This window comes from Nostocoides sp. HKS02, assembly GCF_009707485.1.
Lineage (GTDB): Bacteria > Actinomycetota > Actinomycetes > Actinomycetales > Dermatophilaceae > Pedococcus.
The window spans coordinates 1879699-2788032 of sequence record NZ_CP046121.1 but is presented as its reverse complement, the minus strand read 5'-3'; the positions used below and the strand labels follow the sequence as shown (position 1 = coordinate 2788032).

862 protein-coding genes, 17 tRNA genes, 1 other RNA gene, 47 pseudogenes and 2 riboswitches (2 of these 929 cut by a window edge) are annotated in these 908334 nt (G+C 70.6%); of the genes and pseudogenes, 578 read left to right on the top strand and 349 right to left on the bottom strand.

Annotated features, from left to right (window positions below; translation table 11 throughout):
• Positions 1–1136: the 3' portion of a metallophosphoesterase gene (locus GKE56_RS13440; RefSeq protein WP_195908124.1), read on the top strand. 490 nt of this gene lie to the left of the window's left edge; the window shows 1136 of its 1626 coding nt (coding positions 491–1626); its start codon lies beyond the left edge, outside the window; its stop codon occupies positions 1134–1136.
• A 124-nt stretch (positions 1137–1260) separates the two neighbouring features.
• Positions 1261–2109 carry a hypothetical protein gene (locus GKE56_RS13435; protein WP_370518404.1) on the top strand — a complete coding sequence of 283 codons (849 nt, stop codon included), beginning with the start codon at positions 1261–1263 and terminating at the stop codon, positions 2107–2109.
• Here GKE56_RS13435 and GKE56_RS13430 read toward each other — a convergent pair.
• From GKE56_RS13430 to GKE56_RS13380, 11 genes are all read right to left on the bottom strand, one after another.
• On the bottom strand, positions 2057–3334 hold the full coding sequence (locus tag GKE56_RS13430) for a sugar ABC transporter permease (protein WP_154684960.1): 1278 nt from the start codon (positions 3332–3334) through the stop codon (positions 2057–2059). The two genes, GKE56_RS13435 and GKE56_RS13430, sit on opposite strands and share 53 nt — an antisense overlap.
• Positions 3331–4137, bottom strand: a complete 807-nt coding sequence (locus tag GKE56_RS13425; RefSeq protein WP_154684959.1) for an ATP-binding cassette domain-containing protein — start codon at positions 4135–4137, stop codon at positions 3331–3333. Before GKE56_RS13425 ends, GKE56_RS13430 begins: the two co-directional genes overlap by 4 nt.
• Positions 4138–4243: 106 nt before the next feature.
• Entirely contained in the window at positions 4244–5338 is a 1095-nt protein-coding gene (locus GKE56_RS13420; protein WP_154684958.1) for a sugar ABC transporter substrate-binding protein, read from the bottom strand.
• Positions 5339–5429: 91 nt separating this feature from the next.
• Positions 5430–6626, bottom strand: coding sequence for an ROK family transcriptional regulator (locus GKE56_RS13415; RefSeq protein WP_154684957.1), 1197 nt, complete (start codon positions 6624–6626; stop codon positions 5430–5432).
• A gap of 45 nt (positions 6627–6671) precedes the next feature.
• Entirely contained in the window at positions 6672–8552 is a 1881-nt protein-coding gene (locus tag GKE56_RS13410) for a glycoside hydrolase family 3 protein (protein ID WP_230208969.1), read from the bottom strand.
• Positions 8549–10174, bottom strand: a complete 1626-nt coding sequence (locus GKE56_RS13405) for a glucoamylase family protein (RefSeq protein WP_154684956.1) — start codon at positions 10172–10174, stop codon at positions 8549–8551. Before GKE56_RS13405 ends, GKE56_RS13410 begins: the two co-directional genes overlap by 4 nt.
• A gap of 25 nt (positions 10175–10199) precedes the next feature.
• Positions 10200–11027 carry a carbohydrate ABC transporter permease gene (locus GKE56_RS13400; protein WP_154684955.1) on the bottom strand — a complete coding sequence of 276 codons (828 nt, stop codon included), beginning with the start codon at positions 11025–11027 and terminating at the stop codon, positions 10200–10202.
• Positions 11028–11034: 7 nt separating this feature from the next.
• A complete protein-coding gene (locus GKE56_RS13395) occupies positions 11035–11892 on the bottom strand; it encodes a carbohydrate ABC transporter permease (protein WP_195908123.1) in 858 nt (285 codons plus the stop codon).
• Between the two features lie 99 nt (positions 11893–11991).
• Positions 11992–13269 carry a sugar ABC transporter substrate-binding protein gene (locus tag GKE56_RS13390; protein ID WP_370518403.1) on the bottom strand — a complete coding sequence of 426 codons (1278 nt, stop codon included), beginning with the start codon at positions 13267–13269 and terminating at the stop codon, positions 11992–11994.
• Positions 13266–14348, bottom strand: coding sequence for a LacI family DNA-binding transcriptional regulator (locus GKE56_RS13385; RefSeq protein ID WP_154684954.1), 1083 nt, complete (start codon positions 14346–14348; stop codon positions 13266–13268). The genes GKE56_RS13390 and GKE56_RS13385 overlap by 4 nt, the downstream gene beginning before the upstream one ends.
• 118 nt (positions 14349–14466) lie before the next feature.
• Positions 14467–15411: a sugar-binding transcriptional regulator gene (locus GKE56_RS13380; protein WP_154684953.1), complete on the bottom strand. Its 945-nt coding sequence runs from the start codon at positions 15409–15411 to the stop codon at positions 14467–14469.
• A gap of 120 nt (positions 15412–15531) precedes the next feature.
• Here GKE56_RS13380 and GKE56_RS13375 point away from each other — a divergent pair.
• The 6 genes and pseudogenes from GKE56_RS13375 (at position 15532) to GKE56_RS13350 (ending at position 22668) form a co-directional block, all read left to right on the top strand.
• Positions 15532–16888: pseudogene (locus tag GKE56_RS13375) on the top strand (sugar ABC transporter substrate-binding protein).
• A 9-nt stretch (positions 16889–16897) separates the two neighbouring features.
• Positions 16898–17872, top strand: coding sequence for a carbohydrate ABC transporter permease (locus GKE56_RS13370; protein WP_154684952.1), 975 nt, complete (start codon positions 16898–16900; stop codon positions 17870–17872).
• A 59-nt stretch (positions 17873–17931) separates the two neighbouring features.
• A complete protein-coding gene (locus GKE56_RS13365) occupies positions 17932–18726 on the top strand; it encodes a carbohydrate ABC transporter permease (RefSeq protein ID WP_230209336.1) in 795 nt (264 codons plus the stop codon).
• Positions 18723–20231: a mannitol dehydrogenase family protein gene (locus GKE56_RS13360; protein ID WP_154684950.1), complete on the top strand. Its 1509-nt coding sequence runs from the start codon at positions 18723–18725 to the stop codon at positions 20229–20231. The genes GKE56_RS13365 and GKE56_RS13360 overlap by 4 nt, the downstream gene beginning before the upstream one ends.
• Positions 20232–20235: 4 nt before the next feature.
• Complete coding sequence (locus GKE56_RS13355) at positions 20236–21258, top strand: NAD(P)-dependent alcohol dehydrogenase (RefSeq protein ID WP_154684949.1); 1023 nt, start codon at positions 20236–20238, stop codon at positions 21256–21258.
• 3 nt (positions 21259–21261) lie between these two features.
• Positions 21262–22668, top strand: coding sequence for a xylulokinase (locus GKE56_RS13350; protein ID WP_154684948.1), 1407 nt, complete (start codon positions 21262–21264; stop codon positions 22666–22668).
• Positions 22669–22688: 20 nt separating this feature from the next.
• Here the strand turns inward: GKE56_RS13350 and GKE56_RS13345 are convergent, their stop codons facing one another.
• Positions 22689–24224: a CdaR family transcriptional regulator gene (locus GKE56_RS13345; RefSeq protein WP_230208968.1), complete on the bottom strand. Its 1536-nt coding sequence runs from the start codon at positions 24222–24224 to the stop codon at positions 22689–22691.
• A gap of 141 nt (positions 24225–24365) precedes the next feature.
• Between GKE56_RS13345 and GKE56_RS13340 the strand changes: the two genes are divergently transcribed.
• From GKE56_RS13340 to GKE56_RS13325, 4 genes and pseudogenes are all read left to right on the top strand, one after another.
• Positions 24366–25634, top strand: coding sequence for an FAD-binding oxidoreductase (locus GKE56_RS13340; protein WP_154684947.1), 1269 nt, complete (start codon positions 24366–24368; stop codon positions 25632–25634).
• A gap of 66 nt (positions 25635–25700) precedes the next feature.
• Positions 25701–25994 (top strand): metal-sensitive transcriptional regulator, encoded by a 294-nt coding sequence (locus GKE56_RS13335; RefSeq protein WP_304650422.1) that lies wholly within the window; start codon positions 25701–25703, stop codon positions 25992–25994.
• Positions 25995–26015: 21 nt separating this feature from the next.
• Positions 26016–26234 carry a heavy-metal-associated domain-containing protein gene (locus tag GKE56_RS13330; protein WP_154684945.1) on the top strand — a complete coding sequence of 73 codons (219 nt, stop codon included), beginning with the start codon at positions 26016–26018 and terminating at the stop codon, positions 26232–26234.
• Positions 26231–28502 (top strand): annotated as a pseudogene (locus tag GKE56_RS13325) (heavy metal translocating P-type ATPase). Before GKE56_RS13330 ends, GKE56_RS13325 begins: the two are co-directional and overlap by 4 nt.
• Here the strand turns inward: GKE56_RS13325 and GKE56_RS13320 are convergent.
• Positions 28476–29510, bottom strand: a complete 1035-nt coding sequence (locus GKE56_RS13320) for a lysylphosphatidylglycerol synthase domain-containing protein (protein ID WP_195908122.1) — start codon at positions 29508–29510, stop codon at positions 28476–28478. The pseudogene GKE56_RS13325 and the gene GKE56_RS13320 overlap by 27 nt on opposite strands.
• Positions 29511–29583: 73 nt before the next feature.
• On the bottom strand, positions 29584–30471 hold the full coding sequence (locus GKE56_RS13315) for a hypothetical protein (RefSeq protein WP_154684942.1): 888 nt from the start codon (positions 30469–30471) through the stop codon (positions 29584–29586).
• Between the two features lie 101 nt (positions 30472–30572).
• On the opposite strand from GKE56_RS13315, the gene GKE56_RS13310 reads away from it, so the two are divergent.
• From GKE56_RS13310 to GKE56_RS13280, 8 genes are all read left to right on the top strand, one after another.
• Positions 30573–31043, top strand: a complete 471-nt coding sequence (locus GKE56_RS13310) for a VOC family protein (protein WP_154684941.1) — start codon at positions 30573–30575, stop codon at positions 31041–31043.
• Positions 31044–31177: 134 nt separating this feature from the next.
• Positions 31178–32731, top strand: a complete 1554-nt coding sequence (locus GKE56_RS13305) for a DHA2 family efflux MFS transporter permease subunit (RefSeq protein WP_154684940.1) — start codon at positions 31178–31180, stop codon at positions 32729–32731.
• 272 nt (positions 32732–33003) lie between these two features.
• Positions 33004–34308 (top strand): GEVED domain-containing protein, encoded by a 1305-nt coding sequence (locus GKE56_RS13300; RefSeq protein ID WP_154684939.1) that lies wholly within the window; start codon positions 33004–33006, stop codon positions 34306–34308.
• On the top strand, positions 34305–35444 hold the full coding sequence (gene wecB / locus GKE56_RS13295) for a non-hydrolyzing UDP-N-acetylglucosamine 2-epimerase (RefSeq protein WP_154684938.1): 1140 nt from the start codon (positions 34305–34307) through the stop codon (positions 35442–35444). The genes GKE56_RS13300 and wecB overlap by 4 nt, the downstream gene beginning before the upstream one ends.
• A gap of 5 nt (positions 35445–35449) precedes the next feature.
• Positions 35450–35629 carry a hypothetical protein gene (locus tag GKE56_RS13290; protein ID WP_154684937.1) on the top strand — a complete coding sequence of 60 codons (180 nt, stop codon included), beginning with the start codon at positions 35450–35452 and terminating at the stop codon, positions 35627–35629.
• Positions 35626–36030: a glycosyltransferase gene (locus GKE56_RS17870; RefSeq protein ID WP_255424969.1), complete on the top strand. Its 405-nt coding sequence runs from the start codon at positions 35626–35628 to the stop codon at positions 36028–36030. Before GKE56_RS13290 ends, GKE56_RS17870 begins: the two co-directional genes overlap by 4 nt.
• A 40-nt stretch (positions 36031–36070) precedes the next feature.
• Positions 36071–36979 carry a glycosyltransferase gene (locus tag GKE56_RS13285; RefSeq protein WP_255424968.1) on the top strand — a complete coding sequence of 303 codons (909 nt, stop codon included), beginning with the start codon at positions 36071–36073 and terminating at the stop codon, positions 36977–36979.
• On the top strand, positions 36972–37604 hold the full coding sequence (locus GKE56_RS13280; RefSeq protein ID WP_195908121.1) for a hypothetical protein: 633 nt from the start codon (positions 36972–36974) through the stop codon (positions 37602–37604). Before GKE56_RS13285 ends, GKE56_RS13280 begins: the two co-directional genes overlap by 8 nt.
• A 21-nt stretch (positions 37605–37625) precedes the next feature.
• On the opposite strand, the gene GKE56_RS13275 is transcribed toward GKE56_RS13280, so the two are convergent.
• The 6 genes and pseudogenes from GKE56_RS13275 to GKE56_RS13255 form a co-directional block, all read right to left on the bottom strand.
• Positions 37626–38045 carry a VOC family protein gene (locus GKE56_RS13275; protein WP_154684935.1) on the bottom strand — a complete coding sequence of 140 codons (420 nt, stop codon included), beginning with the start codon at positions 38043–38045 and terminating at the stop codon, positions 37626–37628.
• Positions 38046–38108: 63 nt separating this feature from the next.
• Positions 38109–38903, bottom strand: a complete 795-nt coding sequence (locus GKE56_RS13270; RefSeq protein ID WP_154684934.1) for an amino acid ABC transporter ATP-binding protein — start codon at positions 38901–38903, stop codon at positions 38109–38111.
• Positions 38900–39524 (bottom strand): annotated as a pseudogene (locus tag GKE56_RS17610) (amino acid ABC transporter permease). Before GKE56_RS17610 ends, GKE56_RS13270 begins: the two are co-directional and overlap by 4 nt.
• 114 nt (positions 39525–39638) lie before the next feature.
• Positions 39639–40220, bottom strand: a pseudogene (locus GKE56_RS17605) (transporter substrate-binding domain-containing protein); the annotation flags it as partial.
• Between the two features lie 147 nt (positions 40221–40367).
• Complete coding sequence (locus GKE56_RS13260) at positions 40368–41381, bottom strand: GTP pyrophosphokinase family protein (protein ID WP_304650400.1); 1014 nt, start codon at positions 41379–41381, stop codon at positions 40368–40370.
• A 164-nt stretch (positions 41382–41545) separates the two neighbouring features.
• Positions 41546–41740, bottom strand: a complete 195-nt coding sequence (locus GKE56_RS13255) for a hypothetical protein (protein WP_154684932.1) — start codon at positions 41738–41740, stop codon at positions 41546–41548.
• 55 nt (positions 41741–41795) lie between these two features.
• Between GKE56_RS13255 and GKE56_RS13250 the strand changes: the two genes are divergently transcribed.
• The gene (locus GKE56_RS13250; RefSeq protein WP_154684931.1) at positions 41796–42347 is read left to right on the top strand and encodes a hypothetical protein; all 552 of its coding nucleotides are present in this window, start codon (positions 41796–41798) and stop codon (positions 42345–42347) included.
• Between the two features lie 33 nt (positions 42348–42380).
• Here the strand turns inward: GKE56_RS13250 and GKE56_RS13245 are convergent, their stop codons facing one another.
• The gene (locus tag GKE56_RS13245; RefSeq protein ID WP_154684930.1) at positions 42381–43382 is read right to left on the bottom strand and encodes an SPFH domain-containing protein; all 1002 of its coding nucleotides are present in this window, start codon (positions 43380–43382) and stop codon (positions 42381–42383) included.
• Between the two features lie 194 nt (positions 43383–43576).
• Here GKE56_RS13245 and GKE56_RS13240 point away from each other — a divergent pair, with 194 nt between their 5' ends.
• Positions 43577–43894, top strand: a complete 318-nt coding sequence (locus tag GKE56_RS13240; protein ID WP_154684929.1) for a hypothetical protein — start codon at positions 43577–43579, stop codon at positions 43892–43894.
• A gap of 39 nt (positions 43895–43933) precedes the next feature.
• On the opposite strand, the gene GKE56_RS17600 is transcribed toward GKE56_RS13240, so the two are convergent.
• Complete coding sequence (locus tag GKE56_RS17600) at positions 43934–44953, bottom strand: DUF1990 family protein (RefSeq protein ID WP_230208967.1); 1020 nt, start codon at positions 44951–44953, stop codon at positions 43934–43936.
• A gap of 33 nt (positions 44954–44986) precedes the next feature.
• Positions 44987–46358: pseudogene (gene dnaB / locus GKE56_RS13230) on the bottom strand (replicative DNA helicase).
• A 430-nt stretch (positions 46359–46788) separates the two neighbouring features.
• Between dnaB and GKE56_RS13225 the strand changes: the two are divergent.
• Together GKE56_RS13225 and GKE56_RS13220 are read left to right on the top strand one after the other, a co-directional pair.
• Positions 46789–47061: a DUF2277 domain-containing protein gene (locus GKE56_RS13225; RefSeq protein WP_154684928.1), complete on the top strand. Its 273-nt coding sequence runs from the start codon at positions 46789–46791 to the stop codon at positions 47059–47061.
• A gap of 104 nt (positions 47062–47165) precedes the next feature.
• Positions 47166–47996 (top strand): hypothetical protein, encoded by an 831-nt coding sequence (locus GKE56_RS13220; RefSeq protein ID WP_154684927.1) that lies wholly within the window; start codon positions 47166–47168, stop codon positions 47994–47996.
• Between the two features lie 14 nt (positions 47997–48010).
• Here GKE56_RS13220 and GKE56_RS13215 read toward each other — a convergent pair whose 3' ends face one another.
• Positions 48011–48859, bottom strand: a complete 849-nt coding sequence (locus tag GKE56_RS13215) for a PIG-L deacetylase family protein (protein ID WP_154684926.1) — start codon at positions 48857–48859, stop codon at positions 48011–48013.
• 107 nt (positions 48860–48966) lie between these two features.
• Here GKE56_RS13215 and GKE56_RS13210 point away from each other — a divergent pair, with 107 nt between their 5' ends.
• From GKE56_RS13210 to GKE56_RS13200, 3 genes are read left to right on the top strand one after another with little or no spacing between them, the layout of a single operon-like run.
• Entirely contained in the window at positions 48967–51450 is a 2484-nt protein-coding gene (locus tag GKE56_RS13210) for a beta-glucosidase (protein WP_154684925.1), read from the top strand.
• A gap of 25 nt (positions 51451–51475) precedes the next feature.
• Entirely contained in the window at positions 51476–52147 is a 672-nt protein-coding gene (locus tag GKE56_RS13205; RefSeq protein WP_154684924.1) for a TetR/AcrR family transcriptional regulator, read from the top strand.
• 10 nt (positions 52148–52157) lie between these two features.
• Positions 52158–53507, top strand: a complete 1350-nt coding sequence (locus tag GKE56_RS13200) for an MATE family efflux transporter (protein ID WP_230208966.1) — start codon at positions 52158–52160, stop codon at positions 53505–53507.
• 7 nt (positions 53508–53514) lie between these two features.
• On the opposite strand, the gene GKE56_RS13195 is transcribed toward GKE56_RS13200, so the two are convergent.
• The 15 genes and pseudogenes from GKE56_RS13195 to GKE56_RS13125 all read right to left on the bottom strand — a co-directional run bounded on the left by GKE56_RS13195 (position 53515) and on the right by GKE56_RS13125 (position 71237).
• Complete coding sequence (locus GKE56_RS13195; RefSeq protein ID WP_154684923.1) at positions 53515–55047, bottom strand: gamma-glutamyltransferase; 1533 nt, start codon at positions 55045–55047, stop codon at positions 53515–53517.
• 57 nt (positions 55048–55104) lie between these two features.
• A complete protein-coding gene (gene iolD, locus GKE56_RS13190; protein ID WP_154684922.1) occupies positions 55105–57063 on the bottom strand; it encodes a 3D-(3,5/4)-trihydroxycyclohexane-1,2-dione acylhydrolase (decyclizing) in 1959 nt (652 codons plus the stop codon).
• Positions 57060–58007, bottom strand: a complete 948-nt coding sequence (gene iolB, locus GKE56_RS13185; RefSeq protein WP_154684921.1) for a 5-deoxy-glucuronate isomerase — start codon at positions 58005–58007, stop codon at positions 57060–57062. The genes iolD and iolB overlap by 4 nt, the downstream gene beginning before the upstream one ends.
• Positions 58004–58924, bottom strand: coding sequence for a deoxyribose-phosphate aldolase (locus GKE56_RS13180; RefSeq protein ID WP_154684920.1), 921 nt, complete (start codon positions 58922–58924; stop codon positions 58004–58006). Before GKE56_RS13180 ends, iolB begins: the two co-directional genes overlap by 4 nt.
• Positions 58921–59934, bottom strand: a complete 1014-nt coding sequence (iolC, locus tag GKE56_RS13175; RefSeq protein ID WP_154684919.1) for a 5-dehydro-2-deoxygluconokinase — start codon at positions 59932–59934, stop codon at positions 58921–58923. Before iolC ends, GKE56_RS13180 begins: the two co-directional genes overlap by 4 nt.
• 2 nt (positions 59935–59936) lie before the next feature.
• Positions 59937–60836, bottom strand: a complete 900-nt coding sequence (locus GKE56_RS13170; protein ID WP_230208964.1) for a TIM barrel protein — start codon at positions 60834–60836, stop codon at positions 59937–59939.
• Between the two features lie 3 nt (positions 60837–60839).
• On the bottom strand, positions 60840–61844 hold the full coding sequence (locus tag GKE56_RS13165) for a Gfo/Idh/MocA family oxidoreductase (RefSeq protein ID WP_154684918.1): 1005 nt from the start codon (positions 61842–61844) through the stop codon (positions 60840–60842).
• A gap of 70 nt (positions 61845–61914) precedes the next feature.
• On the bottom strand, positions 61915–63675 hold the full coding sequence (locus GKE56_RS13160; RefSeq protein WP_154684917.1) for a hypothetical protein: 1761 nt from the start codon (positions 63673–63675) through the stop codon (positions 61915–61917).
• Complete coding sequence (locus GKE56_RS13155; RefSeq protein WP_154684916.1) at positions 63620–65542, bottom strand: hypothetical protein; 1923 nt, start codon at positions 65540–65542, stop codon at positions 63620–63622. Before GKE56_RS13155 ends, GKE56_RS13160 begins: the two co-directional genes overlap by 56 nt.
• 197 nt (positions 65543–65739) lie before the next feature.
• Positions 65740–66186 (bottom strand): 50S ribosomal protein L9, encoded by a 447-nt coding sequence (gene rplI / locus GKE56_RS13150; protein WP_154684915.1) that lies wholly within the window; start codon positions 66184–66186, stop codon positions 65740–65742.
• Positions 66187–66216: 30 nt separating this feature from the next.
• Positions 66217–66454 (bottom strand): annotated as a pseudogene (gene rpsR, locus GKE56_RS13145) (30S ribosomal protein S18).
• Between the two features lie 98 nt (positions 66455–66552).
• Positions 66553–67101 carry a single-stranded DNA-binding protein gene (locus GKE56_RS13140; protein WP_154684914.1) on the bottom strand — a complete coding sequence of 183 codons (549 nt, stop codon included), beginning with the start codon at positions 67099–67101 and terminating at the stop codon, positions 66553–66555.
• Positions 67102–67167: 66 nt separating this feature from the next.
• On the bottom strand, positions 67168–67455 hold the full coding sequence (rpsF, locus tag GKE56_RS13135) for a 30S ribosomal protein S6 (protein WP_154684913.1): 288 nt from the start codon (positions 67453–67455) through the stop codon (positions 67168–67170).
• Between the two features lie 180 nt (positions 67456–67635).
• Positions 67636–68994 (bottom strand): glycosyltransferase 87 family protein, encoded by a 1359-nt coding sequence (locus tag GKE56_RS13130; RefSeq protein ID WP_154684912.1) that lies wholly within the window; start codon positions 68992–68994, stop codon positions 67636–67638.
• A 47-nt stretch (positions 68995–69041) separates the two neighbouring features.
• Positions 69042–71237 (bottom strand): transglycosylase domain-containing protein, encoded by a 2196-nt coding sequence (locus GKE56_RS13125; protein ID WP_154684911.1) that lies wholly within the window; start codon positions 71235–71237, stop codon positions 69042–69044.
• A gap of 210 nt (positions 71238–71447) precedes the next feature.
• On the opposite strand from GKE56_RS13125, the gene GKE56_RS13120 reads away from it, so the two are divergent.
• Together GKE56_RS13120 and GKE56_RS13115 are read left to right on the top strand one after the other, a co-directional pair.
• Entirely contained in the window at positions 71448–72086 is a 639-nt protein-coding gene (locus GKE56_RS13120; protein WP_154684910.1) for a PadR family transcriptional regulator, read from the top strand.
• Between the two features lie 3 nt (positions 72087–72089).
• A pseudogene (locus GKE56_RS13115) lies at positions 72090–73168 on the top strand (inositol-3-phosphate synthase).
• A 57-nt stretch (positions 73169–73225) separates the two neighbouring features.
• Here GKE56_RS13115 and GKE56_RS13110 read toward each other — a convergent pair.
• Positions 73226–74605 carry a CCA tRNA nucleotidyltransferase gene (locus tag GKE56_RS13110; protein ID WP_154684909.1) on the bottom strand — a complete coding sequence of 460 codons (1380 nt, stop codon included), beginning with the start codon at positions 74603–74605 and terminating at the stop codon, positions 73226–73228.
• Positions 74606–74740: 135 nt separating this feature from the next.
• Here GKE56_RS13110 and GKE56_RS13105 point away from each other — a divergent pair, with 135 nt between their 5' ends.
• The 10 genes from GKE56_RS13105 to GKE56_RS13060 all read left to right on the top strand — a co-directional run bounded on the left by GKE56_RS13105 (position 74741) and on the right by GKE56_RS13060 (position 85569).
• Positions 74741–75226: an NUDIX hydrolase gene (locus GKE56_RS13105; protein WP_154684908.1), complete on the top strand. Its 486-nt coding sequence runs from the start codon at positions 74741–74743 to the stop codon at positions 75224–75226.
• The gene (locus tag GKE56_RS13100; RefSeq protein ID WP_154684907.1) at positions 75226–75372 is read left to right on the top strand and encodes a hypothetical protein; all 147 of its coding nucleotides are present in this window, start codon (positions 75226–75228) and stop codon (positions 75370–75372) included. The genes GKE56_RS13105 and GKE56_RS13100 overlap by 1 nt, the downstream gene beginning before the upstream one ends.
• On the top strand, positions 75369–77318 hold the full coding sequence (locus GKE56_RS13095) for a DUF6049 family protein (protein ID WP_370518402.1): 1950 nt from the start codon (positions 75369–75371) through the stop codon (positions 77316–77318). The genes GKE56_RS13100 and GKE56_RS13095 overlap by 4 nt, the downstream gene beginning before the upstream one ends.
• A 137-nt stretch (positions 77319–77455) precedes the next feature.
• On the top strand, positions 77456–79048 hold the full coding sequence (gene murJ / locus GKE56_RS13090; RefSeq protein WP_195908120.1) for a murein biosynthesis integral membrane protein MurJ: 1593 nt from the start codon (positions 77456–77458) through the stop codon (positions 79046–79048).
• Between the two features lie 66 nt (positions 79049–79114).
• Complete coding sequence (locus GKE56_RS13085) at positions 79115–81115, top strand: hypothetical protein (RefSeq protein WP_154684904.1); 2001 nt, start codon at positions 79115–79117, stop codon at positions 81113–81115.
• A 24-nt stretch (positions 81116–81139) separates the two neighbouring features.
• Complete coding sequence (gene sigM, locus GKE56_RS13080; protein ID WP_230208963.1) at positions 81140–81733, top strand: RNA polymerase sigma factor SigM; 594 nt, start codon at positions 81140–81142, stop codon at positions 81731–81733.
• Between the two features lie 85 nt (positions 81734–81818).
• The gene (locus GKE56_RS13075; RefSeq protein ID WP_154684903.1) at positions 81819–82574 is read left to right on the top strand and encodes a hypothetical protein; all 756 of its coding nucleotides are present in this window, start codon (positions 81819–81821) and stop codon (positions 82572–82574) included.
• 137 nt (positions 82575–82711) lie between these two features.
• On the top strand, positions 82712–83716 hold the full coding sequence (gene trxB, locus GKE56_RS13070) for a thioredoxin-disulfide reductase (RefSeq protein ID WP_154684902.1): 1005 nt from the start codon (positions 82712–82714) through the stop codon (positions 83714–83716).
• Positions 83717–83803: 87 nt separating this feature from the next.
• Complete coding sequence (gene trxA / locus GKE56_RS13065; RefSeq protein ID WP_056916091.1) at positions 83804–84130, top strand: thioredoxin; 327 nt, start codon at positions 83804–83806, stop codon at positions 84128–84130.
• Positions 84131–84390: 260 nt separating this feature from the next.
• Positions 84391–85569 (top strand): N-acetylmuramoyl-L-alanine amidase, encoded by a 1179-nt coding sequence (locus GKE56_RS13060; RefSeq protein WP_154684901.1) that lies wholly within the window; start codon positions 84391–84393, stop codon positions 85567–85569.
• A gap of 90 nt (positions 85570–85659) precedes the next feature.
• On the opposite strand, the gene GKE56_RS13055 is transcribed toward GKE56_RS13060, so the two are convergent.
• From GKE56_RS13055 to rpmH, 9 genes are all read right to left on the bottom strand, one after another.
• Complete coding sequence (locus GKE56_RS13055; RefSeq protein ID WP_154684900.1) at positions 85660–86781, bottom strand: ParB/RepB/Spo0J family partition protein; 1122 nt, start codon at positions 86779–86781, stop codon at positions 85660–85662.
• Positions 86782–86794: 13 nt separating this feature from the next.
• On the bottom strand, positions 86795–87718 hold the full coding sequence (locus GKE56_RS13050) for a ParA family protein (protein ID WP_370518401.1): 924 nt from the start codon (positions 87716–87718) through the stop codon (positions 86795–86797).
• A gap of 374 nt (positions 87719–88092) precedes the next feature.
• Positions 88093–88908 (bottom strand): 16S rRNA (guanine(527)-N(7))-methyltransferase RsmG, encoded by an 816-nt coding sequence (rsmG, locus tag GKE56_RS13045; RefSeq protein ID WP_154684899.1) that lies wholly within the window; start codon positions 88906–88908, stop codon positions 88093–88095.
• Positions 88909–88937: 29 nt separating this feature from the next.
• The gene (locus GKE56_RS13040; RefSeq protein WP_370518400.1) at positions 88938–89615 is read right to left on the bottom strand and encodes a protein jag; all 678 of its coding nucleotides are present in this window, start codon (positions 89613–89615) and stop codon (positions 88938–88940) included.
• Between the two features lie 11 nt (positions 89616–89626).
• On the bottom strand, positions 89627–90001 hold the full coding sequence (locus GKE56_RS18335; protein WP_370518399.1) for a hypothetical protein: 375 nt from the start codon (positions 89999–90001) through the stop codon (positions 89627–89629).
• Complete coding sequence (yidC, locus tag GKE56_RS13035) at positions 89944–90678, bottom strand: membrane protein insertase YidC (protein WP_370518398.1); 735 nt, start codon at positions 90676–90678, stop codon at positions 89944–89946. Before yidC ends, GKE56_RS18335 begins: the two co-directional genes overlap by 58 nt.
• A 102-nt stretch (positions 90679–90780) precedes the next feature.
• Complete coding sequence (yidD, locus tag GKE56_RS13030) at positions 90781–91074, bottom strand: membrane protein insertion efficiency factor YidD (protein ID WP_154684898.1); 294 nt, start codon at positions 91072–91074, stop codon at positions 90781–90783.
• Positions 91071–91496, bottom strand: a complete 426-nt coding sequence (gene rnpA, locus GKE56_RS13025; protein WP_154684897.1) for a ribonuclease P protein component — start codon at positions 91494–91496, stop codon at positions 91071–91073. Before rnpA ends, yidD begins: the two co-directional genes overlap by 4 nt.
• A gap of 10 nt (positions 91497–91506) precedes the next feature.
• Positions 91507–91644 carry a 50S ribosomal protein L34 gene (rpmH, locus tag GKE56_RS13020; protein ID WP_098483823.1) on the bottom strand — a complete coding sequence of 46 codons (138 nt, stop codon included), beginning with the start codon at positions 91642–91644 and terminating at the stop codon, positions 91507–91509.
• Positions 91645–92099: 455 nt separating this feature from the next.
• Between rpmH and dnaA the strand changes: the two genes are divergently transcribed.
• The 12 genes and pseudogenes from dnaA to GKE56_RS12965 all read left to right on the top strand — a co-directional run bounded on the left by dnaA (position 92100) and on the right by GKE56_RS12965 (position 105009).
• On the top strand, positions 92100–93608 hold the full coding sequence (gene dnaA, locus GKE56_RS13015; protein ID WP_154684896.1) for a chromosomal replication initiator protein DnaA: 1509 nt from the start codon (positions 92100–92102) through the stop codon (positions 93606–93608).
• A 605-nt stretch (positions 93609–94213) separates the two neighbouring features.
• Positions 94214–95347 (top strand): DNA polymerase III subunit beta, encoded by a 1134-nt coding sequence (dnaN, locus tag GKE56_RS13010; RefSeq protein WP_154685794.1) that lies wholly within the window; start codon positions 94214–94216, stop codon positions 95345–95347.
• 103 nt (positions 95348–95450) lie between these two features.
• Positions 95451–96525 (top strand): annotated as a pseudogene (gene gnd / locus GKE56_RS13005) (phosphogluconate dehydrogenase (NAD(+)-dependent, decarboxylating)).
• 10 nt (positions 96526–96535) lie between these two features.
• Complete coding sequence (recF, locus tag GKE56_RS13000) at positions 96536–97732, top strand: DNA replication/repair protein RecF (RefSeq protein WP_154684895.1); 1197 nt, start codon at positions 96536–96538, stop codon at positions 97730–97732.
• The gene (locus GKE56_RS12995) at positions 97725–98303 is read left to right on the top strand and encodes a DUF721 domain-containing protein (RefSeq protein ID WP_370518397.1); all 579 of its coding nucleotides are present in this window, start codon (positions 97725–97727) and stop codon (positions 98301–98303) included. The genes recF and GKE56_RS12995 overlap by 8 nt, the downstream gene beginning before the upstream one ends.
• 360 nt (positions 98304–98663) lie before the next feature.
• Positions 98664–100685 carry a DNA topoisomerase (ATP-hydrolyzing) subunit B gene (gene gyrB / locus GKE56_RS12990; protein ID WP_230209333.1) on the top strand — a complete coding sequence of 674 codons (2022 nt, stop codon included), beginning with the start codon at positions 98664–98666 and terminating at the stop codon, positions 100683–100685.
• Positions 100686–100797: 112 nt separating this feature from the next.
• Positions 100798–103426 (top strand): annotated as a pseudogene (gyrA, locus tag GKE56_RS12985) (DNA gyrase subunit A).
• Positions 103427–103479: 53 nt separating this feature from the next.
• Entirely contained in the window at positions 103480–103935 is a 456-nt protein-coding gene (locus GKE56_RS12980) for a DUF3566 domain-containing protein (protein ID WP_154684893.1), read from the top strand.
• Positions 103936–104162: 227 nt separating this feature from the next.
• Positions 104163–104239 (top strand) — tRNA-Ile (locus GKE56_RS12975).
• Between the two features lie 39 nt (positions 104240–104278).
• Positions 104279–104398, top strand: coding sequence for a DLW-39 family protein (locus GKE56_RS17595; protein ID WP_230208962.1), 120 nt, complete (start codon positions 104279–104281; stop codon positions 104396–104398).
• A gap of 29 nt (positions 104399–104427) precedes the next feature.
• A tRNA-Ala gene (locus tag GKE56_RS12970) sits at positions 104428–104503 on the top strand.
• 266 nt (positions 104504–104769) lie between these two features.
• The gene (locus GKE56_RS12965) at positions 104770–105009 is read left to right on the top strand and encodes a hypothetical protein (RefSeq protein ID WP_154684892.1); all 240 of its coding nucleotides are present in this window, start codon (positions 104770–104772) and stop codon (positions 105007–105009) included.
• A 100-nt stretch (positions 105010–105109) separates the two neighbouring features.
• On the opposite strand, the gene mptB (GKE56_RS12960) is transcribed toward GKE56_RS12965, so the two are convergent.
• The 7 genes and pseudogenes from mptB (GKE56_RS12960) to selD form a co-directional block, all read right to left on the bottom strand.
• Entirely contained in the window at positions 105110–106147 is a 1038-nt protein-coding gene (gene mptB, locus GKE56_RS12960) for a polyprenol phosphomannose-dependent alpha 1,6 mannosyltransferase MptB (RefSeq protein ID WP_255424991.1), read from the bottom strand.
• A 67-nt stretch (positions 106148–106214) separates the two neighbouring features.
• Positions 106215–106409: pseudogene (gene mptB, locus GKE56_RS18330) on the bottom strand (polyprenol phosphomannose-dependent alpha 1,6 mannosyltransferase MptB); the annotation flags it as partial.
• Positions 106410–106656: 247 nt separating this feature from the next.
• Positions 106657–107073: a nitroreductase family deazaflavin-dependent oxidoreductase gene (locus GKE56_RS12955; RefSeq protein ID WP_230208961.1), complete on the bottom strand. Its 417-nt coding sequence runs from the start codon at positions 107071–107073 to the stop codon at positions 106657–106659.
• A complete protein-coding gene (locus tag GKE56_RS12950; protein WP_154684890.1) occupies positions 107070–107573 on the bottom strand; it encodes a hypothetical protein in 504 nt (167 codons plus the stop codon). The genes GKE56_RS12955 and GKE56_RS12950 overlap by 4 nt, the downstream gene beginning before the upstream one ends.
• Before the next feature lie 192 nt (positions 107574–107765).
• Positions 107766–107948 (bottom strand): YegP family protein, encoded by a 183-nt coding sequence (locus tag GKE56_RS12945; protein WP_154684889.1) that lies wholly within the window; start codon positions 107946–107948, stop codon positions 107766–107768.
• A 52-nt stretch (positions 107949–108000) separates the two neighbouring features.
• The gene (locus GKE56_RS17590; RefSeq protein WP_230209332.1) at positions 108001–108435 is read right to left on the bottom strand and encodes an SRPBCC family protein; all 435 of its coding nucleotides are present in this window, start codon (positions 108433–108435) and stop codon (positions 108001–108003) included.
• A 75-nt stretch (positions 108436–108510) separates the two neighbouring features.
• Positions 108511–109539 (bottom strand): annotated as a pseudogene (gene selD / locus GKE56_RS17585) (selenide, water dikinase SelD); the annotation flags it as partial.
• 24 nt (positions 109540–109563) lie between these two features.
• On the opposite strand from selD, the gene GKE56_RS12935 reads away from it, so the two are divergent.
• Positions 109564–109659, top strand: a tRNA-Sec gene (locus GKE56_RS12935).
• Positions 109660–109676: 17 nt separating this feature from the next.
• On the top strand, positions 109677–110981 hold the full coding sequence (selA, locus tag GKE56_RS12930; RefSeq protein ID WP_154684887.1) for an L-seryl-tRNA(Sec) selenium transferase: 1305 nt from the start codon (positions 109677–109679) through the stop codon (positions 110979–110981).
• Here the strand turns inward: selA and GKE56_RS12925 are convergent.
• The 6 genes from GKE56_RS12925 to GKE56_RS12900 form a co-directional block, all read right to left on the bottom strand.
• On the bottom strand, positions 110971–112533 hold the full coding sequence (locus GKE56_RS12925) for a hypothetical protein (RefSeq protein ID WP_154684886.1): 1563 nt from the start codon (positions 112531–112533) through the stop codon (positions 110971–110973). The genes selA and GKE56_RS12925 overlap by 11 nt on opposite strands.
• Positions 112530–113093 (bottom strand): hypothetical protein, encoded by a 564-nt coding sequence (locus tag GKE56_RS12920; RefSeq protein WP_154684885.1) that lies wholly within the window; start codon positions 113091–113093, stop codon positions 112530–112532. Before GKE56_RS12920 ends, GKE56_RS12925 begins: the two co-directional genes overlap by 4 nt.
• Positions 113094–113097: 4 nt before the next feature.
• Positions 113098–113694 (bottom strand): hypothetical protein, encoded by a 597-nt coding sequence (locus GKE56_RS12915; RefSeq protein WP_154684884.1) that lies wholly within the window; start codon positions 113692–113694, stop codon positions 113098–113100.
• A gap of 91 nt (positions 113695–113785) precedes the next feature.
• On the bottom strand, positions 113786–114667 hold the full coding sequence (locus GKE56_RS12910) for a hypothetical protein (protein WP_154684883.1): 882 nt from the start codon (positions 114665–114667) through the stop codon (positions 113786–113788).
• A gap of 2 nt (positions 114668–114669) precedes the next feature.
• Entirely contained in the window at positions 114670–115197 is a 528-nt protein-coding gene (locus tag GKE56_RS12905; RefSeq protein ID WP_154684882.1) for a MauE/DoxX family redox-associated membrane protein, read from the bottom strand.
• Positions 115198–115233: 36 nt separating this feature from the next.
• Positions 115234–116109, bottom strand: a complete 876-nt coding sequence (locus GKE56_RS12900; RefSeq protein WP_154684881.1) for a hypothetical protein — start codon at positions 116107–116109, stop codon at positions 115234–115236.
• Between the two features lie 179 nt (positions 116110–116288).
• On the opposite strand from GKE56_RS12900, the gene GKE56_RS12895 reads away from it, so the two are divergent.
• Together GKE56_RS12895 and GKE56_RS12890 are read left to right on the top strand one after the other, a co-directional pair.
• The gene (locus GKE56_RS12895; RefSeq protein ID WP_154684880.1) at positions 116289–116807 is read left to right on the top strand and encodes a peptidylprolyl isomerase; all 519 of its coding nucleotides are present in this window, start codon (positions 116289–116291) and stop codon (positions 116805–116807) included.
• A 52-nt stretch (positions 116808–116859) separates the two neighbouring features.
• Positions 116860–117744, top strand: a complete 885-nt coding sequence (locus tag GKE56_RS12890) for a rhomboid family intramembrane serine protease (RefSeq protein WP_154684879.1) — start codon at positions 116860–116862, stop codon at positions 117742–117744.
• A 131-nt stretch (positions 117745–117875) separates the two neighbouring features.
• On the opposite strand, the gene GKE56_RS12885 is transcribed toward GKE56_RS12890, so the two are convergent.
• A complete protein-coding gene (locus GKE56_RS12885; protein WP_154684878.1) occupies positions 117876–118124 on the bottom strand; it encodes a cell division protein CrgA in 249 nt (82 codons plus the stop codon).
• Positions 118125–118188: 64 nt separating this feature from the next.
• On the opposite strand from GKE56_RS12885, the gene GKE56_RS12880 reads away from it, so the two are divergent.
• From GKE56_RS12880 to GKE56_RS12865, 4 genes are read left to right on the top strand one after another with little or no spacing between them, the layout of a single operon-like run.
• Positions 118189–118941, top strand: a complete 753-nt coding sequence (locus GKE56_RS12880; protein ID WP_154684877.1) for a DUF881 domain-containing protein — start codon at positions 118189–118191, stop codon at positions 118939–118941.
• A gap of 18 nt (positions 118942–118959) precedes the next feature.
• The gene (locus GKE56_RS12875) at positions 118960–119640 is read left to right on the top strand and encodes a class E sortase (RefSeq protein WP_230208960.1); all 681 of its coding nucleotides are present in this window, start codon (positions 118960–118962) and stop codon (positions 119638–119640) included.
• Positions 119637–119858: a hypothetical protein gene (locus GKE56_RS12870; protein WP_154684876.1), complete on the top strand. Its 222-nt coding sequence runs from the start codon at positions 119637–119639 to the stop codon at positions 119856–119858. The genes GKE56_RS12875 and GKE56_RS12870 overlap by 4 nt, the downstream gene beginning before the upstream one ends.
• On the top strand, positions 119855–120511 hold the full coding sequence (locus GKE56_RS12865; RefSeq protein ID WP_154685790.1) for an aminodeoxychorismate/anthranilate synthase component II: 657 nt from the start codon (positions 119855–119857) through the stop codon (positions 120509–120511). The genes GKE56_RS12870 and GKE56_RS12865 overlap by 4 nt, the downstream gene beginning before the upstream one ends.
• Positions 120512–120576: 65 nt before the next feature.
• Here GKE56_RS12865 and pknB read toward each other — a convergent pair whose 3' ends face one another.
• The 7 genes and pseudogenes from pknB to GKE56_RS12825 form a co-directional block, all read right to left on the bottom strand.
• A complete protein-coding gene (gene pknB / locus GKE56_RS12860) occupies positions 120577–122154 on the bottom strand; it encodes a Stk1 family PASTA domain-containing Ser/Thr kinase (protein WP_154684875.1) in 1578 nt (525 codons plus the stop codon).
• 283 nt (positions 122155–122437) lie between these two features.
• Positions 122438–123649 (bottom strand): serine/threonine-protein kinase, encoded by a 1212-nt coding sequence (locus GKE56_RS12850; protein WP_195908116.1) that lies wholly within the window; start codon positions 123647–123649, stop codon positions 122438–122440.
• Between the two features lie 76 nt (positions 123650–123725).
• Entirely contained in the window at positions 123726–125183 is a 1458-nt protein-coding gene (locus tag GKE56_RS12845) for a penicillin-binding protein 2 (RefSeq protein WP_154684872.1), read from the bottom strand.
• Positions 125180–126555: pseudogene (locus tag GKE56_RS12840) on the bottom strand (FtsW/RodA/SpoVE family cell cycle protein). The gene GKE56_RS12845 and the pseudogene GKE56_RS12840 overlap by 4 nt, the downstream one beginning before the upstream one ends.
• A 3-nt stretch (positions 126556–126558) precedes the next feature.
• Entirely contained in the window at positions 126559–127908 is a 1350-nt protein-coding gene (locus tag GKE56_RS12835) for a PP2C family serine/threonine-protein phosphatase (RefSeq protein ID WP_154684871.1), read from the bottom strand.
• Between the two features lie 8 nt (positions 127909–127916).
• Entirely contained in the window at positions 127917–128420 is a 504-nt protein-coding gene (locus tag GKE56_RS12830) for an FHA domain-containing protein (RefSeq protein WP_154684870.1), read from the bottom strand.
• A 9-nt stretch (positions 128421–128429) separates the two neighbouring features.
• Positions 128430–129266, bottom strand: a complete 837-nt coding sequence (locus GKE56_RS12825) for a DUF3662 and FHA domain-containing protein (protein WP_154684869.1) — start codon at positions 129264–129266, stop codon at positions 128430–128432.
• A 181-nt stretch (positions 129267–129447) separates the two neighbouring features.
• Here GKE56_RS12825 and GKE56_RS12820 point away from each other — a divergent pair.
• Positions 129448–129530, top strand: a tRNA-Leu gene (locus GKE56_RS12820).
• 83 nt (positions 129531–129613) lie between these two features.
• On the opposite strand, the gene GKE56_RS12815 is transcribed toward GKE56_RS12820, so the two are convergent.
• Positions 129614–130807 carry an MYXO-CTERM sorting domain-containing protein gene (locus tag GKE56_RS12815; RefSeq protein ID WP_154684868.1) on the bottom strand — a complete coding sequence of 398 codons (1194 nt, stop codon included), beginning with the start codon at positions 130805–130807 and terminating at the stop codon, positions 129614–129616.
• Positions 130808–130976: 169 nt separating this feature from the next.
• Here GKE56_RS12815 and GKE56_RS12810 point away from each other — a divergent pair, with 169 nt between their 5' ends.
• Complete coding sequence (locus GKE56_RS12810; protein ID WP_154684867.1) at positions 130977–133082, top strand: NAD(+) synthase; 2106 nt, start codon at positions 130977–130979, stop codon at positions 133080–133082.
• Positions 133083–133136: 54 nt separating this feature from the next.
• Here GKE56_RS12810 and GKE56_RS12805 read toward each other — a convergent pair whose 3' ends face one another.
• A complete protein-coding gene (locus tag GKE56_RS12805) occupies positions 133137–133640 on the bottom strand; it encodes a hypothetical protein (protein WP_154684866.1) in 504 nt (167 codons plus the stop codon).
• A 344-nt stretch (positions 133641–133984) separates the two neighbouring features.
• Between GKE56_RS12805 and GKE56_RS12800 the strand changes: the two genes are divergently transcribed.
• The gene (locus GKE56_RS12800; RefSeq protein WP_154684865.1) at positions 133985–134665 is read left to right on the top strand and encodes a hypothetical protein; all 681 of its coding nucleotides are present in this window, start codon (positions 133985–133987) and stop codon (positions 134663–134665) included.
• 83 nt (positions 134666–134748) lie between these two features.
• A complete protein-coding gene (locus GKE56_RS12795; RefSeq protein ID WP_154684864.1) occupies positions 134749–136422 on the top strand; it encodes an AarF/ABC1/UbiB kinase family protein in 1674 nt (557 codons plus the stop codon).
• 5 nt (positions 136423–136427) lie between these two features.
• On the opposite strand, the gene soxR is transcribed toward GKE56_RS12795, so the two are convergent.
• On the bottom strand, positions 136428–136895 hold the full coding sequence (gene soxR / locus GKE56_RS12790; RefSeq protein WP_154684863.1) for a redox-sensitive transcriptional activator SoxR: 468 nt from the start codon (positions 136893–136895) through the stop codon (positions 136428–136430).
• Between the two features lie 78 nt (positions 136896–136973).
• On the opposite strand from soxR, the pseudogene GKE56_RS17580 reads away from it, so the two are divergent.
• The 3 genes and pseudogenes from GKE56_RS17580 to GKE56_RS12775 all read left to right on the top strand — a co-directional run.
• A pseudogene (locus tag GKE56_RS17580) lies at positions 136974–137516 on the top strand (SDR family oxidoreductase); the annotation flags it as partial.
• Between the two features lie 193 nt (positions 137517–137709).
• Positions 137710–138792, top strand: a complete 1083-nt coding sequence (locus tag GKE56_RS12780; RefSeq protein WP_230208959.1) for an S-adenosylmethionine:tRNA ribosyltransferase-isomerase — start codon at positions 137710–137712, stop codon at positions 138790–138792.
• A gap of 9 nt (positions 138793–138801) precedes the next feature.
• Positions 138802–139311 carry a DinB family protein gene (locus GKE56_RS12775; RefSeq protein ID WP_154684861.1) on the top strand — a complete coding sequence of 170 codons (510 nt, stop codon included), beginning with the start codon at positions 138802–138804 and terminating at the stop codon, positions 139309–139311.
• Here the strand turns inward: GKE56_RS12775 and GKE56_RS12770 are convergent.
• Positions 139302–140078: a fructosamine kinase family protein gene (locus tag GKE56_RS12770; RefSeq protein WP_195908115.1), complete on the bottom strand. Its 777-nt coding sequence runs from the start codon at positions 140076–140078 to the stop codon at positions 139302–139304. The genes GKE56_RS12775 and GKE56_RS12770 overlap by 10 nt on opposite strands.
• Positions 140079–140201: 123 nt before the next feature.
• Here GKE56_RS12770 and GKE56_RS12765 point away from each other — a divergent pair, with 123 nt between their 5' ends.
• The 3 genes from GKE56_RS12765 to GKE56_RS12755 all read left to right on the top strand — a co-directional run bounded on the left by GKE56_RS12765 (position 140202) and on the right by GKE56_RS12755 (position 142931).
• On the top strand, positions 140202–140993 hold the full coding sequence (locus tag GKE56_RS12765) for a GAF and ANTAR domain-containing protein (RefSeq protein ID WP_154684860.1): 792 nt from the start codon (positions 140202–140204) through the stop codon (positions 140991–140993).
• Between the two features lie 117 nt (positions 140994–141110).
• Complete coding sequence (locus GKE56_RS12760) at positions 141111–141836, top strand: hypothetical protein (RefSeq protein WP_154684859.1); 726 nt, start codon at positions 141111–141113, stop codon at positions 141834–141836.
• 9 nt (positions 141837–141845) lie between these two features.
• Positions 141846–142931 carry an App1 family protein gene (locus GKE56_RS12755; RefSeq protein WP_154684858.1) on the top strand — a complete coding sequence of 362 codons (1086 nt, stop codon included), beginning with the start codon at positions 141846–141848 and terminating at the stop codon, positions 142929–142931.
• Between the two features lie 37 nt (positions 142932–142968).
• On the opposite strand, the gene GKE56_RS12750 is transcribed toward GKE56_RS12755, so the two are convergent.
• A complete protein-coding gene (locus GKE56_RS12750; RefSeq protein WP_195908114.1) occupies positions 142969–144420 on the bottom strand; it encodes an MFS transporter in 1452 nt (483 codons plus the stop codon).
• Between the two features lie 37 nt (positions 144421–144457).
• Here GKE56_RS12750 and GKE56_RS12745 point away from each other — a divergent pair, with 37 nt between their 5' ends.
• The 4 genes from GKE56_RS12745 to GKE56_RS12730 all read left to right on the top strand — a co-directional run bounded on the left by GKE56_RS12745 (position 144458) and on the right by GKE56_RS12730 (position 147485).
• Positions 144458–145318 (top strand): Fpg/Nei family DNA glycosylase, encoded by an 861-nt coding sequence (locus tag GKE56_RS12745; protein WP_154684856.1) that lies wholly within the window; start codon positions 144458–144460, stop codon positions 145316–145318.
• Between the two features lie 21 nt (positions 145319–145339).
• Complete coding sequence (locus tag GKE56_RS12740; protein ID WP_230208958.1) at positions 145340–145666, top strand: rhodanese-like domain-containing protein; 327 nt, start codon at positions 145340–145342, stop codon at positions 145664–145666.
• A gap of 7 nt (positions 145667–145673) precedes the next feature.
• Positions 145674–146207: a DUF3806 domain-containing protein gene (locus tag GKE56_RS12735; protein WP_154684854.1), complete on the top strand. Its 534-nt coding sequence runs from the start codon at positions 145674–145676 to the stop codon at positions 146205–146207.
• A gap of 69 nt (positions 146208–146276) precedes the next feature.
• Positions 146277–147485, top strand: coding sequence for an ATP-binding protein (locus GKE56_RS12730; RefSeq protein WP_154684853.1), 1209 nt, complete (start codon positions 146277–146279; stop codon positions 147483–147485).
• A gap of 26 nt (positions 147486–147511) precedes the next feature.
• On the opposite strand, the gene GKE56_RS12725 is transcribed toward GKE56_RS12730, so the two are convergent.
• The 4 genes from GKE56_RS12725 to GKE56_RS12710 form a co-directional block, all read right to left on the bottom strand.
• On the bottom strand, positions 147512–147790 hold the full coding sequence (locus GKE56_RS12725) for a hypothetical protein (protein WP_154684852.1): 279 nt from the start codon (positions 147788–147790) through the stop codon (positions 147512–147514).
• Positions 147787–148197 carry a hypothetical protein gene (locus GKE56_RS12720; protein WP_154684851.1) on the bottom strand — a complete coding sequence of 137 codons (411 nt, stop codon included), beginning with the start codon at positions 148195–148197 and terminating at the stop codon, positions 147787–147789. Before GKE56_RS12720 ends, GKE56_RS12725 begins: the two co-directional genes overlap by 4 nt.
• 181 nt (positions 148198–148378) lie before the next feature.
• Complete coding sequence (locus GKE56_RS12715; protein ID WP_154684850.1) at positions 148379–148969, bottom strand: methylated-DNA--[protein]-cysteine S-methyltransferase; 591 nt, start codon at positions 148967–148969, stop codon at positions 148379–148381.
• Positions 148966–149451, bottom strand: coding sequence for an RNA polymerase sigma factor (locus tag GKE56_RS12710; RefSeq protein ID WP_154684849.1), 486 nt, complete (start codon positions 149449–149451; stop codon positions 148966–148968). Before GKE56_RS12710 ends, GKE56_RS12715 begins: the two co-directional genes overlap by 4 nt.
• A 145-nt stretch (positions 149452–149596) precedes the next feature.
• On the opposite strand from GKE56_RS12710, the gene GKE56_RS12705 reads away from it, so the two are divergent.
• The 4 genes from GKE56_RS12705 to GKE56_RS12690 are packed head-to-tail and all read left to right on the top strand — an operon-like array spanning position 149597 to position 152621.
• A complete protein-coding gene (locus GKE56_RS12705) occupies positions 149597–150436 on the top strand; it encodes a glycerophosphodiester phosphodiesterase family protein (RefSeq protein ID WP_230208957.1) in 840 nt (279 codons plus the stop codon).
• Between the two features lie 41 nt (positions 150437–150477).
• Positions 150478–151149, top strand: a complete 672-nt coding sequence (locus GKE56_RS12700; RefSeq protein WP_370518395.1) for an ATP-binding protein — start codon at positions 150478–150480, stop codon at positions 151147–151149.
• Positions 151065–151880, top strand: coding sequence for a DUF5926 family protein (locus tag GKE56_RS12695; protein WP_154685787.1), 816 nt, complete (start codon positions 151065–151067; stop codon positions 151878–151880). Before GKE56_RS12700 ends, GKE56_RS12695 begins: the two co-directional genes overlap by 85 nt.
• A gap of 12 nt (positions 151881–151892) precedes the next feature.
• On the top strand, positions 151893–152621 hold the full coding sequence (locus tag GKE56_RS12690) for a glycosyltransferase family 2 protein (RefSeq protein WP_230208956.1): 729 nt from the start codon (positions 151893–151895) through the stop codon (positions 152619–152621).
• A gap of 8 nt (positions 152622–152629) precedes the next feature.
• On the opposite strand, the gene GKE56_RS12685 is transcribed toward GKE56_RS12690, so the two are convergent.
• Entirely contained in the window at positions 152630–154816 is a 2187-nt protein-coding gene (locus GKE56_RS12685; protein WP_230208955.1) for a hypothetical protein, read from the bottom strand.
• Here GKE56_RS12685 and GKE56_RS18325 point away from each other — a divergent pair.
• Positions 154728–155792, top strand: a pseudogene (locus tag GKE56_RS18325) (glycosyltransferase 87 family protein); the annotation flags it as partial. The gene GKE56_RS12685 and the pseudogene GKE56_RS18325 sit on opposite strands and share 89 nt — an antisense overlap.
• A 312-nt stretch (positions 155793–156104) precedes the next feature.
• Here GKE56_RS18325 and GKE56_RS12675 read toward each other — a convergent pair.
• On the bottom strand, positions 156105–156725 hold the full coding sequence (locus GKE56_RS12675; RefSeq protein ID WP_154684846.1) for a TMEM165/GDT1 family protein: 621 nt from the start codon (positions 156723–156725) through the stop codon (positions 156105–156107).
• Between the two features lie 42 nt (positions 156726–156767).
• Here GKE56_RS12675 and GKE56_RS12670 point away from each other — a divergent pair, with 42 nt between their 5' ends.
• Entirely contained in the window at positions 156768–157184 is a 417-nt protein-coding gene (locus GKE56_RS12670; RefSeq protein ID WP_230208954.1) for a DUF4446 family protein, read from the top strand.
• The gene (gene pheA, locus GKE56_RS12665; RefSeq protein WP_154684845.1) at positions 157181–158107 is read left to right on the top strand and encodes a prephenate dehydratase; all 927 of its coding nucleotides are present in this window, start codon (positions 157181–157183) and stop codon (positions 158105–158107) included. Before GKE56_RS12670 ends, pheA begins: the two co-directional genes overlap by 4 nt.
• 14 nt (positions 158108–158121) lie before the next feature.
• Here the strand turns inward: pheA and zwf are convergent, their stop codons facing one another.
• The 4 genes from zwf to GKE56_RS12645 are packed head-to-tail and all read right to left on the bottom strand — an operon-like array spanning position 158122 to position 162105.
• Positions 158122–159627, bottom strand: coding sequence for a glucose-6-phosphate dehydrogenase (gene zwf, locus GKE56_RS12660; RefSeq protein ID WP_154684844.1), 1506 nt, complete (start codon positions 159625–159627; stop codon positions 158122–158124).
• Between the two features lie 26 nt (positions 159628–159653).
• On the bottom strand, positions 159654–160352 hold the full coding sequence (locus GKE56_RS12655) for a phosphatase PAP2 family protein (RefSeq protein ID WP_154684843.1): 699 nt from the start codon (positions 160350–160352) through the stop codon (positions 159654–159656).
• On the bottom strand, positions 160289–160993 hold the full coding sequence (locus GKE56_RS12650; RefSeq protein ID WP_154684842.1) for a phosphatase PAP2 family protein: 705 nt from the start codon (positions 160991–160993) through the stop codon (positions 160289–160291). The genes GKE56_RS12655 and GKE56_RS12650 overlap by 64 nt, the downstream gene beginning before the upstream one ends.
• Entirely contained in the window at positions 160993–162105 is a 1113-nt protein-coding gene (locus GKE56_RS12645; RefSeq protein ID WP_230208953.1) for a diacylglycerol kinase family protein, read from the bottom strand. The genes GKE56_RS12650 and GKE56_RS12645 overlap by 1 nt, the downstream gene beginning before the upstream one ends.
• Positions 162106–162198: 93 nt before the next feature.
• Between GKE56_RS12645 and GKE56_RS12640 the strand changes: the two genes are divergently transcribed.
• The gene (locus GKE56_RS12640; RefSeq protein ID WP_230208952.1) at positions 162199–162750 is read left to right on the top strand and encodes a DinB family protein; all 552 of its coding nucleotides are present in this window, start codon (positions 162199–162201) and stop codon (positions 162748–162750) included.
• 2 nt (positions 162751–162752) lie between these two features.
• On the opposite strand, the gene GKE56_RS12635 is transcribed toward GKE56_RS12640, so the two are convergent.
• Positions 162753–163400 carry a LysE family translocator gene (locus GKE56_RS12635; protein WP_154684841.1) on the bottom strand — a complete coding sequence of 216 codons (648 nt, stop codon included), beginning with the start codon at positions 163398–163400 and terminating at the stop codon, positions 162753–162755.
• A gap of 85 nt (positions 163401–163485) precedes the next feature.
• Between GKE56_RS12635 and serS the strand changes: the two genes are divergently transcribed.
• The 7 genes from serS to GKE56_RS12600 all read left to right on the top strand — a co-directional run bounded on the left by serS (position 163486) and on the right by GKE56_RS12600 (position 171553).
• Positions 163486–164748 (top strand): serine--tRNA ligase, encoded by a 1263-nt coding sequence (gene serS / locus GKE56_RS12630; RefSeq protein ID WP_154684840.1) that lies wholly within the window; start codon positions 163486–163488, stop codon positions 164746–164748.
• Between the two features lie 36 nt (positions 164749–164784).
• Positions 164785–165996, top strand: coding sequence for an alpha-hydroxy acid oxidase (locus GKE56_RS12625; protein ID WP_154684839.1), 1212 nt, complete (start codon positions 164785–164787; stop codon positions 165994–165996).
• 9 nt (positions 165997–166005) lie between these two features.
• Positions 166006–166800, top strand: coding sequence for an HAD family hydrolase (locus GKE56_RS12620; protein WP_154684838.1), 795 nt, complete (start codon positions 166006–166008; stop codon positions 166798–166800).
• A 49-nt stretch (positions 166801–166849) separates the two neighbouring features.
• Positions 166850–167671, top strand: coding sequence for an RNA methyltransferase (locus GKE56_RS12615; protein ID WP_154684837.1), 822 nt, complete (start codon positions 166850–166852; stop codon positions 167669–167671).
• A gap of 48 nt (positions 167672–167719) precedes the next feature.
• Entirely contained in the window at positions 167720–168355 is a 636-nt protein-coding gene (locus GKE56_RS12610) for a VOC family protein (protein WP_154684836.1), read from the top strand.
• A gap of 115 nt (positions 168356–168470) precedes the next feature.
• On the top strand, positions 168471–170183 hold the full coding sequence (locus tag GKE56_RS12605) for an FAD-dependent oxidoreductase (protein ID WP_154684835.1): 1713 nt from the start codon (positions 168471–168473) through the stop codon (positions 170181–170183).
• Positions 170180–171553: an adenylate/guanylate cyclase domain-containing protein gene (locus GKE56_RS12600; protein WP_154684834.1), complete on the top strand. Its 1374-nt coding sequence runs from the start codon at positions 170180–170182 to the stop codon at positions 171551–171553. The genes GKE56_RS12605 and GKE56_RS12600 overlap by 4 nt, the downstream gene beginning before the upstream one ends.
• 58 nt (positions 171554–171611) lie before the next feature.
• Here GKE56_RS12600 and GKE56_RS12595 read toward each other — a convergent pair whose 3' ends face one another.
• Together GKE56_RS12595 and purB are read right to left on the bottom strand one after the other, a co-directional pair.
• Positions 171612–171971: a DUF2568 domain-containing protein gene (locus GKE56_RS12595; protein WP_154684833.1), complete on the bottom strand. Its 360-nt coding sequence runs from the start codon at positions 171969–171971 to the stop codon at positions 171612–171614.
• A gap of 40 nt (positions 171972–172011) precedes the next feature.
• Positions 172012–173421: an adenylosuccinate lyase gene (purB, locus tag GKE56_RS12590; protein ID WP_154684832.1), complete on the bottom strand. Its 1410-nt coding sequence runs from the start codon at positions 173419–173421 to the stop codon at positions 172012–172014.
• Between the two features lie 85 nt (positions 173422–173506).
• Here purB and GKE56_RS12585 point away from each other — a divergent pair, with 85 nt between their 5' ends.
• Positions 173507–174538, top strand: a complete 1032-nt coding sequence (locus GKE56_RS12585; RefSeq protein ID WP_154685782.1) for an aldo/keto reductase — start codon at positions 173507–173509, stop codon at positions 174536–174538.
• A 282-nt stretch (positions 174539–174820) separates the two neighbouring features.
• Here the strand turns inward: GKE56_RS12585 and GKE56_RS18320 are convergent, their stop codons facing one another.
• From GKE56_RS18320 to GKE56_RS12550, 9 genes and pseudogenes are all read right to left on the bottom strand, one after another.
• Positions 174821–174991 (bottom strand): hypothetical protein, encoded by a 171-nt coding sequence (locus tag GKE56_RS18320; protein ID WP_370518503.1) that lies wholly within the window; start codon positions 174989–174991, stop codon positions 174821–174823.
• Between the two features lie 58 nt (positions 174992–175049).
• Positions 175050–175283: pseudogene (locus tag GKE56_RS18315) on the bottom strand (low molecular weight phosphotyrosine protein phosphatase); the annotation flags it as partial.
• Positions 175284–175347: 64 nt separating this feature from the next.
• The gene (gene galE / locus GKE56_RS12575; RefSeq protein WP_154684831.1) at positions 175348–176364 is read right to left on the bottom strand and encodes a UDP-glucose 4-epimerase GalE; all 1017 of its coding nucleotides are present in this window, start codon (positions 176362–176364) and stop codon (positions 175348–175350) included.
• A 4-nt stretch (positions 176365–176368) separates the two neighbouring features.
• Positions 176369–176770 carry a hydroxyphenylacetyl-CoA thioesterase PaaI gene (paaI, locus tag GKE56_RS12570; RefSeq protein WP_230208951.1) on the bottom strand — a complete coding sequence of 134 codons (402 nt, stop codon included), beginning with the start codon at positions 176768–176770 and terminating at the stop codon, positions 176369–176371.
• Positions 176767–177690, bottom strand: coding sequence for a 3-hydroxyacyl-CoA dehydrogenase family protein (locus GKE56_RS17865; protein WP_255424967.1), 924 nt, complete (start codon positions 177688–177690; stop codon positions 176767–176769). Before GKE56_RS17865 ends, paaI begins: the two co-directional genes overlap by 4 nt.
• Entirely contained in the window at positions 177656–177997 is a 342-nt protein-coding gene (locus GKE56_RS17860; protein WP_255424966.1) for a 3-hydroxyacyl-CoA dehydrogenase NAD-binding domain-containing protein, read from the bottom strand. The genes GKE56_RS17865 and GKE56_RS17860 overlap by 35 nt, the downstream gene beginning before the upstream one ends.
• A gap of 100 nt (positions 177998–178097) precedes the next feature.
• Positions 178098–179189 carry an ABC transporter substrate-binding protein gene (locus GKE56_RS12560; protein WP_154684830.1) on the bottom strand — a complete coding sequence of 364 codons (1092 nt, stop codon included), beginning with the start codon at positions 179187–179189 and terminating at the stop codon, positions 178098–178100.
• 112 nt (positions 179190–179301) lie between these two features.
• Entirely contained in the window at positions 179302–180225 is a 924-nt protein-coding gene (locus GKE56_RS12555) for an ABC transporter permease (RefSeq protein WP_154684829.1), read from the bottom strand.
• Complete coding sequence (locus GKE56_RS12550; RefSeq protein ID WP_154684828.1) at positions 180225–181028, bottom strand: ABC transporter ATP-binding protein; 804 nt, start codon at positions 181026–181028, stop codon at positions 180225–180227. The genes GKE56_RS12555 and GKE56_RS12550 overlap by 1 nt, the downstream gene beginning before the upstream one ends.
• A gap of 192 nt (positions 181029–181220) precedes the next feature.
• On the opposite strand from GKE56_RS12550, the gene GKE56_RS12545 reads away from it, so the two are divergent.
• The 9 genes from GKE56_RS12545 (at position 181221) to GKE56_RS12505 (ending at position 191891) form a co-directional block, all read left to right on the top strand.
• On the top strand, positions 181221–182828 hold the full coding sequence (locus GKE56_RS12545; protein WP_230208950.1) for a sensor histidine kinase: 1608 nt from the start codon (positions 181221–181223) through the stop codon (positions 182826–182828).
• On the top strand, positions 182825–183502 hold the full coding sequence (locus tag GKE56_RS12540) for a response regulator (RefSeq protein WP_154684827.1): 678 nt from the start codon (positions 182825–182827) through the stop codon (positions 183500–183502). Before GKE56_RS12545 ends, GKE56_RS12540 begins: the two co-directional genes overlap by 4 nt.
• Before the next feature lie 27 nt (positions 183503–183529).
• Entirely contained in the window at positions 183530–185254 is a 1725-nt protein-coding gene (gene paaN, locus GKE56_RS12535) for a phenylacetic acid degradation protein PaaN (protein ID WP_154684826.1), read from the top strand.
• A gap of 37 nt (positions 185255–185291) precedes the next feature.
• The gene (locus GKE56_RS12530; RefSeq protein ID WP_154684825.1) at positions 185292–185672 is read left to right on the top strand and encodes a phage holin family protein; all 381 of its coding nucleotides are present in this window, start codon (positions 185292–185294) and stop codon (positions 185670–185672) included.
• A gap of 27 nt (positions 185673–185699) precedes the next feature.
• Positions 185700–186815 (top strand): histidinol-phosphate transaminase, encoded by a 1116-nt coding sequence (gene hisC, locus GKE56_RS12525; RefSeq protein WP_230208949.1) that lies wholly within the window; start codon positions 185700–185702, stop codon positions 186813–186815.
• Between the two features lie 9 nt (positions 186816–186824).
• Entirely contained in the window at positions 186825–187871 is a 1047-nt protein-coding gene (mgrA, locus tag GKE56_RS12520) for an L-glyceraldehyde 3-phosphate reductase (RefSeq protein ID WP_230208948.1), read from the top strand.
• Positions 187872–188153: 282 nt separating this feature from the next.
• Complete coding sequence (pdhA, locus tag GKE56_RS12515; protein ID WP_370518394.1) at positions 188154–189362, top strand: pyruvate dehydrogenase (acetyl-transferring) E1 component subunit alpha; 1209 nt, start codon at positions 188154–188156, stop codon at positions 189360–189362.
• Positions 189362–190336, top strand: coding sequence for an alpha-ketoacid dehydrogenase subunit beta (locus GKE56_RS12510; protein WP_230208947.1), 975 nt, complete (start codon positions 189362–189364; stop codon positions 190334–190336). Before pdhA ends, GKE56_RS12510 begins: the two co-directional genes overlap by 1 nt.
• A gap of 22 nt (positions 190337–190358) precedes the next feature.
• Entirely contained in the window at positions 190359–191891 is a 1533-nt protein-coding gene (locus GKE56_RS12505; RefSeq protein WP_154684823.1) for a dihydrolipoamide acetyltransferase family protein, read from the top strand.
• Positions 191892–192025: 134 nt separating this feature from the next.
• On the opposite strand, the gene GKE56_RS12500 is transcribed toward GKE56_RS12505, so the two are convergent.
• The 3 genes from GKE56_RS12500 to GKE56_RS12490 form a co-directional block, all read right to left on the bottom strand.
• The gene (locus tag GKE56_RS12500; RefSeq protein ID WP_230208946.1) at positions 192026–193678 is read right to left on the bottom strand and encodes an MDR family MFS transporter; all 1653 of its coding nucleotides are present in this window, start codon (positions 193676–193678) and stop codon (positions 192026–192028) included.
• 18 nt (positions 193679–193696) lie between these two features.
• Complete coding sequence (locus tag GKE56_RS12495) at positions 193697–194206, bottom strand: MarR family winged helix-turn-helix transcriptional regulator (RefSeq protein WP_154684822.1); 510 nt, start codon at positions 194204–194206, stop codon at positions 193697–193699.
• Positions 194207–194294: 88 nt separating this feature from the next.
• Positions 194295–195152 carry a maleylpyruvate isomerase family mycothiol-dependent enzyme gene (locus GKE56_RS12490; protein ID WP_154684821.1) on the bottom strand — a complete coding sequence of 286 codons (858 nt, stop codon included), beginning with the start codon at positions 195150–195152 and terminating at the stop codon, positions 194295–194297.
• Between the two features lie 27 nt (positions 195153–195179).
• On the opposite strand from GKE56_RS12490, the gene GKE56_RS12485 reads away from it, so the two are divergent.
• The 3 genes from GKE56_RS12485 to GKE56_RS12475 are packed head-to-tail and all read left to right on the top strand — an operon-like array spanning position 195180 to position 199807.
• Positions 195180–197159: a cytochrome c oxidase assembly protein gene (locus GKE56_RS12485; RefSeq protein WP_154684820.1), complete on the top strand. Its 1980-nt coding sequence runs from the start codon at positions 195180–195182 to the stop codon at positions 197157–197159.
• A 3-nt stretch (positions 197160–197162) separates the two neighbouring features.
• The gene (locus GKE56_RS12480) at positions 197163–197963 is read left to right on the top strand and encodes a nitrilase-related carbon-nitrogen hydrolase (protein WP_154684819.1); all 801 of its coding nucleotides are present in this window, start codon (positions 197163–197165) and stop codon (positions 197961–197963) included.
• Positions 197960–199807, top strand: a complete 1848-nt coding sequence (locus GKE56_RS12475; protein WP_154684818.1) for an NHL domain-containing thioredoxin family protein — start codon at positions 197960–197962, stop codon at positions 199805–199807. The genes GKE56_RS12480 and GKE56_RS12475 overlap by 4 nt, the downstream gene beginning before the upstream one ends.
• A 26-nt stretch (positions 199808–199833) precedes the next feature.
• Here the strand turns inward: GKE56_RS12475 and GKE56_RS12470 are convergent, their stop codons facing one another.
• The gene (locus tag GKE56_RS12470) at positions 199834–201204 is read right to left on the bottom strand and encodes an HNH endonuclease signature motif containing protein (protein WP_195908112.1); all 1371 of its coding nucleotides are present in this window, start codon (positions 201202–201204) and stop codon (positions 199834–199836) included.
• Between the two features lie 202 nt (positions 201205–201406).
• Here GKE56_RS12470 and GKE56_RS12465 point away from each other — a divergent pair, with 202 nt between their 5' ends.
• Positions 201407–201664 carry a DUF6458 family protein gene (locus tag GKE56_RS12465; RefSeq protein WP_154684816.1) on the top strand — a complete coding sequence of 86 codons (258 nt, stop codon included), beginning with the start codon at positions 201407–201409 and terminating at the stop codon, positions 201662–201664.
• A gap of 92 nt (positions 201665–201756) precedes the next feature.
• On the opposite strand, the pseudogene GKE56_RS12460 reads toward GKE56_RS12465, so the two are convergent.
• Positions 201757–203647 (bottom strand): annotated as a pseudogene (locus GKE56_RS12460) (acyl-CoA dehydrogenase).
• A 245-nt stretch (positions 203648–203892) separates the two neighbouring features.
• On the opposite strand from GKE56_RS12460, the gene GKE56_RS12455 reads away from it, so the two are divergent.
• The 3 genes from GKE56_RS12455 to GKE56_RS12445 all read left to right on the top strand — a co-directional run bounded on the left by GKE56_RS12455 (position 203893) and on the right by GKE56_RS12445 (position 205569).
• Positions 203893–204717 carry a hypothetical protein gene (locus GKE56_RS12455; RefSeq protein ID WP_154684815.1) on the top strand — a complete coding sequence of 275 codons (825 nt, stop codon included), beginning with the start codon at positions 203893–203895 and terminating at the stop codon, positions 204715–204717.
• 73 nt (positions 204718–204790) lie between these two features.
• Positions 204791–205315 carry a DUF6584 family protein gene (locus tag GKE56_RS12450; protein WP_154684814.1) on the top strand — a complete coding sequence of 175 codons (525 nt, stop codon included), beginning with the start codon at positions 204791–204793 and terminating at the stop codon, positions 205313–205315.
• Positions 205316–205377: 62 nt separating this feature from the next.
• Positions 205378–205569 (top strand): hypothetical protein, encoded by a 192-nt coding sequence (locus GKE56_RS12445; RefSeq protein WP_154684813.1) that lies wholly within the window; start codon positions 205378–205380, stop codon positions 205567–205569.
• Positions 205570–205594: 25 nt separating this feature from the next.
• Here GKE56_RS12445 and GKE56_RS12440 read toward each other — a convergent pair whose 3' ends face one another.
• Both GKE56_RS12440 and GKE56_RS12435 read right to left on the bottom strand, forming a co-directional pair.
• The gene (locus GKE56_RS12440; RefSeq protein WP_195908111.1) at positions 205595–206311 is read right to left on the bottom strand and encodes a hypothetical protein; all 717 of its coding nucleotides are present in this window, start codon (positions 206309–206311) and stop codon (positions 205595–205597) included.
• 1 nt (position 206312) lies between these two features.
• Positions 206313–206888 (bottom strand): RNA polymerase sigma factor, encoded by a 576-nt coding sequence (locus GKE56_RS12435; protein WP_304650398.1) that lies wholly within the window; start codon positions 206886–206888, stop codon positions 206313–206315.
• Between the two features lie 123 nt (positions 206889–207011).
• Here GKE56_RS12435 and GKE56_RS12430 point away from each other — a divergent pair, with 123 nt between their 5' ends.
• The gene (locus GKE56_RS12430) at positions 207012–207404 is read left to right on the top strand and encodes a DUF2237 family protein (protein ID WP_154684811.1); all 393 of its coding nucleotides are present in this window, start codon (positions 207012–207014) and stop codon (positions 207402–207404) included.
• 21 nt (positions 207405–207425) lie between these two features.
• On the opposite strand, the gene GKE56_RS12425 is transcribed toward GKE56_RS12430, so the two are convergent.
• Positions 207426–208325, bottom strand: coding sequence for a DMT family transporter (locus tag GKE56_RS12425; RefSeq protein WP_154684810.1), 900 nt, complete (start codon positions 208323–208325; stop codon positions 207426–207428).
• A gap of 174 nt (positions 208326–208499) precedes the next feature.
• Between GKE56_RS12425 and GKE56_RS12420 the strand changes: the two genes are divergently transcribed.
• Both GKE56_RS12420 and GKE56_RS12415 read left to right on the top strand, forming a co-directional pair.
• Positions 208500–208943, top strand: coding sequence for a group II truncated hemoglobin (locus GKE56_RS12420; protein ID WP_154684809.1), 444 nt, complete (start codon positions 208500–208502; stop codon positions 208941–208943).
• A 179-nt stretch (positions 208944–209122) separates the two neighbouring features.
• Positions 209123–210334 (top strand): MFS transporter, encoded by a 1212-nt coding sequence (locus GKE56_RS12415; protein WP_230208945.1) that lies wholly within the window; start codon positions 209123–209125, stop codon positions 210332–210334.
• 5 nt (positions 210335–210339) lie between these two features.
• Here the strand turns inward: GKE56_RS12415 and GKE56_RS12410 are convergent, their stop codons facing one another.
• Positions 210340–211845 carry a S53 family peptidase gene (locus GKE56_RS12410; RefSeq protein ID WP_154684807.1) on the bottom strand — a complete coding sequence of 502 codons (1506 nt, stop codon included), beginning with the start codon at positions 211843–211845 and terminating at the stop codon, positions 210340–210342.
• Between the two features lie 258 nt (positions 211846–212103).
• Between GKE56_RS12410 and GKE56_RS12405 the strand changes: the two genes are divergently transcribed.
• From GKE56_RS12405 to GKE56_RS12390, 4 genes are all read left to right on the top strand, one after another.
• Entirely contained in the window at positions 212104–212574 is a 471-nt protein-coding gene (locus tag GKE56_RS12405) for a hypothetical protein (protein ID WP_154684806.1), read from the top strand.
• Between the two features lie 74 nt (positions 212575–212648).
• Positions 212649–213677, top strand: a complete 1029-nt coding sequence (locus GKE56_RS12400; RefSeq protein WP_230208944.1) for an acyl-CoA desaturase — start codon at positions 212649–212651, stop codon at positions 213675–213677.
• A gap of 92 nt (positions 213678–213769) precedes the next feature.
• Positions 213770–214372 carry a DUF1326 domain-containing protein gene (locus GKE56_RS12395; RefSeq protein WP_154684805.1) on the top strand — a complete coding sequence of 201 codons (603 nt, stop codon included), beginning with the start codon at positions 213770–213772 and terminating at the stop codon, positions 214370–214372.
• Positions 214373–214404: 32 nt separating this feature from the next.
• Positions 214405–215187 carry a DUF2182 domain-containing protein gene (locus GKE56_RS12390; protein WP_230208943.1) on the top strand — a complete coding sequence of 261 codons (783 nt, stop codon included), beginning with the start codon at positions 214405–214407 and terminating at the stop codon, positions 215185–215187.
• 21 nt (positions 215188–215208) lie between these two features.
• Here the strand turns inward: GKE56_RS12390 and GKE56_RS12385 are convergent, their stop codons facing one another.
• Positions 215209–215616 carry a hypothetical protein gene (locus tag GKE56_RS12385; RefSeq protein ID WP_154684803.1) on the bottom strand — a complete coding sequence of 136 codons (408 nt, stop codon included), beginning with the start codon at positions 215614–215616 and terminating at the stop codon, positions 215209–215211.
• Between the two features lie 205 nt (positions 215617–215821).
• On the opposite strand from GKE56_RS12385, the pseudogene GKE56_RS18310 reads away from it, so the two are divergent.
• From GKE56_RS18310 to GKE56_RS12375, 3 genes and pseudogenes are all read left to right on the top strand, one after another.
• Positions 215822–217600 (top strand): annotated as a pseudogene (locus GKE56_RS18310) (BTAD domain-containing putative transcriptional regulator); the annotation flags it as partial.
• 889 nt (positions 217601–218489) lie between these two features.
• Complete coding sequence (locus tag GKE56_RS17545) at positions 218490–220055, top strand: WD40 repeat domain-containing protein (protein WP_230208939.1); 1566 nt, start codon at positions 218490–218492, stop codon at positions 220053–220055.
• A gap of 96 nt (positions 220056–220151) precedes the next feature.
• The gene (locus GKE56_RS12375) at positions 220152–220727 is read left to right on the top strand and encodes a hypothetical protein (RefSeq protein ID WP_154684801.1); all 576 of its coding nucleotides are present in this window, start codon (positions 220152–220154) and stop codon (positions 220725–220727) included.
• A 138-nt stretch (positions 220728–220865) separates the two neighbouring features.
• Here GKE56_RS12375 and GKE56_RS12370 read toward each other — a convergent pair whose 3' ends face one another.
• From GKE56_RS12370 to GKE56_RS12360, 3 genes are all read right to left on the bottom strand, one after another.
• Positions 220866–221393, bottom strand: coding sequence for an ABC transporter substrate-binding protein (locus GKE56_RS12370; RefSeq protein WP_230208938.1), 528 nt, complete (start codon positions 221391–221393; stop codon positions 220866–220868).
• Between the two features lie 227 nt (positions 221394–221620).
• On the bottom strand, positions 221621–222235 hold the full coding sequence (locus GKE56_RS12365; RefSeq protein WP_230209328.1) for a DinB family protein: 615 nt from the start codon (positions 222233–222235) through the stop codon (positions 221621–221623).
• A 203-nt stretch (positions 222236–222438) separates the two neighbouring features.
• Positions 222439–222509: transfer RNA gene (locus tag GKE56_RS12360), tRNA-Gly, on the bottom strand.
• A 93-nt stretch (positions 222510–222602) separates the two neighbouring features.
• Between GKE56_RS12360 and dcd the strand changes: the two genes are divergently transcribed.
• Both dcd and GKE56_RS16935 read left to right on the top strand, forming a co-directional pair.
• Positions 222603–223178, top strand: a complete 576-nt coding sequence (dcd, locus tag GKE56_RS12355) for a dCTP deaminase (RefSeq protein ID WP_154684799.1) — start codon at positions 222603–222605, stop codon at positions 223176–223178.
• Positions 223179–223267: 89 nt separating this feature from the next.
• A complete protein-coding gene (locus GKE56_RS16935; protein WP_195908108.1) occupies positions 223268–223891 on the top strand; it encodes a S9 family peptidase in 624 nt (207 codons plus the stop codon).
• On the opposite strand, the gene GKE56_RS12345 is transcribed toward GKE56_RS16935, so the two are convergent.
• Positions 223888–225345 (bottom strand): aromatic amino acid ammonia-lyase, encoded by a 1458-nt coding sequence (locus GKE56_RS12345; protein WP_195908107.1) that lies wholly within the window; start codon positions 225343–225345, stop codon positions 223888–223890. The genes GKE56_RS16935 and GKE56_RS12345 overlap by 4 nt on opposite strands.
• 74 nt (positions 225346–225419) lie before the next feature.
• On the opposite strand from GKE56_RS12345, the gene GKE56_RS12340 reads away from it, so the two are divergent.
• The 7 genes and pseudogenes from GKE56_RS12340 (at position 225420) to GKE56_RS12310 (ending at position 232426) form a co-directional block, all read left to right on the top strand.
• Positions 225420–226538 (top strand): ABC transporter ATP-binding protein, encoded by a 1119-nt coding sequence (locus GKE56_RS12340; protein WP_154684797.1) that lies wholly within the window; start codon positions 225420–225422, stop codon positions 226536–226538.
• Positions 226535–227182, top strand: a complete 648-nt coding sequence (locus tag GKE56_RS12335) for an ABC transporter permease (RefSeq protein WP_154684796.1) — start codon at positions 226535–226537, stop codon at positions 227180–227182. Before GKE56_RS12340 ends, GKE56_RS12335 begins: the two co-directional genes overlap by 4 nt.
• Positions 227179–227955: an ABC transporter permease gene (locus GKE56_RS12330; protein ID WP_154684795.1), complete on the top strand. Its 777-nt coding sequence runs from the start codon at positions 227179–227181 to the stop codon at positions 227953–227955. The genes GKE56_RS12335 and GKE56_RS12330 overlap by 4 nt, the downstream gene beginning before the upstream one ends.
• 16 nt (positions 227956–227971) lie before the next feature.
• A complete protein-coding gene (locus tag GKE56_RS12325) occupies positions 227972–228892 on the top strand; it encodes an ABC transporter substrate-binding protein (RefSeq protein WP_154684794.1) in 921 nt (306 codons plus the stop codon).
• 230 nt (positions 228893–229122) lie between these two features.
• Positions 229123–229404 (top strand): annotated as a pseudogene (locus GKE56_RS18305) (ATP-binding protein); the annotation flags it as partial.
• 199 nt (positions 229405–229603) lie between these two features.
• Positions 229604–231556 carry a LuxR family transcriptional regulator gene (locus GKE56_RS12315; protein ID WP_195908105.1) on the top strand — a complete coding sequence of 651 codons (1953 nt, stop codon included), beginning with the start codon at positions 229604–229606 and terminating at the stop codon, positions 231554–231556.
• 57 nt (positions 231557–231613) lie between these two features.
• On the top strand, positions 231614–232426 hold the full coding sequence (locus GKE56_RS12310) for a 1-acyl-sn-glycerol-3-phosphate acyltransferase (RefSeq protein WP_195908104.1): 813 nt from the start codon (positions 231614–231616) through the stop codon (positions 232424–232426).
• Here the strand turns inward: GKE56_RS12310 and GKE56_RS12305 are convergent.
• Positions 232383–234704, bottom strand: coding sequence for a (Fe-S)-binding protein (locus GKE56_RS12305; protein WP_154684791.1), 2322 nt, complete (start codon positions 234702–234704; stop codon positions 232383–232385). The genes GKE56_RS12310 and GKE56_RS12305 overlap by 44 nt on opposite strands.
• Before the next feature lie 243 nt (positions 234705–234947).
• Between GKE56_RS12305 and cysK the strand changes: the two genes are divergently transcribed.
• Both cysK and cysE read left to right on the top strand, forming a co-directional pair.
• The gene (cysK, locus tag GKE56_RS12300) at positions 234948–235874 is read left to right on the top strand and encodes a cysteine synthase A (protein ID WP_154684790.1); all 927 of its coding nucleotides are present in this window, start codon (positions 234948–234950) and stop codon (positions 235872–235874) included.
• A 17-nt stretch (positions 235875–235891) separates the two neighbouring features.
• The gene (cysE, locus tag GKE56_RS12295; RefSeq protein ID WP_154684789.1) at positions 235892–236491 is read left to right on the top strand and encodes a serine O-acetyltransferase; all 600 of its coding nucleotides are present in this window, start codon (positions 235892–235894) and stop codon (positions 236489–236491) included.
• Positions 236492–236507: 16 nt separating this feature from the next.
• On the opposite strand, the gene GKE56_RS12290 is transcribed toward cysE, so the two are convergent.
• The 3 genes and pseudogenes from GKE56_RS12290 to GKE56_RS18300 all read right to left on the bottom strand — a co-directional run.
• Positions 236508–236840 carry a YtxH domain-containing protein gene (locus tag GKE56_RS12290; protein WP_154684788.1) on the bottom strand — a complete coding sequence of 111 codons (333 nt, stop codon included), beginning with the start codon at positions 236838–236840 and terminating at the stop codon, positions 236508–236510.
• A gap of 59 nt (positions 236841–236899) precedes the next feature.
• Entirely contained in the window at positions 236900–237280 is a 381-nt protein-coding gene (locus GKE56_RS12285) for a DUF6328 family protein (RefSeq protein WP_255424965.1), read from the bottom strand.
• Between the two features lie 49 nt (positions 237281–237329).
• A pseudogene (locus tag GKE56_RS18300) lies at positions 237330–237401 on the bottom strand (hypothetical protein); the annotation flags it as partial.
• Between the two features lie 72 nt (positions 237402–237473).
• Between GKE56_RS18300 and GKE56_RS12280 the strand changes: the two are divergent.
• Positions 237474–237560 (top strand) — tRNA-Ser (locus GKE56_RS12280).
• Between the two features lie 376 nt (positions 237561–237936).
• Here the strand turns inward: GKE56_RS12280 and GKE56_RS12275 are convergent.
• Positions 237937–239289 carry a PLP-dependent aminotransferase family protein gene (locus GKE56_RS12275; RefSeq protein WP_154684787.1) on the bottom strand — a complete coding sequence of 451 codons (1353 nt, stop codon included), beginning with the start codon at positions 239287–239289 and terminating at the stop codon, positions 237937–237939.
• Positions 239290–239349: 60 nt separating this feature from the next.
• Here GKE56_RS12275 and GKE56_RS12270 point away from each other — a divergent pair, with 60 nt between their 5' ends.
• Positions 239350–240840: a CoA-acylating methylmalonate-semialdehyde dehydrogenase gene (locus GKE56_RS12270; protein ID WP_154684786.1), complete on the top strand. Its 1491-nt coding sequence runs from the start codon at positions 239350–239352 to the stop codon at positions 240838–240840.
• 43 nt (positions 240841–240883) lie between these two features.
• The gene (locus tag GKE56_RS12265; protein ID WP_154684785.1) at positions 240884–242260 is read left to right on the top strand and encodes an aspartate aminotransferase family protein; all 1377 of its coding nucleotides are present in this window, start codon (positions 240884–240886) and stop codon (positions 242258–242260) included.
• A gap of 43 nt (positions 242261–242303) precedes the next feature.
• On the opposite strand, the gene GKE56_RS18295 is transcribed toward GKE56_RS12265, so the two are convergent.
• From GKE56_RS18295 to GKE56_RS12250, 3 genes are all read right to left on the bottom strand, one after another.
• The gene (locus tag GKE56_RS18295; protein ID WP_154684784.1) at positions 242304–242804 is read right to left on the bottom strand and encodes a DUF1918 domain-containing protein; all 501 of its coding nucleotides are present in this window, start codon (positions 242802–242804) and stop codon (positions 242304–242306) included.
• A gap of 68 nt (positions 242805–242872) precedes the next feature.
• Positions 242873–243901: a phosphotransferase family protein gene (locus GKE56_RS12255; protein ID WP_230208937.1), complete on the bottom strand. Its 1029-nt coding sequence runs from the start codon at positions 243899–243901 to the stop codon at positions 242873–242875.
• 2 nt (positions 243902–243903) lie between these two features.
• Entirely contained in the window at positions 243904–245109 is a 1206-nt protein-coding gene (locus GKE56_RS12250; protein WP_154684782.1) for an acyl-CoA dehydrogenase family protein, read from the bottom strand.
• A 35-nt stretch (positions 245110–245144) separates the two neighbouring features.
• Here GKE56_RS12250 and folP (GKE56_RS12245) point away from each other — a divergent pair, with 35 nt between their 5' ends.
• From folP (GKE56_RS12245) to GKE56_RS12235, 3 genes are all read left to right on the top strand, one after another.
• Complete coding sequence (gene folP, locus GKE56_RS12245) at positions 245145–246062, top strand: dihydropteroate synthase (RefSeq protein ID WP_230208936.1); 918 nt, start codon at positions 245145–245147, stop codon at positions 246060–246062.
• Between the two features lie 529 nt (positions 246063–246591).
• Positions 246592–253305, top strand: a complete 6714-nt coding sequence (locus GKE56_RS12240) for a PxKF domain-containing protein (protein ID WP_154684781.1) — start codon at positions 246592–246594, stop codon at positions 253303–253305.
• Positions 253306–253645: 340 nt separating this feature from the next.
• A complete protein-coding gene (locus GKE56_RS12235; RefSeq protein WP_056915917.1) occupies positions 253646–253849 on the top strand; it encodes a cold-shock protein in 204 nt (67 codons plus the stop codon).
• A 72-nt stretch (positions 253850–253921) separates the two neighbouring features.
• On the opposite strand, the gene GKE56_RS12230 is transcribed toward GKE56_RS12235, so the two are convergent.
• Positions 253922–255838, bottom strand: coding sequence for a penicillin-binding transpeptidase domain-containing protein (locus GKE56_RS12230; RefSeq protein ID WP_154684780.1), 1917 nt, complete (start codon positions 255836–255838; stop codon positions 253922–253924).
• 198 nt (positions 255839–256036) lie between these two features.
• Here GKE56_RS12230 and GKE56_RS12225 point away from each other — a divergent pair, with 198 nt between their 5' ends.
• Complete coding sequence (locus GKE56_RS12225) at positions 256037–257626, top strand: LCP family protein (RefSeq protein WP_230208935.1); 1590 nt, start codon at positions 256037–256039, stop codon at positions 257624–257626.
• A 102-nt stretch (positions 257627–257728) separates the two neighbouring features.
• On the opposite strand, the gene GKE56_RS12220 is transcribed toward GKE56_RS12225, so the two are convergent.
• A tRNA-Ser gene (locus GKE56_RS12220) sits at positions 257729–257821 on the bottom strand.
• 217 nt (positions 257822–258038) lie between these two features.
• Here GKE56_RS12220 and GKE56_RS12215 point away from each other — a divergent pair.
• The gene (locus tag GKE56_RS12215; protein ID WP_154684779.1) at positions 258039–258545 is read left to right on the top strand and encodes a hypothetical protein; all 507 of its coding nucleotides are present in this window, start codon (positions 258039–258041) and stop codon (positions 258543–258545) included.
• Here the strand turns inward: GKE56_RS12215 and GKE56_RS12210 are convergent.
• The 4 genes from GKE56_RS12210 to GKE56_RS12195 all read right to left on the bottom strand — a co-directional run bounded on the left by GKE56_RS12210 (position 258440) and on the right by GKE56_RS12195 (position 264092).
• The gene (locus tag GKE56_RS12210) at positions 258440–259696 is read right to left on the bottom strand and encodes a glycosyltransferase (protein ID WP_230208934.1); all 1257 of its coding nucleotides are present in this window, start codon (positions 259694–259696) and stop codon (positions 258440–258442) included. The genes GKE56_RS12215 and GKE56_RS12210 overlap by 106 nt on opposite strands.
• 10 nt (positions 259697–259706) lie before the next feature.
• A complete protein-coding gene (locus GKE56_RS12205; protein WP_154684777.1) occupies positions 259707–261800 on the bottom strand; it encodes a glycosyltransferase family 39 protein in 2094 nt (697 codons plus the stop codon).
• Positions 261801–261888: 88 nt separating this feature from the next.
• Entirely contained in the window at positions 261889–263361 is a 1473-nt protein-coding gene (locus GKE56_RS12200; RefSeq protein WP_154684776.1) for a HAMP domain-containing sensor histidine kinase, read from the bottom strand.
• Complete coding sequence (locus GKE56_RS12195) at positions 263358–264092, bottom strand: response regulator transcription factor (RefSeq protein ID WP_154684775.1); 735 nt, start codon at positions 264090–264092, stop codon at positions 263358–263360. The genes GKE56_RS12200 and GKE56_RS12195 overlap by 4 nt, the downstream gene beginning before the upstream one ends.
• 171 nt (positions 264093–264263) lie before the next feature.
• On the opposite strand from GKE56_RS12195, the gene GKE56_RS12190 reads away from it, so the two are divergent.
• On the top strand, positions 264264–264689 hold the full coding sequence (locus GKE56_RS12190) for a hypothetical protein (RefSeq protein WP_154684774.1): 426 nt from the start codon (positions 264264–264266) through the stop codon (positions 264687–264689).
• Positions 264686–264910, top strand: a complete 225-nt coding sequence (locus GKE56_RS12185; RefSeq protein ID WP_154684773.1) for a hypothetical protein — start codon at positions 264686–264688, stop codon at positions 264908–264910. The genes GKE56_RS12190 and GKE56_RS12185 overlap by 4 nt, the downstream gene beginning before the upstream one ends.
• Here GKE56_RS12185 and GKE56_RS12180 read toward each other — a convergent pair.
• The gene (locus GKE56_RS12180; RefSeq protein ID WP_230208933.1) at positions 264847–265881 is read right to left on the bottom strand and encodes a LacI family DNA-binding transcriptional regulator; all 1035 of its coding nucleotides are present in this window, start codon (positions 265879–265881) and stop codon (positions 264847–264849) included. The genes GKE56_RS12185 and GKE56_RS12180 overlap by 64 nt on opposite strands.
• Positions 265882–266001: 120 nt before the next feature.
• Here GKE56_RS12180 and GKE56_RS12175 point away from each other — a divergent pair, with 120 nt between their 5' ends.
• Genes GKE56_RS12175 through GKE56_RS12160 form a run of 4 tightly spaced genes read left to right on the top strand, consistent with a single transcriptional unit; the run spans position 266002 to position 269345 of the window.
• The gene (locus tag GKE56_RS12175) at positions 266002–267084 is read left to right on the top strand and encodes a substrate-binding domain-containing protein (protein WP_154684772.1); all 1083 of its coding nucleotides are present in this window, start codon (positions 266002–266004) and stop codon (positions 267082–267084) included.
• Between the two features lie 4 nt (positions 267085–267088).
• Entirely contained in the window at positions 267089–268111 is a 1023-nt protein-coding gene (locus GKE56_RS12170; RefSeq protein WP_154684771.1) for an ABC transporter permease, read from the top strand.
• The gene (locus GKE56_RS12165) at positions 268108–268941 is read left to right on the top strand and encodes an ATP-binding cassette domain-containing protein (protein ID WP_154684770.1); all 834 of its coding nucleotides are present in this window, start codon (positions 268108–268110) and stop codon (positions 268939–268941) included. Before GKE56_RS12170 ends, GKE56_RS12165 begins: the two co-directional genes overlap by 4 nt.
• Positions 268938–269345, top strand: a complete 408-nt coding sequence (locus GKE56_RS12160) for a universal stress protein (protein WP_154684769.1) — start codon at positions 268938–268940, stop codon at positions 269343–269345. The genes GKE56_RS12165 and GKE56_RS12160 overlap by 4 nt, the downstream gene beginning before the upstream one ends.
• A 21-nt stretch (positions 269346–269366) precedes the next feature.
• Here GKE56_RS12160 and GKE56_RS12155 read toward each other — a convergent pair whose 3' ends face one another.
• Together GKE56_RS12155 and GKE56_RS12150 are read right to left on the bottom strand one after the other, a co-directional pair.
• Positions 269367–270860, bottom strand: a complete 1494-nt coding sequence (locus tag GKE56_RS12155; RefSeq protein ID WP_154684768.1) for a hypothetical protein — start codon at positions 270858–270860, stop codon at positions 269367–269369.
• Positions 270861–270941: 81 nt separating this feature from the next.
• Positions 270942–272777, bottom strand: coding sequence for a phosphoenolpyruvate carboxykinase (GTP) (locus tag GKE56_RS12150; protein ID WP_154684767.1), 1836 nt, complete (start codon positions 272775–272777; stop codon positions 270942–270944).
• Positions 272778–273213: 436 nt separating this feature from the next.
• Here GKE56_RS12150 and GKE56_RS12145 point away from each other — a divergent pair.
• Positions 273214–273286 (top strand) — tRNA-Arg (locus GKE56_RS12145).
• Between the two features lie 417 nt (positions 273287–273703).
• Here GKE56_RS12145 and GKE56_RS12140 read toward each other — a convergent pair.
• The gene (locus GKE56_RS12140; protein ID WP_230208932.1) at positions 273704–274087 is read right to left on the bottom strand and encodes a GNAT family N-acetyltransferase; all 384 of its coding nucleotides are present in this window, start codon (positions 274085–274087) and stop codon (positions 273704–273706) included.
• 188 nt (positions 274088–274275) lie between these two features.
• On the opposite strand from GKE56_RS12140, the gene GKE56_RS12135 reads away from it, so the two are divergent.
• The gene (locus GKE56_RS12135; RefSeq protein WP_195908103.1) at positions 274276–274755 is read left to right on the top strand and encodes a PH domain-containing protein; all 480 of its coding nucleotides are present in this window, start codon (positions 274276–274278) and stop codon (positions 274753–274755) included.
• Positions 274756–274940: 185 nt separating this feature from the next.
• Entirely contained in the window at positions 274941–275399 is a 459-nt protein-coding gene (locus GKE56_RS12130) for a hypothetical protein (RefSeq protein ID WP_154684764.1), read from the top strand.
• Between the two features lie 28 nt (positions 275400–275427).
• On the opposite strand, the gene GKE56_RS12125 is transcribed toward GKE56_RS12130, so the two are convergent.
• Entirely contained in the window at positions 275428–276594 is a 1167-nt protein-coding gene (locus tag GKE56_RS12125; protein WP_154684763.1) for a glycoside hydrolase family 6 protein, read from the bottom strand.
• A 187-nt stretch (positions 276595–276781) separates the two neighbouring features.
• Positions 276782–277033, bottom strand: coding sequence for a hypothetical protein (locus GKE56_RS12120; protein ID WP_154684762.1), 252 nt, complete (start codon positions 277031–277033; stop codon positions 276782–276784).
• Between the two features lie 178 nt (positions 277034–277211).
• Between GKE56_RS12120 and GKE56_RS16925 the strand changes: the two genes are divergently transcribed.
• Genes GKE56_RS16925 through GKE56_RS12110 form a run of 3 tightly spaced genes read left to right on the top strand, consistent with a single transcriptional unit; the run spans position 277212 to position 279015 of the window.
• Positions 277212–277703 carry a hypothetical protein gene (locus GKE56_RS16925; protein ID WP_195908102.1) on the top strand — a complete coding sequence of 164 codons (492 nt, stop codon included), beginning with the start codon at positions 277212–277214 and terminating at the stop codon, positions 277701–277703.
• Positions 277601–278362, top strand: coding sequence for a sensor histidine kinase (locus GKE56_RS12115; protein WP_195908101.1), 762 nt, complete (start codon positions 277601–277603; stop codon positions 278360–278362). Before GKE56_RS16925 ends, GKE56_RS12115 begins: the two co-directional genes overlap by 103 nt.
• Positions 278359–279015: a response regulator transcription factor gene (locus GKE56_RS12110; protein ID WP_154684760.1), complete on the top strand. Its 657-nt coding sequence runs from the start codon at positions 278359–278361 to the stop codon at positions 279013–279015. The genes GKE56_RS12115 and GKE56_RS12110 overlap by 4 nt, the downstream gene beginning before the upstream one ends.
• Here the strand turns inward: GKE56_RS12110 and GKE56_RS12105 are convergent.
• The 4 genes from GKE56_RS12105 to GKE56_RS12090 form a co-directional block, all read right to left on the bottom strand.
• Positions 279000–279347, bottom strand: a complete 348-nt coding sequence (locus GKE56_RS12105) for a hypothetical protein (protein WP_154684759.1) — start codon at positions 279345–279347, stop codon at positions 279000–279002. The genes GKE56_RS12110 and GKE56_RS12105 overlap by 16 nt on opposite strands.
• Positions 279344–280393, bottom strand: a complete 1050-nt coding sequence (locus GKE56_RS12100; RefSeq protein WP_154684758.1) for an SDR family oxidoreductase — start codon at positions 280391–280393, stop codon at positions 279344–279346. The genes GKE56_RS12105 and GKE56_RS12100 overlap by 4 nt, the downstream gene beginning before the upstream one ends.
• Before the next feature lie 70 nt (positions 280394–280463).
• Positions 280464–281345, bottom strand: a complete 882-nt coding sequence (locus tag GKE56_RS12095) for an SDR family oxidoreductase (RefSeq protein WP_154684757.1) — start codon at positions 281343–281345, stop codon at positions 280464–280466.
• Positions 281342–281776, bottom strand: a complete 435-nt coding sequence (locus GKE56_RS12090; protein WP_154684756.1) for a nuclear transport factor 2 family protein — start codon at positions 281774–281776, stop codon at positions 281342–281344. The genes GKE56_RS12095 and GKE56_RS12090 overlap by 4 nt, the downstream gene beginning before the upstream one ends.
• 54 nt (positions 281777–281830) lie before the next feature.
• Here GKE56_RS12090 and GKE56_RS12085 point away from each other — a divergent pair, with 54 nt between their 5' ends.
• On the top strand, positions 281831–282472 hold the full coding sequence (locus tag GKE56_RS12085; RefSeq protein ID WP_154684755.1) for a TetR/AcrR family transcriptional regulator: 642 nt from the start codon (positions 281831–281833) through the stop codon (positions 282470–282472).
• On the opposite strand, the gene GKE56_RS12080 is transcribed toward GKE56_RS12085, so the two are convergent.
• From GKE56_RS12080 to GKE56_RS12065, 4 genes are all read right to left on the bottom strand, one after another.
• Positions 282447–282890 (bottom strand): hypothetical protein, encoded by a 444-nt coding sequence (locus tag GKE56_RS12080; RefSeq protein ID WP_230208931.1) that lies wholly within the window; start codon positions 282888–282890, stop codon positions 282447–282449. The two genes, GKE56_RS12085 and GKE56_RS12080, sit on opposite strands and share 26 nt — an antisense overlap.
• Before the next feature lie 85 nt (positions 282891–282975).
• Positions 282976–283338, bottom strand: a complete 363-nt coding sequence (locus tag GKE56_RS12075) for a CrcB family protein (RefSeq protein WP_154684754.1) — start codon at positions 283336–283338, stop codon at positions 282976–282978.
• Positions 283335–283736, bottom strand: coding sequence for a CrcB family protein (locus tag GKE56_RS12070; RefSeq protein WP_154684753.1), 402 nt, complete (start codon positions 283734–283736; stop codon positions 283335–283337). The genes GKE56_RS12075 and GKE56_RS12070 overlap by 4 nt, the downstream gene beginning before the upstream one ends.
• Complete coding sequence (locus GKE56_RS12065; protein WP_195908100.1) at positions 283736–284950, bottom strand: pyridoxal phosphate-dependent aminotransferase; 1215 nt, start codon at positions 284948–284950, stop codon at positions 283736–283738. Before GKE56_RS12065 ends, GKE56_RS12070 begins: the two co-directional genes overlap by 1 nt.
• Before the next feature lie 85 nt (positions 284951–285035).
• Between GKE56_RS12065 and GKE56_RS12060 the strand changes: the two genes are divergently transcribed.
• Positions 285036–285485, top strand: a complete 450-nt coding sequence (locus tag GKE56_RS12060) for a MarR family winged helix-turn-helix transcriptional regulator (protein WP_154684752.1) — start codon at positions 285036–285038, stop codon at positions 285483–285485.
• Between the two features lie 116 nt (positions 285486–285601).
• A complete protein-coding gene (locus GKE56_RS12055) occupies positions 285602–286429 on the top strand; it encodes an NAD(P)-dependent oxidoreductase (RefSeq protein ID WP_154684751.1) in 828 nt (275 codons plus the stop codon).
• Here GKE56_RS12055 and GKE56_RS12050 read toward each other — a convergent pair.
• Positions 286426–288063 (bottom strand): ABC-F family ATP-binding cassette domain-containing protein, encoded by a 1638-nt coding sequence (locus GKE56_RS12050; protein WP_154684750.1) that lies wholly within the window; start codon positions 288061–288063, stop codon positions 286426–286428. The genes GKE56_RS12055 and GKE56_RS12050 overlap by 4 nt on opposite strands.
• 104 nt (positions 288064–288167) lie before the next feature.
• Here GKE56_RS12050 and GKE56_RS12045 point away from each other — a divergent pair, with 104 nt between their 5' ends.
• From GKE56_RS12045 to pntB, 5 genes and pseudogenes are all read left to right on the top strand, one after another.
• On the top strand, positions 288168–289790 hold the full coding sequence (locus GKE56_RS12045; protein WP_370518392.1) for an AMP-binding protein: 1623 nt from the start codon (positions 288168–288170) through the stop codon (positions 289788–289790).
• A 94-nt stretch (positions 289791–289884) separates the two neighbouring features.
• Positions 289885–290859 (top strand): pirin family protein, encoded by a 975-nt coding sequence (locus GKE56_RS12040; protein ID WP_154684748.1) that lies wholly within the window; start codon positions 289885–289887, stop codon positions 290857–290859.
• A gap of 117 nt (positions 290860–290976) precedes the next feature.
• A complete protein-coding gene (locus GKE56_RS12035) occupies positions 290977–291153 on the top strand; it encodes a hypothetical protein (protein WP_154684747.1) in 177 nt (58 codons plus the stop codon).
• Positions 291154–291301: 148 nt separating this feature from the next.
• A pseudogene (locus tag GKE56_RS12030) lies at positions 291302–292832 on the top strand (Re/Si-specific NAD(P)(+) transhydrogenase subunit alpha).
• 6 nt (positions 292833–292838) lie between these two features.
• Positions 292839–294239, top strand: a complete 1401-nt coding sequence (gene pntB, locus GKE56_RS12025) for a Re/Si-specific NAD(P)(+) transhydrogenase subunit beta (RefSeq protein WP_154684746.1) — start codon at positions 292839–292841, stop codon at positions 294237–294239.
• Here the strand turns inward: pntB and GKE56_RS12020 are convergent.
• The 6 genes from GKE56_RS12020 to upp form a co-directional block, all read right to left on the bottom strand.
• On the bottom strand, positions 294226–294516 hold the full coding sequence (locus tag GKE56_RS12020) for a VOC family protein (RefSeq protein WP_154684745.1): 291 nt from the start codon (positions 294514–294516) through the stop codon (positions 294226–294228). The genes pntB and GKE56_RS12020 overlap by 14 nt on opposite strands.
• Before the next feature lie 3 nt (positions 294517–294519).
• Positions 294520–296028: an APC family permease gene (locus GKE56_RS12015; RefSeq protein ID WP_154684744.1), complete on the bottom strand. Its 1509-nt coding sequence runs from the start codon at positions 296026–296028 to the stop codon at positions 294520–294522.
• Positions 296029–296134: 106 nt separating this feature from the next.
• Positions 296135–296827, bottom strand: coding sequence for a cytochrome c biogenesis CcdA family protein (locus GKE56_RS12010; RefSeq protein WP_154684743.1), 693 nt, complete (start codon positions 296825–296827; stop codon positions 296135–296137).
• A gap of 66 nt (positions 296828–296893) precedes the next feature.
• Complete coding sequence (locus GKE56_RS12005; protein WP_154684742.1) at positions 296894–297610, bottom strand: PH domain-containing protein; 717 nt, start codon at positions 297608–297610, stop codon at positions 296894–296896.
• 16 nt (positions 297611–297626) lie between these two features.
• Positions 297627–297794: a hypothetical protein gene (locus tag GKE56_RS16920; RefSeq protein ID WP_195908098.1), complete on the bottom strand. Its 168-nt coding sequence runs from the start codon at positions 297792–297794 to the stop codon at positions 297627–297629.
• 133 nt (positions 297795–297927) lie between these two features.
• Complete coding sequence (gene upp / locus GKE56_RS12000; RefSeq protein WP_154684741.1) at positions 297928–298566, bottom strand: uracil phosphoribosyltransferase; 639 nt, start codon at positions 298564–298566, stop codon at positions 297928–297930.
• Between the two features lie 64 nt (positions 298567–298630).
• Between upp and tadA the strand changes: the two genes are divergently transcribed.
• Entirely contained in the window at positions 298631–299098 is a 468-nt protein-coding gene (gene tadA, locus GKE56_RS11995) for a tRNA adenosine(34) deaminase TadA (protein ID WP_154685767.1), read from the top strand.
• Positions 299086–299709, top strand: a complete 624-nt coding sequence (locus GKE56_RS11990) for a DedA family protein (protein ID WP_195908097.1) — start codon at positions 299086–299088, stop codon at positions 299707–299709. Before tadA ends, GKE56_RS11990 begins: the two co-directional genes overlap by 13 nt.
• A 48-nt stretch (positions 299710–299757) precedes the next feature.
• Here GKE56_RS11990 and GKE56_RS11985 read toward each other — a convergent pair whose 3' ends face one another.
• Positions 299758–301209, bottom strand: a complete 1452-nt coding sequence (locus GKE56_RS11985; protein WP_195908096.1) for an MFS transporter — start codon at positions 301207–301209, stop codon at positions 299758–299760.
• 105 nt (positions 301210–301314) lie between these two features.
• Here GKE56_RS11985 and GKE56_RS11980 point away from each other — a divergent pair.
• Positions 301315–301404 (top strand) — tRNA-Ser (locus GKE56_RS11980).
• A gap of 205 nt (positions 301405–301609) precedes the next feature.
• Positions 301610–301945: a thioesterase family protein gene (locus GKE56_RS11975; RefSeq protein WP_230208930.1), complete on the top strand. Its 336-nt coding sequence runs from the start codon at positions 301610–301612 to the stop codon at positions 301943–301945.
• A gap of 39 nt (positions 301946–301984) precedes the next feature.
• Here GKE56_RS11975 and GKE56_RS17935 read toward each other — a convergent pair whose 3' ends face one another.
• Both GKE56_RS17935 and GKE56_RS11965 read right to left on the bottom strand, forming a co-directional pair.
• Complete coding sequence (locus GKE56_RS17935; protein WP_304650418.1) at positions 301985–302140, bottom strand: LacI family DNA-binding transcriptional regulator; 156 nt, start codon at positions 302138–302140, stop codon at positions 301985–301987.
• A gap of 195 nt (positions 302141–302335) precedes the next feature.
• Complete coding sequence (locus tag GKE56_RS11965; RefSeq protein ID WP_154684737.1) at positions 302336–303226, bottom strand: aldo/keto reductase; 891 nt, start codon at positions 303224–303226, stop codon at positions 302336–302338.
• A gap of 290 nt (positions 303227–303516) precedes the next feature.
• Between GKE56_RS11965 and GKE56_RS11960 the strand changes: the two genes are divergently transcribed.
• The 3 genes from GKE56_RS11960 (at position 303517) to GKE56_RS11950 (ending at position 306109) form a co-directional block, all read left to right on the top strand.
• On the top strand, positions 303517–304974 hold the full coding sequence (locus GKE56_RS11960; protein ID WP_230208929.1) for a DEAD/DEAH box helicase: 1458 nt from the start codon (positions 303517–303519) through the stop codon (positions 304972–304974).
• A 104-nt stretch (positions 304975–305078) separates the two neighbouring features.
• Complete coding sequence (locus GKE56_RS11955) at positions 305079–305648, top strand: DUF6529 family protein (protein ID WP_154684735.1); 570 nt, start codon at positions 305079–305081, stop codon at positions 305646–305648.
• A gap of 14 nt (positions 305649–305662) precedes the next feature.
• On the top strand, positions 305663–306109 hold the full coding sequence (locus tag GKE56_RS11950) for a Rieske (2Fe-2S) protein (RefSeq protein ID WP_154684734.1): 447 nt from the start codon (positions 305663–305665) through the stop codon (positions 306107–306109).
• 103 nt (positions 306110–306212) lie between these two features.
• Here the strand turns inward: GKE56_RS11950 and GKE56_RS11945 are convergent, their stop codons facing one another.
• Positions 306213–308102 (bottom strand): glycoside hydrolase family 15 protein, encoded by a 1890-nt coding sequence (locus GKE56_RS11945; RefSeq protein WP_154684733.1) that lies wholly within the window; start codon positions 308100–308102, stop codon positions 306213–306215.
• A gap of 165 nt (positions 308103–308267) precedes the next feature.
• Between GKE56_RS11945 and GKE56_RS11940 the strand changes: the two genes are divergently transcribed.
• From GKE56_RS11940 to GKE56_RS11925, 4 genes are all read left to right on the top strand, one after another.
• Positions 308268–309464, top strand: coding sequence for a sensor histidine kinase (locus GKE56_RS11940; RefSeq protein WP_195908095.1), 1197 nt, complete (start codon positions 308268–308270; stop codon positions 309462–309464).
• Positions 309461–310135 carry a response regulator transcription factor gene (locus tag GKE56_RS11935; RefSeq protein WP_154684731.1) on the top strand — a complete coding sequence of 225 codons (675 nt, stop codon included), beginning with the start codon at positions 309461–309463 and terminating at the stop codon, positions 310133–310135. The genes GKE56_RS11940 and GKE56_RS11935 overlap by 4 nt, the downstream gene beginning before the upstream one ends.
• Positions 310136–310270: 135 nt before the next feature.
• Positions 310271–310543, top strand: coding sequence for an SHOCT domain-containing protein (locus GKE56_RS11930; RefSeq protein ID WP_154684730.1), 273 nt, complete (start codon positions 310271–310273; stop codon positions 310541–310543).
• Between the two features lie 126 nt (positions 310544–310669).
• Complete coding sequence (locus tag GKE56_RS11925; protein WP_154684729.1) at positions 310670–311026, top strand: SPW repeat protein; 357 nt, start codon at positions 310670–310672, stop codon at positions 311024–311026.
• Positions 311027–311047: 21 nt separating this feature from the next.
• On the opposite strand, the gene GKE56_RS11920 is transcribed toward GKE56_RS11925, so the two are convergent.
• From GKE56_RS11920 to GKE56_RS11910, 3 genes are read right to left on the bottom strand one after another with little or no spacing between them, the layout of a single operon-like run.
• On the bottom strand, positions 311048–311440 hold the full coding sequence (locus GKE56_RS11920; protein ID WP_154684728.1) for a hypothetical protein: 393 nt from the start codon (positions 311438–311440) through the stop codon (positions 311048–311050).
• A 22-nt stretch (positions 311441–311462) separates the two neighbouring features.
• On the bottom strand, positions 311463–312050 hold the full coding sequence (locus GKE56_RS11915; protein WP_154684727.1) for a LytR C-terminal domain-containing protein: 588 nt from the start codon (positions 312048–312050) through the stop codon (positions 311463–311465).
• Between the two features lie 57 nt (positions 312051–312107).
• On the bottom strand, positions 312108–312404 hold the full coding sequence (locus tag GKE56_RS11910) for a type II toxin-antitoxin system VapB family antitoxin (RefSeq protein WP_154684726.1): 297 nt from the start codon (positions 312402–312404) through the stop codon (positions 312108–312110).
• Between the two features lie 91 nt (positions 312405–312495).
• Here GKE56_RS11910 and GKE56_RS11905 point away from each other — a divergent pair, with 91 nt between their 5' ends.
• Entirely contained in the window at positions 312496–314094 is a 1599-nt protein-coding gene (locus GKE56_RS11905) for a helicase HerA-like domain-containing protein (RefSeq protein WP_230208928.1), read from the top strand.
• 155 nt (positions 314095–314249) lie between these two features.
• On the opposite strand, the gene GKE56_RS11900 is transcribed toward GKE56_RS11905, so the two are convergent.
• Together GKE56_RS11900 and GKE56_RS11895 are read right to left on the bottom strand one after the other, a co-directional pair.
• Entirely contained in the window at positions 314250–315173 is a 924-nt protein-coding gene (locus tag GKE56_RS11900; RefSeq protein WP_154684724.1) for an AEC family transporter, read from the bottom strand.
• A 33-nt stretch (positions 315174–315206) separates the two neighbouring features.
• Positions 315207–315294 (bottom strand) — tRNA-Ser (locus GKE56_RS11895).
• Positions 315295–315362: 68 nt separating this feature from the next.
• On the opposite strand from GKE56_RS11895, the gene ffs reads away from it, so the two are divergent.
• The 4 genes from ffs to GKE56_RS11875 all read left to right on the top strand — a co-directional run bounded on the left by ffs (position 315363) and on the right by GKE56_RS11875 (position 318768).
• Positions 315363–315461, top strand: an RNA gene (gene ffs / locus GKE56_RS11890) — signal recognition particle sRNA small type.
• A 39-nt stretch (positions 315462–315500) separates the two neighbouring features.
• Complete coding sequence (locus tag GKE56_RS11885; protein WP_154684723.1) at positions 315501–317576, top strand: DNA polymerase III subunit gamma and tau; 2076 nt, start codon at positions 315501–315503, stop codon at positions 317574–317576.
• 48 nt (positions 317577–317624) lie between these two features.
• Positions 317625–318224: a recombination mediator RecR gene (gene recR / locus GKE56_RS11880; RefSeq protein WP_154684722.1), complete on the top strand. Its 600-nt coding sequence runs from the start codon at positions 317625–317627 to the stop codon at positions 318222–318224.
• Complete coding sequence (locus tag GKE56_RS11875; RefSeq protein ID WP_154684721.1) at positions 318217–318768, top strand: DUF5063 domain-containing protein; 552 nt, start codon at positions 318217–318219, stop codon at positions 318766–318768. Before recR ends, GKE56_RS11875 begins: the two co-directional genes overlap by 8 nt.
• 51 nt (positions 318769–318819) lie before the next feature.
• Here the strand turns inward: GKE56_RS11875 and GKE56_RS11870 are convergent, their stop codons facing one another.
• Together GKE56_RS11870 and GKE56_RS11865 are read right to left on the bottom strand one after the other, a co-directional pair.
• The gene (locus tag GKE56_RS11870) at positions 318820–319953 is read right to left on the bottom strand and encodes an ABC transporter permease (protein WP_154684720.1); all 1134 of its coding nucleotides are present in this window, start codon (positions 319951–319953) and stop codon (positions 318820–318822) included.
• On the bottom strand, positions 319950–320864 hold the full coding sequence (locus tag GKE56_RS11865; RefSeq protein ID WP_154684719.1) for an ABC transporter ATP-binding protein: 915 nt from the start codon (positions 320862–320864) through the stop codon (positions 319950–319952). Before GKE56_RS11865 ends, GKE56_RS11870 begins: the two co-directional genes overlap by 4 nt.
• Before the next feature lie 194 nt (positions 320865–321058).
• Between GKE56_RS11865 and GKE56_RS11860 the strand changes: the two genes are divergently transcribed.
• From GKE56_RS11860 to GKE56_RS11805, 12 genes are all read left to right on the top strand, one after another.
• Entirely contained in the window at positions 321059–322327 is a 1269-nt protein-coding gene (locus GKE56_RS11860) for an aspartate kinase (protein WP_154684718.1), read from the top strand.
• 90 nt (positions 322328–322417) lie between these two features.
• Positions 322418–323413 (top strand): aspartate-semialdehyde dehydrogenase, encoded by a 996-nt coding sequence (locus GKE56_RS11855; RefSeq protein ID WP_154684717.1) that lies wholly within the window; start codon positions 322418–322420, stop codon positions 323411–323413.
• A 139-nt stretch (positions 323414–323552) separates the two neighbouring features.
• Entirely contained in the window at positions 323553–324407 is an 855-nt protein-coding gene (locus GKE56_RS11850; RefSeq protein WP_154684716.1) for a LytR C-terminal domain-containing protein, read from the top strand.
• 77 nt (positions 324408–324484) lie between these two features.
• The gene (locus GKE56_RS11845) at positions 324485–325417 is read left to right on the top strand and encodes a M15 family metallopeptidase (RefSeq protein WP_154684715.1); all 933 of its coding nucleotides are present in this window, start codon (positions 324485–324487) and stop codon (positions 325415–325417) included.
• Positions 325414–326256 carry a L,D-transpeptidase gene (locus GKE56_RS11840; protein ID WP_154684714.1) on the top strand — a complete coding sequence of 281 codons (843 nt, stop codon included), beginning with the start codon at positions 325414–325416 and terminating at the stop codon, positions 326254–326256. The genes GKE56_RS11845 and GKE56_RS11840 overlap by 4 nt, the downstream gene beginning before the upstream one ends.
• Positions 326257–326299: 43 nt before the next feature.
• Positions 326300–327499 (top strand): pyrophosphate--fructose-6-phosphate 1-phosphotransferase, encoded by a 1200-nt coding sequence (locus GKE56_RS11835; RefSeq protein ID WP_154684713.1) that lies wholly within the window; start codon positions 326300–326302, stop codon positions 327497–327499.
• 12 nt (positions 327500–327511) lie between these two features.
• The gene (locus GKE56_RS11830; protein WP_154684712.1) at positions 327512–329230 is read left to right on the top strand and encodes an AMP-binding protein; all 1719 of its coding nucleotides are present in this window, start codon (positions 327512–327514) and stop codon (positions 329228–329230) included.
• A 162-nt stretch (positions 329231–329392) separates the two neighbouring features.
• The gene (locus GKE56_RS11825) at positions 329393–330640 is read left to right on the top strand and encodes a hypothetical protein (RefSeq protein ID WP_230208927.1); all 1248 of its coding nucleotides are present in this window, start codon (positions 329393–329395) and stop codon (positions 330638–330640) included.
• The gene (locus GKE56_RS11820) at positions 330640–331104 is read left to right on the top strand and encodes a hypothetical protein (RefSeq protein ID WP_154684710.1); all 465 of its coding nucleotides are present in this window, start codon (positions 330640–330642) and stop codon (positions 331102–331104) included. The genes GKE56_RS11825 and GKE56_RS11820 overlap by 1 nt, the downstream gene beginning before the upstream one ends.
• Before the next feature lie 7 nt (positions 331105–331111).
• Complete coding sequence (locus tag GKE56_RS11815; protein WP_154684709.1) at positions 331112–331786, top strand: hypothetical protein; 675 nt, start codon at positions 331112–331114, stop codon at positions 331784–331786.
• A complete protein-coding gene (locus GKE56_RS16915; protein ID WP_195908094.1) occupies positions 331783–332553 on the top strand; it encodes a hypothetical protein in 771 nt (256 codons plus the stop codon). Before GKE56_RS11815 ends, GKE56_RS16915 begins: the two co-directional genes overlap by 4 nt.
• A gap of 13 nt (positions 332554–332566) precedes the next feature.
• Entirely contained in the window at positions 332567–333298 is a 732-nt protein-coding gene (locus GKE56_RS11805; RefSeq protein WP_154684708.1) for a hypothetical protein, read from the top strand.
• On the opposite strand, the gene GKE56_RS11800 is transcribed toward GKE56_RS11805, so the two are convergent.
• Complete coding sequence (locus GKE56_RS11800) at positions 333246–336347, bottom strand: NAD-dependent epimerase/dehydratase family protein (protein WP_154684707.1); 3102 nt, start codon at positions 336345–336347, stop codon at positions 333246–333248. The two genes, GKE56_RS11805 and GKE56_RS11800, sit on opposite strands and share 53 nt — an antisense overlap.
• Before the next feature lie 58 nt (positions 336348–336405).
• Here GKE56_RS11800 and GKE56_RS11795 point away from each other — a divergent pair, with 58 nt between their 5' ends.
• A complete protein-coding gene (locus GKE56_RS11795; RefSeq protein WP_154684706.1) occupies positions 336406–336654 on the top strand; it encodes a DUF2630 family protein in 249 nt (82 codons plus the stop codon).
• 90 nt (positions 336655–336744) lie between these two features.
• A complete protein-coding gene (locus GKE56_RS11790) occupies positions 336745–336897 on the top strand; it encodes a hypothetical protein (RefSeq protein ID WP_154684705.1) in 153 nt (50 codons plus the stop codon).
• A gap of 22 nt (positions 336898–336919) precedes the next feature.
• Here GKE56_RS11790 and GKE56_RS11785 read toward each other — a convergent pair whose 3' ends face one another.
• From GKE56_RS11785 to GKE56_RS11770, 4 genes are all read right to left on the bottom strand, one after another.
• The gene (locus tag GKE56_RS11785) at positions 336920–337573 is read right to left on the bottom strand and encodes an MBL fold metallo-hydrolase (protein ID WP_154684704.1); all 654 of its coding nucleotides are present in this window, start codon (positions 337571–337573) and stop codon (positions 336920–336922) included.
• 51 nt (positions 337574–337624) lie between these two features.
• Positions 337625–337822: a hypothetical protein gene (locus tag GKE56_RS11780; protein WP_154684703.1), complete on the bottom strand. Its 198-nt coding sequence runs from the start codon at positions 337820–337822 to the stop codon at positions 337625–337627.
• Between the two features lie 71 nt (positions 337823–337893).
• Positions 337894–338943, bottom strand: coding sequence for an aromatic acid exporter family protein (locus GKE56_RS11775; RefSeq protein WP_154684702.1), 1050 nt, complete (start codon positions 338941–338943; stop codon positions 337894–337896).
• Between the two features lie 32 nt (positions 338944–338975).
• Entirely contained in the window at positions 338976–339365 is a 390-nt protein-coding gene (locus GKE56_RS11770) for a low affinity iron permease family protein (RefSeq protein WP_154684701.1), read from the bottom strand.
• A gap of 179 nt (positions 339366–339544) precedes the next feature.
• Here GKE56_RS11770 and GKE56_RS11765 point away from each other — a divergent pair, with 179 nt between their 5' ends.
• Positions 339545–341107 (top strand): alpha-amylase family protein, encoded by a 1563-nt coding sequence (locus GKE56_RS11765; protein WP_154684700.1) that lies wholly within the window; start codon positions 339545–339547, stop codon positions 341105–341107.
• Between the two features lie 195 nt (positions 341108–341302).
• On the opposite strand, the gene GKE56_RS11760 is transcribed toward GKE56_RS11765, so the two are convergent.
• The 4 genes from GKE56_RS11760 to GKE56_RS11745 all read right to left on the bottom strand — a co-directional run bounded on the left by GKE56_RS11760 (position 341303) and on the right by GKE56_RS11745 (position 344363).
• Entirely contained in the window at positions 341303–341734 is a 432-nt protein-coding gene (locus GKE56_RS11760) for a hypothetical protein (RefSeq protein ID WP_154684699.1), read from the bottom strand.
• A 183-nt stretch (positions 341735–341917) separates the two neighbouring features.
• On the bottom strand, positions 341918–342277 hold the full coding sequence (locus GKE56_RS11755; protein ID WP_154684698.1) for a hypothetical protein: 360 nt from the start codon (positions 342275–342277) through the stop codon (positions 341918–341920).
• Between the two features lie 959 nt (positions 342278–343236).
• A tRNA-Pro gene (locus tag GKE56_RS11750) sits at positions 343237–343313 on the bottom strand.
• A gap of 114 nt (positions 343314–343427) precedes the next feature.
• Positions 343428–344363, bottom strand: a complete 936-nt coding sequence (locus GKE56_RS11745; protein ID WP_154684697.1) for a metallophosphoesterase — start codon at positions 344361–344363, stop codon at positions 343428–343430.
• 50 nt (positions 344364–344413) lie between these two features.
• Here GKE56_RS11745 and GKE56_RS11740 point away from each other — a divergent pair, with 50 nt between their 5' ends.
• Entirely contained in the window at positions 344414–344878 is a 465-nt protein-coding gene (locus GKE56_RS11740) for a GatB/YqeY domain-containing protein (protein WP_154684696.1), read from the top strand.
• A gap of 51 nt (positions 344879–344929) precedes the next feature.
• On the opposite strand, the gene GKE56_RS11735 is transcribed toward GKE56_RS11740, so the two are convergent.
• Complete coding sequence (locus GKE56_RS11735; RefSeq protein WP_154684695.1) at positions 344930–347305, bottom strand: transglycosylase domain-containing protein; 2376 nt, start codon at positions 347303–347305, stop codon at positions 344930–344932.
• A gap of 310 nt (positions 347306–347615) precedes the next feature.
• Between GKE56_RS11735 and GKE56_RS11730 the strand changes: the two genes are divergently transcribed.
• Entirely contained in the window at positions 347616–347894 is a 279-nt protein-coding gene (locus GKE56_RS11730) for a WhiB family transcriptional regulator (RefSeq protein ID WP_230208926.1), read from the top strand.
• Positions 347895–347909: 15 nt separating this feature from the next.
• On the opposite strand, the gene GKE56_RS11725 is transcribed toward GKE56_RS11730, so the two are convergent.
• Genes GKE56_RS11725 through GKE56_RS11715 form a run of 3 tightly spaced genes read right to left on the bottom strand, consistent with a single transcriptional unit; the run spans position 347910 to position 350885 of the window.
• Entirely contained in the window at positions 347910–349076 is a 1167-nt protein-coding gene (locus GKE56_RS11725; RefSeq protein ID WP_154684693.1) for an ArsA family ATPase, read from the bottom strand.
• Positions 349076–350089 (bottom strand): ArsA-related P-loop ATPase, encoded by a 1014-nt coding sequence (locus tag GKE56_RS11720; protein WP_154684692.1) that lies wholly within the window; start codon positions 350087–350089, stop codon positions 349076–349078. Before GKE56_RS11720 ends, GKE56_RS11725 begins: the two co-directional genes overlap by 1 nt.
• A gap of 10 nt (positions 350090–350099) precedes the next feature.
• A complete protein-coding gene (locus GKE56_RS11715; protein ID WP_154684691.1) occupies positions 350100–350885 on the bottom strand; it encodes a S9 family peptidase in 786 nt (261 codons plus the stop codon).
• A 35-nt stretch (positions 350886–350920) separates the two neighbouring features.
• Between GKE56_RS11715 and GKE56_RS11710 the strand changes: the two genes are divergently transcribed.
• Genes GKE56_RS11710 through GKE56_RS11695 form a run of 4 tightly spaced genes read left to right on the top strand, consistent with a single transcriptional unit; the run spans position 350921 to position 353228 of the window.
• Positions 350921–351076 (top strand): DUF4177 domain-containing protein, encoded by a 156-nt coding sequence (locus GKE56_RS11710; protein ID WP_154684690.1) that lies wholly within the window; start codon positions 350921–350923, stop codon positions 351074–351076.
• On the top strand, positions 351076–351552 hold the full coding sequence (locus GKE56_RS11705) for a RidA family protein (protein ID WP_154684689.1): 477 nt from the start codon (positions 351076–351078) through the stop codon (positions 351550–351552). Before GKE56_RS11710 ends, GKE56_RS11705 begins: the two co-directional genes overlap by 1 nt.
• Positions 351553–351564: 12 nt before the next feature.
• The gene (locus GKE56_RS11700) at positions 351565–352401 is read left to right on the top strand and encodes an NUDIX hydrolase (RefSeq protein ID WP_230208925.1); all 837 of its coding nucleotides are present in this window, start codon (positions 351565–351567) and stop codon (positions 352399–352401) included.
• Positions 352402–352412: 11 nt separating this feature from the next.
• Positions 352413–353228 carry an MBL fold metallo-hydrolase gene (locus GKE56_RS11695; RefSeq protein ID WP_154684688.1) on the top strand — a complete coding sequence of 272 codons (816 nt, stop codon included), beginning with the start codon at positions 352413–352415 and terminating at the stop codon, positions 353226–353228.
• Positions 353229–353252: 24 nt separating this feature from the next.
• Here the strand turns inward: GKE56_RS11695 and GKE56_RS11690 are convergent.
• Positions 353253–353932, bottom strand: a pseudogene (locus GKE56_RS11690) (Crp/Fnr family transcriptional regulator).
• 120 nt (positions 353933–354052) lie between these two features.
• Here GKE56_RS11690 and nth point away from each other — a divergent pair.
• Genes nth through GKE56_RS11675 form a run of 3 tightly spaced genes read left to right on the top strand, consistent with a single transcriptional unit; the run spans position 354053 to position 356687 of the window.
• A complete protein-coding gene (gene nth, locus GKE56_RS11685) occupies positions 354053–354757 on the top strand; it encodes an endonuclease III (RefSeq protein WP_154685764.1) in 705 nt (234 codons plus the stop codon).
• Positions 354758–354789: 32 nt separating this feature from the next.
• The gene (locus GKE56_RS11680; RefSeq protein WP_230208924.1) at positions 354790–355476 is read left to right on the top strand and encodes a CoA pyrophosphatase; all 687 of its coding nucleotides are present in this window, start codon (positions 354790–354792) and stop codon (positions 355474–355476) included.
• Positions 355476–356687 (top strand): MarP family serine protease, encoded by a 1212-nt coding sequence (locus tag GKE56_RS11675; protein WP_154684687.1) that lies wholly within the window; start codon positions 355476–355478, stop codon positions 356685–356687. Before GKE56_RS11680 ends, GKE56_RS11675 begins: the two co-directional genes overlap by 1 nt.
• 19 nt (positions 356688–356706) lie before the next feature.
• Here GKE56_RS11675 and GKE56_RS11670 read toward each other — a convergent pair whose 3' ends face one another.
• The 4 genes from GKE56_RS11670 to GKE56_RS11655 are packed head-to-tail and all read right to left on the bottom strand — an operon-like array spanning position 356707 to position 360023.
• Positions 356707–357621, bottom strand: a complete 915-nt coding sequence (locus tag GKE56_RS11670) for an alpha/beta fold hydrolase (protein WP_154684686.1) — start codon at positions 357619–357621, stop codon at positions 356707–356709.
• Positions 357622–357660: 39 nt separating this feature from the next.
• Positions 357661–358056 (bottom strand): phage holin family protein, encoded by a 396-nt coding sequence (locus tag GKE56_RS11665; RefSeq protein WP_154684685.1) that lies wholly within the window; start codon positions 358054–358056, stop codon positions 357661–357663.
• Positions 358057–358104: 48 nt separating this feature from the next.
• Positions 358105–359481, bottom strand: coding sequence for a Na+/H+ antiporter NhaA (gene nhaA, locus GKE56_RS11660; RefSeq protein ID WP_154684684.1), 1377 nt, complete (start codon positions 359479–359481; stop codon positions 358105–358107).
• Positions 359478–360023, bottom strand: a complete 546-nt coding sequence (locus GKE56_RS11655; RefSeq protein ID WP_154684683.1) for an NADPH-dependent FMN reductase — start codon at positions 360021–360023, stop codon at positions 359478–359480. Before GKE56_RS11655 ends, nhaA begins: the two co-directional genes overlap by 4 nt.
• A 125-nt stretch (positions 360024–360148) precedes the next feature.
• On the opposite strand from GKE56_RS11655, the gene GKE56_RS11650 reads away from it, so the two are divergent.
• A complete protein-coding gene (locus GKE56_RS11650) occupies positions 360149–360946 on the top strand; it encodes a glycerophosphodiester phosphodiesterase family protein (protein ID WP_154684682.1) in 798 nt (265 codons plus the stop codon).
• Here the strand turns inward: GKE56_RS11650 and acs are convergent.
• Complete coding sequence (gene acs / locus GKE56_RS11645) at positions 360912–362879, bottom strand: acetate--CoA ligase (protein ID WP_154684681.1); 1968 nt, start codon at positions 362877–362879, stop codon at positions 360912–360914. The two genes, GKE56_RS11650 and acs, sit on opposite strands and share 35 nt — an antisense overlap.
• On the opposite strand from acs, the gene GKE56_RS17855 reads away from it, so the two are divergent.
• From GKE56_RS17855 to GKE56_RS11600, 10 genes are all read left to right on the top strand, one after another.
• Positions 362860–362991: a hypothetical protein gene (locus GKE56_RS17855; RefSeq protein ID WP_255424994.1), complete on the top strand. Its 132-nt coding sequence runs from the start codon at positions 362860–362862 to the stop codon at positions 362989–362991. The two genes, acs and GKE56_RS17855, sit on opposite strands and share 20 nt — an antisense overlap.
• A 9-nt stretch (positions 362992–363000) precedes the next feature.
• Positions 363001–363852, top strand: a complete 852-nt coding sequence (locus GKE56_RS11640; RefSeq protein WP_154684680.1) for a hypothetical protein — start codon at positions 363001–363003, stop codon at positions 363850–363852.
• A 596-nt stretch (positions 363853–364448) separates the two neighbouring features.
• Positions 364449–365303, top strand: coding sequence for a Fic family protein (locus GKE56_RS11635; RefSeq protein WP_154684679.1), 855 nt, complete (start codon positions 364449–364451; stop codon positions 365301–365303).
• Positions 365304–365928: 625 nt separating this feature from the next.
• On the top strand, positions 365929–366705 hold the full coding sequence (locus GKE56_RS11630; RefSeq protein WP_154684678.1) for a hypothetical protein: 777 nt from the start codon (positions 365929–365931) through the stop codon (positions 366703–366705).
• A complete protein-coding gene (locus tag GKE56_RS11625) occupies positions 366702–367829 on the top strand; it encodes a TadA family conjugal transfer-associated ATPase (protein ID WP_370518390.1) in 1128 nt (375 codons plus the stop codon). Before GKE56_RS11630 ends, GKE56_RS11625 begins: the two co-directional genes overlap by 4 nt.
• Positions 367826–368542, top strand: coding sequence for a type II secretion system F family protein (locus GKE56_RS11620; protein WP_154684677.1), 717 nt, complete (start codon positions 367826–367828; stop codon positions 368540–368542). The genes GKE56_RS11625 and GKE56_RS11620 overlap by 4 nt, the downstream gene beginning before the upstream one ends.
• Positions 368542–369177 carry a type II secretion system F family protein gene (locus tag GKE56_RS11615; RefSeq protein WP_154684676.1) on the top strand — a complete coding sequence of 212 codons (636 nt, stop codon included), beginning with the start codon at positions 368542–368544 and terminating at the stop codon, positions 369175–369177. The genes GKE56_RS11620 and GKE56_RS11615 overlap by 1 nt, the downstream gene beginning before the upstream one ends.
• Before the next feature lie 167 nt (positions 369178–369344).
• Positions 369345–369533: a DUF4244 domain-containing protein gene (locus GKE56_RS17520; protein WP_370518389.1), complete on the top strand. Its 189-nt coding sequence runs from the start codon at positions 369345–369347 to the stop codon at positions 369531–369533.
• A gap of 41 nt (positions 369534–369574) precedes the next feature.
• Entirely contained in the window at positions 369575–369916 is a 342-nt protein-coding gene (locus tag GKE56_RS11605) for a TadE family type IV pilus minor pilin (RefSeq protein WP_154684675.1), read from the top strand.
• Entirely contained in the window at positions 369913–370311 is a 399-nt protein-coding gene (locus tag GKE56_RS11600; protein WP_154684674.1) for an Rv3654c family TadE-like protein, read from the top strand. Before GKE56_RS11605 ends, GKE56_RS11600 begins: the two co-directional genes overlap by 4 nt.
• A gap of 35 nt (positions 370312–370346) precedes the next feature.
• Here the strand turns inward: GKE56_RS11600 and GKE56_RS11595 are convergent, their stop codons facing one another.
• Together GKE56_RS11595 and GKE56_RS11590 are read right to left on the bottom strand one after the other, a co-directional pair.
• Positions 370347–371102, bottom strand: a complete 756-nt coding sequence (locus GKE56_RS11595) for a hypothetical protein (RefSeq protein ID WP_154684673.1) — start codon at positions 371100–371102, stop codon at positions 370347–370349.
• A 49-nt stretch (positions 371103–371151) separates the two neighbouring features.
• Entirely contained in the window at positions 371152–373527 is a 2376-nt protein-coding gene (locus GKE56_RS11590; protein ID WP_154684672.1) for a DEAD/DEAH box helicase, read from the bottom strand.
• 73 nt (positions 373528–373600) lie between these two features.
• Between GKE56_RS11590 and GKE56_RS11585 the strand changes: the two genes are divergently transcribed.
• The 6 genes and pseudogenes from GKE56_RS11585 to GKE56_RS11560 all read left to right on the top strand — a co-directional run bounded on the left by GKE56_RS11585 (position 373601) and on the right by GKE56_RS11560 (position 383417).
• Positions 373601–373954, top strand: a complete 354-nt coding sequence (locus GKE56_RS11585; protein ID WP_154684671.1) for an anti-sigma factor antagonist — start codon at positions 373601–373603, stop codon at positions 373952–373954.
• A gap of 160 nt (positions 373955–374114) precedes the next feature.
• The gene (locus tag GKE56_RS11580) at positions 374115–376529 is read left to right on the top strand and encodes a sodium-translocating pyrophosphatase (RefSeq protein ID WP_230208923.1); all 2415 of its coding nucleotides are present in this window, start codon (positions 374115–374117) and stop codon (positions 376527–376529) included.
• A 112-nt stretch (positions 376530–376641) separates the two neighbouring features.
• A pseudogene (locus GKE56_RS18290) lies at positions 376642–377356 on the top strand (AIM24 family protein).
• Positions 377353–378852, top strand: coding sequence for a class I SAM-dependent methyltransferase (locus tag GKE56_RS11570; RefSeq protein WP_154684669.1), 1500 nt, complete (start codon positions 377353–377355; stop codon positions 378850–378852). Before GKE56_RS18290 ends, GKE56_RS11570 begins: the two are co-directional and overlap by 4 nt.
• Positions 378853–378958: 106 nt before the next feature.
• Positions 378959–381307, top strand: a complete 2349-nt coding sequence (locus GKE56_RS11565; RefSeq protein WP_154684668.1) for an ABC transporter transmembrane domain-containing protein — start codon at positions 378959–378961, stop codon at positions 381305–381307.
• Positions 381308–381380: 73 nt separating this feature from the next.
• The gene (locus GKE56_RS11560; RefSeq protein ID WP_154684667.1) at positions 381381–383417 is read left to right on the top strand and encodes an ABC transporter ATP-binding protein; all 2037 of its coding nucleotides are present in this window, start codon (positions 381381–381383) and stop codon (positions 383415–383417) included.
• 108 nt (positions 383418–383525) lie between these two features.
• Here the strand turns inward: GKE56_RS11560 and GKE56_RS11555 are convergent, their stop codons facing one another.
• Positions 383526–384992, bottom strand: coding sequence for an alpha/beta hydrolase (locus tag GKE56_RS11555; RefSeq protein ID WP_195908092.1), 1467 nt, complete (start codon positions 384990–384992; stop codon positions 383526–383528).
• A gap of 192 nt (positions 384993–385184) precedes the next feature.
• Between GKE56_RS11555 and GKE56_RS11550 the strand changes: the two genes are divergently transcribed.
• Both GKE56_RS11550 and GKE56_RS11545 read left to right on the top strand, forming a co-directional pair.
• Positions 385185–386951: a sodium:solute symporter family protein gene (locus tag GKE56_RS11550; protein ID WP_230208922.1), complete on the top strand. Its 1767-nt coding sequence runs from the start codon at positions 385185–385187 to the stop codon at positions 386949–386951.
• 12 nt (positions 386952–386963) lie between these two features.
• Positions 386964–387290, top strand: coding sequence for a hypothetical protein (locus tag GKE56_RS11545; protein ID WP_154684665.1), 327 nt, complete (start codon positions 386964–386966; stop codon positions 387288–387290).
• 7 nt (positions 387291–387297) lie between these two features.
• Here the strand turns inward: GKE56_RS11545 and GKE56_RS11540 are convergent, their stop codons facing one another.
• Both GKE56_RS11540 and GKE56_RS11535 read right to left on the bottom strand, forming a co-directional pair.
• Complete coding sequence (locus GKE56_RS11540) at positions 387298–387699, bottom strand: VOC family protein (RefSeq protein ID WP_154684664.1); 402 nt, start codon at positions 387697–387699, stop codon at positions 387298–387300.
• Positions 387696–388421 (bottom strand): TetR/AcrR family transcriptional regulator, encoded by a 726-nt coding sequence (locus GKE56_RS11535; RefSeq protein ID WP_230208921.1) that lies wholly within the window; start codon positions 388419–388421, stop codon positions 387696–387698. The genes GKE56_RS11540 and GKE56_RS11535 overlap by 4 nt, the downstream gene beginning before the upstream one ends.
• Positions 388422–388595: 174 nt before the next feature.
• Here GKE56_RS11535 and GKE56_RS11530 point away from each other — a divergent pair, with 174 nt between their 5' ends.
• On the top strand, positions 388596–389651 hold the full coding sequence (locus tag GKE56_RS11530) for an NAD(P)-dependent alcohol dehydrogenase (protein ID WP_154684663.1): 1056 nt from the start codon (positions 388596–388598) through the stop codon (positions 389649–389651).
• Between the two features lie 3 nt (positions 389652–389654).
• Here GKE56_RS11530 and GKE56_RS11525 read toward each other — a convergent pair whose 3' ends face one another.
• Positions 389655–390467 (bottom strand): dioxygenase, encoded by an 813-nt coding sequence (locus GKE56_RS11525; RefSeq protein ID WP_154684662.1) that lies wholly within the window; start codon positions 390465–390467, stop codon positions 389655–389657.
• 162 nt (positions 390468–390629) lie between these two features.
• On the opposite strand from GKE56_RS11525, the gene topA reads away from it, so the two are divergent.
• The 13 genes from topA to GKE56_RS11465 all read left to right on the top strand — a co-directional run bounded on the left by topA (position 390630) and on the right by GKE56_RS11465 (position 402750).
• Positions 390630–393428, top strand: a complete 2799-nt coding sequence (gene topA / locus GKE56_RS11520) for a type I DNA topoisomerase (protein ID WP_154684661.1) — start codon at positions 390630–390632, stop codon at positions 393426–393428.
• Positions 393429–393434: 6 nt separating this feature from the next.
• Entirely contained in the window at positions 393435–394208 is a 774-nt protein-coding gene (locus tag GKE56_RS11515) for an ABC transporter ATP-binding protein (RefSeq protein ID WP_230208920.1), read from the top strand.
• A 182-nt stretch (positions 394209–394390) separates the two neighbouring features.
• Positions 394391–395236 (top strand): DUF6065 family protein, encoded by an 846-nt coding sequence (locus tag GKE56_RS11510; RefSeq protein ID WP_154684660.1) that lies wholly within the window; start codon positions 394391–394393, stop codon positions 395234–395236.
• Entirely contained in the window at positions 395229–396458 is a 1230-nt protein-coding gene (locus GKE56_RS11505) for an MFS transporter (protein ID WP_154684659.1), read from the top strand. The genes GKE56_RS11510 and GKE56_RS11505 overlap by 8 nt, the downstream gene beginning before the upstream one ends.
• A gap of 17 nt (positions 396459–396475) precedes the next feature.
• Positions 396476–397264 carry a MerR family transcriptional regulator gene (locus GKE56_RS11500; RefSeq protein ID WP_154684658.1) on the top strand — a complete coding sequence of 263 codons (789 nt, stop codon included), beginning with the start codon at positions 396476–396478 and terminating at the stop codon, positions 397262–397264.
• An 82-nt stretch (positions 397265–397346) separates the two neighbouring features.
• A complete protein-coding gene (locus GKE56_RS18285; protein ID WP_370518388.1) occupies positions 397347–397700 on the top strand; it encodes a dTMP kinase in 354 nt (117 codons plus the stop codon).
• Complete coding sequence (locus GKE56_RS18280; protein WP_370518387.1) at positions 397583–397963, top strand: dTMP kinase; 381 nt, start codon at positions 397583–397585, stop codon at positions 397961–397963. Before GKE56_RS18285 ends, GKE56_RS18280 begins: the two co-directional genes overlap by 118 nt.
• Positions 397960–399099 carry a DNA polymerase III subunit delta' gene (locus GKE56_RS11490; RefSeq protein ID WP_154684657.1) on the top strand — a complete coding sequence of 380 codons (1140 nt, stop codon included), beginning with the start codon at positions 397960–397962 and terminating at the stop codon, positions 399097–399099. The genes GKE56_RS18280 and GKE56_RS11490 overlap by 4 nt, the downstream gene beginning before the upstream one ends.
• A 46-nt stretch (positions 399100–399145) precedes the next feature.
• A complete protein-coding gene (locus tag GKE56_RS11485) occupies positions 399146–400687 on the top strand; it encodes an alpha/beta hydrolase (protein ID WP_154684656.1) in 1542 nt (513 codons plus the stop codon).
• Positions 400688–400775: 88 nt separating this feature from the next.
• A tRNA-Thr gene (locus GKE56_RS11480) sits at positions 400776–400852 on the top strand.
• 212 nt (positions 400853–401064) lie between these two features.
• Positions 401065–401682 (top strand): TasA family protein, encoded by a 618-nt coding sequence (locus tag GKE56_RS11475; RefSeq protein ID WP_154684655.1) that lies wholly within the window; start codon positions 401065–401067, stop codon positions 401680–401682.
• A gap of 98 nt (positions 401683–401780) precedes the next feature.
• Complete coding sequence (locus GKE56_RS11470; RefSeq protein WP_195908091.1) at positions 401781–402398, top strand: signal peptidase I; 618 nt, start codon at positions 401781–401783, stop codon at positions 402396–402398.
• Positions 402376–402750 carry an Hpt domain-containing protein gene (locus tag GKE56_RS11465; protein ID WP_154684653.1) on the top strand — a complete coding sequence of 125 codons (375 nt, stop codon included), beginning with the start codon at positions 402376–402378 and terminating at the stop codon, positions 402748–402750. Before GKE56_RS11470 ends, GKE56_RS11465 begins: the two co-directional genes overlap by 23 nt.
• Here the strand turns inward: GKE56_RS11465 and GKE56_RS11460 are convergent.
• The gene (locus tag GKE56_RS11460) at positions 402747–403508 is read right to left on the bottom strand and encodes a response regulator transcription factor (RefSeq protein ID WP_230208919.1); all 762 of its coding nucleotides are present in this window, start codon (positions 403506–403508) and stop codon (positions 402747–402749) included. The genes GKE56_RS11465 and GKE56_RS11460 overlap by 4 nt on opposite strands.
• Before the next feature lie 224 nt (positions 403509–403732).
• Here GKE56_RS11460 and GKE56_RS11455 point away from each other — a divergent pair, with 224 nt between their 5' ends.
• Entirely contained in the window at positions 403733–404350 is a 618-nt protein-coding gene (locus tag GKE56_RS11455; RefSeq protein WP_154684651.1) for a TasA family protein, read from the top strand.
• A 97-nt stretch (positions 404351–404447) separates the two neighbouring features.
• A complete protein-coding gene (locus GKE56_RS11450; RefSeq protein WP_154684650.1) occupies positions 404448–404906 on the top strand; it encodes a hypothetical protein in 459 nt (152 codons plus the stop codon).
• A gap of 44 nt (positions 404907–404950) precedes the next feature.
• On the opposite strand, the gene GKE56_RS11445 is transcribed toward GKE56_RS11450, so the two are convergent.
• Positions 404951–405343 carry a hypothetical protein gene (locus tag GKE56_RS11445; RefSeq protein ID WP_154684649.1) on the bottom strand — a complete coding sequence of 131 codons (393 nt, stop codon included), beginning with the start codon at positions 405341–405343 and terminating at the stop codon, positions 404951–404953.
• A 48-nt stretch (positions 405344–405391) separates the two neighbouring features.
• Between GKE56_RS11445 and GKE56_RS11440 the strand changes: the two genes are divergently transcribed.
• From GKE56_RS11440 to GKE56_RS11415, 6 genes are all read left to right on the top strand, one after another.
• Entirely contained in the window at positions 405392–405691 is a 300-nt protein-coding gene (locus GKE56_RS11440; RefSeq protein ID WP_154684648.1) for a hypothetical protein, read from the top strand.
• Positions 405692–405878: 187 nt separating this feature from the next.
• Complete coding sequence (locus GKE56_RS11435; RefSeq protein WP_154684647.1) at positions 405879–407033, top strand: hypothetical protein; 1155 nt, start codon at positions 405879–405881, stop codon at positions 407031–407033.
• Entirely contained in the window at positions 406930–409599 is a 2670-nt protein-coding gene (locus tag GKE56_RS11430; RefSeq protein WP_154684646.1) for a sensor histidine kinase KdpD, read from the top strand. The genes GKE56_RS11435 and GKE56_RS11430 overlap by 104 nt, the downstream gene beginning before the upstream one ends.
• A 4-nt stretch (positions 409600–409603) precedes the next feature.
• Positions 409604–410005 (top strand): roadblock/LC7 domain-containing protein, encoded by a 402-nt coding sequence (locus tag GKE56_RS11425; protein ID WP_154685757.1) that lies wholly within the window; start codon positions 409604–409606, stop codon positions 410003–410005.
• A 3-nt stretch (positions 410006–410008) separates the two neighbouring features.
• Complete coding sequence (locus GKE56_RS11420) at positions 410009–410380, top strand: DUF742 domain-containing protein (protein ID WP_154684645.1); 372 nt, start codon at positions 410009–410011, stop codon at positions 410378–410380.
• Entirely contained in the window at positions 410361–410942 is a 582-nt protein-coding gene (locus GKE56_RS11415) for an ATP/GTP-binding protein (RefSeq protein ID WP_154684644.1), read from the top strand. The genes GKE56_RS11420 and GKE56_RS11415 overlap by 20 nt, the downstream gene beginning before the upstream one ends.
• Before the next feature lie 72 nt (positions 410943–411014).
• Here the strand turns inward: GKE56_RS11415 and GKE56_RS11410 are convergent, their stop codons facing one another.
• Positions 411015–412439, bottom strand: coding sequence for an LLM class flavin-dependent oxidoreductase (locus GKE56_RS11410; RefSeq protein WP_230209322.1), 1425 nt, complete (start codon positions 412437–412439; stop codon positions 411015–411017).
• Between the two features lie 38 nt (positions 412440–412477).
• Complete coding sequence (locus GKE56_RS11405) at positions 412478–413359, bottom strand: alpha/beta fold hydrolase (RefSeq protein ID WP_230208918.1); 882 nt, start codon at positions 413357–413359, stop codon at positions 412478–412480.
• Between the two features lie 46 nt (positions 413360–413405).
• Between GKE56_RS11405 and GKE56_RS11400 the strand changes: the two genes are divergently transcribed.
• From GKE56_RS11400 to GKE56_RS11385, 4 genes are all read left to right on the top strand, one after another.
• Entirely contained in the window at positions 413406–413732 is a 327-nt protein-coding gene (locus tag GKE56_RS11400) for an SRPBCC family protein (RefSeq protein WP_195908090.1), read from the top strand.
• On the top strand, positions 413729–413863 hold the full coding sequence (locus GKE56_RS17850) for a hypothetical protein (RefSeq protein WP_255424963.1): 135 nt from the start codon (positions 413729–413731) through the stop codon (positions 413861–413863). Before GKE56_RS11400 ends, GKE56_RS17850 begins: the two co-directional genes overlap by 4 nt.
• A gap of 43 nt (positions 413864–413906) precedes the next feature.
• On the top strand, positions 413907–415226 hold the full coding sequence (locus tag GKE56_RS11390; RefSeq protein WP_230208917.1) for a nitrate/nitrite transporter: 1320 nt from the start codon (positions 413907–413909) through the stop codon (positions 415224–415226).
• 435 nt (positions 415227–415661) lie between these two features.
• On the top strand, positions 415662–416924 hold the full coding sequence (locus tag GKE56_RS11385) for an NlpC/P60 family protein (protein ID WP_154684639.1): 1263 nt from the start codon (positions 415662–415664) through the stop codon (positions 416922–416924).
• Positions 416925–416950: 26 nt separating this feature from the next.
• On the opposite strand, the gene GKE56_RS11380 is transcribed toward GKE56_RS11385, so the two are convergent.
• Entirely contained in the window at positions 416951–417508 is a 558-nt protein-coding gene (locus tag GKE56_RS11380) for an inorganic diphosphatase (protein ID WP_154684638.1), read from the bottom strand.
• Between the two features lie 92 nt (positions 417509–417600).
• On the opposite strand from GKE56_RS11380, the gene GKE56_RS11375 reads away from it, so the two are divergent.
• From GKE56_RS11375 to GKE56_RS11330, 10 genes and pseudogenes are all read left to right on the top strand, one after another.
• Positions 417601–419037: a D-alanyl-D-alanine carboxypeptidase/D-alanyl-D-alanine-endopeptidase gene (locus GKE56_RS11375; protein ID WP_230208916.1), complete on the top strand. Its 1437-nt coding sequence runs from the start codon at positions 417601–417603 to the stop codon at positions 419035–419037.
• Between the two features lie 14 nt (positions 419038–419051).
• Entirely contained in the window at positions 419052–420131 is a 1080-nt protein-coding gene (locus tag GKE56_RS11370) for a zinc-dependent metalloprotease (protein ID WP_154684636.1), read from the top strand.
• 10 nt (positions 420132–420141) lie between these two features.
• Positions 420142–421176, top strand: a complete 1035-nt coding sequence (gene tilS, locus GKE56_RS11365) for a tRNA lysidine(34) synthetase TilS (protein ID WP_154684635.1) — start codon at positions 420142–420144, stop codon at positions 421174–421176.
• A 19-nt stretch (positions 421177–421195) separates the two neighbouring features.
• Positions 421196–421733 (top strand): annotated as a pseudogene (gene hpt, locus GKE56_RS11360) (hypoxanthine phosphoribosyltransferase).
• 175 nt (positions 421734–421908) lie between these two features.
• Positions 421909–424002, top strand: coding sequence for an ATP-dependent zinc metalloprotease FtsH (gene ftsH / locus GKE56_RS11355; RefSeq protein WP_154684634.1), 2094 nt, complete (start codon positions 421909–421911; stop codon positions 424000–424002).
• Entirely contained in the window at positions 423992–424585 is a 594-nt protein-coding gene (gene folE, locus GKE56_RS11350; protein WP_195908089.1) for a GTP cyclohydrolase I FolE, read from the top strand. The genes ftsH and folE overlap by 11 nt, the downstream gene beginning before the upstream one ends.
• Positions 424582–426303 (top strand): phosphatidylglycerol lysyltransferase domain-containing protein, encoded by a 1722-nt coding sequence (locus tag GKE56_RS11345; protein ID WP_230208915.1) that lies wholly within the window; start codon positions 424582–424584, stop codon positions 426301–426303. The genes folE and GKE56_RS11345 overlap by 4 nt, the downstream gene beginning before the upstream one ends.
• Positions 426300–427142, top strand: a complete 843-nt coding sequence (gene folP, locus GKE56_RS11340) for a dihydropteroate synthase (protein ID WP_230208914.1) — start codon at positions 426300–426302, stop codon at positions 427140–427142. The genes GKE56_RS11345 and folP (GKE56_RS11340) overlap by 4 nt, the downstream gene beginning before the upstream one ends.
• Complete coding sequence (gene folK / locus GKE56_RS11335; protein ID WP_154684632.1) at positions 427139–428023, top strand: 2-amino-4-hydroxy-6-hydroxymethyldihydropteridine diphosphokinase; 885 nt, start codon at positions 427139–427141, stop codon at positions 428021–428023. Before folP (GKE56_RS11340) ends, folK begins: the two co-directional genes overlap by 4 nt.
• A complete protein-coding gene (locus tag GKE56_RS11330) occupies positions 428017–428484 on the top strand; it encodes a DUF3180 domain-containing protein (protein WP_154684631.1) in 468 nt (155 codons plus the stop codon). Before folK ends, GKE56_RS11330 begins: the two co-directional genes overlap by 7 nt.
• A 9-nt stretch (positions 428485–428493) precedes the next feature.
• On the opposite strand, the gene GKE56_RS11325 is transcribed toward GKE56_RS11330, so the two are convergent.
• On the bottom strand, positions 428494–429672 hold the full coding sequence (locus GKE56_RS11325; RefSeq protein WP_154684630.1) for an NADH-quinone oxidoreductase subunit D: 1179 nt from the start codon (positions 429670–429672) through the stop codon (positions 428494–428496).
• Between the two features lie 21 nt (positions 429673–429693).
• On the bottom strand, positions 429694–430272 hold the full coding sequence (locus GKE56_RS11320) for a hypothetical protein (protein ID WP_154684629.1): 579 nt from the start codon (positions 430270–430272) through the stop codon (positions 429694–429696).
• An 88-nt stretch (positions 430273–430360) separates the two neighbouring features.
• Here GKE56_RS11320 and GKE56_RS11315 point away from each other — a divergent pair, with 88 nt between their 5' ends.
• Positions 430361–431563 carry a cytochrome P450 gene (locus GKE56_RS11315; protein ID WP_230208913.1) on the top strand — a complete coding sequence of 401 codons (1203 nt, stop codon included), beginning with the start codon at positions 430361–430363 and terminating at the stop codon, positions 431561–431563.
• On the opposite strand, the gene GKE56_RS11310 is transcribed toward GKE56_RS11315, so the two are convergent.
• The gene (locus GKE56_RS11310; protein ID WP_154685753.1) at positions 431547–432479 is read right to left on the bottom strand and encodes an SAM-dependent methyltransferase; all 933 of its coding nucleotides are present in this window, start codon (positions 432477–432479) and stop codon (positions 431547–431549) included. The two genes, GKE56_RS11315 and GKE56_RS11310, sit on opposite strands and share 17 nt — an antisense overlap.
• Positions 432480–432529: 50 nt before the next feature.
• Here GKE56_RS11310 and GKE56_RS11305 point away from each other — a divergent pair, with 50 nt between their 5' ends.
• The 8 genes and pseudogenes from GKE56_RS11305 (at position 432530) to GKE56_RS11270 (ending at position 439625) form a co-directional block, all read left to right on the top strand.
• Positions 432530–433426: a Rossmann-like and DUF2520 domain-containing protein gene (locus GKE56_RS11305; protein ID WP_154684628.1), complete on the top strand. Its 897-nt coding sequence runs from the start codon at positions 432530–432532 to the stop codon at positions 433424–433426.
• 54 nt (positions 433427–433480) lie between these two features.
• The gene (gene panC / locus GKE56_RS11300) at positions 433481–434419 is read left to right on the top strand and encodes a pantoate--beta-alanine ligase (RefSeq protein ID WP_154685751.1); all 939 of its coding nucleotides are present in this window, start codon (positions 433481–433483) and stop codon (positions 434417–434419) included.
• A 14-nt stretch (positions 434420–434433) separates the two neighbouring features.
• On the top strand, positions 434434–434859 hold the full coding sequence (gene panD / locus GKE56_RS11295) for an aspartate 1-decarboxylase (protein ID WP_154684627.1): 426 nt from the start codon (positions 434434–434436) through the stop codon (positions 434857–434859).
• A gap of 6 nt (positions 434860–434865) precedes the next feature.
• Positions 434866–436557 carry an L-aspartate oxidase gene (locus tag GKE56_RS11290; RefSeq protein WP_154684626.1) on the top strand — a complete coding sequence of 564 codons (1692 nt, stop codon included), beginning with the start codon at positions 434866–434868 and terminating at the stop codon, positions 436555–436557.
• Positions 436554–437438, top strand: a complete 885-nt coding sequence (nadC, locus tag GKE56_RS11285) for a carboxylating nicotinate-nucleotide diphosphorylase (protein WP_154684625.1) — start codon at positions 436554–436556, stop codon at positions 437436–437438. Before GKE56_RS11290 ends, nadC begins: the two co-directional genes overlap by 4 nt.
• A 130-nt stretch (positions 437439–437568) precedes the next feature.
• A pseudogene (gene lysS / locus GKE56_RS11280) lies at positions 437569–439027 on the top strand (lysine--tRNA ligase).
• Entirely contained in the window at positions 439024–439212 is a 189-nt protein-coding gene (locus tag GKE56_RS11275) for a lysyl-tRNA synthetase (RefSeq protein ID WP_154684624.1), read from the top strand. The pseudogene lysS and the gene GKE56_RS11275 overlap by 4 nt, the downstream one beginning before the upstream one ends.
• Before the next feature lie 86 nt (positions 439213–439298).
• Positions 439299–439625 (top strand): Lsr2 family protein, encoded by a 327-nt coding sequence (locus GKE56_RS11270; RefSeq protein WP_154684623.1) that lies wholly within the window; start codon positions 439299–439301, stop codon positions 439623–439625.
• Positions 439626–439633: 8 nt separating this feature from the next.
• Here GKE56_RS11270 and ligD (GKE56_RS11265) read toward each other — a convergent pair whose 3' ends face one another.
• Positions 439634–440503 carry a non-homologous end-joining DNA ligase gene (ligD, locus tag GKE56_RS11265; protein WP_154684622.1) on the bottom strand — a complete coding sequence of 290 codons (870 nt, stop codon included), beginning with the start codon at positions 440501–440503 and terminating at the stop codon, positions 439634–439636.
• Positions 440500–441438, bottom strand: coding sequence for a non-homologous end-joining DNA ligase (gene ligD / locus GKE56_RS11260; protein WP_154684621.1), 939 nt, complete (start codon positions 441436–441438; stop codon positions 440500–440502). Before ligD (GKE56_RS11260) ends, ligD (GKE56_RS11265) begins: the two co-directional genes overlap by 4 nt.
• A 76-nt stretch (positions 441439–441514) precedes the next feature.
• Here ligD (GKE56_RS11260) and GKE56_RS11255 point away from each other — a divergent pair, with 76 nt between their 5' ends.
• On the top strand, positions 441515–442375 hold the full coding sequence (locus GKE56_RS11255) for a Ku protein (protein WP_154684620.1): 861 nt from the start codon (positions 441515–441517) through the stop codon (positions 442373–442375).
• Between the two features lie 33 nt (positions 442376–442408).
• Here the strand turns inward: GKE56_RS11255 and GKE56_RS11250 are convergent.
• Positions 442409–445826 (bottom strand): annotated as a pseudogene (locus tag GKE56_RS11250) (error-prone DNA polymerase).
• 26 nt (positions 445827–445852) lie between these two features.
• On the bottom strand, positions 445853–447439 hold the full coding sequence (locus GKE56_RS11245; RefSeq protein ID WP_154684619.1) for a DNA polymerase Y family protein: 1587 nt from the start codon (positions 447437–447439) through the stop codon (positions 445853–445855).
• Between the two features lie 822 nt (positions 447440–448261).
• Here GKE56_RS11245 and GKE56_RS11240 point away from each other — a divergent pair.
• From GKE56_RS11240 to GKE56_RS11210, 7 genes are all read left to right on the top strand, one after another.
• A complete protein-coding gene (locus GKE56_RS11240; protein ID WP_154684618.1) occupies positions 448262–449089 on the top strand; it encodes an Fpg/Nei family DNA glycosylase in 828 nt (275 codons plus the stop codon).
• Between the two features lie 133 nt (positions 449090–449222).
• Positions 449223–450197, top strand: coding sequence for a type IV toxin-antitoxin system AbiEi family antitoxin domain-containing protein (locus tag GKE56_RS11235; protein ID WP_154684617.1), 975 nt, complete (start codon positions 449223–449225; stop codon positions 450195–450197).
• Between the two features lie 72 nt (positions 450198–450269).
• Positions 450270–451538, top strand: coding sequence for a phenylacetate--CoA ligase PaaK (gene paaK, locus GKE56_RS11230; RefSeq protein ID WP_154684616.1), 1269 nt, complete (start codon positions 450270–450272; stop codon positions 451536–451538).
• Positions 451539–451605: 67 nt separating this feature from the next.
• Positions 451606–452118: a hypothetical protein gene (locus GKE56_RS11225; protein WP_154684615.1), complete on the top strand. Its 513-nt coding sequence runs from the start codon at positions 451606–451608 to the stop codon at positions 452116–452118.
• A gap of 216 nt (positions 452119–452334) precedes the next feature.
• On the top strand, positions 452335–454848 hold the full coding sequence (locus GKE56_RS11220; RefSeq protein ID WP_154684614.1) for an ATP-dependent Clp protease ATP-binding subunit: 2514 nt from the start codon (positions 452335–452337) through the stop codon (positions 454846–454848).
• A 466-nt stretch (positions 454849–455314) separates the two neighbouring features.
• Positions 455315–456082 carry an LCP family protein gene (locus tag GKE56_RS16910; protein ID WP_195908086.1) on the top strand — a complete coding sequence of 256 codons (768 nt, stop codon included), beginning with the start codon at positions 455315–455317 and terminating at the stop codon, positions 456080–456082.
• 47 nt (positions 456083–456129) lie between these two features.
• Positions 456130–456582, top strand: coding sequence for an amino-acid N-acetyltransferase (locus tag GKE56_RS11210; protein ID WP_230209320.1), 453 nt, complete (start codon positions 456130–456132; stop codon positions 456580–456582).
• 82 nt (positions 456583–456664) lie between these two features.
• Here the strand turns inward: GKE56_RS11210 and GKE56_RS11205 are convergent, their stop codons facing one another.
• The 7 genes from GKE56_RS11205 to GKE56_RS11175 form a co-directional block, all read right to left on the bottom strand.
• Complete coding sequence (locus GKE56_RS11205) at positions 456665–457612, bottom strand: hypothetical protein (protein WP_195908085.1); 948 nt, start codon at positions 457610–457612, stop codon at positions 456665–456667.
• A 495-nt stretch (positions 457613–458107) separates the two neighbouring features.
• Positions 458108–459022: an A/G-specific adenine glycosylase gene (locus GKE56_RS11200; RefSeq protein ID WP_304650417.1), complete on the bottom strand. Its 915-nt coding sequence runs from the start codon at positions 459020–459022 to the stop codon at positions 458108–458110.
• Complete coding sequence (gene disA / locus GKE56_RS11195) at positions 459022–460098, bottom strand: DNA integrity scanning diadenylate cyclase DisA (protein WP_230208912.1); 1077 nt, start codon at positions 460096–460098, stop codon at positions 459022–459024. Before disA ends, GKE56_RS11200 begins: the two co-directional genes overlap by 1 nt.
• Before the next feature lie 41 nt (positions 460099–460139).
• Positions 460140–461525, bottom strand: a complete 1386-nt coding sequence (gene radA / locus GKE56_RS11190) for a DNA repair protein RadA (protein WP_154684610.1) — start codon at positions 461523–461525, stop codon at positions 460140–460142.
• A 94-nt stretch (positions 461526–461619) separates the two neighbouring features.
• Positions 461620–462045, bottom strand: a complete 426-nt coding sequence (locus tag GKE56_RS11185) for an SRPBCC domain-containing protein (protein ID WP_154684609.1) — start codon at positions 462043–462045, stop codon at positions 461620–461622.
• A gap of 34 nt (positions 462046–462079) precedes the next feature.
• Positions 462080–462769, bottom strand: a complete 690-nt coding sequence (locus GKE56_RS11180; protein WP_230208911.1) for a class I SAM-dependent methyltransferase — start codon at positions 462767–462769, stop codon at positions 462080–462082.
• Positions 462766–463575, bottom strand: coding sequence for a hypothetical protein (locus GKE56_RS11175; protein ID WP_154684608.1), 810 nt, complete (start codon positions 463573–463575; stop codon positions 462766–462768). The genes GKE56_RS11180 and GKE56_RS11175 overlap by 4 nt, the downstream gene beginning before the upstream one ends.
• A 32-nt stretch (positions 463576–463607) precedes the next feature.
• On the opposite strand from GKE56_RS11175, the gene GKE56_RS11170 reads away from it, so the two are divergent.
• From GKE56_RS11170 to GKE56_RS11115, 12 genes are all read left to right on the top strand, one after another.
• Positions 463608–464534, top strand: coding sequence for a Ppx/GppA phosphatase family protein (locus GKE56_RS11170; RefSeq protein WP_154684607.1), 927 nt, complete (start codon positions 463608–463610; stop codon positions 464532–464534).
• Positions 464535–464558: 24 nt separating this feature from the next.
• Positions 464559–465386: a sugar phosphate isomerase/epimerase gene (locus GKE56_RS11165; protein ID WP_154684606.1), complete on the top strand. Its 828-nt coding sequence runs from the start codon at positions 464559–464561 to the stop codon at positions 465384–465386.
• On the top strand, positions 465383–465976 hold the full coding sequence (locus tag GKE56_RS11160) for a TetR family transcriptional regulator (RefSeq protein ID WP_154684605.1): 594 nt from the start codon (positions 465383–465385) through the stop codon (positions 465974–465976). The genes GKE56_RS11165 and GKE56_RS11160 overlap by 4 nt, the downstream gene beginning before the upstream one ends.
• Before the next feature lie 120 nt (positions 465977–466096).
• Positions 466097–466402 (top strand): helix-turn-helix transcriptional regulator, encoded by a 306-nt coding sequence (locus GKE56_RS11155; RefSeq protein WP_154684604.1) that lies wholly within the window; start codon positions 466097–466099, stop codon positions 466400–466402.
• Positions 466403–466506: 104 nt separating this feature from the next.
• Positions 466507–467490, top strand: coding sequence for a TIGR03086 family metal-binding protein (locus GKE56_RS11150; RefSeq protein WP_154684603.1), 984 nt, complete (start codon positions 466507–466509; stop codon positions 467488–467490).
• Between the two features lie 74 nt (positions 467491–467564).
• Positions 467565–468377 carry a VOC family protein gene (locus GKE56_RS11145; protein ID WP_154684602.1) on the top strand — a complete coding sequence of 271 codons (813 nt, stop codon included), beginning with the start codon at positions 467565–467567 and terminating at the stop codon, positions 468375–468377.
• 75 nt (positions 468378–468452) lie between these two features.
• The gene (locus GKE56_RS11140; protein WP_154684601.1) at positions 468453–469178 is read left to right on the top strand and encodes an ABC transporter ATP-binding protein; all 726 of its coding nucleotides are present in this window, start codon (positions 468453–468455) and stop codon (positions 469176–469178) included.
• Positions 469175–469909: an ABC transporter permease gene (locus GKE56_RS11135; protein ID WP_154684600.1), complete on the top strand. Its 735-nt coding sequence runs from the start codon at positions 469175–469177 to the stop codon at positions 469907–469909. The genes GKE56_RS11140 and GKE56_RS11135 overlap by 4 nt, the downstream gene beginning before the upstream one ends.
• A 58-nt stretch (positions 469910–469967) precedes the next feature.
• Positions 469968–470918 (top strand): proline dehydrogenase family protein, encoded by a 951-nt coding sequence (locus GKE56_RS11130; RefSeq protein ID WP_230208910.1) that lies wholly within the window; start codon positions 469968–469970, stop codon positions 470916–470918.
• A gap of 36 nt (positions 470919–470954) precedes the next feature.
• Positions 470955–471761 carry a pyrroline-5-carboxylate reductase gene (gene proC, locus GKE56_RS11125; protein ID WP_154684598.1) on the top strand — a complete coding sequence of 269 codons (807 nt, stop codon included), beginning with the start codon at positions 470955–470957 and terminating at the stop codon, positions 471759–471761.
• Positions 471754–472260 (top strand): N-acetyltransferase, encoded by a 507-nt coding sequence (locus GKE56_RS11120; RefSeq protein WP_154684597.1) that lies wholly within the window; start codon positions 471754–471756, stop codon positions 472258–472260. Before proC ends, GKE56_RS11120 begins: the two co-directional genes overlap by 8 nt.
• Before the next feature lie 116 nt (positions 472261–472376).
• Positions 472377–472895: a GNAT family N-acetyltransferase gene (locus GKE56_RS11115; RefSeq protein WP_154684596.1), complete on the top strand. Its 519-nt coding sequence runs from the start codon at positions 472377–472379 to the stop codon at positions 472893–472895.
• A gap of 38 nt (positions 472896–472933) precedes the next feature.
• On the opposite strand, the gene GKE56_RS11110 is transcribed toward GKE56_RS11115, so the two are convergent.
• A complete protein-coding gene (locus GKE56_RS11110; protein WP_230208909.1) occupies positions 472934–473599 on the bottom strand; it encodes a TrkA family potassium uptake protein in 666 nt (221 codons plus the stop codon).
• Between the two features lie 100 nt (positions 473600–473699).
• Here GKE56_RS11110 and GKE56_RS11105 point away from each other — a divergent pair.
• The 5 genes and pseudogenes from GKE56_RS11105 (at position 473700) to GKE56_RS11085 (ending at position 478326) form a co-directional block, all read left to right on the top strand.
• Positions 473700–474897 (top strand): annotated as a pseudogene (locus tag GKE56_RS11105) (acetoin utilization protein AcuC).
• A 172-nt stretch (positions 474898–475069) separates the two neighbouring features.
• Positions 475070–475270 (top strand): helix-turn-helix domain-containing protein, encoded by a 201-nt coding sequence (locus GKE56_RS11100; protein WP_154684594.1) that lies wholly within the window; start codon positions 475070–475072, stop codon positions 475268–475270.
• A gap of 208 nt (positions 475271–475478) precedes the next feature.
• A complete protein-coding gene (locus GKE56_RS11095) occupies positions 475479–475577 on the top strand; it encodes a 30S ribosomal protein bS22 (RefSeq protein WP_003792170.1) in 99 nt (32 codons plus the stop codon).
• A 236-nt stretch (positions 475578–475813) separates the two neighbouring features.
• Positions 475814–476863 (top strand): NAD-dependent epimerase/dehydratase family protein, encoded by a 1050-nt coding sequence (locus tag GKE56_RS11090; protein WP_154684593.1) that lies wholly within the window; start codon positions 475814–475816, stop codon positions 476861–476863.
• The gene (locus GKE56_RS11085; RefSeq protein WP_154684592.1) at positions 476863–478326 is read left to right on the top strand and encodes a lysophospholipid acyltransferase family protein; all 1464 of its coding nucleotides are present in this window, start codon (positions 476863–476865) and stop codon (positions 478324–478326) included. Before GKE56_RS11090 ends, GKE56_RS11085 begins: the two co-directional genes overlap by 1 nt.
• A 20-nt stretch (positions 478327–478346) precedes the next feature.
• On the opposite strand, the gene GKE56_RS11080 is transcribed toward GKE56_RS11085, so the two are convergent.
• On the bottom strand, positions 478347–479567 hold the full coding sequence (locus GKE56_RS11080) for a DUF5667 domain-containing protein (protein WP_154684591.1): 1221 nt from the start codon (positions 479565–479567) through the stop codon (positions 478347–478349).
• Positions 479568–479678: 111 nt separating this feature from the next.
• On the bottom strand, positions 479679–480296 hold the full coding sequence (locus tag GKE56_RS11075; protein ID WP_154684590.1) for a sigma-70 family RNA polymerase sigma factor: 618 nt from the start codon (positions 480294–480296) through the stop codon (positions 479679–479681).
• A 310-nt stretch (positions 480297–480606) separates the two neighbouring features.
• On the opposite strand from GKE56_RS11075, the gene GKE56_RS11070 reads away from it, so the two are divergent.
• From GKE56_RS11070 to hemB, 6 genes are all read left to right on the top strand, one after another.
• Positions 480607–480855, top strand: coding sequence for a glutaredoxin family protein (locus GKE56_RS11070; RefSeq protein ID WP_370518385.1), 249 nt, complete (start codon positions 480607–480609; stop codon positions 480853–480855).
• Between the two features lie 149 nt (positions 480856–481004).
• Positions 481005–481694, top strand: a complete 690-nt coding sequence (locus GKE56_RS11065) for a redox-sensing transcriptional repressor Rex (RefSeq protein ID WP_154684589.1) — start codon at positions 481005–481007, stop codon at positions 481692–481694.
• The gene (locus tag GKE56_RS11060; RefSeq protein ID WP_154684588.1) at positions 481691–482998 is read left to right on the top strand and encodes a glutamyl-tRNA reductase; all 1308 of its coding nucleotides are present in this window, start codon (positions 481691–481693) and stop codon (positions 482996–482998) included. Before GKE56_RS11065 ends, GKE56_RS11060 begins: the two co-directional genes overlap by 4 nt.
• Complete coding sequence (gene hemC, locus GKE56_RS11055) at positions 482995–484110, top strand: hydroxymethylbilane synthase (protein WP_154684587.1); 1116 nt, start codon at positions 482995–482997, stop codon at positions 484108–484110. Before GKE56_RS11060 ends, hemC begins: the two co-directional genes overlap by 4 nt.
• Positions 484107–485747, top strand: a complete 1641-nt coding sequence (locus GKE56_RS11050; RefSeq protein ID WP_370518384.1) for a uroporphyrinogen-III synthase — start codon at positions 484107–484109, stop codon at positions 485745–485747. The genes hemC and GKE56_RS11050 overlap by 4 nt, the downstream gene beginning before the upstream one ends.
• Entirely contained in the window at positions 485747–486739 is a 993-nt protein-coding gene (gene hemB, locus GKE56_RS11045) for a porphobilinogen synthase (protein WP_154684586.1), read from the top strand. Before GKE56_RS11050 ends, hemB begins: the two co-directional genes overlap by 1 nt.
• A 125-nt stretch (positions 486740–486864) precedes the next feature.
• Here the strand turns inward: hemB and GKE56_RS11040 are convergent, their stop codons facing one another.
• A complete protein-coding gene (locus tag GKE56_RS11040; protein ID WP_154684585.1) occupies positions 486865–487398 on the bottom strand; it encodes a YceI family protein in 534 nt (177 codons plus the stop codon).
• Between the two features lie 113 nt (positions 487399–487511).
• Between GKE56_RS11040 and GKE56_RS11035 the strand changes: the two genes are divergently transcribed.
• From GKE56_RS11035 to GKE56_RS11000, 8 genes are read left to right on the top strand one after another with little or no spacing between them, the layout of a single operon-like run.
• A complete protein-coding gene (locus tag GKE56_RS11035; RefSeq protein WP_154684584.1) occupies positions 487512–488039 on the top strand; it encodes a MarR family winged helix-turn-helix transcriptional regulator in 528 nt (175 codons plus the stop codon).
• 55 nt (positions 488040–488094) lie between these two features.
• Positions 488095–489441 carry a glutamate-1-semialdehyde 2,1-aminomutase gene (gene hemL / locus GKE56_RS11030; RefSeq protein ID WP_370518383.1) on the top strand — a complete coding sequence of 449 codons (1347 nt, stop codon included), beginning with the start codon at positions 488095–488097 and terminating at the stop codon, positions 489439–489441.
• Positions 489438–490085, top strand: a complete 648-nt coding sequence (locus GKE56_RS11025) for a histidine phosphatase family protein (RefSeq protein ID WP_154684582.1) — start codon at positions 489438–489440, stop codon at positions 490083–490085. Before hemL ends, GKE56_RS11025 begins: the two co-directional genes overlap by 4 nt.
• A complete protein-coding gene (locus GKE56_RS11020) occupies positions 490082–490693 on the top strand; it encodes a TlpA disulfide reductase family protein (RefSeq protein WP_230208908.1) in 612 nt (203 codons plus the stop codon). Before GKE56_RS11025 ends, GKE56_RS11020 begins: the two co-directional genes overlap by 4 nt.
• A 12-nt stretch (positions 490694–490705) precedes the next feature.
• Positions 490706–491458, top strand: coding sequence for a cytochrome c biogenesis CcdA family protein (locus GKE56_RS11015; RefSeq protein WP_154684581.1), 753 nt, complete (start codon positions 490706–490708; stop codon positions 491456–491458).
• Positions 491459–493054, top strand: coding sequence for a cytochrome c biogenesis protein ResB (locus GKE56_RS11010; protein WP_370518382.1), 1596 nt, complete (start codon positions 491459–491461; stop codon positions 493052–493054). It abuts the gene before it with no gap.
• On the top strand, positions 493051–494049 hold the full coding sequence (gene ccsB / locus GKE56_RS11005) for a c-type cytochrome biogenesis protein CcsB (RefSeq protein WP_154684580.1): 999 nt from the start codon (positions 493051–493053) through the stop codon (positions 494047–494049). Before GKE56_RS11010 ends, ccsB begins: the two co-directional genes overlap by 4 nt.
• A gap of 3 nt (positions 494050–494052) precedes the next feature.
• Positions 494053–494343, top strand: coding sequence for a DUF4229 domain-containing protein (locus GKE56_RS11000; protein ID WP_154684579.1), 291 nt, complete (start codon positions 494053–494055; stop codon positions 494341–494343).
• A gap of 6 nt (positions 494344–494349) precedes the next feature.
• On the opposite strand, the gene GKE56_RS10995 is transcribed toward GKE56_RS11000, so the two are convergent.
• The 5 genes from GKE56_RS10995 to GKE56_RS10975 form a co-directional block, all read right to left on the bottom strand.
• Positions 494350–495234, bottom strand: a complete 885-nt coding sequence (locus GKE56_RS10995) for a 1,4-dihydroxy-2-naphthoate polyprenyltransferase (protein ID WP_154684578.1) — start codon at positions 495232–495234, stop codon at positions 494350–494352.
• Positions 495235–495291: 57 nt separating this feature from the next.
• Positions 495292–495552, bottom strand: coding sequence for a PLDc N-terminal domain-containing protein (locus GKE56_RS10990; protein ID WP_230208907.1), 261 nt, complete (start codon positions 495550–495552; stop codon positions 495292–495294).
• Complete coding sequence (gene menE / locus GKE56_RS10985; RefSeq protein WP_154684577.1) at positions 495549–496661, bottom strand: o-succinylbenzoate--CoA ligase; 1113 nt, start codon at positions 496659–496661, stop codon at positions 495549–495551. Before menE ends, GKE56_RS10990 begins: the two co-directional genes overlap by 4 nt.
• 184 nt (positions 496662–496845) lie before the next feature.
• Positions 496846–497403, bottom strand: a complete 558-nt coding sequence (locus tag GKE56_RS10980) for a hypothetical protein (protein ID WP_154684576.1) — start codon at positions 497401–497403, stop codon at positions 496846–496848.
• A gap of 393 nt (positions 497404–497796) precedes the next feature.
• Complete coding sequence (locus tag GKE56_RS10975; protein ID WP_154684575.1) at positions 497797–498405, bottom strand: DUF6318 family protein; 609 nt, start codon at positions 498403–498405, stop codon at positions 497797–497799.
• 256 nt (positions 498406–498661) lie between these two features.
• Between GKE56_RS10975 and GKE56_RS10970 the strand changes: the two genes are divergently transcribed.
• On the top strand, positions 498662–499114 hold the full coding sequence (locus GKE56_RS10970; RefSeq protein ID WP_154684574.1) for a hypothetical protein: 453 nt from the start codon (positions 498662–498664) through the stop codon (positions 499112–499114).
• A 22-nt stretch (positions 499115–499136) separates the two neighbouring features.
• Here the strand turns inward: GKE56_RS10970 and GKE56_RS10965 are convergent, their stop codons facing one another.
• Entirely contained in the window at positions 499137–500093 is a 957-nt protein-coding gene (locus GKE56_RS10965) for a 1,4-dihydroxy-2-naphthoyl-CoA synthase (protein WP_154684573.1), read from the bottom strand.
• Positions 500094–500127: 34 nt separating this feature from the next.
• Between GKE56_RS10965 and GKE56_RS10960 the strand changes: the two genes are divergently transcribed.
• From GKE56_RS10960 to GKE56_RS10930, 7 genes are all read left to right on the top strand, one after another.
• Positions 500128–500532: a VOC family protein gene (locus GKE56_RS10960; RefSeq protein ID WP_154684572.1), complete on the top strand. Its 405-nt coding sequence runs from the start codon at positions 500128–500130 to the stop codon at positions 500530–500532.
• 83 nt (positions 500533–500615) lie between these two features.
• The gene (locus GKE56_RS10955; protein ID WP_230209318.1) at positions 500616–501563 is read left to right on the top strand and encodes an o-succinylbenzoate synthase; all 948 of its coding nucleotides are present in this window, start codon (positions 500616–500618) and stop codon (positions 501561–501563) included.
• Complete coding sequence (locus GKE56_RS10950; RefSeq protein ID WP_154684571.1) at positions 501560–502783, top strand: acetyl-CoA carboxylase biotin carboxylase subunit family protein; 1224 nt, start codon at positions 501560–501562, stop codon at positions 502781–502783. The genes GKE56_RS10955 and GKE56_RS10950 overlap by 4 nt, the downstream gene beginning before the upstream one ends.
• A 15-nt stretch (positions 502784–502798) precedes the next feature.
• A complete protein-coding gene (locus GKE56_RS10945) occupies positions 502799–503728 on the top strand; it encodes a Type 1 glutamine amidotransferase-like domain-containing protein (RefSeq protein WP_154684570.1) in 930 nt (309 codons plus the stop codon).
• Positions 503725–504873 (top strand): alpha/beta hydrolase-fold protein, encoded by a 1149-nt coding sequence (locus GKE56_RS10940; protein ID WP_154684569.1) that lies wholly within the window; start codon positions 503725–503727, stop codon positions 504871–504873. Before GKE56_RS10945 ends, GKE56_RS10940 begins: the two co-directional genes overlap by 4 nt.
• Before the next feature lie 26 nt (positions 504874–504899).
• On the top strand, positions 504900–505622 hold the full coding sequence (locus GKE56_RS10935; RefSeq protein ID WP_154684568.1) for an esterase family protein: 723 nt from the start codon (positions 504900–504902) through the stop codon (positions 505620–505622).
• Positions 505619–506995, top strand: coding sequence for a M20/M25/M40 family metallo-hydrolase (locus GKE56_RS10930; RefSeq protein WP_154684567.1), 1377 nt, complete (start codon positions 505619–505621; stop codon positions 506993–506995). Before GKE56_RS10935 ends, GKE56_RS10930 begins: the two co-directional genes overlap by 4 nt.
• Here the strand turns inward: GKE56_RS10930 and GKE56_RS10925 are convergent.
• Positions 506992–507591 (bottom strand): TMEM175 family protein, encoded by a 600-nt coding sequence (locus tag GKE56_RS10925; RefSeq protein ID WP_154684566.1) that lies wholly within the window; start codon positions 507589–507591, stop codon positions 506992–506994. The two genes, GKE56_RS10930 and GKE56_RS10925, sit on opposite strands and share 4 nt — an antisense overlap.
• 310 nt (positions 507592–507901) lie before the next feature.
• Here GKE56_RS10925 and GKE56_RS10920 point away from each other — a divergent pair, with 310 nt between their 5' ends.
• The 10 genes and pseudogenes from GKE56_RS10920 to mmsB all read left to right on the top strand — a co-directional run bounded on the left by GKE56_RS10920 (position 507902) and on the right by mmsB (position 520686).
• Positions 507902–508225, top strand: a complete 324-nt coding sequence (locus GKE56_RS10920; protein ID WP_154684565.1) for a hypothetical protein — start codon at positions 507902–507904, stop codon at positions 508223–508225.
• Positions 508222–509646: a hypothetical protein gene (locus GKE56_RS10915; protein ID WP_154684564.1), complete on the top strand. Its 1425-nt coding sequence runs from the start codon at positions 508222–508224 to the stop codon at positions 509644–509646. The genes GKE56_RS10920 and GKE56_RS10915 overlap by 4 nt, the downstream gene beginning before the upstream one ends.
• A 16-nt stretch (positions 509647–509662) precedes the next feature.
• A complete protein-coding gene (gene menD, locus GKE56_RS10910) occupies positions 509663–511444 on the top strand; it encodes a 2-succinyl-5-enolpyruvyl-6-hydroxy-3-cyclohexene-1-carboxylic-acid synthase (RefSeq protein ID WP_154684563.1) in 1782 nt (593 codons plus the stop codon).
• Complete coding sequence (locus GKE56_RS10905; RefSeq protein WP_154684562.1) at positions 511441–512466, top strand: LacI family DNA-binding transcriptional regulator; 1026 nt, start codon at positions 511441–511443, stop codon at positions 512464–512466. Before menD ends, GKE56_RS10905 begins: the two co-directional genes overlap by 4 nt.
• A 134-nt stretch (positions 512467–512600) precedes the next feature.
• Positions 512601–514287 (top strand): annotated as a pseudogene (gene araB, locus GKE56_RS10900) (ribulokinase).
• Positions 514284–514982, top strand: a complete 699-nt coding sequence (locus tag GKE56_RS10895; protein WP_154684561.1) for an L-ribulose-5-phosphate 4-epimerase — start codon at positions 514284–514286, stop codon at positions 514980–514982. The pseudogene araB and the gene GKE56_RS10895 overlap by 4 nt, the downstream one beginning before the upstream one ends.
• The gene (gene araA, locus GKE56_RS10890; RefSeq protein WP_154684560.1) at positions 514979–516478 is read left to right on the top strand and encodes an L-arabinose isomerase; all 1500 of its coding nucleotides are present in this window, start codon (positions 514979–514981) and stop codon (positions 516476–516478) included. The genes GKE56_RS10895 and araA overlap by 4 nt, the downstream gene beginning before the upstream one ends.
• A 223-nt stretch (positions 516479–516701) precedes the next feature.
• Positions 516702–517667, top strand: a complete 966-nt coding sequence (gene chvE, locus GKE56_RS10885) for a multiple monosaccharide ABC transporter substrate-binding protein (RefSeq protein ID WP_154684559.1) — start codon at positions 516702–516704, stop codon at positions 517665–517667.
• 87 nt (positions 517668–517754) lie between these two features.
• Positions 517755–519287 (top strand): multiple monosaccharide ABC transporter ATP-binding protein, encoded by a 1533-nt coding sequence (gene mmsA / locus GKE56_RS10880; protein ID WP_154684558.1) that lies wholly within the window; start codon positions 517755–517757, stop codon positions 519285–519287.
• Between the two features lies 1 nt (position 519288).
• Positions 519289–520686, top strand: a complete 1398-nt coding sequence (gene mmsB, locus GKE56_RS10875; RefSeq protein WP_154684557.1) for a multiple monosaccharide ABC transporter permease — start codon at positions 519289–519291, stop codon at positions 520684–520686.
• Here the strand turns inward: mmsB and GKE56_RS10870 are convergent.
• Positions 520673–522010 (bottom strand): isochorismate synthase MenF, encoded by a 1338-nt coding sequence (locus GKE56_RS10870; protein ID WP_154684556.1) that lies wholly within the window; start codon positions 522008–522010, stop codon positions 520673–520675. The two genes, mmsB and GKE56_RS10870, sit on opposite strands and share 14 nt — an antisense overlap.
• Before the next feature lie 75 nt (positions 522011–522085).
• Here GKE56_RS10870 and GKE56_RS10865 point away from each other — a divergent pair, with 75 nt between their 5' ends.
• From GKE56_RS10865 to GKE56_RS10845, 5 genes are all read left to right on the top strand, one after another.
• Positions 522086–522778: a demethylmenaquinone methyltransferase gene (locus tag GKE56_RS10865; RefSeq protein ID WP_154684555.1), complete on the top strand. Its 693-nt coding sequence runs from the start codon at positions 522086–522088 to the stop codon at positions 522776–522778.
• A 103-nt stretch (positions 522779–522881) separates the two neighbouring features.
• On the top strand, positions 522882–524204 hold the full coding sequence (locus tag GKE56_RS10860) for a geranylgeranyl reductase family protein (protein ID WP_230208906.1): 1323 nt from the start codon (positions 522882–522884) through the stop codon (positions 524202–524204).
• Positions 524205–524316: 112 nt separating this feature from the next.
• A complete protein-coding gene (locus tag GKE56_RS10855) occupies positions 524317–524679 on the top strand; it encodes an NADH-quinone oxidoreductase subunit A (RefSeq protein ID WP_154684554.1) in 363 nt (120 codons plus the stop codon).
• Between the two features lie 10 nt (positions 524680–524689).
• Positions 524690–525244 (top strand): NADH-quinone oxidoreductase subunit B family protein, encoded by a 555-nt coding sequence (locus tag GKE56_RS10850; RefSeq protein WP_154684553.1) that lies wholly within the window; start codon positions 524690–524692, stop codon positions 525242–525244.
• Complete coding sequence (locus tag GKE56_RS10845; protein ID WP_154684552.1) at positions 525244–526074, top strand: NADH-quinone oxidoreductase subunit C; 831 nt, start codon at positions 525244–525246, stop codon at positions 526072–526074. Before GKE56_RS10850 ends, GKE56_RS10845 begins: the two co-directional genes overlap by 1 nt.
• Here GKE56_RS10845 and GKE56_RS18275 read toward each other — a convergent pair.
• Positions 526065–526553 carry a hypothetical protein gene (locus GKE56_RS18275; protein WP_370518502.1) on the bottom strand — a complete coding sequence of 163 codons (489 nt, stop codon included), beginning with the start codon at positions 526551–526553 and terminating at the stop codon, positions 526065–526067. The genes GKE56_RS10845 and GKE56_RS18275 overlap by 10 nt on opposite strands.
• Here GKE56_RS18275 and GKE56_RS10840 point away from each other — a divergent pair.
• From GKE56_RS10840 to GKE56_RS10785, 12 genes and pseudogenes are all read left to right on the top strand, one after another.
• Positions 526527–527449: pseudogene (locus tag GKE56_RS10840) on the top strand (NADH-quinone oxidoreductase subunit D). The gene GKE56_RS18275 and the pseudogene GKE56_RS10840 sit on opposite strands and share 27 nt — an antisense overlap.
• Positions 527450–527531: 82 nt before the next feature.
• Complete coding sequence (gene nuoE, locus GKE56_RS10835) at positions 527532–528383, top strand: NADH-quinone oxidoreductase subunit NuoE (RefSeq protein WP_154684551.1); 852 nt, start codon at positions 527532–527534, stop codon at positions 528381–528383.
• A gap of 5 nt (positions 528384–528388) precedes the next feature.
• Positions 528389–529702: an NADH-quinone oxidoreductase subunit NuoF gene (nuoF, locus tag GKE56_RS10830; RefSeq protein WP_154684550.1), complete on the top strand. Its 1314-nt coding sequence runs from the start codon at positions 528389–528391 to the stop codon at positions 529700–529702.
• Positions 529699–532215, top strand: a complete 2517-nt coding sequence (locus GKE56_RS10825) for an NADH-quinone oxidoreductase subunit G (protein WP_154684549.1) — start codon at positions 529699–529701, stop codon at positions 532213–532215. The genes nuoF and GKE56_RS10825 overlap by 4 nt, the downstream gene beginning before the upstream one ends.
• The gene (gene nuoH, locus GKE56_RS10820) at positions 532212–533645 is read left to right on the top strand and encodes an NADH-quinone oxidoreductase subunit NuoH (RefSeq protein WP_370518381.1); all 1434 of its coding nucleotides are present in this window, start codon (positions 532212–532214) and stop codon (positions 533643–533645) included. Before GKE56_RS10825 ends, nuoH (GKE56_RS10820) begins: the two co-directional genes overlap by 4 nt.
• Positions 533638–534264: an NADH-quinone oxidoreductase subunit NuoI gene (gene nuoI / locus GKE56_RS10815; protein ID WP_154684548.1), complete on the top strand. Its 627-nt coding sequence runs from the start codon at positions 533638–533640 to the stop codon at positions 534262–534264. The genes nuoH (GKE56_RS10820) and nuoI overlap by 8 nt, the downstream gene beginning before the upstream one ends.
• Positions 534261–535031, top strand: coding sequence for an NADH-quinone oxidoreductase subunit J (locus tag GKE56_RS10810; RefSeq protein WP_154684547.1), 771 nt, complete (start codon positions 534261–534263; stop codon positions 535029–535031). The genes nuoI and GKE56_RS10810 overlap by 4 nt, the downstream gene beginning before the upstream one ends.
• Positions 535028–535327, top strand: coding sequence for an NADH-quinone oxidoreductase subunit NuoK (gene nuoK, locus GKE56_RS10805; protein WP_154684546.1), 300 nt, complete (start codon positions 535028–535030; stop codon positions 535325–535327). Before GKE56_RS10810 ends, nuoK (GKE56_RS10805) begins: the two co-directional genes overlap by 4 nt.
• Positions 535328–535340: 13 nt before the next feature.
• Positions 535341–537287: an NADH-quinone oxidoreductase subunit L gene (gene nuoL, locus GKE56_RS10800; protein ID WP_154684545.1), complete on the top strand. Its 1947-nt coding sequence runs from the start codon at positions 535341–535343 to the stop codon at positions 537285–537287.
• Positions 537287–538831 (top strand): NADH-quinone oxidoreductase subunit M, encoded by a 1545-nt coding sequence (locus GKE56_RS10795; RefSeq protein WP_154684544.1) that lies wholly within the window; start codon positions 537287–537289, stop codon positions 538829–538831. Before nuoL ends, GKE56_RS10795 begins: the two co-directional genes overlap by 1 nt.
• Positions 538832–538899: 68 nt before the next feature.
• Positions 538900–540468 (top strand): NADH-quinone oxidoreductase subunit NuoN, encoded by a 1569-nt coding sequence (gene nuoN, locus GKE56_RS10790; protein WP_370518496.1) that lies wholly within the window; start codon positions 538900–538902, stop codon positions 540466–540468.
• Positions 540465–541478 (top strand): polyprenyl synthetase family protein, encoded by a 1014-nt coding sequence (locus GKE56_RS10785; protein ID WP_154684542.1) that lies wholly within the window; start codon positions 540465–540467, stop codon positions 541476–541478. The genes nuoN and GKE56_RS10785 overlap by 4 nt, the downstream gene beginning before the upstream one ends.
• Here the strand turns inward: GKE56_RS10785 and rarD are convergent.
• The 4 genes from rarD to GKE56_RS10765 form a co-directional block, all read right to left on the bottom strand.
• Positions 541462–542361 (bottom strand): EamA family transporter RarD, encoded by a 900-nt coding sequence (gene rarD, locus GKE56_RS10780; RefSeq protein WP_154684541.1) that lies wholly within the window; start codon positions 542359–542361, stop codon positions 541462–541464. The genes GKE56_RS10785 and rarD overlap by 17 nt on opposite strands.
• Before the next feature lie 27 nt (positions 542362–542388).
• On the bottom strand, positions 542389–543486 hold the full coding sequence (locus GKE56_RS10775) for a 2-oxoacid:ferredoxin oxidoreductase subunit beta (protein WP_195908084.1): 1098 nt from the start codon (positions 543484–543486) through the stop codon (positions 542389–542391).
• Positions 543483–545381, bottom strand: coding sequence for a 2-oxoacid:acceptor oxidoreductase subunit alpha (locus GKE56_RS10770; RefSeq protein ID WP_154684540.1), 1899 nt, complete (start codon positions 545379–545381; stop codon positions 543483–543485). Before GKE56_RS10770 ends, GKE56_RS10775 begins: the two co-directional genes overlap by 4 nt.
• 158 nt (positions 545382–545539) lie before the next feature.
• Complete coding sequence (locus tag GKE56_RS10765) at positions 545540–545836, bottom strand: hypothetical protein (RefSeq protein ID WP_154684539.1); 297 nt, start codon at positions 545834–545836, stop codon at positions 545540–545542.
• Positions 545837–546018: 182 nt separating this feature from the next.
• Here GKE56_RS10765 and GKE56_RS10760 point away from each other — a divergent pair, with 182 nt between their 5' ends.
• The 13 genes from GKE56_RS10760 to htpX all read left to right on the top strand — a co-directional run bounded on the left by GKE56_RS10760 (position 546019) and on the right by htpX (position 557084).
• Positions 546019–546231, top strand: coding sequence for a DUF2087 domain-containing protein (locus GKE56_RS10760; protein ID WP_230208905.1), 213 nt, complete (start codon positions 546019–546021; stop codon positions 546229–546231).
• A gap of 45 nt (positions 546232–546276) precedes the next feature.
• Positions 546277–547251, top strand: coding sequence for a glycoside hydrolase family 68 protein (locus GKE56_RS10755; protein WP_154684537.1), 975 nt, complete (start codon positions 546277–546279; stop codon positions 547249–547251).
• A 71-nt stretch (positions 547252–547322) separates the two neighbouring features.
• On the top strand, positions 547323–547679 hold the full coding sequence (locus GKE56_RS10750; RefSeq protein WP_154685740.1) for an NADH-quinone oxidoreductase subunit A: 357 nt from the start codon (positions 547323–547325) through the stop codon (positions 547677–547679).
• Positions 547679–548269 (top strand): NADH-quinone oxidoreductase subunit B, encoded by a 591-nt coding sequence (locus GKE56_RS10745; protein WP_154684536.1) that lies wholly within the window; start codon positions 547679–547681, stop codon positions 548267–548269. Before GKE56_RS10750 ends, GKE56_RS10745 begins: the two co-directional genes overlap by 1 nt.
• Positions 548262–548792 (top strand): NADH-quinone oxidoreductase subunit C, encoded by a 531-nt coding sequence (locus tag GKE56_RS10740; RefSeq protein ID WP_154684535.1) that lies wholly within the window; start codon positions 548262–548264, stop codon positions 548790–548792. The genes GKE56_RS10745 and GKE56_RS10740 overlap by 8 nt, the downstream gene beginning before the upstream one ends.
• Positions 548789–549748: an NADH-quinone oxidoreductase subunit NuoH gene (gene nuoH, locus GKE56_RS10735; protein WP_154684534.1), complete on the top strand. Its 960-nt coding sequence runs from the start codon at positions 548789–548791 to the stop codon at positions 549746–549748. Before GKE56_RS10740 ends, nuoH (GKE56_RS10735) begins: the two co-directional genes overlap by 4 nt.
• Positions 549745–550395: an NADH-quinone oxidoreductase subunit I gene (locus GKE56_RS10730; RefSeq protein WP_154684533.1), complete on the top strand. Its 651-nt coding sequence runs from the start codon at positions 549745–549747 to the stop codon at positions 550393–550395. The genes nuoH (GKE56_RS10735) and GKE56_RS10730 overlap by 4 nt, the downstream gene beginning before the upstream one ends.
• A complete protein-coding gene (locus tag GKE56_RS10725; protein ID WP_154684532.1) occupies positions 550392–550946 on the top strand; it encodes an NADH-quinone oxidoreductase subunit J in 555 nt (184 codons plus the stop codon). The genes GKE56_RS10730 and GKE56_RS10725 overlap by 4 nt, the downstream gene beginning before the upstream one ends.
• A complete protein-coding gene (nuoK, locus tag GKE56_RS10720) occupies positions 550943–551302 on the top strand; it encodes an NADH-quinone oxidoreductase subunit NuoK (RefSeq protein ID WP_154684531.1) in 360 nt (119 codons plus the stop codon). The genes GKE56_RS10725 and nuoK (GKE56_RS10720) overlap by 4 nt, the downstream gene beginning before the upstream one ends.
• Positions 551299–553158: an NADH-quinone oxidoreductase subunit L gene (locus tag GKE56_RS10715; protein ID WP_154684530.1), complete on the top strand. Its 1860-nt coding sequence runs from the start codon at positions 551299–551301 to the stop codon at positions 553156–553158. Before nuoK (GKE56_RS10720) ends, GKE56_RS10715 begins: the two co-directional genes overlap by 4 nt.
• Positions 553152–554627, top strand: coding sequence for a NuoM family protein (locus GKE56_RS10710; RefSeq protein ID WP_154684529.1), 1476 nt, complete (start codon positions 553152–553154; stop codon positions 554625–554627). Before GKE56_RS10715 ends, GKE56_RS10710 begins: the two co-directional genes overlap by 7 nt.
• Positions 554624–556156 carry an NADH-quinone oxidoreductase subunit N gene (locus GKE56_RS10705; RefSeq protein WP_154684528.1) on the top strand — a complete coding sequence of 511 codons (1533 nt, stop codon included), beginning with the start codon at positions 554624–554626 and terminating at the stop codon, positions 556154–556156. The genes GKE56_RS10710 and GKE56_RS10705 overlap by 4 nt, the downstream gene beginning before the upstream one ends.
• Before the next feature lie 37 nt (positions 556157–556193).
• Positions 556194–557084, top strand: coding sequence for a zinc metalloprotease HtpX (gene htpX / locus GKE56_RS10700; RefSeq protein ID WP_154684527.1), 891 nt, complete (start codon positions 556194–556196; stop codon positions 557082–557084).
• A 58-nt stretch (positions 557085–557142) separates the two neighbouring features.
• On the opposite strand, the gene GKE56_RS10695 is transcribed toward htpX, so the two are convergent.
• Positions 557143–558030: an SGNH/GDSL hydrolase family protein gene (locus GKE56_RS10695; RefSeq protein ID WP_230208904.1), complete on the bottom strand. Its 888-nt coding sequence runs from the start codon at positions 558028–558030 to the stop codon at positions 557143–557145.
• A 102-nt stretch (positions 558031–558132) separates the two neighbouring features.
• On the opposite strand from GKE56_RS10695, the gene pepN reads away from it, so the two are divergent.
• Together pepN and GKE56_RS10685 are read left to right on the top strand one after the other, a co-directional pair.
• A complete protein-coding gene (pepN, locus tag GKE56_RS10690) occupies positions 558133–560613 on the top strand; it encodes an aminopeptidase N (RefSeq protein WP_154684526.1) in 2481 nt (826 codons plus the stop codon).
• A gap of 168 nt (positions 560614–560781) precedes the next feature.
• The gene (locus GKE56_RS10685; RefSeq protein ID WP_154684525.1) at positions 560782–561735 is read left to right on the top strand and encodes a serine/threonine-protein kinase; all 954 of its coding nucleotides are present in this window, start codon (positions 560782–560784) and stop codon (positions 561733–561735) included.
• A 34-nt stretch (positions 561736–561769) separates the two neighbouring features.
• Here GKE56_RS10685 and GKE56_RS10680 read toward each other — a convergent pair whose 3' ends face one another.
• Positions 561770–562270: a YajQ family cyclic di-GMP-binding protein gene (locus tag GKE56_RS10680; protein WP_195908083.1), complete on the bottom strand. Its 501-nt coding sequence runs from the start codon at positions 562268–562270 to the stop codon at positions 561770–561772.
• 91 nt (positions 562271–562361) lie between these two features.
• Between GKE56_RS10680 and GKE56_RS10675 the strand changes: the two genes are divergently transcribed.
• A tRNA-Tyr gene (locus GKE56_RS10675) sits at positions 562362–562442 on the top strand.
• A gap of 308 nt (positions 562443–562750) precedes the next feature.
• Here GKE56_RS10675 and GKE56_RS10670 read toward each other — a convergent pair.
• The 3 genes and pseudogenes from GKE56_RS10670 to GKE56_RS10660 form a co-directional block, all read right to left on the bottom strand.
• A pseudogene (locus tag GKE56_RS10670) lies at positions 562751–563380 on the bottom strand (aldehyde dehydrogenase family protein); the annotation flags it as partial.
• A gap of 254 nt (positions 563381–563634) precedes the next feature.
• Positions 563635–564282, bottom strand: coding sequence for a response regulator transcription factor (locus tag GKE56_RS10665; RefSeq protein ID WP_154684523.1), 648 nt, complete (start codon positions 564280–564282; stop codon positions 563635–563637).
• Positions 564270–566099, bottom strand: coding sequence for a histidine kinase (locus tag GKE56_RS10660; protein WP_195908082.1), 1830 nt, complete (start codon positions 566097–566099; stop codon positions 564270–564272). Before GKE56_RS10660 ends, GKE56_RS10665 begins: the two co-directional genes overlap by 13 nt.
• Before the next feature lie 139 nt (positions 566100–566238).
• Here GKE56_RS10660 and GKE56_RS10655 point away from each other — a divergent pair, with 139 nt between their 5' ends.
• Complete coding sequence (locus tag GKE56_RS10655; RefSeq protein WP_154684521.1) at positions 566239–566874, top strand: hypothetical protein; 636 nt, start codon at positions 566239–566241, stop codon at positions 566872–566874.
• Positions 566871–567434, top strand: a complete 564-nt coding sequence (locus GKE56_RS10650) for a hypothetical protein (RefSeq protein ID WP_154684520.1) — start codon at positions 566871–566873, stop codon at positions 567432–567434. The genes GKE56_RS10655 and GKE56_RS10650 overlap by 4 nt, the downstream gene beginning before the upstream one ends.
• A 65-nt stretch (positions 567435–567499) precedes the next feature.
• Here the strand turns inward: GKE56_RS10650 and GKE56_RS10645 are convergent, their stop codons facing one another.
• From GKE56_RS10645 to GKE56_RS18265, 3 genes and pseudogenes are all read right to left on the bottom strand, one after another.
• Positions 567500–568159, bottom strand: coding sequence for an MFS transporter (locus tag GKE56_RS10645; protein ID WP_195908081.1), 660 nt, complete (start codon positions 568157–568159; stop codon positions 567500–567502).
• 178 nt (positions 568160–568337) lie between these two features.
• Positions 568338–568727, bottom strand: a pseudogene (locus GKE56_RS18270) (MFS transporter); the annotation flags it as partial.
• 16 nt (positions 568728–568743) lie between these two features.
• Positions 568744–568827 (bottom strand): annotated as a pseudogene (locus GKE56_RS18265) (hypothetical protein); the annotation flags it as partial.
• A gap of 329 nt (positions 568828–569156) precedes the next feature.
• Between GKE56_RS18265 and GKE56_RS10635 the strand changes: the two are divergent.
• Together GKE56_RS10635 and GKE56_RS10630 are read left to right on the top strand one after the other, a co-directional pair.
• On the top strand, positions 569157–569696 hold the full coding sequence (locus GKE56_RS10635) for a TetR/AcrR family transcriptional regulator (RefSeq protein WP_195908080.1): 540 nt from the start codon (positions 569157–569159) through the stop codon (positions 569694–569696).
• A gap of 180 nt (positions 569697–569876) precedes the next feature.
• On the top strand, positions 569877–570164 hold the full coding sequence (locus GKE56_RS10630; protein WP_230209316.1) for a YciI family protein: 288 nt from the start codon (positions 569877–569879) through the stop codon (positions 570162–570164).
• 23 nt (positions 570165–570187) lie between these two features.
• On the opposite strand, the gene GKE56_RS10625 is transcribed toward GKE56_RS10630, so the two are convergent.
• Positions 570188–571321, bottom strand: coding sequence for a hypothetical protein (locus GKE56_RS10625; RefSeq protein ID WP_154684515.1), 1134 nt, complete (start codon positions 571319–571321; stop codon positions 570188–570190).
• A 446-nt stretch (positions 571322–571767) separates the two neighbouring features.
• On the opposite strand from GKE56_RS10625, the gene GKE56_RS10620 reads away from it, so the two are divergent.
• Positions 571768–572823 (top strand): NAD(P)H-binding protein, encoded by a 1056-nt coding sequence (locus GKE56_RS10620; protein ID WP_154684514.1) that lies wholly within the window; start codon positions 571768–571770, stop codon positions 572821–572823.
• Positions 572824–572842: 19 nt separating this feature from the next.
• Here the strand turns inward: GKE56_RS10620 and GKE56_RS10615 are convergent, their stop codons facing one another.
• The 4 genes from GKE56_RS10615 to GKE56_RS10600 are packed head-to-tail and all read right to left on the bottom strand — an operon-like array spanning position 572843 to position 576498.
• Positions 572843–573310: an SRPBCC family protein gene (locus GKE56_RS10615; RefSeq protein WP_195908079.1), complete on the bottom strand. Its 468-nt coding sequence runs from the start codon at positions 573308–573310 to the stop codon at positions 572843–572845.
• A 16-nt stretch (positions 573311–573326) separates the two neighbouring features.
• On the bottom strand, positions 573327–574382 hold the full coding sequence (locus tag GKE56_RS10610) for an NAD(P)H-binding protein (protein WP_154684512.1): 1056 nt from the start codon (positions 574380–574382) through the stop codon (positions 573327–573329).
• Positions 574383–574387: 5 nt separating this feature from the next.
• The gene (locus GKE56_RS10605; RefSeq protein WP_154684511.1) at positions 574388–575110 is read right to left on the bottom strand and encodes a CPBP family intramembrane glutamic endopeptidase; all 723 of its coding nucleotides are present in this window, start codon (positions 575108–575110) and stop codon (positions 574388–574390) included.
• A complete protein-coding gene (locus GKE56_RS10600) occupies positions 575107–576498 on the bottom strand; it encodes a deoxyribodipyrimidine photo-lyase (protein ID WP_154684510.1) in 1392 nt (463 codons plus the stop codon). The genes GKE56_RS10605 and GKE56_RS10600 overlap by 4 nt, the downstream gene beginning before the upstream one ends.
• A 168-nt stretch (positions 576499–576666) precedes the next feature.
• On the opposite strand from GKE56_RS10600, the pseudogene GKE56_RS17500 reads away from it, so the two are divergent.
• From GKE56_RS17500 to GKE56_RS10535, 14 genes and pseudogenes are all read left to right on the top strand, one after another.
• A pseudogene (locus GKE56_RS17500) lies at positions 576667–578577 on the top strand (biotin carboxylase N-terminal domain-containing protein); the annotation flags it as partial.
• A gap of 1165 nt (positions 578578–579742) precedes the next feature.
• Entirely contained in the window at positions 579743–582208 is a 2466-nt protein-coding gene (locus GKE56_RS17495; protein WP_230208903.1) for a carboxyl transferase domain-containing protein, read from the top strand.
• A 46-nt stretch (positions 582209–582254) separates the two neighbouring features.
• Entirely contained in the window at positions 582255–582605 is a 351-nt protein-coding gene (locus GKE56_RS10590; RefSeq protein WP_154684509.1) for a hypothetical protein, read from the top strand.
• Positions 582598–583215 (top strand): NTP transferase domain-containing protein, encoded by a 618-nt coding sequence (locus GKE56_RS10585; RefSeq protein ID WP_230208902.1) that lies wholly within the window; start codon positions 582598–582600, stop codon positions 583213–583215. The genes GKE56_RS10590 and GKE56_RS10585 overlap by 8 nt, the downstream gene beginning before the upstream one ends.
• Before the next feature lie 14 nt (positions 583216–583229).
• Positions 583230–584120 carry a MoxR family ATPase gene (locus GKE56_RS10580; RefSeq protein WP_154684507.1) on the top strand — a complete coding sequence of 297 codons (891 nt, stop codon included), beginning with the start codon at positions 583230–583232 and terminating at the stop codon, positions 584118–584120.
• Between the two features lie 8 nt (positions 584121–584128).
• A complete protein-coding gene (locus tag GKE56_RS10575; RefSeq protein WP_154685737.1) occupies positions 584129–585247 on the top strand; it encodes a VWA domain-containing protein in 1119 nt (372 codons plus the stop codon).
• Complete coding sequence (locus GKE56_RS10570; protein WP_154684506.1) at positions 585240–586403, top strand: XdhC/CoxI family protein; 1164 nt, start codon at positions 585240–585242, stop codon at positions 586401–586403. Before GKE56_RS10575 ends, GKE56_RS10570 begins: the two co-directional genes overlap by 8 nt.
• A 129-nt stretch (positions 586404–586532) precedes the next feature.
• The gene (gene aroQ / locus GKE56_RS10565; RefSeq protein ID WP_154684505.1) at positions 586533–586982 is read left to right on the top strand and encodes a type II 3-dehydroquinate dehydratase; all 450 of its coding nucleotides are present in this window, start codon (positions 586533–586535) and stop codon (positions 586980–586982) included.
• Positions 586983–587107: 125 nt separating this feature from the next.
• A tRNA-Thr gene (locus GKE56_RS10560) sits at positions 587108–587180 on the top strand.
• Positions 587181–587212: 32 nt separating this feature from the next.
• Positions 587213–587286: transfer RNA gene (locus GKE56_RS10555), tRNA-Met, on the top strand.
• A gap of 104 nt (positions 587287–587390) precedes the next feature.
• The gene (gene rpmG / locus GKE56_RS10550; RefSeq protein ID WP_179420867.1) at positions 587391–587561 is read left to right on the top strand and encodes a 50S ribosomal protein L33; all 171 of its coding nucleotides are present in this window, start codon (positions 587391–587393) and stop codon (positions 587559–587561) included.
• An 84-nt stretch (positions 587562–587645) separates the two neighbouring features.
• The gene (locus GKE56_RS10545) at positions 587646–588092 is read left to right on the top strand and encodes a MaoC family dehydratase N-terminal domain-containing protein (protein ID WP_154684503.1); all 447 of its coding nucleotides are present in this window, start codon (positions 587646–587648) and stop codon (positions 588090–588092) included.
• 2 nt (positions 588093–588094) lie between these two features.
• A complete protein-coding gene (locus GKE56_RS10540; RefSeq protein WP_154684502.1) occupies positions 588095–588517 on the top strand; it encodes a MaoC family dehydratase in 423 nt (140 codons plus the stop codon).
• 13 nt (positions 588518–588530) lie between these two features.
• On the top strand, positions 588531–589613 hold the full coding sequence (locus GKE56_RS10535; protein ID WP_154684501.1) for a UDP-N-acetylmuramate dehydrogenase: 1083 nt from the start codon (positions 588531–588533) through the stop codon (positions 589611–589613).
• A 7-nt stretch (positions 589614–589620) separates the two neighbouring features.
• Here the strand turns inward: GKE56_RS10535 and GKE56_RS10530 are convergent, their stop codons facing one another.
• The 4 genes from GKE56_RS10530 to GKE56_RS18260 are packed head-to-tail and all read right to left on the bottom strand — an operon-like array spanning position 589621 to position 592533.
• Positions 589621–590649 carry an adenosine deaminase gene (locus GKE56_RS10530; protein WP_154684500.1) on the bottom strand — a complete coding sequence of 343 codons (1029 nt, stop codon included), beginning with the start codon at positions 590647–590649 and terminating at the stop codon, positions 589621–589623.
• Positions 590650–590676: 27 nt separating this feature from the next.
• On the bottom strand, positions 590677–591051 hold the full coding sequence (locus GKE56_RS10525; protein WP_230208901.1) for an adenosine deaminase: 375 nt from the start codon (positions 591049–591051) through the stop codon (positions 590677–590679).
• 59 nt (positions 591052–591110) lie between these two features.
• Positions 591111–592148: an aminotransferase class I/II-fold pyridoxal phosphate-dependent enzyme gene (locus tag GKE56_RS10520; protein ID WP_370518379.1), complete on the bottom strand. Its 1038-nt coding sequence runs from the start codon at positions 592146–592148 to the stop codon at positions 591111–591113.
• Positions 592117–592533 (bottom strand): hypothetical protein, encoded by a 417-nt coding sequence (locus tag GKE56_RS18260; RefSeq protein WP_370518378.1) that lies wholly within the window; start codon positions 592531–592533, stop codon positions 592117–592119. Before GKE56_RS18260 ends, GKE56_RS10520 begins: the two co-directional genes overlap by 32 nt.
• A gap of 90 nt (positions 592534–592623) precedes the next feature.
• Here GKE56_RS18260 and GKE56_RS10515 point away from each other — a divergent pair.
• From GKE56_RS10515 to tuf, 24 genes and pseudogenes are all read left to right on the top strand, one after another.
• A tRNA-Trp gene (locus tag GKE56_RS10515) sits at positions 592624–592696 on the top strand.
• A gap of 71 nt (positions 592697–592767) precedes the next feature.
• On the top strand, positions 592768–593028 hold the full coding sequence (gene secE, locus GKE56_RS10510; RefSeq protein ID WP_370518376.1) for a preprotein translocase subunit SecE: 261 nt from the start codon (positions 592768–592770) through the stop codon (positions 593026–593028).
• 66 nt (positions 593029–593094) lie between these two features.
• Positions 593095–593920 (top strand): annotated as a pseudogene (nusG, locus tag GKE56_RS10505) (transcription termination/antitermination protein NusG).
• A gap of 92 nt (positions 593921–594012) precedes the next feature.
• Positions 594013–594447, top strand: coding sequence for a 50S ribosomal protein L11 (gene rplK / locus GKE56_RS10500; RefSeq protein WP_154684498.1), 435 nt, complete (start codon positions 594013–594015; stop codon positions 594445–594447).
• A 109-nt stretch (positions 594448–594556) separates the two neighbouring features.
• Positions 594557–595273: a 50S ribosomal protein L1 gene (gene rplA, locus GKE56_RS10495; protein WP_154684497.1), complete on the top strand. Its 717-nt coding sequence runs from the start codon at positions 594557–594559 to the stop codon at positions 595271–595273.
• Between the two features lie 136 nt (positions 595274–595409).
• The gene (locus GKE56_RS10490; protein ID WP_154684496.1) at positions 595410–596204 is read left to right on the top strand and encodes a hypothetical protein; all 795 of its coding nucleotides are present in this window, start codon (positions 595410–595412) and stop codon (positions 596202–596204) included.
• A gap of 243 nt (positions 596205–596447) precedes the next feature.
• A pseudogene (rplJ, locus tag GKE56_RS10485) lies at positions 596448–597081 on the top strand (50S ribosomal protein L10).
• Positions 597082–597169: 88 nt separating this feature from the next.
• The gene (gene rplL, locus GKE56_RS10480; RefSeq protein WP_154684495.1) at positions 597170–597556 is read left to right on the top strand and encodes a 50S ribosomal protein L7/L12; all 387 of its coding nucleotides are present in this window, start codon (positions 597170–597172) and stop codon (positions 597554–597556) included.
• Between the two features lie 206 nt (positions 597557–597762).
• Positions 597763–598755, top strand: a complete 993-nt coding sequence (locus GKE56_RS10475) for an ABC transporter ATP-binding protein (protein ID WP_154684494.1) — start codon at positions 597763–597765, stop codon at positions 598753–598755.
• Positions 598756–598802: 47 nt separating this feature from the next.
• Positions 598803–599522 carry an ABC transporter permease gene (locus tag GKE56_RS10470; RefSeq protein ID WP_154685736.1) on the top strand — a complete coding sequence of 240 codons (720 nt, stop codon included), beginning with the start codon at positions 598803–598805 and terminating at the stop codon, positions 599520–599522.
• A gap of 12 nt (positions 599523–599534) precedes the next feature.
• A complete protein-coding gene (locus GKE56_RS10465) occupies positions 599535–600362 on the top strand; it encodes an ABC transporter permease (protein ID WP_154684493.1) in 828 nt (275 codons plus the stop codon).
• A gap of 3 nt (positions 600363–600365) precedes the next feature.
• Complete coding sequence (locus tag GKE56_RS10460) at positions 600366–601691, top strand: MCE family protein (protein WP_154684492.1); 1326 nt, start codon at positions 600366–600368, stop codon at positions 601689–601691.
• The gene (locus GKE56_RS10455; protein WP_154684491.1) at positions 601688–602716 is read left to right on the top strand and encodes an MCE family protein; all 1029 of its coding nucleotides are present in this window, start codon (positions 601688–601690) and stop codon (positions 602714–602716) included. The genes GKE56_RS10460 and GKE56_RS10455 overlap by 4 nt, the downstream gene beginning before the upstream one ends.
• Positions 602713–604923, top strand: coding sequence for an MCE family protein (locus GKE56_RS17490; RefSeq protein WP_230208899.1), 2211 nt, complete (start codon positions 602713–602715; stop codon positions 604921–604923). Before GKE56_RS10455 ends, GKE56_RS17490 begins: the two co-directional genes overlap by 4 nt.
• Entirely contained in the window at positions 604920–606185 is a 1266-nt protein-coding gene (locus GKE56_RS10440; RefSeq protein ID WP_230208898.1) for an MCE family protein, read from the top strand. The genes GKE56_RS17490 and GKE56_RS10440 overlap by 4 nt, the downstream gene beginning before the upstream one ends.
• The gene (locus GKE56_RS10435) at positions 606182–607453 is read left to right on the top strand and encodes an MCE family protein (protein WP_154684489.1); all 1272 of its coding nucleotides are present in this window, start codon (positions 606182–606184) and stop codon (positions 607451–607453) included. Before GKE56_RS10440 ends, GKE56_RS10435 begins: the two co-directional genes overlap by 4 nt.
• On the top strand, positions 607450–608070 hold the full coding sequence (locus GKE56_RS10430; RefSeq protein ID WP_154684488.1) for a hypothetical protein: 621 nt from the start codon (positions 607450–607452) through the stop codon (positions 608068–608070). The genes GKE56_RS10435 and GKE56_RS10430 overlap by 4 nt, the downstream gene beginning before the upstream one ends.
• The gene (locus tag GKE56_RS10425) at positions 608067–608783 is read left to right on the top strand and encodes a hypothetical protein (protein ID WP_154684487.1); all 717 of its coding nucleotides are present in this window, start codon (positions 608067–608069) and stop codon (positions 608781–608783) included. Before GKE56_RS10430 ends, GKE56_RS10425 begins: the two co-directional genes overlap by 4 nt.
• A 379-nt stretch (positions 608784–609162) precedes the next feature.
• Positions 609163–612639, top strand: coding sequence for a DNA-directed RNA polymerase subunit beta (rpoB, locus tag GKE56_RS10420; protein ID WP_154684486.1), 3477 nt, complete (start codon positions 609163–609165; stop codon positions 612637–612639).
• Positions 612640–612744: 105 nt separating this feature from the next.
• Positions 612745–616623: a DNA-directed RNA polymerase subunit beta' gene (locus tag GKE56_RS10415; RefSeq protein WP_154684485.1), complete on the top strand. Its 3879-nt coding sequence runs from the start codon at positions 612745–612747 to the stop codon at positions 616621–616623.
• 512 nt (positions 616624–617135) lie between these two features.
• Positions 617136–617510, top strand: coding sequence for a 30S ribosomal protein S12 (rpsL, locus tag GKE56_RS10410; RefSeq protein WP_056883290.1), 375 nt, complete (start codon positions 617136–617138; stop codon positions 617508–617510).
• Entirely contained in the window at positions 617510–617980 is a 471-nt protein-coding gene (gene rpsG / locus GKE56_RS10405) for a 30S ribosomal protein S7 (protein WP_154684484.1), read from the top strand. Before rpsL ends, rpsG begins: the two co-directional genes overlap by 1 nt.
• 120 nt (positions 617981–618100) lie before the next feature.
• A pseudogene (gene fusA, locus GKE56_RS10400) lies at positions 618101–620219 on the top strand (elongation factor G).
• 126 nt (positions 620220–620345) lie between these two features.
• Positions 620346–621542, top strand: a complete 1197-nt coding sequence (gene tuf, locus GKE56_RS10395) for an elongation factor Tu (RefSeq protein WP_154684483.1) — start codon at positions 620346–620348, stop codon at positions 621540–621542.
• 139 nt (positions 621543–621681) lie between these two features.
• Here the strand turns inward: tuf and GKE56_RS10390 are convergent, their stop codons facing one another.
• Positions 621682–622968 carry a lactate 2-monooxygenase gene (locus GKE56_RS10390; RefSeq protein WP_154684482.1) on the bottom strand — a complete coding sequence of 429 codons (1287 nt, stop codon included), beginning with the start codon at positions 622966–622968 and terminating at the stop codon, positions 621682–621684.
• A gap of 435 nt (positions 622969–623403) precedes the next feature.
• On the opposite strand from GKE56_RS10390, the gene rpsJ reads away from it, so the two are divergent.
• The 32 genes and pseudogenes from rpsJ (at position 623404) to truA (ending at position 641268) form a co-directional block, all read left to right on the top strand.
• Positions 623404–623712, top strand: coding sequence for a 30S ribosomal protein S10 (gene rpsJ / locus GKE56_RS10385; protein WP_009775966.1), 309 nt, complete (start codon positions 623404–623406; stop codon positions 623710–623712).
• A 10-nt stretch (positions 623713–623722) separates the two neighbouring features.
• On the top strand, positions 623723–624373 hold the full coding sequence (rplC, locus tag GKE56_RS10380; RefSeq protein ID WP_195908078.1) for a 50S ribosomal protein L3: 651 nt from the start codon (positions 623723–623725) through the stop codon (positions 624371–624373).
• 5 nt (positions 624374–624378) lie between these two features.
• Positions 624379–624996 (top strand): annotated as a pseudogene (gene rplD, locus GKE56_RS10375) (50S ribosomal protein L4); the annotation flags it as partial.
• A gap of 137 nt (positions 624997–625133) precedes the next feature.
• On the top strand, positions 625134–625439 hold the full coding sequence (gene rplW, locus GKE56_RS10370; RefSeq protein ID WP_154684480.1) for a 50S ribosomal protein L23: 306 nt from the start codon (positions 625134–625136) through the stop codon (positions 625437–625439).
• Between the two features lie 34 nt (positions 625440–625473).
• Positions 625474–626311, top strand: a pseudogene (gene rplB / locus GKE56_RS10365) (50S ribosomal protein L2).
• 15 nt (positions 626312–626326) lie between these two features.
• Positions 626327–626608: a 30S ribosomal protein S19 gene (rpsS, locus tag GKE56_RS10360; RefSeq protein WP_091756369.1), complete on the top strand. Its 282-nt coding sequence runs from the start codon at positions 626327–626329 to the stop codon at positions 626606–626608.
• Between the two features lie 32 nt (positions 626609–626640).
• Positions 626641–627009 carry a 50S ribosomal protein L22 gene (gene rplV / locus GKE56_RS10355; protein ID WP_154685733.1) on the top strand — a complete coding sequence of 123 codons (369 nt, stop codon included), beginning with the start codon at positions 626641–626643 and terminating at the stop codon, positions 627007–627009.
• Positions 627009–627833 carry a 30S ribosomal protein S3 gene (rpsC, locus tag GKE56_RS10350; protein ID WP_154684479.1) on the top strand — a complete coding sequence of 275 codons (825 nt, stop codon included), beginning with the start codon at positions 627009–627011 and terminating at the stop codon, positions 627831–627833. The genes rplV and rpsC overlap by 1 nt, the downstream gene beginning before the upstream one ends.
• 2 nt (positions 627834–627835) lie before the next feature.
• The gene (gene rplP, locus GKE56_RS10345; protein ID WP_154684478.1) at positions 627836–628255 is read left to right on the top strand and encodes a 50S ribosomal protein L16; all 420 of its coding nucleotides are present in this window, start codon (positions 627836–627838) and stop codon (positions 628253–628255) included.
• Positions 628255–628503, top strand: coding sequence for a 50S ribosomal protein L29 (rpmC, locus tag GKE56_RS10340; protein ID WP_154684477.1), 249 nt, complete (start codon positions 628255–628257; stop codon positions 628501–628503). Before rplP ends, rpmC begins: the two co-directional genes overlap by 1 nt.
• Positions 628500–628790 (top strand): 30S ribosomal protein S17, encoded by a 291-nt coding sequence (gene rpsQ / locus GKE56_RS10335; RefSeq protein WP_154684476.1) that lies wholly within the window; start codon positions 628500–628502, stop codon positions 628788–628790. Before rpmC ends, rpsQ begins: the two co-directional genes overlap by 4 nt.
• Before the next feature lie 84 nt (positions 628791–628874).
• The gene (gene rplN / locus GKE56_RS10330) at positions 628875–629243 is read left to right on the top strand and encodes a 50S ribosomal protein L14 (RefSeq protein ID WP_154684475.1); all 369 of its coding nucleotides are present in this window, start codon (positions 628875–628877) and stop codon (positions 629241–629243) included.
• Between the two features lie 3 nt (positions 629244–629246).
• Positions 629247–629600 (top strand): 50S ribosomal protein L24, encoded by a 354-nt coding sequence (rplX, locus tag GKE56_RS10325; protein WP_230208897.1) that lies wholly within the window; start codon positions 629247–629249, stop codon positions 629598–629600.
• 5 nt (positions 629601–629605) lie between these two features.
• Positions 629606–630175, top strand: a complete 570-nt coding sequence (rplE, locus tag GKE56_RS10320) for a 50S ribosomal protein L5 (RefSeq protein WP_154684474.1) — start codon at positions 629606–629608, stop codon at positions 630173–630175.
• A gap of 1 nt (position 630176) precedes the next feature.
• Positions 630177–630362, top strand: coding sequence for a type Z 30S ribosomal protein S14 (locus GKE56_RS10315; protein WP_154684473.1), 186 nt, complete (start codon positions 630177–630179; stop codon positions 630360–630362).
• Between the two features lie 83 nt (positions 630363–630445).
• Positions 630446–630844, top strand: coding sequence for a 30S ribosomal protein S8 (rpsH, locus tag GKE56_RS10310; RefSeq protein ID WP_154684472.1), 399 nt, complete (start codon positions 630446–630448; stop codon positions 630842–630844).
• An 11-nt stretch (positions 630845–630855) separates the two neighbouring features.
• A complete protein-coding gene (rplF, locus tag GKE56_RS10305) occupies positions 630856–631392 on the top strand; it encodes a 50S ribosomal protein L6 (RefSeq protein WP_154684471.1) in 537 nt (178 codons plus the stop codon).
• A gap of 3 nt (positions 631393–631395) precedes the next feature.
• Positions 631396–631770, top strand: coding sequence for a 50S ribosomal protein L18 (rplR, locus tag GKE56_RS10300; protein WP_304650397.1), 375 nt, complete (start codon positions 631396–631398; stop codon positions 631768–631770).
• A 55-nt stretch (positions 631771–631825) separates the two neighbouring features.
• The gene (gene rpsE, locus GKE56_RS10295) at positions 631826–632497 is read left to right on the top strand and encodes a 30S ribosomal protein S5 (protein ID WP_154684470.1); all 672 of its coding nucleotides are present in this window, start codon (positions 631826–631828) and stop codon (positions 632495–632497) included.
• Entirely contained in the window at positions 632497–632679 is a 183-nt protein-coding gene (gene rpmD / locus GKE56_RS10290; protein ID WP_035902503.1) for a 50S ribosomal protein L30, read from the top strand. Before rpsE ends, rpmD begins: the two co-directional genes overlap by 1 nt.
• A 2-nt stretch (positions 632680–632681) precedes the next feature.
• Positions 632682–633173, top strand: coding sequence for a 50S ribosomal protein L15 (gene rplO, locus GKE56_RS10285; protein ID WP_154684469.1), 492 nt, complete (start codon positions 632682–632684; stop codon positions 633171–633173).
• A gap of 155 nt (positions 633174–633328) precedes the next feature.
• Entirely contained in the window at positions 633329–634642 is a 1314-nt protein-coding gene (gene secY / locus GKE56_RS10280) for a preprotein translocase subunit SecY (protein WP_154684468.1), read from the top strand.
• Positions 634642–635217: an adenylate kinase gene (locus GKE56_RS10275; protein ID WP_154684467.1), complete on the top strand. Its 576-nt coding sequence runs from the start codon at positions 634642–634644 to the stop codon at positions 635215–635217. The genes secY and GKE56_RS10275 overlap by 1 nt, the downstream gene beginning before the upstream one ends.
• Positions 635217–636059 carry a type I methionyl aminopeptidase gene (gene map / locus GKE56_RS10270; protein ID WP_154684466.1) on the top strand — a complete coding sequence of 281 codons (843 nt, stop codon included), beginning with the start codon at positions 635217–635219 and terminating at the stop codon, positions 636057–636059. Before GKE56_RS10275 ends, map begins: the two co-directional genes overlap by 1 nt.
• A gap of 158 nt (positions 636060–636217) precedes the next feature.
• Positions 636218–636439 carry a translation initiation factor IF-1 gene (gene infA / locus GKE56_RS10265; protein ID WP_006946284.1) on the top strand — a complete coding sequence of 74 codons (222 nt, stop codon included), beginning with the start codon at positions 636218–636220 and terminating at the stop codon, positions 636437–636439.
• A 71-nt stretch (positions 636440–636510) separates the two neighbouring features.
• On the top strand, positions 636511–636624 hold the full coding sequence (rpmJ, locus tag GKE56_RS10260) for a 50S ribosomal protein L36 (RefSeq protein WP_010148647.1): 114 nt from the start codon (positions 636511–636513) through the stop codon (positions 636622–636624).
• Between the two features lie 217 nt (positions 636625–636841).
• A complete protein-coding gene (gene rpsM, locus GKE56_RS10255; protein ID WP_154684465.1) occupies positions 636842–637219 on the top strand; it encodes a 30S ribosomal protein S13 in 378 nt (125 codons plus the stop codon).
• Positions 637219–637623: a 30S ribosomal protein S11 gene (rpsK, locus tag GKE56_RS10250; protein ID WP_140743564.1), complete on the top strand. Its 405-nt coding sequence runs from the start codon at positions 637219–637221 to the stop codon at positions 637621–637623. Before rpsM ends, rpsK begins: the two co-directional genes overlap by 1 nt.
• Before the next feature lie 26 nt (positions 637624–637649).
• Positions 637650–638258: a 30S ribosomal protein S4 gene (rpsD, locus tag GKE56_RS10245; protein WP_154684464.1), complete on the top strand. Its 609-nt coding sequence runs from the start codon at positions 637650–637652 to the stop codon at positions 638256–638258.
• A gap of 143 nt (positions 638259–638401) precedes the next feature.
• Positions 638402–639454, top strand: a complete 1053-nt coding sequence (locus tag GKE56_RS10240) for a DNA-directed RNA polymerase subunit alpha (RefSeq protein WP_154684463.1) — start codon at positions 638402–638404, stop codon at positions 639452–639454.
• A 59-nt stretch (positions 639455–639513) separates the two neighbouring features.
• Positions 639514–640251 (top strand): 50S ribosomal protein L17, encoded by a 738-nt coding sequence (gene rplQ, locus GKE56_RS10235; protein ID WP_154684462.1) that lies wholly within the window; start codon positions 639514–639516, stop codon positions 640249–640251.
• Between the two features lie 165 nt (positions 640252–640416).
• Positions 640417–641268, top strand: coding sequence for a tRNA pseudouridine(38-40) synthase TruA (gene truA / locus GKE56_RS10230; protein ID WP_154685730.1), 852 nt, complete (start codon positions 640417–640419; stop codon positions 641266–641268).
• Positions 641269–641299: 31 nt separating this feature from the next.
• On the opposite strand, the gene GKE56_RS10225 is transcribed toward truA, so the two are convergent.
• Complete coding sequence (locus tag GKE56_RS10225) at positions 641300–642142, bottom strand: hypothetical protein (protein ID WP_154684461.1); 843 nt, start codon at positions 642140–642142, stop codon at positions 641300–641302.
• A 271-nt stretch (positions 642143–642413) separates the two neighbouring features.
• Between GKE56_RS10225 and GKE56_RS10220 the strand changes: the two genes are divergently transcribed.
• Complete coding sequence (locus tag GKE56_RS10220; RefSeq protein ID WP_154684460.1) at positions 642414–644096, top strand: ABC-F family ATP-binding cassette domain-containing protein; 1683 nt, start codon at positions 642414–642416, stop codon at positions 644094–644096.
• Between the two features lie 31 nt (positions 644097–644127).
• Here the strand turns inward: GKE56_RS10220 and GKE56_RS16900 are convergent, their stop codons facing one another.
• The 3 genes from GKE56_RS16900 to GKE56_RS10205 form a co-directional block, all read right to left on the bottom strand.
• On the bottom strand, positions 644128–644607 hold the full coding sequence (locus GKE56_RS16900) for an LmeA family phospholipid-binding protein (RefSeq protein ID WP_230209315.1): 480 nt from the start codon (positions 644605–644607) through the stop codon (positions 644128–644130).
• A 208-nt stretch (positions 644608–644815) separates the two neighbouring features.
• Complete coding sequence (locus GKE56_RS10210; RefSeq protein ID WP_154684458.1) at positions 644816–646099, bottom strand: MFS transporter; 1284 nt, start codon at positions 646097–646099, stop codon at positions 644816–644818.
• A complete protein-coding gene (locus GKE56_RS10205) occupies positions 646096–646713 on the bottom strand; it encodes a helix-turn-helix transcriptional regulator (RefSeq protein WP_154684457.1) in 618 nt (205 codons plus the stop codon). The genes GKE56_RS10210 and GKE56_RS10205 overlap by 4 nt, the downstream gene beginning before the upstream one ends.
• A gap of 255 nt (positions 646714–646968) precedes the next feature.
• Between GKE56_RS10205 and rplM the strand changes: the two genes are divergently transcribed.
• From rplM to glmM, 3 genes are all read left to right on the top strand, one after another.
• Entirely contained in the window at positions 646969–647412 is a 444-nt protein-coding gene (gene rplM, locus GKE56_RS10200) for a 50S ribosomal protein L13 (protein WP_154684456.1), read from the top strand.
• An 8-nt stretch (positions 647413–647420) separates the two neighbouring features.
• Positions 647421–647924 carry a 30S ribosomal protein S9 gene (gene rpsI, locus GKE56_RS10195; protein WP_154684455.1) on the top strand — a complete coding sequence of 168 codons (504 nt, stop codon included), beginning with the start codon at positions 647421–647423 and terminating at the stop codon, positions 647922–647924.
• Positions 647925–648097: 173 nt separating this feature from the next.
• Positions 648098–649444, top strand: coding sequence for a phosphoglucosamine mutase (gene glmM, locus GKE56_RS10190; protein ID WP_154684454.1), 1347 nt, complete (start codon positions 648098–648100; stop codon positions 649442–649444).
• A gap of 24 nt (positions 649445–649468) precedes the next feature.
• Here the strand turns inward: glmM and lhgO are convergent, their stop codons facing one another.
• Positions 649469–650665 carry an L-2-hydroxyglutarate oxidase gene (lhgO, locus tag GKE56_RS10185; protein ID WP_154684453.1) on the bottom strand — a complete coding sequence of 399 codons (1197 nt, stop codon included), beginning with the start codon at positions 650663–650665 and terminating at the stop codon, positions 649469–649471.
• Between the two features lie 103 nt (positions 650666–650768).
• On the opposite strand from lhgO, the gene GKE56_RS10180 reads away from it, so the two are divergent.
• A complete protein-coding gene (locus GKE56_RS10180) occupies positions 650769–651191 on the top strand; it encodes an Ohr family peroxiredoxin (protein ID WP_154684452.1) in 423 nt (140 codons plus the stop codon).
• Positions 651192–651268: 77 nt separating this feature from the next.
• Here GKE56_RS10180 and GKE56_RS10175 read toward each other — a convergent pair whose 3' ends face one another.
• From GKE56_RS10175 to glpX, 4 genes and pseudogenes are all read right to left on the bottom strand, one after another.
• Entirely contained in the window at positions 651269–651784 is a 516-nt protein-coding gene (locus tag GKE56_RS10175; RefSeq protein ID WP_154684451.1) for a carbonic anhydrase, read from the bottom strand.
• Positions 651781–653506 (bottom strand): annotated as a pseudogene (locus tag GKE56_RS10170) (fumarate hydratase). Before GKE56_RS10170 ends, GKE56_RS10175 begins: the two are co-directional and overlap by 4 nt.
• Positions 653507–653566: 60 nt before the next feature.
• On the bottom strand, positions 653567–654484 hold the full coding sequence (locus GKE56_RS10165) for a PfkB family carbohydrate kinase (protein ID WP_154684450.1): 918 nt from the start codon (positions 654482–654484) through the stop codon (positions 653567–653569).
• On the bottom strand, positions 654481–655548 hold the full coding sequence (gene glpX / locus GKE56_RS10160) for a class II fructose-bisphosphatase (protein ID WP_154684449.1): 1068 nt from the start codon (positions 655546–655548) through the stop codon (positions 654481–654483). Before glpX ends, GKE56_RS10165 begins: the two co-directional genes overlap by 4 nt.
• A gap of 110 nt (positions 655549–655658) precedes the next feature.
• On the opposite strand from glpX, the gene GKE56_RS10155 reads away from it, so the two are divergent.
• Complete coding sequence (locus GKE56_RS10155; RefSeq protein ID WP_230208896.1) at positions 655659–656246, top strand: DUF4245 domain-containing protein; 588 nt, start codon at positions 655659–655661, stop codon at positions 656244–656246.
• Here GKE56_RS10155 and GKE56_RS10150 read toward each other — a convergent pair.
• Together GKE56_RS10150 and xseA are read right to left on the bottom strand one after the other, a co-directional pair.
• Positions 656221–656466: an exodeoxyribonuclease VII small subunit gene (locus GKE56_RS10150; RefSeq protein ID WP_154684448.1), complete on the bottom strand. Its 246-nt coding sequence runs from the start codon at positions 656464–656466 to the stop codon at positions 656221–656223. The two genes, GKE56_RS10155 and GKE56_RS10150, sit on opposite strands and share 26 nt — an antisense overlap.
• A 10-nt stretch (positions 656467–656476) precedes the next feature.
• Positions 656477–657641: pseudogene (gene xseA / locus GKE56_RS10145) on the bottom strand (exodeoxyribonuclease VII large subunit).
• 145 nt (positions 657642–657786) lie between these two features.
• Here xseA and GKE56_RS10140 point away from each other — a divergent pair.
• The gene (locus GKE56_RS10140) at positions 657787–658800 is read left to right on the top strand and encodes a 4-hydroxy-3-methylbut-2-enyl diphosphate reductase (protein WP_154684447.1); all 1014 of its coding nucleotides are present in this window, start codon (positions 657787–657789) and stop codon (positions 658798–658800) included.
• Between the two features lie 13 nt (positions 658801–658813).
• On the opposite strand, the gene GKE56_RS10135 is transcribed toward GKE56_RS10140, so the two are convergent.
• The gene (locus tag GKE56_RS10135; RefSeq protein ID WP_154684446.1) at positions 658814–659998 is read right to left on the bottom strand and encodes a DNA recombination protein RmuC; all 1185 of its coding nucleotides are present in this window, start codon (positions 659996–659998) and stop codon (positions 658814–658816) included.
• 53 nt (positions 659999–660051) lie between these two features.
• On the opposite strand from GKE56_RS10135, the gene GKE56_RS17485 reads away from it, so the two are divergent.
• From GKE56_RS17485 to ychF, 4 genes and pseudogenes are all read left to right on the top strand, one after another.
• Positions 660052–660951 carry an NUDIX hydrolase gene (locus GKE56_RS17485; protein WP_230208895.1) on the top strand — a complete coding sequence of 300 codons (900 nt, stop codon included), beginning with the start codon at positions 660052–660054 and terminating at the stop codon, positions 660949–660951.
• A 24-nt stretch (positions 660952–660975) separates the two neighbouring features.
• Positions 660976–661308, top strand: a pseudogene (locus GKE56_RS18255) (acyl-CoA thioesterase domain-containing protein); the annotation flags it as partial.
• 112 nt (positions 661309–661420) lie between these two features.
• Positions 661421–661861 (top strand): acyl-CoA thioesterase domain-containing protein, encoded by a 441-nt coding sequence (locus GKE56_RS17475; protein WP_230209314.1) that lies wholly within the window; start codon positions 661421–661423, stop codon positions 661859–661861.
• 12 nt (positions 661862–661873) lie between these two features.
• On the top strand, positions 661874–662959 hold the full coding sequence (ychF, locus tag GKE56_RS10120; RefSeq protein WP_154684445.1) for a redox-regulated ATPase YchF: 1086 nt from the start codon (positions 661874–661876) through the stop codon (positions 662957–662959).
• A gap of 22 nt (positions 662960–662981) precedes the next feature.
• Here ychF and GKE56_RS17470 read toward each other — a convergent pair whose 3' ends face one another.
• Positions 662982–663962 (bottom strand): DUF3761 domain-containing protein, encoded by a 981-nt coding sequence (locus GKE56_RS17470; protein WP_230208893.1) that lies wholly within the window; start codon positions 663960–663962, stop codon positions 662982–662984.
• Positions 663963–664357: 395 nt separating this feature from the next.
• Here GKE56_RS17470 and GKE56_RS10110 point away from each other — a divergent pair, with 395 nt between their 5' ends.
• Both GKE56_RS10110 and GKE56_RS10105 read left to right on the top strand, forming a co-directional pair.
• A complete protein-coding gene (locus GKE56_RS10110; RefSeq protein WP_154684444.1) occupies positions 664358–664984 on the top strand; it encodes a cation transporter in 627 nt (208 codons plus the stop codon).
• A 98-nt stretch (positions 664985–665082) separates the two neighbouring features.
• Complete coding sequence (locus tag GKE56_RS10105; RefSeq protein ID WP_154684443.1) at positions 665083–665292, top strand: hypothetical protein; 210 nt, start codon at positions 665083–665085, stop codon at positions 665290–665292.
• Between the two features lie 11 nt (positions 665293–665303).
• On the opposite strand, the gene GKE56_RS10100 is transcribed toward GKE56_RS10105, so the two are convergent.
• From GKE56_RS10100 to GKE56_RS10065, 8 genes are all read right to left on the bottom strand, one after another.
• Complete coding sequence (locus GKE56_RS10100; protein ID WP_154684442.1) at positions 665304–666161, bottom strand: trypsin-like serine protease; 858 nt, start codon at positions 666159–666161, stop codon at positions 665304–665306.
• 64 nt (positions 666162–666225) lie between these two features.
• Positions 666226–666954 carry a VIT family protein gene (locus tag GKE56_RS10095; protein ID WP_154684441.1) on the bottom strand — a complete coding sequence of 243 codons (729 nt, stop codon included), beginning with the start codon at positions 666952–666954 and terminating at the stop codon, positions 666226–666228.
• Positions 666947–667255, bottom strand: a complete 309-nt coding sequence (locus GKE56_RS10090) for a 4a-hydroxytetrahydrobiopterin dehydratase (RefSeq protein ID WP_154684440.1) — start codon at positions 667253–667255, stop codon at positions 666947–666949. Before GKE56_RS10090 ends, GKE56_RS10095 begins: the two co-directional genes overlap by 8 nt.
• A gap of 47 nt (positions 667256–667302) precedes the next feature.
• Complete coding sequence (locus tag GKE56_RS10085) at positions 667303–668304, bottom strand: ABC transporter ATP-binding protein (RefSeq protein WP_370518375.1); 1002 nt, start codon at positions 668302–668304, stop codon at positions 667303–667305.
• A 115-nt stretch (positions 668305–668419) separates the two neighbouring features.
• Entirely contained in the window at positions 668420–669442 is a 1023-nt protein-coding gene (locus GKE56_RS10080; RefSeq protein ID WP_230208892.1) for an ABC transporter ATP-binding protein, read from the bottom strand.
• Positions 669439–670452, bottom strand: coding sequence for an ABC transporter permease (locus tag GKE56_RS10075; RefSeq protein ID WP_154684438.1), 1014 nt, complete (start codon positions 670450–670452; stop codon positions 669439–669441). Before GKE56_RS10075 ends, GKE56_RS10080 begins: the two co-directional genes overlap by 4 nt.
• Before the next feature lie 86 nt (positions 670453–670538).
• Entirely contained in the window at positions 670539–672299 is a 1761-nt protein-coding gene (locus tag GKE56_RS10070) for an ABC transporter substrate-binding protein (protein WP_230208891.1), read from the bottom strand.
• Positions 672300–672362: 63 nt separating this feature from the next.
• The gene (locus GKE56_RS10065) at positions 672363–673358 is read right to left on the bottom strand and encodes an ABC transporter permease (protein ID WP_154684436.1); all 996 of its coding nucleotides are present in this window, start codon (positions 673356–673358) and stop codon (positions 672363–672365) included.
• A 196-nt stretch (positions 673359–673554) separates the two neighbouring features.
• Here GKE56_RS10065 and GKE56_RS10060 point away from each other — a divergent pair, with 196 nt between their 5' ends.
• The 7 genes from GKE56_RS10060 (at position 673555) to GKE56_RS10030 (ending at position 680798) form a co-directional block, all read left to right on the top strand.
• Positions 673555–674013 carry a (deoxy)nucleoside triphosphate pyrophosphohydrolase gene (locus tag GKE56_RS10060; RefSeq protein WP_230208890.1) on the top strand — a complete coding sequence of 153 codons (459 nt, stop codon included), beginning with the start codon at positions 673555–673557 and terminating at the stop codon, positions 674011–674013.
• A 64-nt stretch (positions 674014–674077) separates the two neighbouring features.
• Positions 674078–675961, top strand: a complete 1884-nt coding sequence (typA, locus tag GKE56_RS10055; RefSeq protein ID WP_154684434.1) for a translational GTPase TypA — start codon at positions 674078–674080, stop codon at positions 675959–675961.
• 37 nt (positions 675962–675998) lie between these two features.
• The gene (locus GKE56_RS10050) at positions 675999–677702 is read left to right on the top strand and encodes an ABC transporter substrate-binding protein (protein WP_195908075.1); all 1704 of its coding nucleotides are present in this window, start codon (positions 675999–676001) and stop codon (positions 677700–677702) included.
• Positions 677699–678613 (top strand): N-acetyl-1-D-myo-inositol-2-amino-2-deoxy-alpha-D-glucopyranoside deacetylase, encoded by a 915-nt coding sequence (mshB, locus tag GKE56_RS10045; protein ID WP_154684432.1) that lies wholly within the window; start codon positions 677699–677701, stop codon positions 678611–678613. The genes GKE56_RS10050 and mshB overlap by 4 nt, the downstream gene beginning before the upstream one ends.
• Positions 678610–679116, top strand: a complete 507-nt coding sequence (locus tag GKE56_RS10040; RefSeq protein ID WP_370518374.1) for a flavin reductase family protein — start codon at positions 678610–678612, stop codon at positions 679114–679116. Before mshB ends, GKE56_RS10040 begins: the two co-directional genes overlap by 4 nt.
• A 9-nt stretch (positions 679117–679125) precedes the next feature.
• Positions 679126–679266 carry a hypothetical protein gene (locus GKE56_RS10035; RefSeq protein ID WP_154684431.1) on the top strand — a complete coding sequence of 47 codons (141 nt, stop codon included), beginning with the start codon at positions 679126–679128 and terminating at the stop codon, positions 679264–679266.
• Positions 679263–680798 carry a VanW family protein gene (locus GKE56_RS10030; RefSeq protein ID WP_154684430.1) on the top strand — a complete coding sequence of 512 codons (1536 nt, stop codon included), beginning with the start codon at positions 679263–679265 and terminating at the stop codon, positions 680796–680798. The genes GKE56_RS10035 and GKE56_RS10030 overlap by 4 nt, the downstream gene beginning before the upstream one ends.
• Here GKE56_RS10030 and GKE56_RS10025 read toward each other — a convergent pair.
• Positions 680776–681876 carry a GNAT family N-acetyltransferase gene (locus GKE56_RS10025; protein WP_154684429.1) on the bottom strand — a complete coding sequence of 367 codons (1101 nt, stop codon included), beginning with the start codon at positions 681874–681876 and terminating at the stop codon, positions 680776–680778. The two genes, GKE56_RS10030 and GKE56_RS10025, sit on opposite strands and share 23 nt — an antisense overlap.
• A gap of 21 nt (positions 681877–681897) precedes the next feature.
• On the opposite strand from GKE56_RS10025, the gene fdxA reads away from it, so the two are divergent.
• From fdxA to GKE56_RS10010, 3 genes and pseudogenes are all read left to right on the top strand, one after another.
• Positions 681898–682224 carry a ferredoxin gene (fdxA, locus tag GKE56_RS10020; RefSeq protein ID WP_154684428.1) on the top strand — a complete coding sequence of 109 codons (327 nt, stop codon included), beginning with the start codon at positions 681898–681900 and terminating at the stop codon, positions 682222–682224.
• A gap of 10 nt (positions 682225–682234) precedes the next feature.
• Complete coding sequence (dapC, locus tag GKE56_RS10015) at positions 682235–683365, top strand: succinyldiaminopimelate transaminase (RefSeq protein WP_154684427.1); 1131 nt, start codon at positions 682235–682237, stop codon at positions 683363–683365.
• Between the two features lie 108 nt (positions 683366–683473).
• Positions 683474–684770: pseudogene (locus GKE56_RS10010) on the top strand (citrate synthase).
• Positions 684771–684885: 115 nt separating this feature from the next.
• On the opposite strand, the gene GKE56_RS10005 reads toward GKE56_RS10010, so the two are convergent.
• From GKE56_RS10005 to dapD, 3 genes are all read right to left on the bottom strand, one after another.
• Positions 684886–685887, bottom strand: coding sequence for a type IV toxin-antitoxin system AbiEi family antitoxin domain-containing protein (locus tag GKE56_RS10005; protein ID WP_154684426.1), 1002 nt, complete (start codon positions 685885–685887; stop codon positions 684886–684888).
• 155 nt (positions 685888–686042) lie between these two features.
• Positions 686043–686903: a hypothetical protein gene (locus GKE56_RS10000; RefSeq protein WP_230208889.1), complete on the bottom strand. Its 861-nt coding sequence runs from the start codon at positions 686901–686903 to the stop codon at positions 686043–686045.
• Between the two features lie 13 nt (positions 686904–686916).
• Entirely contained in the window at positions 686917–687849 is a 933-nt protein-coding gene (gene dapD, locus GKE56_RS09995; RefSeq protein ID WP_154684424.1) for a 2,3,4,5-tetrahydropyridine-2,6-dicarboxylate N-succinyltransferase, read from the bottom strand.
• A gap of 62 nt (positions 687850–687911) precedes the next feature.
• On the opposite strand from dapD, the gene dapE reads away from it, so the two are divergent.
• The 8 genes from dapE to GKE56_RS09955 all read left to right on the top strand — a co-directional run bounded on the left by dapE (position 687912) and on the right by GKE56_RS09955 (position 694143).
• Positions 687912–688988 carry a succinyl-diaminopimelate desuccinylase gene (gene dapE, locus GKE56_RS09990; RefSeq protein WP_154684423.1) on the top strand — a complete coding sequence of 359 codons (1077 nt, stop codon included), beginning with the start codon at positions 687912–687914 and terminating at the stop codon, positions 688986–688988.
• A gap of 10 nt (positions 688989–688998) precedes the next feature.
• Complete coding sequence (locus tag GKE56_RS09985) at positions 688999–689778, top strand: TIGR00730 family Rossman fold protein (protein WP_195908074.1); 780 nt, start codon at positions 688999–689001, stop codon at positions 689776–689778.
• A 40-nt stretch (positions 689779–689818) separates the two neighbouring features.
• Entirely contained in the window at positions 689819–690091 is a 273-nt protein-coding gene (locus GKE56_RS09980; RefSeq protein WP_154684422.1) for a hypothetical protein, read from the top strand.
• A gap of 132 nt (positions 690092–690223) precedes the next feature.
• Positions 690224–690523 (top strand): DivIVA domain-containing protein, encoded by a 300-nt coding sequence (locus GKE56_RS09975; RefSeq protein ID WP_230208888.1) that lies wholly within the window; start codon positions 690224–690226, stop codon positions 690521–690523.
• 2 nt (positions 690524–690525) lie between these two features.
• Positions 690526–691002 carry an SRPBCC family protein gene (locus GKE56_RS09970; RefSeq protein ID WP_154684420.1) on the top strand — a complete coding sequence of 159 codons (477 nt, stop codon included), beginning with the start codon at positions 690526–690528 and terminating at the stop codon, positions 691000–691002.
• Positions 690999–691580 (top strand): DNA-3-methyladenine glycosylase I, encoded by a 582-nt coding sequence (locus tag GKE56_RS09965; protein ID WP_154684419.1) that lies wholly within the window; start codon positions 690999–691001, stop codon positions 691578–691580. The genes GKE56_RS09970 and GKE56_RS09965 overlap by 4 nt, the downstream gene beginning before the upstream one ends.
• Positions 691580–692869 (top strand): hypothetical protein, encoded by a 1290-nt coding sequence (locus GKE56_RS09960; RefSeq protein WP_230208887.1) that lies wholly within the window; start codon positions 691580–691582, stop codon positions 692867–692869. Before GKE56_RS09965 ends, GKE56_RS09960 begins: the two co-directional genes overlap by 1 nt.
• Entirely contained in the window at positions 692866–694143 is a 1278-nt protein-coding gene (locus GKE56_RS09955) for a hypothetical protein (protein ID WP_154684418.1), read from the top strand. Before GKE56_RS09960 ends, GKE56_RS09955 begins: the two co-directional genes overlap by 4 nt.
• A 26-nt stretch (positions 694144–694169) precedes the next feature.
• Here GKE56_RS09955 and GKE56_RS09950 read toward each other — a convergent pair whose 3' ends face one another.
• From GKE56_RS09950 to GKE56_RS09945, 3 genes are read right to left on the bottom strand one after another with little or no spacing between them, the layout of a single operon-like run.
• Positions 694170–695036 carry an enoyl-CoA hydratase/isomerase family protein gene (locus GKE56_RS09950; RefSeq protein ID WP_154684417.1) on the bottom strand — a complete coding sequence of 289 codons (867 nt, stop codon included), beginning with the start codon at positions 695034–695036 and terminating at the stop codon, positions 694170–694172.
• Positions 695033–695173 carry a hypothetical protein gene (locus GKE56_RS18250; RefSeq protein ID WP_370518495.1) on the bottom strand — a complete coding sequence of 47 codons (141 nt, stop codon included), beginning with the start codon at positions 695171–695173 and terminating at the stop codon, positions 695033–695035. The genes GKE56_RS09950 and GKE56_RS18250 overlap by 4 nt, the downstream gene beginning before the upstream one ends.
• Positions 695115–695831 carry a PaaX family transcriptional regulator C-terminal domain-containing protein gene (locus tag GKE56_RS09945; RefSeq protein ID WP_230208886.1) on the bottom strand — a complete coding sequence of 239 codons (717 nt, stop codon included), beginning with the start codon at positions 695829–695831 and terminating at the stop codon, positions 695115–695117. Before GKE56_RS09945 ends, GKE56_RS18250 begins: the two co-directional genes overlap by 59 nt.
• Before the next feature lie 163 nt (positions 695832–695994).
• Here GKE56_RS09945 and GKE56_RS09940 point away from each other — a divergent pair, with 163 nt between their 5' ends.
• From GKE56_RS09940 to GKE56_RS09930, 3 genes are all read left to right on the top strand, one after another.
• Positions 695995–696168 carry a DUF3117 domain-containing protein gene (locus GKE56_RS09940; RefSeq protein ID WP_154684416.1) on the top strand — a complete coding sequence of 58 codons (174 nt, stop codon included), beginning with the start codon at positions 695995–695997 and terminating at the stop codon, positions 696166–696168.
• A gap of 107 nt (positions 696169–696275) precedes the next feature.
• The gene (locus tag GKE56_RS09935; protein WP_154684415.1) at positions 696276–697841 is read left to right on the top strand and encodes a M17 family metallopeptidase; all 1566 of its coding nucleotides are present in this window, start codon (positions 696276–696278) and stop codon (positions 697839–697841) included.
• The gene (locus tag GKE56_RS09930) at positions 697838–698194 is read left to right on the top strand and encodes a hypothetical protein (RefSeq protein ID WP_154684414.1); all 357 of its coding nucleotides are present in this window, start codon (positions 697838–697840) and stop codon (positions 698192–698194) included. The genes GKE56_RS09935 and GKE56_RS09930 overlap by 4 nt, the downstream gene beginning before the upstream one ends.
• Positions 698195–698213: 19 nt before the next feature.
• Here GKE56_RS09930 and GKE56_RS09925 read toward each other — a convergent pair whose 3' ends face one another.
• On the bottom strand, positions 698214–698846 hold the full coding sequence (locus tag GKE56_RS09925) for an O-methyltransferase (RefSeq protein ID WP_154684413.1): 633 nt from the start codon (positions 698844–698846) through the stop codon (positions 698214–698216).
• 149 nt (positions 698847–698995) lie between these two features.
• Between GKE56_RS09925 and sigE the strand changes: the two genes are divergently transcribed.
• Genes sigE through GKE56_RS09905 form a run of 4 tightly spaced genes read left to right on the top strand, consistent with a single transcriptional unit; the run spans position 698996 to position 702176 of the window.
• The gene (gene sigE / locus GKE56_RS09920) at positions 698996–699655 is read left to right on the top strand and encodes an RNA polymerase sigma factor SigE (protein WP_370518373.1); all 660 of its coding nucleotides are present in this window, start codon (positions 698996–698998) and stop codon (positions 699653–699655) included.
• Positions 699652–700293, top strand: a complete 642-nt coding sequence (locus tag GKE56_RS09915; RefSeq protein WP_154684411.1) for a hypothetical protein — start codon at positions 699652–699654, stop codon at positions 700291–700293. Before sigE ends, GKE56_RS09915 begins: the two co-directional genes overlap by 4 nt.
• The gene (locus tag GKE56_RS09910) at positions 700290–701798 is read left to right on the top strand and encodes a S1C family serine protease (protein WP_154684410.1); all 1509 of its coding nucleotides are present in this window, start codon (positions 700290–700292) and stop codon (positions 701796–701798) included. The genes GKE56_RS09915 and GKE56_RS09910 overlap by 4 nt, the downstream gene beginning before the upstream one ends.
• Positions 701799–701813: 15 nt before the next feature.
• Positions 701814–702176 (top strand): twin-arginine translocase TatA/TatE family subunit, encoded by a 363-nt coding sequence (locus GKE56_RS09905; RefSeq protein WP_154684409.1) that lies wholly within the window; start codon positions 701814–701816, stop codon positions 702174–702176.
• Positions 702177–702180: 4 nt separating this feature from the next.
• Here GKE56_RS09905 and GKE56_RS09900 read toward each other — a convergent pair whose 3' ends face one another.
• Genes GKE56_RS09900 through GKE56_RS09885 form a run of 4 tightly spaced genes read right to left on the bottom strand, consistent with a single transcriptional unit; the run spans position 702181 to position 705731 of the window.
• Positions 702181–703329 carry an Mrp/NBP35 family ATP-binding protein gene (locus tag GKE56_RS09900; protein ID WP_154684408.1) on the bottom strand — a complete coding sequence of 383 codons (1149 nt, stop codon included), beginning with the start codon at positions 703327–703329 and terminating at the stop codon, positions 702181–702183.
• Between the two features lie 9 nt (positions 703330–703338).
• Complete coding sequence (locus GKE56_RS09895) at positions 703339–703911, bottom strand: DUF1003 domain-containing protein (RefSeq protein WP_154684407.1); 573 nt, start codon at positions 703909–703911, stop codon at positions 703339–703341.
• On the bottom strand, positions 703904–705178 hold the full coding sequence (locus GKE56_RS09890) for a magnesium transporter MgtE N-terminal domain-containing protein (protein ID WP_154684406.1): 1275 nt from the start codon (positions 705176–705178) through the stop codon (positions 703904–703906). The genes GKE56_RS09895 and GKE56_RS09890 overlap by 8 nt, the downstream gene beginning before the upstream one ends.
• Before the next feature lie 31 nt (positions 705179–705209).
• Complete coding sequence (locus GKE56_RS09885; protein ID WP_154684405.1) at positions 705210–705731, bottom strand: hypothetical protein; 522 nt, start codon at positions 705729–705731, stop codon at positions 705210–705212.
• A 52-nt stretch (positions 705732–705783) separates the two neighbouring features.
• On the opposite strand from GKE56_RS09885, the gene GKE56_RS09880 reads away from it, so the two are divergent.
• From GKE56_RS09880 to GKE56_RS09870, 3 genes are read left to right on the top strand one after another with little or no spacing between them, the layout of a single operon-like run.
• Complete coding sequence (locus GKE56_RS09880; protein ID WP_154684404.1) at positions 705784–706866, top strand: CoA ester lyase; 1083 nt, start codon at positions 705784–705786, stop codon at positions 706864–706866.
• Complete coding sequence (locus tag GKE56_RS09875) at positions 706866–707753, top strand: CoA ester lyase (RefSeq protein ID WP_154684403.1); 888 nt, start codon at positions 706866–706868, stop codon at positions 707751–707753. The genes GKE56_RS09880 and GKE56_RS09875 overlap by 1 nt, the downstream gene beginning before the upstream one ends.
• Positions 707750–708535 (top strand): cobalt-precorrin-6A reductase, encoded by a 786-nt coding sequence (locus GKE56_RS09870; protein WP_154684402.1) that lies wholly within the window; start codon positions 707750–707752, stop codon positions 708533–708535. Before GKE56_RS09875 ends, GKE56_RS09870 begins: the two co-directional genes overlap by 4 nt.
• Here the strand turns inward: GKE56_RS09870 and cbiB are convergent.
• The 11 genes and pseudogenes from cbiB to GKE56_RS17455 all read right to left on the bottom strand — a co-directional run bounded on the left by cbiB (position 708492) and on the right by GKE56_RS17455 (position 718011).
• Positions 708492–709460 carry an adenosylcobinamide-phosphate synthase CbiB gene (gene cbiB, locus GKE56_RS09865; RefSeq protein WP_230208885.1) on the bottom strand — a complete coding sequence of 323 codons (969 nt, stop codon included), beginning with the start codon at positions 709458–709460 and terminating at the stop codon, positions 708492–708494. The two genes, GKE56_RS09870 and cbiB, sit on opposite strands and share 44 nt — an antisense overlap.
• Positions 709457–709987 (bottom strand): bifunctional adenosylcobinamide kinase/adenosylcobinamide-phosphate guanylyltransferase, encoded by a 531-nt coding sequence (cobU, locus tag GKE56_RS09860; protein ID WP_154684401.1) that lies wholly within the window; start codon positions 709985–709987, stop codon positions 709457–709459. Before cobU ends, cbiB begins: the two co-directional genes overlap by 4 nt.
• 76 nt (positions 709988–710063) lie before the next feature.
• Entirely contained in the window at positions 710064–710762 is a 699-nt protein-coding gene (locus GKE56_RS09855; RefSeq protein ID WP_230208884.1) for an adenosylcobinamide-GDP ribazoletransferase, read from the bottom strand.
• 7 nt (positions 710763–710769) lie between these two features.
• Positions 710770–711837, bottom strand: a complete 1068-nt coding sequence (gene cobT, locus GKE56_RS09850; RefSeq protein WP_154684400.1) for a nicotinate-nucleotide--dimethylbenzimidazole phosphoribosyltransferase — start codon at positions 711835–711837, stop codon at positions 710770–710772.
• The gene (gene cobA / locus GKE56_RS09845; protein WP_154684399.1) at positions 711834–712820 is read right to left on the bottom strand and encodes a uroporphyrinogen-III C-methyltransferase; all 987 of its coding nucleotides are present in this window, start codon (positions 712818–712820) and stop codon (positions 711834–711836) included. The genes cobT and cobA overlap by 4 nt, the downstream gene beginning before the upstream one ends.
• Positions 712817–714046 (bottom strand): Rv2231c family pyridoxal phosphate-dependent protein CobC, encoded by a 1230-nt coding sequence (cobC, locus tag GKE56_RS09840; protein WP_154684398.1) that lies wholly within the window; start codon positions 714044–714046, stop codon positions 712817–712819. Before cobC ends, cobA begins: the two co-directional genes overlap by 4 nt.
• Positions 714045–715322: pseudogene (locus GKE56_RS09835) on the bottom strand (cobyrinate a,c-diamide synthase); the annotation flags it as partial. The pseudogene GKE56_RS09835 and the gene cobC, both read right to left, overlap by 2 nt.
• Positions 715319–715933, bottom strand: coding sequence for a cob(I)yrinic acid a,c-diamide adenosyltransferase (gene cobO, locus GKE56_RS09830; protein WP_154684396.1), 615 nt, complete (start codon positions 715931–715933; stop codon positions 715319–715321). The pseudogene GKE56_RS09835 and the gene cobO, both read right to left, overlap by 4 nt.
• Complete coding sequence (locus tag GKE56_RS17465) at positions 715933–716109, bottom strand: hypothetical protein (protein WP_230208883.1); 177 nt, start codon at positions 716107–716109, stop codon at positions 715933–715935. Before GKE56_RS17465 ends, cobO begins: the two co-directional genes overlap by 1 nt.
• Positions 716110–716273: 164 nt before the next feature.
• A complete protein-coding gene (locus GKE56_RS17460) occupies positions 716274–716639 on the bottom strand; it encodes a VWA domain-containing protein (RefSeq protein WP_230208882.1) in 366 nt (121 codons plus the stop codon).
• Positions 716640–716817: 178 nt separating this feature from the next.
• Positions 716818–718011, bottom strand: a complete 1194-nt coding sequence (locus GKE56_RS17455) for an ATP-binding protein (protein WP_230208881.1) — start codon at positions 718009–718011, stop codon at positions 716818–716820.
• Positions 718012–718097: 86 nt separating this feature from the next.
• Positions 718098–718184, bottom strand: a riboswitch (cobalamin riboswitch).
• 116 nt (positions 718185–718300) lie between these two features.
• On the opposite strand from GKE56_RS17455, the gene cbiE reads away from it, so the two are divergent.
• From cbiE to GKE56_RS09810, 3 genes are all read left to right on the top strand, one after another.
• The gene (gene cbiE, locus GKE56_RS09820) at positions 718301–719515 is read left to right on the top strand and encodes a precorrin-6y C5,15-methyltransferase (decarboxylating) subunit CbiE (protein ID WP_230208880.1); all 1215 of its coding nucleotides are present in this window, start codon (positions 718301–718303) and stop codon (positions 719513–719515) included.
• Complete coding sequence (gene cobM, locus GKE56_RS09815) at positions 719512–720273, top strand: precorrin-4 C(11)-methyltransferase (RefSeq protein ID WP_154684394.1); 762 nt, start codon at positions 719512–719514, stop codon at positions 720271–720273. Before cbiE ends, cobM begins: the two co-directional genes overlap by 4 nt.
• 159 nt (positions 720274–720432) lie before the next feature.
• A complete protein-coding gene (locus GKE56_RS09810; protein ID WP_154684393.1) occupies positions 720433–721548 on the top strand; it encodes a HoxN/HupN/NixA family nickel/cobalt transporter in 1116 nt (371 codons plus the stop codon).
• 100 nt (positions 721549–721648) lie between these two features.
• Here the strand turns inward: GKE56_RS09810 and GKE56_RS09805 are convergent, their stop codons facing one another.
• Genes GKE56_RS09805 through GKE56_RS09795 form a run of 3 tightly spaced genes read right to left on the bottom strand, consistent with a single transcriptional unit; the run spans position 721649 to position 725000 of the window.
• On the bottom strand, positions 721649–723217 hold the full coding sequence (locus GKE56_RS09805; RefSeq protein ID WP_154684392.1) for a precorrin-2 C(20)-methyltransferase: 1569 nt from the start codon (positions 723215–723217) through the stop codon (positions 721649–721651).
• Positions 723214–723918 (bottom strand): precorrin-8X methylmutase, encoded by a 705-nt coding sequence (locus GKE56_RS09800; RefSeq protein WP_154684391.1) that lies wholly within the window; start codon positions 723916–723918, stop codon positions 723214–723216. The genes GKE56_RS09805 and GKE56_RS09800 overlap by 4 nt, the downstream gene beginning before the upstream one ends.
• Positions 723915–725000 (bottom strand): cobalamin biosynthesis protein CobG, encoded by a 1086-nt coding sequence (locus tag GKE56_RS09795; protein WP_230208879.1) that lies wholly within the window; start codon positions 724998–725000, stop codon positions 723915–723917. Before GKE56_RS09795 ends, GKE56_RS09800 begins: the two co-directional genes overlap by 4 nt.
• Before the next feature lie 47 nt (positions 725001–725047).
• Positions 725048–725119, top strand: a riboswitch (cobalamin riboswitch).
• 71 nt (positions 725120–725190) lie between these two features.
• Here GKE56_RS09795 and cobN point away from each other — a divergent pair.
• Positions 725191–728832, top strand: coding sequence for a cobaltochelatase subunit CobN (gene cobN / locus GKE56_RS09790; protein ID WP_154684389.1), 3642 nt, complete (start codon positions 725191–725193; stop codon positions 728830–728832).
• Here cobN and cobF read toward each other — a convergent pair.
• Positions 728829–729641: a precorrin-6A synthase (deacetylating) gene (cobF, locus tag GKE56_RS09785; protein ID WP_154684388.1), complete on the bottom strand. Its 813-nt coding sequence runs from the start codon at positions 729639–729641 to the stop codon at positions 728829–728831. The two genes, cobN and cobF, sit on opposite strands and share 4 nt — an antisense overlap.
• Entirely contained in the window at positions 729638–731080 is a 1443-nt protein-coding gene (locus GKE56_RS09780) for a cobyric acid synthase (RefSeq protein ID WP_154684387.1), read from the bottom strand. Before GKE56_RS09780 ends, cobF begins: the two co-directional genes overlap by 4 nt.
• A 201-nt stretch (positions 731081–731281) precedes the next feature.
• On the opposite strand from GKE56_RS09780, the gene GKE56_RS09775 reads away from it, so the two are divergent.
• Entirely contained in the window at positions 731282–732163 is an 882-nt protein-coding gene (locus tag GKE56_RS09775; RefSeq protein WP_154684386.1) for a L,D-transpeptidase family protein, read from the top strand.
• On the opposite strand, the gene GKE56_RS09770 is transcribed toward GKE56_RS09775, so the two are convergent.
• Together GKE56_RS09770 and GKE56_RS09765 are read right to left on the bottom strand one after the other, a co-directional pair.
• Positions 732157–732957, bottom strand: a complete 801-nt coding sequence (locus tag GKE56_RS09770) for an alpha/beta hydrolase-fold protein (protein WP_154684385.1) — start codon at positions 732955–732957, stop codon at positions 732157–732159. The genes GKE56_RS09775 and GKE56_RS09770 overlap by 7 nt on opposite strands.
• A gap of 36 nt (positions 732958–732993) precedes the next feature.
• Positions 732994–733830 carry a serine protein kinase RIO gene (locus GKE56_RS09765; RefSeq protein ID WP_154684384.1) on the bottom strand — a complete coding sequence of 279 codons (837 nt, stop codon included), beginning with the start codon at positions 733828–733830 and terminating at the stop codon, positions 732994–732996.
• Positions 733831–734029: 199 nt separating this feature from the next.
• Between GKE56_RS09765 and GKE56_RS09760 the strand changes: the two genes are divergently transcribed.
• Both GKE56_RS09760 and GKE56_RS09755 read left to right on the top strand, forming a co-directional pair.
• Positions 734030–735241: an acyl-CoA dehydrogenase family protein gene (locus GKE56_RS09760; RefSeq protein ID WP_154684383.1), complete on the top strand. Its 1212-nt coding sequence runs from the start codon at positions 734030–734032 to the stop codon at positions 735239–735241.
• Between the two features lie 4 nt (positions 735242–735245).
• Positions 735246–735824 (top strand): general stress protein, encoded by a 579-nt coding sequence (locus tag GKE56_RS09755; protein WP_154684382.1) that lies wholly within the window; start codon positions 735246–735248, stop codon positions 735822–735824.
• A gap of 27 nt (positions 735825–735851) precedes the next feature.
• Here GKE56_RS09755 and GKE56_RS09750 read toward each other — a convergent pair.
• The 5 genes and pseudogenes from GKE56_RS09750 to GKE56_RS09730 all read right to left on the bottom strand — a co-directional run bounded on the left by GKE56_RS09750 (position 735852) and on the right by GKE56_RS09730 (position 742317).
• A pseudogene (locus tag GKE56_RS09750) lies at positions 735852–737343 on the bottom strand (aminopeptidase P family protein).
• 76 nt (positions 737344–737419) lie between these two features.
• Positions 737420–738421 (bottom strand): DNA topoisomerase IB, encoded by a 1002-nt coding sequence (locus GKE56_RS09745; protein WP_154684381.1) that lies wholly within the window; start codon positions 738419–738421, stop codon positions 737420–737422.
• A gap of 35 nt (positions 738422–738456) precedes the next feature.
• A complete protein-coding gene (locus GKE56_RS09740; protein ID WP_154684380.1) occupies positions 738457–740175 on the bottom strand; it encodes a glycerol-3-phosphate dehydrogenase/oxidase in 1719 nt (572 codons plus the stop codon).
• 5 nt (positions 740176–740180) lie between these two features.
• Positions 740181–741704, bottom strand: coding sequence for a glycerol kinase GlpK (gene glpK / locus GKE56_RS09735; RefSeq protein ID WP_154684379.1), 1524 nt, complete (start codon positions 741702–741704; stop codon positions 740181–740183).
• Between the two features lie 85 nt (positions 741705–741789).
• A complete protein-coding gene (locus tag GKE56_RS09730; protein ID WP_370518372.1) occupies positions 741790–742317 on the bottom strand; it encodes a MaoC family dehydratase in 528 nt (175 codons plus the stop codon).
• 111 nt (positions 742318–742428) lie between these two features.
• On the opposite strand from GKE56_RS09730, the gene GKE56_RS09725 reads away from it, so the two are divergent.
• The 6 genes from GKE56_RS09725 to GKE56_RS09700 are packed head-to-tail and all read left to right on the top strand — an operon-like array spanning position 742429 to position 747289.
• Positions 742429–743277: a PHP domain-containing protein gene (locus GKE56_RS09725; protein WP_154684377.1), complete on the top strand. Its 849-nt coding sequence runs from the start codon at positions 742429–742431 to the stop codon at positions 743275–743277.
• Positions 743274–743891, top strand: a complete 618-nt coding sequence (locus GKE56_RS09720) for a MarC family protein (RefSeq protein WP_230208878.1) — start codon at positions 743274–743276, stop codon at positions 743889–743891. The genes GKE56_RS09725 and GKE56_RS09720 overlap by 4 nt, the downstream gene beginning before the upstream one ends.
• A 9-nt stretch (positions 743892–743900) precedes the next feature.
• A complete protein-coding gene (locus tag GKE56_RS09715) occupies positions 743901–744803 on the top strand; it encodes a PD-(D/E)XK nuclease family protein (protein WP_230208877.1) in 903 nt (300 codons plus the stop codon).
• 40 nt (positions 744804–744843) lie between these two features.
• The gene (locus tag GKE56_RS09710) at positions 744844–745623 is read left to right on the top strand and encodes a ParA family protein (RefSeq protein WP_154684376.1); all 780 of its coding nucleotides are present in this window, start codon (positions 744844–744846) and stop codon (positions 745621–745623) included.
• 52 nt (positions 745624–745675) lie between these two features.
• Complete coding sequence (locus GKE56_RS09705) at positions 745676–746722, top strand: NAD(P)-dependent alcohol dehydrogenase (RefSeq protein ID WP_154684375.1); 1047 nt, start codon at positions 745676–745678, stop codon at positions 746720–746722.
• A 9-nt stretch (positions 746723–746731) separates the two neighbouring features.
• Positions 746732–747289, top strand: coding sequence for a GNAT family N-acetyltransferase (locus GKE56_RS09700; RefSeq protein ID WP_195908072.1), 558 nt, complete (start codon positions 746732–746734; stop codon positions 747287–747289).
• Positions 747290–747300: 11 nt separating this feature from the next.
• Here the strand turns inward: GKE56_RS09700 and GKE56_RS09695 are convergent, their stop codons facing one another.
• Entirely contained in the window at positions 747301–748839 is a 1539-nt protein-coding gene (locus GKE56_RS09695; RefSeq protein ID WP_154684374.1) for a DEAD/DEAH box helicase, read from the bottom strand.
• Positions 748840–749038: 199 nt separating this feature from the next.
• Here GKE56_RS09695 and GKE56_RS09690 point away from each other — a divergent pair, with 199 nt between their 5' ends.
• On the top strand, positions 749039–749731 hold the full coding sequence (locus GKE56_RS09690) for a ferritin-like fold-containing protein (RefSeq protein WP_154684373.1): 693 nt from the start codon (positions 749039–749041) through the stop codon (positions 749729–749731).
• A gap of 45 nt (positions 749732–749776) precedes the next feature.
• On the opposite strand, the gene GKE56_RS09685 is transcribed toward GKE56_RS09690, so the two are convergent.
• The 3 genes from GKE56_RS09685 to GKE56_RS09675 all read right to left on the bottom strand — a co-directional run bounded on the left by GKE56_RS09685 (position 749777) and on the right by GKE56_RS09675 (position 751215).
• Positions 749777–750052 carry a GlsB/YeaQ/YmgE family stress response membrane protein gene (locus tag GKE56_RS09685; RefSeq protein ID WP_154684372.1) on the bottom strand — a complete coding sequence of 92 codons (276 nt, stop codon included), beginning with the start codon at positions 750050–750052 and terminating at the stop codon, positions 749777–749779.
• Between the two features lie 211 nt (positions 750053–750263).
• On the bottom strand, positions 750264–750488 hold the full coding sequence (locus GKE56_RS09680; protein ID WP_154684371.1) for a DUF3107 domain-containing protein: 225 nt from the start codon (positions 750486–750488) through the stop codon (positions 750264–750266).
• A 64-nt stretch (positions 750489–750552) separates the two neighbouring features.
• Positions 750553–751215 (bottom strand): TetR/AcrR family transcriptional regulator, encoded by a 663-nt coding sequence (locus GKE56_RS09675; RefSeq protein ID WP_154684370.1) that lies wholly within the window; start codon positions 751213–751215, stop codon positions 750553–750555.
• Positions 751216–751301: 86 nt separating this feature from the next.
• Between GKE56_RS09675 and moeB the strand changes: the two genes are divergently transcribed.
• The 4 genes from moeB to GKE56_RS09655 all read left to right on the top strand — a co-directional run bounded on the left by moeB (position 751302) and on the right by GKE56_RS09655 (position 759512).
• The gene (gene moeB, locus GKE56_RS09670) at positions 751302–752525 is read left to right on the top strand and encodes a molybdopterin-synthase adenylyltransferase MoeB (protein ID WP_154684369.1); all 1224 of its coding nucleotides are present in this window, start codon (positions 751302–751304) and stop codon (positions 752523–752525) included.
• Between the two features lie 6 nt (positions 752526–752531).
• Complete coding sequence (locus GKE56_RS09665) at positions 752532–752879, top strand: MGMT family protein (protein ID WP_154684368.1); 348 nt, start codon at positions 752532–752534, stop codon at positions 752877–752879.
• Between the two features lie 88 nt (positions 752880–752967).
• Complete coding sequence (locus GKE56_RS09660) at positions 752968–756117, top strand: ATP-dependent DNA helicase (protein ID WP_154684367.1); 3150 nt, start codon at positions 752968–752970, stop codon at positions 756115–756117.
• A complete protein-coding gene (locus GKE56_RS09655; protein ID WP_230208875.1) occupies positions 756057–759512 on the top strand; it encodes an ATP-dependent DNA helicase in 3456 nt (1151 codons plus the stop codon). The genes GKE56_RS09660 and GKE56_RS09655 overlap by 61 nt, the downstream gene beginning before the upstream one ends.
• Positions 759513–759520: 8 nt before the next feature.
• Here the strand turns inward: GKE56_RS09655 and GKE56_RS09650 are convergent, their stop codons facing one another.
• Positions 759521–760759, bottom strand: a complete 1239-nt coding sequence (locus GKE56_RS09650) for a macrolide 2'-phosphotransferase (protein WP_230208874.1) — start codon at positions 760757–760759, stop codon at positions 759521–759523.
• 41 nt (positions 760760–760800) lie between these two features.
• On the opposite strand from GKE56_RS09650, the gene nudC reads away from it, so the two are divergent.
• Positions 760801–761745, top strand: a complete 945-nt coding sequence (gene nudC / locus GKE56_RS09645; RefSeq protein WP_154684366.1) for an NAD(+) diphosphatase — start codon at positions 760801–760803, stop codon at positions 761743–761745.
• Between the two features lie 6 nt (positions 761746–761751).
• On the opposite strand, the gene GKE56_RS09640 is transcribed toward nudC, so the two are convergent.
• Positions 761752–762021, bottom strand: a complete 270-nt coding sequence (locus tag GKE56_RS09640; RefSeq protein WP_154684365.1) for a mycoredoxin — start codon at positions 762019–762021, stop codon at positions 761752–761754.
• A gap of 101 nt (positions 762022–762122) precedes the next feature.
• Between GKE56_RS09640 and GKE56_RS09635 the strand changes: the two genes are divergently transcribed.
• The 6 genes and pseudogenes from GKE56_RS09635 (at position 762123) to GKE56_RS09615 (ending at position 766651) form a co-directional block, all read left to right on the top strand.
• Entirely contained in the window at positions 762123–762563 is a 441-nt protein-coding gene (locus tag GKE56_RS09635) for a PPOX class F420-dependent oxidoreductase (protein ID WP_154684364.1), read from the top strand.
• 73 nt (positions 762564–762636) lie between these two features.
• Positions 762637–764815: pseudogene (locus GKE56_RS09630) on the top strand (ATP-dependent DNA helicase UvrD2).
• Between the two features lie 146 nt (positions 764816–764961).
• Positions 764962–765192, top strand: coding sequence for a hypothetical protein (locus GKE56_RS09625; RefSeq protein ID WP_154684363.1), 231 nt, complete (start codon positions 764962–764964; stop codon positions 765190–765192).
• A gap of 260 nt (positions 765193–765452) precedes the next feature.
• Positions 765453–765740, top strand: coding sequence for a WhiB family transcriptional regulator (locus GKE56_RS09620; protein ID WP_154684362.1), 288 nt, complete (start codon positions 765453–765455; stop codon positions 765738–765740).
• Between the two features lie 59 nt (positions 765741–765799).
• The gene (locus GKE56_RS17845; protein WP_255424962.1) at positions 765800–765931 is read left to right on the top strand and encodes a hypothetical protein; all 132 of its coding nucleotides are present in this window, start codon (positions 765800–765802) and stop codon (positions 765929–765931) included.
• A 108-nt stretch (positions 765932–766039) separates the two neighbouring features.
• Positions 766040–766651: an HhH-GPD-type base excision DNA repair protein gene (locus GKE56_RS09615; RefSeq protein ID WP_154684361.1), complete on the top strand. Its 612-nt coding sequence runs from the start codon at positions 766040–766042 to the stop codon at positions 766649–766651.
• 204 nt (positions 766652–766855) lie between these two features.
• On the opposite strand, the gene GKE56_RS09605 is transcribed toward GKE56_RS09615, so the two are convergent.
• The 3 genes from GKE56_RS09605 to GKE56_RS16890 form a co-directional block, all read right to left on the bottom strand.
• Positions 766856–768025 (bottom strand): ABC1 kinase family protein, encoded by a 1170-nt coding sequence (locus GKE56_RS09605; protein ID WP_370518494.1) that lies wholly within the window; start codon positions 768023–768025, stop codon positions 766856–766858.
• A 165-nt stretch (positions 768026–768190) separates the two neighbouring features.
• The gene (locus tag GKE56_RS09600) at positions 768191–769153 is read right to left on the bottom strand and encodes a hypothetical protein (protein WP_154684359.1); all 963 of its coding nucleotides are present in this window, start codon (positions 769151–769153) and stop codon (positions 768191–768193) included.
• Between the two features lie 146 nt (positions 769154–769299).
• Positions 769300–769458 carry a DUF5679 domain-containing protein gene (locus tag GKE56_RS16890; protein ID WP_195908071.1) on the bottom strand — a complete coding sequence of 53 codons (159 nt, stop codon included), beginning with the start codon at positions 769456–769458 and terminating at the stop codon, positions 769300–769302.
• 287 nt (positions 769459–769745) lie between these two features.
• Here GKE56_RS16890 and GKE56_RS09595 point away from each other — a divergent pair, with 287 nt between their 5' ends.
• Positions 769746–770312, top strand: coding sequence for a M48 family metallopeptidase (locus GKE56_RS09595; protein WP_230208873.1), 567 nt, complete (start codon positions 769746–769748; stop codon positions 770310–770312).
• Between the two features lie 4 nt (positions 770313–770316).
• On the opposite strand, the gene GKE56_RS09590 is transcribed toward GKE56_RS09595, so the two are convergent.
• Together GKE56_RS09590 and GKE56_RS09585 are read right to left on the bottom strand one after the other, a co-directional pair.
• Entirely contained in the window at positions 770317–770910 is a 594-nt protein-coding gene (locus GKE56_RS09590; protein ID WP_230208872.1) for an NUDIX hydrolase, read from the bottom strand.
• Positions 770907–772316, bottom strand: a complete 1410-nt coding sequence (locus GKE56_RS09585) for a zinc-dependent metalloprotease (RefSeq protein ID WP_370518371.1) — start codon at positions 772314–772316, stop codon at positions 770907–770909. Before GKE56_RS09585 ends, GKE56_RS09590 begins: the two co-directional genes overlap by 4 nt.
• A 61-nt stretch (positions 772317–772377) precedes the next feature.
• Here GKE56_RS09585 and GKE56_RS09580 point away from each other — a divergent pair, with 61 nt between their 5' ends.
• From GKE56_RS09580 to GKE56_RS09570, 3 genes are read left to right on the top strand one after another with little or no spacing between them, the layout of a single operon-like run.
• Complete coding sequence (locus GKE56_RS09580; protein WP_154684358.1) at positions 772378–773499, top strand: NAD-dependent epimerase/dehydratase family protein; 1122 nt, start codon at positions 772378–772380, stop codon at positions 773497–773499.
• Complete coding sequence (locus tag GKE56_RS09575; RefSeq protein ID WP_230208871.1) at positions 773496–773963, top strand: molybdenum cofactor biosynthesis protein MoaE; 468 nt, start codon at positions 773496–773498, stop codon at positions 773961–773963. The genes GKE56_RS09580 and GKE56_RS09575 overlap by 4 nt, the downstream gene beginning before the upstream one ends.
• Complete coding sequence (locus GKE56_RS09570) at positions 773960–775066, top strand: PDZ domain-containing protein (RefSeq protein WP_230208870.1); 1107 nt, start codon at positions 773960–773962, stop codon at positions 775064–775066. The genes GKE56_RS09575 and GKE56_RS09570 overlap by 4 nt, the downstream gene beginning before the upstream one ends.
• Positions 775067–775086: 20 nt before the next feature.
• Here GKE56_RS09570 and GKE56_RS09565 read toward each other — a convergent pair whose 3' ends face one another.
• Entirely contained in the window at positions 775087–775632 is a 546-nt protein-coding gene (locus GKE56_RS09565; protein WP_154685714.1) for a PPA1309 family protein, read from the bottom strand.
• 230 nt (positions 775633–775862) lie between these two features.
• Between GKE56_RS09565 and GKE56_RS09560 the strand changes: the two genes are divergently transcribed.
• From GKE56_RS09560 to GKE56_RS09505, 12 genes and pseudogenes are all read left to right on the top strand, one after another.
• A complete protein-coding gene (locus tag GKE56_RS09560; protein ID WP_370518370.1) occupies positions 775863–778820 on the top strand; it encodes a UPF0182 family protein in 2958 nt (985 codons plus the stop codon).
• Positions 778821–778888: 68 nt separating this feature from the next.
• A tRNA-Met gene (locus tag GKE56_RS09555) sits at positions 778889–778962 on the top strand.
• A 312-nt stretch (positions 778963–779274) separates the two neighbouring features.
• Positions 779275–779688 carry a hypothetical protein gene (locus tag GKE56_RS09550; RefSeq protein WP_154684356.1) on the top strand — a complete coding sequence of 138 codons (414 nt, stop codon included), beginning with the start codon at positions 779275–779277 and terminating at the stop codon, positions 779686–779688.
• Positions 779685–782084, top strand: a complete 2400-nt coding sequence (locus GKE56_RS09545) for a tyrosine-type recombinase/integrase (RefSeq protein ID WP_154684355.1) — start codon at positions 779685–779687, stop codon at positions 782082–782084. Before GKE56_RS09550 ends, GKE56_RS09545 begins: the two co-directional genes overlap by 4 nt.
• A 138-nt stretch (positions 782085–782222) precedes the next feature.
• Positions 782223–782369 (top strand): annotated as a pseudogene (locus GKE56_RS09540) (acyl-CoA dehydrogenase family protein); the annotation flags it as partial.
• A gap of 506 nt (positions 782370–782875) precedes the next feature.
• Positions 782876–783406: a helix-turn-helix domain-containing protein gene (locus tag GKE56_RS09535; protein ID WP_154684354.1), complete on the top strand. Its 531-nt coding sequence runs from the start codon at positions 782876–782878 to the stop codon at positions 783404–783406.
• Positions 783403–783957 carry a DUF6036 family nucleotidyltransferase gene (locus GKE56_RS09530; RefSeq protein ID WP_154684353.1) on the top strand — a complete coding sequence of 185 codons (555 nt, stop codon included), beginning with the start codon at positions 783403–783405 and terminating at the stop codon, positions 783955–783957. Before GKE56_RS09535 ends, GKE56_RS09530 begins: the two co-directional genes overlap by 4 nt.
• Positions 783958–784329: 372 nt before the next feature.
• Entirely contained in the window at positions 784330–784536 is a 207-nt protein-coding gene (locus GKE56_RS17450; RefSeq protein ID WP_230208867.1) for an excisionase family DNA-binding protein, read from the top strand.
• Entirely contained in the window at positions 784536–787796 is a 3261-nt protein-coding gene (locus GKE56_RS09520; protein WP_154684351.1) for a helicase-related protein, read from the top strand. Before GKE56_RS17450 ends, GKE56_RS09520 begins: the two co-directional genes overlap by 1 nt.
• On the top strand, positions 787789–788472 hold the full coding sequence (locus GKE56_RS09515) for a DUF4391 domain-containing protein (protein ID WP_154684350.1): 684 nt from the start codon (positions 787789–787791) through the stop codon (positions 788470–788472). Before GKE56_RS09520 ends, GKE56_RS09515 begins: the two co-directional genes overlap by 8 nt.
• Positions 788473–788474: 2 nt before the next feature.
• Positions 788475–790337, top strand: coding sequence for a site-specific DNA-methyltransferase (locus GKE56_RS09510; RefSeq protein WP_154684349.1), 1863 nt, complete (start codon positions 788475–788477; stop codon positions 790335–790337).
• Between the two features lie 4 nt (positions 790338–790341).
• Positions 790342–793425: a type III restriction-modification system endonuclease gene (locus tag GKE56_RS09505; protein WP_154684348.1), complete on the top strand. Its 3084-nt coding sequence runs from the start codon at positions 790342–790344 to the stop codon at positions 793423–793425.
• 186 nt (positions 793426–793611) lie between these two features.
• Here GKE56_RS09505 and GKE56_RS09500 read toward each other — a convergent pair whose 3' ends face one another.
• From GKE56_RS09500 to GKE56_RS09480, 5 genes are all read right to left on the bottom strand, one after another.
• Positions 793612–793950, bottom strand: a complete 339-nt coding sequence (locus tag GKE56_RS09500) for a hypothetical protein (RefSeq protein ID WP_154684347.1) — start codon at positions 793948–793950, stop codon at positions 793612–793614.
• Between the two features lie 413 nt (positions 793951–794363).
• Positions 794364–794627: a hypothetical protein gene (locus GKE56_RS09495; protein ID WP_154684346.1), complete on the bottom strand. Its 264-nt coding sequence runs from the start codon at positions 794625–794627 to the stop codon at positions 794364–794366.
• Between the two features lie 344 nt (positions 794628–794971).
• The gene (locus tag GKE56_RS09490) at positions 794972–795142 is read right to left on the bottom strand and encodes a hypothetical protein (RefSeq protein WP_154684345.1); all 171 of its coding nucleotides are present in this window, start codon (positions 795140–795142) and stop codon (positions 794972–794974) included.
• Between the two features lie 477 nt (positions 795143–795619).
• Positions 795620–796114: a hypothetical protein gene (locus GKE56_RS09485; protein ID WP_154684344.1), complete on the bottom strand. Its 495-nt coding sequence runs from the start codon at positions 796112–796114 to the stop codon at positions 795620–795622.
• On the bottom strand, positions 796104–796790 hold the full coding sequence (locus GKE56_RS09480) for a hypothetical protein (RefSeq protein WP_195908070.1): 687 nt from the start codon (positions 796788–796790) through the stop codon (positions 796104–796106). The genes GKE56_RS09485 and GKE56_RS09480 overlap by 11 nt, the downstream gene beginning before the upstream one ends.
• 189 nt (positions 796791–796979) lie before the next feature.
• Between GKE56_RS09480 and GKE56_RS09475 the strand changes: the two genes are divergently transcribed.
• Both GKE56_RS09475 and GKE56_RS18245 read left to right on the top strand, forming a co-directional pair.
• Complete coding sequence (locus GKE56_RS09475; RefSeq protein ID WP_154684342.1) at positions 796980–799745, top strand: hypothetical protein; 2766 nt, start codon at positions 796980–796982, stop codon at positions 799743–799745.
• Complete coding sequence (locus tag GKE56_RS18245; protein WP_370518369.1) at positions 799633–800271, top strand: histone-like nucleoid-structuring protein Lsr2; 639 nt, start codon at positions 799633–799635, stop codon at positions 800269–800271. The genes GKE56_RS09475 and GKE56_RS18245 overlap by 113 nt, the downstream gene beginning before the upstream one ends.
• Before the next feature lie 571 nt (positions 800272–800842).
• Here GKE56_RS18245 and GKE56_RS09465 read toward each other — a convergent pair.
• A complete protein-coding gene (locus GKE56_RS09465; protein ID WP_154684341.1) occupies positions 800843–801964 on the bottom strand; it encodes a DUF3987 domain-containing protein in 1122 nt (373 codons plus the stop codon).
• 234 nt (positions 801965–802198) lie between these two features.
• Positions 802199–802369 carry a ribbon-helix-helix protein, CopG family gene (locus tag GKE56_RS09460; protein ID WP_154684340.1) on the bottom strand — a complete coding sequence of 57 codons (171 nt, stop codon included), beginning with the start codon at positions 802367–802369 and terminating at the stop codon, positions 802199–802201.
• A 252-nt stretch (positions 802370–802621) separates the two neighbouring features.
• On the opposite strand from GKE56_RS09460, the gene GKE56_RS09455 reads away from it, so the two are divergent.
• Complete coding sequence (locus tag GKE56_RS09455) at positions 802622–803497, top strand: hypothetical protein (protein ID WP_154684339.1); 876 nt, start codon at positions 802622–802624, stop codon at positions 803495–803497.
• 737 nt (positions 803498–804234) lie between these two features.
• On the opposite strand, the gene GKE56_RS09450 is transcribed toward GKE56_RS09455, so the two are convergent.
• The 4 genes from GKE56_RS09450 to GKE56_RS09435 all read right to left on the bottom strand — a co-directional run bounded on the left by GKE56_RS09450 (position 804235) and on the right by GKE56_RS09435 (position 807387).
• Positions 804235–805470 (bottom strand): HipA domain-containing protein, encoded by a 1236-nt coding sequence (locus GKE56_RS09450; RefSeq protein WP_154684338.1) that lies wholly within the window; start codon positions 805468–805470, stop codon positions 804235–804237.
• Positions 805467–805718 (bottom strand): helix-turn-helix transcriptional regulator, encoded by a 252-nt coding sequence (locus GKE56_RS09445; RefSeq protein ID WP_230208866.1) that lies wholly within the window; start codon positions 805716–805718, stop codon positions 805467–805469. Before GKE56_RS09445 ends, GKE56_RS09450 begins: the two co-directional genes overlap by 4 nt.
• A gap of 161 nt (positions 805719–805879) precedes the next feature.
• Entirely contained in the window at positions 805880–806719 is an 840-nt protein-coding gene (locus tag GKE56_RS09440) for a cytochrome c biogenesis CcdA family protein (protein ID WP_154684337.1), read from the bottom strand.
• A gap of 29 nt (positions 806720–806748) precedes the next feature.
• Complete coding sequence (locus tag GKE56_RS09435; RefSeq protein ID WP_230209310.1) at positions 806749–807387, bottom strand: thioredoxin domain-containing protein; 639 nt, start codon at positions 807385–807387, stop codon at positions 806749–806751.
• A gap of 338 nt (positions 807388–807725) precedes the next feature.
• Between GKE56_RS09435 and GKE56_RS09430 the strand changes: the two genes are divergently transcribed.
• Both GKE56_RS09430 and GKE56_RS09425 read left to right on the top strand, forming a co-directional pair.
• Entirely contained in the window at positions 807726–808430 is a 705-nt protein-coding gene (locus GKE56_RS09430; RefSeq protein ID WP_154684335.1) for a haloacid dehalogenase type II, read from the top strand.
• 11 nt (positions 808431–808441) lie between these two features.
• On the top strand, positions 808442–808741 hold the full coding sequence (locus tag GKE56_RS09425) for a thioredoxin family protein (protein ID WP_154684334.1): 300 nt from the start codon (positions 808442–808444) through the stop codon (positions 808739–808741).
• A gap of 116 nt (positions 808742–808857) precedes the next feature.
• Here the strand turns inward: GKE56_RS09425 and GKE56_RS09420 are convergent, their stop codons facing one another.
• Both GKE56_RS09420 and GKE56_RS09415 read right to left on the bottom strand, forming a co-directional pair.
• The gene (locus GKE56_RS09420; RefSeq protein ID WP_154684333.1) at positions 808858–809079 is read right to left on the bottom strand and encodes a hypothetical protein; all 222 of its coding nucleotides are present in this window, start codon (positions 809077–809079) and stop codon (positions 808858–808860) included.
• A 413-nt stretch (positions 809080–809492) separates the two neighbouring features.
• Entirely contained in the window at positions 809493–810998 is a 1506-nt protein-coding gene (locus tag GKE56_RS09415; RefSeq protein WP_195908068.1) for an HD domain-containing phosphohydrolase, read from the bottom strand.
• 85 nt (positions 810999–811083) lie between these two features.
• Between GKE56_RS09415 and GKE56_RS09410 the strand changes: the two genes are divergently transcribed.
• Positions 811084–811869, top strand: coding sequence for an alpha/beta fold hydrolase (locus GKE56_RS09410; RefSeq protein ID WP_154684331.1), 786 nt, complete (start codon positions 811084–811086; stop codon positions 811867–811869).
• A gap of 159 nt (positions 811870–812028) precedes the next feature.
• Here GKE56_RS09410 and GKE56_RS09405 read toward each other — a convergent pair whose 3' ends face one another.
• Together GKE56_RS09405 and GKE56_RS17445 are read right to left on the bottom strand one after the other, a co-directional pair.
• Positions 812029–814362 carry a GAF domain-containing SpoIIE family protein phosphatase gene (locus tag GKE56_RS09405; protein ID WP_154684330.1) on the bottom strand — a complete coding sequence of 778 codons (2334 nt, stop codon included), beginning with the start codon at positions 814360–814362 and terminating at the stop codon, positions 812029–812031.
• Between the two features lie 1622 nt (positions 814363–815984).
• Complete coding sequence (locus GKE56_RS17445; RefSeq protein ID WP_230208865.1) at positions 815985–817244, bottom strand: DUF2442 domain-containing protein; 1260 nt, start codon at positions 817242–817244, stop codon at positions 815985–815987.
• A gap of 822 nt (positions 817245–818066) precedes the next feature.
• Between GKE56_RS17445 and GKE56_RS09395 the strand changes: the two genes are divergently transcribed.
• Positions 818067–820001 (top strand): hemagglutinin, encoded by a 1935-nt coding sequence (locus GKE56_RS09395; RefSeq protein WP_154684329.1) that lies wholly within the window; start codon positions 818067–818069, stop codon positions 819999–820001.
• A gap of 425 nt (positions 820002–820426) precedes the next feature.
• Here GKE56_RS09395 and GKE56_RS09390 read toward each other — a convergent pair whose 3' ends face one another.
• Complete coding sequence (locus GKE56_RS09390) at positions 820427–820645, bottom strand: hypothetical protein (protein WP_154684328.1); 219 nt, start codon at positions 820643–820645, stop codon at positions 820427–820429.
• 1041 nt (positions 820646–821686) lie between these two features.
• Between GKE56_RS09390 and GKE56_RS09385 the strand changes: the two genes are divergently transcribed.
• Together GKE56_RS09385 and GKE56_RS09380 are read left to right on the top strand one after the other, a co-directional pair.
• Positions 821687–822040, top strand: a complete 354-nt coding sequence (locus GKE56_RS09385; RefSeq protein ID WP_154684327.1) for a response regulator — start codon at positions 821687–821689, stop codon at positions 822038–822040.
• 169 nt (positions 822041–822209) lie between these two features.
• Positions 822210–822671, top strand: a complete 462-nt coding sequence (locus GKE56_RS09380) for a hypothetical protein (protein WP_154684326.1) — start codon at positions 822210–822212, stop codon at positions 822669–822671.
• Positions 822672–822743: 72 nt separating this feature from the next.
• Here GKE56_RS09380 and GKE56_RS09375 read toward each other — a convergent pair whose 3' ends face one another.
• The 3 genes from GKE56_RS09375 to GKE56_RS09365 are packed head-to-tail and all read right to left on the bottom strand — an operon-like array spanning position 822744 to position 825132.
• Entirely contained in the window at positions 822744–823418 is a 675-nt protein-coding gene (locus GKE56_RS09375) for a response regulator transcription factor (RefSeq protein WP_154684325.1), read from the bottom strand.
• Entirely contained in the window at positions 823409–824575 is a 1167-nt protein-coding gene (locus tag GKE56_RS09370; protein ID WP_154684324.1) for a sensor histidine kinase, read from the bottom strand. The genes GKE56_RS09375 and GKE56_RS09370 overlap by 10 nt, the downstream gene beginning before the upstream one ends.
• On the bottom strand, positions 824575–825132 hold the full coding sequence (locus tag GKE56_RS09365) for a hypothetical protein (RefSeq protein WP_154684323.1): 558 nt from the start codon (positions 825130–825132) through the stop codon (positions 824575–824577). The genes GKE56_RS09370 and GKE56_RS09365 overlap by 1 nt, the downstream gene beginning before the upstream one ends.
• 132 nt (positions 825133–825264) lie before the next feature.
• Here GKE56_RS09365 and GKE56_RS09360 point away from each other — a divergent pair, with 132 nt between their 5' ends.
• Positions 825265–827157 carry a hypothetical protein gene (locus GKE56_RS09360; protein ID WP_154684322.1) on the top strand — a complete coding sequence of 631 codons (1893 nt, stop codon included), beginning with the start codon at positions 825265–825267 and terminating at the stop codon, positions 827155–827157.
• Positions 827154–827756 carry a hypothetical protein gene (locus GKE56_RS09355; protein WP_154684321.1) on the top strand — a complete coding sequence of 201 codons (603 nt, stop codon included), beginning with the start codon at positions 827154–827156 and terminating at the stop codon, positions 827754–827756. Before GKE56_RS09360 ends, GKE56_RS09355 begins: the two co-directional genes overlap by 4 nt.
• Here GKE56_RS09355 and GKE56_RS09350 read toward each other — a convergent pair.
• Entirely contained in the window at positions 827743–829212 is a 1470-nt protein-coding gene (locus tag GKE56_RS09350) for an ATP-binding protein (RefSeq protein WP_154684320.1), read from the bottom strand. The genes GKE56_RS09355 and GKE56_RS09350 overlap by 14 nt on opposite strands.
• A gap of 272 nt (positions 829213–829484) precedes the next feature.
• On the opposite strand from GKE56_RS09350, the gene GKE56_RS09345 reads away from it, so the two are divergent.
• Both GKE56_RS09345 and GKE56_RS09340 read left to right on the top strand, forming a co-directional pair.
• Entirely contained in the window at positions 829485–829883 is a 399-nt protein-coding gene (locus tag GKE56_RS09345; protein ID WP_154684319.1) for a hypothetical protein, read from the top strand.
• Positions 829884–830789: 906 nt separating this feature from the next.
• The gene (locus tag GKE56_RS09340) at positions 830790–831605 is read left to right on the top strand and encodes a hypothetical protein (protein ID WP_154684318.1); all 816 of its coding nucleotides are present in this window, start codon (positions 830790–830792) and stop codon (positions 831603–831605) included.
• A gap of 137 nt (positions 831606–831742) precedes the next feature.
• Here GKE56_RS09340 and GKE56_RS09335 read toward each other — a convergent pair whose 3' ends face one another.
• Positions 831743–831997 carry a hypothetical protein gene (locus tag GKE56_RS09335; protein ID WP_154684317.1) on the bottom strand — a complete coding sequence of 85 codons (255 nt, stop codon included), beginning with the start codon at positions 831995–831997 and terminating at the stop codon, positions 831743–831745.
• Between the two features lie 657 nt (positions 831998–832654).
• Between GKE56_RS09335 and GKE56_RS09330 the strand changes: the two genes are divergently transcribed.
• A complete protein-coding gene (locus GKE56_RS09330) occupies positions 832655–833170 on the top strand; it encodes a hypothetical protein (protein ID WP_154684316.1) in 516 nt (171 codons plus the stop codon).
• Positions 833171–833317: 147 nt separating this feature from the next.
• Here GKE56_RS09330 and GKE56_RS09325 read toward each other — a convergent pair whose 3' ends face one another.
• The 4 genes from GKE56_RS09325 to GKE56_RS09310 form a co-directional block, all read right to left on the bottom strand.
• On the bottom strand, positions 833318–834094 hold the full coding sequence (locus tag GKE56_RS09325; protein ID WP_230208864.1) for a maleylpyruvate isomerase family mycothiol-dependent enzyme: 777 nt from the start codon (positions 834092–834094) through the stop codon (positions 833318–833320).
• The gene (locus GKE56_RS09320) at positions 834091–834708 is read right to left on the bottom strand and encodes a TetR/AcrR family transcriptional regulator (RefSeq protein WP_154684315.1); all 618 of its coding nucleotides are present in this window, start codon (positions 834706–834708) and stop codon (positions 834091–834093) included. The genes GKE56_RS09325 and GKE56_RS09320 overlap by 4 nt, the downstream gene beginning before the upstream one ends.
• A 100-nt stretch (positions 834709–834808) precedes the next feature.
• Positions 834809–835150, bottom strand: a complete 342-nt coding sequence (locus GKE56_RS09315) for a hypothetical protein (RefSeq protein WP_154684314.1) — start codon at positions 835148–835150, stop codon at positions 834809–834811.
• Positions 835151–836093: 943 nt separating this feature from the next.
• On the bottom strand, positions 836094–836495 hold the full coding sequence (locus GKE56_RS09310; protein WP_154684313.1) for a PPOX class F420-dependent oxidoreductase: 402 nt from the start codon (positions 836493–836495) through the stop codon (positions 836094–836096).
• A 120-nt stretch (positions 836496–836615) separates the two neighbouring features.
• Between GKE56_RS09310 and GKE56_RS09305 the strand changes: the two genes are divergently transcribed.
• Entirely contained in the window at positions 836616–837032 is a 417-nt protein-coding gene (locus GKE56_RS09305; protein WP_230208862.1) for an alkaline phosphatase family protein, read from the top strand.
• A gap of 581 nt (positions 837033–837613) precedes the next feature.
• Here GKE56_RS09305 and GKE56_RS09300 read toward each other — a convergent pair.
• The 3 genes from GKE56_RS09300 to GKE56_RS09290 are packed head-to-tail and all read right to left on the bottom strand — an operon-like array spanning position 837614 to position 840979.
• The gene (locus GKE56_RS09300; protein WP_154684312.1) at positions 837614–838279 is read right to left on the bottom strand and encodes a metalloregulator ArsR/SmtB family transcription factor; all 666 of its coding nucleotides are present in this window, start codon (positions 838277–838279) and stop codon (positions 837614–837616) included.
• Entirely contained in the window at positions 838272–839600 is a 1329-nt protein-coding gene (locus GKE56_RS09295) for an MFS transporter (RefSeq protein ID WP_154684311.1), read from the bottom strand. The genes GKE56_RS09300 and GKE56_RS09295 overlap by 8 nt, the downstream gene beginning before the upstream one ends.
• Positions 839597–840979, bottom strand: a complete 1383-nt coding sequence (locus tag GKE56_RS09290; protein ID WP_154684310.1) for a rhodanese-like domain-containing protein — start codon at positions 840977–840979, stop codon at positions 839597–839599. Before GKE56_RS09290 ends, GKE56_RS09295 begins: the two co-directional genes overlap by 4 nt.
• A gap of 119 nt (positions 840980–841098) precedes the next feature.
• Between GKE56_RS09290 and GKE56_RS09285 the strand changes: the two genes are divergently transcribed.
• Positions 841099–841713 (top strand): bifunctional 2-polyprenyl-6-hydroxyphenol methylase/3-demethylubiquinol 3-O-methyltransferase UbiG, encoded by a 615-nt coding sequence (locus GKE56_RS09285; RefSeq protein ID WP_230208861.1) that lies wholly within the window; start codon positions 841099–841101, stop codon positions 841711–841713.
• A 36-nt stretch (positions 841714–841749) separates the two neighbouring features.
• Here GKE56_RS09285 and GKE56_RS09280 read toward each other — a convergent pair whose 3' ends face one another.
• Positions 841750–842412, bottom strand: coding sequence for a metalloregulator ArsR/SmtB family transcription factor (locus tag GKE56_RS09280; protein WP_154684308.1), 663 nt, complete (start codon positions 842410–842412; stop codon positions 841750–841752).
• A gap of 102 nt (positions 842413–842514) precedes the next feature.
• Here GKE56_RS09280 and GKE56_RS09275 point away from each other — a divergent pair, with 102 nt between their 5' ends.
• From GKE56_RS09275 to GKE56_RS09265, 3 genes are all read left to right on the top strand, one after another.
• Positions 842515–843288 (top strand): methyltransferase domain-containing protein, encoded by a 774-nt coding sequence (locus GKE56_RS09275; RefSeq protein ID WP_154684307.1) that lies wholly within the window; start codon positions 842515–842517, stop codon positions 843286–843288.
• 21 nt (positions 843289–843309) lie between these two features.
• Positions 843310–843663, top strand: a complete 354-nt coding sequence (locus tag GKE56_RS09270; RefSeq protein WP_154684306.1) for a cupin domain-containing protein — start codon at positions 843310–843312, stop codon at positions 843661–843663.
• Positions 843664–844136: 473 nt separating this feature from the next.
• Entirely contained in the window at positions 844137–844619 is a 483-nt protein-coding gene (locus tag GKE56_RS09265; protein WP_154684305.1) for a hypothetical protein, read from the top strand.
• A gap of 78 nt (positions 844620–844697) precedes the next feature.
• On the opposite strand, the gene GKE56_RS09260 is transcribed toward GKE56_RS09265, so the two are convergent.
• The 7 genes and pseudogenes from GKE56_RS09260 to GKE56_RS09235 all read right to left on the bottom strand — a co-directional run bounded on the left by GKE56_RS09260 (position 844698) and on the right by GKE56_RS09235 (position 848463).
• Complete coding sequence (locus tag GKE56_RS09260; protein WP_154684304.1) at positions 844698–845093, bottom strand: hypothetical protein; 396 nt, start codon at positions 845091–845093, stop codon at positions 844698–844700.
• 232 nt (positions 845094–845325) lie between these two features.
• The gene (locus GKE56_RS09255; protein ID WP_154684303.1) at positions 845326–845748 is read right to left on the bottom strand and encodes a DUF4440 domain-containing protein; all 423 of its coding nucleotides are present in this window, start codon (positions 845746–845748) and stop codon (positions 845326–845328) included.
• A 150-nt stretch (positions 845749–845898) separates the two neighbouring features.
• Positions 845899–846189 (bottom strand): annotated as a pseudogene (locus GKE56_RS09250) (transposase); the annotation flags it as partial.
• A gap of 231 nt (positions 846190–846420) precedes the next feature.
• The gene (locus GKE56_RS09245) at positions 846421–846840 is read right to left on the bottom strand and encodes a hypothetical protein (protein ID WP_154684302.1); all 420 of its coding nucleotides are present in this window, start codon (positions 846838–846840) and stop codon (positions 846421–846423) included.
• 251 nt (positions 846841–847091) lie between these two features.
• A complete protein-coding gene (locus GKE56_RS18240; protein WP_370518493.1) occupies positions 847092–847388 on the bottom strand; it encodes a hypothetical protein in 297 nt (98 codons plus the stop codon).
• Between the two features lie 64 nt (positions 847389–847452).
• Positions 847453–848031, bottom strand: coding sequence for an SRPBCC family protein (locus tag GKE56_RS09240; RefSeq protein WP_154684301.1), 579 nt, complete (start codon positions 848029–848031; stop codon positions 847453–847455).
• 9 nt (positions 848032–848040) lie between these two features.
• On the bottom strand, positions 848041–848463 hold the full coding sequence (locus tag GKE56_RS09235; RefSeq protein WP_154684300.1) for an ester cyclase: 423 nt from the start codon (positions 848461–848463) through the stop codon (positions 848041–848043).
• A 135-nt stretch (positions 848464–848598) separates the two neighbouring features.
• Here GKE56_RS09235 and GKE56_RS09230 point away from each other — a divergent pair, with 135 nt between their 5' ends.
• The 5 genes from GKE56_RS09230 (at position 848599) to GKE56_RS09210 (ending at position 857697) form a co-directional block, all read left to right on the top strand.
• Positions 848599–850893 carry a tetratricopeptide repeat protein gene (locus GKE56_RS09230; protein WP_154684299.1) on the top strand — a complete coding sequence of 765 codons (2295 nt, stop codon included), beginning with the start codon at positions 848599–848601 and terminating at the stop codon, positions 850891–850893.
• 676 nt (positions 850894–851569) lie between these two features.
• Entirely contained in the window at positions 851570–854152 is a 2583-nt protein-coding gene (locus GKE56_RS09225) for a hypothetical protein (RefSeq protein WP_154684298.1), read from the top strand.
• 323 nt (positions 854153–854475) lie between these two features.
• The gene (locus tag GKE56_RS09220; RefSeq protein WP_154684297.1) at positions 854476–856224 is read left to right on the top strand and encodes a sensor histidine kinase; all 1749 of its coding nucleotides are present in this window, start codon (positions 854476–854478) and stop codon (positions 856222–856224) included.
• Positions 856221–856937 carry a response regulator transcription factor gene (locus GKE56_RS09215; RefSeq protein ID WP_154684296.1) on the top strand — a complete coding sequence of 239 codons (717 nt, stop codon included), beginning with the start codon at positions 856221–856223 and terminating at the stop codon, positions 856935–856937. The genes GKE56_RS09220 and GKE56_RS09215 overlap by 4 nt, the downstream gene beginning before the upstream one ends.
• A 262-nt stretch (positions 856938–857199) precedes the next feature.
• Complete coding sequence (locus GKE56_RS09210; protein WP_154684295.1) at positions 857200–857697, top strand: hypothetical protein; 498 nt, start codon at positions 857200–857202, stop codon at positions 857695–857697.
• Between the two features lie 230 nt (positions 857698–857927).
• On the opposite strand, the gene csrA is transcribed toward GKE56_RS09210, so the two are convergent.
• Genes csrA through flgN form a run of 3 tightly spaced genes read right to left on the bottom strand, consistent with a single transcriptional unit; the run spans position 857928 to position 859232 of the window.
• Positions 857928–858248: a carbon storage regulator CsrA gene (gene csrA, locus GKE56_RS17930; RefSeq protein ID WP_154684294.1), complete on the bottom strand. Its 321-nt coding sequence runs from the start codon at positions 858246–858248 to the stop codon at positions 857928–857930.
• A 52-nt stretch (positions 858249–858300) separates the two neighbouring features.
• Entirely contained in the window at positions 858301–858714 is a 414-nt protein-coding gene (gene fliW, locus GKE56_RS09200; RefSeq protein ID WP_230208860.1) for a flagellar assembly protein FliW, read from the bottom strand.
• An 8-nt stretch (positions 858715–858722) separates the two neighbouring features.
• Complete coding sequence (gene flgN / locus GKE56_RS09195; RefSeq protein ID WP_154684293.1) at positions 858723–859232, bottom strand: flagellar export chaperone FlgN; 510 nt, start codon at positions 859230–859232, stop codon at positions 858723–858725.
• 259 nt (positions 859233–859491) lie between these two features.
• Here flgN and GKE56_RS09190 point away from each other — a divergent pair, with 259 nt between their 5' ends.
• The 32 genes from GKE56_RS09190 (at position 859492) to GKE56_RS09035 (ending at position 887212) form a co-directional block, all read left to right on the top strand.
• On the top strand, positions 859492–860334 hold the full coding sequence (locus tag GKE56_RS09190; RefSeq protein ID WP_230208859.1) for a sigma-70 family RNA polymerase sigma factor: 843 nt from the start codon (positions 859492–859494) through the stop codon (positions 860332–860334).
• 137 nt (positions 860335–860471) lie between these two features.
• A complete protein-coding gene (locus tag GKE56_RS09185; protein WP_195908066.1) occupies positions 860472–861299 on the top strand; it encodes a flagellin in 828 nt (275 codons plus the stop codon).
• A 94-nt stretch (positions 861300–861393) separates the two neighbouring features.
• On the top strand, positions 861394–863277 hold the full coding sequence (fliD, locus tag GKE56_RS09180; protein ID WP_154684292.1) for a flagellar filament capping protein FliD: 1884 nt from the start codon (positions 861394–861396) through the stop codon (positions 863275–863277).
• Positions 863278–863307: 30 nt separating this feature from the next.
• Positions 863308–863709, top strand: coding sequence for a flagellar export chaperone FliS (fliS, locus tag GKE56_RS09175; RefSeq protein WP_230208858.1), 402 nt, complete (start codon positions 863308–863310; stop codon positions 863707–863709).
• Positions 863706–864071, top strand: a complete 366-nt coding sequence (locus tag GKE56_RS09170; RefSeq protein WP_154684291.1) for a hypothetical protein — start codon at positions 863706–863708, stop codon at positions 864069–864071. The genes fliS and GKE56_RS09170 overlap by 4 nt, the downstream gene beginning before the upstream one ends.
• Entirely contained in the window at positions 864071–865438 is a 1368-nt protein-coding gene (flgK, locus tag GKE56_RS09165; RefSeq protein ID WP_154684290.1) for a flagellar hook-associated protein FlgK, read from the top strand. The genes GKE56_RS09170 and flgK overlap by 1 nt, the downstream gene beginning before the upstream one ends.
• Before the next feature lie 55 nt (positions 865439–865493).
• The gene (flgL, locus tag GKE56_RS09160; RefSeq protein WP_154684289.1) at positions 865494–866402 is read left to right on the top strand and encodes a flagellar hook-associated protein FlgL; all 909 of its coding nucleotides are present in this window, start codon (positions 865494–865496) and stop codon (positions 866400–866402) included.
• A 209-nt stretch (positions 866403–866611) separates the two neighbouring features.
• Positions 866612–866971 carry a flagellar basal body protein gene (locus tag GKE56_RS09155; RefSeq protein ID WP_154684288.1) on the top strand — a complete coding sequence of 120 codons (360 nt, stop codon included), beginning with the start codon at positions 866612–866614 and terminating at the stop codon, positions 866969–866971.
• Positions 866971–867372 carry a flagellar basal body rod protein FlgC gene (locus GKE56_RS09150; RefSeq protein WP_154684287.1) on the top strand — a complete coding sequence of 134 codons (402 nt, stop codon included), beginning with the start codon at positions 866971–866973 and terminating at the stop codon, positions 867370–867372. The genes GKE56_RS09155 and GKE56_RS09150 overlap by 1 nt, the downstream gene beginning before the upstream one ends.
• 1 nt (position 867373) lies before the next feature.
• Positions 867374–867712: a flagellar hook-basal body complex protein FliE gene (locus tag GKE56_RS09145; protein WP_154684286.1), complete on the top strand. Its 339-nt coding sequence runs from the start codon at positions 867374–867376 to the stop codon at positions 867710–867712.
• The gene (gene fliF / locus GKE56_RS09140) at positions 867709–869304 is read left to right on the top strand and encodes a flagellar basal-body MS-ring/collar protein FliF (RefSeq protein WP_154684285.1); all 1596 of its coding nucleotides are present in this window, start codon (positions 867709–867711) and stop codon (positions 869302–869304) included. The genes GKE56_RS09145 and fliF overlap by 4 nt, the downstream gene beginning before the upstream one ends.
• Positions 869301–870980: a flagellar motor switch protein FliG gene (fliG, locus tag GKE56_RS09135; RefSeq protein WP_154684284.1), complete on the top strand. Its 1680-nt coding sequence runs from the start codon at positions 869301–869303 to the stop codon at positions 870978–870980. Before fliF ends, fliG begins: the two co-directional genes overlap by 4 nt.
• A complete protein-coding gene (locus tag GKE56_RS09130) occupies positions 870977–872275 on the top strand; it encodes a FliI/YscN family ATPase (protein WP_154684283.1) in 1299 nt (432 codons plus the stop codon). The genes fliG and GKE56_RS09130 overlap by 4 nt, the downstream gene beginning before the upstream one ends.
• A gap of 50 nt (positions 872276–872325) precedes the next feature.
• Positions 872326–872754 carry a hypothetical protein gene (locus tag GKE56_RS09125; RefSeq protein ID WP_154684282.1) on the top strand — a complete coding sequence of 143 codons (429 nt, stop codon included), beginning with the start codon at positions 872326–872328 and terminating at the stop codon, positions 872752–872754.
• Positions 872751–873791: a transglycosylase SLT domain-containing protein gene (locus tag GKE56_RS09120; protein WP_230208857.1), complete on the top strand. Its 1041-nt coding sequence runs from the start codon at positions 872751–872753 to the stop codon at positions 873789–873791. The genes GKE56_RS09125 and GKE56_RS09120 overlap by 4 nt, the downstream gene beginning before the upstream one ends.
• Positions 873788–875152: a flagellar hook-length control protein FliK gene (locus tag GKE56_RS17435; protein ID WP_154684281.1), complete on the top strand. Its 1365-nt coding sequence runs from the start codon at positions 873788–873790 to the stop codon at positions 875150–875152. Before GKE56_RS09120 ends, GKE56_RS17435 begins: the two co-directional genes overlap by 4 nt.
• A gap of 7 nt (positions 875153–875159) precedes the next feature.
• Positions 875160–875660 carry a flagellar hook assembly protein FlgD gene (locus GKE56_RS09110; RefSeq protein ID WP_230208856.1) on the top strand — a complete coding sequence of 167 codons (501 nt, stop codon included), beginning with the start codon at positions 875160–875162 and terminating at the stop codon, positions 875658–875660.
• 6 nt (positions 875661–875666) lie between these two features.
• The gene (locus tag GKE56_RS09105) at positions 875667–876911 is read left to right on the top strand and encodes a flagellar hook protein FlgE (protein WP_154684279.1); all 1245 of its coding nucleotides are present in this window, start codon (positions 875667–875669) and stop codon (positions 876909–876911) included.
• Between the two features lie 167 nt (positions 876912–877078).
• A complete protein-coding gene (locus GKE56_RS09100; RefSeq protein ID WP_154684278.1) occupies positions 877079–877330 on the top strand; it encodes a flagellar FlbD family protein in 252 nt (83 codons plus the stop codon).
• A gap of 1 nt (position 877331) precedes the next feature.
• Positions 877332–878108 (top strand): motility protein A, encoded by a 777-nt coding sequence (locus tag GKE56_RS09095; protein ID WP_154684277.1) that lies wholly within the window; start codon positions 877332–877334, stop codon positions 878106–878108.
• Positions 878105–879046 carry a flagellar motor protein MotB gene (locus GKE56_RS09090; protein ID WP_154684276.1) on the top strand — a complete coding sequence of 314 codons (942 nt, stop codon included), beginning with the start codon at positions 878105–878107 and terminating at the stop codon, positions 879044–879046. Before GKE56_RS09095 ends, GKE56_RS09090 begins: the two co-directional genes overlap by 4 nt.
• 1 nt (position 879047) lies before the next feature.
• Positions 879048–879515 (top strand): flagellar basal body-associated protein FliL, encoded by a 468-nt coding sequence (gene fliL / locus GKE56_RS09085; protein WP_195908065.1) that lies wholly within the window; start codon positions 879048–879050, stop codon positions 879513–879515.
• Between the two features lie 100 nt (positions 879516–879615).
• Positions 879616–880485 carry a flagellar motor switch protein FliM gene (locus tag GKE56_RS09080; protein ID WP_154684274.1) on the top strand — a complete coding sequence of 290 codons (870 nt, stop codon included), beginning with the start codon at positions 879616–879618 and terminating at the stop codon, positions 880483–880485.
• A gap of 65 nt (positions 880486–880550) precedes the next feature.
• On the top strand, positions 880551–881282 hold the full coding sequence (gene fliN / locus GKE56_RS09075; RefSeq protein ID WP_154684273.1) for a flagellar motor switch protein FliN: 732 nt from the start codon (positions 880551–880553) through the stop codon (positions 881280–881282).
• Entirely contained in the window at positions 881279–881713 is a 435-nt protein-coding gene (locus GKE56_RS09070) for a flagellar biosynthetic protein FliO (protein ID WP_154684272.1), read from the top strand. The genes fliN and GKE56_RS09070 overlap by 4 nt, the downstream gene beginning before the upstream one ends.
• Entirely contained in the window at positions 881706–882602 is an 897-nt protein-coding gene (gene fliP, locus GKE56_RS09065) for a flagellar type III secretion system pore protein FliP (protein ID WP_230208855.1), read from the top strand. Before GKE56_RS09070 ends, fliP begins: the two co-directional genes overlap by 8 nt.
• 7 nt (positions 882603–882609) lie before the next feature.
• Positions 882610–882879, top strand: a complete 270-nt coding sequence (locus GKE56_RS09060) for a flagellar biosynthetic protein FliQ (protein ID WP_154684271.1) — start codon at positions 882610–882612, stop codon at positions 882877–882879.
• A gap of 11 nt (positions 882880–882890) precedes the next feature.
• Positions 882891–883652, top strand: a complete 762-nt coding sequence (locus GKE56_RS09055) for a flagellar biosynthetic protein FliR (protein ID WP_230208854.1) — start codon at positions 882891–882893, stop codon at positions 883650–883652.
• A complete protein-coding gene (locus GKE56_RS18235; RefSeq protein WP_154684269.1) occupies positions 883649–883843 on the top strand; it encodes an EscU/YscU/HrcU family type III secretion system export apparatus switch protein in 195 nt (64 codons plus the stop codon). Before GKE56_RS09055 ends, GKE56_RS18235 begins: the two co-directional genes overlap by 4 nt.
• Positions 883798–884793, top strand: coding sequence for a flagellar biosynthesis protein FlhB (locus tag GKE56_RS09045; RefSeq protein WP_154684268.1), 996 nt, complete (start codon positions 883798–883800; stop codon positions 884791–884793). The genes GKE56_RS18235 and GKE56_RS09045 overlap by 46 nt, the downstream gene beginning before the upstream one ends.
• A 54-nt stretch (positions 884794–884847) precedes the next feature.
• Positions 884848–886899 (top strand): flagellar biosynthesis protein FlhA, encoded by a 2052-nt coding sequence (flhA, locus tag GKE56_RS09040; RefSeq protein WP_154684267.1) that lies wholly within the window; start codon positions 884848–884850, stop codon positions 886897–886899.
• Between the two features lies 1 nt (position 886900).
• Positions 886901–887212, top strand: coding sequence for a hypothetical protein (locus tag GKE56_RS09035; RefSeq protein WP_154684266.1), 312 nt, complete (start codon positions 886901–886903; stop codon positions 887210–887212).
• A gap of 12 nt (positions 887213–887224) precedes the next feature.
• On the opposite strand, the gene GKE56_RS09030 is transcribed toward GKE56_RS09035, so the two are convergent.
• The 3 genes from GKE56_RS09030 to GKE56_RS09020 form a co-directional block, all read right to left on the bottom strand.
• A complete protein-coding gene (locus GKE56_RS09030) occupies positions 887225–887578 on the bottom strand; it encodes a cupin domain-containing protein (protein ID WP_154684265.1) in 354 nt (117 codons plus the stop codon).
• A gap of 115 nt (positions 887579–887693) precedes the next feature.
• Entirely contained in the window at positions 887694–888440 is a 747-nt protein-coding gene (locus GKE56_RS09025) for a cache domain-containing protein (protein WP_154684264.1), read from the bottom strand.
• Entirely contained in the window at positions 888437–889225 is a 789-nt protein-coding gene (locus GKE56_RS09020) for a FadR/GntR family transcriptional regulator (protein ID WP_230208853.1), read from the bottom strand. Before GKE56_RS09020 ends, GKE56_RS09025 begins: the two co-directional genes overlap by 4 nt.
• A 99-nt stretch (positions 889226–889324) precedes the next feature.
• Here GKE56_RS09020 and GKE56_RS09015 point away from each other — a divergent pair, with 99 nt between their 5' ends.
• Genes GKE56_RS09015 through GKE56_RS09000 form a run of 4 tightly spaced genes read left to right on the top strand, consistent with a single transcriptional unit; the run spans position 889325 to position 893364 of the window.
• Entirely contained in the window at positions 889325–890455 is a 1131-nt protein-coding gene (locus GKE56_RS09015; protein WP_154684263.1) for an ABC transporter ATP-binding protein, read from the top strand.
• A gap of 11 nt (positions 890456–890466) precedes the next feature.
• A complete protein-coding gene (locus tag GKE56_RS09010; protein WP_230208852.1) occupies positions 890467–891681 on the top strand; it encodes an ABC transporter substrate-binding protein in 1215 nt (404 codons plus the stop codon).
• Positions 891682–891721: 40 nt separating this feature from the next.
• On the top strand, positions 891722–892534 hold the full coding sequence (locus GKE56_RS09005; protein ID WP_154684261.1) for an ABC transporter permease: 813 nt from the start codon (positions 891722–891724) through the stop codon (positions 892532–892534).
• Between the two features lie 23 nt (positions 892535–892557).
• Positions 892558–893364, top strand: a complete 807-nt coding sequence (locus tag GKE56_RS09000) for an ABC transporter permease (protein ID WP_370518365.1) — start codon at positions 892558–892560, stop codon at positions 893362–893364.
• Between the two features lie 65 nt (positions 893365–893429).
• Here the strand turns inward: GKE56_RS09000 and GKE56_RS08995 are convergent, their stop codons facing one another.
• Entirely contained in the window at positions 893430–895073 is a 1644-nt protein-coding gene (locus tag GKE56_RS08995) for an NAD(P)/FAD-dependent oxidoreductase (RefSeq protein WP_154684260.1), read from the bottom strand.
• A 191-nt stretch (positions 895074–895264) separates the two neighbouring features.
• Complete coding sequence (locus GKE56_RS08990) at positions 895265–896386, bottom strand: alpha/beta hydrolase family protein (RefSeq protein WP_154684259.1); 1122 nt, start codon at positions 896384–896386, stop codon at positions 895265–895267.
• A 259-nt stretch (positions 896387–896645) separates the two neighbouring features.
• Here GKE56_RS08990 and GKE56_RS08985 point away from each other — a divergent pair, with 259 nt between their 5' ends.
• The 3 genes from GKE56_RS08985 to GKE56_RS08975 all read left to right on the top strand — a co-directional run bounded on the left by GKE56_RS08985 (position 896646) and on the right by GKE56_RS08975 (position 898495).
• A complete protein-coding gene (locus GKE56_RS08985; protein ID WP_154684258.1) occupies positions 896646–897338 on the top strand; it encodes a hypothetical protein in 693 nt (230 codons plus the stop codon).
• A 156-nt stretch (positions 897339–897494) separates the two neighbouring features.
• On the top strand, positions 897495–898082 hold the full coding sequence (locus GKE56_RS08980) for a copper resistance CopC family protein (protein WP_195908064.1): 588 nt from the start codon (positions 897495–897497) through the stop codon (positions 898080–898082).
• The gene (locus GKE56_RS08975) at positions 898079–898495 is read left to right on the top strand and encodes a hypothetical protein (RefSeq protein WP_154684256.1); all 417 of its coding nucleotides are present in this window, start codon (positions 898079–898081) and stop codon (positions 898493–898495) included. Before GKE56_RS08980 ends, GKE56_RS08975 begins: the two co-directional genes overlap by 4 nt.
• Before the next feature lie 22 nt (positions 898496–898517).
• On the opposite strand, the gene GKE56_RS08970 is transcribed toward GKE56_RS08975, so the two are convergent.
• Positions 898518–899456, bottom strand: coding sequence for a cobalamin B12-binding domain-containing protein (locus tag GKE56_RS08970; protein WP_154684255.1), 939 nt, complete (start codon positions 899454–899456; stop codon positions 898518–898520).
• 277 nt (positions 899457–899733) lie between these two features.
• On the opposite strand from GKE56_RS08970, the gene GKE56_RS08965 reads away from it, so the two are divergent.
• The 10 genes and pseudogenes from GKE56_RS08965 to GKE56_RS08925 form a co-directional block, all read left to right on the top strand.
• Positions 899734–901032, top strand: coding sequence for an NAD(P)/FAD-dependent oxidoreductase (locus GKE56_RS08965; RefSeq protein WP_154684254.1), 1299 nt, complete (start codon positions 899734–899736; stop codon positions 901030–901032).
• Positions 901029–901760 (top strand): DUF1365 domain-containing protein, encoded by a 732-nt coding sequence (locus GKE56_RS08960; protein WP_154684253.1) that lies wholly within the window; start codon positions 901029–901031, stop codon positions 901758–901760. Before GKE56_RS08965 ends, GKE56_RS08960 begins: the two co-directional genes overlap by 4 nt.
• Positions 901757–903094: a class I SAM-dependent methyltransferase gene (locus tag GKE56_RS08955; RefSeq protein ID WP_154684252.1), complete on the top strand. Its 1338-nt coding sequence runs from the start codon at positions 901757–901759 to the stop codon at positions 903092–903094. The genes GKE56_RS08960 and GKE56_RS08955 overlap by 4 nt, the downstream gene beginning before the upstream one ends.
• Positions 903091–904374 carry a cyclopropane-fatty-acyl-phospholipid synthase family protein gene (locus tag GKE56_RS08950; protein ID WP_154684251.1) on the top strand — a complete coding sequence of 428 codons (1284 nt, stop codon included), beginning with the start codon at positions 903091–903093 and terminating at the stop codon, positions 904372–904374. Before GKE56_RS08955 ends, GKE56_RS08950 begins: the two co-directional genes overlap by 4 nt.
• A pseudogene (locus GKE56_RS17430) lies at positions 904371–904586 on the top strand (DUF1295 domain-containing protein); the annotation flags it as partial. The gene GKE56_RS08950 and the pseudogene GKE56_RS17430, both read left to right, overlap by 4 nt.
• A gap of 79 nt (positions 904587–904665) precedes the next feature.
• Entirely contained in the window at positions 904666–905172 is a 507-nt protein-coding gene (locus GKE56_RS17425) for a DUF1295 domain-containing protein (RefSeq protein WP_230208851.1), read from the top strand.
• A 417-nt stretch (positions 905173–905589) separates the two neighbouring features.
• On the top strand, positions 905590–906012 hold the full coding sequence (locus GKE56_RS08940) for an HIT family protein (protein ID WP_154684250.1): 423 nt from the start codon (positions 905590–905592) through the stop codon (positions 906010–906012).
• A gap of 47 nt (positions 906013–906059) precedes the next feature.
• The gene (locus GKE56_RS08935; protein ID WP_230208850.1) at positions 906060–906566 is read left to right on the top strand and encodes a methylated-DNA--[protein]-cysteine S-methyltransferase; all 507 of its coding nucleotides are present in this window, start codon (positions 906060–906062) and stop codon (positions 906564–906566) included.
• Positions 906567–906738: 172 nt separating this feature from the next.
• A complete protein-coding gene (locus GKE56_RS08930; RefSeq protein ID WP_154684249.1) occupies positions 906739–908157 on the top strand; it encodes an NAD(P)/FAD-dependent oxidoreductase in 1419 nt (472 codons plus the stop codon).
• A gap of 29 nt (positions 908158–908186) precedes the next feature.
• Positions 908187–908334 carry the 5' portion of a pitrilysin family protein gene (locus GKE56_RS08925; protein ID WP_154684248.1) on the top strand. Its footprint extends 1136 nt past the window's final position, so only the first 148 of its 1284 coding nucleotides appear in the window; it begins with the start codon at positions 908187–908189; the stop codon falls past the right edge of the window.

Below are 908334 nucleotides of genomic sequence, written 5' to 3'. Positions count from 1 at the left end.
GCCGGGTCGGCGTGGTGGCGGCGGTCTGGGTCACCTCCTGCGTCGCGACCTTCGCCGTGGTCGGCCTGACGTACCAGTCGGAACGGCTCGACCGGTTCACGACGACGGGGATCCTCGGCGCCGTCCAGCGCAACTCCGACCTGCTCGCCGGGGTCGAGACGCGCGCCGAGCAGACGACCCCCTACCTCAAGAACCTCCTGGCCCTCTCGTCCGCGCTGCAGGACAAGTACGCCCCGCAGTCGCTCAATGCCCCTGCCGCCGCCCGGATCCTGCTGGTCTCCGACATCCACGGCGCCAACCAGTACCCGCTGATGAAGACCATCGTCCAGCAGGAGCACATCGACGCCGTGATCGACACCGGCGACCTGGTCAACTTCGGCAGCAGCACCGAGGCAGACGCCGTGGGGCTGTTCAAGGGCATCGAGTCGCTCGGGGTGCCGTACCTGTTCGTCAAGGGCAACCACGACGCCCGGTCCGCCACCGACCACGAGCTGCTCGACCGGCTGGCCAAGGTGCCGGGCGTCGTGCTGCTCGAACCCAACTCCGACAGCTACCTCGTCCAGTCGATCCACGGAGTGCGAGTCGCGGGCTTCAACGACCCGCGGTGGTTCGGTGACGACAACCTGGACAACTCAGGCAAGCAGAAGCCCGCTGCCGACCGGTTCAACCAGGCCATGGCCGACCAGCCCGTCGCAGACGTCGTGGTCTCGCACGAGCCGGCGGCCGCCGCGGACGTCACGCATGCCGGCATCCGCATCCACGGCCACATGCACATCCCCCAGCTCGACGGATCCCTGGTCGGGGTGGGGACCTTCACGGGCGGTGGGCCATTCAGCCACTTCATCCTCGGCGACAACGGGCAGGAGCTCACCGGCCAGCCCTCGGCGTTCGACGTCGCGGTCTTCGGTGAGGACTGCAGACTGACCTCACTGACGCGGTACCAGTTCCGCAACGTGATCGAGGGTCGGCCGGCCTACGACGACGTCACCCTCATCAACGGCACGAGGATCGAGCCCGACGTGCCGCCTGCCGTGGCAGCGGCCGGCACCGCCACCACACCGAACGCTGCGCCGGCTCGCACCTGCTCAGCCACCCTCGAGCCGACCACCGAACACGTACCCGCGCCCACGCCCTGACAGGTCCGCCGAGCCCGTCCAACGGCCGCGGGTTTCGCCGTCCCGCTCGGCGGGTATGTCCTTGGTGGCCGGTCTACGATCCACCCCGCTTCGACCGGTCGAAGCGCCTGACCCAGGAGGCACCATGAGCAGCACCGCGAACGACTACGAGACCGATGGACCGCAGCGCGAGCGACCGGCATACGGCGACCACATCGCCGCCGAGCAGGAGCGGTACGGCGGCGTGAAGCTCGGCTCGGCCTTCTTCGGCTGGCTCAGTGCCATGGGGATGGCCGTGATCCTCACCGCCATCCTCGCCGCGGCCGGCACAGCCGTTGGCGTGAGCAAGGGCACCACCGCCGCGACGGCCACCGCCGAGGCCACGAAGAACCCCCAGACGGTCGGCATGGTCGGCGCCATCGTGCTGGCGGTCATCCTGTTCGTCAGCTACTACTGCGGCGGGTACGTCGCGGGTCGGATGGCGCGGTTCAACGGGGCCCGGCAGGGTGTCGCGGTCTGGCTGTGGGCCGTGGTCATCGCGGTCGTCGTCGCCATCGCGGTAGCCGTGGCCGGCACCAAGTACGACGTCTTGTCCCAGCTGAACAAGCTTCCCGCGGATCCCGGTCAGCCAGGGCACCTTGGGCACCGCTGGCATCGTCGCCCTGGTCCTCGCCGCCCTGACCAGCCTGGTCGGCGCCGTCGTGGGCGGCCTGGCCGGCATGCGGTACCACCGTCGGGTGGACCGGGCCGGCCTCGAGGCCCTCTGAGCGGGTTCAGCACCCACACGACCCCGATCGCCTTCGTGCACGAACCTCTGCTTGCAGAGGTTCGTGCACGGAGGACATGGTGCAACCTGCGCCGCCTGCAGCAACCTCTGCAAGCAGAGGTTGCTGCAGGCGCTCGGGGAGTAGCTGCTCGGGGCGCGGGTACTGCAGTCCGAATCAGGCGCGACCGTGCGCGACGCGGCTGCGACGGCTCAGCGAGTCGACGATGACCGCGAGCAGCAGGACGCCACCGGTGATCATGTACCGCTCGGGCGACCCGAGGTTGACCAGGCTCAGGCCGTTCGAGATCGACTGGATCACGAGGATGCCGAGCAGTGCGGAGTATGCCGTGCCGCGACCGCCGAAGAGCGACGTTCCTCCGATGACGGCGGCGGCGATGGCGTTGAGGTTGGTGTCGGTGCCGCCGCTGCCCTGGTTGGCCGAGGCGAGGCGTCCCGCGGCGAGCAGCCCACCGAGCGCGGCCAGCGTCGAGCAGAAGACGAACACGGCGACGTAGACGCGGCGCACGTTGATGCCGGCACGTCGGGCTGCTTCGACGTTGCCGCCGATCGCGAGCACCGCACGGCCCCAGCGCGTGCGGCGGATGACGAAGTCGAAGACGACGACGAGCGCGACGAACAGCAGGAACATGTAGGACACGCCGCGGTCCTGGTTGAGCACCAGCACCGGGACCACCAGCACGACCGCGAGCCCCACGGTGTGGAGCACCAGGCTGACGACAGGCGTGGTGGACAGGCCCGCCGCCGTGCGGCGCTGGTTCGCGCGGAGCCGCGTCGCGGCATACACGACCACGACGAGCAGGACGAGCACGTACGACTCGACGGCCGTCAGGAAGCTCGCCTGGGCGAACTTCACGAGCCCCGAGTCGAACGGGATGTTGATCGACCCCTCCTCGCCGAGCACCTTGAGCTGCAGACCGAGGAACGCGAGCAGTCCGGCCAGAGTGATGACGAAGCTGGGCACGCCGAACCGGGTGTAGAGCAGGCCATAGAGCGCGCCGACGATCGCGCCGGTCACCAGAGAGGCGAGGATCGCCAGGGGCAGCGACCAGCCGTGGCCGACGAACCCGACGGCGAGGATGGCCGCCGAGAGGCCGCTCATCGACCCGACCGACAGGTCGATCTCGCCGAGGAGCAGCACGAGCACGATGCCGAGCGCGATCGTCCCGGTGGCGGCACTCTGCTGGGTCAGGTTGACGAGGTTCCGGCTCGAGAGGAAGGCGTCGTTCTGGGACTGGAAGACGCCCCAGATGACGATGAGGCCGACGACCACGGGCAGCGAGCCGAGGTCACCGCTGCGCAGCCGGGAGAGGAAGACCCGCAGGTAGCCGCCGACACCCTGCGAGGCGATCAGCCGCTCGTCCTGGAGGTCGGAGGGGATGGCGGCCGTGGTGTCGGTGGACTGCGTCTCGTTGGTCGGGGTGGGCGCGCTCATGACTGCTCCTCCTGAGCCGCGCGGCGCGAGGCCCGCTGTGACACGGCATTGGTCGTCGCGCCGGTGATGGCGGCGATGATCTCCTGGCTGGTGGTCTGGCTGACGGTGAACGTGCCGTTGTTGCGCCCGAGGCGCAGGACGGTGACCCGGTCGGCAACGGCCATGACGTCGGACATGTTGTGGCTGATGAGGATGACACCGAGCCCGTTCTCGCGCAGCCGCTCCACGAGGTTGAGCACCTCGGCGGTCTGGGCCACACCGAGCGCCGCCGTCGGCTCGTCGAGCATCACGACCTTGGGTGCGCCGAGCAGCGACCGGGCGATGGCCACGGTCTGGCGCTGGCCGCCCGACAGGCTGGCGACGGGGATGCGCACGGACGGGATCTTGGCGCTGAGCTGGCGCAGCAGCCGCCAGGACTCCTGTTCCATCGTCACCTCGTCGAGGGCGCGGCCGAGGTAGAGCTCCCGGCCGAGGAACAGGTTGGCGACGACGTCGAGGTTGTCGCAGAGCGCGAGGTCCTGGAACACCGTGGCGATGCCGAGGTGCTGCGCCTCGGCCGGGCTGCTGACGCTGGACGGCTTTCCGTCGAAGGTCATGGTGCCCTCGTCCGGCGTGTAGACGCCGGCGATGGTCTTGACGAGGGTGGACTTGCCGGCGCCGTTGTCACCGACCAACGCGACGACCTCACCCGCATGCACGTCGAAGTCGATGTCCTTGAGCGCCTGGACGGCGCCGAAACGCTTGGAGACGCCGGACAGCGACAGTGCTGCTGTCGTCGGCGACGCGGAGATGGTGGCAGTCATCGTGGTCCTTCGGTCCTCGGGCGCGCCCGGTGAGGACGCGGTATGCCGGGTGTGCCCGCGGGCGGGAAGGCATCTGCCCTCCCGCCCGCGAGCGCGGTGCTGCGGGTCAGCTCAAGCCTGCCTTGGCGCACGCCGCAGCGAAAGAGCCAGCGCAGATGTCGGCAACCTTGTAGACGCCGTCCTTGACGATGGTGTCCTTGATCTTGTCCTTGGTGACGGCGATCGGGGTGAGGATCGTCGAGGGCACGCCCTGGGTGTCGGCCGTCGAGGCCGGCTTCTGCTTGTTGGCCAGCGCGATCGCGGCCTTCGCGGCAGCCTCAGCCTCCGGCGGGACGGGCTTGTAGATCGTCATCGCCTGGTCGCCCGCGAGGATCCGCTGGATCGCGGTGATCTCGGAGTCCTGACCGGTCACCGGGGGCAGCGGGTTGACGCCGCCGGCCTTGAGCGCGGCGATGGCCCCACCGGCCGTGCCGTCGTTGGCTGCGTAGACGCCGACGAGCTTGCCCTTGACGGCCGAGATCTGGCCCTCCATCCAGGACTGGGCCTTGTCGGGGCTCCAGTCAGGGGTGTCGTACTCGGCCGCGACCTTGAAGCCACTGGAGTCGATGACGCTGTGCGCACCCTGCTTGAAGCTCGCCGCGTTCGGGTCGGTGGGCGCACCGTTGATCATCACGAGGTCGCCCGAGGTCTTGCCGCCAGCCTTGAGGATGTCGACGAGAGTCTGGGCCTGGAGCTTGCCGACCGTCGCGTTGTCGAACGACACGTAGTAGTCGACGCCGGCGATGAACCGGTCGTAGGCGATGACCGGAACGCCCTGGCTCTTCGCGCTGGCCGCCACACCCGCGGCCGCCTTGCCGTCGACCGGGTCGAGGACGAGGACGTTGGCCCCCTGCGTCAGCGCGGCCTCGGCCTGCTGCTGCTGCTTGCTCGCGTCCTGGTCGGCGTTGCTGTAGATGACCGTGCACGAGGCGCAGTCCTTCTTGATGGCGGCCTCGAAGAGCGGCCGGTCGAAGGTCTCGTAGCGCGTGGTCTTGGACTCGGGCAGGAGGAGGGCGATCTTCTTGCCGCCGCCACCTCCACCACCGGAGCCACTGCTGCTGGAGCCCGACGAGTTGCCGCTGTTGCCGCACGCGGCCAGCGACGCGATGCCGAGGCCAGCCACGAGAGCGGCCCCGGTGAGACGAATGGAACGGGTGGGCATAGCTGAACTCCCTTGGTCAGACACCGGCATCCACGTTGGTGCGGCGTGCCCTGAGTTAATCGCCGTCGGCCTTTGGCGTCAAGAGTTGAATTCAAGAAATAGACCCGGTTGTTACCAACCCGGCTTCGCTGGTGGGCAACATCGCCACCGCGGCAGCGAGCGCGCCCACCACGTCGGCGTCGGTGTCGAGCTCGCCGGTGCGCACGACGACGGAGGCGGCAGCACTGGGGATGGCGCACCGCTCGAGGGAGGCCCGCATCGGCCTGGTGATGATCGAGCCGACCCTCGCGAGCTGACCGCCGAGCACGATGACCTCGGGGTTGACGAGGTTGACCAGACCGGCGACCGCGACGCCGAGGTGGCGTCCCGCATCCTCGAGGACCCGGCGGCATCCGGCATCGCCGTCGAGCGCCCGGTAGATGACGTCGCGCAGGCTGAGTGGACCGTGGGACGCGGCCAAGGCGTCGAGCAGGCCGCGCGCGCCGATATACGTCTCGAGGCACCCCCGGTTGCCGCATCGGCAGACCGGGCCGTTCTCGTCGATGGTCAGGTGGCCGATCTCGCCGGCCGTTCCGGCCGCCCCACGGAAGAGCTCTCCGTTGAGAATGAGACCAGCGCCAACGCCATGCGACAGCTTGAGGTAGACGCCATGCTGAACCCCTTGCAGCGCACCGCATCTCAGCTCGCCGAGGGCAGCGAAGTTCGCCGTGTTGTCGACCATGACCTGGGCCTGCAACCGGCCCTGCATCTCGTCGGCGACGGCAACGCCGCGCCAGCCCGGCAGGATGCCCTCGCTGCCCACCTGGCCCGAGACGCTGTCGACCGGAGCGGGGATGCCGACCCCCACCGCGCGCACGTCTGCCATCGTCTTGCCGACCTTCTCGACGAGGTCCAGGAGCAGGCGGGTGGCCCGGTCCATGCCCTCGTCGGCGGCGTGGTCGGCCGGCAGCGGCATACGCTGCCGGCCGATGATGTCCCGTGGTCCGGTGCCCAAGGCGACGCGCACGTCGCGGTCACCGAAGGCGATGCCGGCCACCAGGGTGTTGCCCACCGCGAGCGAGACGAGGGTCGCGCGGCGGCCGTTGCGGATGCTTGGCTCGAGCTCGACCGCACCGGCGCTGTCGAGCTCCTTGACCATGTTCGAGACGGTGGCCGGGGACAGTCCGGTGAACCCCGCGATCTCGATCTGGGTCATGGCGCCCTGGTCGCGCAGGGCCTCCAGGACGCGCTGCCGGTTGGCTTCGCGCAGCGAGGCCTGCGAGCCGGGGGCGGCCTGCGATGGATTCACGGCCTAAACATAAAGGGTTGACCCGGAAAAAGGTAGGGCACAGCGCTACTCAGCCGCGGACTCCACCCCAGGCTCCGCACCGGACCCCAGACCCAGCCCGTGGCCGAAGCGGAACAGCGGGTCGTCGAACCCGGGCACGTCCTCGCCGTGGGCGCGGACGTCCGCCATGGACCGTGGCAGGTCGAAGGGCAGTCGCCCGTCCGGCGCGAACCGGCCGGTCAGGGCATCCAGGAGCGCTGCGTCGCTGGTGCCGTAGCTGCCGACCAGCGCCGCCGCCAGGGGCAGCAGCGGCGTGAGAACGGCCGGACGGTCGAGCACGACGTCGAGCACCAGCGGGCACTGCGCGGCGATCCTGGCGAGGCGAGCCACCAGCCCGGGCGGGAACTCCAGCGAGCCCTGGTGGAACCACGACTCCAGGAACAGGTCCGAGCGCGGGTCGAACGGCGCCATGAGGCGCACGAGCGCGATGTCGGCGTCCTCCGGGCGCTCGACGAGGGTGCCGAACGCGGCGAGCGCCTCGGGCGAGACGTTCTCCGCGTAGACCGCCAGGCCCTGGCGCAGGGGGAGCAGCGGCGCCCCGTCGACGGGGTCGTTCTGGAGGACCGTCACCGAGCGGGCCTGCGCGGCATACCCGGCTTCCCGGAAGTCTGCGCGCCCCACCGTCTGGGCTGCGGCGTCCTCGTCGACGTAGGGGTTGTCGAACAGACCCAGCTGGAACTTCACCGCCAGCAGTCGGCGGGCCGACTCGTCGATTCGCTCCTCGGTAACGCGGCCCTGGGCGACGAGGTCGAGCAGGATCTCGACGCACTCCTCGCCCCCGAACTGGTCGGCCCCAGCCTCGATGATCTTCTCCATCCGACTGGGCGGGTCGAGGTCCTCGACCCCCCACGCGCGCGCCGGGAGGACCTGGTCGCCGACGTGGTTGTCGTTGACGAGCTCCCAGTCGGTGACGACGACGCCGTCGTAGCCCAGCCGTTCACGCAGGAGCCCGGTGACGACCTGGCGGTTGTAGCCGAAACCGACCTCCTCGATCGGCTCCCCGTCGATCTCGAGGGCGATGGGCATGCCGTAGTAGGGCATGATCGCCGCAGTCCCGGCCGCGATCGCCGGGGGGAACGGCTTGAGGTGGTCCGCGAACCGTCCACCGGGGTACACCTGCTCGCGGCCGTACGGGAAGTGCGCGTCCTCACCGTCCTTCTGCGGGCCGCCCCCGGGGAAGTGCTTGCTCGTGCAGGCGACGCTCCCGACACCGAGCGAGTCCTGCTGGAACCCCTTGAGGTAGGCGACGCCGAGCTCCGTGACGAGGTCCGGGTCCTGGCCGAAGGTGCCCGACTGGCGCGCCCACCTCGGCTCCGTGGCGAGGTCCAGGGTCGGGTGCAGCGCCGCGCGGATTCCCACTGCGCAGTACTCCTGCCGCGCGATGTCGCCGAACTCCCGGACGAGCCCCGGGTCGCGCAGCGCGGCCAGGCCGAGGGTCTCCGGCCACTGCGAGAAGGACTTGGCCGCGAACGAGGCGCCGGCGTTCTCGATGAACGCGTGCCGTGGGTCCGTCGAGATGGTGACCGGTATGCCGTGGGGCGACTGCTCGGCCATCGCCTGAAGGGCGTTGTGCCACCGTGCCGCCATGCGGGCGTCGTCGAGCGCGTGCACGTTGAAGTGGTTGAGGAACTTGCGCAGCACGACGTCGCTCGTGGGTGACTTGCTGATCGCGCCGGGCGCCTCCTTGACGGTCCCGTCCGCTCCAGCCTCGATGACCGTGTGGAACATCAGGCCGGCCTTTTCCTCCAACGAAAGGCGTGAGAGCAGGTCCTTCACGCGCTCCTCGACCGACAGCCGGGGATCCTCGAAGGGATCCATCCGGCCGTTGCCGTTGAGGTCGCGGTAACGGACCCCGTCCTCGCTCGTGCTGAATGCTGGCTGAGTCACGCGATTCCCGCCCCGAACTCCTCGACGCCGATGACCGGCCGCAAGGCGCGCTCGACCTCCCGGGTGCTGAAGGCGCGCCGGATCACGTTGTCTGCCAGGACATTTCCAATCGAGCCCATGACCATGGCCTGGTCCAGCGACAGGTAGCGGCGGGCGACCTGGTGGGAGTGCACGCTGGCAGCGTCGAAGAACCCGCCCGTGCCGTAGGCCTTGAGGCCCTCCTGGATGCCCACGAGGTTGGCATACGCCTGCTGGGGCTCGTGCATCATGGCCAGGAACGACGCGTGCGGGGTGACGACGCCGTCGCCGTAGTGCGGGTTCGGGTTCGTCGCCGCGCGGCAGGTGCCGAACCCGACGTCGTAGTTGGTCATCTCCTGGTCGGAGAAGTAGCCGTAGCCCGGATCGTTCACGTGGTCGCCGGGCGCAAGGCCGAGGGCATCGACGCCGTACTCTCGGTAACCGCCAGCCGGGTTGCTCGACGGAGAGAATCCCCAGTAGCCGTACCCGGCATCGATGAGGCCGTGCTCGCGCTGGGCGCGGACGTGCAGCGGGTGGTTGATCCCCCACGACCGCGGCGCCCAGCTCGACTCGGGCACGAACATGTCGGGCATGAGCTCCTCGAACATGCTGCCGCCCCAACCCGGAACGATGTGCATCCCCCGATAGGTGTAGGCGCCCTCGTAGACGTTGTTGCCGAAGTAGGTGCGGTACTCGCCCACGGGCTGCATCTCCTGCCAGCTCCAGTCACAGCTGGCGGGGAAAGTGCGCCACATCGCGTAGTACTGGGCGCCGGGGATCTGCCCCGTGATGATGCCGAGGTAGCTGGTGATCCGCGTCTCCGACACGGTCGTGTCGTAGTGGTGGTTGGTGTACCAGACATCCGGCCCGACCCCGATGTGGTTGCCGGTGAACCCGGAGAAGTTGGGCGGCGGTGGGGCGTCGTAGAAGCCGCCGTGGATCAGGCCCGGCTTCAGCGGGACATTGGTGTCGTAGAACATGTCCCAGCGCATGCGCTGGAAGATGCGGCCAGCCATCGGGGCCGCGCCCGCGTCAGCACCCATGACCACCCGCAGGGCCGCCCCGAGCCAGCCGTTGTCGACACTGGACAGGAAGGGGTAGACCCGGTCGCCGGATCCGGGCCACGTCGTGATGACGGCGCCATTCGACTCGTCGTACCAGTTGTAGTACATCCCGCTCGGGGTGTGGTGCTGCATGCGCAGCAGCGTCTTCAGGGTCTGGATCAGGCGCCTGGTGCACTCCCCCGGATTGATGATTCCGAGGTCTCGGGCCACGACGGTCGACCAGAGGTAACCGCCGATGTTGGTCGGGGACGTGTAGGCCGAACGGTCTGCGGCCGCGAGCGACGCGGGGATGTTGTCAGCGGGCAGACCGGTCTTGGGGTCCGTCATGGCGACGAGGCTGCGCCACGTGTCGGCGGCCCACCCGTGCACGCGGACCGGGTCCAGGGCGGACGCACCCGCGGACGGGACGTATGCCGGTGTGCCGAAGACGCTCGCGGACGCGCGGCTGGCGGTCAGGCCGACAGCGGCGGCGGCGCTCACACCCACGAGGAGCTGGCGTCGGGTCGGGCTGGAGACAGCAGGGGACGAGATGGTGGCCATGGGGTGGGCTCCAATCAGAGTGGGTTCACTTGATGCCGGTGGTCGCGATGCCTTCGATGACGCGGCGCTGGAAGACCAGGAAGATGGCGAGGATCGGGAGGACGACCACGGTGGCGCCCGCGAGGAGCAGGCCGTACTGGGTGGAGTTCTGGCCCTTCGCGTAGAGCGCCAAGGCGACGGGCAGCGTGTACTTGTCCTCCTGTTGGGCGACCACCAGGGGCCACAAGAAGTTGTTCCAGCTGCCGAGGAAGGTCAGGATTCCGAGGGTGGCCAGCGCCGGCCCGCACAGCGGCAGGAAGATCCGCGCGAAGATGCGCAGCTCGCCGGCGCCGTCGACCCGCCCCGCATCGAGCAGGTCGCGGGGCAGCCCGAGGATGAACTGGCGCATGAGGAACACGCCGAACGGGCTGACCAGGAACGGGAGGATGAGCCCCGGCAGCGTGTTCGTCAGGCCGAGGTTGGTGACGAGCACGAACAGTGGCACGAACGTCACCACTCCGGGCACCAGGAGCGTGCCCATGACGACGAGGAACAGCGCCCTGCGACCGGGGAACTCGAGCATCGCGAGGGCATAGCCGACCATGGAGCAGAAGAGCAGGTTGCCGGCCGTGACAGCGACGGCCACGATTGTCGAGTTGAGGAAGTACTGGCTGAAGTTCAGCCGCGAGAACAGCTGGCTGTAGTTGTCGAGCGTGGCGTGCTGCGGCCACCAGGTGGGGGGACTCTGGAGCAGCTCGCCCTGAGTCTTGAAGCTCCCCAGGACCATCCACACGAACGGCGCCATGACGGCGACGAGCGCGACGAGGAGGATCGCGTAAAGCCACCAGTTCGAGAGCCTGCGGGTACCGGTCATGGCGTCCTCACGTGTTGTCTCGCAGCAGCCGGAACTGCAGGGCCGTCACGACCGCGATGACGACGAAGATGAGGTAGCTCATCGAGGCCGCGTAGCCGTAGTTGCCGAAGCCGAACTGCTTGACCGTGTACATGGACAGCGAGATGGTGCTGCTCAGCGGTCCGCCGTTGGTCATCACGTACGGCTCCTCGAAGAACTGGAGGTAGCCGATGCCGGTGGTGACGCAGACAAACAGCATGGTGGGCCGCAGCAGCGGGAGCGTGATGTGGCGGAACCGCTGCCAGCCGTTGGCGCCGTCGATCGAGGCGGCCTCGTGCAGCGCCCAGGGGACGGCCTGCAGACCGGCGAGGAAGATGATCATACCGGTGCCGAAGTTGCGCCAGGTGGCCATGAGGATCAGTCCCGGCATGGCCCAGTGCGGGTCGCCGAGCCAGTTGGGCCCGGTGATGCCGACCCAGCCGAGGACCGTGTTGATGAGACCGAAGTCGGTCTGCAGCAGGAACCGCCAGACGACGGCGACGGCCACGATCGAGGTGATCACCGGCGTGTAGAAGCCCAGCCGGAACGCGGACCGGAAGCGAGAGATGCCCCGGTCCAGGGCGACGGCAGCGGCCAGCGCCACGAGGATCGTGAGCGGCATCCCGACGAGGACGAAGTAGCCGGTGTTGAGCGCCGCCTGGCGGAAGAGCGGGTCCGCGAACGCCTTGCTGTAGTTGGAGAATCCGACGATGTCCACCGCGAAGGGTGTTCGCAGGTCGCGGGCCCGGGTGTCGGTGATGCTCATGAAGAGCGACTGGACCACGGGCCACGCGGTGAACACGAGGAACAACAGGCAGAACGGGAGGGCTAGGGTCCACGCGGCCACCCCCTGTCGCCGTGATGCGGCCCGGGCGCCTCCCCGCCGGGGGGGACGGGCGCTGGCCCGCCTCCCCGGTGGGGGTCACCTCAACGGTGGCAGCCATCTCTACTTGCCGGTGCCGATCGAATCGGCCTGCTGCTGAACGGACTTCAGCGCGGCGGCCGGGTCGGCACCCTGCTTGGTGACCTTCTCCATCGCGGTGTCGAAGTTCGCGACGACCTGCTCCCAGGTGGCGAAGCTCGGCGGCGCCTGAGCGGTCTTGAGCTGCTCGCCGAACACGGCCAGCTTCTTGTCACCGCTGAGCGACGGGTCGCTCCAGGCCGCGGACACCGACGGGAGGTCGGTCGCCGACTGGTACCACTGGATCTGGACCTTCGGGTCGGCCAGCCACTTGACGAACTTCCAGGCGGTGTCGCGGTTCTTGGACTTCTTGAACACCGCGAGGTCGGATCCACCGACGAACGACGAGGACTTGGTCTTCGCCGGGATCTGCATGACGTTGTACTTGTCCTTGAAGCCGGCTCCACCGAGCTTCTCCACCGCGGACATCTCCCACGGGCCGGAGATGAACATCGGGACCTTGCCGCTGACGAAGTCGGGCTCGGTCGTCGGCGTCGCGGGAGCAGCCTTGTCGGAGATCCCGTCGGTGAAGTAGCTCTGGTAGTACTTCACTGCGTCGAGCACCTGCGGGCTGTCGAAGTTGTAGCCCTTGCCACCGTCCTTGGCGAGGTTGGCGTCGTCCGACCACGCGAAGGGCATGATCGACTGCCAGGATCCCGTGCCGCCAGCCTGGAATCCCATGCCCCACTTGGCGCCGGCCTTGGTCTGCATCGCCTTGGCCATCGACTTGAGGCCCTGCCAGTCGGTGGGAGCGGCGTCGAAGCCGGCCTTCTTGGCGAGGTCGGTGCGGTAGTAGACCAGGCGCGTCTCGACGTACCACGGGATGCCGTACGAGGTGCCGTTGACCTCGGTGGTCTTCTGCGCGCCAGGGAAGAACTGCGACTTGTCGATGGACGACGGCGTCGGGTCGAGCGCGTCGAGGCCGGCGAACTCACCCATCCAGGTGGTGCCGACCATCGCGGCGTCGGGGGTCGAGCCTGCCGTGATCGCGGTCGTGAACTTGTCGTGTGCGGAGTCCCACGGGATGGCGGTGACGTTGACCTTGACACCCGGGTTGGCGGCTTCGAACTGCTTGGCGAGCGCGGGCAGCTTCTCGCCCTCGGCGCCCATCGCCCACACGGTGATGGTGCCGGTGGCCTTGCCGCCGCTGATGTCCTTGGCCGTATCGGTGGTGGCGCCGCTGCTGCCACGCCCACAGGCCGTCAGGGTGAGCGCTGTGGCCGCCAAGGTGGCGACGGCCAGCACGGGGGTGCGTCTCATCATGGTGTTCTCTTTCCTTGGGTGCGGTTCTTCGTATGCCGCGGGCGCGGCGGGAGGGGTGTGTCGAGTGCAGCTGCGCACCCGCACGAGGACCTGATGACCAGGTGGGTGGGGATGACCTGGGTGCTCTGCTCGGCTGCGGCGCCGGTGATCCGGGCGTGCAGGCGGTCTGCCGCCAAGGCGCCGAGCTCGCGCACCGGCTGCCGCACGGTCGTGAGACCCGGCTCGATGTACCGCGCGGTCATCGCGTCGTCCCAGCCGACGATGGCGAGGTCGTCAGGCGTGCGCACGCCGCCCTCGCGGAGGCGTTTCATGATCGCGAGCGCCAGCTCGTCGTTGGCACAGACGAGTGCGTCGGCGACGTGCTCGCCCGTGAGGACGCCGTCGGCCATGACCGTGCCTGCGCTCTCGCGCAACGGGATCCGCACCGGCGGGGCCGCGCGACGGCGACGCTTCGCGTGGGCGGCGACGAAGCCGGCATACCGGTCGCGGATGTCCGGGCCTGCATCGGGATCGCCGACGAAGAGGAGCTTGCGGCGCCCGTGAGCGAGCAGGTGTTCGGTGAGGGCTTGGGCGCTCGAGGTGTTCTCGGCGCTGATCGCGTCGATGTCCGGCAGGGCCTCACCGGCGATGAGGACCACGGGCTTGCTGCCGTGCAGCGCGGTGACCGTGGCCTCGGGGATCGCTGCGGAACCGAGCATCGCGATGCCGTCGACGCGGGTGGCCAGCTTGCGGACCGCGCGGGTGAGGTCGTGCTTGCCTTCGGCGAGGATGAGCACCACGCTCTGGCCGAGCTCCGAAGCCCTGGACTCGAACCCCAGCACCAACTCGGAGTAGTACGGACCGGAGAGCTCGGGGAGCACCAGGCCGTGCGCCTCGTGGTGGCGGACCGCCAGGCTGCGCGCGGCTGAAAGGGGCACGTACCGCAGGTCGTCGACAGCCTGGAGGACGCGGTCACGGGTCCGGTCGGAGACCGCTGTCGAGCCCTGGAGCACCCGGGAGACCGACGCGATGGAGACGCCCGCACGCTCGGCGACGGAGTAGATCGTCGCCCCGGCGGGGTGCCCAGCTGTCGCGGCCATCAGGTGCCTTCCTCGTTGAAAGCGCTTACATCTGAGAGTCGACTATGCCCGGTTCGGGCCTTTTGCGCAAGAGGTGGTGGGTTGGTGCGGCCGTTCGCCCGGCCGCCCCGCGCCCCAGCTAGCTGCTGAGGAGTGCGTCGGCCAGGGGGGCGTCGGTGACCAGGCCGTGGATGAGACCGCCCTCCAAGGCCGCCCGCACAGCCGGTGCCTTCGACGCCCCGGAGACGACGGCGATCACGTTCGGGATGCGGGCCAACGAGTCCGGGTCGAGGGTGATGAGGCGCGCAGCGACCTTGGGGCGCAACGTCTTTCCACTTTCGTCGAAGAAGACGCCGGCCAGCTCACCGCACACGCCTCGGCTCGCGAGCTCCTGCTGCTCCGCAGGATCGAGCAGGTCGTGGATGGTCGACTCGCCGGGCGCCCAGCGCCCGATGCCCACGACGGCCTTGGTGACGGCCGCGGCCCTGGCCAGACCCTGGGCCACGGCGGGCTGGCGGCGCAGGGTGTCGGCGCTGGCCTTGCTGTCCATGACGAACGGGGCGTAGAACACCGTGGCGGTGCCGCCCGCCACCCGCGACGCCCTCCGCACGATGTCGACAGCGCTGCTGTCGAGGTCGGGCAGTGCGATGGCACCGGTGAGCTGGACCACCTCGACGGGGGGCAGGCTGGTCAGCGCCGCCACCGTCGCATGGACGTTGCGCGACCAGGGCAGGCCGAGGACGTCACCCTTCTCCACGATCTCGGTGAGCAGCTCGGCAGCGGCGGTGCCGAGCTGGTGCCGGATCGCGGCGACATCGGTGTCGCTGTGCTCGATCACCACGGCGTGCTCGAGGTGGAACCGCTCGGCGAGCCGGGCCGAGGCGTCCACGTCCAGCGAGCCCTGGCGGACGATCTCGATGCGGACCATTCCGCTCTCACGGGCCGCGTCGAGCATGCGCGCGACCTTGAACCTGCTGATCCCCAGCGCTTCGGCGATGTCGACCTTGGACTGCCCCTTCACGTAGTAGCGCCGCGCGACGGCAGCCCACAGCACGAGCTCCGCAGGTCCGCCGGTTTCAGCCACGGCCGCAATCTCACCTCTCCGGACTACCTGTTGACAAGTCCCGCATCCCGTTCTTTACTCGTTTGTGCATAGTAGCGCTCAGATGAGCGCGGACGTCAACGAGGAGGACCGATGTCTCGCATGAAGTTCACGGCGCTGGTGGGCGTCACGGCGGTGGTGGCCGCTGGTCTGACGGGCTGTTCCGGCGCCGGCGGCGGCGGCGGGGCCGGTGGCGGCGGGACGGGCGGTGGTGGCGCGGTCAACGTGCTGATGGTCAACAACCCGCAGATGGTCGACCTCCAGAAGCTGACAGCCGACAACTTCACGAAGAAGACCGGGATCAAGGTGAACTTCACCGTGCTCCCGGAGAACGACGTCCGCGACAAGATCAGCCAGGAGTTCTCCAGCCAGGCGGGCCAGTACGACGTCGCCACGTTGAGCAACTTCGAGATCCCGATCTATGCGAAGAACAAGTGGGTCGCCCCATTGGACGACTACATCTCGAAGGACACGGCGTTCGACCAGTCCGACATCCTCAAGCCGATGGCGACCTCGCTGAGCGTCGACGGCAAGGTCTACGGCGAGCCGTTCTACGGCGAGTCCTCGTTCCTGATGTACCGCAAGGACGTCCTGGCGGCCAAGGGCATCACCATGCCGGCCAAGCCCACCTGGGCACAGGTCGCCGACATGGCCGCGAAGGTCGACGGCGCGCAGCCCGGAATGAAGGGCATCTGCCTGCGCGGCCAGCCCGGCTGGGGCCAGGTGTTCGCACCGCTGACCACCGTCGTCAACACCTTCGGCGGTACCTGGTTCGACAAGGACTGGACCGCCAAGGTCAACGCCCCCCGAGTTCAAGGCGGCCGTGAACTTCTACGTGAACCTCGTGCGCGCCCATGGCGAGGCCGGGGCGCCGCAGGCCGGGTTCACCGAGTGCCTCAACAACCTCAACCAGGGCAAGACGGCCATGTGGTACGACGCGACGTCCGCAGCCGGGTCACTGGAGGCCACCGACTCACCCAACAAGGGCAAGTTCGGCTACGCACCGGCACCGGTCGACAAGACCGCCAGCTCGGGTTGGCTGTACACGTGGGCCTGGGCGGTCCAGCAGGCGAGCAAGAACAAGGACAACGCCTGGAAGTTCATCTCCTGGGCCTCGTCCAAGGAGTACGAGCAGCTCGTGGGCGCCCAGCTCGGGTGGTCGCGGGTGCCGGCCGGCAAGCGTGCGTCGACCTACTCCAACGCCGACTACCTCAAGGCCGCGGGCGCGTTCGCCGAGGCAACCAAGTCCGCCATCGAGTCGGCCGACCCCAACAACGCAGGCGTGCAGCCTCGGCCCGCACCCGGCATCCAGTTCATCGACATCCCCGAGTTCCCGGACCTCGGCACCAAGGTGAGCCAGGACGTCAGCGCGGCGATCGCGGGTCAGACCAGCGTCGACGACGCCCTCAACAAGGGGCAGTCGCTGGCCGAGGCGGTCGCCAAGAAGTACAAGAAGTGAGCTGACGTCATGTCCACCCGAGCGACGACCCCACCGACGACGCCGAGCACCCCCACCACCCCCACCGGGGGTGCTGGCCGCCGGAACAGCAGGACGGAGCGTCTTCGCCGAACCGGCGACTGGGCGCGCCGGGCTCCGCTCCTGCCAGCCCTGCTGCTGGTCATCCTGGTCACCCAGCTGCCGTTCGTCGTCACGATCATCACCTCGTTCATGAACTGGAACGCGTACTACCCCGACCAGCGCGGGTTCACCGGGGTGTCCAACTTCGTGACGGTGCTCAGCGACCCCGATGCGCGGCAGGCGATCATCGTGACCATCCTGCTGACTGCCGCGGTCGTGCTCATCTCGCTCGCCCTCGGCTTGGGGATCGCGCTCCTGCTCGACCGCACCTTCCGGGGACGCGCCGTCGTCCGCACCATGATGATCACGCCGTTCCTCGTGGTGCCGGTGGCCGCTGCCCTGGTCTGGAAGCACGCGCTCTACAACCCCGAGTACGGCTTGTTCAACGGGTTGCTGAAGAAGTTCTTCGGCGACGGGGCACCGCAACCGGACTGGATCAGCAGCTACCCCCTCTGGTCGGTCATCTTCGCCATCGTCTGGCAGTGGACGCCGTTCATGATGCTGATCCTCCTGGCTGGCCTGCAGAGCCGGCCGCTGGACGTCATCGAAGCGGCCCGCATCGACGGCGCGAGCTCGTGGCAGATCTTCACCAACATGACGCTGCCCCACCTGCGTCAGTACATCGAGCTGGCCGGACTGCTCGGGTCCATCTACGTAGTGCAGAACTTCGACCACGTCTTCACGATCACCTCAGGCGGTCTGGGCACGGCCAACCTGCCGTACTACATCTACCAGACCTTCTACACCGCCCATGACTACGGCCTCGCCTCGGCCGCCGGCGTCGTGGTCGTCATCGGCACCATCATCATCGCGACCTTCGCGCTGCGGACGGTGTTCAGCATCTTCCGGGAGGAGACGCGATGAGCGCCAAGCAGCTACTCAACGGCCAGGAGATCCAGCACCAGAAGCCGCCGCGCAGGGGCATGCTCCTGTCTGCGCTGGCCTGGGTCGTGGGCTTCCTGTTCTGCGCACCGGTCCTGTGGATGATCCTCACCTCCTTCCACAAGGAGTCCGACGCAGCCACCAACCCTCCGTCGTTCACCGCGCCGCTGACCCTCGACGGTTACCGCTCGTTCTGGGATGCCGGGCCGCTGCCCGCCCTGATCAACTCGGCGACCGCGAGCATCACCTCCACCCTGCTCGTGCTGCTGCTCGCGTTCCCGGCCGCATATGCCCTGTCGATCCGACCGGTCCGCAAGTGGACCGACGTGTTGTTCTTCCTGCTGTCGACGAAGTTCCTGCCGATCGTCGCGGGCCTGTTGCCCATCTACCTCTTCGCCCAGAAGGTGGGGCTGCTCGACAACATCTGGCTGCTCGTCCTGCTCTACACCGTGATGAACCTGCCGATCGCGATCTGGATGCTGCGGTCGTTCCTCGCTGAAGTGCCGGTCGAGATGCTCGAAGCCGCCCAGGTCGACGGTGCCGGGCTGATCCGCACCCTGCGCCAGATCGTCGCCCCCGTCGTCATGCCCGGGATCGCTTCGGCAGCCCTGATCTGCTTCATCTTCAGCTGGAACGAGCTGCTCCTCGCCCGCGTCCTGACCGGCACCGTGGCCGGCACCGCCCCGGTGTTCCTCACCGGGTTCGTGACCAGCCAGGGACTGTTCCTCGCCAAGGTCTGCGCCGCATCGTTCGTCGTCTCGCTGCCGGTGCTCGCCGCAGGCTTCGCCGCCCAGGACAAGCTGGTCCAGGGTCTGTCGATGGGTGCGGTGAAGTGAGTGCCTCGCCGCCGATCCCGCTCTCCGACAAGACCTTGGGTGACCTCGCCGACGGAGTGAGCAGGCCGGCATACGACCGGGCGCAGGTCACCACGGGCATCGTCCACTTCGGGGTCGGCGGGTTCCACCGGGCGCACGAGGCGATGTACCTCGACACCCTGATGAACCAGGGCGTAGCGCTCGAGTGGGGACTGTGCGGCGTCGGCGTGCTGCCCCACGACCGGCGGATCATCGAGACGCTGCGAGCCCAGGACGGCCTCTACACACTGGTCGTCAAGCACCCGGACGGTCGCCGCGAGCCCCGAGTCATCGGCTCGATCGTCGAGACCCTCTTCGCCCCTGACGAACCGGAGGCAGTGCTCTCCCGGCTGACCGACGACCGGACCCGGATCGCGTCGCTGACCATCACCGAGGGCGGGTACCTCGTCAACCAGGTCACCGGGCAGTTCGACGCGGACGACCCGTCGATCCAGGCCGACCTGCGCGCCGACTTCGCCGTCGGCGAGGTGCCCACGACGGTCTTCGGCTACCTCACCGCAGCTCTCGACCAGCGTCGTCGCGCGGGCGGCGCGCCCTTCACTGTGCTCAGCTGCGACAACCTGCCCGACAACGGCGACGTCGCCAAGCGCATGCTCTGTGCCTTCGCCCGGCTCAAGGACCCAGCCCTCGCCGACTGGATGGAGGCCGAAGTCGCGTTCCCCAACTGCATGGTCGACCGGATCACCCCGGTCACGGCGCGCGAGGACATCGACGCCCTGACGAGCGAGTTCGGGGTCGAGGACGGCTGGCCCGTGGTCTGCGAGCCGTTCACCCAGTGGGTCCTCGAGGACACCTTCGGCCAGGGGCGTCCGCCGTTCGAGGCGGCCGGCGTGCAGATGGTCCAGGACGTCGTGCCGTACGAGCTGATGAAGCTGCGACTGCTCAACGCGAGCCACCAGGCGCTCGCCTACCTCGGCTACCTCGCGGGCTACCGCTATGCCCACGAGGTCTGCCAGGACCCGCTGTTCGCGTCGTTCCTGTTGGCGTACATGGAGCGCGAAGGCACCCCGACACTGCCGGCGGTCCCCGGGGTCGATCTCGACGCCTACCGACGACAGCTGGTCGAGCGGTTCGCCAACCCCGAGGTCCGTGACACCCTCGCCCGGCTCTGCGCAGAGTCCTCCGACCGCATCCCCAAGTGGCTGGTGCCTGTCATCATGGAGAACCTGCGCACCGGTGGCGAGATCGAGCTGTCCGCGCTCGTCGTGGCTTCGTGGGCCCGGTATGCCGAGGGCGTCGACGAACACGGCGACCCCATCGAGGTCGTCGACCGGCTCAAGGACCGGGTGATGGCGGCCGCCGCCAAGCAGCAGGCTGATCCGCTGGCGTTCCTCCGCGACCGCGACCTGTTCGGTGACCTGGCCGACGACGAGCGTTTCGCTGCGGCATACACCTCCGCGCTCCACGCCTTGCACACCGTCGGCGCGCGGGCCACGCTGGCAGCCTGGACCCCTCAGAGAGGCTGACCTCATGCGCGTAGCGGTACTCGGCCGCCCCGGCGAGATCGAGGTGGTCGACCGGCCCGCGCCCACGCCCGCCGCCGACGAGGTCCTCGTGCGGGTGCACGTGGTCGGCGTGTGCGGCTCGGACACCCACTACTTCGACCACGGGCGGATCGGGCGGTTCGTCGTGGAGTCCCCGCTGGTGCTCGGCCACGAGGCGTCGGGCGTCATCGAGGCGGTCGGGGCGCAGGTCGACCCCGGACGGCTCGGTCAGCGGGTCTCGCTCGAGCCCGGCGTACCGTGCCGGTCGTGCGAGCAGTGCCTGAGTGGGCGGTACAACCTCTGCCCCGACATGCGGTTCCACGCGACCCCACCGGTCGACGGGTCGCTGGCCGAGCTCGTCACCATCCACCACGCCTTCGCCCACCCCGTCCCCGACGCGGTGAGCGACGAAGCTGCCGCGCTGCTCGAGCCGCTGTCGGTCGGCGTCTGGGCGTGCCGCAAGGGCGCCGTGGCCCCGGGCTCGCGGGTGCTCGTGACCGGCGCCGGACCGATCGGGCTCGTCTGCGTGCAGGTGGCCAGGGCAGCAGGCGCCAGCGAGATCGTGGTCGCCGACCTCAACGCCGAGCGACTCAGCGTGGCAACCGAGCTCGGCGCCACGGGGACCATCGCGTCGGGTTCGGTGAGCATCACCGAGTGGTATGCCGGGCGACGGCCCCCGGAAGTGCTCCTCGAGTGTTCGGGGCACCCCGGTGCGACCGGCGAGGGCATCCGCGCCCTGGCACCGGCCGGGCGGGCGGTGCTCGTGGGCATGGGCGGCGACGAGCTCCCCCTGCCGCTGGCGGTGGTGCAGGAGCGCGAGCTCGTCGTCACCGGCACGTTCCGGTATGCCGGTACCTGGCCCACCGCCATCGCCCTGGTCGCATCGGGCAAGGTCGACCTCGAGCGCCTGGTGACCGGCCGGTTCGGCCTGGCGCAGACCTCCACCGCTCTGACCGCGGCTCGCGACGTCCCGGGAGCCATCAAGTCCGTGATCCGGCCGCAGGAGTGAGTGATGGCTGACCACCGCACCCTCGTCGCCGGTGTCGACTCCTCGACCCAGTCCACCAAGGTCGTCGTGTGTGACGCGGCCACCGGCGAGGTGGTCCGCACCGGTCGCGCTCCCCACCCCGATGGCACCGAGGTCCACCCTGACCGGTGGTGGGAGGCGTTCGGCCGGGCCACCGCGAACGGGCTCCTCGATGACGTGGCTGCCATCGCCGTCGGTGGTCAACAGCACGGCATGTGTGCGCTGGACGAGACCGGCGAGGTGGTGCGAGATGCATTGCTGTGGAACGACACTCGCTCGGCGCAGGCGTCCCGGGACCTGCTCGACGAGCTGGGCGGACCGGCGGCCTGGGTCGAGCGCACCGGCTCGGTGCCGGTGCCGAGCTTCACGGTCACCAAGGTGCGGTGGCTCGCGGAGCACGAGCCTGCCAACGCCGCCAAGGTCGCGTCCGTTGTCCTCCCCCACGACTGGCTGACCGGCCAGATCCTCAAGCAGGGCAACGCTTTTGACGGCCACGTCACCGACCGGGGCGATGCGTCAGGCACGGGCTACTACTCAGCCGCCGACGGGGCTTACCTCTCCGACCTCCAGAAGCTCGCCTTCGGCCGTGAGTTCGACACTCCCCGCGTCCTGGGCCCGTCCGACGAGGCTGGCCGCACTGACGCGGGGCTGGTCGTCGGACCCGGCACGGGCGACAACGCCGCCGCGGCCCTCGGGCTCGGGTTGCGGCCCGGTGACGTCGTCGTCTCGCTGGGCACGAGCGGTGCCGTCTTCGCCGACCACAGCTCACCCGTGCGCGACGTGACCGGCGACGTCGCCGGGTTCGCCAGCGCAACGGGCGGCCACCTGCCCCTCATGTGCACCCTCAACGCCGCCCGGGTGCTGACTGCCGCAGCGCAGCTCCTGGGCACCGACCTGTCCGGGCTCGACCGGCTGGCCCTGGCTGCTCCCCCTGGGGCACAAGGGTTGTCGCTCCTGCCGTACCTCGACGGCGAGCGCACCCCGAACCTGCCGGAGGCCACCGGCACGCTCGGCGGCCTCACCCGCACCAACGCCACCCCGGAGAACCTCGCCCGCGCCGCCGTCGAAGGGATGCTGGCCAACCTCGTGGCCGGCGTCGAGGACCTGCGCCAGCTGGGGATCCCCGTCGACCGGGTGCTGCTCATCGGTGGCGCGTCGGCGTCGGCATCGGTGCGCGCGATCGCTCCTGCCCTGTTCGGGGTCCCCGTGGCCATCCCAGCACCGGCCGAGTACGTCGGTCTCGGCGCGGCCCGTCAGGCGGCCTGGGTCCTCGGCGGCGCGCGCCCCCCGGAGTGGCAGGTGCGCATCGAGGCGACCTTCGACCCGCCACCCGGCGGCGACCACGGGGTGCTCGAGCGCTACGACGCGCTGCGCACGCGGCTGTACGGCTGACCGCGCGGACGGCGCCGTCGTCAGCCCTCGGCGGCCGCCTCCGCGCGAGACTCGTGGCCGAGAAGGGCGGTGAGCTGCAGCTGCACCGCAAGGCGCACCGACGGGTTGTCCAGGTCCAGCCCGGCGAGGTCGGCGACCCGGCTCATCCGGTAGCGCAGGGTGTTCGGATGCACGTGGATCGAGCGGGCCGCGGCGGTGGGCGCACCCGGGTGGTCAAGCCACGCGGAGAGGGTGCGCAGGTACTCGCTGCCGTGGTGGGCGTCGTGCTCCTGGAGCGCGGCCACCGGACCGAGGGCATCTGCGGGCAGCGCCGCCGCGGCGCGCGCAATCGTCACCTCGGCCCACACGTCCTCGTGCGTTGCCACCGCTGCCCCCTCGGCTGCCCCGGGGACCGCCCCGCCGACTCCGCCGAGGACGCGGTCGGCCTCCTGGGACTCGGTCCGCGAGCGTTCCAGCTCGACCGGGGCGTATGCCGTCCGGCCGGCTCGCGCCGTCAGGTCGAGCCCCTCACCACGCACGTCCGCGACGACCGAGCGGAGCCACGCCCAGGTGCCCGGCGAGGTGTCCTCGCTGGCGCGCACCACGGCATACACGCGACCATCGAGGTCGGCGAGCAGCGGCTGGTTCCATGCGTGCCGACGTGAGACGGACTCCCACAGGTCGAGCAGGCGCGCCGGGTCGCCCTCACCACCCAGCGCCACCACCCGCCACGGCGACGGCGGCAGCCAGTCGTCCGCGCCCGCCGTGTTGCCCGAGAGCACTCCCCGCAACCGGTCGGCCGCGACCCGACGCGACAGGTCGGCCTGTGCGCGCAGGCGCAGCAGGTGCAGGGCGACCACCGCCGAGGTCTGGACCAGCTCGCCCACCACCGGCGCGGGCGGCCGCTCCTCGACCACCGCCCAGATCGAGCCGAGCCACTCGCCCCCGGCCCGGACCGGGATGACCAGACGCGGCTTGCGGCCACCTGAGGCGGGCACGAACACCGGTTCGGGGGACCGTGCCAACCGGCGGAAGACCCCTTGGGCCCGCAACGTCGCGAGGACCTCGTCGGGCACCCGCCGCCCGACGATGGTCGAGACCCGGGCCGGGTCGGTGTCGTCCTGCCGGGAGGAGTACGCCAGGACGCGGGACTGGGCGTCCTCGATCGTGACCGGCGCGTCGACCAGCGCGGCCGCAGCGTCCGCGAGCGCGAACAGGTCGTCCTGGACGGGGGCGTCTTCGCGCCGACCCATCCCGACCGCCGCCCGGTCGATGACCCCGCGCAGCAGCCACACGAGGTGCGCCCACGACGCGTGCTCCGCGAGCTCGACGAGGGCGACCCCCTCCCGGCGGGCCGCCTCCCGCACCCCGCGTCGTCGGCCGAGGCCGCGCCGGAACACGACACCGCCGGCGCCCTGCGCGGCGCTGGCCCGCACGAGCGCGATCGCGGCCTCCGGGGTCTCGATGCCGACCCCGAGCACGAGGTCGTCCCGCTGGCCGACGATGCCCTGGGCGGGTTCGGCAATGGTGAGGTCGTCGACCTGGGCGCCGCGCACCGGCACACCGAGGGTCAACAAGCCCGCCCAGCGTCTCGACGAGGGCAGCGACGGGAAGCATGATCACAGCATCGCGAGGTTGTGGGCTGAGCACAAGGATCAGTGGTGAATTCATGCCGAGCGGCCAAGGCGAAGTCGCGCAAGCGCTGCCACGCTCGACCCATGGCCCCCATCACCGCCGCCGGTCTCCCCGTCCCTCAGCGCGTCGCCGTCGTCGGCGCCGGCATGGTGGGCCTGTCCACCGCCTGGTTCCTGCAGGAGCACGGCGTCGAGGTGACCGTCCTCGACCGCGAGGGTGTCGCAGCCGGCTCGTCCTGGGGCAACGCCGGCTGGCTGACCCCCGGCATCGCGACGCCGCTGCCCGAGCCCGCCGTCCTCAAGTACGGCCTGCGCGCCGTCCTGTCGCCCTCCTCGCCCGTCTACGTCCCTCCGAGCGCCGACCCCAGGTTCCTCAAGTTCGTCACCGGCTTCACCCGCCACTCGACGATGAAGGCCTGGAAGAAGGCCATGGGCTCGCTCGTGCCCGTCAACGACCTCTCTCTCGAGAGCTTCGACCTGCTCCAGGCCGGCGGGGTCCAGGCCCAGACCGTCGAGGCGAAGAGCTTCCTCGCGTCCTACCGCACCGAGGCCGAGCGCACGACGCTGCTCGAGGAGATCGAGCACATCCACGCCGCCGGGCAGGCCATCGAGTTCGAGGCGCTGACCGGCGACCAAGCTCGCACCATCGAGCCGAGCCTGTCTGACGAGATCGGCGCCGCCATCCTGCTCAAGGGACAGCGGTTCGTGAACCCCGGCGCCTACGTCCACGCCCTCGCCGACTCGGTGCGGGCTCGTGGCGGCAAGATCCTCGACGCCGCCACGGTGTCCGACATCCGCGACACCGGTGCCGGTGTCGTGGTCACGACCGCCGAGGGCTCCGTCGAGGAGTTCGACGCCGCGGTGCTGGCCACCGGTGCGTGGCTGGGCGCCCTGGCGCGGCGGTTCGGCGTGAAGAACGTCGTCCAGGCGGGCCGCGGCTACTCGTTCTCCGTCGCCATCGACCACGTCCCGAACGGTCCCGTGTACTTCCCCGCCCAGCGCGTGGCCTGCACACCGATCGGTGACCGGCTCCGCGTCGCCGGGATGATGGAGTTCCGCAAGCCCGAGGCAGCGCTCGACCCGCGCCGCATCCAGGCCATCGCCGAGGCGGCCCGGCCGCTGCTGCGCGGGGCTGACCTCGACAACCGTCAGGACGAGTGGGTGGGCTCGCGGCCGTGCACCGTCGACGGCCTCCCGCTCATCGGCGCCACGAAGTCGCCGCGCGTGTATGCCGCGGGCGGTCACGGCATGTGGGGCATCACCCTCGGCCCGGTGACCGGCCGGCTGCTCGCCGGGTCCATGGTGACCGGCAAGCAGGTCGACGCCCTGAAGCCGTTCGACCCGCTGCGCTGACCCCACCCGCCGCATGCCCCCTGAGCCCGCGGAAATACCTCAGGGGGGTATGCTGTTGGCATGTCCATGGACGAGACGCACCACGGCTACCATGCCCAGAAGGACAGCCACCTCAAGCGGCTGCGCCGGATCGAGGGTCAGGTCCGCGGCCTGCAGCGGATGGTCGAGGAGGACAAGTACTGCATCGACATCCTGACCCAGGTGTCGGCCGCCACCAAGGCGCTGCAGTCGTTCTCGCTCGAGCTGCTCGAGGAGCACCTGGAGCACTGCGTCGTCGATGCCGCTCGCCGCGGCGGGCCCGAGGCGCAGGACAAGGTCCGCGAGGCCTCTGACGCCATTGCCCGCCTCGTCCGGTCCTGAACCCTGCCACGAGGAGACCTCATGACCACCCAGAACTTCGCCGTCACGGGCATGACCTGCGCCCACTGCGTCCACGCCGTCACCGAGGAGCTCGAGGCCCTCGACGGCGTGAGCACCGTCCACGTCGACCTCGACCCCGCGGGCACGTCCACGGTCCACGTCGAGGCCGTCCGCGCGCTCACCCCCGCCGAGGTGAGCGCTGCCCTCGACGAAGCCGGCGACTACCACCTCACGCCATGACCGAGGACACTCGACGCGACGTCGAGCTCGTCATCGGCGGCATGACCTGCGCCTCGTGCGCCACCCGAGTCGAGAAGAAGCTCAACAAGCTCGAGGGCGTCGTCGCCACCGTGAACTACTCGACCGAGAAGGCCAAGGTCCGCTTCCCGGACTCCGTGCGACCGCAGGACCTTGTCGAGGTCGTCGAGCGCACCGGCTACACCGCGACGCTGCCAGCGGCCGCACCCACCACCATCGAAGGCCCAGCAGCCGGCCCGGCGGCATACGCCGACCCCAAGCGCACCGCCCTCCGCAGCCTGCGCCAGCGCCTCGTGGTCTCCGCCCTGCTCAGCGCCCCCGTCGTGCTGCTCGCCATGACCCCGGCACTGCAGTTCCGGTCCTGGCAGTGGATCTCGTTGGCCCTCACCATCCCGGTGGTGGTGTGGGGTGGGCTGCCGTTCCACCGGGCGGCGTGGCTCAACCTGCGGCACGGCCAGTCGACCATGGACACCCTGGTCTCGGTCGGCACCCTCGCGGCGTTGGGCTGGTCGCTCTACGCGTTGTTCTTCGGCTCCGCCGGCGAGCTCGGCATGACGCATGACTTCAGCCTGGCGATCCAGCGCACCAACGGGGCCGACACCATCTACCTCGAGGCCGCGGCGGGGGTGACCACGTTCCTGCTTGCGGGCCGGTATGCCGAGGCTCGCGCCCAGCGCGCCTCGAGTGCCGCGTTGCGCGCCCTGCTCGAGCTGGGCGCCAAGGACGTCTCCGTGATCCGGGGCGACGGACCGCAGGCCGCCGAAGAGCGCATCGCCGTCGCCGACCTCCAGGTGGGCATGCGGTTCGTCGTGCGCCCGGGCGAGAAGATCGCGACCGATGGCGAGGTCGAGTCGGGCACCTCGGCGCTCGACGCCGCGCTCGTGACCGGCGAGTCGATGCCGGTCGAGGTCGGCCCGGGCGACCGCGTCATCGGAGCCACGGTGAACGTCGGCGGACGCCTCGTCGTCCGGGCAACCCGGGTGGGGGCCGACACCCAGCTCGCCCAGATGGCCCTGCTCGTCGAGGACGCCCAGAACGGCAAGGCCCAGGTGCAGCGGCTTGCCGACCGCATCTCGGCGGTCTTCGTCCCCGCGGTCATCACGCTGTCCCTCATCACGCTGCTGGCCTGGGTGGCTGCGGGCGCCGGGTGGACCGCAGCGTTCACCGCCGCAGTGGCGGTCCTCATTGTGGCCTGCCCGTGCGCCCTGGGCCTGGCGACACCGACCGCCCTCATGGTGGGCACCGGCCGCGGCGCCCAGCTGGGTCTGCTCATCCGGGGCCCGGAGGTGCTGGAGTCGACTCGCCAGGTCGACACGGTCCTGCTCGACAAGACCGGCACCGTGACCACCGGCCGGATGACCTTGACCGACGTGATGCCGGTCGCGGGGCAGAGCCGCGCCGAGGTGCTGCGGCTGGCCGCTGCGGTCGAAGCCGCCTCCGAACACCCGGTGGCCCGGGCCATCGTCGCAGCGGCGCGCCAGTCCGGACCGCTGCCGCCCGTCGAGACCTTCACGAGCACCGAGGGCCTGGGGGTCCGTGGCGCCGTCGAGGGCCACGCCGTCCTCGTCGGCCGTCCACGCTTCCTGGAGGAGGCGTCGGTGACCATCCCCGCAGACCTCGGGTATGCCGTGTCGGCGGCCCAGGCGCGCGGCGCCACGGCGGTGGTGGTCGCCTGGGACGGCTCCGCGCGCGGTGTGCTCGCCGTCTCGGACACCGTCAAGGAGACGTCCGCCGAGGCCATCCGGGAGCTGCGCCGTCTGGGCCTCACCCCCATGCTGCTCACCGGTGACAACCGGGCCGCTGCGGCCGAGGTCGCGAAGCAGGTGGGCATCGACGAGGTCATCGCCGACGTCCTGCCGCAGGGCAAGGTCGACGTGGTGAAAACCCTGCAGCAGCAAGGGAAGTCGGTGGCGATGGTCGGCGACGGCGTCAACGACGCCGCGGCTCTGGTCCAGGCCGATCTCGGCCTCGCGATGGGCACGGGCAGCGATGTCGCGATCGAGGCCAGCGACCTCACCCTCGTGCGCGGTGACCTGCGCTCGGCCCCGGACGCCATTCGGCTGGCCCGCCGCACGCTCGCGGTCATCAAGGGCAACCTCTTCTGGGCCTTCGCCTACAACGTGGCCGCGATCCCGCTGGCCGCTCTCGGGTACCTGAGCCCGATGATCGCCGGCGCCGCCATGGCACTGTCGTCGGTCTTCGTCGTGACGAACAAGCCTTCGGCTACGCCGCTTCCGCGCGGCGCAGTGACCAGGCGAGCAGCGACAGGCCGCCCACGGGGATCTCCATCCCGAAGGTGAAGGCCCGGTAGAGCAGCACCCCGGCTGCGGCTGGAGTCGCCGCGACGCCGAGGGCGACCAGTACGCCGGTCACTCCGACCTCGACCACCCCGGTGGCCCCTGGGGTGATGACGGCGATCGACAGGATGCGCTCCACCGCGTAGGCGGCGAGCACGACGCCGGGGTCGACGTCGGCTCCCAGCATCCGCAGCGAGAGCCACAGCAGCACGGCCTGCAGCGCGGCATACGCGGCCTTGCCGAAGACCATCTGGGGCCACCCGTCCGCGACGAGGGCAGCACTGTCGCGGCGGAAGGCAGAGGCGCGGGCGGCGTACCCCTCGCCGGTGGGGCGCAGGAGGCGAACGCGGGCGCAGATCCGGTCGGCGCGGCCGCCCAGCCAGTGCGCGGCCCGGTCGTCGCGGGCCACGAGCCACACGGCCAGCGCGACGACGGTGAGCAGCGCGAGCCCGACGTAGGCCGCGGCGTGCACCGTGGACGTCGCCTCCACGCCGGCGACCGCCAGCCAGCCGAACGCGATGCCCGGGAGCACCAGCTTGAGCCCCACGTCGAACAGGTTGGTGACGATGGCCCACCGGGCAAAGGCAGTCGACGCGAAGCCCCAGGACCGCGCCATCCGCCAGTTCGCCACCGTGCCGGCCGCTCCGCCGAGCGGCAGCAGGTTCGAGACGAAGGAGCCGGTGAGGTTGAGCAGGAACGCCCGGCGGTGGGACAGGCCCGGCAGCGCAGCGGTGAGGGCCGGCGTGTGCACCCACAGCCCCGCGAGCCAGACGACCGTGAGCAGGACCAGCTGCGCGACAGACAGCCCGGCGAGCGCGCCCCCGATCTGGGACCAGGGCACTCCGGCGACTCGGGGCAACGCGAGCGCCAGCAGGGCAGCGGCAGCCGCGCCGGACACCAGCAGCTTGATCGCGGCGGTGCGGGTGGAGATGCGCGGAGCGATGACGGTGGTCTGCGCCATGGGTCCACTGTGCCGCCGGTCAGGCGGCGTGCGCATCAGGCGTCCTACCCAGATTGACCCCGGGAGTGACTAGTCACCTCAGGGTCGACCCCGAGGCGAGAGCCTGCTCCGCGGCGCTCCGGGCAGCGGCCGCCTGCTTGCGCGCGCGGACCGCGTCGGTGACCTCCTCCAGGGCTCGTTCGTCGGCCTCGCGCGCCTTGGCGAGCTGTCGTTCGACGACCGCCAGCCGCTCACGCGTCTCCTCGGCACGCTCGCGAGCGCGCGCCACCGCCTGCTCGGCCTGGGCCAGCTGGCTGTCCGCGGCCTCGAGGGCCTGCTCGAGGTCGCCGAGTGACGGCTGGTCGGTGTCCCCAGCAGCGTCCCCGGCGGTGTCTCCGGCAGTCTCCCCCGCACGGTCCCCCTCATCCCTGGCTCCCGGCACCAGGGTGAGGATCGCACCCGAGGCTGTCCTGGCCACCGCCTCGGAGAGGTCCACCTCACCGAAACCGCTGTAGGAGAGGGCCCTCGTGAGCTGGCCCGAGCTGACCGCGGCGCCGGCACCCTCATCCGCGAGCGCCGCGACCGCGGTGGCCCGCACCTCCTCACGGGCGCCCGGCCCGAGCGACCGCCCCGCGCTCTCGGTCTCTCGGACCGCGGCCTCCACGAAGTCCCGCACCACCGCGTCCCGCTCGGGCCGTAGTGCCGTGAGCGCCGCCGTGTCGAGGCGACCCTGGGCGGCGCGCATGCGCGACCCCAGGCGTACCAGCGCGAGCACCACCTCAGGCGACTGGCGCGCGGTGAGGTTCACCGCCCACGCCGCCACGCTGGGCTTGCGCAGCTTGCCGATGTCCGCCGCCATGGCGCGCTCACCCTCGGCGCGGGTGCGGGCCACGAGCTCGCTGCGCACGGCCATGAACTCGTCGAGCCCGGCGGCATACAGCCGTTGCATGGCCTGGGCGAGCGGGAGGGGGACGTCCGGCACGGCACCGACGCTACGGCATCGCCGGCCGATGAGTTTTCGACACGGTGGCAGTCTGAGTGGAGGTATGCCGGGTGAGCGCCCGGCGCCGGAAGGAGACTGCGATGCCGCGCACCTACCCCTGCCTGTGGTTCGACACCGAGGCCCACGACGCCGCCGAGTTCTACACCTCGGTGTTCCCTCACTCCGCGATCACGACGGTCGCGCACTATCCCGACGGGTCGGGGCCCCGGGCCGGTCAGGTGCTCACCGTCGCCTTCGAGCTCGACGGGACACCGTACGTCGCCTTGAACGGCGGCCCGGAGTTCCACTTCGACGAGGCGATCTCGCTGACGATCGACTGCAAGGACCAGGCGGAGATCGACCACTACTGGAGCGCGCTGACGGCCGACGGTGGCGAGGAGGGTCCCTGCGGCTGGCTGAAGGACAAGTTCGGGCTGTCCTGGCAGGTCGTTCCGGAGAACTGGGACCAGATCGCCTCGGGAGATCCCGAGCGGGCGTCGAAGGTGTTCGCCGCGATGATGCAGATGAAGAAGCTCGACATCGCGGTGCTCGAAGCGGCCGGACGGTCCTGACCTGCACCCTGACCTGCACCCTGACCTGCACCGATGAGAAAGGTCGAGCGCGCTGTCAGGGGACAGGACTAGCCTCGATTGCGCAGGTTGACGTTGCGGGGGCGCGTCCCCTTCTGACCCATGCGGAGGTACCCGTGTCTGCTCCATCCGCCACCCCAGTGGCGTATCCCGACAAGATCGATGCCGCGGTCCTCAAGATCGCCGGTGTCGTCGTGCTCGGCGCCATCATGTCGATCCTCGACATCACCGTCGTCAACGTCGCGCTCCCGGTCTTCCAGGACGTCTTTGCCGACTCCCCCTCGAAGCCGCTGGCCTACTCGACCGTCGCGTGGACCGTCACCGCCTACACGTTGGCACTGGCGACGGTCATCCCGCTCACGGGCTGGGCCGCCGACCGGTTCGGCACCAAGCGGCTCTACATCCTGGCGATCATCCTCTTCACGATGGGATCGGCCCTGTGCGCCTCCGCCACCTCGATCACCATGCTGATCGGGTTCCGGGTCCTGCAGGGGCTCGGTGGCGGCATGCTCATGCCCCTGGGCATGACGATCATGACCCGCGCCGCCGGTCCGGCACGCATGGGGCGCCTCATGGCGATCCTGGGTGTTCCCATGCTGCTCGGCCCCATCGGCGGCCCCATCCTCGGCGGCTGGCTCATCGAGCACTACTCGTGGCACTGGATCTTCCTCATCAACGTGCCGCTCGGGGTCATCGCCGTGATCTACGCGTTCGTCGCCCTGCCCAAGGACCACACCGAGCCGTCTGAGTCCCTCGACCTGCTGGGCGTCGCGCTCATGTCCCCGGGCCTGGCCCTGTTCCTCTTCGGCATCTCCTCGATCCCGGCCAAGGGCACGATGAACGACCCCAAGGTCTACGTGAACATGCTCATCGGGCTCGCGCTGATGGTGACGTTCGTCTTCCACTCGTTCCGGCCACAGCACCCGTTGCTCGACCTGCGGCTGTTCCGCAACCGCAACCTCACGGTCTCGACGCTGACCATGTTCCTGTTCGCGGCGGCGTTCTTCGGTGGCCTGCTGCTCGTGCCGACCTACTTCCAGTCGGTGCGCGGTGAGTCGACGCTCAACGCGGGTCTGCTCGTCGCACCCCAGGGTCTCGGGGCGATGCTGACCATGCCGATCGCGGGCACGCTGGTCGACAAGATCCCCGTCGGTCGCATCGTGCCGTTCGGCCTGGTGGCCATCAGCGGCGGCATGTTCGGCCTGACCCAGATCACGTCCACGACGTCGTACACCACGATCATCGTGCTGCTGTTCATCATGGGGCTGGGCATGGGCGGCACGATGATGCCCATCTTCACGACCGCGCTGAAGACCCTGACCCACCACGAGGTGGCTCGCGGATCGACGCTGCTCAACATCACCCAGCAGATCGCCAGCTCGGTGGGCGTCGCGATCATGTCGGTGCTGCTGACGAACCACTTCAAGGAGTCCGCCCTCGCAGGGCCGGCCATGGCTGCCCGGCATGACCCCTCGATCGTCGAGAAGATCGGTGGTCCGGCGGCCGTGACGCAGGGCCTGGCTGACGCCGCCGAGGCGTTCGCCAAGACCTACTGGGTGGCGGCGATCCTCGTGGCGCTCACCTTGGTGCCGGCCTACTTCCTCCCCCGTCGCCGCGAAGAGGCGCACCTCCTCGACGAGCAAGGAGTTCCGCCCGTGATGGTCCACTGACCTGAGCGACCCAATGGTGCAGTGACGCGGGCGTCTGCGACGCCCGCGTCACTTTTCTCTGGCTCTGCCGTCCCCCCTGTGTCCGGATCCGCCCGGCCGTGCTGCCGGGACGATCCACACCAGAGCCGAGGGGAACAAGCATCGTGAGGTTGAGAACGTTCAGACGTCGACCATCGTCGACAACGCCGAATCGTCGTGCCGGGTGGGCTGTTGCGGGCGCCGCCACCGCTGTCGTCGGCATCGCACTCAGCCCGGCGGCGCAGGCCTACCAGGTGGCCGCCTCGGCACCGACGGTCAGCGGGGGTGTGGCCACGCTGACGATGCCCGGCTCAGGTCTGACGACGACCATCTCGACGACCGGTCTGACTGGCGTCGTGCAGCCGTCCACTCTCGGCAGCCGGGGATACGTCGCCGGCGACTTCACCCCCGGGCTCACGACCAGCACCCCGGCCGTCGAGCTGTCCACCGACGCCGTCAACAACTGCCCAGCAGTGGGCACCTGTTCTGGGTTGGGTTCGATCACCATCACCTTCAGCCAGCCGGTGCGCAACCCGATCCTCGACCTCGCCGGCATCGGCGGGGACGTCTTCTACTACGACTCCAACCATGCGGTGACCTCGCAGTCACAGCTCCACTCGATCTTCACCCTGGCCACCCCGGGAATCACGATGACCGCCCTATCCGGTGGCAACCTGGCCGTGTCCGGTCCGGCGATCACCGCGACCAACGCCAGTACGAGCTACCGCTGCGACACGGCGGCCCAGTCCACCCCCTCGCTGGGCGTCGACGAGTACGACGCGCAGGCCACGGCCGCCTGCGGGTCGGTCCAGCTCACTGGAGTCGTCACCGCGGTGACGTTCGACCTCAGCGCGGTGTTCACCCGGACCACCAGCGCAGTCCCGGCCTACACGAACAACGACCTCAGCGACCCCAGGCACAACCAGGACAACTACGTCATCACTGCGACAGCCAGCGAGGACTTCGGCGACGCCCCCTCGTCCTACGACCAGGGCAACGCTGCCCGCGCGGTGCTGTCCGACGTGCAGCTCGGCCCCAGCGTCACCGAGGACAACGCGACGGTGGCCAACGGGACGGTGTCCCCGAACGCCAGCGCGACCGCTGCCCTCGACGGCGCTGACAACGGAGTCACCCTGGGCCCGCTCAGCACCTCGATGACCAGCTACAGCACCACCGTGGCCATCAGCGGAGCAAGCAAGCCCGGCACCGTCTGCGGGTGGATCGACTTCAACAAGAACGGGGTGTTCGACACCGGCGAACGCGCCTGCGCCGCATTCGCGCCCGGCGCCGCCAGCGCGACCCTCACCTGGTCCGGGCTGAGCGGGCTGACCGCAGGCAACACCTACGCGCGGTTCCGGGTCGGGTACAACGCCGCCCAGACGCAGAGCCCGATCGGGGCATCGGATGCCGGTGAGGTCGAGGACTACCTCCTGCCGATCACGCCAGAGGTCGCGGTGCCGGTGATCGACCCGCGCATCGCGCTCGGCCTGCTTCCCCTTGGCGGCCTCGCCCTGCTCGGCGCACGCCGGTCCGCCCGCCGTCGCCAGCTCGCGTCGTGAGGGGCCTACCCCGGGCCAGTGTCGCAGTCGTCCTGGGCACGAGGCCTGAGATCGTCAAGCTCGCGCCCGTGATTCGCCGCCTGGGCGACGCCGCGTTCGTCGTGCATACGGGTCAGCACTACGACGCGAGCATGTCCGAGGTGTTCCTGCGCGAACACGGCCTCGCCGACCCACAGCTGCGGCTGGGCGCCGGCGGGTACGGTCGCGCGGAGCAGATCTCGCACATGCTGCTCGGGCTCGACCGCCTCTTCGCGGAGCGTGAGTTCGTCGCGACCGTCGTCCAGGGCGACACGAACTCCACCCTTGCCGGAGCCCTGGCCGCCAACGCGCGCGGCGTCGCACTCGTGCACGTCGAGGCCGGCCTGCGCAGCAACGACCGCGCGATGCCCGAGGAGCACAACCGGGTCATGACCGACCACCTCGCCGACGTGCTCTGCGCCGCCACCGCGGCCAACGTGGAGAACCTGCTCGCCGAGGGGATCCCGGCCACCCGGATCCGGCTCACCGGCAACACCGTCGTCGAGTCGGTTCTGGACCAGCTCCCCGAGCGGGCGGCACGGCTGCGGCTCCTGGTCGAGCTCGGTCTCAAGCCCGACGGCTACGTGCTCGCGACGATCCATCGCCCGGAGAACACCGACTCGGCCGTGACGCTCCGCGCGATCCTGACCGAGCTCGCCGCGCTGCCCCTGCCCGTGGTGCTGCCGCTGCACCCGCGGACCGCGGCGGCGGCCGCCAGCGGCGGGCTGGCGGGACTGCTCGACCACCTGCGGGTGGTCGAGCCGATGGGGTCCTCGACGTTCCTCGGCCTGGCCGCGCACGCCGCCGTCCTCGTCTCGGACTCCGGCGGGGTCCAGGAGGAGTGCACCGTGCTCAAGCGCCCCCTCGTGGTCGTCCGGCAGTCCACGGAGCGCCCCGAGGCCATGGCCGACTTCGCCGTGCTGGTCGAGCCCGGGCCGCAGCTCGGCCACAGCGTCGAGGCGATGCTCCATGGGCACGCCCACCGAGTCTCGAGGCTGCAACGGCTCCCGAGCCCCTTCGGGGACCGCACGGCCGCCGACCAGGTCGTCGACACGATCCACGACCTGGTCGGCGGTCCACGCCAAGCCGTCGCGCAGACCGCGAACCACGACAGGTAGCCGGCATGTACTCGAGTTCGATCGGACTTCCCGGCGCTGGCGTCGGAGTCGTCGCTGGTAGCAGCACCCTGGCCATGACGGGGGCCGGCGGCACGCCGGTGTTGGTCGCCCTCGGCCTGGCTCTGGTCGTCGTGGGGGCAGCGCTGGCGCGCGTGGCCTACCTGCGGCGCACGTCGCCGTCGTGATCACGGCACTGCTCCAGGGCCTGTCCCTGTTCGCGGTGGTCCTCTTCATCGGGTACGTCGGCACGATCGTCGTGCCGTACCTGCGGCAGCAACCCGACGTCCCCGGCGATCCGGCCGCGTTCGAGTGGCACATCCTGATCCCCGCTCGCGACGAGGAGGTCGTGATCGCCTCGACCATCACCCGGATGCTGCGCGACTTCCCCACGACGCACGTGTGGGTGATCGACGACGACAGCGAGGACCGCACTGCGCGGATCGTCCAGGCGCTCGCCACCGATCCGCGGGTCCACCTCGTGCAACGCCGCCGCCCGCACGCGCGCACCGGTAAGGGTGACGCGCTCAACGCGGCATACACCGCCCTGCGGCGATGGCTCCCCCTGACGAGGACCCGGCCCGCGTGATCGTGGCGTCGTCGACGCCGACGGCGCGCTGGCCCCCGACGTGTTGGACCTGGTCGCGGGCGACCGGGTCTTCGGCGATCCCAAGGTCGGCGGGGTCCAGATCTCGGTGCGGATGTCCAACCGCTTCGGTCGTGGCGACGGCCCGGCATCCTCGGTCCTGGGGGCCCGGTTTGCCCGTTTCCTGGTGCGCATGCAGGACCTCGAGTTCGTGGGAACCATCTCGGCGATGCAGATGCTCCGGGAGAAGACCGGGTCCGTTGGGCTCGGCGGTAACGGGCAGTTCAGCCGGCTGTCCATGCTCGACGAGCTCGCCGAGGCACACGACGCGCCCTGGCATGGAGCGCTGTTGGAGGACTACGAGCTGGGGTTGCACATCCTCCTCGCCGGGTACCAGAACCGCTTCGTGTTCCGCGCCGAGGTCGAGCAGGAGGCCGTCGAGAGCCTGCGTCGGCTGATCGCCCAGCGCACCCGGTGGGCCCAGGGCGGCATGCAGTGCTCGCGGAGGTACCTGACCCCGATCCTCCAGTCGCGCCACCTCAGCACCGCCGGAGCGCTCGAGGCCGCGTACTTCCTCATCGCGCCGTGGACGCAGCTGTTCGGGGTGCTCTACTGGCCCTTGCTGTATGCCGTGTTCGCCGTCAAGGCGTGGAACTTCCCGGGCGGTCCGGCCGCCTTCGCCCAGAGCTTCTGGTTCCTGGGGGTGGTCACGGTCGTGACGGGGGTCGGTCCGTTCGCGCTCTGGGGTCCGTTGTACCGCCGCGTCGTGGACCCCGGCATGAGCCGGCTCCGCTCGGTCCTGCTCGGTCTGGAGTATGCCGCCTACCTCACCTACACCTACCCCACCACCGTGCGGGCCTTCGGCCGGATGCTCTCCGGTCGCACCGGGTGGGCCAAGACTCGGCGCAATGCCGAACCGCTCGTCGCAGGCCCGGTCGCCCTCGATGTCTGAGGTCGCCGCCGCTCGATCATCACGAGCCCGGCTGGTGCCGGCGGGGCTGCTCGCGGCGCTGGCCGTGCTGTTGGTGGTCGAGAACGAAGCGGTCCGGGCGTTCGAGGCGCGCTGCGCAGGACCCCTGGTGGGCATGCTCACGCGCACTGGCGCATCGAGGGCGGTGGGCGACGTGGTCTTCTTCGGACTGGGCACCAAGGACGCCCTTGGGCTCAAGATCACGACCGGATGCACCACGGTGGTGCTCCTGGCGCCGTTCCTGCTCATCATGGCTGCCATTGCCGCGCGCAGCCCCGTTCCCGTGGCTCGGGTCGCTGCCGCGGCCACCGCCGGGTCCGCCATGCTCGTGGCCGTCAACGTCATCAGGCTCACCGGCATCGCCTGGGCCACGTCGGTGTGGGGGCTCGCCCACGGCTTCGAGATCAGCCACTTCCTCGTGGGCTCGATCTTTGCCATCCTCGGCTTCGCCGCTGCGCTGGTCGTCTCGGTCCGACTCCTCGTGGGTGGAGCAGACCCCCGAGGTCTCTACCAGCGGGTCGGACGCGCGGGGCGCGGCCGGCACCGCGGCCCCGGTCGTGGGCTGAACCGGCCACGACCGGGCCGCTCGGGCTCCGCAGGCCGGTGACCGGGCCACGGAGCCTGGAGCTCACTGCGCGGCGGCCGCCTGCTCGCCGCTGGACACGTTGACCATCCAGGCAATGCCGAACTGGTCGACGCACATGCCGAACTCGTCGCCCCAGACCTGCTTCTCGAGGGGCATCGTCACCGTGCCACCGGAGGAGAGCTTGGTGAAGTAGTCGCGCAGCTCGGCGTCGTCGCCGCTCAGGCTGATGCTGATGGCGCTGCCCTCGCGACGCTCCATGCCGGGCGGGGTGTCAGCGCCCATGAGCGAGAAGCCCTGGTCGGTCTCCAGGGCGCCGTGCATGATCAGGTCGCCCGCGTCGGCCTGACCGAGGTCGGCAAACGTGCTGAGCTCGAGCTTGCCGCCGAAGACGTCCTTGTAGAACTCGAGGGCCTGACGAGCGTTGTCGGAGAAGCTGATGTACGGGTTGAGTCGGGAGGCCATGGATGCTCCTTGGTGGATGGGCTGGGTCCTCGCAGCGTATGCCGCGGCACTGACAGTCGGCTATCAGATCGGCTCGAGCAGTCGGGTGAGGAACGCCTGCGTTCGGGGGTGCTGCGGTCGAGCGATGACCTCCTGCGGCGGGCCCTGCTCGACGATCACCCCGCCGTCGATGAACAGCACCTGGTCGGCCACCTGTTGGGCGAAACGCAGCTCGTGGGTGACCACGACCATCGTCCAGCCCTCCGCGGCCAGGCTCTTCATGACACCGAGGACGTCGCCCACCAGCTCGGGGTCGAGCGCCGAGGTCGGCTCGTCGAAGAGCACCAGGCTCGGCCGCAGGGCCAGCGCCCGCGCGATCCCCACCCGCTGCTGCTGACCACCGGAGAGCTGGTACGGGTACTTGTCGGCGTGCGCCGCGAGACCCACCTTGTCGAGGAGCGCGGCAGCCCGCTGTCTGGCGTCGGCCACGGACTCACCCTGCACGACGACCGGACCCTCGACGACGTTCTCGAGCGCCGTCATGTGGGGAAACAGGTGGTGCGCCTGGAACACCATGCCGCTCTGGGCGCGCAGCCGGGCGAGCAGGTCGCGCTGAGCGCGCGACAGCCTGCCGCGCGGCCCCGGCGTCACCGTGGCGAAATCCACGGTGACCTCACCGACACGCACGACACCCCGGTCCGGGATCTCCAGGCCGTTGAGCGAACGCAGGAGGGTGGTCTTGCCCGAGCCCGAGGGCCCGATGATGCAGGTGACGGTGCCGGCGTCGACGGTGAACGAGATGTCCGTGATGACCTCGTGGTCACCGAACGACTTGGCCAGGTGCTGGGCCTCGACGAGGTGGGCTGTGGAGTCGGTCATGCTGCGACGAACCTGTTCAGTCGGGTCTCAGTGCGGGACTGGACGGCGGACAACCCCAGGCAGATCACCCAGTAGTAGATGGCGGCGACGCCGTACATCGCGAAGAACTGGAACGTTGGCGCAGCAGCGATCTGCGCCTGACGCAGCAGCTCGACGACCAGGATGGTCGAGGCGAGCGAGGTGTCCTTCACCAGCGAGATCAGCGTGTTGGACAGCGGCGGCACGGCCGTGCGGGCCGCCTGCGGCAGGATCACCCGACGCAGCGTGGTCGCGTAGTCCATGCCCACGGTGCTCGCCGCCTCCCACTGGCCGCGCGGCAGGCTCTCGATCGAGGCGCGGATGATCTCCGCGGCATACCCACCGACGTTGAGGCTGAAGGCGATCACCGCCGCGGGGAACGGGTTGATGCGCACGCCCAGCTCGGGCAGCGCATAGAAGATGAGGAACAAGCTGGACCAGCAGTGGAGTCCCACGGATCAGCGAGATGTAGAGACGCCCGGCTCCGGACACCACCGGGTGGGTCGACATGCGCATCAGCCCGATGCCGAGGGCGATGACCAGCCCGATGGCGAAGCTGATGATCGTCAGGGGGATCGTCGTCGTGATCGTCGCCCGCAGCATCGGCCACGCGTTGTCCTCGACGAGCTGCCACTTGCTCGGGGGCGCCACCGATGCCGTGAAGTACGTGTCGTAGATCGAGCTCAGCGTGCCGTCGGCCTTGAGGGCCGCGATGGCCTTGTTGAGCTCCGGGAGGTACCCCGAGCCCCGGCGGGCGGCGAGCACGGACGTGCTCACGTCGCTGGTCTGCGCAACGACCTTCACCCCGGCGTCCGGGTTGGTGGCGAGGTAGTTCTGGATCGCGAGCTTGTCGTTGACCAGGACGTCGACCCGGCCCTGCTTGAGGTTCTCGATGGCCTCGGTCATGCCCTCGACGCCGACGATGCTGGCGCCGGCCCCCTTGGCGACGTCGGACCAGTTGCTCGTGAGGTTCTCGGCTGCCCGCTTGCCCCTGAGGTCGGCGAGGCCCTTGATGGAGGTGTTGTCGGACTTGACGACGACCACCCCGGTGGTGGTGACGTAGGGGTCGCTCAGGTCGTACAGCGCCTGGCGCTTCGCGTTGAACGTCACCTCGTTGGCGACGAGGTCGAACCGACCCGCCTGCAGCGCCGCGAACATCGAGTCCCACGGCGTCTCGACGTACTGGACCTGCACGCCGAGACGCTTGCCGATCGCGTTCATCACGTCGATGTCGAAGCCGGTGAGGTTGCCCTTGGCGTCGTGGTAGCTGAACGGGGCGTAGACCCCTTCGGTCCCCACGCGCAGCACCTTCGGTATGCCGGTCGCCCGCGGAGCGGATGCCGGGGCGGCGCCCGCGCTGGTCGCCGGCAAGGCGGCATACAGCAGCCCGACGAGGACCACGAACAGGGCTGCGATGGCGCGTTTCACGCAGCCACCGTAGCCGGGTCACTGCGCGCGCAGCTTCTCCAGCCGGGTGGTGAGCGCCTGCTCGCGGTGGAGGTTGCCGTGCAGGGCGAGGTACCGGGTGCCGAAGACCGCCAGCAGCGCGTCGTCGAGCCGGCGGACGGCTCCGGCGGGGTAGCGATACGCCATCCGCGCGTTGATGCCCGGGGCGTCGATCGAGGACAGCAGCCCCGCGAGCTCGTCGAGCGAGCTGATACCGAGCTCGAGCAGCAGCCCCGAGATCCAGGCGTAGTGGTCGGTGCGCGACCAGCCGGCGTCCTGGAAGCGGCCCGCGAGGAAGGTCGCGAGGTCGGATGCGCTGATCCGCGGGTCGCTCTCGTCGATGGTCAGGTGCTGGTCGCCCATGGTGGCCTGCAGCCGGTCGCGGATGGCGGAGAACTCACGGTCGGCCAGCTCGAGCAGCCCGGCCGCCAGCGTGAACCGCCGGTCGAGGTCCGGGACGTGCTCCTCGGGGATGGTCCCCTTGTACCGCACGTCGTGCTCGAACTCGGCCCAGGCGTGCTGCAGGATCGTGCGGATCTGCACCGAAGCGCTGCGCGCCCTCACGGTGTCGTATGCCGCCGGGACGCCCTTGACGGGGTCGACCGCCACGAGCAGGTGGCGGCTGGCGTAGCCGAACCGGCCCTGCCGCGCGGTCTCCTGACCCATGTCGCGGTCGTCGAGCACGCTGAGCTGGTCGGCCAACAGGTCGGCCACCGCCGTGACGTCGCCGTGCAGGTAAGTGACGACCCGTACCCCGACCTGGTCGGTGACGTCCCTGAGCGGGTCGGGGTAGGCCGGCGCGCCGTCGACGGTGCGGGCGGCCTTCCCGGCAAAGGAGGCGACGCTCTTGGCCCGCCCGGTCACGCTGACGTAGTTGATGCCGGCGTCGTCCAGCAACGCGGTCACGAGGGCGACGAACCCGTCGGCGACCTGACGCAGCTCCGGCTGCACCGCGGCATACCGCTGCACTGCCTCCTGCACGGCGTCCTGCCGGCGCTCCTCGTCCTCGCTCACGCCCCACAGGCTATTGCCCGACCGCCGTGACCGACCGTACTGACCGACAGTAATGACCGATCGAGTGCTCGGCCGCCAGGTTGGCGCGGGGGCGCTGGGACGCGAAGGCGATGGGAGGGCGACGGGAAGGCGACGGGAAGCCGCGCGGGAATGCGGCCCGACGGCTAATCTCCACGGGTGACTCCCAGCCGCCGTTCAGCATTCGTCGCCGTTGCCCTTGCCGCCGTCGTCACGACGGCCGCCTGTTCGGGGACTTCTGCCCCGAAAGCGAGCGCGACCAGCTCGACGAGCGCCACGCCTGCGCCGGCCACGCCCTCCACCATGCCCTCCACTATGCCCTCGACGACGACCAGCGCCATCGCCGCACCGCGGACCGCCGCACCGCGGACCGCCGCCGGGCTCAAGAAGGCGCTGATGGAACTGAGCGACCTGCCGACCGGGTTCGCCGTGGAACCGGAGTCGTCCAACAACAACAACCCCAAGGTCACCTCGAAGAACCCGAAGTGCGCGACGTTCGTGCACGTGGCCAACCTCACCGCCGCGCCGGGCTCCAAGGCCAGCGCTCACATCGCCTTCTCTGCCGGGCAGTCGGGCCCGTTCATCGACGAGAGCCTGGACGCCCTCGGGGGTGCCGCGGCGGTGAGCGCCCTGCAGTCCACCCTGAGGCGCGCCGCCTCCGCGTGCGACCAGGTCGCCGTCACCGTGCCCGGCGCCGGGACGTCCACGATGACGGTCCGGATCGTGAACCCGCCGAAGTACGGCGCCGACCCCTTGGCCATTCGCCTGACCGCCTCAGGTGGCCCGCTCGACGGCATGGAGCTGATGATGGTCTCCACCGGCGTCGCGGACACCGTCCTGGCGCTCAACTTCATCGCCGCGACGGCTGACGATGTCGACGGGGCCACCAGCGTGTCGGTCGACAAGGCGACCTCGGTGCTCGGCGCTGACTCGACGGCCACCTCCTGACGGCCGCCGCGCATCCGGGGCGGCCGCCCCGCACTATTTGCTCGTGACGGCGAACCCCGCACCCGGCGCGAACGTGGTCACGCTCGGCGGGATGGCCTTGAGCGTGTCGATGGTCGCGCAGGCCGGACACTGCTGGTAGCCCTTCTGGCGCTGCTCGTTGGCCAGGGCGTCTGCCTTGGCCTGGGCCACGCGGGCCTGCGACTTGGAGACGCCGGCGAACTCGGCCTGGGCCTCCTCGATCGCGGCCTGCACCTTGGTCGGCAACGTGATCTTGGCGAGGTTGAACCGCACGTTCGTGATGAACCGGCCACCGAGCGTCGTGTTGAGATCGTCCTCCAGCGAGGAGTTGATCGACGCCTGGATCTTCTGGATGTTCACGTTGTTCTGCTTGCCGGTCGAACCGTTGAAGACGGCGGCCGCGGTCGCGGAGGAGTTCGCGTTCGATGCGGCGATCGCCCCGGCCTGCACGAGCGCACAGGAGGCCTGCAGCTCGGCGCACTGGAAGTCACCGACCTGCTGGCGAAGGTCGTTGCTGATGACCGGCCGCACGATGGTGTCGAGGAAGGAGTTCCAGCCGTCCTCGCCATCCCAGGCGTAGCGGTACTGGCCGTCGAGCCCGAGGTACTTGCGCGTGCCGTACTTGTCGTCGAACTGGTGCAGGGCGGCTTGGTCGATGTTGAGGTTGAAGTAGATCGTGCCCTCGACGCCGATCTCGACCCCGTCGGCGGTCGGGTCCTGCTCCACGTCGACACCCGCGCGATCGCCCCGCTTGGAGTCGGACGTGATCGTGTAGAAGCGTTGCTGCGCCGGGTACTTGTGCGACTCGGAGAACATGCCCGAGTAGGTGAGCCCTGACCCCGGCAGGATCACCTGGCGGAACTGGCGATTGTCCAGGGGACCACCGTTGCGGACGACCGCAACCTCACCGCCGGCGGTGCGGTCGAACGGCGAAGCGATGAGCAGGGTCACGCCGACAACGACGAGGACCGCAAGCGCGGCATACGCGCCCGTGCGAAACGGGGAAAAGGTGGGCATGACGGGGTGGTCTCCTGATCAGAAAGCTGCCGGGCCGCCGGCATAGGTGTGCCGGCGAGGTCGAGAGGACATTCTCGACATGCGGGTGGGACGAGGGTGGGGATTCTGCGGTTCCACGCGGGTATGCCGGGAAAACTCACCGCTTCGGCCAGCGGTGGTGCGCTGAAGGTCCCGATCTCTGTCACGATGCGGAGGTGACTCGGACCGCGGCCAGCTATGTCGTCGCGATGGTGCTGCTCTTCGCGGTCGTGGAGCTCTCGCCGCAGGACACGCTCCTGCCCGTCGAGACGCTGGCGCGGGTGCTGCTGCTCGGCACCCTGCCCATCGGACTGCTGGTCCTGGCGCCGTACGTCATGGTCATGCTCATCACCGGGAACGCCATTGCCCCGAGCGAGAGCTCGGTCCTGATCACGTATGCCGCCACCGCCGTCGCCCTGGTCGGGAACGCCGCGCTGCTCAACCAGTTCGTGCTTCGGCTCGCAGCCGAGCGGGAACGCCGGCTCCCGCGGTGAACGGGGACGTAGGTCAGCGTGAGGATCGAGGTACCCGCGTCAGCCGCCGTCAGTGAGGATGCCCGTGAGCGCGCGCGCATAGCGGCGGCGATACCACCGTTGCGCCACCAGAACTGCCGGGAACGCGAGACGCCAAGGCCCGAGCCCTGGCTGGGTGAGGGAGCGCTGCGTGAACCACACGCGGCCGTCGACGTCGCGGTGGACGATGAAGGCTTCCTCTCCTGCGACGGGGTGCCCGGGTCGTGTGCCGTAGGCGAACCCACACCGATCGGGAAGGTCGAGCACCGCCAGCACGCGAACGGGCTCGCGGATGCCGAGGGGGCCGACCCTGGCCACCAAGGTGTAGTCCCGGTCCTCGGCGACTCGCAGGTCGGTGCCCGCGTCCGGTCGAACGATGAATCCGCTGCGGGTCTTCACGCCCCAGTGCAGGACTTCGGCGGTCGCGAGACGCCAGGCTTCCGCGCCGTGACCGACCGGCACTGTCTGCTCGTGGGAGCGGATGCCTGAGGGCGCGGACCAGTTCACCTCAGCGATCCTGGTCGAGCCGACGGCCCGTACGCGTGTGCCGCGGTCCAGGGCGCGTTCGTAACGGAGCAGCTCCGGATAGGGCGGGAACGAGCTGTGGGTGCGGTCACCGGTCGCACGCCAGCCCTGCCGTTCGTAGAAGCGCCGCCCTCGCTCGTTGTTGGCGAACACCGTCAGCCACGCCCGCTGGACGCCGCGCGTTTGCATTCGTTCGAGCACCGCGTCGTGAGCGGCTTGGGCCGTGCCTGTGCCCCAGTGCTCGACGGCGATCCCGAAGTGCAGGAGCTCATCGCCCCGAACCGCGGCGAACCCCACGATCACTCCATTGAGCAGGACCACGTCACAGTCGATCCCCGGCGTTGCGATCTCCTCGAGCCAGCGCTGGCCGACCGCGTCGCGCGGGAAGGGGTGGAGGTCCTGCGGAAACACGTCGGAAAGGCCCAGGACCGCGCCCGGCTCCTGGATGGCGAGCACGGCCGGCACATCTGCCGCAGTCATCTCCCGCAGCGAAGGGGATGCACCGATCTCGAACACCCTGCGCACTCTACGAGGGGTCGCGACGACGACTCAGAAGCCGTCGCGGGCCATGTTGGCGAACCGGCTGTAGTGACCCTGGAACGCCAACACCAGGTCCTTGGTCGGGCCGTTACGGTGCTTGGCCACGATCACGTCGGCTTCCCCCTCGCGCCCTGACTCGGGCGAGCGGTCGCGGTGCAGCAGGATGACCATGTCGGCGTCCTGCTCGATGGAGCCCGACTCACGCAGGTCCGACATCTGGGGCCGCTTGTCCGTGCGCTGCTCGGGTCCACGGTTCAGCTGCGAGATCGCGATGACCGGGACCTCGAGCTCCTTGGCGAGCAGCTTGAGCGCACGGGAGAACTCCGACACCTCCTGCTGGCGGGACTCGACCTTCTTACCCGACGACATGAGCTGCAGGTAGTCGATCACCACGAGCTTGAGGTTGTGCTGCTGTTTGAGCCGGCGGCACTTGGCGCGGATCTCCATGAGCGACATGTTCGGTGAGTCGTCGATGAACAAGCGGCGAGTCGGAGATCTGCCCCATGATCCGGGCCAGCTTCTTCCACCCCTGGTCACCGATGGTGCCCTTGCGCAGGTCCTGCAGCTGGATCTGGGCCTCGGCCGAGAGCACGCGCATGGTGATCTCGGACCGGCTCATTTCGAGGGAGAAGATGGCCGTGGCCATCTTGTGCTTGATGGCGGCCGCACGGGCGATGTCCAGACCCATGGTCGACTTGCCGACCGCCGGCCGCGCCGCAAGCACGATCATCTGGCCCGGGTGCAGCCCGTGCGTGAGCTCGTCGAGCTCGATGAAGCCGGTGGGCACCCCGAGCATCTCGCCCGGGTCGCGCCCGGCCGCGACCTCGATCTCGTTGAGCGTCTCCTCGAGGACGTCGCCGAGGGCGATGTAGTCCTCGCCACCGCGCTTGTCCGCCACGGCGTAGACCTCGGCCTGGGCGGCATTGACGATGTCCTCGACGTCGCCGTTGCCCTGCTGGTAGCCGAGCTGGACGATCCGGGTGCCAGCCTCGACCAACCGGCGCAGCACCGCGCGCTCGCTGACGATCTCGGCGTAGTAGCCGGCGTTCGCCGCGGTGGGCACGACCTGGATCAGCTGGTGGAGGTACGCCTGTCCACCGATGCGCTGCAGGTCGCCGCGCTTGGACAGCTCGTCGGACACGGTGATCGCGTCAGCCGGCTCGCCCCGGCCGTAGAGGTCGAGAATCGCGTCGTAGATCAGCTCGTGAGCGGGCCGGTAGAAGTCCTGGCCCCTCAGCCCCTCGACGCAGTCGGCGATCGCGTCCTTCGACAGCAACATGCCACCAAGGACCGACTGCTCCGCGTGGACGTCCTGCGGAGGAACGCGGTCCGCCCCGCCGGGCGGACCGTCGCCGCCAGAGCTGAACGCACTCGTGCTCAACTCTGCAAGAGACACTCGCCGCCAACTCTCTCTGTACCTGCTGGGATAACACCCGTGTGATTCGAGTACACCACCCCGCTCCGACACTGGCCCGAAAACTGGCCGGAACCTCGCTCGGAACTGGTGACCGGCACACGCTAGGGCCGCCCGGCCACCGCACTCAAACGTGCCCTGTGCACATCATGGGGACAACCTGTGGGCCACGCCCGGGCCGCTTGTGCACAGTCGGGGGATAACCCTGTGGATTTCGCGACCCACCGTCCGGCAACAGGGGCACTGACCTGCGCGAACACCGTCCACCGGGTGTGGACCGGAGAATTTCTCGGGCGTGTCCCGGCGGCATCCCGACCCGTGGTCGTCCACATGACGCAGTTCACACCGCGCGGCCGATCACTGCCCCGATGAGGCGCCCGCGACGTACCCTGCACCCATGTGCCGCAACATCCGCCAGCTCCACAACTTCGAACCCCCCGCGACCTCTGACGAAGTGCGCGCAGCCGCCCTCCAGTACGTCCGCAAGGTGAGCGGCAGCACCAAGCCCAGCGCCGCCAACCAGGCCGCGTTCGACGAGGCAGTCGCCGAGATCGCCCACGCCACCGAGCACCTGCTCAGCCACCTCACCACGAGCGCACCCCCGAAGGATCGCGAAACCGAGGCGGCCAAGGCACGAGCCCGCTCGCAAGCGCGCTACGGCGCGGCCTGAGGCGCACGGCCACGGCCCGCGCCGACCGCGCAGGGTCACAGCACCAGCCTGCCGCCTGTGGATAACGCCGCGGGAGGGTCGGTGCCGCCTGCCACAGTGGCGCGATGACCAGCTCATCACTCTCATCACTGTCCGAGCCAGCCTGGGACTCGCGCTGGGACTCGCGCTGGGAGGCGCCGTGGGAGCCGTCCGATGAGCCACCGCCGCTCCTGCGCCGGCGCCGCCTGGTCACCCACGTGGTGCTGGTCGACGGCCTGCCCGCCGACCACTGGGTCGAGGAGAGCGCCGATGGCACCTGGGAGTCCAGGGGTCGGCGCCGTGGGCCGCTGCGCGCGTTCGCCGACGCCGAGCCGACCCACGAGCGCGCCCTGCGCTGGCTCGAGGCCGCGGTGGGCGGGGCCGACGCCCTGCGCTCGCTCGACACCTCACCGTTGACCGCCACCCCGCTCCCCCTCGAGCAGATCCCGGTCGACCTCCACGCGCGCGCCCAGTCGATCAGCGCCCGGTGCGACGCCGTCGCGATCGATGTCTTTGACACCCCCGAGCTCGTGGCCGCCTTCCGCCACATCCTCACCGCCGTGCTCACCCTCGACCCCGGCACCCTCCACCGCAGCGACCGCGACGAGACCGCCGTCGGCGCGGTGGTCTGGATCGGCGGCCAGGCCAACGGCCTGATCGGCCCACGAGGCGCGGTGCTCGCGCGCGAGCTGTGGGACCTGCTCGACGTCTCGTCCAGTGCCGCCGCGCGGGGTGCGGGCATCCTCCACCGGCTCACCGGCCGCGCGGTCGACCCCGACCCTCCGGTCCACTGGGGGGCACCGCACCTGCGCGCCACCGGTATGCCGCGGGCGCTGGTGAGCAGCACGCGGGCGGTGCTCGTTGCCCGCCGAGATGCCGCCTGGGCCGACCTCGACGCCGCCGCCGGGCGGCCCTGAGCCGCGCGAGCGCGTCAGTCGCCGAACGGCCACCCCAGCTGCATCGGCGCCCTGGGTTCGACGGCCGCACCAGACGCGCCAGACCCGCTGGACCCGCCAGACCCGATCGGCTCGATGTAGTGCTCACGGCCGAAGAAGAGCCCGAAGAACTCCTCGGGCATCGACAGCATCCCCTCGATGTCGGTCGCCTGGCTGCGGTGGGCCTCCAGCGCGGCCCGCCGCTGTGGCAGGTAGTCGCTCACGTCGACCTGCCAGGTGATCTCGGACTCGGGGCTGCCGAGCGGGTTGCCGTCATCCATGGGGCTGTCGGGGTCGAATGCCCGGTCGGCGTTGCCCGACGCGACCGCTGCCTCGTAGAAGCCCCGGATGAGGTCCCGGTTCATCGTCGACTCCAGCAGCCTCGGCCTGCGCGCCGCCAGCTCGGCCGCGCGATGGACGACCGCATGCACCTTGACGTGGTCGGGGTGACCGTAACCGCCGTGCCAGTCGTACCCGACGAGGACGTCCGCGTCCTCCTCGTCGAGGATGCGCGCGAGCCGGGTGGCGGCCTCGTCGACGTCGGCGGAGTGGAACGCGCCGTCCTCGGAGTTCTGCGCCCAGCCGGTCATGCCCGAGTCGCGGTAGCCCAGCCAGGCAATCCGCTGTACGCCGAGCACGGCAGCCGACGCCTCGGCCTCGCGGCGACGCCAGTCCACCAGGGTCTCCCCCTCCGGCAGTCCCGCGGCCGGCAGCTCACCGTGGTCGCCGTTCGTCGCGAAGACCGTGACCACGCGGTGGCCCTCGGCGACCGCGCGCGCCATGGATCCGGCGGTCTGTGAGGCCTCGTCGTCCGGATGGGCGTGGAGAAAGACGATGGTGGACATCCGCCCATCATGCCAACGCCGCCCACGCCCACGAGAAAGGTCACGAAATGATAAATAGTTAGACTAAACTATTTCCAACCCCGGCTCCCACTGCTGCACTGGCAGGCATGACCGCCCCGGCAGACCACCCCGACCAGACCGACGTCACCGACCTCGTGGGTCGGCTCGACCTCGCGACCAAGGTGCGCCTGCTCACCGGAGCCACCTCGTTCACCTTGCACGGCGAGGACTCGATTGGTCTTGCTCCGATGGCGTTCTCCGACGGCCCGACCGGGGTCCGCGGGCTGAAGTTCACCGGCGGTGACCACGTCGCGCTCTTCCCCAACGCCACCCTGCTCGCGAGCGCGTGGAGCGAGGACACCGCCCACGAGGTCGGCGAGATGCTCGCGGAGGAGGCCGAGCGCCAGCAGATCCACGTCGTCCTCGGGCCGACCATCAACCTGCACCGCTCCCCACTGGGCGGTCGTCTGTTCGAGGCGTACTCCGAGGACCCGCTGCTCACGGGGCGTCTCGCGGCGGCATACGTCCGTGGGATGCAGGCCAAGGACATCGGCGCGTGCCTCAAGCACCTCGTCGCCAACGAGTCCGAGACGCTGCGCAACTACATGAACTCGGTGGTGAGCGAGGAGGCGCTGCGCGAGGTCTACCTCCTGCCGTTCGAGATCGCGGTCGAGGACTCGAACCCCTGGTCGATCATGGCGGCGTACAACGACGTCAACGGCGTCGCGGCCACCGAGCAGGACCACGTCAACAACGAGGTGGTCAAGGGCGAGTGGGGCTGGACCGGCCTGCTCATGTCCGACTGGTTCGCGACCAAGACGTCGGCCCCGGCCGCCCTGGGGGGTCTCGACCTGGTCATGCCAGGGCCGGACGGCCCGTGGGGCGAGGCGCTGGTCCGCGACGTCGAGTCCGGTGCCGTGCCCGAGTCGGTCATTGACGAGCACGTATGCCGCCTGCTCCGCCTCGCCGAGCGGGTGGGCGCCCTGGGCGCGCACCGGTCATGGCCGACGGACTCGACCGCCCCCGACGCCCCCGTGCGGCGGGGCCAACTGCGTCGGCTGGCCACGGACGGCATGGTCGTCCTGCGCAACGAGGGCGGGGTCCTGCCACTCACGGGCGAGGGCACGGTCGCCCTGGTCGGCCGCCACGCCCTGGAGACCGTGTGCATGGGCGGCGGCTCCGCCCAGGTCAACCCGCCGTACGAGGTGTCGATCGCCGAGGGCCTGCGAGCCGCACTCGGCAACCGGCTCACCGTGGTGGACGGCGTCGAGGTGCGCGAGCGGGCACTGCCGGCGCCGGCGACCGCGATCCGCGACCCGTTCACCGGCGAGCCCGGTCTGCACGTCGAGCACGTCGACGCCGCCGGCGTGGTCATGCTCGCCGAGCACAGCCCCGAGAGCCAGGTCACCACCGGCTGGGACGACAGCCTCCCGCGCCCGACGCAGCAGCTGCGGCTCAGCGCTCTCCTCGCCGCCGGCGGCCCGGTGCGCCTCGGGTGCAGCGGCACCGGGCGCTGGCAGATCTCGCTCGACGGCACCGAGGTCGCCTCGGTCGACCTCGCCCCCGAAGGCGCCGATCCGGGCGAGTCGATGCTCAAGCCGCCGGTCTGGACCACCGACGTCGAGGCGGCGCAGGGCAGCCTCGTCGAGGCCGTCCTCACCATCGTCCGGTCCGAGCCGAAGCCCGGCCCCGACGGCACGCTGAGCACGCTGTCGGACGCCATCGCCTCGGGCATGGGCATCAAGGCCCTCGTCGTCGCGCCCGTGCCGGCGCCCGCCGACCGGACCATCGCCGCCGCGGTCGAGGCAGTTCGGTCGGCCGACCTGGCCATCGTCGCGGTCGGCCTCACGCCCGAGCAGGAGACCGAGGCCACCGACAAGTCCACGCTGGCGCTGCCCGGCCAGCAGGACGAGCTGGTGCACGCCGTGGCTGCGGCGGCGGCCCGGACCGTCGTCGTGGTCAACTCCGCGACCCCGGTGCTCATGCCGTGGGCCGACGAGGTCGACGCGATCCTCGTCGTCGGGCTGCCTGGCCAGGAGGGGGGCCATGCAGTCGCAGACGCGCTGCTCGGCATACGGGAGCCGACTGGGCGACTGGTCACGTCGTGGCCGACCGCCGACGGGGCCGCACCGGCCTGGGACGTCGAGCCCCGCGACCTGCGGCTCGAGTACACCGACGGCACGTTCATCGGCTACCGCGGCTTCCATGCTGGGCACGCGCCGGCGCCGGCCCACTGGCTCGGCGCGGGTGAGGGCTACGGCTCGTGGGCCTACGAGTCGGCCGAGGTGGTCGGGAGCGGTCCGGCGCCGACCGTTCGGGTGCGGGTCCGGAACACCGCGGCCCGCGACTCCCGCGAGGTCGTGCAGGTCTACCTCCAGCCGGCCGACCAGGACCAGCCGGTGCGGCTCGTCGGCTGGACCGGCGTCCAGGTGGCTGCCGGCGAGTCGGCCGAGGTGGAGGTGCCCACCGACGCCCGCCTGTGGCGCCGCTGGGACACCGAGGCGGCCGGCTGGGGCACGCTGAACCCGGGCGGCAGCCTGCTCGTCGCCCGTGGGCTGGGCGACGTCCGGGCCACCCTTGCACTCGACTGAGCAGCCGCCGCATACAGTCAGCCCCATGACTGCGGACCCCGCCCCACGCACCCCGCGTCGGGGCCGGGGGCGGCCACCGGGATCCGCGGGCACGGGCGCGACGCGCGAACGGATCGTCGCCGCTGCCGCCGAGCTGTTCGCCGAGCGCGGCTACCACGCCACGCCGATGACGAGCATCGCCGAGGCCGCCGCGCTGAGCCAGACCGGGCTGCTGCACCACTTCCCGTCCAAGGAGGGGCTGCTCGCGGCGGTACTCGAGCAGCGCGACCTGCGGGACTTCGAGGCCATCGCCTCGCGACGTGCCGCCCCGGCCCGCGGCTGGCAGGTCTACGACGACATGGTCGAGCTCGTGCGCCTCAACGCCGGTCGTGAAGGCATCGTCCGCCTGTTCACCAGCCTGGCCGGCGAGGCGGTCGACCCCGACCACCCGGGGCACGAGTGGCTCGGGCACCACCACGACTCCGCTGTCGCGCTGCTCACGGCCGCCCTGCACGACGCGGTGGACGACGGAGCCGCCGACCCCGCGGTGCCCGCCCAGACCATCGCCCGCCAGCTCGTCGCGCTGATGGACGGCCTGCAGCTGCAGTGGCTCATGGCGCCCGATCGGGTGGACATGGCGCAGGACGTCGCCGAGTACGTCGTGACCCTCCGTGCGCGCTGGGGCCGCGAGCCAGGAGCGCCGGCCGGCCACCGGTAGCGTGCCGGTGGTGAGCACCACGCGAAGCGACCCCGCGCAGAGCCGCGAGATCCTCCGGCTCGCGGTCCCCGCCTTCCTCGCCCTCGTCGCCGAACCGCTGTTCCTGCTGGCCGACTCCGCTATCATCGGCCACCTCGGCACGGCCCAGCTGGCCGGCCTCGGTGTGGCGAGCGCGACGCTGATCACGGCCGCCAACATCTTCGTGTTCCTCGCCTACGGCACGACCTCGATCGTTGCGCGCCAGATCGGTGCCGGGTCGCAGCGCGGGGCACTCGAGGCCGGCATCGACGGCACCTGGCTGGCCGTCGGGCTCGGGGCGGCGACCGCGGTTGCGGTCGCGGTCGCGGCGGCGCCCTTGTGCCGTCTGTTCGGCGCGTCCGACGCCGCCATCGGGTATGCCGCGACGTACCTGCGCATCTCGGCGCTCGGCATCCCGGCGATGCTCGTCGCGCTCGCGGCCACGGGAGTGCTTCGGGGGCTGCAGGACACCCGGACCCCGCTGGCCGCCTCGGTGGCTGGCTTCTCCTCGAACATCCTGCTCAACCTGCTGTTCGTCTTCGGGTTCGGCTGGGGCATCGCCGGCTCGGCCTGGGGCACGGTGTTCGCCCAGACCGGCATGGCCACAGCTCTGGTCACCGTCCTCGTCAGGCATGCCCGCGCAGCGGGGGCCGGGCTCCACCCCCACCCAGGCCGGGTGCTCCGCGCTGCGCTGACCGGCATACCCCTGCTGGTGCGCACGCTCGCGCTGCGGGCGATCCTGCTGGTGACCACCTGGGTGGCCGCGGGTCTCGGGGACGTGCCACTCGCATCGCACCAGGTGGCCGCGACGGTCTGGAGCTTCCTGGCGTTCGCCCTCGACGCGCTCGCCATCGCGGCGCAGGCGCTCACGGGGCGCGCCCTGGGGGCTGGCGACGTCGGCGCGGCGCGCGCGGCGACCACCACGATGGTGCGCTGGGGGATGTGGGGCGGCACGGTGCTGGGCGTGCTCCTGCTGGCCGTGCACTCCGTGCTGCCGTCCGTGTTCACGACGGATCCGGCGGTGCGTGCCACGCTGGCGGCGGCGCTCGTGGTCGTCGCGCTCGGCCAGCCGCTGTCCGGGTTCGTCTTCGTGGTCGACGGGGTGCTCATCGGTGCCGGTGACGGCCGATGGCTCGCCAAGGCGATGGCCGCGACCTTGGTGCTCTACCTGCCTCTGGCGATCTGGGTCCACGTCAGCAGTGGCGACCTCATGGCCGGGGGCGCGCCGCACGCGGTCGCGATCCTGTGGGTGGTGTTCACGGCCTTCATGGCGATCCGCGCGTGCTTCTTCTGGTGGCGCATCAGGGGCGACGACTGGGCGGTGACCGGGGCCGCGCGCTAGGACCCCGTCATGCCAGACGGGTGGCCGCTTCGCGACGGGGGTCGCCGGCCGCCTCGAGCGACCCGTCCGCGAACACCGCCGCGGCACCGACTCCGCCGAAGAACATCGACGCGGCTCCGTGCGAGAACGCCGGCAGGTCCAGGCGCTGCGCGGCCGCATCGGCCTCCGCCACGGCCTCGTGGTCCACCCGCGGCGATCCGTCGTCGAGGAACCGCACGTGCACCCGGGGTGCCTCGATCGCGTCCTGGAGGGGCTCCTGCGCCAGGCAGTGTCGCCCCAGCACCTGCATCAGCGCGGTCGTGATGCGGTCGGCGCCGGGGCTCCCGATCGCGAGCGCCGCCCCGTCGGTGCGCCGCCCGACCGTCGGCGCCATGTTCGAGGCCAGCCGGGTGCCGGGGGCGAGGGCGTGCAGGCCGAGCCGGTTGAGCTCGGGCTCGCCGAGACAGTTGTTGAGCAGCATCCCGGTGCCCGGAACGGTGGCTCCGGAACCGTAGCCGCTCGAGGCCGTGATGGCGCAGACCGTCCCGTCGGAGTCGGCGGCGGAGACGTGCGCGGTCGACGACGAGGTCGGGAGCCCCGCCAGGCCGTACCGCTCCACCGACTCCAGGAGTGCGTAGCCATCCGTCTCGAGGTCCGCCGAGTGGTCGTGCACGCGGGCGCGGTAGGCCAGCACCGCATGCTGGACCTCGATGACCCGCGCCCAGTCCCACCGCCACGGGTCCCCGGCCGCAAGCTCTCGCAGCATCACGGCCAGCATCGGACCCCCGACCGACGGCGGCGGGTTGGTGGCCACGTCCCAGTCCCCGAGCCGCAGCCGCACCGGCGTGCGCACGACGGCGCGGTATGCCGCGAGGTCAGCTGCGGTGATGAGCCCACCCCGTTGGTCGGAGTCGGCCGCGATCCGCGCCGCGAGGTCCCCCTCGTAGAGCGTGCGCACCCCCTCCTGTGCGATCTGGTCGAGGGACTGCGCCAGGTCGGGGTTGCGGGCGAGGTCACCGGCCCGCACGAGGTGACCGTCCGGCATACGCACCAAGGGCTGGGTGTGTTCGTCCCAGCCGAAGACGGACTCCCCGGTGAGGTCGAGGTAGCTCGCGGCGGCCCCACCGATGCGATAGCCCTCGCCTGCCGCCACGACGCTCGGCGCGAGGACGTCGGCCCAGCGCGCGGTGCCGTGGCGCTCGTGGGCCAGGCCGAGGGCCGCGAAGGCCCCGGGAGTCGCCGCCGACCCGTGCCCGGCATGGAAGGTCAGTCCGCCGCCGTAGCTGGTGCGGATCTCGCGCAGCCCCGCGCCGAAGCGCTCGCGCGCCAGCCCACGGCCGGGCATCTCGACATTGCCGTCGATGACCTCGGGAGCACCCTGGGCGGGCCAGATGCTCACGAAGGCACCCCCGAGGACCGAGACGATCCCCGGTTCGGTGGTCATCGCGGCGACCATCGCGGCGACGGCAGCATCGACCGCGTTGCCGCCGGCCTGCGCAGCGGCGGCCCCGGCTTCGGCTGAGGCCGGGCCGGTGGCCGCGATGGCGATGCGCCTGTCCATGCCGCGATTCTGGCGCAGGTCGGGCCGACGCGCCGCAGGACACCGCGTCAGCTCGAGTCAGGCGGACGGCTCAGGATCGGATGGGGTGAGGAGGGGACGTTGCGCCGCCTGGTGTTCCACGTATGCCGCGTGCGCGGCCCGGGTGCTGTCGAGCTCGCTCACCTGGGCGACCGGGACGTCCCACCACGCGCCGCTGTCGGGAGCTGAGACGGTCGGGTCGGTCTCGACGTGGATGACGACCGGTCCGCCGTCGGCGGGGGCGGCCTTGGCCTCGCGGATCGCCACCTCCAGCTCCCCGATGCTGTGCACCTCGATGACGTGCGCCCCCAGGCTGCGGGCGTTGGCGGCGAGGTCGACCGGCAGGGCAGGCCCGTCGAGCCGACCGCTCTGCACGTCGCGGTAGCGGTACCTCGTGCCGAACCGCTGCGAGCCGAGCGAGTCCGAGAGCGCGCCGATCGAGTGGAACCCGTGGTTCTGCACGAGCACCACGATGACCTTGACGCGCTCCTGGACCGCGGTCACCAGCTCGGTCGGCATCATCAGGTACCCACCGTCACCGACCAGGGCGAACACGTCGCGGCTCTCGTCGGCCAGCCGCACGCCAAGCGATCCGGGCACCTCGTACCCCATGCAGGAGTAGCCGTACTCGACGTGGTACCCCTTCGGGTCGCGCACCCGCCAGAGCTTGTGCAGGTCACCGGGCATCGACCCGGCGGCGCAGAGCACGACGTCCCGCGGGTCGCTGAGCTCGTTGACGGCACCGAGCACCTGGGCTTGGGTGAGCAGGCCGGGGGCGAGCGCGCCGGTCACCTCGACCGGCGGGTGGTATGCCGCCTCGACCCTCGCGTCCCACGCCCGCCACAGCTCGCCCTGCCTCGCCCGGTAGGCGTCGTCGACGGCATACCCCTCGGTGGCTGCGGCGAGCGCGGCCAGTGCCTCTCTCGCGTCGGCGACCACGGCCAGCCCGGACTGCTTGCCCGCGTCGAACCCCGCAACGTTGAGGTTGACGAACCGGACGGCGGGGTCCTGGAAGGCCGTCCGTGACGCGGTGGTGAAGTCCGACCAGCGGGTCCCCACCCCGATGACGAGGTCGGCCTCCGCGGCCAGCGCGTTCGCCGCGGTGGTGCCCGTCGAACCCACCGCTCCCATGAGCTGCGGGTGGCCGTGTGGCAGCGACCCCTTGCCGGCCTGGGTCTCACCGACGGGTATGCCGGTCTGCTCGCACCAGTCCCGCAGCGCGGCTTCGGCGCCCGAGTAGTGCACCCCGCCCCCAGCGACCACGAAGGGGCGACGGGCGGCGCGCACGAGCTCGGCGGCAGCCGCGATGCGCGACGCCTCCGCCGGTGGCCGTCGCACGTGCCAGACACGCTCGGCGAACAGCTCGGCCGGCCAGTCGAATGCCTCTGCCTGCACGTCCTGCGGCAGGACGACGGTCGCGGCACCGGTCTCGGCCGGGTCGGTCAGCACCCGCATCGCGCCGAGCAGGGCGGCCGGGAGCTGCTCGGGGCGGCTGACCCGGTCGAAGAAGCGGGACAGCGGTCGGAAGGCGTCGTTGACGGTGACGTCCGCGGCATACGGCACCTCGAGCTCCTGCAGGACCGGTGCGGACACCCGGGTGGCGAACGTCCCGGAGGGCAGCAGCAGCACGGGGATCCGGTTGATGGTGGCCAGCGCCGCCCCGGTGAGCATGTTGGTCGAGCCCGGGCCGACCGACGCCGTGCACACCCAGGTCTGGAGCCGGTCCTTGTGCCGGGCGTACGCCACCGACGTGTGCACCATGGCCTGCTCGTTGCGGGCCAGGACGTACCGCAGGCGCTCGCCGGGCGGGGCGTGCAGCTCGTTCTCCAGCAGGGCCTGGCCGATGCCGGCGACGTTGCCGTGGCCGAAGATGCCGAAGCAGCCAGCGAACAGCTTCTGGCGCTCGCCGTCCCGCTCGGTCCACTGGTTCGCGAGGAACCGCACCGTCGCCTGCCCGACCGTGAGCCGCACCGTGCCAGTCACGGCACCGCCGCTCATCGGGGACCGCCGAACGGGAGGCGCGGATCGACCGCCTGCGACGACCAGGTCTCGCGCACCCAGGCGTGCGCCGGGTCGTCGCAGATCAGCCACGCGCGGTCGGCGCCCGGCCCGGCCATGACGTTGAGGTAGTACAGGTCGTAGCCGGGCGGCGCCATGGCCGGCCCGTGCCACCCGTGCGGCACGAGCACCACGTCACCACTTCGCACTTCGGCCAGCACGTCGATCGGGCGCTCGCCGGTGCCGTAGACCTGCAGGTACCCACACGGCTCGGCACCGACTGGAGCCTGTGGTGCGGCCTGCACCTCGACGTAGTAGATCTCCTCGAGCTGCGCCTCCACCCCGGGTCGCTCCTCGTCGTGCTTGTGCGGCGGGTAGGAGCTCCAGTTGCCGGCCGGCGTGAGGACCTCGCAGGCGATCAGCGAGTCGGCGCCGAGCACCCCGGGCACGCCGAAGTTGCGCACCTCCCGGCTCGCCTGACCGGCTCCCCGCAGCTCCACGGCCACCTCCTCGCGGCGCACGTGCCGCACCGCTGGAGTATGCCGCGTCGCCGCCGTGGCACCGCAGACGACCACCCGCGCCGGACCCGCGTCGGCGGTCACCGTGAAGCCGAGGTCCCGGGCGACGTAGGCCACGTCCGTGGGGCCGTCGAACACCGAGGGCCGACCCGTCAGCGCGATGACCTCGATGAGCTCGGGTTCGTTCGCCACGACCGCGGCAGGGTTCGGGTCCTCGACCCGCACGCTCACCGACCCCGACAGCGGCACCACGACGTGCTCGCGGGCGCCGCTCGCGATGGTGCGGTGCTCCCCCTCGGCCAGCGACACGGCATACAGGGCGGTGTGCGCCCAGCCATCGACCGCCTCGTCGATCGCGACGTCCCAGCCGTCCCGGGCCGCCGCCCCGAGCGGGCGCACCCAGCGGGCGTTGTCGACGCCGGTCACGCGCCGGCACCCATGCCGTGGGTCAGGCCGCTGGCAAGGTCGACGGCGGCTGCGACGTCGCCGTCGGGCGGGTAGAGGAGGGCGCGCCCCACGACCAGGCCGCGCACCGCCGGTAGCTCGAGCGCGCGGGCCCACGCGGCATACGTCTCGTGCGGGTCGCCCACGGGGTCGCCGCCGAGCAGCAGGGTCGGCAGCGTCGTGGCATCCATGACTCGTTCGAGGTCGGCCACCACGGGCAGCTTCAGCCAGGTGTGGGCGCTGGAGGCACCGAGCCCTGCCGCGACGTGGATCGACCGGATCGTCGAGTCGGGGTCGAGCAGGTTGACGACCCGGCCGGCGCGACGCTCGGAGAGGAACGGCTCGATCAGCGCCATCAACCCCGCTTCGGCGAGCTCGGTGACGGCGGCCGCGGACGCCTCGAGGGTGGCGGCGGTGCCGGGGTCGTCGAGCGCGATCCGGGTCAGCATCTTGCCGCCCTCGAGGCCGCAGGCGGCGATCTGCTTCACGCCGTATGCCGTGAACCGGTCGTCGAGCTCGAAGCAGGCCCCCTGGAGACCGCCGCGGTTCATCGACCCGATCGCCACCTTGCCCTCGAGGACCCCGAGGAGGAGCAGGTCGTCGAGGATGTCCGGCGTGCCGAGCACCCCGTCGACGCCGGGTCGGCGCAACGCCGTCACGAGTCGCTCGAGCAGGTCGCTGCGGCTGGCCATCGCGTGCGCGTCGTCGCGTACGCCGAGCGCACCGCGCGCCGGATGGTCGGCGGCGACGATGAGGAGCCGACCGTCCGGACCGACCAGGTCACGTCGCTGGCGCAACGCCCACGCCGCGGCGATGCGCCCAGGTTCACGGACCCGGAGCTCGGTGAGGTCGGCGACCGGGATCCCCGGGGTCGTCGGCACCGGCCCACCAGTCGTCATCGGGTCTCCTGTGCGGCGCCCTGGGGTCGCGCGGCACCGAGCAGCTGCTCCACCGCGGCGGTGGTCGGCATGGCGCTCGAGCACTCCAGCTGGGACGCGACGATGGCGCCCGCGACGTTGGCGAACTCGATCACTCGGCGCAGGTCCCACCCCGCCAGCAACCCATGACACAGCGCCCCGCCGAAGGCGTCGCCGGCACCGAGACCGTTGACGACCTCGACCGGGAAGGCGGGCACCTCGACGCGCTCGGACGCGGTCGCGGCCAGCACCCCTCGGGGCCCTTGCTTGACCACCGCGAGCTCGACCCCGCGCTCGAGCAGGGCGTCGGCCGCGCGCCCCGGGTCGGTCTCACCCACCGCGACCTCGCACTCCTCGCGGTTCCCCACGGCGACCGTGACATGGTCGAGCGCCTTGCCCACCTGGGCGCTGGCCTCGGTGGCGTCGGGCCAGAACATGGGCCGGTAGTCGAGGTCGAGGATCGTCGGTGACCGGCGTCCCCGGGCCTGCCACGCCGCGAAGTGCGCGGCCCGGCTCGGCTCCTGCGACAGCCCGGTGACGGTGGACCAGAAGATCCCGGCGGACTCGATGGCGGCCAGCGGCAGGTCTTCAGCGGCGATCATCAGGTCGGGCGCGATCGGGTAGCGGTAGAAGTACAGCGGGAAGTCGTCCGGGGGGAACACCTCGCAGAACGTCACGGGTGTCGGTGGGCCGTCGACCGCACTCACGAACCTGTCGTCCACCCCGAACCCGCGCAGCGCCTGGTGGATGTAGCGCCCGAACGCATCCCGACCGGTGCGGGTGACCAGCGCGGTGCGTCGGCCGTGGCGCGCCGCCGCGACGGCGACGTTCGTGGCGCTGCCCCCGAGGAACTTCTCGAACGTGCGGACGTCCTCCAGCCCGACGCCGTGCTGGAGCGGGTAGAGGTCGACCCCCGTGCGGCCCATCGCCACGACGTCGTATGCCGCCGCGGTCGGCGGCGCGGGTGCGGCAGGGCCGGCGTCGGTCGACATCCTCAGACCCCGACGCCGGAGTGGCGCGCCTCGTGCGCGAGCAGGAAGTCCAGGCTCGTCGCGACGTCTGCCGCGGGACCCTCACCCTGTGGTGGCCCGGCGAGGATGGTGTCCTGCTCGAGGACGTACCACCCGGCATACCCGTGGTCCTCCAGAGCGCTGACGATGGCGCCGAGGTCGACGTCGCCCTCGCCGAGGGGCACGTACATGCCACCGGCGACGGCCTCGGTGTAGGTGACCTCGCGGGAGCGCACCCGCTGCGCCCAGTCGAGCCGGACGTCCTTGAGGTGCACGTGGGCGATCCGGCCGGGGTGACGCTGCGCGACGGCGACGGGGTCACCGCCGCCGATGAGCAGGTGACCGGTGTCCAGGCACAGGCCGATGCTGCTGCCGGCCAGCACCCGGTCGGTGTCCTCGCCGGTCTCGACCATGGTGCCGACGTGCGGATGGAGCGTCGCGACCAGGCCGCGGGAGGTGGCCGCCGTGGCGAGCCGGTCGAGGTTTGCGAGCAGGGTCGTCCAGCCGGGCTCGTCGAGCACCGGGCGCGCGTCGTACCCCTCGGCCCCGGTGGCGGCGGCGAGCACGACGGTCGATGCGCCCGCCGCGACGAGCGCGTCCATCGCCAGGTCGACCTCCGGCACCGGGTCGTGGCCCGGGTCGTGGAGCACCACCGGCAGGAACTGCCCCACTGCTTCGAGCCCGTGGTCCGCGAGCACCCGGACCTTGTCCTCGGAGGCGGCCGGCAGGAAGCCGTCGGGGCCGAACTCCGTCGCTGCGAGCCCGAGCTCGGCCATCTGCGCCAGCACCACCGACGGCTCGAGCTGGTGTCCCCACCCGGGGACCTCGCAGACCCCCCAGGAGATGGGGGCGCCGGCGATGCGGTCGGACAGGGCCTTGGCCACGGGTCAGGCTCCCTTGATCTCGGTGAGGTCGACGGGGCGACGCTGCACCCTGGACAGCTCGCAGGCCTCAGCGGTGCGGAACGCCTGGAGCGCGTCGTCGACGGTGCAGGGGCTGGGGATCCGACCGGCCGCCACCTCGAGGAAGGCCGCCAGCTCGGCACGGTAGGCCGGGAGGAACCGCTCCATGAACGACGGCGCTGGCGGACCAGCCGGGAAGTCGACGCCGTCCTCCAGCGAGCGCAGCGCCAAGGAGTCGTCGAGACCGACGGCCACAGCGCCCTTCTCGCCCATGACCTCCATGCGCACATCATGGCCGCCACCGTTGTACCGCGAGGACGACACGAGCACGAGCGTGCCGGTGTCGAGGGTGAGGATGGCCGCGCCGGTGTCCACGTCACCGGCCTCGGTGAAGAACGCGGCGCCCTGGTTGGCCCCGGTGGCGTAGACCGAGACGACCTCGCGGCCCGTGACGAACCGAACGATGTCGAAGTCGTGGACGTTGCAGTCGCGGAAGATCCCACCGCTGGTGGGGATGTATGCCGCGTGCGGAGGTGCCTGGTCGAGAGTGTTCGCGCGCACCGTGTGGATGAAACCGAGCTCCCCGGACGCGACCGCTGCGCGGGCCCGGCGGTACCCCGTGTCGAAGCGCCGCTGGAACCCCACGTGGACCGGGACGTCCGATGCCGATGCGAGCCCGGCGAGCTCGATCGTCTCCTCCAGGCTCGCGGCCACCGGCTTCTCACAGAACGTGGGGATGCCGGCCGCCAGGCCCCGGCGTAGCAGGGGCGCGTGGCCCGGAGTCGCGGTGGCGACGACCAGGGCGTCGATCCCGCTGCCGAGCAGTGCCGTCGCATCCGCTGCGTGCTCGAGGCCGTGCTCGGCAGCGACCCGTTCAGCCAGCTCGGGCACGAGATCGGTGACCACCACCTCCTCGACGGCGTCGAGGCTCAGCAGGGTCTGGGCGTGGAAGGCGCCGATGCGCCCTACGCCAGCAAGTCCGATCCTCATGCCGCGCTCCGTCCACGTCGCACTCGTCAACGGACCTCAGCGTACGGCGACCAGTGCCACCGGGGTCCACTCAGGGAGCAGGCGCACCCACGGCGACGTCGTCCACGTGGACCCCGTCCCACCCAGTGGTCGAGGAGCAGATCGGTCCGCCGAGCCCCGAGCACAGCGAGTCGGACACGAAGTGGAACCGCACCTGCACCGATCCGCCGGGAGAGGTGAACGGCACGGCATACCGGCTCCACCCCGGTGCCCCGGTGTTCTTGCCGGAGAAGGTGCCGAGGGCGTTCCAGGTGGTCCCGTCACTGCTCCACTCCGCAGCCACGCTGTCGAAGCCCGCCTCCGTGTCAAGGCGCATCCACCACTGCAGGACCGTCGGACCAGCCGGAGCGGTGATCTTCGGCGACGCGAGGGTGGCGTCCATGGTGTCGAGGTAGCCGGTCGGACCACTGACGGCAAAGGCGTTGCCGGAGGGGTTCTCCGCAGCATCGGTGCCGTGGCCCGGGGTTCCGCGCAGCCACGTCGGGGTGCCGCCCGTCGTCCAGGACTGCGCGCCGGACTCGAAGTCGTACGACGCGTAGGCCGTGCCCACACTCGGGGTGGGGGTGGGCGGCGGGTCGACGGGGACCGGGAGCGTCTTCGCGAAGTGGTAGGTCCAGACCCCACGACCGAAGACGGCGACGACCGCGGTGTTCGGGTCACCGGGCTTCAGCGCGATGCTCGAGACGGCGGTGGCCGGGATGTCCTTGAGCGGTGCGAAGGTCGGGGTCGCGTACGCCCCACCGGTCTGCGAGGCGAAGGCACCCACGTCGGTGGCGACGAGGAGCTGGTCGCCGCGCAGCTCGACCCAGGAGGCCGGAGAGTCCGGCAGGTTGCCGGTGACGTCGGTGAAGGTCTGGCCGGCGTCGGTCGAGCGGAAGACGTGACCGGTGCCGATCGCGGCGTTCGCGTCGCCCACGGCGCCCGGCGGCAACCACCGGCGGGTGTAGCCACCGAGCGTCACGAAGACGTTCTTCGGGTTCCGGGGGTCGATGGCGACCGAGGTGATGTAGCGGTTCGGCAGCCCCTGGGCGGCGGCCACGTGCCACCCCTTGCTGGTGCCCTTCTCCGGTGCCGCGGCGCCGCCCACGTTGGTGGCCAGGCCGTTCTGGAACAGGTTCGGTGTCGGCCCGAGCTTGTTGAGGGTGTCGCACTGGCCGCAGAAGCCCACGTATGCCGCCGCGCCCTGCACGTCGACCGCGGACATCGAGTTGTCGGGGTCGGTGGCGCTCGAGGTCGCGCCCGGGTCGCCCGGGTGGGAGCGGGTCCCGAGGTTGTAGACGGTGCGCCAGGTCGTGGTCGCCGGGGTCGAGCTGTCCGCTGCCGTCTGCCCGCTCGTGGTGTCGGGACCCTTGAGGGTCTCGACCACCTCACGGCCGGCGGTGAGCAGGTGGGTGGCGTCGGTCGGGTCCATGGCAAACGGCGTGGAGAACTTCGCCGACGTGAGGGTCGGGTCGATGCTCTTCCACGACGTGCCACCGTCGGTCGTCACCGAGATGGCGCCGTTGGTGTACTCCTCGTAGGCGGTCGTGGACGTGTTCGGGTCCACCGCGGAGAAGAACCCGTCGCCGCCGTAGGTCTCGTACTGCTTCTGGTCGACCGGGTCGATGCGCAGGTTGCCGTTGTCCTGCAGCCCCGCCCAGACCGTGCCGTCCTTGGCCATGGCGGCGTAGTACGGCATCAGGGTGTGGAACCCGTCGTTTTCGCCGAGGCCCCAGTGCCCGTTGTCGAGCTCGCTGTCAGGGTCGGTGTCGAAGCCGTAGCGGTAGACGCCGCCGTCGTTGCCGACGAACAAGCTGGACCCCGCCCTTGACACTCGGGTCGGGCACCCACAGGCCGGCGTGCTGGTCGGGGTGCGTGGTGAGGTTGTCGTCGAGCGGTTCGCGGTCGGTCGGGCAGGCCGGAAGCCCGGTCGAGAGCAGCTGGCACGACTGGCCGGCGAAGTACTTGGCGACCACGCGGAACTTGGCCGGCACGGTGCCGTCCAGGGGGACCACCGCGGTGTTCGCGGCCTCGTTCGACCAGATCTCCTCGAGCCCGAAGGCCAGTCGAGTCGGGGCGCCCGTGGCGGTCTGACGGGTGGGGTCAGGCTGCACCCAGAGGTTGTACCAACCCTGGACACCGGGCTGGTACCCCGTGGCCGTGCCGACGCCGACCAGGGCCGAGCTCGTGGTGGGGTCGGTGGCCAGCTCGGTCCCGGTGGCGAGCTCGGTCCACGTGGTCCCGAAGTCGCGCGACACGTACAGGCCGTTGAGCACCGTGGTGCCGATCGGTGACTTCTGGCCGGCGGGCGCGTCGATGCCGGCCACCCCGCCGTTGTTGAGCAGCGTCGCGTCCTGGACGAGGGCGTAGAGGACGTCGTGGTCCTGCGCCGCACCGACCGCGTTGCCCAGCTTGACCCGCCCGATCCGGTCCTGGGGGGCGAAGCCCGACGTCACGACCTTGGTGAAGGTGTTCGCGCTGCCGGAGGTCGACCGGTACACGCCGTTGTTCGGTGACTGGATCGAGCCGTCCGGGTTGGCCTTCTGGCCCCCGCGCCACCCGACGGTGGCCACGACGGTGCCAGCCGGGGTGGTCGTCCCCACGCCGCCACCCTTGGCCACTACGACGTCGGTGACCACGTTGGCGAGGGCGCACTCCGGGCGCGCCTTGGTGTCGGTCACGCCGGAGCACTCACCGGTGGGCAGGTTCGCGTTGACGTAGCTCTTGCCCCCGTCGGTGGAGGCGAACAGGCCGAGCTGGGTCGCGGCATACACCTTGAGCGGGTTGCCCGGGTCGACCGCGAGCCCGAACCCGAGCCCGCCGTCGGGCACCCCGGCCGCCTTGGTCCAGGTGCTGCCGAGGTCGGTCGAGTAGTACGCGCCGAGGCCGGTGAACGCCGAGGCGCCGAACGTCGGCTCACCCGTCAGCGCGAGCAGCGTGCCCTTGCCCGCGGGCGACCACGCGACGGCCCCGGTGACCGAGGTGGGCAGGTTGCCGTTGGCGCTGGTCCAGGTCTTGGCCTTGTCGTCCGAGCGCCAGATTCCGCCGTTGCCCACAGCGGCGAACAACCGCCCGGCGGCCGGGTCCCAGGCGAACGAGTCGACCCGCCCCGAGTTGTACACCAGGCCCAGGCCGTTGACGTGGGGGTACCGCGGGTCGTTCACGATGAGCGGCCCCTTGCCGTATGCCGCGCCGGTGCCGTCGCTGCCGGTCACGGCCCCGGCGCGCATCGCCTGGCGCTGGCTCACCGCCGCGGCGGCGGCTCCGTCGGCCCAGCTGCCGTAAGGAGCCATCCTTGGGATGGCGCGGGCGCCGAAGAGGGCCAGCACCTCCTTGAGCGACTCGGGCCGCTTGGTGCGCACGCAGTACGACGACCACTCGTTCTGTGGGACGGAGGCCAGCGGTGGGACTTCGGCCGTCGCCTCGCGGGCCAGTTCCTTCTGCTCTGCCCCGGTGAGCTCGCGGAAGGCCTCGCGGACCCAGCCGCCGCCCTTCCCCGCATCCTCGGCGCGCATCTCCGCGCGCACCTCGCTGAGCACCGAGTCGACCGGGGAGAAGCCGGGTGCGCAGCTGGCCGCCACGGCCGGTTGCTCGTGAGCCTGCTGGGCCACCACCGCCCCGGCGACGGCCAGCACGGCCACGATCGGGAGGACGAGGTGACGGCGGGACGGAGTGCGCACGCTGACTCCTTGCGGAGAAGGCGGTCAGGGGCGACCGCGGTCGAGCCCGGGCGACATCGACCCGAGTGAAACGCACAACGACGCAGGGGGCTCACAGGTCACGTTCAGGATGACTGCAGGTTTTGAGCCGGTCCCGGGGGACGCGACGAGGCCGCCATCCCGAAGGAGTGGCGGCCTCGTCGGTGCAGCGTGGCAGGTCAGCCGGCGACGACGTCCAGCGTCACCGTGGCCTGCACCTCGGGGTGCAGTCGGACCAGCGCCTGGTGGCTGCCGACCGACTTGATCGGGTGGGTGATCTCGATCTTGCGGCGGTCGAGCTCGGGGCCACCGGCAGCCTTGACGGCTGACGCGACGTCGGTGGTCGACACCGCGCCGAACAGGCGGCCGCCCGCACCGGCGTGGGCCACGACCTTGACGGCCTTGTTCTCGAGGTTGCCCTTGATGGACTTGGCTTCCTCGAGCGTCTTGACGGCGCGGACCTCACGGCCCTTGCTGATCGCCTCGACCTGCTTCTGCCCGCCCTTGGTCCACGCGGTGGCCAGGCCACGGCGGAACAGGAAGTTGCGGGCGTAGCCGTCCTTGACCTCGACGACATCGCCGGGGTTGCCGAGACTAGACACCTCGTGGGTCAAAATTACGCGCATGACCTTCTCCTTTGGTCTGGGGTGCCCGGCTCAGCGGGACGAGCTCGAGTAGGGCAGCAGCGCCATCTCGCGGGCATTCTTGACCGCGGTGGCGATGAGCCGCTGCTCCTGGACGGACACGCCGGTCACCCGACGAGCGCGGATCTTGCCGCGGTCGGAGATGAACTTGCGCAACAAGCGCGGTGTCCTTGTAGTCGATGTTCTCGACCTTCGCCGCCTTGAGCGGGTTGGCCTTCTTCTTGGGCTTGCGCACAACGGGCTTGGCCATCGTGGTGCTCTCCTTCTGCTGAGTGTCTCAGCGGATGAGCCCTGGTCTCCCAGGGATGGTGTGTTCGAGGTGTTTCTGGAAAGGGTCTGACTGGCCGGTCAGAAGGGCGGCTCGTCGTAGGACGGCGCTCCGCCGCCCCACCCGCCACCCTGCTGGCCACCGGACTGGGGAGCCGCAGCAGGAGCGGACGACGGGCCGGTGGCCCAGGGGTCCTCCTGCTGGCCACCCTGACCGCCGCCCTGCTGGCCGCCACCGGAGAAGCCGCCACCACCCGCTCCGCCGCGCTGGGTCTTGTTGACCTTCGCGGTGGCGTAGCGCAGGGATGGGCCGACCTCGTCGACCTCCATCTCCATGACGGTGCGCTTCTCGCCCTCTTTGGTGTCGTACGAGCGCGACTTCAGACGGCCGGAGACGATGACCCGAGTGCCCCGCTGGAGCGACTCGGCGACGTTCTCGGCCGCGTCACGCCACACCGAGCAGCGCATGAACAGCGTCTCGCCGTCCTTCCACTCGTTGGACTGCCGGTCGAACTGGCGCGGCGTGGAGGCCACGGTGAAGTTCGCGACGGCAGCGCCCGAGGGAGTGAAGCGCAGCTCAGGGTCGCCGGTGATGTTGCCGATGACGGTGATGACGGTGTCGCCAGCCATGAAGCAGTCCCCTGTTCGTTTGGGTCAGGTGGTGGAGCCGGTGGTCCGGATCAGATCAGGTGCAGCTCAGGCGCCGGGGCGCAGGAGCTTGGTACGCATGACCGACTCGTTGAGGCCGAGCTGACGGTCCAGCTCCTTGGCCGTGGCCGGCTCCGCGGTGAAGTTGACGACGGCGTAGATGCCCTCGGACTTCTTCTTGATCTCGAAGGCAAGACGACGACGGCCCCAGATGTCGACGTTGTCGACGGTGCCGTTGTCCTTGGTCACGACGGTGAGGAACTTGTCGAGCGACGGCGCGACGGTCCGGTCGTCGAGCTCGGGGTCGAGGATGACCATGAGTTCGTACTGACGCATGCTGATAACCCGCCTCCTTTGGTCTATGGCGGTCACGGTCTCTCCGTGACAGGAGGGTTGCAGTGCGATCCCCCCGAGCAGACCAGGGCCAGAGTGACCGGTATGCCGGGGAGGAACGGCACAAGGGTACCGGGCGGTGGCGACAACGCCGAATCGCTGTCCACAGCGCTTCGGCGCTGGTCAGCCGACCCGCACGACGAAGCGGTCAGGGGTGTCCTGGGCGTCCCCGAGGTCGCCGGCCAGCTCGTCCAGCTCGTCGTCCCTCTCGTCGTCCCGCTCACCGTCCCTCTGGGTGGCGGTGCGCCACACGCGCCAGGCCAGGTAGCCGACGCCGATCAGCCGGAGCACCAGGAACACGGCATACCAGCCGGCGGGCAGGCCGCGCTCGGGTCTGGACAGGCCACCGACGTAGAGCCAGACGGTGACGAAGTGCAGGGCTTCGGCGCCGGCCCACAGGAGGTGGTCGCGCCAGCGCAGGCCGCACAGCGCGACGAGGGGTACGAGCCACAGGGACGACTGGACCGGGAAGCTCTTGCCGGTGACCAGGGCCAGGGCGACCAGGACGAGGCTCACCTCGGCGAGGGTCGGGCGGCGCGGGGTGGACCACGCGAAGAGGCACCCGGCAAGAACCGCCAGCACCAGGCCCAGGATCGCCAGGACCGTGACCGCGCCGGCCGGCAGGACCTTCCCGGTCATGAGCTGCGGCAGCATCCACAGCGACCCCAACCCGGCTGCGCTGTCGAGCCACACCTGCAGGAACCGCAGGATCGCGGAGGGGTGGCCGACGACGAACGGCAGCAGCACGACGATCACCGCGCCAGCGGCCGCGGCGAGGGCCCGGCCCACCGACGCGAGGCGGCCGGCGCGCGCGCCGAGCAGCACCAGCGCCAGCAGGACCAGCAGCGGGTAGACCCGCGCGCTCACGGCGAGTCCGAGCAGGGCGCCGGCCAGCACGGGCCGACGTCGACCCCAGGCCCAGATGCCGGCGCTGACGAGGGCGACGCCGAACAGGTCGGCCGAGATCAGCGCGGTCATGAGCAGGACGGGACTGAGTGCGACCTGGGCGGCGTCGGCCACGTGGCGCGGCCGGGAGGCAGCCACGAACCAGACGACGGCGAGCGCGAGCACCACCCCGACCACGGCCCAGAGCCCGAAGTACCAGCGGGTCTGGCCCAGCAGCGTGCCGTTCGGCACGAGGCCACCCAGCATCGCCATCACCGAGCCGGTCAGGACGGGGTGGTCGCTGGTGACCCCGCTGCCGGCGACGTACCCGGACAGGCCGCGGTGCAGGTGGCCGAGCTGGTAGAGCGCCGGCAGGTCGGAGAAGCACCCGTGCCAGAACTGGTCCGAGCCGGTCCACCCCTGCTGGATGCAGTGGGCGCGCTCCACGACCGACAGCGCCATCGTCAGTGCTGTCGCCACGAGCAGTGGCACCAGTGTCGCCAGCCAGGAGGCGGCCCGACCGGAGGCGTGGCGACCGAGCGGCCCGCCGGCGAACGCCAGCGAGCCGCGTGACAGCGGGTCGGTCGATCGGGTCATGGGGTGGCTGAGGTCACTGGGTCACTGAGGTCACTGGGTCACTGAGGTCACTGGGTGGTCGTGGAGTTCTGCGGTTTGCCGAGGATGGTGATCGTCCCAGTCGTCGGCGGGCCGGTGGGCGTCGGGACCGGGCCATGCGTCTTGGTCGTCGTAGTGGTCGTGGTCGGCGGCGCGGTGGTCGTCGTCGTGGTGGTCGTGGTGGTGGTGGAGGTCGTCGTCGTGCTCGTCGTCGTTATGGTCGGGATGACGACCTTGTCGTCACCCACCCCGGCGCGCGCCGGGAAGTCGATGACCTTCTGGCCCTGGAGGGCGAGCTTCATGTAGTCGGTCCAGATCCGGACCGGGATCGTGCCACCGGTGAGCTCGCCAACCCCGGGGACGTGGTTCATCGACAGCTCGGCTCCGCCCTTGCCGCTGCTGTAGATGCCGACCGCGGTCTCGAGCTGGGGGACGAAGCCGTTGAACCACGCCGCCTTGTTGTCGGTGGTCGTGCCCGTCTTGCCTGCGGCCGGGCGGCCGAGGTTCTGGGCGTAGGTCGCGGTGCCGATCTTCACCGGCTGCTGGAGCGCGTCGATGGTGTCGGCCATGACCTTCTTGTCGAAGATCGACTTCGGGGCGGGCTTGGCCGTGTAGTCCAGCCCGCCGGGGCCGCCCTTGACGCTCTTGATGAAGTAGGGCGACACGCGCTGGCCCTGGGCGGCGATGGTGGCGTAGGCGTTCGCCATGTCCATCACGTGCTCGTGCGAGGTGCCGAAGACGTTCGAGTAGGTGGCGTTCTGGGCCTTCTCCGGCAGGCCGGCGGCCACGGCAGCGGCCTTGGTCTTGTCGGGCCCGACCTTGATGTTGAGCTGGGCGTAGACCGTGTTGACGGAGTGCCCGGTCGCGGTCCGCAGGTCGATGTCGCCGAACTGCTCGTTGCTGAAGTTCGCCACCCGTCCACGGCGCTGCGCGTCGGTGGTGCCGTTGCTGTCGGCGTACTGGGGGAAGTACTGGGGGCTGAACCCCTTGAACCGGGTCTTGGTGCTGATGTCCTGCTGGAGGGCGGCGATCAGGGTGAAGGCCTTGAACGTCGACCCGGCCTGCATCTGCGCCTGGGTCGCGGTGTTGAACTGGTTCTTCAGGTAGTCCGCCCCGCCGTACATCGCGACCACCGCTCCGTCGCCGGGCTTGATGGAGGTCAGGCCGACGCGCAGGGTCTCGGTGCCAGGCCCCTTGGGCATGTCGGACTTGATGGTGTCGATCGCGGCCTGCTGCGCCCGCTTGTCGATCGTCGTGACGATGCGGTAGCCACCCCGGTCGATGTCGGCATCGGTGAGCTTCAGCTTGGACTTCAGCTCCCGCTTCACCGCGTCGGTGATGAAGCCGTTGGGCCCGCTGGTGGCCTTCTGCGTCGAGCGCGGGATGGTCGTCGGGAACTTGGCCTGCGCGGCCTGGGTCGAGGTGATCCACCCCTCCTTGACCATGCCGTCGATGACGTACTTCCACCGGGCCTCGGCGTTGGCCTTCTGCTGGGGGCCCAGGCGCGGGTCGTAGAACGACGGGCCACGGATCACCGAGGCGAGCAGCGCGCCCTGCGAGACGTTCAGCTGGGAGACGTCCTTGCCGAAGTACGCGCGCGACGCCGTCTCGACCCCGTACGCCCCGCGCCCGTAGTAGATGGTGTTGAGGTAGTTCTCGAGAATGGTGCTCTTGGACTCCTGCTTGGCGATCTTGATGGAGATGATGATCTCCTTGCCCTTGCGCGTGAGGGTCTGGTCCTGTGACAGGAAGTAGTTCTTCACATACTGCTGGGTGATCGTCGACCCACCCTGGGTCGAACCACCGCGCAGGGCCACCCACACCGCGCGGGCGATGCCGCTCGGGCTGATGCCGGAGTTCTGGTAGAAGTTGCGGTCCTCTGCGGCGAGGTGGGCCTCCTGCACGAACTTGGGCACCTTCGACAACGCGACCGACTCGCGGTTCACCTGGCTGATCCGGTCGATCTCGGTCTTGCCGTCGGAGTAGTAGATGATCGACGCCTGGGCGCTCGCGAGGTCGTTGGGCTGCGGCGTCTTGATCGTCGCGTAGGCCACGAAGAACGCGATGAGCAGCAGCAGCAGGCCACCCAGGACCGTCAGGCCGACGATCTTCGCCCACTTCGTCTTCCGGCTGCCCCCACCCGTGGTCTTGGCGCTCGTGGACCGGCGCCGGCTGGGTGCCGCGCCGGTGGCCTGGGCTCGGGTCTGGGGACGTGAGGAACTCATGTGACCTTCTCGATCGGCATACAGAAGTCACGCAGGGAACCCGCGTGAACTGTGCTCAGTATGACCGCTGGGCCTGAGAAGACCCATTCGTCCCGGCGTGGTGCGGCGCACACCCGTGCCCCAGAGGTCGCGATTGGATATATCGCGCCGATATATCTGGGGTGGTACGCTCAGGCCCGTTCCCCAGCCGTGTGAAGGAGGTGCCCCGCCATGAGCCGACGCTCAGAGCTGCTCGAGTTCGCTGTCCTCGGACTGCTGCACGAGAGCCCCATGCACGGCTACGAGCTGCGCAAGCGCCTCAACGCCGCGCTCGGTGTGTTCCGGGCACTCTCCTACGGGACGCTGTACCCCTGCCTGCGCGGGCTGCTCGACCGCGGCTGGATCACCGAGGCCACCGGACCGCGGGCCACCGCGGCCGCGACGGCGGGCTCCAAGCGGGCCCGCATCGTGTACGAGCTCACCGCCGAGGGCAAGGAGCAGTTCCAGGAGCTGGCCAAGCAGGCAGGGCCCACCGCCTGGGAGGACGACACGTTCGACGTCCACTTCGCGTTCTTCGCCCGGACCGAGGCCGAGGTCCGGCTGCGCATCCTCGAGGGGCGACGCAGCCGCCTCGAGGAGCGCCTGGCCAACATCCGCACCACCTCGGCGAAGAACCGCGAGCGCATCGACTCCTACACCGCTGCCCTCCAGCAGCACGGCGAAGACGCCGCGGAGCGCGAGGTGCGCTGGCTCAACGAGCTGATCACGGCCGAACGCAACATCCCCGAACGCACCATCCCCGCCGCACCGGCCACGCGGCACACCCCGAGCAGCACCACCACCGCAAGCCCCACCCGAAACAAGGAGTAACACATGGGATCCGTGCGCGTCGCCATCGTTGGCGTCGGCAACTGCGCCAGCTCGCTGGTTCAGGGAGTCGAGTACTACAAGGATGCTGACCCCGCCGGCGTTGTGCCCGGGCTCATGCACGTCATGTTCGGCGAGTACCACGTCAACGACGTGGAGTTCGTCGCGGCGTTCGACGTCGACGACAAGAAGGTCGGCAAGGACCTGTCCGAGGCGATCAACTCCTCGGAGAACAACACCATCAAGATCGCGGACGTGCCGACCACCGGCGTCGAGGTCCAGCGCGGTCACACCCTCGACGGTCTCGGCAAGTACTACCGCCTGACCATCGAGGAGTCCGGCGCCACCCCGGTCGACATCGTCCAGGTCCTCAAGGACACCCGGGCCGACGTGCTCGTGTCCTACCTGCCGGTGGGCTCGGAAGAGGCCGACAAGTTCTACGCACAGTGCGCCATCGACGCGGGCGTGGCCTTCGTCAACGCGCTGCCGGTGTTCATCGCCTCCGACCCCGAGTGGGCGGCGAAGTTCGAGGCTGCTGGCGTGCCGATCATCGGTGACGACATCAAGAGCCAGGTCGGTGCCACCATCACCCACCGCGTCATGGCGAAGCTGTTCGAGGACCGCGGCGTCGTGCTCGACCGGACGTACCAGCTCAACGTCGGCGGCAACATGGACTTCAAGAACATGCTCGAGCGCGACCGCCTCGAGTCGAAGAAGATCTCCAAGACCCAGGCCGTCACCTCCAACCTCGGTCACGACCTCGGTGCGAAGAACGTCCACATCGGCCCGTCCGACTACGTCCAGTGGCTCGACGACCGCAAGTGGGCCTACGTCCGCCTCGAGGGTCGCGCGTTCGGTGACGTCCCGCTGAACCTCGAGTACAAGCTCGAGGTCTGGGACTCCCCCAACTCGGCCGGCATCATCATCGACGCCATCCGTGCGGCGAAGATCGCCAAGGACCGCGGCATCGGCGGCGCGCTGATCAGCGCCTCGTCGTACCTCATGAAGTCCCCCCCGTGCAGCGCGAGGACACCGAGGGCCGCGCCAAGCTCGAGGCCTTCATCGCAGGCACCGAAGAGCGCTAGGACCACACGCAAAGGGGCACCCGTTCGCGGGTGCCCCTTTTCGTATGCCGCGAGCGGTCAGGACTGGGTGGACTCCGGCTGGGCGGCCCACCACTCGCGCAACGCGGCCTCAGCCGCCTCGCGACCGATGACGCCGCGGTCCAGCCGGACCTCCAGCAGGTAGGCGTAGGCCCGACCGAGCACCGGGCCCGGACGAATGCCGAGCACCTGGGCGATCTCGTTGCCGTTGAGCTCGGGGCGGACCTTGGCGAGCTCCTCCTGCTCGAGGAGGGCCCCGATCCGCCGCTCGAGCTCGTCGTAGGTGCGCGAGAGTCGAGCCGCCTTCTGGGCGTTGCGGGTCGTCGAGTCCGAGCGGGTCAGCCGGTGCAGGCGCGGCAGGAGCGGGCCGGCGTCGGTGATGTAGCGGCGGACGGCCGAGTCGGTCCACTGCCCCTCGCCGTAACCGTGGAAGCGCAGGTGCAGCTCGACCAGGCGCGACACCGCCTTGACGGTGTCCTTGTCGTAGCGCAGGGCCTTCAGGCGCCGGGCCGCGAGCTTGGCCCCGACCACCTCGTGGTGGTGGAACGACACCCCGCCGCCGGGCTCGAACCGGCGGGTGGCGGGCTTGCCGACGTCGTGCAGCAGCGCCGCCAGCCGCAGGACCAGGTCGGGGCCGGGCACCGACTCGGGCGGGCCGGTGGCAGGGCCCTCCAGGGCGATGGCCTGGTCGAGCACCGTGAGCGAGTGCTCGTAGACGTCCTTGTGACGGTGGTGTTCGTCGACCTCGAGCTTGAGGGCGGGGAGCTCGGGAAGGACCAGCTCAGCCAGGCCGGAGTCCACCAGCAGGCGCAGGCCGGCGCGCGGACGGGGCGCGAGCAGCAGCTTGGTCAGCTCGTCGCGGACCCGTTCGGCCGACACGATCTCGATCGAGGAGGCCATGGCCTGCATGGCCGTCCGAACCTCCGGGGCCACCTCGAACCCCAGCTGGGCCACGAACCGGGCCGCCCGCATCATCCGCAGCGGGTCGTCGCCGAACGACACCTGCGGCGGTGACGGGGTCCGCAGCACGCGCGCCGCGAGGTCGGCCAGCCCGGCATACGGGTCGACGAACTCCATGCTCGGCAGGCGCAGCGCCATCGCGTTGACCGTGAAGTCGCGGCGCACGAGGTCGTCCTCGAGGTTGTCGCCGAAGGCGACCACCGGCTTGCGCGTCTGGCCGTCGTAGGCGTCGGCGCGGTAGGTCGTCACCTCGACGGTGTGCGCGCCGTGCCGGGCGCCGATCGTGCCGAACTCGCGGCCGACGTCCCAGTGGGAGTCGGCCCAGGCCTTGAGGATCGTCGCCGTCTGCTCCGGCGACGCGTCGGTCGTGAAGTCGAGGTCGGGCGCGCGTCGGCCGAGGAACGCGTCGCGGACCGGGCCCCCCACGAGGGCGAGCTCGTGACCGCCCGCCGCGAACAAGCTCGCCGAGCTCGGTGAGCACGGGCAGCACCGGCGCCAGCTGGGCGACGGCGCGCTGCAGCAGGGCGCGCTGCGGCTCGCGGGGATCGGCGGTGGACATGAGGGTCAAGGGTAGGGCGTCGTTAGAGTGGCGGGGTGACCTCCCCTGCACGCGACCCGGAGCGGCTCGCCCGGCGCCTGCCCGCGGTGGAGGAGCGCTCCGCAGGGGGAATCGTCGTCGACGTGCACGACGGCGAGGCGCGGATCGCGGTCATCGCGCGCCGCAACCGGGCCGGCCGCATCGAGTGGTGCCTGCCCAAGGGACACATGGAGCTCGGCGAGACGCTCCAGCAGACCGCGGCCCGCGAGGTCGCCGAGGAGACCGGCATCGAGGGCCGGGTGCTGACCGAGCTCGGCACCATCGACTACTGGTTCGCGACCAGCGACCGGCGCATCCACAAGTACGTGCACCACTACCTCCTCGAGGCCACCGGCGGCCACCTGACCATCGACAACGACCCCGACCACGAGGCGGTCGACGTGGCGTGGCTGCCGCTGCGCGAGGCGCACGAGCACCTCACCTTCCCCAACGAACGACGCATCGCGCGGCAGGCGTGGGCGCGCCTCCACGGGGACGGCTGATGCGCCTTCCCGTTGTCTGCCGCGTGGTCACGTCGGCGCTGCTCAGCGTGCCGCTGCTCGCGACGACGGCGTTCGCCGTTCCGGCGCTGCCCGAGCACCTGCCCGCGGACCCCCCGGCGCCCTGCCCGCGACGACCCCCGCGGTGACGTCGGGCGTGACCTTGGAGCTCGCGTCGGTGAGCCCCGCCGTGGTGCTCCCCGGCACCAAGCTCGTGATCTCGGGGGTCATCCACAACGCCACGGCCACCGCCCTGCCCAAGCCGGTGATCCGCCTGGTCGCGCGCGAGGTGAACCTCAACCGCGACGAGGTGCGCGAGTGGGCCACGGCCACCGGGCCGGCCGAGGGCGCCGAGGTCGGTCGCACCGCCCTGTCGTCCGCCCTGACCCCCGGCGCCTCGGCGCCGTTCAAGATCACCGTGGCTGGTCTGGCTGGGCGGGGCCCCTCGACCTACGGAGCCCTGCCGCTCAGCATCGAGACGGGCGGCACGAGCCTGCGCACCTTCGTCGGGTACCAGCGGCTCAAGCAGTACCAACCGATGTCGATCGCCTGGGCCGCCCCGTTGACCCTCGACCCCGACCCGAACCTCTTCGCGCAGGACGGCCCCGACCGCGAGGTCGCCTGGGCCCAGGCCCTCGGGCCACAGTCACGTCTCAGCCGGGTGCTCGACGCGACGTCGGACGCGCCCGTGACCTGGGCGGTCGACCCGACGCTGACGCCCTCGCTGCTGCCCGCCTCGGTCGACACCGTGCCCACGACGACCCAGGAGTCCGTGCTGCGGGCCACGACGGAGGCGCGGATCACCACGGGTGCCGCACGGCATACACCCTGGGTGCTTCCCGACACCGATGCCGACGTGGGGACGCTGACCGGGTCCGGCGAAGGCCAGTCGCTCATGGCGACGCTGATCGGCCGGGCCGCGACCGTGGCCGACGCGCTCGGCGGCCGCGCGGACGTGGCCTGGCCCGCCGACGGCGGATCCACGACGAGCACCGAGGCCGGCCTGCGGGCGTTGTACCGCACCCCACCGCTCGCCGGACAGGTGACGCCCGCGTCGAGCCGCTCGGGGGGCGTCGGTGCCACGCCCGGTGCCGCCCAGCGCAGCACCAGCGGACTGCCGCTGCTCGCCTACGACGACGGGCTCAGCGCGCTGCTGACCCGCACCACGTCCCCGTCCGAGGGCGCCCTGAGTGCCCAGCAGTTCATCGCGGAGTCGGCGGCCATCCTCAACGAGCTCCCCGGCACCCAGGGCCGGACCCTGCTGGTGGCCGCGCCCCGGACGTTCAACCCCGACCCGGACACCGCGAAGGCCTTCTTCGCCGCCGCGGCGAGCGTCCCCTGGCTCGTCCCCACGACGACGAACGCCGAGCTCGCGTCCGCGCGCACGGCGGTGCCGAGCGCGGCGGCGCCCGTGACCAAGCCGGCGAACCCGCAGCTCGCGGCCAGCCCGGCCATCCTGACCCCGGCCCGGATGTCCGGCCTCGAACAGACGCTGCGCACGGTGCGAGGGGTCGCCCAGGTCCGCGAGGACGGAGCCCGCTTCGCCCGGGTCTGGGCCCGGTCCGCCGAACAGCTGGCCTCGACCCGCTGGCGCTCCTCGCCCGTCGCCTGGAACACCGTCAACGGGCGGATCCTCGCCGCCGCCCAGCAGACGACCACCGCGGTCAAGGTCTCCGCCAGCACCATCAACTTCCTCGCCGACACCGGCCGGCTCCAGATCACCGTGACCAACGGCCTCGACGTGCCGGTCCGCGACGTCAAGCTCACGGTCGAGGCGTCCAACCCGCGACTGCGCATCGACAGCCAGCCCCCCGTGGTGCGGATCGGGGCCAACAGCAAGGCCACGGTCAACGTCGGGGTCACGGCCCTCGCCGCCGGCGTGGTCCCGCTGCGCACCACCCTGACCACTCCTGACGGCACGGTCATCGGGCAGGGTGCCGACGTGCAGGTTCGGGTGACCCCGACGGGCGACTGGGTCTACTGGGTGCTCGGCGGCCTCGCCGGGATCATCCTGGTGCTCGGCATCGTCCGCTCGTTCACCCGACGCCCCCGCTCCCGACCGGCAGAGCCCCTGCCCCGGAAGGCTCGCCCATGACCGACTCCTCAGGCGCACCTGGCTCACCTGGCTCACCTGGCTCACCTAGCTCCCCGAGCTCCTCAGGCGCACCCGGCTCAGCAAGGTCTGCCGGCGCCCGCAGCTCCGAGGCGAGCCTCGCCCGGTCCAGCGCGGTCATGGCCGCCGGCACGGTGGTCTCCCGGGTGCTGGGCTTCGCCAGGGCGGCGCTGCTCGGCGGCACGCTTGGCATCGGGCTCTCCGCCGACGCGTTCCAGGTGGCCAACACCCTGCCGAACCAGTTCTACCTGCTGCTTGCCGGTGGCGTGCTCAACGCCGTCCTCGTCCCGCAGATCACCAAGGCGGCCAGCCACGACGACGGCGGCCACCGGTTCGTCAACCGCCTGCTCACCCTCTCGCTGACGATCCTCGTCGCGGCCACCGTGGTGGCGACCCTCGCGTCACCGCTGCTCGTGCGGATCTTCGCCACGCACGGCTGGGACTCCCACGCCCTGGGGCTCGCGACGGCGTTCGCCTTCATCTGCCTGCCCCAGGTCCTGTTCTACGGGCTCTACACGCTCTTCGGCCAGGTCCTCAACGCCCGCGGCCAGTTCGCGGCCTACATGTGGGCGCCGGCCCTGGCCAACATCGTGGCCATCGCCGGGCTGTTGTGGTTCCAGGCCAGCTTCTCCAGCAAGGTGCCCGTGAGCGGCTGGACGCCCCAGATGGTCTGGGTGCTGGCCGGGACCTCGACTCTCGGGGTGGCCGCCCAGGCCGTCGCCCTGTGGCTGCCCCTGCGGGCCAGCGGTTTCCGGTACCGACCGGTGTGGGGGTTCCGCGGCGTGGGTCTGCGCAGTGCGTCCCGGGTGGCCGGCTGGACCTTCGCGGCGGTGGCGCTCAGCCAGCTCGGCTACGTCGTCACGTCCCAGGTGATGACGCGGGCCGGCCACCTCCTCGACGTCCGCGGGCAGTCCGGGGCCGGCCTCGCGGCATACGGCTATGCCTTCCTGCTGTTCATGCTCCCGCACTCGCTCATCACGGTCTCGCTGGTCACGGCGCTGTTCACCCGGCTCTCGCACGCGGCGCACCAGGGCGACCGCGCGGGCGTGGTGGCCGACCTCAGCCGCGGGCTGCGCATGCCCGCCGTGCTGCTGGTGCCGGGGTCGGTGGCGATGGTGCTGCTGGGGACGCAGGCGGCTCGGGTGGCGTTCTTCGACAACTCGGCCGTCGAGAGCCGGGCCATCGGTCAGGTCATGATCGCGATGATGGTGGGGCTGGCGCCGTTCGGGTGGCTGTACCTCGTCCAGCGGGTGTTCTACGCGTTCGAGGACGCCAGGACGCCGTTCTACCTGCAGGTCGTCGTCACGGTGGTGGCCACCCTCGCCAACCTCGTCGGAGCCGTCGTCGACCCCGCCCACACCGGGGTGGTCGTCGGCATCGGCCAGACCCTGAGCAACCTCGTCGCGGCCCTCGTGGGGTTCGTGCTGCTCCGCCGAAGGCTCGGCTCGCTCGACCTGTCCAGCAGCGTGCGGACCTACCTGCGCCTGTTCGTGGCCTCACTGGTCGCGGCGGCGCTGACCTGGGTCGTGCTGATGCTGCTCGGGGCCGCCGGCTTCGCCGCGACGCGCTGGTCGGGGGCGCTGACCCAGCTGGTCGTCGGCGGGGGCGTCTTCGTGGTGGCGGCCCTCGTCCTCGCCCACGTCATGCGGGTCGAGGAGGTCGGCCAGCTGCTCGACCCAGTTGTGCGGCGCGTCCGCCGGCGCCCGTCGTGAGTGGCCACACCCTAGGATGAGGCCGGCACCAGCGGTGATTCCCGCGGCGATTTCCCAGGAGGCAGTGTGCACGGGGTAGGCCCTTCGACGGTGCTGGGCGGTCGGTATGCCGTGCAGCGTCGCCTGGAGCAGTTGCCGCGCGCCGAGCGCTGGTCCGCCCACGACCTGACCCTCGAGCGCGACGTCGTCGTTGTCTGCTTCGAGGAGCACGAGTCGCACGCCCCCGCCGTCCTCGACGCCGCCCGCCGGGTCGCCGGGCTCGACAACCACCGCCTCGTGCGGGTCCTCGACGTCGGGCGGTCCGAAGGCATCGCCTTCTTCGTCGAGGAAGCCCTCCACGACGCCCAGACCCTGGCCCACATCCTCGAGCAGGGTGGCCTGCCCGCCGAGGAGGTCCGCCGCATCGCCGGAGAGAGCGCCACCGGTCTCGAGGCCGCCCGCGCCCGGGGCCTGCACCACCTCGTGCTCACCCCGAGCGCCGTCCTGCGCGGCTCCGACGGCACCATCAAGGTGCGTGGGGTGGCCACCGCAGCAGCCCTCGAGGGCGTCGATGACGTCGACTCCGTGCAGGCCTCGCGCACCGACGCCGTGGGCGTCGTCGCGGTGGCGTATGCCGCCCTCACCAGCCGGTGGCCCCTCCCGGGCACCGTGGCGGGCCTCGAGGCAGCGCCGCGAGTCGTCGGTGGCGTGCCGGCGCCCTCCGAGATCGCCGCGGGCGTACCCGGCGACCTCGACGCGCTGTGCCGACTGACCCTGAACGAGGACGAGGGCCCGCTCACCCCGGGCGACTTCGCCACCCAGATCGCCCCGTGGTCCGCCAACCAGGTGTCCGGCATGGGTGGGGCGCGACCGGTCACCGACAGCGGCGTCGAGAAGACCATCGCCCTGCCGATGGAGGGCCTGCGGCCCGCCTCGCGACGTCCCGGTGGGGCGGACGCCGCCGGAGCCCCCGTGGGCACGGCTGGGGCCGCCGCGGGCGCCGCTGGGGCCGCGAAGGCAGCCGGCGCCAGCCGCCCCACCCCGGCCATCGAGCCCACCGCCACGCTGCCCGTGCCGTCCCCCGACTCACCGGAATCCACCGACTCCCCGGAGTCGCCTGAGGCGCCCGGGTCCGCCGACCGCCCTGCGGCGACGGCGGCGACCGCCGCCGCAGCCGCCGCGGCCGCCACCTCGGTGGGCTCCGCCCTCGGCACTGCGGGCCAGGCAGCCGGGCAAGCTGCCGGCGCAGCCGCCCAGAAGGTCGGCATCTTCGCCAAGGCGGCCGCGGACAAGGCGGCTGACCGGGCAGCCGAGCGCCGCGCGCAGCGCCAGGCTGCGCAGGAGCACGCAGAGCAGCGCCGGATCAGCCTCGACGACGCCCTGCTCGAGGGCGACGAGCCCATCGAGCCTCCGCTACCCCTCCTTCCGCCGGAGACCGCCGAGGCGCCGACCCGCGACCAGTCCAAGCTGGTCCTGGTGATCATCGCGGGCTTCCTGGCCGTCGTGGCCGTCCTCGGGGTGTGGGGCGCATCGTTGATCGGGTCCGGGACCCACCTCGACCTCGGCACGACACCCCGGCCCACGGTGACCGTGACCGGGTCCCCCACCACCGTCCGACCATCGGGCCAGACGAGCAGCGCCCCGGCCCCCGGAGCCGCGCCGATCCCGATCCTCAGCGCGACCGGGTTCGACCCGGAGGGTGACAACGCCGAGCGCAACGGCGAGGCGCCGCGCGTCTTCGACGGCAACCCCAGCACGTTCTGGAGCTCCGAGGGCTACTCCACCCCGAACCTCGGGGGGCTCAAGAAGGGCGTCGGCGTCCTGCTCGACCTCGGCCAGGTGCGCGCGGTGAGCTCCGTGCAGCTCATCCTGCCCACCGCCTCCGACCTGACCGTCTACGTCGGCCCGAACCGCAGCCTCGATGGCGCCAAGCCGGTGGGTGCCTCCTCGGGCAAGGCCGGCACGATCACGCTGGCTCACCCGGGTGGTCCGGTGTCGGGGCAGTACATCATCGTGTGGTTCACGAAGATCTCGCAGGCTCCGGGCGGCCGGTTCCGCGCCACGCTCGCCGAAGTCTCGGCGCGCTGAGTCGCGACGCGAGGACCGGCATCCGTGCGCAGTGCTGACCCCGCCGACCCCGCTGAGCCCGCAGGCTCCGCCCCACCCTCCCCGCTGAGCGACCTCGACGACCGGCAGCTGGTGCGGCGGCACCTCGAGGGCGATCCCGATGCCTTCGGCGAGCTCTTTCGCCGGCACCGCAACCGGATGTGGGCAGTGGCCCTGCGCACGACCGGCAACCGCGAGCTCGCGGCCGACTGCGTCCAGGACGCGTTCATCTCGGCCTTCCGGCGGGCCTCGTCCTACCGCGGTGATGCCGCGGTCACGACCTGGCTGCACCGCATCGTCGTCAACGCCTGCCTCGACCGTCTGCGCAAGGAGAAGCCGGTGGGCCAGCTGCCCGAGTTCGACCTTGCCGACCGGCACGACGCGCAGGCCAGCGCCGAGGTGCGCCTCGACGTCTGGCAGGCCCTCCACCAGCTCCCCGAGGGCCAGCGGATGGCCCTGATCCTGGTCGACATGCACGGGTTGTCGGTAGCCGAGGCTGCCGCGGTCCTCGAGGTCGCCGAGGGCACCGTGAAGTCGCGCTGCAGCAGGGGCCGCGAAGCCATGGCCGAGCTGCTGCGGGAACCATCGGGGCAGCCGTGACGTCCTACCCATGTCGCCTCTGCCGTGACATCGCCGGCACCAGCACGTGTCGAGCACCGTTTCCCGCCGTCTGGAGGTCGCTGTGGTGAGCAACCCACCCGTGCCCCCGCACGGACCCGACGACCGCGACGACCCCACGGGCATCCGGGCGCTGCTGGGTGCCATGCCCGACCCCGGCCCCATGCCGGCCGACCTCGTCGCGCGCATCAACGCCTCGATCGCCGCCGAGCAGTCCGCCCGGTCCGGCCGGTCCGCGAGCCAACCAGTCGGCCCGTTCACTGACCCCACCGTGGTTCCCCTGCGGCGTCGGCCGCGCTGGCAGCGGTTGGGGCTGGCTGCGGCTGTGGCCGCGGTGGCGGCCGTCGGCGTGCCCGCGCTGCTCTCCACCACGGGGTCGAGCTGGATGGCCTCGCTCACGACGCACAGCTCCTCGGCGGGGTCAGCTGGCTCCGTCGCCGACTCCGCCGCGGGTGGCCCCGCCTCGGCCAAGGCGCCGGCGCCGGCGGTGACCATCTACGCCAGCGGCACGGCATACGCCTCGGGCGCCTTCGCGACGCAGGTCCAGGGTTTCCTCGACCACCCGGGTGCCCCGCTGGCACCCCTGTCCGCCGAGTCACCCCACCTCGGCCCCGCGGCGACCCCGCTGGGGCTGGCGCCGTGCCTGGCCGCGCTGCGACTCGACCCCGCGGCCCGGATGCAGGCCGACCTGGCCACCTTCGACGGGGTGCCCGCTGTCGTGGTCGTCGCGCTCAGCGACACCGGCCAGACGGCGTATGCCGTCGGACGCGGCTGCACCGCCGGGGCCACCACGGTCCTGGCCGGCCCGATCCGCGTCGGCTGAGCGGTCCCTGGTTTGTCCCCGCGCCAACCGGCCTGCCGGGTCCCGTGGCGGAACAATCAGGCCCTACGATCGGTTGCAGCAATCGGCACCGTATGTAGCGGTGCACCACCGCTTCGACCACAAGGGGCTGTAGCCGCGTGAGCACCACCGCTTCCGAAGAGATCCGCAACCTGATCATCATCGGCTCCGGCCCCGCTGGGTACACCGCGGCGGTCTATGCGGCGCGCGCCAACCTTCAGCCGCTGCTGTTCGAGGGTGCGGTCACCGCTGGCGGCGCCCTCATGAACACCACCGAGGTCGAGAACTTCCCGGGCTTCCGCGACGGCATCATGGGCCCCGACCTCATGGAGAACATGCGCGCCCAGGCCGAGCGGTTCGGTGCACAGATCATCACCGACGACGTCGAGTCCGTCTCGCTCGAGGGCGACGTGAAGACGGTCGTCGACGCCGAGGGCACGACCTACCGCGCGTATGCCGTGATCCTCGCGATGGGCTCGGCCTACCGCGAGCTCGGGCTTCCCGACGAGAAGCGGCTCTCCGGCCACGGGGTGTCGTGGTGCGCCACCTGTGACGGCTTCTTCTTCCGCGACCAGGACATCGCGGTCGTGGGTGGCGGCGACTCCGCCGTCGAGGAGGCAACCTTCCTCACCAAGTTCGCCCGGTCCGTGACCATCGTCCACCGTCGCGACGAGCTGCGTGCGTCCAAGATCATGGCCGAGCGCGCCCTGGCCAACGAGAAGATCCGGTTCGCCTGGAACTCCGCCGTCGAGGCCATCCACGGCGACAGCAAGCTCACCGGCATCACGCTGCGCGACACGACCACCGGCGAGACCCGAGAGCTGCCGGTGACCGGCCTGTTCGTCGCCATCGGCCACGATCCCCGCAACGAGCTCGTCAAGGACGTCGTCGCGCTCGACGACGACGGGTACGTGCTCGTGGACGGGCGCACCACCCACACCAACCTGCCCGGCGTCTTCGCCGCGGGTGACCTCGTGGACCACACGTACCGCCAGGCCATCACGGCGGCCGGTTCCGGGTGCGCCGCGGCGCTCGACGCCGAACGCTTCCTTGCCGACCGGGAGCACGCTGGCCTCCCCGCTCCCGACGCCGCCCTCATCGACGAACCCGCCCTCACCCACTGAGGCCCGCCGCTGTCACCGCGTGCTGAGATCCTGCAAGCACGCGGCCTACGATCCCCCGCCAACCGCACCACCGAAAGGAGCCCCCGAGTGGGAGCCATCAAGGACACCACGGACGCCACCTTCGAGGCCGACGTCCTCCAGAACGACAAGCCGGTCCTGGTGGACTTCTGGGCGCCCTGGTGCGGCCCGTGTCGCGCCGTCGCCCCGGTCCTCGAGGAGCTGGCCATCGCGCACGCCGACAAGATCGACATCGTCAAGCTCAACACCGACGAGAACCTCGCGGTGAGCAGCCGATACGGCATCACCGGCATCCCGACGCTCAACGTCTACGTCGGCGGCGAGGTCGTCAAGACCCTCGTCGGGGCGATGCCCAAGCCGAAGCTCGTCCGCGAGCTGGCCGACTACCTCAACTGAGCCCGTCCGCCCTGCCGGCCGGCTCCGATGGGAGTCCGGCCGGCAGTGTCGTGTCGGCGGCCCCGGTGCTCCCACCGGCCTGGTTGTGGGCCGGCGGTGGCCCGGTGCCCCGCCCCGTGCCCGGCCCCGGTGGACCTCTCCGGTTGGTCCCCGGGGCAATCTGACCTAGGCTCGACGTCTCCGGGAAGTGCACCGAAACCCGACGGCACCCCGGTTGACCTGCGTAAACACCAGAACTCGGCGCACGCGAAGGAGGCCCGATGTCCGACAGCAAGTACGGTCTCCTGGGCCTGGGCAGCCGTGGCCCCGCAGTAGCCGACGTCCGTGCGCGGCTCGCATCGCTGCCCGCGGACCAGCTGCCCGAAGGCGCGGGTCTCACCGACCCCGCGGTGGCGGTCGAGGTGTTCGACGAGGTCCTCGAGCGGGCGGTTCGAGCGTTCCAGCAGCACAAGGGCCTCATCGTCGACGGGGTGGTCGGGGTCGAGACCTTCGCCGCCATCGACGGCGCGCGCTGGTCGCTCGGCGACCGCATCCTCATGCACACCCCCGGCCACCTGCAGCGCGGTGAGGACGTCGTCGCCCTCCAGGAGCGCCTCAACACCCTCGGCTTCGCGGCTGGTCGGGTCGATGGCCGGTTCGGACCCGAGACCGAGCGGGCAGTCCGGTCCTTCCAGCGCTCCTACGGCCTCCCCGGCGACGGGTCAGTGGGCCCGGAGACCCTGCGCGCCTTCGAGGACCTGCGGCGATCGGTGTCGGGTGGCTCGGCGACCATCCTGCGTGAGCGTGAGCTGATCCGTCGCTCCGGTCACAGCCTGAGCGGCCGGACCATCGTGCTCGACCCCGGGCACGGTGGCTCCAACACCGGGGCCAGCGCCCACGGCCTGGTCGAGTCCCAGGTCGTCATGGACCTCGCCCGCCGGATCGAGGGACGCCTCACCGCCATCGGCGTCTCGGTGATCTACACCCGGACCGACTCGACCTGCCCCACCGAGGACGAGCGCGCCGCACTGGCCAACGCCGCCGGTGCCGACCTGGTCATCTCCCTGCACTGCGACTCCCACGATGCCGGCGATGCGAGCGGGGTGGCGACGTTCTTCTTCGGCCGGGACCGTGCCACGACCTGGTCCGCGGTCGGTGAGCACTTCGCCGACCTGCTGTTGCGTGAGGTCGTCGCGCGCACGGGCCTGGCCAACTGCCGCTCGCACGGTCGTTCGTGGACGCTGCTGCAGCAGACGAGGATGCCGGCAGTACGCGTCGAAGCCGGCTACCTCTCCCACCCCGAGGATGCCGCCCGTCTCGCCGATCCGGCGTTCCGCGACACCGTCGCCGAGGCCGTCCTGGTCAGCCTGCAGCGCCTCTACCTCGGTGACGACGACACCGCCACCACCGGCGTCCTGCGCCTGGGTGACCTGCGCGCCTTCCTCGCGGCCCACGGCTGAGGACCTCACGCAGCCCACGGCATACTTCTCGAGATGACGAAACCCGTTGCAACGCAACGGGTTTCGTCATCTTTCAAACGGATGCAGTGGTCAGCCGCGAGGGTTGACCCCGAGCAGGTCGACGATGCGGTGGAGGTCCTCGACCGAGGCGAACTCCACAGTGAGCTTGCCCTTGCGCTGACCCAGCGCGATGTTCACGCGGGTGTCGAACCGGTCTGACAGTCGCGACGCGAGGTCGTCGAGCTGGGGGTGACGCCCGCCTGCGCGCGGGCGGCGTGGCTTGGTCTTCTCCTGGTCGCCGCCGAGCGTCACGATCTCCTCGACGTTGCGGACGCTGAGCCCCTCGGCGACGATCCGCTGGGCGAGGCGCTCCATCGCCGCCCCGTCATCGAGTGCCAGCAGGGCGCGGGCGTGGCCAGCCGAGAGCACTCCCGCGGCCACCCGACGGGCCACGAGCGGGGGCAGCTTGAGCAGCCGGATCGTGTTGGAGATCTGCGGTCGGGACCGGCCGATACGACTGGCCAGTTCGTCGTGCGTGCAACCGAAGTCCTCGAGCAGCTGCTGGTAGGCCGCGGCTTCCTCGAGGGCGTTGAGCTGGCTGCGGTGGAGGTTCTCCAGCAGCGCGTCCCGGAGCAGGTCGTCGTCGTCGGTCTCCTTGACGATCGCCGGGACGGTCTCTTTCCCGGCCGCCTGTGATGCACGCCAGCGCCGCTCGCCCATGATGAGCTCATAGACGACACCGTCCTCGGCACCGTCCTGACCTGGGGGAATGGGTCGAACGACGATCGGCTGGAGCACCCCGATCTCGCGGATCGAGTGCACGAGCTCGGCCATGTCGTCCTCGTCGAACACCCTGCGCGGCTGGCGGGGGTTCGGGCGGATCGAGCCGATGGGCAGGTCACCGTAGGACGCACCGGGCACCGGCGCGAGCTCGGCCGCGGAGTCTCCAGGCTGCTCCTGAGGCTCATCCTGGGCGCTGTCAAGGACCTCATCAGCGGCCCCGACCGCGTCGGGCGCCTCGCTCATCGGTGCCTCGGGTGCCCCGTTAGGGGTTGGCGGCTGGGGCGCCGGCTCGTGGCTGCCACTGCCGTTCTCGCCCGGCTGCTGGTCGCGGAAGAACACGTCCACCGGTCGGCTGGAGGTCGGCGAGGTGGGCGCGTTGGGGATCAGGGCTCCCAAGCCTCTCCCCAGGGCGCGACGCTTCTCACTCATGAAGTCTTCCTTCTCAGTTCTGCGCGGGAGCGCTGGTGGCGCCACGATCGGCGAGTTCGGCAGCGGCCCCGAGGTAGGAGAGGGCGCCACTGGAGTTCGGGTCGTAGGTCAGGACGGTCTGGCCGTGGCTGGGTGCCTCGGAGATGCGCACGGACCGGGGAACGGTGTTGCGCAGCACCTGGTCCGGGAAGTGCGTGCGCACCTCGTCGGCGACCTGGGCCGACAGCCGGGTTCGGCCGTCGTACATCGTCAACAGGATCGTCGACACGTGCAAAGTCGGGTTGAGGTGGCTGCGGATCAGCTCGATGTTCTTGAGGAGCTGTGAGAGGCCCTCCAGCGCGTAGTACTCGCACTGGATCGGGATGAAGACCTCCTGCGCGGCGACGAAGGCGTTCACGGTGAGCAACCCGAGACTGGGCGGGCAGTCGATGAGCACGTAGTCAGGGGTCGGCTTGCCGTGCTCGGCTGCCCCAGCGAAGTATGCCGTGATGGCCTTCTGGAGCCGCGTCTCGCGGGCGACGAGCGAGACGAGCTCGATCTCCGCTCCGGCGAGGTCGATGGTGGCCGGAGCACACCACAACCCCGGGATGTCCGGGCACTCCTGCACGACGTCCGCGATCGCCACGCCGTCGACGAGGACGTCGTAGATGCTGATGACCTCGGCGTGGTGCTCGATGCCCAGTGCGGTGCTGGCATTTCCCTGCGGGTCGATGTCGATCACGAGCACCGTCAGCCCCGCCTGGGCCAGGGCGGCAGCGACGTTGACCGTCGTCGTCGTCTTGCCCACCCCACCCTTCTGGTTGGCCACCGTCAGGATCCGCGGCTGGGCCGGCTTCGGAAAGACTCGACCGGTGAGCGCGATCCGCTTGCGAGCGTCCTCGGCGACCGCTTGAGCCAACGGCGTCTGGTGGTCACCGGTCGGCAGCGATGAAGCCAACTCTTCGCGCTCCTTCGTTTCACGTGAAACAACCTGCGCCAAGGCGTCCTCAGCGGCCTCCGATGTCACCACAGACGGCAGGTCCCCCGCCGGCGTTTCACGTGAAACGGCGGCAGCGGCCCCCTCACCCTCGGTTTCACGTGAAACCACGTCGGCCACGGCGGCATCCGTCGCGGCAGCAACTGTCGTTCCGTCGGGCAGCGGCCATCCGATGGGTGCGCTCGGACCACCCGGAAGGTGCGGCCAGCCCAGCCCACGCTCGAGCTGGAGAGCGGTCGTGGTCACGCGGTCACCTGGGGGGCCATGAGCATCATCCAACCCTACGGCGAGCTGGTCCTCCAACGCGGGAGGCGCCACCGAGGCGAGCGGGCGGTTCACGTGCTGCGGGACGGGCGGGGCCGACCCGTCCCGGCGCGCCGGCCGCTGCGGGCAGCACCCGTTCCCCGCGCGCCCACCGTGAGCTCGAGGGTCACCGTGGGCACCTCGAGCAGGTCCGCGCCATACGTGCCGATGCGGGCGGCGTGCATCCCCAAGGTCCGGAGCGCCTTCTCGGTGGCGGCCAGCTCCTCGGCTGCCTGGCTGCCCTTGAGCGCCACCAGGGTCCCGTTCTCCGCGAGCAGCGGGAACACCCACCGCGCCAGCTTGTCGATGCGCGCGACCGCCCGAGCCGTCGCGTATGCCGTCGACAGCTCACCGTGGAACTCCTCCGCCCGGCCGCGGTGCACGATGGCGTTGGTCAGGCCCAGCTCGCCGATCGTCGTGCTCAGCCACGTGGTGCGACGCAACATCGGCTCGACCAGGTGCAGCGTGAGGTCGGGGCGCGCGATCGCCAGGGCCAGGCCGGGCAGCCCAGCCCCGGAGCCGACATCGATGATCTCGGCCCCCTCGGGGAATGCCTCGTGCGCCACGGCGCAGTTGAGCAGGTGGCGCTCCCAGAGAATGGGCACCTCGCGAGGGCCGATCAGCCCGTGGGACACCCCGGTGTCAGCGAGGATCGCCGCAAAGTGCTCCGCGCGGCCAAGGTGGACGCCAAAGACCGCACCCGCCGCGGGCGTGGGGGGCGCCGGCGCCGAGGGCGCCGCCTCTGGCGGCCTGGGCGTGTCGCGGGCGGGTGAGGTCGACAAGGGAACGGGCGCGGTCCCGGCCTCGCCGGTTCCGCGCCCGTTCGCCGGGTTCTCTGGGGAGCTCATGCGCCCTGTTTCACGTGAAACAAGCGTCGTCATGCGGGCAGGACCACGACGAAGCGTTTGGGCTCGACGCCGTCCGACTCGGAGACCAGCCCGGCCGCGAGCACCTCGTCGTGCACGACCTTGCGCTCGAACGCCGTCATCGGCTCCAGCGAGGTGCGCTCACCGGTCGCCTTGACATCCTCGATGGCCCGGCGGGCGATCTGCACGAGCGCTGCGCGGCGCTCTGCACGGTGGCCGGCCACGTCGAGCATCAACCGGCTCCGCTCACCCGTGGCCGCCTGGACCGCGAGCCTGGTGAGCTCCTGGAGCGCCTCGAGGACCTTGCCGTCGGTGCCGATGAGACGCCGCGGAACGCGGCCCTCCTCGGAGTCGACGATGGACACGGCGGCGCGGTCACCGTCGACGTCCACGTCGATGTCTCCATCGAGGTCGGCGATGTCGAGCAGGGTCTCGAGGAAGTCGGCTGCCACCTCACCTTCCCGCTCGAGGTCGGCCACCTTGCGTCGCGGCGCCCTGGGTTCGGTGCCGGTGTCCGTGTCGGTGTGCTCCGTGTCGGCGTACTCGGTGTCGTTGGCGACGGTCTCGAGGTCAACGGCGTCGGTGTCCATGGCGTCGGTGTCCATGGCGTCGGGCGAGGTGGGTTCGGTCTGCTGGTGTGTGGGCGCCTCGGCGGCGTCATCCACCACGGTGTCGTGCTGTTCAGTCATGACGGTCGCTTTCAGTTGTCGGTCTGCGGCTTGTTTTCGCTGATGGGGCCGCCGGAGCCGGCGGCCTTGGGCGCGCCGCCCTTGCGCTTCTTGTTGCGGCTGGGCTGCTGGCGCTGGCCACCGGTCGGCTTCGGTGCGTCACCGTCCGTGCCGGAACCATCACCCGAGCCATTGCCCGAGCCGGAGTCGAGCCCCTTGACGGTGAACTCCTTGACCGTCTTGCCGCGCTTGGCGTGGCGCTCCTGCATGGCCTTCTCGGCGGGGGATCCCGGCGCCGGCATCCGGCGGATCACGTAGAACTGCTGGCACATCGACCACACGTTGGTCGTCAGCCAGTAGAGCAGGACGCCGATGGGGAAGTTGATCCCGGAGATGGCGAAGAACAAGCGGCATCAGGTAGAGCAGCATCTTCTGCTGCTTGGCGAACGGGTTGTCCAGCGCCGACGCCGGCATGTTCTTCATCATCAGCTGGCGCTGGGTGGTGAACGTGCTCGCGGACATGAGCAGGATCAGCACGACGGTGATGATCTGCACCGTGAGGGTGGGGGCGTGGACGAACTTCTCGGACAGCTGGGCGCCGAACAAGCGTCGAGGTCTCAGCCTGGGCGGCCAGGTTCTGGCTGATCGGCCCGATCGGCTTGGCCTTGCCGGCGCCGATGTCCTTGAGGCCGTTGAGCACGCGGAACAGGCCGAAGAAGAACGGTGACTGCAGCAGGATCGGCAGGCAGGAGCTGAACGGGTTGGTCCCGGTCCGCTTGTACAGGTCCATGGTCTCCTGCGTCATGGCCTGACGGGACTCAGGGTCGCTCTTGCCCTTGTACTTCGCCTGGATCTTCTGCATCTCGGGCTGGATGAGCTGCATCCGCCGCGAGGCGTGGATCTGGCGCACGAACAGCGGGATCATGGCCGCCCGCATCACCACGACGAGGCCGACGATGGACAGCACCCACGCCACCCCCGACGCGGACGGGATGCCGATGGCGGTGAAGAGGGTGTGCCACCCGTAGAGGATCCACGAGACGATCCATTCGAACGGGTAGATCAGCGATGTGTAGAACTGCATCTCGTCCTCAATCTGGTGGTGGGCCGTCGAGGTGACGTCCCACCGGTGGTTCCGGTTGCGCAGCGGGTATGCCGTGCGGCCGGCAGGTGTGGTGCCCCGCCGCTAGTGCGCGGCGTGCGGAGGTGGTGCGGTGGAACTGGTCGACCCGGGCACGGAACCCGGCGCGGCGGGCACGTGGTCGACACCCCCGGGTGTCCAGGGGTGGCACCTGACCAACCGTTTGACGGCCAACCAGGTTCCCTTGAAGGGGCCGAACCGACGGATCGCCGTCAGGGCGTACGCGGAGCAGGAGGGGTAGTACCGGCAGGTCGGCGGCGTGAGCGGCGAGATCACCCGCTGGTAGAACACGATCAGCCCGATGAGCGGTGCGGCCAGGACCCGGCGCACGACGGTCACGACCGGCGCCCGTCGGGTCGGGCGGCCGCTGGCTCAGCCAGCCGCGCCGCGAGTCGGGCCGTCGCCTTGCCGAGCAGACTGTCGAGGTCAACAGCCAACTCGGACGAACTCGCTTGTGCGGCAACGGGATTCGCGCGGACCACGACGTCGACGCCAAGCGGGATCCGGTCGATCCGGGCCGCCATGAGGGCCCGGAGCCGGCGCTTGGTGCGGTTGCGGACCACGGCGCCACCGACGGCCTTGGAGACAACAAAACCGACCCGCGGCGGATGACCCGCACGCGCGTCGGTCGTGTTGGCGTGGACCACGATCAACTTGGAGCCGAGGCGTACCCCGCTCGGTCCACCCGCGGCTCCTGCGCTGCCACGCACGGCTGCCGAGAAGTCTGCGCGGTGCCGCAGCCGGTGCCCAGCGGGCAGCACGGAAGGAGCCTCAGGCGGACAGCTCGGAGCGGCCCTTGCGGCGACGAGCCGAGAGGATCGCCCGGCCGGCGCGGGTGCGCATGCGCAGGCGGAAGCCGTGGACCTTGGCCCGACGACGGTTGTTCGGCTGGAAAGTACGCTTGCTCACGTTGTTCTCCGTAACTGGTCAGGCCCGCGGCCTGAGTGGTGCTTGGTGGGCGACTGCAGAGCGCCTGCAGGGCGTCTCGGCCGCAATCGGAAGCCCGCGGAGCAGGGACAGGAGTCCTCACCGGGATCACGGGCATGCGAAAACGGCCGACAGGCCGCCTCCACGGTACGCGAGCGCGAGGCGCAGGGTCAAACCAGCTGACCCGCCCCGCATACTGAGGTCCATTAGCACTCGCCACGCTATCCTCATCTCGGGACACGCCGGGGGTGTTGCCAGAATCCGGGAATCGGGGACCCAATTTTCGGCATTCGGGTTGCCGCTGACACGCCACAGTTGTTAGCGTCCGTCCTCGTCCCTCGATTCACCCACAGGTTGTGGATAAGTGTGTGGACAAGGCACCATGACCCGGAGACAGGGCAGCAACAACCACCACCGTCGAAAGGGATGTGGGACCCGTGAGTGATGCAGATCTGGACTTCGCTCAGATCTGGCAGAACACGATCTCCACTCTCGACGCCGATGGCCTGCCAGCACGGGAGCGCGCCTTCCTGACGCTCGCTCGGTTCTCGGGACTGCTCGACGGAACCGCCCTGATCAAGGTCCCCAACGACTACACCAAGGACGTCGTCGAGACCCGGGTGCGCGACGAGGTCACCCACGCCCTGTCCTCGCAGCTCGGCACCACCGTGCACCTGGCGGTGACGGTCGACCTCTCCCTCGAGGAGGGCCACCTCGACCAGGACACCGACGGTCTCGACGAGGGGTCCGGCGGGCCAAGCGGCACGGGCGCTCCGAGCGGTCATCAGGGCGGCCCCGGCCTGAGCGGCCTGAGCACCGCGCCGGCCCAGCCCGACAACGTGTACCCGATGGCCCGGCACGCCGAGACGCAGCGTCGGCCGCGTGACGAGGTCCCCAGCATCACCGATGAGTCGGCGACCCGGCTCAACCCGAAGTACACCTTCGACACGTTCGTCATCGGGGCCAGCAACCGGTTCGCGCACGCGGCCGCCGTCGCAGTGGCCGAGGCGCCGGCGAAGGCGTACAACCCGCTCTTTGTCTACGGCGAGTCCGGGCTCGGCAAGACGCACCTGCTGCACGCGATCGGGCACTACGCCCGCAACCTGTACCCCCACGTCAAGGTGCGGTACGTGAACTCCGAGGAGTTCACCAACGACTTCATCAACAGCATCCGTGACGACAAGGCGTCCAACTTCCAGCGTCGCTACCGCGACGTCGACGTCCTGCTCATCGACGACATCCAGTTCTTGCAGGGCAAGGTGCAGACCCAGGAGGAGTTTTTCCACACCTTCAACACCCTGCACAACGCCAACAAGCAGGTCGTCATCACCAGCGACCTGCCGCCCAAGCTGCTGTCCGGCTTCGAGGAGCGGATGCGCAGCCGGTTCGAATGGGGCCTGCTCACCGACGTCCAGCCCCCCGACCTCGAGACCCGCATCGCCATCCTTCGCAAGAAGGCCATCCAGGAGAAGATGAGCGCCCCCGACGAGGTGCTCGAGTTCATCGCCTCGCGGATCTCCACCAACATCCGCGAGCTCGAGGGCGCGCTGATCCGGGTCACCGCCTTCGCCAGCCTCAACCGCCAGTCGGTCGACATGGGCCTGGCCGAGATCGTCCTCAAGGACCTCATCCCCAACGAGCAGGGCTCGCAGATCACCAGCGCGACGATCATGGCCCAGACCGCCGCCTACTTCGGGCTGACCATCGAGGACCTCTGTGGGTCGTCCCGCTCTCGGGTGCTCGTCACGGCGCGCCAGATCGCGATGTACCTGTGCCGCGAGCTCACCGACCTGTCGCTGCCCAAGATCGGCCAGCAGTTCGGCGGCCGAGACCACACCACGGTCATGCACGCCGACAAGAAGATCCGCCAGCTGATGGCCGAGCGCCGCGCGATCTACAACCAGGTCACCGAGCTCACCAACCGGATCAAGCAGCAGTCGCGCTGAGGGTGCCTTCTCCACACCTTTGTCCACAGCTGTGCCTGCGTGTTCACCCTCTCGTCACCTGCGCCCACGAGCGCCGGACGACCCCTCGCCCGCTTGAGCGGCCCGTCCACAGCCTGTGGACAACTCTGTGGGTATGTCTACGAGCCTCACCGCCATCGGCCGATCGGCTGATTTCGCCCACAGCTGTGGACAACCCGTGGACAAGGCGTGCACGACGGGCCCGTCACCTGGGGACGAGTGGGTATGCCGTGGGGAGACCCTGTGGGCGACGGATCCCCGTCCACAGGCAGCCTCAGCTTGTCCGAGGACTCGTCCACGCGGCATACACAGGGCTGGAGGCCCACTGACCTGCGACGACACCGGTTGTCCACAGAATCCACAGCCCCTAAGACCATGACGAAATCCATCTACTCAAGGGTCCAGCCCCGAGTACCAAGACTGAACCCACCCACCAGCCCACCCACCAGCCCACCCCCGACCCGGACAGCTGTGCGGATTACCCGATCCGGGTTGGCCCGGTGTCGTGCGAGCACTAGGGTCAGTCCGCAATCACATTCTTGAAGTTTGACCGCGGCCACGCCGCACGCGAAGGGCAGGTAGTGACGGTGAAGTTTCGGGTCGAACGTGAGGTGCTCGCCGACGCCGTGACGTGGGTGGCTCGTGGCCTGCCAGCCCGCCCGCCGGTGCCCGTGCTCGCCGGACTGCTCATCGAGGCCAACGACGAGGGCACGCTGACCCTGTCGGCGTTCGACTACGAGGTCTCCGCCAAGATCACCGTCGCGGCCGACGTGTCCGAATCGGGCACCGTGCTGGTCCTCGGCCGGCTCCTGGCCGACATCTCGCGCAACCTGCCGTCCAAGCCGGTCGACATCTCGACCGACGGGTCCAAGGTCTCGGTGACCTGCGGCTCCTCACGGTTCAGCCTCATGCAGATGCCGGCCGACGACTACCCCACGCTGCCCACCTCGCCCGCGCCCAGCGGCACCGTGGCCGGCGACGTCTTCACCCAGGCCGTCGCCCAGGTCTCCATCGCCGCCGACCGCGGCGACACCCTGCCGATCCTCACCGGGGTCAGGGTCGAGATCGACGGCGAGAAGATGACCCTGCTCGCCACCGACCGCTACCGGCTGGCGATGCGCGAGCTCACCTGGAACCCCGAGGCCAGCGACGCGTCCCACGTCGCGCTCGTCCCGGCCCGCACCCTGTCCGAGACCGCCAAGGCGCTCGGCGCGTCCGGCACGGTCGACCTCGCCCTGGGCTCCTCGGCGGGCGGTGAGGGGCTGGTCGGGTTCGAGGCCGGCCAGCGCCGCACGACGACCCGGCTGCTCGACGGCGAGTACCCCAAGGTCACCTCGATCTTCCCCACGACCGTCGAGACCGAGTCGGTCATCAAGACCGCCGACCTGGTCGAGGCCGTCAAGCGCGTGGCCCTGGTCGCCGAGCGCAACACCCCCGTGCGGCTTCGCTTCAGCGAGGGCCAGGTCGCCATCGAGGCGGGCACCGGCGACGACGCCCAGGCGTCCGAGGCCGTCGAGGCCGTGCTCACCGGTCCTGAGATCGAGATCGCGTTCAACCCCCAGTTCCTGCTCGACGGCCTCGGCGCGGTCGGCACCGAGTACTCGCGCCTGTCGTTCACCCAGCCCTCGCGCCCGGCCGTCCTGTCCGGCCAGGACAAGGAGGACGGCGATGCCGACACCTCCTACCGCTATGTCCTGATGCCTGTTCGCTTCGCGAGCTGACCTCACCCGGGCGTAGCCTGAGCACGCGCCCCGCGGGCCGTATGCCGCGACGCAGGCTTCACGCTCCGTCACCTCCACTCGCTCGACAGGGAAGGCACCTCTCATGCAGCTCGGTCTGATCGGCCTCGGCAAGATGGGCGGCAACATGCGCGAGCGGATCCGCCGCGCTGGGCACGAGGTGGTGGGCTTCGACCGCAACGCCGCGGTCTCCGACGTCAAGACGATGGCGGCGCTGGTCAAGGCGCTCGACGCCCCGCGCACGGTGTGGGTCATGGTCCCGTCGGGCGACCCGACCCGGCAGACCATCGAGAAGCTCGCGGACCTGCTCGACAAGGGTGACATGGTCATCGACGGCGGCAACAAGCCGCTTCACCGACGACTTCGAGAACGAGGCGCTCCTCAAGGCCAAGGGCATCGGCTACCTCGACTGCGGCGTCTCGGGCGGCATCTGGGGCCTGGACAACGGCTACGGCCTCATGGTCGGCGGGTCCCCGGCGAACGTGAAGAAGGCGATGCCGATCTTCGACGCGCTGCGGCCCGAGGGTCCCCGCGACGAGGGCTTCGTCCACGCCGGCAAGGTCGGGGCCGGCCACTACGCCAAGATGGTGCACAACGGCATCGAGTACGGCCTCATGGCGGCGTATGCCGAGGGCTACGAGCTGCTCGAGGCGAAGGACATCGTCACCGACGTCCCGGGCGCCTTCAAGGCGTGGACCCGCGGCACCGTCGTGCGGTCCTGGCTGCTCGACCTCCTGGTCGACGCCCTCGAGAAGAACCCCCACCTCGACGACGTGTCCGGCTACACCGTGGACTCCGGCGAGGGACGCTGGACCGTCGAGGAGGCGATCGCCAACTCGGTGCCGATGCCGGTGATCTCGGCCTCGCTGTTCTCGCGGTTCGCCTCCCGTCAGCAGGAGTCCCCCACGATGCAGGCCGTCGCCGCGCTGCGCGGTGGCTTCGGTGGGCACCAGGTCATGTCGGTCGCCGAGGGCGAGAAGCTCCGCGCCGAGGGTGCGCCCAAGCACGAGAAGGCCGTGGCGGCGAAGGCTGCCTCGAAGGAGAAGCCCACCAAGAGCGCGGCGAAGGCTGCTGCCAAGGGTCGCAAGGCCGCGACTGCGGGACCGTCGTCGGGCACGGGGGCGACCACAGGGCGCAGGCGCACCGCCAAGAAGGCCTGATCGGGAGCGCGTGCACGTCCGTCACCTGTCCGTCGCCGACTTTCGCAGCTACACCGCCGCCGAGTTCCCCCTGCAGCCCGGCATCACGACGCTGGTCGGCCTCAACGGCCAGGGCAAGACCAACCTCGTCGAGGCGATCGGCTACCTCGCCACGCTCTCCAGCCACCGGGTCGCCACCGACCAGCCGCTCGTGCGGTTCGGCGCGGAGCAGGCGATCATCCGCGGCGTCGTGGTGCGCGACGGGCGCGAGACCCTGGTCGAGCTCGAGCTCAACCCGGGCCGGGCCAACCGCGCCCGGCTCGGGCGCTCACCGGTCACCCGGCCCCGGGAGGTGCTCGGCACCCTGCGCACCGTGCTGTTCGCCCCCGAGGACCTCGCGCTGGTCAAGGGCGACCCCTCCGAGCGCCGACGGTTCCTCGACGACCTGCTTGTCGCCCGTCAGCCCCGCTGGGCCGGCGTCCGGGCGGACTACGACAAGATCCTGCGCCAGCGCAACGCCCTGTTGAAGTCGGCCCAGCCCGTGCTGCGCCGGGGTGCTCGCCACCGGCCGCGGCCCGGCGACGAGCCTGCCGATGACGCCCGTGCTTCGGCGCTGCACACCCTCGACATCTGGAACGAGAACCTCGCCACGGTCGGATCGCAACTGCTCTACGCCCGGTTACGGCTGCTGCGCGACCTCGGCCCCTATCTCGCCAAGGCCTACGACGAGGTCAGCGCCGGCCAGTCCGACGCACGGGTCTCCTACCGCAGCTCACTGCGCGAGGAGAGCGCCGAGCGCATCGCGGCCGGCGACGTGCCCGAGATCGGTGAGCTGCACGCCGAGCTGCTGGCCACCCTGACGCAGGTGCGCGACCGTGAGATCGAGCGCGGGGTGTCACTGGCCGGGCCGCACCGCGACGACCTCGTGCTCGGACTCGGCGACCTGCCCGCCAAGGGCTATGCCAGCCACGGGGAGAGCTGGTCGTTCGCGCTGGGACTCAAGCTCGCGGCATACCAGCTGTTGCGCCACGACCTCGGCGACGATCCGGTGCTCATCCTCGACGACGTCTTCGCCGAGCTGGACACCGGCCGGCGCGAGCGCCTGGCGGCGATGATCGCCGACTGCGAGCAGGTGTTGATCACCGCCGCGGTCGATGCCGACGTGCCGGCCTCGCTCGTGGGGCAGACGTTCGCGGTGTCGCTCGGGACGGTGGTGCCCCGTGAGTGACGACGCCACGACGAACCTTGCGGACGACCCCAACGACCCCAACGACCCCAACGACCCGGACCGTCCGAGCAATCCTGCGGACGACGCCGACGACGCCGCGGCTGCCGCCCTGCTGCGCGCCCGGGCGGCGGCCCGGGAGAAGGGGCTGCGCCCCGGCCTGAAGCCGATGCGGGCCCGGCGACCGGGAGTGCCGACCACCAGGGCGCCCCGCGACGGCCGCGACCCGGAGCTGCTCGGCGACCAGATGGACCGACTGCTCGCCGACCGCGGCTGGAAGGTCGACGTCGCGGTGGGCTCGGTGATGGGGCGCTGGCCCGACATCGTCGGCGCCGAGGTCGCCCAGCACTGCACCCCGGTGACGTTCGAGTTCGGGGTGCTCACGGTGCGTGCCGACTCGACTGCCTGGATGGTGCAGCTCCAGCTGCTCGAGTCCGCGATCATGGGGCGGCTCGAGGGCGAGGTCGGCAAGGGGACGGTGACGGCGCTCAAGCTCGTGGGGCCGAGTGCCCCGTCGTGGTCCAAGGGCCTGCGTCGAGCCCAGGGGCCCGGCCCACGCGACACCTACGGCTGACGCGACCGAGGGCGGGCGGCAGGCGGCGGCGCCCGAGGTCAAGAAGGCCAGAATCGGGCCCTGAAAGGCCGGGTCGCGTACCGGGGACCGTCCCGGGGCAGGTTTTTGGCGCAAATGTGGGCTCACGGCCCTCCTGACGCGAGCTCTGACCCCCTCGACAGGTAGACTCTGAGGTGAATTCGCGACCAGCTGGTCTCCAGTCTGGTCGCGTGCCATGAGCAGGGTGCACGGCCGTGGGGATCGGTTCCCGGCGGGGTGCACCACCGGAGAAGGAGCACTGTGTCCGAGGCCGACCTGACGCCAGACGAGACCACGCCCCCTGAGGGCACCACCGAGCACCTGACCGCCGCGCAGGCCGAGGTGGCCCGCGAGCAGGCCGAGGCCGAGCTCGCGGGGGTGCCGGTCGGCTCGGACTACGACGCCAGCGCGATCACCGTGCTCGAAGGCCTCGAGGCCGTGCGCAAACGTCCGGGCATGTACATCGGCTCCACTGGTGAGCGCGGTCTGCACCACCTCGTCTGGGAGATCGTCGACAACTCCGTCGACGAGGCACTGGCCGGGTATGCCGACACCATCGACGTGGTGTTGCTGGCTGACGGCGGGGTCCGGGTGGCCGACAACGGGCGCGGCATCCCCACCGACATCCACCCGGCCGAGGGCCGGTCGGCCGTCGAGCTCGTGCTGACCCAGCTGCACGCCGGCGGCAAGTTCGGCGGCGGCGGTTACAAGGTCTCCGGCGGCCTGCACGGCGTCGGCTCCTCGGTGGTCAACGCGTTGTCCTCCCGGCTCGACGTCGAGGTCCACCAGAAGGGCCACGCCTTCCGGATGTCCTTCGACCACGGCGTGCCGGTCGAGGCGTTGGAGAAGCAGGAGGCGTCGGACCGCACCGGCACCACCATCACCTACTGGCCGAACCCCGAGATCTTCGAGACGACCAACCACGACTTCGAGACCATCCGGGCGCGGTTCCAGCAGATGGCCTTCCTCAACAAGGGCCTGACCATCAACCTCGTCGACGAGCGCGAGCCGGAGAGTGCCGAGGACGCCGCCGAGACGGTGGACGCCACGGAGAAGAAGCCGCGCCAGATCTCCTACCGCTACGAGAACGGCCTGGTCGACTACGTCACCCACCTGGTGTCGTCCAAGAAGTCCGAGCCCGTGCACGCCGAGATCATCTCGATCGAGTCCGAGGACACCGAGCGCCAGCTATCGCTCGAGCTGGCGATGCAGTGGACCACCGCGTACTCCGAGTCGGTCCACACCTACGCCAACACCATCAACACCCACGAGGGCGGCACCCACGAAGAGGGCTTCCGCGCGGCGATGACCAAGCTCATCAACGACTTCGCGCGCAAGCAGAACCTCCTCAAGGACAAGGACGACAACCTCACCGGCGACGACATCCGTGAGGGCCTGACCGCGGTCGTGTCGGTCAAGCTCGGCGAGCCGCAGTTCGAGGGCCAGACCAAGACCAAGCTCGGCAACTCCGAGGTGAAGGGCTTCGTCCAGCGCGCCATGACCGACGAGTTCGGCCACTGGCTCGAGGCGCACCCCACCGAGGGACGCGACATCGTCCGCAAGTCGGTCCAGGCCGCGGCCGCGCGCATGGCCGCTCGCAAGGCGCGCGAGGCGACCCGCCGCAAGGGCCTGCTCGAGTCCGGCGGCCTGCCCGGCAAGCTGCGCGACTGCCAGAGCAAGGACCCCTCGATCTCCGAGGTCTTCATCGTCGAGGGTGACTCGGCTGGCGGTTCGGCGGTGCGCGGTCGCAACCCGCACAACCAGGCGATCCTGCCGATCCGCGGCAAGATCCTCAACGTCGAGAAGGCCCGCATCGACAAGGTGCTCGCCAACAACGAGGTCCAGGCGCTGATCTCGGCGTTCGGCACCGGCATCGGCGAGGACTTCGACAAGACCAAGGCGCGCTACCACAAGATCGTGCTCATGGCCGATGCCGACGTCGACGGCCTGCACATCCGCACCCTGTTGCTGACGCTGCTCTTCCGGTTCATGCGCCCGCTGATCGAGGAGGGCTACGTCTACCTCGCCCAACCCCCGCTCTACCGGCTCAAGTGGAGCAACCACGCCCACGAGTTCGCGTACTCCGACCGCGAGCGCGACGCCATGGTCACGGCCGGGCTGGCCCAGGGGTGGCGCCTGCCCAAGGACGCCGGCATCCAACGCTACAAGGGTCTCGGCGAGATGGACTACCAGGAGCTGTGGGAGACCACGATGGACCCGGACCACCGGGTGCTGCTGCAGGTCACGCTCGACGACGCCGCGGCAGCCGACGAGATCTTCGCGATCCTCATGGGCGAGGACGTCGAGAGTCGCCGCGGCTTCATCCAGCGCAACGCCCGCGACGTCCGCTTCCTTGATATCTGACCAGACATCTGACGGACATCTGACACTCGTATGCCGGGTGGCGAGGTTCCACGTGAAACCAGCCCCGCGGCATACCGAATCGTTTGAGACGCACTGAGGGACAAGGGAATTCATGACTGAGATACCGCCCATCGAGTACGACCGCACGGAAGCGGTCGACCTCAACACCGAGATGCAGCGCAGCTACATCGACTACGCGATGACCGTCATCGTGAGTCGCGCGCTGCCCGACGTGCGGGACGGCCTCAAGCCGGTGCACCGCCGCGTGGTCTATGCCATGTTTGATGGCGGCTACCGGCCCGACCGCGGCTACAACAAGTGCTCGCGCGTCGTCGGCGAGGTCATGGGTCAGTACCACCCGCACGGAGACGCCTCGATCTACGACGCGTTGGTGCGTCTCGTCCAGGACTGGTCGATGCGCTACCCGCTCGTCGACGGGCAGGGCAACTTCGGCAGCCCGGGTGACGACCCGGCCGCTGCGCCGCGGTACACCGAGTGCCGGATGGCGTCGCTGGCCCTCGAGATGGTCCGCGACATCGACCAGGACACCGTCGACTTCCGCGACAACTACGACGGCAAGACCCAGGAGCCGGTCGTCCTGCCGAGCCGGTTCCCGAACCTGCTCGTCAACGGCTCCTCGGGTATCGCCGTCGGCATGGCCACCAACATCCCGCCGCACAACCTGCGCGAGGTGGCCGCCGCGGCCCAGTGGCTGCTGGCCAACCCCGAGGCGACCCGCGAGGAGACGCTGGACGCGGTGCTGGCCCGGATCAGCGGCCCCGACTTCCCCACCGGTGCGCTCATCCTCGGCCGCAAGGGCATCGAGGACGCGTACCGCACAGGTCGCGGCTCGGTCATCATGCGTGCGGTCGTCGAGGTGGAGGAGATCCAGGGCCGGCAGTGCCTGGTCGTCACCGAGCTGCCCTACCAGGTCAACCCCGACACCCTGGCTCAGAAGATCGCCGAGCTGACCAAGGAGGGGCGCCTGTCGGGAATCGCCGACATCCGCGACGAGACCTCGGGTCGCACCGGCCAGCGGCTGGTCATCGTGCTCAAGCGCGACGCCGTCGCCAAGGTCGTGCTCAACAACCTCTACAAGCACACCCAGCTGCAGAACAACTTCGGCGCGAACATGCTCGCCCTGGTCGACGGCGTGCCCCGCACCCTGCCGATCGACGCCTTCATCCGGCACTGGGTCGAGCACCAGATCGAGGTCATCCAGCGGCGCACGGCGTTCCGGCTCCGCAAGGCCGAGGCCGACATCCACATCCTGCGCGGCTACCTCAAGGCGCTCGACGCGCTGGACGAGGTCATCGCCCTCATCCGCCGCTCGCCCACCGTCGAGGCGGCGCGCGACGGCCTGATCCAGCTCCTCGAGATCGACGAGATCCAGGCGCGCGCCATCCTCGACATGCAGCTGCGCCGGCTCGCCGCCCTCGAGCGCCAGAAGATCATCGACGACCACGACCGTCTCGAGGCGATGATCCTCGACTTCCAGGACATCCTCGCCAAGCCCGAGCGGCAGCGCAGCATCGTGGCCGACGAGCTGGCCGAGATCGTCGACAAGTACGGCGACGACCGTCGCACCCGGATCGAGTTCTTCGACGGCGACATGTCGATGGAGGACCTCATCCCCGAGGAGGACGTGGTCGTCACGATCACCCGCGGTGGCTACGCCAAGCGCACCCGCGTCGACGCCTACCGCTCGCAGGGTCGTGGCGGCAAGGGCGTGCGTGGGGCTTCGCTGCGGGGCGACGACATGGTCGACCACTTCTTCACGACCACCTCCCACCACTGGCTGCTGTTCTTCACCAACCTCGGCCGGGTCTACCGCGCCAAGGCCTACGAGCTGCCGGACTCCGGCCGCGACGCCAAGGGTCAGCACGTCGCCAACCTGCTCGCGTTCCAGCCCGAGGAGAAGATCGCCCAGGTGCTCGACGTGCGCGACTACGGTGAGCAGCCGTACCTCGTGCTCGCCACCCGCAAGGGCCTGGTCAAGAAGACGCGGCTGGGCGACTACGACTCACCGCGCACGGGTGGCCTCATCGCGATCAACCTCAAGGACGGCGACGAGCTCGTGGCCGCCGACCTCGCCTCGGCGACCGACGACCTGTTGCTCGTCTCGCGCAAGGCCCAGTCGGTGCGCTTCCACGCCACCGACGAGCAGCTGCGCCCGATGGGTCGGGCGACCAGCGGCGTCACGGGCATGCGGTTCCGTGACGGCGACTCGCTGCTGTCGCTGAGCGTGATCCATGAGGGCGAGGACCCCGACGTGTTCGTGGTGTTCGAGAACGGCATGGCCAAGCGGTCCCCCCGCCTCCGACTGGAACGCCAAGGGCCGTGGTGGCCTGGGTGTCGCCGTCGCCAAGATCACCGAGCGCAACGGCGACCTCGTCGGGGCCCTGACGGTGTCCGAGGACGACGAGGTGCTGGTCATCATGGGCAAGGGCAACATCGTCCGTATGCCGGTGGGCCCGGTGACGCGGCGCGGCCGCAACACCCAGGGCATGAAGTTCGCCAGCCCCGGGCCCGGCGACTCGGTCGTCGCGGTGGCCCGCAACCCCGAGCGCGCCGTGGAGTCCGAGGTGGAGCTGTCCGGCGACTCGGATGGTCTCGCTGTCGTTGATGGCGACTCGCAGGCCCCCGATGCCGTACCGTCGTCAGAGAACGAGCAGGTCGCGCGCGGTGATGGGCAGGCACCGTCGGCGCCTGAGAGCGACGCCAGTGGAGGTAACGAGTGAGCACGGCAGGCCAGACGAGCACCTCGCCCCGCCCGCAGGGAGGGCAGTCGGGCGTGACCGGTGGTTCCGGCGCGACCGGTGCCGCCGGCGCCCCGCGTCCGGCCGGAGGCACCGCCCGCCCCGTCGGCACGGCCGGCGTCGGCCGGGCCCGCCGGGTCAAGCTCACGGTGTCGCGGGTCGACCCGTGGTCGGCCATGAAGATGGCCTTCCTCATCTCGGTGGCCCTCGGCATCGCCGGCGTCGTCATGGTGGCCGTGCTCTGGATGATCCTGTCCGGGATGGGCGTGTTCTCCGAGGTCAACCGCCTGGTCGGCACCGTGTTCAACGACCCGGCGAACCCGTTCAACATCATGGACTTCCTCGGCTTCGGCCGGGTGCTGTCCCTGTCGATCGTCATCGGCGTCATCGACGTCATCCTCATGACGGCGCTGTCGACGCTCGGGGCCTTCCTCTACAACATCTGCTCCGCCCTGGTCGGCGGACTGCAGCTGACCCTGACCGACGACTGACCGGCCGTCGGGCACCGGCGGCGGCCCCGCGGCATACGCCCGTGGGCAGCACCCTCTGCTAGCAGACGTTGCTGCCGGGAGACCTTGTTGCAACCTGTCCTGCCGGCAGCAAGGTGTGCTGAGAGGGCCTGCTCGGGCCGCTCGATACCGTTTTGGTGGTGGGTATGCCGGTGGGGTAACCTCGTGCCTCGCGCCACCCACCGTGGCGCAGCGGAGATTGGGCTCACGGGCCTATAGCTCAGACGGTTAGAGCGCTTCCCTGATAAGGAAGAGGCCACAGGTTCAAGTCCTGTTAGGCCCACCAATCCCGATCCCCGCGGCACCTCTGGGAGGGCGGACGGCCATGAAGAAGATCCTGATCCTCATCGCGACCGTGATCGGCGCAGCGGCGATCCAGAAGAAGCTCAAGGCTCAGCAGGCCGAGCGTGACCTCTGGTCGCAGGCGACCGACTCCCCCTCGTAGTCCGTCCGGGGGCTCAGCACCCCGGTTCGGGGGCCATGGCGCAATTGGTAGCGCACCTGCTTTGCAAGCAGGGGGTTAGGGGTTCGAGTCCCCTTGGCTCCACCACAGGTCGACTCGCTCGGCCCGATGTCCGCGTTTCTGGCCGCTCCACGATGGCCGTGGTGGCACGTGGTCATTGGTACCCCCCGATCGGACGTACATTCATAGGTATGAGTGATGACTGTCGGCACGGGATGAATCCGGAGTGGTGTTCCAGGTGTCGAGGTGATGACGACAGGGCCTTCAGCGGCGTCCGCGAGATCGGTGTTCAGGGCCGCGACCCCAAGCAGGACCAGCTGGACCGACTCTGCAAGCAGCTCGGAATCCCTTCGGTGCCAGTCGGCGTGGGGAGCAGCTTCCCGTCGCACGTCTTCGAGGCCGCGGCTCGCCAGTGCGGGGTCTCCGCACGGTCCATGCCCCAGATCGGGCAGGCCCTCGCGAAGAAGGCGGGCCTCGAATGGACGGCCGACTGTGACAGCGGGGACACCCTGGTCGGCGGTCGACACTCCGTCACCCAGGCAGGCCTTGACGTGATCAGCCAGGCTGTCGCTGGGCTGCTCCCGCGACGCTAGGTCCTGTCAGAGCTTGGGCTCAGTGGCCGGACAGCGACCAAGCCCAATGGTGGGCTAGCCAGCAGCCCATGATCGCGCTCACATCACTACCCCCTCGTGCTCAGACGGTGTGCCGTGCGCTCACCCGCGAGCGCTGCGCCTGGATCCAGCGCCAACCGTAGACGACCCCAGCGCCCAGAGCGACGAAGCACAGTGGCACACCCACCCAGGACGTCACCAGCCCGAGGCTGTAGCCGCCGGGCAGGATCGACACGGCCATCAGGGTCGCGAGGCCGGCGAGCACCGTCTGCCACCGCCGGTCCGTCACGCTCGCCGCGAACAGCGGCAGCGCCCACAGCAGGTACCACGCGTGGAACGCCGGCGAGAGCACGATGAACGCGACCAGCGCCTGACCCGCGCACACGACGACGAACCGCCGGTCCTGCGCCCGCCGCAGCGCCCGGACCCAGATCCAGACGAGCGCGATCCCGAGTGCCACCAGCGCCACCGTTCGCGCCACCGACACGGCCCCGTCCTCGACGTTGTGGCCGAACAGGGTCCCGACGAACCCGATCCCCATGCCGATCCCGGTCGGCAGTGACGTCCACTGGATGCTCTTGCCCGGCTCGGAGAGGCTGTTCACCCACGAGAATCCCAGCCCGGTCACGAGGCTGATCACCACGAATGCCACGCAGCTCGCCGCCCCCGCGACCACCGTCCGCAGCGCCAAGCGCCGCATCCCCAGGGGCATCCCAAGGGTCGGCATCCCCGGGTGAGTCATCGACCCCCGGTGGTCCACGGCAGCGAGGATCGCGACGAACGGCATCGCGACTGCCGCCGGCGCCTTGACCGCCATCGCGGCCGCGATCGCCAGGCACGCCCACCCATGTCGCCCCTGCAGGGCGAGCGCCACCGCCGCAACCATTGCCGCAATCATCAGGGCGTCGTTGTGGGCGCCGGCGACCAGGTGCATCCCGACCAGCGGAGTGAGGAACCCCAGCCAGACGGCTCGGACCGGGTCGGTGCCCAGCCGACGCGCGATCACCGGCACGGCCCAGGCGAGGACGAGCACGCTCGCCGTCGCGCCCAGGCGCAGCAGCCCCAACGCGACGAGCAACGACCCGCCAGAGACCGCCGCCGCGAACCTGGCCAGCACCATGAACAAGCGGCCCGTACGGCACCGTCGTGTCCAGCCACACCCGCGACACCGAGCTGACCCACGGCGACGCGAGCCCCCGCACGCCGTGGTGGTACGGGTCGAGGCCTCGGTGGAGCATGAGGCCCTGCACGGCATACGAGAAGAGGTCGCGGCTGAACAGCGGCGCGCTCACGAGCAGCGGCGCGAACCACAGCAGCCCGGTGCGCACGTGCCAGCCCACCGACAGGTCGAGGTCACGCACCGCCCACCAGGCATAGAGCATCACCCCGAGCGCGATGAACAGCAGCGAGCAGGCAAGCGGTGAGCCGCCGTTCGAGCGCCACGGGACGATGCCCGGCCACACGCTGGAGTACTCCTTCGGAGTCGCGCCGCACAGCCACGAGGTGACGGCCACGACCACGGCAGCCGCAGTGCCGGCGAGGCGCCACTGCCGCGGACCGAGGGTGCGCTGGGACGGCCGCCAACGGTCCACGACTGACTGGGTCATCACGGGACACTGTAGACCGGGCCTACTCCGACGGACCCGTGCGCCGCAGCTCGAGGAACGCCGGGAACCGCCCGCTGCCCACCACTCGCCTGACTGGGCCCCTGGCCTGCACCACGGCAACCTCCGGTCCGACGATGCGCGGCTCCGTCGCCGCGTAGTCGCGCCCCCTCCACCGCACCGTCGCACCTCCCGCGACGACCACGTTCCTGGCCCAGTTCGTCTTGGCGCCCCACGGCAGCCCGATGAGGAAGATGTCCTGGCGCCGGGTGGGGATCACCGCGATCGGGGTGGCGTATGCCGTGCCGCTCGTGCGGCCGCGGTGGTGGATCACCGCCCACAGGGGGAACCACCGCCGACCCGCGACGGCCTTGGCCACGGGAGCGGTCGCGTTCAGCAGCCAGGTCGGCGGGTGTGACGGGGGCCTTCGCGCGGCGTTCATGGCTCCATCATGACCAGCGGCACCCGGCAGTTGAGCCCAACGTTGTCGAGGCGGTCCGCCAGCGACTGGCCGTCGATGACCGGCAGCACCATCGGCACCGGCTTTCCCGCTGCCAGCGACCGCGCGTAGGCGTCGCGCGCGGTCACGAGGCGTTGCCAGTCCTCGAGCCACTGGTCGGTGGGCTGGTCGCGCTCCAAGGTCCTGGGGTCGACCATCCGGTGCATCGTCGTGATGAGCTCGACCACGGCGTTGTCCTGGGTGTTGATGGCGTCGACCCGCTGCGCCATCGGGGCCGACGTGCCCACCGCCGCGGCCGCTGCCTCGTCGCGCATGCTGGCGCACGCGGCATTCGCGACACGCACGATCAGCGGGTCCTCGATCACCTTCGGGTTGTCGGTGGTGGCATACCCCCACAGCCAGTTCAGGCTCACGACGACCACGGCGGCGCCGACGACCACTGCCACCCGCGCAGCCCAGATCCGCCACTTCTCCCCGGTCATCACGGCCATCATCGCGCTCGCGGTGGGTCACGCAACCCGACGAAAACACGAGACCCGTGGACCATCGGGTGACCGTCCGGCGACCGTCCTCGGACCGTCCGGTCGACCACGCGGCCTGGAGGTGCGACGCGCAAAGACCCCATCCGGCATACCGGACGGGGCCTCGCGGCCATGCAGCGAAACGCGTGGGGCCTAGCTGTCCACCTCGACGATGGGCGCACCCGGCGCGTTCTTCTGGACCGATTCGATGCCGTTCTGGGCCGCGTCCTTGGACTCGTACGCCTCGCCCGTGGCGATCACCTGGCCGTTGCCGGCCTTGAGCCGGAACCGGTACTTGCCCGCTTTGTCCTGGTAGAGCTCGAACTTGGCTGCCATCTGGTGCACCTCCGTGCGGTCGGGACCCGGACCTTTCGGAGCCTAGGCCCTGTCAGGGCTGTTCGGCCATGGCCTTGAGGGCGGTCATCGCATCCATGGTCTGCTTGGGCAGCTGTCGCTTGATGAGGGGAGAGAGCAGCACGCCGAAACCCTTGGTGGCGATATCGATCGTGTGGGTCAAGGTGGTGCCGACCCCGTCCGAGGCCGCGACGAAGTCGACGGTGACATCCATCATCCGGTCGGTGAACTTCATCGCGAAGTGCCGGTCCGGCTCGCGCGCGACGATCTGGCCGTCCATCGTGCCCGAGCGGCGGCCGTCGTCGTAGTGGTAGTTGAGCCGGGTGCCGACGTCGTTGGCACCCGGGTCGAGCTTGTCGATGCCGGTGCACCGCGACAACCACTGCGGGGTCTTCGAGAAGTCGTCGATGATCGCGAAGATGGCGGACGGCGCTGCACTCACCGAGAGCGTGTGGGCGAAGTGCGGCATGGGTTCTCCGAGCTGCGAGGGCATGGCCGGGGCGCGTGGCCGGGGCGGGTGCCAAGTGGGCGAGTGGCGCCACGCTACTGCCTCAACGCGGATTCGCGGATCCGCAGCGGTGCTCAGGCGATGCGGATACGCGGGGGGGCCGGCGACGGTGTGCCCGATCACCGGCGCGCCGGGGACCTCACCGACGACGAGGAGCCCGCCGCTGGTCTGCGCGTCCGCGAGCACCAGCAGCTCGTCCTCGCTGAGCGCGGTGTCGAGGTGCGGGCGCACCCACTCGAGGTTGCGCCGCGTACCACCACTGACGAAGCCGTCGCGCAACGCGTCGCGGGCCCCCTCGAGCACCGGCACGGCCGCGGCGTCCAGCACGGCGCCCACGCCGGACCCCCGCAGCATCGAGAACAGGTGACCGAGCAGCCCGAACCCGGTGACGTCGGTCGCCGCCACGACCCCGGCTGCCAGGGCCGCGGCGCTGGCCTGCGCGTTGAGGGTCGTCATCGAGGCGATGGCCTGCGGGAAGACCTCGCCGGTCGCCTTGTGGCGGTTGTTGAGCATCCCGACCCCGATGGGCTTGGTCAGGCTGAGCGGGAGCCCGGGCCGCGCTGCGTCGTTGCGCAGCAGCCGATCGGGGTCGGCTACCCCGGTGACCGCCATGCCGTACTTGGGCTCGGGATCGTCGATGCTGTGGCCGCCCGCGACAGGGCAGCCCGCCTGGCGCGCGACGTCGACACCGCCCCGCAGCACCTCGCGCAGCAGCTCCAGCGGCAGGACCCCCCGCGGCCAGCCCACGAGGTTGATGGCGAGCACCGGTCGGCCGCCCATCGCGTAGACGTCCGAGAGCGCGTTGGCCGCCACGATGCGTCCGAAGTCGTAGGCGTCGTCGACGACCGGCGTGAAGAAGTCGGCGGTACTGATCACCGCCAACCCGTCGGCCACCCGGACCACCGCGCCGTCGTCGCCGGTGTCGAGCCCGACCACCACGTCACCGGCGGGCTGCCCGACCAGGTCGCGCACGACCTGCTCCAGCTCGCCCGGCGGGAGCTTGCAGGCGCAGCCGCCGCCCGCGGCATACTGCGTGAGCCGTACGGGCGTCTCCAACGTCGTCATGGTGCCTACGCTAGCCTCGCCAGCGGAGGCGTACAGGTGCCTGGTGGCCCTCCCGGTCTTCAAAACCGGTGCAGCCGAGCAGCTCGGCTGGGCGGGTTCGATTCCCGTCCGCCTCCGCCAACGACAGGGAGGCCCGTATGCCGCAGCCGCACCACGCGGATGCCCGGCGCCTCGTGCCGCGGACCGACGCCGTACTCGCGGATCCCGCTGTGGCGCAAGCGGTCTCGCGGCTGGGCCGCGACGTGGTCCGCGGAGTCGTCCGGACCGTCCAGGGCCGGGTCCGGGACGGCGAGATCGGCCCCGACGACGTCGTCGCCGCAACCCTGGCCGCCTTGCCGGAGCGCGTCATGTCGCTGACCCCGGTCCTCAACGCCACCGGCGTCGTGATCCACACCAACCTCGGCCGCGCACCGCTGTCGCACGCCGCCATCGAGGCGATGCGCGCGGCGGCCGGCACGGTCGACGTGGAGCTCGACCTCGCCACCGGACGGCGCTCGCGGCGGGGGGCCGGCGCGATCGCTGCCCTGCTCGAGCTGCTTCCTGAGGCCGGGGCAGCCCTGGTCGTCAACAACGGGGCGGCGGCCCTCGTGCTCGCCACGACGGCGCTCGCCGCCGGCCGCGAGGTCGTGGTCAGCCGCGGCGAGATGGTCGAGATCGGGGACGGCTTTCGGCTGCCCGACCTCATCGCGAGCACGGGGGCCCGGCTGCGCGAGGTCGGCACGACCAACCGGACCACCCTGGCCGACTACGCCCAGGCGGTCGGCCCCGACACCGGGTGCATCCTCAAGGTGCACCCGAGCAACTTCCGGGTCGACGGCTTCACGGCGTCCGTCGACGTGGCGGCTCTCGTGGCGCTCGGCCCCCCGGTCGTCCACGACATCGGCAGTGGCCTGCTCCGGCCGCACCGGCTGCTGCCGGACGAGCCCGACGCCGCGCGGTCACTGCGCGACGGCGCCGCTGTCGTCACCTGCAGCGGTGACAAGGTGCTGGGCGGCCCGCAGGCGGGGCTCGTGCTCGGGCGCGCCGAGACGGTGGAGAGGCTCCGCCGTCATCCGCTCGCGCGCGCCGTCCGCGCCGACAAGACCACCCTGGCCGCGCTCGAGGCCACGGTTCGGGGGCCGCGGCCACCCGTGTGGGACGCGCTGGAGGCCGACCCGGCTCGGCTGCGTGAGCGGTGCGACGCCTTGGTCGCCGGGCTGCCAGTGCGAGTAGGTGCCGAGACGGTCCCCTCGGACGGGGTGGTCGGGGGCGGCGGCGCTCCAGGGGTCATGCTCCCCGGATGGGCCGTGGCCTTGCCCGAGGCGTATGCCGCGGCGCTGCGGGCGCAGGCTCGCCCGGTCCTGGCGCGCGTCGAGCGCGGGCGCGCGCTGGTGGACCTGCGCTGCATCCCCGAGGATTCCGACACCCTCGTCCTGCAGGCGATTGCGGCCGTCAGGCCGTGATGGTGCCGCCCTCGAACTGGCACGTGAGCCGGCCATCGCCGGTCGCCGTGGTGTCGGTGACCGGGTAGCCGTACGAGCCAGCCGCCCCGCCCGCGTTGGTCCAGCCAGTGAGCACCGACCCGTAGACCAGCCGTGCAGGTCCTGCCCCGAGCGCCCACAGCTGGCCACCCTGGAAGGTCTGGCCCGCGCCCCGCGTGTCCCGGGCTACCGAGGCGGTGGGGTACTTGAGCAGCCCGGCCTCACGACCGAACCGCTGCCACCCGGCATACATCACGCCGTAGACGGCGGTCGTTGTCGTGACGCCGGTGTCGGCGATGGCGCCCCCCTCGAACAGCTGGATCCACATGCCTGTGCCCGTCACCGTGCGTCCCGCGGTGGGGTACCCGAGCGGGCCGGCCTCACGACCCTCGCGAACCCAGATGGTCGCGGACGTCTCGTACACGGCGACGGTGGGAGTGGCGGGGCTGTCGGTGATGAAGCCGCCCTGGAACTGCTGGTGCCAGCCCCGGGCGTCGGGGTTGGTGACCCGCGCTGCCACTGGGTATCCCAGCGGTCCTGCCTCGCGGTTGTTCGCCTTCCAAACGGTCCAGCTGGGCTCGTAGACCGCGGCGATCGCCGCGTTGGAGGCGCCGGCCAGGGCCCCGTGCTCGAACGCCTGGATCCAGCCGCCGGCACGCCGGCCTGGGGCGGGGTCGGCGATGGGGTAGCGCAGCTGGCCGTAGACACCCCCGCTCGCGTCCCAGCCCCGCAGCGTGTGGCTGGTCAGGGCGATCGCCCCGGTGGTGGACGTCCAGTAGATGCCGCCGCCCTGGTACCGGACGTAGACACCCCGGCCGTCGCCGACCGACCGCGACGGGGTGATCGACGCCCGCAGGTAGGACCCCTGGGCCCCCATCGCGTCGTACTTGCGCTCGATGGCGTTCCAGACCGGCAGGCACGGTGCGCTGTGCTCGCTGGTGCGGTTGTCGACCAGGCTCGTGGTCGTGCAGTTGGTCCACCGGTACGGCGGCACACAGCTCACGACCCGGCAGTGCACGCCACCGCTGCACTTCACCTGCGTGTTGCACTGGCCGTAGCGGAACGCGTTGCAGCACACCCGGCGCTGGTCGCAGGTGGCGGTCGACCCGGAGCCGCACGAGCAGCTCCAGCACCGGGAGTCGCAGATGCCGTCGCTGCACCCGCTGGTGCACTTCGAGCAGGAGGCGTTGCAGTCGACGATGTAGCGGTAGCCCGCGCCACACCACGACGAGTCCGCGGCCTTCCACCAGCCCGCTGCGAAGCTGCCGGGCGGGCAGGCGTTGACGCCGTTGTTGATGGTGCAGCAGAACACGGTCCAGCCGCTCGACGCGGTGTTGCCGGGCCCGCAGATCGTGGCGTATGCCGGGACCGGCCGAAGGACGTACTCCTTGGGTTTGGTGGCGAGCGCGGTGGCTGCGACGGTCGCCCCGAGCAGGAGGCTGCGGCGCGTGACGGGCCGAAAGCGCCGCGAGAGCGATCCGACGAAGCCGGCCACGCCGCCGGGCCCGGTGGTGAGGTCCTCGAGGGTGCTCATGGGCGGCCTCCCCGCCGGGCCAGCGTGTGGCGGTCGGTGATCTGGACGGTCTGGACCAGGGCCGCGGCGCGAGGCACCGACGCCATCCGTCGGGCATGACTCCCCAGGACCGTGAAGAGGCAGAACGCCCGGCCGCCGACGCTGAAGAAGTGCTGGCAGGCGCTCATGCCCGGCAGCGGTCGTTGCAACCGGTTCGGCGCGAACTGCGATGGAGCGAGCCGCGGCATCCCCTGCTTCTCGAACAACCCCTGGTCCGCGACCTCGGTGCCGTAGTCGACGAGCGCGACGAAGATGTCGTTGGGGCCGAGCAGGTCGACGGCACCGCTGCCGAAGTCGCCGCGATCGGCGGGCAGCGGGCGGGTGCAGGCGTGCAGGACCGGGCGGGTCACATCGGCCTCGACCCCGTCAGCGACCTCGTCAGCGACCCCGTCAGCGACCCCGGACGCGACCGCGGTTGCGAGCCGCACACTGGCGGGCGGCGGGAGGGTTCCGGGGCGACGCGACACGGCCACCACCCAGCCTCGGGGCGGGTGGGCGTCGAGCCCGTAGAGGTCAGCCATCGCGTCAGCTCCCAACTGCTGCGGCGAACACCGTCACCGCAGCCACTCCGAGGGCCACCCTAGCGAGGATGGCCACCGGACGGGCCCAACCCTCGACCCGGCTGAACGCGCCGTGCAGCTGGTGCCGGTCGTGGACCCCGGCCATGAGCAGTGACGGCAGGGCCCGCACGACCCCGAACGTCCCGCCGATGGCCAACCCCGCAGCGAGGTGACTGGTGAGCAGCGCCAGCAGCGCCACGGCATACGTCGTCGCGCTCGTGATGATGGTGACCAGGCCGAAGCCCAGCTGCGTGCCGAACCCCAGGCCGTAGACCCAGCCGCGGTAGCGCGTGAGCCACTGCTCGTCGACCTGCCGCCGCCACGACGGGAGCGACCGCGAGCCGCGGAGCTCGAACGCGAGCCCCACGAGCAGCAGCACGGCGACCACGGCGAGCGCCCAGCGCGAGGTCCGCACCGTGGACGGCAGGGCGGAGCCGGCCAGCGAGGCGAGTGCCCCGAGCGTCAGTCCCCCGCCTAGCGAGCCGAGCAGGTATGCCGTGGTGGTGAGCCACCACCGGGAGTTGCGGGCCCGCTCACCGAGCGGGCTGATGCTCGAGAGCATCGACTCGCCTCAAGGAGACCAGGTGGCCCGCACCGCAGCGATGACGGCCATGGGCAGGCCCAGCGCGAGGGCCAGGGTGGTCACCGACATGTCACCGCCCTGGCGGGTGCTGGTGGTCGTGCTGGTGATCGTGGTCGTGCTGGTCGTGGTCGTGCTGGTCGTGGTCGTCGTGCTCGGGGTCGAGGTCGAGGTCCGGCGAGCGGTACAGGCTGGGGTCGCCTGGGCCGACGCCGGCGGCGAGCAGCTCGGCGTCCATGCGGGGCAGGCGGTCCTGCTCACCGCGGCCGAGCGCCTCGCCGACGAGCAGCCCCGGGCCACCGCGGCCAGCCGCCGCCCTCGCCTCGGCGCTGTCGGAGACTCCTTGCGCCATGAGGTCGCGCACCTGGGGCCAGGTGGTCGCCGAGCCCTCACCGGTGACCCGGCCGTCCTCGACGTAGATGAAGTACGGCGAGCCGGGGATGTCGTAGTCGGTCCAGGCCCGCGAGGACTGCACCACGTCGAGGCGACCCGCGAGGGACCGGAGGCTCGGGATCGACTCCTCCTCGGGTCCCTTGGCGACGATCCGCAGCACGCCGTCGCCGGGCACGTCGACGCCGCGGTCGAACTCGTCCCAGAACGTCTGGCAGACGCTGCACCCGCTCGTGAGGAAGGCCAGCAGGGTCCTGGTGCCAGGGGTGCGGACGGTGACGGTGCGCTCGCGGCGGTCGAGATCGGTGCCGACGATGTCGTGGGCGCGGGTGGAGTCGGCTCGAGTCGCCGGGACGACGCCCTGCTCCAGCTCGACGGGCACCGGCCCTGGCGTACCTCCGGTGGTGGCTGTCGTGACACCGGTGCCGGCGTCCTTCTCCAGCTCGAGGCCGGCCCCCAGCTCGTGCAGTGCCTTGAGGATGAGCGCGTGGCTGCGCAGCAACCCGAGGACGAGGACGCCGAGGAGCGCGATCGCGACTCCCTCGGCGATGACGGCAGCCAGCATGGTCAGCCCTTCGTGGTCGTGCGGACGGCGGCCGGTGTGGTGGTGGGCAGTACCGCCATCACCTGCCAGGCGAGGAACGCGATGAGGACGGCCAGCCCAGCCGTGGTCACGGCCGCGCCGTCCACGCCCGCCCAGGGCCCCGCGGGCGGGTCGACTGCCGTGGCGAGGGCGGCCAGCGCGGCTGCCGCGGTCAGGACCAGATGGGTGTAGGTCGCGGGGGTGTCGGGCTTGCCGAAGCAGCCGCAGGAACCCAGCACGCCGCCGCGCCGCAGCACGTGCGCCACGAAGCCGGTGAAGAGCAGGTATGCCGCCGCGACCGCGAGGGCACTGGCCCGCCCGGGAGCGACCAGCGCCCCGACACCGATGGCGATCTCGGCGACGGCAAACAGGCGCACGAGCGGGCGGCCTGCTGGCAGACCCGCAGCACGCAGGGCCCGCACGAGGGGCAACGGGTCAGCGACCTTGGGGAGTCCGGCCACCACGAGCAGCCCCGCCGCAGCGAGGAACGGTCCGGCGGCCACGTTCCACATGCCTGACCACGCTACCCGCGGGCGGGGCCTGCGAGGTCAGTCCAGCGCGTCCTTGGTCTGGTCGGCTGCCGAGTCAGCGGCGTCCTTGGTGGCGTCAGCAGCCTTGTCGGTCGCGTCCTTGGTCGCCTCAGCCGCCGTGTCGGTCGCGTCCTTGGTGGCGTCAGCCGCCTTGTCGGCAGCGTGCCGTCCCTGGGAGGAGGTCGCGTCCTTGGCGTCCTTGGCCGCATCCTTCACGGTCGTCGTCGCGCTGGCGGCCTTGTCCTTGACCGCGCCGGCGGCGGTGCTCGCCTTGTCCTTGGCCGCCTCGGCGATGCTCGCCACCGAGGAGTCACGACCCGTGGTCGGCGCGGTGTAGGGGTCCTCGAGCGGGGTGGCCCAGGGGTCCTCGCGGGGCGTGGACTTGCGGAACACCGCAATGGCGGCGGCAGCCGCCGCAGCCAGGCCGAGGAACAGGAAGAACTTGCCCTTGCGGCGCTTGGCGACCCGCTCTCCCTTGAGCACAGCGATAGCGTCGGGGGCACGATCGGCCGTGTCGGCCGCAGAGGCCTTCGCGGCGGCCGACGCCGCTGCGACGGCGGCGAGCGCCTCGGCGACCTTCGGCAACAGGGTGTCGACGATCGTGTCGCGCGCCGTGTCGACCTTGGGGGCCAGCCCTTCGACGGCCTCCTGCAGCTTGGGCGCAGCGACCTCGATGCCGTGTTCGACGTGCGGCTTGGCCCACTCGCGCGCGGCCTCCACGTGGGGCTTGCTCCAGTCCATCGCGGTGCTGGCAGCCGTGGTGGCGCGATCACGGGCCACCTCGGCGGCTGGGCCGACGCGGTCCTTGAGGGATGCGGCGTGATCGGCAGCGCTGCGCGCGCTGGTGCTCAGGGCGTCGGCGGCCTGCTCAGTCGTGCTCTTGGTGCGGAACACCATGCCTCCTGTGGCTCTTGGCGGACTCTGTCTCGTGACCCATCCTGCCTTGTTTCCGCTGGTGGGCAAGCCCGTGGGGTGTGTTCTGGGGCTCGTCGCTGCCTCGTCGCTGGCTCGTCGCTGCCTCGTTGCCATGGCGCGGGCGCGGCGAGTCCACGGCTCGTGGAAGGATGAGCGGCATGGACGTCACCCTCAAGACCAACCACGGCGACATCAACATCACGCTGTTCCCCGACCACGCCCCGAAGACCGTCAAGAACTTCGTCGGACTGGCCACGGGTGAGCAGGAGTACCGCGACGACGCCGGTCGCTCGAACCCCACGCCGTTCTTCGACGGCCTGACCTTCCACCGCATCATCCCCGGCTTCATGATCCAGGGCGGGTGCCCGCTGGGGCAGGGCATCGGCGGTCCCGGCTACACCTTCGACGACGAGATCAGCCCCGACAAGAACTTCACCAAGCCCTACATGCTCGCCATGGCCAACGCCGGCAAGCGCATGGGCAAGGGCACCAACGGGTCCCAGTTCTTCATCACGGTGGGCGACACGAGCTGGCTCCAGGGCAAGCACACGATCTTCGGTGAGGTGGCCGACGGCCCGAGCCGCGAGGTCGTCGACGCCATCGCCGCCGTCCGCACCGGGGCCAACGACAAGCCGGTCGAGGACGTCGTCATCGAGTCCGTCGTCGTCCACGACTGACCAGCCGACCGACGACCCCAGCGACCGCGCACCGACTGACGCCGACCGACGCATGAGCGAGCCCCCGGCATACGCCCCCCAGGAGGCGCCAGCGGCGCCACCGGTCTGCCCGCGGCACCCCGACCGGGTGTCGTACGTCCGCTGCCAGCGCTGCGGCCGGCCCGTCTGTCCTGAGTGTCAGCGGCCGGCCGCGGTGGGCGTGCAGTGCGTCGACTGCGTCCGGGAGCAGGCCCGCACCCTGCCGTCCGCGCGCACGGTGTTCGGGGGCACCGTGACCGACACCCCGGTGGTGTCCACCGCCATCGTCGCGATCTGCGTCGCGGTGTTCGTCCTCCAGCAGGTGCAGCCGAGCCTCACCGACGAGATCGCGTTCGTCCCCTTCCTCGGTGAGAGCCAGCCCTGGCGCTTCCTCACCGCGGCGTTCGCGCACGGTGGGGTGACGCACATCCTGTTCAACATGCTGGCGCTGTGGTTCGTGGGCGCGCAGTACGTCGAGCGGCTGCTCGGTGGTGCGCGGTATGCCGCGGTGTACCTCATCAGTGCGGTGGGCGGGTCGGTGGTCTACACGCTGATGGCGTCCCCGCCGCAGAACGAGTTCGATACCCACAGCCTGTGGATCACGCCCGCGGTCGGTGCTTCGGGTGCGGTATTCGGATTGTTCGGCGCGCTGCTCGTGCTCAACCGCCACCTCGGCCGCTCGTCGGCCGGGATGTACGCGACGATCGGGATCAACGCCGTCATCGGCTTCGTCGTGCCGAACGTCGCCTGGCAGGCCCACCTCGGTGGCCTGCTCACCGGTGCCGCCCTGGCGGCGGTGATCTCGTGGACGAGCACGCCCGCACGGCGCCGGTGGCAGTGGCCGGGTATGGCGCTCGTGGTCGTGCTGCTCGTGGCGCTCACCGTGGTCAAGTACGCCACGACCCCGGCGCTGGGCTGACCGGTGCTGGGCTGGCCGGTGCTGGGCTGGCCGGAGCCCCTCCGTCAGAGGGGTGAGAGCCCCTCACCCGTCTGACGTATTACACGGCTGTCATTCTGTCCCCAGCTGGGGACAAGTCTGTGGATAACTCGTCAGCGCCAGCGGGTGGTCATGGCGAAACCGGACAGCATGAGACCGAAGCCGATGCCGAGGTTCCAGCGACCGAGGGACTCCACCGGGAAGCGTTGGCTGGTGATGTAGAAGACGACCACCCAGAGCAGGCCCAGCACCATGAGCGTGAGCATCACCGGCACGAACCACGGAGGGTTGCCGACCTTGGGCTTCGCCGGCTTTGCGGGCGCGGTGTACGCGCGCTTGGCGCGACCCTTGGACTCTGGCACGGGAGACACTCCTTGCGGTCGGACGGCTTCAACCCGCCGGGGACGTGTGGCATAGCGTAGTGGCATGGCAGACCAGCGGCTGACGTGGCTGACGCGTCGACCCACGCTCTGGTCGGCCCTCGTCCCCGTCGTCGCCCTCAGCGCCGGGCTGCTGTTCGCGGTGAGTGCAGCCACCGCCCACGGCACCGACCTGCGGTCCTCGAGCACCGACCTGCCCGGGCTGATCCGGCAGCAGACCCACGCCAACGCGACGGCCGCCGAGCACGTCCGCCAGCTGCGCGCTGACGTCGACCGGTTGTCCGCGCAGCAGGCGCCCGGTGACCTGCGCGTCACCCAGCTGACCCAGCGCGCCAACGCCCTCGCCTTGGCCGCCGGCACCGAAGCAGTGCATGGTCCGACCATCCGGGTTACTCTGACCGACGCCAAGAACGTCCCGAGCGTGCTGCCGCGCGACTTCAGCGTCGACGACTACGTGGTTCACCAGCAGGACGTGCAGGCGGTCGTCAACGCACTGTGGAAGGGGGGCGCCGAGGCGATGATGCTCATGGACCAGCGGGTCATCTCGACCAGTGCGGTGCGGTGTGTCGGCAACACCCTCATCCTCCAGGGGCGCGTCTACTCCCCGCCCTACGTCATCACCGCGATGGGTGACCCGTCCGCGCTGCAGGCTGCTCTGGACGCGAGCCCGAACGTCGCGATCTACCGACAGTGGGTTGACGCCGTCGGGCTGGGCTATGAGGTGCAGACCCAGTCGCAGCAGGCGTTCCCCGAGTTCGCCGGCTCGCTCAACCTCGCCTTCGCCAAGGCGGCTCGGTGACGTCATGGTGAGGGCGCTGTGAGGGCGCTGCGGGGCGCGCTCGGCCTGCTCGGCGACCTGTTCGTGACAGCCGGGGTGCTGCTGCTGCTGTTCGTCGGCTGGCAGCTGTGGTGGACCGACGTCACCGCCAACCGCGTCCAGGCGGGCACTGTCCACGAGCTGACCCGCGAGTTCTCCACCCCGGGGGCGACGGGCATCACGCCCGAGCCGGTGGCGTTCGGCAAGGCGTTCGCCATCGTGCGCATTCCCCGGTTCGGCGCGCAGTACGCCCGTCCGGTGCTCGAGGGCACCGACCACGACATCCTCGAGGAGGGGGTCGGCCACTACGTCGGCACGGCGGCGCCGGGGGCCGTGGGCAACTTCGCCGTCGCCGGCCACCGCACGACCTATGGCCGGCCCTTCCACGACATCGACACCCTCGTCCCCGGCGACCTCATCATCGTCGAGACCCACGCCACCTACAGCGTGTATGCCGTGAAGCGGCACGTCATCGTCGCGCCCACCGCGGTCGACGTCATCGCGCCCGTCCCCGAGCAGCCGGGGGTCAAGCCCACCGCTGCCTGGCTCACCATGACCGCCTGCCACCCGAAGTACTCCGCGGCCCAGCGGTACGTCGTCTTCGCCCAGCTCGTCCATGTCTACCCGCATGCCGAGGGGCTTCCGCCCGGCACGCTCACGCCCCCGAAGGGAGCACCGTGATCTACGCCGCGCTCTGGCGTGCCCTGCCCGGACCGTGGCCGGTCAAGGTGCTGCTCGCGCTCGTCCTCGCGCTGGCCGTGGTCGCCTTCTGCTTCCTTTGGCTGTTCCCGCGGATCGCGCCGTTCATGCCGTTCAACGACAACACCGTCGACCCGAGCACGGGGAGCGCAACCAGCGCGACAGGCGCCCACGCGGCATACCCGGGGGGATGGCGATGACCCGGATCCTGGTCGTCGACAACTACGACAGCTTCGTCTTCACCATCGTCGGCTACCTCCAGCAGCTCGGCGCCGAGTGCGAGGTGGTGCGCAACGACGCGCTCGCGGCAGCCGACGGCGCCGGGTTCGACGGGGTCCTCGTGTCGCCCGGCCCCGGCACCCCGGAGGACGCCGGGGTCTCCATGGCGATGATCGAGGGCTGCGCCGAGCGGTCCCAGCCGATGCTGGGCGTCTGCCTGGGCCACCAGGCGCTGGGCGTGGTCTTCGGGGCCACGGTGGGGCGGGCCCCGGAGCTCCTGCACGGCAAGACCTCCCACGTCGAGCACGACGGCTCGGGCGTGCTCCGAGGCCTGCCGACGCCCTTCACGGCGACGCGGTACCACTCACTGACCATCGAGCCGCCGACCCTGCCCGACACGCTGCTGGCCAACGGGCACACCCGCAGCGGCGTCATCATGGCTGCTCGGCACCGCGAGCTGCCCCTGCACGGCGTGCAGTTCCACCCCGAGAGCGTGCTCACCCAAGGCGGTCACCGGATCTTGGCGAACTGGCTGGAGCTCTGCGGTCAGGCCGACGCCGTCGAGCGCTCGGCGGGGCTCAGCCCGCTCGTCCACGACGCCGAGGGTGTCGCTCGGGCCGTCGCCGCCGACTGAGCAGGCCCGCTCAGGCCAAGCCGCTCAGGCGAACCCGCTCAGGCCAACCCGCTTGACCGACCCGGTCAGTGGGTGGCGCCCGTGGTCAGCGTCGGCACGGGCGGCACGGTCACGGTCGTGGTCGGCGACGGGGCCGTGGTCGTCGTCGTCGTGGTCGTCGGGGTCGGCGGAGCAGGCTGGGCGACGGTCAACGTGATCGTGCTGCCGTAGCTGAGCTTCGCGCCGGCCTTGGCGCTCTGCTTGAGCACGCTGTCCTCGGTCTGGGTGCTGGTCACGTACGTCGTCTTGATCCGGAAGCCGAGATCGCTCAGCTGGGATGCCGCATCGCTGCGCAGCTTGCCGACCACGTCGGGGACGGTCACCTGACCCGACGAGACGTTGAGGTTCACCGTCGAGCCGACGGCGACGGCCTGACCGCTCGCGGGGTCGGTGGACACGATCTTGCCCTTGTCGACGCTGCTGTCGTCGACGGGGGTCGACGTGCCGAGCTTGAGCCCGAGGCTGGTGAGCAGCGTCTTGGCCTCGTCGGGGCTGTCGTCCCGCAGGTCCGGGACAGGCACCGTGTCGGGCCCGCTCGACACGCTCAACGAGACGGTCGAGCCGCGAGCGACCAGGTCACCTCCGCTCGGGCTCTGGTCGATCACCGTGCCGATGTCCTTGGCGCTGGCCACGTTGTGCGTCTCGGGGACCAGCCCGGCAGCCCGCACGGCCGCGCTCGCGGTCTCGACCGGGCTGTCCACAACCGACGGGACGGCGACCTTCTGGACGCTGGCGGCTGGCTGGTTGAGCAGCGACTTGCCCGCGAGGATCAGCAGCACGAGGGCACCGACGACCGCCAGGACCAGCAGGACGTACGCCAGCCCCCGCCGCTTGCGTGGCTCGTCGTCGGGGTCGTGGCCGATGGCTGGCAGGCTGGCGGTGTTGCCGTGGTCGGCGACGTCCGCGCCTGGTCCGCCGGCGGCATACGGGCCGGCGGGCAGGAGGGTCGTCGCGCCGGCAGCAGAGGCAACGCCTCCGATGGCCATGGTGGTCTCGCCGGCCACCAGGGCCGTGCCCCGGGCGGCGTCGCTGATGGGTCGGCCGAGCCTGGCCGCCTGCAGGTCTGCCCGGAAGGCGGTCGCGTCCTGGTAGCGGGCCTCGCGGTCCTTGGCGAGCGCGTGCAGGACGACGGCGTCGAGGGCCGAGTCGATGGCCGGGTTGAACGTCGAGGGGTGCGGCGCCGGCTCGCCCACGTGCTGGTAGGCGATGGCCACCGGCGAGTCACCCTGGAACGGCGGGCGGCCCGTGAGCAGCTCGAACAGCAGGCAGCCGGTGGAGTACAGGTCGGAGCGAGCATCGACGGCATGACCCTGCGCCTGCTCCGGCGAGAGGTACTGCGCCGTGCCGATGACGGCCTGGGTCTGGGTCATCGTGGCGTTCGCGTCGGCGACGGCCCGGGCGATACCGAAGTCCATGACCTTGATCTCGCCGTGGTTGCTGATCATGACGTTCGCGGGCTTGATGTCGCGGTGCACGATGCCCATGCGATGGCTGTAGGCGAGCGCGTCCAGCACGCCCTCGGTGATGCGGGCGGCCTCGTCAGGATCGAGGGGTGAGCGCTCGTTGAGCAGCTCGCGGAGCGTCTTGCCCTCGACGTACTCCATGACGATGTACGGGATCGGCTGCGGCGCCCCCCGACCTGGACGGTGTGGTCCTCGCCGGAGTCGTAGACCGCGACGATGGCGGCGTGGTTTAGGCCGGCGGCAGACTGCGCCTCGCGGCGGAACCGGTTGAGGAACGAGGTGTCACGCGCGAGGTCGGACCGGAGCATCTTGATGGCGACGGGGCGCGAGAGGCGGGTGTCGTAACCGAGGTGAACCTCGGCCATCCCGCCGCGGCCGAGCAGCTCTCCGACCTCGTAGCGGCCTCCGAGCAACTGCGATGACATCACTTCTTCTTTCCCCCCTTGCCCTTGCCGGCGTGCGCGGCGGGCTTCGGCGCAACGGGCGCACGGGGCGCGGTCGTGGTGGCCGTCGTCGTGGTCGGCCCGGTCGGCCTGGTCGTCGGCGGTGTCGAGTGCGCCGACACCGGGGTGGTGGCCGACCTGGTGGACGGCGTCGTCGGGCTGCCGCCGCTCAGCGACACTGCCGCGACCACGATCGCCACCACGGCCACGGCAGCGCCGAGGGGCACCAGCCACCACGGGCGGCGGCGCCGCTCGGGGTCCGCGCTCGAGCCGGTCGCTGGGGCGGTCTCGGCGGTTGTCGCAGGCGCGGTCTCGGCGGTTGTCGCGGACGCACCGAGGCCTGCCGCCAGCACGGCTGTCGGTGCGGGGGTCGCGACCAGAGCGGTGGTCTCCGCGACCCCGGAGTCAGCGCCGGGAACGGGGGTGAGGGGGCCCACCGGCATACCGAGCCTGGCGGCGAGCTCGCCCGCGCTCGCTGGGCGGTCGGCGGGGTCCTTGGCCAGGGCCGCCATGATGGCGGCGCGCAGCGGCTCGGGCACGGTCTGCGGCAGCTCCGGGGGCGGTTGGCTGACGTGGGCCAACGCGGTGGCGACTATCGACTCGCCGCTGAACGGGCGCACCCCGGTGAGCAGCTCGTGGCCGACGACGCCGAGGGCGTAGACGTCGCTGGCTGCCGTGGCGGGGTGGCCCTGGGCCTGCTCGGGGGCGAGGTAGTGCGGGGTGCCGAGCACCTCACCGGTGCGGGTGAGGCCCGAGCTGGCCGTGGCGCGGGCGATGCCGAAGTCGGTGAGCTTCACCATGCCGGCGGGCGTCACCATGATGTTGGCCGGCTTGACGTCGCGGTGGACGACGCCGGCGTTGTGCGCGACCTGCAGCGCGAGGGCAGCCTGGCCGAGGATCGAGCTGACCTCCTCGGCCGGCAGGGCACCGCGCTCGGCGACGACCTGGGCCAGCGACCGACCCTCGACGAGCTCCATGACGAGGTACGGGCGCGCGGCGTCGTCACCGAAGTCGAAGACCGTCGCGATGTTGGGGTGCGAGAGTGCGGCGCTGTTGCGGGCCTCGTGGCGGAACCGCTCGCGGAACTCCTCGGCGCCAGCAGTCCCGCCCGCGCGCGCAGTCCCGCCGGGGGGTCGGCGTGGAGCACCTTGATCGCCACGAGCCGGCCCAGCAGCTCGTCGGTCGCGCGCCACACCTGACCCATGCCACCAGCGGCGATCAGCTCGTCGAGGCGGTAGCGGTCGTTGAGGAGCTCTCCGGGGCTGGCCGTCATGAGCCGAGCACCGCCTCCATGACCGCCTTGGCGATCGGCGCGGCGACGCGACCACCGACGGCCTCGTTGCCGACGCTGCCGCCGTCCTCGACGACGACTGCCACGGCGACCCGGGGCTTGTCGGCGGGTGCGAAGCCGGTGAACCACGCGTGCGGGGCGGTGCCCACGCCGTGCTGGGCGGTGCCCGTCTTGCCGGCGACGACGACGCCGGGGATCTGCGCCACGGTGCCGGTGCCGCTGCGGACGACGGCCTCCATCATGCGGGTGAGCGCGGCGGCCGTGTCGGCCGAGATCGCCTGCGAGAGCTGCTCGGGCGCAGGCTGGTCGATCACCTCGAGGTCGGACGAGGTGACCTTGCGGACCAGGTGCGGGCGCATCACCACCCCGTGGTTGGCGATCGCCGCCGAGATCATCGCCACCTGCAGGGGGGTGACGCGCACGTCGTACTGGCCGATGGCGGACTGCGCGAGCTGGGGCGGGTTGAGCTGACCGGGGATCGTGCTCGGCGTGACGTTCATGGGCACCGTGAGCCGGTCGCCGAACCCGAACTTCGCGGCCTGGGCGCGCAGCGCGTCCGCGCCGACCTGCATACCGAGCCACCCGAAGGCGGTGTTGCACGAGACCTCGAGGGCGTGCGTGAGGGTCGTCGTGTTGTTGGGGCCGCACGCCTGGTGGTCGTCGTTCGGCAGGTTCGTCGTGGTCTGCGGCAGGTCCAGGGTGGCCGGGCCCGGAATGCGGCTCTCCTCGGTGAACTTCTTCGACTCCAGGGCGGTCGCCGCCGTGACGAGCTTGAAGGTGGACCCGGGCGGATAGAGGTTGCCCGCGAGGGCGCGGTCGACCATCGGCGCCATGGGGTCGGCGTTGAGGGACTTCCAGGCCTTGACCACCGCGCTGGTGTCGTGGCTGCTCAGCACCGAGGGGTTGTATGCCGGGTGGCTGACCAGGGCGAGGATCTCACCGGTGGTGGGGTCGATCGCGACGACGGCGCCGCGCTGGTTGCCGAGGGCCTTGTCGGCGGCCGCTTGGGCTGCCGGGTTGATGGTGAGCTCAAGGCTCGCGCCGGTTTGCTGCTTGCCGGTGAGCATGTCGGTGACCCGGCGGTAGAAGAGCTTGTCGGAGGACCCCGACAACAGCGCGTTCTCGGCGCCCTCGATGCCGGCACCGGCGCCGTAGGTGAAGGAGTAGAAACCCGTGAGGTGGGAGTACAGCGCGCCCTGGGGGTAGGTGCGCAGCCACTTCAGCTCGTCCTTGGTGGCGACCGACTTGGCCACCGGGGCCCCGCCGACGAGGATCTGGCCACGTTCGCGGGCATAGGTGGCCAGCAGGGTGCGACGGTTCTCGGGACGGTTCTGCAGGGACTGCGCCTGGACGAACTGGATGAACGTCGACGAGATCAGCAGGGCGCAGAAGAGCAGCGCGACGACGGCGGACAGTCGGCGGATGGGTGCGTTCATCGGATGGCCACGACCTCGGTCTTCGCCTCGGCGGTCGGTGAGGGACCCTCGGGGATCTCGATCACCGGGCGGCGGGCGTGGTCGCTGATGCGCAACAAGAGCGCCACGAGGGACCAGTTGGCCAGCAGCGAGGACCCGCCGTAGGACAGGAACGGCATGGTCAGACCGGTCAGCGGGATGACCCGGGTGACCCCCCGACGACGACGAAGCACTGCAGCCCGACCGAGAAGGACAAGCCGGTCGCGAGCAGCTTGCCGAAGCCGTCGCGGACGCCGAGCGCGGTGCGCATGCCCCGCTCCACGAGCAGGACGTAGAGGATGAGCAGGGCGAACAGCCCGATGAGGCCGAGCTCCTCACCGAAGCTGGGCACGATGAAGTCGGACTCGGCGAAGTAGGTGAGGTCGGGACGTCCACGACCCAGGCCCGTGCCGAGCAGGCCGCCGGCCGCCATGCCCATGAGCCCCTTGGCGAGCTGGTCGGACTGGCCCGGGGCGAACGGGTCCAGCCAGAGGTGGACGCGGGTCTGCACGTGGGAGAACAGCAGGTAGGCGAGGTAGGCGCCGCCGGAGAACAGCAGCATGCCGATGGCGATCCACGAGATGCGCTCGGTGGCGACGTAGAGGACGGCGACGAACAGCCCGAAGAGCAGCAGCGAGGAGCCGAGGTCCTTCTCGAAGACGAGCACGAGGAGGCTCGCCACCCACGCGACGACGATGGGGCCGAGGTCGCGGCCACGAGGCAGGGTGAGCCCCAGCACCTTGCGCCCGGCCAGCGACAGGGCGTCGCGGGTCTGCACGAGGTAGCCGGCGAAGAACACCGCCAGCACGATCTTGGCCACCTCGCCTGGCTGGAAGGTGAAGGCACCCGCCCCGATCCAGATGCGCGAACCGTTGACCGTGCGACCGATGCCGGGCGCGAGCGGGAGGATCAGCAGCCCGAACCCGACGACGGCCGCGGTGAAGGTGTACCGCCGCAGGGTGCGGTGGTCGCGCAGCACGACCAGCACGACCGCAGCGATGGCGACCGCCAGCGCGCTCCACGTGAGCTGGCGCAGCGCGAGGCCGCCGGTGAGGGTGCGGTGGTGGGCGATGTCGAGGCGGTGGATCATCACCAGGCCGAGGCCGTTGAGCAGCGTGACGATCGGCAGCAGGAGCGGATCGGCGTATGCCGCGCGCCAGCGCAGCAGCAGGTGGAAGCCGAGCGAGATGACGAGCAGGCCGGCACTGTCGGTGATCAGCCCGGGCGGAAAGGCACCCGAGGTGGAGAGGCCGACGTTGACGTAGGCCAGCACCACGATCGCGACGGCGAGCAGCAGCAGCACCAGCTCGACGTTGCGGCGGGTACGGGGACGAAAGCTCGAGACGATGGTCATGGCTCAGGGAGACGTCGTGGCCGTGGTGGGCACGGTGGTCGCGCTCGAGCTCGGGGCCGAGGTCGTGGTCGTCGGCGTGGTCGTCGGCGTGGTCGTCGCGGTGTCGGAGCACGTACCGCCGGAGGCCTTGCGGGCGACGCACTGTGCGGCCTCGGCGCGGAGCTGGTCCACCAGGGCCTGGGCGTCGCTGAGGGTGTCCTTGGAGATGGTGTCCTGCACCTTGGTGCGGTAGAAGTCGGGCAGGTCGTCGATGAGGACGTCGGAGGCGGTCCGCACGTGCGAGAGCGTGATCGGGCCGAGGTTCTGCGAGACGCCCTGGTAGATCGCGACGTCGCCGCGGTAGGCGCCCACGAAGAACTGGCGCTGGGACCAGTCGTAGGCGGCATACGCACCGCCACCCACCACGATGAGCACGAGCAGCGCGACCGCTGCCCGCCGTAACCAGCGGGCGGGACCGGAGCGCGGACCCTCGTCGGCGAGGGTGATGTCCTCGTCGGGGTCGCCGGCGGCCTCTCGCGACAGGGCCGCGGCCTTGGCGGCTGGGGTGAGTGGGATGGGGCGGGTGCCCTTGGTGCGGACCGCCGCCGCACCGACGATCTGCGGCTGGGAGGGGGTGTCGACGGTGCGGCTGGTGTCGACGACGTCGCCGACCACGATCGTGACGTTGTCGGGTGCGTCGGCCTTGAGGGCCAGCTCGACCAGCCGGTCGGCGGTCTTGGCCGGCGTCTCGCCCGAGGTGACGATCTCGGCGATCGTGTCGCCGGCGACGTAGTCGGTGAGCCCGTCGGACGCGATGAGGTAGCGGTCGCCGATGCGGGCCTCGCGCACCGTGACGTCGGGTTCGTCGTCCTCCTGGCCGGTCAGCACCCGCGTCACGAGCGAGCGCTGGGGGTGGCCCATCGCCTCGTCCTCGGTGATGCGGCCCTCGTCGACCAGGCTCTGCACGAACGAGTGGTCCTTGGTGATCTGGGTGAGCTTGCCCTCACGGGCGAGGAAGGCCCGCGAGTCGCCGATGTGGGCCAGGACCAGCTTGTTCTGTGAGCGCAGGATCGCGATGAGTGTGGTGCCCATGCCGTGCAGGCTCGGGTCGGCCTTGACCATCTCGGCGATCTCGTCGTTGGCCGCGGTGATGCGCTGCAGCAAAGCCTTGCTGGCCTCGGCGCTGCCCAGGGCCTCGCCGTCGAGATCGGCCAGGGCGCCGATCGCGACCGAGGAGGCGATGTCGCCGCCGGCGTGCCCGCCCATGCCGTCGGCCATCGCGAGCAGGCGCGGCCCGGCATACCCGGAGTCCTGGTTCTCGGACCGGACCATGCCGACGTCGGAGCGTGCGGCGTAACTGAACGACAGGGGCATCGTCAGACCTACCGCCGCAGCTCGATGACGGTCTTGCCGATGCGCAGCGTGCTGCCGGCCTCGACCCTGGTCGGGTTCGTCAGCCGCTCGGCACCGAGGTAGGTGCCGTTGGTGGACCCGAGGTCCTCGACGAACCAGGCGCCGTCGCGGTGGAAGATCCGCGCGTGGCGGCCGCTGGCGAAGTCGTCGTCGAGCACGAGCGCACACTCGGGATTGCGGCCGATGACCGTGCCGGCCTCGCGCAGTGGCAAGGCGGTGCCGGTCAGCGGGCCCTGAGTGACGACGAGCGACCGCGGAGCGCCCGGGTGGGTCTGGCGCTTCTGGGGCCGGGCCGCCGGGGCCTGACCATCGCCACCGCGCGCGCGGCTCGCGGGGGCGGGCTTGCGCGGCGTGCGGCTCACGACCCGGGTGCCGTAGATGTCGCCCCGGAGCACACCGACGACGCTGAAGACGAAGATCCAGAGGAGAGCGAGCAGCCCGAGCCGGATGATCGTGAGGGTGAGTTCACTCATGCGTGGGGCTCACCGCCGCCCGGCCCGGTAGACGACGGACGTGCGCCCCACCGTGATCCGGTCCCCGTCGGAGAGACGCTGGCTGCTGATGCGTTCGCTGTTGACGAACGTGCCGTTGGTCGAGCCGAGGTCGCGGATGCTGGCGACCAGGTGGGGTCCGTCGTTGGTCACGCGGATCTCGCTGTGGCGCCGGGAGATGCCCGGGTCGTCGAGGATGATGTCGGCCACGTCGTCGCGACCGAGCACGGTGATCGCGCCCATGAGGGGGTACCGCTCACCGTCGACATCGAGCCACGGCCGGTCAGCCGGGTTCACGCGGCGGGGCTGGGGTGCCGCCGGCACCTGGTGCCGCTGGGTCGCCTCGAGGTCGTCCTCGGTATGCCGCGGCGCCGACGCGGCAGGCCCGACCGCGCCGGCCGCGGGGCTCGGGGCAGGCGCGGCATACCCCTGCTCGCCCTGGGGCGCGCCACCCGGGCGCCGCGCTGTGGAGGTGCGCAGCCGGAAGACGCCGGTCTCGAGGTCGTTGGCGCTGGCGAAGGTGACCTGGAGCGGACCGCCGGGCTGGTAGCGCTGGGACTCGGCGTGCTCCTGGGCGGCCGCGATGAGCTCGTTCTCGAGCTCCTCGTCGTAGCCGGAGAGCCGCTCGAAGTCTGTGTCGGACAGCTCGACCGTGAACAGGTTGGGGACGATGGTGCGGCCCGGGCCGACGATCGCGGCGCGGTCGTCCATGGCGCGGCGGATCGCACTGGCGATCTCGACAGGCTGCACCTCGGACTTGAAGGCGCGCGCGAAGGCACCGTTGACGGCGCGCTCGAGCCTTTGCTCAACGCGGTCGAACAGACCCATGGCGCACCTCCTCACGTGTGGTCCGGCCCCGATGGTATCCGGATCGACTATGCGGCCCTGCATGCGCGCCGTCGGATGTCCTGAAGACGTCGTGCCGGACATCACGGACACCAGTCACATCGCGGTGTCCTGGGCCGGTTTGGCGAACCCGGGGGCGGTACGCCACAATTGGCCGTCCCACGCGCGAGTGGCGGAACGGCAGACGCGCTGCGTTCAGGTCGCAGTGTCCGAAAGGGCGTGGGGGTTCAAATCCCCCCTCGCGCACGCGTGATCACCAAGGGCCCCGACGAGCTTCGTCGGGGCCCTTCGTGTGATCGCCACCGAATGACGACCGAACCCGCTTCGGCTCAGGTCTGGGTGCGCAGACGCTGAGTGCGCAGCCCGCGGATGGCCTTGGCGACAACGGCGAGGCGGCGTCGACCCAGCAGCGCCACCGCGAGCAGGAGCCACGGCAGCGTCTGTGGAACGTTGTTCGGCACGATGCTGGCCATGGTCCGCGCGTTGAACGTGGACCACCCGGGGGCGCTGCCCGCCGCACAGTCGGCCCCCGAGGCGCCTTGGCCGGAGCCGCCCGACTTCCCGGTCTGGCCGAGCCCGCCCCCGGCCGCGGGTACCTGCGTGCTGCCCGGACCCGAGCCGCCGCTGCCCGTGCCGCCGGTGCTGCCGGTGTCAGGGGTACCGCCCGCGCCTCCCGGCTGGCCGCCGACGCCTGCTGGGCACGGCACGACGACCTGTTGGAGGGGAACGCCTGCCCGGGTCAGCGTGCCGATGAGCTCGCTGTCCAGAACGAGCACGCTGGCCGTCAGCGATGGCTGCTGGGTCACCCTGACGCAGGCGCCGACGAGCCCGGCCACGGAGGCGTCGAGCCCCTGCGTCGCGGGGGTTCCGCCGCCCGGGCACGGCGCAAGGACCCCGGGCAGGGCTTGCACCAGCGGTGCGGTGACGTTCCGCCCGGCGACGGTCACGGTGACGTTGGCGATGGCTGTGCCGGTTCCCTTCGCCTGGAGGCACGCGGTCGCGACGGGCGAGGCGTTGACTCCCAGGTTGAGCAGCGAGCCGGTGCCGCCGCCCGCCACGCTGGCACCTCCGGGCAGTCCCTGGGTGACGCCGCCCACGCCGGACTGCGCGCCCGAGGCGATCGAGGCCACCGGTCCTGGCAGGGACGGCAGGGACGGCACGGCAGGCGTCGGCAGCCTGGGCGCGGTGACCGGAACGGTGCTGCCGGGCGCGGGGAGGCTGGCGGGGACCGACGGCGTCGTGACCGGCAGCGGCAGGACCGGGGGCTTGGGCACCGGCGGCAGCGACACCGAGGGCACAGTCGGCACCGTCGGCGCGGTCGGCACCGGGAGCTTCGGTACGGCCGGGATGGTCGGCAGGGTCAGCTTGGGCGCTGAGGTCGTGATGGGGAGCGGCAGATCGGCCGGCGAGGCGTCCAGGGCGGAGGCCGGCGAGGCAGCCAGAACGGCCACCCCGGCACCCAGCAGGACCAGGCAGGCCGTGGCCGCCACGGAGGGGCGAGCCGGACGACGAGAGGGAGACATGGACCACCCGATTCGAGACGAAGGACCGGTGAACGCTCAGGGACCGCGGCAGGCCTGGGTCACCGTTCGGCAACCTAGCGACGTCGAACCGGACTCGGCAGGCAAATGACGCAAAGTCCTCGAACCGAGCAGGACGCGTCCCGAGTACCCGCTCTGACAGACTCAGGCCATGGACCACGGGGACTTCGCGTCTGCCTACCGCCACGGGTTCGCCCGCGTCGCTGCCTGCACCCTCCCGGTGTCCGCGGCCGACCCGGCCCGCAACGCCGAGGCGGTCATCGAGCAGGTCAGGAGCCTGCACGACCAGGGAGTCGCCGTCGCGCTGTTCCCCGAGCTCAGCCTGTCGGGGTACGCCATCGACGACCTCGTCCTCCAGGACGTCCTGCTCGAGGCAGTCGACCGGGCGGTGGTGACGGTGGCGCAGGCCAGCCGGTCGCTGCTGCCGGTCATCGTCGTCGGAGCCCCGTTGCGTCACGGCAACCGGCTCTTCAACTGCGCGGTCGTCATCCACCGGGGCGCCGTGCTGGGGGTCGCGCCCAAGTCCTTCCTGCCCAACTACCGTGAGTTCTACGAGAAGCGCCACTTCGCGCCCGGCGACGACACCCGCAGCGCCTGGTTCCACGCCCCGCACTGGCCCGGCGCCGACGAGGAGGGCGACGTCCCGTTCGGCCCCGACCTGATCTTCGAGGCCGACGACGTCCCGGGTCTGGCGGTCCATGCCGAGGTCTGCGAGGACATGTGGGTGCCGGTCCCCCCCAGCGCGAAGGCGGCGCTCGCGGGCGCCACCGTCCTGCTCAACCTCTCGGCGTCGCCGATCACCGTCGGCCGCGCCGAGGACCGGCACCTCATGGCCCGCTCCGCCAGCGCGCGGTGCACCGCGGCATACCTGTATGCCGCCGCGTCGGCGGGCGAGTCCACCACCGACCTCTCGTGGGACGGCATGACGATGGTCTACGAGCTGGGCACGCTGCTCGGCGAAGGCGAGCGTTTCCCGCACGGGCCGGCCGCGACGGTCGTCGACGTCGACCTCGACTGGATCCGCCAGGAGCGCATGCGGCAGGGCTCGTTCGACGACAACCGGCGCGCCGAGCTGGTCGACGCGGCCGAGGGAGCCGACTTCCGCACCGTGGGCTTCGCCCTGAAGCCGCCGACCGGCGACCTGGGCCTGCGGCGCAAGGTCGACCGGTTCCCGTTCGTGCCCGACGATGCGCAGCGGCTCGCCATCGACTGCTACGAGGCCTACAACATCCAGGTCTCGGGTCTCGAGCAGCGGCTGCGCGCCATGTCCACCGATGCCTGGCAGCCCAAGGTCGTCATCGGGGTCAGCGGTGGCCTCGACTCGACCCACGCGCTCATCGTCGCGGCCAAGGCCCTGGACCGGCTCGGCCGCCCGCGCACCGACATCATCGGCTTCACCATGCCGGGGTTCGCGACCACGGAGGGCACCAAGAGCAATGCGGTCCACCTCATGGAGTCGCTCGGCATCACCTGGGAGGAGCTCGACATCCGCCCGGCGGCCACCCAGCTGTTGAAGGACCTGGGCCACCCGTTCGGGCGCGGCGAGCAGGTCTACGACGTCACCTTCGAGAACGTCCAGGCCGGGCTGCGCACCGACTACCTCTTCCGGGCCGCCAACCAGCGCGGCGGCATCGTCCTCGGCACCGGCGACCTGTCCGAGCTGGCGCTCGGCTGGTGCACCTACGGCGTCGGCGACCAGATGTCGCACTACGGCGTCAACAGCGGGGTGCCCAAGACGCTCATGCAGCACCTCATCCGCTGGGTGGTCAGCAGCGGCCAGTTCGACGACGAGGCCAACGGCGAGGTCAACGGCACCCTCCTCGAGATCCTCGACCAGGAGATCAGCCCCGAGCTGGTGCCGGCGAAGGCGGGCGAGAAGCTCCAGTCCACCGAGGACTCCGTCGGCCCCTACGCGCTCCAGGATTTCACCCTCTACCACGTGCTGCGGCGCGGCTACCGGCCCAGCAAGATCGCGTTCCTCGCGATGCACGCGTGGGCCGACGTCGACTCCGGCGACTGGCCCGCGGGCTACCCCGACGGCGAGCGCACGGCATACGACCTCGCCACGATCCGGCACTGGCTGGAGGTCTTCGTACAGCGGTTCTTCGCCAACCAGTTCAAGCGGTCCGCGGTGCCCAACGGCCCCAAGGTCGTCGCCGGTGGCTCCCTGTCTCCCCGTGGGGACTGGCGTATGCCGTCGGACGCCTCAGCGCGGGCGTGGCTCGAGGAGCTGCGCGGCGGCGTCCCGCAGGGGTGAGCGGGGTGACCCGGGTTCCCGGTTCACGCCTTCCCGGTTCACGCCTTCCCGGGCTCACACCGCGCCGGTGACCACCCAGTCGCAGGCCCAGTGCAGCGACTCCCAGGGGTCCGTCCCGAGCGGCACCGACTGACGGTCGGACCAGCGCGCCATCGGGTCGGTGAGCACGGCCGTCCAGCTGCCTCCCGGCCGAGCGAGGCTGAGGGTCGCGCGGCGCAGCAGGGTGCACGAGGCCACCTCGACCGTGAGGCTGCCCGCGTCTGAGGTCCTGGTGATGGAGAACGCGTGGCCGTTGACGATGTCGGTGCACCGCGCGGCCTCGGAGGCACGGGCCTTGGCGCGGTCGTGTTCGGCCTGGGCCGCGTTGCCCAGCGAGAGGGCGACCGCGAACCTGCCCGGTGTCACCCCGGACACCGTCTTGGTGCGCTGGGCATGCTCGCGGGCAGCCTCACACTCCATCCAGGTGCGGGTGACGTCGGCGGCAAGCTCCTGCCTGGTTCCGGGCGCAGCGTGGGCGACGTACCAGGCGTTGTCGAAAAGTCGTTCGGTGACAGTCATCGCGGACCCCTGCAGTCAAAGATGCAACGTGTCGCGGGCCAGCTCACTCCCGCTCCCCCATCGTGCGTGGACCACCCCGACCTGAGATCGATCAGGTGAGGGCGGCTGGTCTCCACCACTTGACCGAGTGGGCTTCACTGGTGGGCTGACGGATCGTCAGGCTCGGCCATCACGCAGGCGCGACTTTACCATCCCTTTACTTTTTCTAGGCCAAACATTGACCATTCTGCAGGGAAAAAAGGTACGTCGGATGAGGGGTGGCGTCCGACGCGACGCGGGCGCATAGTGGACATCTGGCCGCACATCTCGGCTGCGGCCCGGACCGGATCCGCCGAGGAGCCGCCATGTCACGCGTCGCGCCCCTGCCCGACATCGTCCCGGTGCTGTCGGCTGGCCGTCACCGCAACCCGCGCAAGGGCGCCTGCTTCATGGAGATGGCGTCCTTCCTCGCGGGCGAGCGCTGGAGCGACCACCCGAAGTGCACCCACCCCCTGCTCGCCTCCTTGGCGCGGATGGTCAACGACTGTCTCTCGGATGCCGACCGGCCAAGGATCGCCGGACGCATCCCCGACGTCGTGGGCCTGACCGGCGATGCCTTCGAGGTCGACGTGGCCATCGCGACGCGCGCCGCCGCGGCTGCCCTGCCCATCGCCCCGGCCGCCCGCCAGAACGTCATGGCCGTGGGCCTGCTGACCGCCGAGCGCGCGCTCGCCGGGCTCGGCGACGGCCACGAGGACCTCTACGCGCTCTGCCGGGCCGCGTTCGCCGCGGCACCCGAGGCGCACGCCTGGGCCCAGCGGTACGCCCGCGACGCCCGGACGTCCGAGCGAACCTTCCGCCGCCAGACCGCGCCCCACATCGTGTCGTATGCCGTGGAGGGCATCGCCGCGGCGTGCGTCGACGACCCGGGCTCGCGCCTGGTGGCGCTGCTCGAGGAGTGCATCGACGACACGGCGGCGCGGCTCGCACGGCTCTCGTCGGCGCCGTTGCCGCAGCGCGAACGCGTGGTCACCGGCACCGCCTGAGCGTCACCCCTCGGGTGACGGCCGCGGCACCGGCTAGGCTCCGATGCCATGCCTGACCTGCGCCGTTGCTCCACCCGCTCCTGATGGCATCCACCGCGCACGCCGGGCGCTATGCCGACCTGGTCCGCCTGCTCCTGCGGCACGGTCGCTCGGACCTGGTGACCGGCGCCGGGCTCGACGAGTTCCTGGTCGACGAGGACGTGCCCTCGGGTGACGTCGACAAGGCCACCGAGCTGGCGGCCGACCTCGAGCGGATGGGTCCGACGTACATCAAGCTCGGGCAGCTCCTCTCGACGCGGTACGACCTGCTGCCCCCGGCATACACCGAGGCGCTGACCCGGCTGCAGGACAGCGTCGAGCCGTTCCCGTTCGAGCAGGTTCGCGAGATCGTCGAGGCCGAGCTGGGCGCGAGCCTGCGCCACCTGTTCGAGTCGTTCGACGAGACGCCCCTCGCGGCGGCGTCCCTGGGACAGGTACACCGGGCCCGCACCCAGAGCGGCCGTGACGTGGTCGTCAAGGTGCAGCGACCCGGCATACGCGAGGTGGTCCGCGACGACATGGAGGTGCTGGAGAAGCTCGCCTCGCTCGCCGACGGGCACACCGGCGCCGGTCGACGCTTCGGGTTCGCCAGGCTGCTGGCGCAGTTCCGCCGCTCGCTCGCCGGCGAGCTCGACTACACCCGCGAGGCCCGCAACCTCGAGCGCTTCCGCGAGCTCACCGCCGACTACGAGCACCTCGTGGTGCCCGAGCCGCTCGGCGACTACACGACCTCCAAGGTGCTGACCATGGAGCACATCGAGGGACGCAAGATCACCGAGGTGGGACCACTCGGCCTGCTCGACATCGACGCCCGTCCGCTCGTCGAGGAGCTGTTCGCGTGTTACCTGCGGATGATCCTCGACGACGGCGTCCTGCACGCCGACCCGCACCCCGGCAACCTCCTGCTCACCCCGGACGGCCGGATCGCCCTGCTCGACCTCGGCATGGTCGCGACCGTGCCGCCGCGGATCCAGACCCAGGTGGTCAAGCTCCTGCTCGCGATCAGCGACGGTGACGGCGAGGAGACCGCGGCCGTGCTCGCGTCGATGGGTCATCCGCTGGCCGGCTACGACGCCGCACGCTTCCGTGAGGACGTGAGCCACCTGGTCTCCAGCTCGATGGAGCTGGGCGGCGACCTCCAGGCCGGGTCGGTGCTGGTCGAGCTCAGCCGGCTGTCCGGGGTGCACGGACTGCGCCCGCCGGCCGAGATGTCGATGATCGGCAAGGCCCTGCTCAACCTCGACCAGGCCACGGTCCACCTCGACCCCACCTTCTCGCCCGCCGACGCCATCCGCGACAACGCCTCGAACATCCTGCGCGGCGGCCTGGCGGTGAGCCCCGGCGGCATCATGGCGGCCGCGATCGAGGCGAAGGAGTTCACCTCGCAGCTGCCGCGCCGGGCCAACCGCATCCTCGACGCCCTCTCGGAGGGTGAGCTCACGGTGCGGGTCAACGCCATCGACGAGAGCCGGCTCCTCACCGTCATGCAGCGCCTGGCCAACCGCCTCACGATGGGGCTGGTGCTGGCCTCGATCGTCATCGGAGCGGCGCTGATGATGCAGGTGCCGACGCACTCGACCGTCCTGGGTTACCCGGCGATCGCCATGATCTTCTTCGTGCTCGCCGCCCTGGGCGGGGCGTGCCTCGTGGGGTGGATCGTGGCCACCGACCGGCGGATCGCCCGCCAAGCGCGTCGAGACGAGCTCCAGCGCCGCTGAACCCGTCAGCGCGGCTGGCGCCGCAGCAGCGGGGGCAGGTATGCCGCGCCAGGCGCCGCCGACGACAAGGCCGCCAGGTCCGCGGGGTTGGAGATGCCGCACTGCTTGAGCGACAGGCACCCGCACCCGATGCACGAGTCGAGCTTGTCCCGCAGGGCCTCGAGCGCCACCATCTGCTCGTCGAGCCGCGTCCGCCAGTGCGTCGAGATGCGGTGCCAGTCGGACTTGGTCGGGGTGCGCCCGCGGGGCAGCTGGTCGAGCTCGCGGCGGATCTCGTCCAGGCTGAGCCCGACGTTGCTCGCAGCCCGGATGAAGGCCAGCCTGCGGAGCACGCTGCGGGCGTACCGGCGCTGACCCCCGCCCGTGCGTGACGCCTCGATGAGCCCCTCCCGCTCGTAGTAGCGCAGCGCGGACGCGGCGAACCCGCTGCGGTGGGCCACCTCGGAGACGGTCAGCACGTCATCGGCATCCATCGAGATCTCCTCTTGACTTCATGTTGACTTCAACTTTAACGATTGCTCCAGACGTTGCCCACGCACCAGGAGGAATCGATGTCCATCCCACCCCCCACCACGCCGCCCACCGGAGCGCGCACGGCCCTGGTGACCGGAGGCTCGGCCGGGCTCGGTCGTGCCCTCGCCACAGCCCTCGTCGCTGCCGGCTGGTTCGTCATCACCGACGGCCGGGACGCCGATCGGCTCACCCGGGCAGCGGCCGAGTGGGGATCCGCGGCGCGCGTGGTGCCCGGTGACGTGACCGATGCGGACCACCGCCGTGCACTGGTCGAGGCCGTCACCGAGGCAGGACGCCTCGACCTGCTCGTGCACAACGCGAGCACCCTCGGGCCGACCCCGCTCCCGCCGTTGGCGCGCCTCGACCTCGGAGCCCTCGACGACCTCTGGCACACCAACGTGGCGGCACCGCTGGCGCTCACGCAGTCGCTGCTGCTCCTGCTCGAGCGGTCCGGCGGCGCGCTGGTCAGCATCTCCTCGGATGCGGCCGTCGAGCACTATGAGGGTTGGGGCGGGTATGCCGCGTCGAAGGCCGCGCTCGACCACCTCACCCTCACCCTCGGGGCGGAGAACCCGTGGCTGGCGGCGTATGCGGTGGACCCCGGGGACATGCGGACCGCCATGCACCAGGCGGCCTTCCCGGGCGAGGACATCGGCGACCGGCCGCTGCCGGAGACGGTGGTCCCGCACCTGCTCGCGCTGGTGCGGCAGCGGCCGCCGAGCGGCCGATACCGCGCGGCCGAGGTCTCCCCGAGCCGGCAGCCGCGGTGCGGGCATGACCGCCCTGTCGCTCGCCCCCGCGACCCGGTTCGACGCCCCCCAACGGCTCATCGCCCAGACGCCGCCCGAGGAGCGCGGGCTGACCCGCGACGGCGTGCGGCTGCTGGTGGCGACCGACACGGGCGTGACGCACGCGCACTTCCGCGACCTGCCGGCATACCTGCGGGCGGGTGACCTGGTCGTCGTCAACAACTCGGCCACGATGGCCGCGCAGGTCGATGGCACGCTGGCGGGTCGTGGCCCGGTCGTCGTGCACGCGGCCAGCCGGCTCGACCCGATGACCTGGGTCGTGGAGGTACGGACCGCGCCCGACGCCGCCCGCGCCGTCCTCGACCTCCGGCCGGGGGAGGTGGTCGAGCTGGCCGACGGTGTCCGGCTGGACCTCGTGGCGCCGCACCCGCGGATCGACTCGTCACCAACGGGTCGGGGCAACCGCCTCTGGCGCGTGCGAGTCGTCGGCCCACATCTCCTGGAGCAGCACCTGCAGCGGCACGGGCGCCCGATCGCCTACGGCTACCTCGACCACCGGTACCCTCTCGCGGCCTACCAGACCGTCTTCGCGACCCGTCCCGGCAGCGCCGAGATGCCCAGTGCCGCGAGGCCGTTCACGCCTGAGCTCGTCGCGCGGCTGGTCGCCGCGGGGGTCGGGGTCACCGCCGTCACCCTGCACGCCGGGGTCTCCTCACAGGAGGCCGGCGAGGCTCCTGCGACCGAGTGGTTCGAGGTGCCCGCGGACACGGCGGACCTGGTCACCGCAACCCGGGCCCGTGGTGGACGGGTGGTGGCGGTCGGCACCACCGTGACAAGGGCGCTGGAGTCCGCCGTCCAGGCCGACGGCACGGTCCACGCGGTCAGCGGGTGGACCGACCGTGTGGTCAGTCGCGCTGCGCCGCCGCGGGTCGTCGACGGCCTGGTGACCGGATGGCACGACCCCGACGCCTCCCACCTGCTGCTGGTCGAAGCGGTCGCAGGGCCGGCCCTCGCCCAGCGCGCCTACGATGCCGCCGTCGCGGGCGGCTACCTGTGGCACGAGTTCGGTGATGCCGCGCTGCTGCTCCCGGCTCACCATCGGGCCTAACATCGGGGAATGACTCTCGGTGACCTGCTCGTCGACGCCTTCGACCGGGTGCGGTCGGGGGCCGCCGACGTGGTCGACGGTCTGACGCCGGACCAGCTGGCCCAGCGCCCCGCCGCCGGAGCCAACTCGATCGCGTGGCTGGTGTGGCACCTCACGAGGATCCAGGACGACCACATCGCCGACGTGGCAGGGACCGAGCAGGTCTGGACAGCACAGGGCTGGAGCGAGCGGTTCGGCCTGCCGTTCGACGACGGCGACACCGGGTACGGCCACAGCAGTGACGAGGTGGCGCAGGTGCGCGGCGTCGGGGCCGACGAGCTGGTGGGGTACCTCGACGCCGTCCACCAGCAGACGCTCGGCTTCGTCCGCGGGCTGCGTGCCGAGGACCTGGACCGGGTCGTCGACGAGCGCTGGGACCCACCCGTCACGCTCGGGGTCAGGCTGGTGAGCATCGTCAACGACGACAACCAGCACGTGGGTCAGGCAGCATTCGTCCGCGGGCTGCTGGCTCAGCGGTAGCGCTTGGCGAGCTCCACGGCGCGGTGCGGGTAGTCGCCCCCGAACAGCACCGCGTGCACCATCAACGGGTGGAGCTGGTGCAGGGCGACCCGGTGCGGCCACTGCGCGTCGAGCCGGTGGGCCGTCAGGTATCCGCCGATGACGAAGTCCCAGTGCGGGCACCCGAACAACGCGAGCATGGCCAGGTCGGTCTCGCGGTGGCCGCCGTGCGCAGCGGGGTCGATGAGCACGCCACCGGCTGCCGTCCAGAGCACGTTCCCCGACCAGAGGTCGCCGTGCAGCCGGGCGGGGGGGCTCCCGTCGTCGAACTCGCCCGCCGCCACCCGCCGGGCGATTGCCTCGAATAGCGCAATATCGGATCGATGGTAGACACCCCTATCGACCCCCATCGCCAGCGCCGGGAGCAGGCGCTGGCCCGCATAGAACTCACCCCACGAGGCCACCGGTCGCAGGTGCAGGGGCAACAGCTCGGACACCGGGCCGAGGAACCCGTCGCCGTGCCAGCCCTCGGGCGGAGCGCCGAATGCCGGGGCCCCCGCGTCGTGGGTGTGGGCCAGCCCCACACCGAAGGCCTCGGCCATGGCCGGGTCGGGGTTGACGAACGAGAGGCGTCGCAGGTCGAGGTGGTCCGGCCCGGCGCCGACGACCTCGGCGACCAGCGCTCCGCCGGGCGCATCGGCCAGCCACGCGAGTCCGGCCGCCTCCCACCGGAAGTACCCGGGCGGCGCGGTGCTGCTGCCCTTGCGGAACACGGCGACGTCGCTCACCGGACCATCCTCGCGCACGATGCCCGAGCATGCCGGAGCATGCGGGGGCCAAACGGGGTTGGGCGGCTGACCAGCAGGTATACGGTGTCCCACGCACGTCGATTCACCGATTGAGGAGTGACCATGGCCGATCTGGTCTCCGTTCCGACCGATCCCGATGGGCCGGGTCCGGCTGAGGTCCTCGCCCGACCGATCCAGGGCGACCACGTGGCCGCTGCCGAAGCGCTCCTCGACGAGCTCTCGGGCAACCTCGAGACCCTCGACGACCTCACGCCCTACCTTGAGCGCCTCGTGCAGGCGGTCAACGCCGCCATCGACGGCTGCGACGCCGTCGGGGTGACCGTGGTGATGGAGGACCGGCCCCGCACCGCGGCATACACGACCGCGGGAACCCTCGAGATCGACGCGGTGCAGTATGCCGTCGGTGACGGCCCGTGCCTCGACGCCTTCCGCAACGGCCGCGAGAACCTCGTCGACTTCGCCGGTGCCGAGGACCGCTGGCCCGCGTTCATCGACGGCTGCGACCCGGGCGACGTGCAGACGTTGCTCGCCCTCCCCCTGGAGTCCGACGGCCACCGCTTCGGCGCGCTCAACCTCTACGGCTATGCGCGAAACGCCTTCGACCGCACCGAGATCAGCGTCGTCCGGATGGCCGCACGACGCGCTGCTGACGCCGTCGGGGCGGCCGTGCGGCTCGCTGGCGCCCGGGCCGTGGCTGGGCAGATGGAGCAGGCCATGGCCAGCCGCGCGGTCATCGAGCAGGCCAAGGGAGTCCTCATGGCGCGGCACGGAATCGACGAGTCGGTGGCGTTCCAGCTCATGCGCCAGCAGTCCCAGGAGCAGAACCTCAAGCTCCGCACGCTGGCCGCCCAGCTGGTTTCCGAGGCGCGAACTCCCCGTTCGGGCGCGATGTGAGCTAGTCTCAGCGACACCTGAAGCAACCGGGTTTGGCCAACTGGCCACCCGGTTGCTTTTTTGTTGCCCAAGAGTTGTTGTCCACGACTTGTTCACGACTTGTCCAGGAGGTGCACGATGGAGCGAACCCACGGGGTCGAGACCTGGTGTGCGTTCGGCCGTGACCGTCGGGTGCGTCGCCCGATCTGCTCGGTGCCCCCGCAGTCGGCCGTGCGGGCGTCAGCCGCGCACGACCAGACCCTGCTCGTCTACGTCCTCGACGTCTACGACCCCTGGGCCTATGCCTACCTGCCCTCCGTCTGCGAGCTGTTCCAGGCGGCGGCCCCCACGGTCGGGGTCGAGGTCGTCAACAGTGGGCGCTACGACGGGCGCGACATCTCCGAGCTCGCGGCCAGCACGGCTGCCGTGGCCGCCTCGACCGGAGCCGCCTTCGGGAGCGAGTTCTACCGGCTGCTGGGGATGGGCGGCGTCCGCCTGGACGCAGAGCACGCGGCAGCCGGGATGATCGGGCTGCTCGCGGCCGGCGACCTGCCCGTGGCCACGGTGCTGGCCGAGGTCCATCGCGAGTTCTTCATCCACGGACGGCCCCTCGACGCCCCGGGCGTGCTGCGGTCGGTGGGTGACCGGCTCGGGCTCGACGGGCACGCCATCGAGGTCTTCGCCGATACTGAGCGGGCGCGAGAGCTCGCCGCCGAGGATTTCGCGATGGCTGTCGACTTCGACTCGATCGGCGGCCCGGTGCTGCTCGCGAGCCATGCCGGTCGGGTGTTCGAGTTCGACGGGCTCGGTGCCAGCGGCGCACGCCTGGTGGACCAGTTCAGGAGCGTGCTGGCCAGGCCGTAGGGTCTGTTCATGGCCAGACCGCACGCCGCCGCGATCGTCGAGGACGCCTGGCACCGTCGGGTCGACGCGGTGCTCCGTGCCCGTGGCTGGCGGACCCGGCTCGTCGGCCACACCGGATACGGCTCCGAGGACTTCGCCCGCGTCCTCGGTCGCGTGCTCCTCACCCGTCGACCCGACGTCGACGCGCGTGAGGATGCGTCGGCCTCCGCCGCCGAGCTGCGTTCGGCGCAGGACGAGCGCCGGGGCTGGCGGGCGTTCATCACGGCCCCGGCGATGGACGTGCCGGTCACGGTCACGCTCGGGGACGCCCGCGTCGACACCCACAGCGACCGCAGCGGCTACATCGACGTCCGCGTCAAGGGCCACGGCCTGGCCCCCGGCTGGCACGAGGCGACCATCGAGTCGCCTGATGCCGAGCAGACCCGGGTCGCCGTCGTCCTGGTGGGCACCGAGCAGACCTTCGGTCTCATCAGCGACATCGACGACACGGTGATCTCCACCTACCTTCCGCGGCCGATGATCGCCGCGTGGAACACCTTCGTGAAGAGCGAGAACGCCCGCCACGTGGTCCCGGGCATGGCGACGATGTACCGCACTCTGCTCGACGGGCACCCCGGAGCCCCGATGGTCTACGTCTCGACCGGCGCCTGGAACACCGCAGCGACCCTGACCCGGTTCCTCCGCCGCCACGGCTACCCCGCGGGCCCGCTGCTGCTCACCGACTGGGGTCCCACCAACACGGGCTGGTTCCGCTCGGGCCAGGACCACAAGCGCGCCTGCCTGCACCGGCTCGCGAACGAGTTCCCGAGCATCCGCTGGGTCCTGGTCGGCGACGACGGGCAGCACGACCCCAAGATCTACGGCGACTTCGCCGAGCAGCGCCCCGACCGCGTGGAGGCCATCGCGATCCGTGAGCTGACGCCCTCGGAGCAGGTGCTCTCGCACGGCATACCGGTCTCGTTGGAGGAGTTCGCGCCGATGCGCGACCGGCAGGGCAAGGGCGTGCCGGTATGCCGCGCCGGCGACGGTTACGGTCTCCTGCGCCAGCTGCACGCGGTCCTCGGTGAGCCGGCTCAGGACTCACGCGACGCGTGAGGGTGGTCAGCGCGGGTCACCGCTCCCGCGACAGCGGTCAGCGCCCGGTGAGGTCGAGGTGCGGCAGTTCTGCGCACGCCGGCTTCTCGTCCTTCAGCCCGACGGCGGTCAGCGCCGAGCCGACGAGCAGCAGCCCGACGCAGATGAGCATCGCGGTCCGGTAGGCCGGGGCGAGCACGTCGGCATTGGCGTAGTCCTCGCCGCGGAGCCCGACCAGCGGCGGCAACGCGGCGACGGCGAGCAGGCCGGCGGTGCGCGACACGGCGTTGTTGATGCCGCTGGCCGTCCCGGCGAGCTCGTCCGGCGCTGCCGCCAGGACCGTGCCCGTGAGGGGTGCGACGGTCAGCGAGAGCCCAAGTCCGACGAGGGTGATCCCCGGGAGGATGTCGGTCAGGAAGAGCGGGTCGGTGGAGGCGAACGCCAGCAGGGCGAAGCCCGCCGCCGCGACGAGGGTGCCGCCGACCATGAAGGGTTTGGGGCTCGACCGCGCGGCCATCCCGCCGAACCGTCCGGCGAGGGTCAGCATGACCAGACTGAGCGGGAGCGTGGCTGCACCGGCCTCGAGCGCCGACCAGCCTCCGACGGTCTGCAGGTAGAGCACGAGGAACAGCAGGGCCGCCGCGAGCCCCGCGTAGACCACGAGCGTGACCAGGTTGATGGTCGTGAACACCCGGTTGCGGAACAGGCTCGGTGGAACCATCGCGTGTGGTGAGCTCCGCTCCACGAGGACGAACCCGCCGAGGGCGAGGAGTCCGGCCGCGCCGAGGACCAGAGGCCAGGCGCCGGGGTGCGCGGCGACGATGGTCAGCGCGTAGGTGACGCCGCCGAGCCCCAGCACGGCCAACAGGACACCCCGGACGTCGAAGTGCTTGTCGGACCACGGGTTTCGTGACTCGGGGACGACAGTGGCGGCCAAGCCGACGACGAGCGCCGACAGCGGCACGTTGAGCCAGAACGCCCAGGTCCAGCTGCGTTCGACGAGCCAGCCGCCGACGACCGGCCCCGAGGCCGACGCCACGCCCAGCAGCCCCGTCCACGCGCCGATCGCGGCCATCCGGTCCTCGCGCCGGAACGACGCCTGCAGGATCGCGAGGCTGCCCGGGACCAGCAGGGCAGCACACACGCCCTGGATCGCGCGCGCCGCCACGAGGGCGCCGATCGTCGGGGAGAGCGCGCACAGGATCGAGGCGATGCCGAACCCGCCCACGCCCACGGCATACATCCGGCGGCGACCGAACCGGTCACCCAGCGAGCCGCCGAGCAGGATGAGGGCCGCCAGGCTGAGCGCGTAGGCGTTGACGACCCACTGGAGCCCGGCGAGGTCGGCGTGCAGGGTGCGCCCGATGGTGGGCAGTGCGACGTTGACGACGGTTCCGTCGAGCAGCGCGATGCCGCTGCCGAGCACCGTCGTCGCGAGCACCAGCCGCCCTCGGTGGGACTTCATCCGCAGGAGCTCTGCGTGCGGCGCCTCTGGCGCCTGCGTCGACATGCCGCCCATGCTGCCACTGCTGCGCCACAATGGCGTCGTGCCAGAGCTGCCCGAGGTCCAGGCGCTCGTCGACTTCCTCGGCGAGCGGGTCGTCGGCCTGGCCGTGACCGGGGTCGAGCTCGGGTCGTTCTCGGTCCTCAAGACCTTCGACCCGCCACCGCAGGCGCTGGCCGGCGCGCCCGTCGACTCGGTGTCGCGGCACGGCAAGTTCGTCGACCTCGACTGCGACGGTGTGCACCTGGTGTTCCACCTCGCCCGGGCCGGGTGGTTGCGCTGGTCCGATGCGCTCCCCAACACCGTGCTGCGGCCGGGGAAGTCGCCGATCGCCCTGCGCACGCGGTTCTCCGACGGGTCCGGCTTCGACCTCACCGAGGCGGGCACCAAGAAGCGGCTGGCGGCATACCTCGTTCGCGACCCGCAGGACGTGCCGGGCATCGCCACCCTCGGCCCCGACCCGCTGTCCGCCGACTTCACCCGCGAGGTCTTCGGGGCCCTGCTCGCGGGCAAGCGCGCGCAGCTCAAGGGGTTGCTGCGCGACCAGGGCTTCATCGCCGGGGTGGGCAACGCCTACTCCGACGAGATCCTCCACGTGGCCAAGATGTCGCCGTTCGCGATGGCGTCCAGCCTCGACGAGCAGGCGACCGACAGCCTGTATGCCGCGCTGCGCGAGACGCTCGCCGGCGCGGTCGCCGCCGCCTCGGGCAAGCCGGCCAAGGAGCTCAAGGACGCCAAGCGCGCCGGCATGCGCGTGCACGGCCGCACCGGCGAGACCTGCCCGGTCTGCGGCGACGTGGTGCGCGAGGTGTCGTTCGCGGACTCCTCGCTGCAGTACTGCGCCACCTGCCAGACCGGCGGCAAGCCGCTGGCCGACCGCCGCCTTTCGCGGCTGCTCAAGTAGGCGCGTGGTTTCATGGGGACCATGAACGTTCCGCAGGTCTCCGTCACCGAGGTTCCCGACGACGCCGTGGTCCTCGATGTCCGCGAACAGGACGAGTGGGATGCCGGGCACGCCCCAGGTGCGATCCACATCCCGCTGGGCGAGCTGCCGGCGCGACTCGACGAGCTCCCCGACACCGATGCCTCGACCCTGGCGGTCGCCTGCCGGGGTGGCGGACGGTCGTCGCGGGCGGTGGCCTGGCTGACCCAGCAGGGCTTCGACGTCGCGAACCTCGACGGTGGCATGAAGGCGTGGCAGGGCGCGGGCAAGCAGCTCGTCGCCGACTCCGGCTCACCGTCGGTGAAGTAGCCGGGTCATGGCCTGGTTCGGTCGGCGCCGCGAGGACTCGCCCGATGACGCTGGCGACGGGCCCGACGCGGCCGAGCTGACCGAGCGCACCATGCCGGATGCCGGCGACACCCTCGACTCCGGGGCCTCACTGCGGCCCCTCGTCGATCCCCTCGGCGATGCCGAGCAGGCACGGATCGCCCGGGCCCTCGAGGAGCTGGCCGCCGCGGGCGTGGACGTGGATGATCTCGACTCCCTCGGCGCCGCGCTGGACCGTGAGTATGCCGCGTGGTCGGCCGCCCCCGAGGACCACCGTCCTGACCACGCCGCCGTGGTCGAGCGCTACGCCATCGGGATCGGCGAGCACCTCGACCGCCACACCGACCTCGACTGGCAGGTCGTCACGGACGTCTTCGGCACCGACCTGTCGGTCACCGAGGGGTTCAAGGGCAGCTTCGTCGTCGTGCCCCACAACCTGGTCGCCGGGCGGTGGATGCGCGGTGAGACGGACTGGCTGCCCGCCGTGGTGGGCCACATCGTGCGGCGCCGCAACCGTCGCTGACCCCGCGACACGATCGGCGCCTCTCTCGACGTATCGGGGATTCGGTAGAGAGCCCCATACGCTGCGATCGTGGACCCGATTCGCAACCCCTACGCCCCCGGCGCCGGCCAGCGGCCGCCTGAGCTCGCGGGCCGTGACGAGCAACTGCACGCGTTCGACGTCGTGCTGGAGCGCATCTCCCGCGGCCGCCCCGAGCGGTCGATCGTGCTGACCGGACTGCGCGGAGTCGGCAAGACGGTCCTGCTCAACGCGCTGCGGTCCGCGGCCGTGCGCGCCTCGTGGGGCACGGGCAAGCTCGAGGCCCGGCCCGACCAGGGCCTGCGGCGGCCGCTGTCGGCAGCACTGCACGTCGCGGTGCGCGAGCTGGGTCACCCGGCGGGCGACGAGGTCGACCACGTGCTCGGCGTCATCAAGGCGTTCGCGCAGCGGGACTCGGCTCCCGGCGCCAAGCTCCGCGAGCGGTGGAACCCCGGTATCGACGCGCCGGCGGTCGCGGGTCGCGCCGACTCCGGCGACATCGAGATCGACCTCGTCGAGCTGCTCACCGACGTCGGCGGGTTGGCCGCCGACGTGGGCCGCGGCGTCGCGGTGTTCATCGACGAGATGCAGGACCTCCTGCCCGAGGACGTCTCGGCGATCTGTGCGGCGTGCCACGAGATCTCGCAGTCGGGGCTGCCGGTCATCGTCGTCGGCGCCGGCCTGCCGCACCTGCCCGCCGTGCTGTCGGCCTCCAAGTCGTACTCGGAGCGGTTGTTCCGGTACCAGCGCATCGACCGGCTCGACCGGGCCGCTGCCGACCTCGCACTCGTGGCTCCTGCGGCCGACGAGGAGGCCGCCTTCACCCCGGAGGCGCTCGAGGCGTTGTATGCCGCGACGGCTGGCTACCCGTACTTCGTCCAGGCGTACGGCAAGGTCGCCTGGGACGTCGCGCCGCGCTCGCCCATCTCTGCCGAGGACGTGCAGGTGGCCGCGCCGGAGGCCGAGGCCGAGCTGGCCGTGGGGTTCTTCGGGTCGCGGTTCGAGCGGGCGACGCCAGCCGAGCGCGAGTACCTGCGTGCCATGGCCGATGCGGCACTCGCCCTCGCCGAGGCCGGTGAGGAGATCGACGAGACCGAGTCGGTGCCGACGGCATCGGTGGCCGCGGTGCTCGACCGCAAGCCGCAGTCGCTGTCTCCAGCCCGCGACGCCCTACTCAAGAAGGGCCTGATCTACTCCGGTGAGCGAGGACGGATCGCCTTCACCGTCCCCCACTTCGGACGCTACCTGCGCACCACCTGACCCGCGGCCCCCTCGGTGGGGACCGGTCACTGCCCGGCTGTGCTGACCGAGCGGGTGGTCCCGCACTGGCCCTTAGGGTCCCCGTCCTGTCGTTCGACCTTGCCGAACGTGCCGGCGACGGCCACGGAGGAGTCCTTCTTCAGCTCGCCGACCGACTTGTACCCCTTGGCCCAGCTGGCGTCCATGGTGATCACCCGCAGGGCCTGCGCCTGTTGATGGTTGGCCATCCACGCTCTACCGGAGGCGGCTCCGCCGACGACCAGCAGAAGTCCGGCCGCGATCGCGGTTCCTTGCTTTGTGTTCATGTCTTCGATTCCCCTCGTGGTCGGTCGTACAGCCGGTTGATGCCGTTGACGTCATCGGTCGTTGGACCAGAGATGTGGCAGCCGTTGCGTGCCGAGGTGATCCCGTCCCAGGCCACCGTCGAGGCGTAGGAGTCGTTCACGGTCAACGCGCCCGACGCGTTGGTCAGGTACACGTTTGCGGCGCTGCCGTTCCACGCTGCCCGTGCGTTGTCCCACCCGGAGCGGTCGATTGTGTACATCGAGCTGGCGTATTGGACGTGGAGGTTTGCGCAACACCCGCTGGTGGGTGTGCCGCCCCAGCGCGCGCCCTCGAGGACGTATGCCGACGCGGCGGCCGCCGAACCCAGGAACAACGCCGCACACACCGAGAGCGCCATGGCAAGACGACGTGAGAAATGGACCCTCATGATTGAACCCTGCCTTGAGATCAACCCGCCCGCGGGCGGGCCCCCTGACCTCAACTGCAGCATCCTCGTCAATGGCCATCAAGGCAATCAACGAACCCGTCATGACGCTCAGACGAAGCAGACCGCCGTTCCGCTCCACGACCGCATCGGCGAGCTTCGTGAGCGCTGTGCGGAGGGAGGCTCAGTCCCGTGAAGAACCTCCGGACTCGAGGTCGAGGAGGTAGCGCTTGGCCGCCAGCCCACCGGCATACCCCGTCAGCGCCCCGCTCGAGGCGACCACACGGTGGCACGGGATGACGACGCACAGCGGGTTCGCGCCGAGCGCCGCGCCGACGGCACGGGCGGCACTCGGCCGCTCCACCAGCTTCGCGAGCTGCCCGTAGGTCGCGCGTTCGCCGTAGCCGATGCTCGCCGCGAGTCGTGGCAGCACCGCGCGCTGGAAGTCCGAGGCGAGCGCCAGGTCGGTGCGCACCGAGAAGGTGTGCGAGCGCCCGGCGAGGAACGCGTCGAGCTGCGCCCGTACCTCGTCGAGCTCGCGTGGCTGGCGCAACACGCGGGGGGACACCCGCGCGCTGAGGCGGGCGAGCACGTGGTCCTCGGCGGCGGCATCCGGCACGAACGACGAGGCGACCAGCGCCCCGGATGCGTTGCGCGCCAACAGCATCCGACCGATCGCGGTGTCCTCGACGACGTAGGACACGTCCGAGGGCTCGAGCACCGGCGGGTGCGCGGGCGGGGAGTAGGAGCGGAGCAGGGCAGCGGGGTCGGTCATGACACGTCCTTGCGCAGGGTCGCGAGCGCATCGCTCACGAGCCGCCGGCTCATGGCTGGTGTGGTGCCCAGCGCGACGGCGATGGTGGGGTGGTCGAGATCGGCCACGTACTTGAGGACGACGGCCTCGCGCTGCCGCACCGGGAGTGCCGCCACCGAGGCCCAGAGCGGGCCGTCGGGCAGCCGGTCGTCGGCTGGGGGCGCGGTCGGCACGGTGGCCAGCGAGGCCGGGTCGTCGTGGGGCACCGCTCGGCGGGCCCGTCCCCGGTGCGCGTCCATGGCGCACCGGTGCGTGATCGTGAGCAACCAGCCCCGCAGGTTCTTCGCCGAGCGCAGCGAGGGGTATGCCGCGAGCGCCTGCGTCCACGCCTGCTGGGCGACGTCGTCGCCGTCGACCGGCCCGGCCAGGGCGTGGGCGAGGCGCGCGACGTCGCGCCAGTGGGCGTCGACGAGGGTCTGGAAGGCGGGCAGCGTCACGCCCATGGAACGCCTCGCCTCTCTCTCGTGTGAGTGTGGGTCGTGTGCGGGTGCTGTGAGTCCGGAGTGGTGCAAGTCCGTCGCGCAGCCGGATGCCGCGCTCTGCGGCCATCGTGCCGCACGGGCACCCCGGGTGTGGAAGCATGGAACCGTGCTCGACGACGCCGTCTCCCGAGGCCTTGCCGTGACCAGCCGACACACCCCACTCGTCATCGCCCACCGCGGCTCCAGCCTGGCCGAACCCGAGCACACGCTCGCGGCCTACCTGCGCGCGATCGACGAGGGTGCGGACGCGCTGGAGTGCGACGTGAGGCTCACTGCCGACTCCCACCTGGTCTGCGTCCACGACCGGCGGGTCAACCGCACCTCCAACGGCCGCGGCACCGTGTCCACCCTCGAGCTGGCCGAGCTCGAGGGGCTGGACTGGGGGTCGTGGAAGGCCCTCCACCCCGACGACCAGGAGCTCCCCGACCGCGACCGCAACCGGTTGCTGACCCTGCGCAACCTGCTCACCACGATCACCGCGCACAGCGACCGGCCCCTGGGCCTGGCCATCGAGACCAAGCACCCGAACCGGTACGCCGGGCTCGTGGAGCGCGAGCTGGCCCGGATGCTGGCCGAGTTCGGCCTCGACGGCCGGCCCGGTCCGGGCAAGCCCTGGGTGCGCGTCATGTCGTTCAGCCAGCTCGCGGTGCAGCGGATGCGCCAGCTGTGCCCCGAGGTGCCTGCGGTGTTCCTCATGGAGGACTCGGTGCCGTTGCGCTTCCGTGACGGGTCCCTCCCGAAGGGCGTCCACACCGTCGGTCTGGACATCGAGATCCTGCGCCGGTGGCCCAAGACCGTCGAGCGCCAGAAGCGACACGGCCACGAAATCTTTGCCTGGACGGTCGATGAGCCGCAGGACGTCTCGCTGTGCCTCGACTTGGGTGTGGATGCGATCATCAGCAACCACCCACGTGCTGTTCTCGACGCTGTGCGGGCAACTCGATAGTCTCCTCGCGACCGTTGACCCATGATCGAGGACCTCAGGACATGACCGCTGCCTCACGCCGCGACCGGCCGGAACGCTCCGTGCCGTCGTCGTCTCCTCGGGGCGGTGACGTGTCGCGGACCATTCGGGTCCCGTGGAGCGCGGCTTCGGTGGCCGAGGTCCGCAAGACGGTCGTCGACGACCTGCAGACCCACGCCGTCACGCCCGCCGTCATCGACGAGGCGGAGATCGTGGTGTCCGAGCTGGTCTCCAACGCCATCCGCCACGCCCGCCCGCTGGCTGACGGCACCCTCCGGGTGCACTGGAAGGTCAAGGCCGGCGTGGTCGAGGTCGAGGTCACCGACGGTGGCAGCGAGAGCACCCCCGACCCGCGCCGCGCACGATCTGGGCGCCGTCGGGTCGTGGGCTGCGCATCGTCCGCAGCCTCGCCCACGAGTGGGGAGTCACCGAGGACCGCTCCGGGTCGACCGTCTGGGCGTCCCTCGGCGGACCCTCGCGGCGGCGCAGCCACTGAGCGGGTGCCCTCGGCGGGGCCACTAGGGTTTGCGCCATGGGTAAGGCATCGCGGCGTCGCAAGGGCGCAGACCACGGTTCGGCCGGCACGCCACGCGTCGAGCCGGCACCGTTCGTGCGACGCCCCTTCGAGGGGCTCCCGGGCGAGACCGACTGGGTCGCGATGCGCGAGATCCTGCCGGCCGCGACGGCGTCGGTGAGCTTTGCCCCGGGCAAGGCGCCCGACGGTGCCGCGACCGAAGCCACCGTCGCGACCGTCCTGCCGCTCGCGTGGCCGGGCCTGCACCGGGCCGACGGCACGGTCTTCGTCGGCACGCAGTCGGGGTCGATGTCGGGCGACGCCTCCCGCGACCTCGCGATCGCCCTCCTGGCCGCCGCCACCGCCGAGACCGGGACGCCGGTCGTCAGCACGCCGCCGGCCACCGCGGACTCACCGCGGCTGCAGGACCTGCTCGACCTGTCGGCGCCCCTCGAGGTGACGATCCACGACGGGTTCGACTTCTGGGTCGGCGAGACCGAGCTCGACGACGAGGGCAAGGCCTCGCTGGAGCGCGCGAACGAGTCGGTCATCCCGACCACCAAGCTGGCCGCGGCGGACTCGGCATACTGGTGCCGCATCGGCGAGCGCACCCACCTGCGCCTCGTGCTGCCCGACGACGAGGACCTCGCCACCGACGCCCTGGCCCGGCTCCACGCCGCTGGTGACAGCGGCCTCGGCGACGACACGCGCCTGCTCGGCGCGTTCCGCGCCTCGGGGCTCCTGGTGCCGGTGTGGGACCTCCACCCGGACCGCTCCGGCCCTGACTACGAGGACGCCCTGGCGGCGTTCATGAGCCGGTATGCCGCGGCGCTCGCCTCGACCGAGAGCCTCACTGCCGAGCAGCGCCGGGCCCGCTCGGGGCTACTGAGCCGCCAGGTCACCCTGCGCTGATGGCTGGCTGAGGTGTCGGCCACCGTCGCCGCGGTCATCGCGGCCAAGGACGAAGCCCAGCGGATCGCCGCGACGGTCCGCGCCGTCGCCGCGATCCCGGGCATTGACCTCGTGGTCGTGGTCGACGACGGCAGCAGGGACCGCACGGCGGAGCTGGCCCGCGAGGCCGGCGCCGAAGTCGTGCGTCACGCCCGAAACCGCGGCAAGGCGGCGGCGATGACGACCGGGGCCGACTACGTGGCGCGACACGAGTCGGTCGAAGCCGCCGGGGTCACGGCGCGCCCGCTGCTGTTCGTCGACGGCGACCTCGAGGCCTCGGCAGGCAACGTCCGCGTCCTCGTGCCGCCGGTGGTGCAGGGTCGGGCCGACATGACGATCGCGACCCTGCCGCCCCAGAAGTCCAGGGGAGGTGGCCGGGGGTTCGTCGTCCGCCTGGCCCGCCGCGGGATCGAGGACCTCACGGGGTTCCAGGCGGTGCAGCCGTTGTCGGGCATGCGGTGCCTGACCCGGGCAGCCTTCGACTCGGCCAGCCCCCTCGCGCGCGGGTGGGGGGTCGAGGTCGGGCTCACCGTCGACGTGCTGCTCGCCGGACTGCGGGTTGAAGAGGTCCCCTGCGAGCTCCACCACCGAGTTAGTGGTGCCGACTGGCGCGGACAGCTTCACCGGGCCCGCCAGTACCGCGACGTCGCCCTCGCGCTGGTACACCGCCGGACCCGGCGGCGGCTGCGCCGCGTCGCCTGAGGGCGTGGTCAGGCGCGTCGCTGGGAGCGGGTTGAAGCCGTGGTCCGCGCCTCGTCCTCGAGCACCCGCACGCTGATCGCGATGACGAGTGGGATGCCGATGATCGCGCCGTTGGCGGGGATCGCGACGCCGGAGTCGTTGATGGCGAACCCGATGGTGAGCATGACCAGGAGCGCGATCAGGCCCGGGCGCAGGGTGGGGCACGCCTCGAAGGAGCGCCGCAGTGATCGCGACCCGCGCGAGGTCGGCCGGGCCAGCAGGACGATGGCCACCGCGAGCCCGACGGGCGCGAGCAGCGCGAGGGGGGTGCTGAACAGGATCGAGACGTTCTGGTCGAGCTTGCGGGACACGATGTCAAAGGCGCCGCCGTCGATCATCGACTGGATGAACCGCCCCAGGTGGGAGCGCGAGTCCGGCGGCCGCAGCCAGTCGAGGAACCCGACCAGTAGGAACAGCCCCACTGTCGTGCACCCGACGAGCAGGCCCCGCTTCCACGTCATCCGGATGCCGAGGATGGCCAGCGCGAGGTAGGCCAGGGCCGGGAGCAGGGACGGGGGGCCGCCGCCGTCGGCACCCCAGCTCGGGGCGCCGTCCACCACCACCGCAGCGAGGCCGATGGCGAGGGCAGCCCCCGCTGCGACGCGCGGTCGGCCCTGGCGCACGTAGTGCCCCGAGACGGCGATGGCCAGCAGCAACGCAGCGGTCGCGAACAGGGCGAACGTCACGTTGCCCATGCCGTAGTAGCGCCCGCCCACCACCGGCTGCAGCCCCAGCAGTGAGGACACCTGCAGGTGGGACCCGAGGATGACATCGCCCCCGAGGACGAGCACCGTGACGAGGGCGACGATCGCGGTGGGCCCGGTCAGGTGGCGCGACCACGGCCCGAGCAGCGCGATCGCGGAGATCAGGGCCACGAAGACGCCGACGGACAGGACGATCGCGAGCATCGGTGAGCTGGAGCGCCACCACGGGAAGAGGTTGGCGAGGAAGGTCGAGGCCGGCACGGTCGCACCGACCACGGCAACCCGACCCACGACGCGCAGCATCCGGCGCCGTTGGTCGCTCGACCCGAGCCTCGTCCGCCACACCAGCGCAGCCAGCAGGTAGATGGCCAGCTGGCTGTAGACGACGGCGTCGAAGAACGGCGGGACGAGGTCATGCACCTTGTGGCTCGCCTGGTCGAAGTCCAGGAGCTGACGCAGCCGACCCTGTGCCGCGGCAGCGGAGTTGCCGTCGACCGATCCGCGCTCGAGCGGGGCGCCCCCCAGGTCGGTCGGGATCGGGACGGTGCCGGCTGTCAGCAGGGTCACGGTGAGGTCCGGCGCCTGGACCAGGCCGGTCTGCCGGGTGGACGGCGAGAAGAGCGTGCCCGAGGCGTAGTCGGGTCCCTTGGCGGCCACAAGTCGCAGTCGCTCGCTGCGCCCGGCGTCGGACAGGCTCGCGACGACCAGGTCCGAGCCACTGGGGGCGGCCGCGAGCACCTCGCCGATCCGGGCGTCGATGGCCTTGACCTGGTCCGACCGGCTGCCGCTCGGAGGCGGTTGTTCGCCGGCCGGGACGTCCTGGGGGTCACGCAGCGACCCCACGTCGACCAGCGTCACGCGGCAGCGCGACAGCAGCCCAGTGAGCTGGGCGGGGTCGAACGCGGCATACCGGGGCACTGCACCGGAGGTGTAGGCGGCGGCGACCCCCGCGCCCGGGCCGACGGCCTGCACGCACTGGCCGTGGCTGGCGAGCTGCTCGCCGAGCGAGCCGAGGTGCGAGCCGAACTTGGTCGCGGCCGCCGCACGGACGTAGGTGTCCCAGCCCGGGACGAACCCGCCGTCGACGACGGGGATGGCCGGGCAGGGGTAGGCCGGCGTGCGTTCGCCGCCCGCCGCCGGCGCGGGAGCAGCCGCACGGTCACCCGCGGACAGGCTCAGCCACCCGTCGACGGGGCAGGTGTTGGTGAACACCGAGCGCACCGTGAGGGCCGCGGTCGAGCCGTCACGCAGGAAGGACCAGAGGGCGGGGGTGTTTCGGGCGGACACGTCGCTCCAGGCCAGCCCGCCGGTCCCGACGAGGATGATGGGGCTCGTCGGACCGGTCTGGGTCTTGGTGGGAGCGATGGAGGTCGCGGAGGCCGCGCTGGGAACCAGCAGGCCGCACCCCGCCGTGAGCAGGCCGACGAGCAGGATCAGGGCGCGGCGGGTCACCGGTACAGGTTACGGGGCGGGGGCACGCCACAATGGTCACGTGAGCACCGCGACCTCGACCGTCCCCGTGTCCGCAGGTCGTGCCCGGCGGCTGCGGTCGCTGGCGCGGCGCATCGCGGCGTGGAGCCCCCGGGCTCGCTGGACGCTGGCAGTCGTCCTCATCCTCGCCGCGGCGGCCATCCCCGTGCTGCGCTACCTCGTGTTCTGGCCGCTCGACCAGTGGCAGGTCGACGTCGAGGTCTACCGCGAGGCCGGCGTGTCGATCCTCACCGGCCGCCCCGTCTACTCCGCGATGACCGAGGCGCCCCAGCTGCTCCCGTTCACCTACCCCCCGTTCGCTGCCGTGATCGCGATCCCCTTGGCCTTCCTCCCGTTCGGGGTCGTCGGCTGGCTGTGGACCGCGGCCCAGATCGCGGCCACCACCGCGATCGTCTGGTATGCCGGGTGGCGCCTCATCCACCGCACCGGACCGCTCGTGCCGCTCACCCTCGCGCTGCTCACCGCACCCATGCTGTGGCTCCAGCCGGTGTCCGATGGGATCAGGTTCGGTCAGGTCAACGCGTTCATGGTGCTGGCGTGCCTGATGGACCTGCGCCAGCCGCGACCCGGCCTGCTGCGGCGGGTGCCGGCGGGGGTGCTCGTCGGGCTGGCGATGTCGATCAAGCTGACGCCGGGCGTCTTCGTCGTCCACTACCTCATCAACCGGCGCTGGCGTGAGGCCATCACCGCGGTCGTGACCGCTATCGTCGTCACGGTCGGCGCCTGGGTGCTGCTGCCCGAGGCGTCGTTCGCGTTCTGGGGTGGCGCCCTGCAGGACCCCAGCCGGCTCGGGCCCAACAGCGGTACGTCCAACCAGAGCATCCGCGGCTTCCTGCTGCGCGTCGGCCCGAGCGGGCTGCCCGGCGACGTGCTCTGGATCGCCCTGATCGCCGTCGTCGGGGTCGTGGGGTTCTCCCTGGCGCGACGGGCCTACCGGCTGGGCGACTCGATCAGCGAGGTCGCCGCGGTGGGTCTCATGGCGGTGCTGTTGTCGCCGGTCGCGTGGATCCACCACCTGCACTGGATGGTCGTCGTCGTCTTCGCGATCCTCGGCGCCGACCCGCTGCGTGACCGCCGACGGCTGTATGCCGGGGCGCTGGTCACGGTGTTCTTCCTCTTCCGGATGCCGTGGTGGGGCATCTCGTGGCTCAGCCACCCCGAGCTGCCCGCGTGGCCGGGCCGGATCATGCAGAACTCCGACACGTTCTTCACCCTGGCGGCCCTGGCCCTGCTCTGGTGGGCGCTGCACTCAGGCGCCGAGCACGCCCGCGATCTGAAGCACGCTCAGCAGGGCCAGCAGCAGGCACACGCCACCGCCGAAGCGGCGGATCGTACTCAGCCGCACCCGGGTGAGCAGCGCGCGACCGATGATCGCGCCCAGCGCCGACACGGTGGCCAACGCGAGGAAGGCGCCGAGGAAGACCGACAGCGGCTGGTGGAAACGCAGCACCATCGAGGCCGTCAGCAGCTGTGACAGGTCGCCCCACTCGGCGAGGAACAACACCGAGAAGGACACCGCGATCGCCTTGAGCCCCACGGCGCTCGCGGGCCCCTTGTGGGCGAACTCCTCCTCGGTCTCCTGCTCCTCCTCGTCGGCCTTGCCCGCGCCGCGCAGGAGCAGGATGCCGCCGAGCAGGAACATCCCCGCGGCGAAGATCTCGACCGGGCGCTTGGGCAGCTGGGCCAGCAGGCCACCGACAGTGACCGCCACGACGGTCTGCACGAGGAACGCCAGCACGACCCCGATCCAGACGAACAGCGGCCGGAAACGGGTGGCGAGCACCAGCGTGGCGATGAAGGTCTTGTCGGGGAGCTCGACGAGGAAGATGGCGCCGAACACGATGGCGACGGTGATGAGGTCAAGTTCCATATCGCGTCGACTCTATCGACGCGCCCCCAATACGCTGAGCCGGTGCCCGATCCGCAGCTGACCTCCGTCGTCGCGATCAGTGTCGCCGTGGCGGCGCTGGCCGTGGCGGTCATCACCCTGGTCCGGCTGGCCAGGATGAGCGCCCGGCTGCGGCACCACGAGGGTCAGCGGCCGGTCGGGTCCGGTGACCTGGCCGCCCTCCGGGCCGACATCGCGCAGGCCCTACGCCACGTCGCGGTGGTGCGCTACGACGCCTTCGGCGACATGGGCGGCCGGCTGTCGTTCAGCGCCGCCCTGGTCGACGACCGCGGCGACGGGCTGGTCTTCTCCTCGATCCACGCCCGCGGCGAGTCCCGCACCTACGCCAAGGGGGTCGTCGGTGGCCGCTCCGACGCGACCCTGACCCCCGAGGAGCAACAAGCCCTCGCCTCGGCCCGCACCGGACAGGAGAACGCGTGACCACCTACGCCTACCTCGGGCCGGCCGGCACGTTCACCCAGATGGCGCTGGACGCCTGGGCGCCCGCTGCCGGGGCTGAGCACCGCCCGTGCGGCTCGGTCGACGCGGCGCTCGCGCTGCTGCGCTCGGGCGAGGTCGACGGTGCCATGGTCCCCATCGAGAACTCCGTCGAGGGCGGCGTCAGCGCGACCCTCGACGCCCTCTCCAGCGGAGACCCGCTCGTGGTCGTCGCCGAGGTGCTCGTGCCGATCACCTTCGTGCTGGCGGCCAGGCCCGGTATGCCGCTCGGCCAGGTCCGCGCGGTGGGCACCCACAGCCACGCCTGGGCGCAGGTCCGGGGCTGGATGGAGGCGACGGTGCCGGACGCCGCCTACGTCCCGACGCTGTCCACCGCCGCGGCGGCGGCTGCCCTGGCGGGCGAGGGCGAGCACGCGGCATACGACGCGGCGGTGTGCGCGCCGGTCGCCGCCCGCAACCACGGGCTCACCGTGCTGGCCGAGAACATCGGTGACAACGCCGCCGCGGTCACGCGGTTCGTGCTGGTGTCGCGCCCCGGGGCGCTTCCCGAACGGACCGGCGCGGACAAGACGACCTTGGTGCTGTTCCAGCGGGACGACCATGCCGGCGGCCTGCTCGAGCTGCTGGAGCAGTTCGCCGTTCGCGGGATCAACCTGTCGCGCCTGGAGTCGCGCCCGACCAAGGACTCGATGGGCAGCTACTGCTTCTCGATCGACATCGAGGGTCACGTGCTCGACGAGCGGGTGGGCGAGGCGCTGCTCGGCCTCAAGCGGGTGTGCGCCGAGGTTCGGTTCCTCGGCAGCTATCCGGCCGCCCACGGCACGGCGGTCCGGGTCACACCGCACACCAGCGACGAGGCGTTCGGCGAGGCGCGCGCCTGGCTGCGCTCCCTGCGTAGCTCCTAACCTGCGGCCCGCGGCTACTTCTTCTCGCGCCAGACCCGCTCGAACGGCAGCCGCCACGCGTGCGGCGCAACGAGCTGGTGGATGGCGTTCGGGCCCCACGTGCCGGCGGGGTAGGGCTTGGCCTCCGGGGGGTTGTCGAGCAACGGCTGGGAGCGTTCCCACAATGACTCGATGCCCTCGGCGGTCGTGAACAGCGTGTGGTCGCCACGCATGGCGTCGAGGATGAGCCGTTCGTACGCCTCGAGGACGTCGCCGGCGCGCTCGGTCTCCTGGGTGGAGAACTGCATCGAGATCTTCTCCAGACGCATGCCGGGCCCCGGGCGCTTGCCGTAGAACGACAGCGACACCTTGGACTCGTCGGCCAGGTCGAAGGTGAGGTGGTCCGGACCGGCCGAGCCGACCCCTGAGTTGGGCGGGAACATCGACCGCGGGGCCTCCTTGAACGCGATCGAGATGATGCGGGCGCCCTCGGCCATCTTCTTGCCGGTGCGCAGGTAGAACGGCACGCCGGCCCAGCGCCAGTTGTCGAGCCCGCACTTGAGCGCGATGAACGTCTCGGTGTCGGAGTCCGGCGCCACCCCGGGCAACGAGGTGTACCCGGCGAACTGTCCGCGGACGACGTGGGAGGGGTCGATCGGGAGCAGCGACCGGAAGACCTTGTTCTTCTCCTCGGAGATGGCCCGCGGCTCCAGCGCGGTCGGGGGCTCCATGGCGACGAAGGCCATGACCTGGAACAGGTGGGTGACGACCATGTCCTTGTAGGCGCCGGTGGACTCGTAGAAGTTGGCCCGCTGGTCCAGGCCGAGGGTCTCGGGGATGTCGATCTGGACGTGGTCGATGAAGTTGCGGTTCCAGATCGGCTCGAACAGGCCGTTGGCGAACCGGAACGCCAGGATGTTCTGCGCGGCCTCCTTGCCGAGGAAGTGGTCGATGCGGAAGATCTGGTCCTCGGCGAAGGTCTCGTGCACCGTGTCGTTGAGCACGATCGCGCTGGCCAGGTCGGTGCCGAAGGGCTTCTCCATGACCACCCGTGAGCGGCTCACCAGGTCGGCCTCGCGCAGCATCTGCAGGACGGCGAGGGCAGCCTTGGGCGGCACCGAGAGGTAGTGCAGCCGGCGTGCGTCGGGTCCGAGAGCCTCCTCGGCGCGGTCGACGGCGGCGCGCAGCGGTCCCGGACCGGCCGTCTGCGGGATGTAGTGGAGGGTGTCATCGAACCGGTCCCACTGCTCGGTGGTGAGGGGGTGGGTGGCGAACTCGTCGACCGCCTCCTTGGCGAAGGTCCGGAACTCCTCGTCGCTCATGTCCTCCAGGGAGGTGCCGATGACCCGGATGTCGGGAGCGAGCTCGGAGGCGGCGAGGTGCGCGAGACCGGGCAGCAGCTTGCGCCGGGCGAGGTCACCGGTCGCGCCGAACAGGACGATGACGTGCGGGTCGGCGCGCTCCACGGCGTTGCGGGCCGACCTCCTCTCCGACGCGGGGTAGGAGATCGTCTGGGGGCGGGGCCGGGTTGGTACGGACACCTCTCGATCCTGTCACCGTGCCGACCTCAGCGCACGGCATTGGCTTTCGCTGGTTCCGGGTTGGGCTCGACCGAGCGGGCACGCTGGCGGTACCAGCCGTACGCCAGGAGGGCGCAAAGCACACCGTTGAGCATGCCGACGACGACGTCGGTGACGTGGTGCATCCCCCGGTAGAGGCGGGCGTAGGACACGAAGAAGGGCACCACCATGCACACCACGGACGTCAGCCAGCGCAGCCACGCCCGCTCGATCCGCATCGCCAGCAGGGTGAACGAGAGGTAGAGCGCGAACGCGGCCCCCACGTGCCCGCTGGGGTAGCTCGAGGTGGGCGGGGCCGGGTCGAGCTTGGGCACGTCGGGGCGAGGCCGCCCGATGAAGTTGGTGGCGATGACGAAGATCGTGGCCTGCAGGGCGATGGCGATCGCGGGGACCACCGAGAACCGCCAGTCGCGGGTGCGCCACACGAGGATGGCCACCACGACGACGCAGACGCCGATGATGATCTCGGTGTTGCCCAAGTGGGACCACACAGCGGTGATGGAGTTCCACACCGGGGTGCGGTGCTGCGCCAGGTCCTTGCTGACGCTCTCTTCGTCGTGCGAGAGGGGGAGCAACGGCCCCTTGAGGAGCAGTCCGACGCCGACGATCGCCCCCCAGAGGACTATGCCGGGTGCGACGGCCCGGAAGAGGAAGTCGCGGGCGTCCTGCCGATGAAACCGAGCCATGAGGAGAACGTAATACCCAAACCGAGAATCCACCCGGCCAACACGTCCGAAGGGAAGTGCACGCCGAGGAAGATCCGGTCCAGGCCCACCGCCACCGACGCGAGGACCGCGAGGGTGATCGCGAGCCGGCGTCCAGCCGCCGACATCAGCGGCCACAGCAGGAACACCATCACGGTGGCGATGACCGTCGTGTTGAACGCGTGCCCCGAGGGGAACGAGTAGCCCGGGGCGTGGGAGATCGGGTCCTTGATGACGGGGCGCGCGCGCTGCACGAGGAGCTTGGCGTCGAGCCCGAGGTTCCAGGAGACCATCATCGTCACGATCGCCCACAGCGCGCGGTTGCGCAGGCCCCGGAACTTCCAGGCCCAGAGGGCGACCAGCACGGCCACGACGTAGACCCGGACCGGCTGGCTGATCTCCTGGAGGGCGATCAGCCCACCCTTGGCGCCAGCGCTCCGGGTGGCGTTGGTGGCCGCGATGATGAGGTCCTCGTCGGCGTGCACGAGGGGGTCGAACTTCTGCCGCACGGCGAACGCCAGCAGCAGCACGGGGACCAGGAACAGCACCATCGCGACGATGGCGCGCACCAGCCGCCCGACCCGGGAGAGGGCTGGCCCTGCCGACTGCGCCTCGCGTGCCATCAGCGCGGCGATCCGACGCGCACGACCAGGGCCGAGGGCACGACCTCTGCGGTGATGGCGCGCGCCTTGCCGAGGGTGTCGCCGTCGATCTGGACCTCCTGGGGCCGGTCGGCGCGCACCTTGATGGTGGTGCTCGTGTAGTGGTCGACGCGCTGGTGTCCCTTGCGCCGCTTCGAGGCCAGCCGGGCGGCGATGGCTGCCCAGCCGACGACCCCCTTGGGCGAGAGGATCACCATGTCGAGCTGGCCGTCGTCGAGCTCTGCCTCGGGCATGAGCACCAGGCCGCCGAGCAGCTTGCCGCAGTTGCCGACGACGACGGTGCGGGCGCGGCGGGTGAACTCCTCGTGGTCGTCCACCGTCACCCGGATCTTGAACTGCGGGCCACGCAGGTTGCGGGCACCCGACACGACGTATGCCGCCGGGCCCACCTTCGCCTTCAGCTTCTCCGGGGCGTCGGCCATGATCGCGGCGTCGAACCCGAGCCCGGCCATGACGAGGAAGATGTGCTGCTCGGGCCGGTGGTCCTCGCCGCTGGTGTCGAGGGTGAGCCGGCCGACGTCGACGCGCGTGTTCTGACCGGTGAGGGCCACCCGAAGGGCGTCGCCCAGGTCGTCGTAGGGCAGGTCGAGGTTGCGGGCCAGCAGGTTGCCGGTGCCCCCCGGGAGCAGCCCCATCGGGGTCTCCGTGCCGACCAGCGCCGCAGCCACCGCCCGGACCGTGCCGTCGCCGCCCAGTGCGCAGACGAGGTCGACACCCTGGGCGACCGCGTCGCGGGCCTGGCCGGTACCGGGGTCCTTCTCGGTGGTGAGGATGTAGAGGGGTTCGGACCAGCCGTGCGAGACCGACTGCTCGGTGATTCGGCGGCGCACCGCGTCGAGGTCGTCGAACTTGGTCGGGTTGATGATGATCGCGGCCCGGCGGGTGGGGCTGTCGGACACCGAGCCCTCCGGGCGGAACTCGTTGCGGTGCGGGCGGCGACCCCACCGTCGGGGGCGATGGGTGCCCCGACCGGCCTTTACCCGCATCCCGGCCCAGCCCGCGATGCCCAGTGCGAGCACGACGACGACAGCGACCGCCACGAGGGCGACCCAGCCGGAGTGATCACGAAGCACGGGGCGACGTTACCTCACGGTAAGTGCAGGTCAGGGGCGCTCGCCCGGGGCTGGACGCGCAAACCCCGCGAGCGATCCGACTAGCGTGGGCCCGTGACCGACCACGAGCAGGCTGCCCATGACCAGCTGACGATCGTCCCCGACGACAAGGACTGGACGTGGACGCTGCTGCGGACCTGCCCGGACTGTGGCTTCGAGGCGGCGCGGGTGCCCGCGAAGGACCTGGCGGCGCAGATCCTCGAGCTCACCGCTGCGTGGGAGACGGTGCTCGCGCGGGCCACGGTCCGAGACCGACCCGCGCCCGGGGTGTGGTCACCCCTGGAGTACGGGTGTCACGTCCGGGACGTGTGCCGGGTCTTCGAGGGGCGCGTCCACCTGATGCTCGCCGAGGACGGACCGGCGTTCCCCAACTGGGACCAGGACGAGACCGCGGTGGCGCAGCGGTATGCCGAGCAGGACCCGGCCGTGGTCAGCGCGGAGCTGACCGCCGCGGCGCGCGACGCCTCGGCGGCCTTTGCCTCGGTCGGCGAGGACGACTGGCAGCGCCGCGGCCTGCGCAGCAACGGGTCCGAGTTCAGCGTGCTCACCCTGGGTCAGTACTTCCTGCACGACCTGGCCCACCACCTCGTCGACGTCGGCGCCTGAGCTCAGGCCGGCCGTTCCGGGTGGCCGGTGAGGGCGGCGGCGCCACCCATGGCGAGGAAGATCCCGCCACTGACGAACCTCTGCCGGTCCACGGCCTTCGGGTGCCGCTGCAGCCACTGGCCGACGCTGCCCGCCGAGAGGGCGTAGGTGCTGTCGAAGACGAGGCCGATGACGACGAAGACCGCACCCAGGACGAGCACCTGCGACCAGACCGGGCCCGATCCGGCCGATCCCTGGTGCACGAACTGCGGGAAGAAGGCGAGGAAGAACACCGCCGTCTTCGGGTTGGAGATGCCGACCAGGTAGGCGTCGGCGAAGGCGCGTAGCGGCCCCGAGACGGGGGCTGCCGCCAGGGCGAAGTGACCGCGCGCGCGAAACTCCCGGACGGCGAGGTAGACGAGGTATGCCGCGCCGGCATACTTCACGATCGAGAAGGCCAGCACCGACGAGCTGATCAGTGCGGACAGCCCGAACGCGGTGAGCAGCACCATCGTCGCCGTGGCGGCCTCGATGCCCAGGGTCGAGGCGAGCGCCAGCCGCCGCCCCTGCCCGATGCCTCGCGAGACGAGGAAGAGCATGGCGGGACCGGGCAGCAGGATCAGCGCCGTCGCCGCGAGGGCGAACGACGCGAGGGTGGAGGCGGACGGCATACGCCAAGGATCGGGCCGGGACCCTGCGGTCGGCAACGGGGAATCGCGTGGCGGACGGCCCCCGACCGCTCGCTAGGCTGACCCGGTGATCGACATCAAGCTCCTGCGTGAGGACCCGGACCGTGTCCGGGCGAGCCAGCGCGCCCGCGGTGAGGACGACGGGATCGTCGACGCGATCCTCACGGCGGAGCAGGCCCGCCGCGCCTCCCTGACCGAGTTCGAGCAGCTGCGGGCCGAGCAGAAGTCGATGGGCAAGCAGGTAGCCCAGGCGCAGGGCGACGCCAAGCAGGCGCTGCTCGCGCAGTCCAAGGAGGTCGCGGCGCGGGTCAAGGCGCTGCAGGCCCAGGCCGAGACCGCCGAGGCGCAGCTCGACACCCTGCTGCGCCAGCTCGGCAACATCGTCGAGGACGGCGTGCCGGTCGGGGGCGAGGACGACTACGTCGTGCTCGAGACGGTCGGAGACATCCCTGAGTTCGACTTCGAGCCACGCGACCACCTCGCCCTCGGGGAGTCGCTCGCCGCCATCGACATGGAGCGCGGCGCCAAGGTGGCCGGGTCGCGGTTCTACTTCCTCACCGGTGTCGGTGCCCGACTCGAGCTCGCGCTGCTGAACATGGGCATCGCCCAGGCCGTCGAGCACGGCTTCACCCCGATGATCACGCCCACGCTGGTCAAGACCGACGTCATGGCGGGGGCCGGCTTCATCGACAAGCACGCCGACGAGGTCTACCGGCTCGAGGCCGATGACCTCTTCCTCACGGGCACCTCGGAGGTGGCTCTCGCCGGCTACCACGCCGACGAGATCCTCGACCTCTCGGCGGGACCCAAGCGGTATGCCGGGTGGTCGGCCTGTTACCGCCGCGAGGCCGGGTCGCACGGCAAGGACACCCGCGGCATCATCCGCGTGCACCAGTTCCACAAGGTCGAGATGTTCACCTACTGCCGGGTCGAGGACGCCGCCGCCGAGCACCAGCGGCTGCTGTCCTGGGAGAAGGAGATGCTCGCCAAGATCGAGGTGCCCTACCGCGTCATCGACACGGCGGCGGGCGACCTCGGTGGACCCGCGGCCCGCAAGTTCGACTGCGAGGCGTGGGTCCCCACGCAGGGCCGCTACCGCGAGCTCACCTCGACGTCGAACTGCACGACGTACCAGGCGCGCCGCCTGAACACCCGCGAGCGGGACCCACAGGGCTCTGGCACCCGCGCCGTCGCGACCCTCAACGGCACCTTGGCGACCACCCGGTGGCTGGTGGCCATCCTCGAGAACCACCAGCAGGCCGACGGGTCGGTGGTCGTCCCGAAGGCGCTGCAGCCGTTCCTCGGCCTCGAGGTCCTCAAGCCCGTCTGACCCCCGACGACTGACCTCCGGTCGTAGGTTGGGTGGGTGAGCGATCGCCAGCTGCCGAAGTGGTCTGAGCTGCGTCCGCTGCTGCGCCCCAAGCGGTTCGAGCTCGACCCGCGACGACGGCGGCTCGACTCCGCGCTGACGATCGCGGACCTGCGCGAGGTCGCGCGACGGCGGACGCCGCGATCGGTGTTCGACTACACCGACGGTGCCGCCGAGCAGGAGCTGAGTCTGCGTCGGGCCCGAGCGACCTTCGCGGGCCTGGAGTTCCGGCCCTCCGTGCTGCGCGATGTCGGCGACATCGACACCACGACCACCGTGCTCGGCGCGCCCTCGGCCCTGCCGTTCGGGTTCGGTCCCACCGGGTTCACCCGGATGATGCAGCACGAGGGTGAGGTGGCCGTGGCCCGCGTCGCCGAGCGCGTGGGTATCCCCTACGGCTTGTCCACCCTGGGCACGACGTCGATCGAGGCCGTCGCGGCCGCTGCCCCGAACGCGCGCCGCTGGTTCCAGCTGTACGTCTGGCGCGACCACGGTGCCGCCGAGGACCTCATGCGTCGCGCCGAGGCAGCCGGTTACGAGGCGCTGATCCTCACGGTCGACGTGCCCGTCGCCGGGGCGCGGCTGCGCGACACCCGCAACGGTTTCTCGATCCCGCCGGCGCTGTCGGCCCGCACGGTCCTCGACGGCGCACGGCATCCGAGCTGGTGGCTGAACTTCCTCACCACCGAACCCCTGCGCTTTGCCAGCCTCGACCGGTGGGACGGGACGGTCGCCGAGATGATGAACGCGCTCTTCGACCCCACGATGACCCTGCGCGACCTGGAGTGGGTGCGGGCCACCTGGCGCGGTCCGCTCATCGTCAAGGGAGTCCAGACGGTCGACGACGCCCGATTGGTGCTCGCCGCTGGCGCCGACGCCATCGTGCTGTCCAACCACGGGGGCCGTCAGCTCGACCGCGCACCCGTTCCGGTGCGGCTGCTGCCCGACGTCCGCGAGGCCGTGGGCGATGGCGCCGAGGTGCTCGTCGACACCGGCGTCATGGCCGGCTCGGATGTCGTGGCAGCCGTGGCCCTCGGCGCCACCGCAGTGCTCGTGGGCCGGGCCTACCTCTACGGGCTGATGGCAGGTGGTGAGCAGGGCGTCCAGCGCGCCGCCGACATCCTCACGGCGGAGGTGCGCCGGACGATGGCGCTGCTCGGCGCCCCGCGGATCGCGGACCTCGGTCTGCAGCACGTCCGCCTTCCGTAGGCTCGGCCCATGACTGTCCCGCACCTCGTCGCCCTCGATGTCGACGGCACGACCATCAACCATGCCGGCGAGCTGTCCCCTGCGGTGCGCGCGGCGGTGCAGGAGGTCGTCGCGGCAGGTCATCACCTCATCGTCTCGACCGGTCGCTCGATCGTCGCGACGACGATGATCCTCGACGAGCTGGGTGTCTTCAGCGGGTATGCCGTCTGCTCCAACGGCGCGGTCACCCTCGAGTTGGATCCGTTGGAACACAAGGGCTTTCGCATCATCGACTCGGTGACCTTCGACCCTGCCCCCGCGCTCAACCTGCTCCGTGCCGAGTGGCCCGACGCGGTCGTGGCGGTCGAGGAGCTTGGCGTGGGGTTCAAGCTGAGTGCGCCCTTCCCCGACGGTGAGCTCCAGGGCGAGCTGCGCGTGGTGCCGTGGGATGAGCTGGTGGCCGAGCCGGTGACCCGCGTGACGTTCAGGGCGCCCAACGGCACGGCCGAGGACTTCCTGGCGCTCACCGAGCGGATCGGGCTGCACGGGGTGAGCTACGCCGTCGGGTTCAGCGCGTGGCTCGACCTCAACCCCGAAGGCGTCTCGAAGGGGTCGGCGCTCGAGCTCCTGCGGCGCCGGCTCGGGATCGACCCCCGGTACACCCTCGCGGTGGGCGACCAGCGCAACGATGTCGAGATGCTGCAGTGGGCGGCCCGCGGGGTGGCGATGGGCAATGCGCCCGACTCGGTCAAGGCGGTGGCCGACGAGGTCACCCTCGACGTCGACGAGGACGGCCTCGTCCCCGTGTTGCGGTCGCTGCTCTAGCGCTGGCTCCGGCGCCAGGCCTGCTGGAGGTGCCACACTGGGCTCCGCCATGGCAGACCTGCTCATCTCCTCGCCCGCCAACCCTCGCCTCAAGACGCTCGTCGCGCTGCGCCGTCGCCGGACCCGCGAGGACACCGGCCACACCCTGGTCGAGGGCTTCGAGGAGCTCTCACTGGCGCTCGAGGCGGGGGTCGTTCCCGAGGCGCTGTACTACTGCCCCGAGCTCATGCTCGACCCGGCAGCCCAGAGTGCGGTCGTCGACCGGGTGCGCCGGGACGGCGTCGAGACGGTCCAGGTGACCCGGGCCGCCTTCGAGAAGGCCGCCTACCGCGAGGGGCCGGACGGCTTCCTCGCCGTGGTGGGCGCCGTGACCCGCCGCTGTGCCGACCTCGCTGTCGGCGACGCCGCCCTCCTGCTGTTCTGCGAGGGCGTCGAGAAGCCGGGCAACCTCGGCGCCATGCTGCGCACGGCTGACGCCGCGGGGGCGGACGCGGTCATCGCGGCCGACCCGGTCACCGACTGGGGCAACCCGAACCTCGTCCGGTCGAGCAAGGGCACGGTGTTCAGCGTGCCGGTGGCGAGCGATCCCACGGCCGATGCCCTCGCCTGGCTCGACGACCACGGGATCGCGCTGGTCGCCACCACCCCGGACACCGACGTGGACTACACCGACGTCGACTACACCGGCCCGGTCGCGATCGCCGTCGGCGCCGAGAAGTACGGACTCACGGACCGCGTCCTCGCCCACGCGGCATACCAGGTCCGCATCCCGATGGTCGGCAAGGCGAACTCGCTCAACGTCGCGACGTCCGCTGCGGTGGTCATCTACGAGGCGGTCCGGCAGCGGCGGCGCAGCACCGCGCCCCACTGACCACACCCGTGTCAGGAGCACTCCCGCGCGTGTGCCACGATGTCGGGTATGCGAGTTGATCACGTGTCGTATGCCGCGGAGCACGACGGTCTGCGGGCGACCGCCGAGCGCTTGGCCAAGCGCATCGGGGTGGATCCGGTCGACGGCGGCGTCCACCCGAGGTTCGGCACGCGCAACGTGATCCTTCCGCTCGCGCACGACCGCTACGTCGAGGTCGTCGAGGTGCTCGACCACCCCGCCTCCGACAAGGCGCCGTTCGGCCAGGCCGTGCGTGCCCGCTCCGCGAACGGCGGCGGCTGGCTGGGCTGGGTCGTCGCGGTCGACGACCTGTCGCCCTACGAGGCGCGGATCGGCCGCCAGGCCGTCGACGGCAACCGGTACCGCCCCGACGGCACCGAGATCAAGTGGCGCCAGCTCGGCGTCAAGGGCTTGATCTCCGACCCGCAGCTGCCCTTCTTCGTGCAGTGGGCCGACCCGAGCCTGCACCCGTCGGTGGGGGCGCACACCGAGGTCACTATCGACAGTCTCCAGATCGCGGGCGACCCCGAGCGGGTGCGCGACTGGCTGAACCTGCCGGCTGACGAGACGTCCTCGGTCATCGACTTCACCTTCGTCGCTCCGCACGGCACGCCCGGTCTGTTGGCCGTCACCTTCGACACCCCGGGCGGCAAGGTCACCGTCTGACCGACCGCCGACATCGGCGTCGTCCTTGGCTGTCTCTACGTCATCCGGGCGATTCGCGGTGCTTCGGCGCGACCTAGCGTGAGAGCCCAGCCAGGTCCCAACGGTGGGAGGAGCCGTGGCTCGTCCACTCCTGCTCGCAGTCGATGCCGATCCCGAGTCGCTGTCCCGCGTCGAGAACCACTTGCAGCGCCGGTTCGGTGCCGACTACCGCGTCCGCGGAGAGCTGACCAGCGGCGCCGCACTGGAGCTGCTGCGGGACTGCGCACACCGGGGCGAGCCCGTCGCGGTCGTGGTAGCCGACCAGTGGCTTGCGGGCATCCCCGGCGCGGAGCTGCTCGGCACGGTGCGCACGCTGCACCCCGACGCGCGCCGCGCTCTGCTCGTCCCCTGGGGCGCGTGGTCCCAGCGTCCGACGGCTGAGGCGATCCTGCGCGCGATGGCCGTGGGAGACATCAACTACTACGTCCTCAAGCCGTGGTCCGACACCGACGAGCTGTTCAGCCGGACCGTGGGGGAGTTCGTGCACGAGTGGTCCCGCACGGTCGTCTCCCCAGACCGGGAGGTCGTCGTCGTCGCCGAGCGGCGCGCGCCTCGCGGTCACGGCATACGAAGTGTGTTGACCCGCAACGGAATCCCGCACACCTACCTCGAACGCGGCACGCCAGCCGCGACGACAGCCCTCGGGCGGATGGGGATTCGCGACCCCGAGCAGCTCACCGGTCCGGTCGTGGTCTGGATGCCGGCGGTGGGGGGCGCCGTGCTGCTCGACCCGACCGACGCCGAGCTCTGCGAGGCGTGGGGTATCCGGACCACCCTGGACGACGAGCGCGACTTCGACGTCGTCGTCGTGGGCGCCGGGCCGGCCGGGCTCGCTGCGTCGGTCTATGCCAGCTCCGAGGGCTTGCGGGTGCTGGTCGTCGAGCGCGAGACGCTTGGCGGACAGGCAGGTTCGAGCTCACTGATCCGCAACTACCTCGGCTTCTCCCGCGGCCTCGGGGGATCGGACCTGGCCCAGCGCGGTTACCAGCAGGCGTGGGTCTTCGGCGCGCACTTCCTGCTCACCCGCGAAGTCGAGCGGGTCACCCCTGCGGATGGTGGGTTCGACGTCACGATCGGCACCGTCGGCACGGTGCGGGCGCGCGCGGTCGTGCTGGCCTCCGGGGTGTCCTACCGCCGGCTGGGCATCGACTCCCTGGAGGTCCTGAGCGGTGCGGGCGTGTACTACGGCGCCAGCGTCTCGGAGGCTCAGGGACTCACCGGCCTGCGGGTCGTGGTCCTCGGTGGCGGCAACTCGGCTGGTCAGGCGGTGCTCCACCTCGCCCGGTATGCCGCGCACGTCCGTCTGGTGGTTCGTGGTAGGGCCCTCGGTGAGGCCATGTCGCAGTACCTGGTCGACGAGATCGAGGCCAACGACGTCATCACGGTCCACACGGGGAGCGAGGTCGTCGGGGGCGGGGGTGACGGCTGGCTCAGTGAGGTGGTGATCCGGGACCGCGAGTCGGGTGCCGAGCAGACGGTCGAGGCCGACGGGCTGTTCGTGATGATCGGCGCCGAACCGCGCACTGGGTGGCTGCCCGAGCAGGTCGCACGAGATCGTCAGGGCTTCGTGCTCTGTGGCACCGATGCGATGGGCGCCGTCGGGTGGCCGTTGGACCGGGTGCCGCTCGCCTACGAGACGACCGTGCCCGGGTTCTTCGCGGTCGGGGACGTGCGGCACGGGTCGGTGAAGCGCGTCGCGTCGGCCGTTGGCGAGGGCTCGGTGGTGGTCTCGCAGCTCCATGAGTACCTCGCGGCGGTGAAGGCCCAGACCGCCGGAGGGCGTCGGTGACCCTCGCCGGCGACCGCCCGCTGAACCCGCGCACGGTGGTAGCCGGGGTCGTGGCGGCGCTGGTTCCGCTCGGGGGGCTGGCGCTGCTGCTGCGGCGCCCGAGCCTCGACCTGAGCTGGGAGCACCACCCCTCCCACTTCTGGATCGTCCTCGGCGCGGCCGCGCTGAGCGCGGTCGTGGCATACGGAACGGGGGTCGCCTCGCTGCGCCGCGGCGACGCCCGAGTGCTCCTGGTGTCGCTGACCTTCCTGTCCGCGGCTGGCTTTCTGGGGTTGCACGCGCTCGCGACGCCGGGGGTGCTCCTCGACCACCCCAATGCCGGGTTCACCGTGGCCACGCCGACCGGGGTCGCGCTCGGTGCCGGGTTCGCGGCATGGTCGGCGACCTCGCTCGAGGGTGAGCGAGCCGTGCGGATCATCGCCCGGGCGCGGGTCCTACGGGGCGCCCTGATCGCCGTCATGGCGCTGTGGGCGGTCGCGTCCCTGGCCTCGCTGCCGCCGCTCAACGGCCACGTGGCGCCCGAGCGGGCGTCCGGACCGATGGTGGCGCTCGCGCTGGTGTCCATCGGCCTCTACGTCTGGGCCGCCTTGCGCTACCTGCGCCTCTGGCGCCACCGCCGCGGCAGTATGCCGCTGGCCGTCGCCGCAGCGGTCGTCCTCCTGGCCGAGGCCATGGTGGCGCTGCTGTTCGCCCCGAACTGGCACCTGAGCTGGTGGGAGTGGCACGTGCTCATGCTGCTGGCCTTCGCGTTGGTGGCCTGGGGGGCGCAGGAGCAGTGGCACGAGGAGCGCTTCTCCGGGCTCTACCTCGACCAGACCGTCGCCGGCCGCCGCGAGATGAGCATCCTGTTCGCGGACCTGCAGGGGTTCACGACCTTCTCCGAGGCGCACGAGCCGCAGGAGGTGACCGCCATGCTCAACGCGTACTTCGAGGTCGCCATCCCGTCGGTCGTCGGCGCCCATGGGGGTGACGTCGACCGCCTCATCGGCGACGCGATCATGGCGACCTTCAACCGGCGCGGCGACCAGCCCGACCACGCCCGCCGGGCCGCGGCGGCTGCGCTCGCCCTCCAGGAGGCCACGGGCACGGTGGCGGCCGAGCATCCGGGCTGGCCGCGGTTCCGCGCGGCCGTCAACACCGGCGAGGTGTCGGTCAGCCTCCTGGGTGCCGGTGGCGGTCGCACCCACACCGTGATCGGGGATGCCGTGAACGTCGCGTCCAGGCTGGAGGCGAAGGCTCCCGTCGGCGGCGTGGCGATCAGTGCCGCCACGCGCGACCTACTCCCCGGCGCGCGCACCGAGCCGCTCGGCGCGTTGGAGCTCAAGGGCAAGACTGACGCCATCGAGGCGTACGTGCTGCTCGAGCTGTGAGGAGTCCGCGAGGAGCTGCAAGGAGCTGTGAGGAGCTGTGAGCGGCGCCCGGGTGTGCTCAGTGCGCGGTTGGCGTCGTCTCGTCGGCGGTGAGGGCGCGAACCGCGGGCAGCTGGGCGAGCGCATTGACCACGACGGAGAAGGCGGCGAGGCCCACCGCCCAGCCCTGGTGGTCGGCAACCCAGAGGCCGACCGACGCGAGGCCGAAGACGAGCACCTTGGTCACGGGCCGGACGACCGGGCCACCGAGCGGGGCCTTCGGTGAGGCGAAGCTCCACCACACGGCGATCACGAGCACGACCATCGCCGTGGCGAGCATGGCACCACCGGCCCAGTGCCCCCAGACGGCTGCCGCGGCTGCGGCGAGCAGCTCGTCGACGAAGACAGCAGCAAGGACGACCCATCCGGCAGCGAGCACGGGCCCAGTCTGCCGGTCGGCCGCTCAGTCCGTGGCGGACTCAGTCGAGGAAGTCGACGAGCTGCGGCGCGGCCCCGATGTAGGTCTGCGGGGTCAGCTCGGACAGCCGCTTGGCCACGTCGTCCGGCAGGCCCAGACCTGCCACGAACTCGCGCAGGTCGTCGCCGGTGATGCGCCGACCGCGGGTGAGCTCCTTGAGCCGCTCGTAGGGGTTCTCCATGCCGGCAACACCCTGGGCGCCGAGGGCGCGCATGGCCGACTGCACCGGTTCGCCCAGCACCTCCCAGTTGGCGTCGAGGTCGGCGGCCATCGCCGCGGGGACGGCATCCAGGCCTGCGAGCCCGCGGCTGGCGTTGTCGATGGCGAGCAACGAGTGCCCGAACGCCGTGCCGATGTTGCGCTGCATCGAGGAGTCGGTGAGGTCACGCTGAAGGCGGCTGTTGACCAAGGTCGAGCCGAGCACGTCGAGCAGCGCGTTGCTCACCTCGAGGTTGGCCTCGGCGTTCTCGAAGCGAATGGGGTTGACCTTGTGGGGCATCGTCGAGGACCCGACCGTGCCCTGACCACGCACCTGGGCGAAGTACCCGAGCGAGATGTAGGTCCAGACGTCGGTGCAGAGGTTGTGGAGGATGCGGTTGAAGCGGGCCACGTCGGCATACAGCTCGGCCTGCCAGTCGTGGGACTCGATCTGGGTGGTGAGCGGATTCCACTGCAGCCCAAGGGATTCCACGAACTCGCGACTGAGGGACGGCCAGTCGGCGTCGGGCACGGCGGCGAGGTGGGCGCCGTAGGTGCCGGTGGCGCCGTTGAGCTTGCCGAGGTACTCGGCGGACCCGATGCGGCGCAGCTGCCGACCGAGCCGGTGGGCCAGGACAGCGAGCTCCTTGCCCATGGTCGTGGGGGTGGCCGGCTGCCCGTGGGTGTGCGCGAGGAGCGGGACGTCGCGCAGGTCGGAGGCCATCGTGGCCACGCCCTCGACGAAGGCGGTCGCCCGCGGGAGCCACACCTGGGTGACCGCACCCTTGACCATGAGCGCGTAGGACAGGTTGTTGACGTCCTCGCTGGTGCAGCAGAAGTGGATGAGCTCAGCCAGGCCCTTGTCGGCGTCGGACGGCGCGATGCGGGTGAGGCGGCGCTTGAGGAAGTACTCGACGGCCTTCACGTCGTGCTGGGTCTCGCGCTCGATCTCGGCCAGCTCGGCGATCTCGTCGGCCCCGAAGTCCGCGACCACCTGGCGCAGCTTGGCCTGTTCGTCCGCGGTGAGCGCGCGGACTCCCGGCACGACCTGGTGCGTCGTCAGGAAGATCAGCCACTCGACCTCGACGTGGACGCGCTCGCGGTTGAGCGCGGGCTCGGACAGGTGGTCGACCAGCGGAGCCACCGCGGCTCGGTACCGCCCGTCGAGGGCGCCGAGGGCGATGGGCGGGGTCGCGTCAGCAAGCGAGGCCATGACCCACAGTCTCCCAGAGCGCAGCGGCTGCGCCGCACACCGGTATGCCGCGCGGGAAGCAGGCGCGCCGCATACGGTGGCGGGTATGCGCTTCACCACCTTGGGAACCAGCGGCACTGTCGTCTCCACGCTCTGTCTCGGCACGATGACCTTCGGCGCCGAGGCCGACGAACGCGAGTCGGGAGCAGTGCTCGAGGCCTACGTCGCGGCGGGAGGCAACTTCATCGACACCGCGGACGTCTACAGCAAAGGAGACTCCGAGCTGATCATCGGGCGGTGGCTCGCGACCCACCCCACTGAGGCACGCCAGCTCGTGATCGCCACCAAGGGCCGCTTCCCGATGGGCGATGGGCCCAACGACCTCGGGCTCTCGCGCCGCCACCTGCGCTCGGCCCTGGACGCCTCGCTCGGCCGCCTGGGCGTCGACCACATCGACCTGTACCAGATGCATGCCTGGGATGCCGTGACGCCGATCGAGGAGACGTTGCGGTTCCTCGACGATGCCGTGACAGCCGGCAAGATCTCGTACTACGGGTTCTCCAACTACCTGGGCTGGCAGGTCACCAAGGCAGCGCTCACGGCCCGGGCCAACGGGTGGACCGCGCCGGTAACGCTCCAGCCGCAGTACAACCTGCTCGTGCGCGACATCGAGCACGAGGTCGTGCCGGCCTGCCTGGATGCCGGCTTGGGGCTGCTGCCGTGGTCGCCGCTCGCGGGGGGCTGGCTGACCGGCAAGTACCAGCGCGACCAGCGCCCGCGGGGCGAGTCGCGACTAGGTGATGACCCGGAGCGGGGCATGGAGGCGTGGGGGCCGCGCAATGCGCAGGAGCGGACCTGGGAGGTCGTCGATGCCGTCGGCGAGGTGGCGGCGGAACTCGGCGCGTCCTCGGCCCAGGTCGCCCTGGCGTGGGTGGCCGCCCAGCCCGCGGTGTCGTCGGTGATCCTCGGCGCGCGGACGGTCGACCAGCTGACCGACAACCTCGGCGCCGCGGACGTCACGCTGCCGCCCGAGGCCCTGGCGCGGCTCGACGAGGTGAGCGCGCCCCGCCTGCCCGACTACCCGTACGGCGCGGCCGGCGTGCAGCAGCGGCACCGCGCGATCCCCGGCCAGTCCTGACCCCCGACTGAGCTGACCCCTGACTTATTGCCCTCAATCCACCGAATCTGGGCCTCAAAGGCCACCATGTGGTGGACTCGGGGCAATAAGTCGGGGGTGAGCCACGCGGCCACCCCCTTTGGGGGAGCGGGGGTGACCGCCGGCGGCACCAGGCCGACCCTGTGGGGAGGTCGACCGCCGTCGAGCCCACACCGGGGGGGCCAGTGGAACGGGCTCCCGATCACCCTGCCAGCCCTGGGGCGTCCATTCCAAGCAGCTATTCAGAACTCGAATACCTGCAGGTCAGCCATGGTGCGCAGCGGCGAGGGCGGCGCGCACGTACCCGACCACACCGTCGGCGGCGGCCAGCACCTCGGCATACGTCTGGTCGAACGCGTCGTCGTGGCCGTACCACGGGTCGGCCATCTCGAGGTCTCCATCGCGCTCGGCGACAGGGTCGAACGAGCGGAACAAGCCGAATCTTGGCGCGCTGCTCGTCGGTGCGGGCGAGCGAGCGCAGCTCACGGAGGTGGCCGGCGTCGGCAGCAAGCACCAGGTCGGCGTCGACCAGCCACGAACCCTCGAACTTGCGGGCGACATGCGCCGATCCGCCGAAGTCGGCGTGCCCGTTGCGTTCGAGCACGGCCAGGGTGCGCGGGTCGGCTGGGTTGCCGACCTCCCACGAGTGCGTGCCTGCCGACTCGACGACGACGCGGTCGCCCAACCCGGCCTCAGCGAAGCGCTCGCGCAGCACGAACTCGCCCATCGGGGAGCGGCAGATGTTGCCGGTGCAGACGACGATGACGCGGTACGGGCGGTGGGTGACCATGTCAGTCCGGGTAGCCGAGCGGGTTGGACTTCTGCCAGCGCCACTGGTCGGCGCACATGTCCTCGATGGTCCGCGTCGCCTTCCAGCCGAGCTCGGACTCGGCCCGCGTCGGGTCGGCATATGAGGCGGCGATGTCCCCGGCGCGGCGCCCGACGATCTCGTAGGGCAGCTCGTGGCCGCACGCCTTCTCGAACGCGTGCAGCACCTCCAGCACCGAGGTGCCGCGTCCCGTGCCGAGGTTCCAGGTGGAGACGCGGTCGTCGGTGGTGCCCAGCTTGGTGAGCGCCGCGAGGTGGCCGGCAGCGAGGTCCTCGACGTGGATGTAGTCGCGCAGCGCCGTGCCGTCGGGAGTGTCGTAGTCGTCGCCGAAGACCCGCAGCTGGTCGAGCTTGCCGACCGCGACCTGGGCAATGAACGGCATGAGGTTGTTGGGTATGCCGGAGGGGTCCTCGCCGATGGTGCCGGAGACGTGCGCGCCCACCGGGTTGAAGTACCGCAGCAGCGCGATCCGCCACCGCTCGTCGGTCTGCGCCACGTCGCGCAGGACCTGCTCGATCATCACCTTGGTCCAGCCGTAGGGGTTGGTCGCCGAGGTCGGGAACTCCTCGCGCATCGGCACCGGGGCCCGGTCGCCGTACACCGTCGCCGAGGAGGAGAACACCAGGCGGAAGCACCCGTGCCGTTGCATCGCCCGCACCAGCGCGAACGTCGAGTCGAGGTTGTTCTGGTAGTACTCCAGCGGCACATCGACGCTCTCGCCGACGGCCTTGAGTCCAGCGAAGTGGATCACGGCGTCGAACTGCCGTTCGGCGAAGAGCGACTCGGTCTTGTCGCGGTCGGTGAGGTCGAACGCGTGCACCTCGAGGGGTGAACCGGCCAGCGCTTCGAGGCGCCCGACGACAGTGCGCTTGGCGTTCGAGAAGTTGTCGACGACGACGACGTCGTGGCCGGCCGCCATGAGCTGGACGACGGTATGGGATCCGATGAAGCCGGCACCGCCGGTGACGAGGACACGCATGGGTTCACCGTATCTGTCGTGACCGGCCGCGGAACTCGGCCACCACGGCGCCGTCGGACTCGCGCGTCACGGTGACGTCCGTGAGGCCGCTGCGCCCGTATGCCGCGCGGGCCCAACCCTCGGCGACGAGGACGTCACCCCGGCGCGCAGACGTGATGAAGGTGATGTCTGCGCCGGCCGCGACCGTGACCTGACCCCGGGAGTTGCACACGAGGGCGAAGGTCGAGTCGGCGAGGGTGAACAGGTAGCCACCGTGGGCGATGTCGTGGCCGTTGACCATCTCGGCCGTGACGACCATGCGCACGACGGCGTGGTCGACCTCGATGACGGTCGCCTCCATGCCCAGCGCTCGCGACGCCTCGTCGTCCTCCCACATCTGCAGGACGTGGGTGAGGTCAGTGGTCATCGGTCGACCCCTTGCCGGGCAGAGCCGCCGTGCTCGCCGTGCTCGCCCGTACTCGCCATGCTCGCGAGGCTCGGGCTCGGCCGGTAGCGGCCGCCGGGGAAGGCGCGGTCGAGCGCGGCCAGCTGGTCGGCCACCACGGCATACCCGATCTCGGCTCCCCACTCGATCGGCCCGCGGGGGTAGTTGGTGCCGAGCTGCATCGCGGTGTCGACGTCGGCCGCGGTGGCCTCGCCGCGGCCCACGAGGTCGACCGCCTCGTTGACGAGCATGGCGAGCGTTCGGGCCACGGGATCGGTCTCGACCGGGCCGCCGACCAGCTCTTCGATGCGGCGTTCGTCGGGGTCGACGTCCTGGGGGGTGCCGTCCGCGGCATAGCGGTAGATGCCCTGCCCGCTCTTGCGCCCGAGCCTTCCCGAGGCCACGAGGTCGCGCTGCACCTGGGCCGGTTCGTACCGCGGGTCGTGGTCGGTCTGCTCCCAGACGCTCGTGCCGACGGCGAGGTTGACGTCCTGGCCGATGAAGTCGGTCAGCTCCAGGGGGCCCATGCGAAAGCCGGCCCGTCGCAACGCCTCGTCGAGGGTGGCGGCGTCCGCGACGCCCGCCATGAGCATCCGCTGCGACTCGCCGTAGAACGGCCGCGCGACCCGGTTGACGATGAAGCCCGGGGTCGACGTGCACTGGACCGGCGTCTTGCCCCACGCCGTCATGAGCTGCGTTGCCGCACTGAGGGTTTCGGGGCTGGTCTGGGAGCCGCGGATGACCTCGACCAGGCGCATCACCGGTGGGGGGTTGAAGAAGTGCAGTCCCACGATGCGTTCGGGGTGGGGCGTGCCGTCGCTGATCGCGGTGATGTCGAGGCTGGAGGTGTTGGTGGCGAGGATCGAGTCACCCGGCTGGTGCGCGCCGAGCTCGGCGAACAAGCGCCCGCTTGGTCGACAGGTCCTCGCGCACGGCCTCGATGACCAGGGCCGAGGGGGGCAGGTCGGCCACCCGGGTGGTGGTGCGCAGGAGCTCCGCGACCGCCTCGAGCCGGGCCGAGTCGATCCGTCCCTTGGCCTCGAGGCGTTGCAGGCTGCCGATGATCCGAGCGACGCCGTCCTCGGCCGCGCCGGTCACGGCGTCGACGAGGGTGACCGGGTGACCGGCCATCGCCGCGACCTGGGCGATGCCCGCGCCCATCGCCCCGGCGCCGACGACGGAGACTGGTGCGCCGTTGCTGCGGTCCATGGTCCGGAGTCTGGCAGAAACGGCCGTGCCCAACGCAGACGGGAGGTATGCCGCGGCGGGGTCCCGCGGCATACCTCCCGTGTTCTGAGGGTGGAGTCGATCAGCTGATCGGCGTCGCGGCCTGCACGAAGTCGTTCGTGAAGGTCTTGCTCAGGTCGATCGTCTTGCCCTTGACCTTGGCGTTGAACTCGCTCAGGACTGCCAGGCAGGTGGGCGGGCCGTCGGCCGGCATGATGCCGGTCGGGTTGAAGATGCCCCGCTCGCTGTCGAGCGCCTTGATGTAGGCGGGCTTGCCGACACCCTTGTAGTAGGCGGCCGGCATCTTGTCGGCGATCTCGGCGCCCGTGTGGGCCTGGATCCACTTGAGGGTGGAGACGTAGGCGTTGACGAGCTTCTGGACCGTGTCCTTGTGGCTGTTCACCCAGTCGACCGGCATGTACAGCGAGGTCGCCGGGTAGGTGCCACCGAGAGCCGCCTTCGAGCCCTCGGCCGTGCGCATGTCGAGCAGGATGAACGCGGTGCCGTCGGACAGGGCCTGCGAGACGGTGGGCTCGGTCGTCATGCCGCAGTCGATCGCCTTCTGCTTCATGGCGGCGATGAACGTCTGGCCGGCGCCGACGCCACGACGGGTCTCCTGGGTGGGGCTGACGCCGTTCTTCTTGCTCAGGTACTGGGTGAGGAAGTCGGTCGACGAGCCGGTGTCGGTGATGCCGAGCGAGCGGCCCTTGAAGTCGGCCGGGCTGTTGACCTTGCCCTTGAGGTCGCTGCGGCACAGCTCGACCTCGCCGGGGATCTGGAGCATGGAGACGACGGCCTCGGAGTACTTGCCCTGGGCCTGGAGGGCGATGTTGTGGTCGTAGAAGCCACCGACACCCTGGACCTGGCCGGCGAGCATGTTCTGCGTCGCGTCACCACCGGCGGGCTCGTCGACGAGGTTGACGTTGACGCCGGCCTTGTCGTAGTAGCCGAGCTGCTTGGCGAGCATGAACGGCAGGTAGATCTGCTTGCTCATGCCGCCGACCATGATGGTGACCTGGGGGGAGTTGGCGGCGGCCGCCGGGGCGCTGGAGGACGACGAGCCGCCGGCTGCGGCCGCGCCCGAGGACCCGGAGGCGTTGTTGGCGCAAGCGGCCAGGCTCGATGCGGCGAGCACTGCGGCGCCGAAGGCCGCGATGCGGTGGGTGGTGGTCATGAACTCTCCTTTGAGCTGCAGGTGGTGTTGAGCTGGGTGGTGTCGAGCTGGGTGGTGGTGCGGGTGGTGGAACGAGTCGTGCGGGTGGTGCCGCGGGAGGTGCGGCGGGCTCTCACTGGACTGCCGCACCTCCGTGGGTCTGGGGCGGACGCCAGCGCAGGAGGCGCCGCTCGAGCAGGCTGATGAGGCCTTCGGCCGTGAGCGCGATGACGGCCACGAGCACCATGCCGGCGAGGACGCCGTTCATGTCGAAGTTGTTCTGCGAGGACCGGATCAGCAGGCCGAGGCCCTCGTTGGCGCCGAGGATCTCGCCGACCAGGGCGCCGATGAGGGCGAACCCGAAGCTGATGTGCAGGCTCGCGAGGATCCAGGTGAACGCCGACGGCAGGACGACGTCGCGGGTCACCTGCCAGCGGGAGGCGCCGAGGAGCCGGGCGTTGGCGATGAGGTTGCGGTCCACCTCGCGTGAACCCTGGTAGGCGTTGAAGAAGACCCCGAAGAACACGAGGACCACGGCGAGGATCACCTTGGACTGGATGCCGAAGCCGAAGGCCACCGTGAAGATGGAGCCGAGGATGATGCGCGGGATCGAGTTGGCCGCCTTGAGGAACGGGCCGAAGATCTCCGAGAGCACCGCGACGCGTCCCAGCGCGATGCCGCAGACGACGCCGAGGATCGAGCCGATGACGAAGCCCATCACGGCTTCCTCGAGGGTGATGAGGATCTGCTGGCCGAGCGAGCCCTGGCTGGTCCCGACGGTGAACCAGTCGATCAGGGTCTGCCAGACACCCTTGGGCTCACCCCAGAAGAACGGGTCGACGATCTTGGCCTGCACGCAGAGCTGCCACACCGCGAGGGTCACGACGACGATGGCCACGCGCACCCCGGCGAGGGTCAGCCGTCGACGGGTGCCTCGGGGAGCGCGCCGCCCCGAGGGCGTGGGATCGGTTGCCGGCGCCGAGGACGGAAACTGGGTGGCCTGGGCGTCCAGGCTGCCGCTCGCGGGGGCGTCATGGCTCGAGGAGACGTCGATCATCACGCCACCGCCGATCGGGTGGTGCGGTCGTATGCCTCGGCGACCTCGGCGCGCAACGCCTCCCAGATCTGCTCGTAGAGCTCGATGAACCGCGGGTCGAACCGGATCTCCTGCACGACGCGGGGCCGGGGCAGGTCGATCTCGAACTCGGCCTTGACGGTGCCGGGCCCGGCGGTGATGACGACGACCTTGTCGGCGAGGGCGATGGCCTCCTCCAGGTCGTGGGTCACGAACACCACGGCCGGCTTGGTCTGGTCCCACAGGTGGAGCAGCTCGGTCGACATGATCGCGCGGGTCTGCACGTCGAGGGCGCTGAACGGCTCGTCCATGAGCAGGATCCGGGGCTCGTTGATGAGGGTCTGGGCGAGGGCCACGCGCTTGCGCATCCCGCCGGAGAGCTGGTGGGGGAACCGGTCCTCGAACCCGGAGAGCCCGACCCGACGCAGCCAGTCGCGGGCCAGGGTCGTCGCCTCGGTGCGACCCTTGCCGCGGTAGATCGGACCGGCCGCGACGTTGTCCAGCACGGAGCGCCACGGGAACACGGCATCCTGCTGGAACACGAACCCGGTGCCGGTGTCGATGCCCTTGACCTGCTGGCCGTGGACGAAGGCCTCGCCCTGCGACGGGCGCTCGAGGCCCGAGACGAGCGTGAGGGTGGTGGACTTGCCGCAGCCGGTGGGGCCGACGACCGCGCAGAACTGGCCCTCCTCGACGGTCAGCGCCAGGTCCTTCAGGGCGGTGTAGGTACCGCCATCCGCAGTCGCGAACTTCTTGGTGACGTTCCGCAGTTCGATGGCCGCCATTGGCCGAACCTCTTTCCTCGACGATGAGTTGCGTCACCGTAGGAGCGGGTGTGCCGAGCGCGGAACCCTTGTGTGCGTTGCCCCCGTATGCCGCAATAGCCGTGGTTTTGTGCGTTCTGCTCAGCCATGCTGGGGGCGCGACGCCGGACGGCGCCGCCGGTGGGCCGATGCCCACCCCGAACGAGGAGACGTATGCCGCGACTGGGCCGCACCCTGGCCTCCCGGATCCTCTTCGCCGTCCTCGGGATCATGGCCGTGACGATGGCCCTCGGTCTGGCGCTGTTCACGAGTGTCACCAGCCGGGCCACGGACGAGCAGGCGGTGGAGCAGGCCCGCAGCATCGCCGTCTCGCTGGGGCACGTACCGCAGGTGGCGAGTGCGGTGCAGGCGGGCGACCCCGACCACACGCTGCGGCGACTCGGCGAGGCGGTGCGCCGCGACTCCGGGGCGTCCTACGTGGTGATCATCGGCCAGGACGGCACGCGGTACTCCCACCCCAACCCGGCTCAGATCGGTCGCAGGATCGAGGAGCCTGTGATCGCCCTCGACGGGCAGGTGCACACCGGCGTCGACCAGGGCAGCCTGGGCCGCTCGGCGAACGCCAGGGCGCCGATCTTCGACGCCGCGGGGAAGCCGGTCGGCGAGGTCTCCGTGGGGCTGCTCGAGTCCGAGGTGGGCGTCCGGTTCACCCACGAGATGGCCGACGTCCTCCTCTACACCGGCGCCGCCCTGGCGCTGGGCGTGGTCGCCTCGTTGCTCCTCGCCCGCGGCATCAAGCGGGTGACGTTCGGCCTCGAGCCGTCGGAGATCGTGGCTCTGGTCCAGGAGCGCGAGGCGATGCTGCACGGCATCCGCGAGGGGGTCATCGGCGTCGACCCGGCGGGGCGGATCAACGTGCTCAACGACGAGGCCAGGCGCCTGCTCGACATCCCGACCGCGGTCCTGGGGCAGCGGGTGGTCGACGTCCTGCCGGACGGCCGACTGCGGCGGGTCGTGACCGGCGAAGTCGAGGGCCAGGACCTCGTCACCGTGACCGACGAGCACCTGCTCGTGCTGAACCGGATGCCGGTCGTCGTGGGCGAGCGCCACGCCGGGTGGGTGGTGACGATCCGCGACCGCACGGAGCTCGAGGCGCTGCTGCGGCAGCTCGCGTCGGTCGAGGGCCTCACCAACGCCCTGCGCGCCCAGGAGCACGAGTTCTCCAACCGCCTGCACGTGCTGTCCGTGCTGCTCGAGCTGGGCGAGGTCGAGGAGGCCACCCGGTACAGCCGGCACCTGCAGGCCGACACGGCGCTGGTCGGCGAGGACATCCGGTCGCGGATCGGCTCGCCGGTGGTCACGGCCCTGCTGCTCGCCAAGACCACGGTTGCCGCCGAGCGCGACGTCCAGGTGCGTCTGGATCCGGCCAGCCGCCTCGCCACGCCCGTCGCCGACGAGGTGCCGATCGTGACGGTGCTCGGCAACCTGATCGACAACGCCGTGGATGCCGTCGCCGACGACGCCCGGACCGTCGGTGACCACCCGCGCGGTGTGGTCACCGTGTCGCTGGGATGCGAAGGCGGCGTGATCCAGATGTCGGTCACCGACACCGGCCCCGGCATCGCCGCCGACCGGCTCGACGACGTCTTCGTCGACGGGTTCTCCACCAAGGAGCCGCGCCGCGGCATGCGTCGCGGCGTGGGGTTGGCACTGGTGCACCGACTCGTGACACGAGACGGTGGGACCATCACGGCCGCCAGCCCCGGCGGCGCAAGGTTCGACGTCACGCTGCCCATGCGGCGTAGAGAGGGCACCGAGTGATCCGCGTCCTTGTGGTCGACGACGACTACCACGTCGCCCAGGCCCACGCCCTCAGCGTGGCCCGCATCGAGGGGTTCACCGTCGTCGGCGAAGCGCACACCGCGTCCGAGGCGGCCGAGCTCGTGACGTCGCAGCAGCCCGACCTGTTGCTGCTCGACATGTACCTGCCCGACTTCAGCGGGCTCGAGCTCGTGCGGCGGTTGGCGGTCTCGGACGGCCACGTGCCCGACTTCCTCCTGGTGACCGCGGCTCGCGACATCGAGTCCGTGCGGACCGCGATGCAGCTCGGGGCGTTCTACTACCTGGTGAAGCCGTTCAGCTTCGCCGCGCTGCGCGAGCAGCTGGAGGCCTACCGGACGTGGACCGAACGGCTGGGGCGTGAGGGCGAGGCCGACCAGCAGGTCGTCGACACCCTCTTCAGCCTGCGGGGCACCTCGCCGCGACGGGCCGCGGCCACCCGGGCCCTCCAGCCGACCATGGCTCGGGTGCTCGAGATCGTCACGACGGCCAAGGGGCCGATCGGGGCCTCCGAGGTGGCCGAGGTCCTCGGCGCCAGCCGGCCGACCGCGCAGCGCTACCTCGCCTCGCTCGTGAGCAAGCAGCTGCTCGACCTCGACCTCAGCTACGGCAGCACCGGCCGTCCCGAGCACCGCTACCTCCCGCGGCGGCGCTGAGCCCGCGACGGTTCATAGACTGGTCGCATGACCACGGCAACGGCGCCCACGAACCACCCTCTCGTCGACACCCACGCCGAGGTGATCGCGCAGGCGACCCAGGCGCTCGCAGACCGCTCGTACTTCTCGCGCTACCCCGAGTCACCGTCGCCGCGGGTCTACGGCGAGGGGGCCGCGGAGGCGGGGCAGGCGGCATACGAGGGGCTGCGGGACAACGCCTTCGGTGGCCTCGGTGACGTGCGCACGGACGGTCAGTGGGTCGGCGAGGAGGTCTCGCCGTACGGCCCCGCCCTCGGCATCACCTACCCCCACCTCGACCTCGACGCCGCCCTGGCGGCTGCCGAGGCCGCCGTGCCGGCCTGGCGCGACGCCGGGGCCCGCACCCGCGCGGCCGTGTGCGTGGAGATCGTCGAGCAGATCAACCGGCGGTCCTTCGAGATGGCCCACGCGGTCATGCACACGACCGGGCAGCCGTTCGTCATGGCGTTCCAGGCGGCCGGCCCGCACGCCCAGGACCGCGCGCTCGAGTCGATCGTCGCCGGGCTCGTGGAGCAGGAGCGCGTGCCCGCCTCGGTCGTCTGGGAGAAGCCGGGTCGCGACAAGGAGGGCAACCCCGCCCCGATCCGGATGCAGAAGGACTACCGCGTCGTACCGCGCGGCGTCGCGCTGGTCATCGGCTGCAACACCTTCCCCACGTGGAATGGCTACCCCGGACTGTTCGCCTCGCTCGTCACCGGCAACCCCGTCGTGGTCAAGCCCCACCCGCGGGCCGTGCTCCCGCTCGCGATCTCCGTGGCGGTATGCCGCGAGGTGCTCGCCGAGGCCGGCTTCGCCGCCGACCTGGTCCAGCTCGCTCCCGAGGCCGAGGGTGAGGGTCTGGCCAAGGTGCTCGCGGAGCGCGACGAGGTCCGGATCATCGACTACACCGGCGGCCCGACCTTCGGGGTCTGGCTCGAGGAGCACGGGGCGGCCCGCGGCCAGCTGGTCTACACCGAGAAGGCCGGCGTCAACACCATCGTGGTCGACTCGACCGACAACCTTCGGGGAGTCCTCGGCAACCTCGCGTTCTCGCTGACCCTCTACTCCGGCCAGATGTGCACGACGCCCCAGAACATCTACGTCCCCCGCGAGGGGATCGCCACCGACGAGGGGCAGGTCTCGTTCGAGGACTTCGGGGCCCGGCTGGCCGCGGCGGTCGGCAAGCTGACCGGTGACGACGCCCGGGCCGTCGAGCTCCTCGGAGCCACCGTGAACGACGGAGTGCGCGCCAACGCGGCTGGTCTCGCCGCGCTCGCCGAGGAGGCGGGCGGCTCCGTGGTGCTGGACTCGCGCGCGGTGACCCACCCGGCATACCCCGACGCCGTGGTGCGGGCCCCCGGACTGGTGAGCCTGGACGCGAGCCGCGAGGACGTCTACACCCAGGAGTGCTTCGGGCCGGTGACCTTCCTCATCGCGACCTCGGGCACGGCGCAGTCGCTCGCCCAGTTCCGCGACACGGTGCGCGAGCACGGGGCGATGACCGCAGCGGTGTACTCGACGGCCGACGACGTCCTCGACGCCGCCCGTGACGCGGCAGCCGACGCCGGGGTCGCGCTCTCCGAGAACCTCACCGGGCCGGTGTTCGTCAACCAGACCGCGGCGTTCTCGGACCTGCACGGCACCGGGGCCAACCCGGCGGCCAACGCGGCCTACGTCGACGCGGCCTTCGTGGCGAGCCGGTTCCGGGTGGTCACCTCGCGCCGCCACGTTTAGGCACGTCTAGCCGTCGCCGATCTGGCACCATCACGGCATGGGCATCCTCATCAAGATTGCCGTCAATGCGGTGGCACTGTGGGTCGCGGCCTGGCTGCTGCCGGGCATCTCGTTCGGCGCGGGCAAGTTCGGGTCGAAGTTCGCGACGGTGATCCTCGTCGCGCTCGTCTTCGGGCTGGTCAACGCCGTCGTCAAGCCGATCGCGAAGTTCCTCAGCTTCCCGTTCATCATCCTGACGCTGGGCCTGTTCACGTTCGTCGTCAACGCGTTCATGCTGCAGCTGACCGAGTGGATCGCCGAGCCGCTGGGGCTGTCGTTCACGATCCGGCACTTCTTCTGGGACGCCGTCATCGGCGCCGTGGTCATCACCGTGGTGTCGATGATCCTGCACTGGGTCATCCCGGACAGCGACGAATGAGCGGCCGGCCACACCTAGAGTGAGCCCATGAGCGACCGCATGAGTGAGCCCATGAGCGACAGCGAGGTCAGACTGCGCACGGCCCTCGACCAGGTGCCTGCCTACGTCCCCGGCAAGCCCGCCGCCGCGCCCGAGGGCGTCACGGCATACAAGATCTCGTCCAACGAGAACCCGTACCCGCCGCTGCCCTCGGTGCTCAAGGTGGTGCAGGAGGCCGCCCGGGCGATCAACCGCTACCCGGACATGGCGGTCACCGAGCTCACCCAGGCGCTCGCCGACGCCCTCGGCGTGCCGACCGAGCACCTCGCGACCGGCACCGGGTCGGTTGGCGTCCTCGGCCAGGTCATCGCGGCCACCTGCGACGCCGGCGACGAGGTCGTCTACGCGTGGCGCTCGTTCGAGGCCTACCCGATCGTGGTGGCCCTGGCGGGAGCCCGCAGCGTGCAGGTCCCGCTCGACGACCACGCCCGACACCAGCTCGACGCGATGCTCGCCGCGATCACCGACCGCACCAAGGTCGTCATCGTGTGCACGCCCAACAACCCGACCGGCCCGATGGTCACCCACACCGAGCTCGAGCGGTTCCTCGACGAGGTGCCCAGCCGGGTGCTCGTGGTGGTCGACGAGGCGTACGTCGAGTTCGTCACGGGCGAGGATGCCCCGCGCAGCCTCGAGCTCTACCGCGACCGGCCGAACGTCATGGTGCTGCGCACCTTCTCCAAGGCCTACGGCCTGGCGGGACTGCGGATCGGGTATGCCGTGGCCCACCCCCAGGTCGCGGCGGCCCTGCGCAAGACGGCGGTCCCGTTCGGCGTCAACTCGCTGGCCCAGGCCGCCGGCGTCGCGTCGTTGGCGGCGTTCGACGAGCTGAAGGAGCGGGTCGACGCCCTCGTGGCGGAGCGCACGCGGGTCGTCGGGGCGCTGCGCGGGCAGGGCTGGTTCATCCCCGACACGCAGGCCAATTTCGTGTGGTTCGGGCTCGGCGAGCGCTCCAGCGACTTCGCCGCCGTGGCCCAGCGGGAGGGCCTGATGCTGCGCAAGTACGGCAACGACGGGGTGCGCGCGACGATCGGCGAGACCGAGGCCAACGACGTGCTCATCCGCGTTGCCGGCGACTTCCTCGCGGAGCACCCGGCCTCCTAGGGTGGGGGAATGGTCGACACCTGGATGCCCCCGTACCTCGCCCACCCGGACCGCTACGGCCCGATGCCTTACCGCAAGGTGGGCCAGAGCGGACTGCGACTGCCTGCGGTCTCCCTGGGGCTCTGGCACAACTTCGGCGACGACAAGCCGTTCGACGTGCAGCGGGCGATCCTGCGGCGGGCGTTCGACATCGGCATCACGCACTTCGACCTCGCCAACAACTACGGCCCGCCGTACGGCGCCGCCGAGGCCAACTTCGGCCGCCACTTCGCGTCGGACTTCCGGCCCTACCGCGACGAGCTGGTCATCAGCTCCAAGGCGGGCTGGGACATGTGGCCCGGCCCCTACGGCGACGGTGGCTCGCGCAAGTACCTGGTCGCCAGCCTCGACCAGACGCTCCGGCGCACCGGCCTCGACTACGTCGACATCTTCTACTCCCACCGGCCCGACCCCGACACCCCGCTCGAGGAGACGATGGGCGCGCTCGCCAGCATCGTCAAGCAGGGCAAGGCGCTGTATGCCGGCATCTCCAGCTACGGTCCCGAGCTGACCGCCCGTGCCGCCGACCTGCTCGACGAGATGGGGGTCCCGCTGCTCATCCACCAGCCGTCGTACTCGATGGTGAACCGCTGGGTCGAGGGCGGCCTGCTGGACACCCTCGGCGAGCGCGGCATCGGCTGCATCGCGTTCAGCCCGCTCGCCCAGGGGATGCTCACGAACAAGTACCTCGGCGGCATACCCGAGGGGTCGCGCGCCAGCCAGGGGAAGTCGCTCTCGCCCGACCTGCTCACCGACGAGGCGCTCACCCACGTCCGCAAGCTCAACGACCTCGCCCAGGAGCGCGGCCAGTCGCTGGCCCAGATGGCGCTGGCGTGGGCGCTGCGTGACGACCGGGTGACCTCGGTGCTGATCGGGGCGTCCTCCGTCGGCCAGCTCGAGGACTCCGCTGCGGCGGTGGCGAACCTGCGGTTCTCCGACGCCGAGCTCGCCGAGATCGACCGCGACGCCGTCGAGGCCGGCATCGACCTCTGGCGCACCCAGTCCCAGCTCTCCTGACCCCACCCTCCCCGACTTATTGCCCTCAATCCACCGAATCTGGGTCCTCAGGGGCGTCGTTTGGTGGGCTGGGGGCAATAAGTCGCGGGTGGTGCAGGAGTCCGGATTCTGAGATTTCCGGCGCGCCCGATATCTTGGCCACAGCAAGGCCCACATGTGAGCGCCGCCACACGCGGCGCGACCAGCCTGCCGCAGTAGCCATCAGCGGAGACCCCGCAGGGGTGACCGCGGCCCGAGCCGACGATGCCGTCAACCGCGGCACCGGAGGAAGAAGGAGTGCCTGTGAGCGACAACGCAGTCGCCAGTTCCGGCGCAGCCACCACCAGTCCCGCCGAGGACGAGGTGCTGGCCGAGCTGACCGCCCCGGTCCCCGAGGTGGGTGACGGCGGACCCGAGATGGTCCAGCTGCTCACGCCCGAGGGTCAGCGCGTCGAGAACACCGAGTACGACGAGTACGTCAAGGACCTGACCGACGAGGACCTGCGCGGGTTCTACCGCGACCTCGTCCTGATCCGACGCGTCGACGCGGAGGCCACCGCCCTGCAGCGCCAGGGCGAGCTCGGCATCTGGGCCTCCCTGCTCGGCCAGGAGGCCGCCCAGGTGGGCTCCGGCCGCGCGATGCGACCGCAGGACTACGCCTTCCCCACCTACCGCGAGCACGGCGTCGCCTGGTGCCGCGGGGTGAACCCCCTCAACCTCCTCGGGCTGTTCCGCGGCGTCAACCACGGCGGCTGGGACCCCAACGAGAAGAACTTCCACCTGTACACGATCGTCATCGGAGCCCAGACGCTGCACGCGACGGGCTACGCCATGGGCATCCAGCGCGACGGGGCCGTCGGCACCGGCGACCCCGACCGCGACTCGGCCGTCATCGCCTACTTCGGTGACGGAGCCAGCGCCCAGGGCGACGTCAACGAGGCGTTCGTCTACGCCGCCGTCAACAACGCCCCGGTCGTGTTCTTCTGCCAGAACAACCAGTGGGCCATCTCCGAGCCCAACGAGCGCCAGACCCGGATCCCGCTGTACCAGCGGGCGCGTGGCTTCGGCTTCCCCGGTGTGCGGGTCGACGGCAACGACGTGCTCGCGGTGTATGCCGTGGCCACCCAGGCGCTCAACGCCGCCCGTTCCGGTCAGGGCCCCACCTTCGTCGAGGCCTACACCTACCGCATGGGCGCCCACACGACCTCCGACGACCCGACGAAGTACCGCGTCTCGGCCGAGGTCGAGGTCTGGAAGCACCGCGACCCGATCGAGCGCCTCAAGGCCTACCTCGTGCACGAGAAGATGGCCGACCACGACTTCTTCGAGGCCCTCGACCGCGAGGCCGACGAGCTCGCCGTCGCCGTCCGGGAGGGCTGCCTGTCCATGCCCGACCCGACGCCCGACTCGATGTTCGACCACATCTACGTGGAGCCCCATCCGGTCGTCGAGGCCGAGCGCAGGGAGTTCGCCGCCTACCACGCCGGCTTCGAGGGTGAGGGGAGCCACTGATGGGCACCATGACGATCGCCAAGGGCATCAACAACGGACTGCGCGCCGCCATGGAGCGCGACCCGAAGGTCGTCCTCATGGGTGAGGACATCGGCAAGCTCGGTGGCGTCTTCCGCGTGACCGACGGTCTGCAGAAGGACTTCGGCGAGGAGCGCGTCATCGACACCCCGCTCGCCGAGGCCGGCATCGTCGGCACCGCGATCGGCATGGCGCTGCGCGGCTACCGCCCAGTCGTGGAGATCCAGTTCGACGGGTTCATCTACCCGGCGTTCGACCACATCGTCAGCCAGGTCGCCAAGATGCGGGCCCGCTCGCTCGGCAAGGTCAAGCTGCCGATGGTCATCCGCATCCCTGTGGGCGGTGGCATCGGGGCGGTCGAGCACCACTCCGAGTCCAACGAGGCCTACTTCGCGCACACCGCGGGCCTGAAGGTGGTCTGCTGCTCCAACGCCGAGGACGCCTACTGGATGATCCAGCAGGCCATCGAGTCCGACGACCCGGTGCTGTTCTACGAGCCCAAGCGGCGCTACTGGGACAAGGGCGAGGTCGACGAGGCGTCGGCTCCCCGCCCGCTCCTCGCGGCCCAGGTATGCCGCGCGGGCACCGACGCGACGCTGCTCGCCTACGGCCCCATGGTCAAGACCTGCTTGCAGGCGGCCGAGGCGGCTGCGGCCGAGGGCAAGGAGCTCGAGGTCATCGACCTGCGCACGCTGAGCCCGCTCGACCTCGACACGATCGCGGCATCCGTGGAGAAGACGGGCCGGGCTGTCGTCGTCCACGAGGCGTCGACGTTCCTCGGGATGGGCGCCGAGATCGCGGCCGAGCTGCAACAGCGCTGCTTCTACCACCTCGAGGCGCCTGTGCTGCGAGTCGGCGGCTACAACCTGCCCTATCCGCCGAGCAAGCTCGAGGAGGAGTTCCTCCCCGACCTCGACCGGGTGCTCGACGCCGTCGACCGCTCGCTCGCCTTCTGAAGACGCGGAAAGGAACCCCACTGTGTCTGTGCGTGAGTTCAAGCTTCCCGACCCGGGCGAGGGGCTGACCGAAGCCGAGATCGTCACCTGGAACGTCAAGGTCGGCGACACGGTCAAGGTCAACGACATCGTCGTCGAGATCGAGACGGCCAAGTCGCTCGTCGAGCTGCCGGTGCCCTTCGCCGGCACCGTGACGTCCCTGTTGGTCAACGAGGGTGACACCGTCGAGGTGGGCACCCCGATCATCGCCGTGGACACCAGCGGCGGCGCCCCGGCATCCGTGCAGGCCTCGGTGGAGGCCTCGGTGCAGGACGCGCCGCCGGCCGGCGCGGTCGAGCCGGGCATCGAGGGCTCGCCAGCCCCGAAGCTCGTCGCCGCCGCCCGCGCTGCGGCGGCCGAGGAGGAGATCGAGGAAGGCAAGATCGGAGGCACCACGTCGACCGGCCGAACCGCGGTGCTCGTCGGTTACGGCGTCAAGCAGACCGAGGCCAAGCGCCGGCCTCGAAAGGGTGGCGCGGCCGACCTCGTAGCGCCCGCAGCACCGGCGCCCGCAGCGCCCACGCCCGCAGCACCCGCAGCGCCGGCACCCGCAGCACCGGCGCCCGTCGCCCGCGAGGGCGGCGCGCGTGCGCTCGCCAAGCCGCCGGTCCGCAAGCTCGCCAAGGACCTCGGTATCGACCTCGCGCAGGTGGCCGGCTCGGGCGAGGGCGGCATCATCACCCGCGCCGACGTCGAAGCCCACACGACCGGCGCCGCCGGCGCCGAGTCGACCGAGGCCGCTGGGGCCGCTGGGGCCACGCAGCCGGCATACCGGGCTCCCGTGGTGCAGCGCAGCGGCGAGCGCGAGACCCGCATCCCCATCAAGGGCGTCCGCAAGATGACCGCCCAGGCGATGGTCGGCAGCGCGTTCACGGCGCCGCACGTCACCGAGTGGGTCACCATCGACGCGACCGCCACCATGGAGCTCGTCGAGCGGCTGAAGAAGGACCGCGAGTTCGCGGACGTCAAGGTCACGCCGCTGCTGGTGCTGGCCAAGGCGATGTGCGTCGCCGTGCGTCGTCACCCGGAGATCAACGCGACGTGGGACGAGGCCAACCAGGAGATCGTGGTCAAGCACTACGTCAACCTCGGGATCGCCGCCGCCACCCCGCGCGGGCTGATCGTGCCGAACATCAAGGATGCCGAGCAGCTGTCGATGCGCGAGCTGGCCGAGGCCATCGGCTCGCTCACTGCCACGGCTCGCGAGGGGCGTACGCAGCCCGCGGAGATGTCCGGTGGCACCATCACGATCACCAACGTCGGCGTCTTCGGCGTCGACACGGGTACGCCGATCATCAACCCGGGTGAGTCCGCCATCCTGGCGTTCGGGGCGATCCGGCGTATGCCGTGGGTCGTCACGGGCGCCGACGGCACCGAGTCGATCGAGCCCCGCTGGGTGACCCAGCTCGCGCTGAGCTTCGACCACCGCCTGGTCGACGGCGAGCTCGGCAGCAAGTTCATCGCCGATGTGGGTGCGATCCTCGCCGACCCGGCCCGGGGTCTGGTCTGGGGCTGAGGAACGACATCCCGACCGCATGACGAAGGCCCGCACCTTTCGGTGCGGGCCTTCGTCGTCGGTGGTGCTGGGCCGCTCAGTGCCCGATCGCCGGCGGGAGTGCCGCCGCGGCATCGGCGTCAGCCTTGTCGGCGTCAGCCTTGTCGGCTGCACCGCGCTCGGAGTAGGCCGACCCGCCGCGCAGCTCGACATGCGGCAGCAGCAGCATCACGAGGAAGCCGAGCACCATCACCCCGGCTCCGACGAGGTAGACCAGGTCCATCGAGTCCGAGAAGCCCTGCAGGAACGGCTTGGCCAGTCGCGGGTCCAGGTGGTTCAGGAACGACGAGTCCTGGAGCACTCCGCCGGACGCGCCGGATCCGCCACTGCTCTGCGCCGCCTGGAAGCTCTTCGCGAAGGCCGCGTTGGCCGGGTCGTGCAGAGCGGTCTGGAAGTCCTTGGTCGGGACGATCTTCTGCATCGCCGCGGTGATCTTGCCGGGCACCGTGGTGAACAGGATCGACAGGAAGATCGCGGTGCCGAGCGTGCCACCGATCTGACGGGTGAAGGTCGCCGACGAGGTGGCCACCCCGATCAGGCGCGGTGAGACGGCATTCTGGACGGCCAGCGTGAGCGGCTGGAAGTTGAACCCGAGGCCGACTCCGAAGAAGACCATCACGATCATCGTCTCCCACAGTGGGGTGTCGGCGTGCACGTAGTGGAACGCGAACAAGCGCGATCATGAGCAGCGCCGACCCGATGATCGGGAACCGGCGGTACCGACCCGTGCGGCTGATGATCTGACCCGAGATGATCGAGCCACCCATGATGCCCAGGGTCATCGGCAGCAGCAGCAGGCCCGCGGACGTGGGCGAGGCGCCCTTGACGATCTGCAGGTAGAGCGGCAGCGACGCGAGGCCGCCGAACATGGCCATACCGATGAGCACCGAGGCGCCGGAGGCGACGGCGACGGTGCGCTCCTGGAACAGGGTGAGCGGCAGCAGTGCCTCGTCCTTCATCGCCCGCTCGACCAGCAGGAAGGCGATCACGCCCAGGCCGCCGACGACGAAGCAGACCAGGGAGCGTCCCGAGGCCCAGCCCCAGTCGCGGCCCTGCTCGGCGACGAGCAGCAGCGGCACGAGGCCGATGCTCAGCGTGACGGCACCCCACCAGTCGATGCGGTGGTCCAGCCGGGTGTGCTGCAGGTGCAGGGTGCGCGAGACGACGAGCAGGGCAGCGATGCCGATGGGCACGTTCACGAGGAAGACCCAGCGCCACCCGGTGATCCCGAGGATGCTGCTCTGGCCGGCGAGGAAGCCGCCGATCACGGGGCCGAGGACGCTCGAGGTGCCGAAGACAGCCAGGAAGTACCCCTGGTACTTAGCCCGCTCACGCGGCGGCACGATGTCGCCGATGATCGCCAGCGCCAGCGAGAAGAGGCCACCGGCGCCCAGGCCCTGGAAGGCGCGGAAGAACGCCAGCTGGAGCATGGACGTGGCGAACGTGCACAGGATCGAGCCCACGACGAAGATCGTGATGGCGGTCGAGAAGAACTTCTTGCGACCGTAGATGTCGGACAGCTTGCCGTAGAGCGGGGTGACGATCGTCGAGGTGATCAGGTATGCCGTCGTGGCCCAGGCCTGCTGGTCGAGGCCTTTCAGGTCGTCGGCGATGGTGCGGATCGCGGTGGCGACGATCGTCTGGTCGAGGGCTGCGAGGAACATGCCCATCATGAGTCCGACCAGGATCGTCACGATCTGTCGGTGCGTGAGCGGTCCGTCGGGCCGTGCGGGCGCGGTGGCTGCCATGTCAGTTCTCCGGTGAGTTCAGTGGGTTGTCGGTGTGGGGGTGGGGGTTGGTTCAGCCGAGCGTCGTGCGAACGGCTGCTCCCGTGAGGTCTCCAAGGCCGTGCCGAAGCGCTCGAGGTGGTCGGCGAAGTCGCTGGCCTCCTGAGCGGTCCAGTCGCCCATGAGGGTGCGGAACCACTCGGTCCGTTGCTGGGCGATGGTGGCCAGCAGGGTCTGGCCCTCCGTGCTGAGCCGGACCACTTGGGCCCGACCGTCGTCGGGGTCGCTGACCTTCTCCAGCAGTCCGTGCCCGACGAGGGTGCTCACCTGGCGGCTGACCGTCGAGACGTCGGAGTGGATGCAGTCGGCGAGGACCGACACCCGCCGCGGCTCTGCGGCGAGGTTGAACAGGATCGGGTAGGCGGTGGCGTCCACCGCCGGGTGGATCCGAGGAGCGTGCTGGCGCATGGCCTGCATCAGCTTCATCAGCCGGATCAGGCCGAAGCTGACACGCTCGGCCGTCTCGCGGTCGAGGTGGTGAGGAGACATGGGAACCTCAGGGACGGAAGTTTGCTTGCTGCATACAAATATCACGAGATGCTTGTATCGCGCAACCAAGGACTCCGGGGGTGCCCCGTCAGGGCACGAAGACGAGGTTCTCCAGCACGCGGCGCGCGACCGCCTCGTCGCCGTGGACCGTGAAGTGGATGTCGTCGACGGCGCCGCGCCCCGCCGCTCGACGGGTCAGGGCATCGGTCGAGAGCGTGATGGTGGTGAACACGTCGCGCGGGTCGCCGTCGTGGGCCACGCCGGAGAAGAGCGGTATGCCGCGGGGCTTGCCATCGCCCTCGCCTTCTTCGACCCAGACCCCGGCGCGACCCATCACCGGGCCGGTCACGTCGAAGATGACCACGTTGCCGGGCTCGATCCCGGCGTTGCGGGCCACGAGCTTGGGCAGCTGGGCGAACAGCACGTCCATGAACACCGCGGCCCCACCCGAGTCGAGGTTGCCCGGGCGGCTCACGGCCTGGCGGATGTCCTGTTCGTGGGTCCAGATGTCGAGGATCCGGGTGCGCAGGCTCTCGCCGGCCGGGGCCGGCCCCCACGCTCCGCGGACGACGGTCTCGAGGGTCATATCCGGTGCGCTGAACTGCTCGACCCGCTTGCGGGCGATGACCTCGAGCTCGTCGACGACCTTGCTCCCGACCATGGTCCGACGCTGCTCCACGGCCCGCTCGACGAACCGCCCCGCCTCGGTGCGGATGTGCTCGTAGTTCGGCACGCTGACTCGGGGGATGTCACCGGTGTGCAGCCACGACTCCAGCCCGACGACGTGCGAGATCTGGTCCTTCACCGTCCAACCGGGGCACGCCGTCGGCAGGTCGAAGTCCTTGTCGGTGCACGAGCGTCCGAGGTCAACCACCGCCTGGACGGTCTGCTGGTAGGCAGAGACGAGTCCAACGAGGTCTTCCGGGGCTGCCGGATGCAGGGGCATGACCCCACCCTACTTACGCTTGTCCCCATGAGCCTCCCCTCCGCGTCGCCGGCCCGACCCCCCGTGGGGGTGCTGGTGGGTGCTGCGCTGGTTGCTCTTCCCTTGGCCGCCGTGCTGGGCCAGGCGGCGGCCGCACCCGCCATCGGCGACCCGGGCGCCGTCGTCCGGTGGGGTCTGCTGTACGCCAAGGTCATCCACGACCTGGCCGCTGCGGCGACGATCGGGCTTCTCGTGCACGCGGCGTTTCTCATGCCCGAGACCACGCGCACGAACCGGCGCGTGACGGCGACCCGTCTGGCGGCGCTCACCGCCGGGCTGTGGGCCCTTGCGGCCGCCGCGGGCGCCGTGCTCGAGATGGCCGACCTGATCGGCATACCGCTGTCCGACCCGGCGTTCGGGCGGCAGTTCACCACGTTCGCCTGGTCCCTTGAACCGACCCGCGTGGTCGTGATCACCGCCGGCGCAGCGGCCCTGGTGTCGATCGGCGCGGTGGTGGCCCGCGGACGGGTCGCGATGGCGTGGCTGTGCGGGCTGTCCGTCGTGGGGCTCCTGCCCCAGGCGCTGAGCGGCCACGCCGCGGGCACCGCCGCGCACGCGACCGCAGTCAACGCCCTCGCCGTGCACCTCGTCGCTGTGGCCGTCTGGGTCGGCGGCCTGCTGGCCCTGGTCATGATGCGACCACAGCTGGGCCGCGACCTCGGGCCTACCGCCCAGCGGTTCTCGGTGCTGGCGGGGTGGTGCTTCGGTGCTGTCGCTCTGTCGGGGCTGCTGAGCGCGACGGTCCGCATCGACGGGTGGGGCGACCTGGCCACCCGCTACGGCGCGCTCCTGCTCATCAAGACCGCCGCGCTCCTGGCCCTCGGGTATGCCGGGTGGCGCCACCGTCGGGCCCTCCTTCCTCGGCTCGGGCAGGACGGCGCGGCGCGACCGTTCGTGCGGCTCGTCGTGGCGGAGCTCGCGGTGATGGGTGTGGCGACCGGGACTGCCGTCGCGCTCGCTCGAAGCGCACCGCCGGTGCCCGACTCGCCGGTGCCGGACGCCTCTGTCGCCTTCTCGCTGACCGGCTACCCGGCGCCGCCGCCCTTGATCGCCTCGTCGTGGTTCACCACGTGGCGCACGGACTGGCTGTGGCTGGGCGTGGCCGTGGTGGCGGTCGGGCTCTACGTCGCGGGGATCGTCCGCCTTCGGCGCCGTGGTGACGCGTGGCCGGTGCACCGTCCGATCCTCTGGGTGCTCGGCTGGGCGGTGTTCGTCTACGCCACCTGCGGCGCCCCTGCCGTCTACGGCGCCGTGCTGTTCTCGGCCCACATGGTCATGCACATGGTCGTGGCGATGCTGGTGCCGCTGCTGCTCGTGCCGGCCGCCCCGATCCTCCTGGCACTGCGCACGCTGCCGGCGCGGCAGGACAAGACGTGGGGGCCTCGCGAGGTCCTGCTGCAGGTCGTCCATTCGCGGGCGCTGCGCGTCCTGTCGAACCCGGTCGTCGCCGCCGCGCTGTTCTTCTTCAGCCTGGCGATCTTCTACTTCTCGCCCTTGTTCGAGCTCGCCCTGCGCACCCACACCGGCCACGTGCTGATGCTGATCCACTTCCTCCTGACCGGGTACCTGTTCGCGTGGGTCCTCATCGGGATCGACCCCGGCCCGAAGAAGTGGCCGCCGTTGATGCTGCTCGTGGTGCTGTTCGCCACGATGTCGTTCCACGCGTTCTTCGGGGTCGTCATGACCGGCAGCACCACGGTGCTGGCCCCGGGCTTCTTCGACGTGCTCCACCTGTCGTGGATGACCGACGTGCTGAAGGACCAGCGCGAAGCGGGAGCGATCGCCTGGGGGATCGGTGAGGCCCCCACCCTCGCGCTGACCCTGCTGGTCGCGATCGGGTGGGTGCGGTCCGACCGGGCCGAGACCCGCCGCAGTGACCGTCAGGCCGACCGTGACGGGGATGCCGACCTCCTCGCCTACAACGCACACTTGGCACAGCTGAAGAAGCGTTCCGAGCGGAGGGGCTGAGTCATGCGGGTTGCAGTCGTCCAGGTCGCGTACGGCGACGACGAGTCCATGGAGGCTCGGATCTCCCGGGTCGCCGACCTGGTTCGCGCGCAGGCGGGCCACGACCTCGTCGTGCTCCCTGAGCTGTGGGCTCCCGGCGGCTTCTCCTACCGCGAGTGGGCCGATCGTGCCCAGCCGGTCGACGGCCCGATCGGCGCCGCTATGTCGGCCGCGGCACGCGACGCCCAGGTCATGCTCCACGCCGGCTCGATCGTCGAGCGGCCGTCGTCCGGCGAGGTGGGCTCCGACGGCCGCGGCCTCTGGAACACCTCGCTCGTGTATGCCGCCGACGGACGTCTCGTCGCGGCATACCGCAAGATCCACCGGTTCGGGTTCGGCGCGGGCGAGCCGGCCCTCATGGACGCCGGCGAGGACGTCGTGCTCGTCGACCTGCCGGACGCGGCTGGGCGGGCCGGGCTGTCCACCTGCTACGACCTGAGGTTCCCCGAGCTGTACCGGCGGCAGGTCGATGCGGGGGCCACGGCCTTCATCATCCCCGCAGCGTGGCCCGCCGCGCGCGTGCGGCACTGGACCCTGCTCGCGCACGCGCGCGCCATCGAGGACCAGTGCGTCGTCATCGCCTGCAACACCGCGGGCACCCATGCGGGCACCGAGATGGGCGGCCACTCCCAGGTGGTCTCGGCGACCGGCGAATCGCTGGCGATGGCCGGGACTGCCGAGCAGGTGCTCAGCGTTGAGGTCGACATGAGTGCTGTGGCGACCTGGCGTGAGCAGTTCCCCGTGCTGCAGGACCGCCGGCTGTGACCGCCTCGACCCGTGCGGTGACCCGGCTGCGGGCTCCCGAGCTGGTCGGCCGCGGCTGGCTGAACACCGGGGGTCGCGCGATCTCGCTAGCCGACCTGCGCGGGCGGATCGTGGTCCTCGACTTCTGGACGTTCTGCTGCGTGAACTGTCTGCACGTCCTCGACGAGTTGCGGCCGCTGCAGAAGAAGTACGCCGAGTCGCTGGTCCTGGTCGGCGTCCACTCGCCCAAGTTCGAGCACGAGGCCGATCCCGTCGCGCTGGCCGCCGCCGTCGAGCGGTATGCCGTCCACCACCCCGTCCTCGACGATCCCGAGCTCGTGACGTGGCAGGCGTACACCGCCCGGGCATGGCCGACACTTGTGGTCATCGACCCCGAGGGCTACATCGTCGCGTCGATGTCCGGCGAGGGTCATGCGCACGGCCTGTCCGTGCTGGTCGAGGAGCTCATCGAGGAGCACCGCGCCAAGGGCACCTTGCGGGTCGGCGACTCGCCGTATGCCGCCCCGGCACCTGCGCAGACGGCGCTGCGGTTCCCGGGCAAGGCGGCTGTCCTGCCGGACGGGTCGTTTCTCGTGTCGGACACCGCACACCACGAGATCGTCTGGCTCGAGCCCGACCTCGTGACCGAGCGCGAGCGGTTCGGTGGCCCGGAGGTGTTGGCCGAGCCCCAGGGGGTGCTGGTGCTGCCGGCGCAGACGGCGGCCCGAGTGGGGTACGACGTGGTCGTCGCCGACTCGGTCCACCACCAGGTCAAGGGGCTTCGGCTGGCGGACGGGTCGTGGACCGTGCTGGCGGGCACCGGTCGGCAGCTGCGCGAACGCTCCGGCGGCGGCCCTGCCCTGAAGCAGGACCTGTCGACCCCCTGGGATGTCGCGTGGTTCATCGACCGGGTGGTCATCGCCATGGCGGGGGTCCACCAGCTGTGGGCGTTGCACTTGGCCACGGACTCGCGGGACAACACGGTCGCGGTGCTCGGTGGCACCTCGGCCGAGGGGATCCGCGACGGCGCCGCTGACGAGGCGTGGTTCGCCCAGCCGTCGGGGCTGGCAGTCTCGCCGGACGGCTCGCGGCTGTGGATCGCCGACTCGGAGACCTCGGCGCTGCGCTCCCTGGACGTCACGGACGCGGGTTTCGTCGTGGAAACCCACGTGGGACAAGGTCTTTTCGACTTCGGCCACCGTGACGGGGCGGCCGACCAGGCGCTGCTGCAGCATCCGCTCGGCGTGACGGTGCTGCCGGACGCGTCCGTGGCGGTGAGCGACACGTACAACGGCGCGATCCGCCGGTTCGACCCGCTCGCCCGTGAGCTGAGCACCCTGGCAGCGGGGCTGCGCGAGCCCTCTGATGCCGTGGTCGAGCTCGACGAGACCGGGCGCGCTCGGCTCGTCGTGGTCGAGTCCGCGGCGCACCAGCTGGTGCGAATCGCCTTGCCCGACAAGGCCCAGCGCGTCGACGGGTTGACGCACCGAACCCAACGCCCCCGCACCGAGCTGTCGCCGGGCGCGGTCACCCTGAACGTATCGTTCACGCCGCCGACTGGTCAGAAGCTCGACTACCGCTGGGGTGATCCGACCCGGCTCATGGTCTCGGCCACCCCCGAGGCCCTGCTGCGCGACGGGGCCGGAAGTGCCCAGGGTCTGAGTCGCACGCTGACGCTGGACCCTGCTGCCGGCGACGGAGTGCTGCACGTGTCGGTGCAGGCGGCATCGTGCGACGGTGACCCCGAGACCGGCGAGGTGCCCGAGCACGCCGCCTGCCACCTGTACCAGCAGGACTGGGGCATCCCCGTGGTCCTCGTCGACGGCGCGCCCGACGAGCTCACGCTCGACCTGCGCGGGGTCTGACCCGCGCACCCCGACATCGCCGCCGATCATGGTCGCCGATGGAACGTGACGGACTTGACGCCTCGCGGGTCGGTGGCGATGCGATGGTCGAACCCAGCGTGGTGGATCAGTCGGTGGTGGTGCCCGCACAACGGCACGGCGAGGTGCAGGTCGGTCGCGCCGCCCGCGGACCATGGATTCTCGTGGTGGAGTTCGGTCCAGGCGTACGGCCGGTCGCACGTGTCGGCCGCGCAGGCGGTGTAGCGGGCGGCCAGCGCGGTGCGTTGGTGCTCGGTGAAGAAGCGACCGGCGCGACCGAGGTCCAGTGGGTGCGAGGCACCGCCCAGCACCAGCGGCACCAGTCCGGCGGAGCACGCGAGGCGGCGGGCCTGCCCCGCGCTGAGGACGGTGCCCACGTCAGTCTCGGAGACCTTGGCCCGACCCTGGTCTCGGAGCGTGTCGGCGTCCATGGTGACCAGGACGGTGGCGTTGACCTTGCCCGAGAGCCGATCGGTGGGCAGGTGCTCGAGCAGCTCGGCGAACGCCGATCCGTACCGGTGCGCCCAGTCGTCGGAGTCGGTGCGGAACGCCTCCCACACCCGATCGCGCGTGCCGGTGGTCGTGAGGGTCTCGCCGCGGGAGGCTGCGTCGTTGCGGGCAGCTTGTGCCGCGCGCTGGGCGAAGCGGCGCGGTGACGCCATCTGTTGGATCACCTTGACCAGCATGTGCCCGGCCAGGATCGGGACCGTGAAGTGGCCGCTCAGGGTGCCGTCGCGGTTGTCATGCCAGGAGAGCCGGGTGCGAGCCAGGGCGCGGTCCTCCTCGGACCGCACGACCTCGTCCTCGTCGGCGTCGACCTCGGCCTGACTCCGCTCCGCGGCCGCGAGCGCGCGCCGCGCCGCCTTGCGCAGAGTCCCGGGGTCGACCAGCTTGGCGCGCTCGACCAGCGCCACCTCGATGGTCGAGCGCTCGCGGTCGGTCAGCGACTGGGGCAACCGACCCGTCGCCGTCGCGATGACCTGGGCGTGCGCCGTGGAGACGGTGCCCTGCGCGAGCGCCTCTCGGGTAGCCGGGAGCGTGTCGCTGAGGGCCGTCGCGAGCTTGACGTCGCGTGCGGCGGAAGCGGTGTCGGCCCGGGTCGCAGACGCAAGCCAGGCGGCGGTCCCCGACGCGCCCGATGCGGCCGAGACGTGGGCACGGTCGGCCGCGCGCACGAGGTCGAGGCGCAGGGACTGGAGTCGCGTGATGGCGCGGTCCACCTCGCCGATGAGGCGCCTCGGATCCGTGCCGTCTGGCACTGCCACGACCTCGTCCGAGGCCCGATCCAAGGCCCGATCCAAGGCCCGGTGCACCGTGCGCAGCGCCTCGCCGGTCGCACCCCCAGCGACCGGTCGCCACTGCGCCAAAACTACCCCCACACCACGCATACTATCGAACATCTGTTCGAATGGCAACACCACACCACACCTCAGCACCAACTCGCCTCCTCGCACCCCAAGACAAGGCCCGGCGGCGGCTGTGCGAGCCGATCCGGTGCTCGCGTTCCCGCAGGTCAGGGCCTTCGAGCGTTACAGTCGAGTCAACGGGTCATTCCCCGACCCCGCGATCACAGGAGTGAGCATGTACATCGGACTGGGCATCTTCCTCATCGTCGTGGGGGCGATCCTGACCTTCGCCCTCCACGCGTCCTTGGGTTCTGTCGACCTCAACGCCATCGGCTGGATCTGCATGGCCGCCGGCGTGCTGGCCATCGTCCTCTCGCTGGTCGTCACCCGTCGCGCGGTCGGCGGGGGCTACTCCTCGCGTCGGGTCAGCCACACCGACCCGGCCACCGGCACGCGCGTGGACGAGGTCGACGTCGACCATCGGGACCTCTGACCCGCCTCGGGTCGCCAGTACAGCCACACAACGGAAGGTCGCTGCCCACGTCGGGCAGCGACCTTCCGTCTTGTCAGAGGATCAGCAGTGGCTCAGAAGGCGGACTCCGGGATGTCCATGAGCGAGTTGTCGGTCGCCTCGGCGATCTGGCGCTCGGCCGCGATCTTGGGCAGGACGTTGCGCGCGTAGAACGAGGCCGCGGCGACCTTGCCCTCGTAGAAGTCCACGTCCTTCTGGGTGATGGTCTTCGCGGAGACATCGCCGGCCGTGAGGGCCGCCTGCGCCACCTCGGCCTGGCGCAGCAGCAGCCAGCCGATGACCAGGTCGCCCGCCGCGAGCAGCAGTCGCGAGGTGTTCTGGCCGACCTTGTAGAGGTTGGTCAGGTCACCGCCCTCCTGACGCGGGTCGGACTTCATGAGCTCGCCCACCATGTAGCCGAGGATGCCCTGCACGTCCTCGAGCCCCTTGCCGAGCAGCTCGCGCTCGGTGCGCAGGAACGTCGTGCCGTCATCGGCCTTGGCGAACTCCTGGATCTGCATCGCGAGGTGTGACAGCGCCTGGGCCTTGTCGCGAATGATCTTGCGGAAGAAGAAGTCGAGGCCCTGCACCGCGGTCGTGCCCTCGTAGAGCGTGTCGATCTTGGCGTCGCGGATGTACTGCTCGATCGGGTAGTCCTGGAGGAAGCCCGAGCCACCCAGCGTCTGCAGCGACTCGGTGCCGAGCAGCACCCAGGCGCGCTCCGACCCGACGCCCTTGACGATGGGCAGCAGCAGGTCGTTGACCCGGTTGGCCATCTCGGCCGGGCTGTCCTTCTCGAGCTGCTCCGTACCGCTCTCGAGGAACGCCTGGTCGACGATGTCCTGCTGCGTGGCGGTGTAGATGACCAGCGCGCGCAGCCCCTCGGCATACGCCTTCTGGGTGATGAGGGAACGGCGCACGTCCGGGTGGTGCGTGATGGTGACGCGCGGCGCCTCCTTGTCGGTCATCTGGGTCAGGTCGGCACCCTGGACGCGTTCCTTGGCGTAGTCGCGGGCGTTGAGGTATGCCGTCGAGAGCGTCGAGATGGCCTTGGTGCCGACGAGCATGCGGGCGTGCTCGATGACGCGGAACATCTGCGCGATGCCGTCGTGGGTGTCGCCGAGCAGGGTGCCGACGGCGGGTTCCTTGTCGCCGAAGGTGATCTCGCAGGTGGTGGAGACCTTGAGGCCCATCTTGTGCTCGAGGTTGGTGACGTATGCGCCGTTGCGCTCGCCGAGCTCACCGGTCTCGAGGTCGACGTGGAACTTCGGGACGATGAACAAGCGACAGCCCCTTCGTGCCGGCGCCGGCGCCCTCAGGGCGCGCGAGCACGAAGTGCACGACGTTGTCGACCATGTCGGACTCGCCGGAGGTGATGAACCGCTTGACGCCGGTGATGTTCCAGGTGCCGTCGGCGTTCTCGGTCGCCTTGGTCCGGCCCGCGCCGACGTCCGACCCGGCGTCGGGCTCGGTCAGGACCATGGTGCAGTGCCAGCCCTTTTCGATGATCCAGCGGGCCAGCTTCTTCTGCTCGTCGTTGCCGAGGATGTAGAGGAGCTTGCCGAAGGAGTATCCGGCCGCGAACATGGCGACGGCAGGGTTGGCACCCAAGACCATCTCGTTCATCGCCCACTTCAGGCTGGGCGGGACCACGGTGCCATCGAGCTCTCCGGGCACGTCCACGCCCCAGAAGCCGGAGTCGACGTAGGACCGGTAGCTCTTCTTGAACGACTCGGGCATCGTCACCGAGTAGGTCTTGGGGTCATAGACCGGTGGGTTGCGGTCCGCGTCGGCGAAGGACTCGGCCAGCTCGTTCTCGGCGAGCCGCGAGACCTCCTTGAGCATCTCGCGCGCGGTGTCGGCGTCGACCTCGGCGTACGGGCCGTGGCCCAGCACGTCCTGGCGCCCGAACACCTCGAAGAGGTTGAACTCCAGGTCTCGCAGGTTGCTCTTGTAGTGGCCCATGGCTGGGAACCTCCGCGTCGTGACGGTCTGGTCGGTGGCCTCGTACTGGCCGGTAACATCCATGGTGCTACTGACCAGTAACGATTGCAAGCCTTCTGTGGCATGCGCCACGTGGAGGGGACTTTCGGCCGCCCGTCCCCGGTCCTGCGTACAGCCGCCGTTCAGGCGAGGTTCAGACCGACCCCCTAGGAATGAGGGACCGAGCCTGGCCGACGCGTCAGCACCGCCGACCGCAAGGAAGTTCCATGTCTGCCACGACCACGGCCAGTCGCCCCACCGCGACTGCTGCCTCCGCCCTCCTGCTCAACAAGGTCCCGGAAGTCACGATCTTCTTCTGGCTGATCAAGATCCTGTGCACCACCGTCGGCGAGAGCCTGGCCGACTACCTCAACACCACCCTGGGCTTCGGCCTGACGACCACCACGATCGTGTTCAGCGCGGCCCTCGCGGTGGCTCTCGTCGCACAGTTCCGGCTCCGTCGGTACGTCCCCGTCGTCTACTGGACCGTGGTCGTGCTCATCAGCGTCGTGGGCACCTTGCTGACCGACAACCTGACCGACGGTCTGGGTGTGCCCCTGTGGCTGAGCACGTCGGTGTTCACCGGACTGCTCGTCGCAGTCTTCGGCACCTGGTACGCCCGCGAGCACACCCTGTCCATCCACTCGATCGTCACCGTGCCCCGCGAGGCCTTCTACTGGCTCACGGTCCTCGTGACCTTCGCGCTGGGCACCGCCGCCGGCGACTGGACGCTCGACCTCACCGGATGGGGACCCGGCCCCTCCGTGCTGCTGCCCGCGGGTCTGATCGCGCTCACCGCGCTGGCCTGGCGCCTCGGTGCTGGCCCGGTGCTGTGCTTCTGGGTGGCCTACATCCTGACCCGCCCGCTGGGGGCCAACCTCGGGGACTACTTCGGCTCCGACCCCTCCGAAGGCGGCATCGGCCTGGGCACCATGTGGACCAGCCTGCTGTTCCTCGGCGCGATCCTCGCCACGGTGATCTACCTGAGCGTGACCCGCCGCGATCAGATCCCCGCTGAGACCGCCGACGAGGCGCGGCTCCCCGTCGCCTGAGTTGTCCACCGAGCCGGACCACGAGCGCGTGGCCGCGGGGGCGACCTCGCGGCCACGCGGCATACTCGCCGGTGTGAGCGAGGAGACCGAGCGGCCGACCAGCAGTCCCGCCGTCCAGCGTGCGCGCGCGGACATCGCGGCGGGGCGCGAGTGGAAGGCCCGTGACCGGCTCGTGGGACACCTCGCGGGCGACTACGACGCCGAGGCGCTCGAGCTGCTCGGTGAGGTGCTCTATGCCATGCGCGACCTGCCCTCGGCAGGTGCCGCGTGGTTCGGCACGACCCGGCGCGGCCACGACGTGGACGACGCCGTCGAGGCGTGGCGCGAACGCCACCACGACCACTTCGCCGAGATGTGGCGCAGCCTGCCACGGTCGGTGCGCGAGCACGAGGGCAACAAGCGGGTGGACGCCCTGCGGCGTCGTGCCGAGCAGCCGTCCAGCGCCGATGCGTCGGACGCGTCGGTCGCCGTGGACGCCGGCAAGCCGAGCGGCGGGTTCGATGCCGCCGTGGTCATCGCGGCGGGGCTGGCGGTGCTGTTCGTGATCTGTGCGGTCGTCGGGTTCGTCACGCTGCTCATGTGGATCGTCCCCGGCTGAGCAGTCGCGGGGCTTCGGCGTGGTTGCGCGAGGCTGTCGGTGGCCCGTGTCACTCTCGAGACATGGAGAACCTCACCGACGTACTGCTGCTCCACGCGGTTCAGGCGTGGTGCGACGAGTGTGATGCCGAGCAGATCCTGCTGCCCGTGCTCGACGAAGCCCAGGGCGGGTTCTGCTGCGCGGCCTGCGACACCGCGGTGTTCGTCGGGTTCGACGACCTGCCGGCTGTAGCCGCCCTCCGCCAGTCTGCGTAACGCGGCTGCCGAACCCCTCCGGGGGTTAGTGCGCGGGCGTGGGGGGCACCGTGCTGGGCTTGCCCGTGGGGTGCGATGACGGCTTGCCCTTGCCCTTGCCCTTGCCGTTGCGGTGCGACGTGGCGCCGGGATGGCTGGTGGCCTTCGCGGTGGGGTGCGAGGTCGTGCCGGGGTGCGTGATCGTGGCGCAGTATGCCGCGATGTTGCCCTCGCCTCCGGCGGCCGTCGCGAGGTTCTTGAAGGCCACGGAATCCTTGGATGCACCGGGCGAGGACTGGTGGTGGGTCCACGCGGTGCACAGGCCGAAGGCGGCTGGACCCGTGGCGTCCGGACCCACCGGGGTGGCGGAGCCGGATGCACTGGACGTCTTCGTGCCGTCCGCGGTCTCGGTGGCGGTCTCGGTGGCGTCCGTCTCGGTCTCGGTCGTGGGCGTGCCGACGGGCACGTGGACGCTCTGGTGCGCCGAGGGGGGAATCGCGGCGGTGTACGCAACCACGGCGGTCCCGCCGAGGGCGACGGCGACACCAGCGATCGTGGCACCGAGGGTGGTGCCGACCAGGGACGAGAGCATTGACCTTCTCCAACCAGTGGGGCGTGAGGGGCGTGACACGGGGAAGGCGCTGCGGTAGCTCGCCAGCGGCCGGTCGAACCCGCTGAGCTCGCTCGGGTGGGCGTCCGCGGTCATGGCCGCGACAAACCGTTCCAGAGCTTCGGACTCGCCGTTGTGCATCATCGATCCCATGTCACTCCCGAAGCGCACCGGCACCTGATCGCGTTACACCCTGTCGCTCGAGGATCAGGGCCAGCCGGTGCAGTCCGCGATGGGTGGCCACCCGAACCGCGCCAGGGCTTCGTCCCACCACCCTGGCGACGTGCTCGACCGGCAACCCGGCGACGACCCGCAGGATGACCACCTCCGCCTGGAGAGCCGGAAGCTGGGCCGTGAGGCGCAGCGCAGCGGCCGTGTCCAGGTGCTCGAGCGCCTCGTCGGCAGCGTCCCGGGCGAGCAGCTCGACGGGCCAGGCCAAGGCACCGAGCTCGACCCGCTCGGCGCGGGCCCGGCGGCGCCCGGCATCGACTGCGCGTCGGCGGGCTGTCGTGAACACCCAGGCGCGCCATGCGGCCTCGTCGCCCCTGAAGCGACGCAGGCCCTTGACCACGGTCGCCCACGTTTCGGCCGCGACGTCCTCAGCCGGCTCGCCCCCCAGGGTGAGGTATCGGACGAGCGGGGGGTTGAGGTCTCGCCACAGGCGCGCGAACGCGGCCTCGTCACCCTGCTGGGCGGCGGACAGCACCGAGGTGAAGGCGTCGCCGATCACCAGAGCAGTATCGACGCCATCGTGAGCATCTGGGGGTCAACCGTGGCAAGACTGACCAGATGGCTGAGTCCCGCGCGGCCCAGGGTGCTGGTCACGAGTGCGCCGCACCGCGATGCTGGGGCCATGGCAGAGCACAACGTCCTCGGCGGCGAGCTGGAACCCTGCGGCACCGACCCGATGACCGGCTTCTTCCGGGACGGGTGCTGCAGCAGCGGGCCGGAGGACCTCGGGAGCCACACCATCTGTGCGGTTGTCACCAGCGAGTTCCTCGAGCACCAGCGCGGGATCGGCAACGACCTCTCGACGCCCAGACCCGAGTACGGGTTTCCCGGGCTCGTCCCCGGCGACCGGTGGTGCGTCACGGCGCTGAACTGGGGTCGCGCCTACCGCGACGGCGTGGCCGCCCCGGTCGTCCTCGCGGCGACCAATCGGCTGGTGCTCGACATCGTGCCGATCGACGCCCTTCGGGCGCATGCGGTCGATGTCCCAGCGGACCCGAGCTCGTTGGAGCACTAACCTCGGTCGGGCGGTGGCGGCCTACAGCTCGGGCAGGGCGGAACCGTCCTGCGCCGCCGGGATCCTGCTGAGGGCGATCGCCGCCGCGGCGAGCGCGGCCAGGCTGAGGATCTCGCCCGCCACCGGGCCGGTGCCCCCGCGCAGGTGCTCGTCGTAGACGATGATGCCCAGAGCGACGCTGAGCAGGGGGTCGAGGCTGGCCATCGCGGGCAGGCTGGCGGTCAGTGGCCCGGAACGGAACGCCACCTGGGCCAGCAGGATTCCTCCCGCCCCCGCCACGATCAGGACCGGCAGCTGCCAGCTGAACAAGCGCGTCGACGAGTCCATGGTCGGTGGCGATGTTCGTGACCGCCTTGATGAGCACGGCCGTGCAGGCGTAGACGGTGCCGACGGCGACGCCGATGAGTGCCGCACGTTGTCCGTGCGGTAGACGGCGGGCGACGGCCAGGCAGATCGCCGCCACTGCCGCGGCACCGACGCCCGTCCAGAACGCCGGCCACCGGTCCGCCTCCGCGTGGGGGAGTGGTTGGTGGCAGCGCCGGAGATCACGAGGAACCCCACGAGGGCGGCCACGAGGACCCCACCCCAGCGCAGCTCGGCGGGCGTCATCCGGGTCCCGGAGACACGGTGGCTGAGGATCAGCGAGAAGAGCAGCGCGGTGACCAGCAGCGGCTGGACAACAGAGACCTCACCGATGTGCAGCGCGAACGCCTGGAGCCCGAGGCCGCCGGCGTCGGCGATCAGGCCCGCGATCCACCAGCGGTGACTGAGCGTGGCGACGAAGAAGTGGGCCAGGCGGGCGGCTCCCTCGGTGCCTCGCGAGGGTGCCAACGTCGTGGCACTGCGGTGCTTCAGGGCAGTCGAGAGGGCGAAGAAGAGCGTTGCGCCCAAGCTCGCCCCGACCACGGGCAGGTTCGTCACGAGCCGTCCCCGAGCGCGGCGCTCCACCCGCGAAGCTCGCGGGCGTGCGCAGTCTGGCGGTATGCCGCGAAGCGCCGGAGTTCGTGCATGGTTCCAGGGCCTCCTTGTGCGTGATTGTCCCCGAGATCGCCAACGCTATCCGTTCGACAAGGGGACTGCTGGCATCCTTGGGCCATGCAGTCCGTGTACGACGCTGCCGGGGGTGACGCGGGCCTGCTTCGGCTGGCCGCGGCCTGGCATGCCCGGGTCATGGCCGACGAGGTGGTTGCGCATGCCTTCAGCCACGGATTTCGCGCCGACCACACCGAACGCCTTGCCGCGTACTGGGCCGAGTCACTGGGCGGCCCACCGGCATACTCCGATGCCTTTGGTGACGAGGCCGAGGTCCTGCGGCTGCACAGCGGCAACGGGCAGCACGAGGAGATGGACCGGCGCGCGGTCGCGTGCTTCGACCAGGCCCTGGCCGATGTGGGGTTCACCGCGGACCCGCTCCGGACCGTCCTCCACGACTACTTCGCGTGGTCGACCACGCGCATGGCCGGCTACCCACGGTCCGCGGCGGACGTGCCCGACGAGGTGCCGTTTCCTCGCTGGTCCTGGGACGGTCGCATGGAATGACCGCGACCGTGACGTTGGGCTGAGACGTTGGGCTGAAACGTTGGGCTGAAACTCTGCGCTGCGCATCCCGATCGCCTACCGTGTGACGAAATTTCGTCGATCGGGGGATGGTCCGAATGCGACGCCACCCGGTGGCCGTCCCGGGGCCCCTGCGCGCGCGGTCCTTCAGGTGGCTCTTCGTGGGCCGCACCACGACCTCGCTGGGCAACGCTGTCGCGCCAATCGCGCTCGGGTTCGCGGTCCTCGACCTGACCGGCTCGGTTGCTGCCCTGGGACTGGTCGTCGCCGCGCGCTCGATCGCCAACGTGGCGGTGCTGCTGTTCGGCGGGGTCGTGGCGGACCGGTGGCCGCGGCACCTCATCCTCGCGGGATCGCAGGGCCTTGCCGCGATCACGCAGGGCCTCGTGGCCGTCCTGGTGCTGACCGGTACGGCGAGTGTGCCGCTTCTTGCCGCCCTGAGCGTGGTCAACGGGCTGGCCGCGGGGCTGGGCTTTCCCGCTACCGCGGCGCTGATACCGCAGACCGTGCCGCCCACGCTGTTGCGGCAGGCCAATGCCCTGGCACGGATGGGTGTCACGACGGCGCTCATCGGGGGCGCAGCCGCGGGTGGGTCACTCGTCGCTGTCGCCGGCCCCGGGTGGGGCCTGGCGGCCGATGCCGCATCGTTTGCCGTGGCCGCCGTGTGCTTCACACGCATCGGGGTCGCCGCACCGCGCACGCCCAGCTCGTCGTCCGTGCTCGAGGAGCTGCGGGCGGGGTGGGGCGAGTTCCGGTCCAGGCAGTGGGTGGTGGTCGTGGTCGCCCAGTACTGCGTGGTCAACGCCTGTTTCCAGGGCTCGATGGTGGTGCTCGGCCCGGTGGTTGCCGACGACACCTTCGGGCGCGCCCAGTGGGGGCTCGCGCTGGCCGCGCTCAACGGTGGCCTGCTGCTCGGCGGAGCCGTGGCGCTCCGGTGGCAACCGCACCGGGCGTTGCGCTGGGGGGTGCTGCTGTGCTTCGTGAACGTCCTGCCATTGCTGGCCCTCGCGTACGTCCCAGTCTTCGCCGTCGTCGCAGTGGCCATGGTGCTCCTGGGTTTTGCGATCGAGCAGTTCACGGTCGCCTGGGACGTGTCCCTGCAGGAGAACGTGCCCGCCGAGCGGCTGGCCCGGGTCTACTCCTATGACGCGCTGGGCTCGTTCCTCGCGATTCCGCTCGGCGAGGCCACCGTGGGGCCACTGGCCCAGCTGACCCATGGCGTGCGCCCCGTCCTCACCGGCTGCGCCGTACTCATCGGCCTGGCGACCCTGGGCGCGCTGGCATCACCCTCGGTCCGACAGCTGCGGAGCGGTCCGCCGCCCGTCACGCGGCAGACCGCTCGAGCGAGGGTCAGCTTCCGTGGACGGCGCTGACCAGGTCAGGGAGCAACACCGTGGCGTCCGGCGTGCCGAGTCCCGTCACCGGGTCCCAGCCGGGGCCGGCCGGGTAGCCGGAAACCGTCGAGCTCGTGGTGTTGTTGCCCGTGGTCACGTCGTGGAAGTCCGCGGCATACCGGGTGGGGCTCGCGCCGATCTTGTACAGGCCCGGGTTGATCAGGCCGAGACCGCCGCCGTTGAGCTGGTCGGCGATGGCCACGAGCCCAGCCCACTGCGGGCACGACAGCGACGTTCCGCCGATGTCGTACCAACCGGTGCTGCAGGGCGCAGAGCCACAGCTCAACCCGCCTCAGGCCGGCCGGTGGCAGGCTGAGGTAGATCAGGGCACCGGTGCCGGAGCTGGCCTGCAGCGCGACGTCGGGGACGCCTCGCATCGACCCGATGGGAGTGCTCCCGAGGGGCAGGGTGTTCTGGTAGCTCGGCTTGGCGAAGACGTGGCTGAAGCCGCCGCCTGAGAAGGTCCACCCGACCTCGGCGACACCGGGGAACGCCCGGCACTTGGCCGGGGGTGAGGTGCTGTCGACGACCCGGCCGGTGGTGGCCAGCGGGTCGGTGCACAGGTACGTTCCGCCCACGCCCGTGACGAGCGGGTCGGAGGCCGGCCACTCCACGGTCGGGAACGGGATCGTCGGTTGCGGGTTCGGGCCGCCGACGGGCGACTTCTTGACGTTCGCGCTGCCGAAGTCACCCGAGGATCCCAAAACGGTCACGCCATGCTGCGAGGCGGAGATGAAGGCGTGACGCAGCTGCTGCAACGACTGCGGGCTGCCGAAAGCGTCCTCGGCAGAGGCGAAGCTCTGGGAGATGACCTGGGCGAGTCCGTGGTCGACGACGTACTGCTCGGCGGCCATCATCTGCGGGAAGCCCTGCACCCCGAGGGTCTCGGCCGTCGGGGTCGTCACCAGCAGGATGTTCGCGCCGGGCGCCATGGAGTGCGCGGTCTCGACATCGAGCGCCACCTCGATGGCCCAGGCGGACTTGGCCTCCTGACCGGTGCCGTGGCTCGTGGGCGGCGGAGCCTTGGTCGCGGGCGACCCCTGGAGGTGGAGCTCGCTGAAGGTCGGCATCCCGGGGGCACAGGTGACCCCCGCCTCGCCGCACATGGGCGGAAGGCCGAACGCCTGGTTGTAGACGTGCAGGTCATTGGCCATGGTGTCGCTGCCGTAGGCGTCGACGATCGCGATCGTGATCCCGCGCCCGTCCTTGCCGCTGTCGAGCAGCGGTTGGACGTGGTATGCCGCGCGGGTCGACTGCGGTGTGAAGCACCGCCGGCCCACGGACGCGCACTGGGCCTCGGTCGGCGGGGTCGTCGAGGTGGTCAGCTGCTGGTACTCGGCAACGGTGGGGTGGATCGCTGATCCGGATGCTGTGCTGGAAGGTGCGACCGCGGTGGCGAGCCCGCCCGTCGTAGCGAGCGCGAGCCCGCCGGTCGTGGCGAGCGCGAGGCCGCCGACGAGCCCGAAGGCCCGATACATCGTGTGATTCATGCTCTCTCCGAACGATAGAGGTGGTCGTTCGCCAGACGGGCCGTCAGTGGTGGGGGCGGCCCGAGAGACACTGATAGGCAACGGTGTAGTCCTGGCTGGCGCCGAGCGCAACGGCCAGTTGGCGCATCCGTCGGGGGCGGCTGTCCGGCCGATGACGTAGACGCTCGTGGCCGTTCTTCCGATACCGACGCCGCAGGCGAGCGAGAACCATGGAAGTCAGCCACGCAGGGCGGCTGGTTGAGCGCAGGGAGTCGCATCATGACGCGCACCATTCGGAACAGGAATGCTCGGATCCTCGGCGCGTCGGCGGCGGGCCTGGCGGCGGTGCTGGCGCTGGGGACGCCGTCAGCAGGCGCCGCCGCCACGCCCAGCCAGAAGGTGCCGCTCACGCAGACCAACAGGAGTTGTGACGCCACGGTGATCCCGCCCGTATTCGCGCCGGCCCAGGGGTTCGCGGCGGTCACCCGGACCGCAACAGGCAAGCTGGCAGCGTCGGTCGCCGTCAAGGGCGCACGACCCAACACCGCGTACACCATCAGGCTGATCCAGCTGTTGCCCGACAACTCGGACTGCCAGGGGATCGACGGGACCCTGACGACCGATGCACTGGGGAACGGGAACGCGAACGTCCAGGAGCTCCTCCTGCCCGGTGCGACCAGCGCCTGGGTCGACCTGAACGGCCAGAACGACTTCACCAACTTCTACGACACCGCACCCATGTCCTTCTAGGCGGCCTGCCGCGTACAGTGAGACGGTCAGGCTGCCCAGGACCCGGCGGCGCATCACCGCCCCAGGAGTCCACGTTGACCGCCCACCCCGCCGTCGCAGTCTCACGTCCGCCCGCCGCCCTGTACGGCGTTGCCCTGGCCCGGGTGCGAGCCGCCGGGCTCTTGCGCCGGCGGCCCGGCCCGTACCTCGTCCTGTGGGCCGGCACCATGGGCGTCCTCGCTGTCACCGTGGCTGCCCTGGTGCGCTGGCAGGACTCCTGGTGGCTCCTCATGGCGGCGCCGGTGCTCGCGGTGGTCTCCGCGCAGATCGGGTTCCTCGGGCACGACATCGCCCACCGGCAGGTCTCCCATGACAGACGGGTGTGCCTGGTGCTGGGCCTCGTGCACGCGAACCTGCTCAGCGGGCTCAGCTACGGGTGGTGGATGGCCAAGCACAACGCGCACCACGCCCACCCCAACGACCTCGAGAGCGACCCGGACGTGCGCCCCGGCGTGCTGGCCTTCGACGTCAGCCACGCCGTGACTCGCCGCGGGACCCAGGCGTTCGTCACCCGCAACCAGGCGTGGCTGTTCTTCCCGATGCTGCTGCTCGAGTCGGCCAACCTGTATGTCGCAGGCATCAGGGCCCTCGCCCGGCCCGGCATACGCCATCGCGCGGTGGAGCTGTCCCTCATCGGCCTGCACACGGTGCTGTACCTGTCGCTCCTGGCGATGACGATGACGTGGGTCCAGGCGCTCGCGTTCGTCGCCATCCACCAGGGTCTGCGGGGCCTCTACCTCGGGTTGTCGTTCGCGCCGAACCACAAGGGCATGCCGGTGCTCAGCGGAGCCGAGCAGGCCGACCCCTTCCTGCGTCAGGTACTGACGTCGCGGAACGTCCGTGGGGGCGTGGTCACGGACCTGGCGCTCGGCGGCCTCAACTACCAGATCGAGCACCACCTCTTCCCCAGCATGCCTCGGGCCAACCTGGGTCGAGCGCAGGCCATCGTGAAGGACCTGTGTGCCGAGCACGAGGTGCCGTACCTCGAGACCTCACTGTTCGCCTCGTATGCCGAGGTGATCAGGCACCTCCACGCCGTCGGGGCGCCCTTGCGTACGGCGTAGTCACGATTGCGGTGATTCGGTGGGGTTTCGGCTCGTTGACGGCTCCAGGGTCGATGGCAACACTGGGTGAAGTCGAGGAAGGGGCCGGGGCCATGGCGTGGAATCTGACCGGTAGCTACGTGGAGACCTGCTCGTGCGAGCTGATGTGTCCGTGCAATCTCTCTCTGGACCACGGCGCGACGTACGACTTCTGCCGGGTCACGTTGGTGTTCAACATCCGTGAAGGTGACATCGAGGGCACTGACATCGCGGGACGCAAGGTCGTCCTCATCGCAGACACCCCCAAGGTGATGACGCAGGGCAACTGGCGGCTCGGTGTGTATGTCGACGACGGGGCCAGCGACGAACAGCTCGACCAGCTGGTCAAGCTGTTCGGAGGGCAGCTGGGCGGCCCGATGGGTGCGCTCGCTCCGCTGGTCGGCGAGGTCGTCGGTGTCGAGCGCGCCACGATCGAGGTGACCGATGACGGGCTGCTCCACAGCGTCCGCGTCGGGGACTCGATCGACTTCGAGATCGAGGACATCGTGCCGTTCGGCGTGGAGAGCGGTGAGCCGGTGCGGTTCCAGGGCATGTTCCACCCGGTGGGGTCGAACCTCACGATGGCCGAGGCACAGCGCACTCGCATCAACGCTTTCGGCATCTCCTACGAAGGCAAGACCGGGTTGTCGACGTCCGAGTTCTCCTGGGCTGCATGACCGGCCGCGTGACTGGCCGCATGACTGGCCGCGTGACTGAGCTGGCGCCGGCATACGCCGCCGTCCGCGCTCGACTCGGTCTCGTCGTCGCCCTTGTCGTGACCGCCGCGCTCGGCTGGGTCTGGGCGGCGCGTGAGATGCAGGGGATGGACGCAGGACCGTGGACCAGCCTGGGCAGTGTCGGGTGGTTCCTGGGTATCTGGGTCGTCATGATGGCGGCGATGATGTTCCCGTCGGTCGCGCCGACGATCGCGTTGTACACGCGGGTCACCAAGGAAGCCTCACCGCTTGCGCCGTGGCTGTTTGCCGGGGGCTACCTGCTCAGCTGGGCCGGTGCGGGCCTGGTCGCCTATCTGGTCGGGGTCGGCGCCGCCGCCGTGTTCGGGGACACCCTCAGCTGGGACCACGCCGGCGGGGCCGTGGCCGCCGCGACGCTCTTCGTCGCCGCCGCGTACGAGGTCACCCCGTTGAAGAACGTGTGCCTCAGCAAGTGTCGCAGCCCCCTCGGAGCACTCCTCGGCTCGTGGCGAGGCGGGCGTACCGGCGCGCTCAGGATGGGCGCCCGCAACGGGGCCTGGTGCGTCGGGTGCTGCTGGGCGCTGATGGCGTCACTGTTCGCGCTCGGGGTGATGAGCGTGACGTGGATGGCGTTGGTGGCCGTGATCATCGCCGTCGAGAAGACCCTGCCGTGGCGGCGCGGCCTCACCTACGCCACCGCGGCGCTTCTCCTGGGCCTCGGGGTGTTCCTGGCGATCGCACCGCACGCGCTGCCGGGGCTGACGATTCCGTCCGGTCAGCTCATGATGAAGGGCTGATCGTCCCGGTGTACGGCTGACTCACCTCAGCAGTTCGTGTTCGAGCTGGCGCACCCACGCCGGCTTCACCGGGGTGGCGGTCGGGGTGGCAGCGTTCGGCGTGGCACAGGTGGTGATGGCCGGCAGCGTGAGGGGTGCCTTGGCACCGGCGCCGCCCAGCTCGCCTTCATGGTCGTTGCAGCGGACGACCTGGCCGCCGATCCGGCCAACGGACACTGGCACGACCCTCGCCGGGATCGGGCGCTCGGCCGCACCCTTGTCGGGGCGGGCCGACGCAGAGATCGCCGGTGCCGCAGCGAGGGCCAGACCTGTCAGGAGGGCCGCCGCGGAGAGGGTCGTGCTGCGCCAGGTGCGGTCCAGTCGGGGTCGCCGAGCGGCGCCGTAGGCGCGGACGTCGGCACGAGTGTCGGTAGCGTCGATGTGGTCCATGAGGGGCTCCTTCGGTTCTGGCGGCGGCCGCCGCGGCCGCCGTGCCTCCAGTTCCGGGGCACCCGGTATCGGGGTGGCTGCACAGCGGTATCGCGCGGGTATCGCGCCTGCGCTCAGGTGATTCGCCTGTGCCGTCCTCCGGCGGACGCTGGACCCGTGGGTATGGTGCGGGCAGCGTGTGGATGCGCTGGCGCGCCTACGCTTCATGGCTGATCACGCCGACTCGGGGCCGCGCCACAGTGGCGACATGGAGGTCGCTGTTCTGGGCCCTGTGGAGGTCAACGGCGGGTCAGGCGGGCTGACGCACCGCGATCGCGTGGTCCTCGCCGCGCTGGTGGCGCAGTTCGGGCGCTCCGTGACGAGGGATGCCTTGGTCGACGCCCTGTGGGGCGACTCGGTGCCAGACTCGGCCACCAAGGTCGTCCAGGGGTGCGTCGTCAGGCTTCGCAAGGTCCTGGGCCAGGCTGCGATCGAGACCACGGCCACGGGTTACGCGCTGCGGGTCCACGCCGACTCCATAGACACTCAACGGTTCGGGCGCCTCGTGACGCAGGCGCGGGTCCGGCTCGCCGACGGCGAGCCGGACCGGACGGCATACCTGGTCGACCAGGCCCTCGCGCTCTGGCGGGGTCCACCACTGGCGGAGCTCGAGGACTGGCCCACCGGACGGGTGGAGAGCGCGCGGCTCGTGGAGCAGCGCCTCGACGCTGAGGACCTGCAGGTGGAGGCCGCCCTGCAGCTGGGGCGGCACCGGGAGATCTTGGGTCAGGCGATGACTCGGGCCGAGGAGGCGCCCTTGCGGGAACGCCGCTGGGCGCTCCTCGCGCTCGCTCAGTACCGGACCGGCCGCCAGAGCGACGCGCTGCTCACGGTACGGCGGGCCAAGGCGATGCTCGTCAACGAGCTCGGCCTCGACCCGAGTCCCGAGCTCGTCGCGCTCGAGGTTGCCATCCTGAACCAGGACCCGGCGCTGGACAACGTCGCGGCGTCACCGGAAGGCAGCCCGGTGTGTCCCTACCCCGGACTGTTGCCGTTCGGGGTCGAGGACGGCGCCACCTTCTTCGGCCGGGAGGCCGATGTCGCGGCCTGCCTCGACCGGCTCGACGCCAGGCAGGTGTTGGCGGTGGTGGGCCCATCCGGGTGTGGCAAATCGTCGGTGGTCCGCGCTGGTGTCGCCGCCGCACTGCACCGCGACGGTCGTCGGGTGCTCGTGATCACCCCTGGCGCGCGACCGCTGGAGTCCCTTGCCGGCGTGGAGGCTGCGTCCGGGCGGACCCTGGTGGTGGACCAGTGCGAGGAGGGGCTCGCCGAGGAGGTCGATCCCGACGAGCGGGCGCGCTGGGTGGACGCGCTCGTCGAGCAAGGGACGCACGGGAACCTCGTGATCGCCCTGCGGTCCGACCGGGTGGGGGCACTGGCCGCCTACCCGAGGTTGGCGCGTCTGGTCGAACATGGCCTGTACCTGTTGGGGGGAATGAGTGAGCCAGACCTGCGTGCCGCGATCGAAGGTCCCGCCGACCAGTCCGGCCTGCGCCTCGAACCCGGGCTTGCCGACCTGCTCGTGCGGGAGGTCCGCGGCGAGCCGGGGGCGCTGCCGCTGCTGTCCCACGTGCTGCGCCAGACCTGGCTGCGCCGTGAGGGAGCGACCCTGACCGTCGCTGGGTACCGCGCCTCCGGTGGCGTCCGCGAGGCCGTGGCGCAGTCGGCCGATGGGCTCTACGAGCACCTCGAGCCGGCGCAACGGCTGGCCCTGCGCGACCTGATGCTGCGTCTGGTCGCCGTCGCCCCGGACGGGGAACCCATGCGCTCACGTATGCGGCGCAGCCTGGTCGCCGACGATCCGACGAGGGCCGCCCTGGTGGAGCAGCTCGTGGCGGCCCGGCTCGTCTCGACCGACGACCAGTCGGTGGAGATCGCCCACGAGGCGCTGGCCCGGGAATGGCCACGGCTGCGCGCGTGGCTCGACGAGGACGTGGAGGGTCAACGGATCCTGCGCCACCTGGCGGTGTCCGCCGAAACCTGGGACGCCATGGGCCGCCCCGACAGCGAGCTGTACCGCGGAGTCCGCCTCGGGCGTGCGCTGGAGTGGCGCGCGGCAAACGAGCCGCTGCTGTCGTCGGGCGAGACAGCGTTCCTCGAGGCCTCGCAGCAGGCCGCGGCAGCCGAACGGGAGGCCGAGGCGGCACAGATGCGCCGGGAACAGCGGACGAACCGCCGGCTTCGGGTCCTGCTGGCCATCGCGGCGGGGTTCGGCGTTCTGGCGGCGGGACTGGGTGTGGCCGCGACGAGCTCTGCGCGCCGCGCCGAGGCCCAGGCGCTGGCTGCCGACGCGCGACGGGTGGGTGCCGAGGCGCTGACGGCGCCACGCCCGGATACCTCGCTGCTGCTGGCTGCGGCCGGCATGGTCCTGGAACACAACTCTGACTCGGCCAAGAGCAACCTCGCGGCGGCGCTCGACCGGTCGCCGTCGCTGGTTCACGTGGTCAGGACACCCCCGGTCGGGTCCGTTGCGGTCGACCCGACGACTGGTCGGGTCGCGTTGTCGCTCAGCGGGGGCGGGGTCAACCTGTACGACGGCCGCACGCTTCGGCTGGTCGCGCGCACGAAGGACGGGGGTGGGTTTGCTACGACGTACAGTCCCGACGGTCGCCTCCTCGTGGCGTCCGACGTCCCTCACGACTATCTGCTGGCCCCTGACCCGCAGCCGATTCACCTCTTCGACCAGACGGGATCGCCGTCGCCGGTGCAGCTGGGCGGCATACCCCCGCGGTTTCGCTCGTTCTGGTCGGTGGCGTTCAGCGCCGACGGCCAACGGCTCGCTGCTCCCCCTCTTCGGGACCACCGCCGGACAGATCTACCTGACCGTGTGGAGCGTGGCCCACCTGCAGTCGCCCGCCGCCGTCGTCAGGCCCGACAACGCGCACATGACGGCCGTCGCGCTCAGCTCCGACGGGCGAACGCTGTACACCAACGGCGACTACTACCTGCGCGTCTTCGACGTCGGCACCGGGAAGCTCCGCACCAGGCGCACCGGCCCCCAGCTCGGCCTGGAGCCGCTGCCCTACCACGACCAGGCGTGGACCCCGCAGGTTGTCCTCAGCCCGGACGGGAAGACCCTCGCGGTGTGCGCGGAGACCGAGATCGCGCTGCTCGACCCGGTCACCCTCAAGACCCGCGCCCGGCTCGAGGCGACCGCGAGGATCACGAGCATCGCATTCTCCGCCGACAGCAAGCGGCTCGCCATCGCCGATGGCGGGGTGGCTGTCTGGGACCTCGTCGGCAAGCGCCCGATCCATGTCTTCCCCTCTCCCGACAGCGACGCTCCCAGACCAACGCAGGTGTTTCGAGCCCAGGCTTGGGGCGGGCAGATGGCCGCCCTGAGCCCCGACGGGAACACCGTCTACGCAGCGAGCCAGGAGGGTGGCCTGCTCGCCTGGGACCTCACCGGCACTCGGGGGTTCGTCGCCGCCCGGCCCGGTCCTGCCCTCACCAACGACGCGCTCGCCGTCCGGGTCTCCGCCGATGGCCGCAAGGTCGCCTACCTGGCGAACATCTTGGTCCGCGTGGACGTCCGCGACGTCGGCACGGGACGGATCGTGGAGGGTCAGTACCCGGACGGCGTCGGCGTCCAGGGCGGGTACCTCACGTGGCGGCCCGACGGTCGGGCCGTGCTGGGCGTGAGCGGGTACTCCACCATCGAGGTCAGGGACCCACGCACTGGCGCCCTGGTCCAGCGCCGCGACTTCAATGACGGGGTGACCGCAGCGGAGTACACGCCCGACGGGCGGCTCGTGATCGGGACCGACCGGGGTCATGTGCAAGTCACGGACGCGAGCTCGCTGCTCATGCGCGTGGATCCTGTGGCGTCGGTCATCGACGGCCCCGTCCAGAGCCTGGCTCTCGACCCCGCCGAGCATGCTGTGGCCGTCGAGGGAACCACCCAGCGAGTGCTCGTCGACTACCTCACCGGGCGCCGCCTGAGGTCGCTGCCCCACCTGACCTTCTTCGCCCCGGACGGGAGCACGAGCGCCGTCGTCGACGACACCGGCGCGGTGGGGTTCCAGACAGACCAGGGCACGCGATGGATCGCCCCGCCGGACCCGTCCCACGCCTACGGCGATCGCCTCTCGGCGTACTCCCACGACAGCACCTGGTTCGCGAGCAGCCACAACCACCAGGTCGGGCTGTGGAACGCGCGTACGGGCACCTTCGTAGGGAGCCTGCCCGTCAGTGGTCAGGTCGCTGTCGGATTCACCAGCGACGACTCCACCTTGGTGGTCGCCGGCATCGACGGCAGCGTCGAGACGTGGAACCTCCGACCAGAGGCCTGGATCCGGGCCGCCTGCGAGATTGCGGGCCGCGACCTCACCGCCCAGGAGTGGTCGACGGTGCTTCCGCAACGCAGCCAGGAGCACGTATGCCGCGGCGCCGGGTCATGACCGAGCGGCGTCGATACCGAGGTGATACCGGCGACCGTCGTACTCGATAACCGGCCGGCCACCCCCGGCCGCCAACCCGGCCGCCAACCCGGCTCCATGCCTGAGAGGAACCACCATGACGAGCACGCCCAGCTCCACAGGCACCTCGCCCAGCACCATCCGACGCACGGCCCTCGTCGTGGTCTCCGCCGTGACCGCCATCGCGTTGCCAGCGACGGCCGCCAGCGCGCGCGGGAGCGGCTGGCAACCGGTTACCGGGCTCCCCGACGGCGCCACGGTCTCCTGCGGAGCGACCCCCTGACCCTGACGTTCCCCGAGAACAAGGAGTTCTTCCGCACCACGCCAGGCGACGGTCTCGTGGTGGACCACGTCGACCAGTTCACCGGCTCGCTGTCCGTGCGCTTCACCACCGCCTCGGGGCGATCGGTCACCTTGAGTGCCGGCGGTCCGGGCAGGGTGATCACCTACACGAGCGGCGACGTCGAGACCCACAGCGAGGGCTGGTACAACTACGCCTTCCCGGACCCCCGGCAGGCCGCGGAACTCGGTGTGCCGCAGATCTTTTCCACGACTGGGCTGATCGACTACATCACGCACCCAGACCAGTCGATCACGCCGGTGACGGTGCCCCACCACGTCATCGACATCTGCGCGGAGCTCGGCCTGGGGTGAGCTCGGCCTGGGGTGAACTCGGCCTGGGGTGAGCTCGGCCCCGAACCCCACGTTGGCCGCAACAGCGGTTTAACCCGGGGCCGGCGTCATGAGGGCGCCCGGATGTGCCGGACGCCCTCACGCTGTTCGGGTGGTGTTTTAGAGGCCTAACCGGGTCAGCAGCTGGTTCAGCAGGGCGCTGATTCCGGTCAGCGGACCACCGTTGTCGAGCAGGTGGGCGACCGCACACAGCAGGTTGCCGAGCAGCTGGCCCGGCCCGGGCTGGGCAGTGATGTTCAGGACGACCTGGTTCAGGTCGATGACCAGGCCGAGCACGTCAAGGTGCAACGGGCCGAGGTTCAGACTGAGCACATTGCACACCGCGGTTGGGGTAATGGGCACCGCGAAGTTCAGCGCGCCGCCGGGCAACGCGGCACTGGTGAGGGTGCCGGTCAGCTGGAGGGCACCGTTGACCACCGAGGTGCTCAGGTTGCTCAGCGTGCCTGAGAAGGGCAGCCCGTTCAGAGTTCCGGTCACCGGCACGGTCGTCGCGGCGGGTAGTGCGGCGGCGGCGGGGTGGGCAGCCGCGGGTGCCGCGTTGGCCATGCTGGCGGCCGGAACAAGGCCGACCGCGCCGGCGAGCAGTAACGTCATGGTGGAACTGATCAGTCGCTTCGAAAGATGCATTCCCGACTCCTTTGTTGGGTGGGGGCGAAGAAGCCCCACGTATGCCCCTACCCACGCCGCCGTACCTGAACCTACGTAATTTGCATGAGTGTCGACCGTGCGCGTGAGCCGTGCTGGGCTGGCGCCGATCTGGTGCGGGCGGGGACACGCGTTGAGCGCGACGATTGCCGCTGGCGGACCGCGCAACCCCGACAGGGTTGGGCCTCGACCGCGGTGCGCGCTCGTCGCTAGTGAGCGCGGTGCGCGTAGAGGTCGCGGAGCAGCGCGATCTCGGCTCCGTGGTGCAGGACCTCATGGTTCTGCCACCACACCATCGACGGGAACGTCTCCTCGGCGTCGCTGCCGTACGGGTAGCTGCTCAGCCCGGGCCGGTCATAGTCGGACTCGTCGACACTGAGAATTGCCCGGCGCCAGTCGGCTGCGGCGTCGCGGAACCTCTCGATGGCGCCGGGTGCATCTGGCCGTGGTTCGTACGTCGCTCGGTCGAACGTTCGGTCGCCCCCGAGGTGGCTGGCCCGGCCCAACAGCGTCTCGGAGAGGTGGTCGAGCCGCCAGGCGATCGTCGTGAGCGGCGGTGGCCACGGGCTTTCTGGGGCGCCGTCTCGGCCCCACTCGCCCGCGCCGATGAGCTTGATGGCGCCCGGACCGGGCCCATCGGCACGCCTTCGCACCGACCAGCACGCGTCGACCGGCTCCCAGAGATACTCGGCATCCGTCAACACCGGTACCTCGACGGCGCTGTCGTCACCCGAGTTGTAGGTAGGCCCGGCGAGGCGAGCGAGAAGTCGCTCCGTCGCCCAGTCGTACTGCTCGAGCAATGGCGCGAGGCGCTGGTTGATCATCACGACGCGGAGCCTAGGCGCAAGGGGATGCCGGTCGCGTCGCGCATTGCCGGTCCGCGTGCGGCCGCTGGCGCCTCGATGCTCCGCAGATGAGCGGGACGCCTGGCAAGGCAAGGCTAAGACGGGCCGTCCGGGCGGTCATCGTGGCCGACAGGGGCCCAGACCGGAGAGAAACAGCTCTGATCTGGGCCGTTGTGCTGCGGAGCCGGTGACGAGAATCGAACTCGCGTGTCCAGCTTGGGAAGCTGGCGCTCTACCATTGAGCTACACCGGCGAACACCGCCCAGCGGCGGTGCGGCAGGAGTCTAACCGAACCTGCGGGTGGGACTCACCGCCCCCGGCATACCGCTCGGGTTAGTCTCTCTGCGTGCTGCTCAGCGATCGCGACATCAAGGCCGAAATCGACGCCGGTCGAGTGATCCTCGACCCGTGGGACCCCGAGATGGTCCAGCCGTCGAGCATCGACGTGCGACTCGACCGCTACTTCAGGCTGTTCGACAACCACAAGTACCCCTACATCGACCCCGCCGAGGACCAGCCCGACCTCACCCGGCTGGTCGAGGTCGACCAGGGGGAGCCGTTCGTGCTGCACCCGGGCGAGTTCGTGCTCGGATCCATCTACGAGACCGTCACGCTCCCCGACGACGTGGCCGCCCGGGTCGAGGGCAAGTCGAGCCTGGGCCGGCTCGGCCTGCTCACCCATGCGACGGCCGGGTTCGTGGACCCCGGGTTCACCGGGCACGTCACCCTCGAGCTCAGCAACGTCGCCACCCTGCCGATCAAGCTCTGGCCGGGCATGAAGATCGGGCAGCTCTGCTTCTTCCGCCTGTCCTCGCCCGTCGAGAACCCTTACGGCAGCACGAAGTACGGCTCCCACTACCAAGGCCAGCGCGGGCCCACCGCCAGCCGCTCGTTCAAGAACTTCCACACCACCCAGCTCTGACGCGGGGCGGCGGGGACGGCCCCGGCCAATCCACCCGCCTCGCCGTCGCGAACACCACACGACCGCCCCGTCCCGACCTCAGGAGATCCGTGGGAGCCGCCCGTCTGCTCTGGCCCACTGAGGTCGAGGACCCGCGCGCCATTGTGCTGATCCTCCACGGCGGCAAGGCGCGCAGCCAGCAGGCCGTGCGTCCGTGGCAGGCGGCGGTGTGGCGGATGGCGCCGTTCGCCCGCTCCGTCACCCAGGCGGGCAGCGGCGCGGTGGGGGTGGCCTCGCTCCGGTATGCCGTGCGCGGCTGGAACGCCGCCGCCGCCAGTCCCGTCGGCGATGCCGAGCTCGCCATCGAGCAGATCGCGGCGCGGTACCCCGGCGTGCCGATCGGGCTGCTCGGGCACTCCATGGGGGGCCGCGTCGCGCTGCACCTGGGCGGCGACGAGCGGGTCCGGGCGATCGCGGCCCTCGCGCCGTGGGTCGAGGGACGGGACCCCGCCCGGTGGCACCCGGGGCTGCACGTGCTGGTCATGCACGGCACCCGCGACCGGATGACCTCACCGAAGCAGTCCCGCGCGATGGCCGAGCTCATGACCAGCCAGGGTGCCGACGTCACCTACGTCTCGGTCCAGGGTGAGGGCCACGCCATGCTGCGCCAGGCCGACCGCTGGCACGAGGAGTCTGCGGCCTTCCTCGTGCGGCACCTGCTCACGCCCGGCTAGCGACCCTCCGGGGTCGACACGGCATAGCGCTCGACGATCCGCTCGGCCACCTCGAGCTCGGGGGACAGGTCGCGGTCCTGGGTGTCCGACGGAAGCGCCCCGCACCGGGCCAACGCCTCGCCCAGCTCCCCCACCGGTGTCACCCCGCGCATGCGCAGCGCGCGCACGGTGCAGACCAGCTCGACGGCGAGCATCCGGCGGTAGGCCACGGTCGCCTCCCCGAGCCGCAGGGCGGCCTGGCCGGCGAAGCTCGCGTCATCCTCGATTCCCGCGGACACGCCGGCGGTCTGCACGCTGGACGGAGTCGACGCGACGCTGCGGATCGTCGAAAGTGCCGACGCCGCAACGTATTCCGCGATCAGTACCCCCGAGGACCCCGGCGTGGCGTCGGACAGGAAGCGCGGCAGGCCGCTGTCGGCGTCGGTCAGCGTGTGGCTGATCCGCGACTGCACGGCCTGCGCCGACCGCGTGAGCGCCAGCAGCGCCGTGTCCACCGCGAGCACGAGGTATGCCGCGTGGAATCCGCCATGATGCGTCGCCGTGGGGCCGTTGTCACCCGAGCCGAAAAGGGGATTCTCCGAAGCGGTGTTGGCGGTGGCCTCGACCACGGCCTTGAGGTCGGTCACGGTGTCGAGGACCGGGCCGTGCACCTGCGGCCACGTGCGCAGCCCGAAGAAGTCCTGGATGTGCGCCGGCTCGCCGGGCTGGTCGGCAAGCAGCTCACGCAGGACGCGGGCCACCTCCTGAGCCCCGCGGAAGGGGGTTGCCGCCGCGGCGGTCTCGCTCACAGCTTCTGGATTGCCTTGCAGCGCAACGAAACTGAGCCCGCACACCGTATCAGCGGCTCGTGCCAGCGCGTGCAGCGACGCGGCGTGCAGGCCCGTCTCCGCGATCGCGAACGCGTTGGACGACATCAGCGGGAGCGCGTCAGCCGAGGTGAGCAGCAGGTCTGACCTCGCCCCGCCGCCAGCGCGCGCACGCTCGCCGATCAGGGTCAGCCCGACCTCGGCGAGCGCGGTCAGGTCACCGGTGCCCAGCGAGCCGTACCGGTGGACGACGGGCAGGTCCTCCACAGGTCCGCTGGCGAGGTCGGCCAGGGCCTGCGCCACCTGCGGGCTCGCACCCGACCCGCCGGCCAGCAGCTGGTTGGCCCGCACGGCCAGCGCCGCGCGCACGACCCGCGACGGAATGGCGTCGCCCCAGCCAGCGGCATGGGAACGGAGCAGGCGGAGCCCGTGGTCGACGGTCGAGTCGGTGCTCTCGTCACGAGCGGCACCCACGCCGGTGGTCCGCCCGTAGACCGGCCGCAGGGCGCTGACCTCGGCCGCACTGCGGTGCGACTCGACCGCGCGGGCGAGCGCAGTCGGGTCGATGGTCAGCGGTGTGCCTTCGGCAGCCAGGGCGAGGCCGTCAAGGTCGAGGCTGGCTCCGTCGAGCGTCAGTGGGTCGCGCACCGGCCCAGTATCGGCCCTGAAACCCCGCCACCGGGCCGACCCACCCGTCAGCCCGCTGGGTTAGGTTGTGGCTCATGATCGCGTTCGACAGTGTGACCAAGCGATACCCCGATGGCACGGTCGCCGTCGACAAGCTCAGCTTCGAGGCTCCCAGCGGCAAGATCACGGTGCTCGTCGGGCCCTCGGGCTGTGGCAAGACGACCAGCCTGCGGATGATCAACCGGATGATCAAGGCGACCTCCGGCACCATCAGCCTGGACGGCCGTGACACAGCCCGGATGAAGGAGTCCGAGCTGCGTCGCGGCATCGGCTACGTCATCCAGCACGCCGGCCTCTTCCCCCACCGCACCGTGCTCGACAACGTCGGCACCGTGCCCCGCCTCATGGGCTGGGACAAGAAGAAGACCGAGGCCCGCTCGATGGAGCTGCTCGAGCGTGTGGGCCTCGACACGGCGTTCGCCAAGCGCTACCCGGCTCAGCTGTCGGGCGGCCAGCAGCAGCGGGTCGGGGTTGCCCGGGCGCTCGCGGCCGACCCGCCGGTCATGCTCATGGACGAGCCGTTCAGTGCCGTGGACCCGGTCGTGCGCGAGCAGCTGCAGGACGAGTTCCTCCGGCTGCAGGGCGACCTGGGCAAGACGATCATCTTCGTCACCCACGACATCGACGAGGCGATCAAGCTGGGCGACCGGGTCGCCGTGCTGCGGGTGGGCGGCCGGCTCGCCCAGCTGGCCGACCCGGCATACCTGCTCGCGCACCCGGTCGACGACTTCGTGGCCGACTTCGTCGGACGTGACCGTGGCTACCGCGCGCTGTCCTTCCAGCCCACCCCCCGGCTGCCGCTCGCAGCCGAACGCACCATCGGTCTGGGTGAGCGCACCGACGGCCTCGTCGGCGACTGGGTCCTGGTGGTCGACGACCACAACCACCCGCTCGGCTGGATCGAGCCCAGCCGGGTGTCCGGCGAGGTCCACCCCGAGGTCTTGCACCGCGGCGGCACCGTCGCCCGCGCGAGCGGACCCTTGCGAGGCGCGCTCGACGCCGCGCTGTCGAGCCCCAGTCGTCGCGGCGTGATCGTCGACGACTCCGGCGCGCTGGTCGGCACCGTCCGCGCCCACGAGGTGCTCACCGCGATCGAGCAAGCCGACCGGCCGGCGCTCGACGACCCCCACGCACCAGGGGCGCCGGCGTCATGAGCTGGTTCCTCGACCACCTCGACGACGTGACGACCCGCACCGGTCAGCACGTCTACCTCGCCGGGATCCCGCTGGTCCTCGGCCTGCTGATCGCCCTGCCACTTGGCTGGCTCGCGCGCCGCAACAAGGCCTTCTACGCACCGATCACGGCGGGCTTCGGCCTGCTCTACACGATCCCGAGCCTGGCGCTGTTCGTGCTGCTGCCCCCGATCATCCACCGCCAGATCCTCGACCCGGTCAACGTGCTCGTCGCGATGACCCTCTACACCGTGGCGCTGCTCGTGCGCACCGTGGCTGACGGCCTCGGGGCCGTGCCCGACCACGTCCAGCAGGCGGCGACCGCGATGGGGTACGGCCGCGTCAAGCGGTTCTTCGCCGTCGAGCTGCCGCTCGCCGTCCCGGTGATCTCCGCCGGCCTGCGCGTCGCCGCGGTGAGCAACGTGAGCATCGTCAGCGTCGCCGCGATCATCGGCATCCCCCAGCTCGGGCTGTTCTTCACCGACGGCTTCAACCGAGACTTCTACGACCCGATCGTGGTCGGCATCATCGCCTGCGTCGTGCTCGCGCTGGCCTTCGACGTCGTCATCATCGTGCTCACCCGGCTCTTCACACCGTGGCTGCGGGCGACCGGAGGCCGGGCATGATCGCCAACATCCTGTCCTGGCTGGCCGACCCCGCCCACTGGTCCGGCGACGACGGCATACCCCACCGGCTCTGGGAGCACCTCTGGTACTCCGCGCTCGCCCTGGGCATCGCCGCCGTCATCGCGATCCCGATCGGCCTGGCCATCGGCCACACCGGCCGCGGACGCTTCTTCGTCGTCAACCTCGCGGGTGCCGCCCGCGCCATCCCCAGCTTGGGCCTGCTCTACCTCATGGTGCTCTGGCTCTTCCCCCAGCTCTCGGGCGACTCCGCGTTCCTCGTGCCGAGCGAGATCGTGCTGGTCGTGCTCGCCATCCCGCCCATGATGAGCGGGGCGTATGCCGGCGTCGACGAGGTCGACCCCGCGGCTCGCGACGCCGCCAAGGGCATGGGCATGACCGGCCTGGAGGTCCTGCGCAAGGTCGAGGTGCCGTGCGCCCTGCCCCTGGTGTTCTCGGGGGTTCGCTCGGGCGCGCTGCAGGTGGTGGCCACGACGACCATCGCTGCCGTCGCGGGTCTGGGCGGTCTGGGCCGGTTCCTCATCGACGGTCAGAAGGTGCGCGACTTCCCCCAGATGGCCTCCGGCGCGGTGCTCGTGGCCCTGCTGGCGCTGGCCGTCGACCTGGTCCTCGCCCTGGCGCAGCGGTACGCCGTGTCGCCGGGTCTCAGTGGGCGAATGACACGCGGCGGGAATACCCCCAATGATGTAGAGATTGACACGAGGACACGTACCGTGGACACCGGTCGGCTGACCCAGAAGCCGGCAGAACAGTAGGGAGACGCTCGTGAAGATGCCCAAGATCGCTCTGACCGTGACCATGGCGGTCGCGATGGCGACCATGGCGGCCTGTGGCAACTCGGGCAGCAACCCGTTGTCCACCGGGGGCGCAAGCTCCAGCGGCGCCAGCGGCGGCGGGATCACCGTCGGGTCGGCCGACTTCCCCGAGAGCGCGCTGCTTGCCGAGATCTACGCCGGTGCCCTCGAGGCGAAGGGGGTCAAGGTCAGCAAGCGCCTCAACATCGGTGCTCGTGAGGCCTACATCCCGGCGCTCCAGGACGGGTCGATCGACCTCATCCCCGAGTACACCGGCGTCCTGACCCAGTACTTCAACAAGAGCGCCTCGGCCAAGGACGCCGACGGCGTCTACACCGAGCTCAAGGCGGCGTTGCCCGCGACCCTCACCGTGCTCGACAAGTCGGCGGCCGAGGACAAGGACGCCCTGGTGATGAAGAAGTCTCGCGCCGACCAGCTCGGCGTGAAGTCCATCGCCGACCTCGCGGGCAAGTCCCAGCAGCTCACCGTAGGTGGCCCGCCGGAGTGGAAGACGCGCCCGACCGGCATCCCCGGCTTCAAGTCGATCTACGGGCTCACGTTCAAGGAGTTCCGCCCGCTCGACGCTGGTGGCCCGCTGACCCTCAACGCCCTCAAGAGCGGCCAGATCGACGCCGGTGACCTCTTCACCACCGACCCGAACATCGCCGCGAACAACCTGGTCGCCCTCGATGACCCCAAGCACATGTATGCCGCGCAGAACGTCGTGCCGCTCCTCACCAAGAGCAAGAGCACCCCGACCATCGAGGGTGCCCTCAACGCCGTCTCGGCCAAGCTCGACACGGCCACCCTCGCGGCGCTGCTGACCGAGGTGGTCACCGACAAGAAGGACCCGTCGGCGGTCGCCAAGGAGTTCCTGACCAAGAACGGGCTCGCCTGACCTCGCAAGGCTGACCGGACACGACAAGGGCCGGGTGCGTCTCCCCGAGATTGCACCCGGCCCTTCGTGGCGGCGCGTGCCGCCGATCAGATCCACCGCTCTGGGAGATGCCCCTCCACGCCGCCCGCGCCCGAATCTCGATCCGTCCGCCTCCACGGTGACGCAGCCGCGCTGCCGCCGCATCGGTGAAACCACCGATATCTGCCCGGAGCCGTGGATAGCCTGTTCGGGTGCTGACTCCCTGCGTGGGTCGCGAGGAGTTCCTCGAACGGCTCCTCGACCTGACGAGCGGCAGCCGGTGGGTGACCCTGACGGGCGCGCCCGGCTGCGGCAAGACGCTGGTCGCCCGCCATGTCGCAGCACGCGCCAGCCGCACGGCCTGGGTGGTCGCCCACCGTCACCCGACCACCGACGCGCTGCTCGCCGCCTGCCTCACTGCCCTGCGGGCCGAGGTGGCGCCCGGCGACACACCGAACCTGGCCCTCAAGCGCGCCCTCGACGGGCAGGATGTCCTGCTCGTGCTCGACGGCGTCGACCACATCGAGGGCCTCGGCGTCGTGCTGCAGGATCTCGTCGAGGACGCCGCCGGCTTCCGGCTGTTGTGCACGGCCACGACGATGGCTGGCCGGCCGCATGAGACCGTCCTGCGCCTGCCGCCGCTGCCGGTTCCGCCCACCTCGCAGCCCCTCGAAGGCCCCCCTGGTCGAGCTGTTGCTGGCCCGTGTGGTTGCGGCCGGGGGTCCGAGCGTCGACCTCACCCAGCACGCCGCCACCCTGCGTCGGCTCCTCGCGTCCAGCGGGGGACTGCCGTCCGTCGTCGAGCAGCTGGCCGTCCAGATCGCCCTGATCGGGGTGCGCGACGTGACACCGGCTGCCAGCCTCGCGGACGCCCTGCGTCGCTCGTACGACCTGCTCGACGAGGTGCAGCGGCGCTCGTTTCGGCGCCTCGCGGTCGTTGGCCGCCCGCTGAGCCTGGACGTGCTGGCCGATCTCTGGAGCGTCTCGCGCGCGGAGGCGGTGCAGCTCGCGTCCGCGCTGGCCCGACGCAACCTCGTCGAGGTGCATTCCGACGGGCGGTTCGACCTGCTGCCGCCGTTGCGTGAGCTCGGTCGAAGCCTTGCGGCGCAGACGGGTGACGACCGCGCGGCGTATGCCGGTCTGCTGGAGTGGGCGGAGCGCGTCATCCCCCAGGAGGACAACAGCGGCGCCGCGGACGCGCCGTGGCTGGGCGAGATCGAGCTGCTCCACTCCGCCGTCGTCCACGCCTGCTCGACCGACGAGGGGCGACCCCAGGGATATGCCTTGGCCAACCGGGCGTTCTCCTCCCTGTACACCGCCATGCGGGCGCGCGAAGCGGTCGACCTGCTCGAAGCGGTCCTCACCAGCGGAGACGGGCCGCCGGGCATCGGCTCGCAGCTGGCCAGGCGAGCCGGGATCTGCGCGTCGGAGGTGCGGGGAACCTATGAGGGGCTTCGGCTGCTGGACCGCGCCGAGCAGCACGCTGCGGCGCTCGACGAGGAGACCCGCGCGCTCGAGCTGGCACGGACGGCCGCCATCCGTGCGGAGATGCACCTCGATGCCGGAAACCTCGCGGCGGCCCGGCTCGACGCCGAGCGCACCCTCAGCCTGGGCGCCGCAGACCCGTACGTCACGCGTCAGGTCCGGCGCACCCTGATGGACATCTGCGTGTCGAGAGGCGACCTGACCCGCGCCGAGAGGCTTGCCACCCAGATCCTCGATGCACCCCCGCCCGACGAGATGTGGATCGCGCTGTCCGCGCGCACCCTGCAGGCCAAGATCGCCTGGGAGCGGGGTCGACTGGTGGAGGCCGCCTCGCTTGCCGCGTTCGCCCGCGACCAGGCGCGTGCGATCCACGAGGACCGCATCGCGCTGCTGGCAGACCTCGTGCACCGTCAGGTGACGGGCGTGTCGGCGATGTCCGTGGAGTCCGACACGCTGCCGTGGGCGGTGCGGCTCGTGGTGCAGCTGCAGGAGGCGCGTGAGCTGCTCGCCGCAGGGGAGGCGGCTCGGGCTGCTGGACGCGCCGCCGACATCGTCGTGCTCGCCGACAGCAGCTCGCTCGGCCGGGACGCCGTCGACGCGCTGCTGCTCGGGGGCGACGCGCTCATGGCCGCGGGGGAGCCCGGCCAGGCGCAGGCGGCATACCTGTCGGCGCTGCGGCGCGCGAGCGAGATCCCCATGCCGCTTCGAGTGGCGGACGCACTCGACGGGCTCGCTGCCCTGCTCGCGGCCTCCGGGCACGCGGCACATCGCCACCTCGGCGGCGCGGCGGCCGCGTTGCGCGTCGGCCGTGGCGCCGTAGGTCACTGCCGCCCGGGACTCGAGGCGCCGGTCGGGGTCGTTCGGGACTGCCCGGCCGGGTGGCTCGACGCGGCGCAGCTCTCCGCGGTCGGCGTCGAGGCAGTGGTCCGGCTGTTCGACAGCCCCGAGCCGCGGGACGCCGTGACCAACCCACTGGGCTCACTGACCCGGGCCGAGCTGCGGGTGGCCGAGCTGGTCGCCGAGGGGCTGACGAACCGCCAGATCGGCGAGCAGCTCTTCGTGTCACCGCGGACGGTGGACTCCCACCTGTCGCACATCTTCCACAAGCTCGAGATCGCGTCGCGGGCCAAGCTCGCCGCGCTGATGGCCGAGATCGCCTGAGGCCGGCCCGCCACGGCCGGCTCCAAGCGCTTCGTGCCGCCGCTCCGAATCCCCGGGGTGAGCGATGTGACCTACCGCCTGGTCATCCGGGCCTGCCGTGGCGTGTTCCGGGTGCTCGGCCTGCGCATCGAGGTCCACGGCGACGAGCACCTTCCGACGACCGGCGCCGTGGTCGTCGTGGCCAACCACCACAGCTTCATCGACTTCATGCTCGTGGGGTTGGTCGGCACCCGGCGCCGCCGGTTCATCCGGTTCCTGGCCAAACAGGTGGTGTTCGACCTGCCCGTCGTGGGGTCGGCGATGCGCCGGATGGGTCACGTCCCGGTGGATCGCGCGCACGGCGAGGTCGCGGCTCGGCAGGCCCTGCGAGCCCTCCAGGCCGGAGAAGCCGTCGGCATCTACCCCGAGGCCACCATCGGCCGGGCTTTCACGGTGCGCGACCGGGCGTACTGGCGCCACGGAGCAGCCCACCTCGCGCTCGCCACCGGTGCTCCGCTGGTCCCGGTCGCCCACTGGGGCGCCCACCGGGTCGTCACCGTGGGTGGGCGAATCAGTCTGCGCCGCGGAACGGCAGTGCAGGTCCTTGTCGGTGCCCCCATCGTGCCGAGGCCGGGCGAGAACGCCGAGCAGCTGACCACGCGGGCGCACGCCCTGATCGAGGCGATGGTCGAGAGCCTTGTCGCGGCATACCCCCAACCGCCGCGCGATCCTGGCCGGGCGTGGTGGTGGCCGGCCATCCGGGGCGGCGCCGCCCCGTGTCCGCAGGAGTGCGGACACCTCGAGGAGGCGGTCGTGCGGGGTATGCCGAGTGTGCGAGGTGCCGGGGTCAGCCGACAGGTGCGGGCTCGGGGTCGGGAGTCGGTTCGCTGACCTCGGGCTCGACCGGCTGGCCACCATCCCCGCGCTTGACCGCGGCGAGCAGCATCTGGGCGACGTCGACGACCTCGACCTGCTCACCGATGCCCTCGGACTGCTTGGCCGTGAGGCCGTCGGAGATCATCACGCGGCAGAACGGGCAGCCGATGGCGATCCGCTCCGCGCCGGTGCCCAGGGCTTCCTCGGTGCGGTTGGTGTTGATCCGCGTGCCGAGCTTCTCCTCCATCCACATGCGGGCGCCGCCCGCGCCGCAGCAGAACGACTTCTCCTTGGTGCGCTCCATCTCCTTGAGCTCGACCCCGGGCAGCGCCCCGATGAGCTCGCGCGGCGGGGCGTAGACGTCGTTGTGACGGCCGAGGTAGCACGGGTCGTGGTACGTGACCGTCTCGGCGGTGGAGGCGACGTTCTTGGCCGTCGACTTGCCGGGGGCGTCGGAGGGGCGGGCCACCGGGACCAGCTTCTTCTCGCGGACGAGGCGGTTGAGCAGCTGGGTGTGGTGGACGACCTCGTACTTGCCGCCGAGCTGGGGGTACTCGTTCTTGATGGTGTTGAAGCAGTGCGCGCAGGTGACGACGATCTTGGTCGCGCCGGCCTCGTTGAGGGTCTCGACGTTCTGCTGGGCGAGCATCTGGAAGAGGAACTCGTTGCCCGCGCGACGGGCCGAGTCGCCGGTGCAGGTCTCACCGTCGCCGAGGATCGCGAAGGTCACCCCCGCCTGGTCGAGCAGCTCGGCCACCGCGCGGGTGGTCTTCTTCGCCCGGTCCTCGTACGCCCCGGCGCAGCCGACCCAGAACAGGTAGTCGACGTCATCGGCGGACTCGACGTCCTGCCCGAGGATCTTCACGGGGAACGGCAGGTCCTTGGCCCAGTCGAGCCGCGCCCGAGCCGCCATGCCCCACGGGTTGCCCTTGTTCTCGAGGTTCTTGAACAGGCCCCCGAGCTCGGCCGGGAAGGCGCTCTCGATGAGGGTCTGGTAGCGGCGCATGTCGACGATGGCGTCGACGTGCTCGATGTCGACGGGGCACTGCTCGACGCAGGCGCCACAGGTGGTGCACGACCACAGCACGTCCAGGTCGATCACGGCGTCCGGGCCGTGCGGGTTGTATGCCGCGAGCGGCGAGTCCGCGGCATACCCGGTCTCACCCACGAGACTGGCAGCTGCCAGCGCGTTCACGCTCTCACCCAGCCCTTCGCGGTCGGACTCAGCCGCGAGCAGCCAGGGCGCCTTGGCGTGGGCGTGGTCGCGCAGCGCCATGACGAGCAGCTTGGGGGACAGGGGCTTGTCGGTGTTCCACGCGGGGCACTGGGACTGGCAGCGGCCGCACTCGGTGCACGTGGTGAAGTCGAGCAGCCCCTTCCAGGTGAAGTCCTCGACCTTGCCGACGCCCAGTGGGGCGTCCTCGTCGAGCTCCTCGATGTTCTCGAAGTCCACCGGCTCACCCTTGACGAGCATCGGCTGCAGGGCTCCCAGCGAGGTGCGGCCGTCGGCGTGGCGCTTGAGGAAGATGTTGAAGAAGGCGAGGAAGCGGTGCCAGGCGACGCCCATCGTCGGCTGCAGCGAGATGGTGATCATCCAGGCGAACGAGATGAGGATCTTCACGGCCGCGACGACGACGATCGCGTTCTCGAGGCTGCCCGTGCTGGAACCGTCGAACAGGCCACCCAGCCAGCTCGTGAGCGGGAAGTGCAGGGCGGTCGCGTCACCCCCGCTGCTGGCCTTCTCGAGGGCGTACTCGAGGCCGCGGAGCGTGACGATGCAGAGGGTGACGCCGAGGATGGTGAGCTCGACGTAGTAGGCCTGCCAGAAGGTCGAGCCGTAGAACCGGCTGCGCCGGCCGCCCTCGCCGGCTGCCGAGCGCGGGTGGTTCTTCTGCCGGATCGCCATCAGCGCGACGATGCCGATCAGGCCGGTCCAGGCGAAGAACTCGGTGACCCATTCGTAGGGCGGGAAGTGGCCGATCAGCGGCAGCGTCCACGAGGGCGAGACCAGCTGGCCGAAGGCGTTGACCAGGGTGAAGAACAACACCCCGAAGCTGATCATCGTGAACCAGTGCGCCACCGCCACCACCGGCAGCCGCGACATCCGCGTGTGGCCGAGGAACTCACGCAGCAAGGTCACCGTGCGGGCGCCCTTGTCCTGCGTGCGGCTGGCGTCGGGCTGACCGAGCCGGAAGACACTGAGGAAGTGGGTGACCACCCGGGCGAACAGGGCCACGGCCACGACGGTGACCACCCCGCAGACGACGAGCGCGACGACCTGGAGCGCAGACATGGCCGTCACTCTAGTGGGCGCTAAGCGCTTGCTCACCTGTCTGTGACCCTCGCCGCACCGGAGGATTCCTGCGGGTTCGCGCCGATTTCGGGCCCGGGAGGGCGGTATGCCGATTCGCGGACGCGCGTTGCCAGACGGCATAACGATCTGTTGGAATACACATAACGTCAGGTTCGCTGACACTGGCGACCGTCCACGCCCGCGCGCTGTCCGCACGCGGCATACCGATCCGAGGAAGCGCGCATGCCCATCTATGACGACGTCACCAAGCTCATCGGCAACACGCCCCTGGTGCGGATCAACCGCCTCATCGACAGCGAGGCCACCGTCGCCGCCAAGCTCGAGTTCTACAACCCGGCATCGTCGGTCAAGGACCGCATCGGCGTCTCGATCATCGACGCGGCCGAGGCCTCCGGCCAGCTGAAGCCCGGCGGCACGATCGTCGAGGCCACCTCCGGCAACACCGGTATCGCGCTCGCCATGGTGGGGGCGGCCCGTGGCTACAACGTCGTCCTGACCATGCCCGAGACGATGTCCAAGGAGCGCCGCGCCCTGCTGCGTGCCTACGGCGCCGAGCTCGTGCTCACCGAGGGTGCGCTCGGCATGAAGGGCGCCGTCACCCGGTCCGAGGAGATCGCCGCCGAACGCGGTGGGATCCTCGCCCGGCAGTTCGCGAACGAGGCGAACCCCGAGATCCACCGCAAGACCACCGCCGAGGAGATCTGGAAGGACACCGACGGCCAGGTCGACATCGTCGTCGCCGGCATCGGCACGGGCGGCACCATCACCGGCGTGGGCCAGGTGCTCAAGGCGCGCAAGCCAGGGGTGCAGATGATTGCCGTCGAGCCCGCGGAGTCGCCGATCCTCAACGGTGGACAGCCGGGACCGCACAAGATCCAGGGCCTCGGCGCCAACTTTGTCCCCGAGATCCTCGACCGCGACATCTACGACGAGGTCATCGACATCAACGCCGAGACCTCGGTCGAGTGGGCCCGTCGCGCCGCCAAGGAGGAGGGCTTGCTCGTCGGCATCTCCTCTGGTGCCGCGCTCGCTGCAGCCAACCAGGTGGCCACCCGCCCCGAGAACGCCGGGAAGACGATCGTCGTCATCATCCCCAGCTTCGGCGAGCGCTACCTGTCGACCATCCTCTTCTCCGACCTACTCGACTGACGGGCGGCGCTTCCTTCGTGTCCCCAGCCCTCTACGCCCGCCACGCGCGAAGCCGCATCGTCGACGACCTCGACGCGGCCATCGAGCGTGACCCGGCGGCGACGTCGCGGGCCGACGTCCTGTTGAACTCCCCTGGCCTGCACGCGATCTGGGCCTACCGGCTGGCGCACCGCCTGTGGCTGCGCGGCGGGCTGGCCAAGCCCGTGGCGCGGGTCCTCATGACGGTCGTGCGCTCGATCACGGGTGTGGAGATCCACCCCGGCGCGGTCATCGGGGCGCGGTTCTTCATCGACCACGGCATGGGGGTTGTCATCGGCGAGACGGCCGAGGTCGGCGACGACGTGATGCTCTACCACGGCGTGACCCTGGGCGGTCGGTCGCTGCAGCGCGTCAAGCGTCACCCCACCGTCGGCAGCCGCGTGACCATCGGCGCCGGGGCGCGCATCCTCGGCCCGGTCTACGTCGGTGACGACGTCCAGATCGGGGCGAACTCGGTGGTCGTGAAGGACGTCCCGAGCGGCGCGATCGCCACCGGCATACCGGCCACCATCCGGTTCCCGCAGGGCCGCGAGGACCCGTACGAGGCGATGTTCAAGGACCCTGCCCTCTGGATCTGAGGGCAGGGTGCCTGCGTCAGGGCAGCTTGTCGCCGCCCGGGCCGTATCCGGTGGTGTCTGCATGCAGCCGGTGATCGGTGCCGCGGTGGAGGCTCGGGGGCAGGTCTTCGCCGGTCAGGCGCTCCTTGGCCGAGGCCCCTGCGCTCTTGGCGGCGTCGCCGAGCTTGGCGGCGACCGCGGGCGCCTGGTCCTTGACGGTCTGCTTCACCGTGTCGACCCGGGCCTGCACCGGGTCGCTGGACCACACCCGCTCGGCGTGGTTCCGGATCTGCGCGTAGCGCTTCTGGCCCGCCTTGGCGCCGAGCACGTAGCCCACGCCGAGGCCCGCGAGGAAGGACAGCTTGGACATGGTTTCGATCCTTTGGTCGGGTCCTTCGACCATAACCCGGCCCCCGGCATCACGCCTGCTCAGGGCCTGTCTGACGGTGTCCGGGGCTGGTCGCCGAGGCGTTCGCGCAGCGCGACCGGCCCGACCAGCCACACGCTGGTGAAGATGACCGCGGCGAGGGCGCCGATCCACAGGCCGGACGTGCGCCCGAACACGAGCACGAACACGAGGGTCACGACACCGACGATGGCGGCGGCGAGGAAGCCCAGACCGCTCACGGCGAGCCAGTGTCCGAGCGTCACGAGGGTCTGCTTGCGGCGGCGACGAAACAGCGCGCGATGCAGGGCGACGGGTGCGATGAGCAAGCACGTGGCGAGGATGCTGGCGCTGATGGCGACGACGTAGGCGCCGCGCTCGAGGGCGTCGAGCTGGTGGAACGCAGGCTGCAACGGCACCGTCATGAGGGAAGCCGGTGAGCAGCTGGACACCGGTCTGCGAGACGCGCAGCTCCTGCAGCAGCTCTTCCCAGTTGCGGTCGATGCGCTGGGCGGGCGACTCCTGAGTGCGGTCGTAGCCGTCCATGGGTGGACCCTACCCGGGGGAGGAGGTCATCGGGCGCTGACCTGTATCTTGACGCTGCAGCACATCAGCACGGGAGGGCTCGCATAGTGGCCTAGTGCGGCGGTCTTGAAAACCGCTATGGCGGCAACGTCATCGTGGGTTCGAATCCCACGCCCTCCGCTCACCTGGCCTCCGGAGAGTCCCCGGCCCACCACGGGTGACTAGCCCGTCGTGGCCATGGTGGGCCCGCGATCTGACGTAGGCCGAACTGCGTGATCCGGGTGATCTGCGGCGCTTCCGACCTCGGCTACGTTCCACGTGCAGGTGATACGAAACAGGCTCATCGAATGACGGGTTTGTGACAGATCTGGCTGAGGGGTTCTCGTGAGGGGACAATGGGGGAAACTGAGGCACTGCTACGTGAATTGAACGATCCTCCACGATGCGCGGGTCAGTTAGCGTTTCTTCGGGGATGAGAGCGTCTGCCTAAGGGCAGCGGGCCGAAGGCCGGGCAACCCTGCAGCCCGGCCTTCGTGCCGTCCGGGCCCAGCAGGCGTCAACGGGCGCGCGCACTCCGGCCGGTGGTGCGGGCGGCGACCGCGATTGCTTCGGCCAGGTCCTCGAAGCCGTCGCGCGCGAGGCCCACGGTCACCCGGACGTGGCCCGACGCCGACCCCGGTCCCACGCGAAACGGCGACCCGGGCGCGACGCCGATGCCCTGGCTCGCGAGCCTGACCACGGCGGCCGTCTCGTCGTGCACGGGCACCCAGACGTTGAGCCCCTCCACCCCGCCGACGACCACGCCGCGCGCCCCGAGCGCGTCCACGAGCGCCACCCGCCGGGCGGCATACGTGTCGCGAGCGGCATGCACGCTCGCCCCGGTGGCGGGGTCGGTGAGCAGGGTGAGCAGGACCTGCTGGAGCAGCCGACTCGTCCAGCCCTGACCGAGCTGGCGGCGGCTCATCGCCGCGCGCATGAGCTCGGCCGGGGCCGAGAGGGCGGCCAGCCGCAGGTCGGGGCCGTGCGACTTGGAGAACGACCGCACGTATGCCGTGTGGTCGGGCCGCCAGCGGCCCAGGCTCACGAGCGGCGAGGGGGACAGGCCGGCCGCTGAGTCGTCCTCGATGACGAGAGTGTCGGTCCCGTCAAGGGCTGCGGCGACCGCCTTCGCGCGCCTCGCGGTCATCGTGACGCCGGTGGGGTTCTGTGCCCTGGGCTGGAGCACGATGGCGGCGACGGGCTCGGTCAGCGCCGCCGTGAGGGCGTCGAGGGCCAGCCCCTCCTCGTCGAGCGCGACGCCCACGAGCTGCACACCGACCGACTCGAGCAGGTCGATGAGCGGGGGGAAGCACGGGTCCTCGACGACCACCCGGTCGCCGAACCGCAAGGCGCTGCGCACGAGCAGCTCGAGGGCATCCATGGCGCCGTCGACCACCGCGATCTCGTCGACGGCATACGGCCAGTCCGCACGCAGGGTGGCCGCCAGGTCGGGCAATACGGGGTCGTCGAGGTAGGAGCTGGTGGTCGCAGTGCCGGTGAGCGAGGCGAGCGCACCGCTGAGGCTGGGGAGCAGCTGCGGGTCGGGGACTCCGGTCGACAGGTCGAGCCGAAAGCCGTCCTGGTGCTCCAGCACCTGCTGGTACCGGCCGCCCGTGGGGAGATGGTGGTCGAGGACCGTCGTCCCCCGTCGGCCGTCGGTGCTCACGGCTCCAGCCCGGGCGAGCAGCGACCAGGCCGACGACACGGTGGTCGGGGAGACGGCCAGCTGGGTCGCCACGGTGCGGATCGGGGGCAACCGGTCGCCGGCCACGAGCAGGCCGTCCCGGATCGCGGCGGAGACGGCATGCGCCAGCCCCTTGGCAGTGGGATGCTCGAGCCGTTCCTCGATGCCACTCAACAACGCGGTCATTTTTGTACCATAGCAATACTTGTATTGTGTTACCAGTGGGTGACCCCTACCGTGGTGGACATGACGACGCGCATCACGCACTGGATCGACGGACGCCCGCACGCCGGCAGCTCTGGCCGCACCGCCCCCGTCTTCAACCCCGCGACGGGCCAGCAGTCCGGCGAGGTCGACCTCGCCTCCGTCGACGAGCTCGATGCCGCCGTGACGAGTGCGGCGGCAGCCGCCCGCGAGTGGCGCCACGCGTCACTGAGCACGCGGTCGGCCGTGCTCTTCGCCTTCCGCGAGCTGCTCCACCAGCGCACGCCCGAGCTCGCGGCGATCATCACCGCCGAGCACGGCAAGGTCCTGTCCGACGCCGCCGGCGAGATCGCGCGAGGCCTGGAGAACGTCGAGTTCGCCACAGGGGTCCCGGCGCTGCTCAAGGGTGGTTTCAGCGAGCAGGCCGCGACCGGGGTCGACGTCTACAGCATTCGCCAGCCGCTCGGCGTGGTCGCCGGCGTCACCCCCTTCAACTTCCCCGCGATGGTCCCGCTGTGGATGTGCGCCAACGCCATCGCGTGCGGCAACGCGTTCATCCTCAAGCCCAGTGAGAAGGATCCCTCCGCGGCCCTGTTCCTCGCCCAGCTGTGGCACGAGGCCGGTCTGCCCACCGGGGTGTTCAGCGTGGTGCAGGGTGACAAGGTCGCCGTCGACGCGATCCTCGACCACCCGGGCATCAGCGCCGTGAGCTTCGTCGGCTCGACGCCGATCGCCAAGTACATCTACGAGCGGGGCACCGCCGCGGGCAAGCGGGTGCAGGCACTTGGCGGTGCCAAGAACCACGCCCTCGTCCTGCCCGATGCCGACGTCGACATGGCTGCCGACTCGGTGGTCTCCGCGGCCTACGGCGCGGCCGGCGAGCGGTGCATGGCGCTGTCGGTCGCTGTCGCCGTGGGCGACGTGGCCCAGCCGCTCGTCGATGCGATCGCGGTGCGCCTGCCGAAGCTCACGGTGGGCAACGGCGCCGACCCGGGGACAGACATGGGGCCGCTCATCACGGCCGAGCACCGTGACAAGGTCGCCGGCTACGTCGACGCCGGTGAGGCGGCGGGTGCCGCAGTCGTCGTCGACGGTCGGACGGGCGACCTTCCGGCGGACGGGTTCTTCCTCGGCACCACGCTGCTCGACCACGTCACGCCGGAGATGACGGTCTACACCGATGAGATCTTCGGGCCGGTCCTGTCTGTCGTCCGCGTCGACACCTACGAGCAAGGCGTGGCGCTCATCAACGCCAACCAGTACGCCAACGGCACGGCGATCTTCACCCGCGACGGCGGCGCGGCGCGACAGTTCCAGTACGACGTGGAGGTGGGCATGGTCGGCATCAACGTGCCGATCCCGGTGCCCGTCGCCTACTACTCCTTCGGCGGCTGGAAGGACTCGTTGTTCGGCGACACCCACATGTACGGCCCCGAAGGCATCAACTTCTACACCCGTGGCAAGGTCGTCACCCAACGCTGGCCCGACCCTGCGACCTCGTCGGTCGACCTCGGCTTCCCGCGCACCCGCTGAGCATCCACGCGTCCCGAAACCCACGGCATACCAAGGAATCTCGATGACTGACACGCTGCCAGCCGCCACCTCTGCCACCGCCTCCGAGGAGCAGGTTCGCCGCGACGACCGCGCTCACGTGTTCCACTCGTGGTCGGCGCAGGGTCTGATCGACCCGCTGCCGATCGCTGACGCGCTCGGTTCGTACTTCACCGACTACTCGGGCAAGCGCTACCTCGACTTCTCCAGCCAGCTGGTCAACGTCAACATCGGCTACCAGCACCCCAAGCTGGTCGCCGCGATCCAGGAGCAGGCCGGACGCCTCACGACCATCAGTCCCGCCTTCGCCAACGACGCGCGCTCCGAGGCTGCTCGCCTGATCACCGAGCTTGCCCCGGGCGACCTCAACCGGGTGTTCTTCACCAACGGCGGGGCCGAGGCCACCGAGAACGCGCTGCGCATGGCACGCCTCCACACCGGGCGCCACAAGGTCATGGCCGCCTACCGCAGCTACCACGGGGCCACCGCGGGAGCCATCGCGATGACCGGCGACCCCCGCCGCTGGCCATCGGAACCCGGTATGCCGGGCATCGTGCGTTACTGGGGTCCGTACCCCTACCGCTCGGCCTTCCACGCGCAGGACGAGCAGGAGGAAGGGGTCCGCGCGCTGCAGCACCTGCGCGACCTCATCACCGTCGAGGGCCCGCAGACCATCGCGGCGATCATCCTCGAGACCGTGGTCGGCACCAACGGCATCCTCGTCCCACCGCCTGGCTACCTCCAGGGGGTGCGTGACCTGTGTGACGAGTTCGGGATCGTCATGATCGCCGACGAGGTGATGGCCGGGTTCGCCCGCTGCGGTGAGTGGTTCGCGGTCGACCACTGGGGCGTCGCCCCCGACCTGATCACCTTCGCCAAGGGGGTCAACAGCGGCTACGTGCCCCTGGGCGGCGTGATCATCTCCGAGCGGATCGCCCAGACCTTCGACCAGCGGCCGTTCCCGGGTGGGCTGACCTACTCGGGTCACCCGCTGGCCTGCGCCTCCGCCGTCGCCTCCATCACCATCTTCAAGGAGGAGGGCATCGTCGAGCACGCGCGCTCGCTCGGCGCCGACGTCATCGGTCCCGGCCTGCGGGACCTCGCCGAGCGCCACCCCAGCGTCGGCGAGGTGCGGGGGCTCGGTGCCTTCTGGGCGCTCGAGCTGGTGCGTGACCGGCATACCCGTGAGCCGTTGGTGCCGTTCAACGCCAGTGGCGCCGATGCCGCACCGATGAACGAGTTCGCGGCGGCGTGCAAGGCGCGCGGCCTGTGGCCGTTCACCCACTTCAACCGCACCCACGTCGTACCGCCCTGCACCACGACCGCCGACGAGGTCCGCGCGGGCCTGGCCATCCTCGACGAGGCGCTCACGGTCGCCGACGGCTACTACACCGGCAGCTAGCGCGTCGATCCACCGCGCCCTCGCGCGTCAGCGCGACCGAGAGTCATCGGGACCGGACGACGATGTCCACCTCGCCGGTCGCAGCCTCGATGTCGTGGGTGGCCCGGGCGAGGAGGTCGTCCGCCAGGTGCCGCAGGGCGCGGGCCACCGCCACCTCGTCGCCGATCCGCGGGTCGTCCGCGTCCCTGACGCTGCGATGGGTGGCGCCGCGACCGGTCAGTTCGCCGGGTGGGTCGGCGACCAGGGCCACGGTCGCCGTGGTGTCGTCGCCAGCCTCGAAGATCGAGACCCGGATCTGCCACTGGCGCACGACGCCTTCCGTGCCGGCGCCGACCGGCTGGGCGTGCACCTCGGCGCCGGTGTCGGCCACACGGAGCACGGAGCCGGGGCCCGGGTAGATGAGCCCGGTGTGGCCGTCGCGCCAGCGGACGAGGTAGGGCGGGGCGCCGTCCTCGCCGCGGACCTCGAGGACCTCGCCGTCGCGCGTGGGCCGGTCCACCTGCTCACCCGCGAGGATGATCCGATCACCTGTCTTCGCCTTCATGGTGCACCTCCGAAGACCAGCCCGAGACTCCCACTCTGCTCCTGCGCCGACCCGGAGGGAAGAGGTGACTAGGCCAGGCGGGACAGCGCGCGGTCCACGAGCAGGGGCACCGACGGCCCGACCCGGTCATACCCCTCGCCCACCGACTTCCCGGCGAGGTAGCGCGCGTGGACGCCCTCCAGGATGACCGCCAGCCGGAAGTCCGTGAAGGCGCGGTAGTAGTCGAGGCCGCTCACGTCGCGACCGGTCACGGCGGCATACCGCTGCGCGATCTCGTCGGTCGTGGGGAACCCGTCGTGGGCCGTCAGGCCCGCCGCCACCGGGACCGCGCTGCCGTCCTCGCCGGGTCCCGCGTAGTACGTCAGCCAGGTCGCCAGGTCGGCGAGCGGGTCGCCGAGCGTGCTCAGCTCCCAGTCGACCACGGCAGCCACGGTCGGTATGCCGCCGGGCCGGCTCACGAGCGTGTTGTCGAGGCGGTAGTCACCGTGGACGAGGGTGACGTCACCCCCCTCGGGGCGCTGGCGGTCGAGCTCGGCGACCAGGGTGTCCATGGCCGGGAGGTCGCGCGTCCGGCTGGCAGCCCACTGCTGGCCCCAGCGGCGCACCTGGCGCTCGAGGTATCCCTCGGACTTGCCGAAGTCGCGCAGGCCGCTGGCGTCGAGGTCGACCGCGTGGATCGCCGCGAGGACGTCGACGAGGGCCTCGGACAGCTGGCGCCGTTGCTCGACCTCCAGGCGCGCCGTCTGTGATGGCTCACGGAACACCTCGCCGAGGACCTCGGCCATGACGTAGAACGGGGCGCCGACGACGGCAGGGTCGTCGGTGAACGCGAGCACCCCCGGCACCGGCACCTCGGTGTCCTGCAAGGCGGACAGCACCCGGTGCTCGCGCCCCATGTCGTGCGCGCTCGGGAGCAGCTTGCCCAGCGGGGGCCGGCGCACGATGACGGTGGTCGACTCGCCGACCACCCGGTAGGTGATGTTGGACAGGCCGCCCGAGATGACCTCGGCTCGCCAGTCGTCGCCGAGACCGCCGAGGTGGTCTCGAGCCCACGGGGTGAAGGATTCGCGCGGCAGCCCCGGGACTTCGGGCGGCATGCTCATTCCTTGACCTCGCGGGCCGCGATGCGCTCAGCGGCGCGCTTGGCTGCCCGCCGGGCGATGGACATCTTGTGCACCTCGGTGGCGCCGTCGTAGATGCGGAAGGACCGGATGTCGCGGTAGATGCGACCCAGCACGAGCTCCTCCGAGGTGCCCATGCCACCCGCGAGCTGCACCGACCGGTCGACGACACGGCATACGGCCTCGCTGGCGAAAACCTTGGCGCGAGAGGACTCTTCGCTGCTCCGGCTGCCCTCCGCGATCGCCCAGGACGCGTGCCAGATCACGGACCGCGCGGCGTCAAGGTCGATCTCGTTCTCGGCGATCAGGGCCTGCGCCATGCCGAGGTCGGCGAGCTTCGACCCGAAGAGTTCGCGCTCGACCGCGCGTTCCAGCGCGATGTCATGGGCGCGGCGGGCGGCACCGAGCCAGCGCATGCAGTGGGTCAGGCGCGCGGGAGCGAGGCGGACCTGGGCGCTCTGGAAGCCGCGACCCGGCTCGCCGAGGACGTCGGCGTCGGGGACGAAGCAGTCGCGCAGGGTGACGCGGCAGTGCCCGCCGATGCCGGTCGCGTCGATGGTGTTGAGGTGCTCGCCGACGACGAAGCCCGGGTTCTGCGCGTCGACGAGGAACATGGTGGCCCCCGCCGGCGCGTCGTCCCCCTCGTTCAGCGCCATGACGATCGAGAAGGCCGCACCGTCGGCGCCCGTGATGAGCCACTTCTCGCCGTTGAGCACCCAGCCGCCGGCGGTGCGTCGAGCTCGGGTGCGCAGGGCCGAGGGGTCCGATCCGGCCCCCGGTGGCGGCTCGGTCATGGAGAAGCAGGAACGCACCTCACCGGCGACGAGTGGACGCAGCCACCGCTCCTGCTGGTCAGGGGTCCCGGTGAGGTGGATGAGGTGGATGTTGCCCTCGTCCGGCGCCGCGCAGTTGAGCGCGAGGGGACCGAGCAACGAGTAGCCGGCTTCCTCGAGGAACACGGCCGCCTCGTCGAAGCGGTAGCCGCCGCCGCCCCACTCGCGGGGGGCCTGCGGGGCGAAGACGCCCGCAGCCTTGGCCAGGCCCTGCAGCTCACGGCGCAGAGTGTCGGTCAGGCCGTCGCGAAACACGGTCTGCTCGCGCGGGATCACTTCTCGTGCAACGAAATCCGCGATCCGCTGGCGCTGATCCTCGACGGCTGGGCTCAGGCTGAAGTCAAAGGCCACGGATCGACCCTACTGGGCAGTGCGAAGATGGCGCCGTGCCCCTGCCAGAGCCAGCGCCCCTCGACCTGCCGCGCACGCCCGCACTGCGACTGCGGGGGCAGACCTTCGACGCGGGTAGTCCTGCCGTGATGGGCATCATCAACCGGACACCTGACTCCTTCTTCGCGGGAAACCGCCACGCCGACTTCGACTCCGCGAAGCGTGCTCTCGACGCCGCGGTCGAGGCCGGAGCCGACATCGTCGACGTGGGCGGCGTGCGCGCCGGTCAGGAGGGCGAGCGGGTGTCGGCGCAGGAGGAGATCGACCGGGTCGTGCCGTTCCTGGAGCACGCCCGCGCGACCCATCCGGGCCTCGTGCTGAGTCTGGACACCTGGCGTTCCGAGGTGGCCCTAGCGGCCGCCGAGTACGGGCTCGATCTCGTCAACGACACCTGGCAGGGCCACGACCCGGAGCTCGTGCACGTGGCCGCACGCATCGGGGCCGGCGTCGTCTGCTCGCACACGGGCGGCCTCCCGCCACGCACGGACCCGGTCAAGGTGAGCTACGGCGCTGACCCGCGCGACGTCGTGCGTGACGTGCTGCGCACCCTCGCCGATGGGGCGCGCGCGGCCGAGCAGGCCGGCATACCGGCGGACCACATCCTCATCGACCCGACCCTGGACTTCGGCAAGACGACGGCGCACTCGCTCGAGGTGTTGCGGCACACCGGCGACGTCGCCGCATTGGGCTTTCCGGTGCTCCAGGCGTTGTCCCGCAAGGACTTTGTCGGCGAGTCGCTCGGGCTCGAACCGGACGACAGGCTCGAGGGTACGCTCGCGGCCACCGCCGTCGCGGCCTGGCTCGGCGCCACGGTGTTCCGTGCGCACGACGTGCGCGCCACGAGACGCGTCATCGACATGGTGGCCGTGATCCGTGGCGACCGTATGCCGGTGCGTGCGGTGCGCGGGGTCTAACGCTCACCATTCGTCGCTTCCCGGGACATTTGCGCGCTTCACAGGGGAATCCGGGGGAATCCGGCGAGAGTGCAGGGAATCGGTCGCCAACGGACTTCTGCGACAGGTCCCACGCGGCCAGCGTTCCGTCCTGAGCGCCATCGCGAGCCAGGGGCCGACCTGAGGCCCTGTGCCCGGTTTGTTCATCAGCCGAACGGGTGGCTCGGCCTCGTGCCTTAGGCCCCGACCTGTGCGCGGCCATATCGCCGCTGACCTGCGACAACTTCACTGACAGCACGGGGTCTTTTGCTCTCACAGGGGTGTCTCATGGGTGGTCGTTTCTCTTTCCTGCTGTCCTTGGTCGGCGGTCGCGCCGGGGTGTCGGCGCGCCGTCGTCGCCTCACCTCGGCCGTCGCTGCGCTGGCCGTCGTGGTCGCGCCGGTGGCGATCGGCGTAGGCGCGGGACCGGCATCGGCGACCGCCATCGGAAGCATCACCGTCGGGGGCGGGCAGGGGGACCTACATCGACACGAGTGTGTCGCCCCACCGGGTGTACGCCAGGTCGGGACAGCAGGTTACCTTCGCGGTCACCACGGACACGACGACGTCGTGCGTCGTCGTCACCGACGCCGGGGGCGCGACGATCGCGACCGACAAGTCCGGCGCGACGGCTGTCAACTTCGCGATCACCGCCGGTGTCGGCGACGGAACCAAGACCCTCACGTTCACGGCATACAAGAACGTCAACAATGGCAATGGGACCTGCTCGGGCACCAACACGGCACGCACCGCGAGCTATGTCCTGGACAACACGGGACCGGTCGTGACGCCCGTGCTCACGCCCGCACCAGTCGGCACGTGGAGCACCCAGAACACGACGGTCACATGGACCGCAGCCGACCCGAACGTCGACGCCGCCACACCAGGTTCGGGTGTCCTCGCGCAGTCGACCGTGTCGACGCTCTACCAGCTGGACGGCAGCTACACGCTCACGGCTCCGGCTCCACCAAACGCTGTCACTGACCGCGTCGGCAACGCGGGTAGCGGTGGCGGCACGCTGAACCTGGACAAGTCCGCGCCCACGATCACGGCTGTACGGACTCCCGCCGCCAACGGCTTCGGCTGGAACAACTCGCCCGTCACGGTGACCTTCACCTGCGCGGACAACCCGGCGGGCGGCGGGTCAGGTATCCCGACGAACAGCTGCCCCGGCGCCAGCGTCGTGGGCAGCGCCACGGACTCCTCCAAGGACGTCACGAACGCCACGGTGACGGGAAGCGTCTCCGACGCTGCGGGCAACGGGCCGTCCACCGCGACGGTCTCGGGGATCAACGTCGACACGGTCAAGCCCCTCCTCAGCGGATCCGCAACGACCCCGCCCAACGCCAGCGGTTGGTACAACAGCAACGTCACCGTGCACTGGACCGCCTCCGACGCGCGGTCCGGCCCCGACCCCGCAACCGTGCCGGCCAACTCGACGATCGCGAGCGAGGGCTCCGCGCTGACGACCAGCGCCTCGGTGAGCGACAAGGCGGGGAACACCACCTCGGCCACGAGCGCGCCCGTCAACATCGACAAGACGCCACCGGTGACCGGGATCAGCGGGGTGTCGAACGCGTGGACCAACGGCGACGTCACCGTGACGCTGAGCCCGACTGACGCCCTGTCGCATGTCGCCTCGACGACGTACAGCATCGACGGCGGCTCGTCGCGGCCTGGGACCTCGTTCACACTCACGACCGACGGTGACCACACGATCACGTTCAGCAGCACGGACCTCGCGGGCAACGTCGAGGCCACCAGGACTGCTCACGTCAAGATCGACAAGAGTGCCCCCACGATCTCGCACTCGTTCGTCCCGACCTACAACGACAGCACCTGGACGAATGCCACCTCGGTGACCGTGAACTTCAGCTGCGCCGACGCAGTGTCGGGCGTCGCGAGCTGCTCGCCCCCCGTGGCTGTCACCGCCGAGGGCGCCGGTCAGCAGGTCGTGGGCGTCGCCCAGGACCTCGCCGGAAACACCGCGAACAACACCGCCACCGTGAGCATCGACCGGTCGCCGCCGGTGGTCGGGGCGACCGCGGACCGTGCTCCGAACGGCAACAGCTGGTACAACGCCAACGTCTCGGTGAGCTTCACCTGCGCTGACCAGCCCGCCCTCTCCGGTGTCAAGTCCTGCCCGGCCACCCAGACCTTCGGCCAGGGCGGCGCCCAGACCGCCACGGGTACGGCGACCGACAACGCCGGCAACACCGCCACGGCCACCGTGACCGGCATCAATGTCGACACGACCGCTCCGGTGGTCACCGGCGCCGCGCACACCGCGCCCAACGGGGCCGGGTGGTACAACCACTCGGTTGTCGTCGACTGGTCCTGCTCGGACCCGCTCTCGGGCCTGGACGGGTCCTGCCCGGCCGCGTCGACGGTGACCGGCGAGGGCACGAACCGCGGTGCCACGGCGACCGTCACGGACAAGGCTGGCAACCAGGGCAGCGGATCCGTGAACGGCCTCCAGATCGACACCACCCCCCCGGTGACCAACGCCTCCGTGCCCACCCCGCTCAGCACCGGCTGGTACGCCAGCTCGGCGCTGGTCACCCTGGCCGCTTCGGACAACCTCTCGGGGCCGGCCACCACGTGGTACTCGGTCGACGGTGCTGCCCCGGTGACGTATGCCGGTGCGTTCGACTTCTCCGCGCCCGGTGTGCACACCATCACGTTCTGGACCCGCGACGTCGCGGGCAACCTGGAGGACGTCACGGCGCCAGGCCACGCGATCACGCTGAAGATCGACAACATCAAGCCGACGATCACGGGCACCGCGTCGCCGCAGCCCGACCCGGCAACGGGGTGGAACACCAGTGACGTCAGCGTCGCCTTCGCCTGCGCCGATGCCGAGAGCGACGTCGCCAGCTGCACCGGCGCCACGACCCTGACCAAGGACGGCGACAACCAGTACGTCACGGGCAAGGCGACGGACGAGGGCGGCAACACCGAGACGACGACCGTCGGACCGATCCGGCTGGACGAGACGGCACCCGTGGTCAAGGGCGAACCGACGACCTCTCCGAACCTCCTGGGGTGGTACAACCACGACGTCCGGGTGCACTGGAGCGCCACCGATGCGACCTCGGGCGTCGACACGACGACCGTTCCCTCGGACACCATCGTCACGTCAGAGGGTCCGGCCCTGACGGCCGGCCCGGTCACGGTCAAGGACCTCGCTGGCAACGCCGGCACCGGCAGCGTCACGGGTCTGAAGATCGACCACACCCCGCCCACGATCACGGGCCAGACCGACACCGTTCCGACCACCATCGGTGGCTGGTACAACGGCAACGTCACCGTCGACTGGGCCTGCGCCGACACCGGTTCCGGCATCGCCGACGGCGCCTGCCCTGCTCCGAGCACCATCACCGGAGAGGGGCAGAACCTGTCGGTGGGGGCCAGCGTGAGCGACCTCGCGGACAACGTCGGCACGACCACCGTGGGCGGCGTCAACATCGACCGTACGCCGCCGATCACGCACATCGACGCACCGTCGTCCTGGGTCAACACCGCCGCGACGGTCACCCTCACGCCGACCGACAACCTGTCCGGGCCGGCGGCCACCCACTACCGGATCAATGGCGGTTCGGAGCAGACCGGCACCAGCGTGAAATTCTCGACGGAGGGCGTGTACGAGCTCACGGTCTGGAGCGTGGACCGCGCGGGGAACAGCGAGACGCCCCAGACAGCCACGGTCCGCATCGACATGACGGCACCGTCCATCACGCACACCTTGAACCCCGCTGCCAACACCGCCGGCTGGAACCACACCAGCGTCACGATCACGTTCACGTGCTCGGATGGCGGCGGATCCGGCCTGCTTTCGTGCCCCGATCCTGTGCTCGTGACGGGCGAGGGCAAGGCCCAGCCGTTCCCCGGCACCGCTTCCGACAACGCGGGGAACACCACGACCGACCCGGCGACGGTGAGTGTCGACGTGACACCCCCGACGATCAGGGGCACTCCCGACGGGCCGCCGAACGACAACGGCTGGTACAACGCCCCGGTCAGGGTCACCTTCAGCTGCGACGACCAGGCGCTGCTGTCCGGCGTGAAGGACTGCAACGGTCCTGTCACGGTGACCGAGGGCGCCAACGGTTCCGCCACGGGCCACGCCACCGACGCGGCCGGCAACTCTGCCGCGACGACGGTGAGTGGACTGAACATCGACGAGACGCCGCCGACGATCGAGGGCGAGGTCGCCACGGCGCCCGACTCGGGGCTCTGGCACCGCGGCCCCGTGACCGTGCACTGGACGTGCGCCGACCAGGTGGGGCTCTCGGGCCTCGACGGTCCGTGCCCCGCGGACAGCACCGTGACCCAGGAGGGCGCGAACGTCTCCGTCTCGGCACAGGTGTGGGACAAGGCGGGGAACCCTGGCACCGCCACGGTCGACGGCATCCACATCGACCGCACCGCCCCGGTGACCACCGCGGCCCTGCGGACGCCTGACAGCAGCACCGGCTGGTACGGAAGCGCTCCGACCGTGACCCTCACGGTCAACGAGAACGGCTCCGGGCTCGCGGGCACGCACTACCGCATCGACGGTGGCGCCGTGCAGGACTACACCGGACCCTTCGCCGAGGGCTTGGAGGGCGTCCACACCGTGGCCTTCTGGAGCACCGACGTCGCAGGCAATGTCGAGGATGCCGCGGGTGTGAACAACACCGTGACCATCCGGGTCGACACCACCAGCCCCGCCATCACCGGGTCGCGCAGCCCCGCGGCCACCTCGGGCATCTGGAACAACACGCCGGTCGTCGTCTCGTTCAGCTGCAACGACCAGGACGGCTCGGGGTTGGCCAGCTGCACCGATCCGGTCACCCTGGCCACGGAAGGCCAGGACCAGAGCGTGACGGGTACCGCGGTCGACAACGTGGGTCACAGCGGCTCGGCGACGGTGGGTGGCATCAGCATCGACACCACCGCTCCGTCCCTCACGGGCAAGGTGCTCACGGCGCACAGCGTCGGCGACTGGTACAACACGCCTGTCACCGTGGAATGGGCCTGCAGCGACGGGCTTTCCGGGATCCCTGCCGGCACCTGCCCGTCGCCGAGCACCGTCGGCCAGGGCGGCAACCAGTCGGCCTCGGCCACCGTGGCCGACGCGGCCGGCAACGTCACCCCGGCGACTGTCGGCGGCCTGCAGATCGACACCACGCCCCCGGTGACCAGCGTCAGCGCGCCCTCGGGCTGGGTGTCGGGCACCGTCTCGCTCGACGTGGGCGCCTCGGACAACCTCTCCGGGGTCCGGGCCACCTACTACACCGTGAACGGCGGTGACCCGCAGAGCGACGGCGTCATCAAGCTCATCGCGGACGGCACGTACCACCTGTCGTTCTGGAGCGTCGACAACGCGGGCAACGAGGGTGTGCACGGCACGGCTACGGTGCAGATCGACAAGACCGCGCCGACCATCAGCCACACCATCACGCCCGAGCCCAACACCGACCTGTGGAACCGCTCGGACGCCTCGGTCCAGTTCGTCTGCGACGACGCCACCTCCGGTGTCGCGACCTGCGTGGGTGACCGGGTGGTCACCACCGAGGGCGCCGGACAGGCGGTCGTCGGCACGGCGACTGACAACGCGGGCAACCACAGCTCCGACACCGCCACGGTGAACCTGGACAAGACCAAGCCCACCATCGTCGGATCGGTCGACCGCAAGCCCAACGGTGCCGGCTGGTACAACCTGCCGGTCGTCGTGAGCTTCGCCTGCGATGACAACCTGTCGGGTCCGGTGGGATGCCCGGGAGCGGCCACGGTCGGTCAGGGTGCGGGCCAGTCCGTCCCAGGGTCGGTCGCCGACAAGGCGGGCAACACCCAGGGCACCACGGTCAGCGGCCTCAACGTGGACCTCACGCAGCCGTCGCTGAACGGGACCATCTCCACGACCCCGGGTGCGCACGGCTACTACACGACCGATGTCACGGTGCACTGGACCTGCGCCGACCAGGTCGGGCTGTCCGGCATCGACGGCGCCTGCCCGGTCGACACCGTGCTCACCCAGGAGGGCAGCGGCCAGTCCGCGACGGCGACCGTGACGGATCGCGCTGGCAACAGGACGACCACCACCGTCACGGACATCGCCATCGACAAGACACCGCCCGCGACGACGGCCAGTGCACCGGACTCGACCTACGCCACCGGCTGGTATGCCGCGTCAGTGCCGGTCACGCTCGCGGCCACCGACTCCGGGTCGGGAGTTGACGTCACCTACTACTCCATCGACGGAGGCGGGGCCAATCCATACGCAGCGCCGTTCTTGGTGGGCAAGGGCGTGCACACGGTGACGTACTGGAGCCGTGACCGGGCCGGCAACGTCGAGGACAAGACCGCGTCGGGCCACTCGCTGACGGTCAAGGTGGACAACCTCCTGCCGACGATCACGGGCACCGCCACACCGGGTCCGAATGCGTCCGGGTGGAACAACCAACCGGTGACGGTCCACTTCAGCTGCGCCGACGCCGAGACGTCCGTGGCCGGTTGCACCGGCGACACGACGTTGTCGAGCGAGACCGCCGCGACCACGGTGACGGGCACCGCCACCGATGCGGCGGGCAACGTCGCGACCGCGAGCGTGGGCCCGGTGAAGGTCGACCTGACCAAGCCGACCTTCGCGCCGTACGTCGGGACGACGTCCTTCACCCTCGGCCAGCCGATGACGGCACCGACGTGTGGGGGCCGAGCCGCCGACGTTCTCTCGGGACTCGCGAGCTGCCAGCTCATGTCGACTGCGGGGAGCGGCGTCACCAATGCCAGTGGTGTGGGCGACTTCACCTACACCTTCACCGCGTGGGACAAGGCCGGGAACTCGGCCACCCAGGTCGTCACGTTCCACGTCGGCTACGCGTGGTCCGGATTCCTGCAACCCGTCACGAACACCGCGCACGACCTCACGACGGCGAGCACCTTCAAGGCTGGGAGCACCGTGCCCATGAAGTTCGTCCTGCGGGACAGCACCGGGGCGGTGCGGCAGTCGTCCGCGACCCCGGTCTGGCTGGCACCAGTCGACCTCGGCACGACGGCGACAGGCACCGGGGTCTCGGGGACCGACAGCGGAACCGTCGGTGGCTCGTACAAGCAGGACTCGTCGTCCGGGCAGTACATCTACACGTGGCAGACGCCGAAGGCCGGGACGGGCCACTACTACCGGGTGGGTGTCCAGCTCGACAGCGGTGACACCTACACGACGCTGATCAAGCTGAGCTGATCGGCGCACGAACTGCGGGCGGGGGTCCGCGGCGGAAAGGAGGGGCCTGGCCGGCGGGCCGGGCCCCTCTTCCCCTTGGTAGCAACCGATCTGCGAAATTCTGAGAAGTCCACCTCCACGACCCGGCTGCTGCGTGCTAGCGTCTGTGCCGGTTGCAACAAGCAGTTCCTCGCAGGTCGACGAAGTGCCCGCCCTAGCACCATCAGAGCGGGCATTTGCCTTCTGACGAAGGTAGGTCATCCGAGGCCGGGCATGGTCCCGTCCGTTGGGGTTGTGTGGGGCAGCCGGGGGTTTCGCAAAGTGCGGGACTCCCAATGGCTACAAAGGAAAGAGTTACCCCATGGCACAGGGAACCGTTAAGTGGTTCAACGCTGAAAAGGGCTTCGGCTTCATCGCCCAGGACGGCGGCGGCCCGGACGTGTTCGTCCACTACTCGGCGATCGACTCCTCGGGCTACCGCTCGCTGGACGAGGCGCAGCGGGTCGAGTTCGAGGTCACCCAGGGTCCCAAGGGCCCCCAGGCTGACGCCGTTCGCCCGATCTGATTCGAGGACTGCCCAACCACCAGTCTTCTGACAAGGCCCCCACCCGATCTGGTGGGGGCCTTCGTCATCGGCTCACCTCCCAGCGAGGCTGGTGAGAAAGGCTTTCGCGACGGGAGCGGCCACGGTGCCGCCGCTCTTGCCCTGTTCGACGAGGACGGCGAACGCGATGTTGCCCTGGTAGCCGACGAACCAGCAGTGCGTCTCGGGCGGGTTCTTGCTGCCGAACTCGGCGGTGCCCGTCTTGCCGCGGACCGTTCCGCCGGGCGTGCCCTTGAGCACCACACCAGTGCCCTGGTTGACCACCTCGCCCATGAGCCCGCGGAGCTGACCGACGATCGTCGGGTCCAGGGGCTTCGGGGTGCGGTCGGCCCCTGCGGGAGCCGGTGTCGTGACGAGCGCCGGTGGCACCACTGACCCCCGCGCGACGTTGGCCGCGAGAGCCGCCAGGGCGAGCGGCGAGGTGGTGATGCGGCCCTGACCGATCGCGGCGGCGGCCTTGTCGGTCTTGCCGTTGTTGGGCGGCACCGTCGCGGCGTAGGCATTGGCCACGCCGAGGGAGTCGGCCCACCCCGTGAGCCCGAGGTCGTTCGCCGCGGACGCGAGGTCGCCGTCAGCCAAGGTGGTCGAGAGCTGGACGAACGCCGTGTTGCAGGAGTGCGCGAAGTCCAGGGTGAAGTCGGGGGTGCCCAGCGACTCGCCCTCGTAGTTCTTGTAGGTGCGGCCGTCGACGACGAACGACTGGGGGCACGTCACGGGGGTCGTCGGGGTGACCTTGTGGCCCTTGAGCAGGGCATAGGTCGTGGCGATCTTGAAGGCCGAACCGGGCGGGTAGTGGCCGGTCAGGGCGCGGTCGAATCCCAGCTGGGGCGAGTTCGCCGAAGCGAGTACGTCGCCGGTCTTGACGTCGACCGCGACGAGGGCGGAGGGCACGGAGCCGGTCGCCTTGAGAGCCCCCTCGGCGGCATCCTGGACGCGCGGGTCGAGCGTCGTCTTGACGTCCGTCCCTGCCACCGGGGCCTTCTCGAACAATGCGGTGCCCGGCTTGCCGCTCGAGGTGACCTTGACCCCGGGCGTGCCGCCGAGGATGGCGTCGTACCTGCCCTGGAGCCCGCTCACGCCGGCGTAGTCGCCAACGGCATACCGGCCCTTGCCCTTCGCGATGAGCTCGGCGCTCACGGGTCCGAACGCGCCCAGCAGCGGTTGGGCAAAGGTCCGGGTCTTGGCCAGCGGCTGCTCGCGGACCGGGTAGATGACCCCCACGAGGGAGTCCAGCGCCGACCGTCGCGCGTCGAAGTCGGCCTGCCGGTAGGTGATCACGGCGATGGGCGCCTGGGTGCCGGCCTTCTGTGCCGCGGCGAGCTTCTGGACCAGCGACCCGGCCGGTTCGTTGGTGATCTTCTCCAGCGCCGCCGCGGACTGGGCGGTGGCGCGGCCGGGATCGAGCTGCACCGGGTAGACCTTGCCCAGCGGTGCCAGAGGCGTCCCGGAGCCGTCGAGGAGGTTGCCCCGCTGACCCCAGGTGCGGGTAGCGGTGAGGGAGTCCTTGGGCCCGATCGAGGAGTTCCAGAGCGAGTGCGCGGTCACGGTCTGGACGCTCCACCCGGAGCCGGCCTTGACGACCGTGACGGGCGTGGCGTAGGTCCACGCCACATTGTCAGCCAGCGTCCACGTGACCCGCAGGGTGCTGGTCGCCTGGTCGCCCGACCGCTCGATCGGGCCCGGGCGCACGGTGACGGCGCCCCCGCCCAGGCCACGCGTCGCCGTGGCGAACGCGGCGGTCACCGCCGGGGCCGTGCTGCCGGCGAAACGCAACGCGGGGTCGGTGAAGGATCGCTTCTGCCACGCGGTCGCGAAGGAGGCGACCTCGGCGCGCGCGGCGGCGTCGGCCTGGCGCTGAGCAGCGTCGTGCTGCCACCACAGCCCACCTCCGGCCGCAGCCGCCACCACGGCAACGGCCGCGACCGAGCCCACCCACATGCGTCGTTCCATGGGCCCATCCAACCTCACCCCACCGAAAAACCCATGCCCGAATTGTCTGCACCGGGGCAACCGCGCCCGCTGCGCCTGCGTCATCAGGGGTGTGTCCGTGTGCTGGGACCCCTCAGGTTGCGCCCGTACACTCACCCCGGCGGCCCCTGTCGCCATGACGTTTGTCCAGTGCCGCACGAGCGGGTCAGAGAGGTACACGTGAGCGAGCCCACCCACGGCTCTGCCGAAGGCGAGGACGCCACGACGCAGGCCTCGGCTGTCACGGGGGACGACGCCACAGGCGACCAGCCGCAACGCCGGTCGGACCGGCATACCGGAGCAGACCACCCGCACCCCTGGTTGCGCAGAGTGGTGTTCGGGATCGCGGCCTTCCTGGTAGTGCTCCTCGTGCTGGGCATCGGGGTGTACCTCAAGCTCACCGGCAACATCAACCGCATCGACATCTCGGGCGCCCTCGGCAGGCGCCCCAGTCCGGCAGCGACCACCGATGCCGTCACCAACCTCGCCCCGATGAACGTCTTCGTCATGGGTTCGGACACCCGGGCCGGCCAGGGCGGCAACTTCGGCGCCGACATCAGCAAGGCCGGGGTCGAGGGCGCGCGGTCCGACACGAACCTGATCGTGCACCTGTCCGCCGACCGCAAGTCGGCGATCGTCGTCTCGATTCCCCGCGACTCGATGACCATGGCGCCTCGGGACTGCAAGAACAAGTCCGACACGGTGCAGAACGGCGTCATGCGCCAGTGGAACGCCAACTTCACCCTCGGCGGGCCCGCGTGCACGATCCGCACCTTCGAGGGCCTGACGAACATCTACATCAACCACTACGTCGTGATCGACTTCCGCGGCTTCCAGTCCATGGTCGACGCGCTCGGTGGCGTCACGGTCTGCACCCCGCAGGCCGTGAACGACCCGGGCAGCGGTCTCAAGCTCCCCGCCGGCCGGACCAAGGTCAACGGCCAGCAGGCCCTGAGCTACGTGCGGGCCCGTGAGACGCTCGGCGACGGCTCGGACCTCAGCCGGATCGACCGTCAGCAGGCCTTCCTGTCGTCGATGATCCAGGGCGCGACCCAGTCCTCGCTGCTGCTGCGACCCGACAAGCTGTTCCGCTTCCTCGACGCCGCCACCCAGGCGACCACCACCGACATGGGAATCGGTGACATGAAGGACCTGGCCGAGAGTGTCCGCAGCATCGGCATCAGCCAGATCCGGTTCGTGCGGCTGCCCACCGAGCCCTACGTCGCCGACCCGAACCGCGTGCAGTGGACTGCTTCGGCGCAGACCCTGTGGCAGGCGATCCGCGAGGACAAGCCGCTGCCCGGCACCAAGGCGCCGGCCGGCAGCACGAAGCCGACCCCCTCACCGACCACGACCCAGCCACTCACCGTGAGCCCCGGTGTGATCTCGGTCCGGGTCACCAACGACTCCGGGGTGCCGGGGATGGCCAAGCAGGCGGCTGCGGCGCTCCGGGTCCAGGGCTTCACCGTCGTCTCCTACCTCACCGGCAGCGGACCGGTGTCACACGGCGTGGTGGTCCGGTACGGCCCCGGCCGGGCAGAGGCGGCCCGCACGGTCGCCGCGGTCTACCCGGGCGCCCAGACCCGCGAGGACCCCCTGCTCGGCTCGACCATCGAGCTGAGCATGGGCATCGGCTCGCCCGCAGCAGTCGCGGTGCCGAACCGGCTGGGCACGGAGCCGCTGCCCAAGGAGTCGGTCACGGCGACGCAGGCGCCGACTCCCACGCCGTCGATCAAGGCCCGCGCAGCCAACCAGGACATCTGCAGCTGACTGGCCGGCTCGCCACTGGTGACCCTGGTGTCACCGGCTGCTCCCCGAGCCAGCGACCCACGGCCATCCGTGACCTGGGAGTCACGGATGGCCCCGGGTCCGTGGCGGAGGCGGAGGGATTTGAACCCTCGATGGGCGATAAACCCAAACCGCATTAGCAGTGCGGCGCCATAGACCGGACTAGGCGACGCCTCCTCGCCCGGTCGAGATCCGAACCGAGCCCGCACAGGGTATCCGGAGCCCGTGTCGTGGAGCAAAGCGGCCTGCTCGTTCGCGGACGGCGCCCGCCGGAGGCTCCAGATCGCGACCCCCGAGGGTATGCCGACCGGCTCCGCATCGCGGCAATGCGCGCGTTTGCGGGGCAGCGCCGGCGTGGCTGCGGCATCCTGTGGCGACACGTGAAGGAGCGCCGATGTCTGACCAGCTCACCCCGCCCGGTACCCAGCCGTACCCGCGGCCGCAGGGCGCGGCATACCCCACCGCGCCGGTGCCTGCGGGCCAGTACTGGGCGCCGCCCCAGCCGCCATCTCCGCAGGGTGCCGCCGTGGCACCCCCACGGCGTGGCAACGGGTTGGCGATCACCGCGCTCGTCCTCAGCGCCGTGGCGCTGCTCGTCGCGCTCGGCATGGCTGCCTTCGCCGTGATCGGCGTCGCCGCTGGTGCCGGGCCCGGGCCGTCCGCGCTGACCGGACGCGTGACCCCGATCGACAAGGGTGTGGCCGGCGCCGAGCTCCAGTCCGAGCTGACCAGGATCATCAGGAACGATGGTGGTTCGGTCGACACGATCACCTGTCCGGATCGCTCGCAGGTCGGTCAGGGGCTGGTCACGGTGTGCAAGGGCTCGGTCGACGGCTCTGACTGGACCGGTGTCGTCGTGTTCGAGGACGACGGCGGCACGTTCGTCCTCGACGAGCTCTGAGGGCTGCGGAACATCCACGAGCGCATCGCCACGAACCGCACGATGGTGGACCCGGCAGTGGCGAGGGCCACGACAGTCGTGGCGGCCACCGTCGTCGGTGCCGCGTCGACTGTGTGGAGCAGCCCGAGCGCGCTCGCGGTCATCAGCCAGGTGATCGCGAAGACGGCCAGGCCCTGGACCTGGTGACGGACCGTGCCGCTGCCCTGCACCTCGAACGTCCAGCGCCGGTTCAGGGCCGTGTTCACCAGGGTGGCGACGAGCAGTGCGAGGAGGTTGGCGGTCTGCGACCCGAGGGCGCCGTGCAGGGTCGCGAACAGCCCGAGGTGGACTCCCGTGGTCAGGGACCCGACGACGGCAAAGCGCCGGACCTGCACCCAGGTCGAAGAGCCCGGCCGGCCGCGTCCGAGCCGGGACGCCAGCTCAGCCACCGGGAGGCGGCCAGCGGACAGCCCGCGCCGGAGTCGCCATACACCTCGCAGGTCGTCGAGGGCGGTGCCGACCACGTCGACCCGAGAGTCGGGGTCGTCGAACCAGTCGACCGGCACCTCGTGGATCCGCAGGCCCGAGCGCTCGGCGAGGACCAGCAGCTCGGTGTCGAAGAACCAGCTCGTGTCCTCCGCCAGGGGCAGCAGCTCCGCCGCCACGTCGGCCCGGATCGCCTTGAAGCCGCACTGCGCGTCGCTGAACCTCGCCCCGAGCACTCCCCGGAGCACGAGGTTGTAGCAGCGCGAGACGACCTCACGTCGGGCCCCGCGCACCACTCGCGCGCCACGTGCCAGGCGCGACCCGATGGCGAGGTCCGAGTGTCCGGACATCAGGGGTGCGATCAGGGGCCACACGGCGTCGAGGTCGGTCGACAGGTCCACGTCCATGTAGGCGAGGATCGGCGCGTCCGAGGCCAGCCAGACCTGCTTGAGCGCCCTGCCACGTCCCTTCTGAGCCATGACGACGACCTCCACGTCGGGCAGCGTGGCCGCCAGCTCCGACGCGACCACGGCGGTCGCGTCGGTGCTGGCGTTGTCGGCCACCGTGATCCGGAACGGGTACGGGAAGGTCTGGACCAGGTGGTCGTGCAGCCTGCGGACACTGGCTGCGACCGTGTGCTGCTCGTTGTGGACCGGGATGACGACCTCCAGAACCGGCGACTGCACGGCGTGGTCCTCAGGTGTTCTGGGTGGAGGCAGTCGAGGCCGCGGTCGAGCTGGCCGTCAACGGCTGGGTCAGGTCGTAGAAGGTCGAGCCGCCGATGCTCACCTGGGTGAAGTTGGCGCTGACCCAGGCGGAGATCTGCGATCCAGTCCCCGAGCTGCCCGTCCCGCCACCCATCCCGCCGCCGGGGCCGCCACCCATCCCGCCGGTGCCGTTCCCCGCCGCGAAGTAGTGGATCTCGCCCGAGGAGACGTACTGCTGGAACTGGGCGAGGGTCGGCGACGGGTCGCTGCCGTTGAACCCACCGATGGCCATCACGGGCAGACCGGTGCCCAACTGCAGACCCGCCGCGTTCTGCGAACCGATGGCCGCCGCGACCCAGCGGTACGAGGATGCGTTGGCGGACAAGGCCGAGGCCACCTCGGTGTTCGGGGTGGAGGCGTCCAGCAGTCCGCCCAACGCGCCGCCCGCACCGCCGGCGCCTCGGCCCGTGGCGCCCTGCGGGGGTGCACCGAGAGTGCCGCGCGCGCCGCCCGGCATACCGCCTGGCCCGCCACCGCCTGGGCCACCGCGGCCGGTGCTCGGACCGGCGGTGACGATCGAGCCCGTGTGGCCGGTGCTGACCGTCTGTGCGCTGTAGGCCGCAGGCCCGGCCAGGGCGGCGACCAGCGCACCGGCGACGACTGCCGGCACGAACCGGGAGTGCAACCGGCTGATCGCCAGCAGCAGCAGCGCACTCGCCATCCCCAGGGTGAGGATCGAGATGCGCACCAGGCTGGTCCAGTCGGTGCGGGTGAGCAGGACGAACGACCAGATCGCTGCCGCGGCGGTGGCGGCCGAGAGGGTGACCGCACCGATCGCCTTCGCCCGGTGAGCCCACGCCTCGGCGGCGCCCATGCCCACGAGGGCGGCGATCGCCGGCGCGAGGGCCACGGTGTAGTACTCGTGGAAGATGCCGGCCATGAGCGAGAAGGTCAATGCGGTGACGAGCAGCCACCCGCCCCAGACGACGTATGCCGCGCGGCGCAGATCGGTGCGCGGTGCGCGTCCGCGCAGGCCGAGCCCGACCAGGCCGAGGATGGCCGCCGAGGGGATCAGCCAGGAGATCTGGCCGCCGACCGAGCTGGAGAACATGCGCAGGAGCCCGGGCGTCCCCCAACCGTTGCCACCGCCGACCGAGCCGGTCTCGTTGCCGCTGATGCGACCAAGACCGTTGTAGCCGAACGTGACCGAGAGGAACGAGTTGTCCTGCGAACCACCGATGTACGGCCGCATGCTCGCCGGCACGAGCTCGACGACCGCGACCCACCAGCCCGCGCTGAGCACCATCGAAGCGGCGCCAACGAGGGCACCCAGGATCCGGCGACGCAGCGTGGTGGCGGCGAACAGCACGTAGGCGAGGCCGAAGGCGGGCACCACGAGGAACACCTGGAGGGCCTTGGTGAGGAAGCCGAGGCCGATGAAGAAGCCGACGATGGCGAACCACCTGGCGCTGCCCTGCTCGATCGACTTCATCGTCGCCCACGCGCCCATCGCCATGAGCAGGACCAGGAGCGCGTCGGGGTTGTTGAAGCGGAACATCAGGACGGCGACCGGGGTCAGGGCCATGACCAGACCGCCGATGAGCCCCGCCGCCGCACCGAAGTGTCGCTTGACCGTGGCGTACACGACACCGACGGTGGCGACCCCCATGAGCACCTCGGGCATGAGGATGCTGAACGAGCTCAGGCCGAAGGCGCGCACCGACAGGGCCATGATCCACAGCGAGGCCGGGGGCTTGTCGACGGTGATGGAGTTCCCCGCGTCGGAGGAACCGAAGAAGAACGCCTTCCAGCTGGCGCTGCCGGCCTGCACCGCAGCCGAGTAGAACGAGTTGGCGTAGCCACTCGAGGTGAGGTTGTAGACGTAGAGCAGGGCCGTGGCGAAGAGCAGCCCGAGCAGCGCCGGACGGGCCCAGGACGGGTCCTGGTCCGAGCCGCGCCACACACGCTGGATCCGGGTGGGAGTCCGTGATGCCGAGGTGTCCGCGGGCACCGCTTCGTGGTGGTTGCCGGTCGCGTCCGGTGCTTCGGGTGCCGTGTCGCGGGAGAGGGTCGTCGTGTCCATGGCCACCACGGTCCGGCCGGGTGCTGTGCGGTTACTGTGCCCCTGCTGAGGTGCGCTGATGAGGTGGCGGGAGAGCCCAGGGCAGCCGTCAGTGCACGGGGAGCAGCACCGTGAACGTGGTGTCGCCCGGCGTGCTGGTCAGCTCGACCGTGCCACCGTGTGAACGCGCCACGGCGTCCACGATGCTCAGCCCGAGGCCGGTGGACCCGGCGGCGCGGTTGCGCGAGTCGTCGCCGCGCGTGAACCGCTGGAAGACGTTGCGCTGCAAGGACTTCGGCACACCCGGACCGTTGTCGGCCACGATGACCCGCACCCAGCCGTTCTCGGTGCTGACCGAGGTGGTGACCCGTGTGCCGGCGGGCGTGTGCGTCCGCGCGTTCGCGAGCAGGTTCGCGACCACCTGGTGGAGCCGCGCGTGGTCGCCGGTGACCTCGATCGGCTCGTCCGGCAGGTCGAGCTCCCAGCGGTGGTCGGGCGCCGCCGCGTGGGCGTCGCTGACGGCGTCCATGGCCAGCAGGGTCAGGTCGACGGGCTCCCGGTCGAGCGGCCGCCCGGCGTCCAGTCGGGCGAGCAGCAGCAGGTCCTCCACGAGACCCTGCATGCGCAGCGCCTCGGACTCGACCCGGTTCAGCGCATGGGTGATCGATGGCGGCACCGGCTCGCGCTCGCGACGGGACAGCTCGGCATACCCGCGGATGGAGGCCAGTGGGGTGCGCAGCTCGTGCGAGGCGTCCGCGACGAACTGGCGCACGCGCTGCTCGGACTCGTGACGCGCCTGCAGGGCGCCCTCGACGTTGTCGAGCATGCTGTTGAGGGCGAGCCCGACCTGGCCGACCTCGGTGTTCGGGTCGGCGTCGGCCAACGGCACACGCTCGGCGAGCGCGACGTCGCCGCTGTCGAGCTTGAGTCGGGAGACCTGGGTCGCGGTGTGGGCCACCCGTTGGAGCGGAGCAAGGTTGCGACGCACGAGCCAGAGCCCACCCGCCGTGACCAGGACGAAGCCGACGATCGTGCCACCGCCGACGAGGCTGATGACCTTGTCGACGGTGTCGGTGACCGGGGTGATCGGGATCCCCGAGATGACGGTCTGGCCGAGCGGGTCGCGTACGGAGATCGCGCGGTAGTCGCCCAAGCCGTCGACGTGCACCGTCTTCGGGGTCTCGCCGATGCCTGCGGCGTTGAGCTGGGCGATCTGCGCGGTCGTCAACGCGCCCGAGGCGTCGCCGCGGGCGTAGGAGCTGCTCACGACGGTGCCGGCGAGCAGCGTCACCCGCAGGGAGTCGCCGCCGCCACCCGGAGGCCCTCCTCCGTCGGGATGCGGCACCTGACCCTGGTCAGCCAGGTCGTGCGGGCCCCCGACCGCGCGGTGCGAGATGGACGTGACGTCGCGGTCGAGCTGCTTGAGCAGGTAGTCCTGCATGAGCAGCACGGTCAGTGATGCCGTCGCCAGCGTCACGGCGAGGAACAGGCCGACCATCGTCGCGACGAGCTTGGTACTCAGGGACCACCGGCCGGGCCGCAGGTGGGGGCGGACGGCGGCGAGGACACCTGCTGGGTTCATGCTGCGGGCTTGAGGACGTATCCCACGCCTCGCATGGTGTGGATCATCGGCTCGCGGCCGGCGTCGACCTTCTTGCGCAGGTAGGAGATGTACAGCTCGACGACGTTGGCCTGACCGCCGAAGTCGTAGTTCCAGACACGGTCCAGGATCTGGGACTTGGACAGGACCCGCTTGGGGTTGCGCATGAGGTAGCGCAGCAGCTCGAACTCCGTTGCAGTGAGCTGGATCTGCTCGCCCGAGCGGGTCACCTCGTGGCTGTCCTCGTCCATGGTGAGGTCGCCGACCACGAGCATGGAGCTCGCGTCATCGGCCACCACCGCAGTGCGTCGCATCAGGGCGCGGAGGCGGGCGACGACCTCCTCGAGGCTGAACGGCTTGGTCACGTAGTCGTCGCCGCCAGCCGTCAAACCGGCCACGCGGTCCTCCACGGCGTCCTTCGCGGTGAGGAACAGCACGGGGACATTGGGGTTGTCGCCCCGCATCCGGCGCAGCACCTCGAGCCCGTCGAAGTCCGGCAGCATCATGTCGAGCGCCACCGCGTCGGGCTGGAAGTCACGAGCCGCACGCACGGCGGAGGCGCCGTTGGACGCGGTGCGGACCTCCCAGCCCTCGTAGCGCAGCGCCATGCTGAGCAGCTCGGTGAGGTTGTTCTCGTCGTCCACCACGAGGACCCTTACCGGGGAGCCGTCGATGCGCTGGAGCTTGGCCGAAGCGGACTGCTGCGTGTTCATACCCCTAGGAAACACCCGCGACCTTGTGCGGGGCCCTCGGAACTCCTGTGCGATTCCTGTGAGCGCTCTGTGGTCATCCTCAGCCACCCGATACCCGTGCCACAGCGCTCGCACAGGCGGGGAGCCGAGCGTCGGTGGAGACAGCTGACACCTCGCGACCCGGAGGACCCGATGACCGGCCAACCGCACCCCACCGACGACCCCGCGTCCCTCACCTGGGCGCGGACCGCGACCACGCCGTATGCCGCGACGCCGGATCGGGCACCTGCCGCCGAGCCCGATCGACCGTCCGCCGCCGCCTCGGCTCCGAGCACGGCGCCGGCGCTCACCCCACCGACCTGGTCGGGACGCAAGACCGCGATCGCCGCGGCCCTGGCCATCGGCATCTCGGCTGCGGGGGCAGCCACTGCTGCGGCGGCCTTGCCGGCGGGCTCGGCGCAGAGCGACCAGGGCCAGTTCCAGCGTGGCGGCTTCGGGCCAGGTGGACCAGCCGGCGCAGGTTCCGGCCCTGGGACCCAGGCGCCCCAAGGTCAGCAGCCCCAGCTGCTACCGGGGCAGGCGCCACAGCAGGTCCCGGCCGCTCCGGGTGCGACATGACCGCCGCGACCCTGACCCGGGCGCTGGGCGCGGTGCGCCGGGCAGGCGCGGGAACGGCATACGCCAGCGGTGGCCGGACGGCATCGGGTGGCAAGGACTTCAGCGCGATCCCTGTGTGTGGCGCGGTTCGCCCGCTGGCGCAGCAGCGTGCGAGGGCTCAGGCCGCGGGCGAGATCTCGCCAGATCCCCGGACCACGAGCTCGGGGGTCACCACGACGTGACGCGGCGGTGACTGGTCGCCGTCGATGCGGGCGAACAGGGCACGGGAGACCTCCCGCCCGATGTGGCCGACGTTCTGCCGAACCACCGTCAACCCCGGCTCGAGGACATCGGCCAGGGGGAAGTCATCGAAGCCGACCAGGGCGACCCGGTGGCTCAGACCGCGCTGTCGGAGGGCGCGCACCGCCCCGACCGCCAGCGAGTTGCGCGCGGCGAAGACCGCGGTCGGGGGGCGCGCGCCGTCGAGCACGTGCAGGAGCGCCTGTTGGGCCGCGTCGCTGGTGCGGAGCCCGCCCATGGCCAGGTCCATCTCCAGGACCAACGACCGATCACTGAGGCCGTCGACGAACCCGCGATAGCGATCGGCCGCCGTCTGGATCGTCGGAAGGTCACCCAGGAACGCGATGCGCGAATGTCCTTGCGCCACAAGGTGATGAACGGCAAGGCGTGACCCGAGGACGTTGTCGGCGGTGACCGAGTCCGCGTCGATGCCTTGTGGGCGGCGGTCCACGAAGACCACCGGCAGACCGCTCTGGAGATCCTCGGAGAGGTAGTCCTGGCGGTCGGTTGCGGGCATGAGAACCAGCCCGTCGACCCGGCGGCGGACGAGGTTGGCGACGAGGGACCGCTCCCGGTCCGGCTCCTCGTCGAGGCTGGAAGCGAGGATGGCCACTCCGCGCGCATGGGCGGTGTCCTCGAGGCTGCGCAGCAGGCTGGCGGAGAAGCTGTTGCTCACGTCCTGGAGCAGGGCGCCGACGGTGTTGGTGTGCGCGTTGGTGCGGCGCAGGTTGCTGGCGCCGAGGTTGTGGCGGTAGCCGAGCTGCAAGACAGCTCGCTCCACCCGCTGGCGGACGTCGGGGGACACCCCCGGCTCCGCGTTGACGACCCGCGAGACCGTCTTCAGGCTGACCCCCGCGAGGGCGGCCACCTCGCGCATCGTCGCGCGTGGGCGTCGTGCGGCAGGGTCTGACAACGATGTCACGTTCACGTCCAGATTTGTACAGGACTATTGACAGGAAGCCAAGTACTCCTCCAACATCGGCAATGACAACGTTGTCAGTGCGGTCACGACGCCGCCAGAAGGGGGAGCACCATGTCTCGAATCACGCCCAGCCTCCGTCGGGTCATCGCGGTCAGCGCCGTGGCCTCCACCGCCTTGGCGCTCGCCGCCTGTGGCGGTGGTTCCGGATCGGGCTCCGACGGCAACGTCGGAGTCACCCTGATCACCAAGGACTCATCCAACCCGTTCTTCGTCGCCATGCAGAAGGGCGCCAAGGCCGATGCGGCCAAGAACAAGGTCGACCTCACGGTGGCCTCAGGCAAGCAGGAAGGCGACGACGCCGGCCAGATCACCGCGATCGAGGACTCCATCGCCCGCGGCGACAAGGGCATCATCATCACGCCCATGAGCAACGGGGTGAACTCGGCGATCAAGAAGGCGCGAGATGCCGGCCTGTACGTCATCGCGCTGGACACTCCGCCCGACCCGGCCAACACGGTCGACATCACGTTCGCCACCGACAACCGCGCGGCGGGCAAGCTCGACGGGCAGTGGGCTGCTGCCCAGCTCGCGGGCAAGCCGGCCGTGATCGCCCTGCTCGACCTGTTCAACGACAAGATCGTCTCGGTCGACTACAACCGCGACCAGGGATTCCTCGAGGGCATGGGCATCGACGTCAAGGACCCCAAGAAGAACGGTGACGAGGCCCCCACGGGCAAGTACACCGGTGGCAAGGGTGGCGACTACACGATCGTCTGCAACGAGGCCGGCCAGGGTGCCGCCGACGGCGGGCGCAGCGCGATGGAGAAGTGCCTGGCCAAGAACCCGAACATCAACGTCGTCTACACGATCAACGAGCCGACCGCGGTCGGGGCGGACGCCGCCCTCAAGGCAGCGGGCAAGACGGCACTCATGGTGTCGGTCGACGGTGGCTGCGCCGGCGTCAAGTCGGTCAAGGATGGCGTGATCGGGGCGACCGCCCAGCAGTACCCGCTGAAGATGGCGACGTTGGGGATGGAGGCGATCGCGAAGATCGCCCGCGGTGGCGAGAAGCCGAAGACCTCTCCCGGTCTCGACTTCTACAACACCGGCGTGGCCCTCGTGACGGACAAGCCGGTGAGCGGGGTCGAGAGCATCGACTCCACCAAGGGCAGCTCGCTCTGCTGGGGCAACTGAACCAATGGCAACCACCACGCCCTCTGCTGCCGCTGAGTTCGCTCGGCGGCAGCAGAGCCCGCTCCAGCGAGTGCAGCACCTGCTGCACGGGTATCCGTACCTGAGCCCGCTGTTCCTGCTGATCCTGAGCTTCATCGCGTTCGCGATCATCAACCCCCGGTTCGCCCAGCCCAGTGCCCAGTCGGTGCTGCTCCAGCAGACCGCTGTCGTCGCCGCGCTCGCCGTCGGCCAGACGCTGGTCATCCTCACGGCCGGCATCGATCTCTCGGTTGGCGCGATCGCCATCTTGTCGGCGATGGTCATGGCGACCCTGGCCAAGGACGGCGGCATGAACGGCGTCCTTGCCCTCGGGATCGGCCTCCTGCTGGCGGTGGCTGCGGGATTCCTCAACGGGGCGCTGGTGACCCGCCTCAACCTGCCGCCGTTCATCGTCACCCTGGGCACCCTGAGCATCTTCACCGCCATCGCCCTGCTCTACTCCGGGGGTCAAGACATCCAGGGTGAGCACCTGCCGGACGTCCTCAACGTGCTGGGCAACGGCTTCGGCGTCGGCGGTTTCCGGTTGACCTGGGGAATCGTGGTCGTGGTGCTGCTGTACGTGGTCTTCACGTTCGTGCTGAGCCAGACCGCCTGGGGCCGCTACGTGTATGCCGTCGGTGACGACGCCGAGTCCGCGCGCCTTTCCGGCGTTCCCGCCAAGCGCGTCCTCCTGCAGGTCTACACGGTCGCGGGCCTCATCTACGGCATCGCCGCCTGGGTCAACATCGGCCGCGCCGGCGCGGCCTCACCCAACGCCATCACCGACGCCAACCTCAACAGCATCACCGCTGTGGTCATCGGCGGCACGAGCCTGTTCGGTGGTCGCGGGCGGTTGGTGGGCACACTCATCGGCGCGCTCATCGTCCAGGCGTTCGCCTTCGGGCTCTCGCTCGCGGGTGTCAACACCCAGTGGCGCGTCCTCGCCATCGGCATCCTGGTCATCCTGGCCGTGTCGATCGACCAGTGGATCAGGAAGGTGCGGTCATGACGGTCACCAAGCTCCCGCTGGCGCTCGACGCGATCCCGGCGGGCAAGCAGCACATCTACGACGCCGAGCCGATCCTGAGCGCCCGGGACCTCGTCATCACCTTCGGCCGCGTCGTCGGTCTCGACGGGGTGAACCTTGACCTCTACCGGGGTGAGGTGCTCGCGGTCATCGGCGACAACGGGGCGGGCAAGTCCACGCTCATCAAGTGCCTCACCGGTGCGTACGTGCCGAACTCCGGGACGATCTCGATGGAGGGCAAGGAGGTCAGCTTCCGGCGGCCGCAGGACTCCCGTGAGCACGGGATCGAGACGGTCTACCAGCAGCTGGCGGTGATCCCCGCCCTCGACATCGCGAGCAACCTCTACCTCGCTCGGGAGGAGCGGCGACCGGGCGTGCTCGGCTCGGTGTTCCGCATGCTCGACAAGGGCGGCATGAAGAAGCGGGCGGGCGAGTCGGTGCAGAACCTCGGCATCCAGACGATCCAGAACATGGGTCAGGCGGTCGAGACGCTGTCCGGAGGTCAGCGCCAGGCTGTGGCCGTGGCGCGCGCCGCCGCGTTCGGGAGCAAGGTGGTCGTCCTCGACGAGCCCACGGCCGCGCTCGGGGTGAAGGAGTCCGGGATGGTGCTCGACATGGTCAAGCAGCTGCGTGACAACGGCCTTGCCGTCATCCTCATCAGCCACAACATGCCGCACGTGTGGGAGGCGGCCGACCGCATCCACATCCAGCGGCTGGGTGGCTGTGCCGGCGTGATCACCCCGCAGTCGCACGACATGGGTGAGGGCGTGGCGATCATGACCGGAGCGACGCGACTAGAGCCCGCGTCATGAGCGTCACCATCGTGGTCGGGTACATCCCCAGCCCAGAGGGGGTGGCCGCGCTCGAACGGGCCAAGAGCGAGTCGTTGCTGCGGGGCGCACGCTTGGTCGTGGTGAACACCGGAGAGTCGGGCAACTACGCCAAGCCGAGCTTCGCCACCCCTCAGGACCTCGAGGCGATCGATGCCGAGCTCGCCGGGGCCGGGGTCGAGCACGAGGTCCTCCAGCCCACGGGTGGCTTGGCGGCAGCAGAGGAGATCCTGCGGATCGCGGTCGACCACGACGCCGAGCTGATCGTCATCGGGCTGCGTCGGCGCTCTCCGGTGGGGAAGCTGTTCATGGGCAGCACCGCCCAACAGATCTTGCTCGACGCGCCCTGCGCGGTCCCGGCCGTCAAGGCGGCGGGAGCGAGCTGAGGACAGGGCTGGGCTCCGTGCTCACGTACGCGCGGAGCCCAGCCCGATGACCACCGCGAGTCCCAGCGCGCTGCGCGGTGCGTATGCCGTGCGCCAGAGCCCGCCGTGGACCGCGCCTCGTGCTTCCTCGCGCCAGGGGGTGGTCGGCTCGGAACTGGTCCGTAGGTCGTGGACCAGCAGGGCGGCCATCAGCGTGTTGCTCGTAGCGGGTTCGAAGACCTCGATGCCGAACCGGTGCGCTCCGGCGTACGCACTGGCCAACGCCCGGTTCTTCACGACGGACCGGGTGCGGGTCGGCGGTGCGACGTTGAGGGAGACCGTGACACCCTCGCGCCGGGCGACGGTGGCGCGCCAGCGCTGTAGCCGTTTGGCCAGGGCGTAGTTCGGGCCCTGCTGCGCCACCAGGCTGTCGTTGATGCCGGGCTCGGAGCCGGGCGCGTAGTTGCGCCGTAGGAGTCGCCCACCGCTCACCGTCCGGACTGCCGGGCGGGCGAGCCGCATCGCCGCCGAGGGGTTGCGGTAGTTGCGTGTGGACTGCTCGACCGCCTCGGCTGGCACGGCGAACACGTCGGTCGGCGTCGCGAGGAACGCCAGCGCCACGTCGTCGCGACGGCCCAGGAGCTCCGCGCTCAGCGCGTCGACCGCGGTGGACACGCGAACATTGGTGGCGCCATCGGCATACACGTAGTTGCCCAGCACGAGCGGACCGCTGAGGCCGGTGAGCCAGTCGGCGACGGCTGGCAGGCCGTGCAGCAGGTCGGCGCCCGCGTGGGTGGCGAGGTCGCCGGCCGACCAGATCGAGCCCCGCTGGACGGGCAGGTGGAGCGTGCCGGCCGACGCGCCCGCGACCTCGAGCACGCGCTTCCAGATATCCGGACGGGGCAGGTCGATCCCGATGACGTCACCACCCCACGACAGGACGGCCCGCAGCGGACCCATCTCGGCGCCGGCGCCGAGCACCACGAGGCGATGGTCGGAGAGGTCGAGCCAGTCCGGGTTGGCCATGACGGTCCGCACGGCCTCGGCGGCGGAGGGCTCGAGGATGCCGCGCGCGGACCAGTCGTCGAGCTGTCGGTGCAGGGCGTCGCCGCGCAGCCGCGTCCCGTGGAACGGCAGGCTCAGCTCCGTCGCCCGGTCCCCGGTGCCACGCACGGTCGCCGTCTCGAGCGCGGCACCGTCACCAGCGGCGAACAGCTCGGCTACCGGCACCTCGCCGTCGGGCGTGGTCGCCAGCATGCGAGCGTGCAGCGACTCCAGCCCTGCCCGCGCGACATCCACGGCGGCGTCGCCGTCGCGGAGCAGACCGGCCTCGACCATCCGGCGGAAGTGGGCGAGGTACCCCTGGCGCCACGTCGTCTCACGTTCGGCTGCCTGGGCTCCGACCGGGTCGACCCCGCGGAGCGCGTCGGCCACGACGGCCCGGCCGAGCGCTGACGTGCTCCGCTTCCCGTCGACCGCGGGAAAGACCACGCCACTGTGTGTCGAGCCACTGTGTGTCGAGCCACTGGGTGCCATGAAGCCGAGTATGCCGAAAGGCCCGGAACCGCATCGGTTCCGGGCCTTTCGAGGTGTGCCGCTGGGTGGCACACGCGTGGGTCACTCGACGCCGAGGCGCGCCTTCAGGCCGTCGAGCTCGATCCGCAGCTGGGTGGGCAGCGTCTCGCCGAACTTGGCGAACCACTCCTCGATCTGGGGGATCTCGGCCTTCCACTCCTCGGGGTCGACCTTGAGGGCCGCGGCGATGTCGGCGTCGCTCATGTCGAGACCGTCGGTGTCGAGTGACTCGAGCGTCGGGACGTGACCGATGGGGGTCTCGATCGCGGCGGCCTTGCCCTCGATGCGTTCGATGGCCCACTTGAGCACCCGGCTGTTCTCGCCGAAGCCCGGCCAGAGGAAGCCACCATCGGCGTCGCGACGGAACCAGTTGACGTAGAAGATCTTGGGCAGCTTGGCCGCGTCGGCGTCCTTGCCCACGTTGATCCAGTGCTGGAAGTAGTCACCGGCGTTGTAGCCGATGAACGGCAGCATCGCCATCGGGTCGCGGCGCACGACGCCCACGGCCCCGGTCGCGGCGGCCGTGGTCTCGGACGAGAGGGTGGCGCCCATGAAGGTGCCGTGGACCCAGTCGCGAGACTCGGTCACCAGGGGGACCGTCGTCTTGCGGCGACCACCGAAGAAGATCGCCGAGATCGGCACGCCCTTGGGGTCGTTGTACTCGTCAGCCAGGATCGGGCACTGCTCGATGGGGGTGCAGTAGCGGCTGTTGGCGTGGCTGGAGAGCTCGGCGTCGTCGGGGGTCCAGTCGAGGCCCTTCCAGCTCGTGGCGTGGGCGGGCTCGTTCTCCAGACCCTCCCACCACACGTCGCCGTCGTCGGTCAGGGCGACATTGGTGAAGACCGAGTTGCCCTTCTCGATGGTGCGCATCGCGTTCGGGTTGGTCTTCTCGTTGGTGCCGGGGGCGACGCCGAAGAAGCCGAACTCGGGGTTCACGGCATACAGCCGGCCGTCCTCGCCGAAGCGCATCCAGGCGATGTCGTCGCCGAGGGTCTCGACCTTCCAGCCCGGGATGGTGGGGGCGAGCATGGCGAGGTTGGTCTTGCCGCAGGCGCTCGGGAACGCGGCCGCGACGTAGTAGACCTGATTCTCGGGCGAGATGAGCTTGAGGATGAGCATGTGCTCGGCCAGCCAGCCCTCGTCGCGAGCCATGACGCTGGCGATGCGCAGCGAGTAGCACTTCTTGCCGAGCAGGGCGTTGCCGCCGTAGCCGGACCCGAAGGACCAGATCATGCGCTCCTCGGGGAACTGCACGATGTACTTCTCGGGGTTGCACGGCCACTTCACGTCCTGCTGACCGGGCTCGAGCGGGGCTCCGACGGAGTGCAGCGCCGGGACGTACTTCGCGTCCTCGCCGAGCTCCTCGATGCGCCGCAGCACGTTGACCCCGGTGCGAGCCATGACGCGCATCGACACGACGACGTACTCGGAGTCGGTGATCTCAACGCCGAACATGGGGTTCTCGGCGTTCAGGTGGCCCATGACGAAGGGGATGACGTACATCGTGCGGCCCTTCATGCAGCCGGCGTAGAGCCCGCGCATGAGGTCCTTCATCTCGTTCGGGTCCATCCAGTTGTTGGTGGGCCCGCAGTCCTTCTCGTCCACCGAACAGATGTAGGTGCGGTCCTCGACCCGGGCGACGTCGGTCGGGTCGGAGGCGGCGTAGAAGCTGTTGGGCTTCTTCTCCTCGTTGAGGCGCACGAACGTGCCGGCCTCGACGAGCTTGTCGGTCAAGCGCGTCCACTCCTGGTCGGAGCCGGTCACCCACTCGATCTGGTCAGGAGTGGTCAGAGCGGCCACCTCGTCGACCCAAGCCTGAAGGCGGGCGTGCGTCGTGCCCCCTGCGCGCTGGTCGGTCTTCGTCGCCTCGGTCGTCATGTGATCGGCCGTCCCTTTCGTCCGGATATGGCTGGTCCCCGGAGCAGTGAGGTGAAACGTTCACGCGACGTGGATTCCATGGATGTCCACATGGTGAACGCTACTGATCTGGTCACGGTACGCCGGGGCCGGTGGTGGCCGGTACCGCGAGAGGCTGAGAACGCTCGTGAATCCGCTCACAACCTGTCGGTAAGGCCGCTGCGACTGACGGCTTCTTGCAAGCCTTGCAAGAAGCCGTCCGAATCGTGGTGTGTTTCTTGCGGATTCGGGTGGCGCCCGTCGGGGCCGCCGAGGAGGCGCTGGAGAGCCGGTCCGAGGGGCCGGCTAGGGCGCGCTGGCGCTCCTCCGACCCAATTTCGTGGGGGAGGGGGTATGCCGGTAGTCTTTCCCGTCGTTGCTCTGGGCGATCCCACAAGGAACCCTCAGGGCAGCATCCGCGCCCGTAGCTCAACGGATAGAGCATCTGACTACGGATCAGAAGGTTAGGGGTTCGAATCCCTTCGGGCGCACTCTGCGTTGAGACAGACGATGAGGCCCCTGACCTGCGGAAACGCGAGGTCGGGGGTCCTTTTCGTCGGTCCACACCACCTCCGCCTGGGAAGTCCGACCGGGGGGCGCGCCCCCTCAACCAGCGGGGTGTGGGAAGGGGCGCGCCGCGCGCAGCATGATGGCACGCCTGCGTGGATGCTCACGGGATGTCCGGGTCGTGGCGGGTTGTCCTGGGCCGATCGCCCGATGGTGCCTGCTTGCGGATCGGGGCGACACTGAGGCCGTGGGGGCGACGAGGTGCCCACGCCAAAGGGGGCAGGGCGACAGGGCGTGGGCACCTCCCTCCGTTCACGACAACGGGCGGACGCTGACCGCCCGCCCGACATCACCTCGCCATCGATGCGCCTGGATCCCGAAGCACATGCCCAGGGCGTCCGTCACTCGCTGGACTGGAGCCGCATCCGGCGTCTCAGACGTGAGTCCGCGACGTGCTCAAAGCCAAGGCGCTCGTAGAGGCGTTGAGCGTCCACATTCGCAAGGAGCACATCGAGCTCAACCGTTCGCGCCGCCTGGGTTCGCGCGTGTTCCACGAACTGCTGGATGACGCGTCCACCGATGCCGCGCCCCTGGTACTCGGGAAGGATCTCAACGCGTGCCAAGTAGGCCGTGCCATCGGCACGGACCTCGGCATCGAGGACGCCGATATCCTGGCCACCGGCCACGATGATGGACAGCCGTTGCGGGTCGAACCACTCGGCGTGGAAGGCGCGCTGTTGGGAGTCGGACCATGGTCCCCAAGTGATCTCGACGACGGCGCGCATCGACTTGCGATGCAACCGATATAGGAACTCCCCGTCGTCCTCAGTCGCAGGTCGTTTGCGCCAGCTTCACCCACCACATCATCGCATCGCAGGCATGCTCCCGCGCGACTCAGTTCGGAGCGTGGAGCGTACTCCAGCGACCCCTCTGCTCGCCGTGATCCACTCACCACCTGCACTACCTTGTGCACGTGTCTGGACTGGGTAGGTGGCTGCTGAGGCGCTCAGGCGGTGACCCGTTGGTGCCGTGTACGTACCGCCATCCGCGGGACATCTTTGGCGGAACGATCGTGAGCGGCGTCTACATCGTGGAAGCCGTCCGACACCTCGATGACCGGGCGTGGGCGGTATACCTCGTCGGGGGTTTGGCCTTGGTGTGGCTCGGCTGGACGACCCGGATGACCATCACCCCGGACGGGGTCGTTGTCCAGAACGGCTGGCGATCCCGCATCCTGCCATGGGCGGAGATCACGGCGGCGCACATGGTGACGGTGAGAGGGAAGCAAGTCCTCCAGCTGAAGTTGCGCGATGGCCGCCGGGTGCGGGTGCGGGCGGTCGGCGCTGGGCTGCTGGCGGGCGGTGAGAGCTACGCCCGGCATGTCGTGACGCAGCTGGCGGCGGCGCGCCAGGCAGCCGCCGAAGGCGGTCCCGGGACCGATCGGCGCAGGTGAACACCCGATCTAGCCCGGACGGTGGGCGGGCTCGGCCCGCGGCGAGGTCCAGGTGGGGTGGTCGTCCAGGCGCGCGCGGCCGAAGGGCACGGGTGGTGAACCATGCGACCAATCGGGCGCGCGACGAACGCCCGCCTGCCTAGCATGGGGCAGTGGCGTCCGTTGAGATCTCAAAGCCCATTCAGGTGGCCGCGCAGATGCCGCAGATCTGCGTCAAGACCGGCGTTCCGACGGCCGACACCCTGACGATTCGTGGAAGGGCGACACCGGTCTGGGCATGGGCCATGATCGTGTTCGGCTTCCTTCCATGGCTCGTCGCTCAGGCGGGGTCGTCGCACAGGTACGCGATCACCGTCCCCCTTCAAAGGGCCGTGTTCCAGCGTTACCGTCAATGGCGTCGCGCGAGCTGGGTTCTGGCGGCACTGGGCATCACCCTGATGCTGGGCGCCGCAGCGGTGGACGGTGAACGGGCTCTCCTCCTGCTCGCGGTCACCCTCGTCGGCCTCGCTTGGGGCCTCGTCAACGAGTGGGTGAACTCGGTCGGGATCCGACTCACCCGCGAGGGTGCGCTTCTCATGACTCGGGTGCACCCAGCCTTCAGGGAGGCTGTTCTTCGCCAGGACGCCGCGAAGGCGGACGCCTAACCCATCCCGCTCAGCCCGGCTGGTTGGGTCAGTAGGGCGACGTGCGGGCGAGCTGCAAGGCGCGGTTCAGGTCGAACGGCGAGGCCTGCCGATACAGCCAGGGGCGCCCGAACCACAGGTACCCGTCCACGTAGGTGCGCGCGAGCTGGTTGTCGGTTGCGGTCAGGTGCCACCGGGCGTTGGCGACGTCCGTCGTCGGCGGGATGCCCAGCTTCACGCAGGTCCGGGTGTCGGTGGCCGACCGGCATACCCAGGCATTGTCCGGGTCCGGACCGGTGTACTTGCCGAACACGAACGGGTGCCCGGATGACGAGGTGTTGATCACGACGTGCTTGCCGCGGATGCCGCGCGCGGCCAGCGCCCGGACGATCGCGGCGCCGCGGGCGACCTCGTTGTCCGTCGAGGAGTAGTGCGTCCCGTTGAGGGCCACGCCACGCGCGTACTGGATCCCGGCCGGGAGCAGAATCCTCAGCGCGGCGTCGACGCCACCCTGGGCGCCCGCTGCGGGCCAGTCGGCGGCGCCGGCCTCGATGTACACGCTGGTGTGCGGCAAGGCGCTGAACTTCTGGGCCGAGTAGGCGATCAGGTGGGAGGGGATCAGGGACCTGCCGGGGACGCACAGCGCGAACGGCCCGTCCGGCTGCAGGACGAGGGCGACGTGGGCAGAACCGATCGCGCCCGCCATGCGGTCAACCCACTGCTTGTATGACGCTTGCTCGGCGACCGTGGGCAGTCGCCGGCACGCGTCGCCCTCCCAGGGGACCATCCTGAACACGGTCATCTGGACGAGCGCGTTGGGGTTCCCCGCCTGTGCGTTCGCGATGTAGCGGGCTGTGGTGGCGGCGATGGCCGAGTTCGAGATCCAGGCTCCGAACCACATGGCCTTCGGTCGGAGAGCGATCTTCGCCAGCAGGGTCTTGTTCGTCCCCGTGGCATGCACGTACGGCGCCCACGCCATCTCGTAGCCACCCTTGTAGACACCCCATGGCCGACCCGCGAGTGGGTTACCTGTCGAGGAGGTCAGCACGACCGGCTCGGCGTGGAGAACGGTATGGCCGGTCCCGGCGCCCAGATCGGCACCCGTGAGGCTTGGTGTCCCGAGGGCGGTCGCCGCCGCCAGCGTCAGGCTCGCGCCCACCACCAGGGGGAGGAACCGACGCACGTGACGACGCACGGCCACACGACGGGTGCTCATGAGGTCTCTTTCCGGAAGGGGGCGGGGAGTCCGGCACCAGTGTCATCGACGTGCGCAGTCCCTGGGACGAGATCGTGGCATTTCGGACGAACGCGGCGTCAATCTCGACCGAACGGTCCACCCCCGCCAACGCCGTGCCGACTCGTGCTTCGCCGCCGCGCCGCCGCGCCGCCGCGCCGCCGCGCCGTCAGGCCCTCGCCAGCCGTCGGCGCCGACGGACGAGGTCGATGCCGACGACGAGCGCCAGCCCGATGACGAGGACGACTGCCCACGGGACCCAGAACCCCAATGAGGTCGTGTGGACGTCTGGGTTGTTGGCCGGTCCCCAGCCGACCAGTGCGACGCAGAGGGCCCAGGCCGCCGGCGTCACGAGCAGCGCGCGGCTCCGGGGGAGAAGCAGGGCGGCGATGACCACGACCGCCAGGAAGACGATGTCCATGTGACCTTCTCCTTTCAGGTGGCTCCCTGCCACCTGGACCTCGAGGATGCGCCGTGGGTGCGCGCCGTGTCGTCAGGTCGTGCGCCGATTGTCGCGCGCTGACGGTCAGCCCGTGGGCGGACGGGCGATCCACCGCGAAGCGGACGCCCGGCGGGCTGGGCCGCCCTACAGTCGGCGTGTGGACCCGGCAGTCGTCACGCGTCTGCGGCTCGCGGCGTCGAACCCGTGGGTCGTCGATGCTGCTCTGGCCGGGGCACTGTCGATCATGGCGCAGGTGCAGCTCCCAGTGCATTCGCCCTGGTGGGTGCGGGTCGCCATGCTCGCGACGACGGGAAGCCTGGCTTGGCGCCGGGCGGCGCCGTTCCCGGTGTCGACAGCAGTGGCAGCGTGCGTCGCCCTCATGGGCCTGACCCCGGATCCGCCGTCGGTCTTCGGCGAGTACCTGGCGGTGATGCTGGCCGCGTTCACCGTGGCGGAACGCTGCCGGCTCCGCGACGCGGCTGCAGGCCTCGGGGCGCTGCTCGCGGGCATCGTCGCCCACGACTGGCGCTCCACGCAGTTCGGGGAGTGTCGGGGTTCGTCAGCGACAGCGCGATCCCCGTCGTCATCTGGCTGGTCGGCCGCGCCGTCCACCTCCAGCGTTCCCGCGCCGACCGGTCCCAGGCACTGATCCGCCAGCTGGAGGCCGAGCGCCAGGAGCTGGCCCGCCTGGCCGTGGCCGCCGAGCGGGCCCACCTCGCGCGTGAGCTGCATGACGTGGTCACGCACAGCATCAGCGTCATGGTGATCCAGGCGCAGGGCGCGCGTCGGGTGCTCGGCGACAAGCCTGCAGAGGTCAGCAGCGCGTTGGAGGTCGTCGAGACGGCGGGGCGCGCGACCCTGACCGAGATGCGACGCCTGTTGGGCCTCCTGCGCGAGGAGGACGCTCTCCCCCGCGCGCGCCAGCCCGGTCTCGCTGACTTGCCGCACCTCCTCGAGCAGGTGCGCTCGGCCGGACTTCCGGTGACCGTGGCGGAATCGGGCACTCCCGGCACGCTGCCCCAGGGCATCGACCTCGCGGCATACCGGATTGTGCAGGAGGCCCTCACGAACAGTCTCAAGCACGCGCGGCCGGCGACCGCGAGGGTCCAGCTCGTCTGGCAGGCGAGCGGCATCGAGGTGAGCGTGACTGACACCGGCGAGGTGAGCCCCACCGTGGCGCGTGACGGGCGCGGTCTCCTGGGGATGCGCGAGCGCATCGCCGCCTACGGCGGAGAGATCCAGACCGGACCCGTTGCCTCAGGCGGGTTCCGGGTGTGGTGCCGCCTTCCGCGTGAGGTCGGCTCGTGAGCATCCGCGTGCTCATCGCAGACGACCAGGAGATGGTGCGGACCGGGTTCCGGATGATCCTGGCCAGTGAGCCCGACCTGGTGGTCGTGGGCGATGCCAAGGATGGCGCGGAGGCGGTGGCTGCCGCCGCGCGGCACCGACCCGACGTGGTGCTCATGGACATCCGTATGCCGATCCAGGACGGTCTGTGGGCGACCCGCGAGATCTGCGCGGCAGCCGACGGTCCTGCGGTCGTCATCCTGACGACCTTCGACGACGACGCGTACGTCTACGGCGCCCTGGCTGCCGGGGCCAGTGGCTTCCTGCTCAAGGATGCCCCAGCTGACGAGCTGGTCAGTGCGGTTCGGGTCGTCGCCAACGGGGCCGCGCTGCTGGCACCTGCGGTGACCCGTCGCGTGATCGATCGAGCGACGCGCCATCGCGCAGCCACGGACGACACCGCGGCGGTGTCCCGCCTGAGCAATCGTGAGCGCGAGGTGCTCCGTCTCATGGCCGATGGGCTGTCGAACGCCGAGATCGCGCGGACCTTGGTCGTCGGAGAAGCGACCGTGAAGACTCACGTCGCCCGAGTGCTCCAGAAGCTCCCAGCGCGCGATCGCGTCCAGGCGGTGATCACCGCGTTCCGGTCGGGCCTGGCCTACGAGCCACGCTGAGGGAAGCCCTGGTGGCCCAACGGAAGCGCCGCAAGCATGCTGGCAATCGTGGCGTCGGTCAGGGCGATCCGGCGCCGACGCGGTGACCACGCGGCGAGGGCGAGCATGCTCGCGGCGTGCATCAGGTCGACGACCCGACCTGCGCGCCGCGCAAGCGCCCGGTCGTCGACCGCCAGCACCACGGCCTGGGCGACGTGCCGGACGCCGAGGACGCGCGCAGCGACCTGCTCCCCGTGGTCCAGTCCCGTGCCAGTCAGGGCGCGCGCCACGCCTTGCGGATCCGCGAGCAACGCCAACCCGTAGCCGAGCCTGGCCGCATCGCCGACCCTCATCGTCGGGATCGGACTGCCGACACAGCGCCCGCCAGCAGGGCGACACCGGCCGCGGCGGCGCCCAGCACGCCATGGTGCTGGGAGGCCCACGCCTGCGGGCTGCGATACGTCGACTTCTCGTCGAACCTGCCGTGCGTCCCGAAGTCCCGGCTCCGGTCGGAGGGCTGCCAGAGGTTCTTGGGCGCGTCCGCGGGTTGCGGTTGGTCGGTCTGTTGCGAGGAGATCCCCGTCCGGGCCAGGTAGCGGTCGAGCAGTCCGGGCGCGACCGCGTTGGCGATGAGCGTGGCGGCGGTCGTGCCGCCCACCCAGTACTCGCGCCGCCCGGGGTGGTCCGCGGCATACACGACCGCGTCGGCGGCCACCTCGGGTTGGTAGATCGGCGGCACCGGCTGGGGCCGGTGCGGCAAGCGGGACAGGACCCATGAGAACTGCGGGGTGTTCACCGCCGGCATCTGCACCATGGTGACCTTCACCGGGCTCTTGTCGTGGAGCAGCTCGCACCGCAGCGACTCGTGGAACCCCTGGATGGCGTGCTTCGAACCGCAGTATGCCGTCTGGAGTGGGATGCCCCGGTAGGCCAGCGCCGAGCCGACGTGGACGATGGCGCCGTGCCCGCGCTCCTTCATCCGGGGCAGGACGGCCATGGTGGCGTAGACGTAGCCGAGGTAGCTGACCTGGGTCACCCTCGTGAACTCCTCCGGGGTGATGTCGTCGAACCGGCTGAACACCGACGTGAAGGCCACGTTGACCCACACGTCGATGGGCCCGAGCTCGTCCTCGATGCGGGTGACTGCCTCGCGTACCTGGTCGGCGTCGGCCATGTCGGCCGGGACGACGAGGGTCTCGCCTCCCGCGGCCCGGACCTCCTCCGCCGCCGCCTCGAGGCCCTCCTCGCCCCGGGCCAGCAGCGCGACGGCATCGCCACGTCGGCCGAAGGCGATCGCGCTGGCGCGGCCGATCCCGCCGGACGCGCCGGTCACCGCGACGACCCGTCGACGTCGCTGGGCGTGTGCGCTCGTGGATGGGGTCGGGTGTGGCTCGGTCATGGGGGTCAGCTCAGCTCTCGTCGTCGGGGCGGGTGCCGGGCACTGGCATCCAGGGGTGCACTACCCGCCCTCAGGCGATCGACACGGTTCTCGCGACGATGTCTGACACCGGTATGCGCGGAAGGTCCGGGAACTCCGCCCGAAGCGCGTCGTCCCGCGCGGTCGGCAGGCTGTCCATGGCCAGCGAAGCCCGGGCCTGCCGGGCCAGCTGGGGGCGGACCAGCGAGGTAACCGCCGCCATGAGGTGCAGCACCGGCCGGGGGATCCGCCGCGGGTGTCCGGGCCATCCGCGCTGCGCCATCACCATCGAGGCAAGCTCACGCAGGGTGGCCTGCTGCGGTCCGCAGATCTCCAGGGTCCGTCCGCGCAAGGAGTCGTCCGTGACGACCCGCACGGTCAGCGCCACGACGTCGTCCACTGACACCCACGCGATGGGGTTGTCCCCGCGACCGAACACCAGCGGTCGGTGGGCGGACCCGGCCGTCTGGTCCATCAGCCCCACCCACGTCTCGGCACTCGCGTCGGGGCGGATGATCGTCCACGGACAGGTCGCCGCGCGAAGTCGTTGCTCCGCCGCGTACTTCGCCCGGAAGAGCTCCATCGGGCTGTCGGCTGCCGCGCCGAGAACCGAGATCAGCACGAAGGAGGCGCCGCGCGCCTCAGCCTCGGCGATGAGGTTGAGGTTGCCGCCGAGGTCCACCGTCGCAGGCGTGCCGCCGCCCGGTCCAGCGAAACCCTGGACCGCCGAGACGACCTGGTCGACGCCCGCCATCGCCCGGCTGATGCTCGCCCGGTCACGGACATCGCCGTGCACCACCTCGACCTGGTCGGGAAGGGGACGGGAGAGCGGGGTCAACCCGCGGCTCAGCACCCTCACGGCGTGGCCCCGGGCGCACAGGTCGGTGGCCAGGCGGCTTCCCAGCAGCCCGGAGCCACCAGCCACCAGGATCATGGCCTTGGCCGGCCGACCAGCTCGCGCACCGCCTGGTCAGCATCCCGGCCGTCGTCGTCCACCGGCTCGAGGTAGAACCGGACCGCCGACGCTCGGTCACCCTCGACCGTGAACACCATGACGCCGCGCATGAGGTGGGCTCCACCGTCAGGCCTGGTGCCCCGCAGCTCCCACTCCGACCACAGCGTGTCTCCGGCGAGATCGCTCCGCAGCACCTCGGCCGTGATGTCCGGGACGCTGGCGAAGATCTGGGTCCAGTTGCGGCGCACCTGGTCTCGGCCCCGGAAGCTGCGGGCCGGATGGAGTGGTGTGTCGTTGAGGTAGTCCTCGGTGAAGCAGGCGACCACGGCGTCGAGGTCGTGCGCGCTGGTCGCCGCCGCAAGGCGGTGGGCGAAGGTGGCTTCTGGCTGAGGCTCGGGCTGCAGTGTCACGACGGTTCCCCCTTTTGATACAGTCGACTGTATCTAAATTGGAGTGTGATCCGGTTGGGTGGTCCTGTCAAGGCCCAGCGTGACTACGACTCGTCGCGCCGAAGGGATGCCGCGTCGGCGCGACGAGCGCGGGTCCTCGAGGCTGCACGCACGCTGTTCCTCGACGTCGGCTTCGCCCGCGCCACTGTGGCGGCGATCGCGGACCAGGCGGGCGTCTCCCAGGAGACGGTCTACAAGTCCTTCGGTGGCAAGACCGGGCTCGTCGAGGCGCTGTACCGCCAAGGGCTCGAGGGGGAGGGGCCGGTCCCGGCATACCAGCGCTCCGACGAGCTGCGCGGCACCGCCGACCCGTCCACCGTGCTGTACGGCTGGTCCCGGCTCTCCATGGAGGTGGCGCCCCGGGTCTCTCCGATCTGGCTGATGGTGCGTGACGCAGCCGTCGTGGACCCGGCCCTGGGCGTGCTGCTCCGCGAGATGGATGACGACCGCTACCGCCGCATGACCGAGAACGCCCGTTTCCTGGCCGATGCCGGTCACCTTGGCGCTGGCGTCGACGTCCAGGCGGCGGCCGACCTCATGTGGTCGGTCACGGCGCCGGAGATGTTCGAGCTGCTCGTCCTTCGGCGCGGCTGGTCCGTCGAGCGGTGGGCCGACTCGATCTACGCCACGATCAGCGGACTGCTACGGCCTCGCTGACCACCCGCGTTCCGTAGCGGAGCAGGAAGGCCGCCAGCGGCAGCTCGATGGTGACCGCGGCCGCGAGTGAGACGACGAGGGCCGAACCACTCGAGGTCATCACGTCGAACCACGCGTCGGCGACGAGGAAGGCCGCCGAGGCGAACGCGGCCGGCACATGGAGCGGGTGTGCCCGACGTGCGAGCGCCCCCGTGGTGCCGAGCAGGGCCATGAGCAGCACGTCGAAGCCGACCCACGCGCTGTTCCAGTTCGCGAGGACGTACGTCTGGGGGAGCGAGGTCGCGAGGTAGGCGACCCACGGGACGAGGACCACCGCGCACGCCAGGCAGACCAGGGCCGTGCGCCGCCCGACTCCGGGGCGACCCCGCGGGTCGGCTCGCCGGGTCAGGACGTCCACGGGGCCTGCGGGGGTGCTCATGGGTTGATCGTGCGCGCGAAGGCCGAAGGGCGGCTGTCCTCCGCCTGTACGTGCCCTGTGAGTCTGCGGCAGGCACCGGGGTCGGTCAGCCGAACCGGCAGCCGAGGGCGTACCCCAGCCACACGGCGGGCAGCCCGAGACCCAGGGACAGGGCGAGGTTTCCGACGAACGGGCGCCAGGCTCGCTCCTCGAAGAAGACCCAGGTCTCGAACGCCAGCGTGGAGAACGTTGTCAGAGCCCCGCAGAAGCCGACTCCCACCAAGGGCGACACCCAGGCCGGCAACCCTGGCGCCCCTGCAGCGAGGCCGAGGATGAACGACCCGGCGACGTTGACGATCAAGGTGCCGAGAATCGTTCCGGCAGAAGAGTGTTCGCGTGACCAACGATCGACGAGGAAGCGCAGCGGCGCTCCCACGACCGCCCCCGCGATGACGAGGAGGACGGTCACGGCCGCCGCCCGAAGACGCGTTCACCCAGGCTGATCCCCACACCGACCGCGGCAAGGCCGACCACGAGCGAGCCGACGACGTATGCCGCGCCGCTCAGCGCGTGACCGCCCGTCACCATCGCGTGCGTGTCCAGGGCGTAGCCGGAGAAGGTGGTCCACCCACCCAGCACGCCCACGCCGAGGAACGGTCGCAGCCACGGGTGCGGCTGATCCATCGAGAGCACCCAGACCACGAGGACACCCATGGCCAGCGACCCCCCGATGTTGACGAGGAAGGTCGCCCACGGGAACGCCCCGGCCGCGTGGGGCAGCGCCAGTCCCGCGGCATACCGGCCGAGGGAACCCACGGCACCCCCGGCAGCGATGGCGGCCAGCAGGCCCGGGTCTCCTCGGCGCATCAGCGGCGCTTGGTCTCCAGGAAGCCCGCGATCCGGCCGATCGCGAACTCGAGGTCCTCGACGCTCGGGAGGGTGACGATGCGCACGTGGTCGGGCGTGGGCCAGTTGAAGCCCGTGCCGTTGGTGATGAGGATGTGCGTCGAGCGCAGCAGCTCGATGACGAAGGCCTGGTCGTCCTCGATGGGGTAGACCTCGGGGTCGAGGCGGGGGAACAGGTAGAGCGCGCCCTGGGGCTTGACGCAGCTCACGCCGGGGATCTCGGTGATGAGGCGATGGGCCAGGTCCCGCTGGGCGAGCAGGCGTCCGCCGGGCAGGATCAGGTCGTTGATCGACTGGTAGCCACCGAGCGCGGTCTGGATCGCGTGCTGCGCCGGGACGTTCGCGCACATCCGCATGTTCGCCAGCAGGGTCAGGCCCTCGAGGAAGTTGGCGGCGCGCTCGCGCGCTCCCGTGATGACGACCCAGCCGGACCGGAAGCCGGCGACGCGGTACGCCTTCGAGAGGCCGCTGAACGTCAGGCAGAGGATGTCGTGGGCATACGTCGCGGCGTGCACGTGCCGGGCGCCGTCGTACAGGATCTTCTCGTAGATCTCGTCGGCGAGCAGGACGAGGTCGTGCTTCGTGGCGAGCTCGACGAAGCCCCGGACGATCTGCTCGGAGTACACCGCTCCGGTCGGGTTGTTGGGGTTGATGAGGACGATGGCCTTGGTGCGACTCGTGATCCGGCTCTCGATGTCGTCGAGGCTGGGGTTCCAGCCGTTGGCCTCGTCGCAGAGGTAGTGCACCGCCTTGCCCCCGGCGAGGGTGACCGCCGCGGTCCACAGCGGGTAGTCCGGAGCGGGGATGAGGACCTCGTCGCCGTTGTCGACCATCGCCTGCAGGACGAGGGAGATCATCTCGCTGACGCCGTTGCCGATGAAGACGTCCTCCACGGTGACGTCCTTGAGGCCCTCCTCCTGGTAGAAGTGGGCGACTGCGGTGCGGGCGGAGAAGATCCCTCGTGAGTCCGAGTAGCCCTGGGCCTCGGGCAGGTTGTGGATCATGTCGACGAGGATCGACTCGGGCGCCTCGAACCCGAACGGCGCAGGGTTGCCGATGTTGAGCTTCATGATCCGGTGGCCTTCGGCCTCGAGCCGGTGGGCCTCCTGGAGGATCGGACCGCGCACGTCGTAACGGACGTTCTGCAGCTTGGAGGACTGGGTCACGGGGCGCACGGCTCCAGTCTCTCAGCCCGGGTCGACGGGCCGCCCGTCGCCACACCGGCACCCGGGGACGGGCGGGCATCGTAGGCTCCTGCTCATGTCCCCACGCTCTCCCCTTGGCGAACTCGAGGTCGAGCTCACCAGGCTGTTGCGCCGGGCCCGAACCGGCCAGCGACGCACGGCGGCCGACGTGCACCCCGACCTCGACTCGGCCGGGTATGCCGTGCTCGTGGCCGTGCGCGAGCTCGCCGCTGCCGGCGGGGGAGCTCGCGGAGGTGAGGTGTCCGAGGTGCTCGGCCTCCACAAGTCCACCACCAGCCGAAACCTGTCCACGTTGGAGGACCTCGGCCTCATCGAGCGCGTTCTCGACCCCGACGACGCCAGGGCCCGACAGGTTCGGCTGACGACCAAGGGTGAGGCTGCCCTCGACGGGGCGTTCGAGGCGCGCCGCGAGCGGTTGCGCACGCAGCTGCGCTCCTGGGACAAGCCGGACATCGCCGAGCTGGCGCGCCTGCTGCGCCGCCTCAACGACACACCGCTCCCCTGAGCTCCACGACGGTGCCCACAGCCGAGCGAGGGCCCTGCCGGAGTGGGTGAGTGGGTGGTGAGGCTCACGCGCCCAGCAGGTTCCGCCCTTACCCGCCGGTAACTAGGCTCGCCGGCATGACGACGCTCTCCGGCAAGACCATCATCATGTCTGGCGGCAGCCGCGGGATCGGCCTGGCGATCGCCGTGCGCGCGGCCCGGGACGGCGCCAATATCGCGCTCATCGCCAAGACCAGCGCACCCGACCCCCGTCTCGCCGGCACCATCCACACCGCGGCGGCGGCCATCGAAGCAGCCGGCGGACACGCCCTGCCGATCGTGGGCGACGTGCGCGACGACGAGACGATCGCCTCGGCCGTCGACAAGGCGGCGGCGCAGTTCGGTGGCATCGACATCGTGGTCAACAACGCCAGCGTGCTCAACCTCAGCCCGACCGCGAGTCTCGACCCGAAGCGCTACGACCTCATGCAGGACGTCAACGTCCGCGGGACGTTCATGCTCACCCGTGCGGCGCTCCCGCACCTGCTCGCCTCACCCGACCCCAAGGTGCTCACGCTGAGCCCCCCGATCAACCTCGACCCGCGCTGGTTCGCCGGCCACCCGGCATACACGATGGCCAAGTACGGCATGACCATGGCGGCACTCGGGTTCGCCCACGAGCTGGGTCAGAAGGGCATTTCGTCGACCTGCCTGTGGCCCGCCACCCTCGTGGCGACCGACGCGATCGGCAACCTGCCCGGCGGCGACCAGATGGTCAAGGTCAGCCGGAGGCCGGACATCGTCGCCGACGCGGCCTACGAGGTGCTCACCACCGACGGCCAGACCCTCAACGGCCAGACCATCATCGACGAGGACCTCCTGCGCGCCCGCGGGGTCGCCGACTTCGCGCCGTACTCGATGACCGGCAAGGACGAGGGCCTGGCGCCTGACCTCTTCCTCAGCTAGAGCTCGCGGAGCCGGCCGTTCTCGACGTGCCAACGCCGGGTCGCCCGCACGTCGGCCAGCATGCGGCGGTCGTGCGTGACCAGCAGGACCGTGCCACCGAAGGAGTCGAGAGCCTGCTCGAGCTGCTCGATCGCCGGCAGGTCGAGGTGGTTGGTGGGCTCGTCGAGCACGAGCAGGTTGACCTCCCGGGCCTGCAACAGCGCGAGCGCGGCCCGGGTGCGTTCCCCCGGCGAGAGTGAGTCGGCGGCGCGGTGGACGTGCTCGGCTCCGAGGCCGAACTTGGCCAGGAGGGTGCGGACCTCCGCGTCGGGCCAGTCGGGCAGTGCGTCGCCGAACGCCCGGGCCAGGGTCTGCGGGCCGAGGAACAGCCCACGGGCCTGGTCGACCTCGCCGACCCGCACCGAGGAGCCCAGCCCGGCGGTCCCCTCGTCGACGGGCACGGTGCCCAGCAGCATCCCGAGCAGCGTCGTCTTGCCCGACCCGTTGGCGCCGGTGACGACGATCCGGTCGGCCCAGTCGACCTGGACGTCGACAGGCCCCAGGGTGAAGTCTCCGCGACGGACCATCGCCCCCGCTGCGGAGGCGACCACCGAACCGGAGCGCGGCGCCGCGGCGATGGTCATCCGCAGTTCCCACTCCTTGCGCGGCTCGTCGACCTCCTCCAGCCGCTCGATCATGCGCTCGGTCTGCCGCGCCTTGGCCGCCTGCTTCTCGGCCGACTCTGCGCGGAATGCGGGGACGAACTTGTCGTTGTCGGTCTTCTTGCGACGGGCGTTGCGGACGCCGACGGTCATCCAGTTCCGCTGGGTGACGGCGCGCTCTTCGAGCCGGGTGCGGGTGTCGGCGTAGTCCTCGTAGGCCTCTCGCGCGTGCCGCCGCGCCACCTCCCGCTCGGCGAGGTAGGCGTCGTACCCGCCCTCGTAGACCGCGACCTGCTGCTGGGCGAGGTCGAGCTCGACCACCCGGGTGACGGTGTGCGCCAGGAACTCCCGGTCGTGGCTGATGATCACTGCGGGGCTGCGCAGGCCCGCGACGAACTGCTCCAGCCGCTCGAGGCCGTCCAGGTCGAGGTCGTTGGTCGGCTCGTCGAGCAGCAGCAGGTCGTAGCGCGAGAGCAGGAGGGCTGCGAGACCGGCCCGGGCCGCCTGCCCACCCGAGAGCGCGGTCATCGGTGTCTCGGGATCGACCCCGAGGCCGAGCCCGGCGAGGGTCCCGGCGGCGCGCTCCTCGAGGTCCGCGCCGCCCAGCGCGAGCCACGACTCGAGCGCCACGGCATACCGGTCGTCGGCGCCCGGACCGGCCTCGCCGAGCGCCTCGGCGGCCGCGTTCAGCTCCGTCTCGGCGGCGCTCACCCCGGTGCGTCGGGCGAGGAACCCGGCCACGGTCTCGCCGGCCCGGCGCTCGGGCTCCTGCGGCAGGTGCCCGACCGAGGCGGCCCGCGGGCTCAGGGTCACGGTGCCCTGCTCCGGCTCGAGCTCGCCGGCCAGCAGGCGCAGCAGGGTGGACTTGCCCGCGCCGTTGGCTCCGACGAGGCCGACGACGTCGCCAGCGCCCACCACGAGATCGAGCCCCGAGAAGAGGGCTCGTGCGCCGTGGCCGGCAGCGAGGTCGGAGGCCTTGAGGGTCGCGCTCATGTCGGGGGCGACGCTACCTGCCGGTGACCCCTGGTCGACACGGGGTTTTGCGTTCGCCATCCAGCCGAATCGAGGGGTTGTGGGATGCAGGTGGGCACGGTGGGATGAAGGGCATGACCACGTTGTCGTATGCGGTCGGCGAGACCGATCCCCCCTTGCTCGAGCAGACCATCCCCGACAACCTCGACGCGACCGTGGCTCGGTTCGCCGATCGCGAGGCGCTCGTCGACGTGCCGCGCGGCCTGCGATGGACGTATGCCGCGTTCGCGGGCGAGGTCGACCGGCTCGCCCGGGCGCTGCTCGCCGCTGGCGTCGCGAAGGGCGAGCGCGTGGGGATCTGGGCGCCGAACTGCGCCGAGTGGGTCGTCGTCCAGTACGCCACGGCCAAGATCGGAGCCATTCTCGTCAACATCAACCCCAGCTACCGCACCCACGAGCTGGAGTACGTCCTGAAGCAGGCGGGCATCTCGCACCTGTTCCTGGCCGAGTCGTTCAAGACGAGTGACTACGTCGCGATGGTCGAGGAAGTGCGGGCCAGCTGCCCGGACCTGGCGGGGGTCTACGTGTTCGGCACCGACTCCTGGGAGTCCTTGCTGGCGGGGGCCGACGGGGTGACGACTGAGCAGGTGGCGCAGGTCCAGGGCGGCCTCGATCCCCACGACCCCATCAACATCCAGTACACCTCGGGCACCACAGGCTTCCCCAAGGGAGCCACGCTCTCGCACCGCAACATCCTCAACAACGGCTATTTCGTCGGTGAGGTCTGCGGCTACACCGAGCAGGACCGGATCTGCATCCCGGTGCCCTTCTACCACTGCTTCGGCATGGTCATGGGCAACCTCGCGGCCACCTCCCACGGGGCCTGCATGGTGATCCCGGCGCCGGGCTTCGACCCCGCTGCGACCCTGCGGGCGACCGCCGACGAGCGGTGCACCTCGCTCTACGGCGTGCCCACGATGTTCATCGCGGAGTGGTCCTTGCCGGACTTCGCGTCCTACGACCTCGCGTCAGTGCGCACCGGGATCATGGCGGGTTCGCCCTGCCCCGCGACGATGATGGAGAAGCTCATCGCGGCGGGCATCGAGGAGATGACCATCTGCTACGGGATGACCGAGACCTCGCCGGTCTCGGCGCAGACTCGTCGCGATGACTCGTTCGAGCGCAAGGTCGGCACGGTGGGTCGGGTCATGCCGCACCTCGAGATCAAGGTCGTCGACCCCGTCTCGGGTGAGACGCTTCCGGCCGGCCAGGCGGGGGAGTTCTGCACCAAGGGCTACTCGGTGATGCTCGGGTACTGGGGCCAGCAGGACAAGACCGACGAGGTGCTCGTCGACGGGTGGATGCACACCGGAGACATCGCGGTGATGGACGCGGACGGCTACGTCCAGATCACGGGGCGGATCAAGGACATGGTGATCCGCGGGGGCGAGAACATCTACCCGCGCGAGATCGAGGAGTTCCTCTACACCCACCCGGACATCCTCGACGCCCAGGTGATCGGGGTGCCCGACGCGAAGTACGGCGAGGAGCTGTGTGCCTGGATCCGGATGCGGGAGGGCGCCGAGCCGCTTGACGCCGAGGGGGTGCGCGCGTTCGCCACGGGAAAGCTGGCGCACTACAAGATCCCTCGGTACGTCACCGTGGTCGACGAGTTCCCGATGACGGTGACGGGCAAGGTCCGCAAGGTCGAGATGCGCGAGAAGTCGGTGGCCGAACTCGGCCTCTAGCCGTACCCGGCCAGCCCGATCCGAGTGCGCGGAATGGCTTGACGGGTCGCTGCGTTGCAGGGATAGTTGAATTTCGAACTATCTGGGAGCGAACATGCCTGCTGTCTCGGTTGCCGACCTCACCGTCCTGCCCCGCATCCCCTCGCCGGGCGTCGGCGCGGCGCAGCGTCCGGTCAGGTCGGTCACGACGGCCCCTGGTGGCGTCGAGGGAGAGGGCTTCCCGGTCAAGCGAGCCTTCGCCGGCGTCGACCTGAGGGACCTCGACCCCTTCATCCACCTCGACGAGATGGGTGAGGTGGAGTATGCGCCGGGCGAACCGAAGGGCACGCCGTGGCACCCGCACCGTGGGTTCGAGACGGTGACGTACATCATCGACGGGATCTTCGACCATCACGACTCGTTCGGTGGTGGCGGCACGATCACCGATGGCGACACCCAGTGGATGACGGCCGGTGCGGGGATCCTGCACATCGAGGCCCCGCCGGAGCACCTGGTCGTGAGCGGCGGCCTGTTCCACGGGTTCCAGCTCTGGGTCAACCTGCCGCGGGCTGACAAGCTCAAGGCCCCGGCATACCAGGACCTGCGCTCCAGCGAGGTCGGGCTGGCGACCTCCGCCGACGGCGGTTCCCTGCTGCGCGTCATCGCCGGCGACGTGGGTGGCGTCGCCGGGCCCGGTTCGACGCACACCCCGATGGCGATGGTGCACGCCACGGTGGCCCCGGGCGGCGAGCTGAGCCTGCCGTGGCGGCCGGACTTCAACGCCTTGGTCTATGTGATGAGCGGTGACGGGTTCGTCGGACCCGACCAGACGCCGATCGGCACCGGCCAGCTCGCCGTGCTCGGAGCGGGCGATGCCTTGCGCCTGTCCGCCGCCCAGAGCCAGCAGCAGCGGTTCGCCGCCGGGCTCGACGTCGTCATCCTCGGTGGGCGCCCCATCCGTGAGCCCGTCGCGTGGGCCGGCCCGTTCGTCATGAACACCCGCGCCGAGCTCGTGCAGGCGTTCGAGGACTACGAGGCCGGCCGGCTCGGCCAGCCGGTCCCGCACGGTGACGTGGGTGGCACGGCCTGAGCTCCTTCGGGGGCTCGGTACGGAGGTGGGCGTGGTGCATACCACACGGCCTCGGCTTGAACGGTGCGCGATAGATACGCTACGGTTCGTATCGTAACCGAAAGGAGGCGAGGCACCATGACCACCAACCTGACTCGCACCCACGGCGCGCACCGCGCCCCGCACTACCCCCACGACTACCTGCACCAGGACCGCCCGTACGCCGAGACCCAGTCCGACATCGGCGGCGGCCTGTTCCTCGGCGCCATCACGTTGATCGCCCTCATGACGCTGATCGTGATCGGCCTCGTCTGAGCTGACCCGCCCAGCGGGACTTGCTGTCGCGCCCGTCGTCCACCTTCTGGACGGCGGGCGCGACTGTCGTCACAGGTGGGTGCCAGGAGGGGTGATTTGCCCCTAGGTTGGCGTCCGTCCCTCGACCTTCCACCATGGGAGTGCTGCAGTGCGGATCGGTGTGCCACAGGAGTCACGACCGGGCGAGACCCGGGTCGCGGCGACCCCCAAGACGGTGGGTCAGCTCGTCGGCCTCGGTTACGAGGTCGTCATCGAGCGCGGGGCCGGTGCACGCGCGTCCTTCTCCGACGAGATGTATGCCGCGGCGGGGGCGTCGCTCGTCGACCGCCTCGAGGTCTGGGGCAGCGACATCGTCCTCAAGATCAACGCTCCCACACAGGACGAGATCGGGTTGCTCAAGCCCGACGCCGTGCTCGCCTCGCTCCTCTCCCCGGCTCTGAGCCCCGAGCTCGTCGAGCAACTCACCGCGGCCGGCGTCACCGCGCTCGCGATGGACGCCGTGCCGCGCATCTCCCGGGCCCAGTCCCTCGACGTGCTGTCCTCGATGGCCAACATCGGTGGCTACCGTGCCGTGATCGAGGCCGCCCACGAGTTCGGGTCGCTGTTCACCGGGCAGGTCACCGCGGCTGGCAAGGTGCCGCCGGCCAAGGTCCTCGTCGTCGGCGCCGGCGTCGCGGGCCTGGCCGCGATCGGCACCGCGAGCAGCCTGGGAGCCATCGTGCGGGCGTTCGACGCGCGCGCCGAGGTGGGCGAGCAGGTCGAGTCGATGGGCGCCGAGTTCCTGCGCATCGAGGTCGAGGACGAGGGCCCTTCCGCCACGGGCTACGCCAAGGAGATGGGCGAGGACTTCAACCGCAAGGCCGCCGAGCTCTACGCCGAGCAGGCCAAGGACGTCGACATCGTCATCACCACCGCGCTGATCCCCGGCAGGCCAGCTCCCCGGCTGCTCACCGAGGAGATGGTCGCCTCGATGAAGCCCGGTTCGGTCGTCGTCGACATGGCGGCGTCCAACGGCGGCAACGTCGCCGGCACCGTCGCCGACCAGCTGGTCACGACCGCCAACGGGGTTCGGCTGATCGGCTACACCGACCTCCCCGGGCGTCTGCCGACGCAAGCGAGCCAGCTCTTCGGCACCAACCTGGTCAACCTGCTCAAGCTGCTGACGCCGGCCAAGGACGGTCAGCTGGTGCTCGACCTCGAGGACGTGGTCCAGCGCGGCATGACGGTATGCCGCGGCGGAGAGTCCCCTGTGGCCGCCGCCGCCGGTCCAGGTGAGCGCAGCCCCGGTGGCCACGGCGCCCCCGCCGGCCCCGAAGCAGCCGCGTGCCCCGAAGGACCCCCGGCGCAAGTACGCCGGGATGCTCGTGGCGGCTGCGGTGTTCGCCCTGGTGGCGGCGTTCTCGCCGTCGGCCTTCCTCGGCCACTTCACCGTGTTCGCGCTCGCCGTGATCGTCGGGTTCTACGTCATCTCGAACGTCGCCCACGCCTTGCACACCCCGCTGATGTCCGAGACCAACGCGATCAGCGGCATCATCCTCGTCGGCGGTGTGCTCCAGCTCGGCAGTAGCGACCCGGTGATCCAGACGATCGCGTTCATCGCGACCGCGGTCGCCTCGATCAACATCTTCGGAGGGTTCGCCGTGACCGGTCGCATGCTCCAGATGTTCCGGAAGGACTGAACCCGTATGAGTGGCAACGTCACCGCCAACCTGGTGCAGGCGGCATACATCGTCGCAGCGGTGCTCTTCGTCCTCTCCCTCGCTGGTCTCTCGAAGCACGAGACAGCCAAGGAGGGCAACGCCTTCGGCGTCACGGGCATGGGGCTCGCCCTGGTCGCGACGGTGTGGCTGTCGGTCTCGCAGGCCTCGAACGGTCTGCTCACGCTCGTGCTCATTGCGGTGGCCATGGCGATCGGCGCGTCCATCGGGCTGTGGCGCGCGCGGGTCGTCGAGATGACCCAGATGCCCGAGCTGGTGGCGATGCTGCACAGCTTTGTCGGGCTGGCGGCGGTGCTCGTCGGCTACAGCTCCTACCTGGAGTCACCCAACGGTGGTGACGCGGTCGGCAACATCCACAGCGTCGAGGTGTTCCTCGGGGTCTTCATCGGTGCGGTGACGTTCACCGGGTCGATCGTGGCGTTCCTCAAGCTGAGCGCACGCATCAAGTCCTCGCCCCTCATGCTGCCGGCGCGGCACTGGCTCAACCTCGCCGCCCTCGTCGTCTCGGCGGTCCTGCTGGTGTGGTTCGTGACGTCGCACTCGATGGTGCCGCTGGCGCTGATGACCGTGATCGCGTTGGCGTTCGGCTGGCACCTCGTCGCCTCGATCGGGGGCGGCGACATGCCCGTGGTCGTGTCGATGCTCAACAGCTACTCGGGGTGGGCGGCGGCCGCGGCCGGCTTCATGCTCGGCAACGACCTGCTCATCGTGACCGGCGCCCTGGTCGGCTCCTCGGGTGCGATCCTCTCGTACATCATGTGCCAGGCCATGAACCGCTCGTTCGTGTCGGTCATTGCCGGCGGCTTCGGCCAGGAGGTCTCGGTCGGGGCGGACAAGGACTACGGCGAGCACCGCGAGACCATCGCCGCCGATGTCGCCGAGCTGCTCAAGGACGCCTCGTCGGTTGTCATCACGCCGGGCTACGGCATGGCGGTCGCGCAGGCGCAGTACCCGGTCGCGGAGCTCACCTCGCAGCTGCGCAAGAAGGGCGTCAACGTCCGGTTCGGCATCCACCCCGTCGCGGGCCGGCTGCCAGGCCACATGAACGTCCTGCTGGCCGAGGCCAAGGTGCCGTACGACATCGTCCTGGAGATGGACGAGATCAATGAGGACTTCCCTGACACCGACGTGGTCCTGGTCATCGGAGCCAACGACACGGTGAACCCTTCCGCGACCGACGAGCCCGGCTCGCCGATCGCCGGTATGCCGGTGCTCGAGGTCTGGAAGGCCCGCAACGTGGTGGTCTTCAAGCGGTCGATGGCCACCGGTTATGCCGGGGTGCAGAACCCGTTGTTCTACAAGGAGAACAGCCAGATGCTCTTCGGCGACGCCAAGGAGCGCGTCGAGGACATCATCAAGGCCCTGTAGTCGCCCCGTCGGGCGCCCGCGCGTCAGGCGGCGGGTGGCCCGGGTCGGGGACGCCGAGGTCGAGCGGCGGGTGGATGTCGACGTGCATCCGGTTCTTGGCCAGGCGTTCCTCACCCACCGCTTGCAGGATGTACACCGGGCCCGGCGGTTCGCCCGCGCTTGGCCGGAGCACCTCGAAGCCCGGCGCCGACCCGACGTGGTCGTACCCCAGAGCTGCCCGCCAGAAGTCGACCAGACCCGCAGGGTCGAGGCAGTCGAGCACCACGGACAGCCGCATGGCTCAGGTCCTCGTCAGGCTCGGGACCCGCTCCTCCTCGGCGCGACGGGCGAGCCGGCTCTTGCGGTAGCCGTAGGAGAAGTAGACGACGAAGCCCAGGGCCATCCAGACGAGGAACCGGATCCAGGTCTCGATCGACAGGTTGAGCATGAGGTAGAGCGAGGCGAGGGCGGCCAGCGTCGGCAGGACGGGCGACCACGGCACCCGGAAGGCCCGCGGCAGGTCAGGGCGCTTGTGGCGCAGGATCGGCACGGCGATCGAGACGAGGGTGAAGGCCGCGAGGGTGCCGATGTTGACCATCTCCTCGAGGTCGATGTGGTTGCCCACGTAGGCGCCGATGAAGGCGACCGCCAAGCCGACGAAGATCGTGATGCGCACGGGCGTGCCGGTCTTGGGGTTGGTCCGGCCCAGGCCTCTTGGCAGGAGCCAGTCGCGGCACATGGCGAAGAGCACCCTGGTGGCGCCGATGATCAGGGTCATGACGACCGTCGTCAGACCAGCCACCGCGCCGCAGGAGACGATCGTGGCGAAGCCGCTCTTTCCGACGTCCTTGAATGCGGTCGCCAAGGCTGCGTCGGGGTCGATCTTGTTGTACTTGACCATGCCCGTGATGACGAATGCCACGGCGACGTAGAGGATCGTGCAGATCACCAGCGAGGCGAGGATGCCGATCGGCAGGTCGCGTTGCGGGTTCTTGGCCTCCTCGGCCGTGGTGGCGACCACGTCGAACCCGATGTACGCGAAGAACACGATCGAGGCGCCGGCGAAGATGCCGCCGAGGCCATAGGTCGTGGGCGTGAAGCCGAGCATGGCCTGGATCAGGGGTTGGGTGATGCCCTGGCCCGGTGCGCCGGGCTTGGCCGGGGGGATGAAGGGGTGGTAGTTGGCCGTCTTCACGTAGGCGAGGCCCGCCACGATCACGAAGAGCACGATGAACAGCTTGATGCCGACCAGGACGAGGTTGACCCGCATCGACTCCTTGATGCCCCACGCCACCAGCGCGGTGAGGACCGCGATGAGCAGGAACGCCAGGAGGTTGAACTGGCCGCCCGGGTTGGTCTTGGACTGGGGGGCGAGCACGTCGGGGAGCGTGATGCCCATGGTGTTCAGGAGCAGGTTGGCGTAGTGCGACCAGCCCTGCGAGACCACGCCGGCTCCGAGGGCGAGCTCGAGGAGCAGGTCCCAGCCGATGATCCAGGCGACCAGCTCACCGAGGGAGGCGTACGAGAAGGTGTATGCCGAGCCCGAGACGGGGACAGTGGAGGCGAACTCCGCGTAGCAGAGGGCAGCCAGGGCGCAGACCACCGCGGCGATGACGAACGAGATCACGATCGCGGGCCCACCATAGGCCTGCGCGGCCTTGCCGGTGAACGTGAAGATGCCAGCCCCGATGATGACGCCGATGCCGAAGACGGTCAGGTCCAACCAGCTCAGGCTCTTCTTGAGCGCGTAGTCGGGGTCGTCGGTCTCCTTGATCGACTGCTCGATCGACTTGGTCCGCATCACGGACATGGCGTCGCCCTCCCGCTCCTCGGGGCCACCCCGTCAGTGGCCCGGATCCGGGCCACGCTAGCCGTTGTCGTCGTCTCAGTCCTGTCGACGTCCGGGCGCCTGTGCATCAGCCTGCCGCGCGCACGAGGAGGCCAGTGACGACGGACTGCCACGTTCCCGTTCCGACCAGAGCTGCCAGGACAACCAGACTCAGGCCAGACGCCACCTGAAGTCCGCGCCCCGCGCGCTGCAGCCACTGTCGCAACCCACTGATCCTGGTCACGCCGACCAGCGTGCCGGCCACCGGAACAACGACACCCGCGACGTACGCCCCGATGAGCGCCAGGGCGAAGCCCCATGACCCGCCATGCGACGCGGCCATCAGGCCCAGAGCCATCGAGGGGGTGTTGCAGGGTGTCCACCCGACGCCCAGGGCCAGGCCTGTCAGTCCGGGCGCCCCTCGACCGAACCGGGCGGGACGGGTGCCGAGCGCGCCGAGCGTCGTCGGTAGCAGCTCCAGGGTGAACAATCCCGCGAACAGCAACAGACCCGCAGGCAGCAAGGACCACGGCGGCTGCGCTATGGGGAGCCCTCGCGCCGCCCATGCGCTGACGCCGGTTGCCCCAGCGAGACCTCCGGCCACACCCAGCACGAACAGCATCAGGGCACCGGCCCTCGCGGTCGTCGTTCGTCGGCCCTGCTCTTGTCGGATGCCCAGCGTGGTCAAGATCCCGGGACGTATGGGCAAGGTGCACGGAGAAGCGATGACGAGAAACCCGGAAGCAAACGCTGTGAGGATCGCGATCACGAGGTGAACCATTCGCTCACGCGGCCTCCAGCGTCGAGTCTCGATGAGGAGACGCGTCAGCCGGTAGACCGTGACGGTCTAGTCGTCGCTCCGGTCGCGTCGTCGTCGCACGGGTATGGGGCCGGTGTCCGCGCTGCGGTCACGCGCCTGCAGGTCGGGGCTGCGGTAGAGCGACGGCGAGCCGGTGCCTTGGTGGCGCGGGTCGTCCCACCCGGCATACGGGTCGGGAAGGGGCGGCAGCCGCGGCAGGCCGTCGCGCCACAGCTCGTCGTCGACGTCGTGGTTGGAGCGGTCGGGGACGCCGAAGATCTCGGCGCAGATGGCGCGGTAGTGGTGGTCGGGCTGCGGCACCCAGTTGACCTTGTGCAGGGCCTGGTCCTGACCGGCAGACTCCATGACGAACCGGCCGTAGCCGAGCAGCCGCCCCGGCACGGAACGCTCGTAGGACATGTCCGTCACCTTGCTCAGCGGCATCATCGACACCCGGCGGGTGATGAAGCCGTAGAACAGCAGGAGCCGCTTGTCGGTGGCGACGAACCAGTCGTGGCGCCACTCGGCCAGCTTGTAGAGCATCCGGGCGAGCAGGGCGAACCACACCCACCACGCCGCGGTGCTCACGATGGCCAAGGGGTGGGTCACGGTCGCGTCGACCCACAGGGCCACGACGGCGCCGGCCACGGCTGTCGCGACCGGCTCGGCGACCTTGCCCCAGTGCTGGTGGACAGCCGTCACGAGCCGTTCGCCGTCGAGCAGGTAGCGGTCGAGCTCCTCGTGCCGTCGCGCTCGCGCTGCCATGGCGCGTCGTGCCCCGCTACCGCTTGAGGAGAGCGTCGAAGAAGCTGCCGATGTTCTTGGCGCCGTCGGCCAGGATCGTGCCGGACGTCTTGACGATGTCGGCAGCCTGGTGGGGCGAGGTGAAGATCGCGTAGGCGGCGAACGCGACGAGGAGCCACAGCAGGATCTTCTTCACGCGCTGCATCTCATCTCCTTGATCGGTCGTCGGTGGGCGCGTCGGACAGACATGCCTCAGCGTCCATCGTGGCGGATGCGAACACCGAACCGGTCCAGGCGCGCCGGGCGCGCGCTCGCCGTCTCAGGGGGCGAGGGTTCGGTCAGACCACGCCGTACAGCCGGTCGCCCGCGTCGCCGAGGCCGGGCACGATGTACCCCTTCTCGTTCAGTCGCTCGTCCATGGCCCCCGTCACGATGGTGATCGGGATGTCCAGGTCGGCGAGGACCTCCTCGAGGTGGGCGATGCCCTCGGGGGCCGCCAGGAGGGTGACCGCGGTGATGTCGTCGGCGCCGCGGTCGGCGAGGTAGCGGATCGTCATGGCCAGCGTGCCGCCGGTGGCGAGCATCGGGTCGACGATGTAGCACTGGCGACCCGCGAGGTCGTCCGGCAGCCGGTTGGCGTAGGTGATCGCCTCGAGGGTCTCCTCGTTGCGCTGCATGCCCAGGAAGCCGACCTCCGCGCTCGGCAGCAGGCGCACCATGCCCTCGAGCATGCCCAGGCCCGCCCGCAGGATCGGCACGACCAGTGGCTTGGGCGTGCTCAGCTTGATGCCCGTCGTCCGGGCCACCGGCGTCTCGATCTCGAACGGTTCCGTCCGCACGTCGCGCGTCGCCTCGTACGCGAGCAGCGTGACCAGCTCCTCGGCGAGCCGCCGGAACGTCGGGCTGTCCGTGCGCTTGTCGCGCAGGTAGGTCAGCTTGTGGGCGATGAGGGGGTGGTCGGCAACGTGGACGCGCATACGCGAAACTTAGCGCGTGACCTCCACCCTCCGCCCCGCCGCCGACCAGCGGTATGCCGCGTGGATGGGTCAGGCGCTCGATCTCGCCGCCGCGGCAGCCCGGGACGGAGACGTCCCCGTCGGCGCCGTGGTGGTCTCGGCGGAGGGTGAGGTCGTCGGCGCGGGGCGCAACCTGCGCGAGGTCGACGGCGACCCCACGGCGCACGCCGAGATCGTCGCCCTGCGGGACGCTGCGCGGCGTCTGGGCACCTGGCGGCTCGAGGACTGCACGCTGGTCGTCACCCTCGAACCGTGCCCGATGTGTGCCGGCGCCGTGATGCTGTCGCGGATCTCGCGCTTGGTCCTGGGCGCCTGGGATCCCAAGCTGGGCGCGACCGGTTCGGTCTGGGACATCGTGCGCGATCGGCGCGCCACGCACCGCGTCGAGGTCATCGCCGGGGTGCGTGCGACAGAGTGCTCTCAGGTGCTTCTGGAATTCTTCGCAGCACACAGATCTCCGACGACGCGAGAGGCGGGCCCATGGGCGGGCTGATCAACTCCCTGGTCAACCAGGTGCTCGGCGCTCCACCGTGGCTGGTCTACGTGATCGTGGGCGCGGTCGTCTTCGCCGAGGACGCGCTGTTCGTGGGCTTCGTCCTGCCCGGTGAGACGCTCGCCATCATCGGCGGCGTCACCGCGAGCCTGGGCCACACCCACCTCAGCGTGGTCCTCATCATCGTGATCCTCTGCGCCATCGTGGGCGACTCGGTCGGCTTCGAGATCGGACGGCTGTTCGGGCCGAGGATCATGGCCCACCACTTCTTCGACAAGCGCCGAGACAAGCTCGACTCCGCCCAGGACTTCCTGCGGCGTCGTGGCGGCTCGGCGGTGTTCCTCGGGCGCTGGACCGCGTTCTTCCGAGCCGTGATGCCGGCGCTTGCCGGGCTGTCCGGCATGAAGTACCGGGTGTTCCTGCCGTGGAACGCCCTCGGGGGCATCGCGTGGGGCGCGACGGCAGTCACCGCGGGATACCTTGCCGGGGAGTCGTATCACCGGGTGGAGAAGTGGCTCGGGCGCGGGGCGGCGATCATCGTGGCCGTCATCGTGCTCATCGCCGTAGGTGTCTGGGCGGTGCGCCGCCATCGTGCGGAGGCCCGTCACTGAGTTTCGCTTGCGCGCGGCCCACCGTGCACATGCCGATGGGTCGGCCAGCTAGCTGGCTGCGGCTGGCTCGTGAACCGCAGACTGCTCCGCCGAGTCGGCGGTCACCCGCGGCATGACCACGCCGGCGACCACGGTCAGCACGGCGGCGACGAGGACGGCGAGGAACACGGCCGCGCCCGAGGCGATCGCGGTGGCCCGGTTCGTCTCCGGATGGCCCGAGGCCGCGACGACCGCGTTGGCCACCGCGCCGAAGATCGCGGCTCCCACAGCGCTGCCGATCGAGCGCGCGAACATGTTGGTCCCGGTCGCCACGCCCCGCTCCTGCCAGGCCACGCTGGCCTGCGCGGCGATCAGCGACGGCGAGGCGACCAGGCCCAGGCCGAGCCCGGTGACGAAGCAGCTCAGGGCCACCCCGGCCACCGACGGTGAGTGGGACAGCAGGGCCAGCGCCCCGGCCCCGACCACCACGAGCGCGAGCCCGATGAGGATCGTCGGACGGAACCCGACGCGCAGGTAGATCCGACCGGAGAGGGTGGCGCTGAGCGGCCACCCGAGGGTCAGGGCAGCCAGCGCCAGGCCCGCGACGAGGGGCTGCACGCCGAGGGCGTTCTCGAGGAAGGTGGGGACGAACGAGGTCAGGCCGATGAGGATGACGCCGACGCCGAGGGCCAGCGCGGTCGTGGTGGCGAGCAGGCGCCGGCTGAACACCCACAGCGGGAGGACCGGCTCGGGCGCGCGCCGCTCGACGACGGCGAAGGCCGCGAGCAGCGCCGCACCGACCCCGAAGATCCCGATGCTCGTGGGCGAGCCCCAGGCCCAGGCCTGGCCGCCCTCGAGCACCCCGAGGATCACGAGGCTCATCGACGTCATGAGCAGGAAGGACCCGAGGTAGTCGACCTGGTGGCGGGTGCGCTCGACCCGCTCGTGGAAGTTCCTGACGATGAGGACGCCCGCGAGGACGCACAGCGGGGCGTTGACGAAGAAGATCCAGCGCCAGATGCCGAGCTGGGAGAAGATCCCGCCAAGGGTCGGCCCGACGACCGAGGACACGGCCCAGACGCTGGCGATGTAACCCTGGGCCTTGGCGCGCTCCGCGACGGTGTAGATGTCTCCGGCAATGGTGATCGCCATGGGCTGTACGGCGCCGGCGCCGAGGCCCTGTAGCGCCCGGAAGGCGATGAGGGCCGGCATACTCCAGGCGAAGCCGCAGAGGATGGACCCGAGCAGGAAGAGCCCGATGCCCAGCAGCATCAGCGGCTTGCGCCCGACCATGTCGGCGAGCTTCGCGTAGACCGGGACGGACACGGCCTGGGCCAGCAGGTACACCGAGAAGAGCCACGGGAACTGGGCGAAGCCGCCGAGGTCCCGCACGACCGAGGGAACGGCCGTCGCCAGGATGGTCGCGTCGATGGCGATCAGGCCGGTCGAGACCATGAGGGCCAGCAGGATCGGCCCGCGCTCGGAGCGCAGACCGACGCCAGAGGGGGAAGAAGGGCTCACGTCAGGGGACAAGTCCGCCGACGGCCGGGGCATTCCCTGAGGGGAGCTGGACCGCGGACGGACTCGATTTCGAGGGCATGGGGCGGCTCTAGTACCCTGCTCGGCGGTGGCGTGTCCGAGCGGCCTAAGGAGCACGCCTCGAAAGCGTGTGTGGGTGAAAGCCCACCGTGGGTTCAAATCCCACCGCCACCGCCAGACCCCAGCGAAAGCGCCGGTCAGCCCATGAACGGGGCTGACCGGCGTTTCCCTTAGTGGCGGGGTTGGCCGAGCCGGGGTGTGGGAACGCCGACCCGCCGCTATGGCGGGTCGCTGGGTTTGATGACCGGCCGCCCGAGGGCAGGGTCTCCGACCCGACAGGTATCGGCGTTACCGTGTGGTGATGCGACACGTCGTGAGTGAGATGGACACGGCACTCCACGTGGGCAGTGGGGATGTGAGCGTTCTCGCCACGCCGCGACTGGTCGCCTGGATGGAAGCCGAGACCGTGCTCGTCGCGGCACCGCTGGTGGGCGCCGGACAGACCACGGTGGGCACCGCAGTGCGGATCGACCACGTGAAGGCCACCCGTGTGGGTGGGGTGGTGGAGGTCAGCGCTCGGGTGTCCAGCCCCGCGCAGTCCCGACGCCTGACCTTCGAGGTGACGGCGACGGACGACAGTGGGGAGCGCGTTGCCGGAGGCGAGATCGACCGACTGCTCGTCGACCGCGCGCGATTCCTGAAGTCACTCGAGGGGTAGCTGCAGGGGTGGACGGGTGACAGGCCACTGCCGGGGCCATCACACGTTCTCGTCAGCAGCGATGTCAGGACGATGCCGTGCCCTGGACATTCGCCTGACCGATGCTGCCGCCTCGTTGCGTTCGTACCCCAGCGTGGCAATCGCGTGGAGTACGGCTGCCCGGGTCGCCTCCCGGACAGAGGGGTGCCCGTTCACGACCCGCGACACGGTTGCTGTGCTCACCCCAGCGATCCGCGCCACATCCTTGACCGTTGCTGGTGCGGGCCGTGCTCCTGGGGTGGATTCGGACGTCACGGTATGCCGCCGTATCGGGTCGTCAGGTCCTCGGTGGCAGCCCCGCGCGCCGACTGAACCCAGAGCCTGCGTGGGTGGGGTGGTGAGGTCGTGGGCTCAGGCCTCGGGTATCGGCCGACCGAAGCTCGCCAGGGTGATGGCCGTCGGCTCAGGGCCGCCGCGCTGCCCAGTGTCGAGGGCATCGATGGCAGCGAGGTCGTCGGCGGTCAGGTCGAAGTCGAAGACGTCGATGTTCTCGGCGATGCGGTGCGCCTTGGTCGACTTCGGGATGGCCGAGCGGCCCTGCTGCAGGTGCCAGCGCAGCATCACCTGGGCAGGTGACTTGCCGTGCGCTGCGGCGATGCCGCCGATGACCGGGTCCTGCAGCGTGCTGCCGTGGTTGCCGTCGCGGTAGAAGGTGATGCCGCCGATGGGTGACCAGGCCTGCGTCAGGATGCCGCGCTCGGCACCGAACGCCTGGACCTGGCGCTGCTGGAAGTAGGGGTGCACCTCGATCTGGTTCACAGCCGGCACGACCGTCGCCTTCTCGAGCAGCATGGTGAGGTGGTCGACCATGAAGTTGCTGACGCCGATGGCGCGGACCTTGCCGTCAGCCAGCAGCGTCTCCAGGGCCCGATACGCCTCCAGAGTCGTGTCGAAGTCCGACGGCAGCGCCTGGTGCAGGATCAGCAGGTCGATCTGTTCGACACCGAGCTTGGCGGCGCTCTTCTCGAACCCGTGGAGGGCCTGGTCGTAGCCGTAGTCGCTGATCCAGATCTTCGTCTCGACGAAGATCTCGTTGCGGGGGATCCCGGAACGGTGGACCGCCTCGCCCACCTCGCGCTCGTTGCCGTATGCCGCCGCAGTGTCGACGTGCCGGTAGCCGGCGTCCAGAGCCGCTTCCACAGCCGTGCGCGTCTCGTCTGGCGGGGTCTGGAACACCCCCAGCCCCAGGGCAGGCATCTCGACGCCGTTGTTCAGGGTCAAGGTCGTCAGGTTCGCCGTCATGTCTTCGAGGTTAGGCGGCCCGGGGCGGTCTCTGGCAGGCCCTGCCATTCCCCCCCTCGCGCGGCCCTACGAGGCCGGGTGGCAACTCGCTGCTCAGAATGCGACGCCCTCCAGATGTGAGCCCAGTTCGGGAATGCGGCGGCTATCCCCTAGGGTTGACGTATTCGGTGCGCCCCCTGCGCACCGCAGGTCGTCTGCTCCGCGCCCCAACTCCTGGTTGGCGCCGTCAGCTCACAGTTGTGAGTGGTCCAGCATCTTCGGCCACTCCTACTGCTGATGAGAGTTTCTCTGTGTCTGAACACACCCCTGCCGTGCCCTCCGCTGTGTCCTTCTCCAAGCTCGGGGTGCCTGCGCCCCTGGTGACCGCGCTGAGCCGGCGCGGCATCGACTCCCCCTTCCCGATCCAGGCCGCGACTCTGCCCGACTCGCTCGCCGGTCGCGACGTCCTCGGCCGCGGCCGCACCGGCAGCGGCAAGACCGTCGCCTTCGCACTACCGACCCTCGCCGCCCTCGCCAAGTCCGGTCGACGCCGCAACCCGGGCGCCCCGCGTGCGCTGGTGCTGGTGCCGACCCGTGAGCTCGCGACGCAGGTGGCCGAGACCATCACCCCGCTGGCGACCGCGCTCGACCTGCGCACCATGGTCATCTTCGGTGGCGTGGGCCAGGGCCCCCAGGTCAACACCCTGCGCCGTGGCGTCGACGTGGTCATCGCCACCCCGGGCCGCCTCGAGGACCTCATCGGCCAGCGTCACGTGCGGCTCGACGAGATTGAGGTCACCGTCCTCGACGAGGCCGATCACATGGCCGACCTCGGGTTCCTGCCCGCCGTGAAGCGCCTGCTCGACGCGACACCCCAGAACGGCCAGCGCCTGCTGTTCTCCGCGACGCTCGACAACGCGATCGACCAGCTGGTCCGCCGTTACCTGCACTCGCCGGTCACGCACTCGGTCGACAGCGCCGCGTCGCCGGTCCCGGCCATGACCCACCACGTCTTCCACGTCTCGCGTGAGAACAAGCCCGCCGTTGTGCGCGAGCTCGTCGCCGGCCAGGGCCGCACCCTGGCGTTCACCCGCACCAAGCACGCAGCCAAGAAGCTGGCCAAGCAGCTCACCGCCTCGGGCATCCCGGCGGTGGACCTGCACGGCAACCTCTCCCAGAGCGCCCGGCAGCGCAACCTCGCCGCCTTCGGTGAGGGCACGACGCGCGTCCTGGTCGCCACCGACATCGCGGCTCGCGGCATCCACGTCGACGACGTGACGCTGGTCGTGCACGTCGACCCGCCATCCGAGCACAAGGCCTACCTCCACCGCTCCGGCCGCACGGCCCGCGCCGGTGCCGAGGGCGTCGTCGTCACGGTGAGCACGCCTGACGAGCGCGGTGACACCCGAACCCTCATGCGCCAGGCCGGAATCCGGCCCACGTCTGTCGATGTGGCCCCGGGGCACCCCGCGATCGAGGCGCTGTCCGGCCCGGTCGCCGAGCTCGTGACCCCGAGCCCCGTCGTCGAGTCCGCCGAGCGTCCCCGCGGCGGGTCCGGCTCGCGTGGCCCCGGCCGTGGTGGCTCCGGTCGTCGTGGTGGTGGCTCCGGCCAGCCGCGCAACTCCGATGCCTCGCGACGTGAGGACTCCCGCCCCGCAGGCGGATCGGGTCGTCGCTCCGGTGGCAACGGCAGCGCCGTGGTCCACCAGTCGAGCACGCCCCGGTCGGGCGGTCTCGCGCAGTTCTCCTCCGGCCGCCGGGGTCGCTGACCCCGCGGCATACGAGTCTGGGTGGGCACGACGGACATGACGTCCGTCGTGCCCACCGCTGTTTGGCGGAGTGGGGCCGGGCCGCGTGGTGGCATCGTGGCCGTATGGCGTCCCACCTCGCCCTCTCGCCAGGATCGGCTGCCCGCTCGGGACTGGCCGCTGCTCTCCTGCTGGGTGCCGGGGTGAGCGTGGCGTTGGGGGTCTACGCCAAGGTGCACCACCCGAGCTCGCGACCGCTGTTCACGCTCGGCTTCTCCGGCATGCTCCAGATGAAGGCGTGGCTGGCGACCGCGGCGCTCGCCCTCCTCGTCGTGCAGCTCGTGACGGCCCTGTGGATGTGGGGCCGCCTCCCGCGTGCGGGCGCAGCCCCCGCCTGGGTTCCGCCGGTTCACCGGTGGAGCGGCAGCGTGGCCTTCGTCCTCACCGTGCCAGCCGCTTTCCACTGCCTGTGGGCGTTGGGGTTCGGCAGCCCGACTCCACGGGTCATCCTCCACAGCGTCGCCGGGTGCCTCTTCTACGGCGCGTATGCCGCGAAGATGCTCGGTCTGCGCCTCCAGCGGCTGCCCGGCTGGGCGCTCCCGGTGCTCGGAGGGACCGTCCTGGGCTCGCTGGTCCTGGTCTGGCTGAGCGCCGCGGCGTGGTTCTTCAGCCGCTCCGGTCTCCCGGTGTTCTGAGGGGAGTGGCCACCATGTCCATCCAGCCGCTGACCCGTCGGTCCGCCCTCAGGGGTGGGGTCGTCTCGGTCGTCGCAGGGGTCGCCGGCTTCGTCGTCGCCCGGTGGCGCGGGTCGGCCCCGTCCGGGAGCACCGGCGCGGCCAACGCCTACGGTCCGTCGACGGCGGACAAGGGCGTCGCGCTGGCCCGAGTCGACCAGGTGCCCAGCGGGGGTGGGTTGGTCGTCGGCTCGGCCAAGGTCGTGCTCGTCCGCGGCCCCGGCGACTCGGTGCACGGGTTGTCGGCCATCTGCACGCACCAGGGCTGCCTGGTCTCCTCGGTCGCGGGCGGCGTGATCGCGTGTCCGTGTCACGGCAGTCGGTTCGACGCGCAGACCGGCGCCGTGGTGGCCGGCCCCGCACCGAGTCCGCTGCCCACCGTCGCCGTGGTCGTGCGCGACGGCACCGTCTACACCAGCTGAGGAGGGGTCATGACGCGTCTGTGGTCGGCATTACCCACGCTGCTCTGGCTCGTCGCCGTGGGGTTCGCCCTCGGCGCGCTGGTCGCGCTCTCCTGACGACCGGTCAGGGGGACAGCGGTCCCTCGTCCTCCACCTCCTCGGCGGAGATCACCTTGAGCACGGCATTGATCAGGGCGAGGTGGGTGAACGCCTGCGGGAAGTTGCCCAGGTGGTTCCCGCTCGAGGCATCGATCTCCTCGGCATACAGACCAAGGGGAGTCGCGAGGTTGAGCAGACGTTCGCAGAGACGCCGCGCCCGCCGCTTCTCGCCGACGATGGCCAGGCACGAAACGAGCCAGAACGAGCAGATCGTGAAGGTGCCCTCCTCGCCGGACAGGCCGTCGTCGGTCTCCTCCACCCGGTAGCGCAGCACGAGGCCGTCGTCGGTGAGCTCGTCGGCGATGGCCATGACGGTGGCGTGCATCCTCGGGTCGTCGTGGGGGAGGAAGCCCACCAGGGGCAACAGCAGGTTCGACGCATCGAGCGCCTCAGTGCCGTAGTACTGGGTGAACACGCCCCGGCTGTCGACCCCGTTCGCGCAGATGTCGGCATGGATCTCGTCGGCCGCCTCCTGCCAGCGGTGGGCCAGCTCGAACGCCTCACGCACCCGGGCGAGCTTGGCGCCCCGGTCGGCGGCCACCCAGCACATGACCTTGGAGGAGGTGAAGTGCTGCGGATCCCCGCGGACCTCCCAGATGCCGCGGTCCGGCTCGCGCCAGTGCTCGATCGCGGCCTCGACGAAGCCGCTCAGGATCGGCCACAACCGCTCGTCGAGGGTGTCGCGCGACTTGGTGTGGATCCACACCGAGTCGAGGATCGCACCCCAGACGTCGTGCTGCTTCTGGTCGAACGCGCCGTTGCCGATGCGCACCGGGCGGGCGCCGTCGTAGCCGGTGAGGTGGTCGAGGGTGTGTTCGGAGAGGTCCTTCTCGCCGTCGATGCCGTACATGATCTGGAGCCCGTCGGAAGCCTCCGTGAGGTCGGCGATGAACCAGAAGAAGTCGCTCGCCTCCCAGTCGAACCCCAAGGTGTCGAGGGCCCACAGGGCGAGGGTCGAGTCGCGGATCCAGGTGTAGCGGTAGTCCCAGTTGCGCTCGCCCTTCGGCGTCTCCGGCAGAGAGGTGGTCGCGGCCGCGATCAGCGCGCCGCTCGGTGCGTACGACAGGCCCTTGAGCGTCAGTGCGCTGCGCTCGAGGTGCGTGCGCCACGGGTGGTCGGGGAAGTTGCCGCGCGCCAACCAGTGCTGCCAGTGGTGGGCGGTCCACACCTGGCGGCGGTAGGCGTCCTCGAACGACTGCGGCGCCGCGTGCTCCGTCCAGGAGAGGGCGCAGTAGTGGGTGTCGCCCTCCTTCATGAGTGTGCGCACCGTGACCTGTGGCCCCTCGATCCCGAGGCGCATGTCGGTCGTGAGGCTGACCTTGAGGTCGCCCTCGGCCGGTTCGGCGACCGCCGCGTGGTAACCGCCGTCCTCGTAGTGCCACATCACCTGCTGTCGGCCGTAGTCGAACACCGGCGTGCAGTTGAGGCCGAGCTGTACCTCGCCGTTGACGCACCGGATCGTGCGCAGCAGAACGTGCTCAGCGTCGTAGTCGGTGGGTGCGCGCCGGTAGCGGTAGGCGCGCTCCGTCTCGTGGTGCCAGGGCCCCATCAGCAAGGCGTCGCGGACGATGATCCAACCGCTCGGGGTGCCCCACGAGGTCTCGAGGATCATCGTGCCGGGCAGGTACCGGCGAGCCGTCGGTACTTTCATGTCGGCGGGACCGACGCGGAAGCCCCCGGCATCGCGGTCGAGCATCGACCCGAAGACGCTCGGGGAGTCCATGCGTGGCAGGCACATCCACTCGACGTTGCCGCTCGGCGCGATGAGGGCCGTGACCTGGCAGTCGGAGATGAACGCGTAGTCCCCGATCCGCGGGAACGGCGAGCGGACGAGGCGCTGCTCCGTGGACGTCATGCCACACCTCCTCGGGGGCTGCGGCGCCCCCTCTCCTGAGAGTGCCGCAGATTCGCCCTGCGCGCCATGGCCCGCACCGTCCCTCTGGGCTACTCCCGTCGGAGTATGCCGAGGTGGCCCTCGGGAGGGACGCCCCCGATCGCCCCGGTGCCTAGGCTGAGGTGCATGCAGGAGCCCGAGCAGCCACCGGTCTCATGGGGGCCGCCGTGGCGCCACGCGCGCAGCGGGTGGCCACGCCACGGGTTCCCTTGGCCCGCACGGGTCTTCGGTGCCGGGCTGCTGGTCGTGGTGCAGGTGGGGGGCACGTTCGGTGCGGCCCACGTGCAGCCGACGAGCCGCCCAGTCGACGCCGCGGCGGTCGGGCTCCTCCTGGCGGCTCCGGTCAGCATGCTCCTGATCCGCCGGTACGCCTGGCTGGCGGCCCTGCTCGCCGGTGGGGCGACCGCGGCGTTCTTCGCGCGGGGATACCCGTTCGGCCCCATCATCATCGGCTTCGCCGCGGTGGTCGTGATCACCGTCCTGCGCGGGTTGCGTCCCCTCGCGTGGGCCGTGGTGGCCGGGGTCCTGCTGACCGCGACGCTGACCCGGGTCGGCGGCGAGCACGGGCCCAACTGGCAGGTGCTCGGCGGGCTGGTTGCCTGGGCCGGGGTGATCCTGGCGGTGGGCGAGCTCGTCCGGGTGAGGCGTGACCGCGCGGTCTCCTCCTGGCAGGCGAGCCAGGAGCGGCGCCGTCGCCAGGCCGGGGAGGAGCGGCTGCGCATCGCCCAGGAGCTGCACGACGTGGTGGCCCACCACATGTCGCTGATCACCGTGCAGGCCGGCGTGGCCCTGCATCTGGCCGAGCGGCGGCCCGAGACCGTCGAGCCCGCGCTGCGGGCGATCAAGGATGCCAGCAAGGAGGCCCTCGGTGAGCTGCGTTCGCTGATCGACCTCCTGCGGGACGACGAGAACCCGGCGCCGCGTGCGCCCGCACCCACCCTCGCCGCCATCGACGACATCGTCGAGCGCAGCAGCCACGCAGGCTTGACGGTGACCAAAGACCTTGTGGGGCAACCACGGCCGCTGCCCGCCGCGGTGGAGCTGGCGGCATACCGCATCGTCCAGGAAGGGATCACCAACGTGGTGCGGCACGCGAATGCCACGCGGGTCGCGGTCGTCATCGGCTACGCCGACGGCGCCTTGACCGTGCGCATCGACGACAACGGGCTGGGGGGCCCGCGGGCCACCCGGCTCGAACCCGGCAACGGGCTGCGTGGCATGCACGAGCGCGCTGCCGCCCTCGGTGGCGACCTGCAGATCGGCGCGGCGCCCGACGGTGGGCTGCGAGTCGAGGCCCGCCTGCCGACGAGGGAGACGCGATGATCCGCGTCGTCCTCGTCGACGACCAGGCGCTGCTCCGCGCCGGGTTACGCGCACTGCTCGACGCCGAGGACGACCTGGAGGTGGTCGGCGAGGCAGCGGGCGGCGCAGATGCGGTGCGCGTCGTCCGCGCGACCGTCCCGGACGTGGTGCTCATGGACATTCGTATGCCGGGCGGCGACGGGCTCGAGGCGACTCGCCTCATCGTCGACGACCCCGCGCTGGCGGCGACCCGGGTGGTCATGCTCACCACCTTCGACCTGGACGAGTACGTGTTCGAGGCGGTCCGGATCGGCGCGAGCGGCTTCCTGGTCAAGGACACCGAGCCGGCCGAGCTGCTGCGCGGAGTCCGGGCCGTCGCCTCGGGAGACGCGTTGCTCAGCCCCGGGGTGACGCGCCGGCTCATCGGCGAGTTCGCGTCGCGGTCGCGTCCCACGGCCATGCCCGCCGCGAGCCGGCTCTCGGCGCTCACCGACCGGGAACGCGAGGTGGTCGCCCTCGTCGGTGAGGGCCTCAACAACGACGAGATCGCCCGCCGGCTGTTCCTCAGCCCGGCCACCGCCAAGACCCACGTCAGCCGGGCGATGGTCAAGCTGCAGGTCCGCGACCGCGCCCAGCTCGTGGTCCTGGCCTACGAGAGCGGGCTCGTGCGGCCGGGGTGGTCGCCGGGGTGACGGGCGCCGTGGACGATGCGCGGCCGGCGGCATACGTCGTCGGGAGCAGCGCAGGTGCCGCCCGTCGGGGGATTCGAATCGCCTTGTCGCGTCGAAGGATTGAGGTATCACCTCACCCCTTCTGAAGGAGTCCTCATGATCACCGCACTCGCCACCGCAGCCAGCCCGGACCACTGGGACGGACCTGGTGCCTGGTGGCCGATCTTCCCCATCCTCTGGCTGCTGTTCCTCGTCGCCCTCTTCACCACGTTCGGGTTCTTCGGCCGGCGGCGGTGGGGTCGGTTCCACGCGATGTCGGGCCAGCGGGCCGGTGAGGCCAGGCTGGCGGAGCGGTACGCCGCGGGTGAGATCGACGAGCAGGAGTACGAACGTCGCCTCGCCACCCTCCGGAGGATGGGCTCCGCCTGACGGTGTCGGACCGAGCCGGGTCATCTCGTTGGACGATTGTCAAACACGTTGGGCAGGCAGAGAATTGTCGTGTCTGGCCCGCCATCGGATCGACGGACCTCTTATCGAGAGGCGGAAATTCACACCATGAAGCGATGGACTCATCCACAGGATTTCATTGCTCTGATCGTCGGCGTCTATGCACTGCTCAGCCCGTTGTGGACCACCACGACGAGCAAGGCGACCACCACCATGGTCGTGCTGGGTGCACTGACCGCTGTCCTGTCCGTGATCGAGCTGGTCCGGCCGGACACGCTGTCGATCGAGGGCCTCACCGCCTTGATGGGCGTGCTCTTCTTCATCTCGCCCTGGGTCATGGGGTTCTCGGACATGCGGGCGATGTCCTGGACGGCCTGGGCGGCCGGGGTCATCACCTTCGTCATCGGAGCCGCGGACCTTCGCGTCACCCGGTCCCACCGGGGGACGGTGGCGACCACGTTGTGAGGCGTCCTCCCGGACCGCCGCTCAGGTGACGCTGAGCAGCGCCTGGGCGTAGGCGCATTCGGGATCAGGGTCACGGAACTCTCCGTGGCCCTGATCCGCGTCCACGACGACGACCCAGTCGGCGCCGTCCCGCCGCAGACCCGTGAACCGGTCGCCGATCAGCTCGCGGAGCTGGTCCTCACGTGGCAGCCACAGGGCGCTGTCGAGGGTCACCGAGTCCAGCGCCCACTCGGTCGTGCCGTTGAAGCCGAGCAGTGGCTGGCCGTGGAACGTGTGCACGTCGATGGTGAGGTGGCTGATCCAGAAGACCTCGCCGACGACGTTGGGCTGGTCGATGGTGAACCGGTCGCCAGGCGCTGGCTCCCACAGGACCCCTGCGCCGCCCAGCCGCCGGGCCAGCTCCACCGTGATCATGACGCGAGCCTACGACCGGCGGTCAGCAGGTGCCTGACGACGACGAGCCGGTCGGCCTGGGGGTCGGCTTTGGGGTCGGCTTGGGTGCCGGCTTGGGTGCCGGCTTCCCCGCCGGGGTCGTCTTGGGAGCAGGGGCGAGCGCGGAGAACGCGTCACCCAGAACGAGGTCCACCGATCCGTCGGTACGGGCATCGACGACCGCCTTCGCTCCTTTGACCAGGGCCAGCACCAGGGCGCCCCGACCGGCGCCCACCCTGCCGAAGCGCACCTCCGCCGGCCCCTTCACCGTCTTCTGCAGGGGGTCGTTGGCGACCGTGGACACCTTGAACCCGCGCTTGCGCACCTGGGCCGCGGTCGCCGCCGCGAGACCACGGCGCTGCGTGGCGTTGTAGACGTTGACGGTGGTCGTACCCGGGGTCGGCGCGACGGCCTGCGCGGTGCAGGTCGCGGCCGGCGGCGTCGCCTTGGGTGCGGAGGAGGCCTGGTAGTACGAGTAGGCGTACCAGAAGGCGAGGAAGAGCATGAGGGCCACGACGCCGAGCGTGATCAGGGCGCGGCGGCGACGAGCGCGGCGCGACGTCGACGCACCCGACTCGACGATGTAGCTCATCCACACCTCCGCCCCACGCGACGTGGTCGTCCACTGCTGGACGGTCCCTGCTGAGGGTCAGTCAAGCACGAGGACGCGCGCGTGGAGGGTAGGTCGCTGCTGAAGTGCCGCACGCAGCGCTCGGTGGAGGCCGTCCTCGAGATACAGGGTGCCTTCCCACTCCACGACGTGCGCGAACAGGTCGCCGTAGAAGGTGGAGTCCTCGGCGAGCAGCAGCCCGAGGTCGAGGTTGCGCTTGGTCGTGACGAGCTCGTCGAGCCGGACCATCCGCGGCGGGACGTCGGCCCAGTCGCGCGGAGCTTCCTTGCCGTGGTCCGGGTACGGGCGGCCCTCGCCCACCTTCTTGAAGATCACTCCGCCACTGTAGGGGTATGCCGCGGGGTGCGGCCGTTGCTGGGCCGTCGAGCCTGCCCGCCACGCGACGAGGCGCACTAGAGTGCCGAGCGTGAGCGAGAACCCGCCGGCGGGGCAGCCCGCGAAGTCCACCACCCAGCTCGACGAGATCAGGGCCGGGTACGCGTTCGAGGGGGGCGCCCTGCACTTCGGCGCCGCAGTCCTCGACGGCACCGCCCATCCCGATGCACCCGTGCGAGTTCCGCTGTCCACGCTCAACCGCCACGGACTCGTCGCCGGCGCCACCGGCACCGGCAAGACCAAGACCCTCCAGCTGATGGCCGAGCAGCTCTCCGGCCAAGGGGTCCCGGTGTTCCTCGCCGACATCAAGGGCGACCTGTCCGGCATGGCCACGGCCGGCACGGCGAACGACAAGATCACCGCGCGCGCAACGGACGTGGGCCAGCAGTGGGTGGGCACGGCATACCCGACGGAGTTCCTCTCCCTCGGCGGACTCGGTGCCGGCATCCCGATCCGGGCGACTGTCACGTCGTTCGGGCCCACGTTGCTCGCCAAGGTGCTGGGACTCAACGACACCCAGGAGTCCAGCCTCGGGCTCGTCTTCCACTACGCCGACAAGAACGGCTTGGCGCTGCTCGACATCAAGGACCTGCGCGCGGTCATCTCGTTCCTCACCTCCGACGAGGGCAAGGCCGATCTCAAGTCCCTGGGCGGTCTTTCGAGCGCGACGGCGGGGGTCATCCTGCGCGAGCTGATCGCGTTCTCCGACCAGGGCGCCGACGCGTTCTTCGGCGAGCCCGAGTTCGACACCCAGGACCTGCTCCGCACGGCCGCTGACGGCAAGGGTTTGGTCACCTGCCTCGAGCTGCCCGCGGTGCAGGACCGGCCCCGGTTGTTCTCGACGTTCCTCATGTGGATGCTGGCCGACCTGTTCCACGACCTGCCCGAGGTCGGCGACCTCGACAAGCCCAAGCTGGTCTTCTTCTTCGACGAGGCACACCTGCTGTTCGACGAGGCGAGCAAGGCGTTCCAGGACGCCATCGAGCAGACCGTGCGACTGATCCGCTCCAAGGGCGTAGGCGTCTTCTTCGTGACGCAGAGCCCCAAGGACGTGCCGAGCGACGTCCTGGCGCAGCTCGGCAACCGCGTCCAGCACGCGCTGCGCGCCTTCACGCCCGACGACGCCAAGGCGTTGAAGGCCGCCGTGTCGACCTACCCGCACAGCGGCTACGACCTCGAGCAGCTGCTGACGTCGCTCGGCACGGGCGAGGCGGTGGTCACCGTGCTGTCCGAGCGGGGTGCTCCGACACCGGTTGCGTGGACGCGCATGATCGCCCCCCAGTCGCTGATGGGTCCCTCCGACCCGGCGACCGTGCAGCAGGCCATCGCGGCGTCGTCGATCGCCGGGAAGTATGCCGCCGTGACCGACCGTGAGTCCGCCTACGAGAAGCTGCAGGCGCGGCTGCAACAGGCGCCGACCCCGCAGCAGGCCCCGACGCCGAGCCCGGCGAGCCCGGCGAGCCCGGCGCCCAGCCCGGGGTCAGCGCCACGCACTGCGAAGGAGGAGCCCGGCATGGTCGAGCAGGTGGTGCAGTCGGCCGCCTTCAAGTCGATGCTGCGCTCCGCCGGCACGGTCATCGGTCGCGAGATCACCCGCTCGATCTTCGGCACGGCCCGCCGGTCGCGCTGACCCGCACCGCGGCACCCTCGCCGCGCCGGCGGCATACCGCCCCGATGGGCGAGCCGACGACCAGCCGATGGCTTTCCGGCCACCCTCCAGCACGCACCCGAGTCGCGGCGTCGGCAGCGTGTCGTCACCTGGGTCACCAGAGGGACGGTGTGCGCTCAGCCGAGGAGGGCGGCAACCAGCACGATGACCGGAACCGCGCCGATCGTGGTGATGAGGATGGTGTCGCGGGCCAGCACGGTGGCGCGGTCGTACCGGGTCGCGTGCACGAAGATGTTCTGGGCTGTGGGCAGCGCCGAGGTGACCACGATCGCGAGCAGTGCGTGCCCGTGCACCCCGAGCAACACGCTCGCGACGAACCACGCCACCAACGGCTGCGCCACGAGCTTGAGCAGCGAGGTCGTCGCGAGCTCGGCCACCGACCCGGCGCGCCCGAGCCCCGGCCCGAGGCGCAACGCGACCCCGTACGCCACGAGCATGCACGGCACCGCCAGGTCGCCGAGCAGTGCCAGCGGAGCGGCGACGAACGTGGGCAGCGTCCAGTGGGTCAGCGCCAGCACGACGCCCAGCAGCGAGCCCACGGTGAGCGGGTTCTTGACCGGCCGGCTCAGCAGCTGCCACCACCGGGCCCGCCCGTCGCGCGCGTCCGCGTCGAGGAACCCGAGGGCCAGCGGTTGCAGGACCAGCAGCTGCAGCAGCAGCGTGGGCGCGACGAAAGCCGCACTGCCCAGCACGTAGCTCGCGACCGGGATCCCCAGGTTTCCCGCATTGACGTATGCCGCCGACAGCGCGCCGATCGTCGTGTCGCCGAGCGCGCGGCGCCAGACCAACCGGGCCAGCACGACGTACACGCCGGCCGCGACCACGACCCCGGCGACCGACGCCAGCAGGTTGGCCGAGAGCACCTGGTGCACGTCGGCCCGGGACAGGGTGATGACCATGAGCGCAGGGCTGGCCACGAAGAACGCGAGGCGCGAGAGGACCAGCTGGGCGCTGAGGTCGAGGATGCGCAGGTGCGCCAGGAGCATGCCGACGGCGATGACGACGCTGATGGTGGCGAACCCGGTGAACACTCCCTGCACGCGCTCAGGCTAGGGGTGCGGGTCGGGCTCAGTTGGCGGAGGATAGGGGATTCGAACCCCTGAGAGCTTTCACTCAACACGCTTTCCAAGCGTGCGCACTAGGCCACTATGCGAATCCTCCGCCGAGGAGGCTACCTGAGCCGTGGCCCGGCCCTGAAATCGCCTCGGCCGGCATCCAGTAGACTCACTCCCGGCACCCCGCGTGGTGGTACCTCTCCGAACTCCCCCAGGGCAGGAATGCAGCAAGGGTAGGAGGGCTCTTCCAGGTACGCGGGGTGTCCCTGCGTCCGGTGCCTGTTGTCATCCGCGGCGACTAGGGTTCCCACCGTGAGCACCGCCCTGTACCGCCGCTACCGGCCCGAGTCCTTCGCCGACGTGATCGGTCAGGAGCACGTCACCGAACCCCTCATGCAGGCCCTGCGCACCGGCCGGGTCAACCACGCGTACCTGTTCTCCGGCCCGCGCGGCTGTGGCAAGACGACCAGTGCACGCATCCTGGCCCGCTGCCTCAACTGCGAGCAGGGGCCGACCCCCACCCCGTGCGGCACCTGCGACTCCTGCGTGGCCCTGGCTCGCGGCGGCACCGGCAGCGTCGACGTCATCGAGATCGACGCGGCCAGCCACGGCGGCGTCGACGACGCCCGCGACCTGCGCGAGCGGGCGTCCTACGGCCCGGCGCAGAGCCGGTTCAAGATCTACATCATCGACGAGGCCCACATGGTCACCCCGCAGGGCTTCAACGCCCTGCTCAAGATCGTCGAGGAGCCGCCCGAGCACGTGAAGTTCGTGTTCGCCACGACCGAGCCCGACAAGGTCATCGGCACCATCCGGTCGCGCACCCACCACTACCCGTTCCGGCTGGTCCCGCCCGGTCAGCTCACCGACTACATGCAACGGCTCTGCGAGTCCGAGGGTGTGGCGGTGGCTCCCGGTGTGCTGTCCTTCGTCACCCGGGCGGGTGGCGGCTCCGTGCGCGACTCGCTGTCGGTCCTCGACCAGCTCATCGCGGGTTCGGACGACGAGGGCCTGACCTACGAGAGCGCGGCCGCCCTGCTGGGCTTCACCGACGGCGAGCTGCTCGACGCGATCATCGACGCCTTCGCCGCCGGTGACGCGGCGGGGGTCTTCCACCAGGTCGACCGGGTCATCGAGACCGGCCTTGACCCCCGGCGCTTCGTCGAGGACCTCCTCGAGCGGCTGCGCGACCTCATCGTCGTGGCTGCCGTGCCGGACGGCGCCTCGTCCGTGCTCCGAGGCGTCCCGGAGGACCAGCTCGAGCGGATGCGTCAGCAGTCGTCGGCCTTCGGCAGCGGCGGCCTGTCCCGTGCCGCCGACATCGTCAACGCCGGGCTCACCGAGATGACCGGGGCGACCGCCCCGCGCCTGCAGCTCGAGCTGATCTGCGCGCGGGTGCTCCTGCCCGGCGCCTCCGGCGAGAGTGGGTATGCCGCGCGCCTGGACCGCCTCGAGCGTCGCCTCGACGTCGAGGGAGTCCCGTCGGCTGCGAAGGCGCACCGCCCCGAGCCGGCCCGCCCCCAGCAGGCCGTCTCCCAGCCCGCGGTTCAGGCCCCCGAGCCGGTCACCCCCGAGCCGGTCGCGCCCGAGCCGGTCACCCCCGAGCCGGTCACCCCCGAACCCGCAGCCCCCGAACCCGCAGCCCCCGAACCCGCAGCCCCCGAGGCGGTCGCCCCCGAGCCCGCGGCCCCGGCTCCAACCCCCGCTCCGGCTGAGACCCCCGGTGTCGAGGCTCGCCCGTCCGGCGGTCTCGACACGGCCGCGATCCGGCGGGCCTGGCCCGACATCCTGGGCTGGATCTTCAAGCACAAGCGCACCACCTGGACCCTGCTGTCCGAGCACGCCACGGTCCACGACTATGACGGTTCCAAGGTCGTCCTGGGCATCTCCACCGTCGGCATCGCCAACACCTTCCGCCACGGCCCCCACGCCGACCTGGTCCGCCAGGCGCTGATCGATGTCCTCGGGGTCGAGGCCCGGGTCGAGGGGATTCCCGTCCCCGACGCGGCGCTCTCGGTGGGCACTGGTGAGCCGCACCCCTCGGTGTCGGTCGCGTCACCCGAGCCCGCCGCTGACCGCACCCCCACGCCGACACCCGAGACGGGCGACGCGGGCTGGGCGAGCGCTCCGACCGCACCCGGCACCGGGCCGTCGTGGGCGAGCGCGTCCGACCCCGAACCCGGGGTCGCCCCGTCTTCCGCCGTCTCGCCACTCGAGCGGGCCCGGGCTGAGGTGGCGGCTGAGGCGCCGCACGGGGCATCCCAGCTCCGCGTGGCCGACGACAGCGCCGCGAGCGCCGACGACGAGGACATCGAGGCTCTCGGCGAGGTGGGGCGCCCGGTGATCGAGCGGCTCCTGGGGGGCAAGGTCATCGACGAAGGTCCCTGACCCCGCCCGTCGCACGTCGGCCGGGCGCTGAGGGCATAGGCTCGCCATGTGTACGAAGGTGTGGTCCAGGACCTGATCGACGAGCTCGGGCGACTGCCCGGTGTCGGTCCCAAGAGTGCCCAGCGGATCGCCTTCCACCTGCTGCAAGCCGACGCGGTCGATGTGGCGCGACTCGTGGACGCGCTGACCGAGGTGAAGGCCAAGGTGCGTTTCTGCGAGACCTGCGGCAACATCGCCGAGGGAGTGCAGTGCCGGATCTGCGCCGACCCCCGTCGTGACCTGACCGCGATCTGCGTGGTCGAGGAGCCGAAGGACGTCGTGGCCATCGAGCGCACCCGCGAGTTCCGGGGTCGTTACCACGTGCTCGGTGGCGCCATCAGCCCGATCGACGGCGTGGGCCCCGACGACCTGCGGATCAAGGAGCTCATGACCCGCCTGGCCACCGGTGAGGTCACCGAGATCATCATCGCCACCGACCCCAACCTCGAGGGTGAGGCGACGGCGAGCTACCTCGCGCGGTTCCTGCGGCCCATGGGGCTGCGGGTCACCCGGCTCGCGTCGGGCCTGCCGGTGGGTGGCGACCTGGAGTATGCCGACGAGGTGACGCTCGGACGGGCGTTCGAGGGTAGGAGGTTGCTGGATGTCTGAGGAGCTGACGACCCTGGCCGAGGAGTCCGCGCACGACGCGCGCGCCTACCTCGCCACGGTGACCGAGGTGGCGTCGGGCTCGGCGCCGGACGCGGCGATCCCGATGACCCTGCTGGCCCTGTCCCAGGCGCTCGTCATGGGCGCGCGCCTCGGTGCGATCCAGGACATCCTTCCTGCCGAGCGGTTCGAGGCAGACACCGTCGAAGCCGAGCTCGACCCCCTGCGCACCGGGATCGCCAACCTGTTCGAGGGTCTCGACGAGTACGCCGACCTGGTCGACCCGGTGACCTCCACGGAGCTCGCCACGGGCTCGCTGTCCAACGACGTGACGGTGGTGGCGAGCGCCCTGGCCCACGGTCTGCGGCACTTCGACGCAGGGCGGGTCTCCGAGGCGCTGTGGTGGTGGCAGTTCAGCTACCTCTCGGACTGGGGCGAACGCGCGGCGTCGGCGTTGCGGGTGCTGCAGTCGCTGCTGAGCCACATCCGGCTCGACGCGGACCAGGAGACGGTCGCCGACGCGGAGTTCGACGCGCTGCACCCCTGACCCGGCCCCTGACCACACCCTGACCAGATGTCCGCCGCGGATGCCGCCCGGCTACGCGATCCGCGTGCCGTTCGGCAGGCGACGGACCGGGGTCCGCAGGCGTCGCCCAGCCACCACCACGGAGCCCACGCCGGCCAGCAGCAGGAAACCCAGCCCGTAGGGCCACACCGGGGGCGACTTCAGCGCCGTGGACAACGGGTCAGCGGGCGCGCTGACCGCACCGGTCGCCACCCGGAACTGGCACTCGTCGACGACCGAGTCCGGACCCTTGCGCGCGAGCCGCACCCCCGCGCTGATCCAGCGCATCGGCGTGAAGCCCGCGGCATACGGGTCGGCGGCTGAGCGCGGTTCGGACGGCGCGGCATCGGCCACCACGACGAAGGGGTTGAGCGGCAGCATCCACCAGATGCGCTCGGTGTGGGAGACCGGCTGCTGGCGGGTGAAGTGCGTGCAGTCGGCCGTGGTGGGCTCGGTCGCGAGCTTGAGCTGGTCCTGCTGCTGGGGGGTGAGCTCGGTGCCCGGTGTGGGTGTCGGGGGTTGGTGCAGCTCGTACCAGTTGTCGGGCAGGCCGTAGACCTGCTGGGACTCCTGCTGGGTCACGAGGAACACGCTGAGCCCGAACCCGATCGTCGTGCCGAAGACCAACGCACCGATGGTGAGGTAGGTGAGGACCGCGGAGGCGACGGGCCGCGCCGTCAGGGTGGAGAACATCAGCCCGAAGGCGCAGACGGCTCCGAGGACGAGCACGAGGACGACGAGCGAGAGCACGATGCGGCCCGCCGAGATGCCCCCCTGGAACCAGGCCCACGCGAGGAACGGCAGCGACGTCGCGAGGAAGGTCAGGGCGATCACCCACGCCGAGAGCAGCTTGCCGAGTGCGATGTCCCACGCTGTCAGGAGCGTCGTCTGCAGTGTCGCCAGCACCCCGTGCTCGCGATCGCCGTTGACCGAGGTGGCGGTGAGGGACGGCACGATGAGCATGGCGAGGCCGAGCACGAAGAAGATGACGATGTCGTACATCGCCTGCCCCGAGCGCAGCTGTGGGTCGTTCGTCGCGTAGTACGCCAGGAAGGTCACGAGGGCGATGACGACCAGCCACACCGCAAGCACGATCGGCCACCGCGAGGTGCGAACCCGTTGGCGGAGCTCGAGGGCCGCGATCGTCCTGATGCCGTGCCAGCTCATCGCCGGTCCTGCGTCGCGGCGAGGTAGGCGGACTCGAGGGCGCCCTGGCTCGGCCCGAAGGCGGTGATGCGGATGCCGTCACGCACCAGGTCGGCGAGCAGCCGGGCGGCGTTCTCCTCGCCCGCGACCTCGACCTCAGTGAGCCCGCCGCCGACCCTCGTCGCAGGCACGTGGTGCTCCGCGAGCCACGTCGCCAGCCGATCGCCGTCGAGGGAGTCGATTCGCCAGGAGGCCGACGCGGTGGACACGAAGTCGGCGTCAAGGTTCTGGGTCTCGATGGTGCGACCACGGGCGACGATGACCGCCCGGTCGGCGACCTCCTGGAGCTCAGTCAGGATGTGACTGCTCACCAGGATCGTCTTGCCTTGCGCTGCAAGGGATCTCAGCACATCGCGCAGCTCGATCCGGCTTCGTGGGTCGAGCCCGGACGCGGGCTCGTCGAGGAGCAGGACGTGGGGGTCGTTGATGAGGGCGCGGGCCAGCCCCAGCCGTTGCTTCTGCCCTCGCGACAACACGCGGGCCCGGCGGTCGGCGAGGTCTGCGAGGTGGACGGTGTGGAGCAGCTCGTCCGTGCGTGCGCGGGCCCGATCGGCCGGCATCCGGTATGCCGCGGCGACGGTGTGCAGGACCTCGCGTACTGTCAGCGCGTCCCAGGTGCCGAACCCGTCGGGCATCCAGCCGATCTGTGCGCGGACCTGGGCGTGCTGCGTCACGGGGTCGAGCCCTGCGACCCGGATCGTCCCCTGGTCGGGGACGAGCAGCGTCGCCAGCATGAGCAGGAGCGTGGTCTTGCCCGATCCGTTGGGGCCGATGAGCGCGGTCACCTCGCCCGGGCGGGCGGTGAGGCTGATGCTGTCGACCGCGAGGACGTCGCCGAACGCGCGACGCACCCCCTGAACCTCGATGGTCATGGCTGAGGCTACCTTTCCCCGGCCGACGGCGATGGTGCTTTGACGCGGTCCAGAGCCGCACCGTTCCGCGCGTGGTCGCCGTGGTGGCCGTCGTGGCTGTGGTGGTCGTCCGGCATACGGCACGGCGGTCCCACGATGAGGACGGCGGTTAGACTGGCCGCTCCGCACCCCCTGCACCGTCCGGGAGTATCACTGTGCCGATCGTCGTCCAGAAGTACGGCGGCTCATCGCTGGCCGATGCCGCGAGCATCAAGCGCGTGGCCCGCCGCATCGTGGAGGCCAAGAAGGCCGGCAACGACGTGTGCGTCGCCGTCTCGGCGATGGGCGACAGCACCGACGAGCTGCTCGACCTCGCCAACGACGTGAGCCCGCAGCCCCCGCCGCGCGAGATGGACATGCTGCTCACGGCGGGCGAGCGGATCTCGATGGCCCTCGTGGCCATGGCCATCGCCGACCTCGGCTACACCGTGCGCTCCTTCACCGGCAGCCAGGCCGGCGTGATCACCGACTCGACCCACGGCAGGGCGCGGATCATCGACGTGACGCCTGGCCGGGTCACCGATGCTCTCGACAAGGGCCACATCGTCATCGTGGCCGGCTTCCAGGGCGTCAGCCAGGACACCAAGGAGATCACCACCCTGGGTCGCGGGGGGACCGACACGACGGCCGTCGCCCTCGCCGCGGCGCTCAACGCCGAGGTCTGCGAGATCTACACCGACGTCGATGGTGTGTTCACCGCCGACCCGCGCATCGTCCCCGCCGCGAAGAAGCTGGCGCGCATCTCCAACGAGGAGATGCTCGAGCTCGCCGCCTCGGGTTCGAAGGTGCTCCACCTGCGCAGCGTCGAGTACGCCCGACGGTTCAACATCCCCATCCACGTCCGCAGCTCCTTCTCAGCGAAGGAGGGCACCATCGTCACGGACACCACCGAAGGAGACACCGTGGAAGCCCCGATCATCGCCGGTGTCGCCCATGACCGCAGCGAGGCCAAGATCACCGTCGTCGGCGTGCCGGACCACCCGGGCATGGCCGCCGCGATCTTCCAGACCTGCGCCGACGCCGAGATCAACATCGACATGATCGTCCAGAACGTCTCGGCGACCGCCACCGGTCTGACCGACATCTCGTTCACGTGCCCCAAGACCGACGGCCAGATCGGCGTCCACGCCCTGAAGAAGGTGCAGGAGTCGGTGGGGTTCGCGTCGATCCAGTACGACGACCAGATCGGCAAGCTGTCCCTCGTCGGCGCCGGGATGCGCTCGCACCCGGGGGTCTCGGCGACCTTCTTCAAGGCCCTCGCCGACACCGGCGTGAACATCGAGATGATCTCCACGTCCGAGATCCGCATCTCCGTGGTGACCCGCGCCGACGTGCTCGACGACGCCGTCCGCGCGGTGCACACCGCCTTCGGGCTCGACTCCTCGGAAGGCGAAGCCGTGGTCTACGGAGGCACCGGACGGTGACCTCCGTGGCGTCGCGTGCACCGCGGCCCACGTTGGCCCTCGTGGGCGCAACGGGGGCCGTGGGGCGGGTGACGCAGCAGGTCCCTCTCCATGCGCGCCGACATCTGGGGTGAGATCCGCGCCGCTGCCGCACACGAGGATGCCGGCACCCCGCTGACCGTCTGCGGTCGCAACCTCGTCGTCCAGGAGCTGACCGCCGAGTTCTTCGACGGCGTCGCCATCGCGCTGATCGACCTGCCCGCGAGCCTTGCCGCGCACTGGGCGCCCATCGCGGCCGGACGCGGCGCGGTGGTCATCGACAACAGCTCGGCGCTGCGCTGCGACCCCGACGTGCCCTTGGTGGTGCCCGAGGTCAACCCGGCCCAGATCCGCAACCGTCCCAAGGGCATCATCGCCAACCCCGGCGCCACGACCCTGACCATGATCGACGCCCTCGGAGTCCTGCACGCCGGCTGGGAGCTGACCGAGCTCGTCGTCGCGTCCTACCAGGCCGCGTCCGGGGCGGGCCGGGTCGGCATGGCGCGGCTGTACGACGAGCTCGAGGTCGTCGGCGGCCACCGTGAGCTCGGGCACCAGGCCGGCGACGTCCGGCGCCTCATCGAGCACGAGCTGGGCGCCGAGTCGCCCTTCCCCGCCCCGCTCGCCCTCAACGTCGTGCCCTGGATCGGCTCGCCGGCCGAAGGTGGGTGGACCTCCGAGGAGCTGAAGATCCGCAACGAGACCCGCAAGGTGCTCGGCCTGCCGAACCTGCGGGTGTCGGCCACGTGCGTGCGCGTCCCCGTGATCACCACGCATTCCGTCGCCGTGCACGCGACCTTCGCCCGCCGGGTGGACGTCGACCAGGCCCGTCAGGCGCTCATCGAGGCCCCGGCGGTCGTCGTGCTCGACGACCCGGAACACCTGGAGTTCCCGACGCCGTCGGACATCGTGGGCTCCGACCCGCGGTTCGCCGGGCGGCTCCGACAAGCACTCGACTTCCCCAACACCCTCGACTTCTTCATCTGTGGCGACAACCTGCGCAAGGGCGCGGCGCTCAACATGGTGCAGGTCGCCGAGCTCGTGGCCCGCGACCTCGTATCGACCTAGGTCACGCCGCACAGGCCAGACCACAGGCCGCATTACAGGTCGGTGACGAACGCGTGCGACCGCGTGTCGCTTGACGTGGTACGGATGTGACTGGTGTGACGATTGTGACTCAGGCACGCGGCATACCCAGGGGGTCACCATGGACGACGACAACCTCAGCTCGACCCAGGTCTGGCGCAAGCACCGGCTCCGTCAGATCGTCCTGTTCGTCACCATCCCCGGTGTCCTGCTCGGGACCGCCAGCCTGACCGCCGCCTACTCGGCTGGGTGGATGACGCCGCCCGCCCCGCCCGCTGCCTGCAAGCCCGTGGTCGTGCCGGCGCCCGCCCGGGGCTCGTTCACCGTGAACGTCATGAACGCCACCGGCCGGGACGGGGTCGCCGGTCAGGTTGCCGTCGGTCTGGTCAAGCGCAAGTTCGTCGTCGGGGGCATCAGCAACGCCCCCGAGTCCTGGTACGTGACGCAGACCGCGGTGGTCCACCACGGACCGGCCGGGCTGGACCAGGCGCTGCTCACGGCCTCTCAGATCCCCGGCGCCAAGCTGTTCGAGGACGGGCGCCCCGGCACGTCGGTCGATGTCGTCGTGGGCATCGGCTACCAGACCATGGTGCCGGTGCCCGATCGGCTCAAGCCGATCCCGAGCGAGGTCACGGTCAACGTCTACAACACGACGTACAAGACCGGCATGGCCAAGACCGTCGCCACCGCGCTCGGGGCCCGAGGCTTCCGGATCAAGGAGGTCGCCAACGACCCGCAGCGCACGCTGCAGCTGGGCACCGCCATCATCCGCTACGGCGAGGAGGGTGACCTCGCCGCAGCCCTGCTCCAGGGTCACGTGCCCGGGGCGCAGCTGGTCAAGGACGGCCGGGCCGGCACCGGTGTCGACCTCGTGATCGGCAACGCCTACACCGGCCTCGCCGACCTCGCGAACGTCCCACCGCTGCCCGCGCGGCCCAAGCCGATCGTGCCGACGGTCGCCCGCCCCTGCAGCTGACGTCGGCCCAGCGCGACGTCCACCATCAGGGCGCGAACTTGGAGATCGGGCCGGATTGTGGGCACAGTGGTGCCCCCATGAGTGTTCGTCGTGCGTATGCCGTGCCCCTTCTCGCCGTCCTCGTCGCCTCCGGCTGCGGCGGCGGTGCATCGCCGGTCGGCGGACCCGCCAAGGCCACCCTGACGCCGAGCGCCACCGCGTCCACCGCCACGTCCAGCAGCACGAGCAGCAGCACGGCACCCAGCGCCACCACCTCTGCGCGGCCCAGCACCACGCCTAGGACCCGCATGACGACCGCCCCCACGCGGCATACCGCCGCGACGCAGCCCCCGCCACCAGCCGCCGCGGCGCTCTCACCGGTGCCCCGAGCCGGCGCCGAACCCACGGTGCGCTTCCCGCGCAACGAGCCCGCGGTGGGTAGCGGCGCGAACGCGTCGGTCGCGCCGGTGCCCGACGCCCTCTGGAACCGCATGGTGGGCTACTCGTGGACCGCCGGGTGCCCGGTCGGCCGTTCGCAGCTGCGGTATGTCCGGGTGAACTTCTGGGGGTTCGACGGTGTGCGTTCACGGGGCGGCGTCGTGGTCAACGCCTCGATCGCCGGCGCCACCGCAGCCGCCTTCACCCGGCTCTACGCCCTGCAGTTCCGCATCCGCCAGATGAAGCCGATGGACTCCGGCTGGGGCAGGAACCCCAAGGGGCCTGGCGCCAACGACTACGCCGCCATGAACGCCGACAACACCTCGGCCTTCAACTGCCGCTACGTCGGCGGCCAGGAGGCGAGCAAGGTCTACAGCAAGCACGCCTACGGCACGGCGATCGACGTCAACGACTTCGAGAACCCCTATGTCGCCGACAACGGCACGGTCTACCCCGACACCTACTTCCTGCGCCGAGCACCCGCGCCGGGCGTCTTCACCGGTGGCGGCAGCGCGGTCGGCGCCTTCACCAGCCAGGGGCTGCGCTGGGGCGGCTCGTGGTCCCATCCCGACTACCAGCACTTCGAGCGATGAGCGCCACCCGCCGCTGGCCGTATGCCGCCGGACTGCTGACTGTGACGCTGCTGGCCGCCTGCGGGGGTGCCCCGGCAGCCGCTCCGACGTCGGCGCCCACGAGCTCGACGTCGGCCTCCACCACGACGACCGCCACGACGACCAGCCCCACGACCAGCACGACCTCGACGACGCGCCCGCCCACGCACACCCCCACGCCGACCTCGCGGCTGATCCCCCTGCCGCGCCCCAAGCCGCGTCCGAGTCCGGCCCCCGCACCGAAGCCGGCGGCGCCGGTCCAGCTCGCGTGCTCGGTGCCAGCAGGCGTTTCGGCGAGCCAGGTCGTGGTCGTCAGGGGGTCCGGCTCGCGTGCCACGGTGCGCGCGTGCCGGCGCACGTCGGCGGGCTACGTCCTGGCGCTCGGGCCCTACTACGGCCACGTCGGGATCAACGGGGTCAGCTGGTCCAAGCACGAGGGTGACCTCACCACGCCGGGCGGCACGTACCCCCTACGCGGCGGCTTCGGGGTCTACGCGAACCCTGGTCTGCCGCAAGGGTGGTTCACCGTGGACAGCAACGACGTCTGGGTGGACGACAGTGCCTCGAGCCTCTACAACACCCACCAGCGCAAGCCAGCGAACGGACGCTGGTCCTCGGCCGAGAACCTGCTCAAGACCCCGGCATACACCTACGCCCAGGTCATCGGCTACAACGAGGCGCGCACCCCCGGACGCGGTTCGGCGATCTTCTTCCACGTCGACACCGGCGGCGGCACCGCAGGCTGTGTCTCACTGCCGACCGGGGCGCTGCTGGCCGTCATGCGGTGGGAGCGCGCCGGTGCCGTGATGTCGATCAGCTGAGCTGCTCTGGCCGGAGCCGGGCAGAGTTGGCAGAGTGGGCGCCATGACTGTGCGCACCGTCGCGATGCTGACCGCCGGGGGCCTCGCCCCCTGCCTGTCCTCGGCCGTCGCTGGCCTGATCGAGCGATACACCGACACCGCCCCCGACGTGCGAATCCTCGCCTACCGCAACGGGTATGCCGGGCTCCTCACCGGCGACTCGGTCGAGGTCGACGACGCGGTGCGGGCCAAGGCACACCTGCTGCACCGGTTCGGCGGCAGCCCGATCGGCAACAGCAGGGTCAAGCTGACCAACGTCGAGGACTGCGTCAAGCGGGGCCTGGTGCGCGAGGGGCAGAACCCGCTCCACGTGGCGGCCGAGCAGCTCACCCGCGATGGTGTCGACGTGCTCCACACCATCGGGGGCGACGACACGAACGGCACGGCCGCCGACCTCGCGGCGTACCTGCGTGACCACGGCTACGAGCTCACCGTGGTCGGCCTGCCCAAGACCATCGACAACGACGTCGTGCCGATCCGGCAGTCACTGGGCGCCTGGACGGCGGCCGAGCAGGGTGCGGTGTTCGCCCGCAACATCCTCGCCGAGCACTCGTCCAACCCGCGGATGCTCGTCGTGCACGAGGTGATGGGGCGCAACTGCGGGTGGCTGACCGCAGCCACAGCCGTGGCCCACCACCAGTGGGTGCAGGCGCAGGAGTTCGCCGGCTGGCTCGAGAACTCACCCAAGCACTGGGACGTGCACGCCGTCTTCGTGCCGGAGCGGCCGTTCGACATCGCCGACGAGGCCAAGCGGCTGCGCGCGGTGATGGACGAGTTCGACGGCGTGAACATCTTCCTGTCCGAGGGCGCCGGGGTTGCCGAGATCGTGGCCGCCATGGAGCAGGCTGGTCACGAGGTGCCCCGAGACCCGTTCGGCCACGTGCAGATCGACAAGGTCAACCCTGGCGCGTGGTTCGCGAAGCAGTTTGCCGACGAGCTGGGCGCCGACAAGGTGCTCGTCCAGAAGAGCGGGTACTTCTCGCGGTCGGCCGCAGCCAACGACGCCGACCTCGCGCTCATCAGGGAGTGCTCGACGTATGCCGTCGACGCGGCTCTGCGGGGCGAGTCCGGGGTGGTGGGCCACGACGAGGAACGGGGCGACGAGCTGCGGGCGATCGAGTTCGAGCGGATCCGCGGCGGCAAGGCCTTCGACGTGTCTGCCGAGTGGTTCACGTCGCTGCTTGCCGACCTCGGTCAGGCGTAGCAGGGTCGGGTCATGACCACGACGTCCACCTCCGGCACCCAGGCGAGCACGACGGCATACCGCGAGGCGCGTGACACCCTCGTGGCGCTGGCCGGCCAGCACGACCGGGCGGTGGCGGAGTTCGGCTGGCCCGACGTGGGGGAGCGGTTCAACTGGGCGGTCGACTGGTTCGATGCGATCGCCCGCGGCAATGACCGGGTCGCACTGTGGATCGTCGAGGAGGACGGCTCGCAGCGGCAGGTGACCTTCGACGCGATGGCCACTCGCTCCGACAAGGTCGCCGTCTGGCTGTCCCAGCTCGGAGTGGCCAAGGGCGACCGGGTGCTGCTCATGCTGGGCAACCAGGTCGAGCTGTGGGAGACCATGCTCGCGGTCGCCAAGCTGGGCGCGGTCATCATGCCCACCACCGCCGCGCTCGGGGCGGCCGACCTGCGCGACCGGGTCGATCGCGGTGGCGCGCGGGTCGTCGTCGCCAACGAGGCTGATGCCGCGAAGTTCGTCGAGGTCCCCGGCGACTACCTCAAGGTGAGTGTGGGTGACGCGCCGGGCTGGGCGAGCTACGCGGAGGCCTACGAGGTCGAGCCCCGCGCGTTCGAGACGGTCACCGCAGCCGCCGACCCGCTGCTCGTCTACTTCACCTCGGGGACGACGAGCAAGCCCAAGCTCGTCGAGCACACCCAGGTGTCCTACCCGGTGGGCCACCTGTCGACGATGTACTGGATCGGGGTGCGCCCGGGCGACGTCCACCTCGCGATCAGCTCGCCAGGCTGGGCCAAGCACGCGTGGTCGTGCTTCTTCGCCCCGTGGATCGCCGAGGCGACGATCTTCGTCTACAACTACGCGCGCTTCGACGCGGCGGCGCTGCTCGACCAGATCCGGCGCGTCGGCGTCACGACCTTCTGCGCGCCGCCGACGGTCTGGCGCATGCTCATCCAGGCCGACCTCACCGGCGGCAGCGGCGAGCTGCGCGAGCTCCTGGCCGCCGGGGAGCCGCTCAACCCCGAGGTGATCACGCAGGTCGAGCGGGCGTGGGGCCTCACGATCCGCGACGGCTACGGCCAGACCGAGACGACCCTGCAGATCGGCAACATCGCCGGGGAGCCGCTCAAGCCGGGCTCGATGGGGCGCCCGATGCCGGGCGTGCCGGTCGCGCTCGTCGACCCGCTGACCGGCGAGCCCGGCGACGAGGGTGAGATCGTGCTCGACCTCTCGCAGCATCCGGTCAACCTCATGACGGGCTACCTCGGCGACCCCGAACGCCAGGCCGAGGCGATGGCTGGCGGTTTCTACCACACCGGCGACGTGGCCCAGCGCGACGCCGACGGCTACATCACCTACATCGGGCGCACCGACGACGTGTTCAAGGCCAGCGACTACAAGGTCTCGCCGTTCGAGCTCGAGAGCGTGCTCATCGAACACCCGGCGGTCGCCGAGGCAGCCGTCGTGCCCGCGCCCGACCCGACCCGGCTGGCCGTGCCCAAGGCGTACGTCGCGCTTGCCCCGGGGTGGGAGCCCGATGCCGAGACCGCGAAGTCGATCCTGGCGTATGCGCGTTCCCACCTGGCGCCGTACCTGCGGGTGCGCCGGCTGGAGTTCTTCGAGCTGCCCAAGACGATCTCGGGCAAGATCCGGCGGGTCGAGCTGCGTGACCGCGAGCAGCATGCCTTCGACGGGGGCAGGTCGCTGTCGGAGGAGTACCGGGACGACCAGTTCCCCGAGCTGAAGAACTGAGCGGGGAACCCGACAATCGCCTCGTAGCCGCCCAAAAGCCTTGTGGATGAACACGAATGGCTTCACTGGACCGCCCTTGGGCCCTATCGGGGCTGTTGGGCCTTGGGTACCGTGTGATGCGGGGGTCCGTCAGGGCCACCGGGGTGACCGAGCAGGCCGGGGGTGCCGGTGCGGAGCTATCCATACGCCTTTCACGTCGCTCTCGACGGCAACGGCCTCAACGGGCTCGAGGGCAGGGCGGGCGTGTGCCTCTTCCGCTACGACCCCGCCACCGGCGACCACGCCTACAAGGTCAGCTACTTCGCGGGCGCCTCGGGCGGGCACGCCCCGAACGTCGACCCGAGCCGGCGCACCGGATTCCTCGGCAACACGGGCCAGCACCTGCTCTTCTACGACCTGGCCACCCTCGAGGAGTCCGACCGCATCTCCACGCTGCGCTTCGAGGTGCCGGACACGGCCATCAAGGGCAGCACGCACCTGGTCTGGCTCGACGACACGCAGTTCGTCACCTCGATCGGTGAGCACCTGTGGAAGTTCGACCTCAACCGGCTCACCAAGGCCGAGCAGGTCGCGCCGCACGGGCTGAAGATCCCGCACGCCATGAAGCGCACGGCATCCGGCCGCTACATCGTCTACGGCGGGATGGACCACCCGACCCGGGGCGAGGCCCGCGAGGTCGGCATCCTCGACACCGTCACCGGGGACGTCCGCCGCGTCGAGCTGCCCACCACCTGCTGGCACGTCGTGTGCCACCCCGTGCTGGACGTCTTCTACGCGATCTCGTTCCGCGTCAGCCCCGCCGATCGCACCGACTGGGAGCACTGGGGCATGGCGTGGCTGCGGCAGTACGCCTTCGAGATCGACGCCGAGGAGGGGCGGGTGCTGCGCCACTGGACGGCCGACCGGGACCTGCCGGCCCACATCAACTCCGACGTGACGATCTCCGACTCGGAGCTCATCTTCTGCACCGGTGGCAGCCACACGGTGGTCTTCGTCGACCTGCTCACCCTCAGCCAGCACCGCCTCATCGACGAGCACCCCGGCGCGGTCGAGAGCTGGGCGCTGACCCGCCAGTCGGTCACCACCCTCACCGAGTCGTTCATGCGGGCCGGGTTCGTCGGCAACTCCCACGTCTTCGCCGAGTCCCTGCGGGTCAGCCGGGGCGCGTTGCTCGACGGCATCTACGCGTGCCAGCTCTCGGCCGACCAGACCCTCCTGTTCACCGCGAACCGGGGCCAGAACCACATCACCGTCTACGACTACCCCTCGCTCGAGATCCGCGACCGGGTGGTCATGCCTGAGCTGCAGGAGTTCGACAGCCGGCTCGCCGCCTGGGGCGACCCGCGTCTGGGCTTCCACCACTCGTACCTCGTCAGCCCCGACCCACCCGACACCGCAGGAGCGCCCTGATGGCCGACTACTCGATCGACACGACGATCAACGGTGGATCACCGCTGCACTCCGATGTCACGGCCGGGGTGACCTCGACCCTCACCGGGCTCGACGACATGAAGCTCACCCTGGCCGGGGGTGAGACCGCGACCCTTGCCGGGGGCCTGACGACGACCCTTGCCGGCGAGAACACCGTGCACAGTGACGCGACGATCACCCTGGAGCCGGTGACGACGACGTCCACCGTGAACTCGACCTCGAGCGTGGACACGACGTCCAGCGTCGACCTCAAACCCGTCGCGGTGGACACCTGTGTCCGGCTCGAGCTCGCGCCGCCACCCGCGACGGAGGTCTCGACGCCGTACGAGCAGCAATGGTGCTGGTCCGTGCTCGGGCTCGAGCTGTTCGCGATCACCGTGCGTGGCAGCACGAGCACGCACATCCGGCCCGAGCACCACGGTCCCGTCATGATCGACCGGTGAGCCGGCGATGCCCACCGCTCGCCGCAAGGCCGCCGCCCCCAAGGGTCGCGCCACCCCGGCTGACGAACGCCCGGTGCTGCTCGTGGCCGGTCCGCCGAGCCAGCTCCGCACCACTGTCACGGTCGAGAACACCGCGGGCCAGCAGGTGGCGGTCCGTGCGGCCGCCCTGCACCGCGAGGGCGAGTCGGTCGTCCCCGGCGGCGTCGCGGCGCTGATCCCCGCAGGCGCCACGGCGACCGTGCCCGTGTCGTTCGCGATCGCCCCCGGAACGCCGCCGGGTGAGTATGCCGCCGAGGTCGAGGTCGGCGGGACCCGTCGTGCCGCCGTGGTCAGGGTCGAGCCGCACCTGTCGATGCACGTGAGCCCGCGCCGGGTGCTCGCCGAAGCTGGGCGACAGGCCATCGACCTGGTCGTGTCCAACGACGGCAACCTGGACGTCACGGTGGCGGCGCTCGCCCGGGCCCGAACCGACGACGGCGGGCCCGAGCCGGGCCCCGACGTCTCCCTCGCTCTGGACGATGCCGTGGTCGTGGCGGCGGCAACCCAGGTGAGCACCACCGCGCACCTGGAGGTGCCGGCCGGCCTCGACCCGACCCGCCGGCATACGGCGAGCATCCCTGTCGGGCTGGCCGACCTCGACGTCATCATCCTTCCCCGCACCGGATCGGAGTCACCGTCATGAGCACGACAGCACCCACCAAGCCAGTCACCACAGCACCGGACTACCTCGCCACGATCCGGGACGGCTGGGCCCAGGCGATGCAGCAGTGGGTCGACCAGTCCACCACCGCGTGGGACCAGTGGTCGAAGGGGTGGGCCGGCGCGCTGCCACCGGTACCGGGGGTGCCCGGTATGCAGCAGTCACACCCGGGGAAGCACGGCCACCACGACCACCACGACCACGACCACCACCGCCATGACCACGACCACCACGACCACGCCTGCGGGTGCTGTGGGGACGGGTGTGACTGCTGTGTGCCCGAGGCCGACGTGGTGGTGCACGCGCGTGCCGGCGAGGTACGTATCGTGCCGTTCCGGCTGGCCAACCACTGGCGCAGGGAGCGCGAGGTCACGCTCGCCGTCGGCCCCTGGCACGTGTGCAGCGGGCAGGGACTGGAGATCCGCGGCGTGCTCGAGGAGGAGAAGCTCGTGCTGGCGCCCTGCGAGGACCGCGTCGTCCGGCTGCTCATCTCGGTGCGGGGGGCGAAGGAGGGAAACGACCCCACGACGCCTGCTGATCCGGGCACCGAGCAGAAGGCCGACCAGGGGAAGGCCGGCGACATGCGCGCCACCACGGGGCGCCGCACGGTCGATGTGGAGGACTGCGTGAGCGCGTATGCCGACGTGCGCTTCGAGGGGTGCAGCCGGCCCCAACGCGTCGCCGTGGTGGTGAGCCCGGCGCAGTGCGATCCCGTCGACGCGTGCTGTGACTGCGGCTGCTGCTGCTGAGGAGGAGGTCCCGATGAGTGAGCACACCCCAGCGTCCGACGAGACGCTGACCCGGATCACGGAGCTGGCGCGCCAGGCGCTGCAGGCCCAGGCCAGCTTCGCGCGGCAGTCGCTGGAGCTCGGTCGCGCCACCCTCGCCGGTGACGTGGACCGCACCACGACCGGGCGCGCGTACCTCGACGCCGTGAGCCGTGAGGGGGCGCGCTACTGGCGCGAGGTCGGGGCGCTCGGCCTGGACTACGCCGGGGAGCTGATGGCCCTCGGCAGCCGGACTGCCGCCCGGATCATCAGCGACACCTCGGCAGCGGGCGCCCGAGCCGGACGTCGCGACCAGGCCCGGCGGCGGGGACCCACCGCAGACGACGCGGAGGGCGGCTCATCGGGCGGCGCGACGGGGTCCGCCAGCGGCGAGCCCGGCGGTGCGCGACGGCTTGCCGTGACCCTGCGGGCCGCACCCGGCGAGACAGCCCGCGCGTCCGTCACCGTGGCCAACCGGCACCCGCGCACCCGACGGGTCGTCCTGCGCCCCAGCGAGCTTCGTGACCTCGGCGGCACGGCGATCGCCGTGGCACTGACGGTCGACCCGGACCAGGTGACGATCCCCGCGGGCGGCGAGGAGCAGGTCGAGCTGGCCGCCGAGCTGGCCGCCGACCTGGTGCAGCCCGGAGAGCGCTACCTCGGCACGGTCGAGGTCAGCGGGGGCGACGAAGCGACCCTGGACGTGACCGTGGAGGTCGCGTCCTGACCGGGGCGGGCGCCGAGGCCTCGTCGGCCAACGGCGCGGGCACCAGCGGCCTCGCTGCGCGCACCTCCGCGTGCAGCCGCAGCCCCTCGCGCGCCCAGCGGGGCAGGTCGGCGCTGATCGCCAGCCACGCCAGCGACGAGGCGACCGCCGCGCGGGCCGGCTGCGCGGCATACCCCAGCTGGTGGGCCTTCGCCGAGGTGTACCAGTAGTAGCGGCCCACGGTCTGGGCCTCGTCGCGTGTCGAGAGCGGCTCCGTGCCGGTGACGCGAGCCCAGAGCTCCGCGGCCGCGGAGGCAGCCCACGCGCTGCCCGCGGGCATCTCGGCGAACGGCCCGGGGAGTCCGGCGAGGTCGGCCACGATGCTGTGCAGCATGCGCCACGAGAGGTCTTCGCCGCCCAGCAGGTAGCGCTCGCCGGGGACGCCCCGCTCGAGCAGGGTCAGGTGTCCTGCGCCGACGTCGCGAGCATCCACGACGTTGCACCCGCCGGCGTACGTACTCCGCGTCGGGTCGAGCAGGTAGCGCAGCACGATGGCGTTGCTGGGGGCGAGCCGCGTGAACGGGCCGCCGAGGATCACGGTGGGCAATGCGACGACCACTGGTATGCCGCGGCGTTCGGCGGTCTCCAGGGCCACCTCCTCCTGGGCGACCTTGCTCGCGTAGTACGCCGGAACGGGCTCGGCGCCGAGGTGGTCGGTCTCGCTGCGTGCCCGCGGAGTGCTGCTCGACCCGCAGGTCACCGAGGAGGAGGTGACGACAGCGCGCTCAACCCCGGCGTCGGCTGCCGCCTCGAGGACGGTGCCGGTGCCGTCGGCGTTGACCCGGGCCATCTCGTCGGCCCGCGCGGCACCGAAGGCGTAGACGGCCGCGCAGTGCACCAGTGCGTCACATCCGGCCACGGCAGCCGCCAGGGCGGCGCGATCGGTGAGGGCCGCGGCGACGCGCTCGACCTGGTGGGCGCCGATCCGGAGCGTCTGGTCGCGCGACGCGTCGCGGGTGATCGCCCGGACGTCGTGCCCCGCCGCCAGGGCTGCCCGGACGACCTGACCCCCGACGAGGCCGGTCGCGCCGGTGACGGCGATCTTCACCGGGAGCCCCGGACGTGCCGGAAACCCTGCGGGTCGACGGTCTCGGCCGGGTGGTCGCCCGCGGACCGGTGGTCCCCGCGCGCGTCGCCGCTGAGCCAGTCCCTGGCCAGTCCGAGCAGCAGATCCGCCGCATGGGTCAGCAGCGGTTCGGTGGGGTCGGCAGGCGGTCGTCCGATCCGGAACTCGCGCCCCTCGAAGCACGCCTCGAGGTTGTCGAACGTCGTCGTGAAGAAGCGCCGGTAGGCCTCCTCGAGCAACGGGTTCCGGACCTCGGGCACCGCGGCCAGATCTACCCCCGCCCACGCGGGCGGCAGGCTGAACAAGCTGTCGGCCGCGCACCACCACCCGGGTGCGCGCGTCAGGCCCGGCGCCTGCTCTGGTGAAGGTCAGGCTCCCGTCGTCATACGTTGCAGAACCGTTGGGGCTGTTGATGGTTCGCCACGTCAACCGGTGCCAGTCCGGCTGTCGCTCGACGAGCTCAATCTTGCAGACATCGATCGGCTGCCCACCCCACCAGGCGAGGTAGTTCGGCTGGGGCAGGTACAGGTTGCGCTCGGCCTGCCGGGTCCGTCCGGTGGCAGGACCGCCCTCGCGATCGTCGCCCCCGGGCACCGCGACCCGGCGGCCACCGAGGTAGTCAGCCATGAGGCTGATCCCCGCGGCCACGTCGACGCGGGCCACGAACTCGTCGAAGTCGGCGGCGAGCTCGCGGCCCATCTCGAACACCGTGGCGGCGTCGACGAGGCGCCAGCGCATGCCCTCGGCGTTGGTCGGCAGCGCGTCGAGCAACGCGTCGAACGGTGCGAAGAACTCGGGGAGCGTGTCGTAGTCACCGCCCGGGTATGCCGCGGGGTCGAACCCCAGGGGCGCCTCGCGGTGCTCCACCGCACCCTTGTCGTACCCGGTGGACCAGGCCTGGGTGCCGAGCTGGAGCCCTGCGGCTGCTCCCAACACGGCCGTGAGCGCGGTCTGGCCGACCGCATCGTCCGCCGCGGCCACGAGTGGCGTGAGCAGCCCCCGGATCGTGCCCAGCACAGGATCGGCGGGCGCCGCCTGCGGATCCGGGCCACCGATTGCCGCGCTGAGCATCCGCTCCCATCGCGGGTCGGAGGCCACCTGACGAGCGGTCGCGCGGGCGAGCGGATGGGCACTGCGGGCGCCGACGACGGCAGACAGCTCGCCGTCGACCACTCCCGCGGGGGAGCCGAGTCGCTCGACGGCCCGCTGGGTGAGCCGGGACGCCGAGCGGTCCACCCCGAGGAGCGCCGCCAGCGCCGAGTCGGCCACGAGGGCGTCGGTGCCCACCACGAGGATCCCGCTGTCGACGGGGTCCGGGAGTCGAGCCCCGTCCGCGCCGACGCTCGGCCGGAGCGCGTCGACCACGACGAAGGTCGGGGGCAGGTGGGTCAGCAGGTCGACCGCCACGTCCGCACCTTCGGCGCCAGCCACCTCCTGCGCGGCGCCGAGCAGGGTGGCCAGGCACCCGGCATACCCGTCGACGAGGTCGGTCACGGCGCGGCCCACCACCACTCGGGTGGCCGTGTGCGTCCACACCGACGACACGGGCCGTCCGTGCAGGACTGCGGTCTGCGGCACGGGCGCCTCCACCAGTTCGGCGCCGAGGTCGACCAGGTCGTAGGCCCGGCCCCGCTCCGTGCGCCCGCGCAGCCCGGCCAGCTGGGCGAGGTCATAGACCGACTGGTGGCCCCGGTCGCGGTCGTAGGCCAGGAGGGCGGACCCGACCGACACCTCGACGCATCCCGCCTCGATGAGCAGGTCGACCACCTCGTGCACCACGGCAGCACTGGCCGGCGTGGGTTGGCACAGGCGCGCCAGCACGACCGCCGGGCCGGACAGGGGTGGTGCGAGGCGATGCACCGCGTCGGCCAGGCCCGCGACCCCACCGCCCCTGACCACGACGCAGGCCAGCGGCTCCCGGTTCCGGACGCCCGGTGGGGCCACCCGTCCATGAAACCAGCGACCCCTCGCGAGCGATAGGGCCCGGTGCCATAGTGGGCTCGTGGCCAACGACATCGACATCCAGCAACGGATCAGGGACCTCATCGACGAGGAGCACGGGCTCCGGTCACGTCTGGGGGCCGGCGAGATCAGCGTCGAGGAGGAGAACCAGCGGTTGCGCAACGTCGAGGTGGAGCTCGACCAGTGCTGGGACCTGCTGCGACAGAGGCGGGCCCGCCGCGAGTTCGGCGAGAACCCCGACGGCGCGCAGGTGCGCGACGCCCGCACCGTCGAGGGCTACACCGGCTGACCCGGCGCGCCGAGGCGGCTGCTTCACCCCACCTCCACCGCCGAAGTCGTACCCTCGAAGCAGGCCGGGTCCTGATGAAGGGGGTGCGCAGTGCGCACAGATCTGACTCACCTGAACGTCCATCTGCCCCACCATGCGTCGCGCTGGTGGATCGGCCACGTCGTGGTCGCGGTGGTCGTCGTCGCCGCCCTGCTCTATGCCGCGGCGGTCCTGCTGGTCCTCGCCGGGCGCATGCTGCTCTGAGCCGGCGCGTTCACCAGCGTGCTCACCAGCCGCGGTCGACCCACTCCTGCAGGTGTGGTGCCTCCTCGGCGATCACCGTGGTGTCACCGTGGCCGGGCAGGACCACCGTGTCGCCGGGCAGGGTGAACAACCGGGTGCGCACCGAGTCGATGATCGTGGTGAAGTCGCTGTAGTCGTGGCGCGTCGCCCCCGGCCCGCCCGGGAACAGCGTGTCGCCGGTGAAGACGGCCCCCAGCGCCGGCGCGTGGAACGAGCACGACCCGGGGGTGTGCCCCGGCGTGTGCAGGACCGTCAGCTCCACATCGCCGACCGTGAACGTGTCGCCGTCGGCCAGGTCGCCGTCCGGGGTCACGGGGTAGTACTCGTCCCACAAGAAGCGGTCCGCCGGATGGAGGTATGCCGGTGCGCGGGTGCCGTCGCACACCTCGCCCACCGCGTCGAGGTGGTCGAAGTGACCGTGCGTGACCAGCACCGCCTTCACGGCCCGACCGCGCGCGATGGCCTTGACGATGGCGCGTCCGTCGTGCCCGGCATCGACGATCACGCACTCGTCGTCGTCGCCGATGATCCAGGTGTTGTTCTCCAGCGTGAGGTCGCCATGGGCTCTGGTCAGGGACCCGGTGGTCACGACGCGCTCGACGCGCACCCCACCAGGGGAAGGGGAGATGTCCGGCATACACCCATCCTCGCGTATGCCGCGGGGTGGCGCCCCACGCGTGGGTGGACGTCACTCGTCGGGGGCAGGTCGGCGCCGCCGGCTGCGCCCCGGCTCCAGCCCGCGGGGGTAGGGCCGCTCGGGGTGGGGAAGTACGTCCTGGACGATCTGGGGGAGCTGGGCGAGCGGGCGACGTTGCTGCTCCTCCTGCCAGCGTCGGTGGATCCGGGCACGGTCCTCGAGGTTGAGCCGTGACAGGACCTGCTCCACGGCGGCGAGGATCGACCCGCGCAGCAGCCACGACGAGGTGTCCTCGCGGGCGTCGACCAGGATGAGCTCGGTCAGAATGGCCTGGGTCTCGCGGAGGATGTCGAGGCTCTCGGCGAGGGCCTGCTCGGTCTCTTGCTCACGTCCCTCCGCCTCGGCGATGACCAGGCTCCCGAACGCGCGCAGGCAGTCAGCGGTGTCGTGCAGGACGACGGCGAATGCCGTCCGCAGCTCACCGCCGTAGGGGTCGTCGGGTTCCTCCTCGGGGGCACCTCTGCGAGCAGGACGGAGAACAGCGCGCGGATGGCCAACAGGCAGTGCTCGAGGCTGTCGAGCGCCGAGGCGAGGACGGGCTCGACGTCGACGGTCCCCAGGGCGCGCGGGTTGAAGCGGCGGCTGTCCTTGAGCAGGGCGATCACCGAGGTGGCCTGGGCGACCTCGCGATTCGCCGAGCGCACCCGACCGATCCACTCGTCGACCTGCGCCCGCGTCACCGGACCGTCGATGAGCGCGTCGGCGGCGGCATCCAGCGGGGCTGCCGCGGCCTCGACCACCCGCAACAGGGCCTGCCGCGCCGGTCCCGTGGGCATCGCGGGCGGGTAGATGAGGTTGAACGCGACGCCGACGGCAGCGCCGATCAGGGTGGTGAGGATCCGTGTCTGGGCGGCGACGTCGTGGTTGCTGACGCCCAGGATGAGCATGGCGCTGATCGGGGTCTCGAGCGCCTGCTCGCCGAGGCGCAGCACCTTGGCCAACAGCAGGGATGCGGCGATCGCGGCGCCGAGGCTCCACCAGGTCAGCCCGATCCAGGTCGACAGCAGCGTCGCCACGAGGATGCCGGACAGCACCGCGCCCACCCGGACCGCGCCCATCTTGATCGTCGAGAACGCCGACGCCTGGACGACCAGGAGGGCGGTCAGTGGGCCGGTGAGGTCGAGCGCGCCGTGGGTCAGTACCTGGGAGATCAGGTAGGCGACGACCGCGGCCGCGCTGAGCCGGAACACCGTGACGAGGGTGGGTCGCAGCCGCCGGGGGACGTCACGCCACTGCGCGGGATGGCTCGGCCAGGCCCAGTCGGCCAGCTGCCGCCATCGAGACCCTTCGAAGCGCTCCGCAGGTGGCATCCGCCGCCCTTCCTTCACCGGTGATCCGGGGGTCAGCGCTCGTCGGCTTGTGCTTGTTCCTCGAAGCGATGCCGTTGCTCCTCCAGCTCCTTCTCGCCCTCGTCTTCGGCCCCGTAGAGCTTGGCGTTGTTCACCTGCAGCTCGCGCATGACGGCATCCAGCTTCACGTGGAGCGCGGCGCTGTCGCGGTTCTGGGTGTTCTGGATGATGAACACCATCAGGAACGTGACGATCGTCGTGCCGGTGTTGATGATCAGCTGCCAGGTGTTCGAGAAGCCCAGCAGGGGACCGGTGAGCGCCCAGACGATGAGCACCGCCACGGCTGCGGCGAACACCCAGGCGTGCCCGAGCACCTTGGAGGTCTTCGAGGCGAGCCGCGTGAAGATGTCCGCCCTTTCGGCATTGTCGCGTGTGGAGGTCATGTCGCCATCGTCCTCTACTGGCGTGAGCGGATTCGATGGCCTGACGCAATTGAGGGGAAATGCACCCGTTCGGCACCAGCCGGGGCTTGCGGCGCGGTGGCGACGGGATGTGATCTGCGTCACGATGAACGACGGGGCGCTGTCGCTCAGCGTTCCTTGTCGAGCACAAAGGAGTGCTGATGTACACAAGTCTTGCGCGCCGCCTTCACCGGGGTGCGGCGCGGCATACGGCGTTGGCGGCGGCAACGGTACTGGCTGCGGGCTTCGCCATCACGGGGTCGGCCTCGGGTGGCACCCCGCGGGAGCACAGCGCTCGCACTGACGTGCCGGGCGTCACGGTCAACCTGTTCGAGTGGAACTGGAACTCGGTGGGCGCGGAGTGCACGAACGTCCTCGGCCCGGCCGGCTTCAAGGGCGTGCAGGTCGCGCCGCCCCAGGATTCGCTGAAGCGGACCTCCCTCGGCGACGGGAGCGCCACGGTCCTGCATCCGTGGTGGGAGGTCTACCAGCCGGTCGACTATGCCTTGACGAGCCGGATGGGCTCGGAGGCGCAGTTCAAGGCCATGGTGAGCGCGTGTCGGGCGGCGGGGGTGCGCGTCTACGTCGACGCGGTGATCAACCACATGACGGGGCAGGGCAGCACCTCGTATGGCGGCCGGACCTACACGCACTTCAGCTACCCGGGCGTCTATGACGCGAGCAACTTCCACCACCAGGGGACCGGGCCGGACCAGTGCCCGACGGCCACGGGCGGGATCGACGACTTCAACAACAAGCACCAGGTGTTCAAGTGCGAGCTGCTGGGCCTGGCCGACCTCGACACCTCCAGCCCGCAGGTCCAGAACACCCTGGCCGACTACCTCAACACGCTGATCGGCTATGGCGTCTCCGGGTTCCGGGTGGATGCGGCCAAGCACGTCGGCCAGTCCGACCTGGACGCCATCTACGCGCTGCTGCACCGGACCAAGGACCACGTGAAGCCGTATTGGGCCCTCGAGGTCTTCGGCGGCGCCCCCGGCATACTCTCGCCGCAGGCGTTCACCACGAGCGGCAACGTCCTCGGACTCGACGACGTGAAGCAGATCCGCGACGCGTTCAAGAGCTACCAGAAGGACCACGTCGGCAGCCTCGCGACGCTCGAGGTCTTCGGTGCCGGCTCCGGCCTCACGCCGAGCGCCAAGACGCTCTCGTTCGTGACCAACCACGACACCGAGCGCAACGGCGACGCGCTGAACTACAAGGACGGCGCTCGCTACCTCCTCGCCAACGAGTGGCTGCTCGCCGACGGCTACGGTCACCCGCAGGTGTTCTCCGGGTTCAACTGGAACACCGCCGACGACTCGCCGCCGTCTGACGCGAACGGCATCATCGCCGACGCCGACTGCAGCAACGGGCAGTGGACGTGCACCCACCGCAACCCGGGGATCCTCGGGATGGTGGGCTGGCACAACGACGTCGGCACCGCGGCCCGGTCGAACTTCTGGACCGACGGCGACAACGTCATCGCCTTCAGCAAGGGCCACCGCGGGTGGGCGGCGTTCAACAACGGCGCGGCTGCGCAGACCGTCACCGTGCAGACCGGGCTCGCGCAGGGCAGCTACTGCGACGTCACGATCAGCAAGGCGGCCGGTGGCCAGTGCACCAACGGCGCGACACCGGTGCACGTGAACGCCGACGGGACTGCCACGGTCCTCGTGGGGGCCTTCAGTGCCGTCGCGTTGGACCGGCAGAACAAGCTCTGAGGAGCTGTCGACTGCCCGCGTCTCCCCGAATCGGGGCCAACTGGCCCCGATTCGGGGAGATCAACGCTGCCGGGTTCGTTGCAGGACAAGGCGATCCGGTGCGCGCATGGGCGGGTCAGGAGCCGCCTCCATGACGCTGCGCCACGCGATGCCGGCGAAGATGAAAGTCCAGCCGCCCTGCCTCAGGTACGACCCTCAGCTGCGGGCGGCCCACACGCGGCGGAGCGTCTGCAGGGCTCGCTTCACGGCAGGCACGTGATGCGGGTCTGGAGGATCACTTGGACGCATCACCCCCATGTTGCGCGGAAGCTCGACGTCGTCCAGCCACGGGCCAGCACCCACGCCATGGCGAAAGGCGCGCTTGACCAGGCGGCCGTTCGCGGCGAGTCGTGAATGGCCCGGGTCATGGACCACGCCGGTCACGTGCTCGCTGGGATCGACCGGTGTTCCGCTCGCCCGGCGCCGGTCGAGCTGGAGCTGCTCTTGCTCGATCCGAGCCATGAACTCCGGCTCGTTGTCGTAGGCGGCGACGACCACGTGCCGACGCTCCCGGCGTGCGGAGTCGTACCGGAAGTGGCGCACCACGAACCGTTGGATCGCGTCGTCCTCAGGATCCACCTCGGTCACGGGCACGAGCCTAGAACGCCGAGCGAAAGCAGGTGGCAGGAGCGTCGCGGTCAACCGTCGGATCTTCACCTGCCCGGGTCAGGTGGGGCCGACATGGAGCCTCCAGGAGGCGCCGAAGGGCTCGCACGGGTCTGCGGGCTCACGCGGGCTCGGGGTCGGAGGCAGAAGGGTGACTTCGGAGGGTCAGCTGAATGGGATCAGGTATGCCGGGTCTTGGCCCGCGCTGCTGATGTACTCCACCGCGACAGTGAACTCGTCATCGGTCAGCTCAAAGCGTCGCACTCCGTCGACCTTGTTGACGTAGTACGGCGTGTGGCCACTGGTGGCGATGGCCAGGGCGAAGGCGGTGTCCGACGCAGTGGTCAGGGCCGCGGCAAACTGGTCGTCGTCGGATGCCCACAGGTCGGCGGCGATGTCATCTGTGCCGTGCGGCCGCTGGCGAGTGAAGCTCCAGCGCTTTGGCCGTGCCCGTGGGCCAGTCACAGCCTTGCGGGTGCCCTCGTCGGGCCACGGATAGGCGCCGTCAAGTTCGATGCAGACCATGTCGAGCGTAGGGCGGAGTGCGACCAAGGCTCCCCGGCAGACGGCGGCAACGGCGCTGCTGGCGGCTGATGTGGCTACCGTGTACGGCCTGGCTCCAAGACGAGGGCTCATGCGGTCATGATCGCGTAGAGCCGAGATGAGTCGGGGCGTCTGCTATCGGTGGGCGCCTTTGGCGTGTCTCGGCGTGGGGTGGGGGTGGGGCGCGAGGCGCGCGCAGGGAGGAGGCCCCATCGCGGCCGTGCGGTTCGCCGCCGAGCCGCGCTTGAGCCAGTTAGGAAGTCCTCACGAGCCTTCGTGACGGGCTTGTCCGTCCCGCCAATGTCTCGGCGGTCCACTGCTGGCCATGCTGCACACGGAGTCTGCGACCTATCGGAACGCGGCTACATGAGCGGAGTCCAGAGGGGCATACCCACCCCCATGGCGAACGGGGGTGAGGTTCGCTTCAGAGGCGCGGACGCTACTAAGCGCCAAATGTTGACGGGGTTCGGGATCGCACTTGGCTGGGCATTCACTTGGACGTGCACACATTTCCTGGCGGCCGTCAACGACGTGGGCTGAGTGGTCGCGGTGTGGTACATCGCGCGAGCGCCCTCCACGGTCCTCTTCTACCCGCTACTTGTTGCCGCGTCGAACGGAATCGTCGTGGTAACGGCGATATCCACTCTGCAAGGGCTCTTCGTCGGCGCGGTCCTCAGCTACGTGTTCACCCGACTCCGCGCTCGGAATCTGAACCGATCGCAACGGCAATGAGGGGACGGCTGAGTCGGTCTGCCTGAGGTTCGTTCGTTCCTAGGGCTACCACGCCAGGGTCATGCACCCCCTGCAAGGCCATAGTCGCCCACACGTCCGCTCAGCGGCAGATGAGTGGAAGCTCGTAACGGGCTCGCGCGCCGCGATTCTCGCTCTCGGCGATGGAGCCGCCGTGGCAACCATCATTACTCTGACCTGCGGAAACGTGGTGGTCGGGGTGACAGGATTTGAACCTGCGGCCTCTTCGTCCCGAACGAAGCGCGCTACCAAGCTGCGCCACACCCCGTGGCAATCGCCACCCGCGTCAATCCGACTCGGGCAGCGACAGTGAAGGATAGCCCACCTCTCGTCGCCGCTCCCAATCGGTATGCCGCGGCGGCCAGCCCCGCGGTCACTAGGGTCAGCGACCGGCGCCCACCAGGGTCAGCAGGGTGGCCTCCGGGCGGCAGGCGAACCGCACCGGAGCGTAGGGCGAGGTGCCGAGCCCGGCCGAGACGTGGAGCCACGCTGCGTCCGGCGGCGCCGGGGCCGATGGGTTCGGACCGGCGCCCGGCCACCAGCGGGAGAGCCCCTTGGCCCGGTTGGTCGGCAGGTCGCAGTTGGTGACGAGGGCGCCGTAGATCGGCAGCGCCAGCTGGCCGCCGTGGGTGTGCCCAGCGATCAGCAGGCGCGCCCCGTCCGCCGCCATCGGGTCGAGGACCCGTTGGTACGGCGCGTGGGTCACCCCCACGGTCAGCGCGGCGGAGGGGGAGGCGGCAGCGGCCACCGCGGCATACCGGTCGCGGTTGATGTGGGCGTCGTCGGTGCCGACCAGCTCCACCGGCAGGCCGCCCACGTCCAGCACCGTGCGGGCGTTGTCGAGGTCGGTCCAGCCGCCCGCCCGCATGCCCGCGCGCAGGTCTTCGACCGGCAGCAGCACCCGGCCGGGAGGCGCATCGGCGTGGCGGCGGGTGAGGTAGCGGGCCGGGTTCTTCGGGGTGGGGCCGAACACGTCGTTGGACCCCATGACGAACACGCCGGGGAAGTCGAGCAGGGGCTCCATCGCGCGCAGGGCCCCGGGCACGGCGTCGACGTGCGAGAGGTTGTCGCCGGTGTTGACGACCAGGTCGGGCTCGAGCGCGGCGAGGCCGCGGACCCATTCGACCTTGCGGGACTGGCGCGGTACGAGGTGCAGGTCCGAGATCTGCAGCACCCGCAGCGGGCGCGACCCGGCCGGGAGAACGGGCACGGTGAAACGGCGCAGCGCGAAGGCGTTCCGCTCGACGAGGCCGGCGTACCCGACGCCGGCCACACCGAGCGCCGCGACGCCGGCCAGAGACCTCAGGGCAGTGTTCATCGCCGCCATCCTCGCAAATCGGGGTTGCGGGCGCCTGAGAGGATGCCTCCATGAGCGACCAGAGCCTGAAGGCCACCGTCCAGAGCGACCTCACCACAGCGATGCGCGCTCGGGACCAGCTGCGGGCCGGCACCCTGCGGATGGTGCTCACCGCCATCACCACCGAAGAGGTGGCAGGCAAGGAGTCCCGCGAGCTCACCGACGACGACGTGCTCAAGGTCCTCGCCAAGGAGGCCAAGAAGCGCAAGGAGGCCGCGACGGCATACACCGACGCGGGGCGCCCCGAGCTGGCCGCCACGGAGGAGGCCGAGCTCGCGATCCTCGAGGCCTACCTGCCCGCCCAGCTCTCGGACGACGAGCTCGCGACCATCGCCGCCGAGGCCGTGGCTTCGACCGGCGCCACCGGCATGGCCCAGATGGGCCAGGTCATGAAGGCGGCCCAGGGCGCGGTCGCTGGGCGCGCCGACGGTGGCCGTGTCGCGGCGGCCGTCAGGGCTGCGCTGCCCCAGGGCTGAGCACTGCCGAGCCCGGCTCAGTAGTGCTCAGCAGGCCATCGACCGCCTGGGTCAGTGCTTCTTCGATGGCTTGGGTGTCGGGGTCGGCGGGGTCGGCGCGGACGTGGTCGGTGTCGGCGCCGGTGGCGGTGGCGGGACGCTGCCGGTCGAGAGGACCAGCCCGATGGTCGTGCCCCGCACCGCGGTGCCGCTCGGCGTCGTGAAGACCACCACACCCCTTGGCAGGGTGCTGTTGGTCTGGCCGCTGACCTGCACCGAGAAGCCGGCGCCACGCAGCACCGCGCTGGCCTGGTCGATGGTCATGCCGCTGACATAGGGCACGGCCAGGAGGTCGCCGTTGAGCAGCCTGTCGCTCGGCTGGTCGAACTGGCGGATGGCCAAGCCCTGGGACGCACCGTTCATGATCGCCTGCCACACCGGCGCTGCGATCGTGGCGCCGAAGACCTCGGGGTAGTACTGCCCGGCGAGGTTGATCCGCTGCATCGGCCGCTCGCTGTAGGGCGTGCCGACCCACACCGCCGTCGCCAGCTGAGGGGTGTAGCCGACGAACCACGACTCGACGTGGTCGCTGGTGGTACCGGTCTTGCCGGCGGACGGGCGCCCGCCGGACAGGCCGTCACCCTTGGCGGTGCCCTCGGTGATCACGTGGGTCAGCAGCTGGGTCGTGCCCTTGGCGATGTCGGGGTCGATGACCTGCGCGCAGGGGTTGGCCCGCAGCGTCAGCGGCTTCTTGTCGTTGGTGGTGATCGACAGGATCGGGTCCGGGGGGCAGTACTTGCCGTTGGCGGCGATCGTCGCGTAGGAGCTCGCCAGGGTCAGCGGCGTCGTGTCCGTCGCGCCGAGGGTGACCGCAGCGGGCAGGCACGGCGGCGCCGAACCGCTGCCCTGGTGCAGGTGCAGCTTCTTCATGGTGTTGAGGACGTTCGGGGTGCCGAGCTTGAACACGAGGGAGGCGAAGGCCGTGTTGACCGACTTGGCCACGGCGGTGGCGAACGGAAGCGGCTTGCCCCCGATGACGTCGTCGTTGCGGACCGGCCAGTCCTGCATCGCCGGGCAGGCGCCCTGCTCCTTGAGCGAGTAGAACGCAGGCTTGGTGGGGGTGGCGAACTTCGAGGGAATCGTGCCGTTGACCGGTATGCCGCTCTGCAGGGCCGTGACGATGGCGTACATCTTCGCGGTGGACCCGATCTGGAAACCGTTCTCACCGCCGTAGTCCCGGTCGACGTTCCAGTTGACCTGCGTCACGCCCTTGGCCGCGGCGTTCTTCGCGGTGCCATAGGTCGTGTTCTGCACCATGGCCAGGACCTTGCCGGTGCCCGGCTCGACGATGCTGGCCGCACCGCCGATCTGCACCTTGTTGCCGACCGGCACGCGCTGCGACAGCTGGTGGGCGGCCATGGTCTGGATGTCGGGGTTGAGGGTGGTCTGGATCGTCAGCCCGCCCTGGGTGATGTTCTTGATGCGCTCGGGCACGGACTTGCCGAGCTCGGGCATCTTCTTGAGGTAAGCCAGCACGTAGCTGCAGAAGTAAGGCTGGCTGGACGCGGCGCAGTTGCTCAGCGGCTGCTTGACCTTGAGCATCTTCTTGACGGGGATGGCCTTGGCGGCCGTCCAGTCCTTGTCGTTGATGATGCCGAGGGTGTGCATGCGGTCAAGCACGACGTCGCGGCGGGCCTGGGCCTTCGCCGGGAAGTGCACCGGGTCGGTCGTGCCCGGGTTCTGGACGAGACCGGCGAGCAGGGCCGCCTGGGGGAGCGTGAGCTTCTTGGCGCTGGTGCTGAAGTAGTGCTGCGAGGCGGCCTCGATGCCGTACGCCAGGTCGCCGTAGTACGCGAGGTTGAGGTAGCCCTGCAGGATCTGGTTCTTGGTCATCTCCTTCTCCAGGGTGACCGCGTACTTGAGCTCCTGGAGCTTGCGGGTGTAGCTGCGGGCGACGGCGGCCTTGGCGGCCTCTTCGTTGTTCGCCCGCAGGGCGTTCTCCTGGAGGGTGAGCTTGACGTACTGCTGGGTCAGCGTGGACGCACCCTGGGTGCCCGACCCCTGGGCGTTGGAGACGAGGGCTCGGGCGATGCCGCGCGGGTCCACCCCGCCGTGCTCGTAGAACCGGCTGTCCTCGATCGCGATCTGCGCCTTCTGCATGATCGGCGCCACCTGGTCGAGGGAGACGATGATGCGGTTCTCCTCCTGCGGCGTGGCGATGACGTTGCCCTTGGCGTCGAGGATCTTGGACTGCTGCGACAGCGGCGAGGCCGTGAACTCCCCCGGGAGGTTGTCGAACATCTGGACACCGGAGGTCGCCGCGCTGCCGGTGGCGCCCACTGCTGGGATCAGCAGACCGGCCGCGAGCAGACCCATGACCATCGACGTGGCGACGAAGGCTCCGAGCAGGCTGACGACGTTGCCGAGGTTGGTGACACGTCCATGCATGACGACAGGGTAACTGCCGAAGTTGGGTCGGGACGTCTGCGCGGGGCGGGGCGGGTCGTGGGGCAGGTCGTGGGACAGCGAGCGGGGCGGGCTAGTCATTCCCACCGAATTACTGGCTCAGAGTGACTAGTCCATTTGGCCATCGCAGAACTACACGAATGGGCCATGTCGTTGATGTGCCTTCATTTTCTATCGTTTTCAACGTCGATACGGACATATGGCGCAGGGTGAAGCGCCAATATCAGCAGTATCTGGAGGCACAGAGATGACGATCGCGCCAGCCCGGCCGGCCCGACAGGGGGGCTCCTGGATGGATGACTGGGCCCCGCTCGGAGCCTGTGCGAAGTCCGATCCAGACGCGCTGTTCGTCCAGGGGGCGGCCCAGCAGACGGCCAAGGTGGTCTGCCAGCGGTGCCCGGTGATCGCTGAGTGCCTGGCCGACGCCCTCGACAACCGAACCGAGTTCGGCGTGTGGGGTGGCATGACCGAACGCGAGCGTCGCGCCCTGCTCAAGCGGCGCCCGAACATCAGCTCGTGGGCGGCCCTCTTTGCGCAGGCCCGCTCGCAGTCGCCCGCCGAGAGTGCCTGACCCGCATCCATCCTTCTAGACGCGAGAACCCTGCGTCAGTGCCGCGGCGATGCCGCGCAACCCGGTGAGGTCGTGGATGTCCTGGGCCGCGGCCGGCACCTCCACCAGCGGTATGCCGGGGTGCCCGGCGGTGAACCGGCTCACCAAGCCCTCCTGCCGGGCGGCGGTCTCGGCCAAGGTCGCGTGCAGCCGCAGCAGGCCCTCGGTGGTGGCGGCGGTTCCGGTGCCGTTCGACGCATCGGCGAGCTGTTCGGCTGCGGCCAGCGCTCGTGACGCACTGAGCGATGGTGCGGCGACCCGCTGGATGCGGTTGACGACCAGGCCCGCGAGCGGCATACCTTCCTCGTCGAGCCGGCCGGCGAAGAACGACGCCTCGCGCAGCGCGTCGCGCTCGGGGGCGGCCACCACGACGAAGGCCGTCTCGGAGTCCTTGAGCAGCGCGTAGGTCTGGTCGGCCCGCTCGCGGAACCCGCCGAACATCGTGTCGAGGGCGGCGACGAACGTGCGCACGTCGCGCAGCATCTCGCCCCCCAGCACCTTGGTGAGCGTGCCGCTGACCACGCTGACGCCGACGCTGAAGACCTTGAACCCGGCGCGCCCGCCAGCCTTGGCCGGTGCGGCCAGCAGCCGGATGAAGCGCCCGTCGAGGAACGACCCGAGCCGGCTGGGTGCGTCGAGGAAGTCGAGGGCGGAGCGCGAGGGCGGGGTGTCGACCACGACGAGGTCCCACCGCCCGTCGCGGTCGGCCTCGGCCCGGAGCTGGCCGAGCTTCTCCATGGCCATGTACTCCTGCGTGCCTGCGAACGAGCTCGACACCGCCTGGTAGAACGGGTTGGCGAGGATCTGGGCGGCCTTGTCGGGCGTGGCGTGCTGCTCGACCACCTCGTCGAAGGTCCGCTTCATGTCGAGCATCATCGCGTCGAGCGAGCCGCCAGCAGCGGGGTCGACCCCGACGACGGGGCGCGGGGTGTTGTCGAGCTCGGTGAGGCCGAGGGACTGGGCGAGCCGGCGTGCGGGGTCGATGGTGAGCACGACCACCCGCCGTCCCTGCTCGGCGGCCCAGAGGCCGAGGGCCGCCGCGGTGGTGGTCTTGCCGACCCCGCCCGCCCCGCAGCACACGACGATCCGGGTCCGCTGGTCGGTGAGCAGGGCGGCGAGGTCGAGGGCGGGCGGCGTGGCCATCAGACCATCCCCTGCTCGGCGACCTGGGCCGCGAGCACGGCGATGCCCCCGGTGTCGGTGCCCTCGGCGAGCAACGGCAGCCGCACCATGCGGCGCCCCAGGGCGACGAGGAGGGCGTCCTGCTCGCGCTCGAGGGCCACGCGGTCGGCGTGCTCCCGCCCGTCGGCGAGCAGCCCGGCGACGAGCGGGTCGGTGGCCTTGACCCCAGCCGCGACCAGGTCGGCGCGCACCCCGGCTCGCAGCTTGGTGGTGGACCGGGCGGCGACAGCCTTGAGGGCGCGGTCGGTCAGCAGGGGGACCCGCAGCTGGTTCACGACGATGGCCCCGACCGGCAGCGATGCGGCCCGCAGGTCGGCGAGGGCGTCGACCGTCTCCTGCACGGGCATCTCCTCGAGGAGTGTGACGACGTGGACGGCGGTGGTGTGGCTGCGCAGCATGCGCGTGATCGAGTCGGCCTGCGACCGGATCGGACCCATCCGGGCGACGTCGGCCACCTCGGCGTTGACGTTGAGGAACCGCACCACCCGACCGGTCGGCGGTGCGTCGAGGATGACCGTGTCGTAGGCGGGCCCGCCGCTGCGACCGGTGCGGCGACCGGCAGCCTCGTAGACCTTGCCGATGAGCAGGACGTCACGGACGCCCGGCGCGATGGTCGTCGCGAAGTCGATGGCCCCGAACCGCTCGAGGACCGACCCGGCCCGGCCGAGCTTGTAGAACTTCTGGAGGTACTCGAGCAAGGACTCCTTGGCGTCGACGGACAGGCCCCACAGCTCGCCGCCGGTGCGGTCGTGGAGGATCCGGGTCTCGGTATGGCCGAGTGGCGCGACGTCGAAGGTCTGGGAGATGCCCTGGCGGCCCTCCACCTCGGCGAGCAGCACCCGCTTGCCCTGCCTCGTGAGCGCCAGCGCCAGAGCCGCTGCGACGGTCGTCTTCCCGGTGCCGCCCTTGCCGGTGACGACGTGCAGCCGGACCTTGGCCAGCCGCTGGTGGTCGTCCGTGGTCGCCTCGGGCATGCGGCCCAGCCTAGGAGGCGAGCAGGTCCACCGCTGCCAGGACCTGCTCGAACGCCGCGTTCTCGGGGTCGATCCACCCGTAGTGGCCACCGGTGTCAGCCGGGGTGAAGCGCACGCCGGGGCCGTGGTGGGCCGCGGCATACCGCTCGCTCAGCTCGAACGGCACCTCCTCGTCGTCCCGCGCGTGCAGCACGACCACCGGTATGCCGGCGAGCAGGCGCACCGGGTCGGCCGCGGCATAGGAGTCGGGTACCTGGGCCGGTGACCCGCCGAGGAACGCCTCGATCGCCCCACCACCGACCCCGGTCGCCTGTCCGTGGGCGAGGTCGAGGACGCCCGCGAGGCTGACGACGCCGCGCAGGCCGTGCGCCCACGGCTGCGCCGCCGCCCAGGCCACCAGCTGGCCGCCTGCGGAGTGCCCGACGAGGACAAGCGGATGCGCGGTGGGCTGGGCGAAGGCCGGGTCCTGCCGGATCGCCGTGATCGCCGCGGCGACGTCCTGCGCGGTGCCGGGCCACCCGCCGCCGGGCATGGCGGCGCGGCGGTACTCGACGACCGCGGTGGGGAAGCCGGCATCCGCGAAGGCCTGCGCCTGGCGGCTGGCGTGGCCGCGGTCGTACTCCGGGCGCCAGAACCCGCCATGGACCACCACCACCGTCAGCCCGCGGGTCACCCGGCGGGGCATCCGGACGTCGTAGACCTGCGCCGCGTCCGGGCCGTAGGAGATGGTGCGCGTCGGGTCCGCTGCCCGCTCGTCGAGCACGGCGATGGGATCGCGGTCCGCGCCATAGGCCATGTGGTCATCCTGCCAGCCATGGCTAGGCTGCACGCATGCGCAAGTTCGAGTACGCCACCGTGCCTCTCATCGTCCACGCCACCAAGCAGATCCTCGACCAGTGGGGAGAGGACGGCTGGGAGCTCGTGCAAGTCCTGACCGGGCCCGATGGCTCCGGACTGGTCGCCTACCTGAAGCGAGAGAAGGCCTGATGTCCGCCGTTGAAGACCGCCTTGCAGAGCTCGGCCTGACCGTCCCCGACGTCGCCAAGCCGGTGGCCGCCTATGTCCCCGCGATCCAGGACGGGCGCCGCATCTACACCTCCGGCCAGCTCCCCATGGTCGCCGGTGCCCTCGTCCAGACCGGCAAGGTCGGCGACGGCCATGGCCTGGTCCCGGCCGAGGATGCCGCCAAGCTCGCGGAGGTCTGCGCGCTCAACGCCATCGCGGCCGTGAAGTCCATCATCGGTGACCTCGACAAGGTCGCCCAGGTCGTCAAGGTCGTGGGCTTCGTCGCCTCGGACCCGTCGTTCACCGGCCAGCCGGCCGTCATCAACGGGGCGAGCGAGCTGCTCGGCAAGGCCTTCGGCGACGCCGGCATCCACGCCCGTTCGGCCGTCGGGGTCGCGGTGCTGCCCATGGACGCCCCCGTCGAGGTCGAGATCGTCGTCGCGCTCGCCGACGAGTGAGCGCCTGACCGGGTGATCCGCGACTTCCCCCTGGGCGACGCGCCGGCGCTGCGCGAGCGCGCCGGCGCGTGGCTCGCTTCGCCAGACCCTGGGAGCGGGGTGGTCCCGAAGCCCGCTGCCACGGTGATGTTCGTGCGTGACGGCCCCGCGGGGGTCGAGGTCTTCATGCTGCGCCGGGTGGCGACCATGGCATTCGCGCCGCGGATGATGGTGTTCCCCGGCGGCGGTGTGGATGCCCGTGACGCCGACACCTCCCTGCCGTGGGCGGGGCCGTCCCCGGCCGACTGGGCCTCCCGGCTCGAGGTGGCCGAGTCGACCGCGCGTGAGCTCGTCGCGGCGGCGGTCCGCGAGGTCTTCGAGGAAAGCGGCGTGCTCCTCGCGGGGCCGACCGCCGACAAGGTCATCGCCGACGTCAGCGGAGACCACTGGCAGGAGCAGCGGCGCCGGCTGCTGGCGCGTGAGGCGTCCCTGTCCGAGGTGCTGACCGAGCACGAGCTGGTGCTGCGCTCCGACCTGCTCGGCTACCGCTCCCACTGGATCACCCCGACGTTCGAGGGGCGCCGCTACGACACCCGGTTCTTCGCCGCGGCGGTCCCGCACGGCCAGCGCGCCGACGACCTGACCACCGAGGCCGACCTGGCCGACTGGGTGCGGCCCGCCGACCTGCTGGCCTCGTGGCGGGCTGGTGAGGCGCTGATGCTGCCGCCCACCATCGTCAGCGTCGAGGAGGTGGCCTCGGCCGCGTCGGCTGCCACCTTCATCGCCGAGCAACCACCGATCGCGCCCGTCCAGCCCGAGCTCGTCCAGACGCCGCAGGGCGTGGTCCTGCGCGCCCGGCTGCCGCGCTGAGGCACGCCGCCATGACCGCCACCCGTCCGCCCGAGCCGTCAGCCGCTGTCGGTGACTGGCAGGGCGGCCAGGTCTCGCCGCGAGCGCTGTGCATCCTGTGCCCCAACCCGGGCCCGATGACGCTCGACGGCACGAACACCTGGGTGCTGCTCGAGCCCGGTGCCACCGAGGCGTTGGTCATCGACCCCGGGCCCCTCGACGAGGCCCACCTGCGGGCCGTCGTCGCGGCGGTCGAGGGCAGGGGAGCGCGCGTCGTGCAGACCCTGCTCACCCACGGGCACGCCGACCACGCCGAGGGGGCGGGTCGCTTCGGCGAGCTGAGTGGGGCGCCCACCCGCGCCGTCGGTCGTGGCCACGACGACCTCGCCGACGGCACCGAGCTGCGCGTGGGGGGTCTCGAGCTGCGGGTGGTCGCCACACCCGGGCACACCTCCGACTCGGTGTCGTTCGCCCTGCCCGCCGACCACGCCCTGCTCACCGGCGACACGGTGCTCGGCCGCGGCACCACGGTGGTCGCCCACCCCGATGGCGAGCTCGCGGCATACCTCGAGAGCCTCGAGCGGATCGCACACCTCACGGGCGACGGTGAGGTGACGGCGATCCTGCCCGGCCACGGGCCGGTGGTGCCGGACGCCGCAGCGATGGTCGCGTTCTACCGCACGCACCGGGCCGAGCGGCTCGAGCAGGTCCGGCAGGCGGTCGCCGACGGCGCCTCAGGGGTCCAGCAGGTGGTGGAGCGGGTGTATGCCGACGTGCCCCGTGAGGTCTGGCCGGCGGCAGCCTTGTCCGTGGCGGCGCAGTTGGACTACCTGCGCGGCCGTTCCTGAGCGGCCGTTTCTGAGCGGCCGGGGTCAGCGGGCGCGGCGCTTGAGCCGCTCGACGTCGAGCAGCAGCACGGCCCGGGCTTCGAGCCGCAGCCAGCCGCGGGTCGCGAAGTCGGCCAGGGCCTTGTTGACCGTCTCGCGGGAGGCGCCGACCAGCTGGGCCAGCTCCTCCTGGGTGAGGTCGTGCGCGACCATCACGCCGTCCTCGACCGGCCGGCCGAACCGCGCCGAGAGGTCGAGCAGCGCCTTGGCGACCCGGCCGGGCACGTCGGTGAAGACGAGGTCGGCGAGGTTCTCGTTGGTGCGGCGCAGGCGCTGGGCGAGCGCGGCCAGCAGCACCTTGGCCACGCCGGGGCGACCGTTGAGCAGGGTGTTGAGGTCCTCGTTGCCGACCCCGAGCAACTGGGTCTCGGCCACGGCCGTCGCGGTCATCGTGCGCGGGCCGGGATCGAACAGGCTCAGCTCGCCGAACATCTCGCCGGGGCCGAGGATGGCCACGAGGTTCTCGCGGCCGTCGCTGGAGCGGCGACCGAGCTTGATCTTGCCCTCACGGATGACGTAGAGCCGATCACCCTGGTCTCCCTCGTGGAACAAGCACGTCGCCGCGCTCGAGCCGGGTCTGCGTCATGGACCCCAGGAGTGTCGTCGCAGCCTCGTCATCGAGGGCAGCGAACAAGCGGGGCCTTCTTCACCACGTCGTGATCCACGGGCGACAGTGTGCCACGTCGGTTGTCCGCTTCGCCCCGTAGTCTGTGCGGGTGTCTGGAGTCGCCCCCGCTGACCTCGCCCGGGAGTCGCCCGTCGCCCTGACGAGGCGCGCGCGGCGCATGTATCGCGCCCTGCACGACCGCTATCCGTACGCCCACTGCGAGCTCGACTTCGAGAATCCGCTCCAGCTCCTCGTCGCGACGATCCTGTCGGCCCAGACCACCGACGTCATGGTCAACAAGGTCACCCCGGCGCTGTTTGCCCGCTACCCCGACGCTGCGGCCCTGGCTGGCGCCGACCGTGAGGCCCTCGAGACGCTGCTCAAGCCCACCGGCTTCTTCCGCGCCAAGACCAACTCGGTCATGCGGCTCGGTGCCGAGCTCGTCGAGCGGTTCGGGGGCGAGGTGCCGCCTCGGCTCAAGGACCTCGTCACGCTCCCCGGTGTCGGTCGCAAGACCGCGAACGTCGTCCTGGGCAACGCCTTCGACATCCCGGGCATCACCGTCGACACCCACTTCGGGCGACTGGTGCGCCGGTTCGGGTGGACCGACGAGGACGACCCGGTCAAGGTCGAGGAGGCCGTCGGGGGGCTCTTCCCCCGCAAGGACTGGACGATGCTGTCCCACGTCGTGATCTTCCACGGCCGGCGCACCTGCCACGCCCGCAAGCCCGCCTGCGGCGCCTGCCCGGTGGCGCGGCTCTGCCCGTCCTACGGCGTGGGCGAGACCGACCCCGACGCGGCGGCGAAGCTGCTCAAGTTCGAGCTCGCCCCCGCCGCCTCGAGCGCCCCCTTCCCGTATGCCGTGGGGCCTGGTCCGCTGTGACGGCCGAGCTCTCCGCCTCCATGGGTCCAGCGGTGCCCCGTCCCGCCTGGCTCGACCGCGCCCTGGCCGGGGTGGAGCAGGCCGACGAGGGCTTCTTCGCCCGGTTCGCGCCGCCGCCTGAGGGCGGACGACGCTCCAGCGTGCTCATCCTGTTCGGGCCGGCCCCGCGGGGCGGCGAGGACGTCGTCCTGACCGAGCGGGCCCACACGTTGCGCACCCAGCCCGGTGACATCTCGTTCCCCGGTGGCAAACGCGAGCCGTCCGACGCCTCCGATGCCGCCGCCGCGCTGCGCGAGACCCAGGAGGAGGTCGGCATCGACCCGGCCACGATCGACGTCGTGGGCGAGCTACCGGCCATCTACCTCGCCCCCCGCAAGTTCGTCGTGACGCCGGTGCTGGGCTGGTGGGCTCAGCCCGGGTCGGTCGACCGGGTCGACCCGGGCGAGGTGCACCGGGCCGTGCGCGCGCCGCTGGCCGACCTGCTCGACCCGGCCGCTCGGTTCACCGTGACGCACCCCAGTGGCTACCGCGGGCCCGGGTTCGACGTCGACGGCCTGTTCGTGTGGGGGTTCACGGCGGGACTGCTGTCGGCTGTGCTCGATTTCGGCGGTTTGACCGTTCCGTGGGACCGTAGCGTTGAACGGTCCCTGCCCGTGCGCTACCAGCCCGGGGGTCGACGGGACGCCTTGACCCAGACCGCGACGGAAGGCCGGGCCTGATGTTCCTCGGACTCACCGTCCTCGACTACATCCTCATCGTGCTGTTCATCAGCTACGCCATCACGGGGTTCCGGCAAGGCCTGCTCGTCAGTGTGCTCTCGCTCGCGGGATTCCTCTCCGGTGGTGCCCTGGCGATGTGGCTCGTGCCGCTGGCCATGAACCAGTGGGCCCAGCTCGAGTCCTCGCCCCTGTTGCGCACCGTGATCCTCATCGCCGGGGTGTTCATCCTCGCCTCGACCGGTCAGGCGATCGCCGTGGCGCTGGGCGGGCGCGTGCGCTCGACCTTGCGGGTCAAGCCTGCCCAGATCTTCGACTCGGTGCTCGGCGCGGTCGCCGTGGTGCTGTCCGCCGCGGTCCTCGTGTGGTTCATCGCCGGGGCGCTGCGCGGTGGGGCCCCGGCGCCGATCGCCAAGGCCATCGGTGAGTCCCGCGTTCTTCGCATCATCGACGGGGTCGTCCCGCCGCAGACCTCGCGGCTCTTCGCCGGCTTCCGCGAGGTGCTCGACCGCGAGGGCTTCCCGCGGGTGTTCGACGGGCTCGAGGCCGAGCGCATCGCCCCTGTTGCGCCCCCGGACCCGGCTGTCGCCCAGTCCCAGGGCGTGCGCGACGCCGCGGACTCCATCATCAAGATCACGGGGGTCGCCGAGGCCTGCAACCGTGGCCAGGAGGGCAGCGGCTGGGTGGTCGCGCCCGAGCGGGTCGTCACGAACGCTCACGTGGTGGCTGGCATGAAGTCCGCGACCCTGCGCATCCACGGCACCGGCCGCTCCTACACCGGGCGGGTCGTCCTGTTCGACCCCCGGCGAGACCTCGCGGTGCTCGCCGTGCCGGGCCTGCAGGCCGCACCGCTGCGCCAGGGAGCCGACCTCGTGCGCGGCGATGCCGGAGTCGTCGCCGGGTTCCCGCTCGACGGCCCGTACCAGCTCGACGCGGCCCGGGTCCGCGAGGTGGTCGACGCCCGCGGCTCCGACATCTACGGCCAGCCCGGCACCAACCGTGAGGTCTACTCGCTCTACGCCCAAGTGCGTCCGGGCAACTCCGGGGGACCGCTGCTGGCGCCTGACGGCCGGGTCGTCGGCGTCATCTTCGCCAAGTCCCTCGACGACGACCGCACCGGCTACGCCTTGACCATCGCCGAGGCCCAGCCCGACCTTGCCGCGGCTGCCTCGGCGTCGAACACGGTCAGCACCGGCAGCTGCGTCGCGGGCTGACCGACCAGCCAGCGGAGCCTCAGCGGGGCAGGCGGCCCAGCCAGTCGAGCAGCTGTGCGTTGACGGCCTCCGGGGCCTCCTCGGGCAGGAAGTGGCCCGCCCCCGACACGAGGTGTCGCTCGAACGGCCCGGCCACGGGAGCGCCGGGCTCCGCCGCCGTGCTCGGCAGCACCACGCGGTCGTGTTCGCCGTGCAGCTGCAGGACGGGCACCGTGATCGGCGTGCGCATGGTGGCCGCGAACCGCCACCCGTCGGGCCGGAACTGGCTGCGCACCACCCAGCGGTAGTACTCGGCGGCGGAGTGGGCCACGAACGGGAGCGCCATGGCCTCGGCATACGTCCGCGCCTCCTCCGGCGAGGGCCAGATGCCCTCGGGCGAGGCCCACTCGCGCAGCAGGCGCTGTACGTAGCCGCCGTGCACGGTCATCTGGCGCTCCGGCACGAACGGTCGTTGCAGCCCGCCGAGATAGGCGTTGGCGCGCAGCTGGGTCGGGTCGGTGAAGGAGGCCTTCCGGAAGACCAGGGGGTGGGGCATCGACAGCGACGCGATGGCCCGGGTGACCGTCGGCTGCAAGGTCGGCATGCTCCAGGCGATCCAGCCGCCCCAGCCATGACCGACGACCACCGCGCGGGAGCCGCCCAGCGAGCGGAGCACGGACGCCACATCGGTTGCCGAGGTGCGCGTGTCGTAGCCGCGAGGCGGCTTGTCGGAGGCGCCGTACCCGCGCAGGTCCATCGCGCAGGCGCGGTAGCCGGCGGCGGCAAGCGCGGCCAGCTGATGGCGCCAGGCCCACCAGAACTGCGGGAAGCCGTGCAGCAGCAGCACGACCGGTCCCTCACCTTGCTCGGCCACGTGGAAGCGTGCGCCGTTCGCGGCGACGAAACGGTGCTCCCACGGGCCGTCGATGAGGGCCATCGAAGCGTCAAGGCTCATGGCGTCCGTATGCCGTTCGGGTGGGTTGAGCGCGGTGGTTCAGGAACCGGACTTGAGGGTGGTGATGGTGTCCTGGGCGTTCTTGATGGTGCGCTCGGGCTTGCCCTTCATCGCCTTCATGCTGGCGCGGCCGACCAGCGCCAGCACTGCCGCGACGAGGAAGAGGAGCCCGGTGGTGATGAGGTAGCCGGCCCAGACGGGCAGCCAGATCGCAATGACGTTGGCGATCGTGTGGAACAGGAAGATCAGGCCGAGCAGCCCGACGAAGGCCGCGGCGCCGAACATCGCGGCGCCCTTGCCCGCGGCCTTGGCGTCACTGGCGATCTCGGCCTTGGCCATGGCGATCTCGTTGCGCATGATCGTCGAGACGTCGTGGGTCGCATCGGCGACCAGCTGGCCGATGGTGCGTTCCGTGCTCTCCTGGTTGGAGCTCATGGGCTTCGCCTCGCTTCCGTCTGTCCGGTGGGTGCCGGCGTGCCAACCCTAACGGCCTTCATCGGTGCGCACATCCGAGGCATCGAAGCAGTCGGGCACGCCGTCGCCGTCGTCGTCCCGCACCTCGAGCTGGGCGAGCCGGCGGTAGACGCGGTTCCGGGTGCGCAGCGCCACTGTGGCCAGCAGGGCAGAGATCACCGATCCGAGGAGCACCGCGACCTTGATGTGCTGGTCGCGCGGGCTGGCCGAGCCGAACGCGAGCTCGCCGACGAGCAAGGACACCGTGAACCCCATGCCGGCCAGCAGCGACAACCCCAGGACGTCCCACCAGGCCAGGCCGTCGTCGAGCTCGGCGCGGGTGAAGCGGGCCACCAGCCAGGTGCCGCCGAACACCCCGACGAGCTTGCCGAGGACGAGCCCGAGGACCACCGCCACCGCTGCGTGGTCCGCCACGCTGTCGCGAAACCCACCACCCACGACCCGGACCCCGGCCGCGAAGAACGCGAACACGGGCACGGCCAGCCCGGCGGACAGCGGGCGCAGCCGGTGCTCTAGACGCTCGGCCACGTCGAGCCGGGTCGCCGGGTCGCGCGCCGGACCCGCCCTCCTGCGGGGCTTCACGGGGACGACGAGGCCGAGCAGGACGCCCGCCACGGTCGCGTGCACGCCGGACGCGTGGACCAGGGCCCAAGTCGCCGCGGCCAACGGCACGAGCAGCCACCAACGGGTGACTCGGCGCTGGGTCAGCCACGCGAAGACCGCGAGCGGAACGAGAGCCGCGGCCAGCAGCGCTGGTTCGAGCGTCCGCGTGTAGACCACGGCGATGATCGTGATGGCGACGAGGTCGTCCACGACCGCCAGGGTGAGCAGGAAGCTGCGCAGTGCGGACGGCAGGTGCGTGCCGATGACCGCCAGCACAGCCAGTGCGAAGGCGATGTCGGTCGCCGTGGGGATGGCCCAGCCGCGCAGCGCGTCGGTGTCCGCGCCGAGTGCAGTGACGCTCGCGGCATACACCAGGGCGGGTAGCGCGACGCCGCACAGCGCGGCGGCCACGGGAAGGGCGGCCTTGGCCGGCTCGCGCAGGCCCCCGACGAGCAGCTCGCGCTTGAGCTCCAGCCCGGCGACGAAGAAGAACAGCGCGAGGAGACCGTCGGCAGACCACTGGCCGAGGGTCAGGTCGAGGTGGAGCGCGCCGGGGCCGACCTTCCAGTCGCGCAGGTCGGCGTATGCCGCGAAGGCGGGCGAGTTCGCCCACGCCAGTGCGGCCACCGCCGCCACGAGCAGCAGGGCGCCCCCCACGGTCTCGGTCCGCAAGGCGGCCGTGACGCGCTGGGCCTCCGGCCAGCTGCTGCGGGCGAAGAGCCGCGGCCGCCCCGGGCGGTTGGGGGTGGCCGGGCGCGGGGTCCGGCGCGGGGTCGGGCTCACGAATCGTTGCGCGACGCTCGCGCGCGCTCGCGGAGGTCGGCGAACGTCGTCGCGAGCTGCGCCTCGACGTCTTCGCCCGCGATGACCTCACCCTGCTGGGACACGGTCTTGTCGAAGGCGAGCCCGGGTGCGTCGACCACGGTCATCTTGACCCGCTCGAGGGTCTGGCGCAGGGCCGACTTGGCGAACTCGGCCCCGCGCCAGCCGTAGCCGACGCACGCGACGGGAAGCCCGTCCCACTCGGCGTAGAGGAAGTCGATGGCGTTCTTGAGGGCCGCGTTGTAGCCGCGGTTGTACTCGGGCATGACCAGCACGAGGGCGTCGGTCGCGGTCATCGCCGCCGACCAGCGACGGGTGTGTTCGTGGGCGTAGTTGCCGTCGGAGGGTTGGCCCGGCTCGTCGAGGAACGGCAGGTTGAGCTCGCGGAGGTCGTGCACGGTCGTCTCGAAGTCGGCGGGCACCCGCTCGAGCACCCAGGCCGCGACGTGGTGGCCGATGCGCTCGGGTCGGGTGCTGGCGATGACGACGGACAGTCGGGGCATGGGCGAAGTCTCTCAGGCCCCTGCCGGCCCGGGTCGCCCGAACGGTGCCCGACGATCGGGTGAACAGTGGGCTGGGAGCCCGTTTTCGCGCCATCCGACCCGTGCGCATGGGCACCCTTGGTGTCATGGCCTATGGCGCTGAGACCGGCCCGATCGCCCTCGCCCACCGCGGGGGTGCCGGACTCGCGCCCGAGAACACCATCGCGGCCTTCTCGCTCGCGACCGCGCTCGGCGTGCGCTACCTCGAGACCGACGTCCGGCTCACCTCGGACGGGCAGCTGGTCTGCTTCCACGACGAGCGCCTCGACCGGGTGACCGGCGTACGGGCGCCGGTGCGCCGGCATAGCCTCGAGTCGGTGCGCGCCCTGCGCGTCGGAGGTCTCGAGCCGATCCCGACGTTGGTGGAGGCCCTCGAGCGATTCCCCGACGCGCGGTTCACCGTCGACCTCAAGGACCGCGACGCCATTGCGCCATTGATCAAGCTGTTGCAGCACAAGGACTTTCGCGATCGGGTATGCGTCGCGGGGGCATGGGACGGATGGCTCGCAGCCGTTCGCCTGCAGGTCCCTGGCGTGCGGACGGCCCTCGGCTGGCGCTCGCTCACCGCGCTCGTCGGGTCGGTACGCGCCGGCGTGCAACCGGCTCGCCGGCTCGCGACCGCCGAGTTCGCCCACGTGCCGTTGCGCCTCGGTCGGGTGCCGGTCTTCGTCGAGCGGCTCGTCGACGGCGCGCACCGGATCGGTGTTCGGGTCGTCGTGTGGACCGTCGACGAGCCCGCCCAGATGACCAGGCTGCTCGACGCGGGGGTCGACGGCATCATCACCGACCGCCCGGACCTGCTGCGCGAGGTACTCCTCGCCAGGGACCAGTGGACGCCGATGTCGGCGATCAGTCCTCGGTGGACCCCGACATCCCCTGCTTGATCAGGTTCATCACCGACGAGTCGGCCAGCGTCGTGACGTCGCCGACCTCGCGGTTCTCGGCCACGTCGCGCAGCAGTCGTCGCATGATCTTGCCGGAGCGGGTCTTGGGCAGCTCGGCGACGATGAGGATCTGGCGGGGCTTGGCGATCGGGCCGATCTCCTTGGCCACGTGGTTGCGCAGCTCCTGCACCGTGTCGTCACCGTGGTTCTCGGCGCCGCCACGCAGGATGACGAAGGCACAGACGGCCTGACCCGTCGTCTCGTCGGTGGCACCCACGACCGCGGCCTCGGCCACGGACGGGTGCGACACGAGGGCCGACTCGATCTCGGCCGTGGACAGCCGGTGACCTGAGACGTTCATGACGTCGTCGACCCGGCCGAGCAGCCAGATGTTTCCCTTGGCGTCGTACTTGGCGCCGTCCCCGGCGAAGTAGTACTCCGGGCCGAACCGGGACCAGTACGTCTCGCGGTAGCGCTCGGGGTCGCCCCAGATGCCACGCAGCATGGCCGGCCAGGGCTTGGTCAGCACGAGGTAGCCGACCGCCTCGGGGTCGTGCAGCGGCTTGCCCTCGTCGTCGAGGATCTCGGCGCTGATGCCGGGGACGGGACGCTGGGCCGAGCCGGGCTCGAGGTCCGTGACTCCGGGCAGCGGGCTGATCATGATGGCGCCGGTCTCGGTCTGCCACCAGGTGTCGACGATCGGGCACCGGTCGCCGCCGATGTTCTTGCGGTACCAGAGCCACGCCTCGGGGTTGATGGGCTCGCCCACCGAGCCGAGCACCCGCAGCGACGACAGGTCGAACTTCGCCGGGATGTCGTCGCCCCACTTCATGAACGTGCGGATCGCCGTGGGGGCGGTGTAGAGGATCGTCACGCCGTACTTCTGGGCGATCTCCCACCAGCGACCCTGGTGCGGGGTGTCGGGCGTGCCCTCGTAGATCACCTGGGTCGCGCCGTTGGCCAGCGGCCCGTAGACGATGTAGGAGTGGCCGGTGACCCAACCGATGTCGGCGGTGCACCAGTAGACGTCGGACTCCGGGTGGAGGTCGTGCACCACGGCGTTCGTGTAGGCCGCCTGGGTGAGGTAGCCGCCGGTGGTGTGGAAGATGCCCTTCGGCTTCCCGGTCGTGCCGGAGGTGTAGAGGATGAACAGCGGGTGCTCGGCGTCGTGCGGGACGGCCTCGTGGACGTCGCTCGCGGTGTCGACGACGTCGTGCCACCAGACGTCACGGCCCTCGACCCACGCCACGTCGTCCTTGGTGCGCTGCACGACGAGGACCTTCTCGACGGTCGTCTCGCCCTCGACGGCGGCGTCGACGGCGGGCTTGAGCGGCGCCGACTTCCCGCGCCGGAACTGTCCGTCGGCGGTGATGACGACCTTGGCCTCGGCGTCGGCGATGCGGGTGCGCAGGGCGTCGGCCGAGAAGCCGCCGAACACGACCGAGTGGGGTGCGCCGATCCGGGCGCACGCGAGCATCGCGGCCACCGCCTCGGGGATCATCGGCAGATAGATCGCCACCCGGTCACCCTTGGCAACTCCCAAGTCCTGCAACGCATTGGCGGTCCTCGCGACGTCCCGCTGGAGGTCGGCATACGTGATGGTGCGGGTGTCGCCGCCCTCGCCCTCGAAGTGGATCGCGACGCGGTCGCCGTTGCCCGCCTCGACGTGGCGGTCCACGCAGTTGTATGCCGCGTTGAGCTCGCCCCCGACGAACCACTTCGCGAACGGCGCGCCGCTCCAGTCCAGCGTCTGGTCGAAGTCCTTGGCCCAGCTGAGGCGCTCGCGGGCCTGGCGGGCCCAGAAGCCCTCGTGGTCGGCCGCCGCCTCGTCGTAGAGCTCTGCCGTGCCGATCGCTCGAGCCGCGAAGTCCCGGCTCGGTTCGAATGACCTCGACTCAGCTGACTGGGACACGGTGACTCCTCCTGACGGCATCGACGAGGCGGCCACCTCGACGGCCGCGGAACACCCCCTCAGCCAACCCGGATCGGGCGCGTGCTTCAAGGGTGCGTCCGTGGCGGTCCGAACCTACCCGCTCAACGGCTAGTCTCGCGGGGTGGGCACCACACTCAATCGGGCCGAGGCACGGGCGGCCACCGAGCAGGGGCGGCTGCGCGGCGTGGCCCGGCGCTACTGGCCTGAGCTCGCGCTGCTGCTCGGCATCCTGCTGTGGTGGCCCGCCGGCTTCTGGGGCCTCCAGTCGTGGCTGCAGCTGCCGCTGCAGGCACGTGACGGCGCTGTGGTGCTCCTGGGGGCCACAGCCGCCGCAGCCTCGGTCTCGCTCCTCGTGCGCGCCCCCTGGCCCCGGTTCGCCGTCGTCGTGGTGCTCAGCGGTCTGGGCTGGCTGTTGTCCGCACCCGGCAGCGACCGGTACCCCGACGAGCGCGAGGTGCTCGCCATCCTGCTCGGCCTCGGGGCCTTCCTCGGCATCGCCCTCGGTGCACGGGGGCACAAGGGGCCGATCGGCGCGGCGACCGTACTGGCCCTCGTGGCCGGGCTGTCGCCGGCGACCTGGCCCCACGGCGCGCCGCTGGCCGTCGCACTGGCGCTGCCGTTCGCCGTCGCGTCCTGGCAACGAGTGGCGCCGACCCTCCTCGGGGTCGCCCGACTCCTGGTCGTCTGGCTGGCCTCCGCGCTCGTGGCCCAGTCGCTGCGCCACGGCTGGGACCACCTGCCCCCGGCCACGCAGGCGGGCTCGATGGGCCACCAGCTCAGCGTCGTGACCAGTGCGACGTGGGACTTCCTGCGAACCCAGTGGTGGGCCTCGAGCCAGACGACGCTCAGCCAGGTCGCGGGGTGGTTCTGGGTCGCGGCAGTCCTGGCCCTGCTGATCGCCGCGACCCGTGCCGTCACCAGTGGTGTGCGACGTCGATCACGAGACGACTCGTCGTCGCGTCCTGGATCGTGAAGGCGCGGAACGGCAACCTCGCCCGCACCCCGAGACCCAGCGAGGTCTGACCTTCGAAGGTCCCCGCCCACGCCACCTGCCGGAAGGTGGTGAAGCCGGCGACGTTGACGACCTCCGCCGGCCTGGCTGGCGTGAAGCTCGCCGTCCCGGCGGAGGTGTATGCCGGGGCCTTGGCGACGATGTGCAGCCTGGCGCCTCCACGCAGGGGACCGCAGCGCCCTGCCCCTCGGTGAAGACCGTCGTGACGTAGCTGACGGAGTACCCCGCTGCTCTTCCCTTGAGGTCGATGACGAGCCGGTCGAAGCAGGTGTGGCGGCCCGCGCGCACCCCGGTCACCGGCCCCGCGACCATGGGGGCGGCGTTCTTGGCGAGCGAGCCCCAGGTGATGCCGCAGTACGGCGCGGCGTCGGCTGAGGTGGTGGCAGCCGCGAGGGGGAGTACCCCGGCGGCCACGGCGATGGCAAGTGCCCGGATGGCACCTCTGGTGCGGAGATTCATGATGTGTCCTCCCTTCGGGACACCCCACTGACGCGCACAGCAGTGCCGACGTTGACGCGGTATGCGTGGCGCTCGAGGTGATCTCTAGGCTGCTGTTCGTGCCGAGTCCTTCACCGCAGGTTGTCGCCTCGCTGGGTGCGCTCGCCGTGCTGCCCGGCGTCCCCGAGAAGATCGCGGCCGCTCGCGCGGCGTGCGAGCGACTGCGCTGGCACGAGGCGCTGCGTCGCCGGATCCCCGAGGCCAGCGCCGAGTCGCGGGTCCGTGGCGCCCAGGCGAGCGCAGCCCTCGAGGGAGCCACCGTCCCGCTCGACCTCGTCCGCGACATCATGCGCGGAGCGGCTGCCTGGCCGCTGCGCCCCGATCCGGTCCAGCAGGTCGCTCGTGGTGCCGTGCAGGCCACCGCGGAGAGCGAACGGGTACGAACAACGGTCACCTCCGCCCCGCTGCAGGCCCTGGCCCGGCTCCACGTCGCCGCCGCGGCCGGACTCGTGGAGGACCGGCAGCTCGGTCGGCCGCGACTGCACGACGAGCAGCCCGCGGAGTTCACCGATCTCGGCGTCGCGCCTGATGCGGCGGCCCTCAGCGCGCGGCTCGAGGGGCTGGTGGCCGTGATGACGGTCGGCGCGGCGGTTCCGGCCCTGGTGGTCGCGGCCGTCGCCCATGCCGAGATCGCCACCGCCCGGCCGTTCGTGCGCGGTAACGGCGTCGTCGCGCGGGCCACCGAACGGGCCTTGGTGCAGGCCTGCGGTCTGGATCCCACCGGGGTCGCGGTCACCGAGGCGGGGCACGCCGAGCAGGGCGGGCCGGCCTACCTCGGTGCGCTCGCGGCATACGGGATGGGCACCCCCGAGGGCATGGGTCTGTGGATCGGGCACTGTGCCGACGCCTTGGTGGCGGGAGCGGCGCTGGGCGAGCAGATCTGTGACGCCGTGCGGGCCGGTCGGCTCAGCTAGGCGCCTCGTCGAGGACACGCGCGCCACCGCCGGTGCGCAAAAGTCAAGGGTTCCGTTTCGCCCCGAGCGGGGGTACACATGAACCAAGTCGACGGACGCGAGTCCGACGATCACCGTGATCCCACCGGGCACCCACGCGCGGGCAGTCCACTGGTGGACCGATCGTGGCGGGCTTGTCCCGCTGCGACACATTCAGAGTGCACGCCTGGTCACCCGCGGCGGGTCACGGTCGATGGCACCCCGCTTGCGGGGTGCCATCCCCGCGTCGGGCAGGTGAATTCGTGACGCTTCATGACCAATCGGGCCTATTCGCGGGGATGAGTGTGGCGTGGATCACGGCGATTCTGGCGAAGAGAGTTGCGGTTGAACGCGCGATGGTTCAGGATTGAGCAGTCCGCTCCCCTTCGGGGTCGAGTGGACCGGCGCACCGGCTCCTCCCCCGGAGCTTGGCGCGTCGACGGCCCCGGTTGTCCCCCGACCGGGGCCGTCCCCTTTTCCCTGGCAGGTGTCTTCTTCGGCATGTGCGCGGCGCGTCATCCACAGCGGTCCCGGCGCGCCCGGCTTCGTCCACAGGCTCGTCGGCGTGCGCTGCTGGAGGACGGGTTGGTGGGGGACGCTCGGCGGCATGGATCACGGGGGAGTGGAGCACGGGGGCATCGATCGCGGGGGCATCGACCATCGGGTGATCGGCGTCGTGGGGGCCTCCGGTGGCCTGGGTGCATCCAGTCTTTCGGTGGCCCTGGCCCTGCGCGGCGCGCGGCAGCTGGGCGCCACGGTGTGCGTCGACGGCGAGCGCGATCGAGGGGGCCTGGACGTGACGGCCTGCCTCGAGCACCTCCCCGGGCTGCGCTGGCCCGACCTCGTCTCGGCGCGCGGGCCACTCGACGGGGCGGCGCTGTTGCGCGCCCTTCCCGCTGACGGCCCGCTGCGGGTGCTGGCGGCGCGCGGCGTGGATCCCGGTGCTGAGGTCGCTGGCGCCGCGGTGGAGGCCTTGGCCACGGTGTGCGCCCTCTGCGTGGTCGACCTCGGTCGCTCGACCGAGCTCGTGCCCTGGTGCACCGAGGTGCTCGTGCTCGTTGGACTGGGGGCTCGTCAGCTGGCCGACGCCTCGGCCCTGGTGCCGTCGGTCATCGACCTCGCGCCGTTGACCCGGCTGGTCCTGAGAGTGGGGCGGCGCGATCCGCTCCTGCCCGAAGACGTCGCCGCCCACCTCGATCTCCCGCTCGCGACCGTGCTGCGCGACGACGCTCGCGCGGCGGCCGACGCCGACCGCGCACGGTTGCCGGGGTCGCGCGACTCCTCGGCCCTGGCCGATGCTGCCGACCGGGTGCTGGCCCAACCCGTGCCGTCCGGCCTCGCGGCCGGCGCTGCGCTTGGCCCCGGCCCGGCGGTCACCGCGTGAGCCAGTCCACCCGGATCGATGAGCGGATCAGACGGGGTCGGCTGCCTGACGCTCAGATGGTCGCCGAGGTCGCCGCGACCGAGGTTGCCCGGCTCGGCCTCGCCGGGGTGGCTGCTGCCCGCCGGTCCCTCGCGTCCGAGGTGCTGGGGCTGGGGCCACTCGAGGCGTGTCTCGAGGACCCGAGCGTGACCGACGTGCTGGTCAACGGCGACGGTGCGGTGTGGGTCGACCGCGGCGCTGGCCTCGAGCGGTCTGGGGTCGCGCTTCCCGACCCCGCCGCGGCGCGACGGCTCGCAGTGCGGCTGGCCGGGCTCGCGGGTCGTCGACTCGACGAGAGCCAGCCGTGGGTCGACGGCCTCCTGCCGGGTGGCGTGCGGCTGCATGCGGTGCTTCCACCTCTGGTGGACGGCGGGGCCCACCTCAGCCTGCGGGTGCCACGCCTGCGCACCGACGGCTTGGGGTCGTTGCGCGCGAGCGGCATGCTCGGTCCCGAGGGCGAGGAGGTCCTGCGTGCACTGGTGGCGCGCCGGTGCTCGTTCGTGGTGACCGGGGGCACTGGGTGTGGCAAGACGACCCTGCTTTCGGCGATGCTCGCAGAGGTTCCGGCTGCGGAGCGCATCGTGGTGGTGGAGGACGTTCGGGAGCTGTCCGTCTCGCACCCCCACGTGGTTCGACTCCAGGGCCGGGCGCCCAACGTCGAGGGGCAGGGATCGGTCACGCTGGTCGACCTCGTGCGCCAAGCACTCCGCATGCGCCCGGACCGGCTGGTGGTGGGCGAGGTGCGGGGCGCTGAGGTGCGCGAGATGTTGGCGGCGCTCAACACCGGCCACGAGGGTGGGTGCGGCACGGTTCATGCCAACGCGCCGAGCGACGTGCCGGCCCGCTTCGAGGCCTTGGGTGCGTTGGCGGACCTCGACCAGCAGGCCGTGCAGTCGCAGCTGGCGAGCGCAGTCCAGGCCGTGGTGCACGTGACCCGCATCCGGCACCAGCGTGTGGTCGCGTCGGTGTCCGTACTCGGGCGAGGACCCGGGGGTGTCGAGTGCGTGCCGGCGCTCGACGTGGTCACCGGTCAACGCCGTCAAGGCTGGGCGCAGCTGTCCACCCTGATCGGAGCAGGGCGGTGAACGCGGTGCTCGCTGCGGTGTTCCTGCTGCTCGTGGTGAGTGCGACCGTCCTGTGGCCGTCGCCCGCCCGCCGGCCCCCGGGGTCCCCCGCGCGACCGGCCTCGAGCGCACGCGTTCGGATGCCGCGCCGTGACCGCGTGCGCCTGCAGGCCGAGCTGGCCGACACCATCGCGCTCCTGATCGGGCCTCTGCACCGGGGGGTGCCGCCTGCGACGGCCCTGCGCGTGGCGATCGACGCGGTCGACGTCAGCCGCCCGCTGAGCCAGTCGTTCGAGCACCTGCTCGAGGCCGCCGCACGTGGTGAAGCCCTGGCCGAGGTGTGGCTCCGAGAGGCCGATGCACTCGACAGCGCCGACCTTCGGTTCGTCGGTCAAGCCTGGCGCCTGACCGAGCGCACCGGCGCGCCCCTCGCGCGCGCCCTCGAGTCGGCCGAGGAGGTCCTGCGCGAGCGTCAGGTGTCCCGAGAGCGCCTGGCCGCGATGACGGCCGGGCCCAGGGCGTCGATGGTGGTCCTCACCGTCCTTCCGTTGTGTGGCCCGTTGGTGGGGGCAGTGTTCGGCTTCGGCCCGGGCGACCTCTACCTGTCGTCCCCGGTCGCGCTGGCCAGCCTCGTGATCGGGCTCGTGATGGCCCTGTTCGGGTGGTTGGTCAGCCGCATCATCATCGAGCGGGCGCTGCGACCCGCGGTGTCATCGGGCGCCGGGGCGCCCTGATGCCGCTCGCCGCAGCGGCGGTGCTCGGTGCTGTCGCTGTCCTGTTCTGGCCGCCGACCCGCCCAAGGTTCACGGCTGCGTCCTCGCGATCGGCCGACACCGCCTGGGGGTGGCCGGGCCCCGTCTCCCGGCGGGTCGCCCAGGTCCTGGGCCCGGTGGGACGGGTCGCCCAGACGCTGACCGGTCGCGCCGAGGCCATGCCTGCGACCGCCGAGGTGGCCGACACCCTCGTGCTGATCGCCCTGGCGGTCCGGTCGGGGATGGGGCTGGCAGAGGCACTGGCACAGGTCCAGACAGGCTCCGCAGGCGCGGTCAAGCGCGACCTCGGTGCCGTGGTGGCAGCCCTACGTTGGGGGCGGTCGGCCGCCCAGGCGTGGGCGTTCGCCGGGCCGTGCTGGCGACCCGTGGCGTTGGCCTGGCAGGTGGCGGACCAGACCGGCGCGCCTCCGGCAGACCTCGTGGAGCGCGCGGCACACCGCCTTCGGGCGACCGAGGGGCGCGCGGCGGAGCGTCGGGCCGCCCGCGCCGGAGTTCTCCTGGTGGTGCCGCTCGGGCTGGGCTTCCTGCCGGCCTTTGCCTGCACCGCCGTGGTTCCCGTCGTGGTGGCCTTGGCCCACGGCGTCCTGGGTGGGTAGCCCGCGTCGAGTCATCGCACCGCCTGGCCCGCGGTGTCATCCACAGCGAGGCCCCGAGAGCCGGGACGTCCACAGCCTCGTGCCGGACGATGGGAGCCGACGCGCGCGCTGCGGTGCACTGGATGTTCCACGGCCGATCGGCCGCCACCCATCCGAAGGAGACGCGCGTGAAATGCATTCTCAGACAACGGTTGCGGCGCCTGAGCCGCGAGGTCGGCATGACGACCGCCGAGTACGCCGTGGGCACGTTGGCGGCTTGCGCCTTCGCCGCGGTGCTGCTGCTGGTCGTGAAGTCGGGGGCGGTCAGGGCGGCGTTGGCGTCGGTCATCACCGCGGCGCTGGGCACGGCGAGCTAGCCCGGGAGGCGGGCCTGGCCACCGCCGAGTTCGCCGTCGCCGTGCCCGCGGTGATTCTCATGGTCGTCATGGCGCTGTCGGCGATGTCGACCGCGCTGGACCAGGTTCGGTGCCTCGACGCAGCCCGAGCCACGGCGCGGCTCCTCGCCAGGGGCGACAGCCCCGAGCGCGCGATCACGCAGGGCCGCGCGCTGGCGCCCCCGGGGGCGGAGCTCAGCGTGCGGCAGTCTGGCCAGGACCTCGAGGTGCGCGTGGTCGGACACCCGGGGCCCGCGCTGGCCTGGCTCGGGGCTCGCGCCACGCCGCAGGGCAGCGCCGTCGCCGCTGAAGAAGATGACCCGAGTGTGACCGGGTCAACGCTTCGGCCCCCGGTTCGCCCGTGAGCAAGGCGGCGCGACGGCTGGAGCACCGGCGAGCCCGTCGCGCTGACGACGGCTCGATGACCGTGGTGGTCGTGGCGAGCCTGGGGGTGATCGGGCTGGCGCTGGTCGCGGCACTCGCCGTGACCAGCGCGGTGATCGCGGCGCACCGGGCGCGGGCATCGGCCGATCTCGGGGCGCTGGCCGGCGCGATCGAGGTGGCCCGTGGTGCCGATCCCGCCGTGGCGTGCGTGCGCTCCGCACAGGTCGTCCGGCGAAATGCGGCGACGATGTCGGGTTGCCGAGTGGAGCCTGACGGTTCGGTCGTGGTCGTCGTCAGCGCGTCGGTCAGCTGGACGTTGCCCGCCGCTGGCCCGCTGACGGCGAAGGCCCGCGCCAGAGCCGGGCCTTCGCCGTGAGCCGGAGCACCGCGAGGGCGCGGGCGGGGCGCTGGTCAGGCCTCGCCGGTCGGGCCGCGACCCATGAGCTTGTCGGCCACCGTGCGGTAGCGCTCCCCCTCACCGTGGTCCGGCTGCTCGCCGGCGTCGGTGCCCTCGCTGGCGTCCGTGCGGTCCGTGCGGTCCGTGCCGTCGGTGGCGTCGGTGCCCTCGGTGGGGTCTGTCTCGGGCGCCGTGGCCGCTGCCGCGTGGCTCCCGGTGTATGCCGCGGCACCCGTAGCCGCGGTCGTGCCCACGACGGGCGCTGTGGCGGCAGATGGTGTCACCGCGGCCTCGCGCCGACGGAACTCGTCCTCAACCTTGGCGCGTTCGTCGGCCCGGATCCGGGTCTCCGCCTCGGACATCCGGGTGCGCTCCTCGGTGTCCCGCACGCGCTCACGCTCGGCGAGCTGCGACTGGAACTCCTCGTCGCGAACGCGGTCCCGCTCGGCGAGCGCGCTCTGGTGGGTCTCCTCGGCGCGGCCTCGTTCGTCGGCCCGGATGTTCTCCTCGAGCTCGGCCTGGCGCTGGGCCTCCTTGGCCTCGCGGCCGGGTCGGCGGCGCCTCTTGACGCTGCCGCGGATCAGCAGCAGCCCGAGCCAGAACACGAGCAGGATCACGGCCCCGGTGATGAGCAGCGCGAGCGGCGTCATGCCGATGTGGGCGCCAGGGGTGGGCAACGTGATGGGCGTGGTCAGCGACTGGCTACCGAGGACGAGCCACACCGCCGCGCCAGCCGCCAGCAGAATGAGCAACAGTCCGAGCAGGACCACGTGGACACCTCCGAGTCTTGGGGCGCCGGGCAGCGCCTGTGTCTCGACCCTAGCCCGCGACCTGGGGTTGTGCCCGTTGCGAACGGTCGCCGGACGCAGGTGCAGGAGCGTGGGCGAGGACCGCCGCAAGGAGCCTCGCCGCCCCTGCCTTGTCGAGCGGCTCGTTGCCGTTGCCGCACTTCGGGGACTGCACACAGGCCGGGCACCCCTGCTCGCATCGGCACGACGTGATCGTCTCGAGGGTCGCCTCCAGCCACGCGCGGAACGACTCGAAGGCCCGCTCGGCGAAACCCGCCCCGCCCGGGTAGCCGTCGTAGACCAGGATCGTCGGGAGTCCGGTGTCGGGATGCAGCGCGGTGGAGACGCCGCCGATGTCCCAGCGGTCCGAGGTGGCCACGAGCGGCAGCATCCCGATGCCCGCGTGCTCGGCCGCGTGCGCCGCCCCCGGGATGTCCTGCTCCTGCACCCCCGCGTGCGCGAGGAACTCCACCGGCATGGTCCACCACACGGCCTTGGTGGCCAGCGTGCGCTGCGGCAGGTCGAGCGGGTGCGTCCCGATGACCTCGCCGCTGGGCAGGCGTCGCAGGAAGGACGTCACCTGCGTGTGCACCCGCACCGCGCCGAACGACACTTCCACCGGCCCCCATGCCTGCGAGCGCTGCGCCCCGACGATGTCGAACGCACTGACGGACTGGGCGAAGGTGCTCCACCCCGGGTCGCCGCGGACGACGGAAGCCGTCCCGCCCTCGAGGTCGAGCTCGGTGACCACGAACGTGTCTCCCTGGTGGACGTGCACGGCTCCGGTGTGGGCCTGGGAGTGCGCTGATGCTTCGTCGATGGTGCCGAGCACCCGGCCAGTGCGCTGTTCGACGATGCCCACGACCTCACCCGCACCCCGCAGGGACACGTGGTCGCTGGCTCGGTCGGTGCGGGCCCAGTACCACCCGTTCGGCCGCCTCCTCAGGATGCCGCGGGCCACCAGCACCTCGAGCAGGCCGGCCGCCGACGGGCCGAACATCGGCAGGTCGGCTTCGCGCAGGGGCAGCTCGGCGGCCGCCGCCGCGAGGTGGGGGGCCAGGACGTGGGGGTTGTCCGGGTCGAGCGCGGTCGCCTCGACCGGCTGCCCGAAGACCACGTCGGGGTGGTGCACGACGTAGGTGTCGAGCGGGTCGTCCGCCGCCACGAAGACCGCCAGCGAGCGGGTTCCGGCTCGGCCCGCGCGCCCGGCCTGCTGCCACAGCGAGGCCCGCGTGCCCGGCCAGCCGGCCAGCAGCACGGCGTCGAGGCCGCTGATGTCGATGCCCAGCTCCAACGCGTTCGTCGCGGCCAGCCCGACCAGCGATCCGTCGCGAAGGGATCGCTCCAGCGCCCGTCGCTCTTCGGGCAGGTACCCACCCCGGTATGCCGCGACGGCCCCTTCGAGGTGCGGTGCCCTCTCGGACAGGGTCCGGCGGGCGCTGGTCGCCAGCGCCTCGACCCCTGCCCGCGACCTCGCGAACGCCACCGTCTGGACGCGCTGGGCCACCAGCTCTGCCAGCAGGTCGGCGGCCTCGGAGGTGGCCGACCGGCGCCCCTCGCCGTCCGAGAGGGTGCCGGGTTCCCACAACGCGAAGGTCATGGCCTCGCGCGGGGAGCCGTCGCGCGTGACCGCTTCGACCGGCAGACCGACCAGGCGGCTGGCGTGGCCCCCCGGGTCACGCACCGTCGCGGACGCCAGCACGAACGTGGGGAACGAGCCGTAGCGGGCGCACACCCGCCGCAGGCGGCGCAGCAGCGCGGCCAGGTGTGACCCGAAGACGCCGCGGTAGACGTGGCACTCGTCGATGACGACGTAGCGCAGAGCGCGCAGGAAGGGCGCCCACCGCTCGTGCAGGGGCAGGAGCGAATGGTGGACCAGGTCCGGGTTGGTGAGCACCAGCTGGGCGTGGTCGCGGATCCAGCGGCGCTCCTCGGTCGGGGTGTCGCCGTCGTAGGTCGCGGCCCGGACCCCCGGCACGGCCATCGACGTGATGCGTGCGAGCTGGTCCGCGGCGAGCGCCTTCGTCGGCGACAGGTACAGCGCCGTCGCGCCGCGGCCCGTGGGCGCGTCCGAGCCCGCCACGAGCGCGCTCAGCACCGGCAGCAGGTAGCCCAGGCTCTTGCCCGATGCCGTGCCGGTCGCCATCACCACGTGCGAGCCAGCATGGGCGAGGTCAGCGGCAGCACGTTGGTGCTCCCACAGCGACGTCACGCCCGCGCCGGCGCACGCGGCATACACGCTGGGATCCACCCAGTCGGGCCATGGCGCAAGGGATGCGGCGCGGGCTGGCACCTCGTGCACGTGCAGCAGCCGCTCCTCGCCCGCGGCCCGCGTGAGCCCGGCCAGCACCGACACGGGATCGAACGGAGGCCGTCCGGGGGGTGGTGTGCGAGCATCACTGGACATTGCCGCTACCGTAATCCCGAGGGCAGACCGCACCGTCTCGGCCCATAGACGCAGTCGAAATGAAAGGGTGGCCGTGGATCTTTCGGTCTCCAGCACCGAGCAGGGCGCAGTCACCGTCGTCCACGTGGCCGGCGAGATCGACGTCTACACGGCGCCCCTGCTGCGCGAGGTACTCGACAAGCAGGTCGCGGCCGGGCGCACGAGTCTGGTCGTCGACCTCGAGAAGGTCACGTTCATGGACTCCACCGGCCTGGGGGTCCTCGTCGGTCGGCTCAAGCTCGTCCGGGGCCAGAACGGCGCGCTGCGCATCGTCAGCGCCCAGGAGCGCATCCTCAAGGTCTTCAAGATCACGGGGCTCGACAAGGTCTTCCACATCTATCCGACCGTCGACGAAGCCGTTGAGGCCTCGGACTCGAATTCTGTGTAACGCGCCTCATCCACGTCCACAAACGGTGTGAGGTGCATTACCCTCGCCCCATCGTCCCCCTCGGCGGTGCGCCACCCTCGGCGTGCGCGTGGGTGGTCCCAGTGTGTTCCCCATCGAGGAGGATGGAATGTCGCGCCTTGCGTCTGCCGCAGCAGCTGAAATGCCGCTGACCGGCACCAATCTCACCCTGGTCATCGTGGTAGCCGCGATCGCGGTCATCTCGCTGGCCATGGGTGTCTATTTCCGCCAACAGGTCCTCGCGGCCGATCCCGGCACCGAGAAGATGCAGGAGATCGGCGCTGCGGTCGAGGAAGGCGCGCAGGCGTACCTCGCTCGGCAGTTCAAGACCCTCAGCGTCTTCGTGGTGCTGGTCTTCGGGCTCCTGCTCCTGCTGCCGGCCGACACCATGGGCGTCCGGTGGGGTCGCTCGGGCTTCTTCATCGTCGGTGCGCTCTTCTCCGCAGCCATCGGCTACCTCGGCATGAGCCTCGCGGTGAAGGCCAACGTGCGTGTCGCCTCGGCCGCCCGTGACGGGAACCGCGACTTCGGCATGCGGATCGCGTTCCGCACCGGCGGCACCGTCGGTATGGCCACGGTCGGCCTGGGTCTGCTGGGCGCGTCGGTCGTCGTCCTTCTCTACAAGGGTGAGGCCCCCAAGGTTCTCGAGGGCTTCGGCTTCGGCGCCGCGCTGCTCGCGATGTTCATGCGCGTCGGCGGTGGCATCTTCACCAAGGCCGCCGACGTGGGCGCCGACCTCGTCGGCAAGGTCGAGGCCGGCATCCCCGAGGATGACCCGCGCAACGCGGCGACCATCGCCGACAACGTCGGCGACAATGTGGGCGACTGCGCCGGCATGGCCGCCGACCTCTTCGAGTCGTATGCCGTGACCTTGGTGGCCGCCCTCATCCTGGGTTCGGCCGCCTTCGGCACCTATGGGCTCGTCTTCCCGCTGATCGTCCCGGCGATCGGCGCGGTGACCGCGCTCGTCGGCGTCTTCATCACCCGGGTCAAGCCCGGTGAGAACGCGCTGAAGGCCATCAACCGCGGCTTCTACATCTCGGCAGCCATCGCCGCGGTGCTGTCGGGCGTGGCGGCATACGTCTACCTGCCCGACACCTTCAAGGGTCTGGGCTCGAGCGACCAGACGGTCACCGTGCTCGCGGGCGACCCGCGCCGCACCGCCGTGCTGGCCGTGATCATCGGCATCGTGCTCGCTGCGGTGATCCTCTGGCTGACCGGTTACTTCACGGGCACCGACAAGCGCCCGACCAAGGACGTGGCTCGCACCTCCCTGACCGGCGCGGCCACCGTCGTGCTGTCGGGCATCGGGGTCGGCCTCGAGTCGGCGGTCTACACCGCCGTCATCATCGGTGGCGCGGTCTACCTCGCCTTCCTGCTCGGTGGCGGGTCGGTCGTCCTGTCGCTGTTCCTCATCGCGCTGGCCGGCTGCGGGCTGCTCACCACGGTGGGCGTCATCGTGGCGATGGACACCTTCGGACCGGTGTCCGACAACGCCCAGGGCATCGCCGAGATGTCCGGCGACGTCGACGGCGAGGGCGCACAGATCCTCACCGACCTCGACGCCGTCGGCAACACCACCAAGGCCATCACCAAGGGAATCGCCATCGCCACCGCCGTGCTCGCGGCGACGGCGCTGTTCGGCTCCTACTCGGACGCGTGGAAGAACACCCTCGGCCCGATCATCACGGGCCTTCAGGCCAAGGCCCAGAGTGGCGCGCTCTCGCAGGCTGACGTGACCGCGATCCAGCGCCAGCTGTCGACCTCGTTCAGCCTCGAGATCGTCACGCCGAGCACCCTGGTCGGGCTGCTCCTCGGCGCCGCGGTGGTCTTCCTGTTCTCGGGCCTGGCCATCAACGCCGTGACCCGCGCCGCAGGGGCGATCGTGTTCGAGGTGCGCCGCCAGTTCCGCGAGCACCCGGGCATCATGGACTACACCGAGAAGCCCGAGTACGGCCGCGTCGTCGACATCTGCACCAAGGACTCGCTGCGCGAGCTCGCGACGCCTGGCCTGCTGGCGGCGCTGACCCCCGTGGCCATCGGTTTCGGCCTCGGCATCGGCCCGCTCGCCGGCTTCCTGGCCGGTGCCATCGGCACGGGCTGCCTCATGGCGGTGTTCCTGGCCAACTCCGGTGGCTCGTGGGACAACGCGAAGAAGATCGTCGAGGACGGCCACCACGGCGGTAAGGGGAGCGCCGCCCACGAGGCGACGGTCATCGGCGACACCGTGGGTGACCCCTTCAAGGACACCGCAGGCCCGGCGATCAACCCGCTGATCAAGGTGATGAACCTCGTCTCCGTGCTCATCGCGCCGGCCATCGTGACCTTGTCGATCGGGGACGGCAAGAACAACGTGGTCCGCTACGGCATCGCTGCTGCGGCGCTCATCATCGTCGTCGCCGCGGTCGCCGTGTCCAAGACGCGCGACCTGGCCATCGGTGGCAGCGACGACGGCACAGCGGACGTCGCCTCGACGCCTGACGCGGGGGCTGTCACCGCGCCGGGTGTGGCGGTCGACGAGTCGACCGACGTGCTCGAGGAGCCCGCGAACCGCTAGGCACCACACGGCATACCCACGCGGCGGCCGGCCCACCTCACGGTGGTGCCGGCCGCCGCTTTCCTGCCCGTATGCCGTGCCGCCGAGCGGAGGGGAACCCTAGGCTGGCTCCATGCAGAGCCCACTGTTCGACCAGCGCAACCTCGAAGTCCAGGCCGGGCAGCGTTTCGCCCTCCAGAACCCCCAGATGCTGCGCGTCCACCTGGGCGGCGACGTGCTGGCGGTCAAGGGCGCCATGGTGTCCTACCAGGGGCAGATCCGCTTCGACCACGAGAAGGCCGGCAGCGTCGGCAAGCTCTTCAAGAAGGTGGTGACGGGCGAGGACGTCTCGCTGATGCGGGTGTCTGGTGAGGGCGACGTCTTCTTCGCCTCCGAGGCCGGCTTCGTGTTCCTCATCGAGCTCACCGGCGATGCGCTGTCGGTCAACGCCCGCAACCTGCTCGCCTTCGACTCCTCGATCAGCTGGGACATCAAGCGGGTGCAGGGCGCCGGCATGCTCAGCGGCGGACTGTTCAACACGACGCTCCAGGGCAGCGGCACGGTCGCCATCCACACGGTCGGCCAGCCCGTGATCCTCGACTGCAGCCAACAAGCCCACGTACGTCGACGTGCAGGCCTGCGTGGGGTGGTCCGCCAACCTCGTGCCCCAGGTGGTGTCGAGCATGAACGTGCGGTCGATGCTGCGTGGCGGCTCGGGCGAGGCGTTCCAGTACGCGTTCTCGGGCCAGGGGTTCGTGGTCGTCCAGCCCAGCGAGTGGACCCCGCCAGTCGCGCAGGGCGGGGGAGGCGGCGGCGGGTTCAACCTGGGTGGGTTCCTCGACGGATGAGCACCCCGACCCCGGTCACCGATCCCGACCTCGTCGCCCGGCTGCGGACCGACCTCGAGCGCGCGCCGTACACCGTCGAGGCGGTGGACGCACTCCTCGGACCGCTCGCCCAGGCGGCGCTCGGCCGCGAGCAGGCGCTGCCCGCCCAACGGGTCACCGCAGACGTGGGCACCCCGCTGGCGACCCTGGTGCGGCTGTTCGGGCTGGGCGACGCCGTCGACGCAGAGGACCTCGAGCGCGCCCTGCCCACCCTGGGGATCAGTGGTGCGACCGCCCTGGGCCTCGTGCGTGAGCAGGGGCCCGGCGTCGTCGCGACCTGCGACCTGCGGCCCTACGGCGATGACGGCCATTCCTGGTGGGTGGCCTCCGACCTCTCCGAGCTGGCGACCCGGGCCCCACTCCACCCGGACCACGTCCTCGGCATCGGGGGAGCCTCGACCACGCTGGCGTCGTGGACGCCTCGGCCACCGGTCGACCGGGCCCTCGACCTCGGCACCGGCTGTGGCGTCCAGGCCCTGCACCTCGGCTCCCACGCTCGCCATATCACGGTCACCGACATCTCGACCCGAGCCCTGGCCTTCGCCCGCTTCAACGCTGCGCTCAACGGCTGCGACTGGGAGATCGTCGAGGGCTCGATGCTGGATCCCGTTGCGGGCCAACGGTTCGAGCTCATCGTCAGCAACCCTCCGTTCGTCATCACCCCGCGCTCGCCCGAGGTGCCGATGTTCGAGTACCGCGACGGCGGTCAGGCGGGTGACGCCGTGGTCGCTGATCTGGTGCGCTCGATCGGTGACCACCTCGAGCCCGGCGGCATCGCACAGTTCCTCGGCAACTGGGAGGTCGTCGGCGACGCCGACTGGCACGAGCGGGTGCGCGGATGGGTGGCCGACACCGGCCTCGACGCCTGGGTCATCCAGCGCGAGCTGCAGGACCCGGCGCAGTACGCCGAGACCTGGTCCCGCGATGGCGGTCACCACAGCGCCACCGCCGAGTTCGCCGCCATGTATGCCGCGTGGCTCGACGACTTCGCCTCGCGTGGCGTGACCGCCATCGGGTTCGGCGTGATCACGCTGCAGCGGCCGGCGGGCGAGCGGGCGCCGTTCGTGGACCTGACCGAAGTGGCGGGTCCGGTGGCGGCGCCGATGGGTCCACACGTGCTGGCTGGTGTGCGGGCGCGGACCTGGCTGGCCGAACACGACGACGACGAGCTCCTCGAGACCGCCTGGTCGTGTGCCCCCGATGTCACCGAGGAGCGCCATGGGCGGCCAGGGGAGGAGGATCAGGCGGTCATCCTGCTCCGACAGGGCGGTGGGCTGCGGCGAACCGTACGGCTCGACACGGCCGGCGCGGCCCTGGTCAGCGTCTGCGACGGCAGCCTGCCTGCTGGCGCTGCGATCACCGCAATCGCGGAACTCCTCGCGGTCGACGCCGCCGCGCTCCGGGCTCAGCTGGTGCCGCTGATGCGCGGGCTCGTGGCCGACGGCCTGCTCGTGTGAGGGCATCGCCAGTGAGTGGAGGACCCGTCGATCGCTGGGAGGCCTGGCATTTCCGCAGGTCGGGAAACCACTTGTGAGTGAGTGCTCACTCACTTAACCTGAGCAGGTGACACCTCGCGCCCCCGCCATGGCGCCCGACGACCGTCGGGCAGCGATCGTGGCTGCCACCATCCCGTTGCTGCGCGACAAGGGCAGGGCCCTGAGCACCCGCGAGATCGCCAAGGTGTCCGGTATCGCCGAGGGCACGATCTTCCGGGTGTTCGACAGCAAGGACGAGCTGATCAGCGCCTGCATCCGCGAGGCCTTCGACACCGCCGGGCTGCACCGTGAGCTGAGCCAGATCGACCGCAGTCAACCGCTGCGCGACCGGCTGGCTGCGGCGGTCGGGGTGATGCAGGCCCACCTGATCGGGATCTTCTCGCTGATGACGGTGCTGCAAGCCACGGGTCAGCGGCTGGAGCGCCCGAGTGGCCATGACCATGCGCACGAGCGCCAGCGGTCCACCGCGGTGATCGACGCGGACTTCGTGGCGCTGATCGGCGACGACGCCGACCAGCTGCGGATGCCCCCGGAGAAGGTCGTCGGCTACCTGCGCATGATCACCCTGTCCAGCGTCCATCCCATGCTCGACTCGTCGGGCAGCTCGGCGGACGAGCTCGTCGACGTGGTCCTCGAGGGGACCTTGAAGCCAGCCACCACCATGAGGGGGGAACCACTAGTGCTCGTCAGGATCATCCGCGACTACCTCAGGCCGTATCGAGGCATGATCGCCATCCTCGTCGGCCTCCAGCTGGTCGGCACCATCGCCTCGCTCTACCTGCCCAGCCTCAACGGCCGCATCATCGACAACGGGGTGGCCAAGGGCGACACCGGCTATATCCTGGGCACGGGCGGGTGGATGCTCGGGGTGTCCCTCGTCCAGATCGTGGCGACGGTCTGCGCCACCTACCTCGGCGCGCGGTCCGCCGCCGGGCTCGGTCGCGACCTGCGCGCCGGCATCTTCGCCAGGGTCGGCGACTTCTCGGCCCAGGAGGTGTCGCGGTTCGGTGCCCCGACCCTGATCTCTCGCAACACCAACGACGTCACCCAGGTGCAGCAGGTCGTCTTCATGGGTGCCGTGATGATGGTCTCGGCGCCGATCATGATGGTCGGCGGTATCATCATGGCCCTGCGTGAGGACGTCGGTCTCTCGTGGCTGGTGGCCGTGGCCGTGCCACTGCTCGCCTTCTCGGTCGCCATGGTGATCCGACGGATGATCCCGAACTTCCGACTCATGCAGGAGTCCGTCGACTCGGTCAACCGGGTCCTCCGCGAGCAGATCACCGGCATCCGCGTCGTGCGGGCGTTCGTCCGCGAGAACCACGAACGCCAGCGGTTCGCGGCAGCCAACACCCAGTACACCGGCACCGCGCTCGCCGTCGGCCGGCTGATGGCCATGGTCTTCCCCATCGTCATGCTCATCTTCAACGCCTCGACCGTGGCGGTGCTGTGGTTCGGTGCTAAGCGCGTCGATGCCGGCCAGATGCAGATCGGCGAGCTGACCGCGTTCATGAGCTACCTCATGCAGATCCTCATGTCGGTGATGATGGCGACGTTCATGTCGATGATGATTCCCCGCGCCACGGTCTCGGCTGGACGCATCGTCGAGATCCTCGACACCGACTCGACGGTGGTCGAACCGTCCGCGCCGGTGGCCATTCCGCGCACGGGCACCAGCGTGGAGCTCCAGGATGTCGTCTTCTCCTACCCCGGCGCTGCGGCGCCGGTGCTCCAGGGCGTGTCCCTCGTGGCCGAGCCGGGCAGGACCACGGCGATCATCGGGAGTACCGGTGCGGGCAAGTCGACGCTGCTCTCGCTGATTCCCCGGCTCTACGACGTCACCGGTGGCTCGGTCCGGCTGGGCGGAGTGGACATCCGCGAGGCAGCGCTCGAGGACGTGTGGTCGCGCATCGGGCTGGTCCCGCAGCGGCCCTACCTGTTCACGGGCACGGTCGCTTCCAACCTGCGGTACGGCGACTCGAACGCCACCGACGAGGAGCTCTGGGAGGCGTTGCGCATCGCCCAGGCCGAGGACTTCGTCCGGGCCATGCCCGCCGGTCTCGACTCGCTGATCGCCCAGGGAGGCACCAACGTCTCGGGAGGACAGCGCCAGCGGCTGGCCATCGCCCGGGCCCTGGTGGCCAAGCCCGAGGTGTTCCTCTTCGACGACAGCTTCTCGGCGCTCGACCTGTCCACGGACGCCAGGCTCCGCTCGGCGCTGCGGCCGGTGACCCGGCATACGGCGGTGATCGTGGTCGCGCAACGGGTGTCCACCATCATCGACGCCGACCACATCGTCGTCCTCGACGACGGGGTGGTGGTGGGTGCGGGCAGCCACGACGAGCTGCTCGCGACCTGCCCGACCTACCTCGAGATCGTCGAGTCCCAGCGTTCCGCAGAGGAGGCGGCGGCATGAGCGAGCCGACAGCCAAGCGAGCACACGAGCGAGGAACGAGCGAGGCGCGGAGCAAGCGCGGAGGCGAGCAGTCATGACCGAGGGTGTGAAGACCGCCGAGGAGAAGGCCGCCGAGGCGCGCCGGGGGCCAGGGGCGCGCGCCGGTCAGCGGCACGGGCCGATGATGGGCGCGGGCGTGCCCGCTGAGAAGTCGCAGAACTTCGGGCCGTCCGCCAAGCGGCTCCTGGGCTTGCTACGGCCCGAGCGGAGCTCTTTGTATGCCGTGCTGGCGCTCGCCGTCACGAGCGTGGCCCTCAACGCGGTCGGGCCGAAGATCCTCGGCCGCGCCACCGACCTCATCTTCGGGGGCGTGGTCGGCAAGCACCTGCCCGCCACCGCCACCCGTGACGAGATCGTCCAGGGGCTGCGGGCGCACGGCCAGAACACCTTCGCCGACATGGTCGCGAACATGCCGAACCTCGTGCCCGGCTCGGGGATCGACTTCGGCGCGGTGGGCCAGGTCCTGCTGGCGGTGCTCGGCATCTACGTGGCGGCCAGCCTGCTGTCGTGGGCGATGGGCTGGATCCTCACCGGCGCGGTCAACCGCACGATCTTCACGTTGCGGCGTGACGTCGAGGACAAGCTCAACCGGCTTCCGTTGCCGTACTTCGACGCCCAGCCGCGTGGTGAGCTGCTGAGCCGGGTGACGAACGACATCGACAACGTCGCGCAGAGCCTGCAACAGACGTTGAGCCAGCTGCTCACCTCATTGCTCACGGTGGTGGCGATGGTGGCCATGATGATCTACATCTCGCCGCTGCTGGCCGTGATCGCGCTGGTGACCATTCCGGTCTCGATGGTGGTGACCGCGGCCATCGGCAAGCGCTCGCAGCGTCACTTCGTGCAGCAGTGGAAGAGCACTGGCGAGCTCAACTCGATCGTCGAGGAGACCTTCACCGGTCACCAGCTCGTCAAGGTGTTCGGCCGTCAGGACGAGGTGCGCGCCGCGTTCCGGGCGAAGAACGACGACCTGTTCGACGCAGGCTTCGGTGCGCAGTTCGTCAGCGGCATCATCATGCCGACGATGATGTTCATCGGGAACCTCAACTACGTCATCATCGCCGTGGTCGGGGGCCTGCGCGTGGCGAGCGGGTCGATGAGCCTCGGCGACGTGCAGGCGTTCATCCAGTACTCGCGGCAGTTCACCCAGCCGCTCACGCAGGTCGCGTCGATGGCCAACCTGCTGCAGTCCGGGGTGGCCTCTGCAGAGAGGGTCTTCGAGGTGCTGGATGCCGCCGAGCAGCGCCCCGACGCGGCCGATGCGACGACCTTGGACGACCCGCACGGCCGGGTGGAGTTCGAGGACGTGTCCTTCTCGTACGACCCCGCCAAGCCGCTCATCGAGCACCTCGACCTCGTCGTGGAGCCAGGGCAGACCGTGGCGATCGTGGGCCCGACCGGAGCCGGCAAGACGACGCTGGTCAACCTCATCATGCGGTTCTACGAGCTCGACGGTGGCCGCATCACGCTCGACGGCGTCGACATCACCAACCTGCGCCGCGACAACCTGCGCGGCGAGATCGGCATGGTCCTGCAGGACACCTGGCTGTTCGGCGGCACGATCCGCGACAACATCGCCTACGGCCGCCCCGGTGCGTCCGACGAGGACGTGCTCGCTGCCGCCCGCGCCACCTATGTCGACCGGTTCGTGCACTCGTTGCCCGACGGCTACGACACGGTGCTCGATGCCGAAGGTGGCAACATCAGCGCCGGGGAGAAGCAGCTCCTCACCATCGCCCGCGCCTTCCTCGCCGACCCGGCGCTCCTGATCCTCGACGAGGCCACGAGCTCGGTCGACACCCGCACCGAGCTGCTGGTGCAGCAGGCGATGTCGGCGTTGCGCCACGACCGCACGAGCTTCGTCATCGCCCACCGGCTGTCCACGATCCGTGACGCCGACGTCATCCTCGTGATGCGTGACGGGCAGATCGTGGAGCAGGGCTCCCACGAGGAGCTCCTGCTGCGCGATGGCGCGTACGCCGAGCTGTATGCCGCGCAGTTCAGCGGGGCGGCGGTCGACGTGGACACCGGCGAGGCCCCTGCACCGGAGATGGCGGCGGCCCGCCCGTGAGCTTCCCGATGGCGGAGCGTGCAGGGTCTCCCGGGTCCTGACCCGGAAGACCCTGCACGGTGATGCGGTCGGCTGGCGCTGGCCGCGGTCCACCCCGCGCAGACCGGCTCAGTCAGGACTGCAGGTCCGCGATGCGGGCCTGCTGTCCCCACGCACCAGGAAGGTAGTGACGGCGGCGTCGACACAGCTCAGTCCTTCGAAGGTGGCGGTGTGGCCCCAGATGTCGACCTCGAGCAGGGCGGACCCGGGGATCCTTGCGCGCAGGGCAATCGCCTCCGAGCGCGGAGTGGCTGGGTCGGACGCGTTGCTGACGATCAGTGTCCTGGCGCCGACGTCAGCGCTCAGGGTCGTCCCGACCAGCGGCTGGGCTGGGACCGGCCATGAGCCGCACAGCTCGGCTGAGGTGGCCAGGAGCACGCCAAAAGTCTCGGACGCGTCATCGATCGCGGCCCTGGCCCCCGGCGTGATCTCGGTGCGCGGTTCGTCCAGGCACGAGGTCCCCCAGAAGACACCGTTCACCACGGAGTTCGCAACATGGCCGGGTGAGTTCTCGAGCTTGTCGGACAAGGCGACGAATGGAGCTGGGTCGCCCTTGCCCAGCGCGTGCATGACCGCAGGCAGCTCAAAGGCCAGGTCGGGGGAGTAGAGCGCGCTGAACACCACCGCGGTGAAGGCGCCGGCGTCCACCGCGGGTCGTAGCGGGTCATGACCGGGGATGGTGACGGGGGCCCGTTCCAGGGTTCGCTGCATGGCCCTGACTGCACCGATGACTGCGTCCGCCGTCGAGCCGAGACTGCACTTCTCATCCGCACACGCCGTGGCGAACTGGTACAGCGTGTCTTCGGAGGTGCTGGCCTTCGCGAGGGCTCGGACGGCGGGCGTGCGGCCCGGGACGACCGCCCCGTCCAGAACCATCCGGTGCAGTCGACCTGGAAACAGCCGCGCGTACTCGTAGGCCAGCACCGTGCCGTACGAGTAGGTCAGCAGGTCGAGACGCTCGACGCCCAGCGCAGACCTCAGGGTGTCGAGGTCCCGGGCGAAGTCAGCCGTCCCGAGGTGGGCGACGAGGGACGGCTGCCGCTGTGCGCACGAGGCGCCCAGCCGGGTGAGGCCGTCCTTGAGCGTGGCCAGCTCGGTCGGGTCCTCGGGCGTGGCGTCCAGTGGGGTGGTGCGACTACGGGCCTGAGGGTCCGTACAGCTGAGGTACCCCGACTCGCCGACCGCTCGTGGATCCATCGCGACGATGTCGAAGGCGTCCGTCACCTCGGAAGGCATCGCGCCAACCAGGGCTTTCAGCATGCTGGTCGCCGGTGCACCGGGACCACCGGGGTTGACGAACAGCACCCCTTGGCGCCTCCCACCAGCCTGCACCCGGGTCACAGCCAACGACTGGTGGCCGGCGGTGGGGTGGGCGTAGTCGGTCGGGACCGTGAGGTACGCGCACTCTGGCGCACCCTTGACGGCGGCGCCGGCCTGGAACGCCTCGCCATGACCGCCGCCTCGCCAGCCCAGCGCCTGCGCGGGTGGTGTGGTCGGTGTGGCCGAGTCGGAGCCGGGCGAAGTGCAGGCCGTCATGACAAGAGTGACCGCCAGAGCGAGGACGACACTCGATCTCAGCTTCATTCCCCGCTCCTGGTCGGCGACCCGCGATCTTCCCCCGATCGTGGCGAGGACAGGGTACGCGGGCTGCGCGCTCGGGGTGCCGGTTTGCGGCATACGCCCTAGGTTGGTGCGGAGGTTCGCCGACGCACCCCCCAGGAGCCCTCGATGTCCCACCTCGCCCCCATGGCCGTTCCTGCGGCGGCCGGCACGCTGATCAACGCCAACTGGCTCGACTACGTCCTCGTGGCGCTTTACTTCGTCTTCGTTCTCGGCATCGGTGTCATCGCGCGCCGGTCGGTCTCGGACTCGATCGACTTCTTCCTCTCGGGGCGCTCGCTGCCTGCGTGGGTGACCGGTCTGGCGTTCATCTCGGCCAACCTCGGTGCGGTCGAGATCATGGGGATGTCGGCCAACGGCGCCCAGATCGGGCTGCCGACGGTGCACTACTTCTGGGTCGGAGCCATCCCGGCGATGCTGTTCCTCGGCGTCGTGATGATGCCGTTCTACTACGGCTCGAAGGTGCGCTCGGTCCCGGAGTTCATGTTCCGCCGGTTCGGCACGGGGGCGCACCTGGTCAACGCGATCAGCTTCGCCACCGCCCAGCTGCTGATTGCCGGCGTCAACCTCTACCTCTTGGGGTCGATCGTGCACGCGCTCTTGGGCTGGCCCCTGTGGGTGGCCCTGCTGGTGGCCGCAGCGATCGTGTTGTCCTACATCACCCTCGGCGGGCTCTCGGCGGCGATCTACAACGAGGTGCTGCAGTTCTTCGTCATCGTCGCCTCGTTGCTGCCGCTGACCCTGATCGGCCTGCACCGCGTCGGTGGGTGGAGTGGTCTGCAGGACAAGATCACCGCCTTCGCGAGCTCGGCGCCGGCCAAGGCCGCGGTCGCCCCGGCCGGCCAGCAGCTCCACTCCTGGCCCGGTCAGGCCCTGTCCGGGTTCGGGTCCGGGTTCCTCTCGGTGGTCGGCATCGTCTTCGGGCTCGGGTTCGTGCTCTCGTTCGGCTACTGGACCACGAACTTCGTCGAGGTCCAGCGCGCGATGGCCTCGAAGTCGATCTCGGCTGCCCGCAAGACGCCGATCATCGGCGCGTTCCCCAAGATGTTCGTGCCGTTCATCGTCATCCTCCCCGGCATGATCTCGGCCGTGCTCGTCAAGGAGATGGTCCAGCTCAAGGGCGGCGGGGCTCCTGCGGGCGGCGCATCGGGCGAGGGCGTCAAGTACAACGACGCGCTGCTGCTGCTCATGCGCGACGTGTTGCCCAACGGTCTGCTCGGGCTGGCCATCGCGGGCCTGCTTGCGGCCTTCATGGCGGGCATGGCCGCCAACATCTCGGCGTTCAACACGGTGTTCAGCTACGACCTGTGGCAGCGCTACCTGCGCAAGGACCACAGCGACGACTACTACCTGCGCATCGGTCGGCTGGCGACCGTCGCCGCGACCATCGTCGCGATCTTCACGGCCACCATCGCCAGCAGCTTCTCCAACATCATGGACTACCTCCAGACGCTGTTCGGCTTCTTCAACGCGCCCCTGTTCGCCACCTTCATCCTCGGCATGTTCTGGAAGCGGATGACGCCCACGGCTGGCTGGGCTGGTCTGGCCAGCGGCACGTTGTCAGCCGTGGCGGTGGCCTTCCTCAGCCAGGACGCGTTCGGGTCGGCCAGCCTCGGCGTCATCCCGCTGTCCGGGCAGGGCGCGAGCTTCGTGGCCGCCTCCACCGCCTTCGTGGTCGACATCGCAGTCTCGTATGCCGTGTCCCTCGCGACCGAGCCCAAGCCGGCTTCGGAGCTGCGCGGGCTGGTGTACTCCGAGACGCCCCGGGAGGACTTGGTCGACCCCGAGGAAGCCAGTCACCCGTGGTTCCAGCGCACCATGCCCCTGGCCGGCATCGCCCTGGTCCTCGTCCTGATCCTCAACTTCGCCTTCTAGAGGAGTCCCGCGATGTCCGAGAAGACCACCCCGTTGCCCGAGAAGGCCACACCGTCCGGCACCCACACCGCCGGCGCCTTCGACATCCGCAACATCATCGGTGCCCTGCTGGGGATCTACGGCGTGATCCTGCTGCTCGCCGGGCTCTTCGGTGACACGGCCTCGGCCAAGACCGGCGGCATCAACGCCAACCTGTGGACCGGGCTCGCGCTAGCGGTCGCCTCGGCCGTGTTCCTCGTGTGGGCACGGCTCAAGCCGATCGTGGTGCCCGCGCACGTCGAACCGGTCGAGGACGACCCAACCCGTCCGGCCCCGCGTCGCCGACCGGCCGATCACTGAGCCTGGGTCACCACATCGCCTCGAGGTCGGGGTGGCCGAGCGCTGGCGGGTCGTACTTCGGCTGGAACAGCATCATCGTGCCCGCGCCGGGGATCTTGAGCTGAAGCGTCGACCCCCACCGTTGCTCGACGACGTCGCCTTCGAAGGTGGCGCCGCGGCCCTCCAGCTCCTTGCGGGTGGCCTCGAGGTCGTCGCACATGAGGGACAGGTCGAAGCGCTGGTCCGTGCCGCCGGTCTGTCCCTCGTGCTCCCAAGACGACGGGTGGACCCCGAGCTCGCTCGGACCGGTGGCGAAGATCAGCCAGCCGCCTCCGGTGTCGGCCGCGGGGAACTGCAGGACGTCGCGAAAGAAGGTGCGGGCGGCGTCGGGGTCTTCGGCGTACACGAGGGTGTGCAGTGCGGTGATCATGAGCCCACCGTAGAAGCCCGGCGGCGTTCCAGCCCATCGAGCAGCACATCGAGTCCGAACTCGAACTCGCTCTGGTCGTCGCACCAGCCCAGGGTCGAGCCCGGGTCGTCGTGCGCGACCTCCCCGAGCATCTCGACGAGGTGCGGGATCTGGGTGGCCATGGCCGCCAGCAGCTCCTCCGACGCACCGTCGGCAGCAGCGTCGCCTGGGTCGAACAGCTCCTGCGAGAAGCCGATCACCCGGCTGCCGAGGGCGTGCAGCGAGTGGTGCGCCAGGTCGTTGCTGAACCCACCGGCTCGCAGGATCCCCACGACGCCGTCGTAGTACCGGACGATGTCGAGGCTCATCGTCGTGCGGGTCTCCAGCACACTGGGCGCCCAGCGGTGTCGCAGCATGACCTGGCGGGCCGCGAGGGCCCGAGCCCGCAGCGCCCCCCGCCAGTCGACGGTCGGATCGGGGGCGTCGAGCGCGGCGACCGCGGCGTTGACCTCGGCGGCGAGCTGGTCGACCATCGCGTCGAGCAGCGCCTCCTTGCCGGCGACGTGGTTGTACAGCGACATGGCCTCGACGCCGAGCTCCTGGCCGATGCGGCGCATCGACACCGCGGCGATCCCCTCCCGGTCGGCCACCGCCACGGCTGCGCGCATGACTCGCTCACGGCTCAGCGGTTGACGGGCGGTGCCGCCAGCGGTGTCGAGGTCACTCTGGGCGGTGTCGGTCACGGGTTCCTCAAGGGGTCGGTCGCTGGTCGGTCGCTGGTCGGTCGCCTCGGTCGGCGGGCCGCCACGAGTACCACGAATGGTAGCTGGCGACCCTTGACAGACTTACGGCGTAGGCCTAACTTACGCTGTATATTTACACCGTAAGTTTACCTCATCGAACCCAGGAGCAGCGCGATGACCGACCTCGACCACACCACCGCCACCGACGCCACCGGCACCGCGCCGCAGGACGGCGCCTCGATCCCCACGACCATGCGGGCTGCGGTCTACGACCGCTACGGCCCTCCCGAGCAGGTCGTGTCGGTGCGCACCGTTCCCGTGCCCGAGCTCGGCGCCGACGACGTGCTGGTGCGGGTGGGGGCGGCCTCGGTCAACGCGCTCGACTGGCACCTCGTCACCGGGTTGCCGATGTTCGCCCGCCCCACCCTGGGGCTTCGCCACCCGAAGCGGCACGTCCCCGGGGCCGACATGGCCGGCGTCGTCGAGGCGGTGGGGGCCAACGTGACCCGACTCGGCATCGGCGACCGGGTTTTCGGCGAGGTGCCGGGAGGTGGGTTCGCCGAGTTCGTGGTGGCGCCGGCGGACTGGCTGGTGCCGGTCCCCGAGGGGGTCGGCATCGAGCAGGCAGCCACGCTCGGGGTGGCTGCGGAGACCGCGTTGCAGGGCCTGCGCGACTGGGGTGGCCTGCGCCCGGGGCAGCGGGTGCTGGTGAACGGTGCCTCCGGCGGGGTCGGCAGCTTCGCGGTCCAGCTCGCCAAGGCCCTCGGCGCGTCGCACGTGACCGCCGTGTGCAGCACCCGCAACGTCGAGGCGGCCAGGCGCGGCGGCGCCGACCGGGTCGTCGACTACACCAGGCAGGACGTGCGCTCGCTGGGTGACGCCTTCGACCTGTTCTTCGACAACGCCGGCAGCCTCACCTTGCGCGACAGCCGACGGCTCGTCGCCCCGAAGGGGACCTACGTGATGGTGACTTCACCGAAGTCCACGTGGCTGCGCCCGCTGCCGCGCATGCTGAGCGTTCCGTTCTTCTTCGCCTTCAGTTCCCAGCACGCGCCTGCCTTCAAGGTCGCCTCCCGTAGCCGCGCCGACCTCGAGCTCCTGGCCCGGCTGGCGGCGTCCGGCCAGCTGTCGCCGGTGCTGGACCGGCGATGGTCGCTGGCCGAGGCGGCCGAAGCGCTCCGCGTGCAGGGCGAGTTCCACGCCCGCGGCAAGTCCGTGGTCATCCCGTGACGGTCAGGTGAACTGCCAGGACCTCTTGCTCAGGCCGAACCAGAACCCGTCGATGACGCTCTCGTTGTCGAGGCTGCCCGACTCGTATGCCGCGCCGAGGCTCACGTACAACGGCGCCCAGTGCTCAGTGCGGGGGTGCGCCTCGCGGGCCGCGGGTGCCTTGTTCATGAAGTCGAGGATCGCATCGACGTCCTGGCGCTCGAGCGCCTCGGCGGCCCAGTTGTCGAACTCCGCGGACGGCTTCGGGGGCGCGGCGTCGGCGCCGGCCCCGGGGTTGAACCAGCGCAGGTTGTGGGTGGTGAAGCCCGAGCCGACGATCAGCGTGCCCTCGTCGCGCAGCGGCGCCAGCTTGCGACCCAGGTCGAACAGCGCCCGGGGGTCGAGCGTGGGCATCGACATCTGGAGCACCGGGATGTCGGCATCGGGGTACATCTCCACCAGCGGCACGTACGCGCCGTGGTCCAGGCCCCGCGACTCGTCACGCTGGACCGGCGTGGCGGAGGAGTGGACCAGCCCGGTGACCCGGTCCGCGAGCGCGGGCGCGCCCGGCGCGGCATACGTCACCTCGTAGTAGTGGCGGGGGAAGCCCCAGAAGTCGTAGACGAGGGGCACCTGGCCGCTCGTGGCACTGAGCGCCAGTGGCGCCTCCTCCCAGTGCGCGGACACCATGAGGATGTTCGTCGGCTTGCCGACGTCACGCGACCAGGTGGCCAGCTGCTCGGTCCACACCGGGTCGTCGGCCAGCGGTGGCGCACCGTGGCTCAGGTAGAGCACGGGTTGGCGGTCACTCTTCCGCTGGCGGGTCGGCTCGGTCATGGTTCAAGAGTACGCTACTTGAAGATTCAATCAAATAGTCGGATGCCGCCGGGCGAGACCGATCGCCCCGGATTTGACCTCCTCGGCTACCGTCGTGCGCGTTGTCATGTCGATGCTGCGACGAATCCGCAGCACATGTCAGCAGGAACTGAGGTTTGATCTGTGAGCACCGGGCGCAAGCTGGTCATCGTCGAGTCGCCGGCCAAGGCGAAGACAATCGGCGGCTATCTGGGCAAGGACTGGGACGTCGAGGCGTCCGTCGGCCACATCCGCGACATCCCGACGCCGTCGGAGATGCCCGCCGACATCAAGAAGGGCCCGTTCGGGCGCTTCGGCGTGGACGTCGACAACGGGTTCGAGGCGTACTACGTGGTGGACGCCGACAAGCGCAAGAAGGTGTCCGAGCTCAAGCGGCTCCTCAAGGGCGCCGACGAGCTCTACCTCGCCACTGATGAGGACCGCGAGGGCGAGGCAATCGCCTGGCACCTGCTCGAGGTGCTGCAGCCCAAGGTCCCGGTCAAGCGGATGGTGTTCCACGAGATCACCAAGGAAGCGATCCAGCGCGCGGCCAACAGCACCCGCGACCTCGACACAGCCCTCGTCGACGCCCAGGAGACCCGGCGCATCCTCGACCGCCTCTACGGCTACGAGGTGAGCCCGGTCCTGTGGCGCAAGGTCAAGGCCGGCCTGTCCGCGGGCCGGGTGCAGTCCGTCGCGACCCGCATGGTGGTCGAGCGCGAGCGCGAGCGCATGGCGTTCGTCCGGGCGGCGTACTGGGACGTCGAGGGCGACTTCACCCCCGACGGCGCCGGCAACCAGTTCCAGGCACGGCTCAGCGCGGTCGACGGGACCCGGGTCGCCACTGGGCGCGACTTCGCCGACGACGGCACGCTGAAGGGCAAGAGCGTCGTCCACCTCGACGAGGCCACCGCGAACTCCATTGCGACACAGGTCCTTTCGGCGCAGGTGTCGGTGACGGGCGTCCAGGAGAAGCCCTACACCCGACGCCCCTCCGCCCCGTTCACCACGAGCACGCTCCAGCAGGAGGCGTCGCGCAAGCTGCGGCTGTCGTCCAAGAACGCGATGCGGGTCGCCCAGCGGCTCTACGAGAACGGCTACATCACCTACATGCGTACCGACAGCACCACGCTGTCGGAGGCCGCGCTCACCGCGGCGCGCCAGCAGGCCCGCGACCTGTATGGCGCCGAGTACGTCCCCGACGCCCCGCGCCGCTACGAGAAGAAGGTCAAGAACGCCCAGGAGGCCCACGAGGCCATCCGCCCGGCCGGTGACCGCTTCCGCACCCCGGCGCAGGTGGCCGGTGAGCTGCGTGGAGACGAGTTCGCGCTCTACGAGCTGATCTGGAAGCGCACCGTCGCCTCGCAGATGGCTGACGCCCGCGGGTCCACCGCCACGGTGAAGCTCGGCGGCACGCTCGAGGACGGCCGGGTCGTGGAGTTCAGCGCCTCGGGCACGGTCATCACGTTCCGCGGGTTCCTCGCGGCATACGAGGAGGGCCGCGACGTCGAGGAGGCGGCCCGCGCCGGTCTCCAGGAGGAGGAGCGCCGCCTGCCCAAGCTCAGCGAGGGCGTCGGCATCACCGTCGTCCGCGCCGAGGCCGACGGTCACGAGACCACCCCGCCGCCGCGCTACACCGAGGCCACCCTCGTGAAGGCTATGGAGGAGAAGGGCATCGGCCGCCCCTCGACCTATGCCTCGACCGTGGGCACCATCCAGGACCGCGGCTACGTCGTGACGCGCGGCTCCGCCCTCATCCCGACCTGGCTCGCGTTCGCCGTGACCCGCCTGCTCGAGGAGCACTTCAGCGAGCTCGTCGACTACGACTTCACCGCCTCCATGGAAGAGGACCTCGACCGCATCGCCGGGGGAGACGAGCACCGCGCCGCGTGGCTGCACCGGTTCTACTTCGGCGAGCTGCTCGACGCCAAGGACCTCAAGGGCGAGCAGGCGTACAGCCACGGGCTCAAGCACCTCGTCGAGGACCTCGGCGAGATCGATGCCCGCGAGATCTCGACGATCCCCATCGGCGAGGGCATCGTCGTGCGCGTCGGCCGCTACGGCCCGTACGTCGAGGAGACCGTGCCCGAGGGAGTCAACCTCGAGACCGGCGAGCTCGCCGATGGTGCGACCGGCACGCCCCGCCGTGCGACCATCAACGACGACATCGCTCCCGACGAGATGACCCCCGCCAAGGCGCGCGAGCTGCTCGAGCAGTCCGCCGACGACGGCAAGGTCCTCGGCCAGGATCCCGAGACCGGGCGCGACATCGTGGCCAAGGCCGGCCGCTACGGGCCCTACGTCACCGAGGTGCTCGACGAGGACACGGCAGCCCTCAAGGGCAAGAGCAAGGTCAAGCCACGCACGGCCTCGCTGTTCAAGGACATGGACCTCGCGACCCTCGACCTCGACGCCGCGCTCAAGCTGCTCAGCCTGCCCCGCGTCGTCGGGATGGCCACCGAGGAGGACGGCACCAAGGTCGAGATCACGGCCCAGAACGGCCGCTACGGCCCGTACCTGAAGAAGGGCACCGACTCGCGCTCGCTCGCCACCGAGCAGCAGCTCTTCGACATCAGCCTCGAGGAAGCGCTGGCGATCTACGCCCAGCCCAAGCAGCGTGGTCGCGCCGCGGCCGCCCCGCTGAAGGAGCTCGGCAACGACCCGGTCTCGGGCAAGCCCATGGTGGTCAAGGACGGCCGCTTCGGCCCGTACGTCACCGACGGTGAGACCAACGCGACGCTCCGCAAGGACGACGACCCCGAGGCGATCTCCCCTGAACGGGGTGCCGAGCTGCTGGCCGAGAAGCGGGCCAAGGGCCCCACCACGCGCAAGCGGGCCGCCAAGAAGACGACGACCAAGACGACGACCAAGAAGGCGACCAGCAAGACCGCGAAAGCCGCGACCAAGAAGGCGACCGCCACGAGGGCCGCCAAGAAGGCGTAGCGGCTGGTGCCTGCCCCGAGCCTGGTGGAGACCAGACGGCTGAGCATGGTGTTCCCCGGTGTCGCAGCCTCATCGCTGCGCCCCGGGGACCGTGCGCGCGCGGCCCGGACGGTCCGTGCGCTGCACGAGGTCGACCTGCGCGTCGCCGAGGGGAGCGTCCACGCGGTGGTGGGGCCGCGCGGGGCGGGCAAGACGACGGTGCTCAACCTGCTGAGCGGCTACCTCGCGCCCACCGCGGGTCAGCTCCTGGTCCTGGGCCGCGACGTCACCGGACAGCAGCCCGAGCAGCTCGCCCGCCTCGGAGTCGGCCGGTCGTTCCGCCCCAGCAGCGTGCTCGACGCGCTGACGACCGCCGAGCAGGTGGAGCTCGCACTGGCCTCGTCCAGCGCCGATCACGGCAGGTGGCCGCCGCGCCGGGAGCTCGGCCAGTTCCGCGAGGGCGCCGAGGCGGTGCTGGCCGAGGCGGGTCTCGCTGGCCAGGCCGACGTGCTGGCCGGGTCCTTGGCGCCCTGCGAGCGGCGCGCCCTCGAGTTCGCGGTCGCCATCGCACCGGGCCCGCAGGTGCTGCTGCTCGACGAGCCGACCGCTGGGCTGGGCCCGGACGACGTCGACCGGACGATCGCCCTGCTCACGCGGGTGGCCGCCGGGCGCACCCTCGTGCTCGTCGACCACAACCTGTATGCCGTGCGCTCCGTCGCCGACACCGTCACCGTCCTGCGGGGCGGCGAGGTCGTGGCCGAGGGCGCCTACGACGAGGTCAGGCCCGAGCTGGGAGCGTGACCGGCGCCGCGCGGCATACCTGCTCTGTGCCGGTGCGACCAAGATCGGCAAGATGCCCCTGATGTCCGCTCCGTGCGGGTATCGTCACCCGGGCGGCACCGGGGGCCTTCAGGTTGCGAGCCGCTTCGGGGTGAGTCATTCTCGCGGGGATCCTGCGACGAGGAAGAGGTGATCAGGGCAGCATGGGCGACAGTCGCGCCGAGGTGCCTCGTCGTGCGGCCCTGCCCACCAGTGGCCCCGACGCCGCGTTCTACGGCTTGTTTCCCGGCGCACCCATTCCCGAGCCCGCGCGGGACGTCCTGCCCAACGTCCTCCCGCTCGTGGCGGTGCAGCGGTGCCCCCCGGTCACGACCGCGTCCTCGATCGGCTGGGTGCTTCGGCCGCGGACGTCCTTTGCGATGACCTGGGCCGGCGACCAGCTGTCGATGGCCATGATCGACCCGGAGACCAACGACCTCGGCCCGTGGCGGGACATCGCCGGCGACGGACCCGCGCCACCGGACATCGACGGCATGCTGCAGGGCGTTTCCGCGCAGCGCGGTGCGGAGGCGATGGAGATCGGCTTGGCGCGCATGCCCCTGCTCGACCCGAGCCCGTTCGGTGATCCCCGCGAGTTCCAGTACCTCAGCGGGATCGTCGGGGTCACGCGGCCGGGCTGGTCCCTGTTGGTGCGCGGGGTGCCGAACTGGCCCAGGGCCCGCGCCGACTTCGATGTCGTCGAGGGCGTCGTGGAGACTGCGTGGTCGGGCAACGTGCTCCCGGTGATGATCCGGCTGCGCACGGAGGGAGCGGTCGTCCGTTTCCACCGCGACACCCCGCTGGCGTTGCTCCACCCGGTCGCGGTGGCGAGCTATGCGCGAGAGAACGCGGCCTTGGCCGGATCGGGCTCGGGCATCGACGCGTGGCCGACCGAGGTCTGGGACAAGTTCGTGGCCAGCCGCAAGAACCGCACCTCCGGACGGGGGGCCTATCGGCGGGCGCAGGCCGCGTACTACCGCGAGGTCGACCCCGTGGAACACCGTGACTGAACCTGGGTTCGGTTCCCGGCTGCGTGACCACCCCGACGCGTTCCGGCTGGCCGTCGCCAACATCATCGACGGGCTGGGCACCTATGTCGGGCTGGCCGCCCTCCTCGTCGTCGGCTACCACTCGACGCGACTGCTCGGCACGGCCATGGTCCTCGCGGCCCACGTGCTGCCCGGCCTGCTCGTCACGCTGTTCGTCGCGCCCCGGCTCCAGCACCGCCAGCGCCGCACGGTGCTCCTCGTCCTCAACCTCGTCGGTGTGCTGGCCCTGCTGCCTGCGATCGCCGCCCCCGGGGCCGAGACCGCGATCCTGGCGGCGGCGCTGCTCGGAGCATCCGGGGTCGCGACGCGTGGCGTGCAGATGGCGGCGCTGGCCGAAGCAGTTCCCGCTGAGGTGCGCGGCCGCTTCTACGGCATGGTGGGCTCGTTCACCCAGGCCGTCCAGGTCATCGGGCTCGCCAGCGGTGGCGCCATCGCGGCGGCGCTCAGCGCCCGCACCGCCCTGGCCATCGACGCGTTGAGCTTTACCGTTGCCGGCTTGGTCATCGCGACCATCCACTTCGCGCGCGTCTCGCCGGTGCGCACCGCGCCTGCCCCGCGCTCCTTCTTCGGCAGCGCCCCGCACGTGGTCTGGTCGATTCCGTTGCTGCGGATGCTGGCGTTCGTGACCTGCATCGGCGCGCTGGTCGCCAGTGTCCCCGAGGCGGCCAGCCCGGCCGTGACGAGCACCAAGCTGCTTCCCCTGGTCATGGCGGCCTCACCGGCGGGCGGGGCCGTTGCGGCGCTGATCTGCACGAGGCTCGGTGTCTTCGGGCGGGTCCGTGACACCCTGCGACTGGCCCTGGTGTCGTCGGTGTCGCTGGTCGTGCTCGGCGCCGGGATGTACGTCGCCTTCCAACAGCCGGCCGACTCGGTGGTGCGGGCGCTCTACGGCATCGCGGCGAACGCGCTCATCGGGGGCCTGGGGGTGTGGTTCCTCGGCATGATCGCGGCGTTCACCGAGTACACGCCCGCGTCCGAGATGGTGGCCGTCGGGTCCTTCATGTCGTGGAGTGTCGGTGCGGCGAGCGGGCTCGGCGGCTTCGCGGTGGCCCTGTTGGGAGTGGCCGGGGGGTATGCCGCCCTGGGCCTGATGCTCCTGCCCGCCGCCGCCTGGGGTCTGCGGATGGTCCTGTCCCTCGACCTGTCTTCGTCACCCGGGACGGTTGACCCTCACGCCGCGTGAGGCCTCACAGTGGAGTCATGACGGCGAACCGGAGCCCGCAGACGCGGGCAGGAGTCCTCACCGTCGGGCAGGTGGCCGAGCGGTTCGACATCACCGTGCGCACGCTGCACCACTACGACGAGATCGGCCTGTTGCGACCCAGCGACCGGTCGACCGCCGGGTACCGGCTCTACACCGATGACGACCTCACCCGACTCCAGCACGTCGTCGTCTACCGCCGCCTCGGCTTCGCGCTCGAGGAGATCGGACTGTTGCTGGAGCACCCCGAGAGCGTCGAGCAGCACCTGCGCCGTCAGCGCGCCGCCGTGGCGGCGCGCCTGGACGAGATGGCCGAGCTCGTGAGCGCCATCGACCGAGCATTGGAGAGACAGATGACCAACGAACCAGCCACCACCGAGGACCTCAAGGAGCTGTTCGGCGAGGGGTTCGACGACGCCCAGGCTGAAGCGCAGGAGCGGTGGGGTGACACCGATGCCTGGAAGCAGTCACGCCAGCGCACCAAGAACTACACCAAGGAGGACTGGGCCCAGGTCAAGGCCGAGAGCGACGCCGTGCTGGCCGCCTTCACCGCGTCGATGGATGCCGGGGAGCCGCCGACGAGCACGGTGGCGATGGATGCCGCCGAGCAGCACCGCAGGTCGATCCATGACCGGTTCTACGACTGCTCCCACGAGTCCCACAAGGGGTTGGGCGACCTCTACCTCAGCGACCCGCGGTTCACCGCGACGTACGACGAGATCCGTCCCGGCCTGTCCCAGTACGTCCGTGACGCGATCTACGCGAACGCCGCGCGCCACGGCGCCTGACCACGGCGCCTGACCACGGGGTCTGAGCACGGCGGCATACCGCGTCGGTGAGGGTGTCCGGCTGCTGGCCTAGGCTCGGCACGTGACCGACGGACTCTTCATCGCCTTCGAGGGCGGCGACGGTGCGGGCAAGTCCACCCAGGTGGCGCTGTTGCGCGAGGCGTTCGAGGGGGCTGGTCGCACGGTCACCCTCACCCGCCAGCCCGGTGGCACCCTGCTGGGCCAGCAGATCCGCGATCTCGTGCTCCATGGTGACCACGTCTCCCCCGGGCCGAGGCGCTGCTCTACGCCGCCGACAAGGCCCACCACGCCGAGCTGGTGCTGCGTCCCGCCCTGGCAGCCGGCCACGTGGTTATCACGGACCGCTACACCGACTCGTCGGTCGCCTACCAAGGGGCGGGTCGAGACCTGGGCGCCTCCGAGATCCACGAGCTGACGATGTGGGCGGTCGACCACCTCGTGCCTGACCTCACGGTCATCGTCGACGTGTCGGCCCAGGAGGGCCGTCGTCGCCGGGGCGAGGTGCACGACCGGCTCGAGTCCGAGGACGACACCTTCCACGAGGCGGTGCGGGCCCACTTCCTGGCGATGGCCCAGGGCCACCCCGAGCGCTACCTCGTCGTCGATGGCACGCTCGACCCCGAGGAGATCCACCACCTCGTCCTCGAGCGGCTGCGCTCCGACGGGCTGCTGCGATGAGCGTCTGGCGCGACGTCATCGGTCAGGACGCCGCTGTCGCCACGCTCCAGCGGGCAGCGCAGGACCGCGCCGCCATGACCCATGCGTGGCTTCTCACGGGCCCCCCGGGCTCCGGTCGGTCGGTGGCCGCACGCGCGTTCGCCGGCGCTCTCGAGTGCCCCCAGCATGGCTGCGGCGACTGCCGGGAGTGCCGCACGGCAGTCGACGGCACCCACGCCGATGTCGACGTCATCGCCACCGAGGGGTTGTCGATCAAGGTCGAGCAGGCCCGCGAGCTCGCCGCGATGTCGGCGTTGCGGCCCTCGGTCGGCCCGTGGCGGGTCATCATCATCGAGGACGCCGACCGGCTGACCGAGCGCGCCGCCGATGCCCTGCTCAAGGCCATCGAGGAGCCGGTCGCGCGCACCGTCTGGATCCTCTGCGCGCCCTCGCTCGAGGACGTCGTCATCACCATCCGCTCGCGCTCGCGCCACGTCCGGCTGCGCACGCCCCCGGTCGAGGCCGTGGCCGAGCTGCTGCACCGCCGCGACGGGGTCGAGATGCCCATGGCCCGGTATGCCGCGCGGGCGGCGCAGTGCCATGTCGGGCTCGCCCGGCGCCTCGCTCGTGACGAGGATGCCCGGGTCAGGCGCACCGACGTCATCGGGCTCGCCGGCCGCATCCACGGAGTCGGCGACGCGATCGGGGCCGCTGCCGACCTGGCCGCGATCGCCGAGCAGGAGTCCACCGCCGCGGCAGCCGAACGCGACGCCGGCGAACGGCAGCGCCTCCTCGAGGTGCTCGGGGCCGATCCGTCGGCGCGGACCCAGCCACCCCATATCCGCAGCCAGCTCTCGGGGCTCGAGCGCGAGCAGAAGGCGAGGGCGACGCGGCACTCCCGCGACGTGCTCGACCGGTCGCTGGTGGACCTGCTGTCGGTCTACCGCGACGCGCTCGTCCTGCACAGCGGTGCGGCCATCGGCCTGGTCAACCAGGACAGCCTTCCCATGGTGCAGGCGCTCGCCCGCTCGATGGGCCCGGACCAGCTGCTGCAGGCGATGGACGCCATCGGCACGGCGCGTGAGCGCATCGGCCTCAACGTCGCCCCGCTGCTGGCCCTCGAGGCGATGGCGATCTCGCTCCGAGTGCCGCGGTGAGCGCCACATGTCATCCCGACAACCGGGTCGAGATACCGTCGGGGGCATGAGGGTGCCCGGAAAGGTCCTGGTGGCTGCCGCCGCCGCGCTGACGCTGGGTCTGTCTGGCTGCTCCCTGATGCCGGGGTCGGGCGGCCAGACGCCGACCACGCCCTTGCCGAGTGCCTCGCGCACTCCGCCCCCCGGGTCGCAGGCGTTGGCGCGGTACTACGGACAGGCGCTCGCCTGGCACGCCTGTGGCGCCGCCGAGTGCGCCGGGCTGTCAGTCCCGCTGGACTACACCAAGCCCATGGGCGCCTCGATCACGGTCCAGGTGCTGCGCATGAAGGCCACCCGGCCGGGTCAGCGGATCGGCTCCTTGGTGGTCAACCCGGGTGGACCGGGCGGGTCGGGCGTCGACTACGCCCGCGCGGCCGACTTCATCGTGGGTGCGCCGGTGCGCCAGCGCTTCGACATCGTCGGCTTCGACCCGCGAGGCGTGCAGCGCTCCCACCCGGTCGACTGCTTGCCCGATGCCCAGATGGACGCGTTCCTCGCCCAGGACCCGACCCCCGACGACCAGGCCGAGGAGCAGGCCTTCGCGGCGTCCGGCGCGGCGTTCGCCCGGGGCTGCGTCCAGCGCACGGGCCCGCTCATCGGCCACATCTCGACCGAGGATGCCGCCAAGGACATGGACATCCTGCGCTCGGCCCTCGGCGACGCCAAGCTCAACTACCTCGGCAAGTCGTACGGCACGCTGCTCGGAGCGGTGTATGCCGGCCTGTTCCCGAAGCTCGTCGGCCGGTTCGTGCTCGACGGGGTCGTGCCGCCGGACGCGTCGCCCGCCCAGATCGCGCTGGGGCAGGCCGAGGGGTTCGAGCGAGCCACCCGCGCGTGGGCCCAGAACTGCGTGAACGCGGGGTGCCCGTTGGGCAACTCCGTCGACGGCGTGATGACGGGCATGCGTGACCTGCTGAAACGGCTGGACGCCTCGCCGGTCCCCATGTCCGACGGGCATGAGTCGATGCTCACCGAGGGCTGGGCGGCGACCGGCATTGCCCAGGCCATGTATGACCAGGGCTCCTGGGACTCACTCACGGCGGCCTTGCGCCAGGTGGTCGACCAGAACAACGGCACCGAGCTGATGAAGCTCGCCGACCAGTACGCCGAGCGCGATCCCAACGGGCACTACACCGGCAACCTGCTCGAGGCGTTCTATGCCATCTCCTGCCTCGACAGCCCTGACAGCCCCGACCCCAAGGTCTACGAGCAGCGCGCCCGTGACGCGGCGGCCAAGGCCCCGACCTGGGGTCCGTTCCTCGCGTGGGGTGGGCTCGTCTGCGGCCAGTGGCCGGTCAAGGAGGGCACCGGGCCCCACGCGATCAGCGCCACGGGCAGTGGACCCATCGCCGTGATCGGCACGACCCGCGACCCGGCGACGCCCTACGAGTGGTCGGTGCAGCTGCGCCACGAGCTCGCCAATGCCCGGCTGCTGACGTTCAACGGCGACGGCCACACGGCATACGCCCGATCGAATGCCTGCGTCGACTCGGCCATCGACGACTACTACACCGCGGGCACACTGTTCGCCGACGGCCTCAAGTGCTGACGGGTATGCCGCGTTCGCGCTGACGTGGCCCGGTTCGGCGTTTGCGGGCCCCATCCGTATACTCATGCGTCGTGCCTTTGGGGTACGCGCCGCCTTAGCTCAGTCGGCCAGAGCGATTCACTCGTAATGAATAGGTCATCGGTTCGATTCCGATAGGCGGCTCCACGAAACGCCCTCGACTTCGGTCGGGGGCGTTTGCGTTTCCCGGCGGCACAGCCGCACCGGCGGGTTCGGGGGTTCTTGCGGGTTTCTTGTGCGAATCCTGCGGGCTGGTGGGCCGGTTCCTTGAGGTCGGGGTCGCACAGTCGTGGCAACGGCGAAAGCCGACACCCGACCATGAGCCGCCACGGCTGCGGCCCCCAGCAAAGGAAACCCCCATGCGCAACGCCACCACGAAGTCCTCCGGCAAGGTCCTGGCCTCGGTTGCCCTGCTGGCGGGCGCCGCCGGCGTCGCGGGCCTGGGCACCTTCGGCTCGTTCACCTCGACCACCTCGGCCAGCCAGTCGGTCGCCAGCGGCACCGTCGTCATCGGCCTGGGCGCGCCCGGCCCGGCCAACCGGCTCGCCGTGGCCGCTGCCGGCCTGGTCCCCGGCGACACCGTCCAGCGCGCGGTGACGCTGAGCAACACCGGCACCCAGGCCCTGAGCGCGGTCACGCTGACCACCACCGCGTCGCCGAGCAGCAAGCTGGACACCGACCCCGCCAACGGGCTGCACCTGGCCCTGGACTCCTGCTCGGTCCCGTGGACCGAGGCCGGCACCGCCCCGGCATACACCTACACCTGCACCGGTACGACCACCGCGGTGCTGGCCAGCCAGCCGGTCATCGGCGCCAACACCGCCCTGGCCGGGCTGTCCAGCCTGACCGCCGGGGCCAGCGACAACCTGCGGGCCACGCTGTCCCTGCCCGCGGCCGCGGACAACACCTTCCAGAACCTGGCCAGCACCATCACCTTCGCGTTCACCGGCACCCAGCGCACCGCCACCGCCCACTAGGCCGGTCGACCAGGACGTCGGCCGCCTCGCTGGGGGAGGCGGCCGGCGCACCTGGGCTCCCGAGCATGTCCAACAGCCATCACAGAAGGGACCGGGTCGTGGTCATTCCGATCGACGCCGCCACAGTCGTGGACCACCGCATGCGGGCTACGGACCGGCAACGCGGCGCGTTCCCGCTCCGCCGGTCGCTCCACGGCCTCGGCCGGATGTTGTCGACCAGCGTCCTGGTGCTTGCCGCTGCAGCGTTCGTCCTGCTGGGGGTGGGGCCGCATGTGCTCGGGTACCGGACCGTGACGATGCTGACCGGGAGCATGGCGCCTGGGATCAACCCCGGAGACGTGGTCGTGACCATGCCGAAGCCCGCCGCGCACGTGGCCGTCGGAGACATCGTCACCTACCAGATTCCGGTCGAGGACCACCGGGTCGAGACCCACCGGGTCATCAGGGTGACCCACGATTCCTCCGGGCGCCTGGCGATCGTCACCAAGGGCGACGCCAACAACGGGGCCGACCCGTGGGTGGCGACCATCAACGGCCCCACGGTGTGGCAGGCCAAGGTCGTCATCCCCCATCTGGGCTCGGCGATCCGCGTCCTTCGGTCGCCGGTCATCCAGTTCGGCGCGATGTGGACCGCCCTTGGGGGGCTCGTGCTGCTGGGTCTGTGGCGCATCTGGTCGAGCGATGAGGACTCTGGTGACGAGGCTTCTGGTGGGTGACCCGGTGATCGACCTACGGATCTTCGAGCAGCTGGCCGGCGAGCTGGCCAGTCCTGAGGCCGCACGACGCATCGTGGCGCTCTACCTCGAGCTGCTCGACGGGCGGATCGGCCGACTCGTCGGTGCCTGCGTCGCAGGCGACGAGTCCACTGCCATGGACGCGGTGCTCAGCCTGAAGGTCAGCTCGGCCATGGTGGGCGCCGTCGCCATGCGGGACCTGGCGGCCCAGGTGGAGGAATGCCTCCTCGTCGGGGGGTGCGTCGCGGCGCGGGGCGCTCTGCAGTGCGTGCGCCGACGGGGCTTCGACACCGCCAAGGCACTGGCGACCGTGGTCCCGCCCCGCCCCAGCTAGTCCGCCCAGACGGCCGAGGGCTCCTCCATGCGGTAACCCACACCGCGGACGGTGCGAATCAGGCTGGCCGACCCCGTGGCGCCGCCGAGCTTGCGGCGCAGGTTTCCCACGTGGACCTCGACCAGGTGCTCGTCGGTGCCCCAGTCCTCGCCCCAGACCCGGCGCAGGAGGACGTCCCGAGCCCAGACCCGGCGGGGGGCGCCCACCATGACGGCAAGCAGCTCGAACTCGGTGCGGGTGAGCTCGACGTCCGTCTCGTCCACGGTCACGCTGCGGCTCTCGAGGTCGACCGCCAGCTTGCCCAGGACGACCACGCCGTCGCCAGCTGCGCCGTCAGCCGTCTGGGCGTCGGGGTATGCCGCTCGCGTCGTCCACGCGGTGGGGCGGCGCGGCCGGCGGAACATCGCCGTGACCCGAGCCTGGAGCTCGCGTGGACTGAACGGCTTGGTGAGGTAGTCGTCGGCCCCGGTTTCCAGCCCCATGAGCCGGTCGACCTCGTCGGTGCGTCCGCTGATGAGCACGATGTAGGCGTCCGAGACGGCGCGCACCTGGCGGCACACCTCGATGCCGTCGAGGTCGGGTAGTCCGATGTCGAGGGTCACCAGGTCAGGGTTGGTCGCGCCGATCAGCTCCAGGCCCTCGCGCCCCGTGGCCGCGGTGTGAACGGTGAGGCCCTTCATGGTCAGCGTGGTCGCGATGAGCTCGCGGATGTCGTCGTCGTCCTCGACGACGACGCCAACCGTGGGAGTCCCGCTCATGGGCGCCATCATCGCAGAGCAGAGCGGTAGGTCCGGGGCGACGCGACGCACGGCGGCCCGATTCGCGGGTCGCCGGTCGGGGGGTTCTTGCGGGTTTCTTGTGCGAATCCTGCGGGCTGGTGGGCCGGTTCCTTGAGGTCGGGGTCGCACAGTCGTGGCAACGGCGAAAGCCGACACCCGACCATGAGCCGCCACGGCTGCGGCCCCCAGCAAAGGAAACCCCCATGCGCAACGCCACCACGAAGTCCTCCGGCAAGGTCCTGGCCTCGGTTGCCCTGCTGGCGGGCGCCGCCGGCGTCGCGGGCCTGGGCACCTTCGGCTCGTTCACCTCGACCACCTCGGCCAGCCAGTCGGTCGCCAGCGGCACCGTCGTCATCGGCCTGGGCGCGCCCGGCCCGGCGAACCGGCTCGCCGTGGCCGCTGCGGGCCTGGTCCCCGGCGACACCGTCCAGCGCGCGGTGACGCTGAGCAACACCGGCACCCAGGCCCTGAGCGCGGTCACGCTGACCACCACCGCCTCACCGAGCAGCAAGCTGGACAGCGACCCCACCAACGGGCTGCACCTGGCCCTGGACTCCTGCTCGGTCCCGTGGACCGAGGCCGGCACCGCCCCGGCATACACCTACACCTGCACCGGCACGACCACCGCGGTGCTGGCCAGCCAGCCCGTCATCGGCGCCAACACCGCCCTGGCCGGGCTGTCCAGCCTGACCGCCGGGGCCAGCGACAACCTGCGGGCCACGCTGACCCTGCCCGCGGCCGCGGACAACACCTTCCAGAACCTGGCCAGCACCATCACCTTCGCGTTCACCGGCACCCAGCGCACCGCCACCGCCCACTAGGCCGGTCGGACCACCCAGACCGCAGGTCCGGGCCCGTGACTCCCCGGGCCCGGACCTGTGCGGTAACGCTCAGACCTATCCACGACAGGAGCGGAACATGATTCCCACCGCCCTCGTCGTTGGTATGCCGGCCGCCCGTCGGCGCGGCCGCCCCCGTGCGTCGATTGCGGCCGTGCTTGCGGCCGTGGGCGCTGTCGGGCTGGCCTCCGCGCCAGCAGCGTGGGCGTCATTCGCGAGCGTGGCCACGGGCTCCCTCAGCGCGTCGACTCTGGGGCTGGCGGCCCCGGGCACGGTGAGCGCCGCGTTCACCTGTCCCACGGGCAGCGTCAAGTTCGGGTCGGCAAACGTCGCATCCTTCACGGCCGTGCCGCGGGCTACCAGCTATGCGCTGACGCTGACCACGCCGAATGGCTCAGCCACCCAGACCGTGCCGACGCCGCAGCAGGTGACGCTGTCGGTGGCCGGCTTCCCCAACAAGGGTCTGTACACCCTGACCATCGTCGCGCACGTGGCGACGTGGACCGGCCCGGCCTACACCCAGACCACCACCTGCTGACTCGCTCAGTCGGCGTGGCCGAGTTGGTCGCGGTGACGCACGAGTCACGGGCCGCCGCTGAGGCCGTAGGCGGTGTACGAGTCCGCGCCGGTCTGCAGGTAGAGGCCCATGGTGCAGGGCACGCCGAGCTGTCGTTGGCGCGACTCGGGCGTGAGGGCGGCCAGCATCGCCTGGCCCACCAGGGGAGGGGTCTTGCCGATCGACACCAGCGGGTACGGCTTGTCTCCGGCCAGCGACGTCGTGCGCTCGAACCGCTGCACGTCCGTGAGCGTCAAGTCGGAATGCCCAGCCAAGTAGGTGCGTCCGCAGAAGGAGATGCGCTCCGGCTCCTGCCACCACGTCCCGTAGGCGTGCCGGTATGCCAGGGTCGCGACGGCGGAGACAGCCGCGATGACCCCCACGAGGGCGAGTGCTCGTCTCGCACGTCGGCGCGTCATGAGCCCCGACCGTAGCGGGTACGCACCTCGAAGAGGGACGATTGGTCCATGACCGCCGCTGTCGCGCGCGACCAGGTGGACCGGCCGCGGTGCTGGTGCTGCGGTGACGAGGTCGACGAGGCGAAGCTGACCCGCCTGGGCAACCACCCGGAGGTCGGGGTGTGCGCCCGGTGTGCCCGCTGGCTGGCCCGGCGGGCCCGCGCGGCGGAGGACCGTGGCAGGGCAACCCCCGGAGCTCGGGCCAGGCGCGCCCTGGCCACGGTTCGCGTCGCCGTGATGCGGCGCGGCATACAGCGGTGGCCGGTGTTGAGGCCGCTGTTGCGGCGCCTCGACCGCCACCTTCCGTGAGGCGCGCTGCAGCCGGCATACGACTCTGGTGGCCGTTGTCTCGCCGACGCTCCGGGAGCAGCTAGTCCGTTCGGTCAGATTTGCGGAGGCCAAACGTGCCAACTGGCCTCTGATGGCTATCCCTCGTACGTATGGGGCCGCATATGTTGCCGTTCACCCGGGTTTTCGTGATGAGGAAGGTGGCTTCGTGTCCAGACTGCAGTCGGCGGCTGGCAGCGTCCCGCCACGCTGGTCCTTCGGGCAGTGGCCGTTGCGTCGGAAACTTGCGGCTGCCCTGGTCCTGCCGATGCTCCTCGCGTTCGTGTTCGGGGGGCTGCGCGTCTTGAGCGACTTCACCTCGGCCCAGCAGCTGTCCCGGGCCGCCGACACCGTCCAGGTCATCAGGCCCGTCGTCGAGTACAACCTCGCCGTCCAGCACCTCGCTGCCGCGGAGAGCGTGGGCGGCGGGGGTGTCATCGCCGCGATCACCAAGTACGAGTCCGCGGCCGCGGACCTGCGCATCGCCGTCAAGGCCGCCAACGTCCCCGCCAACGTCAAGGCCAGCGCCGAGTCGGCCCTCAGCCTCGGCCAGGCCGTGCGAGCCGCCAAGACCCAGACCGGCTTCTCGGACGTCGTCATCAACCAGTCCGGGAACACCGCGACCCTCATGTCAACGGCCGTCTCTGACCTGGGTCTCAGCGACGACTCGGCATCGGCCAAGCTCGTCGTGGCCCTGCAGGACACCATCGCCGCGGAGCGGGCGCTGACCGGCCAGCAGCTGAACCTCGCGAACACCGACGACGCCGCCGCGAACCTGCGGGCCATCGGCCAGGTGGGTGCCGAGACTGCTGCCCTCACGCGGCTGCAGTCGGAAGTGCCGGACATGGCCAGCCAGGTCCGCCAGCTGCTCAACGAGAACGGCCGGCGTGGCGGCATCCTCCAGCAGAACTCCCCGAGCAAGGAGGACATCGCTGGCCTGGACGGGGTCTACCGGTCGAGCAACGCCGTCTACTCCTCGCTGATGGATGCCCAGCTCACCTCGCTCGAGACCAACCTGCGAGCCCGCGCCACGAGCTTCCGCACCGCCGCGATCGTCAACGCGGCCCTCGTCGCGGCCGCCTTGATCGCCGCCCTCCTGCTCGTCGTCGCCCTGCTCCGCTCGCTTCTCACGCCCATCCGGGTCCTGCGCGAGGGCGCGCTCGACGTGGCGCAGAACCGGCTCCCCCAACGCCGTCGCGAAGATCCGCGACGGCGAGGAGGTGCCCCCGTTCGAGCCGATCCCGGTCACGACGCGCGAAGAGATGGGCCAGCTCGCCCGGGCTGTCGACGACCTCCACAGCCAAGCCCTCACCCTCGCCGGTGAGCAGGCCCGCCTGCGGGTGCAGGTCGGGCACATGTTCGAGACCCTGTCGCGCCGCAGCACCTCGCTGATCGACCAGCAGCTCAGCCTCATCGAGCGACTGGAGAGCGACGAGGAAGACCCCAAGCGGTTGCAGAGCCTCTTCCGCCTGGACCACCTCGCCGCCCGTATGCGTCGCAACAGCGACTCGTTGCTGGTGCTGGCAGGCACGTCCACCCGGCGCGGCGTCTCCGGCTCGATCTCGGTCGCCGACGCGATCCGCGCGGCTGTCTCCGAGGTCGAGAACTACGAGCGCATCGACATCGGTGACACCGCCAGCGACCACGTCCTGGGCGCCGTCGGGTCCGACCTCATCCACCTCGTCGCCGAGATCGTCGACAACGCGCTCGCCTACTCGCCGCCCACCACTCGCGTCGCCATCCGCGGCGCGCGGACCCCGGACGGCGGCCTCCTCGTGGAGGTGAGCGACCGGGGCCTGGGCATGTCGCCCAAGGACCTGGCGGCCATCAACGACCAGCTCGCGCACGGCGGCGACATCACGGCCGACACGGCCCGCCGCATGGGGCTGTTCGTCGTGGGCAGCCTCGCGAAGCGGCACGGGATCGCTGTGCGCCTGCGCCGCAATGGTGAGGAGATCCAGGGGATCACCGTCTCCGTGCACATCCCGACCGGCCTGCTCGCCGAGACCGCCACGGTCCGGCCAGACCGCGCGCGTGCCGCCCAGGTGGCCGGGTCACCCAGCCAGCCTCCTGTCGGCCCCACGATCCCCAGCCCCTCGGCCGTCGGCGGGTCCACCAAGAGCGGTCTGCCCACCCGGGTGCGTGGTGCGAGCGGCTCGACTCCGATACCGGATGCCGCCAAGAAGGTGCTCCCGACCCGCACCCCGGGTGCCCACGGGCCGGCTGCGGTCAACGGGTCGGCCGCGAGCGCCAAGCCCGTGATCGACGGTGCCGCACCCGCTGCCGAGTCCGACGAGCCGCACGTGAATGGCGTGGCCGCCCCGGGGGAGCACGTGAATGGCGTGGCCGCACCGGCAGAGTCCCACCTCAACGGGGTCGCCGCGCCGGCCGAGCCCCACCTCAACGGGGTTGCCGCGCCGGCCGAGCCCCACCTCAACGGGGTTGCTGCGCAGGCCGACTCCGAGGCGGTGGACGCATCGGACGCATCGGAGGACACCACCACAGACGGTGGAGCCGACGAGTCCCGGCCGCCGGTGGCCCGTGCCGCATCCGGTCTGCCGGTCCGCAAGCCGTCGGCGACGCGGATCACGGAGTACCGCGAGTTCGAAGATGCCCCCGAGGACGGCGCCGCCGAGGCGTCGCCGTCGGCAAGGAGCGAGGCCCCGGCCGCCAAGGGCAAGCGCCTGAGCTGGTTGCCGGGCCGTGGCAAGGCCGCTGCCGAGGCTGCCCGACTCGAGGCCGAGGCCAGCGAGCCGCGCCAGATGCCGTCCAACCTGTCGGCGTGGCTCGACCACCGTGCCAAGCTCATCGAGGCGGCCAAGGAGCGCGAGCTCGCAGCCGCCCCGGCGCCCGCCGTCGAGTCCCCGACACCGGATCGCGACACCGAGGTCGACGCGCAGGAGCTGCACGTTCCAGCCGAGTGGGTCGCGGAGATCGCCGACGAGCCCGTCGAAGCAGACATGCCCGCTGCGGTGGAGGAGCAGCCGCAGCCCGAGCCCGAGGTAGACGTCGACGCTGCCCTGCAGCCGGAGGCGAAGCCTGACGTGCCGCAGCAGCCTGCGCCCGCGGTCGCTCTGGCGGAGCCGGTGCCCGGTGTCGAGGGCTCGGCCGCGGTGGTGGGTCTGCCCACCCGGGTTCCCGGGCAGTCTGGAGTGCCCACCGAGGCCACCCAGGCTCAGGCCCCGCCGCGCCTGGCTGGTCGTGCCCACACCACGTCCTTCTTCGGGGCGCGCAAGGCCCGTGACAGCGCAGAGGTCGAGCCGCAGCAGGCCGAGGTGGTGCCCGATGTCGACAGCGAGCGCACCACCGAGCCCACCACCGAGCCCACCACCGAGCTCACGGCCGAGCCCGCATTCGAGCTGGCGCCGGAGCCGATCACCGAGCCCGAGGCGGCCACCGAGACCGAGCCCGAGGCGGCCACCGAGCCTGAGCCCGAGGCGGCCACCGAGCCTGATCTCGAGGCGGCCACCGAGCCTGAGACGGCACCTGAGCCCGAGCCAGAGGCCGAGCCGTCAGGAGTGCTCAACGACACCCCCATCTTCCGGGCCATGATGTCGCGCTGGCTCACCGACGACCCGGGTCCGGAGGTCGAGGCGACGCAGTGGTCGCCGACCGAGGCCGACCAGGCATGGTCTGCGGCCGCCCGCACCGAGGAGGCACAACCGCTGGAAGAGTCCCCCGCCGGCCTGCCCAAGCGGCGCCCCGGCAACCACCTCGTCCCCGGCGCGATCGAGCACCCTGAGGCCCAGGCCGCCGCCAGTACTGCGGCGAACCGCAGGGACCCCGAGGCGATTCGCCGCAGCCTGAACCGACACCAACAGGGTGTCAGTGCAGCCCGCACCGAAACTCAAGACGGATCACACCGAGAGGAAGCCGATGTACACCAGTGACGCCATGGCCCAGCCCAGGGGCGAGTACGACTGGCTCGTGGCCAGGTTCACGAACGAGACGCCGGGTGTCTCGCACGCCATCCTGGTTTCGGCCGATGGGCTGCCCATGGCGTCCAGCGAGCTGCTGCCGCCCGATCGCGCCGAGCAGATGGCTGCCGTCGCCTCGGGCATGGCGAGCCTGGCTTCGGGTGCCGCACGCCTCTTCCAGGGCGGGACGGTGCTCCAGTCCGTCATCGAGATGGAGCTCGGCTACCTGCTGCTCATGAGTGTCGGCGACGGCTCGCACCTTGCCGCGCTGACCAGCACCGACTCGGACATCGGCCAGGTCGGGTACGAGATGGCCGTGCTCGTCGACCGCGTGGGTCAGATGATCGACGCGGCTGCGCGAACCCCGATGTCGGGGTAGTCGATGGCGCCAGACGTACGCGAGGAGTCGGTCGGGCCACGCCTGGTCCGACCCTATGCGCTGACGTCCGGACGCACTGAGTCTGTGGTCGACCTGCCCATCGAGGCCACACTCGAGGTGCTGCCGTCCGGTCGTCACGCCACCTGGCCAGAGGGAGACCTGAAGGGTCGGATCGTCGAGCTCTGTGCCACCTCGCCCTCGGTGGCCGAGATCTCCGCAAAGCTTCACATCCCCCTCGGAGTCGCCAGGGTCCTCATCGGTGACCTCGTCTCGGCCGGCCATCTGAAGACCCGCGCCACCATCTCCGAAAACACGACGACTGACGAACGACGTGCACTCATTGAAAGGACACTCAGTGGACTACGCGCCCTCTAACCGCAGCGCCTCGACAAAGATCGTCGTCGCTGGCGGCTTCGGCGTCGGCAAGACCACCTTCGTTGGTGCCGTCTCCGAGATCGACCCGCTCCGGACCGAGGCCCTGGTCACCCAGGAGTCCGAAGGCCAGGACGACATCTCCAAGGTCCAGCAGAAGCAGACGACCACGGTGGCCATGGACTTCGGGCGCATCACGCTGGCCGAGAACCTCGTGCTCTACCTGTTCGGCACACCGGGCCAGCGGCGCTTCTGGTTCATGTGGGACGACCTGGTCACCGGGGCCATCGGTGCCGTGGTCCTGGTCGACACCCGGCGTCTGGACGACTCGTTCGCGGCCGTCGACTACTTCGAGGCCAAGGGCCTGCCCTTCATCGTCGCCCTCAACCAGTTCGACGACGCCCAGCAGTTCGGTGCCGAGGAGATCCGTGAGGCCCTCGCCATCCCCTCGCACATCCCCGTCATCACCGTCGACGCGCGCGACCGGGAGTCGGCCAAGCAGGCGCTTGTCCGGATCACCGAGTTCGCGCTGACCCAGCTCACTGGCGTGGCCACGCCAGTCTGAGCTAACCCCGGGACCGCCCGGAGCCCGGCGCCCTCGAGGCTGCCGGGCTCCGGCGCGCCCCACCTGCCCGCCCTACGCGAGGTCGAGCACCGGGGCCAGCCGGGCGATGTCCTCAGCCGTGTCGAGATCGCCGACTGCGAGGAACACCGTGCGCACGCCCCGGTCGGCCAGGGCGCGGTAGCGGTCGCGGTGGTGGGCCGCGTCGCCGGCGTGGTGGCGCTCGGCGAAACTCGCCGCCGCGGTCCGACCGCGCAACCGTTCGACCCGTCGCCACGTGTCGTCGCGATCCGTGCCGACGACCGGCAGGTCGAGCACGGTGATGGCGACCTCGTCGGGATCGCGGCCCACCTCCAGGCAGTGGCGTCGGAGCACGTCCATCTTGTGGTCGAGCACACCCAGCTCGCTCGGCAGGTTGCAGGCATCGGCCAGCTGCGCCGCAATCCGTAGGGTCCGCCGCTCGCCACTACCCCCGACGATGATCTCGGGCTGGCCCACTGGGCGCGGGTATGCCGTGGTCTCGGGGAGCGAGACGCGGCTGCCGGTGTGAGCCTTGGTCCCCTTCGCCCAGAGCGCGCGGACGGTCTCGATGCACAGCTCCAGCTGGTCGAGCCGCTCGGCGACGGGCGGGAACTCGATCCCGAACGCCAGGTGCTCACGCTCCCACCAGCCGGCCCCCAAGCCGAGGAAGGCCCTCCCACCGGACAGCACGTCAAGAGTGGCAACGGTTTTCGCGATGATCCCGGGCTGCCTGAAGGTGACCGGCGAGACCAGGGTGCCGAGGCGCAGGTCCGTGTCGAGCCCGGCGACCAGCCCGAGGGTGACCCACGGCTCGGGGATCGGTTCCCAGGCGCGGTCCACCTGCGGGATCTGGATCAGGTGGTCCATCAACGCCAGTCCCGAGAACCCGGCCTCGTCGGCAGCCAGGGCGATCGACCGCAACCACCCGGCCGGGTCCTCCCGCCAGGGGAAGCGGCCGATCTGGAGCACCACGTCCAGCGGGCGTGAGTCGTCGCGGGTCTGCGTCGCTGTCGTCGGAGTGGGCGTCCCCGCCGGGTCGCCGACCTCCGGCTCGATCACCGCGACCCAGTCCCAGGCCTCGCCCTCCAGCTGGTCCCGAGCCGCTGCGGCCTGAGCGAGCTGTCGACCGAGCGCGGCCGCAGGGACCGGGCGGTCGCGCTGGGCGTTGCGCTCACGGCACACGGCGGGTGGGGTGTCGAAAAGGACTGCAACACAAGGAAGTCCGGCGGCACGGCCCAGCGCGAGGTGTCGGCTTCGTTGCGCGGGGTCGAGCCCCAGAGTGTCGACGACGACGGTGAGTCCGCGGCGCAGGCGGGCGGTGATGATCTGCTCCAGGACGGCGAACGCGTCGGCGGAGGCGTCGAGATCGCCCTCCCCGCTGCCCACGACGGCCCGCAGGGCGTCCGAGGAGACGACTTCCTGCGCGCGGTAGTGCTCAGCCGCCCAGGTGGACTTGCCCGAGCCGCCAGCGCCGACCAGGACGACCAGGGCGGGGTCGGGGAGCCTGGCCGACGCGCTCAGCCGTTCCCCCTCGGGGCGCGTTCCCCGCGCGTCCGGTGCAGGATCGCCGACGCGACGTCATGGGGACGGGTCTCCGGCAGCCAGTGACCCGCCTCGAGCTCGACGAACCGGTAGTCTCCGGACACCCAGCGGGCGGTCTCCGTGGCGGCGTGGCGCCCCAGGGCGACGTCCTGGTTTCCCCACACGAAGGTTGTGGGTACGGTGATCAGGGAGTCGCCACCAGAATCCGTGGTGGCGTTGCGGCGCAACGACTTTCCGAGGTGCTTCACCTCCGAGAGACCCATCGCGCGATACCAGGCCAGACCCCCGCTCGCCCGGCCGGGACGGCGGAACCGGGCGGCATACCCGTCGGCGTCCTCTGCGTCGAGGCCGCTGCGCCGCAGCACGATGCCGAGCGTCGACCTCAGGACGAGCTCGGGCAGGACCGGCGCCTGGAAGGCCAGCATGTACCAGCTCTTGGCGAGCTGTTCCGGGTGCTGCCACGCCGCCGCCATCGCGCGGGGGTGGGGCGTCGACAACACGGTGAGCGACGCCAGCTTGTCCGGGAAGCGCTCGGCGACAGCCCAGGCCACCGCACCGCCCCAGTCGTGGCCCACGAGGTGCACCCGCTCCGCAGGCACGGCGTCGGCCAGGGCGATCACGTCCTCGACGAGCTCGGCCATGGCATAGGCCGCGAGCGGCTTGGGCTGGGCGCCCGGCGAGTAGCCACGCTGGTCGAAGGCGAGCGCGCGGTAGCCGGCTGCCGTGAGCAGGGGGATGAGCCGGTCGAAGGCATGGCGGTCCTGGGGCCAGCCATGGAGCAGGATGATCACCTCGCCATCCGTGGGGCCGGAGTCGGTGACGTCGAAGGTCAGGCCCGCACGGGTGAAGTACTCCACGAGCCGAATGTACTCGGCGCCCCACGGGCACCCCGACAATGGACGTGTGCGCACCTTCCGCTTCCACCACGAGTGGGCCATCGAGGCCCCGGCCCACCGCGTCTTCGACGCCCTCGCCGACGTCGAGCGGTATGCCGCGTGGTGGCCGCAGGTGCGCACCGCCGAGCGGATCGACGACGAGTCGGGACGCACGGCGATCCGCAGCTTCCTGCCGTACACGCTCGAGCTCGTGCTGCGGCGCGAGGTCCAGGACGCCGACGCGGGCGTGCTGCGGGTGGCAGTCCACGGCGACCTCGAGGGGTGGTGCCAGTGGGTGGTGCGCCCCGACCAGCACGGGGGTCCGTGGCGGAGTTCGCCCAGGAGGCGGCGGTGACCCCGCGGCTGCTCGCACGCACCGCCGCGGTGACCGGCCCACTCCTGCGCGCCAACCATGCCTGGATGATGCGTTCGGGCCGCGCCGGGCTCGCCGAGCACCTCGCGGTCCCCACGCCGACGGGTCCCTGAGCCGGCGCGCAGCGGCACCGGCGGCATACGCGACAATGTGCCGGTGACCCGCCGCGACCGCCAGTTCCCACTCGGTGGTCGCCAGGCGTGGATCGTCTACGTGAGCGCGCTCGCGATCTACATCCTCGCCGTGTTCAACCGGTCCTCCCTCGGCGTGGCCGGGCTGCTGGCGACCGAGCGGTTCCACATCGCCGCGACCCAGCTGTCGATCTTCACCATGGTGCAGCTGTTCGTCTACGCCGCGATGCAGATCCCTGTCGGGGCGTTGCTCGACCGGTTCGGCCCCAAGCGCCTCCTGCTCTGCGGGGTGCTCGCCATGACGGTGGCCCAGTTCGCCTTCGCCTTCGCGACGACCTTTGCCGAGGGGGTCGCCGCCCGCGTGTTCATCGGGATCGGCGACTCGATGGTGTTCATCCCCCTGCTGCGCATCGTGGCCCTGTGGTTCCCACCGCTGCGCATTCCCATGCTGTCCCAGCTGACCGGGCTGTCCGGCCAGCTCGGTGCGCTGATGGCCGCCTCGCCCCTGGTCTACGCGCTGCACCGCTGGGGTTGGACCCCGTCCTACGCCAGCTCGGCCGCCGCCGGCGTGTTGTTCGCCCTGCTGGTCCTCCTTCTCGTGCGGGACTCGCCCAACCCCGACCACGAGCTCGACCAGATCAAGGTCCGGGCGATCGCCCGGGGCGTGCGGGCCGCCTGGCGCACCCCCGGCACCCGGCTCGGCCTGTGGTCGCACTTCTCGGCGCAGTTCGGCGCCACCGTGTTCGCCTTGCTGTGGGGTTACCCGTTTCTCGTTGCGGGCCAAGGGCTTTCGCCCTCCACCGCCGGCACGCTGCTCATGCTCATGACGGTGACCACCGTCATCACCAGCCCAGTGATCGGGGGCTTCATCACCAAGTACCCCTTCTCCCGCTCGACCCTCATCCTGGGCATCGTGGTGGCGATCATGACGGTGTGGGGAGTCGTCCTGCTCTGGCCGGGCCGGGCTCCGTTGCCGCTGCTCGTGGTGCTCGTCCTGGTCACTGCCGTCGGTGGGCCCGGCTCGCTCGTCGGCTTCGACCTCGCCCGCACCTTCAACCCGCCGACGCGGCTGGGCAGCGCGACGGGAATCGTCAACGTCGGCGGCTTCCTGGCCTCGCTGTCGACGGTGACCCTGATCGGGTTCATCCTCGACCGCGTGGCCCCGGGCGGTCCCACGACCTACACCGTCGACAGCTTCCGGGTCGCCATGTCGGCCCAGTACCTCGTGTGGACCCTGGGCGTCGTGCAGATCCTGCGCTACCGCCACAAGGCGCGGCGGGGCCTGCAGGAGAGCGACCCCGAGGCGTATGCCGCGCTGCGGGCCGGGCAGTCGATCGTCCCCTGAGCGACGGCTCGCGGTTCGTGGCGATCGAAACGGCCGGAGAACTCGGGCATTTGGGGTTGGCTGGCAGGACCGGCTTTCCGCCGGTTCTGGGGCTCTGACCTGCGAAAACGCGGATTTCGTTATCGAGTTGTGACCGACGCTGGACACCTGATCGAATCCGCCTCGCTGCCTGCTGAAAAACATCCGTGTAACTCGCGAAACCACAGTGGTGTCATTTCGTGGAGACGCCCGTTTGCGGTGGGATTTTTGTGACGGGAGTGTTCGGAGTGAAAACTGCGCCTTAGTCTCATGCGGCTGCCAGTACCCGAGATCGAGAGGCATTTCCCGTGCCACGGACCCCTGCCGCCCGCGCCACCCGCGGGGTTGCCGCCGTCGCGCTCGTCGGCGTGCTCGCCTCCGTCTCCTCCCCTCGCCGCGTCGGCAGACCCCGGTCCGGTGTTCCCCTCGCAGCAGCAGGTCGACAGCGCCAAGGCCGCGGTGGCCGGCGCCGCTGGCCAGATCGCCAGCCTCGACGCCCAGTACGCCGCGGCAAGCGCCCGGTTGGCCGATGTCCAGGACCGCGCCGCGGCCGCCGGCGAGGAGTACAACGGCGCGCTCTACCGGCTCTCCCAGCGCAAGGCGGAGACCGCAGCCACGCAGAAGCGCGCCGCCCAGGCTCAGACCGTCGCCGATGCCGCCAGTCTCGTGGTCCGCCGTTATGCCGCGATCGTGTACCAGCAGGGTGGCAACCTCGGGGAGCTCGACGCCTTCCTGTCCAGCACCGGCCCGCAGGACATGATGGACCGCGCCACCGGCCTCCAGGCGGTCGGGGACGCCCGCGCTCGCACCCTCCAGAAGGCGTCCGCGACCTCGATCGTCGCGGACATGATGAAGCGCCAGGCCGCACAAGCCCAGGCCGAGCAGGCCAAGGCCGCCGTACAGGCCCAGCAGGCGCGCGATGCCGCGCAGGCCCTGGCCGACCAGGCCCAGGTCGCGGCGACGCAGATCCAGAAGCAGCAGCAGTCCCTGGTCGCCAAGCTCGCCACGCTGCGCAAGACCTCGGTGGCGCTGGAGCAGCAGCGTCAGAACGGGCTCGCCGCCGCCGCGGCGGCCCGGGCCGCCGCCGCTGAGGCCGCTCGCCAGGCGCGCCTGGCCGCAGCGCGCGCGCAGGCGGCTCGGGATGCCGCGGCGCGCGCCGCCGCGCGCCAGGAGGCGGCCCGTGCCGCCGCCCAGGCGGCCGCCGCGCAGCAGGCCGCTGCTCAGGCCGCGGCACGTGCCGCCGCCCAGCAGTCCTCGAACCCCGGTCCGTCGAACCCGGCGCCTGACCCCGCCCCCGTGGTCCAGGCGCCGCCGCCCCAGAGCGGCGGGTCCTCCGCGGTCCTGTCCTACGCCTACGCCCAGCTGGGCAAGCCCTACGGGTGGGGCGCGGCCGGACCGGACGCCTTCGACTGCTCGGGCCTGACGATGCGGGCCTGGCAGCAGGCCGGCGTGAGCCTGCCTCACTACACCGGGGCGCAGTGGGACCAGACCGCGCGGGTGGCGATCAGCGATCTTCGCCCTGGTGACCTCGTCTTCTACGGCACGGACGGGCCGTCCAGCCACCACGTGGGGCTCTACATCGGCAACGGCCAGATGATCGAGGCTCCGCACACTGGCGCGGATGTCCGCATCGCCAGCATCTACCGGTACGACCTGCTGCCGTACGGCGGCCGACCCTGATCAGCGCCGCGCACGCCTGAGGCGGCTCAGGCGGTGGGCGGCTCGGCGTCGGACATCGGCAGCGCCGCGACGTCCGGCATACGCCACCGGGCCGTGGTCATGCCGGCCTGCCGGGCCCGCTCGATGGACTCACGCACCACCCGCTCGGACTCCTCGCGGCCGGCCCAGTGAGCGCCCTCGACGGACTTGCCGGGCTCGAGGTCCTTGTAGGTCTCGAAGAAGTGCTGGATCTCGAGGCGGTCGAACTCGCTGACCTGCTCGAGCTCGGTGATGTGTGCCTGACGCGGGTCGCCGGCGGGCACGCACAGGATCTTGTCGTCGCCGCCGGCCTCGTCGCGCATGTGGAACATGCCGATCGGACGGGCGCGCACGAGGCAGCCGGGGAAGGTCGGCTCCTCGAGCAGGACCAGGGCGTCGAGCGGGTCGCCGTCCTCGCCGAGGCTGTCCTCGACGTAGCCGTAGTCGGCGGGGTAGCGCGTCGAGGTGAACAGGAGCCGGTCGAGGCGGATGCGTCCGGTCTCGTGGTCGACCTCGTACTTGTTGCGATGGCCCTGGGGAATCTCGATGGTGACGTCGAAGTCCACGACGCTGCCCCTTCCGTTTGTCCGCGCCCTGAATGACCTAGGCTCGCCGCCAAGTGTTCCGTATGACGCAAGTCCTGTGCCGAGGGGGTCGAGTGCGTCGCTTCCTCGCTGCGGTCGCGGCGGTCGTCGTGCTGCTCGCGGGCTACCTCACCCTCGACATCTTCGACATCGTGCCCGGGTTCCTCACGCGCAGTGCGCCCAGGCCGATCGTGACGACGACGCCATCGAGGGCCAAGGTGGGCCCGGCGGTGGCCGTCCCCACGGTCGATGCCGGAGCCCAGCCGCTCGCGCCCGCATCGGCCGGTGCGCCCATCCCGGTGGCTTCGGCCCTGCGGGCGAGGCTCGGCGGCGCCCTGACCGACCCGGCCCTCGGCCCGCACCCCGGGTTCGTCGTCCGCGACGCCTTCACCGGCCAGGAGCTGCTCAGCGTCGACGCCGACCGGCCCCGGGTGGCTGCCTCGACCGCGAAGCTGCTCACCGCCCTGGCCGTGGTGACGACGCTCGACCCCCACGCCACCCTGCCGACGACCGTGGTCCAGGGAGCGACGCCCAGGGAGATCGTGCTGGTTGCGGGCGGCGACACGATGCTGGCCCCGGGCGCGGGCAACCCGGCGGCAGTCGAGGGGCATGCCGGCCTCGCCGACCTGGCGAGCCAGGTCGCGACCGCCCTGCAGGCGGCGGGCACCAGCTCGGTCACGCTCCGCCTCGACACCACCTATGCCGCCGGACCCCGGTGGGCGCCCGGCTGGCCCCAGGCCGACGTGTATGCCGGCTACACCGGGGGCGTGTCCATGCTCGGGTTGGCGGGTCAGCGGGCCGTGCCCGGCAAGCCTGCTCCCCGGGATCCCGAGGCCGCCGTCGCGCATGCGTTCGTCGCGGCGCTGGGGCGGCTCGGCATCACGGCGACCCTGGCGCCCGAGGCCACCTGGTCCACGCCGACGGTCGCCGGGGCGCCGGTGCTCGGCACGGTGCAATCCGCGCCGATCGGCGACGTGCTCTCCCTGGCCCTCGACGACAGCGACAACGCCCTGACCGAGGGGCTCGCCCGCCAAGCCGCCGTCAAGGCCAAGCTCGGGGCGAGCTTTGCCGCCGCGGTGGCCCTGGTGAAGCAGAAGGCGACCGCCGAGGGAGTCGACCTCACCGGGGTGACCTTGCGGGACTCCAGTGGCCTAACGGCCGGGCAGGCGATTCCTCCGAGCGTCCTGGCCGACGTCCTCCAGCTGGGCACCGACGGCTCGGTCCCGGCCCTGCAGGACATCGTCGCCCGACTCCCGGTGGCGGGGTTGAGCGGCACGCTGCACGACCGCTTCCTGGCCAAGAGCACCCACGTCGTGGCCGGGATCGCTCGCGCCAAGACCGGCACCCTCACCGGTGCCAGCGCCATGGCGGGCACCGTGGTCGACGCCGACGGCCGGGTGCTGTCCTACGTCGCCGTCGCCGACGGCATACCTGCGGGGGTGGGAACGCTCAACGCCCGGGCGGCGTTGGACCGGTTCGTGGCGGCGCTCGCGACATGCGGGTGCCGCTGACCTACCGTGAGGTGATGACCGTGCCCGACGCGCCACTGACGCATGCGCCGCCTGCTCGCTACGTCGACTGGGAGTTCGCCAAGACCACCGGGGCGCGGCTCGTCCCTGCCGGCCCCAGGGTCACCGCCGCCGAGGCCGCCCAAGTGGTCGCCGAGGTGCGGGCCGCTGCGACGCGAGCGCAGCAACCCGTCGCCGAGACCGCGCGACTGCACGCTCCCGGTGACGCTCCTGCCCCGGTCGTGGTCGACCGTCCCACCTGGATCGCCCTCAATGCCGACTCGATGTCTGCGCTCATGGACCCCGTGTTCGGGAAGCTCGTCGACGGGCAGCGCAAGGCGCCCACCGAGGCGATGAAGCTGATCGGCGGCAAGGTCACCGGTGGCGAGGCCGGCACCCTCCTCGCCTTCATGGCCAGCAAGGTGCTCGGACAGTACGACCTCGCGCCCGGCGGGACCCCCCGGCTCATGCTCGTGGCCCCCAACCTCGTGCAGGTCGAGCGCGAGCTGGGCGTCAACCCCAGCGACTTCCGGCTCTGGGTCTGCATGCACGAGGAGACCCACCGCGTGCAGTTCACGGCGGTGCCGTGGTTGCGCGACCACATGGTCGAGCGCATCCGCACCCTCGCCGCCGACCTCGTACCCGACCCGGAGACCCTCCAGGAGACCCTGACCCGCCTCGGCACCCAGCTGCCGGACGCCCTGAAGAGCGGGGGCGCCGGTGTGGTCGACCTGATCGCCAGTCCGGAGCAGCGCGCCCAGCTCGCCCAGGTGACGGCGATCATGGCGTTGCTCGAGGGCCACGCTGACGTCGTCATGGACGAGGTGGGCCCGCAGGTGATCCCCTCCGTGGCCCAGATCCGCGCCAAGTTCACCGAGCGCCGCAAGGGCGTGGGTGCCTTTGACCGGGTCCTGCGTCGCCTGCTCGGGCTCGAGGCCAAGATGCGCCAGTACCGCGACGGTGCGGTGTTCGTGCGGGCGGTGACCGACGCCGTCGGCGTCGACGGGTTCAACCGCGTCTGGGAGTCACCCGAGACGCTGCCCCTTCCCACCGAGATCGAGCACCCCTCGACCTGGGTCAGCCGCGTCCACGGATGACGAGCGCGGGGTGAGCGGCCCGGATCCCGCGACGGCGGCCACCCGGGTCGCCGTGCGCGCCCTGCTCGCGGAGTGCGCCCCCGGCGACGTCGTGCTCGTTGCCTGCAGTGGGGGCGCCGACTCGCTCGCCCTGGCGGCGGCTGCCGCGTTCGAGAGCCCGCGCCTGGGGCTGCGAGCCGGGGCCACGGTCGTGGACCACCAGCTCCAGCCGGACTCGGCCGCCGTGGCCGCGCGCGCCGCGCAGGCCTGTCGCGAGCTCGGACTGGACCCGGTCGAGGTCGCTGCAGTCGACGTGCCCGCGTCGGCGGCCGGCGTCGAGGCCGCCGCGCGGACGGCACGCTACGCCGCCCTGTCCCAGGCGGCCGACCGCCACCGTGCCCGGCTGGTCCTGCTCGGTCACACCCTCGACGACCAGGCCGAACAGGTCCTCCTCGGGCTGACCCGTGGCGCCGGCGCGCGGTCCTTGGCCGGTATGCCGCGGGCGCGCGACCGGTTCCGGCGGCCCCTGCTCGGGGTATCCCGGGCCCAGACCCGGGCCTCGTGCGCGGCGCTCGGCCTGGCCTGGTGGGACGACCCCATGAACGAGGACCGCGCCTACACCCGGGTCCGCGCCCGCACGGCGCTCGCCGACCTCGAGGCCGACCTCGGGCCCGGCGTTGCCGCCGCCCTGGCCCGCACTGCCGACCAGCTGCGCGAGGACGCCGACCTGCTCGACGCCCTCGCGGCCCACGCCGTGGCCGCGCTGGGCGCCGGCCCGTGGCCGGTCGACGAGCTGACCGGACTGCCGCGGCCCGTGCGCACCCGGGTCTGGCGACGCCTGGCGGTCGCAGCCGGAGCGCCAGCTGGACAGGTGAGCGCGCGGCATACCGAGGCCTGCGACGCGCTGCTCACCCGCTGGCACGGGCAGGGGCCGGTCAGCCTCCCGGGCCCGCTGCTGGCCAGCCGCGCTGGCGGTCGGGTATCCATCGACGCGCCCGACCGGGTTGAATGGGGCCGCACCCCCCACACCGACGCACCACCCACCGATGCACCAAGCCAGGAGTAGAGCCGTGGACGCTGCCCACATGGGAGCCGATCTGGAGAAGGTCCTCATCACCGAGGAGGGAGATCCACGCCAGGCTGGAAGAGCTGGCCAAGGAGGTGTGGGCCGAGTACGACGGCAAGGACCTGCTCCTCGTCGGCGTGCTCAAGGGGGCTGTCATGGTCATGGCCGACCTGTCCCGGGCCCTGCCGGGGACCGCGCCGGTCGACTGGATGGCGGTGTCGTCCTACGGTTCGGGCACCAAGTCCTCCGGCGTCGTGCGCATCCTCAAGGACCTCGACACCGACATCACCGGCAAGCACGTGCTCATCGTCGAGGACATCGTCGACTCGGGCCTGACCCTCTCGTGGATCAAGTCCAACCTCGAGTCGCGCTCGCCCGCGTCGGTCGAGATCTGCACCCTGCTGCGCAAGCCGGATGCCGCGAAGGTCCAGATCGACGTCAAGTGGGTCGGGTTCGACATCCCCAACGAGTTCGTCGTCGGCTACGGGCTGGACTACGCCGAGAAGTTCCGCAACCTGCGCGTCGTCGGGACCCTGGCTCCTCACGTGTACGCCTGATCGCCGGGCGCGGGCCCTGCTGCGAGGTGGAACACCACGCCCGCTCAGGTCGTTGTCCAGCACGAACGGCGCCTTCCCCGCCGTAGTACCGTCGTGGCATCGCCGCGCCCAGGTCGGGCCGCGGTGCAGAAGCTGATCGAGCAGGAGGCACGGGGCGCCCAGCCCCGCTACACACATGGATTTCAAGCGCATCCTTCGGGCCCCCCTGTTCTGGGTGGTCGCCGTCATCGCGATCACGCTCATGGTGTTCTCGCTCAGTGACACCGGTGGCTACACCCGGATCGACACCTCCGCGGCCGAGCAACTCATCACCGAGCACAAGGTCCAGCGGGTCGTCGTCACGGACAACGAGATCGTCGACATCGACCTCAAGGCCGGCCAGACCTACTCCGACGGCAAGAACATCAAGGGCGCGACCAAGGTCCGCACCCAGTTCGTGGAGGCCGCCGGCCCGAGCTTCATCAAGCTGCTCGACGACAACCAGCCCCCGGGCCGCGTCGACCAGGTCGTCAAGGACACCAACCCGCTGCTGGCCCTGCTCGGCTCGCTGCTTCCGGTGGTCATCCTGCTGGGTCTGTTCTGGTTCCTCATGAACCAGATGCAGGGCGGTGGCTCCCGGGTCATGCAGTTCGGCAAGTCACGCGCCAAGCTGGCGACCAAGGACACCCCCAAGGTCACCTTCGCCGACGTCGCCGGTGTGGACGAGGCGGTCGAGGAGCTCTACGAGATCAAGGAGTTCCTGTCCGAACCCGCGAAGTTCCTCGCGGTCGGCGCCAAGATCCCCAAGGGCGTCCTCCTCTACGGGCCGCCCGGCACGGGCAAGACGCTGCTGGCGCGCGCTGTCGCCGGTGAGGCCGGGGTGCCGTTCTACTCCATCTCCGGTTCCGACTTCGTCGAGATGTTCGTCGGCGTGGGTGCCTCGCGAGTGCGTGACCTCTTCGAGCAGGCCAAGGCGAACGCCCCGGCGATCGTCTTCGTCGACGAGATCGACGCCGTGGGCCGCCACCGTGGTGCCGGCCTCGGCGGTGGACACGACGAGCGCGAGCAGACCCTCAACCAGCTGCTCGTCGAGATGGACGGTTTCGACGTCAAGACCAACGTCATCCTCATCGCGGCGACCAACCGGCCCGACATCCTCGACCCTGCCCTGCTGCGTCCCGGTCGGTTCGACCGCCAGATCGCCGTCGAGGCCCCCGACATGATCGGGCGCCACCGCATCCTCGAGGTGCACTCGCAGGGCAAGCCGATGGCGACCGGCGTCGACCTGCTGGCCGTCGCACGGCGTACCCCCGGCTTCACGGGCGCCGACCTCGCCAACGTCCTCAACGAGGCGGCCCTGCTCACCGCGCGCAGCGACAAGCTGCTCATCGACGACGCCGCCCTCGACGAGGCCATCGACCGCGTCATCGCCGGTCCCCAGAAGCGCACCCGGATCATGTCGGCCAAGGAACGCAAGATCACGGCATACCACGAGGGTGGGCACGCCCTGGTGGCCGCGGCGATGAACCACACCGACCCCGTCACCAAGGTGACGATCCTGCCGCGCGGACGCGCCCTCGGGTACACCATGGTCATGCCGACGGACGACAAGTACTCGACGACGCGCAACGAGATCCTCGACCAGCTGGCGTTCGCCATGGGTGGTCGTGTCGCCGAGGAGGTCGTCTTCCACGACCCCACAACCGGCGCTGCGAACGACATCGAGAAGGCCACGGCGATGGCCCGCAAGATGGTCACCGAGTACGGCATGAGCGAGCGGGTGGGCGCGATCAAGCTGGGGCAGTCGGCGGGCGAGGTCTTCCTCGGCCGTGACATGGGCCACCAGCGCGACTACTCCGAAGAGGTCGCGAGCGTCGTCGACAAGGAGGTGCGCGGTCTGATCGACCACGCCCACGACGAGGCGTGGCACGTCATCAACGACAACCGCGACATCCTCGACCGGTTGGTCCTCGACCTCCTCGAGCACGAGACGCTCAACGCCAAGGAGCTCGCGGCCATCTTCGAGCCGGTGCGCAAGCGCCCGCTCCGGCCGACCTGGCTGTCGAGTGACACCCGTCTGCTCTCCGACCAGCCGCCGGTGCTCACCCCGGCCGAGGTCGCCGCCCAGAACGGCTCGGTCCATGGGCTCGAGTCCGCGGGCAGCGACCCCAGGGCCGCCGAGGCCATCGACAAGGCCGCAAAGGAGGGCGCGGTGGTCTCCGAGGAGCACCCGCCCACCCAGGTGATCGAGGTGCCGGAGGGCGGCCAGGTCGATCCTCGTGAGCACTGAGGACGCGCGGCACGTGGTCGACCAGCCGCGTGCCGAGGCTGCCGTGCGCGAGCTGCTGCTCGCGGTCGGTGAGGACCCGGACCGCGAGGGTCTGGTCGAGACGCCGGCCCGGGTGGCGCGGGCGTACGGCGAGTTCTTCGCCGGGCTGGCCCTCGACGCTGCCGACGTGCTGTCCAAGACGTTCGAGATCGAACACGAGGAGATGATCCTGGTGCGCGACATCGAGGTGTACTCGATGTGCGAACACCACCTCGTGCCCTTCCACGGGGTGGCCCACGTCGGCTACATCCCGGGCAAGGACGGCCGGGTCACCGGGCTGTCCAAGCTCGCCCGGCTGGTCGAGATGTACGCCCGCCGCCCCCAGGTCCAGGAGCGGCTGACCACCCAGGTCGCCGACGCCATCGTCACCCACCTCGGCGCCCAGGGCGTCATCGTGGTCGTCGAGTGCGAGCACCTGTGCATGTCCATGCGCGGCATCCGCAAGCCCGGGTCGCGCACCATCACGTCAGCCGTCCGAGGCCAGCTGCGCGACCCGGCCACCCGTGCGGAGGCGATGTCGTTGCTGCTGGGCGGCAAACGGTGACCGAGGACCAGGCCACCAAGAGCACGACCAGCCGGCTGCCCGGCTTCTTCACCGCCAACCGGGTCCCGCGTCTGCTCGGGAACCTGACCTACCTGATCGGCCTGCTCGACCTGCTCACCGGGCTGCTGCACAGCTGGCGCGTCAGGCTGCACAACCTCACCGAGGTGCTTCCCGGCGCCCTGTCTGCGGCAGCCGCGGCGGCGACCGTCGTCTCCGGCATCCTGCTCATCGTCCTCGGGCACTCCCTCAAGCGGCGCAAGATCCGCGCCTGGCGCGCGGCCACGGCGCTGCTCGCGATCTCCGCGGGTCTGCACCTGGTCAAGTTCGAACCGGTCGCCGCGACGATGGCGTGCGCCGGTCTGACGCTGCTGCTGCTCTACCGCAACGAGTTCCGCGCGTTGGGCGACCCCTCGACGCGCTGGCGGGCAGTGCGGGCGGGTGCCGTCCTGTTCGCGGTCTCGGTGGTCGCCGGGGGGTCGGTGCTCTGGCTCAACCGCCACGACATCCGCGGCGGTTGGCCCGGGGTGACCCCCGTGGCCGAGGAGATCCTCTTCGGCCTCGTGGGCGCGAACGGCCCGCTGACCTTCACCCGCGACCGTGCCGGCGACATCGTGGGTTCGCTGCTCCTGGGCCTGGGGCTCATGACGATCCTCACCACCGTCTACCTCGCGCTGCGTCCACCGGAGCCGCGCCCCGAGCTCACCGATGCCGATGCGACCAGGCTGCGCCAGCTGATGGCGCGTCATGCCGACTCGCTGGCCTACTTCAACACCCGCCGTGACAAGTCGGTCATCTGGTCGCCCACCGGAAAGTCCGCCATCGCCTACCGCGTCGTGTCGGGCGTCATGCTGGCCAGTGGCGACCCCCTTGGCGACCCCGAGGCGTGGCCCGGGTCGATCAAGGCATTCCTCGAGGAGGCGGCCGCGCATGCGTGGACGCCGGCGGTCCTCGGGTGCTCCGAGCAGGCAGGCACGCGGTGGGTTCGCGAGACCGGCTTCGCCGCATTGGAGCTCGGCGACGAGGCCGTGGTGCAGACCGCGCACTTCTCCCTCGAGGGTCGCCCCATGCGCAACGTCCGCCAGATGGTCGGGCGCATCGCCCGGGCGGGGTATGCCGTGGAGGTGTGTCGCGTCCGCGACGTGCCCCAGAGCGTGCGTGACCGCGCGATGCGCGATGCGGCCGCCTGGCGCTCCACGGACACCGAGCGCGGGTTCTCGATGGCGCTGGGCCGCCTGCTCGACGAGAGCGACCCCGACTGCGTGTTCGTCGCGGCGCGCCACGACGGGATCGTGCGAGCCTTCCTCCAGTTCGTCCCCTGGGGAACCGACGGCATGTCGCTCGACGTGATGCGGCGGGACTCGACGGCCGATGCCGGGGTCAACGAGCTCATGATCGTCGAGGCCCTGAAGGCCGCACCCGACCTCGGGGTCGAGCGCGTCTCCCTCAACTTCGCGGCCTTCCGCTCGGCGCTCGAGCGTGGCGAGAAGCTCGGCGCCGGCCCGGTTCTGCGGGTGTGGCGACGGATCCTGCTGCTCGCCTCGCGCTGGCTGCAGATCGAGAGCCTGTACCGGTTTAACGCCAAGTTCCAGCCGACCTGGCAGCCACGCTTCCTCGTCTACCCCACGGCCTCGGACCTGCCGCGGGTCGGCCTGGCAGCGCTCGAGGCAGAGGCCTTCCTCGCGTGGCCCCGACTCGGCCGCCTGGGCGGCGCCCGATGACGGCCGCCTGGCCGATCAGCCGGGCCGACGGCCTGCCGGTGGTCATGGGGGTCGTCAACGTCACGCCCGACTCGTTCAGCGACGGCGGCGAGTGGTTCGAGCCCACGGCTGCCATCGCCCACGGGCTCGAGCTGCTCGCCCAGGGCGCCGACATCCTCGATGTCGGCGGTGAGTCCACCCGCCCCGGCGCCGGGCGCCCCTCGGTCGCCGAGGAGCTGCGGCGGGTCCTGCCGGTCGTGACCGCGCTCGGCGCCGCAGGGGCCGTCGTGTCCATCGACACCATGCGGGCCTCGGTCGCCGAGGCGGCTCTTGACGCGGGCGCGAGCCTGGTCAACGACGTCAGCGGTGGCCTCGCCGACGAGTCGATGGTCGAGGTGGTGGCGGGGGCACAGGTGCCGTACATCGCGATGCACTGGCGCGGCCACAGCTCGGACATGCAGTCGCGGGCGGTCTACGGCGACGTCGTGGCCGACGTGCGGTCCGAGCTCGCCGAGCGCGCCGACCAGCTCGTCTCGCAAGGAATCAGCGCCGAGCGGTTGGTGCTGGACCCCGGCTTCGGTTTCGCCAAGCTGGCCGTCCACAACTGGGCCCTGCTGCGGCATCTCGACCAGCTGCTCGATCTCGGCTTCCCCGTCCTGGTGGGCGCCTCCCGCAAGGCCTTCCTCGGCCGACTCGGCGTCGGGGACGGCGAGCCGCGACCGCCTCGCGACCGCGACGTCGCCACCGCAGCGACGTCGTCGCACGCCCTGACCGTGGGAGCGTGGGGTGTCCGGGTCCACCACGTCCCGTCCACGATCGACGCGATGCGCGTCGCGCACGCCATCAAGGAGGCGCCATGACCGACCAGATCGCCATCAAGGGCATCTCGGCGCGGGGGTTCCACGGCGTGCTGGACTTCGAGAAGCGCGACGGGCAGACCTTTGTCGTCGACGTGGTCATGGAGGTCGACCTCTCGGCCGCGGGCGCGAGCGACGACCTCGCTGACACGGTCAACTACGCCGAGGTCGCCAGTGACGTCGTCACGCTCGTCGAAGGCGAGTCCCTCGACCTGATCGAGGCGCTTGCCGCGCGCATCGCCGACCGTGTCCTCTCCAGGCCCCGGGTCGAGGCCGTCGAGGTGACGGTGCACAAACCCCAGGCGCCGGTCGGCCACCCGTTTGGCGACGTGTACGTGCGGGTCACACGCGAGCGCCAGAGCCCGGTGGTCATCGCCCTCGGGTCCAACCTCGGCGACTCCGTCGAGACGCTCCACGACGCGGCGGTCAGCCTCTACGGGCTGATCGACATCATCGAAGTGTCGCCCCTCGTCGAGACGGATGCGGTCGGCGGTCCCGAGCAGCCGGCATACCTGAACGCGGTGGTCACGGGGACCACCCACCTGGCACCCTCCTCGGTGCTCGCGGGCCTGCACGACATCGAGCGCGCCCATGGACGCACCCGCGAAGTCCGTTGGGGCCCAAGGACTCTCGATCTCGACCTGATCCAGTACGGCGACCCGGTGTTCGACACCGACGTGCGCATGGACAGCCCGACCCTCACGTTGCCGCACCCGCGGGCGCACGAGCGGGCCTTCGTGCTCGTGCCGTGGCTCCAGGCCGAGCCTGAGGCCGCGCTGCGGGTCGGCGGCCAGGTCCGCCGGGTCGCCGACCTCGTCGCCGAGCTCGACACGTCCGGGGTCCGACCCGGGCCCGAGGTCGACCTCCTGGAGGGGCCATGGTGAACGGCGGCGAGGGGCTGCGTTGGGGCCAGCTGCTCGGCATCACGCTGGTCGTCGGCCTGCTGTCGTGGATCGGGTGGCGCGTCTACCTCGACAACGGCCACCTGCTGAGCCAGGTGTCATGGATCTCGACGGTCCTGCTGGTGGCGATGGCCCTGCTCGTCGTGTCGGCGGGGCTGCCGGTGCGGCGGTTCCTGCGCGGCGAGGCTCGCAAGCCCCTCAACGCGCTGCGGGCGGCGCGCACGCTCGTGCTCGCCCAGGCCGCGGCCCTCACCGGCGCTGCCGTGCTCGGCTGGTATGCCGCCCAGGAGGCGCACGCCCTGGCTGACCTCGGACTGCCCGGTTACCGGACCCTCGCGTGGCAGCTCGCGGGCGTCTGCGGCGGCGCCGTGCTGCTCGCCGTGGCCGGGATGGTGACCCAGCGGATGTGCCGCGTCGAGCCGCCCTCGGACGACCGCGACTGACTCGCAGCCCTATTTGTCGATGTCGCCGACGACGAAGAACATCGACCCGAGGATGGCGACCATGTCGGCGATGAGGTTGCCGGGCAGCACCTCGCCGAGCACCGAGATGTTGTTGAAGGACGCCGACCGCAGCTTGAGGCGCCACGGCGTCTTCTCGCCCCGCGACACCAGGTAGTACCCGTTGAAGCCGAGGGGGTTCTCGGTGGCCGTGTAGAGGTCACCCTCGGGCACCTTGAGAACCTTGGGCAGCTTGACGTTCACCGGGCCCCGCGCCAGCGAGCGCAGTCGGTCGAGGCACACGTCGGCGAGGTCCAGGGCGACGTGGGTCTGCTCCAGCAGCACCTCGAGGCGGGCCAGGCAGTCGCCCGCGGTGCGGGTGACGACCCGACCGGGGCCGCCCTCGGCGAACAGCTCGGCGTAGGCGAGATACGGCTCGTCACGCCGGAGGTCCATGTCGACCCCGGACGCGCGGGCAATCGGACCCGAAACACCGTGCGCCGCAATGGTTTCCGGCGACAGCACGCCGACCCCGCGCGTGCGCGCCTCGAGGATCTCGTTGCCGACGATGAGCGCCTCGAGGTCGGGCAGTCGCCTCCGGACGGCGGCGACGGCATACGCGGCGCGGTCGAGCCAGCCAGCGGGGAGGTCCTCCTTGAGGCCGCCCACGCGGTTGAACATGTAGTGCATGCGGCCGCCGGAGGCTTCCTCCATGACCGCCTGCAGCTCCTCGCGCTCGCGGAACGCGTAGAAGATCGGGGTGATCGCGCCCAGCTCCAGCGGATACGAGCCGAGGAACATCAGGTGGTTGAGCACGCGGTTGAGCTCGGCCAGCAGGGTGCGGGCCCAGACGGCGCGCTCGGGCACCTCGATGCCGAGCATGCGCTCGACGCCCAGGACGACGCCGAGCTCGGAGGAGAAGGCCGAGAGCCAGTCGTGGCGGTTGGCCAGGACCACGATCTGGCGGTAGTCCCGCACCTCGAAGAGCTTCTCCGCGCCGCGGTGCATGTAGCCGACGATCGGCTCGGCCGAGACGATGCGCTCACCGTCGACAACGATGCGTAGCCGCAGGACGCCGTGGGTCGCCGGGTGTTGGGGCCCGATGTTGAGCACCATGTCGGCGGTGGCCAGCCCGCCGGCGCCCAGCCCGACCGTGAGCTCGCGCTGGCTCGGCGTGCTCGGGGTCGTCATGGACTGAAGGCTAGGCCATCCTCAGCCGGGGCAGCCGGGGATGTTCTCGGCGGCGGTCACGCGGCCCTGGGCGTCGAGGGCGACGACCACGGTCTTCTCCGGGTCGACCAGGGGCAGGAAGTCCTTCATGGCCACCGACTTGGTCTGCAGCGGCTGGTCCGCGGCGACGCAGTGGTGGTAGAGGATCCGCGCTCCGGCTGCGACGGGCAGGGTGTAGACGAGCCTGGTGTTGAGGTTCTCGTAGGGGAGCTTGCCCTTGAACGGAGCGACGGGCAGGCCCTGACGAGCGAGCTTGGCGTCGTCGAGACCCTTCCACGTGTAGCGGTCGAGCTTGATGACGGTCACGCCGGCCACCGTCGTGCTGCTCACCACCGCGCCGTAGTCGAAGGCCCGTCCGATGTCGTCGCTCTTGGGCACCGTCGGGGTGGCCGGGGCGGCTGGCCCACCGGTGGCCGTGACGGTGGGGGTGATGGTGACCGTCACTGCGGCGCCGCCCTGCGAGCCGGAGGCCCCGCAGGCGGTCAACGCGACCGCCCCGACCACGCAGGGTGCAGCGAGCAGGCTGAGGCGGTGCCGATGCTTCCGGGGGACGACAAGCACGAGGGGTCCTTTCGACGTGCAGCAGCCCTCAAGTCTGCCCCGCCCGGAGCACCTGACAAAACCGAGCGCCCTGCGGCAGGCTTCGACTGTGCCCGCTCCGAAGGCCGTCGACGCCGCTGACCTGCTCGACCTCAGCGACCCCGCCGTGGTAGCCGATCCCTATCCCCACCTCGCGGCCCTGCGCGCCGTGGCGCCCCTCGCGTGGCACTCGGGTCTGGGTATGTGGCTGGCCACGGGCCACGCCGAGGCCGGTGCGGTGTTGCGTGACCGGCGCCTCGGCCGGATCTTCCACGACCGCGCCCCGGAGCACGACTGGCAGACGTTCAACTGGCTGCACGCCGACTCGATCCTCGACTCCGAGCCGCCCAAGCACACCCGGCTGCGGCGCCTCGTCGCCGGGGCGTTCGGTCGCGGGCACGTGCAGCGACTCGCACCGCGCATCGAGGAGCTGGCTGTGGGTCTGCTGCGCGAGGTCCCGGGCGGCCCGTTCGACGTGCTGGCGGCGTATGCCGAGCCGCTCCCCGTGCTCGTGATCGCCGAGCTCCTCGGTGTCCCCGAGTCCGACCGCCACCACCTTCGGCCGTGGTCCCAGGCGATCGTGCGGATGTACGAGGTGGACCGAACACCCGCCGACGAGGCAGCGGCCCGCACAGCGGCCGCCGAGTTCGCGGCCTACGTGGAGGCGTTGGCGACGGACCGGGCACGGACACCGGGTCAGGACCTGCTGACCGACCTCGTCCAGGCCCGCGACGGCTCGGACCGGCTTGCCGCTCACGAGCTGGTGGCCGCGGCGGTGCTGCTGCTCAACGCCGGCCACGAGGCGAGCGTCAACGGGTTCGGCAACGGCCTGCACTCCTGGCTCACCGCTCCCGAACGGCCACAGGTCGACGTGGCCGACGCTGGTGCCGTGTCACGTCTGGTCGAGGAGTTCCTGCGCCACGACTCGCCGCTGCACCTGTTCGAGCGGACCGCCAGGGAGCCCGCCGAGGTCGTCGGCGTCGCCTTCGCGCCGGGCGACAAGGTGGCCGCGCTGCTGGGTGCCGCGAACCGCGACCCCACGGTGTTCGCCGACCCGGACCGGTTCGACCCGACGCGCGACCCGAACCCGCACCTGGCTTTCGGCGCGGGCATCCACTTCTGCCTCGGGGCACCGCTCGCGCGGCTGGAGCTCGAGATCTCGCTGCGGACCCTGCTTGGCCGGTTCCCCGAGCTCGAGGTGGTCGAGGCAGTGCGTCGCCCGACGTTCGTGCTGCGCGGCTTCGAGCGGTTGGTGGTCACCCCACGCGCTTGAGCGCCCACAGGAAGTCGCCGAACCCGCCATGGGCCGTCAGGGCGGTGGCCGCGCCGGCCCGCTCCAGGGCGCGCAGGTAGCCCGCAGGGTCACGGCGGGCAAGCTCGTGGTCGGGAGAGCGCCCGACGATCCCGAGGCCACGCAGGGCCGTGCGCTGGTCGAGCAGGTCGTCGTGGTCGAGGGTGTCCATCGCGACGTGGGCGGTCAGGTCGCAGGTGCCATCGGGTGCCGGGTCGACCATGCGCCCAGCGCGGTATGCCGCGAGCGTGCCGCCGTGGGGCCGGTCTCCGCTGCGATGGCCGTAGTCGACGGCGAGCACGATCCCGGCGTCAACCCGGGAGAGCAGCTCGGACCACGCGGTGGCGCGGGACAAGCCGATCTCGACGCGCTGGCCCGGCTCGGTAGCTGCCCAGTGCGCCCGGCACCACTCGAGCTCGTCACCCGTGACGGGTTCACCCCACGACTCGGCACCGGCAGGATCCACCAGCCGGTGCCGCAGGACGCCATCGAGGTCGACCTCCGCGACGGGGCAGGGCACCACGTCGAGCCACTCGTGGGCCACGACCAGCGCGGACTCGAGGTGGGCGAGCTCGGCTGGAACGGCCGCGCCGCCGGGCGAGCGGAGCCAGCGCACCGCACCGGGCAGGGTGGCGGGCCTGGCCACGACGTCCAGGCCGGTGAGCCGCAGCGCCGGCTCCGCGGCATACAGGTGGGTGAGCAGCTCGCCGCGTCCGGCGCCCACGTCGACGACCTGGGTGAGGTGGTTCTCGCGGGCGAGCTGCGCCAGCGCCTCGGCGAGCAGGCGCCCGGTCGCGCCATGGGTGGCGGTGGTGAAGTGCGCCGCGGGCCCGGCGGCCGAACGGTAGAACCCGCGCGCGCCGTAGAGAGCCTCCTGCCACGCCTGCTCCCAGGGCATCGCCTCCACCCGCCAGAGGCTAGTCGCCGCGGGCGGGTAGCGTTCACGATGTGACTCCCAGCGACGAGCGTCCGGCCCGCCTCGAGGTGGGCGTCGTGGGCGCGGGCCGGGTCGGCGCCGTCATCGGCGCCGCGCTCCAGCGGGCCGGCCACCGGCTGGTGGGGGTGTCGGGCGTCAGCGCAGAGTCGGTGACCCGAGCGGCAGAGCTGTTGCCTGGCGTCCCGGTGCTCACGCCCCAGGAGGTCGTGGCCCGCGCAGAGCTCGTGGTCCTCGCCGTCCCCGACGACGCGCTGGCCGACCTCATCTCGGGCCTGGCCGCCACCCACACCTGGCAGACCGGACAGCTGGCCTTCCACACCTCGGGCCGCCACGGCCTCGAGGTCTACGCCCCCGTCGCGAGTCACCATGTCCTCGGGCTGGCCCTGCACCCCGCGATGACGTTCACGGGCACCGTCATCGACCTCGACCGGCTGCTCGACTGCTGCTTCGGCGTCACCGCTCCCGAGCCCTTGCGTGCGGTCGCCGAGGCCTTGGTTCTCGAGATCGGCGCCGAGCCGGTGTGGATCGAGGAGTCGGCCCGGCCGATGTACCACGCGGCCCTCTCCCACGGGGCGAACCACCTCGTGACGCTCATCGCCCAGTCCCTCCAGGCGTTGGGGGCCGCAGGGGTCGAGACACCGGCGAGGGTGCTCGGGCCCCTCGTTGCGGCCGCTCTCGACAACACGTTGCGTGCGGGTGATGCGGCTCTCACGGGCCCGGTGTCGCGTGGGGATGCCGGTACCGTTGCCGAGCACCTGCGACAACTTCAGAGCCTGACCCCGGATGTGCGGCCCACCTATGTGGCACTGGCGCGCGCCACGGCCGAGCGGGCCCTGGCCAGTGGCCGGCTGCGGCCGCACACCGCCGAACCCCTGCTGGACATCCTCGCGAGCGACCAGGAGCGTTAAGTGAGCGAACAGATCGCCGTACCGACCGTCTCCCTCGACGCGCAGGTGGCCCAGATCGACGGGCAGGTCGACGGGCACGTCGACGGGCCGGTCGTCGCGCGGACCCGCGACGAGCTGCGCGCGGCCAGGGCGGCCCTCACCGACGGTGACGTCGCGGTGGTCATGACCATGGGCGCCCTGCACGACGGGCACGCGACCCTGATCCGCACCGCCCGTCAACGCGCTGCCCACGTCATCGTCACGATCTTCCTCAACCCGTTGCAGTTCGGGCCGCGCGAGGACCTGTCCCGCTACCCGCGGACCTTCGACGCCGACCTGGAGATCTGTCGCAGCGCCGGGGTCGACCTCGTGTTCGCCCCGACCCCTGACGTGATCTACGAGGACGGCGACCCCGGGGTCCGCATCTCCGCCGGGCCCCTGGGCAACGTCCTCGAGGGCCAGGCGCGACCCGGCCACTTCGACGGCATGCTCACGGTCGTCGCCAAGCTCCTGCACCTGACCAGTGCCGACTCCGCCTACTACGGGCAGAAGGACGCCCAGCAGCTGCTGCTCATCCGGCGCATGGTGCGCGACCTCGACTTCCCGGTCACGGTTGTCGCGGCACCGACCGTGCGCGAACCCGACGGGCTCGCCATGAGCAGCCGCAACACCTACCTCACCGACTCCGACCGCGAGGTGGCGCTCTGCCTGTCGCACGCCCTGCAGGCGGGTGCGGCCGCTGCCGGCGAGGGGCCGTCGGCGATCCGTCGGGCCGCCCGTGAGGTGCTCGTCAGGGAGCCGCTCGCCCTCATCGACTACCTCGTGCTCGTGCACCCTGCCACGCTCGAGGACGTGCCGGAGTGGTACCGCGGTGAGGCTCTGCTCGCCGTCGCCGGCCGAGTCGGCACCACCCGACTCATCGACAACCTGCCCATCGACGTCGGCCCGGGGGGTGGCGCACTCGAGGTGTTCTCCGATGTGCCGTCCGCCGCGCCGAAGCAGCCGAAGCAGTAGAACCGGAGGACGACATGCAGCGGTTCATGCTCTACGCGAAGATCCACCGGGCGACCGTGACCCAGGCCGACCTGCACTATGTCGGGTCGCTGACCATCGACCGCGACCTCATGGATGCCGCGGGCCTGCTGCCGGGCGAGCAGGTCGACGTCGTCGACGTCGACAACGGCAACCGCCTCACGACCTATGCCATCGAGGGTGAGCGCGGCTCCGGCATCCTGTGCATCAACGGCGCTGCGGCGCGCCTCATCTCGCCCGGCGACACCGTGATCGTCATCGCGTATGCCGCGATGGACGACGCCGAGGCGCGCACCTTCGAGCCTCAGGTCGTCTTCGTCGACAAGGACAACAAGATCGTCGAGATCGGGCACGATGTCGGCGACGTGCCCGACGGCTTCGGCCTGAGGACCTCGGCGGTCACCGCCCGCCACCATGACTGAGCGGCCATGAGCGAACCGCAACCCACGGGCCTGCGGATTCCCGGCCACCTCGTCGCCCCCGACCCCGGCTGGACCACCTCTGCCGACGTCATCGTCGTGGGGTCGGGCATCGCGGGGCTGACGACCGCGCTCCGGCTGCGCCAGCGCGTCGACCGCGTGCTCCTGGTGACCAAGACGGTCCTCAGCGAGGGATCGACCCAGTGGGCACAAGGCGGCATCGCCGCTGCACTCGACCCCGGGGACTCGCCCGAGGAACACCTCCACGACACCCTGGTCGCGGGGTGCGGCGTGTGTGACGTGCCCGCGGTCACCGCCCTGGTTCACGAGGGCCCGGCGCGGGTTCGCGAGCTGGTGGCCCTGGGTGCCGAGTTCGACCGCGACGACGAGGGCGAGCTCAAGCTCACGCGCGAGGGCGGGCACCACAAGGACCGCATCGCCCATGCCGGTGGCGACGCGACCGGCAAGGAGATCTCGCGCGCCCTCATCGCTGCGCTGCACCGCGTCCAGGACGACCCCGGCATCGAGGTGATCGAACACGCGCTCGTGGTCGACCTCCTCAAGGACGACGACTCACGGGTCTGCGGCGTCACGCTCCACGTGATCGGCGAGGGCCAGATGGACGGCGTCGGGGCCGCGCTGGCCCGCGCGGTCGTCCTGGCCACAGGTGGGCTGGGTCAGGTCTACTCGGCCACGACCAACCCGAGTGTGGCCACCGGTGACGGCATGGCCGCTGCCCTGCGGGCCGGCGCCACCCTCGCGGACGTCGAGTTCGTGCAGTTCCACCCGACGGTGCTCTGGCTGGGCGAGGGCGCCAGTGGCCAGCAACCGTTGATCTCCGAGGCTGTCCGCGGCGAGGGCGCCTACCTGGTCGACGGCGACGGAGTGCGCTTCATGGAGGGCGTGCACCCGCTCGCCGACCTGGCACCCCGCGACGTCGTCTCCCGCGCCATCGCCGCGCGCCTGCGCGAGAGCGGCGCGGACCACGTCTTCCTCGACGCCCGACACCTCGGCCGTGAGTTCCTCGAGAAGCGGTTCCCCTCGATCGTGGCTCGCTGTCGCGAGCTGGGGTTCGACCCGGCGACCGACCTGCTGCCGGTGGCCCCGGCCCAGCACTACGCGAGCGGGGGCGTGCGCACCGACCTGAACGGCCGTTCGAGCCTGGCCGGGTTGTACGCCTGTGGTGAGGTCTCCTGCACCGGGGTCCACGGAGCCAACCGGCTGGCGTCGAACTCCCTCCTCGAGGGCCTGGTCTTCGCGCACCGCATCGCCGACGACATCAGTGCGCGGCTGGCCAACGGCGAGCTCCCTCATGCGAAACCTGCTGGGGCGCAAGGGGTCCCAGCCCTGATCGGGGCCGACTCGCGCACGATCGTGCAGTCGGCGATGACCCGCGGCTCGGGCGCGGTCCGGTCCGCCGAGTCGCTCGCCGACACGTCAGCCGTCCTCGCCACGGTGGCTGCGACCGGGCCCGCCCAGGAGCCCGGCCCGCGGTCCTGGGAGACCACGAACCTGCTGCACGTCGGGCAGGTGCTCACCCTGGCGGCGAGGCTTCGCGAGGAGACCCGCGGTGGCCACCTGCGATCCGACTTCACCGCCCTCGACGATCCCCGGTGGCGCGGTCACACCCTCGTGACGCGTGGCGCCGACGGGCGAGTGACCACGACCTTCGAACCCGTCCCCGAACAGGACCTCACATGACCGACCTGCAGTTCCCCGACGTCGCCGCCCTCGCGGTCGTCCGCACTGCCCTCGACGAGGACCTCGGTGGGCCCGAGGGCGTCGATGTCACGACGATGGCGACCATCCCGCCCGAGCAGGTGAGCGCCGCCCAGGTCGTGGCACGGGCACCCGGCGTCATCGCCGGCATACCCGTCGTGGCGCTGGTCTTCGACGAGGTGGCCAGGCGGCTCGGCGCCCAGCCCCTGCAGATCTCCACCACGCGTCACGACGGGGACCAGGTCGCGGCGGGTGACGTCGTCGCCACGCTGCACGGATCCACCCAGGTGACCCTCGTGGGCGAGCGCACGATGCTCAACCTCCTCTGCCGGCTCTCCGGGGTCGCGACGCACACCCGCGAGTGGGCGACGCGCCTCGAGGGCACCGGCGCGACGGTCCTCGACACCCGCAAGACCACGCCGGGCCTGCGCGCCCTCGAGAAGTACGCGGTGAGAGCGGGCGGCGGCAGCAACAAGCGCTTGGGCCTCTACGACGTCGCGATGATCAAGGACAACCACAAGCTCGCTGCCGGCTCGCTCAGCGCCGCGTATGCCGCGGTGCATGGCACCTTCCCGGACGTTCCCGTGCAGGTCGAGGTCACCACGACCGCCGAGGCCCTCGAGGCGGTCGCGGTCGGCGCGCGGTTCCTGCTGTGCGACAACATGTCGGTCGAGCTCCTTCGTGCCACGGTCGAGGCCGTGCGCGCGACCGGCGAGGTCGTGGAGCTCGAGGCGACCGGTGGCCTGACGCTCGACGTGGCCCGGGCCTATGCCCTCACCGGCGTGGACTACCTCAGCGTCGGGGGGCTCACGCACTCCTCACCCATCGTCGACCTGGCTCTGGACCTCACTCCGGCTGAGTGAGCACTGGCGGGACGGAGCGCGTTCAGGGACACCCATCTGGGGTCGGTACCCTTTGCGGGTGAATCCCACCGCGAGCGACACCGCCAGCGAAACCCCGGCGATCGTGCCCGACGTCGATCCGCCCGAGCAGATGAAGGTCCGTCGCGAGAAGCGCGACCGGCTGCTGGCCGAGGGCGCGCAGGCCTATCCGGTGTCGGTGCCGCGCACGCACACCCTGCAGGAGGTGCGCGAGCGCTGGCAGCACCTCGAGACCGGCGAGGAGACCCAGGACGTCGTGGGCGTCGCGGGGCGCGTGATCTTCATCCGCAACACCGGCAAGCTCGCCTTCGCGACCCTCCAGGAAGGCATCGGCACCCGCCTCCAGGTGATGCTCAGCCAGGCCGAGGTCGGTGAGGAGTCGCTCGCCGCGTGGAAGGCGACCGTCGACCTGGGCGACCACGTGTTCGTCGAGGGCCGGGTCATCTCCTCCAGGCGCGGCGAGCTCTCGGTCATGGCCACCCGCTGGGAGATGGCGTCCAAGGCGCTGCGCCCGCTGCCGGTGATGCACAAGGACCTGTCCGAGGAGTCCAGGGTCCGACAGCGCTACGCCGACCTCATCGTGCGCCAGGAGTCGCGGGACATGGTGCGCACCAAGGCCACGGCGCTCGCGGCGATCCGGGGGGGTCCTCGACAGCCAGGGCTACCTCGAGGTCGAGACCCCGATCATCCAGCTCATCCACGGCGGGGCGGCGGCGCGGCCTTTCCGGACCCACATGAACGCGTTCGACCAGGAGATGACCCTGCGGATCGCGTTGGAGCTCAACCTCAAGAAGGCTGTCGTCGGCGGGGTCGACCGCGTCTACGAGATGGGGCGGATCTTCCGCAACGAGGGAGTCGACTCCACCCACAGCCCTGAGTTCACGATGCTGGAGGCCTACCAGGCCTACGGCGACCAGACCTCTATCGCCGCCCTCATGCGCGACGTCTACCTCGGTGTCGGCGATGCTCTGGGCTCGCGTCAGGTGCAGACCCCGGCAGGCACGATCGACCTCGACGGCCCGTGGCGCTGGCTGCCCGTCTACGAGGGTGTGTCCGAGGCGGTGGGTGAGACCGTCACCATCGACACCGACGTCGACACCCTGCGCACGTATGCCGCGAAGCACGACGTCGCCGTCGACCCCCTCTGGGACAAGGACAAGGTCTTCCTCGAGCTGCTCGGCGAGCTCGTCGAGCCGGGGCTGCTCCAGCCCACCTTCCTCTGCGACTACCCGGCGATCGCGCAGCCGCTGGCCCGTCCGCACCGCTCGAAGCCGGGTCACATCGAGGCGTGGGACCTCATCATCGGCGGCGTCGAGCGGGGGACGGGCTTCTCCGAGCTCATCGACCCGGTCGTCCAGCGGGAGGTCCTGACCGCCCAGTCGATCCGCGCGGCGGGCGGCGACCCCGAGGCGATGCAGCTCGACGAGGACTTCCTGCGGGCCCTGGAGTACGGCGCGCCCCCCATGGGTGGCCTCGGCTTCGGGGTCGACCGACTGGTCATGCTGTTCACCGGAGCGAGCATCCGCGAGACGATCCTGTTCCCCCACCTGAAGCCCGAGCTCGGACGATGAGCGGCCTGTGGCCCTACGTCGCGGCCCTCATCCCCTCGACCGGGGTGGGAGTGCTCTTCTGGCTGGTCATCAAGAACATGATTGAAGGCGACCGCAAGGAAAGGCTCGCGCATTCGCAGTGGGACCGTGACCAGCAGAAATCCGGGGATGACGGACATTCTGCACCGGACGATTCTGAGAAATGACCGGGGAATAGCCATAGCCCATTTCTTTTTTGCGGCGCCAGGCCCTATTTTGAGACCTGCATCTTCTTCGTAGGAAAGGAATTCGCATGGCTCAGCGCGTCAACATTGTTCTTGAGGACGACCTCGACGGATCGGAGGCCGACGAGACCGTCACCTTCGCCCTCGACGGCGTCACCTATGAGATCGACCTCAACGCCGCGAATGCCGCCGGGTTGCGTGATTCCTTGGCGCCGTACGTCGGTCATGCCCGACGTGCCGGCGGCCGCCGGGCCGCAGGACGCCCGTCCTCACGCGGTGGCGGCAAGCGTGACCTCGCGGACGTGCGGGACTGGGCGCGCAAGAATGGCCATAAGGTGAGCGACCGTGGCCGAATTTCCGCAGAGATCCAGGCGGCCTACGACAAGGCCCACTGAATCGACTGTTAGGCGAGCAGGTCGGCCACGAGGTCGCCGTGCTCGTCGAGACGATCCAGCACCTCGTCGAACATCAGCTGTTCGAAGGTCTCCCCCCGCGCACCGGCGTCGACCTCGTCCCACGTGCGGGGGGCCGCCACGGTCGGCGTCTCCTTCCCACGCAGCGAGTACGGGCAGATGGTCGTCTTCGCCGCGACGTTCTGGCTCCAGTCGAGGAAGACCTTCCCGGGGCGCAGCGACTTGGTCATCTTCCAGACGATGAGCTCGGGCTGCTTCTTGGTGAGCTCCTGCGCCAGCTGCTGGGCGAGGTCACGCACCTGGTCGGAGGTGAGGTCGCCCGGCAGCGCGGCATACAGCTGCATGCCCTTGCTCCCGCTGGTGACGGGGAACAGGTCGAGGCCGAGGGCGCCCAGTCGTTCGCGCACCATCAGGGCCACCGTCGCGCACTCCTTGAGCCCGGCCGGCGCGCCGGGGTCGAGGTCGATGACGAGGCGGTCCGGGCGCTGGCGCTCGCCGTCGGCGTCGACCCTCCACTGGGGGATGTGCAGCTCGATCGAGTTGAGGTTGACCAGGTAGGTGAGGTGGGCGAGGTCGTCGACCATCGGATAGGTGACGTCGTCGAGCTTCACCCGAGGCAGCCAGGACGGCGCCCCGGACGGCAGGTTCTTCTCGAAGAAGCTCTGGTCGCCGGTGCCGTGCGGCCAGCGCACCCGGGTGAGCGGGCGTCCGGCGAGGTGGGGCAGGAGCACCGGCGCCACCTGGGCGTAGTAGCTGAGCACCTCGCCCTTGGTCGTCTCGGTGGACGGGTAGAGCAGCTTGTCGAGGCTGGTCAGCTTGAGCTTGCGTCCCTCGACGAGGACGGCGGCGTTCTCGGTCACGGCTCGTCCTGCAGGTCGCGGGGCGTGAGGTCGGTGCGAATCCCGAGGTATGCCGGCTGGCGCAGCCGGCCGTCGCGCGTCACCTCGAGCGCGCGGGCCTCGACGACCAGGGTGGGCTCGACCCAGGTCACGCCGACGGCGTCGATGCGGGGCACCTCGGTGCTGAACGGGGAGTCCTGGCGGCGCAGCGGTGCGAGCGCCTCGGCCAGCTGGGTCGCGGCGCGCCCGGCGATCCCACTGCCCAGCCCGCCGGCATACCGCCAGCCGCCAGCGCCGTCGGGCAGGCCGACGAGCACCGCGCCGAGCCGCCCGGACTCGTTGGTCTTCTCCGCGCGCCAGCCGCCGACGACCACCGAGATCGTGGTGTGGTGCGGCGACTTCAGCCAGTCGGTGGAACGCCGTCCGGGCAGGTAGGTCGACGAGAGCCGCTTGCTCACCACTCCCTCGAGGCCTTGCTCGAGGGTCGCGGCGAACAGCTCGGGTCCGTCGTCGTAGACCGGTGGCACCTGCCAGTGGCGCCCGTCGAGGTCGAGTCGCTCGAGCATCTCGCGCCGGGCCGACAGTGGTTGGGTGGTGAGGTCCGCGCCGTAGAGCCGCAGCAGGTCGAACACCATGAGCGTCACCGGCCGGGTGGCGGCCAGCCGCTCGGCCTTGCGTCGGTCACGCACGTGCATCCGGTCCGCCAGCGCCCCGAAGGACGGGCGGCCGCCGTCGAGGGCGACCACCTCGCCGTCGAGCAGCATGTCGTCGTAGAGGCCGCTCAGGCCGGCCAGCTCGGGGTAGGACGCCGTGACGTCGTTGCCGGTGCGGGACGTCAGGGTGAGCACGCCGTCACGGACGTCCGCCAGCACCCGCATGCCGTCCCACTTCACCTCATGGATCCACTCCGCCCCTGCCGGGATGGCAGTGGCTCGGGTGGCCAGCATGGGGCGCATGGGGCCATCCTGACGCAATAGGCTGGGTCCAGGGGCGAGGCTGGACCAGCCCCGCGGCATACGGGAGGATCCGACCATGCGAGCGATCTGGAAGGGCGCGGTGTCCTTCGGCCTGGTCAACGTACCGATCCGGCTGTACTCCGCCACGGAGAACCACGACGTGCAGTTCCGGCAGGTGCACCGTGAGGACGGCGGCCGGATCAAGTACCAGCGGGTCTGCAGCATCGACGGCGAGATCGTGTCGTACGACGACATCGCCAAGGGGTACGAGACCGAGGACGGCGAGATGGTCGTCCTCACCGACGAGGACTTCAAGGACCTGCCTGCGACCAGCAGCAAGGAGATCTCGGTCGAGAAGTTCGTGCCGGCCGAGCAGATCGACCCCATGTACTACGACAAGTCGTACTACCTCGAGCCGGACAAGGCCTCGACCAAGCCCTACATCCTGCTCCGCGACGCCCTGGAGAAGGAGAACCGGGTCGCGGTCGTGACGGTCTCGATCCGCACGCGGATGACGATGGCGGTGCTGCGCGTGCACGAGGGCGTCATCGTCATGCAGACGATGTTGTGGCCCGACGAGATCCGCAAGCCCGACTTCGCGACCCTCGACGACGACGCCAAGGCCACCAAGCAGGAGCTGGCCATGGCCGATCTGCTCATCGAGCAGCTCGCGGGCGACTACCAGCCCGACGACTACGAGGACGACTATGCCGCCGCGCTGGAGTCGCTGGTCAAGGCCAAGGTCGAGGGCGGCGAGGTGCAGCTGGCGCCGACGTCGAAGGACGACTCGGGCGAGGTCGTGGACCTGCTCGCGGCGCTGAAGAAGTCGGTCGACAAGGCCAAGGCCTCCCGCGGCGAGGGCACCGCGGAGAAGCCGGCGACGAAGACCGCCGCGAAGAAGGCGACAGCGAAGAAGGCGACCAAGAAGGCCAGCTGAGCGGCCGTGCCGGCAGCACCGGACGTCCCGCGTTCAGCGGAAGTCGCGCGACGGCGTGCGGATGGCCAGCGGCAGGAGGTCGATCCGGTCGGCCAGGAGGTTGACCACTGACCCCCGACGCTCCAGCATTCCGCGCACCACGAGCGCGTTCGACTGGCGGACCAGCCGACGGTAGCGAGTCCAGACACCGGTCGAGCAGATGACATTGAGCATGCCGGTCTCGTCCTCGAGGTTGAGGAAGGTCACCCCACCCGCCGTCGCCGGTCGCTGCCGATGAGTGACCACCCCGCCGACCCGCACCCGGCCGGGCTCGGTGGTGGCGAGGGTCGAGACTGCCAGGACCCCGCGCGCGTCCAGCAGCGGGCGCACGTGCGTGATCGGGTGGTCCTGCGGCGAGATCCCGAGTGCCCACAGGTCGGCCATCGTGTCCTCGACGGGTTCCATGCCCGGCAGCGCCGGGATCGTCGAGTCCATGACCAGACCCTGCAGCTGCCCGGCGCTCTCCAGTGTTGCCCGGCCCGAGTCCCACAGGGCCTGACGACGACTCAGCCCGAAGCAGTCGAAGGCCCGTGCCGTGGCCAGTGCCTCGACCTGCGGCACGGTCAACCGGACCCGGCGGGTCAGGTCGGTCATGCTGGTGAACGGGCCGTTCGCCAGCCGCTCGTCGACGATCCGGGTGGCGAGCGGGACCCCGATCGAGGTGACGTCCGCCAGCCCCAGCCGCACGGCATACCTCCCGTCGCGCCGGTGGTCGGCGTGGTCGACGCGCGCGTCGGCATCGAAGTCACCCACCGGTGGCTGGGACTGCTGCAGGCAGGCGTCCATCCCGCCGGGGGTCCCTCCGGTGAGCGGCTCGAGGTCGGCCTGCACCCCGGAGGCGAGGATGTCGGGACGCAGCACCTCGACCCCGTGTCGGCGGGCGTCGGCCACGAGGCTCTGCGGCGAGTAGAACCCCATCGGCTGGGAGCGCAGGAGGCCGACGAGAAACGCGCCCGGGTAGTGCAGCTTGAGCCACGAGCTCGCGTAGACCAGCAGTCCGAAGCTCAGCGCGTGGCTCTCGGCGAAACCGAAGTTCGCGAAGGCCTCGATCTTGGCGTAGATCTCGTCGGCCAAGGACCCGGTGATGCCGTTGTGCTCCATGCCGGCATAGAGCTGGGCACGCAAGGTGGCGATCTTCTCGATGCCTCGCTTGGAACCCATGGCGCGGCGCAGCAGGTCGGCCTCGGCCGCGGTGCAGTCGCCCACCGCGACGGCCATCTGCATGAGCTGCTCCTGGAACAAGCGGCACGCCCTTGGTGCGGCTCAGCACGGGTTCGAGCTTGGGGTGCAGGTAGGTGACCGGCTCCTCACCGGTGCGGCGCCGGATGTACGGATGGACCGCGCCGCCCTGGATCGGCCCCGGCCGGATGAGCGCGATCTCGATGACGAGGTCGTAGAAGCAGCGTGGCTTGAGTCGCGGGAGGGTGCCGATCTGGGCGCGGCTCTCGACCTGGAACACCCCGACCGAGTCGGCTCGGCACAGCATGTCGTAGACGCCACGCTCCTCCTTGGGCAGCGTCGCGAGCTCCCACCGCTCACCGAGGTGGTCGGCCACCAGCGTCAGGGTGTGCTGGAGGGCGCCGAGCATCCCCAGCCCCAGCAGGTCGAACTTGACCAGCCCCATCCAGGCGCAGTCGTCCTTGTCCCACTGCAGGACGGTGCGGTTGTCCATGCGCGCAGGCTCGATCGGGCATACCTCGCCGACCGGTCGGTCGGTGAGCACCATCCCGCCGGAGTGGATGCCCAGGTGGCGTGGTGACCCCAGCAGCTCCTGGGCCAGGCCCACCACCCGAGGCGGGATGTCGTGGTCGGCGCCGGCGGCCACCACGCTCGACCACGAGTCCATCTGCTTGGACCAGGCGTCCTGCTGGCCGACCGAGTAGCCGAGGGCCTTGGCGACGTCACGGATCGCCGACTTGGGACGGTAGGTGATGACGTTGGCGACCTGGGCGGCGTTGCGACGGCCGTACTTCTCGTAGACCCACTGGATGACCTCCTCACGGCGATCGGAGTCGAAGTCGACGTCGATGTCGGGCTCCTCGTCGCGCACCGCAGAGAGGAACCGCTCGAACGGGAGGTCGTAGCGGATCGAGTCGACGGCGGTGATGCCCAGCGCGTAGCACACCGCCGAGTTGGCGGCGGATCCTCTTCCCTGGCAGAGGATCCCGCGACTGCGGGCGAACGCCACGATGTCGTGGACGATGAGGAAGTACCCCGGGAAGTCCTTCTCCTCGATGACGCGGAGCTCACGCTCCAGCCGCTCGGCGGTGCTGGCGGGGGCGTTCGGGTAGAGCCGTTCGGCACCACGGCGAACCAGCTCACGCAACCACGACATCGTCGTGTGGCCGTCGGGCACGGCCTGCTTGGGCAGCCTCGGCGAGGCGCTGCGCAGGGGGAAGGCGAGGTCGGCGGCGATGTCGACGGTGCGTTCCACCGCACCGGGGAACCGCGCGAAGCGTGCGGCCATCTCGGCGCCAGAGCGCAGGTATGCCGTGCCCGCGGCGGGCAGCCACCCGTCCATGGCGTCGAGGGCGCGGCGGGCCCGCACCGCGGCGACGGCCTGGGCGAGACGGGCGGCCTTCGGCGTGGCGAAGTGGACGTTGTTGGTCGCCACGACCGGGAGCCCGGCCTCGGCGGCGGCCACGGCCAAGGCGTCGTTGACCGTGCTGTCGAGGGGTTGTCCGTGGTCGAAGACCTCGACGAGCACGTGGTCGGGCCCGAAGAGGTCGATGAGGTGGTGCAGGGCTGGCGCCGCCGCCGCCGGGTCCAACCGCCTCGCACCACCAGGACCGCCGGTGAGCGCCCGGCGGACTGCGCCCTTGCGGCAGCCGGTGAGCACCATCACCTCGCCCCGGCAGCGGTCGGCGACCTCGTGGAGGTCGTAGACGGGCTTGCCCTTCTCGGCACCGGCGAGCTGGGCGGTGGTGATGATCTCGGCGAGCCGGTGGTAGCCCCGCTCTCCGCGGGCGAGCACCAGCAGGTGGTCGCCCTCGGGGTCTGCCACGCCGTTCTGGGGTGCGGTCAGGCCCAGCGAGAGCTCGGCACCGAAGACCGTGGGCAGCGCGTAGGCCTCGGCCGCCTCGGCCATCCGGACCACCCCGTAGAACCCGTCGTGGTCGGTCAGGGCGAGGGCGGCCAGGCCGTGGCCGACCGCCTCCTCGACCAGCGCCTCCGGGCTGCTCGCGCCGTCGAGAAAGCTGTAGTGGGAGTGGCAGTGCAGCTCGGCATAGGCGGTGACGTCCTCGGGTCGGCGCACCCTGGGCCGCGCGGCATACGCCGCACGCTTGCGTGACCACCCTGGTGCGTCCCCTCCGTCGGGGACCGGCACTCCGACGGGCACGCCCTCGCGGTGGTGGTCGGAGAGCCGCCGCTCCAGCTCGGACCAGGGCACCACCGGGTTATCCCAGCCCATGGCGCTCACCCTCCCGGTCAGTCGGATCAGTCATAGCGGGCCTCTGCCCACCACACGCCGCCGTCGAGCCCGAGCAGCCAGGCGTGGCCGGCCGGGTCGACCAGCTGGAACCAGGCCCCGCGGCGTGCGCTCTGGGGGTCCCACCACCGTGACTCGATGAGCCATGGTCCGGCCCAGGCGTCGACCGGACGCAGCTCGAGCGGCTCCGTGGCGCCGGGATCGCCCACGGCGAACCGATGCGGGGCCGCCGTCAACGCGCCACGGTCGGTGACGTCGACGGGGCGGTCGAAGGCATCGACGACGCACGCCGGCCTGGGCTGCTGGAACACCGTGGCCGGAGCCGGCGGTGGCAGGCTGCCCGGCCAGGGCTGGGTGGCGGATCGGGTCGGAGTCGGCAGGTCGCCCCAGGGGACCATGGTCTGGCGCTCGACGGGGGTGCGGCCGCCGCCGCAGACCGCGGTGACCACCGACTCGCGCCCGAGGGCTGCCTGCACCTTGGAGATGGCCCGCTCGATGCGCAGGTCGGAGCCGCCACCCCACAGCCCCTCGTCGAAATCGCCTTGCGGCGCAAGGGTTTCGGGGATGATCCTGACCTGGACGACGGGGGCGTCCACCCCGTCGGCGGCAAGTTGCCACCGCAACCGGTCGATGACGTCGGCAGCGGTGAACCAGTGCGGATGGGTCCACTGCTGTGCCGTGGTGTCCCCGCGGTCGGTGTGCACCTCGATCCAGATGCTCGTGCAGACCAGGTGGCGCGAGGTCAGCCGGGCGACGAACTCGTCGACCCCCTGTCGCATGCTGAAGGCGATCGGGTCGATCTGCTCCAGGGCGGGCTCGAAGCTGACCGCGCACTCGTGGTCCTGAGGTGGGCGGCGCGGGACGAAGGGGCGATCGTCGGTGCCGCCGGCCAGCTGGTGCGCTCGGGCGCCGTCGTCGCCGAACCGGTTCAGCACGTCGCGGTGCGGCAGGGCAGCGAACGCACCGAGCGTGCGCAGCCCGAGTCGGCGCAGCACGCTGACGAGCTCGGGGCGGTCGAGCACGCTGACCGGCAGGGGGCTGAGGAACTCGGCTGACCCGCCCGGCTCGACCACCACGCAGTCCTGGGGCAAGGCGCGCCGGGCCGCCTGCTCAGCGGTGAACGTGCTGTCAGCGATGCCGAACCTGCAGTCCGGGACGCCGAGCTCGACCAGCCGCTCGGCCACGACGGCCGCCACCGCCTCCTCGCTGCGGAAGTAGCGCGAGGACCCGTCGACCCGCAGCGCACAGGTGCCCGGGCGGATCAGCTGCACCCCCGGGCTGATCTCCTCGACGGCGGCCAGGACCGGCTCGAACGCCCGCAGGTCCAGCCCGGCGTCGTAGTCGAAGGTGACCAGGTCCGGGCACCGGGACTGGGCGTCGCGCAACCGCATCTCGCGGCGCACGCCCTCCTTGCGGGCCGCGGCCGAACACGCATACACCGCGCCAGCGGCAAGCAGTGCGAGCGGCGTGCGTTCGGGGAAGGCGGCGCCCACGCTGGTGTGCCGGATGGCTCGGACCGGCCAGTCCGGACACCACAGGATCATGCTGCGTGCGGTCTTGTGCGCCTTGGGTGACGGCGTCGCCCGGGTCTGCATCAGCTGGCCCGGGAGTCCGGTCGGGACGTGGCGAGCTGGAGGTCGGTGACGTGGACCTCGGGGGAGCCTGGCGGAGTGCACCATCGGCGAACCACAGCGACGAGGTCTGCGCCCTGCCGTCCCTGGCTCGGACGGTCACCGTGAGGCGGCGGTGGCGCAGGTGACCCACGCCCGCGTCCAGACCCTGCCAGCTGGTCGCCTCGACCTCGAGGCGCGCCGTGGCGCGGGGCCACTGCTCACCTCGGCGAAGCAGCACCACGAGTACCGCGCCGCGGTGGCGCAACCGCCCGGCCAGCCTGGACACCTGACCCGCCTGGACGCCCGACGAGGGCCGCAGCACGACCAGGGGCAGCACCTCGACCAGGGTCGCGACGACCATCGGCCACTCGTCGCCCGGCGTCGGGACCATGACCGTGCGGGACAGGTCGATCCCCAGCGCAGCGGCTGCCTCGGCGCCCAGGTCGGGGAGGCCGACGACTGCCGCCCACTGCCCGTCGCTCGACGCGCTGGCGAGCAGGGACAGCGCCAGACTCGTCGACTCCTGGACCGCGTAGGTGGAGCCGGCAACCAGGCCGCCGGGCAGGACGTTCTCCAGCGCGGGCGCCAGCCTGACGGGCTCGCGCACGACGGTGCGCTGCATCTCGTTCAGGCGTGTGGCGAGCGCCGTTACGTCCGGTGTCACTTGACCATGATCGAACATATGTTCGACCATGGTCAAGTGACACCGATCGACTGGCACCCATCGACTGGCACCCATCCACCCAGGCGCCCTTCCCTGCGGCGCAGCGCCCCGATCGCTGCCACGTGACCCATGATGGGCCCATGCCCGAAGGCCACACCCTTTTCGCGCTCGCCCGCGACCTCGACGCGGCATACCGGGGCACCGCGCCCACGGCGAGCAGCCCCCAAGGCAAGTTCGCCGCGGGCGCCGCCCTGCTCTCGGGCCGCACCTTCGTCCACGCGACCTCGTGGGGCAAGCACCTGTTCGCCGAGTTCGAGGGTGATGCGTGGCTGCACGTCCACCTCGGCCTGATCGGCACCTTCACCATCGACGACCGCCCGTATGCCGGCGAGATGCCCGTCGTGGGGCAGGTGCGGCTGCGCCTCGCCACCGCCGAGCACGTCGCGGACCTGCGCGGGCCGAACCTCTGCGCGGTGATCACCCCGGAACAGGTCGAGGCGGTCACCTCGCGGCTGGGCCCTGACCCGCTGCGCCCCGAGCCCGACCCGGAGCTCGCCTGGCGCAAGATCTCGCGCAGCGGCAAGCCCATCGCCGAGCTGCTCATGGACCAGGCGGTGCTGGCGGGGATCGGCAACGTCTATCGCAGCGAGGTGCTGTTCCGGCAGCGGGTGGATCCCTTTCGCCCCGGTCGCGAGCTGCGGCGTACGACCTGGGACGCCATCTGGCTCGACCTGGTGGAGCTGCTGCCGCTGGGCGTCGCGACGGGCAAGATCGTCACGGTCGAGGATCAGGTCGAGCAGGTGCGGGCGGCCGTGGCGGCGGGCACCCAGGAGCGTCTCGACGAGCGGATGTCCTACGTCTACAAGCGCAACGGCGAGCACTGCTTGGTGTGCGGGTCCAGGATCCGCACCCAGGTGGTGGCCGGGCGCAACCTCTTCTGGTGCGGGCGCTGCCAACGGCGTCGCTGACGGCGGCAGTGGCTGACTCTGAGCCATCGTGCAGGGTGTTCAGGGTCCAGACCCTGAACACCTGCACGATCCTTGGCGCGGGCCCCTGTGGATGACGTCGGCCTCGGGGGTCGGGGGCTAGGCACCATGGGGTATGCCGATCAACTGGGGGGAGCTGCGGCGTGCGGCCGAGAGCCAGGCCGACCTGCTCAGTCGCGCGCAGTGCCTTCGGGCCGGCGCCGGCGACGAGCTCATCGCGTGGCGGGTCAGCTCCGGTCGCTGGGTGCGGATCCACGATGGCGTCTACCTCACCAAGCCCGGCCGGGCCGACTGGCTGGTGCGGGGTGTGGCGGCCTTGTTGCGCGTCCTCTCGACCGCGCAGGCAGCGGATGCCGCGCTGCGTGGCTCCAGCGCGGCATACCTCTGGGGGCTGGAGTCGCGGCCGCCCACGACGGTCGAGCTCGTCGTCCCGGCGTCGCGGTACGTCACCGCACCCGAGGGAGTGACCGTCACGCGATCGCGCCACTTCGACCGGCTCGTGGATGATCGCGCCTATCCGTGGCGCACCACGGTCGCGGCAACGGTGCTCGACCTGGCTGACCAGAGCCAGGCCACCGATGCGCTCGCGGTCGTGGCTCGAAGCGTCCAACGCGAGGCTGTCACCGTCGGGGAGCTGCGTGGAGAGCTGGCCGCGCGGGCTCGCCACCGACATCGTCGTCTGCTGAACGCCGCTCTGGCGGACGTTGACGAAGGCGGCCAGAGCGGTGCAGAGCTCCTGTATATCCGCGATGTCGAGTCTGCGCACGGGCTGCCCCGAGGCGTGCGGCAGGGGCCGTCGGACGAAGGGCAACGGCGCTACCACGACACCAGCTACGAGGAGTTCGGGCTGATCGTCGAGGTCGACGGGCGTCTGGGGCACGAGCGATGGAGCGATCGCGTCCGCGACGGTCGTCGCGACCGCCAGCTCCTGACGACCGCGCAGGTCACCACCCGGGTGTTCTGGCCTGATGTCGCGCTCTCCCCGTGCACGACCGCGGTGGAGGTGGGCCAGATCCTGGGTGGCCGCGGCTGGCGAGGTCGGCTCAGGCCCTGCCGACGGCCCGGATGCCCGGTGAGCGCGTCAGCGTGAAGGGTTGTCAGGGTCAGGACCCTGACCGGGCTGCACGATCCTTCGCCTCACCCTCGGTCCTAGATTGGGGTCATGGCCAGCGTCGTCTCCACTGTCGAAGACCTGCGCGCCCTCCAGCTGGAGCGGTTGCGATGGAGCCTGGGGCACGCGTACGACAACGTGCCGCACTACCGGCGAGCGTTCGACGAGGCCGGGGTCCGGCCGGATGACCTGCGGGACCTGGGCGACCTCGCGCGCTTCCCGTTCACGGCCAAGGCCGACCTGCGGGCGAACTACCCCTTCGGGATGTTCGCGGTGCCCCGCGAGCAGGTGGCTCGGATCCACGCGTCCAGCGGCACGACGGGCAGGCCCACCGTCGTGGGCTACACCAGGGACGACATCGACACCTGGGCCGAGGTGATGGCGCGGTCCATCGAGGCAGCCGGGGGCAGGCCGGGCGACCTGCTCCACGTGGTCTACGGCTACGGCCTGTTCACCGGCGGGTTGGGGGCGCACTACGGAGCCGAGCGCCTCGGCTGCACCGTGGTCCCGATCAGCGGGGGCATGACCGAACGACAGGTGCAGCTCATCCTCGACTTCGGGCCGCGGATCATCATGGTGACCCCTTCGTACTTCCTGTCGATCCTCGACCAGATGGAGGCCCAGGGTGTCGACCCCAAGGAGACCTCGCTCGAGATCGGGATCTTCGGGGCCGAGCCGTGGACCGAACAGATGCGCGCGGAGGTCCAACGGCGCAGCAACCTCAGGGCGGTCGACATCTACGGGTTGTCCGAGGTGATGGGGCCCGGGGTGAGCCAGGAGTCCGGCGAGACCCAGGACGGGCTGCACGTCTGGGAGGACCACTTCTACCCCGAGGTGGTGGACCCGATCACCGGGGAGGTGCTGCCCGACGGGCAGGAGGGCGAGCTGGTGTTCACGTCCCTGACCAAGCAGGCCATGCCGGTGGTGCGGTATCGCACCCGGGACCTCACCACCTTGCTGCCGGGCACGGCATACCCGCAGTTCCGGCGGATGGCCAAGGTGACCGGGCGCACCGACGACATGATGATCGTCCGGGGCGTCAACGTGTTCCCCTCGCAGATCGAGGAGCAGCTGCTCGCCATCGAGGGGCTGAGCCCGCACTACCTCTGCGTCCTCACCCGGCCCGGCCGCCTCGACGAGCTCACCGTGCAGGTGGAGCGTGCCGAGGGGGCGGCGGCCACCGACGGCCCCGAGCTCGGTCGCAGGCTCGAACGCCGGGTCAAAGACCGGATCGGCGTCACCGTGCGGGTCGAGGTGCTCGAGCCGCACCGCCTCGAGCGCTCGCTCGGCAAGGCCAAGCGGATCAACGACCTGCGCTGAGACGGCCCCGTTTCGCCGTGAGCGGACGACTCTGGCGCGAGCCATGGCAGTAAGTAATCATGATTACATGACAGCACGAACAACAGCAGAGGCGTGGCTGGCCGGCCGCCTCCCTGAAGACTGGTTCACCGGCCCCGTCGAGGTCAGTCGTGACCGCGACGAGCTCATCATCACGGGCACCCTCGCAGCGCCCGACCTGGCCGAGGATGCCGACGACACCGAGCGGGCGCTCGCGGCGCGTGGCCGAGCCAAGACCTTCCGCGAGGAGACCCGCGACCGCCGCATCGAGATCGCCCGCGAGCTCGAGCACCTCAGCGGCCGGAAGGTGTCCTGGGCCGTGAAGGTGGGCGAGCATGAGCACCTCTTCACCCACCTCGCCGCCCCGGTCATGACCCGCCTGCGCCAGCCGGAGCGCCGGGTCCTCGACACCTTGGTCGACGCCGGGGTCGCCCGCTCCCGCGCGGATGCGCTCGCGTGGTGCGTCAAGCTCGTGGGCGAGAAGTCCGACACCTGGCTCGGCGAGCTGCGCGAGGCCATGGCGCGCGTCGACGAGGTCCGCAAGAAGGGTCCCGCGGCGTGACCGTATGCCGTCCGCCCACGGCGAACATGAGCCGACCGCGCTCAGGTCCGGGAACAGGGTGCGCGCCCCCCGCGTTGCGCACGGTGACTGGCCGACGGCGACTGCCGACGACCGCGTCCGTTCGTCCCGATCGAGTATCGGTCGGCGAAAGGCGTACGCCGCGGTCAGCCAGCACGGATAGCATCGAGGTGATCTCGATAGGCAGGAGCAGAAGAGATGTTTGAGCGGTTCACCGACCGAGCCCGTCGGGTGGTCGTGCTTGCGCAGGAGGAAGCGCGCATGCTCAACCACAACTACATCGGGACAGAGCACATCCTGCTCGGCCTCATCCACGAAGGTGAAGGCGTCGCCTCCAAGGCTCTCGAGAGCCTCGGCATCTCGTTGGAGTCAGTCCGCGAGCAGGTCCAGGAAATCATCGGCCAGGGCCAGCAGGCGCCCAGCGGCCACATCCCCTTCACGCCCCGCGCGAAGAAGGTCCTCGAGCTGAGCCTGCGCGAGGCGCTGCAGCTCGGCCACAACTACATCGGCACCGAGCACATCCTGCTCGGCCTGATCCGCGAGGGCGAGGGCGTCGCCGCCCAGGTCCTCGTGAAGCTGGGTGCCGACCTCAACCGAGTGCGCCAGCAGGTCATCCAGCTCATCTCTGGCTACCAGGGCAAGGAGGGCCAGACCGCGGGTGTCGGTGCCGGCGTCCAGCAGGAGGGCACTCCCGCCGGGTCGCTGGTCCTCGACCAGTTCGGTCGCAACCTCACCCAGGCCGCCCGTGAGGGCAAGCTCGACCCGGTCATCGGACGTGAGAAAGAGATCGAGCGGGTCATGCAGGTGCTGTCCCGCCGCACGAAGAACAACCCGGTCCTCATCGGCGAGCCCGGTGTCGGCAAGACGGCGGTCGTCGAGGGCCTGGCCCAGGACATCGTCAAGGGTGAGGTGCCCGAGACCCTCAAGGACAAGCAGCTCTACACGCTCGACCTCGGGGCGCTCGTGGCGGGCAGCCGGTACCGGGGCGACTTCGAGGAGCGCCTGAAGAAGGTCCTCAAGGAGATCCGCACCCGCGGCGACATCATCCTGTTCATCGACGAGATCCACACCCTGGTGGGTGCGGGTGCCGCCGAGGGCGCGATCGACGCCGCCAGCATCCTCAAGCCCATGCTGGCCCGTGGCGAGCTGCAGACCATTGGTGCGACGACCCTCGACGAGTACCGCAAGCACATCGAGAAGGACTCAGCCCTCGAGCGCCGGTTCCAGCCGATCCAGGTCGCCGAGCCGACCCTCAGCCACGCGATCGAGATCCTCAAGGGTCTGCGTGACCGGTACGAGGCGCACCACCGGGTGTCCATCACCGACGGTGCGCTGGTGAGCGCGGCCAACCTGGCCGACCGCTACATCAACGACCGGTTCCTGCCCGACAAGGCCATCGACCTCATCGACGAGGCGGGCGCGCGGTTGCGCATCCGGCGCATGACCGCTCCGCCGGACCTGCGTGAGTTCGACGAGAAGATCGCCGCGGTGCGCCTGGAGAAGGAGTCGGCCATCGACGGCCAGGACTTCGAGAAGGCCGCCCACCTGCGCGACAACGAGAAGAAGCTGCTCGCGCAGAAGGCCGAGCGCGAGTCGCAATGGAAGTCCGGCGACATGGACGTCGTGGCCGAGGTCGATGAGGAGCTCATCGCCGAGGTCCTCGCCGCCAGCACCGGCATCCCGGTCTTCAAGCTCACCGAGGAGGAGTCCAGCCGGCTGCTCCACATGGAGGACGAGCTGCACAAGCGCATCGTCGGCATGGACGACGCCATCAAGGCGCTCGCCCAGGCGATCCGCCGCACTCGTGCCGGGCTGAAGGACCCGCGCCGGCCCGGTGGCTCGTTCATCTTCGCCGGCCCGACCGGCGTCGGTAAGACCGAGCTGGCCAAGACGCTCGCGGAGTTCCTCTTCGGCGACCAGGACAGCCTGATCCAGCTCGACATGTCCGAGTACTCCGAGAAGCACACCGTCTCGCGGCTGTTCGGCTCGCCCCCCGGCTACGTCGGCTACGAAGAGGGCGGCCAGCTCACCGAGAAGGTCCGCCGCAAGCCGTTCTCCGTGGTGCTCTTCGACGAGGTGGAGAAGGCCCACCCCGACATCTTCAACACCCTGTTGCAGGTGCTCGAGGACGGCCGCCTCACCGACTCCCAGGGCCGGATGGTCGACTTCAAGAACACCGTCATCATCATGACGACCAACCTCGGCACGCGGGACATCTCCAAGGGCTCGCTCGGCTTCACCGCCGGGCCCGACACCCGCAGCGACTACGACCGCATGAAGAACAAGGTCGTCGACGAGCTCAAGCAGCACTTCCGTCCCGAGTTCCTCAACCGGGTCGACGACACGATCGTCTTCCCGCAGCTCACGCAGGACGAGATCGTCCAGATCGTCGACCTCGAGATCGCCAAGCTCGACAAGCGGCTCAAGGACAAGGACATGGGCATCGAGCTCACCGTCGAGGCCAAGAACGTCCTGGCCAAGAAGGGCTACGACCCCGTGCTGGGCGCCCGTCCGCTGCGTCGGACCATCCAGCGCGAGATCGAGGACGTGCTCTCGGAGAAGATCCTCTACGGCGAGCTCAAGGCTGGCGAGCTGGTGCTCGTCAACGCCGAGGGCGAGGGCAAGGCCGCGGTGTTCACCTTCGTGGGTACTCCCCACCCGGGCAGCATCGAGCTCCCCGTGATCGAGACCGTGGGCGACAGCAGCGACTGACGCCGCACCACACAGACAGGTATGCCGCGCGGGTGACCGCGCGGCATACCTGTCTGACCGGGGCACGTACTCTAGGGGCCGTGGATCTGCCGAAGCTGCCCCGACGACCCCTGCTGAGCGGACTCCTCGCTGCGCCCATCGTGGCGGCGGGGTGCTCGAGCAGCACCAAGACCAAGACCCCAGCACGCCCCACCACACCCGCCCCGTCGGCGACCGCGCCGAGCGTCACGGGCAAGGGGCTCCCACCGGACCTGCTCGCGGTCATCAAGGCGCTGTACCGCGGCGGCAGTGTTGCGGCCAGCCCCGGGGTGGTCAAGCCGCTGCTGGCTCGCAAGCCGCTGACCGGCCAGGTCGACACGGTCGGCAGCGTCGGCAGGTGGCAGAAGACCCCGGTCGCCGTGGTCACCATGGGCAAGGACGTCACCTTGCTGGTCAAGGCCCCGCACTGGCGGATTGTGGGCGGCTGGTGGCCGTCGATGCACGTCGCCCCCACCCCGACCGGGGTGCGGCGGGTGCTCGTCGTCGGCTCCGACGCCCGGCCCGGGAGGACCCGGGCCGCGCCCGCGGTGACAGCCTGCACATCGTCGCGTTCAACGGCCACGGGGCCGGTGGCGTCGTCGGTATCCCGCGCGACTCGTGGGTGCCGCTCGCGATCGGTGGCGTCGGCAAGATCAACTCGGCGCTCTCACTCGGTGGCCCCGCGAAGCTCCAGGAGACCGTGACCTCGCTGAGTGGCGTGCCGGTCGAGGGGTACGTGTTGACCGGGTTCAGCGGGTTCCAGTCCTCGGTGGACGCCATCGGTGGGCTGCGGTTCAACGCGCCCATCACGGTCAAGGGCACCCTGGGCGACAACCTCGTCACCAAGGGAGCCAACCTGCTCAACGGGTTCCGCGCGCTCAACTTCGCCCGGGCCCGGCACACCGTGGCAGGCGGTGACTTCGGGCGCTCGGCCAACCAGGGGCTCATCATCCGGGCCGCTGCCGCCATGGCGCGCGCCGCGGGACCACGTGCCATCCCGGTCTACCTCACCCGGTTCAGCCCGTACGTCCAGAGCAGCCTGAGTGCGGAGCAGGTCCTCACGCTGTCGTCGATGGCGTTCCGGACCTTCCCCAACCAGTTCCGCAGCACGGTCGTCCCGGGCACGCCGGCCGATCGCGCGGGTCAGTCCGTGGTGCTGCTCTCGCCCGGCGCCTCGCGGGTCTTCGCCGACATCAAGGACGGGCGGCTTGGCTGAGGGGGGAGCTGCTGGTCCGGTCGGCCCGGACCACGGACGTGCGCGCGATCCGGCAGCTGGTCCAGCCGCTGGCCGCGGCGCGCGTGCTCGTGTCCAAGGACGCGGTGACCTACTACGAGGCGGTGCAGCAGTTCCGCGTCGCCGAGCTCGACGGAGTCGTGGTCGGGTGCGGGGCCCTGCACGTCATGTGGGAGGACCTGGCCGAGATCCGCACCCTGGCCGTCGACGCTGCCGCCCACGGCCGCGGTGTCGGGTCCGCGCTGCTGACCGCGCTCATGGACGACGCCCGCACGCTCGGGGTCAGCCGGCTGTTCTGCCTGACGTTCGAGGTCGAGTTCTTCACCCGCCACGGGTTTGCGCCGATCGAGGGGCAGGCCGTCGAGCCCGAGGTGTATGCCGAGCTCGTGCGGTCCTACGACGAGGGCGTGGCCGAGTTCCTCGACCTCGAGCGCGTCAAGCCCAACACCTTGGGCAACACCCGGATGCTGCGCACGCTCTGACGACCAGCGCTCGGCGCGGCGCGGCTCGGCCAGCTCGGCCAGCGCGGCCGGCGGCTCGGCCGGCGCGGCTCGGTGGGTGGGGCTAGCGGGCGTGGGCGCGCGCACGGCGCCGCCCGGCCACCCGGATGCGCACGGAGGCCAGCAGCACCAACAGCAGCAACCCGCCGATCACCCCGAACCCCAGACGGGGCACCAGCGGCAGCGAGATGCCGATCGCGCCACCGACCACCCACGCCGTCTGGAGCAGGGTCTCGGACCAGGCGAACACCCGAGTGCGAACCGCCTCGACGATGTCACGCTGCACCACTGCCTGGGTGCCGAGCGTGACCAGCTGCGCGGACAACCCGGCGACGAGCCCGAGCACCAGCAGGGTGCCCAGGGAGTAGAGGGCCGCGGTGGCGCAGGCGGCCACGACGTCGCACAGCAGCGCGACCGAGATGATGACGTCGGGACGGCGGCGACGCAGGGCATTGCCCAACACCGTGCCCAAGGCGTTGCCAGCACCCGCGGCACCCACGACGAGGGCGAGCACCAGCGTGCCGCTGTAGCCGGGGATGGGGTGCTCGCGCATGAGGAACGCCATGAAGAGGGTGAGGAAGCCGGTGAGCAGCCGCGCGCCGACGGCGCAGCACTGCGACACGAGCACGGCGTTGGGCAGTGCGGCGATCCGGTCGCGCCAGCGCCGCACGGGGGACGCCGCGCCGCCGCCGCCCGGTGGCGCTAGTGGTGCGGTGTCGTCGAGGTGGCGTTCACCGGCGTTGGAGTCGACCCGGCCGGGGAGCCGGATGGCGAGGACCGTTCCGACGACGTAGATGGCGAACGCGAGCCGCAATGACCACTCGGGCCCGATCCTGGCCACGGCCCCCGCCAGGCCGCCGCCGATGGCCATGCCCGCCACGCCCGCGAGGGCGCTGCGCGAGTTCGCGTTGACGAGACTGAACCCCGGCGGCAGCAGGCGAGGCACCGCCGCCGTGCGGGTGACGCCATAGGCCTTGGACGCGACCAGGCATCCCAAGGCTGCTGGGAACAAGCCAGGCCGAGTGGTCGGCGACCGCGCCCGCGAGCACCCAGCAGAGGAAGGCGCGCAGCGCCACGGTGGTGCCGATCGCCCATCTCCGGCCGTGGCGGAAGCGGTCGAGCAACGGGCCGATCAACGGCGCCAGCAGGGCGAATGGCGCCATCGTCAAGAGCAGGAACTGCGCCACCTGCCCGCGTGCCTCGTCGGTCGGGATCGCGAAGATCGTGCCCGCCAGGCTCACCGTGAGCGCTGCGTCCCCGACGCTGTTGACGAAGTGCAGCTCGACCAGGCGGGCCAGCCCACTCTCGCCGGCGCCAGCGGAGTGCGTGTAGGCCCGAGCCCGGCGCGCGCCGGCCCGCCCGCCCCGGCCTGCGAGTCGTGCTCCGGTCACCGCACCGCGACCGACGACCCGCCCGGTTCGCGCCGCTCCCCGACGCACGGCCGAGGCCGTGCGGCGGCCGCGCCCCGGCTGGGGGCCCGGGCTGGGCGGGGGCTCGGGCGGGTGCATCAGGTCGCCTCCGGACCCCCCGGCAGGCGGTACCTGCCGTGCGACAACGGCTCCACGAGCCCGTCGGCCACCAGCGAGTCGAGGCAGCGCTCGCGTTGCCCCGCGGCAGCGGCCACGTCCTGCAGGGCCACCTCGTCGACGGGCTCGTCACTCGCCCGAAGGACAGCGAGCAGCGCGCCACGGACCATGCGGTCGGTGCCGTGCCAGGCCTGCCCGCGCCGGGGTGGCCCGGTGTATGCCGGGTGGCCGGCCGCGCGCCAGGCGCACAGCTGCGCGACGGGACAGTCCGCACACCGCGGACTGCGTGCCGTGCAGACCAGGGCGCCGAGCTCCATGACCGCGACGCTCCACCTCGAGGCCAGGGGTGGGTCGTCCGGCACCAGCTCCTGCGCCATGGCGAGCTCGGACCTGGTCGGTGAGACGGCGGGATACTGCGCACCGGTGACCACCCTCGCGAGCACGCGGCGCACATTGGTGTCGACGACGGTGGTGCGCACGCCGAAGGCAAACGTCGCCACTGCGGCGGCGGTGTAGGCGCCCACCCCCGGCAGGGTGAGCAGCGCGGCTTCGGTGTCGGGGACCCGCCCGTGGTGACGGCTGGTCATCGCCCCGGCTGCGGCGTGCAGCCGCAGGGCGCGGCGCGGGTAACCCAGCCGTCCCCAGGCGCGCACCGCCTCGCCCGGAGGTGCGGCGGCCAGGTCAGCCGGGGTGGGCCAGCGCGCCATCCACTCACGCCAGACGGGCTCGACGCGCGCGACCGGCGTCTGCTGGAGCATGACCTCGGAGACGAAGATTCCCCACGGCGAGGCGTCCGGTCTGCGCCACGGCAGGTCCCGGGCGTGACCGGCATACCACTCCAGCACCCGGTCGTGCAGCGCCGTCGGCGTCGGCGCCGCCGGGGTCGGCGCCGTGATCACACGTAGCGTTCGAGGATGCTCGACTCGGCGAGGCGCGACAGGCCCTCGCGGACGGCCCGGGCGCGACCCTCGCCGACGCCGTCGACGTCCATGAGCTCCTCGAGGTTGGCGGCGAGCAGCTTCTGGAGGCTGCCGAAGTGCTCGACGAGGCGGTCGACGATGGCGCCGGGGAGCCGGGGCACCTTGGTGAGCAGGCGGTAACCGCACGGGCTCACCGCGGAGTCGAGCGCGTCGCCGCCGATGGTGAACCCGACGGCCTTGGCCCCAGCGGAGAGGTCGAGCAGCTCGGTGGAGGTGAGCTCCTCGAGCGCGGCCATGGCCTGCTCGACGCTCAGGCTGACCTTGGCCAGCGGGAGGTAGTCGCGGATCACGAGCTCGCGGTCGTTGCCCAGGCCGCCGGTGAGCTCCTCGAGCTGGAGGGTCAGCAGGCGCCCGTCGACCCCGAGCTCGACGACGTAGCCGGAGATCTCGTCACTGATGCGGCGCACCATCTCGAGGCGCTGGAGGACGCTGGCGACGTCACGCACCGTCACGAGGTCCTCGATCTCGAGGGCTGAGAGGGTGCCGGTGACCTCGTCGAGACGCGACTTGTAGCGCTCGAGGGTCTGCAGGGCCTGGTTTGCCCGCGACAGGATCGCGCTGGAGTCCTCGAGGACGTAGCGCCGACCGTCGACGTAGATGGCCACGATGCGCATCGACTGGCTCACCGAGATGACGGGGTAACCGGTCTGTTTGGCCACCCGCTCTGCGGTGCGGTGGCGGGTGCCCGACTCACTGGTCTCGATGGACGGGTCTGGCACGAGCTGGGTGGCCGCCCGCAGGATCCGTGAGGCCTCGCGGTCGAGGACGATGCCGCCGTCCATCTTGGCGAGCTCGCGCAGCCGGGTCGCCGAGAACTCGACGTCGAGCGGGAAGCCGCCGGTGGACAGGCTCTCGACGGTGCGGTCGTGGCCGAGCACGATGAGCGCGCCAGTGCGCCCACGCAGGATCCGCTCGAGGCCGTCACGCAGCTCGGTACCCGGGGCCACGGCGGCGAGGGTGGCGCGCAGCGCGTCGTCCTCGCGAAGTTCCACTGGTTGAGCCCCTTGCTGCTGCCGGATCGGTTGGCGCGAGTCTAACCGGGCGAGGCTTGCAGTGCGGCGCCGACCGCGCGGCGGATATCGGGGCATTCGACGACCGTCATCCCCTCGGGTGTGGGGCCGGCATCCATCACCCCCGCGGGAACGTAGGCCGTGCGGAAGCCGAGGCGCGCGGCCTCGCTCAGACGCCGGGGTATGCCGGTGACCGGACGCAGCTCGCCCGCCAGACCGAGCTCACCGAAGGCGATCGACCGCTCGGTGAGCGGACGGTCGGTCAGGGCGCTGGCCATCGCGAGGGCGACCGCGAGGTCGGAGGCGGGTTCGGTCAGTCGCACCCCGCCGACCGTCGACAGATACACGTCCTGGGTGCCGATCGGGGCCCCGGCGCGACGACCGAGCACGGCGATGATCATGGCGACCCGGGCCGAGTCCAGGCCGCTGGTCGCGCGCCGTGGGGTGGGGATCTCGCTCTTGGCCACGAGGGCCTGCACCTCGGTCATGAGCGGCCGGCGGCCCTCGAGCGTCACCGTGACGCAGGTGCCTGGCACGCTGAGCGTGCCCCGCGACAGGAAGAGCCCGCTCGGGTCGGGCAGTCCCACGATGCCGACGTCGGACAGGTCGAAGCAGCCGACCTCGTCGGTCGGGCCGTAACGGTTCTTGACGGCCCGGACGAGCCGCAGCCGCGAGTGGCGGTCACCCTCGAACTGGACGACGACGTCGACGAGGTGCTCGAGCACCCGCGGCCCGGCGATCGAGCCGTCCTTGGTGACGTGGCCGACCAGCAGCGTGGCGATGCCACGAGACTTGGCCACCTGGATGAGTGAGGCCGCCACCTCGCGGACCTGGCTCACGTTGCCCGCCGCGCCCTCGACCTCGCCGCTGGCGATGGTCTGGACGGAGTCGATGATGACGAGATCGGGCTGCACGGCGTCGATGTGGCCGAGCACCGTGGCGAGGTCGGTCTCGCTGGCCAGGAACAGCGAGGCGGCCATCGCCTCGATGCGCTCGGCGCGCATCCGCACCTGGGCGGCTGACTCCTCGCCTGTGACGTAGAGGACGGTGGTGCCGTCGCCCTGGCGGGCCGCACGGGCTGCCACGTCGAGCAGGAGGGTCGACTTGCCGATGCCCGGCTCGCCGGCGACGAGCACGACGGCGCCCGGCACGAGGCCGCCGCCGAGCACGCGGTCGAACTCGCCGACGCCGGTGCTGCGGGCCTCGGCGCGGCGGGCGTCGACCTGGCCGATGGGAACGGCCGGGCGCTCGACCCGGGCCGCGGACGTGGTGCGGACGGTGACCGCGCCGAGCTCGCTGACGCTGCCCCAGGCCTGGCACTCGCCGCAGCGACCCACCCACTTGGCCGTGGTCCACCCGCACTCGGAGCAGCGGAACCCGCTCGACTTGGTCGTGGTCTTCACTGCCATGGGCGACAACCTACGGGGGCGTACCGACACCCGCGTCCTGTTGGTGCCGCAACGCCCGGGACAGCCGGGCGTTGCGGCATCGATACGCGGGAGGTCAGGCCGACTCGGCGACGTTCTTCAGGCCATCGAGCATGCCCTGCCAGCTCTGCGAGAACTGCTCGGCCTGCTCGGGGGTGTCGCAGCCGTCCTGGGTCAGCCGCACCGAGGTGGCCTCGCCCGCGGCGGTCAGCTCGTAGCGGACCCGGTGGTAGTTCTCAGGGACGTCGTCGCCGGTCATGGGGCTGTAGTGCGTCACCTCGAGGACGTGGCCGGGCTCGACCTCGAGCACCTCGCCCTTGTCCTGGTACGCCTTGCCCTCCCATTCGCCGGACCAGGTGATCGGGCTCCCGACCTGGTAGTCGCTGTCGACCAGGCTGCCCATCATGTACTGGGCCACCTGCTCGGGGTCGGTCATGGCCTCCCACACCCGCTCGGGTGGTGCGGCGATGTCGACGCTGGCGGTGGCGACGTGTCCACTCATGGGGCCTCCCTGGTCTGGTGAGAACGTGGTTCGGTCAGAACTGACGGTGCCACAGGCTGACGGCGTAGTCGACCGCTGAGCCCTCGTGCTCGGCGAGGATCCCCTCGGCCGCCGTCTCGGGGAACTCGATGCGCACGACCTCCTCGAAATCGGCCCGCGAGTCGAACGTCCAGGCGATCGTGAGCCGCTCGCGCGACCACCCTTGGCGCGCCCAGAAGCGCTCGACCGCGAGCGGGTCGTAGGACGGGTAGGCGCGGGCGAACCACCGCCCGAACGTCGACCGGGTGGCGTCGTTGTCGATGACGTATGCCGTGCCGCCGGGTCGCAGGACGCGTTCCAGCTCGGCGAGTCCCGGCTCGCAGCCCGCACCGAAGAAGTAGGCCCAACGGGCCTGTGCGAGGTCGACCGAGTCATCCGCGAGGGGGAGTGCCTGCGCGACACCCTCGACCACCCGAACGCCGGGCAGGCCGGCGACGCGCTCCTGCGCCAGCTCGACGAGCGGCGGGTGGGGTTCGACCCCCACGACCGACGCGCAGCCGAGCGCGAGGAACCGGGGCAGGTGGAACCCGCTGCCGCACCCGACGTCGACGAGGTCGGCCCCGTCGAACGGGTGCAGCGCCGCCATGGCCTCCTCGATCACCCCGGCCCGGTCCACGCCGAGGTTCTCGACCTCGTAGACGTCGGGCGTGTCCCAGATATTGGGGCTGCGCGTGGGCTCGTTCACGCGCGCTTGCGAGCGTCCTGGGCGGCCAGGGTCGCCGGGTGCACGAGGAGGGGAAGCATCTTGCGGGAGTAGGCGTTTCGCGCGGCCTTGACGCTGGCGAGGTGGGCTTCGCAGCGGAGCTCCAGCTCGGCATACGCGGGCTCGCCCATGAGCTCGACGAGCTCACCGCGGTTGCTGCGGTAGACCGGCTCGCGACCCACGTGGGCCTCGGGGTTGCCTGAGCAGTACCAGTCGAGGTCGTGGCCGCCAGGCCCCCAGCCACGGCGGTCGTACTCGGTGATCGTGACCTCCTGCCAGGTCGACCCGTCGGGCAGCTCGACCGTGCGATAGGTGCGGCGGATCGGCAGCTGCCAGCAGACATCCGGCTTGACGGTGTGGGGTGGCTTGCCGGTGAGCACCGCGTGCTGGTGGAGGGCGCAGCCGGCGCCGGCGGGGAAGCCCGGACGGTTGAGGAAGATGCAGGCGCCGTCGACGACCTTGGTCTTGAGCGCCCCGTCCTCGGTCTCGGTCCACGCGGACTGCTTGGTGCTGCCGGGGTGGAGCTGCCACTCGTCCTCGCCGAGCTCCTTGACCGCGGCCTTGACCCGTTTGACGTCGTCGTCGTCGGTGAAGTGTGCGCCCAGGGTGCAGCACCCGTCATCGGGCCGGTCGGCGTAGATGCCCTTGCACCCGCTGCCGAAGATGCAGGTCCAGCTCGAGGTCAGCCAGGTGAGGTCACAGCGGAACCGCTGCGGAACCTCGGTGGTGTCGGCGGGGTCGGCGAACTCGACCCAGATGCGGGCGGTGTCGAGCGGGGTCTCAGCCACAGGGCAACCCTACGTCCCGCTACGGTGGCGCCATGCGCCTCGGGGTGGTCGACGTCGGATCCAACACGGTCCACCTCCTCGTCGTCGACGCCCACCGCGGGGCCCAGCCGCTGCCCGCCACGTCCCACAAGATCGAGCTGCGGCTCTCGGAGCACGTCACCGACGACGGCAACATCGCCCGGTCCGGCGAGGACTCGCTCGTCCGGTTCATCCGCGAGTGCCTCACCGTCGCCGAGGACCAGGGCGTCGAGGAGGTCATGGCCTTCGCGACGAGTGCCATCCGCGAGGCGCCGAACGGCGAGGAGGTCCTCCTGCGCGTGCGCGAGCAGACCGGGGTGCGTCTCGAGGTGCTCTCGGGCGAGGACGAGGCGCGGCTGACCTTCCTCGCCGCCAGGCGCTGGTTCGGCTGGTCGAGCGGCACCCTGCTCGTCGTGGACATCGGTGGTGGCTCGCTCGAGCTCGCGGCGGGCATGGACGAGGAGCCCGACGCGGCGGTGTCGCTCCCGCTCGGCGCCGGCCGGCTGACGCGAGACCTCCTGCCCGGCAACCCACCCGGAGCCGAGGTGGTCCGCGCCGCGCGGCGCGAGATCCGCCAGCGACTCGCCGGAGCCGCGCGCCCGCTGACCAAGGCGGGCGTCCCGGACCGCGCGGTGGGCACCTCCAAGACGATGCGCTCGCTCGCCCGAGCCCTCGGTGCGGCGCCCAGCAGCGACGGCCCGTATGCCGTGCGCCAGCTGGCGCGCGCCGACCTCGCGGCTCTGGTCGGTCGGCTGGCGGGGATGACCGCGACGGAGCGGGCCCGGCTGCCCGGGATCTCCGCGGGGCGCTCGCAACAGCTGCTGGCCGGCGCGCTCGTCGCCGAGGCTGCGTTGGACCTGCTCGGCATCGACCGCCTCGAGATCTGTCCGTGGGCGCTGCGCGAGGGGGTCATCCTCAACCGGCTCGACGCCCTGCGTTGAGGCGGGCTCGCTAGGCTCGACGACATGTCCTCGGCGGTCTCGATCCCCGGTGCCACGGTGGCCCTGTCGACCGCCTCGGTCTATCCCGAGGGATGTGCGGGCGCCTTCGCCACCGCCGCCCGCCTCGGCTACGACGCCGTCGAGGTGATGGTCTGGACCGACCCGGTGTCCCAGGAGGCCGGGGCGCTCGCCGCGCTCGCGGAGCTGCACGGCATACGGGTCGTCTCCGTGCACGCGCCCACCTTGCTGCTCACCCAGCGGATCTGGGGGCCGGAGCCGTGGTCGAAGGTCGACAAGTCCATCGAGCTCGCCCACGAGGTCGGGGCCGACACGGTCGTGCTGCACCCGCCGTTCCGCTGGCAGAAGGAGTACGCCCGCGACTTCGTCGAGGGCATCGCCGTGCGTGAGCACGAGACGGGCATCCGGCTGGCGGTCGAGAACATGTTTCCGTGGCGGGCCCGTCAGCGTGAGTTCGAGGCCTACCTCCCGCACTGGGACCCGGTGCCCCAGGCCTACGACAACGTCACGCTGGACCTGTCCCACACGGCGACCGCCGGCTCCGACGCCATGGAGATGGCACACGTGCTGGGGAGCCGGCTCGCGCACGTCCACCTCGCCGACGGGCTCGGGTCGCTCAAGGACGAGCACCTCGTGCCGGGCCGCGGCGCCCAGCCATGTGCGGAGTTCCTCGAGTTCCTTGCCGCGACAGAGTTTTCGGGATCGGTCGTCGTGGAGGTCAGCACTCGCAAGGTGACGCCCGAGCAGCGCGACCTCGACCTGGCCGAGTCCCTGGCGTTCGCGAGGCTGCACCTCGCCTCGGCCATGACGCCGTCGACGGGGGACCAGCAGTGAGTCCGCGGGGCCGACGCCCCGGCGGGGTCGACACCCGGGCGGCGATCCTCGACGCGGCCCGCACGGAGTTCGCCGACGCGGGGTACGACGCCACGTCGCTGCGCGGCATCGCGCGCCGGGCCGAGGTGGACCCGGCCCTGGTGCACCACTACTTCGGGGGCAAGCCCCAGCTGTTCGCAGCGGTGATGGACATCCCGGCCGACCCAGCGCTGCTCATCAGTCGGATCGTCGACGGCCCGCGCGACCAGGTGGGCGAGGCGCTGGTGCGCACCTTCCTGGCGGTCTGGGACGCTCCCGAGGGCAGGGAGCGGTTCCAGGCCCTGATCCGCTCAGCGCTGACCCACGCGGACGCCACCCGCATGCTCCGCGAGTTCCTCACCCGCGAGATCTTCGGCCGGGTCCTGCGACATCTGAGCGCAGACGGCTCGGCGGTGCCGGACCTCGAGCTGCGGGCCGGCCTGGCCGCCTCGCAGATGGTGGGGCTGGCCGTGATGCGGTACATCGTGGAGTTCCCGGCTGTGGTCGACGCCTCGCACGATGACCTGGCCCGGCTGGTCGGGCCGGCCATCCAGCGCTACCTCGCGCCGTAGCGCCCCGCGCCGTAGCGCCCCGCGCCGTAGCGCCCCGCGTCGGCTCGCCGGCGCCCCACCCCACCCCTCCCGGTCGCCGCCGCTTGACCAAATGCGTTAGTCACGACTAACGTATTACTCGTGACCGACGCCCTCAGCGCAGCCGCCGAGCCCAACCGCCGGCGCATCCTGCAGCTGCTCGCGTCGGGCCCGCGATCGGTCACCGAGCTCGCCGACGAGTTCCCCGTCACCCGCTCGGCGATCTCCCAGCACCTGCTCGTACTGTCCGACGCCGGTCTCGTCGTCGCCCGCAAGGACGGGCGCCAGCGCTTCTACAGCGTCGTTCCCGGCGGGATCGCCCGGCTCCGTGCCGAGATCGACCGGTTCTGGACCGACGAGCTCGACCTCCTGGTCGCCGATGCCCACCGGCTCGTCGCCCAGCCCTGACCCACCCGCGACCACACCACGACCACCCACACCACGACCACGGCACGACCCAACCCGACGACCACCCACCACCTGCCCTCGATCACCGACCAACGGAGCCCGCCATGACCACCGCCACCGTCACCGCCGAGAAGACCGCGTTCCTCCCGGTTCCCCCCGAGGAGGCGTTCGCCCTCATCACCGAGCCCGAACGACTGCGCCGCTGGAAGACCATCGCCTCGCGCGTCGACCTCCGCGCCGGCGGGGAGTACCGCTTCACCGTCGTGCCCGGACACATCGCTCGGGGGACCTACCGCGAGGTCGTCCCCGGCGAGCGCATCGTGTTCGGCTGGGGCTGGGAGGGCGACGGCGACCTCGCCCCCGATGACTCCACCGTCACCGTGACCCTGGAGCCCGCCGACGGCGGCACGATGGTCCGGCTGGTGCACGAGGGTCTCACCGAGGAGCAGGCAGCGAGCCACCTCGAGGGCTGGAACCACTTCTTCGAGCGCCTCGAGCGGGCGGCCACGCAGGGCGACGCCGGTGCCGACGAGTGGGCCTGGGCACCCCAGCACCTCGACCCGCTGACCAGCGCCGACGCGACCCTGGCCGTCCTCCAGCGGGTGCTGCTGCCGGTGACCGCGGCCGACCGCGAGAAGCCGACGCCGTGCAAGGACTTCACCGTCCACCAGCTCGCCGAGCACCTGTTCGGCACGCTCGCCTTCGTCGGGGGCCTCGCGGGCCTCGAGGTCACGCGCACGCCGCAGCCCTCGCTGGAGGCGGCGGTCGCCGAGGTCGCCCAGCAGGTCAACGAGGCGTGGGCCGTCCGCGGCCTCGAGGGCACCGTCCGTGCCGGTGAGCGTGACCTGCCCGCCGCCATGGCGGTCGGCATCCTCAACCTCGAGTACCTCCTCCACGCGTGGGACTTCGCGCAGGCGACCGGCCAGGACCTCCACGTCTCGGAGGAGGTCGCGCAGTACGTCCACGACCTCGGCGAGCAGATCATCCCCGGCGCCCGCGAGGGGGGCTCCTTCGACCCCGCCGTCGAGATCGCCGAGCGCGCCGGTGCGCTCGACCGCCTCGTGGCCCTCTCCGGTCGCGCCGCCTGACGCGACCCCACGGCATACGCCACGCCCACGCACATCACACCCACGCACATCACATCCAGGAAAGGCATACGACGATGACCACCAAGACCTCCTACGCCCAGGGCACTCCCTGCTGGGTCGACCTCCAGACCTCTGACCAGGACGCCGCGCGCGCCTTCTATGCCGGCGTGCTCGGCTGGGAGTTCGTCGAGCAGCCGATGCCCGACGGCCCCGTCTACGCCATGGCCCAGCTCGGTGGCCGCAACGCCGCCGCGATCGCCCCGCAGAACCCCGACCAGGCCGCCGCCGGCGTGCCTGCGATGTGGAACACCTACCTCGCCGTCGACGACGTCGACGCCACCACGGCGCGCGTCGCGGATGCCGGTGGCACGGTGGCCATGGAGCCGTTCGACGTCATGGACGCCGGCCGGATGTCCTTCGTGGCCGACCCGTCGGGAGCGTTCGTCGGCCTGTGGCAGGCCCGCGAGCACATCGGTGCCCAGGTCGCCAACGAGCCCGGGGCCCTCACCTGGAACGAGCTCGTCACGACTGACCCCGAGTCGGCGCTGCCGTTCTACGAGAAGCTCCTGGGGGTCCAGGCCGTGACGGTGCCGATGGGGCCGGACTACGCGTACACGATGTTCCAGGTCGGCGACCAGCAGGTCGGCGGATCCACGGCGCCCCAGATGCCGGGGGTCCCCAACCACTGGGCGGTCTGGTTCTCGGTGGACTCAGCCGACGCGAGCGCCGCGCGCATCACCGAGCTCGGTGGTTCGCTGCTGGTCGAGCCCACCGACATGCCGGTGGGTCGGATGGTCGTGGCGCGTGACCCGCAGGGCGCGGTCTTCAACCTCCTCCAGCCGGCCGATCAGACCGCAGAAGCCGCGGCGGAGCAGCCGACGGCCTGACCGCACCGCTGGCCACCTTGGCCCTGTCCTTCGAGACTCTTGTCGTGGGGCAGGGCCAGGGGTATATTTCATCGCATGATGAAAAACGTGGTGGAGATCGACCACCTCCGGGTGGTCCGCAGCGGTCGCACCGTGCTGCCCGACCTCTCCGTCCGGGTTCCGGAGGGCCAGGTGGTGGGCCTGCTCGGGCCCAGTGGCAGCGGCAAGTCCACCCTCATCCGCGCCATCGTCGGCGTGCAGGTGGTGCAGGCCGGTGACGTTCGCGTGCTCGGCGAGCCGGCGGGGTCGCCGTCCCTGCGTCACCGGGTCGGCTACGTCACCCAGAGCCCGAGCGTCTACGACGACCTCACCGTCCGCGCCAACGTGCGCTACTTCGCGAGCATCCTGGGCGCGCCGGCCTCCTCGGCCGACGAGGCCATCGAGGCCGTCGACCTCACCAGCCACGCCGACGCCATGGTCGGCCGGCTCTCCGGCGGGCAGCGCTCCCGGGTCTCGCTGGCCTCGGCCCTGGTCGGCGAGCCCGAGCTCCTGGTCCTCGACGAGCCCACGGTGGGGCTCGACCCGGTGCTGCGACGCGACTTGTGGAACCTCTTCCACCGCATCGCGGCACAAGGGCGCTCGCTGATCGTGTCGAGCCACGTCATGGACGAGGCCAGTCGCTGCGACCGGCTGCTGTTGCTGCGTGAGGGCGAGATCCTGGCCGATGCCACGCTGCCCGAGCTGCTCGCCCAGACCGGGACGCACGACGCCGAGACCGCCTTCCTCGCCCTCATCGACCGAGCCCAGGAGGCTGCCCGATGAACGTCCACCGCACCCTCGTCACCGCTGGCCGCGTCCTGACCCAGCTGCGCTCGGACCATCGCACGATCGGACTGATGCTGGTCGTGCCGTGTGTCCTGCTCGGCCTGCTCGCCTGGATCTTCAAGGACACCCCGGTGTTCGACGGCATCGGGGCCGCGCTGCTCGGCGTCTTCCCGTTCGTCGTGATGTTCATCGTCACGAGCGTCGCGACCCTGCGAGAGCGCACCTCGGGAACCCTGGAGCGCCTGCTCACCACCCCGATGGGCAAGGGAGACTTCATGTTCGGCTACGCGTTGGCCTTCGGGGTGATGGCCATCCTCCAGGCCCTGATCGCCACGGCCTTCGCGGTCTACGTGTGCGGGCTGAACGTCGCCGGACCCCTGTGGCAGCTCGTGGTGGTCGCCGTGCTCGACGCAGTGCTCGGAACGGCCCTGGGCCTGCTCGCCAGCGGCTTCGCGCGCACCGAGTTCCAGGCCGTCCAGTTCATGCCCGCGTTCGTGCTGCCCCAGTTCCTCCTCTGTGGGCTGCTCGTGGCCCGCGACCGGTTGCCCGACCTCCTGCGGTGGCTCTCCGACGTGCTGCCCCTGTCGTATGCCGTCGATGCCATGAAGGCGGTCACGGCCAGCGCGACTCCGGGCACCGACGTGTCGCACGACGCTTCGGTCATCGCGCTGTGGGTGCTCGTCGCACTCCTGCTCGGCAGCCTCACCCTGCGCCGCCGCACCGCCTGAGAGGCCGTAACCTTGGCGCCGGTCGTGAGATCCGCGACCGATGCTCGGAAGGACTCCCGTGGACGCCAGTGACCTGCTGCGCAACAGCCTGCTTCAGCTCTCCAAGAGCGGCACGGTTCGACAGGCCATCGAGAAGGCGCCGGTCAGCCGCAGCGTGGTGCGCCGGTTCGTACCGGGGGAGCGCACCCAGGACGCCGTCACCGCCACGGCCGAGCTGCGCGCCACCAACCGCCTGGCCACCATCGACTACCTCGGCGAGGACACCGCCGACCTCACCCAGGCCATCCGCACCCGCGACCACTACCTCGAGCTGCTCAGGGCCCTCGCCGACGCCGACCTGAGCCAGCACGGCATGGGCGAGGTCAGCCTCAAGCTCTCCGCGCTCGGCCAGTACCTGCCCGGCGACGGCGACAAGATCGCGCTCGAGCACGCCCGCGAGATCTGCCAGGCCGCTGCCAACGCCGGCACCACTGTCACCCTCGACATGGAGGACCACACCACCACCGACGCGACCCTCGAGGCCCTGCGCGAGCTGCGCCAGGACTTCCCGTGGGTGGGCGCGGTGATCCAGTCCTACCTGCGGCGCAGCGAGGCCGACTGCCGCGACCTGGCCCACGAGGGCAGCCGGGTCCGGCTCTGCAAGGGTGCGTACAAGGAGCCCGAGAGCGTGGCGTTCCAGAGCTCGGCGCAGGTCGACCAGAGCTATGTCCGGTGCCTCAAGGTCCTCATGGCCGGCGCGGGCTACCCGATGGTCGCCAGCCACGACCCGCGGCTCGTCGAGATCGCCGGGGCGCTCGCCGCCCACCACTCGCGCGAGGCCGACAGCTACGAGTACCAGATGCTCTACGGCATCCGCCCCGAGGAGCAGAAGCGCATCGCCGACCGCGGCAACCAGATGCGCGTCTACATCCCGTACGGTGAGGAGTGGTACGGCTACCTCATGCGCCGCATGGCCGAGCGCCCCGCCAACACGATGTTCTTCCTGCGCGGTCTCGCCACCAGAAACTGATCCCGCCCAGCGGCGGGTGACTGCCAGACTGCCTCCATGGGAACTGTCGCGATCCTCGGTGCCGGCGTCATGGGCGAGACCCTGCTGTCCGGCCTCATCCGCTCGGGCCGCAGTGCCGACGACCTCGTCATCACGGCCCGGCGGCCGGAGCGGGTCGAGCAGCTGAGTGCCCGGTACGGCGTGCGTGGGATGTCCAACATCGCCGCCGCCGAGGCCGCCGACACCCTGGTGCTCGTGGTCAAGCCGCAGGACATGGGGGCCCTGGTCGAAGAAATCCGCGACCACGTCTCACCTGGCAACCTCGTCGTGAGCCTCGCGGCCGGCATCCCCACGGCATACCTCGAGAGCCGACTGCCTGAGGGCGTGGCCGTCGTGCGCGTCATGCCGAACACTCCCGCACTGGTCGACCAGGGCATGGCGGCGGTCAGCCCCGGGCGCAGCGCCGACGCGGCCCACCTGGAGGAGGCAGCCGGGCTCCTGCGCTCGTGTGGGCGGGTCGTGCAGGTCGCCGAGAAGCACCAGGACGCCGTCACCGCGATCAGCGGCAGCGGCCCGGCCTACATCTTCTACGTCGTCGAGGCGATGATCGAGGCGGGGGTCGCGCTCGGCCTGCCGCGACCCACCTCGACCGAGCTCGTGGTCCAGACGTTGTTCGGCGCCGCGACGATGATGCGCGAGACCGGCCAGCACCCGACGGTCCTGCGCGAGCAGGTCACCTCTCCGGGCGGCACGACGGCGGCGGCGCTGCGCCAGCTCGACGACCACAAGGTGCGCGCCGCCTTCATGTCCGCGATGGAGGCCGCGGCGGTGCGCTCGCACGAGCTGGCAAGTGGGCGTGACTGACCGCTCCGTCGGGGCGCCGCCCGTATGCCGGCTGGAGCCCCCTCTGTGGCGGGTCTACCGAGGCGTACGGCTGGCGATGCTCCTCGACGAGCCCCAGGCCTTCGGCAGCACCTTCGCCCGTGAGGTGCAGCTCAGTGACGACGAGTGGCGGGCACGTGCCGCCGGGGCTCCCACCTGGCTGGCCCATGACGCCGAGCTGCCCGTCGGGGCGGTCACCCTGTTCCGCTACCCCGAGCAGGCCGCGGACGAGGCCTGCCTCGTGGCGATGTGGGTGGCGGCGCACGCCCGGGGCCGCGGCGTCGCCGACGCCCTCGTCGGCGCCCTCCTCGAGCATGCGCGGTCGGTGGGGCTGCGCCGGGTGACCCTCGATGTCGCCCACGCCAACGGCCGCGCCATCGGGTTCTACGAGCGGATGGGCTTCACGCCGACCGGCCGGGAGGGCGCGCTCGCCCACGACCCGGCGGTGACTGAGCTGGAGCTGGAGCACGTGCTCGCGTGAGCCTGTTCGTGAGGCTTCCGTGAGCCGTTCCGTGAGCCTTCCGTGAGCAGGGTTCACAGTGAACTCTCGGCAAACTCCCCTGACCGAAACCGTCGTCCCCGTGCGACAGTGGGCGCATGAGCGACATCACCGTGCGGACCCTGGGCGAGGACGAGTGGGAGCAGTACCGCGCGGTGCGGTTGAGCGCGCTCGAGGAATCCCCTGACGCGTTCGCCGCGACCCTCGCTGAGGAGCAGGAGTTCGACGAGGCCCTGTGGCGCACCCGGATGCAGCGCTCGCAACGCCTGCTCGCCGAGCGCGAGGGCACAGCGGTCGGCGTCGCGAGCCTGGGCCAGCAGACCGAGAGCGACCGCGTCGCCGAGCTCTTCGGCCTCTGGGTGAGTCCGGCGGCCCGTGGGTCGGGCGTGGCCACCCAGCTCGTCCGGGCGGGGGCGGATGCCGCCCGCCAGCAGGGGCGGACCCACCTGGCCTACTGGGTGGGCACCGACAACGGGCGTGCGGTGGCCTTCGCCAGCGGGTTCGGGTTCCGCCCGACCGACTCGCGCCGGCCGATGCGGGTGCGGCAGGCCGACGTCGAGGAGGAGATCGCGATGGTCCTCCCGCTCGGCGAAGACCGCGGTATGCCGCGCCTCTGACCTGCGTCCGAGTCGGCCCTCACGACACCCTCAGGACGCTAGGGGCGCGAGGCGAGCCGGTCGAGCAGGTCCGTGGGCCCACTGACGATGAGCGTGTCGTGAGCCGTGACCTTCGTCTCCGGCACGGCATACGTGAAGTCCTCGCCGGGTGACTTCACGCCCACGACGGTCACGCCGTACTTGCTGCGGATCGCGCTCTGCTTGAGCGTGAAGCCGATCGCCTCCTGCGGGGGCTTCATCTTGACGATGGCGAAGCCGTCGTCGAACTCGATGTAGTCCATCAGCTTGCCGTTGAGCAGGTGGGCCACCCGCCGACCGCTCTCGGCTTCGGGCGAGACGACGTGGTGGACGCCGATGCGGTCGAGGATGCGGGCGTGTTCGGGGGAGATGGCCTTGGCCCAGATGGTCGGTATGCCGGCGTCCACGAGGTTCATCGCGCAGAGCACCGAGGCCTCGACGGAGGATCCGATGCCGACGACCGCGAGCTGGTAGCTGCGGGCCTTGAGGTTGGCGACGGCCTGCGGCGTGCTGGCGTCGGCCTGGACGATCCGGGTGACCTTGCCGAGGAACGACTCGGCCAGCACGGGGTCGCGCTCGACGGCGACGACGTGATGGCCCAGTCGTTGGAGCTCGACGGCGACGGCGCTGCCGAACCGGCCGAGGCCGATGACGAGGACGTCGTCCTCGTAGAGCTTCTTTGCCACAACCGTCCTCCGGGCCGACGTTGGTGAGACCAGCACGCTACCGCGTCCGCGCAGGGGGCTCGGCTGTCGTGGCCGGACTCCCACCGGTACCGTGCCGGACATGCCCTCACAGGTGCGGGTGGTCTGGGACCACGCCTTCACTGCCTACGACTTCGGGCCCGGCCACCCGATGAGCCCGGTCCGGCTCGACCTGACCGCGCGGCTGTGTGAGGCGCTCGGGGTCTTCGACGGCGGCGACGTCGAGGTCGTCGCGCCTGCGGTCCCGAGTGACGACATCCTGACCACGGTGCACGACCCCGCCTACGTCGATGCCGTGCGCGCGGCCTCGTCAGATCCTGCGGATGCCGACGCGAGCCGCGGGCTCGGCACCGAGGACGACCCGGCCTTCCGCGGCATGCACGAGGCCAGCGCCCGGGTCGCCGAGGGCACCCGGCAGATGTGCGCCGACGTCTGGGAGGGGCGCACCCGCCACGGGGTGAACTTCTGCGGTGGGCTGCACCACGCCATGCGCGGCAACGCGTCGGGGTTCTGCATCTACAACGACATCGCGGTGGGCATCCAGTGGCTGCTCGACCACGGGGCGCGTCGGGTCGCCTACGTCGACGTCGACGTCCACCACGGCGATGGCGTCGAGCGGATCTTCTGGGACGACCCCCGGGTCCTGACCGTCTCGCTGCACGAGTCGGGTCGTGAGCTGTTCCCCGGCACCGGCTTTCCCGGCGACCTCGGTGGGCCCGGCGCCGAGGGGGACCGCCGTGAACGTCGCGCTGCCACCCGGCACCGGCGACTCGGCCTGGCTGCGGGCCCTGCACTCCACGGCGCTGCCGGTGGTGCGCGCCTTCAAGCCCGACGTGCTCGTCACCCAGCACGGCTGCGACACCCACGCGCAGGACCCGCTCGCCCACCTGGCGCTCTCGGTCGACGCCCAGCGCGGCGCGGCCGACGCACTGCACCGGCTGTCCCACGAGGTGTGCGACGGTCGGTGGGTGGCCCTCGGCGGCGGCGGCTACGAGGTGGTCGACGTCGTGCCGCGGACGTGGACCCACCTGACCGCGATCGCGGCCCACCGACCCATCCCGCTGACCACCGCTGTGCCGCAGGACTGGCTGGACTTCGTGCGCCAGCGCTATGGCCGCGAAGGCCCTCGCCGGATGGGTGACCTCAACCCCGCCGACGGGCCGATCTGGCACCAGCCTTGGGACCTGGGGTACAACCCCCACAGCGCGGTCGACCGAGCCATCATGGCGACCCGCGAGGCGGTGTTTCCGTGGCACGGACTGGACGTGTGGTTCGACTGACGTCGCGGTGATTTCGCAGGTCGTCACGGCGTGTCGGCTGGACATCGGCCAAGAAGTTTCGCCATTGACTTCCCCACGAGTCACATGAGCCCCTACAGTTCCTTCTGCACGAGCGTAGAGGTCCGCCGGAGGGGAAGCCGGCGATGCGCGCGTGTAGAAGATCGAGGTAATCATGTCCAACGAGCGACAGCTCGCCGAGGTGCGGTTCCTGACCGTCGCCGAGGTGGCCTCGATCATGCGCGTGTCGAAGATGACGGTGTACCGGATGGTGCACGCAGGAGAGCTTCCCGCAATCCGCGTCGGGCGGTCCTTCCGGGTTCCGGAGGACGCCGTGCACAAGTACCTGCACACGTCGTACGTCGACACCGCATGATGGTGTGCTGACCGCACTGCGAAGGGCGGGCCCGGACGACAGTCCAGGCCCGCCCTTCGCGCGCCCGCCGGGGCGCCCGGCGCCGCCGCGTCATACCGGCGGGTTTGGGCTGTGGGCCGCTGGGCCGCTAGAGTGACGTCCACTGTTCGGCGTGGTGCGTTGGTTCGTTGCCCCGTCCGGCAACACGACCACCACACAAGAGGACACCATGGGCTCTGTCATCAAGAAGCGTCGCAAGCGCATGGCGAAGAAGAAGCACCGCAAGCTTCTTCGCAAGACCCGCCACCAGCGTCGCAACAAGAAGTGACCGAAGGCCCCCGCCATGCGGGGGCCTTCTGTCTTTCCCTGCACGCGGGGTCTTTCCAGGCGCACGGGGTCTTTCCAGGCGCACGGTGTGACGAGCGCCGCGTCCACGGGCTGGCCCGCACGGCGCACCGCAGGGGAGCCGCTGGGTAGGGTGGCATCGGTCGCGAGGACCGCGGCCACCATGATCCTGGTGCCCCCTGCTGACCCCGCCCATGCTGTTGACCCTCGGGAGAGACTGTGGCTGATGTCGTCCTCGTGACCGGCGTCTCCCGCTATCTGGGCGGCCAGTTCGCCCGGGCCCTCACGAACGACCCATCGGTCAGCCGCGTCATCGGGGTCGACGTGATCCCGCCCACCCACGACATCGGCCGCGCCGAGTTCGTGCGTGCGGACATCCGCAACCCGATGATCGGCAAGATCATCGCGCAGTCCGACGTGGACACCGTCGTGCACATGAACGTCATCGCCACCCCCACGAATGCCGGCGGACGCACCTCCCAGAAGGAGATCAACGTCATCGGCACGATGCAGCTGCTCGCTGCGTGCCAGAAGGCCCCCAGCATCCGGCGGCTGGTCGTGAAGTCGTCGGCGGCGGTGTACGGCTCGAGCCCGCGCGACCCGGCGATGTTCACCGAGGACATGGGCCCCAAGTCCCTGCCACGCACCGGGTTCGGCAAGGACTCCGTCGAGGTCGAGGGCTACGTGCGCGGCTTCTCCCGGCGCCGACCCGATGTCGAGCTCTCGGTGCTGCGGTTCGCCAACATCATCGGCCCGGGCATCCGCACCTCGCTCACGGACTACTTCGCCCTCCCCGTCATCCCGGTGCCGTTCGGCTACGACGCCCGCCTCCAGTTCGTCCACGAGACCGACGCCCTCGGCACATTGCTGGCGGCCACGACCGGTCCGTCGACCGGCATCACGAACATCGCGGGAGACGGCGTCATCACCGTGAGCCAGGCGGCAGCGATCGCGGGCCGCGCGGTGATCCCGTTGCCGATGCCCGCGGCGGGGCTGTTCGGTGCGGTGCTCAAGCGCGCCGGCCTGGCCGACTTCAGCAGCGACCAGGTCCAGTTCCTCGCCTACGGCCGGGGACTCGACACGACGCGGATGCGCGAGGTGCTCGGGTACGAGCCCGAGTTCACCACCCGGGCGGCCTTCGAGGACTACGTGCGGGGCATCGGGTCGGTCCTGCCCGGCAGTGCCGCGCTGGGCTCCGCCGTATCGGGTGTCGCAGGCACGGCGGCCAACGCAATCGGCCACGTGTGGGCCGCAGGGAGGAATGACTGATGGCCGCCAGCTCGGGCGCATCGCGCACCACCAAGGCCGCGACGACGGCCAAGACGGCCAAGACGGCCAAGACGGCCAAGACGGCGAAACCGCGCAAGACGGGGGCGCTGGCCGCGGGTGCGGCGCGGGCGTCGGGGGAGCGCGCGAAGCGGCGCAGCACGCCGCTGCTGGCCGGCGCAGGCCCCACCAGCACGACCCCCAGCCCGACCACCCGCACGACCCCCAGCACGACCCCCAGCACGACCCTCAGCACGACCCCGACCGGCACGACCCCGACGTCGGACCGGCCCACCCGCTCGGCCAAGCACCGCCCCCAGCCGGTGGCGAAGGCCGTGCCGACCACCAAGACCGTGGCTCGCTCGGGAGCACGCACGACCCGCCCGGCCCGAGCCGCGCGGACCGTCCGGCCCGTGCGTGATGCGAGGTCCGCGGCCACGCCGGCCACCCGGCATACAGACGTGCGCCCCGTCCGTGCCCTCCAGGCCGTCGGCGACGAGGTACCCGCCGCGCAGGAAACACCGCCGGCGTCGACGCGGCGCAGCATCGCCCCGGGGATCGAGGAGCTGCTCACCGCCGGGATCGCCGCCGTGCGGGTCGCCGCCGAGGCCGCTGGCATCTCCGCGGACGATGTGGAGCGCCACCTCGCCTCGACCTTGTCGTTCGTGCGCAGGCGACTGACCGGCGACTACATCGTCGACGAGTTCGGCTTCGACGAGGACTTCACGACCAGCTTCTACCTGCCCGTGCTGCGACCGCTCTACCGCTCGTGGTTCCGGGTCGAGGTGCGGGGCATCGAGAACATCCCGAGCGAGGGTGGTGGCCTCGTCGTGGCCAACCACTCGGGCACCATCGCCATGGACTCGCTGATGACCCAGGTGGCCGTGCACGACGAGCACCCGGCGCATCGGCACCTGCGCATGCTCGGGGCCGACCTGGTGTTCCAGACCCCGGTGATCGGCAATGTCGCCCGCAAGTCCGGTTCGACCCTGGCCGCCAACCCCGACGCCGAGCGACTCCTGTCGAGCGGGGAGCTCTGCGGCGTCTGGCCCGAGGGGTTCAAGGGTGTCGGAAAGCCCTTCACCGAGCGCTACAAGCTGCAGCGGTTCGGCCGTGGCGGGTTCGTGTCCGCGGCGCTGAAGACCGGCGTTCCCATCATCCCGTGCTCGATCGTGGGTGCCGAGGAGATCTACCCCATCATCGGCAACATGAAGGCCGTGGCGCGGCTGTTCGGCGCCCCGTACGCCCCGATCACACCGACCTGGCCGTTGCTCGGTCCGTTGGGGCTGATCCCGTTGCCGAGCAAGTGGATCATCGAGTTCGGGTCGCCCGTCGAGACCGCGCACCTCGGGCCGGGAGCTGCCGACGACCCGATGCTGGTCTTCGACCTCACCGACCAGGTGCGCGAGACGATCCAGCAGACGTTGTACTCACTGCTCATGCAGCGGCGGTCGGTCTTCTTCTGACCGACGTTCTGACCGACGCGTCAGGGCAGGGTGATCGTGGTGCCGGGCAGCGTCGTCGACAGCAGCGTGGAGCTCGGCAGCGTGACCCGGATGCCCCCGGTGCCGAGGGACACCGATGGCGCCGGCAGCTTGAGGGTGCTCGACACGAGTGGCACGGTCGCCGTCACCGAAGGCACCTGCACGCCGACCCCGCCGGTGCCCAGGCTCGCGCCACCGCCTCCGGCGGAGACCACGCCACCCGCCGGGGCGCTCACATGGGGCAACGGTGCGCCCCCACCGGCGCCGCCGGTGATGGCGGTGGAGGGGACGGTGATGGTCGTTCCGTCGGCACCCACCGCGCCAGGGCTCCCGAGGCTGCCGGATCCGGACTGGGCCGACGGGTTCGTGCCGGCTGGGTTCGTGCTCGCTGGCCCCGGCAGGGATGCCGGGTTGTAGGCGCTGGGAACGAGGGTGGCGCACGGTGCCCCGCAGGCCGCCAGCCGCCGCTGCGCGGCCTGTTGGCTGTCCTGCAGGAGCGCCTCGAGCCGGCCGACGAGCGGCAGCGACCCGGCCGGAGCCTCGGCACGCAGCACCTCGACCTGCGGCAGGGCGCGCGCGGTGAAGTCGCGCATGGCGAGCAGAGCCTGCGGGTTGCCCGTCGCGGCATACGACCGGTCCAGCGCGCGCTGGCCACCCTGGACACTGTCGATGGCCTGCTGCACCGCGACGTTGACGTCGTCGGCGCTCGGGCTGCCGCCGGGGCGCTCGACCACCGAGCGCGCGTCGGAGATGTGCTCCTGGGCCTGGGTCAGGTAGGTCTGGCCGCGGTCGAAGTCGCTGTCGGCCAGGCGCACGGCGACGTTGTCGAGCCAGCTCTTCACGGGGTAGAGGCTGTCGCCGGGGACCGAGCCGCGTGAGGCGACGCCGACCACGGCGCCGACGAGCAGCGCCGACGCCACCGCACCGGCCAGCGCGCGAGGCAGGCCATGACCGACGACCACGACGACGGGAGTGGGTCGGGCGGACGCGCGACGCTCGGCGCGGGACCTGGCCGCGGCGGGGCTCGGGGTCGGCAGGCTCGCGGCCTCGGTCATGAGGCGGGTGCGCAGCGCCGCGACGAACGCGGGGTCCGGGCTGGGACCGGGGCGGGCCGTGCGCAGCTGGTCTGCGGTCGTGAGCAGGCTGGACAGCTGGGTGTCGCTGGTGGGCTGGCCCTCGAGGGCGCGCTGGAAGGCGTCTGCCCTGCGGTTCAGCACGGGCATGGTGACACCTCCCTGCTCAGTTGTTGCGGCACCGCGTGAACGGCCTTATGCGGTGAGAACGAGCGGTCCGGACGGAAGTTACGCGCCGATCCGTAGCGAAATGCGAAGTGGTCAGAGCTCGACATCGGCCAGCTCCCGGTGCAGGGCGCGGACGGCGCGGAGCTGGAGCTGTTTGACCGCGCCCTCGGACTTGCCGAGCACCTTGGCGGTCTCGGAGAGGCTGAGCCCCTGCAGGAACCGCAGGACCACGCACTCGGCCTGCTCCGGCTTGAGGCCCTTCACGGCGGCGAACAGGCGTTCGTTGCGCAGCCGGTCGAGGACCTCGGTGTCGGGTGCGTCGATCCGCTGGTCGGCGTCGAGCATGTCGGCGGTCGTGACCTCCATGCGGAACCGCGCCGACTTGGCGTTGTCGGTGATGAGGTTGCGGGCGATCGTCACGAACCACGCCGCGATGTCGCGGCCCTGCCACGAGAAGGAGTCCATCCGGCGCAGCGCCCGCAGGAACGTCTCCGAGGTGAGGTCCTCGGCGAGCTGCTGGCTGCCGACCCGGACGTAGATGTAGCGGTAGACGACGTCGACGTAGCGCTCGTAGAGCATGCCGAACGCCTCGGAGTCGCCGCGCTGGGCCAGTTCGACCAGCGCCGAGATCCGCTCGAAGTCCTGGGGGGCCTCACCGGGGCCGAAGCCCGCTCGCGCGGCGGTGCTGCCGTCGCGGTCGCCCCCGGGCATGGTCTCCGCGTACTGCTCAGCCTCGCCGGCGAGGCTGGAGCAGTACGCGCAGCGTGGCCAGGAAGTCGGTGGTGGCCGCTGCGAGTCCGTAACCCCGCGAGGAGCCCGTCGTTGTGCCTGCTGAGGTCACCAGGGCAGGACGCAGGACCGCGAGAGGGCTCGCGGTGCTGACGGTTGCGGGTATCCGGATGGTGACCTCCTGACCGTGACAGTTTCCCCGAATTTCTCCCCTTTGTCAGGAGACCTGCGCCACACCGCACCTGCCGGCAGGGGTATGCCGCGCCCCGGGTGCCCGGCATACAGTGAGGTGGTGCCTGTTTCCCTGCCTCGGGTGACGCTGATCGCCAAGCCCGGCTGCCACCTCTGCGACGACGCGCGAGCGGTCATCGAGCGCGTCACCGCAGACCTCGGGGTGGGCTGGGTGGAGCACTCCATCGCGGACGAGCCCGCGCTCGCGGAGCAGTACTGGGAGCAGATCCCGGTGACCCTGGTCGACGGTCGCCAGCACGACTACTGGCGGGTCGACGAGGCCCGGCTGCGAGCCGCCCTGGGGGGCTGAGCCAGCCTGCACCGTGACGTGGGTCACGCCCGTGGCCCAGCGGTCGCTTGTGACTTTGTGCATCGGTTCACAAAAGCGTAATCTGACGGGGCTCCCGTCCGCTCCAGCCAGGTGCGGGCTGCCCTGGAACAGAAGGAGCCCAAGAGACCGTGTCTGCCGATCCGAGCACCCGTCGGGGCGTCCCCGACGCCACGGTCGCCCGGCTCCCCGAGTACCTCCGGGCCCTGACGGGTTTCGCCGAGCGGGGCATCGCGTCGGTCTCGTCGGAGGAGCTGGCCGCCGCTGCCGGTGTGCGCAGCGCCAAGCTCCGCAAGGATCTCTCCCACCTGGGTTCCTACGGCGTGCGGGGGGTGGGCTACGAGGTCGACCACCTCGCCTACCAGATCTCCCGCGAGCTCGGGCTGACCCAGGACTGGCCCGTGGCCATCATCGGCATGGGAAACCTCGGCCATGCGCTGGCGGCCTACAGCGGGTTCGCGACGCGAGGATTTCGGGTCGTCGCGCTGCTCGACCAGGACCCCGGCCTGCACAGCCAGCTGATCGCTGGGCTGCCGGTGCTGCCGATGGACGCCCTGGCCGGCCTGGTGGCCGAGCAGGGGCTGGCCATCGGGGTCATCGCGACTCCCGCCGCGTCCGCCCAGTCGGTGTGCGACCAGCTCGTGGCGGCGGGCGTCCGCTCGATCCTCAACTTCGCACCCTGTGTGCTCGTGGTGCCGGACGACGTCGACGTGCGCAAGGTCGACCTGTCCACCGAGCTGCAGATCCTCGCGTTCCACGAGCAGCGCAGGGCCTTGGCCGAGGGAGACCTCGCGTCGATCGCGACGGCGGTGGCCCGATGAGCCTGGTGATTCTGGGGCTGTCCCACCACACCGCCCCCCTGCCCCTGCTCGAGTCGATGTCGCTCGACCCGGCCGGCCGCGCCGCGCTCGCCGCGAGCCTGACCCGGCGCGAGAACCTCTCCGAGGCCATCGTGGTCTCCACCTGCAACCGCACCGAGGTGTATGCCGAGTCCCTCACCTTCCACGGCGCGGTCACCGACATCGCCGAGGCCCTGACCGAGGTGACTGGTGTCGCACCCGACGAGCTGCGTGAGCACCTCTACGTCCACTACGAGGACCGCGCCATCGCCCACGCCTTCACGGTCGCCTGCGGGCTCGACTCCATGGCGGTCGGTGAGGCCCAGATCCTCGGGCAGATGCGCACCGCGCTGCGCGAGGGCCAGCGCGCCGGTCAGGTCGGCCCGGCCCTCAACAGCCTGTTCCAGCAAGCCCTCCGGGTGGGCAAGCGCGCCCACACCGAGACCGGTATCGACGCCGTGAGCGTCTCGCTGGTCGAGGCGGGACTGGCCCGCGCCGAACGCGAGCTCGGGTCGTTGAGCAGGCTCGACGTGCTCGTCGTCGGTGCCGGTGCCATGAGCTCGCTCGCCGCCACGACGGTCACGCGGGTCGGCGCCCGCAGCATCACCGTGGTCAACCGCACGCTGGCCAAGGCCACCCGGCTCGCCGAGCGCGTCGGCGGGGCGGCCCGCCCCCTGGGCGAGCTGCCGGCGGCGCTCGCCGGCGCCGATGTCGTCATCTCCTGCACCGGTTCGACGGGGGTCGTGGTCGACCTGGCCGGGGCCGGCGACGCTCAGGTGGCGCGTGGCGGCCGCCCGCAGGTCTACATCGACCTCGCGCTGCCCCACGACGTGGCCCCCGAGGTCGACTCCCTGAGTGGCGTCAGCGTCGCAGGGCTCGCCGCACTCGGCGACCAGCTCTCCGGTGGCACCACGCCGCCGCAGGTGCAGGAGGTCGCCGACCTCGTCATCGGTGAGGTCGCGGCATACCTCACGGCCCGTGCGGCCGAGTCCGTCGCGCCGACAGTGGCCGCGCTGCGGTCCCACGCGGCAGACGTGGTCGCCGCTGAGCTCACCCGCCTCGACCAGCGCCTGCCGGACCTCGACGAGCAGACGCGCGCCGAGGTCCAGCTCGCGGTGCACCGCATCGTCGAGAAGCTGCTCCACACCCCCACCGTGCGGGTCAAGGAGCTGGCGGTCGGGGGGCAGGGCGACGACTACGCCCAGGCCCTGCGCCAGCTGTTCGACCTGCGCCCCGGCGAAGCCGTCACCGCCCTGGTGCCCCCCGAGCGAGGTGGTCTGGCGTGAGCGCCGTCCTGCGACTCGGCACCCGCCGCAGCACGCTGGCCACGACCCAGTCCGACTGGGTGGCCGACCTGTTGCGGGCCCGGGGTCACGAGGTGGAGCTCGTCGAGATCGTCACCGAGGGCGACACCTCCAGCGCGCCGCTCAGCTCGCTGGGCGGGACCGGCGTGTTCGCCACCGCACTCCGCCAGGCCCTGCTCGCCGGTGAGGTCGACCTCGCGGTGCACTCGCTCAAGGACCTGCCGACCGCGCCTGAGCCGGGTCTGGTCATCGCTGCCCTGCCGGTCCGCGAGGACCCCCGCGACGTGCTGGTCAGCACGTCTGGTGCGGGTCTTGGTGAGCTCGGTGACGGCGCCGTCGTCGGCACCGGATCACCGCGCCGGGTGGCCCAGCTCGCCGCGCTCGGCCTCGGGCTGGAGTTCAAGGACATCCGGGGCAACGTCGACACCCGGATCGGCTTGGCCCGCGAGGGCGCCGTCGATGCCGTGGTCCTCGCCCGCGCCGGGCTTGCCCGCCTCGGGCGCCTCGACGACGCCGCCGAGGTCCTCGACCCGCTGCAGATGTTGCCTGCCCCCGGGCAGGGAGCGCTGGCGGTCGAGTGCCGCTCCGACGACCAGGTCACCATTGAGCTCCTGCGGGCGCTCGACGACCCCGACACCCGCGCGGCGGTGACGGCCGAGCGCGCACTGCTGGCCGCCCTCGAGGCCGGGTGCTCGGCGCCCGTGGGGGCCCTCGCCGAGGTCGTCGAGGGCGACGACGGCCTCGAGCTGTCGCTCCGCGCCTTTGTCGGCGCAGTCGACGGGTCGTTCGACCTGCGTCGCTCCCTCGTCGGCCCCGTGGGTCAGGCCGAGGCCATCGGCCAGCGCCTGGCGGCCCTGCTGCTCGAGGACGGTGCCGACTCCCTGGTCGCCCCCTCGTCGTCGGTCTCATCGTCCGCCTCGTCCTCGTCCTCGTCCTCGTCGCGACCCTCGTCGTCGTCCTCGTCGCGACCCTCGTCGTCGCCCGAGGCCGACCACGCGCGCTGGCGCCCAGACCCAGCCGGGGCGACCGGAGACCATCCGCTCGCCGCCCCCGACCGCAGCCCAGCACCCAACAGCACGGAGCGTGCACTGTGAGCCCCTCGCGCTCGACCACCACCACTGCCACCACCACCCCCAAGCCCGGCCGCCAGCCCGGCCGCGTCGCCTTCGTCGGCGCCGGCCCCGGCGATGCCGGCCTGATGACCGTGCGGGCGGTCGAGTTCCTCGCCGCCGCGGACGTCGTCGTGATCGACCAGGTCGCCCGTGAGGGCGTCGTGGCCAGGTACTGCCGCCCCGACGTCGAGATCGTCGACGCCGGGCACGGCGACCACGGTCAGCCGCTGACCCACGCGATGCGGGCCAAGCTCGTCGTCAAGGCTGCCAAGGCTGCTCGCGGCGGACTCGTGGTGCGCCTCATGGACGGCGACCCGGGCACCTTCAACGGGCTCGCCGAGGAGGCGCTGGCCTGCCACAAGGCCGCGATCGGCTTCGACGTCGTCCCGGGGGTGAGCGCGGTCTCCGCAGTCCCGGCATACGCCGGCATCCCGCTGACGTCGAGCAGCTCGCCCGCGGTCCACGTGATCTCCGCGAACGACCGCGCAGTCGACTGGTCGGCCTCGGTCGCCGAGTCGGTGACCGTGGTGCTGCTCGGACCCCCTGAGGACCTCGCGGTCGCGCTCGGCAAGCTGCTCGCGGCTGGCCGCACCGCCGACACCCCGGTGGCGCTGACCGAGAAGGGCACGACCATCGGGCAGTCCACGCGGGTCTCCACGCTCGGCCAGGTCGCCAAGGTCATGAAGAGCGTCGAGTTCCCGGCCCTGGCCGTGGTGGGGTCGACCGTCGCGCTGCGCGAGAACCTCTCGTGGTTCGAGACCAAGCCGCTGTTCGGATGGAACGTCCTGGTGCCCCGCACCAAGGAGCAGTCGGGCACGACGATCGCCCGGCTGGAGTCCTATGGCGCGACTGCCGAGGTCGTCCCCACGATCTCCGTCGAGCCGCCGCGCACGCCCCAGCAGATGGAGCGCGCCGTCAAGGGTCTGGTGACCGGACGCTACGAGTGGATCGGTTTCACCTCGGTCAACGCCGTCAAGGCCGTCCGTGAGAAGTTCGAGGAGTTCGGGCTCGACGCACGGGCCTTCGCCGGGCTCAAGATCGCCGCTGTCGGCGGGGTCACGGCCGAGGCGCTGCGCGAGTGGGGCATCGTGCCCGACCTCGTGCCGTCGGGTGAGAACTCCGCGAACGGGCTGCTGGCCGACTGGCCGCCGTTCGACGAGGTGCTCGACCCCATCAACCGGGTCTTCCTGCCGCGCGCCGACATCGCCACCGACACCCTGGTCGCGGGCCTGCAGGAGATGGGCTGGGAGGTCGACGACGTCACGGCATACCGCACCGTGCGCGCGGCGCCGCCCGCCGCGCACATCCGCGAGGCCATCAAGGGCGGCCAGTTCGACGCGGCCGTGTTCACCTCGTCCTCGACGGTGCGCAACCTCGTCGGGATCGCCGGCAAGCCGCACCCGTCGACGGTGATCGCCTGCATCGGTCCGGCTACCGCCAAGACCGCCGAGGAGCACGGGCTGCGGGTCGACGTGCTCGCGCCCGAGGCCTCCTCCGACGCCCTGGTCGACGCGCTCGCCGACTTCGGGCTGGGCCTGGCGACTGCGGCCGCCGAAGCCGGTGATACCGTGGTGCGGCCGAGCGCCAAGAAGACGTCCTCGCGGCGCCGGGCCAAGTAGTGACCGACGCGCGTAGGCCGACGGGGCCGGTCATCCGGCCTCGTCGGCTCCGGCAGTCGCCAGCGATCCGCCGGCTCGTCGCCGAGACCCGGCTGCACCGCGCCGAACTGGTGCTGCCGGTGTTCGTCCGCGAGGGCATCACGTCGCCCGTGCCGATCACGGCCATGCCGGGCGTGGTCCAGCACACCGTCGAGACCCTGGTGACCGAGGCAGTCGCTGCGGCCGACGCGGGCATCGGCGGGATCATGCTGTTCGGGGTGCCATCGGCCAAGGACGCCGTGGGCTCCGGCGCCGACGACCCCGACGGTATCCTCAACGTTGCCCTGCGTGCGGTGGCCGATGCGGTCGGCGACCGGCTCGTCGTCATGGCCGACCTCTGCCTCGACGAGTTCACCGACCACGGCCACTGTGGGGTGCTCGACGACGCCGGGCGGGTCGACAACGCCGCCACCCTCGAGCGGTATGCCGCGATGGGCCTCGCCCAGGCTCGTGCCGGTGCCCAGGTCCTGGGGCTGTCAGGGATGATGGACGGCCAGGTGGCCTACGTGCGCGCCGCGCTCGACGCGCAGGGCTTCACCGACACCCTCATCCTCGCGTATGCCGCGAAGTACACCTCGGGGTTGTACGGCCCGTTCCGCGAGGCGGTCCAGTCCTCGCTGGAGGGCGACCGCGCGACGTACCAGCAGGACCCGGCCAACGCCACCGAAGCGCTGCGCGAGCTGGAGCTCGACATCGCCGAGGGTGCCGACATCGTCTTGGTCAAACCCGCTATGCCGCACCTCGACATCGTCGCCGCCGCGGCTGCCATGTCGCCCGTGCCGGTCGCGGCCTACCAGATCTCGGGCGAGTACTCGATGATCGAGGCGGCCTCGGCCAACGGGTGGATCGAGCGCGACCGGGCGATCCTCGAGTCGCTGCTCAACATCCGGCGCGCCGGCGCGCAGATCATCCTCACCTACTACGCCCTCGACGTCCTCGACTTATTGCCCTGAGTCGACCCCGAGGGGTGGTTTCGACCCCGAAAACGGTGGATTCGGGGCAATAAGTCGGGGTGGGGGCGCGCGAAAGGGGCCGGTTCTTGTCGGAACCGGCCCCCATGCTCACGTCCTGCTCAGACTCAGGCAGTCTTCAGGAGCTGGATGTCGAGGTTGATCTTGATCTTCTCGGAGACGAGCACGCCGCCACCCTCGAGGGCGACGTTCCACTCCAGACCCCAGTCCTTGCGGTTGATCTCGGTCGAGGCCTCGAAGCCGGCCTTCTGGTTGCCCCACGGGTCGGTCGCGACGCCGCCGAAGTCGAGCTCGAACTCGACCGGCTTGGTGACGCCCTTGATGGTGAGGTCGCCCTTGAGGGAGTCCTCGGTGACCTCGGTGGAGGTGAAGCTCATGGTCGGGTTGTTCTCGACGTCGAAGAAGTCCGCGGACTTCAGGTGCGCGTCGCGGTCGGCCGAGCCGGTGTCGACGGAGCCAAGCTGGGCAACGGCGCTGACCTGCGAGTCGGCGATGGACTCGCCCACCTTGACCGTGCCCTCGAACTCCTTGAACTGGCCGCGGACCTTGGTCACCATCAGGTGGCGTGCGACGAAGCCGAGCTCGCTGTGCGCGGGGTCGACGGTCCAGGTGCCAGCGGGGAGGTCGGTGATGCGTGCCATGGTGTCTCCTAGGGGTTGCTGCGCCGGGACTCTCCCGATCGCTTCGTCCCCTTCAACATAGCAGGCATCATTTATATTTCAACTAATCGTGAGGGGTGCCATACTTCACCCCCATGAGCACCTCCTCAGCCGAGCCGCAGTGGCTCAGCGACGACGAACAGCGGGCCTGGCGGGCCTACCTGCGGGGGAGCCGGCTCATCGAGGAGGCTCTCGACCGCGACCTGCAGTCCCACGGGGTGCAGCTGACGGAGTACGAGATCATCTCGATGCTCTCGGAGTCGCCGGGGCGCAGGCTGCGGATGTCGAGCCTGGCCGACCTCGTCGTGCAGTCGCGCAGCCGGTTGACCCACACGGCAAGCCGTCTCGAGCGGCGCGGCTGGGTGGTCCGCGAGGCCTGCCTGGAGGACAAGCGGGGGGTCGAGCTGGTCCTGACGAACGCTGGTTGGGGGGCCGTGCAGGACATGGCCCGGATCCACGTCGAGAGCGTCCGCCGGACGGTCATCGGCAACGTGACCCCCGAGCTGTTCGCCTGCCTGGGCGACGCGATGGACGCCATCCGCTCCGCCCTGGCCCCGGGCGGCGGTGACCACCCCGCCGTCGTCGAGGAAGCCGAGGCGCACGAGGCCGCGTCCTCATCCTGACCCGGCGACCGCCCCGTGCAGTGTGCGCACAGGCGCGGCTGGGAGGATGGCAGGCATGACCGCTGACCACTCGGCCTACCCCTATGCCGCCCCCGCCTCCGAGGCGCTGCTCGAGCGCGCCCTGGCGGTGACTCCGGGCGGGGTGAACTCGCCCGTCCGGGCCTTCCGGGCAGTCGGCGGCACTCCGCGGTTCATGGTCAGCGCCGACGGCCCGTACCTGCGCGACGCGGACGACCGCGAGTACGTCGATCTGGTGTGCTCGTGGGGCCCGATGATCCTCGGCCACGGCCACCCAGCCGTCCGCGCGGCGGTGGCGGGGGCCGCTGCCAAGGGCTTCTCGTTCGGCACGCCGAGCGAGAACGAGGTCGCGCTCGCCGAGGAGATCGTGCGGCGGGTCGACCCCGTGGAGCAGGTCCGGCTGGTCTCCAGCGGCACCGAGGCGACCATGAGCGCGATCCGGCTGGCGCGCGGCTACACCGGTCGCTCGCTCATCGTGAAGTTCGCCGGCTGCTACCACGGCCACGTCGACTCGCTCCTCGCGCAGGCGGGCTCGGGCGTGGCGACGTTCGCCCTGCCCGACTCGGCCGGCGTCCCCAAGGAGATGGCCGCCGAGACGATCGTGCTGCCCTACAACGACCTCGCAGCGGTCGAGGCGGCCTTTGCCGAGCGGGGTCATGACATCGCTGCCGTGATCACCGAGGCCTCGCCGGGCAACATGGGCGTCGTCCCACCGGCGCCCGGGTTCACCGAGGGCTTGCGCCGGATCACGGCCGCCCACGGGGCCCTGCTCATCTCCGACGAGGTGATGACCGGCTTCCGCTGCTCGGCCAGCGGGTGGTTCGGCCTCGAGGGGCCGTATGCCGCCGGCGAGCCTGACCTGTTCACCTTCGGCAAGGTGATGGGTGGCGGGTTCCCGGCCGCGGCCTTCGGCGGTCGCGCCGACGTGATGGCCCTGCTCGCGCCGCTCGGCCCGGTCTACCAGGCAGGCACCCTCTCGGGGAACCCGGTCGCCACTGCCGCCGGCCTCGCGACGCTGACCCAGTGCACCCCCGAGGTCTACGCCCGACTCGGCTCGGTGGCCGACACCCTCACCGCATCGCTGACCGAGCACCTCACCGCCGCGGGCGTCCCCCATGTCATCCAGCGCGCGGGGAGCATGTTCAGCGTCTTCTTCCGAGAGGACCCTGTGCACGACTACGACGACGCTCGCGCGCAGTACGTCCCCGCCTTCGCCGCGTTCTTCCACTCGATGCTGAGCCAGGGCGTCTACCTGCCGCCCAGCGCCTTCGAGTCCTGGTTCGTCAGCGCCGCCCACGACAGTGTTGCGGTCGAGCGCATCGTGGCCGCCCTCCCGGCGGCGGCGTCGGCGGCCGCCGCGGCGTTTGCGACAATCGACAGGTGAAGACGCCCACCCGCACCGTCGTGCACCTGTTGCGCCATGGTGAAGTGCACAACCCCGAAGGCGTGCTCTACGGCCAGCTCGTCGGGTTCCACCTGTCCGACCTCGGCCACGAGATGGCGCGGGTCGTCGCCAACCACCTGGCCGACCACGACGTGACCCAGGTCGTCGCGTCCTCGCTGCAGCGCGCCCAGGAGACGGCCACCCCGGTCGCCGAGGCCCACGGCATACCGATCACCACCGACGACCGGGTCATCGAGGCCGCGAACGTCTTCGAGGGGGTCCGCGTCGCCGGCATGACGCCCAGGGCGTTCGTCCATCCGCGGCACTGGTCCAAGCTCACCAACCCGCTGCGGCCGTCCTGGGGCGAGCCGTACGCCGAGATCGCCCAGCGGATGGCCGCGGCCATCGACGACGTGCGGGCGGCGGCGCGCGGCCACGAGGCCGTCATCGTCTCGCACCAGCTGCCGATCTGGACCGTCCGCAACGCGCTCATGGGCAAGCGGTTGTGGCACGACCCGCGCAAACGGGAGTGCCGACTCGCGTCCCTCACGACCCTCACCTACCTCGGCGACGACCTCACCTCGGTGACCTACTCCGAGCCCGCCGCCGGCCTCCTCGCGCAGTCCGTCGGAGGCACCAGGTGAGCGCGTCTCGTATGCCGCGTGCGCTCGCGCTGCTCGCTGCCCCGCTCCTCGTGTTCGCGGTGTCCGCCCTCGGGGCGTGCTCGCAGGACCCGAACAGCATCGCCGCGCAGGCCAAGGACGGCAGCCGCAAGGGGTACATCTCCGGCGACGGAGCGGTCGAGGCCATCGCTGCCGACAAGCGTGGCAAGCCGGTCGACCTCAAGGGAACGACGCTGACCAACCAGCCGTGGTCGGTGAAGGATGCCGCCGGCAAGGTCGTCGTCCTCAACGTCTGGGCCTCGTGGTGCGGGCCCTGCCAGGCCGAGGCGCCGGAGCTGGAGAAGACGTGGACGTCGTTCTCCACCTCGGGCAAGCCGGTGGTGTTCATGGGCATCAACACCCGCGACAACCCCGCGTCTGGCGTGGCCACGGCGGCCCGGCACGGCCTCACCTACCCCTCCCTCAACGACGAGTCCGGGCTGCTCATCCTCGACCTGCAGGGCAAGGTCTCCTCGCCTCCGACGACCCTGGTCCTCGACACCACCGGCCGCATCGCGGCGCGGGTCAACGGCCAGGTCACCGCATCGACCCTGACCGGGCTCGTCGACGACGTCCTGACGAAGGGCTAGGCCCGATCCCCGATGACTGCTGACGTCACCGACACGGTGAACTCTGGCGCGCTTCCCGTCGCGCTCGCCGTCGCCATGCTCGCCGGGATGGTGTCGTTCGCCTCGCCGTGCGTGCTGCCCCTCGTCCCCGGCTTCCTCGGCTACGTGACCGGGCTGTCCGACGAGTCGCTCGAGCAACGCAAGCGGCACCGGATGGTGGTCGGGGCGCTGCTGTTCGTCATCGGGTTCAGCGTGGTGTTCATCCTGACGACCGCGTTCCTCGCCGGTATCGGTGCAGCGCTGGTGGTCCACCGCGACGTGCTCATGCGGCTCGGCGGGGTGCTCGTGATCCTCATGGGTCTGGTCTTCGTCGGCGCCGGGTCCCAGCGGGAGCTCAAGCTGCACCGCCGCCCGGCGTCGGGTCTGGCGGGCGCGCCGCTCCTGGGAGCCTTGTTCGGCCTGGGTTGGGCCCCGTGCACGGGCCCGACCCTGGGCGCTGTCACCATCCTCGCGACGACCAGCTCGAGCCAGTCGGCCGTCACCCGCGGCATCATCCTGGCGGTCGCGTACTCCCTCGGGCTGGGCGTGCCGTTCCTGGTCATCGCCGCGGCATACGAGAAGTTCGGTGCGGTCTCGACGTTCCTGCGCAAGCGGCAACGCGGCATCCAGCTGTTCGGCGGGGCGCTGCTCCTGGCGATCGGGCTCATGCTCGTCACCGGAGTGTGGGAGAGCTGGACCCACTGGCTCCAGACCGCGCTGGTCGACGGATTCGTGACGGTGGTCTGAGTGACTGTCACGAAGACCGCGTCGGCGCCCGACCCGACGACGCAGCCACCGCTCGACACGATCGGCTGGCTGCGCTGGATGTGGCGTCAGCTCACGAGCATGCGCACGGCGCTGTTCCTGCTGCTGCTGCTGGCGATCGGCGCCCTGCCCGGGTCGATCTGGCCCCAGCGGAGCATCGACCCCGCGCGCACCGCCGACTACATCGCCCAGCACACCACGCTCGGGCCGTGGCTCGACAAGTTCGGGTTCTTCGAGGTCTACGCCTCGCCGTGGTTCGCCGCGATCTACCTCCTGCTGTTCATCTCGCTCGTCGGCTGTGTCCTGCCACGCAGCCGGGTGCACTGGCGGGCGCTCCGCTCGACGCCACCGCGCGCCCCGCAACGCCTCGAACGCCTCGGTGTGCACGCCCAGGCTGAGGTCGATGCCGAGCCCGACGCCGTGCTCGACGCTGCGCGAGAGGTGCTGCGGCGCAAGCGTTTCCGAGTGCACGCCCATGATGGTGGGTCGGTCAGCGCCGAGAGCGGGTACCTCAAGGAGACCGGCAACCTCCTCTTCCACCTGTCGCTCATCGGCGTCATCGTCGGCGTCGCCATCGGGCACCTGTTCGGCTGGAAGGGCGACGTCATCGTCCCGGTCGGAGAGACCTTCGCCAACACCCTGTCGCGCTACGACACCTTCGCGCCGGGGCCGTGGGTGAACTCTGAGAACCTCTCGCCGTTCACCATCACGGTGAACGCCCTCGACGCGACCTTCGAGGAGACCGTCACCGGGCGTGGCCAGTTCGGGCAGCCACGCGACTTCACTGCCCACGTCACCGCGACCGCGACCCCGGGTGCCACCCCGACCACGACCATCATCAAGGTCAACGACCCCCTCGAGATGGACGGCGCCGGCGTCTTCCTCCTCGGCAACGGCTACGCACCGGTCGTCACGGTCCGCGACGCCAAGGGCACCCCGGTCTTCAGCGGGCCGGTGCCGTTCCTCGCCCAGGACAACAACTACAAGTCCGTCGGCGCCATCAAGGTGCCGGGCGCACAACCCCAGCAGCTGGGCTTCTCGGGCCTGTTCCTGCCCACGGCGATCATCGACAAGAACCTCGGGCCGTCGTCCGCCTTCCCGGACGACAAGAACCCGGCCCTGGCGCTGACCCTCTTCGAGGGCGACCTCTTCCCCGGCGGGCGTCCGCAGTCGGTCTACACGCTCGACACCTCGAAGCTGACCCAGGTCAAGGCCACCAACGGGCAGCCCCTGCGGATCTGGCTCCAGCCGGGCAAGACCTTCGTGCTGCCGGGCGGACGCGGCTCGATCACGTTCGACCGGGTCGACCGCTTCGCCGGGCTCTCGGTGCGCCACGACCCCGGCAAGTTCATCACCCTCGGCGCGGCCCTGGCAGCCTTGGCCGGCCTCATCGGCACGCTGGTCATCAAGCGGCGCCGGGTGTTCGTCCGGGTTTCCCCTGCCGCCGACCGGGGCCGTACCGTGGTGTCCGTCGGCGGCCTCGCCAAGGGCGACGACGAAGGACTTCACGAGGTGGTCGAGGAGGTCCTCGCCGCCGTGCAGGCACGATCGGCCACCAGATTGGACCGCAGACCATGACCAACGAGACCCTCGCCGGGTACGCCAACCTCAGCCTCTACTCGGCGATGGCCGTCTTCACGCTCGCCATGCTGTGCCACGCGTTCTACCTCGCGGGCCTGCTGCCGGCTCGCGACCGCGTCGCTGCCCGCGCCGAGACGCCGGCGGTGGAGCGTGACCGCGAGCTCGTGGGTGCGGGGGCGCCCACCGACGGCGCAGGCGAGGCACCCGGTATGCCGGCGGCGCGGCATACCGAGCAGGAGGTCCCGTTGCGGGCCCGCAAGGCCGCCGGCATCGCCTCGACCACCACGTGGCTGGGTGGCCTGCTGCTGCTGCTGTCGATCGTGCTGCGTGGCCTGGCCGTCGACCGGTGGCCGCTGGGCAACATGTTCGAGTTCGCCGTGATGGGGTCGATGTTCACCTCCCTCGCGTACTGCATCTGGTCCACCCGCCGCGACCTGCGCTGGCTGGGGCTGTTCATCACCGGGCCGGTGCTGCTCGTGCTCGGCATGGCGGTTGCCGTCTGGTACACCCAGGCCGCCGAGCTCATGCCGTCGCTCAGGAGCTACTGGCTGGTCATCCACGTGACGGTGGCCGTGCTGTCCACCGCGGTGTTCACCCTCGGCGCCGCCGCCAGCGCGGTCTACCTGATCAAGGACGCGCTCCAGCGCTCTGGTCGGCCGAGCCTGCTCGACCGGTTCCCCGAGACGACGAGCATCGAGCGCACTGCCTACGGCCTGTACGTCGTCGCGTTCCCGCTGTGGACCTTCACCCTCATCGCCGGCGCCATCTGGGCCCGCCAGGCCTGGGCCTCGTACTGGAACTGGGATCCCAAGGAGGTGTGGACGTTCGTGATCTGGGTGGTCTACGCCGCCTACCTGCACTCGCGCGCCACGAGCGGCATCTCCCGCCAGACCGCCAACTACATCGCGCTGGCGGGTTACGCCTGCCTCATCGTCAACTTCGCCGTGGTCAACGTCTTCTTCGTGGGCCAGCACTCCTACTCGGGGCTGTAGGCCATGCTGCGTTACTCCGTCCTGCGCCTGCTGATCTTCTTCGGCGTGCTCTCCCTGCTGTGGCTGCTCGGTCTGCGCAGCCGCGAGCAGGAGATCCCGCTGCTCGCGCTGAGCGCGCTGATCTCGATGGTGTTGTCCTACTTCGTGCTGGCGCGGTTCCGCGAGGAGACGGCGCGGCAGCTGGCGGCGGCGGTCGAGCGCCGGGCCGAGGCCAAGCGCGTCAAGGCGGGCGAGTCCGACGAGGCCGCTGAGGACACCGAGGCCGACGGCGGCAGTCCGTCGCAGTACCGCTGAGGCTGCTTACTGCCCCGCGGGGCTGATGACGACGCCGACCGCCAGCAGCACGGCATACGCCACCTCGAACAGGCCCGTGGCGGCGAGCAGCGGCACCAGCGCCGCACCGGTGGCGCGAGCACGGAGCACCTGCACCGGCTTCCACAGCAGGGCCAGGGCCAGCAGGGCGATGAGCGCGAACGGGTAGTCGACGGCGACCACCAGCACCATGACCGCGGCCACCGCGACCAGCAGCAGGTAGAAGGCGCGGGTGCGGGTGTCGCCGAGCCGGACGGCCAGGGTCAGCTTGCCGCTCTCGCGGTCGGTCGGGATGTCGCGCAGGTTGTTGACCACGAGGATGGCTGAGGCGATCGCGCCGACGCCCACCGCACCGGCGACACCGGCACGGGTGACCTGGTGGGTCTGCGTGTAGAGCGTGCCGAGGGTGGCCATCAGCCCGAAGAAGACGAAGACGTAGACCTCGCCGAGGCCCCGGTAGCCGTAGGGGTTCGAGCCCCCGGTGTACTTCCACGCGGCCACGACGGCCAGCGCTCCGAGCGGGATCATGATCCAGGCCTGGCTCAGCGCGACCAGGGCGAGTCCCACCAGCCCGGCGAACCCGAAGAACGCGAACGCCATGAGCTTGACGTTGTCGGGGTTTGCGAGGTGCTGGCCGACGAGCCGGACCGGTCCGACCCGCTCGCCGTCGGTGCCGCGGATGCCGTCGGAGTAGTCGTTGGCGTAGTTGACGCCCACCTGGAGGCCCAGGGAGACCAGGAGCGCGAGCAGGCCGAGGCCGAGGTTGGCCTTGTCCAGGGGTGCTGCGGCGGCGGTGCCGATGATGACGGGGGCGACTGCGGCGGGGAGGGTGCGCGGGCGGGCGCCGGCGATCCACTGGGCGGGGGTGGCCATTCGGGGTGCTGTTCTCGTTCTGTCGACGGTGGCTGGAGCTGGCTGGGCGACTAGAGCCTACGGAGGAAGTCTGGGTCGTCGTCGGGGCCACGCGGGGCGCCGGGAGGGTGAGTTGGGCCACCCCGACCGGGTCGCGGTCGCTGCGGGCGACCGGCCATCAGCCACGCGATGGACCCCACGAGCGGGAACAAGCAGGATGAGCAGCACCCACACGACCCTCGGCAGTCCGCGGACGGCGCGGTCGTCGGTCTGGACGCAGTCAACAACCGCGTAGATGGTCAGCGCGATCGTCAGCAGCCACGGGAGCAGCCGGATCATGGCTCCATCGTGTCATGCGTCGCCAAGGCCTCGCGGAGCGCCCTTCGGTCCGGCTTGCCAGGGCCGCGCAACGGCAGGACCTCGAGGACCACGAGACGTCGAGGCAGCGCGTGATCAGGCAGTATGCCGCGCAGCACCGTCCGTGCGTCGCTCGCCGTGGGTGCCGCGGCACCGGCCCGCACCGTCACTGCGGCGGCGACCAGCTCACCCCACTCGGGGTCAGGGGTCCCCACCACGACCACCTCCTCGACGGCGTCAAGGTGCTCGAGCAGCGCCTCCTCGACGAGCCGGGGTGAGACCTTGAGTCCGCCCGTGGTGATCAGGTCGTCGAGACGGCCATCGACCCGCCAACGCCCGTCGGCGTCCTGGTGTCCGGCGTCGTCGGTGCGGAACCACCGCAGCCCGTCGGCGTCGGTGACGAACACCGCTGCGCTGAGGTCGGGCTGGCCGAGGTAGCCGCTGGCCAGGGTCGCGCCACCCAGGTGCAGCCGCCCGTCCGGGGCAGTGCTCACCCGGCTGGGTCGCAGCGGCACCCCGTCGTAGACGCAGCCACCTGCCGTTTCGCTCATGCCGTAGGTCGTGACCACCGTGATCCCGGCGTCGCGGGCGTGGGTGAGGAGAGTGGGGCTGCTGGCCGCGCCACCGACGAGGACCGCGTCGAGGGTCGCGGCCGCACGGGTCGCGTGGTCGTCGGCCAGCACCCGGACGAGCTGCGTGGGGACGAGCGCTGTGTAGCGGCGGTCGCCCGGCAGGGCCGTCACGGCCTCGGCGAAGGCCGCTGGCCGGAAGCCCGAGGTGAGATCGACGAAGGCGGGCTGGGTGTCGGCGGCGATGCAGCGCAGCATCACCTGGACTCCGGCGATGTGGTGCGGCGGCATCGCGAGCAGCCAGGTTCCGGGCCCACCCAGCCGCTCATGGGTGGCGTCGGCGCTCGCGCGCAGTGCGCTGGCCGGCAGCATCGCCAGCTTCGGTGTGCCGGTCGAGCCCGACGTGCCGACGACCAGGGCCGTGCCGTCGTCAGGGGAGATTCTGTCGGGGAGTGGCGGGGCCGCGCTGCCCGCGGCATACGGGAGAGCGGCGAACTCGCCGTCGAGGGCTCGTCGGAGCAGGGGGGATCGCGGATGCGGCGCGGGGACCGGGCTCGATCGCCAAGGGCCGCAGGGTGGTCACGCTGGTCAGGCTAGCCCGTGGCTCCGCAGACGACCGGGGTGGCTCGTGGGCAGCATTCTCCGTGTCATGACCCGGACGATGCTGCCCACGAGCGGTCGAGCGATCGTGTGGTCGCCGTCTGGGTCAGTGTGTGACGAGGCGGGCGTGGGCTGATGCGACGTGCAGGGTGGTGACCGGTTCGTTCTGGAGGTCGGCGACGGTGTCGAGGTCGACCCATGGGCCGCCGTTGGCGCGGAACTGGCCGGTGAGGGTGGTGTCGACCCTGACGTGGGCGGCGGCGATCGGGCGGGTGTAGGTATGCCGGATGGCGCCGTCGGGGTAGACCCCGCCGGCGTCGGTGACCGGGCCGGTGCTGGTGCCGTCGCCGAAGTGGTAGTCGTAGGTGTGGGCGGTGACCCGGAACTGGACGGACCAGGTCAGGAGCTGGACGGGTTGGCTGATCTCGCCCGGTTGCAGGCCTGCGTCGTTGGACCAGGTGGCGCGGTAGAAGGTCGGCAGGTTGACGAGGGTGAGGTTGCCGACCGGCTGGATCGAGACGGTCGGGGTGGAGAAGGGCAGCGCCCGGAATGCGCGTTGGATGTCGCCCAGACTCGGCACCGCTGGCGGAGGCGGGACGTCCGCGGGCAGCGCGTCGGCGCCGCAGTACTCACCGACGAGAACCCACGGCGCCGTGGCGGGCACGCGAGCCCGCTGCCACAGCAGGTAGAGCGGTGAGTCGGACGGTGGAGTGCGATACCGGCAGGTCGAAAGCGCATCGGCGCACGTCCCCGCGTCCTCGGATCCGGTGATCGAGCTGACCCGCCGGTACCCGCACGCCAGAACCAGTTGATACTGGTACGCCTCTGCGCTTGCCGCCCCGGCGCGTGCTCCCGTGGTGGGCGTGTCCGGCCCGCCATCTGGACGGGCGCTGTCATGAGCCTCGACTACGGCGCCCTGATTGGTGAAGTGTCCGGCCACACCCTTGCCGGAGCCGTCCGTCCCTGGCGAGGCCGATGCCGATCCGCCTCCAAACAAGCGCCGCGACCACGACTAGGCACGCAGCGAGTGGGTCGCTGATCCGATGCGTGGAGCCCATCAGCGCTTCACCAACAATGCTTCGGTCACCAACCAGCAGGATCCATGCCATGACACGGTGGTTCGCAAAGTCACCTTTTGACTCGGTTCTGACCCGACCACTCGCCCGAGGCTGTCAAGGACGCTGACCGCCTGCTCGTCTATGAGCAGATCGGCCACGTAGCGATCGGGGCTCGATTCCGGACGCACGATCTGTCTGTGGATCGATAGGGACGGACGTTCGTGATGCCGGCCCTCGCCATGAAGGCCGTCTGCCCAGCCCACAAAGACCTTGCACCCTTTGCATTGCGACTCTGTCAACGTGGTCAGGCGCGATGCGTCCGCAGTCACCAGGGCGAGATCCGCCTCTTTGATGAACCACGCCGCGAAGGCTTGGGCGCCTTCCGTGGTGTGCTTGGTCGCTTCGGGTGGGAGCGTGACAGGCGCCGCTGTTGTGGTGGCGCTGATGGGTGTGGCCGGCGGCGAGCTCGCGGTGGTCGCGGTGGTCGTCGTCGCCGTGGTGGTCGGCTGCGGGCCCTGGTTGGCGGGCGGTTGCTCGCTACACGCGCCGGACCCCATCACCGCGACAACCAGCGCGACCAGCGTGACTGTTCTTGACCTGACAGGCATGGTTCAACCCCCTTTGGGTGCCTCCCCCTGGTGGCACTCGGCCCGGAGTTTACCCATGTGCGGCCGTTTGCCGTGCTTTGCCGTTCACAGCCTCGAACGCGAACGGGGAGCGCCCCGGGTGCCGGACCGTCTCGTGGGCAGCATCCTCCGTGTCATCACCCGGACGATGCTGCCCACGAGCCGGTCCATGCGCCCCGCCCCTCACCGCTGGACGGGACCACACCTCGGGCGGGACGATATCTAGCGGGAGGTGGGCATGGACACCGAGTTCGCGGCATACCTGGACCGCGTCCGCGCCCACCGCGCTGAGCTGCGCGACTCGGTCGCGGCCGTCGACGAGGCGCTCGCCTCACCCATCGCCCGCGGGGGCGCCTGGCGCGAACGGGTCCGGGCCGCGCTGGCCGAGCTGGCCCACGACTTCCAGGACCACATCGACCTCACCGAGGGCCCGGGCGGCCTCTACGACAGCGTGCGTCGCGGCGACCCCCGACTCGTGGGCCAGGTCCGGCGGCTGATGCGCGAGCACGAGCGCTACCGCGAGGACATTGCCGCCTACCTCGCCGTGCTCGAGCACGGTGGCACGATGGCCGACCTGCCGATGTTCCGCGAAGAGGTCACCAGCCTCGTGGGTCAGCTCGTCCGGCACCGGCAGAAGGGCGCCGACCTCGTCTACGAGGCCTACGACGTCGACCTCGGCGGGTCCGGCTGAGCGCGACCCTCAGCAGCCAACCTCAGAAGTACCAGGGGTACGGCGACCAGTCCGGCTCCCGCTTCTCGAGGAACTGGTCGCGTCCCTCGAGCGCCTCGTCGGTCATGTAGGCCAGCCGGGTGGCCTCACCGGCGAACACCTGCTGCCCCATGAGTCCGTCATCGAGCAGGTTGAAGGCGAACTTGAGCATCCGCTGCGCCTGCGGGCTCTTGCCCATGATCTCGCGGGCGACGTCCAGCGCATCCGCCTCGAGCGCCGCGTGGTCGCTGACGAGGTTCACCGCCCCCATCCGGTGCATGTCCTCCGCCGAGTACGTCCGGCCGAGGAAGAAGATCTCGCGGGCGAACTTCTGCCCGACCATCTTGGCAAGGTATGCCGAGCCGTACCCCCCGTCGAACGACCCCACGTCCGCATCGGTCTGCTTGAAGCGCGCATGCTCCCGGCTGGCCATGGTGAGGTCGCAGACGACGTGCAGGGAGTGTCCACCGCCAGCAGCCCAGCCGTTGACGACGGCGATGACGACCTTGGGCATCATGCGGATGAGCCGCTGGACCTCGAGGATGTGCAGCCGTCCGCCCTCAGCCTTGACCCGGCGTTCGTCGACGGTGTCGGCGGTGTCGCCGGCGGCGTACTGGTAACCCGACCGGCCACGGATCCGCTGGTCGCCCCCGGAGCAGAACGCCCAGTTGCCAGCACTGCCGCTGCCGACCGGGCCCGGTCCGTTCCCGGTGAGCAGGACGACGCCGACGTCGGGCGTGCGGCGAGCGTGGTCGAGCGCGCGGTACAGCTCGTCCACCGTGTGCGGCCGAAACGCGTTGAGCACCTCGGGCCGGTCGAACGCGATGCGCACCGCACCCACCTCGCGGGCCCGGTGGTAGGTGATGTCGGTGAACTCGAATCCCTCGACCACCTCCCAGGCCTGCGGGTCGAAGGTCTCGCTGACAGCGGGGAGTGCGCTCACCTGCGCGAGCCTAGCCATGCGCCGCTCCGTGCCGCGCACTACCGTGCGTTGTATGGCGCTGCGCTGGTACACCGTGGTCGTTGACTCCCACGACGTCGCCTCCTTGGCGCGGTGGTGGGCGGAGACGCTGGACTTCCAGATCGTCTACGAGGCGCAGGGCGAGGTCACGATCATCCCCAAGCACATGTCGGTCGACCCCATCGAGGACGGCCAGACCTGGATGCAGCAGGCCCAGGGGCTGGTCTTCGTGCCGGTCCCCGAGGGCAAGACGGTCAAGAACCGGCTCCACATCGACCTGGCTCCCCATGCCAGCCAGGACCGCGACGCCGAGATCGCCGCACTGCTGGAGCGAGGGGCGACCCTGGCCGACGTGGGTCAGGGCGATGACGTCGGGTGGACCGTGTTGCGCGACCCCGAGGGCAACGAGTTCTGCGTGCTGTCCGCGCGCACCCGCTGACTGTGGCTGCCGAGCGGCCACCGCTGATCGAGCTGCCACCGCTCACCGAGCTGCTGGCGGGACTGCGCGTCGTCTCCATCCCGATGCGGGTGCGGTTCCGCGGCGTCGAGGTCCGCGAGGCCGCCCTGCTCCACGGACCAGTGGGCTGGGGCGAGTTCTCGCCGTTCCTCGAGTACCAGCCCCCCGAGGCCGCCCGCTGGCTCGCGGCGGCAGTCGAGTCAGCGTGGCTGGGGTGGCCGGATCCGGTGCGAGCCGAGGTTCCGGTCAACGCGACTGTCCCCGCCGTGACCCCTGACCAGGTCCCTGCGGTGCTCGCCCGCTTCGACGGCGCCAGGACGGCGAAGGTCAAGGTCGCCGAGCGCGGTCAGGGCCTCGAGGACGACGTATGCCGCGTGGCCGCGGTGCGCGACGCGATGGGACCGGGTGGCCGCATTCGGGTCGACGCCAACGGCGGGTGGTCGGTGGCCGAGGCGACGGAGGCGCTGCGCCGGCTCGCGGCATACGGCATCGAGTATGCCGAACAGCCCTGTGCCGAGGTGAGTGAGCTGCGCGAGCTGCGGCTGGCACTGGCCAGGCTGGGGATCGACGTGCCGGTGGCGGCCGACGAGTCGATCCGCAAGGCCGAGGACCCGCTGCGGGTGGCGCGCGAGGAAGCCGCCGACCTGGTCGTCGTCAAGGTCGCCCCGCTCGGTGGGGTCCGGCGGGCTCTCGAGATCGTCGGTGACTGTGGCCTACCAGCCGTGGTCTCCTCCGCCCTCGACACGTCCGTCGGCATGGCGGCCGGGGTGGCCCTGGCGGCTGCCCTGCCCGAGCTGCCGTACGCCTGCGGCCTCGGCACCGTCGCGCTGCTCGGCGGTGACGTGGGGGTACCGTCGCTGCTGCCGCACGCAGGGGTGCTGCCCGTGGGCCGAGTCGACGCGGACGAGGCGCTCCTTGACCAGTGGGCGGCCACGCCAGAGCGGCACGAGTGGTGGCGAGCCAGGGTCACGGCATGCCACGGGGTGCTCTCCGGCAATAGAGTCGACCCGTGAACATCGTCTTCGTCGAGCCGGGGTTCCCTGCCAACCAGCGCCGTTTCGTGCTCGCGCTCGCCTCGGTGGGTGCCCACGTGATCGGCGTGGGCGAGGCTGACGAGTACACCCTCGACGAGGAGCTCCGCGGCGCCCTGCGGGGTTACTACAAGGTCGGCTCGGTCACCGACCTGCGGGCCATGACCGAGGCCGTGCGATTCATCCAGTCCAAGGTCTGGGTCGACCGGCTCGAGGCGACCGTCGAGGCCCACACCATGGTCGCGGCCCAGGTACGCGAGGCGACGGGGGTGCCGGGCACCTCGGTGCAGACCACCTGGCTGTGCCGCGACAAGCCGTCGATGAAGCAGGCCCTGCGTGACGCGGGCGTGCCCACTGCCGCCTCCGCCGCCATCGACCACGCCCACGAGGCCTGGGCGTTCGCCGAGCAGGTCGGCTACCCGTTGATCCTCAAGCCGCGCGACGGCGCCGGCGCCAAGGACACGACCCGGGTGGACAACGACACCGAGCTCGCCCACGCCCTCACCGAGTTCGGCTCCCACGGGGCGTCGTCCATCGCCATCGAGGAGTTCGTCGAGGGTCACGAGGGCTTCTACGACACCATCACCCGGGACGGCCAGGTGGTCCACGACTGGACGACCCACTACTACCCGAACGTGCTCGAGGCGATGCGACACCGGTGGATCTCGCCGCAGTTCGTGACGACCAACCGGATGGCCGACTCGTCGTTCTACGCCGAGGTGGCCGCGATGGGCCAGCGGGTCATCGAGGCGCTCGGGATCCCGACGAGTGCCACGCACATGGAGTGGTTCCACGGTCCCAAGGGTCTGCGGTTCTCCGAGATCGGGTGCCGCCCGCCGGGGGTCGGCTGCTGGGACCTGTACTCCGCGAGCAACGACGTCGACGTCTACCGCGAGTGGGCCCACGTGATCGTGCACGGCATGCCCGAGCACCAGATGCGCCGCCCGTACTCCGCCGGAATCGTCGCGCTGCGTCCGGATGCCGATGGCCAGATCAAGGGTTACAGCGGCATCGACCAGATCCAGTCCCGCTACGGGCAGTGGATCATCGACGGCCACTTCCCACCCGAGGGCCACCACACCCAGGCGGTCGAGGCCGGCTACATGGCCAATGCCTACGTCCGGATGCGCCACCCCGACTACGACACGCTCCGCGCCATGCTCGACGACGTGGGCCAGACGATCCACGTCTACGCCGGCTGAGTGCTGTCCTCCTCCATGCGCACTGTCCTCCTCGGGCCACAACGCTTCATGACCACGGCCGGCACTGCGCTGCGCTCGCTGGGCGTCGAGGGTCCCGTCGCGACCATCAACGCCGGGTGGGAGGAGCGTGAGGATGTCGTCGACGAGCTCGACCAGGTGATCGGCGGCGAGGCGCGTCACCTCCGCCTCCACCACCGGATGTTCGACGTGATCGAGAAGGACCCTGCATTCGCTTCTGCCGCAATGACTTTCCGTGACCGTCACGACGCCTTGCTGTCGCTGTACCGGCTGCGACTCCAGCACGCCCTGGACGGGGTGTATGCCGTGCAGCGGCGCGTGCGCGAGGCGCAGGCCGCGGCATACGGGGCCCTGGACGACGCGATCGAGGTCGTCCGGCACGTCGACAACTGGTATGCCGGCCAGCTCAAGACGCTCTACGCCGAGCTGGACGCGGCGTCCCCCATCGATGCGAGCGGCGTCATCGGCTGGCACCGTGGCGAGATCGCCGCCTTGTTGGGGGAGTCTGCGGCGGTGGTCCTCACCGGGGGGCATGTCGGCACGCTGCTCCGGGCGCTGCGGCTGTTCGCGATCGAGATCCCCGACGAGCTGCCGGTGGTCGCGTGGTCGGCGGGTGCGATGGCCCTCACCGAGCGGGTCGTGCTGTTCCACGACTTCGGGCCCCAGGGCGCGAGTGAGGCCGAGGTGTTCGACCGGGGGCTGGGGCGAGTGAAGGGCCTGGTCGTGCTGCCGCACGCGCGCCGGCGGCTGCGGCTCGATGACCGTGACCGGTGTGCCGTCATGGCCCGCAGGTTCACCGACCAGCACTGCGTCCTGCTCGACGACGGCACCGCGCTCGAGCTCGACGACGCAGGCGGACTGCCTTCTGGCGCAAGGATCCTCGGCATCGACGGCGCCATCCACGACCTCAGCGAGACGCTGCGATGAACGACCGCAGGCTCGCCGTCAACCGACTGCGCGAGCGCCTCCCGGTCGACGGTGCTGCGCTGGACAGGTTCCTCGGCCGACATGGCGCGCCCATCATCGAGGGCGAGCGGGCGACGTTCCTCTTCCGCGGCGATGCGGACGAGGTACGCGTACGTCACCGCGTCGTGGGACTGCCCGACCCGCTGCCGATGAAGCGGCTTCCCGAGACCGACCTCTGGGTGGCGACGACCGCGCTCCCGGCCGGCTCGAGGGTCGAGTACCAGCTCGAGACCCGCCGTGGCGAGCACTACGAGCGGTTCAACGATCCGCTCAACCCGCGCGTCGCGCACTCGCCGATGGGGTCGAGCTCGGTCTGTGCGGCGACGGGCTACGAGGTGCCGGACTGGGTCAACCACGATCCCGAGGCCCGGCCCGGAGAGCTCGTCGAGGACACCTTGCACTCCAAGGCGCTGCGGCGCGAGCAGCCCGTGAAGCTGTACCTGCCCGCGCGGTACAACCCCGCCCTTCGCTACCCCCTCCTGGTCGTTCACGACGGGACGGACTACCTGGACTACGCCGCGATGAAGACCGTGCTCGACAACCTCATCCACCGCCTCGACGTGGCCCCCCTGGTGGCCGCGTTCGTGCCCCCGCGCGACCGACTTCGCGAGTACCCCAACCATGCGCCGCACGCGAGGTTCATCGCGCGTGAGCTCGTCCCCACCCTGGCGCAGCGGCTGCCCCTGGTCGACGCACCCGAGGCCCGGTGCCTCATGGGGTCGAGCTTCGGCGGCATCGCATCCCTGTCGACCGCGGTGCGCTACCCGGGACTCTTCGGCTCGCTGTTCCTCCAGTCCGCGTCGCTGGTGTTCACCGACATCGGGACGGACCACGGGGGAGGGCCGGCGTTCGACCCCGTGGTGAAGTTCGTCAACCGCTACCGCGCCAAGCCGACGCGGCCGGTCGAGCGGATCTTCATGAGCTGTGGCACCTACGAGCCGCTCATCACCCCCAACCGGTCGATGGTCCCGGTGTTCCGTGGAGCGGGCATCACCGTCAACTACGTCGAGGCGCGTGACGGGCACAACTGGGAGGACTGGCGCGACCGCCTCCGTGAGGGGCTGTCCTGGCTGTTCCCCGGGCCGCAGAAGTTCGTCTACGAGTAGGGCACCCGACCCATGAGGAGGCAGTTGTGAAGGTCACCGAACGCTGGTGGTCCGACCGGATGGGCCAGGACCTGACCCTGGTCCGGTGGGGCCACTACGGCGTGCCGGTCCTGCTCTTTCCCACTGCCGGCGGTGACGCCGAGGAGGTCGAGCGACACCACCTCGTGGGTCACCTCGCGCCGATGGTGGAGGCCGGGCGGATCAAGGTGTACTCCTGCGACAGCGCGGCCGGTCGCGCGATGGCGGGCAACGCGGGGTCCACGGACTACCGCCGCTGGCTGTTCAACGCCTACCACCAGGCTGTCGCCGAGGAGGTCATGCCGGCCATCCACGCCGACTCCTCGCCGCAGCCTGCCATCGTCGCGGGTGCGTCGATCGGCGCGTTCAACTCGGTCGCGATGCTGTGCCGCTACCCGCACCTCTTCGGTGCCGCCGTGGGCATGAGCGGCACGTACGACGTCGAGCAGTTCATCGGCGGCCCCACCACCGATGACTGGTACTTCTCCTCTCCACTGCACTTCCTCCCGGGCCTCGAGGGCCCGGCGCTCGAGCTCCTGCGCACGCGCTACGTCATCCTCGCCTCGGGCAGCGGCCGGTGGGAGGACGTCGGCGAGTCCTGGGCAATGGCTCGGGCGTTGGGGGACAAGGGGATTCCCAACCGGGTCGATGACTGGGGTGACCGTTACGACCACGACTGGCCGACCTGGTGGGAGATGCTGCCCCTCTACCTCGACGACCTCGTCCCGTGAGCGCATCCCTCACGGAGCGGCTCGCCGAGGCGGTCGATGCCGGTATGCCGCGTGCCCGCGACGACCTCGCGCGGCTCGTGGCGCTGCGCTCGGTGGCGAACGCAGCCATCGAGCCAGCGTCCGAGTGCCGGGCCGCCGCCACGCTGGTGGGTGAGCTGTTCTCCGAGGCCGGCGTCGACGGCATACACGCGCATCCGACCCCGGACGGGTCGTTGGCGGTGGTCGGTCGCTCCGGCGGGCCGAGCGGTGCGCCGCGGGTCCTGCTCTACTCGCACTACGACGTCGTGCCGGTGGGGGATCCTGGAACCTGGAGCAGCCCGCCGTGGGAGCTCACCGAGCGTGGGGGCCGTTGGTACGGCAGGGGATCCGCGGACTGCAAGGGAAACCTGGTCGCCAGCCTGCTCGCCTTGCGAGCAGTGCGTGAGGTCACGGGTGGCTGGCCGGTCGAGGTCGCCGTCGTCTGCGAGGGTTCCGAGGAACAGTCGAGCGGCGGTCTGGAGGCGCTCCTGCGGGCCGAGCCGGAACTCGCTCAGTGCGACGTCGTGGTCATCGCCGACACGGGCAACGTCGAGGCCGGCCTGCCGACCCTGACGACGTCGCTGCGGGGCACCGGCAGCGTGCTGATGACGGTGCGGACCATGGAGCGTCCCGCGCATTCGGGCATGTTCGGCGGCGCCGCGCCCGATGCGCTCCAGGCGCTGCTGACGGCCCTGGCCAGCCTGCGCGGCCCGGACGGCGAGACGACCGTGGACGGCCTGGAGCATGGTGGCTCGTGGATGGGCGAGCCCTGTGACCCCAACCGCTTTCGCGAGGATGCCGCCTTGCTGCCGGGGGTCGAACCGCTCACCGGCAACGGCGCCCTGGGCGACCTGTTGTGGGCCCGACCCGCGGCCACCGTCCTGGCCATCGACGCACCTCCGGTCGCCCAGGTGACCGCGGCGGTGCAGGGCGAGGCGCGGGCGGTGGTCAACCTCCGGGTGCCCGCTGGCACCGATGCGAAGGCCGCGCAGGACTTGCTCATCGCCCACCTGCGCGCGCACACGCCGTTCGGCGCCCAGGTCGAGATCCGCGCCGTGTCCCTGGGGCAGGGTTTCCAGGCCCGCACCGACGGCCCTGCCTATGCCGCCATGCGCAGAGCGATGCGGACAGCGTTCGGACGCGACGCGGTGACCACCGGCCAAGGCGGGTCCATCCCCCTGGCCACGACGTTCGCCGAGCTCGTCCCCGGGGCGGAGATCATGCTGCTCGGCGTGGAGGAGCCGGCCTCTCGGATCCACGCCCCCGACGAGAGTGTCGACCCGGAGGAGCTGCGCAGGACCGCCCTGGCGCAGGCGTTGTTCCTGGTCGAGCTCGGTGGCTCGACGCTGGCCTAGCTGCTCGGGGTGCTCGTGTCGGTCGCCGCGAGGTAGCGCTCCACGCGGCGGTCGGGTACCAGCCACATCAGGGCCACGACCGCGAACGGCACGAGCGCGAGCCACGGCCGGACGTAGGCGAGCGCGATGCCGGTCAGGTACAGCGCCGGCGACACCTTTCCCTTGAGGTCGCGGCCCAGCGCCTCGCGAACCCGCTGGCCGGTCTCGGGCAGGCGGATCACGCTCAGCTGGAGCACGTAGTACGCGATCGCCGCGCCGAGCAGGTTGACCCCGTACGCCACGGTGGGGACCAGGGCCACCCTCATGTCGTCGAGCCAGGCGGTCGTGAACGGGTACAGCGACAGCCAGAACAGCAGGTGGAGGTTCGACCACAGGACCGGGCCGTCGACCTGGCGCACGAGCTGGAAGAGGTGGTGGTGGTTGGTCCAGTAGATGCCGATGTAGATGAAGCTCAGCAGGTAGGTCAGGAAGCCGATGTAGGAGTTCGCCAAGGCTGCGAGCGTCGGCTGATCGGGCACCTTCAGCTCGAGGACCATGATGGTGATGATGATGGCGAGCACGCCATCGCTGAACGCTTCGAGTCGGCTGGTCGACATGCTGCTCGCTCCTCACGCGCTGGTTCCTCGCGGTGTGGCGCCGACCGTACCGTGACTCGTCTGGGTCGCGTCACGATCAGCGACCCGGGCCGTCTCATCGGTGACCGGTCGAGGGGTTTGACAGGTCAGCTGGGCGGCAGGCCGACAACCACACCCGGGCGCGCCTGCCGCCCAGCGCCCGACCGGATCGTGCCGGACCACCGCAGTGCCACCGGCGCGACCGTCCACAGGGCAGGGACCCTCTCGGCGTTGTCCACACCCTGCGTCGAGACCCGTTCCCGGCGTCGCCGCCACGGGGCACGATCGAGCAATGATCGGCGATCCCCACCACATCAGGGTGCTGGCGGCACGGCTGCGCGCCGACGGCGAGCGGGTGCGAGCTGTGGCCGTCCGGGTCGCCGGCACGAGTGAGGTCGCGTGGCAGTCGCCCGCCGCGCAGTCGTTTCGCGCTCGCGTCCATGACGTCGCGGTGGGTCTGCGCCGGGTGGCGACCGATCTCGACGACGCGGCGCTCGCCCTCGACTGGCACGCGACGGCGCTGGAGAGCGTCGCTGCCGCCCTGGCCCGGGCGGCGGCCGCCGGCGAGAGCGCCGTGCGTGCGGGCGCCCACGAGCTGTCCGCGGTGCTCCGGTGAGAGCCTCCGGGATCGACGTCGAGGGCGGTGTCGGCGGCACGGCGGTCGGGCTCGACAGCCTCGACGCCGCCGCGCGCCAGCTGACGCTCGTGACCTCGGAACTGGGCGACGTCCTGGCCAGGACCCTGGCGGTTGCGGCTGACGCCGAGCTGCAGGTGAGTGCAGCCCTGAGCCCGGTGACCGCAGCCCAGGCCGAGCTAGCGGTTGCCTGGGCATCCGGTCCCGCCGGGTTGGCGGGTCAGCTGGCCGCCACCACAGCGCTGGCCACAGCGACGACGAGCGCCACCGCGGCATACCGCGCCTCCGAGGCGGTGGTGTCCGAGGTGGTCGACGACGCGCGTGACCAGGTGATGTTCCTGGTCGGTGCGTCGGCCCCAGGGCTGGTCGTCGGCCTGCTGACGCTCGAGGCCACCGGGGTGGATCTGGGCGCTGCCCTCAACAGTGCGGTCTTCGAGGTGCCCGAGCTCGCCGACCTCGCGGGTGGGGTGAGCGGGCTGACCGCGGGGCTGGCCGTCAACCCGGTGACCGGCCCGATCGTGCGTGCGGACGAGCCCCGCCACGCGGCAACATACGACCCCTATGCCGACTCGCTCGCGGTGCTCGCCGACTCCGCAGCCGGGTTCGGGCTGCTGTCGGACGCGGGTCAGCCGCGGGTCCTCGCCGAGCCCTCGCCTCGTCGGGGCGCCCGCGCACCCGACTCCCTCGCCGCGCTGGTGCGTGACCAGGCCAACCTCAGCGACACCGATCACTATCCCGGCCACGTGCGGGTGGTCGAGGTGCCGCAGCGGCACGGCTCGGCCTGGATCGTCGAGATCAGTGGCACGCAGGCCTGGGACCCGCATGCCGGCGCCAACCCGCACGACGTCACCACGGACGTCCGGCTCATGGCGCGCGAGTCGACCGTGCTCGCCGATGCCGTCGAGCGGGCGCTCAGCCGGGCCCAGGCTGCCTCGGGTCGTGACACCACCAGCGACCCGGTCATGCTCGCGGGCCACAGCCTGGGCGGCATCGTCAGCGCCGGCCTCGCCTCCTCGCCCGAGTTCACCCGGCGGCACCGGGTCACCCACGTCGTCACGCTGGGTTCGCCGATCGCGCGGATGCCCGTCCCGCGCGACGTCGAGGTGCTCTCGCTGGAGCACACCCAGGACCCCGTGCCGCGCCTGGAGGGTCACCGCAACCCCGACCGGCGAAGCTGGGTGACGGTGACCCGCGACCTGCGCGACGACGCGGACGTGGTCCGCACGGGCGTTGGCGCCCACGACACTGCCGAGTACACCCAGACCGCCGAAGCCGTCGACGCCTCCACAGACCCCTCGGTCGAGCAGTGGCGGCAGGGCAGTCGTCACTTCTTCCAGTGCCGCCCGGGTGCGTCGCCGGTCGTGCGCGACTTCCGGCTCGAGCGAGTCGTGCCGCGACCGTAGTGGCACAATCCGTCGCGTGAACCCGTCGACCGCACTCGCCACGGTGCTCGTCGACGAGCTGGTGCGACACGGGGTGCGCCACGCCGTGCTCTGCCCTGGGTCGAGGTCGGCGCCGCTCGCCTATGCCCTGCAGCAGGCCGACCGGGCCGGTCACCTCACCCTCCACGTCCGCGTGGACGAGCGGTCCGCGGGCTTTCTGGCCCTCGGGCTGGCCAAGCTCACCCGCGTGCCGGCGGTGGTGGTCACCACGTCGGGCACGGCGGTGGCCAACCTCCACCCGGCCGTGCTCGAGGCCCACCACGGGATCGTGCCCCTCATCGTGCTCAGCGCCGACCGCCCGCCTGAGCTGCGGGGGACCGGAGCCAACCAGACGACCGTCCAGCCGGGGATGTTCGGCGGCGCGCTGCGGTGGTCCCACGAGCTCGGCACGCCCGAGCGTCGCGATGGTCAGCAGGCTGGCTGGCGCAGCGTCGTGTCGCGCGCCGTCGCCGCGGCCCGTGGGGTCTCCGGCGATGCCGGTCCCGTCCACGTGAACGTCCCGCTGCGTGAGCCCTTGGTGCCCACCGACGACGGGCCGTGGCCCGAGTCGCTGCAGGGCCGTCCGGGCGGACTGCCCTGGACCCAGGTGTATGCCGCGCGGACCGGCTCGCGCGGGGTTCGCGAGGCTCGCGCTGGCGACCCCGCCACGCCCGCACCCGACCTCGCCAGCGCCCGCCGGACCCTCGTCGTCATCGGCGACCTGCCCACGCCCGACCTCTTCGACCAGGCCGTCGCCTGGGCGGCCGCGCATCGCTGGCCCGTGATCGCCGAGCCGTTCGCCGGACATCCGCGACCTGAGGTCATCCCCCATGGGCCACTTCTGCTGTCGGTTCTGCCGTGGCTCGAGGCGAACGCGCCCGAGCGGGTCATCACCGTCGGACGCGTCACCCTGTCCCGTGACGTCGCATCCGTGGTGCGGCGCAAGGGAGTTCGTGTCGAGACGGTGTCGGCGACCACTACCTGGAGCGACCCGTCGTCCGTGGTGGCGGCCGCTCATCGCAGCGATGTTCTCTCGGACCTGCCCGAGAGGCCCCAGGAGCCCGATGACGGCTGGCTCAGCTCGTGGTGCGAGGCGGGCAAGGTGCTCGCCAAGGCGGTCGCCGGGGAGCCGTCACCGTGGCCGAGCGGGCCAGCCGTCGCCGCCGTCGTGCTGGGCGCGCTGCCGTCAGCGGCAGCCCTGTTCGTCGGCTCGTCGAACGCAGCCCGCGACCTCGACCTCGCCGCCACGAGCACGGCGCCCGACGTCACCGTCGTGGCCAGTCGTGGGCTGGCCGGCATCGACGGGTGCGTGTCGACCGCAGCCGGCCTGGCGCTCGCAGGCCCGCGGGCGGCCTACGCCCTGATGGGTGACCTGACCTTCCTCCACGACGCCAACGGGCTGCTCGTGGGGCCGCACGAGCCCGTTCCCGACCTCACGATCGTCGTGACCAACGACGACGGCGGGGGCATCTTCACCCTGCTGGAGCCCGGTGAACCGGAGCGGGCGGGGGACTTCGAGCGCATCTTCGGCACCCCGACCGGCACCGACCTGGGTGCGCTCTGCCAAGCCCACGGCGTCGCCCACCGGGTGGCCCGCACGCGGGACGAGCTGTACGCCGTGGTGGGAGCACGACCCCAGGGCCTCCTGGTCGTCGAGGTGCCCGTGGAGAGGGCCGTCCACCGCGCCGTCCATGCGCGGCTGCGCGAGGTCGCCCACTCGGCCCTGGCGCAGAGTTCCCCTGACGCGGGTCTCCCCACCCCGCGACGGGAGGAGCCGTGAGCGTCCCTGCCCGGTCCGCGCCCAGGCTCGAGGACGTCGCCCGGGTGGCCGGCGTCTCCCATCAGACCGTCTCACGTGTCGTCAACGGCTCCGCCCGGGTCGCCCCGGCGACGCGCGAGCGGGTGCTGGAGGCCGTCCGGGAGCTCGGCTACCGGCGCAACAGCGCGGCTCGTGCGCTCGCTACCCAGAAGAGCGGCGTGATCGGTGTCGTCGTGGCCGGCTTGGGGTTCTTCGGCCCGTCGAGCACCGTGGTCGGGCTCGAGCTCGCGGCGCGCGCCGAGGGCTACAGCATGGTGCTCGCCTCGTTGCCCGAGGTCACGGCCGACGCGACGCAGGCCGCGCTGGACCACCTCGTCGGTGAGTCGGTCGAGGCCATCGTCCTCATCGCCCCCGTCGACACCGGTCTCGACCTTGGCGCCGGATCGACCCTGCCGGTCCCCATCGTGGTGCTCGACGCCGACCCGACCCGATCGCGGCTCTCGGTCGGCGTCGACCACGAGGCGGGCGCACGGTTGGCGACCCAACACCTCGTCGACCTGGGCCACCGCCGGATTGACCATCTGCGCGGCCCGCTGGACTGGTACCAGGCCCACGCGCGAACCGTTGGCTGGCGCTCGACGCTCGAGGCCGCGGGCCTGCCGGTGCCCGAGCCGCTGGTGGGTGACTGGACGGCCTCGAGCGGCTTCGAGATGGGTCGCCTGCTGGCGGCTGATCCCGAGGTCACCGCGATCTTCGTCGCCAACGACCAGATGTCCATCGGCGTGCTGCGGGCCCTCTCCGAGGCTGGGCGGCGCGTGCCTGGCGACGTGAGCATCGTGGGGTTCGACGACATCCCCGAGTCGGAGTACTTCTCTCCGCCGCTGACGACCGTGCGCCAGAACTTCGAGGCGTTGGGACGCGGTGCCATGGGCCTGCTCACCGATGCCATTCGTGGCGACCGGCAGGCGGGAACCGTCACGGTTCCGCCGAAGCTGGTCGTCCGGGCATCGACGGCTCGGCCGCCGGCGGGCGCTGGCGGCTGAGCTGCCTTCGTCACTTCGTGACGATGAAGTGACGGGAATCCCTTGACACCGCCCAATGTTAGCGTTAACACTTTCCTCGACACCATGCGTTAGCGCTAACACCGATTCCGCACCAGCTCAACGAGGAGCGTTCGATGACGAACGAAGACCACGCCGACACCTACGTCGTCGGCGTCGACTTCGGGACACTCTCCGGACGAGCCCTGGTGGTGCGCGTGCGTGACGGAGCCGAGCTGGGAACGGCGGTGACCGAGTACCCGCACGCGGTGGTCGACGCCCAGCTGCCCGGCACCGGCGAGAAGCTGCCGCCGGACTGGGCGCTGCAGGTGCCCACCGACTATGTCCACGTCCTGCGCACGGCGGTGCCGGAGGCCGTGCGGGCGGCCGGCATCGACGCCACCCAGGTCGTCGGGATCGCCACCGACTTCACGGCCTGCACGATGGTCCCCACCCTCTCCGACGGCACACCGCTCAGCGAGACGGCCGAGTTCGCCTCCAACCCGCACGCCTACGTCAAGCTGTGGCGGCACCACTCGGCCCAGGGCCAGGCCGACCGGATCACCGAGCTCGCGGCCGCCCGCGGTGAGGCATGGCTGGGCAGGTACGGCGGCCTGATCTCCTCGGAGTGGGAGTTCGCCAAAGCCCTCCAGATCCTCGAGGAGGACCCCGAGGTGTATGCCGCGATGGACCACTTCGTCGAGGCAGCGGACTGGATCGTCTGGCAGCTGTGCGGCAGGTACGTCCGCAACGCCTGCACCGCTGGCTACAAGGGGGATCTACCAGGACGGCCAGTACCCCTCGCGGGACTTCCTGGCCGCGCTCAACCCAGACTTCGAGGGCTTCGTCGACGACAAGCTGGCCCATCCCCTCGGCCAGCTCGGTGACCCAGCCGGCCGCCTCACCGCGCAGGCGGCCGAGTGGACCGGCCTGCCCGAGGGCACCGTGGTGGCGGTCGGCAACGTCGACGCCCATGTGAGCGCGCCAGCAGCGCAGGCGGTCGAGCCGGGTCAGCTGGTCGCGATCATGGGCACCTCGACCTGCCACGTCATGAGCGGTGCAGTCCTGCGCGAGGTCCCCGGCATGTGCGGCGTCGTCGACGGCGGCATCATCCCCGGCCTGTGGGGCTACGAGGCAGGGCAGTCGGGCGTCGGCGACATCTTCGGCTGGTTCGTGCGCACCGGTGTGCCGCCGGAGTACCACGCGGCGGCCCACGAGCTCGGACGTTCGGTCCACGAGCACCTGACCGCGCTGGCGTCCGGGCAGGAGGTCGGTGAGCACGGGCTGGTCGCCCTCGACTGGCACAGCGGCAACCGCTCGGTGCTCGTCGACCACGAGCTCTCCGGCCTGGTCGTGGGCCAGACCCTGGCGACCCAGCCCGAGGACATCTACCGCGCGCTCCTCGAGGCGACGGCGTTCGGTGCCCGCGTCATCGTGGAGACCTTCGCCGAGGCCGGCGTCCCTGTGACCGAGTTCGTGGTCGCCGGAGGCCTGCTGCGCAACCGGCTCCTCATGCAGATCTATGCCGATGTCCTGAACCTGCCCTTGTCGACCGTCGTGTCGGAGCAGGGTCCCGCTCTGGGCTCGGCGATCCATGCGGCCGTGGCCGCAGGCGCCTACCCCGACATCCGCAAGGCTGCGGAGGCGATGGGGGGCCGCACGGTCGCGGCATACCAGCCGGTCCCGGAGAACGTGACGGCGTACGACGCGCTCTATGAGCAGTACCGCGCGCTGCACGACCACTTCGGGCGGGGCGGCAACGACCTGATGCGCAGGCTCAAGGCCATTCGGCGCGGGGCGCTCGCCCGGGGGGCAGCCCGATGAGCGTCCTGGCGAGCTCCGCGGTGCGCGAGGCAGTCGAGCTGCTGCGCAACGACCTTGCGAACCTGCACCGCGAGCTCAGCCGCAACGAGCTGGTCGTCTGGACGGCGGGCAACGTGTCCGCCCGGGTCGAGGGCGAGCCCCTCCTGGTGATCAAGCCTTCGGGAGTCTCCTACGACGACCTCAGCGCCGAGGCCATGGTCGTCGTCGACTTCGACGGACACCTCGTCGAGGGCGCGCACCGACCGTCCTCGGACACGGCAGCGCACGCGTATGTCTACCGGCACCTGCCCGAGGTCGGTGGGGTGGTGCACACGCACTCGACCTACGCCACCGCGTGGTGTGCCCGGCGCGAGCCGATTCCGTGTGTTCTCACCATGATTGCCGACGAGTTCGGTGGCGACATCCCGGTGGGCCCGTTCGCGCTGATCGGCGACGAGTCAATCGGGCGCGGCATCGTCGAGACCCTTGCGGGCAGTCGCAGCAAGGCCGTCCTCATGGGCGGCCACGGTCCGTTCACCGTGGGCCCCACGGCACGGGCTGCGGTCAAGGCCGCCGTCATGCTTGAGGACGTCGCCCGGACCGTGCACATCGCGCGCCAGCTCGGCGAGCCTCCGCGGCTCGACCAGGCCGACATCGACCGGCTCTACGACCGGTACCAGAACGTGTACGGACAGAAGGGAAGTCCCACCCCATGACCACCCGCCCACAGATCTGGTTCCTCACGGGCAGCCAGGGCCTCTACGGCGACGACGTGCTCGAGCAGGTCGCGTCCCAGTCGCGGGGGATCTCAGACGTCCTTGCGGCTGCCGACTCGATCCCCGCCGAGATCGTCGCCAAGCCCGTCCTCACCGACGCCGCCGCCATCCGTCGCGTGATGCTCGACGCCAACAGCGACGACCGGGTCGTCGGGGTCATCGCCTGGATGCACACCTTCTCGCCGGCCAAGATGTGGATCTCCGGTCTCGACACCCTGGCCAAGCCGCTCCTGCACCTGCACACGCAGGCGGGTCGCGACCTGCCGTGGGCGACGATCGACATGGACTTCATGAACCTCAACCAAGCCGCCCACGGCGACCGCGAGTTCGGGTACATCCAGACCCGCGTGGGCGTCGCGCGCAAGACCGTCTCGGGGCACGTGAGCGACCCCCACACGGTCCGGCGGGTCGCCACGTGGGCCAGGGCCGCCACGGCATACGGGGCCCTGCGTCAGCTCAAGCTGGTCCGCTTCGGCGACAACATGCGGGGCGTCGCGGTCACCGACGGCGACAAGGTCGAGGCCGAGCTGCGCTTCGGGGTCTCCGTCAACACCCATGGCGTCAACGACCTCGTGGCCGTCGTCGACCAGGTCTCCGATGCCGAGATCGACACCCTGGTCAAGGAGTACGACGACCTCTATGCCGTCGCGCCCCAGCTGCGCGCCGGCGGCGAGCGTCACGAGTCGCTGCGCTACGGCGCGCGGATCGAGCTCGGTCTGCGCGCCTTCCTCGCCGACGGCGGGTACGGCGCCTTCACCACGAACTTCGAGGACCTGGGTGGTCTGCGCCAGCTCCCCGGCCTGGCGGTGCAACGGCTCATGGCTGACGGCTACGGCTTCGGCGGTGAGGGCGACTGGAAGACCTCGGTCATGCTGCGGACCCTCAAGGTCATGGCGGACGGGCTGCCCGGTGGCACCTCGTTCATGGAGGACTACACCTACCACCTCGAGCCCGGCCATGAGCTGATCCTCGGTGCGCACATGCTGGAGGTCTGCCCCTCCATCGCCGGCTCCAGGCCGACCCTCGAGATCCATCCGCTGGGCATCGGGGGCCGCGAGGACCCCGTCCGTCTCGTCTTCACGGCGGCCCCGGGCGCCGGCGTCGTGCTCGGCATCTCGGACCTGGGCGACCGGTTCCGCCTGACCGCCAACGAGATCGACGTCGTCGAGCCGCTGGCCGACCTGCCCAACCTCCCGGTGGCCCGGGCGGTCTGGAGCCCGCGCCCCGACCTGAGGACGTCGACCGAGTCCTGGCTCACGGCCGGCGGGCCCCACCACACCGTGCTCTCGACCGCCCTGACGGCCGAGCACCTCGGCGACTTCGCGGAGATGGCGGGCGTCGAGCTCGCCGTCATCGACGCCGAGACCACGACGCGCAGCTTCGCTCGCGAACTGCGCTGGAACAACGCCTACTACCGGCTGGCTCAGGGCCTGTGAGGCGAGCGCCTCTGGCGCACAACTGAATACGCACCACAACACTCACCACTCAGCCGGCCGATGCAGGTTGACACCACGAAATGGAGCACACAGTGCGCAGAATTCTCGCGGCAGTTGCCGTCGGAGCCCTCGCAGTCAGCCTCAGCGGCTGCGGCCGCCAGACGCAGAGCACCTCCGCCGGCGGCGGGGGGGCGCCAAGGCGAAGGGCACGATCGGCGTCGCCATGCCGACCAAGACGTCCGAACGCTGGATCAAGGACGGCGACTACATCAAGCAGCAGCTCGAGGCCGCTGGCTACAAGGTCAACCTCCAGTACGCCAACGACGACATCCCGACCCAGGTCACCCAGGTCAACGACATGGTGACCAAGGGCGACCAGGCCCTCGTCATCGCCTCGATCGACGGCACGGCCCTGAAGGGGGTCCTCAAGGAGGCCAAGGATGCCAACATCCCGGTCATCGCCTACGACCGCCTGCTGCGCGACACCGATGCCGTGAACTACTACACGACGTTCGACAACCTCAAGGTCGGCAAGCTCCAGGCCGAGTCCCTGCTCGCGGGTCTGGCGGCCAGCGGCGCCCCGAAGCCGTGGAACGTCGAGCTGTTCGCGGGCTCGCCCGACGACAACAACGCCACGTTCTTCTTCAACGGTGCCATGCAGGTGCTCCAGCCCAAGATCGCCGCCGGCGAGATCAAGATCGCCTCGGGTGAGACGGACTTCAAGACCGTCGCCACCTTGCGCTGGGACGCGGCTGTCGCCAAGAAGCGGATGGAGAACGTCCTCACCAAGGCGTACTCGAACGCCGACGTCAACGGCGTGCTGTCGCCCTACGACGGCCTGTCACGTGGCATCATCGCGGCTCTCAAGGGCGGTGGCTATGGCGCAGGCGGCAAGAAGCTCCCGGTCGTGACCGGCCAGGACGCCGAGCTGGAGTCGGTCAAGTCGATCCTCGCAGGCGAGCAGTACTCCTCGGTCTTCAAGAACACCCGCGACCTCGCGCAGGCAACGGTGAAGATGATCCAGGAGGTGCTCGACAAGAAGACCGTCACGGTGAACGACACGACGTCCTACAACAACGGGGTCAAGGCCGTCCCGACCGAGCTGCTCCAGCCCGTGGCGATCGACAAGTCCAACGCCACGGACGTGCTCACGAAGGCGAACTACTACACGGCTGACCAGCTGAAGTAGCTCGATCCACCACCCTCCCGGCGGCAGTGGCCCAGGCCGCCGCTGCCGCCGGGAGCCCCCAGCCCGACCCGTTCCGAAGGCGAGAAGATGACCTCAGCGATCCTGACGATGCGCGACATCACCAAGGAGTTCCCCGGTGTGCGGGCGCTGTCCGACGTCAACCTCACGGTGCAGCGCGGTGAGATCCACAGCATCTGCGGCGAGAACGGCGCGGGCAAGTCGACCCTCATGAAGGTGCTGTCCGGCGTCTACCCCCATGGCACGTATGCCGGCGAGATCCACTTCGACGGCGTTCCGTGCGAGTTCAAGGGGATCCGCGAGAGCGAGGCGGCCGGCATCGTCATCATCCACCAGGAGCTCGCGCTCGTGCCCGAGCTGTCGATCCTGGAGAACCTCTTCCTCGGCAACGAGCAGGCGTCGGCGGGCGTCATCGACTGGTTGGTCGCCCGCCAGCGCGCCCTCGACCTCCTGGCCCGGGTGGGCCTGCACGAGAACCCGGACACGCAGATCAAGAACATCGGGATCGGCAAGCAGCAGCTGGTCGAGATCGCCAAGGCGCTGGCCAAGGACGTCAAGCTACTCATCCTCGACGAGCCGACGGCGGCGCTCAACGACACCGACAGCCGCCACCTCCTCGACCTCCTTCGTGGCCTCAAGGCCAAGGGCATCACGTCGATCATGATCAGCCACAAGCTCGCCGAGATCGAGGAGGTCTCCGACTCGATCACCATCATCCGCGACGGCCGGACCATCGAGACCCTCGACGTGACCCGCGGCGAGGTCAACGAGGACCGCATCATCCGGGGGATGGTCGGTCGCGACCTGGACCACCGGTTCCCACCGCACGTCCCCAACGTGGGCGACCTGCTCCTGGAGATCCGCAACTGGACCGTCGGCCATCCGCAGGACTCCACCCGACTGGTCGTCAAGAACGCCACCCTCAGCATCCGCCGCGGCGAGATCGTCGGGCTCGCCGGCCTCATGGGCGCCGGACGAACCGAGCTCGCGCGCAGTGTCTTCGGGGAGTCCTACGGCTACAAGGTGAGCGGGGAGCTGGTCAAGGAGGGCGTCGCCCTGCACGCCACGACGGTCCAGCGCGCCATCGACGCCGGGCTCGCCTACGTCACCGAGGATCGCAAGAGCCTGGGACTGAACCTGCTCGACACGATCAAGGTGTCCATCACGGCGGCCGGGCTGAAGAAGATCCGCCGTCGCGGTGTGGTCGACGAGCGCGAGGAGGTGCTCGCTGCCGAGCGGTACCGCACCAGCATGAACATCAAGACGCCCTCGATCGAGGAGGGGGTGGCCAAGCTCTCCGGCGGCAACCAGCAGAAGGTCGTCCTCGGGAAGTGGATGTTCACCGAGCCGGACGTCCTGATCCTCGACGAGCCCACCCGGGGCATCGACGTGGGGGCGAAGTACGAGATCTACGAGATCATCAACCGGCTCGCCGACAGCGGTCGTGGCGTGCTCGTGATCTCCTCCGAGCTGCCCGAGCTGCTCGGCCTCTGTGACCGCATCTACACCCTCAGCGCCGGCGTCATCACCGCGGACGTCCCTCGCGAGCAGGCAGACCAAGAAGTGCTCATGCGCTACATGACCCAGCGAAAGGCAGACTGACATGGCGACCGAGACCGCCCCGGCTCCCACGGGGCAGCAGCCCACGCCACCGACGGGTTCGATCGCCCGCGAGGTGCGCAAGGCCCTCAGCGGCAACATCCGGCAGTACGGCATGATGATCGCCCTGCTCCTGCTCGTGGCGTACTTCCAGGTGTCGACGGGCGGGCTCTTCCTCGAGCCGCGCAACGTCACGTCGCTGCTCGTCCAGAACGGTTACGTCCTGATCCTCGCGATCGGCATGGTGATGGTGATCATCGCCGGGCACATCGACCTGTCGGTCGGTTCCGCGTCGGCCTTCGTCGGGGCGACCGTCGCGCTCTCCATGCAGCAGTGGCACCTGCCGTGGCCAGCAGCGATCCTCCTCGGCGTCGCCGTCGGCATCCTGGTGGGGATCTGGCAGGGCTTCTGGGTGGCCTACGTCGGGATTCCGGCGTTCATCGTCACCCTCGCCGGCATGCTGCTCTTCCGCGGGCTGGACCTGATGATCCTCAACGCCGAATCCATCCCGGTTCCCGACAGCTTCCAGAAGATGGCCAACGGCTATCTCCCGGACCTGGGCCCGGTCACCGGCTACCACAACCCCACCCTGGTGCTCACCCTCGTGGCGGTCGCGGTCATCGTCTACTTCGAGCTGCGTCGGCGCGCCGATCTGCGCAAGTACGGCATGGAGGTGCCACGCCTCGCGCTCACCGTCATCAAGCTCGTCGTGATCTGTGGCCTGCTGCTGGGGTTCGGCCTGCTGCTCGCGTCCTACAAGGGCGTCCCGGTCGTCGGTCTGATCCTCGGCGCCCTCGTGGTCCTCTACACCTTCATCACCCAGCGCACGGTGCTCGGGCGCCACATCTACGCGGTCGGCGGCAACTCCAACGCGGCCCGTCTCTCGGGGGTCGACACCCGGCGGGTCGACTTGTTCGTCATGGTGAACATGGGCCTCCTGGCGGCCATCGCCGGCATGGTCTTCACGGCATACCTCAATGCCGCCAACCCCAAGGACGGCGTGGGCTTCGAGCTCGACGCGATCGCGGCCGTGTTCGTCGGTGGTGCCGCGGTGGCAGGTGGCATCGGTACCGTCACCGGGTCGATGATCGGTGGCCTGGTCATGGGTGTGCTCAACCTGGGCTTGGCCAACATGAGCGTCGACTCCAACTTCGTCCAGATCATCAAGGGGCTCGTCCTGCTGGGTGCCGTCGCGTTCGACGTCTACTCCAAGCGACAGGGGCGCCCGAGCTTCATCGGGATGATCCTCAAGGGCCTGCAGCGCGGCGCTGGTGGCAGTGGTCCCGGTGCCTCAGGGCCCCCCGGCCCGCTGGTGGCCACCGAACCGGATGCGGACGACGGCGGCTTCCGGAACGCGAGCCGGTCGCACGCGACGATGGAGCGCACCGTCACCCAGGAGTAGCGGCGGTCAGCGCGTCGCGCATCGGCACGAGCTTGGCGTCCGACTCGGCGACCTCGGACTCCGGGTCGGAGCCGGCGACGATGCCGCACCCGGCGAACAGGCGCATCGACGAAGCGTCGGCGTCGTCGAACGCGCCGCACCGCAACGCGATCCCCCACTCGCCGTCGCCGGAGGCGTCCATCCAGCCGACCGGTCCGGCATACCGCCCACGGTCCATGCTCTCGAGCTCGGTGATCAGGGCGTCGGCCACGGCGGAGGGCGTGCCGCACACGGCCGCGCTCGGGTGCAGCGAGGCGGCCAGCGCCAGTGAGGTGGACCCGTCGGCCAGGACCCCGGCCACGTCGGTGGCGAGGTGCATGACGTTGGACAGGTGCAGGACGAACGGCGACTCGGGCACGTTCATCGACGAGCAGTGGGGGCGCAGGGCGTCGGCGACCGAGCGCACGGCGTACTCGTGCTCCTCGAGGTCCTTGCTCGACCGGGCCAACGATGCCGCCAGCGCGAGGTCGTGTGCGTCGTCCCCGGTCCGACGGATGGTGCCGGCGAGCACCCGCGAGGTGACCAGGCCCCGTTCCAGCCGCACGAGCATCTCCGGCGTCGCGCCCACCAGCCCGTCGACGGCGAAGACCCAGGTGGTGTCGTAGCGCTCGGCCAGCCGGGTGAGCAGCCAGCGCGGGTCGATGGGGGCGTCGGCGCTGACCTGCAGGTCGCGAGCGAGCACCACCTTGTCGAGGTCGCCGGCCGTGATCCGCTCGACGGCCCGCCCGACGGCGCCGGCCCACTGGGCGGGCGAGAGCGCGCCGTCAGCGAACGCGACGCCCTCGGGTTCGCGCGGGTCGGACTGCTTGGGAACGACGGGTGCCGGCAGCTCGGAGTCGGTGCCGATCGTGGTGACCCAGAACCTGCCGTCGCGGGACCCCACGACGACCTCGGGCACGACCAGGGTCGCACCGGCCGACGACCCGGCGGAGTACGACACGGAGCCGAAGGCCACCGGTCCGGTGCCCGGGAGGCGCACCTCGTCGCGCACCACCGCGCCGGCCACCACGTCTCGCCACCACTGCTGCGCCTGGGCGAAGCGGTCGGGACCGGAGGCGGTGAACTCGAGCGCCCGGCCCCAGCCGACCATGCCCTCGCCACGACGGACCCAGCTGCAGACGTGGGTCGCGTCGACATGGTCGGGGAGCAGCGACAGCAGGGCGCCCGGCGCGTCGACCTCGACCGTCCGCGCGACGGCGCGGGCCCCAGCGGGTATGCCGCGGCGCCCCGTCGTCGGTTCCGTCGCGGGCTCCGTCGCGGGTTCGGGCGTGGGCAGGCTGGTCATCTCGGGGAAAGCCTACGGCGAGGCTGTGGGACGGCCACGGCAGGCGGTCCGCGCGCCGGGTGGAAGGATGGCGCCATGACCCGCGCAAGCCTGGCCAAGGACCCCCGCGACGTCGCCGCGATGTTCGACGACGTGGCTGGCAAGTACGACCTGACCAACGACGTGCTGTCGCTCGGGCAGGACCGCCTCTGGCGGCGCGCGGTGCTGAAGGCGGTCGCGGCGCAGCCCGGTGAGACGGTGCTCGACATCGCCGCCGGTACGGGCACGAGCAGCGAGCCGTTCGCCGACCGCGGGGTGCACGTCGTGCCAGCGGACTTCTCGCTGGGCATGCTCGCCGTGGGCCACCGGCGTCGGCCGGACCTCGGCTTCACCGCCGCCGACGCGATGCGGCTGCCGTTCGCCGACGACAGCTTCGACGCCGTGACCATGTCGTTCGGGCTGCGCAATGTCGCGAGCGTCGAGGTGGCGTTGGGCGAGTTCCTGCGGGTCACCAAGCCGGGCGGCCGACTCGTCGTCTGCGAGTTCAGCCAGCCCGTCAACGCCGCGTTCCGCAAGGTCTACTCCGAGTACCTCATGCGCTCGCTGCCCACCATCGCCCGCCGCGTCAGCAGCAACCCCGAGTCCTACGTCTACCTGGCCGAGTCGATCCAGGCCTGGCCAGCGCAGCGCGAGCTGGCCACGACGGTCCGCGCCGCGGGCTGGTCCGACGTGGCCTGGCGGAACCTGACGGGCGGGGTCGTGGCGCTGCATCGTGCGACCAAGGCGTGATCGACGGACGGGTTAGGTCTGCCTCACTAGGAGGTCTCGCCACCCCGGGAATAGACTCCGGTTTTGATGTTCGTGAAGTTGTTCACAAGCGTGTGAGGCAGGCGTGACAGAGACCATCAGCGAGGCCGGTTCGAGCGCCTCGACGACGGAGAAGGCCGACGTCATCGTCGTCGGCGCCGGTCCGGCCGGGTCGGCGACCGCGGCATACCTCGCGATGACCGGACTCGACGTCCTGCTCCTCGAGAAGACGACCTTCCCCCGCGAGAAGGTCTGTGGCGACGGCCTCACGCCGCGGGCGGTCAAGGAGCTCATCACGCTCGGGATCCCCACCCCCGAGGACGACGGCTGGATCAAGAACCACGGCCTGCGCATCATCGGCGGCGGGATGCGGCTCGCCCTCCCGTGGCCCGACCTCGCGAGCTTCCCGCCGTACGGCCTCGTGCGCACCCGTCAGGACTTCGACGACATCCTCGCCAAGCACGCGGTCAAGCACGGCGCCCGGCTCCGCGAGGGCACCAACGTGACCGGCCCCATCCTCGACTCCAAGGGTGCCATCGTGGGCGTCACCGCCAAGGCGGTGGACGAGCGGGGCCGTTCGACCGGCCCCGAGCTGCGGTATGCCGCGCCGCTGGTCGTGGCCGCCGACGGCAACTCCTCGAGGCTGTCCCTGTCGATGGGTCGCGAGAAGCGCGAGGACCGCCCGATGGGCGTCGCCGTGCGGACCTACTACACGAGCCCGCGTCACGACGACGACTACCTCGAGTCCTGGCTCGAGCTGTGGTCGACCGACGACCACGGCAAGAAGGTCCTTTTGCCCGGCTATGGCTGGATCTTCGGCGTGGGCGACGGCACCTCCAACGTCGGACTGGGGATCCTCAACACCTCCAGCGCCTTCGGCAAGACCGACTACAAGGACGTCATGCGGCGCTGGGTCGCCACCATGCCCGCCGAGTGGACCTACTCCGACGAGACCATGGTCGGACCGATCCGGGGCGCTGCCCTGCCCATGGGCTTCAACCGCCAGCCGCACTACGACAACGGCCTGCTGCTCGTCGGCGACGCGGGCGGCATGGTCAACCCGTTCAACGGTGAGGGCATCGCCTACGCGATGGAGTCGGGCCGGCTGGCCGCCGAGGTCATCGCGCAGGCGTTCGCCCGGGGAACCGATGCACAGCGCGAACGCGTGCTGCAGTCCTATCCCAAGGTCATGGGCGACGCGCTGGGCGGGTACTACACACTGGGCCGGTACTTCGCCAAGATGATCGGCAACCCCGAGGTGATGCGCCTGGCCACCAAGTACGGCCTGCCCCGCACCACCCTCATGAAGTTCCTGCTCAAGGTCATGGCCAATCTCGCCGAACCGCATGGGGGCGACGCGAGCGACCGGCTGATCATGGCCCTGTCGAAGATGGCGCCGGACGCATGACCCGGCGTGCATTCTCTCGGTGCGCCCCTAGGATTGGGCCGCACTGCACGCGAGCGCGAGACGCGGTCGGCATGTCAGTCGGTAACGACAACGGAAGGGGAGTGGCACGGCGATGACGAACCCCTACGTCCCGTTGCTTTTCCTGCTGGCCATCGGTGGCGGCTTCGCGGTGTTCTCCGTGTTCGCCGCCGCGATCTCGGGGCCGAAGCGTTACAACCGGGCCAAGCTCGACGCCTACGAGTGCGGCATCGAGCCGACGCCCCACGCCGCCGGCGGTGGCCGGGTGCCGATCAAGTACTACCTGACCGCGATGCTCTTCATCATCTTCGACATCGAGTCGGTGTTCCTCTACCCGTTCGCGGTGGCCTTCGCCCGGCTCGGGCTGTTCGCCCTCGTCGAGATGGTGCTGTTCATCCTGACCGTCTTCGTGGCCTACGCCTATGTGTGGCGCCGCGGTGGGCTCGACTGGGACTGACGAGGACAACATGGGAATCGAAGAGAAGCTCCCGGCAGGGTTCCTGCTGACGACGGTCGAGCAGCTCGCGGGCTACATGCGCAAGAGCTCGGTGTGGCCGGCCACGTTCGGCCTCGCCTGCTGTGCCATCGAGATGATGGCCGTGGGCACGCCCGACTACGACATCGCCCGGTTCGGCATGGAGCGGTTCTCCGCGACGCCGCGCCAGGCCGACCTGATGATCGTCGCCGGACGCGTCAGCCAGAAGATGGCTCCGGTCGTGCGCCAGGTCTACGACCAGATGCCCGAGCCCAAGTGGGTCATCTCGATGGGCGTGTGCGCCAGCTCCGGCGGCATGTTCAACAACTACGCGATCGTCCAGGGCGTCGACCACATCATCCCCGTCGACGTCTACCTCCCCGGCTGTCCGCCCCGGCCCGAGATGCTGCTCAACGCGATCCTGACGCTCCACGACCAGATCCAGAACAGCAAGCTCGGCGTCAACCGCGTCGCTGCCGCCCGGGCCGCCGAGGCCGCCGCGCTCACCGCGACGCCCACGCACCAGATGAAAGGCCTTCTCGCGTAATGGCTGAGAACGCGAAGTCCCCCAAGGACGCGAAGCCGTCCAAGGACGCCGGGCCCGACCAGCCGGCCGCCGAGATCGCTGGGTCCACCATCGGTGACCAGCCGGGTGCGGTCGTCGACCGTGAGACCGGCGAGCGGCTGCCTGCCGCGCCGGGCACCGTTCCCGACCCGGTCGTCATCGGCGAGCGCCGGGGCATGTTCGGCGCCCGTGATGCCGGAGACACCTCCGGCTACGGCGGCCTCGTGCGCCCCGTGTTGTTCCCCGCCGCCGCCGTGCGGCCCTATGGCGGCTACTTCGACGAGGTCGCCGACCAGCTCGAGCGGGGCCTCGTCGGGGGTGCCGCGTCCTACTCCGAGGCGGTCGAGCGAGTCGTGGTCGACCGCGGCGAGCTGACCCTGTTCGTCAGGCGCGAGCACCTCCCCGCCGTCGCCCGCACGCTCCGCGACGACCCCGCGCTGCGGTTCGAGATGTGCACGGGCGTCTCCGGGGTGCACTACCCCAGCCAGGAGGGGCGCGAGCTCCACGCCGTCTACCACTTCCTCTCGATCACCCATGGCGGGCGCCGGGTGCGCGTCGAGGTGACCGCTCCCGACGAGGACCCGCACATCCCGTCGATCGTCGAGATCTATCCGGCGAACGACTGGCACGAGCGCGAGACCTGGGACATGTTCGGCATCCAGTTCGACGGTCACCCCTCGCTCACCCGCATCCTCATGCCGGACGACTGGCCGGGCCACCCGCAGCGCAAGGACTACCCCCTTGGCGGCATCCCGGTCGAGTACAAGGGCGCCACCATCCCGCCGCCGGACCAGCGGAGGTCCTACATCTGATGAGCACCACCGACCCCATCACCCAGCCCGCCGGCGACACCGACATCTACGCCACCTCCGGCGCAGACGCCGCTGCTGCCGAGGGCGCCCACGTCTTCAACGCCACCGGTGGCGACTGGGACCAGCTCGTCGACGAGGCCGCTGCGCTCCACGAGGAGCGCATCGTCGTCAACATGGGTCCCCAGCACCCGTCGACCCACGGCGTGCTGCGACTCATCCTCGAGCTCGACGGTGAGACCGTGACCGAGACCCGTGCGGGCATCGGTTACCTCCACACCGGCATCGAGAAGAACATGGAGTTCCGCACCTGGACCCAGGGCGTGACGTTCTGCACGCGGATGGACTACCTCACCCCGTTCTTCAACGAGGCCGCGTTCTGCCTCGCCGTCGAGAAGCTGCTCGGCATCACCGACCAGATCCCCGAGCGGGCCAGTGTCATCCGGGTGCTGCTCATGGAGCTCAACCGCATCACGTCCCACCTCGTGGCCCTGGCCACGGGTGGCATGGAGATGGGCGCGACCACCGTGATGACGGTCGGCTTCCGCGAGCGGGAGCGCATCCTGGCCATCTTCGAGATGATCACCGGGCTGCGCATGAACAACGCGTTCATCCGGCCCGGCGGTGTGGCCCAGGACCTCCCCCCGGCGCCATCGACAAGGTGCGCGACACGATTCCGTTGGTGCGCAAGGGTCTGGGCGAGCTCGAGCTGCTGCTCAACGAGAACCCCATCCTCAAGGGGCGCACCACCGACGTCGGCTACCTCGACCTGTCGGGCTGCATGGCCCTGGGTATCACCGGGCCGATGCTGCGGTCGACGGGCCTGCCCCACGACCTGCGCAAGCTGGACCCCTACTGCGGCTACGAGACCTACGAGTTCGAGGTCATCACGCGCACCGAGGCTGATGCCTACGCCCGCCTGCGCATCCGCATCGACGAGATGTACGAGTCGCTCAAGATCGCCGAGCAGTGCATCGACCGGCTGCAGGCCAACCCCGGGCCGGTGATGGTCCAGGACAAGAAGATCGCCTGGCCTGCCCAGCTCGCCATCGGCAGCGACGGCATGGGCAACAGCCTCGACCACATCCGCGAGATCATGGGCACCTCGATGGAGTCCCTCATCCACCACTTCAAGCTGGTCACCGAGGGCTTCCGGGTGCCGCCCGGTCAGGCGTACGCCGCGATCGAGAGCCCCAAGGGCGAGCTTGGCTGCCACGCGGTGTCCGACGGCGGCACGCGCCCCTACCGCGCGCACTTCCGCGACCCGTCGTTCAACAACCTGCAGGCCACGGCCGTGATGTGCGAAGGCAGCCAGATCGCCGATGTCATCGTCGCGGTCGCCTCGATCGACCCCGTCATGGGAGGCGTGGACCGATGAGCGCGACAGGTCGTGAGGATCGCAGCGAGCTCCAGCGAGCGAGGACCGGAGCGTCCGTCGTTGCGCGAAAGGACAAGCACTGATGGAGCACTACGGAGTTCAGACCGCGGCAGGACACCTGACCGTCGCTGCGGAGTCCAAGGAGCCGTATGCCGCCGACGTGCTGGCCAGCCTCCACGAGGACGCCGCGCAGGTCGTCGCCCGCTACCCGCAGAAGCGTTCGGCGCTGCTGCCGCTGTTGCACCTCGTGCAGAGCGTCGACGGCTACGTCACGGGCCGCGGCATCGAGTTCTGCGCCGAGGTCCTCGACCTGAGCATGGCGGAGGTGTCCGGCGTCGCGACGTTCTACACCCAGTACAAGCGCCACCCCAACGGCGAGTACACCGTCGGCGTCTGCACCAACACGCTCTGCGCGATCATGGGCGGCGACCAGATCTGGGACGAGGTCTCCGAGCACCTCGGCATCGGCCACGACGAGACCACCCCCGACGGCAAGATCACCCTCGAGCGCGTCGAGTGCAACGCGGCGTGCGACTACGCGCCGGTCGTCATGGCCAACTGGGAGTTCTTCGACAACCAGACCCCGGAGTCGACCAAGCAGCTCGTCGACGACCTGCGGTCCGGTGCCGACGTCACGCCCAGCCGCGGCCCGTCCCGGGTCTGCACCTTCACGCAGGTCTCCCGGGTGCTCGCCGGCTTCAACGACGGCCTCGCGGACGAGGGCGTCGGCGCAGGCCCCGCGTCGCTCGAGGGACTTCGGGTCGCCCGTGAGCACGACTGGACGGCCCCCAACGGCACGCCTGCGCGGCATACGGCCGAGGTGCCGGCGGACAGCGCGCCCGGTGGCGTCGCCCGCGGTCGCCACAGCTCCACCGACACGCCGTCCAACGCCGCCGACACGTTGCCGGGCATGCCGCCGGCCGAGGGGAAGTGACGTCTGTGACCACCACGCTCACCCCGATCCTCACCAAGTTCTGGGATGACCCCCAGTCCTGGACGCTCGAGACCTACGAGCGCAACGAGGGCTACCAGGCGCTGAAGAAGGCGCTGGGCATGAAGCCGGCCGACCTGGTCCAGATGACCAAGGACTCCGGGCTGCGCGGCCGTGGCGGCGCGGGCTTCCCGACCGGCATGAAGTGGGGCTTCCTGCCCCCGCCCGACGGTGGCCCCCGCTACCTCGTGGTCAACGCCGACGAGTCCGAACCGGGCACCTGCAAGGACATCCCGCTGATGATGGCGGCGCCGCAGTTCCTCATCGAGGGCTGTGTCATCACGTCCTATGCCATCGGCTGCAACCACGCCTTCATCTACCTGCGCGGTGAGGTGGTCCACGTCTACCGCCGGCTGCTGCGCGCGGTCGAGGAGGCGTATGCCGCGGGCCACCTCGGCACGAACATCCACGGCTCGGGCTTCGACCTCGACATCACCGTGCACGCGGGTGCCGGCGCCTACATCTGTGGCGAGGAGACCGCGCTGCTCGACAGCCTCGAAGGCCGTCGCGGCCAGCCGCGCCTCAAGCCGCCGTTCCCCGCCGTGGCCGGGCTCTACGCCCGCCCGACCGTCGTCAACAACGTCGAGTCGATCGCCTCGGTCCCGCCGATCCTGCTGCACGGCGCCGACTGGTTCTCCGGCATGGGCACCGCGAAGTCCCAGGGTTTCGGCATCTTCAGCCTCTCGGGTCACGTCAAGCGTCCCGGCCAGTACGAAGCGCCGCTCGGCATCACCCTGCGCGAGCTGCTCGACATGGCCGGTGGCATGCGCGACCCCAACAAGAAGCTCAAGTTCTGGACGCCGGGTGGCTCGTCGACGCCGCTGTTCACCGACGAGCACCTCGACACCCCACTCGATTTCGAGTCGGTGGCCGCCGCCGGGTCGATGCTCGGCACCCGGGCGCTGCAGATCTTCGACGAGACGACCTGTGTCGTGCGGGCCGTCGACCGCTGGACCGACTTCTACAAGCACGAGTCCTGCGGCAAGTGCACCCCGTGCCGCGAGGGCACGTGGTGGCTCAAGCAGATCCTCGGTCGGCTCGAGCACGGCCACGGAGACGAAGAGGATCTCGAGAAGCTCCTCGACATCTGCGACAACATCCTGGGCCGCAGTTTCTGTGCGCTCGGTGACGGCGCGACCAGCCCCATCACGAGCAGCATCCAGTACTTCCGCGAGGAGTACCTCGCCCACCTGGAGCACCAGGGCTGCCCGTTCGACCCCCGAGAGTCCACCCTGTTCGCCAAGGATTCGGTATCCGCATGACTGTGACCACGAGCCCCAGCGCGGGCGGCAACGCCGTCAGCACGGGCGGCGACGCCTCGACCCCTCCGCCCGTCGACTTGGTGAACCTCACCATCGACGGCGTCGCGGTGTCGGTGCCGAAGAACACCCTGGTGATCCGCGCGGCCGAGCAGATCGGCGTCGAGATCCCGCGGTTCTGCGACCACCCGCTGCTCGAGCCCGTGGGCGCCTGCCGCCAGTGCCTCGTCGACGTGGCCACGCCCGGCCCCGACGGGACGCTGCGGCCGATGCCCAAGCCCCAGGCCTCCTGCACCATGGCGGTGTCCGAGGGCATGGAGGTCAAGACGCAGCTGACCTCCAAGGTCGCCGATAAGGCGCAGCAGGGCGTCATGGAGCTGCTGCTCATCAACCACCCGCTGGACTGCCCGGTCTGCGACAAGGGTGGCGAGTGCCCCCTGCAGAACCAGGCGATGAGCAACGGTCGTGCGGTCTCCCGGTTCGAGGACGTCAAGCGCACGTACCCCAAGCCGATCAACATCTCCTCGCAGGTCCTGCTCGACCGCGAACGGTGCGTGCTGTGCGCGCGCTGCACCCGCTTCTCCGACCAGATCGCCGGTGACCCGTTCATCGCGCTGGTCGAGCGGGGCGCCCTCCAGCAGGTCGGCATCTACGAGGAGAAGCCGTTCGAGTCGTACTTCTCCGGCAACACGGTGCAGATCTGCCCCGTGGGCGCGCTGACCGGCGCGGCATACCGGTTCCGCAGCCGCCCCTTCGACCTGGTCTCCACCCCGAGCGTGTGCGAGCACTGCGCCTCCGGCTGCGCCATCCGCACCGACCACCGCCGTGGCGTCGTCCTGCGCCGGATGGCGATCAACGACCCGGCGGTCAACGAGGAGTGGAACTGCGACAAGGGCCGGTGGGCCTTCCAGTCCGCCACCACGGGCGACCGGTTCGCGTTCCCGATGGTCCGCGACGAGCTCGGCGAGCTTCAGGTCGCCTCGTGGCCGGAGGCGCTCGCCGCCGCCGCCGCCGGTCTCAAGGCCGCGCGCAGCGTCGGAGTGCTCACCGGTGGCCGGGTGTCCGTCGAGGACGCCTACATCTACGGCAAGTTCGCCCGCGCGGTCCTCGCGACGAACGACATCGACTTCCGGGCCCGGCCGCACTCGGCCGAGGAGGCCGACTTCCTGGCCTCGACGGTCGTCGCCACGGGGCCCGACGGTGGCTCGGTGACGTACGCCGATCTCGAGCACGCCAAGGCCGTGGTCCTCGTGGGCTTCGAGCCCGAGGAGGAGAGCCCGATCGTCTTCCTGCGCCTGCGCAAGGCGACTCGCAGGAACAAGACCGCGGTGTATGCCGTGGCCCCCTTCGCCACGCGTGGCCTCGCCAAGCTGGGCGGCACGCTCATCCCGGCCGCCCCCGGCACCGAGGCAGAGGTGCTGCGTGCCCTCGGCGAAGGGGCCACCGGCGACGGTGTCGCCGCGTCCGCCACTGCCGCGGCCCAGGCCCTCCGGGCCGAGGGCGCGATCATCCTCGTCGGCGAGCGCCTGGCCACCGTGCCTGGGGCGCTGTCGGCAGCAGCTGCCCTCGCGACGGCTCACGGAGCCCGGCTGGCCTGGGTGCCCCGTCGAGCCGGCGAGCGCGGTGCGCTCGAAGCCGGTGCGCTCCCGGGCCTGCTGCCCGGTGGCCGTCCGGTCGCCGAGTCCGCGGCCCGTGAGCAGGTGGCCGAGACCTGGGACGTCGTCGGGCTGCCCGACGCGCCGGGTCGCGACACCGCCGGCATCATCGAGGCGGCCACGACCGGCCAGGTCGACGCCCTGGTCGTCGGTGGAGTGGACGCAGCCGACCTCGCCGACGCCCGCTCCGAAGAGGCCCTCGCGAAGACCTTCGTCGTGTCGCTCGACTACCGCCCGTCGTCGGTGACCGAGGTCGCCGACGTCGTCCTGCCCGTGGCGCCGCACGCCGAGAAGGGCGGCACGTTCGTCGACTGGGAGGGGCGCCCGCGCTCGTTCCACGCGGCGCTCGAGACCGCGGCCCAGTCCGACTACCGCGTGCTCGACATGCTCGCCTCCGAGATGGGGTCGTTCCTCGGCGCCCGCACCCTCGCCGAGGTCCGTGCCGAGATGGCCGCCCTCGGCCCGTGGGCCGGACAGCGACCGAGTGCCCCCGACGTTCCGGTGGGCGAGGTCCCGAGCGCCGGGGCCGGCGAAGCCGTGCTGGCCACCTGGCACCACCTGCTCGACGAGGGATCCCTCCAGGACGGCGAGCCGTTCCTCGCGGGCACCGCCGCGCGACCCGTCGCCCGGGTCTCCGCGGTCACTGCCGAGGCGTGCGGCCTGACCGACGGCTCCGACGTCGTGGTGTCCCTCGACGCGCATCGCATCACGCTGCGGCTGCTCGTGACCGAGGGCATGGTCGACCACGTGGTCTGGCTGCCCACGAACTCCGAGGGCAGCCGGGTCCGTACTCCGGGCGGCGCAGTCGTCGGGCTGAGCCCAGCGCCGTCCTCCACCCAGACAAGTGAGGTCAGCCCGTGAGCACCGCGACGTATGCCGCGCAGGCCGTCACCGGCATACCGCACCTCGTGGCGGGCGCCGCCGCGAACGCGCCGTTCATCGACAACCCCAAGACCGACTTCAGCGACACCCCGTGGTGGCTGCACCTGGTCAAGGCGCTGCTGGTCTTCGTCTTCCTGCTGCTCAACACGCTGCTCGTGATCTGGTTCGAGCGGCGCGTCATCGGCCGCATGCAGCAGCGTCCCGGGCCCAACCGCACGGGCCCGTTCGGCCTGCTCCAGACGCTGGCCGACGGCATCAAGCTGGCGCTCAAGGAGGACCTGACCCCCAAGAACGCCGACAAGGTCGTCTTCGCGCTGGCCCCGGCCATCGCGGGCGCCATGGCCTTCGTGTCCTTCGCGATCATCCCGATGGGGCCGAGCGTCTGGATGTTCGGCCACCACACCCCGCTGCAGCTCACCGACCTGCCGGTCGCCGTGCTGCTGGTGCTCGCCGTCGCCGGCGTCGGCGTCTACGGCATCGTCCTGGCTGGCTGGTCGTCCGGGTCGACGTACCCGCTGCTCGGCGGTCTGCGCTCCACCGCCCAGGTCATCTCCTACGAGATCGCCATGGGCCTGTCGCTCGTCGCGGTGTTCATCTACAGCGGGTCCATGTCGACCTCGCAGATCGTCTACGCACAGCGGAGTCTCTGGTACGTCATCCCGCTCATCCCGAGCTTCTTCGTCTACGTCGTGACGATGGTCGGCGAGACCAACCGCCTGCCGTTCGACCTCGCCGAGGGTGAGGGCGAGCTCACCGGTGGGTTCCACACCGAGTACTCCTCGCTGAAGTTCGCGATGTTCTTCCTCGGCGAGTACGTCAACATGTTCACCGTCTCGGCGCTGGCCACGACGATGTTCCTCGGAGGCTGGCAGGCGCCTCCCGGCATCTCCGCGATCAACGACGGCATGTTCAACCACGCCTGGTGGGGCCTGCTGTGGTTCGTCATCAAGCTCTGGCTCTTCATGTTCGTCTTCGTCTGGCTCCGGGGCTCGCTGCCACGCGTCCGGTACGACCAGTTCATGCGGTTCGGCTGGAAGTTCCTGATCCCGGTCACGTTGGCCTGGGTCGTGGTCGCCGCGTTCATCCGGGCGAGCCAGCTCGGCTTCATCGCGGGGCCGACGTTCACGCTCCGCGGACGCCAGTACCCGCTGTTGAGCTTCATCTTCGTCGTGGTCGTCGCCGGTGCGGTGCTGCTCGCCTACTACGTGTGGGAGGGCAAGGCGGCCGACGCCCGGGCTGCCCGCGAGGTCGCCCCACCGGAGGAGATCGACCCGTTCGCGGGTGGGTACCCCGTGCCGCCCCTGCCTGGCCAGCGGCTCAAGGAGCCGACCCTGAGCATCAGGGACCGAGCCCCCGACCAGCGAGCCCCCGACCAGCGCGCACCCGAGAAGGAGGCCACTCGTGGTTGATCGAGGAGCTGAAGACCAGAAGAAGGGCGGGTTCTTCGCCGACCTGTTCGCCCCCGTCGGCGGATTCGGCGTCACCTTCGCCACCATGTTCCGCAAGCTGGAGACCGAGGAGTACCCGGAGGAGAAGCGGCCGACCCAGCCGCGGTTCCACGGGCGCCACCAGCTGAACCGCCACCCTGACGGGCTGGAGAAGTGCGTGGGGTGCGAGCTGTGCGCGTGGGCCTGCCCGGCCGACGCCATTCTCGTCGAGGGCGCCTCCAACACCGAGGAAGCTCGGTTCTCGCCTGGTGAGCGCTATGGCCGCGTCTACCAGATCAACTACCTGCGCTGCATCTTCTGTGGTCTGTGCATCGAGGCGTGCCCGACGCGGGCGCTCACCATGACGAACTTCTATGAGCTGGCCGACAACAACCGCGCCGACCTCATCTTCACCAAGGAGCAGCTGCTCGCGCCGCTGCTCGAAGGGATGCTGCCCGCCCCGCACCCCATGGTCGACGGCCTCGAGGAGCGCGACTACTACCAGGGCAAGGTCAGCCGGGCCACGCCCGAGCAGGCGGCTTGGGTGGATGCCCACCCGGACACCCAGCCCGCCCCCGCGCAGGAAGGACAGGGCGCATGACGGGCCTCGGCGAAGAGGTGATGTTCTGGGTCCTGGGGCCGATCAGCGTCCTTGCGGCGACCGGCCTGCTCTTTGCCAAGAAGGCTGTCCACGCAGCCTTGGGCATGGCGCTGGTGATGATCAACCTCGGCATCTTCTACATCGCCGAGCAGGCCGACTTCCTCGGCATCATCCAGATCTTCGTCTACACCGGCGCAGTCATGATGCTGTTCCTGTTCGTGCTCATGCTCGTCGGTGTCGACTCCTCGGACTCGCTCGTCGAGACGCTCAAGGGCCAGAAGTGGGCGGCCCTGCTGCTCAGCCTCGGCCTGGCTGCGCTGATCTTCTCGGCCGTGGGCCGCGTGCAGTTCGGCCCGGCGAAGGGCCTGTCCGCGGTGAACACGACCAAGGGCAACGTCAGCGCCGTCGCCGAGCTGATCTTCGGCCAGTACGTCTGGGTCTTCGAGATCACCTCGGCGCTGCTCATCACGGCCGCCCTGGGTGCGATGGTGCTCGCCCACCGCGAGCGCCTCGGCATCAAGCCGAGCCAGCGGCAGTGGTCTGAGCGCCGTATCCTCCAGAACCGCAACGTCGCCGGCCTGCCGGCCCCCGGTGTCTACGCCCGCCACAACGCCGTCGACACGCCGGCCCTGCTGCCCGACGGCAGCCCGAGCGAGCTGTCCGTCTCCCGCGTGCTCAGCGCGCGTGAGCAGGTCACGGTCCCGACCCGACACGTCGATGCGGAGCACGCCATCGAGCGCGACCTCAAGGAGGGCGAGACCCGATGAACCTCGTCAACTACATCTACCTCTCCTCGCTGCTGTTCGCGATCGGCGGCGCCACCGTGCTCATGCGACGCAACGCCATCGTCGTGTTCATGGGGGTCGAGCTGATGCTCAACGCGACCAACCTGATGTTCGTGACGTTCGCGCGGATGCACGGCAACCTCGACGGCCAGGTGATCGCCCTGTTCGTCATGGTGGTCGCGGCTGCCGAGGTCGTCGTCGGACTGGCGATCATCATCGCCATCTTCCGTGCCCGCCGCTCGGCCTCGGTCGACGACGCCAACCTGCTGAAGCTGTAGAAGGGGCCGACAGGTGACTTCCCTCGCAACACTCGCCACAGCCGAGAGTGCCGTCCACGCGGCGACCGGCTTCACGGCATACACCTGGCTCCTGGTGGCCCTGCCGGTGCTCGGGGCTGCCGTCCTGCTGCTCGGCGGCCGCGCCACCGACGGCTGGGGGCCGCTGTTCGCGACCCTGATGTCCTGGGGCTCGTTCGTCGTGGGCTTCGTGCTCTGGATGCTCATGCTCGGCCGAGGGGCGGACGAGCGGGCGGCCTCGATCCACCTGTTCGACTGGGTGCCGGCCGGGTCGTTCCACGTCGAGGCAGGGATGCAGCTCGACCAGCTGTCGATGACGTTCGTCCTGCTGGTGACCTTCGTCGGTTCGCTGATCCACGTCTACTCCCTGGGCTACATGGAGCACGACCCCGACAAGCGGCGCTTCTTCGCCTACCTCAACCTCTTCGTCGCCTCGATGCTGCTGCTGGTGCTGGCGAACTCCTACCTGCTGCTCTATGTCGGTTGGGAGGGCGTCGGTCTGGCGTCCTACCTGCTGATCGGCTTCTGGAACCACAACCCGGCCTACGCGACCGCGGCCAACAAGGCCTTCGTCGTCAACCGCGTCGGCGACTTCGGGCTCTCCATCGCGATCATGATCATGTTCGTCACCTTCGGGCGGGTCGACTTCGCCGGCGTCTTCGCGGGGGCCTCGCACGCCTCCCCGGGAGTCCTCACGGCGATCGGCCTGATGCTGCTGCTCGGCGCCTGCGGCAAGTCCGCGCAGTTCCCCCTGCAGAGCTGGCTGGGTGACGCCATGGCCGGCCCCACGCCGGTGTCGGCCCTCATCCACGCGGCGACGATGGTGACGGCCGGGGTCTACCTCGTGGTCCGCAGCCACGCGATCTTCGACCTCGCGCCCAACGCGCGGCTCGCCGTCGTCATCGTGGGCACGATCACCTTGCTCTTCGGTGCCATCGTCGGCTGCGCCAAGGACGACATCAAGAAGGCCCTGGCAGCATCCACCATGAGCCAGATCGGCTACATGATGCTGGCCGCCGGCCTTGGTCCGGTCGGTTACGCCTTCGCGATCTTCCACCTGCTCACCCACGGCTTCTTCAAGGCCGGCATGTTCCTCGGCGCTGGGTCCGTCATGCACGGCATGGACGACCAGGTCGACATGCGCCGCTTCGGCGGGCTGTCCGGTGCCATGAAGATCACCTGGGTCACCTTCGGGTTCGGCTGGCTGGCCATCCTGGGCGTGCCGCCGTTCTCTGGCTTCTGGTCCAAGGACAAGATCATCGAGGCGGCCTTCATCGGTGAGGGCTGGCGGCCGTGGGTCTTCGGCGGCGCCGCGCTCATCGGCGCGGGGATCACCGCGTTCTACATGTCGCGGCTGTTCTTCATGACGTTCCACGGCAAGCGCCGCTGGGTCGACTCCGGGCCCGGTGCCCTGCACCCGCACGAGTCGCCACGCACGATGACGGTGCCGATGATGGTGCTGGCGGTGGGCTCGGCCTTTCTCGGTCTGATCCTGAGCGTCGGTGGCACCTTCGTGAGCTGGCTGGAGCCGGTCGTCGGCGCCCACGCCGAGAGCGAGCCGGTGCTGCCCGTCTGGGCCCTCATGACGCTGACGCTCGTGCTGGTCGCAGGCGGCATCGCGCTGGCCTGGATGCGGTACTGGCGTGACGAGGTCCCCGCGACCGCGCCGACCGGCTCGCTGCTGACCCAGGCCGCGCGTCGCGACCTCTACCAGGACGACGTCAACGAGGGCGTGTTCATGCGCCCGGGCGTCCACCTGACCCGCTCGCTGGTCTTCGCCGACAACCGTGGCGTCGACGGTGCGGTGGGTGGCCTGGCCGCCCTGGTCGGTGGCACGTCGAGCCGGCTGCGCCGCGTCCAGAACGGCTTCGCGCGTTCCTATGCCCTGACGATGCTCGCTGGTGTCGTCGCCATTCTCGGTGCTCTGTGGGTGATCCAGTAATGACGAACTTCCCCTGGCTGACCGTGATCGGGTTGATCCCGCTCATCGGTGCTGCCGTCGTGGCCGCGCTTCCGGCCGGGGTCGCCGACCGGGCCAAGCACATCGCGCTGGGCACCTCTGTGCTGACGCTCGTGCTCGGCATCGCGGCGGCCCTGCAGTTCACGTCCGGCTCCAAGCAGCAGTTCCAGCTGAGCGAGCAGCACCAGTGGATCCCGCAGTTCGGGGTCTCGTACTCCGTCGGCGTCGACGGCATCGCCCTGGTCATGATCCTCATGGCGGTCGTCCTCGCGCCGGTCTGCATCCTCGCCGCGTGGCAGGACGTCCCCGAGGGTGGCAAGCGGGAGAAGAACTACTTCGCCCTCATGCTCGTCCTCGAGACCTTCATGGTCGGGGTCTTCGCCGCGACCGACGTGTTCTTGTTCTACGTCTTCTTCGAGGCCATGCTCATCCCGGTCTACTTCCTGATCGGCTCCTACGGCGGCCCGCGCCGGCAGTATGCCGCGGTGAAGTTCCTGCTGTTCTCGCTCGCCGGCGGCCTGGTGATGCTCGTCGGGGTCATCGCGCTCTACCACTACGGACCTGGCGGCTCCGAGGGCTTCCTCGTCTCCAAGCTCACCGGCCTGTCGATCGGCGTGGTGCCCGAGCGGCTGATGTTCGTGGCCTTCTTCTTCGCGTTCGCGGTCAAGGCGCCGATGTGGCCGGTCCACACCTGGCTGCCCGACGCCGCCACCGAAGCCCGCCCGGCGACGGCGGTCCTGCTCGTCGGTGTGCTCGACAAGGTCGGCACCTTCGGGATGATCCGGTTCTGCTTGCAGCTCTTCCCCGAGGCGAGCAAGTGGGCGACGCCCGTCGTGCTGGTCCTCGCCGTGATCTCGGTGCTCTACGGCGCGCTGCTGGCGATCGGCCAGACGGACGTCATGCGCCTGATCGCCTACACCTCGGTGAGCCACTTCGGCTTCATCGTGCTCGGCATCTTCGCGCTCACCTCGACCGGTGGGTCCGGGGCGACGCTCTACATGCTCAACCACGGGTTCTCGACTGCGGCTCTGTTCCTCATCGCGGCGATGCTCATCGCCCGCCGCGGCAGCAAGCGGATCCCGGACTTCGGTGGGTGGCAGCGCATCACCCCCGGGCTCGCGGGAGTGTTCCTCGTGGCGGGCCTGTCGGGTCTGGCGCTGCCGGGACTGAGCTCGTTCGTGTCGGAGTTCCTCGTGCTCGTCGGCACCTTCCAGCGCTACAAGGTCGCCGCTGTGATCGCGACGGCCGGCATCGTGCTCGCCGCGCTCTACATCCTGCTCATGTACAAGCGGATGATGACCGGCCCTGAGCCCGACCTGTCCACCTCCCGCGAGCGCGTCCTCGACATCACGCTGCGCGAGAAGGTCGTGGTCGCCCCGCTGATCGCCGCCTTCCTCGTGCTGGGCTTCTACCCCAAGCCGGTGCTCGACGTCCTCAACCCGGCCGTCGCCAGGACCCTGCAATACGTCGGTGTGACCGACCCCGCGCCCACTGTCCCCACCACCGCTGACGGGAGCGCCAAGTGATGCCCGCCGTGACATCCACGCTCGCTGCTTCGAGCCTGACGACGCACTTCACCGGACTGTCGTCGACCATGCCGTTCGCCGACTTCCAGCGTGCCGACGTCAAGTACGGCGCGATTGCGCCGATGCTCGTGGTCGTCGGCGTGGCGATGCTGGGCGTCCTTGTCGAGGCGTTCGCGCCCCGCGCCCTGCGCCACACCATCCAGGTCGTCCTCGCCCTTGCGGGCCTCGTCGCGGCATTCCTCGTGCTCGTCTTCGTCTCGACCACGACGGCGAACCGCGGCGGCACCTTGCGACAGGCGGTGATCATCGACGGTCCGTCGCTGTTCCTCCAGGGCGCCATCCTGCTCATGTCGATCCTGGGCGTGCTCACCATGGCCGAGAAGTTCGGCGGTCGGGGTGCCGACGCGTTCACCCCGATGGGTGCTGCCATCCCGGGCTCGCCGCACGAGGCCGCTGCCCTGCGGGCTGGACTCGGGACCAGCGAGGTCTTCCCCCTGACGATGTTCGCTGTCGTGGGCATGATGCTGTTCCCCGCTGCGGGCGACCTGCTGACGATGTTCGTCGCCCTCGAGGTGCTCTCGCTGCCGCTGTACCTGCTCTGCGGGCTCGCGCGCCGACGTCGCCTGCTCTCCCAGGAGGCCTCGCTCAAGTACTTCCTGCTCGGCGCCTTCAGCTCGGCGTTCTTCCTCTTCGGCGCAGCGCTCCTCTACGGCTACGCGGGCTCGATCTACCTCGCTGACATCGCGACGGCCATCAGCACCGCGTCCGGCCCGATGGAAGGGCTGCTGCTGCCCGGTGTCGTCTTCGTGCTGGTCGGGCTGCTGTTCAAGGTGGGCGCGGTGCCGTTCCACTCGTGGACGCCTGACGTCTACCAGGGCGCGCCCACCCCGGTCACCGGCTTCATGGCCGCCTGCACCAAGGTCGCTGCGTTCGGCGCGATCCTCCGGCTGGTCTACGTCGGCCTGCAGGCCAGCCGCTGGGACTGGCGCCTGGGCATCATCGCCGTCGCCGCGCTGACGATGGTGGTCGGCTCCGTGCTCTCGGTGACCCAGACCGACGTCAAGCGGCTGCTCGCCTACTCCTCGATCGCCCACGCGGGCTTCATCCTCGTCGCTGTGCTCGCGTTCGACGTGACCGGCGTGTCCGGCACGATGTTCTACCTCGTCGCCTACGGGTTCATGACGATCGCCGCGTTCGCAGTCGTCTCGATGGTGCGCCAGGGCGGTTCCGAGGCGTCGCACCTGTCGCAGTGGGCTGGGCTGGGCCGCAACCACCCGGTGGTCGCCGGGGTCTTCGCCTTCCTGCTGCTGGCCTTCGCCGGCATACCGCTCACCTCCGGCTTCGCCGCGAAGTATGCCGCGTTCTCGCCGGCGATCAGCTTCGGCGGTCGCGCCGGGGTCGCCCTCGTCATCATCGGTGTGCTCTGCAGCGTGATCACCGCCTTCGTCTACGTCCGGCTCATCGTGCTGATGTACTTCACGGAGCCGCCGGCGGGCGAGACGGTCGTCGCCCAGGTCGCGTCCCCCCTGACCACGGTGGCCATCACGATCGGCACCCTCGTCACGCTCGTCCTCGGCATCCTGCCGTCGCAGGTCCTCGACCTCGCCTCGCGGTCGTCGATGTTCCTTGTCAGATGACGCCAGGCCCCCTCAAGCCGGCGGTCCTGGCGCTCCCGTTCACCTCTGAGGCCCTGGCCGGGCGGCTCCAGGAGGGATTGGCTGAGGTCGACGCGCTCCTGCGGCGCGAGGTCGACCACGACGACCCCTTCATCGCCGAGGCCAACAGCCACCTCATCGAGGCGGGCGGCAAGCGGTTCCGGCCGTTGCTCACGCTGCTCGCCGCCGAGGTCGGGTCTGGCATCAACCCCGATGTTGTGGCTGCGGCCGCCGGGGTCGAGCTCACCCACGTCGCGTCGCTGTGTCATGACGACGTCATGGACGAGGCGACCGTGCGCCGCGGCGCGCCCAGCGCCAACGCCAAGTACGGCAACTCCACCGCGATCCTCGTGGGTGACATGTTGTTCGGCACCGCGTCGTCGATCATCGCTGACCTCGGCGCCGAGGCGGTCAAGATCCAGGCGGAGACCTTCGTCCGGCTCTGCTCGGGCCAGATCCGCGACGACCGCCCGACGCCGGCGGGTGAGGACCCGGTCGACTACTACCTGCGCATCCTCGCCGACAAGACCGGGGTGCTCATCGCGACGGCGGCGCGCTACGGCGCCATGTTCGCCGGCTGCGACGCTCCGACCGTCGAGATCCTGCGCGAGTTCGGCGAACGCCTCGGCATGGCGTTCCAGCTCGCCGACGACCTCATCGACGTGGCCTCCGACGCCGAGGAGAGCGGCAAGACACCCGGCACGGACCTGCGTGAGGGCAAGGCGACCCTGCCCGTGCTCTACGCACTCGCCTCGACGGACCCTGCCGACGCGACCCTGCGGGAGCTCCTGCGATCGGATCTGCGCGAGGACGAGACCCGGTTGGGGCAGGCGCTCGAGCTGTTGCGCGCCAACCCGGCGATGGACCGTGCCCGTGAGCACACCTCGGCGGTGGCCAAGCAGGCTCAGGACGCACTGGCACCGCTGCCGGACACTGACGCGAAGGCCGCGTTGCTGGCGCTCGCCACGAGTGTGGTCACGCGCGTCGGCTGATCCCGTAGCTGCGCGTCGAGTCGAAGCTCAGCACCGCCAGCGCCACCCAGACGATCCCGAAGCCGACCCACCGTTGCCCTGACATGTGCTCGTGCAGGAGCAACACCCCGCACAGGAGCTGCAGGACGGGCGTGACGAACTGCAGCAGCCCGATCGTGACGAGCGGGACCCGGCGGGCGGCCGAGGCGAACAGCAGCAACGGGGTCGCGGTGAGGATGCCGGAGAGCACGAGCAGGGTCGTGTGCCAGGACCCGTCGGTGGTGAAGGTCGTGTCGCCGCGAACCGTGAGGACGGCGAGCAGCACCAGGGCGATCGGCGTCAGCACGAGGGTCTCAGCGGTGAGGGAGTGCAGGGCCTGCAGGCTCACGCCGACCTTCTTCTTGACCAGGCCGTAGCCCCCGAACGTGCAGGCGAGCGACACCGCGATCAGGGGGACCGAGCCGGCCGCGACACTGAGGTAGACCGCGGCGAAGGCCCCGATGCCCACCGCCACCCATTGCAGGGGCCGCAGCCGCTCACGCAGCACGAGCACGCCCAGTGCCACCGTGACGACCGGGTTGAGGAAGTAGCCGAGGGCAGCCTCCGTCGTGTGCCCTTGGAGCACGGCGGCGACGTAGATGACCCAGTTGCCCGCGATCAGCAGGGCAGCCACCGCCACCCCGAGCGCCAGCCGCGGCCGGTCGCGCAGCTGCCGCAGCCAGCGCAGGTCGCGTCGGACGACCAGCACGGCGACGCAGAGCAGGACGGTCCACAGGATCCGGTGGCTCAGGACCTCCCAGGCACCGGCCGGTCGCAGCGCCGCGAAGTACAGCGGGAACAGGCCCCAGATGCCATAGGCCAGCAGCCCGTATGCCGCGCCCCGCTGCTGCTCGTCGCGGCCCACCTCAGCGGGTGTCCGCGGCGAGCAGGCTCACGCCACGGTCCAGGTGTCGCGCCCGTGGATGAGATCGTCGAGGTCGGCGTCCGTCGGGCGGCCGCCAGCGGTGTCGATGGCAGCGGAGACCTGGGCTCGGACGAGATCGTCGTAGGTGGCGCGCTCGACGTTGCGGAAGATCCCCATCGGCACGTGGGTCATCTCGGGGGAGTCCAGCCGCGACAGGGCGAACGCCTGGGTCGGGTCGTGCGCACCGGTGTCGTGCACGACGACGTCGCAGCCCTCGGACTGCGCCTCGGGCACGAACTCCATCGAGCCACCGGTGCGCCGCACCAGCACCTGGCGGTCGCCCTCAGGCCCGACCTGGACCCGTGCTCCGTCGGCGAGGTGGACGATGCGTGCCTCCTGCTCGGACCGGTCCTTGATCAGGTCGAACGCCCCGTCGTTGAAGATCGGGCAGTTCTGGTAGATCTCGACGAGCGAGGTGCCGCGGTGCTCGGCCGCGGCCCGCAGGACCTCGGTGAGGTGCTTGCGGTCGGAGTCCATGGTGCGGGCCACGAACGTCGCCTCGGCGCCCAGCGCCAGCGACACCGGGTTGAACGGGTGGTCGACCGAGCCCATCGGGGTGGACTTGGTGATCTTGCCCAGCTCGGACGTGGGGGAGTACTGCCCCTTCGTGAGCCCGTAGATCTGGTTGTTGAACAGCAGGATGGTGAGGTTGACGTTGCGGCGCAGGGCGTGGATCAGGTGGTTGCCGCCGATCGACAGCGCGTCGCCGTCACCGGTGACGACCCACACGGACAGGTCCGGGCGGCTCGTGGCCAGACCCGTCGCGATGGCGGGCGCCCGGCCGTGGATCGAGTGCATGCCGTAGGTGTCGAGGTAGTACGGGAACCGCGAGGAGCAGCCGATCCCGGAGACGAACACGATGTTCTCGCGCTTGAGTCCGAGCTCGGGCAGGAACCCCTGCACTGCCGCCAGGATCGCGTAGTCACCGCACCCAGGACACCAGCGGACCTCCTGGTCGGAGGTGAACTCGCGCTTGGTCTGGGCGGGCGCGCCGTCAGGCAGCGCGGGCACCCCGGCGGTGCCGCTGGGAGCTCCCGTCGACGGCATACCGAGGTCGGTGGTCACGCGCGCACCTCCGAAGTGGCGGTCTCGTCGGCAGGCACGGCGAGCGCCACGATGGCGTCGGCCAGCTCGACGGTGGTGAAGGGCAACCCGCGCACCTGGGTGAACGAGTGGACGTCGACGAGGTACTTGGCGCGCAGGAGCATCGCGAGCTGGCCCATGTTCATCTCGGGGACGAGCACCCGGTCGTAACGACGCAGGACCTCGCCCGTGTTGGCGGGGAACGGGTTGAGGTGGCGCAGGTGCGCGCGGGCGACCTTGGCCCCGGTGTTGCGGACGCTGCGTGCCGCCGCGGCGATCGGTCCGTAGGTCGACCCCCACCCGAGCACGAGGACGGATGCCTCACCGCTGGGGTCGTCGACCTCGAGGTCGCCGATGGTGTCCGCGATGCGGTCGACCTTGGCGGCGCGCAGGCGCGTCATGAGGTCGTGGTTGTCGGGGTCGTAGGAGATGTTGCCGGTGATGTTGGCCTTCTCGATGCCGCCGATGCGGTGTTCGAGCCCGGGGGTGCCCGGGACAGCCCAGGGTCGCGCGAGCGTGGTGTCGTCGCGCTTGAACGGGTGGAAGACCGGCTCACCCTTGGCGTCGGTGTCGTTGGGCTCGGTGGCGAACGTGACGGTGAGGTCGGGTAGGTCGGACACGGACGGGATCGACCACGGCTCGGAGCCGTTGGCGAGGTAGCCGTCGGAGAGCAGGAAGACCGGCGTGCGGTAGGTCGTGGCGATGCGGACGGCCTCGATCGCGGCGACGAAGCAGTCGGCTGGGGACTGCGGCGCGATGATCGGCACCGGAGACTCGCCGTTGCGGCCGAACATCGCCTGGAGCAGGTCGGACTGCTCGGTCTTGGTCGGCAGTCCTGTCGACGGGCCGCCGCGCTGGACGTCGACGATGATCAGGGGCAGCTCGAGGGAGACGCCCAAGCCGATCGTCTCGGACTTCAGGGCCACCCCCGGCCCCGAGGTGGTCGTCACGCCGATCGCGCCACCGAACGACGCACCGAGAGCGGCGCCGATGCCGGCGATCTCGTCCTCGGCCTGCAGGGTCGTGACGCCGTAGCGCTTGAGGCCAGCGAGGGTGTGCAGGATGTCGGAGGCGGGGGTGATCGGGTAGGACCCGAGCACGAGGGGTATGCCGGCGCGGTGCGAGGCGCTGACCAGGCCGAACGCGAGGGCGGCGTTGCCGGTGATGTTGCGGTAGGTGCCGGCGGCCATGGGGGCCGGGGCGATCTCGTAGGAGACGGCGAAGTCCTCGGTCGTCTCGCCGTAGTTCAGCCCGGCCTTGAGCGCGGCCAGGTTGGCGGCGAGGATGTCGGGCCGGGAGCCGAACTTCTTGTTGAGGAAGGCCTCGGTGCCGGCCGTCGGACGGTGGTACATCCACGACAGCAGGCCGAGCGCGAACATGTTCTTCGCGCGCTCCTTGTCCTTGCGCGAGAGGCTGTCGAACCCGGCCAGTGCCTCGACGGTGATCGACGTCAGTGCCACCGGGTGCAGGTGCCAGGACTCGAGGCTGCCGTCCTCGAGGGGGTTGGTGGTGTAGCCGACCTTGGCGAGGTTGCGCTTGGTGAACTCGTCGGTGTTGGCGATGATCGTCGCGCCACGCGGGAGGTCTCGCAGGTTGGCCTTGAGCGCCGCCGGGTTCATCGCCACGAGCACGTCCGGCGCATCGCCCGGGGTGAGGACGTCGTGGTCGGCGAAGTGCAGCTGGAAGCTCGAGACGCCTGGGAGCGTGCCCTGGGGCGCACGGATCTCGGCCGGGAAGTTGGGGAGCGTCGACAGGTCGTTGCCGAGGGCGGCCGTCTCGGAGGTGAAGCGGTCGCCAGTCAGCTGCATCCCGTCGCCCGAGTCCCCAGCGAACCGGATCACCACACGGTCAAGCTGCTGGACGGACTTGCTGCTCATCTGCGTTTCCGCCACCTGTTCATCGACAACTTCTGCTGCGTCGCGCTCTTCCTGCGGCGCCTCTTCCATGGTATGCCGCCCGTTGCGCGCGCTTGCAGACAACCCGTATTTCGGACACCTGGGCGCGTTGGACCCGACGCAGCGCTGGACCCCACGCATCAGGCCGCGATGAAGCCGTGGCGGTCGAGCGGCCAGGTCGTGTGGGTGCGGCCTCGGGTGCGGTCCAGGTGCAGATGCCAAGCGGGTCCATCTCCACCCGCCAGCCCGCGTGGTGCTTGAACCCGTGGTGGGTGGCGCACAGCGTCTGGAGGTTGGTCACCGTGCGCCAGGGTCACGGCCTCGGCCTCGGCCTCGGCGAGCGTCAGGGCCGCGATGTCGTCGTCGGTCAGGCGGGAGAGGGCGCCCGCCAACGCCGCCGGGTCGAACCCAGCGACTGCAGCGCCAGCTTCGAACATGCGTACGAATCCAGCGGCCACCTCCGACAGTCACGCCCCACCTCGGGCGACGAAATGCGATGGGCGCCAACGAGACTGCCCGCTACGGTCGAGCCATGAACCGACCCGCTCTGCAGGATGCACTCCGGGATCGAGACGCCGTCTTGCGCGCCTTTGTGGCGCCGGACGGGAGCCTGCGCTCCATGCCCACCAAGGTCCGCAAACGGCTCGTGGTCCTCGACCTGATCGCGCAGGAGTTCGAGGTCGGGCGGACCTATGCCGAGACCGAGGCGAACGCCGTCTTGCGCGGCTTTCACCCGGACGTCGCCGCCTTGCGCCGCTACCTCGTGGAGGAGGAGTTCCTGGAGCGGCGCGACGGCCTCTACTGGCGCGCCGGTGGCACCGTCCAGCCCTGAGATTTCGCTGGGCCGGGCGGCAGGAATCCTGCCAGACTCAGCGGCATGCTGCGGCTGGACGACCTGTGGGTCTGGGATTCGTGGATCGCCGACGACGGCGACCTGTACCACCTCTTCTTCCTCCAGGCGCCGCGCGCGCTCGGTGACCCGGGCCAACGGCATACGGCGGCGCGGGTGGGCCACGCGACCTCGGCCGACCTCGTGACCTGGGACTACCTCGGCGAGTGCTTCGGGCCGGCCGAGACGGGCTTCGACGACCTGGCCATCTGGACCGGGTCGGTGGCCCACGACGGCGAGCAGTGGCGGATGTTCTACACGGCGGTCTCGACGGCAGGCCACCACATCTACGACCAACGGATCGGCTCGGCGGTCTCCGACGACCTGCACCACTGGCGACGTGTGTCCGACCAGCCGGCCGTGCGCGTCGATGGGCAGTGGTACAAGACCCTGGCCAACACCCCGGCACCGACCGAAGGCCCCGATCTCGACGGGTCGAGCGAGACCTGGCGTGACCCGCTGCTGATCGCCGACCCTGCTGGCGAGGGCTGGCACCTGTTGATCACGGCCCGCGCGCGCGAGGCCGGGCGCAACGACGACGGGGTCGTGGCTCACGCGACCAGCCCCGACCTCACGACCTGGACGCTGGGGCCGCCGTTGTGCCAGCCCGGTGCGGGCTTCGGCCAGCTCGAGGTCCTGCAGGACAAGCAGATCGACGGACGCTGGGTCCTGGTCTTCACCTGCCACCCCCAGGAGATGACCCCCGAGCGGATTGCCCGCACAGGCGAGTACTGCACCTGGTCCGTGCCCGGCCCCGGCCCGCTCGGGCCGTGGGACATCGACGCCGCCCGCCCGTTCACCGCCGAGCCGAACCTGTTCGCCGCGCCCCTGGTGCAGCAGCGCGACGGCTCGTGGGTGATCCTCGGCTTCCGCAACCTCGAACCCCAGGGGCTCGACGGGTTCGAGATCAGCGACCCGATCCCGGTGACCCTCGACGGGGACGGCTACCTCATCGCCCGATGAGCCGGTGGTGGTTCCCGCTGGCGGTGAACGCCTCCGACCGCTCGTATGCCGCGGCCACTAGGCTGCCAAGCGTGTCGCCCTACGTCGTCGTCGCCGCCGTGGTCGCGGTCGGCCTGCTGCTGTTCGTGGCAGCCATGGGCGCCCGCGCGCTCCTCGCTCCCAAGGCGCCGACCCGCGCCAAGCTGACGACCTACGAGTCCGGCGTCGACCCGGTCGGCCAGGGTTGGGCCCAGAGCCAGATCCGCTACTTCGTGTACGCGTTCCTCTACGTCATCTTCGCGGTCGACGCGGTCTACCTCTTCCCCTGGGCACTGGTCGCGCGCAGCCGCCTTGCCGGGGCCTCTCTCGTCGAGATCGCGGTGTTCGTCGGTGTCATCCTCATCGGCCTGGTCCATGCGGGTCGTCGCGGTCTGCTGAGGTGGTTCTGATGGCTCCGGTCAGCTTGCCCATGCCGCGGGTCGGCGCCGCGACCGACCTCGCACCGACCCCGATCAAGGTGGTCCTCAACTGGGGTCGGCGGTACTCCCTCTGGGTCTTCAACTTCGGCCTGGCCTGCTGCGCCATCGAGTTCATCGCGGCGTCCATGGCCAGGCACGACTTCATCCGGCTCGGCGTGATCCCCTTCGCCCCCGGCCCACGACAGGCTGACCTCATGGTCGTGAGTGGCACCGTGACCGACAAGATGGCGCCGGCCGTGCGACGCCTCTACGACCAGATGCCCGAACCCAAGTACGTGATCTCCTTCGGCGCCTGCTCGAACTCCGGCGGCCCCTACTGGGACTCGTACTGCGTCACCAAGGGTGTCGACACGGTGATCCCCGTGGACGTCTACGTCCCCGGCTGTCCGCCGCGGCCCGAGGCGCTGCTCCAGGGCATCCTCAAGCTCCAGGAGAAGATCGCCGCAGAGTCGTTGTCCACCAAGGGAATCCGCGCCAAGTATGCCGGTCACCGCACCGCCTCGGCCGGAGAGCTGAGTCGGGGCCTCGTGGCCCCGCCCGCCGGGACGCCCCATGAGTGACCCGACGACCCTGGAGCGTCAGGAGGTGGCGCCCGCCGAGTGGGTGGCCGCGATCACGCGCGCCCGCGACGCGGCATACACGTTCTTCGACTGGCTGTCCGCCGTCGACCAGACCGACGACGGACAGGCGCCGGGACTCGACGTGGTCTGCCACCTCATGGACGGCTCGACCCCACGCGCCCTGCGGCGCACGATGATTCGCACCCGCGTGCCCGAGGGCCAGGCGCTCGCGAGCATCACCGGTGTCTTCCGGGGCGCAGCCTGGCACGAGCGTGAGACCCACGAGATGTTCGGCCTCGAGTTCGAAGGGTTCGACGACGGCACGGGTCTGGGGCTGCGCCCGCTGCTGCTGCCTGACGGCTTCGAGGGCACCCCGCTGCGCAAGTCGTTCGTGCTCGCTGCGAGGGCCTCGAAAGCCTGGCCCGGCGCCAAGGAGCCCGGCGAGAGCGAGCACACCAAGCCCACCGGGCGCCGCCGGGTCAGTGCACCAGGCGTCCCCGACCCCGAGTGGGGGCCGCGGTGAGCGACCCGCTCGACGTGACGCTGCGCGCGGTGGCCGTGCTGGCCGCCTTCCTCGTCCTGCCGCTGCTGGTCGGCCAGACCGAGCACAAGGTCATGGCCCACATGCAGGGGCGCCTCGGGCCGATGTATGCCGGCGGGTTCCACGGGTGGGCCCAGCTGGTTGCGGACGGCATCAAGTTCGTCCAGAAGGAGGACATCACGCCGGCGGCAGCGGACCAGCGCGTGTTCCGGTTCGCTCCTGCGATCGCGCTCGTGCCGTACCTCGTTGCGCTGTCAGTGATTCCGCTCAACCGCCACGTCGTCGCAGCGGACGCTCCGGCCTCCGCCGTGTTCGTCCTCGCCATCACCGCCGTGGGCATCCTCGGCACGTTGATGGCGGGCTGGGCGAGTGCCAACAAGTACTCCCTGCTGGGCGCGATGCGCTCAGCCGCGCAGCTCCTCTCCTACGAGCTGCCCATGGTGCTGGCCGTCGCCAGCGTCTGCCTCGCGGCTGGCTCGCTGTCGCTGACGGGCATCGCGGCCGCGTGGTCTCCGTGGTGGCTGATCTGGCAGGCGCCAGGCGCCCTGGTGTTCCTCGTCGCTGCTGTCGCCGAGCTGCAACGGCCGCCGTTCGACATGCCAGTGGCGGACTCCGAGATCGTGTTCGGCGCCTACACCGAGTACACCGGACTGCGGTTCGCGTTCTTCCTGCTCAGCGAGTACGCCGGCATCGTCGTGATGTCGCTGCTGTTCGCCGTGCTCTACCTCGGCGGCTGGCACGGCCCGTTCGACGGCGCGCTCGGGCCGGTCTGGACCCTGCTCAAGGGATTCGTCGTCGCGGTGCTGGTCATCTGGCTGCGGGTGGCGTGGCCGCGGTTGCGTGAGGACCAGCTGCAACGGCTGGCCTGGTTGGTGCTGGTGCCGCTGGCGCTCGCCCAGCTGATGATCACCGGCGTCTGGGTGGTGGTGACGGCATGACCGACGAGCCGACCCAGCCCGAGCAGCCGCACCAGGCCAAACAGCCGAAGCAACCCGGCGGTGGCGCCGGCATACCGGGAATCCTCAAGGGACTGGCCACCACGGCCAAGACCCTGACCAAGCACACGCACACCGCCGAGTACCCCGACGCGCCGCCGCACCTGCCGCCGCGCACCCGCGGCGTCATCGCACTGCTCGAGGAGAACTGCACCTCGTGCATGCTCTGCGCGCGCGAGTGCCCCGACTGGTGCATCTACATCGACTCCCACAAGGAGACGATCCCCGCAACCACCCCCGGTGGGCGCGACCGCCAGCGCAACGTCCTCGACCGGTTCGCCATCGACTTCAGCCTCTGCATGTACTGCGGGATCTGCATCGAGGTGTGCCCGTTCGACGCGCTGCACTGGAGCCCGGAGTTCGAGTACGCCGAGACGGACATCAGGGACCTGCTCCACGAGAAGGACCGCCTCGGCCAGTGGATGCCGACGGTGCCGCCGCCCTCGGCCCTCGACGAGCACTCCGCCGAGCCTGCCGAGATCGCGGCCCTGAACAAGCCGGCCCGGACTCCCCGACCAGCCGCGGCCCCGCCGCCCGCGGCACCCGGTGCCGCGGCCCCACCGCCCGCGGCACCCGAGGTCGACCAGTGACGGCCCTCGACGTCGCGTTCGCCGCCGTCGGGGCGATCGCCGCGGCTAGTGGCCTGCTCGCCGTGACGACCCGCCACGTCGTCCACGCCGCGCTCTGGCTCGTGGTGTGCCTCGGTTCGGTGGCCGGCTGCTACCTGGTGCTGGGCGCCGAGTTCGTGGCCCTCGTGCAGATCCTCGTCTACGTCGGGGCCGTGGTGGTCCTCGTCCTCTTCGCGCTGATGCTGACCCGGGCCCCCATCGGCCCCAACCCCGACGTCAGCACCAGCCGGCTGCACCGCGTCCTCGCCGCGGTTCTCGGCGCCGCGGTGACCGCGCTCCTGGCCTCCGCCCTGCTGCCGCTCGCAGGCGAGGCCGTGCACCGCCACACGACGGAGAACGCCTTCCTCGCCAGCCAGCTCTTCGGCACGTGGGTGTGGCCCTTCGAGGTGCTCAGCCTGCTGCTCCTCGTGGCGCTCATCGGCGCACTCGCCATCTCGCGTCTGGCCATCTCTGGACCCGCCGTCTCTTCGGCCGACGAAGGTTCGGTGGCCGACGGGGGAGGGGGCCGGTGATCCACCTCGCCGGTCCCTACCTGCTCGCCGCGGTCCTCGCCGGCCTGGGCACCTTCGGCGTCCTCGCCCGGCGTAACGCCGTGCTGGTCCTGATCGGGGTCGAGCTGATCCTCAACGCTGTCACTGTCCTCCTGGTCACCGTGTCCGCGGCGCAGGGTGACCAATGGGCCGCGGGGACCGTGCTCACGCTCTTCGTCATCACCATCGCCGCCGCCGAGGTGTGCGTGGCCCTGGCCGTCGTGCTCGCCGTGTTCCGGGCGCGCGGCGACATCGACCTCGCGGCACCGGCCAGCGAGACCGCCGAGACCGCCGAGACCGCCGAGACCGCCGGGACCGCCGAGAGCGTGCCGCGATGAGCGCCCTCGCGGCCCGGCTGGTCATCCTCGTGCCGGCCGTTGCCGCGCTGCTCGGGCTCGCCCTGGCCCGCCGCAGTCTGCGCGGGGCTCGACTGACGGCCCTCGTGGGCTCGGGCCTGACCCTGGGCGCTGCGCTCGTCGAGCTCGTCGCGGTGCACACCGCCGGGCCAGCGGCAACGCTGCGCACCCTGCCAGGACTTCCGGTCGGAGAGCTGCACATCCCGTTGCAGCTGCAGGCGACGACGGCTCCGGCGCTGGTGGCGGTGGTCGTCGGCATCGTGGGCGGGGCGGTCCAGGCGTTCGCAGCCTGGTACCTGCGTGACGACGACCGCTACGGAGTGTTCGCGGCCACGGTCTCGCTCTTCTGCGCGGGGATGCTGCTGGTCGTCCAGTCCGCCGACCTCGTCCTCACCCTCGTCGGGTGGGAGGTCATGGGGTGGTGCTCCTACCTGCTCATCGGTCACTGGAGCCGCCGGGAGTCCGCGCGACGAGCGGCGCTCAAGGCCTTCCTCGTGACGCGACTCGCCGACGTGGGCTTCGTCCTGGGCGTGGTCCTGCTGGCCGCGCATGCCGGCTCCACGGCATACCCGGCCGTGATCTCGTCGTATGCCGGCCTGTCACCGAACGTCCCCATGGTCCTGCTCCTGCTCGGGATCCTCGGCAAGTCCGGGATGGTCCCGTTCCACGACTGGCTCCCCGACGCCATGGAGGGCCCGACCCCCGCCTCCGCCCTCATCCATGCCGCGACGATGGTGGCGGCCGGCACGTTCGTCCTCGCCCAGCTGTTCGACCTGCTCGTGACCGCGGACGCCGCGCGGTGGGTGCTCGCCCTGAGCACAGCGGTCACCATGGTGTGGGCTGCGCTCCTCGCGTTCGGGCAGAGCGACCTCAAGCGCCTGTTGGCGTACTCGACGCTCAGCCAGGTCGCCCTCATGCTCTCGGCGCTCGCGGTCGCCCCCGCCGCCGAGGGCCCAGGTGCGGCGACCCTGCACCTCTACTCCCACGCCTTCTTCAAGGCGTTGTTGTTCCTGGCGGTCGGGTGGCTGAGCGTCACCGTCGGCGGCACGGCAGCGACGGCGATGCGCGGTGGTGTGCGCGGTCATCTCCTCCTCCGCCCGGCCCTGTTCGTCGGTCTGCTCTCCCTCGCGGGCGTGCCACCGCTGGTGGGCTTCGTGTCCAAGGAGCACGTCCTCGCCGCAGCCGAGGCCGGTTCGGGGGCGGCCGCGGGCCAGGGTCGGGCGTGGCTCGTGCTGGTGGCCGGGCTGCTGACGGTGGCGCTCACGGCGGCGTACTGCACCCGGGCCTGGCTGGTCCTCGACGACCTCGGGTCGGCCGACGTCGCGCGCCACGACGCCGACTCCGCGAGCGTCGGTGTCCGGGTCGCCGTCGCGGGACTGGCTCTGCTGACCGTGCTCGGTGGGCTGGTGGTCTTCACCCCGTTGCTCCGCCTCGGTGGTCACCTCGGCTGGTGGATGGCGCTCGTGAGCGTCCTGCTCATCGCTGGGGCCGCCGTCGCCGTCCGCTCGTTCAGCCGCGCCGGTGCCGGCGACTCGGCGCAGTCGGTCGACCCCGCCGTGCGGCTGGTCGGCTCGCGGATGCCCTTGTTCGACAACGGGTTTGGCGTCGACCGCCTCTACCTCGTCACCGTCGCTCGACCGGTGCTCGCCCTGGCCAGGCTGGTCGTGTTCCTCGACCGCGAGGTCATCGACGCGTACGTCCGGGGTGCCGCCGTCGCCGCCACCGTGTCGGGCCGCGGCGGCCAACGCGCCCACAGCGCCGAGCGGGCGGCCTCGGGGTTGGCGTGGGTCGTCGCGGGCGTCGTCGCAGTCGCCCTTGCGGGGGTGGCGCTGTGGTGATCCTGCTCAGCCTCGTCGTCCCGGTCGCCGTCGCCACCTGGCTCGTGACGGCCGGTCGCGCCCTCACCCACCGGGCGGTCAACCGCATCGCGGGTGTGGCCAGCGTCGTCACCCTGGTCGCGGTCCTGCTCGCAGTGCTCACCCGGCCGACCGTCGACCGCGCCTGGGTGCCGGCCCTCGGCTTGCGCTGGGAGTTCGCCGTCGACGGGATCAGCGCGCCCCTGCTGCTGCTCACCGCGTTCCTCGGGGTCGCAGTCGTGCTCCACTCGCGGGACCGGGTGCCGGCCGGTGGCACCTCCGGGGCCTTCCACGCCTGCCTGCTGCTCGTGGAGTTCGGGGCGCTGGCGACGTTCTACGCCCGCGACGCCGTGCTGTTCTTCATCGCCTTCGAGCTGGTGCTCGTGCCCATGTGGGTGCTCATCACCCGGTTCGGCGACTCGCACCGGCCGGCGGCCCGGGCCGACGCAGGCGGCCGGTTCGTGCTCTACACCGCGTTCGGCTCGACCCTCATGCTCGTCGGCATCCTCGCCCTGGTCTCCCAGGCCGGAACCTCCGACCTCGACGTGCTCGCACGCGGTGCGGGCCACGGCATACCCGTGCACACCCAGGTGGTCATCGCGGCGCTGCTGGTCGCGGGCCTTGCCGTCAAGGTCCCGGTCTTCCCCGTCCACACGTGGCTGCCTCCGGCCCACACCATCGCCCCCACAGCAGGCTCGGTGCTGTTGGCCGCTGTGCTCCTCAAGATGGGCACCTACGGCCTGGTTCGGTTGCCCCTGGCGTCGCTGCCCGAGGGGTTTGCCAAGGTGGCGCCGGTGCTCGCGGTCCTCGGCGCCGTGGGCGTCGTGTGGGGAGGGCTCGCCTGCCTGGTCGAACGCGACCTCAAGCGCCTGGTCGCCTACTCCTCGGTGGCCCACATGGGCTTCGTGGCGATCGGGCTGGCCAGTGGCACCCGCACCGGGCTCCAGGCTGCGTTGTTCGCGAACATCGCCCACGGCGTGATCTCCGCTCTGCTGTTCGTCGTGGTCGGCGGGCTCAAGGAGCGTTGGGGCAGCGCCGACCTCGAGACTGCCCGCGCCGCGGTGCGCGAGGTGGCGCCTCGCCTCGGCTTCGCGTTGATCGTCGGCTTGGCAGCCTCGCTCGGACTGCCCGGGCTCGCGGGGTTCTGGGGCGAGTTCCTCAGCGTGTATGCCGCGTGGTCACCGGCCGCAGACCGGCCCCACGCGGTGTTCGCCACGGTGGCCGTGGTGGCTGCGACGGGGACCGTACTGGCCGCTGCCTACAGCCTGCGCGTGGCGCGCGTCGTGTGGGCCGGGGACCGCGCCCAGCCGTTCATCGAGGACAGCCGGGGGCACGAGTGGCAGGTCGCCTGGGCCCTGGTCGCGGCGACCCTCGCGCTGGGGGTCGCACCCGGTCCGCTGCTCGCCCTGACCCGTGACACGGTGTCGACGATCATCGGAGCCGGCCCGTGACCCCGACCTCGTCGGTCTCGATCGACTGGCTCGTCCTCGCCCCGGTGCTGGCGCCGGCTCTCGGGGCAGTGCTCGTCCTGCTCGCCGATGCCGTGCTGCCCGACCGGGCCGACGACGTCAACGGCGCCCGCCAGGCCGCTCAAGCGCGGCTGCACGGCATCGTCGGGGTCGTGGCGCTGGCCGCGGGGATCGCCCTGGCACTGCCCGGCGCCCTGCACGCTGCCACCGCCCCGCTGCGCACGCTGTGCCTGCCCGCCCCCGCTGGTGCCTGCCTCTACGAAGCGGGGCCGCTGGCGAGTGCCTTCCAGGCCGGCGCCATGGCGTCGGCGCTCGTGGTGCTGCTGCTGATGTGGCCCAGCGGTGCGGGTCGTCAGGACCTGCGTGGTGGCCCGGCCGTGCTCGTCTCGCTGGTCCTGGCCGCGACGGCGGGTGCCGCCGGGGTGGCCGCGGCCCACGACCTCGGCTCGTGGCTGGTGTGTCTCGAGCTGGCGACGCTGCCCGCCATCGCCCTGGTCACGCTGAGGGGCACCCGGGCGTCGGGGCGGGGCGCCCTGGCGCTGCTGACGACATCGGTGGTGTCGTTCGCGATGGTGGCGTTGGGCGCCGCCCTGTGGCTCACCGCCACCGGTCAGGCGGTGTTCGCGGCGGGGAGCGCCGACACCGCGCTTGCCGATCCCCACCGCCGCGCGGTCCTGCTGTTGGGCGTGCTCTTCCTCGTGGCGGGACTCGCCTTCAAGCTCTCCCTCGCCCCCTTCCACGCCTGGACACCCCAGGCGTATGCCGGTGCCTCCTACCCCGTGGCGGCCTTCCTCGCGGGCACCTCCAAGGTCGCTGCCCTGGCCGCCCTGCTCGTCGTCATGCGGCCGTTGGCCGACGCCCGCGGGCCGGTCCTGGTCGCCGTCGGGGTGCTGGCGGCGGTGTCGATGACCGTGGGGAACGTCATCGCCCTCGTGCAGGACGACCCAGTCCGGCTGCTCGCCTGGTCGACCGTCGCCCAGGCGGGGTGGGTGGTCCTTCCCCTCTCGGCGATGACCGCGGCGTCGGCCCCGGCCTCCGGCGGTTACCTGTTGGCCTACCTCGTCGCCACGCTCGTCGCGTTCACGGTGGTGCACGTCGTCGCCTCAGCACCGGTCACGGCCGAGGCGCCGGCGCAGCGTCGGACGCTCGCGGCATACACCGGGCTGTTGCGCACTCACCCCGTACTTGGGGGTGCGCTCGGTCTCGCCCTGCTCTCACTCGCCGGGCTGCCGCCGGGCGTGATCGGCCTGCTCGCCAAGGTGCTGGCGCTGCGCCCGGTGGTGGGCCAGGGACAGTGGCTGCTGGCCCTCGTCGCCGTGGCGAACGCGGTGCTCGGCATCGCGGTCTACCTGCGCTGGTTCAGTGTGCTGCTGCGCGACCCGCAGGAGGCGCCCGCCACGTCGTGGGTCGGCCCGCTCCCGCGCCCGGCGCTGGCCGCGCTCGTGCTCAGCGGGGCGGCGCTCGTGGCCACCAGCCTGATGCCGCAGCTGCTCCTGGGCCTGCTCGGCTGACGGGAACGACCGAACCTGAGGGAACGTTGAGACCGACATGCACAACCATCTGAACGGGCTCAAGACCGCTGCCCTCCTGGGTGCGATCTTCGCCCTGCTCCTGGTCATCGGCGGTGGTATCGCCGCGTACACCCGCAACGGCTCCTTCATCTGGATCTTCGCGCTCATCGGCCTCGGCACCACGGCGTACGGCTACTGGAACAGCGACAAGCTGGCCATCCGCGCGATGCACGCGTATCCCGTGAGCGAGGCCCAGGCCCCGGCGATGTACCGCATCGTCCGCGAGCTGTCGACCGCCGCGGGCAAGCCGATGCCCACGCTCTACGTCAGCCCGACCGCAGCCCCGAACGCGTTCGCCACGGGTCGCAACCCCGAGCACGCCGCGGTCTGCTGCACCGAAGGCATCCTCGGGCTGCTCGACGAGCGCGAGCTGCGTGGCGTGCTCGGCCACGAGCTCATGCACGTCTACAACCGCGACATCCTCACCGGGTCGGTCGCCGCGGCGGTCGCTGGCGTCATCACCTCCGTGGCGCAGATGATGATGTTCGCGAGCATGTTCGGCGGTGGGGGCGGCAATGACGAGGACCGACCCAACCCGTTCGCGATGCTGGCCATGGCCCTGCTGGCGCCGTTCGCGGCCATGTTCATCCAGATGGCGATCAGCCGCACGCGCGAGTTCGACGCGGACGAGGACGGCGCCAAGCTCACCGGCGACCCGCTGGCCCTCGCGTCGGCCCTGCGCAAGCTCGAGGTGGGGGTCGCCCAGGCCCCCCTGCAGCCCACCCCGGCCATCCAGAACTCCAGTCACATGATGATCGCTAACCCGTTCCGGCCGCAGGACGTGTCGCGGTTGTTCTCGACGCACCCGCCGATGACCGAGCGGATCGCCCGGCTCGAGGCGCAGGCCTACGGGTTCCGCCAGCGCTGACCGAGGCGTCGGGGCATCGGGTCCTCCGGTCGGGCCGTCGGCTCGTCCGCCCGTTGGCCTACCGCAGGCGGAGGACGCTGATCGTCTGGTCGGCCATCGCGGCCTCGCCGAGGGCGTTGGGATGCACCGGCACCGTGTTCGTCCCGAACAGCACCGGCTCGATCCACCGGGTGCCGATCGGCTGGCAGGCGTCGTGACCCTCGGAGACCCGCGAGAAGTCGATGTACGTCGTGCCGGTCGCCGCGGCGGCCTTGGCGATGACGGCGTTGAGGTGGCCCTGGATCTCGCGGAGGTAGGGCACGTCCCCCTGCGCGATGCTCATCTTCGTGAAGCAGCCCACCGTCGGCGGGAGGATCCAGGGGTAGCCGAGGATGGCCACCCGGGCCTTGGGAGCACGCGCGTGGACGTCCGCCAGGGCGCGTTCCACCGCGGGGGCCGTGCTGGTGTCGATCTGGTCGTCGAAGTAGCTGCCGTAGAGGTCCTTGCAGGGGCTGCCCTGACCCAAGGTGGCTGCGCCGGCGCTTCCGCAGGCGGCAATGGACCCGATGAACACGTTGTTGTCGTTGCCGCCGATGGTCAGCGTGACCAGGTCGGTGCTGGGGGTGAGCGCGTCAAGCTGGGGGGCCACCCCGGGGTACTGTGACGCGGAGAAGTCCTTGGTCTGGGCCGCTCCGCAGGTCACGTCCGTCAGGGATGCTCCAGTGTTGGTGGCGATGACGTGGGGGTAGTTGCTCGAGCTGCGGGCGCAGGCGGGGTTGGCCTGCGGGTCCGGAGGCCAGATGCCGGAGCCGGCCGAGTAGCTGTCGCCGAGCGCGACGTAGTCGTGTGCTGATGACGGGGACGACGGCGACGACGTCGCCCCGGCGGGGACGGCCCCCACGATCGTCGCCGTCATCGATGCCAGAACGGCCAGGGCTCCGACCGCCGTGCTGAGGTGGGTCCTCATGAACGCGCTCCTTTGCGGTTACCATGGGTAAGTTACCGTCCGGTAGAGATGATGGCAGGGACGGCGTTCGACGACAAGAGGGCGGCTGGTTGAATCGGCCCCATGCCTTCCCTGACTCGCGCCGAGGCGCAGCTGCGCTCGGACCTGCTGGCCGTGACCGGCATGGAGGTCGACCTCGACCTCGACCATGGCCCGGAGTACTTCCGCTCCCGCACCACGATCCGCTTCTCCTGCGCCGAGCCGGGCGCCTCGACCTTCCTCGATGTGAAGCCGGCTGAGCTGCGCTCGGTACTGCTCAACGGCGCCGCGGTGCCCGCGGACGGCCTGGTCGACGGGCGCATCGCCCTCGACGGACTCGCCCCGCAGAACGTCCTCGAGGTGGAGGCGCTGATGGCGTACTCCCGCGACGGGCAGGGGCTGCACCGCGCGGTCGACCCCGCTGACGGCGAGCACTACGTCTACGGTCACCTGTTCTTGGACGCCGCGCCCCGGGTCTTCGCGTGCTTCGACCAGCCCGACCTCAAGGCCCCGTATGCCGTGTCCGTCACCGCGCCGTCGGAGTGGGTGGTGCTGGGCAACGGCGCGGCGCGTCAGGTTGCTCCCGGGCGCTGGGAGCTGGCGCAGACCCAGCCACTGGCAACGTATTTCGTCACCATCTGTGCTGGGCCGTACGTGTCCGTGCGGGACGAGCACGACGGAATACCGCTCGGTCTGCACGCCCGAGCGTCGCTGGGCGAGGCGCTGGAACGCGAGGCGCCGCAGATGCTCGAGGTGACGAAGGCGAGCTTCGACTACTACCACCAGCTCTTCGGGATCCGGTACCCGTTCGGCGAGTACCACCAGGTGTTCGTGCCCGAGTTCAACGCCGGCGCCATGGAGAACCCCGGGTGCGTGACCTTCCGCGACACGTACGTGTTCCGCGGGGCGGCGGCGCGCGACGAGGTGCTCGCGCGTTCGAACACCATCACCCACGAGATGGCCCACATGTGGTTCGGGGACCTCGTGACGATGCGGTGGTGGGACGACCTGTGGCTCAACGAGTCCTTCGCCGAGTACATGGCGCACCGCACCTGCGTCGAGGTGACCGAGTTCACCGACGCGTGGGTCGACTCCACCGTGGCGCGCAAGGCGTGGGGGTATGCCGCGGAGCGCACCCCCTCGACGCATCCAGTGGCGGGGTCGGCGGCGCTCGACGCGCAGTCGGCGCTGCAGGACTTCGACGGGATCTCGTACGCCAAGGGTGCGGCGACCCTGCGACAGCTCATCGCGCACATCGGCGACGAGGCCTTCATCTCCGGCGTCGCGGCATACCTCCGCGAGCACGCGTTCGGGAACGGCACGCTGGCCGACTTCCTGGGCGCCATCGAGCGAGCCTCGGGACGCGACCTCACGGCATGGAGCCGGGCATGGCTGCTCACTGCGGGCGTCGACGTCATCTCGGTCGACCGCGAGACGGGGGTCGTGAGTCGTGCTGTGCCCCAAGCGTTTCCGGCTGACAGGCCGCACACCTTCGACGTGGCGGGCTATGGCGGCGGGGCCGAGGTGTTCCGTGTGCCGGTGACCGTCACGGCCGACCGGACCGCGGTCGGGGCGCTGCAGGAGGCGCTGCGCCACGGAGCCGCCGAGCTCGTCGTCCCCAATGCGTCTGACCTCACCTGGGCCACCGTGTTGCTCGATCCCCGGACCGTGACCGCGCTCCCGGGGTCGCTGGCGGCCGTTCCCGACGCGCAGGCGCGGGCCGTGGTCTGGGTCGCGCTCATCGACGGCGTCTGCCTCGGGAGCATCGACCCGCGTGTCGTGGTCGAGACGTTCGGCCGGGCCTGGCCCCACGAGGACAGCGACTCGGTGCTCAACCGCAGTGCCGCCAGCGTTCTGGGGCGGGTCATCCCGACGTTCCTGCCTCGAGTGCAGCAGGACGGGGCCTTGCAGGTCGTCGCGGAGGCGGCGGCCGAGCTCCTGTCGTCGAGCGTTCCGGCCAGCTCCCCGGCCCTGGTGGCAGCCCGCACGCTGGCCCGGAGCAGCGCGGACGAGGCGCTGCTGCGGGCCTGGGTCGACGGCAAGGAGCTGCCCGCCGGGCTCGAGGGGGACTCAGACTTCCGCTGGATCGTCGTGCACACCCTGGCCGCCCACGGGCTCGTGGAGCGCAGGGACATCGAGGCGGTGCAGGCGCAGGACGACACCCTGCAAGGCCGCCTGGGCGCGCTGACCGCCCTGGCCGCGCTGCCGTCCGCAGAGGCCAAGGCCTGGGCCTGGCGCGAGCTCACCGCGCGCCCAGACCGGTCGAACTACGAGCTCAACGCGCTCGCACGGGGCTTCTGGTTCGCGCGGGACCTCGACGTGGTGCGCCCGTACGTCTCCCGGTACTTCGAGGAGGTGCCGGCGATGACCGGCTGGGTCGGCGAGGATGCGATCGCCCGGGTGGCGATGCTGGCGTACCCGGGCCGCGTGGTCGAGGCGCCCACCCTGGCGGCCAGCGAGGCGGCACTGACGCGTGGCGACCTGACCCCGGCCGTGCGGCGGGCCATCGTCGACGGCGAGTCCGAGCTGCGTGAGGCGCTCGGCTCGCGCCGGCTCTACGGGTGACGGCGATTTGCGCGTTTTCGCAGGTCAGCCCCGGTGGAGCCGCGGAAGGTGGTGAGGCTCGATGCGCGCGATTCGGCCATCGCGGCCTTAGACTCATGGTGGCGAGGTCCATGAGATGTCAGTTGACGTACACCTTCGTCAGCCGGAGGTCTCAGTGGAGTGCCAGTCATGAACCGCTTGTGTGAGGGCTTCGTGCTCGGAGAGCGGTATGAGCTCGGCGTGCGTATCGCGTCCGGCGGCATGGCCGACGTCTGGGCCGGCACGGACAAGGTCCTGCAACGCACGGTCGCCATCAAGGTGATGCGGCCCGACACCGGGCACGAGGAGCTGTTCGCGCTCCGCTTCCGTGACGAAGCCGTGCACTCGGCCGGTTTGCTCCACATCAACATCGCGACCTTGTTCGACTACGGCGAGGACGACGGGCTGGCGTTCCTCGTCATGGAGCTCGTCAAGGGTGAGCCGCTGTCGGTGGTGCTCAAGGAGCGCGGCCCGCTCGACCCCGCCGAGGTGCGCTCGATCGTCGGCCAGGCCGCGTTGGCGCTGGGCGTGGCGCACGAGGCCCGGGTGGTGCACCGCGACGTCAAGCCCGCCAACATCCTCGTGCGACCCGACGGGCTCGTGAAGCTCACCGACTTCGGCATCGCCCGCGCGCTCGACGCCGCGGGCCACACCCGCGCCGGAGAGATGCTCGGCACTCCCGACTACATCAGCCCGGAGCAGGCGATGGGCGAGCCGGCGACCGGTGCCAGCGACCTCTACGCCCTCGGCGTGGTGGCCCACGAGATGCTCTCCGGGCGCAAGCCGTTCGACAAGGGCACGCCGGTCGCCACGGCGCTCAGCCACGTCAACGAGCCCCCGCCCCCGCTGCCCGAGGGTGTGCCCGAGGACCTGGCATCGCTGGTGAGCGACTGCCTGCAGAAGAACCCGGCGGACCGCCCGGTGAACGCCCGCGAGGTCGCCGCGCGGCTGGGCGTGGGCGAGAACGAGATGGCTGGCCTCGACCTCGGCCTGGCGAGTGCCGCCGACGAGTCGGCCGATGAGCCCGCCGGCGGTGCTGCCGCCGACGGCTCGGGCGTGCGTTACCCCGACCTGGGCGGCCCGACCCTCGGTATGCCGACCTGAGGCGGTATGCCGTCCTGAGGCAGGTCGCCTCGCGTCACCGGTAGTTGGTGAACTGGATCGCGAAGTCCAGGTCGTCCTTGCTCTTGAGCAGCGCCTGAACGGCCTGCAGGTCGTCACGTGACTTGCTCGTCACGCGCAGCTCGTCGCCCTGGATCTGGGACTTCACCGACTTGGGGCCCTCGTCACGGATGATCTTGCCGACCTTCTTGGCGTTCTCCTGCGAGATGCCTTCCTGCAGGCCGACCTCGAGGCGGTACTCCTTGCCGGACAGCTGCGGCCCACGCTCGGGGACGTCGAGGTGCTTGAGTGAGACCTTGCGCTTGACGAGCCAGGTCTGGAAGACGTCGAGGACGGCGTTCGCGCGCTCCTCGGTGTTGGCCTTGATGATCACCTTGTCCTCGCCACTGGCCTCGATCGAGGCGCCGACGTTCTTGAAGTCGTACCGCGTCGCAACCTCACGGGCAGCGCTGTTGAGGGCGTTGGCGACCTCCTGGTGGTCGATCTTGCTGACGATGTCGAACGAGCTGTCGGCCATGCGGTTCGGGTCCTCTCGGATGGAGCGGGTGGGGGCCGGACGCCGGTTTCGGCAATCCGCGCGGTCCTTGCTATCCTTCCACGCGCACCAAGGCAGGTTGCCCGAGCGGCCAATGGGAGTGGACTGTAAATCCATCGCGAAAGCTTCGAAGGTTCGAATCCTTCACCTGCCACCCAGTGCACAGAGGGCGCCCGACCTGCGGAAACGCGAGTCAGGCGCCCTCTGTCAGTACCCGGCAACCGCGAAGCCGGGCGAACCCCGGGCTGACCGGCGCCCAGATGATGTGCCGCGCTCGCTGACCCAGGATCTGCCCAATGCCGATAAGCGTCGTCAGTGGTTACCCGGGGGGTCGTTCCACCACCGCAGCCCAGCGTCGTGCACACCTGGACGGGTTTCGCCGGGCCGGGGCAGTCCTTGGCGACGTCCTGGACCTCACCCTCGGGACCGCGATGCCTAGCTGCCCGCACCTTGGCTGTCTCGTCAGAGCGCCAGGCCGACGTACTTGGTCTCCAGGTACTCCTCGATGCCCTCGAATCCGCCTTCGCGGCCAAAGCCCGAGTGCTTGACACCTCCGAAGGGCGCGGCGGGGTTCGAAACGACGCCCTGGTTCACGCCCACCATGCCGAAGTCGAGGGCTTCGCTCACGCGCAGGGCGCGGGACAGGTCGCGGGTGAAGACGTACCCGACCAGGCCGTACTCCGTGGAGTTGGCCGTGGCGATCGCCTCGTCCTCTGTGGCGAAGGTGACGACGGGTGCAACCGGTCCGAAGATCTCTTCGGTGAGGCATCGGGCCCCCTGCGGGACGTCCGACAGGACGGTGGGCCGGTAGAACCAGCCCCCACCCCGGACGGGCTTGCCCCCGGTGAGGATCTTCGCCCCTCGACTCACGGCGTCTTGGACGAGCGCGTCGACCCCGTCGCGTGCTTTGGCTGTCACCAGGGGACCGACGTCCACGCCCGGCTGGGTCCCCGTTCCGACGGTGAGGGCGCCCATCCGGGCCGCAAGCTTGCGGGAGAACTCCTCCGCCACCGACTCGTGCACGAGGAACCGGTTGGCGGCGGTGCACGCCTCACCCATGTTGCGCATCTTGGCGAGCATGGCGCCGTCCATCCAGGTCGTCCGCTAGCAGGCCGGCTCGGAATTCCTCGACAGCTGACCCTCGGCACCGCATGCGGTGCCGAGGGTCAGCTGTCGGCTGTTCGGAGTGCCGTCTGCCAAAGAGCACGGCCCCTAGGGGCCCGGGTAGCGAACGACGCCGTCTGGCGCCGAGTGTCTGTGGGGAAATCGCGCCGAAGCTCGCGCCTAGCCGCCAAGCGGAAGGCGAGCGGGCGGCATACGTCGCGGGGGTACTCGGCGCCGCACCGTCACGCTGACCTGGTGCCGCGCAGGTGAGCCAGCACGGCCAGCACCCGGCGGTGCTCGTTGGCGGATTCGGGGATGTCGAGCTTGGCGAAGAGTCGTCGCACGTGGGACTCGACCGTGCGGTCGCTGATGACCAGCCGTTGGGCGATCCCGGTGTTGGTCAGCCCCTCGGCCATGAGCCCGAGGACCTCGGCCTCGCGCTCGCTCAAGATGTCGACGCTCCCACGTCGCCGACCGCCGACCAGGTTCGCGACGACCTTCGGGTCGAGCGCCGAACCGCCAGCGGCCACTCGTTCGCACGTCGCCAGGAAGTCGCCGACCTCCAGCACGCGGTCCTTGAGCAGGTAGCCGAACGCGGGGTACTCGATGAGCCCGACGGAGTGCACCGTCTCGACGTGCTGCGAGAGGACCAGCACACCGAGGTGGGGCATCGCGGCCTTGAGCTCAGCGGCCGCCCTGATGCCTTCGTCAGTGTGCGTGGGCGGCATACGCACGTCGAGCACCACCAGATCCGGCGCTACCTCCGCGGCCAGCGGCAGCAGCCCCTCGGCATCGCCTCTGGTCGCGACGACCTGATGGCCGCCGTCCACGAACAGCCGCGCGAGTCCCTCGCGGAGCAGGACCTGGTCCTCGACGATCACGACCCGCATGACAGCTCCGCGATGAGCGTGGTGCCCTGTCCTGGCTTTGACTCGATCCTGAACTGCCCGCCCTGCGCGGCGACCCGGTCGCTGACGCCCACGAGTCCGCCACCACCGCGCATCGTCGCTCCACCCACGCCGTCGTCGCTCACCCGGACCACGAGCCGACGACCGAGCTGCCGAACCTCGAGGGCGAGCTGGGAGGCGCCAGCGTGTTTGAGCGCGTTGGTGACGCCTTCACACGCGATGAAGTACGCCGCCGTCTCGACGTCCTTCGAGTACCTCACCTCGGGTACCTCGATCGAGACCGGCAGCTGAGCGCGGTGCGCCAGGTCCCGAAGGGCCGGGGCCAGGCCGTCGTCGAGGACCCCAGGCCGTATGCCGTGGGCGATGTCGCGCAGCTCCTCGATCGTGTCGGTGACCTCGCGCACGGCCGCCTCCAAGGTGCGCGTCACCCCTGTCGCCGAGTCGCCCAGCTCATGCTGGACATGCCTCAGGGCCAGCCCGATGGAGACCATGCGCTGCTGGGCGCTGTCGTGGAGGTCGCGCTCGATCCTGCGTCGTTCGGCTTCAGCGGCTTCGACGATCCGCAACCGGGAGTCCCGCACCTCCTCCAGCTGGTGACGCAGCTCGGCACGGAGGCTCACCATTTCGATCGCCAGCGAGGCCTCCTTCTCGAGCGCCGGGACGATCGCGGCCTGGGCCTCGGGACTTCGCATCCGGCTCGCGGCGGCGGCGATCACCTCGTGCACCCGCTCCGGCTCGCTCCGACCTTCTCGCAGATCGGCCATGAAGCCAGCCACGTCGGCCATGGCGTTGTACCGACCACGGTCGAACCAGCGATCGAGGTATCGCTGCATCCAGCGGCGCAGCGGCCCGAACGCCAGCGCGACGAGCAGCGTGGCCAGGGCGGTGGCGATCGTCGAGCCGCCACCGAAGACGACGCCGAGCCCGACGACCAAGGCAGCGAACAGTCCTCCGAGGACCATGGTCACCGCCAGGTAGAGGACGGTCCGACTGACGATGAGCTCGATGTCGTAGAGCCGGTATCGCCAGATCGCGGCCAGCGCAGCGAGCGGCAGCGCAGTGAGCACCAGGGCATCGGCGATCCGGAACGCCACGGAGCTCGTGTAGAACGGCGCGGTCGGGAGCAGGACGACCACCACGACTCCGACCGCGAAGACCATCCACTTGAGCTGCTGGCGCTCGACGCCGTCGGCTCGACGCATCCTCAGCACCATCGCCAGGACTCCGAGCAGCATTGCGGTCGTCACGGCGACGAACCCGACCCAGTAGAGGAGGACGGTCGGGACGGTGGCAGAACGCAGTGGGTTGCGACCAGAGACGAGCAGGCTGTCGACCTGGTCGCCGGTAGCCCAGCCGGCCAACAGCACCAGCGATCCGATGCCCGCGACAGGGAGCACCCATGGCCAGACGCGACCGCTCCGGGGCAGCCGCCCGTCGGGAAAGAGCACGAAGGTCGCCGCCATGAGCCCGCCTCCGACGGCCCAGGTGGAGGCGGCCGCGAGGTCGGCAATGGCAGAGCCGGGCCATCCTCGCGAGGTGCCGACGAGGGCCCAGCCCTGGCCGAGGTCCGAGACGACAGCCTGCAGGACTCCCGTGGTGATGAGCAGCCACCCGATGAGGTGTCGTGGGTGGCGTGCCAGGATCAGCACGCCAGCGACGACGTTGGCGAGGGCGTATGCCGCGTAGACGACCGTGTCCCACGTGGGTTCGCGTCCCCACGACAGGCCGATCGCGGCCCCCTCGACCAGCACGGTCGCGAGCAGCAACGTCCAGTGCGCCGGTCGGAGTCGCGGTCCCACTCCCGAATCCTGACGCACAGGGCGGGCCCGTGTATCCAGTACAGGTACGCAACGCACAGTGTGGTGCCCGCCCGGACGCGCGGCCTCATGCGGCGGGTCTTTCATGGAGTCATCCTTCGCACCTCACCAGGAGACTCCGATGACCATGATCAGTAACGCCCCGGTCCCCACTCGTCACCGCGTCCGTGCATCGGTGTTCCTTCCAGCCGTGGGGCTGATCGCGGCCGCCGCGACGCAGATCGATGCCGCGATCATCACCAACGCGTACCGGTCGGAAAGTCCAGCACCCAAGGACAGCCTGAACTTCCCGTGGTTCGGAGGGCTGGCCGGCCAGATCTCGACGTGGTGGTCCTTCGCCGGCCTGTTCGTCGTCATCGGGCTGGGCGCGCTCGCTCGCAGCCAGGCGTTGCGAGCCAGCAGGGCCGGCCGCGCCGGCGCCTCGGTTGCGGTGCTCGGCGCTTCCACGCTGGTGGTCGCCAACTTCCTGTCCGCCGCGAACGCCAACGCCATGATGGCCGACGGCATCGGTGGCGTCATCGGCTCGATGTTCGGTGGCGGAACCCTCCTGCTCGGCATCGGCCTCACTCTCGCCGGCGTCGCCGTCCTGCGCTCCGGAGCTTGGCACGGAGTCGCCCGCTTCGTCCCGTTGGCCAACGGGCTCTGGTCCTTCGCGATGATCGCGCTGATCTTCGGTGACCTGCTGCAGGTCTCGATCGGCATCATGGCCGCGCTGCAGGTTGCTCTCGGTGCAACCTTGATCGCCGAGGAAGCGTGAGGGGCCGGTTGCCGCGCCGCGAGCTGGCCGTCGGCGCGGTCTTCGGACTGGCCTGGGCAGCGGCCATGCGGGGGATGATGGCCGAGCTCGCTGCGAGGGACCCGGGCGGTTCACACTTCAGCATCGCCACCTTCATCTTCATCCTGCCTCCGGGCGCCGTGACGGGCGCGCTGATGGCGTGGGCGATCACACCGCCTCGGCCTGGAGTCATGCCCGCGCCCCAGCGCCTCAGATGGGCCCCCATGGTCATGTGTCTGGACCCCGCAGCCGTGCCGATCATGCTCGCCGTCGTGGGCGCCGGGTGGGTCGCGGGCGGCCGCGGTACGCCGAGGAGCCGACTCTGGATCGGCATCCCCAGCGCCCTGATGCTGCTCGCGCTCCCCGTCGCGATCGCCATCGATTCCCCGCCCGCCTGGGCCTCGTTGCGCAGCACCTGGATCCTGACGCTGGCGACCTCCCTGCTCGCCTCCCTGGTCATCGTCGAGACCATGGTCGTGCGCCGGCTTGCGCTCACCGCAGCGCCACACATCGTGGGCGCGCATGAATCCCGGGTTGCATGACGGCCCGACGCATCGGTCCACCGAGGGCCTCCGGCCAGCTCGAGCGCTGACCAGAGGCCCGCCTCCTAGTGCGAGGCGCGCGCGGGCCGTGGTGTCCGGTGGAGCTGGGACACGACGAGGACGGTGAGCAGCAACAACCCGGCAGCGACCGTCAGGGCGGTCGACGCCCCGGCGACGAAGACGTGCTGGGACTGCTCGACGACCGAGCGGCCGTGGGTCGGCTCGGACGCGGCGTGCCGGCTGGCCGTGCCGAACACCGTCACGAGCAGGGCCAGCCCCAACGACCCACCGACCTGCTGCGTGACGTTGACCAGGCCGGACGCGGCTCCGGCGTGCTGTGGTTCGACCTCGTGGAGCGAGGCGCCGGTCAGCGGCACGAACGCGGTGCCGTTGCCGAGGCCGAGCAGGACGAGGGGCACGAGGATGTACCAGTAGCTGCTGGTCTCGGACATCCGGCTGAGCAGCGCCAGCGAGGTCGTCGACAGCAGCGTCCCGACCACCATCACGCGGCGCGGTCCGAACTGCTCGACGAACCGGCGAGCGCTCAGCTGTGAGGCGAGGAACAGCGCCGCGGTCAGGGGCAGGAACCCCAGGCCGGTCTGCAGCGGGCTGTAGTGGAGCACGTTCTGGAGGAACAGGGTGGTGAAGAAGAACGTGCCCATGATCCCGGCCACGAGAAGCAGCCGCCCGGCATACGACCCCGCACGGGTGGGGTTGGCGAACAAGCTCGAGGGGCACGATCGGGTGTGCCGCGCGTCGTTCGACGACGACGAACGCCGCGAGCAGCAGCACCGCGGCGACGAACGACGTGATCGTCTCGGCGTTGCTCCACCCGGCCTCGGCAGCGCGGACGAACCCGTAGACGAGGGCGGTCATGCCGAGGGTCGAGGTCAGGGCGCCGGCCACGTCGATCCGTCCGGTCGCTCGCGGGGTCTCCGGGACGACCAGGAGCGCGGCGGCGATCACCGCGAGGCCGATCGGGACGTTGACGAACATCACCCAGCGCCACGAGAACCACTGCGTGAGCAGGCCGCCGGCGATGAGGCCGATGGCGGCGCCCCCGATGGAGACTCCGGTGAACAGGCCCAGGGCGCGAGTGCGCTCGCGCACCTCGGTGAACGTCGACATGAGCAGTGCGAGCACCGCCGGTGCGGCGAGGGCCGCGCCGACACCCTGAGCCGCGCGGGACGCGACCAGCCAGGTCGAGGTGGTGGCCAGGCCGCCGACGAAGGACGCCGCCGCGAACAAGCGCCATCCCGGCGAGGAAGACCCGGCGTCGCCCGAACAGGTCACCGGCCCGTGCGCCGAACAGGAGCAGTCCGCCGAAGGCGAGGGTGTAGGCGTTGAGCACCCACGACAGGCCCGTGGGGGTGAAGTGGAGCGCCGTCTGCATGCGGGGCAGGGCGACGTTCACGATGGTCGCGTCGAGCACGACCATGAGCTGGGCGGTGAGGATGACGCCGAGGACGACGGCGGGAGAGACCCGCCGACGGGGTCCGTCGGGTCGCTGGATCGGGGACGGCGTGGGGCTGGGCGCTGGAGCCGCGAGAGTCTGTGCAGACACGAGGTCTTGCTCCTTCGGGTACGATGGTGAATAAGTGGAAGGTCCCTCCGGATGAGACAATACGGAGGGAGCCTCCGCTTTGCAAGTCCTTTCCTGTGATGGAGGTATGCCGGGTGGTCCCGACACCTGCCGCCGGTCAGCTCAGCGCGGAGCGGCCGATGCGCGCTGACGCGCAGCGGAACCACGAGCGCCTGGTCCTTGCTGCCCGCGAGGTGCTGCGCGAGTCCGGCACCGAGTCCTCGCTCGAGGAGATCGCGCGCCGGGCGGGCGTGGGCATCGGCACGCTCTACCGCCGCTTTCCCACCCGGCTGTCCCTGCTCGAAGCCGTCTACCGCGAGGATGTCGACGCGCTCGAGCAGCAGACCGTGCGGCTCGTCGAGTCGCAGGAGCCGTGGGCTGCCCTCGAGCAGTGGGTGTGGGTCCTGCTCGACTACGCGGCGACCAAGCGCGCGCTGTTCCAGGAGCTGGTCGACGCCGTCGGCCGCGACTCCGAGCTGCTCACCCACTCCCGCCAGGCGGTCAACGACGCGGCGGGCGCGGTACTCCGCAACGCCCAGGGTGCAGGCGTCGCGCGCACCGATGTCGAACCCTCCGACCTGCTCCGCCTCGTCGGGGGCTGCACGATGATGGGCGAGCTCGACCCGGACCAGCAGAAGCGGGTCGTGAGCATCGTGCTGGCCGGCATCCGCACCGCCTGACCTCTGCCACCTGCTTTTCTGTGAAGGTTGTCGGATCCGCGGCATACCGTTCGTGGGGTGGCTGGAGGTGGTCATCGGGACCGCCGGGAACTGAGGAGATGTGTGATGACGCACTACCTGCTGGCCGTGCACGGCCCGGCCGAGAGGGACGAGTTCGGCAGCTACGGCTCCAAGGAGGAGATGGAGGAGGCGTTCGCCGCCACCGGCGCCTTCAACGACAAGCTGCACGCGGATGGCTACTGGGTGTTCGCCGGGGGTCTCGAGCCGGCCTCGACGGCGACCGTCGTCGACGGACAGGGGGACACGCCCGTCCTGACCGACGGCCCGTACCTGGAGAGCAAGGAGGTCATCGGAGGCTTCTGGGTGATCGACGCGCCAGACCTCGACGTCGCGCTCCGGCTCGCTGCCGAGGGATCCAAGGCCTGCCGCGGCAAGGTCGAGGTTCGTCCGTTCGAGGGCCTCGCCTGAGCGGCGGCCCGTAGGGCGCGCCCCTAGCTGCGCGGCGGCTCGCGGCGCGGCGGGGCGCTGGCCTTGCGCAGAGCCGGACGGCGAGGCGGGATGGGCTCCGACGGCCAGCGTCGTGGACCGGTCCACATGGCCGGAGTGGCGTCGAGCTCGCGGGCGAGGAGTAGCGCGGTGACGTCGTAGTTGACCCGCCAGCCGCGGAAGTTCGGCCAGGCGACCTCGTCCGTCACCTCGATCGGGTAGTCCAGCTGTCGGAGCATCGCCGTGGCCGCGCAGAACTGGTCGTACGACACGGAGATCGGTGCGTCGGGGTCGGGTCCTGGTGGTACGGGCAGGCGCATCGCGCGGGCGATGCGGTCGAGCGCCTCGAAGCCCATGCGCAGCGCCAGGCGTGCCGTGATCTTCGGTTCGGCCGACGGCGTCAGTGAGAGGTGCAGCGCGGCCGCATCGAGCACGGCGACCAGCGAGGTGAGCCAGTCCGAGAAGGGCTGCGGCGAGCGCAGCCGCGCGAGCGTGAAGTAGGTCGTGTGCGACTCGGCGACCTCCGCCGCCCAGCCCTCCCACGAGCTGAAGAGCTCGTCCAGCACCGGCCGGGCGTCACCGTCGAAGATGCCCCACCTGGTCCGCGCCAGGATCTCCGGGCCCCAGGCCGGAGTGCCGGCCCGTGCGGTGAGCAGGGTCACCGCCGTCTCGCGCCGGTTGAACGCGGCATACAGGGTCGGGAGGTAGCCGACCTGCAGGCCGACCACGACGAGCCCGGTGAACGCGGCCAGGTACTCGAGCGCCGCGCTGGCGCGACCGGTCGGCGCGGCATACCCGAGGGTGAACAGCGACGACCCGGCGTCGGAGAACGCCCGGCCGGGTGATCCCGGCACCGCAGGCAGCAGGACCAGCCCGAACCCCAGGGCGAGGAGGGTCAGCCAGACCAGCAGCCGGACCAGCAGGGTGATGGGAGCCTGCCAGGCGAGCACCCGGTCGCGGACCTCGTACTTCGCGCCACGAGGGACCACCGCGCGGAACAGGCCGTCCATGAGGTGCTCGCACAGCCGGGAGATCCGGGAGTCGACGCGCCGCGGCACGACCAGTGTGCCGATCACGCTCGCGAGCGTGCCGGTCACCACGACGACACCCGCGATGCACCCGATCCACGCTGCCAGCACAGGCCCTATTCAACCGCGCGCGATGGATGAGGCGCAGGACCGCCCCCGCCGCAGCCTGCGCAGTGGTGTGCGACGGCCTAGGGGTGCGGAGCCTGGCTGCGCGATGGCACCCGGCGGGGGCGCGCCGAGCGCTCCGGTCGATGGCTGGGCACGCCCCAGGATCGAGGGTCGTTCGGGTGACTCTCGGGTGGCCTGCGGGTCTGGAGTGCCTGGACGTTCTCGCTCAGGTCCTGGACCGCTGAGGTCAACGTCCTGATCACCGCGACCAACGCCGGGTCTTGCGGTGAGTTCTGAGGGAAGTCTTGCGGCATCATGATCAACAACGACCCCAAATCGGCCCGTCCAGCATCTCGCACATCTCCAGCGTGCGGAAGGGTGTGACAGGATCTTCCGCCTCGGGCTCGGCGCGCTGGCGCGCTCGGTCATGAGTGCCGGAGGGAGGCGCCGTGCGGGTGGTCGTGATGGGCGGGGGCGGCTACATCGGGAGCCGCCTGGTCCCGGCTCTGCTCGCCGAGGGTCACGACGTGGTCGCTACGTTCACGGACGTCACGAGCGCCTCGCGCTTCTGGTGGGCCGACCGGGTCGAGGCCGTGACGATGCAGGTCCTCGACCGAGACTCTGCGCGTCGGGCCGCCGCGGGCGCGGACGCCGTCTACTACCTCATCCACGGGTTGGGCGGCGACGACTTCGCGACGCGCGACCGCGAGGGCGCCTACCACGCGGCACACGCGTCGGTGCGGGCCGGCGCGCAGCGCATCGTCTACCTCGGTGGCCTCGTCCCGGCTGTCCCCGAGGGCGACCTCTCGGCACACCTGCGCTCGCGACTCGAGGTCGAGCAGATCCTCACCGACTCCGGAGTGCCGACGCTGGCGCTGCGGGCGGCCATGGTCGTGGGCAGCGGGTCGACGTCGTTCGAGATCATGCGCCAGCTGAGCGAGCGGCTGCCGGTGCAGGCCCTGCCGACGTGGATGCGCAGCAGGATCGAGCCGGTCGCCGTGAACGACGTCGTCACCGCCCTGGTGGGGGCGCTGTCCGCTCCGGCGCACAGCCGCGCCTACGACCTGGGCAGCGGCGACCGCGTGACGTATGCCGCGCTGCTGCGCCTCTACGCGCGGCTCGCCGGTCTCCAACGTCTGCAGGTCAGCGTGCCGCTGGTCCCGACCGGGGTGGTCTCGCGGCTGGCGCCCGTCCTGACCAGCGCGCCGGCGTCGACCGTCCAGTCCCTGGTCGAGAGCCTGCACCACGACATGGTCTGCGGGGGCCAGGACTTCCTGCGCGACCTCATGCCCGAGCGCCACCCGATGCTGCCGGTCGCCGAGGCCATCGACCGCGCGCTGGCCCGACCGGGTGACTCCGTCCCGGACGAGGACCGGGACCCCCTCGGGCCGCTGCGGTCGGACGCGGGCTGGGCGGGCGGTCAGGTGTCCCGTCACGACGGACGTCCGGTCCACCATCGTCGGGGCGGCTGGCAGGACCTGCTGCTCGGCCCACCACCGCGCTGAAGCCTGGTGCCGGCTGGCGTCAGCCCTGCCGCGCCTTGAGCTGTCGGTCGAGGTTGTGCGCGAAGCCAGCGCCCATCGCGGCGATGACCCCGTGCATCGAGGCCTGCACCGCCGGCCGCGCCAGCCTGGGAAAGGGCAGGTCGACCTCCACCCCGAGGTCGATCGTCAGCCGGGTGCCCGCGCCTGCGTCGGCCAGCAGGTAGGTCCCCTCGACCCCGGCTCGCTCGTCGCCCGTCGGGGCGTGGGTGTAGACGATCCGTTCCTGCGGGGTGAACTCCATCCGCTCGGTGAAGCTCAGGCCCACGCTCCGGCCGAGCAGCTCGATCGGCGCGAGCTTCCACAGCCAGAGGTCCCCGCGGGGCGCGATGCTGCGGACCATCGGCGTCAGCCGCGCCACCTGGTGGGCGTCGGTCAGCAGGTCCCAGACCGCCGCCCTGGGGAACGGCACCACGGCGGAGGACCGCTTGGAGGCGGAGAAGGCGGTCACGGTGTTCCCTCGGTGGTCATCGGCGCAGGCCTGTCCGAGCTCGGGCTGACCGGCGCCTGCGGTGGGCCGCTGACGAGGTGACCAGCGCACCGGCCAGCGCAGCGGCTGCTGCCAGCCGGCCTCGCCGCGCCGCGGACCGGCCCCAGCCCTGTGGGTCGACCGAGCGGACCGCCGCCCGTACCGCGTCGTCGAATGCGGTGCGTCCACCGGGCGGGGGCCCGGTCGCCGTGAGGATGTCCTCCTCGCGGCATACGGCCTCGTGGATGAGGCTGTTCACCAGCGGGCGCGCGATGCCCGCGGACACGGGGGTGACCAGTCCCACCCACAGGCCCGCCAGGCCCGGAGTGAGCACCGGCACCGTGACGATCCAGCGCGGGCGCAGGCCGACGACCGAGGCGTACCGCTGCATCATCTGCGCGTACGTCATCACCTCGGGTCCGCCGATGTCGAAGCTGCGGTGGACGTCGGCCGGCAGGTCCGCAGCGGCGACGAGGTAGTGCACGACGTCGGCGATCGCGATGGGCTGGATGCGGTTGCGGAGCCACCGCGGGGCAACCATGGCGGGCAGTCGCTCGGTGAGGTGGCGCAGCATGTCGAACGACGCCGAGCCGTCACCGAGCACCACCCCGGCCTGCAGCACCGCGGTCGGAACGCTGCCAGCCAGGAAGATGTCGCCCACCTCGACCCGGGACGCGAGGTGCTCGGACAGGTCGCCGGGTGGGTGCAGCCCGCTGAGGTAGACGAGCCGGTGCACCCCCTCCTTCGCCGCGGCACCGGCGAAGGTCGTCGCGAGCTCACGGTCGCGGGCGACGAAGTCGCCTCGACCGTCCATGGAGTGGAGCAGGTAGTAGGCCACGTCGACGCCGGCCAGGGCATTGCGCACGTCCGCGGCCCGGCTCGCGTCGCCCTCGGCGACCTCGACGTCCTGCAGCCACGATTGGCCCTCGAGGCGCGAGCGGTCGCGGGTGAGCACGCGAACGGACCAGCCCGCCTCGAGCAGCCCGGGCACGAGCGCTCCGCCGATGTAGCCGGTGGCCCCGGTCACCAGCGCGGTTCGGTGGGCAGCGGGCACGGGGGTCACCTTCCGACGGACAGGACGGGGGGCAGGAGGAACAGCATGCCGAGCGACCAGGTGAGGTGGATGATGATCGGCCCCAGCACGCCTCCGGTCACGCGTCGTTGGAGGCCGGTCAGCACGCCGAGCAGCGCCCCGGCGAGCACGAGCAAGGGGATGCCGGCGCCCACCGTGGTCAGGGCGTAGACCACCGTGGTCACGAGGACGGGGTGGCTGCGCCCGACCGCGGCATACAGCGCCCCGCGGAAGTAGAGCTCCTCGGCGATGCCGTTGACCGCGGTGATCACCGCCACGAGCGCCAGCGAGCCGAGCCGGGCATGGTCGAGGAGGGTCGTCACGGGGTCGCGCAGGGCTGGGATGCGGGCGACGAGCAGGCCACCGGCGAGGAAGACGGCGAGCAGCACCACCCCGAGGGTGAGCGACTGCACCAGCGGCCTCGCCGCGCCGCCCGCGCGGGTGTGGGCACGCCCCAGGTGGAGCGGGCCGGACAGGAGGGCACCGATCGCCCAGACCGCCGCCAGCCCGAGGGTGGCGGCGTAGAACAGCGGGTCTCCGGGCGTGATCCGCAGGGCCAGGGCGAGGACGACCGCACCCACGACCAGCGTGACGACGGCGACGATGCGGCGGCGCCGGAAGGCGGCGTCGCTCTCCTGGTGGTCGCGCGCCACCGGGAGGACGAGCGCGGCGCGGGCGAAGGAGCGCAGCTCGGTGGCCGGGTTGATCACGCTGACTGCCTGACGGCCTGGTAGCGGCGCAGGGCCTCGCGACGCTCCTCGGCGTGGTCGACCACCCGCTCGGGATAGCCGTGCAGGTAGCCCTGCGGGTGCTTCCACGGCTCGTGGACGGCCTTGCCGGGCAGGTGGGCGAGCTCGGGCACGTAGCGCCGCACGTACTCGCCGTCGGGGTCGTGGGTGAGGCCCTGGGTGACCGGGTTGAAGACGCGGAAGTACGGCGACGCGTCGGTGCCGGTGCCCGCGACCCACTGCCACCCGTGGTTGTTGGACGCGACGTCGCCGTCGATGAGGTGCTCGAGGAAGTGCCGCGCGCCCGCGGGCCACCACACGTGGAGGTCCTTGGTGAGGAAGCTCGCCGTGACCATGCGCATCCGGTTGTGCATCCAGCCCTCGGCGCGCAGCTGTCGCATGGCCGCGTCGACGGCCGGGTAGCCGGTGCGCCCCTGCTGCCACGCCTCGAACAGCTCGGTCGGGGGCTCGTCGTAGGTCATCCCACGGAGGGCCGGTCGCAGGTCGTGCCACGCCGAGTCCGGGTGGTGCCAGAGGACGTCGGCGTAGTACTCGCGCCACGCGAGCTCGGTCGCGAAGCGCTCGGCGCCCTCGCCTCGGTGCTGGGCGAGGCCGGCCAGGAGGGTGCGCGGGTGGATGGTGCCGAGCTTGAGGTGCGGCGACAGTCGCGAGACGCCGTCGCGGTCTGCCCGGTCGCGGTCGTGCCCGTATGCCGTGAGCCCACCGTGGAGGAACTCGGCCCACCGCTGCAGCGCGGCGGATTCGCCCGCGTCGGGAAGGTGCGGCAGGTCCGGTTCAGCGAGCGCCGCGTCCACGACGTCCCACGCCCTGGGGTCGGACGCGACCTCGGCGATGCGCACGCCGTCCGGCTCGGTCGCAGGCGGGGGCCAACCGTGGTCGCGCCAGGCCCTGCTGAACGGTGTGAACACCTGGTAGGGCCCGCCCGTGCCGTTGACCACCGATCCTGGCCCCACGGCATACGGCGAGCCGGTCTCGACGAAGGCGACCCCGCGACCAGCCAGGCTGGGCGTGACAGCGGCGTCCCGGCGGCGCCCCACCGGGGTGGTCTCGCGCGACACGTGCACCGACGTCGCCCCGAGCTCGTCGACGAGCTCGGGCAGCACTGTCCGGGGATCGCCCATCCGCAGGCAGAGCCGTCCGTCGTACGACTCGTCGGTCGCGCGCAGGGTCGCTGCGAGCCAGGCGCGACGGGCTCGGCCAGCGCGCCGCCACAGGGCCGGGTCGAGGACGAAGGCGACGTACACCGGTGCCCCGGCGCTCGCCGCCGCGCCCAGCGCGGGCAGGTCGGCGCGGCGCAGGTCGCGGCGCAGCCACAGGACCGACGCTGCACGGGGCGCGGCAGCGGACATGTCGCCACACTATGCGGGCTCGGAAGCCCTTGCTCGTCAGGCGTCGGTCGCGGCACGACGGGCTCGGGCAACCGCATTACTCGCGAGTCACCCGACTTCGGTGGGAGGCTCAGGGCCGTGGCCTGCGGGTCACGATCAGATGTCCGCCGTCGCTGGGAGGCTCACCGGATGTTCTCGCGCATCGCCATCGTCAACCGAGGCGAGGCCGCCATGCGGCTCATCCACGCCGTGCGCGACCTCAACGCCCAGGCGGGCAGTGGCGGGCACCGGATCGAGACGGTCGCCTTGCACACCGAGGGCGAGAAGCGGGCGATGTTCGTCCGCGAAGCCGACCTCGCGTACAACCTCGGCCCGGCAGCGAACCGTCCCTACCTCGACTACGCCGTCCTCGAGCGGGCGCTCACCGAGAGCGGTGCCGACGCCGCCTGGGTCGGCTGGGGGTTCGTCGCCGAGGATCCCGGCTTCGCCGAGCTCTGCGCCCGCATCGGTGTGACGTTCATCGGTCCGAGCCCCGAGGCGATGCGCCAGCTCGGCGACAAGATCGGGTCCAAGCTGATCGCCGAGGAAGTCGGTGTGCCCGTCGCCCCCTGGAGCGGCGGCGGGGTCGACACGCTGGAGGACGCCAAGGCGGCCGCGGCCAGGATCGGCTACCCGCTCATGCTCAAGGCGACGGCGGGCGGTGGAGGCCGCGGCATCCGCATGGTGGCCTCCGACGCCGACCTCACCGATGCCTACGAACGCACCCGCGACGAGGCCCAGCGTGCCTTCGGGTCCGGTGTGGTGTTCCTCGAGCGGCTGGTGACCGGAGCCCGCCACGTCGAGGTGCAGGTCATCGCCGACGGCCAGGGCACCGCGTGGGCGATCGGGGTGCGCGACTGCTCCATCCAGCGCCGCAACCAGAAGGTCATCGAGGAGTCCGCCTCACCCGTCCTCGCGCCGGAGCAGGTGGCCGAGGTCAAGGCCAGTGCCGAGCGGCTCGCCGTCGCGGTCGGGTATGCCGGTGCCGGCACCGTCGAGTTCCTCTACCACCCGGGCGAGAAGTTCTTCGCCTTCCTTGAAGTGAACACCCGGCTGCAGGTCGAGCACCCGATCACCGAGGTCACGACCGACACCGACCTGGTCAAGCTCCAGCTCCACGTCGCGGGCGGCGGCCGCCTCGAGGGGGAGCGCCCCCGCGAGGAGGGCCACGCGGTCGAGGCACGGCTCAACGCCGAGGACCCCGACCGCGACTTCGCCCCGTCGCCGGGCCGGATCGCCTTGCTCAACCTGCCGTCGGGGCCCGGCATCCGCGTGGACACCGGTGTGGGAGAAGGGGACTCGATCCCCGCCGACTTCGACTCGATGATCGCCAAGATCATCGCCGTCGGCGCAGACCGCGACGAGGCGCTGGCCCGGCTCCGGCGAGCCATGTTCGAGACCACCGTGGTGATCGAGGGCGGCTCGACGAACAAGAGCTTCATCCTCGACCTGCTGGACCAGCCCGAGGTCATCGACGGCAGCGCCGACACCGGCTGGATCGACCGCGTCCGCGGTGAGGGGCGACTCGTCTCCCACCGGCACTCCGGCGTCGCCCTCGTGGCCGCCGGCATCGAGGCCTACGAGGACGAGGAGGGCGTCGAGCGCACCCGCCTGCTCGAGACCGCGCGGGGTGGACGGCCGCAGGTCCAGCACCGCACCGGTCGGGCGATCGACCTCAAGCTGCGGGGCACGGCATACAAGGTCACGGTGTGGCGGATCGGTCCGCACCGGTTCCGGGTGGCCATCGCAGCGGGCGCGACCGAGCAGACCGTCGACGCCGACCTCGACCGGCTCGACGACTACACCAGCCGCATCGTCATCGGTGGTCGCACGCACCGCCTGGTGACGGCGACCCACGGCCCCGTCCAGCTCGTCGAGGTCGACGGTGTCACCCACCGGGTCAGCCGTGACGAGGGCGGTGTCCTGCGCTCGCCGGCCCCCGCGTTGGTGGTCGCCACACCGGCTCCGGTCGGCACCGAGGTCGCGGCAGGTGCGCCCGTGCTCGTGCTGGAGTCGATGAAGATGGAGACCGTCCTGCCCGCACCGTTCGCCGGGCGCGTCAAGGAGCTGCTGGTCTCCACGGGCAGCCAGGTCGAGACCGGGGCACCGCTCGTGCGGCTCGAGCCGCTGGGCGACGGCGAGGCCGCCGAGGCCGAGCCAGACACCGGCGCGGTCGACCTCGACCTGCCCGTCGTCGACCCCTCCGAGGCGGGACCCGCCGAGCGGGCTGCCCGGGCGCGGGCCGACCTGTGCGCGATGCTGCTCGGCTACGACGTCGACCCGCGGGACGAGGGGGCACGGCTGACGACCTACCTCGCGGCGCGGGACCAGCTCGTGGCGCAAGGCAGCTCCCAGACGGTCGCCGAGATCGGGGTGCTCGAGGTGCTGGCCGACTTCGCCGAGCTGAGCCGCAACCGCCCCGCCGGCGAGGAGGCGCACGTCGAGCACCGCGTGCACAGCCCCCGCGAGCACTTCCACACCTACCTCCAGAGCCTCGACGTCGAGCGCGGCGCGCTGCCCGAGCAGTTCCGGGCGAAGCTGGGCCAGGTGCTTCGGCACTACGACCTCGACGGCCTTGACCGCACCCCAGAGCTCGAGGAGGCGGTGTTCCGGATCTTCCTCGCCCAGCAGCGCTCGGCCCCCGACGTCCTCCTGGCCGCCTCGCTGCTGCAGCGCTGGATCGTCGAGCCTTGTCCCGAGCCGCCACTCGACGCGGCAGTGCACGACCTGCTCGACCGCCTCATCGTGGCGACGCAGCTGCGGTTCCCGGTGATCGGCGACCTGGCCCGCAGTGTGCGGTTCCGGTGGTTCGACCAGCCCCTGGTCGACGCCGACCGCGCCAGTGTGCTCGGTGGCGTCGCGCGTGAGGTCGCCGAGCTGGCGACGATGCCCGACAGCCCCGAGCGGGCCACCCGGATCGACTCGCTGGCGGCGATCCCCGAGCAGATCGTGCAGTTCCTCGCCGAGCGGCTCGAGCACGGTGTCCCCGAGCGCGAGCCGATGCTCGCCGTGCTCATCAAGCGGCACTATCGCGAGCATGACCTGGTCAACCTCCGCGAGCTGCAGGTCGAGTCACGGCCGTTCGCGATCGCCGACTACACCCTCGACGACCGCTCCACTCACCTGGTCACCACGGTCGGTCGGGTCGACGAGCTCGTCGCCGACTCGTCGCTGAGCCGAGCGGTCTCCGACCAGGTCGGCCACACCGGGGCCGGGCAGGGAGTCCGTGGTCGACCTCTACCTCGCGTGGCCGGACGAGCCCGAGTCCCCGGAGGAGACCTCCGCGGTGCTCGCCGCACGTCTCGCCGGTATGCCGTGGGCCGAGCGCGCGCGCCGGGTCGCCGTCGCGGTGTCGCCCGGGGGTGGCCGTCCCGTCGGCTACTTCACGTTCCGTCCTGGCCAGGACCACTCCATGGTCGAGGACCGGCTCGTGCGCGGTGTCCACCCCATGGTGGGTCGCCGGCTCAACCTGTGGCGGTTGCGCGACTTCGACGTGACGAGGCTCGAGGCACCCGAGGACGTCCTGCTCTACCTCTGCACAGCGCCGGGCAACGACGCCGACCAGCGGCTGGTCGCCCTGGCCCAGGTGCGTCAGCTCGCCGTGATCCGCGACGACCAGGGTCGGGTCACGGCACTGCCGCACGCGGAGCGCGCCATCGCCAACTGCCTCGAGGCGATCCGTCGGGCCCGCACGGCCCGCGGGGCGGCCGGCGCGCGGCTCGACATGAACCACGTGTGGGTGCACATCTGGCCCCCGATCGACGCCGACCTCGACCAGCTCACCTCGCTCCAGGCGAAGATCACCCCGCTCACCGCGGGCGCGGGCATCGAAGAGGTCCTCGTGCAGGGCCGCGTCGCCACGCCAGATGGCGCGAGCGCTCCTTTGGCCGCCCGGTTCCACTACCAGCCTGGCTCGGGGGTCGTGACGTCGGTGGAGCAGCCGCCGACCGAGCGTCTCAAGCCGCTCGACGACTACGCCCAGAAGGTCGTGCGGGCCCGTCGTCGCGGAGTCGTCTACCCGTACGAGCTGCAGGCCATGATCGCCGGCCCGGGCGGCACGGCCACGGAGTACGACCTCGACGACACCGGAACGCTCGTGCCGGTCGACCGCCCGTACGGTCTCAACAAGGCCGGCATCATCGCAGGCGTCATCAGCTCGCCGACCGAGCGTTACCCCGAGGGCATCACCCGGGTGCTGCTCTGTGGCGACCCCCTCAAGGCCCTCGGTGCGGTCTCCGAGGCGGAGTGCTCACGGGTCATCGCCGCCCTCGACCTGGCCGAGCAGCTGCGGGTGCCCGTCGAGTGGTTCGCGCTCTCGGCCGGGGCGCGCATCTCCATGGACTCCGGCACGGAGAACATGGACTGGGTCGCCCGGGCCCTCAAGCGCATCGTCGAGTTCACCCAGGCCGGCGGCGAGATCAACGTCGTCGTGGCCGGCATCAACGTCGGCGCCCAGCCGTACTGGAACGCCGAGGCCACGATGCTCATGCACACCAAGGGCATCCTGGTGATGACCCCGGACAGCGCGATGGTCCTCACGGGCAAGCAGTCGCTGGACTTCTCCGGTGGGGTGTCGGCCGAGGACAACTTCGGCATCGGCGGGTATGACCGGGTGATGGGGCCGAACGGCCAGGCGCAGTACTGGGCCCCTGACCTGGCCGGCGCCAAGGACGTCCTCATGGCGCACTACGACCACACCTACGTCCACCCCGGCGAGCGGGGCCCGCGCCGCGCTGCCTCGAGCGACCCGGTCGACCGCGACGTCTCGGCATACCCGCACGCGATGCCGGACTCGGGCTTCACCACGGTCGGCGACATCTTCTCGACCGCCACGAACCCCGACCGCAAGAAGGCGTTCGACATCCGCACCCTGATGGCCGCGGTCGCCGACCAGGACCACCCCACCCTCGAGCGCTGGGCCGGCATGGCCGACGCGGAGACCTCAGTGGTGCAGGACGCCCACCTCGGCGGCATCCCGGTCTGCCTCATCGGCATCGAGTCCAAGACCGTGGCCCGGCGCGGCTTCCCGCCCACTGACGGCCCGGACACCTACACGGCGGGCACGTTGTTCCCGCGGTCGTCCAAGAAGACGGCCCGGGCCATCAACGCCGCCAGCGGCAACCGTCCGGTCGTCGTCCTCGCCAACCTGTCCGGGTTCGACGGGTCGCCCGAGTCCATGCGCAGCCTGCAGCTCGAGTATGGCGCCGAGATCGGCCGCGCCATCGTCAACTTCGAGGGACCGATCGTCTTCTGCGTGGTGAGCAGGTACCACGGCGGAGCGTTCGTGGTGTTCTCCAAGGCGCTGAACCCCAACATGACCGTGCTCGCCGTCGAGGGGTCGTTCGCCTCGGTCATCGGTGGTGCACCGGCGGCGGCGGTGGTGTTCGCGCGCGACGTCGACGCCCGGACCGCCGCCGACCCGCGGGTCGAACATCTCGAGGCGCGGCTCGGCGAGGCCAGCGGCGCGCAGCGGGCGGCCCTGGCGACCGAGCTCGCCGAGCTGCGCACCTCGGTTCGCTCCGAGAAGCTGGGCGAGGTGGCCGCCGAGTTCGACAGCGTCCACAGCATCCACCGCGCCGTCAGTGTGGGTAGCGTGGACGCGGTCATCTCCGCGGCCGAGCTCCGTCCGCGCATCATCGCCGCGGTCGAGGCGGGGCAGCGGCGCACGCATGACCTGACCGGTGCGGGGTAAGGGTCCCGATGCACCCGACACCGCGCCTGACACCCAGGAGGACCCGTTGAACGAGCAGGTGAACGAGCAGGTGAACGAGCAGGTGAACGAGCAGGGCAACGACCGTGTGCAGGACCTCGCCGTGACCGACGAGGACGGGTACCTCCGCCACCGGCGCACGCAGACCTTGATGCAGGAGGCCATCGCCGAGGTGGCCGAACGGGCCCGCGGGGCCGAGCTGGCCGACGTCATGGTCATGGTCGAGGCAGCCCTCGCCGCCCGGGGCGTGCCGCCTCAGCCAGCACGCTGGCTCGAGTCGGTGGCCATGGATGCCCAGCAGGGGCGGATCTACGTCGAAGAACCCCACCTGGGTGCAGAGCAGGTGCTCGAGAGGTACACCGACGACTCGCGTGACTGAGCGACCCGTCACCGCCGGGCTGGTGCTTGCCGCAGGCCGCGGGAGCCGGATGGGCGGCCCGAAGGCGATGGTGCCGCACCCGGGTGGTGGCGTGCTGCTCGACCACGCCATCGCGGTCCTGCGCGACGCCGGCTGTGCGCCGGTCGTCGTCGTCCTCGGTGCCGACGCGCCCCACGCGGCGGCCTCCGCCGCTGCTGCTGACGTCGTCGTGGTGGCCCAGAACTGGGCCGACGGCCAGGGCGCCTCGCTGCGCGCCGGACTCGAGGCCCTTGGCGCCAGCCCCGCCGCGTCGGTGGCCGTCCTGCTCGTCGACCTCCCCGACGTCGGAGCCGACGTGCTTCGTCGGGTGGTCCGAGCAGCGGGCCACCCACGGACGAGCCTGGTCCGGGCGGCATACGGAGGGGTTCCCGGTCACCCCGTGGTGCTCGGCCGGGACCACTGGGCACTGGCGGCAGAGTCGGCCACCGGTGACCACGGCGCCCGGGACTACCTGGCCACCCACGTCCACGGTGTGGTCGAGTGTGGCGACCTCGCCACGGGCCGGGACGTGGACACGCCAGAGGACCTGGTGCGAGCCCGAGCCCTGCGCTTCCGCCCGGACCCGACGTAGGCGATGCTGGGGCCATGGAGCCCCGCGAAGCCTTCGAGTCGGCGCAGGCGCTGACGCAGGGGGTGGGCCGCACCGGCTACCTCGCCGACGATGCGCTGGCCACGGTCGCCTGGCTCGCGCTGCGCCTCCAGCGCCCCCTGTTGCTCGAGGGTGAACCCGGCACCGGCAAGACAGCGCTGGCCGAGGCGCTGGCCGAGGCGCTCGACCTGCCGCTGATCCGCCTGCAGTGCTACGAGGGCATCGACGCGACGCAGGCGCTCTACGACTGGGACTTCCCCCGTCAGATCCTCCATCTGCGCGCGGTCGAGGCCGTGGGCCGCGACGAGCGAGACGTGGCCGAGGTCGAGGCGCAGCTGTTCGACCAGCGGTTCCTGCTGGCCCGCCCCGTGCTCCGCGCGCTGCAGGAGTCCCCGGCCGTGCTCCTGGTCGACGAGATCGACCGGGCCGACGACGAGTTCGAGGCGTTCCTCCTCGAGGTGCTGTCGACCTGGCAGGTCACCATCCCGGAGCTGGGCACGGTGACCGCCGCGACGCCTCCCGTCGTCGTCGTGACCTCCAACCGCACCCGTGAGCTCCACGACGCGCTGAAGCGGCGGTGCCTCTACCACTGGATCGACCACCCGAGCCTGGTCCGAGAGCTCGAGATCGTGCGCACCCGTGCGCCCGAGGTCTCGCGGGCCCTCGGGGCGCAGGTGGTGTCGGCCGTGCAGCGGCTGCGCCAGGACGGCGAGCTGATCAAGCCGCCCGGGGTCGCCGAGACCCTCGACTGGGCCCGCGCGCTCCACGAGCTGGGAGCCTCGGAGCTCGACTTCGAGTCGGCGTCAGCGAGCCTGGGCGTGGCCGTGAAGTACCGCGAGGATGCCGAGCGGGTCCGCGCTGCCCTCGACCGGATCCTGTCCCGGTGAGCACTCCGATGACCGCCCCGGTGACCGCTGCGCCCGTTCACCCGGCCGACGAGGTCCTGCTCGGGTTCGCCCGGGCACTGCGCGCGGCGGGCGTGGCCGTGACCGCCGACCGCGAGCGCACCTACCTCGAGGCGGTGGCCTGCGTGGGCCTGGACCACGAGTCCGGCGCGTACTGGGCAGGGCGTGCCACCCTGTGCGCCTCGCCTGCCGACCTCGAGCGATACGACCAGGTGTATGCCGCGTGGTTCGGTCTCGACCGGGCCACGACCGCGCGGCGGCGCGACGCGTCGCACACCGTCGCGCAGGCACCCCTGGCGAGCGGGACCGGGCAGGTCGATGCCGAGCCGGCCGACGACCTCCGCGCGGTCGCCAGTGCGGTCGAGGTGCTCCGTCACCGCGACGTCGCCTCCTTGAGCGCCTCCGAGCGGGCCCTGCTGGCCGGGCTGTTCGCCCAGCTTCGGCCACGGTCGCCGCGGCGCCGAGCCCACCGGCATACCCCCGCGTCGCGCGGCCGGGTCGACGCACGGCGCACGCTGCGCACCCAGCTGCGCCACCTCGGCGAGCCAGGCCCGATCTCGTGGCGCCGCAGGGGAACTCGCGCCCGTCGGGTGGTCCTGCTGGTCGACGTGTCCGGGTCGATGAGCGGTTACGCCGACGCGTTGCTGCGCCTGGCCCACACCTACGCCGCGACCGGCCTGCCCGTCGAGGTGTTCACCCTGGGCACCCGCCTCACCCATGTGACGCGACCGTTGCGCCAGCGCGATCCCGAACGCGCGCTGGTCGCCTGTGGCGCGGTTGTCGCCGACTGGTCCGGCGGCACCCGACTCGCCGAGGGCCTGCGCGCCTTCCTCGTCCGGTGGGGGCGTCGCGGCATGGCGCGGGGCGCGGTCGTCGTGGTGTTCAGCGACGGGTGGGAGCGTGAGGCGCCGGAGGCCCTCGGCGAGCAGATGCGCCAGCTGCGCAGGCTCGCGCACCGGGTCGTGTGGGTGAACCCCCACCGCGGCAAGCGGGGCTACCAGCCGGTGCAACAGGGGATCGTGGCCGCGCTGCCCCATGTCGACGACTTCATCGCCGGCCACTCGATGGCGGCGTTCGAGGAGCTCGTGGAGGTGGTCGGGCGTGCGTGAGGTGCTTCCCGAGCTGATGCGGTGGTGGCGCGCCGGCGCCACGGTCGGCGTCGGCACCGTGGTCGCGACCTGGCGCTCGGCGCCGCGCCCGGCCGGGGCGGCCATGCTCGTCGGCCCGGGGGGCGAGGCCGTGGGCTCGGTGAGCGGCGGATGCGTGGAGGGTGCGGTCTACGACCTCGCGCAGAGCGTCGTGGCCGGGGGAGCGCCCGTCCTGCGGCGCTACGGCGTGAGCGACGACGACGCGTATGCCGTGGGCCTGACCTGCGGGGGCATCCTCGACGTGTTCGTGGAGCGCATCAGCCGCGAGACCTTCCCCGAGCTCCAGCAGGTGGCGGACGACGTCGAGGCCGGCGTACCCGTGGCCGTGGCCACGGTCGTCGAGCACCCCGATCCCGCGTGGCTCGGGCGCCGGATCGTCGTCCGGCCCGAGAGCGACGAGTCGCGGCCGACCGGCTCGCTCGGCAGCAACCGCGCTGACGACGCCGTGACCGACGACGCCCGAGGACTGCTCGCCTCCGGACGCACGGACACCCTGACCTACGGCCCCGACGGCGAGCGCCGCGGTGAGGGGATGCGGGTGTTCGTGTCGTCGTTCGCGCCGCGGCCGCGGATGCTGATCTTCGGGGCGATCGACTTCGCCGCGGCCACTGCCCACGTCGGCACCTTCCTGGGGTATGCCGTGACCGTCTGTGACGCCCGTCCGGTCTTCGCCACGGCGAGCCGCTTCCCCGCGGCCGAGGAAGTCGTCGTGCAGTGGCCGCACCGCTACCTGGCGGCCGAGCGGGACGCCGGACGGCTCGACCCACGGACGGTCATCTGCGTCCTCACCCACGACCCCAAGTTCGACGTGCCCGTCCTCGAGGTCGCCCTGCGGTTGCCCGCGGTGGCCTACGTCGGCGCGATGGGGTCGCGACGCACCCACGAGGACCGCCTCGCCCGGCTGCGCGAGGCCGGGATCACCGATGCCGAGCTCGGCCGACTCTCGAGCCCCATCGGCCTTGACCTCGGCGCCCGCACGCCGGAGGAGACCGCCGTGAGCATCGCGGCCGAGATCGTCGCGCTCCAGTGGGGCGGTCGCGGCGACCGGCTCGCGGACCGGGACGGCCCCATCCACCACCACGGCACCGTGGTCGCAGAACGCAGCAGGCACCACTAGAGCAAGGTCGACGAGGGCTGAGACCGGCGAGCACCCAGCCGAACGGCTGATGTCTCATCCAATGGGACACCCGCCGGGTCCCAAGCCCTACGCTGAGGGCACTAGCCGAGCCACAGGAGCGCCACCGGGATGAGCCAGCGAACCGTCGTCGTCCTCAACGGACCGAACCTCAACCTGCTCGGGGACCGTGAGCCGGAGATCTACGGCTCGGACACCCTGGCGGACATCGAGGCCCTCTGCCGCAAGGCGGCCGGACTGGCGGGACTCGACGTCGACTTCCGGCAGAGCAACCACGAGGGCGTGCTCATCGACGCGATCCACGAGGCGCGCGGCTCGGCTGCGGGCATCGTCATCAACGCCGGCGCCTACACCCACACCTCGATCGCCCTGCGCGACGCGCTCGCTGCGGTGACGATCCCGGTCTTCGAGGTGCACCTGAGCAACGTCCACCGCCGCGAGGAGTTCCGGCACCACTCCTACCTCTCGGCCGTGTGCGACGGGGTCATCGTGGGGTGTGGCCCGAGCGGGTACGCCTACGCCATCGCGCGCATCTCGGAGCTGATCGACCCGCGCCACTGACGGCCGGTGAGCCGCCCTCGCAGGGCGGTGAACCGGCGGCATACCCTCGATTTTCGGTGAGGGGACCGGAGCGTGTAGTCTCACCGACGCACTTCCGCGCGGCTCTCGCGAGCCCCGGTGAGCGCGCCCCCTTAGCTCAGTCGGCAGAGCGTTTCCATGGTAAGGAAAAGGTCGTCGGTTCGATTCCGACAGGGGGCTCTGGGAGGCGTCGCAAGGCGCCGCAACCCCATGGCGGGGTAGCTCAGCTGGTTAGAGCGCACGACTCATAATCGTGAGGTCGCGGGATCGAGCCCCGCTCCCGCTACAACCGCGATTTCAGGATTCAGCCTGAACTCGCGTATTCTGATGCGTCGCCGCCCTGTGGCGTCACAGACTTCACACCCGTCAGTTCCGAGAGCAGGTTGCCCCGTGGCTAGCAAGAGCACCGATGTCCGCCCCAAGATCACCTTGGCGTGCGTGGATTGCAAGGAGCGCAACTACATCACCAAGAAGAACCGTCGGAACAACCCCGACCGTCTCGAGATGAAGAAGTTCTGCCCCCGCGACGGCAAGCACACCCTCCACCGCGAGACCCGCTGACCTGAGCTCCACCGACAGCCGCCCCGGATCGTCATCCGCGGGCGGCTTTGTCGTCCCCCCGAGTGGGCCCCCTAGAGTGTCGCCATGGCCGTCAACGCAGACTTCGCAGGGCGCAGCTACCCGCCCAGTGGCCCGTATGCCGTGGACGCGGCGATGCTGTCCGCCTTCGCCGCCGCGGTGGGCTCGAAGGACCCCGTGCACACCTCCGCCGAGGCCGCCCGTGCCGCCGGCTACCGCGACGTGATCGCGCCGCCGACCTTCGCGGTCACCATCGCGCAGCGGTGCGACGCCGTGTTCGTCCAGGACCCCGACGCCGGCATCGACTACAGCCGCGTCGTCCACGGTGAGCAGCGGTTCGTCCACCACCGACCCATCACGGCGGGCGACTCGGTGCTCGGCACCCTGACCGTCGACTCGGTCCGCGAGGCCGGCGGCCATGCCATGGTCACGACGCGCACCGAGCTCGTCACCGAGGCCGGTGAGGCCCTGTGCACCTCGACGTCCACCATCGTCATCCGAGGAGGGGAGTGAGCATGGCCGTGCGCACGCTCGCCGACACCAGCGTGGGCGACGCCATCGGGCCGGTGAGCGTCGCGATCACCCGAGAGACCCTGGTGGCCTACGCCGACGCGTCCGGCGACCAGAACCCCATCCACCAGGACGAGGCCTTCGCCAAGTCGGTCGGGCTACCTGACGTCATCGCCCACGGCATGTTCACCATGGGTGCGGCCGGCTCGGTGGTCGAGGAGTGGGCCGGTGACGGTGGCCGGGTCGTCGAGTTCGGGACCCGCTTCACCAAGCCGGTCGTCGTGCCGCAGTCCGGCGGCGAGCTCGAGGTCAGTGGCGTCGTCAAGGCACTCGACGAGGACGCCCGGCGGGCGACGGTCGAGCTGACGGCGACCAGCGAGGGCGCCAAGGTCCTCGGCCGCTGCGTTGCCGTGGTCCAGCTCGACTGACCGTGCTGCCCTGATGCGCGAAGAGCACGACGTCCCCCTGGCGTCCCTGACGACCATGCACGTGGGTGGCCCAGCCGGTCGCCTGGTCGTCGCCGAGAGCATCGACGAGATCGTCGACACGGTGCGCGAGGTCGATGACGCCGACGAGCCCCTCCTGGTGCTCGGCGGCGGTTCCAACCTCGTCGTGTCGGACGACGGCTTCGCCGGCACCGTCGTGCGCCTCGCCAACGACGGTGTCGCGGTGGAGTCGTCCGACCTGTGCGGCGGCGTGATGGTCCGCGTCGGGGCGGGCGTCGTCTGGGACGAGTTCGTGGTCCGGGCAGTGGCCGAGGGGTGGTCGGGCGTCGAGGCGCTGTCCGGCATCCCGGGTTCGACCGGCGCGACGCCGGTCCAGAACGTCGGCGCCTACGGCCAGGAGGTCGCCCAGACCATCGCGTCGGTGCGGGTCTGGGACCGCAGCGCCCAGGAGGTGCGCACGTTCGCCTCAGCCGACTGCGGCTTCACCTACCGCCACTCCATCTTCAAGGCGTCGTCGCGGTACGTCGTGCTCGACGTCCTCTTCCAGCTCACCCCGAGCACCCTGAGCCAGCCGATCCGGTATGCCGACCTGGCCCGTCAGCTCGGCGTGCAGCCGGGGGAGCGGGTCCCCCTCGAGGACGCTCGGGCCGGCGTGCTCGCCCAACGTGGTCAGCGGGGCATGGTCCTCGACGGCGACGACCACGACACCTGGTCCTGTGGGTCGTTCTTCACCAACCCGATCCTGTCCGCGCGCCGGTTCGAGGAGCTCGAGCGGCGGGCGGCCGCGCGGCTCGGGGCCGATGGCCTCGATGGCTCGGTGCCGCCACGGTTCGCCGACCCCGACGGCAACGTCAAGACCTCGGCCGCCTGGCTCATCGACCATGCCGGCTTTGGCAAGGGGTACGGGCTGCCGGGTCCCGCAGCCCTCTCCACCAAGCACACCCTGGCGATCACCAACCGGGGTGGAGCCAGGGCAGCGGACATCGCGGCGCTCGCCCGCGAGATCCAGGCCGGCGTCGTCGACGCGTTCGGGGTGACCCTGGTCAACGAACCAGTCTTCGTCGGCCTGGTCCTCTGACCCCAGTTCAGTCCGGGGCGTCGAGCCAGGTGTCGACGTCGGCCATCGCCTTGGCCCGCAGGTCCTCCGGAGCTCGCGACGCCCGCAGCGAGCCACGCGCGAGCTCGGCGAGCTCGGCGTCGCTGAACCCGAGGGCGTCGCGCGCCAGGGTGTACTGGTCGGCCAGGCGCGAGCCGAACAGCAACGGGTCGTCGGCGCCCAGGGCCACCGGTATGCCGTGCTCGAGGATGGTGCGTAGCGGCACCTCCTGCGCGCTGGTGAAGACCCCCAGCGAGACGTTGCTGCCGGGGCACACCTCGAGCGCGACACCGGCCTCGGCGACGAGCTCGAGGACTCGGGGATCCTCGACACTGCGCACCCCGTGGCCGATGCGGTCGGGCCTGATGGCCTCGAGGGTGGTCTCGACGGCGGTCGGCCCCAACAGCTCACCGGCATGGGGGACCAGGGCCAGACCCGCGCGCCGGGCGATCTCGAAGGCTGGCGCGAACTCCTCGGTCACACCACGCCGCTCGTCGTTGCTCAGCCCGAAGCCGACGACGTCGCCGGGCCCGTCTCCGGCATGCTGCGCCGCGAGTCGAGCCAGCGCCCGGGCGTCGAGCGGGTGGCGGATCCGGCTGGCCGCCACGACGACAGCCACCTGGGTCGGACCCAGCGCCGACACGCTGCGCGCCTCGTCGAGGATGATCTCGAGCGCCGGGGTGATGCCGCCGACGAACGGCGCGTACGACGTCGGGTCGACCTGGATCTCGAGCCATCGGGAGCCCTCAGCAGCGTCGTCGAGAGCCGCCTCGTGCACGATCCGGCGCAGGTCGTCGCCGTCCCGCACGCAGGCCCGGGCTGCGTCGTACAGCCGCTGGAACCGGAACCACCCCCGCTCGTCGCGGGCGCTGAGCTGGGGCGGCCACCCGCCGGTGAGGGCATCCGGCAGGTGGAGACCATGCTTGTCCGCGAGCTCGCGGACGGTCTCGACCCGCATGGAGCCGGTGAAGTGCAGGTGCAGGTGCGCCTTGGGGAGGGTGCTGACCGGGCGCGGCATGGCGAGCAGTCTTGCACCTGCGTTCGCTCAGTCCTCCACGATGTGCATCGCGGCGTCCTCCGGACCCTCGCCGGGCTCGAGACCCTCGCCGCTGACGCGGTCGCGCGGGCCGCCCGGACGGCGGTCGAGGCCGCTCTCGTTGTCGGGAGCCCCGTAGGCCGAGTCCGGGTCGGGCACCTCCTGGGCGATGCGCTGGTCGATCGTCTCGTCCTGGGCCTGCTCCGAGGCGGTCGTTCCCCACTCGGTGTTGCGCGGCTGCTGGTCGGGCGGCGACCAGGGCTCGTTGTCGCCCTCGCTCGCGTCGAGCAGCTCCTCCTGGGCGCTGCCGGCATCGGTGGCGTCGTCGATGCTGTAGCTGCCGAGGTCGTCGTCGAGGCTTTCGGTTCCGGGCTGATCGCTCATGGTCCCCACCCTGCGCGAGCCTGGTCGAGTCCGCAAGGTGGATGCGCGCGGCATAACCGTCAGGCGGTGCCGCGCACCTGCTCGGCTGCCGCGAGCAGCACGCAGGTCGCGACACCCTCCATGGCCTCGGTGACCTGGTCGAGCGGAGGGAAGGTCGGCGCGAGGCGGATGTTGCGGTCGCGGGGGTCCTCGCCGTGGGGGAAGGACGCACCGGCAGGGGTCAGGGCGATCCCGGCAGCCTTGGCGAGCGCGACGACCCGCGAGGCGATGCCGTCGAGCACGTCGAGGCTGACGAAGTAGCCCCCGGTGGGGGTGGTCCACGTGGCGACGCCGAGCCCACCAAGTCGCTCGGAGAGGACTCGCTCCACCTCGGCGAACTTCGGAGCGATGATCGCGCGGTGCTTGGCCATGTGGTCGCGGACGCCCTGGGGCGAGCCGAAGAACTGCGCGTGCCGCAGCTGGTTGACCTTGTCGGGGCCGATGGAGCCCTTGCCCAGGTGGCCGGTGTACCAGCCGACGTTCTCGACCGAGCCGGCGAGGAACGCCACGCCCGCCCCGGCCAGGGTGATCTTGGAGGTCGACGCGAACATGATCGGTCGGTGCGGGTGGCCCGCGGCGGCGGCCAGGCTGAGGATGTCGGCGCTCTTGGCTTCGTCCTCGGTGAGGTGGTGGAACGCGTAGGCGTTGTCCCAGAAGATCTTGAAGTCCGGTGCCGCGGTCTGCATGGACGCGAGCCGGGCCGCGACCTCCTGCGTGACGACCGCGCCCGTCGGGTTGGCATAGGTCGGGACGATCCAGATGCCCTTGATGCTGGGGTCGCTCGCGGCGAGCCTCGCGACGGCCTCGACGTCAGGGCCGTCGTCGTGCATCGGCACGGTGACCATGTCGATCCCGAACCAGCTGAGCAGGGTGAAGTGGCGGTCGTACCCCGGCACGGGGCAGATGAAGGTGACCTTGTCCTCCTGGCCCCACGGGCGCTCGCCATCCACGGCGCCGTGCAGCCACAGGTCGACGAGCACCTCCCGCATCATGACCAGGCTGGAGCTGCCCCCGGCCACGACCTGCTCAGGCTCCACCCACAGCAGCTCCGCGAACATCTCGCGCAGCTCGGCGATCCCCCTCGAGCCCGCCGTAGTTGCGGGTGTCGACGCCGTGGGCGTCCTTCGGGCCGCGCGGCAGGGCGAACAGGCCGTCGCTGAGGTCCAGCTGGGCCGCGGCCGGCTTGCCTCGGGTCAGGTCGAGCGAGAGCCCGCGCCGGGTGAGCGCGTCGTAGGCGGCCTGCTGCTCTCGGACGAACGCGTCGAGCTCGGCGGTGGAGCGCTCGGCGAGGGGGGTGGTGGCGGAGGTGGCGGTCTGCTCGGTCACGGGGTCCATGCTCCCATTGCCCGGGGTATGCCGTGCAGGCCACGTCCGCGCGCTGGTCACCCACGCCGTGGTCGTCAGGCTGGGCGCCGCGAGTTCGCGTTCGGCGCCGTGCCTCACGTATGCTTCTTGCTCGGTTGACTTTGGCCATGCTTCCGGCATGCCCGAAATCAGCCGCCCGGAACTCCTCGCCCCCGCGAGCAGTTCCGTAGGGCAGTGGCTCAATTGGTAGAGCACCGGTCTCCAAAACCGGCGGTTGGGGGTTCGAGTCCCTCCTGCCCTGCGTAGCAGGACCTGCGGCGCCGACCCGGCACCGCGGCATACACCACCGAAAGCAGAGGCATCGTGACGGACGTGAGCGCGGACACCCGCGGCTCTGGTCGCACCGGTCGCAAGCGCGACAGGGACGGCAACCCGATCTCGCGGTTCTTCCGCTCCGTGTCCCTGTTCATCAGCCAGATCCTCGACGAGCTGCGCAAGGTCGTGCGGCCCACGCGCTCGGAGCTGGTCAACTACACGATCGTGGTGATCGTGTTCGTGACGTTCGTGATGGCGCTGGTCTCGACCGTGGACTTCGGCTTCACCAAGCTCGTCCTGTGGGTCTTCGGCGGCTAGCCCACCGCTCTCCGCCGCATGACCGGGGCAACCCGGCCGCACACCAGAAGGAAGTAGGTCATCAGCGTGTCCGACCAGTGGACCACCGAGAACGCCGAGCCGCAGACGGATGCCGTCGCGGTCGATCACGACGCGGTCGATGTCGCCGAGCCCGCCCAGTCCGCCGAGGCCGAGTTCACCGCACCCGCTGAGGCCGCCGAGTTCAGCGAGGCCCCTGAGGCCCCTGAGGCCGCTGAGGGCACGGAGGAGCCCACGGAGCCCGTGGAGCCCATGGAGCCGGTCGACCCCGTGCAGGAGTTCAAGGACAAGCTCGCCTCCCAGTTCGGCGACTGGTTCGTCGTGCACTCCTACGCCGGCTACGAGAACCGCGTGAAGGCCAACCTCGAGAACCGCACGACCTCCCTCAACATGGAGGACTACATCTTCCAGGCCGAGGTGCCCATGGAAGAGGTCACCGAGATCAAGAACGGCCAGAAGAAGCTGGTTCGCAGAGTCCGGATGCCCGGATACGTCCTGGTCCGGATGGACCTCACCGACGAGTCCTGGGGCGCCGTGCGCCACACCCCCCGGCGTGACCGGCTTCGTCGGCAACGCCCACCAGCCGGTGCCGCTCAGCCTCGACGAGGTCTTCACCATGCTCGCCCCGGCCGACCTCGAGAGCCCGGCCACGGCCGGCGCCTCCGGTGGCGCCCAGGGTGGCAAGCCCAAGGAGATCACCGTCGTGGACTTCGAGGTGGGCGAGTCGGTCACCGTGATGGAGGGGCCGTTCGAGACCCTTCCCGCCACGATTTCCGAGATCAACCCCGACACCCAGAAGCTCAAGGTGCTGGTCTCGATCTTCGGCCGGGAGACCCCGGTCGAGCTGTCGTTCAACCAGGTCGCCAAGATCTGAGCGCGCGGCAGCACCTGTTCCCGGCACCCCGGGAGCATGCAACCGGGTCATCGCCCACGGCGTAGGCCCAACCCAACCAAAGGAACACAGCAATGCCTCCCAAGAGCAAGAAGATCTCCGGCTTCATCAAGCTGCAGATCCAGGCCGGCGCAGCCACCCCGGCACCTCCCGTCGGCCCCGCGCTCGGTCAGCACGGCGTCAACATCATGGAGTTCGTCAAGGCGTACAACGCGGCGACGGAGTCCCAGCGCGGCAACGTCATCCCCGTGGAGATCACGGTCTTCGAGGACCGGTCCTTCACCTTCATCACCAAGACGCCGCCGGCCGCCGAGCTGATCAAGAAGGCCGCTGGCGTGCCCAAGGGTTCTGGCGAGCCGCACAAGACCAAGGTCGCCAAGCTGTCCGCCGACCAGGTCCGCGCCATCGCCGAGCAGAAGATGGAAGACCTGAACGCCAACGACATCGACCAGGCGATGAAGATCATCGCCGGCACCGCCCGCTCGATGGGCATCGACACCACCCTCTAAAGGGAACAAGCCCGGTATGCCGCCCACGCGGCATACCGGGGCACGTGGCAGGACCGCGCTGGTCCGTACCGACCACAACTCCACCGAAACACCAAGCACAGGAGCAGCAATGAAGCGCAGCAAGGCTTACCGCGCCGCCAGCGAGAAGATCGACCCGGCGAAGGCGTACGCACCCCTCGAGGCGGTCCGCCTCGCCAAGGAGACCTCTCCCACGAAGTACGACGCCACCGTCGAGGTCGCCATGCGACTCGGTGTCGACCCCCGCAAGGCCGACCAGATGGTCCGCGGCACCGTGAACCTGCCGCACGGCACCGGCAAGACGGCCCGCGTGCTCGTCTTCGCCAACGGTGACAAGGCAGAGGCCGCCCGCGAGGCCGGCGCCGACTTCGTCGGCTCTGACGACCTCCTCGAGAAGGTCGCTGGCGGCTGGCTCGACTTCGACTCGGTCGTCGCGACCCCCGACATGATGGGCAAGGTCGGTCGCCTCGGCAAGGTCCTCGGCCCGCGTGGCCTCATGCCCAACCCGAAGACCGGCACGGTCACGATGGACACGGCCAAGGCCGTGACCGACATCAAGGGCGGCAAGATCGAGTTCCGGGTCGACAAGCACGGCAACCTCCACTTCATCGTCGGCAAGACGTCCTTCGACGAGAAGGCCCTCGTGGAGAACTACGGCGCCGCGCTCGACGAGATCCTGCGGCTGAAGCCGTCGGCGTCCAAGGGTCGCTACATCCAGAAGGCCACCATGACCACGACGATGGGCCCTGGCATCCCGCTGGACTACAACCGCACCCGCAACCTCCTGGTCGAGGACACCGAGGCCTGATCGGTCCCGCCACCACCACGGTGGGCCCGTCGGCACTTCGGTGCCGACGGGCCCACCGTCATTTCCTGTGGTCGGGCTAGTCTGGAGGTATGCGGCGGACCACCTCGCCGCCTGCGCCAGTTGGGGGAGAACCGTCGTGAAGACCAGCTCGTTGGCCGCCGTTGCCCTCTCTGTTGCCATCTCCGGGGCGCTCGCCCTGGGCGCCTGCGGCTCCTCGGGCACCGCCACGTCGAGCAGTACCACGTCGAGCATGGCGGCCGGCGCGTCGTCCTCCGCCGCGGGAGGCGCTCTCAAGGCCGGCGACACCGTCGACGGCGCCGCCTTGGCCACCCGGATGACCGCGGCGATGCTCAAGGCGGGGTCTGGCACCCTGACGGTCGACCTCGGCGCTACCGGCCAGGTCTCCGGCGCCTTCGCCATCAAGTCCGGTGTCATGGAGCAGCAGATGGCGATGACCGTCCAAGGTCAGCCCATGGAGATCGTCTCCAAGGGCGGCATCATCTACATGAAGGGCATCCCCGGCTCGACGAAGCCGTGGGTCAAGATCGACCCCAAGGCGACCGACCCGTTCAGCACGATGTTCGCCGGTCTCACCGGTCAGATGGGTGATCCGCGCCAGCTCGCGAAGGCGCTCGAGGGCACCACGGCCACGGTGGTGAGCTCGTCTGCGGACGCGACCGTGTACGACGTCACCATCGACCCGTCCAAGCTGACCGGCGCGAGCGGTCAGACGAGCGGCCAGACCGCGACGCCCTCGGTCGGCCCCGTCAAGGCTCGGTACACCCTCGACGCCCAGGACCGCCCGACCGCGATGAAGGTCGACGCCCAGGGCCAGACCGTCGTCGTCACCTTCGCCGACTGGGGCAAGCCGGTCAGCGTCCAGGCGCCCCCGGCTGACCAGGTCGGCGCGTTCCAGCTCCCCGCCAGCTGACCGATTTGGCCGATCGGCGAGCAGCGCCGTACTCTTGACCCTGACCACAGACCGCTTGGTTGTCGCGTGCCCACTCTGGTGAACACGAGACCGAAGGTCCACCTGAGGTGGGCGCCAGCGCAGGCCGCGACAACCGCACCCCGACCTGTTCGGGCTGCGTGCCCCGTGCCCTGCGCCGGGGCTTTTCTCATGTGGCGCCTTCACTGCCCGGTGGTCCATCACCACACACGGAAGGGAGGCCCCATGGCCAAGGCTGACAAGGCTGCCGCCATCGCCGAGCTGTCGGACAAGTTCCGCAACTCCGGTGCGGCCGTGCTGACCGAGTACCGCGGGCTTTCGGTGAAGCAGATCACCACGCTCCGCAACTCGCTGCGCGGGAACGCCACCTTCGCCGTCGTGAAGAACACGCTCACCGAGCTTGCCGCCAAGGAGGCCGGAGTCACGGCTTTCGAGGGCCAGCTCGTCGGCCCGTCCGCCATCGCCTTCGTCGATGGCGACCCGGTCGAGGCTGCCAAGGGCCTGCGTGACTTCGCCAAGGCGAACCCCCTCCTCGTGATCAAGGGCGGCGTCCTCGACGGCAAGGCCCTCACCCCCGAGGAAATCACCAAGCTCGCGGACCTCGAGTCCCGCGAGGTTCTCCTGGCCAAGCTGGCCGGTGCCCTCCAGGCGTCGCTCAGCCAGGCTGTCTACCTCTTCGCCGCACCGTTGTCGCAGACCGCTCGGGTCGTCGAGGCGCTGCGTGCCAAGGTCGAGGCCGAGGGTGGCGCTGCCGCTGCCCCCCGTCGCCGAGGCTGCCGAGGAGACCCCCGCTGCCGAGGCTGCCGACACGGCACCCGAGGTCGCTGCAGACGTCGCCGAGGGTGGCGACGCGAGCTGATCCCTCCTGGGCAACCCGGCGAGGTCAGCTCACCCACCAAACCGCCACTCACGGCATACACGAAGTACGAAACGAAAGGACGCCCATCATGGCGAAGCTCTCCACCGACGAGCTCCTTGAGGCCTTCAAGGAAATGACCCTCATCGAGCTCTCTGAGTTCGTGAAGCAGTTCGAGGACACCTTCAACGTCACCGCCGCCGCCCCCGTGGCCGTGGCCGCGGCCGGCGCCCCCGCCGGCGGCGAGACCGCTGCCGTCGAGGAGCAGGACGAGTTCGACGTCGTCCTCGAGGCCGCTGGCGACAAGAAGATCCAGGTCATCAAGGAGGTCCGCGCGCTGACCTCCCTCGGCCTGAAGGAAGCCAAGGACCTCGTGGACGGCGCCCCCAAGCCCGTCCTCGAGAAGGTCGACAAGGCTGCCGCGGAGAAGGCCAAGGAGGCCCTCGAGGGCGCCGGGGCCACCGTCACCCTCAAGTGATCTGAGCTTCCCTCGGGAAGCGACGCACTGCTCGAAGCGGGTCCGACCTCACGGTCGGGCCCGCTTTGGCGTATGCCGACGGCATATTCGTGCGCGCCAAGGGGTGCCCTAGGGCCTACCGGCCCGTAACCTCGGGTCCACTCGGTCGTTGACCCATACGAGCCGGGGCCCTCGCGGGCACGCAATTTTTCACGACGAGGTGAGCAGTGGGCGTTGAGATCAAGGTCGAAGGCCTGACCAAGCGGTTCGGGTCGCAGGTCATCTGGAACGACGTCTCGCTCACCCTCCCCGCCGGTGAGATCTCGGTGATGCTCGGCCCCTCGGGCACGGGCAAGTCCGTGTTCCTCAAGACCCTGGTCGGGCTCCTCAAGCCCGACGCCGGCGCCATCTGGATCCAGGACCGCGACCTGACCCAGCTGCGCGAGCACGACCTCTACGAGGTGCGCAAGCTGTTCGGGGTGCTCTTCCAGGACGGCGCCCTGTTCGGCTCGATGAACCTCTACGACAACGTCGCGTTCCCGCTGCGCGAGCACACCAAGAAGTCCGAGTCCGACATCCGCAAGATCGTGCTCGAGAAGATGGAGCTGGTCGGCCTCAGCGGCGCCGAGAGCAAGCTGCCCGGCGAGATCTCCGGCGGTATGCGCAAACGCGCCGGCCTGGCCCGGGCCCTCGTGCTCGACCCCGAGATCCTGCTCATCGACGAGCCCGACTCGGGTCTGGACCCGGTTCGCACGTCGTACATCAACCAGCTCTTCATCGACCTCAACGCCCAGATCGACGCGACGTTCCTCATCGTCACCCACGACATCAACTCGACCCGCACCGTGCCTGACAACATCGGCCTGCTCTACCACCGGCACCTGGCCATGTTCGGACCGCGCGAGATGCTGCTGAGCTCCGAGGAGCCGGTGGTGCGCCAGTTCCTCAACGCCCAGACCATCGGGCCGATCGGCATGTCCGAGGAGAAGGACGCCGACGAGCTCGCGTCCGAGATCGGCCAGGAGCTGCCGCCGCTGCCACCCATCCCGCTCCAGCTCGGCACCAGCGACGGCACTCCTCGCCGCGGTGAGCGTCCGGCGGGGGAGTGGTGCCGCGCGAACGGCATCACGCCGCCCCCCGGGTCGTTCCAGTCGCACAGCGCCGGCATGCCGAGCGTCGGCACGCCGAGCGATGGCCCGGTCAGCGAGGCCGTGTCGTGAAGAACCCTGCCGTCGGAGCCCTGCGCCAGAGTGGGTCGCTGTTCGCCATGGTGATCGACACCATGCGCGCGATGCCCCGTCGGCCGTTCCAGACCAAGGAGTTCATCCAGCAGTGCTGGTTCATCGCCTCGGTCACCATCGTGCCGACGGCCCTGGTGTCCATCCCGTTCGGCGCGGTCATCGCGCTCCAGCTCGGCACCCTCACCCGTCAGCTCGGCGCCCAGTCGTTCACCGGTGCTGCCTCGGTGCTGGCGGTGATCCGCGAAGCCTCACCGATCGTCACCGCGCTGCTCATCGCGGGCGCCGGTGGCTCGGCGATCTGTGCCGACCTGGGCTCGCGCAAGATCCGCGAGGAGATCGACGCCATGGAGGTGCTCGGCATCAGCCCGATCCAGCGCCTCGTGGTGCCGCGGGTGCTCGCCGCCATGGTGGTCGCCGTCCTGCTCAACGGGCTGGTGTCCGTCGTGGGCGTGGCCGGCGGCTACTTCTTCAACGTGATCATCCAGGGCGGCACGCCCGGCGCGTACATCGCCTCGTTCACGGCGCTGGCCCAGCTGGCCGACCTGTGGACCAGTGAGATCAAGGCCCTGATCTTCGGCTTCATCGCGGCGGTCGTCGCGGCATACAAGGGCCTGACCGCCGGAGGCGGCCCCAAGGGAGTCGGCGACGCCGTGAACCAGAGTGTGGTCATCACCTTCATGTTCCTGTTCGTCGTGAACTTCGTCGCCAGCGCCGTGTACTTCCAAGTCGTCCCGCAGAAGATCTGAAGAGGTGCGCCGATGAGCAAGGTTCTGGACCTCGCAGGTCGTCCCGTCGAGGCGTTGGACAGCCTCGGTGAGCAGATGCGCTTCTATGTGCGGTCGCTGGCGTGGAGCGGTCGGACCGTCCGTCGCTACAAGAAGGAGGTCATCCGCCTGCTCGCGGAGGTCTCCCTCGGCTCAGGCGCGCTCTCGGTCATCGGGGGCACGGTCGGCGTCATCGCCTTCCTCGCCTTCTTCACCGGCAGCCAGGTCGGCCTGCAGGGGTACTCCTCGCTCAACCAGCTCGGCACCGGCGCCTTCACGGGCTTCGTCTCGGCGTACCTCAACACCCGTGAGATCGCGCCCCTCGTGGCTGGTCTGGCGCTCGCCGCGACGGTGGGGTGTGGCTTCACCGCCCAGCTGGGCGCCATGCGGATCTCCGAGGAGGTCGACGCGCTCGAGGTCATGGGCGTCCCCTCCCTGCCCTTCCTCGTGACCACCCGGATGATCGCCGGGTTCGTCGCCGTCGTGCCGCTGTACGTCCTCGGCCTGCTGTCGTCCTACGGCGCGACGCGGTTCATCGTCGTGCACTACTTCGGTCAGTCAGCGGGCACCTATGACCACTACTTCCACCTCTTCCTGCCCCCGATCGACGTGCTCTACTCCTTCCTCAAGGTGATGGTCTTCGCGGTCGTGATCATCCTGATCCACTGCTACTACGGCTACAACGCCTCGGGTGGCCCCGCTGGCGTGGGCGTCGCGGTCGGCAAGGCCGTGCGCACCTCGATCGTGGCCATCAACATCGTCGACTTCTTCTTCTCGCTCGCTGTCTGGGGCGCGACCACCACCGTGCGGATCGCGGGATAGTCGATGGCACAGGGAAGTACCGGCTTCATGTCTCGGTTCGGCAACCACGCCTATGGCGTGGGGTTCATCGCTGTCGTCGCGCTGCTCCTGGGGCTGTCGGTCGCGATGTTCCAGAAGAGGTTCACCGATGTCGTGATGGTCAACCTGCTCACCGACCGCGTCGGGTCGCAGCTGCAGACCTCCTCCGACGTCAAGCTGCGGGGGTTGATCGTCGGTGAGGTGCGCTCGATCCAGACGACCGGCAACGGCGCCAGGCTCGAGCTCGCCCTGCAGCCGGAGATGGTGGGCCTGATCCCGGCGGATGTGACGGCGCGGTTGTTGCCGAAGACGTTGTTCGGTGAGCGGTTCGTGGATCTGGTGTCGCCGGAGGCGGGTCGTGCTGGGGTGGGGCACATCGTGGCGGGGGCGACGATCGGTCAGGATCGGACGTCGGTGGCGATCGAGCTGGAGAAGGTGTTTGCGGACCTGTTGCCGTTGTTGCGCACGGTGCGGCCGGAGAAACTGGCGGCGACGTTGAATGCGTTGGCGTCGGCGTTGGATGGTCGCGGGACCCGGCTGGGTCAGAACCTGGTGTTGGTTGACTCGTATTTCAAGGCGTTGAACCCGAAGATGCCGGTGATCCAGGCGGATATCTCGGGGTTGGCGGATCTGGCGTCGACGTATGCGGTGGCGGCGCCGGCGTTGGTGCGGGCGGCGACGAACTTGATCACGACGAATACGACGATCGTGCAGCGTAAGGATGCGCTGGCGGGGTTCTTGGCGGGGACGGCGGGTTTTGCGAACACGACGGCGGACTTCTTGGATGCCAATGGTGAGCGGATCATCCAGGTGGGTCGGGTGCAGCGCCCGACGGTGGCGGTGTTCGCGAAGTACTCCCCGGAGTACCCCTGCCTGGCTGCTGCCCTGACGAACTGGATCCCGAGGATCGACAACGCGTGGCGGGGCGACACGTTCCACCTGACCATCGAGACCTCGCCGCAGCGACCCGGCTACCACCCGGGCGAGGAGCCGCGCTGGGGCGACTCGCGAGGGCCGACCTGTTACGGCCTGCCCAACCACTACGGCAGCCAGCAGAACCCGCGGCCGGCCAACCACTTCAACGACGGCACCAACGCCGCGTCGTCCGGCGCGGGCAGCGCCCTGCCGTCGATGTTCGCCGGGCAGTCCGGGCTCGGCATACCCCAGGCGGATGCCGGCCTCGCCGGCACCGAGCAGGAGCAAGCACTCGTCGCCGCGCTGCTGTCCACCGACGGCACGTCGCGCCCGTCGGCGATCACGACCCTGCTCGCCGGGCCGATGCTGCGTGGAACGGTGGTGAGCCAGCAATGAGCACCCGGTCCAGCCTGGTGAGGTTCCTGGTCTTCGTGGCGGCCACGCTGCTCGCGACCGGCACCCTCGCGGCCACGATCGCCAACATCCAGTTCGGCGACAAGGCGACGTACAACGCCGTCTTCACCGATGTCACCGGACTCGCAACCGGCCAGGAGGTCCGCATCGCGGGCGTGCGGGTCGGTGAGGTGACGGGCATCAAGGTCGCCGCCGACCGGGTTCACGCCGACGTGCAGTTCGCGGTGCTCAAGACCAGCGTCCTGACCCAGGGCACCAAGGCGACAATCAAGTACCGCAACCTTGTCGGTGAGCGCTACATCGCCCTCACCCAGGAGGTCGGCAGTGCCACGCCGCTGCGGGACGGCGCCACCATCGGGCTCGACCACACGCAGTCGGCCCTCGACCTCACGGTGCTGTTCAACGGGTTCAAACCCCTGTTCGCCGCCTTGTCTCCCAAGGACGTCAACGAGCTCTCGGGCGAGATCATCAGCGTGCTGCAGGGCGAGGGCGGCAACATCAACTCGCTGCTGGCCACCACCGCCTCGCTCACGTCGACCCTTGCCGACCGCGACGCCGTCATCGGGCGCACGATCACCAACCTCAACACGGTGCTGGGCACCGTCGACGCCCACGACGCGGCGTTCAAGCAGCTCATCGACCAGCTGCAGCGCTTCGTCTCCGGCCTCGCCGCCGACCGCCAGACCATCGGGGCCTCGTTGACGAACATCAACTCGCTGACCGCCCAGACGGCCGACCTGCTCAAGCTCACCCGGCCGAGCATCCAGTCCGATATCGCGAACCTGAGGGCCTTGACCACCACCCTGAACAAGCCGTCCAACACCGCGACCTTCGAGAAGTTCCTGGCGACCTCTCCGGGCAAGATCGACCAGATCACCCGGACGGCGACCTACGGCTCGTGGTTCAACTTCTACATGTGTGACTTCAGCGGCACGATCCAGGTGCCCGCTGGTCCCGCCATCCAGCTGGGCAAGCCCGGCGGACCGACCGCAGCGAGGTGCAAGTGAGTACCCCGTTCCGCGAGCGCAACCCGGTGCCGATCGGTGCGGCCGGCCTGCTCGTCATCGCGCTGATCCTGGTGCTGTCGTTCAACATCTCCAACCTCCCGCTGATCGGTGGGGGCAGCCAGTACCGCGCCGCCTTCACCGAGGCCGGTGGCCTGCTCGCGGGTGACGACGTCAGGATCGCTGGTGTCAAGGTCGGCAAGGTCGAGAGCGTCGACCTCGACGGGAGCCACGTGCAGGTCGCCTTCAAGGTGACCGAGCCCGTCAAGTTCGGCACCGACACGGGCGCCTCGATCCGCATGAAGACCCTGCTCGGGGCGAAGTACCTCGCCCTGGAGCCCGGCGGCTCGGGCCAGCTCCCGGCGGACTCGGAGATCCCGCTCGACCGGACCGTGTCGTCCTACGACATCGTCAACGCCTTCAGCGACCTGACCACGACGACCGAGGACATCAACACCGACGAGCTGGCCAAGTCCCTGACCACGTTGGCCACCACGTTCAAGGACAGCCCGCCCTACGTCAAGGCCGCCCTCAACGGGCTGACCCGCCTGTCGGGGACCATCGCCTCGCGCGACGCCGAGCTCAAGCACCTCCTCGCCTCGGCCAACAAGCGTCTCGGGCACCATCGCGCAGCGCAACAAGGCCATCGAGTCGATCATCAAGGACGCCGACCTGCTCATGGTCGAGCTGAATGCCCGCCGGGACGCCATCCACACGCTCTTCACGAACACCTCGGCCATGGCCCTGCAGATCACGGGTCTGGTGCGCGACAACCGGGCCCAGCTCAAGCCCGCCCTCGACCAGCTCACCAAGGTGCTCGCGGTGTTGCAGAAGCACGAACAGGACCTCAACGACACGATCGTGGCCATGGGGCCGTTCACCAGGCTCTTCGCGAACGTGCTCGGCAACGGCCGCTGGTTCGACTCCTACATCCAGAACCTCACGACGCCCGCCCAGCTGGGAGGACGATGATGGCCCGCCTTCCCAACCTGCCCCGGATGCCGCGCCTCGGGCTGATCCCGAAGCTCGTCGCAGCCCTGGTCGTCGTCGCGCTGGTCGCGGGCGCCTATGCGTTCTGGCCGCGCCACGAGACGATCCAGGTCACCGGTGAGTTCACCCGCGCGGTCGGGCTCTATCCCGGCTCCGACGTCCGGATCCTCGGCGTCCATGTCGGCACCGTCAGCTCGGTCACCCCGATGGGCGACCGGGTCGAGGTGAAGTTCGAGTACGACTCGAAGTACCGCGTGCCGGCCGACGCCAAGGCGGCCGTGGTGGCTCCCTCGCTGGTGAGCGACCGCTACATCCAGCTGCTCCCGGCATACACCGCGGGACCGGTGATGAAGTCGGGTGCCCGGATCGGGCTCGACCACACGGCGGTCCCGGTCGAGCTGGACCGGATCTCGCAGAGCCTCGACCAGCTCCTCGTCGCGCTGGGTCCGACCGGAGCCAACAAGAACGGTGCCTTCCAGGACCTGCTCCACACGGGCGCGAAGAACCTCGCGGGCCAGGGCCAGAACCTCCACGACACCAACCACAACCTGTCGCTCGCCCTGCAGACCCTCTCGGGCGGCCGCAACGACTTGTTCGGCACGGTCAAGAACCTCCAGGTCTTCACGAGCATGCTCGCGACCAACGACACGCAGGTCCGTCGCCTCAACTCCGACCTGGCCAACGTCTCGGTCCAGCTCGACGGTGAGCGCGGGGACCTGGCCGCGGCGCTGAAGAACCTGGCGATCGCGCTCAGCGAGGTCTCGTCCTTCGTCCACGACAACCGCGCTGGGCTGACGACCAACCTGCACCAGCTCGCCAGCGTCACCGGCACCGTCGCCAAGCAGCGCGACGCGCTCGCCGAGGCGCTGACCAACGCCCCGGTCGCGCTGAGCAACCTGCAGAACGCGTACAACCCCAAGACGGGCACGCTCGACACCCGGTCGAACGTCAACGAGAACCTCCAGACCAAGACCATGCTGTGCAACCTCATCGTTGCCAGCGGGCAGCCGTCGTCCCTGTGCAAGACCGTCGACGGTGCGCTCAAGCCGGTCACCGACCTCCTGGGCCAGCTCCAGGGCGGCGGCGTGAAGCTGCCCGTCAACCTGCTCTCCGCGGTGCCCCAGGGCGACGCGTCCTCGACCCAGCCCGACGGCACCACGACCGTGCAGATGCGCGGCGCGGATCCGACCTTGGGCGGATTGCTGAAGGTGGCCCAGTGAGTGCCGTGACTGACCGGACTGGCCGGATGCCGCGGGCCGGCCGGCTCGTGGCTGGGCTGGCCGCGGTGGCGGCCCTGCTCGCCACGAGCGGGTGTCAGGGCGCGTTCGACCTCCCGTTGCCCGGCGGGGCGGCCCAGCGGGGGGACATCATCCGCGTCACGGCCGAGTTCGCCGACGTCCTCGACCTGGTGCCGCAGTCCGCGGTCAAGGTCGACCAGGTGACGGTCGGTTCGGTGGAGAGCATCGAGCTCAACGGCTGGACCGCCAGGGTCACCATGCGGTTGCCCCGGAGCGTGAAGCTGCCCGACAACGCGATCGCCGACATCAAGCAGACATCCCTGTTGGGTGAGAAGTACATCGAGCTCTCGCCACCGCCGGCCAGCGCTCCGCAGGGTCAGCTCGCCGACGGCGACAACATCCCGATCGAGCACACCGGACGCAACCCCGAGGTCGAGGAAGTCCTGTCGGCGATGTCGCTGCTCCTCAACGGGGGTGGGGTGGCCCAGCTCAAGATCATCGAGACCGAGCTCAACAACGCGATGCACGGCAACGAGCCGCAGATCCGCGACGTCATCAAGCAGCTCGACACGTTCGTGAGCGGGCTCGACAAGCAGAAGAGCGAGATCGTCCGGGCGATCGACAACATCGACAAGCTGTCCGCGAAGCTCGCGGCGCAGAAGGACGACCTGGCCAGGGCCATCGAGGCCATGCCCGGGGGCCTCAAGGTCCTCGCCGACCAGCGCCACCAGCTGGTCGCGATGCTCCAGGCCCTGAGCCGACTCGGGTCGGTCGGCACCCACGTGATCGTGCAGAGCAAGGCTGACACCGCCGCCAACCTCGCGGCGCTCAAGCCGATCCTCGGCGAGCTGACCGCCGCCGGCGACAACCTCCCCAAGTCCATGCAGCTGCTGCTGACCTACCCCTTCTCCGACGGCACGCTCGGCGCGATGAAGGGCGACTACACCAACATGACGGCGAACCTCCAGCTCGACCTACGCGACCCGAAGGCGCTGGTCGGCAGCCTCGGAGGGCCGACCAGCCCGCCGAGTGGTGGCGGCCTGCCGACCGGCGGCCTGCCGAGCCTGCCCGTCCCGGGGTTGCCGTCGGTTCCGGCGCCCCCGTCGCTGCCCGGCGTGCCGGTGCCGAGCTCGACCACCGGCAGCTGTGGCCTGCCGATCTGCCCGCTGGGAGCCCCGCAGCCCCAGTCCGGCTCGGGGTCCTCAGATGGCTCGTGGCGCTCGCTCTACGGAGGTGACGCATGATCCGCCGCTCCGTGAAGGTCCAGTTGGGCGTCTTCCTCCTGATCACGCTGCTCACCGTGTCGGTGCTGTCGGCCAAGTACGTCGGCCTCTACGACCGCTTCGCCGGTGGCCAGATCCACGTCAGCGCGGACTTCGCCCAGTCCGGCGGGGTCTTCGTCGGCTCCGAGGTGACCTACCGCGGGGTCACCGTCGGGCGCGTCGACGGGCTGCGCCTGTCCAAGGACGGCGTCATCGTCGACGCCAAGCTCGAGCGCGGCACCCAGATCCCCAAGGACACGAAGGTCGTCGTGGAGAACCGCTCGGCCGTCGGCGAGCAGTACCTCGACTTCCAGCCGCGCGGTGCCGGCGGGCCGGACCTCAAGGACGGCGACACGATCCCGCGCCAGGACACGGCCTACCCGCTGCGGGTCGACACCCTGCTGCTCCACCTCGACCAGACCGTGAACTCGGTCGACCACGGCGACCTGCAGACGGTGGTCGACGAGCTGGGACTCGCCTTCGGCGACGGTGGCGGCGACCTGCAGCGCCTGCTCGACAGCGGCGATGCCCTGACCAAGTCCGCCACCGAGGCGCTCCCGCAGACCATCAAGCTCATCGACGACGGCCGGATCGTGCTCGACACCCAGCGCGCCACGTCCGGGCAGGTCAAGACGTTCGCGACGAACTTCGCCGACCTCACCGCCACGCTCAAGACCTCCGACCCCGACCTGCGGCTGATCCTCGACCGCGGCGCTGTGGCCTCCCAGGAGCTGCAGGCCCTGATCCGCGACAACCAGGGCAACCTGGCGGCCCTGGTCGCGAACCTCATCACCATCGGTCAGGTCACGACCTCCCGGGTCGACGGGATCCAGCAGCTGTTGGTGACCTACCCCGACGTCGTGGCCGGCGGGTACACCGTCGTCCCGAACGACGGCTCGGCGCACTTCGGGCTCGCCATGGCCCAGAGCCCGCCGGTCTGCACCCAGGGCTATGGCGGCACGGTCAAGCGCAACCCCCAGGACACCAGCCCGGCCAGGACCAACACGGCCGCGCGGTGCACCCTGCCTCGCGGCTCGGCGAGTAGTGTGCGAGGCGCGCAGAACGCCCCGGGCCCCTCTGGCAGCCCCAACGCCACGATGCCCCTGGCTTTCGGTGACCAGCCCGTATCCCCGGGCATGGCAGCTTCGTTGGGCATGACAACGCCGCAGGTGTCGGTCCCCTTGCCTCCCTCGGGAGGTGCGGGTAGCGACTCCTCGTGGCTGTGGATCATGAAGGAGGCTGCTCGATGAGCACGACCACCACCCACGCCGGGCGGGCGGTGAAGGCACAGGAAGGCATGGCGCATACCCCCGTGGCTACCGATGCCGCAGAGTCCCCCCAGAACCCACCGGCCCCACCAGCCCCATCGGGGTCGGGGCGCCCCACGGTCGCCCTACGGATCACCCCGAGGCTGCTGTGGGTGCTGGTCGCGCTCGCCCTCGTGGCTTCCCTCGCCCTGGGTGCCACCCGCGGCCGGGAGTGGTATGCCGCGCGGCAGACCGAGCAGGCCAACTCGGCGGCCCTGGCCGCCGCCAAGCAGCTCGCGATCAACTTCGTCACGGTGGACTACACCAAGGTCGACGAGGACATCGCCCGCGTCAGGGCCGGAGCCACCGGCGACTTCCTGAAGAGCTACACGACCTCGGTCGCGGACCTCAAGAAGGTCCTGGTCACCAACCAGACCGTGTCGACCGTGGGTCGCACCGAGGCGGCGCTGGTCTCGGGCGACCGGGACTCCGCGGTCGTGCTGGTCGGCGTGGTCGCGCCGACGAAGAACACTGCCGTGCCCAACGGGGGAGACCAAGACCTACCGGATGCGGCTGCAGCTGCGCCTGGTCGGCGAGGCGTGGAAGGTGGAGAACCTTGAGTTCGTCGGCTAACCGTCCTCGGCGCCCCGTCGCGGGGGAGCGGGCCCGCACGCGTCCCACCGCTACCTCCACCGCGCCCCCCACGGCGCCGCCCACCGCGCCCCCCACCGCGCCCCCCACCGCAACGCGGGCCTCTCTGGCCGCGCGCGCGGCGGGGATCGCCAGGGGAGCCGCAGGCCTGTTCGCCCGGTCCGGTGACGGCGCGGCCGCTGCTTCCGCCTCGCCCGACGCCGTCGGCCGGCGCCGCTGGATCGCCCCGGTCGCGGCCCTGGTGGCCAGCCTCGCCGTGCTCGGGGTGCTGCTGGGGATCAGCCTGCGCGACCCCGGTGAGCAGGCGCGCGCCGACCGCGCTGCGGCCAGTGCTGCCCAGGCGTCCGTGGAGCAGATGCTCAGCTACAACTACAAGACGATCGACGCCCAGGCCGCCCAGATCGAGACCCTGCTGACCGGCCCGTTCAAGGCCGAGTTCACCTCGGCCATGGACAAGGACATCAAGCCCCTGGCGGTGAAGAACCAGACCGTGGTGCAGGCCAAGGTCTCCGACGTGGGTGTGATGAGCTCGACGCCGACGACCGTGCGGGTCCTCGCCTTCGTCAACCAGGCGCGGGTGGGTGCGGACCAGACGACCCCCGCAGTCGACCAGAACCGCGTGATCGCCACCATGTCCAAGGTGGGCGACCGCTGGTTGATCAGCAAGGTCGAGGCCTTCTAGCTCGTCGGCCGCCTCGCCTGCCGCCGGGCCGGACCCACCTCGGGATGGCGCCACGCGGGCGGGGCACCTTGACGCGGGGCTCGCAGGGCGTCATTCTCGTCTGCGTCGAACTCACCCGAGGCTTGCGGCCCCGGACCTGACCCCCGTAGACAGCCACGGCGCGAGCCCGTTGGACACGGTTGGACGACCCTGCCCTTCTGCGTGTATGCTCTTCCTTTGCGCTGCCCTCTGTCGTCGACCCCCTCTGAGACCTCCGCCCTTCGTCGTGCCCTCAGGCACGGATTTCGGCCGGTTCCAGGCGAGGCCGCTGGCCGTCGGTGGTCGCGACTTCGGTTTCGAACCATCAGTTTCACAGACAGGCCCGTGGAAGGACCCCTCCTTGGCTGCCTCGCGCAACGCGACTCAGACTGTGTCCACCGCACGGACGGCCTCCGGCCGTCTGTCGTTCGCGAAGATCCGCGAACCCCTCGAGGTCCCCGACCTCTTGGCGCTGCAAACGGAAAGCTTCGACTGGCTGCTCGGTAACGAGCGCTGGCAGGCCCGTGTTGCAGCCGCCAAGGCGGAGGGTCGGGGGGATGTGCCGGATCGCTCCGGCCTCGAGGAGATCTTCGAGGAAATTTCCCCCATCGAGGACTTCAGTGGCTCCATGTCGCTGTCGTTCCGCGACCACCGCTTCGAGGACGTCAAGTACTCCATCGAGGACTGCAAGGAGCGCGACCAGACCTACTCCGCGCCCCTGTTCGTCACCGCGGAGTTCATGAACACCACGACCGGTGAGATCAAGAGCCAGACCGTGTTCATGGGCGACTTCCCGCTCATGACCGAGCGTGGCACCTTCGTCATCAACGGCACCGAGCGCGTCGTCGTCTCCCAGCTGGTCCGCAGCCCGGGCGTCTACTTCGAGCGCACGCCCGACAAGACCTCCGACAAGGACGTCTACACCGCCAAGGTCATCCCGAGCCGCGGTGCGTGGCTCGAGTTCGAGATCGACAAGCGTGACATGGTCGGCGTCCGTGTCGACCGCAAGCGCAAGCAGTCGGTCACGGTGCTGCTCAAGGCCCTCGGCATGACCGAGGCAGAGATCCTCGAGGAGTTCGGCGACTACGAGTCGATGCGCCTGACCCTGGAGAAGGACCACACGGCCGGCCAGGACGACGCGCTGCTCGACATCTACCGCAAGCTGCGCCCGGGCGAACCGCCGACCCGCGAGGCTGCCCAGACCCTCCTGGACAACCTGTACTTCAACCCCAAGCGCTACGACCTCGCCAAGGTTGGCCGCTACAAGATCGACCGCAAGCTGGGCGTCGCCGCCGAGCTGGCCGACTCGGTCCTGTCGGTGGACGACATCGTCGCGACGATCAAGTACATCGTCGCGCTGCACGCTGGCGAGCTGACGCTCTCGGGCAAGAACGGCCAGGACGTGCCGGTCGAGGTCGATGACATCGACCACTTCGGCAACCGCCGCCTGCGCAACGTCGGCGAGCTCATCCAGAACCAGGTCCGCACCGGTCTGTCCCGCATGGAGCGCGTCGTCCGCGAGCGCATGACCACGCAGGACGTCGAGGCGATCACCCCGCAGACCCTGATCAACATCCGCCCGGTGGTGGCCTCGATCAAGGAGTTCTTCGGCACCTCGCAGCTGTCGCAGTTCATGGACCAGAACAACCCGCTGGCCGGGCTGACGCACAAGCGGCGTCTGTCTGCGCTGGGCCCGGGTGGTCTGTCCCGTGACCGCGCCGGCATGGAGGTCCGTGACGTCCACCCGTCGCACTACGGCCGCATGTGCCCGATCGAGACCCCCGAGGGTCCCAACATCGGTCTGATCGGTTCGCTCGCCTCCTACGGCCGGATCAACGCGTTCGGCTTCATCGAGACGCCGTACCGCAAGGTCGTCAAGGGCACCGTCACCGACGAGATCCACTACCTCTCGGCTGACGAGGAGGACCGCCACGTCATCGCGCAGGCCAACGCCGTCATCAACGCCGACGGCCTGTTCACCGAGGACCGCGTCCTCGTCCGCACCAAGGGTGGCGAGGTCGACTACATCCCCGGTGAGGACGTCGACTACATGGACGTCTCGCCGCGCCAGATGGTCTCGGCCGCGACCGCGCTGATCCCCTTCCTCGAGCACGATGACGCCAACCGTGCGCTCATGGGCTCCAACATGCAGCGCCAGGCGGTGCCGCTGGTGAAGTCCGAGGCTCCGCTCGTCGGCACCGGCATGGAGTACCGCGCCGCCCTCGACTCGGGCGACGTCGTCCGGGCCGAGACCGCTGGTGTGGTCACCGAGGTCTCTGCCGACCTCGTGACCGTGGCCGGCGACGACGGCTCGACACGCACCTACCGGATCGCCAAGTTCGCGCGCTCCAACCAGGGCACGTCCTACAACCAGGTCGTTGTCGTCAACGAGGGTGACCGGGTCGAGGCCGGCGGCGTCATCGCCGACGGACCCGCGACCGATGGTGGCGAGATGGCCCTGGGTCGCAACCTGCTCGTGGCGTTCATGCCGTGGGAGGGCCACAACTACGAGGACGCGATCATCCTCAGCCAGCGGTTGGTGCAGGACGACGTCCTCTCCTCGATCCACATCGAGGAGCACGAGGTCGACGCCCGCGACACCAAGCTCGGGCCCGAGGAGATCACCCGGGACATCCCGAACGTCTCCGAGGAGGTCCTGGCCGACCTCGACGAGCGCGGCATCATCCGCATCGGTGCCGAGGTCCGCGACGGCGACCTGCTGGTCGGCAAGGTCACGCCCAAGGGTGAGACCGAGCTGACCCCGGAGGAGCGCCTGCTGCGCGCCATCTTCGGTGAGAAGGCCCGTGAGGTCCGCGACACCTCGCTCAAGGTGCCCCACGGCGAGACCGGCACGGTCATCGGCGTCAAGGTGTTCGACAAGGACGAAGGCGACGACCTGCCCCCGGGCGTCAACCAGCTTGTCCGCGTCTACGTCGCCAACAAGCGCAAGATCACCGATGGTGACAAGCTCGCCGGCCGTCACGGCAACAAGGGCGTCATCTCCAAGATCCTGCCCGTCGAGGACATGCCGTTCCTCGAGGACGGCACCCCTGTGGACGTCGTGCTCAACCCGCTCGGTGTTCCCGGCCGTATGAACGTCGGCCAGATCCTCGAGCTCCACCTCGGGTGGGCGGCGAGCCGCGGTTGGGAGATCGCCGGCAACCCGGACTGGGCCAAGCTGATCCCCGAGGACGCGCGTTCGGCCCCGGCCGGCACGCGAGTCGCCTCGCCGGTGTTCGACGGTGTGCGCGAGGACGAGATCGTGGGTCTGCTGGACTCCACGACCAAGACCCGCGACGACGTGCGTCTCATCGACGGCTCCGGCAAGTCCCGGCTCTTCGACGGCCGCTCCGGTGAGCCGTTCCCCGAGCCGGTGTCGGTGGGCTACATGTACATCCTCAAGCTGCACCACCTCGTGGACGACAAGATCCACGCGCGCAGCACGGGTCCGTACTCGATGATCACCCAGCAGCCGCTTGGCGGTAAGGCCCAGTTCGGTGGCCAGCGCTTCGGTGAGATGGAGGTCTGGGCCCTCGAGGCGTACGGCGCGGCTTACGCGCTGCAGGAGCTGCTCACCATCAAGTCCGACGACGTGCAGGGCCGCGTGAAGGTCTACGAGGCCATCGTCAAGGGCGACAACATCCCCGAGCCGGGCATCCCCGAGTCCTTCAAGGTGCTCATCAAGGAGATGCAGTCGTTGTGCCTCAACGTCGAGGTCCTCTCCAGCGACGGCACATCGATCGAGCTGAAGGAGTCCGACGAGGACGTCTTCCGCGCCGCCGAAGAGCTCGGCATTGACCTGTCTCGGCGCGAGCCGAGCAGCGTCGAAGAGGTCTGATGCGGTGAGGTATGCCGCGTGGCCCGGCCACGCGGCATACCTCCCTCCACGGCCCATCCGATCAGACCACTTCAGTTTTTATAGAGACACGAGAGAAGGAACCACGTGCTCGACGTCAACTTCTTCGACGAGTTGCGCATCGGCCTGGCCACTGCGGAGGACATCCGCCAGTGGAGCCATGGTGAGGTCAAGAAGCCTGAAACCATCAACTACCGCACGCTCAAGCCCGAGAAGGAGGGCCTGTTCTGCGAACGCATCTTCGGCCCCACCCGGGACTGGGAGTGCAACTGCGGCAAGTACAAGCGCGTCCGCTTCAAGGGCATCATCTGTGAGCGCTGCGGTGTCGAGGTCACCCGCGCCAAGGTGCGTCGTGAGCGGATGGGCCACATCGAGCTCGCCGCCCCGGTCACCCACATCTGGTACTTCAAGGGCGTCCCGTCGCGCCTGGGCTACCTGCTCGACCTCGCCCCGAAGGACCTCGAGAAGGTCATCTACTTCGCGGCCTACATGATCACCTCGGTCGACGAGGAGCAGCGTCACAAGGACCTGCCTTCGCTCGAGGCCCAGATCGAGGTGGAGCGCAAGGAGCACCAGAACAAGCGCGACGCCGAGATCGAGGCCCGCGCCAAGCGCCTGGAGTCCGACATCGCCGAGCTCGAGGCCGAGGGTGCCAAGGCTGACGCGCGCCGCAAGGTGCGCGAGTCCGCGGACCGCGAGATGAACCAGATCCGCAAGCGCGCCGACCAGCAGATCGAGCGGCTCGAGCAGGTCTGGGACCGGTTCAAGAACCTCAAGGTCCAAGACCTCGAGGGCGACGAGATCCTCTACCGCGAGATGCGGGACCGGTTCGGGCTCTACTTCGAGGGCGGCATGGGCGCTGCGGCGATCCAGAAGCGCCTTGAGGACTTCGACCTGCAGGCCGAGTCCGAGCTGCTCCGCGAGATCATCGCCACCGGCAAGGGCCAGAAGAAGACCCGTGCGCTCAAGCGGCTCAAGGTCGTCACCGCCTTCCAGGCGACGACGAACAAGCCGTCCGGCATGGTGCTCGACGCCGTCCCGGTCATCCCGCCGGACCTGCGCCCGATGGTGCAGCTCGACGGTGGCCGCTTCGCCACGTCCGACCTCAACGACCTCTACCGCCGCGTGATCAACCGCAACAACCGCCTCAAGCGGCTGTTGGACCTCGGCGCGCCGGAGATCATCGTCAACAACGAGAAGCGCATGCTCCAGGAGGCTGTCGACAGCCTCTTCGACAACGGCCGCCGCGGCCGCCCGGTCACGGGTCCCGGCAACCGTCCGCTCAAGTCGCTGTCCGACATGCTCAAGGGCAAGCAGGGCCGGTTCCGCCAGAACCTGCTCGGCAAGCGCGTCGACTACTCCGGCCGTTCGGTCATCGTCGTCGGCCCGCAGCTCAAGCTGCACCAGTGCGGTCTGCCCAAGCAGATGGCGCTCGAGCTGTTCAAGCCGTTCGTGATGAAGCGCCTGGTCGACCTCGACCACGCGCAGAACATCAAGTCGGCCAAGCGCATGGTCGAGCGGGCTCGCCCGGTCGTGTGGGACGTTCTCGAAGAGGTCATCACCGAGCACCCCGTGCTGCTCAACCGCGCGCCCACGCTGCACCGCCTCGGCATCCAGGCGTTCGAGCCCCAGCTCGTCGAGGGCAAGGCCATCCAGATCCACCCGCTCGTCTGCTCGGCCTTCAACGCCGACTTCGACGGTGACCAGATGGCCGTGCACGTGCCGCTGAGCACCGAGGCGCAGGCCGAGGCCCGCATCCTCATGCTCTCGAGCAACAACATCCTCAAGCCGGCCGACGGCCGCCCCGTGACCATGCCCACCCAGGACATGATCATCGGCCTGTTCCACCTCACCTCCGAGGTGGAGAACGGCCGCGGCTCGGGTCGGGCGTTCTCGTCCGTCTCCGAGGCCCGGATGGCGTTCGACTCCGGCGAGCTCGAGCTCGGCAGCAAGGTCAAGATCCGCCTCGTGGACGTCGTGCCGATCCCCGGCACCGTGCTCCCCGAGGGTGTCGAGGCCAACGAGCTCGGCCAGGTGCCGTCGCTCACCGTCGAGACCAGCCTCGGTCGCGCGCTGTTCAACCAGACGCTGCCGGTGGACTACCCCTTCGTCGACGCCCCCGTCGACAAGAAGCGGCTGTCCACGATCGTCAACGACCTGGCCGAGCGGTACAGCAAGGTCCAGGTGGCGGCGAGCCTCGACGCGCTGAAGGAGTATGGCTTCCACTGGGCGACCCGCTCGGGCACCACGGTGGCCATCTCCGACGTCGTGACCCCGCCCCGCAAGGGCGAGATCCTCGAGGGCTACGAGACCAAGGCCACCAAGGTCCAGACCCAGTACGAGCGTGGTCTGATCACCGACGACGAGCGCCGTCAGGAGCTCATCGAGATCTGGACCCAGGCCACCAACGAGGTCGCCAAGGAGATGGAGGCCAACCTCCCGAAGACGAACACCATCTACAAGATGGTGTCCTCGGGTGCGCGTGGTAACTGGATGCAGCTGCGTCAGATCGCCGGTATGCGTGGTCTGGTGTCCAACCCGAAGGGCGACATCATTCCCCGCCCGATCCGCGCGAACTTCCGCGAGGGTCTGTCGGTGCTCGAGTTCTTCATCTCGACGCACGGTTCCCGTAAGGGTCTGGCCGACACCGCGCTGCGTACCGCTGACTCGGGTTACCTCACCCGTCGTCTGGTGGACGTCTCGCAGGACGTCATCATCCGCGAGGACGACTGCGGCACCGAGCGTGGCCTGGTCATGCCGATCGCCCAGAAGATGGCCGACGGCACGCTGGTGGAGCACGACGACGTCGAGACCTCGGTCTACGCCCGCACGCTCGCCGAGGACGTCGTCCTCGACGGTGCGACGCTGGCCGAGGCCGGTATCGACCTCGGTGATGTCGTCATCGACGCGCTCGTCGCTGCTGGAGTCGAGCAGGTCAAGGTCCGTTCGGTCCTCACCTGCGAGTCGCACGTCGGCACCTGTGCCGCGTGCTACGGCCGCTCGTTGGCCACCGGCAAGCTGGTCGACATCGGTGAGGCGGTCGGCATCATCGCCGCACAGTCCATCGGTGAGCCCGGCACCCAGCTGACGATGCGTACCTTCCACACCGGTGGTGTGGCTGGTGACGACATCACGCAGGGTCTGCCCCGTGTGGTCGAGCTGTTCGAGGCCCGCACCCCCAAGGGTGTGTCCCCGATCGCCGAGGCCAGCGGTCGCGTCACCATCGAGGACACCGACAAGACCCGTCGCCTCATGCTCACGCCGGACGACGGCTCCGAGGAGCACGCCTACCCGGTGAGCAAGCGGGCCCGCCTGCTCGTCGCCGACGGTGAGCACGTCGAGGTCGGTCACCAGCTGACGGTCGGTTCCATCGACCCCAAGCAGGTGCTGCGCATCCTCGGGCCGCGTGCGGTCCAGATGCACCTGGTGGACGAGGTCCAGCACGTCTACCGCCAGCAGGGTGTGTCGATCCACGACAAGCACATCGAGGTCATTGTCCGCCAGATGCTGCGGCGCATCACGATCATCGAGTCCGCCGACGCCGACCTGCTCCCGGGTGAGCTGGCCGAGCGCGGTCGCTTCGAGACCGAGAACCGCCGCGTGGTGGCCGAGGGTGGTCGCCCGGCATCGGGTCGCCCCGAGCTGATGGGCATCACCAAGGCGTCGCTGGCCACGGACTCCTGGCTGTCGGCCGCCTCCTTCCAGGAGACGACCCGCGTCCTCACCGAGGCCGCGATGAACGCCAAGTCGGACCCCCTGCTGGGTCTGAAGGAGAACGTCATCCTCGGCAAGCTCATCCCGGCCGGCACGGGTCTCCCGCGCTACCGGAACATCAAGGTGGAGCCGACCGAAGAGGCCAAGGCCGCGATGTACACCATGCCGAGCTACGAGTACGACTACCCCGTGTTCGGCCCCGGGTCCGGCGAGGCCATCCGCCTCGACGACGCGGAGCTGGGCCTGGAGTGACGCACTGACGTCCGACGCACAGCATGACCCGAGGGGGTCGGTCCGGTTCGCCGGTCCGGCCCCCTCAGCCGTCCCCCTGCATCGTGTCCTCGGCACGGGGACGGTCATCGAGCCCCCGTGGCCCGATCGACCGGAAGGCAGGTGGCGGCATACCCGACGGGGCAGCGTTGTTGTGAAGGATGACTACGTCTGCGAAGGCCGAACCGATTTGGTGGCCCACTGTGCAGGCGGTATCTTTGAACACTGTGCCTGAGGTCTGCTCGGGCACGCCGCTGGAGTCGGCACCGATCATCGTCCGCGATCGTCGGCCACCGCAGCCAGCACCACCTCTCGCCGGGCAACCCACCACCGATCCCTGGAGTCCTCAGGATCGCGCGTGGGTGGTGCAGGGGAGAGCGCCACTGACGACACACCCGAGTGCGGGGGTCGGCAGGGGCACCACACCAAGGAGTGCCCGAGCCGGCCGCACCGCGGCCCGAGGGCACCGACAACGACAACGTACGGAGAACAGGTTGCCTACGATCAACCAGCTTGTGCGCAAGGGGCGTCAGGACAAGGTCACCAAGACCAAGACTCCTGCCCTCAAGGGCTCGCCCCAGCGCCGCGGAGTGTGCACGCGCGTGTACACCACCACCCCCAAGAAGCCGAACTCTGCCCTGCGCAAGGTCGCCCGTGTGCGCCTGACCAGCGGCATCGAGGTCACGGCCTACATCCCGGGCGTCGGCCACAACCTGCAGGAGCACTCCATCGTGCTCGTGCGTGGTGGTCGTGTGAAGGACCTGCCCGGTGTGCGTTACAAGATCGTCCGCGGCTCGCTCGACACCCAGGGTGTGAAGAACCGCAAGCAGGCCCGTTCCCGTTACGGCGCGAAGATGGAGAAGAAGTAATGCCTCGCAAGGGACCCGCGCCGAAGCGCCCCCTCGTCGTCGACCCGGTTCACAACTCCCCGCTGGTCACCCAGCTGGTCAACAAGATCCTCCTCGATGGCAAGAAGTCCATCGCCGAGACGATCGTCTACGGCGCCCTCGACGGCGTCAAGGAGAAGACCGGCACCGACCCCGTGGCCACGCTCAAGCGTGCCCTGGACAACATCCGCCCCACCCTCGAGGTCAAGTCCCGCCGTGTCGGTGGCGCGACCTACCAGGTGCCGATCGAGGTCAAGCCCAACCGCGCGACCACGCTGGCCCTGCGCTGGATGGTCGGCTACTCGCGTCAGCGTCGTGAGAAGACCATGACCGAGCGCCTCATGAACGAGATCCTCGACGCCTCCAACGGCCTCGGTGCCGCGGTGAAGCGTCGCGAGGACACCCACAAGATGGCCGAGTCCAACAAGGCCTTCGCGCACTACCGCTGGTAACAGCGCCTCGGTATGCCGCGTGCGCCCCGCGCGCACGCGGCATACCGAGAGCCCGCGCCCGGGAATGCACGCCCGGTCGCGCACGAACAGAACTTCCGCAACGAGCGAGATGAGATACGAGTGGCACTCGACGTCCTGACGGACCTGACCAAGGTCCGCAACATCGGCATCATGGCGCACATCGACGCCGGCAAGACGACGACGACGGAGCGCATCCTCTTCTACACCGGTGTCAACCACAAGATCGGTGAGACCCACGACGGTGCCTCGACCACCGACTGGATGGAGCAGGAGAAGGAGCGCGGCATCACGATCACGTCTGCCGCCGTGACCTCCTTCTGGGAGGGCACCCAGATCAACATCATCGACACCCCCGGCCACGTCGACTTCACCGTCGAGGTCGAGCGCTCGTTGCGCGTGCTGGACGGCGCCGTCGCGGTGTTCGACGGCAAGGAGGGCGTCGAGCCCCAGTCCGAGACCGTCTGGCGCCAGGCCGACAAGTACGACGTGCCCCGCATCGCGTTCGTCAACAAGATGGACAAGCTCGGCGCGGACTTCTACTTCACCGTGCAGACCATCAAGGACCGCCTCGGCGCCGAGCCCCTCGTGCTCCAGCTGCCGATCGGCTCCGAGAGCGAGTTCGTCGGTGTCGTCGACCTCATCTACCGTCGCGCCCTCGTGTGGCCCGGTGACGCCAAGGGTGACGTGACCATGGGCGCCAAGTACGAGATCCAGGAGATCCCGGCCGACATGGTCGAGAAGGTGGAGGAGTACCGCCACCACCTCGTCGAGCGCGTTGCCGAGTCCGACGACACCCTCATGGAGAAGTACCTCGGTGGCGAGGAGCTGACGCCCGAGGAGATCAAGGGCGCGATCCGCAAGCTCACGGTCAACTCCGAGCTCTACCCGATCCTGTGTGGCTCCGCCTTCAAGAACCGCGGTGTGCAGCCGATGCTCGACGCGGTCGTCGACTACCTGCCGTCGCCGCTCGACGTCCCCCCGATGGTCGGCCACAAGCCGAACCACGAGGAGATCGAGATGACGCGCAAGCCCGACACCAGCGAGCCGTTCTCGGCGCTGGCCTTCAAGGTCGCCACGCACCCGTTCTTCGGCACGCTGACGTTCATCCGCGTGTACTCCGGCCAGATCTCCTCCGGCTCCGCGGTCGTCAACACGACCAAGGGCCGCAAGGAGCGCATCGGCAAGCTCTTCCAGATGCACGCCAACAAGGAGAACCCCGTGGACGAGGCCCTCGCCGGCCACATCTACGCGGCGATCGGCCTGAAGGACACCACCACCGGTGACACCCTCAGCGACCCGAACGAGCAGATCGTCCTCGAGTCGATGACCTTCCCGGACCCGGTCATCCAGGTGGCCATCGAGCCCAAGACCAAGGGCGACCAGGAGAAGCTGTCGACGGCCATCCAGAAGCTCTCCGCCGAGGACCCGACCTTCCAGGTCCACCACGACGAGGAGACCGGCCAGACGATCATCGCCGGCATGGGTGAGCTGCACCTCGACATCCTGGTCGACCGCATGAAGCGCGAGTTCAAGGTCGAGGCGAACGTCGGCAAGCCGCAGGTGGCCTACCGCGAGACGATCCGTCGCACCGTCGAGAAGTACGACTACACCCACAAGAAGCAGACGGGTGGCTCCGGCCAGTTCGCGAAGGTGCAGATCAGCATCGAGCCGCTGGACACCACCGAGTCCGGTGAGCTGTACGAGTTCGAGAACAAGGTCACCGGTGGCCGCATCCCGCGCGAGTACATCCCGTCGGTCGACGCCGGCATCCAGGACGCCATGCAGTACGGCGTGCTGGCCGGTTACCCGCTGGTGGGCATCAAGGCCTCCCCTGCTCGACGGCGCCTACCACGACGTCGACTCCTCCGAGATGGCGTTCAAGATCGCCGGCTCCATGGCGCTCAAGGAGGCCGTCCGCAAGGCCGACCCCGTGCTCCTCGAGCCGATGATGGCCGTCGAGGTGCGCACGCCCGAGGACTACATGGGCGACGTCATCGGAGACATCAACTCCCGTCGTGGCCAGATCCAGGCCATGGAGGACATCAGCGGTGCCAAGGTCGTGCGCGGTCTGGTGCCCCTGTCGGAGATGTTCGGGTACGTCGGCGACCTGCGGTCCAAGACCCAGGGTCGTGCGAACTACTCCATGGAGTTTGACTCCTACGCCGAGGTCCCCAAGGCTGTCGCCGAGGAGATCATCAAAAAGACCCGTGGTGAGTGACCGGTAGCATTACCGGTCGGCACCACGACAGCACGACGACTGCACCACGCACTACTCCCATAATCCGCGCCACGTCCGCCAGGTCGTAAGGCGTATCACCAAGAAGAGTCCTGAGGAGGACATCAAGTGGCGAAGGCAAAGTTCGAGCGGACTAAGCCGCACGTCAACATCGGCACCATTGGTCACATCGACCACGGTAAGACGACGCTGACGGCTGCGATTTCCAAGGTCCTGCACGACAAGTACCCCGACCTGAACCCGCAGTTCGCGTTCGAGGACATCGACAAGGCGCCCGAGGAGAAGCAGCGCGGTATCACCATCTCCATCGCGCACATCGAGTACCAGACCGAGAGCCGTCACTACGCGCACGTCGACTGCCCCGGTCACGCGGACTACGTGAAGAACATGATCACGGGTGCGGCCCAGATGGACGGCGCGATCCTCGTGGTCGCCGCCACCGACGGCCCCATGCCGCAGACGAAGGAGCACGTCCTCCTGGCCCGCCAGGTCGGCGTCCCCTACATCGTCGTGGCGCTCAACAAGGCCGACATGGTCGACGACGAGGAGATCCTCGAGCTCGTCGAGATGGAGGTCCGCGAGCTGCTGTCCTCCTACGAGTTCCCGGGCGACGACCTGCCGGTCGTCAAGGTCTCCGCGCTGAAGGCCCTCGAGGGCGACGCCGAGTGGGGCCAGTCCGTGCTCGAGCTGATGGACGCTGTCGACAACTCGATTCCGGTTCCGGAGCGCGAGATCGACAAGCCGTTCCTCATGCCCGTCGAGGACGTCTTCACCATCACCGGTCGTGGCACGGTCGTCACCGGCCGCATCGAGCGCGGCATCCTCAAGGTCAACGAGGAGGTCGAGATCGTGGGCATCCACACCGGCCCTCCGGCCAAGACCACCGTCACCGGTGTCGAGATGTTCCGCAAGCTCCTCGACGAGGGTCGTGCGGGCGAGAACGTCGGTCTGCTGCTTCGTGGCACCAAGCGCGAGGACGTCGAGCGCGGCCAGGTCATCGTCAAGCCCGGCTCGATCACCCCGCACACGGACTTCGAGGCGAACGTCTACATCCTGTCCAAGGATGAGGGTGGCCGTCACACGCCGTTCTACGACAACTACCGCCCGCAGTTCTACTTCCGCACCACTGACGTGACCGGCGTCGTGCACCTCCCCGAGGGCACCGAGATGGTCATGCCCGGTGACAACACGGAGATGAACGTCGAGCTCATCCAGCCGATCGCCATGGAGGAGGGCCTCAAGTTCGCTATCCGCGAAGGTGGCCGCACCGTGGGCGCCGGCCGCGTCACCAAGATCCTCAAGTGATCTGACGCTTCCCGCACCAGCGAGAGGGCCCCACAGCTTCGGCTGTGGGGCCCTTCCGTATGTCGCCCCTTCCGTATGCCGCCCTTCCGTATGCCGCCCTTCCGTATGCCGCCCTGACGAGTCGCACCGGCCGGACCGGTCAGGGAGCGGTCTGCAGCAGGTCCGGACCGAGCTCGGCCACCGAGGTCACGCCCGACAGTCCCAGGGTGAGGTCCAGCTCGGCGAGCACGTTGGCGACGACCTCACGCACCCCGTCCTGTCCGGCCAGCGCGAGCCCGTAGAGGTAGGGCCGCCCCAGGGCGACGGCGTCCGCGCCGAGGGCCAGGGCCTTGGCGACGTCCGAGCCGGTGCGGACCCCGCTGTCCAGGATCAGCGTCGTGCCTGGCCCCACGGCCGCGCGGATCGCGGGGAGGGCGTCGAGGCTCGCGACGGCGCCGTCCACCTGACGTCCGCCGTGGTTGCTCACGACGATGCCGCTGGCTCCGAGCTCGACGGCCCGCACCGCATCGTCGGGGTGCAGGATCCCCTTGAGCACGATGGGCAGGTCCGTCCGCTGGCGCAGCGTGCCCAGGTGTTCCCAGGTCAGCCCGGGGTTGGAGTAGATGTCCAGGAACGCCTCCACCGCGGCCCGGGGTTCGGGCGAACGGAGGTTGGCGCGCCACGGCCCCGGGTGGTTGCGGCTGATCGACAGCAGCGAGCGCAGGGCGCCGAGGGTGACCTCGACCTTCTCCGGACTCGGGGTGGCGCGCGCCACCCGCTCACGGACGATCTCCTGGAATCGCGGGTCCGAGGTGTACTGCGCGATCCCGATCCCTTGGGAGAAGGGCAGGCTGCCGAGGTTCAGGTCCGCCGGGCGCCACCCGAGCATCGTCGTGTCGAGGGTGACCACCAACGCCCCTGCGCCGATGGCGTCCGCCCGTGCGAGCAGGCTGTCGACGAGCGCCTCGTCGGTCGACCAGTAGAGCTGGAACCACCGGGGCGCGTCGCCCATGGCTGCTGCGATGTCCTCCATCGGCGTGCAACCCTGGTTGGAGATCACGTACGGCACGCCGGCCTGCGCCGCGGCGCGGGCGATGTGCAGGTCGCTGTCGTCGTGGACCAGGCCCGCGGCTCCGATCGGCGCCAGGAGCAGGGGAGTGGCCAGCTCGTTCCCCAGGACGGTCGTGCGCAGGTCACGCTGTGCCTGGCCCGGGAGCATCCGGGGCCGGATCTGCCAGCGGTCGAAAGCCGCCCGGTTCGCGCGCATCGTCGCGCCCTCGCCGGCCCCGCCAGCGACATAGGCCCACGCCCGCAGCGACATGGCGCCCTGCGCGCGGCGCTCCAGCTCGGCACAGTCGGCGGGCACCGCGGGACTGCGCCCCAGCACGCCAGCACGGTAGATCTCGCCCTGCCGGGCTCTCCCGGGGCCGATCGGCAACGTCGTCATGAACGCATCCTGCCGTGTGCGGGCGGCCGGTGGCGGGCATCGGTCGCCCTGACCCGGCATACGCGCGCGGGCGGCGCGGCTCCCGCGACGCGCCACCAACGCCGGTATGCCGGGTGCTCCCGGCCCGATTTGGTAGGTCGCCCGAGCCTCTGGCACACTAGAGCGGTTGCTTGACGCGCGGCGATGGCCTGTCTGGAAAACATGGTCGTTGCCGCCACCCCGGTGCCACACCTCGAACCGCCCGAATCACGGGGCGGGGCGACACTCCAGGGAAGCGCAAGCCCCGGCTCTGCCGGGCCAACCGATCCGAACGACGAGCGTGGAAGCGCATGTCGTCGGGCCGCGAAGCGGGTGCGACACACCCGACCTCGGGGGTCGGATGGCAGCAGAGACGGCTACAAGCTAAGTGTTCGGCGAGAGAGAGACGTAACGGAGATGGCGGGACAGAAGATCCGCATCCGACTGAAGTCGTATGACCACGAGGTCATCGACAACTCGGCGCGCAAGATTGTCGACACGGTCACCCGTGCCGGCGCGACGGTGGTTGGCCCCGTGCCGCTGCCCACGGAGAAGAACGTATTCGTGGTCATCCGTTCGCCCCACAAGTACAAGGACAGCCGCGAGCACTTCGAGATGCGCACCCACAAGCGCCTCATCGACATCATCGACCCGACGCCCAAGGCCGTCGACTCGCTGATGCGCCTCGACCTGCCGGCTGACGTCAACATCGAGATCAAGCTCTGAGGCTGACGAAATGACTGCTACCAAGACCGTGAAGGGTGTGCTGGGCACGAAGCTCGGCATGACCCAGGTGTGGGACGCCGACAACCGGCTCGTCCCCGTCACCGTCATCGAGGCCGGGCCCTGCGTCGTCACGCAGGTTCGCCAGGCCGAGAGCGACGGCTACGCCGCCGTGCAGATCGCGTTCGGCGCCATCGACCCGCGCAAGGTGACCAAGCCGCTCACCGGCCACTTCGAGAAGGCTGGCGTGACCCCCCGCCGCCACCTCGTCGAGCTCCGCACCGCTGATGCCACCGAGTACACGCTCGGCCAGGAGATCACGGTCGAGACCTTCGAGGCCGGCCAGGACATCGACGTCACCGGCACCACCAAGGGCAAGGGTTTCGCCGGTGTCATGAAGCGTCACGGCTTCCACGGCGTGAGCTCCTCGCACGGTTCGCACAAGAACCACCGCAAGCCGGGTTCGATCGGTGGCTGCGCCACCCCGGGCCGGGTCTTCAAGGGCATGCGCATGGCCGGCCGGATGGGCGGCGTGCGCCAGACCACCCAGAACCTCACCATCCACGCCGTGGACGCCGACAAGGGCCTGCTGCTCGTCAAGGGCGCCGTTCCCGGCCCCCGTGGCGGCACCGTCCTCGTCCGCACGGCCGCGAAGGGAGCCTGAGCCAGATGGCAACCACAACCGCCGCTGACCTCCCCGTCGAGATCTTCGACGTCCAGGTCAACGTCCCGCTGATCCACCAGGTCGTCGTCGCGCAGATGGCTGCTGCCCGCCAGGGCACGCACTCCACCAAGACGCGTGGCGAGGTCCGCGGTGGAGGCCGCAAGCCTTACCGCCAGAAGGGCACCGGCCGCGCCCGTCAGGGCTCGACCCGCGCCCCGCAGTTCGCCGGTGGTGGCGTCGTCCACGGCCCGCAGCCGCGTGACTACTCGCAGCGCACCCCCAAGAAGATGAAGGCCGCCGCCCTGCGCGGTGCCCTCTCGGACCGGGCGCGCCACGACCGCATCCACGTCGTCGACTCCCTGGTGACCGGCGATGCGCCGTCCACCAAGGACGCGCTGGCGCTGCTGGCCGGCCTGACCGAGCGCCCCAACGTGCTCGTCGTGCTCGACCGCAGCGACCTCGTGTCGATGAAGTCGGTGCGCAACCTCGAGGGCGTGCACGTGCTCGCCGCCGACCAGCTGAACACCTACGACGTGCTCTGCGCCGACGACGTGGTCTTCACCCGCGCTGCGCTGGACGCGTTCGTCAGTGGCGCCCAGCCCGTGGGCAGCGTCGAGGTCCAGGTTGCCGTCGAGGCCGCCGCTACGACCGACAAGGCTGAGAAGGCTGACAAGCCCGCGAAGGCTGACAAGCCCGCCAAGGCTGAGAAGGCCGACAAGCCCGCCAAGGCTGCCAAGGCCGAGGCCGAGGAGGAGACGAAGTGAGCACTCTCGCTGCTGGCAAGGACCCGCGCGACATTCTGATCGCGCCCGTCGTCTCGGAGAAGTCGTACTCGCTGCTCAACCAGGGCAAGTACACCTTCATCGTCGACCCGCGAGCCAACAAGACCGAGATCAAGATCGCCGTCGAGCGCGTCTTCAACGTCAAGGTCGACTCCGTCCACACCCTCAACCGCATCGGCAAGACCCGCCGCACGCGGTTCGGCATCGGCAAGCGCAAGGACACCAAGCGTGCGATCGTCACCCTCCGCGAGGGCTCGATCGACATCTTCGGTGCCGGCGCCTGACGAGGACGCCGAAGAGACGTAAGGGATTACGAACATGGGTATCCGTAAATACAAGCCGACGACGCCTGGTCGCCGCGGCTCCAGCGTCGCTGACTTCGTCGAGGTCACGCGCACCACGCCGGAGAAGTCGCTGGTCCGTCCACTGACCAAGTCCGGCGGCCGCAACAGCAACGGGCGCATCACGACCCGCCACATCGGTGGTGGCCACAAGCGCGCCTACCGCGTCATCGACTTCCGTCGTCATGACAAGGACGGCGTGCCGGCCAAGGTCGCTCACATCGAGTACGACCCCAACCGCACGGCGCGCATCGCGCTGCTGCACTACGCCGACGGTGAGAAGCGCTACATCCTGGCCCCCAAGGGCCTCGAGCAGGGCGCCAACATCGAGAACGGCGCTGGGGCCGACATCAAGCCCGGCAACAAGCCTGCCGCTGCGCAACATCCCCACCGGTACGGTCATCCACGCGGTCGAGCTCAAGCCTGGCGGCGGCGCGAAGATCGCCCGCTCGGCTGGGGTGCGTGTGCAGCTCGTCGCCAAGGACGGCCCCTACGCACAGTTGCGTATGCCGTCCGGCGAGATCCGCAACGTCGACCTGCGCTGCCGCGCCACGGTCGGCGAGGTGGGCAACGCCGAGCAGTCCAACATCAACTGGGGCAAGGCCGGCCGCATGCGCTGGAAGGGCAAGCGCCCGACCGTCCGTGGTGTCGCCATGAACCCGGTCGACCACCCGCACGGTGGTGGTGAGGGCAAGACCTCCGGTGGTCGCCACCCGGTCAGCCCGTGGGGTCAGGCCGAGGGCCGCACCCGCCGCCCCGGCAAGCCGAGCGACAAGCTGATCGTTCGCCGCCGTCGTACTGGCAAGAAGCGCTGATAGGAGCCTGGATACATGCCTCGCAGTCTGAAGAAGGGCCCCTTCATCGACGATCACCTTCAGAAGAAGGTGGACGCCCAGAACGAAGCGGGTTCCAAGAACGTCATCAAGACCTGGTCGCGTCGTTCGGTCATCAGCCCGGACATGCTCGGTCACACCCTTGCCGTGCACGACGGCCGCAAGCACGTCCCGGTGTTCGTCACCGAGTCGATGGTCGGCCACAAGCTCGGTGAGTTCGCGCCGACCCGCACGTTCAAGGGTCACGTGAAGGACGACAAGAAGGGGCGTCGTCGCTGATGGCCGCCCCCACTGAGAACAAGGACAACGTGATGGAAGCCAAGGCGAGTGCGCGGCACGTCCGCGTCACGCCCCAGAAGGCGCGACGCATGGTCGACCTCATCCGCGGCAAGAAGGCCGTCGATGCCGTGTCGGTGCTGCAGTTCGCCCCGCAGTCCGCGTCGGAGCCGATCCAGAAGGTGCTCGAGAGCGCCATCGCGAACGCTCGGGTCAAGGCCGACCGGGCTTCGGAGCCGTTCGACGAGCGCACGCTGTTCATCAGCGCTGCCTTCGTCGACGAGGGCCCGACGATGAAGCGGTTCCGCCCGCGCGCCCAGGGCCGTGCGGCCCGCATCAACAAGCGCACCAGCCACATCACCGTGGTCGTCACGCCGAAGACCACCAAGGGAGGCACCCGCTAATGGGCCAGAAGGTCAACCCGCACGGCTTCCGCCTCGGCATCACCACCGAGCACAAGAGCCGCTGGTTCGCTGACTCCACCAAGGAGGGTCAGCGGTACCGCGACTACGTCAAGGAAGACGTCGCCATCCGCAAGCTCATGTCCGAGGGCATGGAGCGGGCCGGCATCTCCCGCGTCGAGATCGAGCGCACCCGTGACCGCGTGCGTGTGGACATCCACACCGCGCGCCCGGGCATCGTCATCGGTCGCCGTGGCGCCGAGGCCGACCGCATCCGCGGTGAGCTCGAGAAGCTCACGGGCAAGCAGGTCCAGCTGAACATCCTCGAGGTCAAGAACCCCGAGGTCGACAGCCAGCTCGTCGCGCAGGGCATCGCCGAGCAGCTCTCTGCTCGCGTCTCGTTCCGTCGCGCGATGCGCAAGGGCATGCAGTCCGCCACCCGCGCCGGCGCCAAGGGCATCCGTGTCCAGGTCTCGGGCCGTCTCGGCGGCGCTGAGATGTCCCGCACCGAGTTCTACCGTGAGGGTCGCGTCCCGCTGCACACCCTGCGTGCGCAGATTGACTACGGCTTCTACGAGGCCCGCACCACGTTCGGTCGCATCGGCGTCAAGGTGTGGATCTACAAGGGCGACGTCACGGCCCGCGAGCTGGCCCAGCAGCAGGCTGCCGCGCCGCGCCCGAGCCGTGGTCCCCGTCGCGAGGGCGCCGACCGCCCCGCCCGTGCCCGTCGCGAGCGTCCGGAGACCGCGCCCGAGTCCACCGCTGTCGAGTCGGCGGCTCCGGCCGCTGCCGCCAGCGCCCCGTCCAGCTCAGAGGGAGAGTCCTGAGCATGTTGATTCCCCGTCGAGTCAAGCACCGCAAGCAGCACCACCCGGGTCGTTCCGGCGCTGCCAAGGGCGGCACCAAGATCGCGTTCGGCGACTTCGGCATCCAGGCTCTCGAGCCCGCCTACGTCACCAACCGCCAGATCGAGTCCGCGCGTATCGCGATGACCCGGTACATGAAGCGTGGCGGAAAGGTGTGGATCAACATCTACCCCGACCGTCCGCTGACCAAGAAGCCCGCCGAGACCCGCATGGGTTCCGGTAAGGGTTCCCCCGAGTGGTGGATCGCCAACGTCAAGCCGGGCCGGGTGATGTTCGAGATCTCGGGCGTCACCGAAGAGGTTGCCCGCGAGGCCATGCGTCTGGCAATGCACAAGCTCCCCATGAAGTGCCGCTTCGTTCGGCGTGAGGGTGGTGACATCTGATGGCAGTCGGTTCGAAGGACCTGACGTCGGAGAACCTGCGTGGTCTCGACGAGGAGCGCCTGGTCGATGAGCTCCGCAAGGCCAAGGAGGAGCTGTTCAACCTCCGGTTCCAGTCGGCCACCGGTCAGCTGGACAACCACGGTCGTCTGCGCGCGGTCCGCAAGGACATCGCTCGCATCTACACCGAGCTGCGCGAGCGCGAGCTGGGCATCGGTGGGACCACCACGAGCACGGAGAAGTCGGCATGAGCAAGCACGTGAAGGAAGAGGCCGTGACGGCTGCTGAGCGCAACGACCGCAAGACCCGTCAGGGTTACGTGGTCAGCGACAAGATGGACAAGACCGTTGTGGTCGAGGTCGAGGACCGCGTCAAGCACGCGCTCTACGGCAAGGTCATGCGTCGCTCCAGCAAGGTCAAGGCCCACGACGAGCAGAACGCCGCCGGCATCGGCGACCGCGTCCTGATCATGGAGACCCGGCCGCTGTCCGCCAGCAAGCGCTGGCGCGTGGTCGAGATCCTCGAGAAGGCCAAGTAAGCCTCTGCCTTTCAAGGCAATCCAGTCAGTTCGGCCAGGCTCGCCCACGGGGTGAGAACCAGCACGACGAGTAGGAGTTAGACAGTGATCCAGCAGGAGTCGCGACTGCGCGTCGCCGACAACACCGGTGCCAAGGAAATCCTTTGCATCCGTGTTCTCGGTGGCTCGGGTCGTCGTTACGCCGGCATCGGTGACGTGATCGTCGCCGCAGTCAAGGACGCCATCCCCGGCGGCAACGTCAAGAAGGGCGATGTCGTCAAGGCGGTCATCGTGCGCACGACCAAGGAGCGTCGTCGCCCCGACGGCAGCTACATCAAGTTCGACGAGAACGCCGCGGTCATCCTCAAGGGTGACGGTGACCCTCGTGGCACCCGTATCTTCGGCCCGGTTGGTCGTGAGCTGCGTGAGAAGAAGTTCATGAAGATCATTTCGCTCGCGCCGGAGGTGCTCTGAGTCATGGCTGCGAAGAAGATGAAGATCAAGAAGGGCGACCTCGTCCAGGTCCTCACGGGCAAGGACAAGGCCAAGCAGGGCAAGGTCATCGCGGTCTACACCGAGACCGAGCGCGTGCTCGTCGAGGGCGTCAACCGGGTGACCCGGCACACCAAGGCCGGCCAGACCGCTCGCGGTAGCCGCACCGGTGGCCTGGTCGTCCAGGAGGCCGCGATCCACGTGAGCAACGTGGCGATCGTCGACCCGTCCGACAAGAAGCCGACCCGCGTCAAGACCCGCGTCGAGACCGTCGAGCGCAATGGCCGCGAGAAGACCACCCGCACCCGCGTGGCGGTCCGCTCGGGCAAGGACCTGTGAGAGAGATGACCGAAACCGCAACCGTTACGTCGACGCCCCGTCTCAAGACGCGCTACGCCGACGAGATCAAGGGTCAGCTGCTGGAGCAGTTCGGCTACGAGAACGTCATGCAGGTGCCTGGCGTCGTCAAGGTCGTCGTGAACATGGGTGTCGGTGACGCCGCCAAGGACGCCAAGCTCATCGAGGGCGCGATCCGCGACCTGTCGGCCATCACCGGTCAGAAGCCGCTGGTCACCAAGGCCCGCAAGTCGATCGCCCAGTTCAAGCTGCGCGAGGGTATGCCGATTGGTGCGCACACCACGCTGCGCGGCGACCGGATGTGGGAGTTCCTGGACCGTCTGGTGTCCGTGGCGCTGCCGCGTATCCGTGACTTCCGTGGTCTGTCGCCCAAGCAGTTCGATGGCAAGGGCAACTACACCTTCGGTCTCACCGAGCAGTCGATGTTCCACGAGATCGACCAGGACCGGATCGACCGCGTGCGTGGCATGGACATCACTGTGGTGACCACTGCCACCAACGACGACGAGGGCCGCGCACTGCTGAAGGCGCTCGGCTTCCCCTTCAAGGAGAACTGACATGGCGAAGACCGCCCTGGTCAACAAGGCCAACAAGAAGCCGAAGTTCAAGGTGCGCGGCTACACCCGCTGCCAGCGCTGCGGACGTCCCCACTCGGTGTACCGCAAGTTCGGCCTGTGCCGTATCTGCGTGCGCGAGATGGCTCACCGCGGCGAGCTGCCCGGTGTCACCAAGAGCTCCTGGTAAGACCACAACCCACCATTTGATCTTCTACATCGCAGGTCGCTGCATCGGCAGTGAAACCACGGTGAGAGAGGGCGGAGAAGCCCATGACCATGACTGACCCGATTGCGGACATGCTGACCCGCGTCCGGAACGCCAACTCGGCGCACCACGACGCAGTCTCCATGCCGTTTTCCAAGCTGAAGTCCCACATCGCCGAGATCCTGCAGGCCGAGGGGTACATCGCCGGTTGGACCGTTGAGGACGCCGAGGTCGGCAAGACGCTGACCGTGGAGCTCAAGTACGGCCCCAACCGCGAGCGCTCCATCGCTGGCGTGCGCCGTGTCTCCAAGCCCGGTCTGCGTGTCTACGCCAAGTCGACGAACCTTCCCAAGGTGCTCGGCGGGCTCGGTGTGGCCATCCTTTCCACCTCGTCTGGTCTCCTCACGGACCGCCAGGCCAAAGCCAAGGGCGTGGGCGGGGAAGTCCTCGCCTACGTCTGGTAAGGGGATTCGACATGTCGCGTATCGGACGACTTCCCGTTGCCATCCCCAGCGGTGTCGACATCACCATCGACGGCCAGGCCGTCACGGTGAAGGGACCCAAGGGCGAGCTCAGCCACGTGGTGGCCGAGCCCATCACCGTCGCCCAGGGTGACGGCGCCCTCGAGGTCAAGCGCCCCAATGACGAGCGGCAGTCCCGTGCCCTGCACGGCCTGACCCGCTCGCTCATCAACAACATGGTCCTCGGGGTCACCGAGGGCTACGAGAAGAAGATGGAGATCCACGGCACGGGTTACCGCGTGGCCAACAAGGACGGGAACCTCGAGTTCGCGCTCGGCTACAGCCACTCGATCACCGTGCAGGCCCCCGAGGGCATCTCCTTCGCTGTCGAGAACCCCACCCGCTTCGCGGTCCAGGGCATCGACAAGCAGCTGGTCGGCGAGGTCGCCGCGAACATCCGCAAGCTGCGCAAGCCCGACCCGTACAAGGGCAAGGGCGTTCGCTATGCGGGCGAGCAGATCCGTCGCAAGGTCGGAAAGGCTGGTAAGTAAGCCATGGCAATGATCATCAAGCGCGCCAAGGGGAAGTCCGCAGCTCGCGGACGTCGCCACCTGCGCCTGCGCAAGAAGGTCGCCGGCACCACCGCGCGTCCACGCCTGGTCGTGTCGCGCTCGAGCCGCCACGTGTTCGTGCAGATCGTGGATGACACGATCGGCAAGACCGTCGCGTCGGCGTCCACCATGGAGGCTGACCTGCGTTCCTTCGAGGGCGACAAGACCGCGAAGGCCCGCAAGGTGGGCGAGCTGCTCGCCGAGCGTGCCAAGAGTGCTGGTGTCGAGGCGGTCGTGTTCGACCGCGGCGGCAACAAGTACCACGGCCGCATCGCCGCCATCGCCGAGGGCGCCCGCGAGGGTGGGCTGGCTCTGTGAGTGGCTACGACTTCCGCATGACCGTGACTGCACCATTCGAGATGAGGAACATCTGATGCCCGGACCCCAGCGTCGAGGCACTGGACCCGTCGGCGGCGGCGACGCCCGTTCCGGCGGCGACCGCAACGACCGCCGAGGCGGTCGCGACAACCGCCGTGAGGGCGGCCGCGACCAGGCCGAGAAGAGCGCCTACGTCGAGCGCGTCGTGACCATCAACCGCGTGGCCAAGGTCGTCAAGGGTGGCCGCCGCTTCAGCTTCACCGCGCTCGTCGTGGTGGGCGACGGCGACGGCACCGTGGGCGTCGGCTACGGCAAGGCCAAGGAAGTGCCTGCGGCGATCGCCAAGGGTGTCGAGGAGGCCAAGAAGGAGTTCTTCAAGGTCCCGCGCATCCAGGGCACCATCCCGCACCCCGTCCAGGGTGAGGCTGCGGCCGGTGTCGTCATGCTCCGTCCCGCCGCCCCTGGTACCGGTGTCATCGCCGGTGGTCCGGTGCGTGCGGTGCTCGAGTGCGCCGGCATCCACGACGTGCTGTCGAAGTCGCTCGGCTCCGACAACGCGATCAACATCGTCCACGCAACGGTCGCGGCCCTCAAGGGCCTCGAGCGTCCCGAGGCCGTTGCCGCCCGTCGTGGTCTGCCGGTCGACCGAGTCGCCCCGGCCGCCATGCTGCGCGCCCAGGCTGCCGGTCGTGAGGCTGCCCGCGAGGCCGCCAAGGCTGGTGCATGATGGCTCGTCTCAAGGTGACCCAGACCCGTTCCGAGATCGGCGGCAAGCAGAACCAGCGTGACACGCTGCGCAGCCTCGGTCTGAAGCGCATTGGCGACGTCGTCGTCAAGGAGGACCGTCCCGAGATCCGCGGGATGGTCAAGACGGTGACCCACCTGGTGGCCGTCGAGGAGGTTGACTGACCATGGCTGACAAGAAGGCCACCAAGGCCGCTGCGGCGTCCGCTGGCGAGGGCACTGCCCTCAAGCTGCACCACCTGCGTCCCGCCCCGGGCGCCAAGACCGCGAAGACCCGAGTGGGTCGCGGTGAGGGCTCCAAGGGCAAGACCGCTGGCCGTGGCACCAAGGGCACCAAGGCCCGCTACCAGGTTGCGGAGCGCTTCGAAGGTGGCGCCATGCCGCTGCACATGCGCCTCCCCAAGCTGCGTGGCTTCAAGAACCCGTTCAAGGTGGAGTACCAGGTCGTCAACCTGGACAAGCTGTCCTCGCTCTTCCCCGAGGGTGGCGACGTGACCGTCGCCGACCTCGTCGCCAAGGGCGCGGTCCGCGACAATGCTCCGGTGAAGGTCCTCGGCACCGGCGAGATCACCGTCAAGGTCACTGTGACCGCTGACAAGTTCTCCGCCTCCGCCAAGGAGAAGATCGAGGCCGCTGGCGGCTCGGTCACCTCGGCCTGACCCACCCCAGCTGCAGGTATGCCGCGGGCTCACCTCACGGTGAGCCCGCGGCATACCCGTTTGGTGTCCCGGGGCGCGCCCCGGGGTAACCTTCGTAGGATTGCCTGACCGTCGTCACCGCCTGGGCCCGCTGCCCAGCGTCACCAGGAGGACCTGTGCTCACCGCCTTCACCCGTGCGTTCAAGACGCCGGACCTGCGCAGGAAGCTGCTGTTCACCCTCGGCATCGTGCTCGTGTTCCGGCTGGGCAGCCACGTGCCGGTGCCGGGCGTCAGCTATAGCGCGGTGCAGAACTGCCTCAAGAACGCCGACAACACCACCGGCGTGCTGGGGCTGGCCAACCTGTTCAGCGGTGGCGCCCTCCTGCAGCTGTCGATCTTCGCGCTGGGGATCATGCCGTACATCACGGCGAGCATCATCATCCAGCTGCTCACCGTCGTCATCCCGCGGTTCGAGGCCCTCAAGAAGGAGGGCCAGCAGGGCCAGACGAAGATGACGCAGTACACGCGCTACCTCACCATCGGCCTGGCGATCCTGCAGTCCTCGACGCTGATCACCTTCGCCCAGAACCCCCAGGCGCTCTTCGGCGCCCGGTGCACGACGATCCTGCCCGACGGCTCGATCACCACCCTGGTCATCATGGTCCTCACCATGACGGCTGGCACTGGCGTGGTCATGTGGCTCGGCGAGCTCGTCACCGACAAGGGCATCGGCAACGGCATGTCCCTGCTGATCTTCACCTCGATCGCCAGCTCCTTCCCGAGCTCGCTGTGGGCGATCGAGCAGCAGCAGGGCCGCTGGGACGTCTTCATCGGCGTGATCCTGCTCGGGTTCCTGATCATCGCGCTGGTTGTGTTCGTCGAGCAGAGCCAGCGCCGCATCCCGGTGCAGTACGCCAAGCGTCAGGTCGGCCGCCAGATGTACGGCGGCACCTCGACCTACATCCCCCTCAAGGTCAACATGGCGGGCGTGATCCCCGTGATCTTCGCCTCGTCCCTGCTCGCGCTGCCCTCGCTCGTGGCACAGTTCAACCGGTCGGCCACGGGCAACCAGGCGGCCTGGGTGACCTGGGTCCAGGAGAACCTGGTGCGCGGCGACCACCCGATCTACATGATGCTCTACGTCGGGCTGATCCTGTTCTTCACGTTCTTCTACGTGTCGATCACGTTCAACCCCACCGAGGTCGCCGACAACATGAAGCGGTACGGCGGCTTCATCCCAGGTATTCGCGCCGGGCGACCCACGGCCGAGTACCTCGACTACGTGCTCACCCGCATCACCGTCCCAGGGGCCATCTACCTCGGCCTCATCTCGCTGATCCCGCTCATCGCACTGGTGCTCGTCGGGGCCAACCAGAACTTCCCGTTCGGTGGCACCTCCATCCTCATCATCGTCGGTGTGGGCCTGGAGACCGTGAAGCAGATCGAGTCCCAGCTGCAGCAGCGCCATTACGAAGGGTTCCTCCGCTGATGCGTCTGATCATTCTGGGGCCGCCCGGTGCCGGCAAGGGCACGCAGGCCGCCACGATCGCCGAGTCCTTCGGCATCCCCGCCATCTCCACCGGCGACATCTTCCGCGCCAACATCAAGAACGAGACCGAGCTGGGCAAGCAGGTCAAGGACATCCTCGCCTCGGGTGGCTACGTCACCGACGACATCACCAACGCGATCGTCCGCGACCGGTTGTTCGAGGAGGACGCCGAGCGGGGCTTCCTGCTCGACGGCTACCCGCGCACGGCGGCCCAGGTCGACGCCCTCGACGCGATCCTCGCCGAGCACGGCCACAAGCTCGAGATGGTGCTCGAGCTCACCGTCGACGAGGACGCCGTGGTCGAGCGCCTGCTCAAGCGGGCCGAGACCGAGGGGCGCGACGACGACACCGAGGACGTGATCCGCGAGCGCCAGGCGATCTACCGTCGCGAGACCGCTCCGCTGACCGAGCTCTACGCTGCCCGTGGCCTGCTCCGGCAGGTTGACGGCATGGGGTCGGTCGACGAGGTCTTCAGCCGGATCTCCGAGGCGCTCGAAGGGGTTGCTCGATCCTGATGTTCGGTCGGTCGCGTATCGAGACCAAGACTCCCGACCAGGTCCTGCACATGCGCAGGGCCGGTCTGGTGGTCGGGCAGACCCTGCAGCTGATGGCCCAGACGGTCCGTCCCGGCATGAGCACCAAGCAGCTCGACGAGCTCGCCGAGGAGCACATCCGCGGGTGCGGGGCCGTGCCGTCGTTCCTCGGCTACCACGGCTTCACGGGCAGCCTCTGCACGTCGGTCAACGAGGAGGTCGTCCATGGCATCCCGGGCTCGCGCGTGCTGGCCGAGGGTGACCTCATCTCGATCGACTGCGGTGCCATCGTCGACGGCTGGCACGGTGACGCGGCCATCTCGGTCGTCGTCGGCGGTCGTTCGGCGGCCCGCCCCGAGGATCTCGAGCTGATCGAGGCCACCGAGGACTCCATGTGGGCGGGCATCGCCGCGCTCGCCGCCGGGGACTCCCTGTATGCCGTGGGTGCGGCGGTCGAGGACAGCGTGGTCGCCGCGGGGGAGCGCGACGGTCGCGAGTACGGCATCGTCGAGGACTACGTCGGCCACGGCATCGGCACCGAGATGCACCAGGACCCGCAGGTCCCGAACTACCGGGTCCGGGACAGGGGTCCGACGGTCCGCACCGGGGTGACCGTGGCCATCGAGCCGATGGTCACCCTCGGCAGGCCGGACACCCGGGTGCTCCAGGATGACTGGACCGTGGTGACCACTGACGGGTCCCGGGCCGCGCACTGGGAGAACACCGTGGCGGTCACTGAAGGCGGCCTGTGGGTCCTCACCGCGCTCGACGGCGGCCAGGAGCGGCTGGAAGCCGCCGGCGCGGCATACGCCCCCCTCGCCTGACCTCCGGCACCGCTCGGCGGGGCAGGTGCCTGCCCCTGGGGCGATTTCGTGCTCAGCGGCGGGTGACGTAGACTTGTGCGTCGGTGCGCGTACCCGCGCGCCGGCATTCGTGTGTCCGTCCCAGCCTGGGGCGGGACGAGCAGCAGATTGTGGAGGCTATGGCCAAAAAGGACGGTGTCATCGAGATCGAGGGCACGATCGTCGAGGCTCTCCCGAACGCCATGTTCAGGGTTGAGCTCACCAACGGTCACAAGGTTCTCGCTCACATCTCGGGCAAGATGCGTCAGCACTACATCCGGATCCTCCCCGAGGACCGCGTGGTGGTGGAGCTCAGCCCGTACGACCTGACCCGTGGCCGGATCGTCTTCCGCTACCGCTGAGCAGCACCACCCCGCAAGACCTGTCGGCCCGCCCGGGCTCGGCAGTGCCAGATCGAGGCGAAGCAGAGGCTATGAAGGTTCAGCCGAGCGTCAAGAAGATCTGCGACAAGTGCAAGGTGATCCGCCGTCACGGCCGGGTCATGGTCATCTGCGAGAACCTGCGCCACAAGCAGCGCCAGGGTTGAGCAGCGGCGAGCATCCGCTCGCCTTGCCACGTCGCATCTCTTCGAGAAGCAGACAAATGAATTGAGCAGTACCCGGCCCCTGTGCGCGGCGTCATCGACGCAGCCCAGGACGTCACCCCCGGCCCGGAGGCCGGGGACCGGTGCCCGAGGAAAGCTTCGGGAGCATCGCCGGACCGGTACTGCACCAGACCTCCGGTGAAACAAAGGAACACACAAGATGGCACGTCTTGTCGGTGTTGACCTGCCGCGCGAAAAGCGCGTCGAGGTCGCTCTCACCTACATTTTCGGAGTGGGTCGCACCCGCTCCCAGCAGGCGCTGGCCGCCACGGGCGTGAGCCCGGACGTCCGCGTCCGCGACCTCACGGACGAGGACCTGGTCAAGCTCCGTGACTACCTCGAGACCAACGTCAAGCACGAGGGTGACCTCCGTCGCGAGATCGCCGCCGACATCCGCCGCAAGGTCGAGATCGGCTCCTACGAGGGCCTGCGTCACCGCCGTGGCCTTCCGGTGCGCGGTCAGCGCACCAAGACCAACGCGCGCACCCGCAAGGGCCCGAAGCGCACCGTCGCCGGCAAGAAGAAGGTTGGTAAGTAATGCCTCCCAAGGCTCGCACTGCCGGCGCCAAGAAGGTGCGCCGCAAGGAAAAGAAGAACATCGCCCACGGGCACGCTCACATCAAGAGCACCTTCAACAACACCATCATCTCGATCACGGACCCCGCTGGTGCCGTCATTGCCTGGGCCTCCGCCGGCCAGGTCGGCTTCAAGGGTTCGCGCAAGTCCACGCCGTTCGCCGCGCAGATGGCCGCCGAGGCTGCTGCCCGCCGCGCGATGGAGCACGGCATGCGCAAGGTCGATGTCTTCGTCAAGGGTCCGGGTTCTGGTCGCGAGACCGCGATCCGCTCCCTGACCGCCACCGGCCTCGAGGTCGGTGCGATCAGCGACGTCACCCCCTCGCCGCACAACGGTGTCCGCCCCCCCAAGCGCCGTCGCGTCTGAGTAACGGGAAGAGAGAGAACTAGATCATGGCCCGTTACACCGGACCCATCACCAAGAAGTCGCGTCGCCTCAAGGTCGACCTGGTCGGCGGCGACAAGAACTTCGAGCTCCGCCCGTTCCCGCCCGGCCAGCACGGCCGTCGCCGGATGCAGGAGAAGGAGTACCTCACCCAGCTGCAGGAGAAGCAGAAGGCCCGCTTCACCTACGGCGTCATGGAGAAGCAGTTCCGCGGGTACTACGAGGAGGCTTCGCGCCGCTCGGGCAAGACCGGTGAGACCCTGCTGCAGATCCTCGAGTCCCGCCTGGACAACGTGGTCTACCGCGCCGGCCTGGCCCGCACCCGTCGTGCGGCTCGCCAGCTGGTGACGCACGGCCACTTCGAGGTCAACGGCCGCCGCGTGGACGTCCCGTCCTACCGCGTCGAGCAGTACGACATCATCACCGTTCGCGCCAAGTCCGTGAACACCTTCCCGATCGAGCTGGCCCGTCAGACCTTCGGCGACCGCCCCACCCCGGCCTGGCTCCAGGTCGTCCCGGGCACGCTGCAGATCCTGATCCACCAGCTGCCCGTGCGTGAGCAGATCGACACGATCCTCACCGAGCAGCTGATCGTGGAGCTCTACTCGAAGAACTGATCGTGCGGGTATGCCGCGTGGGCGACCACGCGGCATACCGCTCGTTCGGTCCCACTCGCAGACAGAGGCGAGCGGGACCAGACCGGTTCGCCGGTCGACATCTCGGCGTCATATAGCGGTCGCCGACGAGAAAGGACACACCCGTGCTCATTGCACAGCGCCCCACCCTCAGCGAAGAGGTCGTTGCGGAGAACCGCAGCCGCTTCGCCATCGAGCCCCTCGAGCCCGGCTTCGGCTACACGCTCGGCAACTCCCTGCGCCGCACCCTGCTCTCCAGCATCCCCGGCGCCTCGGTCACCAGCATCCGCGTCGACGGCGTGCTGCACGAGTTCTCCACGATCCCCGGGGTCAAGGAGGACGTCACCGAGATCATCCTCAACATCAAGGGTCTCGTCGTCTCCTCCGAGCACGACGAGCCGGTCGTGATGTACCTGCGCAAGACCGGCGCCGGCGCTGTCACGGCTGCCGACATCGCCCCCCCGGCTGGCGTCGAGGTGCACAACCCTGACCTGCACATCGCCACGCTCAACGGCAAGGGCAAGGTCGAGATGGAGCTGACCGTCGAGCGCGGTCGCGGCTACGTCTCGGCCCAGCAGAACAAGTCCGGCGACCAGGAGATCGGCCGTATCCCGGTCGACTCCATCTACAGCCCGGTGCTGGCCGTGACCTACAAGGTCGAGGCGACCCGTGTCGAGCAGCGCACCGACTTCGACAAGCTCATCGTCGATGTCGAGACCAAGAACTCGATGGCTCCCCGCGACGCCATGGCCTCGGCCGGCAAGACCCTCGTCGAGCTGTTCGGACTGGCCCGTGAGCTCAACGTCGAGGCCGAGGGCATCGACATGGGCCCGTCCCCGACGGACGCCGCCCTGGCCGCCGACCTGGCGCTGCCGATCGAGGACCTCGACCTGACCGTGCGGTCCTACAACTGCCTCAAGCGCGAGGGCATCCACACCGTGGGTGAGCTCGTGGGCCGCAGCGAGGCCGACCTGCTCGACATCCGCAACTTCGGTGCGAAGTCGATCGACGAGGTCAAGGCCAAGCTCGTGGGCATGGGTCTGGCGCTCAAGGACAGCCCGCCCGGGTTCGACCCGAGCGCGATCGCCGACAACTACGGCGACTACGACGACGAGTTCGCTGACACCGCCGACTCTGCCGACGACGGCCGCTCGCTGGCCGAGGACGAGCAGCTCTGACCAACCGCCGCTGACCGGCGCGGGTGACCGCACCGGTTGCACACCAAGGAGATTCATCAATGCCCACCCCCACCAAGGGTCCCCGTCTCGGCGGCGGTCCGGCTCACGAGCGGCTGATCCTGGCCAACCTGGCCACCTCGCTGTTCGAGCACGACTCGATCACCACCACCGAGACCAAGGCCAAGCGCCTGCGTCCGCTGGCCGAGCGTCTCGTGACGTTCGCCAAGCGCGGTGACCTGCACGCCCGTCGCCGGGTGCTGTCGGTCATCCACGACAAGGGCGTCGTGCACCGTCTCTTCACCGAGATCGCGCCCGACATGGCCGAGCGTCCCGGCGGCTACACCCGGGTCACCAAGATCGGTGCCCGCAAGGGCGACAACGCCCCGATGGCGGTGATCGAGCTCGTCCGCGAGCCGATCGCCAAGAAGGCCACCGTCAAGGAGGCCGAGGCGGCGACGAAGCGCGCAGCCAAGCAGGCCGAGGCCAAGGACGCCGCCGCCGAGACCAAGGCCGCGGAGGACGAGGCCAAGGTCGACGAGGTCGCCGAGGTCGAGACCACCGAGACCGAGACCACCGAGACCGAGGCTGCGCAGAGCGCGGTCGAGCTCCCGGCCGGCGCGATCGCCGCCAACGAGGACGGCTCCTCGCCCGACGAGGCCTACACGGTCAAGGGCAACGCCGACTCGGGCAAGTACCACGAGGCCGACGGCCAGTGGTACGACCAGACGATCGCCGAGTTCTGGTTCAAGTCTGCCGCCGACGCCGAGGCCGCTGGCTTCACCAAGGCCGGCGGCTGACCCAGGCGGGCAGCCTCACGGCATACCTGCTCGACGGCACACGAAGGGCCGCTCACCCGTACGGGGTGGGCGGCCCTTCGCCGTGCCTGGTGGCGGGTCCGGGCGGGCGCGGTGGCTAGGCTGGCGCGCGTGGACCCGAAGGTGCGAGCAGAGGTGGACCCGCCGGTGCGGATTCGGCTCGACTTCGGCTACGACGGCACCGACTTCTCGGGGTGGGCCGCCCAGCCCGGGCTGCGCACGGTCGAGGCCGAGCTCTCGGCGGCCCTGGCCACGATGCTGCGTGCCCCGGAGCCGGTCCGGCTGACCGTGGCGGGGCGCACCGATGCCGGCGTGCACGCGCGCGGCCAGGTGGCCCATCTCGACCCCGACCCGGTGCGCTGGGCCGAGCTGCCCGGCGTGGCCGAGCGCAACCGGGCCGAACGCAGCCCCGAAGAGGCCGCCCTGCGGCGCCTGCGGGGCATCCTGCCGCCCGACATCGCGGTCCATGCCGTGTCCGTCGCCCCGCCTGGGTTCGACGCGCGGTTCTCCGCAGTGCGGCGCCGCTACCTCTACCGGCTCTGCGACCAACCAAGCGCCGTCGACCCCCTGCGGCGGCACGACACCGTGCTCGCCAGGCGCCCGCTCGACGTGGTCGCCATGCACACCGCCGCACAACAGCTGCTGGGGCTGCACGACTTCGGGGCCTTCTGCAAGCGGCGGGAGGGCGCCACGACGGTCCGGACCCTGCTGGACTACGCGTGGCGCCGGGCGGACGACGGGGTGCTCGAAGCCACCGTCGTGGCCGACGCCTTCTGCCACTCGATGGTGCGGTCGCTGGTGGGCGCGGTCGTGCCCGTCGGGGAGGGGCGGCGCGAGGTCGGCTGGCCCGCTGAGGTGCTGTCGGCGACCGTGCGCGACCCGGCGGTGGCGGTCATGGCGCCGCACGGGCTCTCGCTGGAAGAGGTCGTCTACCCCCCGGACCACGCCCTGGCCGCGCGCGCCCAGGAGGCGCGAGCGGTGCGCTCACTGAAGGGGTGAGGTCGGTGCCCGGACGCGGGTGAGCGGGCCGTCAGGGGGCCATCGCGGCATACCCGGCCGCGTCGTGGATCGCCAGCCCCGCGTATGCCGTCGAGCCTGCGTAGGCACCGGCGAGTGCAGAGAGCTGGGCCTCCATGGCGGTGCGGGTGGAGCCGTAGAAGGTCTGCTTGGCCGCGGCCGGATCGGTGCCGAGGTAGTCCGTCTCGGCGCCGATGCGCACTGGGCGGCCGAGCAGCTCGCCGGCGTGGACCGCGTGGGCGCTCAGCGCGATCGAACCATCCGCGCCGCCAGCGGTGTTGCGATAGGCCATGACGGTCACGCCGCTCGTGCGCCGGATGATCTCGGAGTCGAGCGTCGATCCGTTGACGGACACCTGGTCCAGCCAGAACGGGATGTCCGCCTGCATCGGCGTCGCGCCCGCGGCCGTGCGGAGGGTGTCGAGGGTCGCCAGCCATTTCTTGACGACCTTGGCCTGCGAGGTGGTCCAGGCGGAGGTCGTGTAGGGCTCGATGTCGACGTGGACGCCGGCGAACAGGCCGGTCGCGATCGCGGGCCGGAGCCAGCTGTCGACGGCCCACGACTGGTTGTCGATCCAGGTCGGGTCGCCACCGAGGGCGTCGACGCGGATCCCGGCCGCGGCCGCGCGCTGGGAGAGGTCACGCAGCTGGGCGAGCTGAGGTGAGCTGTCGACGTGCGGCGGCACGGCGGCATACAGCTCGGTGATGCCCTGCGAGCTGGCCAACGCCACGGTCGCCGCTGGGGTGGAGGTGTCCCACACCCACATGGCCCGTGCCGCAGGGGTCGACGCCACCGCGTCGGCGGCTCGGGCGGACCTCGACTCCGCGGCACCGAGCGCGGTGACGATGGTGACCATGAGCCCGACGATAACCAGCAGGTGACGCACGGGCAGGGTGAATCTGGGCAAAGGGGTCCTCTCGGGGCGGATCACCAGTGTCCCGGGCCCATGGGGGTACCCCCGGCAAACTTGGTGAAGCATTTACCATCGGGTCGGCCGTTCGGAGGATGCGACACGCCCTGGCCGACGCGCTGATTGACGCCCTGATCGACGCCCCGACCGACGCCCCGACCGGAACCTGGCGATAACGAGGTGACGAGTGCGCCCGGGTGCAGCAGGCTGGACCCTCGTGGGCCATCTCGACGTCAACTCCGTGAGCTTCGTCCTGCCCGACGGCAGGCCCCTGCTCAGCGACGTGTCCCTGCGGGTTGGGGAGGGAGCCAAGATCGCGCTGGTCGGCCCGAACGGCACGGGCAAGACGACCCTGGGACGGATCATCGCCGGTGACCTCGCCGCCCAGGACGGCGCGGTGACGCGGTCGGGCGGGCTCGGGGTGATGCGCCAGTTCGTCGGGCACGTCCGCGACACCTCGACAGTGCGCGAGCTGCTGCTGTCGGTCGCACCCGACCCGGTGCGCAGGGCAGCCGCCGAGATCGACCGCACCGAGCTGCTGATGATGGAGCGTGACTCCGAGGTCGACCAGCTGGCCTATGCGCAGGCGCTGGTGACCTGGGGTGACGTCGGCGGCTACGACCAGGAGACCGCGTGGGACGTCTGCACGGTCGCTGCGTTGGGGCAGCCCTTCGACCGGGCCCAGTGGCGACAGGTCTCCACGCTGTCGGGTGGTGAGCAGAAGCGGCTCGTGCTCGAGTCCCTGCTCCGCGGCTCCGAAGAGGTGCTGCTGCTCGACGAGCCGGACAACTATCTCGACGTGCCCGGCAAGCGGTGGCTGGAGGACCAGCTCATCGCGTCACCCAAGACCGTGCTGTTCGTCAGCCACGACCGCGAGCTCCTCGACCGGGTCGCCACCCGGATCGCGACGCTCGAGCCCGGCGCCGCGGGCTCCACCCTGTGGGTCCACCCGGGGCGCTTCTCCACCTATCACCAGGCCCGCGAGGACCGGAACTCCAAGCTCGAGGAGTCGCGGCGGCGTTGGGACGAGGAGCACGCGAAGCTCAAGGCGCTGGTCGTCATGTACCGGCAGAAGGCGGCCTACAACTCCGACATGGCGGCGCGGCTCCAGGCGGCCGAGACGCGGCTGCGGCGCTTCGAGGAGGCCGGACCGCCCGGGGTCGTCCCTCCGCGGCAGAACGTCCGGATGCGCCTCCAGGGTGGCCGGACGGCCAAGCGCGCCGTCATCGCCGAGGAGCTCGAGCTCACCGGCCTCATGCGCCCGTTCGACCTCGAGGTGTGGTTCGGGGAGCGGGTGGCGGTGCTCGGCAGCAACGGCTCGGGCAAGTCCCACTTCCTGCGCCTGGTGGCCGGCGGCGGTTCCGACCCCGACCAGGAGCACCAGCCCGTCGGTGACGTCGCGCCTGCACCGGTCGCGCACACCGGTCGGCTCCGGCTGGGCTCGCGCGTGCGACCAGGGTGGTTTGCGCAGACCCACGAACAGCCAGCGCTGGTGGGTCGCACGCTGCTGGAGATCCTGCACCGCGGCGACGAGCACCGCGCCGGCCGGCCCCGCGAGGAGGCCGCGAAGGTGCTCGATCGCTACGGTCTGGCCAGGGCCGGGGAGCAGACCTTCGACTCGCTGTCCGGCGGCCAGCAGGCCCGCTTCCAGATCCTGCTGCTCGAGTTGTCCGGTGCCACCTGCCTGCTGCTCGACGAACCGACCGACAACCTCGACCTCCACTCGGCCGAGGCGCTCGAGGAGGGCCTGGCGGCCTTCGAGGGGACGGTGCTCGCCGTCACCCACGACCGCTGGTTCGCCCGGGGCTTCGACCGCTACCTCGTCTTCGGGGCTGACGGCACGGTCTACGAGTCCGACGAGCCGGTCTGGGACGAAGGGCGGGTGCAGCGGGCTCGCTGAACGGCGTGCCTCGACGGCCGGGGCGGGGTCGTCAGGAGGTGAGCGCGACCCCGGTGCCGTCGAGGTGCACGCGAAAGCCGTCGGCGCCCACCGTCACGCGCGTCAGCCGCATGCCCTGGGGCAGGCCCTGGACCGTATGCCGGATGGTGACCAGGGCGCGCGCCGCCGCGGACAACGCCGTGTTCAGGGCCGCCGGTCCGCCGAGGTCGATCGTCTGCGGCTCGATGACCAGCTGTCCGCCCTGGGCCGTGACCGCGCCCGTCGCCTGGATGACGATCGTGCGGCCCAAGGCCGTCGACGCGCGCCGGATCCCCGCGAGGCCGGCGCCGGCGGCATACAGCTGGACGCCGTTCCCGACCTGGCGAGCGACGGTGCCGAAAGGCACCGTCGCGTCGAGGGCCAGGCTGCCCACCCGCAGTCCGCGCGAGGTCATGCGCACGTCGCGTGCCGTCGCGTGCACGTCCTGGAACCCGCCCTCGGTCGTCACGACCGCGCTGCCGTCGAGCGCCACCGTGCGCAACCAGGTCTCGCCCTTGCGCAGATCCTTCGGCGGGGTGAGCGATGCCGTGGCGGATCGCCCAGGTGAGGGGACTGGGCCGCCGCTGGGTCGGCTGATCGCGACGACCAGTGCTGTCGCGGCGACCGCCAGGGCGAGGAGTCCGGTGAGGAGGCCGAGGGAGAAAGGGGCGCATGGCCCCAGTCTGCCGTCGCCCGCATCGTCAGACGCTGAGAGGCTCCTGGGCGGCGAGGGCGGCGCGCCGTTCGTGACGGCGTGCGGGCAGGTAGCAGAGCACACCGAGCACGCTGACCAGTCCCGCCGTGACCATCGCGACCTGGTTGGACGTGTGGTCGGCCAGCAGGCCGAGCAACGGGGCGGCCACCGAGTAGGCCGAGAACATCATCATGGAGTTCATCGAGAGCACCGTGGCGCGGTTGCGGGCGTGGGCCTCGCGGTGCAGCAGGGCGCTGTGCGCCGGCCCGCCGGTGCCGTGCAGCCCATAGGTGAACAGGTATGCCGTGACGAGCGCCGCCGGACCGGCGACCAGTCCCATGACCACGGCCCCGAGGCTGTTGAGGACCCGGGCGAGGATGGCGGTGCGAGCCAGGCCGATGCGTCGCGAGCTCACGCCGGCCAGCGCCGCCCCGAGGGCGAAGACCGCCCATCCGGCCGAGGCGACCGGGCCCATGAGGGCGCCGGCTTCGGTCTGGCTGCCGACGAGCTGGGCGAGCCGGATCGGCTGGAACGTCTCGAAGACGACCATGGCGATGGACCAGAACACCTCGACCATGACGAGCCCGCGCAGGATCCTGTTGGCACGCAGCATGCCCAGCCCGTCGCGCACGACCGCCGGTGCCTCCTTGGCGGACTGCAGGGCCCGCCGTGCGCCGGTGACGTCGACGTGGGTCCGCGGCTCCTTGAGCAGGACCAGCACGGCGACGAGGTGGACCACGTTGAGGGCGACGAGGAGCAGGAAGGGCAGGAACAGTGCGGGCTGGCTCGCGATGGGGTGCCACCAGACCAGGGCACCGGAGATGAGCGCGCCGGTCGCGATGGCGACCCCGAGCATCGTGCCCTGGGCCGAGAGCGCGCGGCCGACGTCGGCGCCGGGCTCGCTCGCGTGGACGGTGTCGACGAACCACGCGTCGAGCGGGCCGGAGTCCAGCGCCCGGAAGACCCCCGTGAGGAAGGCGGCCAGGGCAAAGGTCCAGAACGAGTGGGCGACGAGGTAGACCAGTCCAGCCGCGACGTTGACCACCGCGGCGGCCACGAACACCGGTCGCCGCCCCAGGGCGTCGGCGAGCCCACTGGTCGGCAGCTCGAGCGCGAAGACCACCCAGCCGGAGACTGCGGAGGCGGTCAGCGCCTCGGCCACGGTGAGCCCGCGCGCGAGCGGAAGCAGGGTGACCAGCCCGACCACCAGGCCGACCGGGAACCATCGGGTGAAGGACAGGGTGAGGTAGACGCGTCGCGCCGCGCTGGGGGACAGGTGCTGGGAGGTCATGACCGGTCCGCCGTTTCGGAGCCGCCCCGAGGGGTTCGGTCGAGGTCGAGCGGATAGATGACCGAGTACACCGCCAGCCGGCGCGCGCCGGGGTTTCCCTGACCGACGCGGCGGTACCTCTCGACGACCTGGTCGATCTCGGCGTTCATGGCCTGGACCTGGTCGGGGGTGGCGATGACGAACGAGTCGTTCATGCCCGCCGCGTCCCGCCAGGCCACCGGCCAGCTGCCCTCGACGTCGAGCCAGCGCTCGAACTGCTCGCCGAGGTGGCGGATGTAGTCGCGGACCAGCCAGTTGAGGGCGGTCTCGGCGTCCTCGTCGCCGACGAAGTCGCTGGGCTCGTACTGGTGGCTGTCGGTTGCGGCCTTCCACAGGCGGCGCTTGCCCTCGCCCTCACCGGTGTCGGCCACCAGCCCCACGGCCTCGAGCCGGCGCAGGTGGTAGCTCGTGGCCCCGGTGTTGGTGTGCAGCGTCGTGGCCAGGCTGGTCGCGGTGGCCGGGCCGCCCTTGCGCAGGGTGCTGAGCAGCCGCGAGCGCAGGGGGTGGGCGAGGGTCTTCAGTGCCGTGGCGTCGAGCCGCAAGCCGGTGTAGTCGGCGGTGTCATCAGGGGCCATGTATGCACAATACCTGTGCACACTTCATTTGCACAAGTAGTGTGCACGGACCCCGGAAATCCGCATCGTCGCAGGTCAGAGTGGGTCTGGCCGGGTCGAGCCGGCGATTTGGGTGGCGGGCTCTCCGCCCGTAAACTTGAGGACTGTTGTGCCGTGCGCCCTCGTAAGGCGGCACCCACGCTCCCGGAGCATTCGCCTCGGGCGCCCGCGGCATACCAAGTCCAGCACCACCATCTGCAGTAAAGGGCCATTACCTTGCGCACTTTCACCCCCAAGCCGGCCGAGGTCACTCGCACCTGGCACGTCATCGACGCGACGGACGTCGTGCTGGGTCGCCTCGCGAGCCAGACCGCGGTCCTGCTGCGCGGCAAGCACAAGACCACCTTCGCGCCCCACGTCGACGGTGGTGACTTCGTCATCATCATCAACGCCGAGAAGGTCGCCCTGACCGGCGCCAAGCTCGAGCAGAAGAAGGCCTACCGCCACTCCGGCTTCCCGGGCGGCCTCAAGAGCACCTCCTACACCGAGCTGCTCGCCAAGAGCCCCGAGAAGGCCATCGAGAAGGCCGTCCGCGGCATGCTCCCCAGGACCACCCTGGGTCGCCAGCAGCTGACCAAGCTCAAGGTCTACGTCGGCGCCGAGCACCCGCACGCTGCCCAGAAGCCCGTCCCGTTCGAGATCACCCAGGTCTCCCAGTAAGGATCACCGTGACTGACATCAACACTGAGACCCCGCTCGAGGGCGACGAGGTCGAGCTGACCGAGTACACCTCCGAGTCCGAAGGCCCCGTCGCCGGCGAGCCCGCCCGCCGCCCGAGCGCCTCGGCGCCCGGCGCTGCCACCGGCCGCCGCAAGCAGGCCATCGCCCGCGTGCGCATCGTCCCGGGCACGGGTGAGTGGAAGATCAACGGGCGCACGCTCGAGGAGTACTTCCCCAACAAGGTGCACCAGCAGATCGTCAACGAGCCCCTCAAGGTGCTCGAGCTCGACGGCGCCTACGACGTGCTCGTGCGCGTCCACGGTGGTGGCCCCTCCGGCCAGGCCGGTGCGGTCCGCCTCGGCATCGCCCGCTCGCTCAACGGCATCGATGAGGAGCTGAACCGTCCGACGCTGAAGAAGGCTGGCTTCCTCACCCGCGACGCTCGCGTTCCGGAGCGCAAGAAGGCCGGTCTCAAGAAGGCCCGCAAGGCTCCGCAGTACTCCAAGCGCTGATCTGTCGCTTCACCGCCTGTGGCGGCACCCGGTCATCGGGTGCCGCCATCGGCATGTGTGGCGGTAGGTTCGCTGGGATGCTCGCGTTCCACGGTGCGCGCCTCGGCTCCGGTGCGAAGCAGGACCCCGGTATGCCGCGCGTGCGCGCCTGAACACCTCGAAAGGCTCACCACATGGCACGACTGTTCGGTACGGACGGAGTCCGCGGACTCGCCAACGTCGACATCACCGCGGAGCTGGCGCTGCGGCTCAGCGTCGCGGCGGCGCACATCCTGGGTGACGGCGCTCGGCAGGCCGGTCGCCGACCCAAGGCCGTGGTCGGTCGCGACCCGCGCGCCTCGGGTGAGTTCCTGTCCGCCGCAGTCATCGCCGGGCTCGCCTCCGCCGGAGTGGACGTCTACCAGGCCGGTGTGCTGCCGACGCCTGCCATCGCCTTCCTCACGGCCGACACCCATGCCGACTTCGGGGTCATGCTGTCGGCGTCGCACAACGCCATGCCCGACAACGGCATCAAGTTCTTCGCCGCCGGCGGCCACAAGCTCGACGACACGGTCGAGGACCAGATCGCCGCGCGGCTCGACGTCGACTGGGAACGCCCCACGGGCCCCGACGTGGGCCGCGTCGTCACGATGCCGGACGGCCACACGCGCTACATCTCGCACCTGCTCGCGGTCCTGCCGAACCGCCTCGCCGGCCTGACCGTCGTCATCGACGGCGCCCACGGGGCGGCCAGCTCGGTCAGCCCCGAGGTCTTCCGGCTGGCCGGGGCCACCGTCCACGAGATCGGCACCGAACCCGACGGCCTCAACATCAACGACGGCTACGGCTCCACCCACCTCGACCACCTCAAGGCCGCGGTGCGGGCCAAGGGCGCAGATCTGGGGATCGCCCACGACGGTGACGCCGACCGCTGCCTCGCAGTCGATGCGCGGGGGGAGGAGGTCGACGGCGACCAGATCATGGCGATCCTCGCCGTCGCGCTGAAGTCCCGGGGCGTGCTGGCCGACAACACCCTCGTCGCCACGGTGATGAGCAACCTCGGGCTGCTGCAGGCCATGGAGCGCGAGGGCATCACCGTGCGCCAGACCGCTGTGGGCGACCGCTACGTGCTCGAGGACATGCGCGCGTCCTCGTACTCCCTCGGCGGGGAGCAGAGCGGCCACGTCATCTTCCTCGACCACGGCACCACCGGCGACGGCGTGCTGACCGGGTTGATGCTCGCTGCGCGCGTCGTCGAGACGGGCCAGACGCTGGCCGAGCTGGCCACCGTGATGCGCCGGCTTCCGCAGGTGCTCATCAACGTCAAGGGCGTCGACAAGTCCCGGGTGGAGTCCGACGAGGACCTCCAGCAGGCCGTCAAGACCGAGCAGGAGGCTCTGGGCGGCACCGGTCGCGTCCTGCTGCGCAAGTCAGGCACCGAGCCGGTCGTGCGGGTCATGGTCGAGGCCGCCGAGCACGAGCAGGCCCTGGCCGTGGCCGAGCGTCTGGTCGAGGTCGTCAGGGCGCGCCTGACCCTCTAGTGCTCGCCGGCCACCCGGCATACCTCACGGGGTGGCGAGCAGGGACGCGACGTGGCGCGCGATCTCCAACGCGCTGGTGGCCGCGGGCGAGGGTGCGTTGAGGACGTGCACGACGTTCCCCGAGCGCTCGATGAGGAAGTCGTCGACGAGGCTGCCGTCTCGCCGCACCGCCTGTGCTCGGACCCCGGCCGGAGCCGGCGTGAGGTGTTCGTCGCGGACCGCGGGCACCAGTCTGCGCAGGCTGGCACCGAACAGGTGCCGCGACGCCGACCGGGCCACCTCCCGCGCCCCCTCGCGGTAGTGCCGCCCGGCGAGCCGCCAGAAACCGGGGTAGCCCAGGGTGCCGCGCAGGTCGTGACCGTCGACCGTGCGCCAGTCGTACCCCTCACGCGCGAAGGCGAGCACCGCGTTGGGCCCGGCATGGACGTGCCCGCCGATCCCCCGGGTCAGATGGACACCGAGGAACGGAAAGCTCGGGTCGGGCACGGGGTAGACGAGGTTGCGCACCAGGTGGGTGGCCTCCGGCACCAGCTCGAAGTACTCGCCGCGAAAGGGGATGATCCGCGCGGACGGCTCATGGCCGAGGCGGCGGGCGACCTCGTCGGCGTGCAGACCGGCGCACGCCACGACGCGCTCGGCGGTGAGGTCGCCGCGGGTCGTGTGGAGGACGCTGCCGGCCCCCGACGGGGTCGAACCGAGTACCTCGGCGCCGAGCAGCAACGTGGCGCCTGCTGCCTCGAGACGCCGCACGAACGCCCGGCAGACCTCGCCGTAGTCGATGATCCCCGTGCTGGGGACGTGCAGCGCCGCGAGTGCCGCGACGTGGGGCTCGTACTCGCGTGCCTGCGCGCCCGAGAGCTCGGTCACCGTCAGCCCGTTGGCTCGACCCCGGTCACCTAACTTGGCCAGACCCGGCAGCTCGGCCCGGTCGGTCGCCACGACGAGCTTGCCGCAGATCTCGTGGGGGATCCCCTCCTGCTCGGCGAAGGCCACCATCGAGGCGGCGCCGGCGCGGCACATGAGGGCCTTCTTCGAGCCGGGTGCGTAGTACAGCCCCGAGTGGATCACCCCGCTGTTGCGCCCGGTCTGGTGGGTCGCCCAGGCGGGCTCCTTCTCGACCACCGTCACGTGCGCAGCGGGCTGGTCACGGAGCAGCCGGTCGGCCACGGCCAACCCGATGATGCCGCCCCCGATGACGATCTGGCGCTCCGCCTGCCCCATGCCGCCAGCCTACGTGGGCCACGCCACGCGCCAGCCCGGAATCCTGAAGCCGGTCGCGCGGTTGAGACGGAAGTACCCCATGCGCCTCCCCCCAAGGAATCTGATGCCCCACGAGTCCCTGACCGAGTCCCTGTATGCCGTTGCCGCGACCGCCAAGGGCGGGCGCGGTGGGCACGTGACCACCGAGGACGGGGTCATCGACCTCGAGCTCGGCAAGCCGGGGAGCAAGACCAACCCCAAGGCCAACCCCGAGTCGCTGTTCGCCGCCGGGTACGCCGCGTGCTTCGGCAACGCGATCCTCAGCGTGGGCCAGGCCACCGGCCTGGACCTCTCGGAGTCGACCGTCACCGCCGAGGTGACGCTGGGTCGCACCGACACCGGGGTGGGCCTCGCCGTCGCCCTCACCGCGACGCTTCCCGGCGTCGAGGCAGGCGCTGCCCAGAAGGTCCTGGACGCGGCGCACGAGCGCTGCCCGTACTCCAAGGCCACCCGCGGCAACATCGACGTCACCGTCACGCTCGGCTGATCAGGCCTGACGAGGAGTGACCCGGGCTGACGAGGGCTGGCCCGGGCTGACCCAGGCTGACGCACCCAGCGGGCTGCTTAGACCACCCGGTCGAGCAGCCCGCTGTCGACGTCGTAGAGGAAGCCGCCGACGGCCACTCGCTCCGGGATCAGCGGATGGGAGCGCACCGCGGCGACGTCCTGGCGCAGGGCGACGTTCTGGTCGGCGATGACATGGAAGCCCTGCCACGAGGCATCCTGACCGGCGAGCTCGCCGATCTTCTCGCGGAGCTCGGGCTCGGTGTACTTCGTCATCGCGCACCGCGTGTGCGGCACGATGAGGATGCGCTGGACATTGAGCAGGTGCACGCCGAGGACCAGGGCCTCCAGCGCGGCCGAGGTGATACGGCCGCCGGGGTTGCGGAAGATCTTTGCGTCACCCGGCGACAGGCCGAGCATCCGCAACGGGTCGATGCGCGAGTCCATGCACGTCACCACGGCCACCCCACGATGCGCGATGCCGTCGAAGCCACCGGACGTGAACGTGGCGGCGAAGGTCTGGTTGGCCGCCAGCAGGTCGTCGAATCCTTGTGGGGGAGTAGCGTTCTCGCTCACAGTAGCCCTGCTCTCTTGGGGATGGTCATAGCCATCGGTTTCGTCGTGGAGGCGAAGAAGTCGTTGCCCTTGTCGTCGACGACGATGAACGCGGGGAAGTCCTCGACCTCGATCTTCCAGACCGCCTCCATGCCGAGCTCAGGGTACTCGAGCACCTCCACGGACCTGATGCAGTCCTGTGCCAGCCGTGCGGCGGGGCCGCCGATCGACCCGAGGTAGAAGCCCCCGTGGGTCTGGCAGGCCTGCGTGACCTGGGTGGAGCGGTTGCCCTTGGCCAGCATGACCATGGAGCCACCCGCCGCCTGGAACTGGTCGACGTAGGAGTCCATCCGGCCGGCCGTGGTCGGGCCGAACGAGCCGCTCGCGTAGCCCTCCGGCGTCTTCGCCGGGCCGGCGTAGTAGACCGCGTGGTCCTTGAGGTACTGCGGCATACCGTCGCCGGCGTCGAGCCGCTCCTTGATCTTGGCGTGCGCGATGTCGCGCGCCACTACTAACGGGCCACTGAGCGAAAGCCGCGTCTTGACAGGGTATTTCGTGAGCTCGGCCCGGATCTCGTCCATGGGGCGGTTGAGGTCGATCCGGACCACGTCGTCGGACTCGTCGTCCTCGAGGTGGGCCTCGGTCGGGTCGGGCAGGAAGCGCGCGGGGTCGCGCTCCAGGACCTCGATGAAGACACCGTCGGGGGTGATCTTGCCGAGCGCCTGCCGGTCGGCGGAGCAGGAGACCGCGATGGCGATGGGCAGCGAGGCGCCGTGGCGGGGGAGCCGGATCACGCGGACGTCGTGGCAGAAGTACTTGCCGCCGAACTGCGCGCCGATCCCGAAGCCGCGGGTCAGCTCGAGCACCTGCTCCTCGAGCTCGGTGTCACGGAACCCGTGGGCCGTCATCGACCCCGCGCGGGGGAGGTCGTCGAGGTACTTCGCCGAGGCGTACTTGGCCGTCTTCAGGGCGAACTCGGCGCTCGTGCCGCCAATGACGATGGCGAGGTGGTACGGCGGGCAGGCGCTCGTGCCGAGGGAGCGCAGCTTCTCGTCGAGGAACGCCAGCATGCGCTCGGGGTTCAGGACGGCCTTGGTCTCCTGGTAGAGGAACGACTTGTTGGCGCTGCCACCACCCTTGGCCATGAACAGGAACTTGTATGCCGTCTCGTGCCCCGGTGCGGTGTCGGCGTAGAGCTCGATCTGGGCGGGGAGGTTGGAGCCGGTGTTCTTCTCCTCCCACGTGGTTAGTGGCGCCATCTGGGAGTAGCGCAGGTTGAGGCGGGTGTAGGCGTCGAACACGCCCTGGGCGATGGACCGCTCGTCGGTCCCAGTGGTGAGGACGTGCTGGCCGCGCTTGCCCATGACGATCGCGGTGCCGGTGTCCTGGCACATCGGCAGGACACCCCCGGCTGCGATGTTGGCGTTCTTGAGCAGGTCCAGCGCCACGAACTTGTCGTTGTTGGAGGCGTCCGGGTCATCGATGATCCGCCGCAGCTGGGCGAGGTGAGCCGGGCGCAGGTAGTGGGCGATGTCGTGCATCGCCGTCTCGGTCAACAGGCGGAGGGCGTCAGCCTCGACCTGCAGGAACCTGCGTCCACCGGGTCCCTCGACGGTCGTGACGCCCTCGGTGGAGAGGGAGGCGGTACTCGGTCCCGTCCGGGCCGATGGGCAGCAGGTCCTCATAGGTGAAGCCGGACCCGGGGTCGACGTCGGTCAGGTTCTCGGTCGGGTGCTCGGTCATCGACTCGGTCATGGACTCGCAAGGCTCCTTCGTTCACGGTCGGGCAGTGGCCCGGGTCTTCTACAGCTCGTCGAGGCTGGGGGCGTAGGCGCCGGCCTTGCCGACGGTCACCCCGCTCGTGGACAGGCCGCGCGAGACCGCCGGCTCGACGTCCTCCAGTGTCGCTGCCCGCAACCGAGCCCGTGCATCGGGTCCCCCGAGCAGGCCCACGACCACGAGCCCCGACACCAGCCCCGCCATGAACGAGTCGCCGGCGCCGACGGTGTCGACGACCTGCTCGGCGCGGGTCGGAGCGTTCTTCACGGTCTCGTCGCCGCACACCCGGAACATCACGCCGTCTGCGCCCAGGGTGACCACGGTCAGCGCGGCGCCCAGGCCCACCCAGTGGGCCATCACGTCCTGCGGTGACTGGTCGGCATACAGCAGGGCGAGGTCGTCCTCGCTCGCCTTGACGACATCGCTGAGCGCCACGAGCTCTTCGACGCGAACGCGCACGGCGTCGAGGTCACCCATGATGCCGGGGCGGATGTTGGGGTCGTAGGAGACCGTGCCCTGGGCGCGGACGTCCTGCAGGGCGCTCGTGACGCTCTCGGCGCCAGGGGTCAGCACGGTGCCGATCGAGCCGGTGTGGATGTGGGCGGTGCCCTCGGGCAGGCGGATCGGGGGGAGGTCCCAGTGCAGGTCGAACTCGTAGGTCGCCGCACCCGAGTGGTCGAGCACCGCCAGCGCGGTGGAGGTGGGGGCCTCGCCGAAGCTCTCTGGCAGGACGTGCACGCCGTGGCGGGTGAGGTGGGCACTGATGCGCTCGCCACGCTCGTCGCGGCCAAGGCAGGAGGCGAAGTCGACGAGGTGGTCGAGGCGGGCCAGGCCGACGGCCACGTTGGCCGGGCTGCCGCCCACGTGTTCGGACCGCTCGCCCTGGGCGTCGGTGACGATGTCGACCAGCGCCTCGCCGATGACGAGTAGCCGCGGGCTCACGACGCGGTCCCCGCCGAGCCCGAGTGCCCCGCCGAGCCCGCGTGGTCGAAGTCGATGGACGAGTAGGCCCGCAGCTTGGACAGCTGGTGATGGCTCTCGATGAGCCGGATGGTGCCGGACTTGGAGCGCATGACGAGTGAATGGGTGGTGACACCGCCCGCGCGGTACCGCACCCCCCGCAGCAGCTCACCGTCGGTGATACCCGTGGCGACGAAGAAGCAGTTCTCGCCGCGCACGAGGTCGTCGGTCGAGAGCACGCGGTCGAGGTCGTGGCCGGCATCGACGGCGCGTTGGCGCTCGTCGTCGTCCTGGGGCCAGAGGCGTCCCTGGATCACGCCGCCGGTGCACTTGATGGCGCAGGCCGTGATGATGCCCTCGGGTGTGCCGCCGATGCCCAGCAGCAGGTCGATGCCGGTGTCGTCCCGGGCGGCCATGATGGCACCCGCGACGTCGCCGTCGGAGATGAAGCGGAGCCGGGCCCCCGCCGCACGGACCTCGCTCGCGAGCTGCTGGTGGCGTGGACGGTCGAGCATGACGACGGTGACGTCCTCGACGGTCTGGTGCTTGGCCTTGGCGATCCGCTTGATGTTCTCGGCCACCGGCAGCCGGATGTCGACCACGTCGGCGGCCTCGGGCCCGGTGACCAGCTTGTCCATGTAGAAGACCGCGGACGGGTCGTACATGCTGCCCCGGTCGGCGACCGCCAACACCGAGACGGCGTTGGACTGGCCCTTGGCCGTCAGCGTCGTGCCGTCGATGGGGTCGACTGCGACATCGCACTCCGGGCCGTTGCCGTCGCCCACCTCCTCGCCGTTGTAGAGCATCGGCGCGTCGTCCTTCTCACCCTCGCCGATGACGACGACGCCCTTCATCGACACGGTTGAGATGAGGGTGCGCATCGCCTCGACGGCCGCACCGTCGGCGCCGTTCTTGTCACCTCGCCCGACCCAGCGCCCACCGGCCATGGCGGCCGCCTCGGTGACTCGGACCAGCTCGAGGGCGAGGTTGCGGTCGGGGGCCTCGACTCCCACGCGCAGGGAAGAGGGGAGGTGCTGCTCGGACATGCATCGATCCTTCACGCGTCGGCGGGTGAGCGGGTCTGATGAGAGGCTCTGAGCCTATCGGTGGCAGGGGCAGTTGGCGCCGGGCGGTGTCCGTCAGGGACGATGGGCCTGTGAGCACGCCCGCGCCCCGCAGTTCCTACGCCAACGGATCAGTGGCCAACATGATCCGGTCCCTGCTGGTGATCGGCGTGATCGTGGTGGGGCTCATCGCGATCGTCCCGCGCGTCAACACGGTGTCCCAGCCCCCGGTCGACGTCGCCGGCGCCTCGGTCGAGATCGCCAAGGAGAGCGGCTGGCCGATCGAGCGCCCCGTGGGCCTGCCAGACGGCTGGAAGGCCACCAGCGTGCGCTACGTCCGCTCCACGGACGGCTTCATGACTTGGCACGCGGGGTACCTGTCGCCCACCGGGAACTACGTGGCGATCGAGCAGACCCAGGGCCCGTCCGCCCTGTGGATCGCGGCGGAGACCAACCGGGCGCGGATCACCGGTGAGCGTCAGGCCGGTGGCCGGACCTGGACGACCTACGTGCGCGACGGCAAGGTGCAGAACAAGCTTGGTCGCCAAGGCGGCGAGCGCCAAGGACCTGACCACGATCATCACCGGCACCGGGACGTTCGACGAGCTCGCGACCTTTGCCGCGGCACTGCGGCCCGCGCCCACCTCCTGAGGCTCAGTCCGCCTCGTCACCCTCGGTGAGCGCCGCCTCGGCGCCGTCGAGCCAGGTGCTGCAGTGCGCCGCCAGGACCTCACCACGACGCCAGAGGCGCATGCTCTCCTCGAGGCCAAGCTGGCCACCCTCGAGCTGGCTCACGATCGCGATGAGCTCGTCCCGGGCCTGCTCGTAGGACAGCTCGGCGACGTCGCCGAGGCCGTCGTCGGGGCTGGTCGAGTCCGCACCCTGCTGAGCCTTCGCCATGGGCGTCACCCTAAGCCAAGCCGGCGACACGGGCCGCGAAGTCCCCGCGTGCCACGCGCACCCGCAACAGCTCGTCCACCTCGACCTGCGCCTGGTCGGTGACGATGCGGCCGTCTCGCTGCTGCACCACTGCATACCCCCGTTCGAGGGTGGACTGCGGCGACAGGGAGCGCACCTGCGTGCGCAGGTGGCCGATCTGGTCGGCGGCGCGGTGCACCGCACCCAGGACCCGGCGTCGCGCGCGGTCGGTGAGGGCGTCGAGCTCGAGGCGCCGGGCATCGATCATCGCCGCCGGGTGGGCCATGACCGGGCGCGAACGCAGCGCCACGAGGTGTCGTCGCTCGGCGTCGAGGCGACCACGGACGGCCCGCCGTCCGCGTTGGCGGGCGCCCTGGATGCCGTGCCGCTCGGCGCGCGCGTCGGGCACCACGGCCTTGCCGGCGTCGGTCGGGGTCGACGCGCGCCAGTCGGCGACGTGGTCGAGCAGCGGCGTGTCGACGTCGTGCCCGATCGCGGACACGACGGGGGTGCGTGCGGCCGCGACGGCTCGCAGGAGGGCCTCGTTGCTGAACGGCAGGAGGTCCTCGACCGAGCCACCACCGCGCGCGATGACGATGACGTCGACCTCGGCGAGCTGGTCGAGCTCGGCGAGTGCTGCCATGACCTCTGCCACGGCGGCGCTGCCCTGGACCGCGACCTCGCGGATCGCGAAGCGCACCGTGGGCCAGCGGCGGCGGGCGTTCTCGACGACGTCCTTCTCGGCCGCGCCGGCGCGCCCGCAGATGAGGCCGACGGTGCGCGGCAGGAAGGGCAGCGGGCGCTTGCGGTCGGCGTCGAACAGTCCCTCGGAGGCCAGCGTGCGCTTGAGGTGCTCGACGCGGGCCAACAAGCTCGCCGACGCCGACCGGGCGGATCTGGCGGGCGTCGAGCATGAGCGACCCGCGCTGGGTCCAGAACACCGGCTTGGCCTGCAGGACCACCCGCGCGCCCTGGACCAGCTGGGTGGGCATGGCGTCGAGGGCGTTGGTCTGGATCGCGACCGACAGGGACATGTCGACGTCCGCGTCGCGCAGGGTGAGGTATGCCGTGCGCTGGCCCGGGCGCCGCGTCAGCTGGACCACCTGGCCCTCGACCCAGAGGACGGACATCTTCTCGACGTAGTCGGCGATCTTCATGCTGAGCAGGCGCACCGGCCACGGGTGCTCCGCCGTGGTGTCGCCGGCCCGCTCGGGCAACGAAGACGGCTGGTCAGGGACGCTCACGAGATCACTCTAGGAGGTGGCGGCGTCTGCCGGACTCGGCACAACTTACGATGGGGGCATGACTGAACCGACCAAACGAGTGCTCCTGGCTGCTCCGCGTGGATACTGCGCGGGGGTGGACCGGGCGGTCGTCACGGTCGAGAAGGCTCTCGAGCTCTACGGGCCGCCGGTCTACGTCCGCAAGGAGATCGTGCACAACAAGCACGTCGTGACCACGCTGGAGAAGCGGGGCGCGATCTTCGTCGAGGAGACCGACGAGGTCCCCGAGGGTGCGACGGTGATCTTCTCGGCACACGGAGTGGCTCCGGTGGTGCACGAGGAGGCCAAGGCGCTCAGCCTCAAGACCATCGACGCCACCTGCCCCCTGGTGACCAAGGTGCACCGTGAGGCGGTGCGGTTCGCCAACGACGAGTTCGACATCCTCCTCATCGGGCACGAGGGGCACGAGGAGGTCGTGGGGACCTCGGGTGAGGCCCCCGACCACATCACGCTCGTCGACGGCCCGGATGACGTTCCCAACGTCACGGTGCGCGACCCGCAGAAGGTCGTCTGGCTGTCGCAGACCACGTTGTCGGTGGACGAGACGATGGAGACGGTGCGCAGGCTGCGTGAGCGGTTCCCCGCCCTCCAGGACCCGCCGAGCGACGACATCTGCTACGCCACCCAGAACCGCCAGCTCGCGGTCAAGCAGATGGCGGCCGAGACCGAGCTGATGATCGTGGTCGGCTCGCGCAACTCGTCGAACTCGGTGCGCCTCGTCGAGGTCGCGCTCGAGCACGGTGCCAAGGCGGGCCACCTCGTGGACTACGCCGATGAGATCGAGGAGTCCTGGCTCGAGGGCGTCACCACGGTCGGGGTGACCTCGGGCGCGTCGGTGCCCGAGGTGCTCGTCCGCGATGTGCTGACCTATCTCGCCGAGCGCGGCTACGGGGATGTCGCTCCCGTGGTGGCGGCCGAGGAGAGTCTGCTGTTCTCCCTGCCGAACGAGATCCGCCGCGACCTCAAGGCGCGAGGACTCTCGGACAAGATGCGCCACGACGCGTCGTTCGAGGAAGCCGGCTCGCTGCACTGAGGCCAGGGTCGGCCTAGGCCGTCGACCGGTCCCGCTCGGTGGCTGGTGCCTCGAGGTCGAGCTCGGGCCTGGCCTCGTCGGCCGTAGCCGCCTCAATGAGCTCCATGGCCGTCAGCACCCGGGGGCCGACCTCGACCGGCGCGGGAACGGCCAGGGGGTGCTCGACCACCCCGGCCTCGTGCATGCGCCGGGCGGCGACGAGGACCCGGGACTCCAGGGCCCCGACCATCTGGTTGTAGGCCTCGACCGAGCGCTGCAGGGCCGTGCCCATGCGCGTGGTGTGCGAGCCGAGGGTGCCGAGCCGGTCGTAGAGGTCGCGGCCGAGGCGCATGACCTCTTGGGCGTGCGCGGTCAGGGCGTCCTGCTGCCAGGTGAACGCGACAGTGCGCAGCAAGGCCAGCAAGGCCCCGGGGCCGACCAGGACCACCCGGCGAGCCATCGCGTCCTCGTGCAGCGCGGGGTCGCTCGCCAGGGCCGCGGCCAACATGGCGTCGCTGGGCACGAAGCAGACGACCATCTCGGGAGAGTTCGCGAAGGCGGACCAGTAGTCCTTGGCCGCCAGCGACATGACGTGGGACTTCAGGGATGCCGCGTGGTCACGCAGGAGCTGGCTGCGCTGGGCACCCGGCAGGTCGTCGGCCTGGGCCGCGAGGAAGGCGCCCATCGGGGCTTTGGAGTCGACGACGAGGTACTTGTCGCCCGGCAGGCGGACCACGACGTCGGGCCGCACCTGGCGCTGGTGGCGGCTCACCCGGCTCACCTGCTCGTCGAAGTCGCACCGGGCGAGCAGGCCGGCGTGCTCCAGCACCCGCCGCAGCTGGACCTCACCCCAGGCGCCGCGGACAGTGGAGGAGTTGAGCGACCCCGCGAGCGACTGGGTCTGTCGGCCCAGGGTGGCTGTGGACTCCCGCACGGCCGCGATGGTGGTCTCGAGCGCCGCGAACTGGCTCGTGCGGTCACGCTCCAGCACCCCCACCTGCTGTTCGACCCGGATGAGGGTGTCGCGCAGCGGGGCCAGGGCGGCTGCGGTCTGGGCGTCGTCGGCGACCGCCGCCTCGAGGTCGACCACGCGCTCGCGAAGGAGGTCTGCCTCGGTGCGGGTCGCGGCGAGAGCAGCCGCACCCGATGCCCGCGCCACCCACAGGCCGACGACGGTGCCCAGGACCAGCCCCACCAGCAGAGTCACCACGAGTTCCATGACCAGGACCATGCCAGCACCCACCGACAACTCGTCCCCGATAGCGTCACGACATGCCCGAATCCGCTGCCGACGACCGCGAACTGCTGCTGAGTGACGGTGACGTGGCACTCGTCGCCGTCGACGGCGACCCCGGCGCGTTCGTGCTGCGCTGGCAGGGCGAACAGGTCGGGCGGGTCGAGCTGCTCGACGACGGTCTGGGTGACGCCGACCTGGTGTGGGCCGTGGTGCCCGAGTACCGCGCCGTCGGCATCGTCGAGCGAGCCCTTCGGCTCGCGATCACCTGGGGGTTCGACACCTTGGGCCTGGACCGCGTCGAGGCGCGCGTCGAGGGCGACGACCACGACGGCATACGGGCGGCGCTCCGTGCGGGGCTGCTCCGCGAAGGCATCGCTCGTGGCGCCCTGGCGCCCGGGGGGCGTCGCAAGGACACCGTCGTGTTCGCGCGATTGCGTGATGACGACCACCCCGACAGCCGAGAGGGCTTCATCGCCCTCCTGAACTCCTCGCTGCCGACCAAGCGCGCCATTGCCCAGGGCGTCCTGCGCGACACGAGTGGACGGGTGCTGCTCTGCGAACTCACCTACAAGGCGGAGTGGGACCTCCCGGGTGGGGTCGTCGACCCCCTGGAGTCACCGGCCCAGTGCGTCGCGCGCGAGGTGCGCGAGGAGCTCGGGATCGAGGTCGAGGTGCGGGGTCTGCTCGCGGTCAACTGGTTGCCGCCGTGGCGAGGCTGGGCGGACGCCACCGTGTTCGTCTTCGACCTCGGCATCGCCCCGGTCGACCTCCTGACCCGAGCGACATTGGAGCACAGGGAGATTCGCGCCATCCACTTCGCGTCCGAGGAGGACTGGGAGCGACGCGTGGCGCCGTACAACCAGCGGCTGCTCGCGTTCCTCTCCGCGCACGCCGGCCCGACGGCATACCTCGAGGACGGCCTCCCGGCCCTCTGAGGTGAAGCTGACCACGTATGCCGCGTGTCCGGCGCCGCCGTGAGCCAGACTGGCCGGGTGAGCAGCGAGTTCGACACCGGTTCAGTGGTTGTGGCGCGCGACGGTGAGCAGGGCGTCTTCGACGCACAGCTCGGCGAGGGCTGGCGCATCGGCGGCGGCATCAACGGCGGCCTGCTCCTGGCCATCGCCGGCCGCGCCCTGTCGCAGGAGTTCGGGGCGCCTGACGGGGACCAGCCCGGCCACGCCGATCCGCTCGCGATCAGTGCCTACTACCTCACGCCGGGCGCGCCCGGACCGGCGACGGTCATGACCTCCGTCGTTCGACGAGGGCGCGCGGTGTCGACCGGCCAGGCGTCGCTGTTCCAGGACGAGGGCGGGGTCCCGGTCGAGCGCTTCAGGGTGCTCGCGACCTACGGCGACCTCGCCGCCGTCGACGGGGGGCGCCACGACCACCGCTCAGCCTCCCCAGCTGCCCCCGCCAGAGGAGTGCATCTCGGCGGCGGAGGCGCCGCCCGGGTTCCTCAAGCACGCGTCCCTGCTGGAGCGGCTCGACCTGCGGCTCGACCCCGCGACGACCGGCTGGGCCGTGGGCAAGCCCTCGGGCAACGGCGTCATCCGCGGCTGGCTCCGGATGGCCGATGGCCGCGAGCCCGACCCGCTGTTGCTCCTGCTGGCGGTGGACGCCCTCCCACCGGTCGCCTTCGAGCTCGGCCTACCCGGCTGGACCCCCACGCTCGAGCTCACCGCGCACGTGCGGGCGCGTCCCGCGCCGGGCTGGCTGCGGGTCAGCCTCACCAACCGCACGCTGACCGGCGGCTTCCTCGAGGAGGACGCCGAGGTGTGGGACAGCGCGGGCCGACTGGTCGCCCTGTCACGGCAGCTGGCCAGGGCGTCCGCACCGCGACGGTAGACTCTCGGCCTTGTGGCTCTCACTATCGGAATCGTCGGACTGCCCAATGTCGGCAAGTCCACGATGTTCAACGCCCTGACCAAGAACAACGTGCTCGCCGCGAACTACCCGTTCGCGACCATCGAGCCGAACGTCGGGGTCGTTCCCCTGCCGGATGCGCGGCTGGGCGCCCTTGCCGAGATCTTCGGGTCCGAGAAGATCCTGCCGGCGACCGTCTCGTTCGTCGACATCGCGGGCATCGTCCGGGGTGCGTCGGTGGGCGAGGGGCTGGGCAACAAGTTCCTCGCCACCATCCGTGAGGCCGACGCGATCTGCCAGGTGGTGCGCGCGTTCGAGGACGGCGACGTCGTGCACGTCGACGGCAAGGTCTCGCCGGCGTCCGACATCGAGACCATCCACACCGAGCTCATCCTCGCCGACCTGCAGACCCTCGAGAAGGCCGTGCCCCGCCTGGAGAAGGAGGCGCGGATCAAGAAGGAGTCCAAGCCGATCCTCGACAACGCGGTGGCCGCGCAGAAGGTCCTCGACGAAGGACACACCCTGTATGCCGCGGGCGCGGCTGCCGGGGTCGACCTTGACCTCGCGCGGGGCCTGGGCCTGCTGACCACGAAGCCCTTCATCTACGTCTTCAACCTCGACGAGGACCAGCTCTCCGACGCCGATCTGCACGCCTCGCTGCGCCAGCTCGTCGAACCGGCCGATGCGGTGTTCCTCAACGCCAAGCTCGAGATGGACCTCATGGACATGGAGCCGGCCGAGGCGATGGAGCTCCTCGAGTCGTTCGGCGCCACCGAGTCGGGGCTCGACCAGCTGGCGCGCACGGGCTTCCACACCCTCGGCCTCCAGACCTACCTGACTGCCGGCCCCAAGGAGTCGCGGGCCTGGACCATCGGCCAGGGCTGGACCGCCCCCCAGGCTGCTGGGGTGATCCACACCGACTTCCAGCGTGGGTTCATCAAGGCCGAGATCGTGTCCTTCGACGACCTCGTCGCGGCCGGGTCCATGGCGGCAGCCAAGGCGGCGGGCAAGGTGCGGATCGAGGGCAAGGAGTACGTCATGGCCGACGGCGACGTCGTGGAGTTCCGTTTCAACGTGTGACCTGGGGCGGCTCGACCAGTGCCTACGTGTAGAACACTCGGACGCCGCCGTGGTGTGAGCAGGCGCCTCGGTGGTGGGCGGCATACGAGTAGGTGCCGTCGTTGCACAACGCGGTCGCCCCGTTCCCGGGCACGACTGGTGCAGGAGCCGGCGCCGGAGCTGGGACGCGGGGCGGCGCCGGTGTGGTCGGGGAGGTCGCCGCGGTGACGTAGGTCCGGTAGGCAATCCACCAGTTGGTGGCGATGGCGTGTTGGGCCGTCGCCAGGGTGATGGTGTGGTTGCAGACCAGGGTGTGGAGCGTGTTCTCCACGCGGTCCTTGACCCGGGCGCCCTCGGCGGTGGCGTACGGCTCTGGCCACAGGTTCGCGGTGGCTGCGGGGGAGCCGCCGAGCTCGAGAGAGATCAGGTGGTCTTCTTCGTAGTCGCCGGTGGTGGTGTCGCCCTTGTAGGCGTAGCCGCTGGCGAGCTGCTGGATCTTGAGTCGGGTCGTCACCGAGGAGGGCGGCCGCACAGTGGCGGTCCAGCCGGCCACGCAGATCGTGCTCCTGATGGTGGCCTGGGTGACTGCGGGGTTGACGGCTCCTGGGGTCCGTGCCGCGTTCGGCAGGACCGCGCCGGCAGCGTTGACGGTGTCACCGGCGGCCGCTGGGATAACCCGGGCCGCGGCCGGGACGTGGCTAGGCTGCGGCGGGTTGGTCGCGGACGGGCTCGCGGCTGTGCTCGTGCCCGCGCTCGCGGACGCTGCCGGTCGGCTCCGGGCAGGGGCCCGGGAAGCTGCTGCGGGGCTGGCCGTGGTGGCGGGGGTGGGCGGTGCCGGGGCGGCCACGGCGGCCAGGGTGAAGGCCGCCAGGGAACCCGCCAGGGTGGCGGCTGCCGCGGTTCGGCTGCGCAGGTGGGCCCACCGGACCCGACCTCGGAGCAGACCGATCACGCCGATGACGAAGCCGAACATGGCGATGGCGGTCACCGCGCCGCTCAGGCCCGTACCAGCTGCCCCAAGCATCACCGCCATCGTCAAGCCGCCCCATCCGCACAGCGCGGCAACGGGTATTCGGCGGGGACTCACCTGGGACTCACCGGGGATGCGGCGCCCTTTCCACCGGGGGCGTGGGCGGCTCGGGCCGCAGTCTGGTCGGCGTTCACGCGTGGCCTCCCCGCCCCGATGGTCAAGGAACGCTATCGGCGTGCCGGCATCGCGCGCAGGAGATTGGCCCCTTTTGCTCCGATTCGGGGCGCGGGCGCTTGGGGGAAGGTGCCGGCGGACGCTGGGCTGAGCGCGCCCCCTCCGTCGTGGGGGAAGGGAGAGGGCGCGCAGCCGCATCCTGCCCATCACCGGCTGAGGTCGACCTGAGCGCCCCTGCGTTTTCCCGGCGGCTACCCGAAGCTAGTCTCGCTGCGATGTCCGAGTCAGCCGTACCCACCGCGCGGTCCCCGCTCGAGCCAGCGGTCCGCGCCGGGCTGCTGCGCCGTGGGGTGCGGCTCGAGCGCGCCACCCTGGCGTGGAACGTCGTCGGGCTGGGGGTGCTCGCCGTGGCTGCGGTGCAGGCGCGTTCGGTGGCGCTCGCCGGGTTCGGGCTGGACAGTCTCATCGAGATCGGTGCGTCGAGCGTGGTGCTCTGGGAGCTGTCGGGCACTGGTGAACACCGCCAACGCCGCGCCCTGCGCCTTATCGGGGCCGCGTTCGTGGGACTCGCGGTCTACCTCGCGATCCAGTCCACCATCGTTCTCGTCAGCGGCTTCCATACGCGCCACAGCCCGCTGGGGATCATCTGGACCGCGGTGACGGCCCTGGTCATGTTCGCCCTGGCCGCGGGCAAGGCGCGCACCGGTGCCGCGCTCGACAACCCGGTGCTGACCACCGAGGGGCGCGTCACCCTGATCGACGGGCTGTTGGCCACCGCCGTGCTCGCGGGCCTGATGCTCAACGCGCTGGTCGGTGCGTGGTGGGCGGATCCGGTCGCTGGGTTGGTGATCGTCGTCTACGGGCTGAAGGAAGCTCGCGAGATCTTCAGCGGCGACCACTGACACCCTCGGCGTCGGTGCGCGCAGACGTGGCCCACGCCCACAGGGAGTGCACAGCCACGGCATACCTCGGTGGCAGGGCCGTCCACCACGGTGGAGCCATGACGACCACCGCGCAACGCCCCTCACTCGCCCTGCATGGCCGCACCCGCCGGTTCGCCGCGGCCGCCGCGCTCGCCGCCGGCCTGTCGATCCCGGTGACCGGCGCCGGCTCAGCCGTTGCCGCCGGACACGGCCCCAGCCTGGCCTCCACGATCGCCGTGACCGGTGCGCTCACGGCGCCCATCTCGATGGGCCGCAACGACGTCTGAGCGGCGGACCGTCAGCTCGCGGGGTACACCCCGAAGCCGGCCAGCCAGTCCTGCACAACGGGGATGTCGACCCGCTGCAGACCGTCGATCGAACGACAGGTCGAGCTGTAGGTGTAGCTCGCGACGCCGACCTGGTAGCCGCCGTTGAACGACGGACCGCCCGAGTCGCCGAAGCAGATGCCACCGGTGCCCTTGGAGTCGTTGCTGCTGCCGTTGACCTGCAGGATCTGCGAGGTGAGCTTCTGGCCCGGGGCATCGGCGACGCGACGCAGGATCGGGTAGGACTGCGGCGTCGGGTTCTGGGGGCCGGAGTCGGCCCTGGTCACGTCGACGCCGTAACCGACGGCCGTGAAGAGCGTCGAGTTCAGGACACTCGGGGTGAACTGGTCGAGGTAGCCCACCGGCGCGAGCGACACCGGGGTGATGTCGGTGACCGGCTGGTCGAGGACGACCACTCCCACGTCGTTCCAGCTGTCCTTGTCCGTGAAGTGCGAGTACGCCGGGTGGGCGTATGCCGTGCCGCTGCGCCAGCCGTCGGCCGCCAGCTCGGCGGCGGTGTAGCCCACGGTCGGGTCCGCCGCCGGCGGCAGCGACGACGACGGGTCCTGGGCGATGACCGAGTCGAACGACACCGCGGTCTTGCCGATCGTGCCGTCGGCGCAGTGCCCCGCGGTCAGCACGATGGTCGGCGACACGAGGGTCGCGCTGCAGCGCTGCCGGCCCGAGGCGTCGTAGTACCCGATCATGCCGACGTTGGGGTGGCCGCCACCGTCGGCCTGCCCTCCGGTGATCGCGTTGGCGGCGAGCGCGCCGCCCGAGACCATCGCGGTGGTCAGGCCGAGGATCGCCACGGTGCGGCGGAGGTTCATGAAAGCTCCCTGGGTTGGCACGAGGTGCCCAGCGTAGAGCCAGTTGGCCTGAGGTGAGGGCGGTTTAGAGCTGAGTGCCGACGGCGCGGCCGACGACGTAGGTGACGAGCATGGCCACCACCCCGCCCAGCACGTTGCGCACCACCGCAGGGCGGCGAGGCGCACCGCCCAGCCCGGCACTCGTCCATCCGGTGAGCGCGAGCGCCGCCACGACGGCGAGCGCGGTGACCGGTACGCGCGCGGTGACGGGCGTGAGCAACATCGCCAGCAGCGGGAGCAGCGCGCCGCAGGTGAAGCTGATCATCGACGCCCACGCGGCGTGCCAGGGGTTGGTGAGGTCGTTGGGGTCGATGCCGAGCTCTGCCTCCGCGTGGGCGCCGAGCGCGTCGTGGTGGGTCAGCTGCTGCGCGACCTCGTGGGCCAGCTGTGGGGAGAGCCCCTTGCCCTCGTAGATGGCCGCGAGCTCGGCGAGCTCCTCCTCGGGCATCTCGCGCAGCTCGCGGCGCTCCTTGGCCAGCAGGGCGCGCTCGGTGTCGCGTTGTGTGCTGACGGAGACGTACTCACCGGCTGCCATGCTCATCGCGCCAGCAGCCAGACCGGCCGCGCCCGCCGTGAGGATCGCCGCCCTGCTCGTGGTGGCCGCAGCGACGCCGATGACGATGCCCGCGGTCGAGACGATGCCGTCGTTGGCGCCAAGGACCCCCGCGCGCAGCCAGTTCAGCTTCGCACCGATGGCCAGAGCGTGGGGTTCGCCCTCGTGGGGTTCGACGTCGGGCGTCGTGGTCTCAGCCATGACGAACCGCCCCGAGCCGTGCAGCCGCCTGCGAGATGCGGTGGGCGAGCTCGATGTCGAGCTGGGTCAGCCCGCCCTCGGAGTGGGTCGACAGCACCCAGCGCGTGGTGCGCCAGCGGATGTCGATGTCGGGGTGGTGGTCCATCTCCTGGGCCTCCACTGCGACCTCGTCGACGAGCCGGATCGCGGCCGGGAAGTCTGGTGCGTCCAGGGTGGCGGACAACGTGTCGCCCTCCCGCGCCCAGTCGGGCAGATCGTCGAGCTGTCGCTCGATCTCCTCGTCGGTCAGCAGCCTGGGCATGCCCTCACTCTGGCAAACCGGGCGGCGTGTGTCACCGAAGGCGACCCTCACTGGGGGGCGGTGGCCGCCGGCGTGGTGGCGGCCGGCGTGGTGGCGTTCTCGGGGAAGTGGCAGGCCACCCGGTGCCCGGGGGCGAGCTCGACCAGCGGCGGCTCCTGGGTCTTGCAGACCTCCTGGGCCTTCCAGCAGCGCGTGTGGAAGCGGCAGGCCGGGGGCGGGTTGATCGGGCTGGGGACGTCACCGGTGAGCCGGATGCGCTCGCGGCTGGTCCGGCGACCGGTGTCGGGGATCGGCACGGCGGACATCAGCGCGGTCGTGTACGGGTGCATCGGACGGCTGTAGAGCTCGTCGCGGTCGGCGAGCTCGACCATCTTCCCGAGGTACATCACGGCCACCCGGTCCGACATGTGGCGCACGACCGACAGGTCGTGGGCGATGACGACATAGGTGAGGCCGAACTCGTTCTGGAGGTCCTCGAGCAGGTTGATCACCTGGGCCTGGATCGACACGTCGAGGGCCGACACCGGCTCGTCCGCCACGATGAGCTTGGGTCGCAGAGCGAGCGAGCGAGCGATGCCGATGCGTTGCCGCTGACCGCCGGAGAACTCGTGCGGGTAGCGGTTGTAGTGCTCGGGGTTGAGCCCGACCAGCTCGAGCAGGTCCTGGACCGCGCGCTTGGTGCCGTGCTCGGTCTTGACCTTCTGGATGCGGAACGGGGCGCCGACGATCGTGCCGACCGTATGCCGCGGGTTCAGGGAGCCGTACGGGTCCTGGAAGATCATCTGCACGTCTCGGCGCAGTGGTCGCATGTCTGCGGTCGACAGGTGCGTGATGTCCCGGTCCTCGAAGAGGATGCGTCCGCCGGTGGGCTCGATGAGCCGGGTCAGCATGCGGCCGGTGGTGGTCTTTCCACAGCCGGACTCGCCGACCAGCGACAGCGTCTCGCCCCGGGCGACGTCGAAGGTCAGCCCGTCCACCGCCTGCACGGCGCCGACCTGGCGCTGCAGCAGGCCACGCCGGATCGGGAAGTGCTTGGTCAGGCCGGTCACCGACAAGAGTGCGTCGGTCCGCGGTTGAGTGGACGAGTCGGTGGTCTCGGTCGTCAGGTTCACTGGGGGTCTCCCGGGTCGTGCAGGTGGGCGGGTCTGGCGATGAGGTCGTGGCTCACAGCTTCGGCCGGATCTCAGACTCCCAGATCTGGCGGCGTTCCTCGTCGGTCAGGTGGCACGCGACGAAGTGGCCGGGCAGCACCTCCTCGAACGGAGGACGCTCGGTGCGAGCCAGTCCGTTGGTCCGGCCCTCGAAGGCGCAGCGGGGGTGGAACGGGCAGCCGCTGGGCACGTTGATCAGGCTCGGGGGCGAGCCCTTGATGGGGATCAGGCGCTCGGTGCGCTCTCGGTCCATCCGGGGCATCGAGCCCAGCAGGCCCCAGGTGTAGGGGTGCTGGGGACGCTCGAAGACCTCGTGGCCGGAGGCGTACTCCATGGACCGGCCGGCATACATGACCAGGATGTCGTCGGCCAGCTCGGCGACGACGCCGAGGTCGTGCGTGATGATGATGACCGCGGAGTTGAACTCCTTCTGCAGGTCCCTGATCAGGTCGAGGATCTGCGCCTGGACCGTGACGTCGAGGGCGGTCGTCGGCTCGTCGGCGATCAGCAGGTCGGGGTCGCAGGACAGCGCCATCGCGATCATCGCTCGTTGCCGCATCCCGCCGGAGAACTGGTGCGGGTAGTCGTCGACCCGCGAGTTCGGCTGAGGGATGCCGACGCGGTCGAGCATGTCGATCGCGTGCTTTCGGGCCACCGACTTGGAGACGTCGTTGTGCACCCGGTAGGCCTCGACGATCTGATGGCCGACGGTGTAGAAGGGGTGCATCGCGGACAGCGGGTCCTGGAAGATCATCGCCATCTTCTTGCCGCGCAGCGACCGGACCTGCTCGGGAGTGGCACCGACGAGGTCGGTCCCATCGAGCAGGATCTCGCCCGTGATGCGGGCGTTGTCACCGTGGTGCAGACCCATGATGGACAGGCTCGTCACGCTCTTGCCCGAGCCGGACTCGCCGACGATGCCGAGGGTCTTGCCGCGCTGGAGCTGGAAGGACAGTCCGTCGACGGACTTGACCAGTCCGTCCATGGTCTGGAAGGCGACGCGCAGGTCCCGCACGTCGAGGAAGGGTTCGCTCACTGGACACGCACTCTCGGGTCGACGACGGCATACAACAGGTCAACGATCAGGTTCGCGAGGACCACGAACACCGAGGCGACGAGGACGACGCCCAGGATGCGCGGTAGGTCCTCATCACCGATCGCGAGGATCGCGTAGTGACCCAGGCCATCGAGGTTGAAGGCGGTCTCGGTGAGTACCGCACCGCCGAGCAGCAGGCCCAGGTCGAGCCCGAAGATGGTCAGGATGGGGGTCAGCGCCGCACGGAGCCCGTGCTTGAGGACCACGGTGCGCTCCGAGAGCCCCTTGGCGCGCGCCGTGCGCACGTAGTCCTCGTTCATGGTCTCGAGCATGCCCGCGCGGGTCAGGCGCGCGTACTGGGCAGAGAAGAGGAACGCCAGGGTGATCCACGGTGCCAAGAGGTCACTGGCCCACAGCAGGGGGTTCTGGGTGATCGGCGTGTAGCTGCCGCCCGGCGGGATGAGGCCCCATTGGTAGGCGAAGAAGGCCAGCACCATCAGGCCGGTCCAGTAGATGGGGAGCGAGACGCCGGCGAGGGAGATCGTCATGGCGAAACGGTCGAAGAAGGTCCCTCGGCGCAGGGCCGAGAGAACACCGGTAGCCACTCCGACGACCAACCAGATGACGGCGGCACCAATGGCCAGCGAGAACGTCACCGGGGTCACCCGCAGGATGTCGGGCAGCACCGGGCTCTTGGTCTGGAAGGAGTAGCCCAGGCACGGAGCCGGGCAGTGGTCGATGCCGGTGCCGATGTTGTAGTCGACGCCCGTGAAGATGCCGCGCAGCCAGTGCCAGTACTGGACCCAGATCGGGTCGTAGAAGCCAAGGTTCTGCGCCATGAGGTGCACCGTCTGGGCGGTGGCGGACCGTCCGACGTAGCGGGCCGCCAGGGTCTCCGCCGAGGCGCCGGCAAGCCGGGGCAGGAGGTAGAAGATCGCGAACGTGATGATCGTGACGACCATCAGCAGGCCGATCGCGGCCAGCAGTCGCCGGATGATGTAGGTGATCACAACGGTGCGGCAGGGGTGGCCGGCCCGGTCAGGGCCGGCCACCCGCTGTTGCCTTCACCCGCTCTCTGTGTGCAGGGATGGTCGAACTAGGACGACTTGCCGAGGGCCACGTAGTCGTAGTAGCCGAACTGCTGGTTGATGAACACGTTGGTCAGGTTCTTGCCGCGCAACAGGAGTGCGTTGGCGTAGACGCCCGGGTAGACCGTGGCGTCCTCCATGACCAGCTTGTCGATCTGGCCCCAGATGGCGTTGCGCTTGGTGACGTCCAGCTCGTTCTGAGCCTGGTCGAGCAGCTTGTCCACCGCAGGGTTGCGCACCGAGATGTTGGACGAGCCGCCCGTGTCCCGGATGACCCGAGAGTCGACGATCTGGGCGAGGAAGCCGTAACCGTCGTTCCAGTCGGCGCCCCAGCCGTTGACGCACAGACCGAGGTCGTTCTTCACGACGTACGGCGGGTTGCCGCAGTAGGTCGAGAAGTAGTCCTTCTTCGGGTAGCCCTTGAGGTTGACCGTGATGCCGACCTTGGCAAGCGCCTGCTGGAAGGCCTCGGCGACAGCCTTCTCCTTCGGCCGCTCGGCGCGGTAGCCCATGTTGGTCGTGAAGCCGTTCGGCTTGCCGCACTTGGCGAGCGCGGCCTTGGCCTTCGTCACGTCACCCTTGTTGTCCGGGGTCGGGTAGAGGTCGAACTTCTGGTAACCCGGGATGATCGGGGGCAGCAGCGTGGTCGCCAGCTGGCCACCGGTGAACTGGCCACCGTAGGCGGTCTGGTACGACGTGCGGTCCATCGCGTACTGGACGGCGATGCGGCAGTCCTTGTTGTCGAACGGCTTGACCGTGCTGGGGATCGAGACGTACCACAGGCGCGCGATGGTCGGGTTGTCCGCGCGGGCCTTGAGGTCAGGCGTCGTGAGGACCCGGCTCTGCGTGGCCGAGGTGACACCCGTTCCGGTCACGTGCACGTCGAGGTCGCCGGCGATGATCCGGTTGTCGATGTCCTCGGCGTTCTGGTTGAACTGCATGTCGATCTCGTCGACGAGCGCCGGGCGGTTCGGGTCGGTCGCCTTGCTCCAGTTCGGGTTGCGGACCAGCGTGTAGCCCTTGCCCTCGACGTAGGAGCCCTCCTTGAACATGTACGGACCGGAGGAGATCGGGTGCTCCTTGTACTTCGCACCCGTGTCCTTCGCCTGCTCCACAGGCATCACCTGAGGCGTCATGGCGACGTAGTCGAAGCCGGAGAACGCCGTCTTGAGGTGGAAGGTGATCGTCAGGTCGTCGGGCGTGGTGATCGCCGAGTCGGTGTTCACACCCTTGGACTGGTAGACGCCCTTGTAGCCGGCCGGCCAGTTGAGCATGTCGTTGAGGTAGGTCGGCCCATCGGGGAAGACCGTCTTGTCGTACTGGCGCTCGACGGCATACTTCACGTCCTTGGACGTGATCGGGGTGCCGTCCTCGAACTTCAGGCCCGAGCGCAGCTTGTAGGTCCAGGTCTTGCCGCTGTCGGGCGAGGTGCCCTTGCCCACGGCCAGGTCGCCGACCAGCTCAGAGCTCGCCTGGCCGGGCACCACCTTGAACATCGTGAGGGACCGGCCGTACAGCCGGATGAAGTCCCACATGTACCCGTAGTAGGTGTCACCAGGGTCGGTGCTGTCGGGCTGCGCGTCGTCCGCGAACTTCAGCGTGCCCCCCGTCTTCGTGGACGGGTTGTAGACAGCGTTGAGCGCGGCGTTGAACGAGGCCTTGGTGGTGCCGCCGCTCGAGGAGGAGCCACCTGTGCCCGGGTTGCTGGAGCTTCCCGCGCACGCGCTCAAGCCGAGGGCGGCCACAGCGATCATGCTGGTGACGCCCATCAGTTTCTTTGTTTTCATTGTGCACCCTTCTGGATACGGAAGTTGATGCGCGTTTCCTCGCATCTAGCGTGCTCGGGGATCGAGTGCATCGCGCAACCCGTCGCCGAACAGATTGAAGGCCATGACGGTCAGGAAGATCGCCAGCCCGGGCCACACCATGAAGTACGGCATGGTGTAGAAGTTCACGGCCTCGCTGAGCATGCCGCCCCACGACGCGGTGGGCGGCTGGACGCCGACACCGAGGAACGACAGGGCCGCCTCGAACAGGATGTTGGTCGGGATCAGCAGGGTCGAGTAGACGAGGATCGGCGCGATCAGGTTGGGCAGCAGCTCCGAGCGCAGGATGCTCGGGCTTCGCGCGCCCAGGCTGCGCGCGGCGTCGACGAACTCTCGCTCGCGCAGCGACAGCGTCTGTCCGCGGACGATTCGGCCGATGTAGGGCCAGTTGAAGAACCCGATGATGAACACCAGCAGGGTGATGCGCAGCGCGAGGCCACTCAGGCCGAACGCCTGGTCCGGGATCACGCCGACGAGGGCGATCGCGAACACCAGCAGCGGGAACGCCAGGAAGATGTCCATGGTGCGGCCGATGATGGCGTCGACCCAGCCGCCGAAGAAGCCAGCGATGATGCCCATCGTGGTGCCGATGACGACCGACAGCAGCGTGGCGAGGAAGGCGATGAGCAGGGAGATCCTGGATCCGTAGACGATGCGCGCGAAGATGTCGCGACCGTTGACGGGCTCGATGCCCAGGGGGTGGGCCCCGCTGATGCCTCCGTAGGCGCCCTTGGGCCCGAGCGTGCCACCGGCGGTGTCGATGAGGTCCTGATGGAACGCGTTCGGGTCACCCCCGAGAAAATGCGTGATCAGCGGCGCGAAGATGGCGACGAGGATCAGGAAGATGAGGAAGAAGAAGCCGGTGATCGCGACCTTGTCCCGCTTGAGCCGGGACCACGCGATCTGGCCGAGCGAACGCCCTTCGATCCGTCGCTCACCGACGAGAACCGCTTCGGGCTCAGCGATGCTGGCCCCCGGCTCGAACTCGAGCGGAGCGCTCACGAAATCGTCCTCCAGACGCCGGATACGGCGGTTTGTCGATGTGGTGGAGAGCTGCGGCGCGGGTCACGCGCCGCGCTCGGTGCGGGGCTCGGCGCCCATCATGGACGCCGGGAGGCCCGCCAGCAACCACCCGATGCGAAATCGTGACGCGCTGAAATGTTTTTGCCCACACCCCGGCCGGACCAAAGGAATTCTCGTGACAACCCCTGATCCCGACGCACACCAGCACGGTCCACGAGCCGCGCGGACGGCGGTGGTCGGCGCCGCGATCGTCGACGACCTCGTGCGCCCGACACGGCTGCTGGCCGCGCGCCGGACCGAGCCCCCCGCGCTGTCGGGCGGGTGGGAGTTCCCGGGCGGCAAGGTGGACCCGGGCGAGACGGAGCAGGAGGCGCTGCACCGTGAGCTGCGCGAGGAGCTGGGTGTGGAGGTGGTGCTCGGAGCGAGCCTTCCCGGCCCCCTGGCGGGTGACCGCTGGCCGCTGGGGGACCGGTACGCCATGACGGTCCGCTGGGCGGTGGTCACCGACGGCGAGCCCGCGCCGCTCGAGGACCACGACGAGCTGCGCTGGCTGTCGCTGAACGACCTGTATGCCGTGCCGTGGCTGCCGGCCGATCTGCCCATCGTCGACCTGGTGGCCACGCACCTCACCTGAGGCTTTCGGTGCTGGTCAGGCGCCGTGGTCGGACCGTGCTCGAATTCCTGAGACAATGGTGCTCATGCCTATGAAGACCCGCGGTGACATCCGCAATGTCGCCATCGTTGCCCACGTCGACCACGGAAAGACCACGCTGGTCGACAAGATGCTCTGGCAGGCCGGTGCGTTCGGCGAGCACCAGCACGTCGACGAGCGGGCGATGGACTCCGGTGACCTGGAGCGCGAGAAGGGGATCACGATCCTCGCGAAGAACACCGCGATCCACTACGCCGGGAAGGCGGCCGCCGAGGCGGGTCTGCCCGACGGGGCGACGATCAACATCATCGACACCCCCGGTCACGCCGACTTCGGTGGCGAGGTCGAGCGCGGCCTGAGCATGGTCGACGGTGTCGTCCTGCTGGTGGACGCGTCCGAGGGCCCGCTCCCGCAGACCCGGTTCGTGCTGCGCAAGGCGCTCGCGGCCAAGATGCCGGTCGTGCTGTGCATCAACAAGGTCGACCGTCCTGACAGCCGCATCGCCGAGGTCGTCGACGAGGTCTACGAGCTCTTCATGGACCTCGACGCCGACGAGCACCAGATCGAGTTCCCGATCGTGTACGCCTCGGCCAAGAACGGCCGCGCGTCGATGAACCGCCCCGAGAACGGCGGCCTGCCGGACGCCGAGGACCTCGAGGCGCTCTTCGAGACGATCCTGTCGACGATCCCCGCGCCGGTCTACGACGACGAGGCCCCGCTGCAGGCCCACGTCACCAACCTCGACGCCTCCAACTTCCTCGGCCGCCTGGCCCTCCTGCGCGTGCACAACGGCACGATCCGCAAGGGCCAGCACGTCGCCTGGTGCAAGGTCGACGGCACCGTCGAGCGCGTCAAGATCACCGAGCTGCTGATGACCGAGGCGCTCGAGCGCAAGCCCGCCGAGTCGGCCGGCCCCGGCGACATCATCGCCATCGCCGGCATCCCCGAGATCATGATCGGCGAGACCTTGGCCGACGCCGAGAACCCGATCCCGCTGCCCGTCATCACCGTCGACGAGCCGGCCATCTCCATGACCATCGGCACGAACACCAGCCCCATGGTGGGTCGCGTGCGTGGCTCGAAGGTCACCGCCCGCATGGTCAAGGACCGCCTCGACAAGGAGCTCGTCGGCAACGTCTCGCTCCGCGTGCTGACCACCGAGCGCCCGGACGCCTGGGAGGTCCAGGGCCGTGGTGAGCTGGCGCTCGCGATCCTCGTCGAGCAGATGAAGCGCGAGGGCTACGAGCTCACCGTCGGCAAGCCGCAGGTCGTCACGCGTGAGGTCGACGGCAAGACCCACGAGCCCGTCGAGCGGCTCACCATCGACACCCCCGAGGAGTTCCTCGGCCCGATCACCCAGATCCTCGCGGCTCGCAAGGGCCGGATGGAGCAGATGACCAACCACGGCACCGGGTGGATCCGGATGGAGTTCCTCGTGCCCTCGCGCGGTCTCATCGGCTTCCGCACCGAGTTCCTCACCGAGACCCGCGGCACCGGCATCGCCCACCACGTGTTCGAGGACTACGAGCCCTGGTACGGCACCATCACCACCCGGACCAGCGGCTCGCTCGTGTCCGACCGCACCGGGGTCGTCACGGCATACGCCATGGTCAACCTCCAGGAGCGCGGCACGCTGTTCGTCGAGCCCACCACCGAGGTCTACGAGGGCATGATCATCGGCGAGAACTCCCGCGCCGACGACATGGACGTCAACATCACCAAGGAGAAGAAGCTCACCAACGTGCGCGCCTCCTCCTCCGACAACTTCGAGAAGATCGTGCCTCCTCGCAAGCTCAGCCTCGAGCAGTCCCTCGAGTTCTGCCGCGAGGACGAGTGCGTCGAGGTGACCCCGGAGGCCGTGCGCATCCGCAAGGTCGAGCTCGACCAGACCCTGCGCGCCCGCGCGGCTTCTCGGGCGCGCAACGCCTGAGCGGCGGGGCGGGCGACTCGTGCGAAACTCCCGCCGCGTGCGCGCTGCCGTCGCGGTGGCCGGCGTCCTCACGACGCTGGTCGCCGCCGCGTGCAGCAGCTCTCCTGGCACTACCCAGTCCTCGGGGCCCCGAGGCGAGCTGACGGTGCTGTCCCTCGGGCCCGTCACGACCTGGGACCCGCAACGGCTGTCCACCCCGCAGGACATCGCGTTCGCGGGCCGGACCTTCCTGCGCACCCTCACGGCTTTTCCGCCAGGTCGTGACGCGACCGCCCAGCGGCACGTCGTCGGCGATCTCGCGACCGACGCCGGCAGTCCCGACTCGACCTTGAAGGTCTGGCGCTTCACGCTCCGCAAGGGGATCTCGTGGCAGGACGGCTCGCCCATCACCTGCGAGGACGTCCGCTACGGCATCGCGAGATCGTTCGCCCAACCCTTCGCCAGCGAAGGGCTCACCTACCCGTTGGCCTACCTTGACCTCCCGCGCAAGGCCGACGGCTCGACGACGTTCACCGGGCCGTCCGACGCTTCGGGCCAGGCGGCGTTCGACAAGGCCGTGTCGTGCAGCGGCTCCACCATCACCTTCCGGCTCGCCGCGCCGATGGCGGACTTCAGCGAGGCGCTCGCCATGCCCGTGTTCGCCCCAATGAAGAAGTCCGCGGACAAGGGCAAGGCCGGCACGTATGCCGTGTTCAGCAGCGGCCCCTACCTCCTCAAGGAGCCCTGGGACTCCAGCGCCGGTGGCACCTTCGTGCGAAACGCCAAGTGGGACAAGGCATCTGACCCGATTCGCAAGGCGTTGCCCGACTCCATCCACTATGTCCAGGGCACCGAGTCGCAGACCGCCGTGCAAGCGGTCATCAACAACCAGAGCGAGAACACCGCCGCGGTGACGCTCGACTCGGCGCCACCGGCGATGCAACAGCACGTCCTCTCCGACCCGGGCCTCAGGGCGCGGTCGGTCAATCCCTCCTCGCAGTTCGTCGACTACCTCGCGCCCAACGTCGAGCGTGGCGTCATGAAGAACCCCGACGTCCGGACCGCCCTCGCGCTCGCGACGAACCGCGACAGCTATGTCGCGGCCCTCGGCGGCGCCAGCGCCGCCTCGGCGGCATACTCCTTGATCGGTCCCACCCTGCCGGGCCACCGCTCCGACGACCCGCTGGGGGCCGGGTCCGCCGGAGACGCCGCCGCGGCCCGCACCGCGCTGCAGAAGTCCGGGCTCACGCTGCCGGTCACCGTGCGGGTGGCCTACCGGTCGACCCCCACCGCCGACAAGGCGATGGCCGCGCTGAGCAACGGCTGGCAGGATGCCGGCTTCTCCGTCAAGCTCCAGCCCATCGCCAAGAACTACTTCGAGACGATCTCCGCACCCGCCCAGCTCGCGAAGACGGACGTGTTCTGGGCGAACTGGGCACCTGCCTGGCCCTCGGCGTCCACCGTGATCCCCCCGTTGTTCGACAGCCGCCTCAACCTCACCGGCAGCGGCACCGGGCGGGACTTCGGCGGCTTCACCGATGCCAAGGTCAACGCGACAATCACCCATATCCAGTCCCTCCCCAGCCTCGACGACCAGGCGCCCGCGTGGGCGGACCTCGACGCGTCGCTCGCCCGGCGCGCCGTGTTCGTCGCGCTCGCCCAACACAAGTCGCTCTACGTCGCGGGCAGCGCCGTGACGCGCTTTGGCGCCAACGAGGCGTTGGGCGGGTTCGTCGACCTCGCGGCGATCGGGGTCGGGTGACCAGCGAGGGCGCGGCGGGCCCGGCGCAGCAGCCGTTGGTGTTCGTCCACGCCCATCCCGACGACGAGACGCTCACGACCGGGCTGACGATGGCCCACTACGCCCGCGCGGGGCACCCGGTCCACCTGCTCACCTGCACCCTCGGTGACGAGGGCGAGGTCATCCCGGCGGAGCTGGCCCACCTCGACTCGGCGCACGACGACGCGCTCGGGCCCCACCGGCGTGAGGAGCTGCGCCGCGCCATGGCCGTGCTCGGGGTGCAGCACGAGGTGCTGGGCGAGCGCCCGGACGCAGGCGTACTGGCGCGCTACCGCGACTCGGGCATGGCCGGTACGGCGAGCGCGGCCCACCCCGCGGCCTTCGTCAACGCCGACGTCGCCGAGGCGGCTGAGCTCGTCGGCGAGGTGATCCGGCGGCTGCGACCCGTCGCCGTGGTGACCTACGACCGCTACGGCGGCTATGGCCACCCCGACCACATCCAGGCCCACCGGGTCACCTGCGCGGCGCTGGCCGCGCTGTCGCAGGACCGCCCCCCGCTGTATGCCGTGCTCACCCCGCGCTCGTGGGCGCGCGCGGACCGCGCGTGGCTGGCCGCGCACCCCGTCGACCCGCGGTGGGACCTTCCTCACCCCGACGGCGAGTACCCGCCATCCGTGGTCGACGATGGCTTCGTGACGCACGAGCTCCTCGCCCCCGAACTGGTCCCCGTCCAGGCCCAGGCCCTGCGTGAGCACCGCACGCAGGTCACGGTCGCGCAGGACGGCCTGACCTACGCGCTGTCCAACGACATCGCGGCTCGGCTGCCCGGCCGGGAAGGGTTCGCCCTGGTCGACCCGTCCAGCGGTGAGCTGGCCGCCGGTCGGCGGGGCGGCCCGCGGCATACCGGGATCATCGACGGGGTACAGCGGTGACGCAGGCACCGGTCCCCGCAGTGGCCACCGACGAGTTCCGCGCCGCGATGGGCAGGTTCGCCACCGGCGTCACGGTCCTGACCACCTTCTCCGGCGGCCACGACCACGCGATGACCGCCAACGCGCTCACATCGGTGTCGATGGATCCCATGCTGGTGCTCGTCTGCGTCGAGGTGGAGGCCCGGTTCCACGACGCGATCACGGAGTCCGGCGTGTGGGGGATCAGCGTGCTCGCCTCCGGGCACCGGCCCGTGGCCGACTGGCTGTCCACCCAGGGCAGGCCACTGCACGGCCAGCTGGACCGGATCGCGCACCGTCGCGGCCCGGTCACCGGCGTGGCTCTCCTCGAGGACGCCCTGGCCACGATTGAATGTCGCACCACGGACATCCATCCCGCGGGCGACCACAGCATCGTCGTCGGCGAGGTGGTGTCCCTGTCGACTACAGCACACCCGGGAGAGGCCCTGGTGTACTACCGAAGTCGCTACACGGCGTTGATGTAAGGGGCAGGCGTGAGGGAGAGCGGGTCGGCCACGCTGCGGTTGGCGGCGGCCCTGCTGGTCCTCGCCGCGGCCTACGTCGGCGCTGCGTGGTTCCTCGGCCGCCACGTGCCGGCCAACACCACCGTGGCCGGCGTACCGATCGGGGGATGACCCCGGCTCGCGCCGAGGAGACCCTGCGCCAGGCCCTGGCCACCGAGCAGCAGACCCCCGTGGTGCTCCGCGCCGGCGACCACAGCCTCACGCTCGAGCCGGCGACCGCAGGGCTCACCCTCGACCTCACGGGCGCGGTCGGGGGGTTGAGCGGCTTCAGCATCCGGCCGGCGGACCTCTGGAACCACCTCACCGGTGGCACCGACAGGCCGCTGCCCACGTCGGTCGACCGCGCGCGGCTGGAAGCCGCCCTCGCCAGCGCCGCCACGTCGTTCGACACTCCTGTCGTCGAGGGGGGCGTCACCTTCCCCGGCGGCACCGTGAGCGCGGTCCAGCCCGTCACCGGGTCCAAGCTCGCGGTGGGCGCCACCGCCGACGCCATCGCTGCCCGGTGGCCGGCGTCCGGCCCCATCCAGGCCAAGCTCGACATCACGGCACCTGCGGTGTCGGCGCAGGAGGTCACCCGGGCCACGACGCAGTTCGCCACGCCGGCGATGTCCGGGCCGGTCACGGTCGTCGTCGGTGCCAAGTCCGTCAGGGTCCCCCCGGCGGCCTTCGCGCCCGCCATCACCATGCGACCCGATGCGTCCGGCACCCTGGCCCCGGTCGTCGACGACGCCAAGCTGGTCACGATCGTGCGCGCTGCTGCGGCTGCTGCCGGCATCGAGGCGACCGCCCGGGACGCGCGGATCACGCTGTCCGGGACGACTCCCGTGGTGGTCCCGGCGGTGGCCGGCACGACGCTGGACGAGAAGTCCGTCGTCGCTGCGTTCGTGCCCGCGCTCACCTCGCCCTCGCGCACTGCCAAGGTCGTGACCGCGGTCGTGCAGCCGAAGCTCACGACCGCGCAGGCCCAGAAGATCAAGCCCAAGGGCGTCATCTCGACCTTCACGACCCAGTTCCCCGTCAGCCCGCCGCGCACCAACAACATCACGATCGCGGCCCGCACCCTCAACGGCACCTACGTCGCCCCCGACCAGCAGTTCAGCCTCAATGCCGTGCTCGGCCAGCGCACGGCGGCCAAGGGCTACGCCTCGGCCCCGGTCATCGTCGACGGCCGCCTGACGAAGGACTTCGGTGGCGGCGTCTCCCAGGTGTCCACGACGACCTTCAACGCCGCGTTCTTCGCCGGGGTGCGCATCGACCACTTCCTGCCGCACAGCTTCTACATCTCCCGCTACCCCGAGGGGCGCGAGGCGACCCTGTCCTGGCCGGACGTCGACCAGAAGTGGACCAACGACACCGGCAGCGGCATCCTCATCCGGTCCTTCGTGTCAGGGAGCTCCATCACCGTCACGTTCTACGGCACCAAGGTGTGGGACATCTCCTCGGTCAAGGGTCCGCGGCGCAACATCGTCCAGCCGAAGACCGTGGTCGACCCGAGCGCAGGGTGCGTGCCCCAGTCACCGAGCGTCGGCTTCGACGTCTCCGTGACGCGGGTCTTCGCCAAGGGCAGCAAGCCGGTCAGGACCTCGACCTTCACGACGCACTACCTCCCCGAGGACAGCGTCACCTGCACGCACGCGGGCTAGGGCGCCGGGCTGGGTGAGTCAGAGCTGGTGAGGGCTGGTCAGGGCTGGTCAGGGTGAGGTACGCGTACGACGAGTGTGTGGCGAAGCCGAGTCGGTGGTACAGCCGGAGGGCGACGGCGTTGTCGTGCTCGACCTGCAGGTGGATGAGCGCCACACCGGCCCGGTGCGCCTCGTCGGCCAGGCGAGCCGTGAGGTGCGCGGCAAGCCCGCGACCGCGGTATGCCGGGTCCGTCCAGACCGCTCCCAGCCCGGCCCAGCCTGAGGCGAAGCCCAGTCGGGCCAAGGCGACCGGGGTCGTGCCTGCGGCGTCGGCGCCACGGAGCCCGAGCTGCTGCGACAGCCCGCCGCCCGGGGTGATCTGCCCAAACACCTGGCGGGGACTTCCGGTGAGCACCTGCTCGGTCACGCCCGGCACGGTCGAGCGGGTGCCCCGGTATGCCGCCAGCCAGGCGGGCCCCGGGTCCGGGCTGGTCGAGACGGCCGGGCCACCCGGGTCGGCGGCCGCCACCGCCGCCGTGGCCGCCGTGAGGTTGACCGTGCGGCTGCCGACGACGTAGCCACGCCCGAGCAGCAGCGCGCCGAGCGGGTCGTCGGCTGGGTCGAAGCCCTCGGGCCCGGCGACGGCGAACTTCGCGGGGAGCCGGCGCGCGGCATACCAGGCCTCCACGGTGTCCACCGCCTGGGCGAGCGGGAGGCCGGGGTCGCCCGCCGGGACCACGGAGTTGCCCCGCTGGGTGAAGCCGGCCGAGGCCCGCAGGACCCAGTCGCCGAGGCGCTCACGGTCCACCGCGCCCCACGCCGGAACCATCACCCGCTGGAGGTCGTCGACCGAGATCGCCAGGTGCGGGGCGCCGCGTCGCGACGGCTTCGGCGGGATCTCCTTGGCGGCGGTGACGCGGTCGAGCGCGATGGTGACGGTGCCACGGCTGGTCTCGACGGTGACCGCCACGTCGTCCGCTGACACGAGGGTTCCCACGGCGTCGGTGAGGGTCGCCCCCGTGGCCTGGTCCGGCGCGTCGAGCCGCCACCTGACCACCACCCGAGACCCCAGGGGGAGGGTGCGCACGTCGGTCGTCATGGGCCGCATAGTATGTGCGCCATGACGTACGTGATCGCGCAGCCTTGTGTGGACCTCAAGGACAAGGCCTGCATCGAGGAATGTCCGGTCGACTGCATCTACGAAGGTGAGCGGTCGCTCTACATCCACCCCGACGAGTGCGTCGACTGCGGTGCGTGCGAGCCGGTCTGCCCGGTCGAGGCGATCTACTACGAGGACGACGTCCCCGAGCAGTGGGCCGAGTACTACAAGGCCAACGTCGAGTTCTTCGACGACCTCGGCAGCCCTGGTGGCGCGGCCAAGCTCGGCCTCATCAACAAGGACCACCCGATCATCGCGGACCTGCCGCCCCAGGCGCACGACGAGTGAGCAGGGTCGCGTGAGCCTTCGCGCTCTGCCTGACTTTCCCTGGGACTCGCTCGCTCCGTTCAAGGAGCGGGCGAGTGCCGTGTCCGGGGGCCTGGTGGACCTCTCGGTGGGCACGCCGGTGGACCCGACCCCGGCTGTGGTCCAGGCGGCCCTGCGGGCGGCGGCCGACGCGCCGGGCTATCCCCAGACCGCAGGTACGCCCGCCCTGCGCGAGGCCGTCGCGGCCTGGTTCGAGCGTCGGCGGGGCGTCCCGGACGTCGATCCCGACGGGGTCCTGCCGACCATCGGCAGCAAGGAGCTCGTGGCCTGGCTGCCCACGCTCCTCGGCCTCGGCGCCGGTGACATCGTGGGGTTTCCCGGCATCGCCTACCCGACCTACGACGTCGGCGCGCGCTTGGCCGGGGCGACGCCGCAGCGGGTCGACGGCCTCGCCGAGCTTGGACCGCTGACGACCGCCACCACGCCGAAGCTCCTGTGGCTCAACAGTCCCGGCAACCCGACCGGTCGCGTGCTGGGCGTGGAGCACCTCGCGAAGGTCGTCGCGTGGGCGCGCGAGCACGGCGTCGTCGTGGCCAGCGACGAGTGCTACGCCGAGCTCGACTGGCGCGCGGCAGCCGACCGCGACCCCGACCTGCCCACGACCCCGAGCATCCTCGACCCGCGGGTCACCGGCGGCAGCCACGAGGGGCTGCTCGCGGTGTACTCCCTGAGCAAGCAGTCCAACCTCGCCGGCTACCGGGCCGCCTTCGTCGCCGGCGACGTCACCCTCGTCCGCCAGCTCCTCGAGGTCCGCAAGCACGCCGGGATGATCGTGCCCTGGCCCGTGCAGCAGGCGGTGACGGCTGCCGTCGCGGACGACGCCCACGTGGTCGACCAGAAGGCCCGGTATGCCGCGCGGCGGGCCACCCTTCGGGCGGCCGTCGAGGCGTTCGGGCTGCGGGTCGACCACTCCGAGGCTGGGCTCTACCTGTGGGCCACCCGGGGCGAGGACGCCTGGGCGACCATCGACGAGCTGGCCGGCCGCGGCATACTCGCGGCTCCGGGCACCTTCTACGGCGCAGCCGGCGGCCAGCACGTCCGCATCGCGCTGACGGCCACGGACGAACGCATCGCGACCGCTGCCGAGCGTCTCGCGAGGTAGTCGGCCGATTCCCGGACGGGCCGCGGGGTGGGGTAGCGTCGCAGTGCGCGGGGAGCGCCCGGCGCGACACCGCGTGGGTGCCCGCAAGACGTGGAGGATGGATTTCGCATGACTGACGCAACCGCTGGCGCGACTCTGAAGGCTGGCGACAAGACTCTCGAGCTGCCGCTCGTCAAGGCCAGCGAGGGGAACAACGGCTACGACGTCTCCAAGCTGATGAAGGTGACCGGCAACGTCACCCTCGACACCGGCTTCGTCAACACCGCCTCGTGCAGCAGCGCGATCACCTACATCGACGGCGACGCGGGCATCCTGCGCTATCGCGGCTACCCGATCGAGCAGCTCGCCGAGAAGTCGAGCTTCCTCGAGGTGTCCTACCTGCTGATCTACGGCGAGCTTCCGACCCAGGAACAAGCTCGACGACTTCGACTCCAAGGTCCGCCGCCACACGCTCCTGCACGAGGACCTGCGCGCCTTCTTCAACGGGTTCCCGCGCGACGCCCACCCCATGCCGGTGCTGTCCTCCGCGGTCTCGGCGCTGTCGACCTTCTACCAGGACAGCCTCGACCCGTTCGACAAGGAGCAGGTCGAGATCTCGACCGTGCGCCTGCTGGCCAAGCTGCCGACGATCGCGGCCTACGCCTACAAGAAGTCGGTCGGCCAGCCGTTCCTGTACCCCGACAACTCCCTGTCGCTGCCCGAGAACTTCCTGCGGATGACGTTCGGGTTCCCGGCCGAGCCCTACGACCTCGACGAGGACATGGTCAAGGCGCTCGACCTGCTGCTCATCCTGCACGCCGACCACGAGCAGAACTGCTCGACCTCGACGGTGCGGCTGGTGGGTTCGTCCAACGCCAACCTCTTCGCCTCGGTCTCGGCCGGCATCAACGCGCTGTTCGGCCCGCTGCACGGCGGCGCCAACCAGGCGGTGCTCGAGATGCTCCAGAAGATCAAGGACGACGGCGGCGACGTCGACACCTTCGTCAAGAAGGTCAAGAACAAGGAGAAGGGCGCGAAGCTGATGGGCTTCGGGCACCGGGTCTACAAGAACTACGACCCCCGCGCCGCCATCATCAAGAAGACCGCCGACACGATCCTCACCAAGGACGGCGTCCAGGACCCGTTGCTCGACATCGCCCTGCAGCTCGAGCAGCGTGCGCTCGAGGACGACTACTTCATCGAGCGCAAGCTCTACCCGAACGTCGACTTCTACACCGGCCTGATCTACAAGTCGATGGGCTTCCCGACCCGGATGTTCACCGTGCTCTTCGCCCTCGGCCGCCTTCCCGGCTGGATCGCCCAGTGGCGCGAGATGATCGAGGACCCGCAGACCAAGATCGGCCGTCCGCGCCAGATCTACACCGGTGCCACGGAGCGCGACTACATCGGCATGGGCAACCGCTGACCCCTCTCGAGGAACCTTTGCTAGCAAAGGTTCCTCGTTGGGGGACAGGGTGCAACCTGTCCGCGAATAAGTTTCCTGTGCTGGGCGGTGCCCGGCGGTATGCCGCCTACCCGGGTCACGCAGGGCGGCGCAACCTCGCGCGTGCCACCGCTGCGTCGATTCGGTCCCGCACGAGCGCCAGGTTGCCCACCTCGGCCCAGGTGAAGCGGACGAACTCGTGGGCCGACCTACGCAAGACGTCCTCCTCCCGTCGCTTCTCGGCAGCGAGGTTCTGCCGGTAGGCGGCCGCGCTGCCCGCATCCGCCGTTGAGGTGGCCAGCGCGTACTTGCCCAGTCCGTCGAACTCGACGACCACGGGGTCCTCGTCCAGGAGGAAGTCCCCCCGATAACCCCGACCCCCGGGCAGCGGCGCCTGGGGGGTGAACGCGTAGCCGAGCTGACGCATCGTGTGGGCGAGTCGTGTCTCGCCTGGCGACTCGTGTCGTCCGTCGGCGTGGTGCAGCAGCGCCCTGACGGCCGGAATCCCCGGATGGCGGGCATGCTGCTCAACGGCCCGCTGCAGGGCTTCGTGGGTGAGGAGATCGTGGTGAAGGGCGAACTCCGCCGCGATCAGGCCGTCCATGGGGGTGCGGCGCCTCGGCTCGTCCGCCGGGTAGAGACCGACCTGCACGATGGCGTCTGACAGGGGCACGGTAAAGAACCCCTCGGAGGTCTTCACCGGGGCAGTCGGAACCGGCGGGTGGATGACAGCCGATGGGCGGTGCCGGGTGTGGTTCGTGGTCGTTCGGCAGACATGGGCTGTGCCGAGGTCTGCCTGCCACAGGGGCAGGCCGTGCAGGACGAGAGCGGACTGATGGCTGGCGACCACCCGACCCTCGAACGACCTGAGCAGCGCGATGGTCAGGAGACGATGCTGCAGTCGTGCCGTTTCAAAGGCGTCCTCACCCTCCCACGGTGCCCTCTGCGCACCGGGTACGCGCACGGCATACCAGCCTCGGATCACGCGCCGAATGGCGCCTGCCTTCACGAGCCTGTGCAACCCGGTGGGGTCCACGCCGATCGAAGCAGCGGCGGCTGCGGACACGAGATGGTGTTCGGCGAGGTCATGCAGCTCCATGCCGGGAGAGTGCCAGAATCGGCGCACCTGCCCCGCGGTGCCTGTGGACAACCACCGGCTGGAACCGACCCAGCACAGGTACCTCGTTGTCGGACAGGGTGCACCGTGTCCGCCAACGAGGAACGCTTGCTAGCAGAGGTTCCTCGCGAGTTGGGTCAGCCGGCGAAGGTGACGGTCACCGTGGTGGCTGCGCCGGCCGGGCTGGCGTTCTGCCACTGCCAGCCCGAGGAGTCTCGGGTCCGGGTCCACTGCTTCGAGCCGACGCGCACGGTCGTGGCGCCGTACTGCGCTGCTTTGGCCACGGCATACGCGCCGGCGTTCCACGCGGCCCGCTCCGAGGCGGCGTGCACCGTCAGGGTGCGGCCCGACACCGTGGACGAGACGCCCATCTCGTGCCCCAGGGCGGACTTCAGGCCGGCGGGGTCGCCGGTGGTCGCGTCGTTGAGGCGACAGCCGAGGCCGCCGGGGGAGTGACCCGACAGGGTCGAGGCGAGCAGCCGCCCCTCCTGCTCGTGGCTGGCGTAGGCGTCGGGGTAGGCGCTCTTCTGCACCTTCTGGGCGATCTCGGTGATCTTCATGGTCTCGTAGCCGTGGACCTTCACGAGCGCGTCGTAGAACCGGTTCGTCGCATAGACCGGGTCGAGGATCTGCTCGGTGGTGCCCCAGCCCTGGCTCGGCCGCTGCTGGAACAGCCCGACCGAGTCGAGGTCGCCGTACTTGAGGTTGCGCAGCTTGGACTCCTGGATCGCCGTGGCGATCGCGATCGTGGCCGCGCGGGCGGGCAGGCCGCGTCGCTCCGCGACCGCCTCGATCGTCGCGGCGTATGCCGTCTGGCTCGGGTCGAAGTCGACGCTCGACCCCAGCGCGGTCGCCTGACAACGCGGGCCGCCGAAGTTCGTGACGAGCCCGCGGATGCCCATCCACCCGGCGAACACCAGTCCGGCGGCGAGGACCAGGAGCACCAGCCGGACGACCAGCCGTCGGATCCGCGGAGGGCGGTGCTCTTCGGCGAGCACGACCCCACCGCGCCTAGTCGTTGGCATGCAGGGCCGAGTTGAGGACGATGCCGTGCCCGTCGCGCGCGCGTGCCTCGACGGTGCCGGTGACCGAGTTGCGCAGGAACAGCAGGCTGTCCTGGCCGGAGAGATCACGAGCCTTGACGACCTGGCCGTCCGGCAGGGTCACCTTGGTGCCGGCGGTGAGGTACAGCCCGGCCTCGACGACGCAGTCGTCACCCAGGGCGATGCCGAGGCCCGACTCGGCGCCCAGCAGGCAGCGCTCGCCGATGCGTACGCGTTCGGTGCCACCGCCGGAGAGGGTGCCCATGGTCGAGGCGCCGCCGCCGATGTCGGAGCCGTCCCCGACGACCACTCCCTGGCTGATCCGGCCCTCGACCATCGAGTGGCCCAGGGTGCCGGCGTTGAAGTTGACGAAGCCCTCGTGCATGACGGTCGTGCCGGGGGCGAGATGGGCGCCCAGGCGCACGCGGTCGGCGTCGCCGATGCGGACGCCCGCGGGCACGACGTAGTCGGTCATGCGGGGGAACTTGTCGACCCCGAGCACCTGCACCGGACCACGGGCACGCAGCGCGGCCCGGGTCAGCTCGAAGCCCTCGACAGCACAGGGGCCCTGCGTCGTCCAGACGACGTTGACGAGCACACCGAACAGGCCGTCGAGGTTGACCGTGTTGGGCTGCACGAGGCAGTGCGAGAGCAGGTGGAGGCGCAGGTAGGCGTCGGCCGGGTCGGCCGGAGCCGCGTCGAGGTCGATCTCGGTGGTGACCACCTCGAGGCGGACCCCGCGCACGTCGTCCTTGGCGGCGAGCGCCTCGAGCGCGGCGTCCGCCACCGCGTCGGCAGGACGCTCACCAAGCGCAGGCTGGGGGTACCACGTGTCGAGGACGGCCCCGTCGTCGTGCACGGTCGCCAGTCCATGGCCCCAGGCCCTGCGTTCGGTGCTCATGGGGGCAAGCCTACGAGAGCGGCGCCTGCGGGCCGGAATCGCGTCATCAGTACGCTCTCAGCATGGCGACCACCCCTGCCCTGGACCTGTCCGCCGACATCGTGAGCCTCACGGCCGCCCTCTGCGACATCGAGTCGGTCTCGCGCGACGAGGCGCTGATCTGCGACGTGATCGAGGCCGCCCTGGAGCCGTTGACGCACCTCGACGTCACCCGGATCGGCAACACGCTGGTCGCCCGCACCTCCCTTGGCCGCGCCGAGCGGGTCGTGCTCGCTGGCCACCTCGACACCGTCCCGCTGACCAGGGACCCGGCCAACCTGCCCACCTGGCGCGCGGGTGACGACCTGTGGGGCCGTGGCACGGTCGACATGAAGGGCGGCGTCGCCGTCCAGCTCAAGGCTGCCCTCGTGACCGAGCCCAGTCGCGACCTCACGCTGGTCTTCTACGAGGGCGAGGAGATCGACAGCCAGTACAACGGCCTGCTCCACATCCACCAGCAGCGTCCCGACCTCATCGAGGACGCCGACTTCGCCGTGCTGCTCGAGCCGACGGGTGCGATCGTCGAGGGCGGGTGCAAGGGCACGTTGCGCGCCGAGGTCGTCACCAAGGGCATCGCCGCTCACTCCGCCCGCCCGTGGAACGGCCACAACGCCATCCACGATGCCGCCGAGGTGCTGACCCGGCTCGCGGCATACGAGCCGGAAACGGTGGTCGTCGACGGCCTGGAGTACCGCGAGGCCATGAACGCCGTGGCCATCACCGGCGGCATCGCCGGCAACGTCATCCCCGACCGTTGCGTCGTGACGGTCAACTACCGCTACGCCCCCGACAAGTCGCCGCAGGACGCGCTCGCGGTGGTGCACCAGCTGTTCCACGGGTACGTCGTCACGGTCGAGGACAACGCCGGCGGTGCCCGCCCGGGGCTCGACCGGCCGGCCGCGAAGGCGTTCGTCGAGGCACTCGGTGTCGATGTCGTCGCCAAGCAGGGCTGGACCGACGTCGCCCGGTTCGCCGCGATGGGCGTGCCCGCCGTCAACTTCGGCCCCGGCGACCCCAACCTCGCCCACCACGACGAGGAGCGCTGCCCGGTCGGCCAGCTCGTCGACGCCGAGGCCGCGCTGCTGCGCTGGCTCGCGTAGGTTGGCCCGCGTGAGCGACCACCAGACGAGCGGCGCCACCGAGCGCGACTTCGACTACCACACCGGCCCGGTGACGCTGCGCGGCTCACGGGTCCCCGGCACGACCACCGACCAGCGCCTGCTCGACAGCCGCGGCCCGAGCGACTGGCTGCACACCGACCCGTGGCGGGTGATGCGCATCCAGAGCGAGTTCGTCGAGGGCTTCGGTGCACTCGCCGAGCTCGGCCCCGCGGTGAGTGTGTTCGGGTCGGCGCGCACCCGGCCCGGCACCCCGTTCTACGAGATGGGCACCGAGGTGGCGCGTCGCCTCGTCGAGAGCGGGTATGCCGTGATCACCGGTGGCGGGCCGGGCGCCATGGAGGCCGCCAACAAGGGCGCGCTCGAGGCGGGCGGCGCGTCCGTCGGGCTCGGGATCGAGCTGCCGTTCGAGCAGGGCCTCAACGAGTTCGTCAACCTCGGGGTGAACTTCCGCTACTTCTTCGCCCGCAAGACGATGTTCGTCAAGTACGCCCAGGGGTTCATCGTGCTGCCGGGCGGATTCGGCACCCTCGACGAGCTGTTCGAGGCCGTCACCCTGGTCCAGACCCAGAAGGTCACGTCCTTCCCGATCGTGCTGATGGGCCGGGAGTACTGGGGCGGGCTGTTCGACTGGCTGCGGGGCACCGTCCTGCAGACCGGCACGGTCAGCGCCAAGGACATCGACCTGCTCCACCTCACCGACGACGTCGACGAGGCCGTCCGACTGGTCATCGCCGCCGACGAGCAGGTCGCGCCCAAACGGCCCGAATGAGGGATGGACGCGGCCCGGTCGCACCGAGGATCATCACGGGATGACCATCTCGCCCCTGCCGAGCCGCGGTGACGTCATCGTCGGTCGCGACGTCGCGGGTCGCACGCTGCGCATCTCGGGACATCCCAAGAGTGGCAGGGTCGTGCTCTCGATCTGGCAGGACACCGTCTGCCGGGCCACGCTGCGCCTCGCGCCCGAGGACGTGCCGGAGTTCGTCGAGATGCTGACCCGCTCGGCCATCGAACCGGCCGACCCGGCGACGGCCGAGGTCCGCCGGCTCCACGGTCACCACCGCGCCGACGCGACGGGCTGACAGCGGGGCTGACAACGGGGCTGACCACGGGGCTGACAACGGGGTTGACCCGGAGCCGGTCGGAGCGGGTTCGGAGCTGGGTTCAGGGGGTCTGAGTAGGACCGACGCGCACTTCGTGCGACGATCGACCGCGTGATCTGGGTGCTCTTCATCGCCGTGGCGGTCCTCCTGCTCGGGGGCTTTGCCGCGCTCATCACGGGCCGGATCGGGTACGACCCCCTGGCCGAGGCAACGACCACCCAGCGCGACCCCGGACTGCCCGAGGACTTCCACGCGGTGGACCTGCTCGGCGTGCACTTCGACACCGCCCTGCGGGGGTACCGCATGGACCAGGTGGATGCCGTCCTCGACCGCCTGCAGGACCGCCTCGCCGAGCTCGAGAGTCGCCCGGGCACCGCCCCCGGAGCGGCATCGTCCGACCCCGCCCGCTGACCATGGGCGCACTGCACCTCACGCGGGAGACGTCCGCGCCACCAGCCGTGGTGTGGGACGTCCTCACCGACTTCGCGGCATACGGCCAGTGGATCCCGCTGACCCACATGCGCGTCGACACCGGACGGCCCCATGTGGGTTGGGGCTTCGCGGGCTTCAGCGGACTGGGGCGGGTCGGGTTCTGGGACCCCATGCTCGTCACCGCATGGGCACCCCCGGTCGGCGGCCACGGCCGGTTCCGCGTGGTGAAGACCGGGTGGGTGCTCGGTGGCTGGGCCGACGTCAGTGTCGCACCTCGCGACGGTGGGGGCACCCGGCTGGACTGGGCCGAGGACGCCGTGGTCCGGCCGCTGCCGTTCCGGCGAAGCCTCGCCCCCCTGCTCGATCCCGCGCTCGACCGGGCCAGCCGCTGGCTCTACGGTCGTGCCATCGACGCCATGCTCGCCGAAGCCCTGCGCCGCACCGAGTCCGCCTCGTGAGCGGCCTGGTCGTCGGCCCCGACGGCGTGACCCGCTGCGCCTGGGCGGGGAGCACGCCCGACTACCTCGTCTACCACGACACCGAGTGGGGGGTGCCCGTCCACGGCGAACAGGCCCTCTACGAGCGGCTCACCCTCGAGGCGTTCCAGTCCGGGTTGTCCTGGCTGACGATCCTGCGCAAGCGGGACGCGTTCCGGGCGGCGTTCGCAGGGTTCGACCCCGAGGCTGTCGCCGCCTTCGACGACGCGGACCGACAGCGGCTCCTGGCCGACGCGGGCATCGTCCGCAACCGCCTCAAGATCGACGCCGCCATCCGCAACGCGGCCGCCGTCGTGGCGCTGCGCGAGGTCGGCGGCCTCGAGGCGCTGATGTGGTCGCACGCCCCGGCTGACCACCGGCCTCCGGCGAGCGTGGAGGACCTGCGGGCCACCTCGCCCGAGTCGGTGGCGCTCGCCAAGGCGCTCAAGCGCGCCGGGTTCGTCTTCGTCGGCCCCACGACGATGTATGCCGCGATGCAGGCCTGCGGGTTGGTCGACGACCACCTGGCCGGGTGCTATCGCGCGGGCGGTCGCGGTTGATGGGCGCAGCGTCCCGCCTTCGATCCGCACGGTTCGGCGACCGAGCACGGTTCGGCGACCAAGCACAGCTCGGCGCCCGGGCCGGCCTGGCGCAGCTCACCCGCAGCCTGACAGCGCGAGTGGTGCTGGTCTACCTCGTCCTGCGGGTGGTGTCCGCCGTGATGGTCGTGATGGCCAGCCACGACCAGGTGCCCGTCGCGGGGTGGACGGGGCAGCACGTCGGCTACCTCGACATGACGGTGCTCTGGGACGGCAGCTGGTACCGCCACGCGGCCCAGGACGGTTACCCGACGACGCTGCCGATCGACCCGGCCAGTGGTCACGTGGCCCAGAACGCCTGGGCCTTCTACCCGCTGTTCCCGCTGGCTTCGCGTGCACTCATGGGCCTCACCGGACTCGGATTCCCCGTGGTCGCGAGCACCCTGTCGCTGCTCTGCGGACTGGGCGCCTGCGTGGTCATGGCCCGGCTGCTGGCCGACCGGGTCGGCGATCGGGTGGCGCTGGCCACGGTGGCGGTGTGGGCCGCCTTCCCGGCAGCGGTGTCGCTGCAGCTGGCCTACAGCGAGTCGATCGCGATGCTCGTGCTCTGCGCCACCCTCTGGGCGGTGCTGCGGCGTGCCTGGGTCGCCGTCGCCGCCCTGACCCTGCTCCTGGGCGTCACCCGCCCCATCGCGGCCCCCGTGGCCGTGGTCGTCGCGGTGGCCCTGTTCGTGCGGTGGCGCCGTCGCGGGGCCGAGCCGATCAGCGCGGGTGAGTACCTCGGCGGCGCGGCAGCACTGGTCGCCTCGGGACTGGCGCCACTCGTCTGGCCCGCGATCGCGTGGTTCGTCACGGGTTCGCGCACCGCCTACACCGACACCATGGCGGCGTGGCGGGCGGACGGCCAGATCGTCCCCTTCAAGCCCTGGCTCTGGATGTCCGAATGGGTCTTCCGCGACACCAGCCACGCCGCCTTCCTCGGCCCGGCGTCACTCGTCGTCCTCGGCGGCACCATCCTCGCTCTCACCCTCGGGCCCTGGGCGCGGCGGCTGGGACCCGAGCTGCGCACGTGGTGCCTGGCGTACCCGGCATACCTCGCAGTGGTCCTCGACCCGTTCACGAGCATCTACCGCTACGCCCTGCCGCTGTTCCCGCTGCTCGCCGTCGTCCTCGGTGGTGCCTGGCTGCGCCGCACGGCCCGGTGGCTGTGGGTTCGGACCGCGGTCCTGGTCGCCCTCGGCGTCGTCGGGCAGGCCGCCTGGATCTGGAAGCTGCTCGTCTTCGTGCCGCCGTCGGACTACCCGCCGTGACCGCCCTGCAGACCCTGGCGACGCTGCGCACCTCCCAGGGTCGCAGCGCCGCCGCCGGACGGGCCCTTGCCCACCCCGTCGCCTTCCTCATGGTCGTGTATGCCGCGACCCGCGTCTTCGCGCTGCTCGCCATGGTCGTGTCGGCCATCTGGTTCCAGACCCCCGCGGGCGTCGGCCACCTGCACCCGACCGTCGGCGACATCCTGGGGTCCTGGGACAGCGTCTGGTACAAGCGCGTCGCGACGACCGGCTACCCGGTGCCGTTGCCCGCCGACCCCGACACCGGCCTGTTGACCTACAGCGCGTGGGCGTTCTACCCCGCGTTCCCCATGCTGGTCCGGGTCCTGATGCTCACCGGCCTGCCGTTCGAACCGGCGGCGGTGCTGCTCAACGTCGTCCTCGGTGCCGCATCCGTGCTCGTCGTCTGGCGCTGCTTCCACTTCGCCGTGCACGCTGCCCCGCAGCCGGCCCGCGAGCGGCTGGCCCTCGTCGCGGCAGCCCTGTGGTGCCTCTACCCGGCGACCGGGATTCTGCTCATGCCGTACACCGAAGCGCTCGCGTGCGTGCTCATCGCTGCCTCCCTGCTGCTGCTCATGCGGCGCCAGTACGCGCTCGTGGCTGCCGTGGCGATCCCTCTGGGGTTCACCCGTGCCGCGGCCCCGGCGATCGCCTGCGCCGCGCTGGCCCACCTCGGGCTGCGCTGGCGTGACGACCGGGCGGCCGGGCTGCGGCCCCTGCACGGCCAGCGGCTCATGGCTGCGCTGATGATCGCGGCGACCGCGGTCTCGTCGGTCGCCTGGCCGGTCGTCGTGGGGGTGGCCAGTGGGCTGCCGACGGCCTTCTTCCAGGTGCAGGCGGCCTGGGGGCAGAAGCCCCAGTCGGGCCCGTTCGTGCTGTGGATCTCCTGGGCCTGGGACTCCCACGGCCTGGCGGGAGTCCTCATCCTCGTCGCGCTCGTCGCGACCTACATCGCGCTGATCCTCGGGCGGCACGGGCGGTGGCTGGCCCTCGAGCTGCGCGTGTGGGCCCTGGCGTACCCGCTGTACCTGCTCGCAGTGGTCCGTCCGATCACGAGCATGTGGCGGTTCCTGCTGCTCGACTTCCCGATCGCGGCACTGGTGGCCTCGGTGGCCATGCGGACGTCGTCGGGCGCGAGCGTGGTGGCGCACTGGCGTCGCCGGGTCGGCGTCGTCGCGCTGCTGCTGCTCGGCGGGATGATGTGGTTCACCTGCACGCTGCTGACCTACGTCCCCTGGGCCGCGACCCCTCCGTGACCGACGGGCCGCCGAGCCGGGGTCGGCTACCGGCCGGTGAACTCGGGGCGCTCCTTGGCGAGAAACGCCGCGACCGCGGCGTGGTGGTCGGCACTGGCCCCGGTCAGGGCCATGAGCTCGGCCTCGTGTGCCAAGGACGCGCTCAGGTCGTGGCCCGCGCTGAACGCCACCGCCCGCCGGATCGAGCCGTACGCCAGGGTCGGCCCCGCCGCGAGCCGGGTCGCGAGCTCCTGCACCGTCGCCGTGAGCTCCTCGGGACGGACGACCTGGGTCACCAGGCCGAGCTGGAGGCACTCGTCGGCCGGCAGGGTCCGGGGGAGCAGGAGCAGCTCCTTGGCGCGGGCCGGCCCCACCAGCCGCGGCAGCCACCACGAGGACCCGGAGTCGCACGACAGGGCGATGCCGGCGAACGCGAGGTTGATCCCTGCGGTGTCGACGATCACCCGGAAGTCGGCGGCCATCGCGAAGGCCGCCCCGGCCCCGGCGGCCACGCCGTTGAGCGCAGCGACGACGGGCTTGTTCATCGTCGCCAGCAGCTCGACGATCGGGTTGTAGTGCGCCGGCACGGTCTCCCAGAGGGACGCGTCGTCACGCTGGAGCAGCTCGACGTGCTCACGCAGGTCCTGACCGACACAGAACGCCCGCCCCGACCCCGTGAGGACGACGCAGCGCACCGAGGCGTCCTCCGCGACCTCGGTCAGTGCGGCGAGCAGGGCCACCTTGGTCGCGATGTCGAGTGAGTTCATCGCCTCGGGCCGGCCCAGGCGGACCGTCGCGACCGCGCCGTCACGCTCGACCACCACAGGGGAGGGCGCAGCCGCGGACGTGGCGGAGGACTGCTGGGCGTCGGCTGGCTGTGGCTCGGTCTGTGGCTCGGTCTGTGGCTCGGTCATCGCACCATCATGGCCGGTCCGCCGCGCGCGGCGCCGTTCAGCCAGGCGTCGACCCACTCACGCGCGGGCGGCAGCAGCTCACGGGCGCGGCTGTCGAACCGCGCGGCAGCCTCCCGGCCGGGCCACGAGTCGGGCAGGACCTCGTCGGGCAGCCCCGGATCGCGGAACAGGAACAAGCCGCCACTCGTGCACCAGCTCGGTCCGCGCCACGAATGCCTCCTCCGGCGCGGAGACCGACGGCATCCGCCCGGTGGCCGCGCTGAACTCGCGGTAGGCGTCAGCCAGGGTGCGCAGGTCCCACACCCGCGCCACGACCTGCTGCGGGTCGCCGTCCACGGTGCTCGTGAACCCCTGCCACGTGACGCCCGCAGCGCTCAGCGCGGCCTCGAGCTCGCGGCTGGGGCGCGGGGCGAGCCAGGTGTCGGCCGCGAGCTGGCCGTAGCCGAGGTAGGCGAGGGCTTGGGCGCAGCGGGCGCGCAGGTTCCGGTCAGGGGTGCGCTCCACGACGACCACGTGCCAGCGACCGTCCCAGGGCGCGGGCTCGGTGCGGTAGATCCGGGCATGCGCCTCACTGAGCCGCTGCCGGGCACGGGCCGACACGGCATACCCGCGCAGCTCGCGTTCGGCCGGCTCCAGCCACCCCTCCTGCACCATCCGCGAGACCGCGGTCCGCACGGCAGGTGCCGAGATCCCCAGCGAACCCAACAGCCCGACCGATGCCGAGATCGGCGCCCAGCCGCCGCGATCGAGCAGATGGTCGCCGTAGAGGTCGAAGAGGGCAGAGCGGGCGTGCACAGGAGCAGTCTTGCCGATCCGGCAGTCGCGGCGGGGGAGGGTGGATTTCGCATGGAGGCGTGTTCACGGGATAATGGACCAAATCTGGCACGCTCGGCAGCACACACACTGGCGTGGACGCGCGTGCCGACGGAAGACCACGCCTGACGGAAGGGACACACCCATGGCGGCGATGAAGCCGAGGACCGGCGACGGTCCGCTCGAGGTGACCAAGGAAGGTCGCGGCATCGTCCTGCGCATGCCCCTCGAAGGCGGCGGCCGGCTGGTGGTCGAGATGACGCCTGACGAGGTTCGCGCCCTGGGCGAGGCCATCAACAACTGCGAAGGCCTCAAGTAGCCCGCTGAAGCACGCTGACCAGACCCCCTCCGGCCCTTGCCGGTGGGGGTCTGGTCGCATGGACGGGCGTATGCCGGGTGCCCAGCCGGGTCGGTAGGGTCGGGTCCGTGCCTGCACCCGATCTCCTCACGCCGACGTCCAGCGACTGGGCGGTACGCCCCGGCCCGCTGGCCGACGTGCTCGCCGACCTCGACCCCGCCGACCTCCTGCTCGCCCTCCCGGTCGCCGCGGACGGGTTTGCTGGCACCGGCGCGACGGCCGATGCGCTGGCCCTGCTCGGGCTCGATCTGGCCGAGGTGGCTGCCGCCTACGAGCCCGCTGGCAAGGCCGGTTCGCTGACCCGGATCCCGGTGGTGCCCGCCGACCGCGCCGCCCGGGTGGTGCTCCTGGTCGGGGTGGGGACCGGGACGCCCGCCGAGCTGCGTGAGGCCGGCGCCGCAGTCGGCCGGGTCGGCCGCGGTCACGCCCAGCTGGTGACGACCATCGCCGCCGCCGCCGCCGCCGCCGCCGACGACGACGCCGCCGCCGACCTCGCGGGTGGCTCCGCCGGCCAGGCGGCCTTCGCCGAGGGTCTGGCGCTGGGCGGCTACTCCTCGCCACGCTGGCTCGGCGCCGACGCCCCGGCACCGGACGGCCCGGTGCAGTCCGTGGTCCTGTGCGGGAGCTTCGACGACGTCGCGGTCCGCGCCGCCGTCGTCCGTGCGCGGGCGACGATGCTCGCCCGCAACCTCGCCGTCACCCCCTCGAACATCAAGAACCCGGCCTGGGTCGCCACCCAGGCGCGCACGGTGGCCCGCCGCACGGGTCTGGACATCAGGGTGTGGACCGAGCGCGAGCTGCGGGCCGAGGGGTTCGGCGGCTTGCTCGCCGTCGGCGCCGGCTCGGTGAGCCCCCCTCGACTCGTCCAGGTCGACTACGCGCCACCGGGCACCGACGCTGCCACGCCGCGGGTCGTGCTGGTCGGCAAGGGGATCACGTTCGACACCGGCGGTCTCGACCTCAAGCCCAGCGAGGGCATGCTCGCCATGAAGACCGACATGAGCGGTGCCGCCGTGGTCCTTGCCGTGCTCGCGGCCTGCGCCGAGCTCGGCGTCGAGGTCCGGGTCACGGGCCTGCTCGCGCTCGCGGAGAACGCCCTCGGCGGCGGGTCGTACCGACCCTCGGACGTGGTGACCCAGTACGGCGGCACGACGGTCGAGATCGGCAACACCGACGCCGAGGGTCGCCTCGTGATGGCCGATGCGCTGGCGTATGCCGACCTCACCCTCGAGCCGGACGTCCTGGTCGACATCGCCACCCTCACGGGCGCGGCGCGGGTGGCGCTCGGCCGGTCGATGGCGCCCGTCTTCGCGACCGACGACGCACTCTGCGAGGCACTGGTGCGTGCTGGGGAGGCCACCGGCGAGCTGCTCTGGCCGTTCCCGCTGGTCGAGGACTACCGCCCCAGCCTCGACAGCGAGGTTGCCGACATCAACCACATCGCGGGCAGCGCGAGCGGCGGCGGCTCGATCTCGGCAGCATTGTTCCTCCGCGAGTTCGCGGGCTCACGTCGGTGGGCGCACCTCGACATCGCCGGGGTCGGTCGCTCCGACGTGGACCGTGGGCTCCTCACCAAGGGCGGCACGGGCTTCGGCGCGCGACTGCTCCTGACCTGGTTGGAGACGATGGCATGAACGCCGGATACGGGCTCTCGGTGCGCTGGTCGCTCGAGCACGCTCCTGAGGATGTCGCCGGCAAGCTCCGGGAGTACGTCATCGGCACGTCGATGGCCAGGTTCATGTTCCTCGACGGACTGGCCTTCAAGACGTGGCGCATGGTCGAGGGCCGCTGGTTCGAGGGCACCTACGTCTTCGACCAGGCCGTCTACCGCGACGACTTCGCAGCCGAGTTCAGCGCCACCGCGGCAGACGCCCCGGGCAGCGCGATCATTGGCTCGCCACCGATCTCGATCGAGCCCTTCGAGATCGTGGCGATCGCCGAGGGTCCGGCCGGGTTCCGGCGCGGCCCCGGCCCCGGCACCGCCTGAGGGTCAGGGTTGGGGCGCCTCAGCGCTTGACGGCCGCGAAGACCCCGTCGCCCACGGGCAGCAGTGCCGGCACCAAGCGGTCGTCGTCGCGCAGCCGCTTGCCCAGGTCGCGCAGCACGACCGTCTCGGCGTCGCGCGCGGCGGGGTCGGCGACCTTGTCGTGCCAGAGCATGTTGTCGAGGACGAGCACCCCGCCGGAGCGCAGCAGGCGGATCGCGTGGTCGACGTAGTCGGGGTACTCCCGCTTGTCGCCGTCGATGAGCACCATGTCGTAGGCGCCGTCGGTCATCCGGGGCAGCACGTCGAGCGCCCGCCCTGTGATGACGCGGGTGCGCTGGTGGGCGATGCCCGCCTCGGCATACGCCTTGCGGGCCGAGCCCTGGTGCTCGGGCTCGACGTCGATCGTCGTGAGGATGCCGTCCTCCGGCATGCCCTGGAGCATCCACAGTCCCGAGGTGCCTGCGCCCGTGCCGACCTCGACGACGGACTTGGCCTTCACCGCGGCAGCGAGCAGCCGAAGCAGCACGCCGGCACCGTTGCCCACCGGGATCGCCCCGAGCTCCTCGCCGCGCCGACGAGCCTGCTCGATCACCTCGTTCTCGGTGACGAACTCCTCGGCGTACGCCCAGCTGGCGGGCTTCTGTGCACTCATGCGGCAAACCCTACTGCGGTGACGTGCGACGCTTGGCCGGACTCGGCATACAGGAAACCCTCAGGTTGTTCGGGAACCATGAATGGCGTCCGGTCGTCTTGACGGATGCATGCACCGCGCCGCACCCGGCGCAGACGGAGGTGAGGGACGTGACCGCGACCGACACGATCGGCGCGCCGCAGGGGGAGGTCCAGCCGGCTGTCCAGCAGGCCTGGGTACCCCCCACCTGGGAGGAGATCGTCGAGCAGCACTCTGCCCGCGTCTACCGCCTGGCGTACCGCCTCACCGGCAACCAGCACGACGCCGAGGACCTCACCCACGACGTGTTCATCCGGGTCTTCCGCTCGTTGCACTCCTACCAGCCCGGCACCTTCGAGGGCTGGCTGCACCGCATCACCACCAACGTCTTCCTCGACAAGATGCGCCGCAAGCAGCGGATCCGCTTCGATGCGCTCTCCGACGAGTCGGCGGCCCGGCTGCCCACCCGTGAGGCCGGGCCCGAGGCGACGTTCGACGCGACCCACTTCGACGACGACGTCCAGCGCGCGCTCGATGCGCTCTCGCCCGACTTTCGCGCCGCCGTGGTGCTGTGTGACATCGAGGGCCTGTCCTACGAGGAGATCGCGGCGACCCTGGGCGTGAAGCTCGGCACCGTGCGCTCCCGCATCCACCGTGGCCGCGCCCAGCTGCGCGAGGCCCTCGCCCACCGCGACCCCGCCCTCGGGCGCGCCGCGACGGACTTCGAGCCCGCGCCGGCTCCCAAGCGCCGCCTGCCGGTGATCGGCCGGGCGGTGCCCGGATCGCGATGACCCGCCTCGTGGGCCGCCAGATCTGGTCAGGTATGCCGGGCATGAGCCACCCCCGGGCCGCTGGGCGCTGCCTGGGCTCCCAGCTCACCGCGTATGCCGACCGCGCCATGGACCCGGTGACGCTGCTCCACTGGGACCGGCACGTCCTCGCCTGTGCGTGCTGTCGCGCGGCGGTGGCCCAGGAGCGCCGGGTGCTCCAGTCCCTGCGCAGCCCCGCTGCGCCCGCCGTCTCGGGCGACCTCCGCGGCCTGCTCCTCGCCCTCGCCGCAGACTCCGCGCCCACCTCGGCGGTCGTCCACCCGATTGCCCCGATCCCGGTGGCACCGGTTCCTGTCGTCGACCGCGGCATGCCCGCCATGCACCGTTCGGCGCGCCGCGCCACGGTGTTCGCCGGGCTCGCCGCCGGCGCGACCGCGGCAGCGGCCGTGGGCTTGGCCGTGACGGGCACCGGGGCGATCACACCGAGCCCCGCTGTGACTCCCGGGCTGGTGCAGCGCACCCGCACGTCGACGCCGGGTTTTGCGCCCGCGGCCTTCACCATCGCGAACCTCGGCGCCGCCCGCGGCGCCTTCTCCGGGCAGACTCCGCGACCCGCGGTGAGCATCACCGGGGTGCGTTCGGCACAATCAACCCCATGAGCGACGAGCGCGATCCGGCCGACCCCTGGCAGCCGCCCGATCAGCAGCCCGATCAGCAGCCTGACTCGACCGGTCCGGTTGACGTCGAGCACACGCGTGAGCTTTCCGGTTCGCCGGTCCCACCCGCGCCGCCCACGTCCTCCTGGTGGGCCGACGAGCCCACGGGGTGGCCGGCCACGGCCCCCGGTCCCGCCGAGGCGACCGGTTGGCCGGTGCCGTCGGCGGCCGACGCGCCGCCGGCATCGGGTGTCGCCGACCCCGCGTACGCAGGCTCGCCCCAAGCCGCCGGGCAGGCCGGGTCCGGCGCGTATGCCGGGCAGGCCGGGTACGGCGCCCAGGACGCCGCGTGGGCAGCCAGCCAGCCCGCCCCGACCACCGCCGACCGGCGCACCGGCCCGGGCTGGGGCGCCCTAGTCGCCGTCGCGGCAGTGGCCTCGCTCGTCGCCGCGATCCTCGGTGGGTTGTTCGGGGGGTGGCTCGGCGCGACGAACCGGGTCGACTTCAGCAGCCTCGACCGCGGCCAGACCACCATCCCGAGGGCTGGCGCGGGCGCCACCGCCCGTCCGTCGGGGAGCATCGCCTCGATCGCGGCGGCCGCCCTGCCGAGCGTGGTCACCATCAAGGTCAAGGGCGCCGACGGTGCCGGGACGGGCTCCGGGTTCGTGATCGACCACGCCGGCCACATCCTCACCAACAACCACGTGGTCGCCGGCGCCGCAGCAGGCGGGTCCATCACCGTCGAGCTGAGCGACGGCTCCCAGGTCGACGCGACGGTCACCGGCCACGACGGGTCCTACGACCTGGCCGTCATCAAGATCGCGCGCACCGACCTGCCGCCCCTGACCATGGGCATCTCCAAGGACGTCGTCGTGGGTGACCCGGTGATCGCGGTCGGGGCCCCGCTGGGACTCGAGTCCACCGTCACGAGCGGCATCGTCAGTGCCCTCAACCGCCCGGTCAGCCCGGGAGGCGACGGCAACACGCAGTCGTTCATCAACGCGATCCAGACCGACGCTGCGATCAACCCCGGCAACAGCGGCGGGCCGCTGCTCGACATGCAGGGTCACGTCATCGGGGTGAACTCCGCGATCGCTCGCGTGCCGGGCACCACCGACACGCAGTCCGGCAACATCGGGGTCGGGTTCTCGATCCCGAGCGACCAGGCCGTGAAGACGGCCGAGCAGCTGATCAAGACGGGCAAGGCCCAGCACCCGGTGATCGGCGTCGTCCTCGACCGCCAGTACTCCGGCGCGGGCGTCCGCATCCTCCAGCAGAAGACCGCCTCGAGCGGTGACCCCGTCGACCCCAACGGCCCCGCAGGCAAGGCCGGGATCAAGGCCGGCGATGTCATCGTCGAGTTCGACGGTCGGCGGGTCAACGCGCCCGACGACCTCGTCGTGGCGATCCGGGCGAAGAACGTCGGCGACCACGTGAGCATGAAGGTCCGTCGGGGCAGCCAGACGATCTCTGTCACCCTGGTCCTGTCCGGCACCTCCGGCAGCTGATCGAGGAGACCGCGCATGGCTGACATCAACGGCTGGGAAGCGATCATCCTCCTCGTGCTCGGGGTGGTGATCCTGGGCCCGGAACGGCTCCCGGAGTATGCCGCGAAGCTCGGCCGCCTGGTTCGTCAGGCCAGGGCGATGGCCGAGGGTGCGAAGGGCCAGCTCCGCGAGCAGATGGGTCCGGAGTTCGATGACATCAACTGGCGCCAGTACGACCCACGCCAGTACGACCCACGCCGCATCGTCCGAGAGGCGCTGCTCGACCCGTCACCCACCGAGACCGCTGCGGCAGCGGCTGCCGCGGTGCCGACGTACTCGACCACGCTGCCGACCCGAGACCCGCTGAAGCCGACGCCGTTCGACGTCGACGCGACCTGACCCGTCAGCGAGAAGCCGGCGACAGCCCGAGCGAGCGCCCTGCCAGGCCGCGCGAGCGCGTGCCGAGGCCGCGGGCGATGGCCCGCAGGGACACCGCGGCGGGGGACTGTGGGTTGCGCAGGACGACTGGCGTGCCCTGGTCGGCGCCCTCGCGCAAGTTGGTGTCGAGCGGGATCTGGCCGAGCAGCGGCACCTCGGCGCCCACCGCGCGGGTCAGCGACTCGGCCACGGCCTTGCCGCCACCTGACCCGAAGATCTCCTGGCGCGAGCCGTCGGGCAGCTCAAGCCAGGACATGTTCTCGATGACGCCGACGATGCGCTGGTGGGTCTGCAGGGCGATGGATCCCGCGCGCTCGGCCACCTCGGCGGCAGCCTGCTGGGGAGTGGTGACGACGAGGATCTCGGCGGTCGGGATGAGCTGCGCCACCGAGATCGCGATGTCGCCGGTGCCCGGCGGCAGGTCGAGCAGGAGGATGTCGAGGTCGCCCCAGAAGACGTCACCGAGGAACTGCTGAAGAGCACGGTGGAGCATCGGACCGCGCCACACGACGGGCTGGTTGCCGGGCACGAACATCCCGATCGAGATGACCTTCACGTCGTGGCTCACCGGCGGCAGGATCATGTCGTCGACCTGGGTCGGCCGGTGCTCGACGCCCAGCATGCGGGGCACCGAGAAGCCGTAGACATCGGCATCGACGACACCGACGCGCAGGCCGCTCTCGGCGAGGGCCGCAGCCAGGTTGACGGTGATCGAGGACTTGCCGACGCCGCCCTTGCCGGACGCCACGGCATACACCCTCGTGAGCGAGCCGGGCCGCGCGAACGGGATCTCGCGCTCGGCGGTGCCCCCGCGCAGCTGCTGGCGCAGGCCGGCACGCTGTTCGTCGCTCATGACGCCGAGCGTCACGGTCACGCCGTTGACCCCCGGCACCTTGGCCAGCGCCGCGGTGGTGTCCTTGGTGAGGGTGTCCTTCATCGGGCAGCCCGAGACGGTGAGCAGGATCGTCACGGCGACCAGACCGGCGTCGTCGACCGAGACGCTCTCGACCATGCCGAGCTCGGTGACGGGCTTGCGGATCTCTGGGTCGATGACGGTCGCGAGCGCCTGGTGGAGGGCCTCGTCGGTCACCGGTGCTGCTGCGGGGGCGGACATACCCCCATGCTAGGTCGCGGGCTCGTCCCTCGAGGAACCGCCCGGGTCGAGTCCGGTGTCGGTCGCGTCACGTCGGTGGACGGTCAGGCCCCGCTCCTCGAACTCCTCGAGCAGGCTGCGCAGCTCAGAACGGACGAAGTCGCGGGTCGCCGCATCGCGCATCGCGTGCCGCAGGGCGGCCACCTCGCGGGTGAGGAACTCGGTGTCGGCGAGGTTGCGCTCGTCGCGCGCTCGGTCCTGCTCCAGCCCGACGCGGTCGCGGTCGGCCTGGCGGTTCTGCGCGAGCAGGATCAGTGGCGCGGCATACGACGCCTGGAGGCTGAGCATCAGGGTGAGGAAGATGAAGGCGTAGGGGTCGAAGCGGTACTCCTTCGGCCCGAAGACGTTCCACCCGATCCACGCGAGGACGAACACGGTCATCGCGATAAGGAAGTTCGCGGTGCCCATGAAGCGGGCGAACTGCTCGCTCCAGACCCCGAAGGTCTCCTGCGAGACGGTCGGGCGGGGCAGGAGGGCTCGCTTGGTCTCGCGGGGCTGGTCGAGCCGGCCGACGCTGCTGCGGGTGGTCGTGCGCTCAGCCATGGGTCACCTCGCGTCGCTCCTCGCGCCAGTCGTCGGGAAGGATGTGGTCGAGCACGTCGTCGACCGTGACCGCGCCGATCAGGCGGCCGTCGTCGTCGACCACGGGCACGCCGACCAGGTTGTAGGTCGCCAGGATGCGGGTGACCTGGCCCAGGGGGGCCTGCGGACCGAGCGGCTCGATCTCCTTGTCGAGGATGCTGCCGATGGCGCCGTGGGGCGGCTCGCGCAGCAACCGCTGGATGTGCACGATGCCGAGGTACTTGCCCGTGGGCGTCTCGTGGGGCGCACGGCAGACGTAGACCGTCGACGCGAGGGCCGGCGAGATCTCGGCGCGGCGGACGACGGCCAGGGCCTCGGCGATCGAGGCCTCGGGGCCGAGGATCACCGGCTCGGTGGTCATCATGCCGCCGGCGGACTCCTCGTCGTAGGTCAGCAGGCGGCGCAGGTCGGCTGCCTCGTCGGGCTCCATGAGCTGGAGCAGCTCCTCCTGCTTCTCCTCCGTGAGGTTGTGCAGCAGGTCCGTGGCGTCGTCGGGCTCCATCGCCTCGAGGACGTCGGCCGCGCGCCCCACGGGCAGGGTCTCGAGGATCTCGACCTGGTCGTCCTCGGGCAGCTCCTCGAGGACGTCGGCCAGCCGTTCGTCGGCCATCGCCTCGGCGACCTCGGCGCGCCGCTTGGGGGACAGGTCGTGGATGACGTCGGCGAGGTCGGCCGACTTCAGGTCGTCGTAGGTCTCGAGCAGCCTCGCCGCGGACTGGCCGGAACCGGACTGGTGCAGGCCGGTCACGTCCTCGACGGGCACGAGCAGGGTGGCGCCGCGACGGCGTCGGAACGGCCCGAGCGAACTGCGCCCCGTGCCCTGGCGGACGAACACCTTCGAGACGGCCCAGTCGCGGTTGCGCTCCCGCTCGATGGCGATGTCCTCGACGACGGCGTCGTAGTCGCCCTCCGGGTCGCCCACGGTCACGGTGCGCTCGAGCAGCTCGGCCATGACGAGCTCCTCGTTGGTGCGCTGCTCGAACCGGCGCATGTTGACCAGCCCGGTGGTGATGACCTGGCCGCCGTCCACCGAGGTCACGCGGGTCATGGGCACGAACACGCGCCGCCGGCCGGGCACCTCGACCACGAGTCCGATGACCCGGGGCCGGCGTCGTGAGGCGCCAAACGTCACGACGACGTCGCGAACCCGACCGACCTGGTCACCGAGCGGGTCGAAGACGCTCAGGTTGGTCAGGCGGCCGACGAAGACGCGCGACGGAGTGCTCACCCCGCAAGGCTATCCGGCAGGTCAGCGCTCGTCAGGGAGGCGGTTGCCGCGCCTGCGGCGGGGTCGTCCTCGCCAGTGCCACGGACGCCAGCCCGTGGTGGTCGCCTCGCTCGGCGGAACGGGCGCCGCGCCGGAGGTGGTGGCGTACGAGCCGGGGGGCCTCCACGGGCGCGCCGAAGGGTCGAAAGGCGCGCACGGTGCAGACCTGCGCCCACCGGCTGACGAGGTCGTCGGTCGCGTTGAGACGCTCCGCCTTGAGGGCGTCGGTCGCCGCCTGCCACTCCTCGTCCGTGGGCGTGATCTCGCGACTGCTTGCCTCGACGGTCAACAGTCGGCCGCCGGTGTCCTTGCTGCGGGCGATCAGGCGGACGCGCTCCGGGATCCACGGCAAGGTCTGCTCGCCCGGTCCGGACACGGCATACACGACCTCGCCGCTCCAGGCGTGCCAGAACGGCCACGCGCGGTCGCCGGGGACGTCCACCCACAGCAGGCCGGACTTCGACGCGGCCTCGGCGAAGAGCGCCGTGACGTTCACGGGCGCGGGATCGGTCACACCGTGAACTGTGTCATAACCGATGTCGTGGTGTCGCTGCTAGTTTCGCGACGTGCGCAGCCCCAAGGACTTCTTCGCCCCGCTCGCCGTCGGCGCCCCCGCGCCCCTGCGCGAGGTCCCCGCCAGACCGTCTCGGGTCATCCACTTCTTCGACCCCAGCAACGAGAAGATGGCGGCCAAGATCCCGGCCATGGTGGGCACCGTCGACGTCCTGCTCGGCAACCTCGAGGATGCCGTCAAAGCCGACCGCAAGGAGGCAGCCCGCGCCGGGCTCGTGCAGATCGCCCGCGCCACCGACTTCGGCGAGACGACGCAGCTGTGGACGCGCGTCAACGCCCTCGACAGCCCCTGGGTGCTCGACGACCTCACGACGCTCGTCAGCGAGGTCGGCGACAAGCTCGACGTCGTCATGGTCCCCAAGGTCCAGGGCCCGGAGGACATCCACTACGTCGACCGGCTGCTCGCCCAGCTCGAGGCGCGGGCCGGCCTCCAGCGCCCGATCCTCGTCCACGCCATCCTCGAGACGGCGCGCGGTGTCGCGAACGTCGAGGAGATCGCCGGTGCGAGTCCGCGCATGCAGGGCATGTCGCTCGGGCCCGCCGACCTCGCGGCCGACCGCCGGATGAAGACCACTCGCGTCGGTGGCGGCCACCCCGGGTACCTCGTGCGCCAGGACCCGATCGACGGCGACATCAACGCCGATCGCCAGACCTACCAACAGGATCTGTGGCACTACACCATCTCGCGGATGGTCGATGCCTGCGCGATGCACGGGATCCTGCCGTACTACGGCCCGTTCGGTGACATCAAGGACGTCGTCGCCTGCGAGGACCAGTTCCGCAACGCCTTCCTCCTCGGGTGCGTGGGGACGTGGTCGCTCCACCCGGTGCAGATCGAGATCGCCAAGCGGGTGTTCAGCCCGTCGGCAGAGGACGTCGCCCACGCGCGCCGGGTCGTCGAGGCGATGGGTGACGGCACCGGCGCCGTGATGCTCGACGGCAAGATGGAGGACGACGCCAGCCTCAAGCAGTGCCTGGTCATCGTCGAGCTCGCCGAGCGCTTGGCCGCCAGCGACCCCGCGCTCGCCGAGCTGTATGCCGCGCCGGCGGCCCCCGTCGACGGTGCGGCCTCCTGATGACCGGCCAGGCGGCATACCGGCCGCGCCGTTCCGTGCTCTACCTGCCGAGCTCCAACGAACGCGCACTCGAGAAGGCCAAGACCCTCGCCGTGGACGCGCTGATCCTCGACCTCGAGGACGCCGTCGCCCCGGACGCCAAGGCAAGTGCCCGCGAAAAGGCTTGCGCCGCAGCCCGATCCGGTGAGTACGGGCCGCGCGAGCTGACGATCCGCATCAACGCTATCGGCACTCAGTGGCACGACGAGGACCTCCGGGCCGTGAGTGCCGCCGGTCCTGACGCGATCGTGGTGCCGAAGGTCGGATCCGCCGCAGAGGTGCGCCAGCTCGTCGCGGCGATGGAGTCGGCGGGCGCGCCGGAGCACACGGCCCTGTGGGCCATGGTGGAGACGCCTGCGGCGATGCTCCACTGCGAGGAGATCGCGAGCGCGTCCGAGCGGCTGACCGTGCTCGTCATGGGCACCAACGACCTCGCCAAGGAGCTCCACGCCGAGCACGTCCCGGGCCGACAGCCGTTGTTGACCGGTCTGTCGCTGTGCCTGCTCGCCGCCCGGGCCACCGGCACCGTGATCCTGGACGGCGTGTTCAATGACGTGAAGGACGCCGAGGGCTTCGAGGCGGAGTGTCGGCAGGGCCGTCAGCTGGGCTTCGACGGCAAGACGCTGATTCACCCGGGCCAGGTCGAGGCGTGCAACACGACGTTCGCGCCGAGTGCGGCCGCCGTTGATGACGCTCGCGCCGTGCTCGCCGCCTGGGAGGCGGGCGGCGGCGCCGGAGTGGTCACGCACAACGGCCGCATGATCGAGAACCTCCACGTGGAGACGGCCGAGCGCGTCCTGGCCGTCCACGAGGCGATCACGGCCCTCGCGACCGACGCCTCGGAGTGACTGACCGGGCAGCGGCAGGACCCGTCCTCGTCCTCGGCGGCACCGCCGAGGCCAGGGCTCTCGCCCACGAGCTCCAGTCCCGCGAGGCCGCGTTCCTCTCCTCGCTCGCCGGGCGCGTGCAGCGGCCGCGGCTGCCGGTGGGCGAGGTGCGGATCGGTGGCTTCGGTGGCGCGGAGGGGTTGGCGGCATTCATCCGCGAGCGTGGCGTGGCCGCTGTCGTCGACGCCACGCACCCCTTCGCTGCGACGATGTCGGCCAACGCCGCCCGTGCCTGCGCCCTGACGCGAACTCCGTTGGTGCGCCTGGCTCGCCCCGGGTGGGGCGACCACCCCGACGCCGCGTCGTGGACCTGGGTCGGCGACCACGACGAGGCCCGGACCGCGGCTGAGTCGCTGGGGGAACGACCCTTCCTCACGACGGGCCGCCAGACCCTCGGGCACTACGCGGCGTGGAGCGGTCGTGAGGTCCTCGTGCGGGTGGTCGAGCGCCTCGACGAGCCGCCCCCTGCGCGCTGGACGGTGGTCCTCGACCGCGGTCCGTATGCCGTGGAGGGCGAGCTGGCGCTGCTGCGCGAGCACCGCATCGACGTCCTACTCACCAAGGACTCCGGGGGCTCCTACACCGCCGCGAAGCTCGACGCGGCCCGAGCCCTCGGGATGCCGGTCGTCGTCATCGGGCGACCGGCGCCCGTCACGGGGGTGGCGGAGGTGGACTCCGTGGCAGCGGTGCTGTCGGCCCTCAGTGACGCTGGCGTCGACGTCGGTCCCGCAGCGCCAGCCTGAGCCCGACCGCTGTGAGGGCGGAGGCGAGTCCGACCTGACGGAGCAGGGCCGAGGCCGGGACGATGTCGCGGGCCGTGACGTGGGGCCCGCTGCCGAGGATGCCGCGGTCCTCGGCGCTGCCGTCATAGACGTTGCTCCCACCGAGCCGCACCCCGAGCGCAGCCGCCCAGGCGGCCTCGACGGGGCCCGCGTTGGGGCTCGGGTGCTGGCCCGCGTCGCGGCGCACGGTGGCCACGACGCGGTCGGCAGCCGTCCACGACCGTTCCCGGGCCGCCGCCACGAGCGCGGTGATTCCCACCGTTGCGCGGGCGGGCAACCAGTTGGCTGCGTCATCGAGTCGCGCTGCGGCCCAACCGAACTCGTGGTACCGCGCCGTGCGGTGACCGACCATGGCGTCGAGAGTGTTGACCGCGCGGTAGCCGAGCAGTCCGGGTAGCCCGGCCACCGCGCCCCACAGGAGCGGCGCCACGACCGCGTCGGCACAGTTCTCGGCGACCGACTCGACCGTGGCGCGCGCGACGCCGTCGGCATCGAGGGACCAGGGGTCGCGTCCGACGAGGTTGCGGACGCGCTGGCGGGCCCCCTCGAGGTCGCCGTCGGCCAGCAGCGTGCCGACGGCCCGCGCCTCGCGGTCGAGGCTGCGGCCGCCGAGGACCGCCCACGTGGCTGCCGCGACGAGGACGGGCTGGACGGGCCGGGGGAGGCGGCCCAGACCGAGGGCGACCGCGACGGTGGACCCGACCAGAACGGCCTCGTGGGCCACCCCGGCGCTGCGGCGGGGCGCCCAGGTGCGGCCTTCGAGCCGCGTCGCGAGCGTCCCGAACCCAGCCACAGGGTGGTGTCGGCCGGGGTCCCCGAGGAGCTGGTCCGCGGCATACCCGAGGAGCAGCCCGAGCGCGACCGGATCTGGTGTGCGGCGCCTCACGGCTGCTTCACCGCGAGCACCTGCCCGGCCACGACGAGCAGGACACGGTCTGAGGATGCCGCGACCTGTTGGTTGAGTCGACCGAGCCAGTCCGCGAAGATCCGACCCGAGCGGTGCTCAGGGACGACGCCCCACCCGACCTCGTTGGTGACGGCGACGAGCTCGTGCGGGCACTCGGCCCAGGCCTCCACCACGTCCTGCAGCCGCTGCGCGAGCGTGGGCTCCCAGTGTGGTTGCGGCGCCTCCCAGACCTCGAGGTCGTCGAGGGTTGCGGTCAGCCAGGTGCCGAGGCAGTCGACCAGCCCCGGGCCTTCGAGGCGCGCGAGGGCTCCCGGGAGGTCGGATGTCTCCACGGTGCTCCAGTGGGACGGGCGCCGGCTGCGGTGTGCGGCAATGCGTTCGGCCCAGTCGGGATCGTCGCTGCGGGGCCCGGTGGCGATATAGGTGACCTGACCAGCGTCGGCGAGCAGACGCTCGGCGGCGGTGGACTTGCCCGAGCGGACGCCACCGGTGACGAGGGTCTTCATCGGGCCAGCCCGGACGACAGGGTGACGAGCACCGCGGCGAGCGAGAGCTCGATTGCAGCCCCCATCACGTCACCGCTCACCCCCCGAACACGCGGGTGGCGATGCGCACCAGCAGTCCCACGACGATGGTCATGGTGAGAACTGCGACCGCGCCGAGTCCGGACCCGGCCTGGGCGGCTTGGCTGACCAGGCCCAGCGCCGCCGCGCTCACCACGAGGATGACCGCCAGAGCGGGCACGGGCACCGTGCCGGCCACGGCGGCGCCCAGGCCGTCGGGGCGCGCGGCCGGGATGCTGCGCACACAGGTCAGGGCGCAGGCGGCCCGGGACACGGCGACGGCCACGGCCACGAGCAGCCAGCCCCAGGGCCGACCGAGGACCGCCGCGGCGCCCCCGGCCTGGACGACCAGGGTGAGGGCGACGGCAGCCACCCCCATCGGGCCGACGTCCCCGCTCTTCATGACCTCGAGGGCGCGCTCTCGGCTCCAGCCGGCGCCGATCCCGTCGACCGTGTCGGCCAGTCCGTCGAGGTGCATGGCTCGCGATCCCAAGGCCAGGGACATCAGGACCAAGGTGGCGACCACGAGGCCGGGCAGCCGGGCTTGGTCCCCCAGCCAGCCGACGGCTCCGGCGACCGCGGCCAGCGGGAGGACGGCGAGCGGCGCGAGGCTCATGGCCCAGGCCGCCGAGCGACGCGTCGGCGGCTCGATGGTGCCGACCGGGACCATGGTCAGGGTGCCCACGGCCAGCCGGAGCCCGGCGAATGCGGCCCTCATGCGACGGTCACGGTGCCGGCGCGGGTTCGGAGACCGACTCTGGCGCCATCAGGTCCGCCAGCAATGCCATGTCGTGCAGCGCGATGACGGCCGAGCGCAGGATCGGCAGGGCGGTCATGGCTCCGGAGCCCTCACCGAGACGCATGCCGAGGTCGATGACCGGGACGAGGCCGAGGGACTCCAGGGCCACGGCCTGGGCCGGCTCGGGGGAGCGGTGGCCTGCCGCGAACCACTCACGCGCACCCGGCTCGAGGGACTCGGCGACCAGGGCCTCGGCCACGGAGATCACGCCGTCGAGCAGCACCGGGACACCAGCGCGGGCCGCGGCGACCATGACGCCGACTGCGAACGCGAGGTCCGCCGAGCCCAGCGCGGCCAAGCGTGCCCGCGGGTCGCTCAGGTGCGCGGTGCGGTCGAGGGCCTGCTGGATCACGGCGGTCTTGCGGGCCAGGCCCTCGTCGTCGAGCCCGGCACCACGGCCGGTGACCTGGTCGGCCTGGAGGCCGAGGGTGCTGGCGATCAGGGCCGCGGCCGGGGAGGTGTTGCCGATGCCGAGGTCGCCCATGACCAGCAGCTGCGTGCCTGCGGCCACCTCCTCGGCGACGACGGCGGCCCCGGCCGTCAGCGCCTCGTCGAGCTCCTCGACCGTGATGGCGTCCTGGCTGTCGATGGGCTGGGAGGAGCGTCGGATCTTGTGCGCGGTGACCTCCGCAGGGACGCCCTCGAGGTCGTCGTCGACGGCGATGTCGAGGACCCTGACGGGCACACCGTGCTGGGCCGCGAGGACGCTCATCCCGGCGACACCGGCGACCAGCGTCCGGACCATCGCCGCGGTGATCTCCTTGGGATAGGCAGCGACGCCCGAGGCGACGACGCCGTGGTCGCCGGCCGGTACGATCGCGGTCACCCGCTCGAGCCTGCGAGGCGGGCAGGTGCCCTGGCAGGCGGCGACCCAGGCGCCGAGCTCCTCGAGTCGGCCGAGGGAGCCGAGCGGCTTCGCGAGGGCGTCGAATCGGGCGAGCGCTTGCGCCCGGACCTCGGCGCTCGGTGGCTGCAGGGTCGTGGGCTCGGTCATGGGCTCTCCTTGAGTGCGGTGACGACGTCCCCGATGACGGTGACGGCTGGTGGGTGGATGCCGGCCTGGTCGGCGGCGTCGGCAATGGTGGTCACGGTCGCGGTGACGCTGCGCATGCTGGGCATGCCGCCGTCCTCGATGCAGGCGGCGGGGGTCTTCGGGTCCATGCCGCCGTGTACGAGGGCCGCGGCGATCTGGGGGAGGGCGGCGACGCCCATGAGGACGACCAAGGTCAGGCCAGATCGGCCCAGCCACTCCCAGTCGACGGTGCCGCGCGGGTCGCCCGGCGCGACGTGGCCGGTCACCACGACGAACCCCTGCGTCAGGGAGCGGTGCGTGACCGGGATGCCGGCCAGCGCGGGCACGGCCACCGCCGAGCTGACGCCGGGGATGACCTGCACGGGCACACCGGCCTCGACACAGGCGGCCCACTCCTCGCCGCCGCGGCCGAAGACGAAGCTGTCGCCGCCCTTGAACCGCACGACACGCTTGCCCGCGCGGGCGTGGGTGATGATCAGGTGGTTGATGGCCTCCTGAGAGGTGAAGGCGCCACGCGGGATCTTGCCGACGTGCACGACCTCGGCGTGTTCGGGCGCCTCGTCGAGCGCGCCCAACGGCACGAGCCGGTCGGTCACGACGACGTCCGCGCCGCGCAGGGCGTCCAGACCTGCGACGGTGAGCAGTCCGAGGTCGCCCGGCCCCCCGCCGACGAGCACGACGCTGCCACCGGGAGAGGTCGTCGTGCGTGCGTCGTTGGCGGACAACGGGTCTCGCAGGACGAGGTCGTATGCCGCAGGGTCGGCGTCGCCGTCGATCACCACCAGCCGCCGCGCGGCGAGGTCGAGGAGCGTCGGACTCGCGTCAGCGGTCAGGACGGTGACCACCGCACCCTGGTCGATCAGTCCGTGGACCGTCTCGGCGATGCGGGGCCCAGGCTCGCGCACGAGCACGGTGGGCGCAGTGCCCGGCACGGTGATCCTCATGCGGTCAGCTCCTCGGCCCGGGTGAGGACGCCCGCCAGCTCGCGCAGCAGTCCGTCGGTCGTGTGCGGGTCGCGGACCGCGATGCGCACCCACTGCGGCCCGAGGCCGGGGAACGTGTCGCCACGCCTCACGGCATACCCGTTGGCGCGCAACGCTTCTCGCACGCCGGTGCCGACCTCGGCGAGCACGAACGGGGCCGACGAACGCTGGACGTGAAGCCCGAGCCGGTGCAGCCCGCGGACGAGGTGGTCGCGCCAGCCGGCGAGCTCCCCGGCCGCGGCGGTGGCCTCGGCGACGGCCGCGGCGGTCGAGGCCCGCTCCATGGCGACGGCGGCGAGGGAGTTGACGGACCAGTGCGGCTGGACGGCAGCCAGCCGGGCCACCAGCGCGGGGTCTCCGACGACGTAGCCCGCGCGCAGCCCGGCGAGGGCCCAGGTCTTCGTGAGCGACCTGAGCACCAGCAGGTCGGTCATCTCGGTGCTGATGAGCGACTCCGGCTCGCCGGGGACCGCGTCCATGAACGCCTCGTCGACGACGACCACCCGCCCCGGCGCTCGCAGGCCGTCGAGGGTCGCGCGGGCGTGCAGGACACCGGTCGGGTTGGTGGGGTTGCCGACCACGACGAGGTCGCACTCGACGTCGAGTGTGGAGGCGCCGAGTGCGAATCCCGTTGCCGGGTCGAGGACGTGGCGGTGGACCACGCGACCGGCACGACGCAGTGCGGCCTCGGGCTCGGTGAACTGGGGGTGCACCACCACTGGGTGCCTAGGGGCCAGGGCGGCCGCCAGCAGTCCGAACGCCTCGGCCGCTCCGTTGGTCGGCAGCACCATGGCGTCGGCGACCCCGTGGCGGCGCGCAAGAGCGGCCCGCGCCGCGTCGGGTCGAGGGTATGCCGCGAGCGTGTCGACCGCGGCGCGCAGCTCGGTCGCCAGCCAGGGCGGCGGTTCGCTGACCCGGACGTTGACGGCGAAGTCGACGAGGGTGCCGTCGAGCTCGACGTCGCCGTGGTGGTCGAGCGGGTCGTTGACGGCCGGGTCGTGACCGGCTGGGTCGTGTGCGGCTGGGTCGTGAACGGCTGGGTCGTGAACAAGCCGGGTCGTGAACGGCCGGTACGGTGGCCGGGACGGCGGGGCCGCTCGTCGCTGCACCGGACGCGTGGACCGCGGCGGCGAAGTGCGCAGCGAGCTCGGGATGACCGGCCCAGTGGGTGTGCAGGTAGCTCGCATGCACGCTCGGGCGGCCGGTGGGGGCAAGCGAGAAACCCTCGGGGTCGCCGTCGAGGAGCCACGCGGGTGTCGGCCCGTGGCCCGGGTCGAGCCGGGTCCGGTGGAACTCGTGGCCGCGCACCGTCGTGCCCGCTGGTCCGAGCAGGCTGTCGTGGTTGGTGGTCGCCGTGCGGTAGCGCAAGGTCAGACGGGGATGCATCGCCGCCTGGGCGGGAACCGCGCCAACGAGGGCGTGTCCGTCGACGGCCTGGCTCAGGTACAGCAGTCCCGCGCACTCGGCCACCGTCGGCACACCGGCCGCAACGGCCTCACGCACCTCGGCCAGGAGGGCGCGGTTGGTGGCCAGCGACGCGGCATACACCTCGGGGAAGCCGCCGCCGAGGTAGATCCCCGACGTGCCGGTCGGCAGGCTGGTGTCGACGGCCGGGTCGAACACCACAGGCTCGCAGCCGAGCGCGCGCAACAGCTCGTCGGTCTCGGCATACCGGAAGGTGAACGCGCGACCACCGGCCACGGCGACGACTCGCGGCGGCCGGTCCACCCGGGTGGGCGGGCTCCAGGGCGTGGCCTGCACATCGGGTGCGGTGCTGGCGATCTCGAGCAGGGCGTCGAGGTCCACGAAGCGCGCGGTCTGCTCGGCGAGGCGGTCCAGGGCGGACTCGGCGTCGGGGCGTTCGGCGGCCGGCACCAGGCCCAGGTGGCGCGAGGGCGCGCTGACGCCGGCGTCGCGGGGCAGCACGCCGAGAACGGGTACGCCGGTCGCCTCGACGCTGCGACGGACCTCGTCGGCGTGCCGGGGCGACCCCGACTTGTTGAGGACGACCCCGGCGACCCGCACCGCCGAGTCGAAGGTACGCAGGCCGTGGACGGTCGCCGCGACCGTGCGGGCCGCGGAGGAGATGTCGACGACGAGCACCACAGGCGAGGACGTGACCGTGGCGACGTGGGCGGTCGAGGCCCAGCCCTGGGTGCCGAGACGGCCGTCGAACAGACCCATCACGCCCTCGACCACCGCGAGGTCGGCGAGTCGAGGGGTGCGAAAGCCGTTCAGCAGCAAGGGAAGCAGCTGATCCTCGCCCTGGAGCCACGGGTCGAGGTTGCGTCCGGGGCGACCCGTCGCCAGCGCGTGGTAGCCCGGGTCGATGTAGTCGGGACCGACCTTGGCGGGTGCGACCTCGAGACCGCGCCGGGACAGCGCGGCCATGATGCCGACGGCGACGGTGGTCTTGCCCTGACCAGAGGCGGCGGCAGCGACGACGAAGCGGGGCAGTCTCACCACTCGATGCCCTTCTGGCCCTTCTGCCCGGCGTCGAAGGGATGCTTCACCTTGGTCATCTCGGTGACCAGGTCGGCGATCTCGACGAGCCGGGGGGCCGGGCCACGGCCGGTGATGACGACGTGCTGGTGCCCGGGGCGGTTCGCGAGGGTCTCGATGACCTCGTCGACGTCGACCCAGCCCCACTTCATGACGTAGGTGAACTCGTCGAGGACGTACAGCTGGTGGGTCTGCTCGGCGAGCCGGCGCTTGATCTCGACCCAGCCCTCGCGGGCGGCCGCGGCGTGGTCGTCCTCGCTGCCGGCCTTGCGCGACCAGGACCAGCCCGCGCCCATCTTGTGCCACTCGATGGGGCCGCCCTGACCGGTCTCGGCGTGCACCCGGTCGAGCGTCTCGAGGGCGGTCTGCTCGCCGATGCGCCACTTGGCCGACTTCACGAACTGGAACACCCCGGTCGACCAACCCTGGTTCCAGCCCCGCAGGGCCAGGCCGAAGGCCGCGGTCGACTTGCCCTTGCCCTCGCCACCGTGGACGACGAGCAGTGGCCGGTTGCGCCGAGCCCTCGTGGTGAGGCCGTCGGCGACGGCCACGGGCGGCTTGCCCTGGGCCATCAGGCGGCGCTCCTTCCGGCGGTGCTCCGCGGGTCGTCCCACCCGCGCCGGGTGTCGGTGACGGCCTGGACCAGGTCACCAGCGCCGACCTCGCCGAGGGGCACGTGCTCGGCGCCCATGAGGGCAGCCAGCTCAGCGGCGAGGCCGAGACGGAATCGCCCGGTCTCGCAGTCCACGACGACCGCCTGGGCCAGGGTGCGGTGCCACTGCGCCGCGATATGCGTCGCGCGGGCGAGCGCGTCGGGTCCGGCGGTGGCGCGCCCATCGGTGACGAGGACGACGAGCGGGCGGCGTCGCGGGTCGCGGACCCGTTCGACCTCGAGGACGCGCGCAGCAGTGGTCAGGCCCTCAGCCAGGGGGTGCGGCCGCCGTGTGGCAGGTCGGAGAGCCGGGTGGCCGCGGCCTCGACCGACGACGTGGGTGGCAGGGTCAACTGGGCGCCCGTCCCGCGGAACGTTACGAGGCCCACGCGGTCGCGGCGCTGGTAGGCATCGAGGAGCAGCGAGAGGACGGCGGTCTTCACCGCCTCCATCCGCCGACGTGCTGCCATCGAGCCCGAGGCGTCGACGACGAACAGCACGAGGTTGGACTCCCGGCCCTCGGCGACGGTGGCGCGCAGGTCCGAGGTGTGCAGCAGCAGGCGGTCGGTGCGGCCGCGGACTCGCTGGTGCAGTGCCGCCGCGGTGATCGTGGCTGGCAGGTGCACGCGGGTGGACCGGCCCGACCTGGCCGTCGTCGACCCGATGGTGCGGCCTCGGTCGGTGATCGCCCGGCTGCGGCGCCCGGACTCCCCGGCGCCGACGCCGCGAACGACGAAGCGCCGGGTGCGGTACGGCGCCCTCGCGGCCGCGACCCCCGCGACCGGCGCAGCCGCCGCGGGGTCGTCACTCGCGTCGTCGCTCGCGTCGCCGCTCGCGTCGCCGCTCGCGTCGCCGTCGGCGTGCTCGGCTGGGGGGCTCGGACCGGGGCTGGCCTGCGGGCGAGTCCTCCGGGCCATTCGGCTCCCCAGAGGGCGACTTTTCGGTCGGGCGGCCCGGCGGCTCGGGCTCGGGCTCGTCCTCGGGTGGGGGCGGGGGCTCGTCGTCGCCGAGCAGGCGGTCGAGCAGGTCCTCGTCGAGGCCGGGGGCGTCGAAGGGGTTACGGCGGCGCCGGTGCGGCAGCGCGAAGCGCGCCGCCGTGCGGATGTCCTCGCGCTCGAGGTGGGTCCGGCCCGCCCATGCGGCGTGGGCGCGGGCGGCCCGCGCGGTGACGATGTCGGCGCGCATGCCGTCGACGTCGAAACCGGCGCACACCCGCGCAATGGTCGAGAGCGCCCAGTCGGAGAGCTCCACCTTCGGCAGCAGCTCGCGGGCGCCCGCGATCCGATCGGTGAGCGCCGCCTGCTGGGCGTCGTATGCCGCCGCGAAGCCGGCCGGGTCGGCGTCGTGGTCGAGGCGCCGCCGAACGATCGTGGCCCGCACCTCCGGCTCGCGGCTGGCCGCGACCTCGACCGTCAGCCCGAACCGGTCGAGCAGCTGGGGGCGCAGCTCGCCCTCCTCGGGATTCATCGTCCCCACGAGCACGATCCGGGCGGGGTGCGTGACCGAGACGCCGTCGCGCTCGACCGAGTTGACGCCCATGGCCGCAGCGTCGAGCAGGACGTCGACGAGATGGTCGTGGAGCAGGTTGACCTCGTCGACGTACAGCAGCCCACGGTGCGCAGCGGCGAGGAGGCCGGGCTGGAAGTGGGCCTCCCCGGCGCCGAGGGCGCGCCCGAGGTCGAGTGACCCGATGACCCGGTCCTCGCTCGCGCCGACCGGCAGCTCGACCAGACGCGTGGCGCGGGTCGTCGAGGCGACGTCGTCGTGCGGGCCGTCGGGGCACTGGGCGTCAGGCGCGGCGGGGTCGCAGGAGAACCGACATCCCTGCACGACCACCTGAGGCGGAAGCACCTCGACCAGGGCGCGGACGATGGTCGACTTGGCGGTGCCCTTCTCGCCGCGCACGAGGACGCCACCCACGTCCGGAGAGACGGCAGTCAGCAGTAGGGCGAGGGACAGGTCGTCGGCGCCGACCACGGCCGTGAACGGGTAGCTCACCACGAGGCATCCTCCTGGTGGGTTCCGCGCCCACCGCTCGTCGAGGGGCCGCACCGGGGACTCCGGTGTCGGCAGCCGCGTCCGACGTCCTGGCTCTCCACGGGGTGCGCCGTCGACCTGGTCGACTCGTGGATCACAGTGGCGGGACCGCTCCGGACTCTCACCGGTATTCCTCGCACGGGGCCGGAGCCATCATGGCACGCCCGTCCTGCCGATCACGACGGCCGTCTCATGTCAGCCTCCCGGCCGGCTCGCCGCCGCGCGCCGGTCGCGCTCTACAGTGGCCCGCGTGATCGAGGTCGTCGGAGTCGCCGCTTGTGGCGTGGAGTCCATGGAACCGACCGCCCGCGCACTCGTCGAGCAGGCGCGGGTCGTGGTGGGCTCGCCGCGCCTCCTCGGGCTGCTCCCGGCCCACCCCACCCAGACGCGCCTACCCCTGCCTTCGCCGCTCCGGGCTGGTCTGCCGGACCTCGTGAGCGGGCTCGGCGAGGAGGGCGTCGTCGTCCTCGCCACCGGTGACCCCATGGTGTCGGGGATCGGCACCACGCTCGTCGACCTGCTGGGCGCGGATGCGGTGCGGATCCACCCGGCGCTGAGCTCGGTCGCGCTGGCTCGCGCACGCATGCGGTGGTCGGCCGAGCAGTCCACCGTGCTCTCGCTCGTCTCCACCCCGGTCGCAGCGATCCGCAGGCTCCTGTCGCCCGACGCGCGGATCGTGGTGCTCAGTGCCGGTCCGCAGACGCCGGGGGAGCTCGCCCACGAGCTCGTCGCGGCGGGCTGGCCCGACGGGAGCCTCACGGTCCTCGGCGACCTCGGGACCGAGGGTGAGTCCCTGCGCCGATCGACGGCCGCCGACTGGGACGACGGCCCGTCGGTACCCCGTCTCAACGTCGTCGCCGTGCACCTCCCCGGCGAGCACGCGGCATACGGCATGACTGCGGGGTTGCCCGACGAAGCCTTCGAGCACGACGGGCAGCTGACCAAACGCGAGATTCGGGCGGCCGCGCTCGCGACTCTGCGACCGATGCCTGGTCAGCTCCTCTGGGATCTCGGCGCCGGCGCAGGGTCTGTCGGGATCGAGTGGGCGCGAGCGGCCGACCGCGCCCGAACCATTGCGGTGGAACGGGATCCGGACCGCGCGGCGCGAATTGCGCGCAACGCCGTCGCGCTCGGCGTGCCGGGCATCCGCGTTGTCCAGGGCGAGACCGACCTGGTCACGGCGGCCGACCACGGGCTGCCCGACCCGGACGCGGTGTTCGTCGGAGGCGGGGCGTCCACCGGGGTGGTCGACGCCGCGTGGGGCGCCCTGCGACCCCACGGCCGGATCGTCCTGCACGCCGTGACCCTCGACACCGAGGCGATCGCCGTGGCGGCGTTCCGCGCGCACGGCGGCGAGCTGCGTCGCCTCAGCGTCGAACGGGCCGAGCCGCTCGGCCACCACCTCTCCTGGACCCCGGCGCGCCCGGTGGTGCAGTGGTCGTGCACCAAGGAAGGACTCCCGTGACCGTCCACTTCATCGGGGCCGGGCCGGGCGCGGCGGACCTGCTCACCGTGCGTGCGGTGCGGCTGCTGGCCGAGTCGGCGGTGTGCCTGTATGCCGGCACGTACATCGGCACTGACGTGCTCGAGCACTGTGGCCCGGACACCCAGCTCGTCGACACCCAGCACCTCAACCTCGACGCGATCACCGGGCACCTCGTGCAGGCGACTCGCGAGGGCAAGGACGTGGCACGACTCTGCTCGGGCGACCCGTCGGTGTACTCCGCTGTGGCCGAGCAGGCCCGCCGTCTCGACGCGGCCGGGGTGCCGTGGGACATCACACCGGGCGTGCCGGCCTATGCCGCGACGGCGGCGCTGGTGCGGCGCGAGCTCACCGTTCCGGAGGTGGCGCAGTCGGTGGTCCTCACGCGCGCCCACCAGGACTCGACCGCCATGCCCAGCGGCGAGGCGCTGGCCGGGTTCGCCGCCACGGGAGCGACGCTCGTGCTCCACCTCGCGATCCGCCACACCCGGCGGATCGCGGGCGAGCTCGCGGCGGCATACGGCTCGGACTGTCCCGTGGTCGTGGGTTCGCGGGTGACGCAGCCCGACGAGCTCGTGCTGCGCGGCACGCTGGCCGACATCGCCGACCAGGTCGACGCAGCCGGCCTGCGCCAGGCGGCGGTGATCATCGTCGGGTGGGCGCTGGAGGCGGAGGGGTTCACCGACTCCCACCTGTACCGCTCGCGATATGGCGACCCCGGTTCGGCGCCGAGGGTGTAACTTGACCGTCGCCCGGCGTCGCCGCCGGGTGGTCCACGACGCAGCGAAGTCCGGTGAGATCCCGGCACTGTCCCGCAACGGTAGAGCCACCCCATCCCGGGGTTGGCGAGTCCGGTCGCCTCGCGTGGGTCTCGTCGAGGTCCCGAGGAGGACACCCGCATGGCCCCCCATCCCCTTACCCGCACCCGCGTTCGCCCGTTCGAGGGTTGGAGCCGCCGCGACTGGGGCGAGCTGGGCGGCCTGCTCACCCTCATCGCCCTGATGCACGTCGTGGGCTTCGGCGCGCTGGTCCTCGTCGTGGCACCCGCGCACTACTCGGTCGGCACCCAGGTCTTCGGCGTCGGGCTCGGCATCACGGCATACACGTATGGCCTGCGGCACGCGTTCGACGCCGACCACATCGCCGCGATCGACAACACCACGCGCAAGCTGATGGCAGACGGGCAGCGACCGAAGTCGGTCGGCTTCTGGTTCGCCCTCGGCCACTCCGCGATGGTGTTCGTGCTGGCCGGGCTGGTGGCCGCCGGCACGAGGTTCGTGCACGCCCTGCTAGCCCACGACTCCGCGACCCACGAGACGCTCGGGACGATCGGGACGCTGGCGTCGGGGGGATTCCTGTTCCTGATCGGCGTGCTGAATCTCGTTGCGCTTGTGGGGATCTGGCGAGTCTTCCGGTCCATGCGCCGTGGTGTCTACGACGAGGCTGAGCTCGAGCGTCAGCTCGCCGCGCGCGGGTTCGTCGCCCGGCTGTTCGCCAAGGTCGGGCGGACGATCCGCAGACCGTGGCAGATGTTCCCGTTGGGCATGCTGTTCGGGCTCGGCTTCGACACGGCGACCGAGGTGGCCCTGCTGGTCCTGGCCGGCACCGGTGCCGCGGCGGGCCTGCCCTGGTATGCCGTGTTCGTCCTGCCGCTGCTGTTCGCAGCCGGGATGAGCCTGCTCGACTGCCTGGACGGGGTGTTCATGACCGTCGCCTACGACTGGGCGTTCGCCTCGCCGGTCCGCAAGGTCTACTACAACCTCGCGGTCACGGGACTGTCGGTGGCGGTGGCGCTGGTCATCGGGACGGTCGAGCTGGTCGGGGTCCTCGGCGCCCGGATCGGGCTCGACAACCCCGTCATCAACGTCATCGCCGGAGTCGACCTCGGCAACATCGGCTTCGTCATCGTCGGACTGTTCGTCGTGGTGTGGGCCGTCGCCGTGCTGTTCTGGAAGCTCGCGCGCGTCGAGGACCGGTGGCACACGCGACTCGCGCAGACGACCCAGGAGTCGTAACCCGCCGCAGCACCTTCTGCTTGCAGAGGTTGCTGCAGTGAGGGCAGGTTGCACCATCTGCTGGCTGCAGGAAGGTCTGCAAGCAGAGGTTCCTGCGGCGTCAGGTCGTCTCGACGTAGCGCGGGGTCCACACGCGGCCACTCTCGGTGACCCGGGTGCTCGATGCCCCGATGACGACCAGACACGACATGTCGACGGTGCCGGGGTCGAACTCGCCCAGGGTCGTCACGGTCAGCGACTCCTCGGCGCGACCGACGTCCCGGGCGACCACCACGACCGTGGCCGGGTCCTTGACCTCGAGCAGCACTTGCCGCGCGTCGAAGAGCTGATCGGGACGCGACCGGCTGCGCGGGTTGTAGAGGGCGATCACCAGATCGGCTTCGGCGGTCGCCCGCAACCGTGCCGCGACCACGGACCAGGGCTTGAGCCGGTCCGAGAGCGACATGATCGCGAAGTCGGCCCCGAGTGGTGCCCCCGCCAGCGCCGCAGCGGCCTGCGCGGCGCTGACTCCCGGGACGACGCGCACGGGCACGGCGGCATACCGCTCGTCACCGTCCACGGCCTCGAACACCGCTGACGCCATGCCGAACACGCCCGCGTCCCCGCCCGAGACGACGGCGACGCGCTCACCGGCCACGGCGAGGTCGAGCGCGTGCCGGGCCCGGTCGACCTCGACGGTGTTGCCACTCGCGTGGCGCGTGAGCCCCACGCGCTGCGGGACGCGGTTGACGTACGGCGCGTATCCCACCACGTGCCCCACCCTGCCGAGCACCTCGCTCGCCTCGGGCGCGAGCCAGCGGTCCGGCCCAGGCCCGAGGCCCACCACATGGACCGTGCCGTATGCCGCGGGCGCCCCGACCGGCGCGTCCTCGGCTCGCGCCGGGTCAGCCGCCCGTCCGTTCGCCCGTCCGTTCGCCCGTCCGTTCGCCCGTCCAGCGGCGTCGGCGCGGCGGTCGAGGCCCGGCACGACGACGATCGACATGTACGGCACGGTGTCGGCGTCCACCTCGGCGACCGGCAGGATGCGCTGGCCGTCGCGGGTCGCGCGTTCGACGTAGATCGCGCGGTCGAGCACCCCGGCCTGCTGGAGGGCTTCGCGCACTGCGCCAAAGGTGCGGCCGAGCTTCATGATGACGGCCGCGTCGGTGTCTGCCAGGCGCCGGGCCAGCTCGGCAACTGGCAGGGTGCCGGGCAGGACCGTGAGGACGTCCTCGTGGCGCGAAAGTGACTGCGCTGCAACGGCTGTCGCGCCCGAAAGGGCGGTCACGCCAGGGACGACCTCGGTGGGGTAGGCCGGCGACAGCCGGTCGTGGAGATACATGAACGAGCCGTAGAACATCGGGTCGCCCTCGGCCAGCACCACGACCTGACGTCCCGCGTCGAGGTGGGCGGCCAGGCGCTGCGCACACTGCTCGTAGAACTCGGCCAGCCAGCCGTGGTAGCCCCCGGGGTGGTCCGCGATGCCGGTGGTGACGGGATAGCGAAGCTCCTCCTCGACGACGTCCGCCGGGAACAGGTCGGCCGCGATGGACCGCGCGATCGATGACCGGCCAGTGCCGGCGTGGTAGGCGATGACGTCGGCGCTCGCGATGAGCCGGGCCGCCTTGCGGGTGATCAGCTCAGGGTCGCCAGGACCCACGCCGACGCCGTAGAGGTGGCCGGTGGTCATGCGAGCTCGGACTCGGTGGCGAGGGCGTTGAGGGCGGCGGCGGCCATCGCGGACCCGCCGCGCCGACCGTGGATGACGAGCCAGGGGATCACGGTGCCGTCGGACAGGCGGTGCTCGGCCAGGGCCACCTTGGACTCGGCGGAACCCACGAACCCCACCGGCATACCGATGATGGCAGCCGGCCTTGGCCCCCTCGGGTCGTCCATCAGGAGCTCGAGCAGGTGGAACAGGGCGGTCGGGGCATTGCCGAACGCCACCACCGCCCCGGCGAGCAGATCTCCCCACAGCGAGACGGCGGCCGCGGAGCGGGTCGTCGCCCAGGACTGCGCCAGCTCCGCCACGCGCGCGTCGCGCAGGGTGCAGACGACGGCGTTGTCGGCGGGCAGGCGACGGCGGGTGACTCCTTGCGCGAGCATCTGGCTGTCGGTGAGGATCGGCGCGCCGGAGGCCAGGGCGGCCCGTGCGGCGGTGACGACGTCGGGATGGGCCGCTACATCCCGCAGCACGTCGACGTCTCCGGCGGCGTGGGCGACCCGCACGGCCACGGTGGCGAGGTCGGCCGGTGGACGCGGCAGGCCGGCGGCGTACAACGCCTCGGCCTCGGCCCGGATCGTCGCGAACGACGCGCGGTAGATCGCCTGACCGTCGGTCTCGTAGTCATAGTGGCGACCCGGCTGTCGCGGAGTGGGGGTCGTCGTCATCGGGACAGCTCCGCGACCGTCGCGAGGACTTCGTCGGCATCTGCGGGCGCGACCACCACGACGTCGTCGGGCCGTGCACCGCACTGGCGTTCGCACCCCACGAGGTGGATGCGCAGGTCGCGCGGCAGGTGACGACCGGTCCCTGCGACATCCGCAGCGATCGAGGTGGTCGAGCAGCGGCCGTGTGCGCAGGCCGGCGCGCCGATGCAGGCCGAGAGCTGGGACCAGGGCGAATCGCGGTGTGTCACAAGGCCGGCGGCTGCCAGGTCGTCCGCCGCCGCGGCTGCGCCGGGCACGACGACCGACCGCCAGGGGGTCACGACCACCGTGTCCGCCAGAGCCGCCATCGCCTCGACGTGCGCGCTGGTGAGGACGCCCAACGGGACCCCGGCGACGAGGTCGTCGCCTACGGGCCCAGGCACGATTGGGGGAGCGACCCGCGGCGCGTATGCCGCCATGCCGGCACCCAGCGGAGCGTCGGCGGGCAGGTCCCGCACGTTCCAGACCGAGGCGGACCCACGGCATACGAGGAAGTCGCGGGCGAGGCCGAGCAGCGCGGGCACGGCGCGCTCGCGAGGCACGGCGACGCCGCGGCCGGCAGCGAGCAGCATGCCGTCGCCACCACCGGTGGACTGCCACGCCACGTCATAGGGCTCCGTGAGCACCGAGCCGCTCGCGTCTGCCAGGGCGAACAGGAACCGGCCTGACAGCGCGGCGAGCACGGGGTCGGCGACCAGACCCGCATCCAGGGCGGCGACGAGCGGCGCGAGGTCGGGGGCGAGCGGGGACGCCACGATGTTGCGGACCCGCTCGTGGCTGGTCGAGGGGAGCAGGCCCGTGGCCTCGATGCGCTCGACGAACCGGTCGGGCAGCGGGTCCGGCAGCGCGCGCACCTGCAGGTTGCCGCGGCTGGTCAGCTGGAGGCGACCCGCGCCGTCGGCTGCGGCCGCCTCGAGCACCTCACGCAGGGCCGACACGGCGATGCGGCCCCCCGGAAGGCGCAGCCGCACGAGGGCGCCGTCCTCGGCACGGTGCGGGCGCAGCAGGCCCGGGCACCGGTCGAGATGGGGCTGGGCGGACACGGCCGCGAGCATACGCGGCCCCCCGCTAGGGTTGCCGCGGCAGGTGGAACGGAACCCGGTGCGACTCCGGGGCGGTCCCGCCACTGTGAGCCGGCGTCACGCCGGCGAGTCAGGAACGTTCCCCGGCCCTGCGGAGGTCCACTCCGCGGCCACCCACGGCACGGGGCGCGGACCCCGTGGAGGAGCCCCTGTGCCTCGTATCGCCCTGCTGTCCACCTCCGACACCGACCTGTTGAGCGCTCGCGCGAGCGGCGCCGACTACGTCTGGGCCAATCCGGCCCGCCCCGGCCACACCGAGCTCGCCGCAGCGATCGAGGGTGCCGACGCCGTCGTCGCCCGCATCCTCGGCTCGGCCGACGACCTGTGCTCCGGCTTCCGTCGGATCGCCGCCACCGGTGTGCCCCTCGTGGTCCTCGGGGGCGAGCAGGCACCCAACGCGGCGCTCATGGAGCTGTCCACCGTGCCTGCCGGCGTTGCCCACATGGCGCACCGCTACCTCGCCCAGGGCGGCGCGCGAAACCTCGAGCAGCTCCACGCCTTCCTCAGCGACACACTGCTGCTGACCGGCGAGGGGTTCGAGGAGCCCGCCGAGCTGCCCACGTGGGGCGTCCTGGAGCGGCCCCAACCGGTCACCGCCGTCCCCGGGGAGGTCCGCCCGCGGGTCGGCATCCTCTTCTACCGCGCGCAGTATGCCGCCGAGAACACGGCCTTCGTCCACGCGCTCGCTGACGCGGTGGATGCCGCCGGTGGGACCGCTGTCCCGATCTACGCCACCACGCTGCGCGACGCGTCCCCGGACCTGCTCGACCATCTAGGCACCCTCGACGCGCTGGTGACGACCGTCCTGGCGGCCGGTGGGACGCGACCGGCAACTGCGTCGGCCGGTGAGGACGACGAGGCGTGGGACGTCCAGGCGCTCGCGGGACTGGACATCCCGATCCTGCAGGGCCTCTGCCTCACCTGGGGTCGCGCCGACTGGGCGGACTCCGACGAGGGGATGTCGCCGCTCGATGTCGCCACCCAGGTCGCGGTGCCCGAGTTCGACGGGCGGCTCATCACCGTGCCGTTCTCCTTCAAGGAGACCGACGCCGACGGGCTACCGCACTACGTCGCCGACCCCGAGCGGTGCGCGCGCGTCGCGGGAATCGCGCTCGGCCACGCGCGGCTGCGTCACACCCCGCCCGACCAGCGCCGGATCGCCGTGATGGTGTCGGCCTACCCCACCAAGCACGCGCGGATCGGCAACGCCGTCGGGCTCGACACCCCGGTCTCGACGATCCGGCTGCTGCGGGCGATGCGGGACGCGGGCTACGACCTCGGCGAGCCGGGCGGCATACCGGGGCTCGATCCCCTCGACCCCGTCGAGGGCGAAGCGGCCGACACCACAGCGGGCAACGCACTCATCCACGCGCTCATCGAGGCGGGCGGGCAGGATCCCGAGTGGCTCACCGACGGGCAGCTCACCGAGCACGTGGTCCGCATCCCCGCCGCTCGCTACCGCGAGTGGTTCGGCGCGTTCCCTGCGGACCTGCGCGAGGGGATGACGCAGGCGTGGGGCGAGGCGCCAGGTGAGCTGTTCGTCGACCGGTCCAACGACCCCGACGGCGAAATCGTCTGTGCCGCACTGCAGTCCGGCAATGTCGTGATCCTCGTGCAGCCACCGCGCGGCTTCGGCGAGAACCCCATCGCGATCTACCACGACCCCGACCTCGCGCCGACCCACCACTACCTTGCGACGTACCGCTGGATCGAGGAGGAGTTCGGCGCCCACGCTGTCGTCCACATCGGCAAGCACGGCAACCTCGAGTGGCTGCCCGGCAAGAACCTCGCGATGTCGGCATCCTGCGGCACCGACGCCGCGCTCGGCTCCGTGCCGCTCATCTACCCCTTCCTCGTCAACGACCCCGGCGAGGGCACCCAGGCCAAGCGGCGCGCCCACGCGACGATCGTCGACCACCTCGTGCCGCCCATGGCACGTGCCGAGTCCTACGGCGACATCGCCCGCCTGGAGCAGCTCCTCGACGAGTACGGCAACGTCTCGGCCATGGACCCGGCCAAGGCGCCGGCCCTGCGCGGCGAGATCTGGACCCTCATCCAGGCCGCGAAGATGGACCACGACCTCGGGCTGACGGACCGCCCCGGCGACGACGACTTCGACGACTTCGTCATGCACGTCGACGGCTGGCTCTGCGAGGTCAAGGACGTCCAGATCCGTGACGGGCTGCACGTGCTCGGTGAGGCACCGACCGGTGAGGGGCTGCTCAACCTCGTGCTCGCGGTGCTGCGCGCGACGCAGATCTTCGGCGGCCGCGACGGCGCGGTGCCGGGGCTGCGTACGGCCCTCGGGCTGGCCGAGGGTGAGGGCACCACGGCCGAGACGGATGCCGCCGAGGAGCTCGCCCGCGCGCTCGTCACCGACCTGCGGGATGCCGCGTGGTCGGCTGACGCGGTGGACGACGTCGTCCTCGCCAGGCTCCGTCGCCCCGACGCAGGCGTGAGTGCATCGCTCACCTTCGCCTGCACCGAGGTCGTTCCGCGGCTGGCCCAGACCAGTGGCGAGATCCCCATGGTGCTGCACGCGCTCGACGGTGGCTATGTGCCAGCCGGGCCCTCCGGGTCACCCCTGCGCGGACTGGTCAACGTGCTGCCCACCGGTCGCAACTTCTACTCGGTGGACCCCAAGGCCATCCCGTCCAGGCTGGCCTACCAGACCGGTGTCGCGATGGCCGACTCGCTGCTCGCCCGGCACGTCGAGGAGACCGGCGCCCTGCCGCAGTCGGTCGGACTGTCCGCCTGGGGCACCTCGGCGATGCGCACGTCCGGCGACGACATCGGCGAGGTCCTCGCGTTCCTGGGCGTGACGCCGGTGTGGGACGAGCAGTCGCGCCGCGTCGTCGGCCTCGAGGTGATCCCCCTGGCGGAGCTGGGGCGCCCGCGGGTCGACGTCACGGTGCGGATCTCGGGGTTCTTCCGGGACGCCTTCCCCCACGTCATCAGCCTCATCGACGACGCCGTGGCACTGGTGGTCGCCCTCGACGAGCCGTTCGACCAGAACTTCCCCAAGGCCCATGCGGCGGCAGATCTCGCAGCACACGGCGACGAACGGCGCTCGCGCACCAGGATCTTCGGCTCCAAGCCGGGGTCGTACGGCGCCGGCATCCTGCAGGTCGTCGAGTCCGGCACCTGGCGCGACGACGCAGATCTCGCCGAGGTCTACACGGCATGGGGCGGCTTCGCCTACGGCCGCGACCTCGACGGAGCCCCCGCTCGGGAGGACATGGAGGCGAACTACCGCCGGATCCAGGTGGCCGCCAAGAACGTCGACAACCGCGAGTCCGACATCCTCGACTCCGACGACTACTTCCAGTACCACGGCGGCATGGTCGCGACCGTGCGAGCCCTGACCGGTCGCGAGCCCAAGGCCTACGTCGGCGACTCGACCTCACCCGACGCGGTGCGGACCCGGACTCTCCAGGAGGAGACCAACCGGATCTTCCGCGCCCGCGTGGTCAACCCGCGCTGGATCGCGGCCATGCAGCGCCACGGCTACAAGGGCGCGTTCGAGCTCGCCGCGACGGTGGACTACCTGTTCGGCTTCGATGCGACCTCGGGCGTCGTCGCGGACTGGATGTACGAGACGCTGGCCCAGGAGTACGTCCTCGACAAGACCAACCAGGACTTCATGCGCCACGCCAACCCGTGGGCCCTGCGCGGCGTGATCGAGAAGCTCGGCGAGGCGGCCGAGCGCGGTCTGTGGGAGAGCCCGGATCCGGCGACGGTCAGCGCGATGCGCCAGGTCTACCTCGACGTCGAGGGTGACCTCGAGGACTAGCCCGGGGCGTCAGCCGGCAGGGTGAGGACGTAGGTGTCCATGACCCAGCCGTGCTCGGCCCTCAGCGCTCCACGCAGCGCGACGAGCTCGTCGATCACGTCGGCGAGCCGCCCGGAGCGCAGGACCTGCTGCGGCAGCCCCAGGTAGGCGCCCCAGTGGATCACCAGGTCGGGTGCCCGGTCCAGGAGGGCGCGGCAGGCCAGGGCGCCGTCGAGCATGACCACGACGGCGCCGAGGTCGGGGTGCCATTCGTCGACGAGGCGTCGGCCGGTGGTGATGTGCACCGGCTGCCCGACCGCGTTGAGGACGATCCGGTGCTCCGCCGCGAGGACCTGGATCGCCGAGATGCCGGGTACCACGGACACCGCGAGCGGGGTGCGTTCGCCGATGGCGTCAACGATCCGAATCGTGCTGTCGTAGAACGCGGGATCGCCCCAGACGAGGAACCCCACAACGGCCCCCTCGGGGAGCCCGTCGACCACCTCGGCGTACCGGTCCGCTCGTGCGCGGTGCCACGCGTCGACCCCCGCCTTGTATGCCGCGGAGTCCCGCTCGGCGTCCGGTCCACGGTGCGGGTCGGTCACCGTGACGAGCTGGTAGGTCCCGTCGGCGAGGAACTGCTCGCAGATCCCGCGCCGAACGGCCACGAGCTCGTCCTTGGCGCTGCCCTTGTCGGCGACGAGGAAGACGTCGACCTCGCGCATGGCGGCGACCGCCTGGCCGGTCACGTGGCCCGGGCTACCGGCACCGATCCCGATGACGTGCACGCGGCGCGGTGCGCGACGTGGTGCCCCAGCAGGGGTCGTCATCGGCGGCCTCCAGCCAGATCGAGCAGGGCGTCCACGTCGAGGTGCTCCTCGACGGCGTCCGCGAGGATGTCGATCATCGCGGTGCGGCGCGCGGCGAACCCGGGTGCCGTGGGCTGCGCCGTCCACGTCGAGCCACTGGCCTGCGCGACCTGCGCGAGGAAGGCTCGACGGAAGCCGTCGCCCTCCAGGGTGCCGTGCCAGATGGTTCCCCACACCGCGCCACGGTGCGAGCCCCCGGGGAAGCTGGCGTCGTCGTCGACCACCCCGTGGTGGATCTCGTACCCGTCCACCGGATGACCCTCCCAGTGGCCCGTGGGTCGGGCCAGGACCTTGTCGGCGGCGAACCGCACGGTCCCCGGCAGCAGGCCCAGCCCGTCGACGACACCGGCCCTGCTCTCGACGTCGTCCTCGATGGCGTCGGTGAGCATCTGGTAGCCGCCACAGATGCCGAGCACGGGCCGTCCGGCCGACGCCCGGGCGCGCACCACGTCGGCCAGTCCACGGGCGCGCAGCCACTCGAGGTCCGACACGGTGGCCCGGGTGCCGGGCAGCACCATCAGGTCGGCCTCGCGGCACAGGTCGAGGTCCGTGGTCACGCGAACGTCGACGCCGGGCTCCGCGGCGAGCGCGTCCACATCGGTGGCGTTGCTCGTGCGGGGTAGCCGCGCCACGGCCACCGACAGCCGGTCGGGCGAGGTGTCCTCGGACGGGCGCCACCGCCCCACCGACAGCGCGTCCTCGGAGTCCAGCCACACGTCGGCGAGCCAGGGCAGGACGCCCACGCACGGCATACCGGTGCGGTCGGTGATGGTCGCGAGGCCTGGTGCGAGGACTCCCTCGTCCCCGCGGAACTTGTTGATGGCAAAGGCTTTCAACAGGGCTCGGTCGTCGTCGTCGAGCAGCGCCCAGGTGCCGTAGAGCGCGGCCAACACGCCGCCCCGGTCGATGTCGCCGACGACCAGCACGGGCAGGCCGAAACGCCGCGCGAGCCCGAGGTTGACGTAGTCGCCCGCACGCAGGTTCACCTCCGCCGGCGAGCCGGCCCCTTCGCTCACCACGAGGTCCGTGCTCGCCGCCAGCTCCTCGTATGCCGCGAACGCCGCCTCCGCGAGGTGCGTGCGACCCGTGGCGTACTCGCCCGCCTGGAGCTCACCGGCAGGCCTGCCCCGGACGACGACGAACGCCCGCCGGTCGCTGCCTGGCTTGAGCAGGACGGGGTTGTGCACCGAGGAGGCCTCGACCCCGGCCGCCTCGCACTGGAGGTACTGGGCCCGGCCGATCTCGGAGCCGTCCCGGCAGACCATCGAGTTGTTCGACATGTTCTGGGCCTTGAAGGGCGCGACGTCGACGCCGCGGCGAGCGAACGCGCGACACAGCGCCGTCACGACGAGGGACTTCCCGGCGTCCGAGCTCGTCCCGGTCACCAGGAGTCCAGCCACGGTGGGCGAGTCTACGGGGCGGCCCGACGGGCGCCGACCCCGAGTCTTTGAGCGGTATGGGTCGTCCTGGCAGCCCAAACCCCTCAAAGACGCGGACTTTGACTGCGTGCCCAGACAACCGAACCGCCCCGGCGTGCGTCACCATGAACGAGAACGCCAGCCAAGGCCACCGGCATGGACCGCCGGGCGAAGGGGGAGACCATGACAGCGACGCGACGCAGTGGCACCACGGGACTGACGGTGGTGGCCCTGGCAGCAGCGGTGGCGCTCAGTGGCTGCGGTGGGATCACCTTCGCGCACGCGGGCGCCGCACCGGCCGCCACCACGTCGGGTTCGCCGACCTCTCCGTCAGCAGACACGCCCAGCGTCACCACGACTGCGCCGCCTGTGGTGACGGCCCCCGCGGTGACGACGACGACCGCGCCCAAGGCCGCGCCGAAGCCGACCCCGAAGCCCACCCCCACCCCGAAGCCGACCCCGAAGAAGGCCGGCGACACGCTGAACCCTGGCGACAGCGGCGCATACGTGCTCAGCGTCCAGCGGCAGCTGTCCAGCCTCGGGTACTGGAACGGCACGCCGGACGGCCAGTACGGGTTGCTGACGGTCCAGGCGGTCATGGCGCTGCAGAAGGCCGCTGGCCTCGGGCGGGACGGCGTGTTCGGACCGTCGACGCGCCGCGCCCTGCTCGCCGGGGTGCGGCCCGTGCCGCGCATCGGTGGCGACGGTGTCGAGATCGACAAGGCTCGCCAGCTCCTGCTCCTGGTCCGTGGTGGGCGGGTGACGATGATCCTCAACACGAGCACGGGCAGCGGCCAGCACTACTCGTACTACGGCGCCGACCGCATCGCCACGACGCCGTCCGGGGTCTTCTCGGTCTTTCGCACCGTGAACCACCTCGACAAGGGTCCGCTGGGCGCCCTGTGGAGGCCGCGCTACTTCAACGGCGGAATCGCCGTGCACGGTGCCGCCTCGGTCCCCGGTTACCCCGCGTCGCACGGCTGCTCGCGAGTGAGCAACCCGGCCATGGACATGATCTGGGCGAACGACCTCATGCCGGTGGGCAGCCGGGTCGTCGTCTACTGAGCGTCGAACTGATGGCGCAGCCACCGCAGCTGGGCGCCGCCGTGGCCTCCCCAGTACCCGTCGTCGTGTCCGCCCGGGTCGACCGTGAGCCGCGCGGTGGGCAGGGCGGCGGCGAAGGCGCGGTTGGCCGCCACGAACGGGTCTGACGCGCCGCAGTCGAGGCGCACCGGGATCCGGCCCAGCACCGCGGTGCGGCGGAACACGTCATGGGCCGCGAAGTCCGCGGCGTCGTCGAACGCCCCGGGAGCACTGCGTCCCGGCGCGGTCCACAGTGCTGCGCTCTCGGCGACGACCCCCGCGACCCGCCCCGGCCCGAGCTGGCTCGCGAGCAGCAGGGACCCGTACCCGCCCATGGACCAGCCGAGAAAGGCGACCTTGCCGGCATACCCGGTCGTCCGACGGAGCAGCGGGAGGAAGTCCTCGATGACCATCGCACCGGGATCGACACCGACGCGCCGGGCATGCCAGTAGTACCCGGCCCCGTCCACCGACGCGACACTCAGCCCGGTGCTCGCGACGTGGTCGTCGAGGTGCAGGCCGTCGAAGGCGTCCCCGGCGTCCCCGCCCTTGCCGTGCAGTGCGATGACGATCGGTGGGGGCGTGGTGGACCGGGTGGACGGCGTCGCCAGCCGCCACCCGATCTCGTGACCCGGCCAGTGGCGGCTGCGCAGCGTGCCCGAGGTCAGGGCGACGCCTGAGGGTGCGCCGGAGCAGCCCGCGGCGCCGAGTGCCAGCGCCGCCGCGGCGCCCTGGAGAACGCCCTGGAGGACGCGGCGCCGGGTCAGCGTCGACATGGCCTTACCCAACCACTGGCGGTATGCCGCCGGTGGCTACCACCGCGCGGTCGCCTCGGCCACGAGGTCGCCGAACAGGTCGCCGTCGTCGACGGGAAGTCCCCGGGCCGTGAACCACCGACACATGGTCGCGACGTCGCGCTCGAGGAACTCGAAACCGCGCGGGTTGCCGATGATGTCGACGATCTGCGGCCAGTCGATGATGACGAGCCGCTCGCCGTCGAGCAGGACGTTGTACGGCGAGAGGTCGCCGTGCGCCCAGCCGCGTCGGGCCAGGGTCGTCATGGCCGAGCGGACCTGCTCGAAGAGCTCACCGAGCAGGTCGCGTGGAGGCCGGGTCTGGGCCAGCCGGGGGGCCGCCGCTCCGTCGGAGCCGATGAGCTCCATGAGCATCTCCCGATCGCTGAGCTGGACGGGGTAGGGCACCGGCAGTCCCAGCTCCCACAACGCACCGAGCGCCTCGAACTCGGCCGACGCCCACTGCCCCGAGAGCAGCTCGCGACCGAACTCGGTGCGTCGGGCCATGGCGCGCATCTCGCGGCTGCGGCGGACCCGGCGGCCCTCGTGGTACCCGGCGTCGCGATGGAACATCCGGTGCTCGCCGGTGCGGTAACGCTTGGCCGCGAGCAGGCTGTCGCGCGCTGGTGCCGAGGTGCCGTCTGGCACCCAGCGCCGCACGACGTGGACGTCCGCCTCCTTGCCGGTCTTGAGGATCCCGAGATCGGACTCGACGGCCCCGAGCTCGGTGATCACCCAGTCGGGTCGCGGGGTGGGGCCGTGCGTGGCGCCATCCCAGCTCGACCAACGCTCACCTTCGGGGGGTGCGTCGGCCACGCTGGCAAAGGCGATGGCGAGGTTCTCCTGGATGTCCATGGAGCGCTCAGCGTGACAGTGGCCTCGTCCGCACCGCCACCGGTTTTCCGCCACGCGTATGCCGGGCGGCTGGCACCGCGCGGAGCGCTACCGGGTGGGCAGGCTCACACGGGGGGAACCTGTGCTGGGACTGGCCCACTCGGCATACTCGCGGGAGGTCCCTGTCCCCGCAGCAACTCCCCCTAGGCGGCGAAGAAGCATGTCTCGACTCCAGACGACCGATGGCCTCACCGAGGAGCAGCAGGAGCTGATCAAGCTCGTGCGCGAGTTCGTGGACGAGCAGATCATCCCGGTGGCGCAGGAGCTCGAGCACGCCGACGAGTACCCGACGGCGATCGTCGAGGGGATGAAGGAGATGGGGATCTTCGGGCTGATGATCCCCGAGGAGTACGGCGGCCTGGGGGAGTCGCTGCTGACCTACGCGCTGTGCGTCGAGGAGATCGCGCGGGGCTGGATGAGCGTCAGCGGCATCATCAACACCCACTTCATCGTGGCGTACATGCTGCTCCAGCACGGCACGGAGGAGCAGAAGCAGCGCTACCTGCCCAAGATGGCCACCGGCGAGATCCGCGGGGCGTTCTCGATGAGCGAGCCCGGGTTGGGCTCCGACGTCGCCGCGATCAAGTCCAAGGCCGTCAGGGGCGAAGGCACCGGGGACCAGACGGAGTGGACGCTGACGGGCCAGAAGATGTGGCTGACCAACGGTGGCAGCGCGAACCTCGTCGCGGTCCTGGTCAAGACCGACCTCGGCGCCGACTCCGTCTACAAGAACCTGACGACGTTCCTGGTCGAGAAGGAGCCCGGGTTCGGCGAGACCGCGCAGGGCGTGACCATCCCGGGCAAGATCGAGAAGATGGGCTACAAGGGCGTCGACACGACCGAGCTCATCCTGGAGGGCCACCGCACCACGAGTGCGCAGATCCTCGGCGGCGAGCCGGGCAAGGGCTTCTACCAGATGATGGACGGGGTCGAGGTGGGCCGGGTCAACGTGGCGGCCCGGGCCTGCGGGGTCTCGATGCGGGCCTTCGAGCTGGGCATCGCCTACTCCCAGCAGCGCGAGACGTTCGGGAAGAAGATCGCCGAGCACCAGGGCATCCTGTTCCGGCTGGCCGACATGGCCACCAAGCTCGAGGCCAGCCACCAGATGATGGTCAAGGCGGCCCGGCTCAAGGACGCGGGCCAGCGCAACGACCTCGAGGCCGGCATGGCCAAGTACCTCGCTGCGGAGAACTGCGCCGACGTGGTGGAGCAGTCGTTCCGCATCCACGGGGGCTACGGCTACTCCAAGGAGTACGAGATCGAGCGCCTCTACCGTGAGGCCCCGATGCTGCTCATCGGCGAGGGCACGGCAGAGATCCAGAAGATGATCATCGGCCGACGCCTGCTCGAGGACTACGCCCTGAGACAATAACGCCATGAGCACCCAGCCCAGTGGTTTGTCCCGGTCCCGCGCAGTCCTGTCGCTGGAGTACCCGATGTCCCTCGGGCGCTTCGACACCTACGACAAGGCGCAGAAGGCCGTCGACTACCTCTCGGACCACGAGTTCCCGGTCCAGAACGTCCTCATCGTCGGCACCGACCTCAAGCAGCTCGAGCGCGTCACGGGCAGGCTGACGCGCGGTCGGGTCGCGATCGGCGGGCTCGTGTCGGGCGCGTGGCTCGGCCTGTTCGTCGGCATGATCTTCGCGCTGCTCGATACCTCGAGTGCGGCGGGTGTCGGCGGGATCGTGGTGACCATCGCCTTCGGCGCGGTCTTCGGCCTGGTCTGGGCCCTGATCGGGTACGCCATCACCGGTGGCAACCGCGACTTCACCTCGGTCACGCAGGTCGTCGCGACGCAGTACGAGGTGCTCGTCGAGCACAAGTTCGCCCAGCAGGCCCGCGAGCTGCTCGCCAAGCTCGACCCGATGGCGGCCGCTCAGGCGCAGGTCGACGCCGCCCGCGAGGCCGAACGCCAGCGCCTGGCCAGCCAGCCGCCGCAGCCGCCGCTCTGACGAGCCCGGTCCAGCGCAGCGCCCGGGCTAGCGGGACTGCACCTCGCGGATCCACGCCTCGACGTCAGAACTGGTGCGCGGCATCGCGGCCGACAGGTTCTCGCAGCCGTCCTCGGTCACGAGCACGTCGTCCTCGATGCGCACGCCGATGCCGCGGAACCGCTCAGGCACCAGGAGGTCGTCGGCCTTGAAGTACAACCCGGGCTCGACGGTGAGGATCATGCCCGGACGTAGCTCGCCGTCCATGTACTCCGCGCGTGTCGCCAGGGCGCAGTCGTGGACGTCGATGCCGAGGTGGTGGCTGGTGCCGTGCACCATCCACCGCCGGTGGTACTGGCCGTGCTCCTTGTCGAGGGTGGCCTCGACGTCGACCCCCTCCGGCAGCAGGCCCCATGCGTGCAGGTGCTCGGCGATGACCCGGATGGCCGCGGCGTGGACGTCGCTGAACAATGCACCCGGCTTGACCGCTGCGATCCCGGCCTCCTGGGCGGCATACACGGCGTCGTAGATCTCGCGTTGCGCGTCGGTGAAGGTGCCGTTCGCGGGGAGGGTACGGGTGATGTCGGCGGTGAACAAGCGAGTCCACCTCGACCCCCGCGTCGAGCAGGACGAGGTCGCCGTCGCGGACGTCGCCGGTGTTCTTGATCCAGTGCAGGGTCGTCGCGTGGTCGCCGGCGGCGCAGATCGAGTCGTAGCCGACGCCGTTGCCCTCGTGCCGTGCCGTCAAGCCGAAGACTCCCTCGATCCAGCGCTCGCCGCGCTCCTTGGCCAGCGCCTCGGGCAGGTCGGCGATCACCGCCTCGAAGCCGCGGTGCGTGGCCGCGACGGCCTTGCGCATCTCGCCGATCTCCCACTCGTCCTTGACCATCCGCAGGGTCGAGAGGAAGTGCTCCAGCTCCTCATCGGCCTCGGCCAGCTCGTGCTGGTCGGCGTTCTCGGACGTGCGGGCGGTGTCGAGCTCGCGGGTCAGGTCGCGGTCGGCGTCGCGCACGACGCGCACGGTGACCTCGCCCGAGTCCTTCACGGCGGCATCGGCGAACTCGTCGATGTGCCGCCCGGTCAGCCCGAGCTCGGTCTCGATCTGGTCGATGCTGGGGCGCGCACCCACCCAGAACTCGCCGTAGCGCGTGTCGGAGAAGAACTCGTCGGTGTCGCGACCGGAGAGCGGCCGGAAGTACAGGATCGCCTCGTGGCTGCCGTCGTCGCGCGGCTCGAGGACGAGCACCGCGTCGGGCTCGCGGTCGCCGCCGAGCCCGGTGAGGTGGACGAAGGCGCTGTGCGGCCGGAAGACGTAGTCGGTGTCGTTGCTGCGCACCTTCAGCCCACCGGCGGGGATGATCAGTCGGTCGCCCGCGAAGGCGGCGCTGACCGCGGTGCGGCGGTCGGCGGCATACCGCGCGGCCGCGCTGAGCTCGGTCGCGCCGGCACGGCGGGGGGCCCAGTCCTGGGCGATGAACGCCCGCAGCTCGTCGGTGGTGGGGCGCGCGCGGTTCTCCGGCTTCTTCTGCTGTTCGCTCACAGGGCCATCGTTGCATGTCCGTATGCCGTCGCGCCGCCGACCGGGGGAGGCGCGTCCCGGGGCCGTGGGCGACGGCTCAGCCGGGGGCGAGCAGGGCGAGCAGGGCCTTCTCCACCGCGGCCTGACGACGTTCGGGGCTGCGGTACCGCTCGGGCCGGACCGCGATGGTCGAGCCCGCCTCGTAGTGGTCGAGGACCCGAGGGTCGATGTAGGAGCTCTTGGCGATGGTGGGGGTGTTGCCGAGGTAGCTGGCGACCTCCTCGACGGCAGCCTTCACTGCGCGCGAGCGGGATGCCTTGGTGTCGCCGGGCTCGTCGCTGGTTGCCAGCGCCAGGGCGGCCAGCACCGTTGCGTGCCAGGTGCGGAAGTCCTTGGCGGTCATCTCGCCGCCGAGCAGCTCGCCGAGGTAGAGGTTGACCGCGGAGGCGTCGAGATCGGCCCACCCACGGCCCTGCTGGTAGGCGAGCAGCCGGCGGCTGGCCGACCGCCGCTTGCGCATCCGCTCCAGGACGTCGATCGCGACGGCGTCGTCGATCTCCACGGTGTGCTCGACACCGGACTTGCCGACGAAGGTGAAGACGAGCACCTCGCCGCGGCGCCGGACGTGCTGTCGTTCGAGCGTGGTCAGGCCGAACGAGCCGTTGTCCTCGGTGTAGGCGTCGTTGCCGATTCGGAAGTAGCCGAGGTCGAGCAGGCGGACGGCGGCTGCTGCCGCGCGCTCCCGGGGCATGCCCTCGACCGCCAGGTCGCGCAGCACGCGGGCCCGGGCCCGGGGCAGGCGTCGCGCGGCGGCCAGGACCCGGTCGTACTTCTCCTGGTCCCGCTTGGCCCGCCAGTCGGGGTGGTAGAGGTACTGGCGGCGCCCCGCCACGTCGCTGCCGACGGCCTGGAGGTGACCGTTGGGATGGGGGCAGATCCACACGTCGGTCCACGCCGGCGGGATGGCCAGCGAGCGGATCCGCTCGACCTCGGCTGCGGGGAGTGGGGCGCCGGCCTGGTCGACGTACGCGAACCCGCGGCCGACCCTGCGACGCCTCCACCCGGGTGAGCTCGGCGAGACCTTGCGCAGTCGCGGCATGCCGCGACTCTACGGCAAACCCGCAGGTCAGGCCCCTAGAGCGTGCCGTCCGGACCGCGCCGACGGGCCTCGTCGGCGGACGCGTCGTCGACCATGGTCTGGCTCACCCGCTCGGCCTCGACCCGGCCGAGGTAGATCTCGACCTCGGTCTTGGTGCGCTCGTCGTCCCAGCCGAGGACCGCGGCCAGCAGGTCGGCGGCGACGGGTGCGGCCGAGACGCCGCGGTCCCACGCCTCGATGGAGATGCGGGTCCGCCGGGTCAGCACGTCGGTGAGATGGAGGGCGCCCTCGTGCGACGCGGCATACACGACCTCGGCCTTGAGGTAGTCCTCGGCGCCGTCGAGTGGCTCGCCGAGCTCGGGACGGTCGGCGACGAGGTCGAGCAGCTCCTGGGTGAGCACGCCGTAGCGGCGCAGCAGGTGCTCGACCCGGGCCACGTGCAGCCCCGCCGTGCGGGCGAGGGTGTGGCGCTGGTTCCAGGTGGCCTGGTAGCCGACGGCTCCGAGCAGCGGCACGGTGTCGGTGGTGGACGACGCCACCTTGCCGGGGAAGGTCTGGACCGCCTCGTCCACCGCGTCCTTGGCCATCACGCGGTACGTCGTGTACTTGCCGCCCGCGACGACCACGAGGCCGGGCGCGGAGTGCGCGACCACGTGCTCGCGCGAGAGCTTGCTGGTGGACTCGGACTCGCCCGCCAGCAGCGGCCGCAGCCCGGCGTAGACCCCCTCGACGTCCTCGTGGGTGAGCGGCGTCGCGAGGACGCGGTTGACGTGGTCGAGCAGGTAGTCGATGTCGGCCCGGGTCGCTGCCGGGTGGGCCTTGTCGAGCGACCAGTCGGTGTCGGTGGTGCCGATGATCCAGTGCCGGCCCCAGGGGATGACGAAGAGCACGGACTTCTCGGTGCGCAGGATCAGGCCGGTCGAGGAGTGGATGCGGTCCTTGGGGACGACCAGGTGGATGCCCTTGGAGGCGCGCACGTGGAACTGGCCGCGCTCGCCGACCATCGCCTGGGTGTCGTCGGTCCAGACCCCCGTCGCGTTGACGATCTGGCGGGCGTGGATCTCGAACTCGCGGTCGGTGAGCTTGTCGATGGCCCGGACCCCGGTGACGCGCTCGCCCTGCCTCAGAAAGCCAATGGCAGCAACGCGATTCGCGACGTGGGCGCCGTAGTGGCTGGCCGTGCGGGCGAGCTCCATGGTATGCCGCGCGTCGTCGACCTGTGCGTCGTAGTACTGGATGGCCCCCGTCAGCGCGGAACTCTTGAGGCTGGGCATGAGGCGCAGCGCCTGACGGCGGGTGAGGTGCTGGTGACGGGGCAGGCCGGCACCCAGGCCGGAGCTCATGGCCATGGCGTCGTAGAGCGCGATGCCCGACCCGACATAGGCGCGTTCCCAGACGTGGTGGGACAGCGGGTAGAGAAAGGGCACCGGTCGCACCAGGTGCGGGGCGAGTCGGGTGAGCAGCAGCCCACGCTCCCGCAGGGCCTCGCGGACCAGGGTGAGGTCGAGCATCTCGAGGTAGCGCAGACCACCGTGGATGAGCTTGCTCGAGCGCGAGGACGTGCCGCTGGCGAAGTCGCGCTGCTCGATGAGCCCGGTCGACAGCCCGCGGGTGACGGAGTCGAGGGCGGTGCCTGCGCCGACGACCCCGCCGCCGATGACCAGCAGGTCGAGCTCGTCGGCTGCGGACAGCCGCTCGATCGCGGACGCGCGCCCCTGCGGTGAGAGCGCGCTGCTCGTGTGTGCCAGCCCCATCGGTCCTATCCCTCGTCGACGTCCACCCAGTCCAGGGTGCGTTCCACGGCCTTGCGCCACCCGGCATACCCGTCGCGGCGCTGCGCGGCGGTCCAGGTGGGGGACCACCGACGCGACTCCTGCCAGTTCGCCCGGAGCTCGCTGGTGTCGGACCAGAAGCCCGTGGCCAGACCTGCAGCGTAGGCGGCACCGAGCGCCGTCGTCTCGGCGACCACCGGCCGGGACACCGGCACCCCGAGGATGTCGGACTGCAGCTGCATGCACAGGCTGTTCGCGGTGACCCCGCCGTCGACCTTGAGGACCTCGAGCTCGACACCCGAGTCCTTGGTCATGGCGTCGGAGACGTCTCGGGTCTGGTAGCAGATGGCCTCGAGCGTCGCGCGCGCCAGGTGGGCGTTGGTGTTGAACCTGCTCATGCCGACGATGGCGCCTCGGGCGTCGGGCCGCCAGTACGGCGCGAACAGCCCCGAGAACGCCGGGACGAAGTAGAGCCCGCCGGTGTCCTGCACCTGGCTCGCGAGTCGTTCGATGTCGGCAGCGCCGGAGATGATGCCCAGCTGGTCGCGCAGCCACTGGACGGCAGAACCTGTGACGGCGATGGACCCCTCGAGCGCGTAGACCGGGGCTGCGGTGCCGAGCTGGTAGCAGACGGTCGTGAGCAGGCCTGACTCGCTGCGGACGATCTCCTCGCCGGTGTTGAGGATCATGAAGTTGCCGGTGCCGTAGGTGTTCTTGCCCTCGCCGGGACTGAAGCACACCTGGCCGACGGTGGCGGCCTGCTGGTCGCCGAGATCGCCTGCGAGCGCCACCTCGCCACCGAGCGGGCCCCCTGACCGGGTGAGGCCGTACAAGCTCGGGTCCGAGCTCGGCCGGATCTGGGGGAGCATGCCGCGCGGGATGTCGAAGAACCCCAACAGCTCGTCGTCCCAGTCCAGCGTCCTCAGGTCCATGAGCATGGTGCGGCTGGCGTTGGTCACGTCGGTGACGTGGACGCCGCCGTCGGTGCCGCCCGTGAGGTTCCAGAGCAGCCAGCTGTCGATGGTGCCGAACGCCAGCTCGCCCGCCTCGGCGGCGGCGCGGGCTCCGTCGACCTGCTCGAGGATCCACTGGACCTTGCCCGCCGAGAAGTACGCAGCTGGCGGTATGCCGGCGCGCTCGCGGATCACGTCACCGCGGCCCGACTGGTCGAGGGCGCGCGCGATCCGGTCGGTGCGGGTGTCCTGCCAGACGATGGCGTTGTGGACCGGACGGCCGGTGCGGCGGTTCCACACCACGGTGGTCTCGCGCTGGTTGGTGATGCCGAGTGCGGCCAGGTCGCTCGCCTGGAGGTTGAGCCGGGCGAGCGTCGAGCCGATCACGGTCTGGGTGCGCTCCCAGATCTCCAGCGGGTCGTGCTCGACCCAGCCCGCCTGCGGGAGGAGCTGCTCGTGCTCGAGCTGGTGGCGGCCCACCTCGGCGCCGTCGTGGTCGAACACCATGAAGCGGGTGCTCGTCGTCCCCTGGTCAACCGCCCCGACGAAATCGGCCATGAGGCGACCCTAGTGGTGAGCTTCGCGCAGTCCGCGCAGTCCGCGCAGTCCGCGCAGCACTGCGCGTCACCGGGCTCCAGGTGGGTCAGTCCTTGGTGGCGGGTTCGGCGAGCTCGGGCCGGGCCGGCTGCTCCCCGCCCCGCGCCTCGAGGTAGGACTGCTTGGGCACCATCACCTTGCGGCGGAAGATGCAGACCAGGGTGCCGTCCTGGTTGTAGCCCTTGGTCTCGACGGACACGACGCCCCGGTCGTCCTTGGAGGTCGACTCCCACTTGTCGAGGACCTCGGTCTGGCCGTAGATCGTGTCCCCGTGGAAGGTCGGGGCGACGTGGCGCAGCGACTCGACCTCCAGGTTGGCGATGGCCTTGCCCGAGACATCGGGCACCGACATGCCGAGCAGCAACGAGTAGATGTAGTTGCCGACCACGACGTTCTTGCCGAACTGGGTGGTGTTCTCGGCGTAGTTGCTGTCGAGGTGGAGCGGGTGGTGGTTCATGGTCAGGAGGCAGAACAGGTGGTCGTCGTACTCGGTCACCGTCTTGCCCGGCCAGTGCTTGTACACCGCGCCGACCTCGAACTCCTCATAGCTGCGTCCGAATTGCATGTGCCCCATCCTGCCGAGCCGATCGGGCCAGGGACATGGCTGCAGCGCGTGGGTTCCCTCACAGCCAGGGTGCGCGGGGTGCGCGAGACGGCGCCGCCCCGGCCCTAGGCTGGGGCCGCCATGATCGACCTGCACACGCACTCCACCGCGAGCGACGGCACCGAGCCCCCGGCCGACGTGGTCGCCGCGGCGGCGCGGGCCCGGTTGGACGTCGTGGCGCTGACCGACCACGACACGTATGCCGGGTGGCCGGCGGCCGTCGCCGCCGCTCACGAGGTCGGCGTCGACCTGGTCCGCGGGGTGGAGATCTCGTGCTCGCACCGCGGGGTCAGCGTCCACCTGCTCGGCTACCTCGTCGACCCGCACGCACCCGCCTTGCTCGCCGAGCTCGAGCACGCGCGGGACTCGCGCGAGACGCGCATCGAGCGCATGGTCGAGCGGATGGCCGACGACGGCATACCCGTCTCGGTGGACCAGGTGCGGTCGCTGGCAGGCGAGGGAGCGACGCTGGGGCGACCGCACATCGCCGATGTCCTCGTCGCCAACGGGTACGTGGGCAACCGTGACGAGGCCTTCCGCGACATCCTGCGGGGCGGCAGTCGGTACTACGTCCCGCACTACGCGCCCGACCCGATCCACGCCGTCGAGCTCGTGCGCCAGGCCGGCGGGGTGCCCGTCATGGCCCACCCGTTCGCGAACGCGCGTGGCTGGACCGTCGAGGACGCCGTCATCGAGGACATGGCCGAGGCGGGGCTGGCGGGCCTCGAGGCGTACCACCGCGACCACCGGCCGGCCGAGCGTGCGCACGCCGAGGCGCTCGCATCGAGACTCGGGCTGTTCGTCACCGGCTCGAGCGACTACCACGGCACAGGCAAGGAGAACCGGTTGGGCGAGAACACGACGACGGCTGCGGTGCTGGCGCAGATCGAGTCCCAGGCGAGCAGCGGGACCGAGGTGGTGCGCCCGTGAGCAGCCTCCTGGACCTGCAGATGTTCTCGTCCGTGTTCGTGACCTTGCTCGTCATCATGGATCCTCCGGGCGCGCTGCCGATCTTCCTCGCGCTCACGGGGTCGCTCACGCAGCGCCAGAAGATCGCGGCCGCCCGACGGGCTTCGCTGGTCGCCCTGGGCGTCATCGTGGTGTTCGCCGTCTTCGGTCAGCAGCTGCTGACGTCCTTGCACATCTCGTTGCCCGCGCTGCAAGGCGCCGGCGGCCTGCTCCTGCTGCTCGTGGCACTCCAGCTGCTCACCGGGTCCGAGCAGGAGCAGCACGCCGACGCCGGGGTGAACGTCGCGCTGGTGCCCTTGGGGACGCCGCTGCTCGCAGGGCCTGGCGCGATTGTGGCCACGATGCTCGCGGTGAAGCGTTCCGACCGACTTAGCGAGTACATGGCCGTGGGTCTCGCGCTGATCGCGACCATGGTCGTCGTCTGGCTGTTCTTCCGCTTCGCCGGACAGGTGCACCGCGTGCTCAAGGACAGCGGCACGGTCCTGATCACCCGCATCGCGGGGCTGCTGCTCTCGGCGATCGCCGTGCAGATGGTGGCCGACAGCATCCGGGCCTTCGTCAGTGCCCGTGCCTAGGGTGGCGACGTGAGCAGCCCGACCACCCGCGAGAGCACGCGCGAGGCCTTCGTGCAGACCGAGCTCGCCGGTATGCCGCGGCGGCTGTTCCGGGCGAGCCCCAGCCGGCTGCTCGCCTGGGTCGACTGCCCCCGCCGCTACCGCATGCAGTACCTCGACCGGCCCGCTCCCGCTGCCCGGTCACAACGAGCCCACACGTCGGTCGGGGTGGCCGTCCACAACGCCCTGCGCGACTGGTGGGACCTCGCGCCGGGCGAGCGCACGCCGCAGGCCGGCGCCGAGCTCGTCCGCACCTCGTGGATCGAGACCGGGTTCCGCGACGTCGCCCAGTCGCTCGAGTGGCGCACACGCGCCCAGGACCAGGTCACGGCATACCTGCACGACGTCGACCCCGGTGAGCAGCCGCTGGGCATCGAGCGCACGGTCTCGCTCAAGACCTCGGTGCTCGCCCTCCAAGGCCGCGTCGACCGCCTCGATGATCGGCCCGACGGTCTGGCCGTCGTCGACTACAAGACGAGCCGGGTGGCGCCGACCGACGACGATGCCCGCACGTCCCTGCCGCTGGCGCTGTATGCCGCGGCCGCGTGGAAGATGTTCCGGCGCCGCTGCGTGCGGGTCGAGCTGCACCACCTCCCGAGCGGCTCCGTCGCGGTCCACGAGCACACCGGCGACTCCCTGAAGCGCAAGATCGACGAGGCCGAGTCGATCGCCCGCGACGCCCGCCGCGCCGAGCAGGACTACGCCGAGTTCGGCACCGACTCCGGCCGTTTCCCCGCCTCGGTCGGTCCGCTCTGCCAGTGGTGCGACTTCCGGGCGCACTGCCCGGCCGGTCAGGCTGCCGGCCCGGAGAAGTCCGGCTGGGCTGCCTTGGAGGCACCGGTCGCGGTCCCACGAGGCGACCTGAGAGACTGAGCGGGCTCCCGGCACCCCCGCACTCGTGAAAGGCGCCGCCTTGGCACGCACCACCCCGAAGCCGGCCACCGTCATCTCGGTCGCCAACCAGAAGGGCGGCGTCGCGAAGACGACCTCCGTGGCCTCGCTCGGCGCGGCCTTCGCCGAGCAGGGCAAGCGCGTGCTGCTCGTCGACCTCGATGCCCAGGCCTGCCTGACGTTCAGCCTCGGGGTGGACCCCGACGCGGTCGACGGCTCGGTCAACGAGGTGCTCCTCGGCAAGGCGAGCATCGCCGACGTGCGGGTCGCCTGCGAGGACGGCGTCGACCTCGTGCCCAGCGTGATCGACCTCGCCGGGGCCGAGGCCCAGCTGCTGCCCCGGCCCGGTCGCGAGTACATCCTGCGCGGCGTGCTCGAGGAGGTCCGCGCCGAGTACGACGTCATCATGCTCGACTGCTCGCCGAGCCTCGGGGTGCTCACTCTCAACGCGCTGACGGCCAGCCAGGGCCTGATCATCCCGATGCCCTGCGAGATGCTCAGCCACCGCGGCGTCGGCCAGCTGCTCGACACCGTGGCCGACGTGCAGAAGATCCTCAACAAGGACCTGCGGGTCATCGGCATCCTCCCCACCCTGTTCGACGGCCGCAGCAACCACGCCCAGGAGGTCCTCGCCGACGTCGGTGAGCGCTACGGCCTGCCCGTGCTCGAGCCCCCGATCCCCAAGACGGTGCGCTTCGCCGAGGCGCCGGCGGTCGGCCGCTCGATCCTCTCGACCTCCCGGTCCTCCAAGGGGGCGAAGGCCTACCGCGAGGTGGCCGCCGCCCTGTCCGCCCAGCTCTGAACGCCCAGCTCTGAACGCCCAGTTCTGAACGCCCTGCTCTGAAAGGCCCACCATGCCCAGCACCGCAGCCCTGTCAGCGCCGTCCGCCGGCGCCGCGCTCGCCCCGACCGTGATCCAGCGTCGCGACCTGCGACCGGACGACATCGCCATCGACATCGCCTTCGCCGGGATCTGCCATAGCGACATCCACATGGTGCGCGAGGAGTGGGGCGAGGCGACCTTCCCCATGGTGCCCGGGCACGAGATCGCCGGAGTCGTCAGCGCGGTGGGGGCGAAGGTGACGAAGTTCCAGGTCGGCGACCGCGTGGGCGTCGGCTGCATGGTGGACTCGTGCGGCACCTGCGCCCAGTGCGTCGACGGTCACGAGAACTTCTGCGAGGCCAAGACGGTCTGGACCTACGGCGATGTCGACCTCCACGGCGAGACGACCCTCGGTGGGTACAGCCAGAGCATCGTCGTCACGGAGCGGTTCGCCGTGCGGATCCCCGACGGCCTCGCCCTCGACGTGGCGGCTCCGCTGCTGTGCGCGGGCATCACGGTCTACACGCCGCTGCGGCGTTGGGGTGCCCAGCCCGGTGCGCAGGTCGCCGTGGTCGGCATGGGCGGCCTGGGGCACATGGCGGTCAAGATCGCCGCCGCACTGGGCGCCGACGTGACCGTGCTCAGCCAGGGGTTGTCCAAGCAGGAGGACGGCCGGCGGTTCGGTGCCCGGGACTACCGCGCCACAAGCGACGCGAGCACCTTCGAGGACCTCCAGGGCAAGTTCGACCTCGTGTTGTCCACGGTGAGCGCCGACCTCGACCTCGCGGCATACCTCTCGCTGGTGAAGCCGTTCGGCGCCTTCGTCACGGTGGGGCTGCCCGGCAACCCGCAGCTGCTGCCGTTCAGCGCCGTCGTGGGCGGTGACAAGGTCGTCGCCGGGTCCAACATCGGCGGGATCGCCCTGACCCAGGAGATGCTCGACTTCTGCGCCGAGCACGGCATCGCCGCCGAGATCGAGACCATCTCGGCCGACCAGGTCAACGAGGCCTACGACCGCGTGGTCAAGTCGGACGTCCGCTACCGCTTCGTGATCGACACCGCCACCATCGACGCCTGAGGGTCCCCGGTGGTCGCGTCGTCACGGGTGACCTTCCGCCGGCTGACGCGTGCCGACTTCCCGCTGCTCGCGGCGTGGCTGGCGTCGCCACCGGTCGCCCGGTGGTGGCACCACGAGTGGACTGCGGAGGCGCTCGAGCGGGACTTCGGGCCCACGGTCGACGGTGTGGAACCGGGCGAGGACTGGCTGGCGATGCTCGACGGTGAACCGTTCGGACTGGTGCAGCGCTCGCGGGTGGCGGCGTATGCCGAGAACCTCGCCGACTTCTCGTCGCTCACCGAGGTGCCCGAGGGCGCCGCGACGCTGGACTACCTCGTCGGCGATCCGACCAGGCTGGGGCAGGGGCTCGGCTCGGCGATGATCTCGGCAATGGTCGAGCGCACCTGGCAGGACCTGCCGGACACTCCGGCGATCCTCGTGTCCGTGGTCGCGGCCAACCTCGCGTCGTGGCGCGCGGTGGAGAAGGCCGGGTTTCGGCGCGTGGCTCAGGGCGACCTGACGCCAGACAACCCGGTCGACGACCCGCTGCACTACCTCCTGCGGGTGAACCGACCCCTGCCGACCTGACCCAACAGGAGTCAGGCTTGGCTGGTCTCGCCGCCGCGGGTGCGCCGCCGGTTGCGGTTGCGACGCGGACCGGTGCTGCCCTCGCCGGCCTGCGCGGTGGCGCTGTCGCTGCGCCGCTCGGGGCTGCGGTTGCCGCCCTCGCGACCCTCGCGCCCACCACGGTCACCGCGGGAGTCGCGACCACCACCAGCAGGGCGACCGGCGCCAGCAGGGCGACGTCCGCCCGACTTGCCGGTCTCGCCCAGGTCCTCGACCACCTCGGCGTCGAGGCCCGCACGGGTCTGTGCCGACTTGGGGAGCCGACCCTTGGCCGTGCGCGGGATGTCGAGCTGCTCGTAGAGGTGGTCGGAGGAGGAGTAGGTCTCCTCCGGCTCGGGGATGCCGAGGTCCAGGGTCTTGTTGATCAGGCCCCAGCGCGGCAGGTCGTCCCAGTCGACGAAGGTCACCGCGATGCCGGTGTTGCCCGCCCGCGCCGTGCGCCCGATGCGGTGGAGGTAGGTCTTCTCGTCCTCGGGGCACTGGTAGTTGATGACGTGGGTGACGTTGTCAACGTCGATGCCACGAGCCGCGACATCGGTGGCGACGAGGATGTCGACCTTGCCGTTGCGGAAGGCTCGGAGCGCCTGCTCGCGGGCACCCTGGCCCAGGTCTCCGTGGATCGGGGCGGCGGCGAACCCGCGGTCGATCAGGTCGTCGGCGACCTTGGCGGCGGTGCGCTTGGTGCGGCTGAAGATGATGGTCAGGCCACGGCCCTCGGCCTGCAGCATGCGAGCCAGCATCTCGACCTTGTCCATCGCGTGGGCGCGGTAGACGAACTGCTCGACGGCCTTGACGGTATGCGCGTTCTCCTGGTCGTCGCCCATCGCGCGGATGTGCGTGGGCTGCTTCATGTAGCGACGGGCGAGCGCGACGACCGCGCCCGGCATGGTCGCCGAGAACAGCATGGTCTGGCGGGAAGCGGAGGTCAGGGCCAGCAGCTTCTCGACGTCCGGGAGGAACCCCAGGTCGAGCATCTCGTCGGCCTCGTCGAGCACGACCGACTTCACGTGGGAGAGGTCGAGGTGGCCCTGCTTGGCCAGGTCGATGAGCCGACCCGGCGTGCCGACGACGACCTCGACGCCGTTCTTGAGCGCATCGATCTGCGGCTCGTAGGCGCGGCCACCGTAGACGGTGAGGACGCGGATCCCGCGCCGCTTGCCAGCCCGCTCGAGGTCGCTGGAGACCTGGACGGCGAGCTCTCGGGTCGGGGCGACCGCGAGCGCCTGGGGCTTGCCGGCATACGGGAAGGTCTCCCAGGCGGCGTCGCCACGCGCCACGGTGCGGTTGAGCATCGGGACGCCGAAGCCGAGGGTCTTGCCGGTGCCGGTCTTGGCCTGCCCGATGATGTCGTGACCGGCCAACGCGACCGGCAGGGTCATCGCCTGGATCGGAAACGGGGTGATGATGCCGGCGTCAGCCAGTGAACCGACGATGTCGGGGTGGACGTCGAAGTCGGCGAAGCTGGGGGCGGGGGGCGTTGTCGCGTCAGAAGTCGCGGTGGAGTCAGTCATGAAGTTCTCTCGATCGGGGGCCTTCCCGGTGGGCGGGAGGCCATCGCGCAGCGGGCCGATCGGAGGTTTTCAGGAAAGGGGCGCGGAGCAGATCCGCAGCTGGTTCGTGCCGACCGGGCACCTTTGACCACCCCAGTCTAGCGGGACGGGGCTGCGAGCCCGGCATTGCGGCGCTCGAGGCGCTTATAGGGTGGGCGCCATGACCCAGGACGACTGGCTCGCCGACCCGCAGTACCGAGACGCCGTGGCCGACCTGCTCGGGGTGCTGGCCTACGGAGAGCTCACCGCGTTCACCCGGCTCGCAGGGGACTCCGAGCTCTCGCCGTCCCAGCCGCTCAAGGCATCGGTGGCCGGATTGGCCGTGGCCGAGTTCCGGCACTACGAGATCCTCGTGGCGCGGCTGGACGCGATGGGCATCGACGCCGAGGCCGCGATGGCGCCGTTCATCGCCCCGATCGATGCGTTCCACGAGCGCACCAGGCCCAGCACGTGGCTCGAGGGCCTGGTCAAGGCGTACGTCGGGGACGGGATCGCAACCGACTTCTACCGCGAGATCGCGGCCTACGTGGACCCCTCGACCCAGGCCCTCGTGCACTCGGCGATGGAGGACGTCGGCCAGGCCGAATTCGTCGTCAAGGTGGTCCGTGAGGCGATCGAGGAGGACCCCCGGATCGCCGGCCGGCTCGCCCTGTGGGGGCGGCGCCTGGTGGGGGAGGCGCTCTCACAGGCCCAGCAGGTGGCCGTCGAGCGGGACGCCCTGGCCTCGCTGCTCGTGGGCGGGGTCGGGAGCTCCGACCGCCCCAGCGCCGACCTGGCCGAGCTGGGCCGGATGTTCGCCCGGCTCACCGACGAGCACACCCGTCGGATGGGGCGCCTCGGCCTGGCTGCCTGAGCACGCGAAAGGGCCCCGTCTGCGACGGGGCCCTTCGTCGTGAGGTCAGGCGCTGGTGTTCCGCTTTCCCGCGACGTTGCCGTAGATGACGATGAGAATCGCCGCGACGACGATCCCGACGAGGAACGGGATGATCTTGAAACCGCCGTTGGAGTTGTTGTAACCGAGCTGGTAGACCAGCCACGAGGCGATGAGCGAGCCCAGCACCCCGAGGACGATGGTCATCAACACGGAGATGTTCTGCTTGCCTGGCAGCACGAGCCGGGCCAGCGCTCCGATGATGAGGCCACCGATGATGGCGCCGATAATCGTTCCGATCATCTTGTGCACTCCTTCCGCGCGGGAGCCGCGCTCGGGTGAGGGGCCGTTGACCGGCCCGGACGACCTCACTCAACACGCTTTTGTTCCTCAGTGCACGCTCAGCCGCCACTCAGGATGGTCACGGTGTGACAACAACCCGGGCGCCGGCCTCGACACCCACCCGGCAACAAACGCGCAGGTCAGCCGGGTTGAGAAGGGCTGGACAGCGTCCTCAGATGTTGCCGAACCCGACGCCGCGCTTCTCGGTCTCACCGAGCTGGACGTAGCCGAGGACGCCGGCCGGGACGAGGAGCTGGCGGCCCTTCTCGCCGGTCAGCGTGAGCGCGGTGCCGTTCTCGACGGCGGCGCTGACGGCCTTGACGACCTCGTCGGCGCTCGCGTCGGTCTCGAACGTGATCTCGCGAGCGACGTTCTGCACGCCGATCTTGACCTCCACGGTGGTACCTCTCTGTTCGGGTGGCCGCGCGGCATACGGGCGCGCGCGGGTGTCTCGCTGAAGGCTAACGAGCGGGGTCCTGGGAACCTTCCCCGCCCACCTTGGGGAACGAGCCCAGCCCACGCCACGCCAGCGCGCCGACGAGCCGGGCCGCCTCGTCCTTGGGGACCTCGGAGCCCTGGGCGAGCCAGTGCCGGGCGCTGACCTGCGCGAGCCCGGTCAGGGCCATGCCGAGCAGGGAGGCGTCCTCGTCGGTGAGCCCGGTGTCCTCGGCGATGACCTCGGCGACCGCCTCGGCACAGACCAGGCCAACGGCGTCGAGCCGGTTGCGGACTGCGGACTCGTTGGTGAGGTCGGACTCGAAGATCAGCCGGAACGCCGCACCGTCCCGCGAGACGAAGTCGAAGTACGCGTTGATCGCGGCGTACACCCGCTCCTTGTTGTCGTGGGTCGACTCGAGGGCCTCGCGGACGAGCTTCTCGAGCCCCTCGCTGTGCTTGTCGAGCAGCGCGAGGTAGAGCTCGAGCTTGCCGGGGAAGTGCTGGTACAGCACGGGTTTGGACACCCCCGCGCGCTCGGCGATGTCGTCCATCGCGGCCGCGTGGTAGCCGGACTCGACGAACGCCGCCTGCGCCGCCTCCAGGAGCTGGGCGCGGCGGGCGGAGCGCGGCATGCGCTGCCCGGGCTGCTTGGCGTCGGTGCGCGGGTCTGCGGTGCGGAGCGCCATGGGGCCTCTCAGTTCGTTCGTCGGCGTTCGGTGGTCGGCCTGACTGCGGTGTCGTTGCCATCGTACGGGTGAGTAACGTGACTCACATGGCCATCCCGCCGCTTGTCGCCCCCGGGCCTGCGCTCACGGCGCCGCAGAAGGCGCGCTACGCCCGCCACATCCTGCTGCCCCAGATCGGTCTCGAGGGCCAGCGTCGGCTGGTCAACGCGCGGGTGCTGGTGGTCGGCGCTGGCGGGTTGGGCTCACCGGCCCTGCTGTACCTCGCCGCTGCCGGGGTGGGCACGATCGGCGTCGTCGACGACGACGTGGTGGACGCGTCCAACCTGCAGCGCCAGGTGGTGCACGGGGTGGCCGACGTGGGGCGGCTCAAGACCGAGTCCGCGGCCGAGACGGTGGCCGGCATCAACCCGCTCGTGACCGTCGTGCGCCACGACGTGCGACTCACGTCGGCCAACGCGCTGGAGATCCTCGCCGACTACGACGTGGTCCTCGACGGCGCCGACAACTTCGCCACCCGCTACCTCGTCAACGACGCGTGCGTCCTGCTCGGGCTGCCGCACGTCTGGGGGTCGATCTACCGGTTCGACGGGCAGGTGTCGGTGTGGTTCGCGGGGGTGGGGCCCTGCTACCGCTGCGTGTTCCCGGACCCACCGCCGCCCGACGCCGTCCCCTCCTGCGCCACCGGCGGCGTCCTCGGGGTGCTCTGCGCCGCCATCGGCTCGGTGCAGGTGGCCGAGGCCATCAAGCTCATCACCGGCCAGGGTGACCCGCTGGTCGGGCGCCTGCTCGTGCACGACTCGCTGCGACAGACGTGGGACTCGCTGACCGTGCGGGCCGACCCGGCCTGCCGGGTGTGCGGTGAGTCGCCGACGGTCACGACCTTGGTCGACTACGACGAGTTCTGCGGTATGCCGGGTGCCTCCGACGCTGCGTCCGCCACCGCCGGTGGCGTCGACGTCACCGGCGGCACCGGCTTCGCCGAGGTGACGGCGGTCGAACTCGCGTCGATGCTGGCGGCCCGCGACCGGGGAGAGGCCGAGTTCGAGCTGGTCGACGTACGCGAGCCGGGGGAGCGCGAGGTCGTCTCGATTCCGGGGGCGCGCGCCATCCACCTCGAGGAGTTCCGGTCGGGGGCAGCCGCAGCCGCGCTGCCGCGCGGCATACCTGTCGTCCTGCACTGCAAGTCCGGGGTTCGGTCGGCCGAGGCCGCGGGACTGCTGGCCGCGACCGGGCGCCAGGACGTCTCCAACCTCGCCGGCGGCGTGCTGGCGTGGGTGCGCGACGTCGACCCCAGCCTCCCGACCTACTGAGGGCCCATGGTGAGCGACGGGCGGGACTTCGGGCTGCCGAGCGACTTCGCCGACGACGTGCTGGAGGTCGTCGACCAGATCCCCGAGGGGATGGTCATGACGTACGGCGACATCGCCGAGCTCCTCGGGCGTGGCGGCCCCCGCGGGGTCGGCACGGTCATGGCGCGGTACGGCTCCGACGTGCCGTGGTGGCGGGTCCTCCGGGCGGGGGGCCACTTCCCGCAGGGACTCGAGGACGAGGCGTTGGCGCACTACCGCGAGGAGGGTACGCCGCTGGTCCGCGGGCAGGTCGACGGCCGCCGGGTCGACCTCGCGCGCGCCCGCTGGTCCGGCGCGGCGCGGCCGGGGAGCTGATGCGCGCGGCAGCCATCGGTGGCGCCGGCGTCGCCTGCCCGGCAGGTCGGCCGTGCCGATGTCGGTCCGTGGTGATGGAATCGGCCCCGTGCTGATCCTCCGCCGTGCCCCGAGCGTGGTGGCCGACGTGCCGCCGCTCGACGAGGTCCAGCAGGCCGCGCTCGCCCACCGCGGCGGCGTCCTGCGGGTCCTCGGGGGCCCGGGCACGGGCAAGACGACCACGGCCATCGAGCTGGTCGTCGCCCGGGTCGAGTCGGGCGCGGCCAGACCCGACCAGTGCCTCGTGCTCACGTCCTCGCGCACGGCCGCGGGGTCGCTGCGCGAGCGCGTGACGGCCCGCCTCGGCCGCACCTCCACCGAGCCGCTGGCCCGCACCCACCAGGCCTTCGGGTTCGGCATCCTGCGCCAGGCCGCCGCCCTGCGCGGCGACCCGACGCCGCGGTTGCTCAGCGGGCCCGAGCAGGACGTCATCCTGCGCGAGCTGCTCGCGGGCCATGCCGAGCTCGGCACGGGCCCTGTCTGGCCCGAGCGCGTGCGGCTGGCGCTCGGCACCCGGGGCTTCCGCGGCGAGCTGCGCGACCTGCTGATGCGCGCCGTCGAGCACGATCTGGAGCCCGACGACCTGCGCCGGCTCGGCGCCCAGTACGGCCGCCCGGAGTGGGAGGCTGCGGCCGACGTGCTCGCCGAGTACGACCAGGTGACGGCGCTCTCGGCGCCCGGCGCCTACGACCCGGCCTGGATCCTCGGCGCCGCGGCCGACCTGCTCGACGAGGAGCCCGAGGCCCTTGCCCGCCTGCACGACAGCCTGCGGCTCATCGTCATCGACGATGCCCAGGAGCTCACGGCGGCTGGGGTGCGCCTGCTGCGCCGAGTGGTCGCGCCGGGTATCGACATGGTGCTCCTCGGCGACCCGGATGCGGCGGTGCAGACCTTCCGCGGGGCGGATCCCCGCTTCCTCGCCGACGGCTGGCACACCCTCGGCGACGGACCCACCCTCGTGCTCCCGACCGCATACCGGCTCCCGGCCGCTGTGGTCGAGGCGACCGCGCGGCTGACGCCCAAGATCGCGGCGCTCGGCGGTGGTGCGCAGCGTCAGGCCCAGCCCGGTCGCCCCGGCGGCACCGTCGAGGTGATGCTGCTGCGGGCCGTCAGCCAGGAGGCGTCGACCATCGCTGCCCGGCTGCGGGCGGCCCACCTGCGCGACGGTATGCCGTGGTCCGACATGGCGGTGATCGTGCGCGGGCAGGGTCGGACCGCCACACTGCGGCGGGTGCTCATGGCAGCCGGCGTCCCGGTGGCAGGCAACGCGACCGACCTGCCGGTGCGTGACGAGGTGGCGGTCCGCCCGCTGCTGGCGCTGCTGCGGATGACCCTCGAGCTGGCCCAGGGCGAGCGCGAGCTGCTTGACCCCCAGGTCGCCGTCGACGCCCTCACCTCGCCGCTCGGGGGGTGCGACGCCGTCACCCTGCGACGGCTGCGTCGGGCGTTGCGTCGCGAGGAGCTCGACGCGGGTGGCGGTCGCACGAGCGACGAGCTGCTCGCCGAGGCGCTGGTCCGCCCGGCCACGCTCCTCGAGCTCGGCCCCGAGGCGGGCCCGGCCCGACGGGTCGCGGCGATCCTGGCCGCGGGCCTGCGGGCCGCTGCGGTCGGTGAGGGCGGCCCCAGCGGCCGCTGGGCACCCGGGGTGACTGCCGAGTCGGTGCTGTGGCAGATGTGGTCGGCGACCGGCCTGGCCAAGGAGTGGCAGGGGATCGCGCTCGCCGGCGGGCACGGCGCCAGCCGGGCCGACCGCGACCTCGACGCCGTGGTCGGGCTGTTCGACGCCGCCGCCAAGTTCGCCGACCGGCTGCCGCAGGCCGGCCCCGAGGAGTTCCTCACCCACATCGAGAGCCAGGACATCCCGGGCGACACGCTGGTCGCCCGGTCACCGGTCGGCGAGTCGGTCACCGTGCTGACCCCGCAGGCAGCCGCCGGCCGCGAGTGGCGGCTGGTGGCCGTCGCCGGAGTGCAGGAGGGCGTCTGGCCAGACCTGCGCCTGCGCGGCTCGCTGCTCGGCTCCGAGGCCCTGGTCAACCGAGTGTCCGGCCGGCCGACCAACTTCCGCGGGGCGCAGGCGGCGGTGCGTTACGACGAGACCCGGTCCTTCCTGGTGGCTCTCACCCGGGCTCGCGAGCACGTCATGGTCACGGCGGTCCGCAGCGACGACGAGCAGCCGTCCGTCTACCTCGATGTCCTCGATCCCGAGCCCACGAACGTCGCCGACGACGGCTCGCGGGGCTTCGACACGGTGCCCGAGACGCTCACCCTGCCGGCGGTCGTCGCCCAGCAGCGCCGGCTGCTCCTGTCCCCCTCTGCGAAGGTCCGCCGCGAGTCCGTCCGCGCCTTGGTCCGCCTCGCCGATGCTGGCGTCGACGGCGCCGACCCCGACCGGTGGTGGGTGATGCGGACGCTGACCGACGACCGCCCGCTGCGTGAGGGGGATGCCGTGGTGCGGGTCTCCCCGAGCAGGGTCGACAACTTCCAGAAGTGCGGGCTCAAGTGGCTGCTGACCTCGGTCGGTGGCGACGGCCCGTCGATCGGTGCGGCCGACGTCGGCACGCTGGTCCACCAGATCGCGCACGACCTCGGCGACGCCCCGGCGCCGGACCTTGCGGCCGAGGTGGACCGGCGGTGGGGTCGGCTCGGCATGCGTGACGGCTGGATCTCCGACCGCAAGCGCGCCGAGGCGCGCGACATGACCCGCCGACTCGCCGCCTACTTCGACCTCGCGCGAGACCGGGGCTGGGTCAAGCTCGGTGCCGAGGTGGACCTGCGGGTCGTCCTGGGTCGGGCCGAGATCAAGGGCTCGATCGACCGCCTCGAGCGACTTCCCGACGGCCGGCTGCGGGTGGTCGACTACAAGACCGGCAGCGGCCGGGTGACCAAGGCCGACCTGCCCACGCACCCGCAGCTCGGCGTCTACCAGCTGGGGGTCGATGCCGGAGCCCTGGCCGAGTTCGGCACCGAGTCCGGTGGCGCCGCCCTGCTGCAGCTGGGAGCCGCCGCCAACCAGGGCGTCACGCTCAACGAACAACCCCCGCTCACCGAGGCCGAGCACCCCTCGTGGGCGGCCGAGCTCGTCGCGCGGACGGCCGAGGGCATGGCGGGGGCCACCTTCACCGCCACCGTCAACGACCTGTGCTCGACCTGCCCGGTGCGGTCCTGCTGCCCGGCCTGGCCCGAGGGGCGCGTCCTGTGAGCCAGCTGCTCGGCGCGGCCGAGATCGCCAAGCGGCTCGACAAGCCGCCGCCGACACCGCAACAGACCGCCGTCATCGAGGCGCCGCTCGAGCCGATGCTCGTCGTCGCCGGGGCCGGCTCCGGCAAGACCGAGACGATGGCCGGCCGGGTGGTCTGGCTCGTCGTCAACGGCCTCGTCGACGCCGACCAGGTGCTGGGCCTGACCTTCACCCGCAAGGCGGCTACCGAGCTGGCCCACCGGATCAACTCCCAGCTGCGGCACGCTCGCCTCGAGGGACTGTGGACCCCGGCGAGCGACGACGGCAGCGGCGCCGAGACCCTCGGGGGCACGGTCACCGTCTCGACCTACCACTCGTATGCCGGCCGGCTGGTGCGCGAGCACGCGCTGCGCCTCGGTTACGAGGGCGACTCGCGGCTGCTCTCCGAGGCGGCCGCGTGGCAGTACGCCTCGGAGGTCGTCGATGCCTACGACGGACCGATGGGCGAGGTCACCAACAAGGAGTCGACGGTCAAGGCCGCCGTCGTCGACTTCGCCGGCGAGCTGGCCGAGCACCTGCGCACCCCGGGTGAGGTCACGGCATACCTCGACGAGGTCGTCGCCCGGATCGACTCCCTCCCGGCGGGCACGAACCGCGGCGGCATGCCCGCGGGCGTCAAGGAGCTACGGGCGACCCTGCGGGCCAAGGCCGCGGTCATGCCGATCGTGGAGGAGTACCTCGCCCTGAAGAAGCGCCGCGACGCGATGGACTTCGCCGACCAGATGGCCCTCGCGGCGCGGCTGGCCCGGGACTTCGACGACATCGGCGAGATCGAGCGCGCGCGGTTCAAGGCGGTGCTGCTCGACGAGTTCCAGGACACCTCCGAGGCCCAGCTCGAGCTGTTGCGGGCGCTCTTCGTGGCCCCGGGCGTCCCGGTCCCGGTCACCGCGGTCGGCGACCCCAACCAGTCCATCTACGGCTGGCGTGGGGCGAGTGCCACGACGCTCAAGAACTTCCCGAGGCTGTTCCCCCAGGACGGCGTGCCCGCCGCCGAGAGTCCGCTGTCGACGAGCTGGCGCAACGACCGGGCCATCCTCGAGGTCGCCAATGCCGTCGCCGAGCCGCTCCGCGACGACCCGAGGATCACGGTCCTCGAGCTCAGCCCGCGCGCCGACGCCGGGCGAGGCGTCGTCGACGTGGCGCGGGTCGAGACCATCGAGGACGAGGCTGCCCTGGTGGCCGACTGGGTGGCCGGCCACCGCAAGGCCGGGGTCGCGCGGTCGTTCGCCGTGCTGTGCCGCAAGCGCTCGCAGTTCGGGCCGGTCATCGCGGCCCTCGAGCACGCCGACCTGCCCTACGAGGTCGTCGGCCTCGGTGGGCTGCTGATCACGCCCGAGGTGCAGGACGTCGTCGCCCTCCTGCACGCGGTTAACGACCCGACCCGGGGTGACCAGCTGATGCGGCTGCTCACCGGGCCACTGTGCCGCCTCGGTCCGGCCGACCTCGACGGGCTGGCCGCCTGGGCGCGCGAGCAGCAGCGCCTCCGGCTCGGCCTGCCCGCCGCGCCGGCCGAGGCCGACCTCGACGACGACGGCCCCGGCGTCGACCTGGGGGCCGAGCCGGGGGCTGTGGCCAGGCCGACGGACCAGGCCCCCGACAGCGCCGAGAACGCCAGCATCGTCGAAGCCATCGATGCCCTGCCCCGACCCGGCTGGGTCAGCTACGACGGCAAGCGGATCGGACCCACCGCCCGGGAGCGGCTGGCCGAGCTGGGCGCCACCATCCGCGGGCTGCGCGGGTTGACGTCGCTCCCGCTGGCCGACCTGGTGGGCGAGGCGGAGCGCGCGCTCGGTCTCGACATCGAGGTGCTGACCCGGCCCGAGTACGACTCGACGGAGTCCGCCCGAGCGCACCTCGACGCCTTCGCCGACGTGGCGGCCGGCTTCTCGGTCAGTGCCGACCGCCCGACCCTCGGTGGCTTCCTCGCCTGGCTCGCCGCGGCACTGAAGGAGGAACGCGGCCTCGACAAGGGGTACATCGAGACCGCGGCCGACGGCTCCGTCCAGGTGCTGACGGTGCACGCGGCCAAGGGACTCGAGTGGGACGTCGTCGCGGTGCCTGGGCTGACCGAGGCGTCCTTCCCCGCGCACGCCCAGAGCCAGAGCAGCCACGACGGCAGCGACTGGGTCGTCAGGACGCCGTCCGACAAGGCCTGGACCGGCGGGCTGTCGCAGGCGGGCATCCCGTTCGGCCTGCGTGGCGACCGCGAGGGGCTGCCCGTCCTCGACTGGCAGACGGCCCCCGACCTGAAGGATCTCGAGGACCGCGTCAAGGCGTTCCGTCTCGATGCCGGCGAGTACGGCGTCGTCGAGGAGCGCCGGCTGGCGTACGTCGCGTTCACCCGGGCCCGCAAGGCGATGCTGCTCACGGCTCCGATCTGGGCCGACGCGACGACCCCACGGGTCACCTCGCGGTTCCTGATGCAGGTCGTCGACCCCGACGCGGCGCTGCCCATCACGGTCCGGGAGTGGGCGCCGATGCCCGACCCCGACCCCCACGGCAAGGCGCTCAGTCCGCGCGCCCAGGACGGCGAAGCCCATCTGTGGCCCGGTGACCCGCTGCGCGACCGCCGCGCCGTGGTGACCGAGGGCGCGGCCGCGGTGCGCGCCGCCCTGGCGTCGTATGCCGCCGGGTCGGGTGCGATGGAGCAGCCGGCCTTCCCTGTGCCCGGCACCGCCCTTAGCCAGAGCGACGAGATCGACCTGCTGCTCGAGGAGCGGCGCCGACTGGCCGAGCGGGGCGACGTCACCGTGCTGATGCCTCGTCACCTGTCGGCGTCGGCAGTGGTCTCCCTGGCCCAGGACCCGGTGCGGTTCGCCACGGCCCTGCGCCGTCCGATGCCCGAAGCCCCGGCGCTGGCCGCGCGGCGTGGGACGGCGTTCCACGCCTGGGTGGAGCAGCACTTCGCCCGGGCGGCGATGGTCGACGTCCTCGACCTGCCCGGCAGCGCCGACGACGATCCTGCCGACGACGCCGAGCTGCCCGCGATGAAGCAGCGGTTCCTGGCCAGCGAGTGGGCGCACCGCACACCGGCCGAGATCGAGATCGCCCTCGAGACCGTCATCGACGGGATTGCGGTCCGTGGGCGGATCGACGCGGTGTTCGCCCGCCCGCCCGCCGACGGTGGCGGCTTCACCATCGTCGACTGGAAGACCGGCGCCAAGCCCACCGGCGAGCTGGCGCGCACCCGGTCGCTGCAGCTGGCGGCATACCGGGTGGCGTTCGCGCGGTTGCGCGGGCTGGACCCCGCGATGGTCGACGGCGCGTTCTACTACGCGGGCACCGGTGAGACGGTGCGCCCCGAGCTGCCCGACGAGCAGGAGCTCGCCGACCTGCTGCGCTCAGTGCCCGACTAGCTGCCCGACTATCTGCCTGAGCGGTCGCTCGGGGAGAAGCCCGGCTCGAACTCCGGCCCGGGGTCCTCGCCCCCGATCGGCTCGGGTTCCCTGAGGGTCGAGGACGGTTCGGGGGCCGGCTCCGAGGGTGGTTCCGGGACCGGGTCCGAGGGTGGCTCCGCGACCGGCTCCGACGTCTTGGCAAACATCACCTCGACGTCGTCCTGCTCGACCTCGTGGTCGTCCTCGTCGTCCTCCACCACGTCGGGCGGCACGAGCACCGGCGCCTTGCGGCGCGCCGGGGCCATCACCGGACGGGTGTAGTCGCTGGCCGCCTCCTGCTCGGCGTGCACGCGGTCGTCGAGACGCCGCAGCGCGATGGCCTGGCGCGCGATGAACACGTCCTCACCCCGGGCCACCGCGGTCAGCAGCTCGGTGAGCGAGCGCATCTCGGCCGACAGCTTGGCCCGGTCGAGCAGGTGCTCGTCGGGTCGCTCGCTGCGTGCGTGGGCATAGGCCTCCATCACCGTCTCGAGCGCGTCGGGCGAGGTCTGGGTGGCCAGGGCGAAGAAGTCGTCGGCGGGATCGGCGACCTTGGCGTCCTCCCAGCCCGTGATGCCCCTGACCCGGCCCGTGGTGGCGTCGTCCTCGTCGTCGAACACCACGAGCACCTGGTCGCCGGTGAGGTCACCGTGGGTCGGGGTCGGCGCGAACCGCCACCACGAGACGTCCTCGAGGGCCTTCTCCCAGCGGCTCAGCAACCCGGTGGGCACGTGACCGGTCGCCGCGGCCCGGTCGAGCTCACTGAGCCGACGGGTGCGGTAGGTGTCGGCGTCGTAGGCCGGCAGGCCCGCCTCGTCGAAGAGCGCGTGGTCGGCGTTGTGCAACGCTGCGATGGCCCGGCCCAGCTCTGCGGCCAGCCCCGGGCCTGCGGGCAGCCCCGCGAAGTCGATGTTCTGGCCGGGCAGGTACGGGTAGACCGCCGCCCGCCCGCCGTCCTTGAGGGCGGTGAACCCGCGGGGGGTCGGCACCTGGAACGGAAGCCGGCGGGAGAGCAGCCCCAACAGCCCGAAGGTCGACTCCATCTGGGCCGACGCGGCCTGGCTGCGCGGCACCCGCACCACCCACCGTCGGTGCTGGGTGTCCTGGACGAAGGCCACGTCGTACTGGTGGTCGGGGGTGCCGGGGAGGGCTTCGACGCTCGCGGGGTCGAGTCCCGGCACGGCGGCGCTCGCGATCGCTGCGAGAAAGAGGGGGCTGCGGTCCACACCGCCACCGTATGCCGAACAGCCACGCCTAGGGTGGAGGCGTGGGCCGCCTGTTGGAAACTCTGCCGAATCTGTCCCTCGCCCGTCCGGGGCTCGACCGGCGGGCCGAGCGTCGGCTCGACCCGGATCTCGTGACCGAGCTGCTCGGCGACGAGGGCACCCGAGTGGTGCAGCTCCACGGGGACCGTGCCGAGGTGGTCGCCGGGGAGGACGGGTTCCGGCTGGCTGTGCGGTCCCCGACGACCCAGGACGGTGCCGGGCTCGTGCTCTTCCTCGGGCAGGACGGCGACGGCACGGCATACCTCGCTGTGGCGGGACCACCCGTCGAGGACGCCGACGAGCCCCCGCAGGACGCGCGTGAGCCGCACGAGCCGCAGCTGCGGACCTTGCGACAGGTGGGCGCCGACCTCGGCGACCGCGACGCCGGGCTCTTCGCCACCGCTCTCGCCCTCGCGAACTGGCACGCCGCGCACACCCACTGCCCGCGGTGTGGCGCGCCGACGGAGCCGGCCCAGGCCGGGTGGCTGCGGCGGTGCACGCGCGACGGCAGCGACCACTACCCGCGTACCGACGTGGCGATCATCGTCTCGGTGGTCGACGACCAGGACCGGATCCTGCTGGCGCGGGGTGCGGGCTGGGGCGAGGGGCGGTTCTCCGTGCTCGCCGGGTTCCTCGAGCCGGGCGAGAGCCTGGCCGCCGCGGTGGCCCGCGAGGTGCGCGAGGAGGTCGGGCTCGAGGTGCGCGACGTGCAGTACCTCGGGGACCAGCCGTGGCCGTTCCCCAGCTCGCTGATGGTCGGCTTCACGGCCCGGGCGAGCGGCGCGGACCTGCGCCTTCAGGAGGCCGAGATCGCCGAGGCGCGCTGGTTCACGCGCGAGGAGTACCGCGCCGTGCTGGCCTCAGGCCGCGTTGGTGCCTCGACCCGGCTGTCGATCGCCCGGCGCCTCATCGAGCGCTGGCTCGGCCACGGGCTCGACGAGACCTAGCCGACGTCAGGACGCGAGGCGCTTCTTGACCTCGTTGATCGAGGGGTTGGTCGCGGCGGAGCCGTCGGGGAAGAGCAGCGTCGGCACGGTCTGGTTGCCGCCGTTGACGTCCATGACGAACTTCACCGCCTCGGGCTCGTCCTCGATGTTCACCTCGGTAAAGGTGATGCCCTCACGACCCATCTGGGCCTTGAGCCGGTTGCAGTAGCCGCACCAGGAGGTCGTGAACATGGTGACGGAGCCGGGGGCCGGGGCCTTGGTCGCGGTGTTCGGCATGATCTCTCTTCGGGTCGACGGCGTGTTGCACTGCTCACAACACCCGGGTTGGCGGCGATCTTCCCCTGCGCGGGTGTGATCTCGGTGACCATGATGGGCCCATGCCCACGAAGACTCCGCTCGACCCCCGCCTCCTCGCCCTGGCCGCGGGCCGCAACCTCGGCACCCTGGCCGCGCTCAAGAAGGACGGTCGACCCCAGCTGTCGATGGTCAACTTCGCACTCGACCAGGCGACCGCCACGGTGCGCGTGTCCGTGGTCGACGGGCGCGCGAAGGTCGCGAACCTGCTCCGCGACCCCCGCGCCTCGCTCCTGGTCACCTCGCCCGACGGCTGGTCGTATGCCGTGCTCGAGGGCGACGCGGAGCTCTCACCGGTGGCGGCAGCCCGCGACGACGCGACCGTCGACGAGCTCGTCGAGCTGTACCGGACGATCCGCGGTGAGGATCACCCGGACTGGGACGACTACCGCCGCGCGATGGTCGAGGACCACCGCCGGATCCTGCGGGTCCATGTCACCCGCGTGTACGGCCTCACGCCGTGACCGGTCCGCCTCCGGCGCAGCCGGGTCCCCCTCGCGCTGGGCGCCGTCGGTCCCGTCTGACAGGATCGCCGCGATGGCCACCCAGCTCCGCGGCATACCCGTGCACGCCTCCGCCGACGACGTCCTCGCCGCGCTCGACCCCGAGCAGCGCGAGGTTGCCGCGCACCCGTTGGGGCCGATGTGCGTGCTGGCAGGGGCCGGCACCGGCAAGACCCGCGCGATCACCCACCGCATCGCCTACGGCGTGCACTCCGGCGCCTACCAGCCCCAGCGCGTGCTCGCGGTCACCTTCACGGCGCGAGCGGCGGGCGAGATGCGCACCCGGTTGCGCGACCTGGGCGTCCCCGGGGTGCAGGCCCGCACCTTCCACGCGGCGGCCCTGCGCCAGCTGCACTTCTTCTGGCCGCAGGCGGTCGGCGGTGCGGCGCCCGAGGTCATGAGCCACAAGGCGTCGGCGGTCGCCCAGGCCGCGGCGTCGCTACGGCTCGACTTCGCCCGTGACCGCACGGCCATCCGGGACCTCGCCGCCGAGGTCGAGTGGGCCAAGGTCTCCATGCTCACCCCGGAGACGTATGCCGCGGGAGCCCGGGCCGCGCGCCGAGAGCCACCGGGGCTCGACGTCACGGCCATGGCCCGGGTGCTCGAGGCCTACGAGCAGGTCAAGACCCAGCGCGGGGTCATCGACTTCGAGGACGTCCTGCTGTTGACGGTGGGCATCCTCGCCGACCGCGACGACATCGCCCGGGTCGTGCGCGGGCAGTACCGCCACTTCGTCGTCGACGAGTACCAGGACGTCAACGCCCTCCAGCAGCGACTGCTCGACCTGTGGGTCGGCGAGCGCGACGACGTGTGCGTGGTGGGCGACCCCGCGCAGACGATCTACTCCTTCACCGGGGCCAGCCCCCGCCACCTGCTCGAGTTCGCCACCCGGCACCCCACCTCGCGGGTCGTCCGGCTGGTGCGCAACTACCGCTCGACCTCGCCGATCGTGAACCTCGCCAACCTCATCGTCAGGGGGCCGTCGGGGGCGCTACGGGGCCACGCCGTGCAGCTCCAGGCCCAGGTGGGCGACGGGCCGACCCCCGCCCTGAGCGCCCACCCCGACGACCCCGCCGAGGCGGCGGCCATCGCTGGTGAGGTCGCCGAGCGGATGGCCGCCGGCGTCGCCCCGGCGCAGATGGCCATCCTGTTCCGCACCAACGGGCAGTCCGAGGCGTTCGAGTCGGCCCTGGCCGAGCGCGACATCCCTTACCTCGTGCGTGGGGGAGAGCGCTTCTTCTCCCGCAGCGAGGTCCGTGACGCGGTGCTGCTGATGAGGGGGGCTGCCCGCTCCGACGACGGCAGCATCGCGTTGCCAGACCTGGTCCGCGACGTGCTGCTGGGCGCGGGCTGGACCCGTGAGGCGCCGACCTCGGGCGGTGCGGCGCGCGAGCGCTGGGAGTCCCTCGCCGCGCTCGCCGCGTTGTCCGACGACCTGGTGGCGGCCAACGCCCAGGCCCGCCTGCCCGACTTCGTCCGCGAGCTCGACGAGCGTGCCGCCGCACAGCACGCCCCCCGCGGTGCAGGGCGTGACGCTCGCGTCCCTGCACGCCGCCAAGGGTCTGGAGTGGGACGTCGTGTTCCTCGCCGGCTGTTCCGACGGCTACCTCCCGATCGCCATGGCCGACACCCCCGAGGCCATCGAGGAAGAGCGCCGCCTCACCTATGTCGGCGTGACGCGCGCCCGACGCGAGCTGCGGCTGTCCTGGTCCGGCGCCCGCACGCCCGGGGCCCGCGCGACCCGTCGCCCGTCGCGCTTCCTCGACGGGGCGGCGAGCATCCTCGGCGAGGGCGCCCGGTCCGCGCCGAAGAACACCTCCGGTGGCCGGCGTGGCGCCAAGCCGCTCAAGCCCGCGTTGCCGGCGCACTGTCGCGGGTGCGGCGCCGAGCTCACCACCGCGGCGCAGCGCAAGACCGGGCGCTGCGCGGACTGCCCGCCCGCCTACGACGAGGCGACCTTCGAGAAGCTCCGCGCCTGGCGGCTGGCGGTGTCCCGCGAGGCGAGTGTGCCGGCATACGTCGTCTTCACCGACGCCACCCTCACCGCCATCGCCGAGCGCGAACCCCGCTCCGACGGCGAGCTCGCGCAGATCTCCGGTGTGGGCGTTCGCAAGCTCGGTCTCTACGGCAGCCAGGTACTGTCCCTGCTCGGTGGCGCGACCCTCGACGAGGTGCTCGAAACCCCTTCTGACGCAACGGAATCCAGCGACTGACGCGGAGTTCACCGTTCCGTGACACGAAATCTCGATAAATGCGTTGCCGCCGTTACACCTGCTGCCCTACCCTTGACGAACGCCCAGCCCGCCGGTCGTTCGCGACCGGTTGGGGCCCACGAGACGCTGAAGGAGGGTTGGTCCTGATGGAGAACACGACGATGACGATTGACGCGACGCACCTGTCCCGCGTCCGTTCCGTGTGCCCCGAGGCCGGCCGAGTCCTCCTCGCAGGCAACCGTGGATGGGTCAACGGGACCACTGTGTCCAGCGCCCTCGTCCCGATGATCGCCGATGCCCAGGTTCCGACGTACGTCGACGGTTTCGGCACCACCAAGGATCTCGCGTTCCGCCCCTTCGGAGAGCCACCTGTCTAGGCCACCAGCCAGCAGGCCCTCTCCAAGGCCGCGGAACCCGACATCCGGGATCCGCGGCCTTTCTGTTTGTCCAGACAGATTTCTTCCGCACCACCACGGCAGGAAGAAGCACCACCACAGATGAACCAGCACGACAGCACCGAAGAGCACGACAGCACCGAAGAGAACGGGCCGGCCCCCCACCGGGGACCCACCGGCCAGACAGCAACCCAGCAGACCGCCACCACCGTGGCGGGACGACGAGAGGGAGGTGACACCCGATGCAGTTGAGCGCAGTCCACGACCTGTTCGAGCAGGCCGAGATCGCAGGCGCCGGCATCCCGTGTCGAGACAACGACGCCGAGATGTGGTTCGCCGAGAGCCCGGCCGACGTCGAGTTCGCCAAGTCGCTGTGCCGCACGTGCCCGGCGGTCCGTGCCTGCCTCGCAGGCGCCATCGACCGTGCCGAGCCGTGGGGCGTGTGGGGCGGGGAGCTCTTCGTCCAGGGGGCGATCGTGGCGCGCAAGCGCCCGCGTGGCCGCCCGCGCAAGAACCCGGTCGCCGCATGACGACCGCGATGACCACACCGACTCCAGATGTCCAGACCTCATCCCTCAGGAGCCCCACGATGTTCCAGGCCTTGTACGCCGACCTGGCGCGCGCCCATCGCCGGCGCCGCCAACGGGAGTACCAGCGCCAGCTCGAGGCGCGGGCGCAGCACGAGATGCTGCACGCCCTGCCTCGCATGCTGGCCCGGTGACCCCGTCGCCCGAACCCGCCGGGACCCCCGCTCTGGGGCCGTCCCGGCGGGTTCTTCATGTCCCGCACGTTCTTCATGTCCCGCAACGGCATGGCTAGGCTGGCGACCATGTCGACCCGGATCCGCATCGCTCAGGACGACGCCGCCGACGAGGTGCTGAGCAACGACCCGTTCGCGCTGCTCGTCGGCATGCTGCTCGACCAGCAGTACCCGATGGAGCACGCCTTCCGGGGCCCGTGGAAGATCCTCGATCGCTTCGGCACGCTGGCCCCTGACGCGATCGCGGCGGCCGAGCCCGAGGCGTTCGCCGACCTGTGCTCCACCCCGCCGGCGATCCACCGCTACGGCCGCTCGATGGCCGGCCGCGTGCAGCAGCTCGCGGCCGTGGTGCGCGACCAGTACGACGGCCACGCCGAGCGGGTGTGGACCGGCGCCACCGACAGTGCCGACCTGCTCGCGCGGCTGCGCGACCTGCCCGGCTTCGGTGACCAGAAGGCGCGCATCTTCGCTGCGCTGGTGGGCAAGCGCCTCGGCGTGCGACCCGCGGGGTGGCAGGAGGCGATCGGCCCGTATGCCGAGGACGGCTCCTACCGTTCGGTGGCGGACGTCGTCGACGCCGAGTCCCTCGCGAAGGTGCGCGAGTTCAAGCAGGCGGCCAAGGCCCAGGCGAAGGCCAAGGCCGCGGCGGCAACGAGCTCAGCTTCGGGAGCCAAGGCCTGACATGCCTGACGCGCAGGCTGAGGCATCCCCGGTGTGTGCCTCGTGCGGTGCGGTCGCGCCGACCGCGACCCTGGCAGGGGTGACCTGGACCCGCGGCACCGAGAACGGGCGCGAGGTCTGGACCTGCGAACGGTGCAGCCGCGAACACCTGCGCAGCATCGAGGGCAAGCTCGACTCGGCCTGGTGGTGAGCCAGCCCGGCTGGTCAGGCGACTGGCGGCGGCAGGTGACGCAGCTGCATACCGGGCAGGTGGTCCACGACGATCTGCCGAGCGGGCACGGTGCCACCGAGCTGGCAGAGCACCCCGATGCCGCCGAGCCAGACCCGGTGGATCAGCAGGTATGACGGCGGGAGGTTGAGCTTCATGCCGACGAGGAACTCGGGCCGGCGGACGTCGTTGATGTGAGCGGCGACGCTGCGCAGCCAGGGCCGACTGAACGTGAAGGTCTCGTGGCTGAGGGGTTCGATGAAGGGCTGGAGGTACTCGAGCAGGGCCTCGGCGTCGAGGGACATGGTCGGCTTGATGAAGCCCTCGGTGCGCAGCCCGAGCTCGAGCTCGGCGGCTTCACCGCAGAGGGCAGCCGCGACGAGCGAGCCCATGGCCGGCGGCAGCCCTGACGGCAGGCGGTTCACCGCGCCGTAGTCGATGACCCCGAGACGCCCGTCATCGAGCAGACGGAAGTTGCCCGGGTGCGGGTCGGCGTGCAGCAGCCCGGCCCGGGCAGGTCCGACGAGCAGGAACTCCATGTAGCGCCGGGAGGCGGCGTCGCGTTGCTGGGGCGTGCCCGACGTGACGATCTGGGACAGCGGGGTGCCGTCCATCCACTCCGAGACGATGACGTGCTCGCTGGTGGCGAGCACGTCGGGCACGGCGAAGTGCGCGTCGCCGCGGAACACCTTGGCGAACCGGCGCTGGTTGGCCGCCTCGAGCGTGTAGTCGAGCTCCTCGGCCATGCGCGACTTGAGCTCGTCGGTGATCGGCTTGATGTCCATGCCGGGGATCCAGCCGCCGGCGATCCGGGCCACGCGGGCGAGCTGGTTGAGGTCGGACAGCAACGCCTTGCCGGCGCCGGGGTACTGGATCTTGACCGCGACCTCGCGCCCGTCTCGCCAGACGGCCCGGTGCACCTGACCGATCGAGGCCGCGGCCGCGGGCGTGTCGTCGAACGACTGGAACTTCGCGGTGCGCCATCGTGGGCCGAGCTCCTCGGCGAGGACCCGGTGGACCGTGGCGGCCGGCAGCGCGGGCGCGGCCTCCTGGAGCTTGGTCAAGGTGGCGCGGTACGGCGCCGCAAGGTCCTCGGGGAGCGCGGCCTCCATGACCGACATCGCCTGGCCGAACTTCATCGCGCCACCCTTGAGCTCGCCAAGCACCTTGAACAAGCTGCTCGGCGGTACGCGCCTGGAGCTCGGCCGCGACCGCCTCGGCGGGCTTGCCCCCGACCCGCTTGCCGAACCCCATGGCGGTACGCCCGGCGAAGCCGAGGGGCAGGCTGGCCAGTCGCGCCGTGCGGGCCACGGCCCGGCGGGGGAGTTCGCTCACCCAGCCATTCTCGCCTGCCCGGGATCGTCCGCGTCGGCAGGGCGGTCCGACACGTCGTCCGCGGCGCACGAACAGCGCGGATGGACCACCCACTGACGCTGCCGGACTCCGGGCCACGGCAGCGCCACCTCGAGTGAGCGACCGCTGGGCACCGGCTGCCCGTCGAGGGCGGCGAGCGCCACCATGGTGGCCAGCGCCGCGGTCACCGCGACCAGCGAGGTCTCGCCGCCCACCTCCGGGCCCCGTCCGACGGCGGGCCGGGTGAGCTGGCCCGCGAGCAGGGGCCACGCGGTGTCGAGGTCTGCTCGGGTGAGGTCCAGGCAGCGCAGGCACGGAGTGCCCGCAGCGACGAGCGGCCCCACGACCGCCTCCACGAGGTGCATCACCACCGGCAGGACGGGTATGCCGCGGCGGCGCCACGACTCGGCCGCCCCCGGTCCGATCGCCTGGGCTGCGGTGAGGACGACGAGCGCGGGTTCAGCGGGCTCGCTGTGCTGACCGGGCTGCTCGTCAGCGGTTTCAGGTCCGACCCGGACCTGCCCCACGCCCGCGCGACGCAGCAGGGTCGCGGCGGCCATCGGCAGCGCGCCCCGACCGCAGACGAGGACGAGTGAGTCGCGTCGCCGTGCCAACGCGTCATACCCCTGTCGGGGACCGGCCGTGCGCACGAGTGCGTCCGCCTCGGGAGCCAGGGCCGCCCGGAGCCCGACCGGCAGGTCGCCGGTGTCGGCGGTGTCGGCGAGCAGGCCGCGGCGCTGCAACGAGGAGACCAGGCCGGGGCTCTCGGCGAGCACGGCAGGGAGCTCGCGCGTGCCGTCGAGGGACTCCAGCGCCACGATCTGGGCCTCATTCAGCCCGCACAGGACCACGGCGTGCGTGGGGTCGATGCCGAGCTGGACCTCGCCGGATCCGCGGCGCAGGACGGGCCAGAGGCACTTGAGCAGCGGGCGTATCGTCACCCGCGCCAATCTGGCACAGCCGGCCCGGGGCCAGGCCCCGTCGTCCACAGGGTCTGCAGGCGGGGACCGGGCCGGGACCGGAAACGCCGAGAGGGGCGGACCCGGCCAGTCGGCCGGGTCCGCCCCTCTCGATGGGGGGGCCTGGGTCAGGCCTTGCCGAGGATGCGGTTGAGGTTGGTGCCACACACGGGGCAGACGCCCTTGGCCATGCGACGACCGTTCGTCTCCACGACGCGGCCCTCGGCCTCGCGCTTCTCCTTGCACTTCACGCAGTAGAACTCGCCCTTGTAGGTCTCGTCAGCCATCGAAATGTCTCCTTGTTGTTCACGGCACAGGGTGCGCCGGTGGACTTCGGCCAACTTAGACCATGCTGAGCACAAAATCGCGCAAGGGGGCGTGTCTGCCGTGCTCAGGAGGGCCCCTCTAGACTCCGCCCGACCCGCACGGCAGCACCCTCTGCTTGCAGAGGTTGCTGCCGCCAGCCCACGGTGCAACGTGTACCCCGGGCAGGAAGGTCTGCAAGCAGAGCTTCGTGCAGGGGCACGGAGCGGGGTGCCGGGCGATGTCGGCCCGCTCGCTTATCGTGGTGAGCATGGGGACCACTGACATCGAGGTCAGGCGCAGCAGGCGGCGCCGTCGCACTGTGAGCGCCTACCGCGAGGGCAACCGCACGATCGTGCTCATCCCGGCCCGCTTCACCAAGGCCGAGGAGCAGCACTGGGTCGAGACGATGGTCGAGCGGCTGGCCAAGGGCGACCGCAAGCGACGCCCGAGCGACGCCCAGCTCAAGGCGCGCGCCGCCGAGCTGTCCCAGCGTCACCTGGGTGGCCTGGCCAAGCCGTCGAGCATCCGCTGGGTCACCAACCAGAACTCCCGCTGGGGCTCCTGCACCCCCGCCGACGGCACGATCCGCATCTCGACCCGGGTCAAAGGCATGCCGGCGTACGTCCTCGACTACGTCATCCTGCACGAGCTCGCCCACCTGGTGGCCCCCGGCCACGGTCCCGAGTTCTGGTCGTTGCTCACGAGCTACCCCCGCCTCGAGCGGGCGCGCGGCTATCTCGAGGGGGTGGCCGCGACGGCGGGACTCGAGCTGTCTGATGGCGCGGTCGAGGACGGGCTCGGGCAGGCGGCGCTCGACTTCGGTCCCAGCGACTGAGCCGTCAGGCGAGCACCCGTCGCGCCGCGTCGGCCAGGGGGCCGATCTCGGCACGACTCTCGGCCGGCAGGGCATCTACGGGCCACCAGGCCACGTCGAGCGACTCTGCGCTCACGGCATACGCGTCCTCGTCAGCGGCCACGGCGGCGTACCGCAGGTCCAGGTGCTCCGCGCACCTCCCGAAGCCCGCGGCGAGCAGCCGGTGTCGGTCGAGGTGGATGAGCTCCGGGTGAAGCACGAGCTCCGGCAGGCCGGACTCCTCGCGGGCCTCGCGGGTGGCGGCGGCGAGCACGGTCGGGTCGCCGGGCTCGAAATGGCCACCGAACTGCAACCAGAGCTCCGCCTTGGCGTGCAGGGTGAGCAGCACCTTGTCGAGCCCGCGGTTGAACACCAGGGTGCTGGCCGTCAGGTGAGCGGGTGGGCCCTGCTTCCACAGCGCGCCGGGGTGCTCGTCGCAGTGGGCCAGCAGCTCGCGGCGCAGCCGGTCCTGCGCGGCGCTGGGGGCGCGCCACCGGTCGAGGACGCGCCTCGCGTCCTCGCGCAGGGCGAGGTATGCCGCCGGCACGTCAGTGCGCAGGCTGGCTGGTGCGTCGCTCACGCGCCGTCCTCGCCCTCGCGCAGGATCTCGTCGAGGGCGACGTCGAGGTCGGAGGTGTCGGAGGTACCGGCTCGCTCGACGTACCCGAGCGGGTCGTCGAGGTCGGCGCTGGTCGGGGCCACGTCGGGATGTCCCCAGGCGGCATCGCGCCCCTGGGCGCCGTGGGCCGACTCGAGGGCGCCCCACAGGTTGGCGGCATCGCGCAGACGGCGGGGGCGCAGCTCGAGACCGACGAGACCGGCGAACGCCTTCTCGGCCGGCCCACCCGTGGCACGGCGGCGTCGCACGGCCTCGCCCAGCGCACCCGCCTGAGGCAGGTGGTCGCGGGTCGCCCGGTCGGTCACGACGTCGACCCAGCCCTCGACGAGCGCGAGGTAGGTCTCGAGGCGTCCGAGGGCAGCACGCTGCGAGGCGCTGGGCTCCGGGCGGAACAGCTGGTCCTGCAGGGCGGACTGGAGGGCCTCGGCGTTGGTCGGGTCGACCGACTGAAGAGCCGACTCGATGCGGTCGGTGTCGATGGTGATGTCGCGGGCGTAGTCGCGGACCGCGGCGACGAGCTGCGGCCCGATCCAGGGCACCTCGGAGAAGAGCCGGACGCGAGCCGCCTCGCGCACGGCGAGGTAGAGGCGGACCTGCTCGAGATCGATGCCCAAGCCGTCGGCGAAGGCTTCGATGTTCGCCGGCAGCAGGACGACGGACCGGTCCGCCACCAATGGCAGCCCCACCTCGGTTCCGCTGACGGTCTCGGCGGCCAGGGCGCCGACGGCTTGACCGACCTGGAGCCCGAACATCGATCCGCTCATCTTGGCGAGCATGGGCTCCATCTGGCCGATCAGGGCGGAGGCGTCGGTGCCGGGCGGCAGCATTCCCTCGGGGAGGGCGCCCTCGCCGAGCTGCTCGACCTGGGCGCGCATCGCATCGCCCACGGCCCGGCCCACGCCCTCGGCCACCGGCTCGACCAGCGTGCGCCACACCGGCATGCTCGCCTCGACCCACTCGGCCCGGCTCCACGCGTGGGTGGTGATGCCCGGCGCCTCGAAGGCCGTCACCTCGTCGAGCCACAGCTCGGCGACCTGGGCGGCCTGAGCCGTCTGGCGCGCAGCGGCCTCGCTCACGGTGGTGTCACCGGCGGCCGACACCGTCTTGCGCGCGGTGTCGGTGGCCAGGGCGACGTTGAAGGCTTCAGTGTCGGTGCTGGCGAACATCGCCTGCATCTGGCTGACCATCATCTGCATCATGGCGGGGTCGATGCGGTCGATGCCCATGTCCTTGAGAGCCTTGACCATCTCGGGGTCCACGGGGCCGCCCGTCAGGCGGGCCAGCATCGCCTCGATGTCGGACGGCAGACCGGACTCGTCGCCGGGGTCGCCGGCCGGCTGGGCGGGCGTGTTCGGGTGGTCGGGCACGACGGCTCCTCGGCAGTCCTGAGAGGATGGTTCTGACCAAGACAACCACGCGGAGGCCACAGTGAGTTCCCCTGCGAGCCCCCAGCGGCGCGCCGTTCGCTCGCGGCGTACTGCTGTCGACGTCGCCGTGGTGGGCGCGGGGGACCCCGCGAGCCGGGCGGTGCTGCGCGCGCTCGTGACCGCGGCGGCGCACGGCGAAATCGGCAGGGTCGTCGCGGTCGACGTGGACCGACCCCCGGTCGGAGGAGTCGAGTTCCGGCTCGCCGACCCGGGCGACCCCCACCTCGTGGACGCGCTGCGCGGCGTGCACAGCGCGGCATACGTCGCCGCCAGCACGGACCTGGCGGCCGACCTCGTCCTCGGCGCTCGCGTGCGCCGCGAGCGCAACCTGCGCCGCGCGCAGACCGTCATCACGGCCGCGGCGGCAGCCGGGGTCCGCCACCTCGTGGTGGTCACCGGAGCCCAGGTCTACGGCGCGCAGCCGGGCAACCCGGTGCCGCTCGACGAAGACGCACCCCTCCAGGCGCCCTCCGACGAGGGCCAGGTCGGCGACCTCATGGATGTCGAGCAGCTGATCGCGGTGGCGCGCGACGTCCACCCGGGCCTGGCCATCACGGCGGTACGTCCCGCGGCGCTCGTGGGCGAGGGCGTCGACACGGTCACGACCCGCCACTTCGAGGCTCCGCGCCTGCTCACCGTGCGCGGCGCCGCGTCGGCCTGGCAGTTCTGCCATGTCGACGACCTCGGTTCCTCGGTCGTGGTGGTGCTGGCCAGAGGGCTGGGGCCGGTTGTCACGGTCGGCTCCGAGGGTCACCTCGGCCAGAGCGACCTCGAGCGGCTGACGGGGATGCGTCGGGTGGAGCTGAGCATGGGGGCCGCGTTGGGAACCGCCGACCGTCTCCACCGCGTTGGAGTGCTGCCGGCTCCGGCCAGCGATCTCGCCTTCGTCGCCTTCCCCTGGGTGGTGTCCTCCCGGACCCTGCGCGAGCAGGGGTGGGCGCCTGCCTACGACAATGAGACCTGCCTCGGGGTCCTCCTGGACACCATCCGGGGTTCCCACGCGGTCGCGGCACGTCGCCTCGACCGCAAGGACGCCGCACTCGGGGCGGCCAGCGCCGCTGTCGCCCTCGTGGGTACGGCGGCCATCATGCGGCGACGCCGCAGGAAGGGCGGCACCCTGTGAGCCAGCCAGCGAACCCGGTCGGGTCCTCAGACCTGGGCGACGGACCCGAGGTCGTCCTCAGCGACGTCCGGTCCGAGCCACTCAGTGTCGACGAGGTGCTCGGGCTCGTGCGCCACCCGCGGTGCGGGGGGATCGCGCTGTTCGTGGGTGTCGTCCGCGACCACGACCACGGCGAGGCCGTGTCTGCGCTCGACTACTCCGCACACCCGAGCGTCGTCGACACGCTCGCAGAGGTATGCCGCGAGGTCGCCTCCCGGCACCCAGTCGCCCGCCTGGGCGCGGTCCACCGGGTGGGCCACCTCGAGATCGGCGACCTGGCCGTCGTCGCGGCGGTGTCGGCCCCCCACCGGGGCGAGGCGTTCGAGGCGTGTCGCGACCTCATCGACACGCTGAAGTCGCGGGTGCCGATCTGGAAGCACCAGCAGTTCACGGACGGCTCCGACGAGTGGGTCGGACTCCCGTGACCGAGGACATCCAGCACCAGCCGGTCATCTCACCCACGAACCCGGTCGACCCCCATGCGCTCACCCGGCGCTCCATCGTCGCGCTGGTGGCCTCGGTCGTCGTGATCATCCTGGCTGCGCTGTCGGTCATGGTCGGCCTGCCCTACGTCGTCCTCAAGCCCGGACCCATCGCCAACACCCTGGGCAAGCTGTCGGGCACCCAGCTCATCACCGTGTCGGGTGCTCCCACGTACCCCACCGACGGCGCCCTCGACTTCACGACGGTGCGCCTCGTCGGTGGGCCCGGGACGTCCGTGACGGTCTGGGACCTGCTCGCCGCGCGGCTGAGCTCCGAGGACGCCATCGAGCCGGTCGACCTCTACTTCCCCCAGGGCGTCACCGACAAGCAGGTCCAGGAGCAGAACACCGCGGAGATGGTCGACTCCCAGCAGGAGGCGATCGCCGTTGCGCTCAAGGCGACCGGCCACCAGGTCACCCCTCACCTGATCATCACCGATGTCGCGAAGGACGCCCCGTCCGCTTCGGTGCTGCGGGCCGGCGACGAGCTCGTCTCGATCGATGGCACGCCGGTCAGCTCCTCGGACACCGTGCGCACCCTCGTCGGGAGGCACCACGCTGGTGACTTCGTGCAGCTGCGCCTGATCCGGGGCGGGGTGCCCGTCACCGCCGCCGCGAAGACCCGGTCATCCGGCGGCCGCACCACGATCGGGGTCTTCCTGGGCATGCGGTTCACGTTCCCGTTCGACGTGAAGATCAACGCCGGCAGCATCGGCGGCCCTTCTGCCGGAACGATGTTCGCGCTCGGGATCTACGACCTGCTGACCCCGGGGCCACTCACCGGCGGTCAGAAGATCGCCGGCACCGGCACGATCGACTACACCGGCCAGGTCGGCCCCATCGGCGGCATCCGCCAGAAGCTTGCGGGCGCCCACGACGGCGGCGCCCACTGGTTCCTCGCGCCGGCCTCGAACTGCGACGAGGTCGTGGGCCACGTCCCCGACGGCCTGCGGGTCGTCAAGATCGCGACCTTCGACCAGGCCCGCAAGGCTGTGGAGGCCATTGCCGCGGGCCAGGCGTCCGGCCTGCCCACCTGCACCCACTAGCGGTATGCCGCGGGGCGCGGCTACTCCTGCAGGGTTGCCTGGAGGGCGTGCACGAGGCCCGGAGCGATGTCCTCGCCCATGGCGACCTGGTCGTCGCGGTCGTGCGCCCGCTGGCGCAGCAGGCAGCGGCTCTGGCCATCGCGGGTGACGGCGACGAGCAGCCGTACGTCCTGACGCAGGGGATGGGCGGCCAGCGCGTCGACGGCCGCGTCGGGGTGCTCGGGCAGGTCCCGCTCGGCCTCCGGGGGCACGACGATCCGTTCCACCGCCAGGGCGGCGCCCACGACGGTGCCCGGCCACGCGATCCCGCCGAGCAGGGTCTCGAGGTTGGCGGTCTTGGGGAGGTTCTCCTGCTCGACCGCGCTGAGGGCGCCTGTCACCAGGTCGTGGCCCTGCAGCTGGGCGCGCAGGTGGGGCTCGCGGTCGACCAGCTCGGCCGTCGGCACCAGCGCGAACAGGCGGGGGTTCTGGTCCCACCCGGAGGCCGCGACGTGCCGCTCGGTGTCGAGGGCGGCAATGGACAGCGGGTCGGCCACGGGGCTGGAGGTCTGGCTCACGGCACCCATCGTGCCGCATCCGCGGAACAGTGCGGGAACCACAGCGAGCCTCGGTAAGTTGGTCCACTACGAGCATGCGGTCAGGTGAGTCGGCCGCGCGGCAGATCGGGCGTGGTGTGAGTTCCTCTGATTGGTTCGGCTCTGGTGGGCCCGGCGATGGCGAGCGACCGGAGGACGCGCGTCCGGCTGGCGGCGGTCGTCGGCCGCCGAACCTGCGCCTGCGCGCGGGACGGGGTCCGTTGGCCCCCACGATCGTCATCCTCGTGGTGCTCGGCTTCGTCGTCTCGCTGGCGGCCTCGGTCTGGACGGAGGTCCTCTGGTTCGACTCCGTGGGGTACGAGGGCGTCTTCGTCACCGAGCTGACCACCAAGATCGTGCTCTTCACGGTCGGGTTCCTGCTCACGGCGGGTCTGGTGGGCTCGAGCCTGGTCGTCGCCTACCGCACGCGCCCGATCTATGCCCCCGTCACCCCGCAGCAGCAGAGCCTCGACCAGTACCGCGAGGCGATCGAGCCGCTGCGCAAGCTCGCGATCATCATCGTCCCCGGCCTGCTCGGGCTGCTGACGGCCACCGGGGCAGCCGGGGAGTGGAAGACCTACCTGCTCTGGCGCAACCAGGTGCCGTTCGGCATCAAGGACCCACAGTTCCACCTCGACCTGTCGTTCTTCGTCTTCACGCTGCCGTGGATCCGGTTCCTGCTCGGCTTCCTCACCATGGTGTTGGTCATGGCGTTGGTCGCCGCAGCGTTCACGCACTACGTCTACGGCGGGCTCCAGCTGCAGGTCCGGGCCGAGCGCACCACCAGGGCGGCCCGCACCCATCTCGCGGTGCTGCTCGCCGTGCTCGTGCTGGTGCGCGCGGCAAACTACTGGTTCGACCGCTACTCCCTGGCCACCAAGGACTCGCCCCTGCTGACCGGCATCGGCTACACCGACGCCCACGCGGTGATGCCGACCAAGGCGATCCTGGCGGTGGCCGCGATCATGACGGCGGGGTTGTTCGTCGCCTCGATCTGGACGCGTTCGTGGCGCCTGCCCGCCGTCGGGGTGGCGCTGCTGGTCATCACGTCGGTCGTCGTCGGCACCATCTACCCGGCCCTGGTGCAGAACTTCAAGGTCCAGCCCTCGCAGAAGACGCTGGAGCGCCCCTACATCGACCGAAGCATCAAGGCGACGCGCGCGGCATACGGCATCGACGGGGTGGACACCAGCACGTACCAGGCGACGACCAAGGCCACTGCCGGCCAGCTGCGCAACGACGCCGAGACGATCCCGGGCATCCGGCTCGTCGACCCGATCGTCGTCAGCCCGACCTTCAAGCAGCTGCAGTCGATCAAGTCGTACTACGCGTTCCCCGACGCCCTCGACGTCGACCGCTACACGATCAACGGCAAGGTCAACGACACCGTCATCGCGGTCCGCGAGCTCGACCTCAACGGTGTGCCCGCCAACCAGCGCAACTGGCTCAACGACCACACGGTCTACACCCACGGCTTCGGCGTCGTCGCGGCCTACGGCAACCAGCGTGGGGCCGACGGCCAGCCGGTGTTCTACGAGCAGAACATCCCCACCATCGGTCCGCTGCCCCAGTTCGAGCCGCGGGTGTACTTCGGCGAGCAGTCGCCCGAGTACTCCATCGTCGGCGGCGCGCCCGGCAGCCGGCCCCGCGAGTTCGACTACCCGGACAGCAGCGTGGCGGGGCAGAAGAACAACACCTACACCGGCACGGGTGGTGTCCAGCTCAGCTCGTTCGCCCGCAAGGTCGCGTACGCGATGAAGTACCACGAGCTCAACCTGATCCTGTCCGACACCGTGAACAGCGACAGCCGGCTGCTCGACCACCGCACGCCGCTCGACCGGGTGCAGCGGGTCGCGCCGTGGCTGACCCTCGACGGCAACCCCTACCCGGCGGTCGTCGGCGGCCGGATCCAGTGGATCATCGACGGGTACACCACCTCGGCGGACTACCCGTACTCCCGCCTCCAGGCCATCGACAACGCCACCTCCGACTCGGTCACCGCCAACTCCTCGGCCGTGCGCCCGATCGGCAGCGGCCAGGTCAACTACATCCGCAACTCGGTCAAGGCGACCGTGGACGCGTTCGACGGGTCGGTCAAGCTCTATTCTTGGGACAACCAGGACCCGCTGCTCAAGGCCTGGAGCAAGGCGTTCTCCAACACGGTGCTCCCGATGAGCGACATCAGTGCCGACCTCATGTCCCACCTGCGGTACCCGGAGGACCTGTTCAAGGTCCAGCGCACGATGCTGGCCCGCTACCACGTCACCGACGCCGACTCGTTCTACGGCGGGCAGGACTTCTGGCGGGTGCCGAACGACCCGGCCCAGGAGGACCGCGTCGTCATGCAGCCGCCGTACTACCTCACGCTGGCGATGCCGGACCAGGAGAAGCCGACCTTCTCGCTGACCTCCACGTTCATGCCGGCCGGCGACCGCGAGGTGCTCTCGGGGTTCCTGGCGGTGGACTCGAACGCGGGCACCCAGGCCGGCGCCCGGCTCGACGACTACGGCAAGCTCCGGCTGCTCGTGCTCCCGCGCGACACCACGGTCAAGGGGCCCGGTCAGGTCGAGAACGACGTCGCCTCGTCCAACCAGACGTCCGCGGCGTTCACGTTGACCCTCAACCAGTTCCTGAACCAGAGCCGCCAGCAGGGCTCCAAGGTCACGCTGGGCAACCTGCTCACCCTGCCCGTCGGCGGGGGACTGCTCTACGTGCAACCCATCTACGTCAGCGCCCAGGGGTCGTCGGCCTACCCGCTCTCGCGCGCGACCATCGCGGCGTTCGGTGACAAGCTCGCCTGGTCGGACACGCTCGACGGCGCCCTCTCTGGCCTCTTCGGCGGAAACTCCGGTGCGACCACGGGTGACTCCGGGTCGGGCGCGCCGCCGCCGACCACCGGCACCGGCGGGGGCACCGGCCCCACGTCGCCGAGCGCCGCCGCGGCCCTCACCAAGGCGCTCGCCGACATCCAGGCCGCGTATGCCGCCGGGCAGACCGCCCTGCGCAACGGCGACTTTGCGGCCTACGGGGCGGCGCAGAAGCAGCTCGACGACGCCATCCGGCGGGCGGTCGCGGCGGCCCCCAAGGGCGGCAGCGTCAGCGTGACGCCGACGCCGAGCCCGTCCGGGGCTGCCACCCCGTCGTCCACCGCCACACCGTCACCTTCGTCCACCAAGTAGGGCGCCCTGAGGGCCGTCGCAGCCGATTTGGACGTGGCGACGCGCTCCCGTAAGGTGGTGTTCACCGACGCGGGGTGGAGCAGCTCGGTAGCTCGCCGGGCTCATAACCCGGAGGTCGCAGGTTCAAATCCTGCCCCCGCTACAACGCAACACTGCGACTCAAGTGTTGACGATCAGCCCCCCAGGCTCGCCTGGGGGGCTGATCGCGTTCCCGGGCGCGCCCCAGCCTTCTCCTGACACCACTTCTGCCCCGGCAGGTGCCGGGCGCCTGCCATGGCATCTGCCGGCTGCCAGCCCGGCGCCACCCCCGCCGCCGTGCGGCGGAGCGGCCTGCCCGCCGCGCGGCGGGGTGGCACGGGTGTCGCATCTGTGGGGCGACTGCGCTCCCCGGGCGACCGCGGACCGGTTCGGTGCACACGCGGCCAACCAGGCCGCCGCACCACGGAGCACCCCAATGTCACCACAACTCCCCGCAGGCCAGGACTGGGTCCTGCGCGCCGACATGGCCGCCCTCATCCGCAAGAGCGAGGACACCGTCCGCCGGCTCGTCACCAAGCACGAGCTGGCCACCCGCACCGATGACAAGGGCCGCGTCCTGGTCCGCGTCGACGACTTCGTCACCCTGGGCCACCTGCGCCACGAGGACCTCACCGCAGGCCTCACCCCGGCCGAGTCCGCCCAGGTGCTGCGCGCCCGCGAGTCCGTGACCGCCCTGCGCGTCCAGATTGCCGAGCTCACCGGCCGGCTTGCGGCCGCCGAAGGACTCAGCGACACCCTGCGCGAGCAGCTCGCGCAGAAGGACCGGCAGATCGCCAAGCAGGGCGACCTGCTCAGCCGCCTCATCGGCCAGATCGCGGGTGCGGCATGAGTGCCGCGGCCCGCCGCCACCTCGACCTGGTCCCCGCCGCGCCGCAGCCCACGGACCTCGACCGGGTCTCCGCACTCGCCGACCGCCCGGCCCTCATGCGCCTGTGCGCCGGCGAGCCGCTCGTCCTGACCCAGCAGGAGTGCAACCTCGTCGAGCTGCTGAACACCTTCGAGCAGCTCACCGCCCCGCTCCTGGACCCCAACGTCGACCCCGACCAGTACCGCCTCGCCGAGGTGGCGCTCGAGCACCTCACCTCCCACCACGGCACGAACCGTCAAGCCAAGGGTGACCGCGTCAAGTCCGTCAGCAGCACCCACCACCGGTACCTGCTGCCCTTCCTGATCGAGCTCGACGCCACCCGACCCCAGGACCACCGCGGCGCGGCAGACCTGCGGATCACCCACCTGGAGGCTCTGCCGCGGGTGCTGGCCGGCGACCTGCCGCTGCCCGCCGCGACGGTCGCGGCGGACCGGCTGGGCCACAAGCTCAGCATCATCCGCGTCTTCCTCACCCTGGAGGACGCCGGACAGGTCGTCGACGGGGGAGACCAGGCTCTGGCGGTTGCCCTCGCGACGGGTGCCGTCCCCGTGCACCGGGACGTTCGCACCGGGCAGGACATCGTGCGCGCCACCGACCTTCGCAAGGCCGGGCTGCTCCTCGAGCCGGGCAAGGCCCACGGCATCGCCAGGAGCAGCGCCAACAACGTGCTTCGCGACCTGCGCGCGGCGATCGACCGCGCGCGTGACCACGGGGTCAACCTGCGCGGGAACTTCCACCTGGACGCGATCGAGCCGCTGCAGCACAGGCGCCAGCGACCCAAGAAGGCCAAGATCTCCACCATCCCGCTGGCCACCGTGGCCGGCACCAGCGCACATCTGCCGGTCATCGGACAGGTCGTGCTCTGGGCCGGGCGCCTGCTCGGCGCCCGTATCAGCGAGATCTACGGATACCTCGTATCGGACTTCTACCGCGACTCTGCCGGTCGACCCTGGTTGATCACCGACAAGCAGGGCGGCCGATCCGTCCTGGTCCGCGACCCCCTAACGGGCAAGTTCGTGAAGCGAGACAGCAAGGACCACCCCAAGACCCCGGCTGGGGTGCGCACCATCGCCATCCCCGAACAGCTCGCCAGCCTGTTCGACGCGCTCATCGCCGCCTTCCACACCGACCCGACGACGGGTCGCGTCGACTGGGAAGCCCGGCTCATCCCCGGTCTGCAGTCCGAAGACTCCAGCGGCCAGTCCGCTTTCCGGACCTGGCTCAAAACGGCCCAAGAGGCGCTCGGGACCACCTTCGACCCCCATGACCTGCGCCGCGCGCTGATCACCGAACTCAGGGACGCGGGAATCGCCGAGCGCGTCATCAACCACTACACCGGTCACGAGCCGGCGAAGGCCACCGTGGCTGACGGGTACGACCTCGGCCCGGGCTCCGACCTGTTGCTGCACCTCGCGGAGGTTCTTCAGGACCACATTCGTGACCAGCTCGGCACCGACGACCTGCGCGCCCCGACCGCGCTCCGCGAGACCTGGGGGACAGGTACCCGGCGCCACGCAGAAGGCGCACGCATCGACCAGCACCTCGTCGACACGGGATGGCGGGCCGTGACCACCGTCCCCGGGGCGGGACGCGAGCTCTCGGTGAAGCAGGTCGCCGACCGCATCGGCAGGGCCGTCAGCTTCACCCGACGTCTGATGCGGGAGGGAAAGATTGGCTCGCACACCACCCGGTGGGGGACACGCGAGGTCTGGGTGGCCTACGAACGGGACGTCGAACGGTTCCTCGAGGCGACGGACGGCACCACGATCAGCGACCTCGCGGACGAGTTGGGCTGGAGCTACCACCAGGTGTGGCACCTGCTGCGCGTCCTCGACCTGCTCGACGCCCACCACCCGCACGGCAGCACGATCAAGCTCCCGCCGGCCACGGTGGATCGGCTGAAGGCGGAGGTGCGCCGACGTCTGCATATCGCCGAGGCCGCCGTCCCGTTGGCGGAGGCAGCCGACATGCTGAAGCTGCAGGTGGGCACCGTGGAGACCCTGGTCCGTCAGGGCCATCTCATCCTGACCGACGGGCCGAACGACACGCGCCACCGATACGTGACCCGCGTCAGCGTCGAGGCGTATCTGGGTCAGTACCCGCCGCGGTCGTCCGATGAGACGGGCCCGCAGCGCGAAGAGCAAGCGCTGCTGACGTTCACCGAGACCCGCAGGCTGCTGCAAGTCGCGCGCCCTCAGCTCTCCAGCATGATCACCACCAGGCAGGTCCGAACCGCCACGCGCCCGGGAAATCGTCACCTCTACGTCACGGCCGAAAGTGCCGTCGCGTGGGCCGAACGGGTCGGACGTCCCGCGCTCACCGAAGCGATTCGCGCCCTTACCGGCACGACCAAGTGATGCGAGAAGGCCGAGCGGGCGGCTCAGCGATCAGACGCAGGGAAGTTGCTGCGGTCTCGCGTGGTCTGACCGTCCCCTCGTAAACGGCGAAGTTGAACCGCGATGGCGACGACGGAGCTGGTCCTGACGGGCGCGAACACCGATGCCGTCCAGCTGCTCGGTGGGGCAGGGTACGGGCGGGACTTCCCGCTCGAGCGGATGATGCGCGACGCCAAGGTCACCCAGATCTACGAAGGCACCAACCAGATCCAGCGCGTCGTAATGGCACGTCAGCTCTTCAAGTAGTCGTCGGACGGCATTTCCGCACGTCAGTACAACTGTAGTTGTTGAGACAGACACATGTCAGGGGTGGCGGTGGTCAGGGACAGGCAGCACGCTGCTGCATGGACCGGCACCACGCGGCACCCCCTGTGTGACACCTGTGTGACAGTGGTCGGCTGGTGGACGCTGCGTGGTCAGGGCGTGAGGGCCCGCCTTGGCGACGACCTACCGGAACCGGGTTCGAGGACGTTGCGCTCGGCAATGAGCAGGTCGTTACGGAAAGCGAGGACGCTCAACCTCCGGCCACCACGCCGCCTTGGGGCGTGTCTGTCTGCTGTCCACCTGTTGAGAGTGATCGCACCGGTCCGCGAGGCGCGGAACGCCCATGAGCCGTCGGCACAGGTTCGACAGCGTTGCGACGACTGGTGTCACGGTCGAGGCTGGGCAGTGAGAGGATTTGCAAACACCAAAAACACAACTGACGTGCTCACTACTTGCGTTTTTGGTGTTTAGAGCGCACCATGGATGGCATGAGGTTGGCAGACGTGCAGCACGCGACGGCGGCGGAGAGCGACGAGCTCCTAACTACCGGCGAAGTGGCGCGCCTGCTGTCGAGCTCACGCCAGCATGTGGTCGACCTGTGCAACGACGGCGCGCTGCCGTTCCAGACCGTGGGCCGGCACCGGCGGGTACGACGTCGTGACGTGGAGGCGCTGCGGAACCGGACCTTGCCGACCAGTCGAGACCAGCGACGCAGCCAGTGGCTGAACATGGCGGTGGCGGGCAAGCTCGTCACCGACCCGCAGGACGTGGTCGCTCGCGCGAAGAAGAACCTCGACAAGCTGCAGGGCAAGCACACCCGCGGACAGGGCGCGTACTGGCTGGCACGGTGGCGTGAGGTGCTGGACGGCCCAGTGGATCAGGTCCTGGAGGTGCTGACGTCGCCGACCCCGTGGGCGCGTGAGATGCGGCAGAACTCCCCGTTCGCGGGCGTGCTGACCCCCGACGAGCGGATGCATGTCCTGGAGTCGTTCAAGGCGGCGGACCGGGCGGCGCGGTGAAACGTGAGGAGCTTGAGCACATCCTGCGTGCCGCTGCGACCATCGCCCGAGACGAGGACATCCGCGTCGTAGGCAGCCAGGCCATCCTGGGCAGCTTCGGGGAGGACGAGCTCCCCGAAGCTGCCCACGCCTCCATCGAGGTCGACGTCACGTTCTACGACGACCCGCACAACGACAAGTCAGACGCAGTCGACATGCACATCGGCGAAGGGTCCGCCTTCCACGAGTTGCACGGGTACTACGCCCAGGGCGTCGACATCTCGGTCGCGCACCTGCCGAACGGGTGGAAGAACCGCGTGACGGTGTACACCGGGGACGCGGCCAACGGAGCCCGCGCGCACTGTCTCGACCCGCACGACCTCGTGGTCTCGAAGCTGGTCGCCGGCCGGGATAAGGACTTCGAGTTCGCCCACGCGCTGCTCGCCCAGGGTCTGGTCGGCGCCCAGATCCTCATCGAGCGCGCCGTCCAACTACCCGATGCCCCCGAAGGGGAACGGGTGAAGGCGTGGGTCACCGGTTGGGTGAAGAAGCACCAGCCGACCGGCAGGTAACCAGTGGCGCGCCACGGACAAGCCGACGGGCCGGTGTCAGTGGCTCCGGCAACATCACCCAATGGCGCAGCGCGACACCAGCACCCACAGCGAGAGCGCCCTGTCTTCGAATCAGCCCCGACTCCTGAGGACGTGCACTCGCCTACTGTCAGCTCTGAACCGGGCCGCCTGGTACCTGCGAAAACGCGACGCGACCCACCGGCCATGGGATTTCGGGCCAGTGAGGGTGGATCTCCCGGCCGGGCACTCCGGTCTGCTCTATGGGCCGCGGCAAGCCGTGTAGACGCGCCGAGTTGCCACGACAACCCATGGAGAGAGGAGGTCAGCACAAACCAGCAAAGAACGGCCTCAATCGGCACTAGGGTTTGGCGGGTGACCGAGCCTTGGGTGTCTGCTGACGTCATCGCCGAGCATCTCGGCGTGGCCAAGGACAGCATCTACGCCTGGATTGCGAAGAAGGAAATGCCCGCCCATCGGGTCGGGCGCCTGTGGAAGTTCAAGCTCACCGAGGTCGACTACTGGGTGCGCAACAGTGGCGCCGACCAGACGGCGAAGTCCCCCACGAGTGAGGTTCGCTGATGGAGATCATCGACAACCTCAACAGGCTGCTGGGTGATGACTTCAAGGTCACACTCGCTCGCGGCTCCAAACTCCGCATAGCCGCGTCGACGTTCTCCATCTACGCCTTCGAGGCGCTTCGCAAGGAGTTGGAGGGCGTCGAGGAGCTGGAGTTCATCTTCACGGCTCCGACGTTCGTGGCTAGCCAGGCGACCGACAAGGTCAAGAAGGAGCGTCGGGAGTTCTACATACCGCAGGCCCAGCGCGAGTCCAGCCTCTATGGTTCCGAGTTTGAGATTCGGCTCCGCAACAAGCTCGCACAGCGTGCAATCGCTCGCGAATGCGCAGACTGGATCAAGCGCAAGGTCACCTTCAAGTCCAACACGACCGGCGCACCCATGCAGCAGTTCGCCGTGGTGGATGGCCGGGCCGCGTACATGCCGCTCCAGGGCTTCACCTCGGCCGACCTCGGCTACGAGCGGGGCGACGCAGTGTCCAACCTCGTCAACAAAGTCGACGAGGCCCCATTTGCGTTTGCCTACCTCCAGACCTTCGACCAGATCTGGTCGAGCCCCCAGCAGGTTGAGGATGTCACCAAGCTCGTCTACGAGCACATCGCAAGCGTGTACGCCGAGAACAGCCCGGAGCGGATCTATTTCCTGATCCTCTACAACCTCTTTTCGGAGTTCCTCGAAGACATCAGCGAGGACGTGCTACCGGATGACCTGACCGGATGGCGCGATTCGGAGATCTGGAAGAGGCTCTACAACTTCCAGCGCGACGCCGCCGTTGGCATCATCAACAAGCTGGAGACCTACAACGGCTGCATACTTGCCGACAGCGTCGGCCTGGGCAAAACCTTCACTGCGCTCGCGGTCATCAAGTACTACGAGAGCCGCAACAAGTCCGTCCTCGTGCTGGCGCCGAAGAAGCTCGAGGACAACTGGACGACCTACAACAGCCCCTACGTCACCAACCCATTCTCGGCTGACCGATTCAGCTACCACGTCCTCGCCCACACCGACCTGTCGCGCGACAGGGGCTACTCCGGGCAGCTCGACCTGAGCAAGGTGAACTGGGGCAACTTCAACCTCGTCGTCATCGACGAGTCCCACAACTTCCGCAATGCCGACTACTCCGAGGACAAGGAGAGCCGCTACCAGCGGCTCATGCGCAAGGTCATCCAGAGTGGCGTGAAGACCAAGGTCCTCATGCTGTCGGCCACCCCCGTCAACAATCGCTTCAACGACCTCAAGAACCAGCTGCAGCTTGCCTATGAAGGCGAGTCGGAGCAGCTCTCGTCAAAGCTCGACATCAACAAGTCAATCGAGCAGGTGTTCCGCGAAGCCCAGGTCGCCTTCAAGAGATGGGCCGAGCTTCCCGCCGAAGAGCGCACCGCCGACGCGATCCTGCGCATGCTGGACTTCGACTTCTTCGAGCTCTTGGACGCGGTCACCATCGCCCGTTCCCGCAAGCACATCCAGTCGTTCTACGACATCGCCGACATCGGGCCCTTCCCCAAGCGCCTTCAGCCGGAGTCGATCCGCGAACCACTCACCGACCTGCCCCAGGCGCCGACGTTCAACGAGATCTTCGAGCAGCTCCAGGTTCTCAACCTCGCTGTTTACACTCCGCTGTCCTACGTCTTCCCCAGCAAGATGCAGAAGTACGCCGACATGTATGCCGTCGAGGGCGGCACCGCACGCGGCAACCTCGGTATGGCCGGTCGAGAGCAGGGCCTCAAGACCCTGATGACAGTCAACCTTCTGAAGCGCCTGGAAAGCTCTGTCGAGGCATTCCGCATCACATTGCGCAAGGTCGAAGCCGCGGTCGACCACGCGCTGCGGGACCTGGACGACAAAGACGGCAAGATCGCCAACATCGGCGCGGCGCTTGGCGACATCGAGGCCGATGATGATGACTTCGAGGTCCCGACCGCTCCTTCGGTCGGGAAGAAGTACCAGATCGACCTCGACGACATGGACACCACGTCGTGGCGCAACGACCTGTGGCACGACCGGGAGACGATCCGCGAGCTCGTGGAAGCAATGGATCTCATCACCCCGGAGCACGACCGCAAGCTCCAGCGACTCCGGCGGGTCATCAACGAGAAGGTCGAACACCCGCTCAACGGCGAGAACAAGAAGATGCTGCTCTTCTCGGCGTTCGCCGACACAGCCCGCTACCTGTACGCAAACCTGGAGCAGACCGTCCATGTCGAAAGATCGCTCGAAATCGGCCTTGTCACTGGCTCCACTCATCCCAAGACGACCCTGGGCGACGGCTTCGACTTCCAGAAGCTCTTGACGTTTTTCTCCCCAGGCTCGAAGGACAAGGCCGTTGTGTTCCCGGACGAGCCCGGCGACATCGACCTGCTGATCGGCACCGATTGCATCTCGGAGGGGCAGAACCTTCAGGACTGCGACTATGTCGTCAACTACGACATCCACTGGAACCCGGTGCGGATCATCCAGCGCTTCGGCCGCGTCGACCGCATCGGCTCGAAGAACTCGGTGATCCAAATGGTCAACTTCTGGCCCGACATCAGCCTTGATGAGTACATCAACCTGAAGGAACGCGTCGAGAACCGCATGGTCATCGCCGACCTCGCCGCCACCGCCGACGACAACCTCCTCACCCAGGAGTCCAACGACACGAAGTTCCGCAAGGAGCAGCTCCGCCGCCTCCAGGACGAGGTGATCGAGCTGGAGGACGTCCGCACTGGCGTCTCCATCACCGACCTCGGACTCAACGACTTCCGCATGGACCTGCTCAAGTACATGGCGCAGTACGGCGACCTCGCATCCTCGCCCAAAGGTCTCCACGCAGCCGTTCCCGCCAATCCCGACCGCGGCCTTCGTCCGGGCGTGATCTTCGCGCTGCGCAGTGTCGATGAGCAGGCGAAGATCAACCGCCACAACCGCCTGCACCCGCACTACCTGATCTACCTCAACAACGACGGCAACGTCGTCACCGACCACACCGAGGTCAAGCAGCTCCTCGACCTGATTCGGGCGAGCTGCCAGGGCGCGCATGAGCCGATCCCCTCGGCGTACCACGTCTTCAACCAACTCACGAGCGAAGGTGCCGAGATGGGCGTCTACTCGGACCTCCTCAATAAGGCGATCAACTCCCTCATCGACGTCACCGAGCAGCGTGACATCGACAGTCTGTTCTCCGGCACAAAGACCACCGCGTTGCAGCAGAGTTTCGAGGGACTCGATGACTTCGAGCTGATCGCCTTCCTCGCCATTGTCGAGCCCGAACCGACCGATGACTGACCTGATCCAGTGGCCCGAGGCGGCGAAGGTCGGCCGGGTCATCCCCAAGGAGCGCCTGTACGCCGAAGCCAGCGCAGGTGGCGTGCTCAAGCAGCGGTTCGTCGACGAGGTCCAGCGCGTCCGCTGGGCCTTCAAGCTCGGCGAAGAGTCGCTGCGCCTCGCGCCCGGTGAGACCGTCACCGAGATCCAAGTCTTCGTGGTGGACCTCAAAGGCTCCAACCTCGACAACTCCGTGCTCGCCTCCATCGACAGGGCGATCCCCAGCCAGATCATCTTCGAGCTGCGCCGCGGTGACGGCCCTGGAACCCAACAGGCGATTACCGCCGCCTACAAGCGTGCCGGCGGCAGGACCAAGGGCACGGACTACTTCCGCACCGGCTGGATCGGCTCTGATCAACCGCGCATACCGCTGCCCGCCGCGCTGGACATGGACGGTCTTTACAGCCAGTTGTTGGGCCGCTTGCTCCCGCACCCCATCAGGCCGCTCGAAGAGCTGTGGGACGCCCTCCACAGAATGGAACGTATCCGCGGGCTCACCCGCGAGATCGCCGGTGTCGAGAAGAAGCTGCGCACCGAACCACAGCTCAACCGCAAGATCGAACTTCGAAGGCAGATCAAGGAACGCACCGCAGTGCTCACCGAGCTGACCGACCCCGTACCGAGCACCAAGGAATGACCGTGGACAAGCTCAAGATGCATTCGCCAGACCTCACCCAGCGCAACATCGACGCGATTGCCGATCTCTTCCCCGCGGTCGTCACCGAGACCCTCGACGCGGACGGCAACCCCCTCCGCACTATCGACTTCGACGCGCTCCGCCAAGAACTCACCGATCACGTCGTCGAAGGACCGCGGGAGCGCTACCAGCTCGACTGGCCCGGCAAGCGCGCCGCCGCCTTCGCCGCCAACGCGCCGATCGCCAAGACACTGCGGCCGGTGCGCGACGAGTCGGTCGACTTCGACACCACACGCAACCTCTTCATCGAGGGCGACAACTTGGACGCACTGAAACTTCTCCAGGAGTCGTACCTCGGTAAGGTCAAACTCATCTTCATCGACCCCCCGTACAACACTGGCCACGACTTCGTGTACGACGACGACTTCGCGGAGTCTAGTGCGGACTACCTGGAGCGATCTGGCCAATGGTCGGACGTCGGAGAGCGGCTCGTCGCGAACGCGGAGTCCAACGGGCGTTTCCACTCAGACTGGCTCAGCATGATGTACCCGCGCCTGAAGCTCGCGCGCAATCTCCTCGCCGAAGACGGAGCCATCTTCATCTCAATCGACGACAACGAGGCCGCGAACCTTCGCCGGCTCTGCGATGAAGTCTTTGGTGAGCAGAACTTCGTAGCGAACGTCGTCTGGCGTTCGAAGGACAACAGCAACAACGACGCTAAGCGGTTCTCGCTGGATCACAATCACATCCTTGTTTACGCGCGCAGTGCGGCGTGGATACCGGAACGGATCTCCGATCAGTCGAAGCAGGGGCACTTCCGGAATCCTGACAGCGACCCGAGAGGCCCGTACTTCGACGGAAACCCGCTAAACTCGCCTAACTATCGCGAGAACTTGGTCTACACGTTGACGTCGCCGCAGGGGATTGCGATCGCGCCTCCCAAGAACGGCTGGCGCTGGTCACGTGAGGCCATGCAGGAGAAGATTGCGTCGGGCGAGATTCGCTTTACACCCGACGGAACCGGCATTCGACGGCGAACCTACTTGGCCGACATGAAGGGGCTGCCACCGTCCACACTGTGGATCGACCTCGATCGCACCGGTCACAATCGTCAGGCAAAGTACGAGTTGCTCAAACTCATGCCAGAGGATGTGTTTGACACTCCGAAGCCAGTTCGACTGATTCGATTTATCCTGGAACTGGCTGCTGCGGACCGTGATTCCGTTGTTCTCGACTTCTTCGCTGGGTCGGCGTCGACGGCTGACGCAGTCATGCAGCAGAACGCTGCGGACGGAGGCTCGCGCCGCTACATCATGGTGCAGCTGCCGGAGCCGTGCGCTCCCGACAGCGAAGCTGCGAAGGCTGGCTTCGCCTCTATCGCAGACATCGCGAAGGAGCGGTTGCGCCGGAGTGGGGCGCAGATCGCTGCCGGGCTCGGCCTTGAGGCTGCAGGCTTCGACCGGGGGTTCCGCGTGCTCCGCGTGGACACAACGAACATGGCTCCTGTGCTGCACGCGCCCGACCAGACCGCGCAACCTGCCCTCGCGGACCTTGCGAACAGCGTGAAGCCCGATCGCACGCCGCAAGACCTGGTCTTCCAGGTGCTTCTCGATTGGGCCCTCGACATGAGCGAGCCAGTCGTAACCGAAGAAGTCTACGAGCGAGAGATTCTGTCGGTCGCCGATGGCGCGCTCGTCGCATGCTTCGCCGATGACATCACTTCCGCCGTCGTCAAGGAGATCGCCAGTCGGCATCCGCTGCGCGCCGTGTTCCTCGACGCGGGTTTCGCCAGCGATGCCGCGCGTATCAACGCTGAGCAGATCTTCCGCGAGGTGTCTCCCGAGACCGAGGTAAGGGCGATCTGACCCGATGAAGCTCCAGTTCAAGGTTCAGCAGTACCAGACCCACGCCGTCGATGCCGTGGTCGATGTGTTCTCCGCGCAGCCGTACGCGGACGGAGTGAAGTACCGCATCGATCCCGGCAAGGGTGCGGCACTGACGCTGCTGGAGGACGCTGGTCTGCGTAACGCGGAGATCGCGCTCACGCCGCCGCAGCTCCTGGAAAACGTCCAGCGGGTGCAGAGGGCCCGCGGGCTGGAACTGTCGAAGGATCTCAAGGACCCGGTCAAGAAGTCCGCCGCACCGATCAATCTCGACATCGAGATGGAGACCGGCACCGGGAAGACCTACGTCTACATCAAGACGATCATGGAGCTGCACAAGCGCTACGGGTGGTCGAAGTACATCGTGGTCGTGCCGTCGATCGCGATCCGCGAGGGCGTGAAGAAGTCCTTCGACATCACCGCCGAGCACTTCCAGCAACTCTACGGCACCAAGCCGCGCACGTTCATCTATAACTCATCGCGGCTGCACGAGCTGGAGCGGTTCTCCTCCGACTCCGGCGTACAGGTCATGATCATCAACATCCAGGCGTTCAACGCCACCGGCAAGGACGCCCGACGCATCTACGAGGTGCTCGACGACTTCCAGTCCCGCAAACCGATCGACGTCATCGCCGCCAACCGGCCAATCCTCATCATCGACGAGCCACAGAAGATCGAGGGCGACGCGAAGAAGCCGTCGAAGTCGCTGGAGGCGCTCGGGTTGTTCAACGCCCTGTTCGCGCTGCGCTACTCGGCGACTCACAAGATCGAGCGCACCAAGGTGCACCGGCTCGACGCCGTCGACGCGTTCAACCAGAAGCTCGTGAAGAAGATCGCGGTGCGCGGCATCACGGTCAAGCACCTGGCCGGTAGCACCGCCTACCTGTACGTGGACGGGCTCGAGGTCGGCAAGGGTGCGGAGTTCCCGAAGGCCCGCGTCGAGCTGGAGGTGCAGACCGCCCAAGGGATCAGGCGGCAGGTGAAGCGCCTGAGCCAGGGCATGAACCTGCACGACGTCTCCGGCGGCATCGAGGCGTACAAGGGCCTGTTCATCCGTGATGTCGACGCGAACCGCGACCTCATCGAGCTAAGCAACGGCGACATCATCGGCGCCGGCGAGGTGACCGAGGATGTGGCAGAAGACCAGAAGCGTCGCATCCAGATCCGCGAAGTCATCCGCGCCCACCTCGACAAGGAACGCGAACTCTTCGCGCAGGGCATCAAGACGCTGTCACTGTTCTTCATCGACGAGGTCGCCAAGTACCGCGACTACGACAGTGAGGACGCCCTCGGCGAGTACGCCCGCGTGTTTGAGGAGGAGTACGAGGCGGTGCTGGCCGACTACCTCGGCCAGTTGGACCTCGACGAAGCCGCCGAGCGGTACCGAAAGCACGTAGAAGCGATCCCGATGCGCTCGACCCACGAGGGCTACTTCTCGATCGACAAGAAGACCGGCCGCTCCATCGACGGCAAGATCGCGGCGCGTGGCGACTTCGCCGGCCAATCGGACGACGTCGACGCCTACGACCTGATCCTCAAGGACAAGGAGCGGCTGCTGTCGTTCGAAGAACCGGTGCGGTTCATCTGGTCGCACTCGGCGCTGCGTGAGGGCTGGGACAACCCGAACGTGTTCGTGATGGGCATGCTGAAGAAGAGCGACAACACCACGACGAGACGGCAGGAGATCGGTCGCGGCCTGCGGCTGTCGGTCGACCAGCATGGCGAGCGGATGGACAACCCCGTCACCGTGCACGACATCAATGAGCTGACCGTCGTGACCGACGAGTCATACACCCACTTCGTCACCGCACTCCAGAAGGAGATCATCGAGTCGCTGTCGGCCCGCCCGCGCAAGGCGAGTGTCGACTACTTCACCGGCAAGCAGTTCAAGCTCGCCGATGGGTCCACGAGCGTGCTCGCGAACGCGGTCGCGCAGGCGTTGTACAACCACCTCATCCGCAACAACTACATCGACGATGACGGCTTCGTCACCCAGGAGTACAAAGACGCCCGCGCCGACGGCACGCTCGCCGCACCCACGGCTGAGGTGCTCAAACCGGTGATGGACTTCATGTGGCCGCTCGTCGATGCGCTGTACCTCGACGTGCCGAAGCCGGTCGACGGCCGCAAGCCGAAGAAGGTGCCATTCAACGAGGCGAACTTCAAGAAGCGTGAGTTCCAGGAGTTGTGGGGCCGCATCAACCAAAAAGCCGTCTACCAGGTCGAGTTCGACTCCGAGGAGTTGATCAAGAACTGCATTCGCACCCTCGATCGGGCGCTCCAAGTGACGGTGATGCAGTACCTCGTCGAGGCCGGCAAGCAGGTCGTCGGCCTCGACGTGGAACAGCTCGAAGCCGGAACAGGGTTCAAGGTGTCGCAGACGAAGGTCGAGCACTCGGCCGTCTCGGCGGGATCGACGGTGAAGTACGACCTGCTCGGCGAGATCGCAGAGAAGACCCAGCTCACCCGCCGAACCTGCGCGGCGATCCTTACCGGCATCCAGCCAGGCACGTTCGCGAAGTTCAAGCAGAACCCCGAGCAGTTCATCACCGAGGCCGCCCGGCTCATCAACGAGCAGAAGGCCACGGTGATCGTCGAGCACCTGAGCTACGACGCACTCGCTAGCCGCTACGACTCCTCGATCTTCACCGAGAACCAGACAGCTCAAGACCTGTCGAAGGCGGGAGACAAGCTGAAGAAGAGTGTCTACGAGTACGTCGTCACCGACTCGAAGGTCGAGAGGTCATTTGTGGAGAAGCTCGACGTCAGCGACGAGGTGATCGTCTACTCGAAGCTGCCCCGTGGGTTCTTCATCCCGACACCGGTTGGCGACTACAACCCCGACTGGGCCATCGCCTTCCGCGACGACACGACGAAGATCAAGCACGTCTACTTCGTCGCCGAGACCAAGGGCTCGATGTCGACCCTTCAGCTCAAGGGCGTCGAGAACGCCAAGATTGAGTGCGCGCGAAAGTTCTTTGCCTCCCTCAACCACATGGCCGGGCGTGACTGCGTTAAGTACGACGTCGTGACCGACTACGACACACTGCTCCAACTCGTCGCCGGGTGAGCTAGTCCGCTCGCGGCCACGTGAACCGCTAGTGGGCCCAAGAGATGTACCAGCGCACCGGTGACATTCGGGCCGCGGCATAGGGCAGTTGCTGGCCGAGTTCCCGGCGCATAAGGCCTTGTGGTCAGACTGACGAAGGCGTGGCTGGGTGATCACGGAACAGGGGCGCCAGTGCGGCCATCTCGCTTACGTCCACTGGACGGAGTCCTCCTCGGGCAAGGCCGCAGGGAGGACGTCCAGCAGGTTGATTGAGGGCAGGTCGTCCAGGAGATGTTCATTCCCCGCTTCAAGCTCGTCGAGCTCCTCGGGTGTCAGGGCGACCAACTCGAGCCCGCCGACGCTAAACCACGTGCCGTTCCTATCGTGGATCAGGGCGAGGTGTGTGCGGTTGCTGACAGGTGCCGTGGCCGAGTCTGGGGTAGGAGGCGCGGTTGTCTGAGCGTCGCCGCTGGGGTTGTTCTCCGCGCTGCTCGGGCGTGTGATCTGGGCGTCGGTTGCCGTCTTGGCGTCCTGTTCAATGTTCACGACCAGGATCGTGCACGATGCCCCGTGGGCGTCAATCAACCGCACGGCCTCACCCTGACCGCTACAATGATCGGCCTCTGTTCGCCCTTACCGATGCGCCTGAGGTCCGGCTCCGCTACCAGGAACTGCGATGCGGGTCCGCGGGGTTCGACGGCTGCTGCCAGACCGATGGGCGGGAGTCAGTAGGGGAACGGCGGCGAACAGGCTAGGCATTGGTCTTCATCTGGGCGAAATGGGCGCCCTTGGTTGGCGACGCGCCCGCTCAGCTGTCGGCCCTTAACCGGGACCAGGCCGCCGCACTTGAGGGCGACCGGCGCGCTGTGATCAAACTCGTTGCTGGCGTGGCCTGAGCTTGCGGATTCTGTGCGTCGAATGTGGGGACGCCTGTAGTCAGGCAGCCCCACATTCCTTTGTCAGCCGGACAATGACGCATCCTCTAGCCAGGTCATGTAGTCCTCTCGCCACCCGCATCCGGTGCACTCGGCTTCGCTGGATTCGATGACCTCGTACTTCCGGTGCGGGCTGCCATATTCGATCTCCCAGTCAAGTCCGACGGTGAGGGGGTACACGACCTGAGTCTCAACGATCTGGACGTTGGCCAGTCTGTCGGCCGCACCGCACTGCGGGCAGGCGATCAAGGGAGCGGTGGCACTGGTGGATGTTTGGTTTTCATTCATTTGGAGCACTGTCGCGGCTCGGCGCAGGGACGCAAGCAACCTGTGTTGCGGGAGGCTGGGTGTCTTGGTGGTCTCGTTCGGACACCCCCGGACCTGCCGAGCCGGGGCACGACGGTCCCCGTCAAACAGCCGGACGCGCGGCCCCAGCGCGTCAACGTCCACCTGCGATAACCACCCTTGGCGTCGCCGTGCGCGTGAACGGGATTGGTGTCCCAGCGCTTCATTAGGGGTTCAGTGGACACACTGCGCAGCCGTTCGACTCCAAGAGTGAGCTGGCACAGGTCGCAGCCGTGGGAGGAGTCCGAGCCGAGCCGGACCCCCTTGTCGAATAGGCACGGTGTCAGTCAACGAGTGTGCGACACCTCGACCGAAATCGCGGCAGCGGTTTTGGCCAGCTCGGCACTGGTGCCGACCCACCCCTCCTCGGCCAGGAGGACCGCCGTCATCAGCCCGGCGTCGTCCAAGCCCGCCCACACCGTTCTCGCCGCCTCTGCAGCTTCAGCGCGATCGCGCACACCCCTGATCGTTCCGTCCGCAGCCGGAACGCCGCCACGATGTGCTGCCGCGATTTGTCGGTGTTTGTCCGTAGCTGCTGGTCCAGGTCTTTTACGTCCCTCCTGGCGGTTAGTTCGATCTCGGCCAGGATGCTGGCCCGACACTCGACACACCCACATACCGTTGTGGCATGCGCCAGGACGACGGGCGTTGTTTCGCGCAGCACGGTCAGAAACACTTCATCGGGGAGTAGGTGGGCTGCGGTTGCGAGTCTGGCCAGAGCGTGGACGCGGGCAATAATCACAGCCTGCCGTACGTACCGGACCCGACAGCGCTCGATCGTTGACCAGCGGTCGATAACCCCATGACGAGGCAGGCCGCCTGACCCGGCGATCCGGTTGTTCTTCCAATCGGGTTCACATACGGCCGTCGGCATCCTGGCGCGAGACCGTCTGTCGAGCCGCACGAAGGCCAGAGTGTCTGCCAGGACGTCCGAACTACCTCGCGCACGGGGCCAGTACCGCGTCGACGACCGCCCACCAGTCCTCGTTGACTTCGTACGGGTGCCGGTGCGCGATGACCAGCGCCACCCGAGACCGCGCATCCGCGTCAACGACTGCTCTCCACGGGCAGAGGAGCACGTCCAGGTCGGACTTGCGAAAGAACCCCTGTCCGGCCACTGAGGTCAGGAGTGTCGCGCAGGCAGCGTCCCGGATGAGACACCCGGCATGGTTCAGAGGCCAGGTGGGGCGGAGGCCGTTCCACAACTCCTCGAACGCGGTCCGCAACCCGTGCTCGTCCAACCCGGCGTGGAACCGCTGCCAGGCGTAGTCGCGCGGCATCATCAGCAGCGCATGCTCACCCTCACCGCAAGCCAGCGAGTATGCCCGCGTCAGATCGAACCGTTGCGCTTGGGTCAGCTTCTCTGCTCGAGCTAGTAGCGCCTCGACGGCGGCTGTGTCCGGCCCCCAGCGCTGCGGGTCAGCTTCCATCAAGGGCCTCCTCACGGCTGCGGATCGCCGTCTGCCGGAACGTCACCAGCACGAGGACATCCCCGCGGGCCAGGAACAACTCGGTCCGCAGCACCTCGACTTCCGCGGCCGCGCCGGTACGGCCCGCCCATAGCACCGCACCCGGGTAGATGACCGTGGGGTCGAACTCGGACCGCTCCAGCAGCGACCAGTTGTTGCCGAAGTCATCTTCCACATTCAGGTCCGCGTCGAAGGCGTACCCGCCCAACTCATCCGGTGGCCTCAGGACCCAGGCGCGCGCCAGCACGCTCTTCGCGGCGGGGTGCACGTCCGGGGAGCCCCACCCGGACTCAGCCGAGAGAATCCACGTGCCGTCGGAGGCGACCAAAGCCATGCCGCGCGGCGCCGTCTCGGGTGCTGACCCTGGCGCCGTCTGGGGGATGACCTGCTGCCAATGCCACGGGCCAGGGGGAACGTCCATGCTGCCCATGGTGCCGCCCCGGTCGGACACGTCAGTATGCGATCGGGTCCGACCCTTCGCATCGCTCGGGCGTTGTGTCGACGATCGCCGCCCCGAGTTGGCGGCGCGACGGCCGTCGAACTGGACGATGTCGGGAATGTCCACTTTCACCGATGAGTTTCGTGCCCACATCCAGCGCCTGCGCGCGCTGGACCGTGACGCCACCTGCGCGGCCATCGAGTCGCCTGCGCCCCTACTGCTCCCAGTGCAGGTCAGCCATACCCCACTGACCGGGGGAAACGATTGCGGCACCACGGTGTCCGCAACTCCGAGACCAGGTGCCCAGTCTCGGAGTTGAAACCCACCCCATTGCGAGAAATGAAACGGCCCGCACGGTGCACGCCACCAACCCCACGGAGGCTCACCATGCAACACCTGCTGACCAACTACCACCCGAGCATCGCGCCCCTCACCCACGCCATGCGGGACGCCCTCCACGCCTCGATCCCCAAGGGCCCGCTCGGACAGACGATCCAGACGACCCCGTGGCGGGCCGTGCTCGCCCGAGTTTCAGACGAGTCCCGCCCCAAGTTCCAGCAGAACCTCGACAAGGATCTCGACTGGCTGCTCGGCGAACCAGAAGCGGCGTGGGTAAAGGCTCATGTCACAGACGTCGAAGCGTTCCGCAACACTCCCGAAGGCGACCTCGCGCGGCGTCGAATCGGTATGCATGCCTTGTACGCGCCTGGAACGAAGCGGCTTGTCGGGGGCTGGCTCGCGCGAAACGGATGGCTGTTCCTGTTCCTGCTCTCTTCGGCGGCTAAGGCCGACCTCGAGCAGAATCGCAACGCCGTCACCGAAGCCATCATCGCCGCCCTGCTGGCAATGGCACACGACAACCCGCACGACCACGCCGGCCGACCCTTGCTCCACGCTCACGCCCTGGACCGGATCGTGCGAAATGAACAGTTCGCCTGGACCATCTTTGACACTCTCACTCGCACCTATGTGCGCGTCGACGCCGCCGGGAGTCCATTCGACGCCCTCGGCCCCAACGCCAAGGATCAATGGACCCTGATCACGTTCGGCGCCTCACGCGGTCGTGACGACACTGCGCGGCGCTTTCTCATTGCCCGGCTCAACAAGGCCCGAGCCGGCAACTGGCCGATGAATGCCATCTCGCTTCCGCGGGGCTACTCACCCACTGCGGAACCCGACAGTCGGGGGAGGTTCAACCTCACCGCCGACCCCAAGAAGCTGTCGGTCAGCCGCCCAGTGCCGGACCCGCGCGAGCGCTGGCAGGTCCAGACCATCGCAGCGGTATGCCTGGACCCTGCCATCACGACCTGGAAGGCGGTCGCGGTCGAGTGCGGCGCCGCGGGCCTGACGGCCCGAGGCGCGGACGAGATCGGTGAACCCCTTGATGCCCTGCGTGATCCGACGATGGCCGGTCGTGGGCTCATCACGCCTGAGAAGATCCGGGCCTACCTCACCGGGCGCCTCGCACACACCGAAAAGGGCGTGACCCCGGGCCAGTTCAATCCCGGCGACGGTCACCGGCTCGAACCCCGCTACCCGGGCGACGATCTCGGCCACGTCACCTATGACATCAACGTCGGCCGCCCCGAAGACAACGGCTGGGACTGGGGCGTCCCGCCCGAGGACTGGCGTGACATCCTCCTCAAGTTCTGGCTCCCGGACGACTTCACTCCCGCTGGCTGGGCCTGGGCCGACGAACCGGGCGACTGGGGATGGGACCAGATCCGTTCAGCCGCAGGCAGCCCTCGCCGCCAAGCCACCGGCCAGCGTGCAGCCCGAAGCGCTCTGCGCCCGTTCTCCGGCCTGCTGCGCTGGAGCGACACCCACCATCGCCACATGCTGTACTGCAGCGGCACCACCAACACCGGCCATGATCGGTATACGTGGCGCCGCGAGCCCCATGCGGAGTCGCGCCGGAACGCCCGCGGCAACATCTACTCGATGGACTCAACCGACGGCGAAGGCGTCTGCAGCTGGCCCGTCCGCGAGTTCCACCAAGCTTGGGCCACCTTGGCAGAATCGCTCCTCACTGGGCTCATCGCCGACCACCCGGATGCTGCACCCCTACCAACTGCCTCACCCATGCACGCCGCCGCGCGCAATACGGCTGAGGCCGACCGCCTGCAAACCGCAAGGGACAGCACATTGAGCAGGCTTCGCGACGAGGTCTCCAGTCAACTCGCCGACAGCGACGCCCTCATGCTGTCCGCCGCCCGCAAGCGCGCCGAGGGCGACGAGACCTCGGCCGCAGGCTACGAGCGACTCGCGGCCACGGCCCAGAAGGCCGCGACTGACGCCACGGAACGCCTTGAACGAGAACTCCTTCAACCCGTGCCCGCGCCAGACAGCGCCGCACAGCCCGCCAAAGCTGACTTCGGCACCGCCGCAGCCGTCCTTGCCGCACTCACCGGGTCCTACGCCACGGGGCCGGCACCCAAGGCACTCCAAACCGCTCTCAGCGCCCTCGGCGCAGACAGCACGCGCCTCGAGCTACTCGATGCCACCACCGTCCGCCTCACCCTCACCGTGACGATTCGACGGCTCGACGGCACCCCTGTCCACGCCACCGGGCATACGGTGCTCCGGCGCAGCCGACCCAACACCAAGCAAGCCAAAGAGCTTCGCCACGACGCCAAGCAGGAGCTGGCCCGCAAGTGGTTCCACGAAGGGATCGACCTCCCCACGCTCTCTCACCTGGCCGCGGCCAGTGCCGACCACGCTCTACGCATGGTGCGCGAACAAGCTCGCCACCGGCACCGTCCGAACCGTCGGACAGGCCGACATGGACACCCTCGCCACCCACCGCATCCCCAACCAAGGCCTACGTTTCGCCATCACTGCGCACCCCCTGCCCGATGCCAGGGCATGCCTGTGGGCCGACCTCAACCCGGGCGATCTCCCCCCAGCCGGACTGCCCGACGGATATGCCCAGCTCATCACCACCAGCTACCGCCAACGGGAACACGGGTGGGGCCTGCGATCCACCATGCTCGACGCCAACGCAGACCACCGCGCAGACGCCATAACGATCCTCCGTTCCATGCCAGACCCCACCGCGCCAATGCGCACCGACCACCTCGCAGCCCTGATGGGCGTCTCCGCGCGCTACCCGAGCCAGCTCAGCGTCCCGCTGTCCCGCCGTGGCGCTGCTGACGCGGCACCCGCCATTCCCGCCAGTCTCGTTCGCACCGGCGGCTGGAGCGGCCAGGGCAGCGCCAACCTGCCGGCAGCCGAGCGCACTGTCGCACTCATCCCCTGCCCCTGGAAGGACTGCCCAAGCCTCACCGCAGACGCCGTGCTCCTCCTTCCGGAGACCATCATCGGCGCACACTCCAGCGTCGTATGCCGCGCATGCCTGCGCCCACCCACGCTCAACGTCAAACTGCCCGACAGCTACGAGCCCCTGCTGGACACCGCCCTCCGACGCACGGGAGCGTGGGTCTCCTGCCCCAAACCCGGATGCGACATTGACCTAAGTGCCGGCCCGGGAGCGATGTGGCGCTGGGACGACACCCCTCCGTCCCAAGCCACGACACACCCGCAATGCACCCCCGTGGGTGCCGGGCGCCCCACGAACGCTGCTATCCGGAAGTGGGCCAATGCGAATGGCTATCACGTCCAAGACCGCGGCCGAATCCCTGCGTCGGTCAAAGCTGCATTCGATGCCGCTCGTATGTGAGCCCAGAACCAAGTACGGGAACCGGTTCAGCCTCACCCCAAACCATGGGCCGACTTCTTTCGACGGCCGCACCAATACCTACGTGGAGCTGACTACCGTGAACGGGTTTGACACTCACGTCGCGCGCCGCGGAGCGCACCATTCGACGAGCTACGCCCCGGTCACACCGGATGGCCGAGCCGCCTTGCGGACTCCCCAGAAGTCCAGCACGTGATGCTCCGGCAGGTCGTCGTCCACTGGGACCCCCGACGCATGGCGCAGCTGATGTGTGCCGAGTCTCGCGCCAAAGCGGGGTGCTGGAAGTCGCGAGCCAAGGCGCCGGTTCCCGGCGGATCCATCCACTTGATCAGGTGGTGGCTCACCGGCCCGGCCGTTCGACAGGTGCGGGTCCCTCTGGACCTGCTCCAACTCGTCGACAAGGCCCATGCCGTCGTCATCTGTGTGCCGGAGAGAGTGGGAGACGGCGTGACCGCCGTCCGCGCAGGGGGACGGTGAACATCGGGGAGCGCACGAAGAAACGAAGAAACGAAGAAAGTCACCCACGGCCTTTCTTCGTTCCTTCGTTTCTTCGTCAGCGTGACGTCGCGGTCAGCACCTCCCGGGGGCGCCCACCGGTCGGGACGGTCTTGGCCTGTGCCAAGCCGCGCTCGGTCAGCTCGAGCACCATCGCATCGAGCGCGCCCCTGGGCAGGTTGTTCGAGAACACCGCATTCAGCTCGCTGCGCGTGAGCCCCTTGTCGCCGGCCGCGACCAGCGCGTCGAACAAGGCGTCCAGCCGAGAGTTGCCCAGCGTGCCACCCCACACGTGCGCAGCCGACGCTTCGCAGTACTCCCAGAGCGCTGCCGCCGCCCGCAGATGCGGCACGTCCAGCGAGGGCGACTCATCCAGCAGCGCGAACACCATCGCCAGGCGCAGGATGTGCGGTGCCGCCCGGGCCGTCAACGAATCCAGGACATGGCCACCGGTGGGCCTCAGCCGCAGCACGTAGTACAGCGACGCCCACGCATCATCGAACGCCGCGGTACGAGTCAACTCGCCCACCGACCGGCCGAACTCCACAGCGCCGCGCAGCCGCGCACCGAACCCCGCCACCACCGCTTCCTCAAGCACCCGAGGCGTGGCCATCAACTTGGTCGGCGCCGACCACGCCAGCAAGAACCGGTTCAAGAACCCGTTCCCGATCTCGACCATGTCGATCTTGCCGTGCAGATCAGCCGGCGTCACGTGCCCGATCACACCAACGTGCGCCGCCGACGCCACCAGCTTCTCCCGACGCGTCCGGCACTCCAACGACTCCCCATCCCACGCAGACCGCAGCACCGTCGAGTAGATCGACCCCTGCCGCTGAGCAATCGTCACCACCTTCGCGAACTCCGACTCCACAACCAGCATCCGCTGATCAAGCCCCCCAGGATCCGTTCCAGCCCCGTGGGCCCCCTGGTGCGGGGCGAGGTCGGCCGCGGCCTGGACCAGCGCCTCGCCGGACTGGAAGCCCTTGCGCACCCGCGAGCTGAAGAACGGCTCATCGGGGTCGTCGCCGGCGAGCAGGACCGGTCGCACCGCGTCCAACGACACACCCTTCCCAGTACCGGACCGGCCGATCACCAGAGAGAACAGAATCGGGTAATGCGGCTGCGAACCCACCCGAACGAACGCACCGCGCCCGACCATCGCGCCCACGCTGGTCAACAAGCGTCACCAGCATCGCCGGCGGGCTCGCCTCCGTCAGGGGCGCGACCGCGTCAACAATCTCCCCAGCCAACCCGTACAGGGCCGTCCGGTCGAACTCAGGTTCCTCCTTACGGAACCGAAGCATTCGCGCCAGCCGGAGCTGGCCGAGCAGCTCATACGCATCCCGCTCCCGGCTAGCGGAAAGCAGGTCGATGACCTCCGGTGCCCCGACGTCCCCAGGGCAGACGCGAATGCTCATGACTGCCCCACCGCAGGCAGGCTCGCCAGGTAGTCACGGGCAGCGAGGCGCAACAATGAAGCAACGCTGCGGTCCTCCATGGCGGCGCGGGCCTTGATGGCGTCGCGCAGGCTTGCGGGCAGGCGCACCACGATGGTCACCTCATTGCGATCGTCGTAGATCGTCATGCTTTCTCCTAGAGCAGTGTCGGGATCGAACCGCTAGCGCGGCGAAACCCCGAAGGTCCTCATCTGCCCCGCGACGTCAATCACCCCGCCAGTCCGGAGTGCGGGCCACCCCGCCGGGCACGTCCGATGCCCGCGCCTGCCTCGTACGCTCACGGCTGCTCCGCCACCGGCACCTGTCACACGCCTGACCGATCAAGCCCCTGTCCTGCCCGTCGCCTTGCATTGCAGACACCAAGCGACAGGAGGACACCCATGCACCCGCTCGACCACGTAGCGCACCGACCGCTGCCCGACATCACCGCCCGGCAGATACCCCTCCACGACGGAGGCGTCCTGCACTTCGTACCCCAGGTCCCGTTCGCGGCCGCCCTGCGCCGCGCAGCCGTCGACGGCTCAACCCTCTACGCGTTCGTCGGCCCTCGCATCGACCTCCCGCCCACCGCGCAAAGCCCGTTCATCGGTGGGTACGTCGGCAAGTCCGACGCGCTCACAGGCCGAGCCGGAACCTCATGGCGCTACTGGGTGCTCGCCCAGCGGGCCATCGACCCCCACGCCATGATCCTGCTGCACCGCAGCCAGCCCTACGACCCCGACGAGCTCTCCGTCACCGAAGCACGCGTCATCGCCCGACTGGCCACCGACATGGGCTCCCTCGCCCTCACCAACACGCACAGCTCAGCCCAGACCGCCGCCGCCCGCCTAACCCCCCAGCGTCTGGCGGCCGCCGTCACACTCGGCGACACGATCGCTCAGCTCATCTGGACCCGCGCACTCGGGTGCTGGGAGAATCCGTGGCCAGCGCCGGCTCCGAACTGTCGCGAAGCCGCTACTCGCATCATCCAACGAGCCAGCAAGCTCGAACGCCGCGGCATCGACCTGATGGAGCTCTGCGCCCGGCTCGAGGCCAACGGGTACCCATCCGCAGGCAGCACCAGATGGCGCAGCGTTCGACGCGACATCGCGGACCGGGAACAACGCACCGGCTCGCCGCGCGCGCACGCCGTCGCCCACCGCGGCCGAATCATCTTCCACGCCACCACACTTCCCACCGGCGTGGCGTTGTCCGGCTATGACGCCGCCCACCCCATACCCCCAAGGGCCAACGCAACCCAAGTCCTCGCCGGATGAAGCTGCCTCAGTCACGCGTCGCCCTGGGAATCCCCTGGCTCCGGACAGGCGTGGCCCCTGATCCACAGCGACTCGAAGGGCCTTCAATCCCACGAGCGCACAACGCGCGTCTCCGACCAAGCACAGGTGCAGGTCACCACAGTGATCCAGTTCACACTGCGACCTGATTGACGTGCCGACCAACCGCCGGACCTTCCATGTCAGGTGGCGCAAGAGTCACCTGACACCCCCGCGGTTCGTCGACGCAGCGCAGCGTCGCAACCACCATGCGGGCACAACCGGCTGATTCCCGGTTCCCGAACTGGACCCACCCCGGAATCGAAGTGCACCGGTGGGCAAGTTCACCATCGGCTCGACCCCGTCACCCTCAAGGTGACGGGGTCGAGCTGCGTGCGGCACCACGCCCGAAGGCCGTCGCTGACCGGAGACTGCGGCGTTCAGCCGGTGTGTCTTGGCGGTCTGGTTCGGACCGGCGCCGTAGGTCGGGCGGGGTCAGCGGCATCCCGACCTTTGGCTGGCGGCTGGGCCCCGCTGACCCTCGGCGCCTTTGGAGGGCCAGTGACCTATGGGGCGTCGGCACGGTGTTTCGTCGCCTGCCTACCGACAGCGACCGCTGTCTGCCTGATGGCGTTGCTCAGCAGCGGCCGCCGGACGCGCCACACTCGCGCGGCGATGCAGGGCTCGCCGCACTGAGCCCCCCGCGGCCGCACCCGGCGGCAAGTGGGCCCCTAGGCAGCTCAGCGCGGTGACGTCAGAAGCTTGTCCGCGCGGGCGGCGACCGTCTCGCTCAAGGTGGACCCCTCAGCCGCACGCAGACCGGCACCCGCAGCCGTGCGGACAGCCTCCGCGAGCTCGACGACCATCTCCTGTGCGCGTACGGGTGACAGTCCCCAGGCGGCGGCTTCGGCGACCAGGTCCGCTTGGGTGATCGCCGGCAGGTGCCAGCGGCCGTTGACCGCCATCGCAGCCTCCCTGCGCAGCTTGGGCCACATCGCCGTGGGGACGGTGTCGTACAACGGCGCCAAGGCCACCTGACCGGGCTGAGGGTGCAGCAGCGACACGTTCTTGCCGTGCGCGTCCGCATTGCCGATGAGCACTGTGAACGCGGCCGCCCTCAGCAGCGCACGTAGCTGCGCGTCCGGGTCGGCCGCCCACCGCTCGAGAACCCCTGCCACGTCAGCCAGGGACGGGCCGCCATGTCGCTCGTACTTCGCCTTCCGCTGGTTGCCCTCCGGGTCGATGCCCAGCGCCTGGCACGCGTCCTCCTGGTGGACCCGCTCCACACCGGCTTCGGTGATGCGCCGGTCGTAGCGGGTCACGATGATGCATTCGGTGTCCCCGACCGGCATCAGCTCACTGGCCGCGGCCGGCACACCCACGGACCGGGCAAGCTCGAGGCATGCGTGTTCGGCGCGGACCAGCCCTGTGCGGGTTCGGTCGTCGACCTTGAGAATGTGGGTTGAGGGCGCGCCGTGCCGCGGGCGCCCGTAGCGGCCCGGGGCGGTCTGCGCCAGCAGCATCTTGTCGGCCAGTCCAGCGATGGACAGCTCGGAGTCCTCGTACAGGCCCAGGGGGTGGTCGGCGAGCTCGGCGACCGCCACTTCCAGGTCGGCTGCGCTGTATGGGTCGACGCTGCCGTCCCTGACCGGCGGGTCGACGTCGCTGATGACCAGCGCACCGGCGACGTCGCGCCCAAAGCGGGCCAGCATCCCGATGACGTCATGGGTCGGGACCCCGGCCAGCCCGGCCATGGCCTGCCGGTGCTGCCCTTCAGGGAGCAGGCCGGTGGTGAACGCCCACGCCTGAAGACGTCCGGTGCGCAGAGGCAGCGAGCACGACATGAGCGGGACGTTGCCCGGCCACGCGTCGAGGGCTTCGTCGGTGTACCGGCATTCGACCTTCCCCGGCCTGCGGGCGACCAGCTCGGCGATACGGGTCCCGTCGCGCCATACCGACAGTGTCCGCGCCTTCACGGCCGCGGCTCCACGGCCGCGGAAGCGTCTGACAACTGGACGACGACCTCCGCGCCCAGGCGGCGCAGCAGCTTCAGTGCCCGATCCAGGAGCAGAACGCTGGCCCCTGCCTCAAGCTTGGCCAGGTAGCTGCGTTCGACGCCAGCCGCCGCCGCAAGCTGGTCCTGGGTCTGTCCGCGAAGCCGACGTGCCTCAGCCACAGCAGCGCCCAGGTCCGCCCCGGACCGCACGAGCATCTGACGGGCCATGATCCCTCCTGGCTGTGTGGATAATCGCACACTGTACGCGACCCGGAGCGTTGTGCCAATATCAACACACTAGCCGCATCCAACGTCGGTGTGCGGATAATCGCACAGACCGGTACGCCATCACGCCGCTCCCACGACGACACCTGGAAGTCTGAGCCCGCTCAGCCTCTGCGACGTCGGGTGACGAAGGTCGCGCCAGCCGCCGCGGCCAGACCACAGGCGAGCGCGAGCAATGTTGCTCCAGCGCCCCTGTCGGTGACGAGCTGGCTGACCCGGCCGGAGGCGGCGGACACCAATGTCACCGGACCCGGGCTGACCGTGGCGCCCCGGTCTGTTGCCAGCTCCACCCAGCCGTACCAGAGCACGTATGCGGCCGCGGCGAGCACCATGACTCCCGAGGCTCGCCCGACGTGCCTGACCCAGCCGCGCGTCCGGGCGATCGCGTCCTGGCCGAGGAGCCCGACAACCAGGGCGAGGGTGACCATGACCAGACCCATCCCGACCGCGTACGCCGCCGCGGACAGGGCGCCCCCGGCAAAGGTTGGACCGGGGCCAGCGAACGCGGAGACGACCGCGGCCCCAAACACGGGCAGCGTGCAGGACAGGGACACCATGGCGTAGACGATGCCGTAGGCGGCCATGCCCGCCACGGTGCCGTTGACGGGCAGCCGTGACCGGGGGAAGGGCACCCAGATGTCGCGACCCAGGACCTGCGTCGCGCCGACGACGAGGAGTGCGACCCCAGCGACGAGGGTGACGACGGCAAGCCACGGACCCAGGGTCAGGGACAGCGCGGCGATGGCGCCGCCGACGGCACCGAACACGGCAACGAAGCCCGTGGTCACCGCGGCCCCGACCAGGACTGCGCGGCCAACCACTGATCTTCGGGATGGCGGGTGAGCAAGGAACATGGTCAGGTATCCGGGCAGGAGGGCGAACCCGCACGGGTTGAACGCGGCGAGCATGCCCGCGGTCGCCGCGAAAGCCAGCTGGGTGCTCATGGGTGCCGCCGCCGTCAGCCGTGAGCTGTTCAGCGGGTCGTCATCGGGGCGGTGGATGGGCCGCCTGAGGTGTGGTGCGGCCCGGCGGAGCCGCAGTCGAGGCTGCCCGGCTTGTGGCTCGCCCCGGACGTGCACGACCGACCGGTGTCAGGCGCAGTGCCGACAAGGCCCGCGGTCAGCTGGGCCACACGCGCACGCAGGCTTTGCTGGTCGATGCTGCCGACGACCAGGTTGGTGCCGCCGGTGGCGGTGATGAACGCGAACGCGGGTTGAGCGCTGACGGCGAACCGCTTCCAGAGCACGTTGTTCACGTCGGCAAGCTGCGGGAAGGCCCCGGCGTGAGTCTGGTTGACGAACACGTTCATGTCGCTGAGGCTTCCTTGCCCGGCGACGCCGACAAAACTCACCCGGCCGGCGTACTCGCTGGCGACCTTGGTCACGGCGGGTGCCTCGCTGCGGCAAATAGCGCACCATGGCGCCCAGAACCACAGGACGACCGGGCGCCCTGCAAGCGATGCGGCGTCAAACGTGGACCCACCAACGGTTGCCGGTAGGTCGGCCACGCCGTGGAACGGCCCTGCGGAGACGACAGGGACCGCGACCGCGCGGGTCGAGTCAACTACGGGGGTCCCAGCTGTGCCGCATCCAGACAAGGTCAGCCCGGCCATCGCGGCTGCCAGAGCGGCGCCGCGCACCCTGTTCGGCCGACCGCGGCGGCGATCGAGCACCGCCGCCGACGGGGTGATAGGGCGCTTATGACCTTGGTGACCTCGAGACTGGACGGCATTCATGCGTGGAACGCTCCCGTCGATGACGATGACTGGCCCGCGTATCGTTCGGCTCCAATCATCCTCCCCGGCGCAACTATCTTGAGCTGAGGAGAGGGGCGACGCGGGCGCGTCGGCCCCGGCCACCGGACAGAGCCTTCGATTGCTCCGGGCCTCTGGCGATGCGCCCGAGCATGCGAGGCTGGTTACCTCCACCTGAAATGTCAGGAGCACAACGCATGCAACGCGACCTGTTCGCCCAGCCGGCTTCGCGGCCAAAGCTGGTCGTCTTCGACGTGAACGAGACCCTTTCGGACATGAGCGGCCTCGCCGCGGTGTTCGCGGAGCTCTGCGCGCGACCTGAGCTCGCCGCGATCTGGTTCTCAGGTCTGCTGCGCGACGGTTTCGCGTTGACGGTGACCGGTGACAACCCCGACTTCGGTGCCCTGGCCAGACAGTCCCTTCGACCATTGCTGGACTCCCACGGTGTCCCGAACCCGGACACGGCCGTCGATGCCGTGATGGATGCGTTCGCTGGGCTGCCCGTGCATGGCGACGTCGTTGAGGGGGTCCGGGGGCTGGCCGCTGGCGGGGTGCGTTTGGTCACCCTGAGCAACGGGGCCGCGTCCGTGGCCCGCGGCTTGTTCGAGCGGCATGCCATCGCGGACTGCTTCGAGCAGCTGCTATCGGTCGCCGACGCTCCGGCCTGGAAGCCGGCCGCGTCGGCGTACGAGTACGCGCTGCGCACGTGTGACGCCTCGCCGGCGGAGACGATGCTGGTCGCGGTCCATCCGTGGGATATCCACGGCGCGGCGGCGGCCGGCCTCACCACGGCCTTTGTGAACCGCGCCGGGACGCCGTACCCGGCTTTCTTCAGCCGCCCTGACCTCGAGGTCGCCTCCCTGGTCGAGCTGGCTGAGGTCGTTGGGGAGGGCCACGGGTGAAGGCTCAGGTCTTGTTCATCGACGGCTGCCCCCACCACGAGACCGCGGTTGAGCGGCTCCGGGAGGCGGCGCGCCTTGCCGAGGTAGACCTGGTCATCGAGCAGCATCGGGTGGCTGACGCGGCCGACGCGCAGCGTCTTGGCTTCGGCGGTTCACCGACCATCCTGATCGACGGTCGGGACTTGTTCCCTGCCCCTCGGGTCGTGGACATGGCCTGTCGGCTGTATGCGTCGCCGGACCGCCGGATGGCCGGCGCGCCCTCGGTCGGGCAGCTTGTTGAGCTCCTACGGCAGCGGCTGGCGCCCGCATAGCCCGGGTTGGTCGAGGGCGCGCGGCGGGCACGGCGCGAGCATGCAGTTCGCGGTGTCGACCTGCACCACCGTCCATGAACCGGCAGATAGCGCGGGGGCGGCGAGTCTGCGAAACGTCACATGCCAGGGATATCCATGAACTTCTGGGTCGAGATCGTCCCGCCAGCGGCCGTGTGCGGGTGCCCCTCAAGAAGCCCGTTCAGCTGCTCCTGGGAGTCGGCGTCGATGGCTGAATAGCCGGACACCTGAACGTCCGCGTCGCCCTCGTTCACCAGCGGTGAGCCCATGTCGACAAGTCGGTCCCCGACCCGCTCGCCCCAGTTCATCCACTCTTGCATGCTGCGGCGGCCTGCTTGGGGGGGATCTCCGCCATTTGGGCGCGCATCGCGCTCGTGGTGTCGTAGAAAACCATGTACTTCGACATGAGTGCTCTTTCGACGCTGCAAGCCGGCACCGGTCGATGCCCGCCCACTCCGATCCTGCCCCCTCGCTTCATTGCCCGCAGCCGAATACGGCGGGAGTTCGCTCAGGGTTCTGAAGCGATGGTGCCGGGCCGCCATGCCTTAGAGCGCGAGCATCAAGCCCAAGGTGTGCGCTTGCCGCCATCACACCGTGACCGGCACCGGAGCGCGCTAAGCACGCTCATCGCTCGGGGGCTGTCCGCACCGGCATCCCTGCAGAATGCAGTTCAAAGCCATGAGCCGACACCAGGGTTGCCGTCCCGCCCCGGTTAGCCTTCTGGAAGGCATCGTCAGAGGAGTCCATGGTCGGCGGCGTAGAGCGTCGCCGCAGCTCGAGAGTGAACACCAATCTTGGCGTAGATGTGCCGGGTGTGGTGGTCCGCGGTGGTTGGCGAGATGACGAGCGCGGCGGCGACGTCCTTCTTGGTGGCACCGTGGCAGAGCAGGCGCAGCACCTCCAGCTCGCGCTGGCTGAGACCGCCCCGGACGCGGCGGCCGGGCCGCCTGTCAGCGACCGCGAGGACCGCCTCCACAGCATCACTGTCCAGCTTGCCGCTTGTTGCCAACGCTCGGAGATTGGCGGTCGCTGCCTGCGAAGTCAGGGCCGGCCGGTGTGGGCGTGCCTCGGTCAGGGTGGCCCAGGTGTCGGCGGCGGCCAGCACGCGCGCCGGGTAGGGGATTTCGGTGGCGACGGCGCCGCGGTGGTAGCCAGACCCGTCCAGGTGTTCGTGGTGCAGACCGGCCACGCGGACCAACGCTGCCGTACCGGGAATCCGGGCCAGGATCCGCTCGGTGTAGTACGGGTGCAACCGCACCACCTCGAAGTCCGACACCGACAGTGGCTCGGGCCGCGCCCAGACACCGCTCGGCACGGCGACCCTGCCCAGGTCGTGGACCAACCCGGCTTGGCGCAACAGATCGGCGTGCCCGTGGTCGGCTGCCGACGCGAGGGCTGAGACGGCGCGTGAGTGACCAGCGAAGTACGGCGACTTGAGGTCGGCGAAGTCAGCAAGGACCTCGAACGCGGCCTCGAGATCAAGCACCAGGGTCTGGGGGTTCGGGTCCAGGCTCAGGACCGCCTCCCACGGGTCGGCCCGCGTAGCTGCCGCCGCCAGGTCACCCAAGTTGCGGCGTGCCAGTTCGGCCAGGGCCGGGTCGTAGGCGGTCCGTTCCGCCAGGGCCGACTCCACGAGGGCCGGCCCACCCACCCGGTTCAACACCTCCGCGTCGCGGGCGATCGCCACGACCCGAGCACTGAACGGGATCGCCTCACCGGCGACCCCGTTGGGAAGGCCGGCACCGTTCCACTGCTCGAAACCGCCAGCAAGAGCCACGCGAACCCGCTCGGGCAGCCCGAGCCGGGTGGCCAGTACCTCCGCCGCCTCACAGTGCGCCCGCACCCCGGTCCGCGCTCGTTCCCTCCCCTGCAAGAGCATCCTTGCCACGAGCATCGGGCGCCGCGCCGCCGGTGCGCCGGCGCCGACCACGGGCAGCACGCCGCGGAGAAACTCAACCGAGCTCCCGCCCAACACTGGAGCGATCGCGCGACGCAGCGCAATGTCATCCCCGCCCACCGACACCGCGGTGTCGTGGGCGTCCGCGGTACAGCCCAGGAACCGGAGCAGGGCCGCGTAGTACACCTCGGCCAACATCTCAGCGTCGGCGCCGGCCAGGTCGGCGAGGGCGACGGCGACCAGGCACGTGCGCAGGCCCTGCTCCATCGGCTGGCCCATCCCGAGGTCGGTGGCCAGCGATAGCGCCGCCACCAGCTCAGCCAACCGCGGATGCTCGGTCACGGCGGCCATTCTCGCACCGGGCGGCCCGTCAGATAGCGCGATCACGCGATGGTGCCCGAACCCAGAGAAGCCAAGACTCGACCTCATGAACACCACCGAACAAGTCATCCTGCTGCCGGGCAGCGTGCTGCCCGCCGCCCCGGCCTACGGCGCCCTGATCGAGGCCCTCCACGACCAACTCGGCGACCAACTTGAGGCGGTCGCCAAGGACCTCGAGGTGTACGCCACCGACGAGCCACCCGCCGACTACTCCCTGGACCACGAGGTCGACGGCGTCCTGCGGGAGGCCAACAACCGTGGGTGGGACACCTTCCACCTCGTCGGCTACTCCGGTGGTGGCGCGTCCGCGCTCGCCTTCGCCGCCCGATACCCCCACCGCCTTCGCTCCCTGGCGCTGCTCGAGCCGGCCTGGGCCGGGAACTGGGACTGGAGCCCGGCCCACACCGAGCTGTGGAAAAAGTTCGACGCCCTGCGCGACCTGCCACCCGAGGAGTTCATGGCCCAGTTCGTGCGCCTCGGCGTACGACCCGGAGTCACCGCCGGGCTGCCCACCGGCACAGGGCCGCAGCCACCCTGGATGGCCAAGCGGCCTGCCGGCATCCGAGCCTTCATGCGAACCTTCGCGACGTACGACCTCGACCGCGCCGCCCTGGCAGCGTTCGCCCAGCCCGTCTACTTCGCGCTCGGCTCGCTGAGCAACCCCGACGAGTACGTCGAGATCGCCGAACGCCTCGGCCGAGTCTTCCCCACATTCCACCTCGAGGTATTCGAGGGCAGACACCACTTCGACCCCCCACACCGCGTCGAACCGGCCCGCGTCGCAGCAGCACTCACGCAGACATGGAGCCGGACCCACCGCGCCGTCGCGTAAGCGAGACAGGCCTCGACCACTTCCATCGCGCTGTCCCCATCTTCACGCCAGTTCCGCTCACGCACGACGCCTCGAGCGGATCGCGGCATAGGCGGTTCCACGGGGCCGCAGATCTGGGGTAGCGGCTCTCAAGTGTGGCGTGAGGAGGTTCGGGGACCGTCAGTTCGGTGGCCCGTGCGGCTCGATGACGGCGCAGAGGAGGGCCGTGTCGTCCCTGCGCGGTACGTCGCGCATGCACCTGTCGAGTAGCGAGGCGCAGAGGGCATCGGCATGGCCGGCGGGGCCGTCGTCGATGGCGGCCGCGAGTCGGCGCAGACCGGCCTCGATGGACTCACCGCGTCGTTCGACGAGCCCGTCGGTGTAGAGGACCAGAGCGCTGCCCGGGCTCAGCTCGATGGTGTGCTGCGCGCGGGTGGCGACCATGACGCCCAGGGGCGGGTCGACCTGTTCCAGGAGGGTGAGTTTCGAGCCGGGTCTGCGCAGCATCGGGGGCGGATGGCCCGCGAGCGAGTAGGTGAGGCTGCCTTGCTGGGGGGCCAGCAGCACGGCGGCGGCTGTCACGATCGTCTGGCTGGTTGCGGCTGTGACGAACCGGTCGAGCTCCTCGAGCAGCCTCGCCGGTTCGTGGGTGGGGGCCAGTGCGCGGGCTGCGGCGCGGATCTGGCCCATGGCCACGGCCGCACTGGTGTCATGACCGGCGACGTCACCGATCATCAGCAGGGTCCGGCCGTCGGGGAGTGCGATGGCGTCGTACCAGTCGCCGCCGATGCCGTAGCGGGCGTCAGCAGGCAGGTAGCTCGCGCTCACCTGCATCCCGCACAGGTCCGGCAGCGGCTCGGCCAACAGGCTGCGCTGCACCAGTACTGCCAGGTCGTGGTCGCTGTCACGGTCCACGGCGCGGCGGATGGCCTCGGACAGGGCTGCGCCCAGGTCCGAGAGCGCGGTCATGTCGCTCGGTCCGAGGGCGTTTTCCCGGGAGAACGCCAGCACGAGGGCGCCGAGTGTGTGCGACCCGCTGCGCAGCGGCAGCCCGACCCAGCACCGCAGGCCGGCGCGTTCCAGTGCGGCCTTCGTGTCCGGGTTCGCCACGGCCAGGTCGTCCAGGGTGGAGAGGTATACGGTTGCGGCGGTGAGGCGTTCGTCGGCCAGCGCGCAGGGCGCCGCACCGACGGGGGGCTTCCAGAGGGCTTCGAGATCCTCCTCGGGTAGTCCGATCTCGGCGATGGTGACCAGGGTGTCGGGGTGCTCGTGGTCGACGAGGGCCAGCCGCGCGGCAGCGGCGTCGTACGGCGCCGTGCCGTCGACAAACACCGCCTCGATCGCCTCGCTGAGCGAGGCCGAGGCGACCAGCGCGGTGAACGTATGATGCAGCCGCTCGGACCGTTCCAGCGCCGCGCGTTCGGCCGCGAGCAGCTGTGCCCGCAGGAGCGCGTCTGCGACGAGCTTGGCGAATACCCGCAGCTCGTCGCACTGCGCGGCCGGGAAGGTCTGTGGGGCGTCCCAGCCCAGGCCGAGCGCGCCGATCACCTCGCCGGCCCGTCCGGTCAACGCCAGTGACGCGGTCGCGGCCAGCCCTACCGCCGAAGTGTCGGCCAGCAGAAGCGGGAACTGCGCCCCCACCTGGGGCAGGTCGCCGAGCCAGACCTCGCCGCGCCCGGACATGGCCGCGCCGAGGGGCGTGGAACAGTCGAGGAGGATGGTCTGGTAGCGCTGGGCGACCTGCGGCACCAGGGTGGACCTGTGGTAAAGCCGCGCGGTGTCCCCGGCTGGCCCGCGCTCGACCACTGCGATGTTGGAGAACGCGGCGCCGACGGCTGCGGCGCCCTGTTCGGCGATGGCTCGGGCCAGGTCCTCGATGGTGTCTGAGCCGGTCAGCGCCTGCACGAGCGGCGCCAGCGCGACGCCCAATGAAGACGACCGGCCGCTTGACGTGTCTTTGTCGGTGCGAGCGTCTCCCAGGCGACGCCAGTGCTGCAGGTGCAGGGCGCAGATGTCGGCCAACCCCAGCAGGAGCTCTCGGTCCGAGGCGCTGAAGGCGTGCGGCTCGACCCAGCTGACGCCGATGACGCCGAGCACGGCTCCTGCGGCTCGCAGCGGGAGCACCGCGTAGGCCCGTTCGTCCCTGGGGACCAGCTCGACGATGCGCGGGAACCGCTGGGCAGCATCGGCCTGCGAGACCAGCCACACCGGCTCGCCGGTGGCTGCCGCCCAGGTCAGGGGCAGCGACCGGTCTCCCGGCAGCAACGGCCCGCATGCGGTCAGCTCCGAGCGGGTGTAGCCCTGCCTCACCAAGGGTTCGACCATGTCCGCGTCCACGAGAGCGATGACGCCGCCGGCAGCGTGCAGGGCTTCCACCGCTTGCGAGAGCACCAGGCTCGGCAACTCCTCGCTCGCCGGAGCGGCAGCAAAGGCCCGCAGGACCGTCATCAGACGCTCCTGCGACAGCTGCGCGTCGTCCGCCGCGCCGCCGTCTGTGGGCTCACCCTTCAACATCACGCTCCCCGCATGGCCTGTTGCGCAACCGACGTAGCCGTCCCGTGCCGGGTTCTTTGGAAGCTCGGACCTGATGCATCGACGGTAGTGCGCGCCAGCCCCTGCGGGTAGTAGTTGCCTTCGAAGACAAGGGGCGCACCCGATCTCGCCGTGCAGCCGTCGATGGTTAGAACCAGTCGATGAGCCGAGCAGGCCAGCCCCAGAGCGAGAAGTCGCTCATCGGCATGAGAGTGCGTAAGGATTTCAGGGCCCCAACGGGTCCGGAATGGGACACACCCCGTAAAGGCGGCGTACCCCTCGAGGCGCTAGCTGGCGACTGCCGCGGCAGCAGCAAGGAGGTCTTCGGGTGTCCCCAACCACCCAGGCGCCAGACGCTCAGCCACCTCTCGCACCGGACCAACGGGGGCGTAGAGGGCAGCTAGCTGCGCCAGCCTCGGACGAACATCGATCAGGGCTCGCCCGACCCACGTCGGTGACAGGATCCCCCGATCCGCCAAATCACTCCACCATCGCACCTGTTCCAAGGCACCCAACAGCGCCATGGTCTCCCAGACAGGCCACGCGGCATCCTTCCATGCCCGGGCTAGCGCAGCCCCAAGCTCGTCGACGGGCCCACCCCCAACTCCGCCAGTCTCGAATCCCAACCGGAAACCCGGACCAGTCTGCGCCGCGCTGCAGTCCGGCGACAATGTTGCCTCACGCAACCTCCACGGCCGCTTCGCCGAACCTTGCACAGCAAAGCGACCAGCGACGTACATCGGCACCGGCACCAGCACTGGGATCGAAAGCTCCCAGCCCACGGAACCAAGGCCGCAGTCCACCGCCACGAGCCTGGGCAGCGTGCCGAACGCCCGCTCGGCCAGCGCGCCAGCCTCAATGACCGTCTCCGGCACGACCAACCAACCCGGAACCAACTCTCCAGCCATACCCCGCACATTGCCACCCGCCCACGACAACCCCGATCACGTGACCGCGGAACCCGCTACCGGCTCAATGGTCACCGCAGTTGCTGGCGCGACCACAGTGTCGCCGACTTCGCTTGCTTCGATGGCAGCGACAACGAGGTCAAGCTCGTGGCGCCGCTAGCCCCCAAGACAGGCAGGGCCCGCGGCACGGACACCTGCCGCCGTCATCCGCCAGCATCGGGAACTGACCGTTCGCAGCGCAGCGCAACGGCGTCGCCGGCGGTCGTCGGAGCGACCCCACCATCGACGAGCCCATCCCTCCTCGAGCTCCACGCGTTGGCGACCCTACGTGCGACCGTCTGCTTTCACTGGGCCCTCTGCGCCGTTGATCCGCGCGGATCCACGGCCGGGGTGGGGGTCTTGAGCTCCCTGCAAGCCACGAGTGCAGAGCCGTGGAGCTGGGGGCCAACCTTCTCCACAAGGAAGGCGTCTCCAGCGTCGGGCAACCAACCTCAGCAAAGTCATCAGAGCCATAGACGGTTGAACACGTGAAGTCCTGGCGCCCCTCTTGAACTTGCCTCACTCATGCGTCCTCCGGGTTCCACCGAGCGAGTGACCGTTCCCGCCACGGAGATGAGTGTGTATCGATCAGTGACCGAGCCGAACGGAATCCCGCACTATGCCGGCAAAGCACAGAAAACCCTAGGGGACGCCACGCTACGTCGGCGGGATCAGCGGCAACACCCGATACACCCACCCGCCAAAACGGTCAGGGTCCGACTGAACCCACGTGACCCTGGACGGCAGCTCCGTCCCGGGCGGGTCGCCCATGTCCCGCTCTGCGACCAGGTCGCCCACCTTCAGCGGATGCTGGATGCTGTCGTTGCCAGGGTCGGTGGACCACACGGTCGCGCCCTGCGGGTGCGGGGGCAGCGAGTCGTCCGACACGACCACCGGCAGCAGGCCAAGGTGGACGAGGCTCGCGGTGACCACTGTCGCGGGCACGACGACCTGTGCCCACGCGCGGACCCGCGGTCCGTCCCCGACACGCACAACCCTGCCGGGCACGATGTCGCGCGGATGGGCGGTCTCGTCGACGAACACCCACGGCATCCCCGTGTCGTCCAGGGACTGCAGCGAGGTGGACACCTCCGGCACCGGGTGCGCCAGCACCACCACCGGAACGTCCGCACCGGTGGTGTCGGTCGCCACGACGGCGGGCGTCGGCGGGTGCGTACCCGAGCTGAGCAGCACCCGGTCACCGGCGTACAGCGTCGTGTCCACACCTGGGGTGCTCTCGGTGTACGCCGCGCGGTGGGCAACCACGACGGCCCCCGGGCCGGGGTTGGAGTAAGCGGCCCAGTCCACAACGAGCCGGCGCTGCTCATAGCTGGGCCGCGGCGGCGCCCAGGCCTTGATCGCCGCTCGGGGCGCCGCGGGCACGTCGTCCTCGAGCCAGGCCGGCGGGTGCTCCCAGTCGGTGAGCTTCTTGTCGTAGGCGCGGTGCCACTGCGCCCACGCCCACGCCCTGGCCTCGCCGGTCTGCGCCTTGAGCTCGGCAAGCGCCGCGTCCGCGTGCTGAAGCATCTGGTGTCGCCGCCACGCCTCGACCGTCGCGCCGGGCATGGCTGCGATGGCGAGGTCTCTTTGGGCGTGGAAGACGCACTCGGCCGGGTCGGCGCGCGGGTCGTGGTCGTACAGCTCCCCAAACACCGCATGGTCGTACAGGAACTCCGGGGCCAGGTCCACGCCCTCACCTCCCGCAGCACCCGGCCACACCACGGTCCCGATCTCGGGGTCGACCCGGGCGGTCGCGAACACCTGCGGATCGGACCGCACCACCTCAAACACCGGCCCCCACAGGTATGGGCCGACGTCAAAAGACCCGGACGCGCCGTCGGCGAACGTCAACTCGAGGACGAACCCGGGGCCGGTTCGCACCCCGGTCACCTCTACAGGCAGTTCCGCATCGCTCACGGTCCCATGGTGCCGGACGGGCCGGACACGGCACCGCGCGTCATCGGGGCATAGGAATAGCGATGCCCGAGGTGGCACCCACGGAGAAAGCTGGGGCTGATGGGCAGGACGCTCGAGCCAGGCTGCGACAGCTTGACGTGGCTCGGCCTCATGGGTCCTTCACGTGCGCGAGGGACGCGACGGCCACCCATCGGACAGTGCGCCCCGATCCATCGTCAGAGACAGCGCGCAAGCTGTCTCGTTGGTCGGGCGAACGCCGAGGAGCATCGGCTGGGGTCCCGGTGAGCCGGGCCGTGCTCACAGGGGGACTCGCCGGCCCGGTGCGCGAACTTGACCCGTGCCAGCCCGGACGTGAGCGTAGGTGGCTGGTGCAAGATCGACGCACGGCACGGCGATGAGTCGCGTCCGGCTCACCCCGCAGGGTGGCTCCTGGGATTGGCCGTGCTGTGACGGGCGCCGACCCGGGCGCCTGATCGCACCGGGTCAGCGCCCCGTGGGTCTCACGGCCTGCGGCCACACCGCTGCCTCCTGGTAGGCGGGTCTGCGAGCACCGGGCCCTGCCCGAACGCCGCCGGGTGGTCCGAAAAGGGGTGAATCGGGGTCTGCTTGGGTCGGGTGTACTGCGCGTTCTGACGGACCCGCTAACGCTGGCTGGTGCCTACCGTGGTGAGCGGCATACGACGACCTTGCGCAGCGACCCGTCGTTCTGGCCTTGAGGGGCTTTGGGGTGTCTGGCGCGTTCGAGCCGCGGTTCCGCACCGCCGCCGCAATGCCCTCCCGGCGCGACATCCGGGTCGGGAGCATCCGAGTGGAGGAGTCACCATGGCGCGAACCATCCACGCCCTTGCAGGGGACGGCGTCAGGGGATTACGCAGGCCGACCCGGCTCAAGGCCGCACTGGCCGTGACCGCACTGGTCGTCGCAGGGGCACTGACCGGACCGTTGACGGCGTTCGCCGCGAGCGGCCCGTACAGCATCGACGGGAACGTGCCCGACGCCGGCACCACCGAGCTGCCCGACGGGTTCGGCAACGTCAAGGAGCTGGGCCCGATCAACTCGAGCACCACGAAGATCGGGGTCATCAACTCGGCTGCCGTTCCGATGCTCGGGCTGACCAACCCGAACGGGCAGGTCGACCTGCGCCGCGCCTGGCTGGGCACCGCCCGCGACACTGGCACCCAGCACGACTGGCTCTACTTCGCGTGGGAGCGCGACGCCAACAGCGGCAGCGGTTTCATCGCGTATGAGTTCATGCAGAACCCGGCACCGGCAGGGTGCGCCTACGACACCGCCACCGACGCCCAGCTCATCGCCAACTGCAACCCGTGGGCGAACCGCAAGGCCGGCGACTTCATGATCCTGTGGGACCAGAGCGGCAGCAGCAAGGACCTGATCCTGCGCACCTGGTCCGGCACCGCACCCAACCTGACCCTCAGCACTGGGACCACGCTGGACGCGTCGGTGTCCCAAGCCGCCTACAGCCCCGACGGGTTCCGTGGCGAGGCTGCGGTCGACCTGACCGCGACCATCTTCGGCGGCAGCACCGCGTGCAAGTCGTTCGCGAACACCATCCCCAGCACCGTGACGGGCAACTCCGACTCCGCGGACTACAAGGACACCATCCTCAAGAACGCACCGCCCATCACCAACTGCACCTCCACCACCGTCACCACCCCGAAGCAGGGTGATGGCACCGCCATCCCGTCCGGTGGCCTGTCCATCGGCACCGGTGTCGCATCGGTGAAGGACTCGGCCGTCGTCAGCCTGACCGGCGGCACCGCTGCGCCGACCGGCTCGGTCGCGTTCTCGCTGTGCAAGGTGGACGCTCCCGGACTGTGCACCAGCGGTGGCACCTCGGTCGGCTCGACGAACCTCACCGGGACGACCTACCCGGCCACAGTGGTCTCGCCCACGGGATACGTCACCTCGGCCGGCCGGTACTGCTGGCGAGCCACCTGGACCGGCGACTCGGCCAACGGCATCCCCGGCTCGAGCGACTCCTCGTCCGGTGAGTGCTTCACCGTCAACCCGGTACCAACGAGTCTGGGCACCACAGCCAGCGCAGGCGTGATCCTCGGCAACGCCGTGTCCGACACGGCCACCTTGGGTGGGACGGCAACCCAGCCGGCCAACCCGGTGATCAACCTGACCGGAACGGGCGGAGCGGCCGCGGGCGGCACCATCACGTTCACGTTGTACGGCCCGAACGACTGCTCGACCGTCGCGTACACCTCAGCGACGGTGGCGGTGAGCGGGAACGGCACCTACAGCACACCAAACCCGCAGTTCGTGCCGACACTGCCTGGCACCTACCACTGGGCAGCCAGCTACACCGGCAGCTCGCCGAACACCAACGGCACGACCCACAACACGACGTGCACGGACACCGCTGAGGACGTCGTCGTCAGCACCGTGGCGTCGTCGGTGAGCACCGGGCAGACCTGGGTGCCCAACGACTCGGCCACGATCAGTGCGCCAGCCGGTGGGAACCTGGCCGGCAAGGTGTTCTTCACGCTGTACGGGACGAGCGACTGCACCGGCACCGCGTTGTACAGCACCCCGAACGGGGTGGCGGTTGCGGGAGCCTCGCCGCAGACCGTGGGCACGGCCAACAGCACGGCCTTCAGTGCGAGCGGCAGCTTCTCGTGGTCGGTCAGCTACTCGAGCACCAACCCCGGGCAGCGGGACATCCCAGCCAGCTGCCAGGAGACGTCGAGCCTGACCATCGCCAACGGCGGGACCGTCTCGAGCCCGTAGTCCACAACCAACAAGTTCCATCGTTTGAGGCTGTGCTGCCGGGCCTGAGCGCTCGGCAGCACAGGTGCCCGCCCGGTGTCGTCCGGGTGTCGGGCCTGGCCCGCTAGGGGTGGTTGGGCCACGCCCGATTCCGGGTGCGGCCGGATCCCCTCCAGACGTCGTCGCTGACTGTGGCCGTCGGCGGGAGGCGGTACGGCTGATGGTGGATCCTGCCACGTCCGTACGGGGCTAGCGTTTCGTTGCCGCCCCGGTACGCCGGGGACGGAGCTGCTCCGCCCCGGTCCCCTGCCGGGGTGGGCCGGGCTGGCCAGTGTGCCGGTCCGCGCAGCCGGAGGGCAGACGTTCGCGGCGGCACCAGCCTGGTCTCCGGACGGCACCCGGATCGTGACCCGCCTTTACCTCGGGTCCGTGGGCCGCTCCGACATCTACACCCTGCGGGCAGACGGGAGCGACCTGAAGTTCGCGGTCTCGAGCCAGTCTCCTCGGCCGTGTCCGCTACCCCAGGTGTTGCACTGCCACTCGATCTCATCCAGGGAGACTGCCTTGGCGCTGCTGTTCCACAGTGACCCGAACCACCGCGCAGCCGCGAACACATCCGCGGACGCGTTCTCGATGCCGGCCTGGCTCGGCTGGTTGTACGTCATCTGTTGCTCCTTCGTGAGAGGGCGCCTTCTGCGCCCTTGGCGAGGACAGTCGCCGAAGGGCCGAAGTGGGCAATAGGCCCATCTCTGGGCTCAGCCGACTTCGCGCTGGAGCCCCAGTGGCGTGCCTCAGTCAGGAACGAACGTCGGCCACGGGTGTACCCGTGAACCGCCGTCGGGCAACGTTCTTGCCTCAGCACAGTCGTCGGTGGGGCCCGTCGTTTGCGGAGTCGTGCCGGGGTGCCCGTGGGTCTGGTTCTTACACTTTCGAAAGCTCGAGCAGCCGGGTCCTGGCTGGGTCGCTGCTGCCCGCGTGTGCTTCCGACGGTTGCTCATCCGTGGCGGTCCGGGAGACCCGCGCGGACTCCCTGGTGGTCATCCCGAATGCACGAGCCTGATGCGGGCGTCGTCCTTTCGCGCCTGGCCAACGTGGGCTCGTTGCCAAGGCGCCGTCAGATTCCCCACTGTGGCTGCGGCGCCCCAGAAGTGGTCGCTTGGTCCAGTTGTTCAAACGCTGCCGGGCCTGTCCCTTGCCGTCCGCAGACGTACGTGTCAGCCCCTAGAGGCAGTGCGGTTTAGCGGTGTCCGCTCGGAAGGCAGGGCCCGGATGGGTTCCTACCGTGAACAGGGCCGACAAGTGGGTCGGCACCAGCTCAACAGGGGAGTCGTCATGAAGCCCAACGAAACACGAACCATCTGGCACCGCAGCGCCGCATCGGCCTGCCTGATGCTCGCGGTGTCCCTCGCACCCACGTCCGCGATGGGACTGGGACCCCGCCCGGCGCCCACCCCTCACCACCAAGTGCATACTCCGAGTGCCTACCAAGGCCTATCACTGGGAACCGATGGCAGCGCCAACGCGGTTGAGCACCGGCTCCTGATGGCCAAGCTGTCGCGTTCGGAGGGCAGCGCCAACGCCGAGGAGCACCGGCTCACCTCTCGATGACCCTGACCGCGGTCCGGACTGAGCCTTCGCGCTGCGGCATGACGTGGCCTAGTGCCAGCCCTGACGTGGTCCTGGGGCGCTGGTGGAAAGATCGAGGTATGGGTGCTGGCGTGCTGGTCGTCGACGATGACGCGCAGTTCCGCCTCACGGCGCGCCGTCTCCTCGAGGCGGGCGGCTTCTCCATTGTGGGGGAGGCCGCCGACGGGGCGGCGGCGCTGGCTGCGGTGCGAAGGCTCGCGCCGGAGGTGGTCCTGCTGGACGTGCAACTGCCCGACATGGACGGGTTCGAGGTGTGTCGCCGGCTTGCTCTCGATGGTGCACCGGTGGTGGTCATCTTGGTCTCCAGCCGGCCCGCCACGGCATACGGGGGGCGCCTCGAGCGGAGCTCGGCGCGCGGGTTCGTCGCGAAGGAGGACCTGACCGGCGCCGCCGTGAGGGCGCTGCTCGAGTAGGGCCCATCGGCCCGGCGCCACAGCGGAACCCGAAACGAGCGCCTGCACAGGACGAGGGTCACACGGATGATCCAGAGCCAGTGGCCGGTCAAGGCTTAGACCGTCCAAAAACGCCTGACAGGAGGTACATGCGATGCTCACACTGCCACGCTCATCGCGGTTTGCGCGGGTGAGCCTGACCGCGGCGCTCCTTGGTCTGGTCGCGGCGAATGCCGCGACTGCGGCCACCGCCAACGCGTCCGGTGCGCCCCAGCCGTTCACGATCACCGAGACGATCATCCCTGCCGCGGGTGTATCCGCGTTCACGGCAACCGGTCCACTGTGTCCGAGCGGGACGTTCGCCGACGACGTCAGCGTCTTCGCGCCCAGTGCGGGGAACAGCCACTCCAATGGGCTGAATCTGCTGATTCACACGGTGTACACGTGCGCGGACGGCAGTGGCACGTTCAACATGCTCAAGCACGTGCTCCTCACCTTCACCGACACCGGGTTCACCGGCACCGGACCGGTGCAGATCCACGGTGGCACCGGCGCGTGCGCGGAGCTGAGTGGGCAAGGGGTCGACACCGGAGCCAGGGTCGGCGATCAGGGATTCGGGAACATCACCGGAACCGTCCTGACCACCGGCTAGCGGGGCGGCGGACACTTGCGGCCGGGGACCGTGAGTGTCCGCCCCTGCGGGCCGTGCAGTCCGAGTCCGCTGTCAGGCGCGGGTCTCGTCCTGAACCGGTGGGGTGACCCCGCGCAGGTAGGCCAGGACGGCCAGGACGCGGCGGTGGTAGTCGTCGGAGGGGGCCAGGTCGAGCTTGCCGAAGATGTGCCCGATGTGCGCTTCGACGGTGCGTGGGCTCAGGAACAGCCGGGCGCCGATGCGGGCGTTGGACTGACCTTCGGCCATGAGGGCGAGGATCTCGCGTTCCCGCTCGGACAGCCGCTGGATCGGTGACCTGGGGCGCCGGTTGATCAGGCGCGCGACGATGGTCGGGTCGACGACCGACTCACCGTCCGCGATGCGGTGCAACGCCTCGACGAGCACGGCGAGGTCGGAGACGCGTTCCTTGAGCAGGTAGCCGACGGACCCTTCCCGGGTTTCGATCAGTCGCATCGCGTACCGGGAGTCGAGGTAGTGCGAGAGCACTAGGACGCCGGTGTCGGGGTGGCGTCGGCGGATGTCGAGGGCGGCGCGGATGCCTTCGTCGGTGTGCGTGGGAGGCATCTTGATGTCGACCAGGACCGCGTCGGGGTGCAGCGTGTCGACGGCGCGGGTCAACGATCGTCCGTCGCCGACGGTGGCGACGACGTCGATGTCGGTTGTGGCGAGCAGGGCGGTCAGGCCCTGGCGCAGCAGGGCCTCGTCGTCGGCGACGATCACTCGCATGGCAGCTCCAGTACCAACGTGGCGAGACGGCCTGCGCGTCGTGCGAGGGTGAGGTGGCCGTCCAGGGCGCCGACCCGGTCCTCGAGCGGGCCAACGGTCTCCTGGGTGGGGGCGTCGCCGTCGATGTCGAGCTCGAAGCGCAGGGTGGTATCGGTCTGGGTTGCCGACAGCCATCCCTGGTCGTGGACGCAGTGCCGCACGAGCTGGGCGATGGTGAAGTAGGCGGTGGACTCGACCGGCTCGGGGTAGCGCCGATCCGCGATGGGGCCGGTGTCGAGCGTCAGCGGGGCTGTCTCGGCGAGCACCTGCAGGGCGGCCTCGATGCCCTCGTCGGCCAGCGCGGCCGGGTAGATGCCGTGGGCCAGCCCGCGCAGCTCGTCCAGCGCTGCGGTCACCTCTGCGGTGCACCGTTCCAGCAGGGCCGTGTCGGCACTGCCGGCCGGTGAGGTTGTTTGGGCCAGGCGCAGCAGCAGGGCCAGGGTGACCAGGCGCTGCTGGGCACCGTCGTGCAGGTCCCGTTCGAGGCGGCGGCGTTCGGCGTCGCGGGCGGCGACGATCCGGGCTCGGGAGGCTCGCAGCGCGGCCACGTGCGCGTGCGACAGGGCCTGGTGTCGCTCGTGGTCAACCGACATCGTGGCAACGGTGCCGATTTCGGCCATGGCCACCTCGTCGTCAAGTGCCCCGGGCCGGTGCAGCAGGTACGCGATCGGCTTGCCGGCGCGCGACAGCACGGTCGGTGCCAGGTCGGGCGGGAGCTCGGCGGGGTTCCCGACGGCGTCGACCAGGGTCTGGTCCTCCAGCGGGTACAGCACGGTCAGGGTCGGGTCGCCGACCACTCGCGCCAAGGTCGGCACGAGACCGGTGTCTGGTCCGCGGCGGGCGAGGTCCACCGCGAGGTGGGCCAGGGACACCCTGACCTGGCGGGCGTGGACGCGCTCGTACAGCAGCCCGGCGCCGGCCAGGGTCAGCATCGCCGCGTCAAGGACCCACAGCCGATCGTCCACCAGCGCCTGCGGGGTCCAGCTCAACGCCGTGCGCACGTCCCCCCAAACGGTCACGACCAGCAGCGCGGCGACCGCCGCCATGAACGGCGCCGCGACGCGCCGCCAGGCCGGCGACGCCTTTGCGACGACCCAGACCAGACTCGCGGCGGCCATCACCCCCCACCCGGCCCCGGCCCACAACCCGGAGCGCTCCAACGCGTTCGCCCACCCGGCGCGGTCCGCCAGCAGCACGAGGTTGGCCGGGCACAGCGCGCACCCCCGGCCACGGGGTCGAGGAACAACACCGGCGCCACGCCCTGCCAGCCCACGACCACCGCGTACCCGACGACGATGACCGCCCGCCCCACCCGCGGTGCCCCGGGGAATCGGAAGGCAGCATGCGCGAGCAGGGCCGGGGCGACCCCCGCCAGGACTAGACCGGTGGTGAAGGCCAGCGACGACCCCGCTGACGGAGAGCCCCACTCCCGGGTCAGCCACGCGACGCCGGCCGCCACGGCCAGCAGGCCCGTCGTGCGGGTTGGGGCTCGCAGCGTGGTGACCGAGCCCGCGCCCACCACGGCCAAGCCGGCGCCGAGCTCCAGCACCAGCAGCCAGCCGCTGGCGTCGGCGTAGGTGACCTCGGGTTGGGCCCGCACGACCCTGACCGTCTGCGCGGCGGCCAGCCCGCCGGCGACCACGAGCAGCAGCGAAACGGTCCGCGTTGCGCGCACCCTGCCATCATCCTCGGTGGGGTCATCGGCACCGCTCGTCCCTTTGACGTAGCCCAGCCACCACAACTACGAGTTGGCACGCATGCGTGTACAACCGCCGGTGCCTATCGTGGTTTGCCGGGAGGTGACGCCATGCGCCTGCTGTCATCGTGGACCGTCGGGCTGGTCGTGGGAGCCGTGGGGGCCGTGGGGCTGAGCGGGTGCCGGCTGACCGGGGACCGCGCCGGCGGCGACCTGGCGCCGGCGCCGGTGGTGGTCACGGCGATCAGCACACGTGGGGATGAGATGCGCGCTTACGTCGACACGGTGACCCGTCTCAGCCATGGCCATCTCGTGCTGCAAGGCGCGGCGTCGAAGTGGCATGTGCACCAACTTTCAGCCGAACCCGACGCGATCAAGGCTGTCGCCGACGGCCAGGCCACTCTGGGTCTGGTTCCGGCTCGGGCGTTCGACACCATTGGCGTCACCTCGTTCGACGCCTTGGACGCGCCCCTGCTGGTCGACAGCCTCGCCTTCGAGACCAAGGTTCTCGACAGCAGCGACCTGACCGGTCCAATGCTCGCGGGCCTGCGGCCGTTGGGGCTGACCGGGTTGGGCATCCTGCCTGGGCCCATGCGCAAACCGGTCGGGCTGAGCCACGAGCTCGTCGGGCCGGGCGACTACCGCGGGGCGCGGATCGCCCTGTCACCGTCGGTGGTCGGCCAGAAAGTCCTGCGAGCGTTGGGTGCCGTAGGGGTCCCCAGCGCGTTCGAGGGCGCGGCCATGACCGGCGTCGACGGCCTGGAACAGCAGACCGAAAGCGTCGCCGGCAACCAGTACGACCCACCCGGCAGCACCATCACCGCCAACGTCAACCTGTCCCCGCGACCGCTGGTCCTGTTCGCCAACACCACGGCGTTGCGCCGCCTGGCCCCAGCGGACCAACGCATCCTGCGGCAGGCAGCAGCCCTGGCGGTGGACCCGACGACCCAGGCCAACGCCGCGGCCGCCGCGGACGGCATCACCATGCTGTGCCGGCGCGGCAACGTGCGGTTCGTCCGGGCGACAGCAGCCCAACTTGCCGCGTTGCGCACGGCGCTGGCACCGGTGACCACCGAGCTGCGGCGCGACCGCACCACCGCCGCAGAGATCGACCACATCAGCGCGCTGCGCGCCGGGTACGAGAACGCGGCCAATGCCGAGGCACCGGTGTGCGGTGCCACCACGTCCGGCACGGGTGGCGGCTCCAGCGATTCGCCGACCCTGGACGGGGTGTACACAGTCACCACCAGCCCCGCCGATGGCGACTATGTACCGGAGAACTGGGGCCACTGGGTGTACCTGCTCGACCGGGGGCGTCTGGCCTTCACCCAGGAGAACGCGACCGCGTGCACATGGGGGTACGGCCGCTACACCCTGCGCGGTCAGCAGATGGTGTGGGACATCTCCGGCGGCGGCGGACTGGCTCCCACCGGCGCATTCAACAAGCCCGGCGAACACTTCGTGTTCAGCTGGAGCCTGTACGAGGGGGTGCTCACCCTCGGCCCGGTCGCCCCCACCACCCCCGGGAAGGCCGTCGACGACAACTCACCGTCGAACTTCCGCGCTCGGCCCTGGCACCGGCTCAACGCCACCCCGTCGTCGGCCGCCCTGAGCCGACGGTGCCCACCGCCACCGGCCGCGTTCGCGATCCCAAGCCCGCTGGAAGGCGCCTGGCGCACCAGCTACAGCAAACAGGCCCTCGCTAGCAGCCCACTGCTGCTCGACGCCGAGGAGATCAACGACCAGAACTGGGGCACGCTCACCCTGACCTTCCACGGCGACCGCTACACGGTCGACCAGCGCAACCCGCTGACCCACGGCCAGGACTGGGGAACCTTGAGCGTCGCCGGCGATGCGTTGACGATGCGCAACGAGAGCGGCGAGGTGTTCGGGATGCGCTGGAACATCTACCGCAACCAGCTGACCCTGCGCCGCGACACGTCCCTGGGCGTTGGACCCACCCCGATGGTCCTTCAGCCATTCGCCAGGGTCGGGACGCCATGAACCCCGGCCCGCGAACCCGTCCGGGTGTGGTCGTCCTTGCAGTGTCGGCCGGGCTGACGTGTGCGCTGGCACTGGCGGGGTGCGGAAACAGCGCAGCGACGGTCACGACCAACAAGTCCCAGCAGATGCGCCCGTCAACGACCGGGAGCAAGCCCGGGGGGCGGGAGCTGGCGGCCCTGGACGGGGCCTACGTCTCGGACGTGAGCCCGGCCGAGGTCCTCAGCCACGGCTCGCCCGATGCGCTCGACGAGAACATCGGCCACTTCGTGTTCGTCTTCGACCACGGCATCAACGTCCAGGGCCAGGAGTCGCCCCACGCGTGCACCTGGTCCATCCACTCGGTCACCGGCCAAGGCCCCGGCGTGATCACGCTTCCGACCCTGGCTGCCGGCGGCATCGCGCCGAACAACGCCAACGCCAAGGTCGGCGAACCCGTGGACCTGATCCGCTGGACGCTGTACCGCGGCGTCCTCACACTGGACCCGTTCTCTCCGGAACGGTTCTGGATCAAGCCGTTCCGCCAGGTCAGCCGCACCCCGAGCCTGGCCTGGTTCAGCCGCCGGTGCCCGCCTCCAGCCGACGCGCTTAAGCGCCGATGACGGCCTCCACCCGAGTCCCACCACCCGCGGGACTGTGCACGGTCAGGGTCCCGCCGAGGGCCTCCACCCGGTCCCGGAGCCCCGCCAGGCCCGTGCCAGCCCACGGTGTCGCGCCGCCGACCCCGTCGTCTTTCACGACGACCCGCACCCACCCAGGGGTCGCCGCCACGCGAATCGACACCTGTGAGGCGGCGGCGTGCTTCCCGACGTTGGACAGGGCCTCGGCGCACACGAAGTACGCGGTCGACTCCGCCGACGGAGAGCTCGGGCCGCCCTCCAGCGCCACAGTGGCCGGCACCGGGAAGTTCCGGACGAGCTCGGCCAGCGCCCCGGCCAGGCCGCTGTCGGAGCCGGCGACCGGGTCCATGCCGTCGGCGAACGCATCCAGGGACCGCTGAGCCATCGCCGTGGCGTCCGCGAGTTCAGCGTCCGGGTGGCCAGAGTCTGCGAGCAGCCCCGAGACCACCTCCAGATGGCGCGCAGCCCCGCGGCGCACCTCGGCGGCCAGCTGCTGCCGCTCAAGCTCGCCTGCGGTGACAATCCGGCGGCGTGACGCCTCGACGGCCGCCAGCTGCGCCTCCACATCGGCCCGCAACCGGACCCCGGCAACGGCCAGGCTGGCCAGCGCTGCCACTCGGGCCAGCAGTTCCGGGTCCTGCCCGACCCCGACGTCGTGGACCAGGACCCCGACCCGTTCCCCATCGTGGTCCAGCTCGGTGACCTGCGCACCGGCAGCACGGGCACCCGGGTCGGGGACCGCGCGACCCGCCTCGTCCACGAACCCGCCCCCGTCCGGCAGCCAGTAGAACAGCTCCGCCGACGGGTCACCCAGGGCGTCGGCCACGAGCCCGCTGATCCGTCCACCGGCAGGGGCCGCCCCCAGCTCGACCACCAGTCGGGTCGTCGTCGGTTCGCTCCACCGGTCCCACACGTCACCACCGGCAAGCACCAGCGCGCCGAGGACCAGTCCGAGCTCGTACGTGCGCAGGGCCGCCGGCTGCGCGCCAACGCCACGCGTCCGCGCGAGCGCTCCGCCGGCGAGGACGCCCATGACCACCGTGGCGGCTGCGACAGCCTGCCACCGCTGGCTGCGCTGCGGACCCTGGGAGCCGAACGCGGACCAGGTCACGGCACCAACCACGGACAGGGCCATCCCGACGTTCACCACCGCGAACCGGTCCAGCGGGGCCGCGACCGCCAGGACGTACCCGCCCGCAGCGACCACCCGCGGCCCCCGCCCACGCAACCTCCCGGTCGGGTAGGCCAGCAGCGCGTGGGTCAGCGGCCCCCGATGCCAGAACAGGGCCCAGTCACCCAGACCGCCGAGCCACCACGTGACGCCGGTCGCCAACAGCAGCAGAGCCATGCGTCGACGGCGACCTCGCGACCCGACAACCACGCCAGCGCAGACGAAGGCCACGCCTACGGTGTCGAGCAGGACCTCGTCCGGCGCCATCAGGCACCACGCCTTTGGCAAGCCCGCGGGCTCAGCGCTGCACGGCATCGCTGAGCCAGCCGCGAAAGACACACCAGAAGCCCCGAGGTCCCGACCCCCATGACCTGATAGTGACACGCAGACCCAACGCGGCCCAGAGAGACGACCCGGCGCCACCTACGGGCCAGCACGCACCGGACTGGGCGGAAAGGGGGGCGCACCCCGACGACGGCCCCGGCCCCGGCTTCCTACCGTGAAGTCATCCGCAAAACCACGCACGAAAGGGGCGCACCATGAACAGCCACTACCTGCCGCAGCCCAGGAGCCCTCTGGGCGCTACGCCGCGCCGCTGCGCATACAGCCTCGGCGCCGCCGCCGTTCTCGCTGCCGCTCTGGCCGGCCCCGCGTCCGCCAGGCCGGAACCTCCCGTGTACAACACGTGGACGACCGGAGTCGCCGCCTCGACGAACCCTGCCGCACGCCCGTACAACCCCGGCCCCCCGTCCTACAACACCTGGCCGCACCAGAACAACGCCCATTCCGGGACCTCGACGGTATCTGTCGCGGGCAACGCCGGGCCCACCCTTCAGTACCTCCAGATCGGTCTGGGCGCCGTCGGCGGTGCGGCACTCGCCGCCGCAGGCGCCCTGACCGCAGCTCGCGGCCGCCGCACCCGCATCGCCCACGCGTAAGTCACCCTCCAGCCTCGGGCGCGGTTCCCACCGGCGAGCTGAGCCCGACCCGGCGTGGCCGCCGCGCTCCGACCAGACCCCTACGGTGATCTACACCCCCCACACGGATCGGCGGGAGCATTCCGGTGGGAACAGATGCGTTCCGGGACACAAGAGCGAGACTCCTCACAGCGCCCTTGATGCGGCCCGGACGCGGGTGGAGAGTCAGCGCAGGTCGGCGGCCCCGTCGGGTTGCCTCAGGACGGGTCGCTGATGCCGTTGAGCATGGCGCATACGGTCAGGGTCGGCGCGCTGCTGGCTGCTGCCGGGCGCCTCCAGCACGCACAGGAGCGCCTAGATCACCCGTCCCTCGTCGTCGGACGCGTGCCCACCGCCCTGTTGGTGTCGGCGCACTCCCAGCCCGCAGCCTCGGCTCCGGCAGGACCGCCGGTCCGGGGTCATGGACCACCGGGCTCGGCGGTGGCGTGCGCGACCAGCCCGACTGGCGGCAGATACTCCGGGGCGTCGCGTAGGTGAGCGATCAGCGTTCGGGCCACGGCCCTAAGCTGGTCCGGATGACCATGCGGTCCAACATTTCGACCGGTGAAGACCCCCGACAGCATGGACGCATGACCTTGGATCCGACCCGGTTTCTCACAGCCCAAGGATGAGTACGGCGCATATGCCAACGCCCTTGCCGAACTACGGACATGGCGTAAAACGCAGCCACTGAATGTGGTTCGTGTGCCCGCAAATCGCTGGTCTGGGCCGCAGCGCCACCCCGATTACTACGCGGTTGCCGAACGCACCCCGCGGCACTATCCGTGGCGCCCTTCAGCCGTTCGTACGATCGTTCCCGTTTCGCCCAGTTCGTCGGTGCCCCCGCCCGGTACCGTTCCGAGCGACTCGATCCACGCGGGAGGGCGTATGCAGCGGTTCACCGTGACCTTCGACCAGACCGGCGCAGGGGCATCTCCGATGTCGGCGACGGCAGGCGACCCCACGGCATTCGTCCTCCAGATGCCCCGTGGCAGCGCAGCCGCAGGAATCATGGTTCCCGTGTTGGGCGCCGCCTTCGGCGCGACTCTTGCCGTCGTCGCGCTCGTCCACCTATCCCTCGTCGGCTTCGCCATCGGCGGTCTGGTGGCTGGCGGAGCCGGGCTCGCGGCACGTCCAGGCGTGCGCGCGGCCTCGGTGCCGCTGCTCGCCGCCGGACCCGGCGGCCTGTACCTCAGCGGCCTCGGCATGGCGCCGGGCGACCGGCGGGCCCAGGTGGTCCCCTGGGCCCAGCTGCGTCGACTGGTCGTGTGCTGCGCACTGGAGTCAGGGCCCGGGGTGGGCTCCCCCCGCTTCAGGCAACCGGCGCTCGCGGTGGTGGCGGCCGAACCGGCACAAAGCACGGCTACGCCGGGGTTGGCCCAGCTGCCGCAGGTCCAGGGAATGGTGCCCTACGCCCCGAACGCCGTGGACGTGTCCTCGGTGGACCCGGCGGCCCTGGAGGAGCTGCGCAGGACTCGTCCCGATCTGGCGGCGATGCTCCAGGGCGGTCCTGCCGGCGAGGCAGGGAGCCCCTCGCCCAGGCTGCCCTACCAAAGTCTCGCCAACGGACTGGACCCCGCGCAGCGCGCCGCGCTCACGGAGGCGGTCCACCGGTACGCCCCGCACGTGCAGGTCGTCGACGGCCCCGACCTCGACACGAGTGGCCCGACGGTCTGGGTCGGTCGGCCCGCGGCTACCAACTGACGACCCATCGCATGCCCCGCCCTAGGCGCGCGCAGGCGCACGGGTGGTCGTGCTCGGGCTGGGATTCGCCCGCGACGACTAGGACGTACCCGCTGTGAGGCGGGTACGTCCGGGTGGGGTCAGGTCAGGCTTGCGTCTTAGAGGTTGGTGAGCCAGTGGTCGAAGTCGTCCTCCCAACCGCACTGGTCGCACCGGGCTTCGTTGAGCGTGTAGACGGTCCAGGTGATGACCCGCGGGCCGTAGCGAGGCTCACCGTTGGGGTCGAACCCCAAGATGGGGTAGATGTGCTCCTGTTCGACTTCCTGAACGTTGGTGATGCTGCCTTCTTGGCCACAGTCGGGGCAGACCGCGTTAGTCGGCTCGGCGTCTGTGGCATTGGGTTCGAGTGTCATGGGGTGGACTGTGAGGGCCCTCGCGCAAAGCGCAACCAGCTGCTGCGGGGCCTTGCGAGCGCGACCGAGCGGGCGACGTCGTGGACTTTGTGAGGGCGTTGACGTGCAGGAGGCTGCTCGGCGGGTGCGGACCCGATGGAGGCGAGCTGACGCCGACGCGACCCGCGACCACGAGGACGAAGAGGACGCGCTTGACGGCGACATGCCGGTCGGGTCGGCACCCTCGACGGGCCCGCCGTCAGAGGCGACTGGCGCGGGCCGAACTATGAGGGATGCGTGCGCTGGTCAACTCCAGCCAGGTCGAAGACGCAGTCTGTTGTCGCCGAATAATCACACCGCAATCAGAGGGGGCACACCCGGTCAGAGTGAAAGGCCGTCGCAAGTCCCGGCAACTTGGGAAGTTGGCCGTCACTGACCTTGCCTGCACCGGCGTCGTTGCACGTCGGGCCGCGAAACGGGTCGTTCGAGTCGTTCTCGGCGGCCCTATCGACTACGGCCAAATAACGGGCATGTGCTCGTATGAACGCATGATCTACTGCCCGCGCTCCGGCACTACGGTCACCCAAGGTAGCGACTGGAATGCGGTCGCCGCTTCCTTCCATCGACGGAACATGGTCGGGGTTGGGCGGGGCCGACCCCGCAGAACGGGGGAGTTACATGAGCGCAACGAAGCTGGTGCGACGGCTGGGTCTGCCGATCGCGATAGGCCTGACTGCAGCGACCGCGGTGGTGGCACCCGCCACTGCCGCCAGTCCCAACGGTCAGACCGTCACGTCCACCACTAACGTGCATGGCGTCTTTCTTGAGCCGCAGGCGACCAACCCGTGCACCGGTGACACGTTCAACGGCGGCCAGGGCATCCAGTTCACCGGAAACCTGGTCAACCACGTCACCTTCTTCACGGCCAGCGACGAGGTGTGGGCCACCTTCACCGAAACGGGCGCCATCCTCGGGACTGATGACGGGACCGGAGTGACCTACAGCGGACACGCGACCGCGTGGGGCAACTTCAACATGAACCAGCGCAACACGAACAACGCGTTCACTCTCACCATCCATGCAACCGGGTCGGACGGCTCGACGATCTCCGCGCACGACACGGCCGTGTTCGTCATGAACGCCAACGGCACCGTCACGGTCAACTTCGACAAGTTCAGTCTCACCTGCGGCTAGGCAAGCGAGAAAGCTTGACGCCCGCCCCGGTTGAATCCTGGGCGGGCGCCCTCACGCCGCCTGGATGTGACGGCCTGAGCGGCCACCATTCGGCGGCACACCACCCTTGGTCGATTCGCGAACTTGCCCAAGTACGCCTAGCTCTCCCTAGAAGGGCACCGCCACCTCGAGGAGGTCGCTGGTCATCGTGTGGCCGGTGGTGCGTCCGGATAGGACACGGCAGAAGTCGATGGCGTCCAGAGTCAGCTCGGGCCCGTCGTTGCCCTTGGAGAATCTGCCACCGGCCGGTCCGGTGAGGTGCAGCTGGTAGGGGCGGCCGTGCCGGTCGGCCCACTCCTGGACGACATCGGCGACCAGGAAACCGTCGTGGTCGGGTGTGAGCGCCGGTGCGCGCCCGGTCGCTCGGCAGATGTCCATTCGGTGCATCCACGGGTCGCGGGTCAGGATCGTGTCGATGAGGTAGCCGTTTGTCCAGTGCTCGGTCTTGCCCGCGACGTCCTGGGGGTCCGGCAGCTTCATTCGACGTACGAGGGCGGGAGTTCGCATGCGACCGCGTGCGGCCCGGGGACCGATCGCGGCGAACCGGTCGACGAGCTCGCCCGTGGTGAGGTCGGCATGTTCTTCGACCTGCAGGGCCGTGAGGGCATCCAGGGGGACGCCGCCGCGACGCTTGGACATCAGGGACTGCCGGAGGGTCTCCTTCAAGCCGGTCGCCATCAGCGCCATGCCGGTGGTATGGCCCGCTATCGCTCTGACGTCCCACTGAGCGCAGTCGGTGGGCTTGGTCCAGTCGTCTCCAGACAGAGAGCGCAGCAGGTCGAGGAAGCGCTGGTACTCCGTGGTCGCGAGCCGCATCGCAAGGTCGCGGTCCATCCGTGGCCAACGCGGCCCGGTCCCAGTTGGTTGATGGTCTGTGGCGTTCATCGGGCCTTCTTCCTGCGTGCTGTATCCGGTCGGACTTCGGTGAGAAACATGTCAACGGCCCGGGGCAGGAGCCGGCGCCAGCGCTGGCCCCCGGGGTCGTTGGCGTTCTGCTGACTGGCCAGGCCCGCGAGGATCGCGGTCCACAGATCAGCGGCGTCGGGGTCGGTGATGCCTAGACGGTTCAGGAGGCGGTGCAGGCGCTCGATCGCCTGGACGGCGAACGCGTAGGACTCGGCGCTGGGCGTGAAGCCGGGGACGGGTCGCTGGTTCATCAGCGCGTTCCGCTCCGGGTCCGCTGCCATCGCGTCCAGCCAGGTCGTCGCGGCCGTCAGCAGCGCTGCGCGCGGGTCGTCAGGTAGGTCGCGCTCTTGCACCGCGGCAGTCGCGTCGAACTCCGCCCACGCCTGGCCAAACATCGCATCAATGATCGTCAGCTTGGAGTCGAAGTGTCCGTATAGCGAGGGTGCGCGCATGCCCACTCGCTGCGCGACACTGCGCTGGGTGAGCCCGGACCAGCCCGACTCACGCACCACCGCCCAGGCGGCGTCGAGTATTTCGTTTCGCGTGCCTTGACGACGACGCGAGACCCTATCGACGTTCGTTTCTCCTAACATTGTTAGGAGTGTCTACCCTGGAGCCGCCTCTCGTCAACGGGAGTCCGGACGACAGAAGGTATTTCGAGCCGAGAGATGCATGGCTGAGCTACTTAGTGCGCTAGTGGTTCAGACCGTTGCCGGCTACTCCAGCGATGTAGCCCACGGCGAATACGAGCGCCGCCCACCCCGCCATGACGGGCAGCGCTCGCAAACGCAGTCGCGCAAGGCGGATTGCGGCGCCCAGGGCGGCGCCAGCCAACACCCCGGCAGCGCCCGTCATCATGAAGGCCGACCGGTCCCAGCCTGCCCCGAAGCCATAACTCTGTGAGAGCCCGAACGTGATGACCCCAGCTGCGACGGTGAGAGACAGGGCGATGCCTGCACAGGCGACAGCGGCGACCAGCGAGGCGAGCGTCCGCGCGCCGCTCGCCTCGGCCAACCGCTCGCCGTCTACGCCCACGCATCGCTCCTCGAAAGCCGCCGCTCAACGGCCACGGTAGCCGCAGCACGCGATCGAGGCTGGCATTTCCCGCCTACCGCCGACCCGTGACGCCAACGGCTACAACCTTGTGAGTGTCGACAGTACGAGCGTCTGGACGGACGGGAGCTCGCCATGAGTCATTCGGGGGAGGCCGGAAGCTTCGCCAAACATCTCTACGAGACGGAAGGCTTTCGTCGGTGCGCGGCCGCGAGCACGATGGCGTGAGTACATCTAGTCGTCACATGGCAACTGAGCCAAGCAAGCGAGCAGAGATCCGACCGGCCAGATGTAGACCACACAGATGACGGCGTTTGCTCGATGCCTGGGCCGGAAGGTCTGCTGACCTGCGCAAACGCTGATACCTGTGGAGCCTCGCCCGCTAAATCCGGCTGGCCCGGCGCGACCCACCGTCGTGCCGAGGGTTGTGTGCCCGATGCTAGAGACGACGGCGACGGTGTGGCTGCATCATTTGCCGTAGCCGTTCAGGGGCTGGCGTTGCCGATCTGCGTACGGCGGCTCCGCACATGATTGAAGCCCAGCCCTGAGCGCCCCCGTCCGATCCGAGGGTGGCGTGCACGACGCGCGCCTCCTGGTGTGAAGGCCGGGAGACGCGCGTCGCCCCTGAACGCGCCGCCTCAACCTACGGGGGGCAGGGAGGCGGCGCGCCCCGCGCACACGGTAGTAGAGCCATACCCCCAGTCACTCGGGAGGGTCAGGCCGGGGTGTCGGGGTGCACATTGGGGTATGGGGGTGTGGGCGCGGCACCCCCGCCCGCTCTCGATCGGGGGTGTCGTTGTCTGCATTGTGAACGTCGTCTCCGCGAGCTTGGGTGGCGGCGAGGGAGCACGCGTGGCCACGGGGTCATGACAGAGGCCGATCCTGAAGGGTCAAGCCGTGTCTGCCGACGCGACCGAGGGTGCGGTCAGCCCACCGGAGTGATGCGCAGCATGACCCGCTGAGGGCTCCCTCGTCGCAGCAGCCGTTCGATGCTCATGGCGACGCGGTATTCGAAGGAGTACTTCGGCTTCAGCACCTCGTCGAGCCGGCGCATGGCAGCGTCGCCCTCGACAACCTCGGCCACGGCCCTGACCGTGGGCGCGTCCTCCTCGACGGTGCCGCGGCGGCTGCACGGCCGCAGCTCGACCGTGCGGTTCTTACGCAGCCTCTTGACCTTGCCGCTGCCGACCGGTGTCGTCACGACGAGGGCATCGCCGTCACGCCCGATCCAGACAGGGGTCGGGACGCCGACGCCGTTCTTGCGAAAGCTCGTGAGCGAGACGAACTTTTCGTCGGCGAGGTCATCGAGCGTGGTCTCGTTGGGCACGAGGCGACGCTACCCGGAGGGGCCCCGCCACGCCCGCGGTGCGTCGAAGGTCGTGCCGGTCTCGAGGGCCGGACGACTGTCATCCCGGCAGGCCAGCAGGCCCAGTTCGTCCACGTCGCCGTGGCGACGGGGTCTCGGCCTGGAGACCGGCCAAGCGGCCACCAGGCGTCGCCGATCCGCAACACCTCCCAAACCGCCCACGACGGGCGCACCGGTCCGGGCCAGTGCGGCACCGAGGCGCCGCGGCTCGGCGGATACCAGGGCCGCTGCGGGTACGGCCCACGCCTGCCGTTGCTGGTCATCTCGCCGTGGGCCCGGGTCAACCACGTCGACCACACGCTGACAGACCAGACCTCCATCATCCGCTTCGTCGAGGACAACTGGCTCCGCGGCCAGCGCCTCGGAGGCGGGTCCTATGACGCGCTCGCCGGTCCCCTGACGGGCATGTTCGACTTCGCCTCAGGCCACTATGCGCGCAAGCTGTTCCTTGACCCGAACACTGGCGAACCCCGCCGCCAGGACCCCGGCCTCGGCTGAAACCCAGGATGTGAACCCGCGCGGCTGATCATGAACGTCCCACCCCTTCCAGCGGACATCCGGGCCTGGGCTCTCCTCTGGGTCGTGCTTCTCCCCGTTTGTCCTCAACTTCGTCCTCAGCGTTGCCCTGTTCGGGTTCCCCGGCCTACTGACACACGAATGGGGCTTGAGCCGCCCGTTGGTCCGCCTGGTCGCGGACGGGACGCCCGCGGGCCAGTGAGCCCGGAGCGCACCGACCAGCCGACAGGCACCAGGCTCGGCGGGGCCATGCTCGCCTCAGGCAGCGGCGGGGCAGCAGCCGGTGGAATGGTGCTCTCCCGTGTGGCCAGTGCACCAACTCTGCGGATCGGTGGCTGACCGTAGGCATCCAAGAGGGCATGGCTCGCACCCAGCCGGACGCCATCCGCCCGCCCACCAGACTGTTCCGCAACGGGCTCCCTACCTCCTGGGGTGCCTGAGAGCCCAACGCAGCGAAAACCGCGCTGGCGTCTGGATCGCCGTGGCCGTCGCTCCTTCGGATGGCGTCGCATGCGACGATGCGAGCTTCTCGCGGGGCGACGCTTGGGATTCTGGCCTTGGCGCTACGCGGCGCCCGATTCGATGGGCACTCCCGCGACCCGCCATTCCAGGAAGCCGTCGGCGGCCCTTCTGGCGTGTAGGCCGTGGGCGTTGAGCACGCGCACCGCGTCGTGGGCAAGGACGCAGTACTGGCCGCGGCAGTAGGCGACTATGTCCGTGCCTGGGGGTAGTTCGCCGAGGCGGTCGGCGAGCTCCTCGAGCGGGATGTGCAGGGCGCCGGGTAGGTGGCCGGCGGCGTACTCGACACCGGGTCGGACGTCGAGGACGACGCTGTCCCCGGTGCGCAGGCGACGCAGCAGCTCAGTGGTGTCCACGGCCTGGGTGTCGTCCGGCCCGAGGTAGGCGCGGGCCGCAGGTTCGGTGTGCGGGCGATGCTCGTGGGCCACCTGCCGCAGCTGCGCCCACAGGGCGGCGACGTCGTCACCGGCCAGGGAGTAGAAGACGCGCTTGCCGTCGCGTCGGGGCTCGACCATCCCGGCCTCACGTAGCGTCTGCAGGTGCGCGGAGCATGTGCTCATGCCCTGGTGTGCGGCGGCGGCGAGGTCCTCGACGCTGCGTGGACCCTGGGCGAGCAGGTCGAGCAGCTCCAGGCGGGCCGGGTTGCCCAGGACCTTGCCGACGGCGGCGAACTGCGCGAACAGGGCGTGCTTGGCGGCGCGCTCACCCATGGCTGACCTCCTGCGTATCCTGCTGCGGGTGTGGGTCGTTCCCGCGATGGGCGGGCGGGTGAGTCTCGTACATGCGCCCGGCGACGACCACCCCGGATGCGACCGTCAGCGCCGCGACCGACCACACGGCGGCCCGGACCCCGAGCGCATCGGCGACCAGGCCAGCAAGCAGGGCGCCGGCGGCGAATCCCGCGTCGCGCCACAACCGGTAGATGCCGACGGCGCGGGCCCGCCACGCCGGGTGGGACACGTCCGCGGACACGGCCAACAGGGTCGGGTACACCATGGCCGTCCCGGCTCCCAGCAAGATGGCGGCGAAGGCCCAGACGGTAAAGGTATCGGCGAGGGCCACCACGCCCAAGGCGACGCCCTGGATGCCCATGCCTGTGGCGATGAGCCATTTGCGACCCCACCGGTCGGACAGGGCGCCAGTGAGCAGCTGCCCGACGCCCCACACGGCCGGGTACAGGGCGGCGAGGACGCCGATGCGGGCCACGGACAGACCTGCGCCCGCGAACAGGATGGGAAACAGTCCCCAGGCGAGCCCGTCGTTGAGATTGTTCACCAGCCCGGCCTGGCTCGCCGAGGACAGCGCCGGTTCACGGAAGCTGGTCTGGGCGAACACCTGGGCGGTGGTCAGGTCGGCATGCAGGTGGTCGTGTTTGCCGTCAGGGCGCGGCGCGTGTCCGGCTGCTTCGAGGCGGGCATGGTCGCGGGTCTCCTTGACGGTCAGGGTGGACAGGCCAAGGCCCAGGGCGGCGAACGCGATGCCAAGCAGAAACGGGGCCGGGCGCAGCCCGTACGCCTGCGCGAGGTACCCGGTGGCCAATGCGGTCACGGCGACGGCCCCGTACCCGGCGGCCTCGTTCAGGCCCATGGCCAGCCCGCGGCGGGCCGGACCGACCAGATCGATCTTCATGACGACGGTGGTCGACCAGGTCAGCCCTTGGGAGATGCCGAGCAGAACGTTCGCGACGATGACCCACCCCCACGACGGCGCCCAGATCAGCAGCAGCGGGACCGGCACCGCCACCAGCCACCCGCCGACCAGGACCGGTTTGCGGCCGTACCGGTCGCCCAGCGTGCCGGCGAGGTAGTTGGTGACGGCCTTGGCTAGGCCGAACACGAGGATGAACGTCAGCCCCGCCGTGTACGCCCTGAGCCCGAACTGACGTTCCCCGAGCAGCGGCAGGACAGTGCGCTCCTCGCCGAGCATGCCGCCGACCAGGGCGTTGACCACCACGAGCAGCCCGAACTGGGCCGCGTTCTGGGCCAGCCCGAGCCGTGCCGGTCGCCCGACGCGGAGCGTCGAATCCGTCATAGCCCGGTCTCCAGGGACCGATCGTTGACCTGTTCCCAGTCGTGCGGGCCGCCGGCCAGGACGGCCACGTCGCGGCGACCGGCGCGACGCAGCAGGCTAGCCCCACCCATCGCCCGCTCCCCGTGAGCGCACATGACCACGATTGGGCCGGCAGCCAACGACGGCACCCGGGCGGCGAGGTCGCCGAGCTCCACGTGCAAGGCGCCCGGGACGTGCCCGGCGGTGAACTCGCTGGTCTGCCGGACGTCCAGGACGACGGCATCGGCGAGGGCGGCCGCGCCCACGACGGGGATGGACGACGCCGGTTGGCCGGCCGCGGTCCACGAACCCAAACCACCGGCCAGTTCAGCGGCCAGGTGGTCGTGACCGACCTTGCGGGCCGCCCACACGATCTCGGCGGGGTCCTGTCCGGCGTCGCGGACGACGACCACCGGCCGGTCGTAGGGAACCAGCCAGCCGAGCCAGGTGGCGAACTGGTCACGCAGCGGGATGGACACCGACCCCGGAATGTGACCGGCCGCGAACGCCGCCACCGGGCGGACGTCGACGACGGTCCCGCCCGCCGCAGCCAGCGCGCGCACCTGCGCGGGCGACAACTGGGTCAGGGTGTCCCCATCTGCCAGGGCCGGTCCGCGCCGGTTGATCTCACCGAGCCGTAGGAAGTACGGCGGGAACGTGCCCAGGGAGCCCAGCAGCTGGGCGACGAAGGTGTCCTCCGAATCGGCGCGGAGCAGGGCGTTGGTGGCGCGTTCGGTGCCCATGGTGGAGGTACGGGCCGCACCGGGAGGCGCCGAGCAGAATGACCCGGCGCCGTGGGTGGGCCATACGGCGACGTCGTCATCCAGAGCGGCCAACCGCTGCAGGGAGGCATATTGCGCGCGGGCGAGCTCCTCGGTCCGGTCTGGGGAGACCAGGTCGGTGCGGGCCGCGGACCCGACCAGCAACGAACCTCCCGTGAACACCCCGAGCACGCTGGGGCCGTCGAGCAGTACGAACGCGATGTGCTCATGGGTGTGTCCTGGGGTCGCCAGGGTCCGCAGGGTCAGCCCACCGAGGTCGAACTCGTCCCCGTCGGACAGGGCACGGTGCGCGAACTCGCGGCGACCGGCCGCTGAGGCCAGCACGACCGCGCCGTCGGTGGCGGCCAGCTGGACGGCACCGGACAAGAAGTCGGCGTGCAGGTGGGTGTCGGCGGCATACGCCACGCTCAAACCCCGCTGGTCCGCAGCCACCCGCAGCGCGCGCAGGTCACGGCTGGCGTCAACGGCCAACGCCCTGCCATCGCCCAGCGAGACCAGGTAGGCGGAGTTACCCAACCCCTCGTCGACCAACGGGACAACCTCGAGCGACGGTGTCCTTGCCACGAGCGAATCGGTCATTTCTTCATTCTACACTTTCATGGAATGACCCTGGTTGTGTACTTCGCCCATAGGCCCGGGCCAGCCGGGCGCATAATCCAGCTGTGGCCAACTGCTGTGACCCGCGCGGGTGCGACGGCGTGTTCGGGGACCGTTTCGCCCGCCATGTCGAGGCGCGCTACCGCAAGCGCGGCCTGGGTCGTGCCCAGGCGCGCATCGTCGACTTCCTGGTCGGCCACGACATCGAAGGGGCGACCGTCCTGGAGATCGGCGGCGGCGTCGGCGAGCTGCAGATCGAGCTGCTGCGCCGCGGCGCCGCCCGGGCCACGAACCTCGAGCTCGTCGACGCCTACGACGGCCCCGCGCGCCAGCTCGCCGACGAGGCCGGTGTCGCCGACCGTATCGAACGACGCATCCTCGACATCGCAACCGCACCGCAGCAGGTCGAACGCGCGGACGTGGTAGTCCTGCACCGGGTGGTCTGTTGCTACCCGGACGTCGAACGCCTGCTCGGCGCCGCCGCCGACCACGCTGGGCGGCTGCTCGTGTTCAGCCACCCCCCACGCAACCTTGCAAGCCGTACCGTGCTCGGCGCGCAGAACATCGCCTTTCGGCTCACCGGGCGCACCTTCAGAACCTTCAGCCATCCACCCGCCCGGATGCTCGCGGTCCTGGCCGAGTGCGGCCTGACCCCGGTTTACGCCCACCACGGCCCGGTGTGGCAGATCGTCGGTCTGCAGCGAACACCAGCCTGACCACTTGATATCGATCGAGCTCGAGGCTGGCCGTCCTTATGAGCGTTCGACCGGGAGGTGAGCCTCGGCCCATTCAGGGAACCCGTCCTGCAGGCGCGCGGCCGTGGCACCAGTTTGGGTGAGAAGGCGCACGGCGTCGTCGGCAAACACGCAGAACGGCCCGCGACAGTATGCGACCACGTCGGCGCCGTCGGGAATCTCGCGCAGGCGAGCCTTCAGGTCTTGGACGGGAACCGAGATCGCGCCTCGGATGTGACCTGCGGCGTACTCGGCCGCGGGTCGTACATCGAGCACGACGACATCGCCGTCGCGCAGTCGGTCGCGAAGGTCATCGCGAGTGATGGTGCGCAGCGTGCTGCGGTCACCGAGATAGTCCGCGGCGAGCTGCTCGAGCCCGGCCACGTGCTGCTGCGCTGCTTCGCGCAGGGTACGCCACAGGTCGCCGACCACCGGGCCGGACAGGGAGTAGTAGATCCGAGTTCCTTCCCGGCGTGACTCGACCAGGCCTGAGCGCAGCAGTCGCTGGAGGTGTTGGGACGTGTTGGCCACGGTCTGGTCGATCTCCCGCGCGAGCTCCTCGACCGAACGCTCGCCCTGGGCGAGCACGTCGACCAGCTCTGCACGCCGTCCGTTGGCCAAGGCTTTGGCCGCCTCCGCCAGCGCATCGTACAAGGCGGCCTTCGCTGCGTGATCCGCCATCTCGCCACCTCGTCCCAGCATTATTCAAGATTTTCCTTGACAACGCCCACCATACAGGAGTCTTATTCAAGAGAACTATTGAATACGGACTGGAGGTGTGCGATGAGCGTCACGGTGGACATCGAGGAGCTCACGGCCAAGGTCAAGGACATGTACCGTCACGTGGCCCAGCAGCCACACGACCAGTTCCACTTCGAGCTGGGGGCGCCGGTCGCACTGCGCGTCGGCTATGACGCGGACCGGCTTCGCGACGTGCCGACCGGCGCAGTCGAATCGTTCGCCGGAGTTGGATACTTCTTCGACCTGGCCGACCTTGCGCCCGGCGAGAGCGTGGTCGACCTCGGGAGCGGTTCGGGGATGGACGCCTTCTACGCCGCCGGGATCGTCGGTCACACCGGCCGTGTGTACGGCATCGACTTCACCACCGAACAGCTGGACAAGGCTCGCCGACTCGCCGAAGAGGCCGGGTTCACCCAGGTCGAGTTCTGCGAGGGCTGCATCGAGGCCCTCCCACTCGGCGAAGCGAGCGTCGACGCCGTGATCTCCAACGGCGTCATCAACTTGTGCGCGGACAAGAAGGCGGTGTTCGCCGAGGCCGCCCGCGTCCTGCGACCGGGCGGTCGGCTCGCCATCGCCGACATCATCACCGAACGGCAGCTCACCGACGCCATCGTCTGCAACGCCGACCTGTGGGCCTCCTGCATCGGCGGGGCCGCGCAACACGACCACTACCTGGAAGCCATCGAGTCTGCCGGGTTCGCCATCACCCACCAACGCGAGAACGCCTACGCGTTCATCTCCGAACGAGCGCGCGACGCCAGCGCCATTTACGGCGTCAAGAGCATCTCCCTCCTGGCCACCAAGGCCGGCACCTAACAAACACCACCGGAGGTCACCATGTCCGAGAAGCAGAACATCGACACACCACACGAGCAACGCCCGTTCCACGGACACGGCCACATGGATGTAGTCACGCTCGGCGACTTCACACTCGGCCGCGGCGTGTTCGAACCAGGCTGGCGCTGGTCCAACGACGTCAAGCCCATCGCTGGCACCGAGTCCTGCCAGACCCACCACACCGGCATCTGCCTGTCCGGGCAGATGACCGTCCGGTTCGACGACGGTTCCGAGCTGTCCATCACCCCCGGGGACGTCCTTGACCTCGACCCTGGCCACGACGCCTGGACCGACGGCGACGAGCCGTGCATCCTGCTGGACACCGGCGTCAAGGCGTACGCCAAGCCCAGCTGACCCAGCCGCGAATGGGGCGGAGGGCGCCAGCGTTTGCGTTGCCGGAATGTGCGCTCCCCGCACACGTGGCAAACGAATGTTTGAGCGGCGATTTCGGGTGACTAGTCCTCTTCCCCTGGCAACCGGATGTGAGTGGGAGACCCGTGGCGCCGACACCCTTTCCGCAACTCGACAGACTCGCCGGGCGGTTATGCACAGGAGGCCCTGTGCACCCATGGGGACTAGTCAGCTGCGAGCCGTGCGCACCGCTTGTGATGTAGGCGCCAGGGGTTGCCCTGCGGGTCCAGTTCCGGATGCTGGCAGGAGGCGATCCCTGGACAGTGCCCCGACGTGACGCCTGGTGGCAGTCCGAGCAGATTCGGCGGGTGTGGGCCCGTCGTCATTTTGGACGATGACACCGAGCTCGCCCGGTGCTGACGTAGGGGTTGGCGCAGCGGCATACCCACCACTGGCCAGGCACCTAGGAGGTTCGGATGTACACCAGGACAAAGCTGCTGCTGGCCACGTTGGTCAGCGTTCCCGCGCTCGCCCTGAGCGCGACCTCGGCCATCGCCGGCGGGAACGGCGCGACGACCTTCACCCAGAACCTGCATGGGGTCGTCGACGTGTTCCATGACATGAACCCGTGCACCGGCGACCCGGGAACCGTGTCCGCCATCGAGAACCAGATCTTCCACGGCACCATCAACTCCACCGGGTCCTGGTTCACCGGCACGGTCGAGGGCCAGTTCACGTTCACCCCCGACGACCCGTCCAAGGTGACGTACACCGGTCACTTCGCGACCTGGTTCGGCGACGAGAACAACCTGCGCAACGGCGTCGAACACTCCACCTTCAACGTCAACGCCACCGGCACCGACGGTTCACACCTGCAGTTCCACGACAACGCCCAGGCCACCATGAACGCGAACGGCACCGTCACGGTCAGCTTCGACCACGCCTCCTGCGGACGCTGACCCGCCAGAACCGCACGCGAAGGCCCACCATCCCAGCGCATTCCGCGACGTGGTGGGCCTCCGTTCAACCCGCAGTGGCTACTCGCAGCCGGACTGGATGCCGTGGTCGGTCTGACGGACCACGAACGCCTGACTGGCCTGGTCGCACACGGCCGACACCCCGAGCAGGGACACCGTCTTTCCGTTGGTGTAGTTGCCATTCATCCCAGGCGCGCCCAGCAACACCGAGTCGGCGGTTCCAGGCGTGATCTTCCCCCAGAACGGCGGGAACTGCGCGGTCGGCCCGAACACTGCGGTCAAGCTTGGCAGCCACACCCAGCCGCCCTGGACCAGCGGCGCGGTGTACGTCGTTGCCGGGGTCCACCCGGCCGGGGCGGCTCGACTGACGTTCGCGCAGGAGTCGGCCAGCGCGGTACCGGCCGTGGCGGCGACCATGAGCAGCGTGGCAACGCCAGTGAGCAAGGTTCGACGCATCGTGATGCTCCCCCTCAACAGAACAGGTCCCGGACGACCCGATGTCGTACCGGCAGCCTGCTCGCGATGCTAGAGAGCGCGCCGACCAGGCACCTGCCTCAAATGACGGAGCCCACCTGCCACATCCGCTCGCGAGCTCGGCCCACTGCAGGGTGTGGACTCGCACCGCATGCCTCGGTCCCCGGAGCGGATCTGGTAGCCGAAGGAGCTTCCCCGTCCACCGGATCGTGCATTAGCTGCTGATCGACGCATCGACTGGTCTCGGGGCCAGGATCGGGTCCGCATGCCTGAGCACGATGCGCCACTGTTCATCCTCCCGCCGGTAGATGGAGGTCACCCGAAGAGCAAAAGCCTCCGGCTCCGTGCGACCGCCAATCATTGCCTCGCCCCGTTCGATCTCGTGATAACAGGCGAGGCCGTCCGAGACGAACCTGCTAAGGACGTCGAGTTCTGACAGGTGGCCGTTCCGAAAGCGAGCCGCCGCCGCGTCGAGCGTCGCCGATACATCCGCCCATCCCGTTACGGCCGGGCCCCACGGATTGGCCAGAGTCACGTCGTCGCGGCGTGAGAACAGCAGCTTGGCCGGACCGGGGTCGCCGGTCACGAAGATCTGCCATGCCTGCTCACACTGGCTGACGAACTCATCGAGATCCATATCTGTTTCCGTCCCCTGGTAGGTGCGATCCGACCTGCCTGCCCAGCCTGCCCCCGAGGCCCTGATGAATCCATAGCCGGACCGGACGTTCTTCCAGCCAGGTCACCTGCCAGAAGTTCGGGGTCGCACGATGACTGAATCAGTCGATCTTCATCGCTGGGTGCAGGCTGCCGCATAGACCGCTTGGGCCTCGAAGCCGAGGACGCTGCTGTCGGCGTTGGTTGTCGTCCTCCTTCCAGCCGGTGATCACGATGCGGGCTTGGGGGGACCAGAAGATGTTGATGTGCAGGCATTCGTCACGGATGCGGCTGTTGAACGACTCGACGTATCCGTTGCGCCCCGGTCGATAGGCGGAATGAACGAGAGTCCGACGCGTCTTCCCGCCCAGACGGCTGTCGCTGCGCAGGCGAGCTCTGGCCCGTTGTCACGGCGCAGGGCTGCCCGGTAGCCGATGCCGGGACAGATCGCAGGCCCGGGCGGGTGGCGCCGTTCGCGCGGGTGTCGGATGCGTCGGCCTGGGGTGAACCGGTGGGATGGCCTCGAGGTGGTCAGGTGGCAAGCCCCGCTGCCCTGGTCGGTGACCGTGAACGGGACGACGTCCTTGGAGTCCTAGAGTCCTTCGTGGTTCTCCGGTGGGTTGTCCCGGCTTCATCGTCCGATCCCTGTTCAGGGTCAGCTGAGGCCGTCGGGCTGGAACCCTGAGCACAGGAGGTCGATTGACGCGATGCGCTCACCGTCGTGCAGGTAGGCCTGTTGTTCGATGACGTGCCAGGCGTCATCGCCCCACGGAGTCGGATGCAGGCGGAACCGCCATGTCACGTGGGGCCTGCCTCCAACCTCGTCAAAGGTGCCGTTCAGTACTTCGAACTCGTGGGCGCAGCCGAACCAGGTCCGAAGGTTCTCGACGATCTGGATTGCTCCGTGAAACTCGGCGGGCCCACTGGGGAGCAGGGCCCGCATGGTCGCGTCGGTCTCGAGGCAGTCCAGCACCCGGTCGAAGTCGCGTGCGGCCAGAGTTTCGAGGAGCTCGCGGCCTGCCGACCTTCGACCCGCCGGGTCCGGGCGGACGATTGGGGTCGTGGTCTGAGTCATGTCAGCACCTCCGATAGATTCAAGTAATCACTTGAATATGATCCTGACATCGCACCTTGTCAAGAGAAACCTTGAATAGGCTTGGGGCGTCACGCGTGTTGACGTCGACTGGAAGGCGAGGCCGGGCTCATTCGGTAGCCGTCCTCGAGGCGAGCAGGCGCCAACAACGGCAATAGCAGCCGCGGAGGTTCGCCGCTTTTTAGGGCGCGTCCGTCGGCTCATCACCACCGAGCAGACGTCCCAGGGCTCCATCATCGATCTGAGCCCGGGGCTGGTTTCCAGGACCGGACGCGGGCGAACGCGGCGCGGGCAATGGTGGATGGAGCCGTTGGTGGGAAGGGCCACACGGCGCAATCGTTGATCTCGCACAGGACGTAGCTGTCGATGCCGGCTGCGGTCCTGGGCCCGTTCAGGAAGTCGGCGTCCCAGATGACCGGCAGATCCTGAGTTCGGTGCCCAGGTGTGCGCGCATCTCTCTGGCACCCATTGCGTCTCGGCCCGGGCGCGCAGCTGCCGGTAGGCGGGCGCGGGACCAATGGGGCCCCCACCGAACCGGCGCAGGACCCTCTCGCTCGGCCTACCACGTCCTTGAGCGGCGGGCCACAGCGGCGATCAGCGGTCTTCAAGCGTGGTCTTCATTGCCGCGAGGGTGGTCTGCATGCCGGCTCGAAGTTCAGCCATGCGAGCTGCCACGATCTCCACTGCGTGCGCGGGGTCTTCATCTGCGGCGAGGCGCAGGCCGGTGAGGCCGTCGGGCACATGGTGGAAGGTGAGGTCGATGCGGCAGATGTTCGACTCGGTGTGGGTGAACGTGTAGACCCAGTGGGAGGCCGGGGCGCCGCGGTAGCGGTCGCCGACGACGAAGCCGAACGACCGGCCCACGTCGGCTAAGACCACGGTGCCGGGCCGGGTCCAGATGTACTCGTCGGAGTCGTCGACCTTGCGGTTGGTTCCTTCGAACCGGGCTCCGGCGCGTGGCCCCGGAGTAGAGCCGATCCACCGGGCGCTGACACACTCGGGGCTGAACTCGCCGACCCGCGGTATGTCCGCGGCTAGCGTCCAGGCTGCGAGTGGGTCGCATGTCACGAGGATCGACTCCGCTGCCTCGAGTTCAGCGAAGAGTGCTGTGTTGGCGGGGAGCGGAGTGGGGCGGGCCCCGTGCTCGCCCCACCGGGAGACAACGGTTGTCATGGCCGTGGCTCAGGCCGGGGCAGGGATCAAACCGAGCTGTTGGAGCTGGCTGAGCTGGTCGACCACGTGCCAGTGCTCGGCGAGCTGGTTGCCCTCCAGGCGGTGGATGTCGATCCCGCTGATGGTGTAGGGCCGATGCGTGGCCGCGATCCCGAGAAAGTCACTGTTGTGGGTCCCGCTGCTGGACCAGCGAACGACGACCTTGTCGTCCTCGGCGATGAGGTCCTCGATGATGAAGGTGAGCGGGGAGAACGCCGCGAGCAGCGTCGTGGCACGGCGCTTGAGGTCATCGCGGCCATCGCCTTGGCCGGGGAGCGGGTCATGCTCGACGTAATCCCGGGTCGCCAGCTCATCGAGCGCGTCGACGTGTCCGGCGTTGAGGACCTCTTCGTAGTAGCGGCGAACGACCGCCTTGTTGGTTTGCGTGCTCATGGTGGCCTCCGTGGTGAGGGTGGATGATGCGGTCAGGACTGAGCATGGCGGCGGGACCCGAGGCGAGACCACGACGTCTCCCACCGTCTGGCCCACCAACTTGAGTTCGGCGTCTCGACGAGGAGGAGCAGGCTTGTGACTGGGGCGGCGTTCGCTGATCTTGTTCGTCGGTATCGCGTCCGTGCGCGATTCACCCAGGCGCAGCTCGCCGAGCGTGCTGGCATCAGCGAACGTGCGGTCAGCGACATCGAACGTGCCCTGCGCCGCCGGGTGTACCCCGTGACCGCCCGCGCGCTCGCGGACGCGCTCGATCTCGACCCCCAGGATCGGGTTGCGTTCGAGGCTGCCGCAGCCGGGCGCGTTACGGAACCGGTTGGCCCAAGTACGGGATGGCCCTCGGATCAATGGTCCGAGTTGCGGCGTACGCCGTTAGTGGGCCGCGACAGCGAACTGACCGAGCTGCTCAGCATGCTCAACGGTGGCGTCCGGCTGGTCACGGTCACCGGCCCGGGTGGGATCGGGAAGTCCCGGCTCGCCGCCGAGGTCTGCTGGAGAATCGCCGCTGCCGCACCGGGGAAGGTCATCTGGGTCGAGCTCGCGAGGCTCCAGGAACCGGACATGTTGCTCGCGACGCTGGCCACGACCGTGGAGGCGTCAGCCGGCGGCGGCGCGCTGGTCCCGGCGCTGGCGCGAGTGCTCGAAGAGCGCGCTGCGCTTCTCGTGCTCGACACGTTCGAGACCGTGGTCTCAGCCGGACCGGACGTCGGTGGGTTGCTCGATCACACGACGGACTTGCAGATTCTCGTCACGAGCCGCGCGCCCCTGCGCATCCGTGGGGAGCGCGAACTCCCACTTCGGTCGCTGTCGGATGTGTCAGCAGCGGAGCTGTTCACGCAGCGGGCTCACGCGGCTCGGCCCAGGCTGGGCGTCGACAACCCCGAGGCAGCGCATCTGGTGGCGGCGATCTGCCGTCGCCTGTCCGGAATGCCGCTGGCACTCGAGCTGGCCGCCGCCAACGTACGGCACATGCCGTTGCGCGTGCTTAGCGCCGCACTCGAGCGACCGTTGGATGTGCTGACCGACGGGGAGCGGGACCTGCCCGAGCGTCAGCGGACAATGCGCGCCGCGATCGCCTGGAGCCACGACCTGCTCAGCGAACACGACCGCACTCTCTTCCGTCGGCTGGCACCCTTCGCCGGGGGTTGGACACTCGAGGCGGCCGAACAGCTCGGCGTCGACGCGTCAGGCCACGGCGTACTCCCAGCGATGGGCCGGTTATGCGAGCAAGGTTTGGTCTACACCGACGACGAATCCGTTGGCTCACGGTGGGATGTCCTCGACCCCATCCGCGACTACGCCGCCGAGCAACTGGCTTGCGCGGGCGAGGCGACCGAGATGGGCACGCGACACGCCCAGTACTACACGTTCCTCGCCGAGAGAGCCGCCCCCCGCATCCTGGGTCCCGAACAAGAAGCTGGCCGAACCCAGCTGCGTGAGGAAACCGCCAACCTGCGTACCGCACTCAGCTGGGCAACCCGTACGGGAGCTGTTGATCTGGCGCTGCGGCTGGGCGGTGCGCTGTGGATGTTCTGGCGCATGGAGGGCGCTTTCGACGAAGGCCGGGCCTGGCTGCAGCGGGCACTCGCCCTGCCCGGCGCCACTGGGTCACCGCACCGGACCGCCGCACTGTGGGGAGCCGCGTGGCTGGCCTACCAGCAAGGTGACCTGTCGACCGCCACAGCCCTCGGCGACGAGCTGCTCGCATGCTCGACCGACGCCCCCGCCGCGCTGGATCGGCGCAACGCACTGACGATCCTGGGTCATATCGCCATGGCCGAAGGACGCCACGGCGACGCGGTGGCACTTCTGCAGGACGCCCTTCACATTGCCAAGGCGAACACGGCTACCTGGCATATCGCGACCTCCTTACTGAACCTCGGCACCGCCCTCCTTCGCCACGGCAACCCCGAGCGCGCGGAAGAACTCCTCGCCGACGCCGTCGCTGGCCACCAGGCCACCGGCGACCAGCACTTCACCGCCCGCTCACTGACCGAGCTGGGCTACGCCTCACTGTTCCGCGGCGACCTCAACCGCGCAGCCCGTCATCTATCCGACGCGCTGCGCAGATTTGTCGCACTGGACGAGCAGTGGGGCGTCGCCGAAGCGCTCGCCGCCATTGCAGTTCTCGCCGTCACCCGCGGCCAGCCCGAAGCCGCCGCCGAGCTCACCGGCGCCAGCGACGCCACCTACGCACAGATCTCAACCCGCTCCATCGCACCTGACGCAGCGCTTGCGGCACCGTTTCTGACACACGCCCGAACGATGCTCGGCGAAGACCGCTGGCACGAAGCCGTACTCAGGGGCGCCACGATGCCCATTGAGGAGGCCACGCGACTTGCCCTGAAGGAGACCGGCTCCGCCGAGCAATAGTCCGCTGCAGTCCCATTCGTGCGTCCGCGACGACGAAGCCTGCGAGCCTTGATCCACTTCCCGACCGGAATGGTTACGTCTCACCCTGAGCGTCCCCATGAGGTATGCCGCTTCCCTTCGCGCGGGCGAACCGGTTCACGGCCTTGCCGTTCCCGCTTTCGGACTGGTACCGACAAGGCCCTGATCGGGTCCTGGCGACGGGCGAGCTGAGGTCTGAGGACCTTCCCGTTTCGCTGGAGATGCGGGCCCGCCGGGTGTGATCACGCGCGCGGCGCCGGTGTCCGTGGGCCATGCTTAACATGCAGCCATGGGCAATGGGTGGCAGATGCCAGGGCAGGCTCCGAGCGCTGCAGGTGAGCTTCGCCGCTCAACGGGGCGAGCGCAGATCTGCGCGGTCCCCCCGCTACCAACGCGTCAGCGACAGAAGGCCCGGACCACTGGTCCGGGCCTTCTGCTATCCGCCGACAGCCAGGCGGGCTCGACAACGATGCGTCGGCGAAGCGTGACGCCTCACTTCGCCTGTCTGGCCCTATGCGGCCACGCTTCACCCCCTTAGCATGGTTTTGCCTTCGTACCCTCGCGGTCGCCGCTCGGGGCCTTCCACGCAGACTCGGGTGTCACCGTGACGGTGCGCCCTTCGACGCGACGGAGGCAATGAGAAGGGACGGGACCTCTCATGAGCCTCGAAGCGCGACCTGGCGGGGCGGCCTGCGACTCGCTGTGGGTCGAGCGCAGGGGGCGCAAGTGCGCGCTCGCCCATCTGGCAGTCCTGACGGGGGCACTGCTGCTGCTTCTGGTCTACCTGAGCTGGCTCGACACCGGTGTGCTGGACGACAACTGGGCGCTGGTCTTCATGGTCGTGGTGGTCGTGGTGCTGCTGCTCATGACCGTGCTCCGCTACCTGGCTCTGGTTGCCATGGACCGGTTGGTGTCCGCAGCGGGCGGCGCAACCACCGACTCGGGTGACGCTCGGCCCGAGTACGACGACCTCGAGCAGCGGGCGTCCGCTCCCGACGGTGCCAGGGAACCCCCGGCCACCACGGCGATCTGCTGCTCGGGCGGCGGCATCAAGTCCGCGTCGTTCTGCCTTGGGGCGCTCCAGCAGCTGTCGCACGACCGGATCCTCGAGCAGGCTCACTACCTGGTCGGTGTGAGCGGTGGTGGGTACATGGCCGCGGCGTTCAGCACGCTGGCCTGGCGCCGCAGGCAGGCCGTGCTGGGGGGCTCGGGCCCGCCGCCGCCTCCGCCCGTGGGCAATGGCGCACCGAGCGGTGCGGATCCGGGTCCATTCGCCAGCGGTTCCGACGAGCTGAACCGGCTGCGCCGCTCGACCAAGTACCTGGCCTCGTCCCCCGAGGTGCGCTTCGAGCTCGTCGCATCGCTGCTGCTGGGGATCATCTCCAACCTCCTCCTGCTCGGCTGCACCTGCATCGTCCTTGCGTGGTTGATGACCAGGTATGCCGTGCACAGCAAGCTGCTGAGCGCACCGCGGCAGGGCGCGTGGGTGTGGAATCCCCTTGAGCGCCAAGTCTTTCCCCTGCTGATGGTTCCCTCCATCTTCCTTCTGGCCGTGGCGCTCGTCTGGTTCCTCGCGGCCCGTCGCAACCCTGCCCGCTGGTCCGACCAGACCTCGAAGGCGGGTGCGGACGGGGCTGCTGCCACGACGTTCTCCGAGCGGCGCAACAGCTGGGAGCGCTCCGAGGCCTGGCAGTTCGCCATCGGGAACCTGGGCGCACGGACCTCCCAGACGGCCTTGCTCTTCCTCCCCGTCTTCCCGGGCGTCCTGTGGTGCGCATACGAGCTGGAGCGGATCGGCCCGTTGCAGAGCCTTTCCGACCTCGCTGCGGGAGTGGCCAGCGCAGCGAGCCTGCTGACGACGTTCGCGGCCTTCCTCGGGTTGCTGGGCACCGCTCGCTCCGGGCTGCGCCAGGACGTCCTGCCGACTGGGCAGAGGGGCTTCCTCACCTGGTTCAGGCGACAGGTCGCACCGTTGCTTGCCATCGCCGTGTTCTTCATCGGCCTGTACCTGGCGCTGGTGCTCTTCACCTGGCTGGCGCTACGAGACGTGTGGGTCCTGGCGCGTCTCGGCTGGGCGTTTGCCCTGGTGCCGATCGTGATGGCGTTCTTCTTCAAGGTGAACGACACGTCGATCTTCCAGTTCTACCGCGACCGGCTCGACACGGCATACCTCTCGTACCAGCCGGCGGGCCAGCCGCCGTCGCCGCACACCACTCCCACGCTGGCGGAGGTGAACGACGCATCCCCGGGCGTCTGGCCGACCCTCATGCTGTTGGGGACCGCAAACGTGCGCGATCCCGACATGCTCCCTGTCGACCGGCACGGCACGCCGTTCGTGTTGTCGGACGAGGTCGGCATCAGTGACCCACGGCTGCCCGGCGGCACCGCCCTGCTCGGCGCAGATGCCTACAGCTACGACCTGGACCTCAAGTGGTCTCCTCGAGGCCGGAGACGACTCACCGTGGCCATGGCCGTGGCCATGTCTGGTGCGGCCGTCGCGCCGATAGCCGGCCGCGACGACAAGGTCCTCGGCAGGTACCGGCTGCTGCTCGCACTGGCGAACATCCGCCTCGGCCTCTGGGTGAGGAATCCGTACTGGGTGATGAACGACGCCAGACGCTCGGGCCCTCCGACACGAGGCTGGGCCCAGTGGGTCTTCCGGCTGAACGACTACCTCGACAACTTCGCGCCCTCGCTGCTGTTCCACGAGGCCATCGGGCTGCCCAGGATCATCATGCCGTTCCTCTATGTCACCGACGGCGGCCACTACGACAACCTGGGGCTCGTGGAGGCGCTGCGGAAGAAGCCGCGGCGCATCATCATGCTGGACGGCTCCGGTGACCCCGAGGACGGCTTTCCGACGATGGCCAACGCCATCGCGACCGCCCGGATGGACCAGCAGATCGAGATCGAGTTCGACCCACGGCGGATGCGGCGCGGTACCCGCGCCTATCCACGCAGTGGCTGGACCGTCTGCACCGCCACGTACCCGGACCAGACGAGCTGCGACATCGTCTACATCAAGGCGCTCCTGCCGAAGGGACAGCCCTGGGACCTCGAGAGCTACCGCGACCGCAACCCTGGCTTTCCCTCGACGACGACGGAGTACGAGCTCTTCGACGAGTTCACCTTCGAGGCGTATCGCGAGCTGGGTTGCAGCCTGGTGCGTCAGGCCATGACCGAGCTGGCGTGGTGCAGTGCGCCGACCAAGACCACGTGCCAGGACGAGTCGCATGGATGACTCCGTGGCGAGGCGCCCCCACAGTCACACTGCCACCCCCAGCCCCCGGTGGGGGAGCGGTGCACATGCGGGTGGTGGATGTCGCTGCGGCGGCTTCTGTGTCGTTTCATCTTTCTCTCCGAACCGTGCACCGAGGCTCCTGTGCGGGACCCGTTGCCCCGTCCTTGACCTCACCCGTCCGGGCCGCGGTCTGGAGCTTCTGCGCCAACGTAGGTCGCGCTGCCACCCACGAGATCCGTGGGCACGCGGGGAAAGGGCTCGTGCCAACGCCGAAACCGCCTGCGTGACACCACGGATGCGCCAGCGACAGGCAGGCGGCTGACATGGGAAACCGCCTGACCCAGTCTCGGCTGGCCACCACCGCAGGGATCGGCATCCTCGTACTCAAGGTCGCCCTCTCGGCGCCGCAGCTGCGCACTGACCTCGCCGTCGTCGCCATCACGTGGTTCGTCGTCACGGCCTTCGTCGTGGTGGGGCTGGCGCTATTCGCCACGGACATCCCGCCCGTGAACGGCTGGGCCTGCCTGACCGTCGCTGCGGCCACCATTCCGGGCGATCTCAACAACCCGGCATACCCGCAGGCGTTGGTGCTGGGCGGTTTCGTGCTCGAGCCGCTGTACCTTGCCGCCGCGGTGGCCCTCGTGTTGCGGTATCCGGCGCCGCGGCTCACGAAGACAGCGCGGCAGGTGGTCTGGGGACTGGTGGCCACGGGCACCGTGATGCGCGTGCCGCTGGCGTTGACGCGGGGGAGTCTGCCCAGCCCACTGCACGCCTCGGCCGATCGCCGGGTGTGGGGCCTGAGCCCCTGGTGGCACGACTGGGTGTTCCTGCGGGCCACCTTCACCGTGACGACGCTGCTTCTCGCGGTGGCCGGCGGCATGCTGGTCCTGCGCGCGGTGAGCTCCCGCGGGGTCACCCGGCAGTCCTTGGCCCCGCTCGCCATCATCGGGGCAATCTGCGCCACCTCGGCCGCGGTGGACCAGATCGTGTGGATCATGGGCGTTCCCGGCGACGCATGGGCGCCGGTCGCCCTCGTCCGCAATCTCAGTGCAGCGGCCATCCCGGTGGCGTTGCTTGCTGACCTGCTCCGCAGGCGCGCCGCTGCGGCTGCCGTGACGTCGGAGATCCTCCGGGCGGCGAGCTCAGGTGACCTCGCCCAGCTCGAAGGCGCGCTGCGGCACGTGCTCCTCGACCCGTCGCTCACGGTGACTCCGGTTGCTCGGCCAGCAGAGGAGCCCGAGGACGGCGGCGAAGCCCGGGAGAACGTCGCCTTGATGAAGGAGGACGGCACCGCCCTGGTCGCCGTGGGGTACGACCCTCGCGCAGTCGGTGATCCAACCCTGTTGCGTGGTGCGCTCGCCGCCGCCCAGCTGGGGATCGAGAAGACTCGGCTCACGCTCGAGCTCCTCGAACGGATGGAGGAGCTGCGGGCGTCCCGAGCGCGCATCGTGGAGGCCGGCATGGCCGAGCGACGCCGGGTCGAGCGCGACCTCCACGACGGCGCGCAGCAGCAGTTCCTCGCCGTCGTGGCCACCTTGGCGCAGTCGGACTTCGCGACCGAGGACGAGATGCGCGACCTCGTGGGCCAGGCTCGCAGTCGCCTGACCGAGGCGCTGGCCGAGCTGCGCCGGCTCGCCCGCGGCATTCATCCCGCAACCCTGACCCAGGGTGGCCTCAGTGCTGCGCTGCCGTACCTGTGCCAGAGCGCGCCCGAACCCGTCTCGCTGCGGCTCGATCCGGCCCTGGCGGACCACCGGCTCGAGCCCGGCGTGGAGTCGGCGGTGTACTTCGTCGTGGCGGAGGGGCTCGCCAACATCACGCGGTATGCCGGTGCCACCTCGGCGATGGTGACCGTCCTGTCGGAGAGTGAGTACCTCTCCATCGAGGTCGCCGACGACGGAAACGGCCAGGCACACTTCACCGCGCAGGGCGGACTGTCCGGTCTACGCGACCGCGTGCATGCCTTGGACGGTGACCTGACCTTGCACTGCGACCCGTGTGCCGACCACCCGCTGACCCACGGAAGTCGGCTGCGAGTCGGGTTTCCCTTCAACGCTCCCCGTGCGTCATGAGCCACACTCCCGGACCCGCGGAGCTGTCGGCGGCAACGAGCTCCGCACGCCGGCTCCGGGTCGTCCTCGTCGACGACTCGTCCCTGTTCCGCCAGGGCCTCGCAGGCCTGCTCGCCGCGGCAGGCCTCGACGTCGTCGGTCAGCTGGGCAACGCCGAGCCTCTGCTCGCGTTGGTGCGGCACCTGCGCCCCGACGCCGTGGTGCTCGACGTCCGGATGCCGCCCACTCACACGGACGAGGGAATCGTCACCGCACACCTCATCCGCAGGCAGTGGCCCCAGGTGGGTGTCCTTGTCCTGAGCACGTATGCGGAGGCCGAGTGGGCGCGTCGCCTGCTCCAGGACGGCGCAGCGGGTCTGGGCTACCTGCTCAAGGACAGGGTCAACGACGTACCCACCCTGATCGACGCCATCAACCGGGTCGCGGAGGGCGGGACCGCCGTGGACCCCGCAATCGTGTCCGAACTGCTCGCGGGGAGCCGTAGGCAGTCCTCGGCCCTGGACCGGCTGACCGAACGCGAGCGCGAAGTACTCGCCCTCATGGCCGAGGGGATGTCGAACGCCGGAATCGGCAGGCAGCTCCACCTCTCGCCGCGGACGGTCGAGACTCATGTGGCCTCCGTCTTCGGCAAGCTGCCGCTGCAGGGCCAGGACACCACGGTGAACCGTCGAGTGCTGGCGGTCCTGGCCTACCTGCACGAGCACCACGGCTAGGCCGCACCTCGCCGAACGGGTCGCGGCCCTACGGGTTTTCACCGAGAGATCGACGGGGAAACCCCGATCTGCGGCGTCGGCAACTCTCCCAGACTTGCCAGTAGCTCGACGCGGGTCGTCGACAAGAACACCACACGAGTCGCCCGATGGAACCGGCCCGAGCAGGGCGTAGCCGCAAGCCATCTGAGAACCGGAACACGTTCCGGCACCGCCCACCCGGGCAACCCACATCAGGCAGCACCCGCACGAATGAAGGTTCACCATGTCCTCTGCACTGGCATCACTGTCCCGCACCAAGAAGACCGCCGTCGGCGCCAGCGTCGCCGTCGCCGCAGGCATCGGACTGTCAGCGATGCTGACCGCCCCCGCCCAGGCGATCCCCTTCTACCAGAAGGCTTGTGCGTTCGACGTCCGGACCAACACGGCCGTCAACGGCTGGCAGCCGGTCAACTCCTCCGTCCTGGTCAACAACGGCGCAACCGGCCGTTTCGTCGTCGTCAACTTCAACGCAGATGCCGGGGTCAGCACCCTGGCCGAGATCCGGGTCGGCTACCGGGTCGACGGTGGCGCCGTCCAGACGCCCGGTGCGCAGAACTTCGCCAACTACACCCAGTACTGGCAGACCCGGCACAGCATGGTCGTCATCTACGTGCCTGCCGGCTGGCACACGATTCGTCCCTACTGGAGGATCAGTGGCTCGGTGGGCAAGTCCGGCGTCATCGCCGCCCGCTGCCTGACGGCAGAGGGCTACACCTCGTGAGGGGAGACCCCGCCCCGCCATGGCTCACCCATGGCGGGGGGGCCCGGACGGTCTCGGCCTTCGGCGCTTGACCGGCGCACACCCGCTCCGTCACGGGGTACGGCGCGGCCGGGGTTCCTGCCCGGGGCACGATCACGCCGACCCATGCGGAAGGTGCCGCACGGCCTCGACTCCTCACGTGGTGCGCGTGTCACCCGCGGGCCGCGGGAGGACTCTGCTGTCGTGGGCAGTCAGTTCTCGGGACTGCCGGGTCCATCGACCACGTCGGCGCCCGAGGCGGCGTCGGCGTCGGATGCCGGAGCGGACGCGGGAAGGCCTTTGGTGGCGCCGCGGACGGCACGAGCGAGGTCGGTCGTCGCGCTGGGCGACGCTGCTGCGGCGTCGGCGTTGGCGCGCTGCACCTCGTCGTAGATCTCCTGGCGGTGCACCTGCACCTGCGGCGGCGCGTCGATGCCGATGCGGACCTTGTCGCCATTGACCTCCAGCACCGTGATCACGACATCGTGGCCGATGCGGAAGCTCTCGTAGGGACGGCGGCTGAGCACGAGCACGCCCCGGCTCCTTTCCTGGCTCGCAGGCCAGTATCGACGGCGGCTGCGGTGGTCAGTTCGCGCCGAGTGGCGTCCGCAGCGGGAAGTCCTGGCCGCTCAGGACGACCTGCTCGGCACGACCGGTGCGGGTGTTCACCACGACCGGTGCGAGCAAGTTGGCGTGAGCGACGCTGACATCCGCCCCCACAGTAACGATCGTCAGAACCAAGGCGTCACCGGCGTCATCCAGACCGAGGCGCTGGGCGGTCGCGTCGTCGAGAACCGGGTGGTAGCCCGGGAAGAACACGGCCGCTGCCGCGACCACGAAACCTGGTCCAGCGTCGTCGGTCGGCAGCATCTCGAAGACCCCGCCCTCGCCGCCGAACAGCGCGTAGTCGTGCGCGTCCGGGAATCCGACCAGCCCCTCGGCGAAATGCGCGACGGGCAGCGTCGTGGAGGTGGGGGCGTCGATGGTCACCATGGTCATGTGCGGCCTCACGTGCTCTGGTCGAATAGTCGGCTGGTGGCGTCGGTCCGTCTGGCGCCGCTGGGGCCATACGTGCCGGCGGGAGCCGGCCCGGAGAACCGGGCCAGCACGTCCTCGACAGCCTGGGCGCCGGCCGCGAGCAGGTCGCGGTTGGCCGCGGCCGACTCGGTGAGGTCGCGGGTGACCTCCAGCAGCGCGGAACGGTGCTCGGCGAGCAGGTCGTCCCAGGGCGCTGGGGCCAGGGCGGCGATCTGCGACAGGCTCGCCTGCGGGTCGAGCCCCAGGACGGTGGCGGCGGGGACGGTGTCGACGGCTCGCCCGAGCTCGGTCCCACGGACCTGCTCCAGGGCGAGCTCGACCTCCTGGGCGGCGCGGGCGACCCAGGTCGCCCGGCCGGTCTCGACGAGGGCACGCTGGACCTCGACGCAGTAGGCCAGCCGCTCGAGCCGGTCGCGCACCGCCCAGAGGGCGCCGGAGAGCTCGGCGCACTTCTCGGCGGCTTCACGGGTGTCGATCATCACCTTCGACCCATCGGCAACCCCGCGCCACGGCTGAGCCTTTTGCCACAGTACGGTGGCGCCGCGACCTCGGGACCCACAGGCACGGCATACCGAGTGCAGGTAAACACGCGTTATTTACCTCCTTCTTAACAAAACTCATCCGTTCAGATGATTTTGGCTACCTGAAGGTCCAAACGCAGGCTTTCGTGGTCAGAGACACCCAATTGGCTACGAAAGGCTCCGCCATGTGACTGTCAATGAGTGCACTCAAGCGCATTTGGGTTCGTTTGACCTCGAAACGGCCTGCCGTGACCATCTGCCGATCGTTCACTACGAGGTCCGCTCGCTGAGCGCGCGCCTGCCCGGACACGTCGCGCTGGACGACCTGACGTCGGCCGGGCTCGGTGCGCTGGTCGCCGCCGCTCGCTCCTTCGACCCGCACCTGGGGGTCCCGTTCGGCCGGTATGCCGCGCGACGGATCCGGGGCGCCCTCCTGGACGAGCTGCGTTCGATGGACTGGGCATCTCGGTCGTTGCGGGCTCGGGCGCGTGAGCGCGAGACCCATCGCGAGGCGCTCACTGGAACCCTGCACCGCGAGCCGCACGAGCACGAGCTCGCGTCTGCCATGGGTGCGAGCGTGGAGGAGCTGCACGAGCTGCGCCGCGACCTGCACCGGTCCGTCGTGCTGCGGATCGACGCGGTGGGTGCGGACGGTGACGCCGACGACCTGCTGCCGCACACGACCCAGACGCCGGAGTCCGTCGTGGTCGAACAGGAGCGGCGTACCTACCTGCTCGCCGCCGTCGAGGCACTGCCCGAGCGGCTGCGCTCCGTCGTCCGGGGCACCTTCTTCGAGGACCGGTCTGTCCGTGAGGTCGCCGAGGAGCTCGGGGTCACCGAGTCGCGCGTCTCCCAGCTGCGCACCGAGGCGCTCGGTCTGCTGCGCGACGGGCTGAACACCAACCTCGACCCCGAGCTCGTGCCCGCCCGCACTGACGGCGTGGTCGCCCGACGACGGGCGGCGTACTACGCCGAGATCGCGGGTCGTGCCAGCCACGCCCACCGCCGCACCGGTGGGGTCCGTGGCAGCCACAGCCCGGTCCACGCCGTGGGGGAGTGACCCCACCCGGCGAGCCCGACGAGAAGTCCTCAGGGACTGCTCGAACCGGCCGATAGGGCCGGTGTCGACCCCCACGGGGGCCGACGCGGGGAGCCACGGATGGCTCCTCGTGACCCCATCCAAGGAGAGGAACCACCATGGGTCTGCAGATCAACACCAACGTTGCGGCGATGAACGCGTACCGGAACCTGAGCTCGACGCAGGGTTCGATGGCCACCAGCCTCGAGCGACTGTCCTCGGGTCTGCGCATCAACAGGGCCGCCGACGACGCCGCCGGCTTGGCGATCAGCGAGAAGCTGCGCGCCCAGACCAACGGCCTCAACCAGGCCACCTCGAACGCGCAGGACGCGATCAGCCTCGTGCAGACCGCTGAGGGCGCGCTCAACGAGACGCACTCCATCCTCCAGCGCATGCGCCAGCTCTCCGTCCAGTCGGCCAACGACACGAACACCTCGGACGACCGGGCAGCCATCCAGAAGGAGGTCACGGCGCTCAACGGCGAGCTCGACCGGATCGCCAGCACCACCCAGTTCAACGGCCAGAACCTGCTCGACGGCACGGGCGGGACGGCCGGGTCGTTCACCTTCCAGATCGGCGCCAACAACGGCCAGACGGTCTCGGTGGCCTTCGCCAAGGCGGACACCACCACGCTGGGTACGAACGCGCTGGACGTCACCACCCAGGCCGGTGCCGCGAGCGCCCTGACCGCGGTCGACGCGGCCATCAAGACCGTCTCGGGTGACCGGGCCGACCTCGGTGCCGTGCAGAACCGCTTGCAGCACACCATCAACAGCCTCAACGTGGCGTCCGAGAACTCGGCTGCGGCCGAGTCCCGGATCCGTGACACCGACATGGCCAAGGAGATGACGTCCTTCACCAGGTCGCAGATCCTCCAGCAGGCCGGTGTCTCGATGCTGGCGCAGGCCAACTCCGCTCCGCAGTCGGTTCTCAAGCTGCTCGGCTGAGTCCGTGGTGCGGCCCGGGGGCGCTGGGGACTGATCCTCCCCGGCCCCCGGGCCCGCACCCGCCCTGCACCACCGATGGGAAGGAGGCAGTGCCATGGCCGGGGTCGACGGACTCGTCTCGGGACTGAACACGACGCAGATCATCAGCTCGCTCATGCAGGTCGAGCGGCAGTCAGGGGCCTACCTGACCACCGGCAAGACCGCCAGCCAGACGATGATCGGCGTGCTGCAGTCGCTCAACACCAGTCTCGCCACGCTCCAGACGGCGGCGAGCGTTCTCGTGCCCGACAGCATCACCGGCGCATCCGGCTGGACGGCAACCACCGCCACCTCGTCGCAGACGGCGCTCGCCACCGCCACGACTGACGCCACCGCGATGCCCGGGAGCACGACCTTCACCGTGCAGTCGGTGGCCACCGCCGGCGCGGCCGTCTCGTCCGGCTCGGTGGGCAGCCTCACCTCCGCCGTCGCGAACGGCCCGTTCGTGCTGGCCACGGGCCTGGGCGCGCTCGGCCTGGCCTCGCCCACGGCCGGCCCCACTCTCTCGACCGGTGCCCACACCGTGACCGTGACCCAGTCCTCGGCAGGCGCCGCCCTGACCGGGGCGCCGGTGGCCGACACCGTGACCATCGACGCCTCGAACGCCGGGTTCTCGGTGTTCCTGGACGGCTCGTCCACCGCGACGACGATCACCTTGGCGCAGGGGACCTACTCGCGCGACCAGCTCGCTGCCGAGGTGACCCGGGCGTCCGCCGGCACCCTCACGGCGTCGAGCACCGCCGCCGGCGCGCTGCGCCTCGCCACGACGCACGAGGGGTCGGCCGCCACCCTGGCGCTGGCCGCCCCGAGCGCCGCGCTCGGCCTCACCGACACCTCGACCACCGCGAGCGGCACCGACGCGGTCGTCTCGCTCGACGGCGTCGCGACGACGGTCTCCAGCCTGACGCGTGGCGCCCAGCTCACCCTGAGTGGCGCGGGTGGCGACAGCCTCGTCTTCACCCTGGGCGGCGGCCTGCGGGCCGGCACCGCGTCGGCGAGCCTCGTCGACGTTGCGGCAGGCGCCTCGATGACCGCCGTGGTCTCGGCGATCAACGGCGCCGGCGCGGGGGTCCGGGCGACGGCCGTGCAGGTCTCGCCCACGGCATACCGGCTCCAGCTCAACTCGATGACCACGGGGGCGGGGTCCGACGTCACCCTCGGCGGCGACGCCTTTCCCAACTCGCTGTCCACCCTCGGCTCGATGGTGCAGCTGCAGGCCGGCTCCGACACGGTGCTGCGGGTCGGCACCGGCCCGGGCGCGTACGACGCGACGTCCCCGACCGCGACGGTCGCAGGCCTCCTGCCCGGCGTCACCATCACAGCGACCAAGGCGGACCCGACGACGCCGGTGACCCTCACCGTCGACCGCGACAGCGCCGGCATCGCCGACAAGGTCCAGGCGATGGTGAAGGCCGCGAACGACGTGCTGGCCTACCTCAACGCCCAGTCCGGCTACGACACCACGACCAAGACCGGTGGCCCGCTGCTCGGCAGCTCGATGGCGCGCGACCTCGCCCAGCGGCTCACCGACACCGCGGTCGGCACCGCTGCGAGTACGCCGGGGTTGGTCGGCGTCGGGGTGGCCCGTGACGGCAGCCTGACCTTCGACCGCGCGACGTTCCTGGCCGCTTACACGAAGGACCCGAACGCAGTGGCCGGGACCCTCACCACCATGGCGAGCGCGCTCTCCGACACGGTCAAGGCCGCGTCCGACCCCACCAACGGCTACGTCACCGGCCAGCTGAACCTCGAACAGGAGCAGGTCCGGGACTACACCGACCAGATCGCGAACTTCGAGGTCCGGATGTCGATGCGTCAGGACAGCCTCCAGCGGCAGTACGCCGCGCTCGAGACCATGCTCGGCAGCCTGCAGTCCCAGAGCCAGTGGCTCACGGGCCAGATCGCCTCGCTGCCCACCCCGTCCACCGGCAAGAACTAGGCCGACGGCGACAACCCAGGAGTCGTGACCGTGACCACCCCCGAGATTCTGCGCCGCCGCTACCAGTCGGAGGCCGTGACCACCGCCTCCCCGAGCCGGCTCGTCATCATGCTGTACGACCGGCTCGTCAAGGACCTGTATGCCGCGCACGCGGCCATCGGGTCGGCCGACATCCCGGTCGCGCACCACGAGCTGGTCCACGCCCAGGAGATCGTGGCCGAGCTGGCCGGCTCGCTGGACGTCGCGCGGTGGGAGGAGGCGCGCAGCCTGGCCTCGCTCTACGAGTACCTCGGGTACACCCTCGTCCGGGCCAACCTCGCCAAGTCGCAGTCCTACGTCATGGACTGCCTCGAGGTCGTCGAGCCGTTGCGAGACGCCTTCGTGACAGCGGCGCAGACCCCCGACGCCAGTCAGCTCCGGGGCGTGTCGTGAGCGCCGCGATGTGGGCGCCCTCGGGCGGCCAGCCCTGGGACGCCGCGCTGGATCGCCTGGAGCGAGGACTCGACCGAATCGAAGCCCGGGGCGGGGCCGAGCTGGCCGACGCCGTCGCAGGCCTCGAGCCGCTGCCCACCTTCGGCGGGGACCTGCCCGAGCGCTTGCCCGAGCCCCTGCCCGAGCGCCTGGTCGACCGGGCCCGGGGCCTGCTGGCTCGCACCGACGCGCTCGCCCACCGGGTGGCGGGCGAGCTGTCCCGCACCGATCGTGCCCTGCGCGACCTCACGCACCGGCTGCCGGACCACCCCCGCGCACCCGACCACCACCGGCACCCGGCCTACCTGGACACGAGGGCCTGATGTCGGACTTCGCCAGCCTGGGCCTCGCGGCTCGTGCCCTCCAGGCCGCCCAGCGTGGGCTCGACCTCACCGGACAGAACATCAGCAACGTGAACACTCCCGGGTACTCGCGCCAGCGCCTCGACCAGGTCGCGCAGGGCTCCTCGGTCGTGCCCTCGATGTGGTCCGCCGGACCGATCACCGGAGACGGCGTCCTGGTCCGGGGCACGCAGCGGGTCCGCGACGAGTTCCTGGAGTCGCACGCCCAGCAGGTGCACGGCTCGCAGGCCCTGGCCGCGACGACCCAGTCCACCCTCGGCTCGATCGAGGGTGCGCTCGGCGAGCCGGGCAGCACCGGCCTGCAGTCCCAGCTGTCGTCGTTCTGGAACGCCTGGCACGACGTCGCCAACGACCCCACGAGCACTGCGCCGCGCGCCGCGCTGCTGGCCAACGCCACCCAGCTGGCCGGGGCCTTCGGTCGGGTCGCGGGCGACCTGGACCAGCAGTGGACCGACAGCCGCGAGCAGCTCACGGCGACGGTGGCCGAGGTCAACCAGAGCGCGGCCGACGTCGCGCGGCTCAACGACGCGATCCGCAGCGCCACGGCATCCGGGGTCCCCGCGCACGAGCTGTCCGACCAACGCGACCAGCTCGTCCTGCGGCTCGGCGAGACGGCGGGAGCCGTCGGTCGCCTCGCCGACGACGGCACCGTCACGGTGACCATCGGCGGCACCGCCCTCGTGAGCGGTTCCCACGCGTCCGCGCTCGCCGTCACTGGGCAGGCCACCCGCGCGGCCGGGGGAGGGGCCGGGGTTGCCTGGGCCGCCTCGGGCACCCCCGCCTCCCTCGGGGGTGGCACCGCGCAGGGGCTGCTCACTGCACTCACGGAGACGATCCCGTCCTACACCGACGCGCTGGACGCGGTCGCTGCGTCGGTGGCCTCCACGACCAACACCCAGCAGGCCGCCGGGTACGACCGCGCCGGCGCGCTGGGGAGCCCGCTCTTCAGCGGCACCACCGCGGGGAGTCTCCGGGTCGCGGTGACCGACCCCGCGGGTATCGCGGCGTCCTCGGCGCCGCCGCCGGCATACGACGGTGGCAACGCCTCGGCCATGGCCGCGCACCTCGGCGACGCGACCGGTCCGGACGCCAGCTACCGCAGTCTGGTCGTGCAGCTGGGGGTCCAGTCCCAGAGCGCCTCCCGGCAGGCCGACGTCCAGGGCGTCGTGCTGCGCCAGGTCGACACCGCGCGCCAGGGCGTCTCGAGCGTCAGCCTCGACGAGGAGATGACCAACCTCATGAGCTACCAGCACGCGTATGCCGCGGCAGCGCGGTTCGTCACCGCCGTCGACGACGCGCTGAGCACCCTGATGACGATGACGCACTGACCGCTGCACCGCCAGCCTCAACCCCGACCGACGACGACCTCACCCGGAGCAAGCCATGACCCGCGTCACCCCCGTCACCCTCAGCAGCGGTGTGATGGCCGGGCTGCAGTCCAGCCTCGCCAGGCTCCAGCAGACCCAGGAGCAGCTCTCCTCGGGTCGCCGGCTCAACCGGCCGTCCGACTCGCCGGTCGACACGGTCGTGGCCATGCAGCTGCGCGCCCAGCAGGGCCAGCAGGAGCAGCTCTCGCGCAACATCGACGACGGCCTGGCGTGGCTCAACACCGCCGACTCGGCCCTCAGCCAGGCGGGCAGCTCCCTGACCCGCGTGCGCCAGCTCGTCCTCGCCGGCTCGAACGCCACGAACGGCCCGGCCGAGCGCCAGGCGATGGCCGCCGAGGTCGACCAGCTGCGCGCTGGGATCCTGCAGCTGGCCAACACGCAGTACGCCGGCCGCCCGGTCTTCGCCGGGACCCAGGACACCGCGTCCGCCTTCGACCCCGCCACCGGGGCGTACCTCGGCAACGGCGCGACAGTGGACCGCACCGTCTCCGACGACGCCGCCTCCGGGAGGGTGCCGGTCAGCGTCCCCGGCAGCAACGCCTTCACGACGCTCCTCGCCGACCCAGCCGGCCCAGCGGGTGCCGGCGTCCTCGACCGGATCAGCACGGCCCTGCGCAGTGGCGACACCACCGCGCTGGGCACGGCCCTGGCGGACCTCGACTCGGCCGGTGAGGCGCTCCGGTCGACGCAGAGCACCGTGGGCGCCCGCACCAACCGGCTCACCGCGGCGCAGTCCAGTGGTGCGCTGCGCGCCGACACGGTGACCGCTCGCCTGTCGGCCGTCGAGGACATCGACCTCGCCAAGGCCATCACCGACCTCTCCCTGCAGCAGACGGCGTACCAGGCCGCACTGGGCGCCGCGGCCAAGGTGGTCCAGCCCTCGCTGATGGACTTCCTGCGCTGACAGCGTGCCGACGCGGGGCTGTAGGCATCAGCCGAACGGCTGAGTTCGCCACCGGGTGAGGCAATTTGGCTGGGGTGTCCTCAACTGCCTCAGGTGGCTGCCGATGGGGGGCGCAGGCCACGGATGGCCGTCGCCGCCAGGGACGTGTGGCACCACCCCCCGACGGTCCGGAGCACCCCGATGCTGGCGGACCTCCATCCAGGAGTGCCATGACCGACCTCATCGGCGACCCGACGCTGAGCGCCCTCGGCCACGCGCTGAGCGGCCTGTCGCTGCGTCAGCGCACCATCGCCGACAACGTCGCCAACGTCGACACCCCGCAGTTCCTCGCGGGCCGGGTCGACTTCGAGTCCAGCCTGCTCTCCGCCATCTCGGACGGCCAGGACCCCGGTGACGCTCCCGTCGCCACCGAGCGGTCGCTCGCGCCGACGCGCACCGACGGCAACAACGTCAACCTCGACGACGAGACGCTCGCCGGTGTCAAGACCGGCCTGTCCTACCAGCTCGGCGTCCAGGCGATGACCGATCACTTCGCCCGGCTGCGGATCGCCGCGGGCGGGGCCTCCTGATGGCGGGACCGTTCGGCGCGATCGACACCGCCGGCACCGGCCTCGTCCTGCACCGCACCTGGCTCGACGCCGTCGCCGACAACATCGCGAACGTCAACACGGTCCGGCCGACGAGCGGCCGGGCCTTCCAGGCCCGCTACGTCGTGGCCGAGGCCGCGAACTACGGCGGCACCGATGGAGTCCGGGTGGCCGGAGCCGAGTTCGGCGACCCTGTGGGCCGGGTGACCTACCAGCCGGGCAACCCGCTGGCGGATGCCCGCGGCTACGTGCGGCTCCCCGACATCGACCTCGCAGACCAGATGTCGCAGCTGATCATGGCCCAGCGCGGGTACCAGGCGAACCTCGCGGTCGTCGAACGGGCCACGGCGGCATACCAGCAGGCGATCGGGCTGGGCCGCTGACATGACGATCCCCCCCATCTCCCCACTCGCCGGCCTGGGTGCCCTGGCCGCACCTGGCGCCACCGGGGTGTCCGGCGTGGCCGGAGCCGGTGCCGGCCTCCCCACCAGCGCTGCCGACCCGGCCGCGTTCGGCAACGCCGTCACCCAGGGCCTGGAGAAGCTCCAGGCCATGCACCAGACGACCGACTCCCTCGCCGTGCAGGCGGTGACGGGGAACCTCACCGACATCCACGACTACACGATCGCCGCCAACGAGGCCGCGGTCGCCACCCAGCTGACCGTCGCCGTCCGTAACAAGGCGGTCGACGCGTTCACCGAGATCATGCGGATGCCGATGTGAACGGCTTCGACCCCAAGGCCCTCCTCACCCGAGTCGGCCGGCTCTTCAGCGGGTTCACTCCCGGCCAGCGCGTCGTCACCGGCGTGGCGGCCCTCGCCGTCGTCGTCGGTGCCGTGCTGTTCGTCTCGTGGGTGTCCAAGCCGACCTACGCACCGCTGTTCACCGGGCTGTCCAGCGCAGATGCCGGAGCCGTCACGGCGAAGCTCACCGAGGCCGGCGAGCCGTACCAGCTCGCCGACGGCGGGCAGACGGTCATGGTGCCGCAGGCCGACGTGTACCAGCAGCGGATCACCCTGGCCGGCCAGGGCCTGCCGGCCGGTGACAATGGGTCGCAGGGCTACTCGCTGCTGGACAAGCAGAGCATGACGAGCAGCGACTTCCAGCAGAAGGTGACCTACCAGCGGGCACTCGAGGGCGAGCTGGCCAAGACCGTCGAGTCGATCGACGGCGTCCAGGCCGCGGTCGTGCACCTCGCCATCCCGCAGGACGACGTGTTCACCACCGACGCCGCGACCCCCACCGGCTCGGTGCTCGTCAAGACCGCCCCCGGGGTCACCCTGTCCCCGACGATCGTCGACTCGGTCGTCCACCTCGTCTCCGGGTCGGTGCCGAAGCTCAGCCCCGAGCAGGTCACCGTCGCCGACGCCACCGGCAAAGTGCTGCACGCGGCGGGGACGCCCGGGTCGGACACCGCGGGCGCCGATGCACGCGACCAGCAGAAGCGGGCCTTCTCCGACGCGACCGCAGCCGCGGTGCAGTCGATGCTCGACACGGTCGTCGGCCCAGGCAAGGCGGTCGTTCGGGTGGACGCCGATCTCAACTTCGACCAGCAGACCATCGACCGTGAGCAGTACGTGCCCACCAACCCGAACATCCCGCTCAGCTCGTCGAAGACCACGGAGAAGTACACCGGTACGGGCGCCCCGGTCGGCGGCGTCCTCGGTCCGGTGGCAACCGCAGGCACCACCGGCGGCTCAGGCTCGAACTACACCAAGTCCGACGACAAGCTGACCAACGCCGTCGGCACCGTCAAGGAGAAGACGACCCTGGCTCCCGGCCAGGTGCGCCGGATGTCGGTCGCCGTCATCGTCGACGCCAAGTCGGCGGGCGCGGTGAACTTCAGCCAGCTCTCGGCGCTCGTCGCCGCCGCCGCTGGCCTCGATCCCAAGCGCGGGGACGTGGTCCAGGTCAGCCAGATGGCGTTCGACACCACGGCGGCGGCCGCGGCCAGCAAGGAGCTCGCGCAGGCCGCGAGTGACCGCCAACGTGCCCAGCTCATCGACATCGGCAAGACCGTGGGCCTGGGTGTCATCCTCGTCCTCGCCCTGCTCATCGGGCTCAGGCGCTCGCGCCGGCAGCCCGGACCGGGCGAACCCCAGGCGATCGAGGTCTTCCGGGTGCCCACGGCACCGGCCCCGATCGACGCGCTCCTCGAGCAGGCCGAGCTGCGCCCCGCGCTGCCGCAGCGTCCGGTGGACAGTGCCACCGAGCTGCGCGGCCGAAGTCGTGAGTCGGTCGCCACCATGGCGCGCGAACGGCCCGACGACGTCGCCAGGCTGCTGCGCGGCTGGATGGCCGAGGACCACGCATGACCGTGACGACGACCGGAGGGGCGGAGACCCTCAGCGGGGTGCGCAAGGCAGCCGTCCTGCTCGTGCAGCTCGGCAAGGAGAACTCGGCCCACGTGCTGCGTGCGCTGCGGCCGAGCGAGGTCGAGGCGCTCACCGCCGAGATCGCCCGGCTCGAGGGCACCAACCTCGACACCCAGGACCACGTGCTCCAGGAGTTCGAGGCGATGGTCAGCGCCGAGCAGTACTACATCCAGGGTGGGCTCGACCTCGCCGAGGAAATGCTCGTCGAGTCGCTCGGCCGCGACCGGGCCAAGGAGGTCCTAGGCCGGCTCTCGGCTTCGCTGATGCAGGTGCCCTTCGAGTTCCTGCGGCGCGTGGACCCGCGCCTGCTGCTGTCGTTCCTCCAGGACGAGCACCCCCAGACGATCGCGCTGGTTCTCGCGCACATGGCCTCCGACCAGGCCGCGGTCGTGCTCAGTGGCCTGGCCGAGGAGGTGCAGCCCGACGTCGCGCACCGCCTGGCCGTCATGGACCGCACCTCGCCGGAGATCGTCACGCAGGTCGAGTCCCATCTCGAGCGCCGGCTGGCGAACCTCGTCCAGAGCGCCGACTACTCCGCCGTGGGCGGCCTCATCCCGCTCGTCGGGATCATCAACAGCACCGAGCGATCGATCGAGAAGCACATCCTCGAGGGCCTGGAGCAGCGCGATCCCGAGCTCGCCGAGGAGGTCCGCGCGCACATGTTCATGTTCGAGGACATCGTGGGCCTCGACGACCGTGCCGTTCAGGTCCTGCTCCGCCAGGTCGACAGCAAGCAGCTGGCTCTCGCGCTCAAGGGCGTCAGCGCCGACGTGCGCGACAAGGTCATGCGGAACATGTCGGAGCGCGCGGCCACGGCGCTGCTCGAGGAGATCGAGGTGATGGGCCCGGTGCGGCTGCGTCACGTCGAGGAGGCCCAGGCCGTGATCAGCCGCCTCATCCGATCGCTGGAGGAGTCCGGCGACATCGTCGTCTCGCGTGGCGGGGGGCCGACGATGTCGTCCTCTGAGTCGCGCCGGGCGACGCTGCTGCCGCGTGCCGGGCACGGGGTGCTGCGCCCGGCCCGGTTCGTCGGCGAGCAGCTCTCGACGCCGGTCACCGGCCAAGCCCCCGGCACCCAGGTCAGCGCCCGCGCCTGGGAGGAAGGCCATGCGGCGGGGTATGCCGCGGGGCTGCTCGCCGCACGCCGGGAGCAGGACCAGTGGCTCGAGGTCGCCGCCGCCCGCGAGGACGCCGAGACGCTCGCCCGCAGACACGGCTGGGACGCCGTGCTCGCAGGACTGCGCGAGGCCGTGGCCGGCGCGCGGTCGCAGTCCGCGGTCGAGGACGTGACGGAGACTGCCGCGGCCCTGGCCGTGGACATCGCCGAGGCGCTCGTCGGCCACCACCTGCGGGTGGGCGAGTGCGCGGCCCTCGACGCGGTGGCCCGTGCGCTCGCCGAGGTGCCACGAGACTCGGTCGTCACCCTGCGCGTGCACCCGGACGACCTGCCGCTGCTGCCCGAGGACACTGCCGCCCTGGCTGCCGAGTGCACCCTCACCGTCGTCACCGACGCCACGGTCGGTCGGGGCGGTGCCACCGCCGACCTCGGTGACCGCTCCGTCGACGCCAGGCTCGGGTCCGCACTCGCCCGCGTCCGCGAGGTGCTGGCGACGTGACCGCAGTGCTGGACAAGCTCGTCCGGGCTGCCCGTCCGCTCGTCAGTGGCCGGGTGACCCGCGCCGTTGGCGTGAGTCTCGACGTCGCCGGCCTCGACGTGGCCGTCGGCGAGGCAGTGCGCGTCCAGGCCGACCGCGGCGTGATCCTCGCCGAGGTCGTCGCGCTCGACGGCCCCATCGCGCGCTGCCTGCCCGTGTCGGACCTGCGGGGCGTGCGCCGCGGCGCCGAGGTGGTCGCCACCGGCGGACCGCTGCGGGTGCCGGTGGGCCCCGGTCTCGTCGGTCGGGTCGTCGACGCCCTCGGTACCCCCATTGACGGCGGGCCGCCGCTGCGCGACGTCACGTGGGAGACCAGCGACGGCACCCCGCCTCCGGCCATGACGCGGGACCGCATCGACACCCAGCTCTCCCTCGGCATCCGCGCCCTCGACACGCTCGTGCCCTGTGGCCGGGGCCAGCGCATGGGGATCTTCGCCGGGTCCGGCGTCGGCAAGTCGAGCCTGCTCTCCATGGTCGTGCGGGGGACCGATGCCCCCATCTGCGTGCTCGCCCTCGTCGGCGAGCGCGGACGAGAGGTGCGCGAGTTCGTCGAGCACGACCTCGGCCCCGAGGGCCTGGCGCGCTCGGTCGTCGTCGTCGCGACCTCGGACGAGCCGGCGCTCGTGCGGCTGCACGCGGCATACACCGCCACGCGCATTGCGGAGGGGTTCCGCGACCAGGGGCAGGACGTCCTGCTCGCGATGGACAGCGTCACCCGGGTGGCGATGGCCCAGCGCGAGGTCGGGCTCGCCGCGGGCGAGCCGCCGGCGACGCGTGGCTACCCGCCGTCGGTGTTCGGGCTACTGCCCCGCCTGCTCGAACGGGCTGGCACCTCACAGGCCGGCAGCATCACCGGGCTGTACACCGTCCTGGTCGAGGGCGACGACATGAACGACCCCATCGCCGACGCCGTCCGCTCGATCCTCGACGGCCACGTGGTGCTCGATCGGCTGCTTGCCACGTCGGGCCACTTCCCGTGCATCGACGTCCTCGAGTCCGTCTCGCGCGCCAACCGGTCGCTCACCGACGCCCAGCAGCGCGAGTCCGCCACGATCCTGCGTCAGCTGCTCGCTGCCCGTCGCGACGCCAAGGACCTGGTCGAGATCGGCGCGTACGTCAGCGGCACCAACCCGCTCGTGGACCGTGCCCTGGCGCAGGCCGGCGACATCGACCGGTTCCTGCGCCAGGACCTCGACGACGTCGCCGTCCTCGCCGAGAGCTGGTCCAGCCTGCATGCCCTGGCCGGTGGCCTGTGAGCGCCCTTGAGTGCCCTGTGAGTGCCCGGTGAGTGCGCTGTGAGTGCCCGGTGAGTGCGCGCGGCAACCGGCTCGCGGTCGTCCTGCGGGTGCGCCGGATCCAGGAGGAGCTGCGCCAGGCCGATCTGGCCCGAGCGCTGGCCACGGCTGCGGCGGCCGAGCGCGAGGCCCGAGCGGCGCAGCAGCGCTACGCCGCGTCCGCGGGAGCGCCGGACCCCCGCGTGGCCGCGGCGTTCCGGGCCGCCCGTGCGCAGGCTGGAGCGCGGGCCCTGCACGTTGCCCGCACCGGCGCCACGTACGAGCTGGCCGTCGGCGACACCGAGCGCGCCCGCGCCGTGCTGACCGAGGCGCGCACCCGCACCTCCGGGCTCGAGCGGCTGGTGGACCGCGCCCGCGAGGACGCGCACCGCGAGCTGCTCGCTGCCGACCAGCGCGAGGTCGACGAGAGCGCGTCGCGGGACGGGGGTGCGTCGCTGTGAGCGTCGACGCCAGCGGCCCAGCGGCCGCCCTCGCCCGGATCGATGCCATCCAGAGCCGGTTCGCGGTGCTGCCGGGCGCCCCGACCAGTGTCGCCGGGACGACCTCGACACCGGATGCCGTGGCCTCCGGCTCCGCCGCGCCCCTCGCGGCGGGCTCGACCCCGGTCACCGGCTCGTTCGACTCGGTCCTCGGTGACGCGCTGACGCGCGCCGGTGCGGCGGGCGGTCTCGCGACGGATCCCGGCGCCGCCGGCGACGACGTCGGCGCCGGCGCCGTGGCCGCGGGCAGCCGCTACCTCGGGGTGCCCTACGTGTGGGGCGGCAGCGACCCCGCGACCGGCCTGGACTGCTCGGGACTGGTCCAGCGGGCCTACGCCGATGTCGGTGTCACCCTCCCCAGGGTGGCCGCCGACCAGGCCCGGATGGGCTCAGCCGTCCCCGACCTCGCCCACGCCCGACCCGGCGACCTGCTCGCCTTCGGCAGCCCGGTCGACCACATCGGAATCTACGTCGGGGCCGGCAGGATGCTCGTGGCGCCCCGGACCGGCGAGGCCGTCATGGTCCAGGACGTCTACCGCATCCCGACGGCGATCCGGCGGATCACCGGGCCCGCAGCCACGGCGACCCCCGCGTATGCCGTCGGCATGCCCAGCTGGGTGCCCGAACGGTGGCGTCCGCTGTTCGCGATCGCGGCGGCGCGCCACGGTGTGCCGGCCGCGTTGCTCGCGTCGGTGGCGCGGACGGAGAGCGGGTTCAACGCCGGTGCGGTGAGCCCGGCGGGTGCCGTGGGCCTGATGCAGCTCATGCCGTCGACCGCGCGGGGGCTGGGGGTCGACCCGCGGGACCCCGCCCAGGCCATCGACGGCGCGGCCCGGTTGCTGGCCGGGCACCTGCGTCGGTTCGGCTCCGCCCCGCTGGCCCTCGCGGCATACAACGCCGGCCCGGGCGCCGTCGAGCGGTACGACGGGGTGCCGCCGTACCGCGAGACCCAGCAGTACGTCAGCCGCGTCCTCGGGTATGCCGGGATGGCGGCATGACCGTCGTCGCGGCCCGTTCCGCGTCCGCGCCGTCCGCGCCGACGTCGTCCCCCAACGCGGCCGATCGCGTCCCCGCGCAGGGTCCGCACGACTTCGAGGCGGTCCTGCAGGGACGCAGCAACCGGCGCACGGTGCCGACGCCGATAGGAGCCGGTCAACGCGGGCGCCATGCCGACTCGTCACCGGGGGAGGAGGCGGATGGGGCCGCGGCAGCATCGTCGGCCACGACCGGTCCGCTGACGCCGAACCCGTCGGACGCCGCTGCTGCACCCCTGGCCGAGTCCGGTCCGGCGGCCGCGAGCCAGATCGCCCCTGTGACTGCCACCACGGCTGACGTCCCCGCCACGGCTCAAACCCCAGCCTTGGCGACAGCCCCCACGGCGACAACCCCCACGGCGACAACCCCCACGGCTGACGCCCCCGCGTCAGCCACGGCCGTGGGGGAGCGACTCGGCGGCGGCACGCCGCTCACTCCTGGCGCCTCCCCACCTGGTCACGCGGTGCCACCTGTCCGCACTCACCTCGACCTGGCCGGCGCCCAGCCCGGCGGCGCACAGGCGCCCACGGTCGTCGTCCCTGCATCCACGCCGACGGCGACCCCGGTCACCGCATCTGCACTGGCCGGCACGAACCACGACCGGGACGGGCTGCACGCCAGCGCCGCAGACGACCCTGCGGCGCCGGCCGTCGCGGGCGCCACCGGCCCCCCGGCATACCCACCGGTGACCCCAGGCAACCCACCGGTGAGCCTCGGCGCACCTGTTGCGACGCCGGCCCCCGAGCGTCCCGCCCAGCCCACCCTGCCGCCCCAGGCCCAGGTGCTGAATGCGGTGTCGCCGCTGATGGCCACCGGCACGGACGGCACCCACCGGCTCACCGTCCACCTTGCTCCTGCCCATCTCGGCTCGGTACAGGTGCACGTCGAGGTGACCGGTGGTGAGGTCACCCTCCGGCTCACCGTGACGGACCCCGCGACCGCCGACGCGATGCGCCAGGGTGCTGCCGAGCTGCGCTCGCACCTCGAACGCCTCGGCCTTCGGTCCGGGGGCCTCGAGGTGCAGGTCGCCCCGGGCGACCCCGCGCGGGATGCCGTGGGCACCGCCCCTTCCGAGCGGGCCACCACGGACCGCGGCGATGGTGGGTCGAGGCCGCGCGACCCGGACGCCTGGGCCGGGCCGGAGACCGCCGACGGCCGCGGCGAAGCGTCGTCCGGCGGCGCCTGGCACCGGCACGAGCGCCCGCTCGAGGGCTGGGCGCCCCGCGGCGCGGACACCCGACGACCCGACCAGGTGCCGCCCACCGACCCCACCGACCCCCACCGACCACCCGTCCACGACGTCCGCGTCGACGTCAGAATGTGAGCCTCCATTGACCACCCCCATCGGCACCTACGACCCGACGGCCGCCGTTCAGGCAGCCCAGGCAGCCCAGGCCGCCCAGTCCGGCAGTCCGGCCCAAGCTACGTCGGGGAGCCTCGGCCCCACCCTGAGCGGCGACGACTTCCTCAAGCTGCTCGTCGCCCAGCTGAAGTACCAGGACCCGAGCAAGCCGGTCGACAGCTCGCAGTTCATGGCGCAGACTGCCCAGCTCCAGATGGTCGAGACCCTGCACCAGCTGGTCTCGCAGAACGCCGCCGTCATCGCCGGCCAGAACAGCCTCAGCGCCCTCGCCCTCGTGGGGCAGCGGGTCAGCTACACCGCCGGCGGCGCGAGCGCCTCGGGCACCGTCGACTCGGTCAAGCTCACCCCGGGCGGACCGACCTTGCTCGTGGGTGGGACCGAGGTGCCGCTCGCGTCGGTCACCGAGGTAGCCCGCACCGCCGCAGCACCCTCCAGCACCACCTCGAGCACCACTCCCGCAAAGGACTGACTGACCATGCTCCGTTCGCTCTTCTCGGCCGTCTCCGGCATGCGCGCCCACCAGACGATGATGGACGTCATCGGCAACAACATCGCCAACGTCAACACCACCGGCTACAAGTCCAGCCAGACCGTCTTCGAGGACACCCTGAGCCAGGCGCTGCGCACGGCCGGCGCCCCGCAGGGCACGAGTGGCGGCACCAACCCCGCCCAGGTCGGCCTCGGGGTCCGGCTCGCCGGGATCACCACGAACTTCGGCCAGGGCAGCACCCAGGTCACGGGGCGTCAGAGCGACATGGCGATCCAGGGTGACGGGTTCTTCGTCGTGCAGAAGGACGGCCAGACGATGTACACCCGCGCCGGCGCACTCTCGTTCGACGCGCTCGGCAACCTCGTCACCCCCGAGGGTGCGACGGTCCAGGGCTGGGGTGCCACGAAGGGCGCCGTCGACACCAAGGGCGCCGTCGCCGGTCTTCGCCTGCCGGTCGGTCAAGTTCTCGCGCCGACCGCGACGCGCACCGTCGACCTCGGCGGCAACCTGCCGGCCGACGCCGCCACCGGTGCGACCGTCACGCACAGCATCGACATCATCGACGAGCAGGGGACGACCATCCCGGCCACCACGACGTACACCAAGACCGCGACGGACACGTGGTCCGCGGCGACCACCGTCCCCCAGGCCGACGGCTCGACGGCCACCGTCGGCACCGCCACGCTCACGTGGGACCCGGCCGCCCAGACTTTCACCGCCCCCACGATGACGCTCGGCAGCGCCGCACTCGGCGCCGCCGGGTACCGCTTCCCGGCCGACGTCACGCTCACCATCGGGGGCGACAGCACCCCGCTCACGCAGTTCTCCGGCGCCGCCAGCGCCACCGCCCGCACCCAGGACGGCTCGACCATGGGCAGCCTGCAGAGCTTCACGATGGACGGCACCGGTGTCCTCGTCGGGGTCTTCTCGAACGGCCGCACCGAGAAGCTCGGCCAGGTCGCGCTCGCCAGCTTCACCAACCCGGCCGGGCTGGAGAAGGCCGGAGACTCGCTCTTCCGCGGCACCGCCAACTCCGGTGCCCCGTCGGTCGGCATCGCCGGGACCGGCGGCCGCGGGTCGCTGGCCAGCGGTGTGCTCGAGATGAGCAACGTCGACCTCGCCCAGGAGTTCACCAACCTCATCGTCGCCCAGCGCGGCTTCCAGGCGAACTCGCGGGTCGTGACCGCCTCGGACGAGATCCTGCAGGACCTGGTCAACCTCAAGCGCTGACGCGCCTCCCGACGAACGGGCCGCCACGGGCGGTGGTGCGGACTCCATCCGCGCCACCGCCCGTGCGCGTTGTCGGCCGTCCTCCTCAGGTATGCCGCGTGCCGGCCGATAGGAGGGGTGTGCGCCACGGATGGCGCGCACGTTGTGACTCCAAGGACGGACCCGCCATGATCGCTGTCACGCGCCGTAACGGCACCTGCTTCGCGCTGAACCCTGATCTCGTCGAACGGGTCGAGGCCACGCCCGACACGGTGATCACCCTGGTGGGTGGCGCCCGCTACATCGTCGTCGAGACCGTCGACGAGGTCATCCGGGCGGTGCGCGACTTCCGCGCCTCCGTGCTCTCGGCCGCCGAGAACGTGCACGCCGGACCGGGGCCGCGGCCCGGGCTGCACGTCGTCCAGGACGGCGAGCGCTGACATGGACCTCGCCACCCTCGCCGGGATCGTCGTCGTCCTCGGGGCGGTCTTCGCGTCGCTCGTCATGGAGGGTGCGTCGCCCACCTCGATCCTGCTGCTCCCGCCCATCGTCCTGGTCGTCGTGGGCACGGTCGGCGCGGCCGTCGCCGGCGGCTTCGTGTCTGACCTGAAGGTGGTCGGCAGACAGACGGCCAGGGCGTTCACGGCCAAGGCACCGCAGAGCGACGCCGCCGTCGTGGACCTGGTCTCGATGGCCGACACCGCGCGCCGCGAGGGCCTGCTGGCGCTCGAGGAGCGGCTCCGTGACATCGAGGACCCGTTCCTGCGCCAGGGCATCGAGATGACCGTCGACGGCACCGATGCCGACGAGATCCACGACGTGCTGCATGCCCGCATTTCGACCAAGAGGCGCCAGGACCGGCTCGGCATCAAGTTCTTCGCCGACATGGGCGGCTACGCGCCCACCATCGGCATCATCGGCACCGTCATCGGTCTGATCCACGTGCTCGGCAACCTGTCGTCGCCGGCGACCCTGGGTGCCCTGATCGCCAGCGCCTTCGTGGCCACCCTCTGGGGCGTCATGAGCGCCAACGCGATCTGGCTGCCGCTGTCCAACAAGCTCAAGCGGCTCAGCGAGGTGGAGTGCGCGCACCTCGAGCTGCTCCTCGAGGGCGTGTTGGCGGTCCAGTCCGGCACCAGCCCGCGGGTCGTTGAGAAGCGCCTGCAGGCCGTGCTGTCCGCCGAGCTCGACGCGCCGACGGCTACGGAGGCGGCATGAGCGCGGGAGCGCGGCCGGGGCGCGCGGGCCCGGGTCGTCGCAGGGTCGTAGAGGAGCACGACGAGGGCCACGAGAACAGCGAGCGGTGGCTGCTCAGCTATGCCGACATGATCACCCTGCTCATGGCGCTGTTCATCGTCCTGTTCGCGATCAGCCAGGTCGACCAGGCCAAGCTCATCGCGCTGTCCAGTGGTCTCGATCAGTACTTCGGCGAGCCGGCCAGCAAGACCGCCTCGACCGGCATCCTCGATGGCAGCCCCCAGGCCGCCGTCGACGGCCATGCCGTGTCGCCGAACCCCTCCGCCACGGGCGACCCGATCGTCCCGAGTCCGGGCGGGGCCGCGGCGCCGTCCGCGCCGCAGGCTCAGGCCGGGGCCACGGCGCTGTCCGCCGCGCAGGCTCAGGCCGCGGCCCGGGCGCAAGCCGCTCGTCAGCAGCAGGACCTCGCCGCCGTCCGAGCGCGGATCGCCGCCGCGCTGGCGGCCAAGGGGCTCTCGGGTGCGGTCCAGTTCGAGGAACGCGACCACGGCCTGGTCGTCAACGTCGTCACCGACCGGGTCCTGTTCGACCTGGGCGAGGCGTCGTTGCGCCCCGAGGGGCGCGGCGTGCTCGACGCGGTGGTACCCGCGCTGCGCGGGCTGCCCAACGCGCTCACCGTCGAGGGCCACACCGACAACGTTCCCATCGCCGGTCGGTACGCCTCGAACTGGGAGCTGTCGACCGAACGCGCCACCACCGTCCTGCGCTACCTGCTGACCCGGGGCGTGCCGGGCTCGAGGGTGTCGGCGGCTGGGTATGCCGACCAGCGTCCTCTCTCCACGAACGCCACCGCAGCCGGGCGCGCCCGCAACCGCCGGGTCGCGATCGTGGTGCATGCCCTGGACACCACCGACCCGGCCGCGCAGGCCGCCTCCGCCATCCCCAGCCCAGGAGACTGACATGGCCACCGCCACTGCAACTCCGTCCGTCGAGACCGTTCCCGGACCCGCGCCCCGCCGCAAACGCCTGGTGCTCGTCGCCGTCGTCCTGGTCCTGCTCCTCGGGGGCGGCGCCGCGGCATACCTGTTCACCCGGGGCTCGGGTCCCGGCCCGGCGGCGACGCCGACGCCGGGTGCGGTCGTGGACCTCGAGCCGCTCACGCTCAACCTGTCCGACGGCCGGTTCCTCAAGGTGGGGCTGTCGCTGCAGATGTCGGCGGACGCGCCGGCGGGCAGTGGCGGCGAACCCGGCGTCAACGGGGCGAAGGCCCGGGACGCAGCCATTGGCATCTTCGGGCAGCGCACCTACGAGCAGCTGCTCCCAGCGAAGGGGCGCGCGGCCGCGCTGCGGGCGCTCAACGCCGAGGTGCGCAAGCGGTACGACGGGGAGGTGCTGCAGGTCTACCTGACCGAGTTCGTCATGCAGTAGCCGTCGGGCACGTGCTCATGGGTAGTCCCTTCGGTCAGGGTGTCGGCTCCTGGCGCCCCGAAGCCTCAGGACGCACGCGCGGCTGCCGATTCGTGGGGTCGTGACTGCCGCGCCCGTCTCCTACGACTTCCGCAGCCCGGGACGGCTCAGCCGTGAGCGGGTGCGGGCCCTGCAGGTCGCCAGCGAGACGTTCGCTCGCCAGCTGTCCACCGTGCTGTCGACGACTCTTCGAGCGGTCGTCTACGCCCGCGTCGTCGCGGTGCGCCAGGTGACCTACGACGAGTACCTCCGCGGGCTGCCCAACCCCTCGCTGCTCGCCGTGCTGGAGTTCCGTGACCTGCCGGGGGCGGGGGTGTTCCAGCTGCCGATGGGGGTCGTCATGGGCGTCATCGACCGGCTCCTTGGGGGCGCCGGTGGGCGTGAGCAGCCCAGCCGTGGCCTCAGCGACATCGAGACCGGACTCATCCGGAACGTCGTCGCCCGGGCCGCACGCGAGCTCACCTACGCCTTCGAGGCCATCGGGCCGGTGTATGCCGAGGTCACCGGTCTGGAGTCGAACACGCAGTTCCTCCAGCTCGCGCCGCCCGCCGACCCGATGGTGGCCACGGAGGTCGAGCTGCGTATCGGCGACCAGGTCGCCACCGCCACGTTGTGCCTCGCCCTGGCCACGCTCAAGCCGGTCCTGGCCGCTGTCGACCAACGCGCTGCGGCGGCCGCAGACGGCCCGCGTGACGCTGCCGCCCGCGTCGTCGAGTTCCGGCTGCGGGAGGTCGAGGTCGACGTGCGCGTCGCGTTCCGCGAGGTCACCCTCACCTCCTCGGAGGTGCTCTCGCTCTCGGTGGGCGACGTCGTGCCGCTGCACCACCCGGTGGCCGAGCCCCTCGTCGTGGCGGTCGACGGCACGCGCGTGGCCGCCGCCCGGCCCGGCAACCACGGCAAGCGCATCGCCTGCCAGGTGGTCACGCCCTGACCGACCCGGGCGTTCCACCCGGCCCGCACCGCCCGCCACTCCACTGCCGCACCGAAGGACCACCCATGAGCCTGACCGAGCCCCTGACCCAGCCCCAGGTCGACGCCGCCCTCCTCACCGCTGCGGCCCTCGTCGCCGAGCGCCTCGGCGGCCCGGTCGGCGCCGCCGCTCGCGCCGTCGACCCGGCGCAGTGGCCGGCACTGCGCGTCGACGACCTCGCCCCGGCCCTGGCCGCGGCGGTGGACGGTGCGTGGGAGGGCCAGATCGCGGTGCTCGTGCCGCGCACCCAAGCGGTCGATCTGCAGACCGCGCTGACGGCCGGCATCTCCTCGATGGCGCTCGAGCTCGGGCCGCTCGTCCCGTCGGGGACGCACCAGGTCGAGGCCGGACAGGTCCTGGCCGGCGGTGGAGGCGTCCGGGTGGCCGGGGTGTTCGAGGGCGAGGCGCTCGTGGCGGCGCTGGTCCTCACGCCACGCGTCGCACCGGCGGCGACGCTGCCGCCGCTGGGCGCGTCCGGCCCCGTCGCCGACATCGACCCTCGCCGCCTGAACCTGCTCCGCGACGTCGAGATGGGGATCAGCGTCGAGCTGGGGCGCACCCGGATGACCGTGCAGGACGTCCTCGGCCTGGCCCCGGGCGTGGTCCTCGAGCTCGACCGCCCTGCCGGTGCCCCGGTCGACGTGCTCGTCAACGGCACCCTCATGGCCCGGGGCGAGGTCGTCGTCGTCGACGAGGAGTTCGCCGTGCGGGTCACCGAAGTCGTCGGCGCGGAGACCGACCCCCGCCCGCGCGCATGAGCGACGGGTCAACCGTCGTCGCGGTCCTGCGCCTGCTGGTCTCGTTGGGCGTCGTCCTCACCCTCGTGGTGTGGTTCGCCCGGTATGCCGCCAAGCGCGGCATCGGCGGGGCCGGGACCCCTCGCAGCGGGGTCCCCGTCGAGGTGCTGTCCCGTCGTTCCTTGGGTCGCACGTCCTCGGTGCAGGTGGTGCAGGTCGGTCGCCGGACCATGGTCCTCGGCGTGACCGAGCACGGCGTATCCGTGCTCGGGGAGCTCGACGAGGAGGACCTCGTCCGGGCCGACGCGGTCGTCTCGGAGCCGCTGGCCCTCTCGGACCCGGCGCTCAGTCGGTCCGCCCGCCGCCGATTCGAACAGGCGCCGGTTCCGCAGGGCTGGCCCTGGTCGGCTGCCTCGTTCGTCGTCCAGCGGGTCCAGGCCCGTCGTGGCTGACCGCACCCGCGTCGTCCGGGGGGTGGCCGCCCTCGGCCTCGCCCTGGCCGGACTGCTCCACGGCGCCGTCGCTGCCTCCGCCGCGCAGACCCCGTCGGTCGTGTCCGTCGTGGTGCCCTCGGCTGCGGTCGCCGGGCTGGTGGCAGCGCCGACCCCGCCGACCTCGCCGACGCCCCCGAACCTGCCCAGCCTGCCGACCCCGTCGACCTCGTCGAGCCCGGCGACCGGCGGCGTCTCGGTCAACATCGACCCCAACCTGGGCAAGCCCAGCCAGGCCGTCAACATCATCCTGCTGCTTACCCTGCTCTCGGTGGCTCCCGCCCTGCTCGTGCTCTGCACGTCGTTCACCAAGATCATCGTCGTGCTGTCGTTGACCCGAAACGCGTTGGGCACCACCACAATCCCGCCGAACCAGGTGCTCGCCGGGCTCGCGCTCTTCCTCAGCCTGTTCATCATGTCGCCGGTGCTGTCTGCCATCAACGAAGCCGGAGTGCAGCCCTACCTCAAGGGTGAGCTCACCCAGTCGCAGGCGTACGACGCGGGCGTGAAGCCACTGCACGACTTCATGCTGAAGCAGACCCACCCTGCCGAGCTGGCCACCATGGTCAAGCTGAGCAAGGAGGCTGCCCCGGCCACGCCCGCCGACGTGCCGATGACCACGTTGGTCCCGGCCTTCGTGCTGTCCGAGCTGAAGTCGGCCTTCATCATCGGCTTCGTCATCTTCGTGCCGTTCCTGGTCATCGACGTCGTCGTGTCGTCGACGCTGATGTCGATGGGCATGATGATGCTGCCGCCGGCCCTGATCTCGCTGCCGTTCAAGCTGCTGCTGTTCGTCATGGTGAGCGGCTGGAGCATGATCGCCACCGCCCTCGTCCAGAGCTACCACTGACGCCGCCATGACCGACTCCGACGTCGTCCACATCGGCCTGCAAGCCATGCTTCTCAGCGCCAAGCTCGGGTTCCCGATCCTGTTGGTGGCACTGGGGATCGGCTTCGCCGTGTCCCTGGTCCAGGCCGTCACCCAGGTGCAGGAGATGACCCTGAGCTTTGTTCCCAAGCTCATCGGGGTGGCCGTCGTCCTGCTGGTCTCGGGCCACTGGATGCTGCAGGAGACGGTCGCGTTCACCCGAGACCTGTTCGCCATGCTCCCGCAGCTGCTCAGCTGATGGAGGCCGTCGTGCCCGGAGACGCCCTGGGCGTCCTGCTGATGGCCACGGTCCGGCTGTCTGCCTTCTTCGCGATCGCCCCGCCGTTCGCCAGTCGCGCCGTCCCGGCCCGGGTGAAGGCAGCGTTGTCCTTCGCCATCGCCCTGCTGATCGCCCCGCGGCTGGGGGGCCAGGGGCCCTCCCTGGACCTCACCGGGCTGCTCGGCGGCGCGGCATACCAGGTCCTCGTGGGGGCGACGATGGGCTTCGTCGTCTACCTGACGTTCAGCGCCGTCCAGGCGGCCGGTGAGCTCGTCGACCTCGCGAGCGGCTTCACCCTGAGCAGCCTCTACGACCCGATGACCAACGTCTCCAGCAGCATGTTCGGGCGGGTGCAGGCGCTGCTGGCGACAACGCTGCTCTTCGCCTCGGGCGGCCACCTCCTGCTCGTGCGAGGCCTGGTCACCAGCTTCCAGACGGCGCCGCTGCGGCCCCTGGCGCTCGGAGACGTCGGACGACTGGTGACCGACGGCCTCGGCCGGTTCCTCACCGCCGCGCTCGAGATCGCCGCTCCGGTCATGGTGGTGTTGTTCCTCGCCGAGCTCGCCCTCGGTCTGGTCAGCCGTGCCGTACCGACCCTCAACATCTTCGCCGTCGGCTTCCCGGTCAAGATCCTGCTCGCGGTGTCGCTGAGCGGCGTGGCGCTCGCGCTGCTGCCGGCAGCGGTGAGCAGGCTCGTGGGGCAGGGCGCGCTGGACCTCGGCGCGGTGGCGAGAATGCTGGGGACCAGTTGAGCGACAAGTCCCAGCGGACCGAGAAGCCCACCGCCCAACGGCTGCGCAAGGCACGCGGCGACGGGCAGGTCCCGCGCACCCAGGAGCTCGGGGCGTGGCTGTCGGTCCTCGCTTTCACGGTCGTCGTACCCCACCTCGTCGGGGGATGGCCGACCAGTTCGACCGCACCATGGCCGACCTGCAGAAGGTGATCGTGCACCCCGAGACCGACCTCGCCACGCAGGTCGCTCACGACGCCGCGATCGGCGTGCTCGCCGTCCTGGCACCGCTGCTCGCCACGATGGTCGTCGTCGCCGTCGTCGCGAACGCGGTCCAGGGCGGGATCCGGGTCTACCCGGGGAAGTTCACGCCGAAGTTCGAGACGCTCAACCCGGCGAAGGGCCTGAAGAACCTCGTCGGGGCCCACGCCGCCTGGACCTTCGCCAAGACCCTCATCAAGCTCGTCGTCTTCGGCTGGGTCGCGTATGCCGCCGTGAAGGGCATCACCGAACGGGTCACCGGCGCGGGCCAGTGGTCCCTCGGCGCATCCGCCGCGGCTGGGACGGAGGCGACGCTGTCGGTGCTTCGCACCATCGCCGTGGTCGGGATCGTCCTGGCCGCCGCCGACTACGTGATGGAGCGCCGACGGGTGGGTTCGGCCCTGAAGATGAGTCGCGAGGACGTCAAGCGCGAGAACCGCATGTCCGAGGGCGACCCGCTCCTCAAGGGGCTGCTCCGGGGCAAGCAGCGCGAGCTGAGCCGCAACCGCATGCTCGCAGACCTCGGCGCCGCCGACGTCGTCCTGGTGAACCCCACCCACGTGGCCGTCGCGCTGGCATACGAACCAGGGCGAGGGGCGCCCCGGGTGGTGGCCAAGGGGGCCGGGCTGGTCGCCGCCCGCATCCGGGCCGAGGCCGCCGACCGGCGCCTGCCGCTCGTCGAGGACGTGCCCCTCACCCGGATGCTCTACCGCAGCTGTGCGCTCGGGCAGGAGATCCCGGCCGAGCTCTACGACGCGGTGGCCGGTGTCTTCGTCTTCCTCATGACGCTGCGGCAGCGCGGGCGCACCTCGGGCTTCCACCGCAACCCCGGCGCACAGGCCACCCGCGAGCTGGTCGACCCGGGCCGGCATTCCTCAGGACCGCGCCGTGCGCGCCGATAGGAGCCCTGTCATGACACCCACTGCCGCTGGCGCGCCTCCGGGACGGACCGCATGATGACCCGCAACCAGATCGGCCAGATCGGCATCCCGGCGGCGATCGTCGGCATCGTGGTGATGATGGTCGTGCCGCTGCCGAGCGTGCTGCTCGACCTGCTGCTCGCGGTGAACCTCACCGGCTCGGTACTCATCCTGCTCGTCGCGCTGGGGGTCCGGAAGCCGCTGGACTTCGCGGTCTTCCCGTCGCTGTTGCTCGTGGCCACGCTGTTCCGGCTCGCCCTCAACGTCAGCGCGGCCCGGCTGGTGCTGCTCGACGGTTTCGCCGGCAAGGTGATCGACGCCTTCGGGCACGTCGTGGTCGGCGGCTCGATCGTCGTCGGCCTCGTCATCTTCGTCATCCTCATCGTCATCCAGTTCGTCGTCATCACCAACGGCGCGGGCCGCGTCGCCGAGGTCGCGGCCCGGTTCACCCTCGACGCCATGCCCGGCAAGCAGATGGCGATCGACGCCGACCTCAACTCCGGGCTCATCGACGAGGACGAGGCCCGCCGACGCCGGACCGAGGTGTCGTCGGAGGCCGACTTCTACGGCGCGATGGACGGCGCGTCCAAGTTCGTCAAGGGCGATGCGATCGCGGCGATCGTCATCACCCTCGTCAACCTCGTCGGCGGCTTGGTCATCGGCGTCGTCCAGAACCACCTGGCCTTCTCCGAGGCGATCACCCGCTTCAGCCTGCTGTCGGTCGGTGACGGACTGGTGTCGCAGATCCCGGCCCTGCTCATGTCGATGTCGACCGGCCTCATCGTCACGCGGGCCACGACCGAGGGCGACATGGGCGGCGACCTGCTCCACCAGTTCGGCCAGCAGCGCCAGGCGGTCCAGCTCGCGGGCGCAGCGGTGATGGGTCTGGCCGTCATCCCTGGCCTGCCCAAGCTGCCGTTCCTGCTCGTCGGTGGCGCCACCCTGCTCATCGCCCGCCAGCTCCCGCGTCCCGAGGACAAGGTGGCCGCGGCGAAGGCGGCGGCCGCTGCTGCACCGGCGCCCTCGCTCGACAGCCCCGAGGCGATCGCCCACGACATGCGTATCGAGCCGATCGAGCTCGAGCTGGCGTACGACCTCATCGGGCTCGTCGACGCCAGCACGGGCGGCGACCTGCTCGACCGCGTCCGGGCCTTGCGGCGCAAGCTCGCCCACGAGCTCGGCATCCTCATCCCCCTCGTGCGTACCCGCGACAACGTGGACCTGCCGCGACACACGTATGCCATCCGCCTCCACGGCGTCGAGGTCGCCCGTGGCGAGGCGCCGCCCGGGATGGTGCTGGCCATCGGCGACCGGATCGGGCAGCTCGAGGGCACCCCGACGCGCGAGCCGGTCTTCGGCCTTGAGGCGAAATGGGTGCCGGTCCACCAGCGGGGCAGGGCCGAGCAGGTCGACGCGACCGTGGTCGACCGGTCATCGGTGGTCACCACCCACCTGGCCGAGATGGTGCGCCAGCACGCCCAGGACCTCCTCGGGCGCGAGGACGTCAAGCTCCTGGTGGAGACCGTGCGCGCCACCCACCCGGCGGTCATCGACGAGCTCACCCCGACCCCGCTCGCGCTCGGGGAGGTGCAGCGGTGCCTGCAGGCGCTGCTGGCCGAGCGCGTGTGCATCCGCGACCTCGTCCGGATCTTCGAGGCGATGTCCCTGCGGGCGCGCGGCGGCAGCGATCCCGACGGCCTGGTCGAGGCCGTTCGCGGTGCGCTGGGTCCCGCGATCGCCGCGTCGCACGCCGTCGGCGGCGAACTGCACGTGCTCACCTTCGAGCCCCAGCTCGAACAGCGCCTGCTCGAGTCGCTGCGCGCGGGCGAGGGCGGCGGCCACTTGCTACTCGACCCCTGGTTCGCCGAGCGACTGGCGACAGAGGTGCTGCGGGCGTCGCAGCAGGCGGAGGAACGTGGTGTCATGCCGGTGCTCGTGTGCGCCCAGCCATTGCGCCGCGCGGTGCGCAGGCTGGTGGAGCCGGGGGCGCCGCAGCTGGCCGTGCTCGCCTACACCGAGCTCGGCGGCCATCTCCGCCTGACCACTGCCGGCGTCGTGGACCTCGCCGAGACCGTGACGGCGGCCTGACATGAGCACGACTGCTGCGCCCGCCCCCACCCAGGTGTCCGTCGACGGCGGCGAGACACCACGCTCGGGTTTCCGTCCTGCGGTGGTCCTCGCCGTGCTGCTCACCGTTCCCGCGGTCTACCTCGTCGGCAAGGGGGAGCTGTCGGCCCACGATGCGCTGGTCCGCTTCGGGTGCGCGTGGGCCTTCGCGACCGCCGGGATCGCGCTCGTCCTGTCGACTGTCGGCGGCAGCTCAGCACCTCGAACGGCCGCATCATTCCCCACCTCGGAGGACCGCAGTGGGGAAGGGGCGGGCGACGAAGCAGCGGTCTAGGCCGGGCTGCGCCTAGCTCGGCTTTGCATATGCCGCGATGCCGGTGTCCAGCAGCACGCAGGGCTCGTCGCCGACGGTCCAGGCGTCGTGCCCAGGGTCGATGACCACGACGTCTCCGGGGCCGACGGACAGCTCGGTGCCGTCGTCGAGCCGCACCGTCATCTGCCCGGACACGCAGATCCCCGTGTGGTGCACCTGGCAGGACTCGGTGCCGGCGATCGGCTTGACGTCGTTGGACCACCGCCAGCCGGGCTCGAACACGCCACGGCCGAGCGTGAAGTCGCCGAGGGTGACCACGTCCATGTGGCCGTGCTCCTGGAAGGCGCGCGTCTCGTGCGGGCTGTCGATGTTCTGCTTGTCAGTCATGGGTCCTCCGTGGGCGTGAGGGGCGGCGTCGTGCGGCCAGGGACCGCCACGGCCCATCCAGCCTGCTGAGCGTCGGCCGGTCGACACAACCGGCAAAAGTGTGAGGGATCCCGGGTCAGGCCGAAGGCTCGTGTGCGGGCACGAGAACAAGAAACGGCAGGCCCTCGCACACCGATGCCGTCCACCGCGGATGCGTGGCCGCCGCACCGCTCAGCCACGCCCCGAGTGGCAGGTCGCGGACCAGGTCGCCGGTGACCCAGGTCGGGTCCGAGGACGTCACGACACGTCCCGAGGCGTTCACGAGCAGCCAGGTCTCCTCGGCGCCGTCCATCACCTCGAGCAGGTGCTCCTCGAACCACGAGACGAGCACGTCGAGCCCGACGACCCCCGCGAAGGCATCGCCCACGACGAGGGGTTGGGTGAAGGTCAGGGTGTACTGGTCGGTGCACAGGTAGTCCACGTACGGCCCGGTCACGTGACGGCGACCTGTCTCGAAAGGGTTGGCGTACCAAGGCAGCTCGGTGTAGTCGCGGAAACCGACGGCGCGGGGGTCGGTCTCGGCCGCGAGCTTGGCCGTGGTCGAGGCGCCACCGCGCGACTCGACCGTCCACCACTCGAGCCAGTAGGCCGCGTCGGCCAGCACCCCTGGCGCCATGACCGCGCCGGCTCCGGCAACTGGCGTCTCGGGGTCCGTCAGCAGCTCCCGACACCGTTGCTCGATGTCGAGGTCGGCGCGACGCGGCGCCGGCCCCGACAGCGGCTGCTGGAGCAGGGCGTCGAGGCCGTCCAGCTGGTCGAAGACCCATGCGCCGAAGTCGGACACCCACCGCGCCAGGTGGAGGTCGGTCGTCGTGGTGGTCATCGGTTCCTCCGCCGTCGGGTGATGCGGTGCAGGGTCTTCACCGCATCGAAGAGCTCCCGGACATGATCCTCCGCCCGGGCCCTGGCCGTCCCCGGATTGCCCATGGCCACGGCCTCGACGATGGCGTGGTGCGCGTCGAAGGTGCGACGGCCCGCGCTCGCGTCCGCGCACCCGCCCGGTCGTGGCAGCTGGGCGAGCTCGAGGTCGGCGAGCCACAGCACGGGCCCGATCTCGCGTTGCAGCACCATCTCCTCACGGGTCAACCGCGCCGACTGGGCGGTCGCGGCGACCTCAAGGTGGAACGTGCCCTCATGCCGACGTATGCCGTGGGGCTCGTCCGGGCGAACGTCGGCGAGCCGGCGCAGCCGGGCGATGTCGTCGGGATCGGCCCGCTCGGCGGCGAGCGCTGCGCAGTGCCCGCTGATCGCGCAGTAGTGGTCGGCGAGATCGCGCAGCTCGCCGAGCCCGACCCGGGAGAGCCGGGCCAGGAGGGCGGCGCGCCCGCCGTCCTGGGGAGCGCGGACGAACGAGCCGCCGCCGCGCCCGCGCCGGGTGAGGATGAGGCCGTCTTCGCGCAGGGTGCCGAGCGCCTCGCGCACGGTGACGGTCGCGACGCCGAACCGGTCGGCGAGGTCGCTCTCGGGGGGCAGCAGGCTGCCGTCCGGCAACATCCCGAGGGCGATGGCCTCCCCGAGGCGGCGACGGACGGTCTCGGCACGTCCGGCGGCGGGCAGCGGCGCGAACACCGCGGCATACGGGCCCAAGGGCATCGACCGGTGCGCCATCGGGCCTCCCTAACAGTTTGGGCATACCTCTTGCGCGTAAACATATGGACCCATACGTTCTGCGTCCAGAGGTATCACGAGGACCCCTGAGGAGTTGCCATGGCGGCGCAAACCGCGCCCGGGACGCCGGCCATCCGGCTGAGCCGGTTGCGCAAGGAGTTCGCCGGCACGCCCCCGGTCGTCGCCGTCGACGACATCGACCTCGAGGTGGGGGCGGGGGAGTTCTTCTCCATGCTCGGGCCCTCGGGTTCGGGCAAGACCACCGTCCTGCGGATGATCGCAGGCTTCGACGAGCCGACCAGCGGACAGGTGGAGCTCGCGGGCGAGGACGTCACGAGGCGCCAGCCCTACGACCGCGACGTGAACACCGTGTTCCAGGACTACGCCCTGTTCCCGCACATGAGCGTGGCGCAGAACGTCGAGTACGGCCTGCTCGTGAAGAAGGTCTCTCGCACGGAGCGTCACGCGCGGGTGGCCGAGGCCCTCGAGCAAGTGCGCCTCGGCGACCACGGCTCGCGTCGGCCCGCCCAGCTCTCGGGTGGCCAACGGCAGCGGGTCGCCTTGGCGCGCGCCCTCGTCAACCGGCCCAAGGTGCTGCTGCTCGACGAGCCCCTCGGCGCCCTCGACCTCAAGCTCCGCGAGCAGATGCAGGTGGAGCTCAAGGGAATCCAGCGCGACGTGGGCATCACGTTCCTGTTCGTCACCCACGACCAGGAGGAGGCGTTGACCCTCTCGGACCGGATCGCCGTGTTCAACGCCGGGCGGATCGAGCAGGTCGGCACCGCCCGCGAGGTCTACGAGAGCCCGGCGTCGGCGTTCGTCGCGGGCTTCGTCGGCACCTCCAACCTCCTCACCGGTGACGCGGCACGCGCGGTCATCCGGCGCGAGGGCTCGTTCGCGATCCGGCCGGAGAAGCTCGTGGTCGCGACGATCGGCAGCCAGCGCGGCGACGAGCACGCTGGCCACCGCGACGGACCCGGAGCGGAGGGCACCCTCACCGAAGTCGTCTACGGCGGCCCGGTGACCCGCTACGTCGTCGCCCTCGACGCCGGTGGCCAGCTCACCGCGCTCGAGCAGAACGCCGGCCCCAGGACCAACGGCGCGGCGCCGCGCCGCGGCGACCGCGTCGCGCTCTCGTGGCGTCCCGAGCACGTCATCGACGTGCCGACCCCGTCCTCACCCGAGTCGCAGGCACCCGGGTCCTCGTCTTCGCAGTCACCCACCACATGAAGGAGATCGGCGTGCGCACCACAAGGCAGTCCCTGTTCGGGGCCATCGCGGCCCTGACCGCCCTCGCACTGGCCGGATGCGGCAGCTCCACTCCCACGACGTCGCGTGGCGGCGGCGCCCATGCGGGGATGCAGGTGCCGGCCCTCAAGGCCCTCGACAAGCTGGGCACGCCTGAGGGCCAGGTCAACGTCCTCGCGTGGCCCGGCTACGTCGAGAACGGCAGCAACGACCCCAAGGTCGACTGGGTGACCGACTTCGAGAAGTCCTCGGGGTGCAAGGTCAACATCAAGACCTTCGGCACCTCGGACGAGGCGGTCCAGCTCATGCGGACCGGGCAGTACGACACCGTCTCCGCGTCGGGCGACGCCACCTTGCGCCTCATCGCGGCCGGTGACGTCGAGCCGGTCAACACCTCGCTCATCACGAACTACCCCGACATCTTCGACGCGCTGAAGATGAAGCCCTGGAACTCCGTCAACGGCGTCGCCTACGGCATCCCGCACGGTCGCGGCGCCAACCTGCTCATGTACCGCACCGACCTGGTCAAGCCCGCCCCTGACTCGTGGGGTGCGGTGTTCGACCAGGTGGGCGCACAGAAGGGCAAGGTCACGGCATACGACTCACCCATCTACATCGCCGACGCCGCCCTCTACCTCATGGCCACCAAGCCGGCCCTGGGCATCAAGGACCCGTACGCCCTGGACGCCACCCAGCTCGCCGCGGCGGTCGACCTGCTCAAGGCGCAGAAGACCGACATCAGCGAGTACTGGTCGGACTACCTCAAGGAGGTCCAGGCGTTCAAGAACGGCTCGTCCACCATCGGCACGACCTGGCAGGTCATCGCCAACACCGCGCAGGGCGAGAAGGCCCCGGTTGACGCGGTCCTGCCCAAGGAGGGCGCGACCGGCTGGTCCGACACCTGGATGGTCGCGGCGAAGTCGCAGCACAAGACCTGTGCCTACAAGTTCATCGACCACATCGTCTCGCCGAAGGTGAACGCCCAGGTCGCCGAGTACTTCGGTGAGGCACCTGCGAACCGCAAGGCCTGCGCCGAGACGAGCGACAAGAACTTCTGCACCGTCTACCACGCCGCCGACGAGTCGTACTTCAGCAAGGTCCACTACTGGACGACGCCGATTGCGACCTGCCTGGACGGGCGCACCAACGTCAAGTGCACCGACTACGCGACGTGGACGAAGGCCTGGACCGACATCCGTAACAGCTGATCCACCGCACCGACGAATCCGTGAACGAGGTAGGCGACGAATGAGGAACCGCAGAGGGCTCGCACTCCTGCTCGGGCCGCCACTGCTGTGGCTCGTCGTCGCCTACCTCGGGGCGCTCGCCGCGATCTTCGCCACGGCGTTCTTCACGACGGACCCGTTCACCAACCTCGTCGTCCGGACCTTCAGCACCGAGAACTTCCGCGGCCTGCTCTCGGCCACCTACGTCGGCATCATCGGCCGGACGCTGCTCATCGCCGTCATGGTCACGGTGCTCTGCGTGCTCGTGGCGGTGCCGTTCGCCTTCTTCATGGCCCGGGTGGCCCCGCGCCGTCTTCGGGGTCTGCTGCTCGCGGCCGTCCTCGTCCCGCTCTGGGCGAGCTACCTGGTCAAGGCCTACGCCTGGCGCACCATGGTGCAGCCCGGTGGCGTGCTCGACAGCACGGTGGGCGCCTCTCCGGGCTACGGGCTCGGGGCGGTCGTCCTCACGCTCACCTACCTGTGGCTGCCCTACATGATCCTGCCGGTGTATGCCGCGTTCGAGCGCCTGCCCGAGAGTCACCTCGAGGCCAGCGCCGACCTCGGTGGCGGACCGGTGGCGACCTTCCGTCGCGTTGTCGTGCCGTCCATCCTGCCGGCGATCGCCGCGGGTTCGGTGTTCACGTTCTCGCTGTCCCTCGGCGACTACATCGCGGTGCAGATCGTCGGGGGCAAGCTCCAGGTGCTGGGAACGGCGGTCCTGCAGAACATCACGCTCGACCTGCCGTTCGCCGCTGCGCTTGGCACTGCGTCGGTCGTGATCATGGTCGTCTACCTCCTCGCCGTGCGACGCACCGGCGCGCTCGAGAACCTGTGAAGGGGCGACGATGAGACTCGGTCGTGCCGCCACCGCCCTGCTCGCCGTTTTCGCCACGCTCGTGCTGGCATTCGTCTACGTGCCACTCGTCGTGGTGGCGCTCAACTCGTTCAACAAGCGACCGCACCTTCGGCTGGCCGCCACCGGGCTTCACGACGCAGTGGTGGCACGCGGCCCTGCAGGCGCAGGGACCCCGCGACGCCCTCCTCACCTCGGTCAAGGCCGGGCTCGGTGCCACGACGATCGCCCTCGTCCTCGGGACGCTGCTCGCGCTCGCGCTCAGCCGGTACGACTTCTTCGGCAAGCACGCGATCTCCATCCTCGTCGTACTGCCCATCGCGCTGCCGGGCATCGTCACGGGCGTCGCGCTGCAGTCGGTCATCCAGAACGTGCTGACGCCCGTGTTCGGCATCGGCGCAGGCCTGTTCACGATCATCGTCGGCCATGCGACCTTCTGCATCGTCGTGGTCTTCAACAACGTGACGGCTCGGCTGCGCCGGATGGGCGCCTCGCTCGACCACGCGTCGGCCGACCTGGGGGCCAGGCCCTGGACGACGTTCCGACTCGTGACGTTCCCCCTGCTGCGGTCCAGCCTGCTCGCGGGCGCGCTGCTGGCCTTCGGCCTCAGCTTCGACGAGATCGTGGTCACCACCTTCACCGCCGGACCCGACAGCCAGACCCTGCCGATCTGGATCTTCGACAACCTCTTCCGACCCAACCAGGCGCCGGTCGTCAATGTCATCGCCGTCGTCCTCGTCGCGTTGTCGATCGTGCCCGTCTGGGTGGCCCAGCGGCTGGGCGGGACGGACGCCGCGGGAAGCCGCCTCTAGCCGACCGTTCCGCGGGCAGGAGGCGGTCCCCGAGTCACTCGGGGACCGCCTCCGCGGTCGGCGCCCTACCGCACGCCGAGGTCGCCCAGGACCTCACCTGCCGCGCGCTGACCCTCGGCGGCGCCCCCCTCCATGTAGCCCTGGAAGTCGATGGAGCAGTGCTCACCAGCGAAGTGGATGTTGCCCTGCCGCATCGCCTCGTAACCCGCGTAGAGGTGGCAGTATCCCTTGGGCCAGTAGGAGTATGCGCCATAGCTGTACGGGTTGGTCGGCCACGCCGAGAGGGTGGCCCGCCCATTCCACTGAGCGGTCAGGCCCGGGAAGACCGGCTCGATCTGGGCGAGGAACGTCGCCGCGGCGGATCGCACGTAGTTCGACGTCTGGTCCGAGAACGGTGTCGGCGGCTTGAAGGACCCGGCGCTGTTGCCGCCGGCATACTGCAGCAGGATCCCCTGCACTCCACCCTGGGCCCGCGAGACGTCCCAGGAGTTCTGGTAGCCGGTGTCCGCGTACGTCTCGCCACTCGAGAGCCCGGGCCAAGGCCCGGTCATGTTCCAGAGCCGGTTGGTGAACTGGAGCTGGAGCTTGGCGTTCTTGCCCATCCGCATCGCGGCGATCTGACCGGTCTTGCGGGAGTCGAAGCCGGCAGCCGACAGGTTGAGCCGCTGGAGCACCCCGAGCGGCACGGCGAGAATGGTGTGGTCGGCCGTGACCGTCGTGACGCCGGTCGGGCTGGCGAAGGTGAGGGTCTGGGTGCCGTCCTGGTTCAGCTTCACCGCCGTGAGCTGCCAGCCGAGCTTCACCGTGTTGGCGGGCAGGGAGGCCGCAATCGCCTGCGGGAGCTGCTGGTTGCCGCCGCGGATGTGGTACCGCTCGTCGGAGATGCCGAACATCGAGAACTGGCCCGGGCTCGGCTGGTACCCGAGCAGACCCAGGAGGTTCAGGGCGGTCTGGTCGGTGGTCTCGCCGCCGTACTCGATGTTGTAGGCGACGTCGAGCAGCTCACCCATCGGCGAACCGTGTCCGCCGGGCACCCGGGTCTCAATCCAGTCGTAGAGGCTCAGGTTCGACAGTGCGGTACCGGCGGCGTTGCTCGAGTTCCAGGTGACCGGCCAGGTGAAGGTCTGCATGTCCGCCTGGATGGCGTTGTGCACGGCCTGGAAGTCCTTGGTGGCCTGGGTGTACGGGTAGTACGAGCCGTTGAAGTAGTAAGTCGGTTCGGCGCCGTTGGGTTCGGCCTGGACCAGGTCGTCGAGCGGCAGGTTGAACCGCTTGGCCAAGGTCTGGATGGTCTTGTGGCCGGTGTCGATGAGCTCGCCACCCCACTCCGTGACCTGCCCGGACTGCCAGTTCGTGGCGTTGGAGAACATCCGTCCGCCGACGCGCGAGTTGGCCTCGTAGACGGTCGCCGCGATGCCCGAGTCCTGCAGCCGCAGCGCCGCGCACAGCCCCGAGATGCCTCCGCCGATGATGGCGATCCGCCGCGACGTGGCTGCAGCCGCGCTGGGGAGCTCGAACGACGAAACGCCAAGTGCCGCAACACCAACGGCGCCGAGGGCGCCCTTGAGCAGTCCGCGGCGACCGAACTCCGCCCTGGTCGCCTCCGCCCCGAGCTCGTGCACCTGTTCTGCGGTGAGGCCGAGCACCTGTGCGGCGCGATGCTCATCGGCGAGGACTCGCAGCTGTCGACCAAGTGGAGTGCGTGCCATGCTTCTCGATCCCTTCGTCCAGCGCGTCGGCTCCCTCGCCAGCAGGCGAGGGAGCCGAGCGAAACGTCGAGGTCATGAGGTCCTTGGGTCAAGGATCCGTGCCCCGAGCCGAGCCGAGCGTAGGACGAAGCCGACCCTCGCCGAGGCGGAATCGGACAACCTCCAGCAAGGGGGAGAGTCGGGTCAGGTCGTCAGGCGCCGGCGACGTCTGCGAGCCAGCCGAGGATGGGTGGCAGGACGGCGGAATAGCTGTCGAGCGAGTGCCCGAGGTCCTGGAGCACGTAGGGCTGGACGCCGGGGATGTTCTTCTCCCGGCGCAGGAACTGCAGCGACTGCGGCCGGGACTGCGGATCCTTCATCGACGTCATGACCAGCAGGTGCGTCGTCAGTGGTGGCCGGTGCTCGATGAGCCACGTGGGGGAGTACTCGTGGGCCAGCCGCGGGTCCTGGCGCAGCCGCGGGCCGAGGGTGCCGGTGGTGCTGTCCGGCTCGGGGCTGTAGTACCCCTCGACCGATGCCGCGGCGCCGAAGCGGCCGGGATCGCGAAGGTGCAGCAGCGCGGCGCAGTAGCCACCCGTCGACCAGCCCATCACGCTCCACTGGCTGGGGTTGTGGCTCACCCGCAGGTTCGACTTGGTCCAGTCCGGGACGTCCTGGTCGAGCCAGGTGAACGCCTGGGGTTCGCCCGGCAGGTCGGTGCACTCCGTGTCGATGGGCAGCCCGACGTTGATCTCCGGGAAGACCGCGATGAACGGCGCGACGCGTCCGGCGTTGATCTCTTCGCTGGCCGTCTGCGCGAAGTCCAGACGCTGCACGACGAAGGCGATGTGGACGTCCGCGCCGCCGAGGACCATCACGACCGGGAACTTGGTTGTGGCGTACCGCCGGTCGCCGTACTGCGGAGGCAGCCAGGCGATGACCTTCTGCGTGATCCCGGAGTGCTGGCCCGCGAGGGTCACCTGTTCGTAGCGTCCGGTACCCGAAGCGGGATCCGGCACCCGCAGCACCGGGCGGTGGGGGATGGCCTGGCCGTTGAGACCGAGCCGCACCCCCTTGGCGACGACCGGCGGCGCCACCCCGGTGCCGAACAAGGATGCCCAGTCCGGGTAGAACCCGTAGTCGCGGTTGACGTCCAGGGCGACGGCGGCGACCGCGCTGCCCTGCGCCAGGAGCACGACCGCCACGGTCGCCGGGAGCATCCAGCGCGACATGCGAGGGGCTCGGTTGCGCCAGACCAGGACACCGATCGCGATGGGGCCGCCGATCGCAAGCAGGATGCAGAACAGCAACAGCCGCAGCGACGTCAGTGGCACAGCCAACGCTCCCCTAGGTGAAGGGCTCAAGGCCCGACAGTGGTCTCTTTCGTCACAGTAGGTCACCGTGCTGGCGACCGGGAACCACGGGTGCCTCGGTCCTCAGGATCCTCACAGCAGCCTCCTCAGCGTCCACACAGACTCTCCTCGAAGATCCGCACTGTGCTGCCGTCTGCCTGGGTGCCCCATTCATCCTGGGCGCAGCGGTGGTGTCTCCGGTCGACTCCGCCCGCCCGGGGCGCCGGGTACCGTAGACCGCATGCTGGGACCGGCTTCGGGTGCGCTGCGCCTGACGCGCGCCTTGGCGCTGGCCCTCGCGGCATACACGCTCTCCCTTGGCGCCCACCTGCTTGGCGGCGGTGCGCCGCCGTCGTTGCGCGGCACCGCCGTGCTGGTCTTCGTCACCTGGTGGCTCTGCGTCATCGTGACGGGACGACGGTTGGGTCGGCTGGCCGTGACCGGCCTGCTCGGGCTCTGCCAGGTGCTGCTCCACGAGGCGCTGGCCGCGACCGGCTCCGCCGACGCGTGCCTGTCCGTCGCGCCCGCGCGGGCGATGTCCATGATGCACGCCGCGATGGGTTCGTGTGCCCCGCTGGCGCCTGCCGGAACGACAGGTATGCCGTCTCCGGCCATGGCGGGCCACGCGGGCAGTCAAGGGCTCACTGGGCTCACTGGGCTCACTGGGCTCACTGGGCTCACTGGGCTCACCATGGTGCTGGCGCACGCCGCGGCTGCCGTCCTCCTGGGGTTGTGCCTCGCCCACGGTGAGGCTGCGGTGTGGTTCCTCGCGTCGTTGGTCCGACTGCGGCGCCCGAGTCCTCTCATCCGTCCGGCCATCCTGCGGCCGCTGCCTGCACGCAGCACGGTGGCGCATGCGCCGGTGGCGCTGGTTCGTCCGGGCGGTGTGGGGCGGCGCGGGCCGCCGTGGGGTGGCCCCCTCGTCGCAGCCTGACGCAGAGGTCTTGTCCCGACCGGATCGCGGCTGGCTGACAGGCGGGGGTCTTCGCCCACCCACCCGCTCCGCTGCACGGCTCGAACCGTGTGGAGCTCTCCCAAAGGACTTCACCTGATGACGCATTCCCCTCCGATCGTGCGCGACCGAGGTCGCGTGAGCGCCTGGTCGCTGGCCGTGGTGGCCGGCGCGACCCTCGTGGCACTGGGCGCCGCCACGCTCACGACGGCCTCACCCGCCTCGGCCCATGCGGTGCTGCGTTCCACCTCACCGGCTGCCGGCGCCTCGCTCGCGACCGCGCCTCGTGAAGTGGTGCTGACGTTTGACGAGGCCCCGGCAGCCGTGGGCGACGTGGTCCGCGTGACCGGCCCTGACGGCTCGGTCGTCTCGGTCGGATCCGCCCGGATCGTCGGCACCACCGTCCACCAGGACCTGGCGTCTGGTCTCGCGAGCGGGGGCTACGAGGTGGTCTGGCGCGTCACCTCCGACGACGGGCACCCGGTCTCCAACGCCTTCGCCTTCGACGTGACCGGGCCCGCGATGTCGACGCGGACCACGCCTGCCACTCCGGCGGCGTCGGGTGGATCGCAGCCGTCGGCGACGCCCGGTGTCTCGGCGCCTGCCGGGCAGACGTCGGGCGCGAGCTGGCCGACCCTCGTCGCGGTCGCGCTGCTCGTCGTGGTCCTCGTCGGGCTCGCCGCGTTCGTGGTGCGCCGGCGCCGCGCGATCGGGCGGCGCGCATGACCCGCCCGCTGCTGACCCGGCCCGTACGCACGCGGCTGCTGGGAACCCTGGCCGTGGTCGCGTTCGGCTGCGCCGCGGCGGGGTGCTCGGGCAGCGCGGCCTCGCCGGCCACGAGCTCGGGGTCCGTGTCCACGACCATGCACCCGGCTGGCAGCACGACCCTGCGGGTCACCGTCACGGGCACACAGGTCAGTCCGGCGCCGGGCGACTTCGAGCTCAAGGCCGGCCAGACGTTGCGGCTGACCGTGACCAGCAACCACGACGACGAGCTGCACGTCCACGGGTTCGAGAAGGAGGTCCCGTTGACGGCGGGTCGGCCCACGACGCTCGACCTCGTCACGAGCCAGCCCGGGTCGTACGTCGTCGAGACCCATCACCCGGAGCTGCGACTGCTCACCATCCTCGTGCGGTAGCCGGCCTCGAGGGTGGGCCGGATCAGGCCGGCGAGAGGCTGCCGGTGATCACCTCTGCGGCCCGCCGCAGGGAGTGCCCGAGCGTCACGGCACCAGCGCGCACCTCGTCCTGGGCGCTGCCCCCGACGTAGATCCCCAGCTCGGGGCTGGCTCCGCGCAGCGCGGCGACGGTCTCGCGCACGGGCACCACGTCGATGCGCGTCGCCGCCGCCAGGACGACGGCCGCTGGCTGGTGCCGGCGCACGGCCGCGACCCAGTTCTCCGGCGGCAGGTCGGCGCCGAGGTACACGACGTCGATGCCCGCGCGTCGCAGGACGACGGCGAAGGCCAGGACGCCGAGCTCGTGGCGCGAGCCGTGCGGGAGCCCGACCGCGACCCGTGGCGCGCGCGCGGCGCGCCCCGCGGCGTCCAGGGCCGCCCCGAGCCTGCGGTGCACGGTCGCGCTCACGAGGTGCTCACCAGCGACGTCGACGGCGCCGCTCTGCCAGTCCGCGCCGAGGACCCGCAGGGCAGGCAGCAGCCACTCGTCGACCACCCGCTCGAAGCCACCGACGGCGAAGGCTTCGTCGAGGGTGCGTTCGATGGCGCGTGGGTCGTGGTCGGCGGCGCCCCGGGACAGGGCACCGAGGTCGAGGCCGACGGTGGTTTCCACCTCGACGCCCGATCCACGGTCGCCCGATCCACGGTCGCCCGATCCACGGTCGCCGGATGCCCTGTCGCCGGACGGCTCGTCGGCGGCCCCCGCGCGGCCCGCGAGGAGGTGCTCGGCAGCCTGGCGCGGGGACCACCCCGCGGCCACGAGTGCGCCCATCGCGCTGAGCAGCTGGAGCGCCTGGTCGTCGTAGAGGCGGTAGCCGGCCTCGGTGCGCGTCGGCGTCACCACCGCGTAGCGCCGCTCCCAGGCCCGCAGCGTCGCCACGGGCACGCCGGTCAGGGCCGCCGCGTGACTGATGGTGTACATGGGACCACCCTACGCGCGTCCCTCGACAAAGCATGGACAGATCGCCGTACGTGAGTCATGATGGCGGAGAGAACCCTAGACAAACCATGTACATGCTGTTCACGCTCGGTCCCGCTGGTTTCGCCCGCCCCTCACGCTGTCCCCGGTTCGCAGCTCACCCCACGCCGAGCCGGGGACAGCTCACGGTCGAGCGACTTCCGCCCAATCCGGCCATCCAATCCGGCCACCCGAGCGCGCCGAATGACCCCCACATCGTCACGACACCGGATGGAGCACCATGCGAGCACCACGACGCGCCGTCATCGGCAGCGGGGTTGCCGGGCTCACTGCTGCCCACGTCCTCAGCACCGATGGACCGGTCACGCTGTACGAAGCCGACTCCCGGCTCGGCGGCCACGCCGACACCCATGAGGTGACCATCGACGGGCGCCTGGTCAACGTCGACACCGGGTTCATCGTCCACAACGACCGCACCTACCCGACGCTGCTGCGCCTGTTCGGCGAGCTGGGGGTGCAGACCCGCGACTCCGACATGAGCATGTCTGTGCGGTGCGACGCCAACGGCCTGGAGTATGCCGGCGCCAAGGGGCCGCGCGGCCTGTTCCCCGTCGCGGGCAACCTGGCCAACCCGGCATACCTGCGCATGCTCGGCGAGGTCCGGCGCTTCCACCGGGAGGCCCGGCGGGTGCTGGCCCGCCCCCACGGCGACGACGAGACCTTGACGGACTTCGTGCGACGCGTGCACTTCAGCGACTACTTCGCCCAGTGTTTCCTCGAGCCGCTGGTGGCCGCGGTCTGGTCGTGCGACCCGACCATGGCCCTGGAGTACCCGGCGCGCTACCTGTTCGAGTTCCTCGACCACCACGGCATGCTCACGGTGTTCGGTTCGCCGACCTGGCGGACCGTCGTCGGTGGGTCGGCGCGCTACGTCGAACGCGTGGCGGCGCGGCTGGACGAGGTCCGGCTGGCCACCCCAGTGCGCGCCGTGACCGAGCGCGACGGCGAGGTGCTCGTGCAGGCCGCGGACGGGAGTGTCGAGAGCTACGCGTCGGTCGTCATCGCGACCCACCCTCGCCAGGCACTCGCGATGCTGACCGAGCAGACCGCGCTGCAGGAGCAGGTCCTGTCGGCGATGCCCTACTCGCAGAACGTCGCCCAGCTGCACACCGACGAGTCGGTGCTGCCGCGCAGTCACGGGGCGAGGGCGTCGTGGAACTACTGGCAGCGCAGTGGCAGCTCCGGCGGTGTCTTGGTCACCTACGACATGACCCGCTTGCAGGGCCTCGACACCGGGGACACCAGGCTGCTGGTCACGCTCAACGGCGTCGACTGCGTCGACCAGCGTCGGGTCATCGACACGATGCACTACGAGCACCCGCTCTACACCCCGAAATCTGTTGCGGCGCAACGCCTCCTGCCGCAGATCAACTCGGACCGCATCGCATTCGCCGGCGCCTACCACGGTTGGGGCTTCCACGAGGACGGTGCCAGGTCCGGCGCCGCGGCTGCCGCGCACCTCGGCGTGGACTGGCTGACGAGGGTGCCCGACGCCCTCGTCGAGGTCGGTTCCTCATGAGGCCCGGAGCAGCCACGCGCATCTATGCCACCAGAGTCGGGCACGCCCGCACCGAGCCGGTCGTGCACCGGTTCCGCCACCGCAGCCACACCTGGCTCGTCGACCTCGACGACCTGCCGCGCCTGGGCGTGCTGAGCCCACTGGCGCGGTTCGACGCGCGCGACCACCTCGGCGAGCCGGACCGGTCCCTGCGGCAGAACGTCGACGCGTTCCTCGCGACCCGGGAAATCGACCTGCGCGGCGGTCAGGTCCTCATGCTCGCCATGCCACGGGTGCTTGGCACCGTGTTCAACCCCATCTCGGTCTTCTGGTGCCACGACCCCCACGGCAACCTCGCCTGCACCGTCGTCGAGGTGCACAACACCTACGGCGACCGGCACGCGTACCTGGTCCGCGCCGACGCGCATGGACACGCCGTGGTGGACAAGGCCCTGTACGTGAGCCCGTTCAACGACACCTCGGGGAGCTACCGTCTCACGGTTCCGCGACCCGATGACCGGCTGCGCATCCAGGTCGTCCTCGAGCGGCCGGGGCACGCCCCCTTCGTCGCAGGCCTGACGGGGCGGGCGCTGCCCGTGACCGCCGCCACCGTGCTCAGGCTCGCCTTCACCCAGCCCCTCGAACCGCTCGCAGTGTCCGCCCGGATCCGCTGGCACGGCATCCGTCTCTGGTTGCGCCGGCTCCCGATCCAGCCCCGTCCCATCCACTCCCAGGAGGCAGTCCAGTGACCACCGCCACCGCAGGCCTCTCGACCCGCCCGGCCATCGACCCGGCCCGCTGGCCCGACCTCACCGCGACTCGGGCACGGGTTCGCGGTGCCGTCGAGGCGCGCGTCGCTCGATGGATCTTCCGATCCGCCGCATCCCGCCTTCCGGTGCGCATCGTGCTGGCGGACGGCGCCATTATGGGTGGGGCGAAGCACGACGACAGTGCCCCGGTCATGGACGTGCACCGGCCCGAGGCCTTCTTCACGGCCCTGGGTGCCAAGGGCCTGATCGGGTTCGGCGAGTCCTACATGGCCGGCGACTGGGAGGCAGCAGACCTCGCTGGCCTGCTCGAGGTCTTCGCCGCGCAGATGGCGACCCTGGTCCCGGCCCCGCTCCAGCGGCTCCGTGCGTTCTACGTCGCCCGGGCGCCGCACACCGAACGCAACACGACCGCCAACACCCGCGACAACATCGCGCGCCACTACGACCTGTCCAACGACCTGTTCGCGACCTTCCTCGACGAGACGCTGAGCTACTCCAGCGCGCTGTTCGACGGCACCCGGTCCACGGCGACCCCGGTGGCCACCGAGGCCGTGACGGTCAGTGTGCCGAGCGGGCCGGTGGCGTGGGAGGGCTTCGCCACCGCGCAGCAGCGCAAGATCGACCGGATGCTCGACCAAGCCGGTGTCGGCGCAGGCACGCGCGTGCTCGAGATCGGCACGGGCTGGGGTGAGCTCGCCATCCGCGCGGCGGCCCGTGGGGCCACGGTGCTCTCCGTGACGCTGTCGAGCGAGCAGCAGGCGCTGGCGCGGGAGCGCATCGCGGCGGCCGGGTTCAGCCATGCGGTGGAGGTCGAGCTGCTCGACTACCGGGCCGTGGAGGGCGAGTTCGACGCGATCGTCTCGGTGGAGATGATCGAGGCGGTGGGGCACGAGTACTGGGCGGAGTACTTCCAGACCCTGGACCGCGTCCTCGCGCCCGGTGGCAAGGTCGCCATCCAGGCGATCACGATGCCCCACGACCGGATGCTGGCGACGCGCTACACCTACACCTGGATCAACAAGTACATCTTTCCCGGTGGCTTCCTGCCCTCGACCGAGGCGATCGAGAGCGTCACTCGCGAGCACACCCGGCTCAGGGTCGTCGACCGGCTGTCCTTCGGGCGCCACTACGCCGAGACCCTGCGGCTGTGGGACGAGCGGTTCCTCGCTGGGCTGGAGGGCGTGCACCGGCTGGGGTTCGATGAGGTGTTCGCGCGGATGTGGCACTTCTACCTCGAGTACTCGCGCGCGGGCTTCCGCTCGGGCTACCTCGACGTCCAGCAGGTCACCCTGGAGCGCGAGGTGGCGCGATGACCGCAACCCAGGAGCGCGTGGCGCCGCAGCTGGCCGGCGCTCTCGCGCCCCTCGTGGGTGGCGAGCTGCCGGTGCGCCTGACCGCCTGGGACGGCAGCACCGCCGGCCCGGACGATGCCCCCCACGTGGTGCTGCGGTCCCCGCGCGCCCTGCGCCGGCTGCTGCGTCACCCGGGCGAGCTCGGGGTGGCCCAGGCGTACGTCACCGGCGAGGTCGACGTCGACGGACCTCTCGACGAGGCCCTCATGCACGTCTGGCGCGTCGCGCGCGAGCGCGGACTGGGCGGCATACGGCCGACGTCGGGAGCCGTCGCGGCGCTGCTGCGTCTCGCGCGACGGTCGGGTGCGCTCGGCCTGCCACCACGCCCGCCGGCCAGCCAGGCCGTCGTCAAGGGCCGGCTGCACAGCCTGGCCCGCGACCGCCAGGCGATCCGGCACCACTACGACCTCTCGAACGAGTTCTACGAGCTCATCCTGGATCCGCAGCTGGCCTACTCGTGCGCCTACTGGACCTCCACGGAGCCGGGCTACACCGTCGAGGACGCCCAGCGCGACAAGCTCGACCTCGTGGGTCGCAAGCTGGGCTTGCGGCCCGGTGACCGGCTGCTCGACGTCGGCTGCGGCTGGGGGTCGATGAGCCTGTATGCCGCGGAGCACTTCGGCGCGCACGTCACCGGCGTGACGATCGCCGCGGAGCAGAAGCGGTTCATCGACGGGCGGATCCGCGAGCGTGGACTGCAGGACCGGGTGGAGATCCGGCTGCAGGACTACCGCGCGATCCCGGATGGCGACTTCGACGCGGTTGTCTCCCTAGAGATGGGCGAACACGTCGGCGAGGCGAACTACCCCAGGTATGCCGCGGTCCTGCACGACAAGGTCCGTCCGGGCGGTCGGGTCCTCGTGCAGCAGATGTCGCGGAGGGGGCGCTTTCCCGGTGGCGGTCCGTTCATCGAGTCGTTCATCGCCCCGGACATGCACATGCGTCCCGTGGGGGAAACCATTGCCCTGATTGAGAATTCGGGTCTCGAGGTGCGGGACGTCCACGCACTACGCGAGCACTACGTGCGCACCGTCGACGCCTGGCACGCGCGGTTCGAGGAGCGCTGGGACGAGGCGGTCGACCTGGTGGGGGAGGAGGTCGCCCGCGTCTGGCGGCTGTACCTCGTCGGGGCGTCGATGGCATTCCGTGAGGGGCGCATGGGGGTCGACCAGATCCTCGCGGTCCGCCCGGACCACGGTGACGCGGCGGTCGAGCCAGTCCGGCCGGCGAGCTGGTCATGAGCTTCGACCTGTCGAACTTCCTTGCGGTGAGCGGACTTTCGCTGCTCGCCGTGGTCGTCCTGATGATCGCCACCGCGCTCGAGGGTCGGCGCCAGGGACGCGTGAGCGTGGTCGACACGGCCTGGGGCCTGGGCTTCGTCGCGGTGGCCTTGGTGTCGGCGGCGGCCGGTCAGGGTCCGCTCTGGCGTCGGTTGCTGGTAGTCGCCCTGGTCGCAGCCTGGGGGCTTCGGCTGTCCTGGCACATGCACCGTCGCAACAAGCGGCAAGGGCGAGGACCCGCGGTATGCCGCGATGCTGGCCGAGCTGCCCGGCGACCCGTTCCTCGTCGCCATCCGCAAGGTCTACGCAGTGCAGGGCGTCGCGATCTGGTTCGTGTCCCTGCCGATCCAGGTGAGTGCCGCTGCTGGAGGCGGCATTCCCCTGGTGGCGGTCGCGGGCGCGCTCCTGTGGGTGGTGGGCGTGGTCTTCGAGTCGGTGGGCGACCACCAGCTGGCGACCTTCAAGGCCGACCCGGCCAACCGGGGGACGGTCATGGACCGCGGGCTGTGGTCGTGGACCCGCCACCCGAACTACTTCGGCGACTCCTGCGTGTGGTGGGGGATCTACCTCGTGTCGGCGAGTGCATGGCCCGGGGCGCTCACCGTGCTCTCACCGGTCGCCATGACCTACTTCCTCGTGTTCGCCACGGGAGCCCGGCTGCTCGAGCAGCACATGGCCGAGCGACCCGGCTACCGCGAGTACCAGGCCCGCACGAGCTCCTTCATTCCTCGACCACCCAAACGAGAGCGAACGAAGTGACGGTCGCACTCAGCGGGTTGGCGCTCAGCCGGGAGCAGCCTCCCACGCTGGCGCAACGCGATGCGCGCCGCTGCCAGGTTTCCGAGCCCAATGCTGCTCTGTCCCGGAGCGGACCATACGGGCACTCCCTGCTTGAGGACTGGCCGGAGCAGCGCAAGGAAGTTGCCTGTGTCGTCGCACAGCTCGGGCCCTCCGTGGCCGAGGTCGTCGATAGCCCACTCCTGGACCTCCTCAACGATGCCGACCACGTCGACAGGCTCATCCGAAACGGGCGCAAGCAGCTGCTGGCGACCCCGCAGAACGAGCACCTGCCCCTCGCGCCCGAACCCTGGACGGGATCTCGAACCCGCCCTCATATGACCCACCCGCACACAACTCGGCACTGCCCGTTGAACACCTGAGCACTAGAGTCCGGGCGTGGACTGCCTCTTCTGCCGGATCATCGACGGCGCGCTCCCGGCCCAGGTGGTCCTCGACGAGCCGTTCCTGCTGGGCTTCCTCGACACCCGGCCGGTCTTCAAGGGGCATGTCCTGCTCGTCCCGAAGATCCACGTCCACACGCTGGTCGACCTTCCTGCCGAGCTCTTGCCCGTCGTCATGGGAGCCGCGCAGCGCCTGGCCCGCGCGGTCGTGGACGGGCTCGGCGCCCAGGGCTCGTTCGTCGCCGTCAACAACGTCGTCTCCCAGTCGGTTCCGCACCTGCACGTGCACGTCGTGCCGCGGACCAAGGGCGACGGGCTGCGCGGCTTCTTCTGGCCGCGGACGAAGTACGCCTCGCCCGACGAGGCGCAGGAGTATGCCGCGCGGCTGGCGGGCGCGCTCCCTGCGCCGCCCGAGTGACTGTCACCGCGCGAGTCACTGTCACCCCAGGATGGCAGGATCACGCCGTGCGCACCCACACCGTGATGGCCTCTCCCGTGGGCGACCTGACTCTGGTTGCCGAGGACGGCGCCCTCGTGCGCCTCACCATGGACCGTCAGAAGCACGCACCTGACGCGTCCGACCCCGCCGAGCTGGGCGAGCGGGACGACGACGGCTTCGGCGTGGCGCGCACGCAGCTCGGGGAGTACTTCGCGGGCACCCGCACGACGTTCGACCTCCCGCTGGCCCCGCACGGCGACCCGTTCAAGCAACAGGTGTGGGCTCTCCTGCGCGAGATTCCCTACGGCGAGACCCGCACCTACGGCGAGCTGGCCCGGGCCCTGGGCGACGTCAACCTCAGCCAGGCGGTGGGGTCTGCCAACGGCCGCAACCCGATCGGCATCATCGTCCCCTGCCACCGGGTGATCGGCTCGGACGGCAGCCTCGTCGGTTACGCCGGTGGACTCGACCGCAAGCGGTTCCTGCTGGCCCTCGAGGAGCCCCAGGCGGTCAGGGACGCCCGGCTCTTCTGACTGGCGCCGAGGGTGATCCGCGTCTCGTCCTGCGCGCTCGCGGCGCGCCGCGGCATACCACCCACGCTAGGGTTGTTGACGCGAGAGCAACGCGTCACCGAGGACGGCAGACCACCGGGCGTTTGGCCGGTGCCAGCCGTCTTTTGTCTTTCTGGACAGGAGAGTGTTCGTCATGTCGCACGAAGTCACCCAGGCCCCGCGCCACCGTGTGGTGGTGATCGGGTCCGGGTTCGGGGGGTTGTTCGGCACTCAGGCGCTCAAGCGCGCCGATGTCGACATCACCCTGATCGCCAAGACGACCCATCACCTGTTCCAGCCCCTGCTCTACCAGGTCGCCACGGGCATCCTCTCCGAGGGCGAGATCGCGCCCGCGACCCGCGAGGTGCTGGCCGGCCAGCGCAATGCGCGGGTCCTGCTCGGCACCGTCACGTCGATGGACCTCGACGCCAGGACGGTGACGTCGAAGGTGCTCGACCGCGAGACGGTCACTCCGTACGACACCCTGCTCGTCGCGGCCGGAGCCGGCCAGTCCTATTTCGGCAACGACCACTTCGCCCAGTTCGCGCCGGGCATGAAGTCGATCGACGACGCCCTCGAGCTGCGTGGCCGCATCTTCAACGCCTTCGAGTGGGCTGAGCTGGCGAGTACCCCCAAGGAGATCGAGCGGCTGATGACCTTCGTGGTCGTCGGCGCCGGGCCGACGGGGGTCGAGATGGCCGGCCAGATCGCCGAGCTGTCGCGTCGCACACTCCCGCGCGACTTCCGCCAGATCGACACCCGCAAGGCGCGCATTGTGCTGCTCGACGCGGCGCCGACTGTGCTGGGTGCGTTCGGTGACCACCTCGGCGCCAAGGCCTCGGCCAAGCTCAAGGAGCTCGGCGTCGACGTGCAGCTCGGAGCCATGGTGGTCGGGGTCGACGCCACAGGCATCGACGTCAAGGATGCCGACGGCTCGACCCGCCGGATCGAGTCCGTCTGCAAGGTGTGGGCTGCCGGCGTGCAGGCCTCCGAGCTGGGCGCGGCGCTGGCCGAGCAGTCCGATGCGACCGTCGACCGCGCGGGCCGCGTCGAGGTCAACGACGACCTCACCCTGCCCGGGCGGCCCGAGGTGTTCGTCGTCGGCGACCTGGCCGCGCTCAAGGGCTACCCCGGGGTCGCCCAGGTGGCGATCCAGGGTGCCCGCTACGCGGCCGAGCAGATCAAGCGCAGGCTCGCCGGCAAGCCCGAGCAGGGGCCGTTCGAGTACCACGACAAGGGATCGATGGCGACGATCTCGCGGTTCAGTGCCGTGGCGTCGATCGGCAGGCTGCACTTCAGCGGGTTCGTCGCCTGGCTCCTGTGGCTGGCTGTGCACCTCGTCTACATCATCGGCTTCAAGAGCCGCGTCACCACGTTGCTGCACTGGTCGGTGAGCTTCCTCGGCCGCGGTCGCTCCGAACGCACCGTCACCGAACAGCAGGTCTTCGCCCGCACCGCCATCGAGCAGCTGGGGTCCGGATACCAGCCGTCGCTGCCCCGGGTCGCCGCAGACAAGAAGCCGCCGCCCCAGTCCGTGGGACAGGCGCGCGAGGAAGCCGGTCGCGGCCTCTGACGGCCAGGGTCGTCACCTAGGGTGACGTCATGCCTCTGGACTACCCCATCCACCAGCGGACGCTGGCCAACGGTCTGCGGGTCGTGGTCTCGCCCGACACCAGCGTGCCCGTCGTCACCGTCAACCTGTGGGTGAACGTCGGGTCTCGCCACGAGTCCCCGGGCCGCACCGGCTTCG

Excerpts from the sequence above, each read along its gene's own strand:
- GKE56_RS13435 (WP_370518404.1), top strand. The coding sequence starts at position 1,261 with ATGAGCAGCACCGCGAACGACTACGAGACCGATGGACCGCAGCGCGAG.
- GKE56_RS13430 (WP_154684960.1), bottom strand. The coding sequence starts at position 3,334 with ATGAGCGCGCCCACCCCGACCAACGAGACGCAGTCCACCGACACCACG.
- GKE56_RS13425 (WP_154684959.1), bottom strand. The coding sequence starts at position 4,137 with ATGACTGCCACCATCTCCGCGTCGCCGACGACAGCAGCACTGTCGCTG.
- GKE56_RS13420 (WP_154684958.1), bottom strand. The coding sequence starts at position 5,338 with ATGCCCACCCGTTCCATTCGTCTCACCGGGGCCGCTCTCGTGGCTGGC.
- GKE56_RS13405 (WP_154684956.1), bottom strand. The coding sequence starts at position 10,174 with ATGGCCACCATCTCGTCCCCTGCTGTCTCCAGCCCGACCCGACGCCAG.
- GKE56_RS13400 (WP_154684955.1), bottom strand. The coding sequence starts at position 11,027 with ATGACCGGTACCCGCAGGCTCTCGAACTGGTGGCTTTACGCGATCCTC.
- GKE56_RS13390 (WP_370518403.1), bottom strand. The coding sequence starts at position 13,269 with ATGATGAGACGCACCCCCGTGCTGGCCGTCGCCACCTTGGCGGCCACA.
- GKE56_RS13385 (WP_154684954.1), bottom strand. The coding sequence starts at position 14,348 with ATGGCCGCGACAGCTGGGCACCCCGCCGGGGCGACGATCTACTCCGTC.
- GKE56_RS13370 (WP_154684952.1), top strand. The coding sequence starts at position 16,898 with ATGTCCACCCGAGCGACGACCCCACCGACGACGCCGAGCACCCCCACC.
- GKE56_RS13365 (WP_230209336.1), top strand. The coding sequence starts at position 17,932 with ATGCTCCTGTCTGCGCTGGCCTGGGTCGTGGGCTTCCTGTTCTGCGCA.
- GKE56_RS13355 (WP_154684949.1), top strand. The coding sequence starts at position 20,236 with ATGCGCGTAGCGGTACTCGGCCGCCCCGGCGAGATCGAGGTGGTCGAC.
- GKE56_RS13350 (WP_154684948.1), top strand. The coding sequence starts at position 21,262 with ATGGCTGACCACCGCACCCTCGTCGCCGGTGTCGACTCCTCGACCCAG.
- GKE56_RS13340 (WP_154684947.1), top strand. The coding sequence starts at position 24,366 with ATGGCCCCCATCACCGCCGCCGGTCTCCCCGTCCCTCAGCGCGTCGCC.
- GKE56_RS13335 (WP_304650422.1), top strand. The coding sequence starts at position 25,701 with ATGGACGAGACGCACCACGGCTACCATGCCCAGAAGGACAGCCACCTC.
- GKE56_RS13330 (WP_154684945.1), top strand. The coding sequence starts at position 26,016 with ATGACCACCCAGAACTTCGCCGTCACGGGCATGACCTGCGCCCACTGC.
- GKE56_RS13320 (WP_195908122.1), bottom strand. The coding sequence starts at position 29,510 with ATGGCGCAGACCACCGTCATCGCTCCGCGCATCTCCACCCGCACCGCC.
- GKE56_RS13310 (WP_154684941.1), top strand. The coding sequence starts at position 30,573 with ATGCCGCGCACCTACCCCTGCCTGTGGTTCGACACCGAGGCCCACGAC.
- GKE56_RS13290 (WP_154684937.1), top strand. The coding sequence starts at position 35,450 with ATGTACTCGAGTTCGATCGGACTTCCCGGCGCTGGCGTCGGAGTCGTC.
- GKE56_RS13280 (WP_195908121.1), top strand. The coding sequence starts at position 36,972 with ATGTCTGAGGTCGCCGCCGCTCGATCATCACGAGCCCGGCTGGTGCCG.
- GKE56_RS13275 (WP_154684935.1), bottom strand. The coding sequence starts at position 38,045 with ATGGCCTCCCGACTCAACCCGTACATCAGCTTCTCCGACAACGCTCGT.
- GKE56_RS13270 (WP_154684934.1), bottom strand. The coding sequence starts at position 38,903 with ATGACCGACTCCACAGCCCACCTCGTCGAGGCCCAGCACCTGGCCAAG.
- GKE56_RS13255 (WP_154684932.1), bottom strand. The coding sequence starts at position 41,740 with ATGGCGCTGGTCGTCGTCGAGGGCATAGTGGAGGGCATGGTGGAGGGC.
- GKE56_RS13250 (WP_154684931.1), top strand. The coding sequence starts at position 41,796 with ATGGAACTGAGCGACCTGCCGACCGGGTTCGCCGTGGAACCGGAGTCG.
- GKE56_RS13245 (WP_154684930.1), bottom strand. The coding sequence starts at position 43,382 with ATGCCCACCTTTTCCCCGTTTCGCACGGGCGCGTATGCCGCGCTTGCG.
- GKE56_RS13225 (WP_154684928.1), top strand. The coding sequence starts at position 46,789 with ATGTGCCGCAACATCCGCCAGCTCCACAACTTCGAACCCCCCGCGACC.
- GKE56_RS13220 (WP_154684927.1), top strand. The coding sequence starts at position 47,166 with ATGACCAGCTCATCACTCTCATCACTGTCCGAGCCAGCCTGGGACTCG.
- GKE56_RS13215 (WP_154684926.1), bottom strand. The coding sequence starts at position 48,859 with ATGTCCACCATCGTCTTTCTCCACGCCCATCCGGACGACGAGGCCTCA.
- GKE56_RS13210 (WP_154684925.1), top strand. The coding sequence starts at position 48,967 with ATGACCGCCCCGGCAGACCACCCCGACCAGACCGACGTCACCGACCTC.
- GKE56_RS13205 (WP_154684924.1), top strand. The coding sequence starts at position 51,476 with ATGACTGCGGACCCCGCCCCACGCACCCCGCGTCGGGGCCGGGGGCGG.
- GKE56_RS13195 (WP_154684923.1), bottom strand. The coding sequence starts at position 55,047 with ATGGACAGGCGCATCGCCATCGCGGCCACCGGCCCGGCCTCAGCCGAA.
- iolD (WP_154684922.1), bottom strand. The coding sequence starts at position 57,063 with ATGAGCGGCGGTGCCGTGACTGGCACGGTGCGGCTCACGGTCGGGCAG.
- GKE56_RS13180 (WP_154684920.1), bottom strand. The coding sequence starts at position 58,924 with ATGACGACTGGTGGGCCGGTGCCGACGACCCCGGGGATCCCGGTCGCC.
- iolC (WP_154684919.1), bottom strand. The coding sequence starts at position 59,934 with ATGTCGACCGACGCCGGCCCTGCCGCACCCGCGCCGCCGACCGCGGCG.
- GKE56_RS13165 (WP_154684918.1), bottom strand. The coding sequence starts at position 61,844 with ATGAGGATCGGACTTGCTGGCGTAGGGCGCATCGGCGCCTTCCACGCC.
- rplI (WP_154684915.1), bottom strand. The coding sequence starts at position 66,186 with ATGCGCGTAATTTTGACCCACGAGGTGTCTAGTCTCGGCAACCCCGGC.
- GKE56_RS13140 (WP_154684914.1), bottom strand. The coding sequence starts at position 67,101 with ATGGCTGGCGACACCGTCATCACCGTCATCGGCAACATCACCGGCGAC.
- rpsF (WP_154684913.1), bottom strand. The coding sequence starts at position 67,455 with ATGCGTCAGTACGAACTCATGGTCATCCTCGACCCCGAGCTCGACGAC.
- GKE56_RS13130 (WP_154684912.1), bottom strand. The coding sequence starts at position 68,994 with ATGACCCGATCGACCGACCCGCTGTCACGCGGCTCGCTGGCGTTCGCC.
- GKE56_RS13125 (WP_154684911.1), bottom strand. The coding sequence starts at position 71,237 with ATGAGTTCCTCACGTCCCCAGACCCGAGCCCAGGCCACCGGCGCGGCA.
- GKE56_RS13120 (WP_154684910.1), top strand. The coding sequence starts at position 71,448 with ATGAGCCGACGCTCAGAGCTGCTCGAGTTCGCTGTCCTCGGACTGCTG.
- GKE56_RS13100 (WP_154684907.1), top strand. The coding sequence starts at position 75,226 with ATGCGCCTTCCCGTTGTCTGCCGCGTGGTCACGTCGGCGCTGCTCAGC.
- murJ (WP_195908120.1), top strand. The coding sequence starts at position 77,456 with ATGGCCGCCGGCACGGTGGTCTCCCGGGTGCTGGGCTTCGCCAGGGCG.
- GKE56_RS13060 (WP_154684901.1), top strand. The coding sequence starts at position 84,391 with ATGTCCGACAGCAAGTACGGTCTCCTGGGCCTGGGCAGCCGTGGCCCC.
- GKE56_RS13055 (WP_154684900.1), bottom strand. The coding sequence starts at position 86,781 with ATGAGTGAGAAGCGTCGCGCCCTGGGGAGAGGCTTGGGAGCCCTGATC.
- rsmG (WP_154684899.1), bottom strand. The coding sequence starts at position 88,908 with ATGAGCTCCCCAGAGAACCCGGCGAACGGGCGCGGAACCGGCGAGGCC.
- GKE56_RS13040 (WP_370518400.1), bottom strand. The coding sequence starts at position 89,615 with ATGACTGAACAGCACGACACCGTGGTGGATGACGCCGCCGAGGCGCCC.
- yidC (WP_370518398.1), bottom strand. The coding sequence starts at position 90,678 with ATGCAGTTCTACACATCGCTGATCTACCCGTTCGAATGGATCGTCTCG.
- GKE56_RS17595 (WP_230208962.1), top strand. The coding sequence starts at position 104,279 with ATGAAGAAGATCCTGATCCTCATCGCGACCGTGATCGGCGCAGCGGCG.
- mptB (WP_255424991.1), bottom strand. The coding sequence starts at position 106,147 with ATGGTGCTGGCCAGGTTCGCGGCGGCGGTCTCTGGCGGGTCGTTGCTC.
- GKE56_RS12955 (WP_230208961.1), bottom strand. The coding sequence starts at position 107,073 with ATGAACGCCGCGCGAAGGCCCCCGTCACACCCGCCGACCTGGCTGCTG.
- GKE56_RS12950 (WP_154684890.1), bottom strand. The coding sequence starts at position 107,573 with ATGACCGGGGAGAAGTGGCGGATCTGGGCTGCGCGGGTGGCAGTGGTC.
- GKE56_RS12945 (WP_154684889.1), bottom strand. The coding sequence starts at position 107,948 with ATGGCAGCCAAGTTCGAGCTCTACCAGGACAAAGCGGGCAAGTACCGG.
- GKE56_RS17590 (WP_230209332.1), bottom strand. The coding sequence starts at position 108,435 with ATGCCGCACTTCGCCCACACGCTCTCGGTGAGTGCAGCGCCGTCCGCC.
- selA (WP_154684887.1), top strand. The coding sequence starts at position 109,677 with ATGCCGCAGCCGCACCACGCGGATGCCCGGCGCCTCGTGCCGCGGACC.
- GKE56_RS12925 (WP_154684886.1), bottom strand. The coding sequence starts at position 112,533 with ATGAGCACCCTCGAGGACCTCACCACCGGGCCCGGCGGCGTGGCCGGC.
- GKE56_RS12920 (WP_154684885.1), bottom strand. The coding sequence starts at position 113,093 with ATGGCTGACCTCTACGGGCTCGACGCCCACCCGCCCCGAGGCTGGGTG.
- GKE56_RS12915 (WP_154684884.1), bottom strand. The coding sequence starts at position 113,694 with ATGCTCTCGAGCATCAGCCCGCTCGGTGAGCGGGCCCGCAACTCCCGG.
- GKE56_RS12910 (WP_154684883.1), bottom strand. The coding sequence starts at position 114,667 with ATGCTGGCTGCCGTCATCGCCGAGGGAGTCGCGATCGCGCTCCTCGGC.
- GKE56_RS12905 (WP_154684882.1), bottom strand. The coding sequence starts at position 115,197 with ATGTGGAACGTGGCCGCCGGACCGTTCCTCGCTGCGGCGGGGCTGCTC.
- GKE56_RS12895 (WP_154684880.1), top strand. The coding sequence starts at position 116,289 with ATGGACGTCACCCTCAAGACCAACCACGGCGACATCAACATCACGCTG.
- GKE56_RS12890 (WP_154684879.1), top strand. The coding sequence starts at position 116,860 with ATGAGCGAGCCCCCGGCATACGCCCCCCAGGAGGCGCCAGCGGCGCCA.
- GKE56_RS12880 (WP_154684877.1), top strand. The coding sequence starts at position 118,189 with ATGGCAGACCAGCGGCTGACGTGGCTGACGCGTCGACCCACGCTCTGG.
- GKE56_RS12865 (WP_154685790.1), top strand. The coding sequence starts at position 119,855 with ATGACCCGGATCCTGGTCGTCGACAACTACGACAGCTTCGTCTTCACC.
- pknB (WP_154684875.1), bottom strand. The coding sequence starts at position 122,154 with ATGGAGTACGTCGAGGGCAAGACGCTCCGCGAGCTGCTCAACGAGCGC.
- GKE56_RS12845 (WP_154684872.1), bottom strand. The coding sequence starts at position 125,183 with ATGAACGCACCCATCCGCCGACTGTCCGCCGTCGTCGCGCTGCTCTTC.
- GKE56_RS12835 (WP_154684871.1), bottom strand. The coding sequence starts at position 127,908 with ATGCCCCTGTCGTTCAGTTACGCCGCACGCTCCGACGTCGGCATGGTC.
- GKE56_RS12830 (WP_154684870.1), bottom strand. The coding sequence starts at position 128,420 with ATGAGTGAACTCACCCTCACGATCATCCGGCTCGGGCTGCTCGCTCTC.
- GKE56_RS12825 (WP_154684869.1), bottom strand. The coding sequence starts at position 129,266 with ATGGGTCTGTTCGACCGCGTTGAGCAAAGGCTCGAGCGCGCCGTCAAC.
- GKE56_RS12815 (WP_154684868.1), bottom strand. The coding sequence starts at position 130,807 with ATGTCTCCCTCTCGTCGTCCGGCTCGCCCCTCCGTGGCGGCCACGGCC.
- GKE56_RS12810 (WP_154684867.1), top strand. The coding sequence starts at position 130,977 with ATGGACCACGGGGACTTCGCGTCTGCCTACCGCCACGGGTTCGCCCGC.
- GKE56_RS12805 (WP_154684866.1), bottom strand. The coding sequence starts at position 133,640 with ATGACTGTCACCGAACGACTTTTCGACAACGCCTGGTACGTCGCCCAC.
- GKE56_RS12800 (WP_154684865.1), top strand. The coding sequence starts at position 133,985 with ATGTCACGCGTCGCGCCCCTGCCCGACATCGTCCCGGTGCTGTCGGCT.
- GKE56_RS12795 (WP_154684864.1), top strand. The coding sequence starts at position 134,749 with ATGGCATCCACCGCGCACGCCGGGCGCTATGCCGACCTGGTCCGCCTG.
- soxR (WP_154684863.1), bottom strand. The coding sequence starts at position 136,895 with ATGGATGCCGATGACGTGCTGACCGTCTCCGAGGTGGCCCACCGCAGC.
- GKE56_RS12780 (WP_230208959.1), top strand. The coding sequence starts at position 137,710 with ATGACCGCCCTGTCGCTCGCCCCCGCGACCCGGTTCGACGCCCCCCAA.
- GKE56_RS12775 (WP_154684861.1), top strand. The coding sequence starts at position 138,802 with ATGACTCTCGGTGACCTGCTCGTCGACGCCTTCGACCGGGTGCGGTCG.
- GKE56_RS12765 (WP_154684860.1), top strand. The coding sequence starts at position 140,202 with ATGGCCGATCTGGTCTCCGTTCCGACCGATCCCGATGGGCCGGGTCCG.
- GKE56_RS12760 (WP_154684859.1), top strand. The coding sequence starts at position 141,111 with ATGGAGCGAACCCACGGGGTCGAGACCTGGTGTGCGTTCGGCCGTGAC.
- GKE56_RS12755 (WP_154684858.1), top strand. The coding sequence starts at position 141,846 with ATGGCCAGACCGCACGCCGCCGCGATCGTCGAGGACGCCTGGCACCGT.
- GKE56_RS12750 (WP_195908114.1), bottom strand. The coding sequence starts at position 144,420 with ATGTCGACGCAGGCGCCAGAGGCGCCGCACGCAGAGCTCCTGCGGATG.
- GKE56_RS12740 (WP_230208958.1), top strand. The coding sequence starts at position 145,340 with ATGAACGTTCCGCAGGTCTCCGTCACCGAGGTTCCCGACGACGCCGTG.
- GKE56_RS12735 (WP_154684854.1), top strand. The coding sequence starts at position 145,674 with ATGGCCTGGTTCGGTCGGCGCCGCGAGGACTCGCCCGATGACGCTGGC.
- GKE56_RS12725 (WP_154684852.1), bottom strand. The coding sequence starts at position 147,790 with ATGAACACAAAGCAAGGAACCGCGATCGCGGCCGGACTTCTGCTGGTC.
- GKE56_RS12720 (WP_154684851.1), bottom strand. The coding sequence starts at position 148,197 with ATGAGGGTCCATTTCTCACGTCGTCTTGCCATGGCGCTCTCGGTGTGT.
- GKE56_RS12715 (WP_154684850.1), bottom strand. The coding sequence starts at position 148,969 with ATGACCGACCCCGCTGCCCTGCTCCGCTCCTACTCCCCGCCCGCGCAC.
- GKE56_RS12710 (WP_154684849.1), bottom strand. The coding sequence starts at position 149,451 with ATGGGCGTGACGCTGCCCGCCTTCCAGACCCTCGTCGACGCCCACTGG.
- GKE56_RS12700 (WP_370518395.1), top strand. The coding sequence starts at position 150,478 with ATGACCGCTGCCTCACGCCGCGACCGGCCGGAACGCTCCGTGCCGTCG.
- GKE56_RS12675 (WP_154684846.1), bottom strand. The coding sequence starts at position 156,725 with ATGGAACTTGACCTCATCACCGTCGCCATCGTGTTCGGCGCCATCTTC.
- GKE56_RS12655 (WP_154684843.1), bottom strand. The coding sequence starts at position 160,352 with ATGGCTCGGTTTCATCGGCAGGACGCCCGCGACTTCCTCTTCCGGGCC.
- GKE56_RS12650 (WP_154684842.1), bottom strand. The coding sequence starts at position 160,993 with ATGGCACGCGAGGCGCAGTCGGCAGGGCCAGCCCTCTCCCGGGTCGGG.
- GKE56_RS12635 (WP_154684841.1), bottom strand. The coding sequence starts at position 163,400 with ATGCCGTCCGCCTCCACCCTCGCGTCGTTCGCCCTCGCGGCGACGGCG.
- GKE56_RS12620 (WP_154684838.1), top strand. The coding sequence starts at position 166,006 with ATGACTGTCCCGCACCTCGTCGCCCTCGATGTCGACGGCACGACCATC.
- GKE56_RS12615 (WP_154684837.1), top strand. The coding sequence starts at position 166,850 with ATGGCAGACCTGCTCATCTCCTCGCCCGCCAACCCTCGCCTCAAGACG.
- GKE56_RS12610 (WP_154684836.1), top strand. The coding sequence starts at position 167,720 with ATGCGAGTTGATCACGTGTCGTATGCCGCGGAGCACGACGGTCTGCGG.
- purB (WP_154684832.1), bottom strand. The coding sequence starts at position 173,421 with ATGGCCTCGCTTGCTGACGCGACCCCGCCCATCGCCCTCGGCGCCCTC.
- GKE56_RS12585 (WP_154685782.1), top strand. The coding sequence starts at position 173,507 with ATGCGCTTCACCACCTTGGGAACCAGCGGCACTGTCGTCTCCACGCTC.
- galE (WP_154684831.1), bottom strand. The coding sequence starts at position 176,364 with ATGCGTGTCCTCGTCACCGGCGGTGCCGGCTTCATCGGATCCCATACC.
- paaI (WP_230208951.1), bottom strand. The coding sequence starts at position 176,770 with ATGACCACTGACCTCACCCACGTCCTGCAGATGTGGGAGGACGACGAG.
- GKE56_RS17860 (WP_255424966.1), bottom strand. The coding sequence starts at position 177,997 with ATGGACCGCAGCAACGGCGCACCAGTCTCCGTCGTCGGCGCCGGGGCG.
- GKE56_RS12560 (WP_154684830.1), bottom strand. The coding sequence starts at position 179,189 with ATGACCACCACCCACCGCATCGCGGCCTTCGGCGCCGCAGTGCTCGCC.
- GKE56_RS12555 (WP_154684829.1), bottom strand. The coding sequence starts at position 180,225 with ATGATCGACGTCTCCTCGAGCCATGACGCCCCCGCGAGCGGCAGCCTG.
- GKE56_RS12550 (WP_154684828.1), bottom strand. The coding sequence starts at position 181,028 with ATGGCGGCCATCGAACTGCGGAACGTCACCAAGAAGTTCGCGACTGCG.
- GKE56_RS12545 (WP_230208950.1), top strand. The coding sequence starts at position 181,221 with ATGCCGCGACTGGGCCGCACCCTGGCCTCCCGGATCCTCTTCGCCGTC.
- paaN (WP_154684826.1), top strand. The coding sequence starts at position 183,530 with ATGACCACGGCAACGGCGCCCACGAACCACCCTCTCGTCGACACCCAC.
- GKE56_RS12530 (WP_154684825.1), top strand. The coding sequence starts at position 185,292 with ATGGGCATCCTCATCAAGATTGCCGTCAATGCGGTGGCACTGTGGGTC.
- hisC (WP_230208949.1), top strand. The coding sequence starts at position 185,700 with ATGAGCGACCGCATGAGTGAGCCCATGAGCGACAGCGAGGTCAGACTG.
- mgrA (WP_230208948.1), top strand. The coding sequence starts at position 186,825 with ATGGTCGACACCTGGATGCCCCCGTACCTCGCCCACCCGGACCGCTAC.
- GKE56_RS12510 (WP_230208947.1), top strand. The coding sequence starts at position 189,362 with ATGGGCACCATGACGATCGCCAAGGGCATCAACAACGGACTGCGCGCC.
- GKE56_RS12500 (WP_230208946.1), bottom strand. The coding sequence starts at position 193,678 with ATGGCAGCCACCGCGCCCGCACGGCCCGACGGACCGCTCACGCACCGA.
- GKE56_RS12495 (WP_154684822.1), bottom strand. The coding sequence starts at position 194,206 with ATGTCTCCTCACCACCTCGACCGCGAGACGGCCGAGCGTGTCAGCTTC.
- GKE56_RS12490 (WP_154684821.1), bottom strand. The coding sequence starts at position 195,152 with ATGCCCCTGCATCCGGCAGCCCCGGAAGACCTCGTTGGACTCGTCTCT.
- GKE56_RS12485 (WP_154684820.1), top strand. The coding sequence starts at position 195,180 with ATGAGCCTCCCCTCCGCGTCGCCGGCCCGACCCCCCGTGGGGGTGCTG.
- GKE56_RS12480 (WP_154684819.1), top strand. The coding sequence starts at position 197,163 with ATGCGGGTTGCAGTCGTCCAGGTCGCGTACGGCGACGACGAGTCCATG.
- GKE56_RS12465 (WP_154684816.1), top strand. The coding sequence starts at position 201,407 with ATGTACATCGGACTGGGCATCTTCCTCATCGTCGTGGGGGCGATCCTG.
- GKE56_RS12455 (WP_154684815.1), top strand. The coding sequence starts at position 203,893 with ATGTCTGCCACGACCACGGCCAGTCGCCCCACCGCGACTGCTGCCTCC.
- GKE56_RS12445 (WP_154684813.1), top strand. The coding sequence starts at position 205,378 with ATGGAGAACCTCACCGACGTACTGCTGCTCCACGCGGTTCAGGCGTGG.
- GKE56_RS12440 (WP_195908111.1), bottom strand. The coding sequence starts at position 206,311 with ATGGGATCGATGATGCACAACGGCGAGTCCGAAGCTCTGGAACGGTTT.
- GKE56_RS12430 (WP_154684811.1), top strand. The coding sequence starts at position 207,012 with ATGGCAGAGCACAACGTCCTCGGCGGCGAGCTGGAACCCTGCGGCACC.
- GKE56_RS12420 (WP_154684809.1), top strand. The coding sequence starts at position 208,500 with ATGCAGTCCGTGTACGACGCTGCCGGGGGTGACGCGGGCCTGCTTCGG.
- GKE56_RS12410 (WP_154684807.1), bottom strand. The coding sequence starts at position 211,845 with ATGAATCACACGATGTATCGGGCCTTCGGGCTCGTCGGCGGCCTCGCG.
- GKE56_RS12405 (WP_154684806.1), top strand. The coding sequence starts at position 212,104 with ATGACGCGCACCATTCGGAACAGGAATGCTCGGATCCTCGGCGCGTCG.
- GKE56_RS12395 (WP_154684805.1), top strand. The coding sequence starts at position 213,770 with ATGGCGTGGAATCTGACCGGTAGCTACGTGGAGACCTGCTCGTGCGAG.
- GKE56_RS12385 (WP_154684803.1), bottom strand. The coding sequence starts at position 215,616 with ATGGACCACATCGACGCTACCGACACTCGTGCCGACGTCCGCGCCTAC.
- GKE56_RS12375 (WP_154684801.1), top strand. The coding sequence starts at position 220,152 with ATGCCTGAGAGGAACCACCATGACGAGCACGCCCAGCTCCACAGGCAC.
- GKE56_RS12370 (WP_230208938.1), bottom strand. The coding sequence starts at position 221,393 with ATGCATCTTTCGAAGCGACTGATCAGTTCCACCATGACGTTACTGCTC.
- GKE56_RS12365 (WP_230209328.1), bottom strand. The coding sequence starts at position 222,235 with ATGATCAACCAGCGCCTCGCGCCATTGCTCGAGCAGTACGACTGGGCG.
- GKE56_RS12340 (WP_154684797.1), top strand. The coding sequence starts at position 225,420 with ATGATCGCGTTCGACAGTGTGACCAAGCGATACCCCGATGGCACGGTC.
- GKE56_RS12335 (WP_154684796.1), top strand. The coding sequence starts at position 226,535 with ATGAGCTGGTTCCTCGACCACCTCGACGACGTGACGACCCGCACCGGT.
- GKE56_RS12330 (WP_154684795.1), top strand. The coding sequence starts at position 227,179 with ATGATCGCCAACATCCTGTCCTGGCTGGCCGACCCCGCCCACTGGTCC.
- GKE56_RS12325 (WP_154684794.1), top strand. The coding sequence starts at position 227,972 with ATGCCCAAGATCGCTCTGACCGTGACCATGGCGGTCGCGATGGCGACC.
- GKE56_RS12305 (WP_154684791.1), bottom strand. The coding sequence starts at position 234,704 with ATGTCTGCGCTCCAGGTCGTCGCGCTCGTCGTCTGCGGGGTGGTCACC.
- cysK (WP_154684790.1), top strand. The coding sequence starts at position 234,948 with ATGCCCATCTATGACGACGTCACCAAGCTCATCGGCAACACGCCCCTG.
- GKE56_RS12290 (WP_154684788.1), bottom strand. The coding sequence starts at position 236,840 with ATGTCCAAGCTGTCCTTCCTCGCGGGCCTCGGCGTGGGCTACGTGCTC.
- GKE56_RS12285 (WP_255424965.1), bottom strand. The coding sequence starts at position 237,280 with ATGACGGTGCCGTTGCAGCCTGCGTTCCACCAGCTCGACGCCCTCGAG.
- GKE56_RS12275 (WP_154684787.1), bottom strand. The coding sequence starts at position 239,289 with ATGACCGCGTTGTTGAGTGGCATCGAGGAACGGCTCGAGCATCCCACT.
- GKE56_RS12270 (WP_154684786.1), top strand. The coding sequence starts at position 239,350 with ATGACGACGCGCATCACGCACTGGATCGACGGACGCCCGCACGCCGGC.
- GKE56_RS12265 (WP_154684785.1), top strand. The coding sequence starts at position 240,884 with ATGACTGACACGCTGCCAGCCGCCACCTCTGCCACCGCCTCCGAGGAG.
- GKE56_RS18295 (WP_154684784.1), bottom strand. The coding sequence starts at position 242,804 with ATGAAGGCGAAGACAGGTGATCGGATCATCCTCGCGGGTGAGCAGGTG.
- GKE56_RS12255 (WP_230208937.1), bottom strand. The coding sequence starts at position 243,901 with ATGCCGCCCGAAGTCCCGGGGCTGCCGCGCGAATCCTTCACCCCGTGG.
- GKE56_RS12235 (WP_056915917.1), top strand. The coding sequence starts at position 253,646 with ATGGCACAGGGAACCGTTAAGTGGTTCAACGCTGAAAAGGGCTTCGGC.
- GKE56_RS12230 (WP_154684780.1), bottom strand. The coding sequence starts at position 255,838 with ATGGAACGACGCATGTGGGTGGGCTCGGTCGCGGCCGTTGCCGTGGTG.
- GKE56_RS12215 (WP_154684779.1), top strand. The coding sequence starts at position 258,039 with ATGTCTGACCAGCTCACCCCGCCCGGTACCCAGCCGTACCCGCGGCCG.
- GKE56_RS12205 (WP_154684777.1), bottom strand. The coding sequence starts at position 261,800 with ATGGACACGACGACCCTCTCCCGCGACACGGCACCCGAAGCACCGGAC.
- GKE56_RS12200 (WP_154684776.1), bottom strand. The coding sequence starts at position 263,361 with ATGAACCCAGCAGGTGTCCTCGCCGCCGTCCGCCCCCACCTGCGGCCC.
- GKE56_RS12195 (WP_154684775.1), bottom strand. The coding sequence starts at position 264,092 with ATGAACACGCAGCAGTCCGCTTCGGCCAAGCTCCAGCGCATCGACGGC.
- GKE56_RS12190 (WP_154684774.1), top strand. The coding sequence starts at position 264,264 with ATGACCGGCCAACCGCACCCCACCGACGACCCCGCGTCCCTCACCTGG.
- GKE56_RS12185 (WP_154684773.1), top strand. The coding sequence starts at position 264,686 with ATGACCGCCGCGACCCTGACCCGGGCGCTGGGCGCGGTGCGCCGGGCA.
- GKE56_RS12175 (WP_154684772.1), top strand. The coding sequence starts at position 266,002 with ATGTCTCGAATCACGCCCAGCCTCCGTCGGGTCATCGCGGTCAGCGCC.
- GKE56_RS12170 (WP_154684771.1), top strand. The coding sequence starts at position 267,089 with ATGGCAACCACCACGCCCTCTGCTGCCGCTGAGTTCGCTCGGCGGCAG.
- GKE56_RS12165 (WP_154684770.1), top strand. The coding sequence starts at position 268,108 with ATGACGGTCACCAAGCTCCCGCTGGCGCTCGACGCGATCCCGGCGGGC.
- GKE56_RS12160 (WP_154684769.1), top strand. The coding sequence starts at position 268,938 with ATGAGCGTCACCATCGTGGTCGGGTACATCCCCAGCCCAGAGGGGGTG.
- GKE56_RS12155 (WP_154684768.1), bottom strand. The coding sequence starts at position 270,860 with ATGGCACCCAGTGGCTCGACACACAGTGGCTCGACACACAGTGGCGTG.
- GKE56_RS12150 (WP_154684767.1), bottom strand. The coding sequence starts at position 272,777 with ATGACGACCGAGGCGACGAAGACCGACCAGCGCGCAGGGGGCACGACG.
- GKE56_RS12140 (WP_230208932.1), bottom strand. The coding sequence starts at position 274,087 with ATGCGCGCCGTCGTCGAGATCACTTGGGGACCATGGTCCGACTCCCAA.
- GKE56_RS12125 (WP_154684763.1), bottom strand. The coding sequence starts at position 276,594 with ATGAGCACCCGTCGTGTGGCCGTGCGTCGTCACGTGCGTCGGTTCCTC.
- GKE56_RS12120 (WP_154684762.1), bottom strand. The coding sequence starts at position 277,033 with ATGGACATCGTCTTCCTGGCGGTCGTGGTCATCGCCGCCCTGCTTCTC.
- GKE56_RS12105 (WP_154684759.1), bottom strand. The coding sequence starts at position 279,347 with ATGAGGGTCGGCGATGCGGCCAGGCTCGGCTACGGGTTGGCGTTGCTC.
- GKE56_RS12100 (WP_154684758.1), bottom strand. The coding sequence starts at position 280,393 with ATGACCGAGCCACACCCGACCCCATCCACGAGCGCACACGCCCAGCGA.
- GKE56_RS12095 (WP_154684757.1), bottom strand. The coding sequence starts at position 281,345 with ATGATCCTGGTGGCTGGTGGCTCCGGGCTGCTGGGAAGCCGCCTGGCC.
- GKE56_RS12080 (WP_230208931.1), bottom strand. The coding sequence starts at position 282,890 with ATGAGCACCCCCGCAGGCCCCGTGGACGTCCTGACCCGGCGAGCCGAC.
- GKE56_RS12070 (WP_154684753.1), bottom strand. The coding sequence starts at position 283,736 with ATGCGCCGAGGAGACCCGGGCCTGCTGGCCGCCATCGCTGCCGGGGGT.
- GKE56_RS12060 (WP_154684752.1), top strand. The coding sequence starts at position 285,036 with ATGTCCCCACGCTCTCCCCTTGGCGAACTCGAGGTCGAGCTCACCAGG.
- GKE56_RS12055 (WP_154684751.1), top strand. The coding sequence starts at position 285,602 with ATGACGACGCTCTCCGGCAAGACCATCATCATGTCTGGCGGCAGCCGC.
- GKE56_RS12050 (WP_154684750.1), bottom strand. The coding sequence starts at position 288,063 with ATGAGCGCGACCCTCAAGGCCTCCGACCTCGCTGCCGGCCACGGCGCA.
- GKE56_RS12045 (WP_370518392.1), top strand. The coding sequence starts at position 288,168 with ATGAAGGGCATGACCACGTTGTCGTATGCGGTCGGCGAGACCGATCCC.
- GKE56_RS12040 (WP_154684748.1), top strand. The coding sequence starts at position 289,885 with ATGCCTGCTGTCTCGGTTGCCGACCTCACCGTCCTGCCCCGCATCCCC.
- GKE56_RS12035 (WP_154684747.1), top strand. The coding sequence starts at position 290,977 with ATGACCACCAACCTGACTCGCACCCACGGCGCGCACCGCGCCCCGCAC.
- pntB (WP_154684746.1), top strand. The coding sequence starts at position 292,839 with ATGAGTGGCAACGTCACCGCCAACCTGGTGCAGGCGGCATACATCGTC.
- GKE56_RS12020 (WP_154684745.1), bottom strand. The coding sequence starts at position 294,516 with ATGCGGCTGTCCGTGGTGCTCGACTGCCTCGACCCTGCGGGTCTGGTC.
- GKE56_RS12015 (WP_154684744.1), bottom strand. The coding sequence starts at position 296,028 with ATGTCCGTGATGCGGACCAAGTCGATCGAGCAGTCGATCAAGGAGACC.
- GKE56_RS12010 (WP_154684743.1), bottom strand. The coding sequence starts at position 296,827 with ATGGTTCACCTCGTGATCGCGATCCTCACAGCGTTTGCTTCCGGGTTT.
- GKE56_RS12005 (WP_154684742.1), bottom strand. The coding sequence starts at position 297,610 with ATGGCAGCGCGAGCGCGACGGCACGAGGAGCTCGACCGCTACCTGCTC.
- GKE56_RS16920 (WP_195908098.1), bottom strand. The coding sequence starts at position 297,794 with ATGCAGCGCGTGAAGAAGATCCTGCTGTGGCTCCTCGTCGCGTTCGCC.
- upp (WP_154684741.1), bottom strand. The coding sequence starts at position 298,566 with ATGCGCGTCCACGTTGCCGACCACCCCCTCATCGCCCACAAGCTGACC.
- tadA (WP_154685767.1), top strand. The coding sequence starts at position 298,631 with ATGGGTCAGGCGCTCGATCTCGCCGCCGCGGCAGCCCGGGACGGAGAC.
- GKE56_RS11990 (WP_195908097.1), top strand. The coding sequence starts at position 299,086 with ATGGGCGGGCTGATCAACTCCCTGGTCAACCAGGTGCTCGGCGCTCCA.
- GKE56_RS11975 (WP_230208930.1), top strand. The coding sequence starts at position 301,610 with ATGGACACGGCACTCCACGTGGGCAGTGGGGATGTGAGCGTTCTCGCC.
- GKE56_RS11965 (WP_154684737.1), bottom strand. The coding sequence starts at position 303,226 with ATGACGGCGAACCTGACGACCTTGACCCTGAACAACGGCGTCGAGATG.
- GKE56_RS11955 (WP_154684735.1), top strand. The coding sequence starts at position 305,079 with ATGGCGTCCCACCTCGCCCTCTCGCCAGGATCGGCTGCCCGCTCGGGA.
- GKE56_RS11950 (WP_154684734.1), top strand. The coding sequence starts at position 305,663 with ATGTCCATCCAGCCGCTGACCCGTCGGTCCGCCCTCAGGGGTGGGGTC.
- GKE56_RS11945 (WP_154684733.1), bottom strand. The coding sequence starts at position 308,102 with ATGACGTCCACGGAGCAGCGCCTCGTCCGCTCGCCGTTCCCGCGGATC.
- GKE56_RS11940 (WP_195908095.1), top strand. The coding sequence starts at position 308,268 with ATGCAGGAGCCCGAGCAGCCACCGGTCTCATGGGGGCCGCCGTGGCGC.
- GKE56_RS11935 (WP_154684731.1), top strand. The coding sequence starts at position 309,461 with ATGATCCGCGTCGTCCTCGTCGACGACCAGGCGCTGCTCCGCGCCGGG.
- GKE56_RS11930 (WP_154684730.1), top strand. The coding sequence starts at position 310,271 with ATGATCACCGCACTCGCCACCGCAGCCAGCCCGGACCACTGGGACGGA.
- GKE56_RS11925 (WP_154684729.1), top strand. The coding sequence starts at position 310,670 with ATGAAGCGATGGACTCATCCACAGGATTTCATTGCTCTGATCGTCGGC.
- GKE56_RS11920 (WP_154684728.1), bottom strand. The coding sequence starts at position 311,440 with ATGATCACGGTGGAGCTGGCCCGGCGGCTGGGCGGCGCAGGGGTCCTG.
- GKE56_RS11915 (WP_154684727.1), bottom strand. The coding sequence starts at position 312,050 with ATGAGCTACATCGTCGAGTCGGGTGCGTCGACGTCGCGCCGCGCTCGT.
- GKE56_RS11875 (WP_154684721.1), top strand. The coding sequence starts at position 318,217 with ATGTCTGAGGAGCTGACGACCCTGGCCGAGGAGTCCGCGCACGACGCG.
- GKE56_RS11870 (WP_154684720.1), bottom strand. The coding sequence starts at position 319,953 with ATGAGCTGGCACGGCATCAGGACGATCGCGGCCCTCGAGCTCCGCCAA.
- GKE56_RS11865 (WP_154684719.1), bottom strand. The coding sequence starts at position 320,864 with ATGACCATCGAGGTTCAGGGGGTGCGTCGCGCGTTCGGCGACGTCCTC.
- GKE56_RS11855 (WP_154684717.1), top strand. The coding sequence starts at position 322,418 with ATGCGCGCCGACATCTGGGGTGAGATCCGCGCCGCTGCCGCACACGAG.
- GKE56_RS11850 (WP_154684716.1), top strand. The coding sequence starts at position 323,553 with ATGGACGACGACAACCTCAGCTCGACCCAGGTCTGGCGCAAGCACCGG.
- GKE56_RS11845 (WP_154684715.1), top strand. The coding sequence starts at position 324,485 with ATGAGTGTTCGTCGTGCGTATGCCGTGCCCCTTCTCGCCGTCCTCGTC.
- GKE56_RS11840 (WP_154684714.1), top strand. The coding sequence starts at position 325,414 with ATGAGCGCCACCCGCCGCTGGCCGTATGCCGCCGGACTGCTGACTGTG.
- GKE56_RS11835 (WP_154684713.1), top strand. The coding sequence starts at position 326,300 with ATGACTGTGCGCACCGTCGCGATGCTGACCGCCGGGGGCCTCGCCCCC.
- GKE56_RS11830 (WP_154684712.1), top strand. The coding sequence starts at position 327,512 with ATGACCACGACGTCCACCTCCGGCACCCAGGCGAGCACGACGGCATAC.
- GKE56_RS11820 (WP_154684710.1), top strand. The coding sequence starts at position 330,640 with ATGGCCGACTACTCGATCGACACGACGATCAACGGTGGATCACCGCTG.
- GKE56_RS11815 (WP_154684709.1), top strand. The coding sequence starts at position 331,112 with ATGCCCACCGCTCGCCGCAAGGCCGCCGCCCCCAAGGGTCGCGCCACC.
- GKE56_RS16915 (WP_195908094.1), top strand. The coding sequence starts at position 331,783 with ATGAGCACGACAGCACCCACCAAGCCAGTCACCACAGCACCGGACTAC.
- GKE56_RS11805 (WP_154684708.1), top strand. The coding sequence starts at position 332,567 with ATGAGTGAGCACACCCCAGCGTCCGACGAGACGCTGACCCGGATCACG.
- GKE56_RS11785 (WP_154684704.1), bottom strand. The coding sequence starts at position 337,573 with ATGCCGGACATCTCCCCTTCCCCTGGTGGGGTGCGCGTCGAGCGCGTC.
- GKE56_RS11775 (WP_154684702.1), bottom strand. The coding sequence starts at position 338,943 with ATGCCACCTGCGGAGCGCTTCGAAGGGTCTCGATGGCGGCAGCTGGCC.
- GKE56_RS11770 (WP_154684701.1), bottom strand. The coding sequence starts at position 339,365 with ATGACCTCCACACGCGACAATGCCGAAAGGGCGGACATCTTCACGCGG.
- GKE56_RS11765 (WP_154684700.1), top strand. The coding sequence starts at position 339,545 with ATGTACACAAGTCTTGCGCGCCGCCTTCACCGGGGTGCGGCGCGGCAT.
- GKE56_RS11755 (WP_154684698.1), bottom strand. The coding sequence starts at position 342,277 with ATGGTCTGCATCGAACTTGACGGCGCCTATCCGTGGCCCGACGAGGGC.
- GKE56_RS11745 (WP_154684697.1), bottom strand. The coding sequence starts at position 344,363 with ATGAACACTGCCCTGAGGTCTCTGGCCGGCGTCGCGGCGCTCGGTGTG.
- GKE56_RS11740 (WP_154684696.1), top strand. The coding sequence starts at position 344,414 with ATGAGCGACCAGAGCCTGAAGGCCACCGTCCAGAGCGACCTCACCACA.
- GKE56_RS11735 (WP_154684695.1), bottom strand. The coding sequence starts at position 347,305 with ATGCATGGACGTGTCACCAACCTCGGCAACGTCGTCAGCCTGCTCGGA.
- GKE56_RS11730 (WP_230208926.1), top strand. The coding sequence starts at position 347,616 with ATGGATGACTGGGCCCCGCTCGGAGCCTGTGCGAAGTCCGATCCAGAC.
- GKE56_RS11725 (WP_154684693.1), bottom strand. The coding sequence starts at position 349,076 with ATGGCCACGCCGCCCGCCCTCGACCTCGCCGCCCTGCTCACCGACCAG.
- GKE56_RS11720 (WP_154684692.1), bottom strand. The coding sequence starts at position 350,089 with ATGCCCGAGGCGACCACGGACGACCACCAGCGGCTGGCCAAGGTCCGG.
- GKE56_RS11715 (WP_154684691.1), bottom strand. The coding sequence starts at position 350,885 with ATGGCCTATGGCGCGGACCGCGATCCCATCGCCGTGCTCGACGAGCGG.
- GKE56_RS11710 (WP_154684690.1), top strand. The coding sequence starts at position 350,921 with ATGCGCAAGTTCGAGTACGCCACCGTGCCTCTCATCGTCCACGCCACC.
- GKE56_RS11705 (WP_154684689.1), top strand. The coding sequence starts at position 351,076 with ATGTCCGCCGTTGAAGACCGCCTTGCAGAGCTCGGCCTGACCGTCCCC.
- GKE56_RS11695 (WP_154684688.1), top strand. The coding sequence starts at position 352,413 with ATGACCGCCACCCGTCCGCCCGAGCCGTCAGCCGCTGTCGGTGACTGG.
- nth (WP_154685764.1), top strand. The coding sequence starts at position 354,053 with ATGTATCGCGCCCTGCACGACCGCTATCCGTACGCCCACTGCGAGCTC.
- GKE56_RS11675 (WP_154684687.1), top strand. The coding sequence starts at position 355,476 with ATGTTCCTCGGACTCACCGTCCTCGACTACATCCTCATCGTGCTGTTC.
- GKE56_RS11670 (WP_154684686.1), bottom strand. The coding sequence starts at position 357,621 with ATGAGCCTTGACGCTTCGATGGCCCTCATCGACGGCCCGTGGGAGCAC.
- GKE56_RS11665 (WP_154684685.1), bottom strand. The coding sequence starts at position 358,056 with ATGAGCTCCAACCAGGAGAGCACGGAACGCACCATCGGCCAGCTGGTC.
- GKE56_RS11655 (WP_154684683.1), bottom strand. The coding sequence starts at position 360,023 with ATGCCCCGACTGTCCGTCGTCATCGCCAGCACCCGACCCGAGCGCATC.
- GKE56_RS11650 (WP_154684682.1), top strand. The coding sequence starts at position 360,149 with ATGGCCTATGGCGCTGAGACCGGCCCGATCGCCCTCGCCCACCGCGGG.
- acs (WP_154684681.1), bottom strand. The coding sequence starts at position 362,879 with ATGCCGTCAGGAGGAGTCACCGTGTCCCAGTCAGCTGAGTCGAGGTCA.
- GKE56_RS11630 (WP_154684678.1), top strand. The coding sequence starts at position 365,929 with ATGGATCACGGGGGAGTGGAGCACGGGGGCATCGATCGCGGGGGCATC.
- GKE56_RS11615 (WP_154684676.1), top strand. The coding sequence starts at position 368,542 with ATGCCGCTCGCCGCAGCGGCGGTGCTCGGTGCTGTCGCTGTCCTGTTC.
- GKE56_RS11590 (WP_154684672.1), bottom strand. The coding sequence starts at position 373,527 with ATGTCCAGTGATGCTCGCACACCACCCCCCGGACGGCCTCCGTTCGAT.
- GKE56_RS11580 (WP_230208923.1), top strand. The coding sequence starts at position 374,115 with ATGCCGCTGACCGGCACCAATCTCACCCTGGTCATCGTGGTAGCCGCG.
- GKE56_RS11570 (WP_154684669.1), top strand. The coding sequence starts at position 377,353 with ATGAGCACCCCGACCCCGGTCACCGATCCCGACCTCGTCGCCCGGCTG.
- GKE56_RS11560 (WP_154684667.1), top strand. The coding sequence starts at position 381,381 with ATGACCGAGGGTGTGAAGACCGCCGAGGAGAAGGCCGCCGAGGCGCGC.
- GKE56_RS11555 (WP_195908092.1), bottom strand. The coding sequence starts at position 384,992 with ATGACGGCCTGCACTTCGCCCGGCTCCGACTCGGCCACACCGACCACA.
- GKE56_RS11550 (WP_230208922.1), top strand. The coding sequence starts at position 385,185 with ATGTCCCACCTCGCCCCCATGGCCGTTCCTGCGGCGGCCGGCACGCTG.
- GKE56_RS11545 (WP_154684665.1), top strand. The coding sequence starts at position 386,964 with ATGTCCGAGAAGACCACCCCGTTGCCCGAGAAGGCCACACCGTCCGGC.
- GKE56_RS11540 (WP_154684664.1), bottom strand. The coding sequence starts at position 387,699 with ATGATCACCGCACTGCACACCCTCGTGTACGCCGAAGACCCCGACGCC.
- GKE56_RS11530 (WP_154684663.1), top strand. The coding sequence starts at position 388,596 with ATGACCGACCTCGACCACACCACCGCCACCGACGCCACCGGCACCGCG.
- GKE56_RS11525 (WP_154684662.1), bottom strand. The coding sequence starts at position 390,467 with ATGACCGAGCCGACCCGCCAGCGGAAGAGTGACCGCCAACCCGTGCTC.
- GKE56_RS11510 (WP_154684660.1), top strand. The coding sequence starts at position 394,391 with ATGGGCGACAGTCGCGCCGAGGTGCCTCGTCGTGCGGCCCTGCCCACC.
- GKE56_RS11500 (WP_154684658.1), top strand. The coding sequence starts at position 396,476 with ATGACGGCGAACCGGAGCCCGCAGACGCGGGCAGGAGTCCTCACCGTC.
- GKE56_RS11490 (WP_154684657.1), top strand. The coding sequence starts at position 397,960 with ATGAGCGTCTGGCGCGACGTCATCGGTCAGGACGCCGCTGTCGCCACG.
- GKE56_RS11485 (WP_154684656.1), top strand. The coding sequence starts at position 399,146 with ATGAGGGTGCCCGGAAAGGTCCTGGTGGCTGCCGCCGCCGCGCTGACG.
- GKE56_RS11475 (WP_154684655.1), top strand. The coding sequence starts at position 401,065 with ATGCGCAACGCCACCACGAAGTCCTCCGGCAAGGTCCTGGCCTCGGTT.
- GKE56_RS11460 (WP_230208919.1), bottom strand. The coding sequence starts at position 403,508 with ATGAGCGGGACTCCCACGGTTGGCGTCGTCGTCGAGGACGACGACGAC.
- GKE56_RS11455 (WP_154684651.1), top strand. The coding sequence starts at position 403,733 with ATGCGCAACGCCACCACGAAGTCCTCCGGCAAGGTCCTGGCCTCGGTT.
- GKE56_RS11450 (WP_154684650.1), top strand. The coding sequence starts at position 404,448 with ATGATTCCCACCGCCCTCGTCGTTGGTATGCCGGCCGCCCGTCGGCGC.
- GKE56_RS11445 (WP_154684649.1), bottom strand. The coding sequence starts at position 405,343 with ATGACGCGCCGACGTGCGAGACGAGCACTCGCCCTCGTGGGGGTCATC.
- GKE56_RS11440 (WP_154684648.1), top strand. The coding sequence starts at position 405,392 with ATGACCGCCGCTGTCGCGCGCGACCAGGTGGACCGGCCGCGGTGCTGG.
- GKE56_RS11425 (WP_154685757.1), top strand. The coding sequence starts at position 409,604 with ATGGCCCAGCCCAGGGGCGAGTACGACTGGCTCGTGGCCAGGTTCACG.
- GKE56_RS11420 (WP_154684645.1), top strand. The coding sequence starts at position 410,009 with ATGGCGCCAGACGTACGCGAGGAGTCGGTCGGGCCACGCCTGGTCCGA.
- GKE56_RS11370 (WP_154684636.1), top strand. The coding sequence starts at position 419,052 with ATGACCGTGCCCGACGCGCCACTGACGCATGCGCCGCCTGCTCGCTAC.
- ftsH (WP_154684634.1), top strand. The coding sequence starts at position 421,909 with ATGGATTTCAAGCGCATCCTTCGGGCCCCCCTGTTCTGGGTGGTCGCC.
- folP (WP_230208914.1), top strand. The coding sequence starts at position 426,300 with ATGACGGCCGCCTGGCCGATCAGCCGGGCCGACGGCCTGCCGGTGGTC.
- folK (WP_154684632.1), top strand. The coding sequence starts at position 427,139 with ATGACCGACCAGATCGCCATCAAGGGCATCTCGGCGCGGGGGTTCCAC.
- GKE56_RS11330 (WP_154684631.1), top strand. The coding sequence starts at position 428,017 with ATGGTGAACGGCGGCGAGGGGCTGCGTTGGGGCCAGCTGCTCGGCATC.
- GKE56_RS11325 (WP_154684630.1), bottom strand. The coding sequence starts at position 429,672 with ATGACGACCCCGAGCACGCCGAGCCAGCGCGAGCTCACGGTCGGGCTG.
- GKE56_RS11310 (WP_154685753.1), bottom strand. The coding sequence starts at position 432,479 with ATGCCCTGGGAGCAGGCGTGGCAGGAGGCTCTCTACGGCGCGCGCGGG.
- panD (WP_154684627.1), top strand. The coding sequence starts at position 434,434 with ATGCAGCGGTTCATGCTCTACGCGAAGATCCACCGGGCGACCGTGACC.
- GKE56_RS11290 (WP_154684626.1), top strand. The coding sequence starts at position 434,866 with ATGAGCGAACCGCAACCCACGGGCCTGCGGATTCCCGGCCACCTCGTC.
- nadC (WP_154684625.1), top strand. The coding sequence starts at position 436,554 with ATGACCGACCTGCAGTTCCCCGACGTCGCCGCCCTCGCGGTCGTCCGC.
- GKE56_RS11275 (WP_154684624.1), top strand. The coding sequence starts at position 439,024 with ATGAGCGGCCTGTGGCCCTACGTCGCGGCCCTCATCCCCTCGACCGGG.
- GKE56_RS11270 (WP_154684623.1), top strand. The coding sequence starts at position 439,299 with ATGGCTCAGCGCGTCAACATTGTTCTTGAGGACGACCTCGACGGATCG.
- ligD (WP_154684621.1), bottom strand. The coding sequence starts at position 441,438 with ATGCGCCCCATGCTGGCCACCCGAGCCACTGCCATCCCGGCAGGGGCG.
- GKE56_RS11255 (WP_154684620.1), top strand. The coding sequence starts at position 441,515 with ATGCGAGCGATCTGGAAGGGCGCGGTGTCCTTCGGCCTGGTCAACGTA.
- GKE56_RS11245 (WP_154684619.1), bottom strand. The coding sequence starts at position 447,439 with ATGCAGACCCGGGCGACGCCGTCACCCAAGGCGCACAAGACCGCACGC.
- GKE56_RS11240 (WP_154684618.1), top strand. The coding sequence starts at position 448,262 with ATGCCCGAAGGCCACACCCTTTTCGCGCTCGCCCGCGACCTCGACGCG.
- GKE56_RS11235 (WP_154684617.1), top strand. The coding sequence starts at position 449,223 with ATGCCGATCAACTGGGGGGAGCTGCGGCGTGCGGCCGAGAGCCAGGCC.
- paaK (WP_154684616.1), top strand. The coding sequence starts at position 450,270 with ATGGCCAGCGTCGTCTCCACTGTCGAAGACCTGCGCGCCCTCCAGCTG.
- GKE56_RS11225 (WP_154684615.1), top strand. The coding sequence starts at position 451,606 with ATGACAGCACGAACAACAGCAGAGGCGTGGCTGGCCGGCCGCCTCCCT.
- GKE56_RS11220 (WP_154684614.1), top strand. The coding sequence starts at position 452,335 with ATGTTTGAGCGGTTCACCGACCGAGCCCGTCGGGTGGTCGTGCTTGCG.
- radA (WP_154684610.1), bottom strand. The coding sequence starts at position 461,525 with ATGGCAGTGAAGACCACGACCAAGTCGAGCGGGTTCCGCTGCTCCGAG.
- GKE56_RS11185 (WP_154684609.1), bottom strand. The coding sequence starts at position 462,045 with ATGAGTGGACACGTCGCCACCGCCAGCGTCGACATCGCCGCACCACCC.
- GKE56_RS11170 (WP_154684607.1), top strand. The coding sequence starts at position 463,608 with ATGCGCCTCGGGGTGGTCGACGTCGGATCCAACACGGTCCACCTCCTC.
- GKE56_RS11165 (WP_154684606.1), top strand. The coding sequence starts at position 464,559 with ATGTCCTCGGCGGTCTCGATCCCCGGTGCCACGGTGGCCCTGTCGACC.
- GKE56_RS11150 (WP_154684603.1), top strand. The coding sequence starts at position 466,507 with ATGACCACCGCCACCGTCACCGCCGAGAAGACCGCGTTCCTCCCGGTT.
- GKE56_RS11145 (WP_154684602.1), top strand. The coding sequence starts at position 467,565 with ATGACCACCAAGACCTCCTACGCCCAGGGCACTCCCTGCTGGGTCGAC.
- GKE56_RS11140 (WP_154684601.1), top strand. The coding sequence starts at position 468,453 with ATGATGAAAAACGTGGTGGAGATCGACCACCTCCGGGTGGTCCGCAGC.
- GKE56_RS11135 (WP_154684600.1), top strand. The coding sequence starts at position 469,175 with ATGAACGTCCACCGCACCCTCGTCACCGCTGGCCGCGTCCTGACCCAG.
- proC (WP_154684598.1), top strand. The coding sequence starts at position 470,955 with ATGGGAACTGTCGCGATCCTCGGTGCCGGCGTCATGGGCGAGACCCTG.
- GKE56_RS11115 (WP_154684596.1), top strand. The coding sequence starts at position 472,377 with ATGAGCGACATCACCGTGCGGACCCTGGGCGAGGACGAGTGGGAGCAG.
- GKE56_RS11100 (WP_154684594.1), top strand. The coding sequence starts at position 475,070 with ATGTCCAACGAGCGACAGCTCGCCGAGGTGCGGTTCCTGACCGTCGCC.
- GKE56_RS11095 (WP_003792170.1), top strand. The coding sequence starts at position 475,479 with ATGGGCTCTGTCATCAAGAAGCGTCGCAAGCGCATGGCGAAGAAGAAG.
- GKE56_RS11085 (WP_154684592.1), top strand. The coding sequence starts at position 476,863 with ATGGCCGCCAGCTCGGGCGCATCGCGCACCACCAAGGCCGCGACGACG.
- GKE56_RS11080 (WP_154684591.1), bottom strand. The coding sequence starts at position 479,567 with ATGCCCGTGCTGAACCGCAGGGCAGACGCCTTCCAGCGCGCCCTCGAG.
- GKE56_RS11075 (WP_154684590.1), bottom strand. The coding sequence starts at position 480,296 with ATGCCCGGGGGCGACCGCGACGGCAGCACCGCCGCGCGAGCGGGCTTC.
- GKE56_RS11060 (WP_154684588.1), top strand. The coding sequence starts at position 481,691 with ATGAGCCTGGTGATTCTGGGGCTGTCCCACCACACCGCCCCCCTGCCC.
- GKE56_RS11040 (WP_154684585.1), bottom strand. The coding sequence starts at position 487,398 with ATGGCACGCATCACCGACCTCCCCGCTGGCACCTGGACCGTCGACCCC.
- GKE56_RS11035 (WP_154684584.1), top strand. The coding sequence starts at position 487,512 with ATGAGCACCTCCTCAGCCGAGCCGCAGTGGCTCAGCGACGACGAACAG.
- hemL (WP_370518383.1), top strand. The coding sequence starts at position 488,095 with ATGACCGCTGACCACTCGGCCTACCCCTATGCCGCCCCCGCCTCCGAG.
- GKE56_RS11015 (WP_154684581.1), top strand. The coding sequence starts at position 490,706 with ATGACTGCTGACGTCACCGACACGGTGAACTCTGGCGCGCTTCCCGTC.
- ccsB (WP_154684580.1), top strand. The coding sequence starts at position 493,051 with ATGACCAACGAGACCCTCGCCGGGTACGCCAACCTCAGCCTCTACTCG.
- GKE56_RS11000 (WP_154684579.1), top strand. The coding sequence starts at position 494,053 with ATGCTGCGTTACTCCGTCCTGCGCCTGCTGATCTTCTTCGGCGTGCTC.
- GKE56_RS10995 (WP_154684578.1), bottom strand. The coding sequence starts at position 495,234 with ATGGCCACCCCCGCCCAGTGGATCGCCGGCGCCCGCCCGCGCACCCTC.
- GKE56_RS10990 (WP_230208907.1), bottom strand. The coding sequence starts at position 495,552 with ATGATCCGGCTGCTCCCGTGGCTGCTGACGATCGCGCTGACCATCTAC.
- GKE56_RS10975 (WP_154684575.1), bottom strand. The coding sequence starts at position 498,405 with ATGCCTGTCAGGTCAAGAACAGTCACGCTGGTCGCGCTGGTTGTCGCG.
- GKE56_RS10970 (WP_154684574.1), top strand. The coding sequence starts at position 498,662 with ATGGACACCGAGTTCGCGGCATACCTGGACCGCGTCCGCGCCCACCGC.
- GKE56_RS10965 (WP_154684573.1), bottom strand. The coding sequence starts at position 500,093 with ATGGCTAGGCTCGCGCAGGTGAGCGCACTCCCCGCTGTCAGCGAGACC.
- GKE56_RS10960 (WP_154684572.1), top strand. The coding sequence starts at position 500,128 with ATGGCGCTGCGCTGGTACACCGTGGTCGTTGACTCCCACGACGTCGCC.
- GKE56_RS10955 (WP_230209318.1), top strand. The coding sequence starts at position 500,616 with ATGCGGGTGCGGTTCCGCGGCGTCGAGGTCCGCGAGGCCGCCCTGCTC.
- GKE56_RS10945 (WP_154684570.1), top strand. The coding sequence starts at position 502,799 with ATGCGCACTGTCCTCCTCGGGCCACAACGCTTCATGACCACGGCCGGC.
- GKE56_RS10940 (WP_154684569.1), top strand. The coding sequence starts at position 503,725 with ATGAACGACCGCAGGCTCGCCGTCAACCGACTGCGCGAGCGCCTCCCG.
- GKE56_RS10925 (WP_154684566.1), bottom strand. The coding sequence starts at position 507,591 with ATGTCGACCAGCCGACTCGAAGCGTTCAGCGATGGCGTGCTCGCCATC.
- GKE56_RS10920 (WP_154684565.1), top strand. The coding sequence starts at position 507,902 with ATGATCGGCGATCCCCACCACATCAGGGTGCTGGCGGCACGGCTGCGC.
- GKE56_RS10895 (WP_154684561.1), top strand. The coding sequence starts at position 514,284 with ATGAGCGTCCTGGCGAGCTCCGCGGTGCGCGAGGCAGTCGAGCTGCTG.
- araA (WP_154684560.1), top strand. The coding sequence starts at position 514,979 with ATGACCACCCGCCCACAGATCTGGTTCCTCACGGGCAGCCAGGGCCTC.
- chvE (WP_154684559.1), top strand. The coding sequence starts at position 516,702 with ATGCCGACCAAGACGTCCGAACGCTGGATCAAGGACGGCGACTACATC.
- mmsA (WP_154684558.1), top strand. The coding sequence starts at position 517,755 with ATGACCTCAGCGATCCTGACGATGCGCGACATCACCAAGGAGTTCCCC.
- mmsB (WP_154684557.1), top strand. The coding sequence starts at position 519,289 with ATGGCGACCGAGACCGCCCCGGCTCCCACGGGGCAGCAGCCCACGCCA.
- GKE56_RS10870 (WP_154684556.1), bottom strand. The coding sequence starts at position 522,010 with ATGACCAGCCTGCCCACGCCCGAACCCGCGACGGAGCCCGCGACGGAA.
- GKE56_RS10865 (WP_154684555.1), top strand. The coding sequence starts at position 522,086 with ATGACCCGCGCAAGCCTGGCCAAGGACCCCCGCGACGTCGCCGCGATG.
- GKE56_RS10855 (WP_154684554.1), top strand. The coding sequence starts at position 524,317 with ATGACGAACCCCTACGTCCCGTTGCTTTTCCTGCTGGCCATCGGTGGC.
- GKE56_RS10850 (WP_154684553.1), top strand. The coding sequence starts at position 524,690 with ATGGGAATCGAAGAGAAGCTCCCGGCAGGGTTCCTGCTGACGACGGTC.
- GKE56_RS10845 (WP_154684552.1), top strand. The coding sequence starts at position 525,244 with ATGGCTGAGAACGCGAAGTCCCCCAAGGACGCGAAGCCGTCCAAGGAC.
- nuoE (WP_154684551.1), top strand. The coding sequence starts at position 527,532 with ATGGAGCACTACGGAGTTCAGACCGCGGCAGGACACCTGACCGTCGCT.
- GKE56_RS10825 (WP_154684549.1), top strand. The coding sequence starts at position 529,699 with ATGACTGTGACCACGAGCCCCAGCGCGGGCGGCAACGCCGTCAGCACG.
- GKE56_RS10810 (WP_154684547.1), top strand. The coding sequence starts at position 534,261 with ATGACGGGCCTCGGCGAAGAGGTGATGTTCTGGGTCCTGGGGCCGATC.
- nuoK (WP_154684546.1), top strand. The coding sequence starts at position 535,028 with ATGAACCTCGTCAACTACATCTACCTCTCCTCGCTGCTGTTCGCGATC.
- GKE56_RS10795 (WP_154684544.1), top strand. The coding sequence starts at position 537,287 with ATGACGAACTTCCCCTGGCTGACCGTGATCGGGTTGATCCCGCTCATC.
- nuoN (WP_370518496.1), top strand. The coding sequence starts at position 538,900 with ATGCCGTTCGCCGACTTCCAGCGTGCCGACGTCAAGTACGGCGCGATT.
- GKE56_RS10785 (WP_154684542.1), top strand. The coding sequence starts at position 540,465 with ATGACGCCAGGCCCCCTCAAGCCGGCGGTCCTGGCGCTCCCGTTCACC.
- GKE56_RS10770 (WP_154684540.1), bottom strand. The coding sequence starts at position 545,381 with ATGAGCAGCAAGTCCGTCCAGCAGCTTGACCGTGTGGTGATCCGGTTC.
- GKE56_RS10765 (WP_154684539.1), bottom strand. The coding sequence starts at position 545,836 with ATGTTCGAAGCTGGCGCTGCAGTCGCTGGGTTCGACCCGGCGGCGTTG.
- GKE56_RS10760 (WP_230208905.1), top strand. The coding sequence starts at position 546,019 with ATGCCCACCAAGGTCCGCAAACGGCTCGTGGTCCTCGACCTGATCGCG.
- GKE56_RS10755 (WP_154684537.1), top strand. The coding sequence starts at position 546,277 with ATGCTGCGGCTGGACGACCTGTGGGTCTGGGATTCGTGGATCGCCGAC.
- GKE56_RS10745 (WP_154684536.1), top strand. The coding sequence starts at position 547,679 with ATGGCTCCGGTCAGCTTGCCCATGCCGCGGGTCGGCGCCGCGACCGAC.
- GKE56_RS10740 (WP_154684535.1), top strand. The coding sequence starts at position 548,262 with ATGAGTGACCCGACGACCCTGGAGCGTCAGGAGGTGGCGCCCGCCGAG.
- GKE56_RS10730 (WP_154684533.1), top strand. The coding sequence starts at position 549,745 with ATGACCGACGAGCCGACCCAGCCCGAGCAGCCGCACCAGGCCAAACAG.
- GKE56_RS10715 (WP_154684530.1), top strand. The coding sequence starts at position 551,299 with ATGAGCGCCCTCGCGGCCCGGCTGGTCATCCTCGTGCCGGCCGTTGCC.
- htpX (WP_154684527.1), top strand. The coding sequence starts at position 556,194 with ATGCACAACCATCTGAACGGGCTCAAGACCGCTGCCCTCCTGGGTGCG.
- GKE56_RS10695 (WP_230208904.1), bottom strand. The coding sequence starts at position 558,030 with ATGAGGACCCACCTCAGCACGGCGGTCGGAGCCCTGGCCGTTCTGGCA.
- pepN (WP_154684526.1), top strand. The coding sequence starts at position 558,133 with ATGCCTTCCCTGACTCGCGCCGAGGCGCAGCTGCGCTCGGACCTGCTG.
- GKE56_RS10685 (WP_154684525.1), top strand. The coding sequence starts at position 560,782 with ATGAACCGCTTGTGTGAGGGCTTCGTGCTCGGAGAGCGGTATGAGCTC.
- GKE56_RS10680 (WP_195908083.1), bottom strand. The coding sequence starts at position 562,270 with ATGGCCGACAGCTCGTTCGACATCGTCAGCAAGATCGACCACCAGGAG.
- GKE56_RS10665 (WP_154684523.1), bottom strand. The coding sequence starts at position 564,282 with ATGCGGGTCGTGATCGTCGAGGACCAGGTCCTGCTCCGCGAGGGACTC.
- GKE56_RS10655 (WP_154684521.1), top strand. The coding sequence starts at position 566,239 with ATGACCATGATCAGTAACGCCCCGGTCCCCACTCGTCACCGCGTCCGT.
- GKE56_RS10635 (WP_195908080.1), top strand. The coding sequence starts at position 569,157 with ATGCGCGCTGACGCGCAGCGGAACCACGAGCGCCTGGTCCTTGCTGCC.
- GKE56_RS10630 (WP_230209316.1), top strand. The coding sequence starts at position 569,877 with ATGGAGGAGGCGTTCGCCGCCACCGGCGCCTTCAACGACAAGCTGCAC.
- GKE56_RS10600 (WP_154684510.1), bottom strand. The coding sequence starts at position 576,498 with ATGTCCGCTGCCGCGCCCCGTGCAGCGTCGGTCCTGTGGCTGCGCCGC.
- GKE56_RS10580 (WP_154684507.1), top strand. The coding sequence starts at position 583,230 with ATGGAGCCCCGCGAAGCCTTCGAGTCGGCGCAGGCGCTGACGCAGGGG.
- GKE56_RS10575 (WP_154685737.1), top strand. The coding sequence starts at position 584,129 with ATGACCGCCCCGGTGACCGCTGCGCCCGTTCACCCGGCCGACGAGGTC.
- aroQ (WP_154684505.1), top strand. The coding sequence starts at position 586,533 with ATGAGCCAGCGAACCGTCGTCGTCCTCAACGGACCGAACCTCAACCTG.
- GKE56_RS10545 (WP_154684503.1), top strand. The coding sequence starts at position 587,646 with ATGGCCGTCAACGCAGACTTCGCAGGGCGCAGCTACCCGCCCAGTGGC.
- GKE56_RS10540 (WP_154684502.1), top strand. The coding sequence starts at position 588,095 with ATGGCCGTGCGCACGCTCGCCGACACCAGCGTGGGCGACGCCATCGGG.
- GKE56_RS10535 (WP_154684501.1), top strand. The coding sequence starts at position 588,531 with ATGCGCGAAGAGCACGACGTCCCCCTGGCGTCCCTGACGACCATGCAC.
- GKE56_RS10530 (WP_154684500.1), bottom strand. The coding sequence starts at position 590,649 with ATGCCGCGCCCGGTCAGCACCCTCCCCAAGGCGCACCTGCACCTGCAC.
- GKE56_RS10525 (WP_230208901.1), bottom strand. The coding sequence starts at position 591,051 with ATGAGCGATCAGCCCGGAACCGAAAGCCTCGACGACGACCTCGGCAGC.
- GKE56_RS10520 (WP_370518379.1), bottom strand. The coding sequence starts at position 592,148 with ATGTTCGCGGAGCTGCTGTGGGTGGAGCCTGAGCAGGTCGTGGCCGGG.
- rplK (WP_154684498.1), top strand. The coding sequence starts at position 594,013 with ATGCCTCCCAAGAGCAAGAAGATCTCCGGCTTCATCAAGCTGCAGATC.
- rplA (WP_154684497.1), top strand. The coding sequence starts at position 594,557 with ATGAAGCGCAGCAAGGCTTACCGCGCCGCCAGCGAGAAGATCGACCCG.
- rplL (WP_154684495.1), top strand. The coding sequence starts at position 597,170 with ATGGCGAAGCTCTCCACCGACGAGCTCCTTGAGGCCTTCAAGGAAATG.
- GKE56_RS10470 (WP_154685736.1), top strand. The coding sequence starts at position 598,803 with ATGGTGATCGACACCATGCGCGCGATGCCCCGTCGGCCGTTCCAGACC.
- GKE56_RS10465 (WP_154684493.1), top strand. The coding sequence starts at position 599,535 with ATGAGCAAGGTTCTGGACCTCGCAGGTCGTCCCGTCGAGGCGTTGGAC.
- GKE56_RS10460 (WP_154684492.1), top strand. The coding sequence starts at position 600,366 with ATGGCACAGGGAAGTACCGGCTTCATGTCTCGGTTCGGCAACCACGCC.
- GKE56_RS10455 (WP_154684491.1), top strand. The coding sequence starts at position 601,688 with ATGAGCACCCGGTCCAGCCTGGTGAGGTTCCTGGTCTTCGTGGCGGCC.
- GKE56_RS10435 (WP_154684489.1), top strand. The coding sequence starts at position 606,182 with ATGATCCGCCGCTCCGTGAAGGTCCAGTTGGGCGTCTTCCTCCTGATC.
- GKE56_RS10430 (WP_154684488.1), top strand. The coding sequence starts at position 607,450 with ATGAGCACGACCACCACCCACGCCGGGCGGGCGGTGAAGGCACAGGAA.
- rpsG (WP_154684484.1), top strand. The coding sequence starts at position 617,510 with ATGCCTCGCAAGGGACCCGCGCCGAAGCGCCCCCTCGTCGTCGACCCG.
- GKE56_RS10390 (WP_154684482.1), bottom strand. The coding sequence starts at position 622,968 with ATGACGACGTTGCCGATCGGCCCCGGGAGAGCCCGGCAGGGCGAGATC.
- rpsJ (WP_009775966.1), top strand. The coding sequence starts at position 623,404 with ATGGCGGGACAGAAGATCCGCATCCGACTGAAGTCGTATGACCACGAG.
- rplC (WP_195908078.1), top strand. The coding sequence starts at position 623,723 with ATGACTGCTACCAAGACCGTGAAGGGTGTGCTGGGCACGAAGCTCGGC.
- rpsS (WP_091756369.1), top strand. The coding sequence starts at position 626,327 with ATGCCTCGCAGTCTGAAGAAGGGCCCCTTCATCGACGATCACCTTCAG.
- rplV (WP_154685733.1), top strand. The coding sequence starts at position 626,641 with ATGGAAGCCAAGGCGAGTGCGCGGCACGTCCGCGTCACGCCCCAGAAG.
- rpsC (WP_154684479.1), top strand. The coding sequence starts at position 627,009 with ATGGGCCAGAAGGTCAACCCGCACGGCTTCCGCCTCGGCATCACCACC.
- rplP (WP_154684478.1), top strand. The coding sequence starts at position 627,836 with ATGTTGATTCCCCGTCGAGTCAAGCACCGCAAGCAGCACCACCCGGGT.
- rpmC (WP_154684477.1), top strand. The coding sequence starts at position 628,255 with ATGGCAGTCGGTTCGAAGGACCTGACGTCGGAGAACCTGCGTGGTCTC.
- rpsQ (WP_154684476.1), top strand. The coding sequence starts at position 628,500 with ATGAGCAAGCACGTGAAGGAAGAGGCCGTGACGGCTGCTGAGCGCAAC.
- rplX (WP_230208897.1), top strand. The coding sequence starts at position 629,247 with ATGGCTGCGAAGAAGATGAAGATCAAGAAGGGCGACCTCGTCCAGGTC.
- rplE (WP_154684474.1), top strand. The coding sequence starts at position 629,606 with ATGACCGAAACCGCAACCGTTACGTCGACGCCCCGTCTCAAGACGCGC.
- GKE56_RS10315 (WP_154684473.1), top strand. The coding sequence starts at position 630,177 with ATGGCGAAGACCGCCCTGGTCAACAAGGCCAACAAGAAGCCGAAGTTC.
- rpsH (WP_154684472.1), top strand. The coding sequence starts at position 630,446 with ATGACCATGACTGACCCGATTGCGGACATGCTGACCCGCGTCCGGAAC.
- rplF (WP_154684471.1), top strand. The coding sequence starts at position 630,856 with ATGTCGCGTATCGGACGACTTCCCGTTGCCATCCCCAGCGGTGTCGAC.
- rplR (WP_304650397.1), top strand. The coding sequence starts at position 631,396 with ATGGCAATGATCATCAAGCGCGCCAAGGGGAAGTCCGCAGCTCGCGGA.
- rpsE (WP_154684470.1), top strand. The coding sequence starts at position 631,826 with ATGCCCGGACCCCAGCGTCGAGGCACTGGACCCGTCGGCGGCGGCGAC.
- rpmD (WP_035902503.1), top strand. The coding sequence starts at position 632,497 with ATGGCTCGTCTCAAGGTGACCCAGACCCGTTCCGAGATCGGCGGCAAG.
- rplO (WP_154684469.1), top strand. The coding sequence starts at position 632,682 with ATGGCTGACAAGAAGGCCACCAAGGCCGCTGCGGCGTCCGCTGGCGAG.
- GKE56_RS10275 (WP_154684467.1), top strand. The coding sequence starts at position 634,642 with ATGCGTCTGATCATTCTGGGGCCGCCCGGTGCCGGCAAGGGCACGCAG.
- map (WP_154684466.1), top strand. The coding sequence starts at position 635,217 with ATGTTCGGTCGGTCGCGTATCGAGACCAAGACTCCCGACCAGGTCCTG.
- infA (WP_006946284.1), top strand. The coding sequence starts at position 636,218 with ATGGCCAAAAAGGACGGTGTCATCGAGATCGAGGGCACGATCGTCGAG.
- rpmJ (WP_010148647.1), top strand. The coding sequence starts at position 636,511 with ATGAAGGTTCAGCCGAGCGTCAAGAAGATCTGCGACAAGTGCAAGGTG.
- rpsM (WP_154684465.1), top strand. The coding sequence starts at position 636,842 with ATGGCACGTCTTGTCGGTGTTGACCTGCCGCGCGAAAAGCGCGTCGAG.
- rpsK (WP_140743564.1), top strand. The coding sequence starts at position 637,219 with ATGCCTCCCAAGGCTCGCACTGCCGGCGCCAAGAAGGTGCGCCGCAAG.
- rpsD (WP_154684464.1), top strand. The coding sequence starts at position 637,650 with ATGGCCCGTTACACCGGACCCATCACCAAGAAGTCGCGTCGCCTCAAG.
- rplQ (WP_154684462.1), top strand. The coding sequence starts at position 639,514 with ATGCCCACCCCCACCAAGGGTCCCCGTCTCGGCGGCGGTCCGGCTCAC.
- GKE56_RS10225 (WP_154684461.1), bottom strand. The coding sequence starts at position 642,142 with ATGGTCACCATCGTCACCGCGCTCGGTGCCGCGGAGTCGAGGTCCGCC.
- GKE56_RS10210 (WP_154684458.1), bottom strand. The coding sequence starts at position 646,099 with ATGACCTCCCAGCACCTGTCCCCCAGCGCGGCGCGACGCGTCTACCTC.
- GKE56_RS10205 (WP_154684457.1), bottom strand. The coding sequence starts at position 646,713 with ATGGCCCCTGATGACACCGCCGACTACACCGGCTTGCGGCTCGACGCC.
- glmM (WP_154684454.1), top strand. The coding sequence starts at position 648,098 with ATGGCACGACTGTTCGGTACGGACGGAGTCCGCGGACTCGCCAACGTC.
- lhgO (WP_154684453.1), bottom strand. The coding sequence starts at position 650,665 with ATGGGGCAGGCGGAGCGCCAGATCGTCATCGGGGGCGGCATCATCGGG.
- GKE56_RS10180 (WP_154684452.1), top strand. The coding sequence starts at position 650,769 with ATGCCCCACGAGTCCCTGACCGAGTCCCTGTATGCCGTTGCCGCGACC.
- glpX (WP_154684449.1), bottom strand. The coding sequence starts at position 655,548 with ATGTCCGAGCAGCACCTCCCCTCTTCCCTGCGCGTGGGAGTCGAGGCC.
- GKE56_RS10150 (WP_154684448.1), bottom strand. The coding sequence starts at position 656,466 with ATGGCGAAGGCTCAGCAGGGTGCGGACTCGACCAGCCCCGACGACGGC.
- GKE56_RS10140 (WP_154684447.1), top strand. The coding sequence starts at position 657,787 with ATGACTGAACCGACCAAACGAGTGCTCCTGGCTGCTCCGCGTGGATAC.
- GKE56_RS10135 (WP_154684446.1), bottom strand. The coding sequence starts at position 659,998 with ATGGAACTCGTGGTGACTCTGCTGGTGGGGCTGGTCCTGGGCACCGTC.
- GKE56_RS17485 (WP_230208895.1), top strand. The coding sequence starts at position 660,052 with ATGCCCGAATCCGCTGCCGACGACCGCGAACTGCTGCTGAGTGACGGT.
- GKE56_RS17470 (WP_230208893.1), bottom strand. The coding sequence starts at position 663,962 with ATGCTTGGGGCAGCTGGTACGGGCCTGAGCGGCGCGGTGACCGCCATC.
- GKE56_RS10110 (WP_154684444.1), top strand. The coding sequence starts at position 664,358 with ATGTCCGAGTCAGCCGTACCCACCGCGCGGTCCCCGCTCGAGCCAGCG.
- GKE56_RS10105 (WP_154684443.1), top strand. The coding sequence starts at position 665,083 with ATGACGACCACCGCGCAACGCCCCTCACTCGCCCTGCATGGCCGCACC.
- GKE56_RS10100 (WP_154684442.1), bottom strand. The coding sequence starts at position 666,161 with ATGAACCTCCGCCGCACCGTGGCGATCCTCGGCCTGACCACCGCGATG.
- GKE56_RS10095 (WP_154684441.1), bottom strand. The coding sequence starts at position 666,954 with ATGGCTGAGACCACGACGCCCGACGTCGAACCCCACGAGGGCGAACCC.
- GKE56_RS10090 (WP_154684440.1), bottom strand. The coding sequence starts at position 667,255 with ATGCCCAGGCTGCTGACCGACGAGGAGATCGAGCGACAGCTCGACGAT.
- GKE56_RS10070 (WP_230208891.1), bottom strand. The coding sequence starts at position 672,299 with ATGGGCGTCACCAGCATGATCGCTGTGGCCGCCCTCGGCTTGAGCGCG.
- typA (WP_154684434.1), top strand. The coding sequence starts at position 674,078 with ATGCCTATGAAGACCCGCGGTGACATCCGCAATGTCGCCATCGTTGCC.
- GKE56_RS10030 (WP_154684430.1), top strand. The coding sequence starts at position 679,263 with ATGACCCCGGCTCGCGCCGAGGAGACCCTGCGCCAGGCCCTGGCCACC.
- GKE56_RS10025 (WP_154684429.1), bottom strand. The coding sequence starts at position 681,876 with ATGACGACCGACGTGCGCACCCTCCCCCTGGGGTCTCGGGTGGTGGTC.
- fdxA (WP_154684428.1), top strand. The coding sequence starts at position 681,898 with ATGACGTACGTGATCGCGCAGCCTTGTGTGGACCTCAAGGACAAGGCC.
- GKE56_RS10005 (WP_154684426.1), bottom strand. The coding sequence starts at position 685,887 with ATGGAGCTGCATGACCTCGCCGAACACCATCTCGTGTCCGCAGCCGCC.
- dapD (WP_154684424.1), bottom strand. The coding sequence starts at position 687,849 with ATGAGCACCGAACGCAGGGCCTGGGGCCATGGACTGGCGACCGTGCAC.
- dapE (WP_154684423.1), top strand. The coding sequence starts at position 687,912 with ATGGCGACCACCCCTGCCCTGGACCTGTCCGCCGACATCGTGAGCCTC.
- GKE56_RS09980 (WP_154684422.1), top strand. The coding sequence starts at position 689,819 with ATGACCATCTCGCCCCTGCCGAGCCGCGGTGACGTCATCGTCGGTCGC.
- GKE56_RS09970 (WP_154684420.1), top strand. The coding sequence starts at position 690,526 with ATGGGCGCACTGCACCTCACGCGGGAGACGTCCGCGCCACCAGCCGTG.
- GKE56_RS09960 (WP_230208887.1), top strand. The coding sequence starts at position 691,580 with ATGGGCGCAGCGTCCCGCCTTCGATCCGCACGGTTCGGCGACCGAGCA.
- GKE56_RS09950 (WP_154684417.1), bottom strand. The coding sequence starts at position 695,036 with ATGACCGAGCCACAGACCGAGCCACAGACCGAGCCACAGCCAGCCGAC.
- GKE56_RS09940 (WP_154684416.1), top strand. The coding sequence starts at position 695,995 with ATGGCGGCGATGAAGCCGAGGACCGGCGACGGTCCGCTCGAGGTGACC.
- GKE56_RS09930 (WP_154684414.1), top strand. The coding sequence starts at position 697,838 with ATGAACGCCGGATACGGGCTCTCGGTGCGCTGGTCGCTCGAGCACGCT.
- GKE56_RS09925 (WP_154684413.1), bottom strand. The coding sequence starts at position 698,846 with ATGAGTGCACAGAAGCCCGCCAGCTGGGCGTACGCCGAGGAGTTCGTC.
- GKE56_RS09915 (WP_154684411.1), top strand. The coding sequence starts at position 699,652 with ATGACCCGCCTCGTGGGCCGCCAGATCTGGTCAGGTATGCCGGGCATG.
- GKE56_RS09910 (WP_154684410.1), top strand. The coding sequence starts at position 700,290 with ATGAGCGACGAGCGCGATCCGGCCGACCCCTGGCAGCCGCCCGATCAG.
- GKE56_RS09905 (WP_154684409.1), top strand. The coding sequence starts at position 701,814 with ATGGCTGACATCAACGGCTGGGAAGCGATCATCCTCCTCGTGCTCGGG.
- GKE56_RS09900 (WP_154684408.1), bottom strand. The coding sequence starts at position 703,329 with ATGTCCGCCCCCGCAGCAGCACCGGTGACCGACGAGGCCCTCCACCAG.
- GKE56_RS09895 (WP_154684407.1), bottom strand. The coding sequence starts at position 703,911 with ATGGCTGAGCGCACGACCACCCGCAGCAGCGTCGGCCGGCTCGACCAG.
- GKE56_RS09875 (WP_154684403.1), top strand. The coding sequence starts at position 706,866 with ATGACCGGCCAGGCGGCATACCGGCCGCGCCGTTCCGTGCTCTACCTG.
- cobU (WP_154684401.1), bottom strand. The coding sequence starts at position 709,987 with ATGAAGACCCTCGTCACCGGTGGCGTCCGCTCGGGCAAGTCCACCGCC.
- GKE56_RS09855 (WP_230208884.1), bottom strand. The coding sequence starts at position 710,762 with ATGAGGGCCGCATTCGCCGGGCTCCGGCTGGCCGTGGGCACCCTGACC.
- cobT (WP_154684400.1), bottom strand. The coding sequence starts at position 711,837 with ATGACCGAGCCCACGACCCTGCAGCCACCGAGCGCCGAGGTCCGGGCG.
- cobA (WP_154684399.1), bottom strand. The coding sequence starts at position 712,820 with ATGAGGATCACCGTGCCGGGCACTGCGCCCACCGTGCTCGTGCGCGAG.
- cobC (WP_154684398.1), bottom strand. The coding sequence starts at position 714,046 with ATGCGAGCTACCTGCACACCCACTGGGCCGGTCATCCCGAGCTCGCTG.
- cobO (WP_154684396.1), bottom strand. The coding sequence starts at position 715,933 with ATGGCCCAGGGCAAGCCGCCCGTGGCCGTCGCCGACGGCCTCACCACG.
- GKE56_RS09810 (WP_154684393.1), top strand. The coding sequence starts at position 720,433 with ATGGCCCCCCATCCCCTTACCCGCACCCGCGTTCGCCCGTTCGAGGGT.
- GKE56_RS09805 (WP_154684392.1), bottom strand. The coding sequence starts at position 723,217 with ATGACCACCGGCCACCTCTACGGCGTCGGCGTGGGTCCTGGCGACCCT.
- GKE56_RS09800 (WP_154684391.1), bottom strand. The coding sequence starts at position 723,918 with ATGACGACGACCCCCACTCCGCGACAGCCGGGTCGCCACTATGACTAC.
- cobF (WP_154684388.1), bottom strand. The coding sequence starts at position 729,641 with ATGACGACCCCTGCTGGGGCACCACGTCGCGCACCGCGCCGCGTGCAC.
- GKE56_RS09775 (WP_154684386.1), top strand. The coding sequence starts at position 731,282 with ATGACAGCGACGCGACGCAGTGGCACCACGGGACTGACGGTGGTGGCC.
- GKE56_RS09770 (WP_154684385.1), bottom strand. The coding sequence starts at position 732,957 with ATGTCGACGCTGACCCGGCGCCGCGTCCTCCAGGGCGTTCTCCAGGGC.
- GKE56_RS09765 (WP_154684384.1), bottom strand. The coding sequence starts at position 733,830 with ATGGACATCCAGGAGAACCTCGCCATCGCCTTTGCCAGCGTGGCCGAC.
- GKE56_RS09760 (WP_154684383.1), top strand. The coding sequence starts at position 734,030 with ATGTCTCGACTCCAGACGACCGATGGCCTCACCGAGGAGCAGCAGGAG.
- GKE56_RS09755 (WP_154684382.1), top strand. The coding sequence starts at position 735,246 with ATGAGCACCCAGCCCAGTGGTTTGTCCCGGTCCCGCGCAGTCCTGTCG.
- GKE56_RS09745 (WP_154684381.1), bottom strand. The coding sequence starts at position 738,421 with ATGCCGCGACTGCGCAAGGTCTCGCCGAGCTCACCCGGGTGGAGGCGT.
- GKE56_RS09740 (WP_154684380.1), bottom strand. The coding sequence starts at position 740,175 with ATGGGGCTGGCACACACGAGCAGCGCGCTCTCACCGCAGGGGCGCGCG.
- glpK (WP_154684379.1), bottom strand. The coding sequence starts at position 741,704 with ATGGCCGATTTCGTCGGGGCGGTTGACCAGGGGACGACGAGCACCCGC.
- GKE56_RS09730 (WP_370518372.1), bottom strand. The coding sequence starts at position 742,317 with ATGGGGCACATGCAATTCGGACGCAGCTATGAGGAGTTCGAGGTCGGC.
- GKE56_RS09725 (WP_154684377.1), top strand. The coding sequence starts at position 742,429 with ATGATCGACCTGCACACGCACTCCACCGCGAGCGACGGCACCGAGCCC.
- GKE56_RS09705 (WP_154684375.1), top strand. The coding sequence starts at position 745,676 with ATGCCCAGCACCGCAGCCCTGTCAGCGCCGTCCGCCGGCGCCGCGCTC.
- GKE56_RS09695 (WP_154684374.1), bottom strand. The coding sequence starts at position 748,839 with ATGACTGACTCCACCGCGACTTCTGACGCGACAACGCCCCCCGCCCCC.
- GKE56_RS09690 (WP_154684373.1), top strand. The coding sequence starts at position 749,039 with ATGACCCAGGACGACTGGCTCGCCGACCCGCAGTACCGAGACGCCGTG.
- GKE56_RS09685 (WP_154684372.1), bottom strand. The coding sequence starts at position 750,052 with ATGATCGGAACGATTATCGGCGCCATCATCGGTGGCCTCATCATCGGA.
- GKE56_RS09675 (WP_154684370.1), bottom strand. The coding sequence starts at position 751,215 with ATGGCGCTCCGCACCGCAGACCCGCGCACCGACGCCAAGCAGCCCGGG.
- moeB (WP_154684369.1), top strand. The coding sequence starts at position 751,302 with ATGGCCATCCCGCCGCTTGTCGCCCCCGGGCCTGCGCTCACGGCGCCG.
- GKE56_RS09665 (WP_154684368.1), top strand. The coding sequence starts at position 752,532 with ATGGTGAGCGACGGGCGGGACTTCGGGCTGCCGAGCGACTTCGCCGAC.
- GKE56_RS09640 (WP_154684365.1), bottom strand. The coding sequence starts at position 762,021 with ATGCCGAACACCGCGACCAAGGCCCCGGCCCCCGGCTCCGTCACCATG.
- GKE56_RS09635 (WP_154684364.1), top strand. The coding sequence starts at position 762,123 with ATGCCCACGAAGACTCCGCTCGACCCCCGCCTCCTCGCCCTGGCCGCG.
- GKE56_RS09625 (WP_154684363.1), top strand. The coding sequence starts at position 764,962 with ATGGAGAACACGACGATGACGATTGACGCGACGCACCTGTCCCGCGTC.
- GKE56_RS09620 (WP_154684362.1), top strand. The coding sequence starts at position 765,453 with ATGCAGTTGAGCGCAGTCCACGACCTGTTCGAGCAGGCCGAGATCGCA.
- GKE56_RS17845 (WP_255424962.1), top strand. The coding sequence starts at position 765,800 with ATGTTCCAGGCCTTGTACGCCGACCTGGCGCGCGCCCATCGCCGGCGC.
- GKE56_RS09615 (WP_154684361.1), top strand. The coding sequence starts at position 766,040 with ATGTCGACCCGGATCCGCATCGCTCAGGACGACGCCGCCGACGAGGTG.
- GKE56_RS16890 (WP_195908071.1), bottom strand. The coding sequence starts at position 769,458 with ATGGCTGACGAGACCTACAAGGGCGAGTTCTACTGCGTGAAGTGCAAG.
- GKE56_RS09595 (WP_230208873.1), top strand. The coding sequence starts at position 769,746 with ATGGGGACCACTGACATCGAGGTCAGGCGCAGCAGGCGGCGCCGTCGC.
- GKE56_RS09565 (WP_154685714.1), bottom strand. The coding sequence starts at position 775,632 with ATGGGTGCCGTGAGCCAGACCTCCAGCCCCGTGGCCGACCCGCTGTCC.
- GKE56_RS09550 (WP_154684356.1), top strand. The coding sequence starts at position 779,275 with ATGTCACCACAACTCCCCGCAGGCCAGGACTGGGTCCTGCGCGCCGAC.
- GKE56_RS09545 (WP_154684355.1), top strand. The coding sequence starts at position 779,685 with ATGAGTGCCGCGGCCCGCCGCCACCTCGACCTGGTCCCCGCCGCGCCG.
- GKE56_RS09535 (WP_154684354.1), top strand. The coding sequence starts at position 782,876 with ATGAGGTTGGCAGACGTGCAGCACGCGACGGCGGCGGAGAGCGACGAG.
- GKE56_RS09520 (WP_154684351.1), top strand. The coding sequence starts at position 784,536 with ATGGAGATCATCGACAACCTCAACAGGCTGCTGGGTGATGACTTCAAG.
- GKE56_RS09515 (WP_154684350.1), top strand. The coding sequence starts at position 787,789 with ATGACTGACCTGATCCAGTGGCCCGAGGCGGCGAAGGTCGGCCGGGTC.
- GKE56_RS09505 (WP_154684348.1), top strand. The coding sequence starts at position 790,342 with ATGAAGCTCCAGTTCAAGGTTCAGCAGTACCAGACCCACGCCGTCGAT.
- GKE56_RS09495 (WP_154684346.1), bottom strand. The coding sequence starts at position 794,627 with ATGAATGAAAACCAAACATCCACCAGTGCCACCGCTCCCTTGATCGCC.
- GKE56_RS09485 (WP_154684344.1), bottom strand. The coding sequence starts at position 796,114 with ATGGAAGCTGACCCGCAGCGCTGGGGGCCGGACACAGCCGCCGTCGAG.
- GKE56_RS09480 (WP_195908070.1), bottom strand. The coding sequence starts at position 796,790 with ATGGCCGCGCAGGTGGCGTCACGGTCCAGCGCGCGCAGGCGCTGGATG.
- GKE56_RS09475 (WP_154684342.1), top strand. The coding sequence starts at position 796,980 with ATGCAACACCTGCTGACCAACTACCACCCGAGCATCGCGCCCCTCACC.
- GKE56_RS18245 (WP_370518369.1), top strand. The coding sequence starts at position 799,633 with ATGCCAGACCCCACCGCGCCAATGCGCACCGACCACCTCGCAGCCCTG.
- GKE56_RS09460 (WP_154684340.1), bottom strand. The coding sequence starts at position 802,369 with ATGACGATCTACGACGATCGCAATGAGGTGACCATCGTGGTGCGCCTG.
- GKE56_RS09455 (WP_154684339.1), top strand. The coding sequence starts at position 802,622 with ATGCACCCGCTCGACCACGTAGCGCACCGACCGCTGCCCGACATCACC.
- GKE56_RS09445 (WP_230208866.1), bottom strand. The coding sequence starts at position 805,718 with ATGGCCCGTCAGATGCTCGTGCGGTCCGGGGCGGACCTGGGCGCTGCT.
- GKE56_RS09440 (WP_154684337.1), bottom strand. The coding sequence starts at position 806,719 with ATGAGCACCCAGCTGGCTTTCGCGGCGACCGCGGGCATGCTCGCCGCG.
- GKE56_RS09435 (WP_230209310.1), bottom strand. The coding sequence starts at position 807,387 with ATGGCCGGGCTGACCTTGTCTGGATGCGGCACAGCTGGGACCCCCGTA.
- GKE56_RS09430 (WP_154684335.1), top strand. The coding sequence starts at position 807,726 with ATGCAACGCGACCTGTTCGCCCAGCCGGCTTCGCGGCCAAAGCTGGTC.
- GKE56_RS09420 (WP_154684333.1), bottom strand. The coding sequence starts at position 809,079 with ATGCAAGAGTGGATGAACTGGGGCGAGCGGGTCGGGGACCGACTTGTC.
- GKE56_RS09410 (WP_154684331.1), top strand. The coding sequence starts at position 811,084 with ATGAACACCACCGAACAAGTCATCCTGCTGCCGGGCAGCGTGCTGCCC.
- GKE56_RS09405 (WP_154684330.1), bottom strand. The coding sequence starts at position 814,362 with ATGTTGAAGGGTGAGCCCACAGACGGCGGCGCGGCGGACGACGCGCAG.
- GKE56_RS09395 (WP_154684329.1), top strand. The coding sequence starts at position 818,067 with ATGGCGCGAACCATCCACGCCCTTGCAGGGGACGGCGTCAGGGGATTA.
- GKE56_RS09390 (WP_154684328.1), bottom strand. The coding sequence starts at position 820,645 with ATGACGTACAACCAGCCGAGCCAGGCCGGCATCGAGAACGCGTCCGCG.
- GKE56_RS09385 (WP_154684327.1), top strand. The coding sequence starts at position 821,687 with ATGGGTGCTGGCGTGCTGGTCGTCGACGATGACGCGCAGTTCCGCCTC.
- GKE56_RS09375 (WP_154684325.1), bottom strand. The coding sequence starts at position 823,418 with ATGCGAGTGATCGTCGCCGACGACGAGGCCCTGCTGCGCCAGGGCCTG.
- GKE56_RS09370 (WP_154684324.1), bottom strand. The coding sequence starts at position 824,575 with ATGGCCGCCGCGAGTCTGGTCTGGGTCGTCGCAAAGGCGTCGCCGGCC.
- GKE56_RS09360 (WP_154684322.1), top strand. The coding sequence starts at position 825,265 with ATGCGCCTGCTGTCATCGTGGACCGTCGGGCTGGTCGTGGGAGCCGTG.
- GKE56_RS09355 (WP_154684321.1), top strand. The coding sequence starts at position 827,154 with ATGAACCCCGGCCCGCGAACCCGTCCGGGTGTGGTCGTCCTTGCAGTG.
- GKE56_RS09350 (WP_154684320.1), bottom strand. The coding sequence starts at position 829,212 with ATGGCGCCGGACGAGGTCCTGCTCGACACCGTAGGCGTGGCCTTCGTC.
- GKE56_RS09345 (WP_154684319.1), top strand. The coding sequence starts at position 829,485 with ATGAACAGCCACTACCTGCCGCAGCCCAGGAGCCCTCTGGGCGCTACG.
- GKE56_RS09340 (WP_154684318.1), top strand. The coding sequence starts at position 830,790 with ATGCAGCGGTTCACCGTGACCTTCGACCAGACCGGCGCAGGGGCATCT.
- GKE56_RS09335 (WP_154684317.1), bottom strand. The coding sequence starts at position 831,997 with ATGACACTCGAACCCAATGCCACAGACGCCGAGCCGACTAACGCGGTC.
- GKE56_RS09330 (WP_154684316.1), top strand. The coding sequence starts at position 832,655 with ATGAGCGCAACGAAGCTGGTGCGACGGCTGGGTCTGCCGATCGCGATA.
- GKE56_RS09325 (WP_230208864.1), bottom strand. The coding sequence starts at position 834,094 with ATGAACGCCACAGACCATCAACCAACTGGGACCGGGCCGCGTTGGCCA.
- GKE56_RS09320 (WP_154684315.1), bottom strand. The coding sequence starts at position 834,708 with ATGTTAGGAGAAACGAACGTCGATAGGGTCTCGCGTCGTCGTCAAGGC.
- GKE56_RS09300 (WP_154684312.1), bottom strand. The coding sequence starts at position 838,279 with ATGGGTGAGCGCGCCGCCAAGCACGCCCTGTTCGCGCAGTTCGCCGCC.
- GKE56_RS09295 (WP_154684311.1), bottom strand. The coding sequence starts at position 839,600 with ATGACGGATTCGACGCTCCGCGTCGGGCGACCGGCACGGCTCGGGCTG.
- GKE56_RS09290 (WP_154684310.1), bottom strand. The coding sequence starts at position 840,979 with ATGACCGATTCGCTCGTGGCAAGGACACCGTCGCTCGAGGTTGTCCCG.
- GKE56_RS09280 (WP_154684308.1), bottom strand. The coding sequence starts at position 842,412 with ATGGCGGATCACGCAGCGAAGGCCGCCTTGTACGATGCGCTGGCGGAG.
- GKE56_RS09275 (WP_154684307.1), top strand. The coding sequence starts at position 842,515 with ATGAGCGTCACGGTGGACATCGAGGAGCTCACGGCCAAGGTCAAGGAC.
- GKE56_RS09270 (WP_154684306.1), top strand. The coding sequence starts at position 843,310 with ATGTCCGAGAAGCAGAACATCGACACACCACACGAGCAACGCCCGTTC.
- GKE56_RS09265 (WP_154684305.1), top strand. The coding sequence starts at position 844,137 with ATGTACACCAGGACAAAGCTGCTGCTGGCCACGTTGGTCAGCGTTCCC.
- GKE56_RS09260 (WP_154684304.1), bottom strand. The coding sequence starts at position 845,093 with ATGCGTCGAACCTTGCTCACTGGCGTTGCCACGCTGCTCATGGTCGCC.
- GKE56_RS09255 (WP_154684303.1), bottom strand. The coding sequence starts at position 845,748 with ATGGATCTCGATGAGTTCGTCAGCCAGTGTGAGCAGGCATGGCAGATC.
- GKE56_RS09245 (WP_154684302.1), bottom strand. The coding sequence starts at position 846,840 with ATGACTCAGACCACGACCCCAATCGTCCGCCCGGACCCGGCGGGTCGA.
- GKE56_RS09240 (WP_154684301.1), bottom strand. The coding sequence starts at position 848,031 with ATGACAACCGTTGTCTCCCGGTGGGGCGAGCACGGGGCCCGCCCCACT.
- GKE56_RS09235 (WP_154684300.1), bottom strand. The coding sequence starts at position 848,463 with ATGAGCACGCAAACCAACAAGGCGGTCGTTCGCCGCTACTACGAAGAG.
- GKE56_RS09225 (WP_154684298.1), top strand. The coding sequence starts at position 851,570 with ATGAGCCTCGAAGCGCGACCTGGCGGGGCGGCCTGCGACTCGCTGTGG.
- GKE56_RS09220 (WP_154684297.1), top strand. The coding sequence starts at position 854,476 with ATGGGAAACCGCCTGACCCAGTCTCGGCTGGCCACCACCGCAGGGATC.
- GKE56_RS09215 (WP_154684296.1), top strand. The coding sequence starts at position 856,221 with ATGAGCCACACTCCCGGACCCGCGGAGCTGTCGGCGGCAACGAGCTCC.
- GKE56_RS09210 (WP_154684295.1), top strand. The coding sequence starts at position 857,200 with ATGTCCTCTGCACTGGCATCACTGTCCCGCACCAAGAAGACCGCCGTC.
- fliW (WP_230208860.1), bottom strand. The coding sequence starts at position 858,714 with ATGACCATGGTGACCATCGACGCCCCCACCTCCACGACGCTGCCCGTC.
- flgN (WP_154684293.1), bottom strand. The coding sequence starts at position 859,232 with ATGATCGACACCCGTGAAGCCGCCGAGAAGTGCGCCGAGCTCTCCGGC.
- GKE56_RS09185 (WP_195908066.1), top strand. The coding sequence starts at position 860,472 with ATGGGTCTGCAGATCAACACCAACGTTGCGGCGATGAACGCGTACCGG.
- fliD (WP_154684292.1), top strand. The coding sequence starts at position 861,394 with ATGGCCGGGGTCGACGGACTCGTCTCGGGACTGAACACGACGCAGATC.
- flgK (WP_154684290.1), top strand. The coding sequence starts at position 864,071 with ATGTCGGACTTCGCCAGCCTGGGCCTCGCGGCTCGTGCCCTCCAGGCC.
- flgL (WP_154684289.1), top strand. The coding sequence starts at position 865,494 with ATGACCCGCGTCACCCCCGTCACCCTCAGCAGCGGTGTGATGGCCGGG.
- GKE56_RS09155 (WP_154684288.1), top strand. The coding sequence starts at position 866,612 with ATGACCGACCTCATCGGCGACCCGACGCTGAGCGCCCTCGGCCACGCG.
- GKE56_RS09150 (WP_154684287.1), top strand. The coding sequence starts at position 866,971 with ATGGCGGGACCGTTCGGCGCGATCGACACCGCCGGCACCGGCCTCGTC.
- GKE56_RS09145 (WP_154684286.1), top strand. The coding sequence starts at position 867,374 with ATGACGATCCCCCCCATCTCCCCACTCGCCGGCCTGGGTGCCCTGGCC.
- fliG (WP_154684284.1), top strand. The coding sequence starts at position 869,301 with ATGACCGTGACGACGACCGGAGGGGCGGAGACCCTCAGCGGGGTGCGC.
- GKE56_RS17435 (WP_154684281.1), top strand. The coding sequence starts at position 873,788 with ATGACCGTCGTCGCGGCCCGTTCCGCGTCCGCGCCGTCCGCGCCGACG.
- GKE56_RS09105 (WP_154684279.1), top strand. The coding sequence starts at position 875,667 with ATGCTCCGTTCGCTCTTCTCGGCCGTCTCCGGCATGCGCGCCCACCAG.
- GKE56_RS09100 (WP_154684278.1), top strand. The coding sequence starts at position 877,079 with ATGATCGCTGTCACGCGCCGTAACGGCACCTGCTTCGCGCTGAACCCT.
- GKE56_RS09095 (WP_154684277.1), top strand. The coding sequence starts at position 877,332 with ATGGACCTCGCCACCCTCGCCGGGATCGTCGTCGTCCTCGGGGCGGTC.
- GKE56_RS09090 (WP_154684276.1), top strand. The coding sequence starts at position 878,105 with ATGAGCGCGGGAGCGCGGCCGGGGCGCGCGGGCCCGGGTCGTCGCAGG.
- fliL (WP_195908065.1), top strand. The coding sequence starts at position 879,048 with ATGGCCACCGCCACTGCAACTCCGTCCGTCGAGACCGTTCCCGGACCC.
- fliN (WP_154684273.1), top strand. The coding sequence starts at position 880,551 with ATGAGCCTGACCGAGCCCCTGACCCAGCCCCAGGTCGACGCCGCCCTC.
- GKE56_RS09070 (WP_154684272.1), top strand. The coding sequence starts at position 881,279 with ATGAGCGACGGGTCAACCGTCGTCGCGGTCCTGCGCCTGCTGGTCTCG.
- GKE56_RS09060 (WP_154684271.1), top strand. The coding sequence starts at position 882,610 with ATGACCGACTCCGACGTCGTCCACATCGGCCTGCAAGCCATGCTTCTC.
- GKE56_RS09045 (WP_154684268.1), top strand. The coding sequence starts at position 883,798 with ATGGCCGACCAGTTCGACCGCACCATGGCCGACCTGCAGAAGGTGATC.
- flhA (WP_154684267.1), top strand. The coding sequence starts at position 884,848 with ATGACCCGCAACCAGATCGGCCAGATCGGCATCCCGGCGGCGATCGTC.
- GKE56_RS09035 (WP_154684266.1), top strand. The coding sequence starts at position 886,901 with ATGAGCACGACTGCTGCGCCCGCCCCCACCCAGGTGTCCGTCGACGGC.
- GKE56_RS09030 (WP_154684265.1), bottom strand. The coding sequence starts at position 887,578 with ATGACTGACAAGCAGAACATCGACAGCCCGCACGAGACGCGCGCCTTC.
- GKE56_RS09025 (WP_154684264.1), bottom strand. The coding sequence starts at position 888,440 with ATGACCACCACGACGACCGACCTCCACCTGGCGCGGTGGGTGTCCGAC.
- GKE56_RS09020 (WP_230208853.1), bottom strand. The coding sequence starts at position 889,225 with ATGGCGCACCGGTCGATGCCCTTGGGCCCGTATGCCGCGGTGTTCGCG.
- GKE56_RS09015 (WP_154684263.1), top strand. The coding sequence starts at position 889,325 with ATGGCGGCGCAAACCGCGCCCGGGACGCCGGCCATCCGGCTGAGCCGG.
- GKE56_RS09005 (WP_154684261.1), top strand. The coding sequence starts at position 891,722 with ATGAGGAACCGCAGAGGGCTCGCACTCCTGCTCGGGCCGCCACTGCTG.
- GKE56_RS08995 (WP_154684260.1), bottom strand. The coding sequence starts at position 895,073 with ATGGCACGCACTCCACTTGGTCGACAGCTGCGAGTCCTCGCCGATGAG.
- GKE56_RS08985 (WP_154684258.1), top strand. The coding sequence starts at position 896,646 with ATGCTGGGACCGGCTTCGGGTGCGCTGCGCCTGACGCGCGCCTTGGCG.
- GKE56_RS08975 (WP_154684256.1), top strand. The coding sequence starts at position 898,079 with ATGACCCGCCCGCTGCTGACCCGGCCCGTACGCACGCGGCTGCTGGGA.
- GKE56_RS08970 (WP_154684255.1), bottom strand. The coding sequence starts at position 899,456 with ATGTACACCATCAGTCACGCGGCGGCCCTGACCGGCGTGCCCGTGGCG.
- GKE56_RS08965 (WP_154684254.1), top strand. The coding sequence starts at position 899,734 with ATGCGAGCACCACGACGCGCCGTCATCGGCAGCGGGGTTGCCGGGCTC.
- GKE56_RS08960 (WP_154684253.1), top strand. The coding sequence starts at position 901,029 with ATGAGGCCCGGAGCAGCCACGCGCATCTATGCCACCAGAGTCGGGCAC.
- GKE56_RS08950 (WP_154684251.1), top strand. The coding sequence starts at position 903,091 with ATGACCGCAACCCAGGAGCGCGTGGCGCCGCAGCTGGCCGGCGCTCTC.
- GKE56_RS17425 (WP_230208851.1), top strand. The coding sequence starts at position 904,666 with ATGCTGGCCGAGCTGCCCGGCGACCCGTTCCTCGTCGCCATCCGCAAG.
- GKE56_RS08930 (WP_154684249.1), top strand. The coding sequence starts at position 906,739 with ATGTCGCACGAAGTCACCCAGGCCCCGCGCCACCGTGTGGTGGTGATC.